The 922,746-nt window shown below is 50.1% G+C and carries 822 protein-coding genes, 13 tRNA genes, 6 rRNA genes, 6 pseudogenes and 4 riboswitches (1 of these 851 only partly in view); of the genes and pseudogenes, 395 read left to right on the plus strand and 452 right to left on the minus strand.

The genetic code is table 11. The annotated features are described in order from the left end of the window. Positions 1-10 precede the first annotated feature (10 nt). From NT239_01545 to NT239_01560, 4 genes are all read left to right on the plus strand, one after another. The gene (locus tag NT239_01545; protein XGA71550.1) at positions 11-1,678 is read left to right on the plus strand and encodes an AMP-binding protein; all 1,668 of its coding nucleotides are present in this window, start codon (positions 11-13) and stop codon (positions 1,676-1,678) included. Positions 1,679-1,695: 17 nt separating this feature from the next. Further along, positions 1,696-2,838, plus strand: coding sequence for a PilT/PilU family type 4a pilus ATPase (locus NT239_01550; GenBank protein XGA71551.1), 1,143 nt, complete (start codon positions 1,696-1,698; stop codon positions 2,836-2,838). A gap of 65 nt (positions 2,839-2,903) precedes the next feature. Then, positions 2,904-3,248 carry an ArsC family reductase gene (locus tag NT239_01555; protein XGA71552.1) on the plus strand — a complete coding sequence of 115 codons (345 nt, stop codon included), beginning with the start codon at positions 2,904-2,906 and terminating at the stop codon, positions 3,246-3,248. Positions 3,249-3,380: 132 nt separating this feature from the next. Further along, a complete protein-coding gene (locus NT239_01560; protein ID XGA71553.1) occupies positions 3,381-3,893 on the plus strand; it encodes a class I SAM-dependent methyltransferase in 513 nt (170 codons plus the stop codon). Positions 3,894-4,100: 207 nt separating this feature from the next. Here the strand turns inward: NT239_01560 and NT239_01565 are convergent, their stop codons facing one another. Continuing rightward, entirely contained in the window at positions 4,101-4,883 is a 783-nt protein-coding gene (locus NT239_01565) for an inositol monophosphatase (GenBank protein XGA71554.1), read from the minus strand. A 71-nt stretch (positions 4,884-4,954) separates the two neighbouring features. Here NT239_01565 and NT239_01570 point away from each other — a divergent pair, with 71 nt between their 5' ends. Then, positions 4,955-5,752: an RNA methyltransferase gene (locus tag NT239_01570; protein XGA71555.1), complete on the plus strand. Its 798-nt coding sequence runs from the start codon at positions 4,955-4,957 to the stop codon at positions 5,750-5,752. 63 nt (positions 5,753-5,815) lie between these two features. Here the strand turns inward: NT239_01570 and NT239_01575 are convergent, their stop codons facing one another. From NT239_01575 to NT239_01585, 3 genes are all read right to left on the minus strand, one after another. Next, positions 5,816-6,172: a carboxymuconolactone decarboxylase family protein gene (locus tag NT239_01575; GenBank protein ID XGA71556.1), complete on the minus strand. Its 357-nt coding sequence runs from the start codon at positions 6,170-6,172 to the stop codon at positions 5,816-5,818. Positions 6,173-6,284: 112 nt separating this feature from the next. Beyond that, positions 6,285-7,688, minus strand: coding sequence for a PhoH family protein (locus NT239_01580; protein ID XGA71557.1), 1,404 nt, complete (start codon positions 7,686-7,688; stop codon positions 6,285-6,287). Positions 7,689-7,762: 74 nt separating this feature from the next. Continuing rightward, positions 7,763-8,224 carry a peroxiredoxin gene (locus NT239_01585; protein ID XGA71558.1) on the minus strand — a complete coding sequence of 154 codons (462 nt, stop codon included), beginning with the start codon at positions 8,222-8,224 and terminating at the stop codon, positions 7,763-7,765. Positions 8,225-8,375: 151 nt separating this feature from the next. On the opposite strand from NT239_01585, the gene dcd reads away from it, so the two are divergent. The 4 genes from dcd (at position 8,376) to NT239_01605 (ending at position 11,459) form a co-directional block, all read left to right on the plus strand. Beyond that, entirely contained in the window at positions 8,376-8,951 is a 576-nt protein-coding gene (dcd, locus tag NT239_01590) for a dCTP deaminase (protein XGA71559.1), read from the plus strand. A 24-nt stretch (positions 8,952-8,975) separates the two neighbouring features. Continuing rightward, positions 8,976-9,049 (plus strand) — tRNA-Gly (locus NT239_01595). 644 nt (positions 9,050-9,693) lie between these two features. After that, positions 9,694-10,314: a sel1 repeat family protein gene (locus NT239_01600; GenBank protein XGA71560.1), complete on the plus strand. Its 621-nt coding sequence runs from the start codon at positions 9,694-9,696 to the stop codon at positions 10,312-10,314. Then, positions 10,314-11,459 (plus strand): TPM domain-containing protein, encoded by a 1,146-nt coding sequence (locus NT239_01605; GenBank protein XGA71561.1) that lies wholly within the window; start codon positions 10,314-10,316, stop codon positions 11,457-11,459. The genes NT239_01600 and NT239_01605 overlap by 1 nt, the downstream gene beginning before the upstream one ends. Before the next feature lie 91 nt (positions 11,460-11,550). On the opposite strand, the gene NT239_01610 is transcribed toward NT239_01605, so the two are convergent. From NT239_01610 to NT239_01640, 7 genes and pseudogenes are all read right to left on the minus strand, one after another. Continuing rightward, positions 11,551-12,057, minus strand: coding sequence for a TPM domain-containing protein (locus tag NT239_01610; protein XGA71562.1), 507 nt, complete (start codon positions 12,055-12,057; stop codon positions 11,551-11,553). After that, entirely contained in the window at positions 12,057-12,902 is an 846-nt protein-coding gene (locus NT239_01615; protein ID XGA71563.1) for a TPM domain-containing protein, read from the minus strand. The genes NT239_01610 and NT239_01615 overlap by 1 nt, the downstream gene beginning before the upstream one ends. Continuing rightward, on the minus strand, positions 12,902-13,762 hold the full coding sequence (locus NT239_01620) for a TPM domain-containing protein (protein XGA71564.1): 861 nt from the start codon (positions 13,760-13,762) through the stop codon (positions 12,902-12,904). The genes NT239_01615 and NT239_01620 overlap by 1 nt, the downstream gene beginning before the upstream one ends. Positions 13,763-13,875: 113 nt before the next feature. Continuing rightward, positions 13,876-14,469, minus strand: coding sequence for a LemA family protein (locus NT239_01625; protein ID XGA71565.1), 594 nt, complete (start codon positions 14,467-14,469; stop codon positions 13,876-13,878). 324 nt (positions 14,470-14,793) lie between these two features. Continuing rightward, a complete protein-coding gene (locus NT239_01630) occupies positions 14,794-15,342 on the minus strand; it encodes a hypothetical protein (protein XGA71566.1) in 549 nt (182 codons plus the stop codon). 158 nt (positions 15,343-15,500) lie between these two features. Next, the gene (locus tag NT239_01635; protein XGA71567.1) at positions 15,501-16,433 is read right to left on the minus strand and encodes an alpha/beta hydrolase; all 933 of its coding nucleotides are present in this window, start codon (positions 16,431-16,433) and stop codon (positions 15,501-15,503) included. A gap of 68 nt (positions 16,434-16,501) precedes the next feature. Continuing rightward, a pseudogene (locus tag NT239_01640) lies at positions 16,502-17,437 on the minus strand (alpha/beta hydrolase). A 148-nt stretch (positions 17,438-17,585) separates the two neighbouring features. Here NT239_01640 and NT239_01645 point away from each other — a divergent pair. Continuing rightward, complete coding sequence (locus NT239_01645; GenBank protein XGA71568.1) at positions 17,586-18,503, plus strand: LysR family transcriptional regulator; 918 nt, start codon at positions 17,586-17,588, stop codon at positions 18,501-18,503. A gap of 203 nt (positions 18,504-18,706) precedes the next feature. Beyond that, complete coding sequence (locus NT239_01650; protein ID XGA71569.1) at positions 18,707-19,324, plus strand: tyrosine-type recombinase/integrase; 618 nt, start codon at positions 18,707-18,709, stop codon at positions 19,322-19,324. Between the two features lie 100 nt (positions 19,325-19,424). On the opposite strand, the gene NT239_01655 is transcribed toward NT239_01650, so the two are convergent. Together NT239_01655 and NT239_01660 are read right to left on the minus strand one after the other, a co-directional pair. Then, positions 19,425-20,372: a hypothetical protein gene (locus NT239_01655; protein XGA71570.1), complete on the minus strand. Its 948-nt coding sequence runs from the start codon at positions 20,370-20,372 to the stop codon at positions 19,425-19,427. Beyond that, positions 20,372-20,977: a hypothetical protein gene (locus NT239_01660; GenBank protein ID XGA71571.1), complete on the minus strand. Its 606-nt coding sequence runs from the start codon at positions 20,975-20,977 to the stop codon at positions 20,372-20,374. The genes NT239_01655 and NT239_01660 overlap by 1 nt, the downstream gene beginning before the upstream one ends. 890 nt (positions 20,978-21,867) lie before the next feature. On the opposite strand from NT239_01660, the gene NT239_01665 reads away from it, so the two are divergent. Together NT239_01665 and NT239_01670 are read left to right on the plus strand one after the other, a co-directional pair. Then, positions 21,868-22,347: a hypothetical protein gene (locus NT239_01665; GenBank protein XGA71572.1), complete on the plus strand. Its 480-nt coding sequence runs from the start codon at positions 21,868-21,870 to the stop codon at positions 22,345-22,347. Continuing rightward, positions 22,338-23,471 (plus strand): hypothetical protein, encoded by a 1,134-nt coding sequence (locus NT239_01670; GenBank protein ID XGA71573.1) that lies wholly within the window; start codon positions 22,338-22,340, stop codon positions 23,469-23,471. Before NT239_01665 ends, NT239_01670 begins: the two co-directional genes overlap by 10 nt. A 395-nt stretch (positions 23,472-23,866) precedes the next feature. Here NT239_01670 and NT239_01675 read toward each other — a convergent pair whose 3' ends face one another. The 13 genes from NT239_01675 to NT239_01735 form a co-directional block, all read right to left on the minus strand. Then, positions 23,867-24,625, minus strand: coding sequence for a 2,3-dihydro-2,3-dihydroxybenzoate dehydrogenase (locus NT239_01675; GenBank protein XGA71574.1), 759 nt, complete (start codon positions 24,623-24,625; stop codon positions 23,867-23,869). Positions 24,626-24,674: 49 nt separating this feature from the next. Continuing rightward, positions 24,675-25,493, minus strand: a complete 819-nt coding sequence (locus NT239_01680) for an ABC transporter ATP-binding protein (GenBank protein ID XGA71575.1) — start codon at positions 25,491-25,493, stop codon at positions 24,675-24,677. Positions 25,494-25,569: 76 nt separating this feature from the next. Then, on the minus strand, positions 25,570-26,652 hold the full coding sequence (locus NT239_01685; protein XGA71576.1) for an iron ABC transporter permease: 1,083 nt from the start codon (positions 26,650-26,652) through the stop codon (positions 25,570-25,572). Further along, positions 26,653-27,678, minus strand: a complete 1,026-nt coding sequence (locus NT239_01690) for an iron ABC transporter permease (GenBank protein ID XGA71577.1) — start codon at positions 27,676-27,678, stop codon at positions 26,653-26,655. A gap of 37 nt (positions 27,679-27,715) precedes the next feature. Continuing rightward, complete coding sequence (locus NT239_01695) at positions 27,716-28,684, minus strand: iron-siderophore ABC transporter substrate-binding protein (GenBank protein ID XGA71578.1); 969 nt, start codon at positions 28,682-28,684, stop codon at positions 27,716-27,718. 241 nt (positions 28,685-28,925) lie between these two features. After that, positions 28,926-32,822 carry an amino acid adenylation domain-containing protein gene (locus NT239_01700; protein XGA71579.1) on the minus strand — a complete coding sequence of 1,299 codons (3,897 nt, stop codon included), beginning with the start codon at positions 32,820-32,822 and terminating at the stop codon, positions 28,926-28,928. Positions 32,823-32,907: 85 nt separating this feature from the next. Further along, positions 32,908-33,831 carry an alpha/beta hydrolase-fold protein gene (locus NT239_01705; GenBank protein XGA71580.1) on the minus strand — a complete coding sequence of 308 codons (924 nt, stop codon included), beginning with the start codon at positions 33,829-33,831 and terminating at the stop codon, positions 32,908-32,910. Positions 33,832-33,912: 81 nt separating this feature from the next. Then, positions 33,913-34,200, minus strand: coding sequence for a DUF2218 domain-containing protein (locus NT239_01710; GenBank protein XGA71581.1), 288 nt, complete (start codon positions 34,198-34,200; stop codon positions 33,913-33,915). A gap of 77 nt (positions 34,201-34,277) precedes the next feature. Continuing rightward, the gene (locus NT239_01715) at positions 34,278-35,150 is read right to left on the minus strand and encodes an isochorismatase family protein (GenBank protein XGA71582.1); all 873 of its coding nucleotides are present in this window, start codon (positions 35,148-35,150) and stop codon (positions 34,278-34,280) included. A 33-nt stretch (positions 35,151-35,183) separates the two neighbouring features. Continuing rightward, a complete protein-coding gene (locus NT239_01720; GenBank protein XGA71583.1) occupies positions 35,184-36,797 on the minus strand; it encodes a (2,3-dihydroxybenzoyl)adenylate synthase in 1,614 nt (537 codons plus the stop codon). Next, positions 36,797-37,981, minus strand: coding sequence for an isochorismate synthase DhbC (dhbC, locus tag NT239_01725; protein XGA71584.1), 1,185 nt, complete (start codon positions 37,979-37,981; stop codon positions 36,797-36,799). Before dhbC ends, NT239_01720 begins: the two co-directional genes overlap by 1 nt. A gap of 158 nt (positions 37,982-38,139) precedes the next feature. Beyond that, positions 38,140-39,453 (minus strand): MFS transporter, encoded by a 1,314-nt coding sequence (locus tag NT239_01730; GenBank protein ID XGA71585.1) that lies wholly within the window; start codon positions 39,451-39,453, stop codon positions 38,140-38,142. A 138-nt stretch (positions 39,454-39,591) separates the two neighbouring features. After that, entirely contained in the window at positions 39,592-41,664 is a 2,073-nt protein-coding gene (locus NT239_01735) for a TonB-dependent receptor (protein ID XGA71586.1), read from the minus strand. 145 nt (positions 41,665-41,809) lie between these two features. On the opposite strand from NT239_01735, the gene NT239_01740 reads away from it, so the two are divergent. After that, a complete protein-coding gene (locus NT239_01740; GenBank protein ID XGA71587.1) occupies positions 41,810-42,733 on the plus strand; it encodes an AraC family transcriptional regulator in 924 nt (307 codons plus the stop codon). Between the two features lie 284 nt (positions 42,734-43,017). Here the strand turns inward: NT239_01740 and NT239_01745 are convergent, their stop codons facing one another. The 5 genes and pseudogenes from NT239_01745 to NT239_01765 all read right to left on the minus strand — a co-directional run bounded on the left by NT239_01745 (position 43,018) and on the right by NT239_01765 (position 51,786). Then, complete coding sequence (locus tag NT239_01745; GenBank protein XGA71588.1) at positions 43,018-45,171, minus strand: type I secretion system permease/ATPase; 2,154 nt, start codon at positions 45,169-45,171, stop codon at positions 43,018-43,020. Between the two features lie 72 nt (positions 45,172-45,243). Further along, positions 45,244-46,428, minus strand: a pseudogene (locus NT239_01750) (hypothetical protein). A gap of 1,999 nt (positions 46,429-48,427) precedes the next feature. Beyond that, entirely contained in the window at positions 48,428-48,931 is a 504-nt protein-coding gene (locus NT239_01755; GenBank protein ID XGA71589.1) for a hypothetical protein, read from the minus strand. Positions 48,932-49,142: 211 nt separating this feature from the next. Then, positions 49,143-50,573: an HlyD family type I secretion periplasmic adaptor subunit gene (locus tag NT239_01760; GenBank protein XGA71590.1), complete on the minus strand. Its 1,431-nt coding sequence runs from the start codon at positions 50,571-50,573 to the stop codon at positions 49,143-49,145. A 397-nt stretch (positions 50,574-50,970) separates the two neighbouring features. Next, on the minus strand, positions 50,971-51,786 hold the full coding sequence (locus NT239_01765; GenBank protein ID XGA71591.1) for a type 1 glutamine amidotransferase: 816 nt from the start codon (positions 51,784-51,786) through the stop codon (positions 50,971-50,973). 346 nt (positions 51,787-52,132) lie between these two features. On the opposite strand from NT239_01765, the gene kdpF reads away from it, so the two are divergent. From kdpF to kdpE, 6 genes are all read left to right on the plus strand, one after another. Beyond that, complete coding sequence (kdpF, locus tag NT239_01770; GenBank protein ID XGA71592.1) at positions 52,133-52,222, plus strand: K(+)-transporting ATPase subunit F; 90 nt, start codon at positions 52,133-52,135, stop codon at positions 52,220-52,222. 3 nt (positions 52,223-52,225) lie between these two features. Then, positions 52,226-54,022: a potassium-transporting ATPase subunit KdpA gene (gene kdpA, locus NT239_01775; protein XGA72842.1), complete on the plus strand. Its 1,797-nt coding sequence runs from the start codon at positions 52,226-52,228 to the stop codon at positions 54,020-54,022. A 106-nt stretch (positions 54,023-54,128) separates the two neighbouring features. After that, positions 54,129-56,189 (plus strand): potassium-transporting ATPase subunit KdpB, encoded by a 2,061-nt coding sequence (gene kdpB / locus NT239_01780; protein XGA71593.1) that lies wholly within the window; start codon positions 54,129-54,131, stop codon positions 56,187-56,189. A 61-nt stretch (positions 56,190-56,250) separates the two neighbouring features. Continuing rightward, positions 56,251-56,829, plus strand: coding sequence for a potassium-transporting ATPase subunit KdpC (gene kdpC / locus NT239_01785; protein ID XGA72843.1), 579 nt, complete (start codon positions 56,251-56,253; stop codon positions 56,827-56,829). A 124-nt stretch (positions 56,830-56,953) separates the two neighbouring features. Continuing rightward, complete coding sequence (locus NT239_01790) at positions 56,954-59,638, plus strand: sensor histidine kinase KdpD (protein ID XGA71594.1); 2,685 nt, start codon at positions 56,954-56,956, stop codon at positions 59,636-59,638. Next, entirely contained in the window at positions 59,635-60,327 is a 693-nt protein-coding gene (kdpE, locus tag NT239_01795; GenBank protein ID XGA71595.1) for a two-component system response regulator KdpE, read from the plus strand. The genes NT239_01790 and kdpE overlap by 4 nt, the downstream gene beginning before the upstream one ends. A gap of 594 nt (positions 60,328-60,921) precedes the next feature. On the opposite strand, the gene NT239_01800 is transcribed toward kdpE, so the two are convergent. From NT239_01800 to umuD, 3 genes are all read right to left on the minus strand, one after another. After that, positions 60,922-61,107, minus strand: a complete 186-nt coding sequence (locus tag NT239_01800; GenBank protein ID XGA71596.1) for a hypothetical protein — start codon at positions 61,105-61,107, stop codon at positions 60,922-60,924. Between the two features lie 224 nt (positions 61,108-61,331). Further along, a complete protein-coding gene (locus NT239_01805) occupies positions 61,332-62,597 on the minus strand; it encodes a Y-family DNA polymerase (GenBank protein ID XGA71597.1) in 1,266 nt (421 codons plus the stop codon). After that, positions 62,594-63,043 carry a translesion error-prone DNA polymerase V autoproteolytic subunit gene (gene umuD / locus NT239_01810; GenBank protein XGA71598.1) on the minus strand — a complete coding sequence of 150 codons (450 nt, stop codon included), beginning with the start codon at positions 63,041-63,043 and terminating at the stop codon, positions 62,594-62,596. The genes NT239_01805 and umuD overlap by 4 nt, the downstream gene beginning before the upstream one ends. 99 nt (positions 63,044-63,142) lie before the next feature. Here umuD and NT239_01815 point away from each other — a divergent pair, with 99 nt between their 5' ends. Together NT239_01815 and NT239_01820 are read left to right on the plus strand one after the other, a co-directional pair. Continuing rightward, positions 63,143-63,775, plus strand: coding sequence for an SOS response-associated peptidase family protein (locus NT239_01815; protein ID XGA71599.1), 633 nt, complete (start codon positions 63,143-63,145; stop codon positions 63,773-63,775). A gap of 124 nt (positions 63,776-63,899) precedes the next feature. Beyond that, positions 63,900-64,709: an HAD family hydrolase gene (locus tag NT239_01820; GenBank protein XGA71600.1), complete on the plus strand. Its 810-nt coding sequence runs from the start codon at positions 63,900-63,902 to the stop codon at positions 64,707-64,709. 854 nt (positions 64,710-65,563) lie between these two features. On the opposite strand, the gene NT239_01825 is transcribed toward NT239_01820, so the two are convergent. From NT239_01825 to NT239_01835, 3 genes are all read right to left on the minus strand, one after another. Further along, positions 65,564-66,052 (minus strand): thermonuclease family protein, encoded by a 489-nt coding sequence (locus NT239_01825; protein XGA71601.1) that lies wholly within the window; start codon positions 66,050-66,052, stop codon positions 65,564-65,566. A gap of 466 nt (positions 66,053-66,518) precedes the next feature. Next, positions 66,519-66,887 carry a hypothetical protein gene (locus NT239_01830; protein XGA71602.1) on the minus strand — a complete coding sequence of 123 codons (369 nt, stop codon included), beginning with the start codon at positions 66,885-66,887 and terminating at the stop codon, positions 66,519-66,521. Positions 66,888-66,940: 53 nt separating this feature from the next. Continuing rightward, positions 66,941-68,080, minus strand: a complete 1,140-nt coding sequence (locus NT239_01835; GenBank protein XGA71603.1) for an integrase domain-containing protein — start codon at positions 68,078-68,080, stop codon at positions 66,941-66,943. 1,359 nt (positions 68,081-69,439) lie between these two features. Between NT239_01835 and NT239_01840 the strand changes: the two genes are divergently transcribed. The 3 genes from NT239_01840 (at position 69,440) to NT239_01850 (ending at position 73,521) form a co-directional block, all read left to right on the plus strand. Then, positions 69,440-69,829, plus strand: a complete 390-nt coding sequence (locus NT239_01840) for a hypothetical protein (GenBank protein XGA71604.1) — start codon at positions 69,440-69,442, stop codon at positions 69,827-69,829. Then, entirely contained in the window at positions 69,822-71,810 is a 1,989-nt protein-coding gene (locus NT239_01845) for an AAA family ATPase (GenBank protein XGA71605.1), read from the plus strand. The genes NT239_01840 and NT239_01845 overlap by 8 nt, the downstream gene beginning before the upstream one ends. Positions 71,811-71,925: 115 nt before the next feature. After that, positions 71,926-73,521 carry a hypothetical protein gene (locus NT239_01850; protein XGA71606.1) on the plus strand — a complete coding sequence of 532 codons (1,596 nt, stop codon included), beginning with the start codon at positions 71,926-71,928 and terminating at the stop codon, positions 73,519-73,521. A 55-nt stretch (positions 73,522-73,576) separates the two neighbouring features. Here NT239_01850 and NT239_01855 read toward each other — a convergent pair whose 3' ends face one another. Continuing rightward, on the minus strand, positions 73,577-75,124 hold the full coding sequence (locus NT239_01855) for a prepilin-type N-terminal cleavage/methylation domain-containing protein (protein XGA72844.1): 1,548 nt from the start codon (positions 75,122-75,124) through the stop codon (positions 73,577-73,579). Positions 75,125-75,327: 203 nt separating this feature from the next. On the opposite strand from NT239_01855, the gene NT239_01860 reads away from it, so the two are divergent. After that, entirely contained in the window at positions 75,328-76,086 is a 759-nt protein-coding gene (locus NT239_01860; GenBank protein ID XGA71607.1) for a hypothetical protein, read from the plus strand. 3 nt (positions 76,087-76,089) lie between these two features. Here the strand turns inward: NT239_01860 and NT239_01865 are convergent, their stop codons facing one another. The 4 genes from NT239_01865 to NT239_01880 all read right to left on the minus strand — a co-directional run bounded on the left by NT239_01865 (position 76,090) and on the right by NT239_01880 (position 79,198). Further along, positions 76,090-76,305 carry a hypothetical protein gene (locus tag NT239_01865; protein ID XGA71608.1) on the minus strand — a complete coding sequence of 72 codons (216 nt, stop codon included), beginning with the start codon at positions 76,303-76,305 and terminating at the stop codon, positions 76,090-76,092. Between the two features lie 367 nt (positions 76,306-76,672). Continuing rightward, entirely contained in the window at positions 76,673-76,918 is a 246-nt protein-coding gene (locus NT239_01870; protein XGA71609.1) for a hypothetical protein, read from the minus strand. Between the two features lie 117 nt (positions 76,919-77,035). Then, positions 77,036-78,025: a hypothetical protein gene (locus NT239_01875; GenBank protein XGA71610.1), complete on the minus strand. Its 990-nt coding sequence runs from the start codon at positions 78,023-78,025 to the stop codon at positions 77,036-77,038. A 963-nt stretch (positions 78,026-78,988) separates the two neighbouring features. Further along, complete coding sequence (locus NT239_01880) at positions 78,989-79,198, minus strand: AlpA family phage regulatory protein (GenBank protein XGA71611.1); 210 nt, start codon at positions 79,196-79,198, stop codon at positions 78,989-78,991. A 63-nt stretch (positions 79,199-79,261) separates the two neighbouring features. On the opposite strand from NT239_01880, the gene NT239_01885 reads away from it, so the two are divergent. From NT239_01885 to NT239_01895, 3 genes are read left to right on the plus strand one after another with little or no spacing between them, the layout of a single operon-like run. Then, complete coding sequence (locus NT239_01885; protein XGA71612.1) at positions 79,262-79,609, plus strand: hypothetical protein; 348 nt, start codon at positions 79,262-79,264, stop codon at positions 79,607-79,609. A gap of 10 nt (positions 79,610-79,619) precedes the next feature. Continuing rightward, complete coding sequence (locus tag NT239_01890) at positions 79,620-80,036, plus strand: nucleotidyltransferase domain-containing protein (protein ID XGA71613.1); 417 nt, start codon at positions 79,620-79,622, stop codon at positions 80,034-80,036. Next, positions 80,026-80,454 (plus strand): DUF86 domain-containing protein, encoded by a 429-nt coding sequence (locus NT239_01895; protein ID XGA71614.1) that lies wholly within the window; start codon positions 80,026-80,028, stop codon positions 80,452-80,454. The genes NT239_01890 and NT239_01895 overlap by 11 nt, the downstream gene beginning before the upstream one ends. Before the next feature lie 102 nt (positions 80,455-80,556). Here the strand turns inward: NT239_01895 and NT239_01900 are convergent, their stop codons facing one another. Both NT239_01900 and NT239_01905 read right to left on the minus strand, forming a co-directional pair. After that, a complete protein-coding gene (locus tag NT239_01900) occupies positions 80,557-81,747 on the minus strand; it encodes a tyrosine-type recombinase/integrase (protein ID XGA71615.1) in 1,191 nt (396 codons plus the stop codon). Between the two features lie 213 nt (positions 81,748-81,960). Next, positions 81,961-82,860, minus strand: a complete 900-nt coding sequence (locus tag NT239_01905; GenBank protein XGA71616.1) for a LysR family transcriptional regulator — start codon at positions 82,858-82,860, stop codon at positions 81,961-81,963. A gap of 128 nt (positions 82,861-82,988) precedes the next feature. Here NT239_01905 and NT239_01910 point away from each other — a divergent pair, with 128 nt between their 5' ends. From NT239_01910 to NT239_01950, 9 genes are all read left to right on the plus strand, one after another. Beyond that, positions 82,989-83,525 carry a peroxidase-related enzyme gene (locus tag NT239_01910; GenBank protein XGA71617.1) on the plus strand — a complete coding sequence of 179 codons (537 nt, stop codon included), beginning with the start codon at positions 82,989-82,991 and terminating at the stop codon, positions 83,523-83,525. Between the two features lie 65 nt (positions 83,526-83,590). Next, complete coding sequence (locus tag NT239_01915) at positions 83,591-84,088, plus strand: YHS domain-containing protein (GenBank protein ID XGA71618.1); 498 nt, start codon at positions 83,591-83,593, stop codon at positions 84,086-84,088. Positions 84,089-84,208: 120 nt separating this feature from the next. After that, entirely contained in the window at positions 84,209-84,472 is a 264-nt protein-coding gene (gene grxC, locus NT239_01920; GenBank protein XGA71619.1) for a glutaredoxin 3, read from the plus strand. Between the two features lie 2 nt (positions 84,473-84,474). After that, the gene (locus NT239_01925; GenBank protein ID XGA71620.1) at positions 84,475-84,873 is read left to right on the plus strand and encodes a DUF302 domain-containing protein; all 399 of its coding nucleotides are present in this window, start codon (positions 84,475-84,477) and stop codon (positions 84,871-84,873) included. 12 nt (positions 84,874-84,885) lie between these two features. After that, positions 84,886-85,134: a DUF2282 domain-containing protein gene (locus NT239_01930; GenBank protein XGA71621.1), complete on the plus strand. Its 249-nt coding sequence runs from the start codon at positions 84,886-84,888 to the stop codon at positions 85,132-85,134. A gap of 116 nt (positions 85,135-85,250) precedes the next feature. Then, positions 85,251-85,706 (plus strand): DoxX family protein, encoded by a 456-nt coding sequence (locus NT239_01935; protein ID XGA71622.1) that lies wholly within the window; start codon positions 85,251-85,253, stop codon positions 85,704-85,706. A gap of 19 nt (positions 85,707-85,725) precedes the next feature. Beyond that, complete coding sequence (locus NT239_01940) at positions 85,726-86,220, plus strand: peroxiredoxin family protein (GenBank protein ID XGA71623.1); 495 nt, start codon at positions 85,726-85,728, stop codon at positions 86,218-86,220. Positions 86,221-86,382: 162 nt separating this feature from the next. Next, the gene (locus NT239_01945) at positions 86,383-86,913 is read left to right on the plus strand and encodes an alpha/beta hydrolase (GenBank protein ID XGA71624.1); all 531 of its coding nucleotides are present in this window, start codon (positions 86,383-86,385) and stop codon (positions 86,911-86,913) included. 213 nt (positions 86,914-87,126) lie between these two features. Next, the gene (locus NT239_01950) at positions 87,127-87,558 is read left to right on the plus strand and encodes a hypothetical protein (GenBank protein XGA71625.1); all 432 of its coding nucleotides are present in this window, start codon (positions 87,127-87,129) and stop codon (positions 87,556-87,558) included. A 90-nt stretch (positions 87,559-87,648) separates the two neighbouring features. Here NT239_01950 and NT239_01955 read toward each other — a convergent pair whose 3' ends face one another. Next, on the minus strand, positions 87,649-87,831 hold the full coding sequence (locus NT239_01955) for a hypothetical protein (protein XGA71626.1): 183 nt from the start codon (positions 87,829-87,831) through the stop codon (positions 87,649-87,651). A 413-nt stretch (positions 87,832-88,244) separates the two neighbouring features. Here NT239_01955 and NT239_01960 point away from each other — a divergent pair, with 413 nt between their 5' ends. The 3 genes from NT239_01960 (at position 88,245) to NT239_01970 (ending at position 90,652) form a co-directional block, all read left to right on the plus strand. Next, complete coding sequence (locus tag NT239_01960; protein ID XGA71627.1) at positions 88,245-89,312, plus strand: hypothetical protein; 1,068 nt, start codon at positions 88,245-88,247, stop codon at positions 89,310-89,312. A gap of 243 nt (positions 89,313-89,555) precedes the next feature. After that, positions 89,556-90,104 carry a nucleoporin NDC1 gene (locus tag NT239_01965; protein XGA71628.1) on the plus strand — a complete coding sequence of 183 codons (549 nt, stop codon included), beginning with the start codon at positions 89,556-89,558 and terminating at the stop codon, positions 90,102-90,104. Next, a complete protein-coding gene (locus NT239_01970) occupies positions 90,104-90,652 on the plus strand; it encodes an NAD(P)H-dependent oxidoreductase (GenBank protein ID XGA71629.1) in 549 nt (182 codons plus the stop codon). Before NT239_01965 ends, NT239_01970 begins: the two co-directional genes overlap by 1 nt. A 3-nt stretch (positions 90,653-90,655) precedes the next feature. On the opposite strand, the gene NT239_01975 is transcribed toward NT239_01970, so the two are convergent. The 3 genes from NT239_01975 to NT239_01985 form a co-directional block, all read right to left on the minus strand. Beyond that, positions 90,656-92,146, minus strand: a complete 1,491-nt coding sequence (locus tag NT239_01975) for an LruC domain-containing protein (GenBank protein XGA71630.1) — start codon at positions 92,144-92,146, stop codon at positions 90,656-90,658. Beyond that, a complete protein-coding gene (locus NT239_01980) occupies positions 92,143-92,583 on the minus strand; it encodes a hypothetical protein (protein ID XGA71631.1) in 441 nt (146 codons plus the stop codon). Before NT239_01980 ends, NT239_01975 begins: the two co-directional genes overlap by 4 nt. 76 nt (positions 92,584-92,659) lie before the next feature. Continuing rightward, entirely contained in the window at positions 92,660-92,941 is a 282-nt protein-coding gene (locus NT239_01985) for a TfoX/Sxy family protein (protein XGA71632.1), read from the minus strand. A 155-nt stretch (positions 92,942-93,096) separates the two neighbouring features. Between NT239_01985 and NT239_01990 the strand changes: the two genes are divergently transcribed. The 9 genes from NT239_01990 to NT239_02030 all read left to right on the plus strand — a co-directional run bounded on the left by NT239_01990 (position 93,097) and on the right by NT239_02030 (position 102,578). After that, positions 93,097-93,804, plus strand: coding sequence for a transporter substrate-binding domain-containing protein (locus NT239_01990; protein ID XGA71633.1), 708 nt, complete (start codon positions 93,097-93,099; stop codon positions 93,802-93,804). A gap of 90 nt (positions 93,805-93,894) precedes the next feature. Further along, positions 93,895-95,517 carry a pyridoxamine 5'-phosphate oxidase family protein gene (locus NT239_01995; protein ID XGA71634.1) on the plus strand — a complete coding sequence of 541 codons (1,623 nt, stop codon included), beginning with the start codon at positions 93,895-93,897 and terminating at the stop codon, positions 95,515-95,517. Between the two features lie 32 nt (positions 95,518-95,549). Continuing rightward, positions 95,550-96,161, plus strand: a complete 612-nt coding sequence (locus NT239_02000) for a glutathione S-transferase family protein (protein XGA71635.1) — start codon at positions 95,550-95,552, stop codon at positions 96,159-96,161. 28 nt (positions 96,162-96,189) lie between these two features. After that, entirely contained in the window at positions 96,190-96,657 is a 468-nt protein-coding gene (locus NT239_02005; protein XGA71636.1) for a nuclear transport factor 2 family protein, read from the plus strand. Between the two features lie 124 nt (positions 96,658-96,781). Next, positions 96,782-98,293, plus strand: coding sequence for a hypothetical protein (locus NT239_02010; protein ID XGA71637.1), 1,512 nt, complete (start codon positions 96,782-96,784; stop codon positions 98,291-98,293). Further along, positions 98,286-99,272 (plus strand): SLBB domain-containing protein, encoded by a 987-nt coding sequence (locus NT239_02015; GenBank protein XGA71638.1) that lies wholly within the window; start codon positions 98,286-98,288, stop codon positions 99,270-99,272. Before NT239_02010 ends, NT239_02015 begins: the two co-directional genes overlap by 8 nt. A 10-nt stretch (positions 99,273-99,282) precedes the next feature. After that, the gene (locus NT239_02020; GenBank protein ID XGA71639.1) at positions 99,283-99,828 is read left to right on the plus strand and encodes a heme NO-binding domain-containing protein; all 546 of its coding nucleotides are present in this window, start codon (positions 99,283-99,285) and stop codon (positions 99,826-99,828) included. A gap of 2 nt (positions 99,829-99,830) precedes the next feature. Then, positions 99,831-101,858 (plus strand): SpoIIE family protein phosphatase, encoded by a 2,028-nt coding sequence (locus NT239_02025; GenBank protein XGA71640.1) that lies wholly within the window; start codon positions 99,831-99,833, stop codon positions 101,856-101,858. Between the two features lie 27 nt (positions 101,859-101,885). Further along, positions 101,886-102,578 (plus strand): response regulator transcription factor, encoded by a 693-nt coding sequence (locus NT239_02030; protein XGA71641.1) that lies wholly within the window; start codon positions 101,886-101,888, stop codon positions 102,576-102,578. Here NT239_02030 and NT239_02035 read toward each other — a convergent pair. From NT239_02035 to NT239_02045, 3 genes are read right to left on the minus strand one after another with little or no spacing between them, the layout of a single operon-like run. Beyond that, a complete protein-coding gene (locus NT239_02035) occupies positions 102,520-102,876 on the minus strand; it encodes an Hpt domain-containing protein (GenBank protein XGA71642.1) in 357 nt (118 codons plus the stop codon). The two genes, NT239_02030 and NT239_02035, sit on opposite strands and share 59 nt — an antisense overlap. Beyond that, a complete protein-coding gene (locus NT239_02040; GenBank protein XGA71643.1) occupies positions 102,863-103,258 on the minus strand; it encodes a response regulator in 396 nt (131 codons plus the stop codon). Before NT239_02040 ends, NT239_02035 begins: the two co-directional genes overlap by 14 nt. Continuing rightward, on the minus strand, positions 103,255-104,706 hold the full coding sequence (locus NT239_02045; GenBank protein ID XGA71644.1) for a response regulator: 1,452 nt from the start codon (positions 104,704-104,706) through the stop codon (positions 103,255-103,257). Before NT239_02045 ends, NT239_02040 begins: the two co-directional genes overlap by 4 nt. A 92-nt stretch (positions 104,707-104,798) precedes the next feature. Between NT239_02045 and NT239_02050 the strand changes: the two genes are divergently transcribed. The 19 genes and pseudogenes from NT239_02050 to NT239_02140 all read left to right on the plus strand — a co-directional run bounded on the left by NT239_02050 (position 104,799) and on the right by NT239_02140 (position 125,973). After that, entirely contained in the window at positions 104,799-105,512 is a 714-nt protein-coding gene (locus NT239_02050) for a sugar transferase (GenBank protein ID XGA71645.1), read from the plus strand. 11 nt (positions 105,513-105,523) lie between these two features. Beyond that, positions 105,524-107,944 (plus strand): WecB/TagA/CpsF family glycosyltransferase, encoded by a 2,421-nt coding sequence (locus tag NT239_02055; GenBank protein ID XGA71646.1) that lies wholly within the window; start codon positions 105,524-105,526, stop codon positions 107,942-107,944. A 38-nt stretch (positions 107,945-107,982) separates the two neighbouring features. Continuing rightward, on the plus strand, positions 107,983-109,020 hold the full coding sequence (locus NT239_02060; GenBank protein XGA71647.1) for a glycosyltransferase family 4 protein: 1,038 nt from the start codon (positions 107,983-107,985) through the stop codon (positions 109,018-109,020). Beyond that, positions 109,020-110,006, plus strand: a complete 987-nt coding sequence (locus NT239_02065) for a glycosyltransferase family 2 protein (GenBank protein ID XGA71648.1) — start codon at positions 109,020-109,022, stop codon at positions 110,004-110,006. The genes NT239_02060 and NT239_02065 overlap by 1 nt, the downstream gene beginning before the upstream one ends. A gap of 401 nt (positions 110,007-110,407) precedes the next feature. Beyond that, positions 110,408-110,593: pseudogene (locus NT239_02070) on the plus strand (hypothetical protein). Then, positions 110,580-111,893: a glycosyltransferase gene (locus NT239_02075; protein XGA71649.1), complete on the plus strand. Its 1,314-nt coding sequence runs from the start codon at positions 110,580-110,582 to the stop codon at positions 111,891-111,893. Before NT239_02070 ends, NT239_02075 begins: the two are co-directional and overlap by 14 nt. A gap of 28 nt (positions 111,894-111,921) precedes the next feature. Then, entirely contained in the window at positions 111,922-114,057 is a 2,136-nt protein-coding gene (locus NT239_02080; GenBank protein XGA71650.1) for a hypothetical protein, read from the plus strand. A gap of 2 nt (positions 114,058-114,059) precedes the next feature. After that, positions 114,060-115,421, plus strand: coding sequence for an O-antigen ligase family protein (locus NT239_02085; GenBank protein XGA71651.1), 1,362 nt, complete (start codon positions 114,060-114,062; stop codon positions 115,419-115,421). A 97-nt stretch (positions 115,422-115,518) separates the two neighbouring features. Continuing rightward, positions 115,519-116,820, plus strand: coding sequence for a glycosyltransferase family 4 protein (locus tag NT239_02090; GenBank protein XGA71652.1), 1,302 nt, complete (start codon positions 115,519-115,521; stop codon positions 116,818-116,820). Beyond that, complete coding sequence (locus NT239_02095; protein ID XGA71653.1) at positions 116,756-117,388, plus strand: acyltransferase; 633 nt, start codon at positions 116,756-116,758, stop codon at positions 117,386-117,388. The genes NT239_02090 and NT239_02095 overlap by 65 nt, the downstream gene beginning before the upstream one ends. Further along, a complete protein-coding gene (locus NT239_02100) occupies positions 117,378-118,568 on the plus strand; it encodes a glycosyltransferase family 2 protein (GenBank protein XGA71654.1) in 1,191 nt (396 codons plus the stop codon). The genes NT239_02095 and NT239_02100 overlap by 11 nt, the downstream gene beginning before the upstream one ends. Further along, positions 118,555-119,550: a glycosyltransferase family 2 protein gene (locus NT239_02105; GenBank protein XGA71655.1), complete on the plus strand. Its 996-nt coding sequence runs from the start codon at positions 118,555-118,557 to the stop codon at positions 119,548-119,550. Before NT239_02100 ends, NT239_02105 begins: the two co-directional genes overlap by 14 nt. An 11-nt stretch (positions 119,551-119,561) precedes the next feature. After that, on the plus strand, positions 119,562-120,077 hold the full coding sequence (locus tag NT239_02110) for a serine O-acetyltransferase (GenBank protein ID XGA71656.1): 516 nt from the start codon (positions 119,562-119,564) through the stop codon (positions 120,075-120,077). After that, on the plus strand, positions 120,070-120,801 hold the full coding sequence (locus tag NT239_02115; GenBank protein XGA71657.1) for a PilZ domain-containing protein: 732 nt from the start codon (positions 120,070-120,072) through the stop codon (positions 120,799-120,801). Before NT239_02110 ends, NT239_02115 begins: the two co-directional genes overlap by 8 nt. Before the next feature lie 103 nt (positions 120,802-120,904). Continuing rightward, positions 120,905-121,243 (plus strand): STAS domain-containing protein, encoded by a 339-nt coding sequence (locus tag NT239_02120; protein XGA71658.1) that lies wholly within the window; start codon positions 120,905-120,907, stop codon positions 121,241-121,243. Continuing rightward, positions 121,240-122,457 carry an NDP-sugar synthase gene (locus NT239_02125; GenBank protein ID XGA71659.1) on the plus strand — a complete coding sequence of 406 codons (1,218 nt, stop codon included), beginning with the start codon at positions 121,240-121,242 and terminating at the stop codon, positions 122,455-122,457. The genes NT239_02120 and NT239_02125 overlap by 4 nt, the downstream gene beginning before the upstream one ends. Positions 122,458-122,464: 7 nt before the next feature. Next, positions 122,465-124,591 carry a hypothetical protein gene (locus NT239_02130; protein ID XGA71660.1) on the plus strand — a complete coding sequence of 709 codons (2,127 nt, stop codon included), beginning with the start codon at positions 122,465-122,467 and terminating at the stop codon, positions 124,589-124,591. Beyond that, positions 124,588-125,313, plus strand: a complete 726-nt coding sequence (locus tag NT239_02135) for a glycosyltransferase family 25 protein (GenBank protein XGA71661.1) — start codon at positions 124,588-124,590, stop codon at positions 125,311-125,313. The genes NT239_02130 and NT239_02135 overlap by 4 nt, the downstream gene beginning before the upstream one ends. A 21-nt stretch (positions 125,314-125,334) precedes the next feature. Next, positions 125,335-125,973, plus strand: coding sequence for a class I SAM-dependent methyltransferase (locus tag NT239_02140; GenBank protein XGA71662.1), 639 nt, complete (start codon positions 125,335-125,337; stop codon positions 125,971-125,973). 2 nt (positions 125,974-125,975) lie between these two features. On the opposite strand, the gene NT239_02145 is transcribed toward NT239_02140, so the two are convergent. Then, the gene (locus NT239_02145) at positions 125,976-126,320 is read right to left on the minus strand and encodes a YkgJ family cysteine cluster protein (protein XGA71663.1); all 345 of its coding nucleotides are present in this window, start codon (positions 126,318-126,320) and stop codon (positions 125,976-125,978) included. A gap of 63 nt (positions 126,321-126,383) precedes the next feature. Between NT239_02145 and NT239_02150 the strand changes: the two genes are divergently transcribed. After that, positions 126,384-126,893: a GNAT family N-acetyltransferase gene (locus tag NT239_02150; protein XGA71664.1), complete on the plus strand. Its 510-nt coding sequence runs from the start codon at positions 126,384-126,386 to the stop codon at positions 126,891-126,893. A 26-nt stretch (positions 126,894-126,919) separates the two neighbouring features. Here NT239_02150 and NT239_02155 read toward each other — a convergent pair whose 3' ends face one another. Together NT239_02155 and hemN are read right to left on the minus strand one after the other, a co-directional pair. Then, positions 126,920-127,594: a sulfite exporter TauE/SafE family protein gene (locus NT239_02155; GenBank protein XGA71665.1), complete on the minus strand. Its 675-nt coding sequence runs from the start codon at positions 127,592-127,594 to the stop codon at positions 126,920-126,922. A gap of 48 nt (positions 127,595-127,642) precedes the next feature. Further along, positions 127,643-129,049 carry an oxygen-independent coproporphyrinogen III oxidase gene (gene hemN, locus NT239_02160; GenBank protein ID XGA72845.1) on the minus strand — a complete coding sequence of 469 codons (1,407 nt, stop codon included), beginning with the start codon at positions 129,047-129,049 and terminating at the stop codon, positions 127,643-127,645. 175 nt (positions 129,050-129,224) lie between these two features. On the opposite strand from hemN, the gene fnr reads away from it, so the two are divergent. Next, positions 129,225-129,971 (plus strand): fumarate/nitrate reduction transcriptional regulator Fnr, encoded by a 747-nt coding sequence (gene fnr / locus NT239_02165; protein ID XGA71666.1) that lies wholly within the window; start codon positions 129,225-129,227, stop codon positions 129,969-129,971. A gap of 19 nt (positions 129,972-129,990) precedes the next feature. Next, positions 129,991-130,683: a hypothetical protein gene (locus tag NT239_02170; protein XGA71667.1), complete on the plus strand. Its 693-nt coding sequence runs from the start codon at positions 129,991-129,993 to the stop codon at positions 130,681-130,683. Between the two features lie 77 nt (positions 130,684-130,760). Here NT239_02170 and NT239_02175 read toward each other — a convergent pair whose 3' ends face one another. Beyond that, the gene (locus NT239_02175; GenBank protein XGA71668.1) at positions 130,761-131,243 is read right to left on the minus strand and encodes a PTS glucose transporter subunit IIA; all 483 of its coding nucleotides are present in this window, start codon (positions 131,241-131,243) and stop codon (positions 130,761-130,763) included. A gap of 26 nt (positions 131,244-131,269) precedes the next feature. Then, positions 131,270-132,760, minus strand: coding sequence for an N-acetylglucosamine-specific PTS transporter subunit IIBC (nagE, locus tag NT239_02180; GenBank protein XGA71669.1), 1,491 nt, complete (start codon positions 132,758-132,760; stop codon positions 131,270-131,272). A gap of 461 nt (positions 132,761-133,221) precedes the next feature. Here nagE and dapA (NT239_02185) point away from each other — a divergent pair, with 461 nt between their 5' ends. Together dapA (NT239_02185) and bamC are read left to right on the plus strand one after the other, a co-directional pair. After that, positions 133,222-134,103, plus strand: a complete 882-nt coding sequence (gene dapA / locus NT239_02185; protein XGA71670.1) for a 4-hydroxy-tetrahydrodipicolinate synthase — start codon at positions 133,222-133,224, stop codon at positions 134,101-134,103. Between the two features lie 24 nt (positions 134,104-134,127). Then, a complete protein-coding gene (gene bamC, locus NT239_02190) occupies positions 134,128-135,267 on the plus strand; it encodes an outer membrane protein assembly factor BamC (protein ID XGA71671.1) in 1,140 nt (379 codons plus the stop codon). Between the two features lie 120 nt (positions 135,268-135,387). On the opposite strand, the gene typA is transcribed toward bamC, so the two are convergent. From typA to NT239_02215, 5 genes are all read right to left on the minus strand, one after another. Then, positions 135,388-137,205, minus strand: coding sequence for a translational GTPase TypA (typA, locus tag NT239_02195; GenBank protein ID XGA71672.1), 1,818 nt, complete (start codon positions 137,203-137,205; stop codon positions 135,388-135,390). Between the two features lie 229 nt (positions 137,206-137,434). Then, positions 137,435-138,049 carry a CoA pyrophosphatase gene (locus NT239_02200; GenBank protein ID XGA71673.1) on the minus strand — a complete coding sequence of 205 codons (615 nt, stop codon included), beginning with the start codon at positions 138,047-138,049 and terminating at the stop codon, positions 137,435-137,437. Then, positions 138,039-138,665: a trimeric intracellular cation channel family protein gene (locus NT239_02205; GenBank protein ID XGA71674.1), complete on the minus strand. Its 627-nt coding sequence runs from the start codon at positions 138,663-138,665 to the stop codon at positions 138,039-138,041. Before NT239_02205 ends, NT239_02200 begins: the two co-directional genes overlap by 11 nt. Before the next feature lie 33 nt (positions 138,666-138,698). Next, positions 138,699-139,061, minus strand: a complete 363-nt coding sequence (locus NT239_02210; protein ID XGA71675.1) for an Hpt domain-containing protein — start codon at positions 139,059-139,061, stop codon at positions 138,699-138,701. Then, positions 139,061-142,966, minus strand: coding sequence for a response regulator (locus NT239_02215; GenBank protein XGA71676.1), 3,906 nt, complete (start codon positions 142,964-142,966; stop codon positions 139,061-139,063). The genes NT239_02210 and NT239_02215 overlap by 1 nt, the downstream gene beginning before the upstream one ends. A 165-nt stretch (positions 142,967-143,131) precedes the next feature. Here NT239_02215 and metG point away from each other — a divergent pair, with 165 nt between their 5' ends. Next, on the plus strand, positions 143,132-145,171 hold the full coding sequence (gene metG, locus NT239_02220) for a methionine--tRNA ligase (GenBank protein XGA71677.1): 2,040 nt from the start codon (positions 143,132-143,134) through the stop codon (positions 145,169-145,171). Positions 145,172-145,259: 88 nt separating this feature from the next. Beyond that, positions 145,260-145,541, plus strand: coding sequence for an acylphosphatase (locus NT239_02225; GenBank protein XGA71678.1), 282 nt, complete (start codon positions 145,260-145,262; stop codon positions 145,539-145,541). A 48-nt stretch (positions 145,542-145,589) separates the two neighbouring features. On the opposite strand, the gene NT239_02230 is transcribed toward NT239_02225, so the two are convergent. After that, positions 145,590-146,213, minus strand: coding sequence for a WbuC family cupin fold metalloprotein (locus tag NT239_02230; protein XGA71679.1), 624 nt, complete (start codon positions 146,211-146,213; stop codon positions 145,590-145,592). Between NT239_02230 and NT239_02235 the strand changes: the two genes are divergently transcribed. The 7 genes from NT239_02235 to mscL all read left to right on the plus strand — a co-directional run bounded on the left by NT239_02235 (position 146,195) and on the right by mscL (position 152,216). After that, on the plus strand, positions 146,195-147,286 hold the full coding sequence (locus NT239_02235) for a hypothetical protein (protein ID XGA71680.1): 1,092 nt from the start codon (positions 146,195-146,197) through the stop codon (positions 147,284-147,286). The genes NT239_02230 and NT239_02235 overlap by 19 nt on opposite strands. A gap of 73 nt (positions 147,287-147,359) precedes the next feature. Continuing rightward, positions 147,360-147,671: a (2Fe-2S) ferredoxin domain-containing protein gene (locus tag NT239_02240; GenBank protein XGA71681.1), complete on the plus strand. Its 312-nt coding sequence runs from the start codon at positions 147,360-147,362 to the stop codon at positions 147,669-147,671. 39 nt (positions 147,672-147,710) lie between these two features. Further along, positions 147,711-148,358, plus strand: a complete 648-nt coding sequence (locus NT239_02245) for an alpha/beta fold hydrolase (protein XGA71682.1) — start codon at positions 147,711-147,713, stop codon at positions 148,356-148,358. Between the two features lie 3 nt (positions 148,359-148,361). Next, the gene (locus NT239_02250; protein ID XGA71683.1) at positions 148,362-149,012 is read left to right on the plus strand and encodes an energy-coupling factor ABC transporter permease; all 651 of its coding nucleotides are present in this window, start codon (positions 148,362-148,364) and stop codon (positions 149,010-149,012) included. A gap of 38 nt (positions 149,013-149,050) precedes the next feature. Next, positions 149,051-150,589, plus strand: a complete 1,539-nt coding sequence (locus NT239_02255) for a HAMP domain-containing histidine kinase (GenBank protein ID XGA71684.1) — start codon at positions 149,051-149,053, stop codon at positions 150,587-150,589. Between the two features lie 98 nt (positions 150,590-150,687). After that, positions 150,688-151,743 carry a 23S rRNA (cytidine(2498)-2'-O)-methyltransferase RlmM gene (gene rlmM, locus NT239_02260; GenBank protein XGA71685.1) on the plus strand — a complete coding sequence of 352 codons (1,056 nt, stop codon included), beginning with the start codon at positions 150,688-150,690 and terminating at the stop codon, positions 151,741-151,743. A gap of 44 nt (positions 151,744-151,787) precedes the next feature. Further along, on the plus strand, positions 151,788-152,216 hold the full coding sequence (gene mscL, locus NT239_02265; GenBank protein XGA71686.1) for a large conductance mechanosensitive channel protein MscL: 429 nt from the start codon (positions 151,788-151,790) through the stop codon (positions 152,214-152,216). 63 nt (positions 152,217-152,279) lie between these two features. Here the strand turns inward: mscL and NT239_02270 are convergent, their stop codons facing one another. Further along, positions 152,280-153,458, minus strand: coding sequence for an acetyl-CoA C-acetyltransferase (locus NT239_02270; GenBank protein ID XGA71687.1), 1,179 nt, complete (start codon positions 153,456-153,458; stop codon positions 152,280-152,282). Positions 153,459-153,547: 89 nt separating this feature from the next. Beyond that, positions 153,548-155,266, minus strand: a complete 1,719-nt coding sequence (gene phaC / locus NT239_02275; GenBank protein ID XGA71688.1) for a class I poly(R)-hydroxyalkanoic acid synthase — start codon at positions 155,264-155,266, stop codon at positions 153,548-153,550. A 226-nt stretch (positions 155,267-155,492) separates the two neighbouring features. Here phaC and pbpG point away from each other — a divergent pair, with 226 nt between their 5' ends. After that, on the plus strand, positions 155,493-156,560 hold the full coding sequence (pbpG, locus tag NT239_02280; GenBank protein XGA71689.1) for a D-alanyl-D-alanine endopeptidase: 1,068 nt from the start codon (positions 155,493-155,495) through the stop codon (positions 156,558-156,560). Between the two features lie 32 nt (positions 156,561-156,592). Here pbpG and NT239_02285 read toward each other — a convergent pair whose 3' ends face one another. Genes NT239_02285 through NT239_02295 form a run of 3 tightly spaced genes read right to left on the minus strand, consistent with a single transcriptional unit; the run spans position 156,593 to position 158,131 of the window. Then, on the minus strand, positions 156,593-156,784 hold the full coding sequence (locus NT239_02285; protein XGA71690.1) for a DUF2892 domain-containing protein: 192 nt from the start codon (positions 156,782-156,784) through the stop codon (positions 156,593-156,595). A gap of 35 nt (positions 156,785-156,819) precedes the next feature. Next, positions 156,820-157,248: a thioredoxin TrxC gene (gene trxC / locus NT239_02290; protein ID XGA71691.1), complete on the minus strand. Its 429-nt coding sequence runs from the start codon at positions 157,246-157,248 to the stop codon at positions 156,820-156,822. Positions 157,249-157,258: 10 nt separating this feature from the next. Continuing rightward, a complete protein-coding gene (locus tag NT239_02295) occupies positions 157,259-158,131 on the minus strand; it encodes an MBL fold metallo-hydrolase (GenBank protein XGA71692.1) in 873 nt (290 codons plus the stop codon). Positions 158,132-158,225: 94 nt separating this feature from the next. Between NT239_02295 and NT239_02300 the strand changes: the two genes are divergently transcribed. Genes NT239_02300 through sulP form a run of 4 tightly spaced genes read left to right on the plus strand, consistent with a single transcriptional unit; the run spans position 158,226 to position 161,138 of the window. After that, positions 158,226-158,573, plus strand: a complete 348-nt coding sequence (locus NT239_02300) for a metalloregulator ArsR/SmtB family transcription factor (protein XGA71693.1) — start codon at positions 158,226-158,228, stop codon at positions 158,571-158,573. After that, positions 158,563-158,988: a YeeE/YedE thiosulfate transporter family protein gene (locus NT239_02305; GenBank protein ID XGA71694.1), complete on the plus strand. Its 426-nt coding sequence runs from the start codon at positions 158,563-158,565 to the stop codon at positions 158,986-158,988. Before NT239_02300 ends, NT239_02305 begins: the two co-directional genes overlap by 11 nt. Positions 158,989-158,999: 11 nt before the next feature. Beyond that, positions 159,000-159,419, plus strand: a complete 420-nt coding sequence (locus NT239_02310; GenBank protein ID XGA71695.1) for a YeeE/YedE family protein — start codon at positions 159,000-159,002, stop codon at positions 159,417-159,419. A 3-nt stretch (positions 159,420-159,422) separates the two neighbouring features. Next, entirely contained in the window at positions 159,423-161,138 is a 1,716-nt protein-coding gene (gene sulP, locus NT239_02315; protein XGA71696.1) for a sulfate permease, read from the plus strand. A gap of 49 nt (positions 161,139-161,187) precedes the next feature. On the opposite strand, the gene NT239_02320 is transcribed toward sulP, so the two are convergent. The 3 genes from NT239_02320 to NT239_02330 form a co-directional block, all read right to left on the minus strand. Then, positions 161,188-162,228 carry an ABC transporter ATP-binding protein gene (locus NT239_02320; GenBank protein ID XGA71697.1) on the minus strand — a complete coding sequence of 347 codons (1,041 nt, stop codon included), beginning with the start codon at positions 162,226-162,228 and terminating at the stop codon, positions 161,188-161,190. Between the two features lie 15 nt (positions 162,229-162,243). After that, on the minus strand, positions 162,244-163,842 hold the full coding sequence (locus tag NT239_02325) for an iron ABC transporter permease (GenBank protein ID XGA71698.1): 1,599 nt from the start codon (positions 163,840-163,842) through the stop codon (positions 162,244-162,246). Between the two features lie 100 nt (positions 163,843-163,942). Then, positions 163,943-164,950 carry an extracellular solute-binding protein gene (locus NT239_02330; protein ID XGA71699.1) on the minus strand — a complete coding sequence of 336 codons (1,008 nt, stop codon included), beginning with the start codon at positions 164,948-164,950 and terminating at the stop codon, positions 163,943-163,945. A gap of 163 nt (positions 164,951-165,113) precedes the next feature. Here NT239_02330 and NT239_02335 point away from each other — a divergent pair, with 163 nt between their 5' ends. From NT239_02335 to xerC, 14 genes are all read left to right on the plus strand, one after another. After that, positions 165,114-166,022, plus strand: coding sequence for a recombination-associated protein RdgC (locus tag NT239_02335; GenBank protein ID XGA71700.1), 909 nt, complete (start codon positions 165,114-165,116; stop codon positions 166,020-166,022). 261 nt (positions 166,023-166,283) lie between these two features. Beyond that, entirely contained in the window at positions 166,284-167,303 is a 1,020-nt protein-coding gene (gene dusA, locus NT239_02340; GenBank protein XGA71701.1) for a tRNA dihydrouridine(20/20a) synthase DusA, read from the plus strand. A 7-nt stretch (positions 167,304-167,310) separates the two neighbouring features. After that, positions 167,311-167,949, plus strand: coding sequence for a retroviral-like aspartic protease family protein (locus NT239_02345; protein XGA71702.1), 639 nt, complete (start codon positions 167,311-167,313; stop codon positions 167,947-167,949). 53 nt (positions 167,950-168,002) lie between these two features. Further along, positions 168,003-168,596: an RdgB/HAM1 family non-canonical purine NTP pyrophosphatase gene (gene rdgB, locus NT239_02350; protein ID XGA71703.1), complete on the plus strand. Its 594-nt coding sequence runs from the start codon at positions 168,003-168,005 to the stop codon at positions 168,594-168,596. Beyond that, positions 168,593-168,814, plus strand: coding sequence for a hypothetical protein (locus tag NT239_02355; protein ID XGA71704.1), 222 nt, complete (start codon positions 168,593-168,595; stop codon positions 168,812-168,814). Before rdgB ends, NT239_02355 begins: the two co-directional genes overlap by 4 nt. A 27-nt stretch (positions 168,815-168,841) precedes the next feature. After that, positions 168,842-169,390, plus strand: a complete 549-nt coding sequence (locus NT239_02360) for a hypothetical protein (protein ID XGA71705.1) — start codon at positions 168,842-168,844, stop codon at positions 169,388-169,390. Positions 169,391-169,417: 27 nt separating this feature from the next. Further along, on the plus strand, positions 169,418-170,611 hold the full coding sequence (gene hemW / locus NT239_02365) for a radical SAM family heme chaperone HemW (protein ID XGA71706.1): 1,194 nt from the start codon (positions 169,418-169,420) through the stop codon (positions 170,609-170,611). A 125-nt stretch (positions 170,612-170,736) separates the two neighbouring features. After that, on the plus strand, positions 170,737-171,303 hold the full coding sequence (locus NT239_02370; GenBank protein XGA71707.1) for a flavin reductase family protein: 567 nt from the start codon (positions 170,737-170,739) through the stop codon (positions 171,301-171,303). 44 nt (positions 171,304-171,347) lie between these two features. Continuing rightward, the gene (locus tag NT239_02375) at positions 171,348-171,728 is read left to right on the plus strand and encodes a Rid family detoxifying hydrolase (protein XGA71708.1); all 381 of its coding nucleotides are present in this window, start codon (positions 171,348-171,350) and stop codon (positions 171,726-171,728) included. A 2-nt stretch (positions 171,729-171,730) separates the two neighbouring features. Next, complete coding sequence (locus NT239_02380) at positions 171,731-172,087, plus strand: DUF3147 family protein (protein ID XGA71709.1); 357 nt, start codon at positions 171,731-171,733, stop codon at positions 172,085-172,087. Positions 172,088-172,150: 63 nt separating this feature from the next. Then, positions 172,151-172,573, plus strand: coding sequence for a CoA-binding protein (locus tag NT239_02385; GenBank protein XGA71710.1), 423 nt, complete (start codon positions 172,151-172,153; stop codon positions 172,571-172,573). Between the two features lie 220 nt (positions 172,574-172,793). Next, positions 172,794-173,624 carry a diaminopimelate epimerase gene (gene dapF / locus NT239_02390; protein XGA71711.1) on the plus strand — a complete coding sequence of 277 codons (831 nt, stop codon included), beginning with the start codon at positions 172,794-172,796 and terminating at the stop codon, positions 173,622-173,624. A 14-nt stretch (positions 173,625-173,638) separates the two neighbouring features. After that, positions 173,639-174,298 carry a DUF484 family protein gene (locus NT239_02395; GenBank protein XGA71712.1) on the plus strand — a complete coding sequence of 220 codons (660 nt, stop codon included), beginning with the start codon at positions 173,639-173,641 and terminating at the stop codon, positions 174,296-174,298. Further along, positions 174,291-175,214: a tyrosine recombinase XerC gene (gene xerC / locus NT239_02400; protein XGA71713.1), complete on the plus strand. Its 924-nt coding sequence runs from the start codon at positions 174,291-174,293 to the stop codon at positions 175,212-175,214. Before NT239_02395 ends, xerC begins: the two co-directional genes overlap by 8 nt. 44 nt (positions 175,215-175,258) lie before the next feature. Here xerC and NT239_02405 read toward each other — a convergent pair whose 3' ends face one another. Beyond that, the gene (locus NT239_02405; GenBank protein ID XGA71714.1) at positions 175,259-176,815 is read right to left on the minus strand and encodes a hypothetical protein; all 1,557 of its coding nucleotides are present in this window, start codon (positions 176,813-176,815) and stop codon (positions 175,259-175,261) included. A gap of 18 nt (positions 176,816-176,833) precedes the next feature. Then, a complete protein-coding gene (locus NT239_02410; protein ID XGA71715.1) occupies positions 176,834-178,153 on the minus strand; it encodes an adenosylmethionine--8-amino-7-oxononanoate transaminase in 1,320 nt (439 codons plus the stop codon). Positions 178,154-178,263: 110 nt separating this feature from the next. Here NT239_02410 and ltaE point away from each other — a divergent pair, with 110 nt between their 5' ends. From ltaE to NT239_02430, 4 genes are all read left to right on the plus strand, one after another. Then, positions 178,264-179,295: a low-specificity L-threonine aldolase gene (gene ltaE / locus NT239_02415; GenBank protein XGA71716.1), complete on the plus strand. Its 1,032-nt coding sequence runs from the start codon at positions 178,264-178,266 to the stop codon at positions 179,293-179,295. A gap of 59 nt (positions 179,296-179,354) precedes the next feature. Continuing rightward, positions 179,355-180,365 (plus strand): methionine ABC transporter ATP-binding protein, encoded by a 1,011-nt coding sequence (locus tag NT239_02420; GenBank protein XGA71717.1) that lies wholly within the window; start codon positions 179,355-179,357, stop codon positions 180,363-180,365. After that, positions 180,362-181,039: an ABC transporter permease gene (locus tag NT239_02425; protein ID XGA71718.1), complete on the plus strand. Its 678-nt coding sequence runs from the start codon at positions 180,362-180,364 to the stop codon at positions 181,037-181,039. Before NT239_02420 ends, NT239_02425 begins: the two co-directional genes overlap by 4 nt. Before the next feature lie 158 nt (positions 181,040-181,197). Continuing rightward, positions 181,198-181,980, plus strand: a complete 783-nt coding sequence (locus NT239_02430; protein XGA71719.1) for a MetQ/NlpA family ABC transporter substrate-binding protein — start codon at positions 181,198-181,200, stop codon at positions 181,978-181,980. A gap of 81 nt (positions 181,981-182,061) precedes the next feature. Here NT239_02430 and NT239_02435 read toward each other — a convergent pair whose 3' ends face one another. The 8 genes from NT239_02435 to NT239_02470 are packed head-to-tail and all read right to left on the minus strand — an operon-like array spanning position 182,062 to position 188,929. After that, the gene (locus NT239_02435) at positions 182,062-182,478 is read right to left on the minus strand and encodes a nuclear transport factor 2 family protein (protein XGA71720.1); all 417 of its coding nucleotides are present in this window, start codon (positions 182,476-182,478) and stop codon (positions 182,062-182,064) included. Next, a complete protein-coding gene (locus NT239_02440) occupies positions 182,475-183,257 on the minus strand; it encodes an SDR family NAD(P)-dependent oxidoreductase (protein ID XGA71721.1) in 783 nt (260 codons plus the stop codon). The genes NT239_02435 and NT239_02440 overlap by 4 nt, the downstream gene beginning before the upstream one ends. A 2-nt stretch (positions 183,258-183,259) precedes the next feature. Further along, entirely contained in the window at positions 183,260-183,793 is a 534-nt protein-coding gene (locus NT239_02445) for a DUF3833 domain-containing protein (protein ID XGA71722.1), read from the minus strand. Further along, complete coding sequence (locus NT239_02450; protein ID XGA71723.1) at positions 183,790-185,067, minus strand: MFS transporter; 1,278 nt, start codon at positions 185,065-185,067, stop codon at positions 183,790-183,792. Before NT239_02450 ends, NT239_02445 begins: the two co-directional genes overlap by 4 nt. Further along, positions 185,064-185,633: a chalcone isomerase family protein gene (locus NT239_02455; protein ID XGA71724.1), complete on the minus strand. Its 570-nt coding sequence runs from the start codon at positions 185,631-185,633 to the stop codon at positions 185,064-185,066. The genes NT239_02450 and NT239_02455 overlap by 4 nt, the downstream gene beginning before the upstream one ends. Continuing rightward, complete coding sequence (locus tag NT239_02460; protein ID XGA71725.1) at positions 185,599-186,825, minus strand: cyclopropane-fatty-acyl-phospholipid synthase family protein; 1,227 nt, start codon at positions 186,823-186,825, stop codon at positions 185,599-185,601. Before NT239_02460 ends, NT239_02455 begins: the two co-directional genes overlap by 35 nt. After that, positions 186,822-187,652, minus strand: coding sequence for a DUF1365 domain-containing protein (locus NT239_02465; GenBank protein XGA71726.1), 831 nt, complete (start codon positions 187,650-187,652; stop codon positions 186,822-186,824). The genes NT239_02460 and NT239_02465 overlap by 4 nt, the downstream gene beginning before the upstream one ends. After that, entirely contained in the window at positions 187,652-188,929 is a 1,278-nt protein-coding gene (locus NT239_02470; protein ID XGA71727.1) for an FAD-dependent oxidoreductase, read from the minus strand. Before NT239_02470 ends, NT239_02465 begins: the two co-directional genes overlap by 1 nt. A gap of 102 nt (positions 188,930-189,031) precedes the next feature. Between NT239_02470 and NT239_02475 the strand changes: the two genes are divergently transcribed. The 7 genes from NT239_02475 to NT239_02505 all read left to right on the plus strand — a co-directional run bounded on the left by NT239_02475 (position 189,032) and on the right by NT239_02505 (position 196,648). Continuing rightward, positions 189,032-189,664 carry a TetR/AcrR family transcriptional regulator gene (locus tag NT239_02475; GenBank protein ID XGA71728.1) on the plus strand — a complete coding sequence of 211 codons (633 nt, stop codon included), beginning with the start codon at positions 189,032-189,034 and terminating at the stop codon, positions 189,662-189,664. 92 nt (positions 189,665-189,756) lie between these two features. Next, positions 189,757-191,577, plus strand: a complete 1,821-nt coding sequence (locus NT239_02480; protein XGA71729.1) for an adenylate/guanylate cyclase domain-containing protein — start codon at positions 189,757-189,759, stop codon at positions 191,575-191,577. Continuing rightward, entirely contained in the window at positions 191,574-192,086 is a 513-nt protein-coding gene (locus NT239_02485) for an SH3 domain-containing protein (GenBank protein ID XGA71730.1), read from the plus strand. Before NT239_02480 ends, NT239_02485 begins: the two co-directional genes overlap by 4 nt. A gap of 2 nt (positions 192,087-192,088) precedes the next feature. Further along, a complete protein-coding gene (locus NT239_02490) occupies positions 192,089-192,958 on the plus strand; it encodes a M48 family metalloprotease (GenBank protein XGA71731.1) in 870 nt (289 codons plus the stop codon). Positions 192,959-193,056: 98 nt separating this feature from the next. After that, a complete protein-coding gene (pepP, locus tag NT239_02495) occupies positions 193,057-194,370 on the plus strand; it encodes a Xaa-Pro aminopeptidase (protein ID XGA71732.1) in 1,314 nt (437 codons plus the stop codon). Between the two features lie 158 nt (positions 194,371-194,528). Then, positions 194,529-195,704 (plus strand): FAD-dependent monooxygenase, encoded by a 1,176-nt coding sequence (locus tag NT239_02500; protein XGA71733.1) that lies wholly within the window; start codon positions 194,529-194,531, stop codon positions 195,702-195,704. 101 nt (positions 195,705-195,805) lie between these two features. Beyond that, positions 195,806-196,648 carry an AEC family transporter gene (locus NT239_02505; protein ID XGA71734.1) on the plus strand — a complete coding sequence of 281 codons (843 nt, stop codon included), beginning with the start codon at positions 195,806-195,808 and terminating at the stop codon, positions 196,646-196,648. Between the two features lie 38 nt (positions 196,649-196,686). On the opposite strand, the gene NT239_02510 is transcribed toward NT239_02505, so the two are convergent. Further along, positions 196,687-199,155 carry an EAL domain-containing protein gene (locus NT239_02510; protein XGA71735.1) on the minus strand — a complete coding sequence of 823 codons (2,469 nt, stop codon included), beginning with the start codon at positions 199,153-199,155 and terminating at the stop codon, positions 196,687-196,689. A gap of 171 nt (positions 199,156-199,326) precedes the next feature. Between NT239_02510 and NT239_02515 the strand changes: the two genes are divergently transcribed. Then, a complete protein-coding gene (locus NT239_02515) occupies positions 199,327-201,507 on the plus strand; it encodes an EAL domain-containing protein (protein XGA71736.1) in 2,181 nt (726 codons plus the stop codon). A 51-nt stretch (positions 201,508-201,558) separates the two neighbouring features. Here the strand turns inward: NT239_02515 and NT239_02520 are convergent, their stop codons facing one another. Together NT239_02520 and NT239_02525 are read right to left on the minus strand one after the other, a co-directional pair. Then, positions 201,559-202,029: a copper chaperone PCu(A)C gene (locus NT239_02520; GenBank protein XGA71737.1), complete on the minus strand. Its 471-nt coding sequence runs from the start codon at positions 202,027-202,029 to the stop codon at positions 201,559-201,561. A 53-nt stretch (positions 202,030-202,082) separates the two neighbouring features. Beyond that, a complete protein-coding gene (locus NT239_02525) occupies positions 202,083-203,570 on the minus strand; it encodes an aminoacyl-histidine dipeptidase (protein ID XGA71738.1) in 1,488 nt (495 codons plus the stop codon). Between the two features lie 185 nt (positions 203,571-203,755). Here NT239_02525 and rquA point away from each other — a divergent pair, with 185 nt between their 5' ends. Continuing rightward, positions 203,756-204,460 (plus strand): rhodoquinone biosynthesis methyltransferase RquA, encoded by a 705-nt coding sequence (rquA, locus tag NT239_02530; protein ID XGA71739.1) that lies wholly within the window; start codon positions 203,756-203,758, stop codon positions 204,458-204,460. Positions 204,461-204,507: 47 nt separating this feature from the next. Here the strand turns inward: rquA and NT239_02535 are convergent, their stop codons facing one another. Then, the gene (locus NT239_02535) at positions 204,508-205,827 is read right to left on the minus strand and encodes a hemolysin family protein (protein ID XGA71740.1); all 1,320 of its coding nucleotides are present in this window, start codon (positions 205,825-205,827) and stop codon (positions 204,508-204,510) included. Positions 205,828-205,955: 128 nt separating this feature from the next. On the opposite strand from NT239_02535, the gene NT239_02540 reads away from it, so the two are divergent. Continuing rightward, complete coding sequence (locus tag NT239_02540) at positions 205,956-206,732, plus strand: rRNA pseudouridine synthase (GenBank protein ID XGA71741.1); 777 nt, start codon at positions 205,956-205,958, stop codon at positions 206,730-206,732. Positions 206,733-206,780: 48 nt separating this feature from the next. Here NT239_02540 and NT239_02545 read toward each other — a convergent pair whose 3' ends face one another. The 11 genes from NT239_02545 to NT239_02595 form a co-directional block, all read right to left on the minus strand. Beyond that, positions 206,781-207,155: a DUF2237 domain-containing protein gene (locus tag NT239_02545; protein XGA71742.1), complete on the minus strand. Its 375-nt coding sequence runs from the start codon at positions 207,153-207,155 to the stop codon at positions 206,781-206,783. Then, positions 207,109-207,951 (minus strand): MBL fold metallo-hydrolase, encoded by an 843-nt coding sequence (locus NT239_02550; GenBank protein XGA71743.1) that lies wholly within the window; start codon positions 207,949-207,951, stop codon positions 207,109-207,111. The genes NT239_02545 and NT239_02550 overlap by 47 nt, the downstream gene beginning before the upstream one ends. Further along, positions 207,951-208,721 (minus strand): TatD family hydrolase, encoded by a 771-nt coding sequence (locus NT239_02555; GenBank protein XGA71744.1) that lies wholly within the window; start codon positions 208,719-208,721, stop codon positions 207,951-207,953. The genes NT239_02550 and NT239_02555 overlap by 1 nt, the downstream gene beginning before the upstream one ends. Positions 208,722-208,812: 91 nt before the next feature. Continuing rightward, positions 208,813-209,181, minus strand: coding sequence for a PilZ domain-containing protein (locus NT239_02560; protein ID XGA71745.1), 369 nt, complete (start codon positions 209,179-209,181; stop codon positions 208,813-208,815). Between the two features lie 4 nt (positions 209,182-209,185). Then, positions 209,186-210,214, minus strand: a complete 1,029-nt coding sequence (holB, locus tag NT239_02565) for a DNA polymerase III subunit delta' (GenBank protein ID XGA71746.1) — start codon at positions 210,212-210,214, stop codon at positions 209,186-209,188. Next, the gene (gene tmk, locus NT239_02570) at positions 210,211-210,837 is read right to left on the minus strand and encodes a dTMP kinase (protein ID XGA71747.1); all 627 of its coding nucleotides are present in this window, start codon (positions 210,835-210,837) and stop codon (positions 210,211-210,213) included. The genes holB and tmk overlap by 4 nt, the downstream gene beginning before the upstream one ends. A gap of 195 nt (positions 210,838-211,032) precedes the next feature. Beyond that, positions 211,033-211,146 (minus strand): 5S ribosomal RNA (rrf, locus tag NT239_02575). Between the two features lie 138 nt (positions 211,147-211,284). Beyond that, positions 211,285-214,171: ribosomal RNA gene (locus tag NT239_02580) — 23S ribosomal RNA — on the minus strand. 300 nt (positions 214,172-214,471) lie between these two features. Then, positions 214,472-214,547, minus strand: a tRNA-Ala gene (locus tag NT239_02585). A 38-nt stretch (positions 214,548-214,585) separates the two neighbouring features. After that, positions 214,586-214,662: transfer RNA gene (locus tag NT239_02590), tRNA-Ile, on the minus strand. A 196-nt stretch (positions 214,663-214,858) separates the two neighbouring features. Beyond that, positions 214,859-216,392, minus strand: a 16S ribosomal RNA gene (locus NT239_02595). The 16S, 23S and 5S rRNA genes sit together here with 2 tRNA genes alongside, the layout of an rRNA operon. 430 nt (positions 216,393-216,822) lie before the next feature. On the opposite strand from NT239_02595, the gene grxC (NT239_02600) reads away from it, so the two are divergent. The 4 genes from grxC (NT239_02600) (at position 216,823) to NT239_02615 (ending at position 219,152) form a co-directional block, all read left to right on the plus strand. Next, on the plus strand, positions 216,823-217,080 hold the full coding sequence (gene grxC / locus NT239_02600; protein XGA71748.1) for a glutaredoxin 3: 258 nt from the start codon (positions 216,823-216,825) through the stop codon (positions 217,078-217,080). A gap of 143 nt (positions 217,081-217,223) precedes the next feature. Then, positions 217,224-217,709, plus strand: coding sequence for a protein-export chaperone SecB (gene secB / locus NT239_02605; GenBank protein ID XGA71749.1), 486 nt, complete (start codon positions 217,224-217,226; stop codon positions 217,707-217,709). Beyond that, on the plus strand, positions 217,690-218,139 hold the full coding sequence (locus NT239_02610; GenBank protein ID XGA71750.1) for an SH3 domain-containing protein: 450 nt from the start codon (positions 217,690-217,692) through the stop codon (positions 218,137-218,139). Before secB ends, NT239_02610 begins: the two co-directional genes overlap by 20 nt. A gap of 20 nt (positions 218,140-218,159) precedes the next feature. Further along, positions 218,160-219,152, plus strand: coding sequence for an NAD(P)-dependent glycerol-3-phosphate dehydrogenase (locus NT239_02615; GenBank protein XGA71751.1), 993 nt, complete (start codon positions 218,160-218,162; stop codon positions 219,150-219,152). Between the two features lie 48 nt (positions 219,153-219,200). Here NT239_02615 and NT239_02620 read toward each other — a convergent pair whose 3' ends face one another. From NT239_02620 to NT239_02685, 14 genes are all read right to left on the minus strand, one after another. Then, positions 219,201-219,548 (minus strand): GNAT family N-acetyltransferase, encoded by a 348-nt coding sequence (locus NT239_02620; GenBank protein XGA71752.1) that lies wholly within the window; start codon positions 219,546-219,548, stop codon positions 219,201-219,203. 457 nt (positions 219,549-220,005) lie between these two features. Continuing rightward, entirely contained in the window at positions 220,006-220,989 is a 984-nt protein-coding gene (locus NT239_02625) for a response regulator (GenBank protein ID XGA71753.1), read from the minus strand. Positions 220,990-220,993: 4 nt separating this feature from the next. Next, the gene (locus NT239_02630; GenBank protein XGA71754.1) at positions 220,994-224,560 is read right to left on the minus strand and encodes a CHASE domain-containing protein; all 3,567 of its coding nucleotides are present in this window, start codon (positions 224,558-224,560) and stop codon (positions 220,994-220,996) included. 218 nt (positions 224,561-224,778) lie between these two features. After that, entirely contained in the window at positions 224,779-225,549 is a 771-nt protein-coding gene (locus tag NT239_02635) for an ABC transporter ATP-binding protein (protein ID XGA71755.1), read from the minus strand. Then, on the minus strand, positions 225,546-226,544 hold the full coding sequence (locus NT239_02640) for an iron ABC transporter permease (GenBank protein XGA71756.1): 999 nt from the start codon (positions 226,542-226,544) through the stop codon (positions 225,546-225,548). The genes NT239_02635 and NT239_02640 overlap by 4 nt, the downstream gene beginning before the upstream one ends. Next, positions 226,541-227,413: a cobalamin-binding protein gene (locus NT239_02645; protein XGA71757.1), complete on the minus strand. Its 873-nt coding sequence runs from the start codon at positions 227,411-227,413 to the stop codon at positions 226,541-226,543. The genes NT239_02640 and NT239_02645 overlap by 4 nt, the downstream gene beginning before the upstream one ends. After that, positions 227,410-228,861, minus strand: coding sequence for a cobyrinate a,c-diamide synthase (locus NT239_02650; protein ID XGA71758.1), 1,452 nt, complete (start codon positions 228,859-228,861; stop codon positions 227,410-227,412). Before NT239_02650 ends, NT239_02645 begins: the two co-directional genes overlap by 4 nt. Next, positions 228,862-229,365: a DUF2867 domain-containing protein gene (locus tag NT239_02655; GenBank protein XGA71759.1), complete on the minus strand. Its 504-nt coding sequence runs from the start codon at positions 229,363-229,365 to the stop codon at positions 228,862-228,864. A gap of 9 nt (positions 229,366-229,374) precedes the next feature. After that, entirely contained in the window at positions 229,375-229,821 is a 447-nt protein-coding gene (locus NT239_02660; protein XGA71760.1) for a thioesterase domain-containing protein, read from the minus strand. 169 nt (positions 229,822-229,990) lie between these two features. Then, positions 229,991-230,590, minus strand: a complete 600-nt coding sequence (gene cobO / locus NT239_02665) for a cob(I)yrinic acid a,c-diamide adenosyltransferase (GenBank protein ID XGA71761.1) — start codon at positions 230,588-230,590, stop codon at positions 229,991-229,993. Further along, on the minus strand, positions 230,587-231,372 hold the full coding sequence (locus NT239_02670) for a cobalamin-binding protein (protein ID XGA71762.1): 786 nt from the start codon (positions 231,370-231,372) through the stop codon (positions 230,587-230,589). The genes cobO and NT239_02670 overlap by 4 nt, the downstream gene beginning before the upstream one ends. Before the next feature lie 16 nt (positions 231,373-231,388). Further along, positions 231,389-232,411, minus strand: coding sequence for a threonine-phosphate decarboxylase CobD (gene cobD, locus NT239_02675; GenBank protein XGA71763.1), 1,023 nt, complete (start codon positions 232,409-232,411; stop codon positions 231,389-231,391). Between the two features lie 11 nt (positions 232,412-232,422). Further along, positions 232,423-233,394, minus strand: a complete 972-nt coding sequence (cbiB, locus tag NT239_02680) for an adenosylcobinamide-phosphate synthase CbiB (protein ID XGA71764.1) — start codon at positions 233,392-233,394, stop codon at positions 232,423-232,425. Further along, the gene (locus NT239_02685) at positions 233,394-235,226 is read right to left on the minus strand and encodes a TonB-dependent receptor (protein ID XGA71765.1); all 1,833 of its coding nucleotides are present in this window, start codon (positions 235,224-235,226) and stop codon (positions 233,394-233,396) included. The genes cbiB and NT239_02685 overlap by 1 nt, the downstream gene beginning before the upstream one ends. 148 nt (positions 235,227-235,374) lie before the next feature. After that, positions 235,375-235,683, minus strand: a riboswitch (cobalamin riboswitch). A 185-nt stretch (positions 235,684-235,868) separates the two neighbouring features. Between NT239_02685 and NT239_02690 the strand changes: the two genes are divergently transcribed. The 3 genes from NT239_02690 (at position 235,869) to NT239_02700 (ending at position 238,944) form a co-directional block, all read left to right on the plus strand. Continuing rightward, the gene (locus NT239_02690) at positions 235,869-236,444 is read left to right on the plus strand and encodes a GbsR/MarR family transcriptional regulator (GenBank protein ID XGA71766.1); all 576 of its coding nucleotides are present in this window, start codon (positions 235,869-235,871) and stop codon (positions 236,442-236,444) included. Positions 236,445-236,446: 2 nt separating this feature from the next. After that, positions 236,447-237,754 (plus strand): cytochrome ubiquinol oxidase subunit I, encoded by a 1,308-nt coding sequence (locus tag NT239_02695; protein XGA71767.1) that lies wholly within the window; start codon positions 236,447-236,449, stop codon positions 237,752-237,754. A gap of 167 nt (positions 237,755-237,921) precedes the next feature. Next, on the plus strand, positions 237,922-238,944 hold the full coding sequence (locus NT239_02700) for a cytochrome d ubiquinol oxidase subunit II (GenBank protein XGA71768.1): 1,023 nt from the start codon (positions 237,922-237,924) through the stop codon (positions 238,942-238,944). Positions 238,945-239,122: 178 nt separating this feature from the next. Here NT239_02700 and NT239_02705 read toward each other — a convergent pair whose 3' ends face one another. Then, the gene (locus tag NT239_02705; protein XGA71769.1) at positions 239,123-241,915 is read right to left on the minus strand and encodes an insulinase family protein; all 2,793 of its coding nucleotides are present in this window, start codon (positions 241,913-241,915) and stop codon (positions 239,123-239,125) included. Between the two features lie 154 nt (positions 241,916-242,069). On the opposite strand from NT239_02705, the gene NT239_02710 reads away from it, so the two are divergent. Both NT239_02710 and NT239_02715 read left to right on the plus strand, forming a co-directional pair. After that, positions 242,070-242,504, plus strand: a complete 435-nt coding sequence (locus NT239_02710) for a DUF4231 domain-containing protein (GenBank protein ID XGA72758.1) — start codon at positions 242,070-242,072, stop codon at positions 242,502-242,504. A 3-nt stretch (positions 242,505-242,507) separates the two neighbouring features. After that, a complete protein-coding gene (locus tag NT239_02715) occupies positions 242,508-242,987 on the plus strand; it encodes a hypothetical protein (protein XGA71770.1) in 480 nt (159 codons plus the stop codon). Here NT239_02715 and NT239_02720 read toward each other — a convergent pair. After that, complete coding sequence (locus NT239_02720) at positions 242,960-244,666, minus strand: EAL domain-containing protein (protein XGA71771.1); 1,707 nt, start codon at positions 244,664-244,666, stop codon at positions 242,960-242,962. The two genes, NT239_02715 and NT239_02720, sit on opposite strands and share 28 nt — an antisense overlap. Before the next feature lie 240 nt (positions 244,667-244,906). Here NT239_02720 and rlmJ point away from each other — a divergent pair, with 240 nt between their 5' ends. Then, on the plus strand, positions 244,907-245,755 hold the full coding sequence (gene rlmJ / locus NT239_02725) for a 23S rRNA (adenine(2030)-N(6))-methyltransferase RlmJ (protein XGA72759.1): 849 nt from the start codon (positions 244,907-244,909) through the stop codon (positions 245,753-245,755). Between the two features lie 129 nt (positions 245,756-245,884). Then, positions 245,885-246,946, plus strand: coding sequence for an IS110 family transposase (locus NT239_02730; GenBank protein XGA71772.1), 1,062 nt, complete (start codon positions 245,885-245,887; stop codon positions 246,944-246,946). Between the two features lie 256 nt (positions 246,947-247,202). Here the strand turns inward: NT239_02730 and NT239_02735 are convergent, their stop codons facing one another. The 7 genes from NT239_02735 to leuC all read right to left on the minus strand — a co-directional run bounded on the left by NT239_02735 (position 247,203) and on the right by leuC (position 253,421). Then, positions 247,203-248,126, minus strand: coding sequence for an Asd/ArgC dimerization domain-containing protein (locus NT239_02735; protein ID XGA71773.1), 924 nt, complete (start codon positions 248,124-248,126; stop codon positions 247,203-247,205). A gap of 118 nt (positions 248,127-248,244) precedes the next feature. Continuing rightward, positions 248,245-249,012: a transporter substrate-binding domain-containing protein gene (locus NT239_02740; GenBank protein XGA71774.1), complete on the minus strand. Its 768-nt coding sequence runs from the start codon at positions 249,010-249,012 to the stop codon at positions 248,245-248,247. A 113-nt stretch (positions 249,013-249,125) separates the two neighbouring features. After that, positions 249,126-250,190, minus strand: coding sequence for a 3-isopropylmalate dehydrogenase (leuB, locus tag NT239_02745; protein ID XGA71775.1), 1,065 nt, complete (start codon positions 250,188-250,190; stop codon positions 249,126-249,128). Positions 250,191-250,357: 167 nt separating this feature from the next. Further along, entirely contained in the window at positions 250,358-251,089 is a 732-nt protein-coding gene (gene nagB, locus NT239_02750; protein ID XGA71776.1) for a glucosamine-6-phosphate deaminase, read from the minus strand. Between the two features lie 117 nt (positions 251,090-251,206). After that, complete coding sequence (gene leuD / locus NT239_02755; protein ID XGA71777.1) at positions 251,207-251,845, minus strand: 3-isopropylmalate dehydratase small subunit; 639 nt, start codon at positions 251,843-251,845, stop codon at positions 251,207-251,209. Between the two features lie 7 nt (positions 251,846-251,852). Continuing rightward, entirely contained in the window at positions 251,853-251,984 is a 132-nt protein-coding gene (locus NT239_02760; protein XGA71778.1) for an entericidin, read from the minus strand. A gap of 15 nt (positions 251,985-251,999) precedes the next feature. Next, positions 252,000-253,421, minus strand: a complete 1,422-nt coding sequence (gene leuC, locus NT239_02765; GenBank protein ID XGA71779.1) for a 3-isopropylmalate dehydratase large subunit — start codon at positions 253,419-253,421, stop codon at positions 252,000-252,002. A gap of 172 nt (positions 253,422-253,593) precedes the next feature. Between leuC and NT239_02770 the strand changes: the two genes are divergently transcribed. From NT239_02770 to NT239_02780, 3 genes are all read left to right on the plus strand, one after another. After that, a complete protein-coding gene (locus NT239_02770; protein ID XGA71780.1) occupies positions 253,594-254,034 on the plus strand; it encodes a ribonuclease in 441 nt (146 codons plus the stop codon). Next, the gene (locus tag NT239_02775; protein ID XGA71781.1) at positions 254,025-254,303 is read left to right on the plus strand and encodes a barstar family protein; all 279 of its coding nucleotides are present in this window, start codon (positions 254,025-254,027) and stop codon (positions 254,301-254,303) included. The genes NT239_02770 and NT239_02775 overlap by 10 nt, the downstream gene beginning before the upstream one ends. 257 nt (positions 254,304-254,560) lie before the next feature. Beyond that, positions 254,561-254,842, plus strand: a complete 282-nt coding sequence (locus tag NT239_02780) for a helix-turn-helix domain-containing protein (protein ID XGA71782.1) — start codon at positions 254,561-254,563, stop codon at positions 254,840-254,842. Positions 254,843-254,848: 6 nt separating this feature from the next. Here NT239_02780 and NT239_02785 read toward each other — a convergent pair whose 3' ends face one another. Together NT239_02785 and NT239_02790 are read right to left on the minus strand one after the other, a co-directional pair. Further along, a complete protein-coding gene (locus tag NT239_02785) occupies positions 254,849-255,706 on the minus strand; it encodes a radical SAM protein (GenBank protein ID XGA71783.1) in 858 nt (285 codons plus the stop codon). Between the two features lie 15 nt (positions 255,707-255,721). Then, positions 255,722-256,165, minus strand: coding sequence for a universal stress protein (locus NT239_02790; protein ID XGA71784.1), 444 nt, complete (start codon positions 256,163-256,165; stop codon positions 255,722-255,724). Positions 256,166-256,292: 127 nt separating this feature from the next. Here NT239_02790 and NT239_02795 point away from each other — a divergent pair, with 127 nt between their 5' ends. Genes NT239_02795 through NT239_02810 form a run of 4 tightly spaced genes read left to right on the plus strand, consistent with a single transcriptional unit; the run spans position 256,293 to position 259,521 of the window. After that, complete coding sequence (locus NT239_02795) at positions 256,293-256,715, plus strand: acyl-CoA thioesterase (GenBank protein ID XGA71785.1); 423 nt, start codon at positions 256,293-256,295, stop codon at positions 256,713-256,715. A gap of 12 nt (positions 256,716-256,727) precedes the next feature. Continuing rightward, a complete protein-coding gene (locus NT239_02800; GenBank protein ID XGA71786.1) occupies positions 256,728-257,141 on the plus strand; it encodes a TerB family tellurite resistance protein in 414 nt (137 codons plus the stop codon). 44 nt (positions 257,142-257,185) lie between these two features. Then, the gene (locus NT239_02805) at positions 257,186-258,988 is read left to right on the plus strand and encodes a methyl-accepting chemotaxis protein (GenBank protein ID XGA71787.1); all 1,803 of its coding nucleotides are present in this window, start codon (positions 257,186-257,188) and stop codon (positions 258,986-258,988) included. Between the two features lie 20 nt (positions 258,989-259,008). Beyond that, positions 259,009-259,521 carry a DNA-deoxyinosine glycosylase gene (locus tag NT239_02810; GenBank protein ID XGA71788.1) on the plus strand — a complete coding sequence of 171 codons (513 nt, stop codon included), beginning with the start codon at positions 259,009-259,011 and terminating at the stop codon, positions 259,519-259,521. On the opposite strand, the gene NT239_02815 is transcribed toward NT239_02810, so the two are convergent. Continuing rightward, positions 259,518-261,203 carry an AarF/UbiB family protein gene (locus tag NT239_02815; protein XGA71789.1) on the minus strand — a complete coding sequence of 562 codons (1,686 nt, stop codon included), beginning with the start codon at positions 261,201-261,203 and terminating at the stop codon, positions 259,518-259,520. The genes NT239_02810 and NT239_02815 overlap by 4 nt on opposite strands. An 85-nt stretch (positions 261,204-261,288) precedes the next feature. Between NT239_02815 and NT239_02820 the strand changes: the two genes are divergently transcribed. Further along, entirely contained in the window at positions 261,289-262,254 is a 966-nt protein-coding gene (locus NT239_02820) for a C40 family peptidase (protein ID XGA71790.1), read from the plus strand. A 94-nt stretch (positions 262,255-262,348) separates the two neighbouring features. On the opposite strand, the gene NT239_02825 is transcribed toward NT239_02820, so the two are convergent. The 16 genes from NT239_02825 to ndk all read right to left on the minus strand — a co-directional run bounded on the left by NT239_02825 (position 262,349) and on the right by ndk (position 277,733). Continuing rightward, positions 262,349-263,644, minus strand: coding sequence for an adenylosuccinate synthase (locus NT239_02825; protein XGA71791.1), 1,296 nt, complete (start codon positions 263,642-263,644; stop codon positions 262,349-262,351). A gap of 124 nt (positions 263,645-263,768) precedes the next feature. Further along, positions 263,769-264,914: an ATP phosphoribosyltransferase regulatory subunit gene (locus tag NT239_02830; protein XGA71792.1), complete on the minus strand. Its 1,146-nt coding sequence runs from the start codon at positions 264,912-264,914 to the stop codon at positions 263,769-263,771. 86 nt (positions 264,915-265,000) lie between these two features. Beyond that, positions 265,001-265,186, minus strand: coding sequence for a DUF2065 domain-containing protein (locus NT239_02835; protein XGA71793.1), 186 nt, complete (start codon positions 265,184-265,186; stop codon positions 265,001-265,003). Next, entirely contained in the window at positions 265,183-266,061 is an 879-nt protein-coding gene (gene hflC / locus NT239_02840; GenBank protein XGA71794.1) for a protease modulator HflC, read from the minus strand. The genes NT239_02835 and hflC overlap by 4 nt, the downstream gene beginning before the upstream one ends. Positions 266,062-266,073: 12 nt before the next feature. Continuing rightward, a complete protein-coding gene (gene hflK, locus NT239_02845; GenBank protein ID XGA71795.1) occupies positions 266,074-267,252 on the minus strand; it encodes an FtsH protease activity modulator HflK in 1,179 nt (392 codons plus the stop codon). After that, positions 267,253-268,356, minus strand: a complete 1,104-nt coding sequence (hflX, locus tag NT239_02850; GenBank protein XGA71796.1) for a GTPase HflX — start codon at positions 268,354-268,356, stop codon at positions 267,253-267,255. A 117-nt stretch (positions 268,357-268,473) separates the two neighbouring features. Further along, the gene (hfq, locus tag NT239_02855; GenBank protein XGA71797.1) at positions 268,474-268,725 is read right to left on the minus strand and encodes an RNA chaperone Hfq; all 252 of its coding nucleotides are present in this window, start codon (positions 268,723-268,725) and stop codon (positions 268,474-268,476) included. Between the two features lie 97 nt (positions 268,726-268,822). Then, the gene (der, locus tag NT239_02860) at positions 268,823-270,175 is read right to left on the minus strand and encodes a ribosome biogenesis GTPase Der (protein ID XGA71798.1); all 1,353 of its coding nucleotides are present in this window, start codon (positions 270,173-270,175) and stop codon (positions 268,823-268,825) included. Positions 270,176-270,184: 9 nt separating this feature from the next. Next, positions 270,185-271,312 carry an outer membrane protein assembly factor BamB gene (bamB, locus tag NT239_02865; protein XGA71799.1) on the minus strand — a complete coding sequence of 376 codons (1,128 nt, stop codon included), beginning with the start codon at positions 271,310-271,312 and terminating at the stop codon, positions 270,185-270,187. Between the two features lies 1 nt (position 271,313). Further along, entirely contained in the window at positions 271,314-271,943 is a 630-nt protein-coding gene (locus tag NT239_02870) for a tetratricopeptide repeat protein (GenBank protein ID XGA71800.1), read from the minus strand. A 21-nt stretch (positions 271,944-271,964) separates the two neighbouring features. Further along, on the minus strand, positions 271,965-273,236 hold the full coding sequence (hisS, locus tag NT239_02875) for a histidine--tRNA ligase (GenBank protein ID XGA71801.1): 1,272 nt from the start codon (positions 273,234-273,236) through the stop codon (positions 271,965-271,967). Between the two features lie 26 nt (positions 273,237-273,262). Further along, on the minus strand, positions 273,263-274,537 hold the full coding sequence (ispG, locus tag NT239_02880; protein XGA71802.1) for a flavodoxin-dependent (E)-4-hydroxy-3-methylbut-2-enyl-diphosphate synthase: 1,275 nt from the start codon (positions 274,535-274,537) through the stop codon (positions 273,263-273,265). 3 nt (positions 274,538-274,540) lie between these two features. Next, positions 274,541-275,410 carry a DUF4115 domain-containing protein gene (locus NT239_02885; GenBank protein ID XGA71803.1) on the minus strand — a complete coding sequence of 290 codons (870 nt, stop codon included), beginning with the start codon at positions 275,408-275,410 and terminating at the stop codon, positions 274,541-274,543. After that, positions 275,403-276,149, minus strand: coding sequence for a tetratricopeptide repeat protein (locus NT239_02890; GenBank protein XGA71804.1), 747 nt, complete (start codon positions 276,147-276,149; stop codon positions 275,403-275,405). Before NT239_02890 ends, NT239_02885 begins: the two co-directional genes overlap by 8 nt. A gap of 9 nt (positions 276,150-276,158) precedes the next feature. Further along, positions 276,159-277,283: a 23S rRNA (adenine(2503)-C(2))-methyltransferase RlmN gene (rlmN, locus tag NT239_02895; protein ID XGA71805.1), complete on the minus strand. Its 1,125-nt coding sequence runs from the start codon at positions 277,281-277,283 to the stop codon at positions 276,159-276,161. Between the two features lie 24 nt (positions 277,284-277,307). After that, positions 277,308-277,733: a nucleoside-diphosphate kinase gene (ndk, locus tag NT239_02900; GenBank protein XGA71806.1), complete on the minus strand. Its 426-nt coding sequence runs from the start codon at positions 277,731-277,733 to the stop codon at positions 277,308-277,310. Between the two features lie 182 nt (positions 277,734-277,915). On the opposite strand from ndk, the gene NT239_02905 reads away from it, so the two are divergent. Further along, the gene (locus tag NT239_02905; GenBank protein ID XGA71807.1) at positions 277,916-278,647 is read left to right on the plus strand and encodes an SPOR domain-containing protein; all 732 of its coding nucleotides are present in this window, start codon (positions 277,916-277,918) and stop codon (positions 278,645-278,647) included. A 52-nt stretch (positions 278,648-278,699) separates the two neighbouring features. Here the strand turns inward: NT239_02905 and cysS are convergent, their stop codons facing one another. Next, complete coding sequence (gene cysS, locus NT239_02910; GenBank protein XGA71808.1) at positions 278,700-280,094, minus strand: cysteine--tRNA ligase; 1,395 nt, start codon at positions 280,092-280,094, stop codon at positions 278,700-278,702. A 270-nt stretch (positions 280,095-280,364) separates the two neighbouring features. On the opposite strand from cysS, the gene trpE reads away from it, so the two are divergent. The 6 genes from trpE (at position 280,365) to NT239_02940 (ending at position 286,102) form a co-directional block, all read left to right on the plus strand. After that, entirely contained in the window at positions 280,365-281,834 is a 1,470-nt protein-coding gene (gene trpE / locus NT239_02915; protein ID XGA71809.1) for an anthranilate synthase component I, read from the plus strand. A gap of 36 nt (positions 281,835-281,870) precedes the next feature. Next, positions 281,871-282,440, plus strand: coding sequence for an aminodeoxychorismate/anthranilate synthase component II (locus tag NT239_02920; protein XGA71810.1), 570 nt, complete (start codon positions 281,871-281,873; stop codon positions 282,438-282,440). A 63-nt stretch (positions 282,441-282,503) separates the two neighbouring features. Continuing rightward, positions 282,504-283,535, plus strand: coding sequence for an anthranilate phosphoribosyltransferase (gene trpD, locus NT239_02925; GenBank protein ID XGA71811.1), 1,032 nt, complete (start codon positions 282,504-282,506; stop codon positions 283,533-283,535). Further along, the gene (locus NT239_02930) at positions 283,535-283,897 is read left to right on the plus strand and encodes a GFA family protein (protein ID XGA71812.1); all 363 of its coding nucleotides are present in this window, start codon (positions 283,535-283,537) and stop codon (positions 283,895-283,897) included. Before trpD ends, NT239_02930 begins: the two co-directional genes overlap by 1 nt. 21 nt (positions 283,898-283,918) lie before the next feature. Next, positions 283,919-284,722, plus strand: a complete 804-nt coding sequence (gene trpC, locus NT239_02935; protein XGA71813.1) for an indole-3-glycerol phosphate synthase TrpC — start codon at positions 283,919-283,921, stop codon at positions 284,720-284,722. 69 nt (positions 284,723-284,791) lie between these two features. Continuing rightward, entirely contained in the window at positions 284,792-286,102 is a 1,311-nt protein-coding gene (locus NT239_02940) for an HDOD domain-containing protein (GenBank protein ID XGA71814.1), read from the plus strand. Between the two features lie 48 nt (positions 286,103-286,150). Here NT239_02940 and NT239_02945 read toward each other — a convergent pair whose 3' ends face one another. From NT239_02945 to NT239_02965, 5 genes are all read right to left on the minus strand, one after another. Then, positions 286,151-287,050 carry a hypothetical protein gene (locus tag NT239_02945; GenBank protein XGA71815.1) on the minus strand — a complete coding sequence of 300 codons (900 nt, stop codon included), beginning with the start codon at positions 287,048-287,050 and terminating at the stop codon, positions 286,151-286,153. A 104-nt stretch (positions 287,051-287,154) separates the two neighbouring features. After that, complete coding sequence (gene tadA, locus NT239_02950; protein ID XGA71816.1) at positions 287,155-288,405, minus strand: tRNA adenosine(34) deaminase TadA; 1,251 nt, start codon at positions 288,403-288,405, stop codon at positions 287,155-287,157. A gap of 51 nt (positions 288,406-288,456) precedes the next feature. Next, positions 288,457-290,109 carry a DNA repair protein RecN gene (gene recN / locus NT239_02955; GenBank protein ID XGA71817.1) on the minus strand — a complete coding sequence of 551 codons (1,653 nt, stop codon included), beginning with the start codon at positions 290,107-290,109 and terminating at the stop codon, positions 288,457-288,459. A gap of 104 nt (positions 290,110-290,213) precedes the next feature. After that, positions 290,214-290,819, minus strand: a complete 606-nt coding sequence (locus NT239_02960) for a hypothetical protein (protein ID XGA71818.1) — start codon at positions 290,817-290,819, stop codon at positions 290,214-290,216. Positions 290,820-290,847: 28 nt separating this feature from the next. After that, positions 290,848-291,723 carry an NAD kinase gene (locus tag NT239_02965; protein XGA71819.1) on the minus strand — a complete coding sequence of 292 codons (876 nt, stop codon included), beginning with the start codon at positions 291,721-291,723 and terminating at the stop codon, positions 290,848-290,850. Between the two features lie 176 nt (positions 291,724-291,899). Here NT239_02965 and hrcA point away from each other — a divergent pair, with 176 nt between their 5' ends. The 5 genes from hrcA (at position 291,900) to NT239_02990 (ending at position 298,823) form a co-directional block, all read left to right on the plus strand. Beyond that, on the plus strand, positions 291,900-292,904 hold the full coding sequence (hrcA, locus tag NT239_02970; GenBank protein ID XGA71820.1) for a heat-inducible transcriptional repressor HrcA: 1,005 nt from the start codon (positions 291,900-291,902) through the stop codon (positions 292,902-292,904). A gap of 37 nt (positions 292,905-292,941) precedes the next feature. Continuing rightward, on the plus strand, positions 292,942-293,994 hold the full coding sequence (gene mltB / locus NT239_02975; protein XGA71821.1) for a lytic murein transglycosylase B: 1,053 nt from the start codon (positions 292,942-292,944) through the stop codon (positions 293,992-293,994). 156 nt (positions 293,995-294,150) lie between these two features. After that, positions 294,151-295,869 (plus strand): DUF2813 domain-containing protein, encoded by a 1,719-nt coding sequence (locus NT239_02980; protein ID XGA71822.1) that lies wholly within the window; start codon positions 294,151-294,153, stop codon positions 295,867-295,869. Between the two features lie 130 nt (positions 295,870-295,999). Further along, positions 296,000-296,923: a DUF4349 domain-containing protein gene (locus NT239_02985; protein XGA71823.1), complete on the plus strand. Its 924-nt coding sequence runs from the start codon at positions 296,000-296,002 to the stop codon at positions 296,921-296,923. Positions 296,924-297,971: 1,048 nt separating this feature from the next. Then, positions 297,972-298,823: a methyl-accepting chemotaxis protein gene (locus tag NT239_02990; protein ID XGA72760.1), complete on the plus strand. Its 852-nt coding sequence runs from the start codon at positions 297,972-297,974 to the stop codon at positions 298,821-298,823. A gap of 75 nt (positions 298,824-298,898) precedes the next feature. On the opposite strand, the gene NT239_02995 is transcribed toward NT239_02990, so the two are convergent. The 16 genes from NT239_02995 to NT239_03070 all read right to left on the minus strand — a co-directional run bounded on the left by NT239_02995 (position 298,899) and on the right by NT239_03070 (position 317,673). Next, positions 298,899-301,097, minus strand: coding sequence for a primosomal protein N' (locus tag NT239_02995; GenBank protein XGA71824.1), 2,199 nt, complete (start codon positions 301,095-301,097; stop codon positions 298,899-298,901). Positions 301,098-301,485: 388 nt separating this feature from the next. Next, complete coding sequence (gene hemE / locus NT239_03000) at positions 301,486-302,550, minus strand: uroporphyrinogen decarboxylase (GenBank protein XGA71825.1); 1,065 nt, start codon at positions 302,548-302,550, stop codon at positions 301,486-301,488. 18 nt (positions 302,551-302,568) lie between these two features. After that, complete coding sequence (locus NT239_03005) at positions 302,569-302,988, minus strand: NUDIX domain-containing protein (GenBank protein ID XGA71826.1); 420 nt, start codon at positions 302,986-302,988, stop codon at positions 302,569-302,571. Further along, complete coding sequence (locus NT239_03010; protein XGA71827.1) at positions 302,988-304,727, minus strand: ABC transporter ATP-binding protein/permease; 1,740 nt, start codon at positions 304,725-304,727, stop codon at positions 302,988-302,990. The genes NT239_03005 and NT239_03010 overlap by 1 nt, the downstream gene beginning before the upstream one ends. 45 nt (positions 304,728-304,772) lie before the next feature. Further along, positions 304,773-305,186 (minus strand): hypothetical protein, encoded by a 414-nt coding sequence (locus NT239_03015; GenBank protein ID XGA71828.1) that lies wholly within the window; start codon positions 305,184-305,186, stop codon positions 304,773-304,775. A 92-nt stretch (positions 305,187-305,278) separates the two neighbouring features. Next, complete coding sequence (locus NT239_03020) at positions 305,279-306,964, minus strand: glutamine--tRNA ligase/YqeY domain fusion protein (GenBank protein XGA71829.1); 1,686 nt, start codon at positions 306,962-306,964, stop codon at positions 305,279-305,281. 192 nt (positions 306,965-307,156) lie between these two features. Beyond that, on the minus strand, positions 307,157-308,386 hold the full coding sequence (locus NT239_03025) for a uracil-xanthine permease family protein (protein ID XGA71830.1): 1,230 nt from the start codon (positions 308,384-308,386) through the stop codon (positions 307,157-307,159). Positions 308,387-308,394: 8 nt separating this feature from the next. Further along, complete coding sequence (upp, locus tag NT239_03030; protein XGA71831.1) at positions 308,395-309,027, minus strand: uracil phosphoribosyltransferase; 633 nt, start codon at positions 309,025-309,027, stop codon at positions 308,395-308,397. Between the two features lie 156 nt (positions 309,028-309,183). Then, the gene (locus NT239_03035; GenBank protein ID XGA71832.1) at positions 309,184-310,488 is read right to left on the minus strand and encodes a hemolysin family protein; all 1,305 of its coding nucleotides are present in this window, start codon (positions 310,486-310,488) and stop codon (positions 309,184-309,186) included. A gap of 156 nt (positions 310,489-310,644) precedes the next feature. Next, on the minus strand, positions 310,645-311,412 hold the full coding sequence (locus tag NT239_03040; GenBank protein ID XGA71833.1) for a transporter substrate-binding domain-containing protein: 768 nt from the start codon (positions 311,410-311,412) through the stop codon (positions 310,645-310,647). 100 nt (positions 311,413-311,512) lie between these two features. Further along, entirely contained in the window at positions 311,513-312,193 is a 681-nt protein-coding gene (locus NT239_03045) for a Fe2+-dependent dioxygenase (protein ID XGA71834.1), read from the minus strand. Positions 312,194-312,277: 84 nt separating this feature from the next. After that, a complete protein-coding gene (locus NT239_03050) occupies positions 312,278-314,539 on the minus strand; it encodes a TonB-dependent siderophore receptor (GenBank protein ID XGA71835.1) in 2,262 nt (753 codons plus the stop codon). A 257-nt stretch (positions 314,540-314,796) separates the two neighbouring features. After that, positions 314,797-315,219: a biopolymer transporter ExbD gene (locus tag NT239_03055; protein ID XGA71836.1), complete on the minus strand. Its 423-nt coding sequence runs from the start codon at positions 315,217-315,219 to the stop codon at positions 314,797-314,799. Further along, positions 315,206-315,877 (minus strand): MotA/TolQ/ExbB proton channel family protein, encoded by a 672-nt coding sequence (locus tag NT239_03060; GenBank protein ID XGA71837.1) that lies wholly within the window; start codon positions 315,875-315,877, stop codon positions 315,206-315,208. The genes NT239_03055 and NT239_03060 overlap by 14 nt, the downstream gene beginning before the upstream one ends. 9 nt (positions 315,878-315,886) lie before the next feature. Then, positions 315,887-316,600, minus strand: a complete 714-nt coding sequence (locus NT239_03065; protein ID XGA71838.1) for an energy transducer TonB — start codon at positions 316,598-316,600, stop codon at positions 315,887-315,889. 179 nt (positions 316,601-316,779) lie between these two features. After that, on the minus strand, positions 316,780-317,673 hold the full coding sequence (locus NT239_03070; GenBank protein XGA71839.1) for a LysR family transcriptional regulator ArgP: 894 nt from the start codon (positions 317,671-317,673) through the stop codon (positions 316,780-316,782). A 152-nt stretch (positions 317,674-317,825) separates the two neighbouring features. Between NT239_03070 and NT239_03075 the strand changes: the two genes are divergently transcribed. The 3 genes from NT239_03075 to NT239_03085 all read left to right on the plus strand — a co-directional run bounded on the left by NT239_03075 (position 317,826) and on the right by NT239_03085 (position 320,920). Further along, positions 317,826-318,455 carry a LysE/ArgO family amino acid transporter gene (locus tag NT239_03075; GenBank protein XGA71840.1) on the plus strand — a complete coding sequence of 210 codons (630 nt, stop codon included), beginning with the start codon at positions 317,826-317,828 and terminating at the stop codon, positions 318,453-318,455. Between the two features lie 346 nt (positions 318,456-318,801). Continuing rightward, the gene (locus NT239_03080) at positions 318,802-319,185 is read left to right on the plus strand and encodes a DUF6394 family protein (protein XGA71841.1); all 384 of its coding nucleotides are present in this window, start codon (positions 318,802-318,804) and stop codon (positions 319,183-319,185) included. A 22-nt stretch (positions 319,186-319,207) separates the two neighbouring features. Then, complete coding sequence (locus tag NT239_03085) at positions 319,208-320,920, plus strand: NAD-binding protein (protein XGA71842.1); 1,713 nt, start codon at positions 319,208-319,210, stop codon at positions 320,918-320,920. A 490-nt stretch (positions 320,921-321,410) separates the two neighbouring features. On the opposite strand, the gene NT239_03090 is transcribed toward NT239_03085, so the two are convergent. Continuing rightward, on the minus strand, positions 321,411-322,364 hold the full coding sequence (locus NT239_03090) for a D-2-hydroxyacid dehydrogenase (GenBank protein XGA71843.1): 954 nt from the start codon (positions 322,362-322,364) through the stop codon (positions 321,411-321,413). A 104-nt stretch (positions 322,365-322,468) separates the two neighbouring features. After that, positions 322,469-323,377: an ArgP/LysG family DNA-binding transcriptional regulator gene (locus NT239_03095; GenBank protein XGA71844.1), complete on the minus strand. Its 909-nt coding sequence runs from the start codon at positions 323,375-323,377 to the stop codon at positions 322,469-322,471. A 156-nt stretch (positions 323,378-323,533) separates the two neighbouring features. Between NT239_03095 and NT239_03100 the strand changes: the two genes are divergently transcribed. The 11 genes from NT239_03100 to NT239_03150 all read left to right on the plus strand — a co-directional run bounded on the left by NT239_03100 (position 323,534) and on the right by NT239_03150 (position 333,333). Then, positions 323,534-324,013 carry a GNAT family N-acetyltransferase gene (locus tag NT239_03100; protein XGA71845.1) on the plus strand — a complete coding sequence of 160 codons (480 nt, stop codon included), beginning with the start codon at positions 323,534-323,536 and terminating at the stop codon, positions 324,011-324,013. Between the two features lie 37 nt (positions 324,014-324,050). Next, complete coding sequence (locus tag NT239_03105; GenBank protein ID XGA71846.1) at positions 324,051-324,782, plus strand: pyridoxine 5'-phosphate synthase; 732 nt, start codon at positions 324,051-324,053, stop codon at positions 324,780-324,782. Between the two features lie 32 nt (positions 324,783-324,814). After that, positions 324,815-326,047, plus strand: a complete 1,233-nt coding sequence (gene lysA / locus NT239_03110) for a diaminopimelate decarboxylase (protein XGA71847.1) — start codon at positions 324,815-324,817, stop codon at positions 326,045-326,047. Positions 326,048-326,191: 144 nt separating this feature from the next. Continuing rightward, positions 326,192-327,403 (plus strand): sodium/glutamate symporter, encoded by a 1,212-nt coding sequence (gene gltS, locus NT239_03115; GenBank protein XGA71848.1) that lies wholly within the window; start codon positions 326,192-326,194, stop codon positions 327,401-327,403. A gap of 64 nt (positions 327,404-327,467) precedes the next feature. After that, the gene (locus NT239_03120) at positions 327,468-328,019 is read left to right on the plus strand and encodes a DJ-1/PfpI family protein (protein XGA71849.1); all 552 of its coding nucleotides are present in this window, start codon (positions 327,468-327,470) and stop codon (positions 328,017-328,019) included. Positions 328,020-328,212: 193 nt separating this feature from the next. Next, positions 328,213-329,202 carry an L-threonylcarbamoyladenylate synthase gene (locus tag NT239_03125; GenBank protein XGA71850.1) on the plus strand — a complete coding sequence of 330 codons (990 nt, stop codon included), beginning with the start codon at positions 328,213-328,215 and terminating at the stop codon, positions 329,200-329,202. Positions 329,203-329,345: 143 nt separating this feature from the next. Further along, a complete protein-coding gene (locus NT239_03130) occupies positions 329,346-329,912 on the plus strand; it encodes a GspH/FimT family pseudopilin (GenBank protein ID XGA71851.1) in 567 nt (188 codons plus the stop codon). After that, entirely contained in the window at positions 329,900-330,547 is a 648-nt protein-coding gene (locus tag NT239_03135) for a prepilin-type N-terminal cleavage/methylation domain-containing protein (GenBank protein XGA71852.1), read from the plus strand. Before NT239_03130 ends, NT239_03135 begins: the two co-directional genes overlap by 13 nt. A 13-nt stretch (positions 330,548-330,560) precedes the next feature. Beyond that, entirely contained in the window at positions 330,561-331,985 is a 1,425-nt protein-coding gene (locus NT239_03140) for a hypothetical protein (protein ID XGA71853.1), read from the plus strand. 12 nt (positions 331,986-331,997) lie between these two features. Continuing rightward, complete coding sequence (locus NT239_03145) at positions 331,998-332,726, plus strand: prepilin-type N-terminal cleavage/methylation domain-containing protein (GenBank protein XGA71854.1); 729 nt, start codon at positions 331,998-332,000, stop codon at positions 332,724-332,726. A 130-nt stretch (positions 332,727-332,856) separates the two neighbouring features. After that, positions 332,857-333,333 (plus strand): prepilin-type N-terminal cleavage/methylation domain-containing protein, encoded by a 477-nt coding sequence (locus NT239_03150; protein XGA71855.1) that lies wholly within the window; start codon positions 332,857-332,859, stop codon positions 333,331-333,333. A gap of 103 nt (positions 333,334-333,436) precedes the next feature. Here NT239_03150 and NT239_03155 read toward each other — a convergent pair whose 3' ends face one another. Then, positions 333,437-335,722 (minus strand): RNA-binding transcriptional accessory protein, encoded by a 2,286-nt coding sequence (locus tag NT239_03155; protein XGA71856.1) that lies wholly within the window; start codon positions 335,720-335,722, stop codon positions 333,437-333,439. A gap of 103 nt (positions 335,723-335,825) precedes the next feature. On the opposite strand from NT239_03155, the gene NT239_03160 reads away from it, so the two are divergent. The 4 genes from NT239_03160 to NT239_03175 all read left to right on the plus strand — a co-directional run bounded on the left by NT239_03160 (position 335,826) and on the right by NT239_03175 (position 339,387). Then, on the plus strand, positions 335,826-336,596 hold the full coding sequence (locus tag NT239_03160; protein ID XGA71857.1) for a ParA family protein: 771 nt from the start codon (positions 335,826-335,828) through the stop codon (positions 336,594-336,596). A gap of 111 nt (positions 336,597-336,707) precedes the next feature. After that, a complete protein-coding gene (locus NT239_03165; GenBank protein XGA71858.1) occupies positions 336,708-337,925 on the plus strand; it encodes a hypothetical protein in 1,218 nt (405 codons plus the stop codon). Positions 337,926-338,019: 94 nt separating this feature from the next. After that, positions 338,020-338,898: a hypothetical protein gene (locus NT239_03170; GenBank protein ID XGA71859.1), complete on the plus strand. Its 879-nt coding sequence runs from the start codon at positions 338,020-338,022 to the stop codon at positions 338,896-338,898. A gap of 177 nt (positions 338,899-339,075) precedes the next feature. After that, a complete protein-coding gene (locus NT239_03175) occupies positions 339,076-339,387 on the plus strand; it encodes a hypothetical protein (protein XGA71860.1) in 312 nt (103 codons plus the stop codon). A gap of 90 nt (positions 339,388-339,477) precedes the next feature. On the opposite strand, the gene nirD is transcribed toward NT239_03175, so the two are convergent. From nirD to NT239_03190, 3 genes are all read right to left on the minus strand, one after another. After that, entirely contained in the window at positions 339,478-339,801 is a 324-nt protein-coding gene (gene nirD / locus NT239_03180; protein XGA71861.1) for a nitrite reductase small subunit NirD, read from the minus strand. Positions 339,802-339,813: 12 nt separating this feature from the next. Next, entirely contained in the window at positions 339,814-342,360 is a 2,547-nt protein-coding gene (gene nirB, locus NT239_03185; protein ID XGA71862.1) for a nitrite reductase large subunit NirB, read from the minus strand. Positions 342,361-342,488: 128 nt separating this feature from the next. Further along, positions 342,489-343,895 (minus strand): MFS transporter, encoded by a 1,407-nt coding sequence (locus NT239_03190; protein XGA71863.1) that lies wholly within the window; start codon positions 343,893-343,895, stop codon positions 342,489-342,491. A 436-nt stretch (positions 343,896-344,331) separates the two neighbouring features. On the opposite strand from NT239_03190, the gene NT239_03195 reads away from it, so the two are divergent. The 3 genes from NT239_03195 (at position 344,332) to NT239_03205 (ending at position 347,174) form a co-directional block, all read left to right on the plus strand. Beyond that, positions 344,332-344,811, plus strand: a complete 480-nt coding sequence (locus tag NT239_03195; protein XGA71864.1) for a hypothetical protein — start codon at positions 344,332-344,334, stop codon at positions 344,809-344,811. After that, positions 344,802-345,938, plus strand: coding sequence for a hypothetical protein (locus NT239_03200; protein XGA71865.1), 1,137 nt, complete (start codon positions 344,802-344,804; stop codon positions 345,936-345,938). Before NT239_03195 ends, NT239_03200 begins: the two co-directional genes overlap by 10 nt. A 90-nt stretch (positions 345,939-346,028) precedes the next feature. Further along, a complete protein-coding gene (locus tag NT239_03205; protein ID XGA71866.1) occupies positions 346,029-347,174 on the plus strand; it encodes a hypothetical protein in 1,146 nt (381 codons plus the stop codon). A gap of 105 nt (positions 347,175-347,279) precedes the next feature. Here NT239_03205 and sucD read toward each other — a convergent pair whose 3' ends face one another. From sucD to NT239_03265, 12 genes are all read right to left on the minus strand, one after another. Then, a complete protein-coding gene (gene sucD / locus NT239_03210; GenBank protein ID XGA71867.1) occupies positions 347,280-348,164 on the minus strand; it encodes a succinate--CoA ligase subunit alpha in 885 nt (294 codons plus the stop codon). 21 nt (positions 348,165-348,185) lie between these two features. Continuing rightward, complete coding sequence (gene sucC / locus NT239_03215; GenBank protein XGA71868.1) at positions 348,186-349,355, minus strand: ADP-forming succinate--CoA ligase subunit beta; 1,170 nt, start codon at positions 349,353-349,355, stop codon at positions 348,186-348,188. Positions 349,356-349,617: 262 nt separating this feature from the next. After that, entirely contained in the window at positions 349,618-351,051 is a 1,434-nt protein-coding gene (gene lpdA, locus NT239_03220) for a dihydrolipoyl dehydrogenase (GenBank protein XGA71869.1), read from the minus strand. An 80-nt stretch (positions 351,052-351,131) separates the two neighbouring features. Then, positions 351,132-352,316, minus strand: a complete 1,185-nt coding sequence (gene odhB / locus NT239_03225; protein ID XGA71870.1) for a 2-oxoglutarate dehydrogenase complex dihydrolipoyllysine-residue succinyltransferase — start codon at positions 352,314-352,316, stop codon at positions 351,132-351,134. A gap of 92 nt (positions 352,317-352,408) precedes the next feature. After that, positions 352,409-355,216 carry a 2-oxoglutarate dehydrogenase E1 component gene (locus NT239_03230; GenBank protein XGA71871.1) on the minus strand — a complete coding sequence of 936 codons (2,808 nt, stop codon included), beginning with the start codon at positions 355,214-355,216 and terminating at the stop codon, positions 352,409-352,411. A 118-nt stretch (positions 355,217-355,334) separates the two neighbouring features. Then, a complete protein-coding gene (gene gltA / locus NT239_03235) occupies positions 355,335-356,621 on the minus strand; it encodes a citrate synthase (protein XGA71872.1) in 1,287 nt (428 codons plus the stop codon). A gap of 13 nt (positions 356,622-356,634) precedes the next feature. After that, positions 356,635-356,943 carry a succinate dehydrogenase assembly factor 2 gene (locus NT239_03240; GenBank protein XGA71873.1) on the minus strand — a complete coding sequence of 103 codons (309 nt, stop codon included), beginning with the start codon at positions 356,941-356,943 and terminating at the stop codon, positions 356,635-356,637. 65 nt (positions 356,944-357,008) lie between these two features. Further along, on the minus strand, positions 357,009-357,722 hold the full coding sequence (locus NT239_03245) for a succinate dehydrogenase iron-sulfur subunit (protein ID XGA71874.1): 714 nt from the start codon (positions 357,720-357,722) through the stop codon (positions 357,009-357,011). A gap of 11 nt (positions 357,723-357,733) precedes the next feature. Then, entirely contained in the window at positions 357,734-359,512 is a 1,779-nt protein-coding gene (gene sdhA, locus NT239_03250) for a succinate dehydrogenase flavoprotein subunit (protein ID XGA71875.1), read from the minus strand. Then, positions 359,509-359,859, minus strand: a complete 351-nt coding sequence (sdhD, locus tag NT239_03255; protein XGA71876.1) for a succinate dehydrogenase, hydrophobic membrane anchor protein — start codon at positions 359,857-359,859, stop codon at positions 359,509-359,511. Before sdhD ends, sdhA begins: the two co-directional genes overlap by 4 nt. Continuing rightward, the gene (gene sdhC / locus NT239_03260) at positions 359,853-360,227 is read right to left on the minus strand and encodes a succinate dehydrogenase, cytochrome b556 subunit (GenBank protein ID XGA71877.1); all 375 of its coding nucleotides are present in this window, start codon (positions 360,225-360,227) and stop codon (positions 359,853-359,855) included. Before sdhC ends, sdhD begins: the two co-directional genes overlap by 7 nt. A gap of 97 nt (positions 360,228-360,324) precedes the next feature. Further along, entirely contained in the window at positions 360,325-361,044 is a 720-nt protein-coding gene (locus NT239_03265; GenBank protein XGA71878.1) for a GntR family transcriptional regulator, read from the minus strand. A 236-nt stretch (positions 361,045-361,280) separates the two neighbouring features. Here NT239_03265 and NT239_03270 point away from each other — a divergent pair, with 236 nt between their 5' ends. Then, positions 361,281-362,261 carry a malate dehydrogenase gene (locus NT239_03270; protein XGA71879.1) on the plus strand — a complete coding sequence of 327 codons (981 nt, stop codon included), beginning with the start codon at positions 361,281-361,283 and terminating at the stop codon, positions 362,259-362,261. A gap of 143 nt (positions 362,262-362,404) precedes the next feature. Here the strand turns inward: NT239_03270 and NT239_03275 are convergent, their stop codons facing one another. The 5 genes from NT239_03275 to dnaB all read right to left on the minus strand — a co-directional run bounded on the left by NT239_03275 (position 362,405) and on the right by dnaB (position 370,360). Then, entirely contained in the window at positions 362,405-362,959 is a 555-nt protein-coding gene (locus tag NT239_03275; GenBank protein XGA71880.1) for a phasin family protein, read from the minus strand. Between the two features lie 108 nt (positions 362,960-363,067). Next, positions 363,068-365,395 (minus strand): HDOD domain-containing protein, encoded by a 2,328-nt coding sequence (locus NT239_03280; GenBank protein XGA71881.1) that lies wholly within the window; start codon positions 365,393-365,395, stop codon positions 363,068-363,070. Between the two features lie 143 nt (positions 365,396-365,538). Beyond that, on the minus strand, positions 365,539-367,941 hold the full coding sequence (locus NT239_03285) for an FtsK/SpoIIIE domain-containing protein (GenBank protein XGA72761.1): 2,403 nt from the start codon (positions 367,939-367,941) through the stop codon (positions 365,539-365,541). Positions 367,942-368,514: 573 nt separating this feature from the next. Beyond that, positions 368,515-368,883 (minus strand): cupin domain-containing protein, encoded by a 369-nt coding sequence (locus NT239_03290; protein ID XGA71882.1) that lies wholly within the window; start codon positions 368,881-368,883, stop codon positions 368,515-368,517. A 61-nt stretch (positions 368,884-368,944) separates the two neighbouring features. Further along, positions 368,945-370,360: a replicative DNA helicase gene (gene dnaB / locus NT239_03295; protein ID XGA72762.1), complete on the minus strand. Its 1,416-nt coding sequence runs from the start codon at positions 370,358-370,360 to the stop codon at positions 368,945-368,947. A 154-nt stretch (positions 370,361-370,514) separates the two neighbouring features. Between dnaB and NT239_03300 the strand changes: the two genes are divergently transcribed. The 3 genes from NT239_03300 to NT239_03310 all read left to right on the plus strand — a co-directional run bounded on the left by NT239_03300 (position 370,515) and on the right by NT239_03310 (position 372,102). Beyond that, on the plus strand, positions 370,515-370,943 hold the full coding sequence (locus NT239_03300) for a ubiquinone-binding protein (protein ID XGA72763.1): 429 nt from the start codon (positions 370,515-370,517) through the stop codon (positions 370,941-370,943). Between the two features lie 4 nt (positions 370,944-370,947). Further along, positions 370,948-371,265: an RnfH family protein gene (locus NT239_03305; protein XGA71883.1), complete on the plus strand. Its 318-nt coding sequence runs from the start codon at positions 370,948-370,950 to the stop codon at positions 371,263-371,265. Positions 371,266-371,358: 93 nt separating this feature from the next. Next, a complete protein-coding gene (locus tag NT239_03310) occupies positions 371,359-372,102 on the plus strand; it encodes a DUF3365 domain-containing protein (protein ID XGA71884.1) in 744 nt (247 codons plus the stop codon). Positions 372,103-372,136: 34 nt separating this feature from the next. Here NT239_03310 and NT239_03315 read toward each other — a convergent pair whose 3' ends face one another. From NT239_03315 to NT239_03325, 3 genes are all read right to left on the minus strand, one after another. Then, on the minus strand, positions 372,137-372,607 hold the full coding sequence (locus tag NT239_03315) for an SRPBCC family protein (protein ID XGA71885.1): 471 nt from the start codon (positions 372,605-372,607) through the stop codon (positions 372,137-372,139). A gap of 67 nt (positions 372,608-372,674) precedes the next feature. Next, positions 372,675-373,445, minus strand: a complete 771-nt coding sequence (locus tag NT239_03320) for an HAD-IIA family hydrolase (GenBank protein ID XGA71886.1) — start codon at positions 373,443-373,445, stop codon at positions 372,675-372,677. A 67-nt stretch (positions 373,446-373,512) separates the two neighbouring features. Further along, positions 373,513-373,821 (minus strand): nucleotide pyrophosphohydrolase, encoded by a 309-nt coding sequence (locus NT239_03325; GenBank protein ID XGA71887.1) that lies wholly within the window; start codon positions 373,819-373,821, stop codon positions 373,513-373,515. A 67-nt stretch (positions 373,822-373,888) separates the two neighbouring features. On the opposite strand from NT239_03325, the gene NT239_03330 reads away from it, so the two are divergent. Both NT239_03330 and NT239_03335 read left to right on the plus strand, forming a co-directional pair. Continuing rightward, complete coding sequence (locus tag NT239_03330) at positions 373,889-374,062, plus strand: hypothetical protein (protein ID XGA71888.1); 174 nt, start codon at positions 373,889-373,891, stop codon at positions 374,060-374,062. Beyond that, positions 374,062-374,637, plus strand: a complete 576-nt coding sequence (locus tag NT239_03335) for a lysophospholipid acyltransferase family protein (protein ID XGA71889.1) — start codon at positions 374,062-374,064, stop codon at positions 374,635-374,637. The genes NT239_03330 and NT239_03335 overlap by 1 nt, the downstream gene beginning before the upstream one ends. A 63-nt stretch (positions 374,638-374,700) precedes the next feature. Here the strand turns inward: NT239_03335 and NT239_03340 are convergent, their stop codons facing one another. Continuing rightward, entirely contained in the window at positions 374,701-374,904 is a 204-nt protein-coding gene (locus tag NT239_03340) for a cold-shock protein (protein ID XGA71890.1), read from the minus strand. 224 nt (positions 374,905-375,128) lie between these two features. Next, positions 375,129-375,764, minus strand: a complete 636-nt coding sequence (locus NT239_03345; protein XGA71891.1) for a YceH family protein — start codon at positions 375,762-375,764, stop codon at positions 375,129-375,131. 87 nt (positions 375,765-375,851) lie between these two features. Here NT239_03345 and NT239_03350 point away from each other — a divergent pair, with 87 nt between their 5' ends. Both NT239_03350 and NT239_03355 read left to right on the plus strand, forming a co-directional pair. Then, positions 375,852-376,343: a DUF3617 domain-containing protein gene (locus NT239_03350; GenBank protein ID XGA71892.1), complete on the plus strand. Its 492-nt coding sequence runs from the start codon at positions 375,852-375,854 to the stop codon at positions 376,341-376,343. Then, positions 376,340-377,461 (plus strand): HD domain-containing protein, encoded by a 1,122-nt coding sequence (locus NT239_03355; protein ID XGA71893.1) that lies wholly within the window; start codon positions 376,340-376,342, stop codon positions 377,459-377,461. The genes NT239_03350 and NT239_03355 overlap by 4 nt, the downstream gene beginning before the upstream one ends. 49 nt (positions 377,462-377,510) lie before the next feature. Here NT239_03355 and NT239_03360 read toward each other — a convergent pair whose 3' ends face one another. The 4 genes from NT239_03360 to NT239_03375 form a co-directional block, all read right to left on the minus strand. Then, the gene (locus NT239_03360; protein XGA71894.1) at positions 377,511-378,260 is read right to left on the minus strand and encodes an RNA pseudouridine synthase; all 750 of its coding nucleotides are present in this window, start codon (positions 378,258-378,260) and stop codon (positions 377,511-377,513) included. 47 nt (positions 378,261-378,307) lie between these two features. Then, positions 378,308-378,712, minus strand: a complete 405-nt coding sequence (gene arfB / locus NT239_03365; GenBank protein XGA71895.1) for an aminoacyl-tRNA hydrolase — start codon at positions 378,710-378,712, stop codon at positions 378,308-378,310. 72 nt (positions 378,713-378,784) lie between these two features. Then, a complete protein-coding gene (gene pyk, locus NT239_03370; protein ID XGA71896.1) occupies positions 378,785-380,227 on the minus strand; it encodes a pyruvate kinase in 1,443 nt (480 codons plus the stop codon). Positions 380,228-380,457: 230 nt separating this feature from the next. Then, the gene (locus NT239_03375) at positions 380,458-381,888 is read right to left on the minus strand and encodes a transglycosylase SLT domain-containing protein (protein XGA71897.1); all 1,431 of its coding nucleotides are present in this window, start codon (positions 381,886-381,888) and stop codon (positions 380,458-380,460) included. Between the two features lie 108 nt (positions 381,889-381,996). Between NT239_03375 and NT239_03380 the strand changes: the two genes are divergently transcribed. The 3 genes from NT239_03380 to NT239_03390 all read left to right on the plus strand — a co-directional run bounded on the left by NT239_03380 (position 381,997) and on the right by NT239_03390 (position 388,529). Continuing rightward, positions 381,997-383,919, plus strand: coding sequence for an ATP-binding cassette domain-containing protein (locus NT239_03380; protein ID XGA71898.1), 1,923 nt, complete (start codon positions 381,997-381,999; stop codon positions 383,917-383,919). Positions 383,920-384,016: 97 nt separating this feature from the next. Then, complete coding sequence (locus NT239_03385) at positions 384,017-386,818, plus strand: PAS domain S-box protein (GenBank protein XGA71899.1); 2,802 nt, start codon at positions 384,017-384,019, stop codon at positions 386,816-386,818. Positions 386,819-386,939: 121 nt separating this feature from the next. Beyond that, positions 386,940-388,529, plus strand: coding sequence for a peptide chain release factor 3 (locus NT239_03390; protein ID XGA71900.1), 1,590 nt, complete (start codon positions 386,940-386,942; stop codon positions 388,527-388,529). Between the two features lie 78 nt (positions 388,530-388,607). Here the strand turns inward: NT239_03390 and NT239_03395 are convergent, their stop codons facing one another. Next, the gene (locus tag NT239_03395; protein XGA71901.1) at positions 388,608-389,867 is read right to left on the minus strand and encodes a D-amino acid dehydrogenase; all 1,260 of its coding nucleotides are present in this window, start codon (positions 389,865-389,867) and stop codon (positions 388,608-388,610) included. A 236-nt stretch (positions 389,868-390,103) separates the two neighbouring features. Between NT239_03395 and NT239_03400 the strand changes: the two genes are divergently transcribed. The 6 genes from NT239_03400 to NT239_03425 all read left to right on the plus strand — a co-directional run bounded on the left by NT239_03400 (position 390,104) and on the right by NT239_03425 (position 397,781). Beyond that, a complete protein-coding gene (locus NT239_03400; GenBank protein XGA71902.1) occupies positions 390,104-391,957 on the plus strand; it encodes an ATP-binding protein in 1,854 nt (617 codons plus the stop codon). Positions 391,958-392,040: 83 nt separating this feature from the next. Then, positions 392,041-393,084 (plus strand): recombinase RecA, encoded by a 1,044-nt coding sequence (gene recA / locus NT239_03405; GenBank protein ID XGA71903.1) that lies wholly within the window; start codon positions 392,041-392,043, stop codon positions 393,082-393,084. A 64-nt stretch (positions 393,085-393,148) separates the two neighbouring features. Next, the gene (recX, locus tag NT239_03410) at positions 393,149-393,616 is read left to right on the plus strand and encodes a recombination regulator RecX (protein ID XGA71904.1); all 468 of its coding nucleotides are present in this window, start codon (positions 393,149-393,151) and stop codon (positions 393,614-393,616) included. A 233-nt stretch (positions 393,617-393,849) separates the two neighbouring features. Then, positions 393,850-396,468 (plus strand): alanine--tRNA ligase, encoded by a 2,619-nt coding sequence (gene alaS / locus NT239_03415; GenBank protein XGA71905.1) that lies wholly within the window; start codon positions 393,850-393,852, stop codon positions 396,466-396,468. Positions 396,469-396,584: 116 nt separating this feature from the next. After that, the gene (locus NT239_03420) at positions 396,585-396,809 is read left to right on the plus strand and encodes a DUF1653 domain-containing protein (protein ID XGA71906.1); all 225 of its coding nucleotides are present in this window, start codon (positions 396,585-396,587) and stop codon (positions 396,807-396,809) included. Between the two features lie 54 nt (positions 396,810-396,863). Further along, positions 396,864-397,781: a DUF808 domain-containing protein gene (locus NT239_03425; protein ID XGA71907.1), complete on the plus strand. Its 918-nt coding sequence runs from the start codon at positions 396,864-396,866 to the stop codon at positions 397,779-397,781. A 51-nt stretch (positions 397,782-397,832) separates the two neighbouring features. Here the strand turns inward: NT239_03425 and NT239_03430 are convergent, their stop codons facing one another. The 5 genes from NT239_03430 to NT239_03450 form a co-directional block, all read right to left on the minus strand. Beyond that, positions 397,833-398,012, minus strand: a complete 180-nt coding sequence (locus NT239_03430) for a hypothetical protein (protein ID XGA71908.1) — start codon at positions 398,010-398,012, stop codon at positions 397,833-397,835. A gap of 182 nt (positions 398,013-398,194) precedes the next feature. Next, positions 398,195-401,059: an aminomethyl-transferring glycine dehydrogenase gene (gene gcvP, locus NT239_03435; protein XGA71909.1), complete on the minus strand. Its 2,865-nt coding sequence runs from the start codon at positions 401,057-401,059 to the stop codon at positions 398,195-398,197. A gap of 212 nt (positions 401,060-401,271) precedes the next feature. Continuing rightward, positions 401,272-401,658 (minus strand): glycine cleavage system protein GcvH, encoded by a 387-nt coding sequence (gene gcvH / locus NT239_03440; protein XGA71910.1) that lies wholly within the window; start codon positions 401,656-401,658, stop codon positions 401,272-401,274. 170 nt (positions 401,659-401,828) lie between these two features. Next, positions 401,829-402,944 (minus strand): glycine cleavage system aminomethyltransferase GcvT, encoded by a 1,116-nt coding sequence (gene gcvT / locus NT239_03445; GenBank protein ID XGA71911.1) that lies wholly within the window; start codon positions 402,942-402,944, stop codon positions 401,829-401,831. 294 nt (positions 402,945-403,238) lie between these two features. Next, positions 403,239-403,336: riboswitch (glycine riboswitch) on the minus strand. Between the two features lie 80 nt (positions 403,337-403,416). After that, a complete protein-coding gene (locus NT239_03450) occupies positions 403,417-403,881 on the minus strand; it encodes a GNAT family N-acetyltransferase (protein ID XGA71912.1) in 465 nt (154 codons plus the stop codon). A gap of 117 nt (positions 403,882-403,998) precedes the next feature. On the opposite strand from NT239_03450, the gene NT239_03455 reads away from it, so the two are divergent. Beyond that, a complete protein-coding gene (locus NT239_03455) occupies positions 403,999-404,814 on the plus strand; it encodes a hypothetical protein (protein XGA71913.1) in 816 nt (271 codons plus the stop codon). Positions 404,815-404,842: 28 nt separating this feature from the next. On the opposite strand, the gene NT239_03460 is transcribed toward NT239_03455, so the two are convergent. The 16 genes from NT239_03460 to NT239_03535 all read right to left on the minus strand — a co-directional run bounded on the left by NT239_03460 (position 404,843) and on the right by NT239_03535 (position 422,400). Beyond that, a complete protein-coding gene (locus NT239_03460; GenBank protein XGA71914.1) occupies positions 404,843-405,151 on the minus strand; it encodes a hypothetical protein in 309 nt (102 codons plus the stop codon). Positions 405,152-405,165: 14 nt separating this feature from the next. Further along, on the minus strand, positions 405,166-406,443 hold the full coding sequence (locus tag NT239_03465; protein XGA71915.1) for a DUF445 family protein: 1,278 nt from the start codon (positions 406,441-406,443) through the stop codon (positions 405,166-405,168). A gap of 164 nt (positions 406,444-406,607) precedes the next feature. Then, complete coding sequence (dbpA, locus tag NT239_03470) at positions 406,608-408,002, minus strand: ATP-dependent RNA helicase DbpA (GenBank protein XGA71916.1); 1,395 nt, start codon at positions 408,000-408,002, stop codon at positions 406,608-406,610. 177 nt (positions 408,003-408,179) lie between these two features. Beyond that, positions 408,180-408,509 carry an AzlD domain-containing protein gene (locus NT239_03475; protein XGA71917.1) on the minus strand — a complete coding sequence of 110 codons (330 nt, stop codon included), beginning with the start codon at positions 408,507-408,509 and terminating at the stop codon, positions 408,180-408,182. Between the two features lie 46 nt (positions 408,510-408,555). Continuing rightward, a complete protein-coding gene (locus NT239_03480; protein XGA71918.1) occupies positions 408,556-409,284 on the minus strand; it encodes an AzlC family ABC transporter permease in 729 nt (242 codons plus the stop codon). A 59-nt stretch (positions 409,285-409,343) separates the two neighbouring features. Beyond that, positions 409,344-412,472: an efflux RND transporter permease subunit gene (locus tag NT239_03485; GenBank protein XGA71919.1), complete on the minus strand. Its 3,129-nt coding sequence runs from the start codon at positions 412,470-412,472 to the stop codon at positions 409,344-409,346. Beyond that, on the minus strand, positions 412,465-413,958 hold the full coding sequence (locus NT239_03490) for an efflux RND transporter periplasmic adaptor subunit (protein ID XGA71920.1): 1,494 nt from the start codon (positions 413,956-413,958) through the stop codon (positions 412,465-412,467). The genes NT239_03485 and NT239_03490 overlap by 8 nt, the downstream gene beginning before the upstream one ends. A gap of 2 nt (positions 413,959-413,960) precedes the next feature. After that, complete coding sequence (locus NT239_03495) at positions 413,961-415,166, minus strand: TolC family protein (protein XGA71921.1); 1,206 nt, start codon at positions 415,164-415,166, stop codon at positions 413,961-413,963. A 120-nt stretch (positions 415,167-415,286) separates the two neighbouring features. Continuing rightward, on the minus strand, positions 415,287-415,688 hold the full coding sequence (locus tag NT239_03500; GenBank protein XGA71922.1) for a hypothetical protein: 402 nt from the start codon (positions 415,686-415,688) through the stop codon (positions 415,287-415,289). A gap of 112 nt (positions 415,689-415,800) precedes the next feature. Next, positions 415,801-416,961, minus strand: a complete 1,161-nt coding sequence (gene fba, locus NT239_03505; GenBank protein XGA71923.1) for a fructose-bisphosphate aldolase class II — start codon at positions 416,959-416,961, stop codon at positions 415,801-415,803. A gap of 74 nt (positions 416,962-417,035) precedes the next feature. Continuing rightward, positions 417,036-418,118, minus strand: a complete 1,083-nt coding sequence (locus NT239_03510; protein ID XGA71924.1) for a class 1 fructose-bisphosphatase — start codon at positions 418,116-418,118, stop codon at positions 417,036-417,038. Then, positions 418,119-419,006 carry a triose-phosphate isomerase gene (tpiA, locus tag NT239_03515; GenBank protein ID XGA71925.1) on the minus strand — a complete coding sequence of 296 codons (888 nt, stop codon included), beginning with the start codon at positions 419,004-419,006 and terminating at the stop codon, positions 418,119-418,121. Between the two features lie 194 nt (positions 419,007-419,200). Continuing rightward, the gene (locus NT239_03520) at positions 419,201-419,980 is read right to left on the minus strand and encodes a DeoR/GlpR family DNA-binding transcription regulator (GenBank protein ID XGA71926.1); all 780 of its coding nucleotides are present in this window, start codon (positions 419,978-419,980) and stop codon (positions 419,201-419,203) included. Between the two features lie 211 nt (positions 419,981-420,191). Beyond that, positions 420,192-420,512, minus strand: a complete 321-nt coding sequence (locus tag NT239_03525; protein ID XGA71927.1) for a hypothetical protein — start codon at positions 420,510-420,512, stop codon at positions 420,192-420,194. A gap of 244 nt (positions 420,513-420,756) precedes the next feature. Then, positions 420,757-421,758 carry a nucleoid-associated protein gene (locus NT239_03530; GenBank protein ID XGA71928.1) on the minus strand — a complete coding sequence of 334 codons (1,002 nt, stop codon included), beginning with the start codon at positions 421,756-421,758 and terminating at the stop codon, positions 420,757-420,759. A gap of 153 nt (positions 421,759-421,911) precedes the next feature. Continuing rightward, a complete protein-coding gene (locus NT239_03535; GenBank protein ID XGA71929.1) occupies positions 421,912-422,400 on the minus strand; it encodes a hypothetical protein in 489 nt (162 codons plus the stop codon). Positions 422,401-422,417: 17 nt separating this feature from the next. Between NT239_03535 and NT239_03540 the strand changes: the two genes are divergently transcribed. Continuing rightward, positions 422,418-423,035 carry an ACP phosphodiesterase gene (locus NT239_03540; GenBank protein ID XGA71930.1) on the plus strand — a complete coding sequence of 206 codons (618 nt, stop codon included), beginning with the start codon at positions 422,418-422,420 and terminating at the stop codon, positions 423,033-423,035. On the opposite strand, the gene NT239_03545 is transcribed toward NT239_03540, so the two are convergent. From NT239_03545 to NT239_03570, 6 genes are all read right to left on the minus strand, one after another. Continuing rightward, positions 423,010-423,936: a diguanylate cyclase gene (locus NT239_03545; GenBank protein ID XGA71931.1), complete on the minus strand. Its 927-nt coding sequence runs from the start codon at positions 423,934-423,936 to the stop codon at positions 423,010-423,012. The genes NT239_03540 and NT239_03545 overlap by 26 nt on opposite strands. Before the next feature lie 10 nt (positions 423,937-423,946). Then, the gene (locus NT239_03550; protein ID XGA71932.1) at positions 423,947-425,485 is read right to left on the minus strand and encodes a DUF3369 domain-containing protein; all 1,539 of its coding nucleotides are present in this window, start codon (positions 425,483-425,485) and stop codon (positions 423,947-423,949) included. A gap of 121 nt (positions 425,486-425,606) precedes the next feature. Next, on the minus strand, positions 425,607-426,047 hold the full coding sequence (locus NT239_03555; GenBank protein ID XGA71933.1) for a GNAT family N-acetyltransferase: 441 nt from the start codon (positions 426,045-426,047) through the stop codon (positions 425,607-425,609). Between the two features lie 3 nt (positions 426,048-426,050). Further along, positions 426,051-427,502 (minus strand): metalloprotease TldD, encoded by a 1,452-nt coding sequence (gene tldD / locus NT239_03560; GenBank protein XGA71934.1) that lies wholly within the window; start codon positions 427,500-427,502, stop codon positions 426,051-426,053. Between the two features lie 61 nt (positions 427,503-427,563). Further along, a complete protein-coding gene (locus NT239_03565) occupies positions 427,564-428,397 on the minus strand; it encodes a carbon-nitrogen hydrolase family protein (GenBank protein XGA71935.1) in 834 nt (277 codons plus the stop codon). A gap of 62 nt (positions 428,398-428,459) precedes the next feature. Next, positions 428,460-432,404: a TIGR02099 family protein gene (locus NT239_03570; protein XGA71936.1), complete on the minus strand. Its 3,945-nt coding sequence runs from the start codon at positions 432,402-432,404 to the stop codon at positions 428,460-428,462. 126 nt (positions 432,405-432,530) lie between these two features. Here NT239_03570 and glnE point away from each other — a divergent pair, with 126 nt between their 5' ends. Further along, positions 432,531-435,242 carry a bifunctional [glutamate--ammonia ligase]-adenylyl-L-tyrosine phosphorylase/[glutamate--ammonia-ligase] adenylyltransferase gene (glnE, locus tag NT239_03575; GenBank protein XGA71937.1) on the plus strand — a complete coding sequence of 904 codons (2,712 nt, stop codon included), beginning with the start codon at positions 432,531-432,533 and terminating at the stop codon, positions 435,240-435,242. A gap of 49 nt (positions 435,243-435,291) precedes the next feature. Here the strand turns inward: glnE and NT239_03580 are convergent, their stop codons facing one another. Next, complete coding sequence (locus tag NT239_03580; GenBank protein ID XGA71938.1) at positions 435,292-435,783, minus strand: hypothetical protein; 492 nt, start codon at positions 435,781-435,783, stop codon at positions 435,292-435,294. Between the two features lie 79 nt (positions 435,784-435,862). Here NT239_03580 and NT239_03585 point away from each other — a divergent pair, with 79 nt between their 5' ends. Then, positions 435,863-436,651: a pseudouridine synthase gene (locus NT239_03585; GenBank protein ID XGA71939.1), complete on the plus strand. Its 789-nt coding sequence runs from the start codon at positions 435,863-435,865 to the stop codon at positions 436,649-436,651. A gap of 38 nt (positions 436,652-436,689) precedes the next feature. On the opposite strand, the gene ugpC (NT239_03590) is transcribed toward NT239_03585, so the two are convergent. From ugpC (NT239_03590) to NT239_03615, 6 genes are all read right to left on the minus strand, one after another. Beyond that, on the minus strand, positions 436,690-437,778 hold the full coding sequence (gene ugpC / locus NT239_03590; GenBank protein ID XGA71940.1) for a sn-glycerol-3-phosphate ABC transporter ATP-binding protein UgpC: 1,089 nt from the start codon (positions 437,776-437,778) through the stop codon (positions 436,690-436,692). A 110-nt stretch (positions 437,779-437,888) separates the two neighbouring features. Then, positions 437,889-438,746: a carbohydrate ABC transporter permease gene (locus tag NT239_03595; protein ID XGA71941.1), complete on the minus strand. Its 858-nt coding sequence runs from the start codon at positions 438,744-438,746 to the stop codon at positions 437,889-437,891. After that, entirely contained in the window at positions 438,739-439,632 is an 894-nt protein-coding gene (locus NT239_03600) for a sugar ABC transporter permease (GenBank protein ID XGA71942.1), read from the minus strand. Before NT239_03600 ends, NT239_03595 begins: the two co-directional genes overlap by 8 nt. Positions 439,633-439,829: 197 nt before the next feature. After that, on the minus strand, positions 439,830-441,074 hold the full coding sequence (locus tag NT239_03605) for an ABC transporter substrate-binding protein (protein XGA71943.1): 1,245 nt from the start codon (positions 441,072-441,074) through the stop codon (positions 439,830-439,832). A gap of 280 nt (positions 441,075-441,354) precedes the next feature. Continuing rightward, on the minus strand, positions 441,355-441,984 hold the full coding sequence (locus NT239_03610) for a response regulator (protein ID XGA71944.1): 630 nt from the start codon (positions 441,982-441,984) through the stop codon (positions 441,355-441,357). Positions 441,985-441,997: 13 nt separating this feature from the next. Beyond that, positions 441,998-444,331, minus strand: coding sequence for a PAS domain S-box protein (locus NT239_03615; GenBank protein XGA71945.1), 2,334 nt, complete (start codon positions 444,329-444,331; stop codon positions 441,998-442,000). A 495-nt stretch (positions 444,332-444,826) separates the two neighbouring features. On the opposite strand from NT239_03615, the gene NT239_03620 reads away from it, so the two are divergent. Then, positions 444,827-445,813 (plus strand): rhodanese-related sulfurtransferase, encoded by a 987-nt coding sequence (locus NT239_03620; GenBank protein XGA71946.1) that lies wholly within the window; start codon positions 444,827-444,829, stop codon positions 445,811-445,813. A 75-nt stretch (positions 445,814-445,888) separates the two neighbouring features. Beyond that, on the plus strand, positions 445,889-446,059 hold the full coding sequence (locus NT239_03625) for a DUF1289 domain-containing protein (protein XGA71947.1): 171 nt from the start codon (positions 445,889-445,891) through the stop codon (positions 446,057-446,059). Positions 446,060-446,174: 115 nt separating this feature from the next. Here NT239_03625 and ettA read toward each other — a convergent pair whose 3' ends face one another. After that, positions 446,175-447,842 (minus strand): energy-dependent translational throttle protein EttA, encoded by a 1,668-nt coding sequence (gene ettA / locus NT239_03630; GenBank protein ID XGA71948.1) that lies wholly within the window; start codon positions 447,840-447,842, stop codon positions 446,175-446,177. A 129-nt stretch (positions 447,843-447,971) separates the two neighbouring features. After that, complete coding sequence (locus tag NT239_03635; GenBank protein ID XGA71949.1) at positions 447,972-448,316, minus strand: hypothetical protein; 345 nt, start codon at positions 448,314-448,316, stop codon at positions 447,972-447,974. Positions 448,317-448,522: 206 nt separating this feature from the next. Between NT239_03635 and NT239_03640 the strand changes: the two genes are divergently transcribed. The 4 genes from NT239_03640 to NT239_03655 all read left to right on the plus strand — a co-directional run bounded on the left by NT239_03640 (position 448,523) and on the right by NT239_03655 (position 451,739). Continuing rightward, entirely contained in the window at positions 448,523-449,341 is an 819-nt protein-coding gene (locus NT239_03640; GenBank protein XGA71950.1) for a flagellin, read from the plus strand. Between the two features lie 152 nt (positions 449,342-449,493). Continuing rightward, positions 449,494-450,036, plus strand: coding sequence for a chorismate lyase (locus NT239_03645; protein XGA71951.1), 543 nt, complete (start codon positions 449,494-449,496; stop codon positions 450,034-450,036). After that, complete coding sequence (ubiA, locus tag NT239_03650; GenBank protein ID XGA71952.1) at positions 450,026-450,889, plus strand: 4-hydroxybenzoate octaprenyltransferase; 864 nt, start codon at positions 450,026-450,028, stop codon at positions 450,887-450,889. Before NT239_03645 ends, ubiA begins: the two co-directional genes overlap by 11 nt. 52 nt (positions 450,890-450,941) lie before the next feature. Continuing rightward, positions 450,942-451,739 (plus strand): hypothetical protein, encoded by a 798-nt coding sequence (locus NT239_03655; protein XGA71953.1) that lies wholly within the window; start codon positions 450,942-450,944, stop codon positions 451,737-451,739. An 8-nt stretch (positions 451,740-451,747) separates the two neighbouring features. Here the strand turns inward: NT239_03655 and NT239_03660 are convergent, their stop codons facing one another. The 3 genes from NT239_03660 to NT239_03670 all read right to left on the minus strand — a co-directional run bounded on the left by NT239_03660 (position 451,748) and on the right by NT239_03670 (position 455,105). Next, positions 451,748-453,469, minus strand: a complete 1,722-nt coding sequence (locus NT239_03660) for a fused response regulator/phosphatase (GenBank protein XGA71954.1) — start codon at positions 453,467-453,469, stop codon at positions 451,748-451,750. Between the two features lie 21 nt (positions 453,470-453,490). Further along, positions 453,491-453,796 (minus strand): STAS domain-containing protein, encoded by a 306-nt coding sequence (locus NT239_03665; GenBank protein XGA71955.1) that lies wholly within the window; start codon positions 453,794-453,796, stop codon positions 453,491-453,493. An 85-nt stretch (positions 453,797-453,881) separates the two neighbouring features. Next, complete coding sequence (locus NT239_03670) at positions 453,882-455,105, minus strand: HAMP domain-containing histidine kinase (GenBank protein ID XGA71956.1); 1,224 nt, start codon at positions 455,103-455,105, stop codon at positions 453,882-453,884. Between the two features lie 154 nt (positions 455,106-455,259). On the opposite strand from NT239_03670, the gene NT239_03675 reads away from it, so the two are divergent. The 7 genes from NT239_03675 to NT239_03705 all read left to right on the plus strand — a co-directional run bounded on the left by NT239_03675 (position 455,260) and on the right by NT239_03705 (position 462,068). Then, positions 455,260-456,222: a chemotaxis protein gene (locus tag NT239_03675; protein XGA71957.1), complete on the plus strand. Its 963-nt coding sequence runs from the start codon at positions 455,260-455,262 to the stop codon at positions 456,220-456,222. A 23-nt stretch (positions 456,223-456,245) separates the two neighbouring features. Next, the gene (locus tag NT239_03680) at positions 456,246-457,187 is read left to right on the plus strand and encodes a chemotaxis protein (GenBank protein ID XGA71958.1); all 942 of its coding nucleotides are present in this window, start codon (positions 456,246-456,248) and stop codon (positions 457,185-457,187) included. A 55-nt stretch (positions 457,188-457,242) separates the two neighbouring features. After that, on the plus strand, positions 457,243-457,632 hold the full coding sequence (cheY, locus tag NT239_03685) for a chemotaxis response regulator CheY (GenBank protein XGA71959.1): 390 nt from the start codon (positions 457,243-457,245) through the stop codon (positions 457,630-457,632). 39 nt (positions 457,633-457,671) lie between these two features. Then, the gene (cheZ, locus tag NT239_03690) at positions 457,672-458,430 is read left to right on the plus strand and encodes a protein phosphatase CheZ (GenBank protein XGA71960.1); all 759 of its coding nucleotides are present in this window, start codon (positions 457,672-457,674) and stop codon (positions 458,428-458,430) included. Between the two features lie 21 nt (positions 458,431-458,451). Continuing rightward, positions 458,452-460,386, plus strand: a complete 1,935-nt coding sequence (locus NT239_03695; GenBank protein XGA71961.1) for a chemotaxis protein CheA — start codon at positions 458,452-458,454, stop codon at positions 460,384-460,386. A gap of 73 nt (positions 460,387-460,459) precedes the next feature. Then, positions 460,460-461,680: an EAL domain-containing protein gene (locus NT239_03700; GenBank protein XGA71962.1), complete on the plus strand. Its 1,221-nt coding sequence runs from the start codon at positions 460,460-460,462 to the stop codon at positions 461,678-461,680. Positions 461,681-461,744: 64 nt separating this feature from the next. Then, on the plus strand, positions 461,745-462,068 hold the full coding sequence (locus NT239_03705) for a hypothetical protein (GenBank protein XGA71963.1): 324 nt from the start codon (positions 461,745-461,747) through the stop codon (positions 462,066-462,068). Between the two features lie 5 nt (positions 462,069-462,073). Here the strand turns inward: NT239_03705 and NT239_03710 are convergent, their stop codons facing one another. Then, positions 462,074-462,427: a hypothetical protein gene (locus NT239_03710; protein XGA71964.1), complete on the minus strand. Its 354-nt coding sequence runs from the start codon at positions 462,425-462,427 to the stop codon at positions 462,074-462,076. 42 nt (positions 462,428-462,469) lie between these two features. Continuing rightward, positions 462,470-463,330 (minus strand): zinc metallopeptidase, encoded by an 861-nt coding sequence (locus NT239_03715; protein XGA71965.1) that lies wholly within the window; start codon positions 463,328-463,330, stop codon positions 462,470-462,472. A 66-nt stretch (positions 463,331-463,396) separates the two neighbouring features. On the opposite strand from NT239_03715, the gene NT239_03720 reads away from it, so the two are divergent. From NT239_03720 to NT239_03730, 3 genes are all read left to right on the plus strand, one after another. Further along, positions 463,397-465,736, plus strand: a complete 2,340-nt coding sequence (locus NT239_03720) for a DNA internalization-related competence protein ComEC/Rec2 (protein XGA71966.1) — start codon at positions 463,397-463,399, stop codon at positions 465,734-465,736. 6 nt (positions 465,737-465,742) lie between these two features. Then, positions 465,743-466,543: an MOSC domain-containing protein gene (locus NT239_03725; GenBank protein ID XGA71967.1), complete on the plus strand. Its 801-nt coding sequence runs from the start codon at positions 465,743-465,745 to the stop codon at positions 466,541-466,543. Between the two features lie 141 nt (positions 466,544-466,684). Next, positions 466,685-467,308 (plus strand): YdcF family protein, encoded by a 624-nt coding sequence (locus NT239_03730; GenBank protein XGA71968.1) that lies wholly within the window; start codon positions 466,685-466,687, stop codon positions 467,306-467,308. A 50-nt stretch (positions 467,309-467,358) separates the two neighbouring features. On the opposite strand, the gene NT239_03735 is transcribed toward NT239_03730, so the two are convergent. The 6 genes from NT239_03735 to NT239_03760 form a co-directional block, all read right to left on the minus strand. Continuing rightward, entirely contained in the window at positions 467,359-467,754 is a 396-nt protein-coding gene (locus NT239_03735; protein ID XGA71969.1) for a VOC family protein, read from the minus strand. After that, positions 467,754-468,581: a chemotaxis protein CheR gene (locus tag NT239_03740; GenBank protein XGA71970.1), complete on the minus strand. Its 828-nt coding sequence runs from the start codon at positions 468,579-468,581 to the stop codon at positions 467,754-467,756. The genes NT239_03735 and NT239_03740 overlap by 1 nt, the downstream gene beginning before the upstream one ends. Positions 468,582-468,631: 50 nt before the next feature. Then, positions 468,632-470,155, minus strand: a complete 1,524-nt coding sequence (locus tag NT239_03745; GenBank protein XGA71971.1) for a UbiD family decarboxylase — start codon at positions 470,153-470,155, stop codon at positions 468,632-468,634. A gap of 74 nt (positions 470,156-470,229) precedes the next feature. Beyond that, a complete protein-coding gene (locus tag NT239_03750) occupies positions 470,230-471,129 on the minus strand; it encodes a D-hexose-6-phosphate mutarotase (protein XGA71972.1) in 900 nt (299 codons plus the stop codon). A 112-nt stretch (positions 471,130-471,241) separates the two neighbouring features. Next, on the minus strand, positions 471,242-472,069 hold the full coding sequence (locus NT239_03755; protein ID XGA71973.1) for a dienelactone hydrolase family protein: 828 nt from the start codon (positions 472,067-472,069) through the stop codon (positions 471,242-471,244). Beyond that, positions 472,069-472,407, minus strand: coding sequence for a DUF4870 domain-containing protein (locus NT239_03760; GenBank protein XGA71974.1), 339 nt, complete (start codon positions 472,405-472,407; stop codon positions 472,069-472,071). Before NT239_03760 ends, NT239_03755 begins: the two co-directional genes overlap by 1 nt. A 216-nt stretch (positions 472,408-472,623) precedes the next feature. Here NT239_03760 and NT239_03765 point away from each other — a divergent pair, with 216 nt between their 5' ends. After that, the gene (locus NT239_03765; protein XGA71975.1) at positions 472,624-473,412 is read left to right on the plus strand and encodes an enoyl-CoA hydratase-related protein; all 789 of its coding nucleotides are present in this window, start codon (positions 472,624-472,626) and stop codon (positions 473,410-473,412) included. 50 nt (positions 473,413-473,462) lie between these two features. On the opposite strand, the gene NT239_03770 is transcribed toward NT239_03765, so the two are convergent. The 16 genes from NT239_03770 to NT239_03845 all read right to left on the minus strand — a co-directional run bounded on the left by NT239_03770 (position 473,463) and on the right by NT239_03845 (position 492,960). Next, the gene (locus NT239_03770; protein XGA71976.1) at positions 473,463-475,301 is read right to left on the minus strand and encodes a SurA N-terminal domain-containing protein; all 1,839 of its coding nucleotides are present in this window, start codon (positions 475,299-475,301) and stop codon (positions 473,463-473,465) included. Positions 475,302-475,425: 124 nt separating this feature from the next. Next, positions 475,426-475,502, minus strand: a tRNA-Asp gene (locus tag NT239_03775). A gap of 41 nt (positions 475,503-475,543) precedes the next feature. Further along, complete coding sequence (locus tag NT239_03780; protein XGA71977.1) at positions 475,544-475,816, minus strand: HU family DNA-binding protein; 273 nt, start codon at positions 475,814-475,816, stop codon at positions 475,544-475,546. A gap of 84 nt (positions 475,817-475,900) precedes the next feature. Then, the gene (gene lon, locus NT239_03785) at positions 475,901-478,315 is read right to left on the minus strand and encodes an endopeptidase La (protein ID XGA71978.1); all 2,415 of its coding nucleotides are present in this window, start codon (positions 478,313-478,315) and stop codon (positions 475,901-475,903) included. A 129-nt stretch (positions 478,316-478,444) separates the two neighbouring features. Beyond that, entirely contained in the window at positions 478,445-479,719 is a 1,275-nt protein-coding gene (gene clpX, locus NT239_03790; GenBank protein ID XGA71979.1) for an ATP-dependent Clp protease ATP-binding subunit ClpX, read from the minus strand. 85 nt (positions 479,720-479,804) lie between these two features. Further along, a complete protein-coding gene (gene clpP, locus NT239_03795) occupies positions 479,805-480,425 on the minus strand; it encodes an ATP-dependent Clp endopeptidase proteolytic subunit ClpP (protein ID XGA72764.1) in 621 nt (206 codons plus the stop codon). A gap of 43 nt (positions 480,426-480,468) precedes the next feature. Then, positions 480,469-481,770 carry a trigger factor gene (gene tig / locus NT239_03800; protein ID XGA71980.1) on the minus strand — a complete coding sequence of 434 codons (1,302 nt, stop codon included), beginning with the start codon at positions 481,768-481,770 and terminating at the stop codon, positions 480,469-480,471. A gap of 238 nt (positions 481,771-482,008) precedes the next feature. After that, complete coding sequence (locus NT239_03805; protein ID XGA71981.1) at positions 482,009-483,592, minus strand: GAF domain-containing protein; 1,584 nt, start codon at positions 483,590-483,592, stop codon at positions 482,009-482,011. A 15-nt stretch (positions 483,593-483,607) separates the two neighbouring features. After that, on the minus strand, positions 483,608-485,944 hold the full coding sequence (locus NT239_03810) for a GspE/PulE family protein (GenBank protein ID XGA71982.1): 2,337 nt from the start codon (positions 485,942-485,944) through the stop codon (positions 483,608-483,610). 2 nt (positions 485,945-485,946) lie between these two features. Further along, positions 485,947-486,717 carry a 3',5'-cyclic-nucleotide phosphodiesterase gene (locus tag NT239_03815; GenBank protein XGA71983.1) on the minus strand — a complete coding sequence of 257 codons (771 nt, stop codon included), beginning with the start codon at positions 486,715-486,717 and terminating at the stop codon, positions 485,947-485,949. A 3-nt stretch (positions 486,718-486,720) separates the two neighbouring features. After that, a complete protein-coding gene (locus NT239_03820; protein ID XGA71984.1) occupies positions 486,721-487,377 on the minus strand; it encodes an FHA domain-containing protein in 657 nt (218 codons plus the stop codon). 19 nt (positions 487,378-487,396) lie between these two features. Next, on the minus strand, positions 487,397-488,233 hold the full coding sequence (locus NT239_03825) for a Stp1/IreP family PP2C-type Ser/Thr phosphatase (protein XGA71985.1): 837 nt from the start codon (positions 488,231-488,233) through the stop codon (positions 487,397-487,399). Then, positions 488,208-490,733 carry a serine/threonine-protein kinase gene (locus NT239_03830; protein XGA71986.1) on the minus strand — a complete coding sequence of 842 codons (2,526 nt, stop codon included), beginning with the start codon at positions 490,731-490,733 and terminating at the stop codon, positions 488,208-488,210. The genes NT239_03825 and NT239_03830 overlap by 26 nt, the downstream gene beginning before the upstream one ends. Before the next feature lie 81 nt (positions 490,734-490,814). After that, on the minus strand, positions 490,815-491,516 hold the full coding sequence (gene mtgA / locus NT239_03835; GenBank protein ID XGA71987.1) for a monofunctional biosynthetic peptidoglycan transglycosylase: 702 nt from the start codon (positions 491,514-491,516) through the stop codon (positions 490,815-490,817). Positions 491,517-491,586: 70 nt separating this feature from the next. Then, on the minus strand, positions 491,587-492,423 hold the full coding sequence (gene aroE, locus NT239_03840) for a shikimate dehydrogenase (GenBank protein XGA71988.1): 837 nt from the start codon (positions 492,421-492,423) through the stop codon (positions 491,587-491,589). 84 nt (positions 492,424-492,507) lie between these two features. Then, the gene (locus tag NT239_03845; protein XGA72765.1) at positions 492,508-492,960 is read right to left on the minus strand and encodes a rhodanese-like domain-containing protein; all 453 of its coding nucleotides are present in this window, start codon (positions 492,958-492,960) and stop codon (positions 492,508-492,510) included. Between the two features lie 347 nt (positions 492,961-493,307). Here NT239_03845 and glnA point away from each other — a divergent pair, with 347 nt between their 5' ends. From glnA to ntrC, 7 genes are all read left to right on the plus strand, one after another. Beyond that, complete coding sequence (gene glnA, locus NT239_03850; protein ID XGA71989.1) at positions 493,308-494,717, plus strand: type I glutamate--ammonia ligase; 1,410 nt, start codon at positions 493,308-493,310, stop codon at positions 494,715-494,717. Positions 494,718-494,860: 143 nt separating this feature from the next. Next, complete coding sequence (locus tag NT239_03855) at positions 494,861-496,348, plus strand: sensor domain-containing diguanylate cyclase (GenBank protein ID XGA71990.1); 1,488 nt, start codon at positions 494,861-494,863, stop codon at positions 496,346-496,348. Positions 496,349-496,425: 77 nt separating this feature from the next. Then, positions 496,426-497,046: an HAD family phosphatase gene (locus NT239_03860; protein ID XGA71991.1), complete on the plus strand. Its 621-nt coding sequence runs from the start codon at positions 496,426-496,428 to the stop codon at positions 497,044-497,046. Beyond that, positions 497,043-497,333 carry a SelT/SelW/SelH family protein gene (locus NT239_03865; GenBank protein ID XGA71992.1) on the plus strand — a complete coding sequence of 97 codons (291 nt, stop codon included), beginning with the start codon at positions 497,043-497,045 and terminating at the stop codon, positions 497,331-497,333. The genes NT239_03860 and NT239_03865 overlap by 4 nt, the downstream gene beginning before the upstream one ends. Positions 497,334-497,370: 37 nt before the next feature. Next, a complete protein-coding gene (locus NT239_03870) occupies positions 497,371-497,862 on the plus strand; it encodes a DUF4124 domain-containing protein (GenBank protein XGA71993.1) in 492 nt (163 codons plus the stop codon). A gap of 135 nt (positions 497,863-497,997) precedes the next feature. Next, positions 497,998-499,041, plus strand: a complete 1,044-nt coding sequence (gene glnL / locus NT239_03875; protein XGA71994.1) for a nitrogen regulation protein NR(II) — start codon at positions 497,998-498,000, stop codon at positions 499,039-499,041. 10 nt (positions 499,042-499,051) lie between these two features. Then, positions 499,052-500,455, plus strand: a complete 1,404-nt coding sequence (ntrC, locus tag NT239_03880; protein ID XGA72766.1) for a nitrogen regulation protein NR(I) — start codon at positions 499,052-499,054, stop codon at positions 500,453-500,455. A 58-nt stretch (positions 500,456-500,513) separates the two neighbouring features. Here ntrC and NT239_03885 read toward each other — a convergent pair whose 3' ends face one another. The 4 genes from NT239_03885 to NT239_03900 all read right to left on the minus strand — a co-directional run bounded on the left by NT239_03885 (position 500,514) and on the right by NT239_03900 (position 503,393). Next, complete coding sequence (locus NT239_03885; protein ID XGA71995.1) at positions 500,514-500,813, minus strand: STAS domain-containing protein; 300 nt, start codon at positions 500,811-500,813, stop codon at positions 500,514-500,516. Between the two features lie 105 nt (positions 500,814-500,918). Further along, entirely contained in the window at positions 500,919-501,695 is a 777-nt protein-coding gene (locus NT239_03890) for a ferredoxin--NADP reductase (protein ID XGA71996.1), read from the minus strand. A gap of 13 nt (positions 501,696-501,708) precedes the next feature. Continuing rightward, entirely contained in the window at positions 501,709-502,647 is a 939-nt protein-coding gene (locus NT239_03895) for an FAD-binding protein (GenBank protein XGA71997.1), read from the minus strand. Beyond that, complete coding sequence (locus NT239_03900) at positions 502,644-503,393, minus strand: electron transfer flavoprotein subunit beta/FixA family protein (protein XGA71998.1); 750 nt, start codon at positions 503,391-503,393, stop codon at positions 502,644-502,646. The genes NT239_03895 and NT239_03900 overlap by 4 nt, the downstream gene beginning before the upstream one ends. 150 nt (positions 503,394-503,543) lie before the next feature. On the opposite strand from NT239_03900, the gene NT239_03905 reads away from it, so the two are divergent. From NT239_03905 to NT239_03940, 8 genes are all read left to right on the plus strand, one after another. Then, the gene (locus tag NT239_03905; protein ID XGA71999.1) at positions 503,544-505,178 is read left to right on the plus strand and encodes an electron transfer flavoprotein-ubiquinone oxidoreductase; all 1,635 of its coding nucleotides are present in this window, start codon (positions 503,544-503,546) and stop codon (positions 505,176-505,178) included. A 185-nt stretch (positions 505,179-505,363) separates the two neighbouring features. Beyond that, positions 505,364-505,591: a hypothetical protein gene (locus tag NT239_03910; protein ID XGA72000.1), complete on the plus strand. Its 228-nt coding sequence runs from the start codon at positions 505,364-505,366 to the stop codon at positions 505,589-505,591. Between the two features lie 283 nt (positions 505,592-505,874). Then, positions 505,875-506,372 (plus strand): DUF3302 domain-containing protein, encoded by a 498-nt coding sequence (locus tag NT239_03915; protein ID XGA72001.1) that lies wholly within the window; start codon positions 505,875-505,877, stop codon positions 506,370-506,372. 2 nt (positions 506,373-506,374) lie between these two features. Then, positions 506,375-507,526: an HlyD family secretion protein gene (locus NT239_03920; GenBank protein ID XGA72002.1), complete on the plus strand. Its 1,152-nt coding sequence runs from the start codon at positions 506,375-506,377 to the stop codon at positions 507,524-507,526. 9 nt (positions 507,527-507,535) lie between these two features. Then, on the plus strand, positions 507,536-508,921 hold the full coding sequence (locus tag NT239_03925) for an efflux transporter outer membrane subunit (protein ID XGA72003.1): 1,386 nt from the start codon (positions 507,536-507,538) through the stop codon (positions 508,919-508,921). A 253-nt stretch (positions 508,922-509,174) separates the two neighbouring features. Beyond that, on the plus strand, positions 509,175-509,588 hold the full coding sequence (locus NT239_03930; protein XGA72004.1) for a hemerythrin domain-containing protein: 414 nt from the start codon (positions 509,175-509,177) through the stop codon (positions 509,586-509,588). Beyond that, on the plus strand, positions 509,588-509,803 hold the full coding sequence (locus tag NT239_03935; GenBank protein ID XGA72005.1) for a DUF2249 domain-containing protein: 216 nt from the start codon (positions 509,588-509,590) through the stop codon (positions 509,801-509,803). The genes NT239_03930 and NT239_03935 overlap by 1 nt, the downstream gene beginning before the upstream one ends. A gap of 3 nt (positions 509,804-509,806) precedes the next feature. Then, complete coding sequence (locus NT239_03940; protein XGA72006.1) at positions 509,807-511,048, plus strand: hypothetical protein; 1,242 nt, start codon at positions 509,807-509,809, stop codon at positions 511,046-511,048. On the opposite strand, the gene NT239_03945 is transcribed toward NT239_03940, so the two are convergent. Further along, positions 511,036-512,523 carry a carboxypeptidase M32 gene (locus tag NT239_03945; GenBank protein XGA72007.1) on the minus strand — a complete coding sequence of 496 codons (1,488 nt, stop codon included), beginning with the start codon at positions 512,521-512,523 and terminating at the stop codon, positions 511,036-511,038. The two genes, NT239_03940 and NT239_03945, sit on opposite strands and share 13 nt — an antisense overlap. A gap of 272 nt (positions 512,524-512,795) precedes the next feature. Here NT239_03945 and NT239_03950 point away from each other — a divergent pair, with 272 nt between their 5' ends. Next, entirely contained in the window at positions 512,796-513,998 is a 1,203-nt protein-coding gene (locus NT239_03950) for an outer membrane protein transport protein (protein ID XGA72008.1), read from the plus strand. Positions 513,999-514,230: 232 nt separating this feature from the next. Here the strand turns inward: NT239_03950 and NT239_03955 are convergent, their stop codons facing one another. Together NT239_03955 and NT239_03960 are read right to left on the minus strand one after the other, a co-directional pair. Continuing rightward, entirely contained in the window at positions 514,231-515,805 is a 1,575-nt protein-coding gene (locus NT239_03955; GenBank protein ID XGA72009.1) for a cryptochrome/photolyase family protein, read from the minus strand. After that, positions 515,792-515,983 carry a DUF2256 domain-containing protein gene (locus NT239_03960; GenBank protein ID XGA72767.1) on the minus strand — a complete coding sequence of 64 codons (192 nt, stop codon included), beginning with the start codon at positions 515,981-515,983 and terminating at the stop codon, positions 515,792-515,794. The genes NT239_03955 and NT239_03960 overlap by 14 nt, the downstream gene beginning before the upstream one ends. A gap of 336 nt (positions 515,984-516,319) precedes the next feature. Between NT239_03960 and NT239_03965 the strand changes: the two genes are divergently transcribed. After that, positions 516,320-518,158 carry an NERD domain-containing protein gene (locus NT239_03965; protein XGA72010.1) on the plus strand — a complete coding sequence of 613 codons (1,839 nt, stop codon included), beginning with the start codon at positions 516,320-516,322 and terminating at the stop codon, positions 518,156-518,158. A 49-nt stretch (positions 518,159-518,207) separates the two neighbouring features. Here the strand turns inward: NT239_03965 and guaA are convergent, their stop codons facing one another. The 3 genes from guaA to NT239_03980 form a co-directional block, all read right to left on the minus strand. Further along, complete coding sequence (gene guaA, locus NT239_03970) at positions 518,208-519,791, minus strand: glutamine-hydrolyzing GMP synthase (GenBank protein XGA72768.1); 1,584 nt, start codon at positions 519,789-519,791, stop codon at positions 518,208-518,210. Positions 519,792-519,939: 148 nt separating this feature from the next. Continuing rightward, positions 519,940-521,352, minus strand: coding sequence for a D-alanyl-D-alanine carboxypeptidase/D-alanyl-D-alanine-endopeptidase (gene dacB / locus NT239_03975; protein XGA72011.1), 1,413 nt, complete (start codon positions 521,350-521,352; stop codon positions 519,940-519,942). A gap of 17 nt (positions 521,353-521,369) precedes the next feature. Continuing rightward, on the minus strand, positions 521,370-521,579 hold the full coding sequence (locus NT239_03980) for an oxidoreductase-like domain-containing protein (protein XGA72012.1): 210 nt from the start codon (positions 521,577-521,579) through the stop codon (positions 521,370-521,372). A 62-nt stretch (positions 521,580-521,641) separates the two neighbouring features. Between NT239_03980 and dnaX the strand changes: the two genes are divergently transcribed. Together dnaX and NT239_03990 are read left to right on the plus strand one after the other, a co-directional pair. Beyond that, positions 521,642-523,540 (plus strand): DNA polymerase III subunit gamma/tau, encoded by a 1,899-nt coding sequence (dnaX, locus tag NT239_03985; GenBank protein XGA72013.1) that lies wholly within the window; start codon positions 521,642-521,644, stop codon positions 523,538-523,540. Between the two features lie 36 nt (positions 523,541-523,576). Beyond that, a complete protein-coding gene (locus NT239_03990) occupies positions 523,577-523,906 on the plus strand; it encodes a YbaB/EbfC family nucleoid-associated protein (GenBank protein ID XGA72014.1) in 330 nt (109 codons plus the stop codon). On the opposite strand, the gene NT239_03995 is transcribed toward NT239_03990, so the two are convergent. Continuing rightward, a complete protein-coding gene (locus NT239_03995) occupies positions 523,903-524,082 on the minus strand; it encodes a hypothetical protein (GenBank protein XGA72015.1) in 180 nt (59 codons plus the stop codon). The genes NT239_03990 and NT239_03995 overlap by 4 nt on opposite strands. A 34-nt stretch (positions 524,083-524,116) precedes the next feature. Here NT239_03995 and recR point away from each other — a divergent pair, with 34 nt between their 5' ends. Continuing rightward, positions 524,117-524,713 carry a recombination mediator RecR gene (recR, locus tag NT239_04000; GenBank protein XGA72016.1) on the plus strand — a complete coding sequence of 199 codons (597 nt, stop codon included), beginning with the start codon at positions 524,117-524,119 and terminating at the stop codon, positions 524,711-524,713. 88 nt (positions 524,714-524,801) lie between these two features. Then, on the plus strand, positions 524,802-525,140 hold the full coding sequence (locus NT239_04005) for a hypothetical protein (GenBank protein XGA72017.1): 339 nt from the start codon (positions 524,802-524,804) through the stop codon (positions 525,138-525,140). A 101-nt stretch (positions 525,141-525,241) separates the two neighbouring features. On the opposite strand, the gene NT239_04010 is transcribed toward NT239_04005, so the two are convergent. Further along, positions 525,242-525,326 (minus strand) — tRNA-Leu (locus NT239_04010). 212 nt (positions 525,327-525,538) lie between these two features. Between NT239_04010 and NT239_04015 the strand changes: the two genes are divergently transcribed. Further along, positions 525,539-525,877, plus strand: coding sequence for a P-II family nitrogen regulator (locus NT239_04015; GenBank protein ID XGA72018.1), 339 nt, complete (start codon positions 525,539-525,541; stop codon positions 525,875-525,877). A 59-nt stretch (positions 525,878-525,936) separates the two neighbouring features. Here NT239_04015 and NT239_04020 read toward each other — a convergent pair whose 3' ends face one another. From NT239_04020 to bioF, 8 genes are all read right to left on the minus strand, one after another. Next, entirely contained in the window at positions 525,937-528,621 is a 2,685-nt protein-coding gene (locus NT239_04020) for an ATP-binding protein (GenBank protein XGA72019.1), read from the minus strand. A 2-nt stretch (positions 528,622-528,623) separates the two neighbouring features. Then, complete coding sequence (locus tag NT239_04025) at positions 528,624-529,592, minus strand: ABC transporter substrate-binding protein (protein XGA72020.1); 969 nt, start codon at positions 529,590-529,592, stop codon at positions 528,624-528,626. An 88-nt stretch (positions 529,593-529,680) separates the two neighbouring features. Then, positions 529,681-531,159 carry a cobyric acid synthase gene (locus NT239_04030; GenBank protein XGA72021.1) on the minus strand — a complete coding sequence of 493 codons (1,479 nt, stop codon included), beginning with the start codon at positions 531,157-531,159 and terminating at the stop codon, positions 529,681-529,683. A gap of 62 nt (positions 531,160-531,221) precedes the next feature. Further along, positions 531,222-531,992, minus strand: a complete 771-nt coding sequence (gene bioH, locus NT239_04035; protein ID XGA72022.1) for a pimeloyl-ACP methyl ester esterase BioH — start codon at positions 531,990-531,992, stop codon at positions 531,222-531,224. Between the two features lie 108 nt (positions 531,993-532,100). After that, positions 532,101-532,679, minus strand: coding sequence for an NAD(P)H-dependent oxidoreductase (locus tag NT239_04040; GenBank protein ID XGA72023.1), 579 nt, complete (start codon positions 532,677-532,679; stop codon positions 532,101-532,103). A 100-nt stretch (positions 532,680-532,779) separates the two neighbouring features. After that, a complete protein-coding gene (locus tag NT239_04045; protein XGA72024.1) occupies positions 532,780-533,205 on the minus strand; it encodes a MerR family transcriptional regulator in 426 nt (141 codons plus the stop codon). Then, the gene (locus tag NT239_04050; protein XGA72025.1) at positions 533,206-534,069 is read right to left on the minus strand and encodes a DUF2520 domain-containing protein; all 864 of its coding nucleotides are present in this window, start codon (positions 534,067-534,069) and stop codon (positions 533,206-533,208) included. Continuing rightward, complete coding sequence (gene bioF, locus NT239_04055) at positions 534,063-535,256, minus strand: 8-amino-7-oxononanoate synthase (GenBank protein XGA72026.1); 1,194 nt, start codon at positions 535,254-535,256, stop codon at positions 534,063-534,065. Before bioF ends, NT239_04050 begins: the two co-directional genes overlap by 7 nt. A gap of 268 nt (positions 535,257-535,524) precedes the next feature. On the opposite strand from bioF, the gene NT239_04060 reads away from it, so the two are divergent. Then, the gene (locus tag NT239_04060) at positions 535,525-536,814 is read left to right on the plus strand and encodes a nitronate monooxygenase (protein ID XGA72027.1); all 1,290 of its coding nucleotides are present in this window, start codon (positions 535,525-535,527) and stop codon (positions 536,812-536,814) included. 126 nt (positions 536,815-536,940) lie between these two features. On the opposite strand, the gene dapA (NT239_04065) is transcribed toward NT239_04060, so the two are convergent. After that, positions 536,941-537,813 (minus strand): 4-hydroxy-tetrahydrodipicolinate synthase, encoded by an 873-nt coding sequence (gene dapA / locus NT239_04065; GenBank protein ID XGA72028.1) that lies wholly within the window; start codon positions 537,811-537,813, stop codon positions 536,941-536,943. An 82-nt stretch (positions 537,814-537,895) separates the two neighbouring features. Beyond that, positions 537,896-538,094: riboswitch (Lysine riboswitch) on the minus strand. 167 nt (positions 538,095-538,261) lie between these two features. Between dapA (NT239_04065) and NT239_04070 the strand changes: the two genes are divergently transcribed. Further along, positions 538,262-539,230 (plus strand): type II secretion system F family protein, encoded by a 969-nt coding sequence (locus NT239_04070; GenBank protein XGA72029.1) that lies wholly within the window; start codon positions 538,262-538,264, stop codon positions 539,228-539,230. Positions 539,231-539,233: 3 nt separating this feature from the next. On the opposite strand, the gene NT239_04075 is transcribed toward NT239_04070, so the two are convergent. Both NT239_04075 and flgM read right to left on the minus strand, forming a co-directional pair. Beyond that, a complete protein-coding gene (locus NT239_04075; GenBank protein XGA72030.1) occupies positions 539,234-539,689 on the minus strand; it encodes a flagellar protein FlgN in 456 nt (151 codons plus the stop codon). A 16-nt stretch (positions 539,690-539,705) separates the two neighbouring features. Then, on the minus strand, positions 539,706-539,981 hold the full coding sequence (gene flgM / locus NT239_04080; GenBank protein ID XGA72031.1) for a flagellar biosynthesis anti-sigma factor FlgM: 276 nt from the start codon (positions 539,979-539,981) through the stop codon (positions 539,706-539,708). Positions 539,982-540,198: 217 nt separating this feature from the next. Between flgM and fliW the strand changes: the two genes are divergently transcribed. The 9 genes from fliW (at position 540,199) to NT239_04125 (ending at position 551,265) form a co-directional block, all read left to right on the plus strand. Beyond that, on the plus strand, positions 540,199-540,612 hold the full coding sequence (gene fliW / locus NT239_04085; protein XGA72032.1) for a flagellar assembly protein FliW: 414 nt from the start codon (positions 540,199-540,201) through the stop codon (positions 540,610-540,612). 144 nt (positions 540,613-540,756) lie between these two features. Further along, the gene (locus NT239_04090; protein XGA72033.1) at positions 540,757-541,725 is read left to right on the plus strand and encodes an acetyl-CoA carboxylase carboxyltransferase subunit alpha; all 969 of its coding nucleotides are present in this window, start codon (positions 540,757-540,759) and stop codon (positions 541,723-541,725) included. Beyond that, the gene (tilS, locus tag NT239_04095; protein XGA72034.1) at positions 541,694-543,091 is read left to right on the plus strand and encodes a tRNA lysidine(34) synthetase TilS; all 1,398 of its coding nucleotides are present in this window, start codon (positions 541,694-541,696) and stop codon (positions 543,089-543,091) included. Before NT239_04090 ends, tilS begins: the two co-directional genes overlap by 32 nt. A 61-nt stretch (positions 543,092-543,152) precedes the next feature. Further along, a complete protein-coding gene (gene mutS, locus NT239_04100) occupies positions 543,153-545,714 on the plus strand; it encodes a DNA mismatch repair protein MutS (GenBank protein ID XGA72035.1) in 2,562 nt (853 codons plus the stop codon). 93 nt (positions 545,715-545,807) lie between these two features. After that, on the plus strand, positions 545,808-546,263 hold the full coding sequence (locus tag NT239_04105) for a hypothetical protein (protein ID XGA72036.1): 456 nt from the start codon (positions 545,808-545,810) through the stop codon (positions 546,261-546,263). Between the two features lie 128 nt (positions 546,264-546,391). Beyond that, positions 546,392-547,600, plus strand: coding sequence for a pseudouridine synthase (locus NT239_04110; GenBank protein ID XGA72037.1), 1,209 nt, complete (start codon positions 546,392-546,394; stop codon positions 547,598-547,600). A 108-nt stretch (positions 547,601-547,708) separates the two neighbouring features. Next, positions 547,709-548,179 carry a transcription elongation factor GreB gene (greB, locus tag NT239_04115; GenBank protein XGA72769.1) on the plus strand — a complete coding sequence of 157 codons (471 nt, stop codon included), beginning with the start codon at positions 547,709-547,711 and terminating at the stop codon, positions 548,177-548,179. Positions 548,180-548,260: 81 nt separating this feature from the next. Then, positions 548,261-550,339, plus strand: a complete 2,079-nt coding sequence (locus NT239_04120) for a sensor histidine kinase (GenBank protein XGA72038.1) — start codon at positions 548,261-548,263, stop codon at positions 550,337-550,339. Between the two features lie 104 nt (positions 550,340-550,443). Further along, on the plus strand, positions 550,444-551,265 hold the full coding sequence (locus NT239_04125) for a thymidylate synthase (GenBank protein XGA72039.1): 822 nt from the start codon (positions 550,444-550,446) through the stop codon (positions 551,263-551,265). A gap of 40 nt (positions 551,266-551,305) precedes the next feature. Here the strand turns inward: NT239_04125 and NT239_04130 are convergent, their stop codons facing one another. Further along, complete coding sequence (locus tag NT239_04130) at positions 551,306-551,653, minus strand: 2Fe-2S iron-sulfur cluster-binding protein (GenBank protein XGA72040.1); 348 nt, start codon at positions 551,651-551,653, stop codon at positions 551,306-551,308. A gap of 49 nt (positions 551,654-551,702) precedes the next feature. Here NT239_04130 and NT239_04135 point away from each other — a divergent pair, with 49 nt between their 5' ends. After that, the gene (locus tag NT239_04135; GenBank protein XGA72041.1) at positions 551,703-552,050 is read left to right on the plus strand and encodes a translation initiation factor Sui1; all 348 of its coding nucleotides are present in this window, start codon (positions 551,703-551,705) and stop codon (positions 552,048-552,050) included. Positions 552,051-552,098: 48 nt separating this feature from the next. Here the strand turns inward: NT239_04135 and def are convergent, their stop codons facing one another. Continuing rightward, the gene (gene def, locus NT239_04140) at positions 552,099-552,623 is read right to left on the minus strand and encodes a peptide deformylase (GenBank protein XGA72770.1); all 525 of its coding nucleotides are present in this window, start codon (positions 552,621-552,623) and stop codon (positions 552,099-552,101) included. 73 nt (positions 552,624-552,696) lie between these two features. Between def and NT239_04145 the strand changes: the two genes are divergently transcribed. From NT239_04145 to NT239_04160, 4 genes are all read left to right on the plus strand, one after another. After that, positions 552,697-553,080 (plus strand): hypothetical protein, encoded by a 384-nt coding sequence (locus NT239_04145; protein ID XGA72042.1) that lies wholly within the window; start codon positions 552,697-552,699, stop codon positions 553,078-553,080. Between the two features lie 182 nt (positions 553,081-553,262). Continuing rightward, entirely contained in the window at positions 553,263-553,484 is a 222-nt protein-coding gene (locus NT239_04150) for a hypothetical protein (GenBank protein ID XGA72043.1), read from the plus strand. A 42-nt stretch (positions 553,485-553,526) separates the two neighbouring features. After that, positions 553,527-554,678 carry a GNAT family N-acetyltransferase gene (locus NT239_04155; protein XGA72044.1) on the plus strand — a complete coding sequence of 384 codons (1,152 nt, stop codon included), beginning with the start codon at positions 553,527-553,529 and terminating at the stop codon, positions 554,676-554,678. Positions 554,679-554,794: 116 nt separating this feature from the next. Then, positions 554,795-554,878, plus strand: a tRNA-Leu gene (locus NT239_04160). Positions 554,879-555,101: 223 nt separating this feature from the next. On the opposite strand, the gene asd is transcribed toward NT239_04160, so the two are convergent. Then, the gene (gene asd / locus NT239_04165; protein ID XGA72771.1) at positions 555,102-556,208 is read right to left on the minus strand and encodes an aspartate-semialdehyde dehydrogenase; all 1,107 of its coding nucleotides are present in this window, start codon (positions 556,206-556,208) and stop codon (positions 555,102-555,104) included. 286 nt (positions 556,209-556,494) lie between these two features. Here asd and NT239_04170 point away from each other — a divergent pair, with 286 nt between their 5' ends. The 4 genes from NT239_04170 to NT239_04185 all read left to right on the plus strand — a co-directional run bounded on the left by NT239_04170 (position 556,495) and on the right by NT239_04185 (position 559,186). Next, positions 556,495-556,788, plus strand: a complete 294-nt coding sequence (locus NT239_04170) for a hypothetical protein (protein XGA72045.1) — start codon at positions 556,495-556,497, stop codon at positions 556,786-556,788. Further along, positions 556,788-557,243, plus strand: a complete 456-nt coding sequence (dtd, locus tag NT239_04175; GenBank protein XGA72046.1) for a D-aminoacyl-tRNA deacylase — start codon at positions 556,788-556,790, stop codon at positions 557,241-557,243. Before NT239_04170 ends, dtd begins: the two co-directional genes overlap by 1 nt. Before the next feature lie 259 nt (positions 557,244-557,502). Beyond that, positions 557,503-557,844 carry a hypothetical protein gene (locus NT239_04180; protein ID XGA72047.1) on the plus strand — a complete coding sequence of 114 codons (342 nt, stop codon included), beginning with the start codon at positions 557,503-557,505 and terminating at the stop codon, positions 557,842-557,844. Next, the gene (locus NT239_04185) at positions 557,831-559,186 is read left to right on the plus strand and encodes an MATE family efflux transporter (protein ID XGA72048.1); all 1,356 of its coding nucleotides are present in this window, start codon (positions 557,831-557,833) and stop codon (positions 559,184-559,186) included. Before NT239_04180 ends, NT239_04185 begins: the two co-directional genes overlap by 14 nt. A 48-nt stretch (positions 559,187-559,234) precedes the next feature. On the opposite strand, the gene NT239_04190 is transcribed toward NT239_04185, so the two are convergent. From NT239_04190 to NT239_04250, 13 genes are all read right to left on the minus strand, one after another. Further along, positions 559,235-559,846 (minus strand): UbiX family flavin prenyltransferase, encoded by a 612-nt coding sequence (locus NT239_04190; protein XGA72049.1) that lies wholly within the window; start codon positions 559,844-559,846, stop codon positions 559,235-559,237. A gap of 9 nt (positions 559,847-559,855) precedes the next feature. Next, complete coding sequence (locus NT239_04195; protein XGA72050.1) at positions 559,856-560,449, minus strand: Gx transporter family protein; 594 nt, start codon at positions 560,447-560,449, stop codon at positions 559,856-559,858. Next, on the minus strand, positions 560,430-560,813 hold the full coding sequence (locus tag NT239_04200) for a NusG domain II-containing protein (protein ID XGA72051.1): 384 nt from the start codon (positions 560,811-560,813) through the stop codon (positions 560,430-560,432). Before NT239_04200 ends, NT239_04195 begins: the two co-directional genes overlap by 20 nt. Next, positions 560,803-561,663 (minus strand): RNase adapter RapZ, encoded by an 861-nt coding sequence (gene rapZ, locus NT239_04205; GenBank protein XGA72052.1) that lies wholly within the window; start codon positions 561,661-561,663, stop codon positions 560,803-560,805. The genes NT239_04200 and rapZ overlap by 11 nt, the downstream gene beginning before the upstream one ends. Beyond that, positions 561,663-562,607, minus strand: a complete 945-nt coding sequence (gene hprK / locus NT239_04210) for an HPr(Ser) kinase/phosphatase (GenBank protein ID XGA72053.1) — start codon at positions 562,605-562,607, stop codon at positions 561,663-561,665. The genes rapZ and hprK overlap by 1 nt, the downstream gene beginning before the upstream one ends. 82 nt (positions 562,608-562,689) lie before the next feature. Beyond that, positions 562,690-563,163, minus strand: coding sequence for a PTS sugar transporter subunit IIA (locus NT239_04215; GenBank protein XGA72054.1), 474 nt, complete (start codon positions 563,161-563,163; stop codon positions 562,690-562,692). A gap of 105 nt (positions 563,164-563,268) precedes the next feature. Continuing rightward, entirely contained in the window at positions 563,269-563,595 is a 327-nt protein-coding gene (gene raiA / locus NT239_04220) for a ribosome-associated translation inhibitor RaiA (GenBank protein XGA72055.1), read from the minus strand. Positions 563,596-563,625: 30 nt separating this feature from the next. Continuing rightward, positions 563,626-565,026, minus strand: a complete 1,401-nt coding sequence (locus NT239_04225; protein XGA72056.1) for an RNA polymerase factor sigma-54 — start codon at positions 565,024-565,026, stop codon at positions 563,626-563,628. 19 nt (positions 565,027-565,045) lie between these two features. After that, the gene (gene lptB / locus NT239_04230; protein ID XGA72057.1) at positions 565,046-565,768 is read right to left on the minus strand and encodes an LPS export ABC transporter ATP-binding protein; all 723 of its coding nucleotides are present in this window, start codon (positions 565,766-565,768) and stop codon (positions 565,046-565,048) included. A gap of 5 nt (positions 565,769-565,773) precedes the next feature. Then, the gene (lptA, locus tag NT239_04235; GenBank protein XGA72058.1) at positions 565,774-566,289 is read right to left on the minus strand and encodes a lipopolysaccharide transport periplasmic protein LptA; all 516 of its coding nucleotides are present in this window, start codon (positions 566,287-566,289) and stop codon (positions 565,774-565,776) included. Then, complete coding sequence (gene lptC, locus NT239_04240; protein XGA72059.1) at positions 566,243-566,809, minus strand: LPS export ABC transporter periplasmic protein LptC; 567 nt, start codon at positions 566,807-566,809, stop codon at positions 566,243-566,245. The genes lptA and lptC overlap by 47 nt, the downstream gene beginning before the upstream one ends. 42 nt (positions 566,810-566,851) lie before the next feature. Further along, on the minus strand, positions 566,852-567,364 hold the full coding sequence (locus NT239_04245) for an HAD family hydrolase (GenBank protein ID XGA72060.1): 513 nt from the start codon (positions 567,362-567,364) through the stop codon (positions 566,852-566,854). Between the two features lie 73 nt (positions 567,365-567,437). After that, on the minus strand, positions 567,438-568,415 hold the full coding sequence (locus NT239_04250) for a KpsF/GutQ family sugar-phosphate isomerase (protein XGA72061.1): 978 nt from the start codon (positions 568,413-568,415) through the stop codon (positions 567,438-567,440). 176 nt (positions 568,416-568,591) lie between these two features. Here NT239_04250 and NT239_04255 point away from each other — a divergent pair, with 176 nt between their 5' ends. After that, positions 568,592-570,562 carry a monovalent cation:proton antiporter-2 (CPA2) family protein gene (locus NT239_04255; protein XGA72062.1) on the plus strand — a complete coding sequence of 657 codons (1,971 nt, stop codon included), beginning with the start codon at positions 568,592-568,594 and terminating at the stop codon, positions 570,560-570,562. A gap of 77 nt (positions 570,563-570,639) precedes the next feature. Here NT239_04255 and NT239_04260 read toward each other — a convergent pair whose 3' ends face one another. Next, entirely contained in the window at positions 570,640-571,794 is a 1,155-nt protein-coding gene (locus NT239_04260) for a Do family serine endopeptidase (protein ID XGA72063.1), read from the minus strand. Between the two features lie 14 nt (positions 571,795-571,808). Here NT239_04260 and NT239_04265 point away from each other — a divergent pair, with 14 nt between their 5' ends. The 7 genes from NT239_04265 (at position 571,809) to NT239_04295 (ending at position 577,233) form a co-directional block, all read left to right on the plus strand. Next, the gene (locus NT239_04265; GenBank protein XGA72064.1) at positions 571,809-572,561 is read left to right on the plus strand and encodes a Nif3-like dinuclear metal center hexameric protein; all 753 of its coding nucleotides are present in this window, start codon (positions 571,809-571,811) and stop codon (positions 572,559-572,561) included. After that, positions 572,558-572,992, plus strand: coding sequence for a hypothetical protein (locus NT239_04270; protein ID XGA72065.1), 435 nt, complete (start codon positions 572,558-572,560; stop codon positions 572,990-572,992). Before NT239_04265 ends, NT239_04270 begins: the two co-directional genes overlap by 4 nt. Positions 572,993-573,121: 129 nt before the next feature. Next, complete coding sequence (gene petA, locus NT239_04275; protein ID XGA72066.1) at positions 573,122-573,706, plus strand: ubiquinol-cytochrome c reductase iron-sulfur subunit; 585 nt, start codon at positions 573,122-573,124, stop codon at positions 573,704-573,706. 11 nt (positions 573,707-573,717) lie between these two features. Continuing rightward, positions 573,718-575,076 (plus strand): cytochrome bc complex cytochrome b subunit, encoded by a 1,359-nt coding sequence (locus tag NT239_04280; GenBank protein XGA72067.1) that lies wholly within the window; start codon positions 573,718-573,720, stop codon positions 575,074-575,076. Between the two features lie 10 nt (positions 575,077-575,086). Continuing rightward, positions 575,087-575,848 (plus strand): cytochrome c1, encoded by a 762-nt coding sequence (locus NT239_04285; GenBank protein XGA72068.1) that lies wholly within the window; start codon positions 575,087-575,089, stop codon positions 575,846-575,848. Between the two features lie 244 nt (positions 575,849-576,092). Then, the gene (locus NT239_04290) at positions 576,093-576,698 is read left to right on the plus strand and encodes a glutathione S-transferase N-terminal domain-containing protein (protein XGA72069.1); all 606 of its coding nucleotides are present in this window, start codon (positions 576,093-576,095) and stop codon (positions 576,696-576,698) included. 112 nt (positions 576,699-576,810) lie between these two features. Next, positions 576,811-577,233 carry a ClpXP protease specificity-enhancing factor gene (locus NT239_04295; GenBank protein XGA72070.1) on the plus strand — a complete coding sequence of 141 codons (423 nt, stop codon included), beginning with the start codon at positions 576,811-576,813 and terminating at the stop codon, positions 577,231-577,233. 65 nt (positions 577,234-577,298) lie between these two features. Here the strand turns inward: NT239_04295 and NT239_04300 are convergent, their stop codons facing one another. The 4 genes from NT239_04300 to purM all read right to left on the minus strand — a co-directional run bounded on the left by NT239_04300 (position 577,299) and on the right by purM (position 581,708). Further along, positions 577,299-578,636, minus strand: a complete 1,338-nt coding sequence (locus tag NT239_04300; GenBank protein XGA72071.1) for an RsmB/NOP family class I SAM-dependent RNA methyltransferase — start codon at positions 578,634-578,636, stop codon at positions 577,299-577,301. A 93-nt stretch (positions 578,637-578,729) separates the two neighbouring features. Further along, complete coding sequence (locus tag NT239_04305) at positions 578,730-579,950, minus strand: DUF3108 domain-containing protein (GenBank protein ID XGA72072.1); 1,221 nt, start codon at positions 579,948-579,950, stop codon at positions 578,730-578,732. Then, positions 579,916-580,551: a phosphoribosylglycinamide formyltransferase gene (gene purN / locus NT239_04310; GenBank protein ID XGA72073.1), complete on the minus strand. Its 636-nt coding sequence runs from the start codon at positions 580,549-580,551 to the stop codon at positions 579,916-579,918. Before purN ends, NT239_04305 begins: the two co-directional genes overlap by 35 nt. Before the next feature lie 134 nt (positions 580,552-580,685). Next, the gene (gene purM, locus NT239_04315; GenBank protein XGA72772.1) at positions 580,686-581,708 is read right to left on the minus strand and encodes a phosphoribosylformylglycinamidine cyclo-ligase; all 1,023 of its coding nucleotides are present in this window, start codon (positions 581,706-581,708) and stop codon (positions 580,686-580,688) included. A gap of 336 nt (positions 581,709-582,044) precedes the next feature. Between purM and hda the strand changes: the two genes are divergently transcribed. Further along, entirely contained in the window at positions 582,045-582,707 is a 663-nt protein-coding gene (hda, locus tag NT239_04320; protein XGA72074.1) for a DnaA regulatory inactivator Hda, read from the plus strand. 46 nt (positions 582,708-582,753) lie between these two features. Here the strand turns inward: hda and NT239_04325 are convergent, their stop codons facing one another. Next, on the minus strand, positions 582,754-583,392 hold the full coding sequence (locus NT239_04325) for a prepilin-type N-terminal cleavage/methylation domain-containing protein (protein XGA72075.1): 639 nt from the start codon (positions 583,390-583,392) through the stop codon (positions 582,754-582,756). A gap of 167 nt (positions 583,393-583,559) precedes the next feature. Here NT239_04325 and leuS point away from each other — a divergent pair, with 167 nt between their 5' ends. The 4 genes from leuS to rng all read left to right on the plus strand — a co-directional run bounded on the left by leuS (position 583,560) and on the right by rng (position 589,298). Beyond that, the gene (gene leuS / locus NT239_04330) at positions 583,560-586,193 is read left to right on the plus strand and encodes a leucine--tRNA ligase (protein XGA72076.1); all 2,634 of its coding nucleotides are present in this window, start codon (positions 583,560-583,562) and stop codon (positions 586,191-586,193) included. Positions 586,194-586,289: 96 nt separating this feature from the next. Continuing rightward, entirely contained in the window at positions 586,290-586,814 is a 525-nt protein-coding gene (gene lptE, locus NT239_04335; GenBank protein XGA72077.1) for an LPS assembly lipoprotein LptE, read from the plus strand. Then, entirely contained in the window at positions 586,814-587,845 is a 1,032-nt protein-coding gene (gene holA, locus NT239_04340) for a DNA polymerase III subunit delta (protein XGA72078.1), read from the plus strand. The genes lptE and holA overlap by 1 nt, the downstream gene beginning before the upstream one ends. Position 587,846: 1 nt before the next feature. Beyond that, positions 587,847-589,298 carry a ribonuclease G gene (gene rng / locus NT239_04345; GenBank protein ID XGA72079.1) on the plus strand — a complete coding sequence of 484 codons (1,452 nt, stop codon included), beginning with the start codon at positions 587,847-587,849 and terminating at the stop codon, positions 589,296-589,298. Between the two features lie 58 nt (positions 589,299-589,356). On the opposite strand, the gene NT239_04350 is transcribed toward rng, so the two are convergent. The 13 genes from NT239_04350 to NT239_04410 all read right to left on the minus strand — a co-directional run bounded on the left by NT239_04350 (position 589,357) and on the right by NT239_04410 (position 602,500). Beyond that, complete coding sequence (locus NT239_04350) at positions 589,357-591,255, minus strand: polysaccharide biosynthesis protein (GenBank protein XGA72080.1); 1,899 nt, start codon at positions 591,253-591,255, stop codon at positions 589,357-589,359. A 45-nt stretch (positions 591,256-591,300) separates the two neighbouring features. Beyond that, positions 591,301-591,864: a sugar transferase gene (locus NT239_04355; protein ID XGA72081.1), complete on the minus strand. Its 564-nt coding sequence runs from the start codon at positions 591,862-591,864 to the stop codon at positions 591,301-591,303. A gap of 127 nt (positions 591,865-591,991) precedes the next feature. Then, positions 591,992-592,939: an SDR family oxidoreductase gene (locus NT239_04360; protein ID XGA72082.1), complete on the minus strand. Its 948-nt coding sequence runs from the start codon at positions 592,937-592,939 to the stop codon at positions 591,992-591,994. After that, positions 592,932-593,840, minus strand: coding sequence for a glycosyltransferase (locus NT239_04365; protein ID XGA72083.1), 909 nt, complete (start codon positions 593,838-593,840; stop codon positions 592,932-592,934). The genes NT239_04360 and NT239_04365 overlap by 8 nt, the downstream gene beginning before the upstream one ends. Before the next feature lie 7 nt (positions 593,841-593,847). After that, positions 593,848-594,747 (minus strand): glycosyltransferase family 2 protein, encoded by a 900-nt coding sequence (locus NT239_04370; protein XGA72084.1) that lies wholly within the window; start codon positions 594,745-594,747, stop codon positions 593,848-593,850. Between the two features lie 11 nt (positions 594,748-594,758). Next, positions 594,759-595,877: a hypothetical protein gene (locus tag NT239_04375; GenBank protein XGA72085.1), complete on the minus strand. Its 1,119-nt coding sequence runs from the start codon at positions 595,875-595,877 to the stop codon at positions 594,759-594,761. 23 nt (positions 595,878-595,900) lie between these two features. After that, positions 595,901-597,142, minus strand: a complete 1,242-nt coding sequence (locus NT239_04380) for a flippase (protein XGA72086.1) — start codon at positions 597,140-597,142, stop codon at positions 595,901-595,903. Then, a complete protein-coding gene (gene rfbC / locus NT239_04385) occupies positions 597,139-597,687 on the minus strand; it encodes a dTDP-4-dehydrorhamnose 3,5-epimerase (protein XGA72087.1) in 549 nt (182 codons plus the stop codon). Before rfbC ends, NT239_04380 begins: the two co-directional genes overlap by 4 nt. A 2-nt stretch (positions 597,688-597,689) precedes the next feature. Then, positions 597,690-598,574: a glucose-1-phosphate thymidylyltransferase RfbA gene (gene rfbA / locus NT239_04390; GenBank protein XGA72088.1), complete on the minus strand. Its 885-nt coding sequence runs from the start codon at positions 598,572-598,574 to the stop codon at positions 597,690-597,692. Positions 598,575-598,611: 37 nt separating this feature from the next. Further along, positions 598,612-599,526 carry a dTDP-4-dehydrorhamnose reductase gene (gene rfbD / locus NT239_04395; GenBank protein XGA72089.1) on the minus strand — a complete coding sequence of 305 codons (915 nt, stop codon included), beginning with the start codon at positions 599,524-599,526 and terminating at the stop codon, positions 598,612-598,614. A gap of 2 nt (positions 599,527-599,528) precedes the next feature. Beyond that, positions 599,529-600,590, minus strand: coding sequence for a dTDP-glucose 4,6-dehydratase (rfbB, locus tag NT239_04400; GenBank protein ID XGA72090.1), 1,062 nt, complete (start codon positions 600,588-600,590; stop codon positions 599,529-599,531). Positions 600,591-600,648: 58 nt separating this feature from the next. Continuing rightward, positions 600,649-601,713: a Wzz/FepE/Etk N-terminal domain-containing protein gene (locus NT239_04405; GenBank protein ID XGA72091.1), complete on the minus strand. Its 1,065-nt coding sequence runs from the start codon at positions 601,711-601,713 to the stop codon at positions 600,649-600,651. A gap of 145 nt (positions 601,714-601,858) precedes the next feature. Beyond that, entirely contained in the window at positions 601,859-602,500 is a 642-nt protein-coding gene (locus NT239_04410; protein XGA72092.1) for a protein-L-isoaspartate O-methyltransferase, read from the minus strand. Between the two features lie 93 nt (positions 602,501-602,593). Continuing rightward, positions 602,594-602,695, plus strand: a riboswitch (TPP riboswitch). 111 nt (positions 602,696-602,806) lie between these two features. Between NT239_04410 and thiC the strand changes: the two genes are divergently transcribed. Next, positions 602,807-604,720 (plus strand): phosphomethylpyrimidine synthase ThiC, encoded by a 1,914-nt coding sequence (gene thiC / locus NT239_04415; protein XGA72093.1) that lies wholly within the window; start codon positions 602,807-602,809, stop codon positions 604,718-604,720. Between the two features lie 187 nt (positions 604,721-604,907). On the opposite strand, the gene NT239_04420 is transcribed toward thiC, so the two are convergent. The 6 genes and pseudogenes from NT239_04420 to napF all read right to left on the minus strand — a co-directional run bounded on the left by NT239_04420 (position 604,908) and on the right by napF (position 611,013). Next, positions 604,908-606,041: an acyltransferase gene (locus NT239_04420; GenBank protein ID XGA72094.1), complete on the minus strand. Its 1,134-nt coding sequence runs from the start codon at positions 606,039-606,041 to the stop codon at positions 604,908-604,910. 480 nt (positions 606,042-606,521) lie between these two features. After that, positions 606,522-607,070, minus strand: a pseudogene (locus NT239_04425) (NapC/NirT family cytochrome c). An 11-nt stretch (positions 607,071-607,081) separates the two neighbouring features. Continuing rightward, a complete protein-coding gene (locus NT239_04430) occupies positions 607,082-607,528 on the minus strand; it encodes a nitrate reductase cytochrome c-type subunit (GenBank protein ID XGA72095.1) in 447 nt (148 codons plus the stop codon). A 149-nt stretch (positions 607,529-607,677) separates the two neighbouring features. After that, complete coding sequence (gene napA / locus NT239_04435) at positions 607,678-610,221, minus strand: nitrate reductase catalytic subunit NapA (GenBank protein ID XGA72096.1); 2,544 nt, start codon at positions 610,219-610,221, stop codon at positions 607,678-607,680. Positions 610,222-610,265: 44 nt separating this feature from the next. Beyond that, positions 610,266-610,517 (minus strand): chaperone NapD, encoded by a 252-nt coding sequence (locus NT239_04440; GenBank protein ID XGA72097.1) that lies wholly within the window; start codon positions 610,515-610,517, stop codon positions 610,266-610,268. 13 nt (positions 610,518-610,530) lie between these two features. Beyond that, complete coding sequence (gene napF, locus NT239_04445) at positions 610,531-611,013, minus strand: ferredoxin-type protein NapF (GenBank protein ID XGA72098.1); 483 nt, start codon at positions 611,011-611,013, stop codon at positions 610,531-610,533. A gap of 299 nt (positions 611,014-611,312) precedes the next feature. Between napF and NT239_04450 the strand changes: the two genes are divergently transcribed. The 3 genes from NT239_04450 (at position 611,313) to NT239_04460 (ending at position 615,336) form a co-directional block, all read left to right on the plus strand. Further along, positions 611,313-613,256 (plus strand): histidine kinase, encoded by a 1,944-nt coding sequence (locus NT239_04450; protein ID XGA72099.1) that lies wholly within the window; start codon positions 611,313-611,315, stop codon positions 613,254-613,256. A 3-nt stretch (positions 613,257-613,259) separates the two neighbouring features. Next, positions 613,260-613,913: a two-component system response regulator NarL gene (gene narL, locus NT239_04455; GenBank protein XGA72100.1), complete on the plus strand. Its 654-nt coding sequence runs from the start codon at positions 613,260-613,262 to the stop codon at positions 613,911-613,913. An 826-nt stretch (positions 613,914-614,739) separates the two neighbouring features. Continuing rightward, positions 614,740-615,336 (plus strand): hypothetical protein, encoded by a 597-nt coding sequence (locus NT239_04460; protein ID XGA72101.1) that lies wholly within the window; start codon positions 614,740-614,742, stop codon positions 615,334-615,336. A 342-nt stretch (positions 615,337-615,678) separates the two neighbouring features. Here the strand turns inward: NT239_04460 and ccmI are convergent, their stop codons facing one another. The 9 genes from ccmI to ccmA form a co-directional block, all read right to left on the minus strand. Further along, positions 615,679-616,557, minus strand: coding sequence for a c-type cytochrome biogenesis protein CcmI (gene ccmI, locus NT239_04465; protein XGA72102.1), 879 nt, complete (start codon positions 616,555-616,557; stop codon positions 615,679-615,681). Between the two features lie 124 nt (positions 616,558-616,681). After that, positions 616,682-617,191 (minus strand): cytochrome c-type biogenesis protein CcmH, encoded by a 510-nt coding sequence (locus NT239_04470; protein XGA72103.1) that lies wholly within the window; start codon positions 617,189-617,191, stop codon positions 616,682-616,684. Further along, positions 617,191-617,727 (minus strand): DsbE family thiol:disulfide interchange protein, encoded by a 537-nt coding sequence (locus tag NT239_04475; protein XGA72104.1) that lies wholly within the window; start codon positions 617,725-617,727, stop codon positions 617,191-617,193. The genes NT239_04470 and NT239_04475 overlap by 1 nt, the downstream gene beginning before the upstream one ends. Continuing rightward, positions 617,724-619,721 carry a heme lyase CcmF/NrfE family subunit gene (locus tag NT239_04480; GenBank protein XGA72105.1) on the minus strand — a complete coding sequence of 666 codons (1,998 nt, stop codon included), beginning with the start codon at positions 619,719-619,721 and terminating at the stop codon, positions 617,724-617,726. Before NT239_04480 ends, NT239_04475 begins: the two co-directional genes overlap by 4 nt. Before the next feature lie 60 nt (positions 619,722-619,781). Further along, positions 619,782-620,231 (minus strand): cytochrome c maturation protein CcmE, encoded by a 450-nt coding sequence (gene ccmE, locus NT239_04485; GenBank protein XGA72106.1) that lies wholly within the window; start codon positions 620,229-620,231, stop codon positions 619,782-619,784. Then, entirely contained in the window at positions 620,228-620,431 is a 204-nt protein-coding gene (ccmD, locus tag NT239_04490; GenBank protein ID XGA72107.1) for a heme exporter protein CcmD, read from the minus strand. Before ccmD ends, ccmE begins: the two co-directional genes overlap by 4 nt. Continuing rightward, positions 620,431-621,210 (minus strand): heme ABC transporter permease CcmC, encoded by a 780-nt coding sequence (gene ccmC / locus NT239_04495; GenBank protein XGA72108.1) that lies wholly within the window; start codon positions 621,208-621,210, stop codon positions 620,431-620,433. The genes ccmD and ccmC overlap by 1 nt, the downstream gene beginning before the upstream one ends. Positions 621,211-621,220: 10 nt before the next feature. Further along, positions 621,221-621,895 (minus strand): heme exporter protein CcmB, encoded by a 675-nt coding sequence (ccmB, locus tag NT239_04500; protein ID XGA72109.1) that lies wholly within the window; start codon positions 621,893-621,895, stop codon positions 621,221-621,223. Then, the gene (ccmA, locus tag NT239_04505) at positions 621,892-622,524 is read right to left on the minus strand and encodes a cytochrome c biogenesis heme-transporting ATPase CcmA (GenBank protein XGA72110.1); all 633 of its coding nucleotides are present in this window, start codon (positions 622,522-622,524) and stop codon (positions 621,892-621,894) included. Before ccmA ends, ccmB begins: the two co-directional genes overlap by 4 nt. Positions 622,525-622,764: 240 nt before the next feature. Between ccmA and NT239_04510 the strand changes: the two genes are divergently transcribed. The 3 genes and pseudogenes from NT239_04510 (at position 622,765) to NT239_04520 (ending at position 625,489) form a co-directional block, all read left to right on the plus strand. Continuing rightward, positions 622,765-624,891 carry a GspE/PulE family protein gene (locus NT239_04510; protein XGA72111.1) on the plus strand — a complete coding sequence of 709 codons (2,127 nt, stop codon included), beginning with the start codon at positions 622,765-622,767 and terminating at the stop codon, positions 624,889-624,891. Positions 624,892-624,905: 14 nt separating this feature from the next. Further along, the gene (locus tag NT239_04515; GenBank protein XGA72112.1) at positions 624,906-625,349 is read left to right on the plus strand and encodes a hypothetical protein; all 444 of its coding nucleotides are present in this window, start codon (positions 624,906-624,908) and stop codon (positions 625,347-625,349) included. Next, positions 625,346-625,489 (plus strand): annotated as a pseudogene (locus NT239_04520) (prepilin-type N-terminal cleavage/methylation domain-containing protein). The gene NT239_04515 and the pseudogene NT239_04520 overlap by 4 nt, the downstream one beginning before the upstream one ends. 679 nt (positions 625,490-626,168) lie before the next feature. Here NT239_04520 and NT239_04525 read toward each other — a convergent pair. The 24 genes from NT239_04525 to NT239_04640 all read right to left on the minus strand — a co-directional run bounded on the left by NT239_04525 (position 626,169) and on the right by NT239_04640 (position 648,142). Further along, complete coding sequence (locus NT239_04525; protein XGA72113.1) at positions 626,169-627,800, minus strand: hypothetical protein; 1,632 nt, start codon at positions 627,798-627,800, stop codon at positions 626,169-626,171. Positions 627,801-627,951: 151 nt separating this feature from the next. After that, positions 627,952-628,161 (minus strand): 50S ribosomal protein L31, encoded by a 210-nt coding sequence (gene rpmE / locus NT239_04530; GenBank protein XGA72114.1) that lies wholly within the window; start codon positions 628,159-628,161, stop codon positions 627,952-627,954. Between the two features lie 84 nt (positions 628,162-628,245). Further along, on the minus strand, positions 628,246-629,502 hold the full coding sequence (gene rho / locus NT239_04535; GenBank protein XGA72115.1) for a transcription termination factor Rho: 1,257 nt from the start codon (positions 629,500-629,502) through the stop codon (positions 628,246-628,248). A gap of 136 nt (positions 629,503-629,638) precedes the next feature. Next, on the minus strand, positions 629,639-629,965 hold the full coding sequence (gene trxA, locus NT239_04540) for a thioredoxin TrxA (GenBank protein ID XGA72116.1): 327 nt from the start codon (positions 629,963-629,965) through the stop codon (positions 629,639-629,641). A gap of 147 nt (positions 629,966-630,112) precedes the next feature. After that, the gene (radA, locus tag NT239_04545) at positions 630,113-631,468 is read right to left on the minus strand and encodes a DNA repair protein RadA (GenBank protein XGA72117.1); all 1,356 of its coding nucleotides are present in this window, start codon (positions 631,466-631,468) and stop codon (positions 630,113-630,115) included. Positions 631,469-631,528: 60 nt separating this feature from the next. Beyond that, positions 631,529-632,995 (minus strand): flagellar hook-associated protein FlgL, encoded by a 1,467-nt coding sequence (flgL, locus tag NT239_04550; protein ID XGA72118.1) that lies wholly within the window; start codon positions 632,993-632,995, stop codon positions 631,529-631,531. Positions 632,996-633,014: 19 nt separating this feature from the next. After that, positions 633,015-635,198, minus strand: coding sequence for a flagellar hook-associated protein FlgK (flgK, locus tag NT239_04555; GenBank protein ID XGA72119.1), 2,184 nt, complete (start codon positions 635,196-635,198; stop codon positions 633,015-633,017). A gap of 44 nt (positions 635,199-635,242) precedes the next feature. Next, positions 635,243-636,184: a flagellar assembly peptidoglycan hydrolase FlgJ gene (gene flgJ / locus NT239_04560; protein ID XGA72120.1), complete on the minus strand. Its 942-nt coding sequence runs from the start codon at positions 636,182-636,184 to the stop codon at positions 635,243-635,245. Between the two features lie 145 nt (positions 636,185-636,329). Then, positions 636,330-637,421 carry a flagellar basal body P-ring protein FlgI gene (locus tag NT239_04565; protein XGA72121.1) on the minus strand — a complete coding sequence of 364 codons (1,092 nt, stop codon included), beginning with the start codon at positions 637,419-637,421 and terminating at the stop codon, positions 636,330-636,332. 9 nt (positions 637,422-637,430) lie between these two features. Beyond that, positions 637,431-638,108, minus strand: a complete 678-nt coding sequence (locus NT239_04570) for a flagellar basal body L-ring protein FlgH (GenBank protein XGA72122.1) — start codon at positions 638,106-638,108, stop codon at positions 637,431-637,433. Between the two features lie 10 nt (positions 638,109-638,118). Continuing rightward, the gene (gene flgG, locus NT239_04575) at positions 638,119-638,904 is read right to left on the minus strand and encodes a flagellar basal-body rod protein FlgG (protein XGA72123.1); all 786 of its coding nucleotides are present in this window, start codon (positions 638,902-638,904) and stop codon (positions 638,119-638,121) included. 27 nt (positions 638,905-638,931) lie between these two features. Then, positions 638,932-639,672: a flagellar basal-body rod protein FlgF gene (gene flgF, locus NT239_04580; protein XGA72124.1), complete on the minus strand. Its 741-nt coding sequence runs from the start codon at positions 639,670-639,672 to the stop codon at positions 638,932-638,934. Positions 639,673-639,687: 15 nt separating this feature from the next. Beyond that, positions 639,688-641,058: a flagellar hook protein FlgE gene (flgE, locus tag NT239_04585; GenBank protein ID XGA72125.1), complete on the minus strand. Its 1,371-nt coding sequence runs from the start codon at positions 641,056-641,058 to the stop codon at positions 639,688-639,690. A gap of 52 nt (positions 641,059-641,110) precedes the next feature. Beyond that, positions 641,111-641,791 carry a flagellar hook assembly protein FlgD gene (locus NT239_04590; protein ID XGA72126.1) on the minus strand — a complete coding sequence of 227 codons (681 nt, stop codon included), beginning with the start codon at positions 641,789-641,791 and terminating at the stop codon, positions 641,111-641,113. A 13-nt stretch (positions 641,792-641,804) separates the two neighbouring features. Beyond that, positions 641,805-642,218 carry a flagellar basal body rod protein FlgC gene (flgC, locus tag NT239_04595; protein ID XGA72127.1) on the minus strand — a complete coding sequence of 138 codons (414 nt, stop codon included), beginning with the start codon at positions 642,216-642,218 and terminating at the stop codon, positions 641,805-641,807. A 10-nt stretch (positions 642,219-642,228) separates the two neighbouring features. Beyond that, a complete protein-coding gene (flgB, locus tag NT239_04600; GenBank protein ID XGA72128.1) occupies positions 642,229-642,633 on the minus strand; it encodes a flagellar basal body rod protein FlgB in 405 nt (134 codons plus the stop codon). Between the two features lie 229 nt (positions 642,634-642,862). Then, positions 642,863-643,243, minus strand: a complete 381-nt coding sequence (gene speD / locus NT239_04605) for an adenosylmethionine decarboxylase (GenBank protein XGA72129.1) — start codon at positions 643,241-643,243, stop codon at positions 642,863-642,865. Positions 643,244-643,400: 157 nt separating this feature from the next. Further along, positions 643,401-644,879, minus strand: a complete 1,479-nt coding sequence (locus NT239_04610; protein ID XGA72130.1) for a DUF4178 domain-containing protein — start codon at positions 644,877-644,879, stop codon at positions 643,401-643,403. Continuing rightward, positions 644,879-645,235: a DUF6404 family protein gene (locus NT239_04615; protein XGA72131.1), complete on the minus strand. Its 357-nt coding sequence runs from the start codon at positions 645,233-645,235 to the stop codon at positions 644,879-644,881. The genes NT239_04610 and NT239_04615 overlap by 1 nt, the downstream gene beginning before the upstream one ends. 2 nt (positions 645,236-645,237) lie before the next feature. Next, on the minus strand, positions 645,238-645,642 hold the full coding sequence (locus tag NT239_04620) for a GFA family protein (GenBank protein ID XGA72132.1): 405 nt from the start codon (positions 645,640-645,642) through the stop codon (positions 645,238-645,240). 133 nt (positions 645,643-645,775) lie between these two features. Continuing rightward, a complete protein-coding gene (locus tag NT239_04625) occupies positions 645,776-646,063 on the minus strand; it encodes an antibiotic biosynthesis monooxygenase (GenBank protein ID XGA72133.1) in 288 nt (95 codons plus the stop codon). A gap of 17 nt (positions 646,064-646,080) precedes the next feature. Continuing rightward, complete coding sequence (locus NT239_04630) at positions 646,081-647,187, minus strand: SPFH domain-containing protein (protein XGA72134.1); 1,107 nt, start codon at positions 647,185-647,187, stop codon at positions 646,081-646,083. Between the two features lie 233 nt (positions 647,188-647,420). After that, positions 647,421-647,741 (minus strand): hypothetical protein, encoded by a 321-nt coding sequence (locus NT239_04635; GenBank protein ID XGA72135.1) that lies wholly within the window; start codon positions 647,739-647,741, stop codon positions 647,421-647,423. Beyond that, positions 647,741-648,142 carry a DUF350 domain-containing protein gene (locus tag NT239_04640; protein XGA72136.1) on the minus strand — a complete coding sequence of 134 codons (402 nt, stop codon included), beginning with the start codon at positions 648,140-648,142 and terminating at the stop codon, positions 647,741-647,743. Before NT239_04640 ends, NT239_04635 begins: the two co-directional genes overlap by 1 nt. Before the next feature lie 63 nt (positions 648,143-648,205). Between NT239_04640 and NT239_04645 the strand changes: the two genes are divergently transcribed. Further along, positions 648,206-649,717 (plus strand): polyamine aminopropyltransferase, encoded by a 1,512-nt coding sequence (locus tag NT239_04645; GenBank protein ID XGA72137.1) that lies wholly within the window; start codon positions 648,206-648,208, stop codon positions 649,715-649,717. Continuing rightward, positions 649,717-651,387 (plus strand): twin-arginine translocation signal domain-containing protein, encoded by a 1,671-nt coding sequence (locus tag NT239_04650; protein XGA72138.1) that lies wholly within the window; start codon positions 649,717-649,719, stop codon positions 651,385-651,387. Before NT239_04645 ends, NT239_04650 begins: the two co-directional genes overlap by 1 nt. Positions 651,388-651,431: 44 nt before the next feature. Here NT239_04650 and NT239_04655 read toward each other — a convergent pair whose 3' ends face one another. Beyond that, on the minus strand, positions 651,432-653,204 hold the full coding sequence (locus NT239_04655) for a glycoside hydrolase family 18 protein (protein XGA72139.1): 1,773 nt from the start codon (positions 653,202-653,204) through the stop codon (positions 651,432-651,434). A 125-nt stretch (positions 653,205-653,329) separates the two neighbouring features. Beyond that, positions 653,330-653,656: a DUF2325 domain-containing protein gene (locus NT239_04660; GenBank protein ID XGA72140.1), complete on the minus strand. Its 327-nt coding sequence runs from the start codon at positions 653,654-653,656 to the stop codon at positions 653,330-653,332. 247 nt (positions 653,657-653,903) lie between these two features. Here NT239_04660 and NT239_04665 point away from each other — a divergent pair, with 247 nt between their 5' ends. From NT239_04665 to NT239_04675, 3 genes are read left to right on the plus strand one after another with little or no spacing between them, the layout of a single operon-like run. Continuing rightward, on the plus strand, positions 653,904-655,097 hold the full coding sequence (locus tag NT239_04665) for a Re/Si-specific NAD(P)(+) transhydrogenase subunit alpha (GenBank protein ID XGA72141.1): 1,194 nt from the start codon (positions 653,904-653,906) through the stop codon (positions 655,095-655,097). Next, complete coding sequence (locus NT239_04670; protein XGA72142.1) at positions 655,085-655,456, plus strand: proton-translocating transhydrogenase family protein; 372 nt, start codon at positions 655,085-655,087, stop codon at positions 655,454-655,456. Before NT239_04665 ends, NT239_04670 begins: the two co-directional genes overlap by 13 nt. Next, entirely contained in the window at positions 655,457-656,824 is a 1,368-nt protein-coding gene (locus NT239_04675; protein XGA72143.1) for an NAD(P)(+) transhydrogenase (Re/Si-specific) subunit beta, read from the plus strand. Between the two features lie 140 nt (positions 656,825-656,964). Here NT239_04675 and NT239_04680 read toward each other — a convergent pair whose 3' ends face one another. The 3 genes from NT239_04680 to NT239_04690 all read right to left on the minus strand — a co-directional run bounded on the left by NT239_04680 (position 656,965) and on the right by NT239_04690 (position 659,702). Next, the gene (locus NT239_04680; protein XGA72144.1) at positions 656,965-657,588 is read right to left on the minus strand and encodes a class I SAM-dependent methyltransferase; all 624 of its coding nucleotides are present in this window, start codon (positions 657,586-657,588) and stop codon (positions 656,965-656,967) included. 236 nt (positions 657,589-657,824) lie between these two features. After that, positions 657,825-658,337 (minus strand): single-stranded DNA-binding protein, encoded by a 513-nt coding sequence (gene ssb, locus NT239_04685; protein ID XGA72145.1) that lies wholly within the window; start codon positions 658,335-658,337, stop codon positions 657,825-657,827. Continuing rightward, on the minus strand, positions 658,338-659,702 hold the full coding sequence (locus tag NT239_04690; GenBank protein XGA72773.1) for an MFS transporter: 1,365 nt from the start codon (positions 659,700-659,702) through the stop codon (positions 658,338-658,340). Positions 659,703-659,912: 210 nt separating this feature from the next. On the opposite strand from NT239_04690, the gene uvrA reads away from it, so the two are divergent. After that, complete coding sequence (gene uvrA, locus NT239_04695) at positions 659,913-662,771, plus strand: excinuclease ABC subunit UvrA (protein ID XGA72146.1); 2,859 nt, start codon at positions 659,913-659,915, stop codon at positions 662,769-662,771. A 205-nt stretch (positions 662,772-662,976) separates the two neighbouring features. Here uvrA and NT239_04700 read toward each other — a convergent pair whose 3' ends face one another. Continuing rightward, on the minus strand, positions 662,977-664,371 hold the full coding sequence (locus tag NT239_04700; protein ID XGA72147.1) for a KAP family NTPase: 1,395 nt from the start codon (positions 664,369-664,371) through the stop codon (positions 662,977-662,979). Between the two features lie 749 nt (positions 664,372-665,120). Between NT239_04700 and NT239_04705 the strand changes: the two genes are divergently transcribed. After that, positions 665,121-666,074 carry a TIGR01212 family radical SAM protein gene (locus tag NT239_04705; GenBank protein ID XGA72148.1) on the plus strand — a complete coding sequence of 318 codons (954 nt, stop codon included), beginning with the start codon at positions 665,121-665,123 and terminating at the stop codon, positions 666,072-666,074. 52 nt (positions 666,075-666,126) lie between these two features. On the opposite strand, the gene NT239_04710 is transcribed toward NT239_04705, so the two are convergent. From NT239_04710 to NT239_04720, 3 genes are all read right to left on the minus strand, one after another. Further along, entirely contained in the window at positions 666,127-666,477 is a 351-nt protein-coding gene (locus tag NT239_04710) for an SMI1/KNR4 family protein (GenBank protein ID XGA72149.1), read from the minus strand. Between the two features lie 19 nt (positions 666,478-666,496). Further along, positions 666,497-666,982, minus strand: coding sequence for a DUF2004 domain-containing protein (locus NT239_04715; protein ID XGA72150.1), 486 nt, complete (start codon positions 666,980-666,982; stop codon positions 666,497-666,499). 160 nt (positions 666,983-667,142) lie between these two features. Next, positions 667,143-669,677, minus strand: a complete 2,535-nt coding sequence (locus tag NT239_04720) for a carbohydate-binding domain-containing protein (GenBank protein XGA72151.1) — start codon at positions 669,675-669,677, stop codon at positions 667,143-667,145. A gap of 277 nt (positions 669,678-669,954) precedes the next feature. Between NT239_04720 and NT239_04725 the strand changes: the two genes are divergently transcribed. Then, entirely contained in the window at positions 669,955-670,809 is an 855-nt protein-coding gene (locus tag NT239_04725) for an AraC family transcriptional regulator (GenBank protein ID XGA72152.1), read from the plus strand. A 254-nt stretch (positions 670,810-671,063) separates the two neighbouring features. After that, entirely contained in the window at positions 671,064-675,035 is a 3,972-nt protein-coding gene (gene purL, locus NT239_04730; protein XGA72153.1) for a phosphoribosylformylglycinamidine synthase, read from the plus strand. Between the two features lie 304 nt (positions 675,036-675,339). Here purL and NT239_04735 read toward each other — a convergent pair whose 3' ends face one another. Next, positions 675,340-675,846: a hypothetical protein gene (locus NT239_04735; GenBank protein ID XGA72154.1), complete on the minus strand. Its 507-nt coding sequence runs from the start codon at positions 675,844-675,846 to the stop codon at positions 675,340-675,342. Positions 675,847-676,032: 186 nt separating this feature from the next. On the opposite strand from NT239_04735, the gene NT239_04740 reads away from it, so the two are divergent. The 31 genes from NT239_04740 (at position 676,033) to NT239_04890 (ending at position 718,190) form a co-directional block, all read left to right on the plus strand. After that, positions 676,033-676,117, plus strand: a tRNA-Leu gene (locus NT239_04740). A 285-nt stretch (positions 676,118-676,402) separates the two neighbouring features. Then, positions 676,403-677,335: an IS5 family transposase gene (locus NT239_04745; GenBank protein XGA72155.1), complete on the plus strand. Its 933-nt coding sequence runs from the start codon at positions 676,403-676,405 to the stop codon at positions 677,333-677,335. A 486-nt stretch (positions 677,336-677,821) separates the two neighbouring features. Next, the gene (locus tag NT239_04750; GenBank protein XGA72156.1) at positions 677,822-685,315 is read left to right on the plus strand and encodes an SDR family NAD(P)-dependent oxidoreductase; all 7,494 of its coding nucleotides are present in this window, start codon (positions 677,822-677,824) and stop codon (positions 685,313-685,315) included. Next, positions 685,315-686,646, plus strand: a complete 1,332-nt coding sequence (locus NT239_04755) for an aminotransferase class I/II-fold pyridoxal phosphate-dependent enzyme (protein ID XGA72157.1) — start codon at positions 685,315-685,317, stop codon at positions 686,644-686,646. The genes NT239_04750 and NT239_04755 overlap by 1 nt, the downstream gene beginning before the upstream one ends. 5 nt (positions 686,647-686,651) lie before the next feature. Continuing rightward, a complete protein-coding gene (locus tag NT239_04760; GenBank protein ID XGA72158.1) occupies positions 686,652-687,500 on the plus strand; it encodes a hypothetical protein in 849 nt (282 codons plus the stop codon). Next, on the plus strand, positions 687,497-688,585 hold the full coding sequence (locus NT239_04765; GenBank protein ID XGA72159.1) for a capsule biosynthesis protein: 1,089 nt from the start codon (positions 687,497-687,499) through the stop codon (positions 688,583-688,585). Before NT239_04760 ends, NT239_04765 begins: the two co-directional genes overlap by 4 nt. Further along, a complete protein-coding gene (locus NT239_04770) occupies positions 688,582-689,376 on the plus strand; it encodes an ABC transporter permease (GenBank protein ID XGA72160.1) in 795 nt (264 codons plus the stop codon). Before NT239_04765 ends, NT239_04770 begins: the two co-directional genes overlap by 4 nt. Continuing rightward, positions 689,373-690,023, plus strand: coding sequence for an ABC transporter ATP-binding protein (locus NT239_04775; GenBank protein XGA72161.1), 651 nt, complete (start codon positions 689,373-689,375; stop codon positions 690,021-690,023). Before NT239_04770 ends, NT239_04775 begins: the two co-directional genes overlap by 4 nt. Further along, the gene (locus NT239_04780; GenBank protein XGA72162.1) at positions 690,007-691,524 is read left to right on the plus strand and encodes a glycosyltransferase family 4 protein; all 1,518 of its coding nucleotides are present in this window, start codon (positions 690,007-690,009) and stop codon (positions 691,522-691,524) included. Before NT239_04775 ends, NT239_04780 begins: the two co-directional genes overlap by 17 nt. A gap of 266 nt (positions 691,525-691,790) precedes the next feature. After that, a complete protein-coding gene (locus tag NT239_04785; protein XGA72163.1) occupies positions 691,791-693,482 on the plus strand; it encodes a hypothetical protein in 1,692 nt (563 codons plus the stop codon). 26 nt (positions 693,483-693,508) lie between these two features. Then, positions 693,509-694,636 (plus strand): hypothetical protein, encoded by a 1,128-nt coding sequence (locus NT239_04790; protein ID XGA72164.1) that lies wholly within the window; start codon positions 693,509-693,511, stop codon positions 694,634-694,636. Positions 694,637-694,687: 51 nt separating this feature from the next. Further along, positions 694,688-695,923, plus strand: a complete 1,236-nt coding sequence (locus tag NT239_04795) for an FkbM family methyltransferase (GenBank protein ID XGA72165.1) — start codon at positions 694,688-694,690, stop codon at positions 695,921-695,923. Between the two features lie 145 nt (positions 695,924-696,068). After that, the gene (locus NT239_04800) at positions 696,069-696,899 is read left to right on the plus strand and encodes a glycosyltransferase (GenBank protein XGA72166.1); all 831 of its coding nucleotides are present in this window, start codon (positions 696,069-696,071) and stop codon (positions 696,897-696,899) included. Then, positions 696,892-699,090 carry a hypothetical protein gene (locus tag NT239_04805; GenBank protein ID XGA72167.1) on the plus strand — a complete coding sequence of 733 codons (2,199 nt, stop codon included), beginning with the start codon at positions 696,892-696,894 and terminating at the stop codon, positions 699,088-699,090. The genes NT239_04800 and NT239_04805 overlap by 8 nt, the downstream gene beginning before the upstream one ends. Before the next feature lie 24 nt (positions 699,091-699,114). Further along, a complete protein-coding gene (locus NT239_04810; protein XGA72168.1) occupies positions 699,115-700,722 on the plus strand; it encodes an aldolase catalytic domain-containing protein in 1,608 nt (535 codons plus the stop codon). An 8-nt stretch (positions 700,723-700,730) separates the two neighbouring features. Continuing rightward, positions 700,731-701,417, plus strand: coding sequence for an acylneuraminate cytidylyltransferase family protein (locus NT239_04815; protein XGA72169.1), 687 nt, complete (start codon positions 700,731-700,733; stop codon positions 701,415-701,417). Next, on the plus strand, positions 701,414-702,049 hold the full coding sequence (locus tag NT239_04820; protein ID XGA72170.1) for an HAD hydrolase-like protein: 636 nt from the start codon (positions 701,414-701,416) through the stop codon (positions 702,047-702,049). The genes NT239_04815 and NT239_04820 overlap by 4 nt, the downstream gene beginning before the upstream one ends. A gap of 125 nt (positions 702,050-702,174) precedes the next feature. Further along, the gene (locus NT239_04825) at positions 702,175-702,975 is read left to right on the plus strand and encodes an FkbM family methyltransferase (GenBank protein ID XGA72171.1); all 801 of its coding nucleotides are present in this window, start codon (positions 702,175-702,177) and stop codon (positions 702,973-702,975) included. 319 nt (positions 702,976-703,294) lie between these two features. Next, a complete protein-coding gene (locus NT239_04830; GenBank protein XGA72172.1) occupies positions 703,295-704,503 on the plus strand; it encodes a glycosyltransferase in 1,209 nt (402 codons plus the stop codon). Positions 704,504-704,607: 104 nt separating this feature from the next. Then, entirely contained in the window at positions 704,608-705,804 is a 1,197-nt protein-coding gene (locus tag NT239_04835; GenBank protein ID XGA72173.1) for a polysaccharide export protein, read from the plus strand. A gap of 158 nt (positions 705,805-705,962) precedes the next feature. Then, positions 705,963-706,979 carry a glycosyltransferase family 4 protein gene (locus tag NT239_04840; protein XGA72174.1) on the plus strand — a complete coding sequence of 339 codons (1,017 nt, stop codon included), beginning with the start codon at positions 705,963-705,965 and terminating at the stop codon, positions 706,977-706,979. A gap of 87 nt (positions 706,980-707,066) precedes the next feature. Further along, positions 707,067-708,011: a hypothetical protein gene (locus tag NT239_04845; protein XGA72175.1), complete on the plus strand. Its 945-nt coding sequence runs from the start codon at positions 707,067-707,069 to the stop codon at positions 708,009-708,011. Positions 708,012-708,235: 224 nt separating this feature from the next. After that, positions 708,236-709,339 (plus strand): capsular biosynthesis protein, encoded by a 1,104-nt coding sequence (locus tag NT239_04850; GenBank protein ID XGA72176.1) that lies wholly within the window; start codon positions 708,236-708,238, stop codon positions 709,337-709,339. Further along, entirely contained in the window at positions 709,339-710,100 is a 762-nt protein-coding gene (locus tag NT239_04855; protein XGA72177.1) for an SDR family NAD(P)-dependent oxidoreductase, read from the plus strand. Before NT239_04850 ends, NT239_04855 begins: the two co-directional genes overlap by 1 nt. Further along, entirely contained in the window at positions 710,093-711,607 is a 1,515-nt protein-coding gene (locus tag NT239_04860; GenBank protein ID XGA72178.1) for an LTA synthase family protein, read from the plus strand. The genes NT239_04855 and NT239_04860 overlap by 8 nt, the downstream gene beginning before the upstream one ends. Before the next feature lie 130 nt (positions 711,608-711,737). Then, positions 711,738-712,856 (plus strand): GDP-mannose 4,6-dehydratase, encoded by a 1,119-nt coding sequence (gene gmd, locus NT239_04865; GenBank protein ID XGA72179.1) that lies wholly within the window; start codon positions 711,738-711,740, stop codon positions 712,854-712,856. Between the two features lie 72 nt (positions 712,857-712,928). Next, positions 712,929-713,912, plus strand: a complete 984-nt coding sequence (locus NT239_04870) for a GDP-L-fucose synthase (protein XGA72180.1) — start codon at positions 712,929-712,931, stop codon at positions 713,910-713,912. Further along, positions 713,909-715,336, plus strand: a complete 1,428-nt coding sequence (locus NT239_04875; protein XGA72181.1) for a mannose-1-phosphate guanylyltransferase/mannose-6-phosphate isomerase — start codon at positions 713,909-713,911, stop codon at positions 715,334-715,336. Before NT239_04870 ends, NT239_04875 begins: the two co-directional genes overlap by 4 nt. A 2-nt stretch (positions 715,337-715,338) precedes the next feature. Continuing rightward, positions 715,339-715,824: a GDP-mannose mannosyl hydrolase gene (locus NT239_04880; GenBank protein XGA72182.1), complete on the plus strand. Its 486-nt coding sequence runs from the start codon at positions 715,339-715,341 to the stop codon at positions 715,822-715,824. Between the two features lie 6 nt (positions 715,825-715,830). Continuing rightward, positions 715,831-717,195: a phosphomannomutase CpsG gene (locus NT239_04885; protein ID XGA72183.1), complete on the plus strand. Its 1,365-nt coding sequence runs from the start codon at positions 715,831-715,833 to the stop codon at positions 717,193-717,195. A 113-nt stretch (positions 717,196-717,308) separates the two neighbouring features. Beyond that, entirely contained in the window at positions 717,309-718,190 is an 882-nt protein-coding gene (locus tag NT239_04890; protein ID XGA72184.1) for a hypothetical protein, read from the plus strand. A 133-nt stretch (positions 718,191-718,323) separates the two neighbouring features. Here the strand turns inward: NT239_04890 and NT239_04895 are convergent, their stop codons facing one another. From NT239_04895 to NT239_04905, 3 genes are all read right to left on the minus strand, one after another. Next, positions 718,324-718,590, minus strand: coding sequence for a hypothetical protein (locus NT239_04895; GenBank protein ID XGA72185.1), 267 nt, complete (start codon positions 718,588-718,590; stop codon positions 718,324-718,326). A 205-nt stretch (positions 718,591-718,795) separates the two neighbouring features. Next, the gene (locus tag NT239_04900; protein ID XGA72186.1) at positions 718,796-719,200 is read right to left on the minus strand and encodes a DUF4332 domain-containing protein; all 405 of its coding nucleotides are present in this window, start codon (positions 719,198-719,200) and stop codon (positions 718,796-718,798) included. A gap of 11 nt (positions 719,201-719,211) precedes the next feature. Continuing rightward, positions 719,212-721,893 (minus strand): bifunctional acetate--CoA ligase family protein/GNAT family N-acetyltransferase, encoded by a 2,682-nt coding sequence (locus NT239_04905; protein XGA72187.1) that lies wholly within the window; start codon positions 721,891-721,893, stop codon positions 719,212-719,214. 198 nt (positions 721,894-722,091) lie between these two features. On the opposite strand from NT239_04905, the gene ppa reads away from it, so the two are divergent. The 4 genes from ppa to NT239_04925 all read left to right on the plus strand — a co-directional run bounded on the left by ppa (position 722,092) and on the right by NT239_04925 (position 726,306). After that, entirely contained in the window at positions 722,092-722,622 is a 531-nt protein-coding gene (ppa, locus tag NT239_04910) for an inorganic diphosphatase (GenBank protein ID XGA72188.1), read from the plus strand. Positions 722,623-722,922: 300 nt separating this feature from the next. Then, positions 722,923-724,125, plus strand: coding sequence for an ammonium transporter (locus NT239_04915; protein ID XGA72189.1), 1,203 nt, complete (start codon positions 722,923-722,925; stop codon positions 724,123-724,125). A gap of 184 nt (positions 724,126-724,309) precedes the next feature. Beyond that, on the plus strand, positions 724,310-725,269 hold the full coding sequence (locus NT239_04920) for a TraB/GumN family protein (protein ID XGA72190.1): 960 nt from the start codon (positions 724,310-724,312) through the stop codon (positions 725,267-725,269). After that, positions 725,269-726,306, plus strand: a complete 1,038-nt coding sequence (locus NT239_04925) for an aldo/keto reductase (GenBank protein XGA72191.1) — start codon at positions 725,269-725,271, stop codon at positions 726,304-726,306. The genes NT239_04920 and NT239_04925 overlap by 1 nt, the downstream gene beginning before the upstream one ends. A gap of 49 nt (positions 726,307-726,355) precedes the next feature. On the opposite strand, the gene NT239_04930 is transcribed toward NT239_04925, so the two are convergent. From NT239_04930 to NT239_04970, 9 genes are all read right to left on the minus strand, one after another. Next, a complete protein-coding gene (locus tag NT239_04930) occupies positions 726,356-729,193 on the minus strand; it encodes a CHASE domain-containing protein (protein XGA72192.1) in 2,838 nt (945 codons plus the stop codon). Positions 729,194-729,555: 362 nt separating this feature from the next. After that, on the minus strand, positions 729,556-730,662 hold the full coding sequence (gene ugpC / locus NT239_04935; GenBank protein XGA72193.1) for a sn-glycerol-3-phosphate ABC transporter ATP-binding protein UgpC: 1,107 nt from the start codon (positions 730,660-730,662) through the stop codon (positions 729,556-729,558). Between the two features lie 55 nt (positions 730,663-730,717). Further along, positions 730,718-731,653: a carbohydrate ABC transporter permease gene (locus tag NT239_04940; protein ID XGA72194.1), complete on the minus strand. Its 936-nt coding sequence runs from the start codon at positions 731,651-731,653 to the stop codon at positions 730,718-730,720. A 24-nt stretch (positions 731,654-731,677) separates the two neighbouring features. After that, the gene (locus NT239_04945) at positions 731,678-732,556 is read right to left on the minus strand and encodes a sugar ABC transporter permease (GenBank protein XGA72195.1); all 879 of its coding nucleotides are present in this window, start codon (positions 732,554-732,556) and stop codon (positions 731,678-731,680) included. 384 nt (positions 732,557-732,940) lie between these two features. After that, positions 732,941-734,209, minus strand: a complete 1,269-nt coding sequence (locus NT239_04950; GenBank protein XGA72196.1) for an extracellular solute-binding protein — start codon at positions 734,207-734,209, stop codon at positions 732,941-732,943. A gap of 682 nt (positions 734,210-734,891) precedes the next feature. Next, entirely contained in the window at positions 734,892-735,632 is a 741-nt protein-coding gene (locus tag NT239_04955) for a GntR family transcriptional regulator (GenBank protein XGA72197.1), read from the minus strand. Between the two features lie 26 nt (positions 735,633-735,658). Next, on the minus strand, positions 735,659-736,537 hold the full coding sequence (locus tag NT239_04960) for an ATPase (GenBank protein ID XGA72198.1): 879 nt from the start codon (positions 736,535-736,537) through the stop codon (positions 735,659-735,661). Positions 736,538-736,802: 265 nt separating this feature from the next. Continuing rightward, entirely contained in the window at positions 736,803-737,489 is a 687-nt protein-coding gene (locus tag NT239_04965; protein ID XGA72199.1) for a phosphoadenylyl-sulfate reductase, read from the minus strand. Positions 737,490-737,505: 16 nt separating this feature from the next. Next, positions 737,506-738,291 carry a sulfite exporter TauE/SafE family protein gene (locus tag NT239_04970; protein ID XGA72200.1) on the minus strand — a complete coding sequence of 262 codons (786 nt, stop codon included), beginning with the start codon at positions 738,289-738,291 and terminating at the stop codon, positions 737,506-737,508. Positions 738,292-738,404: 113 nt separating this feature from the next. Here NT239_04970 and cysB point away from each other — a divergent pair, with 113 nt between their 5' ends. Beyond that, a complete protein-coding gene (gene cysB, locus NT239_04975; protein ID XGA72201.1) occupies positions 738,405-739,349 on the plus strand; it encodes an HTH-type transcriptional regulator CysB in 945 nt (314 codons plus the stop codon). A gap of 62 nt (positions 739,350-739,411) precedes the next feature. On the opposite strand, the gene NT239_04980 is transcribed toward cysB, so the two are convergent. The 7 genes and pseudogenes from NT239_04980 to glgB all read right to left on the minus strand — a co-directional run bounded on the left by NT239_04980 (position 739,412) and on the right by glgB (position 751,259). Further along, positions 739,412-739,975 carry an NUDIX hydrolase gene (locus NT239_04980; protein XGA72202.1) on the minus strand — a complete coding sequence of 188 codons (564 nt, stop codon included), beginning with the start codon at positions 739,973-739,975 and terminating at the stop codon, positions 739,412-739,414. An 85-nt stretch (positions 739,976-740,060) separates the two neighbouring features. Next, complete coding sequence (glgP, locus tag NT239_04985) at positions 740,061-742,514, minus strand: glycogen/starch/alpha-glucan family phosphorylase (protein XGA72203.1); 2,454 nt, start codon at positions 742,512-742,514, stop codon at positions 740,061-740,063. Between the two features lie 68 nt (positions 742,515-742,582). Further along, positions 742,583-744,016, minus strand: coding sequence for a glycogen synthase GlgA (glgA, locus tag NT239_04990; GenBank protein XGA72204.1), 1,434 nt, complete (start codon positions 744,014-744,016; stop codon positions 742,583-742,585). A gap of 78 nt (positions 744,017-744,094) precedes the next feature. Beyond that, complete coding sequence (glgC, locus tag NT239_04995) at positions 744,095-745,372, minus strand: glucose-1-phosphate adenylyltransferase (GenBank protein ID XGA72205.1); 1,278 nt, start codon at positions 745,370-745,372, stop codon at positions 744,095-744,097. Positions 745,373-745,432: 60 nt separating this feature from the next. Next, positions 745,433-747,064 carry an alpha-D-glucose phosphate-specific phosphoglucomutase gene (locus tag NT239_05000; protein ID XGA72206.1) on the minus strand — a complete coding sequence of 544 codons (1,632 nt, stop codon included), beginning with the start codon at positions 747,062-747,064 and terminating at the stop codon, positions 745,433-745,435. Between the two features lie 17 nt (positions 747,065-747,081). Then, on the minus strand, positions 747,082-749,118 hold the full coding sequence (gene glgX / locus NT239_05005; GenBank protein ID XGA72207.1) for a glycogen debranching protein GlgX: 2,037 nt from the start codon (positions 749,116-749,118) through the stop codon (positions 747,082-747,084). Next, a pseudogene (glgB, locus tag NT239_05010) lies at positions 749,115-751,259 on the minus strand (1,4-alpha-glucan branching protein GlgB). The gene glgX and the pseudogene glgB overlap by 4 nt, the downstream one beginning before the upstream one ends. A gap of 221 nt (positions 751,260-751,480) precedes the next feature. On the opposite strand from glgB, the gene NT239_05015 reads away from it, so the two are divergent. The 12 genes from NT239_05015 to NT239_05070 all read left to right on the plus strand — a co-directional run bounded on the left by NT239_05015 (position 751,481) and on the right by NT239_05070 (position 761,738). Next, positions 751,481-753,112: an alpha-glucosidase family protein gene (locus NT239_05015; protein XGA72208.1), complete on the plus strand. Its 1,632-nt coding sequence runs from the start codon at positions 751,481-751,483 to the stop codon at positions 753,110-753,112. Between the two features lie 184 nt (positions 753,113-753,296). Beyond that, positions 753,297-754,049 (plus strand): serine O-acetyltransferase, encoded by a 753-nt coding sequence (gene cysE / locus NT239_05020; protein ID XGA72209.1) that lies wholly within the window; start codon positions 753,297-753,299, stop codon positions 754,047-754,049. A 275-nt stretch (positions 754,050-754,324) separates the two neighbouring features. Then, on the plus strand, positions 754,325-754,801 hold the full coding sequence (gene iscR / locus NT239_05025) for a Fe-S cluster assembly transcriptional regulator IscR (protein XGA72210.1): 477 nt from the start codon (positions 754,325-754,327) through the stop codon (positions 754,799-754,801). Positions 754,802-754,842: 41 nt separating this feature from the next. Beyond that, the gene (locus tag NT239_05030; protein XGA72211.1) at positions 754,843-756,057 is read left to right on the plus strand and encodes an IscS subfamily cysteine desulfurase; all 1,215 of its coding nucleotides are present in this window, start codon (positions 754,843-754,845) and stop codon (positions 756,055-756,057) included. Between the two features lie 285 nt (positions 756,058-756,342). Beyond that, on the plus strand, positions 756,343-756,726 hold the full coding sequence (gene iscU, locus NT239_05035) for a Fe-S cluster assembly scaffold IscU (protein XGA72212.1): 384 nt from the start codon (positions 756,343-756,345) through the stop codon (positions 756,724-756,726). Positions 756,727-756,795: 69 nt separating this feature from the next. Further along, positions 756,796-757,119: an iron-sulfur cluster assembly protein IscA gene (gene iscA, locus NT239_05040; protein ID XGA72213.1), complete on the plus strand. Its 324-nt coding sequence runs from the start codon at positions 756,796-756,798 to the stop codon at positions 757,117-757,119. A 69-nt stretch (positions 757,120-757,188) separates the two neighbouring features. Then, positions 757,189-757,719 carry a Fe-S protein assembly co-chaperone HscB gene (gene hscB, locus NT239_05045; GenBank protein ID XGA72214.1) on the plus strand — a complete coding sequence of 177 codons (531 nt, stop codon included), beginning with the start codon at positions 757,189-757,191 and terminating at the stop codon, positions 757,717-757,719. Beyond that, the gene (locus tag NT239_05050; protein XGA72215.1) at positions 757,694-758,122 is read left to right on the plus strand and encodes a hypothetical protein; all 429 of its coding nucleotides are present in this window, start codon (positions 757,694-757,696) and stop codon (positions 758,120-758,122) included. The genes hscB and NT239_05050 overlap by 26 nt, the downstream gene beginning before the upstream one ends. A gap of 56 nt (positions 758,123-758,178) precedes the next feature. After that, entirely contained in the window at positions 758,179-760,035 is a 1,857-nt protein-coding gene (gene hscA, locus NT239_05055; protein XGA72216.1) for a Fe-S protein assembly chaperone HscA, read from the plus strand. 57 nt (positions 760,036-760,092) lie between these two features. Next, positions 760,093-760,431, plus strand: coding sequence for an ISC system 2Fe-2S type ferredoxin (fdx, locus tag NT239_05060; GenBank protein XGA72217.1), 339 nt, complete (start codon positions 760,093-760,095; stop codon positions 760,429-760,431). Positions 760,432-760,495: 64 nt separating this feature from the next. After that, positions 760,496-760,690: a Fe-S cluster assembly protein IscX gene (gene iscX, locus NT239_05065; protein XGA72218.1), complete on the plus strand. Its 195-nt coding sequence runs from the start codon at positions 760,496-760,498 to the stop codon at positions 760,688-760,690. A 112-nt stretch (positions 760,691-760,802) separates the two neighbouring features. Continuing rightward, positions 760,803-761,738 (plus strand): hypothetical protein, encoded by a 936-nt coding sequence (locus NT239_05070; GenBank protein XGA72219.1) that lies wholly within the window; start codon positions 760,803-760,805, stop codon positions 761,736-761,738. 47 nt (positions 761,739-761,785) lie between these two features. On the opposite strand, the gene NT239_05075 is transcribed toward NT239_05070, so the two are convergent. Beyond that, on the minus strand, positions 761,786-762,070 hold the full coding sequence (locus NT239_05075) for a hypothetical protein (protein ID XGA72220.1): 285 nt from the start codon (positions 762,068-762,070) through the stop codon (positions 761,786-761,788). Between the two features lie 90 nt (positions 762,071-762,160). Here NT239_05075 and NT239_05080 point away from each other — a divergent pair, with 90 nt between their 5' ends. Further along, entirely contained in the window at positions 762,161-762,475 is a 315-nt protein-coding gene (locus tag NT239_05080; GenBank protein XGA72221.1) for a DUF2322 family protein, read from the plus strand. 116 nt (positions 762,476-762,591) lie between these two features. Next, positions 762,592-763,404 carry a MipA/OmpV family protein gene (locus NT239_05085; protein XGA72222.1) on the plus strand — a complete coding sequence of 271 codons (813 nt, stop codon included), beginning with the start codon at positions 762,592-762,594 and terminating at the stop codon, positions 763,402-763,404. Positions 763,405-763,441: 37 nt separating this feature from the next. Here the strand turns inward: NT239_05085 and NT239_05090 are convergent, their stop codons facing one another. Further along, a complete protein-coding gene (locus NT239_05090; protein XGA72223.1) occupies positions 763,442-764,821 on the minus strand; it encodes a DEAD/DEAH box helicase in 1,380 nt (459 codons plus the stop codon). A gap of 170 nt (positions 764,822-764,991) precedes the next feature. Next, positions 764,992-765,360 (minus strand): hypothetical protein, encoded by a 369-nt coding sequence (locus tag NT239_05095; protein ID XGA72224.1) that lies wholly within the window; start codon positions 765,358-765,360, stop codon positions 764,992-764,994. 170 nt (positions 765,361-765,530) lie between these two features. On the opposite strand from NT239_05095, the gene prmB reads away from it, so the two are divergent. From prmB to NT239_05115, 4 genes are all read left to right on the plus strand, one after another. Then, on the plus strand, positions 765,531-766,439 hold the full coding sequence (gene prmB / locus NT239_05100) for a 50S ribosomal protein L3 N(5)-glutamine methyltransferase (GenBank protein XGA72225.1): 909 nt from the start codon (positions 765,531-765,533) through the stop codon (positions 766,437-766,439). A gap of 188 nt (positions 766,440-766,627) precedes the next feature. Then, positions 766,628-766,780 carry a hypothetical protein gene (locus NT239_05105; GenBank protein ID XGA72226.1) on the plus strand — a complete coding sequence of 51 codons (153 nt, stop codon included), beginning with the start codon at positions 766,628-766,630 and terminating at the stop codon, positions 766,778-766,780. A gap of 119 nt (positions 766,781-766,899) precedes the next feature. After that, positions 766,900-768,726 (plus strand): DNA helicase RecQ, encoded by a 1,827-nt coding sequence (recQ, locus tag NT239_05110; protein ID XGA72227.1) that lies wholly within the window; start codon positions 766,900-766,902, stop codon positions 768,724-768,726. Positions 768,727-768,836: 110 nt separating this feature from the next. After that, complete coding sequence (locus tag NT239_05115) at positions 768,837-768,965, plus strand: hypothetical protein (protein XGA72228.1); 129 nt, start codon at positions 768,837-768,839, stop codon at positions 768,963-768,965. Here NT239_05115 and NT239_05120 read toward each other — a convergent pair. The 3 genes from NT239_05120 to NT239_05130 form a co-directional block, all read right to left on the minus strand. Then, positions 768,948-769,868, minus strand: coding sequence for a phosphotransferase (locus tag NT239_05120; GenBank protein ID XGA72229.1), 921 nt, complete (start codon positions 769,866-769,868; stop codon positions 768,948-768,950). The genes NT239_05115 and NT239_05120 overlap by 18 nt on opposite strands. A gap of 131 nt (positions 769,869-769,999) precedes the next feature. Next, on the minus strand, positions 770,000-772,474 hold the full coding sequence (locus tag NT239_05125; protein ID XGA72230.1) for an FtsX-like permease family protein: 2,475 nt from the start codon (positions 772,472-772,474) through the stop codon (positions 770,000-770,002). Then, positions 772,471-773,193: an ATP-binding cassette domain-containing protein gene (locus NT239_05130; protein ID XGA72231.1), complete on the minus strand. Its 723-nt coding sequence runs from the start codon at positions 773,191-773,193 to the stop codon at positions 772,471-772,473. The genes NT239_05125 and NT239_05130 overlap by 4 nt, the downstream gene beginning before the upstream one ends. On the opposite strand from NT239_05130, the gene NT239_05135 reads away from it, so the two are divergent. After that, on the plus strand, positions 773,192-773,794 hold the full coding sequence (locus tag NT239_05135) for an arylesterase (GenBank protein ID XGA72232.1): 603 nt from the start codon (positions 773,192-773,194) through the stop codon (positions 773,792-773,794). The two genes, NT239_05130 and NT239_05135, sit on opposite strands and share 2 nt — an antisense overlap. Before the next feature lie 105 nt (positions 773,795-773,899). Here NT239_05135 and NT239_05140 read toward each other — a convergent pair whose 3' ends face one another. From NT239_05140 to NT239_05155, 4 genes are read right to left on the minus strand one after another with little or no spacing between them, the layout of a single operon-like run. Continuing rightward, complete coding sequence (locus NT239_05140; GenBank protein XGA72233.1) at positions 773,900-774,484, minus strand: BON domain-containing protein; 585 nt, start codon at positions 774,482-774,484, stop codon at positions 773,900-773,902. Then, positions 774,484-775,074: a phosphoheptose isomerase gene (locus tag NT239_05145; GenBank protein ID XGA72234.1), complete on the minus strand. Its 591-nt coding sequence runs from the start codon at positions 775,072-775,074 to the stop codon at positions 774,484-774,486. The genes NT239_05140 and NT239_05145 overlap by 1 nt, the downstream gene beginning before the upstream one ends. A gap of 32 nt (positions 775,075-775,106) precedes the next feature. Next, a complete protein-coding gene (locus NT239_05150; protein XGA72235.1) occupies positions 775,107-775,442 on the minus strand; it encodes a YraN family protein in 336 nt (111 codons plus the stop codon). Continuing rightward, positions 775,439-776,491 (minus strand): penicillin-binding protein activator, encoded by a 1,053-nt coding sequence (locus NT239_05155; protein XGA72236.1) that lies wholly within the window; start codon positions 776,489-776,491, stop codon positions 775,439-775,441. The genes NT239_05150 and NT239_05155 overlap by 4 nt, the downstream gene beginning before the upstream one ends. 87 nt (positions 776,492-776,578) lie before the next feature. Between NT239_05155 and rsmI the strand changes: the two genes are divergently transcribed. Further along, on the plus strand, positions 776,579-777,442 hold the full coding sequence (rsmI, locus tag NT239_05160) for a 16S rRNA (cytidine(1402)-2'-O)-methyltransferase (protein ID XGA72237.1): 864 nt from the start codon (positions 776,579-776,581) through the stop codon (positions 777,440-777,442). A 73-nt stretch (positions 777,443-777,515) separates the two neighbouring features. Further along, positions 777,516-777,599: transfer RNA gene (locus NT239_05165), tRNA-Leu, on the plus strand. A gap of 149 nt (positions 777,600-777,748) precedes the next feature. Here the strand turns inward: NT239_05165 and NT239_05170 are convergent. After that, positions 777,749-779,884, minus strand: a complete 2,136-nt coding sequence (locus tag NT239_05170) for a TonB-dependent siderophore receptor (GenBank protein XGA72238.1) — start codon at positions 779,882-779,884, stop codon at positions 777,749-777,751. A 203-nt stretch (positions 779,885-780,087) separates the two neighbouring features. Here NT239_05170 and NT239_05175 point away from each other — a divergent pair, with 203 nt between their 5' ends. The 6 genes from NT239_05175 (at position 780,088) to NT239_05200 (ending at position 789,814) form a co-directional block, all read left to right on the plus strand. After that, the gene (locus NT239_05175) at positions 780,088-780,801 is read left to right on the plus strand and encodes a siderophore ferric iron reductase (protein XGA72239.1); all 714 of its coding nucleotides are present in this window, start codon (positions 780,088-780,090) and stop codon (positions 780,799-780,801) included. 115 nt (positions 780,802-780,916) lie between these two features. Continuing rightward, complete coding sequence (locus tag NT239_05180; GenBank protein XGA72240.1) at positions 780,917-781,681, plus strand: ABC transporter ATP-binding protein; 765 nt, start codon at positions 780,917-780,919, stop codon at positions 781,679-781,681. Next, positions 781,678-783,627: a Fe(3+)-hydroxamate ABC transporter permease FhuB gene (gene fhuB / locus NT239_05185; protein XGA72241.1), complete on the plus strand. Its 1,950-nt coding sequence runs from the start codon at positions 781,678-781,680 to the stop codon at positions 783,625-783,627. Before NT239_05180 ends, fhuB begins: the two co-directional genes overlap by 4 nt. Continuing rightward, entirely contained in the window at positions 783,624-784,463 is an 840-nt protein-coding gene (locus NT239_05190) for an iron-siderophore ABC transporter substrate-binding protein (GenBank protein XGA72242.1), read from the plus strand. Before fhuB ends, NT239_05190 begins: the two co-directional genes overlap by 4 nt. Before the next feature lie 117 nt (positions 784,464-784,580). Beyond that, complete coding sequence (locus NT239_05195) at positions 784,581-788,687, plus strand: response regulator (GenBank protein XGA72243.1); 4,107 nt, start codon at positions 784,581-784,583, stop codon at positions 788,685-788,687. Positions 788,688-788,689: 2 nt separating this feature from the next. Continuing rightward, positions 788,690-789,814, plus strand: coding sequence for a two-component system response regulator (locus tag NT239_05200; GenBank protein XGA72244.1), 1,125 nt, complete (start codon positions 788,690-788,692; stop codon positions 789,812-789,814). On the opposite strand, the gene NT239_05205 is transcribed toward NT239_05200, so the two are convergent. Then, positions 789,811-790,602 carry a ferritin-like domain-containing protein gene (locus NT239_05205; protein ID XGA72774.1) on the minus strand — a complete coding sequence of 264 codons (792 nt, stop codon included), beginning with the start codon at positions 790,600-790,602 and terminating at the stop codon, positions 789,811-789,813. The two genes, NT239_05200 and NT239_05205, sit on opposite strands and share 4 nt — an antisense overlap. 371 nt (positions 790,603-790,973) lie before the next feature. On the opposite strand from NT239_05205, the gene fabI reads away from it, so the two are divergent. The 3 genes from fabI (at position 790,974) to NT239_05220 (ending at position 794,155) form a co-directional block, all read left to right on the plus strand. Then, complete coding sequence (gene fabI / locus NT239_05210) at positions 790,974-791,741, plus strand: enoyl-ACP reductase FabI (GenBank protein ID XGA72245.1); 768 nt, start codon at positions 790,974-790,976, stop codon at positions 791,739-791,741. Between the two features lie 178 nt (positions 791,742-791,919). Further along, positions 791,920-793,260 carry a bifunctional enoyl-CoA hydratase/phosphate acetyltransferase gene (locus NT239_05215; protein ID XGA72246.1) on the plus strand — a complete coding sequence of 447 codons (1,341 nt, stop codon included), beginning with the start codon at positions 791,920-791,922 and terminating at the stop codon, positions 793,258-793,260. Between the two features lie 397 nt (positions 793,261-793,657). Then, complete coding sequence (locus tag NT239_05220) at positions 793,658-794,155, plus strand: M48 family metallopeptidase (GenBank protein XGA72247.1); 498 nt, start codon at positions 793,658-793,660, stop codon at positions 794,153-794,155. 101 nt (positions 794,156-794,256) lie between these two features. On the opposite strand, the gene NT239_05225 is transcribed toward NT239_05220, so the two are convergent. The 10 genes from NT239_05225 to NT239_05270 all read right to left on the minus strand — a co-directional run bounded on the left by NT239_05225 (position 794,257) and on the right by NT239_05270 (position 812,305). Next, positions 794,257-796,986: a glycosyl hydrolase family 18 protein gene (locus NT239_05225; GenBank protein XGA72248.1), complete on the minus strand. Its 2,730-nt coding sequence runs from the start codon at positions 796,984-796,986 to the stop codon at positions 794,257-794,259. Between the two features lie 353 nt (positions 796,987-797,339). Beyond that, entirely contained in the window at positions 797,340-797,681 is a 342-nt protein-coding gene (locus NT239_05230) for a ribonuclease E inhibitor RraB (protein ID XGA72249.1), read from the minus strand. Between the two features lie 51 nt (positions 797,682-797,732). After that, the gene (locus NT239_05235; protein ID XGA72250.1) at positions 797,733-798,584 is read right to left on the minus strand and encodes a hypothetical protein; all 852 of its coding nucleotides are present in this window, start codon (positions 798,582-798,584) and stop codon (positions 797,733-797,735) included. 37 nt (positions 798,585-798,621) lie between these two features. Further along, positions 798,622-800,772, minus strand: a complete 2,151-nt coding sequence (pbpC, locus tag NT239_05240; GenBank protein ID XGA72251.1) for a penicillin-binding protein 1C — start codon at positions 800,770-800,772, stop codon at positions 798,622-798,624. 205 nt (positions 800,773-800,977) lie between these two features. Beyond that, positions 800,978-806,677, minus strand: a complete 5,700-nt coding sequence (locus NT239_05245) for an MG2 domain-containing protein (GenBank protein ID XGA72252.1) — start codon at positions 806,675-806,677, stop codon at positions 800,978-800,980. A 267-nt stretch (positions 806,678-806,944) separates the two neighbouring features. Continuing rightward, positions 806,945-807,058 (minus strand): 5S ribosomal RNA (gene rrf, locus NT239_05250). Between the two features lie 139 nt (positions 807,059-807,197). After that, a 23S ribosomal RNA gene (locus tag NT239_05255) occupies positions 807,198-810,084 on the minus strand. Between the two features lie 300 nt (positions 810,085-810,384). Further along, positions 810,385-810,460, minus strand: a tRNA-Ala gene (locus tag NT239_05260). Between the two features lie 38 nt (positions 810,461-810,498). After that, positions 810,499-810,575 (minus strand) — tRNA-Ile (locus NT239_05265). Between the two features lie 196 nt (positions 810,576-810,771). After that, a 16S ribosomal RNA gene (locus tag NT239_05270) occupies positions 810,772-812,305 on the minus strand. A 512-nt stretch (positions 812,306-812,817) separates the two neighbouring features. Between NT239_05270 and prmA the strand changes: the two genes are divergently transcribed. The 5 genes from prmA to NT239_05295 all read left to right on the plus strand — a co-directional run bounded on the left by prmA (position 812,818) and on the right by NT239_05295 (position 816,972). After that, on the plus strand, positions 812,818-813,705 hold the full coding sequence (gene prmA / locus NT239_05275) for a 50S ribosomal protein L11 methyltransferase (GenBank protein ID XGA72253.1): 888 nt from the start codon (positions 812,818-812,820) through the stop codon (positions 813,703-813,705). Positions 813,706-813,732: 27 nt separating this feature from the next. Then, the gene (locus tag NT239_05280) at positions 813,733-814,845 is read left to right on the plus strand and encodes a DUF3426 domain-containing protein (protein ID XGA72254.1); all 1,113 of its coding nucleotides are present in this window, start codon (positions 813,733-813,735) and stop codon (positions 814,843-814,845) included. Positions 814,846-814,933: 88 nt separating this feature from the next. Beyond that, positions 814,934-815,461, plus strand: coding sequence for a thiol peroxidase (gene tpx / locus NT239_05285; GenBank protein ID XGA72255.1), 528 nt, complete (start codon positions 814,934-814,936; stop codon positions 815,459-815,461). 128 nt (positions 815,462-815,589) lie between these two features. Beyond that, positions 815,590-816,090, plus strand: a complete 501-nt coding sequence (gene tpx, locus NT239_05290) for a thiol peroxidase (protein XGA72256.1) — start codon at positions 815,590-815,592, stop codon at positions 816,088-816,090. 102 nt (positions 816,091-816,192) lie between these two features. After that, positions 816,193-816,972, plus strand: a complete 780-nt coding sequence (locus NT239_05295; protein XGA72257.1) for a DUF3025 domain-containing protein — start codon at positions 816,193-816,195, stop codon at positions 816,970-816,972. Positions 816,973-817,028: 56 nt separating this feature from the next. Here NT239_05295 and NT239_05300 read toward each other — a convergent pair whose 3' ends face one another. Beyond that, complete coding sequence (locus NT239_05300) at positions 817,029-820,583, minus strand: DUF748 domain-containing protein (protein XGA72258.1); 3,555 nt, start codon at positions 820,581-820,583, stop codon at positions 817,029-817,031. Between the two features lie 208 nt (positions 820,584-820,791). On the opposite strand from NT239_05300, the gene NT239_05305 reads away from it, so the two are divergent. The 5 genes from NT239_05305 to NT239_05325 all read left to right on the plus strand — a co-directional run bounded on the left by NT239_05305 (position 820,792) and on the right by NT239_05325 (position 825,242). Beyond that, a complete protein-coding gene (locus NT239_05305; GenBank protein XGA72259.1) occupies positions 820,792-822,003 on the plus strand; it encodes an STAS domain-containing protein in 1,212 nt (403 codons plus the stop codon). A gap of 114 nt (positions 822,004-822,117) precedes the next feature. Beyond that, positions 822,118-822,693, plus strand: a complete 576-nt coding sequence (gene hslV, locus NT239_05310; GenBank protein ID XGA72260.1) for an ATP-dependent protease subunit HslV — start codon at positions 822,118-822,120, stop codon at positions 822,691-822,693. 70 nt (positions 822,694-822,763) lie between these two features. Next, a complete protein-coding gene (locus NT239_05315; protein XGA72261.1) occupies positions 822,764-823,732 on the plus strand; it encodes a biotin--[acetyl-CoA-carboxylase] ligase in 969 nt (322 codons plus the stop codon). After that, positions 823,729-824,496 carry a type III pantothenate kinase gene (locus NT239_05320; protein XGA72262.1) on the plus strand — a complete coding sequence of 256 codons (768 nt, stop codon included), beginning with the start codon at positions 823,729-823,731 and terminating at the stop codon, positions 824,494-824,496. Before NT239_05315 ends, NT239_05320 begins: the two co-directional genes overlap by 4 nt. Continuing rightward, complete coding sequence (locus NT239_05325; protein XGA72263.1) at positions 824,493-825,242, plus strand: SPOR domain-containing protein; 750 nt, start codon at positions 824,493-824,495, stop codon at positions 825,240-825,242. The genes NT239_05320 and NT239_05325 overlap by 4 nt, the downstream gene beginning before the upstream one ends. Before the next feature lie 65 nt (positions 825,243-825,307). Here the strand turns inward: NT239_05325 and NT239_05330 are convergent, their stop codons facing one another. The 7 genes from NT239_05330 to thiS form a co-directional block, all read right to left on the minus strand. Beyond that, positions 825,308-825,949 (minus strand): hypothetical protein, encoded by a 642-nt coding sequence (locus NT239_05330; GenBank protein XGA72264.1) that lies wholly within the window; start codon positions 825,947-825,949, stop codon positions 825,308-825,310. Beyond that, a complete protein-coding gene (locus tag NT239_05335; GenBank protein ID XGA72265.1) occupies positions 825,946-827,181 on the minus strand; it encodes a flagellar assembly protein T N-terminal domain-containing protein in 1,236 nt (411 codons plus the stop codon). Before NT239_05335 ends, NT239_05330 begins: the two co-directional genes overlap by 4 nt. A gap of 29 nt (positions 827,182-827,210) precedes the next feature. Next, positions 827,211-827,783, minus strand: a complete 573-nt coding sequence (locus NT239_05340) for an LPP20 family lipoprotein (protein ID XGA72266.1) — start codon at positions 827,781-827,783, stop codon at positions 827,211-827,213. Between the two features lie 170 nt (positions 827,784-827,953). After that, the gene (gene trmB / locus NT239_05345; GenBank protein ID XGA72267.1) at positions 827,954-828,688 is read right to left on the minus strand and encodes a tRNA (guanosine(46)-N7)-methyltransferase TrmB; all 735 of its coding nucleotides are present in this window, start codon (positions 828,686-828,688) and stop codon (positions 827,954-827,956) included. A 123-nt stretch (positions 828,689-828,811) separates the two neighbouring features. After that, complete coding sequence (locus tag NT239_05350; GenBank protein ID XGA72268.1) at positions 828,812-829,273, minus strand: GNAT family N-acetyltransferase; 462 nt, start codon at positions 829,271-829,273, stop codon at positions 828,812-828,814. Between the two features lie 108 nt (positions 829,274-829,381). Continuing rightward, positions 829,382-830,170: a thiazole synthase gene (locus NT239_05355; GenBank protein XGA72269.1), complete on the minus strand. Its 789-nt coding sequence runs from the start codon at positions 830,168-830,170 to the stop codon at positions 829,382-829,384. Positions 830,171-830,246: 76 nt separating this feature from the next. Then, positions 830,247-830,450: a sulfur carrier protein ThiS gene (gene thiS / locus NT239_05360; GenBank protein XGA72270.1), complete on the minus strand. Its 204-nt coding sequence runs from the start codon at positions 830,448-830,450 to the stop codon at positions 830,247-830,249. 270 nt (positions 830,451-830,720) lie between these two features. Between thiS and NT239_05365 the strand changes: the two genes are divergently transcribed. After that, positions 830,721-833,033: a mechanosensitive ion channel gene (locus tag NT239_05365; protein XGA72271.1), complete on the plus strand. Its 2,313-nt coding sequence runs from the start codon at positions 830,721-830,723 to the stop codon at positions 833,031-833,033. Between the two features lie 64 nt (positions 833,034-833,097). Here NT239_05365 and NT239_05370 read toward each other — a convergent pair whose 3' ends face one another. The 4 genes from NT239_05370 to NT239_05385 all read right to left on the minus strand — a co-directional run bounded on the left by NT239_05370 (position 833,098) and on the right by NT239_05385 (position 837,146). Further along, the gene (locus NT239_05370; protein XGA72272.1) at positions 833,098-835,287 is read right to left on the minus strand and encodes a bifunctional (p)ppGpp synthetase/guanosine-3',5'-bis(diphosphate) 3'-pyrophosphohydrolase; all 2,190 of its coding nucleotides are present in this window, start codon (positions 835,285-835,287) and stop codon (positions 833,098-833,100) included. A gap of 3 nt (positions 835,288-835,290) precedes the next feature. Continuing rightward, entirely contained in the window at positions 835,291-835,500 is a 210-nt protein-coding gene (rpoZ, locus tag NT239_05375; protein ID XGA72273.1) for a DNA-directed RNA polymerase subunit omega, read from the minus strand. A gap of 87 nt (positions 835,501-835,587) precedes the next feature. Next, positions 835,588-836,202 (minus strand): guanylate kinase, encoded by a 615-nt coding sequence (gene gmk, locus NT239_05380; protein XGA72274.1) that lies wholly within the window; start codon positions 836,200-836,202, stop codon positions 835,588-835,590. A gap of 77 nt (positions 836,203-836,279) precedes the next feature. After that, entirely contained in the window at positions 836,280-837,146 is an 867-nt protein-coding gene (locus NT239_05385) for a YicC family protein (GenBank protein XGA72275.1), read from the minus strand. Between the two features lie 85 nt (positions 837,147-837,231). On the opposite strand from NT239_05385, the gene NT239_05390 reads away from it, so the two are divergent. Both NT239_05390 and NT239_05395 read left to right on the plus strand, forming a co-directional pair. Beyond that, positions 837,232-838,200, plus strand: coding sequence for a serine/threonine protein kinase (locus NT239_05390; GenBank protein XGA72276.1), 969 nt, complete (start codon positions 837,232-837,234; stop codon positions 838,198-838,200). Beyond that, positions 838,197-839,102, plus strand: coding sequence for a protein phosphatase 2C domain-containing protein (locus NT239_05395; GenBank protein ID XGA72277.1), 906 nt, complete (start codon positions 838,197-838,199; stop codon positions 839,100-839,102). The genes NT239_05390 and NT239_05395 overlap by 4 nt, the downstream gene beginning before the upstream one ends. A gap of 105 nt (positions 839,103-839,207) precedes the next feature. Here the strand turns inward: NT239_05395 and NT239_05400 are convergent, their stop codons facing one another. The 4 genes from NT239_05400 to NT239_05415 form a co-directional block, all read right to left on the minus strand. Further along, positions 839,208-841,502: a PhoX family phosphatase gene (locus NT239_05400; protein ID XGA72278.1), complete on the minus strand. Its 2,295-nt coding sequence runs from the start codon at positions 841,500-841,502 to the stop codon at positions 839,208-839,210. Positions 841,503-841,694: 192 nt separating this feature from the next. After that, positions 841,695-842,738, minus strand: coding sequence for an endolytic transglycosylase MltG (gene mltG / locus NT239_05405; GenBank protein XGA72279.1), 1,044 nt, complete (start codon positions 842,736-842,738; stop codon positions 841,695-841,697). Next, positions 842,722-844,692, minus strand: coding sequence for an ATP-dependent DNA helicase (locus NT239_05410; protein XGA72280.1), 1,971 nt, complete (start codon positions 844,690-844,692; stop codon positions 842,722-842,724). The genes mltG and NT239_05410 overlap by 17 nt, the downstream gene beginning before the upstream one ends. A 137-nt stretch (positions 844,693-844,829) precedes the next feature. After that, positions 844,830-845,630, minus strand: coding sequence for a dioxygenase (locus tag NT239_05415; protein XGA72281.1), 801 nt, complete (start codon positions 845,628-845,630; stop codon positions 844,830-844,832). A gap of 298 nt (positions 845,631-845,928) precedes the next feature. On the opposite strand from NT239_05415, the gene NT239_05420 reads away from it, so the two are divergent. Next, positions 845,929-846,459, plus strand: coding sequence for a GNAT family N-acetyltransferase (locus NT239_05420; protein XGA72282.1), 531 nt, complete (start codon positions 845,929-845,931; stop codon positions 846,457-846,459). Positions 846,460-846,546: 87 nt separating this feature from the next. Here NT239_05420 and NT239_05425 read toward each other — a convergent pair whose 3' ends face one another. Further along, positions 846,547-847,956: a PLP-dependent aminotransferase family protein gene (locus tag NT239_05425; protein XGA72283.1), complete on the minus strand. Its 1,410-nt coding sequence runs from the start codon at positions 847,954-847,956 to the stop codon at positions 846,547-846,549. A 122-nt stretch (positions 847,957-848,078) separates the two neighbouring features. On the opposite strand from NT239_05425, the gene ccoG reads away from it, so the two are divergent. Then, positions 848,079-849,500 (plus strand): cytochrome c oxidase accessory protein CcoG, encoded by a 1,422-nt coding sequence (ccoG, locus tag NT239_05430; GenBank protein XGA72284.1) that lies wholly within the window; start codon positions 848,079-848,081, stop codon positions 849,498-849,500. Between the two features lie 213 nt (positions 849,501-849,713). On the opposite strand, the gene NT239_05435 is transcribed toward ccoG, so the two are convergent. The 11 genes from NT239_05435 to edd all read right to left on the minus strand — a co-directional run bounded on the left by NT239_05435 (position 849,714) and on the right by edd (position 862,531). Further along, positions 849,714-850,466, minus strand: a complete 753-nt coding sequence (locus NT239_05435) for an SDR family NAD(P)-dependent oxidoreductase (protein ID XGA72285.1) — start codon at positions 850,464-850,466, stop codon at positions 849,714-849,716. Positions 850,467-850,542: 76 nt separating this feature from the next. Next, complete coding sequence (gene hpnE / locus NT239_05440) at positions 850,543-851,922, minus strand: hydroxysqualene dehydroxylase HpnE (GenBank protein XGA72286.1); 1,380 nt, start codon at positions 851,920-851,922, stop codon at positions 850,543-850,545. Between the two features lie 4 nt (positions 851,923-851,926). Next, on the minus strand, positions 851,927-852,763 hold the full coding sequence (gene hpnD, locus NT239_05445; GenBank protein ID XGA72287.1) for a presqualene diphosphate synthase HpnD: 837 nt from the start codon (positions 852,761-852,763) through the stop codon (positions 851,927-851,929). Positions 852,764-852,777: 14 nt separating this feature from the next. After that, positions 852,778-853,404 carry a DUF4136 domain-containing protein gene (locus NT239_05450; protein ID XGA72288.1) on the minus strand — a complete coding sequence of 209 codons (627 nt, stop codon included), beginning with the start codon at positions 853,402-853,404 and terminating at the stop codon, positions 852,778-852,780. An 89-nt stretch (positions 853,405-853,493) separates the two neighbouring features. After that, on the minus strand, positions 853,494-854,594 hold the full coding sequence (gene aroC / locus NT239_05455) for a chorismate synthase (GenBank protein XGA72289.1): 1,101 nt from the start codon (positions 854,592-854,594) through the stop codon (positions 853,494-853,496). Positions 854,595-854,832: 238 nt separating this feature from the next. Next, positions 854,833-855,912: a porin gene (locus NT239_05460; GenBank protein ID XGA72290.1), complete on the minus strand. Its 1,080-nt coding sequence runs from the start codon at positions 855,910-855,912 to the stop codon at positions 854,833-854,835. A gap of 289 nt (positions 855,913-856,201) precedes the next feature. Next, entirely contained in the window at positions 856,202-857,248 is a 1,047-nt protein-coding gene (locus NT239_05465) for a porin (GenBank protein ID XGA72291.1), read from the minus strand. A gap of 218 nt (positions 857,249-857,466) precedes the next feature. Continuing rightward, the gene (locus tag NT239_05470; GenBank protein ID XGA72292.1) at positions 857,467-858,576 is read right to left on the minus strand and encodes a porin; all 1,110 of its coding nucleotides are present in this window, start codon (positions 858,574-858,576) and stop codon (positions 857,467-857,469) included. Between the two features lie 220 nt (positions 858,577-858,796). Next, the gene (gap, locus tag NT239_05475) at positions 858,797-859,801 is read right to left on the minus strand and encodes a type I glyceraldehyde-3-phosphate dehydrogenase (GenBank protein XGA72293.1); all 1,005 of its coding nucleotides are present in this window, start codon (positions 859,799-859,801) and stop codon (positions 858,797-858,799) included. A gap of 161 nt (positions 859,802-859,962) precedes the next feature. Beyond that, positions 859,963-860,586 carry a bifunctional 4-hydroxy-2-oxoglutarate aldolase/2-dehydro-3-deoxy-phosphogluconate aldolase gene (locus NT239_05480; GenBank protein XGA72294.1) on the minus strand — a complete coding sequence of 208 codons (624 nt, stop codon included), beginning with the start codon at positions 860,584-860,586 and terminating at the stop codon, positions 859,963-859,965. A gap of 121 nt (positions 860,587-860,707) precedes the next feature. Then, positions 860,708-862,531 carry a phosphogluconate dehydratase gene (edd, locus tag NT239_05485; GenBank protein ID XGA72295.1) on the minus strand — a complete coding sequence of 608 codons (1,824 nt, stop codon included), beginning with the start codon at positions 862,529-862,531 and terminating at the stop codon, positions 860,708-860,710. 297 nt (positions 862,532-862,828) lie between these two features. On the opposite strand from edd, the gene zwf reads away from it, so the two are divergent. From zwf to NT239_05525, 8 genes are all read left to right on the plus strand, one after another. Beyond that, positions 862,829-864,277, plus strand: coding sequence for a glucose-6-phosphate dehydrogenase (zwf, locus tag NT239_05490; GenBank protein XGA72296.1), 1,449 nt, complete (start codon positions 862,829-862,831; stop codon positions 864,275-864,277). 87 nt (positions 864,278-864,364) lie between these two features. Further along, positions 864,365-865,060 carry a 6-phosphogluconolactonase gene (pgl, locus tag NT239_05495; protein ID XGA72297.1) on the plus strand — a complete coding sequence of 232 codons (696 nt, stop codon included), beginning with the start codon at positions 864,365-864,367 and terminating at the stop codon, positions 865,058-865,060. A gap of 83 nt (positions 865,061-865,143) precedes the next feature. Then, positions 865,144-865,986: a transcriptional regulator HexR gene (hexR, locus tag NT239_05500; GenBank protein ID XGA72298.1), complete on the plus strand. Its 843-nt coding sequence runs from the start codon at positions 865,144-865,146 to the stop codon at positions 865,984-865,986. Positions 865,987-866,038: 52 nt separating this feature from the next. Then, the gene (gene pgi, locus NT239_05505) at positions 866,039-867,685 is read left to right on the plus strand and encodes a glucose-6-phosphate isomerase (protein ID XGA72299.1); all 1,647 of its coding nucleotides are present in this window, start codon (positions 866,039-866,041) and stop codon (positions 867,683-867,685) included. Positions 867,686-867,781: 96 nt separating this feature from the next. Then, positions 867,782-870,439: a pyruvate dehydrogenase (acetyl-transferring), homodimeric type gene (aceE, locus tag NT239_05510; GenBank protein ID XGA72300.1), complete on the plus strand. Its 2,658-nt coding sequence runs from the start codon at positions 867,782-867,784 to the stop codon at positions 870,437-870,439. Positions 870,440-870,533: 94 nt separating this feature from the next. Beyond that, positions 870,534-872,165: a dihydrolipoyllysine-residue acetyltransferase gene (gene aceF / locus NT239_05515; GenBank protein XGA72301.1), complete on the plus strand. Its 1,632-nt coding sequence runs from the start codon at positions 870,534-870,536 to the stop codon at positions 872,163-872,165. A gap of 90 nt (positions 872,166-872,255) precedes the next feature. Further along, entirely contained in the window at positions 872,256-874,061 is a 1,806-nt protein-coding gene (lpdA, locus tag NT239_05520; GenBank protein ID XGA72775.1) for a dihydrolipoyl dehydrogenase, read from the plus strand. A 398-nt stretch (positions 874,062-874,459) separates the two neighbouring features. Then, positions 874,460-874,648 carry a hypothetical protein gene (locus tag NT239_05525; GenBank protein ID XGA72302.1) on the plus strand — a complete coding sequence of 63 codons (189 nt, stop codon included), beginning with the start codon at positions 874,460-874,462 and terminating at the stop codon, positions 874,646-874,648. Between the two features lie 46 nt (positions 874,649-874,694). Here the strand turns inward: NT239_05525 and NT239_05530 are convergent. From NT239_05530 to NT239_05545, 4 genes are all read right to left on the minus strand, one after another. Beyond that, a tRNA-Glu gene (locus tag NT239_05530) sits at positions 874,695-874,769 on the minus strand. Between the two features lie 56 nt (positions 874,770-874,825). Beyond that, positions 874,826-874,901: transfer RNA gene (locus tag NT239_05535), tRNA-Glu, on the minus strand. A 50-nt stretch (positions 874,902-874,951) separates the two neighbouring features. After that, positions 874,952-875,027: transfer RNA gene (locus NT239_05540), tRNA-Ala, on the minus strand. Between the two features lie 60 nt (positions 875,028-875,087). Continuing rightward, entirely contained in the window at positions 875,088-875,888 is an 801-nt protein-coding gene (locus NT239_05545; GenBank protein XGA72303.1) for an outer membrane protein assembly factor BamD, read from the minus strand. Here NT239_05545 and rluD point away from each other — a divergent pair. The 3 genes from rluD (at position 875,887) to NT239_05560 (ending at position 878,757) form a co-directional block, all read left to right on the plus strand. Beyond that, the gene (gene rluD / locus NT239_05550) at positions 875,887-876,942 is read left to right on the plus strand and encodes a 23S rRNA pseudouridine(1911/1915/1917) synthase RluD (protein XGA72304.1); all 1,056 of its coding nucleotides are present in this window, start codon (positions 875,887-875,889) and stop codon (positions 876,940-876,942) included. The two genes, NT239_05545 and rluD, sit on opposite strands and share 2 nt — an antisense overlap. A gap of 3 nt (positions 876,943-876,945) precedes the next feature. Further along, positions 876,946-877,734 carry a peptidoglycan editing factor PgeF gene (gene pgeF / locus NT239_05555; GenBank protein ID XGA72305.1) on the plus strand — a complete coding sequence of 263 codons (789 nt, stop codon included), beginning with the start codon at positions 876,946-876,948 and terminating at the stop codon, positions 877,732-877,734. Positions 877,735-877,818: 84 nt separating this feature from the next. Further along, positions 877,819-878,757 carry a ZIP family metal transporter gene (locus NT239_05560; protein ID XGA72306.1) on the plus strand — a complete coding sequence of 313 codons (939 nt, stop codon included), beginning with the start codon at positions 877,819-877,821 and terminating at the stop codon, positions 878,755-878,757. 68 nt (positions 878,758-878,825) lie between these two features. Here the strand turns inward: NT239_05560 and NT239_05565 are convergent, their stop codons facing one another. Together NT239_05565 and NT239_05570 are read right to left on the minus strand one after the other, a co-directional pair. Next, positions 878,826-879,374: a GNAT family N-acetyltransferase gene (locus NT239_05565; GenBank protein ID XGA72307.1), complete on the minus strand. Its 549-nt coding sequence runs from the start codon at positions 879,372-879,374 to the stop codon at positions 878,826-878,828. Next, on the minus strand, positions 879,367-879,612 hold the full coding sequence (locus tag NT239_05570; protein XGA72308.1) for a hypothetical protein: 246 nt from the start codon (positions 879,610-879,612) through the stop codon (positions 879,367-879,369). The genes NT239_05565 and NT239_05570 overlap by 8 nt, the downstream gene beginning before the upstream one ends. A gap of 245 nt (positions 879,613-879,857) precedes the next feature. Here NT239_05570 and ribA point away from each other — a divergent pair, with 245 nt between their 5' ends. Continuing rightward, positions 879,858-880,475 (plus strand): GTP cyclohydrolase II, encoded by a 618-nt coding sequence (gene ribA / locus NT239_05575; GenBank protein ID XGA72309.1) that lies wholly within the window; start codon positions 879,858-879,860, stop codon positions 880,473-880,475. A gap of 7 nt (positions 880,476-880,482) precedes the next feature. On the opposite strand, the gene fliR is transcribed toward ribA, so the two are convergent. The 8 genes from fliR to NT239_05615 form a co-directional block, all read right to left on the minus strand. Next, positions 880,483-881,268: a flagellar biosynthetic protein FliR gene (gene fliR, locus NT239_05580; GenBank protein XGA72310.1), complete on the minus strand. Its 786-nt coding sequence runs from the start codon at positions 881,266-881,268 to the stop codon at positions 880,483-880,485. Then, positions 881,268-881,537 carry a flagellar biosynthesis protein FliQ gene (fliQ, locus tag NT239_05585; protein ID XGA72311.1) on the minus strand — a complete coding sequence of 90 codons (270 nt, stop codon included), beginning with the start codon at positions 881,535-881,537 and terminating at the stop codon, positions 881,268-881,270. The genes fliR and fliQ overlap by 1 nt, the downstream gene beginning before the upstream one ends. Positions 881,538-881,540: 3 nt before the next feature. After that, a complete protein-coding gene (fliP, locus tag NT239_05590; protein ID XGA72312.1) occupies positions 881,541-882,290 on the minus strand; it encodes a flagellar type III secretion system pore protein FliP in 750 nt (249 codons plus the stop codon). After that, entirely contained in the window at positions 882,280-882,609 is a 330-nt protein-coding gene (gene fliO, locus NT239_05595) for a flagellar biosynthetic protein FliO (protein ID XGA72313.1), read from the minus strand. The genes fliP and fliO overlap by 11 nt, the downstream gene beginning before the upstream one ends. A 182-nt stretch (positions 882,610-882,791) precedes the next feature. Next, complete coding sequence (fliN, locus tag NT239_05600; GenBank protein ID XGA72314.1) at positions 882,792-883,211, minus strand: flagellar motor switch protein FliN; 420 nt, start codon at positions 883,209-883,211, stop codon at positions 882,792-882,794. Next, positions 883,204-884,220: a flagellar motor switch protein FliM gene (gene fliM / locus NT239_05605; protein ID XGA72315.1), complete on the minus strand. Its 1,017-nt coding sequence runs from the start codon at positions 884,218-884,220 to the stop codon at positions 883,204-883,206. Before fliM ends, fliN begins: the two co-directional genes overlap by 8 nt. 51 nt (positions 884,221-884,271) lie before the next feature. Then, on the minus strand, positions 884,272-884,844 hold the full coding sequence (locus tag NT239_05610) for a flagellar basal body-associated FliL family protein (GenBank protein ID XGA72316.1): 573 nt from the start codon (positions 884,842-884,844) through the stop codon (positions 884,272-884,274). Positions 884,845-884,992: 148 nt separating this feature from the next. Next, complete coding sequence (locus NT239_05615; GenBank protein XGA72317.1) at positions 884,993-886,264, minus strand: flagellar hook-length control protein FliK; 1,272 nt, start codon at positions 886,262-886,264, stop codon at positions 884,993-884,995. Between the two features lie 87 nt (positions 886,265-886,351). Here NT239_05615 and flhB point away from each other — a divergent pair, with 87 nt between their 5' ends. From flhB to rpmG, 14 genes are all read left to right on the plus strand, one after another. Next, a complete protein-coding gene (flhB, locus tag NT239_05620; GenBank protein XGA72318.1) occupies positions 886,352-887,491 on the plus strand; it encodes a flagellar biosynthesis protein FlhB in 1,140 nt (379 codons plus the stop codon). A gap of 62 nt (positions 887,492-887,553) precedes the next feature. Then, the gene (gene flhA / locus NT239_05625) at positions 887,554-889,647 is read left to right on the plus strand and encodes a flagellar biosynthesis protein FlhA (protein XGA72319.1); all 2,094 of its coding nucleotides are present in this window, start codon (positions 887,554-887,556) and stop codon (positions 889,645-889,647) included. A gap of 105 nt (positions 889,648-889,752) precedes the next feature. Then, positions 889,753-891,381 (plus strand): flagellar biosynthesis protein FlhF, encoded by a 1,629-nt coding sequence (gene flhF / locus NT239_05630; GenBank protein XGA72320.1) that lies wholly within the window; start codon positions 889,753-889,755, stop codon positions 891,379-891,381. After that, positions 891,374-892,282, plus strand: coding sequence for an AAA family ATPase (locus tag NT239_05635; protein XGA72321.1), 909 nt, complete (start codon positions 891,374-891,376; stop codon positions 892,280-892,282). The genes flhF and NT239_05635 overlap by 8 nt, the downstream gene beginning before the upstream one ends. Then, positions 892,275-893,357 (plus strand): MlaE family lipid ABC transporter permease subunit, encoded by a 1,083-nt coding sequence (locus NT239_05640; GenBank protein XGA72322.1) that lies wholly within the window; start codon positions 892,275-892,277, stop codon positions 893,355-893,357. The genes NT239_05635 and NT239_05640 overlap by 8 nt, the downstream gene beginning before the upstream one ends. Positions 893,358-893,359: 2 nt before the next feature. Continuing rightward, complete coding sequence (locus NT239_05645; protein XGA72323.1) at positions 893,360-894,118, plus strand: ATP-binding cassette domain-containing protein; 759 nt, start codon at positions 893,360-893,362, stop codon at positions 894,116-894,118. A 6-nt stretch (positions 894,119-894,124) separates the two neighbouring features. Continuing rightward, positions 894,125-895,171, plus strand: a complete 1,047-nt coding sequence (locus tag NT239_05650) for an MlaD family protein (GenBank protein XGA72324.1) — start codon at positions 894,125-894,127, stop codon at positions 895,169-895,171. Further along, positions 895,168-895,746, plus strand: a complete 579-nt coding sequence (locus NT239_05655) for a hypothetical protein (GenBank protein ID XGA72325.1) — start codon at positions 895,168-895,170, stop codon at positions 895,744-895,746. Before NT239_05650 ends, NT239_05655 begins: the two co-directional genes overlap by 4 nt. A 37-nt stretch (positions 895,747-895,783) precedes the next feature. Then, positions 895,784-896,524 (plus strand): RNA polymerase sigma factor FliA, encoded by a 741-nt coding sequence (locus NT239_05660; GenBank protein XGA72326.1) that lies wholly within the window; start codon positions 895,784-895,786, stop codon positions 896,522-896,524. Beyond that, entirely contained in the window at positions 896,525-897,268 is a 744-nt protein-coding gene (locus tag NT239_05665; GenBank protein XGA72327.1) for a flagellar motor protein, read from the plus strand. It begins immediately after the preceding gene. Positions 897,269-897,413: 145 nt separating this feature from the next. Continuing rightward, a complete protein-coding gene (locus NT239_05670) occupies positions 897,414-898,160 on the plus strand; it encodes a 1-acyl-sn-glycerol-3-phosphate acyltransferase (protein XGA72328.1) in 747 nt (248 codons plus the stop codon). Between the two features lie 85 nt (positions 898,161-898,245). Further along, positions 898,246-900,648: a DNA translocase FtsK 4TM domain-containing protein gene (locus NT239_05675; protein ID XGA72329.1), complete on the plus strand. Its 2,403-nt coding sequence runs from the start codon at positions 898,246-898,248 to the stop codon at positions 900,646-900,648. A gap of 222 nt (positions 900,649-900,870) precedes the next feature. Continuing rightward, entirely contained in the window at positions 900,871-901,104 is a 234-nt protein-coding gene (gene rpmB / locus NT239_05680) for a 50S ribosomal protein L28 (protein XGA72330.1), read from the plus strand. Positions 901,105-901,121: 17 nt separating this feature from the next. Beyond that, positions 901,122-901,277 carry a 50S ribosomal protein L33 gene (gene rpmG, locus NT239_05685; protein ID XGA72331.1) on the plus strand — a complete coding sequence of 52 codons (156 nt, stop codon included), beginning with the start codon at positions 901,122-901,124 and terminating at the stop codon, positions 901,275-901,277. Positions 901,278-901,393: 116 nt separating this feature from the next. On the opposite strand, the gene NT239_05690 is transcribed toward rpmG, so the two are convergent. Beyond that, entirely contained in the window at positions 901,394-902,281 is an 888-nt protein-coding gene (locus NT239_05690; GenBank protein XGA72332.1) for a LysR family transcriptional regulator, read from the minus strand. Between the two features lie 226 nt (positions 902,282-902,507). On the opposite strand from NT239_05690, the gene NT239_05695 reads away from it, so the two are divergent. The 7 genes from NT239_05695 (at position 902,508) to NT239_05725 (ending at position 911,912) form a co-directional block, all read left to right on the plus strand. Then, complete coding sequence (locus NT239_05695) at positions 902,508-902,816, plus strand: DUF485 domain-containing protein (protein XGA72333.1); 309 nt, start codon at positions 902,508-902,510, stop codon at positions 902,814-902,816. Beyond that, positions 902,813-904,627, plus strand: a complete 1,815-nt coding sequence (locus NT239_05700; GenBank protein ID XGA72334.1) for a cation acetate symporter — start codon at positions 902,813-902,815, stop codon at positions 904,625-904,627. The genes NT239_05695 and NT239_05700 overlap by 4 nt, the downstream gene beginning before the upstream one ends. A 91-nt stretch (positions 904,628-904,718) precedes the next feature. Beyond that, positions 904,719-906,518, plus strand: a complete 1,800-nt coding sequence (locus NT239_05705; GenBank protein ID XGA72335.1) for a DUF294 nucleotidyltransferase-like domain-containing protein — start codon at positions 904,719-904,721, stop codon at positions 906,516-906,518. Further along, complete coding sequence (locus NT239_05710) at positions 906,515-907,153, plus strand: 3'-5' exonuclease (GenBank protein ID XGA72336.1); 639 nt, start codon at positions 906,515-906,517, stop codon at positions 907,151-907,153. The genes NT239_05705 and NT239_05710 overlap by 4 nt, the downstream gene beginning before the upstream one ends. 145 nt (positions 907,154-907,298) lie before the next feature. Further along, positions 907,299-909,269, plus strand: a complete 1,971-nt coding sequence (acs, locus tag NT239_05715; GenBank protein ID XGA72337.1) for an acetate--CoA ligase — start codon at positions 907,299-907,301, stop codon at positions 909,267-909,269. 234 nt (positions 909,270-909,503) lie between these two features. Then, positions 909,504-910,328: a hypothetical protein gene (locus NT239_05720; GenBank protein XGA72338.1), complete on the plus strand. Its 825-nt coding sequence runs from the start codon at positions 909,504-909,506 to the stop codon at positions 910,326-910,328. A gap of 165 nt (positions 910,329-910,493) precedes the next feature. Beyond that, entirely contained in the window at positions 910,494-911,912 is a 1,419-nt protein-coding gene (locus tag NT239_05725; protein XGA72339.1) for an adenylate/guanylate cyclase domain-containing protein, read from the plus strand. 130 nt (positions 911,913-912,042) lie between these two features. Here the strand turns inward: NT239_05725 and NT239_05730 are convergent, their stop codons facing one another. Further along, positions 912,043-912,852: a transporter substrate-binding domain-containing protein gene (locus tag NT239_05730; protein ID XGA72340.1), complete on the minus strand. Its 810-nt coding sequence runs from the start codon at positions 912,850-912,852 to the stop codon at positions 912,043-912,045. Between the two features lie 324 nt (positions 912,853-913,176). On the opposite strand from NT239_05730, the gene uvrB reads away from it, so the two are divergent. The 3 genes from uvrB to NT239_05745 all read left to right on the plus strand — a co-directional run bounded on the left by uvrB (position 913,177) and on the right by NT239_05745 (position 916,618). Beyond that, positions 913,177-915,195, plus strand: coding sequence for an excinuclease ABC subunit UvrB (gene uvrB / locus NT239_05735; GenBank protein ID XGA72341.1), 2,019 nt, complete (start codon positions 913,177-913,179; stop codon positions 915,193-915,195). A 10-nt stretch (positions 915,196-915,205) separates the two neighbouring features. Further along, positions 915,206-915,754, plus strand: coding sequence for a hypothetical protein (locus NT239_05740; GenBank protein XGA72342.1), 549 nt, complete (start codon positions 915,206-915,208; stop codon positions 915,752-915,754). A 117-nt stretch (positions 915,755-915,871) separates the two neighbouring features. Then, entirely contained in the window at positions 915,872-916,618 is a 747-nt protein-coding gene (locus NT239_05745) for a basic amino acid ABC transporter substrate-binding protein (protein XGA72343.1), read from the plus strand. 65 nt (positions 916,619-916,683) lie between these two features. Here NT239_05745 and NT239_05750 read toward each other — a convergent pair whose 3' ends face one another. Then, the gene (locus tag NT239_05750; GenBank protein XGA72344.1) at positions 916,684-917,424 is read right to left on the minus strand and encodes a TonB family protein; all 741 of its coding nucleotides are present in this window, start codon (positions 917,422-917,424) and stop codon (positions 916,684-916,686) included. Between the two features lie 123 nt (positions 917,425-917,547). On the opposite strand from NT239_05750, the gene NT239_05755 reads away from it, so the two are divergent. Beyond that, positions 917,548-917,913 carry a hypothetical protein gene (locus NT239_05755; GenBank protein ID XGA72345.1) on the plus strand — a complete coding sequence of 122 codons (366 nt, stop codon included), beginning with the start codon at positions 917,548-917,550 and terminating at the stop codon, positions 917,911-917,913. Here NT239_05755 and NT239_05760 read toward each other — a convergent pair. The 4 genes from NT239_05760 to NT239_05775 all read right to left on the minus strand — a co-directional run. Continuing rightward, the gene (locus tag NT239_05760; protein ID XGA72346.1) at positions 917,887-919,371 is read right to left on the minus strand and encodes a PepSY domain-containing protein; all 1,485 of its coding nucleotides are present in this window, start codon (positions 919,369-919,371) and stop codon (positions 917,887-917,889) included. The two genes, NT239_05755 and NT239_05760, sit on opposite strands and share 27 nt — an antisense overlap. Then, positions 919,368-921,155, minus strand: coding sequence for a TonB-dependent receptor (locus tag NT239_05765; protein XGA72347.1), 1,788 nt, complete (start codon positions 921,153-921,155; stop codon positions 919,368-919,370). Before NT239_05765 ends, NT239_05760 begins: the two co-directional genes overlap by 4 nt. Positions 921,156-921,273: 118 nt before the next feature. Continuing rightward, on the minus strand, positions 921,274-921,654 hold the full coding sequence (locus NT239_05770) for a TetR/AcrR family transcriptional regulator (protein XGA72348.1): 381 nt from the start codon (positions 921,652-921,654) through the stop codon (positions 921,274-921,276). Next, on the minus strand, positions 921,654-922,746 hold the 3' portion of the coding sequence (locus NT239_05775; protein XGA72349.1) for a hypothetical protein. The gene runs 950 nt beyond the window's last position; 1,093 of the gene's 2,043 nt are visible here — the last part of the coding sequence; its start codon lies off the right edge, out of view; it ends in the stop codon at positions 921,654-921,656. The genes NT239_05770 and NT239_05775 overlap by 1 nt, the downstream gene beginning before the upstream one ends.

The raw sequence follows: 922,746 nt of genomic DNA on the forward strand, positions 1-922,746 counted from the left end.
AGATTACCCGATGAGTACCCAAGAAAAAGTGTGGTTGGCCAACTATCAAACAGGCGTAAGCGACCAAGTTCAACTGAATGAATTCGCATCCATCCCAGAAGTCATCGAGCAAAGTGTAAAAAAATTCGCCGACCGCGACGCGTTTATTAATATGGGCAAAGCCATTAGCTATCGGGAGCTAGACACCCTCTCCGCCCAGTTTGCCGCATATTTACAACAAGTACTAAAACTACCACGCGGCTCACGCGTTGCGGTGATGCTGCCCAATTTACTGCAATATCCGATTGCCATTTTCGGCATTTTACGAGCGGGTCATGTAGTGGTAAATGTTAACCCACTCTACACACCACGCGAACTTGCACACCAGTTAATTGATTCAGGCGCCGAAACCATCGTTATTCTGGCCAACTTTGCCCACACACTTGAAGGCGTTATCAGCCAAACTCATGTCAAGCACACCATTGTGTGCGAAATTGGCGATTTACTGGGCTTTCCAAAGCGACTCATCATCAACGCAGCAGTCCGCTACATCAAAAAAATGGTGCCTCAATATACCCTACCTGGGCATATTATTTTTAACCAAACATTAAGTGATGGCAAACAGCATGCCCTTGAAAAAGTAAATCTAAACCACTCAGACCTAGCCTTCTTACAATACACTGGCGGCACCACTGGTGTTGCCAAAGGTGCGATGCTAACGCACGGCAATATCGTCGCCAATATGCAGCAGGCGCATGAATGGATACGTCCCCGCGTCGAAGAAGGCAAAGAAGTCATCATCACCGCACTACCGCTTTATCACATCTTTTCACTCACAGCGAACTGCATGGTGTTTAGCAAAATTGGCGCAACGAATTTACTCATCACCAACCCACGTGACATCCCCGCGCTCGTTAAAACCATCGCGCAATATCCGGTCACCTGCATGACAGGCGTAAACACCCTGTTTAACGCCATGCTCAATAACGCAGAATTCTGTAAGCTAGACTTTTCCAAATGGAAACTGGCACTGGGCGGTGGGATGGCAGTTCAACGCGCAGTAGCTGAGCGCTGGAAGAAAGTAACCGGCGTCACACTCGCAGAAGCCTATGGCTTAACTGAAACCTCGCCGGCAGCGATAATCAATCCCATCAACATTAAAGAATACAATGGCATGATCGGGCTACCCATCCCACAAACGGATGCGGAAATACGTGATAACACTGGCGCCGTACTCCCCGCCGGCCAAGCTGGCGAACTCTTTTTACGCGGACCTCAAGTGATGCTGGGCTACTGGCAAAGGCCAGAGGAAACCCAAGCCGTACTCGGTGAAGATGGTTTTTTAGCCACTGGCGACATTGCGGTCATGCACCCAAGCGGCTATTTCCAAATTGTTGATCGCAAAAAAGATATGGTGCTGGTATCGGGCTTTAATGTTTACCCAAATGAAATTGAAAATGTCGTAGCCGAGCTGGACGGCGTACTTGAAGTGGCCTGCATTGGCGTGCCTGATGATAAAACTGGCGAAGCGGTCAAAGTCATTATTGTAAAAAAAGACCCCAACTTAAGTAGCGACGCAGTAATCGATCACTGCCGTAAGAATCTAACTAATTATAAAGTACCGCGCATTGTTGAATTTCGTGAAAGCCTACCCAAATCAAATGTGGGTAAAATACTGCGACGAGAATTGCGCGAATAATACACAGAGGATTTGAAATGAACTTACTGCCCTTCTTTAAGCTGATGGCCGAAAAGAGTGCGTCCGACCTTTTTTTGGCTGCGAATTCGCCGATAGTCATTAAGATCTCAGGCTCGTGCCACCCGGTAAACAATCAAGTCCTCAGCGCAGAACACGTCAAGCAACTGGCCTACCAACTCATGGGGCCTGAACGTGTCATCGCTTTTGAGCGCGATCTTGAACTGAATATGGCCTACCCAGTGCCAGAAATCGGCAATTTCAGGATCAACGTGTTTAAAAGCCGCGGCACGGTTGCCCTAGTGGCCCGTTACATCAAACCGAAAGCCGACACCCTTGAAGAGCTTTCAATGCCAGCGCTATTGAAAGACTTAATCATGGAAAAGCGCGGCATTATTTTGGTCGTCGGCGCGACGGGCTCGGGTAAATCGTCCACGGTTTCAGCTATGCTCGAGCATCGCAACGAAAACCATAGCGGCCACATCTTAACGATGGAAGACCCGATCGAGTTTATTTACACCCACAAAAAATCACTGGTTAACCAGCGTGAAATTGGCACCGACACGCACAGCTATCACGACGCGCTGCGCAACGCGATGCGCGAGGCGCCGAATGTGTTGATGCTGGGTGAAATTCGCGACCAAGAAACGATGACTTACGCGATGCAATATGCGCAAGCTGGTCACCTGTGTATTTCCACACTGCACGCCAACAACAGCTACCACTCGCTCAGCCGGATTGTGAATTTCTACCCGCAAGAAGCGCGAGAATCACTGCTGTACGATATGTCGACCTCACTCAAAGCCATCATCTCGCAACGGCTAGTTCGCACCAAAACCGGCAAACTCAAGCCAGCCGTCGAAGTAATGCTCAACACCAACCGCATCGCCGAGCTCATTCGCAACGGTCAATTAGCAGAGATCAAAGACGCCATGGAGCAAACCCTAGCGGAAGGCTCACAAACCTTCGAGCAATCTTTGTACCGCATGTACCGCGCCGGTGAGATTGAGCTAGACGAAGCGCTACGCAACGCCGACTCTGCAACCAATTTGTCGTGGATGGTCAACAACGCGCAATCGGTTGCCGAGCAAGAAGAAGCCAAAAACAAAGCCGCCAGCCAGAAAGAATCTGACGACTTAAGCTTTGATATGCCTTTGCATTAAAATAACCGTACAAACTTAACTCATGCGTGGCCATCAGCCACGCATTTTTATTTCAAGAGAACACGATGAAACTCTTTGGCATCCCCAACTGCGACACCGTCAAGAAAGCCCGCGCATGGCTCACCGTCAATGGCTTTGAATACGAGTGGCACGATTTTAAAAAACAAGGCCTGAGCGCCGAGCAAGTGCAACAATGGACAGATGCAATTGGTTGGGAAGTGCTGATTAACAAGCAAGGCACAACTTGGCGCAAACTGGATGCTGCAACAAAAGCTAGCGTTATCGATGCTAACAGCGCCATTGCGGTGATGATTGCCAATCCGTCCATCATCAAACGCCCGGTCTTGGTGACCGACACACAAATGCAAGTTGGATTTAAGCCAGAGCTGTATCAAGCCTTGTTAAAGTAATCATGGGGTATATTGATAGGGGCTATTTTTAACAGGGCTCACCAATCAATACATCGCACTTCAGCTTTCGGCCAGAAGTGGTCAAACGCCATAAAGTAGATGCCCAATTAATTTAAAATATAAGCAATAAAGATGCACAGCGAAAAAAAACAACATGAAAATCAAGAAGCCATTTGGAATACGTTGGCTCCATCGGTGGCGTTTTCAATCGAGCCTGATTTCTACAATCTTCAAAGACTTGTATCAAAAAAATCTCGCGTGCTTGATTTTGGTTGTGGCTATGGCCGAGTTGCAAAAAAATTAAAAGACTGTGGGTACAAAAATATCATCGGAATAGATTCATCATTAGAGATGATAAGGCGAGGCATAACTGAATACCCAGAACTAGACCTCCGACATGCAAAATCCAGCCAGTCACTGGTAGACCATGGGAAATTTGATGCGATAATTTTCTGCGCAGCCCTGACTTGCATGCCGGAATCCAACATCAGGAAATCCTCGATTGAAATGGCACATAGCATGTTGACTGACGACGGCATTATTTATTGCTGTGAATTCGCCAGAAATTCAAACACAGAATATTCCAATGATGGGTGCTTTGAATCTGGAATCGGGATAAAGATGAAGCATTTCCTAGTTGACTAGCTGTCTACTGAACTCAAGGGCTTTAAGAAAATTAGCCTTTCGGTCGAAATAACATCGACCATTTCTGGTTCATTAGCACAATCGATTCATTACTTTGGCAAGAAAATATCTTTGATTTAAAGGGCAGCTCAGGGTCGAAAGCGGCCTGCACCAACAAGAAAAAGCCGACCCAAGGTCGGCTTTTTTTATATTTCAACGTAGCAGCAATTATTTCAAATGGCCGCGAATCAACGACAGCATTTGACCAAACACGCGAGGCGTACCACACAATACGTCGCCTGATTCGAGGTATTTCTCTTCGCCGTTCAAGTCAGTCACCAAACCGCCAGCTTCTTGCACGATCAAGGTACCTGCAGCGATGTCGTGCAGTTTCAGATCGAATTCAAAGAAACCATCAAAACGGCCGCAAGCCACATAGGCCAGATCCAATGACGCAGCGCCAGGTCGGCGAACGCCAGCGGCTTTTTGTGCCATGTCGCGGAAGATATTTAGATAAGTTTCGAGGTTTTCAAAGCGGGTGTACGGGAAACCGGTGCCAACGAGGGCATCCGACAATTCGCGTACTTTCGATACGCGGATACGGCGATCGTTCAAGAATGCGCCAACACCGCGCGTGGCAGTGAACAAATCGTTGCGATTTGGGTCATACACCACAGCTTGCGTAATCACGCCTTTGTATTCGAGCGCGATGGAGATCGCGTATTGCGGGAAGCCATGCAAGAAATTGGTCGTACCATCGAGAGGATCAATAATCCAAACGTAGTCAGAATTGCCGCGTGAACCCGACTCCTCTGCTAGAATCGCGTGATTCGGATAGGCCTCAAGAATGGTATCGATAATCGCTTGCTCTGCAGCGCGATCTACTTCGGACACAAAATCGTTGTGACCTTTCTTTTCAGGGGTAATCAAATCCAGATTATTTGACGCACGTTGGATAACGGTCGCAGCACGGCGCGCAGCGCGCACCGCGGTGTTGAGCATTGGATGCATGGCTTCTCAATTTAAAAGAACGTAATTAAGGACGTATTCTACCCGCCTCTGGCGTCGGAATAAACCCAACAATGAATAAAGAAATCAAGAAAAATCTCTATCAAGGCACGGAAACCGATTGTTTAAGTAAAATTCGGGTCGTTTTGTCGCACACCAGCCACCCTGGCAATATCGGCTCGACCGCCCGCGCAATGAAAACGATGGGCTTAACTGATCTATACCTGATCAACCCAAAAGAGTTTCCCTCTGAAGTCGCCACCGCTTTAGCTTCGAGCGCCGATGATATTTTGCAAAACGCCAAAGTCGTCAGCAGCATGGCCGAAGCATTGGAAGGTACGACGATGCAAGTGGCGCTCACCGCACGTCGCCGCGAGCTATCGCAACCGCTGCAAACGCCGCGCCAGATCGCACCGGAAATCATCACCACCGCTCGCAAAGCCGCAGCTGAGCAAATCAGCAATGTGGCGCTGGTGTTTGGCGCCGAAACCAGCGGATTAACGATAGACGAGCTATCGATGTGTAGCGATCGAGTCACAATCCCGACCAATCCGAATTATTCCAGCCTGAATTTATCGCAAGCAGTGCAAGTGCTGACATACGAGCTGCGCACGAGCTGCTTTGAAACCGACTGGGTGGACGTGCAGCATTTGCAAGAAGATCGTGATTTGGCCACGCATGAATCACTTGAAAAGCTGTTCGAGCATATGGAAGAAGTGTTACTGAAAATCGGCTTTTTGCGCCCGCATGCGCCAAAACGCCTAATGCCACGGCTGCGCCGCTTGTATGTGCGCGCCGAGCTTGAACGCGAAGAAGTTGATATCTTGCGCGGTATTTTGAAGGCGACGACCGAGTTCGATCGAAAACCTTAATACTTTGCGCGGTATATGGCTGCAGGCATTATTGATTATTGCCTACAGCCTTATACCCATTTATTAGCTAGCTGCTTTTTCACCGCCGTATTCTTCATACGCCAGCAGCGCTTCGGCGCCGGTCATCATGCTCGGCCCGCCGCCCATATACACGGCGACTTGCAGCATTTCCAAAAATTCCGCGCGTGTCACGCCCAGCTTTACACACGCTTGCGCATGAAAGCCCAAACAGCCTTGGCAGCGCGCTGCAATCGCAATCGCCATCGCCATCAGCTCTTTATTCTTTTTGCTGATCGCGCCGTCGGTATGCGTCGCCTTCGTTAAAGCGCCAAATGCTTGCGCGGTATCGGGGATTTCTTTATTAAATTCACGCAACTTGCCGCTAATGTCGCGCACGATTTGATGGTATTGCTCGCTCATGTTCTGCTCCTGATTATTAATATACAAATTAGTATACTATTTTGTCTCGCCACTCATTTTGCGCCAAAACAAAAGCCGCACACTTCTGATGCGCGGCTTTGGCAAAATAGCATTACAAAACTTCAGCGGCGTAATCAGCCAAACGTGAGCGTTCTCCGCGGGTTAAGGTGATATGGCCCGAATGTTCCCAGCCCTTAAATCGATCGACCACATAGGTTAAACCGGACGAGCCTTCGGTCAGGTACGGCGTATCGATCTGGCTGATATTCCCCAAACACACCACTTTCGTACCCGGCCCGGCGCGCGTGATCAGCGTTTTCATTTGTTTCGAGGTTAAGTTTTGCGCCTCGTCGATGATTAAAAATTTATTCAAGAAAGTGCGGCCGCGCATAAAGTTAAGTGATTTCACTTTAATGCGCGAACGAATCAAATCACGCGTTGCCGCCCGCCCCCAATCGCCCGCTTCTGAATCAGTTTGATTGAGCACATCCAGATTGTCTTCCAGCGCCCCCATCCATGGCAGCATTTTTTCCTCTTCTGTACCGGGTAGGAAACCAATGTCTTCACCAACCGGCACCGTCACGCGCGTCATAATGATTTCGGTGTAGATTTTCGATTCCAGCGTTTGCGCCAAGCACGCCGCTAAGGTGAGTAAGGTTTTGCCGGTACCGGCTTGTCCTAAGAGCGAGACAAAATCGACCTCGGGGTTCATTAATAAATTAAGCGCAAAGTTTTGCTCCCGATTGCGCGCGGTGATGCCCCAAATGGCATTTTTTTGGTGGCTGTAGTCTTTCAGGCTTTCGATCAACGCCGTTTTGCCATCAATCGACTTCACCCGCGCTTGCAGCGGCGTATCGCCGGTTTGATACAGCATCTGGTTTAAATACAACTCGGCCACATCGGGGCCCTTGATGCGCCAATAGCTGCGCCCGCCTTCTTGCCAGCTCTCCAAATCTTTACTATTGCGCTCCCAAAACTTTTGATCGATCTCGCGCATACCGTTGTACAAAAGATCGGTGTCTTCGAGCACTTTATCGTTGAAGTAATCTTCCGCCGCCAAACCTAAGGTGCGCGCTTTAATGCGCATATTGATGTCCTTAGACACCAATATCACTTCGCGCTTGGGTTGCATCGCCTGCAGGTGGTGAACGACGCCAAGGATTTGATTATCGGCCTTACCCATGGGCAATTGAGAAGGCAGCACGCTGGTTATTGCTTCAGTTTGCAAAAATAAGCGTCCGCTCGCCTGCCCTTTGCTGGCCTCTTCGAGCGATACACCGTCATACAGATTGTGCTCCATGCCCGCGACCAGTTCCTCCATAAAGCGGCTGGCTTGCCGTGCATTGCGAGCGACTTCGGTCATGCCTTTTTTGTTGGAATCTAGCTCTTCCAAAGTCATCATCGGTACAAATAAATCATGCTCTTGAAACCGATACAGCGACGTTGGGTCGTGCATCAACACATTTGTATCCAGTACGAATAGTTTGCTCAGTTTTGCTGATTTTTTCGCCGCCATGATGCATCCTCCCGTTAGATTACCGACTGTGGAACAAAAAAACGGCCAAACTCACAAGAGATTGGCCGTTTTTTTCACTTCAAACTCGTCACAAAGTGAAGCACCTCTGCAACATGGTTGGGGACTTTTACTCCCCGCCATTCCTTCAGTATCTCGCCAGCAGCGTTGATTACAAAGGTACTGCGTTCGATACCCCGCACTTGCTTGCCATACATATTTTTCATCTTCATCACCCCAAAGCCTTCGCAGGCTTTTTCTTCCGGATCTGAAATGAGCTCAAACTCCAGCGCCAATTTAGCTTTAAAGTTTTCGTGACTTTTAATGCTATCGCGCGACACGCCAAATACCGCAGCGCCTGCGGCTAAAAATTGGGCGTGATGATCACGAAAATCAGCAGTTTCGGTCGTGCAGCCTGGCGTATTGTCTTTTGGGTAAAAATAAATCACCGCATAAGGCGTGGACAATTGCGCTAAATCGAATTGCCCTTCATTGGTGGTTGGTAAATGCTGAAGTGCCGTGCAGGAGGCAGAACTCATGAATTCTCCAAAATTCTTACTAAAAATGCTTTAGTTCATTGTCGACAATTGTGGGCGTTGAAGCAAGTTTCAATACCGCGTCTGATTGCACTTAGCTAAAAGCTGCTTTGCTAGTACAATACGGGCAAAATATTTACAGGCGTGTGACAGCATGAGTATCAAGTCAGATAAATGGATTCGCCGCATGGCGCAAGAACACGGCATGATCGAGCCGTTTATTCCCGGCCAAGTTAAAGAAGTGAATGGCGAGCGGATTGTCTCTTACGGCACATCAAGCTACGGATACGATATTCGCTGCGCCGATGAATTCAAGGTCTTCACCAACCTGAATTCAACGATTGTTGACCCAAAAAACTTCGACGAAAACAGCTTTGTTGACGTATCGGGCAAAGGCTACTGCATCATCCCGCCCAATTCATTTGCACTGGCGCGTACAGTGGAATACTTCCGCATCCCGCGCAACACGCTCACTGTGTGCTTGGGCAAATCAACGTACGCGCGCTGCGGCATTATCGTGAACGTCACCCCGTTTGAACCGGAATGGGAAGGCTATGTGACGCTAGAGTTTTCCAACACTACGCCGCTGCCCGCCAAGATCTACGCCAACGAAGGTGTCGCACAAGTATTGTTCTTTGAAGCGGACGAGGACGACATCTGCGAAACCAGCTATCGTGACCGTGGTGGCAAATACCAAGGTCAGCACGGTGTAACACTACCGAAAACTTAAATTGCTGTTATAATCTGCACTTTCGCGGGCGTCGTATAATGGTAATACCCTAGCTTCCCAAGCTAGAGCCGTGGGTTCGATTCCCATCGCCCGCTCCAACAACACAAGACAAAGCCTTGTTTTTACAAGGCTTTTCCAAAACAACACATCACTACCCCCACAAATCGCCCCCACTTTTGAGCTGTTCACACAAATGTGGCGTTTCGATTTACACAGCCGTTGTTACGCAAATCAAATTGAAGGTGAACCTACCTTCAAACCCCAGACGAACTATCCTACACATAGCGTCATCGGCACAACCAGTTGCGTGAAGCGATTTAAGATCACTGCACGCACTCGTGACTCTGCCTCCTGATGATCAAAGTCCCATGTTGTACTCAACAAATCTCGGGAAGTAAATTAAGTTGTTTTTCCTTGATGGCGGATGTGTCGCCAGGACTGGGGAAATGAAAGACCGAAAACCATCTGGTAGCAGCCTTCGGCGTATCTGAGTCGAGCTAAAGCTGTTCGGAAAAGCTAACTTTGCCATTCTTCCTGAATTCTAACGCGTCTAATTAACCCAGGCCGGTTCAGCACTCAAAAATATTTCCGATCAAAGCCTGATGGGTTTCGGATGTTCATTTTTCAACCATACTTGCTGTACCTAATTTTTCAGTAGTTTCACAACAAAGCAGTCGTGGATTATGCATCCCTTGCCTGTTTGTAATAAGCTGCCTTTCAAAATTATAACGAGCAGGCATTTATGAATCTTACCACTTCATTCTTTTTATTCTTCGCCAGCGTTTTATTATTTTCATCTATTGCTAGTGCCAAATTAACTGAACAGCAAGCCAATAGCCTGTATGCGAACGCACAAAGTGGCGATAAAAGGTCTTTTGACACGTTGTTAGCTGAAGCAAAAAATGGTGATGCATTTGCTCAAAATAAAATGGGCAACTTGGCACGCGGGTACGATAATGCTGCGGCGATTGCTTGGTATCGCAAATCGGCCGATCAAGGTTACGCCAACGCTCAATACAATATGGGACTCTGTTACTACAATGGTTTTGGCACTGCAATCAACTATGCAGAGGCTGCTGTTTGGTATCACAAATCAGTAGCACAAGGCTATGACAAGGCACAGTACAACCTAGGTACCATGTACAAAAGTGGCAAATGTGTGCAGCAAGACTTAGTTAAAGCATTGAGTTTGTATCGCAAAGCTGCCGAGCAAGGAAATATGCATGCGCAAAGTGCTCTGGGATTTCATTACTTATCGGGACAAGGAATTGAAGTGAATTCTGTCCTAGGAGAGTCCTGGATCAAAAAAGCGGCGGCACAAGGTGATGAGCGTGCGTTGAAATACTTAGCCAAAAACAAATAATGAATCGCAGCATATTATTTGGATTAGGCTCATGTGCCGTTTTATTGTCATCCATGTGGTTTTTGCATAATCAACAAAAACCGAGTCCCGCCACGTTCTCTGCAGAATCTGAGCCAATATTTACTCAGTCGACCTTGGCATTGAAGTCCCACATTATCGATAAAGCAGATTTTATCCCGGTAGTCGATATCCCACGTTTTGAGCAGTACATGAGTTGGATTCTCCGTGAGTCCGGCATTGATGTACGTATGGTCTTTTTACCGAATATGGGCAATAAACCAATTGAGACTCTGGCCGTGGATTTGATGTCACAAATGCAAATTGGCAAGCAAACAGGCCAACAACGAGGGATTTTGTTGCTCTACGACGTGCAGGGCCAACGACTTAAAGTTGAAGTTGGTTATGGACTAGAGGCCGTTTTTCCTGACGTGTTTGTAAATTACCTAGTGGAAAAGCACACGAAGACTTTTTTTGCATCGGGGGACGTATCACTAGGTTTGAGGCTAATGCTACGTCTACTGCAACATCGAATGCGTGAAGCCGTAATTGGCAATGATTTCGATCCTCGTACCATCAGCATAGCTAGCGAACTACCACACCTTTCTGGTGGGGCAGGAGTTAAATCGGAGCTTGAAGTCGGAACGACAAGAAACAAACCAGTCGCTCAACCTAACAATGCCGATGCGCTCCCCCCGGGACCATCACCAACAATTGCATACCAGACTTACCTAACTTGGCTCTCTACGTGGCCGTTAAATTCGAACGCCGGTTTCCTAACCACTGAGTCACGACAATATCTAGCATCATTACCGACGAGTCCCGCTTACGCTGAGTATATTTTTCTGAGTGAATATGGCAAACAATTCAAAGTGATTGAGCGTGGTGATTTGGCATTGCTTTATTTCACCGACACACCTTTTGTATCGCCGCATTTTTTTATACAAACTGATGGCGTTTGGCAAATGGACTTAATGGCCGAAGTGCGAAATACCCGTGAGCATAGTGGCGGGGAATACACTTGGGCATACCACGGTGATCAAGACAAATACACTTATGCCTTTCAAGATTTGCTGATAACAGTGGAAGGCTACCGACGTATCAAAGATGGTGATAATCGACCTTTAGTGATACGTGGAGATCATTAATGTTGAAATAAATCGCGTCAGCTCATTCGTGAACTATACGGCGTGTTGGACACTCCTCAATTTGTGATGAAATCACGCATTTGCAAGGGATCTAAGCGATAATTACGGGTTCATTGGAAAGTTCATCGGGGTTGCATAGAGTGCTTGTTAATGGAAAGTGATGCTGTAGTAATTGCCCGAGTGCCTGCACCGCCTCAGTTAAGCCCGCCTCGACTTGCGATGCCGCCAGTTTATTTTGTAGCTGCTGGCAAATTTGATCCCATTGCGCTTGGGGTACGCAAGCAGCAATGCCGCGATCGGCGACCAGTTCGATTTTGCGTTCAGCCAGTAACAAATACAGCACCATGCCGGTATTGCATTCAGTATCCCATACGCGCAAATCAGAAAACCACTGCACAGCCCGTTCACGCGCGCTGAGACCTTGCCAAGCCAATGCGAGAGGCAGACTCGCTTCGATGACAAGGCGAATTTCTCCACGATGCCCACGCTCTGCTTGGCTGATGACTAGCGCGAGGCGCGAGCCCATTTCGTCGTTGAGTTGTTGACGAAAAGGGCTGCGTTTTAGGTGCTGCCAACACCGCGAGAGTTTTGTTGTCATTACCATCTTCCTGAAGCGCCACCGCCACCAAAGCCGCCACCGCCGCCGCTAAATCCACCACCGCCACCAAACCCACCGCCGATGCTGCCGCTGCCCGATGAGATGCCGCTACTTTTGGTGCTAACGATCAGCCCGATGAATGCGCCCAGTGCAATCGCAAATGGCACACTCATACCAAAATACAGTAGCCCTAATCCAGCAATGATGCTGGTACTTGCAAAGCTAATCAAAAAGCCAAAAACACGACGTAAAATGCCCCCCAGCGCAAGCAGCGGGATCAGCAATATAAACGGCAGTTGGCTATCGCTTTGCGATGCGCTCTGCACTTTTGTTTCGGGCAAGGCCTCGCCTTGAATCACGGCGCTGATTTGGTTTACGCCAGCGTTCACGCCGCCAACGAAATCGCCCGCTTTAAAGGCTGGCACAATCGTGTCACGGATAATCCGGCTGGCAATAACATCGGGCAGCGCGCCTTCTAAGCCACGACCCACCTCGATTCTGACCGTTCTATCGTCTTTGGCGATCAGCAACAGCACACCATCATCAACCCCTTTGCGCCCCAACTGCCATGCATCGACAACGCGGATGCTGTATTGCTCTATGGTTTCTTCGCCGGTGGTCGCAACAATCAAAACTACGAGTTGGCTGCCTTTGGCTTGCTCGAGCGAGCTGAGTTTGCTTTCTAATTCACTTTGCTGCTCTGAGCCCAGTGTTTGGGTCAAATCCATCACGCGTGAACGCAAATCAGGAATGTCGATGGGCTTTGCATGGATACATACGCTGAGTATTAACCCCAGAATCAATCCAAATAGTGCCTGCTGCTTAATACCCTTTAGGATAGTCATCACCAACTCCCCGAAGCGCCGCCGCCACCAAAACTGCCCCCGTCGCCGCTATAGCTATCGGAGTCACTCGAGCTCGATGATGATGTGCTGAACATTGACGAGGCAACGCTCGCAGCGGCTAGCAAGCCAGAGTCTGAATCGCTCGAGCGATGCGCTCCTTGGCTTTTTTTGCGGTGGCTCGATTTTTTGTAAGGCTTGCCCTTGGTGGTCTCGGCCTGATTCAAAAAGCGCACCGCGCGTGTGATCAGCACGATGAATCCAAACAGCAGGCCGTAGATTAGCGCGGCAATCCCTGCGCGTTGTGGCACGGCGCCGCCATAAACGGCCGCGGCATAAGTACCGATCAAGAGAATGACGGCGGCGATGTTGGCACCAAAAAACGCCCAAAGCAGCAATCCAATCAACACAATACCGATGCAGGCCAGTGGCGTATCGAGCGCAAAATGTGGTGGCTCTGGCGCAAACGAGCCTAATGCTTGCGCTTGCAGATACTGGCCGATCTGATCTATCGCGCCGTCTATCCCCGCGTAATAGTGGCCGTTCTTGAACTGGGGAACGATCACCTCGCGAATAATCCTGCTGGCGATCACATCGGGCAGCGAGCCCTCCAGCCCGCGACCGACTTCGATGCGCACGGCTCGGTCATTTTTCGCGATCAGTAACAGCACGCCGTTGTCCAAACCCTTCTGGCCGAGTTGCCACTGCTCAACGACGCGGATGCTGTATTGCTCAATACTTTCGATTCCGGTGCTTGGGATGATGAGCACCGCAAACTGGCCGCCCTTGCTTTGCTCAAGTGCGTGTAGCTTGGCTTTTAAGGCCTGTTGCTCAGAATCGGATAATGTCCCGCTCAAATCCATCAACTGTGCTTGAAGTGGAGGCACTTCCACCGTCGAAGCGAAGCAGTTTATTGATAGTATCAGGCTGAATATCAATAACAATAGGCGATTCAAGGCCATACCCAAGACGGGCATTATTTTTTCTCGCTATTAAAATCAACCGTTGGTGCGTTTGAAATGGCTTTTTCATTTTCGACTGTAAAATTAGGCTTGGGGTTTAAGTCGAACATCTTGGCCGTTAAATTGGTCGGAAACGAACGTGCTGTCGTGTTAAAAGTTCGTACGGATTCGATATAGCGATTGCGGGCGACCGTGATGCGATTTTCTGTGCCTTCTAATTGAGCGCTTAAATCGAGGAAATTCTGGTTGGCTTTTAAATCGGGGTATTTTTCAACGACGACCATCAGCCGCGACAGTGCTGACGTCATCCCCGCTTGGGCTTGCTGAAATTGGGCCAGCGCTGCTTCATCTTTAGCCAGCTCGGGCGTGATTTGCATGCTACTTACTTTGGCGCGCGCTTCGGTGACTTCGGTCAGTACTTTTTGTTCATGCGCAGCGTAGCCTTTAACCACATTTACCAAATTGGGCACTAAATCAGCACGGCGCTGGTATTGATTTAATACCTCAGACCATGCGGCATTCACGGTTTCATCTTGTGCTTGCAACGTGTTATAGCCGCAGCCAGTTAATGCGCTGCTGAGCAAAGCAATTAAGAAAATGCGTTTCATAGTGAATACCAGTAGCATGAAGGATAGCTAACATGATGCCGTAGAGCAGCACAAATGACAACACACTGACTCTTTTTGCAAATAGGCGTAATTAATTACATATCGCATGTAATATCTTGGAAATAGCGTTTCGTGTATTGCGAAAGCAGAGGTGTAGGTACCAAAGCTTGGACAATGAAAGGCCGAAAACCAACAAGTTGCGGCCTTCGTTATTTGTTTTAAATTCCAGTGCTGCTCGGCCAAAGCGGAAATGTGCTCACGTCCATCGTTGATGTTCAGTTATTTCGAACAGCGGGTAAATTGATTAGCCAAGCACGGAATCCTTTAGTGGTTAAACCACTCTCGATCTATCGCTTGAATCATTTGCTCAGGGCTTATTTGCTGCGTCATCCGTCCGCGCAACATGCGCCGATGCTCGAAGGACTTCGCTCCTCGTGCCATAACTTTGTCCTTGAATTTGGCAATGTAATCTTCACCGATATGGCTATTGAAGGTGTTGAACAGCACTACATTTTGTCCATCGAATCGGTTGTGCTCAACAAAAGCCCAAATCGGCGGAGCGGGACTATACAGCCATACAGGAGAGCCGAGGTAAACGGTATCAAAGAGCGTCAGATCGAGCGTAGACGGGCTAATTTTTGGTAAAAAATCGGGCTTGGCTCGGCGCGCATTCGCATTCTTGATTGCATGCACCAGACCCAAAGTCCCTAGTTGATAGTCTGGCGCAGCCAAAGGAAATAATGCCGCATTGAGTCGCGTTGCAATATTGCGCGCAGCCAGCGCGGTATTGCCTGAACGCGAGTAATACACCACCGCTGTACGCGAAGTGCTCGCCTGCTTAAATTGAAAAGGCAGCATATTTTTCAAGCGCATTGCCTGCCTGCTTTCAATCCAGGCTACTGCCGACATATAAGTCATCACGAACAGAAATAACACCGCAAGCAAGGCAACTATCCAAAATATTGTCGTCATCGAATTTCTCACATCAATCTAGGTGTATTGCTGTCCTACGCTCTGTTCAATTTGGCTGTTTACAGATGCGTTTCAAAGAATGGGACGAGCTTGGCCATCGCAAGAGCAACGGGTTCAGGTTTGTCATATAGGTCATAATGCGACCAACCTTCAGCCACAACAATTTCCTTGTGTTGTGATGCTGCTCGGCCATAGATTTCCCAGCCATCGCGATATGCACCAAACGCGCCCGGCTTGTCACCAATCACAACCATCAAGGGTTGATTTAACAAGACTTCGGCTTGCTGAAAAGCGTCCCAGCCCATCGCCGCGCTATTAAACAAAAACAGCCCGCTAGTCGCGCCACTTGGTTGTTGGCCTCGCGCTGTTTTGTAGTAATTAGTCGCTTCCAGCACATCAATATCCGTCATGCCAGCCTGACGGCTAGCCTCAACTGAGTCGGGTAGATAGTTAATCACATGACGCGCACTACCTTTCGCTTCTGCTGTACGCTGTGCCGCCATCGCTTTCAGTGCGGCAACTGGATTGAACTGGCTAAACCCTTCACGAATCAGCCGACCGAAGTTGACGCCAGTGATCGATGCCAAAGCTTTGATGCGGTAGTCGGTCATCGCGGCATTGATCGTATACGCACCGCCACCGCAGACGCCAATCGCGCCAATTCGCTCGGTATCAACATAAGGCTGCGACTGTAAATAGTCGATAGCAAAGCGTATGTCAGAAACACGGATGGCTGGATCTTCGATATAGCGCGGTTCGCCGCCACTTTGCCCTTGGAAACTTGCATCGTACGCCAGCACCACAAAGCCAGCTTCAGCGAGTACTCTAGCATAGACATTGCCTGCAGTTTGCTCTTTGCAGCTGCCGATGGGATGCGTACTGACAATGGCTGGATAAGTTTTACTGGCATCAAAATTGGGTGGCAAATAGAGGTCTGCTGCGGTATCCCAACCTAGATTGCGATAGCTAACGTGTTGAATGTGCGTGTGCATGATGTACTTTCCTTTATGAGTTCGGGATAGGCTGGCGCATTGGTGGTCATTGCCAGCCTCAGTCGTGCTTAGTTCAGTGTGCGTTGAAAGAATGGCACTAAGTTAGTCACAGCTTCGGCTACATAAGTGGGGATGTCGTACAACGACATGTGATTCGCGCCCTCGACGATATACAACTGCTTGTCGGTACTTGCGGCACGTGCAATCAAGTCATCACTCATCCATTTGCTACCTGCCGCACTGCCAGCGATGGCCAATACCGGCTGAGTTAAAAAGGCTTCGGCCTTGTTGTACGCGTCGTAGCTAATCAATTGCGTGAGACTGCGCGTCAGCATAAATCCGGGTGCATTTGGATGCTCGCAGCGTGGCGTGTGGTAATACTCCCAAGCTTCACGCAGCTCGGCATTGGGCGCGTCTTCTTCACGCATCGGCGCAAGCGGCAATGTTGCCAATTCTGATTTGGCTGCATCAGCACTGCGGGCTTGCGAGCCAAAATCCAAGTAGGCCATCGCATCGGCATCTTTCACCGTGCCCTCCCAGCCGTTGCGGAACATCGAGCCAATATTCACTGCGCTCACCGTTGCCAACGCTTTGATACGACGATCGTTGATCGCGGCATTGGCCGCGTAGCCGCCGCCGGCGCAAATCCCCATTGCAGCAATGCGCATTGCATCGACATAAGGTAAGGTCGTCAGGTAGTCGATGACTGCGCTGATGTCTTCGGTGCGGATGTACGGATTTTCCGATTGGCGTGGCATGCCGGTGCTTGCGCCTTGGTACGAGGCATCAAAAGCGATAGCGACAAAACCATTTTCAGCCAGTTTGCTGGCGTATAAACCTGCGGTCTGCTCTTTAACGCCACCACCAGGGTGAGTGACCACAATCGCTGGGTAGCTTTGGCTGGCATCAAAATCGCTAGGTAGGTGAATATGGGCTGCCATCGTGATGCCTTGACCATTCAGATTTTGAAATTGAACGCTTTGCATGGTGATACTCCTTGTTTGAGTTTGATTTAAAAACCAACCGCCACTGAGGCTATGGCTTGCTGCTGTCTTGTTGTTGAGTGAATCTTAGGCGCTTGATTGATTAAAAAGAAGAGCACAAAATAAAGCACAGTAGTAAGCAAGGCTTAACAATCAAGGGGGGAAGGAAATGGATCCTTCATTACTGCCGTCATTAGCATGGTTTGCGCATGTGGCTAGGCACCATAGCTTTACGCGTGCTGCGGATGAAATGGGCGTATCGCGAGCGGCGCTGTCGCAAAACCTGAAAGCGCTCGAACGCAAGTTGGGTGTGAAACTGCTGTATCGCACGACGCGTGATATGTCGCTGACCGAAGAAGGGCAACGTCTATACACCGTGCTGCAAGGTGCTTTGCAATCGATCGATGGCGCGGTGCGCACAGTAGGTGATACGCGCGCAGAAGCCTCGGGGCTACTGCGGATTAATACCTCACGATTTGCCGCCAAAACGCTAGTCGAACCGCATTTATCCGAGTTTTTTGCGCGCTATCCCAAGCTGCAACTGGAATTGGTCATCAACGATGGCTTTGCCAATATCATTGCGGAAGGCTGCGATGCAGGAATTCGTCTAGGACAAAGTTTGGCCGAGCATATGACTGCGGTGCCGATTACACCGCCACTCGAAATGGCGGTGGTGGCGACCCCCGAGTATTTTGCAGAGCATGGCGTCCCCTCTACACCCGCCGATCTGGCCAATCATAATTGCCTGCGCTATCGCTATGCCAGCAGTGGCGGTGTGCATCATTGGGAATTTGCGCCACCGGGTACGACGGGGCAGGATTTTGTGATGGAACCGATGGGTAATTACACCACGAACGACGATGAAGGCATGATCCGTGCTGCGCTACAGGGCATTGGCGTGATGCAGCATATCGAAATCACGGTGCGACAGCATATCCGCAGCGGTGCTTTGCAGCGGGTGCTCCAGCCTTGGAGTACCCCATTTGCGGGCTGCTATTTATACATCCCATCGCGCGAGCAATTACCAGCCAAGGTGCGTGCTTTTATGGACTTCATGATTGAAAAACGGGATGACTGGAATATTTGAAGTGGAGAGCTCTAGATTTTGTGTCAGGAGATTAAAAGTAGATGACAGTTTGCTAAGGTCGATGTTCTATGGTTCTGACTGGACAATAATAGTCCGCAAACATTTCTATAACGGCCTTTCACCCCTGAAAGTATGCAAAACGATCAATCCGACATTGGTGTCGTTTGAATAATTAAACTCCTTTTAACCCCAAGGAGTTAGTCATGTCTCTCGATACTCACCATGAACCATGGAATAAAGGCAAGCTTGTTGGTCAGAAACCGCCGCTAAAGCTTAAGGAAATTTGGGCTATTCGAATTCGATTGCAACTAGGTAAAAAAGTGCGCGATCTTGCCATGTTCAACTTAGCGATCGACAGCAAGTTACGGGGTTGCGACTTAGTTAATTTAAAGGTACGAGACGTTTGTCATGGCAACCAAGTAGCATCACGCGCCTCTGTACTCCAGAGCAAAACCCAACGTCCTGTGCAATTTGAAATTACAGAACCAACACGTGACGCTGTTTCTGCTTGGATTTCTCATGCAAAACTACGTTCTGATCAGTATTTATTTCCAAGTCGACAACGTCAGTTGTCGCCGCACATTTCGACTAGGCAATATGCCCGCATTGTAAATCGCTGGGTTAGTTCAATTGGTTTAGATCCAACTGAATACGGCACGCACACCATGCGAAGAACTAAGGTCACGCTGATATACAAGCGTACAAAAAACTTGCGCGCAATTCAGTTGCTGCTTGGACATGCAAAAATGGAGAGCACCGTTCGTTATCTTGGCATTGAAGTTGATGATGCTCTCGAAATATCAGAGCAGACTGAAATATAGCGAACTACCGTAGCTGGATGACAAAGGGCTAAGGCCGCAACCCGATGGTTTGCGGCCTTTCGTATTTCAGACGACGGCATCGACACATCGGCCGAAGCGGTCAAAGGGTGTCCCCTTTTTGCTTGATATACTTGTTGTTGATCCTCACCGCCAGCACTCCCGCGCCGATCAGCATCACACCCAGCAGCATTAGGCCGATGGGGCCCGCAAGGCTGTCGGGAAAATGCTTATCCATGAAATAGCCTACATAGCCCAGCGTCGCCATCGTACCCACTGCCAACAGTGTGCCCGAACGAACTACGGTCGAGAGGAAAATGATGCCGCAGGCAAGGCCGAGGAACAAGATTTCAAACGGTGTCTTATGCAGCCAGTCGCCCATCGCACAGAGGAACATGATCGGCCCCAGGAAATAGCAGATTGGTGCTAGCGACTTGTGCTTCGATTTGCCAAGGCTCCAGCCGATGCAGGTCAGCGATACTCCCATGACGACTCCGATGAGGTTAGCGTCGATGTGCATCAAGTCGAAGGCGATGGCGAAAAAGAAGGAGCCGAAGAAGAGCGTGGTCAGTGCCAGCACCGTACGGTCCTTGGCGCAGAACGTAAATCCTTGCTGTATCGCCATCACTAAACACATGAACAGCATGCCATGAGCAGGGTTGCCGCCGCGCGAAAACTCAGTAAGCGTCACCAGAATTCCAGTCGGCTGCAGCAGCGCAGCCAGAAGGAATAGCGGTGCCGCAGCCTTTTCGAGGCTATCGCGCATAGTGCAGGTGATAGCCATGATAAAGAGGCAGAAGCCCGAGCCAAGCGTAGTCAAAATTCGTGACACCGTGCCCATTTCGTCCCACTGCATGCCGATAAAATAGGTCATTCCCGAAATAATGAACAATCCGCCGATATATCCGAACAGGCGAGCAAGGATGCTGCTGTTCTTCTTCGCCCTAACGTCGGAGCTACCTTTCAGTGCGGCAGCGATTTCGTCAATCGTAATGCCGTGACTTTTCATCAGCGTAATGATGTCATCTAGCGCATCGTGTCGGTTTGCCATTATGGGGTTACCCAGCCGATAAATTGCGCCTGCCCGCTGTAAAAGTAGGTGCGCCCGTCATCTGGCGACAGCTTCACATTGCGCGAGCCGTTGGTAATCGTGGTATTGCTTGAATTGCGCCCCCAACCAAAGAAGATTTCGTTGAACAGCCCACCGTGGCGGTAATAGCTGTCGCTCAGCTCGTAACCGTCCGGAGATTTCAGCTCGGTAGATAGTTTCATGCTCTTAGTAGCCTCGACCGCTTCTTCGCGCATGCCGGTTATTTGATCGACATTATTGGGTAGGCCTAATTCCAGCTCGCGTACTCGTTGTGTCTTGGCATCGAAGAGATACAGCTTGCGCCAGTAGAAACCATAGTTGTTACTACTGTCCTTCAGCTTGGAATACTGTGCCATTAGCACACCGTTTTTTACAACAAGGTTAACCGAGACAGGCATCGACTGATTGTTGCGGTAATCGCCGATGCTGAAGACAAGGTTGTATTTCGGCGGGTCGCCCAAAGCTGGCAGGGAGCTAGCTACCATGAAACCGATCATCAGTAGCACCGGCAAGGTCAATCCGACGATCAGAACGAAATTCTCCTTGAAGAAATTCTTTGCAGCCATATGGCCCTCCTTTCTGCAGCTGAGGTAGCTTTAACAAGATGTGTATTGATATTGTCAGCCGAGAATGCAGATTGATATTAGGCCTTTAGTGAAAAAGGCGCAAAATTTTGAGTAATAAGTCATTTAGCAATTACAGACTTCATCATCCACCCTCCCAAAAAAGATCTGAGGATGTCGGATTTTAGGTGGTTAAAACAGATGGGATCGTGGGACGCTTACGGTATTGGGTATCGCCAGTTAGGGTCTACATGACCTGCGCAGCGTGGATTGGGTAATCCCCCCGTTTTTAAACGAGGTTAGAAGTAGAAGGTTAAGCTGCTAATGCTAACTTCTGTTTCGGGGTGATTACCCTAACGGCATTCGGAAAGAGCCACATTCAACTGGGCGAAAGTTGAAGCAGAAAATCGTTAAAAACCATATAAATCAAAGGTTTTCACTGTAAAACAGCAAGTGGTAGATTTACAGTGAAAACTGTTGATCTCATAAAGAAAAATGACCTTCGCGGGGCTTTGCAGGAAGTCAGATTCGATGAGTGCTCTAAGTCAAAGCAGAAAAAGCGAAAGGCCGCAAACCATCAGGTTGCGGCCTTCATTATTTGTGGTGAGTTCTAGTGCTGCTCGGCCAAAGCGGACTGTACGAGCCAATTTGCTGATGGCCAAATTTTGTGCTCCACTTCAATGAATAAGTAATTTGGTTTAGACGTTGTGCAAAATATCCTTTAACTTGCGTCTCTAATTTCTTTCGACTTGAACATAGCCTTGATTGCGTTGTGCAGCTGTTAGCTATCCATACAATTGCCGACATGTTACTGCGGCGTATCGATATTTGGCGGTCAAACGATTCACTATCGTGAAAATGGTCAAGTGATAACCCTTTAAGGATATTCAGTGATGCCAAATCTGTTTCGACTGAATGGCTTTTTCTTGGCTTGCTTCGCAACAGTCATGCTCAGTGGCTGCGTCAATTATGGTGAGTTTCAGCGCTTCCAGCAGCTCAATTATGGCTATGGCTACTACACCGGCTACTCGGTTAAGGCGGTAACGACTGAGGGGACGAACCGCCATGTGATTTACTACTTGGGCGGCACGATGGCCACGGGGCGCAATTGGCTGGATTTTTATACGCTCGTGGGCGCGTTTGAAACCGGACAGCGTCTTGGATTTCAGTGCATGGATGTGCGCTGGAAAGGCGGCTACCAACCCTTGCAACTCGCCGACGGCCCACCTACGGCCTGGCGCACGATTGAATATCGCACTGAACCTTGTCTGAGTAATCCAGCGCAAAAAGTCTACGCGATCAGTGATTTACCCCAAATTCTGCGCCAAGGTGTGCGCACTGTTGATATTGAAGCGAGCCAAACATGGGACTAAATATCATGCTGGTCAGTATGCTGCTGACCGTATCTAGCGTGGCCTCAGCGGGGCTATTGACTGCTTTTCGCGGTGATCCACCGGTGCCTAAAGGTGCACTCAAGGTGGTTGATTTTCCGCGAGATGGACTTTGTTTCTGGCTGGATGATCAAACGATACTGTGTAGCCATCAGCGCAGGCATATGAATTTAGCTGGCGATCCTCTCGAACGCGTGTTAGTTGAACATAGGCTTAATGAAGGTAAAGAGATACTGCATGAAAATATCACTGGGGCACTAAAGTGTGTCGATCCACGTTCTCGGCGGGTGCAAATTGATCTAGAACGCAAAGGCACAGGATATTACGGGCAAGTTTATGCCATGGGTATTTGGGGCCAGCCCTTGCAGGAATATCAACCTTTTCGCAAGGAAGAACGCCCAGGATGGGTTTCGACTGAATGGGGCTACATCAATCCGTTTTCTTGCCAGTACTATGCAGATCTACCCAAATCAGGTTTGGAATACGAGCCCGGTCGGTTTGGTTTGATGCTTTATGAAGACGATGGCGTCTTGTCTAAGGGCGAATGGACAGAGGCTCGCAATTATAAAAAATGGAAGGAAGAAAATCCAAATCCGAAACGGGGCTACACCAAAGTGATGCTGGAAGATGAGCGGGTGAGTAATTCTGCCGCTATTTTCCCCATGCGCTGGCTCAAGCAAGGCTATTTGGTTTTTAACGCCCATTCAGCAGGGGCCCTATGGGCCAAAGACAGCCCCCAGCAAGTCTGGTTACTTTCAGAGGGCAAACTGCAGAAACAATTTCCGAACATGTATCCCGGCAAACCAGAGGGATGGACTCCGGCACAAGGTGGCTATGAGCATTCCGGCAGCCGTTTTCAGCCGATCCGGACAGGGATGTTGAAGTCAGTAAATTACCCCCCCTTCAAATGGCATGGGCTTTATTTAGCACCGTTTGGTGAACCAGAGAAAGCCATCAAACTCAGCGATGCAGTGACCAGTACGATGCTGGTGTCGCCCAACGGCTGCCGCGTGTTATTGGGCATGCAATGGCCCGATTTGGCAGGCAAGCAAGAATATGCAACGGTCAAACTCAAAGTCGTCGATTTTTGTAAAGGAAATGAATAATGGCACTTGATTCAGTATTGATTAAGGAAAGTTTGGCGCTGGCCAATACCAGCTATAACATTAAATCTGGCGGCGTGAAGGCTGGAGCGAATTCAACGACCAAGTGCAGCGAGCGGTCTTGAATGAATTAGATGAGCCACATGCCCCTGCTTTTATTCGGCAAGTCGAGATGAAGTAGCTAGCTGATTTTGGCTACCGACAAAGAAGTTTTGACTGTCAGCTAAGGCCGAACAGCTCTGGTAAAACCGCAAAAGAAAAAAGGCCGCTACCTGATGAATTGCGGCCTTTCGTTTTTGAAGTCTCGGCATCGACACATCGGCCTGAGCAGCCATTCGGCATACCCGAAGTATGAATAATAATTTTCGCAAGGGCAGGTAGACATTCGAAATTAAAAATCAAACTCCTAGCGTTGCACCGCCATCAACGCACAGATTATGCATCGTGATGTGACGGGCAGCATCGGACAGCAAAAACATAACGGGCGCGGTAATATCTTCCGGTGTTGCCAGTCTGCGCAAAGGAATGCCGGTGCGATACGTCGGTAAAGCACCGTCGATAACGCGCTGCGCATCACTTTCATCGTTCCACAACAAACGCTGCATTGCGGTATCGGTGGAACCGGGCGAGACGATATTGCAGCGTATGCCGTATTCGGCCAGTTCCAAGCCCAAGCATTTGGTGAAGTGGCTCGACGCCGCTTTCGACGCTGCATACGCGGCCATTTGCATGCGTGGCACTTCAGCAGCGTTCGAGCCCACCGTCACGATACTGCCAGCACGACGCGCCTTCATGCGCTGCGCGACCGCTTGCGACAAATAGAATACGCCGTGCGTATTCACGGCAAAAGTGAACTCCCAATCTTCCAAGCTCAGATCGCACACCGCCCCTAGTCGCAACACGCCAGCCACATTGACCAATGCATCAATTGCGCCCAACTCGGTTTCAACACGCTCCACCGCAGCCACAACCGCAGCACTATCGCGAATATCGAGCGCGTAGGCATGCACATTCGGCAACTCGTTTGCCAGCACAGCCAAAGCATCGGCGCGTACATCAAGCGCCGCAACGATAGCCCCTTGCGCGCTCAATGCTCGCACGAGCGACTCGCCGATGCCCTGCGCGGCCCCCGAAACGATTGCAATCTTATTTTTCATACTTGCCTCAATAACCGCAGATGATGAGTGAAATTTTGGGCGGGGGAAATTAGCAGGCTTGCAAAGCAGAACTCTGCGTGAATGTCGAAACCGAAGGCACGACGACTGGGCTAGCATCGCTTGGCGCGAGCAAAATATCGGCATCAACGCCGTACAATGTTTTAACCAGCGCGGGCGTCACGATGTCGCGTGGCGCACCTTGCGCGACGATATAGCCGCCTTGCATTGCGACCAACACATCGGCATAACGCGCGGCAGCAATCAAATCGTGCAACACAATAACCACGCTCGCGCCCGACTGCGCCAGACTTTTGGCCAGCGACAACACTTCGATCTGATGGCCTAAATCTAGCATGCTAATCGGCTCATCGAGCAACATCAGCGGAGCTTGCTGCGCCAATATCATCGCCAACCAACAGCGCTGACGCTGCCCACCCGAGAGCCGATCCAAGCGGCGATGCGCCAAGCCAGCGACGTCACACGCAGCCATCGCTTGCTCGATAATCTGCTGATCGTTTCGAGACCATTGCTGAAACAGGCTTTGATGCGGATGACGGCCATAGCGCACCAGATCCGCCACGCTAATGCCTTCAGGCGCCAAGGGCGATTGCGGCAGTAAAGCGATCGCATGCGCGGCCTGACGCGCGCTCAACTGCCAAACGTCTTTGCCATCGACATACACATGGCCGCTGCTGGGCTTTTGCAAACGCGCAATCGCGCGTAGCAATGTCGATTTTCCGCAGCCATTGGGTCCCACAATCACCACCAGTTGCCCAGCGTCAATTTGCAAACTAACGCCCTTGACCGCCGTATGGCTATCGCTTTTGCTCTCGTAGCGAACGCTTAAATTTTCAACAACTAATCGCATAAACTTCCAATCACCGTCATACCCAATAATGTATCACCATCAAAACAAGACTAAATAATATATACAGAGACATACCCTAAGACTCTCTTTCCCTGCGCAATAACACCCACAGCAAAAATGGCCCGCCCATCAAACAGGTAATCACACCGGCCGGCACTTCAGAGCTACCGCCAGCCGAGCGCCCCAGCGTATCGGCGCACAGCACAATCAGGGCACCAATCAAGCCAGAGCGCACCAGCGGCACCTGATTCGGCGTACTGAAATAGCGCGCCAAAATCGGTGCAGTTAGCGAGATAAACGCTATCGGCCCAGCAATCGATACGCCAAGTGCAGCCAGAATAATCGTCAGCAGCAAAATGAGAAGCTGAGTGAGCTGGACATTGAGCCCCAAACTTGCGGCCAGATCAGATTCAAACCGCAGCAAAGCCAGACGACGCGACAGCAGCAGCGCGCAAGGCAGCAATACCAGCAAACCCATCGCGGCTGGCACGCTCGCCTCGTAACCACGCCCGATCAAACTACCGATGCCCCAGGCGTACAATTCAGTTGATTGCTGCAAATTAATCGTCGACAGCAGCAACTCGGCTACCGCTCGTAATAATGTTGCAATACCAAGACCAACGACCAGCACACGATGGCCCTGATGTCCGGCACGACCGGCTGCCAGCATAACCAAACCCGCAGCCGCTGCAGCCCCCAGCACCGCCAGTGACCATTCGCCAAACAAGCCGTCACCACCCAGTAATAAGCCAGCGATTACCGCCAGTGCGGCACCTTGCGAAATCCCCAGTAAATCCGGCGATGCCAATGGATTACGCGCCATGGTTTGAATCAAGCAACCCGATAAGCCCAGTGCCGCACCGGCAACCAAGCCAGCAACAATGCGCGGCAAGCGAATTTCCAACACCAACAGTTGGGTAGCGCGATCGCCCTCGCCTTGCAAAGCGTGGATGACTGCTTGCGGGCTTAGCATCGTGCTGCCCAACATCAGCGCGATAACGACCGCGAACAGCAAAACCAGCAGGATATTAAGCGAGCCCAGTATCGTTTCTGGCGAATACACCACGGCAAGGGATTTAAATTGAAGCACCGGTGGGGCGCTCGATTCGGAGCAGGCAGTAACCGGAGATGAATCGGGCAAAGAAGGGCGAGTCTGCATTTAAGCCACCAAGCGATTGGATCGCACTAAAACAATCAACAACGGCGCACCGATCAAGGCCAGAATAATACTGACCGGATTATCGTAGGGCTGGCTCAACCAGCGGGCTACAATGTCGGCCACGACCAACACAATCGCGCCAAGCAAAGCGGAACAAAGCACTTGGTTAAATAATCGCGCACCGCTCAGCGAGCGCGCCAAATACGGCGCAATTAAGCCTAGAAAAGCCAAGGGGCCAGCCAAGGCAACGGCCAAACCGCTGAGCAAGGTCGTAATCACGCCGACCAGCATACGGATTAAGGTCGGCTGGTAACCCAGCGCGCGCGCACTATCGTCGCCCAACAGCAAGGCCGACAGCGGCCTAACGATCACGAAAGCCGCCGCCAAGCCCAACAAAAATGCGGGCACCAGCGGCCAGATCATCGCTGGGCTAGCACCGGCTAGCGTACCGAGAATCCAGAAACGATATTGCTCGTAGGCGTTGGCATGGCTGAGCAAAATATACGACGTTGCACCGGAAAAAGTCGCCCCCAGAGCCAAGCCCGCCAGCACCAAACGCAGCGGTGACGCAGCATTTGGGCCTGATTGGGCAATCAGTAGCACCAGCATATTGGCGATCAGTGCGCCAATAAATGCCCACAGCAAATAATCGAGGCTGCTTTGTACCGCCCCCAGCGTAAAGCCGATCACGATGCCGAGCGCAGCACCGGCATTAACACCGAGCAAACCAGTATCGGCCAGCGGATTACGAGTCGCCGATTGCAACAAAGCCCCCGCAACGCCTAGGCTGGCACCGACCATGACGCCAGCCAAAGTGCGAGGCAGGCGCAAATCATGAATCACCATCGCCAGCTGATCTTGCACTGCCGGATTAACACTATCCTGCCCCATCAGGTAATTCAAACTGGCCTGCATACCCAACTGGCCAGAGCCCGATAGCAAAGACAAGCCTATCAATGCCAGCAGGGTCAGCAATAACAACGCTGCCAGACTGATTTGGCGTGGCGGATACAAGCTAGCGGCCATGATGTAAACCATTCAACAAAACAATCATCGCCATCATTTAATTCGCCGCTGGTAGCAGATTTTTTTCAAGATCATCAAGCACCGCCAATGCCGCCAATGGGCCGCCGGTACTGGTCCACAGCGAACCGTCGATAATTCGCACTTGCTGGGTTTTGACGACCTTCAGATTTTTAAATGCTGGCGCCGTTTGTACGGCTTTCAGCGTTTCAGCCGCTTCGCCTTCGGGCGACAAGGTACCAATAAACATCCAATCGGCATCAATTTCGCTGAGCACTTCTAAACTGAGCGGTTTAGAGTGATTCGTTCCCGGTCCCATCTGACCCGCAGGGCGCTTTAAACCCAGATCTTGCACGATCAAGCTGGAAAACGCGTCTTTAAACATATAGCCGGGGCCTTTTGGATTCCAGCGCACAATGCTGACCGTTTGGTCTGGCTTAATTTTTTGCCTTAACGCAGCCACGCGAGTTTGATACTGGGCGAGAAACTGCTGCGCTTGCGCCTCTTTACCCAACACGGCTGCGATCTGATTAAACGCAGACTTCCAATCCGAACCCGTTTTGACCGCCACGACCGTGGGTGCGATACGCTGCAATTTGGCGATGATTTGTTGATCGCGCAAATCAGTGAGAATCAAATCGGGTTTGGCCGCCAGCACTTTATCCATATTGGGCTGGGCAAATCCGCCAACGCTAAGGACCTCGGCATTCTTGTGATGTAAATGGCTTTGCAGATAATGCGGCATACCTGATTGACCACGGCCATTGGTAGCGCCCACTGGCTCGATACCCAGTGCCAGCAAGGCATCCAATTCAAATTCGCCTAAGGCCAAAATACGCTGTGGCGATTGCGGAATGCTCACTTTACGCTCGGCCGCATCGACCATCTCACGACTCGGTACACTCGGCGCGCCATCGGCAAGCGGCGCGCGTGATGTCAAAACAAAAAACGCCATCACCGCCAGCAAAACCGCCAGCACCGTACCCCGCCATACTATTTTTTTATTCATATCCCCGCCTAATCTTTAAATTTACGCGCAGTTTACACCAAAACGATAATGATAATGATTGCTTTTAATTACTCAGAGCAAATCGAATGTAGCGTGCTCAATCCAGCGAGCGCAAAAGCCAGAATATGGGTATATGACTAAAAACAATGTAGCCATTATCCTGCAACCATATACCCATAGAAGATTGGATTAATCAGTCATCGCAGTTGCCGAGCTAAACAACGCTACAGCCCACTACTGATCATTTCAAACCCAGTCGCGCCGCCAGCGTCTGACCAATCACGCGCATTGGGGCAGGATCGCTAAGGCCAAAATGATTGCAATCCAGATTTAGGCATTCGAGCTTCCCTGTCAGATATGGCAGCCAGCTGGCCGCCGCTGGAGCTGCCTCGCTATCGAGTGCTGCACGAAATAACAGCAAGTCACCCGAGTAGGTCTCGGTCTGGCTTTGTCGAAACAACTTCATCCCGTGCCATGCCCTGTCCCCCAAACGATGCAGCTCCGCAGTATCGAGCGCGGCAAACGGGCTACCCGGACGCTGCAAACGCAGGTAAATATCATCAACACTTAAATCTGCAGCTGCGATTTCACCATTCACACTCAACACCGTGATCAGCGCATCGTGCAAAGTCGGTTCGCGCCAATTTGTGAACGCGGCCGCCGGATAGCTATCCATCAGCGCGACGAGCTCCACCACTGCTCCGCGTTGCTGCAAACGCACGGCAATCGCCTGCGCTAATGCCCCGCCAAGCGACCAACCGAGTAAGCGGTAAGGCCCTTGCGGCTGCTGCTCGACAATACGCGCAACATAGCGTTCAACCCAGCTGGCAAAGTCAGCCTCTCGCAGTTGGCTATCGGCCTGCAAACCATAAATAGCCACACCGGGTAGGTGCTTGGCCAAGCCCAGATAGCACCACGCCAAACCCTCAGCAGGATGCAAGCAAAAAAGTGCAGGCAAACTGCCCTGCTGGATCGGCAATAGGGGGGCAAAAGCGGTATGACCACCAGCCTCTTGCGGTGGCCGGTGCGCGACCGGTGCACTCAAAGCTTTGGCCAAAGCGGCAACGGTGGCATGACTGAACAAAATCGATGCGGCGACTTCACGCTGCAAAGCACGGCTAAGCTGGCTAGAAACCTGAATCGCCTGTAGCGACTTACCGCCTAGATCAAAGAAATTGGCATCAATATCGGCAGGCATTTCGCCAAGTACGTCAAACCACACCTGCATAATTTGCTGCTCTAAAGGGCTGGCATCGGGTAGCTCGCCCACCGACTGCTCGGCAAGCAAACCCGCCAGATGTTTTCTATCAATTTTCCCGTTCACATTACGTGGCAAGCTCGCAGGGTAATGCCACTGATCAGGAATTGCAGGCGCGGCCAATAAATCAGCCAAATGCGAGCGCAATTGCGCGGGTGTTTGCACCTGAGTGCAAACTACAAACGCCGCCAGCGTATACGCGCCATTGCGACGGCGCACCGCGACAACGGCGGCCTCTGCAATCGCCGGATTGCTAAGCAGTGCATTTTCAATTTCGCTCGGATCAATGCGCAGGCCGGAAATTTTAATTTCATGGTCAAGACGACCCAGAAAAACCAGCTGTCCATCAAGCAGACACGCTCTGTCACCAGTTCGATAAGCACGTGGCGAGCCGTCCAATTGCGACAACGTCACAAAACGGCGTGCAGTTAATTCGGGCTGTCCGTGATACGCCAAAGCCAGCGCCTCTCCGGTCAGTAACAATTCACCAGCCTGCCCCACTGGTACCGGATACAAATTCTCATCAACAATCAAGGCTCCAACACCGGGGCGCGGCACACCGATCGGCACACTATCGCTACCATCCCACACGCAATCGGGGCCAGCCAGAGCCGCAGTGGTCGCAATGATGGACGCTTCGGTCGGGCCGTAACTATTAAGCAGTGTTTGCGAAGGCAACAGCGCACCCCAGCGCCGAGCCCGTTCAGGCAAAGCCGCTTCGCCACCGATAATTGTCAACCTCACTGTGGTCAATTGCTGCGCTTGATCTTCAGTTAGCGCATGCGCCAATTCATGCCAGTAAGCCGTTGGCAAATCAAGGATGGTAATTTGCTTGGCAGCAATAAAGTCGCTGAATGTTGCGCTCGAATCGAGCATCGCATCGGTGCGCAAAATCAAGGTCGCGCCGTGGCATAGCGCGAGAAATATTTCTTCGATACTGGCGTCAAAATGCAGCGGTGCAAATTGCAAAACCCGATCAGTTTCGCCAACCGCATACAATTGGCCTGCACTGGCGACAAACTGCGACAACGCACCATGCCCCAGCAAAACGCCGTTGGGCACGCCAGTTGAGCCTGAGGTATACAGCAAATAGGCCGGATCGTTTGCCGTGGGCAAGAATGCAGCCGGCACGAGCAGATTCATTGTATTTGGCGCGTCAAGCAAAACCGTCTTTACGGCCCCAACCTTGCCTGCCCAGCACTGCAAAGTCACCACTTGCTGCGCTTGAGCATCGAGCAAAACTCGCTCTAAGCGCGTCGCAGGCCCCAATGGATCAAGCGGCACGTAGCAGCCACCGGCCCATAAAGTCGCCAGAATCGCGACTATCGCCTCTGGGCTACGGGGCAGCAAAATCACGACACGATCGCCCGGCTGCATACCGTTAGCCAGCAACCGCGCCGCCATTTGCTGTACTTGCGTGCGCAGCGCTGCATACGTCAAACTGCCTGCAGTGCGGCCATGGCCTTGCTTGAACTCGATAGCCGCTTTATCTGCATAGCGCTCGGTCATGACGAGCAGCTGAGCGATAACCGATTCAGGCTTTTTTAGGAGTGCCTCGCCCTCCATTTGCGCCAATGCTGGCAAATCACGCAACAAGTCGGTCAATGGCGCTTGCGGGCTTAATGCAGACAACTCGGCGACAAAAGCCATTAAATCGGCTTGCAGTTCGGTCAAGCGCGCCATGCTGTAGGCATTTGGATTAGCCTCCATGCACACGCGCCATTCGGTATTGAGCACCGACACGCTGATATTCAAGTCTTTGACGGGCCCGGCCGTAATCGGATGAATAATGCTGCTCAAACCCGCAAACGGCGCATGGCGATCAAATGGCATGATGTTGACGGCCTGATTGAATAAATGCTTACCGATTTCCAGCAACCCAAGATCGGCGCGGATCCAGCCGTAGCGATAGTACAAATGCGGCCGTATCGTACGCATGTTGCTTGCCAACTGAGCACTCAGTTCTTGCATGCTTTGCTCTGGATCGAGATACACGCTCATCGGTACGATATTCATCGCCATGCAGGGAATATTGATCGCAGGCGTTCCCAGTCGATTCATCACCGGCAAGCCGAAAGTGAACTGCCGTTGCCCAGATTGCTTGGCCAGCCATGCACTGATCGCCGCCAGCATCCAGCTCCCCCAATCTTGACCGCATTGCTTGGCGGCACGCTGCAAGACACTTAATTCCTCGCTACTCAAGCGCGTACTATGGCGCAGCACATCGTCGGAAAAATCTTGCGCTGGATCTATCGTTACCGAACCTGGTGCATTTTTCATATGCGCCATCCAAAACGCCTGATCTTTCGCGCGTTTTCCAGTCTCGGTATACGTTTGCTCAGCGGCAATGATTTTGTTTAGCGACCAATCGGGTAGAGTCGGCAAGGGCTGTTGCAGCACTAGCGCGCTATAACGCGCCGCTACCGCCTGACCAATCAAGCCATAAGCGAAACCATCAATCGCGATATGATGGATTTGCAAATACCAGAGCTGTTTATCCGCCGCTGTTTGCAAAACCGCACTACGGAATAAGGGATCTTTAGTCGGATCGCACAGAACTGACAAAGATTGCTTGATCCACGCTTGCGCAGCCGCGTCGGCGTCAGCCTCGCCGCGCAAATCAATATATTCCAGCTTGGCATTGCGTTCTTGCGGCCACAACCACAAACCTTCATCGTTCATTTCGAACCGCGTGTGCAATGTTGCGGCATGATTGAGCACATCGGTGACCGCTGTACTTAGCGCGGCCAAATCGAGTTGCCCCGTCAATTCAATCGCTTCGGCGGTCAGGTAACACGGGCTTTGAGGCGCCATTTGTTGCCCCATCCAGATGCCGAACTGGGCTGAAGTTGCTGGCAAACGGGCAAAGTTTGATTTCATCTCTCTTTTCCTAAAATACGATCCGCACTGTAATCAGTGTCTACAGGGAATCTCTGTGCCCGGTTTAAAATGTGCTGGCATCGCTTTAGTGCTCACTCGTTGATACAGGTGCCGAAAAGGCAAAATCGACCACGCGCCGCGCACCGTGCAGCAACATGTCCATATGATCATGCGCAGGCAGGCAATCAAAACTCACGTCAAACTTTGCGCCGTCGTTGTAGCTCGCCAATTGCTGCGCAAACGCTTGCGCGTTATCGACCATCGCACGTTCGCCCGATTTAGCCTCGACAAATGGCGAAGAAAATTGTGAGGGGTATTGCTCATCAAGACCAACAGTAATGGTCACCTTGGCGCTATACCCTGCCAAGTTCATTGTTTCCAACTTCGTCAACTGTTCTGGCAATCGCTTTAAAGTTTGCGCTTCACCAAACCACAACGACGGACTCGCGGCCCAATAGCGCTGGAAATATTGCGGCTGAGTGCTAAGCGTATACAGCGCAAACAAACCGCCGTACGAGAAACCAAACAGCGTTTGCTGCTGCGGATTAATTGCGAATTGCTGAGCAATCAAGGGGCGCAATTCGCTGATTAGAAAACGCAGAAAATCATCGGCGCCACCATGTTTGCTGGACAATAAATCACCAGTTTTGGCCGTAGTGACTGGCGTGTAATCTTGGGAGCGGGCATCGATATCAAATGGTTTACCGCTGGCGTAGGCCACCGCAACGATCAAGCCGTCGTTGGGCGTACGCCCTTGGCGCCACAGGCGCTGATCACCGCCGATTTGCGGTCTAACCGTTTCGATAATCGGAAAACTGGCCAAACCATCGAGCGCCCATAGCACGGGATAGCCGTCTTTGGGCGCAGCATGGGCCGGCAGGCCAATCAGAATGCGATATTTTTGCCCCGTAATTTTCGAGTTCAAATCAAAAGTTAGCGTGCGTTCGCGCTCGGCTGTGCGCCAATTCGCCGGAAAGTCAGCGGCGCGACTGGCCTGATTAGTTAGCATAAAAATTCCGACCCCCATTAATACAACCCAGTGGTATAGCCTCATAAGATTTGCACTCTCTTATTCGCAAGCCAATACCCATTAATCTACTCTGTGCCAATCGAGTTTGAGTTCAGGATTTTTGACCATCAAGCCCAAATGATCGGTAATCACCCACTCAACTTTGGCCAGCAGCTCTTTATCAGCGGCTGCACAGTCCATGGCCAGAAAATCGTTGGTGCGAACAATGTGGCATTCGCCATACGGAAACTTGATGTAGGCTTTTTCGGTATCAAAATCGACCGGAATTTTCAGCGCAAAGTGTTTACACAACTTGTACAGCACCTTGTCGGCGTTGGCGGCGCTCAGTTGTGCCTGACTATTGAACATGTAGACATCCTGATAATGAGTAAAGAGAAGCGCAAAGCCTGCCCAAACGCGGCTCAGGCAGGCTTTGCACCAGACATTTAGGCCGGCACGGCCTCTTTTTCGGCCAGCAGCGCCCACCAAGCTGCCAGCGTTGGCGTTTCAGCTAAAGCCATAAAAGTCAGCTCACGGCCGGCACGGCGCCAGCTTTCCAGCAAACCCATGATGCGAATCGAATCGAGCCCCCAATCGAGTAGATTGTCGTCAGCACGAATTTCTGCCGCCGCAATTTGCAATTCGCTTGCGATCAGTGCGCTTAAAGCATCTAGCGATGCTGGCAAGGGCGTGACCAAGCTTGCCAACAACTGCGCGGTGGTTTGCGCACTACCACAACGCTGCGCCACGTAACGCAAAGCCATTTCGTGCTCATCGAGCGAAAAGTCTGCCAAACCGTCTGCAACAAAAAACGCCTGGATGTCGTTCATAAACGCCTCGCATGCCGTCATCATGCAGCCGATATGCGCATAAACGCCGCAAATCACCAGCTGATCGCGTCCTTGCACTTTCATACGCTGCGCTAAATCCGACTTCTGGAACGCGCTATAGCGCCATTTATCGAGAACAATGTCGCTAGTTTGCGGCGTCAACTCACTCACAATCGCATTGCGTTGTGGCTGCGCAGTCAGCCCCGGCCCCCACATATCCTGCAACAAACCACGTTGCAGAGCCGATTGCTCGGGCAATTGCGCGGTGTACACCACCGGAATACCTTGCTCATGCGCGGCATCGAGCAAACAACGAATATTGGCGATCAACTCAGGCACCGGCGCAGCGTTGCGATCATAAAAATCGATAAAATAATCCTGCATATCGTGCACCAACAATACCGCACGCTGCGCATCAAGCTGCCAGTTGACTCGATTAGCCGGCGCACTCTTTGGCATTGGATACGTTGGAATTTTTGGAATAGCCATGTTTCATTCTCTCGTTGAATTCTTTAACACTAATTAGCCAGCCAGCTGCGCTGCGATTAAGGCGCGCAAATGCTTTTTACTCACTTTGCCAACACCGGTTTTAGGAAATTGCGGCAAAAACTCGATGCGATCAGGAATTTTGTACGTCGCCAAACCGCGTTCGCGCAAAAAGCGAATCAAGTCGACACCACGCACCGATTCGTCACTGCGAATAACAAATGCGCAGCTTTTTTCGCCCAAGTAAGCGTCGGGCATGGCCACAACCGCCGCGTCGACGACGCGATCGTGTTCAAGCAATTGGTTTTCAACTTCCTCGGCCGAAATTTTCTCGCCGCCGCGATTGATTTGATCTTTGGCGCGGCCTTCAACGACGAGGTTGCCCTCGGCGGTCAGCCGAACGCGATCGCCAGTGCGATAAAACCCATCCGGCGTGAACGCGCGCTCGTTGTGCTCGTCAGCGCGGTAGTAGCCATGAATGGTGTACGGGCCGCGCGTGAGCAAATGTCCGACCTCGCCCTTTGCAACGGGCAGATCTTCATCATCGACAATGCGAATTTCATCGTGCGGCGAAATGGGCCGCCCTTGGCTGTAGCACGTCACCTCAAGCCTATCGTCAAGTCGCGTGTAATTAACCAAGCCTTCGGCCATGCCAAACACTTGCTGCAAGGTCACGTTCAACTCGCGCGTCAACCGGCGTGCGACTTCAGGGCTAAAACGCGCACCACCCACTTGGACGACGCGAAGGCTACGCAGATCGGGCTTTAAACTCTTAACGGCATCAAGCCAAACTGGCACCAAGGGCGGCACCAGCGCCGTCATCGTCACGCCCTCTTTGGCAATCCAATTGAGCGCCACATCCGGGCTCGGGTGCGCGCACATCACCACTTTGCCGCCGGCATAGAACGTGCCGAGCGAGCCGGGTGAACTTAGCGCAAAGTTATGTCCGCACGGAATGACGCTCAAATACACGCTATCCGGTGTCAGTTGGCAAATTTCGGCGCTGCCGCGCAAGCTGTAGATGTAATCGTCGTGCGTACGCGGGATTAGCTTCGGCGTACCGGTACTACCGCCCGACAACTGAAAAAACGCCACGTCGCTGGCCAATGGCTCAGCCGGCAATTCTCCGTTTTTTGTTGGCACACTCGCCAGCGCAGTAAATTCGGCCGCCTCGCCCAGCACAATGACATGTTGCAAACTAGGCGCTTCTGCCTGTACTTCGCGCGCCAAAGCGCGGTAATCAAAACCGGCGTGCGTATCGGCGATGATGTAAGCCACTGCTTCGGCATGCTGACAAAAGTTCCGAATTTCAAACTTGCGATGCGGTGGCAATGCAAAAATTGGCAACGCACCAAGGCGAAATAAGGCAAAAATTACGATTAAAAATTCGGCGCAATTGGGCAACTGTACGACGACGCGATCTTGCGGCTGTATGCCCAGTGCAGCAAAGCCCTTGGCCATTTGCGTCACTTGCTCGCTCAATTGCGTGTAAGTGAGTCTGTGCGTGTCGCTGACGATCGCGTCGCGATCGCCAAATTGCGCGACTCGCTCGGCTAGCATGGCTGGGAAAGTTTCGCCACGCCAATAGCCTGCAGCACGGTATTGCTCGGCAAGCTCTTCAGGCCATGGCGTGCAATGAGATACCCGCATTACACCGCTCCTTCAGCCGCGTCTGCCGACAAACCCAAGGCATTGAGCATGGTTTTGAATTTGGCCGCGGTTTCGGTCAATTCGCTTTGCGGTGTTGAATCGACAACGACGCCAGCCCCCGCAAATAACCGCACTTGTTTACCCTTCACTTTGGCGCAGCGGATGGTCACAATCCACTCGCCATTCCCCTCGGCGTCGCACCAGCCAACCATGCCGGTATAAAAACCGCGATCGAATGGCTCTAACTCAGCAATCAAATCGCGCGCGGCCTGATTCGGGTAACCGCATACCGCAGGTGTCGGGTGTAAATGCGCAGCCAGCCATAATGAACTTGCCGATTCGTCCTGAAGTTGACCACGAATATCGCTGGCCAAATGCCACATCGTTGCGGTACTGACTAAGTTTGGGCTCGCTGGCGCGACCAAATGACTGCAAAACGGGCGTAAATTGGCTGCGACCGCATCGGCCACCACTTTATGCTCGTACAGATCTTTGGCTGAATTCAGTAGCACATCGCACCGGCGCGCGTCTTCTTGCGGCTGATAGGCTCGAGCCGCCGAACCCGCCAATGGGTTGGAGCGCACGTAAACCCCATTACGGCTGAGTAAGAGCTCAGGACTTGCGCCGATTAGTGTGCCCTGTTCGGCATCATCTAAATTAACGGCAAAGGTATAGCCACTTGCATTATTTCCAGCAAGGCGCGCCAGCAGATACCCCACATCAAATTCTTTTTCAGTGCTGACGCTCAAGGTTCGGGCAAGGACAACTTTGCTCAGCAGCTTGCTTTTCATGCGCTCAACCGCTTCGGCCACGCCTGCGGCGTACACTTGCGGTGCAGGCTCTGCGGCAATGCTGTAATTCATTTTCTCGCCTTGACCCAGCGGCTGTGACGCAAGTGGTCCGGCGCGAAGTACGGTTTGCGGAATCGACAGGCAAGCCGTTTGATGGCCATCAAAGGGAATTGCACCGACGACCACGGGGTTGGGATGGCCCGCGGCTTTTGCCTTTTTCAATGCAGCATCAACGTTCTTGCTCAAATCCAGCAGATTATCGGCACTTGGCACCTTGGCGTAATGCCCTTGGCCGAGCAAAGTGTGCTCCGGTGTCGCAAAAAAGAAAGGCTGCTCGCTAGCGTAATTCGCCAGTAGCTCTTGGGCGCTGGGCACTGCGGTAGATTGTGTCATGGTAAAAGTCTCATCTGCGGGTTAAGGGTAATCTTGTTATTTTTCTAACTCGTACAGGGAATGCGCGTGCGAACTACGCTTCCCTGCGCTTGCTGATTAGCCCCGCACACACAAGCTGTGAACTTGAACCCATTGAACTGAAAACCATCATCCGCCATTTACTTGCTAACTCCCGCTGGCTGCACTTCTACTGCTAGCGCAATTGCAGCACTTTCAGGCTCCACAGCCGCGTGCTTGGATACCTGATGCAGCTGAATTTTTCCCGACAAATACAAAGTCATTCCGGTAATGACAATAGCCACCCAGCCAGCAGTGCCATAGCCACTTATTTCGCCACTGACACTCTGGCTAATCAGCATGCCGCCGATATAGGCCGCCAAGCCATTGGCCATCTGCTGAATAGCGGCATTCAAGGACATGAAAGTGCCGCGCTGCGCTGGCTTGACGGCAGACATCGTAATGGCCATCGCACTGACCGCGCGGCCAGGCCCGAGCGCGAAAAACACGGTGGTACACAACAGGACCCAGCCCAGCGCAACCGCGGGTAAATGCGTCAGGGCAAAAATCGGCAATATCGACAAAGCCGCCACGATGCGGTAGCTCTTGACCTTGCCCCAATTGTCGGCAAGGCGACCGATAAAACGTGCACTAAAGAAACTGGCCGTACCACCAATGGCATACACCAGCGGAATCAATTCGGCGGCTACACCCACGCTGCCGGTCAGATACAGCGTGATGTAGGGAATTACAACAAACGTCGAACCACCGCCCAGCGCCATGAATAGGATCGCAAGGCAATGATTGCGCTCGCGCAGTACTGCAACGAGATTGGCAGTTGGAGATATTCGCGCATTAGCTTGGGGACAACGAGCGTGCAGCAGATGCGAGCGCAAGCTTGGCAACTTCATACTAGCCAGCAGTAGAAAAATCGCTGCCAGTACGCCGATGGCGACAAAAGGAACTCGCCAGCTCAACACATTGCTGAGCAACAACGCCATAGGTACGCCAAGCACCGAGGCAACCGCCGTTGCCGACATTACCGAAGCACTGGCTTGGCCGCGTCGCTCAAACGGAATCAGATCAGCAACCATGGTCTGCACCATCGCTGCGAGCACGCCGCCAAAAGCGCCAGCCATTGCTCTTGCGGTCAATAAAGATTCAAAACTGCCAGCCGCAGCACACCACAGCGTGGACAAAATAAAGATGAAAAAGAACAAGAGCAGCAAACGCTTGCGCTCAAATAAATCAACAAAAGCCGCGGCCAAAAAGCCGCTCACTGCCGCTGCCAGCGTATATGCTGACACCAGCAAGGCAAATTCGTGCGTGCTTAATGCCAAGGATTTGATTAACACAGGCCCCAGGGGCATAAGCACCATGAAATCGAGAATGTGCGAGAACTGTATGCCCGCCAATATGCAAAGCAATTCACGCTCGTGTTTTAACGACAATGGTGTGGCTAGTGATGGGTTCATGGTTGCCCCGTAGCAGAACAAAAGCCAAATTTCTTACCCGTTTTGGCGAGCTTAAAGGTGATTAAATTCAAGATTTCGTGCACCAGCGCAGCCCTCCTTCGTGCTGCTGCGCTGGATACAAAATCTTGAATCACGTCATTAGAAGTTGGTAGCGACCTTCATCCAGTAGCGACGTCCTTCGTCAACCATCCAGTTGCCATCTAGACCTTGGGCGCGAGTACGTTCATCCACGGGAACCACTTCATCGGTCAGATTGAGCACAGCCATACTGATGCTGACGTTTTTATTAATCACGTAGCTGGTGCCCAAATCAAAAGTCAGCGTTGATTCGCGAGTGCGAATGCCATTAGCGCCATTGCGGAATGCCGCAAAAACTTCTTCGCCGGAATACGTTGCGTGAATGTATGAAGACCATTTGCTGTTCGGCGTCCAATCGACTTGCAGGTTGGCCATATTTTCTGGCGTGCGAGTCAAAGGCTGGCCGTCGAGCGACGTACCGTTGTAGGCCGGTTCACCTCCCCCTTCACGGCTTGAATGCGTGTACGTATAGTTGCCCGAGACTTTCCAATCACGACCAATCGGCCAGCTCGCCGCGACTTCAACGCCTCGAATAACGGCTTTGTCGATATTGTCGTAAACGTAGATGTTGTAGCCTTTGTACAGCGGATCACGTTTGCCAGTGTCATAGCTGGTGACTTTGTTTTTAAAGTCATTGTTAAACATGGTGAACGAGAATGACTCGCCTTGGCTGCCGTCATAACGCACGCCGATTTCTTCGGTCAGGCTATCTTCCGGCTTCAAATTTGGATTGCCGCACAATGAGCCAGGGCGCAGGCCGGTATTAACACGACCTGACGTCATGCAATAGCCCGCTGTAGTTTGACGCAGCGTCGGCGATTTAAAGCCACTAGCCACACCAGCACGCAAAGTCCATAAATCGGTTAATTTATACACAGCATACAGACGCGGGCTCCAATGTGAATCGTATAGATCAGAGTTGTCGACCCGCAGACCACCAGTCAATGACAGCTTGTCAGTCACGGCAAATTCGTCTTCTACAAACAGTGCCCATGACGTAGCATCCGCTTCATTCGGGCTGGCTTTATGGCCAGGTACTGGAGATTCGGTACGCAAACCCCGCAATTGGTTGTGATTGTATTGGCCACCGAATTTGACGATATGCGCGTCAAACGGCAACGTCACTAGTGCATCAACCACGGTATTGTCGATGTCGCGTGGCAATGGATTGTTTGCGCCATTTTTGGTATTGCTTTCTTTTCCTTTCTCTTGATAGACAGAGATCGATGTCAGACCAAAACCCCAGCGGCCGTTATGCGTCATACTCCAGTAGTCGCGCGCATAATCGTTTTCAACATTACCCAAAGCCGCCGTGCTGGTCATGCCTATCGTACTGGTGTTGTCGAGCTCATTACGGCCTACGGTCAAGATAATGTCTTGATTGTCGGTCGGCGTAACGGTTAGCTTGGCGCCCAATGTTCTATCTTTGGTGCCATAAGCACCTGCCGTTAAGCTCTTTGGATCGTAGTAATCATCTTCGGCGCGGTTACTGTAGTTGCCAAAAAATTGCAAACCCGCCACGCCTTCTTTCAAGGGGCCGCTCAACCAGAATTCACCTTGGCCGGTGTTGCCGTGCGCCGAGTCTTCCTGCAAAGTGCCGCTCACGCTGATCGCGCCTTGCCATTGCTTGGCAATTTTGCGCGTAATGATATTGATGACACCGCCCATCGCATCAGCACCGTAGAGTGACGACATCGGGCCACGGATCACTTCGATACGCTCGATAGCCGATAGCGGTGGAATCAAAGACGGCTGAACACCACCCGAGCTACGGTTTGACGTTTCGCGCGTATTCTGGCGTTTGCCATCAACCAAGATCAACGTATATTCACCCGGCATACCGCGAATCTGAATGTCTTTATCGTTTGGGGAGTAGCCGGTGATGCTAATACCTTCAATTTGGCGCACCGCATCTTCCAGATTGGCAAACGGCTTGGATTCAAGTTGTTCGCGCGTAATCACAGAAATACTCGCTGGCGCTTCCTTGATTTGTTGCTCATAGCCCGAAGCCGTCACAACAACGGCATCCAGCGTGGCCACATCATCAGCATAAGCACTACCCATCAATGCCAACCCTAGCAAGAAAGGGATGGGACGAACGACAAAATCAGCTTGCTCAAACTTCGCAGACATTAAAAATCCTTTTTACGCGCACATTACTATCAAATGAGAATGAATATCAATACAATGCGAATTATGCCTGAGAAAAATGAGGGCCACTTTTGCGCTAGCCAATCAAATCTTTGCGCGCGCAATACTTTTCCATTAGGAGAACCCAATGCTAGAGATGTCCAATCTGATTTCGAGTAGCGATACGCAAACGCTCAAGCTGCGATCGGAACACGATGGCGTTGTTTTAACGGGGCGGGTTTTCAATGAGAAATATCATAACCAGCTCGAGTTGCATTGCAGCGATATCAAGCTCAAACAGCAAATCCGAAGCCAGTCACAACTCAAGCCCGGCATCAAGCTGATTGTGATGCTGGAAGGCTGCATCGCCATGCAATCGTCCCGGATGCAGCACAGGTTAGACTCGCAGCAATCAGGAGTGCTACTAGTTTCCAGTACGGAAAATGAGCCATTCAAACGCGCGATGCTGGAGCTTGGGAGTCAGCAACAAGTCGTTTTGCATGTACCACCCGAGTGGTTTGAAGAAGGCGGCTACACCAGTTTGCCAAGCTTTAAAAAAACCGCGCAATTTTGCCAGCAGCATCTGGCCTATTATCAATGGCGAGCCAGTAAGTACTTGCAGTCAATGTGCAAAATGCTGTTTCAGGACTGGACTTTGCAAGACCATATGCAAAAACTGCACCGCGAGTTTCTCGCGCTGGAATTACTGCATTACGGCTTAGAGCCGTTATCGGGTAAAACGTTTATAGATCCACGTGCCGAGCAACGCGTCGCCAGACTGATCGAGCTATTGCACAGCGGTGAGGCCGATCATTATTCGCTGTCAGAAATGGCCAGCGCCGTCGGCAGCAATGCAACGACGCTGCAAAAACAGTTTCAGGAAAAAATGGGCCTCAGCATTTTCGACTACTTGCGCCGCTACAAATTGGAAAACGCGCGCCTGCAATTGCAACAGGGATTGAGCGTAACCGAGGCGGCACTAATCGCCGGCTACAAAAGCCCGGCCAATTTTACGACCGCATTCAAACGACTATTTGGTGCTTTACCCAAGAATGTTCGTGTACATAAGTAATTTACTAGCATGCAAAATCCGGAAAACCGTCTGTATTGTACGAAGTGGAGTGGAGGCCAACAGCATAAAGATATTTACTGTCAGCTATGGCCGAGCAGCACGTGAATCTATCACAAATAATTAAGGCCGCTACCTGATGGTTTGCGGCCTCTAATTATTCCTCCATCGGCATCGACACCTCGGCCAAAGCGGCCGGTCATCGAAGGCAAACTCACGGAGTTATAACATACAAAACTGCCGCTCAAAGCAAGCCGTACAGGCTGGTGGCTATTTTTCTCCACCTATTAACCTGCCTGTATTGCATGCAACCGGGCGTAATATCCATCAGCTCGACTAACTAGCTCTTGATGCGGCCCTTGCTCAACAATTTGCCCGCGATCCATGGCAATAATCCGATTGGCATCGCGTACCGCAGAAAGTCGATGTGCAATAATCAGCACTGTACGCCCTTGGCAGATGGCTTTCATGTTGTTCTGAATAATGCGTTCAGATTCGTAATCCAAGGCACTGGTGGCTTCATCAAAAATCAGGATGCGCGGATTGGTAATCAGCGCTCGTGCAATCGCGACGCGCTGACGCTGTCCACCCGACAAGCCAGTACCGTGTTCGCCCACCATCGTGTCATACCCTTCAGGCAACTCTACGATGAAGTCATGAGCCCCTGCTAATTTGGCTGCATGAATCACCTTCTCCATATTCATACCAGGGTCAGCCAAAGCGATGTTGTCACGTATACTGCGATTGAAAAGCAAGTTTTCTTGCAAGACCACGCCGACTTGTCGACGCAGCCAAGCAGGATCAACCAGCCCCAGATCAATCCCATCAATCAACACGCGCCCACGCTCTGGCACATACAAGCGCTGCAGCAATTTGGTCAGCGTGCTCTTACCTGAACCAGAGCGCCCCACAATGCCAATCACTTCACCAGCATTAATTTCCAATTTGATGCCTCGCAGGATTTCTGGACCATCGGCACAATAACGGAAATGGACTTGGTCAAATTCGATCTTGCCCTGAATCGGCGGCAGCGCAGCGCGGCTTTGGTTGATTTCAGTACGGGTATTTAAGATATCGCCCAAGCGTTGCATCGAAATACCTACCTGCTGGAAATCCTGCCACAGCTGGGCCAGACGCATGACGGGGCTTGCCACTCGGCCGGCCAGCATATTAAACGCAATCAGTTGCCCGACACTGAGATCGCCTTGAATCACCAGCTTGGCACCCAGCCACATCGTCGCGACGGTGACGATTTTTTGAATCAAGCTCACGCCCTGGCTACCCACATTGCCCAATTGGGAGACTTTGAATCCTGCAGCAACGTAGGCTGCCAGTTGGTTATCCCAACGGCGCGTCACTTGCGGTTCAACGGCCATAGCCTTGACGGTTTCAATGCCATTGACTGTTTCAATCAAAAACGATTGATTTTCGGCACCGCGGGCGAACTTCTCATCCAGACGCGCTTTCAAAACTGGAGTAATGAGCACAGATAGCGCCACATAACATGGCAGGGAAACCAGCACGATCAGCGTCAGCCACCAACTGTAGTAGACCATGACAGCTAAAAAGACGATCGAGAAAAATAAATCGAGCACCGAGGTCAGGGCTTGGCCGGTCAGGAAATTACGAATGTTCTCCAGCTCACGCACACGCGCGACCGAATCACCAGCGCGACGGGCCTGGAAATAAGCCAGTGGCAAATTGAGCAAATGACGGAATAACTTGGCGCCCAGCTCAACGTCAATACGGTTGGTGGTATGGCTAAAAACATAGGTGCGCAGGAAAGTCATTCCCACTTCAAACAGCGAGATGACTAATAAGCCGATTGCCAGCACATCGAGTGTCGTCACACCACGATGCACCAACACTTTATCCATGACGACTTGAAAGAACAGTGGCGTTGCCAGCGCAATCAGGTTCAAAAAGAATGAGACCAGCAAGACTTCACCGAGCAGCTTGCGGTATTTCACCACAGCTGGAATAAACCAAGAGAAATCGAACTTGGCCAAATCACCTGCCAAGCTCGCGCGTGAAGTAAACAGAATCAATCGCCCTGACCACAAGGCTTGCCATTCATCCTGACTACATTGTTGCGGTCGACCGACTTGCGGGTCTTGGTACAACACCATCGCGCCATCGATTTTAGCCAGAATCACCCAACGACCATCGAGTAGCTGCGCCATCGCCGGTAACGGCGTGCGATCCAGACGATCGAAGCGTGAATGAAGTGCTTTAGCTTTCAAACCGGCTTGCTTGGCGGCACGCAGCACATCCTGCTCGCTGAGCAAACCTGACTCGCCAATAAACTGATGCTTGATCTGATCCGGCTCAATCGCCACCTGATGAAAGCGGGCCAGCATAACCATGCAGGCAAGCGCAGAATCAAAAGGAGGGATTGGTTCTTCATCAGATGGTGAAATGGGTAAATCGTGGGCGTTCATTGGATTCAGATTTTTTGAAAATAAGAAACCCGACCTCAAGAGAGGTCGGGCGTATAGCTCTACAAGCCGATATTATTGCCAGTTAGCTGCTAACACTGGTTGCAGGGCCTCATGCTGTTGCTGGCTCAGATTAATCTGACCGGCTGCAGGCGGGTTAAAGCCCGCCATCGCAGAAACCAATGCATCAACTTGGCTATCCAGCAGCACCTTGCCATCGGCGGTTCTAATCTGCTCCATATGCTGACCTGCGTACCAGTTTTGAACCACAAATTTGTCATCTGTGCCAATGATGCTGATCTCTAAGCCAGTACCCAATTGACGGAACCAAAGTTGGTCACTATTGGCATCTTTAATCGTCAGAGTGTCATTACCAGACACGTCTTGGACTAAATCGGTACCATCGCCACGAGCAAAGAGATATTGATCATCGCCAGAACCACCATCGATGTAATCAGTCCCAGCACCACCAGCAAGAGTGTCATTTCCTTCTCCACCCCATAACTGGTCTTGTTCCGCACCACCGAACAGCTTATCGTTGCCCGTGCCTCCCCAGAGATAGTCGTAACCATCGCCACCATCAATCACATCATTCCCAGCATCACCAAACAACTGGTCGGTATCCGCACCACCAGAAATTTGATCATCGCCATCTCCGCCCATCAGCATGTCAAAACCAGCTTTGCCGGAGATGATGTCATTACCAGCGCCGCCATTGATATAGTCTGCAGAACTATATCCCGTGCGGATATCGTTACCAGCAGTACCTTCAAGTAGCTTGGCTTTGATATCTGCATCAGACCAGTAAAAACCATCGCTTCCTTGGAGCCGTGAAATCGCAGGTCTAGACTCTAGGGCATCATCAAAATAATTCTGAATGGTCAAAGAGTCTGTAGATCCTTTCAAGCCAAAGATCAGGTCATTACCATCGCGCTTCAGCTCAGAATTTGCCAAGGCTGTTGTTAACTCTATGCGATTATTGCCTTCTGATTCATTAGCTTTAAATGGGGTAATAACATCTTTTCCGCTCCCAAAGCCAAAACGATAAATGTCATCGCCCTGGCCACCATTTAGGAAGTCGTTACCCGCTCCACCGTCCAAAACGTCATTACCATCACCAGCAATCAAAATGTCATCACCGACACCGCCAAGCAGCTGATCGTTTCCTTGACCACCCAACAACTGATCATTGCCTGCATTGCCCGTTAGAATGTCGTTCCCATTACCACCAAAAGCTACGTCATTTCCAGCTCCGCCCGACCATGAGCCATTGACACGAGCAAAGCCAAACAAGTTACTTACGTGCTTGGCGGCATCTGCAAATGCCGGATCGTTTAGGTATCCGCCCAACAGACTTAGCCCATCGAAACCAATTGATTGAAGGCTAGAACCTGCATACTTATTCAACTCAGCAAGGTCAGTGAGTGCTTTCTTTGGATTCGTTGCGGCAACTGCCTCAATTTTCTCAGCGACACCCGAAGTATCGAATGACAAACCATTGACACTAATCTTCAAATCTAGCTCATCTAGATAAGGCTTCAGCCGCGTCTGCAAGACTAAACCATCATAGACAGATTGACGTAATGCTTCATATGATTGATTTAAAAAATTAACTTGGTCTTGGCTGTAATTAATAACCAATGTCGGCTTCGAACCAATTGAAATTGCACCGTCACCTGTAGAAGCATCATTCGAATTAGCAACAATGTTCAGACCATTGACTGCAGAGAAGCCTGATTGCTGCTGCTCTGGTAGTACAAAGAAGTGACGACCATTAAACGCCTCAAGGATGTGCATTTTTTGATCCCACTGACGGATTGTGTTTTTGTATTCATCAGTCAACAAGCGATTTTCTAGATCCGGCACATACTGACCAACACCAACTCCCGATCCAGAGCTTGTTCCAGCAATGAAATCAGGGCCTTTGAATTGACGAGTGATGTTGCCAAACCCATCGTAGCGGATCATGAATTTGCCACCCGCGCGAGTATCCAGTGATTTGGCCATCCCTGAAGTATCAGCCCAGGCTGCAAGCATCTTATCTATAAGGGATAACTGGCTTTCACGAGTGTCTGCAGCTGTATATTCCAAGAGTACAGCCTTAAGAGGATCGGACGCTCCCGCTGCCTCGCGTAAATCACGGACTTTGCCAGATCCATTGATGTTCACTAGCAATAATTCTTGGCGATCTAAATCTACGTAATCGGTAAATTTACGATGGAAGGTATCTTCGGCCAAATCTATGTCTGCCATCGAGCCAACTTCACCCATTGTTGCCGATTTACCATCATTACGGGTGTAAGTACCCAGATCGGCGATTCGATTACCATTATTTAATAGCTGGCTATTGGGATTTTTTTGAACATCGAATTCAATGATACCAGCTTGCTCCAACGTTTTGAGTTCACCGTCATCCGAAACCCCATTACTATTCACGTCTTGCCAAACACGTAGCTCTGCAAATCGCTCGTCAAGAGCATTCACCTTACCGTCTTTGTTGCTATCTAGATCGTTTAGGGCATCAAATCCATCTTTGGCTTTTTTACCATCAGACTTAATGGTTGAGTCGCCAAACAACTCTCCACCATTATCAATGGTTCCGTTCCCATTGCGATCTAAAACCAAAAACGCGTCATCAGGCTTGATCCACCCTGATTTGTTCTGAGTCCCATCACCATCATGATCGAAAAATACAGCAGATGGATCATTTGCACCTACAGTTTCCAAGCCATCTGAATCAAGATCCAAAGTCAGCGGGTCACGACGAAATTGCCACTGCTGAGCTCGATTAAAACCATTTGGCACGCCCTGCGGGTCAATATCAGGATATAACATGCCGTCAGAGCTTTTTGCGCCGCCACCTGGTTCAACCACAAGACGTCCTTCATCTAGTGCTTTTTTTATCGCTTCCGCAATTTCGTCATTGGTCGCACAATCCCCTAATTCATTCAGTACATTGCGTCCAACAGAGTTATTCCAAAGATCCATATCACCCTCGGAAATAGGCCCTCCACTAACTAGGCCCAAGACCTCCCAAAACTGCCCCATTGCTGCGGCCGGAAGAGACGTAATATCTCTTGCCAAAACGGCACTTGAATAGGCGTGTCGAAAAGCATCTCTTGCATCGTTATGACCCCCATCAGGGGCAATGTTATATCTATCAGCATATTCATATGCTTGATTGGTTAGCTTATCAACTGCACTAGTAATTTCGCTAAGTTTAATTGTATTTACTTCGCAAGAAGACATATATACCTCTTTAATTTGTTAAGATAAAATAAAAACCATCGCCAAAATAATCAACCCTTTTAATCTTTGCCGAGGATAATTTCAAGCATTTTTTACCTGGGGGCACATCTTTAATCTCTAAATATCGACGTCTAAAGCTAATCGTAATAAGTTCATTGCCTTGCAAAATCACTAATTTCGACTCGCCTTCTTCAGAATGCACGTTCTGCTCACGAAGGTATAAATTTAATTTATCAATTGCAGAATGGTATATGCCATCACCAAATAGTTTTTGGCTTGAAAATGCCTTATTTTGCGTTGAAATTTTCATCCCATAAGGTGGCAAAACACATACAATATCTGACTCGGCGCTACTTTTTTTTGGAAGAAGTCTGTTAATTTCTAGCCCACTGTTTTGCGCCTCGACGGATTTAATCAAAATGTCTTCTTGTTTACTAACTCCACCCATACAAGAATACAATCCAATAATAATTGATAAAATATAAAGCACCAAGATGACAATTTTTCTATTCATGCAATTCCACGAAGCACGCATTAAACCGTATAGCAATTTGGATAAAAACGTCTAACTTTTTGGCAGACCTGATTTTTACACAAGATTCGCCTAGTCCCCCATACCAACAAACGCCAATTCACTAGAGATATTGATTAGATAATTGTCGACACATGTGAATTAACCAATACAATTATTTATAGTTTATGACAAATGTACATTATTTCGATACTTAACGTTCCCGCACACTCTCTGATACATGTACTATTAACGGCGACAGGAAATATTCAATAATCCTGCGTTGTCCTGTTTTCACTTCAACGCTCACTGCCATACCCGGCGCTAAATTGACCCAGCGGCCATCGATATTCATTTTGGTTTGCTGAAGTTTGACCTTGGCCTGATACACCAGGCCGAGCTTTTCATCGGGGATGGCATCGAGGCTAACATTGCTCACTTGGCCGTCGAGCAGGCCGTATTTGGTGAAATTGAAGGTTTCGATTTTGACTGCGGCATGTTGGCCGACGTTGACAAAACCGATGTCTTTATTTGCGAGGATGGCTTGGGCTTCGAGCTGCTGGCCTTGCGGCACGATGACCATCAGCGCTTGCGCTGGCGTAACAACCCCGCCAACGGTGTGGATTGCAAGTTGCTGCACCACGCCATCGACCGGTGCGGTCAGTTGGGTTTGTTTTTGCAATTGCTGAGCTTTAATTACATCTTGCCCGAGCGCAGCTGCCCGCTCTTGTGCTTGAGCGAGCAGATCGTTTTGCACGCGACTAAATTCGGCTTTTAAGGCGGCGGCTTGTTGACTATTGGCCTGAATCCCGGCCGATAATTCAGCCAATTTACTGCGTTGACTGGCTAAATCCTGCTCCGCTTCAATGCGTGCCTGTTGTTTATCGAGTACGCCGTGCTTGGAAATAAAATTTTTATTGGCCAGATCATTAAAGTCGGCCTCGCGCTGGCGCACGATGGGTAAGGTTTGTTCGAGTTTTTTCACTTGCTCGACGGTGGCATTGCGTTCGGCCTGTTTGCGGGTAGTATCCGCGTCGACCGTCGCTAGTTTGGCCTGCAGCTCTTGCCAATTACTGAGCATTTCCTGTTGGGTAGCGGCACGCCGAACAGCCAAATTGGGGGCGCTTTTCAGCGCAGGATCGTCAAGCAACACCGGCACACGCGCTTGATTTAGACCTGTAATTAATGCCTGAGCTCGCAGAATATCAAGGCGCGCTTCAATCCAGGCATCAAGGTTTTTGTGACTTTCTGCGCCGGCCAATGTGCTATCGAGTTCGATCAACAATTGCCCAGCTTTGACTACCTGACCATCCCGAACATGAATCGCCTTTACCGTCCCCGCGTCCAATGACTGTACGGTTTTACTTTGATCGGAAACGATCAGTTTGCCGGGTGCGACTGCAACGACATCGATCTTACCGATACACGCCCAGAGTATTGCGATAACAATAAATCCCAATAAGGCCCACAAGGTAATACGTGCAGCAGGGTGCGGAGGTGCATCTTGTAGCTCTAGCGCAGCCGGCAAAAAAGCCAGCTCATCCGCCGAGCGTTGAGGCGGGGTAAGTTCGTGCCGAATTGACCAAACATTACTGAAAATTTGACGATACCTAGCAAAAAGATCGCCTAGAGACTGCAACAACATAAAGAATCATTAACAAATCTTAACAATAGGAACCGCAATTTAACGCAAACAAAAAACAACAGCAAGCACCTAGTAAGCAATTGAATTGGATTCATAAAGGAAAGAGAGGAAGATCACTGATAACTCGACTCTTCGGAAGGAATGTGGAAATACGAAAATCGATTCAGTGAAAATGGGGAGGATGATATTGACAATGAGTGGCGGCTTTGGCCGATGTGTCGATGCCGAGGGTGAGAAAATGAAAGGCCGCAAACCATCAGGTAGCGGCCTATATTATTTCGCGCTCATACCAAGGCTATTCGGCCAAAGCGGACTTTGATCTGTAATACACTGAGTGATTTCAAGATGCTCAAATCATGACCCCCAAGCCTGATTTAGCTTTGCTATTGCGGACGCTTCAATTCCTCATTTCATGCTGCATTAGTGTATACCCCCAACCCAAACCACCTTTTGGTCGCTGAATTGCCATCGATGTAGAAGCATCTAACTCAGGGCGAATGAGTATATTTCGTAACCATTGTCGATATGTATGATTGGCTAGCTGATGTAAGGTGGCGACCTTTCGGTCTAGATTGTGCATGATCTCGTTTTCACTTTGCACCGATGGCAAGTGCTGATATTTGAGTAGCGATGCCTGATCTTCAGCGCACCATTGGCGAATACTGGCAGCAGTGACCTCCAAATGCGATTGCAACGCCAAATGCGGGCCATGCGCAAAGCCTTTATTCATGCAGTAATGGCCAAATAACATCCGTTTTGCGCCACGTGGGATTTCAAACGTATCGAAATGCCAATGAAATATGTTGAGTTCGCGCTTAGCGCCCATCCAATACTGCGCCTCGGGAAACGTCGTAACCAATACCTTGCCCCAGCCGATATGCGGCACGCTATTGCGCCTGACTTTGGCCCCCAAAGCACGCGCTAACATTTGCCCGCCAAAGCAGTGCCCCAAAATCGGGCGATTTCTTTGCAGTGCATCTTGCAGCAATGCATCTTCGCGGCGAATCCAGCTAAAGCCATCATTGGCGCTGGCGTTCGACCCCAAAATCACGATGCCAGAAAATTCAGCGGCCCGGTTGGGCGGCGTGTCGCCCGCATCAATTGCAAAAATACGATACGGGATGTCATGCTGATCAAGAAAGGTTTGCAGATAGGCTGGGCCTTGCGTTGCTTCATGACGGCAAATAGCGATGGGTTTGGCTAGCGTATACATGGTGTTTTCCAAGCGTTGAACACCAGAGCAGCATAAGTTTACGTCTGCAAAAACACTGTAAAGAGTGTAATTGCCGGTATAAAAAAATAATCAATACATCGCGCTTTAACAAACCATCACGCTTACTCGCCGCTCTCGCTGCCATTTTTATACTTTCTTTACATCTCACCCGCCAATCTTTGCAGCAACTTTAGCCACAAATTTTTACAGTGCAATCCTACGCGGCTCGTTGGAGCTGATGCTTGGGAGCTTGTATGTCAGATGTAGTTTGGATTGGCTTGATCTTACTGTTAGCCATGGCGCTGTATGGCTTAGTACAAATCTGCGCAAAAACAGGAGGTCAATCATGAATTTAGTCGAATGGCTGGCGGCGTTTTTTGCGCTCGCTTTGCTGGTGTACTTGTTTTATGCCCTATTTAAACCGGAGCGTTTTTAAATGCTGAACGCAAATGCTGTATTACAGCTTGGCCTGTACTTGGCGGTGTTGCTGGTACTGGCTTGGCCACTGAGTCACTTAATTACCCGCGTGATGGCGGGGAATATTCCGTTTGGTTTGAAATTACTGCGCCCGCTTGAGCATGGTTTTTATCGTTTGGCTGGGGTTAAGCCCGAGGTAGCGCAAAAATGGCAGTCTTATGCGTTGGGATTACTGCTATTTAATATTCTGGGTCTGACCGCCGTGTATTTATTGCAGCGTACCCAAGGTATGTTACCGCTGAATCCACAAGCACTGCCGGGCGTGTCAGCAGATTCGGCACTCAATACGGCGATTTCCTTTGTGACCAATACCAATTGGCAAGGCTACGCCGGCGAAGCCACGATGAGCTATCTAACGCAGATGCTTGGTCTGGCGGTGCAAAACTTCTTATCGGCCGCTAGCGGGATTGCGGTAGCAATTGCGTTGATTCGCGGCTTTGCAAACAATACGCGCAACAGTGTGGCGACGATTGGCAATATCTGGGCGGATCTAACGCGGATTACCTTATATATCCTGACGCCCATTGCGCTAGTGATTGCACTGCTGTTGGCCGGCCAGGGCGTGATCCAAAACTTTAAGCCTTACCAAGAAGTGCGCACGGTTGAGGCGGTGAGCTATCAACAAGCCAAACTCGATGCGGCCGGCAATCCAATCAAAAATGTGGCCGGTGAAACCGTGATGGAAACCGTCACCCATCACAGCCAAGTGCTGGCAATGGGCCCCGTCGCGTCGCAAGAAGCGATCAAAATGCTGGGCACCAATGGCGGTGGTTTTTTCAACGCCAACTCGGCGCATCCCTTTGAAAACCCCACGCCGCTGTCTAACTTCATCCAAATGTTGGCGATCTTTTTGATCCCGGCTGCACTGTGCTTTACCTTCGGCAGCATGGTCGGCGACAAGCGCCAAGGTTGGACCATTTTAGCGGCCATGACGATCCTGTTTGTGCTGGCCTATGGTGTTTTGGTCAGTGCCGAGTTGGCCGGTAACCCTGCGTTTAGCAAGCTAGGTGTGGATGCAATTGCCAACCTTGAAGGCAAAGAAACGCGCTTTGGCATTATCGCCTCTAGCCTTTTTGCCACGATCACCACCGCTGCCTCCTGCGGCGCGGTCAATGCGATGCACGCGTCCTTCACCCCAATCGGCGGCATGGTGCCCACGCTATTGATGCAGCTGGGTGAAGTGGTGTTTGGCGGGGTTGGCTCAGGCCTTTATGGCATGTTGATGTTTGCCATTTTGGCAGTGTTTATTGCTGGGCTAATGGTCGGCCGCACGCCCGAATATCTTGGTAAAAAAATTGAATCGTTCGAGATGAAAATGATGGCGCTGGTGATCTTGGTCACGCCGCTGCTGGTGTTATTGGGAACGGCATTGGCGGTGAGTACCACTGCTGGTCGCGCCGGGATTTTTAACCCAGGCCCACATGGGTTTAGCGAAGTGCTGTATGCCTTCTCTAGCGCAGCCAATAACAACGGCTCGGCCTTTGCGGGTTTGTCGGCCAACACGCCGTTCTATAACACGCTGCTGGGTATTGCGATGTGGTTTGGCCGGTTTGGCATCATGATTCCGGTCTTGGCCTTGGCGGGTGCACTCGCCGCCAAGCCACGCTTGCCCGCAAATGCCGGCACCTTGCCAACGCATGGCCCTTTGTTTGTCACGCTACTGGTTGGCGCGGTGCTACTGGTTGGGGTGCTGAACTACATTCCAGCTTTGGCCTTAGGGCCGATTGTTGAGCAGTTGCAGATGCTCGCCCTCCATTGAGATGGCTTGCAGCTAATCAGAAAAAAGGCCGAGTATAGGTCTATAGGCCATATTTTATAAGCTCTACATCGCAATACCCTTTGCATAAAGGGTTAAGGATATGAATATGACAAAGCTCGCTTTGCTTGACCCACAACTGGTAAAACCAGCGATCTGGGCGGCGGTGACCAAACTATCTCCACGTGTGCAGTGGCAAAACCCAGTGATGTTTGTGGTTTACATCGGTGCCATTTTGGCCACGGTCTTGCTGGGCCAAGCGCTATTTGGCCAGGGGGAAGCCCCGCTGGGATTTATTGCGGCCATTAGCCTGTGGTTGTGGTTTACGCTGCTGTTTGCCAATTTTGCCGAGGCTTTGGCCGAAGGCCGTAGTAAGGCTCAGGCCGCTAGCCTGCGCAATACCAAGAAAAACGTGATGGCGTGGAAACTTAAATCGCCTTCGCATACCGCCGCGAAAGAGATCACCGACAGCGCCAGTTTGCGTAAAGGCGATTTTATTTTAGTCAAAGCCGGTGAGGTGATTCCAGCCGATGGCGAAGTGGTTGAAGGCGTGGCTTCGGTCGATGAATCGGCAATTACTGGCGAATCTGCGCCCGTGATCCGTGAAGGCGGCGGTGATTTTTCGGCCGTGACTGGCGGCACGCGGGTGTTGTCCGATTGGATCGTGGCGCGAGTAACAGCCAATCCAGGCGAGGCATTTCTAGATCGCATGATTGCAATGGTTGAAGGCGCAAAACGTCAGAAAACCCCGAATGAAATCGCGCTGACGATTTTATTGGTGGCGCTCACGATTGTGTTTTTGGTGGTCACCGTCACCTTGCTGCCATTTTCACAATTTAGCGTATCGGTCGGCGGCAGTGGTGAGCCGGTGAGTTTGACGGTCTTGATTGCATTGCTGGTGTGCTTGATTCCCACCACCATCGGTGGCTTATTGTCGGCAATTGGCGTGGCCGGGATGAGCCGGATGTTGGGCGCAAATGTCATCGCCACCTCGGGTCGTGCGGTTGAAGCGGCCGGTGACGTCGATGTTTTGCTGCTGGATAAAACCGGCACGATTACCTTGGGCAATCGCCAAGCGGTGAAATTTATCCCCGCGCCGGGAGTGACCGAGCAGCAGCTGGCCGATGCGGCGCAATTTGCGTCCTTGGCGGATGAAACGCCCGAGGGTCGCAGCGTGGTGGTGCTGGCCAAGCAGTTATTTAATTTGCGCGAGCGGGTATTGGATACCCACGCGGTTGAATTCATCGCCTTTACCGCGCAAACCAGAATGAGCGGGGTTAATTTCGATCAACGCGAAATTCGCAAAGGGGCCGTCGATGCGATTCGCCGCTATGTCAATGATGCCGGCGCTAGCTTTCCCGAGGCCGTCGCCAAAGCCGCTGATGAAGTTGCGCGCCGTGGCGCTACGCCGCTGCTGGTGTGCGAAAACCATAAAGTGCTTGGGGTGATCGAGCTGAAAGACATCGTCAAAGGTGGGATCAAAGAGCGCTTTGCCGAGCTGCGCGAAATGGGCATCAAAACGGTGATGATTACCGGCGACAATCCGCTGACCGCCGCTGCGATTGCTGCCGAAGCCGGTGTGGATGATTTCTTGGCCGAAGCCACGCCCGAAGCCAAATTGGCGCTGATTCGCCAGCATCAAGCCGAGGGCAAACTGGTTGCGATGACCGGTGATGGTACCAACGACGCCCCAGCATTGGCACAAGCCGATGTGGCCGTGGCGATGAATAGCGGTACCCAAGCGGCCAAAGAAGCCGGCAATATGGTCGATCTGGATTCCAACCCGACCAAGTTGATTGAGATCGTTGAAATCGGCAAGCAAATGCTGATGACGCGTGGCTCGCTAACGACGTTTTCTGTGGCCAACGACATCGCCAAATATTTTGCGATTATTCCCGCCGCGTTCGCGATGACCTATCCGCAGCTTAATGCATTGAATGTGATGGGGCTCAATTCACCTGCATCGGCGATTTTATCAGCGGTGATTTTCAACGCCATCATCATCGTGTTCCTGATTCCATTGGCCCTGAAAGGCGTCAGCTATCGCGCCCAAAGCGCCGCGCAATTGCTACGCAATAATATGCTGGTTTACGGCTTGGGTGGCCTAATCGTGCCGTTTGTGGGCATTAAGATCATTGATGTATTGCTTTGTGTACTAGGTATGGTATGACCTACAGCTCTATACCCCTTTTTGTGCTTTGCATCCGCTTCATCAAAGGATAAATATTATGTTGCAGCAACTTCGCCCCGCCGTGGTGATCTTTATCGCTCTAACGCTAGTCACTGGCGTGCTCTACCCATTGGCCGTTACCGGCTTGGCCAAAGTGTTTTTTGCTGAGCAAGCCGCAGGTAGTTTAATTGAGCAAAATGGCCAAGTGCTCGGCTCGAAATTGATTGGTCAGGCATTTAGTGGGCCAGATTATTTCTGGTCACGTCCGTCGGCCACCGGCCCAATGCCATATAACGGCGCGGGTTCATCAGGCTCCAATTTAGGCCCGACCAATCCAGCATTGCTCAATACCATAGCCGAGCGCGTTGAGGCGATCAAAGCAGCGCACCCCCAGCAAAGCGCCGCAGTGCCACTTGATTTAGTGACCACTTCAGCGAGCGGGCTCGATCCACATATCAGCCCAGCCGCTGCGGCTTATCAAATTGAACGCGTTGCGAGCGCAAGAAATTTACCGCTCTCGCAACTCACCCAGTTGGTCGCTGCACATACGCGTGGTGCACAATGGGGCATTCTGGGCGAGCCAGTGGTAAATGTATTGGAATTAAACTTGGCGCTTGATCGCATCGCGGCTACGAAGTAAAACCATCGCCGATGAATGATTGCACGGGGTACAACGGCACCGATCAATCGGATGTTTTACTGGCTAAGCCCCGTTTTACCCGTGCCTATTGCGGCACAGGAATGGATTTGTACGGATACCCACCATGAATGAAGCACAAAGACCCGACCCCGATGCCTTGATTGCGCAATTGCAGCGTGAGCAGCAAAAATCTCAGCGCGGGCGCCTCAAAATTTTTTTTGGCGCTTGCGCTGGGGTGGGTAAAACCTACGCGATGCTTGCGGCCGCGCATGCCCGCATTCGTGAAGGGGTTGAAGTGGTCGTTGGCGTGGTTGAAACGCATGGGCGCAGTGAAACACAGGCGCAGCTGGCTGGCTTGGAAATCTTGCCCGCCAAGCAAATCGAATATCGTGGCCGACTATTGCCCGAATTCGATTTGGAGCAAGCACTAGTGCGTCAGCCAGCACTGATTCTGATTGATGAATTTGCGCATTCAAATATCACCGGCAGCCGCCATACCAAACGCTGGCAAGACGTCGAGGAATTGCTCGCGGCGGGGATTGATGTTTACACCACATTGAATGTGCAGCACTTAGAAAGCCTGAACGACATCGTCGGGCAAATTACCGGCATTGTGGTGCGTGAAACTGTGCCAGATCGCATGTTTGATTTGGCCGATGAAGTCACTCTGGTTGATTTGCCACCCGAAGAATTATTAGATCGATTGGCCGCGGGTAAAGTGTATTTGGGTGAACAAGCGCATCGCGCGGCCCAACATTTTTTTCGCAAAGGCAATTTATTGGCGCTGCGCGAATTGGCACTGCGCCGCACAGCGGATCGCGTTGATGCGCAAATGCGCGAATACCGCGCCGATCAATCCATTCAGCCCGTGTGGCAAACTCGCGAACGCTTGATGGTTTGTGTCGGCCCTGGTGTCGATAGTGAAAAATTAATTCGCAGTGCTTCGCGTTTAGCGGGCAATTTACATGCCGATTGGCTGGCGATTTACGTTGAAACTCCAACATTACAGCGACAAAGCAAGCAGGCCCGCGAGCGTATTTTCGCCAATCTGCGTTTGGCGCAGGAATTGGGCGCTGAAACTTCGGTTTTGGCGGGCGCGGATTTACCGCTGACCTTGCTGGCCTACGCACGCAGTCGCAATGTGTCCAAATTGGTTGTTGGAAAATCACTGCGGGGTCGGCTTTCGCGTTTGTGGCGTATCCCCTTGTCGGAGCAATTGGCACTCCAAGCCCAAGATGTGGATGTGTATGTCGTGGCACACGAGCAAAATCAACCGCATGCGGCACATACCAAGCCACCCAATCTGCTATTTAATGTGAGTAATCATGCTACGCAGTGGCGTAATTATGCTATTGCGATTGGTGCTTGCACGCTGACGACGCTGCTGGCCGCAGCTTTGCTCAATGTGTTTGATTTGGCCAATGTCGTGATCGTATTTTTGCTGACCGTGGTGTTGGTCGCGATCCGATATGGCCGTGGGCCGGGTGTACTCGCCTCTTTCCTTAGCGTATTGTCGTTTGACTTCTTTTTCGTTCACCCAAAGTTGTCGCTCACGGTCGCAGATACACAGTATGTTTTTACCTTTGTACTGATGCTCAGCGTCGCGCTGATTATCAGCCAGCTCGCGGCGCGATTAAGGTTTGAAGCCCAAGTGGCCACCTACCGCGAGCGCCGCACCCGCGCTTTGTATGAATTAGGCCGCGAATTGGCAGGTGCATTAACGGCGGCGAGCGTGGTTGAGATGGGCGTGCGGCGTTTGGCCGAGTTATTTGATGCACAGTTGCTGATTTTATTGCCTGACGCGCACGATCAATTACAGCCAGCAGGTGATATGGCAGGATTTGAAATCGGTTTGGCGCAATGGGTTTTTGATCACAACGAAATGGCAGGCCGTGGAACACATACCTTGCCCGCTTCCAAAGCGCTGTATTTACCGCTGAAAGCGCCAATGCGTTTGCGTGGCGTGATGGCGCTGATTCCGACCGATGATGCAGTGATAGGAAGCCCAGAACAACAGCGGCTATTAGAGACGTGTGCCAGCCAAATCGCGCTATCACTAGAGCGTGTGCACTACGTTGAAGTGGCGCAAGATGCGATTGTGGCGATGGAAAGTGAGCGGCTGCGCAATAGCGTGCTATCCACCGTTTCACATGATTTGCGCACCCCGCTGACCAGCTTAATCGGCATGATTAGCCTGCTGCAATCAGGTCGCCTCGATAGCGCCGAGCAAAGTCATACTTTAGACGCGCTTAATCATGAAGTGCTGCGAATGAATAGCCTAGTGGTGAATTTGCTGGATATGGCCAAATTGCAATCGGGCGTAAAACTAAAAATGGAATGGCAGGTACTCGAGGAAGTCGTTGGCAGCGCGGCCAGGGCCTGTAGTGCTACCTTGGCCCTGCATCATTTACGGGTCAACTTAGCGCCCGATTTACCACTATTGGAATACGATGCAGTATTGATCGAGCGGGTCTTGGTCAATTTGCTGGAAAATGCAGCCAAATACACGCCCAGTGCCAGCACCATTGAATTAAGCGCCAGTGTTGAAGATCAGTCGGTATTGATTCGCGTCAGCGATAATGGTGCGGGTTTACCTGCTGGTGCGGCGGAGCGTTTATTTGATAAATTCACCCGGGGTAGCAGCGAAACTTCAACGCCGGGCGTGGGTTTGGGCCTTGCAATTTGTCGCGCGATTGTTGCGGCACATGGCGGAACAATCGCCGCTAAAAACTTAAACCCACACGGGGCTGAATTTAGCTTTACCTTGCCGCTGGGCAATCCACCGACTTTAAATCGTGAGCTTGAATGAACGAAATTCCAACGACGCTAGTCCTGATCGAAGATGAGGCCCCGATTCGCCGATTTTTGAAAACCACGCTTGAGCACGCCGGTATGGTGGTGTTTGAGGCCGAAACCGGTCAGCGTGGACTGATCACGATCGCTAGCCGTAAACCTGATTTGGTGATTTTGGATTTAGGCCTACCTGATATCGATGGGATCGACGTCATCCGTCAATTGCGTGATTGGAGCGATTTACCGATTTTGGTGTTATCGGCCAGAGAGCAAGAAGACATTAAAGTCACAGCACTGGATGCCGGGGCGGATGATTACCTGACCAAACCGTTTGGCGTTGACGAATGTCTGGCCCGCATTCGGGTACTGCTGCGCCGCCATGCGGGCCATAGCGCACGTAACGAGCAAACCTTTAGTTTTGGCGATGTGCGCGTCGATTTAGTGCAACGTCAGGTTGTTAAAGCCGAACAATCCGTGCATTTAACCCCCATCGAATATCGCTTGCTGGCCACGCTGATTCGCCATGCTGGCAAAGTAATGACACAGCGCGAATTGCTGCGCGAAGTTTGGGGCCCCAATCACAGTGAATCCAGTCAGTATTTGCGCGTCTACATGGGGCATTTACGCCAAAAACTCGAAAATGATCCGGCCTTGCCCCGATTTTTAATTACAGAAACGGGTGTTGGTTATCGGCTAGTCCAGTAGTTTGGTCGCGTCGCTTTTCGCTAATCTAAAAGTGCTTTGATTAATAAAAAATGGTAGCAAAAGCCAGATGCTTCTGCTTTGGCCGATGAGTTGAAGTCGAGGTTTCAACAACGAAAGGCTGCAACCTAATGGTTTGCGGCCTTTCGTATTCAGTGCTGATTCTTGTGTTGCTCGACCAAAACCGACTATGACACCAGGGGCGTTTTACTCGTCGGTTCTAACTTCCTGCACATCAACGCAAAAGCCATATTTTCTATATAAATCAATGGTTTTCACTACAAACCTCTCATGTACATTTTTATAGTGAAAGTCTTTGATTTATATGAATTTTCCTCGGTTTTCTGCAGACATTCTGGCTCAGCGGAATGTGGATCTTTCCGCATGCAGTTATGCAGCTCATGTACATCTGCGAATTTCTGCCGCCAATTACGCTTTGGCCTCAGGTCATACACAGAGCAATCTTTACCGAGCCCCAAACAGGGCAACAGCAATGCTGAAAATCTAAAAATATCTAGCGGTTTTAGATATATCTAAATTCACTAGATATTTTTAGATATGTGAGTGCTGCACAGATTTTGCATTGTGCCTGCATCGTTAATCAGCGCCATCAGACCGCTGCTTACTAATCAACAACGAGCCATCTTCATTCTGTTCAATGTTGAGCATATCGCCTTCATTCCAATCCACCTGAGCGATAAATTCATCAGGAAAGATCAAAAGAGCATCTTCGGTGCCTTCTGGATCTGGTTGCAACGTAACGATCCAAGTTGATTTTTTCATTTGGATTTTCCTTGGGCTAGTTTTTTACCAAGTGGAATTTTTGACCATTTTTTCATCATCATCTAGTCCTGAGGCTCGTTGACGGACTTTGCTGTGCACTTGGCTAATTGAATCGGCGAGATTGGTTGTGCAGGTAAAAATGCATCCAGATGATCAAGCAAATCGAAAGTACTGTGTTGCTACAAATGCGGTGGCGAATCACACCAATATTTAGCGTTAATGCATTATTTGGCTCTTGGAATATCTGTCCACCTCGTGGTCCAAAACGGCGACAGACTATTTTGCTTCATTTTCCAAGCGTGATTTACACCTACACTAGCTAAACAGATACTGCCACGGCCCCATCGTCTATTAATCTCATCCATGGTGGCATTGAGCTCCGCTCGTTTGATTGGATCGGCGGTTTGTAGAAAAAGATGTCCTTGGATTGCGGTATTGGGTTGCAGATCGCTCAGCATCACGCCCGCTTTAGCATAGCTAAAGCCGGGTTGGTAGATGCGAGCTAGCATCCATAAAGCCACTTGGGTCAGTTTCAACGTGTCGTCAGTGGCTTGCGACAAAGGTAGCATGACATGCCGACTGTATTGTGGGTCTTTCGGTCGAAATGGATTGGTGCGAATAAAGATGCTGAGGCTGGCTGCGACTGATTTTTGCAATCGCAGTTTTTCAGCCGCACGCGCGATATAGGTGCTGATGGCTTCGGCCAATTGTTGTTCGGTGTAGATCGGTTGACCAAACGAGCGTGAGCACAAGATCTGCTGTTTATCTGGCTGCATTTCTTCAATCTGAATGCAGGGGTGGCCATTGAGCTCTTCAACCGTGCGTTGCAACACCACGCTATAGCGCGCACGAATTTGCTCTGAATTGGCTTGGGCTAAATCAGCCGCACTGTAGATCCCTTGCTGATTGAGTCGTTGCGAGATTTTACGCCCCACACCCCAAACATCACCGACTTCGATCTCACGCATAATTTGTAATTGCTGCGCAGGGCTGAACTTGGCCCATTCGCACACACCAGCGAAGCCCGTGCGTTTTTTTGCGATGTGGTTGGCCAGTTTGGCGAGCGTTTTGGTCGGCGCAATGCCGACACAGACGGGTAAACCCGTCCATTGCATCACGGTTTGTTTGATCGATTGCCCTAGCTCAGTGTGATCGCCGCCGATGCCATTTAGGCCTAAGAAGCATTCATCAATCGAATACACTTCCTGGTGCGGGCTGAACATGCCGAGCACCCGCATTACGCGATTGCTCATATCGGCATACAAGGCATAGTTGCTGCTGTAGGCGATCAAACCGGTTTCTTGGGCAAATTCACGCAGTTGATGCCAAGGCGCTCCCATTTTAACGCCGAGTGCTTTGGCTTCAGCCGAGCGCGAAATCACACAGCCATCGTTATTCGACAGCACAACCATCGGCTTGCCTTCTAGCTTGGGCTCGAACACCCGTTGGCAACTCACGTAGAAGTTGTTTACATCAATCAGCGCAATCATTTAGGGCGCACAATCCATGCAATCACCACGCCCCAGATTGACAGCTCTTGCTCATCACCGAGCACAATCGGCGGGTAGTCAGGATTCTCGGCCACCAAAGCTAAATGCTTGCCGCGCTGGAACAGTCGTTTCACGGTAAAGTCGCCATCAATCGCCGCCACCACAATGTCATTGTGTTTAGCTTGAACCGCCCGATCCACCACCAAGGTTGCACCATCGGGGATGGTGCGCTCTGAAAGGTGACTGACCATACTGTCGCCCGACACGGTAAAGTAAAACGTCGCCTCTGGATGGCTAATCAAGTGCTGGTTGAGATCGACCCGATCTTCAACCCAATCTGCCGCTGGAGAGGGAAACCCAGCGGGCACTGATTCACCGATCCACGGCAGGTAATGCGCCATTGGATTGGGGTCTGCTGGAAATGGCCCCTGCAAAAAACTCGACATCGCAGTATCCTTATCTGAACTGGAACCAGACCATTATAGAACGTTCGTTCTCTTTTTGCGATGTGTGTTAATTATTTATCCATCCCAAAGCAAACTCTGTTGACTCGCTTTGAAGCCGCGCCACCCGATGAGGACTGGCCTGCTGAAGTGTGGCAAGACTACAAGGCGCCAATCTTGGTTGCGGGTGATATGGCACGCCAAGCCATTGTTGCTAATTATGGTTTCTTGCCACAGCACAAACTCCCACAGGGAACGCGCTACAGCACGATGAATGCGCGGGCCGAAACGATAGGCGAATTGAAAAGCTATCGCGGAGCATGGCGCAGCAGCCAACTGTGCCTTGTACCGATGCTGGGTTTTTTCGAGCCCTGCTACGAGTCGGGCAAAGCAGTACGCCATCAAATCAGCCTCGCCAGCGGTGAACCCTTTGCGGTGGCTGGCATTTGGCGCTCGTGGGAAGAAGGAAACGGCCAATTGAGTTATTCGTTCACGCAAATCACGATTAACGCTGACGAGCATCCGCTAATGAAACGCATGCATAAACCTAACGATGAAAAACGGGGCTTGGTCATCATTCCCGAGCGTGACTACGATGCGTGGCTGGATTGTACAAATCCAGAGCTAGCGCGTGCTTTTCTCAAGCACCTACCTGCGGAACAAATGCAAACGACCGAAAAACCGATTCAACGCACACGCCCCGCCACTGGCCATTTATTCGAAGTCGATCAATAGGACCACTTCGCAGTTTGGCAACTTCTATCCTCTGTTAAACGCGACTAGCCGAACAAGGCTTCCCTCTGGTATTTTTGCTCTTATCAAACGCTGCATACACGATGCTGCCCCATAAGGAATTGAAATGATGCAAGGCGTACGCCTGATTGCCTGTGACCTGGATGGCACACTGCTCGATGAAGCCAAGCGGTTACCTGCCGATTTTCCCGAGCTTGTTAAGCGCCTTCATACACATGGCATAGTGTTCTGCCCTGCCAGTGGCCGACAGTACCACACGATCCGTGAACAGTTCGCAGGGATTAGCAGTGGAATTCCAGTGATTGCAGAAAACGGTTCGTATGTCGTTCTGGATGGAAAAGAACTTTATTCGGTTTGTCTCGATGCGGAATCGGTACGCTCGATCTTGGCTGCCACGGGAGCGCTTCAGCGGCAAAAAGCCGATTTTGGTGTCGTACTGTGTGGCAAACGTGCTGCCTATATCGTGCGCCATGATGAGGCTTTCGTCGAGCAGGTGACCCCCTATTATCTAAGTCTTGAACTCGTTGAGAGCTTCGATGCTATCGATGACGAAATCCTGAAAGTCGCCATCTATGACTTCGAGTCGTCTGAGCACAACGTCTACCCGCATATGCGACAGTTTTCAGAGTCGCTGCAGGTCGTCGTATCGGGCAGTAACTGGCTCGACATTATGGCCGCCGGCGTTAATAAGGGTACGGGATTGCTCGCGTTGCAGAATGCACTTACGGTCAGCCGTAGCGAAACAGCTGCATTTGGCGACTACCTAAACGATCTCGAAATGCTCGACGGCGCCGAGCACTCGTACGCAATGGCTAACGCCCACCCACAATTACTCGCGCGTGCCAAGTACATCGCCAACGCAAACACGGAGAATGGCGTCGTGCGTGCTATCGAGGCGATGCTGGCAGTTATTTAGCTATGTGTTTTAGGGTGAAAAGTGTAGCCACCTAAGCTGGTGTAAATGACGACGAGCAAAAAAAGTGGACGCGAACTTTCAGGAAACAGTCTTTAGTATTTGAAAGACCGAGCAACTAGCCGATGTACGTATTTATCCTATTGAGTCACGTATAGCATCATCGCTTTGCTTGTGCATTGATCCCCTCATCGCTTATTCCCAAGCCGATCATTCGAACTATCTGCAAGCACTGATGATGCAGAAATTCCTTCGAACCCCAACAGTCGATGTGGACAAGGGCGTTTCATTCATATCCACCTATAATATTTATTGGCCACTCTGCCATTTGAAGGTGCTTTGAGATTATAAAGTCCGGTCGAAAATCGGCAACATTGATGAAAGTACTGCGAAATTCTGATCGGCCTACTAATTTTCCATTGTCGATATGCGGCCTTGGCTTAATCAGCTAGAAGGAAACAATGAGTCCAATTAAATTGCTCTTAATTTTTTTTGTACCGATCCTACTACTTGTGGGCATCCCATTGATTGCACTATTTTTCCTGAAGCGGCGAGAGAAACTGAGTCGAAACCATCAAAAATAATCTTAATTTTATACGGATCAAACATTCGTAATTTGTTTATGTTTTCGATTAGCTGCAGCAGGCTGGATCGTGAGCACAAATGTGAAGGCCAGCAGTGTGGTTTTTAGGAATCGTTTCATGTTTTCTCTCTTCTTTTTGCGATGGCTAAACGAGCAGGAATGGCTTGCTTGGGTGAGGAATCTCTTTGTGTAAATCGTGCGGAAGATTTTCAAATGCTTTGTTCAATGCGCGAGCTGATACATGGTCAATGCATCAGTCCGCCTTGAATTATTGTTATTTCACGGGGTATGTGTCGGCCCACATTCCGACCTCAGCTTGTTTTGCTTGTGCTTGGGCTGATTTGTACTTGGGTAGCCATTTTTTTGCGTCCTCAGTGAGTGGGGTCTGATCGATGACTGTCCCCCCTCCGAGGCTGAGCAGGAATCCCCCGAGATCGACATCTCCCAACATTGCAGCGCGAGCGATGACGAGCTGTTGTTTGTCATCGCGCCCCAAAATAGTCAGGGAAGATAAGCTAGACAAGCGCGTCTGGATCTCAAGGATTGACTTACTTTTTGGTCCATATGGCTGCGTTAATTTAGGCACATCGATATAGGCTAGGCGCACTTTGAACGTTTGCTTATCTTTTTTGGTCATGAACATAAACGTGTTCCCATCGATGACCTGTAAAATTCGGCCTTTAATGGGTTCTTCCGCACTGGCCATTTGCATGGTGGCGGCGAAGAGGGTGGCGACGAATGCAATCTTTAGTAGGTGTTTCATATTGGTCTCCGTTAGGTAATTCGCTAATTGACAACCCTTTTAGATCAAAAAAATAATTTGTAAAGCCCGTGCCTTGCCACACTTCGCGCTAGTGTCGCTTTTTAGCTTTTTGATAAATATGGATCTAACGCCAGATACGAACGAGGTAGCAAATAAGCCAAGACAAGATACTGAAAGGCACGGTGATGCGGTGGTGGGGATAGTTTTGATGCGACGATTGCACCGACTAAAGCCATTTTTGGCGGTTGCAGCTTGTATCGGAGAAGGCTGGCGTAAAGAATCCGCGTGCCCCCCCTCATCAGAGAGTGCGGCAGTCGGTGAGACAGGAATAAACAGTTAGCGGTCAAACCGGCCAAATTCATCATTACGCGTTTTCACGAAGAATGATGCTACGGCAGTTCTGCTGGTATGTGGGCAGATGTAGAGACCCCACATTTCAACTTCAATCATATTGCAGATTACTGGCTCATTGGGTGCCTAGGCTTAGTCTAATCTGTCTGAGCTCAATATGGGCGTGCGACTCCTTGCATCCAATCGAGGACTTAATTGCTTGTTGCAGCGATTCATCGAAATAGTTACGGTAGCCATGCGCGGCAAGTTCGTCCAGGCACATGACAATGAATGCCGCCAAAAATACCGTAAATATCATCATCGCCAACAAGATCCCTGTCAGATGGACCAATTGGGCTAAACTTGCTTTCTGTATTTCGGTGAGTACCACAATAGTCGTTGTCGGGTCGGCGTATATGGCGATAGCCACCTGCCAGAATATCAGTTGCGGCACGTGATTCAGCACTTGCATGGTCAGACTGGCTAAATGCTTGGCACTGACCATGGCAGCATGCGTTAGCTGCTTGATGTACAGTTATTGTGCGGTTTTGTCGAGTTTCAACCTTGGCGCTGAAATTTCCCATAGTAACTGTTGGTGATTTTGATCCTGCTATGGCCTAACTCTTCGCTCACGCGATACCGCGCCTCGTTTATCGCTTCGTCCACCCGCCCATCACCACCACGCACTGGAGTGGTGTTTCCGGTGAACTCTTCAAAGCGGTCATTCGCGTATTGGTGTCGCAAGCCATGTGCAGTGGCACCGCTGGCTTCTTTGGTGATGCCAAACCGCAGCATCACATATCCAAATCGGGCGATATTCTGTTTCAGTGTTTTGTCTGGATCTGCTATGTGTGCTTGCTTGTGTGGCACAAAGGCCTTTGCTGCTTCAATAACAGCCCGCTTTTGCGGCGTGTCGATTGGGATCATTCTTGGCCGCCCACCTTTTGTGCCGGAGTAGATGCGGATTGCATCGCCTTCTGGGGTTTCCACTTGCCACGGTTTGAAACAGATTGCCTCTTTGCGGCGCAGACCGAAGGCTTGAATCACTTCCAGCTGCATCGCCACATAGAGATCGAATTGCTGAATTTGCCGGATAAGCTGTTCTGGATCGATTTCGTGCGCGGTCCAGCTTTTGTCCTTTTCTGCGACATAGCTTCGTTTGGCTTGGTGTTCTGGCAGCAATTTCGCGGCAGGGGGGATCATCCCACTCTTGCCCAACCACTCGCAAAACACCCGCAGGATCGACAAACGACTGTGCATCGTCGCGACACTGAGATTATTTTTTTGCCACACCCCAATCAGGTGGTTGATGTGCTTGGGCTTGATGTTGCGAATGTCTTTAATGGCAAAGCCATCCTGCTTGAGCTGCCTATACGCCTGCACGATTGTTTGTTCGCGAATCTCCTTTGTCTTGTGGCTGATGACCTTATCCCGCTTCGCTGCACCGCCCAAGAACACTTTAAACACAACGCCCAATTGCCTTAGGATATCGCCTTGCCGAACGTGTTGTTCAAGCGCGCGGCATAACACTGAGGTTTGGGTTTGCTGTGCTTCATCGGCTGGTGCTACTTTCTTCATTTTTTTCTCCGGGCATAATTTTTCGTTCTTTCGTCTTTGTCTTTCGTCGCAATAGCAAGTCTTCAAAACGGGTCTCCCGCAGATTTCGACGTTTCGGTCGATTTCACGCGCCACCGTCACGGTGAACCTTCGAGCGGATGGAGCTCTCGACAGGTGGTTGGTTTTTGGGTCTCCAAATGACCGGTCTGAATCTGGCGCACATTGCGTGCGTTCGGATTGCGTCTCAACACCACGTCCACTTCACGCCTGCGACCAGCGTGTGTTCTGACGTTTCTCCCGCATTTGCTTGAGCTCGGCAACTTTGGCCTGCTCGATCAGGGATGAACTTTTTCATCGAAGATCGCATGAAGCGTTTTGGCTTCGGGGAGAGTGTTGAGTGTGAATTAGGGTTTTGCGTTGCCTTCGGTAGCAAAGGACTGTCAGTGGCATGCACCGCACGCGCAGTTTTGGGATTCGCCATAATGGCTTGGAGTGTCGCTCGAAGCGTGGATCATTGCCATGATTGGCGAACGATCATTGGGTGTTGCAGAGGGTGACTGGTGTCGATTTGGCGCATTGGCCTTGGAATTTCGTTGCTGAGGCGCGTCAGCTCGCATCCGATTGGATGCTTAAAATTTAGTTGGCAACCATGCGATTTGTCAATGTTTTTTGTTTAATCTTTTCGTTTTAGTTTTTTTTTGGGATTAATTCTTCGTTCTAAGCCGCGACAGCGTTGGATCTAGCAGAGCCTCTAGGTTTGATTTCTGATGAATTACTAAATTTTTGGTGTTGGGTCGGAGGCTACATTGGTTTGTTCTAGATCCTTTTTCGATCATCGGATCTTAGTTTTGGATTTGCTTGATTACGAAACAATTGGGTTGCTGCGCCCTGATCGGCTAGCTCTTAAAAACAGCGATGAATGCCTGAACATCACCAGAGGCCAGCCTTAAACATGGGCGATCTGAAAGTGAAGTGGTCTGCTTGTGAGGGCGAATTTTTGGATGCCGATTGCGGCCAGTGAACTGTGTTAAGGGGATGGAATGTTGGATTTCACAGCCATTCTTTTATGAGATGAAGCCGAAGGTGAGTGAAAAATAATCAAATTTTTAGATGTGCACGCATTTGGCCAAGTCAGTTTTTCGACTGATCCGGTCAATATTTCATCCAACTTATTTGTTTTGGTGCCTTAGTGATTTCGTATTTTCCGTGAGTTGTTCATGTTGTTTGAGTCTGATTGGTTTTTGGTTGTCTTTCAATGATATTGGCTATGCCTTTAGCGGCGCGTTATCAAGCATTTCTTCCTCGATAGGGCGTTCCTTTTTATTCCGATTGAGCATTGGTCGATCCATTTAGGTTGAATACCACTAATTCTGTCTTAAAAAATTTCAACGTACTTGCTCGAAAACGGGGTGGTTTTTGCTAGGTTTCGATTGTTTTGGGGTCTTGCCAAGTTGAATTCCCGTGCTAGTCTTTTTTTGAATGTGACTGCTTGGAGGCATCATGCGACTAACTCGTGAAATAGTGTTCTGCTGTGTTTGTGCATTTGGCATGTTGTACCTGTGTGCCAAAGTCTTGGTATCTAGCTTTGATCTCATGGTGACCAATGGGCCTGAGAAGATTTGCAGTCAGCAAGTTGAGCTTCATTGCACGCTAGATTCACTCAAGTGGCAGAGGGAGAAAGGCAAAACGGTGGCGCATACCACGGTGAGCGCCCCTGCTCGATTGCACGCCGATGTCAAAGCGGCATTCATGTTGACGGCATCGAAGGCCGAGAGCGATTTGTTTGTCCCATCGTTCGGCATGGATTTAGTGCTGATCGATAGTGAGCCGCAGCCTGTCGAAGTGGTCACGCCAAAGAAAAAAGCGAAACGAGGTGCAAAAAATGTCTAAATTGACCCCTACTCCGACGATGAGTGATCCATCACGCTTTGGCCGTCATGTGGCTTGGCTGTCTTATGCTACGTTTGCCATTTTGTTGGCCGTGGTGGTGGATGATGTGGTGCGCACAGGCGATGCCAACCCTTTCTGGTCGCACTTAAAATTCGTGGCCTTTATCGGTTTCTCAGTGGCTTGTGCCTTTGTGATGGCGCTGCGCCAGAGTTCGACGTTAGCTGGCCCATTATTGAGTTTGACCTTTTGGGTTCTATTCGTTTTGGCACTGGCGTTAAATGTGCCTAACTTAATGGCAGGGCTGATCTTTTTAGCCGCGTCGGCGATCACATCCATTTTTCCAAAACAACAAGGTGTTGCTACACCAGCCGCCCCGAATCACCAAGGGGAAAAAGCCCGTGCGCAGCAACCCTTGATCGGGGTTGATGATGAAGAAGGCGCGGAGGAAGCATTGCCGGTATTTAACTATCCTGCGGAGCCATCGAAAACAACCTTTGCTGAGGTGGTCGGGATGAACAAAACCAAGGCTGAAATGAAGGCGGCTTTGGATTGCGCGCTCAATGAGCAAGATGGTCGCAATGGGATTTTGCTGTTTGGTAAGCCAGGTAACGGTAAAACCATGCTCGCCAATGCGCTGGCGGGTGAGGCTGATTTGCCGATCATTAGTGTGGCATTTGGTGATTTTGCTTCACGCTGGATTAACCAAACCTCTGAACAAGTGGTGCAGCTCTTTAAGGAAGCTCGCGCTCAAGCGCCTTGCGTCTTGTTCATGGACGAAATTGATTCCTTAATCATTGACCGCAGTGCAGTCAGTAGCTCCGAAAGTGAAGCGCCTAAGATTACCAATTTATTGTTGACCGAGCTGGTGAACACCCGTGGTACGGGCGTGTTGATTGTGGCAGCGACCAATTATTTAGATCGACTTGATACAGCGGCGGTGCGTGCTGGGCGTTTTGATTTCAAAATTGAGATTCCATCGCCCGATCTGGCGGCGCGTCGTGCGATCTTAGCGGAAACATTGCGCAAGGATTCGTTGAAGCGGGGTTTTGGTTCGATGGTGAGTGGTCCAGAAACGCTGGATCGCATTAGCCGCCGTTGGGATGGATTTTCATGTGCGACGCTGAGTGCGATTGCTAAAGCTGTGGTGGATATTGGCAAGCAGAAACAGGCTAAAACGATTGATTTTAGTTTGTGGATGGCTGCGCTGCGTACGGTGCAAGGGGATGCGCGCCGTTTGCCAGAAGGAACGCCGACCATTGAGGAATTGGTGTGCAATGCGCCATTGCGCGATGCTTTACATGCCCTCTCCATGCGCTTGATGAAAATTGAACAATTGGAAGATCTTGGTGGCTCTGTGCCGACAGGGGTTTTGTTTTACGGACCTCCGGGAACGGGTAAAACATTAACGACGCGGGCGTTGGCGAAGTCGAGTGGTTGGGCGTTTTTGCCGACATCGGGTAATGCCCTGTTGCGCGACCCGACCGTGATCGATGATCTGCTGGAAAAAGCGTCCAATTTGCGTCCGTGCATTGTGTTTATTGACGAGGCTGACGATGCGCTCGCAGATCGCGGTCACTCGCCACACACCACCACCATCACCAATAAATTGCTGTCAGCCATTGATGGTGCTGATGGCAAAATTCCTGATGTGGTTTTTGTGGCGGCGACAAATAACCCGCACATGATGGATAGCGCGGCATTACGAGGTGGTCGGTTTACCGAAAAAATTGGTTTTGAATTACCCAATCAAGAAACCATGCTCGGTTTAATTCAAATGTGGCAAAAGAAAAACAAAATCCATGACTTAGGCCATTTACACGATCAGATGGCGGCGGCCTTGGATGGTCAATCTCCCGCTAATGCGATGTCGGTCTTGCAGGCTTGCCTCAATGAGATTGCAATTCGTCATGTGAGTGGTGATCGAAGTGCGCCCAATTGGGAGGATTTTCAGCGGGGTTATGTGCGGGTTTTAGGCAATTGAATGAATAAAATAAATGTGATTTTTTTGCCAGAAACACCCCGAAACGCTATTGACAGCTCGAAGTTGCATGAGAGTATGTGTATATGAGCAATTACTTGTAGATGCAATTGGAGAGATGATGAAAACAAAATTAACGTATGTGTCTTTGGCGGTTTCCTCGGCTTTGTTGGTGGCATGTGGCGGTGGTGGCGGCGGTGCGGGTGGCACAAATACTAATAATAATACTGGCACTTTACCTGCTGCACCGACTGCGCAACCGCTGCCTGTGGTTTCTGCTGCTGCACCGGTTTCGAATAACGGTGGCGCTAATTTTGAATTCGCGTTGGTGAATGGCTTTAATGGCGATTCGGAAAACATGACCGGTTCGAATACGGCGGTGGCACAGGCCTTGACCACCAGCAGTAACCTGACCGTGGTTAAAGCCGAAATGGGGCAAGTGAATTTAAAAGAGCCAACATCGGATTATTTTGCACTGGTGGCTAATCGCGATACTTTACTGCGGGTGGTGGTGGTGGCGAATCAGCCGAATGTGGTTGCGCCAACCCTGAAAGTGACTGTACGCAAAGTCAATGGCGGTCAGATCGTGTTTGAAGAAGGCCTAAAAAACAATACCCAAGGGCTACTGCCGCAAGTGGCAGATCAGCCAGTGGTACTACTCAAAGGCCAGTTGGGTAAGGACGAGTTCTCGTTGCCAGTGAGCTACCCTATTTCGGATAAAGCGGTTAAAACCGTGATGCCAATGCCGGATCTGAACCGCAGCTATGTGATTAAGCTGCCAGCCAGCATCATCACGGCTGAACCGCTGAGCATTGAAGTGTCGTTATTGGACACCACGGATGCAATTGCGACGGACAATGCCAAGACCTATACGTTTGAGCCAAAAGTGGTTGAGCCATTGACCATCGTAAAAGTGCCGGTCACAGTGAACGGCCATGCGCCATCGGTGCCAAGTGATGATTATTTGCGTCGTACATTGATGGCGGCGATTCCGGTATCCAATGTGATTGTTAAAACTCGGCCTGTTGCTGTAGTGAGCAATCAAGGTGATGGCATTAGTGCGCCGGATGTGATCGGCGACTCAATCTTAGCGCCAGCCAAAAATGCACTGACAGCAGCACGCCAAAGCGATGTGACTGCCAATCAGGCAGTTGAATCCGACTACTACATGGGCTTTGTGAAAGCCTCAAATGTCGGCGGGGTCACTTCGTGGGGTGGTTTTGTTGCTGTGGTGCAAGACTCATTGAATAATGAGTTCACAACTCAGCTAACAAAGCGAGGCTGGATTCAGGAGGTATTGAATGATTGGGGCTCTGTGGGTGATTCAGGCGCGTGTAGCGCACGTCTGGATGATGTGAATTACCCTTACCTAAATGGTGGTTTGGGCGGGGTTTGGAATATCGATCTGGCAAGCTACGACAATAAAGTGGTGCTACTGAATCCGCGTGCCTACACCAGTGTCACCAGCTATTGCGCCAACTCATTGTATATGGCCGATAATCAAGTAAAACGGATGATTCGTGATTACTGGCCGATGCAGATGATGGCATATACAGAACGTGCGCGTAAAATGAGCGAAGCGGAGTTGCTGGCTTTAGGCTCAACGGCGTATTGGGCTAAATATCCGAATGGCATTAGTGATATGCCAGATAAAAAGTTTATTGAAACGCGCATTCAAAATAGTAAGTTGCCGGTGCCGAAACAAGGCTGGTAATTTAAGCTCCCCTCAAACAAAAAGACTGCCTCGGCAGTCTTTTTTTTTGGTCTGATTAGTAGCATTCAGGTGGGTATGCTGGAGCAGGTATATCGTTTCCGCATGAGAAGCTATTGGACATACGTTGGTCGTTAGCATCAAACCAACCAGCAGGTATTCCGGGTCTTCCATTTATTTGGTAATAACCAGTACGGCTATTTGAGATCATACGATCTCGTACGCCATCAACATACCGCACGGTGCATTCTGCCTTAGCAGTTACATAGTATGCCGTACCTGCCCCGCCACCACCACCGGCGCTGCCGCTGAGGCCGCACTGTGCAGTACCCCCAAGTGTCTCAAAGGTTCGGGTTGTAATGACAGGGGCTGGCGTAGGAATAGGACGGTTTCTAATGTCACACATATTGTTTTGTGGCCCCGTTGCACCATAAACACCACGGCAATTGACGAGTGTTGCTTCGTTGGCCCAATTTGCAAGTGCAGCAGTATCAGCCGTCGTCGCGCGCGTAGCGTAGTTGGCCAAGGACGAGCGTACGGCATTTTGTACGTTCACGACTTGCGCACCATCGCCTTTCAGCGTGGTGGCGGTCAGGCGATTATTGACGGTGGCGTTATTGGCAAAGGTGGCATTACCCGCAAAACTGGATGTTCCACCCACAGTCAAATTGCCGGTATTGTTTTGAGCGCCATTCACCGTTAGGCCTGCATTGAGCGTGGTCGCGCCATTGGCTCGTAAGACATTGGTGGTTGTTTGCCCCTGAATGGTGGTATTGCCCGTGCCTGTCGCATGGCGGAAAGAAATATCTTGCGCATTCATAGCGCCAAGCAATGTGGTCGTGCCACTGACATTTAAGTTGTTGGTGGTCGCCGCGCCGGTAATCGTGGTATTACCATTGAGCGTGGTATTGCCATTAATGACTTGGTTACCGTTAATGGCGGTGGTGCCATCGGTGCGTACAAAAGCGCCCCACCCAGACGAATTATAGCCAACACGAACCGCGACCAGACCTGCTGTACCCAGCGCGTTGGGTAATGTCCATGCGCTTTGTGCGGAAGTGAACCGAGCTGGATTGGCGGTGGTGGATACGGCGTAATCAGGGCCGGTCAGCAGCAAGGCGCCGAGCGAGACTTCGTCTACCCCGCCTTTTTCGTGCAGCAATGGGGTTGAGCTGCGAACAATCCCGCCGACATCACACATGGGCGGCGTGCAGCCTGTTGGCTGAACTTGTAATTCAATGGCGAAGTTGCCACCAAAAATGCCTGATGTGACTTGGTCACTCGGTAGCATCCCCGCGGCTTTCATTTCAGCAACCGTTGGGCGCAGCGGATTCGCAAAGCCAGGTACAGGCTGGCCAGCGACGATTTTGCTGGAAGCGCGAACTAAATAAGTGGACTGAACCGATTTAGCGAGCGTATCGAGTTGTTTGGCATACGACTGGACACGTTGCTGTTGCAGTCGCTCTTGTTCGGCATAACCTGCGTAAACGGCAATCATGCCCGCAATAATCAGTACAACCGTCAACTCAATTAAGGTGAAGCCGGTTTGTCGATTTTTTTGAAGTTCTCGGAACTTGACTGCTCTCCTATTTGCTTGACAAGTGATTTTTTGGTCTATGCTTATTTCGTTGGCACAACTTTTCCGTAACTAAACATGTCGGACCCAACACGATTAATCCGCTTGTTTTTTCAGTATGTTATACGACAGAGCCAACACAATGGATTTATCCAATGTTCTGGTCAATGCCATTGTTGAATGATTGATTTTCTTTCTAATCGCTGCTTTTGCAGCATGCTTTGGAGTTAATTATGCTTTTCATGAAATTCAAAACCTCTGCGGTTGAGGGCAAGCCTCGTTGCGCTCGCGTTATTTTCACTGACCACCCTGAGCATTGCCGTGGTCATTACCTCATCAAGATCACCGACCCATCAATCCCTGATGAAGATGTATTGATCGCGGCTGAATTGTTCGCGATTCAAAAAGCCTTCACTTGCGCCCCAGGCTTGGCTAATCGCCCTAAATCTGGCCGCAGCCTGCAGTTACAAGTGTCGTTTGGGTCAATCCTCAAACTCAAAACAGCCGACTCGGAAAAACGCCATTTAGTCGATTACGCGCATGCGATCGCCACTAAATATGCGCAAGCCGATGTGACCGTCAACAATGCGCATCAACCGTGGATGTCGCTGCCATTGCCGAAAGCTGAATTGTTTACCGTTGATGCGCCTACGCCTGACTATGTGTTCTGCACCGCTTTGCGCGCTGGCGTTAAAGTAACCCGCCATGCCCTAGAACGCTTGAGCGAACGCGCTGAAAATTACAAAAACAGCAAAGATCTTTATCTTACTGCGATCAGTAGCCTTGGGATGCAAGGCAAGAAACTCGAGTGCATCACGCCCTGTGAGCACGCAGTCAAAAAAGCTCGAGCTAAATACAGAGTGACGCCGGTTTTTGTTTATGACCACATCAACGCCGTTTACTTAATTTTGACCAAAAAGCACAACCGCTATGATCTGGTTACCGCCATTGCAAATAGTGAGTACAGTGACTACAGCATTCTTGGTCGCTGAGCGTCACACTGGATAGCCGTGATGCGCACCGAGCGCCAACTGCTTTAAAAACACCGTCAAATCCACAAGGCTTCGCGACGAGTTCAACAGCCCTTCGTGACCTTGCGGTTTGGTGTACCAAATTACGTCGCCTTCCAACTCAATCGTATGGCCATGGATTTGCAGGGTGAACTCTTGCTGCAAGGTTTTGAGTAGTTTGCTTGGCGATGGCTGCATCATCAAATGCCATTTGTCGGTGGCGATGTAGTGCTCCTAATACTAGTCAATACGGAGAATGATGCTGTTCTGAGCAGTGGTACTAGTGTGAATAAGATCAAGCGAGGAATCGATTCTGCCCCCCTGCCTGGTAAAACCACGAGGCAAAATCAATCATTAAATTGCATGGATGAGCTCGCATACATCTCTTGAACAGGGATGTTTGCCCAATCACAGATACACTGTACTTTTTATGCACTATGCCCGTAATAAGTGGAGCGATAGAAGATAAAGTCCGTCATTGACAATGTGCGCAATTAATAAGCTGTGATTGGGAGGTCTGAATAACCACGCTTTGCCTTGGCGTTAAGCGTGGTTGTTCGTTGGATTGTTAGGCTATCAAGTAGTTTGCTAGCAAGGCAACCACACATATAGTGCCATAGCAAAGCACAACTGACTTTGTATTTTTGTCGAGTAAAGCGCCAATATATAGGCAGAAGAATCCAAGGCCAAACGCTTTTGCCATGCTAATGTCCTCGACATACGGCATGATGATTGCACCTATACCAGCGATGACGACGGCGATGATTAAGTCTTTCGTTGTTGGCAGTATGATTTGTTTTTTGTTTTTTAACATGCGCACTCTCTCCTTTTGGATGTTTTGTTCAGTGAACATCCCACCATTTTTTTAATTAGTTTTCATTTAATTACAATATTTAAATACGGATTAAAAACAGCAAAATACGACCTTGTTTCAATGACTCTTGCCCGTGAACTTATATATAAGCGCATTGGATGTAAGGTGCTTGCAGATGTAATCAAGCTCAATTTCTTCCATCTCACTGCGAAGTTCCAACTCCATTTTCTGGCGCACTTCGCCATCGTCGGTGGCAAAATACAGGCTCCATGTGTTGAGGAAAGCCAAGTCGTTCTCTTCCTGCTTGAAATACACCTTCGTCACGTCGGGGAATTTGTGTCGCGCGTGGACAATATGACTCCTAACAGTCATTCCCGACAGCATCGCATTTAGGAAGACAAAGCCGACGTTTTGGCCAACGTTCACCTCACATTCCGTCAATTTGTCCGTATAGGCAAAACGCACCACATCGGCCAGTGCTTGTGGCACAACCTCCGAAATGATTTTGCATTTAGCAAATGAAGAACCTGAGCTGCTGCTGATTAAGACAGGAACCGCACCAAGGCAGATATGAGCATCCATGCCTGCATCGTCTTTGACGGTCACAAATTCCTCAAGGCCGGGATAGAACGCAGTTTTAGACGCCTCATTAATGCCAAACACAAGCCCACGATCTAGAAATTCTCGCGCAGCAACATAATCCATCGTATCCAGCCCTTCAAATGGAACGACATGGTCCAAAACATCGACCATCATATCTGAAGGAATTTTAAAGCTACGGATCATCGTTTCGCGGAACAGTGCAACATCCAATTTCACCTTCGGACGCGCCTCGCCTCGCAAGATAATCTGGAACGGAATGAAAACTAAATGTGCATGTTCCCGATATTCTTCTCTACTCGAATACTCAACGGCCCACGTGAGCTGCTTGAGCGATTCTTTTAAATTGGTCGTCACCGCCAGCCGGTCGTAGATCGACTCCAAATCACCTTTCATTAAAGCCTCATTAAAGCCGTCGTACTCTGCATAGCGATTGCCGTCAGTTTTAGAGCTCGCGACATTTGATTTTTTGCGGGCAAACAACGCTTCATAAATTTCACGATACATTGAAATCACCTTTGATTAAATTTTGAGCACCACAAACACAGTCCACTTCTACCTTAATCATCACCCAATCAGCGAAGGAGGTTATCCACAGACACTGTGAGTCAATTCGATTTCATATTCTCATGCGAAGTCACTCTGTCAAGAGGGTAAAAAAGGGCTTCACAACTGAAACTGCAAAATAAATCACTAGATTCGATGATGTCGCGAAGCAGCTCAACACAGACTCGTTTCACATCATGCGAAAGATGGCTAATGCTAAGAATACAAGGACTGATTTCCGAGATAGCGGCCTCGTCGACACGATGACCGATACTTTGGAACTATCGATTTATATGTATAGCGGCAGCAAAGGCGTACAACAAGATAGCCAGCCCCCTGTAATCGGCATGATCTGTTCATTCCAATCTACAGCCATATCAGGAATCTACATCGCGCAAAACAAAATTGATGTGCGACACGCGCTGGCATGTCGATTAATCGAAAACGCACATGTGTGGCTGCATCAGCGGAACACTCTCGACCATAAATTGAAATAATTGATGAGTTGCAGATTGAATAGAGCGTTCACACGGCATGGTTATGATTCTCGATCAAACCCAGGTCAATCGAACGTGCGAGGCCACAAGACAAAGGAACGCCAAGCTAGAAGTTTCGAGCCAGAGCTTGGGTTTGTGAAATATTAGCGGGTAGATTGAGTTCGCAATCGTAAGGCTTAGCACGTAAAAAACAACAGGTGAATAGCTTTACGTTACCGAAAAAGCTACTGGATCACTAGGAGTGAACAACTCGCAGGACGAAGATAGGGCGAAAAAGCTTCCATAGAGTCAAAGCCCAGTCGAAACGCAATCCTACCTGATGGCCTATTACAACTGGCAACGCCCCCACTAAGCCTATGGCGGGCTAGCGCCCGCCATCAAGGAAAAACAACTTAATTTTCCGTCCGAAATTTGTCGACCAAAACACTCACGGCCGATTGTTGCTCAAAGTCAGCATCCAAGCCTCGACTTCTTGCCGCACCCACAGAACTCTCCCTCCATCTTTTATTTTTTTCGGAAATCTTGCGTCAAAAGATCGCGAACGGGGATTCATTCTACCGTAAACCGTTGATCGCGCCATTTTGAGCATCGCCAACAATTCTGGCAAACGAACGAATGCAATTTCCTTGGTTTCCATGTGAGATCTCCTAAAAAGTTTTCAAGCTGGTTTTCCTCTCAAAAAACCAGTGAAGCCAGCGTAATGGATTTTTTTCTTGCGAACATCATCGAATGTGGGGTGGTTTTTGATAGGATTCAGAGTGTGAGACGACCCCAAAGGGCTTTGTTAACAGAATTGACGCCCCTTCCTAAGCCAGCGATACCGGTGATTGATTATTTAATAGGCGAAAACGCCATCGTGATGAAGCAGATTGCCAACAACACACCCGAGCAAGCGATGTTAGGCGACTTTGCCAAAGCCATCGACAACGCCATCATGGACAGCAGCGCAGCGCATCAAAACCAGATGCTGCAGCTGCTATCCGATCCAAGCAAAGCGAATAAGTTTGCAAGGGTGGTGTTTGATTTGTTGGCGATGGGGAAAAATTAAAGTGCTGAATATGACTGAGCAAAAAACATCACTACCACTAGCAAATATATTGGCGCAGCTACAAAGTGCTTTTCCCAATTTGCTGGCAGTGTATTTATTTGGCAGCTTTGCCAAGGGTGAAAACGATGCACAAAGCGACGTTGATCTTGCCGTATTATTGGCAGGTCACAGCGATCCAGTTGCCTTGTGGCAAATCGGCCAAAATGTTGCCGCATCGATAAATCGGGACGTAGATCTGATCGATTTGCGGCAGGCCTCAACCGTGATGCAATATCAAATCATCACTCAAGGACAACGATTGTGGGCGCTGGACTCGCAAGCAGCCATTTTCGAGAGCTTTATTTTGAGTGAAAAAACAAACTTGGATACGGCGCGTTCAGGTATTCTCAAAGATATTCAGCAAAGAGGAAGCGTGTATGGCCGATGATGTTTTGATTAATAAAGCCGCAACGATTGAGCGTTGCGTGATGCGTGCCCGTGAGGAATATCACAAAGACGTAGCCAGCTTTGATACGGACTTCACGCGCCAAGATGCGGCCATTCTGAATATCCAACGTGCTTGTGAGGCCGCGCTGGATATGGGGCAGCATCTGATCCGCCGTGAACAACTAGGTGTTCCACAAAGTGCGCGCGATGTATTTGCCCTACTCGCGACCGCGCAATGGATTGAAACCGACCTAGCAACGAGCCTGCAAAAGATGGTGGGGTTTCGCAATATCGCGGTACATGATTATCAAACCTTGCAATTGCCGATCACCATTGCAGTGATCACCCAGCATCTGGAAGACTTCCTTATTTACAGTAAAACTCTATTAATCAAGGATCGGGCGACGAATAATCAGTGAATGTTAGCCAAAATTAAACCGATAGAACCCCGCGTCCCTCGTCAAAAAATCAGCGCGATTTTGATTTAAAAATACCAGAAAGTGACTCATTGAGTGCTGAGCTCAAATTTTGCCAAGAACATAATCAGACCATGCTTGCATCATGACTCTACGCTGCTCCAACTGATCTGTTCGTCGATAAGCCCGTGTTATTTTTGTACCTATCGAATGTCCAAGCGCTATTTCGCTCAGTTCATCAAGATAGCCCTCCTCTACCGCCCAAATTTTAAACGCGGATCTAAATCCATGTGCAGTTGCGGAGCGACCTTCAACATCTGAAATTGCATTTGTTTTACGCAAAAGACTCGTCATTGCCATGTCGCTCAGAACCAAACCACGAGGCGAAGGGAAAACGAGTTCTGGATGCAAGCCTTGCTGTTGAATAAGAATATCCATGACACCGGAAGAAATCGGGAGTCGAAGCGGCTTATCAGTCTTCATTTTTGAAGCCGGAATCGACCAAACCCCCGTTGTGAAATCGAACTCAGTCCATACTGCCTCTCTCGCATTTGCAGATCGCACGGCGGTTAATATTGTGAATAACATTAAATTTTTACTCACGCTCGCATTGCCAAGCAAACAATCTTTCACGAAATTTGGTATGTGTTCATGAGGCATCATAGGCTGATGTGTTGGTTTTCTTTCCAGCGCTTTGCCCAGTACATCCGCCACATCGGTTGATACAATATCCTCAACCAATTTTCTGGCTTTGCACCATCTTAAGACCAAGCCAATGTCGTGCTTCACCTTTGATGCGGTCTCAGGCTGGCGAGTCCAAATAGGCCTTAATACCGCGGCTACATGATCAACGGTAAGCATTTCAATTTTCACATCCCCAATCATTGGGAAAATATGATTAGTCATGCGCCCCATCCAGCGCACCGTACTGCTCTCAGCCTTCCAACGAGTTTGCAAATCAGGCAATGCAGCAAGGGCTGCTGATTGAAAAGTATGTTTAATAGGGGCAGCCAACTTTGCCGCTTCTTTGGCCTGCTCGATTGGGTCTATGCCTTGCGAAATCAAAAGCCGCATAGCCTCTGCTTTTTCCCTGGCTGCAGCGATGCCAATTGTGGGGTAACTACCTAATCCGGCATCTCGCCGCTTACCTGTAAGCGGGGATACAAAACGTAGCTCCCACCGCCCATGCCCTTTTGCTTTACTGGGAATCAGCCTTAACCCAGGCACTCCACCATGAGAAATAGCTTTATCTGTTGGCTTGATATTTCGTGCTTTTGCCTCAGTCAATAGCGCCATTTTACCCCACATCCTACCCCACATTTTGATATGGATAGTATAGAACCTCATTGGACAGTATTGTACTAAAAAAACAATTAATACGATAAATATCAATCCCTTAAAGAACGCCACTGGACGCCAGTGGACGCCAGTGGACACTATTATAGTTCCCATCGCCCGCTCCAGAATCGTTCAATAAAGCCCTTTACATAAGGGCTTTATTTTTTGGCATCAATTGAGCGAACTATTGTCTTTCAGTGCTTGTGCAATAAAATCGACAAAGGCGCGGATTTTGGCTGAGCCGTGTCGGCCTTCGCGGTGTACTACATGGATCGGCAGTGGTTTGGCTTCAAATTCACCCAAGACCGTTTTCAATTCACCGCTGTGTAAATACTCCGCAATTTGATAGGACATCAGGCGCGTTATTCCTGCGCCATTGCGCACCGCTGAAATCGCACCGTCATTGCTGGTGACGGTAATGCGTGGTTTGATGCGCACGATTTTGGTTTGCTCATCTTCGCCAAACTTCCATTCAATGGTCGGGCTGATGCTGCTGGCGGCGACGATTTGATGTTGCAGTAAATCATTCGGCGTTTGTGGAATGCCATATTGCGCCAAATAATCGGGCGAGGCGCACAGTACGCGGCGCACTTGACCTACCCGTATTGCCCGCATGGTACTGTCTGGCAAGGCGCCGATACGGATACCCACATCCACTCCTTCTTCCAGCATATTCACCACCCGGTCGAGGAACATTGCCGACACATCCACATCCGGATAGCGCTGCAAAAATTTCACCACCTGCGGCATCACATACAACTGGCCAAATAGCACTGGCGCGGTGATGGTCAGATGGCCGCGCGGCTCGGCGTTAATGCCGGCAGCCACTTCGTCGGCTTCCTGCACTTCGGCCAAAATGCGCCGTGCATCGTCCAGATAGCGTTGCCCCGCATCGGTTACTCGCACATAGCGGGTGGTGCGGTTCAACAGTTTCACGCCCAAATCTTCTTCCAAGGCGGCCACTGCACGGGTCACCGCCGGCGGCGACATCGCCAGTTTGCGCGCTGCGGCGGCAAAGCTCTCGGTTTCGGCCACCGCCACATAGACGGTCATCTGATGAAAGCGATCCATGATTTATTCCATTTTTAGCAACAATCTATTGTCATTCATGTGGATTCTTCTTTCAAGTGAAGATCGGCACAATGCACTCATTCGCTCAACACCGAGCGAAACAAATTAACCAACTAAAGGAATACACCATGAGCCGCATTAACGTCGTTACTACTGAAACTGCAACTGCCGAACAACAAGCTTTGTTTGATGCCATCCATGCCCAGCTGGGCATTGTGCCGAACTTCTTGAAAGTGTTTGCCAATTCACCTGCGGCACTGCGCGCCTTCCTCGGTCTGCACGGCATTGCCAAAGAAGGCAGCCTAGATTTGCAAACGCGTGAACGTATCGCCTTGGCTTTGGCGCAGCAAAATTCTTGCGAATACTGCCTGTCAGCGCACACCGCGATCGGTAAAGGCGCCGGTTTGAATGGCGACGAAATCGCGGCTAACCGTGCCGGTACTAGCCAAGATGCGAAAGCCGCGATTGCCGTGAAATTGGCGCGCTCTTTGGCTGAGCACAAAGGCGAAATCACCACCGCCGAATTGATCGAAGCGCGTAACGCTGGTTTTAGCGATGCGGACATCGTCGAGATTATTACTCACGTCGGCATGAACTTGCTGACCAATATCTTGGGCAAAGCCAGCCGCTTGGAAATCGACTTCCCGAAAGTGACTTTAGCTTAATTAATGATTTAACCCGTAACACCCCCACGACTGACTATTTATTATTTTTTAAAAGGACTTATCCCATGTTGAATTTTCGCAAAACCCTGATCGCCGCAACTTTGATGTCTGGCTTCGCATTCTTGGCGGCTGTACCGAGCACTGCCATGGCCTACGACGAAACGTCGACTGCCTCAGTGAATGTGGATGAACAAGGCGTTGGCCTGAAAGGCTACGACCCAGTGGCGTACTTCACCGCTAAAGCACCGACCTTGGGCAATGCCGCGTACAGCGCGCAGCACGATGGCGTGACTTATCACTTTGCTAGCAAAGCCAACCGCGACAAGTTCACGGCGAACCCAGCGCACTACGCACCCCAGTTTGGCGGCTTCTGCGCGATGGGCGTGGCCTTGGACAAGAAGTTGGATGGTGATCCACAAGCTTGGAAGATTGTAGATGGCAAGCTGTACCTGAACGTGAATAAAGAAGTACAGAAAAAATGGTTGCAAGACGTACCGGGCAATCTGAAGAAAGCCAATATGGAATGGCCGTCAATCAAAGATAAAGCACCGAAAGATTTGTAATTAACCCATGGGTATATCGCTGCATGCAATGATCAAAAATGATCTTAGCGATATACCCGTCATATCCAGTTGCTAGTTCGCTCTGGCGAGCGCAATGGTTTAAGAAAAAGGAGACGCAACATGTCAACCACCACCCTCTACAGTACCCGTTCTTGCCCATTTTGCGTTCAGGCTGAAAATTTGCTCGCGCGCAAAGGTTTAGCCGTGAACAAAATTTTAGTTGATCAAAATCCAGACGAATTTGCCACCATGGTAGAGCGCACCGCGCGTCGCTCGGTCCCGCAGATTTTTATTGGTGATCGGCACGTGGGTGGTTTTACCGATTTATTAGCCCTCGATCAATCTGGCCAATTGCCGGTTTGGTTGGCACAAGCAGGGGTGTAGCCATGTGTGAAGAACCGAACGCCTTTGGCATCGACAAAATCGCCTCGGCGTATGACTTTAGCGAAACGATTGCCCGCTTAAGTTCCGCGATTCAGAGCAAAGGGGCGACCATTTTTGCCCAGATCGATCATCAAGCGCAGGCTAAGCAGCAGCAATTGGAATTGGCCCCCACGCAATTATTGATCTTTGGACACCCCAAAATCGGCACCGCTTTAATGAATTCAGCCAGCAGCACCGGTTTGGATTTACCACTGAAAGCCTTGGTGAGCCAAGACTGCCACGGGCAAGTTTGGGTGTACCTGAATCAGCCCGATTATTTGCAACTGCGTCATGGATTTGACGACGAATTACTCACCCCGCTGCGTGGGCTGCATAGCTTGCTCAGCCACAGCATTCACTAAAGGATCAAAAAGATGGATCGCAGACAACTGATTTTGGCCGGCGCCATGACCGCAGTGCTGGCGCTCGCCAGCCAGCCTAGCCTGGCCGCTGACCCCAGCAAAGAAAAATGCTTTGGCGTCGCCAAAGCGGGCGCGAATGATTGTGCCGCCAACGGTCATTCTTGTGCCGGCATGGCCAAGAAAGACCGTGATGGTAAAGAGTGGAAACTCGTCGCCAAAGGCAGTTGCCTGGCGATGAAGGGTTCGCTCACGCCGTTGTAACCCTTAAGTCGCATCGAATCTCCTTCCTCTTTGCCCCTTGCTTAGCAAGGGGATTTTTTTGTTAGATTTTTAACGCGGAATCGACTAAACCGCAGCATCCAATAAAGGACTTCATTATGCTTTCATCCCCATTGCTTCAACGCTTAGCGCAAGCGACACCGCTCAACGCCATTGCACCGCTCGCCGATTTGGCTCTGCGCCTGTATATCGGCAAAATCTTTTTCATGTCGGGCCTGACCAAAATCGCCGATTGGGACACCACGGTGATGTTGTTCAGCGACGAATATCACGTTCCCTTGCTATCGCCGCAATTGGCGGCCTTCGGCGGAACGGCTGGCGAACTTATCTTGCCGGTGTTGCTGGTGCTGGGCCTATTTACTCGCTTGTCTGCGCTGGGACTCTTCGCGCTTAATGCCGTAGCGTTGCTCTCTTACTACCATGTGTTGAAAGATATGCCCAGCGCGGTGCAAGATCATCTTGAATGGGGTTTAATGTTGCTGGCGCTAATCGCGATCCCGCTACAACGTTGGGCGCTCGATCGTGTGCTGTTCCGCGCGCGTGCTTCTCAATAAACCCACCATAGGATTCACAATGAAAAAATTCTGGCTCAGTGCTTTGTGGTTCAGTTTAATCTGCAGCAGTGTGTATGCAGCACCGACACTACAAGGGCGTGATGTCATCAGCGGCAAAGCGGTGAATCTGGCGCAAGTGCGCGCTAAAGACCAAACCGTTTTGCTGGTGTTTTTTAAAGCGGGTTGCACCACCTGTGTGTACAACTTCAAGCTGATCCGGGAATTTTACAAAGCTAATAAAGCCAGTCGTTTTAATGTGTTAGGGATCGGCCTAGACAGCAAGCCAGAGCTGTTTCGCAGCTACGCCGAACTGGTGCGCGCCACCACGCCCAAAGACGAGCAATTTCCGCTGCTATGGCGGCCCGACTCAGTGCATCAAGACAGCTTTGGCGAATTGAAAAACGACTCAACCGTCTTTGTGATCGGCAAAAATGGCGAAATCACGCTAACGCGCGAAGGCGTGATTCAGGATGCAGACTGGGATGAGATTTGGACTTCGCTGCAAAATAATTAAGTATCAATAGTTTGCTGCCATTTCTGGCTTGCTGCGCAGTGTAGGCTCAGCAAACCAATGGGGGTATGCTTATGTACATTAATAATGAAGTGGCCTTCATGGCAATACATGGGCTAAAAGGCGCTTAAGGCAAATGACTCAAAGCGTCAAAGCGGAGAAACAATGAATTTTTTAATTTTGCCCGGTATTGGCGATTCCGATCAAAATCATTGGCAAACACATTGGGAGCGCGCTAGTCCTAGTTTCAGTCGCGTCATACAAGATAATTGGACTCAGCCAGATTGCAGCCAATGGGTCGCCCGCTTAGAAAGCACCGTAGCGCAAAGCGGTCCCAATACGGTATTAATTGCGCATAGTTTGGGTTGTTTATTAGTTTCGCACTGGGCGGCTGCAAGCCAATTAGAAATTCAGGGCGCGCTGTTGGTTGCGCCGCCAAATCCTATGGCGGAAGTTTTTCCAGTTGAAGCCAATAGCTTTAATGAATTTCCAACGCAAGCCTTTAATTTCAAAAGTCTAGTGGTCGCCAGCGCAAACGATCCCTACGCTGAGCTGGCGTTTTCTCAGCACTGTGCCTGCAGTTGGGGAAGTGAATTTATTTGTATTGGCGCTGCGGGGCATATCAATGGCAGTAGTAATTTGGGTGAATGGGCCGCAGGCAAGCAGCTGCTGCAACAATTGCTCAGCACGCTCTAGCGCACCGCAAAGAAAACTTCATGCCAAGCCCATAAATATCGTCATTGCAACACGCCGCACTTTTCTTTTTCTTGGGCATTGATTAGCATACGGGTCTGGGCTGACTGGTCGCCCAGCTCGCGAAAGTGCAAACACCAGTTTCATCGCGCAAGCCCATTGCTTGCATACCCTCCGTGACCCACAGCGAGAATGGTCACTTATTTTGGAGCTGGTATGCCTAATTCTGCCTCTACTCATCACGAAACACCTGCGGTGCAATTTATCTTGCGCCAAGCGCGGCGCTTGCAGCGCGCAGCGCAATCCGATTCACCTGCCATTGCCTTGCCCATTTTGCGGCGCTTAATTCAAGCGGGCGCAATTGAAGCCAAATCGCTGGTCACGCTGTACGCGCAGCGCCAGCAATTGCAGCGCAAACATATTCTGCGCCTATTGGCACTGGAAGCGGGTTACCCCAGTTGGGAGAAATTCAAACCCCAATTAAGCACGCTCAGCGCCGCTGATTTGGCCGCATGGCAATACCTTGATACTGGCGCGGCGCAACTGAAATTGTGGTTTGCCGATGCGCAAACGGCACACAGCTACGCCGCAAGCCAAGGCGGCCGCGTGATCAACGTCGGCCAACAAGCTGTGGTGATGACGAACTAATGAAAGTGGGCGCAACGGCTAACGCCGAAGCGCCCAATCACATTTACGCCTGAAACTGCTGCTATTAGCCTAAACTGGCCATGATTATCGTTAAGCGCTAGCAGTATTACTGATAATGAGCGCCGTGGTGGCCGCAACAGCTGCACCAGCCCCAGCTAGACGCAGCGGTTTGGCCTCTTTGGCCCAATTCCAAATCAGCACACCAAGTACGCCAAGCAACATCGCCAATGCATATAAAACCGCAAAACCAAAAATATAAGATTCAATTGGCATGGTAAAACTCCTTAAAACTAGTTAACCGTAATAATTTGAAATCAAATTCGCGCTCTTGCCCCTGAAAAGGGCGCGCGTTCAATTCGCATCTTTCTAGAGCTTGCTGGCGGCGTGCCCTGCCGCATGGATTAGCCTCGTTCAGGAGGGACTCCGTCCTTTGTGATCGGGTTCCCAGTTGTTGGCGTTGTGTGTACTAATGCCATAGCCTTGACGCGGCTTTGAGTTCGTTGTTTGCAGCGTCAATGACGGCCAGAAAACCAAGACTTAAAACCTTTCACGCAATAGTGATCAGTTACCTCAGTGATTTGGAATGCTTGTTTATTCCGTACTTTGCAACAATATATTGCATTTTAGAGTTATTCTTCTTTTTATCGTCATCAACCACAATAGCGTCATTGTTCTGGATGATGACTGTGATGACGCTACATACGCTAAACCCTATCCCAAATTTGCTCGGCGAGCGCGTGATGCCTTTGGCGCCGCAGCTAACGTTGGCCAATGGCCAGCGCTGGATTGCACAGCATTATTTGCGCTATCAGCACTCAGTAGAAAGCGTGTCGGCGTTGTTGGCGCAGATCGATTTTGACGTGCATACGCCGCTGTTTGCTGGGCAGGATGCCAATGGCGTGTATTTGCAAGTGGGGCTGATTGGGCGCGAGAATTATGATCGCAGCAATACCCTACGAGCGCATAAGCTGGTGTACGGCAGAAAATGGCGTATTGATGCCGATACCCCAACTTCTGAAATCATCCAGACCGCTTTTTTGGCGATCAAAAAAGCGCGCGAACACGAGGTACGCGAGTTGCTGACGGTGCGCAATGGCGCGGGCAAAACCAGCGCGGCGTTTAGTAATCATCACGATTTGCCCTTGCTCACTCAGCAAAGGGATGAATTACGCGCCACTGCGCGCCCAGCGGGCGCGGCTAATGTGACGGCGACGGTGCTGGCGCAATTGGCGACACTGCGTTTTGCGCAGCGCCAGATCGAGTTATTGCAAGTCGTTGAATTGGCTGGCGAGCGGGTGTTGCTCGATTTTCAATTGGGTGCAGCACCACTGGCGCGCCAGTTGGAGGGCGATTTTCCTGAGTTTGCGCAGCTGTCGTTCAGCGTGCTGTTGCCCGTCGCGCAATTACATCAATTACCGTATGCGCTGATGGATGCGCTGATTGCGCACAGCGATCGGCATGTGGATGAGACCTTTCGCTTTCGCGGCTTTGCGCGCTTTAGCCGTGAAAACGCGATTCAGGCGATTGCCGATTTGTCGCTGCAAACGCGCCCGTACGCGCGGGATTTGGCCGACGCGCAATTTGAGCAAATTTTCCGCGCCAATAATTACGAAGTCGACGCCAGCCGCGCCCCCGCTTTGGGCGCAGGCGAGTTGGGGCGGAAAAATCGCCAGCTGATCGAGCAATACGCGAACTTGCTCGGCCATATGCCGCAGGGATACGTGCTAACAACTAACAGAGAACAACGAGCCTAGATACATGTCGATGTATATCAATTAAGCCCAAGCTATAAAATAGCTACAGCAATATACCACTCATTAATTTTAACCACCAACCCCAATATACAACTCGAATTATTTCCAAGTTCTTACCCAAGCAATGCGCACATGTTCTGCAGCAATGATTGCATTACTTTTTGTGAAAGGTGAAAATCGGAACAAGTTAGTTTATTGGCCACAAGCGGCCACAGGCTGTCAGTAAAAAGGAAGTAGATCACGATGAAATCGCCTTGGCTAGCACTGGTGCAGTTTTTTCCCTTATCTATATTTGCGCTCTACGCGTTCTGGCATGGTGCACCTAGCGATGAGCGCTGGTTAGCCGCTTTCCAAATCGGTGCATTGCTCGCCTTAATCCAACTGATTTGGGTTTTGCGCCAAGCACAACCCGCCAATCGGCTTATTTTAGCCGCCAATTTGTATTTAATTGCCGGTGGCATGGCTGCTTTTTTCCAGCAATGGTGGTTTCTTAAGCTGTATGGGAGCCTGCGTGTAGCGGCGATTTTTGTATTTATTTTGGCGGTTGGTATCGTCACCACCTTATGCAGCCCAGCTGGATTTATCGCACAAGCCGCAGCACCCACCCAGCAAGTTCGCACTGCTTCATATTATCTGCTGGCAGCCACGCTAATCGCGCTCACAGTTTCTTTGTATTACCGCGGCAATCAGACTTGGGCTGCGGTTGTACCGATTGTAAGCTTGGTCATTTTGCAAAGAATTCTGGCCAGACGGGTTATACACGCCCATAACAATGAGTCTGAAGGTGACTAATGCAGACCTCCCTTCATTTAATTGCAATTTCGGGTAGCCTGCGCGCTGCTTCGTGCAATACGGCTTTGCTGCGTGCGGTCCAAACCATCGCACCTGAGAACATTCGTGTCACGTTGTTTGAAGGCTTGGCGCAAGTGCCGCCGTTTAATCCGGATATTGATATTGAATCGGTGCCGCTGCTGGCCCAACTGCGCGATCAAATCATCGCCGCCGATGGCGTGCTGATTGCCAGCCCAGAATATGCGCATGGGGTGAGCGGGGTAATGAAAAACCTACTCGATTGGCTGGTTAATACGCCAGCTTTCGTCTATAAACCCGTCGCCACACTCAACGCCGCCCCGCGTGCGCATCATGCGTTTGACTCATTAAAAGAAACGCTCACAATGATGTCGGCGCAGTGGATTGCCGCCGCTTCAATCACTGTACCGGTGTACGGTGAAACCAAAGATACGGCGGCTTTGATCGCTCATCCTGAAATCAATGCGCAGCTACGTCAAGCACTGCAGGCCATGCAGCTAACAGAGCAGGCCCAAGCAGTACTTGGCTAAGCATTAATTGGCCCAGGTGTAGGTATTCATACTGCCGCCAAAGGTTAGCCCGCTGGCTGGGTTGGCGTACCAAGTCTGCGCTTGCGTGCCGCCTGATTGCAAAAAGGTCAGGTATTGCGGGTAAGCCAAACCCATATCTACTTTTTCGCACGGATGATTCCATGAACTCGGAAAAATCAAAGCATAGGGGAAGTTATTTGGGTCTCGCGAGGCCAAGGTAATCGTTCTGCCCGTGGTTACCACATTGAGCTGCGGGTCTGGCGCTCCAATCGCGGCTAAAGCCACCGGGCTGGCTAACACTAGGCTCATACTGGCGTAAGGGCCGTCAATCTTGCTCGACGGGCAAACCGTATTGGCAAAGGAGCCACCACTACCAACAAAGTACTGTGTTGCATCGCTAATTTGCGGAAACATCGTTGCAGACAGCACGCCACCTTGCATACTAGCTGGGCATGCCGTGCCCACCGTTTGCCCGACCATACGCAAACTACAGCTAACTGTGCCGCTGCCCGCTACCGGCAAGCGCCATTGCCAGTTGAGCTCGTTTAACGCCCCGTCAGCAAGTAAATAGGCTTCGCTTTCAATTCGAATGACATTGCCGCTAGCATCCAGCCCCAGCTTATAGCGATACGCAATCACCGCATCGTTAAAATCATAATCCCCCAGCTCTGGAAATTTATCTTCATACGCGATTTTGTACCAGCCGGTGGCAGAGGGAAAATAAGTCCAACTGCTCGGGGTAGGCGGTGGAGCGACCGCGGTGTCGCTACTGACCACGGTCACTGCTTCACTAATCGGTGCTTGATCGTCGAAACTGGCTGTTTCTTTCAAGGTATTATTCAAGAAATAGGCATCGCTATTATTCAGCAGCGCTAAATCTTCAAAGCCACCAGAAAAATCATAAAAAGATTCTGGATCGCCCAGCGTTTTATTCACACTCAACAAAGAAACGCTTAGCTCGATTTGCAGTGCATCGGCCAAACTATCGGGCACAAAGATATCAAGGGTACTGTCAAATTGCGACTGGATGGCGTTGCTGCCCGTAATGCGGCTTGAGCCACCCTCCCCCAATACGGTGTAATAATTTTGCCGTGCTGTCGTTCCCGCGGGGGCAATCAAGGCTTTAGTGCGAGTTCGATAATTGGTATAGGTGGTCACCCCACCTGCTCGCGTCACCTTCAGACTTAAACTTCCAATTGCAATGCCTTGCGCTGTTGAAGTTTCCAGCCCCTTATTATTTTCATTCACATCAACGCCGAGCGATAAAAAATAGCGTGTACTACCCAGTGTGGTATCAGTATGCAAGAGCCGATACTGCTCAAGCTGCGCAGCGCTTATCGCCACATTGCCCGATGCCAGCAATAAATTAATATTGCCACTGCCCGAAGATTTGATTGTATCTGCCAAGCGCGTTGAGGCGATTTCGGCGTGTGCAAAAATAGAGGCGCACGCCAATACAACGCCCAGACAACATTTGATGATGATTGCTTTCATGACAAGCTCCATTGGCCGCTCACGCTACCTGCTGAGTTGTAAATTTCAAACTGAATTTGCGTCACCCCTGCAGGTACTTGCACCCGCAGCGGCACGCGATCTTGATAGCGCCCAAGCGAGAGCAAAGTGGCCTCGCCTGTAACTGGATCGTTAAAAGTGACTTTCAGGTAATTGATCAGACCTGCTCCGCTGGGTAAACCCGCAGCGGCGGCTTGTAAGGGTGCTATGGCTAATGGGGTAACTTCACGAAAACTACTCGGAATGTCCCCCGAGCCACGAAAAGCATTGAGGGTGCTGACACTCGCTGCAGTAGCAGTAGGAGCTGGCGTGCCCAGCGTCGCAGACGAAGCGCCACCACCTCCACCGCCTCCACCGCCCCCGCAGGCTGTCAGCCCGACTAGCGCCCCTATCAATAAGCAATATTTGACGTTTTGCATGGTGCGGCTCCTGTGTTTGACTTAGTACTAAGTAAACACAGTGCAGCAGATTCAATGTTGGCAACATTGCAAACAATTAAGGGAATTTAGACGCTCGCTTGGGCGCCAAGCCCATATCGTCTAGGCGCAATAGAATTTCAGTTTTCCGCTCGCCCTTAATGGTTTGCCAATGCACGTTTTCCTGCGCGCCGATGAGCGCGTACAGCATATTTAGTGAAACATTGGGCATCACTTGCTGCAGGCGCTGGTACACGTCAAAGGCATCGGCATTTTGCAATTGCTCGGCAGTTTCGATGCCAATTTTCGCGAGAATTTCTCGGCTCTTTGGCCCCAACCCTTTGAGCTGCTCAATGGACATATTCATGCTCCTTGTTTTCGTGCGGCTCGGTCAAATCAATCTCAAAATGAGCTGCTATGCTTTAGTGCAGAGTGCCAATCATCTCGCGATGCCAATCTGTGCTACAGGATAAAACAATGCTTGGGTCATGTCATAAAGTCTTCATTCGCAATGTGATGACCCTGTTATTAGGATGTAGCTTTTTTGCGCTGATCTCTAGCCCCGTGTTGGCCGCCAAAGTTCGCTTTCTGGTGAATGATGTCGCACCCTATACCCTGCGTGATGAAACTCAGCGTAAAGGTATGCATATCGAAATGGTTGAAGCCCTCGTCACCGAGGCCAAAGTGGCTTTTCAACTTGAGTCGGCCGTGTATGTGCGACTGGGTAAAAGTTTGGAAGATGGTTCTGCCGATATTGTCGGCATGGTCGAAGATCCCAACCTCGAAGGTCGGGCGATTCGGGTTTTGCCCCTGCATGCATTTCAATTTGTCGTGATTAGCCATAAAGACGCACCAATCCGTTCGATCGCAGAGTTGACGGACAAGACGCTGGGCGTTGCGCGTGGCGCGTTTTATGCCGATGAAATCAACAACAATGCAACAATCAATAAATACGGCATTAAAGATCCATTTCAAGGCGTGAAGATGCTTGAGGCCAAGCACCTCGATGCGGTGATTTCTTCAGATTATTTACTCACTTATGCACTGATGATGACCGGCGTCGATACCCGTTTGTTTGCGACGCCGTTTGCCGTTAACGAGCGGCGTTATGTGCTCTACGCTGCGAGCAATGTCGATCCCGCCTTGATTAATCAACTGCGCGCCGCTTGGGAAAAGCTCGAAAGCCGCGGCGACATTGCCCGCATTATCCGTCGCTACCGTTAGTGTTTCGACTTGCGCGGTATTATTCCAATTTAAGAAATAATTTCTTTAATCTTTTGATGATTCTAATCGTTCGCTGTAAAGCGCAAACTGATGTCCTACGATCAAGCCAAACCATTGCCGCTTAAGGAGAACACCATGCCGCGCGCCTTTGCTGCGATTACTTTTACCGACAGCGTGAAAGCTGCCCAAACCCGCTATCACAGCCGCGAAGGCAATCAGGGTTTTGAACTGGCCGAAGACAGCCGCAGTGAAAACACCGTGCGCGAAGCGGACTTTATCGCTGAGCGCGATAGCTTTTATATGGCCACAGTGAATGAAAACGGCTGGCCCTATGTGCAGCATCGCGGCGGTCCGAAGGGTTTTCTGAAAGTCATCGACGAGCATACGCTGGGCTTTGCCGATTTTCGCGGCAATGTGCAATATTTGTCGGTCGGCAATCTGAATGCCAATGACAAAATCTCGATCATTCTGATGGACTACGCCAATCGCCGCCGCCTAAAAATTTGGGGCCGCGTGCGCATCGTGCATGAAATTGACGAACCGGCGGTCATCGCCGCGCTGGAAGATCCAGCGTATCGCGCCCGTATTGAGCGTGCCATGGTCATCACGGTCGAGGCTTGGGATTGGAACTGCCCGCAACACATCACGCCACGCTATACCGACGCCGATATCGAGCAATTGATCGCGCCATTGCAAAGCGAACTCGCGGCACTGCGCGCGAAACCGCAGGCCGCCGAACCGCTTGATCGCTTGGGCAGTGGCGAATTAGCCTTGGTCATCAGCGGCGTGCGTCAGCTTACCCCACAGATCCGCGCTTTTGAATTGCGTCACCCCACTGGCGCAGATTTGCCGCCAGTTACAGCAGGTTCGCATTTAAAAGTGCCGGTTAAATTAAAAAATGGTCAGGATAGTGTGCGCAACTACTCGATCGCATCCAACCCAGCGCGCCGCGATATCTACGAAATTGCCGTGCTGCGCCAAGACGACGGTGACGGTGGCTCGGCTTTTGTGCATCAACATTACCAGCTGGGCATGACGCTGCATTGCAGCACACCGAAGAACGATTTTGCACTGAACGATAACGCTGCACCGGTGTTGCTAATCGCGGGCGGCATTGGCATTACGCCGATCAAGGCGATGGCGCAACAGCTTAAAGCGCAAGGTCGCACATTTGCATTGCACTATGCCGCGCGCAGCCGGCGCGATATGGCCTACGGTGATCGCCTGCAACGCGATTTGGCTGGGCAAATCACAACCTATTTTAGCGATGAAGGTGATGCGCTCAAGCTGCCAAAACTACTCAGCGAAATGGAAAATACCACCGAGGTGTATGTGTGTGGGCCTAGCGGTTTGATTAGCGCAGTGCAAGATACTGCTAGTCAATTGCAAATTGACCCCGCCCGCATTCATTTCGAACGCTTTGCCGCTGCGCCGCATGGCAAAAACCGCGCCTTTGAAGTGGTGCTGCGCCGCTCGCAACGCATTATTCCGATTGCAGCCGATCAAACCGTATTGGCTGCGGTGCAAGCCGCCGGCGTTGATACGCTATCCGACTGTGGCGTGGGCAATTGCGGCACCTGTGCGGTGAAAGTGCTGGACGGAGAAGTCGAGCACCGCGATAGCGCGCTCAATCAAAACGAGCGTGAACGCGCAGGGCTGATGTGTATTTGTGTCTCGCGTGCTAAATCGGCGCGGCTTGAACTCGATTTGTAATGCTTTTTGGACTTTTAAAGAAGGGAAAAACCATGATCCAGCTCTACGAATTTGCTCTATCCGGTAATTGCCACAAAGTACGATTAATGCTGTCCTTGCTGGGCATACCCTACGAGAGTATCGCCGTAAATGGCGCTGAACGCGAGCATAAATCGGCGGCCTTTTTGGCCAAAAATCCACTCGGCCAAGTGCCGGTGCTGGTCGATGGCGACGTGGTACTGCGTGATAGTCAGGCAATTTTGGTCTATCTAGCCCGCCAGTACGGCGCCGAGCAAGCCGATTTCTGGCTACCGAACGATCCCGTCGGTCAAGCACAGGTACAAGCGTGGCTGGCGACTGCGGCCAATGAAGTCACTCGCGGGCCAAATGCGCTGCGCTTGTTCCACAAATGGGGCCGCAATGTGGCTTTGGCCGAAGCCGAAACCATCAGTGCACAATTGTTCAGCGTACTGGAAACCACCTTGGCACAACAGGCTTGGCTCGCCGCGCCACACATTACGATTGCCGACATTGCCCTCTACCCGTATATCGCGCTAAGCCCAGAAGGCAAGGTCGATCTGGCGCAATACCCCGCCGTACGACTATGGCTAGCACGTATTGAAGGCATGAGCGGCTACATCAGCATGCCCGGCATTCAAGCTTAAACAATAACCCTTTAAACAGAGATGCAGCATGGAACAACGCCCACCACTCCCACCCTTTACCCGCGAATCTGCGGCGCAAAAAGTGCGCCTTGCCGAAGACGGTTGGAATTCGCGCGACCCGCATCGCGTCGCGCTGGTCTACACCGAGGATAGCGTTTGGCGAAACCGCCATGAATTCCCGCGCGGACGCGCGCAAATCGTCGAGTTTTTAACCCGCAAATGGCAGCGCGAACACGAGTACCGGCTGATTAAAGAACTGTGGGCCTTTGACGGCAACCGCATCGCCGTACGTTTTGCCTACGAATGGCACGACGACGCGGGGCAATGGTATCGCTCCTACGGCAATGAAAACTGGGAATTTGACGACAATGGTTTGATGCAAAGGCGTTTTGCCAGCATTAACGATCTACCGATTCGCGAGGACGAACGCCTATTTCACTGGACCCAAGGTCGTCGCCCTGATGGGCACCCCAGCTTGAGTGAATTAGGGTTGTAATCTGCTCAGCGCATGCCGCAGTAAAGTTGAATGACTAATACTGCGGCAATACTTTTTCACAATTCTGCCAACTTTCCGCCTGGCCTATGCACTTTAATTAAGCTACTTAAGGTCGAGGTGCATTATGGCTACCAGTTTCCATCGCGCGGCATTCGAGAGTATTGGCGCAAAAGCTCTTTATTTATTTACGCGCTTAGCTATACCCCCAATGGTATTGGCAAAGATTGGGCTAGCTGAATATGGTCTCTGGTCGATTGCATTTGTCTTAGTCGGTTATTTGGGGCTATCGGTCTCAGGCTTAGCCACCGTGTATGTGCGAGAAATTGCCCAAGCTTATGAGCGCAACGATGCCGAACACGCCAGTGGCATGCTCAGCACGGGCGTGGCAATGGCTTTGCTGATTGGCAGTCTATTTTGCCTAGGCCTTGCCTGTAGCCTGCCGGTGTTACTCAACACGTTCAAAGTTTCACCCCATTTACAGGCTTTGGCCAGCACCTTAATTATCGCCACCACCTTGGTCTTCCTCGCCGACTTAACGCTTGGTGCCTGGGGTTATGTCTTGCATGCCCTACACCGTGTCCACGAGCAACAACGAATTTGGGTGGCTAGTTTTATGCTGGAGTGGCTGCTGATTGCTGTATTGTTGCAATTGGATTTTGGTATGCAGGCGCTGCTAGTGGCATTTATTGTGCGCTACAGTTTTTCGATCGCTTGCGCGTGGTGGCGTGTGCAACAAATTTGGCCACTGCTACACCTTGCGCCTCAGTTCGTGGCACGGCGGTATTTAGCCCCCTTTCTCAATTTAGGTCTGAAAAGCCAATTGAGCGATGGCTGCGCGATGATATTGCATTCGGCAGATCGCCTCCTCGCCGCCATCAGCTTTGGTAGCGCTTCGGCTGCTATTTTAGATTTGGGAAGTAAATTACCCGCCACCGCAACCTCGATTGTCTCTGGCATCAGCGCCGTTGCACTACCACGCTCCGCGTGCATGAACGCGGAACAACTGCGCATTTTTTACCCCAAAGTATTACGGTTAGCGACATTTGCTTTACTGCCAATCATGCCCTTGCTCGTCGCTTGTGCACCGGCTATCAATTTGGCCTGGCTAGGCCACCATACGCAAGCGCATATCATCTTGCAGGCGATGTTGTGGCTAACACCGGCGTGGCATTGCCATATTTTAACCGGCAGCGCATCCAGCGCTTTGCGCGGTCAAGGGCGGATTAAGCTTGAATTTGTCTATCACGCCCTGCGTGGTGTGAGCTTAGGCTTGGCCTATTGGCTCAGCGAGTCTTTACTGCAATTTATTAGCTTTTTTGCGCTTGGCGCCGCAAGTTCTGCGCTCATATATTTAGTGATTGCCAGCCGTGCACTACAAATGAGAGCACAACAGCTGGCCAGGACTTGCCTGCTCCCCGTTAGCGTGTGCTACGGCACGGCCTATAGCCTGTACTGGCTGTGGCCGTGGCAACTTCAGCAGCGCAGCGATGCTGTGCTTGCACTATGCCAAGCGGGTTTAGTGCTAACTGCGCTACTCGCAGTCCTTTGCTGGACGCTAATTCTCACCGATAGTGAAAAACACTGGCTGGGCGAACAATACAGCCGCTTTTTCAAGCGCGAGGTGCATCATGCTTAAGCAGTTAGTCCTTACTGGATTCTGCCTGATTTTGGCGGCGTGCAGCCAAATGCCAGCCAATATCCCAAACAATATCGCTGCATTTCAGCCCGCACAAAAATCCGAGCAGATTGATTACGCCAGCCCAGAAGCGCTTGCCGAATTAGAAAGAAGCAGCGACTCTGTGTATCGGCTAGCCGAAGGCGATGCACTACAAATTACCGTGTGGAATCGCCCCGAATTATCTGGCAAACAGCTCTTAGGGCCCGATGGGCGACTGACTATTCCGCTAGTGGGCACCATGAAACTCAATGGTGAAACACGCGAAACGGCTGCCAGCCAAATTAGCAATGCACTCTCCCCGTATATTCGCAAACCTGCTGTATTTGTTGGCGTTGAGCAATATACCGGCAACCGTGTCACCGTGCTTGGTCGCGTACAAAACCCCGGCGTACAGCAGTTCGATCGCCCACCCAATTTGCTTGAAGCCCTTGCCCGCGCAGGATCGCTTCCCGTCATTGATAAACAAGCCACATTAACGCGGGTAGCCATTTTTCGGGGGCGCGATCGGATTATTTGGGTCGACCTGAAGAAACTATTAAATCGGGGCGAGCTCGCCTACAACATTCGTCTGCACCCCAATGATCTGATCTACATTCCAGATTCATTCGACACCTTGGTCTATGTGTTAGGCGCAGTACACAAACCTGGGGCCTACCGTTTAACGCCAGATATGTCCTTAATGGATGCATTAGCCCAAGCCGGCGGCCCCAATGATGATGCCGCACCTGAGCAAATTGCAATTTATCGCCCCAGTAAACAAGCCAATGAAACAACGCCACTTCAAACGCTACTAAATCGCGACAAAATGGTGAACTTTGCACTAGAAGAAGGTGACGTGGTGTTTGTGCCAAAAAGTGGTATTGCGCAAGCCGGTTATGTGATCCGGCAACTTGTACCGGGATTGTCCATACTGAGCTTAGGCTTGAGTGCCTTTTAGGAGCTGCAATATGTACGGCATCGTAAATAAAGCATTACAAGAAATGGTGTGTGAGCATTATGGCGATCAAGTTTGGCAGCAAATTTTGCATGAAGCGCAACTCCCCGACACGCTATTTATTTCCAGCGACCCTTACCCCGACACCACCACTTACGCTTTGGTGGGTGCCGCGGTCACAATTACGGGCATTGCTGCCGAGCAGCTTTTGGAGCGCTTTGGCCGCTATTGGGTGCTTGAAACAGGTAGGCGCAGCTATGGTCATTTATTGACCGCTGGCGGAGATAACTTACATGATTTTTTGATTAATCTACCCAATTTTCATGCGCGAATTTTTTTAATTTACCCCCATTTGCAACCCCCCGAATTTGTGTGCGAAGCCAAGCAGGCCAATAGTATTTGCGTTCAATATTTTTCGCATCGTCCAGGCTTGGCGCCTTTTGTTACTGGTCTGTTATTTGGCTTGGGCGAATTGTTCCATACAAAGGTGACCGTTACCCTAACAAAGCCACGTGAGCAAAGCACAGATTGCGATGAGTTTTTGGTTGAGTGGCACTAATAATGCGTAGCGGATTATTGCAACTTCCAGAAGGTACCTTTCCATTTTACTTTCGGCTTGATCAAGCGCTTGCCGTACAAGCATTTGGACCATCCTTAGCCCACGTCATCCCGAACCTGGCAACAGGCGTGCACTGGCAGCAGTTCTTGAGCCAAATTAGGCCAAGCACACCAATTGAAAAGCTTTGGAGCGGTGAGCCTGAAAATCAAGCTAGAACACTGTATGTTTTTAAAATCAACAGCAATTCGCTGCTACTACGCGGCCAAGTACTGCTCGATCATGACACCAATACACTTTTGTTTCTTGGCTCGCCCTGGTTGAATGACCCAGCACTATTACACCAATATGGTTTATCACTGAATGATTTTGCGGTACACGATGCCAGTACCGATTTGCTACAAGTGATTCAGGATTTAAAAAACTCTTTGCAGGAAAGTCGCGATCTTGCCCAGCAATTTCAAAAACAACGCGCTTTATTACATAACATTCTAAAAACGGCACCTGATGCAATTATCACCAGTAATTCGACAGGGGAAATCGAAAGCTTTAACCCCGCAGCAGAGGCGATGTTTGGTTGGCAGGAAAGGGAAATCATCGGAAAAAATGTCGCACTCCTCACTGCAGCCCAAAACGCCGAGCAACATCAACACTATATTGCCGCCGCTCGACAGCACACAGAAAGCCTGAATTTCAATCGTCGCCGCGAAGTGATGGCACAGCGGCGAGACCATAATGAGTTTCCCGCAGAGATTTCACTCAGCAGCTTATCCTTGGCAGGCGAGATCCATTACACCGCCATCGTACGAGATATTAGCGAGCGCAAAGCACAACAAATTGTACTCGCTGCGGCGCGTGAACGTGAACTGCAATTGGGGCATGACATTCAGCAATCGCTATTGTTCGGCACACCACTCAACGTACGCGGGCTTGAAATCTCAGCCTTTACTCAGCCATCACAAGGAATTGACGGCGATTTTTTTGATTTCTTTGCCTTTGACGAGCAATTTCTGGATGTATTTACCGGTGACGTGATGGGGAAAGGCGTTGTGGCCGCGATGATAGGTGCCGCATTAAAAAGCCAATATAACCGCACCATGGCAGAATTACTCGGGCAAAGCCATGGCAGTCCGCCCGACACTAATCAAATCATGAATCGACTGCATACGCGAGTAACCCCGGAATTACAGCGCTTAGAGTCCTTTGTTACCATCATTTATACCCGTATTGATCTAGTTAACAATGCCATTCATTACATTAATGCTGGCCACCCCGAAGGCATAATCTTCACGAGCGATCAACAAACGATTATTTTATCGGGGGAATTTCTACCCGTGGGCGTTGACCCCAAGGAGCAATACCGAGCGTGTACCGCGCCATTTCAAGCGGGGGATTTTTTACTACTGTTTTCCGACGGCGTTAGCGAGGCAAGAAACGAGCGCTATGAATTGCTGGGTATAGAGCCGGTTATTGCCTTAGTGTGGCAATTGAAAACCGCGCAAATTCCCCCTGCCATTATCTTACAGCGGGTACGGCAGTTGGTTGATATTCATGAGTCATCCCACCGCCGCTCAGACGACTTCACCGCGATCGGAATTTATCGCCATTTGGAAAATGCACCAGATAGCCGCGAATTTGTTCGCCAGATGAGTGTACTTACCCCATTACGCTTATGGCTTCGAAACCAAATCAATGTGAATACAACCCAAAGCGACGCCATCGAATTGGCGGCTGTCGAAGTTGCCACCAACATTATCCGCCATGTTACGGTTACCTTGGCTGACACCCCTTTTGTCGTTCAAATCGCCGAACATGATGCGCTGATAACGATCAATTTTTATTACGTTGGCGATGCTTTCGACCCCACCCAAGTACCCCCACCTGATTTTAGCGGTGATCGCGAGGGCGGCTTTGGACTTTATATCATCCAGCATTGTGTAGATTCCGTGCACTACAGCACCCCGGCAGAACAAATCAACTTAATTCGCTTGCAAATTCGGCGGCAAAGCGCGACTACGGCAGCTATAAACTAAGTATTCTTTACTCGCCAACACCTCACCATGCTGATTGCCCTGGTTGAAGATGATCCCATTCAAGCGGAAATGCTCGCGCTCACGCTCAATAGCGGCGGTCATGAATCACGCGTTTTTCATAACAGCCTATCGTTTTTTGAGGCGCTTAAAGCCACCCACTTTGATCTATTGCTGCTCGATTGGAATTTACCGGATTACTCTGGGGGTATGATCGTCAAATGGGTAAGGGAAAACGTAGGCTGGCAAATACCTATTATGATTGCCACTGCTGTCGATGACGAAGCCAATGTGGTCGCCGCCCTAAAATCGGGCGCGGATGATTACTTGGTCAAGCCAATCAAACCGATGGAAATTTTAGCGCGCATCGAGGTGTTGGCTCGCCGCTTTAAAGCCATAGCCCCACAAGTTTTGCATTTGGGTTCATATGAAATTGATACCAGCCAACGGCTGATTCGCAAAGCAGGGCAAGAAATCGAGCTCACACAAAAGGAATTCGATCTTGCCCTATTTTTATTCCAACACCCGGGGAAATTATTTTCGCGGATGAACTTGCTTGAAAAAATATGGGGTTTAAACGTAGAGATTGATACGCGAACCGTTGACACGCATATCAGTCGCCTGCGCAAAAAGCTAGCACTGGATGGCCAATTACAGTGGCAGCTCACGTCGGTGTATGGCTATGGCTATCGCCTGGAAAGTGTGGTGCTTGCAACGCCCTAAGCGTGGCTTGCGTCAACTGCTGGAATTCTTGCAGCGGAAGCCGTTCACCATCCGCTAACGATTTTAAGCGGCTCTCCAATTGTCGCACGAGCTGCGCCACCTCTTCAAACCCTAATGAACCAGCAGCCCCCGCCAATCGATGCAGCTCATCGAGCAGCATTGGATTACTTACCCAAATTGCATTCTCAGGCAGAAAAAACGGCTCAATTTGCTGCATGCGCTCTGGTAAACCCTGAAGAAATTTAATTTTAAGTGCCGCCAACCCCGCGGTAAAAGCCTGCTGATCAAATTCGACCATTAAACACCTCCCAATATTGTTGCAGTAATTGGGGCAGCAACATCGGATCAAATGGTTTTTGTGCGACAAAATCGGCTCCGGCAGCAATCAATTCAGATAATTCCGTCTGCGAAGCTTTGGCCGTTAACATCACAATACATACACGGTCTCCGCCACTGATATTTCGTAATAATGGAATAAAATCCGTACCACTCATTTGCGGCATCATCACATCAAGTAAAATCATCTGCGGCAGGGTATGGGCTTGTAGATCTTTAATAGCAATAGCCGCCAGCGGATACATCTGCACCTCGTACGAGCCCAAGGTCGTCAAACACAGATGAATAAGATGGCGAATATCGTCATCGTCTTCAACCACTGCAATTTGGCGCAATGCATTCATCGCACACTCTCCACTGGTAATGAGACGGTAAATTCGCTGCCGCCACCCGGCGCGGGCTGGTACGCCACCGCAGCGCTGAGCGCTTGACATATTTGCCGGGTAATTGCCAAGCCCAAGCCAGTTCCACCGCGCAAGCGCGAATCGCTCGCATCAGCTTGGGTAAATGGTTCAAATAAACTAGGCAAAAAACTATCTGGGATGCCTGGCCCATGATCTCGCACACGAATGAGCAAGGCTTGATCAGCGATTGCCGCACTGACTTCAACCGCTAACTGCGGCGGCGAATACTTGCATGCATTGGATAATAAATTGGCCAAAACTTGTGTTAGCCGAGTGCGGTCGGTGTTAACGAGCGTTGCTGGCGGCAAAAGATTATTTAACTGCAGCGTTACTTGATATTTTGCCGCATAGCCTTGGTTCGAACTGATCGCCTCAGTTAATAGCTCATTTAAATTGCACCATTGCCACTCAAGCTGCAGCGCCCCCGCCGCCGCCTTATTCAAATCCAGTAATTCATTCACCATTTGTAACAGGCGAGCCGCATTACGATCGGCCATCTGAAGCAAGGGTGCTGCTCGCGCATCTACCGCGGCAAATTGTGGGCTTTGCAGCATTTTTAATGAGCCAATAATCGAGGTGAGTGGGGTTCTTAATTCATGACTCAGAGTTGCAATAAATTGCTGTTTCAGGCGATCAACCCGCTCTCGCTCGCGAATATCACGCAAAATCAATAGCCAGAATCTAGCCCCTGCTTGATAAAAAAAAGTGACCCCCACCTCAACTGGAATCGTCTCACCACTTAGGGGATGGACAGTCAATTGTTGCAAATGGCCTTGGCGAGGATCTTGGGTCTGTTGGGCCAACTCGATCTCTGGCAACACCATGCGCAAGGATCGGCCTTGCATCACATCCCGATCAACGACCAACAGGCGCTCGGCCGCCAAATTTAGCCCTTGAATAATATCGTGTTCATCCACCACCAAAATCGCATCAAAGCTATTTTCACTCATCGCCATGGATTGGTTTAACAGGGCGGCATGTTGTTGCTGCAGCACCAGCACTCGGGCTAGATTTTTAAGCTTGCTGGCTAAAATTGCCGGCTGAGCTGGCTTGTGCAAAAAATCATCCGCACCAGCCTCTAAAGCCGCTAATAAATGCTGCTCCCCCTCCAGCCCTGACAACACCACAACAGGAACCCACTTCAGCCCAGCTACTGCGCGAATTCTGCGAGTGACCTCAAAGCCATCCAGCCCCGGCATCAGTAAATCCAGCAAAACCATATCCGGTTGCTGCTGCGCAAAGATCTGCAATGCCGATTCACCATCTGCTGCGGTCAATACCCGATATCCAAGCTTTTGCACGACGCCCGCCAACATCATCCTCGTCGTCGCAATATCGTCAACCACGAGAACAGTTAAATTTGCAGCTGAAAACGACTGAAAAGGCATGGGTTGGCTCAAGTTTTACAAGTTGATCACAATTGCGATGGTCAGGGTGCTTCAATCACAGCATAGACCAAGCCCTCTTTAGGAGCTGCAAAATGCTAGGTAAAGTGATTGAACCGAATTTACGTGAACTTGAGCTGAAATTTAGTCACCCCGCACGTCGCCGCAAGGCAGTTGCACTATTGCGCACTTCACTCAGTTGCAAACAAAGTTGCGCACGTGTGATTCGCCGCGGCTGGGATATTAGTGCAGCCTTGTGCGCGCTTTTGTTGGCTTGGCCCTTGTGGCTCCTCATCGCATTGGCGATCAAGCTCACTGATGGCGGCCCCATTTTGTACTGGCAATATCGGGTTGGTTATCGCGGCCAATTATTTGCTTTTCCCAAATTTCGCAGCATGCGAACCGATGCCGAACAATGCTGCGCCGCGCTGAATAATCAGCATGCTGATGCGCGCACCTTCAAACAAAAGAACGACCCTCGCATTACCCGCATCGGCCGATGGCTACGCCGTTTCAGCCTCGATGAAGTACCTCAGTTATGGTGCGTGTTCACAGGTGACATGACTCTGGTCGGCCCACGCCCGCCTCTGCCTCGCGAAGTCAAACTATACGGTTTACACGCTCGCCAACGACTAGAAATCACCCCGGGATTAACGTGCATTTGGCAAATCAGCGGGCGCTCGAATATTGCTTTTGAAGGGCAATTGGCGATGGATTTGCAATACATCCAACAACGCAGCATTGCACTTGATATACAAATTTTATTGCGCACTTTACCTGCCGTATTGCGCGGCACAGGTGCTTATTAAAGGAGAAAATCATGTCCAAACTAGCGACTAGCAGTTATCGGCTCTGTGCTCCGACCATCGCCAAACTCAGCGCACAACTTTTGTCTTTATTACTTTGGCCTTTGGCCAGAAATGCTCGATTTGCGCAATGGCAGCAAACAATGCAAGCCATTGGCACTGGCCAGCGAAACTGGATTGGCTCAACAACAGGCGCAGACGCAGGCTTGATTTCCAGCTATCGGCTTCACGTCCGCATGGCCATGGCACTGGACGACGAGGCCGAGTGGGATACTCACGATCAGCAATCGCGCAGTTGGCGCTTTGATTTGGCGCTGATACTACGCTATGGCTGGAGCCTGCTTCTAGGTAAGAAAGCCAGCCTGACGGAAAATCGCTGGCCCCTACTTGGCTTATGGCTGGATAATTTACGCCACGCCCAAATTCTCGATCAGCTGCAACAATGGCAAAGCCAGCCCCATCCGCGCCGTATCGCATTCGTCAACCCGCATTGCGCCAACTTGGCGAGCAAAGATCAACTGTATCGTGGCGTGCTTAATTCAGCCGACTTGCTATTACCCGATGGTAGTGGCGTGTTATTGGCAAGCCGTATCTTAAAAACACCACTCCAAGAAAATACCAACGGCACCGACTTATTTCCGATTTTATGTAAACAGTGGCAGCAGCAAGGCGCTAAATTATTTTTGCTCGGCGGGCGCAACGGCGTTGCAGAAGAAGTGGCAAGGCACTTACTACAAAGATACCCTGGCCTGCATATCGCTGGTACTCAACATGGCTATTACGCATCAAGCGATACCCCAGAGGTTCTTAACAAAATCCGCCATAGCCAAGCCGATGTGCTTGTCGTGGCGATGGGCGTACCACTACAAGATACGTGGATTGCTCGGCATCAAGCGGCAACCGGCGTCAAATTAGCGATCGGTGTTGGTGGCTTGTTTGACTTTCTGTCTGGGCGCATACCCCGCGCACCAGTCTGGCTGCGCGAATTGGGTTTAGAGTGGTGTTGGCGGCTAATTCAAGAGCCCAAACGAATGTGGCAACGTTATTTGCTTGGCAATTTTACGTTTTTAGCCCGCGTTATGCGGCAAAAACTACAACACGCCCCACAAGGCATGAACACGCCCAGAATATCAACAAGATCTGAGCCGCTAAGTACCTCAGCAGCTCAAGAACAGGCCTTGCTATTAACTGATTACGCATTATGGCAAGCCGACGATGCTGCCGGCACTTTGCTAACTCCCTTACTAGGTCATAGCCTGCTTGAACTGACGGTTATTCGTTTGGTTGAACAAGGCGTTAAACTCATCCACCTTTTTGCAGATGAAGCCTATTCGGCCATCAATCAGCAACTGGGCAACGGCGAGCGTTGGGGGATCGAGATTCGCTATTATCTGACAGGTCAGCGTTTGCAAACCCGCCGCCGAATGGCTGCCTTATCGCTGCCCGAACATATCTGGCTTGTTGCGCCTGGCTGCTTACCGCAAGATCCACTCGTATGCGCTGAACAATGCCAGTGGGAAGTCAGTGATGGCGTTTGGTCCGGCTGGGCTTATATCAAATCGAAACGCTTGAAACTGGCATTGGATCAATCGGCGCTGCCATTACCAATGAATACGCAGCTTTTTAACGGCTTGAGCTTGTGCAACCCACAGCAATTGAATGCGGCATTACCGGAATTACTGAAAAAAGCCCCTCCCTATATTCCAGACTTCCAAGAGGTGCAACATCAGGTTTGGTTAGCACCAGGCGTGATTTGCGAGAAAAACGTCACCTTAGTTGGCCCCTTAGTCATCGGGCGGCATTGTTTGCTGCGCGCGGGCTGCAAAGTGGGGCCCAATGTGGTGATTGGCGAATCGTGTGTGCTCGATAAAGGCGTGGATATTCACAACAGCATACTGAAGCCATTTAGCTATATTGCTCCGCAAATGAGCATCGCTCACAGCTTAGTGGGCAACCGGCAATTGCAATTGGTTCGCGACGATACTGTTTTGCGTTTTAAAGCAGAGGAGTGTTTGATCGATGACATGGGTAAACCATTAAGTCAGCCAAGCTGGTTTGAGCGGGTGCAAGCGGGTTTAGCCATTGCCTGGCTCACCGTACAACAAGATCGACAACAACCCGAGCGCTGGCAAAACGTAATCAATCGGCTGCACCAAGTGATGGCTGGAGAGTGCCATTTAATTGGCCTACCCACCTTACCCAACCACAACCCGCTCGAAAGAAAAAACCTGAGGCTGGGTGCGTTACGACTATCTGAATTACAAGCCGAAACCCTGCCAGCCCAAGGCATTAGCCGTGCCGAGCAAGACTGCCTAACCGATTTGTATGGTGCGGCCGTGCCACAAAATTTGAGCTGGAAAAAATTGCATTACCTCACCCAATCCTTGCAGCGCGCCGATGCACATTTTGCAATTCGGACATCATTGAGCAACTGATATTGGCTGTAATAGCAGTACCCGATGAGGAGGATGCGATGAAAACCTTGCTCTATATTTTGCACAGTGGTCAACGCTACGGCACTGAAAAAATGGCATTGGCGACCTTAGCCTATTTAAAGCCGGTGGCCAAGGTAGTGTTATTCGCCCCTCCAGGCCCGGTTCACCAGCTGGCTGCCGAGCAAGGAATTAGCTGCCACACTTTTAACAGCAAGATTGAGTTGGCACACCAAATTTGGCCATACCTTAATCAGCACCCAGTGTGTATTTGCACCACCGGTGTTAGTCAGGCGCTCATTGTTAGTGTGCTCAACCTATTTAAAGCTCATTGGCCTAAGCAATTTCATATTGTGCATGGCGGCACCGATGAGCGACTGAGTTACGGGCGGAAACATTGGTTGCAATATTTAGGCATCGAATTAGTCGCCGTCTCTGATTTTGTCAAAACTCGCTTGCTGGCCAATGGTTGTTCAAGCAAGCGCATCACGGTAATCGAGAATTTTCTTACCGGCCAACAGCAAAATCCTCGCCCTGCATTTACCCAAGGTGGCATTCGCCGCATCTGCATGTTGACGCGGATCGACCCAATCAAGCAAGTTGATGTCGCCATCACCGCATGGCAAAACAACCCACAACTACCAGAATTACACATTTGTGGCAGTGGCTGGCTGAGCGATCAATTGCAAAAGCAAAGCCGGCACTTGCGGCAAATCAAATGGCACGGCTTTGTGGAGTATACCTCGCCAATCCTTACTCAAAGCGATCTATACCTACATACCTGCGATAGCGAGCCCTTCGGACTAGCCATTTTAGAAGCCATGGACGCCGGGGTGCCGGTATTAGTCCCCAACCGAGGCGGCGCAGCCGCCCTCGTTCAAGATGGACTGACTGGTTTTTATTTTCGCGCCGGCGACAGCAAAGATTTGGCGCGCAAAATCTGGTGCATTCAGCAAATGAATGCCGAGCAACTCAATACCATTGTCGCCAATGCCAAACAACAACTTAAGCAACGCTTTTCTGCCCCCGAACGAATTGCCGATTACGCACGGCTTTGCGACATTTCAGGAGGTGAATAATGCATCAATCGCCTTTAATCAGCGTGGTTGTCATCGGCCACAACGAAGGTCAACGGCTCACGCGCTGCCTCGCTTCGGTACGAGAGTGTCACTACCCAGCCATTGAGCTGATTTATGTTGACTCGCATTCGAGCGACGATAGCGCAACCCGCGCCAGCTACCTAGCCGACCAAGTTTACTTTGCACAACAAAAAGGCGCGGCAGCGGCGCGCAATGTGGGCTTATCGCATGCGAAGGGGGAATGGATTATGTTCCTCGATGGCGACACGCGTCTTGCTCCCCAATTTTTAAATCAGGCCATGGCTGAGCTACAGCAAAACTCACAATTAGCCTGCGTATGGGGACACCGTTTCGAGCGCTACCCACGGCAATCGATTTACGTGCAAGTACTCGATTTAGATTGGCGCTATCAGCCAGGTGAAACCGCATTTTGCGGCGGCGATGCCTTATTTCGTCGCAGTGCCCTGACATCGGTCAATGGCTTTAACGCCCGTCTCATTGCCGGGGAAGAGCCCGAGTTATGCTGCCGTTTACGCCAACAAGGCTGGCGCATTTTGCACATTGACGCAGCAATGACTCAACATGATTTAGCGATTACGCGCTTTACCCAATACTGGCAACGCACCTGCCGCGCAGGCTACGCCTATGCTGCGGTTAGCGCACTGAAGCATCAATTTTGGGCGAATGAAGTGGCTCATAACGTCAAACAAAGTAGCGTGTTGTCGCTGCTTGGCGTACTGATGTTTCTGGGGGCTTTGCTCCAACCTCTTCTGAGTGCACTAGCTCTGTCGACACTGATGCTGTTGATGTTGCGCAGCAGTTGGCGCGCGCGCTGGCGCAGTGCACACTGGCCCACCTTATTACTGTATGGCGCCCACAGTTGGTTTGCCGTCATCCCGATCCGCTGTGGTATCTGGCAATTTCGGCGCGATCAACAGGCGCAGCGAAGCGCGAGCTTTCGCAACTATAAGGAGGCCGAAAAATGAAACGGCTACTTTATTGGCTGTGCGCACCTTGGCTGGGAAGCCTATTAGATGGCTGCACCCGCATAGGACGAGCTTGGGCCTGGTTGTGTTTAGCATGCCGTGTGCCACTGCCAACAAATAACATCATATTGGGTCGCGTGGAGTTGCATGGCACGCGAGAAATTCACTTTGGGCAAGATGCGTATATCTATCCAGATCTTTATTTAGAAACGCAAAAAACCGGCAGTATTACCTTGGGGGATCGCGTGGTTTTATCACGCGGCGTACACTTGGTTTCACACTGCCGCATCCAAATCGGCGCTGGCAGCATGCTGGGCGAATACAGCAGTGTGCGCGACGCGAACCATCAACGACAACCTCACCTGGCCTTGCGCGATGCCGGCTTTACCAGCGCGCCGATTGTGATCGGTAAAGAAGTCTGGATCGGCCGCGGCGCAATTATTTTACCCGGCGTACATATTGGCGATGGCGCCACCATTGCCGCCAACGCCGTGGTCAATCGTGATGTTGCCGCAGGGACCATCGTCGGTGGCATCCCAGCCAAAACCCTAAAAATCTCGGAACGCGCCGATCATGTCACCATCTAAATCTAGCCCTGTGCTACTCGTTGCCTATCAATGCGGCCCCGATATGGGCTCGGTATCGCAAATTGGCTGGGAATGGTTTCACCGTTTAGCCCAGCGCCGCCCCGTCACCTTGATCACACACAGTCGAAATCGCGCCGCCATCGAAAAAGGATGGCAAGGTGATTCACAAAGCCAAATTGAATACATCGATACCGAATGGCTGGCTGGCCCCTTATATCGCAGTGCATCGCGCTTATTTCCGGGCAAAGAACACGCGATTTTTTTGCTCAGCTCGCTCGATTACTATCTGTTTGATGCGCTTGCGCTGCGGCGCGCCAAACAATTGCAACACCAAGGGCTGCAATGGTCGGTGGTGCATGTGCCAACACCGGTGAGCTCAGCCGCCGGAACACGTTTACATAAACTCGGGCTCCCCTTAGTGCGTGGGCCACTCAACTGCGGTCTAGGCAACCCACAGGGCTTTGACGATGTGTTGCAACAAGAGTCGCAATGGCTCAATCATGGACGGCGCCTAGGGCAATGGCTTTCCGCTTGGTTTGAAAAATCTAGCCACCACCAAATCACGCTCACTGCCACAGCGGCGACTCGCCGCGTATTACCACCGCGCCAACGCAGCCATGCGCTACTGGAAAACGGCATTGATCACGGCAACTTCAGTGCAACACCCGTGCCAGCACGCAGCGCAGATCAGCCGCTAAAAGTGTTGTTTGTTGGGCGCATGCTCGCCGTAAAAGGCGTTAACTTCTTGCTACATGCCTGTGCACAACTGATTACGCAGCACCAGCCACTGCAGATCACGCTGGTCGGTGACGGTGGTAAACGCAGCGAATGGATGGCGTTAGCAGAAAAGCTCGGCATCGCCGCGCATTGCAATTTCACCGGCAATTTACCCTTAGCGCAAATCCCCGCGCTAATGCAGCAATGCCATGTGTTTTGCCTACCATCGGTGCGTGAATCTGGCGGTGCGGTTATTTTGGAAGCGATGGCGTGCGGCCGGCCGGTCATTGCTTTTAATTTTGGCGGCCCGGCCGAATTAGTCACACCAGAGACAGGCGTATTACTCGACGCTAAGAATGGCGCAGAGTTAATTCAGCAATTGGCGCTTACTTTGCAAGATTGCATCGATCGCCCCCAACACTGGTCAGCCATGGGCGAGCAAGCTGCGCATATGCTGCATCAACCACACGCGCTGGGCTTTGATTGGGAGCACAAAATCGATTTAGCCGAGCAAATTTACGAGCAAATGCAGCAAGAACAAGTTTTACCTTCTTGCCACAATACGCTTAGCTTGACCACCTAAAATACTAGCAATACACCAAGGGGGAATCATGCTCAAAGCCATTACTATCATGCTGTTGATAAGCATACCCCTTGATCAAACGCAGGCAGCCGATTTAATACTTAGCATTGATCGCACCATTGATCGCCAAGACACTCCACGCTACGGCTTAAATCTGGGTGGACCATCGTACTGGGGCGCAGAGCAATTGCGTGCCAATATTGTGCGCAACCCCAGCTATATGCCGATGCTCGATCGCTCTATTGTTTTTGTCGATACCGTGGCCGGGCGCAAAATTAGCGATAAAGACGCATGGGCATCACGTGCGGATGGATTTTGGACTGGCGCCAGCTACAGCGTATTAAGCGGCGCGATGGCAGGCACGCAAGGGCGTGTTTATGATTATCGACGGCAAGCTCCAGCCAGCGGGCAATTTTGGCTAGATAAAGAGTTGACTGCCTTACAGGTCGGCGATGCCATCAGTGTCATCAAAACCAGCAACAGCCAAAACATAGCCCAATGGTGGACAACGGGACGCACCAGTTTACTGCTACAAAATGGCAACGGCATTGCTCGCCTACAGCCCAACAGTAATCAAGCGGCGCAATTAGCGAGTTATTTCGACACCTTGGGCGGTGAGTCAGGCCGACTGCTACCAATCCATGGTGAGTGGCAACTACGGTTTAAAGTACGCAGCGCGCGAGCCGGCGCCAAATTGAATATCCGTTTTGCTCGAGATAAACAAGCCGCCTTTGTGCAAGAAAGTGTTGTGCCCAGTGAGCAGTGGCAAAGTATTGAATTTAATTGGCAGGGAAAAGAAGGCCCCTCCTCTGAATCTGCCCCACTCTCACTGAGCTTTACCGCCGAAGGAGACGGTGAGATTTGGCTAGATGAGGTGTATCTCGGCGAAAAAGACCCACTACCCGGCGGTTTTCGCCGAGTAGTGGTCGACACGCTCAAAACCCTCAAACCTGGCATTTTGCGCGATTGGCAAGGTCAGCTCGGCGACTCAAGCGCCAATCGCTTTGCTAACGCTTGGCAACGCCAACCGATTCGGTATCGCCCCGGCGACAATGAAAGTTTTTTTGCCTACAGCATTCAAGATTTATTCGATTTATGCGCGCAAATCAAAGCAACACCTTGGGTGATCGGGCCGACGACGCTATCGAGCAGTGAATGGTTTCAATTTGGCCAACAGCTCAGCGCATTGGCGACCCAAAAGCACATTAATGAAGTGCTGGTGGAGTTTGGCAATGAAAACTGGAATGCGCTATTTCGCCCTGCTGGCTTCACCAACGTCAAACAGCACCAGCTGGTCGCTGATGCGGCTTTTGCGGCATTAAAGCGTGGGTTTTATCAAAACAAGCCAAACAGCAAATTAATCACCCTCGTCAATGCACCCTTTTTATGGCCAGACAGCCCTGGCGCGATAGTGAACAGCCAACAGGCTGATCGTGTGGCCGTCGCGCCGTATTTTTTGTATCAAATCAATAACAATGAAAGCGAAAAAACATTGCGTCAGCGCGCACTGGCAAGTCAACTGTCGCTACTCACAAAACAGCAACTTCACGCCCAAAGCCAAGCCAAACGTTTGGCTACGTATGAAATCAATTTTCATAGCACATTAGGGACGGCCCAGGCTGATCTGCGGAAAACCGTCTTAAACAATGGCATTGCCGGCGTCGCGCTAGCGCGGCAATTGATTGACTCATCACTGGCAGGGCTGCGTGAACAGGCGGTGTATAGCTTGGCGGGCTACAGCTTTAAACTTGAGAAAGGCTTGGGGGACATCCCCTTGTTTGGAATCACCCGCGATTTAAGCCAAGCCAATCGTTTGCGCCCAACTGGCTGGGGGCTGGCACTGCTTAACGAGGTGGCGGGTGGTCCAATCAGCGCGCTACGGTGTAATGGCGAACGAGAGCAATGCCAGCAAATCTCTGCCGTGATGTATGGTCAAGGGCAAAATGCGCGTTTTGCATTAGTCAACGCCAGCGAACAAGCGCATCGCCTTCAATTGCCGTGCCAAGGTCCGTTGAAATGGGCAATTTTAAACGGCAGTCACACTGGCAATCATGAGCTAAGCGCCGCTTCATTCATTTCGCGTGGCAAGGCCAATTGCCAGCAAGGGATGGTGCGCATTAGTTTAAGTGGTCAAAGTCTACTGACCGCGACTCAGGAGCGTTAAAGATGCAATTTATCGTGTTTTTAGCGCCGCTGATCACGCTCTATCTTATTTTTCAACGTGGTGCGCCTGATAGCTTGATCCGGGGTTATGTGCCGCTATTGCTGCTTCTGCCCGATTGCTACCACGCAATGACGCCCGGCTTACCCGACCCAAGCTTTAATCAAGCCGCGATCTTGCCGATTTTTCTCGCCGCCATCATCAGCCAGCGGCAAGATTGGCAACCTTCAGTGACAGATGGCTTGGTTTTGTTGTTCGCATCGTGCGTTGCCTACTCGGAATACAGCAATGCAGGATATGCCGAAGCGCAAAATCTAATGTTTGCCATGCTCGCCTCAGTGCTCGCGCCGTATTTATGCGCGCGCTGGTGTCTACGCACCATGCATGAAGATATTGCCTGCGCCCGCGTATTTGTGATTTGTTGTGTGCTGATTTCGGCCATTTCGATCTATCAATTTCGCTTTGGTATCAATTTATGGCATTTAATTTTTGGTCCGTTCTTCCCTGGCCAAGGTAATGGCTGGGTCACCACATTTCGGCATGGTTTTGCCCGCATCGCAGGCCCTTTTTCGCATGCTATTTTGGCCGGAATTATGCTGGCAATGGCTTGGCGACTTGCGCGCTGGCTGCAATGGGCTGGTTGCTGGGAGCAAAAAATCCGTCACTTTCGTGTACCAGGCAGTAAAACCCAATGGATCAATGGCTTATTGCTACTAGGGATAATCATGACCATCGCACGCGGCCCTTGGATTGGCGGGCTAGTGGGCGGAATTTTAATGTGGGTGTCGCACGCCAAAGATAGACAAAGCCGCTTGAAATGGGTGTTAGCTATTTTCTTAATTGGCGGCATTATCGGCCAAGCCCTTCTCGATTCGTATTTAGATATCAAACCAGGCACGGTGATGACGCAATCGCAAGAATCAGCGTTTTATCGCAAGGAATTGATGGACAAATACGAGGCGATTGCACTTGAGCATGCGAGCTTTGGCTGGGGGCGCAATACCTGGCCCAAAATTGGCGGCATGGAGTCGATCGACAATTATTATTTACTACTGGCTCTAATGCACGGCGTGATTGCGCTCGTTTTATTACTTAGCATCATGGCGTGGATGAGCTTTCGGTTAATCCGGCGCGGTTTGCTCGAGCCCGCAAGCCCCGCCTCATTGCCTTTTACCTTTGCCGGCATGATTGTCATGATGTTTATCTCGCTGGGAACGGTGTATTTAGGTGAGCAACCGATGCCGGCATTCTTTTTCATCCTCGGCTGGGCTGAAGCCTATTTACAGCGCAAACAGTTGCAAGTCGCGCCACAAAAATCGATAAGTACATCGGCCCCCACCACTTCGTTTCGCCATATTATGAGCTAAGGCCTTAGCGCCAAAGATTGCGTGACGATTTTGCAATCTCGACACAACTCCCCTCCTTTAGCGCGCTTAAATAAGCTCATCGACCACCGAGGAGCTGATGATGACCACAGCGCACAGGATTGCCTATTTAGTTAGTAGCTACCCTGCAGCATCGCATGTGTTTATCTTGCGCGAAGTATTGGGGCTCAGGGAGCGTGGTTTTGACATTCAAACCCTGAGCATCAACGCCGATCAGCGTGATAGCGCCAACTTGAACGAACAAGAGCGCGCAGAGCAACTGAACACCATTGTGATCAAAAATTGGCCCCGATTGCATTTGTGCTCTGCGCTGGTGCTGATGTTATTAAGTAGCCGCATGGATAGCCTTAAAGCCCTTTACCAAAGCTGGTGCTGGGCCAAACAGGGTTGGCGGGGCCATCTGTGGGCACTGGCCTACTGGGTTGAGGCGATGCTGGTTGCATACACCCTAAAAACCAAACAAATTAATCATTTGCATGTGCATTTTGGTAATGAAGCCGCCTTGGTCGGAGCCCTAAGCAAGCGCATTTGTCATTGCCAACTTAGTTACACCATCCACGGCCCTGATGAATTTTTCGACGTGAGCGGCCAACAATTGCGCGCCAAGATTAACGCGGCAGACTTAATCATTTGCATTAGCCAGTTTGCCCGCGCTCAACTGATGCGCATTAGCGAAATAACACAATGGCGCAAAATGCAGCTCGTTCGACTCGGCGTAGCGCCTGACTACGCAGCAACATGCAATAAGGAACAAAACCGTGCCGCCCAAGCCAACATCTTGTGCGTTGGACGACTCTGCATCAACAAAGGTCAACGGGTATTGCTACAAGCCTTAGCATTATTAGCGCGTAAAAATATATACCCCCATGCCACTCTCGTAGGCACCGGAGATGATCTAACTACGTTGCAAGAGCTCACACTCACGCTAGGCCTTAGTCAGCAAGTGCAGTTTTTAGGCGCGCTCAATGCTCAGGCCGTACGCGATCTCTATCAGGATGCCACCCTTTTTGTGCTACCCAGCTTTGCCGAAGGCATTCCCGTCGTGTTAATGGAAGCCATGGCCAGCGGCGTGCCCTGCATTAGCACGCAGATCAATGGGATACCCGAGTTGATTTCCGACGAAAAGACAGGGCTATTGGTCAGCGCAGGCGACGCCGACGCACTTAGCCTTGCCATCGCGCGTTTACTTGAGCAGCCAGCGCTCGCGCAGCAACTAGCCAACGCGGCCAAACATCAACTTCGCCAGCACTATCACTTAGCACACAACCTTGATCAACTCGCGATGCATTTTCGCGGCCTACAGCAGGAGCTGGATCATGCTAAATACCATCATGCGACATATACGGCATCAGGTATCGCGCCAAGCCTTAAATCACAATAGGCTTGTGGGGCTATACCGTAAGATTTGTCAGCCTTTCGGTGAAGAATGGGCTCAATATCTAAAACGCTGGGGAGGTCTGTACCACATGGGGGACGCTTGCTCGATCAACATGAATGTCACCATTACCGACCCCAGCTATGTACGCTTAGGCAACAACGTGCGGCTCAGTGGCTGCACGCTGTTTGGGCATGATGGCTCAGTCAATATGGTTAATATGGCCTTTGGTCTAAATCTTGATCATGTAGGCAAAATCGACATTAAAGACAATGTGTTTATCGGCCATCAAGCAATTATCCTGCCCGGCGTAACGATAGGCCCCAACGCGATTGTCGCCGCGAATTCGGTGGTCACTCATGATGTCGCGCCCAACTCCGTTGTGGGGGGGACTCCCGCTAAGGTACTTTGCTCACTGGAAGACTGGATTGCACGCATCCAAGCGGCCAACCGTGATTTGCCTTGGGCGGCCGAATTTGCCAAACGCCACAGTGTGCTAGAGCCTGAAAGTGCCGAACTCAAAAAGGCTCGCCTGCAGGCCTTCTATCCAGAAGGAGTTCATCATGCTCATTGATGCCATCCATACCACACTCAGTATTGCTGGCAGCGCTGCGGCAGTATTTACCCTACCAGGTACATGGGCGCTCGCCCGCTGGACTTGGGCTGCAAGACGGCAGTCCGCGGCGACAGGCGACAAACAATCCGACACGCCGATTTTAATTTTGGTGCCCGCCCACAATGAGGCCAGCACACTACCCAAAACCTTGCCGAGACTGGTTGCTCAAGCTGAACGTGATGGGCGTTGCGCAGTACTAGTTATCGCAGATAACTGCAGCGACAATACCGCTGAAGTTGCACGCTCACTAGGGGCCATGACCTTGTGCCGCAATAACACCCAATTGCGCGGCAAGGGTCATGCCCTAGCCTATGCTTTTAATGCCTTCGCGAACTACCCCTGGTATTTGATCGTTGATGCGGACAGCACTTTAGACGAACACTATCTCGCCCAATTACGCCGAAAAATTGCCACTCAGCCCGATGCTATCCAAAGCCGCTATGAACCGAGCTGCGCCATACAAGACCCCTTAGCTGACTTAAAGCGTTGGGCGCTGCGCGCTTTTAACGTGGTTCGACAACGTGGCCGCGCCAATCTAGGGCAAAGCGTTAGTTTATTGGGTAACGGTTTCGCCATTTCAGCGCATACCCTGGCGCAAGTGCCATTTCAAGCTGGATCGATCGTCGAGGACTTCGAGTACCAACTCAAGCTACAAGCGCACGGGCTTAAAATTAGTTGGTTAGAAGATTCGTGCGTGCATGGTGAGATGCCGCAAGGCAAAGGCGAGCAAACCCAACGTGTTCGCTGGGAAGGTGGCAGACTGGCGATGCTGCGCCAATATTTCATGCCCTCCTGCAAAGCCTTGGTGCGTGGTCAGCGACAATATGGCTTAGCCCTCGAAGAGCTGATGTTACTCCCGTTAAATTTGCATCTAGCTTTGCTGTTGCTCGCAACCCTAAGCACTAACCCAATCAGTATTCTTGGCCTAGCAGGCATTGTTGTGATGCTTGGTCATATAGGCTTGGCGCTATCCGAATTAAAACCGCAACAGCGAATGGGCGCGCTGGCAGGTTTTCCGCGCTATTTTTTATGGAAACTAGCCCAATTACCGGCCATTTTACGCAGCAGTGCTAAAGATACCCCTTGGTTACGCTCTGAGCGTCAAGCAGATGGAGGAATTCGCAATGAAAGCCACTGACAACATCGATTTGAGCGTTGTTGTAGTTAGCTACAACAATGCACCCGAAATCGCCGAATGCATTTCAAGCATACAAGCAGCTTGTGGTGCGATTCGTCATGAAATTATCGTGGTGGATAATGCCAGCCAAGACGGGTGTGCCGCGCTGGTACGGAAAAACTTTACCGCAGTCACCGTCATCGCCAGCCCAATTAATTTAGGGTTTGCCGCTGGCAATAATCTGGCATTTAAGCAAGCACGGGGCAGTTATATCGCCTTGGTCAATCCTGATGCACGCCCAGCGGAAAACTCATTAGCTCAGGCTGTAACTTGGATGAGCACCCACCCTAAAGTGGGTTTGGCGGGAGGGCGGCTATTGGCTGAAGACGGGCACGATCAACCCTCAGCGCGCTGCTTTCCGTCCTTATTAAATGATTTTCTGGCCATCAGTGGCCTTGCCGCACGTTACGCACAGCACCGCTTCTTCGGCCGTTTTGATCGAACCTGGGCCGACCCCAGCATGGCGGCAAAAGTGGATTGGGTGCCTGGCGCTTTTGCCATCATTAGTTATGCCGCACTGCGCAAGGTAGGCGTTTTTGATGAGCGTTTTTTCCTATATTACGAAGAAGTGGATCTGTGCCGCCGCCTAAAACAGCATGGCTATGAAGTTTGGTATCAACCACAGTGGCGTGCGATTCACATTGGCGGCGTTTCATCGCGCCGCGTAGCGGGTGAGCATTTCAATCGTCACGGCAGCCAACTGTCTTTATGGCGAATGCGCAGCACCCTACTGTATTTCCGTAAGCATCACGGTTGGCTGATTGCCAAGCTAGACAGCTTGCTGGAACAAAACTGGCATCGCATACGGCAATGGCGCAATCAAAATTCAGCACGCACACAAGCGGGCGAAAAAGCCACCGAATCGAGTGCCTTACGGCTGTTGTTGCAAAAAGCTTGGAACGAAACGCTTGGCGGTCAGCAATCACCACCTACGCCGTGGTAAAGGAGCGCATCATGTTCGAATTGATCCGTGAGGACTGGCAAACCTACCAGCGCGACCCATGGCGCCAAGGTTTATGGGTCATGCTGGTGTATCGCTTTGGCCGCTGGCGCTATGGTATTCGCAACCCCATCTTGCGCAAACTGTGTTCACTGCTATACAAATGGCTCAAGATTGTAAGCCAAATCCTTACCGGCATCGATTTGCCGTGCGAAACCCAAGTTGGACGTCGCCTGCGCATTGATCATTTTGGCGGCGTCATTATTAGTGGCGATGCGATTATTGGTGACGATGTGATCTTGCGCCACGGCGTCACACTGGGGTTAAAACATGAAGGAGAACGCGGCGCGCCGCGCTTGGGGCATAAAGTTGAAGTGGGCGCTGGCGCCAAGATCTTGGGCGATATTGCCATTGGTGATGGCGCTAAAATTGGCGCCAATGCGGTGGTTTTGCACGATGTACCGGCCGGTGCGATTGCGGTTGGCATCCCCGCTAAAATCATTTCTCAGCGGGGGCTAAGTGATGTTTAATTTGGCCCGTATTCTGCACTTTGCTACTCACAATACAGCAGAGGCCCAATCGAAAGACTTGCCCTGCCCAGATGTCGTGCGAGACCCGCGCGCCATCTTAGATCGCTTAACTGCACAAGCCCAGCTGGCACAACAAGGCGGGCTAATGGCCATGCTTGAAGGCGATACACAGGCCATTCGAGTCAATAAAATGATCATCCACCCCCAAGGGCAAATGATTAGCATTGAATTGATGCCCCAAGAGGATGAAATAGTCGGGCAACAATTGACGCTGATTGGCCTATGGCATGAAAACAAATTAGCTTTTTCAGTTGAAATATTACAAAAGCTAAGCCTAAACAACTATTTAATCAGCTGGCCCAAAGAGCTACTCGAAACTACGGGGCGCGACTATTTTCGTGTTCACGCCCAACACAAAGAATTCGTCAGCATAAAAGTGGACGATCACACCATTTGCGCACAGTTATATGACTTAAGCGAAGGCGGGATTGGCGTTAAAATCGAGAATCAAAAATCGCTGTGCTTGTGCAAACAGCCTCTGCAATGGCTTGAAATTCACTTAGCCAATTACAGTTTGACCCTACATTGCCGGCTATGTAACCAGTTGGTCGATCAGACGCTTGGCACGAGTCGATTGGGCTTTGCTTTTATTTCACTCAATGAGCCGCAAGCGCTGATTATTCGTAAAATCATGCTCCAATTACAAGCGCGCCAGCCTACCTAAGCCCTACTCAATTTTAAGTTTTACACTCCCGTCACAATCCACACCTCTTGCTCGACTTTAATAGCAACAAGACCTCATCGGTCGTATTGCTAAGGAGAGCATCATGAATCTGATCAATAGCCACCAGCAAGATGACTTAACCGTCATTTCTTTCAATATCAACAACCTCGATGCCGGCAATGCCGATGCGTTTCGCAAGCAAGTTCGCCCGGTGCTTGAGGAATCGAAAAAAGTCGCCATCGACATGTCGGCTTTGCAGTTTGTCGATAGCTCAGGCCTTGGTGCCCTCCTGTCGTGCCTGCGTTTTTGCAATGAAAACGGCGGCAGTTTGGTGCTATTTGGTTTGCAACGCACCGTCACCGCGCTGTTTGAGTTAATGCGCATGCATCGCGTGTTTAATCTGTTTACCTCGATTGACGAAATCGTTGGAGCATTATCATGAAAGCGCTGATTCTTGCGGCGGGCAAAGGCACTCGCCTCATGCCACTAAGCCGCGATTGCCCCAAACCGATGCTACCCATTTTGGATAAGCCTGTCCTTGAATGCTTGATCGAGCATTTAGCCAGCCAAGGCGTAACGCAAATTGTGATTAACACCAGCTATTTGGCGCCAGAAATCGAAAATTATTTCGCTAGTGGTCGTCGCTGGGGCGTTGAATTGGCGTTTAGTTATGAAGGCTTTGAGGAAGACGGCGTATTGCATGAAGAACCTCTGGGCTCGGCTGGCACAATCCGCCGCATTCAACAACACTCGGGCTTTTTTGACGATACCTTTATCGTTATGTGTGGCGATGCACTGCTCGATCTAGATTTGCGCGCACTCGTAGCCGCGCATCACCAAACCGGCGCTTTAGCCACCTTGGCGTTAACCCGCGTTAGCGAGGACAAAGTCTCACAATACGGCGTGGCGGTGCTCGATGATTTGGGTCGGATTATGTCATTCCAAGAAAAACCCAAACCACATGAAGCGCTGAGCAACTTAGTCAATACCGGGGTGTATGTCTTTGAACCCGAAATCATCAAATACATTCCAGAACATACCCCGTATGACTTGGGTAGCGAAGTATTCCCAGCGCTGGCGCGCGATGGCCGTGCGATTTATGGTGTTGAGATGAATTTTAATTGGATCGACATTGGCCGCGTTGCCGATTACTACAGCGTGCAAATGCAAGCGATTGCCGGTGAGTTGCCTAATATTCCCCGCCTCGGTAAAGAAATCCTGCCCAATGTATTTGTGGGCGCCAATACCCGCTTTGACCCGCGACGTTGCCATATCGAAGGCCCGATTGTGATTGCCGACAGCGTCACAATAGAAGACGGCGCAACATTGATCGGCCCACTATTTATTGGTCGCGGCTCAGTGATCGAACGCGGCGCGCATCTGGAACGCAGCTTGGTATTTGAATACACCCGCGTCGGTGCGCAAGCCACTTTAAGCCATGTGCTGGCTAGTGGGCGTTGGTGCGCACAACCTGATGGGCTAACGATAGATCCGCAAAAAACGGGGATCGCGTGGATTCTGGCCGATAGCCGCACGCCACGAAAATGGCTGAATCAACAAGAGCAATTATTTCTGGAGCAAATCGACGACTTTCCTCCGGTGTGCGAGTTGATAGAAAACATGCGCCGCGAACCTGCGTTTTCACGCCCTTGGTAACACAGCCATGTCTACCCCCCTTCCTACAGCTGGCATCGGCATCAAACCGCTGGTTAGCCTGCGCCAACACCCAAAACTAGCGGTCATTAGCTGCGTTTTGGTGTTGATCGCCAGCCTGCCCATGGTCTGGATCAAAGGGGTTGCAAAATTCAGTACTGAAGCTGTGGTGCAAGTCGCGCCGCGTTATATGAAAACGCTGAAGGACGACAACGAACTCGATTTTCAATCGAACTCGCAATATCGCCAGTTTGTGCAGCAACAAATGAGTACCATTGTGCGCTACGACATTTTGTCGCAAGCGATCAAGCAAGCCAAAGTGCCGTTTCGCCAACCCAAAGAATCTGAGCAATACGCGGTAGATCGGCTCCGTAATATGCTACAAGTTGCTGCTGTACCCGACACCTATATGGTTAGAATCGGCATGTTTGGCGCGGATAAAAGCCAAATGGCGCCACTGATTAATAGCGTGGTTGCGGTTTACTTAGAGCGCGCCCGCGCCGAACAGGTTTTTGGGCGCGACGATAGGATTAGCAAACTACAAAATCGCCAAACTGATTTACTTAAACAAATCGATGAAAAATCAGAACGCCGCAATCAAATCGCCGGAGAGTTGGGCGTAGCCACTTTTTCAGCCGAAGCGGGTAACCCCTACGACAAAGCAATTGATCGGCTGCGCGAAGCACTGGCCGAGGCCAAGATCAAACGTTTTGACGCTGATGCCAGAGAAAAAGCCTTTTTACAGCACGGCGACACCGATCCAAATGTACGCTCGATTATGGAAAGCGTGGCGGTCGATCCTGGTTTGAATAGCCTAAAAGCCAGCCTAAATAATCGTCGCGCGACCTTGGTGTCGGGCATGGCTGGCTTAACGCCCAAACACCCTGGCTACGAGCAAAATCAGATTGAGCTCAATGACATCGATCGAGAGCTCAACAAACAAACCGATAAATTAACCAGCTCGGTGCGCCGCAATTTGGAAAGCCGCTTTGCCACGGCCAGCGCTCAAGCCAAACAGTTAGAAGCTCAACTCCAAGCCGAACTGGCCGAACAAGAAAAATCACGCGGCCACTATGCCACGCTATTTAAAGAAGCCAATGACATCAGCGGGCAAATCGAGCAAACGCGCAAAGAAGTCGAATCGATTCAAGACCGCTTGAATTTCTTTGCTGGTGAAACCAGCTCGCTGGGCTTTGTGCGCTTGGTTAGCGCAGCGCTGCCACCTGAAATCCCACAAGGGCCGGGGCGTAAAAAATTATTGCTAATGGCCATTGCGGCCGCCTTGGCGGCGGGTCTGTTGGTGCCGATTTTACGCGATCTACTTGATCGCACTATCCACGCACCAAATGATGTGATTGGCAGCTTTGGCTTTGCCCCAGTGGGCTGGCTCATTCGCAGCCAAGACCCAGATAGCGCCAGTTTTCTGGAAGATCAGCTGCGCCGCTTAGCCAGTGCGCTAATTCGCGATCAAGATCGCACCCAAATCCGCATCTTCGGGGTTACCGCCTTACAACCCGGAGGCGGCGGCAGCATGTTGACGCAAAAACTGATGCAAACATTTCAGCAAATGGGTATTTCAGCGATTGCCATCGACGCCAACGCCTTTAACCGCGACCCCTACTTTGATCAATCACGCCTACACACCATCGGTGCGGCTTTACCCGACGATCTGGCCAGCTTGAGCAGCCTGCGTTTCACCGCTGAAGGTCGCCATTTACAAGCGATTGACCAGCTTGGCCAAACGCTGCAAGACATCGCACGGTCTTTCCGTTTTGTACTGCTTGATGTGCCGCCCTTGCTCGTGAGCGGCGACGCTGAACTCACGCTACGCGCCACTCCTGCCATCTTGGCCGTTGTCGAAGCCGAAGCACAAAGCCGCGGAGAAGTTGCACGGGCTGCGCGGCTGTTGCAAGGGATTGATCCTGCATCGATCGGCGTGGTCGTTAATCAAGTTCGGCCATTGGATGGCGGCGGCTATGTGCGCGATTTGATGACTGAATTTATTGAAGGCCGCAAAGTAAACAAACCAAATTTAGCCGCGCAAATCTGGTTAACCGCAAAAATCATTGCCAACGCAAGCAAAAATCTGACGCAAGATCTAGTACGCGTACTGCCGTTGAGGAGGGTACAAAAATGAAACTCACTGATCTAGTGGAGCGCATTTACGTGATTAATTTACCCGAACGGAGCGATCGCAAAGCGCAAATGAGCGATGAGCTCAGCAAGCAGGGTATTACTTGGCAAGCAAATAGAGTTCTATGCTGGCCAGCAATACGCCCACAGGGTACATCAGACTTTCCCACACTGGGCGCCTATGGCTGCTTTCTCAGCCATTTGGCTGCGCTGCAAGACGCGCAATCGGCCACGACAGGCTGGACGCTGATTTTAGAGGACGATGCCGTGCTATTGCCCGAACTCAAGCAAGCCTTGCCGGTTTTGGCGGACTTAATGGCGTCGAATCAAGCCGATTTAATCTACCTCGGCACTTGCCAAGCCGCAGGGCAATCAAATGGCGCGTTATTTAATCCGACCCAAGAGCCTATTGTCGGTGCACACGCTTACATCGTGTCGCGCTCTTTTTTGGATCAACTCATCCCCTATTTGCAAGCCTGCTTAGTGCGCCCAGCAGGCCACCCCTTGGGCGGTCGGCTGCACTATGACGGCGCGCTTAGCTTATATCGCAGCTTCAACCCGGATTGTCGCACTTGGCTGGCGAGCACAAATTTAGTCGAGCAGCGTTTTTCGCGCAGCGATATTCAAGCGCGCTGGTGGTACGACCAATGGCCCATCGTTCGCCAATGTGTCGCCTTCGCACGGCAAATGAAACAAAAATATCGGCATCACCCTATCCATCTGTAAACCCAATAGTAGGAGCGCATCATGGAATACTACGGTCATATTCGCAGTGAAATTTCACCTCTTTTACCGAGCCATGCGCAGCGCGCGCTTGAAGTAGGCTGCGGCAATGGCGGTACATTGGCGTGGCTAAAAGCCAATGGCGTATGCGATGAAATCGTCGGGCTGGAATATTGCCACGACGCAAGTGAAATTGCGCGCCAGCAATTAGATCTCGTCATTGAGGGTGATGCCGAACAAATTGATTTGGCACAGTTAGGGCAATTTGATCTGATTTTGTGCCTAGATGTGCTTGAGCATTTGCGCGATCCGTGGGCTTTGCTGAAGCGATTAAAGCAGCTGCTAAAACCTAACGGGCAAATTATCGTCAGCGTACCGAATATTCAGCATCACAGCGTTGTGCTGCCACTGCTGTTTCATGGTCGCTGGCAATATCAGGCGGCGGGCATTTTGGATCGCACGCATTTGCGTTTTTTTACGCAGGCCACCGCGCAAGAATTACTCAGCCAAGCAGGTTTCAAAGTTGAGCAATGCACAGGACTGGGCCAACAATGGGCAAAAAGCCGCTTTTGGCGCTGGCTGGGCAAAACAGCTTGGGCCACGCCCTTGTGTAGCGTGCAATATTTGCTCAGCGCGCACAACACGACGGCCACAAGCCACTAGCCTTATTCATCGTCGATTTGCAGCGCGGGCAAGCCATGCCTTGCCCGCGCGCGATTACAGGCGGCGCTAAACACGCCAATTTCAGCCAAAGCGCCAAATTCGCGACACGGCGATGGGCGCTCACGGTAAATCCCACACGAGACTTGCTCGCCAATTTTGCCAATCAGGGCAATACAGCGCGGTTGCGCATAATCGGTACCGCGGAGCCGCGCCGTGTATGCGGTCTCGTAATCGGCGAGCCCATCAGGCACTAGGCCACCTTCGCTTGATAATTCCGAGCGATCAAACGAGACGCGAAATGCGGCGCAACAGGCGCCGCAGCTAGTACAGGGATTATTGCTACTCACGGGGAAACAACCTTTGCAGTAAAATACCGAGCGAATTCAATCTAAAACCAAGGTTTCGGTCAAGTGCCAGCAGTCTTCTCATCCAGCGCGATTCGCACCATCACCCCGGCAGACTTGCCACGTATTTTGGCGATTCAGGCTGCGTCTTACCCGGCGCATTTGCTCGAAGATGAAGCGACGTTTTTGTCGAAATTGCAATTTGCGGGTAAATGCTCGTGGCTGATCGAGCAAAATGGACAAGTGCTCGGTTATTTGTTTACCCACCCTTGGCATGGCGATACGCCACCCGCGCTTAATCGTGCCGAACAAGCGTGGCCAAGCGAGGCAGATCGTTTTTATCTACACGATCTAGCCATTCACCCTGACGGGCGCGGGCTGAATCTAAGTCGCCTACTCAGCGAACACGCGCTCAATTGGGCGCGGCAACAGGGTTACTCGCAAGCAATGCTGGTCGCAGTCGGTGACGCGCAGACGTTTTGGCAAAAGATGGGGTTTAGTGTAGCGGCAAAACAAGACGCAGCTTTACAGCAATATGGGCAGGCTGTTTTGATGTTGCGAGACTTAAGCCAATAGGTATATTGACACAAGCCATTATTTATTTAGCCTGCCAGCATATACCTTAATAACAAAAATAGCTGATACACGGCCATCGCAATCACTAGCAGACCACAACTGCGTTTCACCCATGTTTTTTGCAAATAGCTTTGCAAGCGGCGCGCCATTAGACCCATCAGCAATAAATTAGGCAAGGTGCCAAGGCCAAACGCCAGCATCACACCGGCGCCACTGATTGGATTGGCACTCGCCAGCGCAGACAAACTTGCGGTATAAACCAAACCACAGGGTATCCAGCCCCAGAGTAAGCCAATCAACGGCGTCTGCCATACACTGCGTACGGGTAATAATTTACGCATCCACGGCTGCACAAGTCGCCAAACAGGTTGCCCCAGCTTTTCAACTTTGGTGAGTGCCCTACTCCAGCCGCCAATATACAAGCCTAAAACGAGCAATAAGAGATTCGCTGCCAGCGCCAGAATGAGTTTGATGCTTTGCAAAGCAGCTAAAGTCGCAAAACTCGCCAGCGCGCCAAGCAAAAAGCCAATGGCGGCGTAGCCTGCCAAGCGCCCCAGATTAAAGCCGAGTAAATACGGCCAGCGTGCGCCCAGCGGCAATTGCAGGCTAAACGCCGTAACAATACCGCCGCACATGCCGATACAATGCCCACCGCCGAGTAAGCCAGCCAGAAAAAGCGCAAATAAATTAACTTCGAGCATGAAAAGAAGCCTGACGCGCCTCAAACATGAGGCGCTAGGCTAAAAAAATTAGATCAGGCGAGAATACCGCGCTTGCGTGGTTTTTGTCCGCAAATATTGATCAAACACCATCGCAATCGAACGAATCAGCAAGCGGCCTTTCGGCGTAACAAACAGGCCATCCGCCTCGACGGTTAATAAACCATCGACAACCAGTGGCTGCAGTAACTCGATTTCGGTCGCAAAATAATCGGCAAAATCGATCATGTAGCTCACTTCAATCGCTTGATAATACAGCTCAAACTGGCACATCAACGCTTGAATCACCGCACGACGTATCGCATCATCGCGATTCATTTGCAAGCCGCGCACCACCGGAAATTCATCGGTGTCGAGCTTGGCGTAATATTCTTCCAGTGTCTTCACATTTTGGTGGTAATTCGCCCCCACTTTCCCGATCGACGACACGCCAAACGCCAGCAAATCACAGTCAGCGTGCGTTGAATAGCCTTGGAAATTGCGCTGCAAACGGCCACGGCGCTGCGCTACGGCCAGATCATCATTCGGTAAGGCAAAATGATCCATACCGATCAACACATAACCGGCGTCGATCAGCTGCTGGATGGAATTTTGCAAAATATCGAGCTTCACATCCGCACTTGGCAAGTCTGCCTCATTAATACGCCGTTGCGGCATAAAACGTTCTGGCAAGTGCGCGTAGTTGTATAGCGCGATGCGATCAGGGCGTAAAGTGAGCACTCGATTGATCGTTTCGGCTATCGTTGCTGCGGTTTGCTTGGGTAGACCATAAATTAAATCAACGCTGACCGATTTAAAGCCGTGCATGCGCGCAGCTTCAATCACGGAGCGGGTTTCTTCTTCAGATTGAATCCGATTGACGGCTTCTTGCACTGCGGGGTTAAAGTCTTGAATCCCGACGCTCATACGATTAAAACCGAGTTGCGCCAGCGTGCGTATCATGGGCTCGCCGACTTTGCGCGGGTCGATCTCGATAGAGTATTCCCCAGTCGGTAATAAATCGAAGTGCGTGCGCACCACATCCATCAGGCGCGTTAATTGAGCTTCAGACAAAAAAGTCGGCGTCCCCCCACCAAAGTGCAGCTGACTTACCTTAGGCCGCAGCGGTAAGTTTGCGGCATGCATTTCGATCTCTTTGCTCAAATAACGGATATAATCGTCGGCTTTACTTGTGTCCTTGGTAATAATCTTGTTACAGCCGCAGTAGTAACATACGGTATTACAGAAAGGGATGTGAAAATAAAGTGACAATGGATTCACTAAGGCACCGGGCAGCCGTTGCTGCAACAGGTGTCGGTATTGCTCACTGGTGACATCCTGGGTAAAACGATCCGCAGTGGGGTAGGAAGTGTAGCGTGGGCCTTTGCCGTCATAGCGCACAATAAGTTCGCGATCGAACTCGATCCCGCCCTGCGATTGAAACGACTGGCTTTCCATGAATTTAGATAACGACATAATTACTCCTCCCCCATACTAGCAGGCGCAGCTTAAAAGCTAGTACAATGAAACAGCTTGATTTAAATCAAGCTCAATGCAATGACAGTGGGGTATCTACCTCTTCAGAGAGTTACAATACTCCCCCTGCACGATTATTTTTTCTTGTGAGATTTTCATGATTTCCCCAATCCAAGTTCGCGACTTGTCCCCACGTCACTTGCGCAATTCATGTACTAACTGCAGCTTGCGCGAACTATGCCTACCACTGGGGCTCTCGCAAGACGAAATGCAGGAGCTAGATTCGATCATCACCCAAGCTCGCCCCGTCAAACGCGGTGAGGCACTGTACCGCGCTGGTGAGCCATTCCGTTCACTGTACGCCATTCGCCTTGGCTTTTTCAAAGCAAGTGTGATTTCTGAAGACGGGCGCGAACAGGTAACCGGCTTTCACATGTCGGGCGAATTGATGGGCATGGACGCGATCAGCACCGATGTGCACACCTGCGATGCAATTGCGCTGGAAGACAGTGAAGTATGTGAATTGCCATTTAATGACATTGAAGACCTCTCTCGCGAAATCCCGCTACTGCAACGCCACTTCCACAAAGTGATGAGCCGTGAAATTGTGCGCGATCATGGCGTGATGTTACTACTGGGCAATATGAAAGCTGAGGAGCGCCTGGCTGCCTTCTTGCTGAATTTATCTCAGCGCTTTGCCATCCGCGGCTATTCTTCCAGCAGCTTCCATCTGCGCATGACGCGCGAAGAGATCGGCAGTTACTTGGGTTTAAAACTCGAAACAGTCAGCCGAACCCTGTCAAAGTTTCAAGATCAGGGCTTTATCAAAGTGCAAAACCGCTTAATTGAGCTGGAAAACATCGACAGCCTCAAAAAGCTGCTTAACACCTGCCACGACGAGTAATTTAAACAGGGGTATATTGATGCAAGCCCATCTAATAGCCCCACCTGAACTAATACCCCTTGTTGCTGCTCGCCTGGTGCTTAAGCCGCCGAGCAGCAATTTTTGCCTACATCCGCTTAAAGCCCAACTCCCGCCAATCAAGCCTGACGACTTGATCCTGCTGATTCAAAGCCCACTAGCAGAACAACTAGCGCAACTACAACAACAATCACCGTACGTGATTGATCTCACCCTCATACCCTCGCCACTCGCACCAAGCCACGGGTTTATCACCCTAGCCAGTGGCAGCAAAGATAGTTTAACTGTGGCGTGCGAGCTAATAAATTGCCTAGCCCCCATCGAGAATGGCTGGCTGCATATTGGCGATCTGGGGGCTTGTTGTTTTTTACAACAACTGTGGCATGCACTCATTACGCCGCAAGGCACACCCCCATTTTTAAATTGGGCAACCACGACAGAGCAACTCAACACTGCACAGGCCATCAAGCCCAGCGATCTCATCGCACAACTTGCTACCTTTATGGCCCAACAGCAATTGCAGACCCAAGCCCTAGCCAGCCTAGCGCGCCATTACCTAGCCACACACCCCGAAAAAATGCAGTTTATGCCGCACCACCCACAAAGCAGCGCCTTATTCAATTTGATTCCATCAGAACAGTCGAGCAATGATGCTCCGATTGTGCAATTGGCCAAACTACTCGCCAAATTCTAATCACGATTCACTCTTGATTATGCCGCGCATAAAAAAACGCCACCCTAAGGTGGCGTTTTTAATTTATCGACTCATCATTATTTTTTGCGAATCGTATAGAGTGGCGTTTGACCTGCAATCACCGAACCACTCGCCACGTTAGCCACCGGTGCAAAATCATCTGCATTGGTTAACACAACAGGACTAATGACCGATTTGGCATTGGCACCAAGGAATTCCAGATCTAATTCCAATACAGGCTGGCCAGCTTTAACAAAGCTACCCTGCTCTGCCAGACGCGTAAAACCTTGACCTGCCAGCTTTACTGTCTCGATACCAATATGCACAATCAACTCAACACCAGCGTCATTCACGAGGGCAAAAGCATGGTTGGTGTTAAAAATCTTAACCAACTGCCCATCGCATGGCGCTACCACTAATTTGCCAGTTGGCAAAATCGCTACACCATCCCCAACCGCTTTAGTCGCAAATGCCGCATCAGGCACATCTTCCAAAGCAACCACTTCGCCCGTCACAGGAGAAAGCAGTACTGTTTCGCCGGGATTCGAGGCTGGAACCACCGCAGCAGGCTGCGGTGCAGCCTCAGTTACTTTTTTGCAGCAACACCAAGATTGGCACGCAACTGGTCTGCAATCAACTCAGCTTTTGGTCCAACAATGATTTGCACGCTTTGCTTGTTCAGTTTGATAACACCGCTTGCGCCAAGGCGTTTTGCAGCCGCTTCGTCAACCAAATCAGCATCATTTACAGACAAACGCAGACGGGTAATGCATGCATCAACGTTTGTAATATTGCTCGCACCACCAACTACAGCAACGTAAGCCGCGCCCAATTGTGCAACATCACCAGATGCAGTCGATACCGCAGGAGCCGCAGCAGCTTCGCCAGCAACTTCATCTTCACGACCTGGTGTTTTCAGGTTCAAGGCAGTGATTGCTGCGCGGAATACAAAGTAGTAGATCGCGAAGAATACCAAGCCTTGTACGATCAGCATGTACCATTTAACTGCCAATGGGTTTTGCGACGACAAGAACATGTCGATGAAACCGCCAGAGAAGGCGAAACCTGAGATCCATTGCATTTGCGCAGCGAGGAACACAGAAACACCAGTCAAGAATGCGTGCACCACATACAGCAACGGCGCAACAAACATAAATGAGAATTCCAATGGCTCAGTTACACCAGTTACAAAAGAAGTAACCGCAGCAGCACCCATGATTGAAGCAACAGCAGCTTTGTTAGCTGGCTTAGCAGTGTGGTAGATCGCCAAAGCAGCGCCTGGCAGACCAAACATCATCACAGGGAAGAAACCAGCTTGGTACATACCAGTCACACCAGCAACAGCCTTGCCTTCAGCCAGTGATTTAGCACCGCCCAAGAAGTTAGGGATGTCGTTAATACCTGCAACGTCAAACCAGAATACTGAGTTCAAAGCGTGGTGCAAACCAACAGGAATCAGCAAACGGTTGAAGAAGGCGTAGATACCTGCACCGACAGAACCCAAGTCTTTAATACCCAGACCAAAGTTTACCAATGCATTGTAAATAACTGGCCAAACCGCCATCAGAATGAACGATACAACAATCATCACAACCGAAGTCACAATCGGCACGCAACGACGACCACTAAAGAACGCCAGTGCTTTGTGCAATTCAACTTGACTGAATTTGTTGTAAACCTCACCCGCAATCACACCGGCTAAGATACCAACAAAGGCATTTTCGATTTTGCCGAAGGCTTTAGGCACATCTTCAGGCTTGATACCTTCAATTTGCGCAACTGCACCTGGAGACAACAGTGTTGTCACCACCAAATAGCCAACCAAACCAGCCAAAGCAGCGGCGCCATCTTTATCTTTTGACATACCGTACGCAACACCAACTGCAAACAAAATTGGCATTTTGTCGATAATTGCTGCACCCGCTTTGATCAAGAACGCAGCCAACTGGCTATTTGCCCCCCAACCCGTTGGGTCAGCCCAGTAGCCGATACCCAACATGATTGCTGCAGCAGGAAGAACTGCTACAGGCACCATCAGCGAGCGGCCGATTTTTTGTAAATACCCTAGAATATTCATCTTGTTCACCTTTAAATGACTCAATGATTTTTATAAACCAACCAAAGCTGGCATTGTTATTACGACTCCAACCTGTCAACCTCTCAAGCAAAGCTTAAGAAAATAGAACTGGTATGGCGATTATTAACTGTCATTGCAATATTAGGCAATGTTTAAGTAACAACATGTGCGAGTCAGAAAACACAATAGCAATATGCCATTTAGCTTTTGCCACACACATTCAAACTTAATACAGTTAGGTTCTCAGAGCTGTGTTGCAATCATGTTGAGATCGCTCAATATTTACAATCCACCCGCCACGTTCTTAATACTTCGCAACATTTCTTTACATTCACACCCCAGCAAAAGAACAGAAAATTTGCCAGCCGCATATTTTCGTTAAAAAGTCTCGAACGACGCTGTTTCACCTAAACAAGGCTTCGGTTAGAATAGTTTCTTTTCTGCCATTGGTTCCACTACTTATGCTCACAGGTAGCCTTGTCGCGCTCGTCACCCCCATGGATGTGAACGGCGAAATTGATTTCCCAACGTTAAGAAAACTAGTTGATTGGCATATTGAGCAAGGCACGAACGGCATTGTCGCCGTTGGCACCACGGGCGAATCGCCAACAGTGGATGTTGAGGAGCATATCGCCATTGTTCGCGCCGTTGTCGAACAGGCAGCGGGCCGAGTGCCGGTAATTGCGGGCACAGGCGCGAATTCAACCCGAGAAGCAATCCACTTATCAAACCGGGCATTAGAGGTTGGCGCCAATTATGGTTTAAGCGTAGTGCCGTATTACAACAAACCAACACAAAACGGCTTGTACCAACACTTTAAATCTATCGCAGAAAACACCGCTCTCCCCACCCTACTCTACAACGTTCCGGGCCGCACGGCATGCGACCTAAGCAACGACACCGCGCTCGAACTGGCCAAACTTCCCAATATCGTCGGCATTAAAGATGCAACTGGCAATTTGGAGCGTGCAGCCGATTTAGCCAAGCGCGCACCGAGCGATTTTGCACTCTACAGTGGCGACGATGCATCAACCCTGCCATTTATTTTAATTGGCGGGCACGGCACGATTTCCGTTACCGCCAATGTTGCACCACAAGCGATGAGCCAAATGTGTGCCGCAGCAGCGGCTGGACAAATCAGCACAGCTCGCGCGATTAACGACAAATTGCAAGACCTACACCGCCACCTGTTTATCGAAGCCAATCCAATTCCAGTAAAATGGGCGCTAGAAGCAATGGGCAAAATTCCAGCAGGTATTCGCCTTCCACTCACGCGCCTAAGCGAGCCAGCACAAGCTATTGTGCGCAAAGCTTTGCAAGCAGCCGATCTGATCAACCCGTAATTAGTGCTCACCTAGGTTAGAACAATGCAACCGAAACACATTAAGAAACTCACGTTAGCTTCGACACTAATTGTCATGCTGTCAGCCTGCTCGACAGATCAATCGCTACTTTCCAGCAAAGTGGACTACCGAAGCGGCAGCGACAACGTCAACAAAAACACACTGGAAATCCCACCTGATTTAACGGCAATTAGTGCAAATAACGCCTACAGCACACCAACAACCGCGACATCAGCCCAAGCAACACAAACTCAGCGCACACAATCAGGGCAGGAAGTCCTGCCACAGTACGGCAACGCACAAATTGTAGTGCAAGATGGCATCCGTTTTATTGAAGCTCAAATCCCTGCAGAAAAAGCGTGGGACGACATTAAAGACTTCTGGCTTGCCAATGGTTTTATCCTGACACAAGAAGACCCCAATACGGGTGTCATGGAGACAGATTGGCTCCAAAATCGCGCCGACCTGCCTAACGACTTCATGACCAATTTGATTCGCAAAGTAGCTGATCAATTTGTTTCAACCGACACCCTTGACAAATATCGTGCACGTATTGAACGCAGCTCCAAACCAAACACGGTTAATATCTATGTCACACACCGTGGCATGACCGAAGTTTATAAAGAAGGCGAAGCCAATACGAAGCAATGGAATGGTACCGTCTGGACACCGAGCGAACCAAGGCCTGAACTTGAAGCAGAAATCATGGCGATGATGCTGCAAACTTTAGGCGTTAAGAAAGATGTCGCCCAAGCCGAAGCGAAGAAAGCAGAAAATCTGCCAGCCCGTGCCGCGCTTTCAACCTCAGGCCAAGCCATTGAACTGACTGACAACTTCGACCGTGCATGGCGCCGCGTTGGCTTGGCTTTTGACCGCATTGGTTACAACGTCCAAGACCGTAATCGTAGCACCGGCGTTTACAGCGTACAGCGCGCAGCCACTGACATTGATAAAGAGCTAGAAACCAATTACTTCGCATCGCTGGCTTTCTGGAAAAAAGGCGAATCGAAGGAAGAAATCAGTAAATCATTAGGCCAAAGCTACGACGTAAAATTGGCCACGCAAAATGGCAAAACAGTACTGAGCATCAGCAGCAAGGATGGAGCGATCGACCCTGCAGTACAGAAGAAAATGCTAAGCGATTTATTGAACCAACTAAAATAATCGCGCCAAGTATAGCCACAGCCAGCAGCTGTGGCTTACCTTATCAAGCAATACCCATCATTTTTAAAACAATAAAAAAGCCAATCACGTGTGATTGGCTTTTTTCATATCGACTAACGATTAGTTAGCCGATGCTTTGTAGTTACGTTTACGCTCGTTCTCAGTCAAGAAACGCTTACGGATGCGCACTGATTTTGGTGTGATTTCAACCAATTCATCGTCAGCAATAAACTCTACCGCTGATTCCAGCGTCAGTTTCACTGGTGGCGTCAAACGCACTGCTTCGTCAGTACCTGAAGCGCGAACGTTAGTTAGCTGCTTACCTTTAATTGGGTTCACAACCAAATCATTGTCGCGGCTATGGATACCGATTACCATGCCTTCGTACAATTTATCGCCTGGGCTAACAAACATACGACCGCGATCGTCCAATTTCCACAATGCGTAAGCAACCGCTTCGCCATTGTCTTGAGAAATCAACACGCCGTTGTGACGACCTGGCATATCGGCTTTGGCCGGTGCGTAGTCATCAAACACATGGCTCATCAAGCCAGTACCACGCGTCAAGGTCATGAAGTCGCCTTGGAAACCGATCAAACCACGCGCTGGAACATGGTATTCCAAACGTGTACGGCCTTGACCATCAGAAACCATATTGGTCAATTCGCCACGGCGACGACCGATTTCTTCCATCACGCCGCCTTGGTGTTCGTCTTCCAAGTCGATGGTCAGGTTTTCATACGGCTCGCATTTCACGCCGTTAATTTCTTTGTAAACCACGCGTGGTTTAGCCACGGCCATTTCAAAGCCTTCGCGACGCATGTTTTCCAACAAAATCGTCAAGTGCAATTCGCCGCGACCTGAAACACGGAATACGTCGGTGTCATCTGTGTCTTCAACACGCAATGCCACGTTAACCAACAATTCTTTATTCAGACGATCACGAATTTGGCGGCTAGTTACAAATTTGCCTTCAGTACCGGCCAATGGTGAGGTGTTCACCATAAAGTCCATCGTTAATGTTGGCTCATCCACACCCAATACTGGCAGACCCACTGGCGCGTCTTTATCACAGATCGTTACACCGATACCGATGTCTTCCAGGCCAGAAATAATGATGATGTCGCCGGCTTCAGCTTCAGCCACTTCAACGCGCTCCAGACCTTTAAAGCCCAGAACTTGGTTGATACGACCCGCAGCCACTTGTTCTTCGTGGTTCATTACCACCACTTGCTGACCTGGCTTGATACGGCCATTCAATACTTTACCAACGCCAAGACGGCCGGTGTAAGTTGAGTAATCAAGCGCAGAAATTTGCAATTGCAATGGCGCATCAGCGTCGCCCGGTGGCGCAGGCACTGCAGACACCAACAGGTCTAGCAATGGACGCATATTGTCTGATTCTTCTTCTAGCGACAGCTTAGCAAAGCCATTCAAACCTGAAGCGTAGATCATTTGGAAGTCGAGCTGATCATCGGTCGCGCCCAACTTATCAAACAAATCAAAAACTTGATCGTGAACCCAATCAGGACGAGCGCCCGGACGGTCAATTTTATTAATTACAACAATCGGTTTCAGACCCAAAGCCAAGGCTTTTTTCGTCACGAAACGCGTTTGTGGCATCGGGCCTTCAACAGCGTCAACCAACAGCAACACGCCGTCTACCATACCCAATACACGCTCAACTTCACCACCGAAGTCCGCGTGACCTGGGGTGTCTACGATGTTGATGTGCGTGCCGTTGTATTCGATGGCAGTATTTTTTGCCAGAATGGTAATGCCGCGCTCTTTTTCAAGATCGTTGCTATCCATTACGCGTTCAGCGACTTGCTGGTTAGCGCGGAAAGTGCCTGCTTGTTGCAGAAGCTGGTCTACCAGCGTGGTTTTACCATGATCGACGTGGGCGATGATGGCGACGTTACGAAGTGCACGGGTCATGTTTGGACTGTGGGCTATTTGCGAAAGTGGCGGATTGTATCACGCCTCGAAGACAATTCTGAACTTCCACGGCGACAGGCATAAAAAAAACGCACTAATGCGTTGATTTTAATGACAAACGGCATGCTTTCCTAACATTACACCGAGCACTTTCTAACACAGTTGCAATTTACAATGAAACTCCAAGCGCTATTACTTGTCATGATCAGGTTTGGCATTCATAACGCCCTTACCGAGTACAATCTAGTGGTATACCCTCCAAGCCCAAGTTGGAAGATAGCTGTAGCAACATACCCGCAGTAGCACCCCAAACTACTTTGCCGTTGTGTTCAAGAAAATGTGTTGCGACCCTTACCCCTGCCCGCTCAACGTAGCGCCGCTCATAGCGACTAGGATCAAGCGCAATCGATAGAGGCAATTCAAATACCTCTGCCACCTCATTAACATCGGGACATAGCGGCAAATCGGGCGGCAAAATCGCCAATACAGGCGTTACACAAAAACCACTAATTGTGTGGTACTCACCCAAGGTGCATAGTGGCTCGATGAAATGTGCAGCAATTCCAACTTCTTCTTCAGTTTCCCGTACGGCGGCAGCGATTGCGTCAATATCGGTCTCCTCGATCGCACCACCAGGAAAGCTGACCTGACCAGCATGCGTAGACAAATGATCAGCTCTACGTGTCAATAACACCGAAACACACTGCGGATGGAGCACTAAACCAATCAACACAGCAGCTTTACGGGTTGCGATTGGTTTGATGTCGGCGGCTACACTTGATTGAAAAGCAGAAAGCCGTGGGCGCAGCCAATTGAGCAATTCACTAGGGGTTTCAGGCAGCATCAGAATCAACCTTAGGTAAACTCAAATCACGCCAGTGCGCCACCAGACGCAAGACCAATCCCAACATGAACAGAGCCCACACCCACATTGCTGAGTTCATTCCGTTGATCTGTGCAAAATAAAACAAGATGGCAACAACTATAGACACCGTACCGTAAAAATCTTCATGCAAAATAAATGGCACATCATTAACCATCATATCGCGCACCAAACCGCCGCCAACCGCCGTTACAAAAGCCAACACACACACACCAAATAGATTCAAGTCCATTGCCATCGCGACTTGGGCTCCAGCAATACTAAAAGCAACTAGACCAATGGAATCCGCAACAATGAATAGCTTACGTAACATGCCACGATTTTTTTGGTGCAACTTAATCAACCAAGCCAAAGCCAGCGTTGAAAAAATAGTAAAGAACGGGCCATTATCAACAAACACACGTGGCACTTGATTGACTAAAACATCGCGAATCATGCCGCCACCGATAGCCGTCAACAGCGCAAGAATCACGACACCCAGCACATCAAAACGCTTTTGCGCGCCAATTAAATAACCAGAAATGGTAAATGAAGCAGTGCCAATCAGATACAACCATGTAAATTCCGGAAGCTGCAAAACAAGATCCTAGCAATGAAAAATAAAAACCACCTAGCTGGTTAATTTGTCTCGAACCGCGACGGCAATCACTTTAAGCTCAGAAAAATAATCGGGTATTGATACAAATTCATCTTTTTTTGCAGACAGCTCAATATTTTTACTCATCTGAGCGATCTGTGTCGCACCTAACTGACCCGCTGCACCCTTTAGTTTGTGCGCTAAGCTAATAATTTGCTCTTTATCATTGGCTGGAATTACCGACTCCAACCCAGCCAAACACTCATCCAAAGTGGGGTAAAACAGCGCCAACAATTCATCACGCATATCCATGCCAACAGCGTTTTTCAACTCATTAAACATGGCCTCGATATCGACCAATTCTTGCTCTACCGCGGTAGTTAAATTAGCATCCATCACAGCACCTCCGGTTTTTTCTTGGGATCAATAACCCACTTGATTAATATGCGTTGCAATTCTTCCGCACGTACTGGTTTTGAAACAAAATCATTCATACCCGCTAGCATGCACTGATCGATATCTGACTGAAATGCATTGGCCGTCAATGCCACAATTGGCAAAACAGAAAAACCATCGCCCAAGGCTCGTATTTCGCTCGTTGTTTCAAAACCATCCAACTCAGGCATCTGGCAATCCATCAAAACCAGATCATAATCATGATTTTGAACAGCCTCGAAAGCTATCCGTCCATTATCTGCAACATCCACCCTACATCCAAGCTTCTCCAGCATTAATACTGCAACCTTTTGATTTATTGGATTGTCTTCAGCTAAAAGTAAATAGGGCTTTTGAGCTGCAATTTGCTCTGCCATCACATGCGCCGTAAGCAGCTGCTTGGCTCCTTCTGGCCTTGCACTCATCTTTAGAGCCTCTCTGAGCACAAAGCCAAGCTGAGTTTGCCGAATAGGCTTGGTTAAAAAGCCAGTAAATCCAGCCTCCCTTGCCTCTGCCGCAAGACCAGGTACAGCCATCGAGGTCAGTAAAATAAGGGAGATATTTTTATCAATCCCCCGCAATTTCTGCGCCAGCTGTATGCCGTTCATTACTGGTAGCTGCATATCAACTAAGGCAAGCGCATAAGTACTAGTACTTTGCTCAATCGAGGCCAGAACTTGCAAAGGATCAGCAAAGCATTCCGCTTCAATGCCAAATGAAGCTAATTGCAAAGTAAGCAGTTCGCGGTTGGCCGCAAAATCATCGACCACCAGCGCTTTTGCGCCACGCAAACCGACCAAATCAGACTCAACTTCATCCTTGTAAAGCGTTGCCACCCCCAAATTAATCTCAAACCAAAAGGTTGCCCCCTGTCCAATCTCACTTTGCACACCAATTTCACCATCCATCGCCTCCACAATTCGACGACAGATAGACAAGCCAAGACCAGTCCCACCAAAGCGCCGAGTTGTTGAACTATCAGCCTGAGTAAATGGATTAAACAAGCGCGCCATCACCTCTGGGGCAATGCCTATCCCAGAATCTTTGACCGTTACACGCAATCTACAACATTGCTCAGATTCCATCGTGGCAGACACACGAGCAACTACCTCGCCCTGAGCTGTAAATTTAATCGCGTTATTCAACAAGTTGAGCATTACCTGCCGCAAACGCCCGGGATCTCCGATCAGCTTGTTTGGCACACTGGGTTCAACTAAGCAAGCCAAATCCAAGGATTGCCGCGTTGCTTTTTCAGAAACAATATCCAACACGCCCTCAAAAGTATGCCGCAAATCAAACTCAATACGCTCCAATTCAAGATGCCCGGCCTCAATCTTAGAAAAGTCGAGTAAATCATTAATTAAATTTAATAGCGCCTCTCCAGAATTTTGAATTGACTTAACATATTCTTCTTGCGTTGAATTTAACCCTGTGTCCGCAAGCAAAGAAGAAAAACCAATCACGGCATTCATTGGCGTACGAATCTCATGGCTCATATTGGCCAAAAAATCACTTTTTGCTCGGCTTGCAGATTCAGCGATTTCTTTTGCTTGTTCCATCGAGGCTTGCAGTTTCTTTTGATCCGTTATATTCACTGCAATCGCTAGATAACCACTTATTTCTCCCACATCATCAAGGATCGAAGTCACCGACAAATTTACCTGAAGATGGTCACCATTTTTTCGAACATAAGTCCATTCATTGGTATCACTAACACCTTGCTTGGCAAAGTAGCTAAACACATCAAAACCTAGAATATCTTTCCCTGTTTGCTCCTTAAGATTTTTTGCCCTTGCTTCAATCTCATGTAAAACATGAAAAACCATTGGGGTTTGAATATTCAGTAGTTCCACTGCCTCATAACCTAGCATCCGCTCTGCACCAGGGCTAAATAAACGAATTACTCCTTGTGTATCTGTGGCAATAATACCAATTTCAGTAGCTGAATTAATTACCCCACTTAATTGATTTTGCAAAAGAACTAACTCAGTTTCACGACGAAGCAACATTAATTCGTTGTTTTTTCTAACATCGATATCCAAATGTATACCTGCAATTCTTACTGCGCGATCTTGCTGATCTCGCTCATAAACTCGCCCAACTGCCAACACCCACTTCCAATCTCCTCTCGATGTTTTTAGACGCATTTCGCAACTATATGTAGTTGTTTTTTTATTAATATGTGAATCCAAAGCCAAATCCGCTGCAATTAAATCATCAGGATGAACTAGTGAGCGCCACACCTCAACCGAGGGAGCCAAATCTGCAGTAACATAACCCAACATTTCCCCCCATTGCCCACCGAAGAAAGCCTGCCCATTCAGTAAATTTAAATTCCAGACCCCCAACCCCGAACAGGCCAATATCAATTCTAATTGTCGCTCACTCTTTTGCAACGCCTCTTCTGCATAGTATCGGATAGATACATCACGAATTTGCGCCACCAAAAAACGATCCCCAGAAAATTCGAATTGATTTAAGTTAATCTCCACAGGAAATTTCTGACCACCCCTCTTTTGGGCCCACATATCACGACCATAACCCATTACTTTTGAATCGCCAGAATAGTGATATTTTTTGATAAAGTTTTGATGTTGAGCACCTACATCTGTCGGCATTAATATTGAAACGTTATTTCCAACTACATCTGCAACCTCATAACCGAAAATATCTTGCAAAGCTCGATTAGCACTCACTATTGTGCCATGTATATCTGCCAAAATAATTACATCAGGGGTACTATCTAACATTGCATTCATCTGTAATTCACGATGCCTTGCTGTGGCAGACATTTCCTCAGCTAAAATTAACGCTTTATTCTTTACCAGCCCCATACTACGTAGCAATGCAACGATAAAACCAGTAAATAAAAAACCTGAAAAAAGAATAATTAAGGGAACCCAATGCTGAAAATCATACTGCAGTCTTTCGGCACTAGTTTCGACAATCCAAACCTGCCCACCCACTTCGATTTTATCCCTTCTAAAAAACAATCTATCGGCCGCCGATGGCGCAGAGCTTGTGAGGGTATGACGATCAAAATCGAAAAGTAACTGCTTTGACTCTACTGATTGACCAGAGTAAATTTCGAAGTCAGCGTCAGCTGGTAAATATTTTTCTAAGCCCCGCATTAACTTTGAAGCAAGTATTGGGGTATATACCCAACCTACTAATGAATCTATGCGCTCACTTTCATTTAAACTTGATAAGGAAATCCCCTCTAACGATGGCAAGTAATAAGGCAAAAACATTAAAAAACCAGCCTCTTGCCGATTCGCCTGTACCAATTGAATTTTTTCTGAAATAGCCACCTTACCCGTTCTCATCGCTCGTAATGCAGCCTCCCTGCGACGCAGCTCCATCGCAACATCGAGTCCTAGGGCCTGACGGTTAAGCGCCAGCGGCTCAATATATTCAATGACAAAGTAATCTTGTTCGGGATTTTTAGTAACGCCAACCATAGGCTTGACGGCAAAATCTGGTCGATATTCCCGCTGGTTTTCGATGTAATCGGCCAAATCAGCCGGCACCACTTTGCGAATAAATCCAAAACCCAAAGCGCCAGGAAACTCAGCCTCAAGGTTGCGAGCAGCCACATAACTGCGAAAATGATTAGGCAGCAACGCACCCTTGGTGATTAACGGCAATGCACTTACACCAGCCAAACCCAAAGACAGGCTTTGCACACGTAGCTGCAAATTACCCACCATATTGTCTACGTGCTGTGAAAATCGAGCCTGCTCTAACGCGTGCACTTTGTCGCTAGCAATACGCCACCCCAACAACGAAGCCGCCACCCCCATGATGGCTACTACGATAATCGCCATCTGAGTATGGGATATAAAGTCTCTAATGGTTTTTTCCATCGAAAATTACGCCGGTTATTGCCCTAGTTGTCATTCAGCGTGCAAGCTAATCAATTACATGGTTCAAACTTTGCCCTAGAACTATAGACCACAGCCCGCAGAATGCAGCGCAGCCATTGCGGCTGGGTTATAATCGCCGATTGTTTGCTTTCATTTGGCGATTTCATGACCACACAAACTCCTCGTAAAATCTTAGTGACCTCCGCGTTGCCTTACGCCAATGGTGCGATTCACATCGGCCACCTGGTGGAATACATCCAAACCGACATCTGGGTTCGCTTTCAAAAGCAGCGTGGCCATACCTGCCACTACGTTTGCGCGGATGACACGCACGGCACGCCGATTATGTTACGGGCGGAAAAAGAAGGGATTACGCCAGAAGCACTGATTGCGCGTGTGCACGGCGAACATTCGCGGGATTTTGCAGGTTTTCATGTTGGGTTTGACAACTACTACAGCACCAATAGTGAAGAAAACCGCCAGTTTGCCAGCGATATTTATAAAAAACTGCGCGCCAACGGCAAGATCATTAGTCGCACAATTAATCAGTTGTACGACCCAGTTAAAAACATGTTTTTGCCCGACCGTTTTGTGAAAGGCGAATGCCCAAAATGCTCAGCCAAAGATCAATACGGCGACAACTGTGAAGTCTGTGGCGCAACCTACAGCCCGACTGAGCTGAAAAACCCATACTCAGCCGTATCTGGCGCGACGCCAGAAATGCGCGAATCTGAGCACTACTTCTTTAAACTGGGTGAGTGCGAAGACTTCTTGAAAGGCTGGACAACCACTGAAGGTAAATTACAAGCCGAAGCATCGAACAAGATGCAAGAATGGTTCGAATCAGGCCTATCTGATTGGGATATCTCGCGCGACGCGCCGTATTTTGGCTTTGAAATCCCTGACGCACCGGGCAAATATTTCTACGTTTGGCTCGATGCGCCCGTTGGCTATATGGCCAGCCACAAAAACCTGTGTGACCGCCTAGGTATCGACTTTGACGAATACTGGAAACGCGATTCGACCACCGAGCTGTATCACTTTATTGGCAAGGACATTCTGTATTTCCACGCGCTATTTTGGCCTGCGATGCTGGAATTTGCTGGCTACCGCACGCCAACGGCGATCAATACGCACGGTTTCTTGACTGTTGATGGCGCGAAAATGAGTAAATCGCGTGGCACGTTTATTACGGCCGAGTCGTACTTAAACCACCTCAATCCTGAGTGGTTGCGCTATTACTTTGCGGCCAAACTATCGAACACCTTTGAAGACATCGATTTGAACCTCGAAGACTTCACTGCTCGCGTCAATTCCGACCTAATCGGCAAATACATCAATATCGCCAGCCGCGCGGCGGGCTTTATTACCAAGCGCTTTGAAGGCAAACTCGCCGCGGACTTGGGCAACGAGCCATTGCTAGCCAAACTGCAAGCAAGTAGCGAAACCATCGCAGCGCATTTTGAAGCACGTGAATACAGCCGCGCGATTCGCGAAATCATGGCCTTGACCGACGAAGTAAATCAGTTTGTCGATCAAAACAAACCGTGGGAAATGGCCAAACAAGAAGGGCGCGAAGCAGATTTGCAACGCGTTTGCTCGATCTTAATCAATGCCTTCCGCTTGCTCACCACATACCTCAAGCCAGTATTACCTAAATTGGCCACGGATGTAGAGGCTTTCCTTAATATACCCCCACTCACTTGGGCAGATGCGCAAAGCCTGTTGCTGGATCACACCATCAACGCCTACAACCATTTGATGGTGCGCATTGACCCGAAAAATATCGAAGCGATGGTCGAAGAAAACAAGCAAGCCTTAGCCCCAGTTGAAGCACCAGCCGCGCAAACTACGCCAGCGTTTGATATCCCAGCGATTGCCGAGACCATCAGCATCGATGACTTTATGAAGGTGGATTTGCGCATTGCACGTATCGCCAATGCCCAACACGTTGAAGGCGCCGAGAAGTTGCTGCAGCTGACGCTGGATATTGGTAACGAAACCCGCAATGTATTTGCTGGCATAAAATCAGCGTACAAACCGGAAGACTTGATCGGCAAACACACCGTGATGGTCGCCAATCTAGCGCCGCGCAAGATGAAGTTTGGCATGTCTGAAGGCATGGTCCTTGCCGCTGGCGGCGATGGCGGCTTGTACATCCTAGAGCCGCACGATGGCGCCAAACCGGGTATGCGCGTGAAATAATAGCGCATCGCAACAAACAAAACGGCAGAGTTTCTCTGCCGTTTTTTATTGCCTACACTAAAAGCAAACCATCCCTTGCGAGCAAAAAATGGCCAATGCTGCTTTTCATTTTTTTATTGCCGGACACGTGCAAGGCGTCGGCTTTCGCTGGGCGACTTGCCAACTTGCCGAAGAATTGCAACTGGCCGGCTACGTGCGCAACCGCACCGACGGTCGCGTCGAAGTATGGGCCGAAGGCGATAGCGCCGATTTAGCCGAACTGGCTCATTGGCTCGAAACAGGGCCAGAAGGCGCGCACGTTGATGCGGTGAGCAAACAAAAGGTTGAATTTAAAGGCTATAACGGCTTTCACGAAATGATGACCATCTAGGTATATCGATCTAGAGCAATCCACAAAAAGCCCAGCATCAAATACCCATTACACGAATTGCGAGCGCATCCACGCCAAATATTCAACACTGGCAGCCTCGTCTGCCTTGGGCGCCCACGTGGCGAGTTCATTTGCAGCAACCGGCACATACGGACCTGCTTTTGCCTCGAAAAACACACAGGGCGTTAAAGCGACGACCGCATGAAAAGTTTTGGCCTCGATATTAATTCCATACTCCTCACCACCCGCCTTTAAATGGTGCTTGGCAATCACTTGGCCAGCCTCATCAAAAATTAATACGCCCAACTCACCCGCCAACATCAGCATTGATTCGGCTTTATGTTCGTTCATATGGCGATGCGGATGAACATAGCTATCTACCTGTAGGGCATTGGCTAAACGGTGACATTGCGCATCATCGCCAACATGGAAATTACGATTTTTGCGCAAGCGCGGGCTAGCTTGTGCTTCAAGCAGCAACTCGTTGATTAATGATTGATTGAGCAAGGAATGTGTATTCATCAGCAGCAAGGTCAGCACGTTGTAAAAGCGTATTAAACCACGCTGCGCACCAAACATCAGCAATGGCGACAACTGCGCATCGCCGCAGGTATAATCGCGACCTCGAATATTTAAATACTGAAAGCACTGCCATGACGCTGCCAGATCCACGCCTCTACCCACGCGTAAACCCGCAAAACCCTGTTATTCGCCAACTGATGTCCTTGATGACTGAACGCGACGCCGCGCAAGTTGCGATCAAACGCCATGGTTTACGCCAGCTAATCGCTGAATTGCTCGCTGCGCGCGATCATTACGGTTTAAACGGCGCAATCACTCAAGTGCCGTCACAAGAAGCATGGTTCGAGCTTTGGCAATGCATTCGTGATGAAGTTGAGCAATCGACTTCGGCCCAATTTGCGATTCCGTTCGCGATTCCTGTGGTCTTGGTAGCCGGTTTTAAAGGCGAAACCAGCTTGCCGAGCGAAATCGATGGCGCGCAAGCTTTGGCGATTTTGCGCGAACACGGTGTTGTAGCGGCAGATGCCGACGCCTTCTTGTCTGGCGCGCTACTCGCACCTGACTTAGTCGCCGCGATTAACCCAGCGCAAATCGCCGAATGGCGTGAAACGATTTGCGAAGCAGCGCGCTTCCCAATTGATTCGGCCGGTTCTGCCGTGGCGATCAAGGACGAAGTGGTGGCTTTGCGCTATTTGATCGGCGTGACCATTCAACACCAAGACGCAGCGCCTGCAATTAAATTGGGCGGCCAAGTCGGCGCTTGGGGCATGCCGTTGGCGCAATTGATCAGCGACACGCTCAAAACCAATGGCGTTACCTTGTTCCCAATTCCGCGCCCACCAATGTCGTGGCTTGCTGCGCAAGACGCGGGCCGCGTTTGCCAACTCGAAACGCGCCTGCAAGTGATGGCCAGCAACGCCTTGCGTAGCATCCGCAGCAAAGGTCGCACTCCGGTTGTGACGGTGGCGGCGCACGAAAATGCCGAAATTCGCATCACCTTTAGCAGTCAAGAAGACCCAGAGCGTTGGGAAGGCTATGTGTGGCCGTTGGCGGCGAACGATCAAGTGGCGTATATCGAACAATATGTGGCCGAACTAATGCGCGAATGCCGTGTTGAAGTGGTCAAAATGATCGGCAATGTCCAGCCCGTACTCGACACCGATGGTTTGCCGCTGTTTATCACCGCGCACAACCTCGGTGCTAGCATCGCCTCGGTGCAATAAACGCCCGCGCCGCTGCGCTTGGTAACAACCATGCGCAGCAGGTTTTAGCCGCCATTATTAAAGCGAGATTGAAATGGGTTTTTACCAGCATCATGTGTTTTTTTGCCTGAACCAGCGCGAGCCGGGCGAGCGTCAAAGCTGTAATAGCTGTGGCGCCGATCAGCTGTGGGCTTACGCCAAAGAGCGTGTTAAAGCCTTGGGCCTCAACGGCACCGGCAAAGTGCGGATTAATAAAGCCGGCTGTTTAGAGCGCTGCGAAGAAGGTCCGGTGATCGTGATTTACCCGGAAGAAACTTGGTACACCTACATCGATAAAGACGACATCGACGAGATCATTAACGAGCACCTCGTGCATGGCCGCACCGTTGAACGCTTGAAAATCTAAAATACCCCGCAAAGTATTTAAACACAGATCAATACCCATATGACCAAGAGCAATATACCCCGCAAAGCCGCCTCGTTTGAGCTGATCCACATTGCTGGCCCGGCTGGCACGCTGGAATGCCAAAAGCTGGAATCGGCTTGGTCTGAAACCATTGGCATTGCTTTGGTCGCGCACCCTAACCCGCTGGAAGGTGGCACGTTTAATAATAAAGTCGTCCACACTTTGGCCAAAACGTTATCGCGCTTGGGTTATGTGGTGTATTGCCCCAATCTGCGCGGCGTTGGCCGCTCGGACGGCGTACATAGCCGTGGTGAGCATGAACCGGACGACATGGCCGCAGTCTTGGCTTTTGCGCGCGCCGAAAATCCAAGTGTTCAGCGTGTAACTTTAGCTGGCTTCTCGTTTGGTACTTTGGTGCAAAGCCGTTTACGCGAGCGCCTCGGCGAGCATGAAGTAGAAGGCATGATTTTGGTCGGCCCTGCGGTTAGCCGCTACGAATTCCCAACCGTACCGGCCAATACGCTGGTAATCCACGGCGAAGAAGACGAAGTAATTAGTTTGGCGGCGGTACTCGATTGGGCGCGTCCGCAACAATTGCCGGTATTAGTCGTGCCTGGCGTTGGCCATTTTTTCCACGGCAGACTGACTCAGCTCGCGCAACTGGTTGATAAAGCGTGGCGCTTCTAAACCATGCTGTACGCTGACACTTGGCTGCACCTAGGCTGGTTGCTGATGGCAACTGGCCTTTTTTACGCCGTACGATTTGAGCGCTGGGCCAGCATACCGCAGCCGCAAATTACGGCGTGGCTCGCCAGCTGCATCGTCATTTTGCTCACTTGGCAGCTCAAAGCCCAAGTGCAAGCCGGGATTAGTTTTCATATCTTAGGCAGCGCAGCTTTAAGCCTGATTGCTGGACGCAATCGAGCCCTACTAGGTATTGCCGGATTAATATTATTGCAAGCTGCATTCGGCCATATACCCTGGCAAAGTATCGGCCTATTTTGGCTTTTAAAAGGCGCAATCCCGATATTGATCTGTAGCGCACTATTGAGCTGGGCGCAGCGGCGCTTGCCTCTAAACTATTTCGTCTACATCTTCTTCAATAGCTTTTGCGCCGCAGCACTAAGCATGTGGGCGTATGGCTTATTGCATGCACTCGCTCTGGCCACATCGGGCGCATACCCTTGGGATTTTTTAACTGAAGAAGTACTGCCCTATTACTTCTTAATGGGCTGGCCCGAAGGCTTTACCACCGGGCTTAATCTCACCTTGCTCGTAGTATGGTTGCCGCAATGGGTTGCCACGTTTGACGATAGAAAATACCTGCAAAAACGCGATTAACTGCTAAATTGAAAGCCTAACCAGCTTGCAATTTAGCCATGCGCCGAATTCGAAATCATTTAAATTTAATCTCTGTACTAATTCTCACCGCAGCGCTCACCATTTCGGGCGCCGTTTCCTATTTGCACACGCAAGAACGACTCGAAGCAGAACTGCGAGACTACCAAAGCCGCATGAAACAGCGGATGGAAACAGTCGTTCCTGGTGTTTTGTGGAATTTCGACGACATTCAGCTCGCTCGCATTCTAGATGCTGAAATGAGTTACCCCGGAATTAGTGGCATCGAAATTTATAATGGCGACTCATTTCTTGACGGACGTATTCGAAACAAGGACGGTGAAATCAGCAAAATAAGCAACCCAACCCTTGGCAAAGATGCAAAATCTTTCCCGCTCAATTACAGCGGCGCTGAAAATCAAAAAACGCTTGGCCATGTCCATTTCATGACCAACCGCAACACCATTGTGCAGCAACTACGCAGTCAAGTAATCGAGAAGCTGATCGAAATTTTAATTTTAGATGCTCTGGTCGTGTTTGCACTGTCGCGCACATTGCAGCGTATTGTGATCCGCCCGTTGGCACTATTACGCGAAAGGCTTAATCAAATTGCCGAACGCGACGATAGCCACAAAGACATCGACTTACCGCGTAGCACCTATGTAGAAATCGATGAAGTCTCAGTCAGCTACAATCGAATTGCGCATCGTCTACAGGATGATGTGATTAATTTAGTACGGACCGAGAGTGAAATGCGTCAAGCAAAAGAAGACGCTGAGGTCGCCTTGAGTCAATTGCGAGAAACTCAAAAAAGTTTGGTGCAATCAGAAAAAATGGCATCTCTGGGTAGCCTGGTCGCTGGGATTGCCCACGAAATCAACACCCCTGTCGGTATTATTTTAACCAGTGCCTCAGTGCTGCACGATGAGTCTGGCAAATTTCATCAGCTGGTAGAGGCTGGGCAAATCAAAAAATCTGACGCCATTAATTATGCCGAAACCGCAGAACAGTCTTCAGCCCTGATTCTCAGTAATGCCTCGCGCGCTGCAGACTTAATTCAAAGCTTCAAGCGGGTAGCCGTCGATCAAACTTCAGAAGTGAGGCGCGATTTTGAGTTACAAACTTATCTGAATGAAGTCATGACGAGTCTGCGTCCATTACTAAAACACTCGACCGTGAACATTCTTATCGATTGCCCCAAGCCAATAAAAATGGATAGTTTCCCCGGCGCAGTATCACAAATTTTAACGAATCTGCTGAACAATGCGGTCTTGCACGCATTTGACAAAAACGATGCCTTTGATATCGACAAGGAAAATAATATTACCATTGCAGCCGAACAAGACGGCGATTGGGTGTGGCTGAATGTCAGCGATAATGGGACGGGTATACCCGCGAATATTGTCGATAAAATTTTCGACCCCTTCTTCACCACCAAACGCGCCAAAGGGGGCAGCGGCTTGGGGCTTAATATTGTATTTAATTTGGTCACGCAAACCTTAGGTGGGCAAATTAAAGTTTATTCTGAATTAGGCCACGGCACCCGATTTGAAATTCATCTACCCTGCCGTGTTCCATAATTAACCTTTCAGATGCTGCTGTTACTTTTTCTGCCCCGCTGTGATAGCAAGCTGACGCGTTCTTGGGTATCCTTGCGGGTTTTACACTGAGCGCAACCATGTCCGACATCATTACTGCCACACCCAAAGCGCTTCTGGTCTATTGCCGTCCCGGGTTTGAACCCGATTGCGCAGAAGAAATAGCCGATAACGCAATGTGCGATGGCACTTTTGAACGCGGCGATGGCTGGATTGTTTTTACGCCCAAAGATAAAAACCCCAAAGCACTGACCAGCTTAGTGAATAAGCAGCTGATTTTTCCGCGTCAAACTTTGCTAGTTCACGATCGACTAACCTTAGGTGGCAAAGATCGCCTAACACCGATTGTTACTGCATTAAAAGAAATCAACTCGGCATTTAGCGACGTTTGGCTGGAATATCCAGATACGAACGATGGCAAATCACTGTCGAGTTTCTGCCGCAAATTTGGTGATTACGTTGCTAAAGCGGCGGCAGAGCATGATTGGCTGCAGCCACAGCGCGTGCGCAATCGTCTCCACTTGTTTTTCCCGCAACAAAACGAAGTGTTTATTGCCTCCCGCCCAGCGCGCGACACCGATTGGGTCAATGGCATTCCGCGCTTACGCATGCCGGTCGATGCCCCAAGCCGCTCCACGCTAAAATTACTCGAAGCGATTTTGGTGCTGGTTGAAAATCCAGAATCTAAACTACGTGAAGGTATGAGCGCTGTTGATTTGGGCGCTGCGCCAGGCGGCTGGACTTACCAATTGGTGAGCCGCGGCCTGAAAGTTTTTGCGATCGACAACGGCCCAATGAAAGGTAGTATGGATGGCCACCATCAGGTTAAACACATTCGCGACGATGGCTTTAAGTTCCGCCCCAAAAACCCTGTTGACTGGCTGGTTTGCGATATGGTTGAGCAGCCGATTCGGGTTGCTGAGCTGATTGCTAAATGGGTGTCTGCAGGTAACGCACGTCGCGCAATCTTCAATCTGAAATTACCAATGAAAAAACGCTATTTGGAAGTGCAAAAATGTTTTGCATTGATTGAGGCCAAACTCGACAAAGCTGAAATGCCGTGCAAAATTACAGCCAAACACCTCTACCACGATCGCGAAGAGATCACCGTGTACTTGACGGTAGCAAAAGACTAAATAACAATCTGCGACAATTATTCATTCAACATACTGGAGTAAGCATGTTTAAAGAGTTTCGCGAATTTGCCATGCGCGGCAATGTCATTGATTTGGCGGTCGGTGTGGTGATTGGCGCTGCATTTGGCAAGATCGTCGATTCATTGGTTAAAGATGTGATCATGCCACCACTAGGCTTTATTATTGGTAAGGTCGACTTTACTAATATGTTTGTCACATTAGTTGACGGCAACAAAGTAGCAGGCCCTTACAATACGCTCAAAGCGGCTCAAGAAGCAGGTGCAGTTACGCTCAATTATGGCCTATTCATCAATAGCATGATCAGCTTTATTATCGTGGCCTTTGCTATTTTTATGGTCGTTAAAGCGATGAATAAACTCAAGCGCGAAGAGCCTACTGCTCCGGCAGCCGAGCCAGTTACGCCTGAAGATATCGTGCTATTGCGTGAAATTCGCGATTCGTTGAAGAAATAAAACGCCCGAAAAACAAAAAAGCCGCAGAACAATCTGCGGCTTTTTCATGGGTATTACTCGGAATTAGCGTTCAACACACAACGCTACACCCATACCCCCACCGATACACAGCGTCGCCAAACCTTTCTTTGCATCGCGACGTACCATTTCGTGAATCAAGGTCACCAGCACACGGCAACCTGAAGCACCAATTGGATGACCCAAAGCAATTGCGCCACCATTGACGTTAACCTTATTCAGATCCCACTGCAATTCTCGCGCTACGCCCAAGGCTTGCGCAGCAAATGCTTCATTCGCCTCAATCAAATCGAGTTCTTCAATTGACCAGCCTGCTTTAGCCAAGGCTTTTTGTGTCGCAGATACCGGGCCCATACCCATAATCGTGGGATCAAGACCTGTACTTGCAGAGGCTTTTACACTCGCCAACACGGTTAAACCCAACTCTTTGGCTTTTTCACGGCTCATTAATAGCACCGCTGCAGCGCCGTCATTGATACCCGATGCATTCCCTGCTGTTACGGTGCCTTCTTTGTCAAAAGCTGGGCGAAGTTTGGCGAGTGATTCAGCCGTTGTGCTTGGCTTAATAAATTCATCTTGCTCAAATACAACTGGGTCGCCTTTCTTCTGTGGGATCACAACAGGGATAATTTCATCATTAAAACGGCCTGCTGCTTGGGCTGCGGCGGCTTTTTGCTGAGAAGCCAAGGCCAGCGCATCTTGCTCTTCACGAGAGATTGCATATTTTTTAGCGATATTCTCTGCTGTCACACCCATGTGATAGTTGTTATAAGCATCGGTCAAACCATCGTACACCATGCTATCGACAAGGCTAGCATTACCCATGCGGAAACCATCACGGCTACCATTCAATAGATGTGGGCTAGCCGACATATTCTCTTGGCCACCAGCAATGACAATTTCAGCATCTCCCGCCAAAATAGCTTGAACACCTAAGGCCACAGCTTTCAAACCAGAACCACACACTTGATTGATGGTTAAACCAGGCACAGCATCAGGCAAACCGGCACGACGCACGGCCTGACGAGCTGGGTTTTGCCCCAAACCTGCAGTCAAGACATTACCTAAAATCACTTCAGATACTTGCTCGGGTTTCACGCCTGTTTTTTCTAACAATGCACGAATCACGGTCGCGCCCAATTCTGGCGCAGAAACTTTAGCCAAACCGCCTGAGAAATTACCCAAAGCAGTACGACCTGCGGCAACAATCACTACATCTGTCATTTTTTTGCTCTCCCAGCAGTAGCAAACAACACTAAGTTGTCAGCCATTAGTTATAAAAGGCCCACCTACCGAGGCCTTCCAATTCACACTTAGACTACTTTCGCTTTGACATAGCGGCCTGGTGCGGCCTCGATCATTTTGTATTTGGTGTTTCCCAACTTTTTAGGCGCCGCAACGTGCTCACCAGAATGGGGAGCCAGCCAAGCCGACCAATCCTGCCACCAGCTGCCAGGGCGAGACTCTGCCGATAGCAACCAATCTTCGGCATTAAGAGCCACATTATCATTGACCCAATAATTGCGCTTATTGGTCGAGACTGGATTAATCGCGCCAGCAATATGACCAGAAGCCCCCAACACAAAGCGGATGGGGCCTTTGAAGATTTTGGTCGTAGCAAAAGCTGATTGCCATGGAACAATATGGTCTTCGCGCGCAGCAAACACATAGGTTGGTACGTTAATCGTCGTAAGATCAATTGGCGTGCCGCATAAGCTAAATGAATTTGGTTTAATTAAATTATTTTCCAAATACATATTGCGCAAGAAGAAGGTGTGCATCGGCAAAGCCAAATTGGCCGAATCGCTGTTCCAGTACAACAAATCAAACGGCGCTGGGTTTTTGCCCTTCAGGTAATTATTAACGACATAATTCCAGATCAAATCATTTGAGCGTAACGCCGAGAAAGTACGCGCCAACTCTTTGCCACCAATCACGCCCTCTTTCTGCACTTCGCGCTGGCGAACAATATTCCAATCGATAAAGTGCTTAATTTCACCAGGGTCAGTGTGATCAAGCATCACCGTCATCAAGGTAACCGACTCAAACCAATCTAAGCCGCGCGCTTTCATCACTGGCATGGCGGTTGAAACCAACTCGCCACCAATGCAAAACGACAATACATTGATTTTTTCTGCTTTAGAAATTTCGCGTACCACTTCGGCAGCTTTAATTACGCCCGATTCAATGTAATCGTCCCACTGCAAATGCCCTTGATGCGCTTCGATTGACTTCCACGACACCAAGAAAGTAGTAAACCCTTGGCTGACGATATAGGCCATCATGGAATTCGCAGGTTGCAAATCCATAATGTAGTATTTGTTTACACACGGCGGCACAACTAACAATGGACGACTATACACCTGGGGGGTTGTTGGCGAATATTGAATCAGCTGGAACAAATCGTTCTCAAAAATGACTTCACCCGGTGTGACTGCGAGATTTTTTCCAACTTCAAATTGGCTCTCATCAGTCATCGTGATTGAGCCTTTTTGCATGTCAGCCAACAACTGCTTCATGCCTTCTTGCAAACTCTCACCTTTAGTTTCTAGTGCGAGTTTCATTACCTCGGGGTTGGTAAATGCAAAATTACTAGGGCTCATCGCGTCAATATATTGTCGCGTGAAGAACGACATTTTTTCGCGCGTTGCATCGTCATATTGTGGCGAATTAATCTGATCGAGTAGCCATTTTGATGTCAGCAAATAGTTTTGACGAATATAGTCAAAAATCGGCGTATCCCATTCTGGCGCATTAAAGCGGCGGTCAGTTTTTTCTGCCTCAACCACCTTCACCCCAGACTTAGCACCAATTAAACCCAGCCATAAATCCATTTGTTGCTGATAAAACGCAGCATGGGCGCCAAACAACTCAGGCTGATTTTGTTGGAATTTATGCAACAGTTCGTGCAGCACCGTGACATGCTGATTTGGTTCGGAAACAGGAATCGCCTTGGCCCACTGCTCGGACCATTGGCGATTGGCTTGCGTTAATTGATCAAAAAAAGCTTGCATGGCGGGGTGAGTCAGCACAATGTCGCTCCAGTTATATTAGGATTTTCCCGAATACCAGCACAATACAATTGTTGCAGTGCAATGTAAACAATCCTAACAATCATCGCAAGGCTGGGCAATTCTAATGTCATTGTTTAGCAAAAAAACACTACTTATTGATTAACAATGACTTTTTTCCATTCTTTGCGTAGAATCAGCAATAACTAACATAAGCAACACATAGTTTTATTCGAAGGGGTCACTCATGTCCAAGTTTTTTCGCCCTCTGTGCGCATTGTTTATCTGCGCATCGTTAGCGACCACCCCAGCACTTGCCTCAAAAGAAGTTACTGAAAAATCAAAAACTTCTTTAAAAAAACAGACTTCGAGTCAATCCGCTCGCAGCGCAAAAAAGCCCAGCAATAAAGTCGCCAAGAACAGCAAATCTTCCAAATCAAAAGTCACGTACACCAGCAGAAAAAAAACTTCGGTCAAACAAAATGCGATTGCCAGTGCGCGTCGTGATGTGCAAATCGCACGCATTAATGCCAGCCCAATTAATTTAGCCAGCCCAGGTGTGCAATCGGCTGCGGCCGTGGTATTAAACCAACAAACTGGCGAAGTTATGTATGAACGCAATGCGGATAACGTGATTCCAATTGCATCGATTACCAAATTAATGACCGCCATGGTCGTGCTTGATGCCAAACTGCCTCTCAATGAGTTGATTAGCATTACGCATGAAGACGTTGATAATCTAAAAAACACCAGCTCACGTCTCGCCGTTGGCACTACGCTCACGCGTGGTGAGATGCTACTTTTAGCATTGATGTCTTCAGAAAACCGCGCTGCCTCCGCGCTGAGCCACTACTACCCCGGCGGGCGCAACAATTTCATTCGTAAAATGAACGAAAAAGCACTACAGCTCGGCATGACTCACACCCGCTTTTTCGACTCAACTGGCCTCACCCCACAAAATGTCGCGACCTCACGTGATTTGGCGCTCATGGTCAAAGCTGCTCAACGCTACCCAGAAATTCATCAGTTTTCGACCTCGAGTGAGTACAACTTTGTTTCAAACCTTACCGGCAATGTGATGACATACCGTAATACCAATCCGCTGGTTAAAAATCCAGATTGGAATATTGGCGTATCCAAAACCGGTTTTATCAATGAGGCGGGCCGCTGTATTGTCATGCAGGCAACAATCAATAATATGCCAGTGGTCATGGTATTGATGGCATCCAATGGCAAGCAAACGCGTATTGGTGATGTGCAACGTGTTCGTCGCTGGATTGAGGAAACTCGCACCAGCACTTATCGTGCAGGTTAAGAATAAAAAAAGCCCGCACTAGCGGGCTTTTTTTATTTTTTCTGAATTGGGCATGTATTAAGCCCAATAAGTTTATACAAAGGACAATACCGAATTAAGCCAGTTAGCAAAGGCACAATTCCTAAATATGCCCACGGCCCCAAGACATTAAGGACCGCAAGCACCAGCAACACCACACCCACAGTGATACGTAATATGCGATCAACGCCACCAACATTACTCATCTCACACCTCCACTCAGCTATGGGCAAGCGCCCATTTACAGAAACTGCATCAGCCACGCCTTAAATTGCCCAGGCGACAAAGCCCCCGATACTCGCTCCAATTCGGCATTACCTTCCACAACCAGGAGCGTTGGAATGCTACGCACCCTGAATTGATTACCTAGTTCAGGCTGCGATTCGGTATCGACCTTAACAAACAACATCTTCCCAGCTATCTCTTTAGCCGCCGCAGCAAATGTAGGCCCAAATTGCTGACATGGGCCACACCATGGCGCCCAAAAATCAATCACAACAGGCAATTTGCTATTTTTTAAAATCAAAGGCAGCGACTCTTTAGTGGCGGCAATAGGCGCTCCACTCAGCAATGGCTGATGGCAAGCCCCACAGTTCGGCGCTTCATGCAAGCGAGTGGCTTCTAGGCGATTTTGCGCATGGCAATGTGGACATTCAATTTGCATCGTCATTCTATATTTCTCACAAAGTATTCAATGGTAATTTCAAATATTGCCGACCGTCAGCCTCCGGCGGTGGCAAGTGCCCCGCACGGACATTCACTTGAATGGACGGCATAATCAGCACAGGCATAGCCAATGTGGCATCACGCGCTTCCCGCAACGCAATGAAATCTTGTTTGCTGATTCTCTGATTCAGATGAATATTATGTTGCTTCTGCTCAGCAATTGTTGATTCCCACTTTGGCTCAGCGCGATCCGCGGGCGGATAATCATGACAAGCAAAGGTACGAGTCTGATCCGGTAGCTGATAAAGTTTATGCACCGAATCATACAAATTAGCAGCGCTGCCCCCAGGAAAATCACACCGCGCAGAACCAACATCAGGCATAAACAAAGTATCCCCCAAAAATAGCGCATCGCCAATTAAGTACGCAACATCAGCAGGGGTATGCCCAGGAACGGCAATTACTGTAGCGCTTAATTTACCTATACTCCACTGTTCGCCATCATTAAATAATTTATCGAATTGGCGGCCGTCAGTAGCAAACTGCGCCTCCATGCCAAATAGGGGCTTAAAGATTTTTTGCACTTGATCGATGCCATGTCCAATGGCAATTTGGCCACCCAGTTTTTCTTGCAAATAAGCCGCAGCCGATAAATGATCAGCATGCGCATGCGTTTCCAAAATCCATTCCAGCTTTAATGCCAACTCGCTTACGCGCGACACAATTTGATCCGCATTGTGCGTACTCGTACGCGCGGCCTTGGGGTCGTAATCAAGTACAGGGTCAATAATGGCCGCCGATCCGCCTCGTTCGTCATAAACCAAATATGAAATGGTAAAAGTGGCCGGATCATAGAACGCTTCGACATTGGGTTGAACTTGCTTCATCGCGTACTCCGTAAAGAATTAAATAATCAGCTTTACTTTACAATATATTTATTTATATAATATGTCAAACTTAGTTGATGAATATGGGCTCAACATGACTGAACTCGAAATGCAGGCAATGCGCGCCTCAGCAGGACAGACAACCCAATTACTTAAAAACCTCGCCAACGAAGACCGTTTGCTACTGCTCTGCCAAATGGTCGATGGCGAAAAATGCGTCTCTGATTTCGAAGAATTACTCGATATACGCCAACCCACGCTGTCGCAGCAGCTTGGTATTTTACGCAATGCGCAATTGGTCAACACTCGGCGCGACGGCAAACGAATTTATTACTCACTCGCCAGCGACGAGGTCAAACAAGTGCTTTCCTTACTGTATATGCTGTATTGCCCAATTGATTTAAGAAGCCCCTCTGCAAAGGATGTTGAACATGCAAATTGATCTTGCCAACTTTACCCCACTCGCCTCCTTACTCGGCGGAGCCCTCATTGGCCTAGCAGCAGGCTTACTCGTCTTGCTGGCTGGTCGAATTGCCGGCATTGCTGGCATTATCGGCGGGCTAATTTCAGGAGCCAAAGATCGCAGCTGGCGTATTTTATTTATGCTGGGCCTACTGGTTTCACCGCTGGCCTGGAGCCTTGTCGCACCATTACCCGAACTAAAAATGGTGACCTCGCCATTTGGCTTAATCGTAGCGGGTTTATTGGTCGGCATCGGCACGCGTTACGCCAATGGCTGCACCAGTGGCCATGGTATTTGTGGCTTGTCACGCCTCTCACTGCGCTCGCTCGCAGCGGTACTGTCGTTTATGGCCACAGGGTTTGTGACCGTATTTATCATTAAACACCTTATTTAAGCAGGAGCTCCATGATGAAAATGAATGCCATCGGCTTTTTTACCGGCCTAGTTTTCGGCCTAGGGCTATTGCTCGCGGGGATGGCCAATCCCGCTAAAGTACAAGGATTTTTAGACCTTGCTGGCCTATGGGATCCCAGCCTTGCTTTCGTGATGGGCGGCGGCATCGGAGTATCCGTCATCTTTTTCACGGCAGCCAAACGTCGCAGTACCACGCTGGCAACGTGTGAACCGATGCAATTACCCAATAGCAGCGTGATCGATAAGCGCTTGATTTTAGGCAGCGCTGCCTTTGGTATTGGCTGGGGCATTGGGGGTATCTGTCCAGGGCCCGCTCTGGTTGCTGTCGGTACAGGCTCACTGGGTGGGGTATTGTTTACCGCAGCCATGTTCGCTGGTATGTTTATTTACGAACGCATCAATAAGAAGTAAACCATGCACCTTCAGCCTCCACTGTGGATACAACAATATCGCCGCGCTTATTTCGCGGGTGATTTTATCGCCAGCATCATCGTTGCGCTGCTGTTGATTCCACAGGGATTGGCCTACGCCCAATTGGCAGGCTTGCCGCCGATGGCGGGCCTTTTTGCCAGTATTGCTCCACTACTGATTTATGGTTTTTTTGGCAGCAGCATGACGCAGTCGGTTGGGCCGATGGCGATTACTTCCGCCATGACCGCAACAGCCCTCACTCCCCTTGCCGCACCGGGCAGCGCCCAATATTTAATCCTCGCGGCAACGCTAAGTCTGTTATCAGGCCTTTTGCTATCGATCTTTGGCCTACTGAAGCTGGGACAAATCACGCGCTTTTTATCACTACCCGTCGTGCAAGGCTTTAGCGCGGGGACGGCACTACTGATTGCACTGGGCCAAGTGGGTGGACTTGTAGGTACAGTGTGGCGCGGTGACACCCTACCCGCTTTAATGCAGCAATTACCAAATGCGTTAAATCATCTTCAAGTTAGCAGCCTTGCTTTTGGTCTCAGCAGTCTGCTACTGATGTGGCTCAGTGGCGCGCCTAGCGCCTCTCTACTTCGCTACTTAGGCATTAACAGTCAACACGCCGACTTGGCTAGCAAAGTATTGCCCTTACTAACCATGCTGCTGATTGGCCTCGCTCTCGCGTCACACGGCGGACATGCCGAGATTAAAACCTTGGGCAACTTAAACTCACTCGACTTCAAGCTGCAATCCTTCAGCTTTGCCCCCGGTACGCTGCAATCATTATTCATGCCAGCGCTATTAATTGGTTTGGCAGGATTTTTACAAAGCATCACCGTCGCGCAATCAATCGCCAACTCACGTCAACAACACATTGACGCTAATCGTGAACTACTGGCACTCGGTAACTGCAATATCGCAGCCGCAGCCGTCGGCGGCATGCCGGTAAGTGGCGGCTTTTCGCGCACCGTCGTAAACACCAATGCTGGCGCGCAAACACCACTGGCCGGCATGTTATCGGCAATCTGGATCATCGTCGCAATCTGCTTGCTATTACCCTTGCTCAGCTACCTACCCACTGCACTGCTCGCGGCTACGATTATTTTGGCGACCAGCAAAATGATCTCACTAGCGCAACTCAAGCTGGCTTGGCAATTCGATCGGCGGGATGGCATTGCGTGGATAATGACTTTCGCTGGTGTGCTGCTCACCGGCCCAATGACCGGCATCGCCGTTGGCGTGGGCATTGCGATTTTGCTGTATTTACTCCGTAGCCAGCAGCCTCACATCGCCGTGGTAGGTCGCGTTCCACAGAGCGAACACTATCGAAATGTGCTGCGCCATCAGGTTGAAACCACGCCGAGTATCACCGCCATACGCATTGACGAAAATCTCTTCTTTGCCAATATTTCCACCATCTTGGGAAAAATTGATGCCGAGCTAGCGCAGCGAGCTGAAACGAGTGATTTAGTCTTGATTTTGTCTGCAGTGAACAATATCGACTTTAGCGCCGTTAATGCGCTAAAAAGTTGGCTAGCACAACTAAACAACAAGGGTATTGCCCTGCACTTGGCCGAAGTAAAAGGCCCGGTGCTAGATACCCTAAAGCATGGTGATTTTTTGCAGCAACTACAAAACCCACCGTTCATTTCCACTCATGCTGCAATGTTGGCGCTACAACCGCAGATCAACGAAGATTACACCATATAGGTATCAAGCCATAAGGCATGCATTACAATCGCCAAAAATGGATACCCCCTTATTTTTTAAACACAATCAAGTGATCCATTTCTAGCTCAATACCAATATCTTCGCCAATCGCGTGGTTATGGTGGCTAGGTACTAAGGAGAGTAGCGTCTGCCCCGATGGCAAGCCTAAGGTGTACATAAACTGCGCGCCACGAAACGCTTTGGCCAGCACTTTGGCTTTCAGTTCACTACCATCGTTGTGCTGAATATCATCAGGGCGAATCAGCACTTCCATCTCACACCCCACGCAGCATGATACTGGCGCGGTGCGGCAAATCTGGCCAAGCTCAAATTCAATACACTGCGGCGCAGTTAAGCGCGCAGGCAGCAAAACGCCTTCGCCAATAAAATTGGCGACGCAGCGATCAACAGGTTCATGATACAAATCATAGGGCGTACCCCATTGGCGAATTTGCCCGTCAAACATCACGCCAATTTGGTCGGCCACCGCAAAAGCCTCGCGCTGATCGTGCGTCACCAAAATCGCCGTTGTGCCGGTTTCTTTTAAAATCGCGCGCACTTCTTGGCCTAAGCGCTCTCGTAATTCAACGTCTAGATTGGAAAAGGGCTCATCGAGCAGCAAAAGCCGTGGCTGCGGCGCTAAAGCGCGCGCCAAAGCAACGCGCTGCTGCTGCCCACCCGAAAGCTCATGAATATAACGCCCACCCAAATCGGCCAAGCCCACCAAACTGAGCATTTTATTCACGCGAGCCGCCTGCTCGTCTTTGCTCAAAGCTTTTAAGCCAAAAGCCACATTGCCCGCCACGGTTAAGTGTGGAAACAGCGCATAGTCCTGAAACACCATGCCTATACCGCGCTGTTGCGGCGCAGTCATCTGCGAGCCGCTCGAAACCACCTGTCCAGCGAGCGTGATTGCCCCCGCTTGCAGTGATTCAAACCCGGCGATCGCGCGCAGTACCGTGGTTTTGCCGCAGCCCGACGCACCCAATAGGCAAGCGATTTCACCTTCCTGCAGCGAAAAAGACAGATCGTTAACCACATTGCGCGCAGCAAAAGCGATTTGGATATTTTCTACAGTTAATAAAGCCATTTTTGCGCAAGCGCCTTATTTTTCAGATTTCAATACGAGCAAAATCACCGGAATCAAGCCAGTTAGCACGATCATTAAACTGGGCAAAGCGGCATTCGCCCACATGCCTTCCGACGTCATTTCAAATACGCGCACCGCCAAGGTATCCCAGCCAAAGGGGCGCGTCATCAGCGTAATCGGCATTTCCTTCATCACGTCGACAAAGCACATCAACACCGCAGTCAACACCCCGCCACGCAGCAATGGCAAATGCAGTCGCCACAATAATTGCCGCTGATTCAGCCCCAAAGATCGTGCTGCGTCTTCTTGATTGCGGCTAATACGCTGCATTGCGCTCTCGATCGGCTGAAACGCCACCGCCATAAAGCGCGCCGCCAAAGCCAGCAACATCACGGCGACCGAGCCTTTTAAAATTTGATAGGTGGCAAAACCCATGCTTTGCGCAATTGGAATCAGTAAGTTATCGAGCCAAGCAATCGGCAAAAACACGCCGACCGCCAAGACTGAGCCTGGCACCGCATAGCCCAAAGTCGCAATTCGTACCAACCAGCGCGTACCGCGCCCTTGAAAGCGGCGTTGAATAAACACTAGCAAGAGCGCTAAGGTCGCAACAATCAAAGCGGCCAACAGCGAAATCATCATTGAGCGCAAGGTAAAGCCAAAATAGCGACCATCAAGGTCTTCCTGCCAAATGGTGCTCGCCCAAAATAGCAGCTGAATCATCGGAATGATAAAGGCGATCAGCAGCACGCTAGAGCACAAAACGACTGCGGTATAGCGATGCCAACCGCGCAGCACAATGCGCTCGGCCGCAACGATACGACCATGATATTGCCGCGCTCCGCGCGCCCAATGCTCAAGCAACACCAGCACTAGCACAAACAGCACTAGCAACGACGCCAATTGCGATGCCGCGGGTAAATTAAACAGCGCAAACCACGATTTATAAATCGCCGTGGTAAAGGTATCGAAGTTAAAAATCGCCACCGTGCCAAAATCGGCCAGTGTTTCCATCAAAGCCAATGTCAGACCGCCAATCAACCAAGGTCGCGCCATCGGCAAAGCGACTTGCCAAAAACCTTGCTGGCGCGATAAACCGAGCATTTGCGCCGCTTCGAGCGCACGCTTACCTTGCGTGAGAAAGGCATTACGCGCCAATAAATACACATAGGGGTAAAAAGCCAAAGTCAGCACCAAGACCACGCCGCCCGTGGAGCGTATACGCGGAAACCAGCTCGAATCGCCGGTTAAATCGCGAATCAGCGTTTGCACTGGGCCGGTAAAATCGAGCAAACCCACTTGCACAAACGCCAGCACATACGCGGGCATGGCCAGCGGTAGCATCAAGGCCCAGCTAAAGAATTTTCGCCCGGGAAAATCACACACCGAGGTAAACCACGCCAAGGGCACGCCCAGCAACAGCACCCCGACACCCACGCCCAGCAATAAAATCAACGTATTTTTAATCACATCGGGCAGCACATACTCGCTTAAATGCGTCCACACTTCTGGTTGTGGATGCAAAAAAGAGCCCAGTACCACCAATAAGGGAATGAGGGTCAACAGAGCAATCGGCATGGCGTACAGCACACCACGCAACGATGAAAAGCGCATAAATCAAATTCTCGATAATGACAAAGGGCAGACCAGCCGGCCTGCCCTACAGAGTTCAATACACTTATTTAAAGTCTATTGCGATCAACAACGCAAATGATTATTTATAACCAGCACGGTCCATCAGTTTAACAGCAGCACCCTGCAATTCACCAGCTTTGCTCATATTAATCAGGTTTTGCTTGAATGGGCCCCAGCTGCTCACCAATACGTCAGCTTTTACTTTTGGATTTGCAGGGAATTCCATGTCTTTATCAGCGTACAAGTTTTGCGCTTTTTCAGACGACAACCATTCCATCAATTTAACCGCGCCCGCTTCATTTTTCGCATAACGCGTTACACCCGCGCCAGAGATATTCACGTGCGTACCGTTGGTTTTTTGATTCGCCCAGAACAATTTCGCGCCGTAAGCTTCACGTTTGTCTGCTGGCAATTTATCCAGCACACGACCAAGGTAGTAGGTATTCACCACACCCACAGCACATTGGCCAGCAGCAACGGCTTCGATCAATTTGGTGTCGTCTGGGAATACGTCTGTGGCCAAATTAGCAACCCAGCCTTTTACGATTTGTTCTGTTTTAGCTTCGCCTTGCTGAGCGATCATCATCGCAACCAAAGACTGGTTGTAAACTTTCTTGCTGGTACGCAGACACAACTTGCCTTTGAATTTTGGATCGGCCAAGTCTTCGTAAGTCGATAATTGGTCAGCTTTGATCAGGCTTGGGTTGTAAATCATCGTACGAGCGCGCACTGACAAACCAAACCATTGGTTTTTAGCGTCGCGCAAATGCGCTGGGATATTGGTTTCTAGCGTTTTAGATTTTACTGTTTTCAGTAAACCCATATTCGATGCTTGCCACAGATTACCGGCATCCACCGTAATCAGCATATCAGCAGGCGTATTGCCGCCTTCAGCTTGCAGGCGCGCCATCAGCGGGCCTTCTTTATCAGTCAGAACTTTCACTTCAACGCCAGTTTCTTTGGTGTAGGCGTCAAACAGCGGCTTAATCAATTGCTCATTGCGCGATGAGTAAACCGTTACCGTTTCAGCTTGTGCCAAACCAGCCAACAAAGACAGCGCAACAGCAGTGAGAGCAAACTTCTTCATGGTTTTTCCTAAACAATAAGTATTCGCATTATAAGATCAAAACAGAATCATTCTCAATACCAATAAACACTTAGGCTGTAAAAAATATCGCTTCAGTACAATTGATTTTGATGAACTCGCCAACGGCGCTACAATCTGCAGCCGTCATTTGAGGTCGCAAAGAATGCTTTGGTTCCGTAATCTACAAATTTATCGTTTAGCCGCTGATCACGCCTTGAGCGCGGTCAGTATTCAAGCCGAATTAGCCAAACGCCCTTTTGTAGCGTGCGGCAGCATGGATATGGAATCGAACGGCTGGGTGCCGCCAGCTCGTCATGAACCCACTTTAATGGCGCTTGAGCGCCAAAATGCCGTTCTGGTGTCGCTAAAAACCGAAGAAAAAGTTTTGCCCGCCGCCGTCATCAAGGACGAGCTCGATTACCGGGTACAGCAAATTGAAGCGGCCGAGAGCCGCAAAGTCGGTCGTAAAGAGCAGCGCGAACTGAAAGATCGCATTATCGAAGAGCTCACACCGCGCGCCTTTACCCGCTCACGCATTCAGCGTGCGCTGCTTGATTTGGAAAACGGCATTGTCATTGTTGACGCCGCCAGCGCAGCCAAGGCCGAGTTTTTATTATCCACGCTGCGCGAAACCTTGGGCAGCTTGCCAACGCGCATCATCGACACCGAAATCAGCCCCTGTGCTGCGATGACCGAATGGCTCAGCAGCGAAACACCAGATGCATTCTCGCTCGGCCAAGACGCCGAATTGAAAACGCCGGGCGACGACGGCTCGATTGCGCGCTTTAAGCGCCAAGTGATGGATTGCGACGAAGTGCGCCAGCATTTAGAAGTTGGCAAAGTGGTGACGCGCTTGGCGCTGGCCTTTGGCGAACGCCTAACCTTTACCCTCACCGACGCGCTAGAGATCAAATCGCTCGCGATGCTTGACGTATTGAAAGACGAACTCAAAGACATGGACGCCGAAACGCAAGACGCTTTGTTCGAATCACAATACGCCTTGCTGGTGGGCGAGCTGCGCGGGTTTATTCCTGAATTACTCGCCGCACTGGGTGGCGAAACACAACGCTAAGCGAGGTATTGGGCTGCAGATCAAATATGATATACGTTGCAGCCCAATACCCAACTCCAAATCTAAGCTACGCTAGCCAAGACCTTCATCTTTTTGCGCCACAGTCTCCCAACGCCGCATTAGCCGTAAAGTTTACGCGCACCCAACGGCTGAATCCGCGTAAAATACACTCGATAAACTGCACGCTTTGCCAGTAATTTATCAAAGTAGTGCGATCTACTTATTCGCGCGCCGTCTCGCAACACATCGTAGAAGCCTTTCATGTCAAATCAACCCAATACAGCTATCCAGCTCCCCTCGCGCCGCTTCTGCATCGCACCGATGCTCGATTGGACCGATCGGTTTTACCGTTACTTTGCGCGCAAGTTGAGCCAGCACACTTGGCTGTATACCGAGATGGTAAACACTGGGGCGATTTTGCATGGCGATAAGATGCGCCATTTGCGCTTTGACGCCGCCGAGCATCCGATTGCTTTGCAATTAGGCGGCAGCGAGCCGAGTGATTTGGCGCGTTGCGCGAAGATTGCCGAAGATTGGGGTTATGACGAAGTCAATTTAAACGTTGGCTGTCCGAGTGAGCGCGTGCAATCGGGCTCGTTTGGCGCTTGCTTAATGTTAGAGCCGCAATTGGTGGCCGACGGCGTTAAAGCGATGCGCGATGCTTGCCAGATCGATGTGACTGTCAAACACCGCATCGGCATTGATAAAGTCGAAGACTATGCCTTCGTGCGCGATTTTGTTGGCCAGATTAGCGAAGCGGGCTGCCAAACTTTTATTGTGCATGCACGCAATGCAATCTTAAAAGGCTTGAGCCCCAAGGAAAACCGCGAAATACCGCCGCTGAAATATGATTATGCTTACCAGCTTAAGCGTGACTTTCCGAACTTAGAAATCATTATTAATGGTGGTATTACGACCATTGAACAATCGCTAGATCACCTCAATCATGTTGATGGTGTGATGGTTGGCCGCGAGGCCTATCACAATCCGTGGGTTTTGACTGAGGTCGATGCGCAGATTTACGGCCAAGTAGCACGCGAGCAAACTCGCCGTGGCGCAATGGAAAATATGCGCGGTTTTATCGAAGCGGAATTGGCCAGCGGTACGCCACTGCGTTTTATTGCGCGCCACATCCTTGGTTTGTATCAAGGTCAGTATGGTGCAAGACAATGGCGTAGAATGCTATCGGACGCCACACTATTGAAAAATGCCGATTGGCGCCTCATCGAACAAGCACTGGACCAAATTGAAAACAGCGTCGCCCTGCGCGAGCCAAAGTGAGCCCAAGATGATCAAAACCCTTGCAGCCTTAAGCCTTTGCCTGAGCTCACTCACGTGGGCGGACGATATTATTTTGATTGCCACGATGGGCAATAAAGGTATTTTCCAGATCAATGGGCAGAAAAAAACGCTGCAAGCGGGCCAGCAAAATGGCCAATTTAAAGTGATCGCCATTCAAGCCGAATCGGCCGTCGTTGAAAGCAATGGCAAACAACGGCAATTACAACTTGGCCAAGGTTACACCGCGCCTGGTAGCAGCAACGCCAATACCAGCGGCAGCTTGGTTCTAACGCCTGACGAGCGCGGGCATTATATGGTTGACATTACGATCAACCAGAACACGCAAAAAGGCGTGGTCGATACGGGTGCAACGCATTTATCGATGTCGCGCACCACGGCCGACATGATGAAATTGGATTACAAAAATGGCCAAGCGGCGCGTTCGCAAACCGCGAATGGCGTGATCGGCGCGTGGATTATCAAAGTGCCACAGCTTAGACTGGGCAGCATTACGCTTTATGATGTGCCAACCGTCGTGCGCGACAGCAATGACGGCAGCCCCATTTTGATCGGCACCAGCTTGCTCAATCGCTTTCAAATGACTCGCGATCAAAGCTTGATGATCTTAAGCAAAAAAGCATACTAGCCAGTGTATTAGATTGCAGCGCAATTATCAGAATAGACTCAGAGCAATACCCCATGAAAAAAATCGTTCTCGCCAGCAACAATGCCGGCAAACTCAAAGAATTCGCCCTGTTATTTGCGCCACTGAGCATCGAGATTATCGCGCAAGGCCAGTTAGGCGTCCCAGAATGCCCAGAACCTTACGAGACTTTTGTTGAAAACGCGCTGGCGAAAGCACGGCACGCGGCAAAAATCACCGGTTTACCCGCTTTGGCCGATGATTCTGGCCTGTGCGTTCATGCACTAGGTGGCGCGCCGGGCGTGTATTCTGCGCGCTATGCAGGCGAGCCCAAATCGGATGCGCGCAATAACGAGAAGCTGCTGAGTGAATTAAAAAATCACCCAGAGCGCAGCGCTTGGTATTATGCGGCCTTGGTGTTAGTGCGTAGCGAGAACGACCCACAACCTTTAATCGCCGACGGCGTGTGCCGTGGAGAGATTGCGAATGAGCTAATCGGCGATGGCGGTTTTGGCTACGATCCACTCTTTTGGTTGCCTCAGTTTAATAAAACCGTTGCACAAATTAGTGCCAATGAAAAAGCGCAAATTTCGCACCGAGCCAAGGCGCTGAAGGTTTTAATGGCCAAACTTGAGGAAACCGGCTTATGAGCACAAACGACGAAAGCCGCTGGGCTAAATGGTGTCGCGACGATGGCTCAGTGGTATCGTGTACCGAGAAAGTGAAAGTAATGAACGAAAACCTCGATGAGCTCGCGCAAATGGCGCAAGACTTATTCGAAGATGGCCTGTTGATGGAAGTGTCTGCCGAGCAAATGAAGACCGTGCTGCATCAATTAGTTGAAAAGCTTCATAACCCTTACCAATAAAATTTATTTTAACCATTGAGAACCGACATGAAAAAAGCCTTATTAATTGCAGCACTTTGTTTACCCATGTCTATCGCGATCGCTGCCCCCAAAAATGCGAGTAAAGCTTCTAGCGTGAGCAGCGACTCGGGCAACCCTTTCACACCTGAGCGTAATAAGGCTGCGGGCAACCTGAGCACGACCATTGTGACCAACAACAAAATGGCCAATGGTTGCAAAGGCAAAGGCGAACTCACCGAAGACAACATCAAGCAAAGCCTCAACACATGGCAAAATAAAAACAAGCAATACCTGATGGTTCACTATGACTACGTGAATGGTTACTTGGGTGCAGTAAAACAGGTTGGTGGTGATGACGCGGCAAAAAAAGCCTTGGCGGACATGACCAAATTCAATAACGAGCAAGCCAATTCAATGGTGAAAACCATGATCGAAAAAGATGGTGCAGAATTGGCGTGTAAGAAATACTTTACGATCCTCTCTTCTGGGGCAATGGACATTAAAGAAGGCTACCCAGATTTCAAAGTTTGGAAAGGCATGGTTGAGTTTTCGAAAAAGAACTCGCCAAAGCAATAATTTCTATCCAACTATATCGTCTTTTCAATGCAAACTATTTCGCTTAGTCAGCTTGGCTCTTCGGGCTTAAACGCCCTGCCGCCGTTGGCGCTGTATATCCATTTTCCGTGGTGCGTCAAAAAATGTCCGTATTGCGACTTTAATTCGCACGCGGTCAAAGATGCTAACCACCCCAGCGGCCTACCCGAAGATCAATACATTGCCGCGCTGATTAGCGATTTGGAAAGCAATCTGCCTCAAGTGTGGGGCCGCCCGGTAACGAGTATTTTTATGGGCGGCGGCACGCCGAGTTTGTTTTCCGCCGCCAGCATGGATCGCCTTCTAGAGGCGATTCGCGCGCGAGTAAAGCTGAACCCCGACGCTGAAATCACGCTCGAAGCCAACCCGGGCACGTTTGAAATCGACAAATTTGCCGGCTACGCCACGGCGGGGATTAATCGGCTGTCGATTGGCATTCAAAGCTTTAACCCTGAGCATTTAAGCGCCTTAGGCCGCATACATAATCGTGATGAAGCATTGCGCGCGGTTGAAATTGCACACAAGCACTTTGGCAATTTCAACCTCGACATTATGTACGCGCTGCCTAAGCAAACACTGGCGCAGGCGCAGGCCGATATTCGCCTTGCCATTGAATGCGGCTCTGCGCATTTGAGCGCGTATCATTTAACGCTGGAACCCAATACGCTGTTTCATCGCTACCCACCCGCCCTGCCCGACGATGATCTGGCGGCGGATATGCAGGAAATGATCGAAGCAGAACTGGCCAGCGCGGGGTTTGAGCATTACGAAACCAGCGCCTTCGCCAAACCCGGCAAACGCAGTCAGCATAATTTGAATTACTGGCAGTTTGGCGACTATTTGGGCATCGGCGCTGGCGCGCACGGCAAAATAAGCTTTCACGACAAAATCATTCGCCAAGCGCGCTACAAACAGCCGACCGAATATCTGGCCAAAATGGCCGCCGGCAATGCCATTCAGACCGAAACGGTGGTCGAAAAAGATGAGCTACCGTTTGAATTTATGCTTAATCTGCTGCGCTTAACCGAAGGCTTCCCGCTCGCGCTGTTTCAAGAGCGCACCGGTTTGCCGCAGAGCAAGATTTTTACCGAACTCGAGCGCGCCTGTAGCGAAGGTTTACTCGAACGTGATTTACATTGGGTCAAGCCAACTGAAAAAGGCCAGCGCTTTTTGAATGTATTAATGGAAAGATTCTTACCCTAGCCATTTGCTGTAAAGCTACTGCGAGCCGCGATGACGGTGTTAAAAAACTACTGGGTATATGGCAGCAAACTAGACCAGAAAAAGCCTCACAAGCAATACCCAACCCCGTATCAACAGGATTTATTATGGAATGGCCCGTTGCGACTTTGTCGCCGAGTGAAAAATACAATTTGATTACCGACTGCGTCGTTCCGCGCCCGATTGCGTGGGTCACCAGCAGCGATGCAAACGGCAAAATCAATATCGCGCCATTTTCCTACTTTAATATTGTGTCGAGCGAACCAATGATTGTGTCGCTCAGCGTCAATCGCCGCATGGGCCAGGGCGGCGGCAGCGAGCAAAAAGACACTGCGCTTAACCTCATTCATGGCGGCGACTGCGTGATTCATATTCCATCGCACGATCACGCGCCTGCGGTACACGCAACTGGATCAGGCACACCACCATCACAAGAGCAAATCGATAGCCTTGGCCTACAATTTGCACCAGCACAAACCGTTAAAGCGCCACGCATCGACGATTGCGGCGTCGCGCTCGAAGGCCGTTTTTTGCAGCAGATTGAAGTCGGCAGCCCCGTGGTCGCGGATTTAATTCTGATCGAAATCGTCCATATTTATGCCGCCGACGATTTGCTGCACAATGGGCGAGTTCACCCAGAACCATATGCAATTGCTGCCAGTAAAAAACCCTAAACCCTCACCTTTTGGTCAGGCCAATTTCAATTAAGGATGACATTATGAGCAAAGGAATCATTCATTCAGACCACGCCCCTAAAGCCGTTGGCACTTACTCGCAAGCGGTTAAAGTGGGCAACACGGTGTATCTATCAGGCCAAATCGGTCTTGATCCTGTATCGGGCGAGTTGGCTGAAGGTTTTGAAGCGCAAACGCATCGCGTATTCCAAAACCTGCGTGCGGTATGCCAAGCGGCGGGTGGCGATTTGTCTGACATCGTAAAACTGGGCGTATTCGTCGTTGATTTGGCCAACTTTGCCAAATTGAACGAAATCATGGGTGAATATTTCACCGCACCATTCCCTGCGCGTGCAGCGGTGCAAGCCGCAGCTTTGCCAAAAGGCGCGATTGTTGAAGCTGACGCAGTGATGGTGCTCGCCTAATCGTGGCCAGCGGCTACTTGATTGCAAAATACCTGATCACGGCCGCCGCCGTGGTCGGTATTTCTGAAATTGCAGCGCGCTATGAGCGCGTGGGCGGATTGCTAGCCGCCTTGCCGATCATGACGTGCTTAACGCTGATTTGGCTGTACATTGAAAAGCAACCCAGCGCGAAAATTGCCGCGCACGCGTGGTACACCTTCTGGTACGTGATTCCTACATTGCCGATGTTTTTGGCCTTTCCTTTTTTGCTCAACCGTTTTGGATTTTGGCCGGCCTTGCTGATCGCTTGCTGTGCAACCATCGCTATTTTCTTACTGTATGCACAAGTGCTTGCTCGCTTTCAGATTCACTTAATCTAAGGGTATACTCAGCAAAGAGAAGCTGTATTTTGCCTTCAGCAACATACCCAAAGGACATGCGCTATGCCAATTCACAATCCAAGTGATGAAGAAATTAAAGCCATTTTGCTTAACACCAAAACGATCGCCGTGGTGGGTCTCTCAGATAAACCAAGCCGCGCCAGCCATGGCGTAGCCAAATTAATGCAACGCTGGGGTTTTAAGATCATTCCAGTAACCCCAAAACCGCAAGAAACGATTTTAGGCGAAAAGGTCTACCCCACTTTAGCGAGAGTTCCGGGCGAAATTGATCTGGTGAATGTATTTCGCCGCAGCGAAGAAGCAGGCACGGTGGTTGATGAAGCGATTGCGCGCGGCGCAAAAGCGATTTGGTTACAGTTGGATATTATTGATGAAGCGGCCGCCGAGCGCGCTAATGCAGCAGGGATTCCGATCATCATGGATCGCTGCCTAATGGTTGAGTACGGCCGTTTATTTGCCGATTAAACTCACCAAAATTACACGGCAATGACGATTTTGCCACGCTGCGCAAAGAGTCCTTGCCCCGCAGCGGCCCAGCCTTTAGCCTAGCATCAGCGCAAAAACTCAGCTTATCTGCGCATGAATGGTTCTGGGCTACCCCTAATATTTATCGTTTTACCTCGAGCTTTTTTGCTGTTTCAATCGCAATAACAACGGCCAATAAAATCGAATGGAATAATTAAACATGAAGCTGCAATTTAGCAAAATGCACGGTCTTGGCAATGATTTCATGGTCATTGACGGTGTGCGTCAAACAGTAAATCTGAGCTCCGAACAAATCGGCCTCTTGAGTCACCGTAATTTTGGCATTGGCTTTGATCAACTGCTGCTAGTCGAGAAATCCAGCACACCGGGCATCGATTTTCGTTATCGCATTTTCAATTGCGACGGCTCCGAAGTAGAGCAATGCGGTAATGGTTCGCGCTGTTTTGCCCGTTTTGTTTACGAGCAAGGCCTGACTGATAAAACTGAAATCGCCGTAGAAACCGCGAAAGGCGTGATTTACCCGAAATTGGAAGCCGACGGCAATGTCACCGTCAATATGGGTGTGCCCCGCTTTGCGCCGGATGAAATTCCTTTTCAAGCCCCCAACGAAGCGATTGTTGATCCGTTGATCGTTGACGGTGATGTTTTGCAGATATCCGTCGTCTCGATGGGCAACCCGCACGCGGTGCAAGTGGTTGAATCGGTGCAAACTGCTGCAGTTAGCCAGCAAGGCCCCTTGATTGAGGCGCATCCGCGTTTTCCAAACAAAGTGAACGCCGGATTTATGCAGATTATTAATCGCAATGAAATCGCGCTTCGCGTATACGAGCGCGGCGCGGGTGAAACACTGGCTTGCGGCACGGGTGCATGCGCCGCAGTAGTCGCGGGTATTCGCCGAGGACTCCTTGATGAAACGGTGCTGGTTCACACCCGTGGTGGTGATTTAACAATTTCTTGGACGGGCGCAGGCCAAGCCGTCATGATGACAGGCCCTGCAGTGACTGTTTTTGCAGGTTCAATCGACATTTAATCAGGATAAAGCAGATGAATGCGGATGATGTAGTTCAGTGGTTAAAACAAAACCCAGCTTTTTTTGATGAATTTGCCGATGATATCGCGCAAATTTTTGTTCCGCATAATCATGGCGGCCATGCGGTGTCGTTGGCTGAACGACAATTACTCACCTTACGCGATCGGAATAAGCAATTGGAATCACGTTTGGGCGAGTTACTGCAATTTGGCATCGAAAACGACCAAATTTCAGACAAATTGCATCATCTGACCGTTGATTTGATGAAGGCAAATGATCTAGCTTCGATCATCGGTACGCTTGAATATCACCTGAAAGAGCGCTTTAATGTGCCATTTATGGCGCTACGCTTATGGTTGCCGGCCGGCGAGTGCAATTTGATGGAATTCTCGCCAGTCAGTGAAGCGATTCATCGCTTAGCTGAAAATCTAGTTTCCCCGTACTGCGGTCCATATGTCACCGATGAAGTACTCGATTGGTTTGAAATTGGCACTGGTGAACTAAAATCCTTCGCTCAGTTTGCCTTGAAAACCGCAGATCAGCCGTTTGGATTGCTAGTGCTAGCTAGCCCAGACAGCGAGCGCTTCTACCCTGACATGGGCACCTTGTATTTGCAGCGTTTGTCTGATTTATTATCGGCCGCAATTCGCCGCATAACACCAGACAATGGCTAAACCCGCCGCACCATCGCAACAAATTCCCGCGCAAACGCTTGAGCAGTTTGCGCATTTTTTTCGCTATTTGAATGGCGAAAAAATGGCCAGTGCGCACACCTATGCGGCCTACGAGCGTGATTTATGGCTACTAGCACAATACGCGCAGCAAAAAGATTTACACACGCTCACTGCGCAAGACATTCGTAGTTTTGTGCGCCAAATTGCCAGTAAAGGCTTATCGGGGCGCTCTATTGCACGGGCGCTATCGGCATGGCGAATGTTTTATCGCATTATGATTCGTGATTTTCATTGGCCACTGAACCCAGTGGAAGGGGTGAAAGCACCTAAGTCGAGCAAACCCTTACCCGGCACACTCAACAGCGACGATGCGGTTGGCTTTTTGGAAAACATGCCCGACGACGATGCGCTCGATGCTCGCGACAAGGCCATGTTTGAATTAGCCTATTCATCGGGTTTACGCGTTAGCGAGTTAGTCGGTCTAAAGTTGATCGAGCTCGATTTACCGCAAGGTTTGGCCAGCGTAACCGGCAAAGGCAATAAAACACGCGTCGTCCCGATTGGCCATGCAGCGCAGGAATCGCTTCGCCACTGGCTCACAATCAGGCCCGAATATGCACGTGGGCAAGTCGCCACGGTATTTGTGAGCAAAAAAGGGGGGAAATTAACCACCCGAGCCGTACAACTCCGCTTGCAGCACTGGCAGCAGCAGCTCGGGATTAACGAGCCGCTTTACCCACATAAGTTGCGCCACAGCTGCGCCAGTCATTTACTGCAGTCATCGGGTGATTTACGCGCAGTACAAGAACTACTGGGCCACGCCAGTATTGCCACCACGCAGGTGTATACACACTTGGATTTTCAACACCTAGCAAATGTGTATGACCAAGCGCATCCGCGCGCTAAAAATAAGTAGTATTGCTCTAGCAAGCATATTTGATGCTAGCCAGAGCAAAATACCTAATCTAAATCGCCACTAAACTCGAATAAATCATAGCCGTTTTGCTGCTCAACCAATTTTGTGGCGCGTACTGTATGGCTTCGATCTGCCAATAGCACCGTGTATTCCCGTAGCGGGGTGTAGTGACCTTTGCTCGTTGCTATACGTGCAGCCTGTTTTAACGCTGGAATCGCCGGCAATAATAAAGCGGGGGAAAAACCAGCTTCTGGATTTTGCACTGAGCGCATCAAAATGGGCCTCGCTTTGGCACTCATTACTTGCAAGCCCATTTCCATCGACCCATTGTGATGCTGGTGCAACCAGCGAATCGACGCGACCATCCAGTTGGTTTCATCTGCAATCGACAGAGCAACAATTTCGCCCGCCCTTGCCTGCTCTTTGGGCAATTCATGCGCCAAGATCCCGTAACCCCCAGGGCTTTCATTGACTACTTGCCACTGGGTGGTTTGCAAGTCTTTTTCCGACAGCAAAATTTTTTCAGTTCCCAGCGTTAAATGTTGGCCTTGATTGAGACGAAAAGCAGTGCGCCGCAAGCCCAACGCCACATTGATATTCGATTGCGTCGGAATCCGCTGATATAGGCGATGCGGAACAATACTCCACTGGCGTATCACACGGCGCAAGATTTCCAGCCACATTTGAACTTTGACGCGATCTTTTGCCATCGGAGCCTTCGCTTCAACAGCGTGTTCGGCCTTGTGCAGCTTTTTTGCCAACTCTATCGTATCAAACAGCACCGCTTGACCTGAGTAATGATCGAGCGAGCGATTGCCAACATAACACGGTGCCTTGTCGGTATTAAGCTCAATCAAGAAAAACCCCGCACTCGACGCAAGTTTACTTAAAGGCTGAAAATGGGCGTGTGGCGCGTAGCCCTCGATAATTTCGATCACTTTATCAAACTCGCTTCCGGCAAAGCGGTGCGGGTCGGCTAGGGCCAGTAGCACCATTTGCTTATATAAAGTGGCGAGCGAGCGCGTTGACTTATCTTTCGGGTTTTCGTTTTTGGGTTCGTCTAATACTTTATGCTCAGCACCATAGCGGAAGATCTGGTGCGCATCAGACCAAATCCCTTCCGGCAAGCTTTGATACAAACGCGCGGACACTTGATATACGCGCCAATAGGCATACAGCAAAGCCTGTAATAACAATGGGGAAGGTTTGGCGGGGCTAGAGAAAAAACTAAAGCGTTTTTCAAGTTTATCGTGTTGCGCGATTTTCCAGCCTTGCGCCAATTCAAACCACACATTGCGCGCCAATTGTGCCGCCATACGGGCCGATTCTTTCATCGGCAACCCAGGCGAGGCATAGGCCACTTCAAACGCGCCAGTGAGCATTTCTAAAGAGCTTTGATATTCTGTTAACAACGCGATCCGAGCATCTGCATCGACCTTAACACGGTTTAAGGCCGTCATTGCATCAAGCATCATGCGCGCCGCGTCAATCACATTGGCGGTGGGCAACGCGATTAACCAATCTTTAAGCTTTTTCGGATCGGTCTCAACGACTGCCGCAAGGCTTTGATCGGTTTCAGGAATCTTAAAGATTAAAGTCATATCACACTGTTGGTTTATCTAAGACAACACGCTTTGCTCTAGCGCCAATTTTGCTGCTTGCGCCATCTGCTCGGTCTGGGCCAGATCAATAATATACGGTGGCATAAAATATACCGTATTTCCAACCGGCCGCAGCAAAACACCAGCTTTTAATGCGTTTTGGAAGAATTTTTGTGCAAATCCAGCAGGCGCATCGAGCACATCAAAGGCCCAAATCATGCCGCGGTGCCGCCAATGCGTAATTCGAGGGTGGTTTTTTAACGGTTCAAACACCTGATTCATCGCCTGCGCTTTGCTTCGGTTTTTGACGATGACATCATCATCACGAAAAATCTGCAGCGTAGCTAAGGCCGCGGCACACGCTAGCGCATTCCCAGTGTACGAGTGAGAATGCAAAAAAGCTTTGGCGCTGTCATCGGCATAAAAGGCTTGGTAAATCTCGTCGGTACACAGCACAACCGCCAAAGGTAGATAGCCGCCGGTAATGCCTTTGGAAAGGCAAATCAAATCGGGCTTAATTGCCGCCTGCTCGCACGCAAACATGGTTCCGGTGCGGCCAAAACCGACGGCGATTTCATCGGCGATCAATAAGACTTGATATTCATCACACAGTATACGTGCCTGAGCCAAGTAGCTTGGTTCATACATCGCCATACCCACCGCACCCTGCACCAAAGGCTCGATAATCAGTGCGGCGATTTCGTCGCCGTGGTTTTTCAACACTTGCTCTAAATCGGCCAACGCACGCGTGGTGTACTCAGCTGCGCTCTCGCCTTCGTTTGCTAAACGCGGGTCTGGACTCATTACGCAAAAATTGTCGCGCACCAGCGGCGCGTAGGCAGTACGAAAAATTGGCACATCCGTCACCGACAATGCGCCCACCGTTTCGCCGTGATAACTATCGGCCAAATACACAAAGCGGTTTTTTTTCGCCCGCCCTAAATTGCGCCAATAATGCGCGGCCATTTTTAGCGCGATTTCAGTCGCTGAAGCACCATCTGAGCCATAAAAAGCATGGCCCAGCCCCGTCAATTCGCCCAATTGCTCAGACAATTGCACCACGGGCTCGTGCGTAAAGCCAGCCAACATCACGTGTTCGAGCCGATCCATCTGTGCGCTGATGGCCGCTTTAATGCGTGGCTCATTATGGCCAAACAAATTGACCCACCAGCTTGAAACGCCGTCGATGAAGCGATGGCCATTGCAATCGGTCAACCACACGCCATTGGCGCTCGCTATCGGCACCAAGGGCATGGTTTCGTGGCGTTTCATTTGCGTGCATGGATGCCAAACAGCCGCCATGCTGCGCGCAAGTAAAGATTCATTTGATGTTTTCATATTCGCTATTTTCGCACAATCGGCGTCTAATCATCAGAATTAGGAATATCGGCTATAGTCATTTTTGATCTAACTATTCACAATCATTGAACAAATAAACCTCAATCGCCATGAAAACTCTCGACCTACGTAGTGATACTGTGACTCAGCCCACCGACGCGATGCGCCAAGCGATGGCCAACGCCATTGTCGGCGATGACGTTTACGGTGATGATCCCACTGTGATTGAACTGGAACAGCAAGCCGCAGCGCGCCTAGGCAAAGAAGCTGCTCTCTTTGTTCCCACCGGTACGTTTGGCAATCAATTGGCGATTTTAGGCCATTGCCAGCGTGGCGATGAGGTCATTGTTGGCGACGATAGCCATATCGTTTGGCATGAAGCGGGTGGCAGCGCGGTGATTGGTGGCGTGCAATTGCGCACGATTGATAGCCTCAATGGCGCAATCGATCCACACGCTGTGCAACGCAAAATCCGCCATGGCCTTGATATTCACGAGCCCAAAACCGGCTTGATTTGCTTGGAAAACGCGCATTCAAACGGCCGTGTTATTCCACTTTCGAATATGCAGGCCATTTGGAAAATTGCTCAGACCGAGCAAGTGCCGGTTCATTTAGATGGCGCCCGCATTTTTAACGCAGCAACGCATTTACAGGTCGATGTAAAAGAAATCACGCAGTATTGCGATAGTGTGATGTGCTGCCTAAGTAAAGGTTTGGCCGCTCCGGTGGGCTCTATTTTGGCGGGTAGTCACGATTTTATTGCTCGCGCACGTCGTTTACGCAAAATGCTCGGTGGTGGTTTGCGTCAAGCTGGCGTCTTAGCCGCACCAGGCTTGATCGCACTCAATACGATGACGGCACGTTTGCACGAAGATCACAACAACGCGCAAATGCTCGCCCAAGCGATTAGCCAAATCGATGGCATTGAAGTGGATTTAGACAGCGTACACATCAATATGGTGTGGTTTCGCTTTACGCGCGAGATTGACGCAGCTGCAGTCAGCGCTGCGTTTAGCGCGCAGAATATCATGGTAAATCCCCCTGAGCATGGCCTGATGCGCTTGGTCACCCACTGGCAAATTAGCGAAGCCGATATTGCGCGCATCGTCGCGGTGCTTGAGCAATTGATGCCCCAAGCTTAGTTGCCGCAATCGCTTTCATCGACAATCATTAACTCAGACTTAATCAACAAAGGCGTTCCGTGATTTTATTAGAAAATCTCAGTAAATCTTATCGGGTTGAAGGCCGCGACATTCCGGCACTCAAACGGATTGATTTACGCATCGCCGAAGGTGAAATTTTCGGCGTGATCGGCCACTCTGGGGCCGGCAAATCTACCCTTATTCGCTTAATCAATCTGCTTGAGCGCCCAACGGGCGGGCGGGTATTGATCGACAATGTGGATTTGACTGAACTTAGCAGCGATCAGCTCCGTAAATCACGCCAGAAAATTGGCATGATTTTTCAGCATTTCAATCTGCTGATGAGCAAAACCGTCGCGCAAAACGTCGCCTTCCCGCTGCAAGTGGCGGGCGAGTTGAGCAAGGAGCAAATTGCGCAGCGCGTTGCCGAATTGCTCGATTTGGTTGGCTTAAAAGATCACGCCAATAAATACCCAGCCCAACTCTCTGGTGGACAAAAACAGCGCGTCGGCATCGCACGCGCCTTGGCAAACAACCCGAAGCTACTACTGTGTGACGAAGCCACCAGCGCGCTTGATCCACAAACCACATCGTCGGTATTGCAGCTTTTATTGGAAATCAACCAAAAGCTCAAACTAACGATTGTGCTGATTACGCACGAGATGAACGTGATTCGCACCATTTGCGATCGCGTTGCCGTCATTGATGGCGGTGAAATCGTCGAAATGGGCCCCGTTACCGACGTGTTTTTACACCCCAAACACACCACCACACGCCGCTTTGTTTACGAGAGCGAGCACGTTGACGAAAATGATGAAGCCGACGATTTTGCCCATGTGCCGGGCAAAATTGTTCGCCTCACTTTCAAAGGTGATGCCACGTATCAATCGCATTTAAGCTCGCTAGCGCGTCAATTTGAAGTTGATTTCTCCATCCTCGCCGGCCGCATCGAGCGCATTAAAGCAACACCATGCGGCCAGTTAACCTTGGGGCTGGTTGGCAGCCAAGTTAACGATTTGCTGGCCAAATTAAGCGCCGAGGGCATTGTGATTGAGGAGTTGCGCGCATGAACGAGCTAATGAATGAATTACTGAGCAATATCGACTGGGCCGATATCGGCCAAGCCACGCTAGACACCTTGAGCATGCTCGGCGGCTCGCTGCTATTTACGCTAATTTTGGGCTTGCCGCTCGGTATTTTGCTGTTTTTAACCGGTAAAAAACAACTGCTCGCGCAGCCTGTCGTGTACGGCATTTTGTCGTTTATCGTGAACGTGCTGCGCTCGGTGCCATTTGTGATTTTGCTGATTATCATGATTCCGTTCACCGTATTGCTGACTGGCACTTCATTGGGCGTCGCAGGCGCCATTCCGCCACTGGTAGTCGGCGCAACGCCCTTCTTCGCCCGCTTGGTCGAAACCGCGCTGCGTGAAGTGGATCGCGGCATTATTGAAGCGACGCAAGCAATGGGTGCAACGACGCGGCAAATCGTATTAAAAGCCCTGCTCCCCGAAGCCATGCCCGGCATTTTGGCGGCGATTACCGTCACGGCAATTACGCTGGTTTCGTATGCGGCGATGTCCGGCGTCATTGGTGGCGGTGGTTTGGGCGATTTGGCGATTCGTTTTGGCTACCAGCGCTTCCAGACTGACGTCATGGTCGTGACCGTCGTCTTATTGCTGATCTTGGTGCAAGTACTGCAAATGGTCGGCGATAAATTGGTTCAGCACTTTAGTCGTAAATAAGCAGCATCTGCGCCTATATATGTTTAGAAGCAATTGATATTTTCAATTTATAGGGCTCAGTGATATTCTGTATACATACACCCCTCACAGGGGTATTAACACACAAACCAGCACTCCAAAAGAGTGCAACCATATACCCTCCCAAAAGGAATAAAAGCATGAAGAAAATCATCTCTCTGGTTGCCGCAGCTTCTTTGTTCGCAAGTGCTGGCGCATTTGCTGCTGACAAAATCAGCGTCGGCGCAACTGCCGTTCCACACGCTGAAATCCTCGAGTTCTTAAAACCAACTTTGGCCAAACAAGGCGTTACGCTGGACGTTAAAGTGTTCACCGACTACGTACAACCTAATGTGCAAGTGGCCGAGAAAAAACTCGACGCCAACTTCTTCCAGCACCAGCCTTACCTGAACGAATTTAACAAAGGCAAAGGCACGACTTTGGTGAGCGTCGCTGGCGTACACGTTGAGCCATTTGGCGCGTACTCGACCAAAGTGAAAAAATTGGCCGACTTAAAAGAAGGCGCGACGGTTGCGATTCCAAATGACGCAACCAACGGCGGCCGCGCACTCTTGTTGCTCGACAAAGCGGGCGTGATCACACTGAAAGACAAGAAAAACATCTTGGCGACCAGCAAAGACATCGCAGCCAACCCGAAAAAACTGAAATTCAAAGAACTGGAAGCCGCAACGCTGCCACGCATTTTGAACCAAGTGGATTTGGCGCTGATCAACACCAACTACGCGCTTGAAGCTAAGCTAAACCCAAGCAAAGACGCACTGGCGATCGAAGGTTCAGAATCACCTTACGTGAATATCTTGGTAACGCGCACTGACAACAAAGACGCTGCTGCAATCAAAAAATTGGCTGCTGCGCTGAAAACACCAGAAGTGAAGAAATTCATCGCTGATAAATACAAAGGCGCGGTTGTTCCTGCGTTTTAATTAACACAGCAACAAGTATTGCCTGAAGAAATAAAGCCCCGATTCGGGGCTTTATTCACATCCAGCTTCTAATTTTGTACATCATTGAACCTGAAACTGACGCCTTAACCAACGGATTGGGCCACCAACTACAGGCAATTTTTGCAGCAATTCTTCCGCTGCATCCCAATAGTCACGATGCAAGGCCACTCGTCCATCGTCGGCAAACACCAGATGCGAGCCACCAACAATCTCATAGGCTTGCCCTTTTAGGCCAAACTCAAAACGCCAAGTGACAAAAGCTTGTTGCCCTTGCACGATGCGCTCGGCAATCACAAAGCGCGGGTTTTGCGTTGTCGCGAACATATGTACAAAGATTCGTTCAATCGCGGCATGCCCTATTACGTCGTTAAACGGATCTTTAAAGCGTGCCTCGTCGGTATAAAAACGAGCCACTTCGCTCAGCGACTCAGGCGTTAAGCTTTGATACCAAGCGAGTAATTCATCCAATTGGGTCATGATATTTTCAAAAAGCGTTCGAATAAGGCAAAGCGTACGCGGTACGGTAAAAGTTGCAAAAATTTGAGCGTATTGGTAAAGCGGTGCGGAAAATGTATTTCAAATGCACCATCGGTAATTCCCTGCCAAATCGCACTCGCCGCCTGCTGCGGTGTTTGCAAGGCGGGCATCGCGAAATCGTTTTTGGCTGTTAAATCGGTTCTGACAAAACCCGGATTAATCAAATACACGTCCAAACCTTTGGGGTGTAAATCGCTGTATAAAATCTCGGCCAAATTAATCAGCGCCGCTTTACTTGGCCCGTACACGCTGGCATTCGGCAAGCCCATATAGCCTGCAACGCTGGCAATCAGGCCAATCCCACCACGGCCACGCGCCAACATCGCCGGCAGCACGGTTTCAATCGCGCAATACACGCTGATCAAATTGATTTTGAGCATTTGCTCGGCACGCGCTGCGCGCACATCCCACACCCGCTCGGGTTGATAATCGGCGGCGCAAAAAATCAGCAGATCAGGCTCGCCCATTTGCGCGCAAAGTTGCGCGTACGCTGTCGGCCACGCAGCCAGATCGACCGCGTCAAACGCCAATACATGCGCTTTATCAAAACGAGCGGCTAAAGCTTGCAATGGCGCTTCGCGCCGGGCGCTGAGTGTGACATGCGCACCAGCCGCCAGCGCCTGTTCCGCCAATGCCGCCCCAATCCCGCTGGATGCGCCGATTAGCCAAATACGTTGCCCGGCCAAGCTCGCAATCGGTCTATTCATACTGGCAAACATGGCTAGCTCCTTTTTTTGAAAAACAGCGTTACCTGACCGAGCTCAATGCCAAATTTACGCATACTGGCACGGTTGATCATGGTTTGCTCGTCGATCAGAAACATCCAATCGTCAAACTGCATTTCATAGGTTCTGCCATCTACGGGTAGCAAGAGCGTGTATTGCCAGCTCAATGCATTGCCAGCCACTTTGCCGATCGCCTCGCCTTTCACATCGGCCGCGGTGCCGCGCCAAGTACCATCAGCTTGCCGAGTTAGAGTCCAGACGCGCTGATCTTTAGTGCCATCGTCGTAGCTAAAACGCTCGTCCAACACCAATTTGCCGTTATTGTGCGTGCCGGTAATTTCGACATGAAAACGCTTCACCACTTCGCCGCCGCGCTTTTGGAACATACCCCAAGCATCCGTCTTGCCGACAAAATACTGCACCAAATCGAGCTTGGGCTCGGCCTGCTGATATTGGCTGACATCGGGCGAGGCACAGGCTGTTAATACGCCGCACAAGCCTACGATCATCGCTTTGAGTTTCTGCTTCATGATGTTGCCTCCGAATCAATGGCCAATCGACGTAATAAGATCAGTGCAGCCATTTTAAATAAGCACGGCAAGCCGGCATAAACCCATGCCAAAGCGACGCCTGCCGGCTGGCCCGGTTGATATTGCAACCACGCCAGCAACGGCAAAGCCAATCCCGCCAAGGCTAAAGCCAATTTGCCGAGCAAAGTCCAAACACCGTAATAACTGGCGGGCGCTTGATCGGGCGGAATCACTTTAGCAAGCAGCACTGGCGGCAAGGCCAAATCTGCACCCAAGGCTAAACCCGCAGCGATACACACCAATAAATAAGCCAGCGTATCGCCCTGCCCCAACACAGCTGCGCCACAAAAACTCAGCACCGCGAGCACCATGCCCCAGCGCCAGCTGCAGAGCACCCCAATCCTGCGTGCCAACTGCACCCACAGCGGCAAACCAATTGCTGCGGCAATAAAGTAGGATGCCAAAAACGCCCCCGCCCACTGCGGCGCACCGATGCGATCGTTGATAAAAAACAGTGCCAAAGTCGCGGGAATCGAGACCGAAATCGCATTTAAAAAATACGGCGCGAGCAAAGCGCGAAAGCGGCGATTTTGGCCAATCAACACAACAGCCTCGCGCCAAGTGATGGCCTGCACCGCTTGCCGTGGCCACGCGGGCGCAAAGCGCAGTAAAGCCCAAACACTGAGCGCCAATAACGCGGTAAACAGTAGCGCGTACAGCACAAAACCATCATTAATCGCCGCGCGAGGCTGGCTCAAAATCAGGCTGGGGATCACACTGGCGGCAATCACCCCGAGCAATCCCGCGCCTTCACGCCACCCCGCCGCGCCAAGCAATTGCCCTTCCGCGCCGAGTTTCGCGCCCCAAGCCAAATACGCGATATTGAGCATACTGTGTGCCGTATAAGCGACAACTAACATCACAGCAAGCCATAGCAGCAAATACCCCTGCGCTAGATGCGGCAGCCACAGCCCAGCAAAACCCAAGGCCAATAAAAAAGCGCCCAGATGCAGCCACAGCTTGAGCTGGAAGCCGTTTAAACGATCAATCCATCGCCCCAGCAGCGGGTCTTGCAGCGTATCAATCAGCCGCGCCAGAAACAGCACCCAGCCGGTGCCCGCCAAGGCCAAGCCCCAATGCGTGCTGTAATACGCGGGGATTTGCACATACACCGGCAAGGCCGACATCGCCAGCGGCAGGCCGAGCAAACCATACGCGATCAGCGCGCCTGTGCTGCTGATCGCCGCCCTGTCGGCTGGCACGGCCGCATTCATGATTTGTCCCCTAATAATTGGGCGCGCAGGCCACTATCTTTGCTGCGCACGTCAAACCAAATCGCGAAAAACGCTTTGGCAAATTCAGGATCTCGAATCTCAGCCAGCAAGCGGCGGCTATTGTAAAAACGGCAGCCGACATTGGGCAGATAAACACCAATCAGCTGATCGCCCTCGTTCACATCGGTAAATGCGCGCTGCATTTCGCTCTCCCAACGCTGCAGCGTCGCGGCTGAATAGCGCTGCGCAAATAGACGACGAATTTCATCCAAGCTGGTCGAGACAAATTGCTCGCGGCTAATGCTGCGGTGGTAGGTCAGCTCGAGCGCAAACGGCGCGTTGGCATCAAACCTTGGCTGCTCGCTCCATAATTTGGCGGTGTAGATTCGCAGGCCAAACCAGCGCAAATCGCCATTGCCGATCACCTTGGCCTGCGGTAATTGTTCGCGCCAAGCGTTAGCATTCGCCAGCATGGGTATTAGCCCCAAGCAAGCAAGCAGCAATAGCTTGGCGGCAATACCCTGCAGCGTATTAACGCGCTTTTTGCAGCATAAACTGAATAACATCGGTGCGCCCCTCATCGAAACCCGCTTCGCAGTAGCACAAGTACAAACGCCAAATCCGCATAAACGCTTCATCAAAACCTTGCTGGCGGATGTGGTGCTGTTGCGCTTCAAAATCTTCACGCCAGCGGCGCAGCGTTTCGGCGTAATCGGCGCCAAATCGATATTGATCGTGCGTCTCCAAGCCAGCGCGCTGCGCTGCGTGCACAAAACGCTCGGGGCTGGGCAGCATGCCGCCAGGGAAAATGTATTGCTGGATAAAATCGGTGCTGCTGCGATAGCGCGCAAAATAGCGCTCGTCGATGGTGATGGTTTGAATTAGCGCTTTCCCGCCGGCTTTTAAGCGCGCTGCCACGGTTTCGAAATACTGTGACCAAAAACGCTCGCCCACTGCTTCAAACATTTCAATCGATACAATCGCGTCGTATTGGCCTTGTAGGTCGCGGTAGTCGCAGATTTCCAAATCAGCCAAAGCATTCAAATGCTGCGCATCAATGCGCTCGCGCGCGATTTGCAGCTGCGCGGGTGAAATGGTGATGCCATGGACAAAAATACCCAGTTTGGCCGCGTGTTCGGCAAAGCCGCCCCAACCACAGCCGATTTCCAACACCCGATCGCCCGCTTTAAGCCCCAAGCAATCGATAATGCGCTGGTATTTGCGCTGCTGCGCCGCTTGCAGCGATTGCGTCCTATCGCCAGCAAAAATCGCGCTTGAATACGTCCAGCTGGGGTCTAGCCATAGGCGATAAAAATCATTGCCAATGTCGTAATGCGCATGGATGTTTTTGCGGCTGCCGCTGCGCGTATTTGGCCGTAGCAAATGTTTTAAGCGATACCACAGCGTCGAGAGCTTGCCGCCAAACACCATGCGATCGAGAACCGCCTCATTGCGCAGCGCCAAGCGGAGCACAGCCGTTAAATCTGGACTATCAATCCAACCCGCCTCATAGCTTTCGGCAAAACCAATATCGCCCGCTTTGATAATGCGCTCGCACGCGCGCCAATCATGAATCTGCAAGGTGGCGCTTGGCGGCTGGTGCAAATCGCCAAAGGTTAGGCATTCGGCTTGCGGCGTAATCAATTGCAAATGCCCGAATTGCAAACGCGCTAATAAGTGCAGAAATAATTTGGCTGCGGCCGGTAGATTTTGCGTTTGGCTTAGCGTTAAGGCGCGACTTAGTGGGTTGCTGCTCATGATGAACGCTCCTCTGAATTGCAATCGACGTTAATGGGCGATTTCAAACTGGCTTCAGGCAGTTGAAAACTAAAATTGACCGCTGGCGCGGCAGGCTGGCGGAAAAATGGCACTTTTTTGAGCCACAGTTTCAGCGCTTGCCAGTGGATTTTGGCAAACACGCCCAGCGTTAAAAATGGCTGCGCGAACACGGCCTGGCGCACGCTTTGGGCATTAAAGGCATGCAAGTAGCCACCAATCGCGGTTTTAATTAGCAAACCTTCGTCGTCGAAATAATCAATGCCGACAAACTGCGTTTTTTCGCTGGCGCGAAAGCGAAATTGATAATGACCTTTCACCTCGCAAAACGGCGACACATGCATTAATTTACGCGCTTCTAGCGGGGTATCTTCGTCAATCGCCTTACCTGATTTGGCCACAAGCAAATACCTGTGGTTATCGCCAAAGGTATTGTTGACATCGGCCAGCACCGCGCGCAATTGCCCCTGCGCATCGTGGCAATACCAAAAACTCACCGGGTTAAACACAAAGCCGAGCACGCGCGGAAAAGTTTGTAGCCAAATTTCGCCATCACTGGGCAAATGATATTGCTGCAACACGCGGCGGATCCAAAGCTGCAAATCCGAGCCATCACGCGGGCCGTAGTCTTGGGTTTGCAAGGACACTAGCCCGCGGCGATTGACGCCGAACCAGCGGTTATTGAGTTCTTCCAAACGCGCCACATTGGCCAGCAGACAAAACACCGGATAAACAAACTGATTTTTGGCCGGGCGCAACCGGTGATGCATCACCTGACCGCGAATTAAATATGCTGCGGCGGACATCATCACACCTTGGCCCAAGCGGGTAGCAAGCCAAAATCAGCGACAACGCGTAAGGCGGATTTCAGACCATCTTCGTGAAAACCATACCCCGTCCACGCGCCGGCAAACCACACACGATCTAGGCCTTGAATGGCGTGCAGTTGCTGCTGTGCATCGATTGCAGCTTGGTCAAAAATCGGATGTTCGTATTCAAACTGCGCCAGCACCTGATTTGGATCGATGGCGTCAAACGGATTGAGCGTCACAACCACTGGCGACTCAAACGGCAGCTGTTGCAATTGATTGAGCAAATAGCTAACGCAAACGCCGCGCTCGCCCGAAATTGATTTCCCCCCCAAATAATTCCACGCCGACCATACCTTTTTATTGCGCGGCAATTGCTTTACATCGGTATGCAAGACTGCAGTGTTGGGCTGATAACGCACAGCAGCTAATATAGCCCGCTCTTCAGCACTAGCGTCTTGCAATGCCGCCAGTGTTTGCGGTGCGTGCGTGGCGAATATCACCGCGTCAAATGTCTCGAAACCACCGGCATGCGTCACAATTACGCCCGTCGCGTCGCGCCGCACTGCGCTCACGGGGGTTGCCAAGCGAATATCGTTTAAGGTCGCCGCAATTTTGCGCACATATTCACGCCCACCACCTTGCACCGTTTGCCATTGTGGTCGGTTATTCACTTGCAGTAGCGCATGGTTAATGCAAAACCGCAAAAAAGTCGCTGCGGGGAAATCGAGGATATCTTTAGGCGAGCTTGACCAAATCGCCGCGGCCATCGGCAACAAATACGCATCGCGAAATTCATTGCCATAGCCCCCCGAGGCGATTAACTGCCCTAAGGTCATGCCGGTTTTGCTTGACACTTCCAAATTGAGGTGCGCTGCTTCGTTAAAACGCAAAATATCACGCAACATGCACAGAAATTTTGGCTTCAACAAATTTGAGCGCTGTGCAAAGACTGTATCTAAATTGGTTCCCGCCCATTCCAGTGAGCCTGAATCGAGTGACACCCCAAACGACATATCGGTGGCATAGCTAGCAACACCTAACTCCGCGAAGAGGGCAATCAGATTGGGATAGGTTTTTTCGTTAAACACCAAAAAGCCCGTATCGACGGGAGCAGACTGACCTTCTAGCTCTACTTGCACGGTATTGGTGTGCCCACCCAGATAGTTGCCGGCTTCAAACAGCGTCACATCATGCTGGCGCTGTAAAAAATAAGCGCAAGCCAAGCCAGAAATCCCAGCACCGACTACTGCAATACGTTGCTTGCTTTGCATCATGTTGACCGTTCGTCCATGGTTACAGTGTCAAATTGAATACTTCAGTGATAAGATTACTACTATCAAAACAGAAAAGCTACTGGTTAGTAGCAATATATACGAATGAGTATACTTGGCAAACTAAGTTTCAAAGATCAAGCGTTCAAATTGCGCGAAAACGCCATTTTGGATGCGACAACTTCCATCCTGAAAGACAAAGGTTTTGACCTGATGACGATGGATGATGTTGCCAACGCAGTGGGTATCTCCAAACCCAGCTTGTATAAGCACTTCAAATCAAAAGAAGATTTGGTCGGTGAAGCGATGGTGCGGCTTATTGATGGCGCATCTGATTTCTTGCACCAACTTGATGATAGTTTGCGACCGATCGAAGTGCTTAGTGCAATGTTAGAGTGGGCGCTACGCGTGCGGCTGGAGGGCGGAATGCCTTTCTTGCCTTCGACCAGTGAACACGTGCGCGAAATGTTGATGCGCAACCTAAAGTATGTAGGGCGGGTTTTGAAACTCAACTATCAGCTTGAAAAGCTAGTCAATAAAGCGCAAAAAAGTGGCGACTTAAATCCAAACTTACCTAGCGATGTGATTTTATTTAGCTTTTATTCAAGAACTTGCGACCCTGCTGTTGAGTTTTTACAAAAATACAGCAAACTCGACAAGGAAGAGATTATCAAACACATGCTTGAGGTTTGCTTTGCTGGTATTGGTGGCCCCACGAGCAAAGCCGAGAAGAATTAAGCGATGCAGGCTCTGCTTGCTGTGATGAAAGTGCTTTTTTAGCGAACAATTAAGGGTTATAAAGAGTTAACTTTGTTTTGTTGTGCTGCACTATGCGCCATAAACTCTCTTTTGCCACCCTTTTTGCAGTGCTCACAGCCTTGATTGCACTCGATTATGGCGTCCTAAATTTTAGCCAGTCGCTTGATTTGCGGATCGGCGATATTTTGCTAAAAAAACATGCGCAAACTCGCCCTGCCAATCCAGACATCGTCATTGTCGACATTGACCAAAAAAGCTTGGAAAACATGAATGAGGTGGCGAGTAAATGGCCATGGCCACGCTCGATTCATGCTGAATTAATCGACCACATTGCAGCGCAAAAGCCCAAGGCCATCGTGTTCGATATTCTTTTTAATGAGCCCGATACATTTGGTACCGAATCAGATGCCATTTTCAAAGAGACCGTTGCTCAGTATTCAAACATCTACTTTGCACACGCTTTACTTGATGATGGTAATCGCATTGATTTAACCAGCCTGCCCTCAAGTGTGGGCCTGATCAAAACCCCGCAAGCAAAGCCGCAGGCAAAAGCCACGTTAATGCTCCCCACCGTGCTCGATCCAAAATCATGGCGTGGTGGCTTGATTAATTTTAAAGAAGGCCAAGATGGCATAGGCCGCGAATACCTAATCAAAGTCGGTATCGATGGTTGGCAAATTGCTTCGCTACCTTGGCGATTAGCACTTGATTTGCAATGGCACAGTGTAAATCAAGATCGTATCCGCTTGAACTGGCAGCACCTGCGCCAGCATATTTCCTATGCCGACCTCTATTTTGATGCCAATAGTGAAAAACCAAGCCGTTCTAAAACGGAATTTACCAATAAGATTGTCATCATCGGCACTGCCGCGCCAGGGCTGCAAGATTTGCGGCCTACGCCACTGAGTCAGAGTTATCCTGGAGTGGAAATTCTGGCCACCGCGATCGACAATTTAAAACAAAACGACTGGTTGCGTGACCCGCCACGCCAACCTTTTAGCCTACTTGCCTTGGCGCTATCGGCACTGCTCTTTCTTGGCTTTCGGTATGGCAAAAACACCCTATACCTTGCTGGCTGTATGGTGCTCGCGAGCGGCTTAGCTGCCGCGCTAATGTGGTCAGGATTAAAGCAGCATTGGTATTTGCCGCTGGCAGCCCCGCTCGCTTGGGCTTGGGGCTATTTTTGGCTGGCGGCATTGATGTCCTATTTAGCCGAAAAAGCCAGCCGAGAGCATGCGGTAGAGATGTTTTCGCGTTTTCTAGATTCCCGCGTGGTGGGTGATTTAATCGCCAGTGGCGAAATCGACATGAATAAAAAAGCCGAATCACGCGAATTAACGGTGCTGTTTTCTGATATTCGCGGCTTTACTACGCTATCCGAGAATCACCCCCCCGAATACATCGTTGAATTACTCAATCGCTATTTCTCGATGCAAGTGGCGATTATCTTTAAGCATGGCGGCACACTTGATAAATTCATTGGTGATGCCATCATGGCTTTTTGGGGCGCACCTGCGCACGATGAGCAACACGCTGAACATGCAATTGCGGCAGCGCTGGAAATGTCACATGCGCTTGAGCAATTTAAAGCCGAGCTCAAAGACCTTAATGCCGATTTTGATGTCGGAATTGGCATCCATACTGGCCAGGCCGTGGTTGGATTTATCGGCTCTGAAACGCGCCTTGATTATACGGTAATTGGTGACACGGTGAATCTTGCCTCGCGCATTGAAGGCTTAACGAAAGGCGTGGCACGCATTTTGGTTTCCGAAGCGTGCCAGCAGGCTTGTGCGAAAAATAATACTAGTTTTGAATTTATTGAACGTGGCACACATATGGTTAAAGGCCGCGAACAATCAGTAAAACTGCTTGAACCACGGGAAAAAACATGAAAAAAGCGCTCTACTGCATGCTATTAGCCAGCGGTGTGGCATTGGCAGACCCAGGAACAGTAATCCGCACTACCGATTTGCGCGATAAGCCATTTCTGGACGCCAGCAAAATTGCCACCGTCACAAATAATACTCAGATCGATATTCGCAGCCGCAAAGGTGCGTGGATGGAGGTCAAACTACCCAATGGCCAAGTTGGCTGGATTAAATTGCTGAACGTGCGCACCAGCAGTGGCACCTCAAGCAGCAATAACGCCTTAGCCAATGTGATTAAAACCGGCTCCTCTGGCAAAACGGTGACCACGGGTGTCAAAGGCTTGTCGGCAGAGCAGATCAATAATGCAGTCCCCAATCCTGCGGAAATGCGCAAAATGGCAACGTTTGCCGCCAGCCCAAGCGATGCACAACGCACGGCGCTCGCAAATAACTTAAGCAAAAATACTGTGCCCGCAATCAATAGTACGAGCACAAGTGGTCCAAACAATACGATGACTCCCATGAGGCGCTAAGCATGAAAAAAATCCTCTTAGCCGCACTACTAACGGTAGGCTTTACAAGCCCAGCCATGGCGCTGGATCTCAATAAATTATTAAGTGGCGACACACTCAGCAAAGGCCTCAGTGTGCTCAGCAACACCGGTGAAGCACTTTCAACCGCGACGCGAGGCTTAGGTCCTGCCGAAGAAGAAGCATTAGGACAAAGCGTGATGTCCACCCTGCTGGGTGCAGAACCCTTGCTAAACGACCCCAAAATCCAGCGCTATGTGAATCAAGTTGGGATGTGGGTTGCGATGCAATCGGAGCAGCCCAATCTGAATTGGCGCTTTGGCGTAATTGATTCACCCAATATCAATAGTTTTGCCGCGACAGGTGGTTTTATTTTGATTACGCGCGGTTTGTGGGATCGCTTGCAAACCGAGGCCGAACTGGCAGCCGTTTTAGGCCATGAAATTACCCATGTGGTGCGCAAACATCACGCCAAAGCGATTGCCAGCGCCAAAGGTCAACAAGCCACCTCTGATCTACTTACCTTGGTGGTTGATTACAATAACGGCAAATCTGGTGGCAAATCGTTAGAAAAACTCGGCAAAGCCGGCTCTGAAGTGTTTATACGCGGCCTAGATAAATCCGATGAATACGAAGCCGACGTCAACGGCATGGTACTCGCGGCGCGAGCGGGCTACAACCCGTATGCCTTGGTCAGCGTGTTGCAACTACTGGGCTCAGTTAACCCTAGCGACAATTCGGTCGCGCTAATGTTTAGCACGCATCCGTCACCCAAAGATCGTTTGGACAATATCGATCAAGTTGTCGGAGATCGACTTGAAGATTACGCGGCAGGCGTTGAAACTACCAAACGTTTCAATCAGGTAAAGCGATAAGTACAACTGGCTATTTTTACCAGGCCGCAACTGAGGTTGCGGCCTTATAATTTGGGCATTCACTTCATGGCTATAACACGCCAAACTCGGGGTAACTCATGCATCTGAGCACAACAATTGAAAACTGCATCGCACGCCGCCAGCAATTAGCTAGCCAACTCGCGCCTGGGATTGTGATCATCCCGACAAGCAAAGAACTCGCCCGTAATGCCGATACCACTTATCCATTTCGCTTTGATTCGAGCTTTTACTACCTAACAGGTTTTAACGAGCCCGATGCGGTCTTCGTCCAGATTATTGGTGAAAATACAGTTCAAAACATTCTTTTTTGTCGCCCCAAAGATGAAGAGCGTGAAATCTGGGATGGCTTTCGCTATGGCCCGTCCGCCGCCGCAGATACTTTTGGTTTTGATATCGCCTATTCGCTGGATGATATCGACAGCAAAATGGTTGAACTACTGAAAAACCAACCCCGCATTTACTACCCACTCGCCAAAGAAATGCGCTGGGATCGACAAATCAACCGCTGGTTAAGCAGCGTGCGTGCGCTAGTTCGCACTGGCATTAATGCGCCAGACACCATCGTTGATGTGCGTACCGTGCTTGATGAAATGCGTCTAATCAAATCAGACTTTGAAGTGGGTATCTTGCGCAAGGCTGGATTAATTAACGCTCAGGCACATATACGTGCAATGCAATTTACGCAACCGGGGCAATTTGAGTATCAGGTTGAAGCAGAAATTTTGCATGATTACTACCGACAAGGCTGTCGTGCCCCTGCGTATAACAGCATCGTCGCCAGTGGATCAAATGCCTGTGTTTTGCACTACGGCGAAAACCACGCCCAAATGCGTGACGGAGAGCTGTTACTCATCGACGCTGGTTGCGAACTGCATGGTTACGCCAGCGATATTACCCGCACCTTCCCAGTAAACGGCCGCTTTAGTGGTGAACAAAAAGCCGTTTACGACATCACGCTCGCTGCGCAATACGCGGCACTTGAACAGTGCAAACCTGGCAATACTTGGAATGCACCCCATGACGCGGCAACACAGGTCTTGGCGCAAGGGATGATTGATCTGGGTTTACTCAAAGGCTCACTCGCCGAAGTACTCGAAACTGAAAGCTACCGCCAGTTTTATATGCATCGTACCGGGCACTGGATGGGCCTAGATGTGCATGACGTTGGCGCCTATAAAGTCGATGGGCAATGGCGTCAACTCAAAGCGGGTATGGTACTCACCGTTGAGCCCGGTTTTTATATCCGCCCTGCCGCTAATGTGCCAAGCGCATTTGAAAATATCGGCATTCGGATTGAAGATGATGTTCTAATTAACGAGACAAGTCACGAAAATCTCACCGCTAGCTGCCCGAAAACGGTCGCTGAAATTGAGGCGACGATGGCGGGCTAAATCCAATAAGATCAACTCGACTAAGGCATAAAACAAGAGTCGAGTTGACTTTAACCCCGTCAGTTGGTCTGATCGTTGCCAATGCCTCGCGTCCGGGCGCATTGATCGGTAAAATAGCGGCGCTCAGATCGGGCATCTCACAGTGTTGGAAGCAGCTTATGTTGATTAAACGTTTACCGTTGCATGTGGACATTTTGATTGTCGGCGGTGGCCCGGTTGGGGCCTTATTGGCTCAAAAACTAATCAACAGTGGCCATCAAGCACTGTTGGTTGAAGCCAAATGCGCCGTCGGCAAAGACCCTCGTGCCCTCGCGATTGCCCAGTCAAGCATTGCTGCACTTCACCAAGTCGGACTCTGGTCGGATGAATTGGATGCCACACCAATCCACAAAGTTCACGTTTCTCAAGCGGGGACCTTAGGGCGAACGGTGTTAACGGCTCAAGATTTGGATTTGCCCCAACTTGGCTGCACCATCCCCTACCAATCGCTGGCGCAACATGCCTTGAACACAGTGAGTATGGGCAAGGCTCCACTCGCTCTGGGAATGAAAGTGAGTAAGATCGAGCAATTGGCGCGTTTTGCCCAAGTGACTCTACAAGACAGTCGCGATCACAGCGAACATCACCTCACATGCCGACTTTTGGTGCTGGCGGACGGCGGCCAACTCATCGATCAATTACATGATATTCAGCAAACCATTAAATCGTACGAGCAACACGCGGTGCTGGCAAAAGTAACGCCAAAGCACCCACACCAGGGTATTGCTTTTGAGCGATTTGCTGATGATGGCCCCATGGCATTACTCCCCAATGGTATTGACTACACCCTAGTATGGACGCAAACACCAGAACAAGCAGCTGCGCGTCTAGCGCTGACTGAGCAGGAATTTATCTCCGAAATTGAGCAGCGCTTTGCCGATCGTATTACAGGTTTTAGTGCAGTCAGTGAGCGGGCGAGCTGGCCATTGGCGCTGAAAACGCTGAATTCGGTTGTTGGTGAACGCGTCGTCATGATTGGCAATGCGGCGCAAACCCTCCACCCGGTGGCGGGACAAGGACTTAATCTCGGTTTACGTGACGCCGATACCCTGGCGCAAATTATCTGCCAAACGCCAAAGACTGCCCTAGGTGAAGCTGCAATGCTGCAACGCTATCGCCAGCTACGCTCGCGCGACGCTGGCTTGGTTACCGCCTTTACCGATAGCCTCATTGGCATTTTTGACTCACCAGCCGCACCGATGAAACATGCGCGCAGCTTGGCTTTAATGGCAATCGACCATTGCCAGTGGCTACGCAAAGGCTTTGCTCAGCGGATGGTTCATGGTGCAAGATAAGCAGGCACAGGGCAGATTTGCTTATGCACCTTCTCTAAGAAGCCGTGCCTAAAATGGGGCTTCTTACCCTTTCTCCGCTTTTCCAGATTATTGCGCCAGTGATGATTATTGTGCTTATTGGCTGGCTATACGCGCGCTATCGCGTCGTTGACATGAGCACTGCTAACCGCTTGAACGTTGAGTTGCTCTCCCCGCTTTTAGTCTTCAGTGCAATGACCAGCAAAAATGCGGCGCTTGGCCAATATGGGCAGTTATTGTTATTTGCCACGGTAATCATTTTGAGTAGTGGCGTGGTGGCCTACGCACTTGCCGCACGCTTGGGCTTCAATAAGCTGGCATTTAGTGTGCCGCAAATGTTCACCAATACCGGCAATATGGGGCTACCTTTGTGGCTATTTGCCTTTGGCGAAAGTCACTTCCCCGCCGCTATTGCAATTTTCATTCTGACCAATCTGCTGCATTTCACGCTAGGCATTAAATTATTTAACCGCGCGGCACCATTGAGCGATGTCTTGAAGACGCCGATGATCTGGGCCTTAGCTGCGGGACTACTCGTACAAAACACCGGCTTAGCACTACCGATCTGGCTATTAAAACCGATTAAAATGCTTGGAGAAATTGCCATACCACTGATGTTGTTCGCGCTAGGCGTGCGGATGGCGCAATTTAAAGTGACGCGCTGGGGCGCCGGTTTACTAGGTGGTTTGCTTTGCCCCGCCGTTGGTCTAGCTATAGCCTGGCCCTTAGCGCATTACCTCCCAAGTGGCCAAGCTGGAATTTTACTGCTGTTTGCCGCCTTACCACCCGCGGTACTCAATTACCTGTTTGCCGAGCAATATCAACAAGATCCCGAGTTGGTTGCAGCTTTAGTCGTTGCAGGCACTTTATGTTCATTGGTGTCAATTCCACTGGCACTCTGGCTTGGTTTTAATACCCTAGCCTAGCATGCCGACACAAAACAGGCAGCGCTTATACTAGGGAGCTATACCCTCTGCATTAACATGGCCATCTCAGCGGCATCGAGCGGATGAGAATAAAAATAGCCCTGTAGGGTATCGCACCCAGCACTGCGCAGAGCTTGCATTTGCGCTTCGGTTTCAACCCCTTCAGCCACCACACTCAGACTTAATTTTTTTGCCATCGCAATAATGGTTTGCGCAATCGCCGTGTCATCGTAGTTATGCGGCAAACCTTCAATAAATGAGCGATCGATTTTTAGAATATCCAGCGGCAGGTTTTTCAATTGCGACAACGAGGAGTACCCAGTGCCGAAATCATCGATCGCTAAGCTGACCCCCATTGCTTTGAGCGCATTCATAATCTCTACGGCTTCATTAATACGCCGCATAATCAGGCTTTCGGTCACTTCCAATTCCAGCAAATAGGCGGGGAAACCGGTTTCTGCCAATACACTAGCGACTTGTTCAACCAATACCATGGGCTTAAATTGTCGCACCGATAGATTCACGGCCATTTTCGGCACCAACAAGCCTTGATCTCGCCATGCTTGAGCCGTTTTGCATGCCTGCAATAAAACCCAATGCCCAATCGGAATTATCATGCCAGTTTCTTCGGCAATTGGAATAAATTCCGCCGGTGAAATCCACCCCATTTCAGGGTGTTGCCAGCGTAGTAAACATTCCATGCCACTCAATTGCCCGGTAGCCAAATTCATTTGCGGCTGAAAAACCAGTTGTAATTGCTCACGCTCTAAAGCAAAACGCAAGGCGGCCTGCACAGAGAACTGCTGAGTATTTTGGCTATTCATATCATGCGAGAAAAACTGAAAGGCATTTTTACCAATATCTTTCGCGCGATACATCGCCAAATCGGCGTTGCGCATCAGCTGCGATGCTTGGCCACCATCGTTGGGGTACAAACTAATGCCAATCGAGCCCGTGACAAAGAGTTGCTGGCCATTGATCAAATAAGGCTCAGCAATGGCCTGCAACAGCCGCTCCGCAACGTCATTGACTTGACGGATTAGATGGATATTCTCCAGCACCACAGTAAATTCATCACCACCTAATCTGGCAACAATATCATCTTGTTTTAGGTGCTGAACTAAACGCTGCGCGACGATGCGCAACAACTGATCGCCAATATCATGCCCTAAGGTGTCATTGATTGATTTAAACCGATCCAAGTCAATAAACAGTAAAGCGAGACAGCGACGCTTGGTACTGGCTCGCGTCAAAGCCCGAGCGAGTGCTTCGTGAAATCCATTACGGTTATATAACTCGGTAAGTGAATCATGACTTGCCAAATATTGCGCTTTTTGTTCCGCTTGCTTGCGACTCGTGTAGTCAGAAAAAATCCCCACATAACGCCTAAGTCGACCTTCGTTATCATGCACGGCACTGATCGATAGCCATGCTGGATATAACTCGCCACTTTTACGCTTATCTTGCATTTCGCCTTCCCAATGCCCACTGGCTTCAAGATCGCTGAGCAATTGACCTTGACTGTGATTGGGGTTTCCAGGGCGGGTGTCAAATATTCGGGAAGGACGGCCCAAGGCATCGGCCTCGGAATAGCCGGTAATACGACTAAAGGCAGGATTTACCGCAACCACGTGATGATCTGCGGAAATCATCATGATGCCTTCCGATGCGTGCTGGAAGACCTGCTTAGCTAAGCGTGCATCGGCAACGGCCTGTTCATTTTCGCGCCGAATACTAGACAGCAAAATTCCCATTTGTAACGCCATCGCAAGCAAAATTAATTGCCTAACGATCTCGTCATACGGCAAGGTATTGCCCACCGTTGGGCTGCCTAAGATTAATAGCCAAACTAAGGTTAGGGCTGAGTTCCCAACCTGCCCCAATCGCAAGGCGGACCAGGCCAATAATGGAAAACACAAATAAGTCAGCTGCAAACTACCACGGTCAAAATGCGCCAGCAATAACATCGCGCCCGAGGCTGCAATCGAAACCAAAGTGGTTACTTCGATTAACCAGTTAGCTCTTAACTCATGTCCATCGTGGCGTAGCGCGTAAAAACAGGGTACCAAAATGAGTAAACCCAATGCCTCACCCAACCACAGCATGGCAAAGCTATTGAAGGTGCTGACGCCATTAGGCAACCAATGGGGGAGTAGTTCGGTAATGCTCAGCGCATACACTGCACTGGCGAGACCGGCGCCATACCAGAGCAAGTCTACGGCTTGTTGGGTGCGAAACTCATGCATCGCACTGCGTCTTTTTATTAGATAACACGCCAATGTAGCGCAAAGCGAACGGGTACAAACCCAAACCATCGCCTCACCAAATGACAAGCCCAATAGCATTGCTTGCAGCGCAAACCCCACCACCAAATTAGGTAAGACTCGCCATCCCTGATTGAGACAAGCCAGCAGCGCCACGCCACCGCTTAGGCTTACAACAGCAAAAGCATGCTCGGTTTTTAATAAAGAAAAATCAACCAGGGCGGCACATAGGTAGGCTAGCAACCAAATATGCTGATTAAAATGAAGTCTCACTGTGGCAGGCTACTTTAGAGATTGCTTATCAATTGCGACTATATTTCCTCGTTTCGCATTTTTCGTCTATCTATTCCGATAACACTGAGCATAAGAGCCAACAACTGCTAAAGTATGAGGATGTAACAAAGAGCACAAGGCATGCACGACGATACACTCATCTTTGCCAGCGAAGAGCAAGAACAGCCAGAATGGCAGCCTAGCCCTTGGGCCATCTTGGTGGTGGACGATGACCATGACATCCATTTGAGTACCAGTCTCGTCCTTAAAAACACGCAATTATTAGGGCGAAATGTCGAACTGGTTCATGCATACAGTGCTCATGAAGCATTTGAAATTTTATTGAAGCGTCATGATTTTGCTGTCATTTTGCTCGATGTGGTGATGGAGGATGATTTTGCCGGACTTGATTTAGTCGCCAAAATTCGCAGTATTCTCCATCTAAAAGAAGTGAGGATTATTTTACGCACCGGACAACCTGGCCATGCCCCAGAACCAGGCATTTTCAACCTGCATGACATCAATGATTACCGCTTAAAAACGGAGCTGACCAATAGCCGCTTAATTACCGCCCTCTCTGCTGCACTACGCAGTTATGAGCAAATTTGTGCCATTTCAGCAAATCGGCGGGGCCTAGAAATGATTGTGCGCACGGAAGCGCAACTCATGGAGTGCACAACATTTCAGAATTTTGCACAGGTGATTTTAAATAACGTCCAAGATATTTTTGACCGACCTTGTCTTGGTTTTGTTGCAAAAATCACCTCTGAAGAGCTCAAAAATCAAGATGTTGGCGCCTATTCCAGCTCATTAACAGAAAACCCGGCGACAATTTTAAGTCGACGCCCCCAAACCAACTCCAGTCATGATTTTGATGCGCGTGAAATGTGGCTGCATTTACAGGCAGGTTCTGATCAGGCGGTCGTGTATTTGCAGTTTCCAACCCCTTTAATCGAATTTATCAATCTAGGGCAAATCGCTACGGTTTTCGTCGCCAATGCGTCAGCATGCTTAGGGCATCTTTGCCAATTAGAACGACTGAATTATCTGGCTTACCACGATGAACTCACCCAGCTAGGAAATCGCAGTTGGTTTATTGAGCAACTCGACGACAGAAAATCTAACTTCCAGCATGCCCATGCCGTAGCAATACTCGACATTTGTCGCTTTGCCGACATTAATGACGGCTTGGGTTATGAAGTGGGAAATGCGCTACTCACTTCATTTGCTGGGCGTTTACATGATTGTTTTGCCGATAAAGATGTCCAAATTGCTCGTCTTGGCAATGATGTGTTTGGTGTGCTGGGCCCATTAGCACAGATCAACCCAGATCAGCTTTTTAATCTATTTTTAACTCCACTCCAGGCTTTACAACATTGCATTCCAATCCAAATTTCGATCGGGTTTCGCACAATAGATGATCATAAAATCCGTGGCGTGCAGTTATTAGAGCAGGCCAATATTGCACTTAACTTAGCCAAAAATAAACCTCACCCACGCTGGATGAGTTTTAACCCCGATATGGAAGCACATACGCGTTGGCGACATGACATTATTCGCCAATTACGCACGGCATTTCAGACCAATATCTTACAGGTCTGGTACCAACCGCAAGTTCACCTCCAAACTGATGAAGTCGTCGGGGTTGAAGCACTGCTGCGCTGGCCCGGTGAGGCTGGGTTTATCCAATCTCCAGCGGTTTTTATCCCACTGGCTGAATACTCTGGCCTAATCGTTGAAATGGGCGACTGGGTTCTCGATCAAGCCTGCCAGGCGTATCAGGAACTAAAATCACTCGAAAATGCACCGAAGCGGATGGCAGTCAATATCAGTATGCCGCAGTTTCGAACCGGGCTTTTGAGTAAAAGTATTCAGCAATGCCTGAATAAATATCAACTAGAACCTCACTCGCTCGAATTAGAAATTACCGAGAGCATTGCAATGGATGAGCCTGAAAATGTTCGCAGCTCATTGATGAAATTACGTGCACAAGGGATAGAGATTGCAATTGATGATTTTGGCACAGGCTATTCGTCACTAGGACAACTACATGCACTGCCAATCAGTAGTTTAAAAATCGATAAGAGTTTTATCGATGACATTGATGAAGAAAAATCCGGCCTATACGCAGAGCTTATCATTGGCCTAGCTCAGCGCCTTGGCTTATCAACCGTAGCCGAAGGTGTTGAAACACAGATTCAGGCTCAACGATTGGCGAAATTAGGATGCACCATTGGACAAGGTTATTTTTATGCCAGACCAATGCCGCTAAATGAACTTAAAGCCTGGCTATCAAAGCGAGCAATCAAAAAAAGCCATTGATCTATAGAATCAATGGCCTTTTTGCACGCATCACTCGCACTGGGTCAAAAACTAATGCTTTTCACCATTTTGTACGCCTTTTGAGCCCATAGCCTCAACTTTTACCTTTACCTCAACCACACCGGCCTTCGCAAAAGTTAATTTCAACGGGATTTTCTCGCCCTCTTGCAAAGGCTGCTTGAGGTTGATTAGCATAATATGCAGACCACCTGGGGAAAGCTTCAACTCGCCTTTGGCGGGAATAGTAATTGAAGTCATTTGGCGCATTTTCATCACACCGTCGACCATTTCCATTTTATGCAGTTCAGTCAACTCTGCCACCGTGCTTTCAGCCTTTAGCAAGGTATCACCTTCTGCGCCTAGATTATTCACAGATAGAAAGACCCCGCCCATTTTCGCTGCTGGAGCCGTTGCTCGAGTCCATGGGTGGCCAATTTTGAGTTCACCGACTTGATAGTCATGAGCTAAAGCGGTGCCCATAGTTAACATCAAAGCCAAACCCAACTTCATTCCAGCTTTCATATGCACCTCTAAAAATATCGTTTATTGTAATGTTTGTGCAATATTTTACCTTTTCAAGCCAGTTCTGCCACTTTTTTTTCCGCCTCCAGCACAGGCACGGCGGCTAAACATGCGATAAGTAAATCCCAAAATTGTGCCACGGTGCTGATTTGCACCCGCTCATCAGGAGAATGCGCGCCACGAATAGTAGGTCCGAAAGACACCATTTCCAGATTGGGGTAGGCACGCCCAATCAACCCACATTCTAAGCCGGCGTGAATTACCTTCACCGCAGGAACATCACTATATAAAGCTTGATAAACATCTTGGACTAATTTTAATGCGCCAGAAGCTAAATCAGGCGCCCAACCAGGATAAGCTCCCGATGCCTCAATATTAAGCTGCCCCAACCGCGCCACAGATTCAATCATTGATTGCAATTCCTGCAATCCCAAATCCGTGAGTGAACGTAGCATCAATACCGCCTCAAAACGGCGTCCATCAATACGCACCACGCCAAGATTATTTGACGTTTCCACCACCCCGGCAACCGATGGACTCCAGCGACGAACACCATGTGGTAGGGCCAGTAATAGATCGATCACCAAACGTGTATCAATACGGCTAAGCGTAAGCACCTCTGCCGCTTCGACGGGCTTGCAAGTTAACGCACAGCTTGGCTCACTGAATGCCAACTCTAACTGCACCTGCTCTGCAAACTCTGCGACAAAACGATCAAATTGCACGGCATCGCAGGCAGGAATCGCCACCGTTGCGAAAGCTTCACGGGGCAAAGCATTTCGCAGCGTACCGCCCCGCATCGACACCAGCCTAGGCTCAAACAGGGGTATTGCCTTAGAAATCAATCTAGCCATTACCTTAATAGCATTACCCCTGTCCAAGTGTATATCAACACCAGAATGACCACCTTTCAAACCAGTCACAGCCAGCTCACGGATCACAAAGCCCGCTGGGAGTGGCTCGCTATGCAAAGAACGATTGAGTTCGACATCAACTCCACCGGCGCAACCTACATAAACCTCCCCCCAATCTTCGGTGTCCAGATTGAGCAAGTATTGGCCTTGTAACAAACCGCCTTCTAGCCCCTGCGCGCCCGTCATACCTGCTTCTTCGTCTATGGTTAGCAAAACTTCAATCGGGCCGTGCACCAGATCTTCACTGCCAAGAACAGCCAAAGCGGCGGCAACACCAATGCCATTATCCGCCCCCAAAGTCGTACCGCTTGCCCTTACCCAATCACCATCAATGCGCGGCAAGATTGGATCAGTTAAAAAATCATGCAGGGTAGTTTCATTTTTTTGCGCCACCATATCTAAATGTGCCTGCAAAACCACACCGATACGCTGCTCCATACCAGGGCTAGCCGCTTTGCGAATAATTAGATTGCCCACCTGATCAATTTTAGTGGTCAGATTCTTAGACTGAGCCCAGCCTTGCAGATAATCGCGCAACGCAATTTCATGTTTTGATGGGCGAGGAAATTGGCATATTTGCGCAAAATGTTGCCAAAGTGCTGTGGGGCTTAGCTGTTCAATCGACATACAAGGCTCGTAGTTATACAACGTAATATTAAAACGGTGATTCAGCATATCACTACAGACCCATGAAGCCCACTAGGAGATGCACTGATAGCAGAAATCAAATAAAACCTTGGGTTAAAACAAACTTCTTGTCAGAGATAACCCTTACGATATACCCAACCTTCATCACCAAGCCGAGCGTCATTATGAGCAAAAATCCACCCTTACTCGCGAACGATCCCTACTACGAGGGTGTGCCCGAATATATGACCGAGGTCTACGATTGGGCTTATGTCGACCCGAACTGGGTTAAAGCACTCGATCGTAATATCGTTGTGAAAGTATTGCTGTTTCTAAACGATCAACGTTTAATGCGCCGCTATTTACGCCATATCGAGCCAGGTCAACGTGTCTGGCAGTTAGCACACGTGTATGGAGACCTCGTTCAGCGCGCCGCAGAAAAGGTCGGCCCGCACGGTGCTTTTCACCTTACCGATGTAACACCAATTCAAATTGAGCACGGTAGTAAAAAGCTTAAAGACATGCCTTGGGCCAAAGTCATTCGTAGCGACGCGGCTGATTTTGCAGCTGAAGGTAGTTATGATGTGATTTGCAGTTTTTTCTTACTGCACGAAGTACCCGACGCGAAAAAACGCGAAATCGTCGACCATATGCTCGCGCAAGTGCCCGTCGGCGGTAAAGCAATTTTTGTAGACTACCATAACCCCAAACGCTGGCAACCGATTCGCTATATCCTGAAGGTGGTTAATCACTATCTCGAACCATTTGCCAACGCCTTATGGGAAAACGAAATTAGCAGCTACGCGACAAATGCCGAGCAATTTAACTGGCAAAAAGAAACCATTTTTGCAGGGGTATATCAAGCAGTGGTTGTTACTAGAAAGTCTTGAAGAATATACTCATCAATAAAAAACGACGCTGAATGCGTCGTTTTTTATTAGGCCTCATCATCGAGCACATCATCCGCGGCAGTATGAGGAATCACTTTCACCATCACAATTCTCGGCCCGTTCATTTTTTTGACGACCACGTCAAAGCCTTCAAACTCAATCCGCTCACCCTCAGCCGGAATATCACCCAGCTTCCACTGCACTAAACCGCCAACGGTTTCCGCCTCGGGATGGTCAATATCCATCCCAAGGGCTCGGCCCAGCGAAAACAGCGGCAAGCTGCCTTTGCCCAACAATGAGCCATCGTCTTGCTGCATCCAATCATTACGACTTTGGCGAAACTCATCGCGAATTTCGCCAACCAAGGCTGCAAGCAGATTATCCAAGGTTAAAAAACCCAGTGGCGGCTCGTCGCCATAAGCCACAATCGCAAAATGCGGCGCACCGGCGCGAAAACGACGAAATAACTCCATCACCGGCGTTTCAGGGCTGACCTCTTCGACGGGGCGAACAAAAGCGCGTAAATCTTTAAGCTCGGTATCGCGTAGCTCGGCTAAAAAGAGGTTCTTTAAATGGATAACCCCAAGCACCTGCCCATCTTCATCTACATAGGGATACCGGCTAAAACGCTGCTCTGAGATGGTTTGCAGGTTTTCATCCAGCGTGCGATCGACATGCAATACCGCCGCTTCATGAAACGGCCGCATCAAATCAGCGACTTTGAGGCGGCTAAAATCGAGCGATTGTGCGACCACATTCCATTCGTTGGGGGCCATTTCCTCGTGGTCTTGATTGGTGCGCAAAATCAATTTGAGCTCATCATACGAATAATGACTATCATGCGCGGCATTGGCATCCAACCCGGCCAAGCGCAACACGCTATTGGCGCTACGATTAAGTAACCAAATCGCCGGATACATCAGCCAATAAAAGAAATACAGTGGCGTGGCCGTCCACAGCGCCACACGCTCGGGGCGGCGAATCGCCAATGATTTGGGCGCAAGCTCACCCACCACAATGTGCAAAAAGGAAATCAGCGTAAAGGCAAAGAAAAAGGAAATGCTATGAATTAGCGCTTGAGACTCAACACCAATCAGCAACAACATGGGCTCTAACAAACCGGCAAATGCAGGCTCGCCAATCCAACCCAAGCCCAATGAAGCCAAGGTAATGCCAAGCTGACAAGCCGATAAATACGCGTCGAGCTGGCCATGGACCTTGCGTAAAATCTGCCCACGCCAGCCTGTTTTGGCAATGCTTTGCACCCGAGTTTGCCGCAATTTGACCAGACCAAATTCTGCGGCAACAAAAAAACCATTCAGCGCCACTAAAAACAGCGCAAACACCGTTAATAAAAAATTATCCATAATGCGGGCATTGTTTAGCTAGCCCGTCCGAAATGTCGACCAACTTATTCTAGCTTTTTACGTCCTTTTTCGCGAACCGAGCACGCATTCACGGTAAAATTGCTGCGCTAAACACCCAAAACGCAGCCATGCTTAAGAAAAAACCGCCTCAACGCCCCGTTTCTACTGCTAGACCAACAGTCAAAAGCGCCAATTTGGTTAGCCTAGCGCGCGCCTTATCCAAACTTGGCTTTTGCTCGCGCAGCGAAGGCGAGAAACTGGTTAAAGCGGGTGACGTTACGATTAATGGCAAGGTCTGTGTCGACCCTGAGTTGCGGATTAATATCGAAAAAGATCAGCTAGCAGTGAAAGGGCAAAACGTCGCTGCGCCGCAGTTTATTTATCTAATGCTGAACAAACCGCGCGGCCTGATTACCAGCGCCAACGATGAGCAAGGCCGTACGACGGTGTTTTCCTGCTTTGAAGGAACGCCACTGCCGCACATAGGCCCAGTGGGACGGTTAGATAAAGCCAGCGAAGGATTGCTGCTGTTCACCAACGATACGCGCTGGGCTGCACGCTTAACCGACCCGAGCAGCCATTTGGACAAGATTTATCATGTGCAAATCGATCAACAGGGTGATGAAACATTGATCGAGCGCATGCAGCGCGGCGTACAGATGGAAGATGGCACAATGCTGGCAGCGAAAAAAGTCAGCATTTTGCGCAGCGGCGACAAAAATGCGTGGCTGGAAGTGACGCTAGACGAAGGCAAAAACCGCCATATCCGTCGACTACTCGAAGCCAATGGCATCAACACTTTGCGGCTAATTCGTGTCGCAATTGGCCGCTTACACCTGGGTGAGCTTGCCAAGGGACAGTGGCGTGAATTGGATGCAGAAGACTTGAAAAAGCTAACCCACTAGCAGTATATGACCACAGCTATTTACTGATAATAACTACAGCCATATACCCTATTCAAAATATGGACGGTCGATTGCATACGCGACCAAGGTTTCCAAGGAAATCAAGTCGAGGATATTTTCATGCGTTGCCGCTAAAACGATTTTTGGCGCTGCGCCCTTTTGCAATGCCTCTAACCAGCGCAATGCACATAAGCACCATTGATCGCCGGCTTTCAGCCCTGCGAAGTCATATTCAGGGCGCGGCGTGGATAAATCGTTGCCGGATAGTTTTGAGAATTTTAAAAACTGCTCACTCATCACCGCGCAAACGATATGTTGCCCCCGATCGCTGTCGTGATGACTGCAACAGCCGTCGCGCAAATAGCCTGTTAACGGATCAAAACTGCATGCTTGCAGTGGCTGGCCCAGAACGTTGAGGCTCATCTTTGCTTCCTATTTGAATTTTCATGCCATCAAAACCAACGACCATGCCTGCGGGTAAACGCAAACTGAGCGCGTGGTATTCGAGCTCGTGCGTCATATGAATCATTACAGTTTGCTGAGCGGCGATGCGCTGCGCTAGCGCAATTGCTTGCTCAACCGATAGATGCGTTGGGTGCGGCTTTTCGCGCAAGCAATCTAAGAATAAAACCTTGAGGCCTTGTAGCCGTGCAATGCAGTCTTCGCTCAATTCAGACACGTCGGTCAAATACGCGACACCGCCAATGCGCCAGCCTAGAATGGGCCACTTGCCGTGCATGACAGGGATTGGCTCGATTGTGACGCCTTTAAAGTCAAACGGTTCACTTTCAACTTCGTGCAATTCGAGTACCGGCTTATCCCAAAAATCCGATGGCTTCATCAAGGTGTACAGAAAGCGCTCGCGAATATGCGTCAGCATTAAGCGATTACCAAACGTCGGTAAAGCCGCCTTTTGTAGCCAGCAAAAAGCACGCAGATCATCAATGCCATTTAAATGATCGGCGTGCGGATGGGTATAAAGCACGGCATCAACATGCAGCAGTTGTTCACGCAATGCTTGCTGGCGCAGATCGGGGCCGGTATCGATTAAGAATGTGAAACCACCGGCACGAATCACAGCCGACGCACGCGTGCGAATATTGCGGGCGTCGTTTGAGCTGCACGTTGGACATTGGCAACCGAGCGCAGGGGAGCCACCGCTCGAACCAACACCAAGCAGTAACACTTCCACATCACCTTGCCAACGCACAGCGTTCATTATTTTGCTCGATGAAATAGCTTAAAAAAGTTGTCCGTGGTGGCATCGGCCACCGATTGCAAACTAAGGTCTTTTAATTCTGCAATGTGCTCGGCCACGTGCCGTACCCAAGCGGGCTGATTTTGCTTGCCACGATGCGGCATCGGCGCCAGATACGGTGAGTCGGTTTCAATCAGCAGGCGATCTAGCGGCATTTTACGCGCAACGTCTTTCAGCTCTTCCGCCTTTTTAAACGTCACAATACCCGAAAGGGAAATATAAAACCCCAAATCCATCGCTTGTTGCGCCACTTCCCAGCTTTCAGTAAAGCAGTGCATAACGCCACCGACTTGATCTGCGCCCTCTTCGCGCATAATGCGGATCGTGTCTTCCGAGGAAGCTCGGGTGTGAATGATTAGCGGCAGATTGACCTCACGCGCAGCGCGAATGTGCGTGCGAAACCGTTCGCGTTGCCATTCTAAATCGCCCGTTAAGCGAAAATAATCCAAACCCGTCTCGCCAATGGCAACGACTTTAGGCGTTTGCGCCAACTGAACCAATTGCTCAACACTAGGCTCAGGCGTGTCTTCGTAATCGGGGTGCACGCCAACTGAAGCATAAATATTGTCGTAACGGGCAGCCAGATCCAATACGCTCTGGAGCTCTGGCAAATTTACGGCAACGCACAAGGCATGGCTAACATCGTACTGCTGCATACGCTGCAACAGCCCATCTATGTCTTGCGCTAAATCGGGGAAATTAATATGACAGTGGGAATCTACAAACTTCATGGCAAATCCAAAATAAAAAAGCCGCACCAGCCGGCGCGGCTATCTTGCTGATGATACGCGATTTAATTGAAAAAAGTCGATAAGTCAGCGATTACATTGTATGCGTAGTACGCCCCGACTGCAGATAACCACCGAGTAAATTTTCGATTTTTACTTTCGCTTGATTACCCGCTTCATTGGCAGAAAACTGAACGCCGATACCTTGTTGGTGATTATTCTGCGCGCCAGGCGGTGTAATCCAAACTACATTGCCCGAAACAGCAATCTTGGCTGGATCATCGAGCAGCGACAACAACATAAAGACTTCATCACCCAGGTTGTAGCCTTTATTGGTCGGGATAAAAATGCCGCCGCCTTTAATAAACGGCATATACGAAGCATAGAGCGCCGCTTTTTCTTTGATATTTAGCGACAGCACACCAGGACGAGATGTCGGGACGCGGACTGTATCTTCACTCATAGCATTAACCTCGGCGATCTTGCCCGCGCAGGGCATCAAGATACGCAAATAACAAACCTTCCAGCATTAAACGCTGATTTAAAGGGTGATGCGCTAATTTTTGCGCTTCGTTCAATTCGGTCATTAAATTTAGCAACAAATGCCCACGCGGTGCGACGCGCTGTAATGCATCTTGCCAGTCAGGATAATAGCGAATAACGCCAGTCAAGCCCAAACTGATTACGTCATAAACCCATTTTTGTAGCCAATCAACGAATAAAGAACTATCGAGCTTGGCTTTTTCTAGCTCGGCCGCCAGCATTAATACATTCATTGTGGCTGGCTCAGCCAATTTCTCAAGCAAAGCTGAACGCACAGGCAACCATTCGGCATTAGCATCATCAGCGGCAGCCAGTGGCGCGCCGCCAGTATGCGCCAAATGCAATACCGGGTTCACAACCGATTGCTCCGAGAGCCATTTCATCGCGACTTTTGCATCAGGTATTGTTAGCGGAAAAACACGACAACGGCTGCGAATTGTCGGTAATAGCCGACGCCAATGATCAGAGATCAGAATGAAAACCGCACCCGCTGGCGGCTCTTCGAGTGTTTTTAAAAACGCATTCGCCGCAGAGGTGTTCATCGCCTCTGCGGGCGCGACGATGGTCACACGAACGCCACCACGGTGCGCACTTAGATTTACAAAATCAGTTAATTCACGCACATCATCGACACCAATGACCGCAGATTTTTTCTTAGCCTTTTTGCCTGATTCGGCCTCTTCGCTAGATTCATCCAAATCCGAAGGTTGTAACAAGCGAAAATCGGGATGGTTGCCTGCGACAAACCAACGACAGGCGTCACAAATGCCGCAAGCTTGACTGGCTTTAGTGCGATCTTCACACAGCAAATATTGCGCCAGATAATGCGCCAGAGCGCGCTTACCAATCCCCGCCTCACCAGTAAAAAGCAACGCATGCGGCAAACGATCGCCTTCGCGCAGCAATTCTGCCCATGGCTTTTCTAACCAAGGGTAAGGTAAGTTCAGACTCATTGCACAAACTCATCCATCAGCTGGTGCAACTCGGCTTGGATTTCATCAATAGTGCGATTAGCATTGATCACACGTATGCGCTTTGGGTTGTCTTGCGCACGTTGTAGGTATGCAGCGCGTACATTCGCGTGAAAATCCGCCCGCTCGCGCTCAAAGCGATCCAACGCCCGCGTACCGGCCATGCGGGCTTGGCTTACTTCGAGCGGCACATCGAAAATCAAAGTCAAATCTGGTTCAATCAGCACACCATCATGGTTTTGCACCCACTGCTCCAAGCGTGCAAATCGTTCAATCGATAAACCGCGTCCGCCACACTGATAAGCATAGGTCGCATCTGTGAAACGATCGCAGAGCACCCAATCGCCGCGATTTAACGCAGGTAGAATTACAGCTTGCAGATGTTCATTGCGTGCGGCAAACATCAGCAAGGCTTCAGTTTCTAGATGCATCGCGTCATTGAGCAACAAAGTCCGCAGTTTTTCGCCCAAGGGCGTACCGCCGGGCTCGCGGCTATGCACAAAAGGAATGCCACGTTCAGCAAAATACTTCAACAGCCATTCTAGATGAGTGCTTTTACCAGCCCCATCAATGCCTTCAACAGATATAAAGCGATTTTTGCGCATCTATTCTTCTACGTTTGAATATGCGTTAATTGTCTCATAAGAATGAGTTAAGTAGCCAATTATGAACATCACTATGGAGCATGGGTATAGACTGCCATCACTCCATCTAGCTTGGCTTTAAGTATATACACTCCCACTGCATTTCCGGCGCAAAGCAAAAAGCCCAGCTGATTCAGCTGGGCTTTCTATTAGGGAGTCTGGCAATGACCTACTTTCACACGGGCAATCCGCACTATCATCGGCGCTGAGGCGTTTCACTGTCCTGTTCGGGATGGGAAGGAGTGGGACCACCTCGCTATGGTCACCAGACAAAACTGGCTGAGTTAACTGCTTACCTCATTGGGTTTGCAATCACTCGAAATCAATAGAAGAAGTAATCTTATTTCTCTGTCTTAAACATTCACAATCGGGTCGATTGCACCTGTCGCTTAACGCGTCTCAGGTTATAGGATCAAGCCTCACGGGCAATTAGTATCGGTTAGCTTAACGTATTACTACGCTTCCACACCCGACCTATCAACGTCCTGGTCTCGAACGATCCTTTAGAGGTCTTAAAGACCTAGGGAAGTCTCATCTTGAGGCTAGTTTCGCGCTTAGATGCTTTCAGCGCTTATCTATTCCCGACTTAGCTACCCGGCAATGCCACTGGCGTGACAACCGGTACACCAGAGGTCAGTCCACTCCGGTCCTCTCGTACTAGGAGCAGCCCCCCTCAAACTTCCAACGCCCACTGCAGATAGGGACCAAACTGTCTCACGACGTTTTGAACCCAGCTCACGTACCACTTTAAATGGCGAACAGCCATACCCTTGGGACCGGCTACAGCCCCAGGATGTGATGAGCCGACATCGAGGTGCCAAACTCCGCCGTCGATGTGAACTCTTGGGCGGAATCAGCCTGTTATCCCCGGAGTACCTTTTATCCGTTGAGCGATGGCCCTTCCATTCAGAACCACCGGATCACTATGTCCTGCTTTCGCACCTGCTCGACTTGTCGGTCTCGCAGTTAAGCCGCCTTTTGCCATTACACTATCAGTACGATGTCCGACCGTACCTAGGCGACCTTCGAGCTCCTCCGTTACAATTTGGGAGGAGACCGCCCCAGTCAAACTGCCTACCATGCACGGTCCCCGATCCGGATAACGGACCTAGGTTAGAACCTCAAAGGGGTCAGGGTGGTATTTCAAGGACGGCTCCACAGAAACTGGCGTTCCTGCTTCAAAGCCTCCCACCTATCCTACACAAACCACTTCAAAGTCCAATGCAAAGCTACAGTAAAGGTTCACGGGGTCTTTCCGTCTAGCAGCGGGGAGATTGCATCTTCACAAACACTTCAACTTCGCTGAGTCTCGGGAGGAGACAGTAGGGCCATCGTTACGCCATTCGTGCGGGTCGGAACTTACCCGACAAGGAATTTCGCTACCTTAGGACCGTTATAGTTACGGCCGCCGTTTACTGGGACTTCAATCAAGAGCTTGCACCCCATCATTTAATCTTCCAGCACCGGGCAGGCGTCACACCGTATACATCCACTTTCGTGTTAGCACAGTGCTGTGTTTTTGATAAACAGTCGCAGCCCTCATTTCTCTGCGGCCTCATTGGGCTCCAGTTGTACACCTTCACCTACTAGAGGCACACCTTCTCCCGAAGTTACGGTGTCAATTTGCCGAGTTCCTTCTCCCGAGTTCTCTCAAGCACCTTAGAATTCTCATCCTACCCACCTGTGTCGGTTTGCGGTACGGTTCGATATTAGCTGAAGCTTAGTGGCTTTTCTTGGAAGCAGGGTATCGCTCACTTCGTCTACAAGTAGACTCGTCATCACGCCTCAGTGTTAAAGCAGCCCGGATTTGCCTAAGCCACACACCTACACGCTTAAACCAACTCTTCCAACCGTTGGCTGAGGTAACCTTCTCCGTCCCCACATCGCACTAATACCAAGTACAGGAATATTAACCTGTTTCCCATCGACTACGCATTTCTGCCTCGCCTTAGGGGCCGACTCACCCTGCGCCGATGAACGTTGCGCAGGAAACCTGGGGTTTTCGGTGAGGGGGCTTTTCACCCCCTTTATCGCTACTCATGTCAGCATTCGCACTTCTGATACCTCCAGCATCCTTCTCAAGACACCTTCACAGGCTTACAGAACGCTCCTCTACCATATGTACATCGTACATATCCGCGTCTTCGGTTATCAATTTGAGCCCCGTTACATCTTCCGCGCAGGACGACTCGACCAGTGAGCTATTACGCTTTCTTTAAATGATGGCTGCTTCTAAGCCAACATCCTGGCTGTCTATGCCTTCCCACCTCGTTTTCCACTTAATTGATCATTTGGGACCTTAGACGGCGGTCTGGGTTGTTTCCCTCTTGTCCCAGGACGTTAGCACCCCAGGACTGTCTCCCATGCTCGCACTTGACGGTATTCAGAGTTTGCCATGGTTTGGTAAGTCGCGATGACCCCCTAGCCATAACAGTGCTTTACCCCCGTCAGTGATACATGAGGCACTACCTAAATAGTTTTCGAGGAGAACCAGCTATTTCCAAGTTTGTTTAGCCTTTCACCCCTAGCCACAGCTCATCCCCTGACTTTGCAACGTCAGTGGGTTCGGACCTCCAGTGCGTGTTACCGCACCTTCATCCTGGCCATGGCTAGATCACTTGGTTTCGGGTCTACGCCCAGCAACTATGCGCCCTATTCGGACTCGGTTTCCCTACGCCTCCCCTATTTGGTTAAGCTTGCTACTGAACGTAAGTCGCTGACCCATTATACAAAAGGTACGCAGTCACAGAACAAGTCTGCTCCCACTGTTTGTATGCATCCGGTTTCAGGTTCTATTTCACTCCCCTCCCGGGGTTCTTTTCGCCTTTCCCTCACGGTACTGGTTCACTATCGGTCGATGATGAGTATTTAGCCTTGGAGGATGGTCCCCCCATCTTCAAACAGGATTTCTCGTGTCCCGCCTTACTTATCGTACGCTTAGTACCACAATTGTGTTTTCATATACGGGGCTATCACCCACTATGGCCGGACTTTCCATTCCGTTCTATTAACACGACTGTTATCACGTACAGGCTCTTCCCATTTCGCTCGCCACTACTTTGGGAATCTCGGTTGATTTCTTTTCCTGCGGTTACTTAGATGTTTCAGTTCACCGCGTTCGCTCTACATCACCTATGTATTCAGTGATGAGTGACCCAAAAGGGCCGGGTTTCCCCATTCGGAAATCGTGGGATCAAAGCACTTTGCCAGCTCCCCCACGCTTATCGCAGGCTATCACGTCCTTCGTCGCCTATCATCGCCAAGGCATCCACCAGATGCACTTATTCGCTTGATCCTATAACCTCAAACACGTTTTACCGTATCATCGGTTTAGAGTATCGGTATTTACGACTTGTTGAATGAGTTCTCACGTCATTCAACGCTGATCTTTCGATCAGAGATACAATCAACCCAATTTATTTACTGTTCACACCAAGTTGCCTTGATGCTCACATTGTTTAATTAGGAGATATTACTTCTTCTATTTTGTTAAAGAACGATACAGATGCCAAAGGCATTCTGATTTAAGAAACCAGAACAAAATAAACAAACCAGAATAAATCTGCTTGCTCACTGAATTCTGAACTCTTGTGATTGGTGGAGGATGACGGGATCGAACCGACGACCCCCTGCTTGCAAAGCAGGTGCTCTCCCAACTGAGCTAATCCCCCAATCTGGCATTACAAAGCTGTTTCCACTGATGAATCAATGGTGGGTCAAGCTGGAATCGAACCAGCGACCCCCGCCTTATCAAGACGGTGCTCTAACCGACTGAGCTACTGACCCAGCTTTTGTCTTCACTAGATCATCTCTAACTTCGCGATTACTTTTAGATAATCTACGCCGCCAGAGCTACTGACCCAGCTTCCAACCAAGTCCGTAACCCTGCAATGAATTGCTTCATTGCTCAGCTACTTTCTCTGTATCTTCAAACTCTACAGCCGATGAGTGTGAGTACTTGACCCGAAGGTCTTTTCTCTTGAAAGGAGGTGATCCAGCCGCAGGTTCCCCTACGGCTACCTTGTTACGACTTCACCCCAGTCATGAATCCCACCGTGGTAAGCGGCCTCCTTACGGTTAGCCTACCTACTTCTGGTGAAACCCACTCCCATGGTGTGACGGGCGGTGTGTACAAGGCCCGGGAACGTATTCACCGCGACATGCTGATCCGCGATTACTAGCGATTCCGACTTCATGCACTCGAGTTGCAGAGTGCAATCCGGACTACGATCGGTTTTGTGAGATTGGCACCCCCTCGCGGGTTAGCGACCCTCTGTACCGACCATTGTATGACGTGTGAAGCCCTGGTCATAAGGGCCATGAGGACTTGACGTCATCCCCACCTTCCTCCGGTTTGTCACCGGCAGTCCCACTAAAGTGCTCAACTGAATGGTAGCAACTAGTGGCAAGGGTTGCGCTCGTTGCGGGACTTAACCCAACATCTCACGACACGAGCTGACGACAGCCATGCAGCACCTGTGTTACGGTTCCCGAAGGCACTCCTCTATCTCTAAAGGATTCCGTACATGTCAAGACCAGGTAAGGTTTTTCGCGTTGCATCGAATTAATCCACATCATCCACCGCTTGTGCGGGCCCCCGTCAATTCCTTTGAGTTTTAGTCTTGCGACCGTACTCCCCAGGCGGTCTACTTCACGCGTTAGCTGCGTTACTAAGCTCCGAAAAGCCCAACAACTAGTAGACATCGTTTAGGGCGTGGACTACCAGGGTATCTAATCCTGTTTGCTCCCCACGCTTTCGTGCATGAGTGTCAGTATCAGCCCAGGGGGTTGCCTTCGCCATCGGTGTTCCTCCACATCTCTACGCATTTCACTGCTACACGTGGAATTCCACCCCCCTCTGCCGTACTCTAGTTAGCCAGTTCACAATGCAATTCCCAAGTTGAGCTCGGGGATTTCACATCGTGCTTAACAAACCACCTGCGCACGCTTTACGCCCAGTAATTCCGATTAACGCTTGGACCCTACGTATTACCGCGGCTGCTGGCACGTAGTTAGCCGGTCCTTATTCTTCAGGTACTCTCATCCCCGGTGGGTATTAGCCACAAGGATTTGCTCCCTGACAAAAGCGCTTTACAACCCGAAGGCCTTCTTCACGCACGCGGCATTGCTGGATCAGGCTTGCGCCCATTGTCCAAGATTCCCCACTGCTGCCTCCCGTAGGAGTCTGGACCGTGTCTCAGTTCCAGTGTGGCGGATCGTCCTCTAAGACCCGCTACTGATCGTTGCCTTGGTAGGCCTTTACCCCACCAACTAGCTAATCAGCCATCGGCCGCTCCAATAACAAGAGGTCTTGCGATCCCCCTCTTTCCCCCGTAGGGCGTATGCGGTATTAGCTATCCTTTCGGATAGTTATCCCCCATTACTGGGTACGTTCCGATGTATTACTCACCCGTTCGCCACTCGCCACCAGACCGAAGTCCGTGCTGCCGTTCGACTTGCATGTGTAAAGCATGCCGCCAGCGTTCAATCTGAGCCAGGATCAAACTCTTTCGTTTAATCTCTGCTATTTTTACTACTTGGCTTGTACTTCAATACTCAAAGAAAGAAACGAGATGAACAATTAAGTTCGTCTTGTTTATTTCCTATCATCTGAGTGCAAGCACTTGTTTCGACTTACGAATCAAGCACTCACACCCATCGGCTGTAATTTGTTAAAGATCGGTGCGAGACAGAGAGAAACATCACTTCGTTTCGCTGCGTCATCAGCAGAGAGGCCGAACTATACCCACCGACCTGAAACACGTCAACACCCTAAAGCAACAAAAACCAATTTTAGATGATAAGTGGTTGTTTTCATTAATCCATCAATGTCAACAAAACTCATGCCTCTTGTAGAAACACAAAGCCCCCCCATTTAGGTTTTATGAACAACTTCAAGCGCCGCACTGCATATTGGCTTGCTTGACCTGCACTGGAGTCACCTTAATGCCCAAAGTACTTATGTACAGTACCGGCTACTGCCCTTATTGCGATCGCGCTGAGCGTCTCCTCACTCAACGAGGCGTAACCGTGATCGAAAAAATCCGTGTCGATCTAGACCCCGCTCAACGGGATATCATGATGGAGCGCACGCAGCGCCGTACCGTTCCACAAATATATATTGATGATTATCATGTAGGTGGTTTCGACGACTTGGCAGCGCTAGATCATGCTGGCAAATTAATGCCACTGTTAAATCCATAAGATACAACTGTCGTACCGCACAATCGCCGCGCCACGCCAAGATAGTCATTGATTGCAATTTTATGCGATGATTTGCGCGCAGTGGTTTGTATAGCCAAAGCAATACCTTTATATACCAACAATCGACTCACAAGGGATGGACCATGAGCGAAGAAAACCAAGTAGCACAAGAAGAACAAGCACAACCGGTTTTTGCCGTACAAAAACTGTACGTGACCGACATTTCGCTTGAGTCACCAAATGCGCCTAACTCATTCATGCAACAAGGCGAGCCAGAATTTAACATTCAATTTCGCAATCAAGCAAAAAGCTTTGACAATGGCTTCTTCGAAGCTAGCCTGACTGTGACTGCAGAGGCTAAAGCTGAAGATCGCACCGTATTTTTGGTAGAAATCACGCAAGCTGGCCTATTCCAAATTGAAAACGTGCCAGAATCTGAGCTTGATCCATTGCTCGGCATTGGCTGCCCAAGCATCTTGTTCCCATACTTGCGCGAAGCCGTGTCTGATTTGACGACGCGCGCGGGCTTCCCTCCGCTGATCTTGCAACCGATTAACTTCGAAGCCATCTATATTCAGCAACGTCAACAAGCTGCAGCACAACAAGCCAATGAGCAAACCACTCATTAATCACTTGTGTATCGCTACACTGCTAGCCAGCTTGGCTGGCAGTGTTTTTGCCATCGAATATTGCGCCACTACGCGCAATGATGTGATTTTGTACGACGCGCCTTCGGAAAAAAGCGACAAACGCTTTATTCTAAGCGCATTTATTCCGCATGAAATCTTAGCCGAACAAGGCACTTGGCTGCGCGTACGTGATCGCGATGGCACCCTAGCATGGCTGCCTAAAGCCGATTGCGGCCCAAAACGCTACGTGCAAGTGAATCGTCTGGCCGAAATTCGCAAAGAAGCCAATTCAAAATCACCCCTGCTCTTTAAAGCCGAACGCAATGTCGTAATCGAACTATTACAAGACACCCGCAGCGGCTGGCTCAAAATCAAACATCGCGATGGCGCCATTGGCTACATCCGCATCGAAGACGTCTGGGGCGCTTAAACCTAGATAGGAGAATTCTGTTGAAACTAGCCGTGTTAGGCGCAGGTGCTTGGGGCACCGCCTTGGCGATTCGATTCGCCGATCGTCAAGCTGTTACCCTGTGGTCACGCGAAGCAGATCAAGTCGCACAAATGCAGCAAGAACGCTGCAATGCCCGCTATCTACCCAACGCCCCCTTTCCCGAAACGCTATCTGTTAGCCATTCGATGGCCGAAGCGATTGCAGGCGCGGGACTTATTTTGATCGTCACCCCGATGTCGGGTTTACGCGGCACCTTAAAAGCACTGGCCGAACTGGGCAACACCGCCCCGGTACTATGGGCGTGCAAAGGCCTGGAAGCTGGCACGATGCTACTGCCACACCAAGTCGCTGAACAAGAAATGCCCGCCCACATCGCGCGTGGCATGCTCTCTGGCCCGAGCTTTGCACAAGAAGTCGCCAAAGGCCTACCCGCCGCCGTCACCATTGCCGCCAGCGACGCGGCCTTTGCGCAGCAAGTGGTGAATGATCTAAATACCAATATCCTGCGTCTCTATGCATCAGACGACATCATCGGCGTAGAAATCGGCGCGGCAGTCAAAAACGTCATGGCGATTGCCGCTGGCGTGGCGGATGGCCTCAACCTTGGCCTGAACGCCCGCGCTGCGCTGCTAACCCGTGGTCTGGCCGAAATGGCGCGTTTCTGTGTGGCTCTTGGTGGCAAACCGGAAACGATGATGGGCTTGGCAGGTATTGGCGATTTAATGCTAACCGCCACCGGCGACCTATCCCGCAATCGCCGCGTTGGCTTATTGCTGGCGCAAGGCTTAGATTTGGACGGCGTACTGAAAAACCTCGGCCACGTCGCCGAAGGCGTACCAACTGCGCGTGAAGTGCTACGCCAAGCCGAGGAGCTTGGTATTGAAATGCCAATCACCCGCTCGGTCTGCCAAGTGCTGTTTGAAAATGTCGCCGTTAGCGACATCATTACCGACCTAATGGGTCGCAGCCCGAAGATGGAAGCCGTGGTTTAAACGATAAAAAGCCGTCGCGAGACGGCTTTTTACATTCATTAGTCTGTTTTAATGCTGCAAAAGCCAGTAATCACCATCCTCGCCACTTCCCTCTCCCACAATTTGAAACTGGCACGACTGATAAAATACCAGCGCCCGCTCATTATTTTTTAGGCATTTCAATTGATGGTTTCGCTCTCCCCAACCAGGTAAAGCAGCAAGTAATTTAGTCCCAACGCCCCTACGCTGAGCGCGCGGAGCAATATACAAATGATGAATGAATGATTCAGGTTCAAACACAGCAATAAAGCCGAGCAGTTGCTTATCCATATCGCAGGCAAGCAAAATATGTTCGCCCGTGGTTTGACGATCAAAATCATCAAGCAGAAACTGGGGATTTGCTAAATGAGCAAACAAATGCTGTCTCGCCTCAAGAAACAATTGGCGCAAGGCTGGAAAGTCGGCGTACTGAGCTACACGGATTGAATCAATCATAAAGACATTGCCTTAGCCACACTTTAGCCAACCAAATGCCTATCAAATTGCACTACTTCGCGTGAAAGCGACATTGGCTTTTCTTGCATCGCAGTGATGCATCTTTTTTTAAGATACAAATCAGCCACACTCAGCCAAGCGGTACAAACCCGCTTTCCCATCTTGCACAACCTCCAATACCTGTCACGGGTATAAGCCAATAAGCATTTCTAATTAAAGACTCCAAGAAAATACCTAAGAGTTACATTGTGCATGAAAAATAGCAGCAAGGTCTTCGTTACAAATCTCATATCGTAATTTGATCGAGGATGCTTTTATGTGTGAAATATTGTTAGCTCTACCCGCAAATAATTGCACTATTCGATACCCATTAAAGCGTCTATTCTTTGGCGTCCCATTGGCTTTTTATTTGAAGAATTTGTGGCATAAGCTGAAAAAACACATCAAGCAAACGAGGCTCAAAATGAGCCGCTCGACCATGCTCTAAAGCCAGCATTACACGTTCTAATGGCCATGGTTCTTTGTAGGATCGCTTCATCATTAGAGCATCAAATACATCACAGATCGCAACAATTCGAGCCGACTCTGGTATTTGCTCACCGATTAAACCATCAGGATACCCACTTCCATCCCAGCGTTCATGATGCCGCAATGCAATTTCAGCGGCCAATTGAAAAATAGGTGCACTGCTTTGATTCAAAATACCAAAACCAATTGTAGTATGAGAGCGCATGATGACCCACTCGGCCTCGGTGAGTTTGCCTGGCTTTTTTAAAATCGAATCAGGGATGCCAATTTTGCCGGTGTCATGCATCGGTGCGGCTAATTCTAATAGTTCGGCCATTTCATTCGACCAACCAATTGCCAATGCTAAGGCTCTGGAATAAGCCGCCATACGCCAGATATGCAAGCCTGTATCGTTATCATTGTAATGCCCCGCTAAACCCAACATCATAATTGCATCGCGATAACTGCGTTCCAGCGTGCTAGCTTTCACCAAGGATAAATGAGTAGCAACACGGGCATGCACTATGGCTGGGCATACTGGTTTAGTTAAATAATCGACAGCACCGACACGGAAACCTTCTGACTCATTACCCACATCAGCTAATGAGGTAACAAATAGCACCGGAATATCTTTAAACGCCTCAAGGCGCTTTAGTGCCTCACAGACTTGGTAGCCGCTCATTTCAGGCATTTGTACGTCTAATAAAATCAAGGAAGGATGGTGTTTTGCGACGGCAAGCAAGGCCTCGGCACCGGAGTTAGCGAATACCAAGGTGTACTTGGATGACAAAATCTGATTGAGGGCAGCTAAATTTACCGGTTCGTCATCGACAATTAAAATTGGCCCGCATGACATTCTATTAAGCCTCAAAATGAGTCAGAATTGATTGCTTAATATGCTGCAAAGTCGCCTCGGCATGTCGAAAATCGAATTGCTCAATGTCCGCCTTTAACGCCTCCAGCTCTTTTTGATCGGTGTAATGCCCTAACTGAGAGAGCAAATCTTGAATACCATTCGGATTATCCTGATTCAACATTTTTTCTATAGTTGCTAATAACTGCAATAACTGAGCCCGACCCAGCGTAGGTGGTTTATTGAGCGGTGGCACTAGCACATCTGTCGCATAAGCGGCAATTGAGGCAAGCACAACTTGCAACTCATTTCCTAATGAAATCAGTTCAGCCTTCGCTGGCTCGTTGTTCATCAGATTTTCATTCACATTGCCAGCTAGCTGGGATAAACGGATTAAACCCAAGCTTGCTGCTGCCCCTTTAAATTTATGCACCATGGCACTTTTTTCTGCCAAAGGTAGGTTACTAATCTTGCTAATAAAGTCGGCATAATCACGGGCGAAACGGCGTAAATATTGCTGATAAACTGCTTCATCGGACCAGATTTGCAAACCTTGCACCAAATCAATCCCCGCATAATGAGCCGTATTGCCTACTCGCTGTTGTACTATGACTTGAGTTGCACCACCTTCAAGGTTAGGCACAAAGCTACGCCCAGTCAGGTCCATAATCATCCTAACTGTGCGATCAACATTAAATGGCTTGGTGATGACCGCATTCATGCCAGCAGCTAATGCTGCCTCACGTTGCGAGGTAAACGCACCCGCGGTTAAGGCAATAATGACGAGATGCTGGTGGCGCTCATGACGGCGAATTCGACTCGTTGCCTCTAAACCGTCCATATTGGGCATCTGTACATCCATCAGTACTGCATCAAAGTCTTGCTTCTCAAGACATTGCAAGGCTTCTAAACCGTCATTGGCCGTGGTAACTTCTGCCCCCTCGCCGCGAAATATTTGCGAAGCCAAATCGCGATTGATGTCACTATCATCGACGATTAATAACTGTAAGCCATGAAGTCGATCATGCTTTGAATTAGTTTGAGCTTCATTCGTTTTAATCCAACCCCGTTTTCTCATCGCCGAGGCAACCGCATCATAAAGGGTGGAGGCTGTAATCGGTTTTGGCAGTAAAACATCAGCCAGATGCGCATCGGGAGATTTGACGAGCATTTCGCGCGAGAAGGCGGTCACCATCACCACGATGGGGGTTTCCTGTTCTGGCAGTGACTGGCGCACCACCCTCGCCACCTCCAGCCCATCTTTATGCGGCATCTGCCAATCCAAAATTAATACATCGGGCAACCTACCAAGCACTTGCAAATCCATTGTACTTTGTATTGCATCATGCCCATCGCGCACAGCGGTAGTGCGCCAACCCAATTGCTCACTAGTATGTTTAATCGCTTCTAGAGCTAGCTCATTATCATCGGCCACCAGCACATTTAGATCGGCCAATTCAGGTGTGACATACGTTTCAGAATCTACTTTTTCAAATCGAGCGGTGAACCAAAACTCGCTACCATGTCCTTGCGCACTAAAGATTCCGATCTCCCCCCCCATCATTTGCACTAATTGACGAGAGATAGCCAAACCTAGACCCGTACCACCAAATTGCCGCGTAGTCGAAGTATCTGCCTGAGTAAAAGGCGCAAAAATACTCGTTTGCTTTTCCAACGGGATACCAATCCCCGTGTCCTGTACGGTAAAACGCAACAACAGTGACGTATCTTGTGCACTAATAATCCGCGTTGAGACCAAAACATGACCGCGCTCAGTGAACTTAATAGCATTACTAATCAAGTTAATCAGCACTTGCTCCAGCCGCAATGGATCGCCACTGAGTAATTTCAACTCGTCAGGCAATGGAGAAATAATGACCTCAATCGGCTTATTCCCAACGCTAGAACTCATTATGGTGGATAAATTATCCATCACCTCCTGCAAGCGAAACGTGACATTTTCCAGTTCCAGATGGCCTTGTTCGATCTTGGAAAAATCTAATATGTCGTTGATGATTCCCAATAATGTTCGGCCTGACTGGGATATTTTCCTGACTAAATCACGGGTATGCAGATCACTGGTCTGCTGCTCGGCTAAATAAGCTAAACCCAATACCGCATTCATCGGGCTGCGTATTTCGTGGCTCATATTGGCTAAAAATTCGGCTTTAGACCGACTCGCTTGGGTTGCGGCCTCTAATGCGGCATTCAGAGCATGCGTTCGCTCTTCCACCTGAGCTTCAAGCGTGGCATTAAGCATTAAAACATTGTTTTCGATCTCTTTTTGCCGTGTGATATCGCGAATTGTTTTCGAAGCCCCGATTACTTCGCCATATTCATTTCGGATTGGAGACACGGCGACCGAGGCATGCAAGAGCGTGCCATCTTTACGGCGACGAATCGTTTCGAAATGTGGGATAGATCGCCCCGCCGCTAAATAGCCCAGAATTTTGATTTCATCGTCCAACATATCTTCAGGGATGATCAAACTCACTAGCGTGCGGCCAATTGCCTCATGACGGGTATAGCCAAACATCACTTCAGCAGCATGATTCCAACTAATGACGGTGCCATCGAGCTTTTTGCCAATAATGGCATCGCTTGAGCTATCAACAATCGCCGCCAATTGTTCTTTATCCTTATGCGACAAAATGGCCTGTTGACGATTTTTTAATTGAGCGAACAACAGCGCAATGATCAGTGCTTCAAACGCAAAAATTGATAGCCCCACTTTCCAAGGCACATACTCGCGCAGTGAAGCGATAAATTGTGGCGTAGCTCGAAACTCATAACGCCATACACGACCATAAGTCGGCCGATCAATCGATAAGGAGATAATTGCCTTGGTGTTAGCCTGAAATTCAGCGGTTTGATACGCCACTTGCGGCGCATTTTGATTGCTAACATCGCTGATCTTAACGTGATAGTAATCGGTATTTTCATTAAGACCCGCGATGATTTCACTCATCAGCATGGGGATATAAACCCAGCCAACCGCAGCACCAGAGCGTTCTGTCTCATCGGCAGGCCCCAGTGCATCTCGAAAAATGGGCAATAAGAACAGAAAACCCTCCTGTTTACGCCCTGCTTTTTGCACCAAGGTGATGGGTGCGGTTAAGGTTACCGCATCAGTTTTCTCTGCGGTTAATGCTGCCTGCGCACGATTTTCTTCGGATGCAATATCCAATCCAATGGCCTGGCGATTGAGTGATTCCGGCTCAATGTATTGAATAACAAACAAATCCCCTGCATGCGGAATAAATTGACGTATTTGAAAGCTAGGAAGCCCATCGGCACGTGCGGCGTTAAGAAAAGACTCTAGTTCGGTGGCCGGCACCCGCCGAATAAAACCAAAGCCTTTCGCGCCAGGAAACTCATTCGGTAAATCTCGGCTGGCTACATAATTGCGAAAGCGCTGGCGGTTCAGAGAATCAAAGCCCACTGCGGCGATGGCAGCCCGCGTGCCGCTAAGCCCCTGGGTATACAACCTGAGCCGCAGATTGACACTATTGACTACTTTTTCAGCCAATTTATTAAGCTCAGCCTCGCGCTCCGCCAAGTTGGAGCGATGCAATCCGTATGCAAATAAAAAGGCAAACAGAGCGGCGAACAGCAAGGCAAAACATAGCTTAGCCCTGTTGCTTACCCGCGGAATACTTAAGCCCATCCCCGACCATCCTTGCTAGCAGATTAGGCAACCCCCTAATTTTGCCAATTTAGGTCACAAGAAGTCAGAGTCAATCAATTACTATGTTTTTCAGACGAAAAGAAATCAATGTAAGAAGTAGGGTTTTAGAGAGTAACCGGAACAAACCACGAGTGCCCCGCTTGATGAATTTCGCATACCTCACACTGGTATAACTCACTAAGGATTTCTGTAGTTAACACCGACTCCAATACCCCACTCCTCCACTGCCCATCCCCAAATAATAACAAGGCATGGGTAGCAAACTGAGCAGCATGATTCGGATCGTGACTCACCATCACAACACTCCGATCAGCAGCGCGTTCTTGACGGAGCACAGCCAAAGCTTGTTGCTGATGCCGCAGATCGAGTTGTGATAGCGGCTCGTCCAGCAGCATTAGCGGTGCTTGTTGTGTTAGTGCGGTAGCGAGCGCAACGCGGCGGCGCTCGCCACCGGATAGGCTGGCTAGATCGCGCTTATCAAAACCACGTAAATCCAGCCGCGCTAATTGCTCGCGCGCTAACGCCAAATCTTGCTCGCCTTCCCATTCCCAACGTGATAAATGCGGGTGACGGCCGGTGAGCGTTTTTTCAAGCACCGTCAATGGAAACGGGCATTCGTCGTGCTGCGTTTGCCACGCCATTTGTTTGGCGCGCTCAGCGGGTTGGACGTCGGACAAGTGCTGGCCGTTCAGTAGAATTTGTCCGTGCAGCGGCTTAAACCAGCCGGCCAGAGCCGAAAGCAAGGTGCTTTTGCCACAGCCGTTCTCACCAAGCACGATCCACGCTTCGCCCGCGTTAATTTCAAAACTTAAATCGTCGATCAACAGCCGCTCGCCTTGCTTCAGGCTGAGGTTTTTGACTTGTAATAAGCTCATAGTCGACCTCGGCGCGAGAGCAAATACAGAAACACTGGCACGCCGAGCAAGGCCATAACCACGCCGACTGGCAATTGCTGCGGCGCAATCAGTGTGCGCGCCAGAATATCAGCCAGCAGCAGCACGATGCCGCCCGCCAGTGCGGCAGCTGGTAAGAGTAGGCGCAAATCCTGCCCAATCATCAGTCGCAAAGCATGCGGCACGATCAGGCCGACAAAACCAATCATTCCTGCCGTCGTCACCGCCAACGCGCAAGCCAGAGCGGCGGCAAAGTATAAAATCCAGCGCAGGGTATTATGGTTTAATCCCAATGAATACGCAGATTCTGAGCTCATACCCATAATGTTCAACTCCCGCGCTAAGGGCCACAGCAGCACCAGCAACACCGCCAACAGTGCTAAAGCACTTTGCCAGTGCGCACCCGCCAAATCGCCCATTAGCCAGAAAATCATGCCGCGCAGCAAACCATCGGGCGCCATGCTCAGCAGCAAAGACGACAGCGCGCCGCAAAACGCCGCCAGCGCCACGCCAGTCAGCAGCAGCCGCGTTTGCGTTGAGGAATGATCGCTGCCCGCCAGCAAAAATACGATGATGATGCTTAGCAACGCACCGCTACCCGCCGCTAGATTGACGCCTAAAGTACCCACCCCGAGTAATAGCGCCAACAGCGCGCCCACACTGGCCCCGCCAGAAGTACCCAAGATGTAGGGATCGGCCAAGGGGTTGCGCAGCAGCACTTGCTGCAGCGTACCCGCCAGCGCCAGCAAGCCGCCGACGGCAATCGCCGCCAGCGTACGCGGCAGGCGCAATTCCAGCACCACATCGCGCGCCAGCGCCGCCTCATCGCCGCTAGACCATAACTGCCACGGGCGGTAATTGGTCGAGCCAAAACACAGGCTCGCTGCGACGGCAATCGCCAATAGCAAGAGCAGCAAGGCCATCGTCGCCAGCACTTTGCGCGGCGTTAAACGCGCCGCTGAATAGCCACGGCTCATTTACGCGCCTGCTCCAGCGCTTCGCACATCGCCTTGCCACCTTGCACCAAGCGCGGCCCCATGCGATTTACGCTGTCTTTGGGCAAAATATAAAACTGATTATTTTGCGTGGCTTTCAGGTTTTTCCATTTTTTCCACGGCGCCAGCCAGTCGGTTTTCATGCCCGGCTCGCCGCTGGTCATAATCACATCGGGGTTCGCCGCCAGCACAGCCTCCACATCAACTTTGGGCGTTAAATCGCTTTGCGTGCCAAACACATTCACGCCGCCGCAGATGCGCATCACATCGGAAATAATCTGCGTGTTATTAATCGTCATCAGCGGCCTATCCCAAATCTGGTAGAACACGCGCACCGGTTTGCGGCCAGCGTAGGTTTTCTCCAGCAGCGCGAGCTGATCGCGGTATTGCTTGGCCGCTTTGCCCGCGCCCGCTTGCAGCGCCGTCATTTCACCCATGCGCTCGAGCACCGTGGGAACGTCAGCCATTTTTTTCGAAAAGGTTAAAAACACAGGAAAACCCAGCGCCTTGATTTGGTCGAGCTGGCGCTCGGGGTTGCCCGTCGCCCAGCCGATGATCAAATCGGGTTTCAGCGCGCGGATGCGCTCCAGATCAAAGCCGTTGTAGCCGCCGATGCGCTCGATCTGATTGGCTTCAGGCGGGTAATCGCTGTAGTTCACCGCGCCGACGATCAGCTTGCCCGCGCCAATGGCGAACAAGTCTTCAGTGACATGCGGCGCCAAGCTGATAATGCGCTTGGCCGGTTGCGCCAAAGTGATCGTGTTGCCGACGTCGTCTTTGACGGTGATCGCGGCATTTGCCGTCACGCTGGCGAGCAGCAGACCGGCGGTTAAAACATGGCACAACTTCATACTGCAACTCCAAACAAGGCAGCGCTAGCCACCGGATTACTCATCAACCACGCGTGAATATACGATGCCCGTATATACCCATGCTCGTATAATGCTTCACCACTAGATCCCAAGCGACATGGCGAGCCATACCCTATGGGGGTGATTTCAGTGCTTAAGGTTGAATAATGAAAAGTGTGGCCGCGAATTTCACCTGCCGCGTCTGTGGTCAGATTAAAACTTTGCGAGCCCAAAGCGGCCAAGCGTTGTTGCATCGTCGCCTGTGCAGGCAGCAAGCCCCACATTGCTTTAACACTGCCATCAAGCAAAGTCAGCGATTCACACAGCGCGAGCATCCCGCCGCATTCGGCCCAGATTGGCTTCTTTGCCGCCAAATGCGCGGCTAAATCGGCGCGAATTGTTGGATGCGCAGCCAAGGTATCAGCGTGCAATTCAGGGTAGCCGCCGGGCAAATAAATCGCATCGCACTCGGGCAAGGCTTCGTGCGCGATTGGTGAGAAGAATTTTAATTCTGCCCCCAGCAATTCCAAGCAACGCAAATTGGCCGGGTAAATAAAACAAAACGCTGCGTCGCGCGCGATGGCGATACGTTTGCCGGCCAGCAAAGGCTCAACTTCTGGCGCAACAGGCGCAGCCATTTCAATCGGTTTAGCTAATTGAGCAATGGGCTGGCCCGCCAGCGCGTCTGCGACCGCGTCGAGCTTGGCGGCGAGATCGGGAATTTCTTCGGGAAGCGCCAAGCCTAAATGACGTTCTGGCAAAGGTTCAACTCGACCGACCCAGCCCATCCAAACGGAACGCGATCCCGCTACTGCGCCATTCGCTGGCGGCGTCAAATCCTCGCTCAAACCTCGCTGTACGTCTTGTACTATCTCGCTTTTCGCTGCGGATTTTTCTTGCCCGCAAACGGCTCGCAACGCGGCCTCGCGTTCCTTGCTCAGAGGTTGTATAGACTCTTGCAGCATCTGCGCATGGCGCTCGCCCGCCACTTTATTAGCCAGCACGCCATAAAACGGCAAATCGGTGCGGTAATGCGCCAGACCAAACGCCAGCGCGCCAAAAGTTTGCGCCATTGCGCCCGCGTCGATCACCGCCAGCACCGGCAAGCCAAACTTTACAGCCAGATCAGCCGTACTCGGCTCGCCATCAAACAGCCCCATCACCGATTCGATCAGCACTACGTCGTAATCACGCGCAGCCTCGGCGAGCATCTGACGGCACAGGTCTTCGCCGACCAACCATAAATCCAGATTATCCACTGGCGAGCCGCTGGCAAAACCGAGCAATAGCGGGTCGAGAAAATCTGGCCCGCATTTAAACACCTTAACGCGCTTGCCTTGGCGGCGATACAGCCATGCTAAACCTGCGGTGATGGTGGTTTTGCCAGAGCCCGATGATGGCGCGGCGATCAGTAGAATATGGGCGCTACTTTGATTTTGTTGCGACATTTATTGTCCAAGTTTAGCCAGCGTGGCTGGCGCAATCAGTTTATGCATCGGGCCAACGAACAGCATATACACCCGCCCTAGCCAATTGTGTTGATGAACAACTGTTGTGATGGCAATTGCGCGCCGCTCAGCGGTAGCGATGCGTTGCACTGCCAGCTGCACGCGTAGATGCTTATCGACATCGCTCAGCACCAGCTCGTTCTGAGCAATCGATACAATCGTAAAAATCCCGAGCCGCTCGCCAACCTGATAGTCGGCGAGTGGTTTTTGCTGCTCCAAATTTCCCAAAGCACCTAAATCCTTCAGCCCTAGCAACTTCACCACCCGATTGCGCAAACTCATCATCGCATTCACCCAAGCTGGCGTTTGCTGCACCATCTGCACAAAGGCCGCCAAGGCCGAGTCAGGCAAAGGATTGACCGCCACCCAGTGCGAATCGGCAAAGTCGGCGTTATGGTAAGTGGCACAGATGACACTATCTAGCGGTAAAGCTTGCTCTGGCATCACACACTCCTAGTTATGAATCACATACTGACCACGAAACTTAACCGCCACGCCCTGCTGCGTAATGATCTCGACCGCAAGCTCAATCCGCCCGCGCCCTTTGCGCTTAAATAGTTTTAGGCAGCGGTCAAAATCGGCATCGCTGACCAATTCGCAGCGCGCCTTAATCGTTTCAACCACTGGCAACAAATATTCAATCTGCGCATCCTGAATCACGATATGCGCGTGCAGTCCTGCGGCGTGTAAGCGCGCAAACACCATGCTCCAACCCGTCAACACCGCTACCGCATACAAGCTGCCACCAAAGGCAGTGCATTTGTGGTTGATGTTCGGAGCGAGCGGCGCGGCGAGCTCGATGAGTTGTGGGCTGGCGCTGGTGACGACAATGCCGATTTCGCGCGTGAGCGGGATTTCTTCGTAAAGCGTTTTTTCTAACAGGCTTTTCAATTCAGACATTCACGACCAACCATCAAAAAATGCATCAAAAACGAGATTGAGTCATAGCGAGCGCCCGTCAACGCTGCGCGGCCGGAACGCAGAAACCGGAATGTACTTGCAGTACATGAGGATTTCGAGTACCGCCCGAGCTGCGATCACGGGATGCGCAGCATGACTCAAGCCGTTTTTACCACTCAAGGCCTTTTTGGGCTCTAATCCCTGCCGTATACGCATGCTTTTCATCATTCAATTCAGTAATCGTATCGGCAATCTCGCGCAATTCAGGCACTGCGGCGCGGCCGGTAACGACGACGTGTTGCATTTCTGGGCGCGATTCGATGTCGCGAATCACGGTGGCTTTATCCAAATAGCCGTACGATAGGCAATACGTTAGCTCGTCGAGCACGACCACGTCGTAGCTGTCGTCGTTTAGCATTTTGGCGGCCAGCGCCCATGCTTCTTCTGATTTGGCTTTGTCCGCTTCGAAGTTTTGCGTTTCCCACGTAAACCCGTCTCCCATCACGTGCCAGTCGCAGTGTTTACCGAGCAGCGCTTCTTCGCCGGTGTCGGTGCGGTTTTTAATAAATTGCACCACGCCTACTTTCATTCCGTGGCCGATGCTGCGCGCGACCATGCCAAAGGCCGACGATGATTTACCTTTGCCGTTACCAGTCAGCAAAATCATGATGCCGGTGTCGATATTGGCCTCGGCAATGTGGGCGTCGATAATCGCTTTTTTACGCGCCATGCGCGCGGCGTGGCGCTCGTTACGGGTTTGCTGTGTCATTTTGCGATGTTCCGAATATAAGATTGAATCAACGGCAAGCCGCGTTTGATCGCGGTAATGCCGGGCACCAGCAAATCTTCGCTGGCGATGTCAAAAACTTGCTGCGTTTGTACGGCAGGAATACTGTGCCAGCCGTCGCGTGCTTTCACTACCGTGGTGTTAAAGGTTTGTCCGCACCAGCTACCTAAAATCAAATCGGGCGCGGCGGCGATGACCTGCTCTGGCTTTACAGTGCGATCTGCTGCGCGGACGGCGTGCGAAGTATCGCTAAACACGTCAACACCACCGGCAATATCGATAATTTCTGATACCCAGCGGATGCCAGTGTACAGCGGCGTATGCCATTCTTCGAAATACACTTTCGGGCGCACTGGGTAAGTGGCGGCGATAAAACGCGCGTTATCGATTTCGCTTTGTAGTTCGCTAATCACTTGCTCGGCGCGCTCGCTGCAATCGAGCAAAAGCCCCAAGGTGCGGATCATATTAAAAATGCCAGCAATCGATTTTTGATTGAAGAAATATACTTCCAAGCCCGCTTGTATGCATTCTTTAACGATTTCGCCCTGCAGGCTGGAGTAGGCCAAAATCAAATCAGGCTTGGTCGCGATGATTTTGTCGCTTTTGGCCGTTGAAAAGCCAGAAATAATCGGGTGCTTTTTGGTCACCCCTGCAGGGTGGCGTGCAAAGGCGGTAATCCCGACAATGCGATGCTCTTGCCCCAAGGCATACAGTACTTCCACTGTTTCACTGCTTAAACACGCGATACGCTGCGGGCCTTTCATCGGCATAATTCCTTCATTAAATATTCACTTCACTGGCCGCTTTACGCAGCCGTGCTTCAAATTCAGTCCGTTGATCGATTGCTACAGCGCCAAAGCGAATGGCGTCGATGCCAATATCATGGGTATTAAACGGGCGGCTATATATTCTGTTGCACGCCAATGCATACCCCCACTGATCGATTTCGGTCACTGGGCAGAACTGCATCAAGGGATGGCTGGCGCTCGGTGGCAAACCGACATCGCTCAATAAAGAGTTCAACCATGTTTGATCTGCGCGTAGGCGCTTGCGTTGCTGCGCTTGCCACGCAGTATCGGCCAGTGCAATTTCCGCCGCCCAGAGCGCGGGACCAGACACACCCCACGGGCCTAAATGCGTGGCGAGTGTTTGCAACAAGGCGGGCTGCGCAAACACACAGCCCAAGCGCAGGCCTGCTAAGCCAAAAAACTTTCCGATTGAGCGCAGCACAATCAACCCTTCGCGCTCAGCCGCGTCGCAGCACAAGCTTGGTACGGCATCGCTCACCGCGTCGATAAATGCTTCATCAACAATCAGCCAACCACCGCGCTCGGCGAGCTGACTGTGCAGTGAGAGCAATTGTTCCCGCGACCAAACTCGGCAATCTGGATTATTCGGGTTCACCAGCACCAGTACATCCAGATGCTGGGCCGCGTATTCCACTTCCTCTGGGTTGAGGGCAATCACCGTGTGCCCAGCCAATTGCCAGCGCCATGCGTGTTCGGCGTACGAGGCGCGCAATACGCCGACTTTGCCGATTTTACGTAATTGCGGTAAGGCGCAAATCGCCGCTTGCGAACCCGCTACCGGCAGAAAACTGCGACTGCCGTAATAGCTGGCAACGACCTGGTTAAACGCTGGGCTTGGGTGCGGCAAGCGTTGCACCACTTCGGGCGGCATTGCAGGCAAAGGGTAGGAATACGGCGCAATGCCGGTTGAGCAATCGATCCAATCGGCAAGCGTGCCGCCAAAATTGGCCATTAAAGTTTGCAAATTACCGCCGTGGCGTGGTGCGCTATTCATCTCTTTACCCTTTAAATGCAGCACGCGAGCAATAAAATCACCGCGCTGGAAAACGCCCACAATACCAGCGTTTCTTTAACCAGACTTAAACTACGCACAATATCTGCCGCTTCAGGCTCAGGGCCAAAGCCTAGCCAAATTCTTTGCTCGACGCGGCCGTGGTAAATCGCATTGCCGCCCAAAGTAATGCCTAAAGCGCCCGCGCCTGCAGCCATCACCGGGCCGGCGTTTGGGCTATCCCAATGCCGCGCCTGTTCGCGCCATGCGCAATGAGCCAGCCGCGTCTCTCCGAGCAGTGCGTACGAAAATGCCGTGAGCCGAGCAGGAATAAAATTGAGCACATCATCGAGCCGCGCAGCGACGCGGCCAAAATAAATAAAACGCGGCGTGCGATAGCCCCACATCGCGTCCAGCGTATTGGCCAGCCGATGCACAATCGCGCCCGCGCCGCCGAAAACTAAAAACCAAAATAGCGTCGAGAAAATCGCGTCCGCGCCATTTTCTAAATTTGATTCGATTGCACCCTTGGCAATCGCGGTTTCATCCAATTGCGAGCAATCGCGGCTCACAATCATACTCAGCGCCCTGCGTGCGCCAGCCAAATCGCCCTGCACCAAAGGCAAAGCAATCGCCTCGACATGGCTAAACAGGCTGCGAGCGCCCAGCGCAAACCACAGCGCAGTACCATGCAGCATGCCCAGCGCAATCGTTTGCACGCTAGGCTGTTGAGCGAATGTCGTGTTTGCAATATAAGTAATCAGCAGAAATACCAGCAGCGGTATTGAGATCAAAGCCAATACAGAAAAGCCACCCAGAGCAATACCCCACGACCCTGCTTTTCGATTAAATCGCTTTTCAAAAAACTTCACCCCAAGGCCGAAACCGACCAAGGGGTGAAAGCGACGCGGCTCCCCCACCAGCGCCTCCAGCACCAGCCCGAAGGCCAGTGCCAGTAGCAATTGAAGTGGCGAAGCCAAGCCCATTACTTCGGCGCCCAACGCACGCTGAGCATGCCGTTCAGGCCAACAGTGCTGTAGTCGTAGACTTGCGTGTAGTCTTTATCGAAGACATTGTTGACGCGCGCAGACACGGCCCAATCTTTGGCGACTTGATATTCAGCAACCAAGTTGGTCAGCGCATAACCTGCCAGCGTTACACGGCCAGCGCCCCACACGTCGTCATAACGCTCGCCTTGCGCTTGCACTTCAGCACGCAAACGCCATTGATTGCTGCTCAAGCCTGCGTAGACCACGCCTGCATTTTTCGCGCGTAACTCAAGCTGACGATCATTTTTCTGATCAAGCGCGTCGAGGTAATCGTAGCTAAAGCCCGCTTCTAGTCCATCTTTGGCCCAATCAGCGGTCAAAGTCAGACCAGAAAGGCGCACTTTCTCGACGTTTTTAACGGTATTGCGATCGTTCAAAATAAAGTCTTTCACTTCATTGCGGAACAAAGTCGCGCCCAATTTCAATTGGTTGGTTTGGTAACGCGCAAACACTTCACCGCCTTCAGATTCTTGCGGCTTCAGGTTTGGATTACCCCAGTTGGGCCAATACAGTTGGTTAAACGTCGGCGCTTGGTAACCGGTGCCGTAGCTTGCGCCCAGTTGGAAGGCATCGCTCGCTTGCCACGAACCGCCCAAAGTACCCGTTGTTTGACGATCAAATTGCGAATTATCGTCGCTACGTAAATTGGCTTGCAGCGTGAAGTCGCCCAAGTTTGCTAAATAACCACCGAGCAAGCTGTTGATGCGACGGTGATCAACCGTGTAGTTGCCGCCAGTTTTAGACACGTCTTGCGCCAAGGTTTCCAAGCCTAAGGTCAGCAGGCCTGGGCCTACTTTGACGTCATTTTGCCAAGACAGTTGGTTTTGGCGCGTTTTAATGCGCGTTTCTTCTAAAGCTGGCGTTTTAGCTGGTGCGTAGCTATAGCTATCGTCAACACTGCTACCCGCTTGGATTTTGCTCGTCCAGTTGCTGGTGAACTGGTTTTTGCTCCAAACTGTTGCGCTACCGTTGGTGCCTTCATCACGGTAATCGTAGTATTTAGTCGCGTACGCGCCGTCGTAGTGGTTTTCTACTTTCGCAATCAGCAAGCTCGCGCCGATTTCGTTGGCGGCATTAAATTGGTGGCTAAAATTCGCTGACACGCTATTGTTTTCGTAGCCATCATCATCGCTGTTGAATTTTTGGTACTTCGGCAAGACCAAAGCGCTGACGCCGTCAGTTTTGCTGTGCGCTAGGCCAATTGAGTAACGGGTTTGCTCGTTACCACCTGCCAAGCTTGCGCTCGCTTCCACGCTATCTTGCGTGCCATAGCCGATTTCAATACTTGGGGTCGCACCTTTACCACCGCGCTTAGTGAAAATCTGAATCACGCCACCAATTGCATCGGCGCCATACAAACTAGCTGCTGGGCCGCGCAAAATTTCAATGCGATCCACTTGTGCTAATGGAATGTGCTGCAATGCGGCTTGACCGGTCGTTGCCGAGCCATAACGCACGCCGTCGATCAGCACTACGGTTTGGTTTGAGTTGGCGCCACGAATAAACACGCCGCCCGATTTACCTTGGCCGCCATTGCTGGTAATTTGCACGCCCGGTTGGCGCGCTAATAATTCTGGTAGGCTGGTATTGCCTTGTGTTGCAATCTCTTTTTGCGTCAACACAGTCACATCACCGACCACTTCACGGGCAGGCTGGGCAACGCGGGCTGCGGTTACGACAACCTCATCCAGTTGCGTAACATCAGCGTGCGCCATAGTGGCAATAGCAGAAAGACAGGTTAGGTATAGCTTAGAAAAACGCGGTTTCATTCAAGTCTCCAGCAATACACCCTCAGTGTATTGCGTCAATAAAGCGGCAGGAGACTTCAAAAGAGAAAGGGAAACAGTAGGCGCATCGCAGGATGGCCAGATTCTGTCGCCACGGTCACCCTGCCGTACGGAACTGCTTGCCGCGCCAGTGCGCGCAAGCCAGCAAGGCCGGTCTCCGGACTGATCAGTAGCTTTCGCTGATCGTTCACCTTCCCATTTGGCTTATCCAAACAGTGGTTGCGTTTTACACGCCAGAACGACTTTGACTGATTTACCGTTGCAGGGGCAGTACAGGCTTACTAGTAGCAAACCAAAAAATTCCATGCCGCTGCGCCTCGCCGTACAAGTTGTACAGCTCTTCGGCTTGCATGAACTCTTTTGTCTAGCTACTAACCTGTTTCCCGTTTAAAGATGACACGCATTTTGCGATCACCTCACCATTGCTGCGCGCATTGTAACGTGAAATTTTATTACGTACCTGTCTGGAATATGACAAACAGAAGACAACTTACCTGCCAACACCTTAGTTTTTAACTATTAGCTAGATAGAAAAATACAATCTCCACTATCCATTGCACCGTGCATGGCGCAAGAATATGATCCAGATCAAATTTCACAAATTACTGAAAATTCAAAACATACATGAACCTCACTCCATTAATTCAATCTTTCGTACTGCACTTTGGCGAAATGGGTAGCCATTGGGGCATTAATCGCACCGTTGGCCAAATGTATGCGTTGCTGTTTGTCAGCGAAAAGCCGCTCAACGCCGACGAAATGGCCGAAGCGCTGGGCTTTTCACGCTCGAACATTTCGATGGGGCTCAAAGAGCTGGTGTCGTGGCGGCTGGTGAAGTTGCAGCATTTGCCCGGCGATCGGCGCGAATACTATTCAACGCCAGAGGACGTTTGGGTGATTTTTCAAACGTTGGCCGAAGAGCGCAAAAAGCGCGAAGTTGACCCAACGCTCACCATGCTGCGTGGTGCGCTGCTCGAAACGCCGAGCAACGACGCGGACAAACACGCGCAAGCGCGCATGGCGCAAATGCACGATTTAATCGATTTAACCACCAGCTGGTTTAGCGATATTCAGCGCCTTGACGTCGAAACATTGCAAAAATTGATGAAACTGGGCGCACAAGTGCAAAAGTTTTTAGAGCTCAAGCAAAAACTGCCGGCGTTTTTGGGCGGTGCTGAGTCCAACCCCGATAAGGAATAATCATGGCCGATGCCCTCCTCGACCCCGTCGTACTGGCGCGGATTCAATTCGCCGCCAATATCACCTTCCATATTCTGTTCCCGACGATCAGCATCGCGCTGGGCTGGGTGCTGCTGTTTTTCAAGCTGCGTTTTAATAAAACCGGCGACGCCAAATGGATGGAGGCGTACGGCTTTTGGGTCAAGATTTTTGCGCTAACCTTTGCGATGGGCGTCGTGTCGGGCATCACGATGAGTTTTCAGTTCGGCACCAACTGGCCCGGCTATATGCAGGCAGTCGGCAATATTGCCGGGCCGCTGCTGGCGTATGAAGTCCTGACCGCGTTTTTCTTGGAAGCGACCTTCCTGGGCATTATGTTGTTCGGCCAGAAAAAGGTCAGCAACCGTATGCATACGGTCGCGACGATCTTGGTTGCTGGCGGTACGACCTTATCTGCATTCTGGATTTTGGTGCTCAATTCGTGGATGCAAACGCCGGCTGGCTTTGAAATGATCAACGGCCAAGCGCATGTGACCGATTGGCTGACGGTGATTTTCAACCCGTCGATGCCGTATCGCCTCACCCATATGCTATTGGCGTCGGGCTTAACGGTGTCGTTCTTGATCGCAGGTGTTTCGGCGTATCGCTACCTAAAAGGCCAAACAACCGCCAGTGTACAAGCCACGCTAAAAACCGGCGTCATCCTTGCCGCGGCGCTGATTCCGCTGCAAATCTTGGTGGGTGATATGCATGGGCTCAATACCTTTAAGCATCAACCGGCCAAAATCGCCGCGATTGAAGGCGTGTGGCATACCGAGCGTGGCGCACCGCTGATGCTGTTTGCAATTCCGAACAGCGAAACCCGCAGCAACGATTACGCAATTGGCATTCCTAAATTGGCCAGCTTGATCTTAACGCACGAACTCAACGGCGAAATTAAAGGCCTGAACGAGTTTGCCGAGCATCCACCGGTGGGCAAAGTGTTTTGGTCATTCCGTATTATGGCTGGTGTGGGTATATTGATGCTGCTCGCTAGCTGGTTAGCCGTGTGGCAAATACACCGCCATGGTATACCAAAGGCGAGTGTGAGCAGATTATTGGTCGCGATGACGTTTAGCGGCTGGGTGGCAACCGTGGCGGGTTGGTACGTCACCGAAATCGGCCGCCAGCCGTGGCTGGTGCAAGGCGTGTTAAAAACAGCCGACGCGGTGTCGAAAGTGCCGAGCGGCATGGTGCTGAGCACCTTGCTCATGTATCTGGCGCTGTATGCCCTCTTGCTCGCCTCGTATATCTCGGTGGTGTTTTATCTGGCGCGCAAACCAGCGCATTAATCAAGGCGCTGCCGTGTTGGCGCAAACGGCGTAGACACGGCTGCCTGATAAGTAATCGAACAAAAGTTTTCCCGCAAGGCACCGAGCCGCAGACAGTACAGCTAGTACGGCAAGGCGAGGTAACGATGCGGGTAACTTTTGGCTTACTTTACAAAAAGGACAATGTAATGGCTAACTTCGATTGGGCATATTGGCTGCCTGTAATCTTTGCCGCCCTGATGGTGATTTCCATGTTTGCCTACGTCATCCTCGATGGGTATGACTTGGGAGTTGGTATCTTGCTTGAGCTAGAGCAAGATACCCAGCAGAAAGATAAAATGATTGCCTCAATCGGCCCGTTTTGGGACGCGAATGAAACTTGGCTGGTGCTTGGCGTTGGCCTACTGCTGGTCGCCTTCCCGATGGCGCATGGCATTATTTTAACGGCGCTGTATTTGCCGGTGGCGATCATGTTGCTGGGCCTGATTTTGCGCGGCGTGGCGTTTGATTTTCGCGTCAAAGCGCAAGCGCATCATCAACCGCTGTGGAATCGGCTGTTTTTTGTCGGCTCATTGCTGGCCACCGTGTCGCAAGGCGTGATGCTCGGTCGTTACCTGACCGGCTTTGCACCGGGCTGGGGCGCTTGGGGCTTTGCACTGTTGGTCGGCCTAAGCATGGTCGCGGCGTATGCGCTGATTGGCGCGAGCTGGCTAATCATGAAAACCAGCGGCGCACTGCAACAACGCGCCGTGCGCTGGGCGCAACGCAGCGTGTGGTTCGCCGCGCTCGCCGCGCTGCTGGTCTCGATCGCCACGCCGTGGGTTAGCCCGCGCGTGTTCGATTTGTGGTTTTCGCTGCCGAACGTGTTCCTACTCGCACCAGTGCCGATCATGACCGCCGCGCTATTTGGCGTAATTGCTTATTCGCTACCCAAACTCGCCCAACGTCAGCGCAATGGCAACGATAATTTCTGCTGGCTACCCTTCGCCGCCACGGTCGGCATCGTGTTGCTGTCATTCTTTGGCTTGGTCTACAGCATCTTCCCGCACTTGGTGATTGACCAACTCACCATTTGGCAAGCCGCCAGCAGCACCGACTCCTTAATGATTATGTTCGTCGGCGCCACCTTTGTACTGCCGACCATCATCGGCTACACGATTTATTCGTATCGAGTGTTCTGGGGCAAGGCGGGAGAATTATCGTACCAATAAGTAGCAAAAAGGCGGTCCTACGAGCCTTATGCCTTTCACTTAAGCCGTTCGTGGTGAGTTAGTCGAGCCATGAATGGAGTGCATAACAGACAAAATGGCCGTTTACCCTTAGCCAAGCTCAAGGCGAACGGCCATTTTTTTGCTTAAGTGAACGGCATTAGCTCTGAGAGCCGCCTTTTTATTTGCTGGCCTGCTGAGTCGCGGGTTTGAGCTTGCTAAAATCAATTTCGTTACGGCAATTAAATACGCCGCTGGTCCAGTTACCCGCACTGAGCCATTGCTGGCTAAATGAATGCAGCATTTGCGGATTGTACTCGGCCAAATCTGGTGTTTTTGCCATCAATTTTTGATTGAGCAGCCAATGATTTGCCAGCATTTTGGCGTGCTGCATTGGATTTTGTGGCAAATCCTTGATCATTTTTACAATACGATCACGAATCGCGTTGACTTCGTCGGCGCTTGGCGGTTCATTGACGATGCGGGCCAACTCCTTCTCGACAATGGTAGCGGTTGCAGTGCATTGCGCCTGATCATTTTGGAATAACACATTAATTAACGCGCCTTGCGACTCACCAAATATCGTCCAAGCATGCACACCATAGGTTTCACCAGCCACTTCGCGCAAAGCGTGCATTAAACGCATGCGGATTAATTCAGCCAATGCTTCGGTCAACACAGCGCTTTCAGTCGACGGGGGCACCTTAACGGCCACTTGCATCATCCGCATCGCGCCTTTCAAATTGTCGAGGCGCGGTTCGGTAATGGCACTAGGCGTGATATGCGCTAATTTGGGCAGGGTTACGGTTTGCGTGGGCTTGGTCGGTAAGCTAGCGATATAACGCTCGATCAATGGCTCGTGATAAGCGCTGTCATTGGGAACGCCTGTAATAACAAAGCGAAACTCTGCGGGGTTAGCCAGCCACTGCTCGCGTACTGCATCAAGCTGTTTCAAATTGGCTTCGGTATTTTCTTTGCGCCAGAATTGATTGGCTGGCCAGTTATCGCCATAGCGGCGATTATTTAACTCTTCAACAATCGAATTACCATTTGCCATCGAGTATTGCATTACCAACTCGCCACTGATTTTGCTTTCTGCCTCATCTTGCCTGCGGGATGTGAATGCCAAATATTGCAACTGGAGCAGAGTCTCGAATTGAATGCGTGGTCCATTACCCAGCCAGCCAAAATAATCAACGTCTACTAAGGGCATAATACTGGCGGGATTTTGCGTCAAATATTGATTAATTTGGTTATAAGTTAGCTCACCCAAGCCTGCGCGAACCAAATATTGATTTGAGGCGCGTGCCGCAGGCCAAAGTTTTCGTTCTAATGCCAACATGCCTCCTCTAGCCAGAGCGGCAAAACCGACATTGGGCTGATCATTCGGCACGGTCAACACTTGAATGCCATTACTTAAGGTCAGTAATTGCCCACCCGTTGCAGCATCGTTTTCGCGATGAACAATTTTGCCTGGTTCGGGTAGCTTAGCCATTAATGGTTTAATACTGGTATTACTTTGTTCGGCTAATTTTTCCTGCTGCACTTCACTAACCATGCTTTTGACCGAATGCTCACTCAACAGGCTGAATGAACTCAGCTGCTTGGGTAAGAGCATGTATGAAAGCTGATTCTTATTACTCAATAACTCTAGAATGAGTTGTTGATAATCTGCGGGTTTGCTTTGATCTTTTAATCGTTTATGCACATATGATGTGGACTCTGTTCCCCAAACCGGAACTCCGTAGCGGATATGCTGAACTATTTTATCGGCCCATTGTGCGTTGTTATATCCAATCGCTGCATTTGCCAGAATCACCGTACTTGCTGTATTGATTTCTTGTTCCGTAAAACCATAGCGTCTCGCCCGCTCTAATTCGCGATAAACCTCCCGCAAAGCATCTTGAATCTTGTTTTTTTTGACGACAGCTTCGAAACTTAACTCGCTTTGTCGTGCTGGCAGCAGGTTATTTCCATTGGAATAGATACCGAGGGTTTGCATTAAAGCGCTATCAGTTTTTTGTGACTGAATAGCCAAACGCTGTTGAATCAATTGCGCCAGCACTTGCAATTGATGAACACGCAAAGCTGAAGCGGCAGTATCAATGCTCGCCGCGGGCAGCAGCCAAGTCCAGCGAACAACCGGCTCAGCCAACCCCTCTAGATTACGATGACTAAATAAGCGCAGCCCTTGATCGCTTTTGGGCACGGGATAAAAACGCTCGGCTGTGCCGGCTTTTACGCTGGCAAACAACGATTTAATTTTCGCTTCGACATGGTCAGCATCAATATCGCCAACGATCATCACTGCCATCCGCTGTGCTTGATATTCGCGCTGATAAAACGCCCGTAGCTGCTCTGCTTTGACTTGATCAATGACTTTAGCTGAGCCAATCGCTAGTCGCTGTGGGTACAGGCTAGCTGGATACATTTTTTCCATCAAATCAGCATAAAAATCAGATCTAACCGAGCTTTGACGAGCTTCATCAAGCACTACATTTTTTTCTGCCGCTAATTCACTGGGGTCAATCTCAATTTTGCCACCAGCCCAATCGGCAATAAGCTGAACGGCTTTTTCGGCATTGGTATTTGCTACCGATAATTTGTAGATCGTAGATTCGTGTGATGTGAATGCATTGGTATCGTGACCTAAGCGCATTCCCTCACTTTCGATAAAGGCTTTCACTTGGCCTTGGCCAAAATTTTGGGTGCGGCGAAACGCCATGTGTTCTAGCAAATGAGCCAAACCTCGCTCATTTTCAGCTTCACTCATACTGCCGACATTCACCAGCAATTGCACTTCGACTTTGCCAGCATGTTGTTGGTTTGGCAGAATGAAATAGCGCAAGCCATTTGCTAATTGCCCGTGTCGAATGGCAGGATCAATGATGGGGGGAAGTTCTATCGTATTGGCGTAGCTAAGTGCACTAAAAGAGCAAGATGCGACCAGGGCGAGGCGAAGCAGATATTTCACAAGACAATCCATATACTTACAATTTGCAACAATGATACGCAGAGCCTATGTAATCGTCCAACAATGAATGACGCTGGTATGATGGGGTTTTCCCTAGCCTGTATGTCTTATGGATCGCGATATCACGCTTAATATTGCTCAGCAACACCCCGATATGCGGGTCAGATTTTTGTTATCAAAAATCCTTAAACATCAAATTTATTCGGAACGAAAAAGCCGCCGACTCAAACGAACGACTTATATTCTGAAGTTCTCAATGCTGGCTCTCGCGGCTGTCTCAACCGTGGTGCTGGGCTTAGACAGCGCAATGTTGATACCACACGCGAAAAATATTGCGCTGATTTTGGGCGCCATCATGACTTTGCTGGGCGGCATTGCCAGTTTTTTAAATATTGAAGAATATTGGATGCGCAATAACGCGATTCATTTACGCCTGAAATCGCTGCGCGATCGCTTGGTTTATCTCACCGCTGATTTGCAGCAGATTGAAGAGCAAGCTTTGCATGCCTTGATTAATGATTACCAAGCGATTACCGAGAGCAATATCAATTATTGGCATGAAGCGATTGCGGAAAGGAATGCAGCCTAAGTGATGACGATTTGGTATAAAAAACGCCGCATTTACAAATACACGCTGGCCCACCCCTGCGTAATTCAACTGCAATTACACCCTGAGCAGGATATTGCAACACCTTTTATTAGCTTGAATCGCCAAGGGCAATTGGCACTAGCCGCCAATTATGCGTGGGATGGTGCCAGCGGCCCCATGCCAGATCTGCCATCGGTGATGCGCGGCGCGCTAGCGCATGATGCTTTGTATCAATTGATGCGCGATGGACACCTTGATGCACAGCACTATCGGCAACAGGCTGACGCTGTCCTGCGCCAACTTTGTCTTGCCGATGGCATGAATACCTTGCTAGCGGCTTGGGTGTATTTTTGCGTGCGCCAATTTGGTGCTCGTTACGCGCAATCAGATTTGAGAGCAATTTCAAATAGCCATACACCCAATGGTATTGAGCGAAATATCAATACCAATGAAGCTTATCGCAACATACCCCTTAGCAAATAATCGCCTGCGTCTTGATGCTCTAATGGGCGGCTAAACCAGTAGCCTTGCACAAATTGCACGCCCTGCTCGTTTAGCCACTGCGCCTCTGCTTCGGTTTCAACACCTTCAGCCACAACCTCAAGCTGCAAAGCATGGGCAAGATCAACGAGGGCACGGCACACCTGTTGGTGCGCTTGATTATCTTGCACGTTTTGAATTAGGCTGCGGTCAAATTTCAGCTTCGACAAAGACATACGGGATAATTGGGCCAAGTTCGAATAACCAGTACCAAAATCATCCATATGCACCGCAATCCCGGCACGAGTTAATGTACGCAACGATTGCAAAGACGCCATTTGCATAATGGTGGATTCAGTGAGTTCAAGCTCAATTTTATCTTGTAAAAAATACGGTAGGCGGCGCACACGCTGTATCACTGAATCGGCAAAATCAAGATGCGTTAATTGCAAGGCAGAAACATTGACAGAAACAGGTACCACAGGCAGTCCTTGCTCGGCCCACAGTTGCACTTGCGTGATGGCTTGATCTAAAGCCCAATCGCCAATGGCGGCAATAATGCCGGTTTGTTCGGCGAACGGAATAAAATCAGCGGGGCTAACTTCCCCGCGCTCTGGCTGATGCCAGCGGATTAAAGCTTCAAAACCAATCAGTTGTTTATCACTAAGTCGCACCTGCGGCTGATAGACCAAGCGAAATTGCTGATGCGCCAAGGCTTGGCGTAATTCGCGCTCCAACTCCAGTTGCAATACTGCTGAGGTGGCCATCGCCGATTGAAAAACGCTAATCTTACCGCGCCCTTCCGATTTACCCTGATACAGCGCGATATCAGCATGCTTAATCAGTTGACCCGCCGTGCTGCCATCTTGCGGATACAACACCCGTCCAGCGGTAAATCCAAGCAAGAACTCCAACTCTTCAATGCGAATAGGTTCACTCAAAAAGCCAAGTAATTGATCATCAATGTGCTGCAACTGGCTTTGCGGTGCCAAGATGACAAACTCATCGCCGCCCAAGCGAAAAACCTGCTCTGATAGGCGTTGCAGACGCTGAGCCACTTGCAGCAAGGCACTATCTCCAGCTGCGTGGCCGAGCGCATCGTTGATGCGCTTGAAATGGTCGAGATCAATTAACCAAAGGGCAAAACCCAAGCCATTCTCAATCCAGACTGCTAGTTGTTGTTCAAGATAGCTGCGGTTGAATAACTGTGTGAGCGGATCGTGCCAAGCCAGCCACTGCAGTTGCTCCTGTGCCTGTTTACGATCGCTAATATCGCGCGCAATGCCTGCGGTACCAATAATATGCCGACCTTCATACACCGGCACTTTAATAAGCTCCATCCAGCGCTTGCCATCAATCACATGATCGAATGGATGTTCAGCTCGAATGGCTTCACCTGATTGAATAATTTTTTGATCATCGGCTTTATATTGTTCAGCCAGGTGCGGGGGAGATAGATAAAAGTCATCTTTACCGATTAACTGTTTAGCATCACTCACTTGCCAGATATCGCAAAATGCGCGATTGACGACAACAAAGCGTCCGTCCACATCTTTGGCCCATGCCAAATCGGGAATGCTATCGACCAGCGCCTGATAGCGCTGACGCAAACGTCGTGCGCGCAGTGCATAAATCAATAAAGCGACACAAAGCGCGATGCTCAACGCCAACCACCAAATCATTCGGGCCCCGATCATAATGAGATTCTGATGTACGGTTTTATCATAAACAAAGCTAGGATGCTGCTTGATAAAAAACCGCAAAAAATGCTGACAAAACGACACTTAAGCACGCTTTACTCAATGATGTAGAGCTAAATAACCATCATTAATGTGCGCTTTACGATCAAGACCCCCACCGCCAAACATGGATGACCAGTGATGTTTGGCGTTACAATGCCAGATTGTGTTCGAGATTTCATCATGCTCAGTTATCGCCACGCCTTTCACGCCGGCAACCACGCCGACGTGCTCAAACATGCCGTTGAAGTTTTATTGCTCGACTATTTGAATCAGAAGGAAAAACCGTGGTGGTATATCGATACGCATGCAGGCGCCGGCGTGTATTCGCTGACCGAAGGCTATGCCACCAAAAATGCCGAATTTGAAACCGGCATTGCCCGCATTTGGCAACGCAATGACTTACCCGAGGCGCTGAAAAAATACGTTAAAGTCGTGAAAGACCTCAACGCAGGGCAAGATCAGCTCATGTTCTACCCCGGCTCGCCCTTTGTGGCGCAAGCTTTGCAGCGCTTTGACGATAAATTGCGCTTGTTCGAGCTGCACACCAACGACGCCAAATTGCTGGCAGACAACTTTGCCAGCGCAGGCAAAAAAGCGCAGGTCGTCCACGCCGATGGTTTTGCCAGCATCAAAGGCGTGCTGCCACCGCCTCCTCGCCGCAGCTTGATGCTGATCGATCCACCGTATGAAGACAAACACGATTACGTCCGCGTCGCCGATACGATGAAACTGGCACTCGAGCGCTTTGCCACTGGCGTGTATGCGATCTGGTACCCGCAACTGGCGCGCGTTGAAGTCAAAGAAATGCTCGATAAATTGAAGAAAACCCCAGCCAAAGGCTGGCTGCACGTTAGCTTAACCGTTCAATCGCCTAGTCTGGATGGCTTTGGCATGCACGGCTCGGGCATGTTTGTGTTTAACCCGCCGTGGACTTTGGCGAGTGAATTAGAAACCATCATGCCGTATCTGGTGAAACACCTTGGATTAGATAGCGGTGCGCGCTATACCCTCGAACATCACAGCGCCTAATCAATCAAGCGAACGAGTGAGCAGCAATAAAAAAGCCCCGAATCGGGGCTTAATGTGATGGTCAGCCAGAACCAGCCCCTGCTGGCGTAAGCTGTAGGGGCTGTTTTCTTTTCTGGCGAGGAGATCATCATGGCAACTGCAACTTTGATTGGGCTTGATATTGGCAAACACACTTTTCACGCTATCGCACAGGATGTGGCAGGGCACGTTCTCTACAAGCGCCAATTCACCCGCACAGGCTTGATCGAGTTTCTTGCGACGCATCCACCTTGCCGTATTGTGATGGAAGCGTGCGCCGGTGCGCACTGGCTGGCGCGCAAACTCATCGAATTCGGACATCACGCCCAGCTGATTGCCCCTCAGTACATTCGCCCCTTCGTCACAGGCAACAAGAACGACTTCATCGACGCACACGCCATCTGCGAAGCCGCTTGTCGTCCTTCAATGCGCTATGTCGCGATCAAATCAATGCAACAACAAGCTGTTTCGAGCTTGCATCGAATGCGCGAAGCCCGCATGGCCGAGCGGATTCAAACCACCAATCAGATCCATGCTTTGCTACTGGAATTTGGCATCACATTGCCGCTAGGCATGCGTGGTATCCGGCAAGTGCCCACCTTGCTCGCCACACCATCCGATGATTTGCCGGTGATGGTGCGGCAGATCTTGTTGCAGCAGTTCGAGCACGTGCTGTTGCTGGAACGCCTGATTCAGGTGCTCGACCAGCAGATTGCCACTGAGGCACGCAGCAATGATGTCGCCACACGTTTAATGACGATACCCGGCATCGGTCCGATCACCGCCAGCCAACTCGCCGCCGATGCGGGCAACGCCAAAGGATATGGCAAAGCACGGGATTTTGCTGCCTCACTTGGCCTCGTGCCGCGGCAGCATTCGACGGGCGGCAAAGCCAAACTATTGGGCATCAGCAGACGAGGTGACAAGTCGTTGCGACGATTGTTAGTGCAGTGCGCGCACGTGATCATGCTCAACGCGACACGCTGGAACAGTGCGATCGCCGAATGGACGCGAGAATTGATGGTGCGGCGACACGGCAATGTAGTGGCGTGTGCGGTCGCCAACAAATTGGCCCGCGTGGTGTGGGCGATCCTCGCCACAGGGGACGAGTATCACCCGCACCCGCGGACCTTGCATGAAAAACAAACCGCCGGCAGAACCGGCGGTGAGTGAAGCCTGCCTTTGCGCAAGACAGACACTGATGAAGACAAGCGGCCCCACGGCCTGACGACTAACCTGGCAATAAAAACAGTCCATGAGACTGTGGGCTTTTTAAGGATCGTCAGGAGCGGCTCACATCAAGGATCGGGCTATTGAGTCCAACAGAATCCGAATAGATTAGAGCAAGGCTTCAAAGTCATTATTCATCAGTAAATTGTGCTTGCAAAGTTCTGGCTGACCATAGATTTTTATTGGCGGGCAATTGCTATTAAACCAGCGCCAACAACAATGCTGCCGCACGCGCAGGAAGGCGGGCATTATCTGCAACCAACCACACCGTTGCCGTGCAGCCATCGTCCGACAATTGCAATTGATTGGCCCAGATTTTATCGCCGCCAATCGCGTCTTGTGGCGTTGCAATGCCTGCCGCGCCCGTGCCTTGCAAGAAGTATAACGCGGGAGCGGCTGCAATGGCCGCTTCAACTGCAGCCAAAGTTTGCGCCGTCTTAAACTGCACGCTCAAGCTCACCGCATGGCCAAAAAACACCGGAACTCGGCTCACGGTTAAGCTATTAATCGCATGACCCGCAGCCGCTAGCTCGGCATGAATACGCGCCTCTTCACCACGGGCAGCGGTTGGCAAGACATTAAACGCCAAACGTTTTGGATAGCCTGCCAATTCAACTTCTTGCTGCGCAAACAATTGGCGCGTTTGCATCGACAACGCTTCAATCGCTGATTTACCGTCTTCAGACACCGACACCATCGCCGTAGCCGCAATAAACTGCAGCTCCGACAGCGATTTAAATGCGGCAACCGTCGCCGAAATCATCGAGGTTAATACATGCGGCAGGCTAACGATTTGGCCCGCTTGCGGCTTGCCGACTTTCGATTGCGTTGCGCCTGTTAAATCAATCACCGCCACACCGGCTTGCGCAGCCTGCGCTGCGTATTTCGTAGCCAGCTCTGGCGAGCCAACAAAAACGGCGGCCTCGACTGATTTCCAGTCAAACAGATCAACTTCCAGCACCGGCAAAACATGTTCACGCAGCTCGACGGTACCAGCTTCTTCATCGTCAGAAAGTGGATAGAGCGCTTCTAAAGCGATGGGCAATTCACCCAATACATCTAATACGGTTTGAGCTGCGGGGGTATCTGCACCAACTAGCGCAACAGAAATAGCTTTAGACATATACTCACTCCAGGTATTAATAAAAACAAATGCACCCGGATCAGGGGTGCAATTTAATGGCGCATTTTACCTGCTTGCGGGCCAGAACACGAGCCACGATACCTTGCTTGGATTGTTTTTATTGCCCTTGGTTGATTTCTTTGCGCGTAGAGTCAATCAATTTAGCCGCAATCCCAGTATCAGAAAGAATACGCAAGCCATCATTAAAGGTTTTCGCCCAACGTTGGGCATTAGGGTTTTTGCGATCAAAGACCACATGCAGCGGGGCACTCCAATACGCCTGTGATTGACAGCTGATTTTAGCTTGCTCGACCGGTGCAAGATTCCTGGCAATGACATAAGGGCCGACTTCAATATCAATCGGCAACAAATCGATTCGCCCAGCAGCAAGCTTTTTAAAATTACTCACATCGCTATTACTAACATCGGTGCGTAACACGCCAGCTTTGCTGAGCTTATCAAATTCTTCTGAATAAAAATTACCAGCTGTCACGCCCATCGTAAAGCTACTTAGGTCTTCCAGTTTTTTCCACTGGATGACTTTACCGGCTTGCTGACAGAAAACCATACTGAGCGATAACACTGGATTGGAATACACCAAATCTTTTTCGCGCTCCGCATTTTTGGCCCAACCAAAACCGCCGTGGTAAGTACCTTGCCGTACGCCATCAATCGCTCGTTTATTCGGCACATACTCTAATTTAACGTCGATCCCTTTTTGCTCAAAAACCGCGACAACGACACGAGTCAGCAGCCCTTTATGCGGTAAGTTGTCCCCCATATATGGGGGATACTCTTGCAATGTTAAGGTAATCTCTTCAGCGTAGCTCGCCGTAACTGTGCACATTGCGACAACACTGCAAACACCAGCAACAAGCTTTTTCATGACAAACCCCACAATTTTTGCCTGTTAGTACTATAGCAGCGAATCTTACAAACAATAAAAAAAGAGCCTGCACGGCTCTTTTTTATTCAACAGCAGCAATTATTTACATAGGTTTACATTGCCGCCACGACAGCATCACCCATTGCCGAGCAGCCGACCTTGGTCGTACCAGCTTCGTAGATGTCCGCCGTGCGCAGGCCTTGCGCCAATACTTTCTTCACCGCGTTTTCCACTCGTTGCGCTGCAGCTTCGTTGTTAAACGTGTAACGCAACATCATTGCGACTGACAAAATCGTCGCCAATGGATTGGCAACGTCTTTACCGGCGATATCTGGCGCAGAACCGTGGCTAGGCTCGTACAAGCCTTTGTTGTTCGCGTCGAGCGACGCGCTTGGCAACATGCCGATTGAGCCAGTCAACATAGACGCTTCATCCGACAAAATATCGCCAAAGATATTGCCAGTGACGACCACGTCGAACTGTTTTGGCGCTTTCACCAATTGCATCGCGGCGTTATCAACCAACATATGGCTCAGTTCAACGTCTGGATATTCTTTGGCCAGATCAGTCATGATCTCTTTCCAGAATTCAGTCGTTTCCAGTACGTTGGCTTTATCGACCGAACACAGTTTCTTGCCGCGCTTTTGCGCCGCTTGGAACGCCACGTGACCAATGCGGCGAATTTCAGACTCGGCGTACAGCATCGTGTTAAAGCCTTCGCGCTCGCCCGCTTCATTAGTGCGAATACCGCGTGGCTGGCCGAAGTAAATATCGCCAGTCAATTCGCGCACAATCAGGATATCGAGGCCTGAAACCACTTCAGGCTTCAGCGTTGAAGCGTTGGCCAATTCTGGATACAAAATCGCCGGGCGCAGATTGGCAAACAGATTTAAATCTTTACGAATCGCCAGCAGGCCGCGCTCTGGACGCAACGGGCGATCGAGTTTGTCGTATTGCGGGCCACCAACAGCGCCGAGCAAAATCGCATCGGCTTCGCGCGCTAGGTTTTGTGTAAATTCTGGATACGGTGCGCCGTATTGGTCATACGCAGCGCCACCCAATGGGGCTTCTTGCAATTCCAAAGCCAAACCGTCTTTTTGCAATACTTCGAGGACTTTCTTGGCCTGTGCAACAATTTCAGGGCCAATGCCATCACCGGGCAAAATCAATACTTTCATTTTTTATCTCGCAAGCTTTTTAGTGGTATTTATTGATGCACGGGGTATTAAGCCACAAGCCTTATTGAATCGGAGCTAGAACCTTATACCCTAATACACGCATCAGTCTCTACGCTTTATACGTAGAAAAAGAGGGGCAAGCCCCTCTTTTGATGTGTCATGTTCGATTAGAACGATACTTTGTAATCCACATCGCAATCAGTCAATACAATCACGCGTGGGTGCGTTTGCAGCAATGACGCTGGTACTTGCGTGGTGATCGGGCCGTTCAAGGTTGCATCCAAGATTGCCGCTTTTTCAGCGCCCTTCACAACCAACAAGATTGCTTTAGCTTGCATGATTGAGCCCATACCCATCGTTACCGCATGAGTTGGTACATCATCAATGCTGTCGAAGAAGCGTTTGTTGGCTTCGCGAGTTTCTTCTTTCAGCGTTACTTTATAAGTACCGCGCGACAATTGCGTATCTGGTTCGTTAAAGCCGATGTGACCATTGTGGCCAATACCGAGCAATTGCAAATCAACTGGACCTTGCTCGAACATCATTTTGTCGTAGTTACGGCATTCAGCATCCACGTCTGCGGCATTGCCATTTGGCACGTGCGTGTTTTCTGCTTTGATATCGATGTGATCAAACAGATTGCGTTGCATGAAATTGCGGTAGCTTTCTGGGTGAGTCACTGGCAGGCCAACGTACTCGTCCAAGTTAAATGTTTTGGCTTGCGCGAAGCTCACCAAACCAGCTTGATAAGTTTTAACGATTTCTTTGTACAAACCCACTGGGGTACCACCGGTTGCCATACCCAAAACTGCATTAGGTTTAGCACGCACCATAGAGATAATCAGGTCAGCTGCGGCACGATCTAGATCGCTTTGATTTTTGAATTTATGCAAGATCATCGGTTTTTTTCCAAAAAGTGAATTTGACCGTAATAGGATACGACAAAATTCTAAGAATAATATTGATAAAGCCTAAAAAAATGAGCCCCAAAATCGCGTCAAATTGGGGCTCATTTGTTATTTAGCAAATAACCACGGCTGCTCAGCTTGGCGTTTGGCTTCAAAAGCGCTGATTTCATCGCGATGCGCGAGGGTCAGGCCAATTTCATCCAAACCATTGAGCAAACAGTGCTTGCGGTGTTCGGTAATTTCAAAATTGAAAACCTGACCGCTTGGCGTAGTAATCGTTTGCGCGGTCAAATCGATATTCAGCCGGTACCCTTCTGCTTTGGCTTCATTAAATAACTGATCAACCACGGCAGCAGGTTGCACGATTGGCAACAGGCCATTTTTAAAACAGTTATTGAAGAAAATGTCTGCAAAGCTTGGGGCAATCAAAGCACGAAAGCCATAGTCTTCAATCGCCCAAGGCGCGTGTTCACGCGAGCTGCCGCAACCGAAATTATCACGCGCCAGTAAAATTTGCGCGCCTTGATTGCGTGGTAAATTGAGCTCGAAATCTGGGTTGAGTGGACGCTGGCTATTGTCCATACCCGGCTCACCTTGATCTAGGTAACGCCATTCGTCAAACAAGTTCGGGCCAAAGCCGGAACGTTTAATCGATTTTAAAAACTGTTTTGGAATGATCGCGTCGGTATCGACATTCGCGCGATCCATCGCGCAGACCAAACCGTCTAATTGGATAAATGGTTTCATTGTTTAATCACTTAGATGATTTTTCGTCGATTTGTTTACCCAGCTTTTGCAAATCTTTGCCAAAGCCATTCACGGTATTACACGCCGACAAAGAGAAGGCCAGCAAAAACATGCTTAAAGCAACTGCTGTTCGTTTCATACTGCCTTCCTCCACTTAATTCCAGCTACGTACGTCGACAAAATGGCCGGCGATTGCAGCTGCTGCGGCCATCTCTGGGCTTACCAAATGCGTGCGACCACCTTGACCTTGGCGACCTTCGAAATTGCGGTTTGACGTTGACGCGCAACGCTCGCCCGGTGCCAAACGATCGGCATTCATCGCCAAGCACATTGAACAGCCTGGTTCGCGCCATTCAAAGCCAGCCTCAATAAAGACTTTATCCAAGCCTTCGGCTTCAGCTTGAGCTTTCACCAAGCCAGAACCAGGTACGATCAACACCAGCTTCACGCTATCGGCTTTCTTTTTGCCTTTGATCACGCTGGCAGCTGCGCGCAAGTCTTCGATGCGGCTATTGGTACAGGAACCGATAAATACTTTATCAACGGGAATTTCAGTCAGCGGGGTATCGGCGCTGAGACCCATATATTGCAAGGCACGCTCGTAGCTGCCGCGCTTTACTGGATCAGCTTCATTGGCTGGATTTGGTACTTTGCCAGACACACCCAGCACTTGTTCAGGCGAGGTACCCCAAGTCACTTGTGGCTCGATATCTTCAGCGCGCAGTTCAACCACGGCATCAAAAACTGCACCTTCATCCGATACCAGCTCGCGCCAGTTCGCGACCGCGGCATCCCATTGCTCCGCGCTTGGCGAGAATGGACGACCTTTCAGGTATTCGATGGTTTTGTCATCAACTGCAACCATACCAGCGCGTGCACCGCCCTCGATGGCCATATTGCATAAGGTCATCCGACCTTCCATGCTCAAGCTACGAATGGCTTCGCCACCGAATTCGATTGCATAACCGGTACCGCCCGCAGTGCCGATTTTGCCGATGATTGCCAAGGCCACGTCTTTAGCCGTAACGCCTGTGCCGAGTTTGCCATCAACGCGAACCAGCATCGCTTTGGATTTTTTAGCGACCAGCGTTTGTGTAGCGAGTACGTGCTCAACTTCCGAAGTACCGATACCATGCGCCAAAGCTGCAAAAGCACCGTGAGTTGAAGTATGGCTATCGCCGCAGACTACGGTCATACCAGGCAGCGTCGCACCATTTTCAGGGCCAACGACGTGCACGATACCTTGGCGTTGATCTTTAAATGGGAAGTAGGCCAGAGCGCCGAATTCTTTAATATTGGCGTCTAGCGTTTCAACTTGTAGGCGAGAAATAGGATCTTGAATCCCTTTTTCCCACTCATTGGTTGGCGTGTTGTGATCTGCCGTGGCCACCACAGAAGATTTGCGCCATGGCTGGCGATTCGCCAGCTTTAAGCCTTCAAATGCTTGTGGGCTGGTTACTTCGTGAACCAAGTGACGGTCAATATAAATTAAACAGGTACCATCAGCTTCTTCGCGAATAACATGCGAATGCCAAAGTTTGTCGTACAGAGTTTTAGCGGACTGAATTTGAGACATAGCAAGGATCGCCTGTTGGGACAATCGGGAAACCCCTGATAGTAGCGGATTCGCCCCATTGCGACAACCAATCCATTAGGGTTCTGCCTGATATTTCGACTATAAACTGCGTCACTTGCTTTTGCGATTCAGAGTTAGATAATTAGATCTAACAGCCAATGGATTACCAATAATGAAAATCCAGCGAATCATCTTGTCGCTTTTAGCAAATTGCATTGCCGCCAATCTGTATGCCGCAATGCCAAGCTGCAACGAAATTGCTCAGCGCATCGCACACGAAAAACACATTCCAGCCGCAGAGTTATCGTCGATTTTAGCTAGCCTAAATCAATTTAAGCGGCTCCCTGATCAGTTTGTTACCAAAAGGGTAGCTCAAGCTGCCGGCTGGCGCCCTGGAGAGAGTCTTTGGGATTCTTTACCAGGAAAATCGATTGGTGGCGACCGATTTGGTAACCGAGAACAACGACTACCCAAGGGGCATTATTTCGAGGCCGATCTCGATTATCAGGGCAAAAAACGAAATGCCAAACGTATCGTCTTTCAAAACCCTGGAAAACGCTATATTACAATTGATCACTACAACACATTTACGGAGATCCCTGCATGTTCTTAGGCACCCAAATTACACTCCGTGATATTCAATCCCTAGACGACGCCTACAATCAAATATCAACTCAAGCGCATCTACCAAATACTTTTGGCCGAAACCTTGATGCGCTCTTTGATGTCCTTAGCTTAGATCTGGAAGGTCCGGTACAAATTACCTGGCAAGAATGTGCCCAAGCGCAGAAAATAATGCCTGGAACTCAATTTGAAGACCTGATGTGCGTGTTAAAAGATGCTGCTGGTGAACGGAGCGACCTGCAAATCAACATCACCTAATACTCAGGGGTATTTTTTTAAAAGACATGTAATTCAATACATCTAGAGCAATACCCTAACAAATTTCAGAATATACACCGCCCAAAACTCTCAAAAACAAACTCCAGCAAAACAGATTACTTGCACCCATTGTCATTATTCAACAAGTTGAAAGTGGAATAGTGCCGTGTCATAAACGGCCAAAATTCTTATGATGAATGCAACATTTATCAAAACGGCATAGATGTCCCTCAATCACATCATTAAGGAGCACAACCATGACGACAACGTTGAATCCAAAGCAAATTCGCAAACAATTGGGTCTGAACCAACAAGAGTTCTGGAGCCTCATTGGGGTAACGCAAAGTGGCGGCTCTCGCTATGAAAGTGGCCGCACCATGCCAAAACCAGTTCGTGAATTATTGCGTGTGGTTCATGTGGAAGGCATTGATTTGGCGACTCTTAAAAGCGAGGAAATCAAAGCGCTAAACTATTTGCGCGAACAACAACCTCATTTGCTCGAAGATTTGATCAAAAAAGCCACAGAAACAGCGATTTAAATTCAATTAAACACTGAGCTTAACCGTTAAGCCCAAGTGTTCCAACCGCCCTTGCAGCGACTGCATCCAACCTATTGGGGCAGCACTAAGGCGCGGAGCCTCAATTTGCAGCGAGGGTCGAGCTAAGCCGTAAAGCAAGACCCCCGCTAGAGGCACACCAGCACGCAGCTGCTCAGCTAAAAAATCGATATATGCAACAATTTCTTCTTCGCTTGGTAAAACCCCATCAGTGGCAAACATGCAGGTCTGCACCCACGTGGAGCAACTTTGTGCTGAAGTTGCCAACCGCCTCGCCACCTGCACCCGAGTCAGTGCTATTTGGTTCACCCATTCGACGCCATCTTGTGGTGCTCGATCAATCTTAAACCAAACCTCTCCTTGCATCTCAGACAATCTAGCTAAAGCCATTTGCACTTGAGGTTTATCCAACTGGCTACCATTGGTAATCACAACGGTTTTGACATCGAGGTTATATTTTTGTCGCGCTGCGGCAACCAACTCACAGGCTGCTAAAAATTGCTTTGACGTGGTTGGCTCGCCATTGCCCGAAAAGGCGATATCATTTAAGCGCTGCGCTTCGGGTGGCACAGCAGTTGCCATGAAATCCCCATAAACGATTTGATTGAGCATTAAATCAAGCTCTAACTCCAGCTGCTGAAGATCGATCTCAGGCGCTGAGCCGCGGACCAAGTCGGGAACTTGGCAATACACACAGCGCCAGTTACAGGCATTATTCGGATTCAGATTGATCCCAATTGACACCCCGCCCGCCCGCCTTGAGATGACTGGATAAACATATTTCAAACCTGCAATATCGCGACGGTGATCGCTCACGCTCAGAGGACTGCTAATTTGTATGCTCATGCAAAACCTTAAAAACTAATGCGCTTTCACTAATAACACTGGAATATGCGTATGGCGCATTACGCCTTCTGCGACACTACCCAACAGCATATGCGTTAAACCTCCATAGCCATGCGTGCCCATCACAAGCAATTGGGCCTGCCATTGCTGCGCTTCATCCACCAAAGTTCGCGCGATCTGCCCGCCCCAAATTTCCAGCAATGCCGTCTCAGTGCAAATCGCTTGTTTTTTCAGCAACGCGGCCTGCTCCTGCAGCAGACTTTGCCCCCCTTCTTTAAGAGAAGCCTGTAGTTGTGGGACATCCAGAAACTCGTTAGCACTCCAAGCGAACTGCGCCAAGTCGATGACATGCACCAAACGGACGATTGCATGCTGCTCCACTGCCAGCCTAGTCGCCTCTTGTAGTGCAGCTGCACTGGTCTCGCTATGATCAATGGGTACTAAAATGCGGGTATACATTTTTGACTCCTTCGACTTAGTTTCTTTTAGTCTAGCAGGCTCATCACCACTTGGGCTATTGCGGCTCAGCGTGGAACGGGAATACACTGAACAAAAATACTTAAGCAACTTCTAATTTAAACCAATCATGGCACGACTAGAACTTGATCTACCCGAGTGCTCTTTATTTACCGCCGAGTTGGCGGTTCGCATTCGCGACATCAATTATGGGCAGCATTTGAGTAACGATGCTTTGCTGTCCATGCTGCATGAAGCACGCTTGCAATGGCTTAGATCTTTAAACTATACAACCGAGTTAGATATTGATGGCAAAGGCCTCATTATGGCGGATGCTGCAATTGTGTTTAAAAATGAGGCTTTTTATGGCGATGTGTTGCGAATAAGCCTTGGCGTCAAGGAAATCACTCGCGCCAGCTTTGATCTTTACTATGATATCAGCCACCAAACGCAGACCATTGCTCAAGCAAAAACTGCGATGGTAGCTTATGATTACCAACTGAAAAAAATCACCAGCTTGCCGTCGGTGTTACGCGCAGTGCTACAACAATAAAAGGATACCGAAATGAAAAAATATGCCATCAACAGCCCTGAAGCAATGGCGCGTTTGCTTGTTTTGCAGATGATCTGTGACGGAAATTTCGACCCTGAAGAAATTGATGAGCTTGAGCATTTGCACATCTACGATGTACTTGGTATTACGCGCAAAGGGTTTATTCAAGTATTACAAGACTACTGCAATGATATCGGCGATGAAGCTGATGAAAAAGGCAGCGTTCATCTGGTCGATAAGGATCGTCTCGATCAACTCCTCGAAACAGTGGACGACCCGAAAAAGCGCCTGCAATTGGCGGCTTTATCACTTGATTTGGCAAAATCCGACGAAGAAATCAACGACGCAGAGTTGGCCGTGTTTAGCCGTATGCTCAAAAAATGGCATCTCAGCTTAGATGATCTACAACTGGCATTTGACCACTAATTAAGCTTTACTTACAACAACACTGGTCGAATTGGGTATAGGGTATGTCGTGGATTGCTGATTTTCATCGCTCATTTGAGCGCAACTTCATACCCACCCTAGGGCGCAAGTACGCGTTTATTGCCTTACTGAGCCTTTTTCCGCTAGGTATTTACCTAGCCATCATCAGTGCAAAAAACGAATTTATCCGCCTAACGGCCCAGTACTCACAACCATCGATTCAAAGTGCTGCACTCACCCTTTTTGAGCAGCTTGAATGGCTAGCCCTACTGCTTACTGCTGCATCCATCATCCTATGCCTGATTGAGATCGTTTACTTTCACCTCTGGATCACAAAGCCGGTACGCTTAATCAATCGCGTTTTTGTTGATGCTGCAGATCATGAGGGCGACCTATCTCGCGACATTCCGACGCCATACAGCGATGAAATTAGCCAACTAGGCATGTCTTGCAACCGCTTTTTAAGCAAGCAACGTGAAATCATAGCTAATGTACAAACCAAAACAATTGGCATGGCACTTGAAGCTGCAAAATCACAAAAACATATCCGCGATTCAGCACTCGCCAGTGAACAGCAAGACCAATTAGCTAAAAAGGTCGTTGAAGCGAGCAATTCAACATCCGCCGGGATTGGCCTTGTATCAAAACAGACAGGCGAGATTTCCAACACTACTGCGGCCAATCTAGACAAAGCGCACGCCTCATATTCGGAACTACAAAATGTGGTGAGCCGCATCAACACCATTAATACGAAAATCGCCAGCTTTAACCAAACAGTCGATGGGCTTAATAAACGATCGGCGAGCATAAAAACAATCGTCGATTTGATTAAAGAAATTGCCGGACAAACCAACTTGCTAGCACTGAATGCGGCAATCGAGGCCGCCCGAGCAGGTGAACAAGGCCGCGGGTTTGCAGTGGTCGCAGATGAGGTTCGAAAACTCGCCGAGAAAGTGGGGGTCGCTACTGACGAAATTTCGCACGACATTGACAGTATGTTGTCACAGGTCTCGGAAACTTTGGCCGAAACACAACTCATTACCCAAGATGCCAACCTAACTCGCGAAGTTGTGGAAAGTGCCTCATCGCAATTTGCCCATATGGTGAGTGATTTTGAAAATACAGCTCAAGCCTTAAGCCAAATTGCCATTACTCTTGATCAATTTACCTCGGCCAATAATTTGGTCAATACCAATGTATCTGAAATTCACCAACTATCTTTAGCGGTAAATGAAAAAATGCTGCGCTCAGCAGAATCGTCAAAAGACGTTGCCAAAGCGACCGAAGACGTTCAGGCAATGGTCGGCCGCTTTGTTATTGGCCAAGGTCCTCTTGATGGTTTGATTAATTTGTGCGGCCAATATCGCGATCGTATTGCTGAAAAAATTCAGTCGATGCAGGATCGAGGCATCAATGTCTTTGATCAAAACTATCAAGCTATTGCCAATACCAAACCAGCCAAATTCAAAACCAGTTACAACCATTTATTCATACAAGAAATTCAACCGCTGTACGATGAATTAGCCAAAACAGCGCCGGGTGGTAAATTTACCTTAGCAGTAGATTCCAACGGGTATGGTCCAACCCACAATAGCTGGTATTCCAAAGCGATGACGGGCGACTCATCTGTTGATCTTATCAATAGCCGAGACCAGCGCATCTTTAATGACCCCGCAGGATTACGTGCAGCTAAAAATACTGAACGCTTCTTGCTGCAAAACTATGTCCGTGATACCGGTGAAATCATGACCGAATTAGATCTCCCCATTCATATTCAAGGACGTTTCTGGGGAAATTTGCGTTTAGGTTTTGATGGATCGGCACTACTGAAGTTATCTGCAAATTAATTGCCGTCAAATTTTCAAAATTGAACAACACAACAAAAGAATGCCTAGCGCCGATCTTCGATCAAGGGTGCCGAATCTTAATTCTAGGTAGCTTGCCTGGTGATGCTTCGTTACAGGCTGGTCATTATTACGCCCATCCTCGCAATGCTTTTTGGCCCATTATGGCCTCACTCCTGCAAATCAATTTTTGCTCACTCAGTTTTGAACAGCGATACGAGCAACTTCGTCTACACCACATCGGCCTATGGGACGTTATCGCTTCAGCACAACGCCAAGGCAGTCTAGACTCGGCACTGCAAAGTATTAATGGCAATCGTCTGGATGAGATGATTTCTCGCTTGGCAAAACTGGAGCTAGTGATATTCAACGGCAAAACTGCAGCTAAGCATGGCCAAAAGTACATCCCATCGTATATCTCTACGAGTACTGCCCCATCTACCAGCCCAGCCTATACCCTTAGCCAGTCAGAAAAAACAGCCCAATGGAATGCTATTTTCCAGCATTTATCTAGCATTCAGCCACACCGCATCTAGCGTTCTGATTTACCCGAAATCCAAATAGCTAGCATGAGCCAAACTGCATTGAATAAGGCCACCACAAAACCCAGAAAGCCCAGTAGCGGCATACCAAATAAGGTGGGGCCTACTTTTATGGTCATTGCAATTGATGAGCCAATAATTAAAGCACCAGTCACAATCCCCATCGTCAATCGATTCGCACTTTTTGCCATTTGCGCGCCAAAGTGATCAAGCCGCTTTAAATCTAAATCAACACGTAAATTACCTCGTCGCGCCTGCTTAATCAGCTTGCCGATATCACGCGGCAAACCTGATAGCACATTAAAAGCCTCGAAAAAATTGTCTTTCGTGCGCTTAAACAGCGTATTTGGGTTGTAGCGCGCAAGAATCACTTCACGTACAAATGGTGTTAGATGCGGCACCATTTGAAACTCAGGGTCCAACTGCCTGCCCAGCCCCTCCAACGTAATCAGGGCTTTAAAAAGTAGCGTTAAATCCGATGGCAATGTGATCTCATGTTCGCGCATGATTAATGCCACATCGTTGAGCAGGTGCCCAAACTGCACGTCCTTAAGAGATAAATTCTCATAATTGAACATGAAGTCGGCAATATCAGCTGCTAGACGTTGCTCATCGACAACAGTATCTCCGGTCCACTCGAGTAATACGTTCAGAATGCCGTGCTCATCACGCTGGGCCAACGCAGCGAGTAAATCAACAATATGATCACGCCGCGGATGTGGTAAGCGTCCAACCATACCAAAATCTAAAAAGGCAATCCTCTCCCCGGCAAGATATTTCACGTTACCAGGATGAGGGTCGGCATGAAAATAGCCATCAATCAAGACCATCTTCAATACCGCATCAGCGCCACGCGCGGCAAGTACCTTACGATCCAGTTTTGCGGCATCGATCGCGGCAATATCATTCCCTGCAACACCCCCGATGTAGTCTTGTACAATTAAGCGCTCTGAAGTCCACTCCCACCACACTTGCGGAATGATGATTTCATCGTGGCCGGCAAAATTGGTAATAAACCGCTCCAAATTTCGCGCCTCAATCGATAAATTCAACTCACGATGAATCGACTTGGCAAACTCATCCACCATTCGTACCGGCTGATAGCGGCGTAAATCAGGAAACTCGAAGGTTGCTAGCCCAGCAATATGGCGCAAAATGCGTAAATCAGCCTCAATTTTCGCCGTAATATTAGGACGACGAATTTTAAGCACGACTTCCCGCCCATCTTGCAATTGCGCCCTATGCACTTGCGCAATCGAGGCAGAGCCTATTGGGTTGGGGTCTAAGGCTTGAAATACCTCATGCGGATCTCTCCCGAGTGCAATACGCAATTGTGGTTCAAGTAGATCGAATGCGAGTGGCGGCACATCACTTTGCAGTTTTTCAAATTCAGCAATCCACTCGGGGGGAAACATATCGACACGTGTTGCCAGCACTTGCCCAAGTTTAATAAACGTGGGGCCTAGCTCTTCTAGAGCGCGTCGAACGCGCACAGCGGGCTCCAACAGTTGTACTTCGTGATCACCCGGCCAATGTAAAATATCACCAGCACGTTCAACCCCTTTTGCCAAGCCGAGTCTTTGTACCAAATTACCCAAGCCATGACGCATTAAAATTGCAATAATCTCGCGCACGCGAGGTAAATCTCGCATCACGGTGAACGTTTCTTTTAGCATTGGGTCTGTCCATATGGGCCAAATTAGCAAATTAACCGAATTTTAGGCTTTACAGCCATTTTCTACACCCGTAAAGTTCTTGCCCATGAAATGGATCATCATTCTCGCTACAGTTTTGAGCTGTACCACACCATTAAGTCACGCGGATCAAGATATGCCGCTGGGCGACAGCAACCCGGTTAGTATTATGCAAAGTGCAAACTCCTTAGAGTCTGCACCGAGTGATAATACTGCGCCAAGCGCAACAGCGCGACCACGGGCAAAACCCAAAATTACCGCCATGCCCAAGGGTAGCGACTACCAGCCAGCACAAGACTTATTGCTCTCAGCAATGAGCTTGATTGGGGTGAAATATACCTGGGGCGGCAATACGCCTGAGGCCGGCTTAGATTGCTCTGGTTTTATCAAATACGTTTTTCAAAACTCGATGAACATTACCCTACCGCGCACGGCACTAGGTATGTCGCAGACGGGGCAAAACGTCGACAAATCGGACCTTAAACCAGGCGACTTGGTGTTTTTTAACACGCTGGGCCGTACCTTTTCGCACGTCGGCATTTATTTGGGCGACAACCGCTTTATTCATTCACCGCGCAAAGGCCGCAATGTTGAAGTGGCCAATATGAATTTAAGTTATTGGCAAACGCGCTTTAACGGCGCGCGCCGTATCGCCGACGGCGGTAACGCTGGGCTAAACGTGAATTCATTGCTGGCATCGAGCAGCAGACCAAGCCAAGGCAGCGCTGCGCGCAATCGCGAGGAGACTCGCTCAGAGCGTACACGTGATGTGAATGAAGCCACCGGCAGCCGCACTTGTAAAAAAGTCGTCACCGGCAAAGGTAAAAATCGCAAAACGGTGACCAAGTGCACCACCAGCAAGCCAAGTGCAAAATCGTCACGCAAGCCAAGCACAAGCAAAGCGACCACGCGAAGCAGCGCTAAAAGCAGCAAAGCCAGCGTAAAAAAGGGTACAAAAGCAACATCACGCTCAAAGAGTACCAACAGCACTAAAAAAACAAACACCACAAGCAAAAAGAGCAGTAACAAATAAGGGTATTACCAGCTAAACCAATCTAAGTCTGATTTAGCTGGCAATACCCCAATAAAAAAGCCCCGCATGCGGGGCTTTTTTATTATCGTAGCGCTTAACCTTGGTATGGGTGGCGCAAAACGATGGTTTCTTCGCGATCTGGGCCAGTTGACACGATATCAATTGGCGCTTCGCAGATCTCAGCAATACGCTGCAAGTATTTGCGCGCGTTTTCTGGCAAGGCATCCCAAGACTTCACGCCAAATGTGCTCTCTGTCCAGCCAGCCCACTCTTCGTAGATTGGTTCGCATAGCGCGATATCATCAGCACCTACTGGCAAGATATCAGTTTCAACACCGTTCACTTTATAGCCAACGCACAGCTTGATCGTTTCGATACCGTCCATGACGTCAAGTTTAGTGACACACAAACCTGAAACGCCATTGATTTGGATTGAACGTTTGAGCGCAGCAGCATCAAACCAACCACAGCGACGTGGACGACCAGTGACTGAACCAAATTCGTTGCCACGTTTCGCCAAGCCAGCACCAACGTCATCGAACAACTCTGTTGGGAATGGGCCAGAGCCAACACGCGTGGTGTACGCTTTCACAATACCCAACACGTATTGCAGCATTTGTGGCGCAACACCCGCGCCTGGCGCAGCAGCACCGGCTACACAGTTACTTGAAGTCACGTACGGGTAAGTACCGTGATCTACGTCGAGCAAAGTACCTTGAGCACCTTCAAACAACAGCGGCTCGCCTGCCTTGTTCATCTCGTACAAAGTACGCGATACGTCACCCAGCATAGGCTTAATACGCTCAGCATACGCTAAGGTTTCGTCGTAAATTGTTTGGAAATCAAGAGTTGGAGCATTGAAGTAATTTTTCAATGCAAAGTTGTACCAGTCGAGGTTTTCGAGCAATTTAGCTGCGAAACGCTCTGGGTGATACAGGTCTTGCAGACGGATCGAGCGACGCGCGATTTTGTCTTCGTAAGCAGGACCGATACCACGACCCGTGGTACCGATTTTTTTCTCGCCCTTCGCCGCTTCACGCGCTTGGTCGATGGCGATGTGGTACGGCAGAATCAGCGGACAAGCTTCAGAAATGCGCAGGCGGCTCATTACGTCGATGCCAGCAGTCGTCAATTCGTCGATTTCTTTGAGCAAAGCTTCTGGTGAAATCACTACGCCATTGCCGATAAAACACGCTTTACCAGGGTGCAAGATGCCCGATGGGATCAAACGCAGAACTGTTTTTTTGCCGCCAACAATCAGCGTATGGCCAGCGTTGTGACCGCCTTGAAAGCGCACCACGCCTGATGCGTGATCGGTCAGCCAGTCAACAATCTTGCCCTTACCTTCGTCACCCCACTGGGTACCGATAACGACTACATTTCTGCTCATTCCCAAACCTCGATGCATAAAACACAAAATAATTTGGCAACATTACAGCGGTAACGTTGCGACCGAACTTTAACGTCAAAACGCTGTGAGAGCCAGCGTTTTTTTTGAAAAAATGGCTTAATTTTTACAGGCTTAGCACTTGCCAAACACCCTCTTTTTGCTGCAAGGTGCGATCCACCTGAACCTCAGACTGTACCACCCCAAGGTCAACGATCACGGTTTCACCTTGTTCACGCAGACTACGAATCAGCTGTAATAAAGCAACATCGTCACTAGCTGGGGCTAAAATTCCAGCTTTGCGATGTGGAAACGGCACTGAAGTGAGAGAGCGTAAATCGATACTAAAACCAGTTGCAGGGCGTGAACGACCAAACTTTTCACCGACACTATCATACCGTCCACCGCGCGAAACGGCATTGGTAAACCCTTTGGCGTAGGCGTTAAATACCAAGCCCGTATGGTAATAACTACCAGGTAGTTCTGCTAAATCAAAGCGCACGGCAATCCCTCGTGCACTGAGCGCCGTATGCAGTTGCTCCAAGGTATTCAATGCGGTTGTAACTGCTGCGAGATTTGGCAAAACCTCACGCGCACGCTGCAGAACACCAAGATCACCATAGCAATTAGCCAGCGCGAGTAAACCTTGCGCCAATTTAGCATCGACATCTTCTGTAAGCGCTTTCAAAGTCGGGCTGTCTTTTTGCTTTAAGGCGTTAAACGCCAGTTGGCGCACTTCACCCTGAAAATTGGCAGCATCGGCTAAAGCAGTAAATAAGCCGATGTGCCCGACTTCAAGCGTAACATCCATCACACCAGCTTCAGCTAAGCTGGCAAACATCAATTCAATAATTTCAACATCGGCGGCTAAGCTGGCGCAGCCGTAGATTTCGGCTCCGATTTGGCGCGGCTGGCGCGTCGACAACAAACCATCTGGGCGCGTGCACAATACAGAGCCGGTATAACACAAACGTGTAACGCCTTGGCGATTCAGAATATGCGAATCAATTCGCGCCACTTGCGGCGTGATATCGGCACGCAAGCCCATTTGGCGTCCAGACAGCTCGTCAACCAGCTTGAAAGTTTTTAAATCCAAGGCGGCATCGTGCTGGGTTAGCAAAGACTCAACATATTCCACAAGTGGCGGCTCAACCTGCTCATAACCATATAGAGCAAACTGATCAAGCATGCGACGGCGCATACTTTCAATTTGACGTGCCTCAGCAGGCAGAACGTCAGAGATATATTCAGGCAGAATCCAATTACGCATCATCTTTACAAACCAAATGCCCACCCAGGTATTACCCCGGAGTGGGCGTTATTTAATGTTTAGACAGCAATACCCTAAACTATTCAAGCTTAAGTCGCCGCCAGCGAAATTAATAAACCAATAATCAACGAACAAAAACCAATCGTACGAATCTGTCCATCACTCATTTCAGACATACGTTTCAGTGTAGCCCGCCAAACATGTGGCAAAGCAAAGGGCATAATGCCTTCAAACACCAGCATTAGCCCCAAACCCAACCAGATCGCCGAACTCATTTACCCGAGCCCGCACGTGGATTTTTCATGTATTTAAAGAAGTCAGCGCTAGGGTCGATGACCATAACATCGCTTTTCTTCGCAAAGCTTTGCTTGTAAGCGTCCAAGCTCTTATAGAAAGCATAGAATTCTGGATTTTTACCGTACGCTTCGGAATACAATGCAGCCGCCTTGGCATCGCCCTCACCCTTCAATTGCTGGGCTTGGTTGTAGGCGTCCGCCAAAATCACTTCACGTTGCTTATCAGCATCGGCTTTAATCTTCTCTGCTGCCGCACTTCCTTCTGCACGCAATTGGCTCGCTACAGCTTTACGCTCTGACTGCATTCGTTCGTAGACCGAATTGAGCGTACTGTCCTCAAGCTCAACACGTTTGATGCGCACATCTAAAACTTGAACACCAATGCGTGCAGCATCAGCATCGGCCACTTTACGAACGTGCTTCATTACTTCGTCGCGCTGCCCAGAAATAACGTCTTGCACCGTACGTTTACCGAACTCATCACGCAACATATTATTTACGGTATTTCTTAAACGATCGACGCCCTTACGTTGATCAACACCAACTGCTTTGTAGTATTTTTCTACATCGACAATCTGATATTTGATGAAGCTATCCGCTTTCACGTTCATTTTTTCGATGGTTTGAATTCGCGCAGGAGACTCTTCATCGATGGTTTGAATGCGTTTGTCAAAGTACCGAACTTCTTGTAACAGCGGTATTTTGAAATGAAAACCTGGATCTTTTATCACGCGCACTGCTTCAGAAAACTGAAACACGATCGCATATTGACGCTGATCCAAGGTAAAAAACATCGTTGAAAAGACGAATAGACCAAAAAATACGGCGGCCAACAAAGGCATAATTTTATTCATTGCACAGCCTCCTTATCGACCGTCACGCTGACCACGCGCTGAACCAGCCGTGGGAGCTTCATTCACTGGGACTGTTGCAGGCACTTCCACAGTTTTACCTGGCGCAGCAGCTGGCGCAACCTCACCCTGGACATTCATTTGCATCAACTTATCCAGTGGCAAATATAACAAATTGCCATTCGATTTTTGATCGACCATGATTTTGGTGGTGTTCTGATACACAGTTTGCATTGTATCGAGATACATACGATCACGCGTTACCTGTGGTGCTTTTGCATACTCAGCAGCGATCTGACGGAAGCGCGACGCATCACCTTCGGCACGCGCCACCACCTGCTGACGATAACCCAAGGCTTCTTCATTCAAGCGAGCAGCCATACCACTGGCTTTAGGTACCACATCATTGGCGTAGGCAGTACCTTCGTTAATCAAACGCGCGCGATCTTGACGAGCCTTGACCGCATCACTAAATGCAGCCTGCACCTGCTCAGGTGGCTGAACATCGGAAATATTAACGCGTGACACTGAGATGCCCGTGCCATATTTGGTCAACAACTCTTGAATAATCTCTTTGGTATCTTCGCCGATCTTGCCGCGACCTTCGTTCAGTACGTAATCAACCTTATTTTTACCGACTACTTCACGAATTGCCGTTTCAGCCGCTTGCTTTACAACATCACGGCCATCTTTATCTTCTAGGCGGCTATTAAACAAGAAATCGCGTGCCGAGTTGAGGTTATATTGCACCTCAAGCTGCACTTCGATGATGTTTTGATCACCAGTTAGCATGGTGCTTTCATCACCCGCGGCAGCAGAACCACGCACCCCCACTTCCAAGCTGCGCAGCTCAGTCATGTTTACAATTTCGCGTGCTTCAATCGGATAGGGTAAATGCCACTTCAAACCAGCGCTTTCAACGGTTTGAGTATATTTACCAAAACGAGTAATGACCGCATTCTCTCGCTCATCCACCACATAAATACCAGAGCCAACCCATAACACAAACAACCCACCAGCCAAAACCAGAGCCCCAGTAGAACCACTTTTACCTGAGGGTTGGTTCATTGCAGGCTTACCACCCATTAGGCGGTTAAATTTGTCGGTAATCGAGCGAAAAATGTCATCTAAATCAGGAGGGCCACCATTATTGCCTTTACGGCCACCACCCCACTGCGGATCATTCTGACTCATTTATTCTTCCTTTTGCGATTGGCTCATTGCTTCAATCAACGCGGCACGAAGTAAATCAAGGCCATCTCCTTGGATTGCACTTAATTTAACTGTATGGATTTTATCATATTCATTGCGCTGCATTTCTGCGGGCAATAATTTTTGATCAATCTTATTAAAGACCATCAACTGGGGAATATGTTCCGCACCAATTTCAGTTAATACTTTATTGACTTCTGCGATTTGCAATTCACGCATCGGATGGTTGATATCAACCACGTGCAAAAGCAAATCAGCGTTAATTGTTTCTTCTAAGGTGGCGCGAAATGCAGCGACTAATGTGTGTGGCAACTGGCGAATAAATCCAACAGTGTCAGACAGAACAATAGAATGCTCAGCATCTAAAAACAACTTTCTGCTAGTCGTATCTAGTGTGGCAAACAACTGATTTGCAACATATATTTTCGCCTTGGTTAAGGCATTAAACAGCGTTGATTTTCCGGCATTGGTATAGCCAACAATCGAAACAGTAAACTCACGATTTCGATCACGCGCTTTACGTTGCGTGGCACGCTGCTTTTGCACTGTTTGTAGCTGATCTTTTAGCCGCTTAACGCGAATACCGATCAAACGACGGTCAGTTTCGAGCTGCGTCTCACCCGGCCCGCGTAAGCCTACACCGCCTTTTTGGCGCTCCAAGTGGGTCCAACCTCGGATCAATCGTGTCTGAATATGCGCTAATTGCGCTAATTCAACCTGCAATTTACCCTCAGCAGTGCGTGCTCTTTGCGCAAATATGTCCAAAATGAGCGTCGTACGATCCAGTACACGACACTGTGCTTTTTTCTCTAAGTTTCGTTCTTGCGCAGGAGAAAGCTGATGATTAAAAATCACCAGCTGCGCTTGGTGCTCGGCAACAGCTTGTGCAATCTCATCCGCTTTACCACTACCTGCAAAATAGGCTGGATCAGGACGCTGGCGCTTGCCTTCGATGATTTGCAAGGGAATCACACCAGCGGACTTTACCAACTCGACAAATTCATCGACACCATCGCGGTAATCGGGTTCACCAAAATCGAGACAAACTAAAATTGCCTCATCACCGCCTTGATGGCGTTCAAACATGCCGACCTCAATAATCGTAAATAACTAGCGATAAGATGGGGACAAAATCGTCAAACCCAAGATGAAAAAACCCCGAAAGTTTGATCTTTCGGGGTTTCAAACCAATAACCGCTGCAATTAATCTTCAGTAGTTGCTGCCGCAGGATTGTCATGTGGCACATTCACAGAACGTGAAGGCACCACCGTCGAAATCGCATGCTTATATACCATTTGAGTAACTGTGTTACGCAACAACACCACATATTGGTCAAACGATTCGATTTGCCCTTGCAACTTAATGCCATTCACTAAATAAATTGACACTGGCACATGCTCTTTGCGCAAGATGTTTAAAAAAGGATCTTGCAACATTTGCCCCTTAGCACTCATTTTTATTCTCCGGTTTGTTATTGTTTATCCGTCTATACGGCTCGAGTCAAAACATCTTACGCTTATAGTACACTTTTTTACAACTTACACATTGTAATTATTTATTACCACGGCGATTTAGTTTGGGAGGCGCTTTCCCTTCAAATGGATTACCACCCTTCTTAAATTGCACACGCAGCGGTGTACCTTGCAGCTTGAAGGTTTTCATAAAGAAATGCTCAAGATAACGCCAGTATGATGCAGGTACAGCTTCGAGTGCATTGCCGTGGATCACAACAACAGGTGGATTACTACCACCTTGGTGAGCATAACGCATCTTCGGACGAATCTTGCCCGCGATTGGTGGTTGCTGACGTTCCATCGCCAATTGCAGCGCACGAGTCAATTTTGGCGTTGGAATCTTGATCATTGCAGCATCATAGGCCTGGTGAATTGATCCAAACAAATCGCCAACACCTTTACCTTGCAGGGCCGAAATATAGTGAAACTTAGCAAACTCTAAGAATGCAAGCTTACGACCAATTTCACGCTTAATCGTATTGCGCTGCTCTTCATCAGCAGCTTCCCACTTATTAATTGCAACAACTAGTGCGCGACCCGACTCTAGAACGAAGCCTGCAATTTTGGCATCTTGATCGGAAACATCTTGCGTAGCATCCAGCACCAAAATGACCACATTACAATCTTCAATCGCTTGCATCGTCTTAATAACCGAAAACTTCTCGATCATATCGGTTACTTTGCCACGACGACGAACACCCGCAGTATCAATGACGGTGTAATTTTGCCCGTTGCGCTCAAAATCAATAAATACCGAATCGCGTGTAGTACCTGGCGCATCAAACGCAATAACACGCTCTTCACCAAGAATGGTATTCACCAAGGTCGACTTACCAACATTCGGACGGCCAACAATCGCGAACATTGGGTGCGTGATTTCTTCTTCTGGCTCAGGCTCTGGAAAGCCTTCCAAAATCTCATTAATCAGATCACGTACGCCCTCACCGTGGGTAGCAGAAATCGCAACGGGATCGCCCAAACCCAATTCATGAAACTCAGCGGTCATCACCGCGCGATTCATGCCTTCGATTTTATTGACCGCAACCCAGACAGGGCGATCACCCTGACGCAAGCGGTTTGCAATAATTTTGTCTTGTGGCGTCAAACCATTTCGGCCGTCAACGATAAATACAATCGCATCAGCTTCGTCGACCGCTTGCAATGTCTGCTTAGCCATCTCAAACATAATGCCTTCGTCGACAACTGGCTCAAAACCGCCAGTATCAATCACAAGGTAGGGCTTTTCACCCACTTTGCCGTGCCCGTAGTGACGATCACGTGTTAAGCCAGGTTGATCAGCAACCAAGGCATCGCGTGTTTTAGTCAAACGATTAAATAAAGTTGATTTGCCCACATTGGGGCGGCCCACTAGGGCAATTGTTGGTTTCATTCAATTCTCTTACTGTGCACCAAGCAAATACAAACTGCCTTTTCGCGTCTGAACCAAGGCTTCGGTACCGACCGATTGCGGTGCTAAATAAATACGGCTGCCATCGGTGGCTTGCTGCCCCACCAAAGACCCATCTTCAGGGTCAAGATAGTGCAAATAACCTTCAAGATCACCTACTACAACCTGATTACCCAATACTGCTGGCGCACTGACAAAGCGATACGCCAATTTATCCTGCTTCCATACTGAACGCCCAGTATTGCGTTCAAAGGCATTGATATGGCCTTTGACATCCGTCACGTAGACGTGGCGCTCGTCAATACCAAGACCGGCCCAACTCGAAATTTCTCGTGTCCAAACTAAAGAACCATTTTTGGTGCTAATGCACGCCACACGGCCTTGATACGCCACCGCACAAACCATATCAGCATGAACGACAGGTGGGCTTACAATATCCGTTACACGCTCAAGGTCACTGGCGCCGCGAGGCAAAGCAATCGGAGCTTCCCATAAAACACGACCATCTTCTAAAGCCAAGGCAGACAAACGCCCGGCTGCTTGCCCTACATAAACGATGCCATCAGCAACGACAGGTGGCGCATAGTTACGCAGTTGCAAAGCAGGCTGTGGACGCTGGTACACCCACTTCAACTCACCCTTTTCGGCAGAAAAGGCACTAACCTTGCCATCTGCCGAGCGAACAATGACCAAACCACGTTCAACCAAAGGTGAAGCAATCACTTCACTAGAAGTTTTCACGCTCCAGATCGTTTTGCCAGTCGTTAAATCGAGCGCGATGACATCGCCTTTTAAACTGCCCGCAGCAACGAGGTTATTACCTACTCCTACACCACCAGCAATTTCCTGCTCAAGCTTGACCTGCCATTTGGTACGGCCAGTTTTACGATCCAATAAGGCCAAATTATTGTTGCCACCAACCACAGCAACATCATCACCAAAAAAAGCTGGTTGAAAGCGATAAATTGTGTCATTGCCAACCGAATTTTTCCATAGCAGTTTAGCTGGCGTATTTTTACTCAAGACCGGCAACGGGGATGGATCAGGAATATTGCTCGTACTCGAGCAGGCAGCCAAAGCTAAAGCGCTGGCTAGTACAGCGTAGCGCAAACCTCGCATTTTACTTAGCTCCAAGTACATCAAGTTTTACTTCAACCAATTTGAGATTCGGTGAATCTTTCGGCAGTTTTGCAATTGCTTGGCGGTAAGAATCTGCGGCTGCAGAAACGTCATTTTTAGCAAATTGAACATCACCACGCATTTCAGCGAACAAAGCTGAATAGGTTTCTTCCTCTGGCGCCTTTACCAAGGCTAAGGCTTCATCAAATTTTTTGTCATCCAACAACACGCTGGCTAGACGCAATTTTGCTGTGTCTCGTAATGAAATTTCTTTGGCGTTATTGATAACCCAATTTAATTCATCGCGCGTTTTGGCAGAATCGCCATTCATATATGCCAACTTCGCGGCGGCTAATGCGGCGCGAGCGGTATACGGTGAATCTTTAAAATCAGTTTTAAGCGTAGTTAATGTAGCGCCAAATTTATCGGCATCCGCAGCCTGCACCTGCAATTGCACGTACAAATCCGCAGCCTTAGCCGCTTGACGTTTTTGCCAGCTTTGCCAACCAGCCCAAGCAGCGTAAGCAAGCAAAGCTAAAATAACAGCGGCAGCCAGAGATTTCCCCCAGCCATGCCACCAAGCTTTCAGCTCGGCAATTTGTTCTTGTTCTTGTAAATCAAAAGCTGCCATGTTAACCCCGTCGTCCCTTAATTATTTAAGACTACTAAACACACTAACCAATTGATCTTGCGAAACTGTTTGCTGTTCGCCCTTCTGTTCGCCGGTTAATACTTTGATATTGGCAGTTTGGTTTTCCATTTCACCGTCACCAATAATCAATGCATATCGGGCCCCAGACTGATCGGCTTTTTTAAATTGTGATTTAAAACTACCGCCGCCAGCATGATATATCACATTGAGACCGATTGCGCGTAATCGTTGAGCAGCTCCAAATGCGTAACGTGCCGCTACATCACCCTGACTTACCACATACACATCAGGAGCTTGCGGTGGAGCCGAGATATTTTGAGCTTCAAGCAATAGAATTAGGCGCTCAATCCCCATACCAAAACCCACCGCTGGGCAAGGCTTGCCGCCCAATTGCTCGACTAGGCCATCATAGCGCCCACCCGCGGCAACCGTACCCTGTGCACCTAATTCTGTCGTCGTCCACTCAAAAACAGTGCGGTTATAGTAGTCCAGACCACGAACCAAACGCGGGTTAATAACATAAGCAATCCCCGCATCATCTAGCAAGGCTTTAACACCCTCGAAATGCGCTTTCGATTCTTCCCCTAAAAAATCACTCAAGCGGGGTGCGTTTTCCGCCATTTCTTGCAGTGCAGGATTTTTGGTATCTAAAACACGCAAAGGGTTGGTATATAGTCGGCGCTTGCCATCCTCATCGAGTATATCAACATACCCCTCAAGGTATTTAATCAACTCGGCGCGGTGAGCTGCACGCTCGCTAGTATCACCCAGTGAATTAAGCTCCAAGGTCAAACCCGTCAAACCTAAGCGACGCCAGAGATCGGCCAACATCAGAATAACTTCAGCGTCTACATCCGGCGTTGCAAAGCCAAATACTTCAACACCTAATTGGTTAAACTGCCGCAGACGCCCTTTTTGTGGTCGCTCGTGTCGGAACATTGGCCCCATATACCAAAGGCGTTGGGTTTGGTTATAAAGCAAACCATGCTCGATACACGCACGCACACAGCCTGCAGTCCCTTCAGGGCGCAGCGTTAGTTTTTCACCATTGAGTCTATCCTCAAAGGCATACATTTCTTTTTCAACGATATCCGTGTGTTCACCAACGCCGCGAACAAACAAATGCGTTGACTCAACGATAGGCATGCGAATTTGGCTGTAGCCGTAGGCAGCTAGCCACTCGCGCGAGACGCGCTCAAAAAACTGCCACTGTGACACCTCTTGCGGCAGAACGTCGTTCATGCCGCGAATCCCTTGAATGGTTTGAGCCATTTTTATTTTTCTACCTAAAACTAAAATTAAATCTGAGCCAGTGGAATAATTTTTGGCGCATCTAAACGGCGCTTACTACCATTTTCCCCGTAGCGGGTTACCACATAATTTTCGACAATCGCCTGAAATTCCTGCGCGACATTATCGCCTTTGAGCGTCACGTCCTTTTGCCCATCAACATACACTGGGCAAACTGGGACTTCCCCGGTACCGGGCAAACTAATGCCAATGTCGGCCAATTTTGACTCGCCAGGGCCATTGACGACACAGCCCATCACGGCGACTTTCATTTCTTCCACGCCAGGGTATTGCGAACGCCAAACCGGCATTTGCTCGCGCAAAAAGTTCTGAATATCCTGCGCCAACTCTTGAAACACAGTTGACGTGGTACGACCACATCCAGGGCAGGCCGTAACCAAAGGCGTGAAGCTGCGCAATCCCATCGTTTGCAGCAATTCTTGCGCGACTACAACTTCTTTGGTTCGATCGCCATTGGGCTCAGGCGTTAGTGAAATACGAATCGTATCGCCAATCCCTTCCTGCATGAGCACCGCCAAAGCAGCACTTGAAGCGACGATGCCTTTCGAGCCCATTCCGGCCTCAGTCAACCCCAAATGCAGTGGGTAATCACAACGCGCACCCAGATCACGGTAAACCGCGATCAAATCTTGTACATGCGAAACCTTGCACGACAATAAAATTTTATCTGGAGATAAACCCCAAGCAATCGCTTGATCAGCCGATTCAAGCGCCGAAACAATCAAAGCTTCACGCATTACAGCTTCGGCAGTCAACGGTTGTGAGCGCTTAGAGTTTTCGTCCATCATCCGAGCGGCAATCGATTGATCCAGCGACCCCCAGTTCACACCAATACGCACCGGCTTATTGTATTCAACTGCTTTTTCAATCATGTAAGCGAATTTTTCGTCGCGCTTTGCGCCCTTGCCGACATTGCCAGGGTTAATGCGATATTTGGCCAAAGCTTCGGCGCAATCAGGATAGTCACGCAGCAGGCGATCACCGTTAAAGTGAAAATCCCCCACCAAAGGAACTCTACAGCCCCAGTTTTCTAGCTTGGTTTTGATATTGGCAACCTGCGCAGCAGCTTCGGCGCTATTGACCGTAATGCGAACAGCTTCAGAACCAGCGCGCCACAATTCAAAAATTTGGCGTGCCGTCGCTTCAGCATCGGCGGTATCAGTATTGGTCATCGATTGAACCATTACCGGATGATCGCTACCAACCCAAATATTGCCAATTTGAACCTGACGCGTTTTACGACGAACAATCGGACTAGACATGAATTATTTCAATTCCAAATTTACGACGTCAGAACCTGGCTTGAGATAGGCACTCAAATCTACAGCCCGACCTTGCAGTGATAATTTTGTTTTAGGAGCATTACCAATTTTGACCGAGAACGGCGCAAGCCCTGTGACACTGCGCTCATAGCCTGGGCGTACAATTTCAGACAACACTTTATTTCCAGCGCTATCTACGATTTGCACCCAGCTATCCGACTCAGTTAAGACAGTTACAGTTTGCTGCCCTGCCACGGCAGAAGCTACACTAGCTTGCGATGCCGCAGCCACCTCAACTTTGGAAGCCACGCTCGCACTTGAAATTGGCGCAGCTGTCACTACTGCGCTGGCCAAGTTTGGCGCAGACGCTTGCTCTAGCACCACAGACGCAGGCACAACCTCCGGCCCAGCATCGGGCAAGGCAACATCAGGCGTGGACGGTTGCTGCAAATACCAATACACGGCGCCGACACCAATAAAAACACCCACTAGCGCAACGATAACAAATAGCGATGAACTAGATGATTTACTCGGTGTTCGCATATCAGGAAACGAGCGATTAATTTCAACGTTTACCGCTGCAACACTTTCTGTTGCTACATCCTGTGGCAATACACTAGCTAGGTATTCAATGAGTGGGGCTGAATCAATATCTAACAAGCGGGCGTAGTTACGCACAAAACCACGGATAAATAAATTGCTAGGCAATTCATCAAATGCTTCATGCTCTAATGCTTCAACCTGCCGACGAGCTAGTTTAAGTTGACCTGCAACATCATCAATCGATAAACCGCGTGCTTCACGGGCGGTACGAAGTTGGCGACCAGCCGGTAAAAAAGGGGAATTTGGCTTATTTTGTTGTTCTTCAATCATATTGTCCGGTCAAAAGCTTAGTTGCCTCAACTGAGTCAGGATAATTACGCTTCAATTCATTCGCGTAACGCAATTCTGCCTCTTTATTGCCGATTTTACGTTCAATCCGTACGCCAAGCCAGAGTAATTCTGACGGCGCTTTCGGCAAAGCACGTAATACTTCCATAAAAAGCTGCTTAGAGCGAGGCAAATCACCCTCACCCAGCAAATACTCCGAAATCTGGAATTTAACAGACAAGTTATTCGTTGCCTGCTTGCTAGCACGATCGAAATACTGCTTCGCCAAGACCTGATCACCCGCTTTCAGACTGCACCTTGCAGCAGCAATCAGCGTTAAATCGGGTGTTGGGTAAAGTTTATTTGTGAGCACAACTTCATAGCGTGCCAAGCCTGCCCTGTACTCCCCGCGCTCGCATAAATAATTACCATAGTTTTGGTTGATATCCGAGTCTTTGGGTGCGGCCTTTACTGCTCGCTCAAAGTAGGCCCTTCCTGATTGCTCATCCTTGAGCGCTAAATAAGACACTGCCAAAACATTCAATGCCTGGGGATATTCAGACTCTGCTTCAAGGGCTTTTTTGGCCTCTTCAATAGCAACTGCATAGGCGCCACGACGAAAATACTCTGATGCCAAACTCGTACGGGTCGCTGCTCGCTGCTGGTCTGAGCCACCTTCATCATTGGCAAAAGACAACGGAGAAAGCGCCAACATTAAAGCAATCAAGCCGTATTTTTTCATTGCAAAGCCTTATTTTGGTTGAAACAAAATGGGGCGAGCCTCAGCCATTTTCTCAGTACGACGGGTTTTATCTAAAACCTGTCCAGCCAATTGGCCACACGCGGCATCAATATCATCGCCACGCGTTTTACGCACCGTCACGATATAACCAGCCTGAGTCAGAATATCACGGAAGCGAGTAATCGCATCGCGACCTGATCGTGCATAACCCGAATTTGGGAATGGATTAAACGGTATCAAGTTAAACTTACAAGACACTGAACGAGCCAAATCCACCAACTGGCGCGCATGTTCTGGCTGATCGTTAATCCCTGCCAGCATGACATACTCAAACGTCACAAAATCGCGCGGCGCTTTTTCTAAGTATGAATTGCAGGCATTGAGCAATTCTTTCAATGGGTATTTTTTATTAATTGGTACAATTTCATCCCGAATTTTGTCGTTCGGTGCATGCAAGCTCACCGCCAACGCCACCGGACAGTCTTCACGCAATTTCAATAATTGCGGCACCATCCCTGAAGTTGATAACGTAACGCGGCGGCGCGACAAGCCATAGGCATTGTCATCGAGCATCAATTTCATTGCTGCGACGACGTTATCGTAGTTTGCCAGCGGCTCACCCATACCCATCATCACAACATTGGACACAATGCGCGTATCTTCGTTCACAGCCGTACCCAAGCGGGCTGCATCAAAAGAAAGTCGCTGATTGGCCCACCACAACTGCCCCACAATTTCTGCCGTACTTAAATTGCGGTTAAAACCTTGGCGCGCGGTCGAACAGAACGTACAGTCCAGCGCACAGCCAACCTGACTCGATACACAGAGCGTGCCGCGATCATCCTCAGGAATAAACACTGCTTCTACGCCATTACCCGTTCCCACGTCGAGCAGCCATTTGCGCGTGCCGTCTTGCGCAATTTGCTCGGCCATCATGGATGGCGGAGCTACACACGCTTGGTCAGCCAATTTCTGACGAAATGACTTCGCAATATCGCTCATCACGTCAAAATCAGCGGCGCCACGCTGATGAATCCACTTGAGCAGCTGCTTGGCACGAAAAGGCTTCTCCCCCATCTGCACCATCAAAGCGCCCAGCTTCTCAGCATCGTAATCCAACAAATTTAATGACATGATTGTGTGCTCCGCAACGCTCAATTAAGCGCCGTAAACTTCTGAAGCAGCAAAGAAATAAGCAATTTCAATCGCTGCATTTTCCAAACTATCTGAACCGTGAACCGCATTCGCGTCGATGCTAGCAGCAAAGTCAGCGCGGATCGTGCCAGCTGCAGCTTCTTTCGGGTTAGTTGCGCCCATCAATTCACGATTTTTCAACACTGCATTCTCGCCTTGCAACACTTGAATCATGACAGGGCCAGAGATCATAAAGTTCACCAAATCATTAAAGAAAGGGCGCTCTTTATGTACCGCGTAGAAGCCTTCTGCTTCAGCGCGTGACAATTGTTTCATTTTAGCGGCAACAACTTTGAGGCCAGCAGATTCGAAACGGTCGTAAATTTTACCGATTACGTTTTTACCTACCGCATCAGGTTTGATAATAGAAATTGTGCGTTCGATCGCCATTTTTAGTTCTCCAGAGGATTTAATGTTTAGTTTTATCAACAAACATGAAAGATTATTGTTGCCCAACGCCTTTTTCAGCTAGCCTTTGCACAGGCTAATTCTAGCCACAGATACACACGCAACCTACAAAGTTTAGGCAAATAGCCGTCCATTATAACACTTACAATCGACAAGCAGACAGAATGAGTGAAGGTCTAGACCCGATCCTGCAGCAAAAAGAGCAGCAACAACTTAAAACTCAACTTTTATGGCGCCTTGGCATCGCCGCCGGCGTAATTGCAGCACTACTTGGCGGCATTGCTTGGCTAGAAAAAAGCCAAGACAGCGGCGAGCCGAATGTGCAAATTCCGCAAATCGCCCCAGAACTCAACGCCGGCGAGCCCAGCAGCTTTGCCTCAGCAGCTAGCGCAGCCAGCACAGCAGAACCTAGCCCCACACCAAGCTTAAGCCCTGAACCAAGCCCTCTCCCTGAGCCCACCGCCACTCCAAGCAACAATAGCAGTGCAATTCAAAAAATTGAAAACGCTCCAAAATTTACCGCCACACCCACCCCAAGTATTAAGCCGCAAGCCAGAATAGAGAATATTACCACGGCAATACCCCTAAAGAATCCAAGCCAGAGCACCAAACCTGCGCCGATCACGCCAGCCACACAGGCATCATTGCAACAAAATAAAACACCACTCGACTATCCAGCAGCAGTAAATTCTTCTCGCGGCTACAGCGTACAGGCGGGTGTATTTTTACACTCCAATAACGCAGAAAAATTACTCGGGCAACTACAGCAGGCGGGCATTCCCGCTTATTTAGAAACCCGCGTACAAATCGGCCCATTTAAAAATAAAGCCGAGGCCGATGCGGCGGTTAAAAAACTAAAAGCACTTGGCATCACACCCATCGTGAAAACCGAGTAAGCAATAAAAAAACCGCCGATCAACGGCGGTTTTTTTATTTGAGCAGCAAAGCTTAACTACGACGCCAAGTTGTTTCACCGGCCTTATCTTCAAGCACAATCCCCGCCGCGGCCAATTCATCGCGAATGCGATCACCTTCAGCCCAGTTTTTCGCCGCTCGCGCCTCGCGACGTGCAACGATGGCTGCTTCGATTTTTTCCGCGGTCCATTCACCCTCGCTACCCACATCAGCCTGCAAAAAGGCTTGTGGATCACGCTGCAACAGACCTAGCACGGCGCCCAAAGCTTTCAGTAAACCAGCTTTTTGCGCGCCCAACTCAGTGCCCGCGTGTTTATTGGCCTCCGCAGCCAATTCAAACAACACCGCCACCGCTTCTGACGTTGCAAAATCGTCGTCCATTGCCGCTTTAAAGCGAGCAGCCAGCGGATCGTTCCAATCAATTTCCACTGCCGCAGGCGGCACTGTTTTCAGCGCGGTATACAAACGCGTTAATGCACTTTTCGCGTCGTTCAAATGCACGTCGCTGTAGTTCAGCGGGCTGCGATAATGCGCTCGCGCAATAAAGAAACGCAGCACTTCAGCGTCAAACTTTTTCAGTACGTCACGAATAATGAAGAAATTGCCGAGGCTTTTCGACATCTTCTCGTTATCGACATTAATAAAACCGTTATGCAGCCAATAATTCACATACTGCTTGCCGTGCGCACCTTCCGATTGTGCAATCTCGTTTTCATGGTGCGGAAACTGCAAATCTTCCCCGCCGCCGTGAATATCAAAATGCTCACCCAAATGGTGGCAAGACATCGCCGAGCATTCGATATGCCAACCCGGACGACCTTTGCCCCATGGCGAATCCCATTTCACTTCGGCCGGCTCGTCTTCTTTGGATGCTTTCCACAGCACAAAGTCGCGCGGGTCGCGTTTATTTGGGTCGACTTCGACGCGCTCGCCAGCGCGCTGCTCGTCAAAATCTTTGCGCGACAATTTGCCGTAGCCGTCAAAGCTCTTCACCGAGTAATACACATCACCACTGGGCGCGTGATACGCCAAGCCTTTATCAAACAATTTGCCGATAATCGCTTGCATACCACCGACGTGATCGGTGGCGCGCGGTTCGTGATTAGGGCGCTCGATCCCCAGCGCGTCAAAATCAGCGTTCATTGCGTCAATAAAACGCGAAGTCAGGCTTTGGATTGATTCGCCGTTTTCCAGCGCGCGCTTGATAATTTTGTCGTCAATATCGGTGATATTGCGCACGTGGTTCACGTGATAACCACTCTCGCGCAACCAACGCGCAACCAGATCAAACACCACCACCATCCGCGCGTGCCCGATGTGACAGTAGTCGTAGACGGTAATCCCGCAGACGTACATATTCACATGGCCAGGTGTAATGGGTTTGAAGACCTGCTTTTCGCGAGTCAGAGAGTTATGCAATGTCAGCATCGTGAGTCCACTTATATTTGCAGCAAAAATGACATTCTACCAAAGCTGTCAAGTTTGCTTGTAATTAAAGTCGCCCAAAACACCAGAAATTCGGGAAAATCGTTAGATTCATTGACGCTCTAAGCGGCTTGCAGCACAATCGATGCTGTTTTTGCAAACTTCAATAGAACAAATCATGGCATTTCACTCCGCAGAAATCTGGCTTGAATGGCGATGGCGTCGCTGAAATCGCGCCCAAACGCCCTTTTTTCATACCAAACGGAGTAAACCATGATTTCGCGCACCGAATTTGCAGACCTTGCAGCGCAAGGCTACAACCGCATTCCTTTGATTTCCGAGCTATTTGCTGACCTTGATACGCCGCTATCAGTGTATTTAAAGCTCGCCAATCGCCCCTATTCTTACCTGCTTGAATCCGTCGTCGGCGGCGAACGTTTTGGCCGCTATTCATTCATCGGCCTGCCAGCCCGCACCCGCATCAAAGTCTGTGGCAATCGCACCGAGTTGATTCACGACGATCAAGTCATCGAAACGCACGATGGCAACCCGCTCGACTTCATCGAAGCCTATCAAGCACGTTTTAAAGCTCCGCCCACCAAAGGTCTGCCGCGTTTTATGGGCGGATTAGTCGGCTATTTTGGTTACGAAACCATTCGCTATATTGAGCGCAAACTGGCTGAGTGCCCGAAACCCGATCCAATCGGCGCGCCTGATATTCAGCTATTGTTGTCTGAAGAAATAGTCGTCGTCGATAACCTTTCTGGCAAGTTGTATCTTGTTGTGTACGCAGACCCGAGCAATGAGAATGCCTTTGATGTGGCCGAAGCGCGTTTGCTTGAACTACGGATGAAACTGCGCGAACCAGCGCAAATCCCGTTCTCACTGCCTGTTGCTAGCGCTGGTGCACCCGTTTCAGAATTTGGCGAGCAGCCATTTAAAGATGCAGTCCTGAAAGCCAAGGAATACATCAAAGACGGCGACGTGATGCAAGTGGTGCTGGCGCAGCGTATGAGCGCACCGTTTGCCGCTTCGCCAATGTCGTTGTATCGCTCGCTGCGCAGCATTAATCCGTCGCCGTATATGTTCTATTACGATTTTGGCGATATGCACATCGTTGGCGCGTCACCAGAAATCTTGGTTCGCCTAGAGGACGATACTGTGACTGTGCGCCCAATTGCTGGCACGCGCCCACGCGGCAAAGATCGCGCAGAAGATTTGGCACTAGAAACAGAGCTACTGGCTGATGAAAAAGAAATCGCCGAACATGTGATGTTAATTGATTTGGGCCGCAACGATGCAGGCCGCGTCGCGCAAACGGGCTCGGTGAAATTGGTCGATAAAATGGTCGTTGAGCGCTACTCGCACGTGATGCACATCGTGTCTAGCGTGGAAGGCAAACTCAAACCGCAGCAAACCGCGATTGATGTACTGAAAGCCACCTTCCCAGCGGGCACGGTATCGGGCGCGCCAAAAGTACGCGCAATGGAAATCATCGACGAGCTTGAACCGACCAAACGCGGCGTGTATTCGGGCGCGGTTGGTTACCTTGGGTTTAACGGCGATATGGACGTCGCGATTGCACTGCGCACTGCCGTAGTTAAAAACGAAACGCTGTATATGCAAGCCGGTGCTGGCATTGTTGCCGATTCAGTACCGCAAAGCGAGTGGCAAGAAACGCTCAACAAAGCCCGCGCCGTATTGCGCGCCGCCGAACTTGCCAGCCAAGGTCTGGACGCTTAAGCGCCCACCTTCGCCACCTGCGACAAAGGAATAATCATGCTTTTAATGATCGACAATTACGATAGTTTTACCTACAACCTAGTGCAATATTTTGGCGAACTTGGCCAAGACGTGCACGTGCATCGCAACGATGAAATCAGCATTGAGCAAATCGAAGCGCTAAATCCGAAATACCTCGTGATTTCACCGGGCCCATGCTCACCGCTTGAAGCGGGCATCTCGGTGCCAGCGATCAAGCATTTCGCAGGCAAACTGCCGATTATGGGTGTGTGCTTGGGGCATCAATCGATTGGCGAAGCATTTGGCGGCAAGATCATCCACGCTAAAACGCTAATGCATGGCAAGGTATCGCCCGTTATCCATAATGATATCGGGATGTTCAAAGACATACCCTCCCCTGTGACAGTTACGCGTTATCACTCGCTAGCGATTGAGCGCGAATCATTACCTGATTGCCTTGAAGTCACCGCATGGACGGAAGATGGCGAAATCATGGGCGTGCGCCACAAAACGCTGGCGATCGAGGGCGTGCAATTTCACCCCGAATCGATCCTGACCGAACACGGGCATAAAATGCTCGAGAATTTCCTAAAAGAATGGGCGTAAAGCCAGCCCCAAGCCGACCCTAGGTCGGCTTCTTTACGACCTGAGATAAAACAAGGAATTACGATGATTACCATTCAAGCCGCACTGAACCGCCTGATCGACAATAACGAGCTGTTTTACGACGAAATGCTGCATCTGATGCGCCAGATTATGTCGGGCGAAATGACGCAGGCGCAAATCGCTGCACTACTAATCGGCCTGCGCACCAAGGTAGAAAGCGTGTCAGAAATCGCCGCCGCCGCCACCGTGATGCGCGAATTTTCGACCAAAGTAGCAGTACAAGATCGCAGCCATCTGGTCGACACCTGTGGCACCGGCGGCGATGGCGCGCATACGTTCAATATCTCCACCTGCTCGGCCTTTGTCGCAGCTGCAGCAGGCGCGAAAGTGGCCAAACACGGCGGTCGTTCAGTGTCGTCTAGCTCTGGCTCAGCCGATGTGCTCGAAGCGTTTGGCGTGAATCTCAATCTATCTGCCGAGCAAGTCGGGCAGTGTATCGACGAAGTCGGCCTGGGCTTTATGTTCGCGCCAAATCACCACAGCGCGATGAAATACGTCGCACCGGTGCGTAAAGAGCTGGGTGTGCGCACGATTTTCAACATCCTCGGGCCGCTGACCAATCCGGCTGGCGCGGATAATCAAGTGATGGGTGTCTTCCACCCAGATCTAGTGGGTATACAAGCGCGCGTCTTAAAGCAATTGGGCTCCAAGCATATACTCATCGTGCATGGTAAAGACGGCATGGACGAAATTTCGATTAGCACGCCAACGCTCATTGCCGAATTAAAAGACGGCGACATCATTGAATACGAATTCGATCCACGTGAATTGGGCTTTGAGCTGGCCGACATCAAAACACTGCATGCGAGCAACGCTGCAGAATCGAAAGCCATTATCGAAGGCATCTTGAACGGCTCGCTGACTGGCCCATGCCGCGACATCGTACTGCTGAATGCTGGTGCCGCGATTTACGCCGCCAACTTGGCGGTAACACTGGAAGACGGCATCAACGCCGCGCACGAAGCACTGGCCAGCGGCGCGGCTAAAGCCAAACTCGACGCGCTCGTTGCTTTCACGCAGGGCCTCGCCAAGTAATGGGCACGCCACGCACCTACCGCGGCAGCTGCCACTGTGGCGCAGTCAAATTTCGCATCAGCTCACCCGAAATCACCTCGGGCGTGCGCTGCAATTGCTCGATCTGCCAGCGCAAAGGTGCGCTGATGACGCCGCATGTGTATTCACCGAAAGAATTGGTGATTGAATCGGGCGCGGACCAGTTGAGCGTCTACCAATTTGGCACCGAAGTGGCAAAACATTATTTCTGCAAGGTGTGCGGGATTTATCCATTCCACCAAACCATGCGCAAAGTCGGTTACTACCGCGTCAATATCGGCTGTCTAGATGGCGTTGAGCCCCTTGAATTGCCGCAGGATGTGTTTGATGGGCGCAGTATTTAAAATTAATTTTGAGCAACGAATATGTCTGACATCTTAAAAAAAATCTGGGCCACTAAGTTTGAAGAAGTGGCTGCGGCGAAAAAACTAATCCCACAGGCTGAAATCCGCGCCCAAGCTGAGGCAAACAAAGATCACCGCGATTTTGTTGCGGCGATTCGTGCTAAGCATGCCGCCGGCAAAGCGGCGGTGATTTCCGAAATCAAAAAGGCCAGCCCGTCGAAAGGTGTGATGCGCGACCCGTTTGTGCCGGCTGAGATTGCGCCTGATTACGAAGCCCATGGCGCGGCGTGTTTGTCGGTACTAACTGACGTGCAATATTTCCAAGGCCATGCCGATTACCTGAAAGCGGCGCGTGCGGCTTGCTCGATTCCTGCGCTGCGCAAAGACTTTATGGTCGATGAATATCAGTTTTATGAGGCGCGCGCTTGGGGTGCGGACTGCATTTTGCTGATCGCCGCTGAGCTCGATGTGAAGCAAATGCAGGATTTTGAAGCGATTGCGCACGGACTGGGCATGGGCGTATTGGTTGAAGTGCACAACGCCGAAGAACTCGATGCGGCGCTGCACCTAAAAACCCCGCTGCTCGGTGTAAACAACCGCAATCTGCGCACCTTTGAAGTCAGCCTGCAAACCACGATTGATTTGCTACCGCGCATCGTCGCCGACGGCCGCATTGCCGTATGCGAAAGCGGTATTCACACAGCAACCGATGTGCAGCTGATGAAGGATCACAATGTGCACACCTATTTAGTTGGCGAAGCATTTATGCGCCAGCCTTCTCCGGGACAAGGGTTGAGCGATTTGTTCAAACCCGTCTACGGCTAAACACTAGCGCCTAGTCAGCCCGCGTATTGCTATCTATGCTAAAACATATTGTTTTGGAAAAAGCACAAGATGCTACGCTGGCTGATCAATCAATTTCTCCCCACAGCTGACGACGCGCCCAGCGTTAGTACTCGCAGCGAAACACCCCAGACCGCCGAAATAGTGCCCGTTGCCGACAAAGTCAGCGGACTATTGCGCCGCCGTGCGATTTACAATCGGCAATGGCAAATTATTGCCTATACGTTCAGCCTGCGTGATCTGGCCTATATGAGCCACAGCCCCGAACAAGCAGTTAGCCACGATGATATTTTGCTCAGCGAAATTGAACGCATTTTGGCCAATCAAACTCTCAATACCGCGATCTGGATCGAGCTTGGCTGGAAAAGCCTGCCTCTGTTGCTAAAACACCATTTTCATAAAGAGCTAACCATCATTGCGCACGGCGATATTGACGATACGGCTGAAGACGTCGATACAATGCTGCAGGCGCTGCAATCGCAGTATGTCATCGGAGCTACAGCCAAACGCTGGCATCAAACTCACCCCGGTATTGGTAAACAAATCACCTTAATTGCACTGAACGTGCAATCGCCCGATTTTGCTGTTTTAAGCCAACAGGTTAATACTTGCCGCCAGATTGCTGCGCAAGCTAAGTTATGGGTTAATGATGTAGATAGCCGAGAGGCGGCTGAGGCGTGTTTTCAATTAGGCGCAGATTTTGTTAGCGGTCGTGTATTTAATTGGCCCGAAGCGCAACAACTGGCTTTTCCCGATAGCTTTTTGCATCTGAATCGCGTGATGCAAATGGCACGGCAAAATGCGGATGCCAAACTGATTGCGGATGAACTTAAAACCGATCCGGCCTTAAGTGTACGGCTATTACGTTATGTGAATTCCGCTGCCTTGGGTTTGGCGCATTCGATCAGCAATTTGGATCAGGCGATTGTCGTTGTTGGCAATCAGCGGCTGTATCGCTGGCTGTCTTTATTGCTATTTTCATCCAAAGGCGACAGCACACTTGATCAAACCTTGCTCGAAACCGCGCTTACGCGAGCGCGTTTAATGGAAACTGCTGCAGCCACGCATTTAAGCGCCGCCGAGTGCGAGCTTTTATTCTTAACCGGTTTGTTTTCGCTACTGGATTTTTTGCTGCGCGTGCCACGCGCGGTGTTATTGAAAGAACTCAATCCTCCCCAGATTGTTATCGACACCTTATGCGGCCAATCGACTGCATTTAGCCCATTTTTACAATTGGCCGAACAAAGCGAAGTAAACTGGCCAAGCACTACTTTGCTGGAGCAATGCCAACTCACAAGTAGCGAATTTAACCGCCTGCAAATTGAAGCTACTTTGTGGACTTTATCTGCACTGGCAAGCTAGGTATTAGCATCAAAGCAATACCTAGCAATGGCATGATTCATATACCCATCAAGATTTACCGCCACCTTTACCGCTACCACCGCCATGACCGCCCCCTTCACCACCGCTGCCGCCGCTACCACCACTTCCGCTACTGCCACTCCCGCTACTGCCACTTCCGCTACTGCCACTCCCGCTACTTCCACTCCCGCTACTTCCACTCCCGCTACTTCCACTCCCGCTACTTCCACTCCCGCTACTGCCTTTTCCACTACTGTCACTGCCACTGCTGCCTTTTCCACCACTGCTTGAGCTGCCACTACTTCCCTTCGCACCATCATCGCCCTTCTGGCCGCTATTTCGGCCTGCTGAATCATCGCTTTTACCTGCGTGTTCTGTCGCAGTGCCAGATTTATGCAATTCACCTTGCTGATGCTCGGCTTCAAGGCCATGTTCGACTTCGGAGTGGCTGCTACGGTGTGACAGCGCTTTTTCACTAGCTCGGCTACTAGATACAACCGCGCCCAAGTTTAGCCCCATAGACTGAGCGATCTGCCCCCATCCCATTCCCGCACTGCGCAGCGCGGTGATGCTGGAAACGGCCAGCGCCAGCTCCGAGCCTGTTGGGTTGGTGATATTGGCTTTTTGCAAACTAGCTTGCACCAAGGCCAGCGTGTTATTCACCCCGCCCCAACCCATGCTTTTGCCGCTACCTTCAACTGTGGTACTCGTGCCAGATTTACTGGTTAGCGTAATACTTTGCCCAGTGCGCAAGCCGTTCACTAAGGCATTGGCATTGTCTTGGCTACCGGCCAATTGCGTGTAATTGCCTGCCAATGTGCTACTCACTTGCTGGTTATCTTGTTTGGACGTGATGGTATTAGTTCTTTGTGCGCTGTCATCCAAAGCATCGGCAAAAGCTGCTGAGCTCAATAGCAATAAAGAACTAAAAATCAGTGTTTTGCGCATGATGCCGCCCCCCTTATGCTCGAAGATCTTTCAGCTTAGATTTGGGGTTTTGCAATGCGTGGCTTTAACTAGATAAACGGATCAATCTGACGATTAGTGGATCGCTAATCGGTTAGCAAGATATTCTTTAGTCGCTGTTGTTGGTGTGGGCTGATGCCGAGCACTTGCTCAAAGTAACGTGTCATCGTCCCAGCCTGCTTTTTCACTTCGTGCAGCGCCGCTTTCAAATACTGCGCTTGCACGCCAAAAATCGCATGCAAAATCGCCACATCACCACCCGCGGCAACGCAGCGATCAATTAATGGTTGGTATTTGGCGATGATTTTGTCGTGGCTGGCGAGGTAATCGCGCAAAATGGTTTCGTGCGGCACGCCCAAGGCGCTGAGCAATAACACCGCAGCCCAACCGGTGCGATCTTTCCCTGCGGTGCAATGAAACAAGGCAGGGTATTGCTCGGCAGAGCATAATGAATTTAGCCAGTGAGCATATACCTGCTGTGCGGTAGGACTAGCCACTAAATCACGATACAGCGCCAACATCATTTGTTCGGCGCCACCATTACCCAAATGCTGCTGCATCAGATCTGGATTTTCGAGCATTTGCACCAAATCAAACGCCAGCGTTTGCTCGGTGTCCGCCAGCACATTGAGCCAGTAATTTTCCACGCCAACCAGATGCGGGTCGGGATGGCGCACTTGCTCGCCATGCGAGCGAAAATCCCAGACGCTACGCAATTGCAATTTTGCTTGCGCTGCTTCTACGCTCACTTCGGGCAAGCCATACCACTGCTCGCTGCGGTAAATCAAACCGGATTTCACTGTGCGGCCATCGGCAGTTTTTAAGCCGCCCAGATCGCGTAGATTATTCAGACCGGCAACTTCGATCTCTCGGCTTTTCGGCTTTTGCGTTTGGCGACGCTGGGCAAAAAAACCGCTTAATAAATGGGCAGCCTCGTGCTGGCAAACACCAGCTTCGATTTGGGTTTGGTGGTTCAGTTGGGGATTAGTAAAGACATTCAAAACACTGCCTGCAGCGCCAGTTTTCGGGTCAGACGAGGCATAAACAACGCGCTTGAGCCGAGAATGCAAAATCGCGCCAGCGCACATAATGCAAGGCTCAAGCGTGACAAACAGCTCGCACTCGCTCAAGCGATAATTCCTCAGCTCGCGCGCTGCGGCGCGAATCGCTAGCATTTCGGCGTGAGCACTCGGGTCGTGCGTCGCAATTGGCTGATTGTGCGCACGCGCGATGATTTGGCCTTGATGGACCACCACTGCGCCCACCGGTACTTCGCCTAAATGGGCGGCTTTTTGCGCTTCAGCGAGCGCTGCCTGCATAAATTCAAGATCACTCATCGGTATCAAATGCCTTTAACAAGCCGCCTATGATACCGCCAAGCGATTGCGCTAAGCCAACATCTCAGCCGCGTGCTGCCGTGTGGTGTCGGTGATTTCCAACCCGCCGAGCATGCGCGCGATTTCTTCGATGCGCTGTTCATGGCTTAATTGTGCAATGCTGCTGTGCACGCCGTCTTTGGCCTGTGCTTTCGCCACTTGCAAATGCTGTGCGCCGCAGGCTGCCACTTGCGGCAAATGCGTGATGCACAAGACTTGCCGGCTCGCCCCCAATTCAGACAATAAACGGCCGACAATCTCGGCTACACGCCCGCCAATACCGACATCAACCTCGTCAAAAATCAGTGTCGGAACGTTCGCTACTTGGCTGGTGACCACTTGCAGCGCCAAGCTAATGCGCGACAATTCACCACCCGAAGCTACTTTTGCCATTGGGCGCAATGGTGACGCAGGGTGATTGGCGGTTTGTAATTCAATTTGCTCTAGACCAAACGCCGCAGGCTGCGTTTGCTCGATCAGCACCACTTCGCAGCGGCTACCCGACAGCGCCAGTGTTTGCATTTGCTCAGTAACGAGTTTGGATAAAGTTTTAGCCGCTTTCGCGCGTTTTTTCGATAGCGACTCGGCTTGTTGGCGGAACGCCGCTTCTGCGTCGATCACTTGCTTGCGCAAAGCATCGAGCCCTTCTTCGCCGCCCAATTCAGCCAAGCGCGCCTGCCACTCGGATAGTTGCTCAACCAACATCGCAGGATCAACGCGGTATTTGCGCCCAGCGCGGTATAGCGCATCCATACGCGCTTCAACGTCGGCCAAACGATCGGGGTCAAGTTCAAGTTTATCGGCGTAGTGGCGCAGGCTGGATACCGATTCAGACAATTGCGCTTCAGCACCAGCGAGCAATTCCAGCGTTTCATTGATTGCTGGGTCGTACTGCGCCAGTTGGCTCAAACGATGCGCGACGGTGGCCAGCCAGCTTTGACAATTCTCATCGCCATCCGATAGCGCACTCAAACCCGCTTGCACGCCGTCGATCAGGCTGGCGGCGTGGTGCAAGCGCTTGTGCTCGGCTTGCAATTCCGGCCATTCATCTGCGGCAATCGCTAGGCCGCCGATTTCATCAATTTGCCATTGCAAACGTTCGCGCTCGGCTTCAAAACGATCAGCATTTTGCTCGGCCGATTGCAACTCGTTCGCAAGGCTGTGCCAATGTTGATAACGCTTAGCAACATCACGCGCCAAGTTGGTCGCACCCGCATAAGCATCGACCAATTCGCGCTGCGCGTCGTGGCGCAATAGCGATTGATGCGCGTGCTGGCCGTGAATATCGACCAGCCATTCGCCGACGGCTTTAAGCTGGTTTAAGGTTGCGGGGCTGCCGTTAATGAAAGAGCGCGATTTGCCGCTGGCGTCGATAATGCGGCGCAGCAGCAATTGATCGCCTTCATCGCTAAAGCCCTGCTCGGCAAGCCAGCTAGCCACTTGTGGCAGATCACTCGTGCCAAACTCGGCGGATAACTCAGCCCGCTCGCAACCATGACGCACCACACCCGCATCGGCACGCTCGCCGAGCAGCAAACCGAGCGCATCGATAATGATCGACTTACCCGCGCCAGTTTCACCGGTCAGCACCGTTAAACCGTTGGCAAAATCCAGATCGAGTTCACGAACAATGACAAAATCGCGTAAATGCAAAGCAGACAGCATGGAGCGGAACGCCTCAATAAGAACGAACGTTCACTATAATTGAGCCTCATATTTATCGCAAGCAACATGCCACTCAGGAACTATAAAGACACATGCAATATGTATTATTTGTTGCTCATTACGTCAGCGATTCTGCCAGAACTTAATTTGACTGGGCCTACAGCATCTGGACGTTCTAACTTTATTACTTCCAACTGTTTATTTATTGAATCAATTTCGAATTGAAGATCATTCATATTTCTATGATTAAAATATTCGCTTTCATCATAAATCTTGCAATTTTCAAAGAAAGGTTTAATTTCATCAAATAGCTGGATAACATCACGATGCGACTCCGCCCCTGCAAACTGCGTTTTGACAAAATTACTAAGCAATAACTTTTCCCCTGCAACTAAATACAAAGGCTCTCCCATCTCATGAAAATACAAGACAATGCCTTTATATGGGCCTGAATTATTACTGCCTTCTATTTTTTTAAGCAATCCAGCACTGACTGATTCAATAGATCTGAGTGATTCTGCATTAATTTCTTGTACGCGCCATCCTTTTGAATGGGCATATGTAGATGCATGTTGAATTAAACCATTCCGAGACTCAACACTCTTTAATTTCCCAGAATAGTGAATAGTAATCCCTGCGAACGAAAAATTACTCGCAATGCATAAAAACAAAACGAGAAAAACGCCTTCCACCTTCTTTAACATTTTCATCAACTAATACCTAATTATCAGAAATAAACTAAAGTAACTTCTCGCCCCAACGCAGTTTGGCGCGAAGCATATCGTAATAGCTATACCCATGCGGATGCAGGATACGCAGCGAGTTGGTGTAGCGGCGGATTAGCACTTTATCCATTTCCTGCAATTCAAAATCGGATTGATTATCGAAATACACGCGCGCGTCTTGGCCGCGGGTCAGCAGGAATTCGACTTGCGCGTTTTCAGAAACGACAATCGGTCGATTGGATAAGGATTGCGGGCAGATCGGCACCAAGGTAATCGCCGGTAGCGATGGGTGCAAAATTGGGCCGCCGGAGGCGAGCGCGTAGGCGGTTGAGCCGGTTGGCGTTGAGACGACCAGACCGTCCGATCTCTGGCTATATACAAACTGGCTATCGACAAAAATCTCAAATTCGATCATCGAGCCGATTGAGCCACGGCTAAATACCACGTCGTTAAACGCTAGCGAGGTATTGATCGTTTTGCCTTCGCGCAAAATGCTGGCTTCGAGCAAGATGCGCTCTTCGGGCACAAACTGGCCCGCCAAGATATTCGGTACGGCTGTTTCCATTTCGTGCAATGGAATATCAGTCATAAAGCCCAAGCGCCCCTGATTAATACCCATCAGAGGTATACGATACGGGGCCAACAACCGTGCGACTGACAGCATGGTACCGTCGCCACCGAGCACAATCACCAAATCGGCCAGCTTGCCAATATGATCACGATCAACGCATTGATACGCGCTAATCTCGTGCTCTTGCGCGATTTTGCCTTCGATCAGCACTTTCACATCGCACGCTTCGAGCAAAGCCGCGAGGCGGCGAATGGGGTCGCCCAAGGATGGGGTATTGAGGCGGCCGACAAGGGCGATGGTTTTAAATAGGCTGTGCATGGGCGGTGAAGTCTTGAATTATCGTGAAGGTGGCAGCATTAATATACCAAATTACAGGTAAAATCGAACGCGAAACGGCGAAAAAGCGTGCTTGATCGCCTTATTTTGTGCAAACAGCGACGCCGATTGAATCGACAGGCGTTTTTTAACATGTGCTCACTCAATCAGCCCCGACCATGATGCTCCTGAACGATAGATCACAAATCTTGCTCAAAACGCTTGTCGAGCGCTATATCGCCGACGGCCAGCCCGTGGGCTCGAAAGCGCTGTCGCAGTTTTCGGGCTTGGACGTGAGCAGCGCAACAATCCGCAATGTGATGGCCGATTTGGAGCAGCTGGGCTTGGTCGCTAGCCCGCACACTTCGGCTGGCCGCATCCCAACCGCGCAGGGTTATCGGCTGTTTGTTGATACGCTGCTGGCAGTACAACCGCTGGGCAGCGTGGAAATTAACGCGCCATTGCCGAACGATAATCCGCAACACAGCATTCAAGCCGCATCGCAATTACTGTCGCAACTAACGCAATTTGCCGGCGTGGTGATGACGCCCAAGCGCAGCGAATTGCATTTAAAACAAATCGAATTTCTGCCGCTGGGCGATAAGCGCGTACTGCTGATTTTGGTCACCAATGATGGCGACGTGCAAAACCGCATTGTGCAAACCGAGCGCCAATTTGCACCGAATGAACTGATTCACGCCGCGCAATTTTTAAACGAGCATTGCGCGGGTAAAACGCTCAGCGTCTTGCTGAGCTGGCTGCAAAGCGATGTGATACGCGTTAAGCAAGACCTGACCAGCCTGATGAACGCGGCAGTGGCCGTTAGCAGTAATTTAAATACCGATCATATGGTCATCGCGGGCGAGCACCAATTGCTTGGCCTGCACGACTTCTCAGGTGATATGCAACGAATGCGGCAATTGTTTGAACTTTTCGAGCAAAAAACCGCCCTATTACAATTGCTCGAGCAAGGCCACCATGCGCAAGGTGTGCAAATTTATATTGGTGGCGAATCGGGGTTGGCGCCACTCGATCAATGCTCGGTCATTACCGCGCCGTATCAAGTCAACGGCGAAGTCGTCGGCACTTTGGGCGTGATTGGCCCAACACGGATGGCGTACGAGCGCGTGATTCCCATTGTTGATATCACCGCCAAATTACTCGGCTCGGCGCTATCCAATTAAACACGCAAGCTTTTTTAATTTCATTTTGAGTCCTCGCATGCAGCTTAAATCCTTCACTTCCGCCCTATTACTCACGCTTGGCTCATTGACCGTCAGCGCCAACAGCGTGGCCGACGACGAACTGATCAGCCGCCCCGAAGTGCAGGAATACATCAAGCAAACCGCGATCGACCATGGTTTTGCGCCCGAGGAACTGACATCTTGGCTGCAGCAAGCCGAATTCAAAGGCAATATCATCACGATTTTGGACAAACCATCGACCAGCCGCCCGTGGCATGAGTTTGAAGCCAATTTCGTCAATAAAACGCGCATTATGAACGGCGCTAAATTTTGGCGTGAAAATGCGATCTTGATCGGCGACATTACGCGCAAACACCAAGTTGCACCCGAGGTATTGCTCGCTATCCTTGGTGCAGAAACGAATTACGGCCGATACACCGGCTCATTCCGTATTGTGGATGCCCTATCAACGATTGCGTTTAATTACCCACGCCGCGCTGAATATTTCAAAGGCGAGCTAACGCAATTATTCTTGCTCGCACGCGAAGAGAAAAAAGACCCGCTGGAATTTAAAGGCAGCTACGCCGGCGCAATGGGCTGGCCACAATTTATGCCGACTTCATTTCGCAAATGGGCGCAAGATTGGGATAAAGACGGCTACCACGACATCTGGAGCAACCCAGGCGATGCAATGGCCTCGGTGGCGTACTACTTAAATCAGCACGGCTGGAAAGACGGCGGCGACACGTTCACCGCCGTTAATTTCAATGGCGATCCGAAAGCGCTGCTCGACGATAAATTCAATCTGCATTACAGCGTTGACGAGCTGATCGCCAAAGGCGTCGCGCCGATTAATGAAATCAACACCAAGCAGCAAGCGGTGCTATTCGCACTCGAAACCGAGCCAGGTTTTACGCAGCATTTCTTGGGCTTTAATAATTTTTACGTAATTACGCGCTACAACAAGAGCACTTTGTATGCGACCGCCGTGTTGAAATTGGCTGATGAAATTAAAAAAGCCTATGTCAACGGCGATGACTTGGTCGTTGCAACACCCGCACCAAGCAAGAAAAGCAGCAAGAAGAAATAGCCTGGGTATTGGCCTGTACACCAAATTACAACTAGGCTGCAAGGCTACACAGCAATGGGTATCTTAGTATGCCCTTTGCCGTGCTAAACAAAAGCTAGGCAACTTCATCATTTATTTTTGCTAGACTCGCTGCATCACCTTTATAAGGTCGGCGCCATGCAACTGAATCGCCTGCAAGTTACCAATTTTCGCGGTATCAGCCAGATTGATCTGCAGCTGGACGATGCGGCGACGGCGCTGTTTGGCGAGAATAACTGGGGCAAAACCAGCCTGATCGTTGCGCTGTGCCGCTGCCTGACCGCTCCCGCGCCGATCGAAACCTTATTTACCCACGAAGACTTTCATCGCGTCGCCAATAGCCGCGCCAGTATTGCCCGCCGGCTCAATATCACACTGTATTTTCAAGGTGATACCCCCTCTAGGCAGTTTGACCCTGTCGCCTTCCCAACCCAAGCCGTTGGCGAGCATGGCCATAGTCAGCAACTGGTGACGATTGCGTTGCGCTTTATGGCCGAGCGTTTTGGCCACGGCGAAATTCGGGCGCGGCGTTATTTTGTCGACGGCGATGGCGGTGAAATTAGCCACGGCGACACCGATGCACTAGCTGACTTGCTGATTAAACTGCATCCGGTTCTGCGCTTTCGCGATATGCAGCTAACCGATTGGCTGGAACACCCGCGCCTCGCAACACGCCCGCAAGCTGACGATCCTAAGCTACCGGCCAGCGACGCGGTGCGCACCGTGTTTGAGCGCATCTTAACCGTGCCGCATCAGCTGCACCCGCAAGAACTCAGCCAAGGCTTGGCTGCGATGCAGGAATTGCTGAGCGAGAACGCGATTTTGGTACAAGGCGATACGCCAACGCAGCGACTGGCTGAGCAAATTGCCAATGCGCCGCTTAATTTTCGTGACGACGATAGCTTGCTCGAAATCGCGCAAAGGTCAGGCTCCAATTTGCGCCGCGTTGCACTGCTGATGCTGATTGGCGCATTGTTGCACGCACGGGGCGAGCATGCGCTCAGCTCTGAGGCCAGCCCAATTTTGGTGATGGAAGACCCAGAAACGCATCTGCACCCAACGCAGCTGGCGATGATTTGGGGTTTGATCGAGCAATTACCGCTGCAAAAAATCATCACCACCAATCATGGTGATTTGCTCGCTAGCTTTCCGCAACACGCGCTGCGCCGCTTGGTGCGCTGGCCCAGCCATGTACATGTGTATCAACTTGCCAATCACGCCTTGTCGATTAGCGATGCGCGAAAAGTGGCATTTCATATCCGTAGCAACCGCGCCAGCAGCATGTTTGCCCGCGTTTGGTTGCTAGTTGAAGGCGAAACTGAGTTTTGGCTTTTACCCGAATTGGCGCGCATTTGTGGCGTGAACTTTCCACTGGAAGGCATACGCTGCGTTGAGTTTGCGCAGGCGGGTTTAACCCCGTTAATTAAATTTGCCGATCATTTAGGGATTCATTGGCATGTGATATGCGATGGTGACGAGGCGGGGCAAAAATACCTGCAACGTGCAGAGCGCCTGCTGCGCGTGCGAGCCGCCGAGCGGCACATCACCACGCTACCGAGCCGCGATATTGAACATTTTTTATGGGAAACCGGTTTTGCCGAGGTGTATCGCGAAGCGGGTCAACACTACAAAACGCCAATGTCGCCACAGCACGCCGCCGCGTTAGCGCTACAAACGCCCGTTGAATACAGCGACGAAGAAATCATCGCCCGCGCACTGCGCTATCACAGCAAACCGGGCATGGCGCTTGAAATCGCTGAATCTGCCGAAATCAAAGGCCGCGAGAGCATCCCACCGCTTTTGCAAACGATGTTTAGCACCTTGCAGCAACTGAGCAGTAGCTTGCCTGACTATTGAGTCAGGCAAATTTTGTTTACAAATTTCGTACATTTCACTTACTTTGGTCAAATCTTCGTCTTAATTCGTTACAGTGCACGCGAGCGAGAACACGCAGACTGAAACCAATGATGAACAGTGGAATACAACGATGCGCCAACTAGCCCTAGCAGCACTCATTACCACCGCCCTACTCACCGCCTGCGGCAAAGGCGAATATGCGGGTGTTGAACCGCTTGCCGCCTCAGCCGTAGCTGAAGCCGCGCCAGCCGAAGAGAGCAGCGCAGCGCAACTGCAATCGTCGGTTAATAGTGCCAATCCAGCAGATCGCAAACTCGTACGCCAAGCCGAGGTGCGTTTTCGCGTTAAAGACGTGTATCAAAGCAGCGTACAAATTGAAAACCTCGTCGCTGAGTTGGGCGGTTTTGTAACGCAAAACCACATTCAAGCTCGCATCGTGAACGAGCACGATGTTGCACAGGGACAGGGTAAATTAAGTCGTTTAACTGAGTTTTATACCGAAGGCACGCTGGAGATGCGGGTGCCAAGCGAGCAAACTCAAGCCTTTTTATTAAAACTGGCACCACTGGTACAGTTTTTGGATGAAAGAAATTTTTCGGCGCATGACGTAGCGATTCAATTGCTTGAACAGCAACTTGCCCAAATCCGCAGTCAATCGAGTAAACAAAGCCTCAACGAAAACGCTAGCTCTAGCTCGCAAGTGGCGCTGGCCAAACAGCTAATCCAAGCTGAACAGGACGCTGCGACCATCCAACAAAAATTAATCGAAGATCGCGTTGCATTTAGCACGATTACGCTCAATTTGTATCAAGACCGGCAAATTGCGCGCAGCGAACACGACGATATTAAAGCGCAGCTAGCTGCAGCGGAACCAAGTTTTGGCAGCAAACTACAACAAGCCTTCGTGAGCGGTTGGCAAGGATTTTTAGACACGCTGATTGCGCTTGCCCACTTATGGCCATTGTGGCTAATTAGCCTATTTATTGCTGCGATCTGGCGCAAGGTAAAACGAACTAAGGCCGCCAAGGAGCACGACAACAAAAGGGTAGATTAAACAAACGAGCAATAAGCGCTTAGTCGCGGATTGCTGTCGCTTTAAAGTGGCTGAGTGGTGCGAAGTTTAACGAACTTACCTGCGGATTTTCCGCTAGCACCTCAGCTAACTTCCCCTAAACTAAAATCCGATTAGTTAATCAGAAGGGGTATCTGTATGTCACCGCAATCTTGTGTTGATTCCCCAAGCTGCAACCACTCACGGGTTAAACTTCAGCCCAAACTATCGCGCAAGCTATGTATTTTGACGCTATGCTGGTTTGCATATTGTGTCAGTGCTTTTTTTATTTTGCTGTACCACGATGATTTAAACAGTGCGCTGTGCTCAAGTGCAGCCATCAAGTCCACCCAATAATCGAGGTGCCAACATGAGCAGCAATCAAATCGAAAGTTTGAACAAAATGGACGAGCACATTAACAAACTGCGAGCCCAAGTTGATCACATGATGATGCGACTGCTTGGCGCTTTCGCACTTTGTAGTTTATTGCTCGCGACTTGGTACGATAGTTGGAATGCGGCACTACTAATTGGATTACCTGCCGCAATTGGTCCCTATCTGATTTACCGCAGCGCCCCAGTTGGCCACTTAATAACCCGACTAGCCAGTGCGGCCTCCTTAATGTTTTTTGCTGCGCTATTTATTCACCAAAGCCGCGGCATGCTTGAAATGCACTTTGCCATTTTCTGTTTTCTAGCATTCCTAATTTATTACCGCGATTGGCGCCCAATCTTGTTGGCTGCAGCACTTATCGCCGTCCATCATGTAGCCTTCTTTTTTCTACAGCGCAGCCAGTTGCCTGTTTGGGCCTACCCCAGTGTGAATGAGTTCTGGATCGTCATTTTGCACGCGCTGTTTGTTGTTATGGAAACAATCGTTCTCATATTTATCGCGGTGAAGATGCAACAAGAGAGCATGGAGGCGGCGGCCATTTTGCTAATTGCACATAATATGACGCAGGGCGATTTGACAACGCAAATTCAGCATAAAAATTTGTCATCGCCGATTTTCAGTTCGGTATTAGATATGCAAACGCGTTTTCGCCGCTTAATGCGAAAATTTCAGGAAGATACCGAAGCCATCCATCGCCATATCGATGGCTTAAGTGGCCTCACTTTGCAAGTATCAAAGCAATCGTCGATCCAAACCAATGCAGCCAATCAAATTGCGGGTGAAATTCATTTACTGCAAGATAGCTTTGCGAAGGTTAATCAAAGTGCCTCTGAAGGGGCTCGGCTTTCCAGCGAATCAGCAACTGAAGCGGCAAGTAGCGCCAATCTAATGCAACATACGGTCACTGATTTAGAGCAGATCGCGTCGACGATAGATCGCACTGCACTTAATTTGGAGGCGCTTGGCACGCAAAGTGACAAAATCAAACACATAGTTCAAGTCATCGGCGAAATCGCGGCACAAACCAATCTTCTCGCGTTAAACGCCGCGATTGAAGCTGCTCGCGCTGGTGAACAAGGCCGTGGATTTGCCGTTGTTGCTGACGAAGTGCGCAAATTAGCAGAACGCACTTCGACCTCGACGGTTGAAATCGGTCAAATGATAGGATTGATCGCAGAAAGCAAAGAAAAAGCGCTCGCCAGCATGAATGAGCTCGTCTCGAGTATGGGGCAAAATGTTCAGCAAGCAGGTGAAACTGAAAATGCCATTGCGCGGATTGCACAAAACTCTGGCAGCGTTGCTCAAACTACCCAACAAATAGCCCAAGCCATTGAGCTACAAGCAGCCTCCAGTCATTCGATTAGTACCAGAGCAGAAGAAGTATCTATTGGCGCCTCGAAAAACGATGAACTGATCAAAAAATCCACGGAATACGCCCAGCAAATTCATGGTGTAATCGAAGACTTAAAAAATGAAATGCAGCTATTTAATGTTAAAAAGCTTAACTGAGGAACGCTCTATTCCTCTCAAAAATACCCAACCAAGGTATAACATTAGGGTTCAATTCTAAATAGGGCTTCAGGGTTATACCTCTATTGGATCAACATCCAAAGACCAGCGCCCTTTGCCGGTTTTTATCACTTCAATATGTGGCATCGCTTGGTGCAGGGCGCGTTGTAATTGCGCTTTGTGGCGCGCTGCGATTAATAGCTGCGCGCGCTCAACCCCAGCTTTTTTAACCATCGTTGCGGCAACGGGCTGATTGAGCGTTAAATCCTTGCGCAGCGTTGCATCAAGCTGCTCAAAGCAGGCGCGGATGATGTTTAAAATGCCGATGGCGTGCTCGATATCCGGCGCTTCGGCGCGAAATAATGCCCACGCCATCGCTGGCGGCAATAACATATCTTGGCGTTCAGACAAGGTTCGATCGGCGAACGGCGCGTAATCGCGGCCAAGTAATTGATGGTAAAACGGGTGATCGGCAAACGCAGTTTGGATCATCACCTCGCCCGGCGTTTCACGCCGCCCTGCTCGTCCTGCCACTTGCATTAAGAGCGCAAATAATCTTTCTTCAGCGCGAAAATCTACGCTAAACAGCCCCGTATCGGCATTCAGCGCAATGACTAAATTCAGGCGATCAAAATCATGGCCTTTGGCCAGCATTTGCGTACCGATCAAAATATCAGCTTCGCCCGAATGCACTTGCGCCAGCGCAGCGTCCATCTCGCCTTTACGCCGCGTGCTGTCGCGATCAATGCGCAAGATTTTGCGGTTCGGAAAGTGTGTCGCTAAGGCTTCTTCCAGCCTTTGCGTGCCTTGCCCGACGGGTTTGAGGTCTTGGTTGCCGCAATCTGGGCAAGCGTGCGTAATCGGCTCTTCAAAGCCGCAATGGTGGCAGCGCAAACGCCGATCACGCAGATGCAGCACCAGCCGCGCCGAACAATGTTTGCACGAGGCCATCCAGCCACATTCGCCACATTGCAAGACGGGTGAATAACCACGGCGATTGATAAACACCAACACCTGCTCGCCACGCTCTAGCGCAGCGTGCATCGCGGCAAGGGCCATGCGATTAAAGCCGTCGATCAAGCCGGCTTTTTTTACCGGCAGCAAGGTAATTTTGGGTAAAGTCGCACCGGGAACGGCACGCTCTGCTAGCGTGATAATTTGATAACGTTTGGCTTTGGCATTGGCCCAAGTTTCGATACTCGGTGTTGCGCTACCCAAAATAATAGGCACTTGCGCCGTGCGAGCACGGTAGACCGCCACATCGCGCGCCGAGTAACGAAGGCCTTCCTGCTGTTTAAACGACGGATCATGCTCTTCATCGACGACGATCATTCCTAGTTGTGGCAGCGGCGTAAATACCGCTAGCCGAGTTCCCAAAACAATCCGTGCCTCACCCGACATTGCCGCCAGCCAATTGACTGCGCGTTCGGTATCGTTCAATCCACTGTGCAGGCAGGCCATCGCCACGCCGGGAAAACGCGCACGAAAGCGCCCTTCGAGCTGCGGCGTTAAATTGATTTCGGGGATCAAAATTAAGACTTGCTCACCGCGCGCGAGCACCGCTGCGATGGTCTGCAAATAAACTTCAGTTTTACCGCTGCCGGTGATGCCGTAGAGTAAAAATGGCAAAAATGAACGAGCTGAACTTAATTGTTCAACCGCGTAGGCCTGCTCTGCATTGAGCGGCAAAATGGGGCTAGCCGGTGATACAACGCTGGTTTCGGCTGCGGTTTGTACCAAACCTTGCTCAGCCCAAGCCTTCGCCCATTTCAAGCCGCTATCGTGGATACGCCTCAGTGCTGCAGGCGTATGTGGCGTTGCGAGTTGCTGCGCGACACGTTGCTGCGCGTGCGCGCGCTTGCTGATATGGGCAAGCAGCTTTTCAATATCGGCTGCGTAATACACGCAAGCTGGCGCTGGCGCTTTGAATGCGGGCACGTTGCGAAACACGGTCGGCAAGGCGGTGCTGAGCACCGCGCCCAGCGGATGGTGATAATAATCGGCGACAAACTGACACAGCGCGATAGTGCTCGCGGACAATGCAGGTAAATCGTCGCGCACCGCTAAAATAGCGCGCGTTTTGCCGCTGAAGTCGCCAGCGTCGTTGCGGCGTTCGATCACGATGCTAGAAAGCTGACGCGGGCCAAACGGCACGATAACGCGTTGACCAACTTGCGGGTCAAATTCCCCCACCTGATAGCCAAAAAGGCGATTGAGCGGCACATCCAAGGCCACCATGACAAACTGAGCACTCACGGTACGATCACCTGCCATTTACTGCAAAGCCGGAGCATTGAATAGTATCTTTGTCTAGCCCTAGCTCAGCGAAAATGCCGAAGAAAAATGCACAAAATGGTTATTCACAGTTTCTGTGGATAATTTTGTGGGCAAAGTGCTAAAAAGTGGAAAAAACCCAATCGGCACTTGATGATGTTTAGATTGCACAAAAATTAAGCTGAAATTTATTTATCAATAAATTCAACAACTTAGCATTTGTCAACGATTTAGCAAATATTTTTTTCGCAAGGCTTGACAAGCCTAAAAACCCGGCAATTTATTTGTGAATAACTTGGCTCTCCTTTGCAGTAGAGCACTTCAAAAATGATCGCCAAGTTATTGAATTTAAATCACATTACAAATAAAAGACAAGCTGTAAGAATTGTTATTTTTTACCCGAATGACGGTGCACTGCTGCGACCAAAGCAGCTGCATGTTCAGGGTTGGTGTATTGCGAAATACCGTGGCCTAAATTGAACACGTGGCCCGTTTTTTCCTCACCAGCGCTGGCGTAACTATCAATAATCCGTTTCACTTCAGCATCAATCGCCGCAGGTGGCGCAAACAGCGCCACAGGGTCAAAATTGCCTTGCAGCGCCACTTTATCGCCGACGCGACGACGCGCTTGGCCGATATCGGTGGTCCAATCCAAACCAATCGCGTCGCAACCGGTAGCGGCGATGTCTTCGAGCCACTGGCCACCACCCTTGGTAAACACGATCACCGGCACTTTGCGGCCTTCGTTTTCACGTTTCAGACCAGCGACAATGCGCGCCATGTATTGCAGCGAGAATTCTTGGTATTTGCCAAATGGCAGCGAGCCGCCCCAACTGTCGAAAATCTGCACCGCTTGCGCACCGGCTTCGATTTGCGCATTCAGGTAATCAATCACCGTAAGGGTATTGACCTCCAAGATACGGTGCAACAGGTCTGGACGCGCATACATCATGGTTTTGATATTGCGATAGTCGCTTGAGCTACCACCTTCGATCATATAGCACGCCAGCGTATATGGGCTGCCCGAAAAGCCAATCAATGGAACGCGGTTATCCAAGCCTTTGCGAATCGATGACACTGCGTCCATTACGTATTTCAGCTCAGTATTCACATCCGGCACAAACAGCTTGGCGACGTTTTCTTCAGTACGCACTGTGCGCTCAAATTTCGGGCCTTCACCTTCAGCGAAATACAAACCCAAGCCCATCGCATCGGGCACAGTCAAAATATCCGAGAACAAAATCGCCGCGTCGAGCGGGAAGCGCTCCAACGGTTGCAGCGTGACTTCAGTCGCCAAATCGGTGTTTTTGCACAATTGCAAAAACGAGCCCGCCTGTTTGCGCGTTGCGCAGTATTCCGGCAGATAGCGCCCCGCTTGGCGCATCATCCACACTGGCGTGTATTCAACAGGCTCACGCAATAAGGCGCGCAGGAAAGTGTCATTTTTCAACATACGATTTCTCTCTTAATTTCATAAAACCAGTTCATCAAACAAGCCTGTTGGATAAACTGGCCAAGCTAATTCATTCATTTGCGCCACGCTGAGCCAATGCAATTTGAACTGTGCCCCATTGGACTCGACCCCAATGCTTGATTGCAAAGGCGCATTGAGTTGGGCAAGGTAAACAAACACAATTTCATGCCCGGCCACGCCGTCGAAGGTGAAGAGGTTTTCAAACACCTTGAGCAAACGGGGCGATTCAATCTGAACGCCAATTTCTTCGGCCACTTCACGAATCACAGCATCGGCGCTCAGTTCACCGAACTCAATGCCACCACCAATCGGCATCAGATAATGTTGCTGCTTGGTCGGGTCAAAGCCTTCTGCCAACAGATATTGGCCATTGTCTTCAAACAGACAAACAACTTTGGCGCGGATTGCAGCCCCCATTAAGCTAAAGCGCCCAATTCCCAGCGCCCCTGCCCTTGGCATTCAAGCACTTGCTGGTGGTATTCAACTAGCCCAGCGCGATGGCCCACGCTGATCATCACGCCGCCTTTCATCGCTTCGCGCACTGCGGCGTACAGAATCGCTTCGCCATCCGCATCCAGCGCCGACGTTGACTCGTCCATCAGTAGGAAATCGGGTTTGACTAAAATCGCACGCAGCAAGGCGATGCGTTGCTGCTCGCCCAAGCTCAGCACGTGTGACCATGCATCAACCTCATCCAGCCTTGGCATTAAGTGACTTAAACCAGCCAGCGCCAATAGATCGCCAATTTTTTCATCGTCCTGCTCAGCCACATTCGGGTAATACAGCGCAGCGCGCAAGCTGCCTAAAGGCATATACGGTTTTTGCGACAGGAATAAACTGCGGGTATTACCTTGCAGACCATATTGACCTTGGGCATAGGGCCATATACCTGCCATAGCACGTAGTAAGCTCGATTTGCCCGTGCCTGATTTGCCGCGAATCAACAGCGTATCGCCCGCTTTCAGGCTCAAATTAACATTGGAGAGCAAGACCTCGCCATTCGGTTTACTCACCGATAAATGGCTCAGTTGCAAACCTTGCACAATCGGCTGCGGTTCAATGCGCGGCAATTGATCTGCCACTTCAATACTGCGCTCAAACGTCGTTAAACGATCGATCACCGCTTTCCAATTGGCCAAGGTGCTAAAGCTGCCGATGATAAAGTCGAGCGCACCATACACCTGACCGAAGGCCGAGTTAATTTGCATCAGGCCACCGAGTGGGATTTCCTTGGCAAAGAAACGTGGCGCGGCGACGATCAGCGGGAAAATAATCGCCAATTGGCCCCAGAATGAGGTGAACCAAGTCAGGCGTTTATTCATCCGCATCAATGACCAGAAATTACTCACGACATTGACAAAGCGATAGCCCAAACGCTCTTGCTCATCTTTCGCGCCACCGTACAGCGCAATCGATTCGGCATTTTCACGCACACGCACCAAGCCAAAACGGAAATCCGCTTCATAGCGTTGCTGCATAAAGTTCAGCCCAACCAAAGGTCGGCCGAGCAAAATGGTAATACCCGTACCGATCAGCGCGTAAATAATCGCGACCCACACCATATAACCGGGAATACTGACTTCTGAACCACCGAGCATAAATTTAAGCGGGCCGGACAGTGTCCACAAAATGCCGATGAACGACACCAAGGTCACTACCGAGCGCAGCAGGCCCAGCGATAGCGACAGTGAGATCGACACAAATTGGCCCACGTCTTCGGCAATACGCTGATCGGGGTTATCGGTGTCTTGGTCAGTCAGTTGCAGACGGTAGAAGTTATTTTCATTGAGCCATTTTTGCGTGTAATGAATCGTCGCCCATTTGCGCCAGCGGATTTCTAGCATTTGCTGAAACCAAACCGCATAGACCGCAATCACGATATAGAGGAAGGCCAGATAGCCAAATTTATACAGCGCCTCTTTAAAGCCTTTCGCATCAAGGTTTTGCAGCGTGTTATAAAACTCGTTGTACCAGCTATTAAACTGGACATTCATATACACCATGCCCAGCGACAAAGAGATCACCAGCGCCAGCAAGCCCCAGGCGTAAAACTTGTCTTCGGAAACCCAATATGGTTTGGCGATACGCCAGAAATTGCGGAATAAATGGCGCACCGTCGGCGCGCCTGCGTTTGAAGCAGCAGATGTGGCAGACATTGTGTTCACCCCAGTGGCGAATAGTTAAAGCAAAACATCAAGCGTTTATTGACACGGCTTTTGTGTCCACGCTTTTTTCTTGCTGCGTTTACATTGCCAATCTTGGGTCACCGATTTCATTTGCCACACTTGGGCTTGATCGTTCACGTCAAAAGTAAAGCGAAAGCGTTGCGCGGCTACCGCGTCATCGGGCAAACCCGATTGCAGCACTTCGACATTCACTTTGCTAAAGTCTTCGGCACCCGCCGATTTTTGGGTAATCACTAAATTGCGATATTCGGCAACGCCATATTCATTGACGATACGGTCAGCCAAATAGTCATAAACGATTTGCACCGGCGCTTGACCCAGTTTGCCTTTTGCAATGACCACGTCGGGTTTTGCAGCCTCTTCGGCCATCGCGTGTGTTGCCAGCAACAATGCTGAACTTACACATACCATTTTCAATAAATGCTTCATGTCTCTTCCGAATTGTTCTGAGTTACAAGGAAATACTAGGCTGGCCTGCGCAGCAAAAATGGCTTGAGGGCCAGCCCCAAGTCACGCCAAAATTATTTAGCCCAAGTGTCTTTGAGCGTAACAGTGCGGTTAAACACTGGCTTGCCGCCGGCTTTGTGATCGTGTCGATCGGTCACAAAATAACCCAAGCGCTCAAACTGGTAGCGCGTTTCAGGTGCAGCATCGCGCACGCAAGGCTCAACAAACGCAGTGACGGTTTTTAGCGATTCTGGATTGATGAATTGTTTGAAGTCGAGGTATTGACCGTCTTCACCGCGAATTGCGTCAGGGCGCGCCTCGGTAAATAGACGCTCGTACAAACGCACTTCGGCTTCAATCGCGTGCTCAGATGAAATCCAGTGAATGACGCCCTTCACTTTACGACCTTCTGGATTTTGGCCCAGCGTTTTCGGGTCGATCGAGCATTTGAGTTCAATCACTTCGCCTTTGGCGTCTTTGACCACTTCGTCGCATTTGATTACGTACGAGTAACGCAAGCGCACTTCGCCGCCCAAGGTCAGACGTTGCCAGCCTTTCGGTGGTTCTTCAGCAAAGTCGTCGCGCTCGATCCACAGCGTTGGTGAAATAGGAATATCACGCTCGCCAAACTCTTCATGGTGCGGGTGGAACGGCGCACTGCGGCTGCCGGTCACGCCAGCTTCGAAGTTCGTTAGCGTCACTTTCAACGGGTTCACAACCGCGATCACGCGCGGGCTCTCGCCTTCCAGCGTTTCACGTACCGCGCCTTCCAAGATTGAAAAGTCGATGATGTTCTCGCCCTTGCTGACACCAATGCGCTGCGCGAATAATTTAATGCCGGCGGGGCTGTAACCACGGCGGCGCATGCCGCTAATTGTCGTCATACGTGGGTCGTCCCAACCGCTAACCAAACCTTCGGTCACCAGTTGGTTCAATTTACGTTTCGACGTGATCGAGTAGAGCAATTCCAGACGCGAAAATTCGATCTGTTGTGGATGGCTAGCAATCGTAATGTTGTCGAGCACCCAGTCGTACAGCGGGCGATGGTCTTCAAACTCCAGCGTACACAGGCTGTGCGTAATGCCTTCCAACGCGTCGGAAATGCAATGCGAATAGTCGTACATCGGGTAGATGCACCATTTATCGCCGGTTTTGATGTGCGTAGCGCGCTTAATGCGGTAGAAAACTGGGTCGCGCAGATTTAAGTTGGGCGAAGCCATATCGATTTTCAGGCGCAAGGTTTTGCTGCCGTCGGCAAATTCGCCGTTTTTCATGCGTTCGAACAGGTCGAGATTTTCGGCCACGCTGCGATCGCGGAAAGGGCTATTTTTGCCCGGCTTTTGAAAGTCGCCACGGTATTCGCGCATTTGCTCGGCATTGAGCTCGCACACATACGCTTTGCCGGCGTTGATCAATTCAATCGCGTACGCATGCAATTGATCGAAATAATCCGAAGTGTGGCGCACGTCGCCATTCCATTCAAAACCCAACCAGCGCACGTCGGCTTCAATCGCCGCTGCGTATTCGTCTTCTTCTTTTTCTGGGTTGGTGTCGTCCATGCGCAAATTGCACAGACCTTTGTAGTCGTTGGCGATACCGAAATTCAAACAAATCGATTTAGCGTGACCTATGTGCAAGTAGCCATTGGGCTCAGGCGGAAAGCGGGTCTGGATGGCCTGATGTTTACCGCTAGCCAGATCGGCATCAATAATTTGACGAATAAAATTGCTGGTAGGCTGTGCTGCGTTCTCTTGGCTCATACACTTTGTCGATGATTGTTAACTAAGACCCGTGATTCTACCAAAGAGGGCCGCATCGCGGGCGGCCATTGCAGTGGCAAAGTTTCACGCTGGCATAAAAAATGGCGAGACTCGCTCGCCATTTCAATACCCCAATCAGTATAACCCTGTAGCCATCATTAATAATGACCCACAAAGACATACCCTTGCAGCTTAAATATCAGCAGCCGGCTCTGCGGGTGGATTAGGTAGAACTAAATTCAACACAATCGCCAACACGCTAACCAAACCCACGCCAACGAGGTTGAAATTACCTACTTGCACCATCAAGCCACCGATACCGCAGGTCAACACCACCGAAACAATGACCAAATTGCGCGGCAGCATCAGATCGACTTTGCTATCGATCAGCGTTTTCAAGCCAATTGACGCGATCGTACCGAACAACAAGACCATAATCCCGCCCATGACCGGCAACGGAATCGATACCAAGATTGCGTTAAATTTGCCAAAGAAAGCCAAAATCACCGCCAAAATCGCCGCGTAAGTCATGATGACTGGGTTGAAGTTGCGCGTAATCATTAACGCGCCAGTCACTTCGGCATACGTTGTGATTGGAGGGCCGCCGATTAAACCGGCAAAGCACACACCCAAACCATCGCCGCCCAAGGTGCGGTGCAAACCGGGCTTGGCCGTGTAATCGTTACCCGTTACTTTACCCAAGGCCATCACGCCGCCAATATGCTCGATCGTAGGCGCAATCGCCACCGGCAACATAAACAGCGCCGCAGCCCAGTTTACTTCTGGCGTTACAAAATGCGGCATCGCAAACCATGGCGCATTGGCAATGCCCGATAAATCGACCACGTCCATAAACAGTGCAGTGATATAACCGGCAATCACACCCGATAAAATCGGCACTAGGCGCAGCATACCGCCAGCGAATACCGACACGATAACTGTCGTTGTTAGCGACACAAAGGCGAGGAACAACGATACGCCGTACGGCACCAACTGCTTACCGCCGCCCTGCCCCATCGCCATGCCCGACGCCGCCACGGCGACCGACAAGCCAATCACCATAATCACGGGGCCAATCACCACCGGCGGCAAGAGTTTATGAATAAAACCCATGCCGCGCCATTTGATTAAACCGGCGACAATAAAATACATAAAGCCCGCAAAAAACAGGCCAAATTGCGTCGCCGCTTGGCCCCAAGTTTGCATCGAGAAAATAATCGGGCCGATAAATGCGAATGAGGAGCCGAGGAAAATCGGCACTTGGCGCTTGGTCAGCACTTGGAACATCAGTGTACCAACACCAGCGCCAAGCAGCGCCATCGCAGGGTTTAAGCCCGTCAGCAAGGGCACCAAGACCAAGGCGCCAAAGGCGACAAATAAAATCTGTGCGCCAGAAATAAACTGCTTAATTTCTTGGAACATAGCGCGCCTTATTTATTGATTGTGCCGAAGATTTTATCGCCAGCATCACCCAAGCCAGGAATGATGTAGCCATGCTCGTTCAGATGCGAATCGAGCGATGCGCTAACGATTTTGACGTCTGGATGTTTTTCATTCATCAGTTTCACCCCTTCCGGCGCTGCCACCATCACAATCGCAATAATCTCTTTGCAACCTTTGCGCTTGAGCATATCGACTGTGGCGACCAAAGAGCCACCAGTGGCGAGCATCGGGTCGATAATCAAAGCCAAACGATCTTCCAAATCGCCAACAAATTTTTCAAAATACGGCACCGGCTGCAAAGTTTCTTCATCGCGCGCCAAACCCACCACGCTGATTTTGGCTGATGGCACTAAATCGAGCACGCCGTTGAGCATGCCTAAACCCGCCCGCAAAATCGGTACTACCGTCAATTTTTTGCCTTTGATCTTTTTAACTTGCACTTCACCGCACCAGCCAGTAATCGTCACATCTTCCAAGGCCAAATCACGCGTGGCCTCGTAGGCCAAAAGTCGCGCCAATTCTTCGGTGAGCAAGCGAAATTTATTGGTTGATACATCGGCTTCGCGCAGTAGCGCCAATTTATGCTGAACCAATGGGTGATTTACGACGGTGATTTGCATATTTTTATCCTCTTTTTGATGACGCCATTGTAGATAGTTGCAACTAAATCGCTATTGAGGAAACACCTGTGTTTGCTTGTTTTTTGCTTAACATCAAACCCAGATATTCTTCAGTTTTTTAGCCGAAAAAAAACCACCGCAAGGGTGGTTTTTAACTTAGCCATTTTCAGTTGAATCCGCATTGATATGTTCTGATGCCAGAATCTTATCGACGCGGTGGCCGTCCATATCAACGATTTCCAACGACCAGTTTTCCCAATATGTCACATCCCCGGTGCGTGGCATACGGCCAAGCAATAACATCACCATGCCGCTTAAGGTGTGGTAGCTGTTTTTGTCTTCATCGGGAACGGTGTTGAGTTCGAGTTTATCTTTAAGCTCGGGAATCGGAATTAAACCATCGAGCAACCATGAACCATCGGCGCGTTGTACCGCCCAAGCATCTTCGATATTTTGCGGCGTAAATTCACCGGTTAAGACTTCAAGTACGTCTTGCAAAGTCACCAAGCCTTGCAATTCGCCGTATTCGTCGACCAAAAACACCATCTCAACGCCAGATGAGCGCATTTGTTCTAGCAGCTCTAAACCAGTTAAGGTTTCTGGCACAAACACGCAAGGCTGCAGATGCGCCGAGAGATCAACCTCTTCGCCCTTAAGCACCTTTTTCAAGATTTCTTTGGTGCTCAGCACGCCGAGCATATTCTCCAAACCGTCGCGGCACACCGGAAAGCGCGAGTAGTCGGCCTGCGCCACGCGCGCCAAATTATCTGCAGTTGGTTCAGCCAAATCGAGATAAACCATATCGCCACGCGGCACCATTAAGGACGTAACCATCCTATCGTCCAAGCGCAATACATTACGCACCATCGTGTGTTCGTGCTCTTCAATTAAACCCGCTTCGGAGCCTTCGATCAGCATCGCGTCGATTTCATCTTGTGTGACCGATTGCGTCGCATTTTGATTGGCACCCAAGACGCGCAAAATGGTGCTGGTCGAGACACTCAACAAACGCACAAAGGGTCGAGTGACCATGGCCAGCATTTGCAAAGGCCGCGCCACCAAGCAGGCAATGAGTTCAGGGCTAATTTGCCCCAATCGTTTGGGCACCAATTCGCCCAATACAATCGAGAAGTAGGTCACGGAAACGACCACACAGACGGTGGCGCTGGTGTCACTCAGGTGCTCTGGCAGACCAAAAGTCATCAGCCAGTCGGCAAACGGTTCGGCCAGTACCGACTCACCGACAATACCGCTCAGAACACCAATCGAGGTAATGCCGATCTGCACCGTCGACATAAATTTGGTTGGGTCTGCGCCCAATTCAAGCGCAACGGCTGCGCCTTTATTTCCTGCTTCGGCCATTTTGCTCAGCCGCGCCTTACGCGCAGTCACAAGGGCGATTTCCGACATTGCAAACACGCCGTTAAGCAAAATCAGACCGAGTAAGATCAATATTTCCATGAAGATGAGTATGTATTTGAAGAACCGCTATTGTGCCACAAGCAGCTTAAACGTAAGCGGTGATATTTAGCACGCTCGACAAGCAAGAAAAACAGCAACGTATTACCCTGCAAGCCTTAATAAATTAGACCAACAACGCAATACCCACATCAGGTATTATTTAGCGGGGCTAGACCACTTGGCGCGTAACTGCTGCACCGTGCCATTATTACGTATCAGTTTATAGCCTTGGTTAAACTGCTCTAAGGCCCACATGCCTTGCGGATGGCGCAGGCTAAAACCGATAAATACTAGTGTGTGGGTACTGGGGAATGCAACATTCACTTGCCTAGCCACACCAGCACTTTCTGCCCAATATTGCGAACCCTGCAAATCGTTCGAGATCACTAACGCAGCATCTAGTTGGCCAGCAGCTAAACGCCGCAAGCTAATTTGCTCGGTGCGCGATGGAATAAACGCCACGCCTCTTTTTAGTGTCTGCATCGCTGTATCGGCATATTCATAATCTTTTACGATGCCCACTTTCAGCGGCGCAGCCAACTCAGATTCGCTATGCACTTTTAAGGGCTGAGCTTTGTTTTGGAAATACACCCCCAAGGCGCGATATAAAGGCTCATCGGCAAATTTTACTTTGCCTTCAAATGCCGGATCCCACGCCATATTAAAACAAGCCGACGTCGCGCCTTCGAGCACCAGCGCTTTACACCGCGAATACGGCACCACATTCAATTTTACTTCGACGCCAACAGCAGCAAAAGCGGCCCGCACAACATCGTTGGCGTAACCTGTGCCATCGGCTTTGGAAAAAGGCTCTGCGGCATCTTCCACCATAATGTCTAGCGGAGCTGCCGCTACCGGAAAACACACTGCCAAAGAAACACAACACACTGCGACGAAACGGGGAAGTGAGATCCAAGCAACCATGACGCAATCCGAGCCACAAAATTACTTTATAGGCGGCACTGCGGCATGCGACAGAAATTTCTGTAATCTTTGTGTCATGGCTTCGCAGATCAAACTGCGCTTAGATTTCACCCCATTTGCGCAGCAAATTATGATAAACCCCAGTCAATTGCACCGCGGCTGGGGTATCACCCATTTCTGTGCGAATTTGGCGGATGCTGGTATCCAAATCAAACAAGAGGCTACGCTCGCCCACATCTTTAATCATGCTTTGCATCCACATAAACGACGCCACGCGTGTACCGCGCGTGATGGGTTCAACACGATGCAGGCTGCTTGATGGATACAAAATCATATCGCCCGCAGCCAGTTTCACTTCGTGCAGGCCAAAGGTATCTTCAATGACCAATTCACCGCCATCGTATTCATCCGGCTCAGAGAAAAACAGCGTAGCCGATAAGTCGGAGCGCACCCACTCGCCGGTTTCGGTAATGCGGCGCACGGCATTATCAACGTGATTGCCAAACGTCATCCCTTCGCCATAGCGATTAAATAGCGGAGGAAAAATCCGTTTGGGCAAGGCTGCAGCAAAAAATAAATCATTATTAGCTAGCGCATCCAAAATCACTTGGCGCACGGCCACCGCCTGCGCGTCGTCATTCGGTAATTGCTCATTGTTTTTGACTTTGGCCGACTGGCTACCCGCAGTGATTCGCCCATCAAGCCAGTTGGCCCGATCTAGACGAGCACGACAGGCTGCTACGGTTGCAGTATCGAGTACTTGAGGAATATGAATCAGCATAAATATGATTTCCAAAATAATGAGCAACTATGGCCGAGATATACTCGGCCATGTATTGCTTCATACTCTATTTAGAATATAGTCTTAGAACTTATACCCAGCGGTTAAACGCGCTGAACGCGCAACGCCCGGCACACTAAAGCCACCGTACAAGCCTTCGTAGTGCTTGGTATTGAACAAGTTATACACGTTCAATTGTAGGGAGAAGTCGCGGTGGCTCCATTCGGCCATCGCATCCCAACGCACATAGCTTGGCAGGTAAACGATATTGGCTTCGTTGGTGTAGCGTTTGGCCATCCAATTTGCCCCGCCGCCCACTTTCCAATTGCCGTCGATTTGGTAAGTCGACCACAAATTAGCCGTGTATTCTGGCGCATTGGCAGGCTGATTACCTTCTTGATCTTTGCGCAATGGATTGGCCACTTCGTCGATCACCGCATCCATCCAAGCGGCACCGGCAAATACATGCCATTTGTCCGTTATGCGGCCAGCACCTTCGATCTCGATACCATCGGTATGGCGTTTACCTGATAACAAGTACGGTTTCACAACGCCCGGTTCGATATCAGTTTGGCGCTCATTGGTTTTCTCGGTACGGAATACCGCGGTGCGCAAGGCCAAATCACCGTCCAGCAAAGTCCATTTCGCGCCGATTTCGTAGTTGACGTTCTCTTCTGGATCGGTCATCGCGCCTTTCGGGTCCATCGAATACGATTCAGCAGATGGGTTAAACGATGTACCGTATGACACATAGTACGATTGCTGCTGATCTGGCTGGTAAATCACCCCCGTACGCCAGCTCCACACATTATCGGTGCGGCTAGTGTCCGCACCTGCTGGCAATTTGGTGTAGGAAATATTGTCGGTACTGGCTTTAAAGCGATCGTAACGCGCACCGAGCAAAACTTTCCATTGCGGATTGATTTCAATCATGTCTTGCAAATAAAAGGCAACCGTATCCGCTTGCGCGTCAAAAGCCACGGTTTTAATCGGATCGCTACAATTGGCGGGTACACCACTGGTATTTGGATTGCCAACAGTCGTGCTTGGCATTGCGCAAGATTGCGGCAAACCATTTGCACCCAGTTTTTGACCTGGGCGCGTATCCACTTGCACGCGACCGGTGTTAAACACGCTTTCACGCGTCAACTCTACGCCCGCCAATACATTGTGGCGAATCGCGCCGGTTTCAAAATCCCACAGCAAATCGGTGACGTTAGACAAAATTTCCTGTTCGCGATCACGCAATTTGCGACCGCGGGTAATTACTGTGTTATCCGACAGCGCTTCTGACGTATTAGCAAAGCTCAGACCCGGCGCATTGGCGCGCAAATCCAGATCATATTTACCGTAACGAGTCGCGTTTTTGATCGTCATATTCGGGTTGATCTGATGCTGAACGCTTAAAGTTGTCACATCAGTGCGTGTTTTTTCTTGGTCAAAGTCTTTTAAACCATAGAATGTCTCAACGCGATCAATCGGCTGATCGTTACCATGAATTGAGCTATTGCCAGCTTTGGTGCTTGGCGTAGTCGCTTTACGGTAGTACGGCACACCGTAATCGGGCACATTGTTTTCTTCGTAATGCACATACGACAGCGTCACTTCAGTCGGACCACCGATTCCCCACTTAATGCTCGGCGCGACGCCCCAGCGATTCATTTCCGCACCTTCACGGAAGCTACCCGCTTTTTGCCCCATCATCGCTACGCGCACGGCGGTATTGTCGTTCACTGATTTATTCAAATCGGCTTCAGCGCGGTAATAGGCATCAGTGCCAATCGACGCTGAAATCTGATTAATGTCGCCCAAATATGGGGTTTTGGTTACTTGATTCACCACACCGCCAGTCGAGCCACGGCCATACAGCATCGAGGCTGGGCCGCGCAAAATTTCTACCGTATCAATAAAGAAGGTATCGCGGTTGTATTGCGCTGCATCGCGGAAATTATCCAGATACAAATCGTTTGATGCATTAAAGCCGCGAATACGCACGCCATCACCGCTGGCGCCGCCTTCGGCTGCGTTAAAGGTTACGCCGACCGCATTACGCAGCGCTTCTTTGAGCGAATTGGCATCTTGGTCTTGCATCAATTGCTGCGTGACACTAGTGATCGACTGTGGCACATCACGGGTATCTTGCTGAGTGCGACCAACAGAAACCGTTGGCGCTTTATACGTATCGACCGTATCTTTCTTACTTGGGTTTTGTGCTGTCACTTCAACCGGTTTGAGTACGGTCTCTTCCGCGTGTACACCGCCCGCTACCACACCAAACAACGCTGCCGCTGCTGGGTATTTGGCCAAATGGCGTACGCCGGTTTTTTTCTTGTGGATCTCTCTCATGGTCTTCTCGTTTTAACGACTTCTAGGGAAAAAATGGGCAAAAAAAAGGCGGGATTAACCCGCCGTGTTTCGGTTAATCTAAAAATCAGGGCCAAGCGACACCTACCGTCGAACTGACGGAGTTAAGCAGTCTTAAGTAGGTACAGCAGATCAACCTTGACTCCTTGCCCTGCTCGAGCAAATGGATTAATTGAAAACACCGCGGGGATCCCGCCCGTTCAAGCGCGTTTGCTTTAATACAAATGTGTTCTTTACGTTTACTTCGCAGTCGCTTCACCATTGGTCATCAGACCAATGCGCGTCAGCCCCGAGCGCTGTGCAGCTGCCATCGCCTCGGCAATGCGCTCGTACTGCACGGTTTTATCCGCATATAAATGCACTTCGGTCAGCGGGTCTGCGGCAAAAGCGGCGGCAAAACGTGGCTCGAGCGCAGCCACTTGAATCGGCGTTTGATCGTCGAGCAAACCGCCATCGGCTTGCAGCGTTAATTTAATTGGCTGCTTCGTTTGCTCAACCACCGCCGCGGTGGCTTTGGGTAATTCAACGCGTACCGCGTGCGTCATCACCGGCGCAGTCACAATAAACACCACTAGCAGCACCAGCATTACATCGACCAGCGGCGTGGTATTGATTTCCGCCATTGGCGCTGCATCTTGCGAGGAAAAACTACCGAATGCCATGGCCACCCTCCGTCAACAGCTGAGCATGCAAATCATGGGTAAAGCCATCGAGCTCTTGCGCCAAACGACGGTTACTGCGAATAAACGCGTTGTACGCTACGACCGCAGGAATTGCGACCGCCAAGCCAGCAGCAGTGGCAACCAAAGCTTCACCAATTGGTGCGGCAACGGTAGTTAGCGATGCATTTCCCGCCGTCGCAATCCCCACCAGTGCGTGATAAATGCCCCACACCGTGCCGAACAGGCCAATAAATGGTGACACCGAACCGGTTGTCGCCAACCAAGTCAGACCACGCTCCATCTTGGCCGTTTCTTGGCTGAGCTTGGTGCGCAAATTGCGCACTAAATAATCATCGAGCGAAACAGCTTGTCCTAAACCGCCGCCTTCATGCGCACGGTAGTGGCGCAGGCTATCGGCGCCTGCACAAGCCAGTTTCGCGGCTGGCGCCTGATGCTTCACCGCCAAACTAAGCGCTTCTTGCCAGTCTTGGGCTTGCCAGAACGAGGCCATAAATTTTTGCTGATGGCGCTTCATCACCCACAATAAACGCGAGCGAGCAATAATCACCACCCAGCTCACAATAGACATCAGCACCAAAAGACCAAATACTGACTGCAAAATCGGATCACCCGAATGCAAAACCAAAGACAAATCCATCACAAACCCTTACGACTTTTTGATTGAAAAATTAACGGGTACAACGACAGTACCAGCAACCGCTTCATCACCCTTTTTCGCCGGCACAAAGCGCCAGCGTTGCACGGTGGATTGCGCCACCGCATCTAAGCGCGGATAGCCACTGCTTTTGTGTAATTCGATTTTTTCTGGCAAACCGGCGGCACTGACTAGCACGCGCAAATACACCACGCCCTGCTCGCCCAGCGACAATGATGCGGGCGGATACGGTGGCTTGGGGTTGCTTAAATAATTGGCGTGAAAACTCGGCGCACTCAATACAGGCTCAGCCTGCTGACTTTGCCCTTCCCTTCCGCTAGAGGGCACGACGGCAGCTTCAGTGCTGGGCTTAACTTGCTCCTTAGTTAGCTCAGCGTTTTGCACTTCTTTTGCGGCAGCCACCTCCATTGTCGAAACCCGATCTGGTGTTTCGGCTTGGGCTTGCGGCACCAAAATTCGTTTGGGCTGCGCGATGCGCTCCTGCACTTTCTGGCGCACCTCTTTAATTTTTTGTTTTACCTTTGCAACGGGCTTAGGCTCTTGTACCTGTGGTGCAGGCTGTGCTTGACCCATAGGCAAGGGCACAGCTTGTAAAAAGATGGGTTCATCGACTGGCTTAGCCTTTTGCATTTGTCCTAATTGATAAAACAATGCGCCATGGGCGAGCAGAACAGTAAGGAGTGTTTTTTTGCTATCGAGAATCATTCGCACATATTACCGACAATCATTCTCATTTGCAATATTTAGACTGTGATTCTTACATTAGAGATGTCTAGGGCGAGGCATCCAAGTGAATCATCTTCGACTCAAAAGAAAACCATGAGGTATACCCATAAAAAATATATATCAATTGATTCAAAGAGATATACTTAACGGCAGTATAGCTACGTGGGAATAAGTACTTTTCTGGCCTCATCGACCAAACGGCGTGATAGCCGCTCTAGACGCGGCGATTGCACCTTCCAGTGATGCCAATACAAACGCACGTCGGTGGGCTTTTGCGGAGCAACATCAATCAAAGCACCACTTGCAATGTAGGCGTCCGCCTGCAAATGCGGCACCATGCCATAGCCCAAGCCCAATAAAATGGCATGCAAATATGGTTCGCTCGCGGGAATGTGGTGCTCAGGATAGGCGCCGGGGCGCAACCCCAGTAGCTGCTGTAAAAATGTCGATTGCAAAGCGTCTTTGCGATTAAACACCATGACCGGCGCTTGACGGGCGGACTCGCGGCTCAGACCCGAGCTAAACCAGCGGCGATTAAATTCGGGTGATGCCAACATGCGATAACGCATTACCCCCAATTCATGCACCACACATCCTTGCATCGGATGCGGCTCAGCCGAGACACAGGCCAGGGCCTGCCCTTCTTGCATCAGGGCATAGGTATGATCTTGATCATCGACGGTTAGACTCACCAATACATTTTCAGTGATTAAAAATTCACTTAAAGCAGGCAACAGCCATGTACTTAAGGTATCGGCATTTACGGCCAGCGGCACAGTCAACGGCGCAGCGGCCTCGCCCGAGAAGCTGGCGAGAAAATCTTGTTCTAACAGCCGAGCACGCCGTAAATACTGAATTAACTGCTGCCCCGCCATCGTTGGCCGACATGGACGAGAGCGCACCAACAGCGGCGTACCAAGTTGAGTTTCTAGCTGGCGTACCCGCTGCGAAATCGCTGATGGCGTTAAATGAAGCGCGACCGCTGCCTGCTCAAAACTGCCACCATCAATCACCGCCAACAAAGCCTCAGCCTGTTTATGATCAAACTGCATACTCGCGCCTAAATTAAGATTTTTTAATGAATATAAAGATAATTTAAATATTCTGTATTTAGCAAGACCGCCACCGCACAATAACGCTCCAAGCGCTGCATTACATCATTCGCCCGCAGCGGCATAACAAAACCAATAACGAGTTCACAATCATGGCAAGCAGTGTGTTTTTTCAAGGGATGGCGCTTTGCGCGAGTTTAATCATGGCAATCGGCGCGCAAAATGCCTTTGTATTGCGCCAAGGCATTAGCCGGCAACATTTATTTACTGCCGCAATGACCTGCATTTTTTGCGATTTTTTATTGATGTCGGCCGGCGTGCTGGGCATGGGCAAGATGCTGCAAGCTCTACCTGATTTGCAAGTATGGATGGCAATTGCCGGGGCATTATTCGTTTTCTGGTTTGGTTTTCAATCACTAAAAAAAGCCTTTAAACCACAGGCGATGGTACTCGATCAAAGCGAGCAAGAAGCGAAAACAGCCAAAAGCGTGATCTTCGCCGCCTTGGGTTTTTCTATTTTGAATCCGCACGCGATTCTAGATACCGTGGTCTTAGTCGGCGGCATTGGCGCCCAACAGGCACCAGCCAACCAACCGATGTTTTTAATGGGTGCGGTGAGCTTTTCTGCGCTGTGGTTTTTATCCCTCGCCTACGGAGCTAGCAAACTCGCCCCCCTATTTGCTAAACCGATCGCTTGGCGGATTTTGGATGGCTTGATTGCACTAATGATGGCTGCAATTGGTGTTTCACTATTAAAAATGAGTGGCATCTTTGCTGCCTAAATTTTAAGCAGCGCAGCAAAATCCAATAGAAACAATACGCTAGCCAAACCATCCACAGCTTATTCATTCATCTATGCCAGCAAAGCGGGGATTAAACCTACCGCTCATCCCCGTTTTGCTTGTTTTTACACCAATCATCCTCTAATCAATCCGATCAAGCACTTAGCCTACTTACCCACAAGCAATGTGGGTTTTTATCCACGTGTATCGTGGATAAGCACGTGTTTCGATAAATCGGTTGAACTCTATTTTCGATTTCGCCACAATCTACTTGACGTATACTGTCAGAAGCTTGATCTAATTGACGTTCAGGCCGATACCCCCACTCTTTACCCCGAGCGTAATCATGAATATTGAAAAAGTCATTTTTGGTTTTTTTATTTTGCTGGCTTTTACTCTGAATTTTGGCTTCGTCATCGGTGAAATAGATGTTGCGCATCAGCACGATGTATTTGAATTATTTGCCGCGATTGTCGTCAATTTAATCGCCACCACACTGAAATTTGGAGATCGCACCCAAGTGGGTGCGCTGCATTTGGCCACGAGCTTAGTTGCTGATTTGCAATTAATTACCGCGGCTTTAGTGTGGGGCCATGCCGAATATGTTTCCGGCGTGGGGATGACGCCGGGTGTAACGTCAATGATCGTGTCGTTCGCAGCTGGCGCATTGGCAGCCAATGTGGTGTCCGTTGTGCTATTGATTGGCGAAACACTGCAGCACCGCCGCTAATATGGATGGCATTTTCTTTCTGATGCTACGGCGCTTACGCGCGCCGATAGTCATGTTGATCGGCATCTATGCCGTTGCTGTTTTGGGCTTGGTGTTGATACCCGGTGTCGATAGCGACGGCAAGCCGTATCACATAGATTTTTTTCACGCCTTTTACTTTATTAGCTATACCGCCACATCGATTGGTTTTGGCGAAATTCCGCACCCGTTTACCTACCAACAGCGGCTGTGGGTACTACTTTGCATCTATTTAGCGGTAACCGGCTGGGCCTACGCGATTGGTTCGATCTTTGGCTTGATGCGCGATGAATCGCTACGCAAGGCGATTGCCTACGCGCGTTTTCGTCGCAAAGTACGCCGTATCACCGAGCCGTTTTATCTGATCTGCGGTTACGGACAAACCGCCAAACTGCTCTGCAAAGTACTAGATGATCTTGATATCCGTTTTGTCATTATCGAGCAGCGGCAAGAGCGAGTGAATGATATTGCATTGGCTGACTTTCATTATGACACCCCGTGCTTTGCGGGTGACGCATCCAATCCGGAAATATTACAAATCGCCGGCATTTTGCACCCGCAATGTATCGGGATTGTGGGGATTACCGGCAATGAAGATGCCAACCTCGCCATTGCCATCAGCGCCTATGTCATGCGGCCTAAGTTACTCTCTATTTGCCGCAGCCGCAATCAATCTGTTGCCGACAATATGGCCTCATTTGGCACCAATAAAGTCATTAATTTATTTGAAACGGTCGGTCGAAAATTCGCTCGTCGGCTGCAACAACCCGCCGTGGCTCAGCTGTATGATGTACTCACTGATTTTCCCGGCAATCCAATTACTTACGAGCAATCACCGCCCTTAGGCCATTGGGTGATCGTTGGCTTTGGTCGCTTTGGTGGCGCGGTGTATAAATCCTTGCTCGCAGCCGGATGTAGCGTATCGGTGATTGACCCAGAACCACAGCCGCATATTCCTGCACAGGATTTCACACTGGCACTAGGCGTCGATGCACAGGCATTGCTCAAGGCCAATATCCAAAACGCAGTGGGTTTACTGGTGAGTCACGATAACGATGCGAATAATCTCTCCGCACTCGCCACCGCCCGCGAGCTCAACCCACATATTTTTACCGTGGCGCGGCAAAACCTTGCCCATAACCATATTTTATTTACCGCCTTTAAACCGAATATTACGTCGATTCGCGCACAAATTATTGCGCACGAGTGCTTAAGCGCAATGGAAAATCCTTTATTGGCTGACGCCATCGCCCTCATTCAGCATCAATCAGAAAGCTGGGCCAATGCTTTACTTCCTCGCATTCATCAGCTCAGTCACGGCAAAGTACCTGAAATCTGGCGCATTCAATTGAATGCGCAAAATACGACCGCAGTTCATGCCATGCTCGCTCAGCCCGTCCCGCCGCTGCAAATCAGGCATTACACCCACGATGCCCTAAACCACGGCGATGAGTTGCGCTGCCTCGCTTTACTGCACCGCCATGCAGGGCAAGATACGCTTCTGCCCGAACTTGATACGCAATTGCATTTTGGCGATGAACTGTTATTTATTGGCGATCATCACGCGCGTATCGCGCACAACGCCGTGCAAGAAAGTATTAGCCTGCTCGATTACATTCGCACCGGCCAAGAGCAGCCACAAAGTTGGATCTTTCGCCGATTGGCGCAACGGCAAAAAGACCGCCGTGATGCCGCTATCGAGCAGCAAATTGATTAATTTTTAATCAATAGCTAAATAAACTAATAGAACAACAACTTAACTTATTTATCCACACCTTACTCAAGCCTCTATCCTCTCAGGATGGGAATAAGTAAAAAAATTGGCACTATAGATTAGCTTTTGCACAACACAAGCAAAAATCATAAAAAAAGCCCGATTAAGGGCTTTTTTTATGCTCATCTATCGCCATGTTGATTATTTTTTAATCAATAGAAATTAAACTAATAATTACAATAACTTAATCAAATTATCCACAACTTACCCCAGCAACTGTCCTTTTTAACTGGGCATAAGACCGCTCAGGGAAACATAATAGATTAAATAATAGGCAATGCAAGTTTTTGCCATTACAACAAGCATTTAGCCTGCTTACCCACAGCCTATACATTTTCTTATGCACGCCAATTGTGAATCGCTGTGAATTGAAGCTCTGTATAAACAAGCCGCATAAAAAAGGCGCTTCATAGCGCCTTTAATATTGGTTCATTCACAGCAAGTTTTGCGGCTGCCCTCGTAAAAATCCGCTGATATTGTCGATCAGCTGATCGGCCAAGGTTTGCATCGTTTGCACACTGGCCCACGCCACGTGTGGCGTAACAATCAGATTGGGCAGATTTGCCGCCAGTAATGGATTTCCGTCCCGTGGTGGCTCGGTCACCAACACATCGACACCAGCCCCAGCAATACGCCCTGCTTGCAGCGCCGCCAGCAGCGCGGCTTCGTCTATCAGACCACCGCGAGCGGTGTTAATCAGCAAGGTATTACTTTTCATTTGCTCGATTTCTACCGCGCCGATCAGATTGCGCGTTTGCTCGTTCAGCGGGCAATGCAGACTAATCACATCGGCGGTACGCATCGCTTCATCCCAGCTTAAATAGCCAGCACGCACGCTCGTTTCACCTTTGCGCTCGACAAAGAAGGTCTGCATACCAAACGCTTGTGCGAGTTTGGCGCTGGCTTGCCCTAGCGCACCCGAGCCGATCAAGGCCATGCGGCTGCCAGCCAAATCTTGCAGCGGTTCAGCAAACAAGCAAAAGCCCGGCGCTTGCTGCCATTCGCCTGCTTGCAATCGGCTGCGGTAGGCCAGCAATTGGCGCCGTAAGGCCAGCATTAACATCAGGGTATGTTCCGCTACCCCATGAATGGCATAGTCTCGGATATTACACACCCCCACCCCATATTCCCGCGCCGCTGCGATATCGATAATGTTGTAGCCCGTTGCGGCAACGGCAATCAGTTTTAAATCGGGCAATGCCGCGATTATCTCGCGCGTAATCGGCACTTTGTTGGTAATGACCACCTGCGCACCCTGCAAACGCTCAACAACTTGATCTGCAGCTGTTTGCGGGTATGACTGCCAGCGGTGCTCAAGCGCAATCGGCTTGAGCGGCACTGGTAGGGTTTCGGCGTCGAGAAAAACAATTAATGGAGCTGAATTCATAAGTCACTAAGCAAAAGTTTACGCACAAGGCGGTGAAGCCGAAGATAGTACTCCTCGTACAGCAAGGCAAACCAACGCAGTACGTAAACTTTTGCCTAACTCGATCACAATTGATGACCAAAATGGGTTTGCGCAAAACCAAGCAAGGCTTGGCTTAATAATTGAGCAGGCCGCGTTTGCCGCGCCCAGTGGTGCCAGAACAGCGGCGTTGAATGCGCAAGCGCCGGCAACTCGCACAATAGGCCACTGGCCAAGTCCGCCTGCGCTTGCGCTCGCGGCACTACGGCGTAGGCAAAACCGGCCAAAGCGGCGGCATACAAAGCATTGCTATCGGGAATCACATGGCAGGGGTATTGGCCTTCGAGCAGTTGCCAGCGCTCGCGCAGCAAGCGGCGATGCAGGCTTTCCTTGTGACCAAACACCGCTGCTGGCGCTGCGGCTAAATCGCTCGCCTGTAGCTCAGTTTGCCAATTTAGGGCGAAATACTGAGCTAGAAAGTCTGGTGTAGCAACGCCAATGTATTCCATACTCCCCAGTGGTAACACCCCGCAGCCAGCCACTATATTTGGCTGCGTACTAATACATCCAGATACTTCGCCCGACCTTAATAGATCGAGGGTGTAGGCTTCATCATCAACTACACATTCAAGTAGCAAGCGCTGTTGCGCCAGCAAAGGAGCTAATGCGCTCAGCAGCCCAAGCGCCAAGCTATCGGCATTGACGCCAACGCGCAATGTAACCCATTCGCTGACGGTGGATTCTTGTGCCAATTGCTCATCCAACTCGCCCTCCAGCGAGCGCACTTGGCGCACATGGGCGAGCAGTTTTTCGCCGGTTGCCGTCGCGCGCAGTGGGTTTTCACGCCGCAGCAGCACTTCGCCGTGGCGCTCTTCCAATTGGCGGATACGTTGCGAGATCGCCGACGGCGTTAAATGCAGCCGTTTGGCCGCCGCATCAAAGCTGCCACAGCGCAGCACCATATCGAGCGCTTCTAAAAGTTTGTAATCAAACATAGCTTCTTAAAATAGGTAACCCACATAGCGTCAGACCACTGCCACTTAAGCCAAATTGCGGGGGGGCAAGAATTAATCGTTTTACCACGATTAGCCACTCTGTTTGAATAGCCTTATTGCGAATTTCGCGATTGACTAAGCCGATTGAAAACGCCCATGCAAAAAGTCGTCACCGCCGATTTAAACAATCCACTACATTGCGCTGCTATAGTTCGCCTACTTGATGAATATGCACAGGATTTAGCAGGCGGACAAAGCCCGCTCAGCGCATATTGCCGCAGTAATTTGATAGCGCAAATGCGCCAGCGCAATACCATCCATTGTTTGCTGGCGTATCAAGGTGAGGCCATCGCTGGGCTGGCGATTTGTGTTGAAGGTTTTTCAACATTTAATTGCCGCCCGCTGCTGAATCTGCATGATTTATGTGTCAGCGAAAATGCCCGCGGTCAGGGGCTGGGTAAATTGCTTTTGCAGCAGGTTTGCACTTTGGCGCAACAGCTCGATTGCTGCAAAGTGACGCTGGAGGTGCTGAGCGGCAATACCCGCGCAGCCGCGCTCTACCAGCAAATGGGCTTTCAACCCTACACCCTAGATCCGGCAATGGGGCATGCGATCATGCTGCAGCATTACTTATAAAACGCGCCATAGCGCACTCATAAACAGGTTAATCAACATGACCGTACTTTCGATCAATATTAATAAAATCGCGCTAATTCGCAATTCACGCGGCCGCAATTACCCTGACGTCGTCGCCTTTGCCGCGCGCTGCCTCGATTTTGGCGCTGGCGGTATTACGCTGCACCCACGCCCCGATCAACGCCACGCCCGTTATTCCGATGTGGCGGAGTTATCTGAGTTATGCCAAGCGCGCGGTGTGGAGCTCAATGTCGAGGGCTATCCAACGCCCGAGTTTCTTGAAGTCGTTAAACAATATCGCCCAGCGCAATGCACGCTGGTACCGGATGCGCCCGATCAACTGACCTCCGATCACGGTTGGGATGTCCACAAAGACGGCGAATTTTTGCGCCCGATTTTGGCTGAACTGAAAGCACTGAACATCCGCACTAGCCTATTCGTCGATTACACCACGCAAGATATGGCGCAAGCGAAAGCCATCGGCGCCGATCGCGTTGAGCTATATACCGAGCCATACGCCGAGCATTTTGGCACGCCAGCGTGTGACGCCATTCTGGCAGGCTTTCATGCCGCAGCACTACGCGCACAAGAGGCGGGCTTGGAAGTCAACGCTGGCCACGATTTAAATCTGGACAACCTTGGCCAATTTTTGACGATTCCAAATATTTTGGAAGTCTCGATCGGTCACGCCTTTGTTGTTGAATGTCTTGACCTTGGCATGCAAGAAGTACTGCGCCGCTATAGCCAAATTTGCCAACCGCACCAATAAAACAACCATCAAACCCCACTAGGAAGCATGCAATGAAACCCGTAAACGGCCCGCAAACCGCCCATATTGCCCAAACATTTGGTACGCCTGTTTGGACTTATGATGCCGCAATCATTCGCGAACGCATTGGCCAACTCAAAATGTTCGATACGATCCGTTTTGCGCAAAAAGCCAATTCAAACGTGCATATTTTGCGCCTGATGCGCGAACAAGGCGTTAAGGTCGATTCGGTTTCATTGGGTGAGATCGAGCGTGCTGTTGCGGCGGGTTTTGCCACCGGTGCAAATAGCGACGATATCGTTTATACCGCTGATTTGCTCGATCGCGCCACCTTGGCGCGCGTGGTTGAGCTCGATATTCAGGTGAACTGTGGCAGCCCACAAATGCTCGAGCAACTCGGTCAAGCTCATCCGGGCCACCGCGTTTGGTTGCGCGTGAACCCTGGTTTTGGACACGGTCACAGCCAGAAAACCAATACTGGTGGCGAGCAAAGTAAACACGGTATTTGGCACGAGCAGCTGCCCGAAGCGCTGGCTTTGATTACCAAATACAATCTTGATCTTGTTGGCCTGCATATGCACATTGGCTCGGGCGTTGATTACAGCCATTTGCAAGAAGTGTGCGCGGCGATGGTGGCCCAAGTGAAAGAATCGGGCCGCGATATTCGGGCAATTTCTGCTGGTGGTGGTTTGTCGATTCCATACCGTGTTGGTGGTGAAACGATCGATACCGCGCATTACTTCAGTCTGTGGGATGCGGCGCGTAATGAAATCGCCGCGCATTTGGGCCACCCCGTGCATTTGGAAATCGAACCGGGCCGTTTCCTCGTGGCTGAAAGCGGTAAGCTAATCGCCGAAGTACGCGCGAAAAAAGACGTCGGCAACAATCACTTTGTGCTGATCGACGCGGGCTTTTCTGACCTGATGCGCCCAGCGATGTACGGCAGTTTCCACGAAGTGAGTGTATTACGTGCAGATGGCTCGACTGCGGGCGGCGAAACGCGTGGCACCGTGTTGGCAGGCCCTTTGTGCGAATCGGGTGACGTATTCACGCAAGAAGAAGGCGGCGTGGTGACACCGCGCGATTTGCCAAGCTGCGAAATCGGTGATTGGATTGTGCTGCATGATACCGGCGCGTACGGTGCGAGCATGTCGAGCAACTACAACACGCGCCCACTGATTGCCGAGGTGATGATCGACGGCGAAGAAGTTCGCGTGATTCGTCGCCGTCAAACTGTTAGCGAATTACTGGCACTGGAAATTTAAGCCGCGATTAGCAATGCGTTGATTGGCAAATACAACAAGCCAATTAATTTACAGCGCCGCACTTTCATATCCAATAAAATGGCTTGCGAAACCCGCAAGCCATTTTTTATGGCACCCATCATCCCCACCTCGGCGGAGCTAAGCATGAGTTTGAATGTGATTACCATCGGCACGTATGGCACCTTAGTTGCCGCTTCTTTGGTTTTATTATTTGGTCGCGTTTTGGTTGAGAAAACCGCACCTCTAAAGGCCTTCACCATCCCCGAGCCGGTTGCAGGCGGCTTGGTCGTTGCTCTGTTAATGTTGCTGGCGCAGCAAATTGCTGGGGTCAGCGTTAAATTTGACACCAGCATTCAAACGCCACTGATGCTCGCATTTTTTGCCACGATTGGTCTATCGGCCAATTTGGCCAGCCTAAAAGCGGGTGGCAGCATTATGGTGAAATTTTTGTTCGTCGTGCTCGGGCTGTTGCTCATGCAAAACGTCATCGGCATTAGCTTGGCTAAACTGCTCGGCTTAGAAGGCCATCTTGGACTATTGGCGGGCTCAATCACCCTTTCAGGCGGCCACGGCACCGGCGCGGCTTGGAGTAAAGTGTTTAGCGAGCAATTTGGCATTGCCGGCGCCACCGAGTTGGCAATGGCTTGCGCGACTTTTGGTTTGGTGCTGGGCGGTGTGATCGGCGGGCCAGTGGCTAAATTTTTATTGCGCAAAGTTAGCGCCCCTGGTGCAGAACACAATCAAGACCAAGACCCCAGCATGTTTGAAGAGCCGCAAGCGACTCGGCTGATCACAGTGAATTCATTTATCGAATCACTGGCGCTGATTGTGTTGAGCCTAGCCGGCGGCCATATGTTGGCCGAAGTGCTGGCTGGCACCGCGTTTGAATTGCCGACCTTTGTTTGTGTTTTATTTAATGGCGTTTTGCTGCGCAATATTTTGTCGGCTTTAGGCTGGTACGAAGTTTTTGACCGAGAAATTTCCGTACTCGGCAATGTGAGCTTAGCGCTGTTTCTCGCTATGGCGCTGATGAGCTTGCGCTTGTGGGAATTGGCCAACCTCGCCCTGCCGATGTTGTTGATTTTGGTCGTTCAAGCCACCGCAATGGCCGCGTATGCGATTTTTGTCACCTTCCGCGTCATGGGCGCCAATTACGATGCCGTGGTGCTGGCGGCAGGCCATTGCGGTTTTGGTTTGGGCGCTACACCGACCGCGATCGCCAATATGCAGGCAGTTACGCACCGCTTTGGGCCCTCTCACCTCGCGTTTATCGTCGTACCGATGGTCGGGGCCTTTTTTATCGACATTGCCAATGCCATCATTATCAAACTGTTTATGGCGCTACCAATTTACTAAGATGTATTGCCTGAAAAGCCAATATTCATATTAACTTCACGCACATACCCTACAAGGATAAGCGATGAGCCTCGTTCATATTTATGTTGCACCTGGTTTTGAAGAAGTTGAACTGATTACGATTGCCGACGTTTTACGCCGCTGCGAGATTGATACGCAATTGGTGTCTTTAAGCGAAGAGCTACTCATCAGTGGCGCGCATCAAATCAGCGTCGCCGCTGATTTGCCGTTTAGCGCGGCAAGCGACAGCCCCGATTTAATCGTTTTGCCCGGCGGTGGGCCAGGCACCGCGGCTTTAATGGCGCACACCGCACTACACCAACGCCTGCAACAGCAAATTGCGGCAAATGCTCGGGTCGCAGCGATTTGCGCCGCGCCGATGGTGCTGGCCAAAATCGGCTTACTGCAGGGTAAAAATGCCTGCTGCTATCCGGGCTGCGAATCGGCGTTGATCGCGGGGGGCGCCAATATCAGCGCGTACAATGTCACAAGTGATGGTTTAATCACCACCTCGCGCGGCCCGGCCACTGCTGCATTGTTTGCACTGGAATTAGCTGCGCAACTGAAAGGCCACCAGATCGCGCATGAAGTGGGTAAAGCGATGCTGTATTTATAAGAGTGGCGTATGGCGGCAAAACAACCGCCATACATACCTAGCACTGTATTCGAGCAGAACAATCACCTAAAATAGCCTTCAGCAATATACCCATCGTTTCTTTCTTACCCTTTTTCAAGCTTAGCGATCCGTCGGCCAATTCGCCGCTCAATGCTATAATTGCGGCCAACCGATCTACACGCAGTGAAAATCCATGAATCAATCCGCCACTCGCCTTAATACTGAAGAACTCAATCTCGCGCTCAATTTACTGCGTGCTGGCGAGCTAGTTGGCATCCCCACTGAGACCGTCTACGGCTTGGCAGCAGACGCGAGCCAACCCGAGGCAGTGGCCAAGATTTTCGCAGCCAAAGGTCGCCCTGCCGATCACCCTGTGATCGTGCATATTGCAGGTGTCGAACAGCTCGCGGCGTGGGCACAAAATATCCCGGATGAAGCCTATTTGCTTGCCCAGCATTTCTGGCCCGGCCCACTGACACTGATTTTGGAGCGCCAAGCGCATGTATCGGATGCGGTGACTGGCGGCCAAAACACCGTCGGCCTGCGCGCGCCAGCGCACCCCATCACCCAGCAATTGCTACAGCATTTTGGCGGCGGGCTCGCCGCGCCCAGCGCCAATCAATTCGGCCACGTTAGCCCAACGACGGCAGCGCATGTACGCGGAGAATTTAGCGAAGAAGTGTTGCAACTGGTGCTCGATGGCGGCGCATGCGATGTGGGCGTTGAATCGACCATCGTCAGCTTAGTGGGCGACAAACCGAAATTATTACGACCCGGCGGCGTATCGCGCGAAGCGATTGAAGCGGTGCTGGGTGATAGCCTTGAGCATCACACCAACCAATACACCGCCAAGCAGCGCGTTTCGGGGCTACTGGATTCACACTACGCCCCCCGCACAACGCTAATTACCGGGCAAGCGGCACGATTACAAGAATGTATCGCAGAAAAATTAGCGCAAAACCAAAAGGTGGTACTAATTTGCCAAGAAATTAATACCAAGCTGGATATCGAACAATTTTTAATGCCAAGCTCACCTCAAGCATACGCCCAACAAATCTACGCCACCTTACGACAGCTAGACCTACAGCGCTTTGACACCCTATTTCTAGCGTTACCACCCAACACGACAGAATGGTTAGCGATACACGACCGTCTTGCTCGCGCGGCACACCATAGGTATTAACACAACCTTAGTATTCAGTTCTAAAAGACATCCTGCAACCGCTTATCGCCAAAAAACAACCGATCAAGCCATACATCAGCAAAAATCTGTATTTCGTAAGCGTTTGTCAGTAACATCCAACCAAAATTGGATATTTAGGACAAATGAATATGCTAATCCGGCAAAGAGGCTTTACGCTGATCGAGATGCTGATTACGATCACCATCTTGGGGATTTTGCTTGCTATCGCTGTACCGAGCTTTACCGATTGGCTCAATAGAAAACGAATCGATGGCGTAGCCAATGAATTTGCCAGCTTAATTCAGCTAGCGCGTAGCGAGTCAATTAAACAAAATAAAAAAATCTATATTCAGGCCACTCGCAGCGCAACCGATTGGAGCCTAATGGCAGCAACAACCTCAACTGCCTGCACAGCACTCACTGCCTGTGATTTACGCAGCATGCGTCTTGCTCAATATTCGAAGATTTCAATCAGCGACTGGGCTGCAGCAAGCAAAATCGGTATCAGTCCAAATCTAGATGGTAGCTTCATCAGCCCGATTGACTCTCTTTTCAGTTTTAACCCGCCTTCAACGACAGATGCACAATCAATCACTTTCGAAACTACAGGTTACCAGTTGCGAGTTTTAATTTCTCGCACCGGCAACACCACCATTTGCACCCCAAGCGGTCAGAAAACCATTGCAGGATACTCAACATGCCCAGCCTAATTCGCCAACAAGGCATTTCATTGATTGAGATTTTAGTCGCTCTTGCTATCGGTATTTTGCTACTTGGTGCAGCATCGAGTGTTGGTTTAACTAGCCTCTCATCGAGCAAAGACGGCATCATTAACAGCAATGCGCAGCAACAATTGCAAATCGTGATGAATTCTCTCACTCGCGAGCTGCGCCGCGCGGGTTACAGCAAAAGTGAAGAAACAATACAAACAGCGACTGGCTTTCGGAATATTGCTTTTTTAGATGGCAATAAATGTGCTGTGTTTCGCTATGATCGACTACCTGAAAGCGCATCAGCATTAAGCCCCCCAGGCGATGGGACACTTGTAAATGCTGAAGTACGCGGCATCCGATTGAGTGGCAATCAAATCAAAATCATCACTGCCGCCACCAGCACAAGCATGCCAACCTCATGTGATGACGCAGGAACTTGGGAAGATCTAAGCAATTCATCGCTAAAAATCACTGCGCTCACGCTCACTCCCCTCAAAGTAATGCTAATCGATGGCAGCGAAGTAATTGATCAAGTCACAGTGTCAATCACCGCGGAATCCAAAAGCACTCCAGTTCAAAATTTGAGCATCAGCGAAGTCGTTCAGCTTCGTAACCGCCCATTTGCCAATTAATCAGGACGCGACCATGCCACGTCAAATTCCAACTCAAGCGAAGCAGCAAGGCGTTGCCGCGCTAACGGTAACGATTTTATTAACTTTGATTGCAACGGTAGCAGCAGTCTATGCCAGTAAAAGTTCCTTAATCACACAAAAAGCAGCCGAAAATGGCTATCAAAATGTCCTTGCAATGCAAGCTGCAGAATTAGGGGCAACGGCAGTAACTAAACAGATAGAGGCCGATTTAACAGCATTAGCTGCCGCCCCTGCCCCACCCTCTCCACAGCCAGCAACCAACATTTTGATTAAATCATTGGGATCTGGGGGCGGAGGAGCAACCGGCTGCGCACTAAGTGGAGGAGCAATGTCCTCACCTTACGAGTTCAAAGCAGACTATGCCGGCACAGATCCGAAAGAATTTGACAGCACAAAATATGTGCAGGCCACAATTGACCCTGTTTCGGCAGTGACGAACGTTACACAAGGCGCGGGCTGGCGCGCTCAAGCAAAAATTGCCGATGGGTATCTTTACATCAAAGCCGAGGGCTGCGTTGGCAACACTGCAGCGTCTCCAGATATTTGTGCGGCCGAATCATTAGCCAAAGCAACGGTTCGGCGCACCATTAAACTGACAGGTTCAATTGCTCCAAGCAATAATGCTTTGAATATCCGCCGCTATATGGACACCAATTCAACCTTCAATTTAAGTACTTCGAGCCGCGTAAGCACCTCAGCACCGAGTTGTGGCGTTTTAATGGGTGATGGCGGAAAAACAACTGCGTGCACTGAAAATGAATCAGGTGCAAATCAAACTGGATGCTTAGTAATCGGGGCATCAATTAACAGCACAGGCAATCCTATTGGAAAAAAAGACCCTGCATTAAGCCTAATGAGCCCAGAAGACTATTTTAAGAGTTTCTCAGGCGGCCTCAGCAAAGCACAAATTAAGGCACTCAGCACAACGGTCACAACGCAAACTGAATTAACTAATGTACCTGCTTCCCAAAAATTTATTTGGTGGGAAGGCAATACAACAGGATTTACTGCACCAGCAGGGAAATACATTGTAATTAACGGCAATGTTACAGGGACTATTGCAGCTCAAAACGGATCATTTGTTTATATCGCGGGAAACGTTTTGCAAAATGGAGCCATTAATATCCAAGGCTCTGCTGCTGTAGAAGGCATCTGGGATCGCATACCCGGGGTTCCATATGAAGACCCCACTAAGCTAGGCGAAAAACCACCCGTAATGATTACACCTGCTGACGCATATTACGAATCAGCAGGTGTAACCAGAGGCCCGAATAGCAAAACTGACGGAGTAAACCCTGCCACGCGTGACACGCTTGCTGGAACAGGGAATTTGACTATTAGCTACGAAAAGACCAGCTTTGATCTACCACCAAGTGGCGGATTAATTTCACCCACAGGCTCTTGGATCGACTTTTAAGGGATAGGCAAAATGAAAAAAAATCTTGGCTTTAGCCTGCTGGAAATTTTAATTACGGTGATCATTCTTGCCGTCACCGCCCTTTTTCTAGCCAAGCTCAACGGCATTACCAACAAAGGCACTACCCACGCCAACGAACGGCAAGTGGCCACGCGTACCGCCGAAGGCATTATGGAAAGCTTGCGCCAGCAAGCTCGCTCCAGAGCCCCTTTATCGAGCACACCTATATTGAATGGCGTTACGTTTACGCGCGGAGCAGGCGCCAACCCTCTTTACACTGGCAGCTTTAACGGCCAAACCAGCAGCTATACTGCCAAACTGAGCTTTAACCCTAGCCCAAATTGGACTACCGATAACAGTACATTCTCCGCTCAAGTTCAGATCAGCTGGAAAGATCGCACCAATCAGGATCAGAATGTGGTCTTGGTTAGTAGCATTTATTTGGCACCACTCGCAGGCAATGACGTGGCAGCTCCAGCGATGCCAAGTTCACAGTGCAGATGGAGCGGTAACAAAGACTACCTCCAAGGCCGCTATATTATCCAAGAAGGTGCTGGTGGCCTAAATAATTCGCCTCCCGCGAGAGGGAAAAGCCATATTTATTACTGCACAGCAGAATCTGGATGTCCAAAAGTGATAGGACCACACAGACCCGCAGATTATCCAGGGGGTAAGTGGAAATACATTGGGGAGTTTGCTGTTGTTGAAATGCCCCCAGGCAATGCAGAATGCAAAGACTAGCTTTTCAAACCCACCACACAGCGATTAGATAGATCTCACCAAAAAAATAAATTTACTATTTAATAGCTACTCAAATAGATATGATCAGCTCATAATGAAGTCTTCTGACCCTCACCATTTCGAGGTAAAAATGTCAACTCAACTCAATTTCAATAAAGGCTTCACCCTGATAGAACTGATGATCGTCGTCGCCATCATCGGTATTTTGGCTGCAATTGCTTTGCCGTCTTATCAAGACTACGTCCGCAAATCACGCCGTACTGATGCAACGGTTGAAATCAGTAAAATCCAGCAAGCACAGGAAAAGTGGCGCGCAAATAATACAAGCTACACCACGAATTTAGGCACAGGCGGCCTTAATGTTACAAGTGGAGCCACCACAACAACAATGACGAGTGAAAATGGTTATTACACTCTTTCTATTGCTAAAGATGGTGCGACTTGCACAGGCACACCTGATGGGGCCACATACTGCATTAAGGCAGTAGCAGTTGCAGGTAAGACTCAGACTGCGGATAAAGTAGGATCACAGTCTTGTTCGACCTTATATATGCATATACTCAATGGCAATGCCACTGGAACCCCAACCGACTGCTGGGCCAAATAAGCCCCTGATAGCTATTTGCTGGCACACAGCGCTTTCAGCTGCTGCGTGCCTGCAGCACAAGGTTAGGCATCCTTTTTGCCGTTATAAGTTTTTTCCTTGATCATCACCCTTTTCTTAACCTTGCCAGAGCATCGGCCATTGCCGAATTTACTGGTGCAGACTCCCTCCCAGCCCGCTCTGGCGCACGTAACGGCTTAGCTTCCCGATTCACAGGTTTTGCCCCATCATTCAAACGCATCGTCAGCGCAATTCGCTTGCGCGGCACGTCGACTTCGAGCACTTTCACCTTAACAATCTGCCCTGCCTTTACCACGGCGTGCGGGTCTTTGACGAAAGTGTTGGCGAGCATCGAGATATGCACCAAACCATCTTGATGCACGCCGATGTCGACGAAGGCGCCGAAGTTGGTGACGTTGCTGACGACGCCTTCGAGCACCATACCAAGCTGCAAATCGCTGATTTTCTCGATGCCCGCAGCAAAGGTCGCAGTTTTAAATTCGGGGCGTGGATCGCGGCCGGGTTTTTCCAGCTCGGTCAGAATGTCTTTGACGGTCGGCACGCCAAATTGCGCATCGGCCAGCGTTTCAGGCTGCACCGCTTGCAGCGCGGCTTTGTCGCCCATCGTCGCGCGTAAATCTTTGCCGAGTTTGGCGAGCAATTTTTCAACCACCGGATACGCTTCGGGGTGAACGGCGGAAGCGTCGAGCGGGTTATCGCCGCCCATAATGCGCAAAAAGCCAGCCGCCAGCTCAAAGGTTTTGCCGCCCAAGCGCGGCACTTTCAGCAGCGCTTTGCGATTTTTAAACGCACCATACTCATCACGGTATGCAACTACATTGCTTGCCAGCACTGGGCTTAGGCCCGATACCCTAGCGAGCAAAGCCGCCGATGCGGTATTCACATCGACGCCAACGGCATTGACGCAATCTTCGACCACCGCGTCGAGCATGCGCGCCAGATCATTTTGGTTCACGTCGTGCTGATACTGGCCGACGCCAATCGCTTTCGGGTCGATCTTCACCAGCTCAGCCAGCGGGTCTTGCAAACGACGCGCAATCGACACCGCGCCGCGCAGCGAGACATCGAGCTGCGGGAATTCTTTGGCCGCCAATTCAGAGGCCGAATACACCGAAGCGCCAGCTTCGGAGACGACGACTTTGGTCGGTTTCTTGCCGGAAATTTGCGAAATCAACTCAGTCGCTAGCTGCTCGGTTTCGCGGCTGGCCGTGCCATTGCCGATCGCGATCAGCTCTACACCGTGCTTATCGCACAGCACTTTCAGCGTATGCAGTGATTTATCCCAATCGCGGCGCGGCTCGTGCGGATAAATGGTATCGGTCGCCAATAATTTGCCCGTTGCATCGACGACGGCGACTTTGACACCGGTGCGCAGACCCGGATCGAGCCCCAAGGTGCAGCGCGGGCCTGCCGGTGCTGCGAGCAGCAAGTCTTTCAGGTTGCGCGAAAAGACCTTGATCGCATCAAGTTCAGCGCGCTCGCGCGCGGCGGTGATCAGCTCGTTTTCCAGCGAGACGCCGAGTTTGCTGCGCCATGCGGCGCGCACCGTGTCGCCGAGCCAAGCATCGGCGTAATTGGCGCTAATGCCGACGTGGCGCGCGATGCGTTGCTCGGCAGAACTCCAGATTTTGCTACGTGGCCCGTTTTCAATTTCTTCCGGCAAAGCGATCGCGATACTGAGTAATTTTTCATTCGCGCCGCGCAATACCGCCAGCACGCGGTGCGACGGCATTGCGGCCCATTTCTCGGCAAAATCAAAATAATCGGCGAACTTGGCTGCGGCGGCCTCTTGCCCTTTCACCACCTTGCTGGTGACCAAACCATTGCTCTGTAAATGGCTGCGCAGCTGGCCGATCAGCGCGGCGTCTTCGCCCCAGCTCTCTAATAAAATTGCACGAGCACCTTCGAGCACTGCTTTGGTGTCGGCAAAACCATCGCAAATGAAGCCAGCGGCCAGTGCTTCTGGGTCTTGCTGCGGGTGTTTTAATAATTTCTCCGCCAGCGCCGCCAAACCTGCTTCACGCGCGATCTGCGCCTTGGTGCGGCGCTTTTGCTTGTACGGCAGGTAGAGGTCTTCCAGCGTTTGCTTGTTGTCGGCGTTGTCCAGCTGAGCGCGCAGCGCGACAGTCATTTGGCCCTGCTCTTCAATCGCCGTGATAATGCTGGCGCGGCGCTCGGCGAGTTCACGTAAATAGCGCAGCCGCTCTGACAACAACCGCAACTGACCATCGTCCAAGCCTCCGGTTACTTCTTTGCGATAGCGGGCGATAAATGGGACTGTTGCCCCTTCATCGAGCAAAGCGATGGCGGCGGTCACTTGCGCCGATTTACAGTTGAGTTCTTGGGCGAGGCGTTGGATCAGTTGCGACATGGGCTGTGTTCAGATTCATCAAGGTTTGGCATTGTACCCATGCCACTTTGAATTCGTCATGGCATAATCACCGTCCGCAGCGGCAAACGATGACGGTATACAGATGACGGTGATTGCAGTTTTTAATCAAAAAGGTGGCGTCGGTAAAACCACGGTGAGCGCCAATCTGGCCGCGACTTTGGTGCAAAATGGCATCGCGCCCTTGGTGATTGATTTAGACCCGCAAGCGCACCTCACCGCCACATGGGGGCTCAAACCGCGCGCCAGCGAAACGATGTATCGTTTCTATCAAGGCACCTCGCCACTGACTGATCTGATCCAAACTTCGGGCCCTGGCATTCATTTCATCCCATCGCACCTTGAATTGGCACGGGTTGATTCGCAGCTGGGCAAGCATCGCGATCATTTATGGCGGCTAAAACTGGCACTAGAAGCTGAAATGCTGGCGGGCAGCGGTACGCCAATTATCATCGACTGTAGTCCAATGCTGGGGGTATTATCGTTTTCGGCCCTGCTGGCTGCGGATTTGATCCTAATACCTGTCGCGGCCGAATTCTTAGCTTTAAACGGCGCTTGCATGCTTGAACGCACGCTATTTGGTTTGGAGAAATTGGATCGTCGGCGCGAGCGGCGCTATTTGCTAAATCGCTTTAAAGATGGGCATGAAACGCACGAGAAAGTGCGTGCGCAGTTGCACAAGCATTTCCCGCGCGAGCTACTGAACACCATTATCCACGAAAATGACGATATTATGGCCGCCGTTGGCGACAATTTGGACGTCTTTAGCTACGCACCCGATAGCTCGGCGGGCACTGATTTTAGCTTTTTGCTTGATGAACTAATCGAAAAGGGCCTGATCGCAATCGAAGATTAACTGTTGCATAGCAGCAATCAGATCCGACCGTAGATATAAAACCACTTGCGGCGCACGCATCTTGGGCTAAACCTAAAGTTATTGATTATTCATCATAACTTGGAGCGACAGATGAAAACTCTTGCGCTATCTTTTGCAGCCACCACCCTGTTTCTTGCCCAACCCAGTTTTGCCGGCGTGTTTGACGTGAGCGCCACGATGAATGGCGTCACCGCATCGGAGAGTTTTGATAATGCGGAAGACGCTATCAAAATCATGAATTCCAGCAGCCTTAACCAGCTTTACAACAATTACACTGGCGTCGAAGCGGTAGATACCAGCCTGAATTTTCGCGGGATACCGATTCAACTGGCGTATCCAACAACTAACCAAACAACGCTCACACTCAACATCCCCAGTATCGGCGTGAGCCAATCGTTTACTGGCGCAACGCGTGATGAAAGCCAAGCACTGCTCGAAGACTATTTAAAAAACAATCCCGATCTATTGAATAAATTTCTGAAAGAAAGCGTCAAAAGCTCTCCGGTAGATCCACTAGCGGGCAACCCCAATAGCTTGATGAGTAAATCGGTGGTGAATGATGCCAACTTGATGTGGTTTGGCTCGCAAGGTATTGGCTCGGCCGATGATAATAATCAATTTGGTATCGGCATCAATTACAGCCGCTTTGTTAGTGATCAATTTGGCGACGCCAAATCAATGAGCAGCGATAGCTTCTCGGTGCCACTCAGTTACTCGCACCAGTTTGCCGAGCCTAACCATGAATTACTGGTCAATATCCCCTTAGGCTATACCACTGTGGAAGGATCGAAAGCCTATGACGGCAGTATTAGTTTTATTTACCGCCGCCCTGTTTTAAGCAACTGGATACTTTCTGCTGCAGGCGCAGCGCGCGCCACGGGCTCGACCGATCTGGCTGGCGGCGGCTGGATGGCATCGGGCGCACTAGGCTCAACGTTTAATTTTGGCGGCGAAAACTGGAACCTCACCGTAGCCAATATGGTGGGCTATTACAAAGCAATGAAGGTGAAATACGACAACACCAGCGTCGATCCGGGCATTTCCAATACCGCGTTTCGCAATGGCCTCTTGTTTTCCATGGATAGCAATTTATCCATCGCCGATGCGCCACTTAGCTGGGAAGCTTTTGTCATCGATACCCGCTACACCGGCACCGAGCTTTTTAGCAATTACCAAGACGAATTTGGCATTACCTTTGGCACCAAGCGCAGCCTACTATCACGCGAAGCAGATTTTAGGGTCGGCTTTACTTATTTAATTGGTGAAAATGTAGATGGCTTTAAAGCCAATTTTGGTACTTGGTTTTAGTCCAATTTAATCACAATCCGCATCTCAATCGCTTCAACGCTTGGCCTTGATTTTGCTTTAATAGCAACAAGGCCAAGTAATGATGAGGTGAATCATGGCAAACAACCCGTTGATCATCGGGCAAGTTGCACAGCAAATTGCCAACTTTAAAACACAGGCATTGGGCGAGATTCAATCTGGCAAAGCGTTTGACATAGCCGCTCTTGCCAGTGAGTATATCTCTACACAGCAAACCCAAAGCACACTAGCGAGCAATACAGCGCAGGGTATTATCGCAATCAGTGCCATTGGCCGCAATATGGCGCTACCCGATCCAGAAAGCGCTTATAAAATGATGTCGCATATTAATCAGCTTGGCGTGCTGTATCCGGCTCAATCAGCCAGATTATCCGAAATGCAAAGTGGCGTGCAGCAACTAGCGGAGGTGACAAAACAGCTGCAAGGCATTAATGCGGCGGCAGATTTTGCCAGCGTTAAAAAGCAGCTACAAAACTTTGCCGACCAATACAATCAATGGCGGCTTCAGTTTAACGACGACGTGCAAGACCCGGAGCTACTCGCCGACACACAAGCCGCGCATATGGCGCGTTACGAATTGGCGCAAAGCATTAGTAGCCCGTTTCATGGCGCGCAACAAGGCATACAGGGCATGGCAGCCTTGGGGCTAACTATCGACCCGGTGACGCAAATGGCCAAAGTGGATGTGGCTCAATTGGAACAAGCCTGGGGCCAACCCGGCGCCGTCGGTGCAATCAACGAATTTGCCGCGCATTTTTCCCGCAGCGCCTCGATGCTGACCGAGCAAAATAATTTCTTCGCCAAGCAGCAAGCCAATTTAGCGCGCGTGATCGACTATATGGATGACAATAAAACCAAACTTCAGCAAGAATTTGGCTTGGGCGATCCGCCACAGGTATCCGCCAAAATCGCGCAAGCCTACGCTGATTATCAGCACAGGCACGGTTTGCTCTAACACACCAAAAAAATTATCCCAGTCAGGCAGTAGAACGCAGCTTTATGATCCTACGTAAAAAACTGAGGATTGGTTCGGATTTTGCGAATGGTTTTCAATATGTGATTGAAATATTATGGTAAGTAGGCAGTTAGCATTATTCAAAGCGCAACCATCTCAATTAATCAGGTTTAAATCATGGCTAAATATCAATTTTTCCAGTTATCTGAAAATGGCGCAAAACAAGTACGATTCCTGAGAAGTGATCGGGAAGATTTTCTTCAAGCAAAAGAAATATTACTGCAGCAAGGTTTTGAAGTGATTGGCGATATGATTTATGCCAGCAATGATCAAGAAGCGATTGATCATTTCAATCAAGGAATGATTTACCCCTTATCGGAATACAATAAATCATATGGCATGGGCGGTCTGTTTTATTTTGTGAAGGGTATTTACGAAGAAATCCGAGATTTTTATCGCCGCCGCACAAGCCCTTCACACAAACACTAGGCCTTACATTCACGCCAATATGTTTTTGATTTTCAAAGCAATAAAACAAGCCTACGCGGCACATTCGCGTAGGCTTTTGATTTTAAAACTTCAAACTTGCACCTGAACTCGCTGCGCCACAACGCGCACCGCAAAACTCGCTACTGATTTCTCAACGTTCTCATTGCACACGCCATCACTCAAGCGAAAGCGTTGTTTCTTGAGTGGACTGGCCACCCACAGCTCGCCGCCGTGTTCGGCGATTAGCCCGCGCGAGAGCACGCTGGCGCCAGCGAATGGGTCAATATTGTCGAGTGCGTACAGCGTTTCGTCGTTGCGTGGGCGGAAAATCGCCACTTGTTGCTCGCCAAGCAAGGCGCAAACGCCGGTGCCGGGCAGAATATCGGCCACATTACAGACATCATTCCATTGCATTTTGTTCTCCCCTTACACCGTCGCGACGACTTTAATTGGAATGATTTTGCGCTCGGCCACTTGCGCTGGGCGTTTTTGCTCGCGCGCTGGCACGAATTGCACATTCGGGTCACGCTGATCGCTATTGATAAAGTGCGCAAAACGTTGATGCTGCTGCACATCATCCACCGTTTTTTGCCATTCGCACTCGTAATCGGCGCGCAACTGCGCCATATCGGTTTCCAGCTGTTCGGCAATGCCAAGCGCATCGTCGACAATCACCGAGCGCAGGTAATCCAAGCCGCCTTCCATATTCATCAACCAGCTGGCGGTGCGCTGCAACTTATCGGCGGTGCGAATGTAGAACATCATAAAGCGATCGAGGTAGCGCAATAAGGTATCGCGATCCAAATCGGCCGCCAGCAAATCGGCGTGGCGCGGCTTCATGCCGCCATTGCCGCACACGTACAAATTCCAGCCCGCGTCGGTGGCGATAATGCCGACGTCTTTGCCCTGCGCCTCGGCGCATTCGCGCGTGCAACCCGACACGCCAAACTTCATTTTGTGCGGCGTGCGTATGCCTTTGTAGCGATGCTCCAGCTCAACGCCGAAACCCACGCTGTCTTGCACGCCAAACCGGCACCACGTGCTGCCGACGCAGGTTTTCACCATGCGCAACGCTTTGGCGTAGGCTTGACCGGTTTCAAAACCGGCATCGATCAGCCGCGACCAAATCACCGGCAAATCGCCTTTGTGCGCGCCAAACAAGCCAATACGCTGCGCACCGGTAACCTTGGTATAGAGCTGAAAGTCTTTTGCTACTTGGGCTAGCGCTAGCAACCCCTCTGGGGTAACTTCGCCACCAGGCATGCGCGGAATCACCGAGTAGGTGCCGTCTTTTTGCATATTGCCCAAGAAAATATCGTTGGTGTCTTGCAACGGTGTGTGCGCAGGCTCAAGCACATATTCGCCCCATGCGCTGGCCAGAATCGACGCAACCGTTGGTTTACACACTTCACAGCCGTAACCGTGGCCAAATTTTGCAATCGCCTCGTCAAAGGTTTTGACGCCAGCAACTTTAATCTGGTGATACAGCGCTTGGCGCGAATGCGGGAAGTGTTCGCACAAATGGTTTTTGACTTCCACACCATTGCGCGCGAGTTCAGCATTGAGCACTTGACTAATCAGCGGCACACAGCCGCCACAGCCCGTTCCAGCGCCAGTTTCGGCCTTGATCGCCGCCAGCGTGTGATGCCCCGCCGCTACGGCGTCGGCAATTTTTTGTTTACTGACGTCAAAACACGAGCAAATCACCGCTGACGCGGGCAAGGCATCGACGCCCAAAGCCGGTTTTGCGCCAGCGTACGATGGCAAGATCAATGAATCTGGGTGCTCTGGCACCGGCAGGCCATTGAGCTTCATTTGCAGCAATTGGCCGTAATCGTCGACGTCACCAACCAACACCGCGCCGAGCAAGGTCGCACCATCGGCTGAGACGACGATTTTTTTGTAAATACCGGCCTGATCGTCTTGGAATACATAGCTGTGGCTACCGCTGGTTTTACCGTGCGCGTCGCCAATACTGCCGACCGACACGCCAAGCAGTTTGAGCTTGGCGCTCATATCGGCGCCAGTGAAGGCATTGTCGCGGCCGAGTAAATGATCGACGGTGACTTGCGCCATTTTGTAACCGGGCGCCACCAGGCCAAAATACTGGCCTTGCCACGACGCGCACTCGCCGATCGCGTACACATCGGGCTCTGAAGTTTGGCATTGATCGTTAATCACGACACCACCGCGCTCGGCCACCGCCAATTGGCTGTAGCGCGCCAGCGTGTCTTGCGGGCGGATGCCGGTAGAGAACACGATCAGATCGACTTCGAGTTGGCTGCCATCGGCAAAATCGAGCCGATGTGCGGCGGATTTACCGCCGTGCATCGTAATCTGGCGCGTGTCTTTGCCGGTGTGAACGCTAACGCCCATCGCGGTGATTTTACGGCGTAGCATTTCTCCGCCCATGCGATCGAGCTGCTCGGCCATTAGCACCGGCGCGTATTCGATCACGTGGGTATTTAGCCCCAAGGCCTTTAGCGCGCCCGCCGCTTCCAAACCCAGCAGGCCGCCGCCGATGACGACGCCGCTTTTGGCTTTCTTCGCGGCGGTTTCAATGGCGTTTAAATCATCAATCGTGCGATAAACAAAACATTCATGGTGCGCGCTGCCGTTAATCGGCGGCACCCACGGCGACGAGCCGGTAGCGAGAATCAGTTTGTCGTAGGGGCGAGTTGTGCCTTTGTTCGAAACGACTTGCTTATTGGCGGTGTCGATTTGTTTAACCGCTTCGCCGACCAACACCTCGATGCCATTTTTTTCAAAAAAGCCCGGTTTGACCAAAGATAAGTCTTCATCGGTGTGGTGCGAGAAGTAGGACGACAGATGCACGCGATCGTAGGCCAAGCGCGGCTCGGCGCAAAATACGCAGATTTGATACTGGGCGGCATCGGCCTTATCGCACAACTCTTCTAAAAATCGGTGCCCCACCATGCCGTTACCGACGACGACGATACGGGTTTTGCTCATTTCCCACTCCTTGCGCCCCAAGGCGTTTGCTACAAACTATTCTTAAACACAAATCAATTAATATTCTGGCAAGTATTGCCATGCAGCTCTTTTTAAAATTGGGCTACATGGCAATACCCATCAAGTCTTTAGCACGGCAATTGCGCTTTTGGTTTGGCGTAGAAGTGCCAAGTCATCCACACGCAACTAATGTAAAAGGCGATAAACACATACAGAGCCAGCTCTGGGCCACCCGTAGACTTAATCGACAGGCCAAAACTTTGCGGAATAAAGAAGCCGCCGTAAGCACCAATCGCACTGATAAAGCCCGCCGCCGCTGCCGATTCTTGCAAGCCACGGCCATGCGCGGCTTTTTGCGCAGCTTCATCGCCGTCCGCCGTAACCTCACGCATGCAAACGGTGGAGAAAATGGTCGGGATCATTTTATAAGTCGAACCATTACCCAAACCGGCGCAAGTAAACAGCACCAAGAACATCGCAAAGAAACCGGGCCACGAGCCGCCGCTCAATTGGCCATCTGCGCCCAATGTTGGCAGACAAGCCAGCACGCCGAGTACGCCTAAAGCCATGCCGACGAACACGCCCAAGGTCACTTTCGCACCGCCGAATTTGTCCGAAATAATCCCGCCCACCGGACGAATCAGCGCGCCAATCAAAGGGCCGAGGAAGGCGTATTTCATCACCGGCACTTCGGGAAACAGCGTTTTGGTCAGCAAGGCAAACGCACCGGCAAAACCGATAAAGCTGCCAAAAGTGCCGATGTACAACCAGCACATCAGCCAATTGTGTTTACGGCGGAAAATCACCGCTTGCTGGCCAAAGGACGAGCGCGCTTCGGCGATATCGTTCATACCAAACCACGCCGCGAGCGCGGCAATCGCAATCAGTGGCACCCACATAAAGCCGGCGTTTTGCAGCCAGATGCTGTGTTCGCTGCCCTCTTTGATAAAGCTTTGCGCCTCGCCACCAAACGCACCAAACAGCGGCAAAGTAATCGCCAGCGGGATCAGCAATTGCGCCAGCGACACGCCCAAATTACCAAAGCCCGCATTGAGGCCATTGGCGGCGCCTTTTTTGGCTGCGGGGAAAAAGTAACCGATATTGGCCATCGAGCTGGCAAAGTTGCCGCTACCCAAACCGCACAGCAGCGCAATCGTCAGTAGCGTGCCGTACGAGGTGCTAGGGTCTTGTACGGCAAAACCGAGCCAAGTGGCGGGGATTAATAACAGCGCAGTAGAAAAAGTCGTCCATTTACGGCCGCCAAAACGTGCGGGCATAAATGAATAAAAAATGCGTAATGTGGCGCCGGATAATTGCGGCAAGGCGGTCAGCATAAAGAGCTGGCCTTTGGTGAAATTAAAGCCGGCTGAATTGATATTGAGCGCGACCACGCTCCATAACACCGAGATCACAAAACCCAGCGTTAAGCACGGAATTGAAATCATTAAATTGCGCTTGGCAATGGATTGGCCGCTGGCCTGCCAAAATGTGGGATTTTCTGGTTCCCATTGAGTTAATACCGCTGCTCTCGCCATGTTTCTATCCCCTGTTAACGCGCCAAAATTGGAAATTTCAGCGTAATGGGGATGACTATACGGCAAATGAACTAGGCCAAAATCGCCAAAACAGTGCTAATCTACCCCCAAAGAACTAGACCGAACACATCAAAATCCGCCACAAAAATTGTGGCAAATTTATTTTCATAAAAATTTATGCTTATTTTTCAATCCACTAATCATCTACCCCTGCGGGGTAGCCAACTACCCCATTGGGATTAAGCAAAACTCATATCCGATTTGCATGGTGTTTGATGTTGCACAAACTCGATTGGGCAAAACGCCACTGCTGCGCTTGCCGATCGGGTTTGCTTAGAGGCAATGGCAAACCACGCAACACCTGCTTGGCATTAGATCAGCGAAATGCAGCTTTACGGCATAATTGCTAAGTTTCTTACTCAAACCCATTGATGTTATGACTAGATTGATCGGCATTGGCCGCGCTGTGGGAGTACTATTTTTCAGCGCCGTACTGGCGGGTTGCGTCAATTATGGTGAGTTTCAGCGCTTTAAGCAGCTCAATTATGGCTATGGCTACTACACCGGTTACTCAGTGAAGGCGGTTTCGACTGAAGGGACGAACCGCTACGTGATTTACTACTTGGGCGGCACGATGGCCACGGGGCGCAATTGGCTGGATTTTTATACGCTCGTGGGCGCGTTTGAAACCGGACAGCGTCTTGGGTTTCAGTGCATGGATGTGCGCTGGAAAGGTGGCTACCAGCCCTTGCAACTCGCAGACGGCCCACCTACGGCTTGGCGCACGATTGAATATCGCACTGATCCTTGCCTGAGTAATCCAGTGCAAAAAGTTTACGCGATCAGTGATTTACCCCAAATTCTGCGCCAAGGTGTGCGCACTGTTGATATTGAAGCGAGCCAAACATGGGACTAAATATCATGTTGGTCAGTGTGCTGCTGACCGTATCTAGCGTGGCCTCAGCGGGGCTATTGAATGCTTTTCGCGGTGATCCACCAGTGCCTAAAGGTGCACTCAAGGTGGTTGATTTTCCTTCAAATGGCATATGCCACTGGCTAGATGACGCCACTCTTTTGTGTAATTACTGGCGTAAAGATTTAAAGCTGGACGGCGATCCGGTTGCTTTTGTAACGATTGAGCACCGAATTGATGAAGGCATTCAAATTCAGCATCCTCAGCTAGATGGTAGTTTGCTGAAATGTGTCGATCCAAAATCGCGTCGAGTGCAAATTGATTTAAAACGTAAAGGACTCAAGCAATATCAAGACAAGTATGCCATGGGGATCTGGGGGCAGCCCTTGCAGGAGTATCAACCTTTTCGCAAGGAAGAACGCCCAGGGTGGGTTTCGACTGAATGGGGCTACATCAATCCGTTTTCTTGCCAGTACTATGCAGACCTACCCACATCGGGTTTGGAATACGAGCCCGGTCGGTTTGGTTTGATGCTCTATGAAGACGATGGCGTCTTGTCTAAAGGCGAATGGACAGAGGCTCGTAATTATAAAAAATGGAAGGAAGAAAATCCAAATCCGAAACGGGGCTATACCAAAGTGATGCTGGAAGATGAGCGGGTGAGTAATTCTGCCGCAATTTTCCCGATGCGCTGGCTCAAGCAAGGCTATTTGGTTTTCAATCGTCTTTCAGCAGGCGCCCTTTGGGCTGATGAGAACCCACAGCAAATCTGGCTCCTATCAGAGGGAAAGCTGCAGAAACAATTCCCAATTATGCGTCCAGAACAGCCTAGCGATTGGAGTCCAGCCAAACGCGGATGGTCGGATAGAGGGAATAGTTTCAAACCACTTCGAAGCGGAATGCTGATCTCCTTGAATTTACCCCCATTTAACTGGAATGGGCTTTATTTGGCACCGTTTGGTACCCCCGAGAAAGCCATCAAACTCAGCGATGCGGTGAGCAGTACGATGCTGGTGTCGCCCAACGGCTGCCGCGTGTTATTGGGTATGCAATGGCCCGATTTGGCAGGCAAGCAAGAATACGCCACCGTCAAACTCAAAGTAGTGGATTTTTGTAAGGGTGACGAATAACTCCTCAGCATTGACTTTGGCATCAGCCCACTCTATGCGATTCGCCGTTATTAGTTTGTAACTCTTTTCCTTTGGAACAATATAAAAGTGATGAAGTTAAAACTACTGTGCCTGCTGTTTCCTCTCCTTTCAGGCGTGGCCTCAGCGGGGCTATTGAATGCTTTTCGCGGTGATCCACCAGTGCCTAAAGGTGTACTCAAGGTGGTTGATTTTCCTTCAAATGGCATATGCCATTGGCTAGATGACGCCACTCTTGTGTGTAATTACTGGCGAAAAGATTTAAAGCTGGACGGAGATCCGGTTGCTTTTGTAACGATTGAGCACCGAATTGATGAAGGCATTCAAATTCAGCATCCTGAGCTAGATGGCAGTTACCTGAAATGTGTTGATCCAAAGTCGCGTCGAGTGCAAATTGATTTAAAACGCAAAGGACTCAAGCAATATCAAGACAAGTATGCCATGGGTATTTGGGGCCAACCGTTGCAGGAATATCAACCTTTTCGCAAGGAAGAACGCCCAGGGTGGATTTCAACTGAATGGGGCTACATCAATCCGTTTTCTTGCCAGTACAATGCAGACCTACCCACATCGGGTTTGGAATACGAGCCCGGTCGGTATGGCTTAATGCTCTATGAAGACGATGGTGTCTTGTCTAAGGGGGAATGGAGTCATGCTCGCAATTATAAAAAATGGAAGGAAGAAAATCCAAATCCGAAACGGGGCTACACCAAAGTGATGCTGGAAGATGAGCGGGTGAGTAATTCTGCCGCTATTTTTCCGATGCGCTGGCTCAAGCAAGGTTATTTGGTTTTCAATCGTCCTTCAGCAGGCGCCCTTTGGGCCAAAGATAGTCCCCAACAAGTCTGGTTACTCTCAGGGGGCAAACTGCAGAAACAATTTCCGAGCTCATATCCCGGTAGACCTGAGGGATGGACTCCTGCACAAGGGGGTTATGAGCATTCAGGGAGCCGTTTTCAGCCGATCCGAACAGGGATGTTAGAGTCGGTAAATTATCCCCCCTTCAAATGGCATGGGCTTTATTTAGCACCGTTTGGTGAACCAGAGAAAGCCATCAAACTCAGCGATGCGGTGACCAGTACGATGCTGGTGTCGCCCAACGGCTGCCGCGTGTTAGTGGGTATGCAATGGCCCGATTTGGCAGGCAAGCAAGAATATGCAACGGTCAAACTCAAAGTCGTCGATTTTTGTAAGGGTGACGAGCCACCCAAACAATAGCGGGTATATCGCCACAAGCCAAATAAAACAATAGCTTCAGCCATATACACCAAGAAAAAAGCCACCCGAGGGTGGCTTTTTATTTTGATCAATTCAGCTAATGAATTAGATCATGCCTTTTGATTTCAGCAATTCAAACATGGTTTTGCCGATTTCTGCTGGGCTGCGTGTGTACGCGATGCCCGCTTGCTCGAAGGCTTTGAATTTCTCTTCAGCAGTACCTTTACCGCCAGAGATGATCGCGCCTGCGTGGCCCATACGTTTGCCTTTAGGCGCAGTTACACCAGCGATGTAACCGACTACTGGCTTAGTCACGTAAGATTTAGCGAATTCTGCCGCTTCTTCTTCGGCAGAACCACCGATCTCACCGATCATCACGATCGCGTCAGTATCAGGATCGTCTTGGAACAGTTTCAATGCGTCGATGTGGCTAGTACCTGGGATTGGGTCGCCGCCGATACCGATACAAGTAGATTGACCCAGACCCAAAGCAGTCGTTTGTGCAACTGCTTCGTAAGTCAATGTACCAGAACGTGAAACGATACCGATACGACCTGGGTTGTGGATGTGCCAAGGCATGATACCGATTTTGCACTCGCCCGGCGTGATAATACCTGGGCAGTTAGGGCCGATCAGACGGATACCGGCTTCATCAACCGCTTTTTTCACGTACAGCATATCGACTGTTGGCACGCCTTCAGTGATACATACGATCAATTTAACGCCAGCATCAACCGCTTCCAAGATTGAATCTTTAGCGAAAGCTGCAGGTACGTAGATCACAGACGCATCAGCTTGAGTTTGCGCTACTGCATCACGCATGGTGTTAAATACTGGCAGGCCGAGGTGCTCAGAGCCGCCTTTACCTGGTGTAACACCACCCACAACTTGCGTACCTACTTTCAACGCTTGTTCAGCGTGGAAAGTACCGTTTTTGCCAGTGAAACCTTGCACCAGCACCTTGGTGTTTTTATTTACTAAAACGCTCATTTCTTTTCCTTTGTGCTGAGATTACAAAGCGGCAACAGCAGCAACGATTTTCTCGGCTGCGTCGTTCAGGCCTTGGGCTGAAGTCAATTTCAGACCAGATTCGTCCAGCAATTTAGCGCCCAATTCAGCGTTATTGCCTTCCAGACGAACTACCACTGGTACTGTTACGTTCACTTCTTTAACTGCAGCGATAATCGCTTCAGCGATCATGTCGCAACGAACGATACCACCGAAGATATTGATCAACACGCCTTGAACTGATGAATCAGCCAAGATCAGTTTGAATGCTTCGATCACGCGCTCTTTGGTCGCGCCGCCGCCAACGTCCAAGAAGTTAGCTGGTTGGCCACCTTTCAGTTTGATGATGTCCATCGTCGCCATCGCCAAGCCAGCGCCGTTCACCATACAACCGATATTGCCTTCCAACGCTACGTAGTTCAGTTCGAACTCAGAAGCTTTTACTTCACGCTCGTTTTCTTGTGATTTGTCGCGTTGCGCCAGCAATTCTGGGTGACGGAACAAAGCGTTTGAGTCGAGGTTGATTTTGCCGTCAACGCAAGCCAATTCGCCGTTTTCACGCAAAGCCAATGGGTTTACTTCAAACAGCGCAAAGTCGTTTTCAACGAATGCTTTGTAAGAGCCCAAGATCAGGTTGGTGAACGCAGCAACTTGTTTGCCTTCCAGACCCAAAGCGAAAGCCGCTTGACGGCCTTGGTATGGCTGCATGCCTACCAAAGGATCAACTTCGATCTTGATGATTTTTTCTGGCGTTTCTTCAGCCACTTTCTCGATCTCAACACCACCTTCAGTTGAAACCATGAATACGATACGTTGTGAGCTGCGATCTACAACCGCGCCAAGGTACAACTCGCGCGTTACTGGGTACATGTCTTCACATACCAATACGCTATGAACTGGCTGCCCAGCGGCATCAGTTTGGTAAGTAACCAGATTAGTACCGATCAAGCGAGCTGCTTCTGCAGCAGCTTCTTCGCGGCTTTTTACCACTTTAACGCCACCCGCTTTACCGCGGCCACCCGCGTGTACTTGGGCTTTAACTACGGCAAATTTGCCGCCCAAAGTGTCATAAGCAGCAGCAGCTTCTTCAGCGTTGTTAGCCAAAATGCCGCGCTGTACTGGCAAACCATATTTAGCCAGCAATTCCTTGGCTTGATACTCGTGCAGATTCATCTCTATTTATCCTTTGTGAGGAGAGTGTTGTCGGACAGGCTATTCCCCGCCGTTGTACCGCATGATGGATAAGAGCACCTGCCCTTACCCACCCTACAAATTCAAATAACTATTTCATTAAGAGTGGCTTTAAAAGCTAGCGAGCGCCCGTCAACTTGGCAAGGCCGGAGCACAGAAACCGGAATGTACTTGAAGTACATGAGGATTTCGCGCACCGCCCGCGCCAAGGTCACGGGATGCATCGCAGCTTTAAAAGCTGCTCTTAAGAGTGCAGACCGCGTTTATCGCAACCGAGAGCTGCTTCGTGCATCGCTTCGGCCAATGATGGGTGAGCGTGAACGATGCGAGCAATATCTTCAGCCGATGCGTTAAATTCCATCGCTACCACCGCTTCAGTGATCAATTCTGAAGCGAATGGGCCGATGATGTGCACGCCCAAGATACGGTCGGTTTTCGCGCAGGCTAGCATTTTAACGAAACCAGCGGTTTCGCCCAAGCCAAGCGCACGGCCATTCGGGCCAAATGGGAATTGGCCTTTTTTGTACTCAACGCCTTCCGCTTTCAGTGCTTGCTCAGTTTTACCTACCCAAGCCATTTCTGGGCTGGTATAGATAACCCAAGGTACGTTGTTAAAGTCGATGTGCGGATGCTGACCTGCGATGCGCTCAGCCACGGCCACGCCTTCTTCCGACGCTTTGTGTGCCAGCATCGGGCCACGAACCACGTCACCCACTGCCCATAGATTTGGCAATGCAGTGCGGCAATCGCCGTCAACCACCACAAAACCGCGCTCATCCAGTGGCAAGCCCACTGATTCAGCCGCCAAGTTCCACGTGTTTGGCACGCGACCGATCGATACGATTAGTTTGTCGTAGGTTTCAGTGAACGCCTTACCTTCAGCATCGGTGTATTCAACGGTAACGTCGTTCTCACCTTTGGTGATGTTGCCGATTTTTAGGCTTGTTTTGATGACCAGACCCAAGTCTTTGGTGAAGATCTTGTGCGCTTCTTTGGCAACCGCTTCGTCCGCCGCCAACAAGAAGCCAGGAGCGCCTTCGAGAATCGTTACTTCAGCGCCCAAACGCTTCCATACCGAGCCCATTTCCAAGCCGATTACACCCGCGCCAATCACGCCCAAGCGTTTTGGTACTGCAGGAATCGACAATGCGCCTTCGTTATCCAAGATCAGCACATTATCAACTGGCGCTTGTGGCAATTGGCGTGGCGTTGAGCCGGTAGCCAAGATGATGTGCGTGGTTTCAACGACTTCTACTTTGTCGCCGTCCGCTACTTCGATTTGCCATTTGTCGCCATTGCGACCGAGGATTTTGCCGTGGCCGTGCAAGCTTGCCACTTTGTTCTTTTTGAACAGGTAGCCGATACCTTGCGTCAACTTGCTCACGATGCCTTCTTTACGAGCCAGCATTGTGCCAACGTCAAATTTCATGCCTTCAACGGTGATACCGTGTGAAGCAAATTTATGCTCAACACGTTCTACGTTTTCAGATGATTCGAGCAAGGCTTTCGATGGGATACAACCCACGTTCAAGCAAGTACCACCGAGTGATGCTTTGCCTTCTTTGTTTTTGAATTCGTCGATACACGCAGTGTTAAAACCCAACTGCGCTGCACGAATCGCCGCCACGTAGCCGCCAGGGCCCGCGCCGATTACGATAACGTCAAATGATTGTGACATTCAGTCCACCTTAACCCATTGCTGGGTATATTAATGCAAGCAATTGGGTATGTAGCTCACAGCCACATACCCCACTTAAATTAGATATCCAACAACAGGCGAGCAGGATCTTCGATCGCGTCTTTAATTGCTACCAAAGACAATACCGCTTCACGACCGTCGATGATACGGTGATCGTAAGATTGCGCCAGATACATGATTGGACGAGCAACCACTTGACCGTTTTCAACCACTGCGCGCTCTTTGGTCGCGTGCATGCCCAAGATCGCAGCTTGTGGTGGGTTGATGATCGGCGTTGACATCATTGAGCCGAACGTGCCGCCGTTAGAAATCGTGTAAGTACCACCAGTCAACTCTTCCACGCCCAATTTACCTTCTTGTGCGCGTTTGCCGAAGTCAGCGATGGTTTTCTCGATTTCAGCCAAAGACAATTGGTCTGCGTTACGGATAATTGGCACCACCAAACCGCGTGGGCTACCTACCGCTACGCCGATATCGAAGTAGCCGTGGTAAACGATGTCGTTACCGTCAACCGATGCATTCACGATTGGGTATTTTTTCAGCGCAGCAACCGCAGCTTTCACGAAGAAGCCCATAAAGCCCAGTTTCACGCCGTGGTCTTTTTCGAATTTGTCTTTGTACTTGTTGCGCAAGTCCATCAACGGCTTCATGTTCACTTCGTTGAACGTCGTCAAGATTGCGTTTTCTTGCTGAGATTGCAGCAGACGCTCAGCAACACGAGCGCGCAGGCGGCTCATTGGTACGCGTTGTTCTGGACGATCACCCGTTGGAGCTGCCACTGCTGGTGCCGCTGGACGGTTCAGATGATTTTGTACGTCTTCTTTCAATACGCGACCGCCGCGGCCAGTACCGGCTACGTCGTTTACATTCACGCCTGCGTCAGCAGCGATTTTCTTCGCCGCTGGCATTGCGTTAGCACCACCGGCTGGTGCAGCTTGAACCGCAGCAGGTGCAGGTGCTGCTGCAGCTGGCGCAGCGGCTTGTGCTGGTGCAGCAGCGGCTACGGCTGCAGTATCGATTTTAGCGATCACATCGAGGCTACCCACGGTTGCGCCGTCAGCTTGTACGATTTCAACCAATACACCTGCTTGTGGCGCAGGGATTTCCAACACGACTTTGTCGGTTTCCAAATCGATCAGGTTTTCGTCACGGGCAACAGCTTCACCCACTTTCTTTTTCCAAGAAATCAGCGTGGCTTCCGAAACCGATTCAGGCAACTGTGGTACCAAAACTTCGATGATCATATCGTTCACTCCAGTTAATTTTTAAATTCTTTACGCTTGCGACACGCACAAGGGCAAAAACGCGGCGCTCCAAAGGGAGGCCGCGCTATCAATTACAAGGTCATTGCTTCTTCGACGAAGGCTTTGAGCTGTGCATTGTGTTTGCTCATATATCCAACCGCTGGAGAAGCCGATGAAGGACGACCAGCGAAGGTCAACACTTGCTTCGACTCCAACACCGCTTCTAGACGGTGACGAATTTGGTGCCATGCGCCTTGGTTACGCGGCTCTTCTTGAACCCACATAATTTCTTTCGCATTTGGATATTTTTGCAATTCCGCTTGCAGCTCTTCCGCTGGGAATGGATACAACTGCTCTACACGTACGATCGCGATTTCTTTCATTTCGCGCTCGGTGCGACCGGCGAGCAAATCGTAGTAAACCTGACCTGAGCAGCACACCACGCGTTTTACTTTCTTCGCATCCAATTCTTGCGCTTCGCCGATTACTGGACGGAATTCTCCGCTGGTGAAGTGCTCGATTGGGCTTGACGCGTTTTTCGCTTTCAACAAGCGCTTGCTCATAATAATGATCAATGGCTTGCGATACGGGCGCAGCATTTGACGACGCAAAGCGTGGAACATCTGCGCAGATTCAGACAGCATCAATACTTGGACATTGTGCTCCGCGCACAATTGCAAGTAACGCTCAACGCGCGCCGACGAGTGCTCTGGACCTTGACCATCATAACCATGCGGCAGAATCATCGTCAGACCACATAAGCGGCCCCACTTGGTTTCGCCTGAAGTAATAAACTGGTCGATCACGACTTGCGCGCCGTTGGCAAAGTCACCGAACTGGGCTTCCCAGATCGTCAATTCTTCTGGTGCCGAACATGCGTAGCCGTATTCAAACGCCAATACCGCCTCTTCGTTCAAGATCGAGTCAATGACCAAGAAGTGGCCTTGGTTTTCCGACAAGTGTTGCAATGGCACGTAAGTACCTTGGTCCCACTTCTCACGGTTTTGATCGTGCAACACCGCGTGACGGTGATTGAACGTACCACGACCCGAGTCTTCACCCGAAATACGCACGCCCATGCCTTCAGTCAGCAAGGTTGAGTAAGCCAAGTGCTCAGCCATACCCCAATCAACAGGCAACTCGCCGTTCACCATCAAAGAGCGCTCTTTAATGATTTTCTCAACGTTGCCACGCAATTTGAAGTCGGCTGGGTATTGAGTGAATTTCTCAGTCAAACGAACCAGATCCGCTTGTGGAACTGAAGTCGTTACTGGCTGACGCCAGTGTGTGCCCAAATACTTAGTCCAATCTACCGCGTATGAGCGTTTGTAGTCGGTTAGCGTGGTTTGCTCAACGTGTTCGCCACGATCAAGCGCATCACGGTAAGCCTGAATCATGCCGTCCGCTTCAGCTTGCGTTACCACACCTTGCGCGATCAATTGATCAGCGTAAATCTTGCGTGGGCCTGGGTGCTGGCTGATTTTACGGTACATCATTGGCTGCGTTACGAACGGATCATCCGCTTCGTTGTGGCCGTGTTTACGGTAGCAAACCAAGTCAATCACCACATCTTTGTGGAATTTCTGACGGTATTGCAACGCCGCTTCGGTGACCAAGCACACTGCTTCAGGATCATCACCGTTCACGTGGAAAATTGGCGCTTCAACCATTTTCGCGATATCAGTACTAAACAAGCTAGAGCGATTATCGCGAATATCCGAAGTCGTGAAACCGACTTGGTTATTGATCACCAAGTGCACCGTACCGCCAGTACCGTAACCACGAGTTTGTGACAGATTGAAAGTACCTTGGTTGGTACCCAAGCCGATGAAGGCCGAGTCACCGTGGATCAACAATGGCAATACTTGATCACCAGTCAAATCTTTACGACGGTGTTGACGTGCGCGGACTGAGCCTTCAACCACTGGATTCACAATCTCAAGGTGAGATGGGTTAAATGCCAGCGTTAAATGCAGTGGGCCACCTGGGGTTGGGATGTCTGAGCTGAAACCCATGTGGTACTTCACGTCACCTGAGGCCAATTGGGTGTTGTAACGGCCTTCGAATTCGCCGAACAAATCGCGTGGCTGTTTGCCCAGAATGTTCACCAGCATATTCAGACGACCACGGTGGGCCATACCGATCACGATTTCTTGTACACCAGCCGCCCCGGCTGCTTGCGCCAAGTAATCGACCGCAGGAATCATGCTATCGCCGCCTTCGAGCGAGAAGCGTTTTTGACCTACGTATTTTTTATGCAGGTATTGCTCTAGCGTTTCAGCCGCTGTTACTTGCTTCAGAATGCGTTTTTTCTGGTCAACGTTAAAGCTCGGTTGTGAGCGACGCGCTTCGAAAAACTCTTGCACCCATTTGCGCTCATCACCGTTGGTGATGTGCATGTATTCCAGACCGATATTGCCGCAATAGGTTTGCTGCAAAAAGCCCAACACTTCGGTCGGCGTCGCGCGCTCGAGCCCAACGATATTGGTGCCCAGCTTGATTGCCATATCGCTGTCAGACAGACCGTGCGATTTCGGATCGAGTTCTGGCGCAGCCACTTTATCCATGCGTTGCAGTGGATCGAGCTTCGCGCTGCGGCTACCCATAATGCGGTAGGCAGAAATCAAACGAAGTAAGTTAACTTGACGCTCAGTTGCAGCCTCATCGACTACACCAACTGCACGTACTGATTGCTTGGCCAATTGGCGGAATGATTCTTCAATCGGTGCACGCACTACATCACGCGCTACCGCGCCTGGTGTTTGCTGCAACTGATCGAAGTAGCTACGCCATTGCGCATCTATTGAAGACGCATCAATCAGATATTGTTCGTAGAGCTCTTCTACAAACGGAGCATTCCCGCCAAACAGCTGAGAATTATTTTGGAATTCTTTCATCATTGCCGTGTATCCATTTTTTTCCGCCTTGCTTGCAAGCTGATGCCCTAGAGCAAAAGACAACAAGGCCGGTCAATGTTGCTACGCCCTCGTCTAAACAAGGGCGTTAGCAGTGCGGGAATTAACCGCGTTTGTCCATTGGTACGTAATCGCGTTTTTCCGCGCCAGTGTATTGCTGACGTGGGCGACCGATCTTCATGCCTGGGTCAGAAATCATTTCGTTCCAGTGGCTGATCCAGCCCACAGTACGCGCCAGCGCGAAGATCACGGTGAACATTGGTACTGGGATACCCAAGGCTGATTGAACGATACCAGAGTAGAAGTCAACGTTTGGATACAGTTTGCGTGATACGAAGTATTCGTCTTCCAACGCGATTTTTTCTAACTCCATCGCCAATTTGAATTTCGGATCGTCTTGCAGACCGAGTTCATTCAATACTTCGTGGCAAATACGACGCATTACATTGGCGCGTGGATCCATGTTTTTGTAAACGCGGTGACCGAAGCCCATCAGTTTGTGTGTTTTTGCTTTCACGCCTTCCATGAACGCAGGCACGGCTTCAACTGAGCCGATTTCGTCCAGCATCAACAATACCGCTTCGTTCGCGCCACCGTGCGATGGGCCCCACAGACAAGCGATACCGGCAGCAATACAAGCGAATGGGTTCGCGCCAGAAGAACCAGCCAGACGTACAGTTGACGTTGACGCATTTTGCTCGTGGTCAGCGTGCAAGGTAAAGATCACGTCCAGTGCGCGTACCAATACTGGATTTGGCTCGTATGGCTCGCATGGCGTAGAGAACATCATGTGCATGAAGTTCGCGGTGTAGCTCAAATCGTTACGTGGGTAAACGAATGGCAGACCTTGGTTGTAGCGGTAGCACATTGCGGCAATCGTTGGGATCTTAGAGATCAGACGGAACATCGCCACTTTGCGGTGTTCTGGATTGCTGATATCCAAGCTGTCTTGGTAGAACGCCGACAAGGCACCCACCACCCCCACCATCATCGCCATTGGATGTGAGTCACGACGGAAGCCTTTGAAGAACGCAGTCAATTGCTCGTGAACCATCGTGTGGCTCATCACCGTTTTTTCGAATGCGGCTTTCTGCTCAGCAGTTGGTAATTCACCGTTGATCAACAGGTAGCAAACTTCGAGGTAATCAGCTTCTTCAGCCAATTGCTCGATAGGGTAACCACGATAGTACAGCTGACCCAAATCACCATCGATGAAAGTGATTTTTGATTCGCAGCTAGACGTTGCCAAAAAGCCAGGGTCAAAAGTAAACATGCCAGTTTTAGAAAAACTGCGGATGTCGACTACATCTGGACCCAAGGTAGATTTCAAAACAGGCATTTCCAGCGTGTTCTGGCCATCGTTATAAGTCAGTGTGACTTTCTTTTCCATCGTGTTGCTCCTGTTAAAGCGCTCTAGTAATGCGCTCGGCATCGCCGGCTGCGTTATTGTTTGCTGCGTCATGACTAGCTGCATTGGCCGCAGCAATCCGCGCAATCATCACGGCAAGTTCTGGGTCTGGGCAGACCGATTTACCGTTGACGTACTCTAAAAAATCCCAATCTGGCAGCATTAAAATTTGCTCGTACACTGCCAGCTCAGTTGCGTTCAATGTGGGTAGAACATCGGTCACAAATCGCTCAAGTTGCAAATCAAGCTCAAGCAAGCCGCGCCGTGAACGCCAGATGATGCGTTTGAGTTCTACTTCATCCATCGTGCACCTCACATGAGTATTGCCCTGTAGATCAACACCAAATTGACCTACAGGGATATACCCAATTAGCTAATACGTTTCACCATCAGATCTTTGATCTTACCGATGGCTTTAGTTGGATTGAGCTCTTTCGGGCACACATCCACACAGTTCATGATGCTGTGGCAACGGAACAAGCGGTATGGATCTTCCAAATCATCCAAACGCTGGCTCGTTGCTTCATCACGTGTATCGGCAATAAAGCGGTAAGCTGCCAACAAACCAGCCGGGCCGACAAACTTGTCTGGGTTCCACCAGAATGATGGGCACGACGTTGAACAGCATGCGCACAAGATACATTCGTACAAGCCATCAAGCTCTTTACGATCTTCTTGGCTTTGCAGACGTTCACGATCCGGCGCTGGGCTGTCGTTGATCACGTAGGGTTTGATCGAGTGATATTGCTTGAAGAACTGCGTCATATCGACGATCAAGTCGCGGATTACTGGCAAACCTGGCAATGGGCGCACTTCGATTGGCTGCTTGAGCGTATCGATGTCGGTAATACAGGCCAGACCATTTTTGCCATTGATATTCATCGCATCCGAGCCACACACGCCTTCACGGCATGAACGACGGAAAGACAGTGATTCATCAACGACTTTCAGCTTAACTAAGGCATCGAGCAATTTGCGTTCAGTCGTGGTGTCGACTTCAACGCTGATGTCTTGCATATACGGTTTAGCGTCTTTATCAGGATCGTAGCGATAAACACGGAATTGGACGGTTTGAGTAGCCATAATCGATCCTCTTAGTACGAACGCGTTTTGAGCGCGATCGTGTCAACAGTCAACGGTTTCATATTGACTGGTTTGTATTCAAGTTTGTTACCTTCACGATGCCACAGCGTGTGTTTCAGCCAGTTTGCATCGTCACGACCATTTGGATTCGCTGGTGTGTCTTCCGCGTCATCACGCACGTGCGCGCCGCGTGATTCTTTACGCGCTTCAGCGGAGATCATAGTTGCCTTCGCCACTTCGATCAGGTTTTCCAACTCCAGCGCTTCAAGACGCGCAGTGTTGAAGGTTTTTGATTTGTCGGCAATCACGGTGTTTTTCACCATTTGCTCAACTTCAAGAATCTTCGTCACGCCTTGCTGCAACATGTCGTTAAAGCGGAATACGCCACAGTGCGCTTGCATGGTGCGCTGCATCGCCAAACGCGCTTCGTTCACGTTGGTGCCTTCTTTCTGGTTATCCAGACGGGCTACACGAGCTACAGAGCGCTCAACGTCTTGCATCGCCAACTCTGGCAAATCTTTTGGCGCCGACTTGATGTAGTCGATCATGCTGTTGCCCGATGATTTGCCGAATACCAGCAAGTCGAGCAATGAGTTAGTACCCAAGCGATTCGCGCCGTGTACTGATGCGCATGCGCACTCACCTGCGGCGTAGAAACCTTGTACGACGTTGTCGTTTACTACCACTTCACCTTTGTAGTTGGTCGGAATACCGCCCATTTGGTAGTGGCAAGTTGGCACCACAGGAATTGGCGCTTTGATTGGGTCTACACCGGCAAACTTGATCGAAATTTCGCGAATGCCTGGCAATTTCGACATAATCACTTCAGGATCGAGGTGAGTAATATCGAGCAATACGTGGTCTTTGTTCGGACCACAGCCACGGCCTTCGTTAATCTCGGTCACCATCGCACGCGAAACCACGTCACGTGACGCCAAGTCTTTGGCATTTGGCGCATAACGTTCCATGAAACGCTCGCCTTGCGAGTTACGCAAGATACCGCCTTCACCACGCACGCCTTCGGTAATCAATACGCCTGCGCCAGCAACACCTGTTGGGTGAAATTGCCAGAACTCCATGTCTTCCAGTGGAATGCCTGCACGCGCAGCCATACCCAAGCCATCACCCGTATTAATGAACGCATTGGTAGACGAAGAGAAAATACGACCCGCGCCGCCAGTTGCAAACAAGGTGGCTTTGGCTTGGAAAATTACGACTTCAGATGTTTCCATCTCCATCGCGACCACGCCTTGCACATTACCGTGTTCGTCACGAATCAGGTCTAGCGCCATCCATTCAACGAAGAATTGCGTGTTAGCGCGGACATTGCGTTGGTAAAGAGCGTGCAACATTGCGTGACCAGTACGGTCAGCGGCAGCACAGGCACGGCGAACTGGTTTTTCACCAAAGTTGCTCATGTGACCGCCAAATGGTCGCTGGTAGATCGTACCGTCTGAGTTACGGTCAAACGGCATACCAAAATGTTCAAGCTCGATTACGACGTTCGGCGCTTCACGGCACATAAATTCGATCGCGTCTTGGTCACCCAACCAATCCGAACCTTTTACCGTGTCGTACATATGCCAGTGCCAATGATCTGGCTCTGAGTTACCCAAAGAAGCTGAAACGCCACCTTGCGCTGCAACCGTGTGCGAACGAGTTGGGAATACTTTCGACAAAACGGCAGTTTTCATACCCGCTTCAGAGAGTTGCAATGCGGCGCGCAAACCGGCACCACCCGCGCCAACGATAATGGCGTCAAACTTGCGAACTGGAATTGACTTGGTCATGCAACACCCCACACTACTTTAACCATATAAACCAAGCTACCGATCAACCACAGCAGCGTCAGAACGTGCATCGTCAAGCGAACGCCAACGTGCTGGATGTAATCCATCCAAATATCGCGCACACCAACCCACGCGTGCCACAGCAAGGCGGTGATGGAAACGGTAGTTACTACCTTCACCCACGTACAGGAGAACAACTCTTTCCAAGCATCGTACGAAGCGCCATTCGCGCACAAAATAAATGCCACGACACCAATGGTGTAGGCCAACATAATGACGGCGGTAACACGCTGCACCAACCAATCGCGCAAACCATAGTGCGCGCCAACCACATGACGTTTTACCATGTCATCACCCCAATAATTGCCGTCAAACTCAAGCTCACAGCCAGAACGATTTTGGCGGTCAAGCGAGCAGTTTTCAGATCGGTGCCTTTATGAATATCCAAGAACAGGAAACGAGTACCAGCACAGGCGTGGTGCAAATAAGCCCACAGCACAGCGAGCAGGAATAATTTGGTGACGGGATGAGCGACACATTCTTTGAACGCAGCAAAGCGATCAGCAGAAGACAAAGTGCCTTCCAATGCATACAACATGAACGGGATTGCCGCGAACATCAATGCACCACTAATCCGGTGCAAGATGGACACAATCCCTGGCAATGGCAAACGAATCTGCCATAGCGCAAGGTGCTTGGGGCGTGCTTTTTGCATACGCTCTATTCCTCTGTATTTACCAAACGAAGTTTTACTACTTTTAACAAGCTGACCTAAATCAATACATCAGCTTGAGAAACCTGACACAATCAGCTTAAGTCGCCAAAGATGGCTCAAATGCCAATTCTTCTGTTTTAAGCCAAGCCACACTCCATACCTGCGGCTTACCCGAAAAATCTTTTGCCAAACGCACTAGCTGCAGCAAAGGTTCATTTACTTCAACCTGCAACAACCTAGCCTCAGCCGAACCCGCACTCACTGCGCGGTAACGAGTTTCCCCGTCCTGCAGGCGCACACCAAAATCGCGCCAACACAACTCTCTTAAATTACCTTTTAACTCACGAATTCGGCGCATTTCCAAATCTGGAAAATTAGCCTCAGGCAACAGCAACTCTTCCAAACCAATCACCTGCCCTGAGACACGCAACAGACGTCGCACTTGCCACAACGCAGCACCGCGACGCAAACCTAAAATCTCGGCCAACTGCTCACCCGCATGAATACGAACACAGCCGAGCAACTCAATTTTTGGTGCTTCACCCTTAGGGTCGGTCAACAAAGCAAAACGACCGCGCATCAAAAAATCGCTCATACCAGCCACAAAAGTACCCACACCTTGGCGTCGATACAACACTGACTCTGCAACCAAAGCATCAAGCGCCTTGCGCACCGTACCTTGACTTACGCCAAATCGGTGACTCAATTCGACTTCACTCGGTAAACTTTCGTCTTCCTGCCATTCACCAGCCTCAACCGCTGCCAATACTTCGCGAATCACTTGTTTATATAAAGGTTGGGCGGCTAATTTTTTCATGCATGCACTTTTTATCATGTTGTCGAGGCAGAGTCTACTACAGTCTTATATAAGACAAAAGATACATTACATTTTATCCAGTAAAACCGTCACTTTTTTCCAAAAAAAGCTACAGCGTGATAAACTCACCTTGCTAAACATCAAAGCCTTGTTGCTTAAGTTGTGCAATCAACTGCACATCCAACCCAATTTTTGTTGTCGCCGGCGTATTTGCCGCTACTCGGAGTCGTTTACAAATGAAAAAACCTGTTCGCGTTGCCGTAACTGGTGCTGCTGGTCAAATTGGCTACAGCCTTCTATTCCGTATTGCTTCTGGCGCGATGCTCGGCCCAGATCAACCTGTAATCTTGCAATTGCTCGATATCACACCATCATTGCCAGCACTGAATGGCGTGGTAATGGAATTGGATGACTGCGCATTCCCATTACTGCAAGGCATTATTCAAAGTGACGATCCAGAAGTCGCCTTCAAAGATGCCGACATCGCTCTGCTCGTTGGCGCACGCCCACGTGGCCCAGGCATGGAGCGTAAAGACCTGCTCGAAGCTAACGGCGCAATCTTCACGACGCAAGGTAAAGCACTGAACAAAGTAGCGAGCCGTGACGTTAAAGTATTGGTAGTCGGCAACCCAGCTAATACCAACGCTTACATCGCAATGAAAAACGCACCGGATCTGAATCCAGCGAACTTCACTGCCATGATGCGCTTAGACCACAACCGCGCTCTGACGCAAATCGCTCAGAAAACTGGCTCTGCAGTTACTGACGTAACGAAAATGATCATCTGGGGCAACCACTCAGCCACGCAATATCCAGACCTGTTCCACGCTGAAGTGAAAGGCCAAAACGCAGCCAACTTGATCAACGATCAAAAATGGCTCGAAACTGAATTCATCCCAACCGTGCAACAACGTGGCGCAGCAATTATTAAAGCACGCGGCTTGTCTTCAGCAGCTTCTGCTGCGAATGCAGCGATCGACCACATCCGTAACTGGGTACTGGGCACTCCGGAAGGCGATTGGGTAACAATGGGCGTTCCTGCGAACGGCGAATACGGTTACGAAGACCTGATCTACGGCTACCCCGTAACTTGTAAAGATGGCCAATACACCATCATCCAAGGCCTCGAAATCAGTGAATTCAGCCGCGCACGTATGGATGCAACGGCAAAAGAATTGTCTGAAGAGCGTGATGCAGTAAAACACTTGCTCGGCTAATTTTTTAGCTCGAAAAAAAGCCCATCCTTGGATGGGCTTTTTAAATAGGTATATCTATCAAAGCTTGAATTGATAGTACATTCCAACATATACCCAATAAAAAACCACGCCAAGGCGTGGTTTTTTATTGGCAAGAAATCAAATTACGCTGCTTTGTTAGCCGCTTTAGTAGCCGCTGCAACAGATTTAGCACCTGTTTCTACCGCAGCAACAGTCGCTTCTGTAATATTTTCAGCAATGCGTTGGCTGGTTTTTTGTACTGTATCAAACGCAGTATTTGCGCTTTCAACGGCGTTTTTCAGCAAATTAACTGCTGCGCTACCTGCTGGAGCTTGCGCAGCGGCTTGATCTAAAGAAGACACCAAGTTTTTGTTAAATTCCAACACTTGCTCTTCGATCAGTTTGTTCAATTCTGCTTGAGTTGTACTTGCCGCTTCGTACACAGTACGCGCCACTGCAATTGTTTTTTCAACGCCAGGTTGAGTCAGTGTTTTTTGCAGATCAACCAAATCTTGCACATTTTTCACTTGCGACAAAGATTTAGCAGTTTCAGCATTTTCAGCCAACAAATCACGAGCGATGCTTAGTTGCAACTGAAACAGACGCTCAGCACCAGCCAAAGCGATGTTAGTCAGACGCAAGGATTTCTCAAGATTAGCTTGGCCTAGCTCGGTAAATTGTTTTGGTGCGTTAAACATGGCATTTCTCCGGTGAATTGTGCACTGCAATAACGCCATTTTTAACCGCAAAGATGCATCTGTCAAGCACTTTTTGTGCAACGCACAAATTTAGATGGCTAGATCACATCAATTGCCCAACTGTTTCTGTCGTATTGCCAAAATAGCCTGATTTCTTAACGTCTTCAGCAGATTCAACTGATCATGCGGCAGACTCAATGAATGTGCTGACATTCGGTCAGCATAAAACAAACCAACAGCCTTCTTATCGATGACAACAGGAAAAACCACCAAAGTTTTGGACTGCGAAATGACACGGTACCAAGCAGGAATGCGCTGCGCAATACTTTCCGCATCCACATCTTCGATAAACACATCTGCATTTTTGGCGAGCACCAGCTGAAATACATCTTCAAGTGGCGAGAGTGGGAAATTAAATTTCGGCAAGATGACATCTACATCCTTGCCAAAGCCAAAACGCGCAACCATCGTCCCTTTTTTAACGTCACGCGTACAAAATAATACGCGCTCAAACCCGATGCTGCGGTACATCGTTTCCAAAATCATCCGCAGCACATCATTCAAATTAAACTCGCCCACCAAACTATTGGTAATGTCTTGCACGCCAGCTGATAACATGGCGGCGGGGCTTGAAGCTTGATCTGAAGAGCCGGTCTGCGCAGTGGACTCCTCTGCAAGTGGAGCTGCGCCCGTAGCAGCTTTAACTCCGGCCAAAGATCGTAATTGGGTGGCAAATTCAGCCGACCCTAAATCAATTTGCAATAAGGATAAGTAAGAGAGATATTGTTTAGCCGCGTCTTTTAATAAATCCTGAATTTCTCGTTCAGACCATGACACAATCGCTGAAAAACGCTTGATAAGGCTCTGCGTATACACTGAAGCGTCGACTGGCTTCATCGTCACTAAAGGCAGCATTTCAGTCGATAGATTTGCAAACACCCTTAATCGCTCAGCTTGATTCATTGGTTCTCGCACCTTGGAATCAGGTAGCGGCCGCATGCTATGCACAATTCGCTCCGGGAAATTCCATTCGCCAGCGATAGCTATGCCAAGTTCGGCATAACTAACTCCCAAAACAGCTTCAGCAGCAATGGTTTCTGCCTCACCGGTTTGGGTTTTGCGCTTAAGGATTTCGAGACTTTCTTCGTTAAAATAAAAATGGGTCAACAGTCGCCCAAGATGCTGAAACATCCCGCAAATCAGGGCTTCCTCAGCATCGCGCCAGCCATTTTTATCCGCCAGTTTGCGGCAGAGCATCCCACCAAAAAAGATTTCTAGCACCACATCGCGCAAACGAGAGGCATGCGCTTTATTTTGCATATGCTCAAATAGCAAAATGGTGACCGCTAGGCTACGAATTCGATCAAAGCCCAGAATCACAATAGCGCGTGAGATCGTACTAATTGCACCACCAAATTGACCATAACTGGCTGAATTGACTATTTTTAACAGCTTATTGGTTAGTGAAAAATCTTGCAAAATCACACCCGACAAACTTTGTACTTTTTCAGCCTGCGACTCATCGACTTTATTAATCGCAGCAATCGTTTGTGATAAAGCAGGAAAATCGGCCGAATGTCGCATTCGGCGCAACAAAAACTCAATCGTACTGTGCCGCGCATCAGTCGATTCTCCCTCAGTGCGGGCGACACCCGCAGCGTCCAGCCACTCCAATAAAGCGGTGCGCATTGCGCCTGCATCGACATAACGTGATTCAGGGCTTTTAAATAAAGCCGCCATGACTAAATGATCGAGCTTTTCATCAATTTGGTCGTTAAAGCGTGAGGGTGGAACGAAATCTTCGTTGGCGGTTTTAAATAGAATAGAAATGACGGTATCGCCATCAGACACCAATTTACCGGTGAGCATTTGGTACAAAATTACACCACAGGCAAAGACATCCGCCTGCGCATCAACCGGCAGATTGTTGATCATTTCAGGAGATATAAAGCCCGCAGTTCCGGTTAAGCCATCGTAGGATTGCCCGCGCTGGCTAGCGACACCAAAATCCATAATCCGCGGGCGTTTTTGCTCGTCCAGAATGATATTCTGTGGCTTCATATCGCGGTGGATCACGCCTTTGGCATGAGCTGCTTGCAACCCCTCTAAAATCGCCACCATCATTTGCACCGCAGCCACCGGCGCCATTTGTTTTTCCCGGCGCAAAAAATCGGCCAGTGTCTCGCCTGCAACAAATTCAAACACTAAACAGGGGTGTGCGTGATCGGCAAAAGCATCGTACAAGGTGACAATATTGGGGTGCTGAATACGACTGACGAGCTGCGCCTCAGCCAAGGCTTGTAGCGGCTGACTGTGCAACACTTTAATTGCCACATTTCGGTCTAAATGGGTATCGCGCGATAAATAGACTAAACCCTGCGCACCCTGCCCGATTTTTTTTTCGACCTGAAAGCGGCCATCGCCAAACGACTTCATTGCGCACCTTTCTTTTATTCTTGCAATATAGCTGACATCGGGCCTGTAAGTTAATCTACATCATGAATCTGTCTCATCTTAGGCAAATCGATACAAGCATAAAAAAAACCGACCAAAGGGTCGGTTTTTTACGTCGATCAGCACTATTCGTGCGAAGGCGCGAGTACCGTTCGATTGCCATTACTTTCCATACTGCTGACAATCCCCGCCGCCTCCATTTGCTCGATCAAACGCGCTGCGCGGTTGTAGCCAATTCTAAATTGGCGCTGCACTGCCGAGATCGACGCGCGGCGACTGCGCACCACGTGCGCAACGGCTTCGTCATACAAAGGATCGCTCTCTTCAGCATCGGCACCACCGCTAGCCCAGCCACCGGCTGCATCGGCTTCATTGGCTGGATACAACACACCTTCAATATAATCAGGCTCGCCCAGTTGCTTCAGATACTCGACGACACAATGCACTTCCGCATCGTCAACAAAAGCGCCGTGGATACGTTGCGGATAGCCGGTGCCCGGCGGCAAGAACAACATATCGCCCTGCCCCAATAAAGCTTCGGCGCCCATTTGATCCAGAATCGTGCGGCTATCGACTTTGCTGGAGACTTGGAAAGCCAAACGTGTCGGAATATTGGCTTTGATTAAGCCAGTAATTACGTCCACCGACGGGCGTTGCGTTGCCAAAATCAAGTGAATCCCGGCTGCACGCGCTTTTTGCGCCAAGCGGGCAATCAGCTCTTCAATCTTCTTGCCTGCGACCATCATCAAGTCGGCAAATTCATCAACGACGACGACAATCATCGGCAAATGCTCCAACGGCTCGGGGTCATCCGGCGTCAGCGTGAATGGATTGGTGAGCTTTTTGCCCAGTTGTTTCGCCTCGGCGATTTTCTGGTTGTAACCGGCCAAATTGCGCACCCCGAGCGCGCTCATCAGGCGGTAGCGCTTTTCCATTTCGCCAACACACCAATTGAGCGCGTTCGCGGCAAGTTTCATATCGGTGACCACCGGCGCGAGCAAGTGCGGGATGCCTTCGTACACCGACAGCTCGAGCATTTTCGGATCGATCATAATAAAGCGCACTTCTTCGGGCGTTGCCTTAAACAGAATCGACAAGATCATCGCATTGACGCCGACCGACTTCCCCGAACCCGTCGTCCCCGCGACCAACATATGAGGCGTTTTCGCCAAATCAGTTGCCACGGGTATGCCGCTGATATCCTTACCCAGTGCGATCGTCAATGGGGATACCTGCCCATGGTATTCTGGCGCGGATAAAATCTCCGACAAACGAATCATTTGCCGCGTGGGGTTAGGCAACTCCAGCCCCATGCAGGTTTTGCCTGGAATCGTCTCAACGACGCGCACCGAGGCCAAACCCAAGGATCGCGCTAAATCTTTGGCCAAGTTAACAACCTGCGCGCCGCGAATACCGGTCGCCGGCTCGACTTCAAAGCGCGTAATCACTGGGCCGGCGTAGGCATCGAGCACGCTGACCTTCACTTTAAATTCGTTCAGCTTTTCTTCGATCAAGATGCTGCGCTCAAGCAGATCTTCTTGCGTAACCGTAATCGCCTGCGCTGTGGCTGGGCGTAGCAATTCTAATGGCAAACACAAGCCGTCTTCACCGCGCCATGCGCTATCGACAACTGGGCGCGCCGTCGTCGAAACCGCATCGGGGCGCAAGAATTGCTCGGGCCGATGAATTGCGCGCTGCGCAGCTTCTTGCTCGGCAATACTCGGTACGGTATTGGGCTGCGGCACAATCTGAACAACTGGCTCAGGCGCATACCCCAGAGGACTAAATTGAACCGTTGGCACCGCTTCTGGCTGCGTTGGCGGAGCAACATACGTTTGGCTCGCCTCAGCAGCTGGCGCGTGATACGGATAAAAGCTATCGAGGTCAGGCTTGGCAACTTCTGGCGCGGCGCTGCTCTCAAGCTGCGGTTTGATCTCTGGTAAATGACTCGGCGGATTGCTCGGCACCACTGGTACCACCGGCACAACCGGGACCACAGGCGCTGCGGCGTGGCTAGACTGAAACACCCGAATCACCTCAGGCTCTGGCGCTTTAGCAACTTTGGCTGGCGTAACAGGTGCCGAACGACTCAAAGCCGAGCGATCAAGCGGTGCATCAACTCGCGTTGGCGCGCGTAAATCGCTACGCGGCATCGGCGAGATTGGCGTGCGCGGTGGATGGCTAGGTTTGATTTTTGGGCTTGGCTGTTTCCCGCTGTGAATATCCTGCAAGCGCTCGCGCACTTCGGACGGATCAATGAGCGGTAAAGGCTCTGGTGCTTTGCGCTCAGGCATTTTCGCGCCTTCCATCGCCAGCTTGCGCTGGCTGCGCTCCAAATTGCGCTGGATGTGGCTCATATCGAGCACCGGCAATTCGCGCTTGGTTTTACGCGGGGCTGGAATCGGCTGCGTTGGCGTTTTCACGACTTCAGGCGACAACACAGGAATAACGGGTGGCACAGCTTTCGCCACGGCATCCACTGGCGGCTCAGCGTTCCGTTCTAGATTCGGCGGCACATTGACTGACATAGGGCTTGGCGTCGCTTCAGACTCGATCCGCGCCTTGCTAGGCTGAGGCTCGGGTGTTGGCGTGACAACGCTGATCACCGGCTCATCTGCCAGGGTATTCTCTGCTAACTCATATTCAGATTGAGTGCTAGGCCGATACCCTGCAGAGCGAATAAAGACCGGGCTATCAGCGGTGGGTTTCGCAACATCGCGCAGCGCCTTAGCGGGTTGTTTGGCTGCCACAGGCGCAAACAAGGGATCAGTAGTGGGCTCGATCAACTCAGCATCGTGCTGAGCTTGGGATTTCGCGTTCTGCAATACATCGGCAACTTTGGTACCAATTTTACTCGCCAGCGGGCTGATCATTGATTTAATCGAATCAACCCCTTTCGCCGCGGCCTGCCCAACAGTTGAACTCACACTGGAGCTCATTGAGCCAAGCGGTAATTCGAACATCGAATCGAGTTTATGCTCACTCGGCTTGTTATGATCTGCTGTGTTTTTCTCAGGCGTAATAACCGGCTCAACCCCAGACAAATCGCCTTCTAGTTTCTGATTGAGCGTTTCAAATAATTGCTGAATTTTTTTCATGCTTTATTTCGCAGAACGATCTAACACGACAAAATATTTTTGCACGGCTTCTAACACTTCAAAACGACCGACAAAGCCAGCCGGAATTACCGCCGCCTCGCCCGCGCACACGACGATGCCCTGCTCGTCTTGATCGACCAAGCGCACGCGACCGCGAATGACGCAGAAAAATTCTTCTTTATCATCGGCAAAGCGAATATTCCAGCTCCCCACTTCGCAAGCCCACACGCCACACGACAACATTTGATCGTTGGACGTGTAGTGCGTCCATGTCGTGCGATTGGGATTGCCCGACACCAATCGATCTGGGCGCGGCTGATCAAAAGTCGGCGCAACTTCGCGGCTAAAATGGGTAATCGCTGCTGTACTCATACTGTTCTCTATCGATTTAGGTGGCCTAGCTAGGTTAGTGCGAAAGCTGGTGGCTTACGACTTACTCAAGATCGCTATTCCAATCATCTGGGCGTAACAAAGCATTATCAAAGCGCGAATACATGCCTTGGAACACCAGCGGAATCCGGCCCACCGGACCGTTACGGTGCTTACCCAAAATGCACTCGGCCAAGCCTTTGTGCGGGCTATCCGGGTTGTAGTATTCGTCGCGGTACATAAACATGATCAAGTCCGCATCCTGCTCGATCGCGCCCGATTCACGCAAGTCGGACATCATTGGGCGTTTGTCGGTACGTTGCTCGACCGAACGGCTCAACTGCGACAAAGCGATAATCGGGCACTTCAATTCACGCGCCAAGCCTTTCAGTGAACGAGAAATCTCGCCCAGCTCGGTCGCGCGATTTTGATCTTTCGCGCCGGCACGCCCCGCCATCAACTGCAAATAGTCGATGACGATAAGGCCAAGTTGCCCGCCACATTGGCGTGCCAAACGACGCGCACGCGTGCGCACATCAAGCGCAGTTAGTGCGCCCGTTTCCTCGATGAAAATCGGCGCTTCCGATAATTTACCCACGGCGTGCGTCAGTTTGAGCCAATCCTCATCCTCAAAGCGCCCCGTTTTCAGTTTATGCATGTCGATCTTGCCGACTGAGCCGACCATACGCATACCCAATTGCGCTGCACCCATCTCGAGCGAGAAAATCGCCACCGGCAATTTGCTGTGAATCGCGACGTTTTCGGCGATATTGACCGAAAACGCCGTTTTACCCATCGACGGACGACCGGCAACAATAATCAAATCGCCACCTTGCAGACCTGAGGTCATTTTATCCAGATCAATAAAGCCAGTTGGCGTGCCGGTGACTTCAGATGGATTGTCTTGCTGGTACAAATAATCAATGCGCTCGACGATTTCTTTCAAAATCGGTGGCATGGTGTGAAAACCTTGCTGGCCTTTAGCGGATTGCTCGGCGATTTGAAAGACGCGAGATTCAGCTTCGTCAAGTAGCTCTTTCGCGTCGCGGCCATTAGGGAAGAACGTCGCATCGGCAATTTCGGTCGCCACGCCTGCGAGCTGGCGCAGCACCGATTTTTCGCGCACGATTTCGGCATAACGACGAATATTGGCCGCAGATGGCGTGTTTTGCACCAAAGAGCCAAGGTAAGACAAACCGCCAACATAAGTCAGATCATTGGTCGTATCGAGCGACTCTTTGACCGTAATTACATCGGCTGGGCGATTGTGTTCGATCAGCTTGATAATCGCCTGAAAAATACGGCGGTGGTCTTCGCGGTAAAAGTCTTGGTCGCCAATTACGTCGGCGATTTTGTCAAACGCCGTGTTATCGAGCATCAAACCACCCAGCACAGATTGCTCGGCTTCGACCGAATGGGGCGGAATGCGATAGGCGGCGGTCTCATCAACCTGAGAGGCTGCGTTGTATTCGGCTTGCATGTCGCGGACTAGCTCGGTAGGATATTCGTTCATTTTCACTTTAATGGCGGGTGTTGCACGTTTTATTGAACGGGCAACGATGATTCAGAAGCAAAAAACTGATTCGATCAGTTTAGCAAGCTGTCCATTTTACTCTGCCGCACCCTTGATGACCATGCAGTCCATCCGCAAATCAGTATTAGTTCCCCATTCTGCAGCACAAATGTATGAATTGGTTGATCACGTTGAGGATTACCCGCGCTTTTTACCTTGGTGCGGCGGCATCGACGTGCACGAGCGCTCCGACACCGTGTTGGATGTGACGATTAAAATTGAATTTTTAAAAGTCAGCACCTTCTTTCGCACACGCGACACCAAGAGCGACAACGAAATCATCATGCATTTCGTCGACGGTCCATTTAAAGCCCTTACAGGCATTTGGCGCTTTACACCGCTAATGGAAGATGCATGCAAGATTGAATTTGAACTCGATTATGAATTCTCTAGCCGAACGATCGACGCCGTCATCGGCCCCGTGTTTGGTAAAATCACCTCTACTTTTGTCGATGCTTTTGTCAAAGAAGCCGACCGCAAATATGGATAAGCCCATGAGCCAAAATGAGATCATTACCGTAGAAGTGGTTTATGCCACTGCGGCTAAGCAAAAATTGCTCAAAGTAAAAGTACCTAGCGGCACAACCGCCCAAGTTGCGATCGAAAAATCTGGCATTTTGGCCGAGTTTCCAGAAATCGATTTGGCCACTCAAAAAATCGGCATTTTCGCCAAAGCAGTCAAACTAGATACGGTGCTGCGCGAAAAAGATCGCGTCGAAATCTATCGCCCACTGATCGCTGATCCGAAAGAAGTTCGTCGCCAACGTGCTGCAGAAGGCAAGATCATGAAAAAAGGGGGGGGCGAGGTTTAAGTTTAAACACCAACGCCAGCAAAATTAGAACATTTCACAAACTTGCAATACAATATTTCCCTACATCCAATAAAACAATGAGATACGGGATTTATGAGCACAGTAAGCAAAACGATTTTGATTGTCATTATTTCATTGATAGTTTCATTTCTAATTGGCAAGTCTGTCTATGAAAAAGAACAACTAAACCAAGCTCGTACCATTGCTAACATGGTTGAATACATCGGACAGTGGGCCTCCCAATACCGGGGAATCTGGATTAAAGAAGCTAAAGGCGATGCTGTAGATCTTGGCAGCCACCTAGATACTGTTACAGCAACGCTTGCCAACGAAGACAACTCGGTAACAAGCACCGAACAAATGGCAACCACACTTAATTTTCACCTTAAAAACCCGGCATTGGTGCAGCGAGAAATTTCAGATTTGATGCAAGCCAACAAACAACAGTCTTCCTATCGCATCACCTCTGATAAGTACATGAATACCAAAAATAGCCCAACAGCTTTTGAAAGCAAGGCAATCAAATTCATGCGGGCCAACAATGTCACCGAATATAGTGAAGTTAGAAACGGTGAAACATTTTACGCGCGTGGACTAATTGCTACTGCAGCCTGCATGCGCTGTCATGAATCAGCCGAAAAGGCCCCCTATGCAGTTCGTAGCCTCTACCCAAGCCAAGGATATGGATACGAACTTGGCAAAGTAGCGGGCGCTATTTCAGTGCGCGTACCATCAACATACAGTCTCGCTTCCCTTTTAAATATTCTCAACATTTCAAGCATTCTGGCGATACTTGGACTGATCGGATGCAGCTATCTAATTTTAAAAAGAAAATAAAAAGCGGGGATCCCCCGCTTTTTTTCAAATAGAATCAACCCAGCTTCCCGTCTTGCGCCAGCTGGCGAATCATTTTGACCGTATCGATATCGGTTTCCTGCCATGCAGACTTCAAAAAGCTTAGATACTTATCGAGTTCTGGGTCAGCACCGACAGGATGGGGAGTTTCGTAAATAAAGCGAATAAACAAGGCACCTTCTTGAGGTTCTTCGATTTTCATCCACATCTGGCCACCAAGGTGCATCTCGCTCTCTTGCGTGTCGTAATGCACTGATGCTTCATGCTCGTAATAGATATGATCAATCACTTCGAGCTTACCCATCAATACTCGACGATGAATTCCCGCATTGTGACGTTGCAGCACTTCGGCTTCGTCAATATGCTCGACAAACTCCATCGGAAACTCTGCGCGATACACGAGCCCTTGCCAGACTTGATTGCGCGTTAATATCTCGGCCGTCGGGTGCATCAGATCGTTAATCTGAACCAAGTGCTCAAATCTCATAAGTCGCTCGCAATGTGAAACGCGCCATTATAGCGAAATTGCCGTGCCCGCACGGCGGGCTTGGCGATTACAACGCTTTAAAGTCGATTTCACCTACATGGTTAAAAATATAATCGGGCTTGTACGGAAAATCGTTCAGCATCTCAGTCGTCGTCACTCCGGATAAAACCAAGGCGGTTTTCATCCCCGCTTCCATGCCGCCGACAATGTCGGTATCCATCCGATCACCAACCATCACGCATTCTTCAGGATGCACGCCCAATTTGCGTGACGCCAGCATCATCATCAGTGCATTCGGTTTGCCGACGATATACGGTTTTTTGCCCGTCGCTGCGGCAATGGCCGCGAGTATCGTTGCTGCCGCTGGCTCATTGCCACCTTCCACCGGGTCGATCATATCGGGGTTGGTGCCGATGAATTTGGCGCCATGATCAATAAAACGGACCGCCTTTTTGAGCTGCTCAAAACTGAACGTTGATGATTTGGCGACGACCACGTAATCAGGATTGGATTCAGAAATCGAAAAGCCAACGTTATACAGCTCGTTAATCAAGCCGCCACCGCCAATCACATACACTTTGGCGCGCTCTTTTTGCTGGCGCAAAAACATCGCGGTCGCCATCGCACTGGTAATGAAATTGCCCTCAGTCAGGCCATGAATGCCGAGTGATTCGAGTTTGAGCTTCAGATCCAGCGGCGTTTGTTCAGCATTATTGGTTAGAAACAGAAATGGCGTTTTATCGGCCAGTAATTTCTGCACAAATTCATTCGCTCCGGGAATTAATTGTTTTCCACGGTAAATCACACCGTCCATATCCGAAATAACACTACTGACCATCTTAAACTCCCCATAGGTATTGTTACCTAATCAAATAACAGATTGATCTACATGCATATACGTCAAATCATTTAGCCGGGTATTTTTCCGCGTTCAATTGCATTTTGTGCAAAATCGCCTGCTCCATATCAAGGCCAAGCTCGTCAGAAAGCCGCAGCATATACAGCAGAACATCAGCCATTTCTTGCGCGATCGGCGACTGCTCGTCGACCTCTAAGTGTGCCGCCTGGTCAGGTGTGAGCCATTGATAATGTTCAACGAGTTCGGCCATTTCAACCGACATCGCCATCACCAGATTTTTGGGATTATGGTATTGCCGCCAATCGCGCTCGTCGGCAAATTCACGGATTTTGATCGATAGTTCAGCCAGATTCATTGGTTTTTTTAAGACTTTGTACACAGTAATCCGTAGAATACGCCCTCTAGCCAAAGGAACACCAACCATGCCAATGAAAAAGTACGAACTTGAAAAGCGTAAAGCAGAAAAGCTACACAATGATCTGCACGGCAGCAGCACACCTGATCGATTCGGCACTGCCAGCACCCAGGAAAAACAACGCAAAGCGGGCATGAATCCGCTGATGGGTAAATTGCTCGGTAAAACCCAGGCTAAATAATGCAACGCACGATTTTCGATACGCCCCTGCTACGCCCTGTTCTTCCTCGTTTGGGCCGATTGATCTTACGCATGTTCGGCTGGAAGATTGAAGGTGAGTTTCCGGATTTGCCCAAGTATGTTTTGATCGGCGCCCCCCATACCAGCAACTGGGATTTCCCAATTGGCATCGCAGTATGTTTTGCACGCGAGCAAAAAGTCTATTGGATGGGCAAACATACGCTATTTTGGGGACCACTCGGGCCGATTGCACGCTGGTTAGGTGGTATTCCGGTTGATCGACGCCAATCGAACTCTCTGGTAGAGCAAATGGTGCAGGTCTTCAATCAGCAGGAAAAGCTGGTTGTCGCGATCCCACCAGAAGGTACACGCAAAAAAGTCGAAAAGTGGAAAACCGGTTTTTACTATATTGCGCTGGGCGCACAAGTGCCTATTGTGTTCGGTTATATGGATTTTGCGCGTAAAGTGGCTGGCTGCGGAGGCACGTTCTACCCAACGGGCAATGCCGAGCAAGATATTGCCAAGATTCGCGAGTTTTATGCGCCTATTGTCGGAAAAAACCCGCAGAACCAATAAACCCAAAAAACAAAAAACCCAGCTAAGGCTGGGTTTTCTACATGCTAAACAAACAACTCTGAATTACAGAGGTTGGATGTTAGAAGCTTGTTTGCCTTTAGGGCCAGTAGTAACTTCGAAAGAAACTTTTTGACCTTCAGCCAAGGTTTTGAAACCTTTAGACACGATTTGTGAGAAGTGAGCAAACAGATCTTCGCCGCCTTCGTCTGGAGTGATAAAGCCGAAGCCTTTAGAGTCGTTGAACCACTTAACGGTACCTTGTGCCATTTTTTCGTATCCTAAATTGCGGAAATATATAAAAGATGCACGAAAATCAAGGGAAAGCACTGCGGTACGGCCTAGCCACTACAACATACATCCACTGCTTGAAGATCCTGCAGTTGATATATTCGCCGAGCACGGCAGAGCTGGCAAGCGTTTTTTGCATCAAAACCACAAAATTTGAGCAAAATCGCATAATTACGACGCGTTTTTCCGCTAAGCGTCGAATTTCATTCGCCAACACGTGCTTTTAGAGCTGCAAATTCATTTTGCAATGCAGCCAAGGCACTTTCCAAGTACTCAATTCGCGCCAATAAAGCCGGTTGATTTGAGGCGTTTGCCACACTTTGCAAGGGCGTCAAATCCACCTCCCCACCCAATAAATGCGCCCATCGGGATTCACGAGCTCCAGCTTGACGGGGTAATAATGTCACTAAGGCACCATCAGTGCGCTCAGACAATTCACTTAAAAAAGCCTCAATTGCCGAAATATCGGCAAAGCGATGCAAGCGTTCACAATTATTGCGCAGCTCCCCCGCCGTTTGTGGCCCGCGCAACATCAGAATCGCCAATGCAGCAACAGACTGGGTCGGGATTTGCAACACTTTGCCAAACTGATGACTATAGCGTGCCACGCGCCCACTCAGATGATCTACAACCCAGCCGGTGCTTTTTAATTCATCAAGCGCAGTAATTAAATCTGATTCTTCCAACTCCAGAACAGGGTCACGGCTGCTTTTTTGATTACAACCCAGCAATAGGCTGTTCAGCGTTAAAGGATAGGAATCAGGAACTGTCCGCTCTTTTTCAATCAATACACCCAAAATACGAATTTGAATCGGGCTTAGCGGGGTAAATTGCGGCATAAATGACTCCAAAAATATCCACTTCGCAAAGGCAAAGAGCTATAAACAAGTACAGCCACCTATCTTACAGCTTTATTGGAGCGCGCGATGCAAAAAACCCACCTCATGCCCGTGGCTTGGTTGTTGTTTATTAGCGCGAGTTCTGCATGGTGCCAAACACTAAACCTTCAACCGAAAGCCGGGCTTTGGCAAATCCAAACTGAATTGCCTACCGAACAGAAAGCTGCCATGGCAAAAATGCAAAATAAAATGACGGTGCAATCACGCCAAAACGGAATGAGTTTTGATGCGCAAACTGGAATTATGACGCTAACTCAATGCCTTGATGCGGAAAAAATCCAGCACTGGCATCAATTAAGCCAAGACCCGCGGCAACACTGTGCCGAGCCGAAAATTGTTCAGCAAGGACTGCGTTTCACTGTCGACGTCACTTGCACGCAACCCAAACCCGCCACAGTGCATAGCGAAATTGATCTGAGCGCCAATCGAGAGCAATATCAATTTACGCACTTGATCAAAAGCGAGGGCAAGCAAATGCAATTGAAAGGCGTGGCAAAACGAATCGGAGATTGCCAATGAGTTCACCGCTTGATATTAACAGCGTCGATTTAATTAACCCGCAAATTGACGACTGGAATTCGTTTCATGACTTTCGCGATGCGCTTGCCGATCACGCCCCCGAAATCGAAGCTTTGATCGCCAAACTCAAACTAGAGCCACACGATCGAGTCACAATTACCAACCTATTTCGCGAATTTCACAACATCAAAGGCGACGCCGGTCTATGTCGCTTGTTCTTTCTCGTGCCGCTAGTGCATTGCGCCGAAGCCATCCTGTCTCGAATGCGCGATGGCGAAATCATTTGCACCGACGGTTTAGCCGAAGTGTTGCTCTTAACGCTTGATCGTATCGAACAAGCCGTTGAGCTCGTTGAAGCAAAGCAAAACCTGTCTGCTTTAAGATTGCTCGCATTAGCTAATGGACTCGAACACCTCGCTAAGCAGCCGATTGAGCAGATTGCGGCTGCTACCGCACGTTTAATTGAAGCGGTTACAGGATTCAAACCTGGCACCACACTCTACCAAGGCCTCCCCCCTAGCGAGCAGCCGCGCAACCGGGATGAAATGCACCAAGATTTGGTATTTTTTCGCGAGCTGGCGCTGCAATTGGAAGCACGCTCGCCACTATTTCATGGCCGAACCGATCGCAATTTGACCTACGCTTTAGCAACAAATCAAATGGCGGGCAATCGAGTCGACCCCGAGCAACTAGAAGCCGCGGTTTATCTGCACGATATCGGCATGATGTTTCTACCGGAATCGCAGTGGCTGAAACCCGACAAGTTAAGCGACGAAGCCAAACAAGCATTGCAACACCACCCGCTGTGGGCCGCCGAAATCGCGAATCGTTTTGTCGGCTGGCAAAGTGCGACGCAAATGATTTTGCAACACCACGAAACAGTGATTGGTAGCGGCTACCCGAATGGCTTGAGCGACGAGCACATTTGCGATGGCGCCAAGATTTTGGCCATAGTTGATGCCTTTGAAGCGATTTTGCTGAAACACAGCCATCGCGGGCAGCAAAAATCAACGCTGCGCGCGATTGCCGAAATTAACGCCGGTGATCGACAGTTTTCAGCGACGTGGGTGAAGGCGTTTAATCAAGTCATACGCCAACAGCTAGAATCAGCTACCTAGGGTATAACCCTACAAGTCAATCTAGATAATAGCTATAGAGCAATACCCATTAGATTTTTTCATTCAACATCAAATAACGCCACTGCCCTTCTGGCAAGGCACCGAGCGGCAAGCGACCAATACGCTGCCGTTTGTAAGCGGTAACGCCCAATTTGGCTACGTCGCACAAATCGGGCACGACACCTTCCGCGTTGGCGCGGATCACCATCCGTAGCTGTTGCTCGCTTTGTCGGCTGGTTTTCCAGCCTTTAATCGGCTCGCCATCAAAGGTTTTGACTGCATTCATGGCGTCAATTTGCTCTGCGCTGGCGACTTGATCCAGCCAGACCAAATACTCTTGTTCGAAATCATTCACTTGGGCGAGTTTTTGCGCCAAACGCGTGTCTTGCGTAAGCACGACCAGACCTGTAGCGTCGGCGTCGAGCCCAAATGGCGTAACTAGACGTGAGCGGTGTTTTTTCAGCCAAACAATTCCCGATCTGTCATCGGCAGCTTGGCGATCTGGGCTTAATAAATAGGTGTATTCTTCACCCGGCCACGCCGCAACACCGGCCGGCTTATGCCAAACGATGGTTACTTTATCGCTCGGCGCCAAAACGCTGCTGAGCATATCGCTATCGAGGATTTTGATTTCTTGGTGTGGCAAGACGCGACTGCCTAACACGTCGACGATTTGCCCATCGACCGCAACGCGCCCTTCGGCGATTAATACGTCAGCTTGAGTGCGAGAGCAAAGCCCTAACTGCGCCATACGTTTCGATAGGCGGATTGCTTCTGAATCTGATTCGGGTTTGCTCATGGCCAATTCTCACACTTAAAACGCTATTGTACGCGCCTCTGCGGCTTTCAATCGATGCGAACTTTCCCGCGCAACGACTTTATTGAGCCATGCTGCTTTTTTTGATCCATCCGCGTTTGTTGCGAACCCCAACTCGGCTTGGTTGGGCGGCGTGTTTTGGGGCGAAAAGCGACTTGATCGATCAGCGCCTGCAACCGTTGCAAGGCCTCATAGCGGTTAGCTTCCAAGCTGCGCGATGATTGCGCCTTGATAATCACCACACCTTCCTTGCTAATACGCTGATCAGGCCACTGCAACAACCGGGCTTTTAGTTCATCGCTCAAGCTGGACGCGCGGATATCAAAGCGTAGATGCACCGCATTCGATACTTTATTAACGTTCTGTCCGCCAGCCCCTTGCGCACGAATGGCGGTAAAGACGACGTCTTCTTCGGATATTTCTGTTTGCATCATTTCCCCCAAACAAAAACAGCCGACTTTCGCCGGCTGCTTTTATTTGTATACGAGACTATTTACAGCGGTGAATTAAGGGCGCTGACCTTGCGCAATTTGAATAATACGCATGGTATTTGCACCTGTATTCACGCCGTTGCTTTGCGATGCCAAGGTCACGATCACGCGATCACCCGGTACTACTTTGCCAGTACGCAGCAATTCAAGTTGCGCATAGGCAACATGAGCTTCACGATCAGCACCAATCTTAGCATCCACCATAATTGGTGTTACATGGCGATAAAGCGCCAATTTGCGGTAAGTGTTGATCTCTTGCGTAAACACGTAGATAGGCACGCCAGTAATGTAACGTGACAGCCACAATGCCGATGCGCCTGAATGAGAAATACACACAATCGCTTTCACATTCATATTACTGCTGGCATAAACAGCTGCCATCGTAACGGCTTGGTCGATACGTTCAAAATCGCTGACGTTATCGAACTCGCCTTCAATTTTGCCTTCGCCTGAGCGTTCTGCTTCAAAGCAAGTACGCGCCATCGCTTGAACTGCTTCCAGTGGGTATTTACCTGCTGCTGACTCAGCAGACAACATCACGGCATCCGTACCGTCGAGCACCGCGTTCGCGCAATCGGATACTTCAGCGCGCGTAGGTACTGGGCTGGTAATCATCGACTCCATCATTTGCGTTGCAGTAATGGTCAGCTTGTGCTTCTTACGCGCCAGTTTGATCATGCGTTTTTGCAGCGCAGGAACGGCAGCATCGCCCACTTCAACGGCCAAGTCACCACGTGCCACCATAATGCCATCAGAAGCATCGAGGATTTCTTCAAGATTGGCGATCGCTTCGGTACGCTCGATTTTGGCAATTAGCAAAGCATGGCCGCCAGCTGCACGAACCAAAGTGCGCGCCATATACATATCAGCAGCCGATTTCGGGAACGATACGGCGATGTAATCGGCTTCCAAAATTGCGGCCGTTTTGATGTCTTCCATGTCTTTGGCTGTCAACGCAGGCGCAGTCAAACCACCACCTTGGCGGTTAATGCCTTTATTGTTCGACAGCGGGCCACCAACAGTGACTGTCGTGTAAACCTTCGCGCCAACAACTTGATCCACAACCAATTGAATTTTGCCATCGTCCAGCAACAGCACAACACCAGGCTCAACGTCGTTTGGCAGCTCTTTATAGTCCAAACCCACTGTATCTTGATTACCGAGTTCACACTCCGCATCCAGCACAAACTTCGCGCCTTTTACCAACTCAATTTTGTTTTTTTCAAATTTACCAACACGAATTTTCGGGCCTTGCAAATCCGCAAGTACGGCCACCGACTTACCAAGTTTATTGGCAATCGTGCGTACAGTTGCTGCACGGTCGATGTGGTCTTGTGCAGAGCCATGTGAAAAGTTCAAACGTACGGTATTCACACCAGCCTGAATCAGGCTCTCTAATACTGCTGGATCTGTAGACGCTGGACCCAGCGTTGCCACAATTTTTGTGCCGCATTGCATAAAAATAAGTCTCCGAGATGATAAAGCGGGATTGTTAGGCTGAACAATACGCCAGTTAGCGTGCGAAATACATGATTTAAAGCAGAGAAAAAGCTAAACCTGTAATTTTTTTTAACATTTTTTTTCGAAACAAATCACAAAGCGTAAACCCAACAAATGCGTAATTTTACTACAAGGTTATTTCTACTGGGTTCACTTCGATGCCGCACTTCTGCGTGTAGCCGTTCATATTATTTGTCCGGAGAGGATTTATTTTTACCTTGAGCCCGTTCCGCAGCTTGATACGCAAGATAATACCGATTCACCGTCGACACATAATCGACCATCCCTCTACTAACCGAAGTTAGAGCAATCTGTTCAACATTCCCAACCCATACATTGGGATTCAAACCTTTTGCCTTCGCCTGACGGCGCAACTGGGCTAAGCGCCCCTCTCCTGCGTTGTAGGCTGCGATCATGAAGTACAGTTGATTTTCTGGAGTCACACCTTCCTTATCGTACATTTTTCGCAAATAGCTCAAATAAATAGCCGCTGCATTGGCATTGCCTTCGGGGCTATGAGGATCGCGAATCCCCATGGCTCTAGCTGTGGCAGGATGAATTTGCATTACCCCTGTTGGCCCATTGGCGCGAATTACAGGGGTTAGTTTCGACTCTTTTTGCCCAATTGCAGCCAATAGGAGCCAATCGATGTTATTGGCCACAGCAGCCGCTTGAAAAATTGGCGCAAAAATCGCCAGTTTTTCCATTGAGCTCACTTTATTACCTTGCTCGACTTTGGCTCCAGCAATCAGATGCCGTCGAGTTAAGGCAATGGCTTTATCAATATTCACTCGAGCGGGGTTGGCAATATATAGATTTAGATCGTCGAGTAATTTGGGGTGATTTGAATTAACAGCCCAAACCAGCGGGACTGTGCTCTTTGCACACTCGGACAGCTTTACATTCGGGTAGTTAGCAGACCACAGCTTATAAACAATCTTGCTCGCCAAGGTTTGCAAGCTTTCATCACTATGAATTTCGCGCATCAACATCTCAGGATTAACACCGATGTTCGGCTCAAGATACTCTACCGAGAGTTCATCCTGAGACAAAACGCGCCGTCCATAACTTGCAGTGCTTAAGGTTAAGGGCTTTTGAGCCAAGGATTCAAAACTCAGCGAATTGTTTCGGTGTGCGAGTAAACACCACTCATCATTGGCATACGGCTCGGTCACTAAAGCTAGGGATTTCATCCCCTCATTAGCAGGAAGCAGACCTGCCGCTATATCTCCGCGCCCAGCACGTAATGCAGGAATCAATTCACCTTGATCTATTGGGATAAATTGCAAACGAATTGGCGGCAAACTTTTGCTACGTTTGCGGTTGAGCTCGGTTTCAAAACCTTGCAACATCGCATACTCTAAGCCATGCGGCTTACCGTCTTTGATAAAATATGTAGATGGCCCTAATCCAACCAACACCCGTAAACGATTAGGGGGAGAAGCAGGATCGTAGGGGTTACTGGCTGATAGTTCGGTAGCCGTCGCTAAGCTAGGATGTTGACTATTTGGGGCTGCGACTGGTGTTTTTTTCTGCTGGGTATTTTTATTCTTCGCCAATGCTAAATTAGAAAAAAGCAGAAAAAAACCTAGAAAAAACAATGTTAGAACTCGCCACATTAGGGCATTCCCCTCGTTTAGTTTGCTTCGATTCTATAACGTGACATGTCAATGTCCAAACGTAAGCCGTATAATTGCCGATTACGCAAATCTAGCCAAAGTACATCCATGCCATTGCTTATTGTAGAAAACGCCCACCTTGCCTTCGGTCACTGGCCATTATTGGACGGTGCCAACTTAGTCCTAGAGCCTGGTGAACGCGTGGGTTTAATTGGACGCAATGGTGCGGGCAAATCGTCTTTACTCAAGGCAATTGCGGGTGTGAATAAGTTGGATGAAGGCGCAATTCGTCTAATCAACAATGCGCAAATGGCCTTTGTTCCGCAAGAACCGGTGTTCGATCCAAACCACACAGTCTACGAAGCGGTAGCTGAAGGCTTGGGTAATGTTCGTCAGTTGCTACTCGATTATCACGCGGCAATTCATCAGCTGGATGACTCTGACGAAGGCATGCAAAAGCTAGCCGATCTTCAGCATGAGCTAGAGGTGCAAGATGGCTGGCGGTTGGATTCTCTGATCGCCAACACCATGTCGATTTTAAATTTGCCGCCTGACACCTTGGTGAGCAAACTCTCCGGCGGCTGGAAAAAACGCGTTGCACTGGCTCGTGCCTTGGTCACGGAACCTGATATTTTATTACTAGATGAGCCAACCAACCACTTAGACGTTAGCGCAATTGAATGGCTAGAAGCCTTACTAAAAAACTTTCAAGGTAGCGTGTTATTCATCACGCACGATCGAAGCTTTCTGGACAATATCAGCACACGCATCATTGAATTAGATCGCGGCCATATTGTAAGCTTCCCGGGCAACTTTTCGGCATATGAAACTAAAAAAGCCGAATTGCTGGCCGTTGAAGAAACTGCTAATCGCCAATTTGATAAAGTATTGGCACAAGAAGAAGTTTGGATTCGCCAAGGTATCAAAGCTCGCCGCACGCGCAATGAAGGTCGTGTACGCCGCCTTGAAGCACTACGCCGTGAACGCGCAGCGCGGCGCGAACGCGTTGGCAATGTCTCATTCCAACTGGATGCGGGCGAGCGGAGCGGTAAATTAGTGGCCGAACTGGAGAACGTGAGCAAATCGTATACCAACCCTGATGGTAGCGAAAAAGTACTAATCAAGAATTTCACCACACGCCTATTGCGCGGCGACAAAATTGGCTTGATTGGCCCGAATGGTGCAGGTAAAACTACGCTACTGAAAATGATTTTGGGTGATTTGCAACCAGACAGCGGTAGCGTCAAGCAAGGCACCAATTTGCAGGTCGCCTACTTTGATCAGTTCCGTGAGCAACTTGATGAAGAACAATCGGTCGCAGATACTGTTGGTCAGGGAAACGACTACGTCGAGATCGGCGGTCAGCGCAAACATGTCATTGGCTACCTAGAAGAATTCCTGTTCCCCGCCGAACGCGCCCGTAGTCCAGTTAAATCGCTTTCGGGTGGTGAGCGTAACCGTCTACTTTTGGCTCGCCTCTTTACTAAGCCAGCCAATATTCTAGTTTTGGACGAGCCAACCAATGATTTGGACATTGACACGCTCGAATTACTAGAAGAATTACTCGCCAGCTATACCGGCACGGTCTTTGTAGTGAGCCACGATCGCGCATTTTTGGACAATGTCGTCACGCAAACCATCGTCTTTGAGCCCAAAGGGGTGCTACTTGAAAATGCCGGCGGTTATGCCGATTGGATTGCCGCGCGTGACCGCATGCTAGCGGCTCAAGCCGACAGCAAAAAAGCGACTGAAACTATAACTGCCCCGGCAAAAACGGCAGACGCTAAGCCTAAAAACACGCGCAGTAAATTAAGCTTCAATGAAAATCGTGAGCTAGAGCAAATTCCGGCGGAACTTGAAGCTTTAGAATCCGAGCAAGCACAATTACAACAATCTTTACTTGATCCTACAATTTATCGCACCGACCCGCTCAAAGCGCGTGAAATGCAAGATAGAATTGAAGAGATTGAAATGCTGACCCTCACCAAATTAGAGCGTTGGGAAGCACTGGAGAACAAAAAAAATCTTTGACGCACGCCATCTTCGCAAGCCAACCGCTCCAAATAATTTAATTTCCCGTCAAACCCTGCGCGGCTTGCGCTTGGGTTTGCTGGGTTTTTATGGCGTAATGGTATTACTGGTGCTACTCACACTGGCATGGATTACTGTGCGCGATTATCACCAAGCCATCGAAGATGCACAGCGCAATGATCAATCTCTAGCTCGCGCGCTCGACGAAAATGCCACTCGCGCCTTTGTTTCTGTTGAACAAGCGATGCAAAACATTGCAGAAGATCTTGATCGACAAGGTGGGGTTGAAAAAGCCGATGAATATTTGATGCATTTATTGCTCAAAGATAAAGTCAGGCTTACCCCGCAAATCCGCGGCATTATCACTATTGGCGCTAATGGCCATATCCACAGCCACGGTTTGGAATATCCTGCGCGGAAAATCAACTTATCCGACCGAGTGTATTTTCAGTATCACAGCCAATTTAATAACTCACAGCCTTTCGTCAGCCCTCCTTTACTCTCTCGCACCGATGGCAAATGGCTGATTGCAGTAACGCGCCGAATCAATACGCACAGTGGCGAATTTGGTGGCATCCTCCTTTCGGGAATGGAGCCGGAATACTTCTTAAAATTTTATGAGTCGCTGCAACTGCCCAAGGGCGTTTCAATTCAAGTTTTGCGCAGTGATGGCGTTGTCTTGGTCAATTATCCGTTTAAGGAAAGTGAATTGGCTCGCAGTGAGCGGCAAAACGATTCATTAACCTTCGAACAAATGCGCTTAAAGCGTCACAGCACAATCCTGCAAAAAACTGCACAAGGAAATGAGCAGTTATTGACTTTTATGGTGAATCAAAGTCAGCTGCCGCTAATTATTACCATCAAACATGATGTAGATGTGGTTCTGGCCGCATTTCATGAAATCACGCTCATTCGGATTATGGTCGCGCTGGCGTTGATGGCGATTGTGTCGATTTTGCTGTACATCTTATTGCGCCAAATTCGCCGTGTAGAAGACATTGAAGGCCGCCTATTTTTAACACAATACACCGTAGATGAATCTCCCGATTTAACCTTATGGTGCGACCCAACTGGCTTGATTCGCTACTCCAACAAAAGTCTAGCTAACCTTTCAGGCATTAGTCGCCAAGAGTTATTAAGCCATCATTTCGTTGATCTATTTACTGAAATGAGCGATCAAGATTGGCTTGAATGCTGGGCCAAGCTACAAGATCAAAAGCAGTTTAATTTTGAAAGTCCACTCTACATCAGCAGCGGTACTAAATTACCGATGGAATTGACGCTGTCCTTGATTAAATATCAGCGTGAAGCCTACGTGTGCTGCACGGCACGTGATATTTCACAGCGCCGCGTGGCCGAGCAGGAGTTGCGCCAACACCGCGATCAACTGCACGAAATGGTGCAAGAACGTACAGCTGAAATTCGTACGGTACTCGATGCCAGCCCCTTGGCGATTATGCTGTCAATGAATGGCAAAATTCGCTTGGTCAACCCTGCGTTTGAGCTACTTTTTGGCTACGCCAGCAGCGATGTAATCAATACCGACACACAAACCATCTTTAATTCGCCAGAGAAGTACAACGAGTTACGGCAAAAAATTTGGTCGCGCATCGCCTCTGGCGGCGTATTCCGTGGGGAAACCGAACTCTATCGCCGTGATCACTCGCCATTCTGGGCGATGATTTATGCTAAGGCCTTGGTGGCTGGCGATATGAGCAAAGGCATGATTGCGGTAGTTGAAGACATTACGTCTCAACGAATTGCCGCCCAATCATTGCGCCAATCAGAACGACTAAACCGCACGATTATTGATCAAACTGCCGATGGTTTCTTATTGATTGATGCGGATCATCGGATTCGCGACGTTAATCACTCGTTTACTCGTTTACTAGGGTTTAACCGAGAAGATTTAATCGGACTTAACCCTCGTACCATCTGGGGAGATACCTGCACCCCGTTCTTCCCTACAGATCTTATTGATCTTGCCTTGCAAGAGCATACCACCAAGGATATTGAACTTGCGGATCAGAATGGCGTCATTCGCCCCTTCCTGATCAATAGCGGTGTGGTACTGGATGAACAGGAAAATATTGAATACGCCTACGCCTTCTTTACCGATATTACTCAGCTGAAAGAAATCGAAAAACGCCTCGTCGATGCCAAAGACGCCGCCGAAAACGCCAACTTGGCCAAGTCATCCTTCCTTGCCAATATGAGCCACGAATTGCGCACGCCGATGCACGCGATTTTATCGTTCTCGGAAATGGGCCTGGCCAAAACCGGCAAATTGGATGCACCAGAAGCAACCCACCTTAATCGTTATTACGAACGGATTAATGCTTCAGGCAAACGCCTATTAGTTTTGCTTAATGATTTATTGGATATGTCGCGCCTTGAAGCCAATAAGATGAGTTACGACAAGGGCAAACACAGCGTACCGCTGATTATTCGGATGGCGATTGCCGAAATGAGCTCATTGCTGGCGGGCAAACAATTGCACCTCGAATTTAACGAAAGCAGCGATGACATCACGACGGTGTTTGATAAGGCCCGCATTACCCAAGTGATCGTGAATTTGCTTTCAAACGCGATTAAATTTAGTCCATCGGGCAGCACCATTGAAGTGTACATTCAAGCGATTGATTTGCTCGACGATGGCTCTCCGGCCATCAGTATCGCAATTCGCGACCACGGTCCGGGTATCCCCGAAAACGAACTGGAAACTATTTTTGATAAATTCATTCAAAGTAGCCGAGTCCGCATGGGTGGAGGTACTGGCCTGGGGCTGGCAATCAGTCGACAAATCATGATGGATCACGGTGGGCAAATTAATGCCCGCAACCACCCCGAAGGCGGCGCGGTATTTACCATTTTGCTGCCAAATAAAAATACCAATTGAATCGGCAGGGCTAAGCTCACTTGCGCAGCCCTATGAGCACGCGGGTCTAGGGGGTAACGCCCTGTTCGTCGCCGATCATTTGGCGTAGAATTGCGCGTTTTTCCCCCATTCCATCAAGACCATGCCGGATATTCGCAGTGAAGTGGCACGTCGCCGTACGTTTGCCATCATTTCCCACCCTGACGCGGGTAAAACCACGCTAACCGAAAAACTGCTGTATTTTTCGGGCACGATTCAGGCTGCGGGTACCGTTAAGGGTAAAAAAGGCGGCAAGTTTGCTACCTCGGACTGGATGGATATCGAAAAGCAACGCGGTATCTCGGTTGCTTCATCGGTGATGCAGTTCGATTACCGCGATCACGTCGTAAACCTTTTGGACACCCCGGGTCACCAAGACTTCTCAGAAGACACCTACCGCGTACTGACTGCGGTTGACTCGGCCTTGATGGTGATTGACGCGGCCAAGGGTGTGGAAGCGCAAACGATCAAACTGTTGAACGTCTGCCGCATGCGCCACACGCCGATTATCACTTTCATGAATAAATACGACCGTGAAGTGCGTGATAATCTCGAACTACTCGACGAAGTTGAAAGCGTGCTCGAAATCCGCTGCGCACCAATCACTTGGCCAATCGGCATGGGTAAAACCTTCCGCGGCGTGTACAGCATTTTGTCGGATGAAATTATCATCTTCACGCCGGGCCAAGGCCCGCTCGATGAAGTGGAAATCATCAAAGGCATCGACAACCCGCGTCTGGACGAACTGTTCCCGCTGGAAATTGAAAACACCCGCATGGAGCTCGAACTCGTGCGCGGCGCTTCGCACCCGTTCGATCTGGAAGAATTCCTCGCCGGCACATTGACGCCTGTGTTCTTTGGCTCGGCGATCAATAACTTCGGTATCCGCGAAATCTTAAACGCGCTGGTTGATTGGGCGCCACAACCGTCTGAATCGCACGCGCTGCAGCGAGACGTTGCGCCAACCGAAGAAAAATTCTCGGCCTTCGTGTTCAAAATTCAAGCGAATATGGACCCGAAACACCGCGACCGCATTGCGTTCTTGCGCGTGTGCTCGGGCGAATTTACGCGTGGCATGAAGTTTAAACATTTGCGCCTCAACCGCGAAATCGCCGCTAATTCGGTGGTGACTTTCATGGCACAGGGTCGCGAGCAGGTGGAAGAAGCCTACGCGGGCGACATTATCGGCCTGCCTAACCACGGTAATATTCAGATCGGCGATAGTTTTTCTGAAGGCGAATTGCTGTCGTTCACCGGCATTCCGTACTTCGCGCCGGAAATGTTCCGTATTGTGCGCATCAAAAACCCGTTGAAAGTAAAACAGCTGCAAAAAGGCTTGCAACAGCTTGGCGAAGAAGGCGCGGTACAGGTCTTCAAACCACTGAACGGTGGTGATTTGATTTTGGGCGCGGTCGGCGTGCTGCAGTTTGAAGTGGTTGCTTCACGCTTGCTGAACGAATACGGTGTTGAGGCGATGTTTGAATCGACGCCGATTTACACCGCGCGTTGGGTGACGTGTGACGACGCGAAAAAACTCGCCGACTTTGAGAAAAACCTCGTCAATAACCTCAGCCGAGATGCGGCGGATAGCTTGGCCTACTTGGCCACTAGCCGCGTGAATTTGGATTTGACGATGGAGCGTTGGCCAGAGTTGAAATTCCACGCCACGCGCGAGCACGCGGTTAAGCTCTAAAGAAATTAAAATAGGGGTATTGCTTTGTAGCCAATATTGAAATTAGGCTACAAAGCAATACCCCTATTTTTTCAAACTTTAAATCCCAACCACAAAGGGATAATCAACTTCCGGTTTACGTTTGGCGATTAAATCCGCGATCGCCTTGGCCGAACCACAACATTCCGTCCAACCCAAAGTGCCGTGCCCAGTATTGAGCCACAAGCTTGGATAACGCGTCTGGCCGATATAGGGCAAATTCCCGGGCGTCGCAGGACGCAAACCGGTCCAGAATTCGGCCCGTTCATAATCCATACCTTGCGGGAAAATTTGGCTGGTGCGATTGATCAACGCCTTGCAGCGGATTTCATTTAAATCCAAATTGTAGCCATTAAACTCGGCCGTTCCCGCCACGCGCAGGCGATCCCCAAGGCGCGAAAACACCAATTTATAACCATCATCAGTCAAGCTCACCGTTGGTGCGAATTCGGGATCAGTCACCGGAATCGTCGCTGAATAGCCTTTGGCCGGATAAATATCGAGCGTAATGCCGAGCGGCTGCAAATACAGCGGACTGTAGCTACCCAAGCAAACGACGATTTGATCCGCGTGCAGCACTTCGACGCCCTCTTCTTCGCTGCGTACGCGCACCGCTTTCACATCATCGCCTTCACGCAGCAGCGCCTCGATCGCGCAATCGTAGCGAAACTGCACACCCATCGCCGCACAGCGATCTGCTAGCTCATTGGTAAACAGTCGTGCATCACCCGACTCATCGCTCGGCGTGTAAGTACCGCCGACGATCGGGTAACGCGATTGCGCCAGCGCGGGCTCAATCTGAATGCATTCTTCAGCCGTTTTGACTTGCCGATCCAAACCCACTTCGCGCATCAGCGCCGCAGCGGGAATAGCCGCTTCATATTCAGCTGGGTCGGTGTAGTAATGCAAAATGCCCTCGGTGCGCTGATCGTAAATCACACCGGTTTGCGCGCGCACAGCTTGCAAAGTATCACGGCTATATAGTCCTAGGCGGACGAGATTTTGCAGATTGGATTTGGCTTTGGCCTTGGTGCATTGCTGCAAAAAGCGTAAACCCCAGCGCCATTGATTCCAATCGAGTTTCAGGCGAAACAGTAGCGGCGCGTCTTCTTCACCCAACCATTGCAGCGTTTTCCACGGCGCTTTCGGGTTGGCCCACGGCTCGGCGTGGCATACCGACACTTGCCCGCCATTGGCATAACTGGTTTCGCGCGCAGGTTCTTGCGCACGCTCAATCACCGTTACATCGTGGCCTTCTTGCGCTAAAAACCACGCGGTGGTCACACCAATAACCCCTGCACCTAAGACTATCACTTTCATTTTTTCGCCCCCCATGCTTATGCGGCTATTATGCCGTGCTGCCGCCTTGCCTCGAAGCGGATTTTGCCGCTTCACTGCGAAAGATCAAACCTCTACTTCACTCTGGGCTGAAGTGACAATGCAACAGCGATCGCGCGAAAGCACAATGACAAATAAGTTTCTTTGGTCGGAATAATTAAACTCGATTAGACTGCCAATATTGACTCAATCGTCAGCTAACCCTCATTAAAGTCTGCATGAATCTGTCACTCCGCCCCACTGTCATTTTGGCCATTTTGCTCGGTCTTTTACTACCCGCCACAATGATTGGCTATTTCAGCTTGCGTAACGAATTGGCCGCAGCTGAAAAAAACATTCGCCAAGACCACGAACGCTTGGTTGAGATTTTGGTATTGGGAATGCAAGAGCCTTTATGGAATTTAGCGCCCGAGTCTGGAAAACCGCTGCTTGATTCGGTTATGAGCGATCCACGCGTCGTGCGCATTGTGGTTAACGACTCTTCGCTTGGGGTTTTTCTTACCGCTAACAAACCAGAACGCCGTCTACGGCAACTCTCCTCGCTCTCTCATTTAGTGAGTAAGCAAGGTAATGTGATTGGTAATGTCACCCTAGAACTTGACGATGGCTTGGCAAAAAAGGCCATCGAACGCAAGCAGCAGCAATATATATTCGCCGTTTTTTTACAGCTATTGTTTAGCTTGGGTTTAATTTTGTTTTTATTAAACTCACGCATCTTGCGGCCACTCGAAAAACTGACCCAGCAAGCGGCGCAATTAGCCAACGATCAGCTCGACCGCCCATTTATTTGGCACCGTGAAGATGAAATTGGGCAATTAGGGAGTGCGCTAGAACAAACTCGCCTTGCACTTCGTGAAATGATAGGCAAACTGGAACAAAAAAATTTGCAGCTCGAGGCTGATTTAATGAGCCGCCAGCAAATTGAATCAGCGCTACGCGTGAGTGAAGACAGGATGCGGCGCCTGGTTGAATCTACCCGCCTAATTCCATGGGATGCACGGCCTGAAGAATGGCGTTTTACTTATGTGGGGCCACAGGCACAACAATTACTCAATTACCCATTGGCGGTTTGGTATAGCGAAGGCTTCTTATCGAGCTATCTACACCCCGATGATAGACATTATGCATATCCACTCTTTGCTGACTCTCATCAACCAGGACAAATTCATGAGTTTGAATGCCGATTACTTGCGGCCAGCGGCAAAGAGGTTTGGGTGCAAATTATGGCCAGTTGCGATATCGACTCCAGCGGACGCCCCCACCTACAAGGCTTTTTATTTGACATCAGCCAGCGTAAACAAAGTGAAATTCACTTAGAAAAATACCGCCATCATCTGGAGGAAGTGATTGAAGAGCGCAGCAGAGAATTAGCCGCCAGCACACACGAGCTTGAAATTTTAACCAATATCCTCGCACAGGATTTGCGCACACCTTTACGAACGATTGAAGGCTTTAGCCAAGTACTCATCGATGACTACCAAGACCAACTAGACAACAATGCCCGCAATTACCTGCAGCGTATTCGTGGCGGCATTAATGGCATGTCTAGCCGGATTGATGATTTATTGATGCTGCAGCAATTTTCGCGCGCAGAGATTCGCTTACAAGAAATTAATCTCACGGCGATGGGTCATGACATCATGGACGAAATTACCATGCTGCAACCCGATCAGCCGTGCGAAATCTTGATCGATGAGGATATGCATGCACAAGCCGATGCACGTTTAATCCGGATTGCCCTATTTAACTTGCTTGAAAATGCGTGGAAATACTCACAAACCAAGCCTGTGATTAAAATCAGCTTCGGTCGCACGCAGGTAAATGGCCAGCTAGTTTATTATGTAGCCGACGAGGGCATCGGTTTTAACATGGCATCGGCTAAGAGTCTTTTCACCCCCTTTCATCGCTTGCACTCCCAGTCCCAGTTTAGCGGCAACGGCATCGGCTTAACGGCAACACAACGCATTATTAGCCGCCATGGCGGGCGCATTTGGGCTAAATCTACCCCCGATGAAGGTACGATCTTCTACTTCACCCTACCGGTTAACGCACCCGATTCATTGCAAAATTAACAAACTTTGCATTTGCCTATTGCAATACAGAACGAATGTTCTATAATCACTCCACCCAAACACATTAAGTTCAGGACCACACCATGGATGACAACAAAAGCAAAGCGCTAGCCGCCGCCCTCGCCCAGATCGAACGCCAATTTGGTAAAGGCGCCATCATGAAAATGGGCGACAACCAAATCGAAAATGATTTGCAAGTGGTTTCCACTGGCTCGCTCGGCTTGGACTTGGCACTGGGCGTGGGTGGTTTACCACGCGGCCGTATTGTTGAAATCTTTGGACCTGAATCGTCAGGTAAAACCACGCTGTGTCTGCACGTGGTAGCAGAAATTCAAAAACTCGGCGGCGTTGCGGCCTACATCGATGCGGAAAACGCGCTCGATCCAATCTACGCGCAAAAACTCGGCGTGAATGTATCGGATATGCTGATTTCTCAGCCTGATACTGGCGAGCAAGCGCTGGAAATCGCCGATATGCTGGTACGCTCGGGTGGCGTTGACATTATCGTCGTTGACTCGGTGGCAGCCTTAACGCCAAAAGCCGAGATCGAAGGCGAAATGGGCGACGTACACGTAGGTCTGCAAGCTCGCTTGATGAGTCAGGCGCTACGTAAACTGACGGGTAATATCAAACGTACCAACACGCTGGTGATCTTTATTAACCAGTTGCGCATGAAAATTGGCGCGATGATGCCAGGGCAAAGCCCAGAAACCACCACCGGTGGTAATGCGCTGAAATTCTACGCCTCAGTTCGTTTGGACATCCGCCGTATCGGCGCGGTGAAAAAAGGCGAAGAAATCATTGGTAACCAAACCAAGGTGAAGGTTGCCAAAAACAAAGTATCGCCACCATTCCGTGTGATCACGTTTGACATCTTGTACGGCGAAGGTATTTCGCGTGAAGGCGAGATCATCGAGCAAGGCGTAGCCAACAAGATCGTCGAAAAATCAGGCGCTTGGTACAGCTACAACGGCAATAAGATCGGCCAAGGCTTAGAAAACTCACGTCAATTCTTGAAAGACAACCCAGAATTAGCCGAAGAAATCATGCAAAAAGTACGTGGTAAATTGATTGGCAGCAGCTTGCCGATTGAAATGGGCGGCGAAAACGAAGAAGCTGCGGAATAATTTTCGCAACTTCCAACAGCCAAAGGCTCTCGCAAGAGGGCCTTTTTTATTCGGAGTAATAAAATTGGCGACGATTTCATTGCGCAATAAAGCGCTGCAAATGCTTGGGCGACGCGATCACTCGCGCGCCGAGCTAGAGCAAAAGCTCAAAGCGCACACCGAAACACCAGAAGAAATCCCTGCAATTCTGGACGATTTTGAAGCACGCGGCTGGCTATCCGATAGCCGCTTTGCCGAGCAATGGACGCACTATCGCAGCCAGCGTTACGGCCAAGCCCGCCTAAAACAAGAGTTGCGCCAGCGCGGGGTCGCCAGCGACATCATCGAAGCCAGCCTTGAAGCCGTCGCCGACAACGAGGAAGCAACCGCGCGCAGATTGTGGCGCAAAAAATTTGGCCAAGCGCCAGTTGACGCAAAAGAGCGCGCCAAACAACTGCGCTTTCTGGCAAGCCGTGGCTTTAGCACTGCGGTGATTTATCGCGTCGTTAGCGGCGATGTGGATGATGACTTGGGCGATTTTGATTTCGAATAAATACCCTATGCCGTATCAACCCATAACCCCCAGTCTGCCTAAATCTGGAATATATACCCCAGAAAGCCTTAAGTCATAGACCAAGTCATTCCTAAGCGTCATCGCACCGCAGCGGCCCAATCAGTGAACCGCACACACAGCCGCGATACAAATGCCCTGCCCGCCTACCCGCACGCGCTGCTTTGCTTTAGAATCTATACCCTTGAATTTAAACTGCGCGCGCGTAACGTCTTATGAAATCATCCCAGATTCGCCAAAAGTTCTTGGACTTTTTTGCAAGTAAGAGCCACCAAGTCGTGGCTTCATCGTCGCTGATTCCGGCCAACGATCCAACGATCTTGTTTACCAATGCCGGCATGAACCAATTTAAAGACGTGTTTTTGGGCTTTGATAAACGCCCATACAGCCGCGCAGTTAGCAGCCAAAAATGCGTACGCGCTGGCGGCAAACACAATGACTTGGAAAACGTCGGCTACACCGCACGCCACCATACTTTCTTTGAAATGCTCGGCAATTTCTCGTTTGGCGATTATTTCAAACGTGAAGCGATTTTGTACGCATGGGAATTTTTGACCAGCCCTGAATGGTTGGGCATTCCAAAAGAAAAACTAATGGTCACCGTGTATGCCACGGACGACGAAGCGTATGACATTTGGAACAAAGAAGTCGGCGTTCCAGCAGAGAAAATCGTTCGCATTGGCGACAATAAAGGCGCGCCGTACGCGTCTGACAACTTCTGGCAAATGGGCGACACTGGCCCATGTGGCCCATGTTCTGAGATTTTTTACGACCACGGCGATCACATCTGGGGCGGCCCTCCAGGATCGCCAGAAGAAGATGGCGATCGCTTTATCGAGATCTGGAACAACGTATTTATGCAGTTCAACCGCGACGAAGCGGGCGTATTGCACCCACTGCCAAAACCATCGGTTGATACCGGCATGGGCTTGGAGCGTATTTCGGCCGTGATGCAAAAAGTGCACGCGAACTACGAAATCGATTTGTTCCAACACCTATTGGCAGCTGCGCAACGTGAAACCGGCGCGACTGATCCAGAATCACCATCGCTCAAAGTAATCGCCGATCACATCCGCTCATGTGCCTTCCTGATCGCTGACGGCGCTTTGCCAGCCAACGACGGTCGCGGTTATGTACTGCGCCGAATTATTCGCCGCGCAATTCGTCACGGCTACAAATTGGGCCAAAAAGGTTACTTCTTCCACAAGCTGGTTGCGCCTCTGGCCGAAGTCATGGGCGATGCTTACCCAGAATTGCGTGCACGCAAAGACGTGATTGTTGACGCGCTAAAAACCGAAGAAGAAATCTTTGGCCGCACACTAGAAAACGGCATGACCTTGCTCGACACCGTTTTGGGTGGTGGCAAGCAAGTATTGGACGGCGAAGTGGCGTTCAAACTGTCCGACACTTATGGCTTCCCAATCGATTTGACTGCCGACGTTTGCCGTGAGCGCAACGTTACCGTCGACATCGCAGGCTTTGAAGCCGCGCTCGAAGCACAGCGCAAACAATCCAAAGCTGCTGGTACATTCAAAATGACCGCAGGCTTGGCCTACGAAGGCGAGGCATCTTGCTTCCACGGCTACACCGAAAGCAGCCGCGCCGCTAAAGTGATTGCACTGTACAAAGGCAGCGAACAAGTTGCGCAATTGTCGGATGGCGACGAAGGCGTGATCGTGTTGGATCACACACCGTTCTACGCCGAGTCTGGCGGCCAAGCGGGCGACACCGGCGTGATTGCCGGTTCGGGCGTATTTAATGTGACTGACACGCAAAAAATCAAAGCGGACGTATTTGGCCACCAAGGTCAGATCGTTAGCGGCACGCTCAAAGTGGGCGACGCAGTCACCGCCAGCATCGATATTTCAAAACGCCAAGCCAGCCAGCGTAACCACTCAGCGACTCACCTATTGCACGCAGCATTGCGCGAAGTACTCGGCACGCACGTTGAGCAAAAAGGCTCTTTGGTGAATAACGAGCGCACACGTTTTGACTTCTCGCACCCGAAAGCGCTGACTGCGGAAGAAATCGCCAAAGTTGAAGACTTGGTCAACCAAGTCATCATGGCCAACGAAGAAGCCGTAGCTAAATTGATGAGCTACGACGACGCGATCAAAAACGGCGCCATGGCGCTGTTTGGCGAAAAATACGGCGACGAAGTGCGCGTACTGAAAATGGGCGACTTCTCAACCGAATTGTGTGGCGGTACGCACGTTAGCCGCACCGGTGATATTGGTCTCTTTAAAATCGTATCAGAAGGCGGCGTTGCTGCTGGTATCCGCCGCGTTGAAGCGATTACGGGAACTGCAGCATTGTCAGCAGTTCAAGCGCAAGACGCTGAACTGAAAGCGGCTGCCGTTATCGCTGGCGCGCAATCGGGCGAATTGCTAGCTAAGCTGGAAAAACTGCAAGCGGACCTGAAAGCGGCACAAAAGGAAGTTTCATCATTGAAAGCGCAAATGGCCTTCACGCAATTGGATCAACTAATTGGCGTTGGCATGCGCACTATTAATGGTGTGAAATGCATTGGCAGCGTTGTTGATGGCGTAGAAGCTGGCATGCTGCGCGAAATGAGCGATAAGCTGATGGATCGTGTAGAAAGCGGCATCGCGCTACTGGCGTGCATTAACGACGATAAAGTCAGCCTAATTGCACGTGTGAGCAAAGACCTGACAGGCAAAGTCAAAGCAGGTGAATTGGTCAACGTAGCCGCGCAAATCGTTGGCGGTAAAGGCGGCGGTCGCCCTGACATGGCACAAGCCGGTGGTACCGATACGAGCAAAGTACAGGAAGCCATGCAAGCTGCGGCAAGCTGGTTGGAAAGCAAGCTTTAATCAAAGAGTGCTTAGCATCTAAAATGGCCACCCTAGGGTGGCCATTTTTATCTGGGTATACCCGCGAAAAGCACAGCTATGAAAACATATCACGATATACACAACAGGGTATTAATATGACAGCAAAACCAGAACTCGCACTTGGCCGCTATCGGCATTACAAAGGCAACGAATATCAGGTGATTGATTTAGCCCGCCACTCCGAAACCTGTGAATGGCTAGTCGTATACCGGCCACTGTATGGTGAAGGCGGTTTATGGGTGCGCCCTTTTGCGATGTTTGTAGAAAACGTCGAAATCAATGGCGTAGTGCAAGCTAGATTTGCCAAAATCGCAGACTAACAGCAAACTGACAGCCTTAACAAAAATTAACAAAACACAGCAAGGGAAAGAGTAATGGCTGGAGCAAGTTTACTAACACTTTTAGACGACATCGCAACCATCTTGGACGACGTTGCGGTGATGACCAAAGTAGCTGCAAAAAAAACCGCTGGCGTATTGGGCGACGATTTGGCACTGAACGCCGAGCAAGTCAATGGCGTGCGCGCTGAACGCGAGTTGCCGGTGGTTTGGGCGGTTGCGGTGGGATCGCTCAAAAATAAAATCATTTTGGTGCCAGCTGCACTGGCGATCAGCGCCTTTATTCCGTGGGCAGTGATTCCACTGTTGATGATCGGTGGTTTGTATTTGTGTTTTGAAGGCGTGGAAAAACTCGCGCACAAATTTTTGCACAAAGAAGAATCTGAGCAAGAACAGGAAAACCTCGCCACAGCTTTGCTTGATGAAAATGTCGATTTAGTCGCGCTGGAAAAAGAAAAAATCAAAGGCGCAATTCGCACCGATTTTGTCTTGTCAGCCGAAATTATCGTGATCGCACTCGGTACAGTGGCGGACAAATCTCTGTCGACGCAATTTATGGTGCTCGCCGGTATCGGCGTGATTATGACCGTAGGGGTCTATGGTTTAGTCGCGGGCATTGTGAAACTGGACGATATGGGGTTTTACCTGCAACGTAAAAGCACTAGCACGGCTAAAGCACTGGGCAACCTACTCGTAGCCACTGCACCCAAACTGATGAAACTACTCACGATTGTCGGTACAGCCGCAATGTTTTTGGTTGGTGGCGGCATTTTGACGCATGGCGTACCAGCGCTGCATCACGGCATTGAACACTTAGCAACTGAAAGCGGCAATGTACTGGGTATGGTCGTGCCGAGTATCGCCAACCTTGTCGTCGGTTTAATCGCTGGCGCCGTGGCTTTAATCGTGGTTGAGTTTGCAGGTAAATTATTCAGCAAAAAAGCCGCCCACTAAGATCTTACGGCAGCAATAAAAAAACGCCCTGCGGGGCGTTTTTTTATTGCCTTAGAAAAGCCAAGGTCTTGGTCTAGGAATGCGTTGTTCTTCAGATTCTGCCGCGCTCAATAGGCGTAGTTCACAATACTCTTGTTGTGGTGCGACAGCTTGTACAGCTTGGTTTACGGGGCTTGTTACTACTGGGCTTAATTCTTCTTCGCCAGCGGTCATATCGAAAATGCGTACCATGATGTAGCCCTCCCTTCTTGTTTAAAGCCTGCGCTTTGTGCCTCAGACCCTTACATTTTTCATCCTTACAACTTGAATATCGTCCCACCTTGTCAGAATTTCAATCCTTTGATCGATTTTTTTTAATTTATTTTCTAAACGGATAAAAAAAGGAGCCCGAAGGCTCCTCTGTTTTCACTCGCTTAATTGTAATTGTCCATGCTCGGACAAGAACAAATCAGGTTACGGTCGCCGTACACATCGTCAATCCGGTTCACCGATGGCCAGAACTTGTTGTCCAGCACGTACGGCAATGGGAAAAAGGCCGTGTCGCGACTGTAGGCGCGGCTCCACTCGCCCGAAATATCGCCCTTGCTGTGTGGCGCGTTTTTCAGCGGATTATCTTCCAGCGTCCACTCGCCGCCTTCTACTTTGGCGATTTCGTTGCGAATCGATACCATCGCCGCGATAAAGCGATCAAGTTCAGGTTTCGCTTCTGATTCAGTTGGCTCAATCATCAGCGTACCGGCCACTGGGAAGCTCATCGTCGGCGCGTGGAAACCATAGTCCATCAGGCGTTTGGCGATATCGACTTCGGTAATGCCACTCGCCGCTTTCAGCGGACGAATGTCGATAATACATTCGTGCGCAACGCGACCATTCGCACCGCTGTACAGTACTGGGTAGTGCGCGCCGAGTTTCTTCGCCACGTAGTTGGCGTTCAGCAAGGCGATTTCAGTCGCGTTCTTCATGCCCGCCGCGCCCATCATCGTGATATACATCCACGAAATTGGCAGAATCGACGCTGAACCAAATTGCGCAGCAGACACCGCGCCTTGGCCTTGCGCTACGCTCGCGTCACCCACGGTGATTGGCGCTACTGAGTGGTTAGACATAAACGGGGCCAAGTGCGCCGCCAAGCCGATTGGGCCCATACCTGGACCGCCGCCGCCGTGTGGAATGCAGAAGGTTTTGTGCAGATTCATGTGGCTCACGTCCGCGCCGATGTCGGCAGGACGAGTTAAGCCCACTTGCGCGTTCAAGTTCGCGCCGTCCATATAAACCTGACCACCAAACTGGTGAATCGTCGCGCAGATTTCTTTTACTGCGGCTTCAAACACACCGTGCGTCGATGGGTAAGTCAGCATCAGCGCCGCGAGGTTGTCTTTGTGCAACTCAGCTTTGGCCTTCAGATCAGCCACGTCCACGTTACCGCTTTCGTCGCAATCAACCACCACGACTTGCATATTCATCATTTGCGCAGTCGCTGGGTTGGTGCCATGCGCTGATTTTGGAATCAAGCAGATATTGCGATGCGCGTCGCCACGGCTTTCGTGGTAGCGGCTGATCGCCAGCAGACCGGCGTATTCTCCCTGCGCACCAGAGTTTGGCTGCATACAAATTGCGGCAAAGCCAGTGATGGCTTTGAGCTGGTCAGCCAAGGTGTCGACCAAGATTTGGTAGCCTTGCGTTTGTTCGCTTGGCGCGAACGGGTGGATATTGCCAAATTCTGGCCAAGTCACCGGAATCATTTCGCTGGTCGCGTTGAGTTTCATCGTGCAGCTGCCCAATGAAATCATCGAGTGATTCAGCGCCAGATCGCGGTTTTCAAGGCGTTTCAAATAGCGCAGCATTTCGTGTTCGGTGTGGTAGCTATTGAACACGGGGTGAGTCAGGTAGGCCGACTCACGAACCAGTTCCGCAGGAATAGCATCGCTCGCCGCCGCATCGAGTGCAGCTAGATCAACGTCTTTACCAGTAAATACTTTGAGCAAGGTCGCCAGATCGTCAGCCGACGCTGCTTCGTGGAAAGCTACGCCCAATACGCTGTCAGACACTTGGCGCAGGTTATAACCCGCGTCTTGTGCAGCTTGGTAAACCGCAGCAGCGTTGCTTAATTCAACCTGTACCGTATCAAAGAAGGCGTTGTGCACCACTTTGCCGCCCGCGTGTACCACACCCGCAGCAAACAGTGCTGCCAAACGGTGTACGCGTTGCGCAATGCGTTTTACACCCGCTGGGCCGTGGTACACGGCGTACATGCCGGCCATATTGGCGAGCAGCACTTGCGAGGTACAAATATTCGAGTTGGCTTTTTCGCGGCGGATATGTTGCTCGCGCGTTTGCAGCGCCATACGCAGTGCAGTTTTGCCTTTGGCGTCGATCGACACACCGATAATGCGGCCCGGAGCTGACCGTTTCATCTCGTCTTTAAACGCGAAATACGCAGCGTGTGGGCCACCAAAGCCCATTGGCACGCCAAAACGTTGCGTGTTACCCACCGCCACGTCTGCGCCCAATTCCGCTGGCGATTTCAATACCGCCAACGACAGCAAATCAGCCGCCACAATCGCGACGCCGCCTTTGGCTTTCAGCGCTGCAATCGGGCCAGACAAATCAACTACGACGCCATCAGCGCCCGGATATTGGAACAGCGCACCGAAGTAATCGCCGTTACCGACATCGCTGGCTGCGCCAACCACAATTTCAAAGCCGAAGTATTTCGCGCGAGTGCGCACCACGTCTAGCGTCTGAGGCAATACCTGCGCATCAACAAAGAATACGTCGGTTTTGGCTTTTGAAACGCGACGCGCCATTGCCATCGCTTCAGCCGCTGCAGTCGCTTCGTCGAGCAAGGAAGCATTCGCCAGTTCCAGACCGGTAAAGTCGATGACCATTTGCTGGTAGTTCAGCAAGGCTTCCAAACGGCCTTGCGCGATTTCTGCTTGGTAAGGCGTGTACGCGGTGTACCAGCCTGGATTTTCCAGCACATTACGCAAAATCACGCCCGGCGTCAGATTGGGGTAGTAACCCAAGCCGATGAAGGATTTTTTGATGATGTTTTTGCTGGCGATGGCTTTGAGTTTGGCCAGCGCTTCGTGCTCGGGCATTGCATCTGGCAGGTTCAGCGCTTGGTTAAAACGGATGTCGGCTGGAATTGTTTGGCCAACGAGATCATCCAAAGACGTGGCGCCGATTTCGGCCAACATCGCCGCTTGATCGGCGCTGTTTGGGCCGATGTGGCGAGCGACAAATTCAGTGTGATTAAACAAAGTAGAAAGCGTCATGGGGTACCTTCAGAGTCAAGGCGTAGCAAAGCGCAGCCTCAAAGCTGCGCTTTGCGATAAATTATTCTTTTAAATCAGTCAATTGCTAAAAATCGTGCGAGAAGACCCAAGCACAAGGCAGGCAAGAACGAAAAACCGGAGTTGGCTGAAGCCAATGAGGATTTTGAGTTTGTAGCCTAACGCAGTGATTGGGCTTCGCAGCCGATTTTTAATTAGGCGCCGATTTCTTTGGTGTATTCTGCTGCCGTGAGACATGAGTCGAGATCCGCCGCATTCGCTGGCTTCACGCGGAAGAACCAAGCCGCGCCGTACGGATCGCTATTCGCCAATTCTGGCGAGCCTTCCAATTCCACGTTCACTTCAACAACTTCACCCGCGATTGGCGCGTAAACGTCAGAAGCTGCTTTCACTGATTCAACCACACCCGCTGTCGCGTCCGCAGCCAATTGCGCGCCCACTTCTGGCAACTCTACGAATACGATATCGCCCAGCAATTCTTGCGCGTGGTCGGTAATACCGATGGTCACGGTGCCGTCGCTTTCAAGACGCAACCACTCGTGGCTGTTTACATATTTCAGTTCTGCTGGAACATTGCTCATGACGCTATCCTCTAGGGTATTTAATTGGAAATCTTGGTTTAATTCATTTACAGGGCAATACCCTGCAATAAAAACATCCAAAAGTTCACACGCAAGGCGCGAAGCCGCTAACAGTACGTTTCGTACGGCAAGGCTGAGCAACGCCGCGTGTAAGCTTTTGATTTAAAAAATTATTCGAAAACTTTTTTGCCGTTGCGCACAAATGGCATTTTCACCACGCGTACATCGGTCAATGTACTGCGCAAATCAACTTGCACCTTCGAGCTATTGGCATCGGTCGCGGCTGGAACGCGCGCGATCGCCACTGAATGTTTGAGTGTAGGCGAGAAAGTGCCGCTGGTAATCACGCCTTCGCCCACGCCTTCAACGACCACTTTCAAGCCTTCGCGCAATACGCCTCGACCTTCAAGCACCAAGCCAACTTGTTTCATGGCAACGCCTGCTGCTTTTTCAGCTTCGAGAGCTGCGCGGCCAATGAAGTTGCGATCCGCTGGTTCCCACGCAATCGTCCAGCCCATGCCCGCTTGCAGTGGCGACACGGTTTCGTCCATATCGTGGCCGTACAAATTCATGCCAGCTTCCAAACGCAACGTGTCGCGCGCGCCCAAGCCGATTGGCGCCACACCAGCGCCGATCAGCGCTTTCCAGAATAATGGCGCTTCATCCGCTGGCAACATGATTTCCAGACCGTCTTCGCCGGTGTAACCGGTGCGAGCAATAAACCAGCCTTCTTCAACCGAGCCAAACGGGAAACCTTGGAATACTTTCAGGCCTTTGATCGTGCTTTCCCACTCTTCGTGCAGCACTTTGCAGGCTTTTTCGATCGCGTTCGGGCCTTGCACCGCGATCATCGCCAATTCACGGCGTACGGTTAATTCAACCGCGCGGCCTTCAGCTTGCTTGAGCATCCACGCGATGTCTTTGTCGGCGGTACCGGCGTTCACGACCATGCGGTAGCCGTAGTGCGTCAGATACACGATCAAATCGTCGATGACGGTGCCTTCGGGCGTCAACATGCCGGAATACAGCGCCTTGCCTTCAAAGCCGAGTTTTTCCACGTCGTTGGCGATCAAGGTGCGCAACCAGTCTTTCGCGTCTGCGCCAGTAATATCGATCACGCACATGTGCGACACGTCAAACATGCCGGCGTCGGTGCGAACGATTTCGTGTTCTTTGAGTTGAGATCCGTAATGGATAGGCATCGCCCAGCCGGCAAAATCAACGATTTTGGCGCCAGCGGCAAGGTGTGAATCATACAGCGGTGTGGTTTTAGGCGTTGCGGTCATAAGACTTCCTTAGGGTATACCCTCATAGGCCGCTACTTTATTGATGTAGCGGGCAACACCCCTCTGTCCTGTAACCTGAGATTTTCCGGCTGCAACAAGTGCGAGGGAATGAGCTTAAACGCAGCGAGTAACTGTCAGCACATTGAGTCGGAGCACAGAAACCGGAATGTACCGTTTGTACATGAGGATTCCGAGCACCGCCCGAGATGCGATCACAGCTCGCACAGCAAGTTTAAACCATTCCCGCCGTTAGCCCCTTCGGCGGCTCTTTTGAGCACTCTCCAGAGTTTTTACTTCGATTAAACAGTCCTGAAACCTGAGCGATTCGCGGGTGCCATTGCGCCTTCGGTGGTATTTGTACACAGACAAATACGCTCTCCTGCTTAATGGGCTGGATTATCGGGGGAAGTGCGGGTAATGGCAAGCCGCAAACGCGAAAAAATAAGCATAAAAAGATGAGCGTGAAATGACTTCATGCCAACATGACTGGGGTTGGCGCAAGGCGTTTACCTAAAACGTCTTGCTCACCCAAACTAAATCCAATAGCCTGATAAAACGCTTTGGCAGGTACGTGCGAGCCAGTGTACAAAAACACTGCGGCATAAGATTGTGCGAGTAAATTTTGCTCGAGTTGAGCCATCAATTGTTTACCCAAGCCTGAGCCTTGCAATTCACTGGCTACACACATCTCTTTGATTTGAAAATGCCAATTTTCAATCCAGCGCTCGCCCCAACCAAAGGCCAAACCCACCGGCACCTCATCGGCCAACATGCCTAGGCCATAAAAACGCGGAAACTGGCTAAACGCAGCAAAACGCTCGCGCACCGCTTCAATCTGCCAGCCGTCATGCCACGGTGCGGCGTTAAACACGCGCAAATACAAATCGCAAAAAGGCGCTAGATTATTTGGGGTCAGTTCAACGAAAGTAATTTGCATCAATATTCACATTCTCGCTCAATTGCGTGGCGATTGATTTAGCGTCACAATCAAAACTTACAAAACAAAACAGCATAACCAAATCCTCGCTTCAGCGCCATCACCGATGAGATCTGCATGAACTATTTTCGCAAATACCCTGCCCTGTTACCCGCGTTCATCATCGCGCTGCTGGCCATCGCCATGCTGATCCACGGCCCGATTGCCCAATTGCCCAACTATCATCACTTCGCTGATCGGCGCAGTTGGCTGGGCATCGCCAACGCCGCTGATGTGCTATCTAATGTAGGGTTTGCGCTGGCGGGCGCTTGGGGTTTGCTGCGCTTGTGGCAACAGCCTGAATTAGTTAAAACCGCGCGTGTGGGCTATGGCTTATTTTTTTGTGCGGTGTTTCTCACCGCTTTTGGCTCGGGCTGGTATCACCTTGCGCCCGATAATGCGCGGCTGATTTTTGATCGCATCCCGATTGCAATCGCCTGCGCAGGGTTGCTGGCTGCGGTATGGCAAGAATGTTATGGGCAAAATGAGTCTGGCCGGCTACAAATTGCCTATTGCGCGCTGCTCGCACTGTTGGGCTATCTGAGCGTGTGGTGGTGGCAATTTACCGACGTTCCGAGCTTTGCCAGCGCTGATTTACTTGGTGCCAGCAGCACAGCGCAAGGCTTGGGCGATTTACGACCCTATTTATTACTGCAAATGCTGCCGCTGATTTTAATCCCAGTGCTGCAATGGCAAGCCCAATGCAGCCGCACCAAACGACTGGCTTTTGCTGCAGCAATTTTGCTCTACGTGTTCGCGAAAATCGCCGAGTTGCAAGACCATCAAATGTTTCACCAGCTCAGTATTATCAGCGGCCACACGCTAAAGCATTTATTAGCGAGCGCTGCTGCAGGTGTGCTGGTGTTTCAGCTCAATATCGCTGCACGAACCTAGCCCACAACTAACAATAGGCTCGAAAGCGCTACTGAACTAGCTCTTGCAAAGTACGGTTAATTTCTTGGAATTTGTTTTCGTCGCTAAACGCCGAGCAGCTTGATGCATATTGCTGCTCAGGCTGTTTACCCAGCCGAAAGAACACTTGCTCGCAATCACAGCACAAGCTGGCTTTGATTTGCTGGTTTTTCCTATTGCGCAGCTCGGCTACCCAGCAATCATCTGCACAGCCGCAAGAATGGTACCAAAGCACTTCGCGCGGATTGGGCCAATCCAATTGAGACGGCGGCGTTCCACCTGAAGCCCACACGAACATTGGCAAACAAATCATCAGCACACACATCCGCCCCATCACAGCACCACCAATTGATGCAGGCCATACAGTACCAAGCCAATCAAACCACCAACCAAGGTACCGTTAACGCGGACGAATTGCAGATCAACGCCCACGTTCACTTCAAGCCGCTCGACCATCACCTCGTCGTCCCACGCTTTCAGTTGCTCGGCAATAAACACGCCGATTTGGTGGCGGTAGCGTTTGACCAGTTGGCCGGCGGCGATGCGGGCGTGGCGGTTGAGCCAGTCGGCCAAGCTCTCGTCCAGCACCAAGCGTTGCGCCAGATGGCTCAAGCCGTGCGCGAGTTTGCTGCGTAGTGCTGATTCGGGCTCTTTTAGCTGCTGCGACAGCAGGCCAACGACACTAAGCCACACTTGATCAAGTGCCCCCAATAATTCAGGAGTGGTGAGTATTTTTTGCTGTGCAGCAGCCAAGCGCGCTTGTAATTCGGGCTCGGTTTTCAGCCGTTGTTGCAGCTGGTTGAGGGTCTCGTCGATATGCAGACGCAATGCGTGCTCGTCATTTTCGCGCATGCCCTGCACCTCACGCGCGGCGGCGTGGACTAATTTGCGCGCCAAGTAGCGCCCGCCCGCTTCATCGAGCGCAATCCATTTCAAGTAATCAAGCTCGGCGGCGATTAGGTGAGCGAGGTGTTGTTGCAATTCGGGTTTTTGTAATTGTGCGTCTAAATGATCAAACACCGCGTTTAGCAACGATTGCTGCGCACCGCTGTGGCGCAGCAGCTGCAGCACTTCGGCGGCCGGCGTGGCTAAATCGATTTTGCCCAATTGGCTGCGCAATAGCTCGCGTAAGCGCGCTTGCATTTGCGGCTCGGTCAGGCTTTGCAAAATGTAGTGAAACAAATTGGCGAGCTGGTCGGCGCTTTGGCGTGCGTTCGCTGGCTGCATTAACCAGCCGGATAATTTGGCGGCGGGGTTAAATTCGCTGACCTTGGCCATAATGCGCTCAGTCGACAGAAAATGCGCCTCAATAAATTCGCCCAAGCTATCGGCGATACGGTGTTTATTGCGCGGAATAATCGCGGTATGCGGGATAGGAAGATTGAGCGGCTGGCGAAACAGCGCGGTAACGGCAAACCAGTCGGCCAAGCCGCCAACCAGTGCGGCCTCGGCAAATGCCTCAACAAAGCCCAGCCATTGCCAATCTGGATACTGCGTGCGCAGCCAAATCACCCAAACCAAGAGCAGCGCCATAGCGATTAATAAACCGGTTGCGCGGCGCTTCATCATGCGCAAACGTTCGGTCTTGGTGGTCAATTGCGTTGAAGGCATAAGCGTAACCTGAGCGAGCCGATGGCTTTCAGTTTACGCAAAAATTCGCCTAAGGTCTTGTGCGAAAAACAATTCGCCGCAGATACAACAAAGGGTATATCAATAGAGGTCAATTTGATAATAACCCCCATTCATATACCCTTTAGGTTCAAAGCTAAATCGTTTTATACGATACGTACTTTGACTGGCTTGCCTTTCAGTTTGCCTTTTTCATTGCCAAGTCGCTTGATTACTTGCGTCGCGTGGCGGCGATCGACGGCGACGTAGGTTTGAAATTCAAACAAATCGATTTTACCAATCGCGTCGCCCGGCAGGCCACCGTCACCCGTCAAGGCGCCAACCACGTCGCCCGGGCGCACTTTTTGTTTGCGGCCGGCGTCAAAGCACAGCGTCGTCATTTTTGCTGGTAGCGCAAAATCGCCCTCCACCGTCAAATCGTCCTCGCGCCCTTTGGGTAGCTCGGTTTTCAGGTATTCCTCGATCTGGCGTTGGCGCTTGGTTTGGCTTGGGCTCACCAAGCTGACCGCGTGGCCTTTATTGCCGGCGCGGCCAGTACGGCCGATACGGTGCACATACACTTCAGGGTCGTGCGGTAATTCGTAATTCACGACGAGCGATAGTTCTTTAATGTCCAAGCCACGCGCGGCCATATCGGTGGCGACCAGAATTGGGCAGCTGCCGTTGGCAAAACGCACCAGCATTAAATCGCGGTCGCGCTGATCGAGTTCGCCATGCAGCGCAATCGCGTCAAACCCGTCTTCAACCAAAGAATCGGCCAGCGCCATACAATCGGCGCGGGTATTACAGAACACGACGCTGGACGTCGGTTGGTGGTGCGCGAAAATGCGTTTCAGCAAATCGGGCTTGTCGGCGTTGTCTTTGACCGCGTACGCCGCTTGCACGATGTACGACTGATCGTGCAGCGCCTCAACCGTCACTTCAACTGGGCTGCGCTGAATGCTGGCCGACAATTTGCGGATGCCCTCGGGGTAGGTTGCCGAGAACAACAGCGTTTGGCGCCATTTCGGCAAGAATGAAATCACATCCTGCACTTCGCCGCCAAAGCCCATATCGAGCATACGGTCGGCTTCGTCCAGCACCAGCGTGCTGACTTGCTTCACGATCAGCGTTTCTTTGTGCAAATGGTCTTGAATCCGGCCCGGCGTACCAACCACCACATGCGCACCGTGCGCCAGCGACGCGGCCTGCGGCGCCAATGGCGTACCGCCACACAGCGTCAGGATTTTTAAATTTGGTAAATGGCGGCCCAAGCGACGCAAATCTTTACTAACCTGATCGGCCAATTCACGCGTTGGGCACAAAATCAGCGCTTGCGGGCGAAATAAAGTCAGGTTCAGTTTATGCAGCACGCCAATACCAAACGCCGCCGTTTTACCGCTACCGGTTTTCGCTTTGGCGATCAGATCACGACCTTCCAGCACCAATGGCAAGCTGGCAGCCTGAATCGGCGTCATAAATTCGTAGCCTAGGCTGGCAAAATTATCGTGCCAATCTGGGCTAAGTTGTTCAAGCGAGGTAAACGGCGTTTTTTGCGACATGGATTTAAAACCTTCAAAAAAGTGCTGCACTTGCCATCGCCAGCGCTCAACGCGAATGCGTTTCGCGGTGCGCCGACCCAATGGCAAACGGCCTTGCTTGGGTTACTCTCCAAAGCAAAGCCGTTGAATAATTTACAAAATTTGCGGCATTGTACCTGATTTTGGCCCGTGCAGGGTTTAGTGCTGCGTGAAATAGCGCAGCAAGTAATACACGACCATGCCCGCGCCAATCGCCAGCAACAACCGTTTGCTGCGCCACATCACCACGCCGGTTGCCAGCATGCCCCACAGTTGCGGGTTGGTCAGAGAGGTATTGAGCTGCCCTTGGTGCAAAAACACTTCGGGAATCACAATCGCGGTCAACACCGCCACCGGCACATACACCATCGCTTGGCGCAGGCGCGGCGGTAATTTATCGCCAACGCCGGGCAGGAAAAACACCACGCGCAGCCCGTAGGTTACTAGCGCCATGCCCAAGAGCATCAAACAAATCGACAGTATATCCATCTATACCAAATCCTAATTAACTTACAGAGCCATACCAAAGCAGGTATTAGGCTGTTTGCGTTTTACTTATTGGCTCAAAACGCGCGGCAGCCATTCCTGCTGCTACGCCCGCTACTACCGCTAGCATCAAGCCCAATTTATACGGCAAACCCGCCGCAAACAGCGCAGTTAGCCCAGCGGCGATGGCTGCAACCAGCTGCGCGCGCGTCAGCAGCATTGAGACGACAATGCCGGTAAAGGTGGCGACCATCGCAAATTCCAGCCCCCAGTGCTGTAGCTGCGGCACCGCTTGGCCGAGCAAAATCCCAACCGCGGTAAACACCACCCAACAGCTGCAATTACACAGCCCAGAGCCCAACATAAACGCATCGATACGCGTGACTTTTTGATTCAGGCCCGACTGCACCGCGGCAAAGGTTTCATCGGTCAGAAAATACGCCAAGGCTGCGCGCCGCCAAAATGGCACATTGGCTAGCGGGCCTTGCAAAGTGGCGCTGTATAAAGCGTGGCGCAAATTCACCACCAAGGTCGTCAGCACAATCACCGGCCATGTTGCGCTGGCAGCGAGTAAAGTTAAAGCCAAAAATTGCGCTGAGCCGGCGTAGACCAACACCGACATCGCCAGCGCGGCCCACGGCGGCAAGCCGGACGGTGCGGCCAGCGTGCCAAAAATAATCGCAAACGGAGCCACCCCCAATTGCATCGGTAAGGTGGCGACAAAGCCTTGTTTGAATGCCATCGCGGCTGGGCTGGTGTGATTCGTTAATTTCATCATGGCTCGATGCTAACACGAATTTTGGTGTAAGCATCGAGCGCAAACAAACTCAACCGCGCCTAGGCCGCGCTTTTACTGCGCATCAATAAATACGCCGCCGGAATCACAAACATCGACAAGAGCGGCGCGGTAATCATGCCGCCGAGCATCGGTGCGGCGATGCGGCTCATCACTTCTGAACCCGCACCCGTACCCCACACAATCGGTAATAGGCCGGCCAGAATTGTCGCCACCGTCATTGCTTTGGGTCGCACGCGCTGCACGGCTCCATCGCGGATAGCGTCAAACAAGATCGCGACACTCGGGGTATTGCCCTCTGGGCAGCGTGCATGAAGGGCTTGCTTTAGATACAGCAGCATTACGACACCAAACTCGGCCGACACACCTGCCAAGGCGATAAAGCCGACACCCGTCGCCACCGACATATGAAAGCCGAGCAAATACAAGAACCAGAAACCGCCCACCAAGGAAAACGGCAGCGTCGCCATAATCAGCACCGCTTCATCAATGCGCTGGAAAGTGAAATACAGCAGCACAAAGATAATCAGCAAGGTGGCTGGCACAACGAGCTTCAATTTAGCGTTGGCGCGTTCCAGGTATTCAAACTGCCCCGAATACGACACGCTAATGCCCGGTTTGAGCGTCACGTCTTTGGCAATCGCCGCTTTCAGATCGTCGACCACTTGCACCAAATCGCTGCCGCGCACGTCGATGTAAATCCACGACGACAGCCGCGCGTTTTCGCTTTTCAGCATGGGCGGGCCATCGCTGATTTTAACGTCGGCAACCATGCCCAAAGTAATGCGCTGGCCGCTGGCAGTAACAATCGGCAAATCTTTCAGTGCATCGGGCGAATCGCGCAATTCACGCGGGTAGCGCACATTAATCGGATAACGCGCAGCGCCTGAAATCGTCTCGCCAATATTTTCACCGCCGATCAAATTTGACACCACCGATTGCAAATCAACGACGTTCAGGCCATAGCGCGCCGCATCCGCGCGGCGAATATCGATGTCGATATAACGCCCGCCGGTTAAACGCTCGGCCAAGGCAGACGACACACCAGGAACGGTTTTGGCGACTCTTTCGATGGCCAGCGCCATCTCGTCTATCGTCGCCAAATTATTGCCGGCGATCTTGATGCCGATCGGGCTTTTGATCCCGGTCGCCAGCATATCGATGCGGTTGCGAATTGGCGGCACCCAGATATTGGCCAGCCCCGGCACTTGCACCACACGATCGAGCTCGGCGACCAATTTATCCGGCGTCATCCCCGCGCGCCATTGCTCGCGCGGTTTAAAACGGATTGTCGTTTCAAACATTTCCAGCGGGGCGGGGTCGGTCGCCGTTTCAGCGCGACCGGCTTTACCAAACACGCTATCGACTTCAGGCACGGTTTTGATCAATCTATCGGTCTGTTGCAGCAATTCGCTGGCTTTGGCCGCCGATAAACCCGGCAGCGCGGTTGGCATATACAACAAATCGCCCTCGTCCATTTGCGGCAAAAATTCACCGCCCAGCCGCGAGATCGGCCACGCCACCGTTACCAAGGTCAGCACCGCAACCAGCAAGGTCATTTTTGGCTTGCGCAGCACGACTTCGATCAGCGGCTGATAAAGGCGAATCAGCAAGTTATTGAGCGGATTGCGGCGCTCGTCCGGAATTGCCCCACGTATCCAGTAACCCATCAGCACCGGAATCAAGGTGATCGACAAGCCTGCTGCGGCGGCCATCGCATAGCTTTTGGTAATTGCCAGCGGGCCAAACAAGCGCCCTTCTTGCGCTTCAAGCGTAAACACCGGAATAAACGACAGCGTAATAATCATCAGGCAGAAAAATAACGCGGGCCCCACTTCAGCGGCCGCCTCGCCGATGACATCCCAGCGCGCCTTGCCGACGAGTTGCTCGCCCGGATGCGCGTGTTGCCAGTGTTCCAGCTTTTTATGCGCGTTTTCGATCATCACCACTGCCGCGTCGACCATTGCGCCAATCGCAATCGCTATCCCGCCCAAGGACATAATATTGGCGTTCACGCCCTGATAATGCATGACGATGAACGAGGCCAAAATACCCAGCGGCAAGGAGATAATCGCGACCAAGGCCGAACGCAAATGCCATAGAAACACCAAGCACACCAGCGCGACGACGATCAGCTCTTCGATTAATTTGAAGCTTAAATTTTCAATCGCGGTATCGATTAAATGACTGCGATCGTACACTGGCACAATCTCGACGCCGGCTGGCAAGCTCGATTTGAGTTCGGCGATTTTGTCTTTAACCGCACTAATCGTCTCGCGCGCGTTTTTACCCGAGCGCAATACGACAATCCCGCCAGCCACTTCGCCCTCACCATTAAGTTCAGCAATACCACGGCGCATTTCTGGCCCAAGGTTCACTTCTGCCACATCGCCCACCGTCACCGCAACGCCATTGCCGGCAGTTTTAAGCGGAATCGCTCGAAAATCGTCCAGCGTTTTCAGATAGCCACCGGCGCGCACCATGTATTCGGTTTCCGCTAGCTCGAGCACTGAGCCGCCGGTTTCCTGATTTGCGCCGCGCAAAGCTTCAACAACGTCCATATGGGTGACGTTAAAGCTGGCGAGTTTTTCCGGTGCAATCTGCACCTGGTATTGCTTGACCATACCGCCAACCGACGCGACCTCAGCAACGCCGGGCAACGTTTTCAGCTCGTACTTCAAGAACCAGTCTTGCAAACTTCTAAGCTCGGCAATACTGCGCTGCCCCGTTTTATCGACCAGCGCGTATTCAAAAATCCAACCAATACCAGTGGCATCAGGCCCTAAAGCTGGTTTGGTGCCAGCCGGTAAACGCCCTTGCACTTGATTAAGGTATTCCAGCACGCGCGAGCGCGCCCAGTACAAATCGGTTTTATCTTCAAACAACACATAAACAAACGAGTCGCCAAAGAAAGAAAAACCGCGCACGGTTTTAACGCCGGGCACCGACAACATCGTCGTGGTTAATGGATAAGTAACTTGGTCTTCAACGATTTGCGGCGCTTGGCCCGGGTAAGTGGTGCGGATAATCACTTGCACGTCGGATAAATCGGGCAAGGCGTCGATTGGCGTATTTTTCACCGCCCAAACGCCCCACACCATCAGCAGCACCGTGGTTAGCAAGACCATAAAGCGATTTTTAATCGACCAATGAATAATCGAACTAATCATGGTTATGCCCCCCTTTTACCGCCGCCGCAGCTTTGCCTTTAACGGCAATACGCGAGATTTTTGGCGCGCCATCTTGCTCGACCAGCGTAAATTCAACCTTGTCGCCGACTTTTAACGCAGCCAGTTGCGAGAGATCGATGACGTCAAACGGCATCGTCATCGACGGCCAATTCAGGCTGGCGATCGGGTCGTGCGCCAGCACCAGCTCGTCCTTGCTGACTTTTTTCACTTCACCAGTGCCGAAATGCTCGGCGACGGCAACCGCCTTGCTGTTCGCTTGCGCTGTTGATTCGCCTGTTTTCGCACCCATTCGCGCCAACACGCCGCGCAAGCTCGCTTCCGAATCGATCAAGAATTGCCCCGACACCACCACTTGCTCACCGGCGTTTAGACCCGCCACGATTTCGGTCTGCCCGCCAGCAGTAGCCCCCGTCTGCACCTCAACCGGAACAAACGCGCCTTTGCCGTCGCTGGTGATAATCACTTTGCGTTTGCCCGTCGCGATCACCGCGTCGCTCGGCACCAAGATCGCGCTCTTCGCCTCGCCATTCAGTGCAATTTGCGCGTACATGCCGGGGCGGATTTTGCCTTTGGGATTAGGCAATTCAAGCCGCACCCGCACGGTGCGGGTTTCGGTGTTGATCACCGGTAAAATAGCGCTGACCTTGGCGCCAAAAGGCTCGTTCGGCCAGGCGGCAAAGCGCACTTGCGCAGCACTACCAACGTCGATTTGGCCAATCTGAGCCTCAGGCACTTCGGCTTCGATCCACACGCTGGCCAGACCATTGATCCGCGCCAAAGCTTCCCCAGCTTGCAGCATCATGCCTTGGCGCACCATCAATTCGGCCACCACGCCGCCACGCGGCGCGGAGATCGTCACGACTGGCGATGCGACGCCGGTTTGTTCCAATTTGGCGATTTGCGCGCTACTCATGCCCAGTTGCAATAGCCGCGATTTGGCTGCGCTGCCCAATTGCGGATCCCGCCGTAACACCAAATATTCGTTTTGCGCCGCCAGCCATTCTGGCACGCGTACGTCGGCCAAGGCTCTGCCCGCAGCGATCACATCGCCCGCCGCCAGTTGGTACACGCGCTCGACAATGCCTGAGGTTCTGGCTTGCACAATCGCGACGTCTCTATCGTTTAGCACTACGCTGCCCGCAGCTTGCACGCCGCTTTGCAATTGGCCCGCAACTGCGCTGGCGATTTTTAAGCCGGTGTTTTGCGTCAGGCCCGCGTCGATGCGCACCGCGGCAGTGCCAGCGGCGTCGGCGTATTTGGGCACCAAGTCCATATCCATAAACGGCGACTTGCCCGGTTTATCAAAATGCACCTCGGGCTTCATTGGGTCGTACCAATATAATGGTTGCGCGCCCTCGGTTTTATCTTGGGGTATAGGCTGGTGAGATCCGGCCATAAAGTAGCCTGCGCCAATACCCGTAGCGAGTAATGCAATAGAAGCAGCGATGACGGTGAGTTTATTCATGATTATTGTTCCCCGGTCAGAAAGTGAATTTGCGTGGCTTTACTGGCCAGCTGGGATTGCAACTCGATTTGGCGTAACTGGTTTTTCAGTTTTTGCGTGCGTGCGCTCAGGACTTGATCGGCGCTGGCGCTACCAGCGCGGTAATTGGCAACGGCGAGCGCCACTTGCTGCTCCAACAGCGGCAGCACTTGCGTTGCTTGGCGTTGCAACTGGCTTTGTAGCGCGCGATATTCAGCGCTGAGCGTTGCGTAGTTTTGCTGCAAACTCGCTTGCCGCACCGCTACTTCAGCTTGGCTGCGCGCAATATTGGCCAGCGCCGCGCGCTCTTGCGGTGCGATTCGACCCGATGAGAACCAAGGCATATCGATGCTGACTTTCAGCATGCCCATATTGTCGCCCATCGTTCCGCGGGCATAGCCCAGCTCTACGCCCCAATCGACGTCTTTTTGCGCGTTCGCCAGCGCCAATTGCGCTTGCGAGCTACTTAACTGCGCTTGCGCCATTTGCATTTCGGGTTGCGTTTGCAACCCGTCGGCTTTCGCCAGCTGCGTTACAAAGGCCGGCAAAGACCCCGTCACGCTTTGCTGCGCGGCCTTGGGGCCGATCCAACGCGCCAGCTGCGCTAGTGCTTGCTGCTGCTCGGCGTGCAGCGCATCGATCTCATCGGCCAGCATCAAACCTTCCAGCTGCGCGCTCAAGGCCTCATTAGCGCCGCCAGTCGCGGCCAAGCTGGCTTTGGATTTGGCCTGCATCAGCTGGTTTTCTTGCTGCTGCGCCTGCAATTTGGCGATTTTTTGTTCGACAAAATACAGAGTGAGCCAAGCATTGGCCGCCTCTTGGCGAACATTCAGCCGTATGGCTAGGCTTTGCCGCTGGCTGGCACTCAGCTCGGCTTGCGCCATTTGCCGCTCGGCTTGGCGTTTTGATTCGCTCGGAAAATCTTGCATCACGCCGATGCTGCGTTTGCTTTTGCTCAGATCAAAGCGTGAATCGCCACTCAGCTGGACATCATCGAGCGCTAAATTGAGTTTGGGATTGGGCAAAAAGCCTGCGGCACTGCTCATTTCGGTTGCCGCTTCATCGGCAGCGCGACGCGCGGCCATTTCAGGGGCGTTTTGCTCAGCCAAGGACAAAGCCTCGTTAAAACTGAGCGCGTAAGTGTTGGCGCTCAATAGGCTAAGCGCCAGCGCCAAAGTTCGGGTCAACATAGAAGACTCCCAGATTCGAATGAATTGGGGCCACGGCGACGTGCAGAAACCCTAGATCAAAACCACAAAGGGCGGATCACTACACGCAGCACCAGGCCACGACGGTTCGAACTGGGTAGGCTAATTGCGGAAAACTTGGTATTGAATACGCAAGGGGCGCGCGTAATGATCGAGCGAGGCACTGGCCAGATCAAAGCGCTGGGGCTGCGGTTCGCTTTGCGACAACATCGGCGCAAAAACGTAGGCCAGTAGAAATAATGGAGGCGGAAGATTTGGAGTACGGCTATCGGCCGATTGATCGTCTTTTTGGCAATGCGCTTTGCAAAGTGGCTCTTGCTGCTGAACCATGGTTTGCGAATCACAATCGGGCATGCCTTGCATCCAATTGAATGTCGACATGCTGACAGAGCTGACCGGCTCAATCTGAGCCGGTTGCATACACGCGTACGCCGCCACCGCCAGTTGGGTCATGACCAACAAGCAAATGGTGAACAGCGAAATAACAAACTTGCGTGAACGCATAGCAACTCCAAACCGATTGCTTTGATCTTACAGCCTCGCCGGTAGCAAGGCTACTGATGCCATTCACAATCGGCGTTGAAGTTGATACGCGTCAAATCGGCGCAGCAATCGATTAGCAGCAATCGCCAGTCATTAAATGGCGATCCAGCCAATGCTCGCTGGTAATGCTCAGCACATTCGCACCAGCGGCATGAATCGCGCCACCGCCATGCACGGCGTGGGCAACGGCTCGCGGCGCTTGATAACGTTTGGCCATCGCAGTCAGGCTAATCGGCTGAATGCGCACGGCCTGCCCTGCGGTGCCAAAAGCTTCAAAACGGGCGATACAAATATCACGCATCGCGTTGACCGACACTTGCAAATATTTGCGGGGGTCGAATTCGGCGGGGTTTTGCGCCATAAAGCGGCGAATCGCACCGGTGGCGGCGAGCCGCAAATCGGTGTCGATATTAATTTTGCGCACGCCATAGCGAATACCGCGAATGATTTCCTCCACCGGCACGCCCCAAGTGGCAGCAATTTCGCCGCCGTGTGCGTTGATGATTTCTAACCATTCTTGCGGCACCGACGAGCTGCCGTGCATCACCAAATGTGTATTCGGTAAGCGTTCGTGAATTTGCTGGATACGCTCAATCGACAAAATTTCGCCGGTGGGTGGTCGGCTAAATTTATACGCGCCGTGGCTGGTGCCAATCGCAATCGCCAACGCATCGACTTGGGTAGCTTGCACAAAAGCGTAGGCTTCGTCCGGATCGGTCAGCAATTGTTTGGCATTAAGCTGGCCTGCCGCGCCAACGCCGTCCTCTTCGCCAGCTTGCCCGGTTTCCAAACTACCCAAGCAGCCAATTTCACCTTCGACCGACACGCCCAGCGCATGCGCCATCGCCACCACGCGGCGAGTGACTTCGACGTTGTAGTCGTAATCGCTCGGCGTTTTGCCATCATCGCGTAGCGAGCCGTCCATCATCACCGAGCTAAAGCCCAATTCAATCGCCTGCTGACACACCGCAGGGCTCGTGCCGTGATCTTGGTGCATCACCACCGGAATATGCGGAAACTCCTCCACCGCAGCCAGCATTAAATGGCGCAAAAATGGCGCGCCGGCGTATTTACGCGCGCCGGCTGAGGCCTGCATGATCACTGGGCTGCCGGTGCGATCGGCGGCCTCCATAATCGCGCGAACTTGCTCCAGATTATTCACATTAAACGCTGGCACGCCGTAATCGTGTTCAGCGGCATGATCGAGTAATTGGCGCATAGAAATAAGAGGCATAACAAACTCCACAAAGATATAGCTACAAGATTTAAAGCCTCAGGCCGCTGGCCACGAAGCGGGTCAACGCATACTTAATTAAATAAAGTTTCAAATAGGGTTTGATGCGCCTTTTCACTGTTTGAATTTGGAATACCTGTCTTGGTATTGCCCTCAATGCCATTTTGAGTAGTATCTTGCTTAAAATACCCCTCAATAGTGGCCACCTCGCCTTTCGCGCCCAAAATCACGGGTACACGCTGGTGCGTGTGCGTGGGCTGCACGTCCAGCAAGCGCATACGGCCGGTTGATGCAGCGCCGCCCGCCACTTCGACCAACATCGCCATTGGGTTGGCTTCGTATAAAAGGCGCAATTTGCCGTTTTGCGTTTTCGCGCGGCTGTCGGCTGGGTATAAAAACACGCCACCCCGCAGCAAAATCCGATGCACTTCGGCCACCATCGAGGCGACCCAGCGCATATTAAAATCGCGCCCGCGCACACCAACGGCCCCGGCCAAACAATCGGCGATATAGGCCTGAATCGGCCATTCCCAATGCCGCTGGTTGGAGGCATTGATCGCAAATTCCTTCGCTTGCTGGGCAATGCGCAAATTTGGATGCGTCAAAACAAACAGACCGGTTTCTTCGTCAAAAGTAAAACCATTGACCGCCACACCGGTGGTGATCACCAGCATCGTCGCTGGGCCATACAGCGCGTAACCAGCGCACAGTTGGCGCGTGCCACTTTGCAAACACACTTGCTCGTCACTCACCTCGTCGGGGGCCGACAAGATCGAGAAAATACTGCCGACCGAAATATTCACATCCAGATTGCTGGAGCCATCGAGCGGGTCGAACACCAAGGCCAAATCGGATTCTGGATTGCCAGCAATCACGTGCTCGACCTCTTCGCTGGCCAGCACGCGGGCTAAATCTTTCGTTGCGGCCACCATGATGTCGTGGCTAATCACATCGAGTTTTTGCTGCGCTTCGCCTTGGATATTGTCGCTGCCCGCTGCGCCGGTCATTTGCTGCAAAGCGGCGGAGCGCACCGCCACGGCGATCTGCCCGCACGCTTGCGCAACGCCGAGTAGCAAAGGCGCTACGCGCTGCAAGCTCGCATCGTCGCTGTGATGCCAGATAAATTCGTTTAATGATTGGGCTGTGGTTTGCGACATTTAAGCCACCTTTTGTGTATTAGCCAGGTTCAGATCGAGTTTGTTAGCGCAATTGACTGCTGAGTCGTAAATCGGCGCAAACAGCGCCAACTCTAATGCTGCCGCGCCAACCAGTACGCCATCGATATCGTCCATTTCCAATAATTGCTGTGCATTGCTTGCCTTCACGCTACCGCCGTACAGCACCGACATGCTGGCCGCAGCGCTGGCATCGGTTTGTGCCAGATAGCGCCGGATTAGCGCGTGCGTTTCTTGCGCCACTTCGGGCGTGGCCGCTTGGTTGGTACCAATCGCCCAGCGCGGCTCGTAGGCGATAATCGCGTTGCGCCAACCGGGTGTGGTCATCAACCAATCGAGTTGATTGCACAGCACTTGCTCGGTTTCGCCACGCTCACGCTCGCTGGCCGATTCGCCTATGCACACAATCGGGATAATGTTGGCGTTCAAACACGCGCGCGCTTTGCCAGCAATGAGCGCATCGTCTTCATAGTGATGCTGGCGGCGCTCGGAATGGCCGACCAAGGCATAGCGGCAGCCTACTTCTAGCAGCATCGCCGCCGACCATTCGCCGGTGCGCGCCCCGCTGGCCAGCTCTGCTACGTCTTGCGCGCTGCACGCCACGCCGCTGTCATTGGCCAATGCACTGACCACGGCCAAAAACGGTGCCGGTGGGCACACCACCAAATCGACGGCGGCCTGCTTCATCGCCACCATGGCCGGAATCATCGTGTGGCATAGCTCAAAGCTACCGTGCATTTTCCAGTTCGCCACGACCATTTTTTGGCGGCGTTGAGGCCCATCAGCCTTAGCCGCGGCCCTTGCTGCAAGCGCCAAGTGCGACTGAGCTTGAAACAAGTGTTGATTCTGAGGTGAGATTGCTGCGTTCATTGATCTTCCAGCCCTGGCCGAGTGAATCAAAAGCGAACATCAAACAACATTTATTCGCGCATTTATGTTCGCATTTTGCGCGTTTATTTTCTTTTTGCAAGCGAAAAATGTTTCAACTTTGTAAATTGTGTACAAAAGGCGAAAAAAAACACCGCCAAAGTGCGGTGCTTTTTCGTTTTCGAACATTACAACATTCACGACTCGCTCGCCGTAGGCGAGGCGATATACAACTCGGTGCCGGTCTCCTCGAGCACAGGCAGCAACTCGGCGGGAACATCTTGATCAGTAAATAGCGCCGTGATCTGGCGCAAATGCCCCATTTGCACCAAGGATGGGCGGCCAAATTTGGTGTGATCGACGACTAGAAACACATTACGCGCCTGCGCAATAATCGCCTCGGATGTGCGCGTTTCGCGCATTTCAAAATCGCGCAGCGTGCCATCCATCTCGATACACGCCACACCGAGCACCGCGTAATCGACGCGAAACTGGCGGATAAACTCGATCGTCGCTTCGCCGCAAATGCCATTGTCTTTCGCACGCATCACGCCACCGGCCAAAATCACTTCGCTATCGGCGTAATGGCACATTGTCATCGCGATATGCGGATTATTGGTAATCACGCGCAATCCCACATGATGCTGCAGCGCGCGCGCGACTGCTTCGCTGGTCGTACCCAGATTCATAAAAACAGAGGCATGGTTCGGAATATGCTCGGCGACTAGCTTAGCAATGCGCTCTTTAGCGTCGATATTGAGCACCTTGCGCGCGGAGTATTCGACGTTTTCAACGCTAGAATGCGCGCTCGCACCGCCATGCACCCGATGCAATTTACGCTCGTCCGCCAGCTGATTGATATCGCGGCGGATGGTTTGCGGCGTTACGCCAAAATGATGCGCCAATTCATCGACGCTAACATGCCCAGCGCGCTGCACCCATTCAAGCAGTTCTTGTTGTCGCGGATTGAAGATCATGCGGGGTTTGTCCAATTAGAAATTAGCTGGCAACTGGTATTTGTAGGCCGGATGAGCGCCATATTAATGCGCGTTATCCGGCGCGGCATAGTCGGGCAAAGCCACGGCTCACCCGACGTGCTTCGGCACCATGAATAGTTGGTAAGGATCGCGATGCTGTCGCGTTTCATACAGTTCGACTGAATGCGTAAGCCATGCAATATAAAATCAATCAAAAATAACTGTCCAACTCTAACTGACTTACCTGCCCCTTGCTTTCAAAGGCAAGGATAACAGCAATTGGAATTGATACCTGACGTATTCCGTTTGGAGTGGCTGGGTCAGGCTTAATAACGAAGCCACTTTGTGCGCCTTGCTCCCACACAACAACGTAACAAGGGTCGCCGTGCGTTTCATAGTTGATGCGTACTTTCCTAGCAAACAACCCCGTAGCCCCATCTTTTCCATTAATAGCAGATTCGATTGACTGATGATTGCTGACCTTGCGCCATATCGATTTTGTGTGTACTGCTCGATAGTTAATATTTCCCATAGTAAATACTCCCTCGTGTGAATTGGCCTAACGTTTGAATTCAGCGACAGCCGAAAGCAGTCCATTACAAATAAGGTGGCTACTTATATATTTGCTTTACACAATCAGGCGAAGTGCTCTTCCAGTATTGGCCAACAGCAGCCGCAGTTAAAATCTAACAGCGACGCCCCAAGCACCATGATAAGGGTATCAACTTAAAAACCTTTAACATAAAGACCTAAAAACAAATACCCACCCTATGTATTTATTGTTCCAGCAATGCTTTTTTTAACTCATCCGGAATATTCGACAGCACCAGCGTGTCGCTGTATTTATCGTAAATCACCGCGCCGCTGCGTAGGCTGGCGCGATCGAATTCGAGTTTCCATTGTGGGCCGTTGGCCTTAAAGCGCATCAGCGGCTTGATGGCACGCCGATCCGGTACAAAGCCGTCGTTAATACCCAGCTCGTCGCTTTGCAAAGCGGTTTGCAATTGTGCGGGCGAGCTTGGGAAAACTTGCTCGGCCACGGTGGCCAGATCCACTTCGCCTTGCCCGTCGCCCAAGGCATCGAGATAACTGTGCGCGCGCTGGAATAGCTCGTCGCGCTCGTTGCCGGCAATTGCTTGCTCGTTGGCAAACGCTTCCAAACCTTTGACCAGCTTTTGTGTTTCTTTCAGCGGGGTTTTGACGTCGTTGCAGCCCAAAAACGCTTTGAAATAACCCGCCACATCGCCACGGCCGCGCAAGAAGCTAACATAACGCTCGCCACCGCTTTGCCAGCTACCCAAATCAATCCGGCCCGCGACGCGCAGATGGTCCATATCCAGATGGATGCTATCGACCACGCCCATTTCGTCGGTGATGGCGGTGCCGATGACTTCGCTGATGATCGCGATAAAAATAAACTGCATCGCCGCATTGCTAACTTGCGCGATCAATACATAGCCGCCGCTGGCCAGCGGCTCGGCTTCGGCGCGCGTTTGCAGCTCGGCCATCATTTGCTGGCTTAAAGTGAGAAAATCGATGCTTTGTTCTTGGGCGAAGCTGGCGATTAGCTTGGGCATGGCAAAGCTCTCGTCGTCCAGATCGAATTTGCCAAAGCCTTTGCCATTGCGCGTGCCATACAATTCGCACAAATGATCGACCAAACGCTGCGACGCGCTATTAACCGCCAACGGCGCAGTGCCGAGCGCGACGCGCGCGGGGCCGTTGGGCTCTTTGTGCAATTGGTGGATGATCAGGTGTTCAACGGTATTGAGCGACATGGCGGACAACTTTATGCGATAAATTGGCCGCCATTTTCCCACCCTTGCCCCAATCTAGCCAGCTTCATGGCCAAAGTCATGCGCCAAACGTCTAACCGCGCGGCCATCTCGCCTTGGTAGCGCTTGCGGCTGTAGCGACGAGCAGACGGTTGTTTAATACGCGGCGACGGTTTTTTCGTCGTCCTCGATACTTTGCTTTAACACGCGATAGCAATCTTCAATATGAGCATTGCCGAGTATACGCATGGCGCCATAGCTGATCCCTGCAGCCAGAGCAATACCTAGCAAGGGTATAAATTTGGCAGCTTGCTTGGAAACCATACGCACACCGACGCGTTTGAGCGCCAAGATAATCAGCTCCTTGCTGGCGTAGCGCCCTATCATTGAACTGCCGACCGAGCTAATAATCACGAAGAGTTTTTGCCGTGTGTTATCGTCCAGGTTTTGCATATCGTGCTCACTGAGACCAAATTTTTGATTAATCTGCTCGATCATCCGCGTCATAATCGCCACATCGGCGCCAGCATCAAGCGCGGGAATCGGCACAGCAGCCACCGCACCAGAAATCATTGCGCGTTGATTGACCAACTGGCGGCACTCTTGCCGGATGGACTCTAATTCAGTCAACGTCATTTTTGGCATGCTATATCCTTGAGAGTATGAATTATCTTGCGCATCTGCATTTAGCGCCCGACGACGTCGAGGCGCGAATTGGTAACTTGCTTGGCGATTTTCTCAAGCCAGCGCACGCTCAGCATTTACCCGCCACAATGCAAAGTGCGATGCAATTACACCGCTGGATCGATCAATTTACCGATAGCCACCCGATTGTTGCCGAATGCAAAACTTGGATCGCGAGCGAGCGCCAACGCTATGCGGGCATTTTAATCGATATTTATTTTGACCATTTCCTTGCCCGCCACTGGGCGCAATTTGATCAACGCGCCTTGCGTGACTTTAGCCAGCAGGTATATGCCGAGCTGATTGAGTATGACTCGATTTTGCCAAAAAAATTGCATGAAATATTACCCAGCATGGTGAAATTTGATTGGCTCACGGGATATCAAGATCTGGAGCGCATCGAGCAAGTATTAGCAGGTTTTGCCCGTCACCGCATTCGTCGGCAAAGCCATTTTGCGGCCGGCATTGACGACTTGCAGCGCTATTACTCACACTTTGAGAAGGCTTTTTTGGCGTTTTACCCCGATTTGATCGCGCAAACCCAACTGCAAGCACAATATCAAATGGCAATTAATCGCCAAACAATCCAAAAGTAGCGCAATTGCGCCCCATTTCTTTCGACTGGTAAAGCGCATGATCAGCGCAGCGGATTAAAGTTTGCGCCTGGGTGAGTAAAGACGGCACGGTGGCGCTTAAGCCAATACTGACCGTTACGATAGGCACGCCATCGGGGCGCGCGGGATGCGGCAAAGCCAATTGCGCAAACTGCTCGCACAGCCATTGCCCAAACTTCAGGGCTTCATCACCCGTAGTGGTTGGCAAGATAATGGCAAACTCCTCACCGCCATAACGAGTCACAATTTCACCAGGCCGTCGAGAACTCTTGCTCAGGCATTTTGCTACGGCTTTGAGGCAATCATCACCTGCTTGATGGCCAAGGCTGTCGTTGTACAGTTTGAAAAAATCCACATCAATCATCGCTAGCGCCAAGGAAGCTTGCGCTCGCAAATGGCGGCGCCATTCTTGCTCAATCATTTCATCGAAATGGCGGCGATTAAATACACCAGTGAGACCATCGTGATTGACCAAATTACGCAAAAAATGGTTTTGCATATTGAGCATTAGGTGAGCGCTCACCCGCGCTTTGACGATTTCATACTTAAATGGCTTAGTAATAAAATCAACGGCACCTTCTTTCAACGCGCGAATTTCGTGCTCTTCGCTAGTGTGTGAGGTGACAAACATAATTGCGCTATCAAAACTGGGCTTTTGCTTTAAAACCCGGCACACTTCGTAGCCATTCATGCCAGGCATTTCAACATCGAGCAAAATCACATTCGGGTGCAATGCTTGCGCCATCATCACCCCTTCCTCGCCATGATCAGCGCAATGAATTTCAGCGATGTCTTTAAGCATGGCGCTTAAGATTTGCTGATTCATTTTACTGTCATCAACAATCAGAATAACGCCTTTGCCCTGCCCTGGCAGCTCCAGCATTCTGGCTCCTTTAGCTTGCGCCCAGATCAGGATCGGGTAGCTGCAAGCGAATCGCCTTAAATTCGCTGTAGCCTTCTAGGACAATATCGACCAACTGCGGGTCAAAATGCTTACCCCGCTCTGCTTTAAGGAGGGCGATAATTTGCTCATCTGGCCATGCCTCTTTATACGAACGTCTCGACCCCAACGCATCAAGCACATCAACCACGGCCATAATGCGCGCTTCCAATGGAATGGCTAGCCCAGCTAACTGGCGCGGATAGCCGCTACCATCCCATTTTTCATGATGATCGTGCGCGATGATGGCGCCCATTTTGGCGATGACACGTTTGGTTTTTTTAAGTAGCTGATACCCTAGTTCGGCATGGGTTTGCATGATCGCCCACTCCTGCGCATCGAGCTTGCCGTGTTTGTGCAAAATATGCTCAGGAATACCTATTTTGCCAATATCGTGTAATGGCGACGCGTAGCGTATCGTTTCGCAAAAATCACTCGATTGACCCAGCTTTTTGGCTAGCAATTCACACATCAGCGCCACGCGCCGAACATGCATACCGGTTTCTTTAGAGCGCTGCTCGATCGCATCGCCAATAACCAGCAACAATTCTTTTTGTGTTTCTTGAATACTTTCTTTGGTATAGAGCGATTCAAAAATCAGTGCGACATTACTGGCAAACATTTGCAGCAATTTAGCCTGCAAGGCATCGAGTGGTTTGGCCAAGCTGGCATACAGTACATTCGCGGCGCCATCGCCCACATCAAACCGTGCTAAAAATGCAAAATCGCTGAGCTGATTTTCTCCGCCAGCAATAACAAAATTAACTAATTCACGCACATGGTCGGGCAAAATCGGTGAACTTAGCTCTTCATCAATCTGGATATTCTCCCCTGTGGCGGCAAGAACATTATTGACCTTGTCGCCGTATAAATCCGTTGATTGAGAAACTAAATAAACTTCACTACTTTGGATATTTAATAAATCGAGCAGTTGCTGCAATACCGCCGAACCAAACTGATGCAATGTGCGGCTGCGCAACACAGCTTGGGACGAGGCGATAACTTTTTCCATACCCTGCTGCGTATTTGAGATGGTCATAATGTCGCGGTAAGCGCGAATGGCCGAATAAATACACGTTTTTAGTTTGATATTGGTAAGCTCGGTTTTGGCTTTGTAATCATTAATATCGTATTCCTGAATCACAAACTCTTCAGGATGCTGATTAGGCTGTCCTGTGCGCAAGATGATGCGCACGGCGTGATTTTTAAGTGATGAGCGAATTTTTTCGACCAACAGCAAGCCCGCTTCGGGCGACTCCATCACCACATCGATAAATGCGACAGCGGTGTCTGGATGCTCCTGCAGCAATTGATAGCCTGTTGCACCACTATCGGCGTAGAGCAATTGCAGTGGCCTATCATCGACTTTCAGCCGAGACAATGACAATCGCGTGACTTCAAAAATATCACGCTCATCGTCAATCACAGCCACTTTCCAAGGAATTTGTAAAACGTCACCTGTTTCAGACGCTTCTTCAAGCAAAAAATCCATGCCAGCTACTTTTTATTCGAATTGAACAATTCAAGATAGCTTGCCTTACAGAAAAAGCGACTAAAAAACGCCAAAGCCCAAGTAAAACTTGGGCTTTGATGTGGATGAATCGCAATTTAGTTTAATTTCTTTTCATCGGTACAAAACGAATTTCTGCTTTTACTTGCTCGGCGCCAACCGGCATAAAACCGTAACGCATATAAGCCCCAACGCTATTCACGCTGGCATTAACGCTCTGCAATTTTTGTTTGCTATCGGCTGCCTTCACCAAAGCCCGACCAACGCCGCGACTTTGAAATTCGGGCAACACAAACAGCAAAGCAATATGCGCATCCGCCCGCGTTTGCAGTACGCCAATCACCGTATTTTGGATAAGCGCCACCCAACAGCAGCCGCCTGCTGCATCGCGCGCACGAATTTCACTCGCTTGGGCAAATTGCTTAAACTGCTCGATACCCGCTGCGCTTTGATATTGCGCCGCTAAATGGCGAAATGACGACCAAACTACTTCAGCTGCAGCATCGTATTCAGCAAATTCAATTTCACGAATTTCTAAGGCCATGACTTAACCCGCAGTGCCGCCAACGGTGAGGCCACCATCGATGCGCAAAGTCGGTTGCCCTACGCCCACCGGCACGCTTTGCCCATCTTTCCCGCAAGTACCCACGCCTGGATCGAGCGCCATATCGTTGCCGATCATCGACACGCGGGTCAGCACGTCGGGGCCATTACCAATCAGCGTTGCGCCTTTCACTGGATACAGCATCTTGCCGTTTTCAACGTACCAAGCTTCCGCCGCCGAGAATACAAACTTGCCGCTGGTGATATCAACTTGGCCGCCGCCAAAATTGACCGCATACAGGCCGCGATCGATCGACGCGATAATTTCCGCCGGGTCTACGTCGCCATTTTCCATAATGGTGTTGGTCATACGCGGCATCGTGATGTGCGCGTAACTTTCACGGCGACCGTTACCCGTGGTTGGCATACCCATCAGGCGGGCATTCAGGCTGTCTTGTAGATAGCCTTTCAAAATACCGTCTTCGATCAACACCGTGCGCTGCGTTGGGTTGCCTTCGTCGTCGATATTCAGTGAGCCACGGCGATCCGCGATCGTGCCGTCATCGACCACCGTAACGCCTTTCGCAGCGACTCGTTGGCCGATCTTGCCCGAAAATGCCGAGCTGCCTTTGCGGTTAAAGTCGCCTTCCAAACCATGCCCAATCGCTTCGTGTAACAAAATACCGGGCCAGCCACTACCAAGCACGACGGTCATTTCACCGGCCGGCGCTGGACGCGCATCGAGATTGAGCACCGCTTGATCGACCGCGCGTTTGGCGTAATCGAGCAATACCGTATCGGTGAAATACGCGTAATCAAAACGACCGCCACCACCCGCGCTGCCCTGCTCGCGCTGACCGTTTTGCTCGATAATCACATTAATCGATAGGCGACACAGCGGGCGCACATCGGCCGCACGATGTCCGTCGTGACGCGCGATATAAATGACTTCGTATTCGCTAGCCAGACTCGCCATCACTTGCACCACGCGTGGGTCTAGGCTGCGCGCGATTTGCTCGATTTTTTCCAGCAAAGCCACTTTCGCCGCTTCGTCCAAGCTCGCCAATGGATCAACCGGGGTATAGAGCTGCAAGCCCTTTTGCTGCTTAGTTAGTGGTGCAATACCCGCCCCACCTTGCCGACCAATTGCACGCGTCGCTTGCGCAGCTTGGCTCAGTGCGGCAAGGCTAATATCATCGGAATACGCAAAAGCGGTTTTTTCGCCGCTGATCGCGCGTACACCAACGCCTTGGTCGATATTAAAACTGCCCGATTTTACGATGCCTTCATCCAAGCTCCACGCCTCGGAGCGGCTGTATTGGAAATACAAATCAGCGTAATCAATCTCATGCGTCAGCATCTGGCCAAACACTTGATTGAGCGCCTGATCATCCAGCGAAAATGGCGTCAGCAATTGCTGCTCGGCAATGGCAAAATAATCGACCGAAGAATTCATTCTGTTTCCTGTTTAAACGGCCTAGCGCCCATTGGCGCGAAACCCAACTTGAATGGCACTATTAAAGCACACGATGGCGTAAAGCTGGCAATATCGTGCGCACACGTTCTAACTGGCTGGCTTTGAGTTCAGCCAGCACCAGCCCTTCGCCCTCGGGTAACACATCTAATATCGTACCCCAAGGATCAATCAACATACTGTGGCCAAAAGTTTTGCGCCCGCTGCTATGCGTCCCGCCTTGGCCGCTCGCGACAACAAAACACTGATTTTCAATCGCGCGCGCGCGCAACAATACTTCCCAATGCGCGCGACCAGTCGTCGCGGTAAACGCTGCGGGCAAAGTCCAAATATCGACGTGGCCAACGTGTTCTAAAGCACGGAAAAATTCGGGAAAGCGCAAATCGTAGCAAACCGCCAAACCAACGCGGCCAAACGGCGTGTCAAATGCCACCGGCAAGTGCCCAGGCGCAATGGTGTCGGATTCTTGGAAGCACTCGGCGCCATTGGCAAAACCAAATAAATGCACCTTGTCGTAGCGCGCCACACATTCGCCTGCCGGATTAAACGCCAAGCAAGTATTCATAACTTTATCGGGCTGATCAGATTTCAACGGGATCGTGCCACCAACCAAATACACCTGATGCTGACGGGCTTGGCTCGCCAGAAAATGCTGCAAAGGCGCTGGCGACTCGGTCAGTGTTCCGTCATTAAACGGCTCTTGCTGCGCCAGTTTATCGCGATCGCTGTTCCCCATAATGGCGAAATACTCGGGCAAGACGATCAGTTGTGCACCGGCTTGCGCAGCCTGCGCGATCAATTGCTCAGCGCGAGCAAGGTTGATTGCCACATCGCTGCTCGACACCATTTGAATTGCACAGACCTGTACAGTCTTCATATACCCACCACTCGTATCATGTCAGAATCAAACAGTAAATTAATCATTAAAAACATACCCCCTTATTTAATTTTAGGGGACTCAGGCTTAACGCCCACTTTTTTAATTTGCGGATCACTCATGCTGCCGTCAATCTGAAATTCATATGCCAATAACTCACCCAAGGGATTGTCCATCACTGATTGCACCGCTAATGTGGCCAAACCTGCAATCGGATTCAGCACCCCGACACCAAGCGCAACTGCGCCGCCAATACTGGGGACTATCCGTACCCGCAAGTTTTGAGTTCCGGCGACAAAATTGGCGTCACCACTAAAACGCACTTTGGCCGCCGGCCCATTGATCTTCAAATCACTGGTTCGTGCTACACCCTGTTCGATGAGCGCTGTGCCACTGATTTCATCAAATTCAAAACCCGAGCTAAATACGTCACTAAAATCGAGTTTTAAGCGACGAGGCAAGGCTTGCAAACTCAAAATCGATAAAAAGCGCCCAACACCAGGTTCGAGCTGAATAAATTGCCCGGCACCGATATTTAAATTTAACTTACCGCTAACGGTGTCCCATGCGGGTCGCCAAGGTGCCCCTTGCCATTGACCATCACCATGCAAGATAAGCGGCGCAGCCTTCATAGCTTCTGGGTAACCGATACGTAATAGCAATTTACCCATATTGGGAGAATCAATTTTCACCTTGGCCTGTGTACGTTCCCAGCTATTTTGCTTTAACCATTGACCAGCCAAACTGATCTGACCATCCGCGTTACGCAAGCTCAGCTCGTCAAACTCAATGCTGCGTTCTTGTGGTCGACTTTTTAAGGTTAATTTGCCCAATTCAACATTTTTAAAGCGAAAATCATCCGCAACCATATGGATCGCAGGCCAACTGAGCCACTCATCTAATGCCGATTTCGTTGTTGATTCCACTACCGGTGGCAATTTTAATATTTTGGCACCTCGATCACTGGCGGCGTGAGTCGGTGCATTTTTCAGCGGCAGCCATAGTTTGCTCAAATGAGCAGATACGCGGTTTTGACTACTGAGCCATTGCACGTCACCCGCGATTTGCCGGCTAAGTAAATTCGCTTGCAAGCCTTGGCTGTTCATTTGCCCTGATAAACGCACATCATTGAGTAACTGCCCACCTAGGCTCAATTGCTCAAAACCTAATTGATCAATGATGATTGTTGGACTACTCATCGCAGCTGTTTTGCGCTCAACCGTGCTTGGCATACTTTGTCCCGGCAATACAGGAAGCCAATCGTTGACATTAAGCGCAGGCCAGGCTCCACCAATTTGTAGGCCTTTGACTGGCAAGGTGATGACCTCGGCCAAATTAGTCCCCTCTTGGACTAACAGCACTTTGCCGCGCATCGAACTGGCGTCGTCACCAAGCAAAAAGGCCGCCTGCAGGTCTTTAGCATAGGTAAAGTCAACTCTGGTCAGACCTTTATCATCACTGACTTTCAATTTAAAAGGGCGTATTTGTGCCGCGGATTTGGCTAAAGGCGCAGGTAAATACACCAAGCCGCCGATAAGATCCGATGCTAAATTAAGCGCAAATTTGTCAGAATCTACTTTGAGATTCGCGGCAAACGGCACTTTCCCTTGTAACCAAGGGCTAAGTGGTGGCAAATAATATTGTAATGCTTGCGCTAAATCGCCCTGCCCTTTCAACGCCAAATTCAGCGCACCTTGCGCGTCAGTGTCGCCCTGTAGCTGCACGCTACCACCCAATGCATTGGCCGTTGAGGGCAAAACTTTCATACTTGCTTCGGTAAATCGAACAGCTCCTTTGGCTTGCGATAAAGGCGGAATTGATGCGCCAAAATTGAGCTGATTGGCATTAAATCGATATAAGCCATCGATTTTAGTTTTTTCAAAATCCTCGATTGGAATATCGAGTTTTAAATCGAGCTCACCCAAACCTTGCGCAGTTAACTCGTCCAAGAATCCCTGCGTTGCTAAGCGGACGGGGCTGTTTTGGACAAAATCTAAAAAATGCGCAGTTTGTCCTTTAACTTTGCCATCAACGAGAATATGTTGGTTGAACTCAAGATTTGGGATCGTGACTTTAACAGCTTCAAGTGCGGTACCCGTGATATCCCCGCGTTGTGCATCCACATTCAGTTGCATGCCGTCGATAGTCACTTGGCCATCCACCTTGGTGATCATAGGCCAATCATTACCGTAGTGAATCGTGACATTCTCAGCTTGCGTTTTGACAGTAAATTGGCCTGTTTTCGCCGCAGCCGTACCCAAGGTATATGGAAACTGTGCCACATCACCTCGCCAGCGCAACTGACCTTTTTTAGCTTGCCCCGCAAGCAGCGACGTTTTTAGCCACACCAGTACATCATCGCCCAGCACCCGCGGCAAATAGGCGTAGACCCGGTTCGCATTCAAGCGCTCAATATTGGCAGTCAGATCAACCTGACCCATCCCATGCCCTGGCCACCAATATTGGCCCTGCGCACTCAGTTCCAACTCAGGACTAATGGCTTTAAACCCTTTTAGGTTCAATTGCCAGCCCTTGCCTTCTTGCTGCCAATCAAACTCGCTATGGAGACGAGCAAAATTCATCGCTTCCAAAAAATGCGCGGGATACACCAGCTGGGCTTGCTCGCCAATTATTTTTAATCGCCCCCCTTTAGGCTCGAGCATTAAATCAATGTCAAAACCTTGGCCGGATGGCCATTGTCCGAGCTGATCCCAAGCCAAACTACGGCCTTCCACTTCAAGCGTGAGCGCGGAAAGATCTGGGGTTTTTGCCGCCTTATTCAATGGCCAATCACCTGGCCATTCAATGTTAAATTTAGTTAGATTTCCTGCTAATTTCGCATGGCGAAATTGGGCTAGCGATTCGGGTAAAAATGCACTGTAAGCATTGAGTCCCGCAAGTGACCAATTTCTTGCGGTCAGTGATTGCTTAGCTTTTGTTTGGAGATATTGCAGCTCACACTGCTGGCACAAGAGTGTGTCGGCGGTGCGAATCTGCTTAGCACGAAGCTCCAGGGTGCGTTGTTGCTCACTAAGCCGCCATAAAATACGGCCATCAAACAATGGAAGGTTTAGTTGAGCTTGCTCCGGTAATTGCAAACGCCAATCCGTGAGTTGCAAATCAGCATCAACACCGTCCAATATCCCTGCACTTAGCTCAAGCTTCAGCGCTAGCGCACCTCGCCCTGATTGAACCTTGAACTGAGGAAATAGGGGTGACAGCCAAGGTGCGGCATGGCTTAAATTGGCCTGAGGCAAGTTTAATTTCACCCACCCTGACCACGCACTCAACTGCTTGATGTCCTCCCCCTGCAAATTGGCGCTAATTTCAACGGGAGCACCAGCCAGTTGCGTGGGAGAGAACTGCAATACCGCCTGGTGTCGGGAAAACCAGTTTTCCACATTCAGCTGCACATTATTGGCACTGAGCGCCGGAAACTCACCGCGCTGATCGCTCAGGCGCAACACACCTTGGGCAATCGAGAGTTCGCCCTGCTCAAGCAACCAATTTAAAAATTGGCCATCGTGTGGTACAGCTTCGGCAGTCGATTGATTTGTTGCAAGAGTGATTCCAGCTACTTGCCATTGACCGTTTTTCAAGCGCAGCACGTCTAATTGCGGTGCCTGCAAATGCAGATGGCTAAAATTGAGCTCACCGAGCAATAACTGCCACCAAGACAGGGTGCCCTCCATGCGCTCGAACTGCAGCATGGCTTGCTGCTGCGAATTGATCAGCTGAAAACGCGTAATCGTTAATTGTGGGCGGATCCCACGCCAGCCCCCGCTCAAGCTAGCAATCTTGATAGGTGCACCAATAGTTTGCGTGAGCTGCTGTTCCAGCCAAGGCTTGTAATCATTCAAACGAGGAACAGCGTAAAATTGCCACGTCAAGCCGCAGATTGTCAGCAGTAGCAGCAAAGTTAATGCTAAACGCGCTAGCCATCTTAGATGCCAGTGTGTAATACGTGCAGTCAGTACTTTGAGCTGACGCAAAAAAGCCAAGGACATCTAAATTCCGAGTAAGACACCGTGCACGCAAACGCAAGAAGCTGTGCTACGGTAGGGGATATGAAATTGCTCCGCATTTTACCCTGATTTTCAGGACAAAACAGCACCCTATATCGCGTAACAACCTTGCACAACAGAGTAAACGACATGACCGATGACCAGATTGCATCTCACCCTCAACTTGCTGCCGCCCAAGCTCACAGCCGTTACGTGCAACGTTTATTTCTCTGCAAGCCCACGCTAGCGCAAGCAACAGCCGATCAAATCGATCACGTTTTTACCCGTGAACAAATGCAAGCCCAACTACAAAGCCAGCCCTACCACAGCGATGAAGAATTATCGCTACAGCTGCGCCTATTGCGGCAAGCGGTCATGGCTCGATTAATTGCGCGAGAAATTAATGGCTTATCGGACCTCACCGAAGCGATGCACACGATTTCGGATTTAGCCGAGGTGGCGATTGAAACTGCCTTAGCGTGGGTCAGCCAAGCGGATGAACGTTTTGGCCAACCCATCGGCGAAGAAACCGGCACGGTGCAGCAATTGATTGTCGTTGGCATGGGCAAGCTTGGTGGGCGCGAGCTGAATGTCTCGTCTGATATTGATCTGATTTTTATTTACCCCGAAGACGGTGAAACCAATGGGCGGCGCAAAATCAGTAATCACGAGTATTTCGTCAATATTGGCAAGCGTTTGATCCGCCTAATTGGTGATACCGACGCCAATGGTTTTGTATTTCGCGTTGATATGCGCTTGCGCCCTTTTGGCGATTCTGGCCCCTTGGTCAGCAGCTTTGCCGCGCTGGAAAATTATTTACTGACCCAAGGCCGCGAATGGGAGCGCTACGCGTGGATCAAAGGCCGAGCCTTGACGGGCGACGAGCCCAGCGTGAAGGGCTTAATGGATTTGATCACGCCTTTTGTCTACCGCAAATACCTCGATTACGGCGCCTATCACTCGATGCGCGAGTTGCACAGCCAAATTCGCCGCGAAGTGGAACGCAAAGACCGGCTAGAAAATATCAAGCTTGGCCCAGGGGGTATACGTGAAATTGAATTTATTGGCCAAGTATTCCAGCTAATACGGGGGGGGCGTAATAAAACCCTCAGAACTCGTGCCACGCAGGAAATTTTAGCACTATTGGCTGATCAAGGTAATCTACCGGCAACCACCGTAGCTGAGCTGCAAGCGGCGTATATTTTCTTGCGCGATGTAGAGCACCGCATCATGTACCTTGATGATGCGCAAACGCAAATGCTGCCCAGTACCGCTGAGGATCAACAACGCTTAGCGCGTAGCATGGGCTTTGCCGATTGGCCTGAATTTAAGGCCGCGCTGGAGGCGCATCGCCAGATTGTCAGCAGCCATTTTGAAGCGGTCTTTCTGCAACCCGATCAAAATACCCTAGAGGGGAATGAACAAGAAGTTCAAATTGATACTTTCTCAGAAGGAAATACCCCCTATTACCAGCAATTGGGCTATCAAAATCCTGCCGATATCGAACGCCGCCTACTGGCGATGCAAGACAGCGGCAAATATCGCCAAATGCCTGATCGCTGCCGTCGTCGGCTCGATGCCATTTTGCCCAATCTGATCGCTACGGCGGCTCAATTTGATAAGCCCGATGCCACCTTAACGCGCTTGCTCGATTTACTCGACGCAATTAGCCGTCGTGAATCGTATCTGGCTTTACTGGCCGAACATCCACAAACACTAAAACGGCTCGCCAGTCTATACAGCGCCAGCCCTTGGGTATCGGAATACCTCACCCGCCACCCGATTTTGCTCGACGAATTACTCGATATTCGCCTGCTGCATCAAGAGCCAGAGTGGGAAAAACTTGGCCGCCTGTTACGTGCTGAAATTGCAGAATTAGCCGACGATGTTGAAGCACGAATGGATTGCCTGCGTCATTTTCAGCACACGCAAATTTTCCGCTTGGTATCACAAGATTTGGCAGGATTACTGCCGCTGGAAAAACTATCCGATCACTTATCTGATCTGGCCGATTTGATTTTAAATGTTGCACTAGAACAGGCTTGGAAAGATCTGCCGAACAAACATCGTGATCAACCATTATTTGCCATCATTGGTTACGGCAAACTTGGCGGTAAAGAGTTGGGCTTTGCCTCTGATTTGGACATTGTTTATCTGTATAACGATGCCGACGCCAATGCCGCCGACATTTACGCCCGCTTGGCCAAACGCATCGTCAATTGGCTAACCTCAACTACCAGTGCAGGCCAACTCTACGATATTGATTTGCGCCTGCGACCCAATGGCTCATCCGGCCTGTTGGTCTCAACGATTGAAGCCTTTGAGCAATACCAGCAACAATCCGCCTGGGTTTGGGAGCATCAAGCCATTACCCGTGCGCGATTTTGCGCTGGGGATGCGCAAGTTGGCGCAAGCTTTGAAACGATCCGCCATCACATTCTGTGTCAGCAGCGCAATATCCCCGATTTGCAGGCTGAAGTGCTCAATATGCGGAATAAAATGCTCGAAACGCACCCAGCCCTCCCTAGCGATGTGAAGCATTTACGGGGCGGCATTGTTGATATTGAATTTATTGTGCAGTTCTTAATTCTAGCGCACGCAGCACAAATCCCGGCACTGACCGCCAACAGTGGCAATATCGCCTTACTTGATACCGCGGCACAACATAATTTAATTGATCGCCAAGCTGCCGAACACGCCCGAACCGCGTATCGCGAACTACGGCGTTTACAGCACCGTCATCGCTTGACCGGCAAGGAGCTGAATATCGACATGATTGCCCCATTAGAGCCGCAATTAACTGCAGTACATAGCTTGTGGCAACAATTGTTTCCTGAGTAAGCAATACAAAACGGCGCTCTTAGCGCCGTTTTTTTTGGGCTAGTTTGGATCAAATTTCAACAAACTGGCCGAAATGGGCTGCCGATTTACCCGATGGCATATAACTAGCAAGCCAATCAATTTCTTGCTTTACGTGCTCCATCAACATCACCACATGCATCGGATTGGTGTTGTTGGCAAACCAAAATTCTTTGCGCCACACCGCGTGGGGTAAATCGAGCGGTTCGCCGCCCGGGGTTAACTCATCCAGTGATGGGGCGCGCTGTTGGTAATCATTCAACAGCAAAATATCGCTCAAAGGGCTAATTACTTTGGTCACTTCGATAATAAAAGCAGACATATCGGGCGACATTTGTTGCAAGTTCGCATAAGCTTGGCAATTGAGCTCAAGCAACTTAAATTCTGCTCGACAACAATCAGGGCAAAGGAAATGTTTTGCTGAATCGACTAGCTCAGCAAAATGCTCTTTTCTATGATCAACTTCGTACGCAGCGTAGGCATGCCCGCATTTATACGTAACTTGATTAACGATCAATTCCATCTAACAGCCCACAGTCTTAATAACAACTTAAGAATAACATAAGTTTTAATTGAACTAGCTACCACTAATCGACTAGAAAATGCTTTCCATCCTTTATCGTGATGACGAATTAATTGCCATCCATAAACCGAGTAATTTACTCGTCCATAAAACTGATTTGGACTTCTTTGAAACGCAATTTGCGCTACAAATGTTACGCGACCAAATCGGTCAGCACGTTTATCCTATCCATCGCTTGGACAAAGCCACGTCAGGCGCGCTGTTATTTGCGCTCAATCCTGACATGGCCAAGTTGATGGGCGAAGCCTTTGCCAATCGGCAAGTTGAGAAACATTATTTAGCCCTAGTGCGTGGCTGGCCTGCCCAGGCTGGTTTCATCGATCACCCTCTCTCGATTCGACAAGACGATGTTGAGGCACGCACGGTAATTGACCATAAAGCACCGCAAGCGGCGCAAACGCAGTTTCAAAGCTTGGCGCAGTTTTCATTAGATTGGGCCGTTGATAAATATCCCACCAGCCGCTATGCGCTGCTCGCACTGCAACCCATCACCGGGCGACGCCATCAAATTCGTCGCCATTTAAAACACTTGAGCCATCCGATTATCGGCGATAGCACCTATGGCAAAGGTCGCCACAATCGCGCTTTTGCCGAAGCATTTGAAGTCGATCGCCTATTGCTCGCATGCACCAGAATGGATTTTATCCACCCACGCAGTGCTCAAACCATTCATTTACATTGCCCATTGGCTGGCGATTTTGCCCATGTGGTGTTACAACTTGATGGACAAAATGCGTTGCAACAAGCGGGGCTAAGTTGGGACGCCCCAACGATTAACACTCCGCGCAATCGCTCGATCTGGGTGTAAAAAAAGCCCGCAGTAAGCGGGCTTTTTTGTCTAAACAGTTAAGCAATCCGCAGTTCGGTTTCGGGGTCAAACAACACCACTTTCTTCACATCGAGCAACAAGGGCAAAGAAGTACCAATCGCAGTGGCCGCGCGCGGGTGCACACGGGCGATCATTTCAACGCCGTTCACTTCGCTATACACCATCGTGTCGGGTCCTGTTGGCTCAGTGATTTTAACCAGGCATTGCAAAGCATGATCGCTATGCTCGACGTCCCACTGCTCAGGGCGCACACCCAAAATCACTTTTTGCCCCACACGCTGTTTCAATTCGGGCCTGTCATTGAGTGCAATAAATTGCGGCACGCCATTGCCTTGCAAGGTGACACCAATTTGTTCGCCCTGTTGCACCACATGGCAAGGGATGAAATTCATCGATGGCGAGCCAATAAAGCTGGCGACAAATAAATTGGCCGGGCGCTCGTAAATATCTTGCGGCGAGCCAAATTGCTGGATGAAGCCATCTTTCATCACCGCGATTTTGTCGCCCAAAGTCATCGCTTCGATTTGATCGTGCGTCACGTAAACAATCGTGGTTTTTAAGCGCTGGTGCAATTGTTTGATTTCAACGCGCATTTCCACGCGCAGCTTCGCGTCCAAGTTCGACAGCGGCTCGTCAAACAAAAACAGCTTCGGGTCACGCGCCAAAGCGCGCCCCATCGCCACCCGCTGGCGCTGACCACCCGATAGCGCCGAGGGTTTACGTTCGAGCAAATGGTCGATTTGCAACATCTTCGCCACGCGGGCAATGGTTGCGTCTTGCTCGGCCTTGGGCACGCCACGGGTTTCCATACCAAAGGCGATGTTTTGTCGCACATTCATCGTGGGGTATAAGGCGTAGCTTTGGAACACCATCGCGATATCACGATCTTTTGGCGCCACATTATTCACCACGCGATCGGCAATATGCACTTCGCCGGATGTCGCCTGCTCAAGCCCGGCGATGATATTCATCAGCGTCGATTTGCCACAACCTGATGGCCCGACCAAAATCAAAAACTCACCCGCGTCAATATCAATATCGATGCCTTTTAAGATGTGCGTGTCGCCAAAACTTTTGGTGACATTTTTAATGGCTAAAGCGCCCATATTTATTCTCCAGCGTGCATGTGCACTAAATCGATAACTCGACTTTTAAATACCATTTGATGTATATCTCACTAAATCAATACCAAATTAGTCCAGCGAGATATACCCCGTTAACCTTTAACCGCACCCGCTGTTAAACCACGGACGAAGTACTTACCAGCAAACACATACACCACAATGGTTGGCAAAGCGGCAATCAGCGCCGCAGCCATATCCACGTTGTATTCCTTCACGCTGGTTGATGTATTGGCCAAATTATTCAAACCCACGGTGATCGGTTGCGCATCGCCCGAGGCAAACACCACGCCAAATAAGAAATCATTCCAAATTTGGGTAAATTGCCAGATCAAGGTCACCATGATGATCGGGGTACTCATCGGCAAAATAATGCGCCAGAAAATGCGCCAGAAACCGGCCCCATCCAGTCGCGCAGCTTTGATCAACTCATCCGGAATACCGACGTAGTAATTACGGAAAAACAAGGTGGTTGACGCCGTGCCGCACACCACGTGCACAAACACCAGCCCCGCCGTCGTATTAGCCAAACCGACTGAACCCAAAGTCTGCGCCATTGGTAGCAACAACACTTGGAAGGGCATAAACACACCAAACAGAATCATCGCGAACACCACTTCAGAACCGCGAAAGCGCCATTTCGATAGCACATAGCCATTAATCGCGCCGAGCATCGTCGAGATTGCGACGGCGGGAATCACCATTTGCACCGAGTTCCAAAAGTAGGCCGACAAGCCATTGCAACTCACGCCAGTACACGCGCTGCTCCAAGCTTTGCTCCATGCATCAAAGGTGATCGCTGTCGGTAGCGACAATAAATTACCAAGACGAATTTCATCGACGCTTTTCACCGATGTCGTCACCATCACATACAAGGGCAACAGGTAATACGCGGCGGCAAACAGCAATGCACCATAGAGGGCAAAACGCCAAACACGATCAGAATTAGCCATTTTGCTCTTTCCTTAATTCTGAATATAAATACGGCACAACGATGGCCGCCACGGTTGCCAGCATCATCATCGCGCTGGCTGCACCTAGGCCAGTCTGGCCGCGGGTAAACGCCATTGAGTACATAAAGGTCGCGGGTAAATCTGATGAAAAGCCGGGGCCGCCACCAGTTAAAGCCATCACCAAGTCAAAGCTCTTGATCGCGATATGCGACAAAATCATTAAGGTCGAGAACACCACCGGACGCAGCGCTGGCAAGATGATCTTCCAGTAAATGCGCGGTAGGCTGGCGCCGTCGATTTGCGCCGCTTTAATGATCGAATCATCGACGCCGCGTAACCCCGCCAAAAATAGCGCCATCACAAAGCCCGACGATTGCCATAAACCGGCAATAACGACGGTGTAAATCGACATTTCAGAATTGACCAACCAGTCAAAGGTAAAGCTGGTAAAGCCCCAATCGTGCATCAGCTTTTCCAAACCCAAGCCGGGGTTGAGCATCCACTTCCAAGCCGTGCCCGTTACCACGAAAGACAAAGCCATCGGGTACAGATACAGCGTACGAATCGCGCCTTCTCCGCGCACTTTTTGATCGAGCAAAATGGCCAGTGTGATGCCGATGGCCATCGCGCCACCGATAAACAGCACGGCAAAAGCACCCAAATTACGCACCGCCACCCACCAGCGTTCGTTTTCAAACAAGGTGGCGTATTGCACCAAGCCCGCCCATTCATAATTGGGTAGCAAGCGAGAATTGGTAAATGACAGATAACCGTTCCACGCGATAAAGCCGTATAGAAATATCAGCGTTAATAAAAAGGATGGCGCCAAGACAAGGCGCGGCAGCCAGCGCTCGGCGAACCCGTAATGGGCGTGAGGCGTAGACATGGGAAACTCCTAGAAACTAAGGGCTTGCACGATTGATGCAGCAATAGGTGAAGATCGAGAAGACTGCCCGAAACCAGCAATCTGATTGAGAATGCGTGTGTCGAGAGATCAATTCATTTACACAAGCCACATTCAATACTGCTTCAGAATTTCTACCGCCGGGTTAGGCACGAATGCCCAACCCGGCTTAGTTCGCCTTATTTCATTTTCGCTGCTGCGGCCAATTTCATCGCAGCATCTTTAGCGCTCATTTTGTCGTTATTCCAGAACTGGGTAACGGCATCATAGACAGCGCCTTGCGTCGCTGATTTCATCGCCATGCCATGCGCCCACGAAGGCACTAGGCCGCCTTTGCTGGCGGTGGCTTTAAAATCAACCGCTGATTTTTTGCCGCATTCATCAAATTTATCCATCGCCAAATCGGTACGCGCAGGAATCGAGCCTTTATTCAGATTAAATACTTCTTGGAAGGCTGGGCTCATCAGTGTGCTGGCCAAATCATTCTGACCTTTCACCGCAGAAGCGTCTTTAAGTTTGAACATCGCAAAACTATCGATATTGAAGGTAAACGCATTCGCGGTGCCTGGTGCTGCCACACACAAGAAGTCTTTGCCTGGCACTTTACCTGCAGCCAAGAATTCGCCTTTAGCCCAGTCGCCCATAAACTGCATCGCCGCTTTGCCATTAATCACCATGCTGGTTGCCAGATTCCACTCGCGGCCTGCGGCATTTTTATCGGTAAATGGTTTGAGCTTTTTGTAGGTTTCCAGCACTTTGACCATCGTTGGACCAGACAGCGTTGCAGGGTCGAGCTGAACAAAGGCTTTTTTGTAGAAATCAACACCACCGACGCCCAGTGTCACTGATTCAAATACGGTACTGTCTTGCCAAGGTTGGCCGCCGTAGGCCAAAGGTTGAATACCTGCTTTTTGCAAGGCGGCAGCTGTGACGAAGAATTCATCCCAAGTAGTTGGTACTTTAGCGTTGGCTTTTTTCAACAACTCAGGGTTAATCCACAGCCAGTTTACGCGGTGCACATTCACCGGTGCCGCCACGTATTGACCTTTGTACTTCATCACGTTCGACACCACTGGTGGCAGTACTTTATCCCAGCCTTCTTTTTTTGCTACGCCATCAATCGAGCCGAGCACACCTTCATCACCCCATTCTTGAATCGATGGGCCTTTAATTTGCGCGGCAGCAGGCGGGTTGCCAGACACAACGCGAGTTTTCAGCGCGGTCATCGCGTTTTCGCCGCCGCCACCAGCAACGGCAAAGTCTTTCCATTTATTACCCTTGCCTTCCATCATTTTTTTCAATTCAGCTGCGGCTTTGGCTTCACCGCCTGAAGTCCAGTAATGCAAAACTTCAACTTCCGCCGCCTGAACAGAAAAGGCCAACATCAAGCTGCTTGCGATCAAACCCATTTTTACGTTGCGCATTCTCGAATCTCCAGTATTTTTGTCTGCCGAACGCGGCACGGTACCGCTCGGTTGTAGCTAGAATACGCAGCGTTCGCATTGTAAAAAATCAGGTAATCACCTGTCAGGCTGACGCCCTAGGGTAGTTTCCTTATATCGACTTTCAGCTTTTTGCTGCTTACGCCACAGCAATATGCTGCAAGCCCCTGCTTTCCCAAGAAAAAAGCCCATCGATTTTGGTCGAGAGGCTTTGTGGTATACACTTGAACTCCAATACTAATAAGACCCACCTAGCAATACCCTAACCCAGTAATTCATCCATGGGTATTTCTTTCAACATCGCAGCCAACTCCATCGCTGAGTGTACTTTCATCTTGATGAAAATCCTTGCGCGGTGCACTTCAACCGTTTTGGTACTGATATCAAGCCGGTCTGCGATTTGTTTGTTAAGTTTTCCCAACATAATTTCTTTGAGTACATCGCGCTCGCGCGGGGTGAGTTCGGCAACCAATTCGCTGACTTTCTGTTGATGTGCCGTGGCTCCGCGACGAGCAATGTCTTTATCAATACATTCCCGCACACGACCGAGCAATTCTTGCTGATCACACGGTTTTTGCATGAAATCCATTGCACCATCTTTGAGCGCATTCACCGCCATTGGAATATCTCCGTGACCGGTAAGAAAAATCACGGGTGGCAAGTAATTGCCCTGCTTCAACTCAGTGAATAATTCCAACCCACTCATGCCATCCATACGCACATCGACGATCAAACAAGCAAAGCGGCTAGCATCACCTTCCTCCAAAAAATCTTCTGCGGATGGGTAATTTAACGCCGCCCAGCCCTCTGTTTCGAGCAGCAGACTCAGCGAATCGCGAACCGCCTCATCATCGTCAATAATGGCCACCATTGGAATTGGGTTGGACTTCATTCACTGCACTCCCTTAATAAACAATGTCATCTGTATAGATTGTAGGCAAACGAAAGCACATTTGCGTGCCACCGCTCGGATTTGCTTCAGCCCATAAATGGCCTTTATGTTGCTCGATCACTGAGCGACAAATATTCAAGCCCATTCCCATGCCTTGCGCTTTGGTCGTGTAGAACGGTTGGAATAATTGATTCATATCGGCGACACCACTGCCATGATCTACGATGCGCACCTCAACCCCTTCATTGACCACTCGGCCGATGATGTGCAACGTGCGCTGCGCTTGCGGGGTATCGTTCATCGCTTCTAAGCCGTTTTTAATTAGATTAAGTAATACCTGCTCCAACATAACGGCATCACCCATTAAAACGGGACTGGGCTCGGGCAAGTCCACTACAATCTTGGCTTTCATTTGTTGGGCTAATGGCTCAAGCAGTGGTAGTACTACCTCCAGCAACTCATTGACGCAACAGGGCGATTGTTCACTCGTGCGTTTCACTACCAACTGCCGAATTCCGCGAATAATTTGCCCAGCCCGCCGGGCTTGTGCCGTCATTTTGACGAGCGTTTCTTGAACCTTACCTATCGGCGGTTCAGGCTTATACAACATCGTTTCGCATGCTGCGCTATAGCTAGCGATCGCGGCCAATGGTTGATTAAGCTCATGGGCCAAGCTGGACGCCAGCTCGCCCATATTCACTAAGCGCGCGGTGTGTTGCAGTCGTTCATTTCGTACGCGTGCTTCTTCTTGTGCCTGGCGCCGCTCGGTAATATCAACACACAATTCCAGCAATGCCGCACGGCCATCGAGCCAATTTACCGAACGCTGACCAAGTTGATACACCCTACCCGTAATTACATCCTGCTCTTCAAATTCATAGCTTCCGGGCTGATACCCACTTGATCTACGCCATGAAACCCAGCAATACCCACTATTATCAGTTTGCGGCACCACGCTATCAATCGGAAAGCATTTTTGGTGTTTGCGATTGCGGTACAGCACCTCACCGCTATGGACATCACTGACGCACACTGCGACATCGAGCCCTTCAAGCACCGTGCGCAGTTGCTGGCGGGATTGTTGTAAAGCCTGCCGATCACGTTTGAGCTCGGTAATATCATTGACCGATCCCATCCAGCCCCGATGCTCACCCTTACCATCAACCAGCTTGGATGAATACAAGCGCACGTCAAACCGCTCGCCATTTTTTCGCATATATCGAAGTTCGAAACCATTCGGTGGGTTTTCCCCCGCCAAAATGGCCCGATAGGCCCGATCACACTCTGCTAATGATTCGGGAGCCCAAAACGGCATGGGCGCTTTTTGGCCGATCAACTCATTAACACCCCAGCCCACCATGTTGGCGAAGGCCAAATTCACGTAAATGATCCGCCCTTCTTTATCCGTTGCGCGCAAACCGGTCAGCAATGAGTTTTCCATCGCCGTTCGAAACAAAATCTCATCTTGCAAGGCCTGCTCTGCTTTTTGCCGCTCTTGCATGCGAAGGCGCAGTAACTTTAAGGCCCAAAATAGTAGGGCCATCAACAGCACGACCAACACTAACCAACCCCAGTTTTCTAGTGTGGGAGACGGTTTAAGTGGTTTTGCCAATAGCCGCACCCCTGAACCCATATTGCCAAACGCGATTTCACGGACATCACTGCCCTCCAACTTGGCATGGAAACCACTGGGGGCCAGCACATGATTTTGCGAATCGACCAATTGCAATTGGTAGCGCTGCACCAACCACCACGGCACACGGTGTTGCAACATACGCTCCAGACTATAAGTAGCCATCAAGGCACCGTCGTAGCTGGCAAAGCGGAAAATCGGCACCAACTGCATCATCAGCGGCTCTTCCCGCACGATCACATTGGAATACAAGGGATAGCCTAGCGTGGATACGCCATCAATGGCTTCCAACAACTTTGGCTCATTCAGCGGGATCAACTCGGCAGGTCGATGCGTAAACTTGGGCATCCCACCTATATAAAAGCCGCTGGCATCAACCCACTCGAGCGCTAGAATTTCGGGGTTATTTTTAATCAGTAAATCGGCGCGGACGCGAAATTCTTCCAAATCAATTGAATCGGATGCCAGCGAATACGCCAAGCTCTCGATGGCGTTTTGATTACTTTGCAAGCGCACACGCAACTCTTGCTCTTGCCACAATAAATCTTGCGCATAGGCCGCTTCGCGCACCAATTGCGCCTTACGATCAGTTTTAACAATATAAAACAGCAAGGCGCCAATCAGCAGCAGCACAAGGCCGTAAGCCATCCACCACGGCCATTGTCGATGCCAGCGCCGTTTCAAGCGTGAAAAACTAGTCCAAAACCGATTCATTTGCGCAGGATACTGTTTCTGATTCTTCGATATCCATACCTTAATACCCGCAGTCTAAATACACAAAGTTACCGGTGAATTTGATCCAGATCGCCAAAATCTGACTCAAAACTGTCGCGATATATCTACAAAATTTTCACCCAGAGCATCAATCACTCGATTAGAAAGCTACTCTGCTCCCCAATGATGCCAATCACGCATCGAATCGCATTCTGGCAATTCCTGATTATGGCCATACCAAGAATAGCCAGCAAAATACCTGGCGGTGTATCAGCCCATGCAGCAAATATCGCGTTTGATTGCGACTGATACCCAGACTCTTCGCCTAAGCTATCCTCAGGTTTTTCTTTGCCCGCCAGAGAACTTTGATCTAAATCAATTAACTGATCGCGCTTTGCCCGATTCCTCGTATAATTGCGCCTGCTTAAAAATCCCCACCCTAAGTACAGCTGTTAGGCGTACTAGGTTTTGCCGATCAGGCGAGGAGTTGTGGACATGTCGATTGTTGTGTGTGCTTTATATAAATTTGTTTCGCTCGAAAACTACGTCGAGTTACGCCAACCGCTGTTTAACCAAATGCAGGGCAATGGCATTCGCGGCACTTTATTGCTCGCGCTCGAGGGCATTAACGGCACAGTGGCGGGCACACAAGCAGGCATCGACGCACTACTGGCTTGGCTAGACCAGCAAGCTGGGCTGGATAATATCGTGGCCAAGTTTTCTTACGTTGACGAGCTGCCGTTTCACCGCACCAAAGTGAAATTGAAAAAAGAAATCGTAACGATGGGCGTAGAAGGCATCGATCCACGCCGCGTGGTTGGCACTTACGTCAAACCGAAAGACTGGAACGCGCTGATTTCCGACCCAGACGTGGTGCTCGTTGATACGCGCAACGATTATGAAGTGCAGATCGGTACATTTAAAGGCGCGATTAATCCAAAAACCGAAACTTTCCGCGAATTTCCTGATTACGTTAAAAACAATCTCGACCCCGCAAAAAACAAAAAAGTCGCGATGTTTTGCACCGGTGGTATTCGCTGTGAAAAATCGACCGCTTACCTCAAAGAGCAAGGCTTTGAAGAGGTTTACCACTTGGAAGGCGGCATTCTGAAATATCTGGAAGAAGTGCCCGAAGCAGACACGATGTGGGAAGGCGAATGCTTTGTGTTTGACGAGCGCGTTGCCGTTAACCACAAATTGGAAAAAGGCCAATACGATCAATGCCATGCCTGCCGCATGCCGCTTACCGAATCCGACAAGAAAAGCGAACAGTATATCCTTGGAACATGCTGCCCACATTGCTTTGGTAAGCATACCCCAGAGCAACAACAACGCTTTATTGAACGCCAAAAGCAAGTTCGTCTGGCGCAAGAACGCGGTGAAGCGCATATCGGCAGCGATGCGGCTAAAGCAGCCGAATTGCATCGTCTGCAAAAAGAGCAGCGCAAGGCGCAAGATCGCGAGCGCAATAAAAGCAAGTAAGCCCGACGCAGCGATTGGCGCGTATTTTTAATTGCCGTATCAAGGCCAAGCGCAACTTGGCCTAGCGAGACCACGATGAGCCCAGCTTCACCCTGTATTAAATTGTGCCAGCTCGACGAGAGCGGCAATCACTGTATTGGCTGTCTGCGCACGCTGGACGAATTACGCCAGTGGAGCAAGGCCAGCGATGAAGAAAAACAAGCCATTCTGGATCGCGTCAGCCATCGGGCCATTGAGCAGGTATAGCGCCAAAAGCCAATATGATAGCTATTTAGAGGCATATACTGCCAAGCTCGCACAGCAAAGCAGTATATGTAGCCAAGAAAAAAGCAGCCCGTAGGCTGCTTTTTTGTTTTCTCGCTTAGCGCGCGATTGGCTTGTAGCGAATCCGTTTTGGCTTCGCGCCCTCTTCGCCCAAACGCTTTTTCTTATCGGCTTCGTACTCTTGGTAGTTACCGTCAAAGAAAGTCCATTGCGAATCACCTTCGGCGGCCAGAATATGCGTCGCGATACGGTCAAGGAACCAGCGGTCGTGGGAAATCACAAACGCCGTACCCGCAAATTCGAGCAAAGCATCTTCCAAGGCACGCAAAGTTTCCACGTCCAAGTCATTTGATGGCTCGTCGAGCAGCAAGACGTTGCCGCCTTTCAGTAGCGTTTTCGCTAGGTGCAAACGGCCGCGCTCACCACCAGATAGATTGCCGACGATTTTCGCCTGATCCGCGCCTTTAAAGTTAAAGCGGCCCAAATACGCGCGACTGCTCATTTCAAATTTGCCGACATTGATCACATCGTGACCGCCAGAAACGTCTTCAAATACGGTTTTGCTGTTTTCTAGACCTTCACGGCTTTGCTCAACAAAGGCCATTTGCGTCGTTTGACCGATTTCCACTTCACCGCTGTCTGGCAACTCTTTACCAGCAATCATTTTGAACAGCGTTGATTTACCGGCACCATTCGGGCCGATAATGCCGACGATGGCACCGGCGGGCACGTTAAAGCTCAGATTATCCATCAGCAAGCGATCGCCAAAGGCTTTAGAAACACCTTTAAATTCGATCACTTTATCGCCCAAACGCTCGGCCACAGGGATAAAGATCTCTTGGGTTTCATTGCGTTTTTGATGCTCAAAGCTGCTCAATTCTTCAAAGCGGGCGATACGCGCTTTCGATTTGGCTTGGCGGCCTTTCGCGTTTTGGCGAACCCATTCCAACTCTTTATTCAGCGCTTTTTGGCGTGCAGATTCTTGCGACTCTTCCAGCTTCAGGCGCGCTTCTTTTTGCTCCAACCAAGATGAGTAGTTACCTTTCCAAGGAATACCTTGGCCACGGTCCAACTCCAAAATCCACTCAGCGGCGTTATCAAGGAAGTAACGATCGTGCGTTACCGCCACCACGGTGCCCGGGAAGCGCACCAAGAATTGCTCGAGCCATTCCACTGATTCCGCGTCCAAGTGGTTGGTTGGCTCGTCGAGCAAGAGCATATCGGGCTTAGATAGCAGCAATTTACACAAAGCGACGCGGCGTTTTTCACCACCGGATAGATTGCCAACAATCGCGTCCCACTCAGGCAAACGCAGCGCATCGGCGGCGATTTCCAGTTGCAGATCGGTGTTTTCACCTGAACCGGCTGAAATAATCGCTTCCAAGCGAGCTTGCTCTTCTGCCAGCGCGTCAAAGTCTGCGCCTTCTTCGGCGTAGGCTGCGTACACGGCTTCAAGCTTGGCTTGCGCTTCAAATACTTCGCCAAGGCCACTTTCAACTTCTTGGCGTACGGTATTGGTCGCGGTCAATTCTGGCTCTTGCGCCAGATAGCCGATTTTAATGCCGGGTAGATGCTGAACTTCGCCGTCGTATTCTTTATCAACGCCGGCCATGATTTTCAAAACTGTCGATTTACCTGAGCCATTCAGACCCAATAAACCAATTTTTGCACCGGGGAAAAAAGACAAAGAAATGTCTTTAATAATTTGGCGTTTCGGTGGAACGATTTTGCTCACGCGGAGCATGGACATTACGTATTGAGCCATGAAGAGATCCAATGCAGATGAATGGTGCAGAGTGTAGCAAATCCTGCCACGGCGCGCTCATCCGCATTAATACCTATCAATGTATTGCCATCAACCAATGTCATTTAGCCCACTACAGCAGCATACCCTTCAAGCGCCGATTGAGGTGTACCACGCATTTTCGCGATTTTGTACGACTCCATTGGCGCTGATGCTCAAACCATAATGATCGGCCTGCGCCGCTACCGCGAGTCGATGCCCCATACGCTGGATTTGCGTCACTTGCCCTTGTCCATCGGCAGTGACATACAAACCAATAAAGCGCTGCGCGATCGCACGCAGGTGTTGTGGCATTTGGGCAATCATCCGGCTCGACAACATCGGCGCCGAACCGCGCCACGCCGGTTGGGCCAAGTATTCAATTAAAACCGTTGGAACTTGAAGCTGTTTTTGTTGCACGAAAGCGTTACTGGAAACACGAAAACGATAAGTCATGGCAGCCACCTCAAATAGAACGTACGTTCACGATACAAGATGACTTTGCAATTTTCAAGCACAAAAAGAACGATTGTTCTATAGGCGCCACATTCAAACCATCAGCCAAATCAAGCCCAACCGTCAGTCATGCCAATTCGCTAAAGCATTGAAAAAGTTGTAATTTAATACCAGACGGCTGTCTTTTCGGCCGGCGGGAGGTCATTATGGCGATCGGACTCAATACCAATCTCAATGCTTTGTCGGCGCAACGCTATAGCAGCGGCGCTCAGGAAGCTCAGAGCAAAACATTAACCGCACTATCGTCAGGCAAACGAATTAATTCCGCCGCCGACGATGCTGCAGGCTCTGCCATCGTGGAGCGTTTTGCTGCGCAAATTATTGGCAATAGCCAAGGGATTCGCAATTTGAACGACGCGGTGTCTTTGTCGCAAACGGCCGAAGGCGCGATCGCATCGATCTCCGACAATACCGAACGCATCCGCGAACTCACTGTTGCGGCTGGCAATAGCACACTGTCCGCCAGCGATCGCCAAGCACTGCAAGCCGAGGTCAATCAACTCAGCCAGAGCAATAACGATATTATTCAGAACACCCAATTTAATGGCCAAGCCGTATTGCAAGGTGGCAATTTCAACTTTCAAGCTGGCGCCAATGCCGGGCAGCAGCAAAATTTAACAACCAATAGCTTGGCAGGCAATGCGCTGGCCACGGCGTCAGGGCAAATCGATCTCTCCAGCCCGGCAGCCGCCAGCGCCAGCTTGCAAGCGCTTGATCAGGATTTGCAACGCATTAGCAGCGAGCGCAGCAATTTAGGGGCATTTCAAAACTCCATCGAATCGAGCATCAGTAATTTACGCGTTTCTGTTGAAAATCAATCGGCGGCTCGTTCACGCATTGCAGATACAGATTACGCGGCGCAATCGGCAAAACTGGCCCAAGAATCAATTCGCGCCCAAGCGAGTATCGCGATACAAGCGCAAGCCAACGCGTCAAGCAAACAAGTGCTGAGCTTATTGCGTTAGCAACGGGTATACCCTACAAACCACTATTGATAATAGGCTCCATCAAGATACGCGCCATAGTATAATCCGCCACTCAATAGGTATTTGTCTTAAGGGCTTTGCAACGCGCTTGTGGCATAATCTAGGCTTTGATTCTTTAACGATTAAAGCCCTTGCCCCCGTCTTTAGCGATCAATTTTTGGCGCTCGCCGCTGCTTAAGTCGCCACGTGAATTACGCCCGTGGCTGAGTGAGCGCGGCTCTTTGACGCAACGTTTGATCAGCCATTTCCCAAGCTTTTCCGTCAAAGTATTACGGCAAGGTTTTTATGCCGCTCATTTGGACGAGCAGGCGCTGTTTCGCAACGAAAAAGCACATCTGGCCACGCGCGAGGTTTTGCTCTGTAGCGCAGGACAGCCCGTGGTGTTTGCGCATAGCATTACCACGCGAAGCAGTTTAAAGCGCGGGTTTCATCTTTTAGGCCGTACCGGCAGCCGACCTTTGGGCGCACTGCTATTTGCCGACCCGAAAATCAAGCGCTCGGCGCTGTCGTATTGCAAAATCGATCACCGACATCCGCTGTGGCGCAAAGCCGTGCGCGCCGCTGGGCCACAAGCGGCCAGCTTATGGGCGCGTCGCTCAATTTTTTATTCGGGCCAAGATCAGCTCTTGGTTACCGAAGTCTTTTTGTCTCCCCCTTTTCATCATGACGCTTAAACAACGCCTTTCTGCCTACTATCGCCTTGCGCGAATGGATAAACCCATCGGCACCTTACTGCTACTTTGGCCTACTTTGTGGGGCTTGTGGCTGGCAGGACAAGGACAGCCAGACTGGCACTTGGTCGTCATTTTTTGCCTGGGCACTTTTTTAATGCGCTCGGCCGGCTGCGTGATCAACGACTGGGCTGATCGAGATTTTGATGGCCACGTTGAGCGCACCAAAGCACGGCCTTTAGCCTCGGGCGAAATTCGCTCGCGTGAAGCGCTGTATCTTGCTGCGGGGCTGGCAATCTTGGCCTTAATAATTGCCCTGCCCTTAAATTCATTGGCCTTGCTACTGACCATTCCAGCCGCCTTTTTGGCCGGATCATACCCATTTACCAAGCGATTTCTCGCCATTCCACAAGCCTACCTAGGCATTGCGTTTAGTTTCGGCATCCCAATGGCGTTTGCCGCACAAACTGGCGAAGTGCCAATGATCGCTTGGGTCTTGATGCTGGCCAATCTGCTGTGGACCGTTGCCTACGATACCGAATACGCGATTGTCGACAAGCCCGACGATTTGAAAATTGGCATCAAAACATCGGCGATCACCTTCGGCCAGTACGACGTAACCGCCGTGATGTTGTGCCATCTGGGCTTTTTAATTTTGATGTATCTGATTGGCCAATGGCAGCCGATGGGGATGATTTATTATCTGGGGCTGGGTCTAGTCGCGGCGCTTATCTTGCTCCAATTTCCACAAATTCGTGGCCGAGATCGTGCTTTGTGTTTTCAGGCGTTTTTAAGTAATAACCGTATCGGTGCGGTGATTTTCTTCGCCATAATGCTCGACTTCTTGGTGCACTAATATGCGCTGGCAGCCCTTGAGCGAGGCCGAGCAAAGTTACCTAATTCGGCTCTTGTCCGATCAAGAATCGGGCGATCCGCGCCAATGGTACTGGCTAGAAATCGCCCAAACCATGCCCGCAGCACAAAAAACACCTCGCACAAGACTACTGGGTATTGCCATCAAACTATTTGGCAACAAGGCTTTTAGCCCAATACTGTTACTTTTAAAAATAAAAGGAGCTGAACTTTATCAGCAAGTAGCGCGACAGCAAGTTGATTTTGCACAAAAGACGCTTTGCGATGCCCTGCTTTTCTCTGGCAGCGTACTTGCACTTCTAGCAGGATTTCAATTACTCACTGCCAGCTTGCAATTTGCATTGTGGTGCTTCGGATTAACAGCTTCTGCATGGCAAATTTGGCGCAACCATCGCCTCGCCACACCAGAAACCCAGCTTGACATCGAAGCAAGCGAGATGGAGAAATTAGGGTCCGAATCGAGTCTAGGCTTGACCGGCTGTTTATTAGCTGCAGGGATCCCCGCAACAGTTAGCTTGAAATTGCTTGCCGGTATTAAAGATCAGCCAGCTACTGTTTTAAATGAACTACTTGTCCATTACCCGCGTTTAGCTCCAAATACCAACTTAAGTAAAGCACTGAAAAATGGGCTAACTCTGAGCATCAATCTGACAATTACCGCCATCGGTAGCTGGCTAATCGGAATCAGTCCCCAATATTGGGGACTAGGCTTAGTAATGGTATTGTTTGCAATTTTAGCGGCAGGCATATTGCGGCAAAAGCACGTAACGATGATGCTACTCACAACATGGCTTGCTTGTTTTGCGCTTGCAAGCATTAGCCATTACATCTAGGGATAATGTTAAGTATTTGACTTAGGCAGGTAATAAATCTCTACTTCATTTCCCAAGCCAATAAACTGAACTTTCACTGACAGAGCGCGAATTAATGCAATCCCGCGTCCAAACGTGGCAGAAGGGATGCTGTGCGAGTCATTACTGCTGAATGTAGCCCCCCAATCAAAACCGGGGCCATTGTCCTTCACCCTGATTTTCAACATTTCGGAGTCTTTATAGCGCAGGCCCATCAGATCAATCTCAATGCGCCCATCTTGCAACTCTAGCAATCTTTCCGCTCGTTGCGCCAAATACACTTCCATGCCATCCGCTTGGGTCTTAATTTTTGAGTCTAAGCGCAGCAAACCATGATCCACTGCATTAACAAACAATTCGGTCAAAATTAAAAACACATCAGATTGAACATGAGTTAAAGATTTGATTTCTTTAACAAAAGACATCATAAATGGGATGGTATTCACATAGCGCAGCTCTTCAGCACTCAAAATTAAACTGTAGCGCCAATTACATTCGCCTACCTGATTAAAATCGATATTACTCGCTTGCTGTGCAGGTTTTGCAGACTCAACATCCAGCTTGGCTTGGAGCTCAGTTTCATTCAAACCAAATCGAGCAACAACAAGGGAAACATCATCATGGTGTTGTTCACCAGCCAAAAACTCGAGCAAATTCGCTTGAACTGACTCGATCACTGAAGATGCACTCGTCGATTGAATGATCGACAACAGTGAATGAAGGCCATACTCGCTCTGCGATGAATTACGCGCCTCAACCAATCCATCAGAATAAGCCACAATATAACCAGCATCTTTGTAATAAATGCGCTCAGGCACTAGATCCAATGAATGAGATGGAACGATACCCAATGGTAAATTGCTTGAACTACAGATACGGAGCACCGATTTGTCTGCCCCAAGAATTTGTATCGGGGGCATCCCCGCATTCCAGATTTCAATCGTGCCGCTCACCTCATCAATCGAGATAAGGGAAACGCACACAAAACGCCCAATTGGCAAAACCTGCCTAACCTTGGCATTCATCTCAAATAAGATATCTGTGATTGAATAGCCTTTCTCAGTCATACTATAGAAGGGCTGCGTCAAAGGTAGCACATTCAAAGCAGCCGTAAGCCCGTGACCAATACCATCTGCCAACAGAATATGTAACGCTTGCCCTGGCGTCCTGGCCGCAGCGATTAAATCGCCCGAGAGGCTTTCTGCTGGTGATAGCCAGTATTCAAATTGAGGGTCAGCCAGTCGCTCTGAATTGACCATCTGCTCCATAAGATGGCGCACCACACGCTTTTCTTCTTCTGCCCGTTCGTAGTAATCTGCCAAAGTTTTAGACTGATCACGAACTTTCCGATTCAAATCAAGCGTTCGGCCAAATGCTTTTAGTTTTGCTTCAAGAACCCGGAAATTAACTGGCTTATTGATGTAATCGTCAGCGCCCCGCTCAATTGCATCTGCCAGTGCATTTTCTTCGCCAACGCCTGTTACAAATACAATCGGAACCCAAGTAGCACCAGCTTCAGCCTTGATTTGCACCGCGGCCTCAGGGCCGGACATCACAGGCATCATGACATCCATTAGCACTAAATCAGGCTGCTCTTCGCGCCAAACTTCCAGGGCTTGTTGCCCATTGCGAGCAACTAAAGCCGAATGACCTAAGGCCTCAACAAATCGGGAGATTAATAATAATATCGCCTCGGTATCGTCAACGACCAAGATCTTCATAAATGACCTATCTTAGCGGATGGTGAATATTTTGCCAAAACAAGCAATTTCAAGAACTTGTTTTACTGTATCTCGACAATTTACCAAAGCTAATGTCTTGCTGGCTGCAGCAATCTTCTCTTTTAAAAGCAGCAACATGCCCAATGCAGAACTATCCAGATAATTTACATTTTGAAAGTCAACAAGCACTTCCTTAATGTCCGGATTTGCAATAATTGATTCACATACCTGGCGAAACTCACGATGAGCGCTGAAATCAAACTGACCCGACAAGATTACTCGGCCTACACTGCCTTCAATTTGTACCGTAGGAGTCATTCTCACACCAACCTTTCGCTAATCCATGTTTAAAAATTTGGCTTTATCAAAGCCCACAACGTTCATCTAGCTATAAAAACCAAACTCACTTAGTCCCTAACACATTAGTTGCCTCGGGCACGCGAGGCAAGCAAATCTTGAATGTACTCCCTAAATTTGGAGTGGAAGTAACAGTTATATCCCCTCCATAACTAGAAACCAAATTCCTTACAATTGCAAGCCCTAGCCCAGTCCCTCCCTTCTTGCTAGTAAAAAAGGGCTCAAAAAGTCTTTCAATATTTGCCGACGAAATTCCCACGCCCTCATCTTTCACCACAAGATATATCCAAGCATTATCGGATTCGAGTTGGCAATAGACTTTTTGCCCAACATGGGAGGCTTGACATGCATTCTCCAGAATATTACCGATGGCAGCACTTAGCTCTTTAAAATTGGCCATCACTGATGCCGAACACTGCTCACCTTGAAGCTCAAATTGTATTCCCCTGGGTTCATAAACTGAACGAGCAGCCAAGAGTGCATCCGTGACTACTTCTGCCATCAATACACAGGATACCTCTTGCGGCATTCCTCTCACGAATAGCAGCATATTCTGAACTAAAGCCTCCAAGCGTTGAAGACGCTCAGAGGCCTTAGAGGCAAACTTAATCCGGTCTGAATCGAGCAAGTTTTCACGTTGTAAATGACCAGCATAAAGTAACGCCGCAGCCAATGGGGTTCTTAATTGGTGGGCCAAGCCTGCGGCCATCTCGCCCATAGCAACAAGACGGCCATTTCTTTGAAGTGTTTGTCGCATTTCTACTGCAGTAGTCACGTCGTGCAATAGAACCACTGAGACAGACTCTTCAGTGATTTGCACCTGCTCTATTGTGACATAGGACTTATTCTCTAAATTCTGAAACAAATACACGCCCACTTCGTTAGAGATTGAAAAATGAGAAGAATAAAATTGCGGCCAATTCACCCCCTCCAATTGAGTACCTAGCATTTGCAATGCGTGTGCATTGCACCGCACAATCTCTCCTGTTTCACATACCTCTAAGACCCCTGCTGGTAGCCGATCCAGCAACAACGTGAGCCGTCTCGACAACACTGCCTTCTCTTCATACTGTTTTTTAAGGTTCCCATTCGCAACCGCCAACTGCTCAGTGAGTGATGTTACATCCTGCTGCAAACCTGCATAAGCATTTGATAATTGATAAGAAGCTTCTGTAAAAAGTGCAAATGCTTCTTCCAACTCTTTAGAATTTATATTTGACTCGGGCTTTTCCACAGAAAAAGCGTCCTTGTTGCTTTGAGATTTTTGCATTATAAATGCCTTAATAAGCACCGCTAAACCTTAATTTAACTAGCTTATGAATACTGGGTTAGTACAAACCCTAGTTCAAACCCAGCTAAATCTGCGGACTTTTTTGCCGATAAAGGTAAATTGGATTCAACCGACGCACAATTGGAGCAACCTCGTGTCAGAACTTCTCAAAAATATTGATGCTCGGACGAAATTAGCCGGGACAAACAAGCTAGAGATACTCCTGTTCACACTGGGATTAGATCAGCGCTCAGGCCGTCGCGAGACTTATGGAATCAATGTATTCAAAGTGCGTGAAGTCATGCGCACGCCAGAAATCACACAAGCCCCTGACATGCCATCCTCTGTCGAGGGTATGGTGAGTTTGCGTGGCGCATTAGTGCCAGTCATTGATCTGGCTCGATATGCAGGCATCCAAACTGAGAGCAGGCCGGAAATCATGATTGTTTCCGAATATAACGGTCATACTCAAGGCTTTTTAGTAGAAGCTGTAGATACGATCTTGCGCTTAGATTGGTCTGTTATGCGAGTTCCACCAGATATGCTCACCATGCAAATGGGTGGCTTAGTGACTGCAGTAACTGAACTAGAAAACGGCAAATTGGTCATGATGCTGGACGTTGAAAAAGTTTTGGCAGAAACCACTCAGAACAGTAATCGCGTTGACACAACCACTGTCGTCCAAAATCAAAAAGTCGTCAATAAAACTGTATTTTTTGCTGACGACTCGCTTGTTGCGCGCAGCCAAATTGAACAAACTTTAGATGCCATGAATATCCGCCATATTCATGCAATTAATGGGAAACGGGCCTGGGAAGAGTTACTAAGAATCGCTCAAGCTGCTGAAATTCAGGGCATGGCGGTCAAGGATATGGTTCATCTAGTACTCACAGATGTAGAAATGCCGGAGATGGATGGCTATATGCTTACTAAGCAAATCAAGAGTGACCCGCGCTTCGCAGGAATCCCTGTACTGATGCATTCCTCATTATCGGGGCTATCCAATCAAAAACTAGGGCAGTCAGTCGGAGTTGATGGATATGTCGCAAAATTCGAGCCACATAAACTATCGCAAAGCATTGCTAATTTTTTACTTCGCAATGAGCCAACAGTCTAATCTCATTCGATTTGGAGCACTCCATGAGTAAGCCAGAACAATCCAACTTGCTAGATACGGTTGATGCGCGTACGAAATTAGCCGGCTCCAATAAAATGGAGATTCTCTTGTTTACACTTGGGACACGAGAAATTTTTGGCATTAATGTGTTCAAAGTGCGTGAAGTTTCTCAAACGCCAAAGATAACCAAAACACCAAATATGCCACATGGTGTTGAAGGCGTTTTGTCTTTGCGTGGCAACATCATTCCCGTTATCGCGCTGTCTCGCTTTGTCTCAACGCAGGAGGCACCGACAGGGGACACGACTAGCACGATGATCGTCACTGAGTTTTCCAAGCATACACAAGCATTTTTAGTGCACGATGTTGATCGGATTATTCGGGTGGATTGGGATAAAGTTCGGGCTCCAGAAACTATGCTTGCAGGCAATCAGGCCTTAATAACCGCAATTACTGAATTACCGGATGGCAAACTAGTTTCAATTTTGGATGTGGAACAAATCTTGGCCACCGTAATTGGTGAGCCTGTTGTTCCTGATCTGCCGAAACCGCAGATTAATCCCGATACTTTTATGTTTTTCGTGGATGACTCCTTGGTTGCTCGCAAAGAAATTGTTAGTGTGTTAGATAAAGTTGGTGTCAAATATCATCAAGCAAACAATGGGAAGGAAGCTTGGGATAAATTGCAAAATCTTGCAAATAGGGCGGTTCACGATGGAGAGTACTTGAAAGACAAGCTCAAGCTGATCCTAGTTGATGCCGAAATGCCTGAAATGGATGGCTACGTGCTAACAAAACATATCAAGTCAGATCACCGTTTCCAGGGTATCCCTGTTGTTATGCACTCATCGCTTTCGTCGAATGCAAACCGAGCCATGGGAGCCAGTGTCGGCGTAGATGCATATGTTGCTAAGTTTGATCCATTTATTTTAGCGGACACATTAGCGCCATTATTGGCGAGCTAAACGTACACACAATTAATTTAAATACAGCGCTTATGGCGCAATACTGGAGTAAGTTATGGCAGATCAGAACATGCGTTTTCTCGTGGTAGACGACTTCTCTACCATGCGTCGCATTGTCCGAAATCTTCTAAAGGAACTCGGATTCACGAATGTTGACGAAGCCGAAGATGGTCAGGTGGCACTTCATAAACTTAAAAATGGTCAATTTGAGTTTGTTGTCACTGATTGGAACATGCCCAATATGACGGGCATTGAGCTACTCAAAGCCATTCGGTCCGATGCACAATTAAAACACTTGCCTGTTCTGATGGTCACTGCGGAAGCCAAGAAAGAAAACATCATTGAAGCCGCTACTGCCGGAGCAAGTGGGTATGTTGTAAAACCTTTTACTGCAGCCACCCTCGATGAAAAGCTGAAAAAAATCTTCGCTAACATGGGCAAATAATTAGCCGCAAATAATGACAATTTATCGCAGGAGAAGACTGTGAGTGATCCAGCATTGCAAGGCGGTGATTCCGTAGATCTCGAAGCATTGTTCGATAGTATCGTACAAGCCAATCAAACTGAACAACAGCAGCCTGTCGCTACACCTGAAGTCGTTACATCGGAAGAGGCATCAGGTTCTTCTGACTTGGTCGAGCCTGCAAAATCTATGTTTTCGCACATTGGCCATTTGACGCGAAAACTACATGATACGCTTCGTGAATTAGGTTTAGATAAATCCTTAGAATCCGCTGCTAGTTCTATACCAGATGCACGAGATAGATTGTCTTATGTCGCGACGATGACAGAGCAAGCTGCCGAGCGCACCTTAAATGCCCTAGATGTTGCCAAGCCTTTGCAAGATAGCATCACGGAACAATCCGTTGCCCTATCCAAAGAGTGGGATCGTTTCTATGCCAAACAAATGAGCGTAGAAGAATTTAAGCTTTTGGTAGAAAAAACCCGCGTTCATCTAACCACAACGATTTCTAATTCTGAGCAGGTCAGCAATCAGATGCTTGAAATCATGATGGCTCAGGATTTTCAGGACTTAACCGGGCAAGTTATTAAAAAAGTTTTGGCCATGGCGAAAGAAATGGAAAGTCATTTGCTGGACTTTTTATTAATGTTTAGCCCAAATGCAGGAAAAACTGAAGATACTGGATTGTTAAATGGCCCAGTCGTAAAGACTGAGGGACGTACCGATATCGTTACAAATCAAGAGCAAGTTGATGACTTACTTGAAAGCCTAGGCTTCTAAGTACCGTTCCAGGAGAAAATCATGAGTGATTTTGCAGGCATGGAAGACCTACTTCAAGACTTCCTTACAGAGTCATCTGAGCTACTTTCCGAGGTTGATAATAAGCTAGTAGAGCTTGAAAAACGGCCTGAAGACAAAGCTTTGCTTAATGATATTTTCCGTGGATTTCATACCATCAAAGGTGGTGCGGGATTTTTAAATGTAGATGCCATGGTGAGCCTCTGTCATCGAACAGAAAATTTGTTTGACAAACTGCGAAATGGTGACTTGAAATTGAATCCAGAAATTATGGATGAAATACTTGCTGCCACGGGCGTTGTTCGCGAAATGTTTGGCGCGATGGCCCAGTCACGATTACCAGCACCTGTTGACCCAGCCCTGTTGCAAGCCTTAGATGCTGTTCTTGAGGGGCGCTCCACTGCCGACGCCCACACAACACCCACAGAGTCACCTAGTGTAGAAGCTTCAAGCGAAATATTTGAAGTAACGTCAATAAACACAAAGATCGAGGCTCAGGTTGAAAAAGAGCATGATTGGCAGCAGCTTTATAATGTTCTTCTCGACGAACAACCTCAACAAGAAACCGTAAAATCTGTTGTTGATGAACCCCCACCCATTGCAGCGCCAGCAATTGCACCAACCCCTATTTCAGAACCGATGCTTGCATTGAAACCCGCACCAGCCGCACCAGCAGCTGTTCCACAAAGAGCGCAGCAGGCGAGCTCTCAACAGTTGGCTACTCAAGAAACCACAATTCGTATTGACACGGTGCGTTTGGATCAAGTGCTCAACTTGTCTGGCGAAATTGGTCTCACCAAAAATAGATTAACAACGCTCCGCACGGACATCATGTCCGGCAAGATGGACACGGTAACCTTAAAAGCCCTTGATGAGGCGATTGGTCAGTTGGATCTATTGGTAGGTGATTTGCAAAATGCCGTGATGAAAACGCGGATGCAACCAATTGGCCGGCTCTTTCAAAAGTACCCTAGGTTGGCGCGCGATCTTGCCAGACAAATGGGTAAAGATGTCGAACTGATCATCTCAGGTGAAGAAACCGAACTTGATAAGACAATGCTTGAGGATTTAAACGATCCTTTGGTTCACTTAGTGCGTAATGCTGTTGACCACGGCATTGAAACCACAGAGGAACGAATTGCGGCAGGAAAACCAGCTAAGGCCGTGGTTGAACTATCCGCAACTCAGGTTGGCGACCATATTAGAATTGAAATAACGGACGATGGTCGAGGAATGCGTCCCGATGTCATCCGAAGAAAAGCCTTAGAAAAAGGCTTAATTGATATCGAAACTGCAAATAGTCTCGATGATAAACAATCATTACAGCTTATTTTCTTACCCGGCTTCTCAACTAAAGACCAGATTTCAAGTGTCTCTGGTCGAGGCGTCGGCATGGATGTGGTTAAAACCAATATTCAGAAATTAAATGGTCGCGTAGACATACAGTCGGTAGTAGGAGATGGTTCAAGATTCACGATCTCACTTCCGCTAACGTTAGCAATTCTACCCGTGCTTGTTGTTAAGGTTTGTGATCAGCCATTTGCAGTGCCGCTCGCAATGGTTCGAGAAATTATCACCATTCGGCAAGAACAAGTGCAAGAGGTATCAGGAAGAGCAACTATCGTTGTTCGTGATGAAATTCTATCCGTTCGCTCTCTTGCGAACTTAATCGGCTGGGATGAGGTACAAGTCCCCCAATTTGGCGTTCTCATGCAATCCGCAGAGCATTCTTTTATTTTGGCAGTTGACAGCTTTATTGGGCGAGATGATGTTGTAATCAAACCACTACAGCACATTCGCCCCAAAGGCATTGCTGGAGCAACACTTTCTGGTGATGGCTCAATAGTGTTAGTACTTGATATGGAAGATTTGCTAGCGTCGTCAAATGCAGATCATTCAGCAATCAAGACTTCACGCTTCGCCTCTGAACTTCTCTGATAACTTGATCTGAACAAACAAAAACATTAGCATTGGCTAATAAACTAGATAGCGCCAAATTAGGGCTGCAAATATGACACAAGAAAATGCTTTTATCGGACGCCAACCTATCTTAAACCGCCAACAACAGATTATTGGCTATGAGTTGTTATTTCGCTTAAACAAAGAGGCGGTTACGGCGGATTTTTCTAGTGATATGCAAGCTGGTACGAACGTGCTGGTTAATACCATTTCGAATATGGGCACAGACTGGCTAGTAGGCGACAAAATTGCATTCATTAATGTTGCAGAATCAATGCTTGAGAGTAATTTTCTAGAGCTTTTACAGCCTCAACGAGTGGTTCTAGAAATAGTTGAAACCACACAAACTTCGCCAGAATTACTCACAAGATTGGCTGACTTGCGAAGCCAAGGCTTTGGTGTTGCACTGGATGATTTCATTCTAACGCCACAGACCGCACCAATGATCGAGTACGCCAACTATGTGAAGCTCGACATTCAACAGCTGGGAATGGCCCAGATTCCTGCTATTTCTAAGGAACTGCGTAAATTCCCGCTGTTACAGGTAGCAGAAAAGGTTGAGACGAAAGAAGAATTTAAAGCATGCCTTGATATTGGGATGGATTGTTTCCAAGGCTATTATTTTGCGCATCCAGTCACCTTATCTGCAAAAGTGATTAACCCTGGATATGCCAATATTCTTAACCTACTGAATATGCTGCGGAATAATGCAGAAATTCGTGACATTGAAAACGCACTAAAGCGCGATGTAGCACTTTCGTTTAAATTGCTAAGGTATATCAACTCCGCGGGGTTTGGTTTATCGTGTGAAATTCAATCTTTCCGACATGCCGTCACTATCTTAGGCTATCAAAAGCTATATCGTTGGCTTACTTTATTACTTGTGACCGCAGGTGCCGAAACCGGCTCTCCACCAGCCCTGTTAAAAACAGCGGTAACTCGAGGACGATTAGTTGAACTTTTAGGAGCTCATTTACTTGATGGGCAGGATAAAGATAATTTATTCATCGTTGGCATGTTCTCGCTACTTGATGTTTTGCTTGACATGCAAATGGATATGGTTCTTGAAACACTAATTTTGCCAGAAACCGTAACAGATGCCCTACTCACAAGAACAGGCATATATGGGCCTTTCTTAGAGCTGGCAGAGGCATGCGAGGATCCTGAAATGTCTGAAGTTCCACGCCTATGCGAGCAACTGCAGATTACGCCAGAGATGCTCAATCGCTCTCATGTTCAGGCTCTAAACTGGGTAGAAGAACTTGGTGTCTAAGAATGGGTTTCTAACAAAAAACCACGTTCAACGTGGTTTTTTGTTTTAATCCTAGGGGAAAAAAATGGCTTATGTTGAACGCGACCAAACGGGTCAAATCGTTGCAATTTACCGTCACGCAAATGAACAAGCCCAAGAAGAACTATCTCCCAATCATCCTGACCTCATCAAGTTTGTCCAAAATTCCAATCAAGATTTTAATCATTCTGATACTGCCTTGATACGGGTGATTGAGGATATTGTTGATGTACTGATTGATAAAAATTTATTGCGACTAACGGATTTGCCTGTTGCCGCACAAGAAAAACTACTTTCTCGCAAAAGTCTTCGTCAGCGCTTAAGTAATAGCCTTGACCTACTGATCGACAGCGACCAAGGCTTGCTGTAATTAAATTAATTCTGACTACTGTTGCGAACCATAAAGTTATAGCGATCTTTAACTAGTGGTTCCGCAATGTGGGCTTCGGTCAGTGTAATACCCAATTTATTCGCGCGTTCCACCATATCTTTACGGCACTTTGCTTGAACTTCATCAGGGGCCAGATGCTCGCCGAACATAAGTTTTCCGCAATCTGCAAGAATCTCAGTAAACTGCTGCGGGTTTGCATTCAGTAGCCCATTTTGATAACGCGGGTCACTAGACTGAGCATCTGCTGTTTGCGTCGTAGCCTGATTTTCAGCTTTGTCGCCACATGCTCCTAAGCTCAGCACCAGCGCTCCAACAACTACTGCTTGTAAAAATTTCATTTTTCGTCTCATCCTAATACTTATCTTAGCTAAACTAGCATTTTATAAATTGATCTTTGAATCAAACGTATTGCAATCTTGGATATTACCTGTTTGCATGCCACGTTTAAACCATGTCATTCGTTGTTGTGAACTACCGTGGGTAAAGGCATCAGGCACAATCGCTTGACCAGCATTTTTTTGCAAAGTGTCATCACCAATTGCATTTGCAGCTTTAAGCGCCTCCTCCATATCTGTAGGATCAAGCAAGCCACGCTGCGCCGCGGAGGCTCCCCATATGCCAGCCAAACAATCCGCCTGTAATTCAAGCCTGACTGATAAGGAATTGGCTTCATTTTTACTTAATCTTTGCTGCTGTTGATGTACCTTACTTGAAATACCAAGCAAGTTTTGTACGTGGTGCCCCACTTCATGCGCGATCACATAAGCTTGAGCAAAATCACCAGGAGCACGATAGCGGCGATTCAACTCATCAAAAAAAGTTAGATCTATATAAACTTTTTGATCCGCAGGGCAGTAAAACGGCCCCATGGCCGCACTCGCTTGCCCACAAGCTGACTGCACAACTCCTCGAAACGAAACTAACTTGGGCATCTGGTATTGCCGCCCTTGTGTACTAAATATTTGCTGCCAAGTATCTTCAGTATCACCGAGGGTATGTTTTACAAACCGCAGTGCATCTGGATCGGTAGGTTGAGTCTGCCGTGCAGAATTAGCTGAAATCGCAGCATTTTGCCCCCCTGAAATTAGCCCTATTAACTCAAGCGGACTTTTTCCTAACAACAAGCCAACAATAATAATAACGGCGACACCACCCAAACTGAAGCGCCTACGTGCAAACACTGCTCTTGAGCGAGTCTGCTCTTCAACATTGTCGCTTTGGCGCATTTCTTCCCAGCGCATAGACCCTCCCCTTTCATTTTTGCAGACAATACTTGTGTTACAAGTTGGCTTGAACTAGCAATAAACATGAATTTAAAGCACCCGCCCCAATATCGCCCAACTACACTTTCTTACTGCAGCTGTTTGATTTCAGCAAAAGTAGGAGTAATACTAGCGCAATTGCAAGCGCAATTACTTTCTTGGCATGCTATTGCTCTTGCTGCAGTTGCAATACTGCTACTTAACTGCATTAAGCTCCCATTGGCTAGAACAATTGTATTACTAGCTAGTTGTGCCTTGGCTGGATTTAGCTGGACACAAACTCAAGCCGCGTACCGATTAGAGCAAAGACTACCGATTGAGTTAGCTGGAAAAAAACATCTTATTTCAGGTCAAATCGTTAGCTTGGCTCAAACAAATAAATATGGGCAAAACTTTTTGCTCACTCCCAATCGGCCTATTTCTGAATTGGCCTGGAAACCAGCACTCATTCAAATAACCGTCAATCAAAAAGGCACAATATTCGATGTGGGTGAATATTGGCAGTTTAGCTGTAAGTTAAAACCTATTCATGGCCAAATCAATCCCAGTAGTTTCGATTTAGAGAGTTGGTTTATACAGCGCAATATTTCGGCGCAGTGCGCAGCAAAACAAGCTGTGTATCTTTCCGATGTACAAAAGCCCTCTTTTCCTCAGCCCATAATCACATTAGAAAAGTTGCGTCAGCATTTATTAGGCAAAGTCAATCACACCTTATTAGATCACCCTGCACTCGGGCTCATTAAAGCACTCGCACTGGGTGACCAAAGTCAAATTAACGCTCATCAATGGTGGGTATTTTCCCAAACAGGGACAACCCATTTAATGTCAATTTCAGGGTTGCACATCACCATGCTCGCGGGGCTCATTGCGACTGCAATTTTCATAGTTTGGCGGAGGTCCTCCACCCTTACTAGCTGGATTTCGGCCCCAAAAGCAGCAGCCTTAGGCGGGGTATCTTCTGCAACCTTATACTTTTTAATATCTGGTATGGCAATACCCAGCCAGCGTACTTTGATCATGCTTTATCTATTTACCGCCTCACTTTGTTGGCAACTTCACATTCCGCTGGCTGTGGTTTGGCTTAGCGCATTGGCAATTATTGTCTGCTTCGATCCATTTTCCGTACTCTCGATCGGCTTTTGGTTATCATTTTTGAGTGTGGGGGTATTAATATGGGCTTGCGCAAACAGGATACATCGAGATGAGAAATGGCGTGAATCCCTACGCAGCCAATGGGCCGCCAACCTAGCAATGCTCCCAATACTACTTGTGATTTTCGGCCAATTCCCATTTATATCGCCATTAAGCAATGCAATAGCCATTCCAATAATTAGCCTGCTTGTGACACCCTTAGCCCTAGTTGGCTTAGTTGATCCAAGTGGTCTCTGCTTAAAAGTCGCGGCAGAGTTAATGCTGTGGTGTGAACAATACTTAGAATGGTTATTACGATTACCCAATTTAACTTGGCAGCATTCCCCTCCTTCCCTTGCAATGCTCCCCGTGGCTTTAATCGGCATTTTGTTGCTGCTATTGCCAAAAGGCTTTCCGACTCGTTATTTGAGCATTGCGATGCTCTTACCATTATTAAGCTATACCCCAAACAAAATTCCCGAAGGGAATTTTAGGGCGGTTATTCTAGATGTGGGCCAAGGTTTGGCAGTGTTAGTGCAAACACGTGAGCATGGGATGCTGTTTGACACGGGAACAGAAGGTAATCTAGAACGAGCCATTCTGCCCGTTCTGCGGCATTATCATGCACTAAAGTTAGATCGGGTGATTTGGTCGCACAATGATCTTGATCATATTGGCGGGGCCGCCTTGTTGGCTCAACGCTGGCCTATTCAGCACATACAGCATTCACTGCCCAAACTGCCATCGCCTCTCAAGCCACACCAAACACAAAGTAAATGTATTGCCGGACAAGCTTGGCAGTGGAATCAAGTTTCATTTCAGATTCTATGGCCGCCAGACAAATTCCAAGGAAAAAATGATAATGCCCAAAGTTGTGTACTGCGCGTTAGCACTCATTCGCACAGCATTTTAATTACGGCCGATATTGGCAAAAATGAAGAACTACAAATGCTCCAGCGTGGTTTACTCCAACCCAGCGACATACTTGTCGTACCACACCACGGCAGCAAAAGCTCATCATCAATCCCATTTGTCACGCACGTTCAGGCGAAATATGCCATCTTTTCTGCTGGATTTATGAATCGTTTTGGCCACCCCAAAAGTGATGTTGTAGAACGCTATCAGGCTGCGCAAGCTAGTTCGCTAATCACCCACCAACTAGGTGCAATTCAATTTGATGTAGGTAACCAAATAGTTTTGCAGTCAGAGCGTCAAATTCATCCGCACTATTGGTACACTACCCTCCATAAATAAGGAGGAATGATGTCAGCAACGTTGTCAGCAATCTATCGTTACCCGCTCAAATCTGGTGCTGCACAAGCGCTCAGCCAAATTACCGTTGAGCCTAAGGGTCTTGCTTATGACCGCGATTGGATGGTGGCAACGCCAGAAGGTGAATACATCACGGCACGTACTCATCCCCGCTTACTCCAAATTGCCACAATTGCTAGTAACGATGGCCTCGAACTCTGCGCCCCTGGTATGCCCAATATTTTTGCCCCATTAGGTGCCTTTCAATTCAACCAAGAGGCACTGGTGTGGGACGATCATTTTTTGGCGCGCAGTGGCGCTTCACAAGTGAATGCTTGGTTAAGTGCATACCTTGAACAACAAGTCATTTTGCTCTGGATAGGGCCGCAGTCCAATCGCAGCGTTAAGCGCCGCCCAGCCGTGACGACTAGCTTTACCGACGGCTATCCACTATTGATTATCAGCGAAGGCTCATTGCACGAATTAAACCGCAGGGCAGGTCAAGAATTTGAAATGCTGCGCTTTCGCCCAAATCTCGTAATTGCCAACACCCCGGCATTTGCCGAGGATCACTGGCAGCAAATTCAAATTGGCGAAGTACGAATTGATCTAGTCAAACCGTGCGAGCGGTGCATCATTACCACGCTTCATCCTCATACCGCTGAAAAGCTACCTAAGGCTGAGCCATTAAAAACGCTAGCCAACTTTCGCCGCGCCGGTGACGGGGTGATCTTCGGGCAAAACGCCATCGCCCTCGATCACGGCCAAATCGCCATTGGTATGCCTGTCACCATTTTAAAATCAGTCTAAGCAAGGTCTATGGACATAGCTGTAGTCATCAAAGAAAGCTTCCGTACCCTATTATTGCCACCAGGTAGCCTTTTATTCATTATCACCGTCTGCTGGCTTGCGCGCGAACGTTTGGGGCGTTGGGCAAAGTATGGAATGGGCTTGGCCATAATCCTTTTTTGGCTACTTTCTTTACCCATCGTTGCCGCACAGCTAATGGGCTTGGTCGAAACACCCGCGCTAAAAGATCCGGCCCAATTAGCGCAAAGTCAAGCGATCGTGATTTTAGGCGGGGGGAAACGATTTGCTGCTTACGATGTGCTTGAGCAGGAAACCGTAAATAACGTCACCTTAGCCCGTGTCCGCTATGGCGCTCGGCTTGCACGAGCCGCACACTTACCTATCCTCGTTTCGGGCGGCGCACCATTAGGTGGCGCTAGCGAAGCACATTATATGAAGCAAGTCTTAGAACGCGACATGGGAATATCAGTCACATGGCTTGAAGGTGGCTCGGTAGATACGGCAGATAATGCCCGGATGAGCAAAGCGCTACTCGGCTCTAAAATTCATACTATCGCCCTAGTCACATCGGCCGATCATATGGCCAGAGCAAAACGTAGCTTTGAAAAACAAGGTCTGACTGTTATTGCAGCACCGACTGACTTCATCAATCGCGAGCCGATTTCACCCACCCAATTCCTACCACGGGCCAGCGCACTACTCACAAGCAGCACAGCTTTACGAGAAGGCTTAGGGCAATTATGGTATATGCTGCGCAATCAATAGGGTATAAGGGCGAGAGCAAATCCTATATTCGATTTGAAGCAAATACCCACTCAACAAGGGAAATGGGGATTCCACGTTACTTCCCACAAGTGGCCATCTGGATCAGTAAAAAAGCCCGCATAAGCACCCCAACTTGTTGTAGCCGCTGATTTGGTGATCCGCGCCCCCCCTGCTTGGGCGCGGGATAATAAATCATCAACATCGCTAACTTGTGGAACATTCAAGGACAAAGCAAAACCCGCAGAGCCTAGGCTTGGAACATCTAAGCCAGCCAGTTGCCCTAATTGTTCACGTGGATACAGCGCCAAAGTCAGCGCGCCAAATGTAAAAAAAACCACGGTATCACTTATTTTCCGTGGTTTAAATTGCAAGATATCCCGATAAAACACCGTTGCGCGTGGCAAATCATCCACGGCCAAGGTAATAAAGCTCAGCTGTGGTTGCATTAGCGTGGCGCTGTTTTGGCTAATTCATACACCGTTTTACCCTGCAGTTTAAAAAACTCAGCGGCATGATAAAGATTTTCTGAGTGCCCCACATAGAGCAGACCTTCCGGCTTCATCAACGGCGCAAAACGTTGCAGGATTTTGTATTGCGTTTCTTTATCAAAGTAAATCATTACATTACGGCAGAAAATTGCATCAAATGGACCACGAATTGTCCAAGTTGGATCGATTAAATTAAGCCGACGAAATGTAATCATATCGCGCAATTCTTGCTTCAGTTGATAGCGGCCATCAGCTTGTAGATTAAAAAATTTACTCACGCGCTGCGGCGAAAGCTTTTTGACCTCGTCGGCCGGATATATACCCGTGCGCCCTTTTTCCAGCACATTGGTATCTAAATCCGTTGCGACAATTTTAACTGGGGGGCGTAAAGTATCGAAGGCTTCGCACGCGGTAATCGCAAGTGAATACGGCTCCTCGCCAGTACTGGATGCCGAGCACCAAATATTAAAGCCAGTGGCACTGCGATGGTCTTTCAGGTAACGCGCCAAAATATCAAAATGGTGTGCCTCGCGAAAAAACGAGGTGAGATTGGTCGTCATCGAATTGCTAAACAACTCAAACTCTTTCGGATCACCGCGCTCAAGCACCTGTAAATACTGCTGAAAGGTGCTCAAATTGAGCGCGCGTAGCCGCTTGGCCAAGCGACCATAGACCATATCGTGCTTGGAATCCGATAAGGCAATCCCTGCGTAGTTGTAAATCATTTTGCGGATTTTTTCGAAATCCGCCTGCGTAAATTCAAACTCACGATTCAGTGGCAGCATCAGGCTTTCAGTCCTATCTACGATACTTGTTCAGAATAGCTCAATCTGGCTTATAAGTTTAATTCTTGCCAAATCGCATCAATCCGCGCCACAGAAGCAGGGTCGCGCTCGATCACCCTGCCCCATTCACGATTCGTTTCACCCGGCATTTTATTGGTGGCATCCAAGCCCATCTTGCCGCCCAAGCCCGAAATCGGGCTGGCGAAATCAAGGTAATCAATCGGTGTGTGCTCCACCAAAGTCGTATCGCGCACCGGGTCCATCCGCGTGGTAATTGCCCAGATCACTTCTTTCCAATCTCGGCAATCGACATCATCGTCGACAATCACAATGTACTTGGTGTACATAAATTGGCGCAGGAAAGACCACACGCCAAACATCACGCGCTTGGCATGCCCCGGATATTGCTTTTTGATCGATACAATTGCCATCCGATAGCTACATCCTTCGGGTGGCAGATAAAAATCGACGATTTCCGGAAACTGCTTTTGCAAGATCGGCACAAACACTTCATTCAGCGCCACGCCCAGAATCGCTGGCTCATCCGGTGGTTTGCCGGTGTAGGTGCTGTGGTAGATCGGATCGGGGCGGCTAGTGATGCGCTCAACTTCAAACACCGGGAACCAGTCTTGCTCGTTGTAGTAACCCGTATGGTCGCCGTACGGGCCTTCGAGTGCGTGCAGGAAGCCATTCACTTCCTTCAAGGGCACGCCATGCTCAGACACACCGCTGTAACCCGTCTCGCACGGTTTTAACACGCCTTCCAGCACGATTTCTGCCGTGGCGGGCACTTGCAGGTCTGAACCGATGCATTGCACCAGCTCGGTCTTACTGCCGCGCAACAAACCGGCAAATTGATATTCACTCAGCGTATCAGGCACCGGCGTTACCGCGCCCAAAATGGTTGCTGGATCACAACCCAGCACTACTGCAACTGGATAAGGCTTGCCCGGGTTTTGCCGCGCATGTTCACGAAAGTCCAGCGCGCCACCGCGATGCGCCAGCCAGCGCATAATCACCTGATTTTTACCAATCACTTGCTGGCGATAAATGCCGAGGTTTTGGCGCTTTTTATTTGGCCCGCGTGTAACGACCAAGCCCCAAGTTATCAAAGGAGCAATATCGCCTGGCCAGCAGTGCTGGACTGGGATTTTGCCCAAATCAACGTCAGGGCCTTCGATCACCACATCTTGGCAAATCCCTTTGCGCACTTCTTTCGGTGCCATATTCAGCACTTGTTTGAGCAATGGCAGCTTTTCCCACGCGTCTTTCAAGCCTTTTGGCGGTTCAGGTTCTTTCAAATACGCCAAAGTCTGGCCAATTTCGCGCAGCGCCGACACGTCTTGCGCGCCCATACCCAGCGCAACGCGGCGGGGCGTGCCGAATAAATTACCGAGGACCGGCATACTATAGCCAGGTACATTCTCAAACAACACAGCGGGACCTGCATTGCGCAAGATACGGTCGCACAACTCAGTCATTTCAAGTTTTGGCGAAACAGGCGTATGAAGACGTTTAAGTTCACCTTGGCTTTCTAGCTGCGCCATAAAGTCGCGCAAGTCGCGGTATTTCATTGGTATTTTCCTAAAAAAAACGCCCGATTGTTACGGGCGTTTTTAACAATAGGCAGCACGCCCAGCGTTCAATTTTAGCGAATTTCAGACAGTGTCATCACTGAACTAAAGCGCGATTTAGCAGCTATGGTAATTGCATTATCAAACGCATCGCCGCGCTCGACACACACGAAGTTTTGGCGATATTCACGTACGTCCGCCATATTATCGGCATGATCGCCCGGATTCCACACGATACTGCTGTTGGCCGTACTTTCAATCTTAATCTGACGCTCGCCATCAACGATGGTTTGCACCGCAGGTACATCCAAATACACGCGATCAGTACTGCCGGTGAGTTGCAAAGTACCGCTTTGCTGACGACGAGTGACTTCACCAATCGTATCGATATAGGTCAGGTCTTCCAAGCCCAATATCGGCGACTGGGTATAGTCCGCAACAGCAAAGTAAGTATGGAATGCATAGGTAAACGGTGCGGGGGTATCGCTGAGATTATCGACATTCAGTGTCAATTTGAGTTCCGTACCGACTTCAATTTTCATTTCAAAACGGAACTCATGCGGCCACTGCGCCAAAGTTGCAGGGGTACTGATAAGGCTAACGATCAATTCAGTGACACCATCAGCGCGATTGATCACTTTTTCTAAAGTCCAATCAGCCGTACGGGCAAAACCATGCGATTGCAGACCATGTGGATGACCGCCAAACCAAGGCAAACACAGTGGAATACCGCCACGGATGGCTTTACCCGGGGCAAATGTCGTTAGCGGTGATACCCACAAGACATCTTTTCCGCCTGCAGGAACAAAGGAAACTAAATGACAGCCCTGAAGAGTAAAACTCGCTTTACCGAGTTGATTTTCTACCACCACCAGAGGCAAGCCCTGACCCGCTTGCTTGAAACACTCGGCTGAATGCACCACGCGTACGCCTGAAGTGCCCGCTAAAACCGCAGAAAAATCGATATCGCTCATGAACATATTCCTCAACTTGAGCCGCTATTCTAAAGCAAATTGCAACAAATCTTACAAGGCCGAGCACAATTTACTGGTAAATATTGCCCTAAGCCAAATCGGCCAGCAGTAATTATTGCAAACGACGCGGGGGAATACCTTCCATGCTCCGCTCAGGATCAAACCAGCGTGATAACCACTTATAAGTGCGACGCCAAGCGTCTTGCGCGGCGACTGGATCAGCAATATCCTCAAGCGGCAAATGATTAGGTGGCAAGTTGAGCGCTTCGGATTCGAGATTATCCAGCACCAAATCAAAATCATGCATTGCGTCAGGGTAGCTCACCAAGTGAAATAAACTTTGCCCTGAAATTTGACTCAATTCGGAACAGCTAGATAAAGGCGCTAAACCATCACGTTGCCCCGCCAACAATAAAGTAGGAGCCGACACTCGAAAATCGGCACCCAACAAAAGCCTGCAATTCGGATAAAACACGGTTGCAGAACGCAAGCCTGGCTTGGCCTGGTTAAGCAACCACAAGGTTGCAGTTGCGCCAGAGTCCCAGCCGACAACCGCAATGCGATTGGAATCGATTTCTTTGCGCTTTTTGAGCCAAGAAATGGCAGTTTGCAGATTTTTGGCGCGCCGTTTCATCTCTGCTTTTTGTTTTTTGCTACTACTAATTGCACAAGGTTTTTTACCTGCTGCTTTGTCATTCAGCAACAGCACAGCAAAGTCGAGCTCCTGCAATTGTGACGTCATTCGCGCATAGCGAATGGCTAATTCTTTATTGCTGTCGAGCAGACCTGCGCATCCGTGCATCAGCACCACAGCAGGTGAGTGGGGGCGACTTGAGCTGAAATACTCTGCCTTTAAGCGTGATGATCCTAGTTGCAGGGAAGTTGGAACCGCCCACGTAACAGAGGCTAAGCAGAAAAGAATTAAACCGAAATAAGGCATCAAGCGATTAAACGCAAAGTAAACGGGTAGCGATAGAACAAGCCTTTGCTTGCATTAACCGCAGCTAAAATACTGCAGACGATATTACATAACCATAAGACCGCGAGGGCCAGCCAACCCAAAATAGGAATAAGCGACAAAATCAGCGAAGCGAGCATCAAAGTGAGTGACCAATTCAAGGCTTCTTTACCCGCGGTAAAAATGAATTCATCGTCTTTTTTCAAGACATAAATGACTAAACCAGGAATCACACTAAAGAAAATCGTCAGTAGATAAACTAGGACCGCAATATTGCGTGAGTCTTGCGATGGAACTTGGCTCGGGGTTAAATCATGCATGACAGCACCTCTTCTGGCCTACCGTTTATCGAATAAGGCCGTGGATTTTACGCCCGTTCCGGCCTTTGTTTCAAACTTTATTCGGCCAAATCAGCAAACACAACTGATTCCACCATTTTTGCCTAGCTAAGTCTTTGTTTTTGCGCTAAACCATAGTTGCACTGCAACAATCAGGCGCGATTCAACCACATCTGCCGCGAAACAAGGAGCGCAAGAATGAGTGATACGATCGATTGCCATATGGCACCCAACGGCGTCGTCACCCTCAGTTTAATGCGCCCAGAGGTCTGCAATGCCATTAATGAAATTATGGTGGCAGAACTGACTGCAACTTTGGTCGCCATTAGTCAAAACGCTGCTGCACGTGTGCTAGTGCTAACGGGCTCAGGCAAGTTTTTTTGCTCCGGCACTGATCACCAATGGATGCTGAAAGGTAGCGAATCAGGTCCTGATCATAATTTTGAAGATGCTCTGCATATCGCGCGCTTATTACGCACACTCGATAGACTCCCAATTCCGACCATTGCGCATATTAATGGACCAGCCATTGGTACTGGCATCGGACTAATTTCTTGCTGCGACATGGCGGTCTGCACCCCAAACAGCTGGTTTAGTATACCGGATACTCGATTAGGGCTCATCCCCGCAGTATTTGGCCCCTATGTTATTAATAAAATTGGCAGTAGCGCCGCCCGCCGGTTCTTTTTGAGTACCGAGAAATTCTCACCTACTACGGCGCAGAGACTTGGACTCATACATGAGTGCCCAATTGATGTAGAGCAGGTTAGTGAACAAGTGCGGTCATGGATTAGAGAAATTTTGCATAACAGCCCGCACGCACTCACGGCGGCGAAGCGCTTCATTACCTCAGTAGAGCATCGACCAATCGATGATGCCATGCTATCAGACACGGCACATCGCATGGCTCACATTCGCTCTCACGAGCAAGCACAAGAAGGTTTACGAGCCTATTTAAACCAAGCGCCAGTTAGCTGGGCCCCATAAAGAAAAACCCAGCACAAGGCTGGGTTTAGATAGGATTTACTGGAAGCCAATTACTGCGCAGGTTTAGCTGCCATTTGCTTGCCGTATACCACTTTGATATCACGCTTTAGCGAATCTAGATAAGCAGATAGCTCAACTTGACCGTACATCTTAGACAAATTCTCATCGAGTTTGAATTTGTTTTCAGGGCTTAATGCTGGCGCAGCAATCGCGTTGCCCACTTTATAAATTGTGTAGCCGCCTGCCACAGTAGCCCCGACATATGCTGGCTGTTTACTGCCGTCCACTTTGAAAATAGCTTTTAAATCCGCCTCAGCAACACCAGGAGCGGCAATGCGGCCAATCGTTTGCATTTCACCCCAAGCCAGGTTTACAGCTTGACCGGCATTCAGTGCTTTTAGTTTTGCCGCACCATCAGCCGCAGCCAGTTTTACTGCCTTGTCTTGTTTGAGTTTTGCACTAATTTGCGCAGACACTTCAGCTAAAGGCTGAGTTTGGCTTGGCTTAAACTCAAGAACACGCGCCGAAACCAATTGACCACGCCCAACTTCAACCGCTTCCGAATTGTGTTTTTTCTTCAGAACATCATCAGAGAAAACAGCCTCAAGCAATTTAGGATTATTCAGCACAGGATCTTGTGCTGATTTGCGTGTTACCCAATCACTTTGAACGATAGACAATTTCAACTCGTCAGCCACTGGCTTCAAACTATCAGCTTGCTGATAAACAAGATCGCTAAATTTTTCAGATTGTGACTGAAAACTAGTTTGCGCTTTTTCTAGTTTTAACTGCTCTTCAATTTTCGGTTTCACATCAGCGAAAGTCGCACCTTTCACGTCTTCGAGCTTCAAGATGTGAAAACCAAAGTCAGTCTCAACCACATCACTGATTTGCCCCTTGGTCATTTTAAAGGCAGCGTCTTCAAATGGTTTTACCATTGCGCCTTTGGCAAAGAACCCTAAATCACCACCATTCTCAGCAGAACCTGGATCTTGTGATTTGGCTTTCGCAAGTTCGGCAAATTGTGCTGGATTCTTTTTCACTTCCGCCAGAATCGCCTCAGCCTGCGCACGCACTTTAGCTTTTTCTTCAGCCTTCATGTCTTTAGGCGCGTTAAGCAGAATATGGCTTACTTTGCGCTCTTCTTTGGTTAGATCGGCTTTGTGCTCTTCAAAGTATTTTTGAATATCCGCTTCTGCCACTTGTAATTTCGAAGCTAGCTCCTCCTGAGAGAACACCACGTATTCAAGCTTCACTTTGTCCGGCGATTTATATTGCGCAAGATTGGTATCGTAATATTGCTTAATCTCAGCATCTGACACAGTCACTTGAGCCAGATATTGTTCAGGCGTTAAATTGGCAACGTAAACTTCACGCTTTTCACCCATCAATTGGTTGAGACGTTGCATTTGAGCATTTGAGACAAAACCGGTTTGCATTACACCATCCATTAACTGGCGTAATACGAGATCTTGTTTGAGTTTTTCTTCAAAAATTGCAGGAGACATTTGTTGCGCGGCAAGCATTTCTTGGTAGCGCTTCGCATCAAATTTGCCATCAACTTGGAAAGCGGGAATAGCCGCAATTGCATCACGCAACACTGAATCTGGCACCGCCAAATGCAATTGACGAGCTTTCTCTTGCAATAGCTGCTGGCGCACTAACTGCTCAACAACCATAGGCTTCATTTCGTCTGGAATAGCTTGGTTACCAATCGCTTCGGCTAATTCACGCGGTGTGATACGTGACTTGCCGACCTTGGCCAGATAATCATCGCCCTGCCCCATCGCTTCGTAACCGCTAAAACCAATACCGACCACAAGGCCAACAGAAATCAGACCCAAAATTACTTGAACTGCTGTTTTATTATTGTGTACAAAATCAAACATGGACGACGCACTCCTGCTTTACATGCGCGTTATCATGCCAGATTGCATGACTTATGTCTGTAAGAGAAGCAATAAAGCTGCAGATAAAACAAAAGGGCAAACATAACGTTTGCCCTTTCGGATTTGGCGGAGTGGACGGGGCTCGAACCCGCGACCCCCGGCGTGACAGGCCGGTATTCTAACCAACTGAACTACCACTCCGTTTTGGCTCCAAGCACAAGGCAATTAGAGCCAACTACTAATTACTGAACTGCGTCTTTCAACGATTTACCAGCGCGGAATTTTGGCTGTTTCGCTGCTGCGATCTTGATCGATTCGCCTGTGCGTGGGTTACGACCAGTGCGCTCTTCGCGTTCTGATACATAGAATGAGCCAAAACCAACCAGCGTCACTTCTTGACCACTTTTAAGCGCGTTGGAGATCGCTTCTACGGTTGCATCCAGCGCTTTACCAGCAGCGGCTTTAGACAGACCTGCTGATTCGGCGATTGCGTCGATGAGTTCCGATTTATTCACTTACATCCCCTTTCAATTTTGATTAGATGAATCTGGTTGGTACATTGCCTGATGTTTATATCAAGCCCATAAAATGGGTGTCAATTAATGCTTGAGGCTGTGTTGGTTTGTATCAACGTTTGCGCCTGCAATCGCCTCATCGGGCGTGGCTTCCGCAACTGTCGCCACAGGCATACGCTCCAAGGCGTAGGCCAACACCTCATCAAACCACTTGACCGAGTGAATAGCAAGACCTCGTTTTACATTTTCCGGGATTTCGATCAAATCTTTGACGTTTCCCTCCGGAATCAGCACTTGCTTGATACCGCCACGATGCGCTGCCAACAGTTTTTCTTTCAAGCCCCCAATTGGCAAAACTTCGCCGCGCAAGGTAATTTCACCGGTCATTGCCACATCGCAACGCACGGGTATGCCCGTCAAGACCGATGTCAGCGCGGTTGCGATGCCAATACCCGCCGACGGGCCATCTTTAGGCGTTGCACCTTCTGGCAAGTGAATGTGCATATCATTTTTTTGGTAAAACTCAGGATCGATCCCCAAGCTCACCGCACGCGAACGTACGACTGACAAAGCCGCCTGGATCGATTCTTGCATCACATCGCCAAGTTGCCCGGTTTGAATCATCTTGCCTTTACCAGGCAATTTAACGGTTTCAATCGTCAGCAATTCACCGCCAACCTCAGTCCAAGCCAGACCTGTAACTTGGCCGATCTGATTCTTTTGCTCAGCGACGCCAAAATCATAGCGATGAACGCCCAAATATTTATCAATATTTTTTGCGTTGATCACAACTTTTTTGTCGGAAGGCTTCAGCAGCAAGGCTTTGACCACTTTACGGCACAGTTTCGCGATTTCACGGTCAAGGCTACGCACACCGGCTTCACGTGTGTAGTAGCGAATAATGTCGCGCACCGCGGTATCGGCGATTTGCAACTCGCCCTCGCGTACACCATTGTTCTTCATCTGCTTAGGAACAAGGTATTTGAGTGCGATATTTACTTTTTCGTCCTCGGTATAACCCGAAAGACGAATAATCTCCATCCGATCCAACAATGGCGCAGGGATATTGAGCGAGTTAGCCGTAGCTACAAACATCACGTCCGACAGATCGTAATCTACTTCGAGGTAGTGATCGCTAAACGAATGATTCTGTTCCGGATCGAGCACTTCCAGCAACGCAGAGGAAGGATCTCCACGGAAATCGCTACCGAGCTTATCCACTTCATCAAGCAAGAACAGCGGGTTTTTCACACCGACCTTGGTCATACTTTGCAAAATTTTGCCTGGCATTGAACCAATATAGGTACGGCGGTGACCGCGAATTTCAGCTTCATCACGCACCCCACCGAGCGCCATACGTACGAACTTGCGATTTGTTGCGCGCGCAATGCTCTCGCCCAAAGAAGTTTTACCAACCCCTGGCGGCCCTACTAGGCACAAAATCGGGCCTTTGAGTTTTTCAACGCGGGTTTGCACCGCGAGGTACTCAACAATGCGCTCTTTGACCTTTTCCAGCCCATAGTGATCAGCATCGAGTACGGTATCGGCCTCTGCCAAATCTTTACTGATCTTGGTTTTTTTCTTCCAAGGTAGCGCCAAAATAGTATCGATGTAATTACGCACCACCGTCGCTTCAGCCGACATTGGCGACATCATGCGCAGTTTTTTCAACTCGCCTTCGGTTTTTTCACGCGCTTCTTTACTCATGCCAGCTGCTTTAATGCGCTTTTCTAGCTCATCTAAGTCAGCATTTTCATCCAGCTCACCGAGCTCTTTTTGAATCGCTTTTACTTGCTCGTTCAAGTAATACTCGCGCTGGCTTTTCTCCATCTGGCGTTTTACACGACCACGGATGCGCTTTTCAACTTGCAGGATATCGAGCTCGGATTCAAGCTGCTTAAGCAGGTGATCCATGCGGGCAGCAACGTCTTCCATTTCCAGTACGGCTTGCTTTTGTTCAAGCTTCAACGGCAGATGCGCAGCCACCGTATCAGCCAAACGGCCGGCAGTTTCAATTCCCGCCAATGAAGACAAGATTTCGGGTGGGATTTTTTTGTTCAGTTTGACGTACTGATCGAACTGCGCCAGCAAAGTGCGGCGCATCGCTTCAGTTTCATTACTGTCTTCCGCTGCCAGTGCTTGTGGCGTTGCCAGCACCCGATAGAAGCCGTCATCGTCAACCAGCGCTTCCACATGCGCACGCTGCAAGCCTTCTACCAGCACTTTAACGGTGCCATCGGGCAACTTCAATAATTGCAATACCGTTGCCACGGTACCAATCGGGTAAATATCGGCAAAACTAGGCTCATCTTTGGCGGCGTTTTTTTGCGCCACCAATAAAATATGCTTGCCCGATTCCATCGCGGCTTCGAGGGCTTTAATTGATTTGGGACGCCCAACAAACAGCGGAATCACCATGTGCGGAAAGACAACCACATCGCGCAATGGCAACACAGGAAACGAGGTAGATTCAGCAGGTAGTAATGTGTGCTCGGACATTTTTTATGACCTGATCGAGGATATAGAGACAATATGCGGTCAAGTGCTGATTAATTCAATCACTGCGCAAAAAAACATACGCCCAGCCACAATCGAATATCGATTGCCGCTAGGCGCAGGGGTATAGACTTATCCAGCAGATTTTTCGGAAGCTACAGGCACATACTCCGGCTGGGCTTTACCTGCAATCACTTCAGGCGTCACAACTACTTTGGCGATGCCTTCCATGGCAGGCAATTCAAACATCGTGTCGAGCAAAGTCTGCTCAACAATCGAGCGCAAACCGCGCGCACCCGTTTTACGTTCCATCGCCTTTTTGGCAATCGCCAGCAACGCTTCTTCGCCGATTTCGAGCTGCACGTCTTCCATCTCAAACAATTTTTGATATTGCTTGATCAAGGCATTTTTGGGTTCAGTCAGAATCGAAATCAAAGCAGCTTCATCCAGCTCGGCCAAGGTCGCAACCACTGGTAAACGGCCCACGAACTCAGGAATCAAACCAAAGCGAATCAAATCATCCGGCTCAACTTCGTGCAGCAATGCGCCAATGCCTTTGCTCTCGTCTTTGCTCGACACTTCCGCACCAAAACCAATACCGCCTTTCACTGAGCGATTGCGGATGATTTTGTCCAAGCCTTCAAATGCGCCACCACAAATAAACAAGATATTGGTCGTATCGACTTTAGGCATATCTTGGTTTGGATGTTTACGGCCACCGTGCGGCGGTACAGAAGCCACCGTGCCCTCAATTAGCTTGAGCAAGGCTTGCTGGACACCTTCACCCGACACATCGCGGGTAATCGATGGATTTTCTGATTTACGGGCAATTTTATCGACTTCGTCGAGATAAACGATGCCACGCTGCGCTTTTTCAACGTCGTAATCGCACTGCGCTAACAGCTTGGCGATAATATGCTCAACGTCTTCACCTACATAACCCGCTTCTGTAAGCGTAGTGGCATCAGCAATCACAAATGGCACATCCAGCGTTTTCGCCATGGTTTGCGCCAACAGCGTTTTACCCGAGCCAGTCGGGCCAATTAGCAAGATATTCGATTTAGCGAGCTCAACTTCACCATCCGCGCCACGGCCTTTGGTCGATAAGCGCTTGTAGTGGTTGTAGACGGCAACGGCGAGAATTTTCTTCGCACGTTCCTGACCAACTACATATTGATTGAGTACATCGCGAATTTCGGTCGGCAAAGGCAGACGCTTGCCATCTGGAGTTTGCGGGGTAATGTCACCCAGTTGCTGCTCACTTTCTTCACGAATGACGTCGGTGCACAATTCGATGCATTCATTACAAATAAATACTTGTGGGCCTGCAATGAGTTTCTGCACTTCGTGCTGGCTCTTGCCGCAAAATGAACAATACAGGAGTTTATCGCTAGGCTTATCAGACATAAACAGCTATTTCCGAATTTCAAAACAAGCAGAGAAAGAAAAGCCGCCAGAAGTGCTGGCGGCCTCGATAATCCTGGCTGAGAACTTAACCCGCCAGTGCTGCTCGTGATACCAAAACTTGATCCACGAGACCGTAAGCTTGCGCTTCGTCGGCGTTCATGAAGTTATCGCGGTCTGTATCACGTTCAATTGTTTCAAGGCTTTGACCAGTATGGCTGGCCAGCAATTCATTCAATGTGCGTTTGGTTTTAATCAACTCACGTGCATGAATTTCAATATCAGACGCCTGACCCGCTAAACCACCAATCAATGGCTGGTGAATCATGATGCGAGAATTAGGCAATGAAAAACGTTTACCTTTGGTGCCACCCGATAACAGGAAAGCGCCCATCGAAGCGGCCATACCCACGCACAGCGTAGATACATCCGGTTTGATGAACTTCATCGTATCGTAAATCGCCATCCCGGCAGTCACGGAACCGCCAGGCGAATTGATATAGAGGGAAATGTCCTTGTCTGGATTTTCTGACTCAAGGAACAATAACTGCGCCACAATCAGATTCGCCATTTGGTCATTGACTGGACCTACGAGGAAAATCACCCGCTCTTTGAGCAAGCGCGAATAGATATCATATGCACGCTCACCACGGCCGCTTTGCTCGACGACCATCGGTACCAAACCAATATTTTGCGGATCAAATTCCATACGAGACATTTCCACCCCTAAATGAATTACTAAAAGCTTAAGCTTATTGCTGACCCATCAATTCGTCAAAGGCAACTGCAGTTTCTGTTACTTTTGCTTTTGACAGAACAAATTCAACCACATTGTCTTCCAAAGCCATATTGGTTGGCGCAGCCAGACGCTCTGGGCTTGCATAGTACCAAGCTACAACTTCAGCTGGATCTTCGTAGTTTTGCGCCAAATCTTCAACGATGGCTTTAACTTGCTCTGGTTTAGCTTCCAGTTTCTCAGCTTTTACCAATTCAGACAAAGTCAGGCCCAAGTGAACACGGCGTTTTGCTTGTGCTTCAAACAAAGCTGGGTTGAATGGCACAGTTGCTGGATCGATACCACGCGCTTTCAAGTCGCCTTGAGCGCCTTCAACCAAGCGGCCGATTTCCATTGAAACCAAAGATTTTGGCAATTCGATTGGTGTTGCATCGATCACTGCAGTCAACGCCGTTTCTTTAACGCGAGACTTCAAGCGGAAACGAACTTCACGCTCCAAGTTAGCTTTCACTTCCGCGCGCATTTTAGCCACGTCGCCATCAGCAATGCCCAGGCTCTTCGCAAATTCTGCGTCCACTTCTGGCAAGATTGCAGCTGCTACGTTTTTCACCGTGATGGCGAACACAGCAGTTTTACCTGCAACGTCTTTACCGTGGTATTCCGCTGGGAAATTCACAGTTACGTCTTTAGTTTCGCCTTCTTTCATGCCAACTACACCAGCCTCGAAGTCTGGCAACATTTGGCCTTTGCCGATCAAGAATGCGTAGTTTTCAGAAGAACCACCGGCGAACACTTCACCGTCGATTGAGCCTTTGAAGTCGATGATTACGCGATCGCCTTCAGCAGCAGCACGCTCTACGCGCTCGTAGCGAGTACGTTGGCTGCGCAAGATGTTTACGGTTTGATCAACTTCAGCATCACCTACAGTCAACGTTGGCTTTTGTACTTCAACGCCAGTCAAGTCACCCAATTTAACTTCAGGGTAAACTTCAAACGTTGCAGAGAATTCGAAATCACCACCTTCAGCAGTTTCTTTTGGCTCGAAACGTGGGTAGCCAGCAACTTGCAGATTTTGCGCAACAACCGCTTCACCGAAGCTACGCTCAACTGTTTCACCCAATACTTCTTCTTGAATGCGGAAACCGTAGTTTTGGAAAACCACTTTCAAAGGTGCTTTACCTGGACGGAAGCCATCGATTTTTGCTGTTTTAGCAACGCGTTTCAGACGCGCATCAACTTGTTTGCTGATTTCTTCACGCGGTACGGCGATAGACAGGCGACGTTCCAGAGCGCTCAAAGTTTCCAATTGTGCTTGCATGACCACTATTCCTCGCAGGTATTCCGGATGGAATCACCCGGCAGTAGACTTGGATATTACTAATGAATTCGGACCATTCGATGGTGAGTGCGGTTTCAATTCCGCGCGGCAAAGTCTGCAGCAAAGTATTATTTATAGCTGCTAAAAGACTCGCAACACTACACCACGAAAACTAAAGGTGGGAAATTTAACACAAAAGCATCGCCATACCAAGTTATAAAGTACCGCAAAATGTGAGCTAGAATGACTCAAGTTGCAAGAGAAGCTCTGCGATATTGACTTCGTCGATTTGACTTTCATTCAAAAATCGCTGCGCATAGTCAAACCAAACGCGCTCGGTTAAAAAAACCTTAAAGAGATCAAGATCAACGTGTCGCTCTCTCGCCATTCGGGTCAATATTTGCAAAGCCATTGAGAGTTTCATGCCGTCTTTATATGGACGATCACGCGCAGTGAGTGCCTCGAATACATCAGCGATACCCATAATCCTTGCTTGAACACTCATTTGCTCACGCTTAAGGCCACGAGGATAACCCTTCCCATCCATGCGCTCATGGTGTCCACCTGCATATTCGGGCACATTTTTTAAGTGCGATGGCCAAGGTAATGCCTCCAACATCTGGATTGTTACTTCTATATGCCGATTGATAATGGCCCTCTCCGCAGCAGTCAATGTACCTTTTCGGATGGTTAAATTTTCCAATTCATCTGAAGTCAAGAAGGCATGAGTCTGTCCCTCCGAATCCACCCAAACCATCTTAGCAATCGACTCTAGACGGGAAATTTGCGCATCGTCCATCGCCTCACTACCTTGATTAGCCTGGTGAATCAAAGCCCTATCTGCTCGTAACTGTTGCAATTGTTCCGCATACTGAGCTTCACCAAGCTGTCCACGTAGCATGGACAATTCCAGATCCCGAATTAATATTTCAAACCGTTGGTCAATCAATGTAACTCGATCGAAAATCGTTTGTAATTTCGTTGCTTTATCAACGACATGAACAGGCGTCGTTATTTTGCCGCAGTCATGCAATAGCCCCGCAATTTTTAATTCATAGCGGTCACGCTCGGTCATTTTAAAGTGCGCCAACTCCCCCAATTCACTGCGATTTGCCGCATCAGCCAACATCATTGTCAATTCGGGAACTCGCTGGCAATGCCCACCGGTATAGGGAGATTTATCATCTATCGCCAAATTAATAAGATTAATAAAGCCCTCAAATAGTCTTTGCAGAGACAAAATCAACCGGCGATTAGTAATTGCAATTGCCGCCTGCGAGGCCAATGATTCGACTAAATGCTGGTCATTCAAAGTAAATATTTCAATCTCATTTTGACGATTTAACGCATTGATGAGCTGCAACACCCCGATAATTTTCCCCTCATGATCTCGCATTGGCACAGCCAAAAATGATTTCGAGTGGTACCCAGAATGTTGATCAAAGCGACGTGTTCCCGAAAAATCATATTCGGCATTGGCATACGCATCGGGAATATTGATGGTCGATTGTTGATTGACAGCACAAGCGACCACATTTGATAAGTTTGGCCGCCCATCTGCAAGTGCAAGCGGCACAGGAGGCAAACTCACCGAGCATCCGCTAGACCCCCCTTGCGCCAGACCTAAGCGGTTATTAAGTAGAATTTCAAAATGAAGTTTATTATCACGAACCAAATATAACGTACCAGCTTCGGCACGCACCAAATCAATCGCTGCGATCAAAATGCTTTCAACCAGCCGTTCGATCTTCGTCTCACCTGATAAAGCAACTCCAATTGCGTTTAGCTTATTTAGGCGCTGATGCAGCTCATGCTCGCTCACAATACCCCCCAAGGGTTATTTAATGCAGACCTTTCTGATCTGAGGCATATCCGTTATACCCTGCAGTACTTTTTCTATGCCATCCTGCTTAAGTGTTCGCATTCCTTCATTTAAGGCACATGACAACAGGCTAGCAACACGAGCCCGCCCTTGAATTAATTGCTTCACAGCATCGGTGCCCACCATTAACTCATGCAAACCCACTCGCCCTTTATAGCCGGTATCTCCACATTTTTGACACCCTTTCGCGTGATACAGTTGATACTTGCCATTAACGGTAAAAGTGGCTTTCCATTGCGCGGCTAGTTTTTCCCTCGCATCAACGGGGTCTAATTGCCATGCCTGAGTGGGGATGAGCTCTTGCACATACTCATCCAGTAATTGAGTCACTTCTTTTTCAGATGGTTCGTACGCAACTTTACAATGCTGGCATAAGCGTCTTGCCAATCGTTGCGCCAAAATCCCCAGTATTGCATCCGCAAAGTTAAAGGGATCCATCCCCATATCTAATAGACGAATCACTGATTCGGGCGCACTATTTGTGTGCAAAGTCGCCAACACCAAATGCCCTGTTAATGATGCTTCTATTCCTACACTAGTCGTTTCAGCATCGCGCATTTCGCCCACCATAATGACGTCAGGATCAGCGCGCAAAAATGCCCTCATTACAGAGGCAAACGTTAACCCGGCTTTGGGGTTAATTTGCACTTGCCGCAACCCTACTTGAGTGATTTCAACAGGGTCTTCTGCGGTCCAAATTTTGGTTTCGGGAGTATTGAGATATTTTAAAACCGAATGCAACGTGGTGGTTTTACCTGAACCAGTTGGCCCGCAAACAAAAAACAAACCATATGGTTTATCAATCACAGATTTTAGCTGTGTTAAATTGGCCTTGGACAGCGCCAATTTCTCCAAGGGTAACGGCTCTCCTGCCGCCAAAATACGCATCACGACATCTTCAAACCCGCCTGCCGTTGGAATAGTTGCGACTCGTAATTCAATATCTAAATTGGGGACGTATTTTTTAAGCTTGATTTTTCCATCTTGTGGCTTTCTTCGCTCACTAATATCCAAATCACACATAATTTTGATTCGAGTGACAATTGGATTTCGATAGGCAGAAGGAACTTCACGATAGTGCATTAACTGCCCATCACGCCGAAACCTAATTTGCAACTTAGCAAGCCCAGGATAAGGCTCAATATGAATATCCGATGCGCCAAGCTGATGGGCATCAACAATGATTTGATTCACGAGCCGCACAACTTCATTATCTTGAGCGGCCGAGATCTCATCTATGCTAGGGACTGTCTCATCTTCTGAGACACTCATATCCTCCAGCAGATTATCAATATTCCCTGTGCTTTCGATCCCAAAAAATTGCTCTAGCGTTTGCTGAAACTCTTTGCGCGTGGTTACCCGAACCAAAAACTTGCGACCACTAAATAATTGTGTAGCATGGGCTCGAATCCGCTCGGGATCCGTCGTTAACACCACAATCCCTTCAGAGACTTCATCAAGCGGTAACCACTGCTGTTCGCGCAAAAAATCATGCTTTAGATTCTTTAACAACTCTAAAGGCTTAACTCGATCGTCCTTGAAAGGCTCATACGGTTGACCAAAAAAAGAACTGAGCGAAGCCCCTATCTGAGAAAAACTAATCCCAAATCCCTCTACTAAAACCAACTCAATATCTTGTTGCTTTTTTTGCGCTTCGCGCACAGCGACTTGCCAGGCAGCTGGCGAAATCGCGCCCGATAATACTAGCTGTTGGTATTTATGCTGGGGAACAAATGGAAATGGCGCTGTTTTGCGCTGCTTGAATGCAACCGCCAAAGTTCTGGCAAGAAGTTTAATCCCCTCGAGCATGGGCTCGGAAAACGCATGAGCCATTCGGTTGTTGATGAGCTGGATGACCCCCAGCAAGACCCCATCAGACTCATTGAGAATGGGGGCCACCAACATTTCTCGTGTTTGAAAGCCTGTTTTTTGATCAACAATTTGCAAGAATTGCAAACTAGGAGAATAAGAATGTAGCTCAGCTTCATCATATACATTATGTATATTTAGCAATTGCTTATGATTTGCGACAAAACCTGCAATACTGCGGTCATTGATTGGAATTCGTAACTCTTTAACTCCTTCCAGACCAGTTTTAACCTTGGCTAATAAATCCTTGCCGTCTTCACTCACCACGTACAGCGTAATTCGTTCACAAGAGAACAAACTACACATTTGAGCACTAACCTCAATCAGGATTTCATCCAAATGCGTGGTGGCATGAATTTTCGTCGTAAGCCCCTGAAGGGACTGCATAAAATCAAGCGTTAACGCAGAAGGATGAGTGCTCATAGCTAAAACTCAATAATTTCGCCTTGTAGTAACCGACGAATTGGGTGGTCATGGTCTAAAGCCAGCACCTCCTGGATGGTTAGCTCACTATCCGCAGGCTTTAGATGAGTAATCAATACTTCAGCGCCACCTTGCCAACCTCGGAGCTGTTCAGCCAAGGTACTCGGACAAAGATGCTTTGCAGCATCTGCCAGTTGGTGCTCTTTATCAGCAAAAGCAGTTTCGATGATCAACGCTTTCAGGTTTTTTACTTGATTTACAGCAAGCCAAAAATCGGGGCCAGCGATACTATCTCCACTAAAAACGATCGCGCCCTGTGAAGTCTCCATCAAAAATCCTACCGCAGGGACGGTGTGAATCGCCGGTAAGGGGGTGATTGTAACTTCGCCAATAACAGTCGCTTGACCAACTTCATGCTCGACAAAGACCAAACTCGGTTGATCTGCACTTGGAATAGTAGAAAAGTCTGGCCAGATTAGCCAATTGAAAATGTGTTGACGCAGTAAAGCAATCGTTTGTGCTGTGGCATGAACAAAAACAGGGCTTGAGCGCACCCCAACCACAGAATCAAGCAATAATGGCAAACACGCGATATGGTCAAGGTGCACATGAGTTAGAAAAACATGCTCTATCTCCTGCAATTCAGCCAATTGCAGATCACCAACGCCAGTTCCTGCGTCGATTAAAATGGTGTGGTTAAGCAGAAACGAGGTGGTTCGATTGTCTCCACCTATTCCGCCACTACATCCGAGGACTCGTAGTTGACAGCTCATGTTTTACCTAAAGAAAAAAGCCATCCTAATTCCCATTACCTCAATGAGATCCTCTTCCTGCAATTGCTGAGGCTTGACCCCAACCTCACGCGAATTCACCAAAGGTCGACGCTCACCTTCTACATGCGTAATATAGTAATCATTGCCTTTCCTAGTAAACGCAACGACTTGTAGGCCCGTTTTTCCAAGCGAAGTGACATTCTTATTCAAAACCATTTCTCTTCCAGCGTTCGTACCAGTCAGAACGCGGATAACAGCTACAACCCCCCCCGTGGTTTGCGGGGCTGGCTCATTTTTGCTGGTGACGTTTGCAACTTGCGGAGCCGCCATGACCATCGTTTTTTCAAACTCTTCTTGTTTGGCTGCAACAGCGGGTTCACGCCAGAAAGTAATTTTGTACTTTCCAATGGTAATATCATCGCCACTTTTTAGTGGATGTCTGCTTAATTTTTCACCATTAAGCAACGTACCATTGGTGCTTTGCATGTCTTCAATGAAGTAGATCTGCCCCACTACTTCAATCACGGCATGCAGACCAGAAACTGCGAGATTATCAATTTGAATATCGTTATTGGGTCGACGACCGATAGTTGTCCTTGAACGAGTCAAACGGAACTCTTTCACAGGATTACCTTCTAAACTCAAGAATAATTTTGCCATTTCAGATGCGCCCACCGAATTACGAACTACTACCAAACCAGCCTGCGACTTTATTCCATAGGCCAGCATCAGCTGAAAAATCGCGAAGAACTTTGACTAAAATCACCGAAATATTGTCACGCCCACCTTCTGCATTTGCTTGCTCAACCAGCAGATCGCAGGCCTGCGACAAATTACCTTTGCTAATTTTCAGCAATTCGCATAGGGCTTCGTCCTGCAGCATATCGCTTAAGCCATCAGAGCAAAAGAGATACACGTCACCCACTTCAACTTGAAACTCATTGAGTTCCGTCTGCACCATCGAGCCTATGCCAACCGCTCGTGTAACCAAATTTTTATAGGGTGCGTACCTTGCCTCTTCTTCTGTAATCAAACCGGCATCAATTTGTTCTTGCAAAAAAGAGTGGTCTTTCGTTAGCTGTTCTAAGTCATTGCCTCGCAGGCGATAGACGCGAGAGTCGCCAACATGTGCCAGCGCCACGCAGTTGTTATAAAACACGGCACTGATCAGCGTTGTTCCCATTCCAGCACACTGCTGATTAGCTTGTGCCGTTTGATAAATCATTAAATTGGCTCGATCTGTTGCTAAGAGCAACATCTCATGCGCCACAGGCCACAGGCTTCCTGCTGTTTTAACATGTGCAGGGGTGGCCATCATTTGGGCTCGCATCACTTCGGCGGTGACATTAATCGCCATTCCGCTAGCCACCTCACCCGCGTTGTAACCCCCCATACCATCGGCAAGGATCACCAACCCCAAATCTGGGTCAAAGTGAATCGCATCTTCATTATGCTCACGCACCAATCCAGCATCAGTGCGACCTGCCATTTCAAGTGCGGCTGACAGGCTTCGCATTCGCCGCTCCCTTAATTGCTTCTTCTAATTTTAATAACACATTCGCCATTTGCGCCCCAGTTTGGAATCGCTGATCCGCCTTCTTTTCCAAGGCCTTCATAATAATCTTAATAACCACCGACGGTAATTTTGGATTGTAATTCCTTGGATCTGTTGGCGGTTGTTGTGTAATGCGATACATCAATTCCGCCATGGAATCTCCGACAAATGGTAAATATCCCGTTAGCATTTGATACAACATCACACCGAGAGAAAATAAATCAGAGCGCCCGTCAATATGCTTACCCGCTAATTGCTCAGGAGACATAAATGACGGAGTCCCCAAAACCATACCTGTTTTGGTTTTGGACGAGTCCGTTATTCGCGCAATACCAAAATCAGTCACCTTCACGGTTTTAGTTTTTTTGTCATACATCACATTGGCAGGCTTAATATCGCGGTGAACGACACCCGCCTGATGTGCGTAATCCAACGCCTGCGCAATTTGGCGGACGATTGTAATGACCTCCAAGACAGGGAGTAGATGACCAACCTTGGTATAAGGCGTTAAATCTTCACCAGCCAAAAACTCCATCGCAATATACGCAAGATCATGCTCTTCACCCGCGTCAAAAATCGTTACGATATTGGGGTGATTAAGGCGCCCCGCTGTTTCGGCCTCCCTAAAAAATCTTTCACGCGCTTCATCAATCACATCCTCATCAAATTCTTGCCCCAGAGACATCGTTTTAATGGCGACTTCGCGCGAAATTTTTGGGTCTTTACCAAGATAAACAATACCCATAGCACCTTTGCCCAGCTCTTTTTCAAGCTGATAGCGCCCCAGCATCGGCTTGGCTACTTCACCATCGAGCATTATTTGTGTTCCACCCTGCTGGCCGCCCCCCAAAATTACCGTCTCGGCCATATGCTTAGCCGTCTTCATTTTTTCAGCCAAATCACGATATTTCGGGTCATGCGTATGAATTAGCCGGTACACCGACTCCGCCTTATTAAACTGGCGCTTGCGCTCAAAATCGAGGGCTAGGTTATACATGATTTCCATCATGCCTTCGTCCAGCGGCACTCGGCGCAATTTATCAAAGGCCATATCAAGTTGCCCCTGATTCTGAAATGCCAAGCCCAACATACGGTTAGATTCTGCCGACTCCGCAGCGGATTGCTGCCCTTTCTCTTCGGTGATCAAAAAACGTTTGGTTGTGAGCACCAAATGTCCAATCAAGAGCAAACTCGCCGGAGCCATTAATGGAATCCAAATCATCAGCCCACTCATTAATAGGTAATGAGTTCCCAAAATAAAAAGCAAAACCACAGCCGTTGTGGCTGCACCAGCCTTAGCTTTGAGTCGCGGCAAGACGAACAAAATATAGATGGCAATTGCGGCCAATAAAATATAAATCACCACATTAGACCAAGCAGGCGTGCGGTAATAATGCTGCTCAAGAAGAGCCGAGATCGTATTGGCCGCGACTTCCAAAGGTGCAGCATTTGCTACCACCGGGGTATTGAAACTATCGCCAATTCCAGGCGCGGTGGTTCCAATCAGCACAATCTGCCCAGCGTATTTGCGACTGGGAATTTTTCCAGCAAAAACATCATAGAAAGAATCTACCGAAAAGGCTGGTCGGCCATTGTGTTCGGAATAGAAGTGCGGTTGAAATTGGCTACTGGGATCTGTTTCAATTGTTAGCGCACCTAAATGAATCACGCGCCCAAAATCCAACTGCATCTGCTTAACATTCAAAGCCTTGGCGACCGCATGGGTATAAAAAGTGGGGAACACGGCATCGTAATACAGCAAACCCAGTGGCACAGAACGCAAAACGCCATCTTCATCCGCTTCTAAATTTTGGGCACCTACGGCACGCGCAGCAGCTCCAATTTGCGCCACTGGCAGTACAGGATCAATCACGCTGCGCGGCTGGCCTTTGCTAATATCCCCCGCCGCTTCAATTTCGGTTTTGGCAAAAAAATCCGGCAAAGGCTGACTTGGATCCCCCGCCTGAGCCCCAAAATTAAACATCATCGGCAAAATCACGTTATCCGCAGCTTTAATGCTATCAGCCAATCTTCGATCTACCTGAAGCGCACCCACGCCATTGTTCACTATTTGAACGAGGGCTTCAGGATAGGCTGCGGGGTCTTCATCGATACGACGTTGGATTTGCTCAAGATAATCCAAGCCACGGTCGCGCTGTGGCTCAGTAAAGAAAATGGTTGAAACAATTTGTGCAGCCCCGCCTTCTTTGAGCTTATCGATCATTTGGGCGTGAATGTCGCGGGACCACGGCCAGCGCCCCAAATTATCAAGGCTAACTTGATCAATACCGATGACGGCAATTTTCGGAGAAGGGCTACGCTCAATCCACTCCATCGTCCAATCATAGGCCTTGCTGTCGAGCGCGCGAATTAGTGGAGTACTTAACCACAGCAAAATAAAGAGCAATACGACTATTGACCCAATTGCCCAATCATTGCGCCAGATTTGCCGCTTCATCATCTCATCCTTGGGTCTGGTATTAACTTCATCGTATCATTGATAGACGCTAAAGCCGTGATAATCCAATTCACAGCGCCAGCATTAAGGAATATCGGCATACGCCATACGGCGTTGAATAATCGCAGTTTTTCGCAATAAGCGGCGGTCTTTCCGGTTTTTATCGTAATAGCGTGGATTAGTCACCATCGACGCCAATTTCGCCGACTGCCCCACCCCAAGGCGTGATGCTTTCGTTTTGTAGTAATGCTGTGCCGCGGCTTGCGCACCAAAGACACCATCACCCCACTCGATCACATTTAAATACACCTCAAAAATGCGACGCTTATCCCACAGCGTTTCGATCATCACCGTCAAAATCGCCTCTTGCAGCTTGCGCAGCGGATTGCGGCTACCTGATAAAAACAGGTTCTTCGCCAATTGCTGGCTAATGGTTGAGCCGCCGGCCACAATCCGGCCTTTTTGAATATTTTTTTCCCACGCAGTTTGCATCCCTTCCCAATCAAAACCATCATGATTGAGAAATTTAGCGTCTTCCGAGGCCACTAAAGCGCGTTTTAAATTGGGCGAGATTTTTTCATAATCAACCCATTCAAATTTTAATTGCGCGTCAGGATTTATTTCTTGCAAGCGCTCTAATTGCTCCTGCATAAATGCCGTTTCAGTTGGATTAATCCAACGCCACGCCACAATATGCAGCAACATCCAGAGATTCCACGCAATAAATAAGGCCAGCAACAAGCCAATACCACGGCCTAGCCAGCCCATCAAACCAATCTTTTTCATTTCACACCAAGCAGGGTATTAGCTCAAGCCCTATATAAATAATTATTTAGGGCGATATACCCAGTCAAAACTACAATTGCGCACGCATCATCGCCAGTACTGGCTCAACATCAGGTCGTAAGCCAGTCCACACTTCAAACGCTTCGGCGGCCTGACCAACCAACATCCCCAAACCATCGACGCGCAGACTAACTCCAGCCTCGCGCGCTTGCGCTAAAAACGGCGTTTCATCCTTGCCATACATCATGTCGTAGGCCAGTGCGTTGGGAGCGAAAATAGAATTAGCAATTGGCAGGCGCTCGCCACCCAAACTGGCGGAGGTAGCGTTAATGACCAAATCAAACTCGCCTTCAATCGCCGCATATTCGCATGCTGCGAGTGGAATCGTCGTTGCAGCTTGAAAATGGGCAATCAATTGCTCGGCCTTGGCCACCGTGCGGTTCGCCAAGATCAAACTCTGTGGCGCTTGCGCCAATAGGGGGAGTATTACGCCACGCGCAGCGCCACCAGCGCCTAGCAGCAAGATACGTCGCCCACGTACCTCAATATGGCGCAACACATCGGCAACCAAACCCGCTCCGTCGGTATTGTCACCTAAGAGCCCACCGTCAGGCAGTAGCTTCAGGGTATTCACCGCCCCAGCGGCTTCTGCCCGATCAGTTCTCGCGACGGATAAACGAAACGCTTCCTCTTTGAAGGGCACAGTGACATTCGCCCCTTTCCCGCCATTCTCGGCAAACTGCGCCACGGCCGCAGCAAAAGCATCGATCGGCGCCAACAGACGATCATAGGCAAAATCAGCCACCTCGGCTCGCCCAGCAAATTGCGCGGCAAAAGCCGCATGAATTTGCGGTGATTTAGAATGGGCAATCGGATTGCCGATCACAAGGTAAGTGGGCTGATTCATAAGGTTTTGGCCAATAAAAAAGTGAGGCGTAGTGTACACCTCACTTTGGGTTTCTTACAGAATTGCGTCGTGCTTCGTCGCTATTTAGCCTTGCACCCAAGGCAAGTTAGCCACTTTCCAACCGTTCACAGTGCCACGATGACCGGCGGCGTCTTTATCGCCCTCAAAGCCTTCCAGAATATTCATTGCAGCGCTATATCCATGTTGCGCGGCCAATGCTGCGGCGTCGTGTGAACGCGCACCGGAACGGCACAAGAACATCACCACTGCTTCAGGGTCGACCTTGGTTTTCAGTTGCGCCAAGAAATTGGGGTTATTGGCCATGCCGGGGTAGCTTTTCCATTCAATCAACTCCGCATCAGGCACGACACCTACCCATTGCCATTCGGCGCTAGTGCGTACATCGACAATATGAACAGCATCCAAGCTTTGCATTAAGGCCCACGCTTCGGCTGGCGTTACTGCGCCAGCGTACGGCAAACGTGCACCAACGGCGCGGCCACGCGCATTTTGTAGAATTTCATTCACTTCGCTCATCTGTGCCCCTCCATTGATCAATTCGGCCATTCTAGCCCCCATCGTGCCCTTCTACCAGTCAGCCTATTTAACAGCAGGCCCGACCATGCTCGCTGTGTAATTTTTGATTCGGCAGAATTTTCATCCGAATCAGAATGCACCATTAAAGTGCAAATTTTACACCAATGCACCACAAAGACTCACACGAAGAATCATGCGCGAAGCTAAATACTTGTGGCACAATAGCTGGTAGCTGTTTTAGCACTTGGCACGGTTTATGCTTATCAATACGCCGTTCAGTGCGGAACACCGCACAAAGCAGTAAACCCATTACCTGTTTTAATCTTGTCCCAACTAGGAGCGACAACATGGCTGTAGCCGACGTTCTCAAGCTTATTAAAGACAACGACATTCGTTTCGTTGATCTGCGTTTCACCGACACTATCGGTAAAGAGCAACACGTAACTGTTCCTTCACACGTAGTTGACGAAGAATGGTTCGAAAACGGCCACGCTTTCGATGGTTCATCGATCGCAGGTTGGAAAGGTATTCAAGCTTCAGACATGTTGCTGATGCCAGATGCATCAACTGCTAAAATCGACCCGTTCTTTGACGAACCAACTGTGTTCATCACTTGTGACGTTCTCGAGCCAGCAACTGGTAAAGGTTACGATCGTGACCCACGCTCTTTGGCGAAACGCGCTGAAGCGTACTTGAAAACTTCAGGTATCGGTGACACTGCGTTCTTCGGTCCAGAGCCAGAATTCTTCATTTTCGACAACATCCGTTGGAACACCGATTTGTCAGGTACTTTCGTTAAGATCGGTTCTGACGAAGGCGCTTGGGCAACTGCTGACAAAACACCAGGCGGCAACTTGGGCCACCGTCCACGTCTGAAAGGCGGCTACTTCCCAGTTCCTCCAGTAGATAGCCACCAAGACATCCGCGCTACGATGGTAATCGTGCTGGAAGAATTGGGCGTTCCTGTTGAAGTATTCCACCACGAAGTGGCGAATGCGGGCCAAAACGAGATCGGTACTAAGTTCTCTACTTTGACTCAACGTGCTGACTGGACGCAGATCCTGAAATACGTTGTACACAACGTAGCTGCGCAATACGGCAAAACTGCAACGTTCATGCCAAAACCAATCGTTGGCGACAACGGTTCTGGTATGCACGTTCACCAGTCTATCTGGAAAGACGGCAAAAACTTGTTCGCAGGTAACGGCTACGCTGGCCTGTCTGAAACTGCCCTGTTCTACATCGGTGGTATCATCAAGCACGCTAAAGCACTGAACGCGATCACCAACCCAGGTACTAACTCGTACCGTCGTTTGGTTCCTCACTTCGAAGCGCCAGTTAAATTGGCTTACTCTGCGAAAAACCGCTCTGCATCGATCCGTATTCCACACGTATCATCAGACAAAGGCCGTCGTATCGAAGCGCGTTTCCCAGATCCATTGGCTAACCCATACCTGTGTTTCGCAGCGTTGTTGATGGCAGGTTTGGATGGTATCCAGAATAAGATCCACCCAGGCGATCCAGCTGATAAGAACTTGTACGACTTGCCACCAGAAGAAGACAAATTGATCCCTACCGTATGCGCGTCTTTGGACGAAGCATTGGCAGCATTGGATGCAGACCGCGAGTTCTTGACTCGTGGCGGTGTATTCACTGATGAGTGGATCGATGCGTACATCGAACTGAAAATGAACGACGTAACTCGTTCACGCATGAACGTGCACCCAGTTGAATTCGATATGTACTACTCTCTCTAATTTGTAAGCTTGCAAACGGCAAGCCATACAAACTCAAAAACCCGCATCGCTTAGGCTTGCGGGTTTTTTTATTCTTTTCCTTCCTATTTACCCAAGATAAAACTAGAATATTAATTACCTTTAAATTACCAGCAAAGAAAGTAATGCGCCGTCATTTCTTTGAGATCAAAACCATCATTTTGCTCTGCTTATATGTAGGGCTTGGTTTGTTTAGCATTACTTTAGGTAGTTTAAATGAAGGCAATTTGGCGGTTGTCTGGCTAGCGGCTGGCATGGGTTTAGTCATCATGCTACAACTGGGGGGTATTGCCCCGTACATCGTATATATTGGGAGCCTTCTAGTTAATACCCCGTTCTACTTGAGTAACGACACCATCAGCAGCACACTTGCCATATTTTGTGGCGCACTCACTGCGGCCATTGACACCACTCAATCAACGCTGGCTCGCAATCAATATCAGCGTTTACACATGCGAGGCAATGACAGCATCTGGCCACGCCCGCATGAACTTCCCGCTCATTGGCTACGGATCGCCTTGCTCCCCTGCTTAATGACAATGCCTTTCCTGATTGCACTCCAAAGTGCTGCAGGCTTATTACCCAATTTTGATATTTTTGAATTTGCGCGCAGCACAATCTCGCTGGTCATGGGTGATACGGCGGGCATCTTGCTGATTCTACCTCTGTATTTAAGCTGGCTTGATCGTCATTTATTCAAAACCCTCCAAGCGGCTTGGTTCCCAATGCTTGGTATTCTGCTATTTACGATCTTTTCGATTTTCTTTTACAAAGCCTTCATGGTTTTATCATTACCGCTTGTTTTGTACATCGCGGTTCGCTACCAACAATCCGGGGTTAGCATTGCACTGTTCATTTTGACTCAAATTTGTATCGTTGGTACCGCCTTAGGCTATGGGCAATTTGCTCATCCGGATAGCAGCATCGCCTTTTTGAATTTGCAGCTATTTATTTTTGCCATCATGCTGACCATGCAATATCACGCCAGCACACAAGCTAGCCTCCAACAGCGGCAAGAACGATTAGAAAAACAAGTTGCCCTGCGCACAGAAGAACTACTTGCGGCCAATACCCAGCTGCTAGAACTAGCACACACCGATGAGCTCACCAAAGTTCCCAATCGGCGTGAATGGCAAAAACGCTGCGCCGAAGCGGTCATGCGCGCCCGGCGCTATACCGAGCCGCTGTCGATTATTTTATTAGACATTGATCACTTCAAAAAAATCAACGATCTACACGGCCATCTAAGTGGAGATTTAGTTTTAAAAAGAATAAGTCAATTGTGCGTGCAAAACCTCCGGGCCATCGATACCTTTGCCCGCTGGGGCGGTGAAGAATTTGTCATACTACTTCCAGGCACCGATCAAACCCAAGCGCTGCTCGTAGCGGAAAAATTACGCCTAGCGATTGCCAATGATGTTATTCAAATTGAAGGTACGAGCACTATCCACGTTACGGTTAGCCTAGGCCTTACCTCATTAAGGCTAAGTGACATCACACTCGACGATTTAATCTCACGCACTGACCACGCCTTGTATAGTGCAAAAGAGCAAGGTCGAAATCGGGTAGTCTGCGCCGAATCGTTGAGTACCCATTACTTAACCGCCTGCTAAGTACTGTATGTCGTACGACTGAACGCCCCCCTTATGACAAAATCGAATAAAATACTTCTTTTTGTTCGAGACAAGCCATGTCTGCAATCATCGTCTTTGATTTTGGTGGCGTTCTCTTTGACTGGAATCCTGATTACCTTTATCAAAAGTTGATTCCAGACGCTGAAGAGCGTGCTTGGTTTTTGCAGCATGTGTGCAACGGCGCGTGGAATATCGAACAAGATCGCGGACGTAGTGTGGCCGAAGCGATTGCCGTTAAATCGGCGGAGTTTCCACACTATGCCGAGTTAATCGACGCGTTTTACACACGTTGGCCAGAAACATTGCGTGGTCTTTTACCCGATGGCATGGCTTTGTACGAGGCGCTAAAAACCGCAGGCTATCCAATTTTTGGCCTCACCAATTGGTCGGCTGAAACATTTCCCTACGCGTGGGAACATTACCCGTTTTTGCACGAGATCACCGACATCGTAGTATCTGGTCACGAATCAATCATTAAGCCAGACCCCGCCATATACCACCTAATGTATCAGCGTATTCGGCAACATCACCCCGATGCCAAACCGGAAGATCTGATCTTCATCGATGACTCAGCGATTAATGCTCAAGGCGCGCGTAATGTGGGCTGGCAGGGTATTCATCACACTAGCGCACAAAGCACGGCTAGCCTATTACGAGAGAAAGGACTGCAATTTTGACGCCCACTAAACCCCGAATTACGATCCATTACTGTACCCAATGCAATTGGATGTTGCGCAGCGCGTGGCTGGCGCAGGAACTCTTGCACACTTTTGCGTTCGAAATTGGTGAAGTGGCGCTGCAGCCTGGTACTGGTGGCGTGTTTTTGATTCATTGTGACGATGCACTGATTTGGGATCGCAAAATTGACGGCGGTTTCCCCGAGGCCAAAGTGCTCAAACAACGTGTTCGAGATCACATCGCCCCTGAGAAACCATTGGGACATTCAGACACTGCGGCGCAGTAATTTCAACCTCGTACTCAGACTGTGATACCTTACGGGCATGTTCGCAAAATCGTTTTTTATCCTTAGTCTTGCCGCTAGCAGCACGCTGTGCTGGGCCGATATTTATAAATATGTCGACGAGAATGGCAATGTCACCTTCACCAACACGCCGATTAAAGGTGCAGTGAAGATCATGTCTGAGCCTAGCGCGCCCCGCCGCAGCAGCGGTGAAAGCACGGCCAGATCAACGCAACCTCGTGCGCCATCCGTGGCTGCGCCATCGCCGGTGAATTTCCCGCGCGTTGATGCCGCCACCCAGCGCAGCCGCGACACGAATCGCCGTCAGATTTTGACCGACGAGCTCAATAGCGAACAGGCATCCTTAGCATCCGCGCGAAAAGCGCTACAAGAAGCTGAAAGCAATAAAACAGCCGAAGAAAAAGCCAACCCTAAACTTTATCTGGATCGCATTGGCCGCTTGCGCGAAACCATTGTCATGCATGAAAAAAATAGCGCGGCTTTACAAGCCGAAATCTCACGCATGCGCTAAAGCGCAACATCGCCAAAATTAAACGCACCTAAATGGTGCGTTTTTTTGTATCCTGTATGTCTATACTTGGCAAATAGTTGGCCTGATTTTTGCTAACACTAAAACAAACATAACATACTGATGTGGAGTAAGCAGATGAGCCACCCTGCTTTTGCTGGCCTGGATTTTATTGATGCCGCCGTGATTGCACTGGATCACGATTGCTCAATACGATACGCCAACTCTACCGCCCATAGTTTTTTTAACCAACGCGTTATCACTGGCAATCATCTCGCGCATTGCTTTGGTTCGGACAGCGCCATTGTGGTCGCGGCGCAAGTGGCGCTGGCGCAAAACATTTCGATCATCGAGCATGAATTGATCGTCTTTGGGGCCGAAGGTGAAATGTATGTCTCGCTCGAAGTATCTCCGATCGAATCGGAAGCGGCCAATCTCATTCTGGAAATTCGGCGCATCGACCAGCAGCGGCGTATTGTGAACGAAGAACGCTTGCAAGTTCAGCAACAAGCCAATCGCGAATTAATTCGTAATCTGGCACATGAAATCAAAAATCCTTTGGGCGGCATCCGTGGCGCGGCGCAGTTGCTGGCGCATGAATTGCCCGATCCACAACTAAAAGAATATACGCAAGTTATCGTTGACGAAGCAGTGCGCCTGCAAAGCCTGCTCGATCGCTTACTCACGCCACACCGCTTGCCACAGATTAATCCACTTAATATTCATGAAGTATTAGAGCGTGTTCGCAGCCTGGTATTAGCAGAAACCCCAAATGGTTTAGCTGTGCGGCGCGATTACGATACCAGCTTGCCCGATTTAATCGCCGATAAAGAGCAACTGATTCAATCTGTGCTAAATATCACGCGCAACGCCATCCAAGCGATGAGTGGGATTGGTGAAGTGATTCTGCGCACTCGTATTGCGCGCCAAGTCACGCTCAATCGCCGCCGCTATCCATTAGCTTTACGCGTTGAAATCATTGATAACGGCCCGGGGATCCCAGAGCATCTGAAAGAAACGCTGTTCTATCCATTGGTGTCTGGGCGTCCGGGCGGGACTGGCATCGGTTTACATTTAGCGCACACCTACGTGGCACAGCATCACGGCACGATTGAATTTGATAGCCGACCAGGGCAAACCACGTTCACTATTTTATTGCCACTCAATGCATGGCAAACATAAAACAACAGGGATAAGCATGAACACAGTTTGGGTGATTGATGATGATCGTTCGATACGCTGGGTATTTGAAAAAGCACTCAGCCGCGAACAAATTGCGCACGCCACCTTTCCATCAGCCACGGAAGCGTTAAATCGCCTGCAACACGAACAGCCGCAAGTGATTGTCAGTGACATTCGGATGCCAGGCGAATCGGGTTTGGCCTTACTTGATTTAGTCAAACGCGATTGGCCGCATATTCCGGTCATTATCATGACGGCGCACTCCGATCTCGATAGTGCAGTATCCGCGTTTCAAGGTGGGGCTTTTGAATATTTGCCTAAGCCTTTCGACGTTGATCAAGCGATTGCTTTAATTCAACGCGCGTTGCAAGAAAGCGAACAACTCGCTGAGCATGCTGAGCCTGCGGCCAACGTACCGGAAATGCTCGGCCAAGCACCAGCGATGCAAGAAGTTTTCCGCGCGATTGGCCGTTTAAGCCAATCGGCGGCAACCGTTATGATTACGGGAGAATCCGGCAGCGGCAAGGAGCTGGTCGCGCGTGCGCTACACCGCCATAGCCAGCGAGCCAACAAGCCCTTTGTCGCGATCAATAGTGCGGCAATCCCTAAAGATTTGCTCGAATCCGAGCTATTCGGGCATGAACGCGGCGCGTTTACCGGCGCTGATGCGAGGCGCACAGGGCGATTTGAGCAGGCTGAAGGCGGCACGTTATTTTTAGATGAAATTGGCGATATGCCACTGGATTTGCAAACGCGGTTATTGCGCGTGTTATCGGATGGCTTTTTCTACCGCGTGGGCGGTCATCAGCCGATCAAAGCCAATGTACGTGTGATTGCCGCGACGCATCAAAACCTGGAAGATCGAGTCAAAGCGGGGCAATTTCGCGAAGACTTATTTCACCGACTCAATGTAATTCGCCTTCGCCTACCACCGCTACGCGAGCGCAGCCAAGATATTCCACTTCTGGCCAAGCACTTCTTGCAAAAATCGGCGCAGGAATTGGGCGTTGAAAGCAAACGCCTCTCAGAGACGGCCATGGCCTGGTTGGCGGGGTTTCCATTTCCCGGTAATGTACGCCAGCTGGAAAACGTCTGCCATTGGATTACCGTGATGGCGCCGGGTCAGGTGGTGGAGGCCAGCGACTTACCCCCGGAACTGATCCAAGCCGATGGGCAAATTCATGTCGCTCAAGGCGACTGGCGCCAGTCCTTAAGCCAAGAACTCACATTACGCCTCTCACGTGGCGACACGCGCATTTTGGATGAAATCGTACCCGCTTTTGAGCGCGTGGTGATTGAAGCAGCATTAATACATACCGGAGGTAAGCGCATAGAGGCTGCTGAATTACTGGGCTGGGGCCGCAATACCCTAACTCGCAAAATCCAAGAGCTTGGTATGGATTCAGCCGTCTAAATAAAAAACCCCAGCTGAGGCTGGGGTTTTTCTTGCATCAATTAATCGCTGTTCATGCTTAGCGAATTTCGAAAATTTTGCCGAAATTCGCAATATCAAGCACAGATTTTACCGTGCCTTTACAATTCACCAGCGTTACCTTGCGACCGCTAGCACGCTCATTCAGCAGTAGTAGCATCCCCAAAGCAGCAGAATCCATATAATCCACTTGCGCAAAATCAATTTCGATTTCACTCAGGCCGGCATGCTCTAACACGGAGGTCGTGGCTTGTTTAAATTCGCGATGAGATTCAAACGTAAAATTGCCGGTCATCGCAATGATGCCGCGATTTTCTTCAAAACTGATTTGTGTTTGCATAGCTACCGCCTGACGCTTTTAAATTCACTAGTGTCAAGTCTAGTCAGGCTGCGTACTTAGCGCAAACTCTATCGCGCGGTCGATACAGCACTACAACAATTGACGTTATTTCTCGACAAAAGCACGCTCGATCACGTAATCGCCTGGCGTACCAATCCGTGGTGAAACTTGAAATCCCCGCGCATCGAGCATTTTGCAGGTGTCTTCCAGCATCGCAGGGCTGCCACATAACATCGCACGATCAGTTTCTGGATTTAACGGCGGCATACCAATATCGTCGGTTAATTTACCCGACTCAAACAAATCAGTTAGGCGACCTTGATTACGAAATGGCTCGCGCGTCACCGTTGGGTAATAAATCAATTTATCGCACACCATATCACCAAAATATTCATTATTAGGCAATTCGTGCTGAATATATTCGGCATAAGCCAATTCGCTCACGGTGCGTACACCGTGTACCAAAATAATTTTATCGAAACGCTCGTAGGCTTCTGGGTCTTTAATGAGGCTCATAAATGGCGCTAAACCCGTACCGGTACTCAAATAGTACAAGTTCTTACCCGGTTTTAAATCAGATAGCACCAGCGTGCCCGTTGGCTTACGGCTGACCAATAATTTATCGCCTTCTTTCAAATGCTGCAGGCGTGATGTGAGTGGGCCATCGGGTACTTTAATGCTGAAAAACTCTAGATTTTCTTCATAATTGGCACTGGCAATTGAATAGGCACGCACCAAGGGCTTCTCATCAACTTCCAAACCAATCATCACAAATTGGCCATTTTCAAAGCGTAACGATTCATCCCGTGTCGTGGTAAAACTAAACAGTGAATCATTCCAATGACGTACTGATAACACCGTTTCATGGGCAAACTTTGACATCTTCTATAACCTCTTAAGCCTTAAGCGCAGCGCTTAATTCTGGAATCACGGTAAATAAATCAGCGACCAAGCCGTAATTCGCTACTTGGAAAATCGGCGCTTCTGGATCGATATTTACGGCAACAATAATTTTGGCGTCTTTAATCCCGCCCACGTGCTGTGCCGCGCCAGATACGCCAAAAGCGATATACAAATCAGGCGCAATCACGGTACCAGTTTGGCCAACCTGCGAGTCATTCGGCGCCATCCCGCTATCAACCGCAGCGCGAGTGGCTCCAATGGCAGCACCCAGTTTGGCGGCCAGTGGCTCGAGTGTGCTTTGGAAAGCCTCTTTGCTCCCCAGTGAGCGCCCGCCCGAAATCACAGTTTTCGCCGTCGCTAACTCTGGACGATCTGATACAGCCAAATCGCGGTGCAAGAGCTTACTCATAGCCACATCACCCGTGGTATTTAAATGGACGATCTGCGCCGCCCCGCCCTCTTCTGCCGCCGCCTCAAACACCGTAGGGCGTACTGTGATAATGGCCAAGCCTTCAGGCGCACTCACCGTTGCATTCAAATTGCCGGCATAAATTGGGCGCACAAAGGTACGCGGACCGATAATTTGCGTCACTTCCGACACCATCGCAACATCGAGCAAGGCCGCTGCGCGAGGTAAGACATTTTTACCAAAGCTGGTTGCGGCAGCGACGATGGTGTCGTATTGCGCAGCTTGCTGAACAATGAGTGGCGCCAAATTTTCAGCCAGACCTGCGGCATATTCGGCAGAATCAGCCAGCAGTATCTTCCCCAAGCCCTTAATAGAAATAGCCTTTGAGGCAATACCCTCAAGCTCATGCCCTGCTAATAATAAATCAACGCTTTGCCCTAACTGCGCTGCAGCGCTAATCGCTGAGCGCGTGGCGGCACGCAAACCATTTTGGTCAATTTCTGCAATCACAAGAACGCTCATGGCAACACCTTCTCTGCACGCAATGCGGCAACTAATTCAGCAACATTATTTAAAATTCGCCCTGCAGGACGAGGCGCAGGCTCAGCAACGCTGAGTAAGTTCAGCGTTGGCGCGCTGGTATTGCCTAAATCTGCCAAGGCAATGTTTTCAAGCGGTTTCTTTTTGGCCATCATCAAGGCTGGCAATTTAATAAAGCGCGGCTCGTTTAAGCGCAGATCAGCACTAATCACGGCTGGCAAATTGATCGCTAGTGTTTCTTGACCACCGTCGATTTCACACACCACCGTTGCTTTTCCATCGGTAATTTGAATATCAGATGCAAAGCTCGCTTGTGCCCAGTTGAGCAAGGCCGCGAGCATTTGCGCGGTTTCAGCCGCATCGTCATCAATCGCTTGTTTGCCAGTCAGCACCAGCTGAGGTGCTTCGCGCTCAACCAAAGCTTTAAGCACTTTAGCGGTTGGCAGCGATTGAAGATTTTGATCTGTCTCGATGAGCAAGGCACGATCCGCGCCCATCGCCAAAGCATGGCGCAAAACGTCTTGATTCGCGGCGGAGCCAATGGCGACAGCCAACACCTCACTCGCCACACCAGCCTCTTTTAAGCGCACAGCACCCTCAAGCGCATTTTCATCAAAAGGGTTGATACTCATTTTAACGCCTTGCGTTTCAACGCCTTTACCATCTGCAGTAGGCCGCACTGTGACTTGATAATCCACCACGCGTTTGATATTCACCAAAATCTTCATTCTTTTCTGCCCCCGCGCTTAACAGCTCGCCGTATGCTGCTGTCTTGCTACTGATTGGATAACTTTGCAACGATTCTAGAGAAGTGTAGAATATCTGTAAATCAGATTAATTAAATTTAATATATCCAATTTACAAATAAGGAGCTCAGCATGAGCGAACGTGACCAGATGCATTACGACGTATTAATCGTTGGTGCAGGACCTGCGGGGCTATCCGCGGCCATACGCTTGAAACAACTCAATAATGAGCTATCTATCTGTATTTTGGAAAAAGGGGCGCAAGTCGGCGCACATATTATGTCGGGCGCGGTGATTGACCCCGTTGGTTTGAATCAATTACTACCCGACTGGCAAAGCAAGCGTCCAAAATTAGCCACCCCGGTCACTGCCGACGAGTTTTTGCTACTCGACGAAGACAGCAGCTACCGTATTCCACAAATCATATTGCCAGCGCCATTACATAACGCAGGCTGTTTTATCGTCAAACTCGGCGAAGTATGCGCATTTCTAGCCGAGGAGGCAGAAAGCCTAGGGGTAGAGATTTATCCGGGATTTGCCGCCAGCGAAATTTTGTACGATGACACTGGCGCGGTCTGTGGTGTAGCCAGTGGTGATATGGGGATCGCCAAAGATGGCACTCATAAAGCTGAATATACGCGCGGCATCGAAATTTTGGCAAAATACACTTTAATCGGTGAAGGCGCACGTGGCTCTTTAACGGGCGATTTAGAAACACATTTCAATTTACGCACCGACAGCGAGCCACCGCATTATGGCTTAGGCATTAAAGAAGTATGGCAAGTCAGCGCCGAGCAACATCGGCTAGGCTTAGTGCAACATGCCTTAGGTTGGCCCTTGGGCAGTGAGGCACAAGGCGGCGCATTTATTTATCACCTACCAAACCAACAAGTCGCCGTGGGCTATGTGGTGCATTTGAACTACCGCAATCCAACACTTTCACCCTTTGATGAGTTACAACGCTTTAAAACCCACCCTAAAATTCGCCCATTATTTGCCGGAGCCAAGCGTATAGCGTATGGCGCACGCGCCATCAGCGAAGGGGGCTGGCAATCACTACCAAAAACCACGTTCCCCGGTGGTGTTTTGATGGGCTGTGCGGCCGGCTTCTTAAATTTCCCACGCATTAAAGGCGTGCACAACGCGATGAAATCGGGCATAGCCGCGGCACACGCAGTGGTAGACGCGATTGCAGCGGGGCGGGCTAATGATGAATTAACTGATTACCCAACTCATCTGGCTAGCAGTGGCGTGTTGCCTGAATTAGAGCAAGTGCGCAATATCAAACCCGCACTTTCTAAACTCGGTACCTATGCGGGAACCATGTATGCTGGCGCCGAATTATGGCTGGCACAATTGGGGCTGCGTTTACCGTGGACGCTACACCACCGCACCGCCGACCATTTGTATTTTGCCCCAAATGCAACACCAATTAAATATCCTAAGCCCGATGGTAAGCTCACTTTTAGCAAACTCGATTCGCTCACTTTGGCCAATGTGTCGCACGAGCACGATCAGCCAGCCCATTTGCAATTGCGAGATCCAAGCCTGATCACGCCAATTCATTTGAGTAATAAAATCAAAGCTGAATGCCATTACTGCCCAGCTGGCGTGTATGAGATTGTGCAGTTGGCTGAGAGCAGAAAATACCAAATTAACGCGCAAAATTGCCTGCACTGTAAAACCTGCGATATTAAAGACCAGCAGCAAAATATCCATTGGGTCCCACCCGAGGGCGGTGGTGGCCCCATGTATACCGGTCTATAAACTTACGTGGTTCTTGGTTTTCAATTCTAAGCAGGCATATACTGCAGGTATTGATTACAAAGTACGTACACATCGTTAAAAAACAGCTGCGCATTGACTCAGATAAACTCAGTGCGCACATTGCTCGCCTTAACAATAAAACAACTGGTCTAGCTAACAATACTGCGTTTTATCCGAAACTAAATATGATTAGTGAAAAACAAACCGTCAAAATTCGCCGCGATCGAATGCAAATTTACCCCCCTGCTACAGGGCGTTTACTCGATGGCCGCAAAGGGAGGGTCATCGAAATTTATGTGCCGCTTGGTGCGAAAGAAGCCGTGGTCAAAGTACGCTGGTTTGCACGTCGCCCCAGTGAAACCGAAGTGACAATGGAGCACCCAGCGAGCGATCTTGAAGTTATTCCGAATTAATTGGCAACGCATCACTAATCTAGCACGAATCACCACCAATCATTTGCAGCAAGGTAGTCACACTAGATTGCCTTTACTGCGCTCAAATTACGCTCATCAATCTGTTCAAACTATTCTCCGATCATTGGCCGCAGACGAATTACACAGGTCAAAGTCAAGTCTCAAGTGTAAATTGTCATATCTTCTATGGTAAATTACACATTCAATACAATCTGCTCAGACCATTAATATGGATTTGAAAAAAAGCAGACAGTTGCAGCGCAACATTCAGAAAGGAGAAAAAATGAAATCACTGCATAAGGGAAGTTTATTCCTCGCCGCACTACTGAGTAGCATTCTTCCTGCGCAAGCATGGGCGATGAAACCAGGGATGGAAGAAAAAATCGCCGATGTAATGGTTTGGGTGGTGATTGTCGTTGTTCCATTAGCTGCGATTTATTTATTCTGGAAAATCCATGTATTACCAGAAGTGATCGCAGAGAAAAAACATCACCCGCAAAAACATGCAATTCAAGTACTGTGTCTATTATCCCTCGCCTTTGGCGGCCTGCTATGGCCTCTGGCGTGGCTCTGGGCCTATCTAAAACCCGTCAACTACAAAATGGCCTATGGCACAGATAAGCACGACGATTTCTTTTTAGACCCAAATGGTCACCATGCTGAAAAACCACTCGATTTAGCGATTGTTGACGATGAATTATTACTATTAAAAGAACGTCTCGATAGTTTAAACAAACAACGAGAACTCATCCTAAGCAAACAAGAAAAACAGGGAGAATAAGCATGCTAGAGATCATTATTGGCGGTTATTGCGCGCTCGTTTGGTTAATTTTTATCAAGCTCAAATTATTCCCTTGGAACATCAAAACACAAGTTGGCTCAGCAACGGGTGCATTAGTTCTAGCAGCCACCATTATTTTGACCATCAATGTGGTCACCCCCTCCTCGAGTGATGTACGGGTAATGAATTTTGTGGCTGAAATTGTGCCACGTGTCCAAGGCACCGTGACTCGCGTGGCAGTTGAGGGTAATACCCTGATCAAAAAGGGTGATGTGCTACTCGAAATTGATAACACACCTTATCGCCTAAAAGTAAAAGAGCTTGAAGCTAAGTTAGCCGATGCCACTGCATCAGCCAAAACCTTGTGGCAAGATCTTGATAGCGCTAAAAGCAGCACCATTGCTGCGCAAGCGCATTTGGATCTAATGAAAAAGCGCTACGCTGAATCGCAAGAATTGGCCAAAGCAGGTGCTGGCAATCAATATGATGTTGAGCATTTTGCAACCGAAGTCAAAAAAGCGGAATCATCCGTAGCTGCGGCAAAAACTGCAGAATCAAAAGTAACCACCAAATTGGAAGGGGTGGTTGGTAAAGACATCGCGAGTGTTGCGCAAATCAAAGCGCAGCTGGAAGCAGCACGTTATGATTTAGAATCCACCGTGATTCGCGCTCCATCAGATGGTTATGCGGTAAATGTGGCAGTTCGTCCTGGCAATTATTTGGTTTCAATGCCTTTTAGGCCTGCACTGAGCTTTGTTGAACACGAGCAGCGCATTTTGGCCTTCTTTGAACAAAATGAGCTGCGTTACGTAAAACCTGGTGATAAAGCTGAAATTGCGCTCAAAACCTTGCCTGGTGAGCTGATTCATGCCGAAGTTGACTCAATTATTTGGGCAAGCAGCCAGGGTCAAATGGTGCAGTCTGGCGTGATCCCGAATGCGCCATCGGAAATGGTACACGCTCCATTGGCACAAAAATACGCAGTTAAGTTAAAACCTATTGCCCCCGAAGGGGAATCCTTGCCGCATATTGCGATGGGTGCACGTGGTGGTGGTGCAATTTACACCGAAAAACTGGCGCCTTTGCATTTATTGCGCATGGTAATGATCCGCGCACAATCGATCGTCAACTACCTCGTGCTGAAATTACACTAAGGAGGATGAATGTTTAATTTTCGTACATCATTCTCAGTTCTGGTGTCAGCAGGCATTTTATTGGGCTGCGCAGTGGCAACGCCTCCGGCTCAGCATGAATTACTGCCCCTAGCCCTCGGCAAAACCGAGGTACCGGCCCAATGGAAACACCAAGCCACGGTACAGCAATATGATGCTAGTGCTTTGGGCTTTACGCCCGATGCTTCCTTAACAGCTTTGATTAGCGAAGCACTGCAATACAACGCTGATTTGCGCATTGCCGCCGCTCGAGTTGAACAATCGCGAGCAGCCTTAAAAGCCGCAGGTGGCTCGATGTTGCCAAGTCTGGCCATTGGCGCACAAGTGGGTGATTCGGCTTTACCAACCTCTAGCATGAGTACGACAGGGATTGGTCTAGTCGCCACCTGGGAAGTCGATATTTGGGGTCGTTTAGGTAGCCAAAATGCAGCCTCTGATGCCCGTTTCCAAGCCAGTGAGCTCGATGCAGCTTACAGTCAGCAGGCGATTGCAGCCGCGGTCACTCGCGCGTGGATCGCTACTGCAGAAGCCACGCAGCAGCTCAAACTTTCACAGCAAATGCAGCTTTTGGCGCAAAAGCAACTCGCTTTGATTCAAACAGGGCAACGTGTCGGGCGCAATACAGCTCAAGATGTGGCCTTGAATGAATCCGCCGTGGCCATCTATCGTCACCAAGTCGCCGCGAATGAGCAGGTATTAAATCAAACTCGCCGTAGCTTGGAAGTATTGCTCGGTCGCTACCCAGCGGCTGAAGTGATGGCGACAGAACAATTGCCGATTGCAAGTGACAGATTGCCAGCGGGTGTGCCATCCGAAATCATTACGCGCCGGCCAGACGTACTGGCGGCAGAGCAGCGTTTCCGTGCCGCTTTCCAAGATGTTGAAGCCGCACAACGTGCGCGCTTGCCATCTTTAAAATTGGTAGGCGGCGTTGCCTATATCGAAGACTCGGTCATTCAGTTGGATCCTAGCCTCAATAATCCATTGTGGGCGCTCACAGGACAACTGCTAGCCCCGATTTTCACCGGTGGGCAACTTGAGGCACAAGTTGAAGCCAAATCGGCCAAGCAGCAAGAAGCCATCGCGCAATATACCAAAGTGGCTTTAACTGCGTTTAATGAAGTAGAAGGCGCATTGGCCAATGAGCGCACTTTATTGCAACGCCAAAACGCTTTGCAATCACAAGTCACTCAGCTCGGCAAATCTGTGAACTACGCCCAAATTCAGCACAAGGTGGGTAAAGGTGATCAGTATCAATTGCTTCAACAGCAGCTTAATCTCTCTGGCGCACAGGCCAATTTACTGCGCGTACAAAGTGAGCGTTTGAGTAATCGCGTCAACTTGCATCAGGCATTGGGCGGACATTTCCCAAATTAAAACGCCCACCGATTCGCTGTCGATGCCTCCATCGACAGCGAATTTTCAAACCCCACACCCAAGCGGCATGTGCTGTTTCTACGACTCCTTTCACCTCAATCTCACCATCCGATCTCTTGTCCGACTCAGGCATAAACAGAGCCATAGCCAAGCGATACGGCGCAAAGAATCTAAGCTGACCTATATCAAGTTCCACCCCCTGAATGCAGCATAGTCTTGAGGCTAAACCCTATGCGATTCAGGAGCAGCAATCATGAGTATCACCAGCGCCCTACTTCAGCAACACCGTCATTGCGATGATTACTTGGCCCAAGCCGAAGCCACTGCACGTGCGGGGCAATGGAGCGATTGCCAAAAACTAACAAGCATTTTTTGCCAAACTACGCTGGCACATTTTGCGCTTGAAGAAGATTCACTGTTTCCAGTATTTGAGCAAGCCAGCGGCATGATCGGTGGCCCAACCCAAGTGATGCGCAATGAACATGCCCAAGCGCGCGATTTGATGCAGGGGCTGCAAGAAGCCGCTGCGCAACAAGATAGCGATGATTTTATCGGCTGCGCCGAAACGCTATTACTGCTATTGCAGCAGCACAATATGAAAGAGGAAAACATCCTCTACCCTATGTGCGATCGCACCATTCCGCATTTGGCCGAGGAATTTGCCTAATGAGCGGCCAGCGCGATTTACGTGGCCTTGCGCCGCCCGAGCCGATGGAGATCATCTTGCAGTGGCTCGATGCCGCCAGCGCAGGCGAGCAAGCGCAGTTTCATTTACCGCACACGCCCTTCCCGCTGTACGAACATTTGCGCCTACGCCGCTGCCATTGGGAATGCGCAGCGCAAAGCGATGGCTCAGCCATCTTAACGGTGTTCCGAGATTAGGCCATGTTCCTGCCCGAATTTAGCCTGCCAGTGCGAATACCGCTGCGTTTTTTTCGCACCGCACCGTGGTGGTTGGCACTCAGTGCGCTGCTGTTGCTAACGCTCGACGCCGATCAATGGCAGCAACGCTTTGCGCCGCCGATGCTGGCGATCACGCATCTGCTCGCCTTAGGTTTTTTGGGCAATATCATGCTCGGCGCGCTATTGCAGGTCAGCGCGGTACTGACTGGCGTTCGCGCCAAACATGCGCCGTTTTGGGGGATGGCTTTGTGGCTGGTGCTGCAACTCGGAACGGCGATGTTGGCCTTAGGGCTATGGCAGATGCAGCCCGTTTTGTTGCAAGCCGCAGCAGCGATTTTATTCTGTGGCTTGATCAGTTTGGCGCTGTGGCTGTTGCACCGCTTTTGGCGCTCGGGTACTCGCAGTGTATTAAGTTGGCCGGTCATCGGCCTAGGCCTCACTGCGGTGAGCGGCACACTACTAGTGGGTATCTTAAGCTACGGCTTTCCTGCCATAGGTTTGAACGAGATACTGCGCGCACATATTGTATTGGCTAGCATCACATGGCTAATTGCGCTGATTATCGCAGTGGCGTTTACCGTGGTACCGATGTTTTTGGTGGCGCCAGCATGGCCACAGGCTCTGAATCGCTGGCTGTTGCCTGCGCTGCTGCTGTGCGCATTGGCGGCGGTGATGGATGCGCGTGGGTTGACGATATTGTGCTTACCCATCTTGGCGTGGCTGTTTGGCCTGCTGCGTTTGCTGCAAAACAGCCAGCGCCGCGCCGATCCAGCGCGTTATTTATGGGGCTGGGGCGCAGTTAATATGGCGCTGGTGCTGGCGCTGCTACCGTGGCTAGTAGACGTGTCCGACACTGCATCGATCCTAATGGCAGGCCATTTTGTCTTGGCAGGTGTGCTGCCGATCATCACGGCGATGTTGGCGAAAATTATTCCGTTTTTATTGTGGCTGGATTATCGCTTGCAAGTGCCTAGCGGTGGCAAGCTGCGCCATATGGGGCAATTATTTCCGGAGCGCTGGTTAAAGCGTTTGGCCTATTTGAGCATTGCAATGGGTATTACCTTCTGGCCATTATTTCAATTAACTTTCAAAGCAATACCCATTATTATTTTGCTCTATGCTGGCGCCATCGCCTATTGCCTGCGCCGCAGCGTGCAAACACAACAGGTGGCGATTGTTCAGGCAAAAACGCTTTCAGCTCAGACTAGCAATCAACCCAAATAGCGCTGCACCAAATGCGCTTTGAAATAGGCTGGATTGAGCGCTTCGCCAGTCGCGCGCGTAATCAATTCCCCCGTTTCCCAACGGCTGGCTTGCGACCAAATATGCTCATTCAACCAATCAAAAATCGGCGCTAAATCGCCGGCCGCGACACGCTGGTCAAGATCAGCAAACTGCTGGCGGATTTTGGCAAAGTATTGCGCCGCATACATCGCGCCTAGGGTGTAGCTTGGGAAATAGCCAAAACTGCCATCGGTCCAGTGAATATCTTGCAAGCAGCCATTTTTATAATTGCCACGGGTATCGACGCCCAAGTATTGCTGCATTTTTTGCTCCCACAGCGTGGGAATATCGTCAGCCTCGATTTCACCATCAATCAGCGCGCGCTCGATTTCATAGCGCAAAATCACGTGCGCAGGGTAAGTTAGCTCGTCAGCGTCGACGCGGATAAAGTCGGGTTTCACGCGGGTATAGATTTTGGCCAAATTCTCAACGCTAAACGCTGCTTGCTCGCCCAAATGTTGGGTAATTAAAGGCTGAATCAGCGCCAAAAATGCCGGGCTGCGCCCGAGCTGCATTTCAAACGCCAAGCTCTGGCTTTCGTGTACCGCCATCGAACGCGCGCGCCCCACTGGTAAATGCGCGGTGGCGCTGGGCAAGTTTTGCTCGTAACGCGCGTGGCCGGTTTCGTGCACGATGCCCATCATGCTTTGCGTGAAATCGTCTTCGGTATAGCGCGTGGTAATGCGCACGTCTTCGGGTACGCCGCCGCAAAATGGATGGTGCGACACATCCAAACGACCGCGCGTAAAATCAAAGCCGAGCTTTTGCATCACGTCCAAACCCAGCTCGCGCTGCGCGGCAATGCTGAACGGCCCTTGCGCGGCCAGCGTGCTTTCTTGCGCTTGTTTCGCCATTACCTGCTGGATTAAATCAGGCAGCCATTGCTTGACGTCGCCAAAGATGCGATCGAGCTCAGCGCACGTCATGCCCGGCTCGTATTTATTCATCAGCGCTTCATACGGCGTTAAGCCGCTGTGCTTGCTTAACAGCTGCGCCTCTTCACGCGCCAAGCGAACCACTTCGCGGAAATTGGCCAAAAAGCCGTCCCAATCATTATTCGCCCGTTGTGTGCGCCACGCGTGCGAGCAATGCGAACCGGCTAGGGTTTTGGCTTCGACCAATTGCGCCGGCAATAAATTAGCGTGTTCCCACTGGCGCACCATTTCACGCAAACTCGCTTGCTCGTCGGCGCTTAAATTCTCGGTTTTCGCCGCAGCGATGGTATTGGCCAAAGCCGGATCGGTCAGCGTGTTATGAATTAAAACGCCCAACTCAGCCATCGCCGCACCACGTGCGTCGTTGCCACCTTCTGGCATCATCGCCGCCTGATCCCAACCGGCTAAAGCCATTAAATGTTCATAGCGATAAATTCGAGTAAATGTCGCCAACAAGGCTTGATATGCACTTTGATTCATTCAATTTCCTTTTCCTGCTTTCTCAATCATCAGAATTAAAACAAGGCAAAACCATCAATCATACCGCCAGCAATAATGATCAGATTGGTTGCCGGCCTACGAAAACAAGGCCCAAAACGCAACAAATATTTACAATAAAACACAAATAAATTTACTTTAAACGAAATATTAAAATAAGCTATTGAAAAATAAATAAAACCCACCTTGCTAGCAATTACTGTGGTGGCTACGGTGACAACCCAAATCCAATCCCACTATTCATGAGAGTCAATATGATGAAAAAGCCCTATCTAATTGCCGCCTTATGCACACTCAGTTTGACACAAGCCCAAGCGGCAGGACTCTATTTATATGAAATTGGCTCTGAAGATTTGGGTTTGGCCAGCGCTGGCGCTGCAGCACGCGCAATGGATTCGAGCACGATATTTTCCAATCCAGCAGGCTTAACACGCATCGACGGTGATCGTGTGGATACGGGTTTACAACTTTTATTCGGCAATACGAGTTATCACATCACTGATGGTGTTGCCAGCGGCGATGATCCAGGTAATGTACTGCAACCATTTCCTGGTGGCAGCTTATTCTATAGTCACTCGGTCAATGAGCGTTTAAAAATTGGCTTGGGGTTTTGGGGCAATTTTGGGCTTGCACTACATTATGGCGATTGGGCAGGCTCAGCCTTGGTTAAAGATGCAACTCAGCTAGCTTTAACGATACAACCAACCATCGCTTACCGACTGAATGATCAATGGTCGATTGGTGGCGGCATCGGTATCAACTATGGCTATTTTGCGCTAAATCGATCAACCGCCCGTGGGGAAGCGCTGGAAAACGATCATGATTGGGAACCCAACCTAAGGGTTGGCTTGCTGTTTGAACCCAATACCGCCACACGATTTGGCCTCAATTACGCAAGCCAAGCCAAGTATGATTTTCAAATCAACCCGAATGTTACTTTCCAGCTACCCGCAACAGGGCAGATTCATAACATCAGTATTCCACTCGAAACCCAAGTCAATGCCCCTCAGCAGTTAATGCTCAGTGCCTATCATCAAGTAGCACCCGAGTGGGCCATCATGGGTAATGTGGGCTGGCAAGATTGGTCGGCATTTAACCACAATCAAAGCGCCATTTATGGTGAGGTCATCGCCTCAAAACCACTCTACCAAGACACTCTTCATCTCGCGGTGGGTGCGCAATATCAAGCCAATTCTCAATGGCGTTACAACTTTGGCATGGCCTACGATAGCAGTATGTATAAGGATCAGTCACAAGGCGTGCTAACCACGCCATCAGGGGAAACTTGGCGATTTGGTACAGGCTTAACCTATCAATTAGATCAGGTCAGTACATTGGGTTTTGCTGCAGAATATGCACGTGTTCAAAGTAATAAAGCACCAAATCATCTTTTTGGCGGCGAGTTTGACACTGGACATTTATATTTCCTTAGCAGCCAATATTCACGCAAATTCTAAGTTGTTGCCCTGCTTTCACCAAGGCCGAGCAGATTACTCGGCCTTTGTTCTATAGCAATTCGCCAACCACTTCATCCAACACTCCACGGTCTGAATCTATTAAGTGTGCTGGCGCTAATTTTGACGCAAACAATAAAGAGGGCAATGGGCAATTGCACGACTGCCCACAAATACCCCACCAATGTAACAATATAAAGACCTTATTAATAATAAATCTAGTAGATATACCCCATCAAAGGGCATCCAGCTTGGCCAAATAGATTTCAGCTTGCGCCAATGTAGCCGCTTGTTCAGCTGTGGATAGTTTGCCCCAGCTGCGATACGTCATGGCAAGGCGCGGATTGCGTGCTAGCCGATCAGCATGGCGGTGATGGAAATGCCAGTACAAACTATTCAAGGGGCAAGCCATCTCACCGTGGCGCAATTTCGGTTGATAGGCACAGCCTTTGCAATAGTCGCTCATTTTGCTGATATAACTGGCCGAACCTGCGTAGGGTTTGCTGCCCAGTAAACCGCCATCGGCATACTGGCTCATGCCACGGGTATTGGGCAACTCGACCCATTCAAACGCATCGATATATATACCCAAGTACCACGCATCCACCTGATCGGGATCGATGCCGGCCAGGAGCGCAAAATTGCCGGTGACCATCAAGCGCTGAATGTGATGCGCGTACGAGAGCGACAAAGACTGACTAATCGCGTGCTGAAGGCAGGCCATATTGGTCTGCCCAGTCCAATACCAAGCCGGTAAATCGCGCTGGTGCGAGAGCACATTCAGTTGGCGATACTCAGGCATCCGTGCCCAATACACGCCACGCACAAATTCGCGCCAACCCAGAATTTGCCGCACAAAGCCTTCGACCGTTGCTAGGCTTACCGCGCCTTGTTGATACGCCGCGAGCGCGGCCTGAATCACCTCCATCGGGTGCAAGAGCTTGAGATTGAGCGCAAACGATAGCCCGGCATGAAACAAGGTGGGCGAGGCGCGGCTCATGGCGTCTTGATAAGCGCCGAAATGGGGCAAGGCGTGCACAATAAAATGCTGCAACCACGCTTGCGCCTCACGTCGGCTAAGCGGCCAATTGAATGCAGCCGCTTGCGGCTCGCCCAGCGTTGTGACCCCAGCCGCGACGATCTCGTCCCACAGCGCTCGCAAATCATGTTGCGGCTGCGGCCAGCTTGGTGCAGGCGGATTGCCCGGCCAGCGTTGCCGATTGTCTGCATCAAAATTCCATTGCCCACCCAGGGGCTGGCCTGCGGCATCGAGCAAAATCTGGTATTGCCGGCGCATCGCGCGGTAAAAAAATTCCATTCGTGGGATTTTTTGCGCAAATTGCGTGCTGATCTGCGCTTGATCGGCGAGAAAATGTTCGCTATCTACAATCTGATGCTGTACTCCACAAGTAGCGGCAAATTCGCGCAAGTGCTGTGCCACCCGCCATTCATCCGGCTGCTGCCAAGCGAGTTCCGTGATTTGATGCCGCTGCATCAAGGCACTTAGATTGGCGGCAAAACTCTGACGATTTTCCGCCGCGCCCAAGCTGATGTAATGCACCACAAATCCCGCCTGCGCCAGCGCGCAAGCAAATCCGCGCATCGCCGCGAAGATGCCCAAAACTTTTTGTGCATGATGCCAAACGTAATCGGTCTCGCTGCGAATTTCCATCAGCACATACAGCGTATCGGCCTGCTCGCTTGCGTCACGAAGCCAAGAATGGCGCGCATTAAGCTGATCGCCCAAAATCAGCCGCAGGCGGCGAAAAGATTGCCCAGCGGGGGCTTGAGGCAATTTAGCCGCGTTCATCAGCAACTCCCTGAGCTCGCGCACTCGCTGCACAACGCTGGCTGCAATACTTAACCTGCTCCCAATCGCGCTGCCATTTTTTACGCCAACTAAATGGCCGCTGGCAAACTGGGCATATTTTGCTCGGCAACTGAGCTTTCGCCGATACCGCTGCGCGGGATGGTTTACGGTCGGGCATCATTTTCCATAACTGAATAGTAGGTTTCGAAATTCACCAAATCGCTGAAGATGTTGGCTTGATTGCTTGCAAAATAGGTCTAAGTCCATCGAAAATTACGTAGGAATATATACACCCAATTGCCGCTCCACCTAAATAAAACTTAGCGTATCAAAACATCCCCTACATCAAACAGATCCTGATCTAAATGAGTATCTAATCTGAGCTATTGGCCAGCTTAAAGTCATACGCTCCCACTCGGCTAAGTCCATCTGAATTGTAAACAAATCATGACACACCTTACACTGGAGCTTATCATTATGAAATACTTATTAAGCAACACTCAGGAATCCTCGTATGGCAACGCTTATCCCTAGTTTAAACACCTGTCTACCCCGCATGACTTCAGGGGAAAAGCGCTTTGCTCGCCGATTGGAAGCATTGCTAGAAGAAGATTATTTGTGTTGGTATGACGTAACGGTTGGAGTTAAACGACGCAGGCCCGATTTTCTGATTTTAAATCCTTACCGAGGCTTATTGGCTCTGGAAGTCAAAGATTGGAAGCTATCGAGCATTCTTCGAATTGACCCCCACATTGTTGAATGTGATTTCAACGGCCAATATAAAAAGGATGTCAATCCGCTGCTAAAAGCACGGGACTTCATCAATGTCACGATTGATCTACTGAAAAAAGACCCGCTTTTAATCAACCCCGCAAACAGCCGTTATGCCGGAAAGTTAGTTATGCCCTATGGCCACGGTTTAATTCTGGCCAACATCACCCGCAAAGATTTTAATGAGGCGAATTTGGCCGATGTGCTACCTGAACATTTGGTGATTTGTCAGGATGAGATGACCGAATCGGCCGATGCAGAAGCTTTTCAAAAACGTTTATGGGACATGTTTTTGCACCCTTTTCCTTGTCAACTGACTTTGCCTCAAATAGATCGAATTCGGTGGCACCTCTTCCCAGATGTACGAATTGTTTGCCGTCAAGGTAGCTTATTTGATGCCGATCCAGCTGAAGCAGCAGCCGAAACCTTGGCCATTCCAGACCTAATTCGCGTGATGGATTTACAGCAGGAACAGTTAGCACGTAGCCTTGGTGACGGTCATCGTGTTATTCATGGCGTTGCAGGATCAGGCAAAACCATGATTTTGGGTTACCGAGCAGAATATTTGGCCAAAAATGCTAGCAAGCCAGTCTTAATTCTTTGCTACAACAAAGCCTTATCCGAAAAGCTAAAACATTGGATGGCTCAAAAAGGCTTATCACAACAAGTGAGCGTGCAAACATTTCATAGCTGGTGTGGTGAAATGGCGCGCACTTACCTATTACCCAAATCCAAAGCAAGACCCTTTAGCGATGAATATTGGCAAGAAACCATACAAGGGGTAATTGATGGAGTTACACGCAATGAAGTGCCCGCAGGGCAATACTCCGCCCTATTGATCGATGAAGGGCATGATTTCAAACCTGAGTGGTTACGCCTTGTGGTGCAAATGGTCGATCCGAGCAGTAATTCCCTACTAATGCTCTACGACAGCGCGCAGGATATTTACCAAAAGTCGAGCAAGCGCCAATTTACTTTTTCTAGCGTCGGCATACAGGCACGTGGGCGCACTACGATATTGAAATTGAATTACCGAAATAGTGCTGAAGTACTCGGCGTAGCTTATGAATTTGCTCGCGATTTACTCTCGGCACAAGATGCCGAAGAAGACGGTGTACCCTTAGTCCTGCCGCAAACCGCAGGGCGACGCGATATGGTGCCTGAATTTATTCAGCTACCAACCTTTAATGCGGAACTTGAAACCATCTCGAAAAAATTAAAGCACTGCCAAGAGCAAGGTATTGAATGGCGCGATATGGCCGTGTTGGCGTATTTTAATTATCAACTTGATGCTATTCGTGAATACCTCACACGCTCACAGATTCCGGTACAAACTGGGCCGCAGGATACTGCAAATGGCGTCTCTATACTCACGCTACATGCCAGCAAAGGCCTTGAATTTCCCGTAGTTGCAATTGCAGGTTTGGGTAGTTTACCCCATCAAAAAAGCGATGAAACCGAACAAGCACGCGTATTATATGTAGGCATGACGCGTGCGATGAATCAGCTTTATCTAACTGCGGATCGCGAATCGGTATTTGCCCAAAAAGCACGAGCCGCCTGCGACAAAATTGCCGCCTAAAAAAAGCCCGCATTTCTGCGGGCTTTTGATTCGAAGAGCATTGAGCTAATTATTCCCACTCAATCGTCGCAGGTGGTTTGCCGCTTACATCGTATACCACGCGATTCAGGCCACGCACTTCGTTGATGATGCGGTTTGATACACGCCCCAACAAGCTGTATGGCAATTCGGCCCAGTGGGCGGTCATGAAGTCGCTGGTCACGACTGCGCGCAATGCCACCACGTAGTCATACGTACGTCCATCGCCCATTACGCCGACTGATTTGACAGGCAGGAATACCGCAAACGCTTGGCTGGTCAGGTCATACCAGTTTTTGCCAGTTTTTTCGTCCACGGTATTGCGCAGCTCTTCGATGAAAATCGCATCCGCGCGACGCAGCAGGTCGGCGTATTCCATTTTCACTTCGCCAAGGATACGCACACCAAGGCCTGGGCCTGGGAATGGGTGGCGATAGACCATTTCTGGTGGCAAGCCCAGCGCCACGCCCAGCTGACGTACTTCATCTTTAAACAACTCGCGCAGTGGCTCAAGTAGTTTCAAGTTCATGTCTTCGGGCAAGCCGCCGACATTGTGGTGGCTCTTGATCGCGTGCGCTTTGCCGGTTTTCGCGCCCGCTGATTCGATCACGTCTGGGTAAATCGTGCCTTGGGCCAACCATTTTGCCGTCGTCAGTTTGCCTGATTCTTGCTGGAATACTTCAACGAACTCGCCGCCGATGATTTTGCGTTTGCGTTCAGGATCGGTCACACCAGCGAGTTTGCCCATGAACTGTTCAGTCGCGTCAACGCGGATTACTTTCACGCCCATATTGCGCGCGAACATATCCATCACCATATCGCCTTCGTTCAGGCGCAACAGGCCATGGTCAACAAACACGCAGGTCAGTTGATCGCCAATCGCGCGGTGAATCAGCGCCGCAGCAACCGATGAATCGACGCCGCCCGACAGACCAAGGATGACTTCTTCATCGCCCACTTGTTCGCGGATTTTTTTCACCGCTTCTTCGATGTAGTTTGGCATCGTCCACGATGGCGTGGCATCGCACACGTGCAGCACAAAGCGGTGGATCATTTCAGTGCCGCGTTTGGTGTGCGTTACTTCTGGGTGGAACTGTACGGCGTAGAATTGGCGTGCTTCATCGGCCATGGCTGCGATTGGGCAAGATGGCGTTTCGGCGATCACGTTAAAGCCGACAGGCAGCGCCGTTACTTTATCGCCGTGGCTCATCCACACATCGAGGAAACCATTGCCTGCTGCGTCAACGCGGTCTTGCAGGCCTTCGAATAATTTTGAGTGATGACGCGCTTGGATTTCGGCGTAGCCAAATTCGCGCTTGTCGCCCGATTCAACTTTACCGCCCAAAGTTTGCGCCATGAACTGCATGCCGTAACAGATACCGAGAACTGGAATACCCAATTCAAATAATTTTGGATCTGCTTGGTAATCCGACTCGTACACCGAGTTCGGGCCGCCGGACAAGATAATGCCCTTCGGGTTGAATTCTTTGATGAAATCGAGCGTCACATCGAACGGGTGCAGTTCACAATACACATGCGCTTCGCGCACGCGACGGGCGATCAGCTGCGACACTTGCGAGCCGAAATCAAGAATCAGGATCTTATCCATACCGATTTTTCCAGTGGGTTGGCGGTAAAACGCGCCATTTTACCGCGCTATTGAGCCAGATGCGAGTCGCAATGCCAAATGGCTGGATAGCTAGAGGGGTATTGGCCTGAAGATCTCACTGCAAGAAAGCCTCAGACCAATACATCGGCGGGTATTATTTCTCGATCACGCCACGAATTAACTGATCAATCGTAGGCAAGGCTTTGGCCGCTTCGGCGTGATTAACGATGGCGACCACAGCCCAGTTTTTGCCGCTACGATCTTGCACATAACCAGCGGCCGCGCGCACGTCGCGCAAGGAGCCTGTTTTGATGTGCGCCTCACCAGCTTTATCGCCAAGGCGTTTTTTCATTGTGCCGTCCAAACCAATTAGCGGCAGTGAGCTAATGTATTCGGCGGCGTACGGGCTGCGTGAAGCGGCAACGAGTAAATCGGCCAAATGGCGCGCGCTGATTTGCTCTTTGCGCGAGAGGCCAGAGCCGTTTTCCATCACCAATTCTGGCCACACCAAACCGGCGGATTTCAGGCCAGCTTGAATCGCCGCAAAGCCCGCTTCGTCAGTATTTGGTTTCGATTGGCCGATCTCGGCGCCCAAAGTGAGGTAGAGCTGGCGCGCCATTAAATTATTGCTGTATTTATTAATGTCGCGAATATTGCTCACCATATCGGGCGAGCGCGTTGATGCCAACACCACGGCCTTGGCCGGTGTGACGCCGTCTTCGGTTTGGCCAGAGCCTTTACCGCCGGCTTGGTACCACAAATACCAAAACAGCGCCGATGTGTACGATTTGGCCGTTAACACCGGCACATAGCGCTCGGCTTTGCAGCCCGCTGGCATTTCGCCGACGTATTGCACCAAAAATTCAGAGCCGCTCACCTCGCCCATGCGCTGCTGCACGCGCTTGGCCCACGCCGCACAACTGCCGCCCTCGCCCAACGCCAATTGATTACTCACGCGCACCTGATTCAGCGGCGGCTCGGCGCGCAAAATGACGCGCTCGCCAGTCGAATCAAAGGTCACGCGTTGCGTGCGAAAATTACTCATTAGCGCATCGGGCTCGACCATAAACGCGCGCTCGGTTTCGCTGTCGTCGTCATATTGCTCAAGAGCTTTGCTGCGCTGAAAATAGCTGCCATCGAGCACCAAGGGGCCGCGAATATCCTCAACGCCCGCCGCTTTCAAATCCCGAATCCACAACCACATCCGCTCGATTGTTAGTTTCGGGTCGCCCTTGCCGCGCAAATACAGCGGGCTATCGAGCACGCCTTTGACCGGCGCTTGATTGGCGAGCAAATCACTTTGCCATTGCCACGCGGGCCCAAGCTGATGCAAACCAGCCCACGTCGTGACCAATTTCATCGTTGACGCTGGGTTACGCGGCTGGTTTTCGAGATGGAACTGCCCGCCTTTGCCGCCATCGAGTGGCACGATGGCGACGCTAATCGCTTCACTAGGAATACCGGCGGCTTTGAGACTTTGCGCTACTTTGGCGGGCAATTCGGCTTGCGCCACGCCTGCGAGCAAGGCAGAACAGAGCGCAACTTTTAGGTAGTGGGATTTGATCATCGGTGGTCTCGTTAGGGCTATTTAGCCGCTTGGCGCGCTTTCCACGCCAGATGGGCTTGTCGATATTCGTTCATTTCTTCGGCGTATAAATCAAAAATGCACGGCGAGCAGGCGCTGTTGCAGCAGGCCTCCAGCGGCGGCTCGATCGGCGGTTGTGGCTCTGGATCATGCTTGCTGTCTTGCGCTGCCGCCACATCAGCAATGGGCAACTGTTTATTTTCTTCCATCTTTCTAACCTAAAATCGGGCGCACTCACTCAGACAAATATCGAATCTGATAGAATCGCGCCATGGCCTATCAAGTACTCGCGCGCAAATGGCGCCCTAAAACATTCGCCCAACTCGTTGGGCAAGAGCATGTGATTAAAGCACTGGCAAACGCGTTTGCCAGCGAGCGACTACACCATGCGTATTTGTTAACCGGCACCCGCGGTGTGGGCAAAACCACGATCGCGCGGATTATGGCCAAGGCGCTCAATTGCGAAACGGGCATTACGTCCGAGCCATGCGGCGTGTGTTCAGCGTGTACGCAAATCGACGCTGGTCGCTTTGTAGACTTGCTCGAAATCGACGCGGCATCAAACACCGGCATCGACAATATTCGCGAAGTCTTGGACAACGCACAATACTCGCCGACCGCGGGGCGCTTCAAAGTGTACATCATCGACGAGGTCCACATGCTGTCCAAATCAGCATTCAACGCGATGCTGAAAACCTTGGAAGAGCCGCCTAGTCACGTGAAATTTATTCTGGCGACGACCGATCCGCAAAAAGTGCCGATTACGGTGCTGAGCCGTTGCCTGCAGTTTTCCTTGCGCCAGATGACACCGCAGCAAGTCTCTGGCCACCTGAATAAAGTCCTCGAAGCCGAGCAAGTGAAATTTGAGCCGCTGGCGCTCAATCTGCTCGGCCACGCGGCCAATGGCTCGATGCGCGATGCGCTCTCCCTGCTCGATCAAGCGATTGCGCACGGTGCAGGTCAGGTTGAAGAAGCGGGCGTGCGCGCGATGCTCGGCGCGGTGGATCAAAGCTATTTATTCGACTTACTCGACGCGCTTGCTGCGCACGATGGCCCGCGTTTGCTGCAAACGGCGGATGCGATTGCGTCTCGGGGTTTGTCGTACGAGGCCGCTTTGCACGAGCTGGCGAATGTTTTGCATCAAGTCGCGCTAACGCAAGCGGTACCGAATGCTTTGGCCGATGATTTGCCGCAGCGTGGGCAAATCTTGGCCGCAGCGCAGGCTTTAAGCCCAGAAGACACGCAGCTGTATTACCAAATTGCGCTGCACGGCCGCCGCGATTTGCCGCTTGCGCCGGATGAATACGCTGGCTTTACGATGACACTGCTGCGGATGCTGGCCTTTGCTCCGGCGAAGCCGGAGCAAGTCAATCAAATGGTCTCTCCAGCGAAGCCGGAGCAAGTCAGTGGAAATATCTCTCAGGCCAAGCCAGAGCAAATATGCGGAAATATCTCGCCAGCGCAGCCAACAGCGAGTGCCGCACCAAGCCCAGCGGCGCCAACGAATAGCGCCAGCGCATCTGTTCAATCTGGAGCTACGCCACAGGGAAAGCCTGAACAGGCTGCGCAGACGATAGCTGCTCGCGAGCCTGTGCCAGCGGCTGCGCCCAAAGCAGAACCCGCACCAAGTTACGCGGATTTAGAGCCGCCACCATGGCACAGCGAGGCGGCGGAGGCGATTTATCAGGCGAGCGAGCCTGCGCCTCAGTATGTTGCAGAGCCAGCACAAGCAGTACCAGTGCTTGAATCAGCGCCCAGCGCATTACCAGTCCGTGAAAATAAACCCGCCGAGCCATTTAATGGCGATTGGCGTGGTTTAGTGGTTCAACTCAAACTCGGCGCCGCAGGTATGCTGGCGCAGAACGCGCAGCTTATGGGCTACAGCGATATACATATTGATTTACAGGTGGCAGAAGAACATCGCGCGGTCGCAACGCGCGATTATCAAGACAAATTACGCAGCGCACTGTCTGAGCATTTTGGCCGCGAGATCACCGTCAACGTCAATATTGGCGAGATTGCTGGAGAAACACCTGCCATTATGTTGGTGCGCGAAAATGCCGCGCGGCAGGAAACCGCCGTCGCGGCGATTCAAAATGATCCATTTATTCAAACCTTGGTGCGCGATATGGGCGGCACGATCGACGCAGCGTCGATCAAACCGCTGTAATTGCACCATTCTTTAGTTAGCAAAAAAGGAAGCATTATGTTCAATAAAGGCGGTTTGGGCGGCTTGATGAAGCAAGCTCAGCAAATGCAAGAAAACATGAAAAAAGCCCAAGACGAATTGGCCAATGTTGAAGTGGAAGGCCAATCGGGCGCTGGTCTGGTGAAAATCACGCTGACCTGCGCCAACGTGGTAAAACGCGTGGCAATCGATGACAGCTTGCTGTCTGATGACAAAGACATACTGGAAGACTTGATCGCTGCAGCCTTTAACGATGCGCTGCGCAAAGCGGAAAGCACTAGCCAGGAAAAAATGGGTGCGTTGACTGCGGGTCTGCCGTTGCCACCGGGCATGAAGTTCCCATTCTAATTCGCTTTATCCAATCTGGCGGCTACGCCTGCACAGCTTGCGACCGTCCGCTGCTCGCAATCCTCATGTACGTTCAGTACATTGCGGTTGCTGTGCTGCGTGGCGGTCACAATCTGTTTTGGCTCGCCAGCCAGCTTAGACAAAGCCTGCATACCAAGCACGGTATCGCTACACACCTAGCACCCATCAATCCTTTCAAGGCAATACCCGATGAGCACGCCGCGTTCGCTAAACAATTTAATTGAAGCCTTGCGCGTTTTGCCTGGCGTCGGCCCCAAATCAGCGACGCGAATGGCATTTCATCTGGTGCAACGTGATCAAGACGGCGCGGCGCGTTTGGCGCAATCCTTAATGGAGGCGCTCGGCACGCTCAAGCATTGCCGCCACTGCAACACCTTCACCGAAGCCGACGTTTGCGACATTTGCAGCGACGAGCAACGCAATCACGCGCAATTGTGCGTGGTTGAAATGCCCACCGATCTGATGTCGATCGAACACACACGCAGTTATGAAGGGCTGTATTTTGTGCTGATGGGCCGCCTCTCGCCGCTGGATGGCATAGGCCCCAAAGACATCGCGCTCGCGCAACTGCTAAAACGCGCTAGCGACGGCGTCGTCGAAGAAGTCGTACTGGCAACCAATTTCACCACCGAGGGTGAAGCAACCGCGCATTATTTGGCCGAAATGCTACGCGCGCGCGGGCTTAAAGTTAGCCGTATCGCGCGCGGCCTGCCCGTGGGTGGCGAACTAGAACACGTTGACCCCGGCACACTGGCGCAAGCCTTGATCGAGCGGCGCGGCCTGTAAATTTTTTACTACTTCAGCAAGATTTGCAAAGCAAGCCGCGCAGCGCTCGCTACAATCAATAGCGTCTCACCCCAATTCAGAAGGACGCATGATGAACACGTGGTTTGTGAGTTTTGGCCTGCCGTTTCTGATCCTTGGCGCGCTCGTCGGTGGCGGTCTGTACGCGCTGTGCGCGTCAACGATGTACACCTATCTAAAAGAAAACTATAGCGATGCTCTGCCGCCGCGCATCGACGTGTTTATGAACGATTACGAAGCGGTCGGCGGTTTTATGGCGGGCGTGTGGTATGCGCAGCGCACGGGTGGCTGGCGCCGGATCGAAAGCCGCAGTTGGCGTTATTTCTTTGTCGCCACGCAGAGTTTGGGTTTATTTGCGATGAGCTGCTGCGCGATTTTTTGCGCCGCCTTTTTATTCGCCCCACGCTAAGGTCAACGCTGAGCCAACTTGGCAGCACAATGAAAAAAGCCCCGAAAATGCAGTTTTCACTGTACTTTCGGGGCTTTTCTTTTCAACCAACTATTTCTAGTTGGTGCGAGCGGAGAGACTCGAACTCTCACACCTCACGGCGCTGGAACCTAAATCCAGTGCGTCTACCAATTCCGCCACGCTCGCATCATTTCGGCGATCAATTTCTTTTTCGCTGAAAATCTTGTAGGTGCGCATTATGCTTGGATGCGCCCTAAAAGACAAGCGGTATTTGCAAAAATATTCGCGCAATTTGCATAGATACTTCATTGTGAAGGCAATAATGCGCACAAGCGTGGCACGTCAGGGCTCACGCCGCTATACTTCTAGCCTGCCCTACTTACTGCAAGGAATTAGCGATGAAAAAAATCGAAGCCATTATCAAACCGTTTAAATTGGACGAAGTGCGCGAGGCTTTGTCAGAGTTGGGCATTTCTGGTTTGACCGTGACCGAGGTAAAAGGCTTTGGCCGCCAAAAAGGTCATACCGAGTTGTATCGTGGTGCTGAATACGTGGTAGATTTTTTGCCAAAGGTAAAAATTGAAGTCGTACTATCGGACGATCAAGTCGATACCGCGATTGAAGGCATTATCAAAGCGGCGCACACCGGCAAAATTGGCGACGGTAAGATTTTTGTGAGCCCCGTTGAGCACGTGGTGCGTATCCGTACCGGTGAAACCAACGATCAAGCGGTTTAACATCGAATTTAGGGTATTTGCTTTAAGGGCTTATATTGCCTAATCCAGTAGCAAATACCCTACTCAAGCGATTGATTCCCCCAGCGCGCTAAAATCCGTTTTAATCCTTCTTGCGTGACCGGCTTACTTAGATAATCGTTCATCCCTGCCTCATAACACTGCAATTCATCTTCCTTAAACGCATTCGCCGTTAGCGCAATAATCGGCAACTGCGCTGCACTCAGTTTGGTTCGAATCAAACGGGTGGCAATGAACCCATCCATGATGGGCATTTGGCAATCCATCAACACCAACGCGTAATTAGATTCACTGATTTTTTGCACCGCTTGCAAACCATCACTGGCCACGTCAACTTTGCAGCCTTGTTTTTGCAATAGTAATTGGGTCACTTTCAAATTCACCAGATTGTCATCGACCAACAACACACTCAGCATGCTATTTTGCGCTTCGCGAACCTGATGCACCGTTAGCAAACCTGCTGGCGACGTTGCTGCCACCACGGCAGACAGGCATTGCGCAATGCCACCTACCTGCGCCGGCAAACCAATATACGCGCTGTAACCGGCTTCGCTAGCTTGCCGTGCACCACCCACTCCAGCGGCAGAAACCAAGACCGCGCGGCTAAGCGCAGGAAACTGCTGTCGAGTTTGGGCCAATGCTTGTGCGGGGTCGGTATGTGGGCCAAGCTCAAACACCACAACATCAGTATCGGTGGCCAGTTGTGGCTGATCGAGCGGACAAGTAGCCAAATGGCACTCTAATTGTCGTAATTGCGACAATAAAACGAGATTAGGTTCTGGCTGATCGTGCAGCAACACAATCTGCTTGCCCGCTAAATCGGCAAATGTGAGTGAAGCCGGTTCAGGCGCTTGTGCAAGCGATAGCTGCACGGTAAAACAACTGCCCTCGCCCAAGGTACTTTGCACAGCAATGCTGCCCCCCATTGCCGCCACCAAGCGTTTGCTAATCGACAAACCCAAACCAGTGCCACCAAATTTGCGCGTGGTGCTGGCATCTGCCTGTGAAAAGGGCTGAAACAATCGGGCCATGCCCGCCTCATCCATGCCAACCCCGCTATCGCGCACTCGAATCGTATACAAGCAGGTATGTTCATCTTGATCCACTACTTCAACGCTCAGCGCAACATACCCTTTCGAGGTAAATTTAATCGCATTATTCAGCAAATTAAGTAGCACCTGCCGCAAGCGACTGGGGTCCCCCATCACCCGCCAATTGCGCCCCGGTGGTAATTCCACACGCAGCGCCAAGCCTTTTTCTTTAACCTTACCCGAGACAATTTCTTGCGAATTTTTAATCACGCCTTCCAAATCAAAGGCAATGCATTCCAAATCTAAATGCCCCGATTCGATTTTCGAAAAATCCAAAATATCATTGATCAGCGCCAATAAGGCTTCACCCGCCATTTGAATGTGCGCCACATAATCACGCTGCTGCTCATTTAAACCTGCATCGGCCAGTAATTCGGCAAAACCAAGCACGGCATTCATCGGCGTGCGAATTTCGTGGCTCATATTCGCGAGGAATGAGCTCTTGGCCTGATTAGCCTGCTCTGCCTGCAATTGCGCCATTTTTAATTCGGTGACGTCCAAGCAAAGCCCAATCACAAACTCACCTTCAAGGCGACCCGCATTGAGCAAAAAAGCTTTTTGCCCTTGCCGCTCAATGGCAAAAACATGGCTATAGCTGGGGTGCTCAGCACTAAGGGCGAAGAGTTGCTGATGCTCGACTTCTCGATCTTTCAAACTGAGCAAATGCCGTTGCACCTGTTCGGGGTCGGTAAATTGGTCAGTTGCTACACCATACAAAGCATACAGCGCCTCACTCCATTGCAAACACTGGCTAGGCAAATGATATGACCAGGTTCCCATTTTCAGCGCGCTGGCCGCCAATTGCAGTTGTGCCAATTGCTCGGACAACACCCGTTCTTGAATGGAGAGCTGTATGCGTTGCTCATCATCCTGCTGGAACATAATATTGAGCGCCTCTCCCAAATGCGCCAATTCATTGGCACGCATCGGAGGCACCATCGCATCGCTGCCGGCCGAGCGCTTTGCCACCGTGGCTAACAGGCCATCCAGTGGACGTAAAACATGCCCTTTAATTAACCACAGCAAACCACCCCCCATAAAAATCAGCAACAGCGTAAAAATACCGCCCAAAAGCAATATGGTTCGATCTACCGCGCGCTGAATTTCATCAGTGCTAATCAATAAAATTAAGGTGCCAGATTGAACGTTTTCTCTGCCAACTTGAAAATGATTCAGCAATAAGGGCTCGCCGTATTCCAACAAATTGTCACCATGTTCTGAATCAAAATCAACATAGGGCAGTGTTTGAGTCATAACGTGTTCAATGTCTTGTTTTAACTCTACATCCGCAAGATTTGCTACGCTTTGGCCGCGCAAAGCCAGCTCATTGGCCACAATGATCCTCGGCGGCGAACCTGCGATGATTAAGGCAGATTGAATTTTGGGGTCGGCCGCCATGGCAGAAATATAGCGCTGAATACTAGCCAAATTACTCGCAGATTCGGCGGCATATTGCGTGGTTTGTGCCATCGCACGCGCGCGCTCGAGTACTTGCTGCTGCAGTTGATCGCGCACCACTTGCGTCAAAACCAGCACACCAACGCCACCCAACAATAGCCACAGCGCACATAAGGGGACGAATAACTGCCATTGCAATTGTGGTTTTTTGAATAGGGAAAGTAATTGGCGTGGCATTGCTATTGGTAAAACGCCAGCGTTTGATCAGTTAGAAATGCATCCGCTTGCAGCGGTTTTTTTAGCACACCCGCCGCTTGCAAAGCAGCCCCGGTTTCTTGCAAAGATTGCCGCGCCAAACCATTAGCTTGCAAATATTTCACTTGATCGGTCTGATCAATTAATTGCAAACCATCCAGCCCCGCCAGATAGGATTCGGCGTTGCCACCAGAGCGCGCGCCCATGAGATGCGCATCAGCTTGGCGGTTCACTTTAAAATCGTCCATCGCGGCAAAAAAACTATGCACCAAGGCTTTGATATCTTGCGGCCGATTTTCTAGCACCTGCGCATCGACCGAGATCACATCAATCACTTTGCCTGCAATTTTGGACGTATCAAACACCGCCTGATAGCGCTGATCGGCCAGCAATTTGATTGAATACGGCGGATAGGTTTGGACTGCATCTAGGCGACCCGCCTCTAGCTCCTGCATTAAATCATCCTGCGCCAAAGTCACTACCTGCACATCTTTCAGCGAGAGCTTGGCGCTTTGCAGCGCATAATGCGCGTTGAGCACATCAACGGTAATGCCCTCCATCCCTACCCGCTTGCCCGCGAGCGCCTGCACTGATGCCAACGGTTTACGCGCAATCATCACATCGGCCCCCGCCGACGTATCCACCACGGCTACAACTTTGATCTTTTTACCGGAGTTTTCAGCGGCGACAGCCACTTCAACCAGCGTGGTAGCCATTACATCAATTTGGCCGCGCTCAAAGGCGCGCCGAACATCGCCCAGTGAATTGAGTTCGATCAATTTCACGTCAAGCCCTGCTTTTTCGTAAAAGCCCTTCATCTTGGCTAAATACAAAAATTCATAGCCGGGCCAAGGATTAAACCCAACACGCAGCGGCTCTTTGGGCTTACTCGCAGAGCAGGCGGTTAAAATCAGTACACTACACAAAATGCATATGGCTCTGATTGCCAACATTTTCTATATCCCGCCTGATCAGCATCGACATAGCTCTTTATAGAAGAGAAAGCCAGCAAACCCCAATTAGCTTGGGTTTCGAACCAATTTATTGCGAGTTGATATTCAAACCTGCGCGATAGGCTTGCGGCCAATCAATAGCCTGATCGAGCGCATCGGCTAGGCGATCGATCTCGCGCTCCAGCAAGTCGCTGGCATCGGCCAATTCGCGGACATCTGCACCACAGCCCGCCCAAGCCAAGATGCTACGCAAAGATTCAGGCTGATCGAATAGGCCATGCAAATAAGTGGCAATCATTTGCCCGTCGGGCGACCCCCAACCGTCACTGCGACCATCATACAAAGCAGCAAAACGCGGCCATTCGGGCTGAGTTGTATCACACCAAGTCGAGCGACCAACGTGAATTTCGTAGCCTTTGATTGTAGCCTGATCGGCGATTATCTGCCCCGCCACATTGATCAACTGCTTTTCGGCCTCTAATACCGTAGCAATGGGTATATACCCCAACCCCTTTGCAGATATTGCCCCTGACTCAATACCCATCGGATCAGCAATCGTCTCGCCCAAAATTTGCAACCCACCACACACGCCAATCACTTTGCCGCCATAGCGCAAATGCCGCGCAATTTGCTTATCCCACCCTTGCGCGCGCAAATGCGCCAAATCGCCCAGCGTGTTTTTGCTGCCGGGGATAATCAGCAAATCGCATTCGGGCAGCGGCTGATTAGGGTTGGCGAACTCGCAGCGCACACTCGGTAGGCGGCGCAGCGGGTCGAAATCGGTGTGGTTCGAGATATGTGGCAAGGTGGCGATGACGATGCGAAATTCACCGTCGGCATTGGCCACCATTTTAGGTAGCGCGTCTTCGGCGGCGATTTCCAGCCCATGCAAATACGGCACCACCGCCAGCACCGGCTTACCAGTTTTTTCTTCCAGCCAATCGCAGCCGGGTTGCAACAGGCTAATATCGCCGCGAAAACGATTAATAATAAAACCTTGAATTCTTGCCTGCTCAGACTCGCTCAAGCACGCCAGCGTGCCGACAAAATGCGCAAATACGCCGCCGCGGTCGATATCGGCCACCAGCCACACCGGGCAATCGGCCTCTTCGGCAAAGCCCATATTGGCAATATCGCCTTGCCGTAAATTGACTTCGGCGGGGCTACCCGCGCCTTCGACAATCACCCAATCATATTGCGCCGCCAAGCGAGCCCACGACTCAAACACCGCGCGTTTGGCCGTGGTTTTGTAATCGTGATAATCCACCGCATCCAGATTGCCGATTGATTTGCCTTGAATAATCACCTGCGCGCGGCAATCGCTCGAGGGTTTGAGCAGCACCGGATTCATATCGGTGTGCGCAGCCAAGCCACACGCCACCGCCTGCACCGCCTGCGCACGCCCAATCTCGCCACCGTCCTCAGTCACCGCTGAGTTCAGCGCCATATTTTGCGGCTTGAATGGCGCCACTTTGACGCCACGACGCAGCAGCAAACGACATAGCGCAGCAGTTAAAGTCGATTTACCTGCATCGGACGTGCAGCCTTGAATCATTAGCGTGGGCATGATTTATCCAGATGGGTATAACCCTAAAAGCCATATTAGAAATTAGCTTCAGAGCAATACCCTTATTGATTATCGAGCAAGAATTGTTTTTGCGTCGCGACAAAATCGGCCAAGTGCGACAAGAACGGCGCATGCGCGGCTTTGTAGTGCAATTTAAATTGCGCCTGCGGCAAGGTTTTGGCGAGCCACATGCCGGCGTCGAGCGGCGTTAAGGTGTCGCGATCGCCGTATTGCAGCAGCACGGGGCAATCGACCTTGACCACTTCGGCGCGCAAATCGGTATCGCGCAGGATATTGAGGCCATCGGCCAGATGCGCGAGTTTTGGTTCGCCGTGTTTGAATAAATCAGCCAGCAATTCACGCGTCACTTCGCGCGCGCTGGCGTCGCCCATCGCTTGTAGGCTGATAAAGCGCTTTAGCGTGCCTTGCCAATCGGTTTGCAGCGCCGCAGCAAATTGCTCGAGCACTTTTTGCGCCATCGCCGGTTGCCAATCTGGGCGCTGCATAAAGCACGGGCTGGACGCGACCAGCGTTAAAGAGCGCACTTTATCGCGCTGCTGCAAAGCCCATTGCGTCGCCACCGCGCCGCCGAGCGACCAACCAACCACTTGTACCGGAAATGGAAATTGCGCATCGACCGCGTCGACCATCGCCTGCAAAGTCAGCGTTTCATCGTCACCCAGCTTGCTGCCGCCGTGGCCGGGCAAATCAACGATATGTACGCAAAAATCCTGTTCCAACTCGCGCACCACGGCGTTCCACACCGTGCCATTCATCGCCCAACCGTGCAACAACACCACATCAGGGCCACGCCCCCGCGTTTCAATCCACATCAAAAAATCCAAACTACCCATGAACGAAGGCGCAGTGTACCGCTTCGCGCCGCAGACCACTACCAGGGCCGGATGGGAAATGGGCTGCGCCTGCATACTTTAGGTGGTTTAAATACTGGCGGCTAAAGCTTGGGCCTGATTGAGCCACGCGGTTTTTTGCGCCGCTTTGGCGCTAATCACCGGGCCAAATACCGCCGATTTTTTAACCTTGATACCGCAAAATTCCAGCGTGGTTTTGCGCATTTGCTTGAGTACCGATAAGCGATATACCCAGCGGTAATACCACGGTGGCGTATCCATCGTGGCCATCAGGTGCGCGCTGCGCCCGGCGAGCAATTTGACCTGAAAGCTGGAGTTTTCATCATATTTGAAGGCAAAGCCGGGCAGAAACACGCGATCGATAAAGCCTTTGAGCAAGGCAGGTGCTGCGCCCCACCAGATCGGGTAAACCAGCGCAATATGCTCTGCCCACGCGATTTGCTTTTGCGCATGCTGCAAATCAGCTTCCAAAGGCTGAATCTGCCGAAAGCCTTGGCGCAAAATGGGATCAAACTGCAACTCGCCCAGTTTTAGCACCTGCACTTGATGCCCCGCTGCTGCAGCAGCCTCGGCGTATTGCGCGCTAAGAGCCCCGCACAGGCTGTCGCTTAAGCTATGCCCCAAAATCACCAATACTTTTTTGCTCATAAGGCCTCCTTCTTCGAATGAAAACCCACACCAGCCAGCAGTGCAGCTGGCGAACTATGGGTGTAAAAGGCTTAGCCTAAGTCTACCCCTAAGGGCAGAGTCAAGCAGGCTGCGTGCCGGCGCAAAAAGCGTAGTATTTGGCTTGCTCTGGGCTAGGCGCGGCGACCAGTGGAGCGCCGCTAAGGCATTCATTGATCTCGGTATAGATCGTCGTTAAGCAGCCCTCTAGCTCTTGCAGCCGAGCAATTTCTTGGCGAACCGCAGTGCGTTTTAGCTCAATTTGCCGACTCATTTCTCGCCAATCGAGCTGGCCATCAGCATCACGCCGAAACGCCGCGACGATTTCTGCCAGACGAAACCCTAGGCCCTGCGCCTGCTTAATCCACTGCACCACCTGCACGTCTTGCTGACCATAAATTCGGTACACACCTTGCCGCTGCACGCGGCCAAGCAGCCCTAAAGTTTCGTAATGGCGGATCGCTTTGACGCTGGCGCCGCTGAGTTTGGCCAGTTCACCGATAAACATTTACCCCTCCTTACGCTGCAAGGTTTGCCGCATGGCTGCGGGGTTTGCCAAGCGCTTGCCCGCCAGTGCGACTGTTGCGCTGCCGAGCGCGCGATAAGGCGCTTGAGCGCTATTAGGCAATGCCGCCAAATGCTGCGCGACCGTTGCCGCATCGCCACGCACAATCGGCCCTGTTAAAGCCGCGTACGGGCCGATGCTTTCGACATTAGCCAAAGTCTGACGCATTAGGCTGCAGACCAATTGCTGCGCGACTTCCGGGGCAATACCCGCCTTGGCTGTCGTTTGCAAAGCCAAATCGCTCAATGTGACCAAGTAATTGGCGGCCATCGACAGCGCTGCGTGGTAGGCCACTTTCGCGCCTGCATCGCTACTGAGTGCAAAGGGTTGGCCACCGATTGCTGCGCTAAAGTCGCTCAGCGCAGTGACAGCCTGCGCGTCACCTTCGAGCGCGCACAAAGTACCTGCAAAGGTGTGCACCGCTCGCGCGGGCTCAGCAAACGAAAAAGCGGGGTGCCAACTCGCCGCCGATACGCCTTGCGCAGCCAAGGGCGTGAATTGATCCGATGCTAATGCGCCGCTGGCGTGAAACACCACTGCACCCGCATTCACCACACCGGCCTGCGCCAACTCGGCGGCAACATTGGCAATCGCACCATCAGGCACCGCAATCAACCACAAATCGGCGGGCGGCAAATCGGTAAGCTGCGCGGCAACTTGACCCGCACCGATCCATTCGCATGCAGCAGTACTGCTCGCCAAGCTACGTGAATAAATACCTGCAAGGCGATACTGCCCACTTTGCTGTGCCAGTTGCGCAATACTTTTTCCCAAGCGCCCTGCGCCGATCAGATTGAGCGTCAGCATGGCTGCGACTCTTCGGCGGCCAGCAGCACCCGTTTGATCTGCTCGCACAGCAGCGCCACCTCTGCAGCGCTGTGCGCGGCGGAGAGCGTTACGCGCAGCCGTGGCGTTGGCACCGTCGGCGGGCGAATGGCCGCGACCAGCAATCCGGCGTCGAGCAAGGCCTGCGAGAGTGCGAGCGCGGCGGCGTTGTCTTTCACGATGATGGGCTGAATCGCCGTGTCCGACGGCAATAACTCGCACGCGGAGCCAGCGAGTTCGGTGGCAAAAAACTGTTTGAAATATTGAATATGCGCTTTTAGCCGTTCACGGCGCTCCACATCGTGTTCGATCACGTCCAAACTGGCGTGCAGCGCGCAAGCCAATAGCGGCGGCGCGGCGGTGGTGTAGATATACGCACGGGCAGTATTGATCAGGTAATCAATCACCACTTGTTCTGCAGCGATATACGCCCCTGCAACACCCGCGGCTTTTCCCAAGGTCGCCATATAAATAATCCGTGGCGAGTTAATGCCTAACTCGGCCAGCGTGCCGCGCCCATTGCCGAGTACGCCAAAGCCGTGCGCGTCGTCGATATACAGCAACGCGTCGTAACGCTCGGCCAGCACCAGACAGTCGGCCAGCGGCGCGATATCGCCGTCCATGCTAAATACCGCATCAACCGCGATCAGTTTGCGTTTGGCACTCGATTCGGCGAGCAGTCGTTCCAATTGCGCGACATCGTTGTGCGCAAAGCGTTTGAACTCGGCGCGCGCCAACTGGCAAGCATCGTTTAGCGAGGCGTGATTGAGCTTATCGGCAAATACCGCGTCACCGCGCCCGAGCAAGGCTGGAATCACCGCCAGATTGGCCATAAAACCGGTCGAGACTAAAATCGCTGCGGGTTTGCCACTAAAGGCGGCTAAACGCTCTTCTAAAGTATGCTGCGGCGTAAAGTGACCAGTGACCAAATGCGCTGCGCCGCTGCCCACGCCCCACTCGGCTGCGCCTTGCTGTGCGGCAGCAACCACGGCGGGATGATTGGCGAGGCCTAAATAATCGTTACTGCAAAAGTTCAGCACTTCGCGGCCATTTAGCTGCACACGTGCGCCCTGTGGTGAATCGAGCACGCGGCGACTGCGGTACAAGCTCTGCGCCTTTTTGTGCGCCAACTCGTCGGCTATTTGCTCAAAAATCGCTAATTTAGGCATCGGAACCTTAAAAAAATCGAAATATTATTTCTATTTTACTGAAAAATGGCGTCACGCCGACAATTGCCGAAATATCACCTAGCGCGGAAATATTTACGCTCTTTTTTTGCGACAATCCGATTTTTATTGCGCTCTGTCATGCTTGATGTACACCACAGAGCGCCATTTAAGGATATGATTGCCGCTTCTGAAAAATAGCGATTTTATATGCCAAAAATTTAAACATCTGTTTAAATTTTCTAGGGTATAAAGCAGTGGATTAGATTGAATGAAGCGTGTTGATGATTTTCGTCTGAAGTTTAAAGACCAGAGCGGCGCAGTAAAAGAATACGTGCCTATCATGATTGGTGGCATGGGCGTTGATATTTCAACGGCCGACCTTGCGCTCGAAGCCTGTCGCCTTGGTGGCATCGGCCATATTTCGGATGCGATGATTAATACCGTAACCGACCGTCGCTACAATACCAAGCACGTTAAAGACAAACTGAAGCAATACAAATTTAACGTCGCCAATAGCGATAAATCGGTTGTGCAATTCGACCTAAAACAGCTGGAAGAAGCAACACGCTTACACGTTGAAGCCACCATGCAACGCAAACAAGGCGATGGCTTGGTGTTCATCAACTGCATGGAAAAATTAACGATGAACGCGCCGAAGGACACTTTGCGCGTTCGGATGGCCGCAGCGCTGGACGCTGGCATCGACGGCATTACCTTGGCGGCCGGTTTGCACTTGGGCTCGTTCGCACTGATTGAAGACCACCCTCGTTTCCGCGATGCGAAATTGGGCATCATTGTGTCTTCAGTGCGCGCACTGCAATTGTTTATCAAAAAATCAGCCCGCACCAATCGCCTACCCGATTACGTAGTGGTTGAAGGCCCACTGGCGGGCGGCCACTTGGGCTTTGGCATGGATTGGGCTGAATACAAGCTCGAAGACATCGTGGCTGAAGTGGTGGCATGGATTAAAGAGCAAGGCTATGACAATATGCCAGTAATCGCCGCAGGTGGCGTGTTTACCGGCTCAGACGCCGTGCGTTTCTTGGAAATGGGTTGTGGCGGCGTGCAAGTCGCGACGCGCTTTACCGTGACCAAAGAATGCGGTCTACCTGATGATGTGAAGCAAGAATACTTCAAAGCTTCCGAAGACATTATCGAAGTGAACCAAGTGTCGCCAACGGGCTACCCGATGCGGATGTTGAAAAACACGCCAGCGATTGGCTCTGGCATTCGCCCGAACTGCGAAGCCTACGGTTACCTGCTCGACGCAAACGGCAGCTGTTCGTACATTCAAGCGTACAATAAGGTGATCGAAGAAAACCCAGGCGTGAAAAAAATCTCGGAAATTCATGTTTACGAGAAAACCTGCCTGTGCACGCATATGCGTAACTTCGATTGCTGGACTTGCGGCCACTACACGTATCGCCTGAAAGACACGACCAACAAGTTGCCAGATGGTCGTTATCAATTGCTGACCGCTGAGCATGTGTTCAAAGACTACCAATTCAGCACCGACAATACGATCGCGCTGCCAGCATTGGACGAAACTGCGGTGTAAACCACTGCACACCAAAAACCCGCTTTCGAGCGGGTTTTTTTATGGTTTTCGCCAGCAAAACAACTAGGGTATTGGCAGCAAAGCCAAATTAGAAAAGGGCCATACCGCAATACCCACCACCAGATCTTAGGAAAAAGCGGCGATTTCTAGATCTTTAGCCAGAATCGGCTCTAAGGTTTTGAGATCTGCTGCACACAAAGGCAGGCGCAATTCGTTCGAGGCGATGCGGCCCTGATGATGCAAAATCGCTTTAGCGGGGATGGGGTTGGCGGCTAAGAACAGCGTTTCGGATGCGGTGCGCAGCAAATCGCCGATCGCCTCGCCAGCCAAGCCTTGCGCCACCCAGCGCGCCACTTGTTGCGGCCAAACATTGCTCGCCACCGAGACCAAACCGGCTGAGCCCAATTTTGCGTGTTCGGCAAACAACACATCATCACCCGAATACCATGCAATACTTGGAAAAGCGGCTTTGAGCTCGGCAAAGCGCGCAGCGTTGCCGCCCGATTCTTTCACCGCCCAGCAATTCGGGTGCTCCAGCAAACCAGCGAGCGCAACATCCGACAGCGGCACACCAGCGCGCGATGGGATGTTGTACAGCATACAGGGCTTGCTGACCGCGTTCATCAAGGCGGCAAACCAGCGGCGCTGGCCTTCGGCGCCCGGTTTGGCGTAGATTGGCGTGACCAACAAGTAGGCGTGAACCGGCAAGGTTTCGCAGAAAGCCAGCCATTCAAGCTGGCTAGCTAAATCCAAACCGCCAACGCCGACCATCAAAGGCACAGTTAAATTAAGGCTACAGGCGTGCTGCAACACGGCTTTGCGCTCGGCCAGCGTTAGGTTGCTGCCTTCGCCGGTTGAGCCAAGCAGCAATACGCCAGCACCAGCAGCTTCTTGCTCGCGCAAGAGCGCAGTTAAGGCGACAAAATCAAGCGATTCATCTCCGGCGAACGGCGTAATCAGCGCGGTCCACAGGGCGGTAGTACGAGGGTTCAGTGACATGCGATTCTCCAAATCAAAAAACAACGATTGGAGAGAGGAAAAGTGCGGCAATGACAGCGCCAATGGGCGCGGTTGTGGAATCATCACCAAGAGCACTCCAGCACTCCAATGCGCGGCAAGGCACACAGCGAGCACTGACAGTCCAGGGGATTCAGCCCCTGTAACCAGCGTTGACGGCATCACCGCAATCAACACTTCGGCCTTGCACCCCCTAACGCAGCTTAAAACGGAATGTGATTTCCTTGGCTGCGCGACCTGGGCAAGGCGCCTCTCTTGTCGTTACAAGTGGGTATTTCACCGCGAGCCAAGCAAAATGTCAATGCCGGCGTAATACATCGCATAGAATATCGATGCGCTGCGCGATGTTATATAAACAGATCAAAAGGCACTCTGCGCCAGATCAGCGCTACCGCAATTGGCCAACGCACTTCATTTAGATAATGAGCTTATGCAAACCCCGCTAGATTGGACGACTCGCGCTGATTTATTTTTGCAATTGGCGGCCTTAGAACGCGCAGGGCTAGACCCGCAGCGCGCGTTTACCAGCATCTCGCTCGGCAAGAAGTTGCAAGCTCGCATTACCGAGCTGATTAAGCAGCTCAAGCGTGGTAAAACGATTGCGCAAGCGGGCTTAATATCAGGCGTGTTTACCCCGCTTGAGTCCAAACTGATTGCCGCCGCTTGCCAAGCTGGTAGCCCTGCCAATATCTATCAGCGCTTAGGCGAAACCGCCAGCTTAAATGCGCGCCTTGCTAAGCAAGTGCGCGCTCGCTTAGTCAAACCTGCCGCGATCTTGGTGTTGAGTCTATTAATCAACCCTTTACCACAATTGGCAGCGGGGACTTTGAGCGTAGGAAGTTATCTGTGGTCGGTATTGTGGCCTCTGGCCACGATATTTGTGTTGCTGCGCTTAAGTCACTTTCTATTTAAAAGAGCAGAACAAAGCCCACATCACCCACTGATGAATTTGCTGCTCGCAATTCCGTTTTTTGGCGATTGGTATTTGCGCCAGCAGCAGCAGCGTTTTATTAGCAGCTTAGGGTTGCTACTCGAAGCAGGCGTGCCGATGTTTGACGCAATTGGCAGCGCACTAGACAGCGTAGGTTGTAGCCGATTTCGTACGCCTCAGCTATTGCGCAGCCTGCAAGGCGGACACAGTTTAAGCGAGAGCATGGCAAAGCAAAGCTGGCTCAATCGCAACGAGATCATTAGCTTGATTCACACCGGAGAAGCCAGTGGGCGACTGCCCGAGATGCTAGAGCGCATCGCCAATCAACTCAGCGCCGATTTAGAGCACACCGCCACGCAGTTTGCCGCATGGCTGCCGCGCATTATTTATACAGGATTGGCTTTGTGGATGGCGTGGGGCTTGCTAGGTTCAAACGCATTTAGCCCACACGTACCAAGTGATTTGTGAAAATTAGGCGCGATCGAAAGGACGGCCAATCGAAGTTAATTGGCTTAGTTTTCCATCAGCGCTGTAGCCGACATTGGCATTTCTTTGCGCCGCCAAGGAAGCCATTAGATGCTGATTGACTTCTTCATGCGTTTGAATGAGCTGGCCATTGGTGCGATTCATCGTGTCGGCCAATTTGGCATTTTGCAGTAAATCGAACCAAATCTTAACGTCATCACCCAGTGCGGCCTCAATTAGCTCGGCACTATTGAGCTGCGATTGCAGGCAAAACTGCGCACGCGCGCTGCTCGCAGCTTCTAACTGTTGCAGCATGGCGGTTTTGCTATTGATGATTTGTAGCACTTGATCGAACTGGCGCTTGATCAGCGCATCTTGTTCTTGGGCCAACAATGCAAGAAGCCGCTGAACCTGATCAGATTCAGCGGCAATATAGTTTTTGAGCTCTGCAGACTGAGCCATTACAAACCTTCGTCGATTAACGAGCTAGCAGCTCTTTTACGCTCGAGAGTAAACCATCGGCGATGGCTTCAGGCTTCACGGCAAAACGGCCTTCGGCAATCGCCGCGCGAATGGCTGCGACTTTTTCAGCGTCAAAAGTCGCTTCGTTGCTCGCTACGCCAGATAATTTGCTATTGACACTGCTACTTTCCGGTGCAGCAGCATCGCTTACTTTGTTCGCAGCGCCGCTACGCACCTCATTAGGCTTGGCGCCTAATGGGCCTAGTGGCTTGCCTGTGTTGTCGATTTTCATGATGTTTCCCCTACCGTGCAGCACGGTGGTCATCGTTCAGTTATTACTATTATGCCTATAATCGGCTTGGCTGCGAAATTCTTTAACAATTCAACCTTTTATCAGTTAATTCTAATACATTTTTGCACAGAGCTCTTGCGATCAATGGTATTTTTATTGCCCTTGGCGTAATGTGACTTATCTTTGTTGAATGCCACATTACCGGAGTTTACTTGCCATGGAAGTTTTCCAAAGCCAATTTGGCCCCATCGAAGTCGATCCTGAAACCGTCATTCATTTTCCTGCGGGTTTACCTGGCTTTGAAGAATGCAAAAACTACAAGCTATTGCACGAGGACAAACCCAATCCTAGCGTATATTGGCTCCAGTCGCTTGACGATGCGACGGTCGCGTTTTCTATAGTCGGCGCCGAGCGACTTGGCTTTAATTATGTGCTGACTTTAAGCGATGAAGAATGCACGAGCATTGAATTGAATAACGCCAGCGACGCGATGTTATTTTTGATTTTATCTCGTCCAGACAATCAGGCCATCCGCGCTAATACGCTAGCGCCACTCGTTATCAACTTGCAATCAAGAAAGGGTTTGCAAAAGGTTGATGTAAAAGCCGATATCGTCTTTAGCAACACCTAACACCAATTAGTGCGAAGCAACATCATTAGGCTTTCAGATTAGCTTGGGTTTGCGGCTGCCTTGTTGTATGATTGCGTCCAAATTTTTGGGGTAGCCTTGTGGCTGCCTGCTTGCGCTACCCAAGCGCCTCTGGAGTTTTAGAGCATGAAAACCACCTTCCTTGACTTCGAGCAATCAGTTGCTGAGCTTGAAAACAAGATCGAAGAGCTGCGCTACGTGCAGGATGATTCGGCAGTTGATATTTCGGTTGAAATTTCTCACCTCGAGAAAAAAAGCCAAGAACTGACCAAGAACATTTATTCGAAATTAACGCCTTGGCAGATTTCACAGGTATCGCGCCACCCACAGCGCCCGTACACCTATGACTATATCTCGGGCCTGTTTACCGATTTCCAAGAGTTGCATGGCGACCGCGCATTTGCCGATGATTTGGCGATTGTGGGTGGTTTGGCGCGCTTTAACGGCCAAAGTGTGATGGTTATCGGCCATCAAAAAGGCCGTGATACTAAAGAAAAAATTTCGCGCAATTTTGGCATGCCGCGCCCAGAAGGCTATCGCAAAGCCTTGCGCCTAATGAAGTTGGCCGAAAAATTCAATATTCCAGTCATCACCTTCGTTGACACGCCAGGCGCTTACCCTGGTATTGGCGCCGAAGAGCGCGGTCAATCAGAGGCGATCGGCCGCAATCTGTTTGAAATGGCCCAGCTGAAAGTGCCGGTGATTTGCACGATTATCGGTGAAGGTGGTTCGGGTGGCGCGTTGGCGATTGCCGTTGGCGACGTGGTGCAAATGTTGCAATACTCAACCTACTCCGTCATTTCACCGGAAGGTTGCGCGACCATTTTGTGGAAAACTGCAGAGCGCGCATCGGACGCCGCTGAAGCACTTGGAATTACCGCTAGCCGCTTAAAAACGCTGGGCCTGATAGATAAAGTGGTACCAGAGCCAGTCGGCGGCGCGCATCGCAATCCGCAAGAAATGATGGCAACGATGAAAAAATCGATTGCCGACTCGCTCAAAGCCCTTAAAGCAAAAAGCGTTGATGAGCTGCTTGAAGCACGCTTTGATCGCCTGATGGAACATGGCAAATTTAAAGAAGAAGCCTCAGCCTAAAGGCTGGCAACTCGCCTTTGAACAGATCAAAGGCTTTGTTCATACACACAACGGGAGCTTAGGCTCCCGTTGTTCCTTCACGCCCACCTTACCGCATCTGTGCGTTGGATTTTCGGGTGGGCTCGATTCAACGATACTGCTGCATTGGCTTGCTAGTTTGCGCAGCGAGCTGGGCTTTACACTCAGCGCGGTGCATGTCCATCACGGACTATCCCCGAATGCCGACCATTGGGCTGAGCAATCTCAGCACTTTGCTCAATCGCTAAATGTTGCTTGCACCATCCAGCGGGTTCAGCTCGATTTGAGCCAAGGCGCCGGCATTGAAGGCGCGGCGCGAAAAGCGCGTTATGCGATTTATGAGCAACAAGAATGCGACGCGGTATTGCTCGCGCATCACCAAAACGATCAAGCCGAAACGCTATTGATCAATCTGCTGCGCGGCAGCGGCCCGGCCGGTTTGGCGGCAATGCCAGCGCAGCGTGTTTTGACGCCACAGAGCGCCCTGCTCCGCCCGCTATTGCATATTTCCCGCGCCGAGTTGCTTGATTACGCCAACGAGCATGCGCTGCACTGGATTGAAGACGAAAGCAATCAGGATACACAATACAAGCGCAACGATATTCGGCATAACCTGATGCCAACCATCTTGGGTATATCACCCAAAGCATTGACCACATTGACCCGCAGCGCAATACATCAAAGCGAAGTGAATGATTTGCTGATTGAAATCGCCGAGAAAGATTTAGCCGCGTGCAACAATCAAGGCGCTTTGCAATTACAGCCTTGGCTTCAGCTCAGCGCAGTGCGGCAAAAGAATGTGTTGCGCCACTGGCTGGGTTTAGCTGGCATCGTGCTCGAATTACGCGCGTTTAATGAATTGCTGCGCACTGCTGTTGACGCGGCGGATGACACGCACCCTGCCTTGGTATGGCGCAACGCGGCGATTCGGCGCTATCAAGGCCAGTTGCACATTACGCAAGCCAGCCTTGCTGCTGGCCCGACGCAAAACATCACGCCTGCGCTTGACGCTGGCAACGACTTATCCGATTGGCGCGGCGTGTTGCGCTGGACCAAGGTCGACAGTGGCGGCATCGCCGTGCATTGGTTCGATAGTGCAAGCATTAGCGTGCAAGGTCGCCAAGGTGGTGAGCAATTTAAACTGGCGACCAACCGCCCGACGCGCTCCTTAAAAGCGCATTGCCAAGCCGAATCAATCGCGCCGTGGCTACGCGAAACGACGCCATTGATTTATATTGATGGCCAATTAGCTGCGATGCCCGGGCTTGGCGTCAATGCGCAATTTCAGCCGCGCGATGGCGAAACCGGCTGGCTGCCCGCATGGCACCCATACCCCCCAAGGGTGTAGCCTCATATACCAATACTGAATTTATCTTCAAACAGATACCCAATACAGAACACAGATCATCATGGCAAAAAAAACAGTTAGCGATATACCAACTCACACCCCCATGATGCAGCAATACCTCGCGCTCAAGGCCGATCACCAAGACAAGCTGGTGTTCTATCGCATGGGCGACTTTTACGAGCTGTTTTTTGACGATGCAATCAAAGCCGCGCGCCTGCTCGACATCACGCTGACCACGCGTGGCAGCAGCGCCGGTGAGCCAATCAAAATGGCCGGCATTCCGTTTCATTCGCTCGAGCCCTACTTGGCCAAGCTAGTGAAGTTGGGCGAATCGATCGCGATTTGCGAACAAGTGGGCGACCCCGCCACCAGCAAAGGGCCGGTCGAGCGCAAAGTGATGCGCGTGATTACGCCGGGCACGCTGACCGACGCGGCGCTACTCGACGATAAGCAGGAAAACCGCCTGCTCGCTATCCGCATGGTGCGCGGCAAAATGGGCATGGCGTGGCTCTCGCTCGCGTCGGGCGATTTTGCGCTGATGGATACCGACGTTGAAAAACTGCCGTCCGAGCTAGAGCGCCTGCGCCCTGCTGAAATTTTGATCAGCGACGAAGCTGAGCTCACCATTTTTGATCAACTGCGCACGCCAGTACGCCGTCTCGCGAGCTGGCAATTTGACGCGACTAGCGCCGAACGTAATTTAACGCGCCACTTTGCCGTGCACGATTTAGAAGGCTTCGGCATCAGCGAACCTTTACTGGCCTTGGGCGCAGCCGGTGCGCTGCTCGAATACGTACGCAGCACGCAAGGCGGCGCGCTGCCTGCCTTGGCGGGTCTGCGCGTTGAAGCGCACAGCCAGTTTATCGAGCTTGATGCCGCAACACGCCGCAATCTGGAAATCACCGAAACCATCCGTGGCGAAGCCGCACCGACCTTGTTTTCACTACTGGACAACTGCGCCACCGGCATGGGCTCGCGCCTCTTGGCCAATTGGCTGCACCACCCGCTGCGCAGTCACGGCAAAATTCTGGAGCGCCAAGCAGCGATCGGTACGCTGATCGATGCCGGACAAAATGAACACTTGTACTCGCAATTGCGCGAAATCGCCGACATCGAACGCATCGTGTCGCGTATTGCTCTGAAATCAGCGCGCCCGCGCGATTTGGCGAGCTTGCGCGATAGCTTAAAAGTGCTGCCTGATTTAGCCGCGCAAATGCCAAACGGTGGCTTGTTCGACGGCATTGCGCACGCAATGCAGGCCGAGCCAGCAATTTACGAATTGCTCGCCGCAGCAATCTTGCCCGAACCGGGCGTGGTGATCCGCGAAGGCGGCGTGATTGCCGATGGCTACTCGGCGGATTTGGATGAATTGCGTGCGATTCAAAATAATTGCGGCGAATTTTTAACGATGCTGGAGGCACGCGAGCGCGAGCGTACCGGCATTGCCACCCTTCGCGTAGAGTATAACCGTGTAGCAGGCTTCTTTATTGAGGTTACCAACTCATACCTAGGCCAAGTACCTGATGATTATCGTCGTCGTCAAACGATGAAAAACGCTGAGCGTTACATCACGCCCGAGCTGAAACAATTTGAAGAAAAAGCGCTGTCGGCGAACGACAGAGCTTTGGCGCTGGAAAAACAGCTGTATGAATCGGTGCTCGACAGTCTGCAAACCCACCTTGCCACCTTACGCCTGACCGCGCAGGCTGTTGCGACGCTCGACGTACTGGTGTGCTTGGCGCAGCGCGCGCAATTATCGGGCTATATTGCGCCCGAGTTTTGCGATGACGCGGTGCTGCAAATTGAAGCCGGTCGCCACCCTGTTGTTGAAGAGCAAATCGACGACTTCATTCCCAATAGCGTCGATTTTCACTTGGCGCGCAAATTGCTACTGATTACCGGCCCAAATATGGGCGGTAAATCAACGTATATGCGCCAAGTGGCGCTGATTGCGCTGCTGGCGCACGTTGGCTCTTATGTGCCCGCGACCGCAGCCAAAATTGGTCGCCTCGATCGGATTTTCACGCGCATTGGCGCGAGCGACGATCTGGCCGGCGGCCGCTCGACCTTTATGGTGGAAATGACCGAAACGGCGAATATTTTGAACAATGCCGGTGAGCACTCTTTGGTGCTAATGGACGAAGTCGGCCGTGGTACCTCGACGTTTGACGGCTTGGCGCTGGCGTGGTCGATTGCCAAAGCACTCATCGAGAAAAACCGCTGCTACACGCTATTTGCCACACATTATTTTGAGCTAACACGTTTGGCGCAGGACTACGCACAAGTGGCGAATGTGCACCTTGATGCGGTTGAGCACAAAGACCGAATCGTGTTTTTGCATGCCGTACAAGAAGGCCCAGCGTCGCAAAGTTATGGTGTTGCAGTAGCTAGTTTGGCGGGAGTGCCGAAGGAAGTGGTGCGTAGCGCAAAACGTAAACTGCAGGAATTAGAACAATCAAGTCTTGCCAATAACTTGCAGCCAGATTTATTTGCAGCAAGTTTTTCGACAGAACCGGAACTTTTACCTCATCCAGCGATCGAAATGCTAGATGGGATAATCCCTGATGCAATTACCCCTCGCCAAGCACTAGAGATGCTCTATAAACTCAAGGAACTAACCTAGATCAAATTTGCATCATTTTCGCAGCATGATGTGCAGCAACTAAGCTAGCCTAATCATATGCGGTAACCATCTAGTTCTTATTAAGGATATATCATGAATTCTGCTACTGAGCTTTCTGATCCAATCATTGATAAGCAAGGGACTACTTTGCTTGAATTGGCTCGCATGGTTTCAGAAAAGGGGCCCCAGGACGGGATTGGTTTGAGTGATCTAAAGGCGAGTGCAGCGAATGAATTGCGTCGTTTTGGCGATGATTTATCCAGCCATCTGGCAGCGCACACCGCAATCCAAGTTCCGCCAGCCTATCAGCTACGTAGCACCAGCAACGGACAGGTATGTGTGGTCGGCGAGCATCCTGATAAAGCTAAAATTGAAAATTATTTAAACAGTGATACACGCCTGCTGAAATGGTTTAAAGAAATTGAAGTGCTATTTGAAATTCAACGCCGCCTAGAGCTCAACGCAACTGGCGGCACGATGGACGATCAGGTCTTTAATCTAGGCATGACCAGCCTAGGCAGCATTGCTTTTTTCACGACCGAAAAATAATCTCAACCCACTTCGAAGAGCCGCGACTTAGATCACACCTCTAAGGCGGCTCTTTGTCGTTTCTAGCAATTCGCCAGCCCCTCTGAGACGAGTTATAATCACACCTTATTGAATTAGGTATATTACCCATGAAAACCATTAAAGCTCGTCGCCCGCAACCGGCCATTCGAGAAGCAAAAGCGAACGACCAACAGCGCGCAACATCCAAAATCGGTGCTCGTGGGCAATCCACCCTGGGTGAATCTCGTTTCGCCAATAAGAAAAAGAAAGCCACTTCTGGCCCTGATATGGGGCGCTCATCCACGCCAGCAACCAGCAAAAAACGCAACTCGCCAACGAGTGGTATGAGCCGCATGGTTGCGCAAGCGATTGCCAAGACCGCAGTCGCACGCGAAGTACAAGGTATTAAGCCTGCTACAGAGCTTACTGAAAAACCAGAAACACAAACGGTTATCCGCGATAGCAAAGCGCGCCCTAGTGCCAAACGCGCAAAGAAAATGCCTCAGCGCCAAGGCTCTCAGCATGAAGTGGCGGTGCAAAAGCAATTACGCGAAAAACGTCTGACTTTCGACCAAATTGGCGATGAGCGTTTGCAAAAGGCTTTGGCGTTTTCGGGCATTGGTTCTCGCCGTGATATGGAAGAAGTGATTGAAGCCGGCCGCGTGAGTGTCAACGGAAAAATCGCCGATCTAGGCGCGAAGGTTAGCCCCGGAGATGAAGTTCGAATCGATGGCAAACGCGTTGCGCTCAAATGGCAAGACCGCCTGCCGCGCGTGATTATGTATCACAAGGAAGAAGGCGAATTGGTGAGCCGTGACGACCCAGAAGGCCGCGTCACCGTGTTTGATCGCCTCAAACGCATTTCGTCGAGTAAATGGGTAGCGATTGGTCGTTTGGACTTTAACACCTCGGGTTTGCTGATCTTTACCACCTCGGGCGAACTAGCTAATCGCATGATGCACCCAAGCTTTGAAGTTGAGCGTGAATACGCAGTGCGTGTGCATGGCGCATTAACGCCTGAACAAATGAAAGAAATGGTCAACGGCATCGAGCTTGACGATGGCCCCGCCAACTTCAGCCGCATTGAAGATCGTGGTGGTGAAGGGCAAAATCATTGGTACCACGTTGTACTCAAAGAGGGTCGTAACCGCGAAGTTCGCCGTATGTTCGAGCATTACAACCTGATGGTCAGCCGCTTGATGCGGATTCGCTTCGGGATGTTTAACTTGCCGGGCCGTCTCAAACGCGGTCAGTTTTATGAATTAACCGAAACCGAAGTCTTGGCGGTGATGAAGTGGGCCGATCTGACGATGATGGGTCAGGTTAAACGCCGTTAAGTAGTTTAGCTAGGTCAAAGCATGAGCAAAGCGTTTACCAAAGAAATTGATGGCGATGATGACGATCTACCGGCAGAGCTAAAAGTCCCAGCAGGTAGTAAAAACTATATGACGCCACAAGGCTGGCAGCGAATGAAAAACGAGTTATATGAACTCGTAAATAAAGAGCGCCCGCACGTGACTCAAGTCGTTAATTGGGCAGCCAGCAATGGCGATCGTTCGGAAAACGCCGATTATCAATATGGTAAACGCCGCTTACGCGAAATTGATCGCCGGATTCGCTTTTTAAGTAAACGTCTTGAAGCCGCCGAGGTGATTGATCCCGAGCTGCGCGAGCCAACTGATCAGGTTTTTTTTAGCGCCACCGTCACGTACTTGCGTGAAGATGGCCGCGAAGAAACGGTAGCTATCGTTGGCATCGACGAGACCAATTTTCCGCTTAACCATATCAGCTGGACCTCCCCAGTCGCGCGCGCTTTGATTAAAGCGCGGGAAGGCGATGTCGTTTTATTACGCACTCCGAATGGCCACGAAGAGCTCGAAATCATCGAAGTTCGCTATACGAAAATAGAAAGCTAAGTGTTTGCCTTTCAACGACAAATTTGTAATGAAAAGTAATCATCTTTGCCAGAAACGGCGTGCTGCTGGTATTGTTTTGTCATGAACACACATAATCACGCCACCACCAGCCTCTTTCGCCGTGTTTTACGCAGCATGGCAGTACGCATTGCCATTGCGGCGTGCTTGATTTCTGCCATCAGTTATTACTACAGCTATATCCGCCTGCAAGAAGAAGCGCTGACCAATCTTGCCAAATACATCGACACACGCAGCCTATTAGAGAGCGAATTATTCCTAACTGCGGAATCAAATACCAAGTTGATTCGTGACGATTTTATCCGTCGCTACACGGCAGCGCAGCACCTTGATTTTAGTACTGATTTTTATGGTTTACTCCGCCAAGACCGTGATGGCATGTGGCGTGTTAAAGTTGAAAAAGATGATTTTGAACATCAGGCTACCGTGGCGCTACTCCCTACGGCCAAACACACGCCTGAACTGATGCGCCAAGTCGTACTAGGCCATCAAATTCTTAGCCAATATGGCCCCGCCTACCGGGCGCGTAGCTATGACACTTTCATCGATTTAAACGTCTCGGACGTGAGCTTAATGTACCTACCTAAGCTCAATTACGCCCGTAATGGCTCAGTATCCGACTTTGCCGAGGATTTAGAAACTGAACTAGGCGCCCTGCCCGAGCGTAATCCATCGCGCAATAGTTTCTGGACTGGCATCTACTACGACAAGCAAGCCTTGGAATGGATGGTTTCTGTCGTCACGCCGATCGACTACCTCGGCAAATACATTGGTGGCGTAGGGCAAGATATTCCGCTACTGGAGTTGATGAATCGGACCAATAAAGTCAGCATCCCCGGCACACACAATATGATTTTCACGCGCGGCGGTTTGCTACTATCGCACCCAGATTACATGAGCAAAATCGAAGAAGCTAATGGCCACCTTGATATGCGCAAAAGCGATGCACAATTGCGCAATATCTATAGCGTGGTGAGCAAAGCTAGTCCTAAAGATCGTTTCGTTGAAAGTCTAGATGGCCGTGCATGGCTAGGCATTGCACCAATCAAAGGCGCGGATTGGCTTTTTGTCACCGTATATCCCAAAGCTTTGTTAGAAGAAAAAGCCGCATGGTCTGCCAGCATGGTATTGATCTTGGGGATTTTTGCCCTGGCCGTCGAATTAGGCCTATTGGCTTTTGTACTGCGCAATGATGTCGCCAAACCTCTTGATCGCCTGAAAAATGCCATTCGCAGCCTGGCTGCGGGTAAAACCACCAATCAGCTAGACCTGCATCGCAGCGATGAAATTGGCGAGCTAGCGCGCACTTTCAATGAAATGTCGCACACGGTGCAATCACACCGCATGCACCTAGAAGATCTAGTAACAGATCGAACGACAGAATTGGCGACACGTAACTTGCAATTGGAAGCTGCGAATGAGGCACTAAAATACCTCAACCAAGAAAAGAACGAGCTACTCGCCATTGCGGCACATGATTTGAAAAACCCAGTGGCCAGCATTCAAGGCATGGCCAATTTACTTAACGACCGGCTTGAATCTTGGCCGGCGGAACGAATCAAAGAGCGCCTCGATGGCATACAGCTACTTGCTGGTCGTATGCAGCGCATTATTAGTAACCTGCTTGACTACGACGCACTGGAAGCTGGCTCAGTTTTAATGCAAATCGAAGACGTCGATATCGACGATTTAATATCCGACACCATCGTCACTTGGCGCGAACGACTCAATAGCAAACAACAAACCATCCAATTCAATCCAACCCATTTGCGGGTTCGAACCGATCGGCAAGCCTTATGGCAGGTAATGGATAATTTAATTTCCAATGCCATTAAGTATTCGCCTAACGAGAAGCGAATCGAGATTAGCGCCTCAGAAGTTGGTGACGATGTTGAAATCGCCGTGATCGATCAAGGGCCGGGTATTGCCCCGCATGAAATCGGTATGTTGTTTAAGAAATTTAGTCGCCTCTCGGCTCGCCCAACAGGCGGCGAACACACTACGGGATTAGGATTGTCCATTGTAAAAAAATTGGTTGAAGCGGTATACGGTCAAATTCGCTGCGAAAGCCAATTTGGGCAAGGCGCTAAATTTATTGTGACACTTCCAGCCGCGCCGAAAAAAATCGAGCAGCAAGCTTAAGTTTTAAATTGCCGATACCCGCTACGCCAGCCGCTGGCATTTAGGTTAAAATCAGAGGCCGCAATTTAATTGCGGCCTTTTTCATCTTTTAGCGAGGGCTTTTGATGCGCCAATATCACGCTTTATTGCAACATGTTCTGGATACTGGCGTCGCCAAAGAAGATCGCACCGGCACTGGTACCGTATCGGTATTCGGCCATCAAATGCGCTTTAATCTGGCCGAAGGCTTTCCGCTCGTTACCACAAAAAAAACGCACCTGAAATCCATCATCAACGAATTGCTGTGGTTTTTGCGCGGCGACACCAATGTGCGCTGGTTGCAAGAACGCGGCGTGACCATTTGGGACGAATGGGCGCGTGAGGACGGTGAATTGGGCCCAGTGTACGGCTACCAGTGGCGCAGCTGGCCCACCGCGGATGGCCGCCACATCGACCAGATCAGCGAAGTGGTCAAACAGCTTAAAACCAATCCCGATTCACGCCGCATTATCGTATCCGCGTGGAACGTCGGTGAAATTGAAAACATGGCGCTGCCGCCTTGCCACGCTTTCTTTCAGTTTTACGTTGCGCCAGCACAACCGGGCGACGCGGATCAGCGCGGCAAACTGTCTTGCCAGCTGTATCAGCGCAGCGCCGATTTATTCTTGGGCGTGCCGTTTAATATCGCCTCGTATGCGACCTTGGTCTTGATGCTGGCTCAGGTGTGCGATTTGCAGCCGGGTGACTTTATTTGGACTGGCGGTGATTGCCATATTTACCGCAACCACTTTGAACAAGTGAAAGAGCAGCTGTCACGCGAGCCGCGCAGCTTGCCGGTGTTGAAACTCAATCCAGCGAAGACAGATATTTTCTCGTTCGAGTTTGAAGACTTTACGCTCGAAGGCTACGACCCGCATCCAGCGATCAAAGCGCCTGTCGCGGTGTAAACCACGTGGGTATATTCATCCAGCCTAATTTTCAATTGACCTAGGTAGATATACCCACAATGACTTCCACATCGTCTTCCACTAAATAGTGACAAGCCAGCCGCACTTGCCGTGGCGAATCAAAAATCGTTAATGGCATATTCAGCGGCTGCTTGGCATGACGCACCAAGACATTGCGCTCCTTACTGCTGATTTCAATCCAGCGCCCGCTGTGTTGATGGCTGCAATACACCTGACACGCCCCACACGTGCCCTGCCCGCAGCGCCACGCCAAAGCCAATAACCCATCGCGCGCCAGCGGCCTGGCCACGTCGATCAGCGCGGTGCCCGCGGCAACTTCAACCGTGATAGGCGCAGTATTAGGCTGGATAAAAGTCACCGTCGGCATCGGCAGGGTTTCGCGTTAAAATTGCAAGATTACAGCTAGGATAGCAGCGATGAAAAAATCCACACAAGGTGGCCTCGTCTACTCGACCGAACACGGCCGCATGTGCCCGACTTGCCAGCAGGCAATTGCGCAGTGCACCTGTAAAGCGGCGCCAAAACCGAGTGGCGACGGTATCGTGCGCATTAGCCGCGAAGTGCGCAGCGGCAAAACAATCTCGGTAATTCGCGGCGTTTTGCTAGAAGCGGCTGAACTCAACAAATTGGGCAAAGAACTTAAAAACCTGTGCGGCACCGGCGGCACGGTGAAAGACGGCGTGATTGAAATTCAGGGCGATCATCGCGAACTCATCGCCAAAAAACTCGCGACGCGCTGGACAGTAAAGTTAGCTGGCGGCTAGGGTATTGCCCTCCAAGCTAATTTTCTAAATTGCCACAGCCAAATACCCTTAAGCAGTTAGGTTTGGAAATAGCACCTCGGTAAAGCCAAATTGCGTCATATCGGTGATTCGCTGCGGGTACAAAATACCCCATAAATGATCGCATTCGTGCTGCACCACGCGGGCATGAAAACCATCCACGGTGCGATCAATCGCATTGCCAAACTGGTCAAAACCTTGATAACGAATCTGCGTATAACGCGGCACTTGGCCGCGCAAGCCCGGCACCGATAAGCACCCTTCCCAACCCGATTCTTGCTCATCGCCCAAGGGCGTAATCACCGGATTAATCAACACCGTTTCTGGCACGGCCTCGGCATCGGGATAGCGCTCGCTGCGCTCAAAACCAAAAATCACCACCTGCAAATCAACGCCAATTTGTGGCGCGGCGATGCCCACACCGCCGGTGGCCCGCATCGTGTCGAATAAATCGATAATCAATTGATGCAATGTGGGCGTGTTAAACTCAGCCACGCATTGCGCTTGCCGCAACAAACGCGCGTCACCCATTTTTAATACCGTTTGTACCGCCATTTCCTCGCTCCGCAGTGGTTTAAATCGCGCCATTTGCCCCGATACTACCATTGTGTCTATCCAGAGATCATCCATGCCCGATTTTTACGACCCCTGTAGCGATATGGACGAAGCCACGCTGCACGCTTGGCAGTTTTATCTTGCCGTCGCTGAATTGGCTTTAAGCCATTTGCAAACTTATCCGGCCGGCACGATTGCAATTACCGATGATCAAGAAAACGCCTATTGGGCTTGGCAAGGCGCCGAGCAGATGTACTTGGCGTGGGCGCCGATCGCCGATGAAATGGTCTGCTTTGAAGCTGCGAGCTTAGTGGTCGAAATTGTAGGGCTTGCCGCCGAAGAAATAAATTACCGCCGTGAAAGCTTAACAAGATGGCTGCAATCAGAATTTGCTACTACGCTGATATGGCCCAAAGTGCAATTGCAACAAGCAATCCGCGCACCAGGGCAATTTTAAAGCGCTTTCCTTACAAGAAAGAATATGGGTATATCTATCAAGAGCATACAAATAGGTTTTTATATTATTACACCCCACCCATGTATCAAAAAAACATGAACAAAGGCTTGATTTTGTAAGTTTTTAGCTGCATCTTATCGTTGTAAGTTTAAAATTCATCACAAGGAAAAACGATTATCCCTATGGCATCCGTACTCCCCCATCCAGAAAGCTTATTTTTAAGCCCGAGCGAGCGTGGACTGAGCAGCCCTGAAGTGATCGAAAAGCCCAAAGCAGCGCCCACGATCACCGATAAAATCAATCGTCTAAAACAAAAACGCCAACTGGCCAGCGATTTACAAGCGATGATCGCCAAAAGTGGTTTGAGCATCGAAGAATTGCGCGAAGCCTTGCGCGGCCAATAAGATGCCGCCATGCTTGAGGCCTTATTCATTTTGGTTTGAAGTATGGCTCAATCGCTGAGTTCCGAATCACTCGATAGCGCCAACGCCCTGAGCGCGCCCGAATGGCAAAGCCTGAACACCGGCGACGACCCTTTTCTCAGCCGCGCATTTCTGGGCCTTGCCGAAACCACACGTGCCGCTAGCCCACGCTTGGGCTGGCAAGCTGCTCACTTGGCTTTACGCGATCACACGCAGCAACTACAAGGCTTTATGCCGATGTATTTGCGCTCTCACTCCTTTGGCGATTTTTCGCGCGATTGGCAATGGGATCAGGCGTGGCAATCCGCTGGCCTAGCCTATTATCCCAAACTCGTCACCGGCATTCCATTTACCCCATCACCCGGACCTCGTGCGGTTTTAAGTGCAAACAGCACAATTTCTCGCTCGCAGCTGATCCAGGGCGCGCTGCAAGTCGCACGCGATATGGAAGTTTCAAGCTGGCAATGCTTATTTGTCACCGAGGAAGATCGCACCGCCTTGCTGGATGCCGGCGTATTGCTGCGCCAAGGCGTACAGTTTCACTGGATCAATCGTGGCTACGAATCGTTTGACGACTATTTAGCGACGTTCACCGCTGATAAGCGTAAAAAGCTCAAGCGCGAACGCCGCCAAGTGAGCGAATCGGGCTTAAGTTTGGCAGTGTGGCACGGCGATGAAATTGCGCCACAACACTGGAGCGCGCTGTATCGGCAATACGCGAACACCTTTCGACGTTACGGCAATCATCCCGCTTTCTCGCAGACTTTTTTCGAGCAAATCGCGCGCGAGCTCGGCCAGCGCATGGTGATTTTCGTCGCGCTTCAAAACGAGCAACCTATCGCGTCGGCGATTTGCTATCGCAATGCAAATACCCTGTTTGGCCGTCATTGGGGTGCAGATCTGGATTGCCCCGGTTTACACTTCGAGCTGTGTTACTACCAAGGCATACATTACGCGATCGAATATGGACTGCAGCGCTTTGAGCCGGGCGCGCAAGGCGAACATAAACTGGCCCGCGGCTTTGAACCCATCAACACTTGGTGTGGCTACTGGATTGCCAACCCGACAATGCGCCACAGCGTGGCGCAATTTCTAGCACGTGAGCACCTTGCTAACGAGCAATATCAGCAAGCAATGCGCTCGCACTTGCCGTTTAAGGTATTGCCAGAGCTTTAATTGCGGCCGAGTAAATAATTTTATTTTATAGATCAACGCACTAGGCAAATCGTTGCAAATAGCGCTTGCCAAGTTAGGCTTAGTCGGGAATAATGCGGCCTCTAAACCAGTTACCTGCCCAGGTGGCGAAATGGTAGACGCAGGGGACTCAAAATCCCCCGCCGCAAGGTGTGTCGGTTCGAGTCCGACCCTGGGCACCAAATACAAAAAAGCCGTTAAACTTCAAAGTTTAACGGCTTTTTCTATTTCCAGTTCCAACCCCATCATTCAGACTGCTTTTTTGCTGTACACAGGTTTGCACACAGTGAAACTCACCGCGCCGCTCCGCAACTACAAACTGCAACCGAAACATGGCACTTCCGCCTTTTTTGTGAACAAAAAAAGCCGTTCAAAACTGAACGGCTTTTTCACTGCCAAGTAAAATTACTTCGCCAACAAGATGCGCAACATACGACGCAATGGCTCAGCCGCGCCCCACAGCAATTGATCGCCGATGACGAATGCGCTGATGTACTCTGGACCCATATTGAGCTTGCGTACACGCCCTACACCGATATCGAGCTTGCCAGTGATCGAAGCTGGCGTCAGCTCTTTCACGCTGATTTCGCGATCGTTTGGTACCCATTTCACCCAGTTATTGCCTGATTTGATAATCGATTCGATTTCAGCTAATGGCAGGTCTTTTTTCAGCTTGATCGTCAGTGCCAAGCTGTGGCATCGCATCGCGCCGATACGAACACACAAGCCATCAACTGGAATCGTTGCATTGGTGCCAAGGATTTTATTCACTTCGGCTTGGCCTTTCCATTCTTCTTTCGATTGGCCGTTATCCAGTTGCTTGTCAATCCACGGAATCAAGCCGCCGGCCAATGGCGCGCCGAAGAATTCAGTAGGTACATCTGTGCGGATAGTTTCAGCGACTTTTTTGTCAATATCCAAAATCGCCGACGCTGGCGTTGCCAATTCAGCCGCCACTGAGTTGTAAACCACGCCCATGCCTTTGAGCAATTCGCGCATGTGGTTTGCGCCGCCGCCTGAAGCTGCTTGGTAGGTCATTGATGACACCCAATCAACTAAACCTGCTTTAAACAAGCCGCCCATACCCATCAACATGATCGAGTTGGTGCAGTTGCCGCCGATGTAGTTTTTCACGCCTTTGTCCAAAGCGCTTTGGATCACGTCGTCGTTGACAGGGTCAAGTACGATCACCGCATCTTCTTCCATACGCAGTGTAGATGCAGCATCGATCCAGTAACCATTCCAGCCTGCCGCGCGCAGCTTTGGAAACACCGCCGTGGTGTAGTCGCCACCTTGGCAAGAGATAATCACGTCCATCTCAGCCAATTGTGCAATTTCGTTAGCGTCTTTCAAGGTGCCAGCATCTTTGCCAAAATTTGGCGCTGCTTGACCCGCTTGCGATGTGGTGAAAAAGACTGGATCAATCACGTCAAAATCTTTCTCTTCCTGCATGCGTTGCATCAGGACTGAGCCCACCATACCGCGCCAACCGACTAAACCAACCCGCTTCATCATGTTTTCCTTATTAATTACAAAGTACGAACAACAAGCCCTTGATATTAGAGAAATTCCGTATGTCTGGCTAGACGAAAGCCGCTAAGAATTACCTCTCATGCGATTTTTTGGCAAAAAAGAATGACGTTTGAATGATCATGGTGTATTTTTACATTGACCAACGACAATTTCTTACGTAGCACGACAGCGAGGATGCCCTGTGGACATTTCTATCTTTGCCCAAAAGAAAGAGCCCCGCAAATTCACCAATCCAATATTGCGGAAAGCTGAGCAGAAAGTGGAATTGGAAAAAATTTTGCAGACTCGTGACGAATTAGCCTTTCGAATTGAAATGGCTTTAATGTCGGGTTTATCACGAGAATTGGATAAATATCGCGAACAAAGCGAATCTATGCCCTCCTTCCTGCATGCTCTGATCCGAGATCTGCGTGCGTTTGCTAAAATCGCACCTCGCGAAGCCACTGGACTAAAAGAGCGATTGATACAAGGCATGCACCAGCAAGATCAGACAGGCTCGTTCAAAGTGACGATGGCAGCAGATGAACACGCTCACTTGAGCTCTTTGGCGGTACGTTAATGCGCGTTTTGATTCAACGGGTTAGTCACGCTAGCGTCGTCGTTGCCGACCAAACTACTGGGCAAATTGAAGCTGGATTATTGCTACTAGTCGGCGTCACACACGATGACACAGAAAGCGATATTCAGTTCTTAGTTAATAAAATCGGCAATTTACGCATTTTCGACGACGCCAACGGCGTGATGAATTTGTCGCTTTGTGATGTAGGCGGCGATGTATTGGCGGTGAGTCAATTCACTCTGTACGCCAGCTGCAAAAAAGGTAATCGCCCTAGTTGGAGCGCGGCCGCTCCTGGCCAAATTAGCCAACCCATATTCGAGCAATTTGTCGACGCACTGTCTAAAAAAATTAACCGCCCCGTTGCCACTGGCCAATTTGGTGCCGAAATGAAGGTGTCTTTGTGTAATCACGGCCCTGTCACGATTTGGCTTGATTCAAAGCAAAGCGACTCATAGGGGAAATTACTGATTTTGTGCCCGCCTTGTTGCGGCGCAAAATAGATTTAAGCGCTGAGTTGAGAACAGCTTGCAGGGCGCTTTAAAAAATCTGCTAAAGCGTGCCAAGAGACCAGCCACGCATGCGTGGCTTTTTTTTTGACCCGTGCCCATTAATCGACAACTTGCGGAGCACGCAGACGTTTCGTCTGAAAACCGCTAAAGCGTCGGTAGCGTAGCCACTCGCTCGCTACCGGCAAATTCACACGGAGTTTGCCTTATGTATGATTGTTTAAAGTACGACATCGTGAATCAAGCCGCCGCACCCAGCTCGCTAAAGCCGCCCCACTTTCAGCTGCATTTAAGTGATCGTCTTCGCCACCGGTTACGCTTAAAGCTCGCGCGCGGGACTGCACCACATCGCTTGAATCAAGCCTTTGGTGCGGCATTAAGTTTTGGTTTTCCAACGAAAAATTTGGCCGATGGTAGCTTGCTTATTTTGGATTTGAATTTAAACGAAGCATTGCTATTTCACAGTCGATTTAGCGATTTGTTAGCTCACTATGAACCCGCGCGCCACAGTGCCGCTCAAATGCCCCAAGGAAAGAATGCCACTGATTAAAGACGCAAAAGCAACTTGGATACTCGCGTGGCCGATTATGATCGGCCAATTGGCGCAAACTGGCACCTCTTTCGTTGATGCGGTAATGGCGGGGCACGTTTCCGCCGCTGATTTAGCCGCGGTTTCAGTCGGCGCATCGATTTATACCATGTTGATCGTGACGCTAATGGGTTTATTGCTGGCAATCAGCCCGATGGTCGCACAAAAAATCGGTGCGAAGCAGCACGGCGATATACCGGCACTAACCCAACAATCACTGTATCAAGGGCTGTTTGCTGGCTTGGTCGCGATTGCGATTGCGCATGCTTTGCTCCCCGTCTTTAACCACTTAGGACTCAGTGCCGAGGTAAATGATAAAGCCCAGAGATTTTTATCCGCAGTAAGTTGGGGCTTGCCTGCGTTAGCAATTAGCCGCGTACTCTACGGCTATAGTTCAGCGCTTAATCACACCAAGCCAATGATGATCATTGCGCTAATTTCCTTGGCACTCAATATTCCAGCCAATTGGCTGCTGATTTATGGCCATTTCGGTTTTCCTGCACTGGGGGCGGTAGGTTGTGGCTGGGCAACCGCATTTTGCATGTGGATCAGCGCACTGCTCTGGTTGATTTGGATTTGCGTCTCACCCGTTTATCGGGACACACATCCATTTGACCGTCTTCGGGGTATACATTGGCCAACCCAATGGCAATTGGCCAAGCTAGGCATACCCATTGGTATTACTTTTTTTGTTGAAGTGAGTGCGTTTAGCGGACTGTCATTACTAGTTGCCCGTTTGGGCACGACTTCGGTAGCTGCACATCAAATTGCGCTGAACTTTGGTGGTTTGCTGTTCATGATACCGTTAGCTATCAGTACTGCGCTTACCGTGCGTGTTGCGCAAGCTGCTGGCGCGGGTCACTGGCAAGAGGCACGAATGATAGGCCAAAACGGTGTTCGACTCGGTTTTATTATCGCGGCGATGAGCGCCTGCTTTGTCATGCTATTCGATTCCACGATTGCCGCTTGGTATACGCAAGACGCGCAAGTATTTGCGCTTGCGACGCAGCTGCTATTTTTTGCCGGGCTGTTCCAGTTTTCCGATGCAACGCAAGCGGTGGCTAGCGGCATTTTGCGCGGTTATAAAAGCACCCGCATTCCGATGTTGCTGCATATTACGGCGTTTTGGCTGATTGGCATTCCACTCGGTTATGCAATGGCATTTGGCCTTGGACCTTTTGAAGAGATGGGAGCAAAAGGCTTTTGGGTTGCGCTCGTGATCGCGCTGACCTTTGCCGCGCTATCATTGCTGTATTTATTCCGCAAAGTGAGTTTATTAAAACTCTCACACACACCACACTAGAAGTATATGGCGCTAGTTACTACTCCAGCTATTCTAGCGCCACATACCCTACTCACCCCACCGCTTCATTAATTGATGTGCGACTTGCAATTGATCCAAAATGCGTGCAACGACGAAATCGACTAAATCAGAAACTTGCGTTGGGTGATGATAAAAACCGGGATTGGGCGGCAAAATCACGACGCCCAGCTTGGCGAGTTTGAGCATGTTTTCTAGATGAATTGCCGAAAATGGCGTTTCCCGCGGCACGATAATCAGCGTTTTGCGCTCTTTAATCATCACATCAGCGGCGCGTTCGAGCAAATTATCCGACGCGCCATTCGCAATCGCCGACAACGCGCCCATCGTACACGGCACCACCACCATACCATCACCCGGATTTGACCCTGAGGCCATTGGCGCAAACCATTCTTGCTGGCCATAAACCTGCAATTGCTCAGGATCGGCCAATTGATACTGCGCACGCAATACCTCGGCCAGATCGGCGGCGCGCGATGGCCAGCTTAAATCCAATTCCTGCTTGGCGACGATTTGCGCTACTTGCGTATACACCAAACGCACTGTACAGCCTGCGGCAAGTAGACACTCCAAGGTACGCAAACCATATGGCAAGCCCGACGCACCGGTAAAGGCCAGTGTGATTGTTTTACTCATGTTCAAACCTTTGCATTACAGAGAGGACGGCGGAAGATCTTCGACCGACGCCAGATGATTTGGTTGCGGATATTGCTTTAATAAACGCTCGGCGATCACGCCATTCACAAAACCAAACACCAAGGCCATACCACTCAGCAGCGGAATCAAATACACAATGCCATCGTGCGGAATCAGCCACAACCGCGCCAGCAGCAGCTGACCGGCCACATGCCCCACTGCCGATAATAAAGATAGACTGACCATGCCAAAATAGCGGCGCGGTAAATATTGGCACGCCAAAAGAACGATCAGGCTGCAAATGCCACCCGCAACACTGAGCGCAAATCCAGGTGAGAACACGCCACCCAATACAATACTCGCCCCCAGTATTCGTAGCATACTAACCCAGGCCGCCGCTTGCCAACCCATACGCTCCAACGCGATTAAGGTGACAATATTAGCCAGCCCTGGCTTAACGCCTGGAATTGGCGAAGGAATGCCCGACTCCAGCACGCTCAGCACAATCGCATACGCAGCCAGACGCGCGATATACGCATCATCGGCCGTCACGGCAATACGCTTTTGCTTGGGTGAAATTGAATCCGGTTTAGTAGCTGAGGCTGTCATACGGCCGCGCTTGTTTGCCAACTAATTCGATACTGGTACGATTGGGCAAGCAAATGGTACTTTGCCCCGCTTGCTGCAACCAACCGGCTTTAACGCAGTATTGACGCGGGCTTGGGTCGTTGGCGATACGTGCTTTGCCCGCGTTCACTTCAACAATTGTTTCGCCCAAGGGGCCCGGCACGCGCATGGTTTTGGCCGCCATTAAATCAAGCTCGGCAAACACTTTACCATCTTGATAAATCCGCACACGGGTTGCATGTGGTTGCTGCCAACTCCAGAGACTGATAGCTCCCCAGATCAGCACCAGCAACAGCAGGCAAAGCACATCCCCCCATTTCAGGATGCGCCAAGTTTCAATGACCATGCTGCTCGCGGTGACGAAGCAAAACTTGACGTGAACGCGCAAAGTGGCGTTTTAATTCTTCGGCCAAATAAACCGAGCGATGCTGACCGCCTGTGCAGCCAATTGCAACCGTGACATAACTACGCTGGTCGCGCTCGAATTCAGGCAACCAGCGCTCTAAAAACCCCAGTATGTGCGTTAAATATGGACCAACCGTAGGTTGGCGCATCAAAAAATCCGCCACTGGCTGATCCATGCCGGTTAAGGGGCGCAATTCAGGATCGTAATATGGATTGGGTAAACAACGCGCATCAAAAACAAAATCTGAATCGAGTGGAATACCGTGCTTAAAGCCGAAGGACTGGAAAATCAGCGTGAGTTTGGCTTTATCCACCGCAATAAAATCGCGAATCCAATGCCGTAACTTAGACGCTGCCATGCCGCTGGTATCGATGCAATGGCTCATTTCACGAATATCGCCGAGCACCTCGCGCTCCATCGCAATGCATTCACTCACCGTCAACTGGCCATTCGACAAAGGATGGCTACGTCGGCTTTCGGAATAACGCTTGATGATAGTCTCATCATTCGCTTCTAAAAACAGCACGCGAACGTCAACATTCAATTGCATCAAGGCTTCCATATGCTCAGGCAAACTGGTCAGATTGTGCGCGCTACGCGCATCCACCGCGATGGCAACACGTGGATAGCCGTCTAAATCGAGCATTGAAACCGCCTGCGGCAGCAAAGGCGCTGGCAAATTATCCAAACAATAATAACCAAGGTCTTCCAGCGCACGCAGCGCAACGGATTTACCCGCGCCAGAGAGTCCGGACAGAATCACAACTTGCTGATTAATCGAATTTGGCATTATTCGCCCATTTCCATAAATTTCTGATGTCGCTCGATGAATTCTCGCGTTGAATCAATGCCGCGTAGTTGCAAAATATAGTTACGCACAGCCGACTCAACCAATACCGCCAAATTACGCCCCGCCGCAACGGGAATCACCAATTTACGCACCGGCACATCCAAAATCGCTTGGGTAGCAGCTTGCATTTGCAAACGATCCACCGGTGCCAGTGATTCGCCACCGGCTTTGGCCAGATGAATAATCAATTTCAGCGTCTTTTTCGGGCGAACCGCAGTTTCGCCAAAAATAGTGCGGATATTCAAAACCCCAATCCCGCGCACCTCGAGAAAATCGCGCAACATCGGCGGGCAGCGCCCTTCTAATGTTTCTGGATTGGTGCGATAGACTTCAACCACATCATCGGCTACCAAACCGTGGCCACGCGAAATCAGCTCTAGTGCCAGCTCGGATTTACCCATCGACGATTCACCAGTCAGCAACACACCGACCTCAAGCACATCCAAAAATACCCCGTGCAGGTGTGTTGATACAGCCAAAGCTTTACTTAGGTAATAGCGCAATACCTCCATCAAGTATGGGGACTGCTCTGGACTGGTCAAGAGCGGGACATGATGGCGCTCGGCGGCATCGCGCAAGGCGTCAGGAACCGTTTGCCCGTTGGCGACGATCATCGCGGCCATTTCACTGGCAAACAATTGATTCAGGCTACTGAGTTGAACTTCAGGCGAGAGCCCGTTGACGTAGGCAATTTCTGCAATCCCCAACACTTGAATCCGATTGGGGTGAACGAAGTTTAAGTGCCCCACCAAAGAAAGTGATGGCTTTTGCTCACTGGCGTCGTTCGACAATAAATTGTTGGCGCCAGATTGACCAGCCACCCAAGTGAGGCGCAGCTTTTCGGCATTATCGATAAAGAGTTGACGTGCAGTTATTTGCGGCATACGTTTCTCAAAAAAAAACTGCATCAATCAGATGCAGTCTTGATATTAACCAGCAAAGCGGTGGGAGTCTAGCTGAACGCAATTACGTAAAATCAGCGCCATACGGTTGCCATTGTGAAATACGTTCCCACACTTGATGCGGCTCAGCAAGGGTATTGAGCTCTTCGCGCAATTGCTTATCGGAAAAGAGTTGAGCTAGTTCAGACAAAATTTGCAAATGCAGATCGGTGGCGTTCGCAGGAACTAACAGCACAAAAATCAATGAAACCGGTTTGCCATCGGGCGCATCGAACGGAATCGGCTCTTTTAGACGCACGAAAGCGCCAGTAGCTTCTTTAAGCCCTTTGATACGACCATGCGGAATCGCCACGCCCTGGCCTAGGCCGGTCGAGCCCAATTTTTCGCGCGCGAATAGGCTATCAAAAATCACGCTGCGCGCAATACCATGGCTATTTTCGAACACGATGCCCACATGCTCAAAAACACGTTTCTTGCTGCCCACATCTAAATCTAGAAATACATTGCTCGTTGGCAGAATTTTGGTAATCAGGCTCATGGTCTTAATCGGTTTCCCTAGTGGACTGGGTATTGTACTTAGCTTGCTCTAAAACAAAAACGGGAACGACTCGCGGCGTTCCCGTTGTATTGCCGGCGCAACGAATTATTCTTCAATCACCGCTTGGTGTTTGAGCGCCTCACCGCGATGTGCGGTTTGTTTTTCTTTGTGTTTCACCACTTGACGATCCAATTTATCCATCAGAACGTCGATCGCGGCGTACAAATCTTCCTCAATCGCCTCAACGTGAATATCTTTGCCGCTCACATGGACTGTGACCTCAGCTTTATGCTGCAATTTGTCTACCGAAAGGATTACCGTCGCATCAATCACATTGTCAAAGTGGCGAACAACGCGCTCGATTTTGTTGGTAACGTACTCACGAATAGATGGAGTAACTTCAAGATGATGACCATTGATGTTGAGGTTCATATTAATGCTCCTTCGATTTATATCGCCCTATTACAGGCTTTTGCGCTGACTGGCAGGCGCGATATTGAGCGCCTCCCGATATTTAGCAACGGTGCGCCGCGCTACTGCGACACCTTGCTTTGCGAGTTCTTCAGTTATAGCACTATCCGACAATGGTTTCTTCGGATTTTCTTGGGCTACCAGTTGTTTGATCAAAGCTTTAATCGATGTTGCTGAATTCTCGCCGCCACTGTCGTTTTCAACATGGCTACCGAAGAAGTATTTGTACTCCAAAACCCCACGTGGTGTCAGCATAAATTTTTGCGTTGTTACACGTGAAATTGTCGATTCGTGTAAATCTAGCTCTTCGGCAATATCACGCAACACCATGGGTTTCATCGCGACTTCGCCGTATTCAAAGAATGCCTGCTGCCTCGCCACAATGGCTTGAGCAACGCGCAAAATAGTACTGCCGCGCTGTTCTATGCTTTTAATCAACCACCTAGCTTCTTGCAGCGCACCTGTCATTGATTCGCCAGACTCGCCTTGAAGCAAGCGTGCATACATTTCATTGACTTTGATTTTGGGCTGCGCGGCTTGATTTAAGCGCACAGTCCAGCGCCCACGTAACTTTTGCACAATGACATCCGGCACAACATAACGTGTTGTATCTGTGCCCCAGTTCGCTGCGGGTCTCGGATTTAAGCCGCGGATGATTTGTTGCGCACGACGTAGCTGATCGTCATCGCAGCCAAATTGTTTTTTCAGCTTGGCAAAATCTCGGATGGCCAATAGCTCGAGCCCAGAGTCAATTAAACGTCGAGCCAGATCTAAATCGGCACTTGCAGGATAATTTTTGAGTTGCAGCAGCAGGCACTCGGACAGCGAGCGCGCCCCAACACCAATCGGGTCGAGCTGCGTTAAATATTGATGCGCAATGCGCAGCTCTTCAGGTTCAAGTTCAAGCTCGCAGACCAGATCGTCCGGTAGTTGCGCAAAAATTTCGTCGAGTTCTTGCGTAAGCAGGCCATCCTCGTCCAATGCTTCGATCAACAATGAAAGCATGGCGTGATCGCGGCGCGATAGCCCCATCAAACGCGCTTGATCGAGCAGGTGATCACGCAAGGTTGCTTCAATCGCCACACGCAAGGTTGGATCTCGCTCATCATCATCGTCAAACGATGAGCCGCTTTTCACCTCGTCCCAGCGCAAACCGTCCAAATCATCGTTTGATTCGACGCTTGCGTCTGCGGAATCCGAGGTGGGCTGCTCTACAGCCTCCAAACCTTCTTGACCGGAATCTTCACGCTCTAGTAACGGGTTATCAGCTAAAAACTGGTCGATCTCTTGGTTAAAATCAAGCGTGGAAAGTTGCAGCAGCTTAATCGACTGCTGTAATTGCGGTGTTAAATTGAGCTGCTGCGACATGCGCAGCTGCAATGTTTGCTTCATAGAACCTAATTCACGTCGATTACATGCGGAAGTGCTCGCCCAGATACACGCGGCGAACGTCTTCATTATTCACGATCTCAGCCGGTTTGCCAGCAGCCATGACGGAACCTTCGGAAATAATATAAGCGCGATCACAAATACCCAAAGTTTCTCGGACATTATGATCGGTAATCAACACCCCAATCCCGCGCTCTTTTAAAAAGCCAATAATGCGCTGAATATCAATGACGGCAATTGGGTCTACACCAGCAAAAGGCTCATCAAGTAAGACAAATTGTGGGTTAGATGCTAAGGCGCGTGCGATTTCAACCCGACGGCGCTCACCACCCGATAAGCTCATGGCATTGCTATCGCGCAGATGAGCTACGTGCAAATCATGCAATAGCGCATCGAGCCGCTCGTCGATCTGCATTTTGTCGCTGTAATGCAGCTCCAGCACCGATTTGATATTTTCGGCGACCGTCATTTTGCGAAAAATGGATGCTTCTTGTGGCAAATAACCCAAACCGAGTCGCGCGCGCTTATGGATGGGTTGTGAACTCACGTCAACGCCGTCTAATTCAATCGTACCTTGGTCCATTTTGACTAAGCCCACGATCATATAAAAACTCGTCGTTTTGCCTGCGCCATTAGGCCCTAACAAACCGACAACTTCTCCACTACTAACCTCAAGTGAGACATCACGCACAACAGTGCGTTTTTTATAGCTTTTTTGTAAATGCTGGGCTTTTAATGTGCTCATGCGGCTTATTTACTCACTGGCTTACTGGCTGAATCTGCGGATTTTTTCTTAGGGGTCAGAGTGATATTGACACGACCACCCGCTTTACTCTGAGCTTGGTAATATTCAGTATTCATGTCATAGGTAATTTTGTCGCCCACGACCAGATCTTGATTACGTTTCACCCACGCCTTCTCGCTAAGTACAACAAAACCGCGTCCACCGTCATAATCAAAACGTAACGCCTCAGCATTCAGCATTTCACCTGAATCGAGTTTTTGCTTAAAACGGACTGGTCGTCCTTCCCCTAGAGCGAATTGATTACCCTGCTCATCTTGGCGTGTTGTTAATTTGTCAGCACGGATGACCATCGTACCTTGTGTAACGATCACATTCCCTACGCAAATTTGCTGCATTGTTTTTTGAAAGTACTCGCAACTATCTGCTTCAACATTCATTGGTTTTTCACGATCAGCCGTTTCAGCCGCAGCAGGATTAAGGACGAGCAGAGCCAGTAAGGGCAGAATGAGCGGTCGGAACATAGGTCATTTTCACTTTGGATTTTAATAATAAAGTTTGTGCATTATTGTCGGCAATAAAACCCCTTGCCTCAGCATGATGCGGGCCCATGTCTACGAACACATGGGCGTCTGAGCTGGCTTGCCCTGTTGCCTGATCAAGATAGACATCACGACTTTTCACAATCAACTCCGCCTGCTGCTCAAACGGCGCACGGCGTAATTCAACCTGATCGTAAAACCACACTTGTGACGCCTTTAAAATACTTTTTCCCCGCACGCCCATCACCGTCATCACAGGCTTACCCGGGTCGGTTTGCACCAGTTTCGGCTCGGTAAACAGCAGGGTATCTTCAAAGCGCATATGCCGCACTTCGCTAGCGATTAGCACTGATCGCTTCATGCCAGTTTGGTCAAAGCGCTCCAAAACGCCGCGCTGCGTAATCATATCGGGCTTAGTTGGATCGCTTTGTTTAGTGGACACCAAACCAATCGCCGCTTGGCTCAAGCCAAAAATGAGTGCGCCAACGAGCAGCAATAACATGATGGGCAAAGCCCAAATGGTTAAACTTCGCAAAATAAAGCCTTATTGCAGATACGGCGCCAAGGCAGCGTCGAGCGTACCTTGGCTAGCCATGATTAATTCACACACTTCGCGCACAGCACCAGCACCGCCCTGACGTCCAGTAATGTAATGGGCGTAATGTTTCACCATTTCTGGGGCAGCAGGTACCGATGCAGCAAAGGCCACACGGCGCATCACTGGCAAATCAATCACATCGTCGCCCATAAAGCCGCATTCTTCTGCGCTCACGCCCACTTCGGCGATCAAGCTTTGAAACGATGCCAATTTATCGTGCGAGCCCTGATGTAGATAATCAATCCCTAAATTTCGGGCGCGATGCTCTAATAATTTCGAAGTGCGCCCAGTAATAATCGCCAGCTTCACACCACTGTTTTGCAGCATTTTCATGCCATGGCCGTCGAGCGAATTAAATGCTTTCATTTCTTCGCCCGAGTCAGAAAAATATAAACTGCCGTCGGTCATTACGCCATCGACGTCAAAAATCATCAGTTTTACCGGTTTTGCGCTATCCATTATTTACTCATCCACCCACAAGGGGTATTTAATTCAAAGCCATATAGAAAGAGGCCATCAGGGAGATACCCAACTAAACCACTCGGGCACGCAATAAGTCATGCATATTTAATGCGCCCACTAGCTGCCCATGATCAAGCACAAGCAAGCCGTTAATTCGTTTGTCTTCCATCACGGCAGCTGCCTCGGCAGCAAGGCGTTGAGCCTCTATGGTAGCAGGATTACGCGTCATCACCTGCGCGACGCTGGTGGTACGCAAATCAAAGTCACGATCAAGCGTGCGGCGTAAATCACCATCGGTATAAACACCCTGCAGTACACCCGCGGCATCCACCACCGCCGTCATTCCCATCCCTTTACGGCTAATTTCAAGCAAGGCATCGCGTAAATTCATGCTTTCTTGCACCACAGGCAAAGCATCGCCACTGTGCATCAGGTCACGCACATGAACCAGCAGCTTGCGCCCCAAACTACCACCCGGGTGGGATAGCGCAAAGTCATCTGCCTGAAAACCACGAGCCTCCAGTAGCGCGACAGCGAGCGCGTCGCCAAGCGCCAAGGCCACCGTCGTGCTCGCCGTTGGGGCTAAATTAAGCGGACACGCTTCCTCAGTCACCCCTGCATACAAATGCACTTTTGATTGCTGCGCCAAGGTGGAATTTGGATTACCCGTCATTGAGATAATCGGCACGGCGAGCCGTTTAAGGCTAGGCAAAATGGCCAATACTTCGTCGCTCTCGCCAGAGTTTGATAAAGCCAACACCAGATCTTGGCGTGTAATCATCCCCAGATCACCGTGTGCAGCTTCGGCAGGGTGGACAAACATCGCCGGCGTTCCTGTGCTGGCCATCGTGGCCGCAATTTTACGGGCGATATGGCCAGATTTTCCCATGCCCATCACCACCACTCGCCCGGCACAGGACAAGATTAGCTCGCAAGCTAAATTGAATTGGGCTTGGTCCAATTGCGTGGCCACCGCTTCAATCGCGGCCGCTTCGATCGCCAATACGCGACGTCCGCTGTGGTATGCACTCTGCGTCATGGATGCCATTATCGTTAAATGAAGTGCTCGGATTATAAAAGACCTCGCCGCTCTGTAACAGCGATGAAGCATAAATACTTTCAGCTTCAGTTATACTTACATCAAACCAATTAGTCTTCAGCAATATTTACTGGACTAGCTCAGCCTATTATTATCGATTCCTAATGGAGACCCCTTAGCGCTGTATGTCCACTATTTTACAAAATCTGCTATTTTTACTCGCCACCGCCGTTTTCACTGTGGTGATTTGCCGCAAAATCAAACTCCCCCCCATGCTGGGCTATTTAGTCATTGGCATGGTGATTGGCCCGCACGCACTCGGCTTGATTCCATCTAGTGAAGAGGCTAGCCATTTAGCAGAGTTCGGCGTCGTCTTTTTGATGTTTACGCTCGGCCTTGAATTTAATTTGGGCAAGCTAACCGCGATGCGCCGTACTGTATTTGGCTTGGGTTTAAGCCAAGTGGCAACCATGCTGATCGTGGTCTGTGCCACGGTGGTCATGCTAGGCTTGAGTTGGCAAATTGGTGTCGCCTTGGGTGCTGCGATGGCGATGTCGTCCACGGCCATGGTCTCCAAACTACTCACCGATCGCAACGAGCTGAACACCCCGCACGGGCAAAACGCGTTTGGGATTTTATTATTTCAAGATCTGGCGGTTGTTCCTTTCCTGATTATGATCCCGGTCCTGAGTCAACCTGGTGAGGAGTTGGCCGTTTCCTTGGGTTTTGCCGCGATAAAAATCGTCATTGTTTTAACCTTGCTATTGTGGCTTGGGCAAAAACTAATGCGCCCTTGGTTTAACTTGGTCGCGCGCCAGCATTCGAGCGAGCTATTTATGCTCAATATTCTGTTTATCACGCTCGGCATTGCGTGGGTAACAGAGCTTGCCGGCCTATCGCTCGCCCTCGGTGCATTTTTAGCTGGTATGTTGATTGCCGAAACTGAATACCGCTATCAGGTGGAAGACGACATTCGCCCTTTCCGCGATTTATTGCTTGGCCTATTCTTCGTTACCGTCGGCATGAATCTGAACTTTGCTATTTTGCTAACCGAATGGCCGTTGATCTTATTGCTGGTTGTCGCACTCGGCCCCATTAAGGTTGCACTGATTGCAGGTTTGGCCAAGCTATTTGGCAATTCGCCTGGTACATCATGGCGAACCGGTTTCGCACTGGGTCAAGGCGGCGAGTTTGCGTTTGTTTTGCTTGCCCTAGCCGCAGGACAAAATTTCATGCCCAGCGGCATTTTGCAAAGCACGATTGCCGCAATCATTATCACGATGCTGATTACGCCATTTTTGATTCAGCACGCTGATAAATTGGTACTGAGACTCGCCAGCTCAGAATGGATGAATTTGGCGGCGAATTTACACCAGATTGCGGTGCGCAGCATGGCCAATAGTGGTCACGTTATTTTGTGCGGCTACGGCCGTAGCGGCCAATCACTCGGCCGAATTTTGCACTCGGAAAATATCACCTTTTTTGCCCTCGATCTGGATCCCGAAAAGGTACGCGAAGCTGGCGCAGCTGGTGAATCGGTCGTGTTTGGTGATGCCGCCAAGCGTGAAGTCTTGATTGCGGCAGGTTTAATGCGCGCCCGCGCACTGATTGTGACTTATTCAGATACGCATTCGGCGATGAAAATATTGGAAGTAGTCCACCAAATTCGCCCCGAGTTGCCCGTGATTGTTCGTACACAAGACGATAGCGATATCGATCTGATTAAAAACGCGGGCGCCGCCGAGGTGGTGGCCGAAATTATGGAAGGCAGCTTGATGCTGGCGTCACACACGATGATGCTGCTCGGCGTGCCGCTCAATAAAGTCGTGCGCCGCATCCGCGAAGTGCGCGAAGCGCGTTATCAGATGATTCGTGGCTTTTATCGCGGCACGCACGAAGACTCAGACGAATCTGATCGCCATCAAGCGCGCTTGCACACTGTGCAACTCACACAAAATGCACATGCAATTGGTTACACCATTGGAGAACTTGGGCTCAGCGAACTTGGTGTTGAAGTGCGCAGTATCCGCCGTAAAAACCTAGCTTCTGTTCAACCGAACGACGATTTTCAACTGCAGAATGGCGACATTATGGTCTTACTGGGTGTCCCCGAAGATTTAGCTGCGGCAGAGATCCTATTACTACAAGGCAAATAAAAAAGCGTCAGCCTTGCTGACGCTTTTTATCAGTATACGAGTAAAGACCAGATGGATAGCAGGCTAGCGCGCAATACCTAGCGCCGCTGATTGAATTTCGGCCGCTTTCCCACCTCAACGAGCGACTCGACCTGCTCGCCCTGCCGGACATAAACCATAGGTACTTTTTGTTCCGGCTTGAGCGCGGAAATAATATCGAGCATTTTGGCGGAGTTACTCACCTCTTTTCCATCGATCGACAGCAATACATCACCGGGCTTGATACCCGCCCTAGCCGCCGGACCATTACGTACCACACCTGCAATCAAAGCACCCTTTACTTCCTTAAGGCGAAATGAAGAGGCCAATTCGGTCGTCACATCCTGCACTTCAACGCCCAACCAACCACGCGTCACGCTACCGTCTTTAATCAACGCCTCCATGATTTGTTTGACGGTGGTTGCAGGAATCGCAAACCCAATCCCGAGCGATCCACCTGTTTTGGAATAAATCGCAGTATTGATACCCAGCAAATTACCCGCAGTATCAATCAAAGCACCACCCGAGTTACCTGGGTTAATCGCCGCGTCGGTTTGGATGAAGTTTTCAAAGGTGTTGATTCCTAACTCTGAGCGACCTAAAGCCGAGACAATGCCCATCGTAACCGTTTGGCCCACGCCAAATGGGTTCCCGATTGCCAACACCACGTCGCCGATTTCGACTTTATCGGCATCTGCAAAGCTAATAGCGGGTAGATCAGGCAGATCAATTTTAATGACCGCAATATCGGTATCAGGATCGCTGCCAATCAAGGTTGCGCTCGCGGTGCGGCCATCGGCTAAAGCCACTTCAATTTCATCGGCAGCTTCAACGACATGGTTGTTGGTGACAATATAACCTTGCGATGAAACTAAGACACCCGAGCCTAAACTTGAAGGGCGTTGGCCTTCGTCATCTTGCCCCCGTTCACCAAAGAAACGGCGGAATAAGGGATCGTTGAGTAGAGGGTTGCGCGGCTGTCTAGCTTGCTGCGATGTGAAAATATTCACAACAGAAGGTTTCGCCTTTTTTGCTGCAGCACTATACGATAGCTCTGCAGGTGCAGAGGCTATCGCTTGTGTTTCTTTCACCGTGACCACCGGTGTCTGCGGTGCAGCCGGCAGTCGCCATTCGGGTTTTAGCAAAGTGACTAGAAACCAGATCGCCAAACCGACCGTGGTTGTTTGTGCGAAAATGAGCCAAAGTTTTTTCATATCACGTTTATCTTATGCCAATACAACGTCAAGAATTAGAAAATTATATCGGACAACTGCTTGCTGTGGCACGCTTCAAAGATTACGCCCCCAACGGTTTACAAGTTGAGGGCAAAGCGCAAATACACAAGATTGTGACCGGCGTTACAGCATCGCTCGCATTAATTGAAGCGGCGATTGAGCTTGAAGCTGATGCCATTTTGGTGCATCACGGCTACTTCTGGAAAGGCGAAGATCAAGCCATCGTCAGAACCAAAAAACAGCGCATTGCCAAACTGCTAATCAATGACATCAATCTATTTGGCTACCACTTACCGCTTGATGCGCATGAAACCCTAGGCAATAACGCGCAGCTGGCGCAAAAACTCGGTCTCATCCCGATGTCGCGCTTTGGTGATCAAGATTTAGTTTGGCGCGGGGAGTTACCCGTCCCTATGTCACTCGACACCTTTAAAGAACACATCGGACTGCAACTCAAACGCCCAACACTAACGATCGGGGACCTCAACAAACCCATCCGCCAAGTTGCTTGGTGCACGGGTGGAGCACAAAGTTACTTCCGCGAAGCGAGTAATTTGGACATTGACTGCTTTATTACTGGCGAAGCTTCCGAATTTGTCACTCATCTGGCGCATGAAAGCGGGGTTGCTTTTATCGCCGCTGGTCATCATGCAACCGAACGCTATGGCATTGAAGCCTTGGGCAAACATCTAGCGACCGAGTTTGATCTCGAACACATTCACCTTGATTTGGACAACCCTGTATGAAAGGAAATCTGCGTAAAATCATTCTCATCAGTGCGGCAAGCTTACTGGCTGCATGTTCAACACCACAACATCAGGGCTCGGAAGCTAAACCTGTCGCAAAAGCGCAACCAAATTCGCCTAGCATTTTAATCGTAGGGCGCAGCACCAAGGCAGTCTCCGAAGACATCATCCGATTTCGCACTAGTAAAGGGATGAAACTACTGTCTCGGAGCCCTACTTATTTAGAATTTAGTGCCAATATCGCTAAAGCAAACTTGCCCACCGAGGCAAGAATTCAATACACACTGACGCAATCGCAACAAGGTTGGCAATTGAGTGCCAAAGTGCTGCAAATTAGCTATCCCGCCAGTAAAAAAGAAAAAATCGAAGACATCACCCTGCACGTGAGCGACAAATTGAATGAAGAATTGGCTCGCTACGCGACCAATTAAGCCATTTTTCGAATTTATTTTCGAAAAGGTCTGCTAAGACGGCTCAGAGAGCTTTAAGTTCCCCTGCGCATTCGGGTACAATTTGGCGGTTTAAGAATTATTGCGTTCCTACAAATCAGGGATTGGGTTATGAGTGAGCAGCAAGTAGATAATAGCAAACGGCGATTTTTATTAATCGCCACCGGCGCAGTGGGCGCAGTCGCGACAGCAGGGGTAGCAGTTCCTTTTGTCGCTAGCTTCTTCCCATCTGAACGTGCCAAAGCGGCCGGTGCGCCAGTCGAGGTTGACATCAGCAAACTCGAACCAGGCCAAAAAATTACCGTTGAATGGCGCGGTAAGCCTGTTTGGGTGGTTAATCGCACCCCAGAAATGCTGAAAAATCTGCCAAAGAACGATCCAAAACTATTGGATCCGAAATCAGATGCCAGCGAGCAACCAGAGTATTGCCATAACGCAACACGCTCGATCAAACCTGAAGTCTGGGTTGCGACCGGTGTATGTACTCACTTGGGCTGTTCACCCACCTTCCGCCCAGATTTGGCGCCTGCAGATTTAGGTCCGGATTGGGTCGGTGGTTTTTATTGCCCCTGTCATGGCTCCAAGTTCGATTTGGCTGGCCGCGTCTTCTCAGGCGTTCCAGCTCCAATCAACTTGGTTATCCCTCCACATAAATACCTTTCCGACACGACAATTTTGGTCGGCGAAGACAAATAAGGGGCTAAGTCATGAGCAATCAGCAGCAAGGTTTACCGGAAAAGGTTCTCGGCTGGGTTGATGAGCGCTTCCCGCTCACCAGCACTTGGAAAGCCCACGTTTCCGAATATTACGCACCAAAAAACTTTAACTTCTGGTACTTCTTTGGTTCATTGGCGATGTTAGTTCTGGTTATCCAGATCGTAACCGGCATTTTCCTGACCATGAACTACAAACCAGATGGCAATCTGATTCCTGGCACCAATATTTCGGTGGCGTTTGCATCAGTTGAATACATTATGCGCGACGTGGCAGGTGGCTGGATTATTCGCTACATGCACTCCACTGGCGCTTCGATGTTCTTCGTTGTCGTGTACCTGCATATGTTCCGTGGCTTGATTTACGGTTCATACAAACAACCACGTGAATTGGTTTGGGTATTCGGTACTTTGATCTTCTTGATCTTGATGGCTGAAGCATTCTTGGGCTACTTGTTGCCTTGGGGTCAAATGTCATTCTGGGGTGCGCAGGTTATTGTTAACTTGTTCGCGTCTATTCCAGTAATCGGCCCAGATCTTTCTGTTCTGATTCGTGGTGACTTCGTTGTCTCTGATGCAACTCTGAACCGCTTCTTCGCCTTGCATGTGATTGCCGTTCCATTGGTGCTGTTGGCACTGGTGGTTGCGCACTTGGTGGCGTTGCACGAAGTCGGCTCAAACAACCCAGACGGCGTTGAGATCAAGAAAAACAAAGATCCAATTACGCATATCCCTGTTGATGGCATTGCCTTCCACCCTTACTACACAGTGAAAGACGTGTTGGGTGTGGCTGTGTTCCTAGCAGTGTTCTGCGGCATCTTATTCTTTGCACCAGAAATGGGCGGCTTCTTCCTTGAGAAACCGAACTTTGACCCTGCTGATGCATTGAAAACACCAGCGCACATTGCGCCAGTTTGGTACTTCACACCGTTCTACGCGATCTTGCGTGCGATCCCATCATTCTTAGGTACGCAAGTTTGGGGCGTATTGGGTATGGGTGCTGCGGTTGTGTTGATCGCGTTCTTGCCATGGCTGGATCGCTCGCCAATTAAATCAATCCGCTACCGTCCAACGAGCTTTAAAGTGATGTTGGTGCTGTTCCTGATTTCATTTATTGGCTTAGGTATCTTGGGTGCGAAACCAGCGACGGACTTCCGTACTATTGTTTCGCAAGTATTGAGCATTGTTTACTTTGCCTTCTTCTTGGGTATGCCGTTCTACACCAAGAATGAGAAGCCTTGCGCGCCAGTACCTGAGCGTGTGACGTTTTCAACCGGCAAACAACAAGTGATGTTCTTCGTGTATGTGGCGATTGCAGTCGTTGGCGCATACCTATTTGGCACATTTATCTAAGGAGACAGCCATGAAAAAAACACTCGCTAGCCTCCTCGCCATCGCTTCTTTGGCCCTTGCAGGCCAAAGCTTTGCGGCTGGTGCCGAAGGTGTTCATTTAGACAAAGCGCCGATCGATCACAAAAACGCTGAAAGTATCCAGCGTGGCGCGCAAACCTTTGTGAACTACTGTTTGTCTTGTCACGGCGCAGCCGTTATGCGCTACAACCGTTTGCAAGACATTGGCCTGACTGAAGCGCAAATCAAAGCCAATCTGATGTTCGCCAGCGAAAAAGTGGGCGACCAGATGAAAGTGGCAATGGATGCTAAAGACGGCAAAGCCTGGTTTGGTGCAACGCCGCCGGATTTGAGCTTGATCGCGCGTTCACGCGGTGAAGATTGGCTCTACACTTACCTGCGCACCTTCTACCGTGATGACACCCGCCCTACTGGCTGGAACAATCTGGTATTCGATAAAGTCGGCATGCCTCACGTACTGTGGGAATTGCAAGGTGAGCAAATCCTGAAAGTGGAAGGCGAAGGCCCTCACGCTAAGAAATCATTGGTATTAGTTAAACCTGGTACTCTGACTCGCGGCGGCGAAAATGGAACTTTCGACAACCATGAATACGATCAGCGCGTTGGTGATCTGGTAAATTACCTGTCTTACATGGCAGAGCCATCACAAGTGAAACGTGAACAAATCGGCTACGGCGTACTGCTGTTCCTGATCTTGTTCTTGATTCCAGTGTCTTACTTGTTGAAGAAAGAATACTGGCGCGATATTCACTAAAATTAAATCTAGTGAACACCAAGGGCGGATTTTTCCGCCCTTTTTTATCCGGGTATTGCCCTGCAAGCCATACACTACTTTGCCTACAACAAGATACCTATACAAAGCGAAAAAACACATCCACACAACAAAAAGACACTTTCCCATTTAAATTCAGATACTTATCAGTGTTTTAATGGCTATTGCAGCGCAATATCATTACAATAGCGACTATTGTTTGCAAACCACAAAGGATTAACACGCCATGATGAAGTTGTACTCTGGTACTTCCTGCCCTTTCAGCCACCGCTGCCGTATTGTGTTGTTTGAAAAAGGCATGGACTTTGAAATTCTTGATGTGGATATTCACAGCAAACCAGAAGATTTGGCGATCATGAATCCGTACAATGAAGTGCCAGTGCTGGTTGAACGTGACTTGCAGTTGTACGAATCAAACATCATCAACGAATACATTGATGAGCGTTTCCCACACCCACAATTGATGCCAGCTGATCCAGTAATGCGCGCCCGCGCCCGCCTGATGCTGTTTAATTTGGAACGCGAGTTGTTTATCCACGTAAAAACGCTGGAAGATGCGACCGCGAAAAAAACCGCGCTCGAAGCCGCTCGTGCGGCGATTCGCGACAATTTGACGCAAATTGCACCGATCTTCACCAAACAAAAGTACATTTTGGGTGAAGAATTCTCGATGCTCGACGTAGCAATTGCACCGTTACTGTGGCGTTTTGAACACTACGGAATTGAAGTCACTAAAGGCTTAGTGCCGGTAATGAAATACGCTGAGCGCCTGTTTAGCCGCGAAGCATTCATCGATTCGTTGACCGCCAACGAAAAAGCAATGCGCAAATAAGCAACACATTCAAGCCCCGCTCGCGGGGCTTGTTAGTCATGGGTGCAGAATCACGTCATGATGCTATCAGCCTGCTACAATTGCTCTATTACTCTCTATCACGGGGCCGACCATGCAAACTGTATCGACCAAACCGTATTTATTGCGCGCCATTCATGAATGGTGCTCTGACCAAGGTTTTACTCCTTATCTCGTTGTTGCCGTACGTGGCAAAATGCAAGTGCCGATGGAATACGTCAAAAATGGCGAAATTGTCCTCAATGTCAGCTACAACGCTTGTCGCAACTTAACCATTGCCAATGATTTTATTAGTTTTTCTGCGCGTTTTAACGGCGTGCCGCGTGATATCGAAATTCCGGTCGGTGCCGTCATTTCGATTTTCTCACGTGAAAATGGCGAAGGCATGGGCTTTGAATACGAAGGCAGCGCCGTCGGTGAGCCCGAAAGTGCACCAGAATCCAATCCAGACGAACCGCCACCGCAAGACCCACCACCACGCCCAAGCGGCCGTCCGCAATTACGCGTCGTGAAATAAAACCTTCATTGCCGCCATAAAAAAACCCGCTTTGCAGCGGGTTTTTTTATTCAACTCATTTCAGCTTATTCTGCCATTTCGTCTTCTGCCGATAGCATCGCCGCTTCTTCTTGCGCTTTGGCTTTTTCGGCGCTCACTCGCTGCAACACCGCTGCAAAGAATGCATCGGTTTGGTGCTGTTGCGGTGTTAATTGCAAGAATTCGTCGTTCAGGGCAATCTCCACGCGCTCTTTCGCGAGCAATTCACGCGCGTCGAGCAATTGAAAATCAGGATGCGCCGCCAAAAACTCACGCACGATAGCTTGATTTTCGCTCTGCAAGAAACTGCACGTTGCATACACCAAACGACCGCCGTTTTTCACCAAACGCGCCGCCGATTTTAAAATCGCGCGCTGCTTGTCGTTCAACTCAGCCACGCTTTGCGCTGACTGGCGCATTTTCAGGTCGGGATTGCGGCGCAAAGTACCCATACCAGAACAAGGCGAATCAACCAACACCACGTCCATTTTGCCGGCCAAACGCTTAATCTTCTGGTCGGTTTCCGATGCGATCAATTGCGGGTTCACGTTCGACAAACCAGAACGAGCCAGACGAGGCTTTAAGTTGGCCAAGCGTTTTTCAGAGACGTCAAACGCGTACAAGCGGCCGGTGTTTTGCATCATCGCGCCGAGCAACAGAGTTTTACCACCTGCCCCCGCGCAGAAGTCGGTCACCATTTGGCCGCGCTTCACGCCCGACAATAGGCCCAACAATTGGCTACCTTCGTCTTGAACTTCAACGCGGCCCTCAATAAAGCATTTGTATTTATTGATCGCGGGCTTGCCTTCAACGCGCAAGCCCCATGGAGAATACGGTGTAGGCGTGGTGTTAATGTCTCCCGCAGCCTTTAATTCTGCCGCCACGGCATCGCGCTTAGCTTTGATGCTATTAACGCGAATATCGAGTGGCGCAGGCTGCAACATCGCTTGGCCCATCGCCAAAATTTGCGCTTCATCCTGCCCTTCAGCCTGCATCGCTTCGACCAACCACTGGGGCATAGCCGCACGCACGTTCAGTGGCGCGTCTCGCAGCGCCATACCCTTCATTGCGCCTGCGCGCTCTTTGTCTTCATCCGTAAATACCGCAGGCAATTCGCGTACGTTCAAATGCTTAATGCGGGTAAAGTACGCCAATAGCAACTCACGCGTACTGGCCAATTTACCGTCAGTACTGCCTGCCAGCCATTCAAGCTGCGGCAAATGACGCAGCATGCTAAATACGGTTTCAGCAATCACAGCGCGATCTTTGTGACCCAAGTCTTTATTTTCACGGAAATGGCGTGAAACCACAGCATCGGCTGGCGCATTAAAACCCAGCGCGGAATTCAAAATATCAAGCGTGGCGGACAATTGCTTTGGTGTCATAAATACTCTCTCTTCATCAGGCTACACATTGGTAGCGCTTGCGAGGATCGATTGATCCTGCTCATTTAAGGTGTTAACACAGCACATTCCAGCTTAAGGGCGATGGATCTGCTGCGCTTGGGTATTCGGATTTACCCATTCCAATACTTTCTTGCCGTCCAAGGTGATATTGTAGGCCGATAAGTCATAACTGCCATCTTTGCCAAAATTGATCACCATGCGAACTGGCAAATTATGCCAATCAGGCGCCAGCCAAAAATCCACTTGTCGCTCGCCACTACGCGAGGCCATCAGTAAAGCGGGAATTTCTTTACCGCCTATTTTCAAACTGGCTTCGCCTTTCAATTCAAATTTCACATCCGGATAGCGTTTACGCCCCGAAAACATCGCCATTTCATACTTGGGCTGACTGCCGCCCATTAAGGCCAAGTGCAGCGCTGCCGACATTAAGTCTTGATCCCCAGCAGCAAAAGGTTCTGTTTTTTGCTGCGAGCCCTCGATCAGCGTAACCAGCTCTTTATCCCAATCAAAATGCACGTCGTATTTTGGCGTTTCAAATTGCTTGCGGAACTCAATAAACTGCTCAGGCATCACGCCATATTTATCGACCTTGCCACGGCTAATAAAACGCCGTGCATGGCCAGGAATCGGCACATCGAGCTGCAACTCATATCGGCCCTGCGCCAACTGCCAATGCAAATAGGCTGGGAAACCCATATAGCGGTACTCAATTTTGACATCGCGCGGAAAGCGCTTGGCCGCAGCACGATCTATTTTAGTCGCGACCGCAACGCTAGATGCGCGCGACGCACGTGATGCGGCACTGGCCAATTTAGGCAGCACGCCAACCTTGCTAGCTGGGCTGGCTTGACTAGCCGCCAGCACCACCACTTCCGATGCAATAACGGCTTCACGGGCAATGTCTGATGCTATCGTACTCGAAGCCACCACTGCAGACGCCTTGACCACTTTCGGTGTAGGACTCGCCTGAACTGTTTTGGGACGACTTGCCAGCTTTGGTTGAGCACTTGCTTTAATCGCCAGCGGGACAATGCGGTGCAAGTGCACTACTTGTTGCTCAACGGGTGTTACATTCGCCAATTCAGCAGGCAGATCATCATCATTTAGATTTTGCGCCTGTAATTGTCGCTGCGTTTGCTTTAATACGGGGTCGTCGATCTGGCGATATTGCAGCCAATTGAGCGCAGGCTCGGCCAGTACCGATGCCAAGTGCAACAGAATCGACAGGGCCAAAGCCCACCACACGTATTTCTTCATATCAAATATGAGGCACTCGCAAATAGACGTCGGCATTCACCGCCGCGTTAATTTTCACTTTGCCCTCAACGATCTCCAATTGATCAGCAACAAACCACGCCACGGCTTGCGGATAGAGTTGATGCTCTTGCACCAAAACACGCGCAGCCAGCGTCGCCGCAGTATCATCATCCAACACAGGCACCGCCGCCTGCGCGATGGTTGGCCCATGATCAAGCTCTGCGGTGACAAAGTGCACGGTACAGCCTGCCAATTTTACACCCTCATCGATAGCGCGTTGGTGTGTATTAAGACCGGTGAAAGCAGGCAAAAGTGACGGATGTACATTAATCAAGCGATGGCTATAGTGATTAACAAAATCCGCAGTCAAAATGCGCATAAAACCCGCCAACACAACCAAATCAGGCGCAAAGCCGTCAATTAAATTCGCCAAGGCGCGATCAAAGCTTTCGCGATCAGCAAATTGTTTATGATCGAGCACTGCGGTTTTAATTCCGCGCTCAGCAGCCCAAGCCAAGCCTGCGGCGTCCGGGCGATTAGAAATCACTGCGGCGATATGGGCCCCAGCGATCTGCGCCTCGACAATGGCCTGCATATTACTGCCGCGGCCTGAAATCAAAATTACGATGTTTTTCATGCATCTATCCAGGGGTATATGCCTCTAGGGCAAATACCAAAATATTATGATGGCAATACCTTATATTGGTATTTTTATGCCTATAAAAACAAAAAGCGAGGTCAACGACCTCGCCTTTTTCAGACTAGCGTCAATTACGCCACTTGAGTTTGGTGCTCGTCGCCAACGCGCTCGCGCACTACGCCCAACTGGTAAACCGTCTCACCTTCGGCTTGCAGCAGTGCAGTCGCTGCAGCAGCATCTTGGGCCGCGACGATGACAACCATACCGACGCCACAGTTGAAGGTTTTGTACATTTCTTGCTGCGCCACATTGCCTTGTTCTTGCAACCAAGTGAACAGCTTAGGCATAGTCCAGCTTGCTGCGTCAATTTGCGCAACCACATTGCTTGGCAATACGCGAGGTACATTTTCAGTAATACCGCCGCCAGTAATGTGCGCCATGCCTTTGACCGTCAAGGTATCGATCAGTTTCAACAATGGTTTTACATAAATACGCGTTGGCGCCATCACCACGTCTGACAATGAACGACCGCCGTCGAATTCAGCGTTAAAATCCACTTGACCCAAATTCAAAATTTTACGGATCAAAGAGTAACCGTTTGAGTGCGCACCGTTCGATGCCAAGCCCAATACCACGTCACCCGCTTTGATGTCTTGGCCAGTGATGACTTTTGATTTTTCAACCACGCCAACTGCAAAGCCAGCCAAATCGTATTCGCCAACCGGGTACATGCCTGGCATCTCAGCCGTTTCGCCACCAGTCAAAGCGCAACCTGCTTGCTCGCAACCATAGGCAATGCCTTTAATCACTTCAGTTGCGCTATCTACGTCCAATTTGCCGCAGGCGAAGTAATCAAGGAAGAACAAAGGCTCAGCGCCTTGCACCAAGATATCGTTGACGCTCATACCCACCAAGTCGATACCGACGGTGTCATGGCGGTTTAATTCGAAAGCCAGTTTCAGTTTCGTGCCCACACCATCAGTGCCTGACACCAAAACGGGTTCTTTAAATTTTTTGCTGATTTCAACCAGCGCACCAAAACCACCGATGCCGCCGAGTACTTCGGGGCGCATTGTGCGCTTGGCAAAAGGTTTAATATTTTCGACAAGCTGGTCACCAGCGTCGATATCAACACCGGCGTCGCGGTAGCTCAGACTTTGCTTGAGATTTTGGTCGCTCACGGGAAAGGCCTCGTAGTGGGCGGCGCTGTGGGTTAAAATAAGCGCCAGATCTGCTAAACGCCGCATTTTATCGCATTTAGCGCCAAAAGCCTGCCCCCTTTATCAGTCATTTGTACGAGAAAGCGAATTTTTTTGTATCAAAATCGCAATTTTGTCGCTTTCGAGCTGATCGGTGCGGTTTAAATCCCACTGCGCCACACAAAAAATCACTCGCTTCACTTAAATTTACGTGATTTTCGCCGCTTTTTATCCGACAATGCTCGCTCACCAGTTCCACGCAGCTTGAATGCGCTGCTCGCACACGGATTAATGAAGCAACTTATCCTCGACTTTCTGCCCCCTGCCCCCACCACATTTGATGATTTTGTGCGTGGCGATAATGCTGAGCTCCTTTTCCAACTGGGCGAATGGGTGCGGGGTGAAGTGCGCGCGCTGTATTTGTGGGGCGAGAGTGGCGCGGGTAAAAGTCATTTATTAAAAGCCAGTCTGCAACGTTTGCCGACCCAAGTCGAAGTGCACGCCATCAATGCCCGTAATGAAATGTTGCCCCAACACATCGCAGCCGATGCGGCCCTGATTGTTGACAATGTGGAAAGCCTCGATACCGAGCAGCAAATTGTATTGTTTGATCACTTCAATACATTACGCGAAGGCAGTGGGCGAATACTAGTTAGCGGTACACTACCGGCTATGCTACTGCCGCTGCGCGATGACCTGACCACTCGCCTCGGCTGGGGTTTGGTGTATCAACTCAAGACACTATCGGATGAAGATAAAATGGCCGCCCTACAACGGCGCGCCAGGCATTTGGGCTTCGAGCTGCCACAAGACCTAGCCGAATATTTACTCAAACACACCGAGCGAGACTTACCCAACCTGTATCGCCAGATTGAGCAAATCAATAATTATTCGCTCTCTAAGCAACGCCCTGTCACACTCAGCCTAGTGCGTGAAGCACTGAAAACCAACTAGGTATACCCCTAGGCGAATTAATTTATAAGCACTGACAAGAAATACCCTAAGGTAAAACTTTCACCCCAACCGTACTATTACCGGCTAGAGCCCAGCAATCACCGTTATCGTTCGTATATGCACTACCGCCAGCTGTAGTCGTGGCATTAGCAGATGAACTGCGAACGATACCCGTAGTCGGCACACTATCATCAATGGCTTTGTCGAGCGCACAGACAAATCGTGCATCAACCGCGCTTTGCGTTGTCACCCCACCTGCCGTTTGCGAGCCCGGCGTCATATAGTTAGTGCCGGTTGCATAATTGGTGATCGCTCCGCCCTCAGTAATCACCCAAGGAGCACCAAATACACTCCGCAAATCGGCAACCGTTAAAATCCCGCTATTTACCAAAATTAACGGCGTGCTGACATTTTCGACCAAATCCAAAGTCCCATTCCGCGCCCCTGTGCAAGTGGTTTGGTTGCTCACTACATTCGCGCAACCATCTCCCGGGTAGGCGCCATACTTCTCAAAATACACATTAAATGCCGCCTGCATTTTATTCACTTGTGCTGCCATATTTTTGACTTTGGCACCATCGATAAGATCGTTCCCTTTAAAAACTGCACCCAAGATCAAACCAATAATCACCAAAACAATCGCCAACTCGACCAGTGTAAAACCATGCTGCTGTTTAAAACTCATGCCACCCCCAGTGATTTTCAATGCCGCTTTTTCAGCCGAATTCAGTCTAGTTAACGAATTACTACAAATACAAGCCAGCATAGCCCGAGCAGATGCTTTCACTTCCGCAGTGCAACGCCAGCTAAGGTATAATCGGCGTTTTGAATTTTTAGATCTCGCAGCCAACCATGCAAGAACAGTATTCACCGCTTTCCGTTGAAGCCGCAGCCCAAGCGCATTGGGAAGACGCGCGCGCGTTTGAAGTCACCGAAGACGCTAGCAAACCCAAGTACTACGCCTGCTCAATGCTGCCTTACCCATCGGGCAAATTGCATATGGGCCACGTGCGTAATTACACGATCAACGATATGTTGGCGCGCCACTTGCGGATGAAAGGGTTTAACGTTCTGATGCCGATGGGCTGGGATGCGTTTGGTCTGCCAGCGGAAAATGCGGCGATTGCGTATAAAAAATCACCGGCAGAATGGACTTACGCCAATATCGACGACATGAAGTCGCAAATGAAGCCATTGGGCTTGGCGTTTGACTGGTCACGCGAAATCGCGACGTGCGATCCTGAATACTACAAGTGGAACCAGTGGTTCTTCTTGAAAATGCTGGAAAACGGCACTGCGTACAAAAAAACCCAGATCGTGAACTGGGATCCGGTTGATCAAACTGTCTTGGCGAATGAGCAAGTGGTGGATGGCCGCGGCTGGCGTTCGGGCGCGATTGTGGAAAAGCGCGAAATCCCTGGCTACTACTTTGCGATCACCAAATACGCCGATGAACTGCTGAACGACATCGATACGCTGGAAGGCTGGCCGGACATGGTGCGCGCAATGCAGCGCAACTGGATCGGCAAATCCGAAGGTGTGCGTTTCGCCTTCAAACACGATATCAAAAACGCTGACGGCAACTTGGTGCAAGACGGCAAGCTGTACGTCTTCACCACCCGCGCCGACACCATCATGGGCGTGACCTTCTGTGCCGTGGCGGCTGAGCACCCGCTGGCGACGCGCGCGGCAGAACTGAAACCTGAACTGAGCGCGTTTATCGAAGAATGTAAAAAAGGCGGTACCACCGAAGCCGAATTGGCAACGCAAGACAAAGTCGGTGTTGCAACGGGCCTGTTCGTGACTCACCCGCTGACTGGCGCGCAAGTGGAAGTGTGGATCGGTAACTACGTCTTGATGGGCTATGGCGATGGCGCGGTGATGGCCGTTCCGGCGCACGACGAGCGCGATTTTGCTTTTGCCAAAAAATACAATCTCGCCATCAAACAAGTGATTGCAGTGGAAGGCGAAACCTTCAGCACTGACGCTTGGGCCGAATGGTATGGCGACAAAACACGCGGCGTGACGGTTAATTCGGGTAAATACGATGGCTTGAGCTACAAAGCGGCGGTGGACGCGGTGGCGGCTGACTTGGCAGCACAAGACGCCGGCGAGAAAAAAACCACGTGGCGTCTGCGCGACTGGGGTATTTCCCGTCAACGCTACTGGGGCACGCCAATCCCGATTATCCATTGTGATTGCTGCGGCGATGTTCCGGTGCCTTACGAGCAACTGCCGGTGGTCTTGCCAACCGACTGCATTCCAGACGGCTCTGGCAATCCACTGAAACACCGCGAAGACTTCCTGAATGTCGACTGCCCGAAATGCGGCGCGCCAGCGAAACGCGAAACCGACACGATGGATACCTTCGTGGATTCGAGCTGGTATTTCATGCGCTATTGCGACCCGAAAGTCGGCGACGCAATGGTTGGCGACGGCACCGCTTACTGGATGGGCGCGACGGGTGAAACTGCTGGCGGCATGGATCAGTACATCGGCGGCATCGAGCACGCGGTATTGCACTTGCTGTACGCGCGCTTCTGGACCAAGGCGATGCGCGACGCCGGCCTAATCAATTTTGGCGAGCCATTTAAAAACCTGTTCACCCAAGGCATGTTGCTGCGCGATTGCTATTACCGCGAAGATGCGAGTGGCAAAAAGCGCTGGTTCTACCCAGCCGAAGTGCAAGTTCAGCACGATGACAAAGGCCGACCGATTGCGGCGATTGCCGTTGAAGACGGCCAACCTGTCATCATGGGCGGCATCGAAAAAATGTCGAAATCGAAAAACAACGTGGTTGAACCGAAAGACATTATCGAGAAATTTGGCGCCGATACTGCGCGCCTGTTCACGATGTTTGCTGGCCCACCAGAGCAAAGCGCGGCGTGGTCAGACAGCGGTGTTGAAGGCGCATATCGTTATCTGCGTCGCCTATGGACGTATGGCTTTAAACAGCTTGATGCGATTAAGGCTGCGAGTAATGCCCTCGATGGTATTGAGTTGAGTAAAGACGACAAGGCGCTGCGTTTTGAAGTGCACAATACACTGAAGCAGATCAACCTCGACTACGAACGCTTGCAGTACAACACCGTTGTATCCGGCGTAATGAAGTTGCTTAATGCGCTTGAAGGCTACAAGGGCACTAACGCCGCGGTCGTGCGCGAGTGCTTTGGTATCTTGCTGCGCGCAATTTACCCAGCCGCACCGCACATTGCGCATACTTTGTGGAGCGAGTTGAACTACGGCGGCGGCATCGCAACTGCAGCATGGCCAGAGCCAGACAGCGCGGCCTTGGTGCAAGACGAAGTCAAACTGATGGTGCAAATCAACGGCAAGCTGCGCGGTGAAATTCACGTCTCAAAAGACGCCAGCAAAGAAGCGATTGAAGCGGCTGCGCTAGCGGACGAAGGCGTGAAAAAACACCTCGAAGGCGCGCCAAAGAAAGTCATTATCGTGCCAGGTCGTCTGGTCAATATCGTTGCATAAATGAAGTAAATCGTTGAGTAAGCCCCTTATTGCGCGTGTGATAAGGGGCTGTTTCACCCAGCAGTTTGTCCAATCGTTGTATCTTTAGGAGTTGGTATGTCCTTGCGCACCCTATTTGCCGCCTTGCTTGCGCTGAGCCTGATGGCGTGTGGATTTCATTTGCGTGGCCATGGCCCAAACTCAACGCTGCCGTACAGCAGCGCCAAACTCGTTGGCAACGGTGGTGCTTACCAAGAATTAAGTCGCTTATTAGGCCTGCTGAAGGTTGATTTAAACTCGCCGGAACCACAAATTACCATTCAAATTTTATCTGAAGGCGCTGATAAGCAAGTGCTCAGCGTTAACAGCAGCGGCCAAGTTTCCGAATACCGCCTCTTCTACCGGATTCGCTTTAGCGCCAGCAAAGCGGGCGAGATGATTATTGAAGACAATGCGATTTCTTTGCAGCGCAATATCTCCTGGGACGAGAACAGCGTGCTATCGAAAGAAAATGAAGAAGCTAGTCTGATCCGCGAAATGCAACGCGACGGTGCATCTCAGATGATCCGCCGCATCAATGCGGCATCCAAAAAACTGGCGGGCAATGCCTCGAACGCGTCTGCAACAAGCACTGCACAATAATGCGACCCGATGATGTAGCCAAATCACTGCAGCGCGGCCTAGCCCCGCTGTATGTGATTCATGGCGATGAATCTTTACTCGCACTCGAAGCCGCGCAACTTATTCGCGACGCGGCTAGAGCGGCGGGTTATAGCGAACGCAAAGTGTTGACGGTAGAAAATGCGACGCACTTTCAATGGTCACAATTGATCAGCTCGGGTGCATCGATGTCGCTGTTTGCCGAATTGCGAATTCTGGAATTGCGCATCCCCAATGGCAAACCTGGAACTGAAGGGGGTAAAGCGCTAGAGAGCTTTGCCAGCAATCCTCCTAGCGACATACTCACCATCATCACCCTACCCAAGCTTGACAAAACCGCACTGAATAGCAAGTGGATGCAAACGCTTGCTAAAGCGGGTGAAGTGATTGAAGCCAAATTGATCGAACGCACAGCACTGCCACAATGGATCAAGCAACGGCTAGCACAACAAGGCCAAAGCTTAAGTATTGACGCAATGGATTGGCTGGTTGATCGGGTTGAGGGTAATTTATTCGCTGCGCACCAAGAAATTCAAAAGCTCGCGCTGCTCCACCCCAAAGGTGAATTAAGCCTTAGCGACTTGGAAGCCGCTGTCGCCAACGTCGCGCGCTACGATGTGTTTAGCCTTGGCGAAGCGGTTTTAACGGGCGATGCTGGCCGTGTTTGCCATATGCTCGATGGCCTGCGCATGGAAGGCGAATCGCCAGTTTTAGTACTCTGGGCCTTGGCCGAAGAAACTCGCACTCTGTACAAATATGCCCAAGGGCGCTCCCGCGGTACCGCCGCTGCGCAACTGACGAAAGACTTGCGCATTTGGGGCAATAAACAACGACTGATTGAAGACGCGCATACGCGCGTCAACGCCAAGTGCTTAAAGGCTGCTTTGCAGCATGCACGCAAAATCGATGGTTTAATCAAAGGTATCGGCGACGGTGAGGTTTGGGCGGAACTGACCGACCTCGCGCTGCTGCTCATCAATCCAAGCCGCAATAAAACACAAAGAAGCCGCTGAGATGAAAGAACAAATCCTAGTCAACATCACCCCGCAAGAAACCCGCGTAGCCACCATCGAAGACGCCGTTGTACAGGACATTCATATCGAGCGCACCGCGCATCGCGGTTTGGTCGGCAATATTTATCTGGGTTTAGTCAAACGCGTGCTACCCGGCATGCAAAGCGCATTTATTGAAATCGGCCTAGAGCGCGCCGCATTTTTGCACATCGCCGACGTGATCCAGCAGCGCCAAAACCCCAATGAAGTGCAACGTATTGAGCGCATTTTGCACGAAGGCCAAGCGGTGATGGTGCAAGTCATCAAAGACCCGATCGGTACCAAAGGTGCACGCCTCTCGACGCAAATCAGCATCGCTGGCAGATTCTTAGTCTTTTTACCGCAAGATAATCATATTGGCATTTCGCAAAGGATTGGTGATGATGCCGAGCGCGACCAATTGCGTAAACGCATGGAGACGCTACTGCCAGGGGACCATTGCGGTTACATTATCCGCACCAATGCCGATCATGCGTCCGATGAAGAATTACGTGCCGACATCGATTACCTGAATCTAATTTGGGCCGATATTAAACAAAGCGCCCAAACCAAACCCGCTAAATCGCTGCTATTTCAAGATTTATCACTGCAATTGCGCGTATTACGCGACATGGTCACCGAAGAAATTGAAACCGTTCATGTAGATAGTCGCGAAAATTTCGTTCGTATGACCGACTTTGCCTCACGTTTTGTCGCCGACGTATTGCCAAAAATTCAGCATTATTCGGGTGAGCGCCCGCTGTTTGAACTCTATGGCGTTGAAGCCGAGATTGAACGCGCACTCAGCCGACGCGTAAACCTGAAATTTGGTGGCTATTTAATCATTGACCAAACCGAGGCAATGACGACCGTCGACGTCAACACCGGCGGCTTTGTCGGGACACGCTCGTTTGACGATACGATTTTCAAAACCAATCTGGAAGCCACGCAAGTCATCGCGCGCCAGCTTCGCCTGCGCAACCTAGGCGGCATTATCATCGTCGATTTTATCGATATGGATAATGAAGAGCATAAAACGGCGGTCATCGCAGAACTGAAAAAAGCGCTCGCGCGCGACCGCACCAAAATCACCGTTAGCGGCTTTACCAGTTTGGGACTGATCGAAATTACGCGCAAACGCACGCGCGAATCACTCGCCCACATCCTGTGCGAACCCTGCCCAACTTGCCAAGGTCGTGGTGAAGTCAAAACACCACAAACAATTTGCTATGAAATATTGCGCGAGATTTTGCGTGAAGCGAAGCAATTTAACGCCAGCGAATACCGCATATTGGCATCACAAGCGGTCATTGATATGTTTCTGGATGAAGAATCAGCCAACCTAGCGCAATTGGTCGACTTTATCGGTAAGCCGATCTACCTGCAGGTAGAAACGGCTTACTCACAAGAGCAGTTTGATGTGGTACTAGTCTAAGGAATTAACACGAAAGCCTTTTTATAAAAAGCTGCCAGAGCTGTACCAGGACTTAACACTACTGATCGGCAAACTCGTATAAATGGTCGCGCACATCCTGGTCTGGCTTAAAGCCCGACACACAGCGCTGCAAAATATTGATAATTGTGCGCGCATCATTCGCCACACAAGCCACCCCCAGATCGGCAACTATTTGTTCAAATTCATCGCGAGTTAAATAACTTTCATTGGCCTTCATAATGCGCGGATGTTCGGTGCCACTGACATTATCACCAATCAGTAGCTCTTCGTAGAGCTTTTCACCAGGGCGCAGTCCGGAAAACTCAATCGCAATATCACCATTCGGATTAGCTTCATCACGAACGCGATAACCACTCAGGTGAATCATGCGGCGTGCCAAATCAACAATGCGCACTGGCGAGCCCATATCGAGCACAAAAACTTCGCCATTCCCCCCCATTGCGCCAGCCTGAATCACGAGTTGCGACGCTTCGGGAATCGTCATAAAGAAGCGATTGATTTCTGGGTGAGTCACCTTCACAGGGCCACCCGCTGCAATTTGCTTGCGAAATAGCGGCACCACTGAGCCACTAGAGCCCAATACATTACCAAAACGTACCATGCTAAAGCGTGTTTTTACACTTGGGTCTTGCGCATAGGCCTGCAGCGCCAGCTCGGCCATGCGTTTGCTGGCCCCCATCACATTGGTCGGGCGCACCGCTTTATCGGTAGAAATCAGCACAAATGATTCAACACCCGCCTCAATCGCCGCCGCAGCAGCTGAACGCGTACCAAAAGCATTATTTAAAATACCCTCGGTAATATTGAATTCGACCAACGGAACGTGTTTATACGCCGCAGCGTGATAAACCGTCTGAACCTGATAGCGCGCCATGATCGCTGCCAAGCGCATACTATTTTGTACCGAGCCTAATACCGGATGCACCTCAATAGTCAAACCCTGCTCACGAATAATATGGCTTAACTCTTGTTCAATTGAATACAGCGCAAATTCGGATAATTCATATAAAACCAAAGCAACAGGCTGATTCTTGATAATTTGGCGACACAGCTCAGAGCCAATAGAACCACCCGCGCCCGTCACCATCACCACTTTGCCTGCAATATTGCGCGCCAGTAGTTCCTTGTTAGGTGGAACCGGCTCACGGCCTAAAAGCTCATCAACCCCCACCTCGCGTGCATCGGCTAGGCGCACTTCACCACTAACCAAATCAGCCATTCCTGGCAATATGCGCACTTCAACCGCCAAAGGTTCTAGCTGATTGACTAGCTCAATCTGACGAGCGCGCGGCGCAGATGGAATCGCCAGCAAAACTTGATCAATTTGTCCAGCAGCAATTTGCTCGCGCATTTGCTGATTGCTAAGAACAGCCAAACCACCTATTTGCAAGCCTTGCTGATCCCGTGCATCATCAACAAAACCCACCGGCTCGTATTCCTGCCCCGTACGCAACGCCACCGCTAACTGACGGCCAGCGCTGCCTGCGCCATAAATTAATACGGATTTTCTTTCGCTAGAGAGCGGCGCCAACTTGCGCAGCAGACTACGGGCAGCAAAACGACTGCCAACAATAATCCCCATCGCTAGCAACCAAAAAATCAGCACCGAGCCCCGAGGAACCCCAGTAATTTGTAGCAACTGCAACGCAGCAACAAAACCCAAAGTCGCCAACGTAACCGCTGCCGCAATCGTGACCACGGCTTTATCCTCGATATATCGAATCACCGCCCGATACAGGCCAAAGCGAATAAAAATGGGTGCGGCAATTACAGATGGCAAAAAGAATAACCACCACGCAAATTGCATGGGGTAATCCCAATCATCCAGACGCAAGGCAATTGCCGTCCAAAGGGCAATAGGCAGCAATACAAAATCTGCAGCCAGAATAATTAAACTTTTAACAGTACGCGGCAAACCGATTGCTTTAGTAAGCATAAGACAGGAAAACCCAATTCAAAAAAACAGCTATAAAACTGACGATTAGTGCGTAATACCATCTCGCCGCACTACTTTGACCGCAGTCAAAAACATAATTTTCAGATCAAACCAAAAGCATCTGCGCTGTAGATACTCAACATCAAAGCCAACTTTAACAGGTATTGGCAATTCATCACGACCATTAATCTGCGCCCACCCCGTTAGGCCGGGGACTAATTCATGCACGCCTTTTTCAGTGCGCAATGCAATTAAATCATCCTGATTAAACAAGGCAGGACGCGGCCCCACAAAACTCATATCTCCAATCAAAATACACCACAATTGTGGTAATTCATCCAGACTGGATTTACGCAAAAAACCACCAATCGGTGTTAGGCACGCTTTGGGATCTGCCAATAAATGCGTTGCCACCGCTGGCGTATCAGTCCGCATTGAACGAAATTTTGGCATTTTGAATATCTCGTTCCGAATACCAACGCGATCAGACCAATACAAAGCGGGCCCTTTAGAAGTTAGTTTGACTAAAATTGCAACTAACAAAATAGGAATAAGAAATGCCAAAAGCAGAATCAACGCCAATAAAAAATCAAAACTACGCTTCAACATAAAAATCCAAATAATTTTAGCGGATTAACAGGGGTATCATCAGGTTCCCGAGCAAAGTGGGAAGCTATACGATAATACCCCTAAACTCATCACACCAGAACGGTACTAAATCATGCCAGGAGCAAAATTAAAAATGCTTCCTGTCCAAAAATGCACGGGCTGTTTTTAGCAATGCCTCATCCACGCTGACGGGCGGCTGCCAGCCCAATAATTCACGCGCCTTGCTAATATCTACCTGCAATGAGCCACAAAGCCGTTGCGCCATATCGGATTTACCCAACAGAGCAGCCCCTGTTTGCAGCATCCACATTGGCACCGGAATCAAACGGCTGGCAACCCCCGAGGCTTTTGCCATACGCTGCAATAGCTCAGTGGTTGATAAATCCTCACCGTCACTAGCCAGAAAGATCTGATTAGCAGCCGCAGGATGCTGAACACATGTCCAGATCAAATCAACCAGATTATCTAGTGCAACCAAACTGCGTTTGTTTTGGACAGCCCCCAAAGGCAGCGGAACCCCTTTACATAACCATTTCATCATTGATGCAAAATTAGCCTTTACCCCTGGGCCATAGACCAAAGGCGGGCGAATAATCACCACCTCCAGCCCCGTATCATTTGCCAACTGCAGCAACCCCTGCTCTGCTTCAGATTTGGAGATGCCATAGGGATCAAGCGGTGCGGCAATATCATCAGCACGAAATGGCTGTCCCAGCTTTGTGCCTTCGCCATTGACTTTAATCGAGCTGATAAAGACAAAACGGCGCACGCCAGCCGCCACTGCTTGTCGTGCCAAGTTTAGAGTGCCATCAACATTGACCTTTCGAAATTCTGCAAGTGGGTCGAGCGAGGCATCATTCATAATATGAACGCGTGCAGCTGTGTGCACAACAACAGCAACATCAGCCAAAGCATCAGACCAATCGGTTGTTTCATCAATATCACCAACAGCCCCACCCCCACCTTCCCCTCTTCTTGTAACTGCTCGAAAGAATGTCTTTTGCTGCAAGAGGCGAGAGCATAAAGCGCGGCCAATAAAACCATTAGCACCAGTAATTAGGATAATATTATTCATATTTTCGCAGCATCATAACAAAAACAATAAAACCTAAGCGATCTCTAAAACGCCTGCGACATTTTGCTACAGATAAAATCAATTTAAATTTATTCAAGAGTGAAGGATTTGCAACCCAGCAAATTGGCGGCACATCAAGTGCATCAATGGAAGATGCTATAAGCTTGATCTGATTTAAATACCAACCATCACGCAATTTGTTAAAGCGAGATTTTGCAGCCGAAACACCATTATTAACCCCAACCACATTAGCGGCATGCTGCCGATAACGCATACTGGGGACTGGATCAATAAACCAACGAAGGCCATTATGCCTCGCCCAAGCGTAAATAAACCAATCATGCAGTGCAATTTCTTTCATCTCGGATACATTATCAATAATCATTTTTTTTAATTGACTAGCAATTAAAACTGGCATTACATAAGTACACCCTGGACCTGCAGCTTCAAAATAATGGTCCCATTTTTTCTGCGACTGCGCCTTATTAATCAACATTTGACGTCCGTCGGGCCAGAAAGCGGTCACATTACTTGAATAGACATCAGTTTTATACTCATCGAGCGCACTAATCGCGCGTATTAGTTTATTCTCATCCCAAATATCATCTTGATCAGCAAAGGCAACATAATCAAACTCACTAAAATTAACGTCCCTTATTAGTCGAAAAAAATTGGCCCCAGCACAACCAGACCTCATGCTTGGTAAAATTTCAAAATCACACGAAACTCTGCTACTAATTACTTCAACGCTACGATCAATAGACCCATCGTCACTAAAAAAAATCTTAACTCTGACATGCTTCTGCGTGGCCAGTGATGCAATTTGTTCTACAATGTTTTCCTCACCATTAAAAACAGCTAATAATATAGCAACGCGAGGAAGTGAAAAATCACACGACATAAGCCACCTACAATTTCCACGTCAATTTCGGACGGTTCAAAATACCATCAAGGACACCAACAATCCAAGATCTGAAATAGAGGCTAAAACTTCTTGTAGAAAAAATTAAAATTGCCTGATATACAAAAGAAGAAAATATCTCTTGCAACGCCAATACTTTTGGTACATGGGGCAGCTTCAATAAATAGAATGAATTCCTCACTCTATAATATCGCCTAAAAGCAGAGTGGACAGGCACCCTCCAGAACAAAATCTTAATTGAGCTATCACCAATTGCGTGCTCCATTTTGGCTTTGGGCGCAATCACGATAGAATACCCGTTAGAAATTGCGCGCAAACACCATTCAGTATCAACATAGTCAATAAAAAAGTCCTCATTCATACCACCAATATCCTTCAGAGCATCTACAGATATGCACGAACCTGAGGATATGACTAAACTCACATTGAATAGTTCTTTTTTATTAGACGGTTCAATTTTTCTTCTAAACCCATATTTATTTACTTCTATCAAGGGATAATAGAAACCATACCGACTATCCACGAAAACCGGGGCTACGCACGCAACTTTCTTTGCAGGGGGTGTAGCTTGAAAAGCTAAAGTTAACTCATCCACAAAGCCAGATTCAATCGAGCTATCCTGATCAAAAAATACAATGTATTCTGCCCCAGAAGCAGCTGCACTACGTATTCCGAAATTTTGCGCGGCAGCAATACCATGATTGCAAGCCAGCTTCATTAATTCTACTCTCTCAAACTTGGCAACGCATGCAGCTAAGTCGACTTCATTAACGCTTCCATTATCAACTACAACTACTCCATTTACTTGCTCCGTCAATTGCCGCAATAGAGATTCAACATTGGCAATCACTGGATTGAATGTAACAATAACAGAATAAACACTCATCAAACCGCCCTTTACTTGAACAACAATCGGTTAAATTTATATTTTGCCGAGGCGGCCAATAATATTGAAATCAAAAAAATACCCATAGGCGTCAATAAAAAAGGGTTCGTAAATGAAACACAAAAAACAAAAACTATTGACACCACAGAAAAATTTGAATTTCTACAACACTTAACACACAGAAAGAAAATAAAAGCAAAAAACAAAACGGAAAAAATACCGCACTTAGCCAGCATTTCCAAATAAACCACTTCAATTCTTTCTCGCCCAGAAATTAAATAACCAAAACCCTTCCCAAAAACAAAGTCGAACAACGATAAATTTTCATATAAAAAGTCAAAGTCAGCAACCCTAACAGCATTCGACTCACCACCTCTCGCCGAAAAAAAACTAAACATTCCAATCAAGGCTGTCACCCCAACTGCAGCAATAATACTGGCAAGAAAGTAACGACGTTCAAGAAGCAGTAACAATTCTATGCAAATCAAAACTGAAAGAAAAACACCGCGCGATCCACTCAAAACGATTGCCGATAGACACAACAAAAACAATGCATAGTTAGATCTATGAAAAAAAAACAACGCCCCTATTGCCACAAAGAAAAATCCCTTGTAAAAAAACATACCATCTGAATCAGGTCTAAATATAAATTCTGAACTACTTCCCAAAGTATGGTATGCAATTCCCGAGCTCACAACCCCCAGAGTCATGCAGACAAAATACATAACATAGGTAATCGACATAAAGAAAGCGCTCCAGGCAAGAATTTTCTGGAAGAAGTGCAGTAGTTCAATTTCCTTCGACAACATAGATAGCCAAACAACCACAATAAAGTACAACAAAGGCTGGACATCAAACATCCAATTTTCGGAGGACCCTATTATTACTGACAAAAAAACACCATACAGAATGAATAAAACAAATGCAAAAACAAAATAAAGTGTCGATTTTTTTATACAAAGACCAAGTGCTGTCAGATAGAGGGTACGAAGAAGTACAATTAGAAATAACATTTGCCGCAAAGGGATTTCAGCAATAACAAATACACGACCTCCGCCACCAAGCACCATCTCAAAAGTAACAAAAAACAACAAAAAAACATCAAAACCACTTAATCTTCTACTAGTCATGGAGCATATCCAAGTAGGATAATTTATCTGAATTGCCTAACAAACAAGTTCAAGAGCAAACAATCAAAAAACACTCGAATCACCCACGCAAACGCAGCCCCAACAAGCCCATAGCTTGAAACTAAAGCATATAGCATTGCAAGATATGGCAACACCTCAAACATATGAATTATTGCCGTAACTTTCGCATGTCCACGCGCCTGAATTTGAGTAAATGGGATATGAGCCAAAGCATTAAAAACAAAGCCAATCAAAAGCATTCTAAAAACCAACACAGAATCAGCGACATCACTCCACCCCATCCAATAGTATAAAACCTTATCGGCGAATATAAAAAATGGAAGAACAATGCACAAGCAAGCAAACAACATGGCAAAATAACTATGGCGCAAACTTTTTTTATATTCAAATAATGAGGTTTCTTTGCTAATCCTCGGAAATAAGGCCTTAACAATAGCACCAGGAATAATTAACAATCGTGAAACCACGTCAGAAGGCGCTGTATAATAAGCCACATTTTGTGCTCCAGTTAAATTTGAAAGCACAAACCGATCAAAATATACCATAATGGGGCTAATAATATTGCTAGCTGTAATCCAGCCACCAAAACTAACCAATCGATTCAAAACCAATCTACTATATTTTTTTCTACCACTGGGTAGATAATAAGCGGTGACGCTATAAACAATGATAGCAGAGACGAAGCGTCCAGCAATCAACCCTAAAATGGCACCATGTAAGCCGCCGCCATAAAAAAAACAAAGCAAAGGGGAAATCGCAACAATTGAATTAATTATCGTTTTTAGAACATTTAATTCTGCAAATAACTCAGCCCCTTCAAAGTATGCTAACCAGACTTGGACAAGTAAAAATGTCGGAATACACAAAGCCAAAAGTTGGAAACTATGAACAACTTCATCATGCAAACCGGGGCTAACATTTAAAAAATCAATTAGATAAAATGCACTATAAAAAATAAGCACTGACGAGAACATACTCAAAACCAAAACAGCCACAACTGAAGTGCCTATCGTTTGACATATTTCCTCAGTACTATTTCTATAAATTGCAACTTCTCTGACTACAGCTCTAGACAAGCCAGCATCGAAAATACTTGCGTAACCTATTAACGCATATGCAATAGTAAATATACCAAATGCTTCGACCCCTAACGTCCTAGCAAGCACACCCATAGCAGGAATCGCAATTAATGTAGGGATGATTACCCCGCCGACATTCCAAATACTATTCTTCAAAATGCTCATAAAAATATTTCTGAGCTTTTAAAATTACTCGCCTTGGTTGAGTCTTTCACTGACAATTGAGGTTCGCCATCGAGTCTCCATTCGATGGCTAAATCAAGATCATTCCACAGCATACTTCGTTCAAACTCCGGATACCAATAATCTGTCGTTTTGTATAAAAACTCAGCTACCTCACTCACCACCACAAAGCCATGCGCAAAGCCTTCGGGGATCCATAGCTGTCTTTTATTTTCTTCACTCAGTGTCACACCGACCCACTTGCCAAAGGTCGGCGAAGACTTTCGTAAATCCACTGCGACGTCGAACACTTCGCCACGGGTGCAGCGAACTAGCTTGCCTTGTGGATGTTGAATTTGATAATGCAGGCCACGCAAAACGCCTTTGACTGATTTGCTGTGATTGTCTTGCACGAATTTCACTTCGCGACCAATCGCCTCCTCAAATTTAGCGTGGTTAAAGCTCTCGTAAAAAAAGCCTCTCTCATCGCCAAACACTTTCGGTTCGATGATTTTGACATCGGGAATAGCTGTATCTATCACATTCATGCTTAGAACACCTTCTCAGCAATCATGCGCAATAGGTATTGCCCATAGGCATTTTTCTTCAACGGTTGCGCGAGTTGCTCTACTTGTCCAACATTAATCCATCCTTGACGGTAGGCGATTTCTTCCGGGCAGCATACTTTCAGACCTTGGCGTGCTTCAATCGTTTGGATGAACTGACTGGCTTCGAGCATGGATTCGTGTGTGCCGGTATCAAGCCACGCGTATCCACGACCCATGGTTTGCACGTCAAGTTGGCCACGCTTGAGGTATTCGCCGTTGACGTCGGTGATTTCCAATTCACCACGCGGTGATGGTTTGATGTTTTTGGCGATTTCAACGACCTTATTGTCGTAGAAATAGAGGCCAGTGACGGCATAGTTTGATTTTGGCTTCGCAGGTTTTTCTTCGATTGATAGCGCTTTGCCACTGGTGTCAAAGTCGACAACGCCGTAGCGTTCAGGATCATGCACGTGGTAAGCAAAGACGCTAGCGCCACTTTCTTTGGCTGCGGCCGCTTGCAGCAGTTCAGCAAACTCATGCCCGTAGAAAATATTGTCACCCAACACCAGCGCAACATCGGCTTGACCAATAAATTCTTCACCGATGATAAATGCTTGCGCCAAACCATCTGGACTTGCTTGTACGGCGTATTGCAGCTTGATACCCCACTGGCTGCCATCACCAAGCAATTGCTCAAACCGCGGCGTATCTTGTGGGGTAGAGATAATCAAAATGTCGCGAATACCCGCCAGCATTAAGGTGCTGAGTGGATAGTAGATCATCGGTTTGTCGTAGATCGGGAGCAATTGTTTTGAGACTGCGATAGTGGCTGGGTACAGACGCGTACCTGAACCACCGGCGAGGATAATGCCTTTGCGATTGGCCATGTGTGTTTTTCCTAATTTCAGTATTCGTTTAGTTTGCCTAAGCCTGTTTGAGCAACGTCATCACTTGCCCTACGCCTTGTTGCCAGCTGGGCAACGTTAAACCAAACGTGGTTTGTAGTTTTTGTGTGTTCAGACGCGAGTTGGCTGGGCGCGGCGCGGGTACAGGGTAGTCACTGGCTGGAATGGCTTTGATCTCTTGACTAGTTACTTTTAGGGTATAGCCCTGCTGAGCAGCAAGATCATTTACTAGCGATGCATACCCATGCCAGCTAGTTTCACCGGCGGCGACAAGATGGTAAGTGCCATAGGCAAAATTAGCATTGTCAGTGCTGCGCAGGTACTGTGCGATGATTTGCGCGGTAACATCGGCGAGTAGGCTCGCAGCGGTAGGCGCGCCGAATTGATCAGCCACTACGCTGAGCACATCGCGTGTTTGCATCAGCTTGAGCATGGTTTTTAGGAAGTTACCGCCGTGTGCACCAAAGACCCAGCTAGTGCGGAAGATCAAATGCCGCGGATTAGCAGCCACTACGGCCAGCTCCCCCGCTAATTTGGTTTTGCCATACACCGATTGTGGATTGGGCGTGTCGGTCTCAACGTACCAACCGTCTTTGCTGCCATCAAACACGTAGTCAGTCGAATAGTGAATCAACAAAGCGCCTAGCTTGGCGGCTTCTTCGGCGAACACTTGCGGCGCGGTCGCATTCAGAGCCGTGGCGAATTCGACTTCGGATTCGGCTTTATCGACCGCCGTGTGCGCAGCAGGGTTGACGATGATGTCGGGGCGAATGCGCTGTACCAGCTCACGAATCGCCGCCGGGTTCGATAGATCACATTCTTCGCGATCAACCGCAACCACCTCGCCGAGCACGGCGAGGCTACGTTGTAATTCAAAGCCAACTTGGCCGTTTTTACCCGTCACCAATATCTTGGGTATTGCATGAGAGGCCATGATTAGGCTCCGTATTGGGTTGATACCCACTCGCGGTATGCACCACTGGTCACATTACCTACCCAAGCTTGGTTGCCCAGATACCACGCCACCGTTTTGCGGATGCCTGATTCAAACGTCTCGGCTGGTTTCCAGCCCAGCTCGCGCTCGAGTTTACGCGCGTCAATCGCGTAACGGCGATCGTGGCCAGGACGATCGGTCACGTAAGTGATCTGCTCTGCATAGCCTTGGCCATCGGCGCGTGGCTGCAATTCATCGAGCAAGGTGCAAATGGTCTTCACCACATCGAGATTGGCTTTTTCGTTCCAACCGCCGACGTTATACGTCTCGCCGACTTTGCCCGCGTCCAATACGCGACGAATTGCAGAACAATGGTCTTTCACATACAACCAATCGCGGATTTGCTGACCATCGCCATAAATCGGCAGCGGCTTGCCATTGAGCGCGTTCAAAATCACCAGTGGAATCAATTTCTCTGGGAAATGGTAGGGGCCGTAGTTGTTTGAGCAGTTGGTGGTCAACACTGGCAAACCATAGGTGTGGTGCCATGCGCGAACGAGGTGATCCGACGCAGCTTTAGAAGCAGAGTACGGGCTGTTTGGCTCGTAAGTGTTGGTCTCAGAAAACGGCGGATCGTTGGCTTCCAACGTGCCGTACACTTCGTCAGTCGAGACATGCAGGAAACGGAACGCAACCTTCTCATCAGCAGGCATCTCATTCCAGTAAGCACGAACACTTTCGAGCAGATTAAAAGTACCCACCACATTAGTCTGGATAAAATCGCCCGGTCCGTGAATTGAACGATCGACGTGCGATTCGGCAGCAAAGTTAATTACGGCACGAGGTTTATGTTCAGCCAACAATTTACCAATGACTTCGCGATCGCCAATATCGGTACGTACGAAAATATGACGGGCATCGCCATCTAATGACTTGAGGGTATCGAGATTGCCTGCATAGGTCAGCTTATCAACGTTAATGACAGTCTCATCACTACCTGCGAGCCAATCCAATACAAAATTACCACCGATAAAACCGGCACCACCAGTTACTAAAATAGTCATTCCAATATTCTTCCAAACAGTTTTTGATGCAACACAAGAATTAAGCTTATGGTTTAATTTACTGCGCTCGCCATGCTGCTACGATTTTATCCATCAAGGCCGTTGAGTTTTGATCTTCGCGCGACTTAATAAAAGCTTCGCTAATAAATGCCCACAGAACAGCACCAAACAGAGCGGCAAATGCGGACAACAAGACAATGAGACTACGTTTCGGCCCCGATTTTTCATCAGGTACTTCAGCAGCGGTCATTTTCAGCTCATCAAGCTCTTGCTTTTTCAGCAAATCAATACGGCGATCCAATCTCTCAATCAGTGCGTCCCAATACGATTGCTGTTGTAAAGCATCAACTGATGCAATCCATAAGCCAGTATTTGCCGCAGAGGATTGCTTTTTCATCCCATCCACAACCAAACGCTGCAGACTCGCGAGCTGATCCTGCATACGCACCAACTCATTTTGCATCAGGTCAGAAACCCCACCTTGCAAGGTAGATTCAGCCTGAATCGCGGCTAGACTTGTAATACCATACTGATCGGCAGGCGAAAGTAAGGCTATCGTCGCGGCCATTTCTGGCTTTTTAATTTCAACATCAAACTTGGCTTTATTTTTTAACGCGATTTCACGGCGAGACTCGAGATCATAGCGAGACTTTGATTGATCAAGCAGACGCATGGTATACAGGTTTTCTTGCAAGGCACTTCCCATTCGGTTAGCCAGCTTTGCGGCAAACTCAGGGTTTTCATCGGTTACATTGACATCTAGGTACGCGTCTTTCGCATTCAACGTCACTTTGACATTTTTGCTCATTTCTTTACGTGTAGCTTTACGACCCTTGGTATCGTAATGCTCAGCCAGCTTCATTTCTTTGGAAATATCTTCCAAAACTTGATCGTTCGTCAAAACCCAGTTGTACACGGCTGCATTTTTCGACGGCGCAATTTTAAGCGTCGCCGTGTATTCATTAGGCACACTAAATGTCACCGCAGCAGCAACTAAACCCGCGACAATTGGTAAACCAATAATTAATTTTTTATGTTTGGCCAGAACTAAAACCAAGTCGAGCAACGATATATCATCTGCCGTCGCGTTCGCTGGCGCAGTTGGTTGTGATTCAATACTCATTAGATGTTCTTCTTCAGACGATTTAGACAACAATTACATTAGCAAGATTATAACGAAGGACATACAAGCAGTGTTGCACTGTAAGAAAAAACCCGCCAAACAGACGGGTTTTTTCAATTAATTTGATGTTTATTTGATCAATTTTTTACAGCATAAAGTTTTTACACTGCGCTTTTAAACGCGGCAAATTGTAATCAAACACTTCTCGGCTAACTTGCTTACCAGCGCCATCCACCGTCACAACCACTGCGTGCATGATCGGTTCTTCACCCAGAACGGTAATCAAGCGGCCACCAGCAACTAATTGCGCAGTTAATTCCGCTGGCACGGCATCAAAAGATGACGCTGCAATAATCGCATCAAATGGGCCTTGCTTGCTAGTCAGGGTTGTTCCTACTTCAATGCTGACATTTTTAATGCCCGCCACTTTCAATGCGGCATTGGTTTGTTCTGCTTGCTTAGTGTCTGCCTCGATCACCACCAATTGCGCACAGAGGCCAGCGGCCAGAGCGGCAAGGTAAGCAGTACCCGCACCAACGATCAACACTTTGTCCGTAGTTTTCAGCGCCACTTCTTGTAGTAAACGCGCTTCTACTTTGGGAGCCAGCATCAAAGCGCCGTTACCCAATGGCAACTCTACGTCAACAAAAGCCAATTCTTTTTTGTCTTGAGGTACGAAGTCTTCTCGGCGGGTATTAAGGATGCGTTCTAGCACTGCCGAATCTAAAACATTCCATGGGCGAATTTGTTGTTCTACCAGAAAATATCGTGCTTTTTCCCAATCCATGTTTGTGTCACCTCAAAGCTTGGCCACTTAAGGGCCTATGTTAGACGAATAGATCTTGCAATTATCCCACAACTCTTTTAATTTCACATTCATTCATATCGCTAGGGGTTCCGATCGGGTTGTTTTGATCGGATGAGAGTTACCCTTGAACCTGATCCGGCTAATACCGGCGTAGGAAAGCGAGTGTGCCCAATTCGGCTTCACTTGACCTCCCCTCCTAGCGAAATCAAAAGCAGTGTATTGATTTGCAGCCTAACAAGCTGCGCAAACTGTCTCATCGTGAGCGGTTTGAACTGGAGAAAAAGTATGAACGCCAAAGTAGAATTTCTTGCCACAGAAGCTGTCGTCGATTCTGCGGCGATCCAACCACTGCCTAATTCTCGCAAAGTCTATGTCGAAGGCTCTCGCGCTGATATTCAAGTGCCAATGCGTGAAATCAGCCAAGCCGATACCCCAACCATGTTTGGCGGCGAGCAAAATCCACCGATTTATGTTTACGACTGTTCTGGCCCTTACACCGATCCAAACGCAACAATTGACGTTCGCAAAGGCCTCGCCCCAATTCGCGCTGCATGGATTGAAGAGCGCAACGACACCGAATTGCTCGACGGCATGACTAGCGAATATGGCCGCATGCGCGAAGCAGACAAGAGCCTAGACGATCTGCGTTTTGAATTACAACGCAAACCACGCAAAGCCAAAGCAGGCCAAAACGTGTCGCAAATGCACTACGCACGCAAAGGCATCATCACGCCTGAGATGGAATACGTCGCCATCCGCGAAAACTTGCAGCGCGAAAAATACCTTGAAAGCTTGTTAGCGCTCGGCGAAAAAGGCAAAAAGCTCTCCAAAATGATGATGTTCCAGCACCCTGGCCAAAACTATGGTGCCAATATCCCAGAAAAAATCACACCAGAATTCGTACGTGATGAAGTGGCCACTGGCCGCGCCGTAATCCCAAACAATATCAACCACCCAGAATCAGAGCCAATGATCATTGGCCGCAACTTCTTGGTAAAGATCAACGGCAATATCGGTAATTCAGCCGTAACGTCTTCGATTACCGAAGAAGTAGACAAAATGACTTGGGGTATTCGTTGGGGCGCCGACACGATCATGGATCTGTCGACCGGTAAAAACATCCACGAAACACGCGAATGGATTTTGCGCAATTCGCCAGTACCGATCGGCACCGTGCCAATCTACCAAGCCCTGGAAAAAGTAAACGGCAAAGCCGAAGATCTAACTTGGGAAATCTTCAAAGACACGTTGATTGAACAAGCCGAGCAAGGCGTTGACTACTTCACGATCCACGCCGGCGTATTGCTACGCTATGTACCACTGACGGCCAACCGTATGACCGGTATCGTGTCCCGCGGCGGCTCGATCATGGCCAAATGGTGCTTGGCGCATCACAAAGAAAACTTCTTGTACACGCACTTTGAAGAAATTTGCGAAATCATGAAGCAATACGATGTGGCCTTCTCTCTCGGCGATGGCCTGCGTCCAGGTTCAGTGTGGGATGCAAACGACGAAGCGCAATTGGGCGAACTCAAAACCCTAGGCGAATTGACGCAAATCGCGTGGAAACACGATGTACAAGTGATGATCGAAGGCCCAGGCCACGTGCCTATGCAATTGATCAAAGAGAATATGGATAAAGAGCTGGACTGGTGCCACGAAGCACCGTTCTACACACTTGGCCCATTAACGACAGATATTGCCCCGGGTTACGACCACATCACTTCGGCGATTGGCGCGGCGCAAATTGGCTGGTACGGCACGGCGATGCTGTGCTACGTCACGCCGAAAGAGCACTTGGGTTTACCAAATAAAGCCGACGTCAAAGAAGGCATTATTACGTACAAGCTGGCTGCACACGCTGCGGACTTGGCCAAAGGTCATCCAGGCGCGCAGATTCGCGACAATGCCTTGTCGAAAGCGCGTTTCGAGTTCCGTTGGGAAGACCAATTCAACCTTGGTCTCGATCCAGACCGCGCACGTGATTTCCACGACGAAACCTTGCCAAAAGACAGCGCCAAAGTCGCTCACTTCTGCTCAATGTGCGGCCCGCACTTCTGCTCAATGAAAATCACGCAAGACGTGCGTGAATTTGCTGAACAGCAAGGTATTGCCGCCGAAGACGCCTTGGCCAAAGGCATGGAAACTAAGTCGATCGAATTTATCAAAGGCGGCGCGAAGCTTTACGATAAAGCTTAAACTTTCGAAATAACAACAAAAAGCCACGCTTAATGCGTGGCTTTACTGCATCAAACCAATTACAAAAATACTCATGGCAACATCAATCGCGATGTTGCAGATGGTCAACATAAGTCTGGCCTAGATATTGCCAGCCGAACACTAGAACTCGACTTCAGTAAAAATGCCAACCCCCTTAACAATCCCATTATTTCTTTGAAAAAAAAGGATACTCAATAAACCTAAATGAACAAACAGAAAGTACATAAACAATTGCAAAAACAAGCCCAGCTTTCAACAAAAAAAGGTCAATCGATTTCCACTGCGTAAAAATTACATAGATAACAATCCCATGCAACAAATACATGGAATAACTAATCAACCCAATCATCCTTGCAGAAACAGATGAAAGACCCCCAAAGAAGTCTTGACCTAACGCAACAGGAAAAAAAATTAAAAACATTGGTCCCAGAGCAACAAGAGAGTACGCACTATCGGAGAGAACATAAAAAGAACTCAAGCCAACTAGCAGCACAACGAGACCAACTATACCTTGCATTTTTACTCGCAACCATTCAACCCTATACAAAAAGGCCACAATCGCGCCAAGAAAAAAATAATTTATAAAAAAATAATCAGGCACACTTCCAATAAAATAATAAACCAACAAACCCAAAACAAGAAAATACCACCTTAATATAAAAACAGAAAAAAAAGGGAGCAACAAATAAAAAAGAGCTTCGTACTTAAGCGTCCAAAAAACGTACGCATTCACCACCCCTGTATTTTTTAAACCATTAATATCAGGAGCCCCCAAAAAACCAAGAGCAAGCCAAGCAGAAACCTGCTCGATCAATTGATTAAAATCAACAGAAAGAACCCAGTTCGTTTCCCAGCCGACCACAAAAAAAATCAACGCAACAGATGTTAAAAACGCAGGTAAAACTCTATTCAATCTAGCCACATAAAATTCTTTAACTGCTCCAAAATCACCTTTATTTAAAATACGCCCCCAAAAAAGAAACGCAGTCATCATAAAAAATCCTGCCACAGCCCCCTGACCTATCAAGGTATAAAATCGAGAATCAGGAATTTTCCATGCGCCGTCTAAAAAATGATATCGATATGCAATAATCAAATGATGATAAACAACTAAAAATGCCAACACGCCACGAAAACCATCCAATGACAAATAGCGAGATGGCACCATTTCCGCAGCAACTTGCAACTTAAAGAAACCACTAAACTTACAAAAAAAGTGTGAAAGAAGCAATAGAACAAAATATAACAATGGAACTAAAATTGGGTTATATACTGAAAAATTCATTGCATTGTTACTCACTAAAATACACCAAAACCAACTCAACAGCACTTATTCTATACAAACAGCTTAAGTCAGAATAAATTCAGCTAAAAACAATTTGCAACACCCCTAGTTGCACTATTAATAAACAATTAAGAAAGCAAACTCAACTAGTATTATACATTACCCTCTTTACAACATTAAATGCAATCCATATTTAACTCAGCAAGAAGAAAGAATACAAGAAAGCAAAATATTGCGCCAACAAACAGCAAAAAAGAGAATGGATTACACACAACTCAGATCTTGCTATACTAATTTCATCCAACTCAATTACAGTATCAAAAAAAAAGCGATGCATCATTGCATCGCTTTTTTACTTCATTACCGCCAAACTTATTCAATCCCTGCAATATCCTCCGATACGGCCGAGGCTGAATTTGACGTATCGTATTGTGGGTGCATCACTTTCGGGTCAATGGCTTCTCGATCATCGTTACCAATGTGTTGATTTACATTCGGCAAATGGTGCGCAATCCCTTTGTGGCAATCGATACACGTCATGCCGGTACTTAAGCCTTTTTGGTGCGCGTTGGCCGAGCGGCGGTTTTGCTCCATATAATCGAAGTATTCGTACTTATGGCAATTACGACATTCTTGCGAATTATTGGCTTTCATCCGCTTCCATTCGTTTTGCGCTAACACAATACGGTGCTCAAGGAATTTTTCGCGGGTATCAATCTTGCCTGTTAACTTACCCCATACTTCTTTGGAAGCCTGAATCTTGCGAATCATTTTCGGGCCCCACTCGTGCGGCACGTGGCAATCAGGGCACGTCGCGCGCACGCCAGAACGGTTGGTGTAATGCACGGTTTCTTGATACTCAGGAAACACATTGTCCGCCATCTCGTGGCAGCCTAGGCAAAATTTCTCAGTATTGGTCATTTCCAAGGCGGTATTAAAACCACCCCAGAAAATAATACCCAGCGCAAACATCCCGACTAGCCCCCAAAAGCCGAGGCGAACTGCGCGGATTTTCTGCCACTTTGTTTTTATCCAGTTGATCATGGTGCTTTTCCTTATTTAACCAAGCCAGTCGCTGGTTTAAAGGTGTTATCCACCAATGGTTTGGCATCAGTTTGTGGCACGTGGCATTGCGTACAGAAATAGCGACGCGGCGACATATTGGTCAGCTCTTTGCCTTCGCGGGTTTTAAAGTGCGTCACAGAAACACGTGGCGCACCTGAGTCGGCGGCACGATCCCAGCTATGGCAATCGAGGCATTTATTAAATTCTTTGGTAATTAAATAGCCTTTCGTTGTATGCGGAATCAACGGTGGTTGCTGTACAAACTGGCGCTGTTGCGCTGCTCGATCACGCTCATAACGATAGTTTTCAGATGGCACATCGCCCTTCACCGCCTCGGTACCACGCAGCGATTTTAAACCTTCAGCAAAAACTGCTGTATTGATTACACCCAAGCCCAAAGCTAACAGCACCCCCAATATACAGGCCAGCTTTTTCATTTTTCACTCCTTAGAATTCTTCTCGACGGCGTGGTGATCAGCATTATTTACCCCGTCACCACATCGTCATACATAAACCATTCGCTCAATACCTAGGCCAGTATCAACCCCAAAGCCAATTAAAAAATAAGCTTTGGGGTTATACCCAGCTAGACTTTGATCACTTTAACGGCACATTTTTTATAATCGGTTTCTTTTGAAATTGGGCACGTTGCATCCAAGGTCAATTTATTCACCAAACGGCCTTCGTCAAAGAATGGAATAAAAATCAGCCCTTTCGGTGGTTTGTTACGACCACGGGTTTCTAGGCGAGCGGTGATTTCGCCGCGGCGCGATTTCACTTTCACCAACATCCCACGCTGCAAGCCTCGTTTTTTCGCTTCATCAGGGTGCATAAACACCATCGCCTCAGGCACGGCTTTATGCAGCTCAGGTACACGGCGCGTCATCGTGCCGGTATGCCAGTGCTCCAGTACACGACCGGTACACAACCACAAATCGTATTCTTTATCCGGGCTCTCGGCCGCTGGCTGGTATGGCAAGACAAAAATATTCGCTTTGCCATCTTTATTACCGTAGAAGCGAACGCCCTCGCCTTTTTTAACGTAGCTATCATAGCCTTCGCGGTAGCGCCATTTGGTTTCTTTGCCGTTCACCACAGGCCAGCGCAAGCCACGCGCTTGGTGGTAGGTATCAAACGGCGCTAAATCATGGCCGTGACCGCGACCGAACTCAGCGTACTCTTCAAACAGACCTTTTTGCAGATAGAAACCAAAAGCCTTAGCTTCCAAGTTTTCGTGACCTTTTTGCAATTGGTCGTTTTTAAATTTATTAACCTTGCCGTTGGCGTACAAGATGTCAAACAAGGTTTTGCCTTTGTACGCTGGCTTTTTAGCCAACAAATCAGCCGGCCATACTTCGTCAACTTTGAAGCGTTTTGAAAACTCAACCAATTGCCACAAATCTGATTTGGCCTCGCCAGGGGCATTCACTTGTTGGCGCCAGAATTGGGTACGACGCTCGGCATTACCAAAAGCGCCCTCTTTTTCGACCCACATCGCGGTTGGCAGCACCAAATCAGCCGCCAAAGTCGATACCGTTGGGTACGGGTCTGATACCACAACGAAAGCTGTTGGGTTGCGCCAGCCTGGGTAGAGCTCTTCATTAATATTCGGGCCGGCTTGCATATTGTTATTACACATTTGCCAGTAGAACTTAATCTTGCCGTCTTTCAGTGCCCGCGCCATGGCCACGGCGTGCAAACCGATCTTGTCTGGAATCGTGCCATCGGGCAGTTGCCAAATTTCTTCGGCGTGTTTGCGGTGTTCTGGATTAGTCACGACCATATCGGCCGGTAAACGGTGCGCAAAAGTACCCACTTCACGCGCGGTACCGCAGGCTGAAGGCTGACCAGTCAGCGAGAATGGGCTATTGCCCGGCTCTGCGATTTTGCCCACCAGCAAGTGGATGTTGTAAATCATATTGTTCGCCCACGTACCACGGGTGTGCTGGTTAAAGCCCATGGTCCAGAACGACGTTACTTTGATTTTTGGATCGGCGTATAGCTCTGCCAAAGCTTTGAGTTTGTCTTCGGATACGCCCGACAGTTTGCTGACCTTATCAACCGTGTATTCCGAAACAAACTTGGCAAACTCTTCATAAGTACTTGGTTTGGCTTCATTCGGATTGGTTTTTGGCTTGCCGTCAGCGCCTGGATAGCCATTGGCTTTGGCATTTTTTTCCAGGGCATGATTAGGGCGCAAACCATAACCAATATCGGTTTCGCCCAATTTGAAGTTCACGTGTTTTGCGACGAAATCTTTATTCACGCGACCAGTGCTAATGATGTGGTGGCAAATAAAGTTCATGATCGCCAAATCGGTTTGCGGCGTGAACACCATACCGTTATCGGCTAGCTCGAACGAGCGATGTTCAAACGTCGACAAGACAGCGACTTTGGTTTTTGGATTACTCAAACGGCGATCGGTGATGCGGCTCCACAAAATCGGGTGCATTTCGGCCATATTTGAGCCCCACAGCACGAAAGCATCTGCGGCTTCGATGTCGTCGTAACAGCCCATCGGCTCGTCCATACCGAAGGTGCGCATAAAGCCAGTCACGGCTGATGCCATACAGTGGCGAGCATTCGGGTCAATATTATTGCTGCGGAAACCCGCTTTAAATAATTTAGCCGCGGCGTAGCCTTCCCACACCGTCCACTGGCCAGAGCCAAACATTGCAATTGACGTTGGGCCGGTGGTTTTCAGCGCTTCTTTGGCTTTTTGCTCCATGATGCCGAACGCTTCGTCCCAGCTCACAGGCGTGAATTCACCATTTTTGTCGTATTTGCCGTTTTTCTTACGCAGCAGTGGCTGGGTTAAACGATCGCCCCCGTACATAATTTTTGACAGGAAATAACCCTTAATGCAGTTCAAGCCGCGATTAACGGGAGCTTCAGGATCACCCTGTGTGGCAACGACACGGCCATTTTGCGTGCCTACCAACACCGAACAGCCGGTACCACAGAATCGACAGGGCGCTTTATCCCAACGCACGGTATTGTCGCCGGCTTTACTGGCTGCGTTATCAGCCGCTTTTTTTGGCGCAGCATCTGCCACCAAAGGAATGCCGACACTGGCCGCCGCAGCGCTGACGGCGGTCGCCTTAATAAAATCACGACGATCAATACTCATTGGATATCCTCCCTCAAACTACTTTTTTCAATAACACCGTGCAACTACGCGTTTTCACTCGGTGTTAACTCATCATCACAATACTCATAAGCCAAAGTAGACGACGTAATGCCGTCAAACCCTTGAATCGTCGCCAAGGCATCGCTGGTTCGATAGCCCGGCACATCCTCCACCGTCACAATCAAGCGCCCTTCGTGCTCTTGGTGTATTTCAAGGCCGGGAATCGTCAGTAATTGCGCTTTAACATGGTCCATTTGGCCTGGTAGTGCGCGCACCACTAAGCTGTAAATATTCATTGTCTTGCTATCCTTATTTAGCCTGCAGCATCTGAATCGCCGCAGTGGGGCAGCTTGTCATGCAAGCTCCACAGCCGGTACAGGCATCTATATTCAATTGAGGCTGTGCTACCGTGCCAACTTGTAGCGCAAACTTGATGGCAGCGGTATCGCAAACCTCGCCACAAACACGGCAATCCACTCCTGAATAAGCAATGCATTGAGCACCAATCTGTACATGTCGGTGCCATGGGTCTTCCGCGGAGAGCGCTTTCGGCTGGCATACATCACGGCATTCACCACAGAAAGTGCATTCGCCATATTTATAGTCGATTTCAGGAAAACCTGCATCTCCTTTTACAATAACCTGACTCGGACACACAGTGATGCACTCAGCACAACGAGTACAAATGTCGGTAAACCGTTCATTAGCCCAAGGGGGGCGAAAAACATTCACCGGCTCTTGAGCGGGCTTGCGACCAAAAAGTAAACTGCGTCGCGATAAATCGACAGACATACCAAACCCTCTTCATGACAGTAAGACTAGGCGTTCACACCGCAACCGACAATTACCCCTAAGGGGTACTACCCCACTCAGTCATGGTAAAAATGCCTCGCAAATTCGCCAATGTTTCAAATAAAATCAATAATTTACTGCGCAACACCTTGGAAGAGAAGCACACACCATCCGGCCAATGGTCAGCGCGCCGACAAACACTGCACCACATAGATACCTATTCCTAGGTATATAGTCTCTGTTGTGCGCATCAGAAAATAGCAACCCAGCGCAAATACATAACCTTAATAGGGAATCAATTGTCTAGCCACTTTACTTTCACCAACCAACGCTCAATTGTTGCGCGACTGTCTCTAGCCTTGCTTTTATTGGTATTGCCCAGTGTTTTAAGCCTGTTTATGAGTGGCTGGATTGCGACTGCGTCGTCTGGTGGGGGTGAAGCCATCAATATGGCGGGCTCTTTACGTAAGCAATCGTATTTAATCGCCGCCACGGCCCTTGCCCCAGCGGATCCAATTCCAGGGGCGCACCCCAATTTAGATGAAGTCGTCGCCGAATTTGAACGACGCCTGTATCACCCTAGCATCCAAAATGTATTGCCCAGCGATATGTCGAACCCAGTTCGGGTGCGTTTTAATCAAATTGAATCACGCTGGCGCAATGAAATTCGACCCAGCCTCGAAAGAGATGACGAGTTGTATGCCAGTATTTTGTTGCCCAATACGCACCACTACGTGCATGAGATCGATCAATTTGTCGATGCACTCGAGCGCGAACATGAAGAGCGCCTTCTGGCGCTTGTTCGCTTACAATGGGTATCGCTACTCATTATTTTAGGGGTATTCTTTTCTATATTAGTCTGGGCTTATCGCAAAATAACATACCCACTAGCTAGCATGGCCAAAGTAGCCAATGAAGTGCAAGCTGGTGAATATCGGGCCCGGGTGGATGTGCCTGCAACGGGCGAGATTGGCACGCTGAAAACCGCGCTCAATCGCATGCTTGATGAGCTGGAAACCAGCTATAGCCAACTTGAAAATCGTGTTGCGGAAAAAACCGCCGAGTTGGAGCAAAATCAAACTGCGCTGCAACTGCGCTATCGGATCAAAGCTTTACTCGCCGACAACGAACCCGATCAAGCCATTTTTGACGCGGTACTGAAAGTGCTGGGCGAATTTGTTCCGCTGCAAAATGCGGCGGTTTGTCTCACCGAAAGCACCCCACGCGAAACGCCAATCAAAACTGCATTTAAGCTGGCCAATAATCAGCAGCAAGGCATTCGTGTCGGGTGTTTAGAACAAGACTGCGCCAGTTGCGTAGAACACAGCAGCGATCACCCCAAACCGACGCGCAAAGAGCTGGTGTTCCCGCTACTCGATAGCGGCATCACCTATGGCATTATGCCGCTAACCTTACAAGATGGCGTCTCGCTCGCGCCGTGGCAAATGCAGGTATTGGAAGACGTTAGCCGTAATCTGGGCTCGGCCCTCGCGGGTTCGCGTCGCAAGCAATCGCTGCACCGCTTAGCACTATTTGAAGAACGTTCGGTCATTGCGCGCGAATTGCACGACTCACTCGCGCAAGCCTTGTCGTATTTAAAAATCCAAGTCGTTCGGCTGCAAAGCCAAATCAGCGACAAACCCGATGATGCGCAAGCCACCTTGCAAGAGCTACGCGAAGGCTTGAACGCGGCGTATCGCCAACTGCGCGAATTACTCACCACCTTCCGACTGCAAATCAACCAAGGCGGGCTCAATAGCGCGCTAGAAGCCACGGTGAAAGAATTTTCCGAACGCACCGGCATCGAGATCAAACTGGCCAACCATTTGCTCGGTGTGGAACTTGCCGCCGAGGAAGAAATCCACGTGCTGCAGATCGTACGCGAAGCGCTCGCTAATGTGCACCACCACGCGCGAGCTAACAGCGCACAAGTGCATTTGGCGTGGATAGGCAATGAAATCGTCGTTAGCATCAGCGACGACGGTAAGGGATTGGGCCCCAACCCCGAACGCGCTCAGCACTATGGGCTGACCATTATGCGTGACCGTGCACGTAGCCTAGGAGGGAGTATTGAGTTACAAGCCAATAACCCCAAGGGTACGCAAGTGATACTGCGCTTTATACCTAGCACCCCGTTTTCCAACCTAGCCTCTGCTGCCAGCGCATTCAATGAATTAGAGAGCGCTGCAGCCCAGAATACTAATTTCAACGCGCCCGAGCGCAACGCCCCCACAGAGGAATAAGCCATGCACACCGATCAATACCGCATTGTTGTCATCGACGATCACCCGCTGTTTCGCAAAGGCGTGGTGCAATTACTGGGGCTGAACCCGCAATTTGTCGTCGTAGGTGAAGCGGCTGGCGGTGTGGATGGAGTCAAAGTCGTCGCCGAACTGCAGCCCGATTTGGTCATTCTTGATCTGAATATGAAAGACATGGACGGCATCGCCACGCTAAAAGAAATTAAGCAGCTCGATTTAGATAGCAAAGTCGTGATGCTGACCGTTTCGGATGAAAGCCGCGATTTGGTCAATGCAGTGCGCGCTGGCGCCGATGGGTATCTGCTGAAAGACATGGAGCCCGAAGACATTATCGCGCGCCTCTCTGAAGCACTTGATGGGCAAATGGCCATCCCCGAACGCCTAGGCCGCGCGCTAGCCGTTGCGCTGCGCGAAGACGACACCACCGATCGCAACCAGCAAATCGCGCACCTGACCGAACGCGAACAAGAAATCCTGCAATGCCTAGCGCAAGGCTTATCGAACAAACTGGTTGGCCGGCAGCTCGGTATTGCTGAGGGTACGGTCAAGGTGCATGTCAAAAGCCTGCTGCGCAAGCTGAACTTTCGCTCGCGGCTCGAAGCAGCGGTGTGGGCGGTGGAGAATGGAATTAAAGAATAAGACGCTGAATTAATGCGGATTTACCTCCGCATCGAAGGCCGTGGCCTTAGGCCAGCTAATACTGCGCAGTATTAGCAATGGAATAGCCTGCTTCGCAGGCGGTAAACCATCGTTCGAGCGCCAGACGAATCAGGGGCAGTCTTGCCTTGCCCCTGATAACCCTAACCTGCCCGATCGCCGCCAAACCCCGTCCGTCCAGCGTTTGGCAAGGCGACGCGGCAAACTCGCTGCGCGCTAGCGTCGCGCAGCTCAAACAGCCGCATCTTAAAACCCTGCCAATCGCCTCCCGAACGGCGCGGCTCCACAGGCCTCTCGTCCTAATAAGCTGTAACTGTAGGGTCGGTTTCAGCTGACCCTAAGGGTATATCGAGATAAGTCAGATACAGATTGCTCTACAGCGCTACACATCGGTATGTATATATCGCAATGGTGAATCTGTGGGAGCTCCCCTTTCATCAAGCCGAGTGAGGAACAAGCGGTTCGGGGTTTCGGCGAGGATTGTCTGAGGCCGTAGGCCGAGTTCCGCAGCCGCCGAATCGATTGTCCGCAGCGAGGCGTGACGGCTATGCCGTCTTAGCGAAGGCCGTGGCCTAGGGCTAGCATTTTGCGTAGCAAAACTTGATAAGGGGACGCCTTTGGGGTGAAGGGGTATTTGGCGAAGCAAATATCCCTTCCCGTTAGCGCGGCGGAACGCGCATCAAAACATCGCGCCAACGGCGCAAAAAACCACAAACAATGTAGACTCGGTTAGTCGCAGGGGCTCCCCCCGCCAATACTGCTTACGCTGCTACAATACAACTAACACCAAAGTCTCAAGCGAAATCATATGAACATTAAATATTTCGAATGTTTTATAGTCTATGAAGAAAAAGGCTTAAAAAAACAGGCAACCGAATCTATTAGAGAATTTATTGCATCATTTCAAAATACGGCAGAAATCGAGCACTGGGTATGGGAATACCTACCGACTTTAAAGAAAAACAACCACTCTAGAATTCGGCATGAATTATTTAACGAGCTAATCTACCCAATTTTAAAAACCGGCTATGAAAAACAAGACTTCCAATCCATACTTTGGCTGGGGAAAGTAGTTCAAAACCTCTATCAATCTCGAAAATTATACAAAGAATTCATTCAAGAAACTGAACTAAGTCTTTTCATAAAAAGCTACAAAATAAACCCAGAGAATGATGAAGCTAGATTACTGTTACTTAATGCAACAATTAAATGGCTAAAATATACGGAACACGAATGGCCCTCTGGAATTTTATATGGAAACGATGGAGCAACGCTAGAAGAGTGTAACGAAATCGATCGAGTAGTAAAGCAAGCTGTAGAGCTAGATAAAGAGCTATTACACCAAGCCTTTATCGCGGAATACCAAAAGAAATTAAGTGAATATCGATCGTCGTTAGATAATTAATTACATTATTTCTGCGTCACAGAAAACAGTAATCTCAGGGATAAAAACCTACAGCGCAAGGTCATAAAACATTTCTTCGGCACATGACTACAGAGCACCCAATTTATTTTACTAAACCCTGACCCCATAAATAACCATACACAGCTAGCCGTAAAAAGACCGCCATCAGCTAATGCCTTTTACTTAAGCCGTTCGTGGTGAGCTTGTCGAACCATGAATGGCGTGCGTAACAGACAAAATGGCCGTTTACCACAAGCTCAGGGCGAACGGCCATTTTTTTGCTTAAGTGAACGGTATTACCACCATCCGCACTCTTTTTCGCGTTTCAAATCACACAACAATTCACTGCTGATGCACGCTCGCGGGTTTCGATGCCGCCTTTTGCGCGTCTTCTTTGACCATGCGAATCTCCTCCGCCAGCCATTTCTCGTCTTCCGAGCCGGGTTCCAGTAGCGCGAGGAGTTTATTCCACCAAGTGATCGTCGCGTCAAAGTCGCCGCGTTGTAGCGCGGCGCTGCCGGCGAGCATTAGCGCGTCGGGCTCGCTGGCGTTGAGCTCCAAGGCTTTAGCGAGCAATTGTGTTGGGCGGCCGGCGAAGCTGTTGTCGCGCACGGCGATTGATCCGGCAAAGCGGGCCATTTCGCCGGGGTCGCGTTGCACGAGTGGCCACGCTTTTTCGTAGGCTTTGACCGCCTCGTCGTAGCGCGCCAAGGTGCGGTAGCTGCGCGCCAGCATCAGCCAACCCTCGTCGTTATCGGGTTCGAGCGCCAGTTTGGCTTCCAAGCTTTTGACCATGCCCTCGATTTTGGCGGCATCCATCGCCGCGGCCGGTGCTGCTTGGCGGCTCATTGGGTTCAGCGCTGCGGGGTTGCCGATTTGGAAGTACAGCAAGGCAGCGATTAGCGGCAGGCCGACGCCGACCAAGGCGACGGTGATTTTCTGGCTGCGCGAGTTGGCCAAGCTATCGGTATTCACGCTGGTGGCGCGCCCTACTTCGGCAACTAGCCGCGCTTCGGCCTCGCTCACGCTGGCGGCATACGCGTCGGCACTGAGCCGCCCGTTAGTCACATCGGCGTCCAGCTCGGCGATCACGCTGTCGTGCAATTGGTAGCGCGCGCGGCGTAGGTCATCCGCTTGCTGGCGTTGGCGAAACAGCGGGTACAGCAGCACCAGCAGGCACAAGACGATCAGCGCGGCGCTGTAGAGGGCAAAGGTATTCATTTTTGATTCTCGCTAGGTCATAAACCCAAAGTGTTCACGCTGCTTCGCCTCGCCGTAACAATGTACTGTCTTCGGCTGTGCGCCTGGCGTGAAGTCGCGGCCTTCGGCAACCACTTTGATTCGATCACTTAAATTCTTGACGCAATCTTGCTAGCTCATCGGCATCGGGCTCTATCGCAGGTATATCTTTGGGTTTCTTTTTCAAAACACCTTTGATAAACATACCTACCGCCAGTATCAACAAGAGCAGCGGCCCTAACCACAGCAGCAAGGTTTTACCCGACCACGGTGGGCGGTAGGTGACAAAGTCGCCATAGCGATCAGTGAGGTAGCTGACGATTTGCGGATTGCTTTTGCCGCTGCGGATTTGTTCGCGCACTTCGCGGCGCAAATCTTCAGCCAGCGGCGCGCGCGAGCTGGCAAGGCTTTCGTTTTGGCAAACCAAGCAGCGCAATTCGGCCGAGAGCAAATGCAGGCGCTCTTCAACTTGCGTATCGCTCAAAGAGCTCGTAGCGCTGGCGACGGGCTTGGCTTGAGAAGCAGCAGATTCGGCGTGGGCGCTAGACGATAAAAAGCCAAGCGCAGCCAATAAAATTGCGGCTAAATTCAGCGAGAAAGATGAATGACAGCGCATTATTTCCCCCCCGCTTCCGCGATACGGGCTGCTTGCAAGGCCGGTACGATTTTGTCTTTGAATACTTCGTCGGTGACTGGGCCGGTGTGCTTCAAGCGAATCACGCCTTGGCCGTCAATCACAAAAGTTTCCGGTACGCCGTAGACACCAAAATCAATACCAACGCGGCCATCACGATCGGCAACGACCACAGCGTACGGGTTGCCACGGCTTTGCAGCCATTGCTTGGCATCGGCATCCTGATCTTTGTATGCCAAACCAACCATAGGCGCGCCGAGCTTGTCTTTCCACGCATTGAGCACCGGATGCTCAACCACACAAGCCGAGCACCACGACGCCCAGACATTCAGCACCCAAGGCTGGCCTTTCAATTCGCTAGCGGCAAACTGGCCCGCCTGATCGAGTCGCTCCAGCGTAAACGCCGGTGCTGGTTTGCCAATCAACGGCGATGGAATATGGCGCGGATTGAGTCGCAGCCCGTACGAGAGCAAGGCAGCGAGCGCGACAAAAATAATCAGCGGTAAAAAACGTTTCATTGCGCTACCTCTGTGCAACTCGGCGCAGCGGTTTTACCCCAGCGCGACAGACGATAGCGGCGATCAGACAGCGCCAAAATACCGCCCAAGGCCATCAAAATACAGCCGTACCAAATCCAGCCGACCAAGGGCTTGTAATGCGCGCGGATAATCCACGCGCCGGTAAATGGATTGTCGCCCAAGGGCTCACCCAGCGAGACGTACACATCGTAGGTCGTAGTATGGTGAATTGCGGCTTCGGTCATCGGCATGGCACTGGAGAAATACTGGCGTTTTTCTGGCTGCAAAACGGTGACGTTTTTGCCGTCCTTTTGCAAAGTCAGCGTACCCTTGAGTGCCGCGTAATTGCTTTGACGCACCGGTGTGACCCCGTCAAAGCGAATTTGGTAATCGGCAACGGCTAAGGTCTGACCGTGCAGCATCTTCACGTCGAACTCATGCTCGTAGCTCGACACCACCGTCACCCCGGCGACAAACACCGCGACGCCCAAATGCGCCAAGTGCATGCCGCTAAATGCAGCGGGCAAGGACCAAAATGCGGCCCATAACGATTGCCCCTTGCGCACGCCGATGGCAATTCGCCCAGCCCAATCGAGCAGCGCGGTTAATCCCACCCAGAATGCAATGCCCAGCGCAAAGGCCACGCCCCAGCGCCATTGATTACTCCATAAGAACGGCGAGGCGATACCGAACAAGATCGACGCCAGCACAGGCCAGCGCAAAGTTGCGAAGATTTCGTTTGGCGCGTGTTGCTTCCAGCGCATCGTGCCAGCCATGCCAACCAAAATCAGCATCGGCAGCATCAGCGGAACAAACACTGAGTTAAAGTACGGCGGGCCAACGGACAATTTACCCATGCCCAGCGCGTCGATCAGCAGTGGGTACAAGGTGCCAAGCATCACGGTCGCGCACGCCACCGTGAACAGCACGTTATTGAGCAGTAGCAACATTTCACGCGAACACCATGTGAAAGCGCCACCGCCCTCCATCTTGGGCGCACGCCACGCGTACAGCGCCAGCGAGGTGCCGATCACCAAGCACAGCAAAATCAGAATAAACGAACCGCGCGTTGGATCAGTGGCAAAAGCGTGTACCGAGGTCAGCACGCCTGAGCGCACAAGGAAGGTGCCAAGCAAAGATAGCGAGAACGTCGCAATCGCCAGCAACACCGTCCAATGCTTAAACGCATTGCGCTTTTCGGCCACCGCCAGCGAATGAATCAGCGCGGTGCCGGCCAGCCACGGCATGAACGAGGCGTTTTCAACCGGATCCCAAAACCACCAGCCGCCCCAGCCTAATTCGTAATACGCCCAAGCGCTACCGAGCATAATACCCAGTGTCAGCGACACCCATGCCGCCGCAGTCCACGGCCGCGACCAGCGCGCCCATGCGGCATCCAAGCGGCCTGTCAGCAAGGCGGCAATCGCAAACGCAAACGCGACCGAAAAACCAACGTAGCCCATATACAGCAGCGGCGGGTGAAAAATCAGCCCCGGGTCTTGCAACAGCGGATTCAAATCTTTGCCTTCCAGCGCCGCAGGCAGCAAGCGCTCAAATGGATTGGAGGTCAGAATCACAAATAAATGCAGCCCTAAAGATACCCAACCCAATACGCCGAGCACCAAGGCGCGAATGGTCAGCGGCAAGCTGCGACCCACAAAGGCCACCGCCGCGCTCCAACCCGCCAGCATCCACAGCCACAGCAGCAGCGAACCTTCGTGCCCGCCCCACACTGCGGCAAATTTATAAATATCAGGCAGCAGACGGTTCGATTGCTTGGCCACATACAGCAGCGAAAAATCATTTTGCAAAAACGCCACCGACAGCAGCGCAAACGAGCTGGTCAGCAAGGCCAATTGCAAACCGGCGGCGGGGCGCGCCATGCGCATCAAGCCTTGATTACCAAGCTGACCGCCGACAATGCCGCTCGCGCCCATCACCAGCGCGATCAGCGTCGATAAAATTAAGCAAAATAAACCCAGTTCACCAATCATTACTGACCCTTCTTTTTCGTCACTCAGTTCTCGACTTGGTCGAGACTTGCCGCGGAGCTTTTACTGCGCGGCCTTTTTCTCAGCAGCGCGCTGATGCGCTTTATTCACCGCTTCTTGTGCCTCAGGCGGCATATAGTTTTCGTCGTGTTTGGCCAGCACTTCGGTCGCGGTAAACACCGAGCCATCCCAACTGCCTTGCGCAACGACGCCTTTGCCTTCTTTGAATAAATCAGGCAGCAGGCCTTTGTATTTCACCGTGATGGTTTTATCGGTGTCGGTCACGGCAAATTGCATCGTGACGCCATCGCTTTCACGCTGTAGTGATTTTTCCGCGACCATGCCGCCAATGCGAAACGCGCGCCCCTGCGGCGCTTCGCCAGCGATCACCTGCGTCGGGCTATAAAAAAATACGAGGTTTTCGCGAAAGGCATTCACCACAAAAAAAGTGACCAAGGCCAAGGTGAGCAAGGCTCCGGCAAGCCAGAACATTCGTTTGCGACGTGGCGTCATTGCGCACCTCCGGCATCATTGATTTTGGCGAGCATTTGCGCACGGCGAATTTGCGCCAGCGTTTGCGCACGATTAATGCGCAGTAATACCCCTTCTATGCATAGACCTGTAGCGCATACTGCAAATGACCACCAGACATATACCCCGTAGCCACCCATGGCAAAAAATTCGGCCCAGCTATTCCAATACAGGTTCATCATCACACCTTGCTCGTGTTGGCGATTTCGGGCAATTCTTGCACCCAGCGCGTCGCCGCTTCGCGCTGCAAAATCAGGCAGCGCACGCGGCGCAATGTCGCGGCGATGGCATACATCCACGCCGCCAAGCTCATCAATAACATTGCAATCAGCATGATCGCCGCCATGCTGCTGCCTTTGGTCGACACCGACGCGCCTTGGTGCAAGGTATTCCACCAGTACACCGAGAAATAAATCACCGGCACATTAAACACGCCAACTAGCGCCAAAATCGATCCGGCTTGGTCGCTGCGCTCTGGATCATCAATGCTGCGCGTTAGCGCGATAAAGCCCAGATACAAAAAGAACAGCAGCAACATTGAGGTGAGGCGCGCGTCCCACACCCACCACGTGCCCCACATTGGCTTGCCCCACAGCGCGCCAGTGACCAGCGACATCAGCGCCATCCACGCGCCAGTTGGCGCCAGCGCTTGCGCCATCAGCGCCGACAGCCGCGTTTTCCATACAATATGAATTACTGACCAAAACGCCATCACGACGTAGATAAACATCGCCATCCAGCTCGTTGGCACATGCAAAAAGATAATCCGATAGCCTTCGCCCTGCTGCGCGTCGCCCGGCGCGATGGCCATACCCAGCCACAGCCCAACGATGGCCAACAGCAGCGCTGCCGCGCTAAACCACGGAATCGCCTTGCCCGCCAGCGGGTAAAAAGTGCTCGGCGCGGCAAAGTGAAATAAGTGCCAGCGTTTTTCGGTTTTTGCAGTCGATGCTGTATCCATTTTCATTCTTCTATTCAATCGCCAGTCGCAGCGCTTTGGCCGCCAACCACGGCGCGAAAAACATCGTCGCGCACGCCAAGGCGGCGAGTAGCGATAATTCCGCCATCCCCGTTTGCCCCGCCGCCACCGCACCGACTGCGCCGCTACCAAAAATCAACACCGGCGCCAGCAACGGCAGCACCAGCAAGGCCAGCAACACTTCGCCTTGGCGCAAACCCAAAGTGAGCGCTGTGCCTACACCGCCCAGCGTGGTAATAATCGGCGTGCCGACCAGCAAACTCGCCAGCAGCATTAACCATTGCTCGCTCGGCAAACCATATTGGATTCCCAGCAATGGCGCGGCGAGCGCCAGTGGAATACTGGTCGCAAGCCAATGCGCGGCCATTTTGCCCGCAACCATAATACTGACCGGAAATGGCGCGAGCATTAATTGCTCCAGCGAGCCATCGAGCCAATCGCTATGAAATAAACGCGGCAAAGCCAATAAATTGGCCAATAGCGCCGCCACCCACAACACGCCAGGGCCGATGCGCAAGAGCCAAGCCGGCTCGGGTCCAACAGCGAGTGGGAACAAGGTCGCAACCAACACAAAGAACATCAGCCCGACCAATACGTCGCCGCGCTGACGCCACGACAGCAATAAATCGCGCCCAATGATGCTAAAGAAAAAGCCGAACGCACTCATCGCTGCGCTCCGCTGGCGCTGAGCTGCAAAATACTTGGGCTAGGTATTTCATTGGGCAAAGCTTGATGAGAGGTTAGCAGGGCAATACCCCCTTGCTGTAAATGCGCGGTAATCCAATTGCCTAACTCGCCCTGCCCTGCTGCATCAAGCGCGACAAAGGGCTCGTCCATCACCCAGATCGGCCGTGGCATGGCGACAAAACGCGCCAAGGTGGCGCGGCGCTTTTGGCCTTGCGACAAATGCCGTACCGCTAAATCCACGCAGCGGCTTAAACCGACTTTGACCAAAGCTCGCAAGGCCTGCGCTTCATCAAGCGCTACGCCATTTAAGCGCGCGTGTAGACGTAGATTTTCCAGTGGGCTAAGTGTGTCTTTGAGCGCATCGCGGTGGCCCAAATAATGAAATTGCGCGCCGTACTCGTCACCCCAAGCGGTGATGCTGCGCTGCTGCCAATGCACAGACCCTTGCTGCAGCGGCGAAAGCGCCGCCAGTATTTTCAGCAAGGTCGTTTTCCCCACGCCATTGGGGCCTTGCAAATGCAGACATTGACCCGCCTGCAGCGTGAAGGACACATTGGAAAATAAAGGTTTGCCACCTCGGCTGGCGCCGAGATCTTGCAATTGCAGCATTGGAATCCTAGTCAACTAAACACTGCAGGAGTTTACCCTGCCCTTGCGCGCTATTTTTGGGGATTAACGACTACCCCCAAGGGAGTACCACGCTATCACGCCCTGTCAGTAAGGAGCTCTCATTTTCGCGCTAAAACTACTGGGTTGGATTGTGACATGTCTTTCAAAGAAGCCGCAATTTTCTTTGATTAATTCAGGCCGTCTACTTACACTAAAATATCAAATTGCGCAGAGAAGACCGTGACTGAAAACTTGCATAGTGACCATTTGGCTCAGCTTCGCCGTCTAGTTTGCCTACTCTACCCCGACAAAGATCAAGCGGCTGAGTTAGCGACAGTAGGCAGTATTGCTAGCTTCTGGCGTAGCTTGGCACACGCCACGGAAAACGATCTCGTCAGTCTGCATTCCGCTGTCGCTAAACATCTGGGAATGGAATGCGTGACGGCGCTTGAACCTGAACCGGATGTACTCGTCACCATCCCATCTAGCAAAGCCAGAGAAAGCCAAATTTTGCCGCTCTACCGTGAGGAAGACCAGCTGGTTGTTGCTGTCGCCAATCCTTGCGATGAGGATGTGATTGATTTTTTACGATTTGGCGTCGAAGGTCGCGTCAAAATGGTCATGGCGCTCCCAGAAGACCTTGAAAGCGCGATTCAGTTTGCCTATGCCCGAAGCACAATTGAAGGCGGAAATTATTTTACTGGCTCGCTGGTGATTACCAGTGAGGTCATGGATTTCACCAGCGACCAATCGTTAGTCAAATTGGCTAAAGAGTTGATTCGCGAAACGATCCGCCTGAAAGCATCGGATCTACACATCCAGCCTTTTTTGGGCGGAGGCGCAATTCGTGTGCGAGTCGATGGCGTGATGCACCGTATCGCCTTATTACCGGCAGAGGTTTATGAACCCTTATGCCGCTATTTTAAAGCATTGGCCAGCATGGATCCGACCAATGAGCGCATTCCGCAAGATGGCCGAATTGCACTACAGCATAATCAGCTCGAGTTTGATTTACGAGTTTCCTCCCTGCCGGCACGAGACGGCGAGCGCATTGTTGTGCGCTTTCTTGAGCAAAATAAAAGTATTCAATTAAGTAGTTGTGGCTTTGCCATCGCTGAAATGCAGAGTATTCGCAAAATGGCCAATCAGCGTTCCGGGCTCATTTTGATTACGGGACCAACTGGATCGGGCAAGACCTCAACCCTGGCGGCTTTACTACGTGAACTCAACACAGTTCAGCGAACCATTATTACGGTGGAAAATCCGGTGGAGTATGTTATTCCGGGCATTTCGCAAGTCGACGTCAATGACAAGGCGGGCCTCACTTTTGCCAGCGCGCTGCGCAGCGCTTTAAGGCAAGACCCAGATGTTTTGCTGATCGGCGAAATTCGGGACGAAGAAACTGCGGCAATCGCTTTGCAAGCCTCAATGACGGGGCATTTAGTATTTTCAACTTTGCATACCAATGATGCTTGGTCGGCGATCGATCGATTGGTTGACTTGGGCTGCAAGCCTGCTTTGCTCGCCGAAGCACTCAGTGGCATTGTGGCGCAACGCTTGACCCGTCGCTTATGTAAACACTGTCAAAAACCGGTACAAGCGCCCCTCAGTGTAGAAGAACAAGAATTTGAACGCATCACGGGCATCACGCCTCCATTTCGCCCCGTGGGCTGCCCTGAGTGTAATTTCAGCGGTTATCGCGGCAGATTTCCAATCAGCGAAATTATTGAGATCACAGGGAAGATTCGTCAGCAAATTGCCCGTGGGGGCACCGAATTAACCCAACGGCCCGAAATTAGTTTGTCATCACTCAATTCAATGTCCACCTCAGCCATGAATCATATCGCCACAGGGCACACAACCGTTGATGAGGCCATTTCGGTACTTGGGCAGCATTTTTGGTTAGATCTCGCACAGTTACACAGCGCCCCTCCACCGGATGTGATTTACACAGATTTATCATCGGGAAAAACTATGGCTGCAGGTGTACTAGTGATTAGCCGCACACCGTCAACCGAACTTAGTTCACAACTTGAAAATGCCGGATTTAGCGTGTTTTGTGCACCGACTGCACGTGATGCCTGCCAATTACTGAAAAGCAATAACAGTATTGTGATGTTATTGGGAGATATTGGTGATGACACTCCTGAAGAGAGTTTGATTTTAATCATGCAAGATGCTCTGCGTCATTTAGCCTGGAGTAGGCTGCCCGCCATCACCCTACTCCCTCCTGCTTTAGAGCATTGCACCGAATCTTGGCGAGCCAATGGCATTCATATTCCATACCTAAGCAAACCAATTGTGATTGGTGAGTTAGAGCACCGCATCCGCAAGGCATTAGGTAACTTTAATGGGATAGGCACATAATTTTAGGAATAAAAATGTCAAAACAAGCCCCCGCACAAAATATCAGCGGTTTGATTCGAGCTGTTGAAATTGAAGAACACACCAAAAAGAGGAAACGAGAAAAACTGCTTGCTTTGAGTGAAACAAAAAAAAGAAAAATACTTCCGATTATCAGTGTTTTAAGTTGGATTTGTGCACTTGGTTTATGGGGCTATTATTTAAGTCACCAACCAAATATCCATCAGGAACATAAAGATCTAGCACAAGCAATCGAAATGGCAAAAAGCGATATTGATGCTCATCGGGAAATTGATGGAAGGCTTCCCTCTCAGCTAAGCAATCCAGCACTTGCAGCGATTGTTCAGTATCAAATTGAAGTTAATCAGCATAACACCCAATCCTATCGATTAATTGCAAGGGCTGGACAGTCGTTTATTGAATGGGAAAGTGCTAGATCACAACAAGAGGCCACACGATGAATAGCCAATATGCTTCACATCAGCATGGATTTACGCTCATCGAAACAATGACCGTTGTCGCAATTGTGGGGATTTTAGCGGCAATTGCACTGCCGGCTTATGACTATTACGTTTATAAAGCACGAGCTGCGGAGCTTATCGTTCAATACGATCGATTAAGAACAGCCACCGCCATTGTGGAAGTCGACGAAACCAATATTCCGAACTGCCAAGCATTTTTAGAACAGGCTAACGCGGTCAATATTACTGACCCCTATGTAACACTCACGGTTGGGTTTACCCCATTAGAGGGTAAACCTAATGATTTTCGCCCAGTAATGAATGTCTGCGCCAGTGCGAGCAAACAATACAGCATGGGCACAGCACAAGCTGCGCTCAGATACTTTCAACGCCTTGGTAAAGTTGAGCCAAATCTGGTAGGACTTTCGAGCATCATGAGTTACTCGGTAGCACTCAGCGAGCAAGATACCATTGTCTGCCGGGGTGTAGCCCCACAAACTCATGCTGGTTGCGCAGGCGTACCAGAACCTTTGCCTCCCCAATCTCCCAGCCAGGCGACAACGAGTACTTCAACGCAAGCAACGCCGGCCCCGACTGTTGTGCTTCAGTCATCACCCAAGCCAACAACACAGGCGAGCCCATTAAGCACACCCACTTCGAATCCAAACCCAACTTCACGTTCAATCAGCCCCTCAACAGCAGCTCCATTACAGAACAATCATAATTGCCCTGCTGGGCAGTGGTATAACCCGCACAGTCATAAATGTCAGCACGCTCCAGCAGGCGTGGCCAACGGCCATTAGGATAAATCACAAGCAATTACTTCAAGTAAATATTGAACTGCTCTTTACTCTCACCCAGTCGTTGAACCTGCGCCAATAAGGTCCAACGCACTGGAGGCGTCACGTCAGCAGGGCGAATGGCCATTGAACAAGAGTTTACGTCCTGAGTGCTGATGCTATATGTTCCAAAATAGGCCAATGCCCCTAATGGGGCGCTTGGAATTTGCGTGGCATCTAAGCAATGTGGCTGAAATTTGACATTGAGCGCTTGTACGGCATCAGCAACTGGGCGATAGGATTTACCAGCATCGATCCAGTTTTGAAATAGGCCAATGAATAAGCACAAGATCAAACTGATACCGCAGGTCCAATTCGTTAGGGCTTTACGACCCAAAGCACGGCGACGCAATAAAACACTGCCCCAGAGCACTGTGGCCGCCAAGGCAAATAGTAAACCCACCGGAGCAATCTGCATTGGCGCCGTACTGTAGCGATGCAACCGTGCCAACAGATCAGCGGGCTGGCCAATTAGCAACACTAACCAACCACTCCATATGAGTATCGCAGCCAAACCAAAAGTTAGAATTGCAAATGAATTCAAGGCTGATGCCGCACCACGACGCAGATCATCTACTCCCGCGACGGCGATGACACTCATCACCAATAACAGCGGCAACACATTGGCCTCTGTTGGATGACCCGCGCAGATGACAAACAGTAGATGCGCGCCCGCTAGAGTGCATAATAAATGCCAGCGAGGATCGGCACGAAAACTATCTCGATTAATCCAGACCGACCAAACCGTCAACGGCAGAACAGGCCAAGTAAACCACGGTAAGGTTTGCGGTAGGAAGCTAAAATCACCGAAAGTTGCTACAGAACTTGCACCACCGTAAGCCCCCCAAGCAAAATTACGCCACCAAGTATGAAATAAGACGGATGACTCGGTATGCAGCGCATAGCCCCACAGCGCTGCCAAAGGCAGCGAAATAATCAATGCTGTCGTTAATGTGATGCCATATGCGCTCTTGCGCCAAGCTTTATAGAACATCAGGCTGACTGAGGCGAGCAACGCCAATAATGCATCTGCCCAGGTAGCGCCTAGCAATAAAATCAAATATGCCAGACCGAGAATCAGACCTGCCCGAAGAGGGAGGCGTCGTGACAAAGCCAGTGCATACACCATCCATGCGCTAGCGGTTAAAGTTAAAATTGCCGGCGAAATATGATGCCCCCAGACGATTAAGCCCAAGGCCCCCAGCAAAATCACCACCGCCAATCGACCGTAGCGATGGCCAAATAGCTCGCGCCCTGCCAGCCCTACTCCCCACAGCGCAGCACCCACCCATAAACCAGTACTTAATCGGGCGGCATCATGCACCGCGACACCAAACCAAGTCAGTGCATTGGCAAATACTGCTGCCACCCAAAAATACAAAGGCGCGGTATCAAAATAGGGACGATCTGCTAAATGTGGCAGAACCCAATGATTGGAGCGCAAAATATCAACAATTAGCGCAGCAGCTTCGTTTTCTTCGGGCTTCCAAGGATCATGCCCCATCAAGCCAGGTAAAACCCAAAACAGGCATAACAAAACCAATAGCCAAGGTTTGTCTTGCTCCTTGCTGGAGGCGATTGGTCTTTCAGATTGCGGGGTGTATGTGAGCATTGTCGGGTTTCAAGTTTTTTCAAGTTTCTTTCGGCAGTACACCATTTAAAACTGTGTAGTTTGCAGAAAATTTTGAGCATTACTTTTGATTGTGGCACGAGACAATAAAAAAGGCAGCCTATAGCTGCCTTTTCTTGATTTGCTCTGAGTATTAGCGAGCAAATTTTGCAAATTTGTTATTGAATTTCTCAATACGACCTGCAGTATCAACGATTTTTTGTTTGCCTGTGTAGAATGGGTGGCATTCTGAGCAAACCTCTACGTGCAGGGCTTTGCCCAAAGTAGATGCAGTTTTGAAAGAGCTACCGCATGAACAAGTCACGTCGATTTCTACATAATTTGGGTGAGTATTTGGTTTCATAATTTTTCCTAAGTAGTCGGGCGCCGGGGTTTTGCCGACGCTGCAAAACGAGCATTATGTCGCAGCTCGCTTAAATTCGCAAGCTTAGCGGCGCATTGAATCAAAAAAGTCGAGATTAGACTTGGTTGATTTAAGCTTATCCATCAAAAATTCCATCGCGTCCAAATCGTCCATTGGGTAGAGCAATTTGCGTAGCACCCAAATCCGTTGCAGCTGATCAGCTTTGATCAACAACTCTTCACGACGCGTACTTGATTTGTTGATATTGATCGCTGGGAAAATACGCTTTTCGGCCATGCGGCGATCAAGTTGAATTTCGTTATTGCCCGTGCCTTTGAATTCTTCGTAGATCACGTCATCCATACGGCTACCGGTTTCAACCAGCGCAGTGGCGATAATCGTTAGGCTACCACCCTCTTCGATATTACGCGCCGCACCAAAGAAGCGTTTTGGCCGTTGCAATGCATTGGCATCGACACCACCAGTCAACACTTTGCCAGAAGCAGGAATTACGGTGTTATACGCACGCGCCAGACGCGTAATCGAGTCAAGCAAGATCACCACGTCTTTTTTATGCTCAACCAAGCGCTTGGCTTTTTCTATGACCATTTCTGCCACTTGAACGTGACGCGTTGCTGGCTCGTCAAACGTTGAGCTAACCACTTCACCTTTGACCGAGCGTTGCATCTCGGTAACCTCTTCTGGGCGCTCATCGATCAGCAATACAATCAGCGTAACTTCAGGATGGTTAGCCGTAATTGCATGCGCGATGTGCTGCAACATCACTGTTTTACCCGATTTTGGCGGCGCCACCAGCAAGGCACGCTGCCCCTTACCAATCGGCGCCATTAAATCAATCACGCGACCAGTAATGTTTTCTTCTGCTTTGATATCACGCTCTAAATTAAGGCGTTCGGTCGGAAACAGTGGTGTTAAATTCTCAAACAGTATTTTATTTTTAGCCGCTTCCGGCGCTTCACCATTCACCTTATCGACTTTCACCAGTGCAAAATAACGCTCCCCGTCTTTCGGGATACGAATTTCACCTTCAATAGTGTCACCGGTATGCAAGTTAAAGCGGCGAATCTGGCTTGGGCTGATATAAATATCGTCAGGCCCAGCCAAATACGAGGTATCTGGGCTACGCAGAAAGCCAAAGCCATCAGGCAAGACTTCTAGAGTCCCCTCGCCAAAGATGCTTTCCCCTTTCTTTGCACGGTTTTTGAGCAAGGCAAAAATCACGTCTTGCTTGCGCATACGGCTGGCACCGTCAATCTCAGATGCAATCGCCATATCAACGAGCTGAGAAACGTGCAGATGTTTTAATTCGGACAAATGCATAATAATTTACGCTTAGTTTAGATAATTAAGTAAGGGGAAAAACAGCAAGAATAGAGCAAGGGATAAATAGCAGCGAGGCAAAAGCACCGCTGCTAAGTCATTAGTGATGCAGACTAAAACAAAAACAACATCAATGTCAAATATTACTATCCAAGAAGGCTGTCAATTGTGATTTTGACAATGCGCCAACTTTCGTTGACTTCACTTCGCCGTTCACGAACAACATCAGTGTTGGAATACCACGGATACCAAATTTCGGTGGCGTAGCTTGGTTTTCATCGATATTCAATTTAGCGACTTTCAGACGGCCAGCGTATTCAACCACCACTTCGTCCAAGATTGGCGCGATCATTTTGCAAGGGCCGCACCATTCAGCCCAGTAGTCCACCAACACAGGACCTGCCGCTTGCAACACTTCCGCGTCAAAACTTGCGTCTGTTACTTGGATAATATTTTCACTCATGTACTGATCTCCGAAAGTGGTTATATATGCGCCTAAGGTCAAATGCTAGGAGTAGCGCCGAAAGCTCAATCTTAGCAATAGATAGGGGCGAAAACTGCATTTTCAACAAAAAAATCGTGGCAAATTTTTTGCCGCAATTTACGTCAATTAAAAAGCAGCATCTACGGCCTGCTCGAGTCGATCAACCGCGACCACGGTCATTCCATCTATCGCCTGCTTAGGTTTATTGGCTTTTGGAACTATCGCATGCGTAAAGCCAAGCTTGGACGCCTCACGCAAACGCTCTTGTCCGCGCTGAACTGGGCGCACCTCCCCAGCCAAACCAACTTCACCAAACACCACCATTTTATTGGGCAGCGGTTTATTTTTAAGCGACGACACAATTGCGATCAACATCGCCAAATCGGCGGCGGGCTCGATAATCTTAACGCCGCCCACTGCATTGATAAATACATCCTGATCAAACGCAGCAATACCAGCATGGCGATGCAATACCGCCAATAACAGCGCCAAACGATTTTGCTCCACCCCAACCGCCAGGCGCTTTACTTGCGCGGCATGTGCATCGTCCACCAGCGCCTGCACTTCAACTAACATCGGGCGCGAGCCCTCTTGTGTCACCATTACACAAGAGCCAGGCACGGGCTGATCGTGCTGGCTTAAAAACAGTGCCGACGGGTTAGCGACTTCACGCAAACCTTTGTCGGTCATCGCGAAAACACCGAGTTCATTCACCGCACCAAAGCGGTTTTTGATCGCGCGAATCAGGCGAAAACTCGAATGCGTATCGCCTTCAAAATACAGCACCGCATCAACAATATGCTCAAGCACGCGCGGCCCTGCTAAAGCGCCTTCTTTGGTCACATGGCCAACCAGCAAAATCGACGTGCCGTGGCGTTTGGCAAAGCGCGTTAATTGCGCCGAACACTCGCGAACTTGTGCAACGCTACCGGGTGCACTGGTTAAGGCCTCGGTATAAATGGTTTGAATCGAGTCAATCACCACAACTTTTGGCGCTTCACGCTCGAGCGCTAGTAGGATCTTTTCTAGACTAATTTCAGGATACAAACGCACTTTGGCCGCAGGCACACCAAGGCGGCGCGCGCGCAGTGCAATTTGCTGTGCCGATTCTTCACCGCTGACGTACAGCACCGGCAAAGACTCCGCCAAGCGCGCCAAGGCTTGCAGTAGCAAAGTTGATTTACCAATCCCAGGATCTCCACCGATTAACACCACACCGCCTGGCACTAAGCCACCACCTAATACGCGGTCCAGTTCAGCCAAATGCGTCGGTGTACGCGGCAACTCTTCGGCTTCAACGTCGGATAAATTTTTGATTGCGCCATCGGCGGCCAAGCTTTGGAAGCGCCCAGTTGTCACCGCAGGCTGCACCACTTGTTCTTCTAAGCTATTCCATTCGCCACATTGCGGGCATTGCCCCTGCCATTTGGGAGAAAGCCCCCCACACAGGCGGCAGACAAATTGATTCTTTACTTTACTCATCGCAATCCAATAAAAACGGCCCGCCAAGCGAGCCGTTGATCTCTATCTATTGAGTGAAGACTAAATATACTTGAATAAGCTTAAATCTTGAACCTGAGCAAAAGATTTACGCGCAGCATCGAGCACCATTTGGTTTTGCGCAAAATCGCTAATTGCTGCGGCGTAATCCAAGTCCTGCAGCCCTGACAAGGTCTTAGCGTACTGCAACTTCAAATCTTCAGTGGTATCTTTCACTGAGTCTGTTTCATTTATGCGCGCCCCCAAAAAAGCCCTTACAGTGACAACATTGCTTAGAGAGTTTGAGAGATCAGACAAAGCTGTGTTTAACTGGTTTTGAAAAGCTGCTTGACCATTACCAGTAGAATCTGTTTTATACGCATTTAAAGCTGACGATAATTTACCGATTGTTGTGAATAAATCCACGCTTGTACTTGCCTTTACCGAAAATTCATCAGCCGCCCCTTCTGTCTGACTTGCGGGCAAAGGCGCTGGAATTGGAGTCTTAGTAACGGGGTCAACTCCAACAGGCATACCTTTAATACTCATTTTCGCCCCAAAGTCCCACCCCGCAACAGGTAAAACATCAGGCAAAACAGGAGCCGGATCTGTAGCTTGTGCCTTCAATTCAATATCCCCACCAGGAACATAGGCTCGTAGAGTCGTGATTGAATTAGGGCTAGATGTTGTTCGAGTTATCGCATTAGGCATACCGTCAATCATTGAGGTGCCATACTGTGGATCAGCTAACCCCGTCGCAGGATCGTTTTGTCGATTGTAAATAATGTCATATGTTACTGTGGGTTGATCCGGTTTTTGAGGATTAGCCACCCAATGAAATTTGATCTTAAAATCCTGCGGATTAGATGCAGACGACCATTTTGTTGGGTCAACCACCTCACCGGGACTAATAATTCCTGAGCCCGTATTATTTGGAGAATAGGCAGTTACAAACGAACCATTCCCATTTTTGATCCGCTGAAATACATCTGCTCCAGACTCCGAAATCGGCACCTGACGGCCATCAGAAATTTGCACCAAGCGCTGTCCATCATCACCAAAATAATTGACGTCACCAAAGGCTGCCTCTGTAAAAGGCTTTGTATCTCCTTTAAACCCAGAAAACAGATAGTTACCCTGACCATCCGTAGTATTAGCTAACGCCAATAGTTCCTGATAACGCCCCTGTAACTCAGCATCCTTCATTTTTTTCTCGTTGGCAGTTAGTGCGGGATTTCCCGCACTAACTGCCAACTCTTGAACATTGTGAATTAAAGAAACCACTTGCCCCAAAGTGCTCTCGCTCAGGCGCATAAATGAATCAGCTGCAGCACTATTGGTGGCATACTGCTCATTGATCGATTTAGCTTGGGTAATATCCAAAATCCGCGCCGATGCAATCGGATCATCGGCAGGAGTTAGAATTTTACGCATCGACGACAGCTGAGCCTGCAACTTAGCTTGGTCAGATATATGGCTTTGCAGGCTTTGCGCACCAATATTAAAAATAGTCGTGGTAGCAAGACGCATGGCAAAAACTCCTTAAAACCTAGCGGCCAATATTCATGATTTCTTGAAACGCACTTTGCGCAATCTGAATCACTTTACTGGCAGCTTGATATGCTTGTTGATAGCGCAATAAATTGGCGGCTTCTTCATCCAAATTCACACCCGACACCGAATCACGGCTATTTTCGGCATTGCTGAGTAATTTAGCTTGCGCCTTACCCATAATCGTCGCTTCATTGGTTTGCGTACCAATCGTACTCACCATCCGACCATACGACTCTTGATAAGTCGCCGAGCCGTTTTCCAAAATTCGCGTGGTCTGCAATTTCCCTAAGGCCAAAGCATTGCGGTTATCGGCAACACCATTGGTATTAGCGCCCACTGCAATACTATCGCCAGCTGCTGGCGTACCGTCGAGCTTCATCGTCCAGCCATTCACGCTCAACGTCATCCCCGCAGTATAGGTTTGGGCTGCAGACGTCACCCCAGTCACCGTATCGGTGTAGGTAAAACTATTCGCACTGGTAAAATTGATATTAACGGGGTTTTTTACTGCGGGGTTGATCGCACTATCGGTCGAGCTGATTGAAGGCGTATCCACCGTATGCTGAATGACCTTTACCGAGCCGGTATTGGTTTTACCCAAAGTCGCTAACATCGGCGCCGCTGCAGCAATCTCACGCGGATCTGTGGTGCGTACTGCCATACTATTGATCATGCCATCCAAAGGTTTGATGACAAAGCGATCATTGGCATTCATTACGCCCGAGTCGATCCTCAAGGTCATGCCGTCTTGACTAATCCCTTGCGCCATTTGAGCGGCGGAATAAGTAGTCCGCGTGCCATCGCTTTGTTTGTACATGGTGTAGTTTGTACCATCAAAGCTCAGCTCATAGTTACTCGCTGCCAGCTTACCCACATCAGAGATGTAACCGCCCAACTGTGCATTACCGGTATTATTGGTATTGAAATTGATTTGCCCAATGGCAGGTGGGAACGAGAAGCCATTTTGAGCAGGCAAAGTCAAACCCGCTGGCGCAGCTGAAAGCGTTAAACCGGTAACTGGGTCGGTTGCCCCCAAAGCCAAAACGCCGCTGGTGGCATTGTCAGACAGGCGTTTAATCACGTAGCCACCACCGCTGGCGGTGATCGAAAAATCACTGCTTTCGTTGGTGCCATTGGGTGAGCTAACGCGAATATTCGTGCCACCCACATTAAAATCAACGACGTTGCTGCGCTTAATATCAAACAGGTTTTTGCCCAAATTGCCGTTTAGATCCTGCCCCACTTTGTGTTGCTGGTTAAAGGTATCAACAAAACCCAAAGCAGTGCGTTCAAGGCTGTTTTGCGCCAAATCGAGCGATTGATTGCGATAGTCAAGCAAGCCACCGAGCTGACCACCCGAGAGTTGATTTTCTGGCAAGAAGATCGTTTGGTTGTTTTGCTGATAGCCCACGGTAATCCGCGTTGGATCAGCCGGATTGGGCTCAGCCGTTAATCTATTCACTACGCCACCGACAACCAAGCCTTGGCCGTTGCCGATAAACACATTGATGCTGCCATCATCGAGCGTCAAAGTATTGGCTTTGACCAATTTGTTCAGATCTTTCACCAGCAAATCGCGCTGATCTAGCAAATCATTGGGCGGCTGACCGGAAGACTGCGCAATCACAATTTTATTATTCAGCTCGGCGATTTGCTCAGAGTAGCTATTGATATTGCCAATCGTGTTACTGATTTCGCCATTAAGCGCATTGCGCTGCTCATCCAGACGCTGCGAAAAAACCTGAAAACGATTGACTAAGGTTTGTGCACTAGCCAGCATTGCTTGACGCGATGGTGGGCTGGCTGGGTTGGTTGCCACGTTTTGCACATTGCTAAAGAAATCTTGCAGTGCGGGTGAGACGCCGGCATTGGGGTCGGCAACGATATTATTAATTTCCGCCAAGTGCGCCAAACGTGTACTTTGGTAGCTAGATTGAGTTTGCGCAACCTCAACCGCTTTAGTTAAAAAGCGATCATACATCCGCGTAATCGAATCGACTTGCACGCCCAAACCATTAAAACCACTGCCGGATAGCAAAGGATATGGTGCGCTTTGCGCTAAGCGCTGGCGAGAAAAACCATCGGTATTGACGTTGGCAATATTGTGCCCTGTCGTTGTCAAACCAAGATTCGCTGCATTCAGGCCTGAAACGCCGATACCGAAAACTGAAGATGCCATGATGTAAACCCCTTAAACCTATATCGGCTCGTTTGCCGTCAACCTTAGGCAAGATCGCCATTTATGCCGAGTTGATCAGCCAGTCGAGTTGCAACCCGTGTTAATTTTTGTGCGTACAGTGGATCCGTGGCATAGCCACCCGCGACTAAGGCTTTGGCAAAACCGACTGCATCGCTGCCTTGCGCTACCGCATCGCCATAGCGACGTTTAATCAAACTGGCATAGTCCGCCATTGATTCGGCGTAGGAATCGTAGGCTCGAAATTTCTCAATGCGTTTTTGTGCGATGCCATCGACGTATTCAGTAGTGAGCACATCCACCGTTTTGCCTTGCCAGCCTGCGCCCGCTTTAATGCCAAACAAGTTATGCGATTCGCTGCCATCTGCAGCCTTAATGCTTTTTTTGCCCCACCCGGTTTCAAGCGCAGCATGCGCAAGCAGCAAATGCGGCGATAAGCCAAGGCTCGCCGCAGTGGATTTCGCTGCACTGCCTAATTTGCGAACAAATTCAGGCATCGCATTTTGGTTGGCGCCAGACTGATTAAACGCGGCAACGGGCGAAGCACCTGCGGCAGGTTTTGCCGCCACAGCGGCAGCGTTGTACGAGGCTATATTGCGCGCAGTCAGCCGAGCATCACTCAACAAAGATGAAGGCGACTGCTGAAGTAGACTTGGATTTTCTTGAATATTGAGTTGGCGTACGATCATTTTGGCAAAACCAATGCCGCCGCTTTGCGCCCAGTTTTGCGCCAGTTGCTGATCACGCATGCCTTTAAACGTTTGGCTGGCTGCGCTTTGATCGAATTCATCTTGTGGTGCGGCTTTACGCATGGCGCTGAGCATTTGTTGCAACAATAAAGCTTCAAATTGCTGCGCCACGCCTTGAGTTGCCGCGCTTTTATTGCTCGACATACTGGCACGCAGGCGATCTAAGCTACGCGGATCGGCGCTGATTCCCTGCGATTCAATCGTGCTACGTGGCAACATGGCTTAACTCCAAACGAATTCAAACCATTACAAGCAAAGAGCGTGCCCAAAAAGCAAAAAAGCGCACCACAAAGGGCGCGCTCCAATTAATACGAGGGTATATTCATCTAAATAAAATCTAAATTAACCTGCATTCATATACCCATCAGATTACTTCTAATTCAGCCTTCAGAGCCCCTGCGATTTTCATTGCCTGCAAAATCGCCAGCAAGTCTTGCGGCGTAGCACCCACAGCATTTAAGGCGCGAACCACCTGATTCAAGCTGGTCGCCTTCGGCAAGCGCACAACAGGGCCTTTACCCACGTCAATATCAATATCGGCATTTTGCACTTTAGCGGTTTTACCGTTGGCAAACGGCAAGGGCTGTTCCACTTTATTGTCGGCCAAAATGGTGACCGTTAAATTACCGTGAGCAATCGCACACGGATCGATGGTCACCGCTTGATTCATCACCACCGAACCGGTGCGCGCATTGATAATCACCTTGGGTGAGACTTCGCCCGGCGTTACATTCACGCCTTCCAATTTGGCCAGAAAAGCCACGCGCTGATTGGGATCGAGTGGTGCCCGCACCTGAATCACTCGGCCATCCAAGGCCGCAGCGACCGGGCCAATTTGACTATTAATCGCAGTTACGACGCGGCTAGCTGTGGAAAAATCAGTTTTCAGTAGTTCAAGCTGAACAAACTCACCGTTACCCAGCGCGGTGGGCACTGCGCGCTCTACCGTCGCCCCAGCGGGAATTCGGCCTGTGGCCAACTGATTGATTTGCGTGCTTGAACCACCGGCAGAAGCGCCAGCACCAGCAACCACCAAATTGCCCTGCGCCATCGCGTAGATTTGCCCGTCCGCGCCCTTCAACGGCGCCATCAGCAAAGTGCCGCCGCGCAGACTCTTGGCATTACCAATTGACGAGACGACGATATCCAGTGGCTGGCCAGGCCGCGCAAATGGCGGCAGAGTCGCCGTTACCGTCACTGCGGCGACGTTTTTTAATTGCAAATTACCGCCCGATGGCACTTGCACCCCAAGATTGGTCAGCATATTGACGACCGATTGCACGGTAAAAGGCGTTTGTGTCGTCTGGTCACCGCTGCCATCGAGGCCGACAACCAAACCATAGCCGACCAACTGATTATTACGAACGCCAGAAAAGCTGGCCAAGTCTTTTAGCCGCTCGGCATACACAGGCAGCGTATAGACACACAGGGCAATAGCTAAAATTAGTTTACGCATATACCCACCTTAGAATGGCCAAACCGACAAGAAGAAACGCTGCATCCAGCCCATGGTATTAGCATCAGAAATCGCGCCCTGCCCCACTTGCTCAATACGCGCATCAGCCACGCGCGTCGATGAAATGGTATTGCCCGCTTTAATATCGTTCGGGTTCACGACACCAGTAAAGCGCAGCACATTGTTGGAGCCATTCACGACGACTTGTTTTTCGCCGCCGATCGACAAATTGCCATTCGCAAACACATCAACCACGGTCACCGCGATGCTACCGCGGAAGGTATTGGTGCTATTGGTTTCACCTTTACCAGCAAATGTATTGCCGCTAGAGACTTCTGCGGTGGCGTTAAACAATTTAGCCAGCGCCGATGGCATATATGGAATATCAGCCGAGCCACTAAGACTAATCCCGCCATCACGATTGGTGCTGCTATTGGCTTTGTTCACGGCACTGAGATTTTCTTCGATCGTCACGACCAAGATGTCACCAATTCGGCGCGCAACTGGCTCTTCAAACAGCATTTTGGCGGTACCGGCTTGAAAAATCGCACCATTATTATTGCCTGTTACCACCGTGGGTTGCGAGCGCGCTGAAGTAGGCTGCGTCACAATCGATTGCGGCGCAACGCAAGCCGTTAAACTTAAGGCCAACAGCACGACGCCAGCTTGCAGGATTTTCATCATCATCTTTTCGTTATTACATCTGCGACAGCTTGGCCAACATTTGATCGGTTGTCGTCACTGCTTTTGAATTCAATTCAAATGCCCGCTGAGCCTGAATCATATTAATCAACTCTTCGGTCGCGTTTACATTCGATGTTTCGGTATAACCTTGATTAATCGCTCCCAAACCATTCGTGCCTGGCGTACCCACTGTTGGGGCGCCACTGGCCGAGGTTTCGAGGTATAAATTCCCGCCAATCGACTCTAAACCTGGCGGGTTTATGAAAGTGGCGGTTTGGATATTACCGACTTGAATCGGCGCTGCCGCGTCATTATTCACAATCGCCGACACGGTACCGTCCTTGGCAAAGGTAATACTGGTCGTTCCCTGTGGCACTTGAATCGCCGGCGAAAGCTCGTAACCACTACTGGTTACAATCGTACCTTGGCTATTAACTTGAAACGCCCCATCGCGGGTATACGCAGTGGTGCCATTCGGTAGTGCGATCTGGAAAAAACCATCGCCATTGATCGCCAAATCGAGTGGGCCATCGGTTTTTTGCAGGTTACCGACCGAATGATTACGAACCGTCGCCACAATTTGCGTACCGGTACCCACATACAAACCGCTAGGTAACGAGGTTTGTTGGCTTGAGGCACCACCAGCTTGACGCAGATTTTGGTACATCAAATCTTCAAAAATGGCACGCTCACGCTTATAGCCATTGGTATTCACATTGGATAAATTATGCGAAACCACATCAATATTAAACTGCATGGCATCCATGCCGGTTTTTGCAGTCCAGAGCGAACGCATCATGATGCTAAATCCTTAAATTATTTTGGCTTAACCGTTCAGTGACAATAATGAACTAGCCGAACGAGAGTTCTGCTCGGCGGTAGTCAGTAACTTGACTTGCATATCAAAGTGGCGCTGCGTTGAAATCATATTCACTAGCTGCTCAACCGAATTGACATTACTACCTTCAATCCCGCCACTAGCTAAGCGCACTGCAGCATCTGCTTGGGCAACTTCACCACTACGTAAACGAAACAGGCCATCCAAGCCTTTTTCAAGCTGATCATCTGCTGGATTTACCAGCTTCAAGCGGCCGACTTCGACGGTTTGCGTTGGGTTGGCGATGTCAATTGCAGTGACCGTACCATCAGGCGCAATCGTTGCGCGATTGTTTTCTGGAATAGTGAGCGGGCCACTTTCGCCCTGCACAATCTCCCCAGAATGCGTCTTTAATAAGCCGGCAGCATCAATAGCAAAACTGCCATTGCGCGTATACGCTTCGCCCGACGGCGTTTGCACTGCCAACCAACCGTTACCACGAACCGCCACATCTAAATCACGCCCAGTTTGCTGAAATATGCCGGGGCTAAAATCGGCTGAAGCTGATTGCTGCACCACAAAAGCACGCGTTCCAATACCCGGACCACCTAAAGCCGCCACCGCGCGCGCATTGGCTAATTCAGCACGAAAGCCTGGCGTAGTAACATTGGCTAAATTATTGGCAATCGTCGCTTGGCGAGTTTCGCTATTTTTAGCTCCGGACATCGCCACATAAATCAGTCTATCCATAACTTAGCGAGCGCCTTAACGTAGATTCACGATCGTTTGCAAGATCGTATCTTGCGCTTTTACCGTTTGCGCATTGGCCTGATAATTACGTTGAGCGGTAATCAAATTCACCAACTCCGAAGTCAAATCCACATTCGAGTCTTCAACCGCAGCTGCTTGTAAAAAACCGGTATTACCTTGACCTGGCCCATTGGTTAAAGGCTGCCCAGAACCAAAAGACTCAGCCCAGCGATTATCCCCCAAGGGTTGCAAGCCTTGCGGGTTGGTGAAGGTAGAGAGAACTACTTTGGCGACATTGCGACTTTGGCCATTTGAATAACGGCCTTGCACAACCCCTTCCTTACTCACTGAAATCCCAGTCAAAACACCATCGGTGTAACCATCTTGCGTTAAGGTATTTACATTGTAAGGACTGCCAAATTGCGTCGACTTATTAAAAAAGAGCTGAAAACTTAACCCATTTGAACCATTATCAATCCCGGTAGGCCCTGCCGTGACATGCAACCAATCATCAGTAGCAGCAGCCGTAGAACCTGGTGTTGCGGTGATATTCGATGAATAATTTGTATATTTACCATTTGCATCGAAGCTAATCACACCTGCCAACTTCGTCCCTGGATTTGGCGCCAAGCTCCCATCAACATTCACATCTTTTCCATCGACTGCGTAATAAATATTCCAGCTACCCACTGCTCCCGCAGGTACCGAACCAGGATCTTGCTTGCGGAAATACATTGTCTGGGTATGAGCAACCCCCAGTGAGTCAAACACGGTGGCTGAAGTCGAATAATTATAGGTCGTAGGATCTGAAGAAGAAAAAGCAGCGCCTGGTGCAACTGGATTGGTGGGGTCATTAATAACTTTGTCCGCTGCATTTAGATTAAGCCCGAGTGTTAAACCTGCCCCAGTAACACCAGACCCTCCTGTTTCACGCGCACCAATATTAGCGAACTGCAATTGAATTGGCTGAGGTACAGCCCCTTCCAGGAAAACCCCCGTACCTTGATCCACCCCCCAACCAGTTAGAAACTGACCATTGTTGACGATATAGCCGTCTTTATTAAGTTGAAACTGGCCGTTACGTGCATAACTGATACTACCGGATTGATCTTGCATGCGGAAAAAACCATTGCCAGTAATTGCGATATCGAGCGGGTTATTTGTTGATGTCGTATTACCTTGCGAAAATTGCTGCGCAATCGTCGTCACTTTCGCACCAATCCCCGCAATATTCGAAGCCGTACCAAATGTGCTGGCGTAAATATCGGCAAATTCGGCACGTGAACCTTTAAAACCAACGGTATTAACGTTGGCAACGTTATTGCCGATGACGTCCAGATTTTTTGCCGCAGCACCTAGACCACTTAAGCCTTGTTGGAAACCCATGATACGCTCCTTACCTTAATGACGAAAAACCTTAGGCGATTAACCCCGATCATTAACCAGCTGCTGACTGAATCTGGATGATCCCGCCAAAATTGGTTTTATCCCCATTGGCTAAATACACCGCAACACCGTCACTACCAAATTCAACTGATTTGGCCACTTGCCAAGTCACCGTGTTCAAAGCAATTTCCTTGCCATCTTTTTGTGCATTAGCAGTTACAGTGTAATTGCCAGCTGGCAAGGCCGTGCCATCGGCCTTTTTGCCGTCCCACTCTACTTGCACCAAACCTGATTTACTCGTGGTAACCGGCACTTTGGCCACTTCTACACCTTTGTCGTCGTAAATCTTCGCCATGCCATTACTAGCACCTTCTGGCACCTCAAAGCGCAAATCAGCCGGTTTAGTACCGTCAAAGCGGAAACCCTTGCCGGGAGAGAGCACTTCTTTGCCGATCAAATTTGCCGCCTGCATCACTTGCGTGCCGGCGTACAAACTCGTCATTTGCGACATGGATGCATTGAGCTTTTCAATCCCGCTCACCGTATTAATTTGCGCAATCTGGCTCGTCGTTTGCGCGTTGTCCATCGGGTTCATCGGGTCTTGCGATTGCAATTGTTTGACCAGCAATTTCATAAAGCGATCTTGCTGCTCTTCAGTTTGCGTTTTGGTCACCGCTTTACGAGCATTGAGCGAGGTGTAATCAAATTGGCCTGATACTGGATTCGTTGCCATGATGCATTACTCCTTAAACCTGACCGAGCGACAAAGTGCGCAGCAGCAATGTCTTGGCGGTATTCATAACGTCAATATTGGTTTGATACGAGCGCGAGGCGGAAATCATATTGGTCATTTCGTCGACCACATTCACATTCGGCATCGCCACATAGCCATTGGCGTCGGCAAACGGGCTTTTGGGGTCGAACACTAATTTCGGTGGTGCTTGATCTTCAATTACACCTGCCACTTGCACGCCGACCGATTGCTGGTTTACTGGCGAAATTGGCTGCGCCTGAAACACCACCTGCTTAGCGCGGTAGGGTTGGCCGTTAGAGCTTGTTACCGATTCAGCATTGGCCAAATTACTTGCCACAGCATTAAGGCGCGCAGACTGGGCGCGCATGCCCGAGGCGGCTACATCAAAAACACGAAACATCGACATCGTTTAATCCTTATTGCCCAGTCAGTGCCGTTTTCATCGATTCAATCCGGCGCTGCATAAACGTCACCGAGGCCTGATAGCGAATCGCGTTATCGGTAAATTCTTTCATCTCGCTATCCATCTCAACGGTATTGCCGTCGATCGAAGGCTGACGCTCATTGCGATACAACAGCTCGGGCGAGAAAATATCGATTTTTTGCGAGGGTTGTAGATGGCGCGCATCGCTCGTCGCCAGCGTCGGCATTTGCTGACCTTCGCGCGCAGTTTCAAACGCGGCCTTAAAATCAAAATCACGCGCTTTGTAGTTTGGTGTATCGGCATTGGCAATATTGGATGCCAAAATTTCTTGGCGATACGAGCGCATTTTCAGCGCGGTTTCCTGATTGCGAAAATAATCGTCGATTTTGGCCAGCATGCTGCACTCCATTAGAACGCATTAATACAAGCACGATTCATGCCAAGCAAATGTACCCACTGAATGCCGTTTTTACTGGTTTTGCGGGGGCCAAACGCAAAAAAAGCGGCAAGGATTGCCGCTTTGAAGCTTGTCGTATTGCGCCGATAAACTGGAACACCAGCCTTAAAGACCATCTTTAGGTATTGCTAAGCACAACATATTTTACAATGCATAGCTAGCTATACCCCTACGGTGTAAATCCCCGAATCATCACTTGCCGCTCAATTCGCTGGGCGCGCAACAATTGCTCTAGCACCGCCAGCGCCGCCTCAGCATTGGCCGCGCCGCACATAAATAAATCGACCGCCGCATAGCCGTGCTCGGGCCACGTGTGGATGCTGATGTGCGATTCCATCAGTAGCAGCATGCCGGTGACGCCTTGCCCTGCGCCAAAATGATGGAAGTGCTGCTGTAGCACTGTGGCTTGGCCCGCTTGTGCCGCCGCGAGCATGGCCTTGGCAATCAGCGCTGGATCGGCCAAGGCGGCTACATCGCAGCCTTGCAAATCGGCAATCAAATGACGGCCCACAGCCAAGGCTGGCAGGGGCGGGATAGATTCCAATTTCATTTATGCCCGCCTCCAGAGCTCCAGCCGCCCGACGATGAGCCGCTGCTCCAACCACGGCTACTGCTTGAAGAAATAGAATCGCTACACGACGAGAGATTAAATAGCGTACAGATCGTAATAATCGCGATACAGTAAATTTTATAAAAACCGTTGCTCATTAGTCTGATTCACCTTTATTCAACGGCCAATGCAGCATATACGCCGCCATCCCCGTCCAAAACAGCGCCTCGATCACATCGTGCCCAAATAAAACCAAAGGCAAATTAATCGCCAGCAAAATCATCGTGTATCGCCAAGCTTGGCTGCGTTGATCGGCTTGTGGCTCAATTGAATCCGATTTGAGCGTTTGCACGTCTTTTTTGCCAAACCATTGCGCGATCTGCGCATTCATCACTTTTTCGGCTTGGCTCCAGACAATTTCGGCGTTGTTTTTTTCTTTGCACAACCGCATCGGGCCGTTTTGGTACTCCCACAATTGCACGCGATCGCCCACGCTCACGCGCCAGTTAAACGCGCCCGCGGCGTAACAGACTTTGGCCGTGTAGCTGTCGTACATTTTGCTATAACGCAGCCCGCGATATTGCGCATGCGCCTCGCTCCAGCTCTCGGGCATTTCGTTCAGCACTTTTACGCGCGACCAGCCGTCTTTGGCCTCAACCAGCCATTGAAAGCCATGCTGCCAGTTGTGCAGCAGGTATTCGCTCCAATGCGAGTCTTCGTCGTCGGTTTCGACCATTTCGATCAAACCGATCACCGTCCACTTTGTGCCATTAATCATTGCTGAATCACCGCAATCCAGCGTCGCATGGTAGCGCTCGGCTTCGGTGTGCTTAGTCAGCACCAGTGCCCGATCGCCCGAGCAATCGACTTCAGAACCACACGCTGCACACACAATTTGCGTCGCGACACCAGCACGATACTGCAGCTGATTACCGCAATTTGGGCAATCGAGCACATTCGCCGTGCCTTTGAGTCGCCCCGCGCTGCGCTGAATATCGTCATCGCTACGCAGCAATTGCGCTTGCAGATTTTTTAGCTCGACCGCCTCGCCAACATAGAGTTGGGGATTGGGTTTGGCCGCATTCACATCGGAATAATCAAGCGTTAGAAAACGATCGCCACTACGGCAATCGACCACTTTGGCGACATAGCCATTGCCAACCACAAACGGCAATTCACCCTGCCCGCCAACGCACTGCGCAGTGCGTTTATCCGTTACCACATAAGCGCGGCCGCCGTGCTCGTAGCGCATTTCGGGCGAAAGATATTCAAACGGCTGCGCATTGGCCGCGGCGCCTTCAGGCAGTGGCAGCGTGAACATATACTGCCCACAGGTATCGCCCAGCCAGCCATACTTACCATCGTCAAACGAGACATACCACTCGTTCCATAATCCGGCATCGTAGCGCAGCTGAATCCGGCCAATCACGGTAAACGCGCGGCCCACAAATACGCCAGACGTGCCGATCTGGAGCGGCGAATAGTCCTCCAGCACCTTGCCAATTTTGCCGATGTCTTTGACCTCATCGGCACTACGCAACACGGTGGATTGGCAATACTCGCAGACAGCGATCGCCGAAATGGTCGAGCGAAATAAAACCTCAGCCCCGCACGAGGGGCAAGCGGTACGGAACATTAAAGGCTTTCCCAACTAGGTAATTGTTTTTTACGGGCATACGCTCTAATGCATAAAGCATAAATAAAGCAGAAGCACACGAAGAACAAAAGAAAACCAATCGAACTCCAGGTGGCGCCTCTCATTGCAGAAAAGAATGCTGCGAGTAATAGAACACCAAAACGGAAGCAGCCTTGCAGAGCTTCACCACACAGTGAGTTGAAGTACATTGGCTTAGTTCTTAAACCTAAAGCCCACTGAGCTCTGAGCAACCAAGGCCATTGCTCCAAGTATTGCCATTCTGTTTCCGCCGTTTTGGCTTGAAATGCAGCCAAAGCAGCCGCCTTTTTGCGATCAAACTCTACATCTTGCGCCATTTTTAGCCCCTCCCCGGCTGCCATTCTTCGTGCTCGGCTAAACCCTCATACGCCAGCCACGGTTTGCGATGCGACGCCCAAATATGCTGCTCTGGCCGCGCTTGCGGGTCTTCATCCAAAGTCGCAACGCGCAATACCCAAAGCGGGCGCCCTTCTTTTTTCGCTAGTAAATGGCTGCCGCAGCCTGAGCAAAAATACCGAATCTTGCCCGCCGACGATTCAAATTGACTGAGCAGGTCTTCACCTTGCAGCCAGCGAAAATCACTCGGCTCTACGCCCGCCGCCGAATTAAAAGCAGCAGCGTGAGTTTTGCGGCAGGTTTGGCAATGGCAGTGCGCAATTGCGCTCGCTAATTTGGCGACTTCATATTTAACCGCACCGCAGGCGCATGAACCTTGCAAGCTCATTCTTTATCCTTGTCCCGCTTATCGTGATATTCATCAAACGCCCAATATGCCCACATCATGCAGATCGCGCCGATCACGCCCAAAATCATCACCAAGGTATTCATTGAATCTCGCTTTAAGTACTGTTGAATGTTTAAACCGCTTCGCTTAGCGTTACTTTGATTGAATCAGTCAAACTCGGCGCAATTTGAATAAAGCGTTGCAAATAATCCTGCTGGCCATGTAATTCAAAATCAGCTTTAGATTTAAACCGTTCAATCATCGTGTAGGTTTTGTCGCAATCAACGGCACGATGCAAGGCATAGCTCAGGCAGCCACTCTCAGCGCGGGTCGGCGCGATCAGGCTTTGCAACTGGGCCTGCAATTCATTTTGCTGACCTTCTTTACTGATAAATTCGGCAATACAAACGATTTCGCTCATGTCTATTCCACTCACAATTAGCCAATCAATTTTTTCAATACTTCCGCTTTGGCGCTATCGTAATCGGCTTGGCTAATCAAGCCCTGATCGAGCAAGCCTTTGAGCTGGGCTAGCTTGGCTTGTGGGCTGTTGGGATCGGCTGGCGCAGTACCCTGCTGAGGTACTGGCTGTTGCACTCCTCCTGCCATTACCCCCACGCCCATACCCCCATCGGCACCAATAACGACTCCAGCGCCCGCCGGCGCTGCTACGCCGCCTAGCCCCAAAGCATTGGTCATCGCGCCCGCCATCACTTGGCCGACGCCGACACCAGCGGCCATACCCGCGCCAATGCCTGCCAAACCACCTTCGTTTTGCGCCGCGAGCGGAATGGCGTTGGCGGCTTGGTATTGCGTGTAGGTTTGCATATTGCCGATCATGCCCATCGTGATGCGCGTGTCGATAGCTTTTTGCAGTTCTTCAGGCAAGCTGATGTTTTCCACCGCGAAGTTGTCGAGCTCAAGGCCGTATTTGGCAAACACCGGCGTTAACGCTTCGCTGATTTTCTGGCTCATCAGGCCTTGATTGCCGGCCATATCGAGGAATGGTACGCCTGCGCCACCCAAGGCTGAGGTCATCGTGGCGACGACGAGGTTGCGCAATTGCAGTTCTAAATCATCACGCGTGTATACCTCACGCGTGCCGCTGATTTCGCTAAAAAACAGTTTCGGATCGACCAATTTATACGAATACACGCCAAACGCGCGCATCCGTACCATGCCAAAATCAGCGTCGCGTATCGTGATCGGCTGCGGCGTGCCCCATTTACGGCCAAGCTGCAGGCGGGTACTAAAGAAATAAACGTCCGATTTAAACGGCGACTCGAACAGCTTGTCCCAGTTTTTCAGGTAAGTGAGCACCGGCAGCGTTTGCGTGGTCAGCTTATACATGCCCGCGCCAAACACATCGGCGACTTGGCCTTCATTAATAAACACCGCCGCCTGCGATTCACGCACTGTCAGGCTGGCGCCATACTGAATCTCGAAATCGGCCATCGGATAGCGATACGCCAACACGCCATCGCTGTCCTCATTCCACTGCAGAATGTCGATAAATTGCTTTTTAATAAATGAACCGAGACCCATGATGCGCTCCATCTGCTAGGCAAAAATTAATCAAATACCGTGAAATTAAAAAAGACCACCGAGTAATTCAACAACCCAATCAAGCCCCGATTCCAAACCCCAATCCAGCGCCTCTTCAACGAAATCAGAATACCAAGACTCTTTCTTTTGCTGTTCCATCGCGTGCCCTTTTTGCAATCAAACCTCATATGAACAGTGAGCAACGACACTGGCTGCTCGAAAGCCTGAAAACATTACACTTTAATCACCATACTCATCACGAGGCCTGCGAGAATTAGATTTGCAGCACAACGACTTAAAGCATGAAATGAAAGGCTGAAAATGACATTACCTAACTCATGTTTACGATCGGTTGTTAATTCAGGTTTTATAAGCAATAAGCTGCCTTGCAAAATTGCACCTATCGCTAATGACAAACCTCCCCACGAGAATAAGTCGTAGGTTTTTCCCGTCATAACTAAGCCAAAACTCAATAAAGCCAACCCAAGAACGTAAGCAAAAATCAAATTCCCACGCGACATTGCAAGTTCATTGTTTGAATTCGATTGATTCATTAAGACAAACACCCCGCATTAATCACACCGACCGCGACCGAAATACTCCCTGCCAGTACACCCACAGCAACGTTATTATTCATAATCTGCTCAGGCATACCCTTAATACATTTCACCAAAAAGGCGTAAACCAAAATTTGCATCAGGCCGGCTAGCGCACCCCAGATGACAAAAAACACCAAGTGATTTAAATGCCAAGCGCTCGAGGCCAGTGCGAATGAAAAGCCGATCAGGGCTCCGGCGAACGATAAGGCGGCGGCTACATTGCCTTCGCGCACCAGCTTGATTTCGTCGTACGGCGTGATTTTGATGTACAGCATCGCAAACACAATCAGCATCGCCACGCCGCTGGCGAGGTAGCTGAAATAGCCAATTAATGGCGGTAGATAGCTTTCTAGCATGCGTATTCCTTACTAGGTTCAGGCATAATGCTGTCATTCTCTACCAAACAAATAAAAATATCCATGCGAGAAAAACTGCTGATTCTTTCGGTTTTTATTGTGGCTTCTTGCGGCTTGGCTTACGAGTTGATTGCCGCGGCGCTCGCCAGCTATTTAATGGGCGATTCGGTGCTGCAATTTTCATCGATTATCGGCTGCTATTTATTTGCGATGGGCATCGGCTCGCATCTGTCTAAATATGTACCCGAAGCACGCACGCTCGATCGCTTTATTGAAATTGAGCTTTTGGTCGGCCTGATCGGTGGCCTATCGGCGACGATGCTGTTTGTCGTGTTCGCGTGGGCGGCCGCGCCGTTTCGCTCAGTGCTGTATGTGTTGGTGTTTTTAACCGGCACACTGGTCGGGATGGAAATTCCGCTGGTGATGCGGGTACTGAATCAGCGCAAAACCGATTTTGCCGAGCTGGTCAGCCGCGTGCTAACGTTTGACTATATGGGCGCGCTGGCGGTGTCTCTGCTGTTTCCGCTGGTGCTGGCGCCGCATTTAGGCCTTGCGCGTTCGGCCTTGCTGTTTGGTTTGGTCAACGTTGGCATTGCCTTGTTCACAACCAAAATTTTCCGCAACGAATTAGCGCACGCCAAGCTGCATTTATTGCGCGGCGGTGTCGTGGCCTTCGTCTTGCTTGGCGCATTGCTTGGCGCGGATAAACTAACCAAGTGGAGCGAAAACACGCTGTACGGCGACGAAATCATCCACGCGCAAACCACGCCCTACCAGCGGCTATTGATCACGCAGTGGAAAAACGACACACGGCTCTACATCAACGGCAATTTGCAGTTTTCCAGCCGCGACGAATACCGTTACCACGAAGCGCTAGTTCATCCGGTGCTGGAAAAACTGCCGCAGGCCAAATCGGTGCTGGTGCTCGGTGGTGGCGATGGGCTGGCGGTGCGCGAGATTTTGAAATACCCGCATATCGAGCACATTACGCTGGTCGATCTTGACCCGGCGATGACCGACTTATTTACCCATAACGAAAAGCTGGTTGGTTTTAATCAGCGTGCGCTGTCCAATCCAAAAGTCAAAGTCGTCAACGCCGATGCTGCACAGTGGATTGAGCAAAACCAGCAGATTTTCGACGCGATTATTATTGATTTCCCCGACCCAAGTAATTTTGCGTTGGGTAAATTGTATTCAGTGCCGATGTATCGTTTGGTTAAAAAACACCTGAGTGAAAACGGGCTAATGGTGGTGCAATCAACATCGCCACTACATGCCCCCCGCTCGTATTGGTGTATCAACGAAACACTGAAAGACGTCGGGCTATATACCACCCCTTACCATGCTTTCGTTCCGTCATTTGGCGAATGGGGTTTTATTTTGGCGGGCAAGCAGTCTGGCTATACGCCACCGACGTCGTACCGCGTCAAAACCAAGTTCCTCGACGGTGAAACCACGCGGCAGATGTTCTTCTTCCCGCCCGATATGCAGCCGGTAAAAGTCGAAGCGAACCGATTAAACAACCAATCGCTGGTGCATTATTTCGAGCAAGATTGGTCGCAGGTGATACGTTAATGCGCGGGATAAGTCGCCGCCAGTTTTTGCAAAGCAGCGCGGCGCTGGGGCTTGCCAGCGTGTTGCCTGCTTGCCGCGAAATTAGTCACTTCGGCATTCCTATCAAGGTGTATTTGCCCGGCATGCAGGCTGGGCATGCCTTGCGTGGCAATATCTCAATACCAAAGCCCAAAACAACGCGCAAAATTAAAGTGGCGATTTTAGGATCGGGCGCGGCCGGATCGTTCGCGGCGTGGCGCTTAAAAAAGAGCGGTGCATTTGCAGCCGATGAAGTCGTCATCGTGAGCGGCCCCGAGCGTTTTGGCAACGCCGCCGCTGGTGTGATGAACGGCGTAGGCTATCCGCAAGGCGCGCATTACTTGCCGCTGCCTTCGATGGCCTCACTCCATGTACGCGAATTGCTCTTTGATATGGGCGTCATTGAAGCCGAGCCGTATAGCGAAAAACCGACCTACAACGAGCGCGTCTTGGTGCATTCGCCTGAAGATCGGCTGTTGATCAACGGCCACTGGCAAGAAGGCGTTGTGCCGCATACGGGTTTGAACGCTGAAGAGCTAGCACAGCAACAGCGCTTTTTTGCGCAGATGCAATCCATGCAGCACGCCGTTGGCGTTGACGGCCACAAAGCATTTTGCATCCCGATTGCGCAAGCCAGCCAAGATAACCAATGGCGCTCGCTCGATCAAATCACCTTCGCCGCGTGGCTCTCGCAACATGGCTACACCGCGCCTAGCCTCTTGTGGTATCTGGATTACGCCTGCCGCGACGATTACGGCATTGGCATCAAACAAACATCCGCGTGGGCCGGAATTCACTATTTTGCCGCGCGTGGTGGACAGGCTGCGAATGCTGCCGAAGGCGCAGTGTTGACGTGGCCAACGGGGCTTAACCCCTTGTTGCAACATATGCACCAAGGGCAAAACTTGCTCGATGGCATGGCAGTCAAAATCAGCGAACAAGGCGATACGGTTCACGTTGACGTACTACATCAGGGCGAAGTGACGCGTTTGATCGCCGAGCACGTGATTTGTGCCATGCCCTTGCATGTGGCGGGCAAAATCATCGATTTAAGCCAATATGGTTTTAATCCCGCGCAACACCTTGCCCCGCATGCGGCGTGGCAAGTGAGTAATTTCCTGCTGAAACGCTTTCCCGATGAAGCTGAACATGCGCCAAAGCAATCATCCCCTCAAGCACTGCACGATTACGCCACGCCGCTGGCGTGGGATAACGTCGTCTACGGTAGCCAAAGCTTGGGCTATGTGAACAGCACGCACCAACTGATCCGCGCCGCCAAACCTGCCAACACCGTGTTCACCGCTTACCATGCCTTCGACAATGAAGCGCCCGCGGCCATCCGCGCGCGGCTAGAGCACGCCAGCGCCGCCGAGCTATATCAAACTGCGCTGGCCGATCTGGGTGGTGTGTATGGCTGGGATAACCCAATCACCGCCCGGCGCTACATCGAGCAAGTGGAATTCACGCTACGCGGCCATGCAATGGCCTCACCCATCGTTGGATTTTTAAGCAATGTAGGCACAACCGCGCTGCAACAGCAAAGCGGGCGCGTGCTGTTTGCGCACAGCGATCTGAGCGGGCTTTCGGTGTTTGAAGAAGCAAGCTGGTGGGGAGAAGTGGCAGCGCAGCAGATTTTGCAAAGTGCAAAATAAAAAACCCGCAGCAATAGGCTGCGGGTTTTATTTATAGAGGCGGATTACTTCTTAATCATGCCTTTATAAATCGTATCAACCAATTCAGCATCAGGCGTGTCTTGCGATAGCTCCCAAGCCATAATCCCGCCCAGCTTTTTCTTTTTGGCAAATTCGATTTTTTCTTTCAGCAATTGCACGTCGTCGTACACCCAAACGTCTTTGCCATTTACTTTCCACACTGCGCGTGTTTTTTCATCGCGGTGAACGGTGCCCGGCAAAGTTTTCAGGTAGGAATACGGCGCAGTACCGGCTTCAATCGGGCCTTTGGCTTTGGCGATAACAGGCTGGTACAAGCCATTATTTTCCAAGCTATTCACAGTCCAACCATAACCATAGAATGGCACGCCCAAGACAATTTTATTTGATGGCACGCCACGGCCCATGTAGTCATCAATCGTGCTATCCACCGAAATACGATCTTTCGCGCCGCCGATCAAGGTTGCGTGGTGACCCGTTGTTGCTGACCATGGGCCAGTGAAATCGTAGGTCATCAAATTGATCCAATTGAGCGATGGCGTGATTTTATCGAGCTCAATTTTTTCAGATTTGCTCGCCGCAGCAGGTGCGGCGATGGTCAATAGCAAACCAGGTTTCACTGCGTCGATTTGCTTGCGGAACTCGGCCAGCATCGCAGTGAAGTTTTGCGTGTCTTCTGGGCGAACGATATTGCCATCGTTGCCTGCAGATGCTGGGTATTCCCAATCGATGTCAAAGCCATCAAACACGCCGGCGGCTAAACCTGGTACCACTTTGCCATTTTGATCGGGCACATTGCCTTTGATATAAGCATCAACGCACGATTTGACAAACGCTTCGCGATTGGCAGGCAGCGCCGCATCCGAGAAGTATTTAGACCAAGTCCAGCCACCCAAGCTGATCACGACTTTCAGATTTGGATATTTTTTCTTCAGCTGTTTGAGCTGATTCCAATGCCCATACAAGCCATTGTCGCCCTTGTCTTCTTTGCCATCGAGCGTGTATGCGGCGTCGATCGGGTTCCAGTAATCATCACCAGCTGCACCCACACCAGCTTTATCAACGCCAACCACGCAGCGGTTGTCTTTGACATTACCAAATGCGTATTCGAGCACCGTAATCTTGCCCGCAGCGCCGCTGGTATCGAGGTTTTTCACGTAGAACTGGCTATTGTGTTTGGCCCAAGCGGGGAAGTACATCACCGATTGGGCGCTAGTTGGGCCTGCAACACCAGTAAGAACTGGCGCGACTACACCCGCTTTGGCGTCTTCTGGTTTTGCGGCTTCCAGGCTGATCAATTTCAAATTATCAATGTAGGCATCTTTACCCGAGCCATTGGCCGAATCCCATTGCTCCCATTTGATATGAAAATCAAAACGGCCTTTAAATTCGATTTCGTAGTGTTCCCACTTTTTGCTGTCTTTCAGTGAGTTTGGAAAGCCACGCGCGGTACTGGCAATCCAGTATTCCTTACGACCCGGCGTGCTCTCGTCGATGCCCAAAGTACCGCCGCAGTTATTGCTGCAGGTACCAAGGTAATCAAACACAATTTTGTATTTACCAGCGGGGAATTTGGTTTTGGTGAAAATATCGCCGATATTGACCGGCTTATTAAAGCGCGCCACTTTATTATCTGGGTTCAGTGGGTCCACCTCGATCGAGGTGTACATTTTTGACGTAGCCTCGCCACCTTGGCCAACCCATTGGCTTAAATCTTTATCAAAGTTGTCTTCAAAAACAACCGTTTCAGCCTGAGCAAATGCCGCAGCAAGCAGCATAGGCAATAGTAATTTTTTCATTTTGATTCCCCTCCGATGTGAATATGCACTTCGCATCAGAGGGTAAATCATGCGCTGACTTTCGACGAATTTTTATCAGCCAGTGTCAGATTTGTAGCACCTTTAAATCGAACTACATGATTTGCTTATTTACACTTCTTACGCTTCGGGCACTGGGTGCAATCTTTCACTTCGTTCAGCTTTTCTAAGCTTTGGCTAAGGGCACAGACCGAGCGGCGGCAGGCCACGAAGCGCACGTTCTCTTCATTGGCCAATTCACGATACGCCTTCATCACGTTGTGGCTCAGAAAATCGGTAAACAAAATCAGCAAGTCGGCACCATTCAGGCTAGGCGGTTTGCGCTGATGCGCCACATTGCGCCCGTTCACATGTTTTTGCACGGTAATGCCATGCTGCGCCAACACTTGCGGAATATTGCCCAAGACATCTGCACCGACGAGATACGCGTTCATTTTGTCTACCTGTAAGTTTGAAATAAGATGGGAATGATTATCATCTAAATGCGAATTATTATCAATAGCATTGTTATCAAGATTTGATGACAAACAAAACTTTGCGCCAACGCAAAGGCGGATCGCTAAGGTTTTTCCCTGATTTGCGTTGTATCAAACAGCATCAAGCTCGCTTCGGGCTAAATAAACGCAGCGTGCGCAAGCACCAAGCCGATGATTCTCGCTTGCCCAAAAAGGATAAAAAACGATGCAGATCGTGGTTCCCAAAGAGACACTGCCGGGGGAAACCCGCGTGGCGGCCTCGCCCGATACGGTAAAAAAATTAGTGCAACAAGGCCATGATGTTCTCGTTGAACACAATGCGGGCTTGGCTGCGAGCTGGTCTGATGAGCTGTATATGGCTGCGGGGGCGCAAATTGCCGCCGATACTACCCAGCTGTATAGTGATGTAGCGCTTATTTTAAAAGTCAATCAGCCCAATACCCTTGAAATCGTGCAATTCAAACCACGCTCGGTGCTGATTGCGCAAATGAATATTCATCGCTTTGAAGCGCTCCCGTCTTTGGCGCAAAAACAAATCGATACCTACGCGCTCGAACTCATCCCGCGCATTACACGTGGCCAGAGCATGGATATTTTATCGAGCCAAGCCAATATCGCCGGCTACCGCGCCGTACTGCTCGCCACACACTACTTCCCGCGCTTTATGCCGATGTTTATGACCGCTGCAGGCTCGGTAAAACCAGCGCGCGTGCTGATTTTGGGCGCCGGTGTTGCCGGTTTGCAGGCGATTGCAACAGCGAAACGCTTGGGCGCGATTGTAGAAGTATTCGACGTTCGCCCTGCCACGCGCGAGCAAGTGGAATCGCTTGGCGCGAAATTTATCGAAGTGGAATTGAACGAAGAAGAACGCGCCGCGTTTGAACACACCGGCGGCTACGCCAAAGAAATGTCGGACGACTATAAAGCGCGGCAAAGCGCCTTGATCGCGCAGCAAGCGGCCAGCGCCGATATCATCATCACCACCGCGTTGATTCCGGGCAAACCCGCTCCCGTCTTGATCACGCCTGAAACCGTCGCGGCGATGAAGGCTGGCTCTGTGATCATTGACCTCGCCGTGGCCGCAGGCGGCAATTGCCCATTATCGCGCAGCGACGAAGTCGTGAAATCCGACAATGGCATCATCATCGTTGGCCACGCTAATTTACCCGCGCTGGTCGCCACCGACGCCTCGGCGATGTTCGCGCGCAATGTACTGACGTTCTTGGGCTTGCTGCTCAATAAAGAAGGCCAATACGCGCCGCAGCTCGATGATGAAATCATCAAAGCCACGCTTGTTACGCATGCCGGTAGTGTGTATTTCGGTACAGACCAAGTAGTAAAAAGCATTGCAGCCAATACCCCAGTAGCTACCGAAGAGGAAACCCCATGTCTAGCCTAGCCTCCAGCCTAGCTTCCAGTGTCGCCAGTGCGCCCGTGAACGCGCACGATGTCGTGACTAGCGATCCATTTATCGCCAGCCTTACGATTTTCGTGTTGGCGATTTTTGTCGGCTACCACGTCGTGTGGAACGTCACGCCCGCGCTGCACACGCCGTTAATGGCGGTGACGAATGCGATTTCCGGCATTATCGTCGTCGGCGCGATGTTGCAAGTGGTCGATATCAACGCGCAGCAAATTACGCTGACCAGTGTGCTCGGCGCAATCGCGATTTTCCTTGCCAGCATCAATATTTTTGGTGGCTTTTTGGTCACGCAGCGCATGCTCGATATGTTTAAAGCTAAAAAAGGGGCGAAGTAAATGGCTAATCTCACTGCCCTACTCTATTTAGTCGCTGCGGTGCTGTTTATCCTATCGCTGCGCGGCCTGTCGTCGCCCAAAACCGCCCTGCGCGGCAATCTGTACGGCATGGTCGGGATGGCGATTGCGGTGTTGACGACGTTTTTTGTCGCCAATCAACCCGTCGTCTGGCTGATCGTTGCATCGATGGCGGCGGGTGCGGTGGTTGGTGCGTACAAAGCGCGCACGGTGGCGATGACGGCGATGCCGGAATTGGTTGCCGCAATGCACTCGCTGGTTGGTTTGTCGGCGGTGTTGATTGCCGTCGCGGCAGTGTTCCATACTGGCGTTACTCACACCGGCGCGCAACAAATCGAGCTGTTTATCGGCGCGTTTATCGGCGCGATTACCTTTACCGCATCGGTCGTTGCCTACGGCAAGCTATCAGGCAAGTTTGGCGCACGCGCGATTAATTTTAACGGCCAGCATTTGCTTAATTTATTTTTAGCCATTGCGATGGTTGGCTTGGGCTTTGCCTATTACGCCACCGGCAGCGAAGCAGCGTTTTTAATGATGCTGGCGATTGCCTTGGCGCTCGGCGTGCTGCTGATTATTCCAATTGGTGGTGCAGATATGCCGGTGGTGGTGTCGATGCTGAACTCGTATTCGGGTTGGGCGGCCGCAGGCATTGGCTTTACGCTGAATAACCCGGTACTGATTATTGCCGGCGCTTGCGTTGGCGCGTCGGGCGCGATTTTGTCCTACATCATGTGCAAAGCGATGAATCGCTCGATCGTTTCGGTACTGCTCGGCGGCTTTGGTGCTGAAGTCGCAGCGGGTGGAGCGGCAGGTAGCGGTCAGAAAAACTACCGTTCTGGCTCGGCCGACGACGCGGCCTTCCTGATGGAAAATGCCGAAAAAGTCATCATCATTCCCGGCTACGGCTTGGCGGTATCGCGTGCGCAGCACGCGCTGCAAGAGCTGACCGATTTGCTAACCGAGCGCGGCGTGGATGTACGTTATGCGATTCACCCCGTTGCCGGTCGCATGCCGGGCCATATGAATGTGCTACTGGCCGAAGCCGAAGTGCCGTATGAACGCGTCGTTGAGATGGAAGAAATCAATAGCGAGTTTTCCAGCGCGGACGTGGTGCTGGTGATCGGCGCGAACGACGTCGTCAACCCGGCGGCCAAAAATGATCCAAATAGCTCAATCTACGGCATGCCGATTCTGGACGCGTACAAAGCACGCACCGTGATGGTTGTTAAACGCTCGATGAGCGCGGGCTACGCCGGCTTGGACAATGATCTGTTTTATATGGACAAAACGATGATGGTTTTTGGCGACGCAAAAAAAGTCGTCGAAGAAATGTTGCAAGCGGTACATTAATACCTAGCGCAGTATTAAGCTAAAATCCAATCTGCAAAATAGTTACAAAACCATACCCCAAGTATCAAGCTTGGGGTATGTGTTTTTAATTTGCTTAAGCATCCAAATTTCAGCCAAGCAAGGCCGTTTAATGCGGGGGATTATTTATTTGCCAGCATCAAAAACAGCGGAAAGCTTTTTTGCCCAGCCGATTGCGGTTTGGCAATCGTAAATACCGTTTCAAACCTAACCTGCTTAAACCCAGCTTGTTCAGCCAACGCTTGCAAAGCGGCGCGGTCAAAGCCTTTGTGCCCGTCAAAGTCTGGGCCGTGAAACGAGCCATCTTCAGTGTCCAAATCGCAAATGGCAATTGCGCCACCGGCATTGAGATTGGCGGCGAATGCGTGCAACATTTGCTGCGTGTCGGGTATGTGGTGAAACGTCATCAGCGAATAGATCAAATCGAACGTCTCAGTCGCTGCGGCGCTGGTGTCCGTCAAATCCAAGGCCAGCGGCTGCATATGGCTGATGCCTTGCGCTGCGATTTTATCGCGCAGCACGGCAAGCATCCCTTCCGAGGTATCGGCCAAGGTGATGTGCGCCAAATCGGCGCGCAATTCAAAGCTAAGCAAACCGGTGCCACAGCCGTATTCCAGCGCGCGGCAATGAGCCCCAATCGCCACGCCACGCCGAATCGCCGCCGCCACTTGCTGTGCGCGCGCGACTTTGGCGGGGTCGGCATCCCACGTTGCGGCGGCTTGATCAAAATGCGTCGTGCTGTTCATCGTGATTCCTTGTTGATTAAATTGCTCTGCGAACTTTAGATCATAAAACAAAGCCCCATGGCGCGAACGCCGTTCACGTAAGCAAAAAAATGGCCGTTCGCCCTGAGCTTGGCTAAGGGTAAACGGCCATTTTGTCTGTTTTGCTCGCCAGTTATGGTTCGACAAGCTCACCACGAACGGCTTAAGTGAACGGCATTACTCACATGGAGGGATTTAAATTGCAATAACCCTGCGCATTAAAACGGAATATCGTCTTCAAAATCATCAAAGCTTTTCGCTGGGCGCGCGGCTGGCTGTGGCGCTGCTTGGCGTGGGGCTGATTGTTGTGGGGCGCTGTATTCTTGGTTGAAGTCGTCACCACCGTAGCCACCTTGGCCACCTTGCGAACCACCCATGCCACCGCCCATACCACCACGGCCGCCGAGCATTTTCATCTCATCAGCGATAATTTCAGTGGTGTAGCGATCGGCGCCAGTTTGTTTGTCTTGCCATTTACGCGTTTGCAGACGGCCTTCGATATACACTTGGCTGCCTTTTTTCAGGTATTCGCCAGCGATTTCAGCCAAGCGGCCGTACATCGTGATGTTGTGCCATTCGGTTTTTTCTTGCTTTGAACCGGTGTTTTTGTCTTTCCAGCTCTCGGTGGTAGCAATAGAGAAATTGCACACCGCGCCACCACTTGGCAAGAAACGTGATTCTGGGTCTTTACCCAGATTGCCGATCAGCAGCACTTTGTTTAACGATGCCATTTAGTTGGTCTCCGCAATCAGTTGTTGTGCTGCCGCTTCATCCCAGCCATCTTGCAGGACTTTCAGCAAAGCAACACGTTCTTCAATCAGTACAACGGCTTCTTTCACGCCGTCAATGGCGCCTAGTTTAGCAGACAGTTCGGCCGCATTGCCCGACCAATCTTCGCCGATGTGAAACATTTGTGTTTTTACTGGCAGCGGCGGCTGCATGCCCCACGATACCACCAACCAAACCGCCATCAGCCCCGCGCACAGCGCAAAAACCGGCGTCGCGCTATTGTAGTGTTGGTACAACCAGCCAGCCAAAGCCGAGCCCATAAACATACTGGCGGACTGACAAGTGTTGTACACCCCCATCGCCGTGCCTTTTGCTGCGGTCGGGGCGATTTTGGAAATCAGGCTCGGCTGCGTTGCTTCCAAAATATTGAACGCAATAAAATAAATACCCAGCCAGATCACAATCGCGGTCAAGCTTGGCAGCCACAGCGTCATACCCAATTGCGCGATCAGCATTAGCGCGATGGCAAACACAAACACTTCTTTTAAATGGCGTTTTTTCTCGCCATAAATAATCGCCGGCACCATCAGCACAAAGCCCACCAGCACCACCGGCAAATACACCCACCAGTGATGCGCCACATCAATGCCACCGATATTTTTCAGCATCAATGGCATTACGGTAAACATCGCCATTTGCGCCGCGTGCAGCGCAAATACGCCGTAGTTCAGGCGCAATAGCTGCGGGTCTTTTAATACTTGCGGTAGCCGTGAGGTATTGGCTTCAGCGTCGGAGTGAAAGCGGCTAATGGTCGGGTTTGGAATAATTTTCCACACGCCAATCATCGCCGAGACGGTCAAGAACGCCGTTAATAAAAAGATACCGGGCAGGCCAATCAGCTGCGCTAGCGTTGGGGCGGCGACTAGCGACACGGCAAACGTCGTGGCAATACTGGCGCCGATCATCGCCATCGCTTTGGTGCGATTTTCTTCGCGTGTTAAATCGGCCAGTAGTGCCGTTACCGCCGCCGAAATCGCGCCCGCGCCCTGCACCGCGCGGCCAATAATCAGCCAGACAATATGATCGGCCAACGCACACATAATCGAGCCCAGCGCAAACAGCGCCAAGCCGATATAGATCACCTTTTTGCGGCCCACATGGTCAGACCACATGCCAAACGGCAATTGCAGCAAGGCTTGCGTGAGGCCATACGCGCCAAAAGCCAAACCCACCATGGCGTGATTATCACCGCCCGGCAAATGGCCGGCATACACCGCAAAGACCGGTAAAATCAAAAACATACCCAGCATACGCAGGGCGTACAAACCCGCCAAACCACTGGCGGCGCGCATTTCTAAGCGACTCATCATATTTTTTTCTATCTCCTGAGCCGGAGGGCATAGCCCTAGCCGCGCTGCCTAGCTGTGGCAGCGGCGCGTATTCTACCTGATTGCAGCAGCGCCAATTCGATCAATTTGCCACTGAATTAGCGCATACAGAACAATCGTACTATGTACTATCAAGCGGCGGCATAAAGCGCTACAATCTTTGATTGATTTCAATTGCCGGACAACGCCATGTATCGCCCTGCTTCGTTAGAGCCAGACCAGCCGATGATCCGCATTCGCGGCGCGCGGACGCACAATTTAAAAAACGTTAGCCTCGATCTGCCACGCGGCAAATTGGTGGTGATTACCGGCCTCTCGGGTTCGGGCAAATCATCGCTGGCGTTTGATACCTTGTACGCCGAAGGCCAACGCCGCTATGTTGAATCGCTGTCGGCCTACGCGCGGCAATTCTTGCAATTGATGGAAAAACCGGACGTTGATTTGATCGAGGGCCTCAGCCCCGCGATCTCGATCGAACAAAAAGCCACCAGCCACAACCCGCGCTCCACGGTGGGCACCGTCACCGAAATTCACGACTACCTACGTTTGCTATTCGCCCGCGTCGGCACGCCCTACTGCCCCGAGCACGATCAGCCGCTGCAAAGCCAAACTGTCAGCCAGATGGTCGACCATGTGTTGGCGCTGCCCGAAGACACCAAGCTGATGGTGCTCGCGCCGGTGGTGATCGGCAAAAAAGGCGAAAACGTCGATTTATTTGAAGAGCTGCGCGCGCAAGGCTTTGTGCGCGTGCGCGTTGACGGCGAAGTGTTTGAGCTTGATGAAACGCCCAAACTCGACAAAAACAAAAAACACACGATTGAAGTGGTGATCGACCGTCTCAAAGTGCGTGCTGATTTGCAGCAGCGCTTGGCCGAAAGTTTTGAGACCGCACTGCGCCACGCCGATGGCCGCGCGATTGCGGTGGAGATGGATTCAGGCCAAGAACATTGGTTCTCGGCCAAATTTGCCTGCCCGGTCTGCAGCTACAGCCTGCCCGAACTTGAGCCGCGTTTGTTCTCGTTTAACAACCCAATGGGTGCGTGTCCAAGCTGTGATGGCTTGGGGCAAAAAACCTTTTTCGACCCGAAACGCGTTGTGGCGCACCCCGAAATCAGCCTCGCCGCTGGCGCGATCAAGGGCTGGGATAAGCGCAATCAGTTTTATTTCCAGATGCTGACCAGCCTAGCAACGCATTACGGTTTTGACACCGCCACGCCGTGGGAAGAACTAGATAGTAAATTGCAGCACATCATCCTGCACGGCTCGGGCCGCGAGGAAATTGCGTTTATTTATATGAACGAGCGCGGCAGCAAGTTCGAGCGCGTGCATAGCTTTGAAGGCATTATTCCGAATCTGGAACGCCGCTATCGCGAAACCGATTCAATGTCGGTGCGTGAAGAACTCGCCAAATACCAAAACAACCAAGTCTGCCCCGTTTGCGACGGCGCGCGCCTGCGCAAAGAAGCCCGCCATGTACGGGTCGGGGGTAACAACCTGCACGCCTTATCTAGATTGGCCTTGCGAGACACACTGCACTTCTTCCAAAGCTTGGAATTAGAAGGCAGCAAGGCGCAGATTGCCGAAAAAATCGTTAAAGAAATCAGTGAGCGCTTGGGCTTCTTGGTCAACGTCGGCCTCGATTATCTATGCCTAGAGCGCAGCGCCGATACGCTATCGGGCGGCGAAGCGCAGCGGATTCGCCTTGCCAGCCAAATTGGCTCCGGCCTGACCGGCGTGATGTACGTGCTCGACGAGCCTTCGATCGGCCTGCACCAGCGCGATAACGACCGACTGATCGGTACGCTGATGCACCTGCGCGATTTGGATAACACGGTGATCGTCGTCGAGCACGACGAAGACGCGATGCGCGCCGCCGATTATCTGGTCGACATGGGCCCGGGTGCGGGCGTGCACGGCGGGCAAGTGATCGCGGTGGGTACACCGGAAGAAGTCTTCAACAACCCTGATTCGATCACCGGCCAGTTTATGACCGGCAAGCGCAAAATCGCGCAGCCGGAACAGCGCCGCGTACCCGACCCAGAGCGTTGGCTGCATCTGATCGGCGCAACCGGCAATAATCTAAAAGACGTGACGCTCGAATTACCTGTTGGCCTGATGGTCTGCATCACCGGCGTCTCGGGCTCGGGCAAATCGACGCTGATCAACGACACGCTGTACAGCATCGCCGCGCGCGACTTGAACGGCGCCGGATGCGAGCCTGCGCCGTATCGCGAAGTGAAAGGCTTAGAGCATTTCGACAAAGTCATCAACGTCGATCAATCGCCAATCGGGCGCACGCCGCGCTCGAATCCGGCCACCTACACCGGCCTGTTTACGCCGATCCGTGAGCTATTTGCCGGCGTTCCCGTCGCGCGCGAACGCGGCTACGGCCCGGGGCGATTCTCGTTCAACGTCAAGGGCGGGCGCTGCGAAGCGTGTCAGGGCGATGGCGTGATCAAGGTGGAAATGCACTTCTTGCCCGACGTGTACGTGCCGTGCGACGTCTGCCACGGCCTGCGTTACAACCGCGAAACGCTGGAAGTGCACTACAAAGGCAAGAGCATCACTGAAGTGCTGAATATGACGGTCGAAGACGCGCTCGAATTCTTCAGCGCCGTCCCCACCGTGGCGCGCAAACTGCAAACGCTGCTCGACGTCGGCCTCGGTTACATCCGCCTCGGCCAAAGCGCGACGACGCTATCGGGCGGTGAAGCGCAGCGTGTCAAACTCGCGCTCGAACTCTCAAAGCGCGACACCGGCCGCACGCTGTATATCTTGGACGAACCCACCACCGGCCTGCACTTCCACGACATCGACCTGCTACTTAAAGTCGTTCAGCGCCTATCCAGCCACGGCAATACCGTGGTGGTGATCGAGCACAATCTGGACGTGATTAAAACGGCGGATTGGGTGATTGATCTAGGGCCAGAAGGCGGTGCAGGCGGCGGCCAAATCGTCGCCACCGGCAGCCCAGAAGACGTCGCACGCAATATGGCGAGTCATACGGGGCTGTATTTAGCGAGGGCGTTGGGGATTCCGAGGGAATAATCTTCTTGATGGGTATATGGCTGTAGCCAATTATTAGATTGGATTATGGACATATACCCATACAGCACCAGCGTAGGGCGGGTTAGCCGAAGGCGCGCCCCGAAGGAAGTACCCTTGGGGTGTAACCCGCCATTTTGGTGATTGATTCAAACAACAGCTCAGCGCGGGTCAAGACCAGCCCAACATAATTAGATAGCTCACTTTATTATTTAAGCGATGCGGAAAGCTCAACCAACTCCAAATAATCCTGAGTGTTAAGTTCAATTTCTCTTCGATTTTTCTCGGCTGAGTATTTTGCAAGTGCAGTATAAAAGCTAGTATTGCGCCCCTCACTCATTTTTCGATAAAAATGAGCCTCATCTGGATACTTCGGATAAGGATGCCCAAAATCATTCTTAAATTCAATTTTCGTCTCACAACAAAGCGCATCATCAATTAGCACTCTTGCACTTTCAGTATTTATTTTTTTTCTCGACAGAAACTCCATATTTGGTGCTTTAGCTCCACCATTACGTGCTTCATAAATATCTTTGTAGTGTGAAAACTCGATCAGCAGCACAAGAATACTTACTAAATTAATAGGAAACCCTTCTTCAACCTCTTGCTTTTTTGCTCTTAGACAGCCAAAAAAACGCGCCAACAGCTGATCAACGTCACGTAGGCTCAACTCATAAACTAAAGACAGCTCTGTCACCCAATAATTAAAATCTTTCGGATATAAGTCAAAGTATTCCAAAACATTAGAGTATTCTGGCTTTAAAGTACGAATATAATCTGAAACATTTGATTCAGGTAGACTTGCAATTCGATCAAAAAACCTACGTAAGTAGGTCTCAGAGTCGAAGCCTTCTCCATAAATAACTTTAATCGCGTGTGTTATTTGTGATGTATCTGTTGCTACAACAAAAACAAAACCTGAAACATTAAAAAAATGTTTTATTGACTCAAGTAGCTCGACTGCATAATTCGGGCGACAGCGGTCTAATTCATCAATAAATACAAATATTGGCAATTGGCATTGCATATTTACTCTTAGTGACTCAGCTAGAGCTGCCAACTCCGATTTTATCGAATTAATGGCATTTATTTGCTCGTTAAAATCGCTAGTAATGCACGCAAGATAATCTTTTGGGTCTTTCTCTAATATTTGCTTCACTCCCTCAATGCCCATTGAAGCATCATCCAGTAGTTTTTTTGTTGCAAAACCAGCAGCAACAATAGCTGTACCTTTTAGAAATTTGCCAATTGCTGCGCTTACTTGATCAAACGTTTCCCCAGCAACTTCATTGAGAGCGGAAAGCTGGGTGAGGAGTTCACTGGCCACCACTTGCAATGGTTCATTACTAAAATCACTAACCCAAGCATCAACAAATACACAGGGATGGTGCTGTGCCATTGCCTCCACATACAAACGCCTCAACATTTCTGTTTTACCGGAGCCCCAACGTGAATCAATGTTGAGTACATAACCATTTTTTTCTTCAATCAAATAAGTGAGTAGAAACTTGCCATATTTTTCTCTATTGAGCAGACATGAGTTCCATTGATGCGTTTTTTTCCAATCTGCAAATTTAGACTTATCGATGAGATCTGTGGTCATGACGTAGGCACTATGTTTGATTTATGTAAGAATTCTACCAAGTTTTTAGCACTATTACATTTTGAATCGCCATGGATTGGCGGCTGTGCGCCGCGGCACTTACTTTCCTTGCTTCGCCAAGGAAAGTAAGCAAAGGAAGGCGACCCGGGCGAAAAGCGCTCCGCGCTGCCCTTGCTTCGTCGTGAGCCAAACGATAAAACTGTTTGTCTCCCTCCTCGCCGCGGTTTTCGCTACACGGGAATTCAAGCCCAAGACCGACCACTGCGGCACATACCTGCCTCAGTGTTACTCTAGGGATAAATACTGCTATGGCTCAGCTAGGTATACCCACGGGTCGGCTGAAGCCGAACCTACAACTACAGCCGATTAGGACGAGAAGCCCGTGGAGCCGCGCCGTTCGGGAGGCGGTTGGCAAGGTTTTAAGATGCGGCTGTTTGAGCGTTGCGACGCTAGCGCAACGCGAGTTTGCCGCATCGCCTTGCCAATTGCTGGACGGACGGGGTTTCGCGGCGATCGGGCGCGTTAGGGTTATCAGGGGCAAGGCAAGACTGCCCCTGATTCGTCCGGCGGGCGAAACCGCCGGTTCACCGCCTGCGCAGCAGGCTATACACACGCCAAACAACTGCAATGTCAATCCCAGAAGAGCTTAGGCATAAAAGTCCATTCAATCCCCCCTGCGCCACATCAATACGCCAAATACACCACTGCGATATAAAAGCACTACGACTTCAATCACTTAGCTGCCGACTATGTTCAACGCCAACTCCTTCCGCCTGCATCCGCGCCGCTTTTCGTCGTGGATTGATATTAGCCACGCCAAGTACGGCGGGCGGGTGCAGAAGGTGTCGATTGCGGCGGATTTTACTTGCCCGAATCGCGACGGCACCAAAGGTACTTTGGGCTGTACTTTTTGCAATAATGCGGGGTTTATTCCGCAGTATGCGCGTGAAAACCCCAACGATATTACCCTGCAGATCGATACCGGGCTGGAGTTTCTACGCCGCCGCTATCCACGCACCAAATTGTGGGTCGCCTATTTTCAGGCGTATAGCAATACCTACGGCGAGATCGACCGTTTGATCGAGACCTACCAAACCGCGCTGCGCCACCGCGACATTAGCGGTTTGGTGATCGGCACGCGGCCCGATTGTGTGTCCGATGATTTGCTCGATTATCTGGCTGAATTGTCCGAACGCTATTTGATCGAGCTGGAATTGGGCGTGGAATCGACGTGCGATCAGGCGCTGGTTGCGGTCAATCGCGGGCATGATTTTGCTTGCAGCGTCGATGCGATTGAACGCGCCGCGGCGCGTGATTTAAGCGTCAGCGCGCATTTGTTGTTTGGCTTGCCGGGCGAAAGCCGCGACAGCATGCTGGCCGCCGCCGATGTGTTATCGAAGCTGCCGCTGGCGTCGCTGAAATTTCATCAACTGCAAATTGTGAAAGGCACGCAAATGGCGAACCAATGGCGGCAAGACCCGGCCAGCCTGCCGATTATGCCGCTTGATGATTATGTAGAATTACTCGCCGATTTTGTCGAGCGACTGAACCCGAATATCGCGATTCAGCGCGTCGGTAGCGAAGTGCCACCCTCGCTGCGCCTCGCGCCAGATTGGTCGCTGCGATTATCGGAATTGGCGCCAATGCTGACCGAAAAACTCGCGCTGCGGCGTAGCTGGCATGGCAGTTTGTGGCGCGGCTAGCTGGGCTTGCCTTAGCAAGTGCTTAACTGGGCAAAATCATCGGCCACTTTGCTCAACTCGCCTGATTCATGCGACCAAAGATAGACCGCGGGGTTAAAGGCATGTGCGGTGCGGATAAACACCAGTTGATCGCCACAACCATTGCTGGCAATGGCGATCGCATTGGCGGGAAAAAGCCGCAATCTTGATAGAAAGCGGTTTCTTTCAGAATGTGGTTGCAGCTGCGCGCCAACCTTTTACGATCGGAAGTATCCGCAATCGGATGCTGCTGCCAACTGTCTCCCTGCGCCAATACACAGCCGCCATTGTGCTGTTGCATGGCTTGGCGATATGAAGCTGGCAGCGTCGCCCCCAATGCTTGCTCGGCGGCTTGGATAAATTCTTCATTCAGATCGAATGCCATTTTGCACTCCAACAGGCCATCAGCTTTCCATGTCGATGCTGACTAATTCGCCTTCCTGATCAAAGGTGACCGCCAATAGATAGTTGGTATATTCTTCGGGAAACTGCACGTCGCAAACCATAAAGTACTCCGACTCATCCGGATAGACACCAATTCGCGTGAGTTGGATTGCCGCCATAAAGGCGCTTTTATCGATGTCAGTCGCACCAAAAATTGCTTGCAGTTCTTCTTCCGAAAATTGTTCGAGGTGATGCTGCAGATAAAAACGCGCCGCGCCTTCGTCTTCCTCTAAATCGAAATCATCGGCAATCGCCGCCATCACTTTGGCAGGGTATTGTTCAAGCGACGCCAAGCAGGCCTGCAGCTGTTGCAGCGCCTCACCTTCGATCGAGTCCGAATCAAAATTAAGGTCGATATTGACTTCATGCCCGTGTAGCTGCACCGTTGATTCGTAACACTCTTCCAACTCGGCGGGATCAAACTCGGGAAAATCGGCTAATTGCATTGGCAAACCTTTTTTGTAAAAACGAAAAAACAACTTAGCGCATTGCTTTATTTTTCACAAACCAAGTACAGCTTCAGTTGCAAGAAAACCCCCTGCCAATATTGAGCAGCCATAAAAAAGCCTTGGCTTACGCCAAGGCTTTTTGCTAAGCAAACGCAGCTTATACCGCAACAACGCGGCTGCGGCGGTTGTTGCTGCTAAACGCTGCAACTTTCATCGTTGTGGTGGCAGCGACTGGGCCGGTGTACAGCGGCGAGGCTGGCGTTGGGTCTGAGCCGTCGGTGGTGTAGCGAATCGCCAAGCCGGGCGCCGATGTGTTGGCGTACAGCTTGCCCGCTTCGACTTTCACGCCCGGCAATGGGATACGGTAGCCGTAGCCGCCGAAGTCTTCCGAACGTGGGAAGCCATCGAGGCGTGGCAATTCGCGTTGGCCCAAGCGGTTGGCAAATTCGTTCCAATCCGCGTCGATCTTGGCTTGACGCGCGGCGGCATCGGCGATCGAAGTCCAAGCGGGGTCTTTCGCCCAAGCGCGCTCTGCCAAAGCGATCGTGCGTGGCATCGCCAAGTATTCCAGACGGCCGCGGTTGCGGATGTTTTCCGCCCACAATTGCCCTTGAATACCGATGATGTTTTTGGTTCCTTCTGGCGTCAGGCGCACTTTGCTGGCGATATTGTCTTTATCCAGCGGCTGGCCAAATAGATTGACCGTGGCGGTGGTGAAAATATCGAGCGGTACAAATTCAAACGCGCCGCGCGTTTCGATAAAGCCGCCCCAGTAGTAGCCAGGCTCAAGCGGGTCTTTGCTGTAGGCCAAGTCGAAGTACAAGTTCGTTACGTTCGACAATACCGTTTTGTAGCCGGCGTTGGCCAATTGGTAAGCGAAGTCTTCCTGACCCCAGCCCCATACGTTATTCCATACATAAGGGCGGAAGTTGGCGTTGACGAATTCTGGGTTTGGGCCGTGCGTGTGTACGCCGTTGACTTCTTTTTTCACCAGCGCAATTTCTTCCCAGCCGCCAAATACCAAGCCGTATTTTTTCAGCAGGTCGCGGTAGCGCGCGAGGAAGTAGTTTTGCAGCTCGACGATTTGCGTCATGCCTTGTTCTTTCATAAAGGCTTGGCAAATCGGCGATTGCTCCCACGCGCCGTGCGGCACTTCGTCACCACCGGTGTGCATGGTCGTGAATGGTGCACCGGCTTCGGCGAACATGTCTTTCACATCATGCAACACGGTTTCGATGAAGTTGTAGCACGATTCGAGCGCAATACAGATCACGTTGTCGTGCCACAACTGCACCGATTCGTACACCGATGCATCGTTAAAGTCACACAGCAGATATTGCTTGGCTTCCGCTTCGCGGCCTTCGGCCATCAAACGCGTGTAGCGCACATTCATCGCTTTGATCGCGGCGCGGGCGTGGCCTGGCACGTCGATTTCTGGCACCACTTCGATATGGCGCGCGGTGGCGTACTTCAAGATTTCGATGAAGTCAGCTTTGCTGTAGTAACCACTACCCGCTTTACCCGCTACGTCGCCGCCCGAGCCAAAGCATGGCACCAGATTATCGGTTTCATCCGCCGTGTAGCCGCGCAAGCTACCGATTTCGGTTAGTTCTGGCAGGCTAGGAATTTCCAAACGCCAGCCTTCATCATCAGTCAGATGGAAGTGGAACTGGTTCAATTTATACAGCGACATGCATTCGAGCAAACGCAGAATGGTTTCTTTGCTGGTGAAGTTACGGCCCACATCGAGATGCATGCCGCGGTACGCAAAGCGTGGCGCGTCAACAACTTTACACGCACCAACGGCCAGTTCTGCTTGTGGGTTCAGGAAGGCCGCCACTGGCAATAATTGACGCAAACTTTGAATGCCGTTGCACACGCCCGCAGCGCTCGCGCCGGTAATCACAATGCCTTGTGGCGTTACGTCGAGCTGATACGCTTCGTTCGGTGCCAAAGTATCGCTAACATTTACTGAGCCAATTTGCAGTTTGATCGTCGACGCGCCCGCTGGCGTAATTGCTGCGCGTTGCAGTGTTTTGCCGCTCACGTCGTGCAAGCTAGCTTGCAGCAAAGCCGCTTCATTGGCCAAATCAGCCGAGTGCACGATGTAGGTGTTTTTGTTAATGACAAACTCGCCGGCTGCGGCGGTGTAGCTTAATGGCGTTGGCGTGATTTTGCTGATGGCGTCGGCAGCAAGCAGGCTCAAGCCAGCATTTTGCTCATACGTGAGTGCCGCATTGGTCAGAGCGACTTGATCGTTGGCATTGCGGTGGCGCTGCTCTGGCGTCGCAAAATCGGCAATGGCAGGGTCGCCAATCACTTCCATCTGTGCGTTGGGCGTGCCTACGTCGTACACAATATAGAAACCCAGCGGGGCGTCGGTTTCGCTAATCACCCAGAACAGGCCTTCATAATCGAAGGTGCGCGTTTCACCAGGCTGAACGACGCCGAATTCGGCTTTAGGCTCTAGGCTCCAAAAATCGCCATTCACGTGCGTAACAAGCACATTGCCGCTCACCGTTTCAGGTTTGATTTTGCGGCAAGTGTTGAAATAAATCGCCCAACCTGATGCTGGCAGTGGCTGATCGGACAAATTGGTCAGCGTTAAGGTCGCGAGAAAATTATCGCCATTGTGGGCATTGGTTTTATTGGCCCAAGTGATTTTGAGATGCGCGCCAGCAGGTTTAGTCATTCTTGCTCTCCCTTCGATTTGTGGTCAGGGTTGTGAACCCATCCGAGCAGTTTAGAAGCCCGCGGCAATGAATGCCAAGCTTTGCGCGCGCCTTGTCTCTCGGATGATGCCAAGGAAAAAAGTTACCGTATTTATACCGTCCGGCGCCGATAAAAAATCTACTATTAGCCCAAAACAGTTTAGAATCAGCCCGTTCGTAAGGTTTTACGATTAAGCCGCTGTTTCAAACAGCAGAGCACGATCAGCGCAAGATCTTAGCAAAGGGTACACAGGGAAAATGTTAATACGGGAATGGATAGGCAATTCGCAAGGGCATGCATGGCGCCTGAATCATCACATTGCCGAAGAGTTGCCGTTTAATCTGCATTTTCACCCGGAATACGAGCTAACACTGACCTTGGGTGGCCATGGCCAACGCCATATTGGCTCGGATCTGCAGGCTTTTGGCGAATGCGATTTGGCGTTGGTTGCGCCCAATCAGCCGCATAGCTGGCAGGCCGCGGCACGCAACGATGGGCACAAAATTGAGTTGCAAGTGGTGTTATTTCGGCTTGATTGGCTGGTTTCGCTGGCCGAAAACGGCATGCCAGAATTACGCCATCTGTGCCAATGGCTGGCCAATATCCGCCAAGGCGTCGTCTTTAGCGCGAGTTGCACGCAAACCATCATACCGCGCTTAGCGCATTTGCATGAGCTCAGCGGTTTAAAACGCCTAACCGCCCTACTCGATATTTTAACTGAGCTAGAACACGACCCTGCGCCGCGTTTTATTGATGGGCAACTCAGCCAGCTCGACCCAGATCGCCGTTTAGTGCGCGCGATGGCGCATTTACAAGATCACTATCAACACACAATCACGCTCGAACAACTCGCCCAAGTCGCCACTTGCAGCACGACCACGCTCAAGCGCCTGTTTGCGCAGCAAATGCAATCGAGCTTTAGCCAAGAGCTGACTCGGCTGCGCATTGCCCATGCCTGCAACCTGCTGCTGACCACCGAACGCGGAATAGATTGGGTGGCCAGCCAAAGCGGCTACCCGTGTTTAAGCCATTTTTATCAACAATTTAGCGAGCGTCAGGGCATGACGCCGAATGCGTTTCGCAAGCAAAGTAAAACCAGCGTCTCAGCCTAGATCGCCCCGGGGTATAGCCACCAAAAGCAAATTTAATCATGCTTTTATTAACTTACCCACCTACCCTATACATAAAAAGCCAAGCAACAAGCTTTCACAGTCTTTACGAGCAACCGTCATGCGATTTGATTTTGAGCTGAAATCAAGCCAAAGTATTCAATTAAGACGCCAATCAAGCCGCTTTCTTTCTCCAAGAACGTGTCATTTTTCGGTATCATTACGTACTTTTCGCCACATTTCTGGGTTCTATCGACATGGCCAATGTGCTCCAACTACGCGGCGGTACCGCCCTTTCACCGTTTCGGATTGAAAAACTCGCATCTGCGCTCGCCGCGCAAGGACTAACTGTTAACCTCTACGCCGAGTACTGGCACTTCGTCGAATTAGGCTCTGAACTCGCTAAGGAAGCGGCCTTAAGCGCCGACGAGCAAGCCGTGCTTGAGCGTATTCTGAGCTACGGCGAACCAGCTCAGCCTGCACTCGCGATCGGTGCTCCGATTTTGGTCTTGCCACGTTTGGGCACGATTTCACCATGGTCTTCGAAAGCGACCGATATCGCTTTGCACTGCGGCTTGCAAGGCAAAGTGGCCCGCATTGAGCGCGGCATGGCCGTCTACGCCAGCAAAGCGGATGGCTCGGCGCTGTCTACTGCAGAAAAAAATACACTGTTGCCGCTGATTCACGATCGCATGACCGAGCAAGTGTTTGACGGCTTGGCGGCGGGTAATGAACTATTCCGCCACTTTGAGCCGACTGAACTCAAATCAGTTGATATCCTCGGTGGTGGTCAAGCTGCGCTAGAACAAGCCAACGTTGAATACGGCCTGGCCTTGTCTAGCGACGAAATTGAATATTTGGTGGCTAACTTCACCAAACTCGGTCGCAACCCAACCGACGTTGAATTGACGATGTTCGCTCAGGCTAACTCTGAGCATTGCCGTCACAAAATTTTTAACGCGAACTTCATCATCGACGGCCAAGCGCAAGATTACAGCTTGTTCGGCATGATTCGCGAAACGCATAAAGCCTCTCCAGAAGGCACGGTCGTTGCCTACTCGGACAACTCATCCGTCATCGAAGGCGCAGAAATCGAGCGCTTCTTCCCTGCCAGCAACGGCGCAGAATACGGCTTTGAAAAGCAAAAAACCCACATTCTGATGAAAGTGGAAACGCACAATCACCCAACGGCGATTTCTCCGTTCCCCGGCGCGGCAACGGGCTCGGGCGGCGAGATTCGTGACGAAGGCGCAACGGGTCGCGGCTCAAAACCAAAAGCCGGTTTGTGCGGTTTTACCGTGTCGAACTTGAACGTGCCAGGCTACGTACAAGACTGGGAAAGCCCAGCGTACGGCAAACCAGATCGCATCGCTTCGGCGCTCGACATTATGATCGAAGGCCCGATTGGCGCAGCGGCGTTTAATAATGAATTTGGTCGCCCGAACTTGGCCGGCTACTTCCGTACGTTTGAGCTGGACGTGAACGGCGAGCGCCGCGGCTACCACAAACCGATTATGATCGCGGGTGGTTTGGGCAATATCAACGACGCGCACGTAACCAAAAACGGCCTGCCAGATGGCTCATTGCTGATTCAACTCGGCGGCCCAGGCATGTTGATCGGGATGGGCGGTGGCGCTGCGTCATCAATGGACACTGGCGCGAACGCAGCGGATCTCGATTTTGATTCGGTACAGCGCGGCAACCCAGAAATGGAACGCCGTTGTCAGGAAGTGATCGATCGCTGCTGGCAGCTGGGCGACAAAAACCCGATCCAGTCGATCCACGACGTCGGCGCAGGCGGTATCTCAAATGCCTTCCCAGAACTGGTGAACGACGCAGGCATGGGCGCGGTGTTTAACTTGCGTAAAGTGAACATCGAAGAACACGGCATGGCGCCAAAAGAAATCTGGTCGAACGAATCGCAAGAGCGTTATGTGCTCGGCATTCACCCGAACGATTTGCTGACTTTTGAAGCAATTTGCGAGCGCGAGCGTTGCCCGTTTGCGGTGATCGGCCACACCACTGACGAGCGCCATTTGACGGTGGAAGACCCGCATTTTGGCAATAAGCCAGTCGATATGCCGATGGATGTCTTGCTCGGCAAGCCACCAAAAATGACGCGTGATGTGACACGCGTGAAGCCAGAGCTTAAAGTATTCGATTCATCAGCTCTCGATTTGAAAGAGTCGCTGTATAAAGTATTGCAATTGCCTTCAGTGGCGGACAAATCGTTCCTGATTAATATCGGCGATCGTACTGTTGGCGGCTACACGGCGCGCGACCAAATGGTTGGTCCATGGCAAATTCCAGTGGCTGACGTTGCGGTTACTACCATGGGGTATAACACGCTACAAGGCGAAGCAATGGCCATGGGTGAACGCACCCCTCTAGCTTTGATTTCAGCCCCAGCATCTGGCCGTATGGCTGTCGGTGAAGCGCTGACCAACTTGGCCGCTGCGCCAATCGCTAAATTGGGCGACGTGAAATTATCGGCCAACTGGATGGCGCCAGCTGGCCACTCAGGCGAAGACGCAAACCTGTACGACACAGTGAAAGCAGTGGGTCTTGAGCTGTGCCGCGAATTGGGCGTGTCGATCCCAGTGGGTAAAGACTCGTTGTCGATGAAAACAGTGTGGGAAGACGGCGCTGAGAAAAAATCGGTCGTTGCGCCACTGTCGCTGATTATCTCTGGCTTTGCGCCAGTGACTGATGTGACCAAAACGCTGACGCCACAATTGGTGACAGGTGAAGACACCGACTTGTTGCTGATCGACTTGGGCACGGGCAAATGCCGTCTGGGCGGCTCGGCCTTGGCGCAAGTGAATGCCGAAATTGGTAATTGGGCGCCGGATGTTGTGAGCGTTGAGCACCTGAAATCATTCTTTGCCACAGTGCAAAAACTGAACGCTGACGGCAAGATTTTGGCTTACCACGATCGTTCGGACGGCGGCTTGATCGCGACGATTTCTGAAATGATGTTCGCCAGCCATTGCGGCGTAACGCTGGAAATCGACGAACTGTGTATCGACCGTCGTGTTCGCCAACGCCAGCAAGACGAAATTACGCCAGAAGACGTAGCGCGCGCTGAAAATGGCCGCGTAATGGGCGTGTTGTTCAATGAAGAATTGGGCGCGGTATTGCAAGTTCGTCGTAGCGATACGGCCGCGGTCATCGCTGCATTTATGCACGCCCACTTGGCTGGTGAGTTGCACGTGATTGGTACCACCAACCACGACGACAAGCTGAAAATCAAGAAACGCAACCGCATGTTGCTCGAAGAGCCACGCGTGAGCTTGCAACAAGCGTGGAGCAAAACCAGCTGGCAAGTTCAACGTCTACGCGACAATCCAGAATGCGCCGATGCTGAATACGCGCGAATTGCGGACAAGAGCGATAAAGGCCTGTTCGCCAAACTGACGTTCAACCCATCGGAAGACATCGCTGCGCCGTATATCTCCAAAGGCGCAAAACCACGCATCGCCATCTTGCGCGAGCAAGGCGTGAACGGTCACATCGAAATGGGCGCGGCGTTTAACCGTGCTGGCTTTGCAGCAACCGACGTTCACATGAGCGACGTGATTGCTGGCCGTGTGAATTTGGCTGACTTTATGGGCTTGGCGGCTTGCGGTGGTTTCTCGTACGGTGACGTATTGGGCGCAGGTGAAGGTTGGGCGAAATCGATTCTGTTTAACGCCGCAGCGCGTGCGCAGTTTGAAGCGTTCTTCAACCGCGCCGACACCTTCGGCTTGGGCGTGTGTAACGGTTGCCAAATGATGGCCAACTTGTCAGGCATTATCCCGGGCGCTGAACACTGGCCGAAATTTACTCGCAACCAGAGTGAGCAGTTTGAAGCGCGCTTTGTCACGGTAGAAGTGCCAAAATCGCCATCACTGTTCTTCAACGGCATGGCGGGCAGCCAAATGCCAGTTGTTGTGAGCCACGGTGAAGGTTTTGCGAACTTTAGCCAGCAAGGCGATATTAACAAGGCGCTGGTTGCAATGCGCTATGTCGATAGCCACGGCAAGCCGACGCAGCAATACCCGCTAAACCCGAACGGCAGTCCGAACGCGATCGCCGGTGTAACGACGCCTGACGGCCGCTTCAGCATCATGATGCCGCACCCAGAGCGCGTATTCCGCACCGTACAAAACAGCTGGCACCCAAGCGATTGGGAAGAAGACGGCGCATGGATGCGTATGTTCCGCAACGCTAGAGCCTTCCTAGGCTAAGAAGCGATACCCAAACAAAAGCCCCATCAAACGATGGGGCTTTTTTTCAGCCTGCTGACAAAGTGGAAGAACAAAATTTTTCAAGTCTCAGCAAAGCTGAGCCTAAGAAATAAGGCATTTCATTTGCAGCCTTATGTTCTATTCCCACCTCTCCCGTCCCCTTAGCCTTAGGCCACGGTCTTCGCTAGGGCACGTCGTGCCGAGCTGCGCCACGCCTTGAGGGGAGCCTCGCTGCGCGAGTGGGTGTGATTGATGACTGCCAGCATCTATGCCGCCAGCTGCAGGCAGCAGGTGGAGGCAAGTCTTAAACTTGCTCTTCAGTGATATGCAGCTCGATTTCAACGTTCTCAGCCGAATATTGAATCTGCGCCAGCAATACCGCGTCAACACGGTTAGCAAAACGACGCAGTGGGATAGAGCACTGCAGCGCAGGCCCCATTTCCGAACGGAATTCTTTTACATACTGCAGTGCGCCAACGTGATCGCTTTCCAACTCATCTTCGTGATCGCTAACGATGGTTTTGATTTTTTTGCGAATCTCTTTCAGCTCTTTAAACAACTCGCTCGATACTTCGCACAAATCGGCAAATTGCAAAGATACATCCACCACACTACCTGGCACCAAATAGCTCGCCAAAGTTTTTGAGCTATTTTTTAGTAATTCAAGCTGCTGCTCATCAAACACCAGCTGCAACGGAAAATATTCCTCAGACGCTTTTAAAGCCTGACGAATGCCATCATTGCTGCGCAAAGCTTCAGGCAATTTACTACTTGCGCGGGCGTTCACCACATAACGGGTTTTAGTGCTCATTACGTTCTCCAAAGTAAGTGGTAGATAGTGTATAGCGAGAGTGTGACGCTGCTTTTAATGTGTATCAAGTCTGATTACGCCAATCGATCTTTTTTCGAACAAGTAGTAGACAAGCTTATATAAATTGGTTAATATTCGCCTCCTCTGAATTGCACACCTCATCAAGCAATTCAGATTTTGTGAAGTGCGCGATTGGTGGAATTGGTAGACACGCAGCGTTGAGGTCGCTGTGCCGCAAGGCGTGCGAGTTCGAGTCTCGTGTTGCGCACCACTACATAGTTTTAAGTAATTCAAGAAAGTCCCAGAACCCGCATAAAGCCTAGCTTTGCGGGTTTTTTGTTGCCCATTGAATCCAATAAGATCCAGGTACAACCAGTACAAAACCTGCCCCCAAACCTGCCCCCGTACTACAATGGGGACAGGATATTGCAAAGGGGTGCATAATCTATGCCCAGAGCCAAAACTGAACCTGCGTCTAAAGCACTTCATCTTTTAACACCGCTCGAGGGCTTTGTTGCACAAATCAGCGGCGTAGTGCCGCTGGTAGAATAGCGGCATGAGCAAATCGGCACCCAACAAGTACAAAACCACCAACTGGCCAAGCTATCACGCCGCTTTGAAATCACGTGGCGCACTGATGATTTGGCTCGATCCAACGCTAAAATGGGCTGCTGAGCCCACCGGCAAACGCGGAAGAAACCCCACCTTCAGCGACGCCGCCATTCAGTTCTGCCTCACCATCAAATACCTATTCGGCCTAGCGTTGCGCCAAACCACAGGCATGATGGAAAGCCTACTGCGGCTTGCCAATTTAGATTGGGCCGTCCCTGATTCGAGCACGATCTCACGTCGACAGAAAACGCTCAAAGTCATTATTCCTGCCCGGCAAAGTCAAGGTGGATTGCATTTATTGGTCGATAGCACCGGCATCAAAATGCTCGGCGAAGGCGAATGGAAAACCAAAAAACATGGCGCTGAATATCGTCGGCAATGGCGCAAAGTTCACCTCGGCATTGATGCTGAAACCCTTGAAATTCGTGCCATTGAGGTTACCGACAATAAAACAGGTGATGCGCCCATGTTGCTGGAACTGATGAATCAGATTCCCGAGTCAGAACAGATTGCTGCGATTTACGGTGATGGCGCCTACGACACCAAAGAGTGCCACAATGCCATTGCGGCTCGTGGTGCGGCTGCGATTATTCCAACGCGCAAGAATGCTCAGTTTCGGAAAGAAAATACGGCGGGTGCACGAGCTCGCAATGCGATTTTGCATGCGACCAAGCACTTGGGGCGGGCGATCTGGAAAAAGTGGTCGGACTACCATCGACGCAGCTTGGTGGAAACCAAAATGCGTTGTTTTAAATTATTAGGTGAGCGGGTGATGGCGCGGGACTTTGATCGTCAGGTGGCGGAGTTGCAAGTGCGTGCTGCGATCTTAAATCGCTTCACGCAACTGGGCACGCCGACGACGGTGCGTATGGGATAAATCCGTCTGGGGTTTGGGGTAAATCGCTTTCAGGCTGATTTGTGCAACAAAGCCAATTCACATCACCACTCATATTGTGAGCCGCTTTCACTACAAGCAGCTCACAGCTCACCTTTGCATCCACTCACTCCACCTCAAACCCGTGACAATACCGCTCATCAGCATTCTTAACTTGGTTGAGAGCGTATGTCTCAGTCCACCAACAATCTTGCCGCCTACATCTGATAATCGTCCACAGTTGATAAATTCATACCTAGTGATTGTTTTTTGAGCCCCCATTCAGTCGCTAAAACTATCAATCGCCCTCGTTAGATCAGCATTTTTTGTTGGCTATCGTTACATATAGCCACACAACCTCTTGCTCGTAACCCGCTCTTAGCCAATTCTTGCTAAAATTGGCCTTCAACTTAAGAAATTACTAATTTTAGCCTCACACAATCGCTACGATTATCAACAAAATCAGCACGCCTTCCCCCATAAAAAAATATGAGCAAAAAAGTCGCTATCGTAGGTTATTCATTTCGCTTCCCTGGTGTAAGCACGGAGAACTATTGGCAACAATTGCTCGATGAGCAAAACCTAGTTACCGAAGTTCAAGCTGGACGCTGGGCGCAGGAAATGTATCGGCATCCTGATAAAAATACGCCGGGAACCAGCTACACATTTGCGGCGGGCTCCATAGGTGATGTATCTGGGTTTGATGCCGGCTTCTTTGGTATATCACCACGCGAAGCTGCGATGATGGATCCTCAGCAGCGCATCTTATTGGAAATGAGCTGGGAAGCATTTGAGCATGCTGGTAAAAAACCATCGGCTATGCGAGGCAGCAACTGCGGTGTTTATGTCGGCTTCGCCAGCGTTGATTATGCCTACCGAATGGCAGATGATCTGGCGGCATTAGATTCTGCAGCGGCAACAGGAAATACCGGGAGCATTGCAGCGAATCGTATTTCCTATATCTTTGATTTACGCGGCCCCAGCATGGCGATTGATACCGCATGCTCATCGTCCTTAGTTGCCTTTCACCAAGCGTGCCAAGCCATTCGAGCTGGTGAGATCGACATGGCGTTAGCCGGCGGCGTGAGCTTGCACCTACATCCATACGGCTTTGTGATTTTTTCCAAGGCGACCATGTTATCTCGCAAAGGTCGCTGCAATGTATTTGATGAAGCTGGCGATGGGTACGTTCGCTCGGAAGGCGGCGGCATTATTTTACTCAAGGACTACGACAAGGCGATTGCGGATGGGGATCGTATTCTCGCTGTCGTTGCAGGTAGCGGCGTCAACACGGATGGCAAAAAAAATGGCCTAACCATTCCAAGCCATATCGCTCAAGCAGAATTACTAACTCGCACCTATACACAGGCAGGCATCAGCGCCGACGACATAGATTATTTAGAAGCACATGGCACAGGTACGGCAGTTGGCGATCCGATTGAAACTCGTGCCATTGGGACGGCGCTAGGTCAGCTGCGCGACAAAAACAACCCTTTACCGATTGGCTCTGTAAAAAGCAATATGGGGCACCTAGAAACCGCCTCAGGTATCGCGGGCCTAGTTAAAGCACTGAACATCGTACAAAAGCGAACTGTACCAGCCACAATTGGCATTAAGCGCTTAAATCCAAAAATTGACTTCGCATCATTAAATATCAAGGTTGTTACAAAGGCGCAGCCCCTAAAAAAAGACGGTCAAATTACCGTGGGAGTGAATTCATTTGGCTTTGGTGGCGCCAATGCCCATGTCATTTTGCAAAGTCATGTAGCAACACAATTAACTGCAGAACCAAAAGCAAAAACAGCTATCAAGCAGCCAAACTACCCACTTCGAATCAGCGCACGAAATGAAGTTGCACTCAAAGCATTCGCACAGGCATTAGTCGACGATATTGAAGAGCACGAAGCCTCTGCTAGTCTGTATGACTACACCTACACCCTGTTAAATCATCGTGAGCATTTTGATTACTGCGCAACGACATTTGTGCAAAGTTTTGCTGAGATGAAATCCGCATTAAAAGCGATAGCAGGCGATAATCCAGCAAAACAATTGATAACAACAGGGAATGCTGTTAGCAAGCCACTTGGACCCGTATTTATCTTCTCAGGCAATGGCTCTCAATGGCATGGCATGGGACAAACTCTGCTGCGTGAAAGCGCGGTCTTTAAACAAACACTACAAGAAATCGACACTTATTTTAAACCGCTTGCGGGTTGGTCGATTCTCGAGCATTTTAAAGAGGCCACGGCCGAGCAGCGTTACGAATATACTGAAATCGCACAACCTGCGCTTTTTGCATTACAGGTCGGCATCGTACAAGTACTTGCACAACTAGGCATAAAGCCTCAAGCCGTTGCAGGTCATAGCGTCGGTGAAGTTGCAGCGGCATGGTGCAGCGGCGCTCTATCTCTAAAAGATGCAAGCTATGTAATTTACAACCGCAGTCACTGGCAAGGAACCACCAAAGGCCAAGGCCAGATGACTGCTGTTGGCTTGAGCGCAGAGCAGGTGAGTCAATATTTACGCGAACTGAAACTTGATGACGTTATTGCGATTGCAGGTGCAAACAGTGATCGTGGAGCCACAATCGCTGGCGCAAATTGCCACTTAGACATTATTGAAAAAACTCTCGCAGAAAAGTCCATATTCTTTAAACGCCTAGATCTTGATTATGCGTTTCATAGCGAAGCGATGAATCCGATCGAAAAAGACGTGATTAAATCGCTCGCTGATTTAAGCCCACAAGCTAGCCGAATCCCATTTTATTCAACTGTGACTGGCGCCCTTCTCGATGGCAGCCAGCTCGACGCAACATACTGGTGGCACAACATCCGTCAACCCGTTCAGTTTGCACCAGCAAGTCAGGCATTGATTGAAGCAGGGTTTAATGTATTTACCGAAATTGGTCCACATCCCGTATTGCGCAGCTATCTGTCGGATGCATTGAAATCTAGCCAAGCAATAGGCGCCGTGATACCTACATTGCAGCGCAAAGACGAGCGCTTAGAACATATTCTAGCCTGTGCACACAAAATCATTATTGCGGGCTGCGAGTCGGCATGGAATCACCAATATCCAGTAGCCGGTCAATTACTTGACCTCCCTCACTACCCTTGGCAGCGTGAAACACTCTGGCATGAAGTCACGAGCGAATCTCAGGGGCTCTTGCAACGGAAATCACTACACCCCCTACTCGGTCATAGTCACACCCAGTTTGCGAACACCTGGGAAAATCGCCTGGATGTCGCGACTCAAACGATTTTTGCAGACCACGTTGTCGGCGAAGCGACAGTATTTCCAGGGACCGGTTACGTTGAAATGGCACTTGCTGCAGCAGCAGTTCAGATGCCCGATTTAACGGTATTTGAGCTAGAAGAATTGGAAATTCTAACGCCATTAATCCTGTCTGATAATCAAATCAAGGTTTGTCGGACCCAGCAAATTGGGGTGGATGGCGCTCTGCAAATTCAAGCACGCAGTTATGCGAGCGATTCAGCAGATTGGTCAGTTCATGCCAAGGTTCGAATTCGACCAGAACCAAGCCACACCCGTTTAGATCAAGCTCCTTCACTGACAGTACCGACGCAACAACCATTATTTAACGCACAAAGCCACGCCCTGCTAACGAAAATGGCTGGTTTAAGCTACGGCCCAGCATTCTCGTGCATCAAACATGGCTGGGTATCTGAGCAGACGGTGTTGGCGGAACTGATTGCACCTCCCGCCATTACCGAAGATCTCGATCATTATTTACTTCATCCAGCTTTATTGGATTGTACTTTCCAGCTCATTATTCAATTGTTGCGCGATGATGTTGCTCAACAAGCGGGAGTTGCTTTTATTCCTACAAAGATTGGCCATGTTACGTTCTCAAAAGAATGCGGGCCGATCACGTATGTACAAGCCAAACTTGTACAACGAGCACCTCATTCACTCACTGCGGAATTTACACTTTATGACGCCGATGGTGGCGTCATCGCGTTGATTGAAGAAGCCCGATTCCGGAGTGTTCGTCTACATAAAGAACAACAAAAACCTTTGCATTTACTGGACTATACAACGGAAGCTGCACCACTAAGCCATCACAAGCGTGCGGCCACTTTTGAGCGATTAGCTACACAACTACAAAACCAAGCTGCGCAGACTCCAGAAACCACTTTGTTAATCAATGAAGTAGACCCACTTCTTGATGCCCTGGCGAGCCAGGCCAACTATGAGCTACTGCTCACAACCACCGAGTCTGGAATACTCCCAGAGAGCCCAAGCCTCGCCTCAGTTGAAGCACTGCAACGCTATAACGAGGCACTCGCGCTTGCGACACATGACGGTATAGTGTCAATAAACATTGATGGCCAGCAACAACTAAACTCGCCCCACGAAGGACTATGCTCACAGGCGATTTGGCAAACCGTGCTAGCCGACTATCCTGACTACTTCCAACTTGCTCACGCAATCGATTTAACTGCGCAATCGGGCAAAGCCCAAATCGCCGAGAACTTCCCAGCCCTTAAGTTGCCGAAGCGCAGCTATGCTGAACTTTGGCAAGCCGCTCTTGGTACACGACAGCAATTGATTGCCAAACTGATTGCAAGCAGCCTTGAGCAAGAGCTGAGCACATTGCCTGAAGGGCAACGATTATCAGTACTTGAAAGTAGTGGCGCAAATAGTATTTGTGCTCAACAAATCATTCCGCTACTTCAAAATCCAAATTTTGATTTCACCCTACAAACTACTTCAGCTGAAGTAGCTGCCAACTTGCAGGCACTACAAGAGCAACAAACGAACTTCAATATTGAACTGCATCCAGACTCGGCCACCCATCATCGAGTTTTTGATTTAGCTCTGATTAGTCTCAACTTCAGTGATCAATCAGACTTTGATCAGGCACTCGAATCAGCAATCGAGCGCTTAGCACCTGGGGGGCTGCTACTGTTAATTGGTAGAGAAAACTCGAGCTGGATAACATTCACGCAAGGAACAAAACCTCATACTACGATTGAGTATGCGACCCAATATCTTATAGATAAAGGGCTGCAGATTAATACTGCAGAAATAACCCCAGATCAATCATCAGACCTGGTGTTCGTAAGCGCATCTAAATCACAACAAGCTTCAAACCCAGGCGCAGAACTACCGCTCGTTTATGTTGTTGGCTCTGCTGTAGAATTGCCCGCCGATTTTATTGGCACACTCAAAGACAATTGCACCGCACTCTTTATCACCAAGCTCGAAGAACTAAGCGATGCATTTACCAATGCGCCTCAAGCAAATACGCACATCATTGTGACGGAAGGCCTTTTTGCGCAAACATCAGACCCAATCAGCGCATTAAAAAAACAAAATGCACGTTGCAGAGCTGTTGCGCAAGTACATCAATTACTCGAACAACATCAGTGGGTAAGCACCTTATGGCTGCCGACGATCGCAGCAAGCAGTCATCTATTAGCGGATGGAGCGCACGCAGAGCAATCCAGCGATAGTGCTTTATGGGGCTTCGGCAGAACATTACAAAATGAGAGTAATACGGCCGAGGTTCGACTCATCGATTGTTTATCCAGCCTAACTACAGCTGAGATTGCGACGTGTTTACTCGATGAAATTCGCGCCAATGATGCAGAAACGGAAGTGATCTACACCGGCATCGGCAAGCGCTTCGTAACACGCTTGCGTTACACGGAAATGCCAAACACCGAGTCATCCGCGCCAGATGCTTCTGCGAACCAGATCCATCGACTTGGCTTTCAATTCCCAGGCCAATTACGCAATCTGCAATGGGAACAAAGCGACCTTGGCGAGCTAGCGGACGATCAACTTGATATTGCAATCAAAGCAACAGGCCTAAATTTCCGTGATGTAATGTACACCCTAGGTCTTTTGTCTGATGAAGCGGTGGAAAATGGCTTCGCAGGCCCCTCGCTAGGGCTAGAGTTTGCCGGAGAAGTTCGTCGAGTAGGTAGCAAAGTCAACGGCTACAATGTGGGTGATTTAGTGGTCGGCTTCGGACCCTACAGTTTTGCTGATCGGGTCTACACGACGCCTTCAGCCATTGCGTTAATCCCAGAAGGCATTAGCTGCGAAGCAGCTGCGACAATCCCAAGTGTATTTTTCACCGTTTATTACGGCTTGCATTATCTCGCACGCTTGCAAGCAGGCGAAAGAATCTTAATTCATGGTGCTGCTGGTGGCGTAGGGATTGCGGCCATCCAATTGGCTCGTCATCTTGGTGCTGAAATTTATGCCACTGCGGGTTCAGATGAAAAACGACTCTTTTTGCAAAATTTGGGCGTTGAGCATATTTACGACTCTCGCTCGCTCGTCTTTGCTGACGAAATTTTGCGTGATACCCAAGGGCAAGGCGTCGATGTTGTATTGAACTCCCTCGCGGGTGAAGCGGTAAATCGCAACTTTGATGTGCTACGTCCGTTTGGTCGATTCCTCGAGCTTGGCAAACGAGATTTTTACGAAAACACAAAGATTGGCCTGCGCCCATTCCGCAACAACATCACGTATTTCGGGATCGATGCAGATCAGTTAATGCAGGTCAAACCTGAATTAACGCATCGTCTTTTTGGTGAGGTGATTCGCTTATTTGCTGATGGCACTCTAACACCACTCCCCTATCAAGTATTTGATGCGTCAGAAGTGGTCGATGCCTTCCGCAATATGCAACAAGCACGGCAAATCGGCAAGATTATAGTGACGTACCATAATGGCTTGCCGGCCGTTACAACTACACAGCCGCAAGCAAATAACCGCGTACTTAAATTCGATCCAAATGCCTGCTATCTAGTGACAGGTGGACTGAATGGTTTTGGACTTGAAACCGCAAAATGGCTTGCAAACAAAGGTGCGAAACATCTAATCCTGCTTAGCCGCCGTGGCGCTGCAACGCCAGAGGCAGAAACGGCTGTTGCACTTCTGAAAGCACAAGGAGTAACTGCAGAAGCGCTGAAATGCGATGTCACAGATTTCGCTGCTTTGCAGACTATCTTTGCTAGCTTTGGCAAAACTCGTCCACCGCTCAAAGGCATTGTTCACGCTGCTGTGGTCATTGATGACGGATTAATTCGCAATCTAGATTCGGCGCAAATTGAACGCGTACTGGCCCCCAAAATGCTTGGCGTAGATTATCTAGACCAGCTCAGTCGTGCTTCTGCAATCGATTTCTTTGTGCTGTACTCATCAGGAACTACGCTATTTGGCAACCCAGGCCAGGCTAGTTATGTCGCAGCCAACTGCTATTTAGAATCAGTGGCGGCAGCACGTCGTGCCAATGGCTTGCCAGCAACTTGCGTTCGCTGGGGCGCAATTGATGACGTTGGCTTCCTCGCTCGGAATGAAAAAATCAAGGATGCCTTGCAGAGTCGTATGGGAGGACAAGCACTGAACTCTGCTAGTGCACTGGCCGAGCTAGAAAAAATGATCTTAACGGGAGCCTCAGATTTAGGTGTGCTGGAATTGGACTGGAAAGCACTTGAACGCTTTTTGCCATCAGCGGCTTCGCCGAAATTTAAACGTGTAGCACGACAAGCTGGTGAATCAGCACAAAGTGATGATGCAGGGGAAACCATTGCGCAGCTAATCGCAACATTGTCCGACGACGAACTTCACACCACTTTCGTTGACATGCTGAAGACTGAAGTGGGTGGCATTCTGCGCATTGCTCCAGAAAAAATCGATGCCAATGGCTCACTGTACGACATGGGACTCGACTCCTTGATGGGGGTTGAATTAGTGGTCGCTTTAGAAGAGCGCTTTGGAACCCGACTACCTATCATGGCTCTCAGCCAAAACCCAACGCTAACCAAACTGGCAGAGAAGCTGATTCAGCAGCTCAAAGGCAGTCAAGTAGAACAAATCAGTGACACCGAGAGCCGAATTCAACTATTAGCAGCACAACATGGCGCGACTGAACAGACAGACTCCGCTGCGCTCGCCGCACAACTCGTGAATACCGCTGGTTCAGCAAGGATTATTAAGTAATGGCAGTTAAAGGAATTGCTGGGCTCACCGGTCAGCTCAAAGATAAGCTGATACAACAGGCCCTAGAGCGAAAACTCAAACAAGCTGAAAATCCGCGAGTTGAATCCAAATCTGCACAATCAGCGGTACCAGAAGCTTTTTATAAATTTGACCAGCACCCAGGCTATACCCAATTGCGGATTATTTCCGAAGGTGGCCGCAGACTAGGAATAGAAAGCCCGTTTTTCAAATTGCATGAAGGATTGGCAGGTGCAACGACAACGATTGATGGCAAAGAATATATCAACTTTGCTAGTTATAACTACTTGGGACTAAATGGCCACCCCAAAGTCAGCCAAGCAGCTAAGGATGCCATTGACCGCTATGGCATTTCAGTATCGGCCAGCCGTGTCGTCTCAGGTGAACGGCCAATCCATCGAGCCCTCGAATCCAAACTGGCCGAAGTTTATGACGTTGATGCTGCGATTGTCTTTGTTAGTGGACATGCAACCAACGTCAGTACCATCGGCTTATTATTTGGGCCTAAAGATCTCATCATTCATGATGAATACATTCACAACAGTGCATTACAGGGCATATTGCTCTCGGGCGCAAAAAGACTATCGTTTGCACATAACGACTTAAAGGCACTTGATGAAATCCTCGGCAATAATCGGCATGACTTTGAACGTGTCCTGATTGTAGTTGAAGGCATCTACAGCATGGATGGCGATTACCCAGACCTACCTGAACTTATCGCAATCAAACAGCGTCATTGTGCTTTTCTGATGGTTGATGAGGCACACTCATTCGGAGTGATGGGCAAGACCGGCCTCGGCATTCGAGAACATTTTGGTGTGCCAGGTAAAGATGTAGACATTTGGATGGGTACATTGAGCAAGTCTTTGGCAGGATGCGGTGGCTATATCGCCGGAGAAACCGCCTTAATTGAGCATTTAAAATGTTTAGCCCCAGGATTTTTGTATAGCGTTGGGATGCCCGCTCCCGTGGCAGCTGCTTCACTCGTGGCATTAGAGTGTATGCAGTCTGAGCCAGATCGTGTAACCCAGCTACAGAAAATGGGGCGCTATTTTCTGGAGCAAGCTCAGCAACTAGGGATCAACACCGGATCTAGTTCAGGCTTAGCAGTCATACCCGCGCTCGTAGGCAGCTCGATTAAAGCAGCACGTTTATCCGCCACTCTTTTTGAGCAAGGAGTAAATGTACAGCCAATTTTGTACCCTGCTGTACCAGAAAGTGCTGCGCGCCTACGGTTTTTCATTAGCAGTGAACATACCGTAGAACAAATTGATTTTACGTTGGAATCTTTGCAAAAAGCATTGCCCAAATAATTAACATGAGCATCTTCGATAACTTACAGCTACTCTGGGCACAATTATGGAAACCTCAGGACAAGGCGGTAGAAATTACTATTTGTCCTGAGAGGAATTATATTTTTGACATTCTAGAAGAAGGTAAAAAAAAGAACTCCATTCATCTGCTGGGAGAGGCCAAAATAGGTAGGATTAAACACAAAGAACATTTGTCATCTCAAAAATCGCAAGATGCGTCATTAACCTGCCAAATAATTCAAATATTCAGCCAAATCCTAAATGAGCATCCTGAAATGCATGCCTATCTGAAAGGGAGGAGGCAAAGAGTCATTTTCCAGAATGTTGATCTGGCCTGCATGGTTGAGAGAGAGCTAGCAGATGGATCTTTACAACCACTGCATTATATTATCCGAGACTGCGAAAAAAAGAATTTAAGCGAGCTACAACATGAACTCAATAAAGCAAGAAATGCACCGATTGGGAATGGCGGCCCACTAACATCGCTTGAAATGTGGTTTATGACCTGGCCCAGGTGGTGTCGTAAATTAATTTGGCTTTGGATAAAGTATGATCCCTATACAAGTAAACAATTAATTGGGACTGCGGGGGTCACGTCTATGGGGATGCACTCTCAAAATGGCATGCTAGTAATACCAATATCACCACTGACAATAACGTTATCGATTGGTGGAGTAGAGAAAAGAAGAGGCACATCCTCCAGCGAAGAACACGATGATTATTATTTAAAGTTCGCATTAACGGCCAACCACGATGTAATTGACGGGGCTCCTTTAATGAGATTCGCAGAAAAACTTAAGAACAAAATTGAGTCACAACTAAACGGTAGTGATCAACACGCGGAAAGACAATGACTTTTTTCAAAGACAAATTATTTATTGGCACAGTTGCGATTCCTACTTTCATCGCCACGATTTATTTTGGGATCATTGCTTCAGATGTATTTACCTCAGAATCAAGCTTCGTCGTACGTTCACAACAAAAGCAAAGCCCAAGTAGTTTAAACGCAATTTTGCAGTCCAACGGCATAGGACGCGCGGGTGACGAAACATATCCAGTTCACGACTTCATTAGCTCACGTGATGCACTCCGTGAACTGGAGAAGACATTCAACTTAAAAGAAAAATACGGCAGCCAATCCATTGATTTTATTGGTCGATTCCCTGGTATTTTATGGGATAACAACTTTGAAGATTTCCACTTGTTCTTCTTAAAAAAAGCAAACGTTGAGTTTGATCTTGTCACGGGAATCACAACTCTGAAAGTAAGTGCATACGAGCCTAAGCTTGCGCAAGAGATTAATATAAAACTCCTAAAAATGAGTGAAGATCTAATTAACCGACTCAATCTGCGTGCACGCGAAGACTCACTAGCATTTGCATCCAAAATTGTTAATGAAGCAGAAGAAGAAACCAAAAAAGCCGCGATCAGTCTCTCAAAATACCGTAATCAATCTGGTGTATTTGATCCTTATCAGCAGTCTGCAGGTCAATTAAAGCAAATAACAGCACTGACCGAGGAGTTAATCAAAAATCAAGTTCAACTTGCACAACTACAAGATCTAACACCGAACAACCCACAAATACCAAGTGTAAAAAATAGAATATCTTCTTTACAAAATATTATTGCACTAGAAAAAGAGAAAATCACCGGTAAAGGGACTTCTTTATCATCAGAAGCAGCAGAGTTTCAAAAGCTGAGCCTAGACCAAGCTTTTGCAGAACGTCGCCTAGCTGCCGCCATGACTTTCCTAGAACAAGCAAGAGCTGATTCACTAAGGCAAAGTTTGTATATTGAGCGAATTGCCGAACCTCATTTACCAGATGTCGCCACACAACCCAAACGCTTTAGAGGCGTTTTAGCAACATTTATTATAGGTTTAATCTTGTGGGGAGTACTGAGTATGCTGCTAGCGGGAGTTAGGGAGCATAAAGATTGATAGACAAGGTATTATTTTTAAAAAGATCATTCAGCATTCAATGCACAGTGATCTCCGCTTTATTAATGCGGGAGGTAATTACGCGCTATGGGCGGAATAATCTTGGATTTATGTGGCTTTTTTTTGAGCCTATGTTATTTACTGCCGGGATCTCAATCCTTTGGTATTTCACGCGGGGAGCGCATGGGTTATCCCTACCCATTATTCCATTTGCATTAACAGGGTATTCTACCGTGTTGCTATGGCGCAACGCCTCCACTCGGTGTGCCAAAGCAATTGAACCTAATATTTCTCTATTATTTCACCGTAATGTTACAGTATTAGATCTTTTCATAACTCGTGTGCTATTAGAAATCGCAGGTGCAACAATAGCCCTGATTGGCTTGTCTGTTATTTTTATATCACTAGGCCTAATGAAGATCCCTAGTGATATATTAACCATGATTTGGGGTTGGCTGTTATTCTGTTGGTTCGCATTTAGCCTCGGTTTGATTGTAGGGGTAATGACAGAAGTATCTGAAACCTTTGGTAGAACCTGGGGCTTGTTAACCTACTTAGCATTTCCTCTATCAGGGGCTTTTTTTATGGTTGAATGGCTTCCACATAGTGCAGCACAGTGGATGTTATTGATACCTATGGTCCATGGCACAGAAATGCTGCGAGAAGGTTACTTTGGGCCATTGGTTAATGCACATTATGATGCAAGTTATTTTGCTTTAATTAATTTTGTCATGCTATTTATTGGCTTAGCCCTACTTACTCGTTTCAAAAATAGTCTAGGTGAAGAATGATAAAAATTAACAACTTAGAAAAAAAATATGAAACACGGAATGGTCAAAGAACAATTTTGCGCAACATCAATCTAACGATTGAGCGTGGGCAAAAAATAGGTATATTAGGTCGGAATGGTAGTGGTAAATCCACGTTATTGAGAATCATTGGCGGGGCGGAAAACCCAACCTCTGGCTCAATCACTCGCAACATGAAGGTTTCGTGGCCTTTAGCATTTGCGGGCGGATTCCAAGGTAGCCTGACAGGTCTGGACAACTTGAAATTTATTTGTCGGATTTATGAAGCAGATATTCAGGCTGCGATCCCTTTTGTAGAAGAATTTAGTGAGCTTGGTACTTATTTTCGTGAACCAGTCAAACGTTACTCGGCGGGAATGAGGGCTCGCTTAGCCTTTGCTTTGTCAATGGCTGTTGAGTTTGATTGCTATTTAATTGATGAAGTAATGGCCGTTGGCGATAGTCGATTTCATGACAAATGTCATTATGAACTTTTTGAAAAACGTAAAGATCGAAGCTTAATTATCGTTTCACACATTCCTGAGGCTATTCGTGATCACTGCGACACCTTCTATGTAATGAAAGATGGGATGATTACCCAATATAAGGACGTAGACCAAGCGTATGAGTACTATGAACAAAACAACTAAAAGCATGAATATATTAGTGGACTTAAAGCCAGCCTTGGATGGTTACGCAGGTATACCACAAGAAACTCGTCTGTTGTTCCGTGGACTACGTTCAATTGAAGATTATGCTGTCGAAGGCCTTATTCAGCATGGCTCTCGTAAATTACGTCCAGCGGTGCACATTAAATCTAAAAAGTTAAAGCAAGCAGCAAGAGTAAATCGCTTATCACGTGCAGTTATTTCACTCTATGAAAAGCCTTATAGTTCTTTAATCGACAATATTCGTGATCATATCGAACGATATTTTTCGCTCTCCATTTTGCGACTTCGTGCCATAGCGGGGCTAGAAGTTCAGCCGGGCGTATTTGAAACCGATCTATTTGATGACTTCATCTGGCGCACTTTTTTTAATAAAACACTACGTCCCATCGATAAAGGCCTAGTCACGCAGACCCGCTATCGCATACTCCGGCCATCACGGGTTGCGCTGCATAAAGTTGGATTGGCTGGATTAAAGTATGGCAACAACCCTAGTTATCTGAAAATCAACACCACTGACTACAATGTGCTTTTAGCACAAACCCCCTATCCCGGTCGTGTATCCAAAGGCACGCAACTCGTTGTGCGTTATCATGATGCCGTGCCAGTGTTAATGCCACACACAATTAGCGACAAAGCCTTCCATCAGGCCACCCATTTCCATGCGTTGCAAAACAATATTAAACAAGGTGCCTGGTTCTCTTGCATCTCGGAAGCCACGCGCAGTGATTTATTAAAAATATTCCCAGAAGCAGAGCCGCGCACCATTGTGATTCATAACATGGTATCGGATGAATATTTTGAAGAGAACTCACATCGAAATCTAGTCAATCAAATCATCCGAAATCGTATTGCGGGTGTGGATGAATTTAAAACCGAATTGAGCGGCATCGACTTCTCCGATAGCAAATCTGCCCCTGCATTCGAATATTTGCTAATGGTCTCAACACTTGAACCACGCAAGAACCATCTGCTGTTGATGAGCGCCTGGGAGCGCTTGAAATACACCACAATGCCAAAATTAAAACTTGTCATCGTGGGATCAATGGGCTGGGATCATCAACCCATTCTGAATGCCTTTAAACCATGGGCTCAACGTGGCGATCTGTTTTATTTAAACAATGTACCCTCTGCTGAGCTCCGCGTTTTATACAAACACGCAGCGGCGACTATTTGCCCTAGCCTCGCGGAAGGCTTTGATTACTCAGGTGTTGAAGCCATGCGCAGCGGCGGCATTGTGATTTCTTCAGACATTCCAGTACATCGGGAAATTTATGGCAGCGCATCAGAATACTTCGACCCCTACTCTACAGAAAATGCAGCAGAAATCATCCAAAACACGCTAAGCCCTGCAGGTGAAGATATTCGCAATCGATTGCGTTTAGCAGGTAAAAGTGTATCGGAACGATACACACCTAAGCATATCCTGCCGAAATGGCAGTCGTTTTTCTCCATGATTCGTCAGGCACAAGCCAATCGCTAAGCTAAATATTAAAGGGGAGTTTTGCAATGAATGTTGTGATTAGCTGTGGGCATCCGCATGGTGGACACCAATGGGCGCAGCAAGTGCTCAGTAAAGCGGGCATTGAAAAAGCAAAAGTATCGCGTCGTGAGCAGCTTAGTACATCAGAGCTGCACCAAAAAATCGCAAATGCATACCAACTAAACCATGCAGGACTTTCATCTGCTGGCCAAATACAGCCAGGTCGAATGTGGCAAGACCTAGGCGTGGATTTATTCCTAGGCAATATGGATACACCGCAATGGGGCTGGGACGAAGGACGAGCAATCGGTCTATTGAATTTCTGGCACGAGTTCGATCCGCAAATTCGCTTTGTATTGGTATATACACCGCCATCATTAGCACTCAGCCAACAACTAGTCACCCAAGAGCTAAACCAAACTGCCATTGCTGGAATACTAAAAGACTGGCATGACAGTAACAATGAATTGCTGCAGTTTTATCATCGCCACGCAAGTCGATGCATTCTCGTCAACGGCTTGGCTATTGCAAGAGAACCACAAAGTCTATTGCAAGAAATCGAAACAGCCTGGGGCATTCAACTCAACACACTGCCGGATAACTTTGCCGTCAATACTGCAGACATTAGTATCTTGGCAGCGAATTTGTATCAGGCGTATTGCGAAAACCAAACCGATGCGCACCTACTTTATTGTGAACTCGAAAACTCTGCCAATATACACCTAGATGGAGTATCTATTGGAAACCCAGAAATTAAAATAGCTACACGTGAATACATCCAGAATTTAACAGAGAAGAAACTACATTTAGACCTTGTTGATCGCAAAAAACAGCTCGAGACTCAGTTACAATCAGCCACTGAGCAACACGCTATAGCGCATCAAGCTCTGACAACTGAAATTGAGCAGATTACCAACAAGAACAAGATAATACTCGATCAGCTTCTTAGCCTGCAGGAAGAGCAAAAAAAAACCTTGTTAGCCAAGGGGCTGCTTGAAGAACAGCTACATGCAATCAATGAGCAAATTGCAATCAAAGCAGAAGAACATGCCTCATTGCAACAAACGCTAACGACAGAAGTTGATCAACTGCATGCCGAAAATGAGACGCTACTCATTCAACTACACAGTGTCCAAGAAGAGCTAGAAAAAGCTTTCTTAGCCAAAGAAAAACTAAACGAACAGCTGGCGCAATTAGAAAAATCTCAGCACGCAGAGTGCACCAAGCTGCAGCAATTACTATCAGATAGCAACGCCAAGCTCCTAGCACTACAAACCAGCAGGGATCAGTTAAGCAAAGAGGTAGAGCGGTTAGAAACAGAAACAAAGAATCGCTCTACGCTACAGCTCGATGAAACTGAACTCAAAACACTAAAACAGGAAAAACAAGAGCTATCAGAAGAGAATGAATTATTACTACTTCAGTTACACCAAGTACAAGAAGAGCTAGAAAATTACTATTTGAAGTATCGTGAACTCACGGGTCAAGAAAGCCTGATTCCTGAAAGCCATGAAAAATACGCAGCAACATTCTGGCGTCATTACCAACCCACCGACTTTGTCGTCGACCTACGCCGTGAATTTGATGGCACTAATTGGTATGACGCGGAAGCGGATGGTCGTTGGGCTGGACCGAACGATACCAGCTTGATTCGCATCCCCCCGCTACAAGGTGGTCGCTATAGCTTAGAACTATTTATCGTCGATGCAATGTCACCAGAAATAGCCGCCGGGGTTACCATGGCATTGAATGGCTCAGCTCTCGTTACACAGCAAGAATACGAGGGCTACCCGACGCTCATTAAAGCCGAATTCGATACCCAAAATATTTCACCACGAGACATCTGGGAATTAACCTTGGGCTATCCTGCGCTCATATCCCCTGCTGATCATGGCTCGGATGACAATCGCCAACTTGCGATTCGACTACGCTCTGTACGCATTACGCGTATTGCTTAAATAAATCAATTTTTCTGGAAGCACATATGGTGACTCAATTAACACAGGCAAATTGGCTAGAAGCATTACGCACATTAATGCCACCCAGAGGCTTGTTGCATGTAGGGGCAGGCAATGGCTCAAGCAGTATTCCTTATACTGATTGGGATGTTGAACGGCTGTTTTTGATTGATGCTGATGAATCAAGCCTGCCAGCCTTAAAGAAAATCACCGATCCCCATATTGGCTGGGAAAGCCATGCACTCTTACTTGGCGATAAGACCGCTGAAACTAGTTTCTACATAGCCAGCAACCCTGCAGAAAGTGGCCTACTACCAGCTGAATCATGGTCAAAAATTTGGCGCAATCTCAGTTGTCGTGAAGAGCGGCATCTGCCACAGCAATTACTTGATACATTCATCCAAGAAGCGAATGCTGAAATCAATTGGCTAGTACTGGCTTGCCTACCAGCTCTGCCCTTGCTTGAAGGCGCTCAAGAAACACTACAACAGTGCGACGTATTAGTAATACGAACGCAGCTGGAAGGCTGCATGCCAAGCGCCGATAAATCAGCCATAGATAGCCATTTAGCCAAGCACAGTCTGTTTCCACAAGCTGTTTGGTTAGAGCGCAACCCTAAGGTTGGGATGGTACTTTACATCCGAGATCAAGCCGCGCGCTTAGCACATGAGCAGGAACACATAATCCAATTAAGCGCAGCGAATATCGCATTGCAAGAGCAGCTTGAAGCTCAGCGGAAATCATTAGCGGCCTTAGAACTTAGCAAGGCGTCGCTACAGAAACAATTACAGGATGAATTGGACTTAGCAGAGCAATTGCGTGCGAAACACCATACCATCGAAGTGGATTTGCAACATCAATTAAACAAACAAAAAAACTCACTACTTGAATTAGAAAAAAATATAGAGCATAAATACGTCCAAAGAAATATCTTTGATGAGTGCAAATCAAAAAAACATGAGCTAGAAAACTCAGTTGAGAAAAAAATTATAGAAATTGACGCATTAAAAACAACAATTGAAAAGCTAAAGTCAAGCCTAGAAGAAAAAGAGCGATTTATCATTGAGGTTAATTTTAGAAGCAACTTGATTGACATGGAGCTAACAAGCATTACTGAGCAGATTGATTTCATCAATTCAGCAGTAGTGAATTAAGCACCCAACATTGTTTGCAGACTAAAAATTAATTTACGAAAGGTATTGCTAATGAGTAATCATACCAGCAGGTTTTTAGAATTATGGGGCAAGGGCGATTGGGAATCATTAATTAAAGAAGCAAATGCAATAAGCCTAAGTGATATAGATAAAGTCAGAACAGAGGATTTATTAGTCTTTGCGAGTGCTTTTATACATAAAAGTAATTTTAATCAAGCGCACCGCTACATAAATTTTGCAAAGAAGCATGGAATTAACACTCAAGTTGTAACAAATTTTCTACTCCTAGGTGTAAAAAACTCTTTAGCTAAAATTCGTAGCCTACAATCAAAAGATGAGCAAGCAGCCTTACTATTTAAAGAAGCAACCCAGTTCGCTGTTGCGCATGTTAACAATCACAACTGGCCTCATCAAAGAGCAAGCAATGAAATGCGAAGCTTAGGATTGCTACCACAGGCAATCAAACTAAATGAAAAGTTATTAAATTCGACAAATAGTGAATCAGATCATACGCCCGCAATTTATGAAATTATTAAGTCTGAAATTAGCCTACTACACCATGAGTTAAGCCTGGCAGTGCAAAGATCACAACTCTACCAATCTACCAATTACCGAGAAAATGAAAAATCTGACTTAACTATAGAAGAAAGACTTAAAAACAGATCTTTATCGCAGCTAGGTCAGGATCTTTGGGTCCTAAAACAGACCAACTATAAAAGAGAGGGTTTTTTTGTAGAATTTGGTGCAACAGATGGAGTGTTATTGAGCAATAGTTTTTTATTAGAGAAAGAATTTGATTGGAAGGGTATCTGTGCGGAACCCAATCCAATATTCTATGCCGCGCTAGAGAAAAATAGATCCTGCATTAAAAGTAATGCATGCATTGGTGCAACAACTGGTGAAGAAGTGGAGTTTATTTTTGCCGATGTATTTGGTGGCATGGAAAAACATGCCGAAAATGATGGGCATAAAGATCGTCGCAATGCCTACAAAAGGAATGGTCAGAGTAGAAAGCTAGTAACAATTTCACTCCATGATTTCTTACTTGAAAAGAGCGCGCCAACGACAATTGACTACTTAAGTATTGATACTGAAGGTAGTGAGTATGAAATCTTAGCCAGTTTTCCATTTGATAAATGGGATGTAAGAAATATAACTGTTGAGCATAATTTTACGCAACAACGCGAGATGATCTTCGAATTACTTACGAATTATGGCTATCAAAGAACGGAAGCTAAATGGGATGATTGGTATACGCAAATCAAGGTGCGAGATGGGCAAGAATGATTACTTGTTGAAGAATAACATATAAGTACTCACGTATAACTAATCGGAGTACTTTGTAGGTGACTACCTAAAAAGAACAAGACTTCGCAGACAAGCTCGCACACATGATAAATTTTAAACGGTACCGTAAATTAAAGTCGACACGATGAAAATTTTTTTAGTAACTCCATCATTTAATTCTGAAAAAACTATTGAACAAACTTTAGCAAGTGTACTTAACCAATTTCATCCTGAAAGTATCCATTACCACGTTCAGGATGGAGGTTCTCAAGACTCCACAATTGCGATACTTGAAGCATGGAAAATGCGATTTAGAAATCGTGGGATTAGCTTTTCCTTTTGCAGCGAAAATGATGGCGGTATGTACGAAGCAATTGTTAAAGGCTTTGATAAGTTCCGTCCTGAAGATAATGACTGGATGGCATGGATTAACTCAGACGATCAGCTGTCTGGTTTATTCTCGTACACATTACATAAAATGCAAAAATCAATATTCTGGATTACTGGAAAGCCTGCAATTATTCAAAAAAATGGCACCATGACTACATTAGATCGGTATTATTCGACAGAGCTTGTAAGCTCCGGCTTGTGTAATGGAAAAAATTGGTTTTTTGTCCAGCAGGAGGGAACTGCTTGGCGATATGCAGCTTGGCGTAGTACACATTCAGCTTCAACTTTAGTAAAGTATAAATATGCAGGAGACTTTCACTTATGGGTAAATTTGGCTAAAAAATATGAATTATTTCAATGCTCATATCCAATGGGTTTTTTTAATATAAGAGATGGACAAGCATCGCAAGCATTTTGGGATAAATATGTCCAAGAAATGCTTGAAACTTCGCCAGAAACAAGCCAACTATGCAAAAAACACAAAGTTAACTATGTCTCATCACGAAATAAAGAAATAGAATTGAATGTAGTAAATATTAATATTTCGTCGAATAAAGAATATCAGATGGAGAGCTACAGTGTCTAAATTAGTGATCATAGGAAATGGCCCATCGCTTAAGGGATTTGATTTTTGCAAGTTGAACAATGTTGATACTCTTGGCATGAATGCAGCATATAGATATTGGGACCAAATCGATTGGTATCCAACTATTTACGTTTGTATGGATGACAAAGTTACTCAGACGCATCACACAAATATTAAACGACTGATTGATGCTGGTAAAATTAAGCATTTCTTTCTAACGCGATTCATGCTTGATTTCTACCCAGAATTGAAGAACAACTCGCAAATATATTTTTTAGAGCAATTCAATGAGAACCATCATACAGCAGCAAAAAAATATGAATTAAATTTGATTGATAATGTTTTTTTTAAGTCGTCAACACCAGGAAAAATTACAACAGGCTCTAACGCCGTTAGATTTGGTTGTTTCCTTGGCTACAAAGAAATAACTATTATTGGAGTTGATTTAGAGTACAAAGAAATTAATGATGGCATCATTAACGAATCTGGCATCACATTAAAAGTAACTAAAAAAATCGACAACAACCCTAATTATTTTTTTGATGGATATCAAGATACTGGGGATGCTTTTAATGTCCCAAACCCTGCAAATCTTGGTGATTTACATTTTGATGTTTTTGCCATTTTAAAAAAAGATGCCATGAAGTTTTGTTGGCCAGTTAAAATCTACAACTCGAACGTAAAGTCAAAGCTATATCAGAAGAATGTTTTTCCCTATATTGAATTAGATAATTTCGTCCACTCTGTTAATTTAGGCAACCCACTTCAAAATAATAGCAAAAGGAAGGATATTTCTAAATCTAGAATTCTGATTATTGACCCTACGCACATCGGCCATCAATCTGCAACAGGACAAATTAAAAATTTATTCTTCTCTGCCCTAAATGAAGCTAACGTGGCACAAATATGTGTGAAATTTGACGACTCAGCTATCTCAGGGGTTGTTGGGTTAACTAAGATAAAAAGCAATAATTTTAAGGAGTTTTCTACTGAAGATGAAATCATTGATTTTGTTCGAGAGTTCTCACCTGATGTAATTTATTGCCGCCCTATTGACTCTACTAAATTATTTAGTACTACTTTTGCAATTAAAAAAAAGTTCGATATACCTTTGATATCACATTTTATGGATGATTGGGTCTTGAGGTATCAAGATGGAGTGAGCCTTGATTTTAGATCATGGGAAAAAGACATATTAAAACTCATTAGGCTTTCTGATATAAAAATAGCAATTTCTAAAAAGATGGCTGATAGCTATAAATTCAGATATGGCGGTCACTGGCATATTTTAGCAAATGGAGCAGACCCATCAACGCGAATTACAAGCCAGGAAAAGGCGGGGCAAAATAAGAAATTCATTATCAGGTACATGGGGGGTGCTGCTGATGACATGAATTTTCAATCATTAGTGGATTTTGCATTTGCAATTGAGAATGATATAGAACTTAAAAATAAAGTTATTTTTGAAATTTACACAATGCCTTGGTATTTAGAAAAGCTGTCAATGCATATTGGTAAGTTTTCTAGCTGCATTATTCAAAAGTTAGTGGATGAGTGCAAGTATCATGAACTCATCAATACATCTAACTGTCTGCTAATAGCCTACAACTTTGATAAGAAAACTGAAAAATACGTTGCGCTTTCAATGGCAAATAAGATGCCGGAGTGTTTGGCTTCAGGTGTTCCAGTAATAGCTTTCGGCCCAAGCTCTATAGCAACTATTAGCTTTCTAGAAAACTATGGACTTGCATTGGTTGTTAACAAAAGAGTAGAGTCTTTAATAAAATCAAAATTAAATGATCTTTTAGCGGGGTCAGCTCAAGCGAAAACCATGGCTATTCGCGCCCGTAACTTTGCAAATGTTTTTTTAAACTCCCAAGGCTGCGTTAGAAAACTCAATGATTTAATTTCATGCGCCAAAGAAATTAAAAACCAAAATGACTCATTTTTTGGTTATACCCAGGATTTAATTGATATAGAAAGCATTTTATTGGATGAAGAGGTGTCACTTGGGTTTGCAAATGAGTGTTTCCGCAATGGACTTTATTTGAAGTCGTTGGTTATTTATTTCAAATTACTCCCCAAGAATGATCTTATGAGGGACAGTCTTTATCTAAACATTTACTTATGTTTAAGGCGGTTAGGATTTGAAAATCTTGACCCTAAGATTATTGAAAGCAGATTTAATTAAAATTAATAAACCAAAAGTGAGACCATGATGATTATTTTAGACTGCACCCTTCGTGATGGGGGTTATTATAACAAATGGAATTTTCCACTTGATGTAACTAACCAATACCTGGAAGCAATGCAAGCAGCAGGTGTAGATATTGTTGAGCTAGGTTTACGCTCTTTGATCAACAAAGGTTTTAATGGTGCAAATGCATATACCACGGACAGCTATATTCAATCCCTTACTATTCCTACCAATTTGAAAGTCGCGGTAATGATCAATGCAGCGGAGTTGATTGCTAGCACTCCACTTGAAACCGTACTAGAAAAATTATTCCCAGAGCACGCCGAAACTTCACCGGTAGATGTGGTACGAATTGCTTGTCATGTACATGAATTTGTTAAGGCATTACCTGCATGCAATTGGTTAAAGGCACGAGGCTATATTGTTGGTTTTAATTTAATGCAGGTAGCAGATCGCTCACAAGAAGAAGTCGAGTCTCTCTCACTTGAAGCAAGTAAATTCCCAATAGATGCTCTTTATTTTGCTGACAGCATGGGCAGCATGAATCCTGCACAAACGTCGCAAATTATTAGCTGGTTACGTAAACACTGGCAAGGAGCGATGGGAATACATACCCACGATAACATGGGGCTGGCACTATCCAATACATTACAAGCGATCAAAGATGGCGTAACCTGGTTGGATGCAACCGTTACGGGTATGGGGCGTGGCCCTGGCAATGCACGCACTGAGGAGCTGGTTATTGAAGTAGCGGACATGCGTCAGCAAAATATTAATATGGTCCCATTAATGAGTGTTATTAGGGGCTATTTTCAACCGCTAAAAAATAAATGCGGCTGGGGCTCTAATCCATACTACTATCTGTCAGGGAAGTACGGAATCCATCCTACCTACATTCAGGAAATGCTGGGGGACTCACGCTATAGCGAAGAAGATATTCTTGCTGCAATTAATCATCTTAGGCTTGAGGGGGGCAAGAACTTTAGTTTCAATACTCTTGACGCAACACGGCATTTTTATCGCGGGAACCCGCGTGGTAGTTGGAGCCCAAAAGAAATTTTTGAAGACATGAGTGTTCTGTTACTAGGTACAGGCCCTGGTGTTGCAGAGCACAGAGCTGCACTGGAAAATCTTATTAAAACAAATAAATTCGTGGTTGTTGCATTGAACACTCAATCAGCGGTCGAGCAATCGCTTATTGATGTACGTATTGCATGCCATCCAATCCGCTTACTTGCTGACTGCGATGCACACCGCCAATTACCACAACCCCTTATTACTCCCGCAACAATGCTCCCACCAGATGTACTAGACGGTTTGCATGGTAAGAAAATTTTTGATTATGGCCTTGCGGTGAAAGAAAATGTTTTCGAATTTGGTGAAAACGCTAGTATTTTACCAACATCATTAGTTATTTGTTATGCACTTGCAGCAATTACTGCTGGTGGTGCAACGAATATATTGATGGCAGGATTTGATGGATATGGGGCTAATGATCCACGTAATACGGAAATGAATTCGTTACTGAAATTATATGCAGCTAACCATGGCTCTATTCAACTTGTATCAATCACACCAACATGCTACGAGCTCCCCACTAAAAGCGTTTATGGATTAACTATTTAGGAGTTAGTATGACTATACGTGCATTTTTGCCTTGCAGAAAAGGCAGTGAACGAGTTCCAAGAAAAAACATAAAGCCATTTGCCGGAGTTGAAAATGGCTTAGTTCAAATAAAGATACAACAATTACTAGATTGCAATGCGATTGATGAAGTTGTTTTATCAACAAACGACGAAGATATATTATATTTTGCTTCTACTATTAATAACCCGCGATTACGGGTTCATAAAAGAGTTGACGCATTGTGTAGTAGCTCAACAAGTACGGACGAACTTGTTTCTCATGCTGTTGATTTAATTCCTGATGGACATATTTTGTGGACTCATGTGACATCACCTTTTATCAATGCCGAAGTCTACTCTGAAATCATATCCAGCTACAGGAAGTGCCTAGATATTGGTTATGACTCCCTCATGACTACCACTTTAATTCATGGTTTTTTATGGTCTCAAAATGGGCCAATAAACTATAACCGCGACATAGAGAAATGGCCAAGAACCCAGACAATTTCTCCGGTTCATGAGATCAATAGCGGGGTTTTTTTAAATAGTTCGATCAATTATAAAAATATAAATGATCGAATTGGCAACAATCCATTTCTCCACTCCATTGATAAAATAACTGCTTACGACATTGACTGGCCTGAGGATTTTCTCATTGCGGAGGCTATTGCAAGCAATGGATTGGCCAGAATATGAACATTGCAAATTACAAAACTTTAATTTTTGACTGTGACGGTGTAGTACTCGATTCAAATAAAGTAAAGACGGAAGCTTTTTATAAGGCTGCTTTACCTTTTGGAGAAAAAGCTGCGCAAAAGTTAGTATCGCATCATGTATTAAATGGTGGTATTTCTCGCTATAAAAAATTTGAATGGTTTATTCAGGAGGTTGTCTCCGACGAAGAAGCCGAGCTTAATCAACTGCTTGAGTCCTATGCGCAATTTGTAAAAAGTGGCTTGTTTACTTGTGACATTGCCGAAGGGCTATCAGAATTAAGAGAAAAAACGTGCAACGCTAACTGGCTTATTGTTTCCGGCGGTGATCAACAAGAATTGCGTGAGGTTTTTGCTGCACGCAAGCTCATCGATTTTTTTGACGGGGGCGTTTTTGGCAGCCCTGATAGCAAAGACCTTATACTTGAACGCGAAATAGCTAATAACAATATACAAATGCCTGCTATTTTCCTTGGTGATAGCCGTTACGATCATGTTGCATCATCAAATGCCGGTCTAGATTTTTTGTTCCTAAATTACTGGACGGAGTTTGAGAATTGGAAAGATTATTGCCAAACCAACAACTTAAATGTACATAACTCTTTGCGATTATAGAATGCAAGAACACATCCAAGCTGAGCTTGGATTACCCAGCCAATTATTTCTGGTGCACTGTGCACTTTTTACAGGCTTGGCCACATTCAATATAAAATCAAAACCATCTAACTCCACAATTTCTTATGACCAATAAAAACTTCGATTTTTTAAAAAATGTCAGTCTTAGTTGTAGACGAGTTTCAATTGCAAAGGCTAGTGCATCAGATTTTCTTGGTCGATTTAGAGATATTGTATCAGATCCATTGAATGCCTATATCAACAGACATCCTCGAGCAGGCCTTCAATTCGGAGATTTTGTTTTTTTGCACAACGGCCTCAAGGTTAAATTAAGGGGTGATTTTAGTTACTATGATTCATTCAGCGACATTTTAATTATCAACTCGGGTGTCCATGAGCCACTCGAAGAGTATTGCTTTCAAGAAGTTTTAAAGCTGCTATCAGAAAGACCAATAATGCTCGAGCTTGGCGCTTATTGGGCTCATTATTCAATGTGGTTAAAAAAGACAAACCCAATGGCGACATGTTTTATGGTCGAACCTGATGAGCAGAATATTAAGGTCGGCAAGTTTAATTTCGAGCTTAATAATTTCGACGGGTTTTTCATCAATGCTTTTGTGTCAAAGTCAGATTTCTCAGTCGATAATTTCATTACAAGCAAAGCCATTACACGACTTGATATATTGCACTCTGACATTCAAGGCTTCGAGCTTGATATGCTTGATGGGGCAGAGATTTCTTTAAGATCGCAGATTATTGATTGGGTTTTTTTGTCGACACATAGCCAAGAATTACATTATTCTTGCATAAAAAAATTAGAATATTTTGGTTACAACATTTTAGTTTCGTCATGCTTTGAACACGGAACTACTTCATACGATGGTTTTATACTCGCAATATCACCTAAAAACATGGCTAGGTTTTGATATGGCACAAGCGATCTTGCTGCTTAAAAATGGTGCCGACGTATTGAAGCCGCGGATATTATTATGCGATTTAATAAGTCATTACCGATTATCGTTATACTCATCCCGCTAACAGTCTTACCAAAGAGCCCCAGATCTGTGTCACTAAACTGATGCTATTGCCTATTTTTAACATCCACAACATATTCTTATATATTGACAATTACAGCACTTAGGTGGTTTGGTTGTTTAGATTGATCTTTTTGAAAATATCATTTTTTTAATTCTCTCAAAAATATGGTCTGGTGTTAATTTGTCATTAAAATCTGTTTGCTTTGTGATGCCCTCTTACAATCAAGCTCAATTTATTGAATACTCGGTTCGTAGTGTTTTATCGCAGCCGGTTGGTAGCTTGTTTGTAGCCGATGGCGGCTCGCGCGATGGTACGGTTGCTATTTTGAAGCGCTTACAGGCTGAGTTTGGCTCGCGTTTGATATTTGTTTCAGAGCCTGATCAAGGCCCTGCTAGTGCGATTAATAAGGCTTTGCGCCTTGCTCAAGACGACATCATTGGCTGGCTTAATTCCGATGATTTGTATACACCGGGAACTGTCGAAGCGGTGCTAGCCGCTTTTGCTCAGCATCCTGATTGGCAAATGCTATACGGCGAGGCAAACCATATTGACGCGTTTGGTCAGGTAATTGATCGCTATCCTACTTTACCGCCTTCCATTGGTATAGATGCGTTTAGAGCTGGGTGCTTTATTTGCCAGCCAACCGTATTTTTGCGGCGGGAGGTGTTCGATCGGGTCGGCTTGCTGGATGAAACGATTGCTACTGCTTTTGATTTTGAGTACTGGCTGCGTATTTTTTCAGCATTCCCAGATCAAATTGGCTTTATTCCACAGTGTTTGGCACTGTCCCGTCTGCATGATGATTGCATTACAGTCCGACTTAGGGAGCAGGTGGCGGTGGATGGAATTCGAGTTATTGCAAGGCACTTGGGTCAAGCACCAATTACTTGGTTAGCTACGCTCACCGATGAGCTATTATCTCGCTTCCCATTCGGCGCTTCTCCACCCTCTGTGGCGGATCATGTAGCTAGGCTTGCAGACTCACTGAAAGAGGAGCTTGGGGAGGCCGCAGTTTCAGATTTTAAACACTCATTACAGCAAGATTCTCGCCTGCGCTTAGCACAGCCAGACTGTTATGTTGAAGTTTTTCCAGATGCTTGGGTTGGGCCGCAATTTCAAATCCGCCTTGGGAAATGGTCAAGAGGAGCGCGTTGGTTAAGCCTTAGCTGCCTAAACTTGTTTGCGCATGGACCACAATTTTCAATTGCACTCACTACAAGCTGGGGGCGAGAGAGAAAGCAGGCGATCCCCTTCTTGGGGCCATTTAAAATTCTCATTCCCCTACCAGCAGCACCTCTTACCGATGCACACATTGATGTCTTATGCAGCTGCCACTTCGTCCCTCAGTTAGTCGATTCTACATCTGATGATGCTCGTCAATTGTGCTTTAAAGTATTGCATTATGAAATCTGCTAATTGATCCTAGATCACTCAGTGTAAGATGCGTACCGTATGATCTGCAATATTCGCCATTGCTGATGCTGGCTTATATTTAATTTGGTTTAGATTTTGAGGTTGGAATGTCTTCTTTTTCTAGTTTTACGCAGTTCAAAAGCCAACTTAATTCATTGCTTATTTTGATGATACTTTTATTAAGTGGCTGTGCTGCAATGCCTGATCGCCTGCCCTCATCAGGCCCTGGAAAATCCGGATTAGAATCTTCAGTGGCAAGCAATCAAAATCCACTACCGATGGTGATTGTTGATATCGATCCACAAGTTGCACAAAGCGTGTTAGCGAATGAACAACGCGAATTGTGGTCTACTATTTTTCCAGCAGAGGCCCGTCGGGAAATGCTGGTAGGTTTCGGAGATGTACTTGAGATTACTATTTTAGAAGCCCCACCCGCCGTATTATTTGGAAGTGCGACAACAACAAGCGGTTTAACCGCATCGGGGGGGAGAGTTAGTTTTCCAGACCTAGTCGTGAATGCTGATGGTCAGATTATCGTTCCGTTTGCAGGCTCAATTCTGGTTGCAGGCAAAACGATTCAGAATATTCAACAAAGTATAGAGCAGCGTTTAAAAGGGAAAGCTAATCAGCCCCAGGTATTGGCACGTATAACTCGAAACGTTAGTTCGAATGTTACAGTCGTTGGTGATGTCGGCACTAGCGCTCGTGTACCGCTCACGGCACAAAGTGAACGGGTCCTAGATGCCCTAGCGGCAGTTGGCGGCGTTCGTCAATCCGTTGGGAAAATGTCCATTCAATTAACACGCGGAGAGCGTGTGTATACGCTGCCCCTAGATACTATTATTCAAGACCCAAAACAAAATATCACGTTAAAAGCTGGTGATGTAATTAATGCGCTCTACCAATCTCAGAGCTTTAGCGTGCTAGGGGCCACAGGGCGTAATGACGAAATTAATTTTGAAGCACGTGGTATCTCTTTATCACAAGCAATTGCAAGAGCTGGTGGCCTGTCGGATAACCGTGCCGATGCACAGGGCGTTTTCCTTTTTCGCTTAGAAGAGCCTGAAGCACTTGCTGGCACTCCGTTTAAAGATGCCAAGCAAGTGGAAGGTAAAATTCCGGTTGTTTACCGCGTAGATTTGAAAAATCCAGCATCATTTATCGTTGCACAGTCCTTCCCTATTAAAAATCGTGATGTGATGTTTGTATCCAATGCGCCAGCCGCCGAGTTGCAAAAATTCTTAAACGTGGTGATGTCTGCTGTTTATCCAATTATTACTCTGACCAATCAATTGGGTAAGTAGGTTTTACTTTGACTACCTACGTTATTGATTTAACTCGTTTGCTTGGTCGCCTCATGCAGGGTCGATTGCCTACCGGCGTCGATCGAGTAAATCTTGAGTTTGTTCGGCATTATGCGGGGCAAGCTCAAGCTTGTATCCGTTTTGCAGGTAGATTTTTATTGCTGGATAAAGCGGCGAGCACCCTGCTATTCGACTTGGTTTTAACCACGCCATCCAATTTCAACTGGCGAGTCAAACTGTTGATCGCACAGGCTTATCTACGATGGGGTCATGCTTGGTGGACCGATCCCAACTATCTGTATTTGAATACTAGCCATAGCGGATTGGAACAGTCCAAGCTTCGCAGCAAGCTTGCAGCAACAAAAAATGGTGTTTTTTTTGTACATGACTTAATTCCAATCACGCACCCTGAATATTGTCGCCCTGGTGAAAGCACGCGGCACCAAGCTCGTATGCAAACAGTTTTAGAGTGCGGCTGCGCAGTGATTGTTAATTCTTCAGCCACCCGCAATGAGCTACAAAGCTTTGCATCCAAGCATGGCTTCACATTACCACCAACCACCATTGCCTGGCTGGCCTCTGCTGATTTGCCTATACCGAATTCACAGCGGCCTCTGTCAGAACCTTATTTCGTAATGCTTGGGACCATTGAAGCGCGTAAAAACCATGCTTTAATTTTGCAGCTTTGGCGGCAATTGGTGGAGCGCTTAGGCACTAATGCGCCAAAACTGGTCATCATTGGGCAAAGAGGATGGGAATGTGAGAATGCATTGGATTTGCTGGAACGCTGTGATGTGTTGCGCTCGCATGTGCTGGAGATTAGGCGTTGTTCGGATACAGAGCTAGCATCATATTTAAAACATGGTCAAGCATTGCTGTTCCCTTCGTTTGCGGAAGGATTTGGCATGCCCATCGTTGAGGCATTTAGTCAAAATTTGCCCGTGTTATGTAGCGATTTACCTGCGTTTCGCGAGATCGCTGGTGATATTCCTGAGTACCTCAATCCTCTAGATGGTTTGGGCTGGATGACCTTGATTGAGCAATATAGCGTAAGCACTCATCCAGCACGCTTGGCTCAATTGGCGCGCTTGGCAAATTTTCAACCACCAACGTGGGCTATTCATTTTGCGGTGGTTGATGAGTTTTTGGGGCGTCTTAATATGGGTGAGGAGTGAGTATTGGCCTCTAAATCTGTTGTCTATGCGTTAGGGTTTTCATATTGGAAACGGCGAACGTTGCGAGCATGCTTTCCTGGGCAGCGTGTGTGTTTTGTCAGCGATGAATCGGCGGTTCCGTCGGCGGCAACGCTGGTGGTGTGGGGAATGCGCGATGTAAGCGCCTGCCAACCACGACTTGCATCATTAATCCGCGTTGAAGATGGCTTTTTGCGTTCGGTCGGGTTAGGCGCGGATTTGATTCGTCCTCTTTCTTGGGTGTTAGATCGCCAAGGGATTTACTACAACTCTCAACAGACTTCGGATTTAGAGCAATTGTTGAACGAGTTTGAGTTTGATGCAGATTTGTTGCAACGTGCAGATCGCTTACAGGCGCAGATTTTAGCGACAGGGCTTACTAAATATAATGTAGGTATAGCGAAATGGACTCGCCCGAGTACTGCCAGCTGTGTAATTTTAGTGCCCGGTCAAGTCGAGTCAGATGCATCACTCGCATTTGGTGCAACAGGTTTGCGACGCAATATTGATTTATTGCGCGCCGTACGTTTGGCCAATCCACATGCATGGCTAATCTATAAACCACACCCAGATGTCGTAGCAGGTTTACGTGCGCAAGGGGCAGATGAAGAAACTGCCGCACAGTATTGTGATGAGATCTTGGTTGATGTGGCGATGGGTGCTTTGTTACCTTTGGTGGATGAAGTGCATGTGTTGACTTCGTTAACTGGCTTTGAGGCTTTGTTGCGCGGCAAGCGGGTGGTTTGTTATGGCGCACCATTCTATGCGGGTTGGGGTTTGACACAAGATCAATTGACCATCTCCCGTAGGACAAGGGTATTGTCCTCTAGAGAGCTATTTGCTTGTTCGCTATTGGTATACCCAAGCTATTTTGATCGAGCATCACGACAAATGATCTCGGCAGAACAGGCTTTAGCTGAATTGCAACATTGGCAAAAACGCGGAGATGCTTGGCCACACTGGATTCGCAAATTGTTCCGAATAATATTACGTTACGTGGTTGGCGTGCGATGAAGAATAGAAAATTTCTATTATTACAAGGCGTCTGTTCGCCATTTTTTGCGCGTTTGGCACAACGTTTACGCGCAGATGGTCATGAGGTGCGTAAAATTAATTTTAACGCGGGTGATGCTTTGTATTGGTCGGGCTCAGGCGCGTGCTCGTATCGTGGATCGACGCAGTATCTTGATTCGTTTATAACTGAGAAATATCAGCAATGGGGTATTACGGATCTGGTGTTGTTTGGGGATCGCCGGCCTGTGCATGTACCTGCGGTGGCGAGCGCACAACGCAATGGCTTGCGCGTCCATGTATTTGAAGAAGGCTATTTCCGCCCTTATTGGGTGACATTGGAACGAGAGGGTGTCAATGCACGCTCTTTACTACCAAAAGATCCCGACTGGTATCGTGAAGTTGGAGCAAGCTTGCCTGACTATGCCGATGGTCAAGCTTTTCGCTCAGCATTTAGTATGCGGGCAATTCATGATATTACCTATCATGTCGCGGGCATATGGAATCCCTTGTTTTATTCGGGTTATCGCACTCATGCGCCAGTGACTGCGCCGATTGAGTATGCGGCTTATTTACGGCGCGTAGCTTCAGTATTTCTTTGCAAACAAGCAGATCAGGAATTGATACAGCGCTTAGCCACACAGAAAAAAACTTACTATGTTTTGCCTTTACAGCTCAATAGCGATACTCAAATTCGTGAGTATTCCCAGTTTAGTGATATGCAGCAGGTTCTAAGATTTGTTATGCAATCGTTTGCCTTGCATGCGCCCAGCGAGTCTCTCTTGGTGATTAAGAATCATCCTTTGGATACCGGCTTGGTGAATTACGCTCGGCATATTAATCAGTTAAGCGGCGAGTTTGATTTGGCTGGGCGAGTTGAATATTTAGAATCAGGGGATCTAAATACACTGCTATTGAATGCAAAAGGCTTGGTCACAGTCAATAGCACAGTGGGGGGACTAGCGATTCATTTAGGTTGTCCAACTATCACCTTAAGCAACCCAATTTACAATTTACCAGGACTGACATTTCAAGGTGGATTAGATCATTTTTGGAGCAACATCCAGCCAGTTGATCGGGATTTGAGCTATTTCTTCCGCAATACAGTTATCCATGCCACACAAGTAAATGGCGGATTTTACTGTAATGAAGGAATTACTATGGCGGTTGAAAATAGCATGTACGCATTGCAGTCTGATGTATCGCCACTTACCGATCTTTTGCAAAGATTTCCAATATCTGCAAATTCGCCGCGTGTCAACGTAACACCAAACACAGTGCATTCGAGCACGAACGAGCTCATCAATATTGCGGCGATTGAGCAATCCTAATGCAGCAACATATTCTCATTACAGGCGCATCAGGTGCGATTGGTGGTGCACTGGCGGAAGCTTATGCAGCCCCTGGTGTTTCTCTGTGTTTGCTAGGGCAAAAGATAACGCAACTGGAATCTGTTGCTAGGCGTTGCCGTGCACTAGGGGCATCGGTAACGGTGAAGCCGATTAACCTACTTGATGTGGATGGTTTGCGTTTGTGGTTGCATGACTATTGCCAAACGACGCCTCCAGATTTAGTGATTGCCAATGCAGGGATGAATATTAATGTTTCTAATCAGCTTGAGGGTGAGCTTTGGACTGAGATGGATGCGCTGTTGAATCTAAATGTTCGCTCGACTTTTGCATTAGTAAATGCTGTTTTACCGTCTATGCGGCAGCGTAAATCAGGTCAGATTGCCTTGGTTAGCTCATTAGCAGCGTACTATGGCTTGCCGATGACCCCAAGCTACTGTGCCAGTAAGGCGGCGATTAAGGCTTATGGTGAGGGTTTACGTGCATTGCTATCAGGCGAGGGAATTCGGGTGAATGTGATTATGCCGGGCTACGTATCATCACCAATGTGTGATGCGATGCATGGCCCAAAGCCTTTTGTTTGGTCGCCGCAGCGTGCTGCTAAATATATCAAGCGGAAATTGGCCCGCGATTGTGCACGAATTAGCTTCCCATTCCCGCTGAATTATGGATCTTGGTGGCTAGCGGTATTGCCATCTGCAGTTTCTCAATGGATGTTACGCTTAACGGGCTATCGTGTTTGATCTTGCTTATTTAATTTTATTATCGGTTTTTGTGGGCTTAATTGCTTCATTCATTTTGGAACCTATATTGCTTCAGGGTGCAAGCCCTGCTTGGCGTCGGCCATGGAAAGCAAATTTACTCCACGTATGTGGTTGGCTGCTCATTTTTTGCTTTGAATTGATATTGTTTCAACGCCCATGGTTTGCCTCTCTTTTGGCTTGCGCGATTTTTTTGCTGCTCATTGTGATTAGCAATACCAAACAGGCGATGCTGCGCGAGCCATTTATTTACCAAGATTTCGAATACTTTGCGGATCTAATTAAACATCCAAGGCTTTATATTCCATTTTTTGGCATTAGCAAGACCCTTCTCGGCATATTAATTTTCTCTACGTTAATTTCTGCAGGAATATTAATTGAACCTTCATTGTTAAACAATTTCAGTTTTATTCAATTTTCATATCTTATAATTTTTATTACATCCACGGTCTTTTCTTGTCTTTTTTTTATTTCGCGAAACGATATGGAAATCACATTAAACCCTGCTGTTGATGTGAGCAAATTGGGTTTGTTCGCGAGCTTGATTTCTTATCGCTGGGCTGAGAATCGCGACCTCCCCAGTGGTACCTCTTACACCACCATTCACAGCACACCACTGAGCACATCACCCCATTTGCTGGTAATTCAAAGCGAATCTTTTTTTGACATTCGTCGCCTCGTACCTCAAATTAAACCTGAAATTTTGAATGCGTTTGACGCGCTCTGTACAGAAGCATGTTTCAGTGGCCGACTCAAGGTGCCAGCCTGGGGAGCGAATACAGTGCGTACTGAATTTGCCTTTTTATCTGGTCGTTCCCCTGAAAGCTTAGGAGTACATCAATTTAATCCTTATCGTCGATTTGCTGCGAAGAATCAAGATTCGATTGCTTTGAGGATGCGCACACAAGGATACAAAACCGTTTGTATTCATCCTTATCCAGCAACGTTTTATCGCCGAAATATCATTTATCCTTTGCTGGGTTTTGATGAATTTATTGATGTATCTGCATTCGATGCTCCACAGGGTATGCCCTATGTGTCTGATTTGGCAGTAGCGAAGAAGATAGATGAATTATTGGCTACGGCAAATGAACCACTATTTATTTTCGTTATCACAATGGAAAATCATGGGCCTTTGCATTTAGAGCGGGTCAATGTAACTGATGCTGAAAAATTATATATGAATAGGATGCCTAGTTTCTGTGATGAGCTAACAATCTATCTGCGACATTTACGCAACGCCAATCAAATGCTCATAGAACTCAAAACCACACTAGCACGTCTGGCGAGGCCGACTGTAATGTGCTGGTACGGCGATCACGTTCCGATTATTCCTGCTTTGTATCAGCAAGTCGGTGAGCCTGATGGCACGACAGAATATTTTATTTGGACTAACCATCAAACTCGTAATAATCAGACTACCGATTTAAAAGTCGAAGAACTGGCCGAGGTTATCGATTTAATTATGTTCGATCATTTAAAAAGTTAACCCCTTCAATACATGAAAATAAATATATATTCACCTTTAAAATTAAGGCTACTCACCAAGACCTAGCTATTTTGTAGCCCCCCAAAAAACAGCATATTTAAAACCACTTCACACAATGAGGCTGCACTAAATGAAGAAGGCACTTATTACCGGAATTACAGGTCAAGATGGCTCATATTTGGCCGAGTTTTTACTTGAAAAAGGCTATGAAGTGCATGGCATTAAACGCCGCGCATCTTCATTCAATACCCAGCGCGTAGACCATATTTACGAAGATCCACACAATAATAACCCTAAGTTTAAATTACACTATGGTGATTTGACCGATACATCTAATCTGACGCGCATTTTGCAAGAAGTACAGCCTGATGAGGTGTACAACCTCGGTGCGCAATCGCATGTAGCGGTGAGCTTTGAATCGCCAGAATACACCGCTGATGTTGATGCGATTGGCACATTGCGTTTACTCGAAGCGATTCGCTTTTTGGGCCTGGAAAAGAAAACCCGTTTTTACCAAGCATCAACGTCTGAGTTGTATGGCTTGGTGCAAGAAATCCCACAAAAAGAAACCACACCATTCCACCCGCGCAGTCCGTATGCCGTGGCCAAAATGTACGCCTACTGGATCACAGTAAATTACCGCGAAGCGTATGGCATGTATGCGTGTAACGGTATTTTGTTTAACCACGAATCACCACGCCGTGGCGAGACATTTGTAACCCGGAAGATCACCCGCGGCTTGGCTAATATTGCCCAGGGTCTCGAGAAATGCCTGTACATGGGCAATATCGACTCATTACGCGACTGGGGTCATGCCAAAGATTACGTACGCATGCAATGGATGATGTTGCAACAAGATCAGCCTGATGATTTCGTGATTGCCACCGGCGTGCAATACAGCGTGCGTCAATTTATTCAATGGTCAGCCGAGCATTTGGGCGTTGAAGTTGAGTTTACAGGCACGGGTGTGGATGAAGTCGGCACGGTGAAAAGCATTACCGGCGACAATGCGCCTGCATTGAAAGAGGGTGATGTGATTGTGCGCATTGACCCACGCTACTTCCGCCCAGCAGAAGTCGAAACACTATTGGGCGACCCAGCCAAAGCCAAAGAGAAATTAGGCTGGACACCAGAAATTACCGTACAAGAAATGTGTGCAGAAATGGTGGCCTATGACTTGCAACAAGCCAAGCAGCACGCGCTGCTGAAGCACCATGGCTATGATGTTTCGGTCAGTACCGAACGCTAAGCACACGCTCAAGCACAGGGCACCTTAGCGGTGCCCTATTAATTTGTGCCCCTGAATACAGGAATAAAGTCGATGTCATATATTCGCCCTGAAGACAAAATTTATGTAGCTGGCCACCGTGGCATGGTTGGCGGCGCAATCGTGCGCGAGCTCAATAAGCTGGGTTTTCACAATATTGTTACTCGCACTCATGCCGAGCTAGATCTCACCAATCAGGCCGCAGTAAATGAATTTTTTGCCACCGAAAAACCGCAGCATGTATTTTTAGCCGCAGCCAAAGTGGGTGGCATACACGCCAATAATGTCTATCGTGGCGAATTTATTTACCAGAATCTAATGATTCAAAATAATGTTATCCATGCTGCCCATCAGTATGGCGTTGACCGCTTAATGTTTTTAGGCTCTAGCTGCATATACCCCAAAGAATGCCCGCAGCCGATTAAAGAAGAATACCTACTCACCGGCCCGCTAGAGCAAACTAATCAGCCCTATGCGCTGGCCAAGATTGCCGGTATTGAAATGTGCTGGAGCTACAACCGCCAATACGGCACCAAATACATCGCCGTAATGCCTACTAATCTGTACGGACCTGGTGACAACTACCACCCCGAAAACAGCCATGTGATCCCGGCGCTGATTCGCAAAGCACACGAAGCGAAAATCAGCGGCGCCAAAGAAATGATGGTGTGGGGCAGCGGCACACCGCGCCGCGAATTTTTGTATTGCGAAGACATGGCCAATGCCTGCGTTTACCTTGCCAATCTACCGGTAGAGCAATATGAAACGCTATTAAGCGACAAGCAACCGCCTCTAGTGAATATTGGCGTAGGTGAAGACATGACGATCCGTGAATTGGCGCAAACGATTTGCGAAGTTGTTGGTTTCAAGGGCGAATTGAAATTTGACGCGACCAAACCTGACGGCACGATGCGCAAATTGCAAGATGTAAGCAAATTGCATGCAATTGGCTGGAAGGGAAAAATGCCGTTTGCTCAAGGCCTGGCCATTGCATATCAAGAATTTCAGGCCACAACTAATGAGAGGATAGAAAAGTGACCATTACTCCCGTAATTCTATGCGGCGGCTCTGGTACCCGCATGTGGCCTCTGTCTCGCGGTGGCTATCCTAAGCAGTTTCTTAATTTGTATGGCGATGAAAGCCTGCTGCAGCAAACGGCTACACGGCTCAAGGGCCTGCCTGATGTGGCGGCGCCGTTGCTGATTAGTAATAATGAACAGCGCTTTTTGGTGGCCGAGCAATTGCGTGCTGCTGGCGTAGCCAAAGCCAAAATTGTGCTGGAGCCGATGGGCCGCAATACCGCGCCTGCGGTGGCGGCGGCGGCAGTGATCGCATTGGAAAACAACCCTGATGCAGTGCTGATGGTGTTGCCATCCGATCATGTGATTACCCATGGCGATGTGTTTCAGCAACTGGTGTTGCAGGCCGCCACTGTAGCGGCGCACGGCAAATTGGTGACCTTTGGTATTGCGCCTACCGAGCCGCATACGGGGTATGGCTATATTCGCCGTGGTGTGTCTTTATCTGAGAGCAACACCTCATTTGAAGTGTCGGCGTTTGTAGAAAAGCCAAACGCCGAAAAAGCGGCCGAGTTTTTAGCTAGTGGCGATTACTACTGGAATAGCGGCATGTTTATGTTCCGCGCCGATGTGTATCTGCACGAGCTGGCACAATATCAGCCCAAAATGCTGGAGCAAGTCAAAGCTGCGGTGGCCGCTTCGCAGCGCGATCTGGATTTTGTCCGCTTAGGCCACGATGAATTTGCAGATTGCCCATCGGATTCGATCGACTATGCAGTGATGGAGCATACCGCCCACGCGGCGGTGATCGCGGCGGCAGGCTTGGGCTGGAATGATATTGGCTCATGGACAGCGCTAGCGGAGGTAAGCCAAGCGGATGCCGATGGCAATAATATCGTTGGTGATGTAATGGTTGAGGGTGTTAAAAATAGCTATTTGCGCAGTGAAAACCGCATGATTGCTGCCCTAGGCGTTGAAAACCTCGTCGTTGTTGAAACCGCAGATGCAATTTTGGTGGCGCACAAAGACAAAGTGCAAGACGTTAAAAACATTGTCAATCGCCTACATGCCGCTGGGCGTAGCGAATCTGTGACCCACCGCAAGGTGTATCGCCCTTGGGGCAGCTACGAAGGGATTGATTCGGGCTCTCGCTTTCAGGTGAAACGAATTGTCGTGAATCCCGGCGCATCACTCAGCCTGCAAATGCACTACCACCGTGCCGAGCATTGGATTGTGGTCAATGGCACTGCGCGCGTGGTGAATGGTGACCAAACACTACTGCTTACTGAAAACCAATCGACGTATATTCCAATCGGCGCGACACATCGTTTAGAAAACCCGGGTAAATTCCCGCTGGAAATGATCGAAGTGCAATCCGGTAGCTATCTGGGCGAGGATGATATTGTGCGCTTTGAAGATACTTACGGTCGGGTAGGGAAGTAAATATGTCCAACCCAACAAGCCAGCAGCCGCTGGCTTTTTCTGATTTTATGCAGGTGGTGCAAAATGCACCGTTGGTATCGATTGATCTGATTATTGAAAATCAGGCAGGGGAAATCCTACTCGGTTTTCGCCGCAACGAGCCAGCAGGTGGATTTTGGTTTGTGCCCGGTGGCCGTGTGCTGAAAAACGAGCGCTTGGATGATGCTTTTCGCCGCTTAACCCAAGCAGAAATCGGCATTGCCTTACCGCGTTCTGCCGGTGAATGGTTGGGTGTGTATGAGCACTTCTACGATACCAATGCAGGCCGTCTAGATGGATTTGGCACGCATTATGTGGTGCTGGCTTACCGCCTGCGCCTCACTGCTGATCAATTGCAATTGCCACTGGGTGAACAGCACGATCAGTATCGTTGGCAGCAGCCTGCCGATGTTTTGACTGACGCTAGTGTGCATTACCATTCCCGAGCTTATTTCGAATCTAACACTTAATCGACCATGACTAAACTCACTTGTTTTAAAGCCTATGACATCCGTGGCCAACTAGGCACCGAGCTGAACGAAGACATTGCTTACCGCATTGGCCGCGCCTATGGCGAATTTTTAAAGCCCAAACGTATGGTCGTCGGTGGCGATGTGCGCCTGACTTCCGAGTCGCTGAAAATGGCGCTGGCCAATGGCCTGATGGATGCCGGTTGCGATGTAATCGATATCGGAATGACGGGTACTGAGGAAGTCTACTTCGCCGCATTCCACCTCGATGTCGATGGCGGAATCGAAGTCACTGCCAGCCATAATCCGATGGATTACAACGGTATGAAGTTGGTGAAGCGCGGTGCGGTGCCGATCAGTGGCGATACTGGCCTGCATGATATTCAGCGTCTGGCCGAAGAAAACAGCTTCCCTGTGGTAACTACGCGTGGCAGCTTAAGCCAGCAATCAATTTTGGCTGACTATGTGCAGCATTTGTTGGGCTACATCGACATTACTGCGCTTAAACCTCTGAAGATTGTACTGAATGCCGGCAATGGCGCTGCTGGTCATGTGGTCGATGCGCTGGAAGCGGAATTTGCCGCTGCGAATGTGCCAGTGCAATTCATCAAAGTGCATAACGAAGCCGATGGCTCTTTCCCAAATGGCATTCCTAACCCATTGCTACCAGAAAACCGCGCCGACACCGCTGATGCTGTCAAGGCGCATGGCGCTGATCTGGGTATCGCATGGGATGGCGATTTTGATCGTTGCTTCCTATTTGACGAAACGGGTGAGTTTATCGAGGGGTATTATATTGTAGGGCTTTTAGCTAAAGCCTTTCTCGCTCATACCCCAGGCGCAAAGATCATTCACGACCCACGCCTAACTTGGAATACCATTAATATGGTCGAGCAAGCGGGCGGCGTAGCGATTCAAAGTAAAACCGGTCACGCTTTTATCAAAGAGCGCATGCGCAAAGAAGATGCGGTGTATGGCGGTGAAATGAGCGCACATCATTACTTCCGTGATTTTGCCTATTGCGATAGCGGCATGATTCCATGGCTATTGGTGACCGAGCTGATGAGCCGTAGCGGCCAAAAACTTTCAGCGATGGTGAGCGAGCGCATTGCTGCCTTTCCGTCATCCGGTGAGATTAACCGCGTGGTGCCTGATGCCAAAGCAGCGATTGCCAAAGTGCGCGCGGCGTATGAAGCCCAAGCTGTATCAGTGGATGAAACCGATGGCGTCAGTATGGATTTTGGTGCTTGGCGCTTTAATCTGCGCAGCAGCAATACCGAGCCGGTGATTCGGCTTAATGTTGAAAGTCGCTCAAACCCAGAACTTATGCAAATTAGAACCGCAGAAATACTTAACTTACTCAAAGTCTAACAAGATTTACTGACTCAGGGCTTGATCTGGGGTACCCGTACCCCAGTCCCCCTTCTCCATTTCGCATTAATAAACTGAACCACAGACCACAACATTATTCGGATATACCCCCATTGCCACAAAAAAGCAGCTTAAGCCAAAAAATAAGCAAATGGTTCGCACAAACAGTTGAGCCTATGGTTTTTCGTATTCGGCGCGAAAAACGTTTGGCCATGTTTAGTCAAATGACAGCACTGGATCAACTACCAAGTGCTGAGATTCAGCTTGGACTTCAAAGCACATCCCCTTTAGTTTCTCGATACAACCGTTACTATCGTCAATTCTTGCACCACACCGAATCCTGTCCCACAGCTCTTGATCCAGCAGGTATAGCAATGCTATTACCACTCAATCAGCTAGGCACTTCAGTCGAAGTGGTTCATATCTTCAAAAAGAAATCCGCTAACTTTTGGCGTGAGAGTGAAAAGGCCCGTAAAACCGGATTTATCGTTCAGCCATTTTTAGCAGCCAATCATACAGTTGATTTACTGGATATACGGCGATCTAAAAAAATACGCTCTTTCGGTGTGGTCCTCGAGTCCTTTACCCTCAAACTGAGCGACTTAGGTGGAGCACCAACTGATTTTCATCATTTTGAAAGCCCAACGGAAGATCAATACTGGGATGTGTATTTCGGTGTTTTCAAACCAATTGCAGGATATCAGCAAGGCAAGATAGTAATAGGACAACGCCTTGTTGCATACGCTCGGTTACACCGCATAGGCAATGTGGTTCGCTATGCAGAGCTGATGGGGCATGCAGAGTTTCAGCGACAAGGGGTGATGAACTTGCTGCACTGCCGTATTGTAAAGCTTTTGATTGATGCGCCTGAATCTTGGCAGAAAGGGATTCACTACCTTAGTTATGGCGCACTAGAACAAGGCTCTGTTGGACTTTGCTTTTGGAAAAGAAAGGCACTTTTCCAGCCCATGCGTCTAGTCCTCAATGCTGTGTAAAGAGATGATTAATTGATCCTGCGCTCGCGAAGAAATATAACTGCGGCGTAGCGTACTTGATGTTGTGTTGTGGCGCACGCAACTTGGATTGAAAACAACTCGGCAAGCAGCCTACAGAAAATGGTCGAGGTACTCAGTTTGGAGCAGCATATTTGTCATTCCTTGCAATAGCCATTGGATCCGCGCCTTGTTCATCCAACACCTGCAACATTTTTTCTACAGCCAGTCTTGCGCTTAAAAAATGGAACCACAAACGCCTGATTTCGGTGTGCAAAATTATCAGCAAGGGACAAACCTGCCCCCGTACCTGCCCCCATTTGGGGCCAAAAAACACCACTTTTTCAAACAAAATAAGGGCTAGAAGCTCATAATCAAGTGGCGTGTTTAGACTAGAGCGCATGGGAGGTGGCGGTCATTCAGGTTTTCCAGATCAAACAGAATGCACAAGATACAAAAAACCCCGCAAACCTAAGTTTTACGGGACTTAGCGTACTGCTTGGAATTCCCGTCATAGGGGGGCAACACGGTGACTCGAACTTCATCCGCATCTTGGGCAAAAAAATACCGCCAAAATTCGGCGGCATTTTGTCGGTACTTGGATTGAATTAGTATTCAACACCACGCGGCAACTCTTTGGCTTCTGCAATCCATTTCTCAACTTGAGATAGGCTAGGCGTTGAACCTGCCAGCTTTTTCTCTTCGTTGGTTTTCGCCAGCGCTTCGGTCAAATTTGCAGCATTACGACGCGCCAGTTCAGCAACCGTATCGACACCGGCCGCCTCAAGCAATTCAGCAAATTGACCCGCTACGCCTTTAATGCGGAATAAATCAGCGTGATTAACCCATTTCAAAATCAGCTTACCTGAAATACCCGTTGCCTCAGCCAGCGCATCACGGCCTTTGGGGGTATTGCCTTTTTCCAATAAGCTTTCAACGGTGGCAACGCCTGCTTCTTTCAATTTTGCAGCGTAAGTTTCACCAACACCTTCAATATCAACGATTGCAGTCATACTTACTCCTTTTAGCTTAACGGTTTAACGACCCATTTCAGTCCATCATCTTCTGGATGAGGCCCAATACTGAATCCTAAATGTTTCATAAAGGCCAGCATAGTCTTATTGCTTGTTAATACTTCACCTTCAATGAGCTTGATATTCATATCACGTGCTGCATTAAACAAAGCGTCCATCAATCTTACCCCAAGCCCCTTGCCTTGCCAGCGATCATCGATGACAACGGCAAATTCGCAACTATCGCGGTCAGGATTGGCGGTAAAGCGCGCTACGCCAATGATCATTTCCCCGCCTGCAGTTTCAACCGTGGCCACAATCGCCATTTCCCGTGTGTAATCAAGTTGGGTGAATCGGGCGAGCAAAGCTTGCGGCAATGTTTTTAGCGTACTCATAAAGCGGTTGTAACGGCTTTCGTCAGACAAGTTACTTACGAAAGTTGCGACCAATTCCGCATCTTCGGGGCGTATCGGGCGTAGCGACATTGGCATGCCATTTTTTAGCTGCGTTAGGCTGGCCAAATGCGCGGGATAGGGGTGAATCGCCATGTGGCTATAGCGGCGCGCTTGCTCTGGTACTGCGGCAATGATGATTTTGGCGTCAACAGCGACCACGCCATGTTCATCCGAAACTAAGGGGTTGATGTCCATCTGCTGGATTTGCGGCAATTCGCATACCATTTCGGACACGCGCATCAGCACGTTTTTCACTGCGTCCAAATCAACGGGCTCTTGATTACGAAATGCGCCCAACATTTTTTTCACCCGAGTGCGGCGAATCAGATTATCAGCCAGATATTCGTTCAGAGGCGGTAGCGAGACTGCCACATCGTTAAATACCTCGACAGTCACACCACCAAAACCGAAAGTAATCACTGGGCCAAAAGCGCGATCACGCGAAACGCCCACCATTAATTCGCGCCCCGATTTTTTACCGTGCATAGGCTGAATCACCAAGCCACGGACATTCTCGGCACCCAAGCGCGCTTGCGCACGCGCGAGCATTTTGTTTGATTCAGATGCCACTTGCACCAAGCTACCCAAATTGAGCACGACACCGTCGATGTCGGTTTTATGCAAAATACCTTCGGCGTCGATTTTGAGTGCGACAGGTAAGCCCAAGCCCATCGCGGCCGTGACCGCATCGTCGGCCGATTTGGCACGCACGGTCAACGTCACCGGAATATGGAAAGCACGCAGCAGCGCCTTAGATTCCACCTCGTCCATCACAGTACGCCCGCTGGCGAGCACGCTGTCGATAATCATGCGGGCAGTTTCAAAATCGGGTGGTTCCAACTCGCCAATCGGCGCTGGCGTTTGCAGCAAGAGTTGCTGGTTGTACTGCCACGAGGCGAGCGAGTAAAAGACTTCAACCGCATTTTCGGGCGAGCTAAAGTGCGCGCATTGCGCTTTAGATAAGATCTTGCGACTACCCTCCACTTTTTTACCGCCAATCCAAGACAGTAAAATTGGTTTTTCTGTGGTGCGGCGCAACGCGATCATCGCCTCGGCAGTCGCCATATCGTCGGTGCCCGACTGCGGGGTAAACACGACCAGAACCCCGTCAATATTAGGGTCACGCAAAACAATTTCGGTGGCGGCTTTAAAGCGCTCGGCACCGGCATCGCCCAAAATATCGACTGGATTATGATGCTGCGCTTGTGGCGGCAATAATTCATCGAGCTGCTTGATCGTGTCTTCGCTTAAGCGCGGCAGCTCGACATGCAATTCATGCGCCCGATCGACCGCCATCATGCCCGCGCCAATCCCGTTGGTGATGATCGCCAAGCGACGGCCTTTGGTTTTGTACGAGCCATCTAGCACGCGCGCAGCGGTGAAGAGCTGATTGATCGAACGCAGGCGTAAGACACCGGCACGTTTGAGCGCGACGTCAAACACATCGTCGCCACCAATCAATCGCTCTGAATGCGTGCGACCGATGCGCATTTCATTGTCGTAACGCCCTACTTTTAAGGCCAACACCGCTTTCGAGCGCGAGGCGGCGCGCAGTGCCGACATAAATAACCGTGCGTCTTTGAGATCTTCGATATACAGCAAAATTGATTTGGTGCGAGGGTCTGCCACCAAGTAATCGAGCACATCACCGACATCGACATCGGCCGCCGTACCCAAGGACACCACCGATGAAAAACCCAAATCATGCGACTCGGCCCAATCCAAAATCGCCGACGTTACCGCAGACGATTGCGACACCAAGGCCATGCTGCCGTTTTTGACCTTGCCTTGGTGATTACAGGCTAACAACTTGCTGGGGGCGCGCACAAAGCCAAATGCCGTAGGCCCAAGAATGCGGATGCCGAATTGCCGCGCTCTAGCCAAGATCTTATCGAGCAATACTTTGCCCTTGGCATCGGTACCGACAAAATCCCACGACATAATCATCACAAAGCGAATGCCTTGCTTGCCACAGCCTTCGATCAAATCAGCCAGCGTTTTGCTCGGCGTGGTTAAGATTGCGAGGTCAACTTTCTCGCCCACCTTGGCAATCGATTTCACCGTCGCCAAACCAAACACCGTTTGATTACGCAAGTTCACCGGATAAACTTTGCCAGTAAACCCCGACTCGACCAAATTACGCATTACTTTTTCCCCCACCGAACCAACGGTGTCTGAGGCGCCAATCACGGCAATCGAGCGTGGGTCAAACAGTGGGGCTAAGTAATGGGGTTTCATGGTGGGCTATCCATTGTTTACGGCAGATTTGATTGTATATCGTGCCTTGCTTTCACAATACATCGTGCAGTGCAAAATACATGAAAATGCTTAGAGAAAGTGATCTAACGCTATCAGTAATGGGCGCTGAGCGATATAATCGCGGGGATTTTTCAAACACTAGCCTATCCTCAAACAACACCCTCAGGATCAGAACTCATGGACATCAGCAAAATTGCTGCGGGTAAAAACCTGCCAGAAGACTTCAACGTTATTATCGAAATTCCAGCGAACGCGCCACCAGTAAAATACGAATTCGACAAAGAATCTGGCGCGATCATCGTTGACCGTTTCGTTGGCACGTCAATGTCTTACCCAATGAACTACGGTTTTGTGCCACACACGCTGTCATTGGATGGTGATCCTGTCGACGTATTGGTTTACACCCCATTCCCATTGGCTCCAGGTATGGTGATCAAATGCCGTGCTGTTGGCGTATTGGGCATGGAAGACGAATCAGGCATGGACGCAAAAGTAATCGCGGTTCCAGTACCTAAAGTATGCGCAATGTTCGCGCACATCGAAAAACTGGAAGACATTCCAGAATTGTTGCTCGCGCAAGTAAAACACTACTTCGAGCACTACAAAGATCTGGAAAAAGGCAAATGGGTTAAAGTAACTGGCTGGGGCGATAAAGCTGCAGCGGAAGCTGAAATCATGACTAGCTACGAGCGCGCGCAAAAAGCGTAATCTCACGCTTCGCGCCACCAAAAACCCGCTCTGGTAGCGGGTTTTTTAATACCCAGCATTTGTATTGCCATCTAAGTCATTTCACAAAAGGCTTAGCAAGATATACCTATTGGGTGTTTTACCCACTACCAACACCCGCACCAACACTGTGCATCAAATGACCCACGCACCAATTTCTAGCATTTACGCATCAGATTTTTACTAAAACCCTTTGCTTTTCCTGCTTTGCACCACATTCGCTCATTGGCATGATCTTTGCTAACAATCCTGCCATAAAAATGATCACACACGAGAGTAAACATGGACGCATTTCGCACCAGTACGGACGTACTGTTTATTTTATTAGGCGCGATTATGATTTTGGCGATGCACGCCGGCTTTGCTTTTTTAGAGCTAGGCACGGTGCGCAAGAAAAATCAGGTCAATGCGCTGGTTAAAATCCTCACCGACTTTGCCGTATCAACGATTGCCTACTTCTTTATCGGTTATAGCGTGGCTTACGGTGTGAATATGATGGCGCCAGTGAGTGAGCTTAACCTCGCTAGCGGCTACGGCATGGTGAAGTTTTTCTTCTTGGTGACCTTTGCCGCGGCGATTCCAGCGATTATTTCAGGTGGCATCGCCGAGCGAGCGAAGTTTCATCCGCAAACTGCCGCCACATTTATCTTGGTCGGGCTGGTCTACCCTTTCTTTGAAGGCATGATCTGGAATAACAACTTTGGTGTACAAGATTGGATGAAGGCCAGCTTTGGTGCGACCTTCCACGACTTTGCCGGCTCAGTGGTCGTACACGCGGTGGGGGGTTGGATTGGCTTGGCTGCAGTGCTCCATCTTGGTGCGCGCCGTGGTCGTTACAATAAAGATGGCCGCATCGCGGCACATCCACCATCAAGCATTCCCTTCTTGGCTTTGGGCGCGTGGATTTTGATCGTTGGCTGGTTTGGCTTTAACGTAATGAGCGCGCAAAAAATCGAAGGTATTTCTGGCCTAGTGGCAATGAACTCGCTGATGGCGATGGTCGGCGGCACCTTGGCTGCCAGCATCTTGGGAAAAAATGACCCTGGCTTTATTCATAACGGCCCATTAGCTGGCTTGGTCGCGGTGTGTGCAGGCTCGGACATCATGCACCCACTTGGCGCACTAGTCGTTGGTGCGATTGCTGGTGGCATGTTTGTGTATCTATTTACGATCACGCAAAACAAATGGAAGATCGACGACGTACTCGGTGTGTGGCCACTGCATGGTCTGTGTGGCGCATGGGGTGGTATTGCCGCCGGAATCTTTGGTAGCACTGCCTTGGGCGGCATGGGTGGGGTGAGTATCCTTGCGCAAATCGTTGGCACGCTAATGGGTGTCGTGATTGCCTTTGGCGGCGGTTACATCGTGTACGGCGTGCTGAAGAAAACCGTCGGGATTCGCTTATCGGACGAAGAAGAGTTCAACGGCGCTGATTTGAGCATCCACCAAATCAGCGCCAGCCCAGAGCGCGAAACCAACTGGTAAGCGCGTGCTTCAAGAACCACTTTAGAGTTGTGTTAGTTTTGTGATCAAACCCTCCCTAGTGGAGGGTTTTTTCTTTTTGGCACAGCCGATTGCGCTAACTCCAGCATGAGCGTAGTCATGGTTTGCACACTTCAAAGCGGCGGATGACAAAAGCTGCGCAGCACCGATTGGCGCGGTTATACTTATGCCCTTTCGTATCTCCTTGCCTGAAGGTTTGCTCGATATGTTTGCTCGTTTTCACTCTGCGGCTGCAGCTTTATTTTGTTCTAGCTTGTTACTGCTCGGTTGCTCGGCCAGCAACGCCGAAAAAAAGGCCGAAACCACGCCAAAAGCGGTTTTGTGGAAGATTGAAAAAGCCAGTGCAGCACCATCTTGGGTGCTGGCTACGGTGCAAACGCCAGATGGCCATAATGTAGAATTCAAGCCTGAAGTCGAGCCCGCACTTTTGGGCTCAAAATACATAGGCACTGAGTTTTTCAGCGATATGCAATCGTCGATTGAGCTCGCCCAAGCCATGGTCAGCAAAGAGGCCACCTTAGAAAAACAACTTGGTGCTGAGCGCTATGCCAAGGTTAGCGTATTGCTAGCTTCTCGTGGCTACCCTGCTGCGGTATCGGCGAAATTACATCCATGGGCCGCAACAATGTTGCTGTTCTCGCCATCGGCAGGCAAAGAAAATGTCCCGATGGATGAATATGTTTTCCAGTATGCCACTGAAACCAATAAGCCTTATTTCGCACTTGAAACGATTGAGCAGCAATTGAATCCGTTTAAGTCAATCTCGCCGGAACGCCAGCTAATCTTAATCGACGCCTTTATTGAGCACCATACGGCATTGGAAAACGCACACAAGAAAAACATGGCCGCCTATATTGCGTCGGATTTAAATCAAATTGACCCGTATGCCCAGTTCGAAACCATTGCGCTAGCGAAAGCCGAGCAAGCTTGGTTTAAAGAGTGGCGCACCAATTTAAAAGCCAATCGCAATAAAGTGCTGGTTGAGCGTCTCAAAACGCCACTGGGCAAAGGCGAATCATTCTTTACCATTGGTGCAGCACAATTAACTGGCGAAGATGGCCTGCTGAATTCGCTGCGCGCGGCAGGTTACACCGTGAACCCAGTTAAAGCAGAGGCGAAAAAATAATGCAATACACACAACTGGGTCGTTCGGATTTACGCGTTTCTCGCGTCTGTTTGGGCACGATGACTTTTGGAGAACAAAACTCTGAAAGTGATGCACACGAGCAACTCAGTTACGCTGTGGCGCACGGGGTGAACTTCATCGACACCGCTGAAATGTACCCGGTGCCCGCCAAAGCCGAAACCCAAGGGCTCACAGAGCAATATATTGGCACATGGCTTAAACAGCAGCCGCGCGACCAACTAATTGTGGCGAGCAAAGTGGCGGGCCCCAATCGCGGTATGGATTGGATTCGCGGTGGACCGCAACTGAGCAGCGCGCAAATCATCGCCGCCTGCGATGCTTCACTACAACGCCTACAAACCGATTATCTCGACCTTTATCAGATACACTGGCCAGCGCGCCATGTGCCGATGTTTGGGCAAACCTATTACGAGCCCAGCCAAGAATACGCCAATGCGCCCAGCATACACGAGCAGCTTGGCGCGCTCGATCGCTTAGTGCAAGCGGGCAAGGTGCGCTATGTCGGCGTATCCAATGAGACCTCATGGGGCGTATCGGAATTTATCAAAGTGGCCGAGCGTGAAAACCTGCCCTTGATTCAGTCGATTCAGAACGTCTATAACCTGATCAATCGAAATTTCGATCACGGGCTAACAGAAAACTGCCATCGTGAGCAGATCAGCCTACTGGCCTACAGTCCACTGGCATTTGGGCTGCTCTCGGGTAAATACATCGACAATCCACAAGCCATTGGGCGAATGACGCAATTTGCCAATTTTGGCGTGCGTTATTTAAAACCACACGTCCCCGCCGCCGTCGCCGCTTACCATGAATTGGCGCGCGCACACGGCATCAGTAGCGCACAAATGGCATTGGCTTGGCTGTATAGCCGCTGGTACGTCAGCAGCAGCATTATTGGCGCAACCAGCATGGTCCAGTTGCAAGAAAACATTGGCGCGGCGCAAATCGAATTGAGCGCCGAATTACTCGAGCAGATTGAGCAAATCCACCGCCGCTGCACCAGTCCTGCACAATAGAGGGTATACAGTCAAAAGCTATATTGATATGAGCCGCCAGCCAAATACCCTAGATGGTATTTGGCTGATTCTGCGACGAATTCAACCATTGCTGTAATGCGCGTTTCAGCGTTTCGAAGTTCAGCGGTTTGGTTAGAAAATCATTCATACCCGCCTCCAAGCACAATTGATGATCCGCTTCAAAGGCATCAGCGGTTAGCGCAATAATGACGCGTGGTTTTTGCTTGAATTGAATTTCCCAAGTGCGGATTTTTTTCGTGGCCTCTCGACCATCGAGTAGCGGCATATGCACATCCATTAAGACTAACTCGATGGATGGATCACGCATCACCGCTTCAACCCCCTCTTGCCCATTCGAGGCCAACTGGCAGCTTAATCCTAACTTGGCTAATAAGGCCTGCACTACTTTTTGATTCACAGGATTATCCTCAACCACCAAAATTTTCCCCTGCAAGGTTTGCTCAGGCGCAGTTTGGATTGCGTTGAGTTTTTCCTGCCCATTTTCACTCGCCAACTCAGCTTGGATGCAAAACCAAAAACGAGCCCCCTGCCCTGGCTGACTCTCAACCCCTGCGCGCCCCCCCATTAATTGGGCCAAATTACTCACAATGGATAAGCCTAAGCCCGTGCCACCAAAACGGCGGGTGATTGAGTTATCCACTTGGGTAAATGGTTGAAATAACATCGCTTGTTGTGCGGAATCGAGCCCCAATCCTGTATCAATAACACTAAACTCCAATGTGGCCCGCCCCTGCTGGCGCTCAAGCTCTCGCCCAATCAGCCGCACCGAACCATTTGGGGTGAACTTAATCGCATTATTCACCAAATTGGATAGCATCTGTCTGATGCGATTAGAATCCAGCAGATAAAACTGCGCTTGACCTTCCCATTCTGCAGTTAACTGCAATCCTTTTTCCGTGGCATTTTCAGCAAACAATTGTGCAATATCGCGCAATAAGCGCGCAGGATCTTGGGTGGTTTTTTCTAGCTGCAATTTACCTGCTTCTATTTTCGAAAAATCGAGTACATCATTGAGCAATGTAAGCAATGTCTGCCCCGAATTGACGATGGTTTGCGCATAATCACGGCGATCAGCCTCGCTGATCTGCTCCATTTGCAGCATTTGCGCCATCCCCAAAATACCATTTAAGGGCGTACGAATTTCGTGCGACATGGTCGCTAAAAACTGGCTTTTTGCTAGATTGCCGGCTTCTGCGGCACGCATTGCTAAGCGAATCTCCTCGGTTTGCTCCAAGACCTTACGTTCAATCAGCGATGCCCGACCCGTAACACCCAACAAGATGATTTGTAACATCGTCGCGAACAGCAAGCCAAACACGCCTACAGTCCATGCCAACCAAGAGCGATGTTGCTCTAAATACGCGGCAGTGGGGAGCACTTTCAACTCCCAGTCACGATCGGCCAAGCGCAAAGTTTGCCGCCATATCAAATCAGGTGACGAAGTTGTTTGATTCGTGCGATACAGCAAACGCGCCTCAGGGGGAGCAGAAAGATCAAGCAACTCAATTTCTAGACCAGGTGCTACTTTATTTTTTAGCGCCAATTCAATCATCTGCTCGATCTGAATCACCCCCACTGCAAACCCCTGCAGCGGGTAAGCACGACTGCGCCGCTCAAAGGCAGGAGCCATCACCAAGACCCCAATGCGTTGTTGCTGATCTTGCACCAATTTTATCGGTGCCGTCGCAGCCACTTTGCGGGAAGTCATCGCACGCTGTATCGCATTGCGCCGCGTGGGCTCGGAATAGATATCAAACCCGAGCGCTGGATAATTTTGGGCCAAGGGGCTGATGTAGGCGATGGGAACATAAGCCGCTCGCGCCCCCGCACGGACTAATTGCCGTTGAGCATTGCGTTCTTTAATTTCAAATTTCTGCTCGGGATAAACCTGCCCCATCCGCTGCTCAAAGGAAAACCGATCTTTCTGGAGGATATACGGGTTAAAGCTTAGCGCAAAAAAATCTGGCTCAGTCAGCCGCGCGGTTTGGGTGAAGTGTTCAAACTCAAGCCCACTGATTTCTGGTGATACTTCAATCAATCGCGCTAAAGATTCCAGCAATTCAACATGGGATATAAAACGATGGTCAATGGCTTGCGCAATATACTGCGCCTGATCATCAAGCTTGCTACGCTGATAATTTTGCTCCCATTTCGCTGCCGCAATAAACGTGACAATCGCAATCACCAACATGCCCACAATTGGTCCGGCAATGATATTGAGCCGCTTACGCCAACTTGGAATCCGCCACTGAAATAAGCCCACCGCAACAGGGGCGGCAATGAGTACCCCCAGCACATCACCGACATACCAATTCCACCAAGAATAGGCAAAATTAGCGACCGGGATAATGCCGACATAGCTGAGAATTCCCACCCCTATGCTCGGAGCGAGAAAGCAAGCGACAACCCCGCCGTTGAGCAGAAATAATACTACCCGCTTTTCTTGATCAAAATGCTCAACGCCCACTCCAAGGCGTCTATGGATCAGGAGTTGCCCTAGCCATGCTTGTAAGATCGCCCCAAGCGCAATCACTGCGGCCACGATGATTGATAGCGATGAAAAGGTACCATGGCTTATTGAAACGGCAGTATTCAGAAAAAAAGAACCCAACCAAATCAGCGGCAAGGCGCGGGGTCCATAATAATGGCATGCAGCTAGTGCCAAACCTGCGGCGGGAAAGACGGGACTGGCAAAGCCAGGTGGAATAGCTAATGACAATCCTAACCACCCTAGCAAAACATAAGCAAGCACCAGACTAATCGCAACCTGCAGCCCGAGCTTTTGGGTAGGTTGTGCTGATACAAGATGGCTAGCGCTGTGTGGTTCCACTACCAAATCCTTCTTATATTCAAGATTACCAGTCATTTCAGAAATCTCTGCACCGCAGCTTGCAGATAATTTTAAGCGGCACTTGGCAATGTGTGCACGCAAGGGACTGATTCTCTTGTTTTAGAAGGTAATTGGTATTCTGACTAGGGTAATCGCAGTCAATGACATGAACGCGTAATGCTTGTATTGACTCACCGCTCTGGAAGCCTATAGCCAAATGGCAGAAAATTGTGAGACTTTGAATCAGTTAAAGGGCCAACTTACCGCCCAATACATGGCATGTATTGCCTGCAAACCACTATAAAATAAATGCCAGATGGCAATACCCCTCCATTAAAAACAATTACGCAATAAAAAAACCCGCCGAAGCGGGTTTTTTTATTGCGCTTAAATAACAATTAAGCACGTACGCGTTTGAACGCCAAACCTTCTGCATCAAACAACATGCAGTGAGCTTCTGGGAATTTGATACGCACAGAGTCACCGTATTTCAGGCCAGTCATATTTGATGGCAGTTTCATACAAATGATTTCGTTGATACCTGGGATTTCAACGTAAGCCAAAACGATATCGCCCAAGTGTTCAGTCAAATCAACGCGTGCTGGGATGCCTTCAGCATCGCTCTCTTCGCACAATTGGATGTGCTCAGGACGAATACCCAAAGTTACTTTATCACCCACCTTAGCTGTTGCGGCGTTGACTGCAGCACGTACGCTAATACCTTTTGGCAAACGAACTACTGCTGCATTTTGCTCAACACTTACCACTTGTGATTCAAAAATGTTCATTTTTGGCGAACCCAAGAAGCCCGCTACGAACAAGTTTGATGGGTTTTCGTACATCTCCAGCGGAGTACCAACCTGTTGAATTACACCAGCATTGAATACCACGATACGGTCAGCCAAGGTCATTGCCTCAACCTGATCGTGCGTTACGTACAGCATGGTCGTTTTCAATTCTTGGTGCAATTTAGACAACTCAACGCGCATATTCATACGCAATGAGGCGTCCAAGTTAGACAATGGCTCGTCGAACAAGAAGACTTTTGGATTACGTACGATTGAACGACCAATCGCCACACGCTGACGCTGACCACCTGACAGTGCTTTTGGCTTACGCTCGAGCAAGTGGGTCATTTGCAGAATTTCAGCGGCTTTTTTCACGCGCTGATCGATTTCAGCTTTTGGAGTACCCGCCAATTTCAATGCAAACGCCATATTGTCATACACAGTCATGTGTGGGTACAGCGCGTAAGACTGGAACACCATCGCGATACCACGTTTTGACGCGTGGATGTCGTTTGACAACGTGTCACCAATGTAAAGTTCACCTGAAGTGATGTCTTCCAAACCGGCAATCATACGCATCAGTGTTGATTTACCGCAGCCTGATGGACCTACGAATACGACGAACTCGCCGTCTTTGATCTCTAGATCCGCGCCTTTGATGACGCAAACGTCTTTGGTGTAGTTCTTTTTGATGTTTTTAAGAGTTACGCTAGCCATTTTAATTTCCTTAATTCTCGAATTGGGTATTTAGTTACACCGATACATGGGCTACTTATTTAACAGCGCCATCCATGCCGGAGATAAAGAATCGCTGTGTGAAGGCAAAGAAGATCAGAACTGGGATCACCGTCAACACGATTGCGGCCATCAAGGTGTTCTGTGAGCCAGACAGCGGGCCAGTTAAGTCATTAAATACACCGACTGCCAATGGTTGCATGTCTTTGGCACGCATCACGATTGAAGACCAGATGTACTCATTCCATTGGTTGACCAAAGTGAAGATCGCCAAAGCTGCAATTGAAGGCGTAGTCACAGGCAACATCACGCGCCACAGAATTTGCATCTCAGTAGCACCGTCAACACGCGCCGCATCGATCAAGTCTTGTGGTACAGCTTCAAACGCTTGCTTCATCAAGAAGATACCGAAGGCACCAGCCACACCAGGCAGCACCACGCCCAAGTAGCTATTCATACCGATCAGTTTTTTCCAAGTTGCAGCATCACTACCAGTCAGCGTCAGTTGCAACCAGTCCGCAAAGTTACCCAATTTAACAATCGTGATGTAGTTAGGAACCAGAGCAGTTTCTTGTGGCAGCATCAAAGTAGCAATAATCGCAACGAAGATGAAATTACGGCCAGTGAAACGCATCCGAGCTAGCGGGTAAGCCGCCAATACTGAAATCACCACGGTGCCCACTACAGCCAAAGTCGTGATAATTACTGAGTTTTTGAAGTAAGTTGAGAACGGAATTTCAATGAATACACGCTCAAACCAAATCAAGGTCGCGCCAATATTGTAGCTACCGTCATCTTGAATGACATGTGGCACAAAGCTTTGCGGGAACAGATAAGCTGAAGAACCATCGCTGGATAAACCAAACGATACAGCCCATAACAGCGGGAACATAGTGAACAAGCCAAACGCAGTGAGACTGGCATATTGCACGACCGTCGTCACAATGCGGTTCAATTCCTTACTCTTAAACATATTACTTTTCTCCTAGATGGCCGATTATTTTTCGCCAAAGAAACGGAATTGGATCGCGGCCAAGATCATGCAGAAGAAGGTCACAACCAGGCCTGCTGCAGCTGCTACACCGAAATCGTAGTTACGGAACGCTTGATCAAACACATAGTAAAGCGCGGTATATGTCTCGGCTTTACCGTCCGTCAACACCAACACCTCTAGGAACACTTTCAATGCACCGATTGTTGAAAGCATTGTACATAGCAAAATCGTTGGTTTTACCATTGGAATCGTGATTTTCCAGAAACGTTCCCACGCATTGGCACCATCCAAAATTGCCGCTTCTTCAACTTCGGCAGGAATCGCTTGCAAGCCTGCAAGGTACAGAACCATGTAGTAACCCAAACCTTTCCACAAGGTGAAGATCATGATTGAGTACATAGCGATATCAGGGTCGCCCAGCCAATCGATGTCCACCACATACTCAGCTGGGAACATAAATGGAATCATGTGTGCAATGTTCGTCAAGAAGGCGTTTAGCATACCGTCGTATTTAAATACGAACTGCCAAACAATACCTGCAATAGAAATTGCTGTAATTACCGGAATATAGTAAACCGCACGAAAGAAAGTCATACCTGGTAGCTTGTTATTTACAAGCTTGGCAATCAACAATGAGAGCAACTGGATAAACGGAACCACCAGCAAAAACAGCAATGAGTTCTTTACTGCTTGGTGAAATAGATCTTCTTCCCAAATACGACGGAAGTTATCAAAGTTATTCCACTCTACCGCTCCCCCTGCAATTTCATAATGATTGAAAGCCAAATAGGTGTTGAAACCCACGGGCCAAAATACAAAAACACCCATCAAGATCAAGGCGGGGGCCAAGAAGAAATAGGCCATAAAGTTGGAGTTTTTCACGTTTCGACTCTTCGGTGCGTTACAGACAAGGTAGATATTAACCCATTACACAGCGTATGTGACTTGATATTAACCAAACACGCACGCATTTACAGGGGCGCATTATAACCGAGGACATAAAAAAATCACAGATTTGCATATACTTTTTGCTCGCGCTTATATCTTTTTTAGAATAAACGCCCCAACAAAAAGCTTACAAATTCAAACAGTTACACTACATTTAACTATTTTCTGCGATTAATCCAATTGCAAATACACAAAACCCTACCAGTTAAATGGTTTTTATTTGGCAATAAATAATCATTTGTTAATACTGGCGCTCAAAATAAAAAAGCGGTAAGCGTTTTGACGCTTACCGCTTTAATCAATTTAACTAACTAAATATTATTTAGCAGCCAAACGTTTGTTAGAGTCAGCAACTGCTTCGTCCAACGCTTGTTTCACAGAAATACGGCCTTGCAGAGCAGCTTCGATCTTAGCGTCCATAGCTTTAGACAACGCGCCTTCGTCAACGTTACCTGGCAAGTCTTTCAGGAACAAGTGACGAGTTTTATCGATAACCAAGCCACCCATTTTGAATGCTTTTTTGCCTGGGTCAGTCATGTCGTTCAAAGCTGGGTCTTTAGCTGCAGCAGCATTTGCGTTCTTAGTAGAAGCGAATGTGTAAGAAGCTTTAGCGAATTGCTCTTGAGCCCACTCACCAGTGATGAAGTTACCAACCACACCTACTGATTTCAGATCTTTCTGACCTTTTGGAACTACGTACATAGTAGTCCAGCCACCGAATGCCAACTTGCCGTTGTCACCCAATGGGAAAGTCGTTACGTCAGCAGCTTTGTAAGCAGCTGGGTTAGCGTCTTTAATTTTCTTAACTGCGTGGCCGCCTTCAGCGAACATACCAACGCCGCCGTTCGCGAACATAGCGATTTGTTCGTCGAATGTCAGGTTAGTATCTTTAACGATCGTGCCAGCTTTGTAAGCGTCAGCAAATTTTTGCACCAAAGCTACGTGTTTAGGGCTGTTGTAAACAGCTTTGCCGTTCTGGATAACTGGCAGACCTTCAAACATGAACCAGCCAGTGAAGCCGTCTTGCAGTTTAGGAGCCCAGCCTGGTTTACCAGTAGCTGCGTGGATTTTTTTCGCAGCAGCGAATACGTCGTCCAGAGTTTTGAAGTCTGGTTTCACGCCAGCTTTAGCCAACATGTCTTTGTTGTAAACCATTACGGCTGTAACTTGGTATGAAGGGAAGCCGTAGATTTTGCCGTCAGTTGTAGCGTTTGCCAAAGCAGCGCCAGTGAATTGACCTTTGTTGATGATGCTGTCAACTGGAGTCAACAGCTTAGGAGCCATTTCAACCATCCAGTTAGTTGGAACCAATGCCAAGCCTGGCACGTTACCTTCAGCAACAGCAGCAACGATTGCTGGCTTCATCGCACCCCAACCCAAGTCTTTTTGTACAACTTGGATTTCTTTGTTTTCAGCGTTGAACTTGTCAACAACTTGCTTGTGGTATGCATCGTAAGTTGGAGCCAATGAATGAGACCAGAACTCAACTTTAGTTGCAGCTTGAGCAGACATGATTGATGCAGCAAATACAGCAGCGCCAACGAGAACGGAACGTTTAAAGTTCATAACAACTCCTAACATGGACATGAGCAACACTGGGTCGCAAAAAAATACAGGAAGTTTAAAACTGCAAAACTACTTTAAAGCACATTAAATTTCAGAGTCAACATGTTTGTCTAACATCACACAAATGCTGAAAGCATTCTATTTACTAGGCGCTTTTTTGAGTATTTGTCTTGCTCAGCCTACTGGTTAAAACCTTCAGAAAAGAGCAACAAATACCGGCCTGACAAAGATGACTCGCAAAACTTCAGTGGCAAGATTACCCCAAATCATTGTGAGGGTGAACACAATCAACCGCGCGAAAAAGGATCTTTAGTTGAGAGCTAAGGTCATCATCAGAGCAACAAAATGCCTTACGCATAACCAAGTAAAGTCATTCATGTAGGAGAAAACCCGAATGCGCGAAGCAAAACTACATATCAAAGCATCAAGGGATAATTTTCCCTTGGCAAATCAAACAAATAGATTTTCAATCGTGTTTTTTGTGTAGGAAATTACAATTTCAACCTGATTTACTTTTGTAATAAGTACAAATATTAGCTTACAAAATAAATACAGACGAAGAAATTAAATAGATTTTTCCTTTCAACCCCTGCTTTTTTCGCCCTAGGCGTGATGTATTTTTTTGTATCATCAGCGCAACATTTCGAAAAAAAAGCGCACTCACTAAAAGTGGTACGCTTTTTTGGTGAAGGTGTTCACAGCTTTATCGATAGAGTTCAACCACAAAATCGTAATAGTCACTCCTAAACCATGAGTGAGTTAACTCAACCGCGGAGCCATCCTCCAAATAACCCACGCGAGTAAGATGCAGCATAGCGGCACCTTGCTCAACCCCGGTGAGTTGAGCTAACTCAGCATCAGCATTCACAGCCCCAATATTTTGTATTGCTCTTACAACACTCAGGTTAGCTTCCCGCATATATTCATATAGCGATTCACCTATTTTTTCTGGCTCAGGCACGAAATGATAGGGCAGTGACGTCACCTCGACGGCCATTACGACATCATTGGCCAAACGCAAACGCTCAAGATGCGTCACACGGCTATTTGGGCTTAAATTTAAGCGTAATAATTCCTCTGACCCAGCAAGACATACTTCGCGCTTCAGCCATTTTGATGAAGGGCGAAAACCACGCAGCTTTAACATTTCAGATAGATTGGTTAGACGAGTCAGCGGTTGCTCTAGCTTCGGCGTGATGTAGGTGCCTGACCCCTGTCGACGCAAAATCAAGCCTTGCTCAAATAACAAATCAAGCGCTTTTCGCGCAGTCACGCGAGAAATACCTAAAACTTCACAAAAAGTACGCTCAGAAGGAAGAGGATCGTCTGCTTTCCAAAAACCAGCATGAATTGCCGCTGCCAACTTATGTCCGAACTGCAAATACAGCGGCGTAGCGCTGTCATTATCTGGCTTTAGGACTAATAGTTTATTTAGATTTTGCATACGAACCTCACCCCTGAACTTTTAGCTTATTGATATTCGCGCGCAATCAGAATCAAAGCGCCAGAGCATGAATCTTTTTGAGGACGTGAGGTTGTCGCCAAAAAGTCAGCCGGAATATAAGGGCGCAATGCTTCAGACAAACCACCTCCACAGATTGCAATTGGCAATTGCGGCGCGCTTGCACGAAGGGCTGAAGCGATATTGACGATTTCCTGCCCAGCATCGAGCAAGAAGCTACGTGCAACTTCATCACTTTGACCGAACTCCATCACCACCGGAGAGAGTGAAGCGCATTCGGTTTGCTTCATAGTTCCCATCCATGCAAATACTTTTTCACGTGTATCGCCAGTGATTGTTAATAGTTTGCGACCAAAGTCTGTCAACGGACGACGTCCATCCATAATGCGCTGAACGTGGTTAATCGCTTTAAGACCTAAATAGGCGCCAGAACCTTCATCCGAAGTTGGAAAGCCCCAACCACCTACTTCAAGACGCTCACCATTTGGCAACCATGCTTCACCAATTGAACCTGTTCCGATCGCGATAATTGCACCATGCGCACCGTTGTGCGCGCCCAGTAGGGTTGAGTAGCCATCCGTTTCCACAACAATATGAGCGAAACCAGGATTTTTACTTTCAAACTCTTGCGCCCAGGCTTTGACTGTCACACCAGAAAGACCAAAACCAACAGCACATTTGCTGAAGTCCGGATTTTCGATGCCAATTTTCTTAAAGGCATCATTAATTGCGGCGGTAATATTGGCCCAAGCTTTATCAATACCTTGCCCCAACGCCGATGGGCCTGCTTCTGCGCGCACCTTTTCTACACCGTCCAAACCTGCAATCGTGACACGTGTCCCGGTGCCGCCACCATCAACACCAATCAAAAACTCGACTTGACTCATTTACTACCCCCTTAACCAAAAAGTTCATGGCAAATTGATTCGCAACAGAACCATCTTTGTTTGGAAAATGCAGACCAGTTGACCAAAGTACTGCAGCACGTCGTGTGACAAAACCAGCAAAAATGCGCCTTCTATCATCACAAGGTAAAAATTTACATTTTGCACCATCATACCAATTTAGAGATCTGGGATTAAGGTGTCAATTGGCTGCATAAAAAAAACGCCCAAATTAGAGGGCGTTTTGCGTTTAACCAAATCTTCAGGCTTAAATTTTTTTCACATGTAAACCACATTCTTTATTTTCTGGGTTTTCCCACCACCAACGACCTGCACGCACATCTTCACCCATTGCGATCGGGCGCGTACAGGGCGCACAGCCAATTGAAGGCACGTGCTGATCGTGGAGTTTGTTGTAGGGAATATTCTCAGCGCGGATATACGCCCACACCTCTTTCTCGGTCCATTCAATCAGTGGATTAAATTTCTCTAAGCCATTGCCGGCGTCAAACTCTTGGTAGCCTAAATCGGTACGCGTAGGCGATTGCTCGCGACGCAAGCCAGTCACCCAAGCTTTTTTATCTTTGAGTGCACGCTGCAATGGCTCAATTTTACGCACGTGACAGCACGCTTTACGCAACTCAACCGACTCGTAGAAAGCATTAATGCCGTTCTGATTAACATACTGCTCAACCGCTGCAGTATTTGGGAAGTAAACCGCGATTGGGTGGCTTGGGTATGCACTCGCCACTTCTTGCATCAAAGTATATGTTTCAGCAGGTAAACGACCCGTGTCCAAGCTGAAAATATCAATCGCGATATTTTCTTTCGCTAACAGGTGGGTAATCACCATATCTTCAGCGCCAAACGAGTTAGCGAATACAGCCGGCGAATAGTCCGCTGCAATACGGTGCAACAAAGCGATCGTTTCGCTTAATTTTTGTTCGAAATCCATTTTCAATCCATCTCAATTAAAAAACTAGCTTCCAGCCAATAAAGACTAACATCGCAGCCAAACACGGTCTAAGCACGCCATCAGACACTCGGCCAGATAAATGGCTACCCAAATAAATACCCGGCAATGAACCAGCAAGCAAATAGCCCAACAAGCTCCAGTCCATATTACCCATGCCTGCATGGCCTAAGCCAGCTACCAATGTTAAAGGTACTGCGTGTGCAATCTCTGTGCCTACTAGGCGTTTTGTTTGCAGCAAAGGATAAAGAATAAACAAGGCAACAGTACCTAAGGCCCCTGCCCCAATCGAAGTCAAAGTTACAATCGCGCCGAGGATAACGCCAACAGCCACCGTCATCGCATTCAAACGTGGGCCAGCCATATGAAATGAATCACCAGCATGGCGCTGCGCAAAAGCGATTAGGCGTTGCTTAAATACAATGGCAACCGCAGTAAATAGTAAAGCGACACCCAAGCCCTGCTTAATCACTCGGTTGAGCGCATCGGTATCGGCGTGCAAATTGTGCAGCACCAGCAGCGTAATCGCCGCAGCTGGAACGCTACCAAGCGCGAGCCAGCCAGTAATTTTCCAATCGATATTTTTATTTTGCTGATGCACATACACGCCACCCGCTTTGGTGATGGCGGCATACAATAAATCCGTACCCACGGCAGTGGCAGGGTTAATGCCGAAGAACAATAAAATCGGTGTCATCAAGGAACCACCGCCGACCCCTGTCATGCCGACGATAAAGCCCACGACTAAACCGGCAATGACAAAGCCATACCATGCTACTTCCATGCTCTACCCTTTATATTTTGAGTTTTTAGCATGATAACTGCTCAGATTAGAACGCATTATACTATTCTGTTATCATGTTAGAAGGTTTGGTTCTTTTGAACGTGGGGTTGGCAATGAAATTGCAGCAATTACGCTATTTGGTTGAAGTCGCAAAACAAGGCTTAAACGTCTCGGAGGCGGCGGAGAAGCTGCATACTTCACAACCCGGCATTTCAAAACAGATTCGCCTACTTGAAGACGAACTCGGCGTACAAATTTTCATTCGTAACGGTAAACGCGTCGTTGATATCACCGCGCCAGGGCGCGAAATTTTGCGCATTGCTGAGCGCATCTTAATGCAATCGCAAAACTTAAAGCGCATTGGCGAAGAATTCATTCAAGTTGAAAATGGCAGCTTGACCATTGCCACCACGCACACGCAAGCTCGTTACGCGCTACCTAAAGTAATCCAAGCCTTTTTGCAGCGTTACCCCAAAGTACGTCTGTCGATCAAACAAGGTAGCCCTACGCAAATTTCAGAAATGGTCGTCGATGGTAGCGCCGATTTAGCGATTGCGACCGAAGGGATTGATCATTACAGCGAGTTGGCGATGCTCAATTGCTACGACTGGAATCGCTGCGTGATTGTCCCCAAAGCGCACCCGCTCACGACCTTAAAGCGGCCAATTACCATTGAAGACATCGCCGCTTGGCCGCTGATTACCTACGATTTTGCCTTTGCAGGCCGCTCAAAAATTAACCGTGCTTTTGAAGAAAAAAATATCACGCCGAATGTGGTACTGACCGCAATCGACTCGGACGTGATTAAGACTTATGTCGATTTAGGTTTGGGCATTGGCATTTTGGCAGGCATGGCGTACGAGCCAGAGCGCGATACCGGTTTAACCGCAATCGATGCAAGTCATCTGTTTGAGAAATCGACAACCCACATCGGTATTCGCAAAGACGCTTACCTACGCGGTTACGCCTACGATTTTATCGCCTTGTTTGCGCCGCATTTAACTCGCACCGTGGTGCAAGACGCGTTGCTGTGCGAAGCGGAAGATGATATTGAATAAAACGCAAAGGGTATATTGCTGCAAACCATTTACAAAAAAATCCACAGCAATATACCCCAGCCTTATTTCAAGCCCTTTTGCTGCGCCCAGAAAATACCGCTCACGGTTTTTGCATCGGTAATTGAACCGTCGATTACACCTGCGACAAGTTCTTCCATGCTCATGCTGATGCACTCAACAAACTCACCCGCATCAAGCTGCGCCTCACCCGCCGTTAAGTCACGCGCCAGAAAGAGTTTAATTTCTTCATCGGTATAACTAATAATTGGGTGCAAGACGCCCAAGTATTCCCAGTTGGCTGCGCTGTAACCCGTTTCTTCGAGTAGTTCGCGTTTTGCGCATTCGAGCGGATCTTCACCCACTTCAAGTTTTCCCGCTGGAAACTCAATAAATACGCGGTGTAATGGGTAGCGATATTGGCGCTCCAGCAACAGACGTCCATCGGGTAGCTGCGGAATAATCATCACCGCGCCCGGGTGCAAAATATATTCGCGCGTCGCTTCTGAGCCATCGGGCAAGCGTATCGTATCGCGATTCACATGCAGCAAATTACCATCAAAGACGCGCAGACTGCTCACCGGCTCTTCATACAAATGGCTATCTTGTTGGGGCTGGGTTTCATTCATTTTTTATTCTCTAGTTTTGACTGATTAAACCAATAAAAACGGCAGCCCCAAAGAGGCTGCCGTGAGTTTACTGTAAAAAGATGAATTAAAGTTTGACCGGTGTCGTGTGCCAGATCTTCTCGGCATACTCGCCAATCGTGCGATCGGATGAGAAATGCCCCATGCCAGCCACATTCAAAATCGCTTTTTTCGCCCATTCTTCTGGCTTGGCGTACAAAGCGTCGACCTTGTCTTGCGTGGCAATGTATGACTCGTAATCGGCCAGCAGCTGATAATGATCGCCCCAGTTAACGAGTACATCAAAAATCACGCGATAGCGCTCAGGCTCTTGCGGGCTAAAGAAACCATTCGCCAATTGATTGAGTACTTCGCGCAATTCGCTATTGCTTTCATAAATGGCGCGAGGGTTATAACCATCGCGGCGCAGCGCATTCACTTCTTCGGTGGTGTTACCGAAGATGAAAATATTATCCGCACCGACCGCATCGAGCATTTCCACATTCGCACCATCAAGCGTACCAATGGTTAAAGCGCCATTAAGTGCAAATTTCATATTCCCCGTGCCCGACGCTTCGGTGCCTGCGGTGGAGATTTGCTCAGACAAATCGGCCGCGGGAATAATAATTTCGGCCAAGCTCACGCTGTAATTAGGAATAAACACTACTTTGAGTTTATCGCCAACGCGCGGGTCATTATTGATTTTGATACCAACATCATTAATCAACTGAATCACCAACTTCGCCATGCGATACGCCGACGCGGCTTTACCAGCGAACACCACCACACGCGGCTGAATTTTGGCGTCGGGGTCACGCAAAATGCGGTTGTAACGTGTGATTACGTGCAAGACATTGAGCAACTGACGTTTGTATTCGTGAATGCGTTTGACCTGAATATCAAACAGCGAATCAGGATTAATCACGCCGCCCAGATTACGCGCCACGTATTTCGCCAAACGCTCTTTGTTGGCGTGTTTGGCATCGCGAAAATCCTGCACGAATTTCGGAAAATCAATATGCGTTTTGAGCTCACTCAATTCATTCAAACGAACGCGCCAAGTCTGGCCGATTTCTTTGTCGATCAGTTTGGACAAGTTCGGATTGGCCAGCGCCAACCAGCGGCGAGGCGTTACGCCATTGGTGACATTGGTAAAACGCTCAGGGAAAATTTTGGCCAAATCGGCAAAAATCGATTCAACCATCAAATCCGAATGCAGCGCCGACACGCCATTAATCGTGTGGCTGGCCACTACCGCCAAATACGCCATCCGTACTTTGCGATCGCCATGCTCTTCGATCAATGACACCGAACGCAGTAAATCGTGATCGCCCGGGAACTGCGCGGCCACTTGCTTGAGGAACATATCGTTAATATCGAAAATGATCTTCAAATGGCGTGGCAATAAGTGCCCCAGCATATCGACGGGCCACGTTTCCAACGCTTCGCTCATCAAAGTGTGGTTGGTGTAGCTAAACACCTTGCTGGTAATCGCCCACGCCTCATCCCACTCGTAGTTGGCTTCATCGAGCAAGACGCGCATCAATTCTGGAATCGCTAGCACCGGATGAGTATCATTTAAGTGAATCGCGACTTTATCGGCGAGATGATCGAGGTTATCGTGCGTCATCCGATAGCGGTGGATGATGTCTTGCACACTGGCCGCGACAAAGAAATATTCTTGGCGCAGACGCAGCTCTTTACCGCTGTACGTTGAATCATCGGGGTAAAGCACGCGTGACACGTTTTCGGAAAGGTTTTTTTCCGCCACCGCCGAGAAATAATCGCCCTCGTTAAATTTGGAGAGATTAATCTCGCGCGTTGAGCGCGCAGTCCACAAGCGCAGCGTGTTGGTCGCTGTCGTGTCAAAGCCCGGGATAATTACATCGTGCGCGACGGCGAGTACGTCATTGTGCGTGTCGATCCACCGCGTTTTTTTGCCATCCGTCTCAAGGCGACCACCAAAACGCACGCGGTAGCACACTTCGTCACGCGGGAAGTCGAGGATATTGACCGAGCCCAACCAAGTATCGGGCACCTCAACCTGACGGCCTTCGATAATGCGCTGCTTAAACATGCCGAATTGATAGCGAATGCCGTAGCCCATGCCAGGAATACCCAGCGTCGCCATCGAGTCGAGGAAACATGCAGCCAAACGACCCAAGCCACCATTACCGAGCGCCGCGTCTGGTTCCATGTGCACCAGATCGTCGTAATCAATGCCCATTTCATCGAGCGCCGCGCGGACGGTGTCTTCCATATCCAGCGCCAGCAGTGCATTCGATAAAGCGCGGCCGATCAGAAATTCCATCGAGAGGTAATACACGCGCTTCACATCTTGTGAGTATTGCGCGCGCGTTGTCTGCATCCAGCGCTCAACCATTTGGTCGCGCACAGTGAGGAAAGTGGCGTCGAGCCAATCTTTCGGCTGCGCAGCGATCGGGTCTTTACCGATCGCATACATCAGTTTGTTGGCGATGGCTTTTTTAATGGCCTGTACATCTTGGTGATCGGTTACATCGTATTGAAACGGCATACTCATCAAATGCACTCCAGTGTTTTTATCGATTGTGGCGATGGCAAGCCGCGCACCGCCCGTCAAACCATTCCTTAAGCACCAATGGCGCGGTATAGCTGTAAATATTGCTCGGCCGCGGCGTGCCAGCCGAAGTCACAGCTCATCGCCGTTTTTCTAACCGCCTTCCATTCTTTCGGTCTTGCCCATAGCGCAAACATTCTACGGATACCCTGGGTGAGTGCTTCGCCAGAGAACACATCAAAAGCAGCCCCCGTGGCAATACCCTCTTGTAAATTCTCTAAACTACAATCCACTACCGTATCAGCCAAACCACCTACGCGCCGCACCAAGGGCAAAGCGCCGTATTTAAGGCCGTACAACTGCGTTAAACCACAAGGCTCAAAGCGACTCGGCACCATAATCACGTCCGCCGCCGCCATCAATTGGTGAGAGAACGCTTCGTCGTAGCCAATCTTGACGGCGATCTGGCTTGGATTTTCAGCAGCCGCAACGCGAAACGCCGCTTCCATTTGCGCATCCCCACTACCCAGCAAGGCAAATTGCCCGCCGCGCTGGGTAATTTCGTGCAAACGCTCTAGCACCAAGTGCAGGCCTTTTTGCTCGGTTAAACGGCTAACCACGATAAACAGCGGCGCATCAGGGTTCTCTTGCAGACCCATTGCCTGCTGCAGCGCCGCTTTGCATTTAGCTTTACCGGAGAGTTTTTCAGCCGAATATGGGCTGACAATTAAGGAGTCAGTAGCGGGATTCCAGATGGAATCGTCAACACCATTGAGCACGCCCGATAGCGCTTCGCCACGATCACGTAATAAACCATCCAGCCCACAGCCTTGCTCGTCACCGGTAATTTCACGTGCGTAGCTCGGTGACACTGTTGTGACACGATCTGAGTAATAAATCCCCGCTTTCATAAACGACAAATGGCCATGAAATTCCAAACCATTCACGCTAAAAAAATGCGCCGGCAAATCCAATGCAGAAAAATCAGCCGGCGAGAAAACGCCTTGATACGCCAGATTATGAATCGTAAATACCGTACGCGCCGGATGCCCAACTGCAGCGATATACGCAGGGGCAAGTCCGGCATGCCAATCGTGCGCATGCACGACGCTCGGCCGCCAATATGGATCAGCCCCTTCTGCCAAACGCGCAGCCACCCAACCCAACACGGCAAAGCGTAGGTGATTGTCTGCGTATGGATGTTGATTGCCGTCTTGATAAGGATTGCCACCACGCGCGTATAAATGGGGTGCATCAATCGCGTACACGCCAACGCCCTGCTCGGTGTAGCCAAAAACAATGCGCACATCACCCGCAAAACAGTGCAAATGAGCAACTTCGCCCGAGATATTTAGCCCATCCATAATCGCAGGAAAACCCGGCAACAACACACGAACATCGGCGCCCTGTTTGCCCAAAGCCAAAGGCAAAGCCCCACTGACATCTGCTAAGCCGCCCGTTTTAAGCAGCGGAAACATCTCGGCGCAAACATGTAAAATTTGCATCAGTACATCCTCTCTTGACCCTTAACGTCATTCTTTGAAATACTGCCATCACTGAATGACGGCAAGATGGCACTGGCATTATTTCAATTTGGCCAACATATCTTTGGTAATCAAGGTAACGCCACCTTCAGAGCGATAAAAACGACGAGCATCGTCTTCGGCGTTTTCACCAACGATCAAGTTTTCAGGAATCTCGCAGCCACGATCGATCACACAACGGCGCAAACGCGAACCACGCCCGACGGTGACCTGCGGCAAAATCACCGCCGAATCAATGGTGCAGAATGAATGCACGCGCACTTGTGAAAAGAGCACAGAATTAATCACCAGCGAGCCCGACACAATACAACCGCCGGATACCAAGGAGTTCAGGGTCATGCCGTGGCTGCCGTTACGATCTTGCACGAATTTGGCTGGCGGCAATTGCTCTTGCAGCGTCCAGATTGGCCAAGCTTCATCATAAACATCAAGTTCTGGCGTGACTGAGGCCAAATCGAGATTGGCTTCCCAATACGCATCCACAGTACCAACATCACGCCAGTAAGGTTGCGCGTTTTGATCTTCCAGCACGCACGACAGGCCAAATGGATGCGCAAATGCTTTGCCTTCCGACACAGCTTTCGGGATCAAATCTTTACCAAAATCGTGCGTTGAGCCTTCAAGCTTGATGTCTTCTTCCAATAGGCGCTCAAGGTAGGCGGTATTGAAGATGTAAATCCCCATCGACGCCAAAGACACATCGTCTTTACCCGGCATCGCAGGCGGATCAGCTGGCTTTTCAACAAAAGCCGAAATTTTGCGATCTTCGCCAATGGCCATCACGCCAAAGGCGCTCGCCTCTTTGCGCGGCACTTCGATACACGCCACAGTCACTTCAGCGCCGAGCAGCACATGGTCCACCAACATGCGCGAGTAATCCATTTTATAAATATGATCACCCGCCAGAATCACGACGTAATCAGAACGATAGGTACGCAAAATATCCAAGTTCTGATAAATCGCGTCGGCCGTGCCGCGATACCAGTGCTCTTCATCAACGCGTTGCTGTGCGGGCAATACGTCGACAAATTCGTTCATTTCATTACGCAAGAACGACCACCCGCGTTGCAAATGGCGCATCAGCGAGTGTGATTTATATTGCGTAATCACACCGATGCGGCGAATACCCGAGTTAATACAATTGGAAAGCGCAAAATCGATAATCCGAAATTTACCGCCAAAATACACGCCAGGCTTGGCGCGATGATCTGTCAAAGCCTTCAGGCGTGAACCACGCCCGCCTGCCAACACTAAGGCCACGGCACGGTTCGGTAATTGGCGGGCTAGGGTTGCTTTATCAATCAACTGGACTTCCATTCTTCCTCTCCTGAATTGCCGTGGTCGGCTTTACGCTTATTTTTTTGGGGATTAAACCGTTTAGGTCACAACAGTCGGTTGTTCGCGGCCTGTGCGTTCGTTAATTTGCGCGACTTGTGCGGCGATTTGGATCAAATCGGCCAGCGCAGTTTGCGTGGCAATCGAGTGCTTGCTGGTATCAGCTTCGAATTTCTCGAGGTAAACCCGCAGCGTTGCGCCTTCAGTACCGGTGCCAGAAAGTCGGAACACCACACGGCTGCCATCGGTAAAGATAATCCGGATGCCTTGTTTTTCGCTGCGCGAGCCATCGACCGAATCGTCGTAGGCAAAGTCGTCGGCTAGCGCCACGGTATAGCTGCCAAATGCTTGGCCAGCCAGACTTGCCAACTGGCTGCGCAAATGCGCCATCAAACCATTGGCCGCATCGGTATCGAGCGCTTCGTAATCGTGACGAGAATAGAAATGGCGACCATAAGTTTGCCAGTGCGCCGTGACGATTTCTTCAACCGATTTGCCGGTGACCGCCAGCAAATTGAGCCAGAACAACACCGCCCACACGCCGTCTTTTTCGCGCACATGGCCAGAACCGGTGCCGTAGCTTTCTTCGCCGCACAAGGTCACTTTGCCTGCGTCGAGCAAATTGCCAAAAAACTTCCAACCCGTTGGCGTCTCAAAACACGGCAAGCCCAGTTTGTTCGCCACCGCATCCACCGCGCACGACGTTGGCATTGAACGCGCTACGCCTGCGATACCGCCCGCATAGCCTTTGATCAAAGTCGCATTAGCCGCCATCACCGCCAAACTATCCGATGGCGTCACGATAAAGTTGCGGCCCAAAATCATATTGCGATCAGCATCGCCATCGCTGGCCGCGCCAAAATCGGGGGCATCGGCAGCTGTTAGGTGCGCGACCAGATCGTCGGCATACACAGGGTTAGGATCGGGATGCAGGCCACCAAAATCTTCCAGCGGCACGCCATTGACGACGGTGCCTTTTGGCGCGCCAAGCAGGCCTTCGATAATGCGCGTTGCATACGGGCCAGAAGCGGCGCACATCGCGTCAAAGCGCATCCGTTTGCCGCTAGCAAACCACGCGCGAATCGCAGCAAAATCAAACAGGCTTTCCATCAATTCGGCGTAATCGCTAACCGGATCAATCACCACAACCTGCATACCTCCAAGGGTATATTCACCTAGCGCTTCAATATCAATATCTGCAGCGCTATACGTGTGATATTCGCTAATTGTCGTCGTACGCTGATAAATCGCTTCGGTGATTTTCTCAGGCGCTGGACCGCCGTTAGTCACGTTATATTTAATACCAAAATCACCGTCAGGGCCGCCGGGATTGTGCGAAGCCGACAATACAATCCCGCCCACCGCGCCGTGCTTGCGAATCACGCAGCTGACCGCTGGCGTTGACAACAATGCCCCCTGCCCAACCAGCACTTTGGCAACGCCATTGGCGGCGGCCATTTTCAAAATGGTCTGCACTGCAGCGCGGTTGTGGTATCGACCGTCTCCGCCCAGCACCAGCGTGCCACCTTTGAGCTCTGGCACGACGTCAAAAATCGCTTGAACAAAGTTTTCTAAATAACCTGCTTGTTGAAATACCAGTACTTTTTTGCGCAGTCCCGAAGTACCTGGGCGCTGACCAGCAAAAACTTGTGTTGCTACTGACGTGATACTCATTACTTAACCTCTAAGTGTTATTTCTTTATCGCTAAAATCGTAATACTTCGAGCCGCGACTCGACAATCGCGCCCCGAGAAATCGGATTGGGTGTCCCCTGTGCTCGCAAGACGGATGTACCAAACACCCTCTTGCAGCGCTGGCAAATGGAAATGGACTTGATGCGCGGAAGCATTCATCAGTACTAAAAATTGATTCGATAACAGCACCATCATGGCACGTCCGCCATGATCGTCCCAATCATGCGCTTGCATTGGACTAGCGGAAGGATTTAACCAAACGACATCCGTCACCCCTGCATCATTGGGTTGACTGGTCCACCATTCATTCTGATTTAGCGCCTGACACTCGCGCCGAATAGCAATCAGCTGTGCAATATAGTCCGTTAACTCATGATCTGCTTGTGCCCAATCGAGCCAAGTGATGGCGTTATTTTGGCAATAGGCATTGTTATTACCTTGCTGGGTATGAGCTAACTCATCCCCCGCCAACAGCATGGGGGTGCCTTGACTAAGCAATAAGGTCGCCAACATGGCTTTGCTCGCGCGTGCGCGCAGCAGGCAAATCCCATCATCACTGGAAGGACCTTCTACACCGCAATTCCAACTTAAATTGTGACCATGACCATCGCGGTTATGTTCTTTATTGGCGTGATTGTGTTTGTGGTTGTACGACACCAAATCGCGCAGCGTAAAACCATCGTGCGCGGTGATGAAATTGAGGCTCGCCTCAGGTTTGCGGCGGCCTTTGTGGAAAGTATCGCTCGAGGCCGCAAAGCGGCGTGCAAACATGGCGCGTGTTACACCATCGTGCAGCCAGAACTTGCGCATTACATCGCGATATTGGTCGTTCCATTCGAGCCAGCCGACCGGAAAATGCCCCAGTTGATAGCCGCCAACGCCAATATCCCACGGCTCGGCAATCAGTTTGACCGCTGATAAAACCGGATCTTGCGCAATGGCCGAAAAGAACGGCGCAAAGTGCGTAAATTTACCGTCCAGCCGCCCCAAGATCGGCGCTAAATCAAAGCGAAAACCATCAACGTGGCATTCATTCACCCAATAGCGCAGGCTATCCATCACCATTTGCAAGACACGTGGATGGCTGATATTGAGCACATTGCCGCAGCCGGTCCAGTTTTCGTATTGCTCCGGATGCTGCGCATTGAGCACGTAGTAATTGGCGTTGTCGATTCCGCGAAACGACAGCGTCGGCCCCAAGGCGTCGCTTTCTGCGGTATGGTTAAACACCACGTCGAGAATCACCTCGATACCCGCCGCGTGCAAGGCTTTGACCATGTCGCGAAATTCGCCCAAGGGCGTCGTTCCCGCGCGGCCCGACCAATACGTCGTCTCTGGCGTGAAGAAACTGAGCGTGTTGTAGCCCCAATAGTTTTGCAGACCCAATTGCTGCAAGCGCGGCTCGTCGGAGTGCAAATGCACGGGCAGTAATTCAATCGCAGAAATGCCCAGCTTTTGGTAATGCGCAATCATCACCGGATGCGCCACAGCCGCGTAGCTGCCGCGAACCTCTGCGGGGATTTCGGGGTGCAATTGCGTTAAGCCACGCACATGCGCCTCATAGATCACCGTCGTTGCCCACGGCGTTTTTAATTGCGCATCATCACCCCAATCATACGGCTCGGAGACAACGATTCCTTTGGGTGCGCCGAGGGTATTGTCTCGTGTATTAATCTGAGCATGATCAAGCGAGTCATACCCCAAATGGGCATCGTCAATGCGATAGTGCCCCCACACGGCTTTGGCGTACGGATCGAGCAAGATTTTATTCGGGTTAAAGCGATGGCCACGCTGCGGCGCATACTCACCGCTCACGCGATAACCATAAATCAAGCCTGGCTGTGCATCGGGCAAATAGCCATGCCAGATGCCATGCGTACATTCGGGTAAAGCAATACGCGCTGTTTCTACGCAGCCAGTGGCGTCAAACAAGCACAACTCAACTTGGCTGGCGTTTTCACTAAACAGCGCAAAATTCACCCCATCGCCATCAAAGGTCGCACCCAATGGATAAGGTGTCCCTGACTCGATCATGCTTGCGCACTCCAGCGCAGATAAACCGTCGCCAATGGAGGTATCGTCATGCAAACCGAATCAGTTCTACCATGCGAAGCAATACCCTCAGTAGGTAAAACTAAATTACCAGTATTGCTGCCGCCATAATATTCAGAATCAGAATTCAAGATTTCGGTATACACCCCGCCACGCGGCACGCCTAAGCGATAACCGTGGCGCGGTACTGGCGTGAAGTTACTGACGACGACGATAAAATCATCAGCATGTTCACCTTTGCGGACAAAGCTGAAAATCGAGTTATCCGCATCATCGTGGCTAATCCACTCAAAGCCACGATGATCAAAATCGATCTGGTACAACGCCGGAGAATCGCGATAGACGCGGTTCAAATCGCGTACCAAATGCTGCACGCCACGGTGCCATTGGTTATCTTGATCGTCGACCAAATGCCAATCTAGGCTGGTGTCGTGATTCCACTCGCGGCCTTGCGCAAATTCGCAACCCATAAACAGCAATTTTTTACCCGGATGCGCCCACATATACGCGTAATACGCGCGCAAATTGGCGAACTGCTGCCAGCAATCGCCGGGCATTTTGGCGAGCATCGAGCCTTTACCGTGCACCACTTCGTCGTGCGAAATCGGCAGCACAAAATTCTCGCTAAATGCGTACACCAAGCCAAAAGTCATATGGTGATGATGGTATTTACGATGCACCGGGTCTTGCTGCATATAGCGCAGCGTGTCGTTCATCCAGCCCATATTCCATTTGTAATGAAAGCCCAAGCCGCCCATCGCGGGTGGGCGCGATACCGATGGAAAGGCCGTTGATTCTTCGGCCAGCGTAATCGCCTCAGGCCGCTCAACGCCAACGACTTCATTCATGCGGCGCATAAAGTCGATCGCTTCCAGGTTTTCGCGCCCGCCAAACTGATTTGGCACCCATTCGCCGTCTTTGCGTGAATAATCTCGATACAGCATCGACGCTACCGCATCAACACGCAAGCCATCAATGCCGTAACGCTCAATCCAATACAGCGCATTGCCGATCAGGTAGTTGCGAACTTCATTGCGACCGAAGTTGTAAATCAGCGTATTCCAGTCTTGATGAAAACCTTCGCGCGGATCGCTATGCTCATACAAATGCGAGCCGTCAAATTGCGCCAAGCCATGCGTATCAGTCGGGAAATGGCCCGGCACCCAGTCCAGAATCACACCGATGCCATTCTCATGTGCCGTTTGTACCAAATGGCGGAAGTCTTCTGGGGTACCAAAGCGAGAGGTAGGTGCATAAATGCCTAGTGGCTGATACCCCCACGAACCATCAAATGGATGCTCATTGACTGGCAATAATTCAATATGGGTAAAGCCCATATATTTCACGTAATCAATCAACTCGACCGCTAGTTCGCGGTAGCTTAACCAGCGGTTGCCTTCTTCGGGGCGGCGACGCCATGAACCCAAATGCACTTCATAGATTGAGATCGGTGCATTCAGCGCATTCGCTTGCTTGCGAGTTTGCGTGCCTTCTACCCAAGCTGGCAATTTCGCTACGCGCGACGCCGTCGCAGGGCGCATTTCGGCGGAGAAACCATAGGGGTCGGCCTTAATCTGCAAGGCGCCGTGTTGATCGATAATTTCGTACTTATACCCCTGCCCTGCTTGCACATTGGGCAAGAAGATTTCCCACACGCCACATTCACGGCGCAGACGCATCACATGCCGGCGACCATCCCAGTAATTAAAATCGCCCACTACCGACACGCGGCGCGCATTCGGTGCCCACACGGCAAACGCCACGCCATCAACACCATCAATCGTACGAAAATGCGTACCGAGGCGCTCGTACGGGCGCAATTGATTGCCTTCGGCCAAGAGCCATAAATCCATATCGCCGAGCACAGGCGGAAAACGATAAGGATCTTCGATATCAACCGTTTCACCATGCCAAGTCACCCGCAAGCGATAGGCAAAATGGTTTTTGCGGCGTGGCACTGCCACGGCAAAAAAACCTCGCTCATCGAGCTTCTCGAGTTGAGCAAGCGTTTTGCCGGTTTTACTTTCAACCAATGCACATTCAGCGGCATCAGGCAGCCAAGTACGAACTTGCAAAACGCCATCGCAAAGATGCATACCTAAGAAGGAAAAAGGATCTGCGTGCTGGCCTGCACACACCGCGGCAATTTGTGCAGAATCGATTGAAATCATTCACGCCTCAAGGTTGGAGTTGTTTTCTTGCGTAATTATTATTTATAGTCAAACCAATCAGTTTGCATTGCACAAGAATCTTATTCTCACAGCTTACTACGTTGCAAGCATTGTAGGGAAAAACCCGAATAATTCCGATAAAATTACACACATCACCAGCAAGGATATAAACCATGGCAAAGAAAAACCCAGATTGGTGGCGCGGCGCCGTGATTTACCAAATCTATCCGCGCAGTTTTCAGGATAGCAATGGTGATGGAGTCGGTGATTTACCCGGCATTTTGAGCAAAATGCCGTATTTGGCCGCACTGAAAGTCGACGCGATCTGGATTTCGCCTTTCTTTAAATCGCCAATGGCTGATTTTGGCTACGACGTCAGCGATTATCGCGATGTCGATCCTTTATTTGGCAGCTTGGATGATTTTGATGCGCTATTGAAAGCCGCGCACAAGGCCAAAATCAAAATCATCATTGATCAAGTCCTCTCGCACACATCGGAAGAGCACGCTTGGTTTAAAGAAAGTCGCTGCTCGCGCAACAACGCCAAAGCCGATTGGTACGTCTGGGCTGATCCCAAACCCGATGGCACGCCACCGAATAATTGGCTGTCGGTATTTGGTGGTAGCGCATGGCAGTGGGATAGCCGCCGTTGCCAGTATTACTTACATAATTTTTTGACCAGCCAGCCGGATCTGAACTTTCATAATAAAGAAGTACAAAAAGCCATTTTGGGCGAAGTGGAATTCTGGCTACAACGCGGCGTCAATGGCTTTCGTTTTGACGCGTGCATTTTCCATTTTCACGATCAGCAATTGCGCAATAATCCAGCGGCCTTGGTTGCCGATACCAGTAGCGTCGCCGCGACTAATCCTTATGGCATGCAGCAACATTTGTACGATAAATCGCAGCCGGAAAATATTAAATTTCTAAAAAAGCTGCGCAAACTATTAAATAAATACGACGCAGCCAGCGTCGGTGAAATTGGCGACGATGACTCGCCCAGCCGCATGGCCGAATACACCGAAGGCGGCGATAAATTTCATCAAGCGTATAGCTTTGATTTACTCACCGACACCTTCACTGCGGCGCACATCCGCAAGCAAGTCGAAACGATGGAACACAAATTTGCCCAACTCGAAAAACCGGGCTGGATGTGCTGGTCGATCGGCAATCATGATGTGCCGCGCGTCGCCACCCGTTGGGGTAAAAATGCAGGCGGAGCGCAATTTTCAAAATTGATGATCGCCTTGCAAGGCAGTTTGCGCGGCTCATTTTGCATGTATCAGGGCGATGAGCTGGGCCTAACCGAGGCCGACATCCCGTATGAGTTATTGCAAGACCCATACGGCAAAGCATTTTGGCCCGAATTTAAAGGCCGCGATGGTTGCCGCACACCGATGGCTTGGGAAGCAGCAAAATTAAACGCCGGCTTTAGCACTGGTTCGCCATGGCTACCTATTCCGCCTGAACACGCGCGAGTCGCCGCGGACACGCAAGAAAAGCCGCGTGAATCCATTTTAAATTTCACCCGCCGCTTTTTAGCTTGGCGACGTAAACAAGACATTTTGATTCGAGGAGATATTCACTTTTTTGCTGCGCCAGAACCAATTTTGCTGTTCGAGCGGCAACTGAACCAAGACAAAGTGTTGGTCGCCTTTAACCTAAGCGCGCAAGCACAAACCATCGATTTGCCCAAAGGCTGGAGCAAAATCACTGCGATGGATGGTCATGGCTTGATGGGGGGCGCGGTCAATAAAAAACAAATCGTGCTGCAGCCTTGGGGTGGCTATTTCGGGCAAAAATAATTGCATGGCATTGTGGCTGCAAATTAGTTTTGCAGCCACACCAAGGTATATTGACGGAGCAAGCGCAATTCAATACTTAGAGAGATATACCCACACATAATCTCGGCCGTTCCCCAAGCCTACCAAGCCCAGCAAAAACCGAGTAAAATACTCAGTCTTTCTTGGCTCTCACAGACTCACTACCATGCTAGCCCGATTGCGTGAAAATATTCGCGTGGTTTTTGACCGCGACCCTGCCGCCCGCTCGACGCTGGAAGTGGTGACCTGTTACCCAGGTTTTCATGCGCTCACGCTACATATTTTGGCGCATGGCCTGTGGGTGCGAAATTTCAAACTGCTGGCCCGCATGGTTTCGCACATCACACGCTTTTTAACTGGCATCGAAATTCACCCCGGCGCAACGATAGGTCGCCGTGTGTTTATCGATCACGGCATGGGCATTGTGATTGGTGAAACCGCCGAAATTGGCGACGATTGCACGCTGTATCACGGCGTAACGCTCGGCGGTACCTCGTGGAATCACGGCAAGCGCCACCCTACTTTAGGCAAAGGCGTCATCATCGGGGCTGGCGCCAAAATTCTCGGCCCGATCACGCTGCACGACGGCGCGAAAGTTGGCTCTAACGCCGTTGTGGTGAAAGACGTTCCGGCGAACGCGACGGCGATTGGTATTCCTGCGCGCATTTTGGCGGCGCAAATCGAACAAGCGCGCGAAGAAAAAGCCGAGCAGCTCGGTTTTTCAGCTTACGGCGTTGGTGCAGATATGAACGACCCGATGGTCAAAGCCATTCACGGCCTACTCGATCATTCGGTCACCACCGATAAACGCTTGGAAATGGTGTTGGCACGACTAGAGCAACTGGGCGTTGATTGTGCCGAAGAGCGCGCCACGGCAGATAAATTTGACCCGACTTATCTGAACAAGATTGTTGATTGAACCCACGCAAGTTCACCCTAGCTCTATCCACTGGGATAGGCAGTACTGGCGCAGCGAGGCCCCCTCTCAAGGAGAGGGCGGGGGGAGTGGGAATAAAACATATTGGCGGCAAAGCCCAGCCCAAGCCAGACAGACATGGCTTTGCCATGGCTTGTAAATGATGATGGTCAAGCAAAACAATCGACAAACCCGACTAATTCAGTCGGGTTTTTACTTGACCAATTTAGTCGGGCTTTGATACCATTGAGCCACGTTCAAAACAGCAAGGAAATCCCATGCGCTTGACCACAAAAGGCCGCTTCGCCGTGACTGCGATGCTGGATTTGGCGCTGCGCCAAGCCAATGGCCCCGTCACGCTAGCGGGGATTAGCGAGCGCCAGCATATTTCGCTGTCTTACCTTGAACAATTGTTTGGTAAGCTGCGCCGCCGTGAATTGGTTGAAAGTGTCCGTGGCCCCGGTGGCGGCTACTGTCTAGCCCGTGCCGCCTGTGAGATCACCGTCGCCGAAATCATCCAAGCGGTCGACGAGCCGATCGACGCCACGCAATGCGGTGGCCGCGAAAATTGCCGCGATGAATCGCGCTGCATGACGCACGATTTGTGGACTGAGCTGAACTCAACCATCCACGGCTTTTTATCTGAAGTGACCTTGGCAAGCTTAATCGAAAAACAGCAAGAAAAAGCCAAACGCTGTAGCGATACGCTCAGCATTGTCAAAGACCAACGCCATTCCTTACTGAATGCCCATTAATACTTGTTTCGCTATTGCCTTACGCTATTGGAGCAACGCTCATGACTCAGCAAAAACCAATCTATCTTGACTACTCAGCAACGACGCCAGTCGATCCACGCGTTGCAGCCAAGATGATTCCTTACCTCACCGAGATGTTTGGCAACCCTGCCAGCCGCTCGCACCCATTCGGTTGGGAGTCAGAAGCGGCGGTTGAAGACGCGCGTGAGGAAGTGGCAAAGCTGGTCAACTGCGATCCAAAAGAAATCGTTTTCACTTCAGGCGCCACTGAGTCAATCAACTTGGCACTCAAAGGTGCAGCTCACTTCTACCAAACTAAAGGCAAGCACATCATCACGGTAAAAACCGAGCACAAAGCCACGCTCGACACGGTGCGTGAACTTGAGCGCGAAGGTTTTGAAGCGACGTATATGGACGTGCAAGAAAATGGCTTGCTCGATCTGGAAGCGCTCAAAGCGGCGATCCGCCCAGACACGATTTTGATTTCTGTGATGTCAGTGAACAACGAAATCGGCGTGATTCAAGACATCGCCACCATTGGCGAAATCTGCCGCGAGCGTGGCATTGTATTCCACGTCGATAGCGCGCAAGCGACTGGCAAAATTGCGCTGGATTTGGCGAGCCTGAAAGTCGATTTGATGAGTTTCTCGGCGCACAAAACTTACGGTCCAAAAGGCATCGGCGCACTGTACGTACGTCGTAAACCACGTATCCGCTTGGAAGCGCAAATGCACGGCGGCGGTCATGAGCGTGGTTTCCGCTCTGGCACTTTGGCAACGCACCAAATCGTCGGCATGGGCGAAGCGTTCCGTATTGCAAGGGAAGATATGGTTGAAGAAAACAAACGCATCGGCGCTTTGCGCGATCGTTTGTGGAATGGCCTGAAAGAAATCGAAGAAGTGCATTTGAACGGCGATATGAACCAGCGCGTGCCGCACAATTTGAACGTGAGCTTTAACTACGTTGAAGGCGAATCGCTGATTATGGCGCTGAAAGATCTGGCGGTGTCGTCAGGTTCGGCATGTACGTCAGCGTCGCTTGAGCCATCGTACGTCTTGCGCGCCTTGGGCCGCTCGGACGAACTGGCGCACAGCTCGATCCGCTTCACAATTGGCCGCTTTACCACGGAAGCCGAAATCGATTACGCGATTGAATTGATTAAATCGAAAATCGACAAGCTGCGCGCCTTGTCTCCGTTGTGGGATATGTACAAGGAAGGTATTGATATCAGTACCATCGAATGGGCTGCCCACTAAAAATTGACTGCGGCTCGTGACGCCATACGGCGTTGCGAAACCGCTTGTTTACAGCAGTAAACGGCGCGGCTTCGCGCCTTGTCTGGCATCACGATCCACGCCAATTTGCATGGACTTTTGCCAAACAAAAAAACGATCCACCGCAAAAGGTGGTTTGATTCTGGAAAGAATTTAAATATTCAAAAGTTTTCCAGCAAGGCACTTCAGGCGCAGACAGTACACCGAGTACGGCAAGCCGAAGTAACGCAGCTGGGGAACTTTTGATTTAGCTAAGAGGCACACGAAATGGCATATAGCGAACAAGTACTCGACCACTACGAAAACCCGCGCAACGTTGGCGCGTTTGAAAAAGGTGACGAAACCGTTGGCACCGGCATGGTTGGCGCGCCAGCCTGTGGCGACGTGATGAAGTTGCAGATTAAGGTTGGCGAAGACGGCTTGATCACCGACGCAAAATTTAAAACTTACGGTTGCGGCTCGGCGATTGCTTCGTCATCACTGGTGACCGAGTGGGTTAAAGGCAAAACTTTGGACGAAGCGTTGGCGATCAAAAACACCCAAATCGCCGAAGAATTGGCTTTGCCACCAGTCAAAATCCACTGCTCAATCTTGGCCGAAGACGCGATCAAAGCAGCAGTTGAAGACTACAAGCAAAAGCACAGCAAATAATTCCAAGGGTATTGCCCTGTAGCCATTTATAGCAAATAACTACAGAGCAATACCCCCAAGGAGCAAGTAATGGCATTGACATTAACTGAAGCGGCAGCAAAACACGTTAGCAATTTTATCGCCAAGCGCGGCAAAGGCTTGGGCATTCGCCTGGCGGTTAAAACCTCGGGCTGTTCGGGAATGGCTTACAAGCTGGAATTTGTCGACGTTGAAAACAGCGAAGATTTGGTATTTGAAAGTTTCGGCACCAAAATTTTTACCGATGCTAAATCGCTGGCGTATTTGGATGGCACTGAGCTTGATTACACCAAAGAAGGCCTGAACGAAGGCTTTAAATTCAACAACCCGAACGTGAAAAACGAATGTGGTTGTGGCGAGAGCTTTGGCGTTTAAACGCGGTTTCGGGGCGCGCGCACCTTGCGCCCCCGCCCTTCTGTCCTCTTCATTTAGATTCCGCCGCCCATGATCGATTTCAGCCAAAGCCATTTTGCCCTGTTTGGTTTACCGCAAACTTTTGCGCTCGACGCCAAAACCCTTGATACGCGTTACCGCGAGCAAGTGGCGCTGTATCATCCAGACAAATTTGCCACCGCCTCAGATGCCGAACGCCGCGCCAGCTTGCAAGCCGCAACGCACATCAACGAAGCGTATCAAACACTTAAATCAGCGCTACCGCGCGCGCGCTATTTGCTGCAACTGGCGGGCGTAGATACGCAAGAAGAAACCAATACGGCGATGCCGATGGATTTTCTGATGGCGCAAATGGAATGGCGCGAAAGCATAGCCGACGCGAAGGCAAGTAAAAATGTCGATGCGCTGGAAAACCTAGCGCGCGAAATGCGCGCCGAAATGCAGGCCCTGGAAGACAAACTCGCCGCGCAAATCGACGCGCAACAAGATTTTGCGAATGCGGCGATGAGCGTGCGAAAATTACGCTTTATGGAAAAGCTGGATCAGGAAATCGGCGATGCGATTGAAGCTGTTTTGTATTAAATACAGAGTTCTTATCATCGCAACGACCTTAGTGGGGCTGCTACTATCAGCCAGTGCAGGTTCGACCCAGCCTGTACCAGAGGAACAAAAATTAGAAATCAAAAAAAAACCTCAGTTTGAGTGCATTGAAATCAATGATAAAACAGAAAGAAGTAGCGTCATTGTGCATCGCATTAGGTGGCTTCCAACAATTAGAAACAAAGCTGGCTCGAACATTAGATTTGCAGTCAATTTTCAATTGAATAAGCATTGCGAGATTACAGATATAACGATGATTCAAAGTACAGGCAATAATGAGCTGGATGAATCAATCATGAAAGATTTACGAGAAGTTCGTTTGCCGATACAAGATTCAAACAAAGAAACAGAAAACGTCAAAATTAGATTCAGCGAAGGCCCGTAATACCCCTTTTCGTTAGGTCCTCCATCATTTCGTTGAAGTAAAAAAAGAGATAGAAAATGGCTTTGTTGCAAATCGCCGAACCGGGCATGAGCGCCGCACCGCACCAACATCGTTTGGCGGTGGGCATTGATTTGGGCACGACCAACTCTTTGGTTGCCACCGTCAAAAGCGGTAGCGCGGTTTGCCTGCCTGATCACGATGGCCGCACTTTGCTACCGTCAGTGGTGCATTACGGCAAAGACGATACCTTGCTGATCGGCCACGCCGCGCAAGCCAAGCAAAACGAAGACCCGAGCAATACCTTGGTGTCGGTGAAGCGCTTTATGGGTCGCGGCATTAACGATATCGCCGACTTGGCAACGCCGTACCGCTTCGTCGACGAGCCAGGCATGCTCAAATTGGTGACGCGTGCCGGCGTCAAAAGCCCGGTTGAAGTCTCAAGCGAGATCTTAAAAAATTTGAAACAGCGCGCGGAAGACAGCCTCGGTGGCGAGCTGGTTGGCGCGGTGATTACCGTACCAGCGTACTTCGACGACGCGCAGCGCCAAGCGACTAAAGACGCGGCCAAATTGGCGGGTTTGAATGTGTTGCGCTTGCTGAACGAGCCGACCGCAGCGGCGATTGCCTATGGCTTGGATAATGCGTCCGAAGGCACGTATGTGATTTACGACTTGGGCGGCGGCACGTTTGACGTGTCGATTCTGGAGCTGACTCGCGGCGTGTTTGAAGTGCGCGCAACTTCGGGTGACAGCCAACTCGGTGGTGATGATTTTGACCACCGCATTTACTGCTGGATTTTGGAGCAAGCCGATATTCATGGCCCGAACGCCAACGATCAGCGCCTATTGCTGACGCGCGCACGCGAAGCGAAAGAAACGCTAACCGACCGCGATAGCACGCGCATTACCGCCGTGTTGTCCGACGGTGCGGTGATCGATTTGGAATTGACCGCCGAACAGTTCCACAAAATGACGGCGCATCAAATCAGCAAAACGCTGTTGCCAGTCAAAAAAGCGCTGCGCGACGCGAAATTAACGATTGAAGACGTCAAAGGCGTGGTGCTCGTTGGCGGCGCAACGCGGATGCCGCATGTACGCAAAGCGGTACGCGAGTTGTTCGGCCAAGAACCGCTGACCAATCTCGACCCCGATAAAGTCGTGGCGATCGGCGCGGCGATTCAAGCGAATGTACTGGCGGGCAATAAGGGCGACGATGAGTGGTTGCTGCTCGACGTAATTCCGCTGTCGCTCGGTTTGGAAACGATGGGCGGCTTGGTCGAAAAAGTCATTCCGCGTAATAGCACCATCCCAACCGCGCGCGCGCAAGAATTCACGACGTTTAAAGACGGCCAAACAGCAATGGCGATTCATGTGCTGCAAGGCGAGCGTGAGCTCGTTAGCGATTGCCGCAGCTTGGCGCGGTTTGAATTGCGCGGCATTCCGCCGATGGTCGCTGGTGCGGCGCGTATTCGCGTCACATTCCAAGTCGACGCCGATGGCCTGCTGTCCGTTTCAGCGCGCGAGCAATCGACCGGCATTGAAGCGAGCATCGCCGTGAAACCATCGTACGGTTTGTCGGACGACGAAATCAGCCGCATGCTGACCGAATCGATGACGCACGCCAAAGATGACGTGCAAGCACGAAAATTGGCCGAAGCGCGCGTAGAAGCGCAAAGTATTATCACCGCAGTATTGGTCGCGCTCGATAGCGATGGCGATTTGATCGATGCGACGGAACGTGCCGCGATCGACGCCGCGATTGCCGCCTTGCAAAACGCCAGCGCCAATAATGACGCCGACGCGATTATCACGGGCACCGAACAATTGAACGCCGCAACGGGCGACTTTGCTAGCCGCCGTATGGACGCCGCAGTGAAACGTGGTTTGGCTGGCCAGAAAATTACCGATATTTAACGTTAAACCAAAAGCGCAGCCCACAGGCCGCCCTTTTGTCTAACTGAAGGAAAGAGCATGACCCAAATCGTTATTTTGCCGCACGCCACCCTTTGCCCCGATGGCGCGGTGCTCGACGTTGAGCCGGGCACGACCATTTGCGATGCGCTGCTCGCCAATGACATCGAAATCGAACACGCGTGTGAAAAATCGTGCGCCTGTACCACCTGCCATGTGCTGGTGCGCGAAGGCTTTAATAGCCTGAACGAAGCCGACGAGCTAGAAGAAGATCAGCTCGATAAAGCGTGGGGTTTGGAAGCATGCTCTCGCCTTTCCTGCCAAGCTGAAGTGGCCGATACTGATCTAGTGGTTGAATTGCCTAAATACACGATCAACCACGCGCGCGAACATCACTAAGAGTATCTGTCGCTAGAGCATAGGCCTATTAACCTAGCGAGCAATACACAGTAGGAGTATAAAGATGAAATGGACTGACACCCGCGATATCGCGATTGAGCTGGCTGATAAATACCCCGACGTTGATCCAAAAACCATCCGCTTTACTGATTTGCGCGATTGGGTTTTAGCTTTGGATGGCTTTGACGACGATCCAAAACATTGCGGCGAGAAAATCCTCGAAGCGATTCAAATGGTGTGGATGGACGAAGCGGAATAACCGTATACAAATCTAAAGCGAAATAGCCTATTTTTAACAGCGTGAGTGCAAACTCACGCTGTTTTTATTTGTAATCAGCTAATATAAGCATTCCAAACGCATGCACCCGATCATGGCCACTGAATCGAAATCATCTTTACAGCTTATCCGGCAAGCACGACTTGATCTGGCCCAGTTGCTCAGCGACCCGCTAGCGGCGGAGAATTTTCCCGCCGCAGTCTCCGCGATGGTGCAGCAAGTACAAAGTGCCTGTAGTCAATCTGCAGAGGTTGCCCTAGCAACCATTATGCTCGAGCTCGAAACCGCCTACCCCATCCGTCACGCGGTGGATGTAGCGATTGTGGCTGAGTTAAGCTTGTGCAATCTGGGCCAAACTGCAATGCAGCGCGCCTCCGTCGTGGCGGCTGCGCTCACGATGAATATTGGTATGCACGCGCTGGAAAACCTCCTTGCCGCGCAAGAGGGGCCGCTCACGCCGGATCAGCGCGCACAAATGCAAGCCCACCCACAAATTGGCCGCGACCAACTGCGTATGCTTGGCGTATCCGATATTCAGTGGCTCGATTGTGTAGAGCAACACCATGAAGCGCCCGACGGCAGTGGTTATCCGCGCAAACTGCGCAGTGAAGACATTGTGTTTGAAGCACGCTTATTAAGCCTAGCGGATCGCTATTGCGCCATGCTGAGTAATCGTGGCTATCGGCGGCGACAACTGGCTGATGCGGCGATGTTTAGTACACTCAATAGTGGCGCAGGCAGTTTGGATCAAAAGCTGGCGCAATTGTTTTTATCAACGCTGGGGCTGTATCCACCCGGCAGCGTGGTGCATTTAATCAATGGCGAAACTGGCGTCGTTGTGCGACGCGGCAAACTCGATAGCACCCCCTTGGTGCTGTCTTTATTTAATAGCAATGATCAATTATTGAAGCAGCGGGTATTGCGCAATACCGAAGAATTTGATTTTTCTGTCATTCATTTGCTTGATAGTCGCATTATTGCAGGCCAACTACCACTGACTGAAATTTGGGGTGATGCCGCCCATGTTTAAGCGGCACCCTACCCGTGCTGCGCACCGGTAGGGTCTTTAACGCTAGTTTACTTTGCCATGCTGGCTTTGCTGGCCATGCGAGCTTGGCGACGCTCATCGCGCATCGCGCGCATTTTATCGTGTGCCGCTTTGCGCTCAGCTTCGGATAGCACGCCGTCTTTATTCGCGTCCATCATATTAAAGCGCTCTTCCATATGCTTTAAAAAATCAGCCTTAGTGACATCGCCCTTTGGCATCCCTGCATGCCCCCCCACAGGGCTAGGCGCAGCCAGCGCAAATGAAGCCACAGTTAAAGAAGCCGCCGCGCAGATCATTTTTAAGGTGGTATTCATCTTTCGTTCTCCATTTGATTTCAAGTGAGCGCATGATGCGCTTGTATGTTATAACGCCTCTCCCTACTCAACCGTTGACAAGGTGAACCGATGAATTTTGCCGAACAGCTGGCAGCGTTGCCGACCGTAGATCATTTAAGCGCGATTGAACTTCTCAATGGCGATGATGTGGTAGCTCGCATTGAAAATAAACCCGGCCAAGCAGGCAGCGTACGCGTGTACCACGCGCTGTATCAGGAATTTGGTGCCATTAGTGATATCGCCGCGCAAAAAGGGCTGCGCATTTATGCCGAACACACGCTAGATGCGGAAAAAAATCCGGGCAATCATCCAAATATTGATCGCCTGTTCCCTATCGCCAACGGTGCGGCGCCATTGGCTGTGCGCCTTATCGCCGCGGCGTAAATTTCCGGCCTTGGCAAAGCGACTGTCGTAGATGTGTTGTGTTCGTTGCGCCATTAAAGGCATCACGACAGCGCTTTGCTACAATTATTACTTTCCATGTAAAAGATCGAAGCATCATGTGCAAAACAATACTATCTAAAGGTATAGCCGTTTTAACCACTCTGGCTCTTGCATTTACTGCTATACCCGCCAAGGCTGAAATTGATTTTGGCTCGCTCGATTCTTTTGCAAGCGACTCAGACTCCAGCCCAGTCCCCAATGGAGTGGTGCTCGGTGGCGTAGTACTCGGTGGCCAGGCGCGCTATCAAGCACAAGATAATTCTTTTTACGCGATCCCAGGCATGATTTATTTTGGCGAACGCTTAATGTATTTGGGCGATCGAGCGCGTTACTACGTTTACAAAGAAGGCAATGTTGCCGCTTATTTATATGGCCGTGTCCGCTTTAGCAATCTTGATCCTGAAGAAACTGCGGCCTTTGCCGGCATGAAAAAGCGCGACTGGCAATTAGAAGGGGGGGCAGGTGCGAATATTGTCACGCCGTATGCTCTACTTACGATTCGTGCGGCCAGCGATATAACCGGAACCAGTAAAGGCCAAGAAGCCCTCTTCTGGGCAGACTTTCCCATCGTAAAAGATAATCTTTTAATCATGCCCGGCGCTGGGGTCATGGTACGCAGCGCCAATATGGCTAATTATTATTTCGGCGGTGTATCTGCGAGCGAAGCAACGGCAACCCGTGCAGCTTGGGATACCGGCACCACCGTGTCACCCATGACTGCGCTGATCACCAGCTACCGGTTTAATAAAAACTGGATCGGTATGGCCGCGGTCAATTACGAGTTTTACGACAGCGATATCAAAAACAGCCCACTTGTTCAACACAGTGGCGAATTTTATGCTGGGCTTGGTTTAGGCTACATTTGGTAATAATGAGTGCAATAAAAAAGGGCCGAAAGGCCCTTTTTTATTGCTGATCCAGCGGCGTCCGCTTGGGTAAGAACAGCGCGGCAATCTGCGGCGCGCGTTTGGGCAGCTTTGGCAAATCAGATGGCAACGCGGGAATATCCATCGCATCACGCGCAGCGCGCGATGGCATACGCTCGGTCACTTCACCATCACGACGTGGGCTACGCTCGCGCTCTGGTCGCGCCCCACGACCACGCTCACGCAATGATTCGCGCTCGTCAATAATTTGAATCGTTCCCGGCGAAAAGCCCGGTACTGGCGTTAATGGTAATTCGCGTTTCAAAAGCGCTTTAATGCCGTTGTATGCTTTGTCTTCTTCGGGTGCGACCAAGGAAATCGCAATGCCGGTGGCACCTGCGCGCCCAGTACGACCAATACGGTGGACGTAGTCTTCTGGATTGGTTGGCAACTCGAAATTCACCACGAACGGCAAATCGGTCACGTCCAAACCACGCGCGGCCACGTCGGTGGCAACCAGCACTTGCGTTTCACCCGCTTTAAATTTGTTCAGCGCCTCAGTACGCGCTTTCTGATCGCGATCGCCGTGAATCGCTTCGCAATTAAATCCGGCGCGTTTTAATTCGCGTGACACTTGCTCTGCGCCAATTTTGGTGCGGCAAAATACAATGACCTGCCCCATTTGATGCACACGAATCAAGTGCGCCAGCAAGGCACGTTTACGTGCGGTTTCAACCGGATGCAGCTCTTGCTTGACCGATTCATTCGCCGAATTTTGGCGCGCGACTTCGATCTTGACTGGATTATTCATAAACTCATTACTGAGTTTGACGATTTCCGGCGCAAACGTTGCCGAGAACAATAGCGTTTGCTTGCGATTGGTACATAGTTTGAAGATTTCGCGGATATCGAGAATAAAGCCCATATCGAGCATGCGATCGGCTTCATCCAAGACCAAAATCTCAACTTGAGACAAATTGATATTTTTTTGCCCAATATGATCGAGCAGGCGGCCCGGCGTGGCCACCAGTACTTCAACGCCATTACGCAACGCTGGGATTTGCCCTTTGATATCCACACCACCATACACCACATGGCTACGCAAACCGGTGTATTTACTGTAAGTGGCAACGTTGTCGTAAACCTGATCAACAAGTTCGCGCGTTGGCGCCAGTATCAGCACGCGGATCGGGTGGCGCGCTGGCGACACGCTGGTATTGGCGTGGCGGATGATTTTGGTCAGAATCGGCAAAGTAAACGCTGCGGTTTTACCGGTACCGGTTTGCGCGGCGCCCAATACATCTTGGCCAGTTAAGATCACGGGGATGGCTTGCGATTGAATCGCAGTCGGGTTTTCATAGCCCTGCTCGGCAACTGCCTTTTGAACTTCAGGCGCAAGGCCAAGCGTTGCAAATGTCATACCCATACCACTCCGATGTGCAAAATAAAACCAAAGCGGCACTTTACACCAAGCGAAGGGGGATGGATACGTTTAAAGTGCGAAAATAGGTTTAAATTCATCCATCTAATTGCAAACTACCAAGCTTTTTTCATCGTTCAAGCTCTTGAATTGCTTGGCCGATTTAGTACTCATTTGGCTCGATATTTGAGCACGATAGAAATTATCTTCGCGCGATGATTATCCTTAGCATCCTTTAAGCTATCAATCACCATTTTTTCTACCTGTACGGCAGATGCTGAACCACCTCGTTTTTGCATATCATCCATCATCAATTGCTGCAGTCTGAGGTAATTGGCATTGCACAAATCCAGCGTAGTTTCGGCAATAAAGGCAGGCGAGGCAATACTCTGAATTTGTTGCTTAAGCTCATGGCGGATGCAGCTATTCCACGCCTCTATTTCCTGCGTTACACGTTGCTGACCTTCGTCTAATTGCTGATTGGCCCATCCTTGGGCATGCAGACAAGCCATCAATACAAAGGCTAGAAACGATTTCATCAATTGCATTTCTCCGGGCAGGATAAAGTGCCAAAAATTAATAATGATATGTTACTGAATTTCGATATAAACCAAATGAGCAAGATATTTTAAAGACAAAATCACAATTAGCCCATCAGTTCGCAGTACACTTAGCATTCTCAATATATGCAGCAAGGGAGCCATGCATCATGTACGAAACCGCCCGCGAATATCTGACTACTGTGCGTGATCTGCACCGTTTTGCTGTCAGCCGATTCAATGCTGCCGAGCTTTTTTACGGCCACGGCACCAGTGAAGCATGGGATGAAGCCGCCTATTTAATTTTGGCGACGCTTAAATTGCCGATTGATCGCCTCGAACCGGTGTTTGACGCGCGGCTATTGCCTGAAGAAGTTGAACTGGTACTCAATGTGCTGCAAGAGCGTGTCGTAACGCGTAAACCGGCGTCTTACCTCACCAAAGAAGCGTATTTAGGCGAATTTAAATTCTATGTCGATGAACGCGTCATTGTGCCGCGCTCATTCATCGCCGAAATTTTATTTAATGAAGGGCTAGAGCCGTGGATCGAGCATCCAGAGCTGATCCACAATGCCTTGGACCTGTGCACCGGTTCGGGTTGCTTGGCGATTTTGATGGCGCACGCTTTCCCCGATGCGGCGATCGATGCCGTTGATTTATCCCCAGACGCACTCGATGTAGCGGAAATCAATGTGCTCGACTACGGCCTTGGCGATCGTATCGACTTGCTCGACTCTGATCTTTTCGACGCCGTGCAAGACATGAAATACGACTTGATTATCTCCAACCCACCTTACGTTGACGCGCACAGCGTGGAAGAGCTGCCACCAGAGTATCTGCACGAACCAGTGATGGCATTGGGTAGCGGCGAAGATGGCTTGGACATTACGCGCAAAATCTTGGCACAAGCCAGCGAGCGTCTCAATCCGCATGGCGTATTAGTGGTGGAAATTGGCCATAACCGCGAAGAACTCGAAGCGCAATACCCAAGCTTACCGTTTATTTGGTTACCCACCGAATCCGGCGATGGTTTTGTGTTCCTGCTCACGCGTGAGATGTTGATCGAAGCAGGGTTGTAAGCATTCAAAACCAATAAGAATCGCACAAAGCTTATTTTTATTCGCTTTAAATCAAATGACCGTCTATCAGATGACGGTCATTTTCTTTCAATTACTGTATGAAATAAGCATTTTTATCGATGTCTTGCATTGCACAACAAAAAAGCTGAATTTATACTGACAATAACTTGTACACCCGTGAGTTTGTAATGCTGGAATTTCTGATCATTACCCTGATCGTCTTGGCCTGTTTACCGTTCATTCCTTGGTCGCGCTTTGGCAAAAAAAAATCATTGCTTGATGAAAGTCTTCACCCTCTCACCACGCAGGCTGGGTATGTAGACAGTAAAGACGAAGACTAATAGGTATAGGCTTATTCCCATTTATTTGCTTAAACCTTAAGAGCATACCCCTAGAAACCAGCCAAAATCAAAGAAGCAGATATATTCCCCCGATGAAGCGGCGTACAATAGCGCCGCTTATGTCAAACACCGCCTCCCCCACTTCTAATTCGACCCGCGCTCAACATTATTTAGCGCACGTCTTCGGCTATCGCGCATTTCGCGGCATGCAGGAGCAAATTGTCAATGCGCTGTGCGCAGGGCAAGACGCGCTAGTCTTGATGCCAACGGGTGGTGGCAAATCGCTGTGCTATCAAATCCCCGCCTTGGTGCGCGATGGCTGCGCGATTGTCGTCTCGCCACTGATCGCGCTGATGCAAGACCAAGTCGATGCGCTGCTTGAAGTCGGCGTGGCGGCGGCGTTTTTAAATTCGACGCTCGATGCCGATGCCGCGCGGGATGTTGAACAGCGGCTATTGGGCGGGCAACTCAAATTGCTCTACGTAGCCCCCGAACGCCTGATGACGCCACGTTTTCAATCGCTACTGCGCCAAGCGCATATTTCGCTGTTTGCCATCGACGAAGCGCATTGCGTCTCGCAATGGGGGCACGACTTTAGGCCCGAATATCTAGCGCTGTCGATTCTGGCCGATGATTTTCCGAATATTCCACGCATCGCACTAACCGCCACCGCCGATCACGCGACGCGCGCCGAGATGAAACAGCGCTTGCGTCTGGAAGATGCGCAAGAATTCGTCGCCAGTTTTGATCGCCCCAATTTGCGCTACACGATGGTCGAGAAAAAAACCGCGCGCGATCAATTACTGACCTTTTTGCGCCGCGAGCACGAGGGCGACTCGGGCATTGTGTATTGCTTATCCCGCAAAAAAGTCGAAGACACCGCGGCATGGCTGCGCAGCAAAGAAATTAAGGCGCTACCGTATCACGCGGGGCTGGATGCCAGCACGCGCGCCAAGCACCAGCAAATGTTCTTACGCGAAGAAGGCATCGTCATGGTTGCCACCATCGCGTTTGGCATGGGCATTAATAAGCCCGATGTGCGCTTTGTTGCGCATCTGGATTTGCCCAAATCGATCGAAAATTATTATCAAGAAACTGGTCGCGCTGGCCGCGACGGGCTGGCCGCCAATGCGTGGTTGGCGTATGGCTTAAATGATGTGATTTTGCTGTCGGAAATGATAGAGCAAGGCGGAAGTCCAGAAGCACAAAAACACGTCGAGCGACGCAAGCTCGACGCGATGCTCGGCTTGGTAGAAGCCACTGAATGCCGCCGCACCGTGCTATTGGGTTATTTTGGCGAAGCAACAGTGCCGTGTGGCAACTGCGATAATTGCCTGAACCCGCCGCAACTGGTCGAAATGGGCCAAGCGGCGCAAAAAGCGTTGTCCTGCGTGTATCGCACCGGAAACCGTTTTGGCGTCGGGCATTTGGTCGATGTGTTACGCGGCAAAACCAGCGTCAAGGTCAAAGAATATCTGCACGACAAAATCAGCACCTTTGGCATCGGCAAAGACATCGACGAAGCGAGCTGGCGCGCGGTGTTTCGCCAATTGTTAGCCAAAGGCGCGCTGCAACTCTCGCCTGAAGGCCACGGCGGCTTGCAGCTGACCGACGCTGCTCGGCCATTTTTAAAAGGCGAAGTACCGCTGTTTTTACGCGCACGCACCGAGAAATTTAGCTATCGCGGCGACAAAGGCAGCGAATTTAGCAACGAGGCAGATCAGGCGCTGTGGCAAGCCTTGCGCAAACTGCGCAAACAGCTCGCCGACGAAATCGAAGCGCCGGCCTACCATATCTTTGGCGACGCCACACTGAAAGAAATGGTGCGCCTACGACCGCTCGACCATTACGAGCTATCGCGCATCAGCGGCGTCGGCGATCGCAAACTGGATAAATACGGCGATGCCTTCTTGCGCGTGCTGAACGAAAATTATCTGGGATTATAGCTGCAACACTTAAATGCAGTTATTTGCAGTGCAGGTATATCAATACAAGCCAAACTAGCAATAGGCTTTGAATCTATACCCATTTGCAATTCGACTTATAGCAGATAGTCGTGCAAACGTATGCCAGCCAATTCTTGCCAGCCGAAAGCCCAATCTATGCATCGCGGGCAGCAAAACGCCCAGCCAAAGGCTGGGCGAGCGAAATCACAGCTGGCAATCTATTAAGCCGCAGCGACTAAGCGCGTATTTGCAATTAAACGCTGCACTTTGGCGATGTTGCGAATTAGCATGGCTTCGTCGCAGACGCCCGTTTGTGCGATTTGTCGCACATTGCAAAACACGCCAAAGTAGGCCAAACGTAAACGCACAGCATCGTCAAAATTTGATTTTTTCAGATAATTGCCAAGCAATTTCAAATCCGGGCGCACGGTATCGAGCTGAACCAGATCAAGTTCGCAATGGCTAAAGCGCACCAAACCCGGATCTATGACGCCGCACAAACGATGCGTATCGGGGTCAACTAAGAAATTAGCCGCATGTGCATCGCCATGAATAATGCTGCTGGTTTGCCGGTTTGATTCAGGCAAGCGGGCAAATTGCGTGGCCAACTCAATTAAATCGGCACGCAGCGGTGCACTTATCCATTGCGCCGCATCGGCACCATTCAGCCACGCAACACGCGCGGCTAAATCACTTTGATACGCCTGCGCAAACGTGGCATGCCACTGCCCCGTTTCATCTTGAAAGCCCATTTCACAACTAATGGCGTGTAGGCCACGCAGCCAATCGACAAAATCATCGGCAAAATGGTCAATTTCGATCGGCGACTCTAATTCATGGCTAGCGGGTGAGCCATGAATATACGTCAGCACTAGCGCCTCGCCAGGCTCGCCTGGCTGATGTACGGCGATCACTTCGGGTAAATTTAAGCCATGCAAATACTGGCGCAGCATATTGAGCGCCTGCGCTTCGCGTTGCGCCTGATGAGGCTGGCGGTAGCATTTCAGTACAGCGCGCAAGCGGCCCACTTGCACCAGATACACATCCGCCTGAAAGCCGGTAATTTTTTCTACGGAAGTCGCGTTTCCGCCCAGATAAGTCTGGCACAAGCGCTCAACCTGCCCTTGCTCAAGAATAAACATGGCTCACCTCACATCGATATTAAGCGTGAGGATGCGCCTGCAAGACGGGCAATGTTTTGCGCTGGCACAAATCTGGCGCAAATAATCACCCGCTGTGCGTACAAACCACAATCGCGCGCTACTGCTCCGCGTTAATCTGCTTGCAGCATCAACATTGGCGTGGTTTTGGCAAGGCGCAATAGCCGTCGCCACACGGTCAGGGCGGTTAAGGCCATTCCCGCCAGCGCCGAATACAGCGGCAGCGCCCAGTTAATCATCCACGGCAAATTAAATAGGTTGTGCGCCACATACCAAGCGCCTACTGCGGCAACCAGACCCGCCATTAAACCGGCCACGGCACCGAGCAACAAGCTTTCCAGCCACCAGATTTGCGCGATTCGCCGCGTGCTCGCACCAAGGGCGCGCATCAGCGCCGCTTCGCGCCTACGTTCCGCCTCATTGGTGTCGAGCGCCGCCAGCAAGACCGTGAGCCCCGCCAAAACGCACATCACAAATACCAAGCGCAAGGCGGCAGAGGCCAAGCCAATCACCGCTTCCACTTGCGCCAACACTTGTCCGACGTCGATGATCGTGACATTGGGCAGCGTATGCACTAAGTCAGGAACAAATTGTTTTTTATCCGCCGGCAAATAAAAGCTACTAATCGCGCTGCTCGGCTGTTCGCGCATCATCGACGCTGTGCCGACGACGAAGAAATTAGCGCGGAACGAGCCCCAGTTGACTTTACGTAAATTCACCACTGGCGCGCTAACTGGCACGCCAGCAATATCAAAGGTCAGCGTGTCGCCGATTTTAATGCCGAGCGTTTCAGCCAACTCGCTCTCGACCGACCAGCCTGGCCGATTTTGATCGAGCGGCTCGCCTTGAATGCGCTGATTATCAGCGCGCTCGTCCTCGCCCCATGATAAATTAAACTCGCGCTCGGCCAAACGCTGCGCGCGCGGCTCGCGATAGCTTTTCGGATCAACCGGCTTGTCGTTAAGCAAAGTCCAGCGGCCACGAATCATCGGCTGCACTTTGGGCTCGGGCAACGCCGCGTTGGCAAACAGCTGGCTAAATTGCGCACGCTGCTCAGGTTGGATATTGACAGCAAAATGATTGGGCGCATCGGGCGGCACTTGCGCGCGCCACGCATTGAGTAAATCGCTTTGCACGACGGTCAGCAGCCATAAGCCACACAAACCCAAAGTTAGCGCCGCCAACTGAGCAAGCAATAAACCGGGCTGGCGCAGCATTTGGCGCAGCGCGATTTTGCCCGCGCCTTGACGCAAGCTGCGTTGCAAAATTTTGAGTACCGCATACGACAGCAAGGCAACCAAGCCTAAGGCCAGCACAATACCTCCACCCACTATCGCCGCTAACTTTACGTCCTGCGCTATTTGCAACAAGATACCCAGCATGGCAACAATAGTAATCCCATATTGCCACAGCCAATTCACGTTCAGCGTAATATCGCGGCGCAATACGCGCAGTGGTGGTGTTTTCGCCAAACTGAGCAATACGGGGCCAGCCGAACCGAGCAATAGCACCAAACCAAGTAAACTCGCCCAAGCCCACGGCCACAGCGTTCCGGCAGGTAAAGGCGCGGCTAATTGATCGGCGATCAGCCAGACCAAAATCGTCTGCGCCAGCCATGCCAATGCACCGCCCACTAGCGCGGCAAAACTCGCCAATAACAATAATTGGCTAAGCAATATGCCACGCACTTTGGCTTGGCTTGCGCCCAAGGTGCGCAGCAGCGCGACGGTATCAAAGTGGCGCAAAGCAAACCGCCGCGCCGCCAGCACAATCGCCACGGCAGCCAGCACGCCGGCGAGCAACGATGCTAAGCGCAAAAAGCGCTCGGCTCTATCGATGGCTTGTTTGAGCTCGGGGCGCGACTCGCGGACATTTTCCACACTCTGGCCGCGCGCCAATTGGGTCTTCATCGTGTTTTGCCATTGCAAAACCTTGGCTTCTTCACCGGCAACCATCAGGCGATATTTCACGCGGCTACCAAAACCCAATAAACCACTGCGCGCCAAATCGGACTCCGCCATCATCAAACGCGCTTGCAGACTCGAAAAATCAAAACCAGCATCGGGCTCGCGTTCCAAAATACCGCTGACGCGCAAATTCAATTGCCCTAGCTGCACCGTTTGCCCGAGCTGAACGCCTAAAATGGCTTGCAAACGCTGGTCGATCAGCACCTCGCCACTGCGCGGAGCTTGGCCGTTTTTCGGCGCGACAAAAGCCAATTGGCCGAGCAAAGGGTAAGCCTCGCTCACTGCTTTGACCGACGCCAAATTGGTTTTATCGCCAAAGCTGACCATCGACGGAAAAGTCGCCGTGGTTGCGATTTTCAGCCCATATTGCTGCGCCAGTTGCGCCGCAGTTGGGGCAATCGCTTGATCAGACAGCAGCACCGCATCGGCCGCCTGCAATTGATTCGCCTGGCCGAGCAAGAGCCGCTGAACTCGATCGGTGAGCATGCCAACTGCGGTGAGCGACGCAATCGCGATCACCAAGGCCAGCAGCAATGTTTTGTATTCACCCGCAGCCATACTGCGCGCAAATAAGCGCCAGTGCAGCCGCCAGGAACTGCGTGTAGCGGCAGCGCTCATCATGCTGGAACCTCGCTGATTTGCGGCGCTGCGGGTTCATTCCACGCCATAATCTGCCCCGCTTGCAAGCGCAAACAATGCGAGCAGCGCTCGGCCAAGGTTTCATCGTGCGTCACCAGCACCAGCGTCGTGCCCATTTCGCGATTGAGATCAAACAGCAAATCAGCAATCACCGCGCCCGTTGCGCTATCGAGGCTGCCCGTAGGCTCGTCGGCAAACAATACGGCCGGCTTGGGCGCGAAGGCGCGCGCCAAGGCGACGCGCTGTTGCTCGCCGCCGGAGAGTTGGCGTGGCAAGTGATCGATCCGATGCGCCAAGCCGACGCGTTCTAACCAATGCCGCGCAATCGATTCAGCGTCGCGAACGCCAGACAATTCCAGCGGCAACATCACATTTTCCAGCGCGTTCAATTCGGGCAACAGCTGAAATGATTGGAAAACAAAACCCGCCAATTGCCCCCGCACGCGAGCGCGGCCGTCTTCATCCAAGGCTTGTAAAGCATGGCCTTGCAGCAGAACTTCGCCATCCGTGGGCAAGTCCAAGCCTGCAAGCAGCGCCAATAAACTCGATTTGCCCGAACCCGAACGGCCAACGATGGCCAAACTGGCGCCAGCTGGTACACTGAAATCAATATCGTGCAAAATCGTCAGTGTTTGCGCGCCAGTATCAATGCTTTTATGCACATTGCGTGCTGCGATCATGCTTGGAGTTTTATCGGACATGCTTAAACGTATCCTTGTGGGTTTAGGCTCGGTGCTTGCCATGCACACCGCGTTGGCAGCAGAGCCTGTTATTTTGGTTTTTGGCGACAGCCTATCGGCTGGCTACGGCATCGCCGCCGATCAAGCTTGGCCCAAGCTATTAGAAAAAGAACTCAAGGCCAAAGGCAAAGCTTATCGCGTCGTCAATGCCAGCGTCTCTGGTGAAACGACAGCGGGAGGGCTAACAAGGTTCCCGGCTACGCTTAAACAACACAAACCACAGTGGCTGATTTTGGCACTCGGGGCCAACGATGGTTTGCGCGGCTTGCCCGTTGAAGCCATGAAACAAAATTTAGGCAAAATGATCGCGCAAGCGCAAAGCTCGGGCGCCAAAGTGCATTTAATCGGCATGCACATGCCCCCCAACTACGGCGCCAACTACACGCAACAATTTGCCGCGGTCTACCCGGGCTTGGCCAAGCAATACAAAGTAAGTCTTAGCCCTTTCCTGCTAGAACCCGTAATAAACAACAATCAATATTTCCAAGCCGATCAGCTCCACCCCACTGCTGCGGCGCAGCCTTTATTGCTGAAGTACATCCTGAAGGAGTTCAAGATTTAGCTACGGGTATATTGTCAAAAGGCTTTCTTCAAAAGGGCTACATAGAAATACCCAACAAGACAAATATTCATCGCTCAAAAAAATGCCACCTTGCGGTGGCAGTTTTTATTGCGGCAATGCTTGCACGGGTTGCACCAACTTCACAACGCGTGCGACCCCCGAAACCGATGCGGCGATATTAGCCGCTTTATCAGCCAAAGCTGGGCTACTCATCCCGAGCAGGTACACAACGCTGCGATCAGTGATTACTTGTAAATGTACCGCTGCGGGATCCCCACCAGATGCCAACAAAACGCTTTTCACTCGTGTTGTCAGCTGGGTATCGTTCAAGCGCTCTGTGGTGGTCGATAATGGACCAATGAATAAATCATTATGAACGCGCTTGGTTTCGCTAAATGAGCGGGCAATTTGTTCCGCTTTCGCTTTGATATCCGCACTAGGCACTTCGCCAGTCAGCAACACTTGTCCATTAAAGGTATTTACCGATATATGCACCTGATCCCGCCATTCATCGCGAATCTTGGCATCAATATCAGCCCCTAATTTAGTGTCGTTTTTAATGCTGACCGTGGGACGTGGATCTGAGCCAATCCATGCCCCTACCGCAACACCACCCACTACCATCAACGGAACGCAAGCCGATAATCCCACACTGGCAGCCAAGATAGCCGCAGTTACGACACGCTTCATTAATCGCCTCCCAACAGCATAAAATCAACGGCATCACACAGCGCATGAATCGCAGTGATATGCACTTCTTGAATTCGCGCGGTGCGTGGATGCGCAACGCAAATGTTTACATCGTCGCCCGTCATTAAATCAGCAATTTGCCCGCCGTCACGGCCGGTGAAAGCGATTACCGTCATTTGGCGGTCGTGCGCAGCATGAATGGCCGAAATCACGTTGGCCGAGTTACCCGAGGTTGAAATCGCCACCAAGATATCGCCAGCGCGACCCAAGGCGTGTACTTGCTTAGAAAAAACCAAGTCAAAATCATAATCGTTGGCAATGGCCGTCAAGGCGGACGAATCCGTCGTCAGCGCAATCGCTGGTAAACCTGGGCGCTCACGCTCGAAACGGCCGACCATTTCGGCGGCAAAGTGCTGCGCATCGGCGGCTGAGCCGCCATTACCACATGCCAAAATCTTGCCGTCCGCAATCAAAGTCTGTACGACTTTTTCAGCCGCCAGTGAAATCGCCGGGCTGAGCACTTCGACAGCGGCCATTTTCGCGGCGATGCTTTCTTCGAAGTGTTGCTGAACGCGTTGAATTAAATCCATGTGTATTTCCTTATTATTTGCCAGCTAGGCGATTAGCCGCTGATGCAGTTTTTTAGCCATGAAATGGTCTGGCCATCAATACAAATGGCATCAAATCGACACGCAGGTGTTGATTTGATGCTTTGCAAATACAATTGGGCGCTGGCCCAGAGTTTGGCTTGTTTCGCCGGAGTGATGCTTGCCGCCGCACCACCAAACTGCTTTGAGCGCCGCTGACGTACTTCAATAAACACCAGTTGCGAGCCATCGAGTGCGATTAAATCAATTTCACCGTGTCGGCATGACCAATTACTCGCAACCATCCTTAGGCCTTGTTCCGTAAGGTATTGAGCAGCAAGCTGCTCAGCGGCCAGGCCTTTGTCATTCATGGCGCTGATCGCCCCATCGTGCGCTCAACCATTTCACGCTCGACAATATGTTCGCTATTTAATGTGAGCGTACCTGTTAATCCTTCCAAGCGCTCAACCGTGCCACCTTTGGCTAAGATGGCGGCGATTTTCCAAGCATCAACCCCCAAAGCAAACAATCGTTCCAGATCATTGGACGTTGAGCGTGTGCGATTGTAAAGCTCAAAGCCGACTTGCTCGGGATAGGCCAACCACGGCATATCTAAATACTTAATTCCCGTTAAATCTATCAGTGCAGTGGAGGGCAAACGGCCTGGGTTAATTTGATTGGTGCCATACACTGCACGTTCATTACCGAGGAAGGGGCGTACAATACGCGCGGATTTGGCATCCATCGCTAAGAAAACCGAATCAGCCGCATTTTCTACTAATTGATCTTTTAATTTCGGGGCATCCCGTTTGGGATTGGCGATGGTCACAATCACGGGCTTGGTTCCCGTTTGCTCAAGCCAACTATCGGCAAAACTTTGCGCCAAACGTTGCCCCGTCGTATCGTTGGTTTGCAGTACGAGCGGATGCTCTTGATTATCGAGCTTCATCAATTGAGCCATCGCCTGCGCATCGGCCTCAATCCCCAAGCCAAAGCTATATAAATTGCTTTGCACCAAGGTGGTTTGGTCAAAGCCATTTAAGCCCACCACAGGCACAGTTAAATCCGTGCTATCGGCTAAAAAGTTCATCGCTGATTTGGTTAACGGGCCAATCACCGACACTGCGCCCCCTGCAACGGCTTTCAGATATTGCTCACGAATATCTTCTTCTTTATCCGTGGTATCAAACATGCGCACCAACGGCGTATCGCCTCCACCATGCACCCGCTCGGCAGCCAATACGCCGGCACGAATACTATCCACCGCAGGCTTAAATGCCTTGGCCTGCCCCGGCAACAGCAGGGCAATATACCCTGTCGGCGCTGTCGCAACCTCCTCGCTAGCCTGTACAGGAGTGGCCGATGACGCCAGTGCCCCGTATAGTAGAGCACTCACGCCCAAAAGGCGGGCTACTTTCATGGATTTGAAAGCAGCATTTTTAGTGACATTTTTTGCAAATGTACTTGCGCCTAGAGTTTTTGAGCGCAAGCCAAGGAGATTTTTCACGTGCATAAGCCTGATATTCCTGTCAGCAAGTCTGCATTATATGTGGTTGCCACACCAATCGGTAATCTCGGTGATATTACCGAACGCGCTTTGGCTGTTTTGCGCCAAGCCGATGTGATTGCCGCTGAAGATACGCGCGTCACAGGGCAATTACTCAAGCAATTTGGTATTAGCACACCGATGATCTCTGTGCGCGAACATAATGAACGCGCCATGGCTGAAAAAATAATCACCCGCCTCGCCGCTGGTGAAACCATTGCCCAAGTTTCCGACGCAGGAACCCCAGCGGTGTCTGACCCCGGCGCGGTACTGGCTGCAGCAGTTCATGCCGCCGGTTTTCAAGTGATCCCGATTCCGGGCGCATCGGCCCTAACCAGCGCCTTATCAGCCAGCGGCTTTACTTGCGCACACAGTCTGTTTTATGGCTTTTTACCACCGAAAACCAAACAGCGCTGTGATGAGCTAACAAAACTGAGCCAGTTGCCCTACCTAACCGTGTTTTATGAAGCACCACATCGCATCGCTGAATGTGTTGCCGATATGGCCAAAGTGTTTGGTGCAGAGCGTGAAGCGGTGTTGGCGCGCGAATTAACCAAAACCTTTGAAACCATCCGCCGCGCCCCGTTAGCGCAATTGGCCGAATGGATCGCGAACGACAGCAATCAACAACGTGGCGAAGCCGTGATCGTGGTTGATGCGGCGCCAGAAGCAGAAAAAGCAGAAGGCAGCAGTTACGACTCATTATTAACGCCGCTGATCGCAGAGTTACCGTTAAAACAAGCGGTTGCCCTTGCCCAAGCGATTTCAGGCGCACCACGCAATGCACTCTACGAGCGCGCACTTGAGCTAAAGAAAGCCGAATAAGCAATTTTTATGCAAAAAGTGCTTGCCAAAACGGCAAAGCATCTCTATTATGCGGGCTCTAAACCAGTTACCTGCCCAGGTGGCGAAATGGTAGACGCAGGGGACTCAAAATCCCCCGCCGCAAGGTGTGTCGGTTCGAGTCCGACCCTGGGCACCAATTCAAAAAAGCCGTTCAGCTGAAAAGCTCAACGGCTTTTTGCTTTTTTAGCCCCGCCAATCCGACGCGGCATCTCGCATAATGTTTAGTTTTGAACATTAAAAAGCCCGACGCAATTGCCTCGGGCTTTTTTGCTGCGCTAGCTTAAATTACCAAGCGTATTTCAGGCTCGTCATCACGCTACGCTCATTACCGAAGTAGCAATAATTTTCGTCGTAGCAAGCGGCAACATAATCTTTATCAAATAGATTATTCGCGCTCACTTGCAGCGATGCACCTTTCATTTGACTCATCCAGATGCCCAAGTCAACGCTGGCCGACAAATCAAACAAAGTCGCTGACGGCACTGCCATCGTGTTGGCTAAATCGGCGTAGCTCTTGCCGATATAGCGCACCCCTGCACCGATGCGCGCACCAGTAACTGGCGTGTAGTTCAGCCAAGCTGATGCCATTTGCTCGGGCGACTGGCGCGGGCGTTTGCCTTCGGCTTCGGCTGCGCCATTTTGAATCTTCATATCGCTGTAGGTATAAGCCGCTTGCAGATTAAATTTCTGTGCAAACGCCAAATGCCCTTCGAGCTCAATACCGCGCGATTTCACCGTACCGACTGATTCAAAATACCCCTCACCCGGCACCATGCGTGCTACGTCTTTCTGCTGCAAATCATAGTAAGCCGCTGTGAGCAAAGTGCTGGCGTTGGGTTGATACTTCACGCCGGCTTCCCACTGCGTACCACGCGATGGCTGCAAAACTTGGCCCGCAGCGTCTACGTTGCTGCTCGGGTCAAACGATTCGCTATAGCTCACATACGGTGCCAAACCACTATCGAACACATACAGCGCGCCAAAACGGCGGCTGGTTTCACCGCCATCCCACTCAGTTTTGACCTGTGTATCGGTATCCAGCGACGAGGTTTTGGCGCGATCGTAACGAATACCGCCGGTAAAGCGCCACGCGCCTAAGCTAATTTGGTCTTGCACGTAATAACCAATCTGGCGGAACTCACGCACCCAATTCGATTGACCTATATCACTGAGCTCGGTGTTGCCGTATTGCGGCGCAAATGCATCGATCCCAGCGACGCTACCCCACCCCCAAAACCCAGTATTCTCGCGGTCTTGGTAGTCGATACCAAACACAATATCGTGAATCAGCGCGCCAGTGGCTACCGTTCCTTGCACACGGGTATCCACCGCTAGACCGCTTAGCTCTTCTTCCGAGAAGCTATACCCACGACTCAGCTCAGTTTCATTAGCCCAGCCAGATTGATAAACCTGTTTCGATGCATAATCCGAGCTGGTGTGGCGCAAATTCTGCCGCACTTCCCACGCTGGGTTAAAGCGGTGCGCGAATTGGTAACCAAGCATGCGCTGCTCGCGATCAAACTCGTCTAAATTGGGCTCGCCGTCAAAAAACTCACGGCTCACTTTGCGGCCAGCGTGTGTCGTTACCGCGCCTTCATACGGTGTGCCACTGTGGTAGCCGCCCTCAGGATCATTTTGCACATAGGCTTGCAGCAACAAAGCCGTACTTTCACTTGGTTTCCACAACAATTGCGGCATGATGGCCAAGCGTTTTTCGCTCGAATAATCTTGCATGGCATCGGCTTCGCGGCCCAAACCGGTCAAACGATAGCTCAATGTTTCGCTCAAGCCACCCGCCAAATCAAAACCTAAAGCGCGCGTATTATTGGTCCCCACATCGACGCTAATTTCGCTGTGGCGCGCCATTTGCGGCTGCTTGGTCATCAAAGCGACCATCCCGCCCGGTGCGGCATTGCCGTACAACACTGAAATCGGGCCACGGACCAAATCAATGCGTTCGATAAAATACGGGTCAACTTGGAAGGCGCTAAAACTACCTGCGTCTGACATCAAACGCATGCCATCGAGCACCGTATTGGCCATACTGGTGTCAACAAAACCACGCAGCGCCACATAGTCGTAGCGCATCGCATTGCCGAACAAGCCTGAATACGCGCCAGGCACATAATCGAGCGCCTGGGCAATCGTGCGCGGTTTTTGCGCTTCGATCTGCTCTTGGCGCACCACGCTGACCGATTGCGCCAACTCATTCAGCGGCGTGGTAGTTTTGGTCGCCGCACGGCTATCAGAACTTGTCCAATTGCCATCAGCGCGATTTTGATTTTCGCTATTAGCGCCAACTACTTCGACTTCTTGCAGTAAGGCCGCATCACTGGCCCACACCCCACCAGCCATCATTGCCATACCCGCAGTACACAAGGCCTGTACCAGCGGACGAACCATCCATTGCTGTTGCTTCATACCATCCTCAACGATTAACGATTAGAGCCTAGCGCCCCAAAGCCAGATAATGATAATCATATTGATAATCGTTGTCATCTACGTTATATTAATTAGCGTTTTCATCATGCTGACGAGATTTGCATCCTATTTTTGGAAAAGCTTGAAAATGCCACGCAGATAGTCAGCCAACACACTCTAGCCCCCCTTCATCCGAGCTCACGATGTTGCCCAGCGTATTACAGCAAATCCACGCCAAGTTTCCTGCGCTGTGCGGTCAATGCGAAACACAGCCCAGCGTGCAACTGGATTTGGCGGCACAGCTAATGAGCGACTGGAAAAAACGCCAACCCGCAGCTGGAAAAATGTACTGGACTGCACGCAGCTGGGGCATGTTGATGTGGCAACCGGCGTATTTAAACGTCATCGCCAGCTATCTTAGCCGCAGCACATTTGAGTTGACGCATCTGCGCCAAACCGTCGTCGACGGTTTTACCACCGGCTATACGCTACCCGAGTCCGCGCTACAGCACGGCGCGGGGGAAGAATTGATTCGAACAGCGGCCAGCGCCTTGCGGCAATACCACCAGCAGCATTTGCAGCAGTTGTGTGAGCTGGAGCGATTTTCTGCCAAACAAGCGGCGTGCCTCACCGTCGATTGCGTGTTATCGGCCTTGCTATGGGTGCAGCAGTATTTGGGCTGGAGTTATACGCAGCTCAACGCGGCCGCCGAGCAATGGTTAAGCGCCTTGGAGTGGCAAAAGCACGGCCAGTTGATGCCGATTGAAATGCCCGGCAGCGCCTGCTCGGCAGCGCTCAATCGCCAAGGTTGCTGCCAGCATTTTCGACTACCCGGCGAGCAGGCGTGTAGCACTTGCCCGCGCTGGCCGATGGCGGAGCGAATCGAGAAAATCAAATTGGAGCTGATGAATACTTAGGCAGGTATCAGCCACTAGATCAAGATCAATCTTACTTTCACACATATACCCATGAGTCGCAATGCGCAGCACCAGCCTGTTGACCATCGCACTCACGTAAACAAAGACCTAAATCATGTACCAACTTCGCGACGTAAAACTAAGCCGCAATACCCGAACGCTATTGCAAATCGACGAGTTAACGCTGCCCGCGCACGGGCTGACCGTCGTGCTTGGGCACAATGGCTCGGGCAAGTCGACTTTACTCAAAATGCTCGCCGGCCAGCTCAAACCCGATCAGGGGCAAGTGCTGTTTAATCATCATTTAGTACATGCTTTTGCGCCGCGCGAGCTGGCCAAACACATTGCGTATATGCCGCAGCAAATCCCGCAACCGGCGTTAATGCAAGTGCGCGAATTGGTCGAGTTGGGGCGTTTTGCGTGGCGCGGCTGGTTGCAGCGCTGGCAGAGCGACGATAGGCAGGCGATTGCGCAATCGATGGACGACACCGACGTCGCGCATTTGGCGCAGCATGCTTTGGACGAGATTTCCGGCGGCGAGCGCCAGCGCGCGTGGCTGGCGATGCTGTTGGCGCAAAACGCCAAAATGCTGCTGCTCGACGAGCCCAGCTCGGCGCTCGATTTGGCGCATCAATATCAATTAATGAATCTGCTGCGCGCGCAAGTGGCCAAGCAATCCTGTGCGGTGATCGCGATTTTGCACGATTTAAATCTGGCGCTGCGTTACGCCGACCGGATTATCGCGCTGCAGCGCGGCACGATTTGGTTTGACGGCACGCCAGTAAACTTGCTCACGCACCCGGCGCTCAGCGATTTATACGGCATAGACCTTGATATTTTGCCGCGCGAGGGCAAACACGCCGTGGCGGTCGTCGCATGAAAAAACCATCTTTACTGAGCTTGGGCGTGCTGACGCTCGTGCTCGCCGTCGTTCATTTGCAACTGGCCACGCCGCTCAGCATCGCGCAGCAATGGCAGGCGATCACATCGGCGCAATCGAGCAACATCGACGAAATTATTTTTCTGAACGCGCATCTGCCGCGCACGGTATTGGCGCTATTGCTCGGCGCGGCGATGGCACTCTCAGGCTGCCTGCTGCAGCTACTAACGCAAAACCCGCTCGCCTCGCCAATGACCTTGGGCATCTCGGCCGGCGCGTGGTGCGCGATTGTATTGGGCGGCATTTTTGCCCCCAGCTGGACGATACCGCTCGAATGGTTAGCACTGGGCGGCAGCTTAGTTGCTTTTATGCTGGTCGGCGTGCTGGCTGGCTGGCGGCAATTGCATGGCCTCAGTGCACTGCTAGCAGGCACGGCGCTTAATTTACTGCTCGGCAGCATCGCCAGTATTGCCGTGATGATGAACGATCAATACAGCCGTTCGCTCTTGGTGTGGGGCGCGGGCGATTTGGCGCAAAACGATTGGTATTGGGTGCAATGGCTGCTGCCGCGCCTCTTGCCCGCTCTATTACTGTTGCCGCTATTATGCCGACCATTGCATTTGCTGCAATTGGGCAATGCGGCTGCGGCTGCGGCGGGTTTAAATGTGTTGCGTGTGGGTCTTGCCGCATCCTTACTTGCGCTGTGGCTCAATGGCTTGGCGATTGCCGCGGTGGGCTTAATCGGCTTTGTTAGCCTGCTCGCACCAGCCTTGGCAAGGCTGATTGGCGCGGCAAAACCGGCCGAGAACATGAGGTATGCCGCGCTACTGGGCATGATGACTTTGCTACTGGCCGATACACTGGCGATGTATGTATCCAGCATCTTGCCCGATATTTTGCCCAGCAGCGCCGCGGCGGGTTTAATTGGCGCCCCGCTGCTGATTTGGCTGTGTTTAAAGCAAAGCATCGCCGACGGCGTAACGGTGATGCCGCGCGAGAAAAAAACGCGCCAAGCTTGGCCGCTGCCGGTTTATCTCTCGATTGCGCTCACTGTTTTAGCGCTGTGCGCGCTAACCGGGCGCGACGAACTGGGCAACTGGACGATTGCATGGCCGGATGCGCAATTATGGGATTTACGCTGGCCACGCCTGCTCGCCGCGTGCGCAGCCGGAATGGGTTTGGCAGTCGCCGGGCTGATTTTGCAAAGGCTGTTGAATAATCCACTCGCCAGCCCCGATTTACTCGGTATTTCGTCGGGCGCGAGCTTGGGGATGTTGTTCGGCCTATTGCTGGGGTCAAGCTTCTCGCCGTGGCTATTTTCAGCGTCGGGCGCGGCGCTGGTTTTACTTGCGCTGTGCTGGCTAGCGCCACGCCAAAGCCCGGCGCGGCTGATTTTGCTGGGCATTGGCCTGTCGTCCTTTTTAGAAGCCGTGCTGCAATTCGTGCTAGCGCAGGGCAATAACGACAGTTTTCAATTGCTGAACTGGTTGGCCGGCTCGACCTATCACACCACCGGCGCGCAAGCGCTAACTTTGCTGCTACTCGTCGTGCTGCTGTCCTTGCTAACTTTATTCGCAGCTCGCGTGCTAACGCTTTTTGCGCTGGGCGAGCCATTGGCGCGAGCAGCGGGGCTCAATGTCACGCGGGCGCGCAGCTTCTTGCTCTTGCTCGCTGGCGCTTTAAGTTTGGTGATCAGCAGCCAGTTTGGCCCTTTGGCCTTTATTGGTCTGGTCTTGCCGCAGCTGGCCTTGCAACTGGGCGCGCGGCGCATTGCTACGCAACTACTACTAGCTACCTTGCTTGGCGCGGTGATGCTCGGCATTGCTGATTTGGCCAGCCGCGCGGTGTTTTACCCTAGCCAGCTCCCCGTTGGCGCTTTGGGCTCTTTCGCATGCGGCACTTTATTACTACTGGCGCTGCTGACTTCAGCGCGGAGTCGAACATGAAAATCATCGCACTACTTTTTTGCCTAGTGCTCAGCGGTGTCGCGCACGCAGCGCCCCAACGCGTGATCGCCTTGAGTTGGGAAGCGACCGAGTATTTATTAACCTTAGGAGTCACACCGATTGCGATTGCCGATCGCAACGATTACCAGCAATGGGTCGTGCAACCGGCGCTGCCTGCTAGCGTGCTCGACGCGGGCAGTCGGCTCGAGCCTAATTTAGAGCGGATGTACGCGCTTAAACCCGATCTGATTATCATCAACCCATCGCTGGCCGGCATGAAAACCACGCTGGAAAAAATCGCGCCGACGTTGGTTTTAGAAGCATTCAGCGCCGAGCACGATAATGCGCAAGCCGCTGAAAAACTGCAGCGGCAATTGGCACAAATGCTCAATCGCCTGCCGCAGCATGAAGCTTTTTTAGCGAAACAACAGCAGGCTTTGGCGAAACTGCGCAGCGCAATTACGCGGCGATTTGGCGCACAGCCGCCTGCTGTGTGCATTGTGCGCTTCGCTTCGCCGAGTAGTTTTTGGGTGTATGGCGAGAACTCAATGCCCGAAGCGGCGATGCGGGCGCTCGGCCTGCGCAACGCCTGCCCGCAAGCGCGCAGCGCGTGGGGAACACGCTTGCGCAAATTGCCCGATCTGGCCGCAGTCAATCACGGGCTCTTGCTGCATATCGCGCCGTTTGACCGCCAAGCCGAGCTAGAGCGCAGTGCGCTGTGGCAGGCTTTGCCCGTAGTTAAACAGCAGCGTGTGCGCGCCCTGCCCGCGGTGTGGACTAATGGCGGTGCGTATTCGATTACGCGCTTGGCGCAAATCATCAGTACGAATTTATAAGCAAGGCCAATTTGTACTCACTTCAGGCTGAGGGTTGAGCTGAAGACTTTGAGTTAGAAAATCGATATTTCTTTCCCCAGTGTCTATGCTGATTTGAGCAATCAGCAGGGGAAATTGATGCAATCCAATGGCGTTGAAAAAATCAGGCGGCAATACAACCAATGGGTTGCCGACGAATCGATTGAAGACTACGCGCTGCGGTATTCGCCTGCGAGCTTTCGCAAATGGTCGCCCAATGTAATCGGCCACACGATGATCGGTACCAATTCGGCGCTCTCGTACGAGGCCATTGGTGCGCTGCTCTTGCTTGATTTTGGCTTTGCCAATGCGATGTCGGCGCTGATTTTTGCCGCGATTGTGATATTTATCGTCGGCCTGCCCATTTGCCATTACGCGGCCAAATACAATATCGATATGGATTTGCTGACCCGCGCATCGGGTTTTGGCTATGTGGGTTCGACGTTTACTTCGCTGATTTACGCATCGTTTTGCTTTATTTTTCTCGCCTTTGAATCGGCAATCATGGCGCAGGCGCTCAAGCTGTGCTGGGACATACCCTTGTGGTTGGGCTATTTAATTTGCGCGGTGGTTGTCATTCCCATCGTGTTTTATGGCGTTACCGCAATCAATCGCTTTCATCAAGCGACGCAGCTGATTTGGATCGTACTGATGATCCTGCCATTTGCTTTTGTCCTAGTAAAAGACCCCGCAGCACTGTCGCAGCTAGGCAGTTTTGCCGGGCAAGTGAGCAAATCGAATGAGTTTGATTGGCTCAATTTCGGTATTGCGGCCGGCATCGCTTTTGCCTTGATTGCCCAGATTGGCGAGCAAGTTGATTACTTGCGTTTCATGCCCGAGCAAAAATCCAAACGTGATATCAATTGGTGGGCCAATATGCTGCTGGGCGGCCCGGGTTGGGTGGTGATTGCGTTTATCAAACAATTAGGCGGGGTGCTCTTGGCGGCCAGCGCGGTGCTGGCTGGTGTTGCGATTGCGGATGCTAAAGAGCCGGTGCAAATTTTTAACCACGCTTTTCAATATATCCTCGCCAACCCAGCTACCGCGCTGCTGATTACCACGATCTTTGTGATCATTTCCGAAATGAAAGTCAATGTGACCAACGCCTACGCTGGCTCGCTCGCGTGGTCGAATTTCTTTTCGCGCATCACACATTCGCACCCGGGGCGCGTCGTTTGGCTGGTATTCAATAGCGCGATTGCCCTGCTGCTGATGGAGCTCGACCTATTTGCGGCGATTAATAATGTGTTGGGGATGTATTCCAATATCGCCGTGGCGTGGACTTGTGCGGTGGTGTCGGACTTGGCAATCAATAAGCCCCTTGGTTTAAGCCCGCCGATTATCGAGTTTAAACGCGCGCATTTGTTTAATTTCAACCCCGTTGGCGTGATGAGTGTGATCATTGCCTCGGTGTTATCAACGATTGCTTTTAGCGGCCTATTAGGCGATTACGCGCAAGCTTATGCCTGGCTGATTGCCGCGGTGGTCAGCTTTGTTTTACCCCCCATCATCGCCAAATTAACGCAAGGCCGCTACTACATTGCGCGCCAAACCCAATACCGCCAGCGCTCGGATATTTTGATTCAGTGTGGCGTGTGCGATCACCATTACGCCGAAACCGATTCGGCTTACTGCCCATTTCACCAAGCACCGATTTGCTCTTTGTGTTGCACACTCGAATCCAATTGCCACGATATGTGCAAACCCAAAATCAAAAACACGCTGGATTACTATCGCGAATACATGGGGTATGTGCTGCAATTCATTCTGCGTAAAGAGCTACAGGAACGTACCGTCACCCGTATCGCTAATTTTGCGCTAGTTTGGTTGGTGATGAGCGGGCTGATTGCACTCATCCTGTGGATGACCTTGCCCGTGGCAATGAGCCAATTTGATTCAGCACTGCGTTTGCAATTTGATGAATACGCGATTCGGGTTTTTTTTGGTTTGGCCGTGCTGTCGTGTATTGCCACGTGGTGGATTGTGTTGACCAATGAAAGCCGCAATATCGCCGAAGAAGAGCTGCGCCTCGCCAAAGAACGTGCCGAAGCAGCAACCATCGCCAAAAGCGAATTCTTAGCCAATATGAGCCACGAAATTCGCACGCCAATGAATGCGATTATTGGCATGTCGTATTTGGCGCTGAAAACCGAGCTCACCGTAAAACAACGCGACTACATCAATAAAGTTCACGGCGCGGCCACTTCGCTCTTGGGCATCATTAACGATATTTTGGATTACTCCAAAGTTGAAGCAGGCAAGCTCGAACTAGAGGCCATCGAATTCAAACTCGACGATGTACTCAATAAAGTCGCCACCGTCACCGCAGGGCGCACGCACGACAAAGGGCTTGAATACCTGATGCAAGTGGCGCATGACGTACCGCGTACGCTGAATGGCGACCCGCTGCGGCTGGGGCAAGTGCTGATCAATTTGGTCAACAATGCAGTCAAATTTACCGAGCGCGGTCAGGTTGAATTGCAGATTGAATTCGTGGGCCAAACGGATAATGCGGTCACGCTGAAATTCTCGATCAAAGACTCAGGCATCGGTATGACGCCTGCGCAAAAAAGCCGACTCTTTCAGCCCTTTACGCAAGCGGACGGCTCAACCACGCGCAAATACGGCGGAACTGGTCTGGGGTTGACCATCAGTAAACGCATTGTTGAGGCGATGCAGGGCGAGATTTTTGTCGAAAGCGTCGAAGGCTTGGGTTCGGTGTTTAGTTTTACCGCGCAATTAGGTGTCGCCTTGCCAAGCACGGCTGAGCCAGCACTCTCGCTCGCCAATGCCAAAGTTTTGCTGGTGGACGATCATCATGCGGTGCGCCGCGTTGTGCTCGATATGCTGCAACAAGCAGGGATTCAAGCCCACGCGGTCGAGAGCGGCGAGGCGGCGCTGACGCTGCTGCAACAGCAAACCGACTTCAACTTGGTCTTGCTCGATTGGGTCATGCCGGGTCTGAGTGGCGAAGCCACCGCACGCCAAATCCGCGCCCTACCCGCCCATCGCCACACGCCGATTGCGCTGATGACCTCGCTCGGCGACGCTGAACACTCCATCCAATCCTTGGCTGAGTTAGAACTGAAACGCACGCTGTATAAACCCCTCACGCAATCAACCTTGGTCGATTGCCTCAGTGAAGTCTACGGCGGGCCAAGTTTTGCCCAAGCGCAGCAAGCCGACTCCGCCATACGCCCTGATATGTTAAGCGGTATGCGACTGCTGCTGGTAGAAGACAATGAAATCAACCAGCAAATCGCCGTTGAATTACTGAGCGAAGCAGGTGCAACGGTCACGGTGGCAGGCCATGGCAAAGCGGCAGTCGATTTACTGTTGGGTAACCCCATTCTGAGTTTTGATGCCGTTCTAATGGATGTGCAAATGCCGGTGATGGATGGTTTTGAAGCCAGCCGGATTATTCGCGCGCAAGCACGGTTTAGCGATTTACCCATTATCGCAATGACGGCACACGCACTCGAAGAAGAGCGTCAACGCTGCGTTGCGGCAGGCATGAATGATCATGTGAGCAAACCGATCGACCCCGAAGTGTTTTTGCTGACCCTGCAACGCTGGAAAAACGCGAGTGCTGCGCCAGCTCACTCAAGCCCTGTTACACCAGTTACAGCAGCGCAAGCCGCACCAACGCTACACATTGCAGGGCTAAACACCGTTGCGGGGCTCAAGCGGGTGAATGGCAAATTAGCTTTGTATCTTGATATTTTGCAGCAATTTGCCCAGCACCATAGCAACACTTGCCAGCAACTGCGCACACAGGCCCAAGCTCATAATTGGCTGGCACTTGCGCAGCAATTGCATGCCCTTAAAGGCACCGCGGCTAATTTGGGCGCTGAAGCGATTGCCGAAAAAGCCGCCGCGCTTGAGCAACAAGTAAAAGCAGACCACATCGATCCCGATTTACTCGATCGGCTAGATGCAGATCTGCAAGCGCTGTTTCTAGCGATTGAAGCCGCAAGCCCCGCAGCCAACCCCGCTCAGGCCGCTGCACCTGCTGATCTTGTACTACTCAGGCATTTATGCGAATTACTAAATGATCAAAACAGCGAAGCAGTCGATTATTTGTTGGAACATGAAGCCACGCTGACCAGCTGTTTTAGCGCCGATCAGTTCCAGGCCTTTTCACGTGCCATCCACCAATTTGACTTCCCGACCGCACTCGCAATTGCCAAGCTAGCGAAGGAGTAAGCATGAAAAAAGCCGATATTTTGGTCGTCGACGACACGCCAGAAAACCTACGCTTGGTCAGCGCCCTGCTCAAAGATTTATATAAAGTGCGCGTCGCGACCAGTGGGATGCAGGCGTTGTCGCTGGCGCAAGCAAGCCCGCCCGATCTGATTTTGCTCGATATTATGATGCCGGAAATGGATGGCTACAGCGTTTGCCAGCAGCTTAAACGCCAGCCCAGTACGCAAGATATTCCGGTGATTTTTTTAACCGCGCGCAGCGAAGTGGACGATGAAACACATGGCTTTGAACTAGGCGCAGTGGATTACATTACCAAACCAATTAGCCCGCCGATTTTGCTCGCTCGCGTCGCAACGCAACTCACGCTCAAGCACGCACGTGATTTTCTACTCGATCAAAATGTGTTTTTGGAACGAGAAGTGCAACTGCGCACGCACCAAGTGCAATGCGTGCAAGACGTTACCATTATGGCGATGGCCTCACTGGCCGAGACACGCGACAACGAAACCGGCAATCACATTTTGCGCACGCAACGCTATGTGAAAGCCCTCGCGCTCAAATTAAAAAATATTGCGCCCTACGATACGCTGCTTACCGATGAATTGATTGAGTTATTGTACAAATCAGCGCCGCTGCATGACATCGGCAAGGTTGGCATTCCCGACCATATTTTGCTCAAACCGGGCAAGCTGAGCGACGCTGAATTTGAAATCATGAAAACGCATACCACTTTGGGGCGCGATGCGATTGTGCGGGCCGAATCGCTGTTGCAAGGCCAAAATGATTTCCTGCGCTATGCGCGCGAAATCGCCTATTGCCATCAGGAAAAATGGGATGGCAGCGGCTACCCGCAAGGTTTAAAAGGCGAAGCCATTCCGCTTTCGGCTCGGCTGATGGCGATCGCCGATGTGTATGACGCGCTGATTAGTAAACGCGTTTACAAACCAGCGTTTAGCCATGAAAAAGCGCTTGAAATCATGCGCCAAGGGCGAGGCAGCCATTTTGACCCCGCGCTGTGCGATGTGTTTTTACAAATGGCCGACGAGTTTGCCCAAATTGCACAAGCCTTTCGCGATGATCATGAAGCCGAAGCAGCCGAAAAGCCCAGCCCTGCGCTGCAGCGCTAGAGTTTAAGCGACTCAATCAGCTCAAGCTCGTCTTCGCTAAAACCCGCCTCAAGCCGCGCCAAGTGATTGAGCTCGCCACGAAACGTTGGCGCGTCGTATTGGCGCAGTAGCGCAACAAAAGTCGGAATCACTTCAAGGCCGCGTTGCTCGCAGCACCAGCGATACCAATGATTGCCGATGCGTACGTGGCCGATTTCGTCGCGCAAAATAATATCCATAATCTCGCACGCGCGCATATCGCCCGCGGCGGCCAATTTGGCGCGCAGCGGCGGCACGGCATCGAGCCCGCGCGCTTCTAAAATGCGCGGCACCAAGGCCATGCGCGCCATTACATCGGCGTCGGTACGCAGTGCCATTTCCCACAAGCTATTGTGCGCCTCAAAATCGCCATAGCGAAAACCCAGGCTCGCCAAATGCTCGCGCAACAGGTTGAAATGGTAAGCCTCTTCATTGGCGACGCGCAGCCAATCAACATAATACTGCTGCGGCATCTTGCGAAAACGATAAATCGCGTCGAGCGCCAAATTAATCGCGTTAAATTCAATATGCGCAAACGCATGCAGCAAGGCGGCGCGATGCTCGGGCAGCCGTAAATTACTGCGGCGCGGCACTTGCGCTGGCGGCACTAATTCTGGCCGCGCCGGGCGGCCAGGGTTTTCAACGCGCAGCACTTGTTCCTGATCTGCTGCAAAGTTGGCGGGGTCAATCTGCGCCAGCAGCGCAATTTTCTCATCAGGGTCGTTCGCCATTAAGGCGGCAAAAGCGGCAGCAAACACGAGCGTTCTCATCATTAATATCGGCGCAGTATTCAATGCCGCGTGCAAACTGGCAAGCGCTAATCGCCTTCAAGCTGAGTTAGATTAAGGAGTGTAGATACATCGCCATGTATCTTTTTAAGCGCATTAATTGCAAAGGCTTACAAGGCAATACCCATAGGCAAAACAACCGTAAATCATTTCCTTCCTTTCAGCTGGCACGCCGGCAATTTATTGCATTGCACAATTGGCAATGAAGGATTAGCATGGATAAATATCGCATCGCAACATGCCGTTTTACCACGAGCTGAATATTGCGTGTCATCACTACGCCCTTCATGCTCAATGCCTTAATCGCTTTCGTTGCGATGAAAAACATTGATTGAATGAAAAGAGGCTACACAATGACGCAAGAACTCGCAGGCAAATACGCGCTAATCGTTGGCATGGCCAACGCCAATTCAATCGCCTACGGCGTGGCCAAAGCGCTGAAAGCGCAAGGCGTGCAACTGGCGATTACTTACCAAACCGATCGCACCAAAGACTTTATCGCCCCGCTGCTCGAAGAATTAGACCCCGCCATCGTGCTCAAATGCAATGTGCAGGAAGACGGCGATTTAGAAGCGGTTTTTGGCGAAATCCAAAAAACCTGGGGCCGCCTTGATATTGGCGTGCACTCGATCGCGTTTGCGCTGAAAGATGATTTGCACGGCCGCGTCGTCGATAGCTCGGCACAAGGCTTTGCGCTGGCGATGGACGTGTCGTGCCATTCGTTTATCCGCATGGCTAAGCTCGCCGAACCGCTAATGACTAGCGGCGGCACTTTGCTAACGATGAGCTATTTGGGCGCCGATCGCGTCGTACAAAACTACGGCGTTATGGGCCCGGTGAAAGCCGCGCTGGAAAGCAGCGTGCGCTATTTGGCGAACGAGCTGGGCAGCAAAAAAATCCGCGTTCACGCCGTGTCGCCCGGCCCGATTATGACGCGCGCCGCCAGCGGTATTCCTGAGTTTAACGCGCTATTGTCGCAAGCCTCGCAAAACGCGCCGATGCGCGAATTGGTCGACATCGACGACGTTGGCGCAGCCGCCGCTTTCCTGTGCTCAGACGGCGCCAAACGCCTGACCGGATCGACTTTTTATGTGGATGGCGGGATGAACATTATCTCTTAAGTCATCGAGCAAAAGTTCGCGTACTGCGTTGGTTCGCCTCGCTGTACAACTTGTACTATCTTCGGCTTCACCGCCATGTTCGCAAACCTTTGCTCAACGACTTATACACGACGACATTGCTAGCTTTGCAGTTTAGTGGCGAAAGCGACACCAGCCACTTACCGGAAAAGGATGCATCATGAGCGCTGAAAACCTACTTTTTGCCGATTTAAAAATCGGCCAGCAATACCATCGGCAACATTTAGTCCGCCGTAGCGACGTAGACATGCTGGGTATGATGGCGGGAAAGACAGAAATAGAGGGCGTGGTGAAAGTACCTGCCACGGGTATTTTTTTGTTTCTAACCGCAACGGCGATCAATTCTTTTCCCGGCCCTGGCTCTTTAATTGAGCAGCACCAGCTGCAATCGCAAGGCTGGGTGGAAGAAGACGATATTTTGTCGCTGACTTTAACGGTTAGCAGCAAAAACGACAGCAATAAGGTTGTCACGCTGCAAGCGCATTGCGAAAACCAGCACGGCGAATTGCTGTGCAGCGGGCCAATTCAGGTGATCGCGCCGACCGTGAGCCAGCGCAGCGAATACGCCGAAGCGCCGCAATTTACGCTGCGCGCGCATCATGTGTTTGCCAATTTGCGCGAGAAAACCGATCTGCTCGCGCCAGTGCCGACCGCCGTCGTCCACCCGTGTGATCGCGATTCGCTACTCGGCGCAATGCAGGCGGCGAATGAAAAACTGATTATCCCAATCTTGGTCGGTCCCGAAGCCAAAATCCGCGCCGTCGCGCAAAACGAAGGCATAGATCTAACAGGCGTTCGCATCGTCGGCGCAGAGCACAGCCATAATTCGGCGCAAAAAGCCGTCGAGCTATGCCGCAATGGCGAGGCGCAAGCGCTAATGAAAGGCAGCTTGCACACCGATGAAATGATGTCCGAAGTCATGTGCTCGGCCACCGGCCTGCGCACCGCGCGCCGCATCAGCCATGTGTTTGTGATGGACGTGCCTGCCTACGAGCGCGCGCTGCTGGTCACCGACGCGGCGATCAATATCGCGCCGGGGCTGGCGGCCAAGGCCGACATCACGCAAAACGCGATCGACTTGGCGCATATCTTGGGCAACCCCTGCCCGAAAGTCGCGCTGCTCTCAGCAGTAGAAACCGTCACCGACAAAATGCCTTCGACAATGGACGCGGCGCTGCTGTGCAAAATGGCCGACCGCGGGCAAATCCACGGCGCGATTTTGGATGGCCCGCTAGCGTTTGATAACGCCATTTCGATGGCCGCGGCCAAAACAAAAAAAATCAACTCGCCCGTCGCCGGCCAAGCCGATATTTTGGTCGTGCCCGACATTGAAGCGGGCAATATGCTCGCCAAGCAAATGAGCTACTTCGCCGCCGCCGACTCAGCCGGCATTGTGCTCGGCGCGCGCGTGCCGATCGTGCTAACCAGCCGCGCCGATGATGTAAAAACGCGGCTCGCCTCCGCCGCGGTGATGGTGCTGGTGGCGCACGCGAGTAAGTAATTTGATTTTTAGTGCCTGCGGCACCTTGTTTTACAGTCGCAATCCGCGACGGGGACTTACTTTCCTTGCTTCGCCAAGGAAAGTAAGCAAAGGAAGGCGACCCGAGGCGCTGGCGGCTCCGCCGTTCCCTCGCTCGTTGCGAGCCAAACGATAAAACAGTTTGTCTCGCGCCTCTCTCGGCCAGCTTGGACGGGATTTAAAAGCCCCAGTGCAATCCGCGCACTTCGTATCAAATGTTTTAAGTGCCAAGCAATTTTTATCGATGTATTACCGTTAAAGGCAATTTAGATAAGACCTTTATAGCAATACCCCTTACTAGCTAACATTTATCTATTTTTGCTCGACCCTTTGGCCATTTCACGTAAAATCAGCCGCTTAGTTTCTCAAGCAATCTGTCATGCACCAACTCAAATACATCGCACACTACCCTGCCCAGCTCGTCGAACAAGTTCAGCAGTTGATCGCCAAAAATCAGCTCGCGCCGATGTTGGCGAAGAAATATCCGGCGCGGCATCAGGTGCAGACCGATAAGGCGCTGTATGACTATGTCAGCGAATTAAAATCGGAATATTTTCGCAACGCGCCGGCGCTGGCCAAGGTGGGGTTTGATAGCAAGATCAGCGTAATCAATCATGCGCTCGGGCTACACACGCAAATCGCGCGCGTGCAAGGCGGTAAGCTAAAAAGCAAAAATGAAATCCGCATCGCGACGCTATTTAAAAACACGCCGCCTGAATTTTTGCGCATGATCGTTGTGCACGAACTCGCGCACATCAAAGAAAAAGAGCACAACAAAGCGTTTTACCAGCTATGCCAGCATATGGAGCCGAACTATCTGCAATACGAGTTCGATCTGCGTTTGCATTTAACGGTGCAAGATTTGGGCCTGGCCTAAACATTTGCTAACAATAAAAAATCCCACATTTTGCAATGCGGGATTTTTTTGGGTATCTGGCTGCAGCTATTATTTATCAATAGCTACAGCGCAATACCCTCTTACCAAGCACCCACTGGTTTTTGCGGGAATTCTTGTTTCGTCGCAAAAGTTTTGCCGTTAATGGTTAACACAAAGTTTTGTGGACCAGAGATTGGCAGTTTGTAATCCAGTTTAATGTCTTTCACCGCGCCGGCGGCCATCGCTGGCAAGGCGACGTCAACGGTGGTGAAGTCACCTTTGTAACCGCCGATGGTGTTGCCGGTGTGCTCGGTTGACACGATGGTCAAGCCGCTACCCGCCATTGTTGCTGGCGCTGAAACTGGGTATTGGAACGTCAGTTTCGAGCCCGTTGGCAGTTTTGCACCGGTGTTGTTGACGATGTGCAGCGTTGGCGTGATTGGGTAATTACCCGCGTCACCCAAGCCAAACTTGGTCAATTCAACGGTGATATCGAGCACTTGCGCTGGCATTGCGGTTTTCGCACGCGTGTTGCCGTATGGCGTAGCGCTGCGGAATTTATCCGCCAGCAAGCGGCTTAAAGTTGAGCCCGGTACGTATTGGCCTTTGCTGCCGTTCAGGTTAGTGCGGTTAGCATCCCAATCGTAGTCGCCCGCCAATTCCCAGTTCATCGCGCCGCCGATGCCGTTTTTGATAATCCAATCGGCTTTGACTTGCATTGATTGCTCATCTTCAGTCGATAGGAATACTTTCTTCGCATCGTTCCACAACCATGGAGCCACCAAGGTCGCGTCGTAGTAGCGGACATACTGGCCAACCAGATCCGCAGCAGTGAAGCCCCAGTCTTTCAGGTAATCACCAGCGATGCCTTTCTCAAGGTTTTTCGCGTGCCACATTGGATTCGAGCCGGCGTCTTCGACGCTGCCTTTTTCATCGACGTCAAACCAGATATTGTCGATGCCTTTGGCGCCGATACCGCATGGAGCTTCTACGCCCACTGGACAAGTATTGGTTGAAGCCGTGCCCCATAGACCATTTGTGCCGCCAGTCACATTCGACCAACCACGGGTATAGTAAGGAACGCCAACGTTGATACGGCCTGCAGGCATAGACCCACGGTAGTATCGATAAGCCCAATCGGTATTCAGGTAACCAATGCCGCCGTATTGTGCGTCAGTGTAAACGCTCCAACGCGCCAATTCGCCGTCTTTACCGTCGTCAAACAGCGCCGCATTCGGGCCAACAAACTCGTTCCAAGTGCCGTGCAAGTCGTAGCTCATCACGTTCACGAAGTCGAGGTATTTGGTCACTTGGTAGCTTTCCATACCGCGCAGCAAGTAGCCCGACGCTGGCACTGCCGCCGTCATTTGGTAGTACTTACCATCGGCCACCGCCGCGGTGTCGAGTTTTTCACGCAGCGTGCGCATCAAAACGCGATAGCCTTCTTGCAAACCTTTTTGGCGTGGTGCAGCGAAAGTCCAATCGAGTGGGTTACCCGAGTTTTCCATCGTCGTTGGATATTCGTAATCAATATCCGCACCGTCAAAGCCGTATTGGCGCACGAAAGCGACGACCGAATCGACGAAGGTATTGATGCCCGTGGTGTTCACGGTGCCATCGGCGTTGACCGTCATCGCGTAGAAGCCACCTGAAGCCACGCGTTTGCCATCGGCGCCGAAGTAGCCACCGGTTTCAGCCCAGCCGCCGATCGACACCAAGGTTTTCACGCCAGGGTTCAGTTTTTTGTATTTGTTCAACAAATTGAAATGGCCTTTGTACGGCAAGGTCGCGTCCATTTCAGCACCAGCCACATTGGGCCAAGTCATATCGGTTGATTCATTGCCCGCTACGTCGGCATTCACCGATACCTTGTTATTGCCATCGATGTGCGCAAACGCATAGTTAATATGCGTCATATTCGCCCAAGGAATATTGTTGGCGAGGTAAACGCCCTGTTTCGGGTCTTTACCGGTACGCCAGCTAGCGAAATAACCAATATTGCGGCGTTGCAAGCCATTAGCCAGTTTTTCGCGGCCGTTCGTGTCATAAGCCAAGCAATATGGCACGTTCGCCACGCTGCTGACCATACCGTCTGGACGGCATTGATCATTATTGCCCACTGGCGGCGCAGATGGGCTTGGCGTTGGCGTAATGCTCGGCGTTGCCGTTGGGCCAACTGGCGTCGCGGTCGGAGTCACCACAGGCGTTGCACTTGGAGATGCAGATGGTTTTGGTGTCGCTGTTGGTGTTACAACTGGCGTGGCCGTAGGCGTGACAACGGTGCCATCACAAGCGCCGCCCACTTTCCACAGTGTTGGCGTGGTATCTGGCGTCCAGCCCGCGCCGACGTAGGCCGTGTGCGCGCTCAGTGCCGTATAAGTTGCGCCCTTGTAGCTCACCACATCACCGGCTTTATAGTTTGCGCCCTCAGCCCAAACGGTACACGAACCCGCTGGTGGAGTTGTTACTGCTGGTGTTGCAGTCGGTTTGGCTGTCGGCGTTGGTGTCGCAGGCGCTGTCGTTACTGCTGGGCTGGTCGTAGGAATGATAGTTGGCGCAGCCGTTACCACTGCAGTGGGTGCTGGCGTAGCCGAACCCGTGGTACACACGCCCTGATCAGCCCACACGCCCCACTCGGCCGATTTGCTCGGGTCGTCGCCCTGAGTCCACCATTTGTTTGAATAATTATGGCCATTTTGGCTGACCAGCGTACCGCCACTGGCGTACACCGTCGAGCTAGACCAAGGCGCAGCACAGTTTGCCGCCGAGGCCGAGCCCGCAGCAACAAAAATGCCGAGCGCAATCGTGCGCATGACAAATCGAGTTTGCATTTTCTCTCATCCATCCTGTTTTTAAGGGATTTTTTATAGTGGTTATTTTTTGTAGTGCGCAAAAACACCACTACCAGAACATACTAGGGAAAACGCTGATGGCGGGCAATAGACTTACATTAACGTTCGTTAATCTAAGACTGAGAGAAGAAAATAAACGATTGCTAAGATAGAAAAATAGCGGAAAAACAGAGCTTTAAATGCGTGGGCTGAATCAAAGTCAATTCAAACATACAAAGGTATATCCATCAAATTCAATTACAAATAGACCTGCATGGACATACCCAAAAAAACAACAAAAAACATCAACGCAGCAGCGCAAAGATAGCCTTTAATGCCCAGTGTGATCAAGCTTACGCCAACGGGCCGACATCCATTCCGTCATAACTACGCAAATCATGTTGCGCCGCAAACTCGGCCAGCTCACCATTGCGCACAAACAGCGATGCCGTGGTATGCACTTCGGCTTTTTCGACATGCAGCACAAAATACTCCTGCTCGCCCGCGTCGAGCTGCGGAATAAATAAATCAACAAAGGTATAGCCCTGCGCCTCAAGCAGCGGGAGCACATCGGTCAGCTGCTCGTCTTGATCAGCAGTAAAAAAATAGCCCCACAACAGCGGCGCGGATAAATCCCAGTCGGTGTTGTCACGGATGCTGGCAAACATTTCTTCGAGTTGGTCGAGGGTAATCATATAGCACCTTATAATTTCATTAAGAATGACACTGCACTTGCATAAAGTAATTTAATCAACCTTTGCAATTGAAATATTTAAGTGCTGCGCATAAACATTGTCCATCTCAACACCTAATTTGTTCATCCGATCAATTAAATCAACCTCTCTAGAACGAGCCAACTTAAGCTCTTTCTCCAAAGGCGTTAATTCTCTTTCATACTCCTCAATCGATTCTTTAAAAATAAGCACCTGAGCCTCCGTATCAGATGTAGACACAAGAGATTTGGCATTCGCAATTGCCATCTCAAGTTTACTAATTTTTTCCTTATCTCTGCTTAATTGAAACCTCAAAATCTCAACTCTCTTCTCTAATCGATTAATCGATTCAGTGTTCTCGCTTGCTAATTTTGCATAAAAATTGAGCAATGAGGTCGATGTATTAATGTCTGCAGTTCGAATAGCCGCCTCAGCCTGTGTTCTTAGGGCGATCTCCGATTGCGTTTGTGCATCAGCAGACTTTCTCAATTCATCCCTTGTCAGAGAAAGTTCCTCTCGAGACAAAGCTAATTCATTTGCAGATACTTCCAAAGCATTAGAAGATATCTTAAGTTGTTTATCCTGCTGCGATATTGACCTTAAAAGAAGAAATATTGTCAGGGCAGAAAATAAAGGGTTAAGCACTCCCCCGAAAAAATCACCTAACTGACCAAGCGCCTCGCGAGCCTTCTCAATAGGTAAATTAGCAGGAATCTCTTTAACTAAACCAAAATAGTATCCAGCAGCAAAAAGAATCATTAAAAGAACAGCAAGACAAACCAGCGTATAAATTAAGCGATCCCCTTCCTTCAACCACAGCCAGAAAACTTCAATCTCACAATCTTCAGTAGCCTCTTTTTTGGCTGCATTTTCTCTTTCACTCATATACACAAAATCCCGATTAATAAAGAAAAATCATACATTACTTTTTAACTTCAACCGCCCCTCGCACTTCAAACCGCACTTTCTGCACCACCTTCCCTCGCGCATCGCGCAATTCGAGCTGATGTCGTCCCGGCCATGGGAACCATTTGGCCTGCAAGCCGCGACCGATTTGTTTGCCGTCTAGCCACCATTGCGCGTTCGCTACGCCACGCGCGCGAAAGACCATGCGCTGATTGTTTGGCGGTACGTCGGGGTCGAGCGCGAAGATGCTGCCATCCAGCGGCGCGATAATGCCCGGCGCTTGGTTTTGTTCGGGCTGCGTTTCGGCAACGATGACATCGCGCTCGGTGCCGGCCAGAAACCATTCTTTGCGGCTCGCTTCAATCTGGTCTTGATAGCGCACTTGGCGGCTGGTGACGCCTTTGGGTGGCGTCGGCGCACGTGAGGCTGGCGCGGATTGCTGCGCGAAATCGAGCACCGCTTGCCACACCGGCGCAGCACCATGCATGCCCGACACATCCCACATCGGCTCGCCGCTGGCGTTACCGACCCATACGCCGACGGTAAAGTGGCGCGAAAAGCCCACCGTCCAATTGTCGCGCATATCTTTGCTGGTGCCGGTTTTCACCGCGCTCCAGTAACGAGTCGACAGCGCGCTTTCCAGCCCAAAAGTGCGCGCACGCGCGGTGCGGTCGGACAAAATATCGGACACGATAAAACTACTGGCGGGGTCCAGCTTGGCCGTCGGTTTTGCGGCAGCTTCGCCCACGGTCCAGCGTGGCGCAGACGATAATCCCGCCCCCGATCCCGCATTCGCCAGCGTGCGATAGGCATTGGCGAGTTCTATCAGCCGCACATCGGCTGCGCCGAGCGCGAGGCTGGCGCCATAGTAATCGCCATCTTGCTGCAAGCTGCTCATCCCTAAGTCAAACAAGCGATCGCGCAGCGCATTGGCGCCGACCATTTCAATCGTGCGCACCGCGGGCACATTCAGCGACGCGCCGAGCGCCGAGCGCACCGACACGAAACCTTTAAAATCTTTGGCGTAATTTTGCGGCGCGTACAGCCCGCCGCCGGTTTGCAAAGCCAGCGGGCTATCGTCGAGCAAGGAGGCGGCGCTGAGGTATTTTTTTTCAATCGCCAATTGGTACAGAAAGGGTTTCAACGTCGAGCCCGCTTGGCGCAGCGCGGTGACGCCATCGACGTCCGCCGCATTCGACGTTGCCGCCCCCGCCGAGCCAACCCACGCCAGAATATCGCCGCTGCGATTGTCGAGCACGATGACTGCACCATCTTGCACATTGCGTTGCGAGAGCGCGGCCAAATGGCGTTTCAGTATCGTGTTGGCGTATTGCTGCAGCGGCAGCGACAACGTGGTTTTCACTGTACTGCCCGCGCTGATTTTGTTTTGCGCAATCAATTTGCGCGCAAAATGCGGCGCGTAATTTTCGGCGAAGGGGTTCGGTGCTTTGCTGCGCGAGATGGCGATTTCGGTATCAACCTTGATGCTCGAACACGCAACTTTGCGCCCCAAATCTTGCACAATTTTGCACGCGCGGCTGGCAACGCGATCAACGCTGGCATTCGGGCCGCGAATCAGCGCGGTGGCGATTGCCGCTTCGGTGACATTCAAGCCTGCTGGCGTTTTGCCAAACAGCGTGTGCGATAGCGCCGACAGGCCAACGATTTCGCCGCGAAAGCTGACTTTATTTAAGTAGGCCTCCAAAATCTCGGCCTTGCTCCACTCGCGCTCCAGCCACGTGGCCGACCACGATTGGCCGACTTTTTGCCACACACTGCGGCCCTGATTGCGCGCCTTGAGGTCTTCATCAAGCAGGCCTGCGAGCTGCATCGTAATGGTGGAGGCGCCGCGCGTTTTGCTATTCCACACATTGCCCCACGCGGCGGCCGCGACGCCCGACCAATCGACGCCGCTGTGCTGGTAAAAACGTTTGTCTTCCGAAATTAGCAGCGCATGGCGCATTGCAGGAGAAATCTCGGGCAAGGTCACCCAATCGAGTTTGCGCGTTTTCAGGTCGACGCGCACGCGCTGCAACGGTGTGCCTTGGCGATCGAGCAGCAACACATCCGACGAGCGCCACGCGGCTTTGACTTCTTTAAAACTGGGGTTGGCCCACACCGGCGCAGTGAGCAGCGCCGCGGCGAGCGGCCAGAGATAAAACTTCATTAGCCCATTCCATTGCTTGCGCTCATAACAACAGAGCGGCAAAAACCATGCAGGTTTTAGATTGCGCTTGAGCGATCAAAGATCTAGCGAGCAAGAGCGAGGCTAGGCAAAAATGCTTGCGAAAGCGCAGTTTACACAGAGTAAATGAGCATTTCGCAAACATTTTTAACACCGCATCGCCGAAGCGCAGCAGATCGCCCCAGCGTTATTTTGCTGCGACCACTTTGATCGCCGCATTCGGCAACATGCCAAACACATCCGGCGCGTACATCGCTTCGACGCGCGTTGGCGGCATTTGGAAGGTGCCGACGTTATTGAGCCGCATCGTGTATTCCACTTTCAGATTGCCGCGCGGCACATAACCGTAGAAGGCGCGATAGCTGCTAAAGGTACGCTCGATAAAGTCGGCATAGTCGCCGCCCGTAGCGTCTTTGCTATCAATCGCCGAATCACGCCCCAGCCCGCTGCCTTGTATCGTTGCTCCCGCCGGAATTGGGTCATTCACGACCACCCAAGTCATATCGGCCTGCGCGGTGATATCGAGCACCACTTTCACCACATCGCCCGGCTGATATTGGCCGGCCACTTTCTGGCTCACTGGCGTAATCGTTTTTGAAATGCTGTAACCGGCGTAGCGCGGCGCTTTTAGCACGATAGCGGCTTCGGCTTGCACCGTCGCCCACGGCTCGCCGCTGCCGGTGTGCTTAATATTCAGCGCGCCTTTATTCGCAGCAGGCCACGGCAGCAAGCCCAAACTTTGCACGCCGTCTTTCGGCCAGTTCAGGCTCAAGCTTTGGCCGCCCAAAGCCGCGCTCGTTGCGCCCGCCACCGGAGTGCTTTCAAATTGACGCGAGAACGCGCCCACCGCCAGCGTACCCCACAGATTGGCCGTCGTCGTTTGCCAATGGCCTTTGCTCTGGCGCGCCAGCAATCCGGTCAACACGCGCGGCATATCGGCTTGCCAATCGGGCAGATTACGCGTCGCCAAAATCAGCTTCGCCGCGTTGACATCAGGGTTGCCCATCAGCCACCACGCCACATCGTCGCGCTCGGTGCTAAACACCATGCGCGTGCCTTGGTAAGTGAGGCGTGCGCGCAGCAGATTGCTCGCTTCGGTCACTTTCGCCGCCTGATTCGGAATGCCTTTGGCGCGATTGAGCAAGGACAGCCAATCCACCAACATCGCCGTGCTCATTTTTTGCGGGTTCAGCTCAACCACATCAAGCATCGCCGGTTTAAATAGGCCGTAGCGCGCCAGCACTTCCATCGCCGCCAAGCGGCGCACATCGGCGTCTTGACGGTTGTAAGCCAAATCGCGTTTCAGTCGCCCTTCCACAAAAGCGACCAAGGCGTTCAGCATGCGCTGACGCGGCGCGTCGGGGATGGCCTCGCCCGCTTCATTCGCCACCGCCAGCAGATACGTAGTCAGCGTATCACTCCCAGAGCCACGGCTAGATTCGCTTAGCGGCCAATACCATGCCAAGCCATCGCTATCCAAATACAGCGGCAATTCGGCCATTAGCTTTTGCCAACGCGCTTTATCACCCAAACCGAGCGCAACCGAGGTGCGCTGTTCCAAGCACGAGTACGGATATTCGCTAAACCAACGGCGCACGCCCGGCAGCTCGCTACCGAGTTTGCTCTGCAGCGACACGCGTATCCCGCCGCGGCCTGCGATCGCATTCGGCGGCAGCGCAACGGGGATTTGCAGCTCGCCATTGCTCACGCGTTGTAGCGTGGCTTGCTCTACCGTCACTGGCACGGCTGGCTCGACTTGCTGCGTCGCGGCGAGTTTGTCGGCTGCCAATTTATTCGAACCAGTCCCGTTGACCTCTTGCACCGCAAACACCCAATCGAGTTGCTTCAGGTTGTTTGGGATTGTAATCGGCCAATTGATAAAGCGCGCTTCACCGGCGGGCAGCTCGACTTGTTGCGGGTTCAGGCCCGCAATGCCAGAGGCATTGGCAGTCACTTTGACGCTCATCTTGCGCTCGCTGCCATTGCGCAGCGTAATGCCCGCCGCGAGCTGATCACCTTCGCGCACCACCGGCGGAATGCCCGATGTCAGCTGCAAATCTTGCCGCACGACAAAGCTACCCTCTCCGGTGCCAAACTGATCGTTGCCCACATCGGCCACGGCAACGAGGCGGAACTTGGTTAGCGCGTCGTTAATCGGTACTTTGATTTTGGCCGTTCCATTGGCGTCGAGCACCACCGCGGGTTGCCAGCTCAATAACGTTTCGAGTAGCTCACGCGTCGGTGCTTTGCCGCCACCGCCGCCCGGTGGCAAGGCTTTGCGGCCGTAATGGCGCTTGCCGACCACTTCGAGCTGCGCAGTCGCCATTTCAATGCCAAAACTATGGCGCTGGAACATCGCTTGCAAAATATGCCACGAGGTATTGGGCTGCAGCTCAAGCAGAGCTTCGTCTACCGCGGCAAACGCCACCTCAGTACCTGCAGGGGCGGGTTTGCCATTCGGCAATTTCACTTTGATCGTCACGTCGGCCATTTCGCGTATGCCATAGGTGGCGCGCGCAGGCGTGACTTCCACTTGCAAACGCTTAGCCGCGTCGCCAACCTTGATTTCCGCGACGCCGTATTTAAACGCGGGGCGTGATAAATCGACCATTGCCGTTGGTGCGACAAAATCTTTGCCTTCGTTCCAGTACGCGTTCCACCACTCGCCCGGCGTTTTCCAGCCCCACGTAAAGAACGAATACCACGGCACATCGCGCACGCGGCCGCGCACCGCGAGCACCGACACGTAGACATTTGGCGTCCAATTGTCGGCGATTTTCAGCTCGAAATTCGCCGTTTTGCCATCGAGCTCAACAACACGCGTCTCCAAAATGCCTTCGCGCTCAATCCCAATCCACGCCGTGGCTTTACGAAACGGCATACGTACTTGGAATTTGGCGGTTTCACCCGGCTCGTAGCTGGTTTTTTCGGCGATGACGTCGATGCGATCGTTATTATCGCTATCAAACCACAGCTCTTCGTGCTGGCTGACCCACACGTCCTGCGCGCTGCGTGCTGCATTGCCTTTGTCGTCTTTAACTTGCGCGATCAGCTCCATATTGCCGGCGTCTTTAAAGCTGATTTCGCAGAACACCAAGCCTTGCGCGTCGCTGGTTTCGCTGCACACCTCGCCTTTTTCGTCGACTTCTTCGCTGGTATCCCAAGCGTAAAAACCACCAACCAAGCGTTTGCGCGCACTCAGGTATTTGCGCTCGCGCAGGCTGATAGCCACTTCTTTACCTTTTACCGGTTTGCCATTGGTATCGAGCACGACGGCTTTCACTTGCAAGGCTTTGCCGGTGCTAATCCAGCTTTCTACGCTTAAACCGACTTGCAGCGCAGACGGCCATAGCGCGATGCGGCGCGTAATCGTTTGCACTTCGCCATTCGGGTCGCTAAACGCCATTTCGCTGACTAAATCGTAACGGCGATCAAGCGCAGGCAGATTGCTCACTTTCGTTTTGCCATTACCATTGGCGTCGAGCACGACGGCCGCTTTATCGAGCACGACTTTGCCGTCGAGTGACGGCGTTTTTTTATCTTCCGGTACGGCTGGCGGCGTAAAGCTATATGCCTCGTAATTTTTCGGTGATTCGTAAATGCGCTCGAGCATTGCGCTCACTTGCACCGGCCAGGATTTCGCAGGTCCGCCATTGCCCCAAGCCAAAGATACATTGAGTGGTATTTCCTTGGCGGCCAATCCAGCATTCTTCTCGGTCGTAATACCCCCCGTCATGACTGGCAGGCGGAATTGCTCGACGCGAAAGCCACCGCTTTGCAGTGAATAGCCGTCGATTTCCGCGCTCGCCCCTTGGCCTGCATTGGCCTTGGTGCGCGAGCCTTTGCGCTCTAGATACAGCGAATATTCACCGAGCTTGGCCAATTTAGGAATCGCAAAACTCGATTCGGCATAACGCCCTTTGCGCCAAGTTAGCGGCAAAGTCACTTCATCGCCGCTGCCATCGTGCACGATGCGGACATGTTCGGGCAGCTGATTGGCTTTTAGTAGCGACAAGCCTTTGCTGCCTTTTAAGCGCAAGAAATGCTTCATCGACACCGTTTCGCCAGCGCGCAATAAGGTGCGATCAAGCACAGAGTGCGCGGTAATCGCTGAAGTTTCGTCGTAATACGTTGGGAAAGGAAAGCGCCACGACTCGATGCCGCGATTCCAGCTTGAGCGCACAAAGGAAATATCATCGTTGCCATTAGCGTCTTTGGCGCGCGCGGTTACGAATAAGCCATCGAGTGCATTGCCGTTGCACGATTTGCTAATCAGCGCCTGATTAATCTGCACAAAACCTTGTGCATTGGTTTTGCCGCTCCACAGATTTTGCCCCGCGCAATTAAACACATTGATTGCGGCATTCGGCACCGGGCGCGCTTTATCGAGCGTCGTCACCCACACGGCGGCGTTTTCATCTGACTGCTTAAAATGCACCGCCATATTGGTCACCAGCACCGCGGTGCGCACATACATTGCTTTGTTATTGCCGAGCAGAGCTTTACCGAGCAATTTTGACGACACTTCAACGACATAAAAACCGGGTTTAGCCAGTGGAATACCGACGACTTCAAACGGCCATTTGCCATTCGCGTCGGGCTGAGTCGGTAGTTTCAGCGGCAGTGCTGATTTTTCTTTTTTCAGCAGTGACAAGCGGCGCGATTCAACGCTTTTTTTGCCTTCGCCTATCATCGACTCATCGTATTCGATGACTTTAGCTAGCCAACTCATCATGCTGGCTTCGTCACCAATACGTAGCGATTGACCGCCTAATTGCACCGATTTGATATTTAAATCACGCTCAACCCCGCGCAGTGTGATCGGCAACATCGCGTCGGCACCCGATTCGATAATGCCAAAAGGTGCAGCCGAAAACTTGGCCAGCGGCGGATAATCGGAAGTTTTAATCGTCAGCGGAAAGCGCGCTTGATTGACCAATGCGCGACCGACGTCATCGACAAAATTGCTCGGTAATTCCAGTTTGAATTCGGATAGCGCATCAAACGGCCCTTCAAACTTCACTTCATCGACCGGCGCACCACGATTATCTGAATCGCGCTTTGGCGTAAACTCACCGCTACTGCCTTTCAGTTTGATCGCCAGTGCTAATTTTTCTGGCACCGGCGAGCTAAAGCTCAAGGTGATCGGTTTGAACGGAATACACGCGCCTTTGGCATTTTCACGCTGGCAACTCATTGTCGCGCTGAATGCAGGCCGAACCTGAAAATCAAGGCGATCGGGCTGCGATTTACCGCGCAAATGCACCAAGGTCAATTTGCTATCCGGCGCAAGCGTTTGCGCACAACGCACGGCGACAAGCTGCTCGCTGTATTTTTCTAGTTTGAAATGCTTGATTAGCGTTTGACGCTCACTAGCTTCCAAACTTTGCACCGGAATTCGCTCGGGAGAGCTGCTCGACTGGCAATAAAAATTACTGAGTGGCTCGGCACGACCATTTAATTGCAAGACAAAGGCTTGATCTTCTTCGATCAAATCTTCATCCGGCCAATGGCGCTCAATAATCGGTGCACCCGTCGTAAAGCTAAATTTTTGCGCAGCCGCTAAGACGCCACCAGAGACATCTTTCCACCCCGCTTTGGGCGAAAATAGGCACCGGGTATTGGCGGGCAAAGATTGTGCAATATCGAGCACCCACGTTTTTTGATCGACCCAATGCCCTTTGCCTTTTAATGCGCAATCCCATTTCAGCGGCGCAGGCGCGGCGCTATTACCCAAGGCAATAGCAGGATTGGTAAAAGTCACCCGCACTTGCTGTGGCTCTTTCACTTCTCCCTGCGGGCTAAACAAGGCAATTGAAGCCGAAAATGCAAGATTGGAAGTAAAGAGCAAAGCGCTCAGCGACATAAATCGGGTTAACTTGTGCATCCTCAGCCCCATAAATTGCAATTAGCTTTCAATTATATTTGGCAATTTTACAGTTTTTATGCGGCTTTAACGAGGACAAGCATTACTTGACACTAATATATGTGCAAGTTTTATCTGACTTAGCTCAGGCGCAGCTAGAAAAGGGGTATATGGCTACAGAACAACGCTGACTTAGCACTTAAAGCAATACAAGATGGGGTATCTTTGCGTTGGATTTCCAGTGCAAAGCAAAAAGCCCAGCTGATTCAGCTGGGCTTTCTATTGGGAGTCTGGCAATGACCTACTTTCACACGGGCAATCCGCACTATCATCGGCGCTGAGGCGTTTCACTGTCCTGTTCGGGATGGGAAGGAGTGGGACCACCTCGCTATGGTCACCAGACAAAACTGGGTGAGTTAACTGCTTACCCCATTGGGTTTGCAATCACTCGAAATCAATAGAAGAAGTAATCTTATTTCTCTTAACTTTAACATTCACAATCGGGTCGATTGCACCTGTCGCTTAACGCGTCTCAGGTTATAGGATCAAGCCTCACGGGCAATTAGTATCGGTTAGCTTAACGTATTACTACGCTTCCACACCCGACCTATCAACGTCCTGGTCTCGAACGATCCTTTAGAGGTCTTAAAGACCTAGGGAAGTCTCATCTTGAGGCTAGTTTCGCGCTTAGATGCTTTCAGCGCTTATCTATTCCCGACTTAGCTACCCGGCAATGCCACTGGCGTGACAACCGGTACACCAGAGGTCAGTCCACTCCGGTCCTCTCGTACTAGGAGCAGCCCCCCTCAAACTTCCAACGCCCACTGCAGATAGGGACCAAACTGTCTCACGACGTTTTGAACCCAGCTCACGTACCACTTTAAATGGCGAACAGCCATACCCTTGGGACCGGCTACAGCCCCAGGATGTGATGAGCCGACATCGAGGTGCCAAACTCCGCCGTCGATGTGAACTCTTGGGCGGAATCAGCCTGTTATCCCCGGAGTACCTTTTATCCGTTGAGCGATGGCCCTTCCATTCAGAACCACCGGATCACTATGTCCTGCTTTCGCACCTGCTCGACTTGTCGGTCTCGCAGTTAAGCCGCCTTTTGCCATTACACTATCAGTACGATGTCCGACCGTACCTAGGCGACCTTCGAGCTCCTCCGTTACAATTTGGGAGGAGACCGCCCCAGTCAAACTGCCTACCATGCACGGTCCCCGATCCGGATAACGGACCTAGGTTAGAACCTCAAAGGGGTCAGGGTGGTATTTCAAGGACGGCTCCACAGAAACTGGCGTTCCTGCTTCAAAGCCTCCCACCTATCCTACACAAACCACTTCAAAGTCCAATGCAAAGCTACAGTAAAGGTTCACGGGGTCTTTCCGTCTAGCAGCGGGGAGATTGCATCTTCACAAACACTTCAACTTCGCTGAGTCTCGGGAGGAGACAGTAGGGCCATCGTTACGCCATTCGTGCGGGTCGGAACTTACCCGACAAGGAATTTCGCTACCTTAGGACCGTTATAGTTACGGCCGCCGTTTACTGGGACTTCAATCAAGAGCTTGCACCCCATCATTTAATCTTCCAGCACCGGGCAGGCGTCACACCGTATACATCCACTTTCGTGTTAGCACAGTGCTGTGTTTTTGATAAACAGTCGCAGCCCTCATTTCTCTGCGGCCTCATTGGGCTCCAGTTGTACACCTTCACCTACTAGAGGCACACCTTCTCCCGAAGTTACGGTGTCAATTTGCCGAGTTCCTTCTCCCGAGTTCTCTCAAGCACCTTAGAATTCTCATCCTACCCACCTGTGTCGGTTTGCGGTACGGTTCGATATTAGCTGAAGCTTAGTGGCTTTTCTTGGAAGCAGGGTATCGCTCACTTCGTCTACAAGTAGACTCGTCATCACGCCTCAGTGTTAAAGCAGCCCGGATTTGCCTAAGCCACACACCTACACGCTTAAACCAACTCTTCCAACCGTTGGCTGAGGTAACCTTCTCCGTCCCCACATCGCACTAATACCAAGTACAGGAATATTAACCTGTTTCCCATCGACTACGCATTTCTGCCTCGCCTTAGGGGCCGACTCACCCTGCGCCGATGAACGTTGCGCAGGAAACCTGGGGTTTTCGGTGAGGGGGCTTTTCACCCCCTTTATCGCTACTCATGTCAGCATTCGCACTTCTGATACCTCCAGCATCCTTCTCAAGACACCTTCACAGGCTTACAGAACGCTCCTCTACCATATGTACATCGTACATATCCGCGTCTTCGGTTATCAATTTGAGCCCCGTTACATCTTCCGCGCAGGACGACTCGACCAGTGAGCTATTACGCTTTCTTTAAATGATGGCTGCTTCTAAGCCAACATCCTGGCTGTCTATGCCTTCCCACCTCGTTTTCCACTTAATTGATCATTTGGGACCTTAGACGGCGGTCTGGGTTGTTTCCCTCTTGTCCCAGGACGTTAGCACCCCAGGACTGTCTCCCATGCTCGCACTTGACGGTATTCAGAGTTTGCCATGGTTTGGTAAGTCGCGATGACCCCCTAGCCATAACAGTGCTTTACCCCCGTCAGTGATACATGAGGCACTACCTAAATAGTTTTCGAGGAGAACCAGCTATTTCCAAGTTTGTTTAGCCTTTCACCCCTAGCCACAGCTCATCCCCTGACTTTGCAACGTCAGTGGGTTCGGACCTCCAGTGCGTGTTACCGCACCTTCATCCTGGCCATGGCTAGATCACTTGGTTTCGGGTCTACGCCCAGCAACTATGCGCCCTATTCGGACTCGGTTTCCCTACGCCTCCCCTATTTGGTTAAGCTTGCTACTGAACGTAAGTCGCTGACCCATTATACAAAAGGTACGCAGTCACAGAACAAGTCTGCTCCCACTGTTTGTATGCATCCGGTTTCAGGTTCTATTTCACTCCCCTCCCGGGGTTCTTTTCGCCTTTCCCTCACGGTACTGGTTCACTATCGGTCGATGATGAGTATTTAGCCTTGGAGGATGGTCCCCCCATCTTCAAACAGGATTTCTCGTGTCCCGCCTTACTTATCGTACGCTTAGTACCACAATTGTGTTTTCATATACGGGGCTATCACCCACTATGGCCGGACTTTCCATTCCGTTCTATTAACACGACTGTTATCACGTACAGGCTCTTCCCATTTCGCTCGCCACTACTTTGGGAATCTCGGTTGATTTCTTTTCCTGCGGTTACTTAGATGTTTCAGTTCACCGCGTTCGCTCTACATCACCTATGTATTCAGTGATGAGTGACCCAAAAGGGCCGGGTTTCCCCATTCGGAAATCGTGGGATCAAAGCACTTTGCCAGCTCCCCCACGCTTATCGCAGGCTATCACGTCCTTCGTCGCCTATCATCGCCAAGGCATCCACCAGATGCACTTATTCGCTTGATCCTATAACCTCAAACACGTTTTACCGTATCATCGGTTTAGAGTATCGGTATTTACGACTTGTTGAATGAGTTCTCACGTCATTCAACGCTGATCTTTCGATCAGAGATACAATCAACCCAATTTATTTACTGTTCACACCAAGTTGCCTTGATGCTCACATTGTTTAATTAGGAGATATTACTTCTTCTATTTTGTTAAAGAACGATACAGATGCCAAAGGCATTCTGATTTAAGAAACCAGAACAAAATAAACAAACCAGAATAAATCTGCTTGCTCACTGAATTCTGAACTCTTGTGATTGGTGGAGGATGACGGGATCGAACCGACGACCCCCTGCTTGCAAAGCAGGTGCTCTCCCAACTGAGCTAATCCCCCAATCTGGCATTACAAAGCTGTTTCCACTGATGAATCAATGGTGGGTCAAGCTGGAATCGAACCAGCGACCCCCGCCTTATCAAGACGGTGCTCTAACCGACTGAGCTACTGACCCAGCTTTTGTCTTCACTAGATCATCTCTAACTTCGCGATTACTTTTAGATAATCTACGCCGCCAGAGCTACTGACCCAGCTTCCAACCAAGTCCGTAACCCTGCAATGAATTGCTTCATTGCTCAGCTACTTTCTCTGTATCTTCAAACTCTACAGCCGATGAGTGTGAGTACTTGACCCGAAGGTCTTTTCTCTTGAAAGGAGGTGATCCAGCCGCAGGTTCCCCTACGGCTACCTTGTTACGACTTCACCCCAGTCATGAATCCCACCGTGGTAAGCGGCCTCCTTACGGTTAGCCTACCTACTTCTGGTGAAACCCACTCCCATGGTGTGACGGGCGGTGTGTACAAGGCCCGGGAACGTATTCACCGCGACATGCTGATCCGCGATTACTAGCGATTCCGACTTCATGCACTCGAGTTGCAGAGTGCAATCCGGACTACGATCGGTTTTGTGAGATTGGCACCCCCTCGCGGGTTAGCGACCCTCTGTACCGACCATTGTATGACGTGTGAAGCCCTGGTCATAAGGGCCATGAGGACTTGACGTCATCCCCACCTTCCTCCGGTTTGTCACCGGCAGTCCCACTAAAGTGCTCAACTGAATGGTAGCAACTAGTGGCAAGGGTTGCGCTCGTTGCGGGACTTAACCCAACATCTCACGACACGAGCTGACGACAGCCATGCAGCACCTGTGTTACGGTTCCCGAAGGCACTCCTCTATCTCTAAAGGATTCCGTACATGTCAAGACCAGGTAAGGTTTTTCGCGTTGCATCGAATTAATCCACATCATCCACCGCTTGTGCGGGCCCCCGTCAATTCCTTTGAGTTTTAGTCTTGCGACCGTACTCCCCAGGCGGTCTACTTCACGCGTTAGCTGCGTTACTAAGCTCCGAAAAGCCCAACAACTAGTAGACATCGTTTAGGGCGTGGACTACCAGGGTATCTAATCCTGTTTGCTCCCCACGCTTTCGTGCATGAGTGTCAGTATCAGCCCAGGGGGTTGCCTTCGCCATCGGTGTTCCTCCACATCTCTACGCATTTCACTGCTACACGTGGAATTCCACCCCCCTCTGCCGTACTCTAGTTAGCCAGTTCACAATGCAATTCCCAAGTTGAGCTCGGGGATTTCACATCGTGCTTAACAAACCACCTGCGCACGCTTTACGCCCAGTAATTCCGATTAACGCTTGGACCCTACGTATTACCGCGGCTGCTGGCACGTAGTTAGCCGGTCCTTATTCTTCAGGTACTCTCATCCCCGGTGGGTATTAGCCACAAGGATTTGCTCCCTGACAAAAGCGCTTTACAACCCGAAGGCCTTCTTCACGCACGCGGCATTGCTGGATCAGGCTTGCGCCCATTGTCCAAGATTCCCCACTGCTGCCTCCCGTAGGAGTCTGGACCGTGTCTCAGTTCCAGTGTGGCGGATCGTCCTCTAAGACCCGCTACTGATCGTTGCCTTGGTAGGCCTTTACCCCACCAACTAGCTAATCAGCCATCGGCCGCTCCAATAACAAGAGGTCTTGCGATCCCCCTCTTTCCCCCGTAGGGCGTATGCGGTATTAGCTATCCTTTCGGATAGTTATCCCCCATTACTGGGTACGTTCCGATGTATTACTCACCCGTTCGCCACTCGCCACCAGACCGAAGTCCGTGCTGCCGTTCGACTTGCATGTGTAAAGCATGCCGCCAGCGTTCAATCTGAGCCAGGATCAAACTCTTTCGTTTAATCTCTGCTATTTTTACTACTTGGCTTGTACTTCAATACTCAAAGAAAGAAACGAGATGAACAATTAAGTTCGTCTTGTTTATTTCCTATCATCTGAGTGCAAGCACTTGTTTCGACTTACGAATCAAGCACTCACACTCATCGGCTGTAATTTGTTAAAGATCGTTGCGAGACACTGTGAAACTTGTTTTGTTTCGCTGCGTCATCAGCAGAGAGGCCGAACTATACCCACCGGTCTGAAACACGTCAACACCTATCGACAAAGAAAAGCGAACAAAGGCGATAAGTGATTGATGAGAAAGGAAACTCAATTTTAGCTCTTTGAGCCAAGCCAATCAAAACACAGCGGCCAGCACCGGCAAGCCCAACTACAAAACCGCAAAAAACAAAGACAAAAAGCACAAAGCCCGCTAGCGCGGAACATGTGCTTTAGGTAATTCATGTCAAAAACTGTTCAGCAGTAATATTAGGTGCGACAATTGGGCATATATTTACATATCTAGGAAGCAGTATGCCTTGGCAAGAACTCCGCCTTACCACCGACTCGGCCCACGCCGAAGCTTACTCTGACGCTTTATTTGATTTAGGCGCACTTTCGGTCTCGATTGAAGATGCTGCAGCCGGCACCAGCGAAGAAAAGCCTATTTTTGGTGAACCAGGCGAGCCGGTTGATCAACTATGGGACACCAGTATCGTGCTGGCACTATTTGAAGCCGATGCTGAAGTTGAGCTGATTGTAGCCGCAGCAGCCAATCAATTGGCGCAAGCTGCGCCCAAATTTGAAGTCGTTGTCGTCGAAGAGCAAGACTGGGTGCGTCTAACGCAGTCGCAATTTGATCCGATTCCAATTTCACCGCGCCTGTGGATTACGCCAACTTGGCATGAATGTCCTGATCCTGCCGCCGTTAATATCCAGCTCGACCCAGGTTTGGCGTTCGGCACTGGCAGCCACCCAACCACGCGCCTTTGCCTGCAATGGCTCGATGCCAATATTCAAGGTGGTGAAACCGTCTTGGATTACGGCTGTGGTAGCGGCATTTTGGCGATTGCGGCGATGAAACTGGGCGCAGGCCCAACGGACGGGATTGATATTGACGCACAAGCCATGATCGCATCCGAACAAAATGCGGCGCAAAACGGCGTAACGGGCCGCTTCTTCTTACCCGACGCTGCGCCATCGCAAACTTACGATGTCGTCGTTGCCAATATTCTAACCAATCCATTGAAAGCCTTGGCACCGCTACTGGCGGGCCGATGCCGCAGTGGCGGTCGCATTGTGCTGTCGGGCATTTTGTCGGAGCAAGCTCACGAAATCGTCGCAATTTACGGCGAATGGTTTGATTTTGTTGCGCCAAACGAACACGAAGGCTGGGTGTGTTTAGCTGGTGTACGTAAATAAGTCGTCAATTTCGGTTAAAATCGCTTCATGAACCAAATCACGCGCTGTCCAAATTGCAGCACCTCATTTCGCGTTACCGATGATCAACTCGCAGCCCACCAAGGTAAGGTGCGCTGCGGGCGCTGCTCTTTTATTTTTAATGCGCGTGATTTTCTACAGCGTGTCGAAGCGGAGCAAAGCAATACATCCAAAGGTATTACTCCGCAAACAAAGACAGAAAAGACTCCGCAGGCAATACCCCAAGCAAGCACTATAACTATCCAGAAGCAGGAAGTTGAAGCAGTCATTGACGCAGCCAGCAAAGTCGTTGAGCAGACAGCTTTAAATACCGCGACCCCAACGCCCGCACCGCCGCCTATTGAACCCGCATTTCCCGTATTTGAAGAAACGGCCAAACCCAAAGCGGCAGAGCCTGCCAAGGATGAAAAAGAGCTTAAACGTGCCTTAGCGCGGTTAATTAAGCAAACGCGCAAAGAAAAAACCCAAAAAACCCGCAAGCCATCGCGCCATACGATTGCTGCCCCCGAAGTATTAGATATAGATACCCAGGAGCAGATTCAATCCGCGCTGGATGCGGTGCCTGATACTACATTCGAAAGCAACGCCGAATACCGGCCCATTCTTGACGATACCGACGACTTGTTTTTGCCACCCAAGCGCAGCGCTTGGTATTGGCTGTGGTCAGTTGCAAGCCTAGTATTAACGTTAACCCTGCTGGCTCAGTTGGCGTACAACTTTAGATTGGAACTAAGTCAGGAATTTCCGGCCTTGCGCCCAAAATGGGAAGCGCTATGCACTAAACTGCAGTGCGACATGCCGCTACCACGCGAGTCTGAACTACTGCGTTCGGAATGGTCGGAGTTGACTTACATCCCCGACCACCCCACCTTGATTCAAGTTAAAGCGACCCTACGTAACTTGGCGCCGTTTGATCAAGCCTTACCCAAGCTAGAACTCACTCTCACCGACGAAAACGAGCGCGTGCTGGCGAAAAAAGTTTTCTTACCGAAAGAATATCTCGCGCAAGACGCTACAACTCAAAGCTCACTGCGCGCCAATGACGAACTGCATGCATTTTTGCAACTCGACTTAGGGCCGCTCAACTCAACGGGCTACTCCTTATACTGGTATTACGACTAAATTTTTCTGTTTAAATCCACGTCATCTTGACTGGCTTGTATTTCCCTCGACAACAGCCATACTGAAGGATATTTTCAGGGGAAATCATATGTCTACAGTCATGCTAAATGGCGCTCCAGTGAGTATTGGCGGGCGTTTTCCACGCGTAGGCGAGACCGCCCATAGTTTCATGCTGGTCGATCTCAACCTGCAAGACGTGGCTTTATCCAAATTTTGGGGGCAGCGTAAACTAATCGCCGTGGTCCCCAGTCTGGATGCCGCAGTTGGTTTGGCGATTGCGCGTAAATTGGAAAAATTAGCGTATGAGCTACACAACACGGCGATTATGACTGTCTCGGTGGATACGCCCTACGCGCTGTCACGGATTAATGATGCCGAAGGGTTCCGAAAGATCATGCTGATGTCGACGTTACGCGGACGAGATTTTCATAAAGATTATGGCGTCATGATTACCGACGTTCCGCTCTCGGGCCTGATGACCACCGCGCTGTTCGTACTCGATGTCAACGATACCGTTCTGTATGCTGAACTCGTCTCTGAACTGATGAATGAGCCCAACTACACTACTGCAATGGAAATACTCAATCCGCAGTTAGCAGAAAATAAAGAAGAATAAACACCTGCCACCAATAAAAAAAGCCGCTTCTGCGGCTTTTTTTTATTGCGATTGTCCCCATCTAATGGATGTAGTTAAAAATATCCATCCCTACTGACCACGAACAACTTTGATTTGGAGATTACCCAATGTCTACCGTAACCCTAGGCGGCAATGCCGTCAACGTCAATGGCAACTTCCCAAGCATCGGCAACAGTGCACCCGCTTTTTCTTTGGTGGCAAAAGATCTGTCTGATGTCACTTTGGCCAGCTTAGCAGGCAAACGCAAAGTACTGAATATTTTCCCAAGTATCGATACCCCAACGTGCGCGACTTCAGTTCGCCGTTTTAACGAAGCAGCCAGCCAACTCGAAAACACGGTTGTATTGTGCATTTCAGCTGATCTACCTTTTGCACAAAACCGTTTCTGCGGTGCAGAAGGCTTGGAAAATGTAATTAATCTATCAACCATGCGTGGTCGCGACTTCTTAAATGCCTACGGTGTTGAAATCGCAAGCGGCCCACTGGTTGGCGTGGCTGCACGCGCTGTTGTCGTGCTCGATGCGAATGACAAAGTACTGCATAGCGAATTAGTCGCTGAAATCAAAAACGAACCAAATTACGACGCAGCGCTCGCTGCACTGGCGTAAGGTACTAAACCGCATTTAACGCGGTTGGGCAAATACCGTAAAATAGCTTTTTGCGGATTTGCCCTTTTCCGCAGTATTTTTAATGAACTGCGGTTGCTCCTCATGACAGACTGGCCTAGCGCTTTTTTCGAACAACACCCCGCCTTTTCGCCTATTCGCCGCTTTCTGGCCTTATTTACCGCGCCACCAGATCATACTGACTGGCAGTCTTTGCCTGTTGTTGCCCATAGTCGCAGCGGCGCACCGATTCGATTTGTGCATAGCGACAGCATTACTGAATATTACGAACTCGCAATTTATCAACATGGCCAAGTAGCCACCCGTCTCAATTGGCATGACACCTTCAATGCCATGATTTGGCATGCGTTTCCACTGAGCAAATCGGCGCTCAACGCCATGCACCAGCGGATTATCTGCGCCAACCCTGATTCTAAAATTCGTGGTGCGGCGCGCGATGCGGCAACCTTATTTGATGAATGCGGCCTTATTTTGCCCTATTCCGATCCACAATTACTGCAGATGCTTGAACAGCACCAGTGGCATGAGCTGTTCGTGACAAACAAAGGGCAATGGGGAAAACAAATCGGAGCGATCACATTTGGCCACGCCAATTTTGAAAATTTGCTCAATCCATTTCTTGGTTTAACCGGTAAATGTTGGCCGATCGCAGTGGAGCGCGATTTCTTTGCGCTGGATATCGCAGCGCAATGCGCGCAACTGGACGAAAATCTTGCCCACTTGATCGATGCCGATTGGCTACAAAAGCCCCGCCAATTGCCAGCACTCCCCTATTTAGGCGTGCCTGACTGGCACCCAGAGCAAGACCTGCATTTTTATGAGAACACCGCCTACTTTCGGCCTAAGCGTCAAAAGCTCGGCTAATACATGCACCATGTATTGCCATCTAGCCCAATAAATAATTGGGCTAGATGGCAATACTACTGCAATTTAAACTGTACCCGCGAGCTAGGGCCTTGGTCTTTTTCGGTTTGCGCCGGTACTGGATTAAGCTGTGGCTGTGTAATAAACAAACGCTCTGCGGCAATTCCTGCCTCTTTCAAGCCTTCATTAACTCGCTGGGCTCGGCGGTTTGCTAGCTCTTGCAGCGCGGCCTCATCAATCACCGTATTTTTCAAAATCAACGCTTTCATTTCATCGCTTGGCAATTTTTTATTCAAGCCCAACATATTTGTGGGTTTCTCAAATTTACTTTTCTTATATACCGCCTCAATTAACTCTGCCTCTTCTGTCTCGGAAACAAGCAGATCGCGCTCAGTTTCAATCGACTCTGTCGACTCCCCGAGCTTGGCGGCCTTTGCGCTGCGCATCTTTTGCCGCAATTGACGCTCTTTTAACCCTTGTTCATCAATCGCTAAATCGGCCCAGCCCGCAATTTCCATCGTCAACGCGGGCCTATCGTTCAGCATCTCGGCCAAACGCGCAATCGAGGTTTGGGCGCCTTCATTAAGTCGCGCAGAGCCAGGCTCGAACGTGATGTACGAAAGACTCGGTCCTCCCGAAAATGCCCCCGCAATTAAGTCAAACGGGGCCGTAATTGCTTTTTCCAGTACATTTCCAATCACTTGCCAGATCACTGAGCCCACCTTGAAATCAGGGTCATCCAAAGAGCCCTCAATTGGCAAATTCAACTTGATCTGACCATGGCGATTGGTCAGTAAAGACAAGGCAAACTTCACCGGCAATTTGGTCGCATCTGGGCTATTACTGGCTTGATCTGACAACGTTAATTGGTCGAGGAAAATATTGTTCGTGGCACTCAATTTGCGATTTTCTACCAAATAAGCAACATCCATTGATAGCTTGCCTTTGGTGATGCCATAGCCCGCATATTTCTCCGCATAGGTTGATGCGGCGGTTAATTCATACCCTTTAACTCCGCCCTTGATTTCAATGAATACATCTTTGGCCAGCGGGTTTAATGTTCCTTGAATCTGCACAGGGGCAATTTTGTCAACACTACCTTTTAAATCGAGCTTGGCCCGCGTGTCGTTTTGACTCGATAAACCACTAATTTCTCCTCCCATCGCCGTTAAATTGGCAGTGTAATTGGGTTGAATCAGTAAATCGCTGTAACGGATATTGCCTTGGCTCAGTGTAATTTTGCCAATCCGAATAGGCACAGGTTCAGCTTTGCTGGGCACGGAGGCGGGCTGTTCGGCATTTTTTTTGGCCAACGTAGATTCGCGTGTTACCGATGTTGCGCCCTCCTCGCCAACCATGATGTCTTGGACATTCATCCGCCCATTCGGCGACAAGATAAGCCGTGAATAAAAGTTATCCAGCTTAATTTCCTGAATATCTACTTTTACCGGATCAAACTGCGTGTTAACACCATTGAGCGCTAAACTTTTCCATTTCAAAAAATCTTCGCCGGTGGATTTATCCAGAGCATAAAATAGTTTGACGCCAAGATCGCCGGCAAAAGCACCTGTGAACTTAGGTGCAGTACTCAGATTGAGCCTGCCTTTTGCATCTACATAGCCGCTGGCCAAAGAAATATTCAAATAACGACCAAAATAAGGCTGCACATACGCCGCATCCAGATTACGGGCATCAATTTGCCATTGCGCCGAAAAGGGTTGCGCCACAAAGGGGCCCTGAACTTTCATCGAGGCATTGCGTCCAGCCTTAGCACTCAATGCCAATTGCGACTGTACCTTGGCTTGCGAATCTATATTTTTAACATTCAGGGTAATATTTTTGAATAAAACCGGCGTCGGCTTAGCCAGCTTGCGATCTTGAATCCGCACGGAAAAATCATCAATTTGCGTATCGGCCAATTTAACGCGCCATGCGGGTGATTTGGCTGCCTTGCTTGGATTGGCGCTGGCAGGAGATGCGGGTATCAATTGCTGCAAATTCACCTGCTGATCTGGTAACAACGCGACATCGATAAACCCTTGCTGGCTCGCAATTTGCTGAATTTCTAGCGTCTGGCTTTGACTATCCAGCGTCATTCCTTTAATGCCAAATTCATTAATTTTAATCGCGGGTTTTTCTTGGCGTGGCAAAGCCAAGGCCAATTGCTGCAAGCTGATTTGATCGGCTTGCAGTTTGTAGACTAGGGGCTCGGCTTGAAACTCAAAACCAATTGTTGCACCCAATAAAGCACGTAAATCACCATTTAAGTACGGCGCGTAGTATGAGTGAAAATCATGAAGCTGCAGTGCTGTAAGTTGGCTATTTCCTGCGATTTTTAGGGGTAAGGTACTCGCTTGCAGATTGACAGTCAGCGCAGCCCCTTGCTCATTTTTGACAGATAGCTCAATCGGAAAAGCCTTATCTGTCGCACTCGACCAATTACGCCCCACCACGCTGAGATCTGTCCAGGTTTGATTCACGGCAGGTTTAACAAATTGATCGTGCCAAGTTAGCTGGCTATTTTTTAACGCAAATTGCCCAACACTAAACACAGTCTGTCGAGTTGATTTGGCGCGTTCACGACTTACCGCACTTGCGACTTTTTTCTGTATTTTGGTCGTTTGCGCTGCTTGCATCGCAAGCCAATTGACTTGGCCTTGCGCATCTCGCTCCGCGATCAACTTCAGACCATCGACATCCACCCGCTGAAAATGAAAATCGCCCAGCAAAGGCTTAAAGTCGTTCAGCGCCAGCGAAAGCTGACCGATGCTCAGGGCATCTTTGTGATTCAATTGTAATTGCAAATCGTTCAGTCGAGCTTGGCCATTGAGTAGTAAAGTGGCTCGATCTTTTTCTTGGCGAAAAACGATATCTAGCTCTGTACTTAACTTACCCGCCAACAAGTTCATTGCACTTGGCAGTGGGGTATACCCAAGATAATCAGTCAGTTCAAGCGCAGTAGAGCTAAACCTGAGCGAGGTATCATGAGTATCTTTAAAAAGTTTACTTTGGCCCTGCAATGAAAAAGGCTTGCCATTGATCCGCCCTGATAGCGCGGGTGTGATGTATTCATCAATGCGCTGCGGCATATTCGACAGAAAGGGAATAGCCAACTCCAGCTGATCCAACTGAATTTTGACCCCGCGCTGCCGATCATCTAACCGAAAATCGCCTTGAATAATTCGAATATTATTCAAGGAAAACTTCATTGGCTCCGCGTCTTCCTCCGTAGCCGAATCACTTTGCAATAAATCGGTAAAGTTGAAAGTGCTTTCATTGAGGCGAACTAGGTTGATTTTGGGCTCACGTAGCGTAATTTCTCGTAACACGGGCCCGCCCCGTATGACGGACATGAATTCGGCATCCACATCGACCGACTTCGCTGCAATAAACTCACCAAAACGATCTTTGACGTGCAAATCCTCTACGCCAACACGAAAGAGGAAAGGATTCAGTGAGATCTTGCCCAGGTGCACTTCACGCTGTAGTGCTTGGCTGGCTTTCCGTTCTAAATACGGTTTCAATAATGGCGGAACGGCTAATGCGCACAGTAGACCTAAAATGATGAAGGCGCCGCTGAGATACGCAAGACGAAGAGACAGCTTTTTCATTAGCCCACCACAAACCCAAAAAGGTACAAGAAAGGTGATGATAAGTTTTCACCGACTTGCTATTGTAATTGAAATCACAATTCTCGTAATAACTACTCTTCTATCTGGAATTGGTGAAAAACAACAGGACTTGCAAGAAAGTTCGCAGTAAAATCACCTTATACTGATATTCACCAAAAAGACAACTTTAGGATTTAAGGCCGCCGTAGTGTTCTCGTTTTTCCGCAAAAAAGGTCCCGATGGACAAGAAGTGTTAACGCAAACAGCCCCCGTCACACAGATGGGTGTTGCGGCTAACACACGTCCAGCAGCCACCGCTCCCGCTGCGAGTGCAGAAAAAGTCGAAGAAAAAAAATCATCGCTAGATGGTCATTACGATTTATCGACGCTGTCGATTGAAGTCTCCAGTAGCAGCGATTCACTCAGTGCCGCTGAAGAACAAGCGGCAGTGATGCACGCCAACGGTCAATTGGCGATGGCTACCAAGACTCTTTTGATGGACAAACCGAATTTTGCCGGCAAACATCGGCATGAATCTTGGCTAATGCTCTTTGAGTTACTGCAACAAAACAATCAACGCGAAGCATTCGATGCACTCGGTTTAGATTATGTGGTTGAGTTCGAAAAAACGCCGCCGACATGGCAAGAACAACAACATGCCGCGCAAAATAAAACAGCACCCAGCGCTTATTTCGCACTCAATGGCAAACTCAGCCATGAAACAATCGATAAACCAATCCAATCGTTTTATCAGTTGCAACAAAAAAACGATCAAATGCGTGTTGATTTAAGTAAAGTCACTGAAATCGACACCATCGCAGCCGCCGAACTGCTCGCGGCGTTTCAAAACAGCCACAAAAAGCCCAATAGTTTGCAATTAATTGGTAGCACGAGTGTGCTTGAGATATTGCGACGCCATATCGAAGTAGGCCGTCGTCATCCAGCTGAAGCGCCATTTTGGTTACTCTTAATCGAGTTGCACCAAATTTTGGGGCTGCAAGATGAATTTGAAAATCTTGCCGTCGATTACGCCATCACCTTTGAAGTCTCTCCCCCATCATGGGACCCGCGCCAAGCCCCCAAATCAGCCGAGCAAATCGCGAAAGCAGAAGAGCAGGCACAAGCGGAGCTTCAGGCGGCTGAGATGGAGAAAAATACGCTAATTGGCAGTATTACCACCGATAAACCGGCACAACTTGAACAATTGTGTAAATTGGTCGAGAAAAGTATGACGCCCGTCATTGATCTAAGTCGGATCCAGCGCATCGACTTTGACTCAGCAGGCCAAATTTTGAATTTGGCAATGACATGGTTACAGCAAGGGCGCCAAGTGCGCTTTATCAATGTGAATCCCCTTGTCTATACCCTGCTGCGTGTAATGAGTATTCATGAAATGATCAGTGTAGAAATGCGCAAGTAAATTCCCCCACGCTTTGTCTCTGTGCTTTTTTGCACTTCATCAGCGCTGCTAACTTGTTTTTCGCCACTTGCGCCGCCATTTCATCCGTATTACTGATTTTTGTTGGAGTGGATTATGGAGCAATTTGACGGCACTACCATCGTCTCGGTTCGTCGTGGCAATCACGTCGCAGTGGGCGGCGATGGGCAAGTGACTTTGGGCAATATTGTGATCAAAGGCACCGCACGCAAGGTGCGTAAACTCTATCGAGATCAAGTCATCGTCGGCTTTGCCGGTGGCACTGCCGATGCATTTACCTTATTTGAGCGCTTTGAATCCAAGCTAGAAAAACACCAAGGCCATTTAACCCGCGCCGCCGTTGAAATGGCCAAAGACTGGCGAACCGACCGCATGTTGCGCCGCCTAGAAGCAATGTTAATCGTCGCCGACCCAAGCGCCACGCTGGTGATTACTGGTAATGGCGACGTGCTCGAACCCGAAGGTGGCATTGCCGCGATTGGTTCCGGTGGCGCATATGCGCAAGCAGCAGCGCGCGCGTTGCTCGACAATACCGATTTGCCGCCCGAAGTTTGCGTCAAAAAAGCGCTCGAAATCGCCGGTGATTTGTGTATTTACACCAATCAAAACCACGTTGTTGAAAGCATGGGCGCTGCGCCCGCGCAATTAACCGACCAAAGCGACGCCGTTTAATCCAGTAGCGGGGCGGCGATTGTGTCCGCCCTCTTTCCCTAAGCGGCGGCATTTCTCGTAAAATGTCGCCATGACCGATCCTATCCGCCTTTTGCGCGAACTTGACGCGCAGCACTTCACCTCTGGTACGGCGATTGCCGAACGTCTGGGTATTTCTCGCGCCAGCGTATCCACTGCGCTGGCACAAGCTGAACAATATGGCATCGTGCTCGAGCGCCGCAGCGGCGTTGGTTATCGACTCAGCCAAGCGATCGATTGGCTTGAAACCGATACAATAACCCAGTATCTACCCAAAGACTCCGTCATTTCTATTGCGGTGAGCAATACCCTTGAATCAAGCAATCGGCAATTACTGAAAAACCCAGTGCACGGCCATGTTTTGGCGGCCGAATGGCAAACAGGCGGGCGCGGCCGGATGGGGCGCCGCTGGCTGGGCGCGTTGGGTGGAGGCTTAATGTTTTCAATCGCTTGGCAATTTAACGGCGGGCCGGCGCAATTGGCCGGTCTTTCGCTCGCGGTCGGCGCAATTGTGGCGCAAACCTTGCGCGATCATGGCGTCGCCGACATCGGTTTAAAGTGGCCCAACGATTTGCTGATTAAACAAGGCGATGATTACGCCAAAGTCGGCGGCATCCTGATCGAAATGCAGGGCGATGCACTCGGACCAGCCCAGGTCGTCATTGGCATCGGGCTCAATCTTGCTTTTCCTAGCCACTGGCAGAGCGAGCTGGAGCAAAACGCCGCCAGTTTGCAAGCTGCGGGCTTAACAGTGGGTCGCAATCAATTACTAGGGCTGCTGCTGGCTGCACTCGAGCTTGGCTTAAGCCAATTTGCGCAGCACGGCTTTGCGCCATTGCGCGCGCAATGGGAGGCCCTGAATGTGTGGCAAAACCAAAGCGTCAACATTATTTCGCCCGATGGCAGTGTGCAGGGCGGCCAATTTTTAGGGCTGGCTGCCGATGGCGCTTTGCGTTTGGGCACTGAACACGGTGAACAATTAATTCACACCGGCGACGTGCGCTTAAGGCGGGCACGATGAGCGACGCCCTCCTCAGTGCTCCAGCAATGGGGCAAACTTTACTGATCGACTTGGGCAACACGCGCATCAAGTGGCGCTTTGGCAATGGCCCAACTTTTGCCGCGGCGACACTCGAAGAATGCTTTGCCGCGTTGTCCAGCTCCGCAGCACCAGCGCAAGTACTGGCCTGTGTCGTCGGCGCAGAAGCGCGTTATCAAGCGGTACGCGACTATTGTCGCCACACTTGGCAAATTGAGCCACAGCGTTTGCAAGTCAGCCGCAATGCCTTGGGCGTGCATAATCATTACGACGATTTAAGCCAGCAAGGTTGCGATCGCTGGGCTGCGGTCCTTGGCGCACGCGCGCAATTTCCAGCTCAAACATTACTCATCGTCTCGGCAGGCACGGCGCTGGTCGTCGATACCTTAACGCAAGACGGCCAGTATTTAGGCGGCACCATCAGCCCGGGCTTAGGCTTAATGAAGCAAGCCCTCTTTCAAGGCACGGCCAAATTGCCACTGGCCGACGGGCAACATCAAGATTTCCCACGCAATACGCACGATGCGATCACCACCGGCTGCCTGCGTGCGATTAAGGGTATTATCCTAGAAAGCATGGATACTCTGGCACAGCAACATATACCCATTGATCAAATTTTGCTATTTGGTGGCGATGCTGCAGCCATACACAGCTTACTTAACGGCAAGGCCAAGACAGTAGATAATCTGGTCCTCGACGGTCTTTACGCCCTGCACTGCGCTGCAGAGGGAGTGTTTACGCAATGAAAGTTATTTTCGCCCTATTGCTGATCGCCAATTTGCTGGTTTTTGGCTGGTTCAAGCTCGACGTGGCGCCGCTGAAAGTTGAAATTCAAAGCCGCGAGAAAAATGCGTCTGCCGTCAAAGTCGTTACAGGGCAATTAGGCAGCACGCCAACCCAAGAACCCGTCGCCTATGCGTCACCAGCCGATGGCACGAGTACCGCCGTGCCGAGCGCCAAGCCAACGCCAGCGGCCAGCGAAGCGCCCAAACCTACGCCAGCGCCGACTGAAGTCGCCAAGGTAGCAGCAGCTGGACACTGCATTCGTTGGACCGGCATTACGGGCGAGCAAATCACTTCGGCGCGAGAGAAACTGCGTGCGCTGGGCATTAGCGCCACCGAAACCAGCAGCGGTGAATCGACCAAAGTATGGGTCTACATGCCGCCATTGGAGAGCATGGAAGTGGCAAAAACCAAAGCAGCCCAATTGGCCGATTTGGGTATTACCGACTACTTTATCGTCAATAATGGCGGTCGCTGGCAAAATGCGATTTCACTGGGTATTTTCAGCACGCGTGAAGCGGGTGAGCGCCATTTAGCTGAGCTACAAGCCAAAGGCGTACGCTCGGCCGTCGTTCGCGACCGCGACGACACCTTAAAGCAAGCAAGCTTTAGTGCCAAAAACGTCAGCGATCAGCAAATGGACAAACTCAATCGCCTGACCCAGCAGTTTAAAGGCTCGGTCTTGCGCGATTTGGCTTGCCCACGTTAATTTTAGGGTGTTAAAAAGCCCTGCTCGGCAGGCGGGCTGGATCGCAAAGCGATATTGCGGCGATTTTATGGGTAGCTGTACTGCTGCCACCGTAGTTCTGGATCACGGACGATATAAATCTCTGGGGCAGGCAAAGCCGCAGGCTTCACCACTGTAGTCTCACCCCAGATTAGTCGCGGTTTATTGGTCGAGCTGTCGCTACTGCCCATCCCATCACCTACCATCTTCGCGGCGGGGAGCACCTTACCAGCTGGTAGCGCATTACTCGGCAAAACACGCACAATACCCGGCGTCACAGGCGAGCTCGTCGTCATTTTTGCTGATGAGCTGTGTGAGCTACCGTGAGAACTCTTTGTGCTATGCGCTGCGCTCCGTGGTGCTTTTGAGGGCACGTACTGGCGCACCGGCGGCGATGTTGGCACGGCACTAGAACCGTATTTTGGCGGAACGTATTGCACAACAGGCGGTTCAGTGGGTTTTGCTGAATGTGTGCTCGTTGTTTCTGTTTGATGTGCTCCAGCCTCGACTTTAGACTTGCTAGCTGGTTTTAGATTATCGACCTGAGTTGGTGGGGCATTTTTAATCGGCGTGTGAACCGATGAAGTCGTTGCCGCCTTCGTCGCAGGTTTAATCTCGCCCGAATGCGCCGCCTCATTAGACCACGATAAACCTGGCAGTATTAACAGCAAAGCTAGACCGTATTTCATTTCTGTCCCCCTCGCCCCACAAAGCGTACATAATCACCGGCCTGAACTTTCGAGCCAGCCATCGCACCGACCGCAAATAATGGCTGCACTTGACTCACGGTGATGTTGCCAACTATTTCCTCGGGTAAACCTAAACTCATTGTGGGTTCAAAACTAGCCGCATCCAGCGGCAGTGCCCCTGGCATCACGCGATACACCTGCATCGTATCGCCCACCGCTACTTTAGAAGTGCCGCCTGCATCAAAATACACTCGCCCTTTTTCTACGCGCGTAATGCGCGCCGAAAATGGAATGCAGCTCACATCTTGGCTAACCCGTGCCGCCCCCTCTGCCAATTTGGCATCAACCAAACGGCCAAAGTCGGTTTCTTTAAATCCTTCGCTACCCATACTCGTAGCGGTATCTTGCACAACGCTACCTGAGGCTTTACCAGCCAAACGGTGACGATTAATCAGAGCCCCTGAAACACCATCAAAAACAAATAACTCGTATTCAAAACGACGCGCAGCTGGCGTGGCTTTTAGGCCAAACTGCGTGAAATTAACTAACGGCACATTCAATTCAATTTTGCGCTCACCGGCGCGAACATCATTGCCATACGTTGTGGTATAGCGCTCGCCGCTAGTCGAGATATCACGAACAATGCCCCCCACAACAAACTGCACTGCATAGCGGCGCGCCATTTCACGTACACGCTCTGGCTGCAAAATAGGATCAACATACTGCGGCAGCAAATCAAACACCGCCTCAGATGGCGCGCGCTGGGCAATATAATTGCCGCTATCGTAAAACTTGCGCACCATTTCCAGCTGCAAGCCTTCTGGAAAACGATCCAGATCGCTCATTTGCGCAGGGCGCTGCACCCAAAAATGAGACACCAAAATCTTGCGTTTATAGTCGGCACCTGTGCACTGTGCTGGTTTTGAACTCACGGCCTCATTACCCTGCACCCGCGCTGCCACAATCGCTGGGTCTACATCAACAATTACATGCAAAAAACCATTGCTTTGCCATTCTTTAACGGTGCGATACTCGCCAATTGGAGCACCTCGAATCTGACTTGATTCCCCCCACTTTTGTCCGCTTTGGCTGCTGGCTTTAACGCTAGCGCCGTTAAATAGCGCGGCATTTTCGAGCGCATCGGCCAAAGCGGCACGTCGGGCTGCTTCAAGCCCTTCTGCTCCTAATGGGGCAATGCCTTCGTGCTGCACAGCATAGGCTTGAGTACTCATCAATCCAACAAAGAATAGGCGTCGTAATATCACAATGCGAGATAGAAATTCTGGCTAGGCTCGACTTTGGTCGAAACGGGTTGCGGAACAACCTTCATTGGCGCGGGCGCGGCAGGCATGGCCTCGCTAGCGCCACTTGGGCTGGCTATTTGGGCTGCGCGGTAAAAATCGCCGCCCAAAGTCAGCTCCAGTGTCGTCTCAAAAGCGCCATCTGGCAATGGGGTGACCGTGACAACTCGCGCTCCACGTAAATGCGATTCTACAAAGGCACGAAAACCATCATTATTAAGCGCCATAGCAGAAACCGTACTATTGCCAGTAATTTTGACGCCAGAAACCATTTCCGCCAAGGTACGGTAAGCATCGAGTTTAGACGCTCTCATGGCTAAGAGGCGGCGTTGCGATGGTGATAAACCATCCATAGTTGGCATCGCGCCATAGCCAACTGCGGTGACTTTACTTGGTAGCACCACGGGAGGATGCGAATCGCCATCTAGATGACTTGCGGTCTTGCTTGGGCTGACACAAGCGCTCAAGGTCACAAGAAATGCGCTTGCCAACGAGAATTTAAGTATTTTTTTTAACTTAGACGTGTGAGGCATACAGCTCTCCTAACGATATCGGTCATGCTTTTTCTACTCTAGCCATCGCGAGATAAAAAGCCAGCGATTCCAGTAAAAACCATCGTCAAAGGTTTACACTGAAATCGCACACTTTTATAGATATCGGCAAATTCACGTCTTTCTGCAGCCCAATTTATGCTGCAAGCAAATTAGTTCTTTTTAAACACCAAATCCCAAACGCCATGGCCCAATTTAATGCCACGGTTTTCAAACTTGGTCAGCGGGCGATAATCCGGGCGCTCTGCATAACCCGTCTCGCTCGTTGCGGTGTTTTGCAGCGCAGGCTCAGCGCTCAATACTTCGAGCATCTGAATCGCATAATCTTCCCAGTCAGTCGCTAAATGCAGGTAGCCGCCGGTTTTAATGCGTGATACCAGTTGTTTAACGAATTCTGGCTTAATCAGACGGCGCTTGTTATGGCGCTTTTTATGCCACGGATCGGGGAAGAAAATATGCGCGCCGTCGAGTGAATCAGGAGTCAGCATGTGTTCGAGCACTTCCACCGCGTCGTGCTGCACGATGCGTAGATTGCTCAAGCCTTGCTCGCCAATCAATTTGAGCAAGCTACCTACGCCCGGCGTATGCACTTCAACGCCCAAAAAGTCGGTGTCGCTGCGCGCAGCAGCAATCGTCGCCGTCGCTTGGCCCATACCAAAACCGATTTCCAATACGCGCGGGGCTGCGCGGCCAAAAGCGGCGTCTAAATCGAGCGCGTTAGGCGTGTAATCGATACAGAATTTCGGGCCGAACTCTTCCAGCGCACGCGCTTGCCCCGTGGATAAATGGCCTTGGCGCAGCACAAAACTGCGGATTGAGCGGCGATGCGGGTTGTCTGCGGTTTCAGCCTGCTCGGCGTGTTGGACTTGTACGTTTTCGGTCGTCATGATTAATCCTTGCAATGCAAAAACGCCGCGCATCCTGTCCTTGCGTGATCAGGCCGCAACGGCGTTTTATTGAATAAGCCACATTTTAATACCGCAACAGCTTTTCACCAAGCACAGGAATTTTTAATTCGCCGCTAGGCTGTAATAGCGGTACACAGTATCGAGCTGATAACCGAGCGATTCGTACAGGGCTTGCGCTTTGGTATTGGTGTGCGCGGTTGAAAGCTCTAACCATGCCGCGCCTGAATCACGTGCGTGTTGCGTCGCTTTATTCATTAACTGGCGCGCCACGCCCTGCTCACGCGCGGCGTCGCTGACAAATAAATCAGAGAGCAGCCAAATACGCTGCGCTGCGATCGAGCTAAAAATCGGGTAAAGCTGGATAAACCCAAGCGCAGCACCAGCGTCGTCCTTCTCATCCAGCGCGAGCAAAATCACCGATTCACGTAAAGCCAAGCGCTCAGCGATAAATGCGCGTGCCGTCGCTAAATCGTAGGCTTGCTCATAAAACACGCGGTATGCCGCAAACAGCGGCGCGATTAAATCTAAATCATCGAGCGAAGCGTAGCGAACAGTAGGCATCATGACATCCAAATAAAAAGGGTATAGCCCCGCAGAATAGTTTGAATCTATCCTGCTGAGCAATACCCTATTGATGCCGATTCAAAAACACTGTGTTTTTGATTTCGCGTTTTACTTCGCGGCGATCAGACCCGAGGTTGGGCTCGATGGATCAGCGCTGTACAGCTTGCGTGGCACGCGACCGGCGAGGAAGGCGTCGCGACCGGCTTGCACCGCTAGTTTCATTGCGCGCGCCATGCGGATTGGGTCTTGCGCGCCGGCAATCGCGGTGTTCATCAAAATACCGTCACAACCGAGTTCCATCGCCACTGCGGCGTCCGATGCGGTACCCACGCCAGCATCGATCAACACCGGCACCTTAGCCGAATCAATAATCAGGCGCAGATTCCACGGGTTCAAAATGCCCATGCCCGAGCCGATTAAGGAGGCCAACGGCATGATCGCGCAGCAGCCGATTTGCTCCAGCTCTTTCGCAATGATCGGATCGTCCGACGTGTACACCATCACGTCAAAACCGTCTTTCACCAGCACTTCCGCCGCTTTCAAGGTTTCACGCACATTTGGATACAGCGTGTTTGGGTCGCCCAACACTTCAAGTTTCACCAAGCGATGGTCGTCGAGCAATTCGCGCGCCAAACGGAGCGTGCGTACCGCGTCGTCGGCGTTGTAGCAGCCGGCGGTATTTGGTAAATAAGTAAATTGCGACGGTGGCAGCGCGTCGAGCAACGAGGGTTGCGATGCATCTTGGCCGATATTGACGCGGCGAATCGCCACGGTAATGATTTCTGCGCCCGATTCATCCACGGCAGCGCGCGTTTGGGCAAAGTCTTTGTATTTACCAGTACCGACAATCAAGCGTGATTGATAGGTTTTACCCGCAATTTGAAAAGTATCACTCATAATCGTTGCCCCTGTTATAAATAGATAGGTATAGCTCTATAGCTCAATCCGGCATTGCCACTCAGGGCAATACATCTTAACCACCGCCGACGGCCACCACCATCTCGAGCACGTCGCCATCAACAAGCTGTATGGTGGCGTGCTGACTTTTCGGCACGATTTCGCCATTGCGCTCAATGGCAATGCGCTTGCCGGTCAGCTCTAATTCGACAATCAATTGGGCCACACTCAGTGGCTCGGCGCATTCACGCGCCGCACCGTTAATAGAAATTTGCATCATGGGGTTAACCTATTTTCGAAGCTGGATATCTCAAAGCACTGAGGCACCGAGAATTCAAGGTGCATAACTGCAACACCTACGGCATACACGGCACGAACAACAAATACTTACTTAAACCGAAAACAAACTTAATTTACAATGCCTGAAGTGTATCATGTGGCTGTGTGGCCACCTTGATTAGACACAGTAAAAACGCAGCACGGATGCATATTTTTCCGATCATTCGGCTCACCTCAACGCCAAAACTCCCCTTACCCTTTGGATTTGCTCATGCTTCAGCGCTTGTTTGCCCTTTCAGTTTTGTTATGTTGCCTGCAAGCGCATGCCATCTCGATACCCGGCTTCTCTGGCTCCAGCATCAGCGCCGAAACGAGCGCCGAGCCAACGGCCTCCAGCAATAACAGCCTCGATGAAAAAATGACGCTGATTCGGCAAAAACTCGAACACGCACAAACGCTGTATGAGCAGCTAAAGCAATCCGACAAAGACAGCGATCCACTGATCTATAACCGTTTGTATTTGTATGAAATACAAATGACGGCTTACCGCCAACACTTGGCGGCGTTAACAGGGCAAAAAGCGCAAGAAGGCTTAGCACAAAAACAAGCACCCGTAGAGACCATTGCAAGCAGTGTATTGGCGATTAATCAGCAGCGACAATCACTGCAAACCAATCAACTGGCGGTGCGCAATTTAATGGCCTTGCTTGAAACACAAGAAGGCTTACTCACCGAGCAGCAAGATGTATTAGCGGACAGCCAAGCGCAGTTGCGGCGCAAAAGCGAAACTTTAGAGCAGGCTAAACCCGAAAATCGTGCGGCCGCCCTCAAAGACGTGCAACTGGCCCAGTTGCAAGTGGAAACTCGCACCGCCGTATTAAAATCGATGGAAGAACGCCAAAAATATACTCGGGCACAATTGCAATTTAGTCGTGAGCAACAAGAAGCACTCGTCCTGGCGCTGAAAGACCAACCATTGCAGCCCAAATTAAACGACAGCGAATTCAAGCAAGTTCAAGCCCAAATCGAGAAACAACGCCAACGAATTAGCAGCCAGATTGCGCGCTTAAGTGATATGAAACAAGAATGGCTCAAACAGGTTGATGAGCTCAGTGCCCAGCGACAAGCCTTGCTCGCAGAAAAAGAGCAATTAGCCAAAAAATCGGCCTCTCGAGTGACCACGCGCAGCGAAGATGATATCAATACCGAATTAAATGAAGTCACCAAATTGGAGCAAATTAATTATTTGCGCCTAGAAAATAACTCATTGAGTATTGGCATCTTGCTCGATGTCTTAAATGGCTACACTCTTGAGCACGCGTTCTGGCAAATGTATTTCAATATCAGCCAGAACATCAATCAGGTTGATCTGAATGACTTTCAGCGCAACACCCTCAAATGGGATGTCCACCTCAGCACTATTTCCTCCGAAGTACAACAAGCGATTACGGTTGCGCAAATGCAAGCGCAACAATTAGAAGATCAGGATGAATTAAGCTTGGTTGAGCGCAAATTATGGCAAGAACGTGCCGAAGTCTTAAGCGAAGCAGCCGCAGAATTATCACGTTTGCGCTTACTGATTCAACGCTGGGGCGAGCAGTTTAACGTTAAAAAAACCGATCAAAGCGTACAAGAACGGGCAGGATTATGGAAAGAACGGCTGCAGAAAAATATTGATGCTTTTTGGCATTACGAATTATTCAGTGTGGCTGACACCTTGCAAGTTGACGGCCAAGTTGTCTCCATCTCGCGCGGCGTAACGGTCGGTAAATTGGTATTTGCCATTCTGCTGATGCTGATCGGCTTCTTCCTTATCCTTAAATTAGCGCATTGGTTTGAAGCTTATTTAATTCGCCGTTTTAACTATCAAGCCATCGTCGTGCGGATCGCAAAACGCTGGATTTTGGCGGTGGCGTTTATTATTTTGCTGATTAATTCGCTACTGCTGGTGCGCATTCCGCTCACCGTGTTTGCCTTTATGGGCGGCGCGATTGCAATTGGTTTAGGCTTTGGTATGCAAACGCTGCTCAAAAACTTAATCAGTGGCTTGATGATGATTTTAGAGCGCCCTTTCAAACCGGGCGATACCGTTGAAGTGGGCAATTTACGCGGCACAGTCGTCGATATGAGCGTGCGTGCCGCCGTGATTCGCGACATTAATGGCATCGAAACACTGGTACCCAACAGCACGTTTCTAGAGCAAAACGTCACCAACTGGACATATAGCAGCAATCTTGTTCGCCAGTCGGTCAAAGTTGGCGTTGCATATGGCAGCGATGTACGACTTGTTTCCAAGTTGCTGGCCGAGGACATCGAACGACACGGGCAAATCTGCAAAGAGCCTCATTATGAAATCTTGCTAGAAGACTTTGGCGCTGATGCCTTGATGTTTGGAGTGCATTACTGGATAGACATCACGGCCGGCACCTTGGGGCGGCAAGTGGCCAGTGATTTACGTTTTATGATTGAAGCGTCACTACGCAAAAACCACATTGAAATTGCCTTCCCACAGCGTGATGTTCATGTGGACATTGCCCAACCGATCGAGTTGAGAATTCAGCGCAATCAAAACAACGCCCAGTAAAAATAAATATGCCCCGACAGGTATCACCAGCCAGGGCAATTCAAATAATGTATAGCAGCAAATACTATGCCCTAACTCGTTGTAGACGATAAACTGTTGGTAGGGCTCGCAGTTTTTTCAAGACTTTGGCCAGATGAATCCTATCGTGCACTTGCAAGGTAAATTGCACGCTCAGATATCGTTCATGAGATTCAACCGAATCGCCCATGCTCACGGCAGCAATATTGGCATCCGCTTCGGCAATCGCTGCGGCGAGCGCTGCCAGCGTTCCTCGCTCGTTTTCGGCCAAAATTTTGATCGGCACGTCAAATAGGCGCGCGACTTCCGGATCCCAATCCACGTCGATCAGTTTTTCCGCATCGATGCGCCCTTTTGATACTTGCGGGCAATCGTGGGTATGCACCACTAAGCCCTGATCTTTCTTCACAAAGCCAAGGATAGGGTCCCCCGGTATTGGGTTGCAGCAACGTGCAAACTGAATCGCCATGCCTTCGGTGCCACGAATCGACACCGACATTGGTTTTTTGCCTTGGCGGCCTTCGTCCGACCACATGCCCGCCAATTGCAACAAACGCTTGGCGACGACCATCGCCAATTTTTGCCCCAAGCCGACATCGGCCAATACTGCTTCGCGTGATTTTTCACCGCTTTCGCGCAGGTATTTTTCCCAGATATCGTCATTCACATGCAGCGGCTGATGCAAGGCCGAGAACGCTTGATTAAGCAAACGCTCGCCCAAATGCACCGACTCGTCAAAACGCATTGTTTTCAAGAAATGGCGAATTTGCGAGCGCGCTTTGCCGGTGGTGACAAACGCCAACCAGCTTGGATTCGGTCGCGCATGCGCCGCCATCACCACTTCGATATGGTCGCCATTTTTTAATTTGGTACGCAGCGGCACCAGCTCGTGATTGACCTTGGCGGCAATACAGCCATGGCCGACGTCGGTGTGCACCGCGTAGGCAAAATCGACACAAGTCGCACCGTTGGGCAGGCTAAGAATCTTGCCTTTAGGCGTAAACACATACACCTGATCGGGGAACAGATCGACTTTCAGATGCTCCAGAAACTCAACCGCATCGCCCGATTCGACTTGTAGCTCCAACAGAGATTGCAGCCATTGATGCGTTTTTTGCTGCACATCAGAAAAACCTTCGTCGCCACTTTTATACATCCAGTGGCTCGCGACGCCCGCATCGGCGATGCGATGCATTTCTGGCGTGCGAATTTGCACTTCAATCGGCGTACCGTAGGGGCCAAACAAGGTCGTATGTAGACTTTGGTAGCCATTGCTTTTGGCAATCGCAATGTAATCTTTAAATTTGCCCGGAATCGGCTTAAACAGCGCATGCAAAGCGCCGAGCGTTAAATAGCAATGCGCGTTGTCTTTCACGATGACGCGAAACGCGTAAATATCCAAAACCTCAGAAAAACTCAGGTGTTTTTCGACCATCTTGCGATAAATCGAAAACAAGTTTTTCTCCCGCCCCGACACTTGCGCCTCAATTTGATGGGCAGCCAATTTGCTATTAATCGAGTCGAGGATTTTTTGCACTACCTCGCGGCGATTGCCACGTGCGGCTTTGAGCGCTTTGGACAACACATGATGCCGGCGCGGGTGCATATATTTAAATGCCAGATCGTCCAATTCTTGGTAAACGGCATTTAAACCGATGCGATTGGCAATCGGTGCGTAGATTTCCATCGTTTCGCGCGCGATGCGTTTTTGCTTATCCGCACGCATCGAATCCATCGTGCGCATATTGTGCAAGCGATCGGCCAATTTAATCAGCATCACGCGCATATCGCGCGCCATCGCTAGCAGCATTTTGCGAAAGTTTTCCGCCTGTGCTTCTTCTTTGCTTTGGAATTCCAGCTTGTCGATTTTGCTCATGCCATCGACCAGCTCAGCGACTGCTTTGCCGTATTTCTCGGTTAATTCAAGCTTGGTAACGCCGCTATCTTCCATCACATCGTGGAGCAGTGCACCAGCTAGCGCCTGCGCATCAAGTTTCCATTGCGTCAGAATCGTCGCAACGGCCAATGGATGGGAAATATAGGGTTCACCCGAGCGACGCATTTGGCCGCGATGGGCGTTTTCCGCAAACAAAAAAGCCGCCCGTAACATCTGGCGGTCTTCTTGTTTAAGGTAAGCAGTATGCTCGGTGAGGAAGCGATTCGCTTCCTCAATCACTTCAGGTGCACTCGCTAAAGCAGGCACGTCCTCGATGGTGAGTACCGAGTCTACGCTCATAAATTAACCGCGATTGCGAGTCAGAATTTCAACCCCAACGAGGCCTGCTGCCATTTCGCGCAAAGCCAAAACGGTTGGTTTATCGCGGCCGTTGTTATCCACTTGCGGCGATGAACCATTTTCGAGTTGGCGAGCACGGTATGCTGCAGCCAAAGTCAAATCGAAACGGTTTGGAATACGATCCAGACAATCTTCAACCGTGATACGCGCCATAATTTACTCTCCGAAATACCAAATACGGGTGCGCTATCGAACAAAATCCAATAGCGAAACCGCCGATTATATCATCTTGCGCCGATTTTAGCCTTTCAGGCTTGAAATCAAAGCGGTATGACGTTTTGATTGTTGCGCCAAATTCAAACGCGCAGCGCGCACTACGGCCACGATATCGCGTACCGCGTCGTCGATGTGCCCGTTGACGATCACAAAATCGAACTCATCGACATGACTGCACTCTTCGCGCGCCACGGCCATCCGTTTCGCGATTACTTCTTCACTGTCTTTACCACGATTGCGCAAACGGTTTTCCAAAGTTTCCAGCGAAGGTGGCAACACAAACAGGCCGATCGCATCGGGGAATAAACGACGCACTTGTTGTGCGCCTTGCCAGTCGATTTCCAGCAAAATATCGCGGCCATTTTGAATCACATCATTGATCCAAACTTGCGATGTACCGTAGTAATTACCGTACACCTCGGCATGCTCGAGCAACTCACCCGCGGCAATCATGCGCTCGAATTCGGCGCGTTCAACAAAGTGGTAATCTTTACCATCCACCTCGCCCGCACGTGGCGCACGCGTGGTGTATGAAATTGACAGCTGAACATTGGCATCAGCCGCCAGCAGCGCAGCCACTAAAGTGGTCTTTCCTGCGCCAGATGGGGCGGTTACAACAAATAAATTACCTTTGGCCATGTCTGGCTCCATTTGCATAAGTTGGGCTTAGTATAAGTGAACAGGTCTCGATCAGAAAACCTATCCCAGCTAATCAATTACTCAATATTTTGAATTTGCTCGCGCATTTGCTCGATCAGCACTTTCAACGTCATTGCGACTTTAGTTGTATCGACTGAAATTGATTTCGAGCCGAAGGTATTCGCTTCGCGGTTGAGCTCTTGCATCAGAAAATCTAAACGTTTGCCGGCGTTTCCGCCGGTTTTCACGATACGGCGTAATTCTGCGATGTGTGTGTGCAGGCGATCCACTTCTTCTTGGACATCGATTTTTTGGGCAAACAGCACCATTTCTTGGCGAATTCTATCGTCATCCGCTGTACCAATAGCATCAACAAAACGCTGCTTGAGTTTCGCTTCATACTCTTCAACAATTTGCGGTAAACGCGGTTTGATTTGCGCGAGCACATCTTCCATTTCGTCGGCACGCGCCAGCAAAATGGCGCCTAATTTTTCACCTTCACGAGCGCGGGATGCCAGAAAATCATCAAGCGCTAAATCTAACAGCTCTAACGCCGTGCTTTGCAGAATTTCACTTGGCAACGCGTCCGATTCAATCACACCGGGCCAGCGCAAAATTTCACCCATCCGCAAATCACCTGCAGTTGCTTGATGCTCCTTGACTTGGTCTGCAAGCCTTAATAATTCAGCGACCAAAGCGTTGTTTAGACGCAACTGGCTTACTGCCCCGTCTTTTGTGCCCCAGCTCACACGGCATTCGAGCTTGCCGCGATTGAGGCGCCCTGTGAGCTTTTCGCGGATAGCGCCTTCCAGTGCACGAAATTCCTCTGGTAAACGTAGACTTAGATCCAAAAACCGATGATTGACGGCCCGCAACTCAACGGCTAAAACACCATGCGATAATTCACGTTGACTACTGGCGTAGCCGGTCATGCTATAAATCATAAATATCCTTTGTAAGAAGCCGCTTTACAATTGCCAAGTCGCGACACACAATTCATTGATAACCCGATTATAACGAAAGCCAAGCATGGCCACCCCTAGCAATCAACCGCTTTCACGCGGCTTCCAACTGCAAAACTATACGATTGCCAAGCTACTCTCAGCCGGCGGCTTTAGTATTGTCTATTTAGCGCACGATGAAAACGACTATCCGGTCGCGATCAAAGAATATTTGCCCAACTCGCTCGCGCTGCGCAAAGAAGGCGTCGCAGTGCAAGCTACCAGTGATGAAAACATCGCGCTGTTTCGCCATGGCCTGAAATGCTTTTTTGAAGAAGGCAAAACGCTGGCGCGTATTCAGCACCCTAATATCGTCCGCGTACTAAATTTTTTCCGCGCCAATGAAACCGTGTATATGGTGATGGAATACGAGCGCGGCCGCACTTTGCAAAAAGAGATTCAGCTCAATCACGAGCGCGAAGGCGTCGACGAAAAGCTCATTCGCAGCGTGTTTTATAATTTGCTCAATGGCTTGCGTGAAGTTCATCTGAACAAGCTGCTGCATTTGGATATCAAGCCCGCGAATATTTACATCCGCAAAGATGGCTCGCCGGTATTACTCGATTTTGGCTCGGCACGTCAAACGCTGACCACCGAACATTCACGCCTGACACCGATGTACACGCCGGGCTTTGCTGCGCCGGAACAATATCGCCGCAAAGATCAGCTCGGCCCGTGGACCGACATTTATGGTGTAGGCGCATCGATGTTTGCCTGCATTGCGGGTACCGCACCACAAGCGTCAGATGCACGCGAAAAAGAAGATAAAGTTCAGCGCCTTGAATTGATGTATGGCGATCGCTACTCGCCCGAACTACTTAATTTGATTCATCAGTGCATCGCAGTTGATCCAACTGAACGGCCACAAAGTGTGCTGCAAATTCAGAAAGCTTTGCTTGAGACCGGTTCACCCCCCAATAAAAAGTCGAATTTCTTGAATTCCATCAAACGTCGATGGCAAGATTTGACCCGCCCAAAGCGCAAAGGTGACGAATGAAATTTACCGTCTTTCAAGATAGCCGCAAGGGTGGCCGTGAATACAATCAAGACCGCGTTGGCTATTCCTACAGTCGCGATGCTTTACTGCTGGTCGTGGCCGACGGCATGGGCGGCCATTTGCACGGTGAAGTGGCAGCACAAATCACCGTCGAATTGCTCAGCGATCAGTTTCAAAAGAAAGCCACACCAATTATTCAAAGCCCAGTGCAGTTTTTAGCCGACGCGCTACTCAATTGCCACGAAGCCATTTACAACTACGCGATTGCGCAGCACTTATTGGAAATTCCGCGCACCACGGTAGTGGCGTGCATTATCCAAGACGAAATGGCGTATTGGGCGCACGTTGGCGATTCACGGCTGTATTTAATTCGCGATGGTTTTACCGTTGCCCAAACGAGAGATCATTCTAAGGTACAAAAGCTGGTTGAATCGGGCGTAATCACGTCCGAGCAGGCGCTACATCACGCCGAAAAGAACAAAATCTACAATTGTCTTGGCGGCACCTTAATGCCCGATATTGATATTGGCGGGCGTGTAGCACTGCAGGATGGCGATTGTGTCTTGCTTTGCACCGATGGTTTATGGGGCTCGCTAGCGGATGATGAAATCACGCATTTCTTAAGTTCTTTCCCCGTGATGTTTGCCGTACCGCAATTACTTGATAAGGCAGAATTGCGCGGTGGCAAATTTGGCGATAACTTGACTGCACTCGCAATCAATTGGCACGAAAGTGATTTTCACGATGACCCTAGCTTTGTCTCGACCGTCAAACTCGATCAGAACACTGTCAGCACCCATATCGACCCACTAAGCGCCAACTCGACCCCGGCGATTAGCGATGAAGACATTGAAAAAGCCATTGCTGAAATACAGGCCGCCATCAATAAATATTCAAAATAAGGCCAGTATATCCAGCTAAGCCATGTAAAAATTAGCACCCAAAGCAATACCCAACAAAAACGCCCCGATCATTCGGGGCGTTTGGCTTTGCAACTCACTCAAAGATTAAGAACCGATACGACCACCATCATCTTTGGTAATCACAATCGTTGCGGAACGTGGCCGGTTGCCCGCGCCGTAGCCAGCATTACTTGGCCATTGGCTGGTGTATTTGCTTGGGTCCGCAATATCAGCCATACGCGTGCCTTCACCTGGGTGCTGAATATTGATAAAGATGGCTTTGCCATCAGGCGTTTCGCACAAGCCGGTAATTTCACAATCTTTCGGGCCGACCAAAAAGCGCTTCAGCGTATCAGCCGTTGGCGCAGCACCAACTTGTGTCGTGACGTTCAACTGGCTGGTATCGGCCTTGGTATAGCTTAGCGTTTTGCTCGTACCATCACCCACTTTGCCAGGAATCGCCGCCAACATCATGCAGTTCGTTACATCGGTGTAGGCGCCATCATCGGTTTGAATCCAGCAAATGCCGGTGTTTTTGCTAAACGCCAGACCATCAGGCGATGAAAAATCTTGATCGTCAGTGAGATTGGATAGATTAATCGTCGCTTTATCCATATCCGCTTCAGCGCCAAACAAATATACATCCCACGTAAAGCTCGTAACTGCAGCGCCTTCTTTGGTGCGCAAGATATGGCCATTTGGGTTGCCCTTGGCTTTATTGCCATCACTATCGGCGTATGCACGTGGGTTGGCGCTGTCGGGTACCAATTTCGAGCCTGAAGCCGCGTTAATATCGCGGTTGCTATTATTGGTCAGCGTTTGGTAGTACTCGCCCGTCACTGGGTGTACGCCGCCCCACTCAGGTCTATCCATTTTCGTGGCGCCCACCGCATCAGCCGCCAAGCGAGTATTGACGCAAATATCTGCGTAATCAGCAAAAGTGTAAGTGGCGTAGTTTTTAATCAGCGGATTATTGAGCGAAAGTTCAATCCACTCACCGCTGCCATCGGCGTTAAATTTCGCCACATACAAAGTACCGTCGTTCAGGTATTTGTCGCCGGTCGCGATCCGATCACTTGGGTTTGCATCGGCCGCAGACCACAAGGCTTTAGACACAAACTTGTACATGTATTCATTGCGCGAATCATCGCCCAAATACACCGTCAGTGGTTTACCGACGACAGGCAGACCAAATGCAGCGCTTTCATGTGCGAAACGACCCAAGGCGGTGCGTTTTTTCAGCACTTTGCTTTTATCGTACGGGTCCATTTCGATGATATAGCCTTGGCCATTCATTTCATTGCGATAATCATCGATGCCATCGATTGACGCGCCGATTTTGCTGATGTTCCAGCGCGCATATTTATCATCGCTGCCGCCCGTTTCCCAACCATGGCGTGAAGCAGAGCCCGCGTTGCGGCCATAGCGTTTGAGCGCAACGACGCTCTTGTCGCCGCGATTGGTGTCATCAGCAGCTACGCGGTAGAAGTAACCCGACCAATTCTCTTCACCCGACAAATACGTGCCCCAAGGCGATTTGCCGCAACCACAGTTATTAATCGTGCCACGTGTTTTCGTGCCATCGGTCGAATATTTGGTTTTGAGCAAAGCATTACCGCGCGCGGGGCCAGCGATTTCTACGTCGCTCAATGGTGTAACGCGGCGGTTAAAGGCAGAAGCTGGCACGCTAGCCCATTTACCGCCGGTGGTTTTAACTTCAACCACAGACAAACCATGAATTGCGACTTCTTTGTCGACTTCAGCCGCTGGGCGCGGCAAAGAGGCTGTGCCACCAGTCGCATGAATAAAGAACGATGATTTGTTCTCATCGGTGGTTGCTTCATGGTTCATCGCCAACAAGCCGCGATCTGCTGCACTTATTGAAGGTTTGCCGGCCGCATCTAAGCCAAACCATTCCATCCCGTCATGATGATCACCAGCGCGGTTGTCAAAATCTGCATCAGTACCATCGTTTTTGTACGCGCTTGTAGCTGCTGTCAGCGGATCGCCCAAGGCATAAATAATTTGATAGCTGTAGCCGCTTGGGATCGTCACTTTATCCAAGGTATTTTTTGCCACCGCACCAAAACCTAGGCGACTAACAATCGGATTAGGCGGTGCGCTTGGCAGCGGCGCACTCGGCGTTGCAGTTGGAATAGCAGCGGGCGTTGAGCCAGGGATAGCACTCGGCGTGGCAACGCTAGTCAGGGTATTACCGCCCACTAGCTCCCCCGAAGAACAACCGACCAAACCCAGCCCCATCCCGCCAAGCACAGCGGCGCCTGAGAGGGTTTTACCTAAAAAGCCGCGACGATTGAGGCGCTGCTCTAAGATAGCGTCAAACGTCGGGTTAGCTGAGTGGTTAGAATTTTCATCATTAAAATGATTAGACTTAGACATTTCGCGTAAATCGCCTTAGCGGTAAAAAAGCGCCACTCTAAAGTCTAAAAATGACAACCATTCTTCATATTGATGACGGTTTGACGACAGCTTTGATTGCTGTTTTAAAACAAGCGTTTAGCAATTCTAGGTATTTTCCCTAGCTCGGCCATAAAAGAAAGCTAAAGACCGAACAAAGAAATGAATCAATCACTAACGTCCTAAGTATTTGCGCACCGCGGCATTATGCTCATCAAGGGTATTTGAAAATTGGCTATACCCATCACCGCGTGCAACAAAATACAGGGCAGAGGTATCGGCTGGCTGCACCGCAGCGCGCAGCGCGGCTTCGCCAACCATCGCAATCGGCGTTGGCGTTAAGCCGTGGCGCGTGTAGGTGTTGTACGGCGTATCGGTGCGCAAGTGCGCCTTGGTAATATCACCGTCAAACGCCGCGCCAACACCATAAATCACCGCTGGATCGGTCTGCAAGCGCATACCAAGCTTGAGGCGATTGATAAACACGCCCGCCACCAGCGGTCTATCGCTGGCTTTGCCGGTTTCTTTTTCGATTAAAGACGCCATAATCAGCACTTCATACGGGTCTTTCAGCGGCAAGCCTTCTTTACGCATCGCCCATGCTTCATCCAATTTTTGCTGCAAACGGCGATTGGCGCGCGCGAGTAATTTCAAATCGGAACTACCCGCTTCGATCTGGTAGGTATCGGGGAAAAACAGCCCTTCCGGCGAGCTGGCGCTCACACCGAGCTGCGCCAAAATCTCGGCATCGGTCATCTTGGCCGTATCGTGCTTCAGTTGCGGATGCGCGTTCAGCACCTTGCGCACATCGCGCCAATTCCAGCCTTCGACAATCGTCACGACCAAATCGTCGGTGTCGCCCTTGGTCAATTTGCGCAATAACAGCCACGGCGAAATATCGGCGCTGATGCGATAGCGCCCGGCTTTCAATTGCGTGTCTTTGCCGCTGATGCGCGCCATCCACACAAACAGCGTTGGCGAATCAATCGCGCCCTGCTCTTTCAGTTGATTGGCCAAGTTTTGCACGCCCCCCGGCTGCAACACCACTGCGCCGGCTGCTGGTTTGGGCTGCGCCTCGGTCGCCCAGCTATACAGCCACGCCCCACTGAGCGCCAGCGCCAAGAACACGATCAGCACGCCAAAACCGAGCACGCGCGCCCAGATTGATGGCGCTGATTTTTTAGTTGTTACTGTTTTTGAATTACGCTTCGTCGCCACTTTGTTCCATACCTTGCTGCATTTTTTCGGCTTGTTTTACTGCATAAAATTTTTGCACATTCGCCAGCTCGCGCGATCTAAACATCGGTGGCAGGCTGCGCCAGATCATTTTGCCGTATTGTTTCTCAACGAGGCGCGTATCCGCAATCATCAAGATCCCAATATCACTTTCATCGCGAATCAAGCGCCCCGCACCCTGTTTTAGCGTAATCGTCGCATTCGGCAATTGGTAATCCATAAACGGGCTGCGCCCGGCCTTGGTAATCTGCTCCATCCGCGCCGACAATACCGGATCATCCGGTGGAGAGAACGGTAGCTTATCGATGACGACCAAGGATAATTGTTCCCCGCGCACGTCGATGCCTTCCCAAAACGTTTGGCTGGCGACCAAAATCGCGTTCGGCGCGCGGCGGAACTGATCCAATAATTCGGTGCGCGATGTGGTGCCTTGCAAAAACACCGGCCAATCCAGATTCGCGTCTTTCAGTTTTTCCAGCACCAGCTCGTGCGCTTCGCGCATCGCTTTCAAGCTGGTAAATAGCAAGAAGGCGTGGCCTTGCGTCGACTGCAATAATGGCCACGCTTTTTCAACCACGGCATGGGTATAGCCCGGTGTATTAGGATTGGGCATGTCTTGCGGCACATACAGTACTGCCTGCTGCTTGTAATCGAATGGGCTATCCCACGTCGCGGTCTCGGCTTTCCATAAGCCCAGCTCGTGCTGGAAATGCGTAAACTGATTATTCACCGCCAGCGTCGCCGAGGCGAAAATCCACGCACGCGGGTTCATATTGATTTGTTTTTGGAATAAATCGGCGATATTCAGTGGCGTCACGTGCAGCAAAAAGCTGTGCTGCGTGACGTCGATCCAATGCACCGTTTCCTTGCTGTCTTCCTCGAGCCAATGATCGAGCAGCGTCAACATCTCAGAAGCACGCTGCTGGCATTTCTCCAGCCCTTCGGCACGCTCGGCCTGTTTGGCGAGCAATTGCGCGACGGTTTTGAGCTTGTCTTTCATTACACCGAGTTGCGTAAAAAACTCGCCAAACCGATCTTTCAATTCATGCTGCGGCAGGCGCAGCGGCTCTTTAAAAACGAGGCGCACGTCTTTAGCGGCTTTTTCCAGCGCCTCGGCCGCGTTCGGCAATTCGATAAAATCTTTCGCGACCACCAGCGCTTCGGCGCGCGCGTCACGCGCTAATTCAACCACTTGGCCGCTGGTCAGCGTATCGCCAAAAAACAGGCTCGCGACCTCGGGCAATTGGTGCGCCTCGTCAAAAATCACCGTATTGCACGCTGGCAGCAGCTCGCCCGCACCTTCGTCGCGCAGCCAAACGTCGGCAAAAAACAGGTGGTGATTCACGACGACGACGTCGGCTTCCTGCGCTTCGCGCCGCGCTTTGAGCACGAAACAGTCTTTGTGGCTCGGGCAATCTTGGCCCAAGCAGTTATCGCGCGTGCTGGTCACGTAAGACCAAATCGGCGCGTCTTCCGGCACGCCTTGGCATTGCGCCTTATCGCCCGACTGCGTACTGCCCGCGTAGCGTTTAACCTTTTGCAGATCGACGACGTCCTCGCGGCGCATAAAGCGGCCTTCGTGCTCGGCGCGCTCGAGGTGATAGTGGCAAACGTAGTTGGAACGCCCTTTCAGCAACGCCACCGTCACCGGCACTTTCAGCACATCACGAACGCTGGGAATATCGCGATTAAACAGCTGATCTTGCAGCGTTTTAGTACCAGTCGACACAATCGTTTTGCCGCCCGACAGCAGCGCCGGCACTAAATAGGAAAACGTTTTGCCCGTGCCCGTCCCCGCCTCGGCAATCAGCTGGCCGTGCCTATCGATGGCCTTGGCGACGGCTTGTGCCATTTCCAGCTGCGGCTGGCGCAATTTATAGCCGGGAAAAGCCACAGAAAACGGGCCATCGTTGGCAAAAGCTTCTTCAAGAGTCATGGGTCATGGACAACAAGGGCGCACAAAGCAGGGAGAGCAGATTGTAGCAGCCAGCCTTGGCCTAGGGTGGATTAGGCCGCTCGCAATGATAAAAAACATGCGAAGGCAAGTCGGCCGTCATCCACCACAGCGCACAATCACGGCCAATTAAAACCAATCACATCCATCCCCAACACACCCAATTCGATGCTTTGGTGCAGCGGCGTTATGCTAGCAGCGTCACCCGCCGCAGCGCGGGCGATCAGCAGCGGCAAGAAATGCTCAGACGTTGGATGCGCGCGGCGCGCGTGGCGCAGACCATTTTGCCAATTTAACCAGAAATCTTTTCCTTGGGTATTGAGCGCCGCATAGCTATCAGCAATGAATTCAGACGCATACTGCTCTACCGTATATTCACCGCTCGCTGATTGCATCCGACAAAACGCATCGCGCAGATTGTGCGTGATACTGCCCGAGGTTATCAGCAACACGTCGTTGGGCAAAATTTGATTAAGTCGCTCACCCAGCAGCCAATGCGCGGCGTTATCCATATGTTGCGACAGCGAAATCGTAATCAGCGGCACATCGGCGTTTGGGTAAATCAATTTCAGCGGCACCCACGCGCCATGATCAATCGCTGAGTCGTCACTGACCGCGACTGTTTCGCCCAAATCAGCTAAACCCTGCGCAATCTGCAACGCCAAGGCCGGATCACCCTTGGGGCGATATTGCATTTGGTACAGTTCAGCCGGAAAGCCGCCAAAGTCATGCCATTCCTGCCAGTTAGCCGCCGTACCAACCACCGTTTGGCGAGCGATATTGTGCGCCGAAATCAACACAATCGCGCGCGGGCGTGGCATGGTTTGGCTCAATTGCGCCAGAAAGTGCCGCGCCGGAATATCGTCAATCACCAAAGTCGGCGCACCGTGGCTAATAAATAGACTGCGTAATTTTCGCATCACTTGCTCCATATTGTTTGATTCAATGATACGGGCAAGGCGAATGCGGCGCGGTGAAGAGTTTTGACGCTTTTGTGCAAAATGGTTGATGTACTTAGGCTGAAACACAACGAAGCCAGTCGTAATCAAACGCCCGCGCAAATGGATGCGTTAAGCTTCCATCAATTTGAACACAACACAAATAAAAATGACGTAGGCAGGATAAGCCCCCGGCGTTATCAAACATGATATTGTCGGGTAACGCTGCGCTCACCCGACCTACGAGCTGACTGTAATTAATTTCTAGCAAGGAGACTGCGTGCGTATTTCAATGCTCACTGCCGCAGATATGCGGGCATATCGTTCGTTGATGCTCGAGGCCTATGAGGTGGCTTCGGATGCATTTACATCGACGGTACAGGAAAGGGAGTTAGAGCCGGATTCTTGGTGGATTAAGCGGCTATCACATCCAACAGGACTATCCGCTGTATTCGGTGCATTCATTGATCAACAGCTTGTCGGCACCGTAGCACTTGAGTTTACCAACAAGCCGAAAACGCGACATAAAAGCCATCTGATTGGAATGTACGTTAGACCTGAAGCTAGACGAGCTGGTGCTGGTAGAAAATTAGTGACAAATGCAATTGCCTTTGCAAAAGCCAGACCTGACACAAAGATAATCACACTGACAGTGACCAATAGCAATGCACCTGCTCAATCACTTTATGAATCTCTAGGCTTCAAAAGCTTTGGACTTGAGCCCATGGCTATACGAACGGCGGATGGTTACCTTGATAAGGTGCATATGTCATTGAGGCTCAATAGCAGCACGGCAGGTTGGGCTGAATAAACTACTGCCCAACACTCACCACGATTATTGGGCCTCGCAAACTCAGCTCCAAGCTACAAACACCTTACGATTTGGGTCGCTGGCCACCTACTGCTCCGCAATCAACCGTCCCAAACTCATCATCGCAACTTCAAAATCTTCATTCCACTGTCCGCCAAAATTCAGCCGCATGCAGTTTTGAAACTGGCGGCTGGCGGAGAAGATGGGGCCGGGGGCGATGCTGATGCCTTGTTCGGCAGCTTGGCGGTGTAAGCGCAGCGTGTCAAAGCTGCTTGGGAACTCAAGCCAGACAAAATAGCCGCCGCTCGGGTGCGAGACGCGCACGGTGGGTGGGAAATGGCGGCGAATTGCGTCCAGGATCAGCACCAGCTGCGATTCCAGCGTGTGGCGCAGTTTGCGCAGATGTTTATCGTACGCGCCGGTTTGCAGGTAATCGGCAATCGCCACTTGCGCCGGGACGCTGGCCGATAGCGTCGTCATTAATTTGAGTTGCTCCACTTGCCGCGCAAAGCGGCCGGGCGAGACCCAGCCGATGCGATAGCCGGGCGCTAGGCTTTTGGAAAACGAGCTGCAGTGCATCACCCAGCCCTGCGTATCAAACGCTTTGGCCGGCAGCGGCTGGCGCGTGCCAAAGTACAACTCGCCATACACATCGTCTTCGATCAGCGGAATTTGCCGCGCGCTGAGCATGTGCACCAGGCGCTGCTTTTTTTCTTCGCTCAGACTCACGCCCATCGGGTTTTGAAATGAAGTCATAAACCAGCAGGCTTTGACCGGGTGTTGCGCCAGCAGCGCCTCCAACGCGTCTAAATCCAGCCCTTCTTTGGCGCAAACGGGGATTTCGAGCGCGCGCATTTTCAGCCGTTCAATCGCTTGCAGCGGCGCGTAAAAGCCGGGCGATTCAATCGCGATTAAATCACCGGGCTGCGCGACGGCGGCAAGGCAAAGGTTCAGCGCTTCGAGCGCGCCATTGGTGATGATGATATTTTCCGGCGCTTGCGGCATGCCAAGCCCTAGGTAGCGCAGCGCAATTTGCTGGCGTAGCGCCAAGTGGCCGGGCGGCAAGCTGGCGACGGTTTCCCACGGATCGATAAAGCGCGCGGTGCTGGCCAAAGATTTAGCCAAGCGTGGCAAGGGGAAATGTTTCGGAGATGGAAAAGCTGAGCCCAGCGGCAGAATATTGCGATCTTGCACCGCACCTAGGATGCTAAAAATTAACTGGCTGATATCGACTTGCGCTGGCTGCGGCGTCACGCTGCTGGCCTTGGGCATCGCAAAAACATCGTGCTTGATACCGAGCGCAAAATAGCCGGAGCGCTCGCGCGCGCGAACCAGACCACGATCTTCCAGTCGGTGGTAGGCCTCAAACACCGTGGACGCGCTGACCTGATGCTGCGCGCGCAATTTGCGCACCGACGGCAATTTGCTGCCTGCCGGGATCGTGCCATTGCGAATATCAGCGGCGATCAGCTCGGCGAGCGCTTCATAGCGTTTCATAGCAAACCTTCTGTATTGACCAATCTGATCCGGTATTTTATTCATTTTCTGATTCTGTTCTGCTTTTGCGCAGTATCGCATACTCGACGGTATTTCAGTCCATTCTCGGCCAGGTCTGCGCAATGAATAGCTCAACGCCCAACTCAGCGTCGCCCAGTAGCGACGCGCAAATTATCCATTTTCACTCGCATAAAAAAATCTACCCGCATTGGGTGACGGGCTACTTTAATAATTGGCGGATTTTCTTCGTTATCGCGACGCAATTGTTTTTCTACGGCATGCCGTGGCTAGAGATCAATGGCCGGCAAGCGCTGTTATTCGATATTGCCAACAGCAAATTTTATATTTTTGGCCTGGTGTTCCTGCCGCAAGATTTTATTTACCTGATGGCGCTGCTGCTGGTGTCGGCATTTGGGCTGTTCGTCTGGACGGCTATTGGTGGGCGGCTATGGTGTGGTTATGCCTGTCCGCAAACGGTATATACCGAGATTTTTCTGTGGATAGAAAAATGGACCGAGGGCGATCGATCTGCACGGATTAAGCTCGACCAAGCGCCGCTATCGGCGCGCAAAGTCGGTATTAAAACCCTGAAGCATAGCCTATGGATTGCGCTGTCTTTATTCACTGGGCTGACCTTCGTCGCCTATTTCACGCCAATGGCCGAACTCCAAAACGGCTTGGCCACCTTGAGCATCGGGCCGTGGGATACATTCTGGATATTGTTTTATGGCCTAGCCACCTATGGCAACGCGGGTTGGTTGCGCGAGCAAGTCTGCCAGCATATGTGCCCGTACTCGCGCTTTCAAAGCACGATGTTTGATAAAGACACGCTGATCATCAGCTACGACAGCAATCGTGGTGAGCCACGCGGCGCTCGCTCGATTGGCAGCGATTACCAATTGCAGGGGCTGGGTGAATGCGTGTCGTGCACGATGTGCGTGCAGGTCTGCCCGGCGGGGATTGATATTCGCGATGGCCTGCAATACGAATGCATAGGCTGTACCGCCTGTATTGATGCGTGTGATCAGGTCATGGATAAAGTAGGTTATCCGCGCGGCTTGATTCGCTACACAACGGCGAACGAGCTGGAAAACCCGGATCATAAAGCCACACTGTGGAGCCGACTACGCCGACCGCAGGTGGCCCTGTTTAGCGTAACGCTGCTATTGGTGATCGGAGCAACTATTTATTCGCTGCAAACGCATCAGCCGGTGAAGGCCAATATTGTGCGCGAGCGCAATACCTTGGTGCGCGAGCTGGCCACTGGCGAGCTGGAAAACGTGTATCGCGTACAATTGCAAAACACCGCCGAACAGCGCCGTAGCTTTACGCTGCAAGTGAGTGGCTTAACGGGTTTAAGCACCGAAATTGATCAGGATATGAAATTGATTTTGGCTGGCACCGAAAGTCGAGACTTTATCGTTCGGGTCAAAACGGCGGCGCACAATGCCAAGGCGGGTGCAAATCCGATTCAATTTACCATTAGCGCCAACGACGATAGCGGGGTGCAGATTAGCGAGGATGCGACGTTCTTTGGGAAATAAGCGCAAAACCGGTTTTAGCAGATAAAAAAACGCCCCGCTCAAGGCGGGGCTAGTAACTACAGGGAGAGATGAAACAAACTACACACTTGCATGCACCACAGCCTTGCGGCCTAAGTACTTAAGTTTGGAGATCAATCACAAACTTACCCTAGCTCTGAGTGCCCAAATTGCAGAAAGTTCATCTGAAGTTCGAAATTATTTTGGTATTTTTTACTATTTATTAAAAAACAAAGTCTGCCCCGTTTGGCCACGACTCTCTTGCCCCAGCCAATACAAGATTGCAGGCATAATCGCTTGCGTTTCTGGAATGCTGTCTTTCGATTCGCCCGGATGTGTCGCCAAGCGAAACGGCGATTGAATCGGGCCTGGCACCAAATGATTAATGCGCAGGTTTTCAAATTTATCCCACTCCGACGCGGCAATTTGCACCCAGTTATGCTGACCAGCCTTGGTCACGCTAAAGCCGCCCCAATAAGCTTTTGGCTCAAACGCGTGGCTTTCGCCAATCACCAACACCGCAGCGTCGGGAGCCGCTTGCAGTAAAGGCAACAGCGAGCGCGTCATTGCAAATGGCGCAGCAACATTAACGCGGAACATATCAACCCATTCGTCGAGCTTTTGCAAACCCAGTGGCGACAAATGATTAAAGCCATTGGCGCAATGCAAAATACCATCGAGACGGCCAAATTCTTTTTGAATCAGCACGCCCATTTGCGTCAGTTCCGCTTCGCCGACCTTGGCCAAATCCATTGGAATAGCCGCCGGTTGCGGCCCGCCAATCGATTCAATCGCGTCATAAGTGCGGCTCAGTTTCTTTTCATTGCGGCCGACCAAAATCACCGTCGCGCCCAGTTTGGCCAGCTCAACCGCCGCCATCGCGCCAATGCCCTGCCCTGCGCCCGTCACTAAAATTACACGGTCTTGCATTGATTTGGCCTGCGCCTGATAGTTTTTCCAGCTTTCCATGATTTTTGCCTTATATACATCAACCAGTATTGCGCTGCAGGTCTTATCTAGACTTGCCTACAGCCACATACCAAAATTAAAAATCTACCAATACAGCTTTAGCGGCCTTCACACCGCTGCGCACCGCGCCTTCCAGCGTAGCTGGAAACTCACCACGATATTTTTTGCCCATTGAGGCCAATCCGGCCGTGTAATCGCCAGCTAAATAAATGCCCTGCGTAGCGGTACGATTATCAGGGCGTTGCAAATCGGGCGTGCAGGCAAACGTTGCGCGCTTTTCGGTAATCACTTGCTGCTGGAGCACCAAATCGGGCAAGCCCAAACGCTGGTGCAGCTCTTCTTGCACTGCCATTGCCAAATCATCGTGACTTAAGCCGCTGTGCACGCCTTGCGCCGAGATCACGACCGCGATTAAGCCAGCGCAGCCATGCGTGACACCGCGATCAAAAATCCATTGCGAGTAAGCATCGGCTAGCCCCAGCATAGGCTGGCTGAGTTTTACATCAGCTTCGTACTGCAAATACACGGTGACGATCGGCTGGTAAGGCCACGCTGCGAGTTGCTGCGCTAACTCGCTGGCCTGATTGGAATCGGCCAGCAGTTTGGCGGCTTGATGCGGCGCGGTTGCGATAATGACGGAGTCAAAACACTGTTCGCCACCATCCACACACCACCCCCCCGTATTGCCATGAATACTTTTTACACGTTGACCTAGCTGAATATACCCACCCTTATTCTTAACAAAATCGGCTACAGGCGCAGGAAATAAATCAGTAAAATCAAGTTTAGGTAGCATTAAATCAGATGCCGCACGGCGCCCGCCTAGGCTGTCGCGCAATACATTCAGCAGCACTTGTGCGCTCGCCAATTCCAGCGGCGTATTGAGTGCCGCCAATGTCAGCGGCGCCCAGAAGCGGCTGATTAAGGTTTCGGGTTGGCGTTGTGCTTTCAGCCACTCGGCGACGGTGACATCATTTTTCAGCCGCCAGCCACGCCATTTCGCCACTTGAATCGCCCGGATCAGCGCCCAGCGCTCGCCCCAGTTCAGCCCTTTGGCACGAAATAAACCAACAGCCAAATGCAGTGGAGCGGGTAAACGCGGGCATTCGAGTAAGAAATCGGGTTCCCCATTTTGTCCAACAGTCTGGAGTCGCATTGGTTGGCGTAAAAACGCTGCGTCCAAATCCATGCCGCATGCGCGCATCAAGCGCAGTAATTCACTGTATGCACCGATGACCAAATGCTGGCCGTTATCGAGTGGCGCGGGTTTATTACTAGTGCTATGCGACGACAATGAAGCGCGCTCAACCCGCCGCGCTCGACCGCCGAGCACTTTACCCGCTTCAAACACGGTGACCGCCACACCAGCCGCTGCCAGCTCTACCGCCGCCGCCATACCGGCGTAGCCGCCACCAATGATGGCGACGCGTTTACTGCTTGGGTTTAAAGCAGTCATCGGTTTAGGCGAACCACCATGTTTTCCACGCCAACCAAAGCTTGCGAATCGGCGTCAGTGAAGTGCGCTGGTTTAAGACTTTCTGCGCGCCTTCCAAGCGAATCTCGGCCAAAGTCGCGCGGTAAATCGCCGCCATCACCAGACCTGTGCGCTGGTTTTTCTTATCGACTTCGGGAAGCAGTTTCATCGCCTGCTCGTAATACTGCTCGGCACGATCGATTTGGAAATTCATCAAGGCTTTAAATTCGGCCGTTTCGCGGTAGTTCAGAATATCGGCCGCGGGCACGTTAAAGCGTTGCAACTCGTCCACCGGCAGATAAATCCGGCCACGACGTGCGTCTTCGCCGACGTCACGAATGATATTGGTCAACTGAAACGCGATCCCCAAATCGTGCGCGTATTTCAGCGTTTTGCGATCGGTATAGCCAAAAATACTGGCCGCCAATTGGCCGACGACGCTGGCAACGCGGTAGCAATACAGGTGTAGATCTTTAAAGCTGTTGTAGCGCGCCTGATTCAGATCCATCTCCATGCCGTCGATGATTTCCAAAAACAACTCGCGCGGTAAATCGTAGGCTTTGACCGCTGGCAGCAGCGATTGCGTAACCGGATGCTGCGGCGCGCCGGCGTACATCTGATCGACTTCATTGCGCCACCAGTTCAGCGTGGTACGCGCGACGCCTTCGTCGGTGCATTCGTCGACCACGTCGTCGACCTCACGACAGAAGGCGTACAAGGCGGTAATCGCGATGCGTTTTTCTGGGCTTAAAAAGCGAAAGCTGTAATAAAAACTCGAGCCACTTTTGGCCGCTTTGTCTTCGCAATATTGATCAGGAGTCACGGAAAATCTCAGGTTTAAGGTTTTGGTGTTGTCAGCGGAATACGCACTTCGCGGCTAACGCCCGATGGGCCTGGGAATGGCATAAACAAGCTGCGAATCAGCCACGGCACAGCCGATTCTAGCTCGTCATTTTGGCTGCGATTGCGGGCTCGACCTTCGTACAACTTGGCAAATTCGCCTTTATCCAGCGTTTTGCGGTCCAAAATGTCGACAAACACTTCACGCGTATAGACGGTTTCATTGATGGTTTGGCTACCGACGATGCCCGTTTCCGGATAATAACGCGGAATAAACACGACACTGCCGCCACTGACTACGCGCTGATAGCTAACCGAATATCCAATCGTGCCCCAAATTGGCTGTTGATAGGATTTGTTTTTCCCATCGTCGATTTGATAATCAAGGCGCACCAACCAATCGGCTTGCTTTGGATCATGTTGCCAAATCAAGCCCTGCTCGACCAATTGTTGCGCTAGCTCGGCTTCAAACTGTTGATGCGCCAAGCTTTGTGCCTGCGATGCGCTGCGCTCAATCACAAACGCTTTTGGTTTGGCCATTGCCGCAGCGACTGCCGCGGCGCCAGATGCAGCAGGTGCCGATGCTTTTAACACGCCAACCGGCAACTGGTGACGTACCGACACTGTCGACACAAAACTTGGGTCAGAGCTCAAACTTGAGCACGCGGCAAGAACAAGCGTCAACAAAAGGGGCAAGAGGCCGCGCGCTAACATTAGGCTATTTTTCCTGGAATTTGCGGTGTATTGACCACCACATCACCGCATTGTGCACGGTGGCGCAGTGCGTGATCGATTAGCACCAAGGCGAGCATCGCTTCGGCAATCGGCGTGGCACGAATGCCAACACACGGGTCGTGACGGCCGGTGGTCGCCATCATCACTGGATTGCCCTGTTTATCAATCGACTGGCGTTCTTGTGCGATACTGGAGGTGGGTTTAACCGCCAAGTTCACAGTGATATCCTGCCCTGTCGATATACCCCCGAGAATGCCACCGGCGTGATTGGTCGCGAAACCATTTGGAGTTAACTCATCGCAATGCACTGAACCGCGCTGAGCGATGCTGTCAAAACCCGCGCCAATTTCCACGCCTTTAACGGCGTTGATATTCATCATCGCGTAGGCGATTTCGGCATCCAGGCGATCGTAAACCGGCTCGCCCCAACCTACAGGTACGTTTTCTGCAACGACGGTAATTTGCGCGCCAACTGAATCACGCTCTTTGCGGATCGCGTCCATGTAGTCTTCGAGCTGCGGCACAATTTCAGCGTTCGGCGCGAAGAAAGCGTTTTCAGACACGTGATCCCAGCTTTGGAAAGGGATATCGACTTCGCCCAATTTGCTCATATAACCGCGAATCACGATGCCAAATTTTTCTTTTAGCCATTTCTTAGCAATTGCACCGGCCGCAACGCGCACGGCGGTTTCACGCGCTGAAGAGCGACCGCCACCGCGTGGATCACGGATGCCGTATTTGTGCCAGTAGGTGTAGTCAGCGTGGCCCGGGCGGAATGTCTCAGTAATTTTGCCGTAGTCTTGGCTGCGTTGGTCTTGGTTGCGAATCAATAGCGCAATCGGTGTGCCGGTAGTTTTGCCTTCATAAATACCAGACAAAATCTCAACCGTATCGGGCTCTTTACGCTGCGTAACGTGGCGGCTGGTGCCGGGTTTGCGGCGATCGAGTTCAAGCTGAATGTCTTCTAGTGACAACTCCATCCCCGGAGGGCAACCATCAACGATGCAGCCAATGCCCGCGCCATGGCTTTCGCCAAAAGAAGTTACTGTAAACAACAAGCCCAAACTATTGCCCGACATTTGCCTACCCCTGCAATTTCAAATGAATTTTGCGCAATTTTAGCACGGCAGCTTGTACGCCTTGTTTATACAGATAAAAAAAACCGCCCAATCGGTAAAATTGGACGGTTCAACAAGCGGTTCTGCACAACAGAGGCGAACAGGCAAAAAGTCACATATTCACAAACTGGCGCCTTATTTGAAAGGCACAAAAGCTGTTTTATATACGCACTTTGCCTAAGCCTTTTAACTTCAGCAATTAGAAATCGCTGCGAACACCAACTGCAAAAAAGCCTACATCCTGGCCGGCATTCACTGAATAGCCAGATTCTGTGGTGAATGTACTGTTTTTGTCGTTATTTACTTGTGAGTAGCTACCGATCAAGCGAGTGCGTTTGCTCAAGCTATATGCGGCGGCAAGCGTATATTGATCAGCGCCTGAATCTGCATAGCTATCAACATCATTCACATTCAGATAGGCAGCTTGGAAGCTGAATTTATCCACTTTATATGTGGCGGCCACAGCATAGGTGTCTTGATCTCGCGACATTTTGCCATCATCACGCGTTACGCGCTCCCAGGTAGCGCCCAAACCAAAGTCAGCGTAATTTACATTTGCGCCCACCATATAGCCGCTGATGCTCGCGCCTGAAGTGGCTTTTGAGCTAATTTTTGAAGATTTGTAATCAGAATTCTGATCATCTTTCAACGAGTATGAAGCACCCACATTGAACATTTTGTCTTTATAGAATGCACCGATATTGTAATCAGATGGATCAACTTTATCGGTTTTTTCACCAATCGTATAAGAGGCTTGTGCACCAAAACCACCCAAGCTTGGCGTTTCATAAAAAATCACCGAGCCTTGACGATCACCCAGACGGCGCAGCATGCTCGATGAGCCCATATAGCTGGATGAATCATTCATCGAGCCCTCCAGTGCTGGAGCAATATTCTTGTAAATGTTTTTATAAGCATTATCCATTTTACCAAAGCGGGCAAAACCGAAATCGCCTTTATAACCAATATAAGTATCGCGTGAACCAAATGCAGTACCTTCTTTATTGTATGGATCACCTACGCGAAAACGGCTTTCCAACACCCATACCAAATCACCACCAAAATCTAATTTATCAACACCGCTAAAGCGAATACGTGAGCTCTGATCATTTAAGAGCAATTTATTTTCGCCATCGCTTTTTGAACCAGCTTTTACGCCGGTACTGTCTGGGCTAACATATTCAAGAGCAGTGCGCACACTTCCTGTGATTGATACTTCGGCTTGCGCCAATGGAGCGGCAAAAATCGCTGCAAGCGACAAGACCATCAATTTGTTCATTTTGGATTACCTCAGGAATTAAATAGAAATAGTAGCGATTTGAAAATTGAGCGCTAACAGTAGAAACATTCCATATATACAGCACCAGCTTGCTCACATGTAAATGCTACGAATTATTACCGAGCGCATTTCAAATACACGACTGAATCATAGTCAAGCCACATTACAAAGCAATGACAAATCAATTGCAAAAAACATAAAAACAACACCGGATATGGATATCCCAGAGATAAAAAAAGGCAGCCTAAGCTGCCTTTTCTTTTTGACGATCTAAACTGAACAAGTCAGATTAGAATGCGGTCCAAGTGTAAACCAGAGCGCGAGTTACGTTGTCGTCTTTACCGTTCCAACCGTCAAGAGCCCAACCTGGCAATGCAGTTTGAGATGGATTGTCGATCATTTGGTGACGAACTTGTACGCCGGCCCAAGTGTTTTTACCCAATTGAGTATCCCACTGGAACGCAACTTGTTGGATTTCGTTGTTGTACTCTACGCCAGCTGCTTTCAGGCGATCTTTGTACTGGTAAGACAAAGTGAAGCCAGAGAAGCTTACGCCAGCCAAGTACTGATCGAAATCAGCTTCTTGACCTGCAGCATTTTCCCACGCATTGTTTTTGTATGCAGCACGGAAACCGAAGTCACCGAATGAACCGCGAACACCAGCGTGGATCAATTGTGAGTTAGCACCTGGAGCGTCTTTAGAACCAGAAACTGAGTCATTTGCACCTGCAGCCCAAGTACCAACCAAGCGGTCGTTATTGTACTGGTAGCCCAAGTCAAAGTTGAAGCCTGCAACGCCGAAGCCAGCAGTCAAATCGTAACCATCGCCAGAGCCTACGCCAGTAGCTTGAGCACCCAATTTGTATTGAGCAGTGAAGCTGAAGCCACCGAAGTTTGGTGAGAAGTAAGAGATTGAGTCAGCCCAAGTATTTTCGAACGCACCGAAGTCAGCCCACAAGTTACCTGTACCTTTAACGCCGTATGGCCAGTCCATAGTCAGGTAAGAGTTAGTGAATTGGTTACCGAAACGCAATTCACCCCAACCGCCTTGGTAGCCGATCCAAGCTTCGCGTTTACCGAAGCTGTCGAAACGGTAGTCAGTAGCGATCTTTTGAGCTACTTTCCATTTCAGAGTATTGCCGCTATCCAGTTTTTCGCTGCCGTTGAAGTTGATAACGATTGCAACTTCTTCCAACAATTTGCCATCGCCATCAGCAGTATTGTTAGTGCGGTAGAACAGGTCCATTTCAGCAGAACCAGTGATAGATACATCAGCGAAAGCTGGTGCAGAAACTGCAGCTGCTACAGCAGCAGCGATCAGAACACGCTTGAACATTATTAATTTCTCCAAGAGACGAGAGTTAGTTAAAACCACCGTAACAGCGACTTGGTTTTTATTGCCGCTGATTTACAAACTCGAGAATACGCAACCTCACATAGCATGGCAAACCGAACTTACGTTCTTTCTTTGGTGTGTCACATTGATACAACATTTTCAAACAACAAAAAACGGCGCCGAAGCGCCGTTTTTTCCCACTTAAACCCAATTGTTGCTTAGAACGCGGTCCAAGTTCCCACCAAAATACGTGTTGCTGAATCTTCGCCGTTATTGGCTGCGCCATCAAGCTGCCAAGAACCATGCATCACGCTAGTTTTGTTTGCATTATCAAACATATGATGACGAGCCTGGATAAAGGCAGAGGTATTTTTTGACAAGGCATAGTTGTATTGCGCGTTGATCACATCAATACCATCATTCGCAGTAACGCCATCGGTTTTACTATCAGCAACGCGCTGATAACCCAAGTTCATATTGTGTTTGCCTGTAGTGTAACCTGCACGAATCAAGTACTGATCGACGGTTGTTTTACCAGTACCAGTGTGGATTTTATCATTGACATCGCCTTTCCACTCATTGCGTTTGTAGGCTGCAGCCACATCGAAGCCACCAATAAAGTAGCGAGCGCCAGCATTAATTACACTTGCTTTATTATCTTTAGAGAAATCACCTGACTTACCCCAACCACCATTGGCACCAAATACAAAGGCTTCTGAAGATGCGGCACCATTATTCCGTGCCTCAGAGTAGCCTGCATCCAAACGCAACTTACCGGCAGCCCCCATATCCGCATTGTATGTACCAGTCACCTCATACGCATAGGCATCACCAGTACCTTCGCCTAAATCGTACTGAGCCTGCATAGAGAAGCCACCAAAATCAGGCGAGAAGTAGCTAATTGCACGAGCATAATTTACCGATTGCGCACCAAAATCAGCCCACAAATTACCTTGACCTTGTGCACCATACGGCCAATCCAGCGTCAGATATTGATTCGAGAATTGATTACCAAAGCGCAGCTCACCCCAACCGCCTTGGTAACCAATCCAGGCCTCACGTTGGCCAAATGAATCATAACGATAATCGGTCGCCACTTTTTGCGCCAAACGCCACTTTAGCGTATCACCAGAATCCAACTTATCTTTACCATCGATGTTTACGATGATGGCAACTTCCTGGCCAAACGCATTTTCACCATTCGAAGCAACCTGATTCGTGCGGTAGAAGAAATCCATCTCAGCAGAACCGCTGATTGAAACTTCGGCCATCACAGGTGTAGATACAGCAGCTGCTACAGCAGCGGAAATCAAAATTCGTTTAAACATAATCGTCTCCAAGTTACCCGCTTTCACATATTCGTTCGGGATGCGCCATTGTGCATCTGAGCCGCGGCCAATTCTGTGCAAAACTGCCATTCCAATCGGGTAAAACTACACAGAAAAGCCACGGGTTTAGAGCGCCGCAAAAAAGAAAAGCCAGCCAATTAAATTGGCTGGCTTTTTGGAGACAAAATCAATTACTAAGCTTTAAATCACTTGACGGCAATCATTTTGCAGCCATAACGCGGACCATTTCCAGCACCTTGCTAGAGTAGCCCCATTCGTTATCGTACCAAGCAACGACCTTCACGAAAGTTTTGTCCAATGCAATACCTGCATCAGCGTCAAACGTTGAAGTGCAGGCCTCGCCACGGAAATCAGTAGAAACCACTTTTTCTGTGGTGTAACCCAGCACGCCTTTCATTGAACCTTCTGAAGCAGCTTTCATTGCCGCGCAGATTTCTTCATACGATGCTTCTTTATTCAACTCTACGGTCAAATCAACGACCGAAACATCTGAAGTTGGTACACGGAACGCCATACCCGTCAATTTACCCTTCACCTCTGGAATCACCACGCCAACGGCTTTGGCTGCACCAGTTGAAGATGGAATGATATTTTCCAAAATACCACGACCACCGCGCCAATCTTTGTTTGATGGGCCATCCACGGTTTTTTGCGTAGCAGTTGCAGCGTGAACAGTGGTCATCAAACCACGTTTAATACCAAAGTTGTCGTTGATTACTTTAGCGATTGGTGCCAAGCAGTTGGTTGTACAAGACGCATTAGAAATAATCGCCTGACCTGCGTAGGTGTCATTATTAACACCATAAACAAACATTGGCGTGTCGTCTTTCGATGGCGCAGACATAATGACTTTCTTCGCGCCAGCTGCAATGTGTTTTTCGCACGTTTCTTTAGTCAAGAACAAGCCGGTTGACTCAACAACCACATCAGCACCGATTTCACACCATTTCAATTCGGCTGGGTCTTTCACTGCAGTCAAACGAATTGTTTTGCCATTGACCACCAAATTGCCGTCAACAACAGCTACTTCACCTTTAAATTTACCATGCACAGAGTCATGCTTGAGCATGTAGGCAAGGTAGTCAGGCTCTAATAGATCGTTAATACCAACAACTTCGATATCGTCAGCAAAATTATAAACAGCGGCACGAAATACCATGCGGCCGATACGACCAAAACCATTAATACCTACTTTGATAGCCATGAATCATCTCCAAGATGGATCGAATAAATCGGGACGCCTAAGCATGCACCATTTATTGCATACTTGCCTTTGCGCCATGACAAAAACAACTCAAAAAAAGCAATGGGGGCAACTTACCCCCAAAAAGCAAATCGGGCAAATTGCCCGACTGCATTTATTTCTTAACCACGCAGACCAGCGGCTTCGCGCGCCAAGGCAGTAATACCAGCCCAATCACCTTTAGCCACCATGTCTTTTGGCGCCAACCAAGAGCCACCAACACAACCGACATTAGGCAAAGCCAACAGTTTTGGCGCCGACTCAACACTCACGCCACCAGTTGGACAGAACAGGATTTGTGGCAATGGACCACCCAAGGCCTTGAGCATCGCCAAACTGCCTGCTTGTTCAGCCGGGAACAATTTCATCGCATCGAAGCCCTCTTCCAAAGCGGCGATAGCCTCTGAAGGAGTCATCACACCAGGCAACAAAGCAATACCACACTCGCGTGCAGCAGCAGCTAATTTAGGTGTTAAACCCGGAGTAACCGCAAATACAGCGCCAGCTTCTTTTGCTTGAGCAAACTGCTCTGGGCGTACAACAGTACCCACGCCCACAATCGCACCAGGAACGTTATCAGCAATCGCTTTGACTGCGGGAAGCGCAGCATCAGTACGCAGTGTCACTTCCAAAACACGAATGCCACCTTCCACCAAAGCTTTAGCCAATGGCACTGCGTGTTCTACGTTTTCAATTACCAACACTGGCATAACAGTGCAAGAGCGCATGATGTCACGAATCTGCATGAGAATTTCCGTCTTTTAGATTGCGGCTTGAGTATTTTTTCAAGCTCTGCAAAGGTTTCAAATCGGCCAGCGCATCCCCTCACACACCAGCCGCTCACTACAAAATATTTGATTAACTTTCTTAGTGCGCCAAGCCCATGCTGATCGCACCTTCTTCGGCACCCGTTGCCGCCGCACGGAAGCTCGTGAACAATTCACGCCCCATGCCAAAGCCATTGGCAGCCAGATCAGCTGCTGCCACTTCACGCGCATCCCACTCTGCAGCATCCACCTGAGCAATCAACTCGCCCGTTTCAGCATTCAATAGAATCATGTCGCCAGTGCGAACCTTACCAAGTGCGCCACCAGAAACCACTTCAGGTGTGATGTGAATTGCTGCAGGCACTTTGCCAGATGCGCCCGACATACGACCATCGGTCACCAAGGCCACTTTAAAGCCACGATCTTGTAGCACACCTAATGGCGGTGTGAGTTTATGTAACTCTGGCATGCCATTAGCACGTGGACCTTGGAAACGAACCACAGCAATAAAGTCACGCTCCAATTCGCCACGTTTGAACGCAGCAATCACATCTTCTTGATCATCAAATACAATCGCTGGCGCATTTACAATGCGATGTTCTGGGGCTACCGCAGAAGTTTTAATCACTGCGCGACCTAAATTACCTGACAACAACTTGGTGCCACCATCAGCTTGGAATGGATTTGCTGCAGTACGCAACACAGAATCATCACCACTTTGTTTTGGTGCATCACGCCATACCGCAACACCATTATCCAAGAATGGCTCTTGCGCATAATGACGTAGACCAAAGCCGGCCGCAGTCCACACATCGTCATGCAAAAGACCCGCATCCAGCAATTCACGAATCAAGTAGCCCATACCGCCAGCGGCGTGGAAATGATTCACATCCGCTGCGCCATTCGGATATACCTTGGCCAACAGCGGAATAATTGCTGATAGGTCATTAAAGTCAGACCAATTGATAATCACGCCGGCAGCGCGCGCAATCGCAATCAAATGGATCGTGTGGTTGGTCGAGCCACCAGTAGCCAACAAACCAATAATGCCGTTGATGATTGCTTTTTCATCAACCACTTTACCCACAGGAATATATTCATTACCCAAGGCAGTAATTTGCGCCGCACGTTTTGCCGCGGCAACGGTTAACGCCTCACGCAATGGCGTACCTGGATTAGTAAAGGCCGCACCTGGCATATGCAAACCCATAATTTCCATCAGCATTTGATTCGAGTTGGCGGTTCCAAAGAAGGTACAGGTACCCGCACCGTGGTATGAGCCTTCCTCTGATGCCAAGAGCGCGTCGCGACCTACTTTGCCTTCGGCAAACAACTGACGTGTTTTATTTTTTTCTTTATTCGCAATCCCGCTAGTCATTGGACCTGCTGGTACAAAAATCGTTGGCAAATGGCCAAACTGCAATGCGCCCATCAATAGACCTGGGACAATTTTGTCGCACACGCCCAAGCACAAAGTCGCATCAAACATATTGTGCGACAGCGCCACAGCTGTTGACATAGCAATCACGTCACGACTGAACAATGACAACTCCATCCCAGGCTGCCCTTGCGTCACGCCATCGCACATCGCAGGAACGCCACCTGCGAATTGAGCCGTTGCGCCCACTTCATTCGCAGCCTTTTTAATAATGGCGGGATAAGTTTCGAACGGTTGGTGCGCCGACAACATTTCGTTGTATGAAGAAACGATAGCGATATTAGCTTGGCGCATTTCGCGCAACATGATCTTATCAGTTTCTGGCATCGCCGCCCAAGCGTGAGCTTGGTTAGTACAGGCCAAACCTTTACGGACGGGTTCTTTACTGGCCGCCTGCTCCATACGCGCTAAATAGCGTGAACGTGATTCTTTACTGCGTTCAATAACGCGCTGAGTAACTTCAACCAAACCGGGATGCAGGGACATGAAAGAACTCCAAATTTTACGAACTAAACCACTCAAATCGTGGACTTAGAAATTAAGCGTAGTTTTACTACAACAAAGACATTTCGACAAGCAAAACTGTACACAAAGCCCATTCGCTGCAGTGCAGCAAGGCCTTGCACCACAAAGGGTTTCGCGAAAAACGGCTTGCGCCATATTAGTGCAAACCATTAGGTAATAAATTCGTTTGCTAGGGGCTTCTAGCCTGTAGTAAGATTACAAAGCTTACTATGCTTGACCCTTCGTCAAGCTCCAATTCCAGACGAGGATTTTTGGCTCATGACTGCGATCGACGCTTTCGATATCGTATTTTTTGGCGGCACAGGTGACCTCGCGTTACGCAAGTTACTGCCTGCACTCTACCACCAAGACCAAGACGGCAACCTACCCGCCGAAGGTCGAGTTATCTGTTTAGGCCGCAGCCCATCAGACACCGCAGCATATGTCGAAAAAGCCCATGCAAAGGCGAAAGAATACCTTGGCAGCCATTATAACGAAAGTGATTGGAATAAATTTGCCTCACGCATCGAATACCTGAAAGTCGATGCCAATACTGAAGCAGATTTTGTCGCATTGGCCGAATCATTAAATAAACACCCAAATCGCGACCGCGTTTTTTACCTCTCTACCGCTCCCGACTTCTTCGCCCCGATCGCGAAAAACTTAGCAGCGCAAGGTTTGAATAAAGGCAAGTCGCGCGTTGTTCTAGAAAAACCACTCGGTCACGATCTTGAATCTTCGAACAAGATCAACGATGAAGTCGGCGTATATTTTACTGAGCAACAAATCTATCGTATCGACCACTATCTCGGCAAAGAGCCAGTGCTAAATTTGATCGCACTGCGTTTTGCCAACACTTTGCTCGAACCACTGTGGCGCCGCGAATGGATTCGTGACGTGCAAATCACCGTTACCGAGCAAGTTGGCGTTGAAACCCGTGCGGACTTCTACGACAAGACTGGTGCTTTGCGCGACATGGTGCAAAACCACTTATTGCAATTATTGACCATCGTGGCGATGGAGCCGCCAGCATCAATCGACGCGGATGCGGTGCGTGATGAAAAACTAAAAGTACTACGTGCATTGAAACCGCTGACGACTGATGACGTTAAAACCAAGGTTGTTCGTGGCCAATATCGCGCTGGTGCAGTTGCTGGCAAACCCGTTATTGGCTATCAAGACGAGCCTGGCGTACCTGCTGGTTCAAAAGCCGAAACCTTCGTGGCCCTAAAAGCCGAAATCGAAACCTGGCGTTGGGCTGGTGTGCCATTCTTCCTGCGCACAGGTAAACGCCTCGGCGATCGTTTGGCACAAATCGTGATTAATTTCCGCGAAGTACCAACCTCTACTTTTGGCAAAAACACGCGCCCAAATCGCTTGGTGATTGAATTGCAACCCGACGAATCAGTGCGTTTGTACATGATGGCGAAAGAGCCAGGCAAAGAGCAATTGCGCGAAGTGTATTTGGATCTGGACTTTAAAGAAGCATTCCAAACTCGCAGCCCAGAAGCGTATGAACGTCTGTTGATGGATGTGATTAAGGGTGATCTATCACTCTTCGTTCGTCGCGACGAACAACGCGCAGCATGGCGTTGGGTTGAGCCGATTATCGACTCATGGGAAAACAGCAGCGAAGGTCCGAAAACCTACACGGCCGGTACATGGGGCCCTGCAGCCTCATCGGCACTGCTGTCACGTGATGGCTTGTGCTGGCACGAAGAGGCTTAATACCCATATGCAGTAACTACATCAAGACCACGCCAAACGTGGTCTTGATTGCAATACCCCACAGCATCAAAGAGTCTGGAGATTTAGATGTCCTTGCAATGGCATGAATTTAGCAGTAAAGAAGCACTGGATCAGCAATTAGCGGCCAGCATCGCCACTGAGCTCAAACAAGCGATCGCACAACGTGGCACCGCCGGTCTTGCAGTGTCCGGCGGCCGTACGCCGGCTGGCATGTTCAAAGCCTTGCGAACTAATGATTTGGACTGGTCAAAAGTGGTCATCACTTTGGTTGACGAACGTTGGGTTCAGCCCGATCACGCCGATAGCAACGAGCGCCTGACGCGTGAAAATTTGCTACAAGATGCCGCTGCGGCTGCGACTTTTGTGTCTTTAGTCAATCAAGCTGCAACGCCACACGAAGCTCTAGCAGAAATCGAGGCTCGCCTCACGGTAATGCCTAACCCGATTGATGTTGTGATTTTGGGCATGGGTGATGATGGCCATACCGCATCCTTGTTTCCCAACGCTAGTGAGCTGGAAGCCGCTTGCGCATCAACCGCTTTGCTCGCTGCAGTGACTCCGCCAGTAGCGCCCCATCAGCGCATCACGCTGACTTTACCTAGCATCGTAAAAAGCCCAAAAGTCATCGTTCATATTACTGGCGAGGGCAAAAAGGCCTTGTTGAAGGACGCGATGGCAGCCGATATTGCTCTCACCGAGCAGTACCCAATTCGCCGCGTACTCGATCAGGTGGCATTAGCCAACGTATTCTGGGCAGCCTAAACAATTGGCAAGGAAGCCATTTTGCAGTTCAACCAACTTTCAGTCCTGCACTGTGATGCTAGCTTGAGTGAGGAATTCTAAATATGCTCGAACGCATTAAAACCGTACTCGATTCATTATCAAAATCAGAACGTAAAGTCGCCGAGCTAGTCATCGCCCAACCCAATTTGGTCGCTAATGCACCGATTGCCCAAATCGCAGAGATGGCCGATGTGTCACAACCGACTGTCATTCGCTTCTGTAGATCGCTCAATTGCTCAGGGCTGCAAGACTTTAAATTGCGCCTAACCCGCAGTTTGGTGTCTGGCGTACCCTATGTGCACTCGATGGTCTCGGCCGATGATTCAGCGCACGATTTGGCGCGCAAATTGTTTGATAACAATATTTCTCACCTGTTGCGCTGCCGTAATGAGCTTGACACTGACGTACTCGAACGTGCCATCAAAGTACTGTCGAACACGCATAAAATCGAAGTTTGGGGGCAAGGCCAATCGGGTGCCGTCGCGATCGACGCCCAAAATAAATTCTTCCGCCTTGGCGTGCCGACCGTTGCCTATACTGACCCGCATATGCACGGCATGAGCGCGTCGATGCTGAAACCAGGCGATGCGGTCATCGCCGTTTCAAACTCGGGGCGTACCCTCGATATGCTACGCTCGGTAGAAATTGCCCGCGATGCTGGCGCTGATGTGATCGGTATTACGCACAGCAAATCACCACTCGCAAAGCGCTGCAATATTTGTCTGTACGCCGACACGATGGAAGACCCTGATCTTTACACGCCAATGATTACGCGAATTGTGCATTTGGTGATTATTGACGTGCTAGCAGTCGGCGTTGCACTCAAGCGCGGCCCTGAGCTGATCGATCAGCTAGAAAAAATGAAACGCAATATGAAAGAAAAACGAGTTCGTGGCCATGAGTAAGCGAACCAAAATCAACACCAATAAAAATAGTGATTCACGAGGAACTCTGTCGATGTCTAATCTTACTTCGTCGCCAGCTTGGCAAGCGTTAACTGAGCATTTCAAAGAAGTTGAATCGCTGCATATGCGCGATCTATTTCAAAATGACCCACATCGTTTTGAAAAATTCTCGCTGGAAACCGGTGGTCTGTTTTTTGATTACTCAAAAAACCGCATTACCGAAAAAACCATGCAATTGCTGTTTGATTTGGCGCGCCAGTCTGGCGTGAAAGAGCGCATCGAAAAAATGTTTTCCGGTGAGAAAATCAATATCACCGAAAACCGCGCGGTACTGCATACTGCTTTGCGCAATCTAGACCACAACCCAATCGTGGTGGATGGCGAAGATGTAATGCCTAAGGTCAATGCCGTTAAAGAACAGATTGGTATTTTCTCTGACAAAGTTCGCTCAGGTGAATGGCAAGGTTACACTGGCAAACCCATTACCGATATCGTGAATATTGGTATTGGTGGCTCTGACCTTGGCCCATTGATGGTCTGTCAGTCGCTTAAAGAATATGGTCACGCCCGCTTGACGATGCACTTTGTGTCAACCGTCGACGGCGATCAAATTGTTTCTACGTTGAAAAAACTCAACCCAGAAACAACGCTATTTATCATTGCGTCAAAAACATTTACCACCCAAGAAACCATCACCAACGCCCGTACCGCGCGTGCTTGGTTCCTCAACACAGCGAACGACGAAAAGCATATTGCTAAACACTTTGTTGCGGTATCAACCAATAGCAAAGCAGTAGCGGAATTTGGCATCGACACGAACAATATGTTCGAATTCTGGGACTGGGTCGGTGGTCGTTATTCACTGTGGTCAGCGATTGGTTTGCCAATCGCGATTTACTTGGGTAAACACAACTACCAAGATTTGCTGCACGGTGCATACACCATGGATCAACACTTCCGTGGCAAACCGCTGGAGCAAAACGTGCCAGTCATTATGGCGATGCTCGGCATTTGGTACGGCAACTTCTTCGGCGCCAATACCCATCTGGTTTCACCATACAACCAATGTATGTCACGCTTCCCTGCTTATTTGCAGCAGCTAGATATGGAATCAAACGGTAAAACCGTTGATTTGCAAGGCAAGCGCGTTGATTACGCAACAGGCCCAGTGGTATGGGGTGACGCTGGCATCAATGGTCAGCACGCTTATTACCAAATGCTGCACCAAGGCACACAAATCGTACCGATCGACTTTATTGCCACAATTGAACATCCGGATATTCCAGAGCCACACAGCACAATTTTGATGGCGAACTTCTTTGCGCAAACCGAAGCGTTTATGCGCGGTAAAAACGAAGCCGAAGTGCGTGCCGAATTGGAAAAATCAGGCATCACAGGCCAAGCGCAAGATGAGCTAGTGCCGCACAAGATTTTCAAAGGCAATCGCCCAACCAACACCATTATGATGCAACGCCTGACGCCACGTCGTCTCGGCGCGCTGATTGCCTTGTACGAGCACAAAATCTTCGTTCAAGGCACGGTATGGAACATTAACTCGTATGACCAATGGGGTGTAGAGTTAGGCAAACAATTAGCCAAGCTGATTGAAGCCGATTTAACGACCCCAGGTCTGACATCAAGTCACGATGCCTCTACAAACGGCTTGATTAACTATTTCAAACGCAATACACCGCGCTAAACCCTTGGCGTAGGCACCCCCTGCGCCATGTAGCTTGGCCAAATAAACCAAGCTCAGTGTGATTTTAAAATAACCCACTCACAAGGTAGATATACGATGGCAGATCAGATTCACGACCATGATCCACAAGAAACCAAAGAATGGCTGGATGCGTTACAAGGCGTTATTGCAGCAGAAGGTGCTGAACGCGCTCATTTCCTCGTGGAAAAACTGGTAGATCAAGCCCGTCAAGACGGTGTGAACATCCCCTACACTGCGACTACGGCGTACATCAACACCATCCCTGCGCACCTGCAAGCTAAGCACCCAGGCAATGCGCACCTTGAAGAACGTATCTTGGCATACACGCGCTGGAATGCGGCAGCAATGGTGGCGAAGGCCAACCGCGACGCAGCTGAGCCAGGTGGTCATATTTCATCGTTTGCTTCTGCCGCTACTTTGTACGATGTGGGTTGGAATCACTTCTGGCATGCTGCGAATGAAAACCACGGCGGTGACTTGGTGTACTTCCAAGGTCATTCTGCGCCAGGTATGTATTCGCGCGCCTTCCTTGAAGGTCGTATCTCTGAAGCGCAACTGAACAAATTCCGTCGTGAAGTCGACGGTGACGGTCTGTCTTCATATCCGCACCCATGGTTGATGCCAGATTTCTGGCAATTCCCAACCGTATCAATGGGTCTGGGCCCATTGATGGCGATCTACCAAGCTCGCTTTATGAAATACCTCGACGACCGCGGCTTTAAACAAAAAGGCGATCGTCACGTTTGGTGTTTCTGCGGTGATGGTGAAATGGACGAGCCAGAATCTCTGGGTGCGATTTCATTGGCTGGCCGTGAAAAACTGGACAATCTGATTTTCGTCATCAACTGCAACTTGCAACGTCTGGACGGTCCAGTGCGCGGTAACGGCAAAATCATCCAAGAACTCGAAGGCGACTTCCGTGGTTCTGGCTGGAACGTGATCAAAGTCGTTTGGGGCTCAGGCTGGGATGCCTTGCTCGCGCAAGACAAGAAAGGTTTGCTGCAAAAACGCATGATGGAAGTCGTTGACGGCGAATACCAGACTTACAAATCGAAAAACGGTGCGTACGTTCGCGAACACTTCTTCGGTAAATATCCAGAATTGCTCGACCTCGTAGCCAGCATGACCGACGACGACATCTGGAAATTGACGCGCGGCGGTAACGATTTATTCAAAGTTTACGCAGCGTACAAAGCAGCGGTTGAGCACAAAGGCCAACCAACGCTGTTGCTCGTTAAAACCGTTAAAGGCTTTGGCGTTGGCGCTGCAGGCGAATCGCAAAACACTGCGCACAACACCAAAAAATTGGGCGATGACGATTTGCTGCATCTTCGTGATCGTTTCCATGTACCACTGACCGACGAAGAAGCCAAAGCGTGCACTTTCTACCGTCCACCAGCGGATAGCCCTGAATACAAATACATGATGGAACGTCGCAGCGCTTTGGGCGGCTTTATTCCATCGCGTAAACCAGTGAACGAACCATTGGAAGTGCCGTCTCTGGACGCATTCAAAGCCTTGCTCGAATCATCGGGCGAGCGCGAAATGTCAACGACGATGGCCTTCGTTCGCTTGCTGAACACCTTGGTGAAAGACAAGCAAATCGGCAAACGCGTAGTGCCTATCGTACCGGATGAGAGCCGTACTTTCGGTATGGAAGGTATGTTCCGTCAATTGGGTATCTGGTCGCACGTGGGTCAGTTGTACGAGCCACAAGATGCCGACCAATTGATGTTCTACAAAGAATCACAAACGGGTCAGATTCTACAAGAAGGTATTAACGAAGCGGGCGCGATGTCAGACTGGATCGCGGCAGCAACGTCGTACGCCAACCACGGCCACACGATGATTCCGTTCTACATCTACTACTCAATGTTCGGTTTCCAACGTATTGGTGACTTGGCTTGGGCTGCCGGCGACTTGCGCGCACGTGGTTTCTTGATTGGCGGTACTGCTGGTCGCACAACATTGAACGGCGAAGGCTTGCAGCACCAAGATGGTCACGGCCATCTGTTTGCTGAATTCGTACCAACTTGCGTGTCATACGATCCAACCTTCGCCTACGAATTGGCCGTAATCGTCCAAGACGGTATGCGTCGTATGTACCAAAACCAAGAGAACATCTACTACTACCTGTCAGTAATGAACGAGAACTACACGCACCCAGCGATGCCTGCAGGTGCTGAGGCCGGCATTATCAAAGGTCTGTACAAGTTCAAACAAGGTGGTGAAGGCAAGCTTAAAGTTCAGTTGATGGGCTCAGGCACGATCTTCCGCGAAGTGATCGCTGCAGCTGATTTGCTGAAAGCAGACTTCGGTGTTGAAGCCGACATCTGGTCAGCGCCAAGCTTTAACGAATTGCGTCGTGACGGGATGGCCGCAACTCGTCACAACTACCTGAACCCAACTGCTGAAGCTCAAGTGCCATACGTGACTGAATGCCTGAAAGGTGCACAAGGTCCAGTGGTTTGCGCGACAGACTACAAACGCACTTACGCTGATCAAATCCGCGAATACGTACCAGGTCGCTACGTGGTTCTGGGTTGCGATGGCTTTGGCCGTTCTGCAAGCCGTGCTGAATTGCGCAGCTTCTTCGAGGTGGATCGCTACCACGTAGCCGTGGCAGCACTGAAAGCCTTGGCCGACGAAGGTCTGTTGCCAGTGGCTAAAGTGGCTGAAGCGATTGCTAAATACGGCATTCGCACCGAGCGCCCAGCGCCTTGGACTGTGTAATTAAAAAGTGAGACACAGCTTGGCTGGGTATATCCACCTAAGCCAAGCTGAACAATTAACGGAAGGGCATACCCTACCCTCACAGGATTTGACCATGAGCAACATTATTGAATTGAAAATCCCAGACATCGGCGGCCACGCGGGTGTAGAAGTTATTGAAGTCTTTGTCAAAGCAGGCGACGTAATCGAGAAAGAGCAATCGTTGATTACTTTGGAAACCGACAAAGCAACGATGGAAGTACCGGCCACCGAAGGCGGCGTGGTGAAAGAAATGCGCATCAAAGTGGGCGACAAAGCCTCAGAAGGCGATGTGGTCTTGATGCTGGAAGTGGGCGCGGCAGCTGCTGCACCAGCGCCAGCCCCAGCAGCAGCACCCGCAGCTGCGCCAGTTGCAGCTGCTCCTGCAGCAGCGGCCACATCGTCAATTGTTGAAGTGCATGTACCGGATATCGGCAACTTCGACGCGGTTGAAGTAATTGAAGTTAACGTCAAAGTCGGCGACACTGTTGCGCTTGACGACGGCCTGATCACACTGGAATCTGACAAAGCCAGCATGGAAGTACCATCGACTGCGGCCGGCGTGGTAGAAAGCATCGCCGTTAAAGTGGGCGACAAAGTCGCACAAGGCGCTTTGGTTCTGACCGTACGTGCTAGCGCAACTGCTGCAGCGCCAGCGGCAGCACCAGTAGCTGCTCCTGCACCTGCAGCAGCGCCAGTTGCGGCGGCTCCAGCCGTGGCAGCTCCGGTTGCTGCGCCAGCGGCAGTCGCATCTGCACCAGCCAAATTTGACGAAGCCAACTTTAACAAAGCGCACGCTTCACCATCAGTACGCAAATTTGCGCGCGAATTGGGCGTGGATTTGAGCAAAGTAGCTGGTAAAGGCCCGAAAGGCCGCATCATGCACGAAGACGTTCAGTCCTTCGTGAAATCAGTGATGACCAGCGCAGTGGCTTCCTCTTTGGCTGCACCAGCAGCGGCCTCATTGGGCGGCGGCTTGGATCTGTTGCCATGGCCAAAAGTTGATTTTGCCAAATTTGGTCCAATCGAAACCAAGCCATTGTCACGCATCAAGAAAATCTCTGGCGCAAACTTGCATCGCAACTGGGTGGTAATCCCGCACGTGACGTTCAACGACGAATGCGATATCACCGAGCTGGAAGAATTCCGCAAGCAAGTAGGTAAAGAGTGGGAAAAATCAGGCCTGAAGATCAGCCCATTGGCGTTCATCATCAAGGCTGCGGCTGAAGCACTGAAAGCGTTCCCAGAAATGAACTCTTCGCTGGATGGCGACAATCTGGTCTTGAAACAGTACTACCACATCGGCTTTGCAGCCGACACGCCAAACGGCTTGGTAGTTCCAGTCATCAAAGACGCGGACAAGAAAGGCCTGAAAGAAATTTGCAAAGAGTTGACCGAATTGTCGCTCGCTGCGCGCGAAGGCAAACTCAAGCCAACCGATATGCAAGGCGCAACGTTCACGATTTCTAGCTTGGGCGGCATCGGCGGAACCAGCTTCACGCCAATCGTGAATGCTCCTGAAGTGGCGATCTTGGGCGTTTGCAAATCGCAAATCAAACCAGTTTGGAACGGCAAAGAATTTGCGCCACGCCTGATGTGCCCATTGTCGCTGTCATTCGATCACCGCGTGATCGACGGTGCGCAAGCTGGCCGCTTCACCGTGTACATGGGCAAATTGCTCAGCGACGTTCGCCGCTTGATTCTCTAATTCTGCGAGGCGTGATGGGCTAGGTATTGCTCTGTAGCTTAATACAGACCTAGCCCCCACCTCATACCCAAGACCTCTCAGGAATAAATGATGAGTAATATTATTGAGTTGAAAGTACCCGATATCGGCGGTCATAACGACGTAGCGATTATCGAGTTGTTTGTCAAAGTCGGCGACACCGTTGCAGTCGAAGAAAGTCTGATTACGCTGGAAACCGATAAAGCGACAATGGAAGTGCCAGCAACGCACGCTGGCGTGATCAAAGAGCTGAAAGTGGCTGTGGGCGATAAAGTGTCTGAAGGCAGCGTGATCGCTATCGTTGAAGTGGCAGCGAGCGCAGCTGCGCCAGCACCGGCTGCCGCGGCACCAACACCTGCAGCAGCTCCGGCAGCCGCACCTGCCGCCGCACCTGCCGCTGCGCCAGCAGCTGCACCAATTGCCGGCCAATACGCTGGCGCGGTCGACATGGAAGTGGACATGATGGTCTTGGGCGCAGGCCCTGGCGGCTATTCTGCAGCGTTCCGCTCGGCTGACTTGGGCATGAAAACCGTGATCGTTGAGCGTTATGGCTCACTGGGCGGCGTATGTTTGAATGTGGGTTGTATTCCATCGAAAGCCCTGCTGCACAATGCGGCGGTGATCGATGAAGTCGCTCACTTGGCGTCCAACGGGATTAAATTTGGCAAACCAGAAGTCGATATCGATGGTTTGCGTGGCTACAAAGAAAAAGTGATCAATAAGCTCACTGGCGGTTTGGCTGGCATGGCCAAAATGCGTAAAGTGGAGCACGTGCGCGGGATCGGTACTTTCCTTGATGCCAACCACATCGAAGTACAACTGACTTCGGGCACTGGTAAAGATTTGACTGGCGAGAAAAAAGTCATCAAGTTTGCCAAAGCGATTATCGCTGCCGGTTCGCAAGCGGTGAAATTGCCTTTCATTCCGAACGATCCACGCATCGTTGATTCAACTGGCGCACTGGAGCTGAAATCAGTACCAAAACGCATGTTGATTATCGGCGGCGGTATTATCGGTCTGGAAATGGGTACTGTGTACTCAACACTGGGCGCGCGTCTGGACGTGGTTGAGTTGTCTGACGGCCTGATGCAAGGCGCGGATCGCGATCTGGTGAAAGTATGGCAAGACTGGAATAAACACCGTTTTGACAACATCATGTTGCAATCGAAAACCACTAGCATCACGCCGAAAGAAGACGGCATCTGGGTAACGTTTGAAGGCCCGAAAGCCCCTGCCGAAGCACAGTGCTACGACTTGGTACTGTACTCAACTGGTCGCTCGCCAAACGGCAAGAAAATCGGCGCGGAAAACGCTGGCGTGATTGTGGACGAGCGTGGCTTTATCGCCGTTGACAAGCAAATGCGCACCAACGTGCCGCACATCTTCGCGATTGGCGACTTGGTCGGCCAACCGATGTTGGCGCACAAAGCCGTACACGAAGCGCACGTTGCGGCGGAAAACGCTGCGGATCACAAAGCCTACTTCGACGCGCGCGTGATTCCAGGCGTAGCCTACACCGACCCAGAAGTGGCTTGGGTTGGTTTGACTGAAGATCAAGCGAAAAAAGACGGCATCAAGATCACCAAGGGCGTATTCCCATGGGCCGCTTCTGGCCGTGCGATTGCCAATGGTCGCGATGAAGGCTTTACCAAGCTGATTTTTGACGCAGAAAACGGCCAAATCCTCGGCGGCGCGATTGTTGGACCACACGCTGGCGATATGATCGGTGAAGTGTGTCTCGGTATCGAAATGGGCGCGGACGCAGTCGACATCGGCAAAACCATCCACCCTCACCCAACGATGGGCGAGTCAATTGGTATGGCAGCCGAAGTGGCCAAAGGCGTATGTACCGATTTGCCACCACAGCGCAAAAAATAAGCAGCATTTTACGCAGTCGCAAAAAAACCACGACCTAGGTCGTGGTTTTTTTATGCCGCTTTTGCCGGTGGAAGGGGCATTTTTTGCCACCTTTCAGCTCAGACGCCGGTATTTGCCGGTCACATCGAAGCAAAAAGCGATCTAACTCTCCAAAATATGCAACACTTTTCGTAGCAGTAGCGCTATAAAAACAAGGGTATATTTCCAAACACCAATCAAATCAATGCAAAAATGAAAATACCCAATAGGTGTACAAAATTGATTAGCAAGAATCTGCATCAAATCAGTGCTATTTTTGTCGCACTGCAATAAATTACAAAAACAATCTGCCGATAGTATTTTTAATTCGGCACGTTTTTTGCATCGGCAGGGTGTAAAGATAAAATGGAGTTGGGATCATGGTTCAATTTGATTTACTCAACGAGGCCAACAATAAGCAGCAATCCAAAGCACGTTTAAGTGATGAAATCACTTCGGAGCTTGAACAGTGTATTGAGCTGTGTGCCAAGCTCAAAATTGACTTCTACGATTGCCTTGCTCATGCGCGCATCGAATACGAAAAACATCTGCGTGACGCGCAACATTAAGTCTTAGCAATACAAAAAGCCACCCGAAGGTGGCTTTTTTGAATTTTGGCGTCCCCACGGGGAATCGAACCCCGGCCGCCGCCGTGAAAGGGCAGTGTTCTAACCGCTAAACTATAGGGACTTACTAACTAAGCTGCGCATTCTACCGCAGTTTTACTACACTTACAACGCTTTTTTTGGCGTCCCCACGGGGATTCGAACCCCGGTTATCGCCGTGAAAGGGCGGTGTCCTAGGCCTCTAGACGATGGGGACTGCGTACTACGAATTACATGTCTAAAGGCAAACACACAACTCTGTTTCTTTGGTGGAGGTAAGCGGGATCGAACCGCTGACCTCTTGCATGCCATGCAAGCGCTCTCCCAACTGAGCTATACCCCCAAAAGAGATGCGCATATTAAAGTCCCCACCGCAACTCGTCAAGCCCCTAGTAGCAAAATTCTAGATTGGCGCCCACCAGTACGCATCGCTTTCCACATCTTGTTCCAGCACTTTGGTGTCGGGAAAGTTTTTCAGCAAAACGCGCTTGGCATCATCGCGATAATCAGTCATGCCGAGTTTATCGTAAGCATGGTACATCAAGCCCAACGCACCTTCGACTTGCTTGGTGTGGCTGTAGTTATCGATCAGCGCTTTACCGCGATTAGCCGCCGCCAAATACGCGCCACGTTTGTAGTAGTAACGGCCGACGTGCAGCTCATAATTAGCCAAAGCGCCAATCAAATAACCCATACGCAATTGGGCGTCTTTGCTGTACTTACTATCTGGAAACCGCTGCACCAGCTCGCGGAATGAGTTGTACGATTCTTTTGCCGATTTCGGGTCACGCTCAGACATATCTTGCTTCGCAAGACTAGACATAAAGCCCTGTGATTCGTTAAATGTCACCAGCCCTTTTAAATACATCGCGTAATCCAAGCTTGGATGCGTTGGATACTGCTTCATAAAACGATCAAGCGAAGCGAGTGCTAAAGCCGGCTCGTCGAACTTATAGTTGTTATATGCGATTTCTAGCTGAGCTTGTTGTGCATATTTACCATACGGATAGCGCGCTTCTAGGCGCTCAAAATATTCGTTGGATTTTTTGTAATCTTTACTGGCTTGCTGAGATTTGGCTTCTGAAAACAACTTGTCCGCAGACCAATCTTTCGTTTCATCATTGGTCGTACCGGTACTGGCACAACCAACCATTAAGCTAAACAGCAAGGCAGAAACGACGATTCGAGGTAGAATCTTATTCATGATGCAATCCGATATTGAACTCGACGATTATAACGACTTCTCAGACACCCGTGTCTTAACTGTGCCCGCTGATTTGGCAGGCATGCGACTGGACGCGGCACTGGCGAAGATTTTGCCTGATTTTTCACGCTCACGCTTGGCTACTTGGATCAAAGACGAACAAGTGATGCTCGATGGCGCACCCGCCACGACCAAAACCAAGGTCTGGGGCGGCGAAACGCTCACGGTTAACGTACAAGCCGACCCAAACGAAGTGGCCTTCACCGCGGAAGATATCCCGCTGGACGTCATTTATGAAGATGACGCGCTGATCGTGATCAACAAGCCCGCCGGCTTAGTGGTCCACCCCGGCAGCGGCAATTGGGACGGCACGCTGCTCAACGCCCTACTCTTTCATTACCCCGAAGTACGCCAAATTCCGCGTGCCGGCATTGTTCACCGCTTAGATAAGGACACCAGCGGTTTAATGGTCGTTGCACGCACACTGCCCGCTCAAAATAATTTAGTGCAACAGCTACAAGCCCGTACCGTCAAACGCCACTATTTGGCCGTGGCGCGCGGCAATATTAAACGCGATGGCACCGTGGATGAGCCGATTGGCCGCCACCCGAAAGATCGCACCAAAATGGCGGTGATTCATAGCGGTAAAGAATCAATCACGCACTACTTGGTGCTGGAAAAATTTGCCGACTACACGCTGATCGAATGTCGCCTGGAAACTGGCCGCACGCACCAGATTCGTGTGCATATGGCACATATCAAGCATTCGCTCGCGGCCGATCAGGTTTATGGCACGCCACCGAAGCTCGATATTTCGCCCGAAGTGCGCATGGCCTTGGAAGAACTCAATCGCCAAGCGCTGCACGCGCGCAAACTCTCGCTCGTACACCCAGTCAGCGGCAAGACGATGGAATGGAAAGCGCCGATTCCGCACGATCTGGAACAGCTAATCTTCACGCTGCGCGCAGATCAAGAATTGGCGAATGACACCTACGACGAAGACGACGATGAAGACGACGATCACGATTGCGAAATCATTTACGTTCGGGACTAAACCGTGACCTCGCTGCCGCCTAACGCACTACACTGCTTCACCCCAGATTGGCCCGCGCCTGCCAACGTCAAAGCCTTGCAAACCACGCGCAATGGTTTTGGATTCGGCTTTACAGGGGATGCTGCAAGCGATCGCGGTGGCGTCAGCTTAGCGCCGTATGATCGCTTTAACCTCGGCAGCCACGTCAATGACGACCCTGCTCACGTCGCCGCCAATCGTGCACTATTAACACAGGCCTTGCCGCAAGCACCGGCGTGGCTTAATCAAGTGCACGGCATCCATGTCGTCGATGCAGCCAGCATCAGCGAGCCTGTTGACGCCGATGCGAGCTACACCCACCAGCGTGGCGCAGTCAGCGTCGTAATGACCGCCGACTGCCTGCCACTACTGTTTTGTGATCGCGCCGGCACGGTGGTCGCAGCGGCGCACGCGGGTTGGCGTGGTCTGTGTAATGGCGTGATTGAAGCGACGGTCGCCAAAATGGATTGCCCTGCCAGCGACATCCTCGTCTGGCTCGGCCCTGCCATCGGCCCAAGCGCCTTTGAAGTCGGCGACGAAGTGCGCGCCGCTTTTATGGCGATCGATGCACAAGCCGAACTAGCCTTCAAGAAACAAGACGGGGGTAAATGGCTGGCGGACATCAACCTATTGGCTCGCCAGCGATTACATACCCTAGGTATTACTGCGATTTATGGTGGCGATCAATGCACCGTAACACAAGCTGAAACTTATTTTAGCTATCGTCGCGACGGGCAAACAGGAAGACTAGCGAGTTTGATCTGGCTTGAGTAAGCCATCGGGCAGCTGAGAATCGTTTTCAAGCAGACGATTTTCGCTGTTTATGCTACAGTGTTGCATCTGCAGGATTTTTTACCGATGTCAACACTAAGCTGGATCATTACAATGAGCCTGCTGGGCTCTTTGCTCAGCGTGGCCTCGGCCGCCGCGATGGCGTATTTCGCGAAACCCAATTGGATTCCCAAACTTGTCTCATTTGCCGTCGGCTCTTTGCTGGCCGCGGTGTTCCTCGAGATTTTGCCGCACGCCTTTGGTAGTCATGGCGGGCATGAAGGCCATGCGCATGGCGAAACTGAGCTGTCATTGTTAAATGACGTGCATCATGCCGCTTCACAGACCGTTCAAGCGGTGGCGGAACACGCACCGCACGCTAGCCCAGAAGCGATTTCGGTGACAATTTTGCTCGGCATTTTCATCTTTTTCATCATGGAAAAGCTGGTGATCTGGCGGCATTGCCATCACGAGTCGTGTGAAGAATTGGAAGGCCACACGCACGAACATAGCCACGAACATCATCATGGTCATTCGCACGGCCATTCACATGGCCATAGCCACGGCAACGAGCACGGCCGCGCTGGCATGATGATTATGGTGGGCGATACGCTGCATAATTTCTTGGATGGCGCGGTGATTGCGGCGGCGTTTATGGCCGATACTTCGGTCGGCATTGCAACCGCGGTGGCGATTATTGCGCACGAAATTCCGCAAGAAGTCGGCGATTTTATCGTGCTGTTGCATTCGGGCTATAGCAAAGCCAAGGCGCTGCTGTTTAATTTGCTGTCGTCGCTGGCGGCGCTGGCGGGTGGTTTGCTGGCGTATTTCTCGCTCAGCGTGGTTGAAACTGCGCAGCCCTACTTGCTCGCGCTGGGCGCGTCTAGCCTAATTTATGTCGCGATTGCCGACTTGATCCCGACCCTACACAAACGCCCGCATATTAAAGACACAATCTACCAAGTGTTACTGATGGTGGCCGGTGCGATGCCGATTGCGCTAGTGCATCACTTTATGCCGCACTAAAATACACCGGCACGTATCAAGACAAAGGCCAATCTAAGATTGGCCTTTATTCATATACCCCTAGTAAATTAATCTTTCTGCAAGCGATACAAGCAATGCCGCCGCAGTGGATGATCGGCAGCTAAGACCGGATGGTCGAACTCGCCCGCCGTATCGAGTTGCATGCCAAGGCGCTGCATCAAGGCTTGCGAGCGCAAATTACTCAGTGCAGTAAACGACACGATTTCATCCAGATTCAATTGCGTAAATCCAAACTCTAGCGCGGCGCTCGCCGCTTCCAATGCCAAACCTTGTCGCCAAAATGGTCGCGCCAAGCGCCAGCCGATTTCGACGCAGGGCATAAATGGCAGCGCTACACGTGGGATATTGAGACCGGCCATGCCGATAAATTCACCGCTATCGCGCAGCGCCAGCGCCCAAAAACCCCAGCCATGCTCTTGTAAACGCGCACGAACTAGCGCCGCATACGCATCGCTTTCGCTTTGACTGAGCACCCCTGGAAAATAGCGCATCACGTCTGGATCGGCACTCATCGCCGCGAATGCAGGTAAATCACTAGCGCGCCAATCGCGCATAATCAGCCGTTCGGTAGTTAGCGTGGCGACGGGTTTAGTCATTATTCGCCTGCGCTTGTTCAGCGGCGGCATGCTCACGCGCTGCAATGGCGGCTTCGCGCTCTGCCAATTCCGCAGCCCTAGCTGCTTTACCGCGCTGTATGCTGCGCTTGATCAGCAGCAAACCCCAGGTAGGTAATACCGCCAAGAATATAAAGTAAAAGAGCCCGACGGTAATACTCCCCGCGCCAAGCGACATCATCACAACGACAAACAAATACCCGATTAAAATAATATACATACTGCATCTCAATATCAGAGCGACGATTCTTGAGCAGCGCCCTGCTCAGCAAAGAGGCAAGTTTACCCCAGCACTGAACGAGCACAGTGCTCATTTTGAAGATTTTCTTGCTCACTAATGATACAGTGTTGCATTTGAGGCTTTGAGTATTCAACGAGTGAGATGAGAAAATCATCACGCTCATTTGAAATCTAGCCGCTTCAACCCCATATCAGTTTTTCATGCCCTCAGGATTTGCCCCAGCAATGCCGAACGCCACCACTGAATTGCAAAAAATCGCCACTGCCCGCCTGCCGACTAGCGCGGGCGAATTCACTAGTCATGCCTTTCTTAACCCACAAACGGGTGTCGAACATTTGGTGCTGACGCTGGGCGATATTGCAGGCGACGACGTGTTGATTCGCCTACATTCGGAGTGCCTCACTGGCGATGCTTTAGGCTCGCTACGCTGCGATTGCGGTGAACAACTGCAAAATGCGCTCAAGCAAATTCAGGCTCAAGGTCGTGGGGCCTTGGTGTATTTGCGTGGTCACGAAGGCCGTGGCATCGGGCTATGCAATAAGATTTACGCCTACCAATTGCAAGACCAAGGCATGGATACGGTTGAAGCTAATTTAGCGCAAGGCTTACCAAGCGATGGGCGCAACTATGAAGATGCGGCGGCCATGCTAAAAATGCTAGGCATTAAATCGGTGCGGCTGATGAGCAATAATCCGCTTAAAATCGATGCGCTCAATGAGCTTGGCATTCCGGTGACCGAACGACTAGCCCATGAAGTGGTCGCCAACCCTGAAAATAAAAAGTACCTGCAGACCAAAAAAGAGCGCATGGGGCATTTGCTCAGCACTCGCGGTAAAAAATAAGGTTTGGCTAGCCGCCAAAAGCCTTCAGAATTTGATTCGCAATTCGCGTTGTGCCGCCGATTAATTGATCAATTTGCGGCAGCATAAAGGGCAGTGAATAGTACAAAGCGGCAAAGCCAATGCCCAAGGTCAGTGGGAAACCAATCGCAAAGACATTTAATTGCGGAGCTGCGCGGGTCATCACACCGATCGACAAGTTGGTGATCAGCAACGCGACCAGTACCGGCAGCGAGAGCAACACCGCCGAGCGGAAAATAACCCCGCCGTAAATTGCGATTAATTCAAAACCCTTGCCATTCAAATGCGTTTGCCCCACCGGCAATGTGGTCATACTCTCGATCAAGATCTGCAGCATCATCAAATGACCGTTGAGTGATAAAAACAGCAAAATCATCATCAAGCTCATTAATTGAGCGACAGCCAAGGTATTGCTGGCATTTTGCGGATCATAAAACGACGCAAAACCCAAACCCATTTGCAAGCCCGCCAAATGACCCGCCATTTCAACGGCGGTAAACACCAGGCGCATCAAAAAGCCGATCGAAATTCCGATCAGTAATTCTCGAAATGCAATCAGCACGCCATCTGGCGAAACCACCGGCACCGTAGACATTTGCGGTAAAGTTGGCGCAATAACGACAGCCAAGATAATGGCGAAGGCGACTCGCACCCGCACTGAAATACGGCGGCTGGAATAAAAAGGATCGGCGACCATCAAGCCGATAATGCGCAAAAACGGCCACCAGAACAGCGCGAGCCAAACTTCAATCTGCGCCTGAGTTACAACCCACATTAGCCTATCACTTGTGGAATGCTTTGATACAGACGGATGGTGTAATCCATCGCCAATTCCAGCATCCACGGGCCAGCCAGTACCAGCACCAAGAATGCAATTAAGAGCTTGGGAATAAACGACAGCGTCGCCTCATTGATCTGCGTGGCAGCCTGAAAAATACTGATCACCAAACCGGAAACCAGCGTGGCGATCAAAACGGGGCCACAGAGTAGCACCATGATTTCCATGGCTTTTTGCAATAATGTAACGACTGTTTCGGGCGTCATCAGCTACCCCACATAAAAACTTTGCACGAGCGAGCCCATCAGCAAAGTCCAGCCATCGACCAGCACAAACAACATCAGCTTAAAGGGCAAGGAAATCATCACCGGCGACACCATCATCATCCCCATCCCCATCAAAATACTGGCAACGACTAAGTCGATAATCAGAAATGGAATAATGACCATAAAGCCAATTTGGAACGCCGTTTTAAGCTCGCTGGTCACAAAGGCTGGCACTAGCACGCGCAAGCTGATGTCTTCAGGCCCTTGTGGCGCTTGCGCGCCTGACACTTCGATAAAAAATGCTAAGTCTTTTTGCCGTGTTTGCTTAAGCATAAAGTCTTTCAATGGCAAGGAGCCTTTATCGAGCGCTTCATTAAACGACATTTTATTTTCTGAATACGGCTGATATGCAGTGGTATAGATTTTGTCGAGCACCGGCGACATGATAAACAGCGTTAGAAACAACGACAAACCCACAATCACTTGATTGGGCGGACTTTGCATCGTTCCGAGCGCTTGGCGCAATAACGACAGCACAATCACGATGCGCGTAAACGCCGTCATCATCAACAGCACCGCGGGCAAAAAGCCCAGCGCAGTCATAAACAGCAGCGTTTGAATCGGCAAGGAATACGCCGTGCCACCCACAGTCTGCGTGGACGACATAAAGGGTATACCAGCAGGCTCAGCAGCTAGCAATAGTGAAGGAGCTATACTCAGTAGTAGTATGGGTAAAAATGGTTTAAAGCGCATTTTTGCCTCCATTGCGCTTTTCCATCGCCGTTTGCAGCCATTGCGCAAATGCTGGTGCAGCGGGTGTCGGTGTCTCAACGCCTTCAGGTTTTTCCATCGTGTGCAATAAATTCACCTGCTCGCTCGTTACACCCAGCACCAGCCAATTGTCTTGCACCTCAACAATCACCACGCGTTCGCGCTGCCCCACCATCACACCAGAGACCACGCGCAAATGGCCAGCCCCAGCGCCCGGCACCAAAGAAAACCGGCGCATCAACCATGCGGCCCCGACAATCAAGCCCAGTACCAAGCCTAAAGCCAATAGCACTTGGAGCACGGATCCTGCATGCGAGCTAGTGGCGGGGACCACAGCGGATGCGGGATTTACTGCCGCCCAAACCGACAACGGCAGCCCAAATAGGCTGCCGCAAATTAATCGACGAAATGTCATAAGTTAAATAGGGTGTGGTAGCGCATTGTTGCAGAACTCACCACCCCTACTCCCTTGCGTGTTAAGAATTATTTGTGCAAACGACGAATTCGTTCAGCTGGCGTAATGATGTCAGTTAAACGAATACCAAATTTTTCGTTAACGACGACAACCTCACCTTGCGCAATCAAGCAGCCATTCACCAACACGTCCATCGGCTCACCCGCCAGTCCATCGAGCTCAACGACCGAGCCTTGCGCCAATTGCAATAAATTGCGAATGGCAATTTTTGTGCGGCCTAATTCCACCGTTAAGGCCACCGGAATATCGAGAATCATATCGATATTGTTCGGTGCTCCCGCGGGAATGGCGTTGGTATCAAAGCTTTGAAAAATATCTGCTGGCTTAGCATCGCTTTGGGCTGCGCTATCTGTCGTTTCTTGCTCAGCAAGCGCCGCGGCCCAATCATCCATAATGTCATCTGGATTTTCTGTGTTTTCGTCAGCCATGGTCTTCCTCTACGTGTTCCTCTTCTTGCCCACTGAGCGACTCCGCCGTCGTTAGCAGTTTTTCAACTTTAAGGGCGTATTGCTTGTGAAGAATACCATACTTACACTCAAGCACAGGCACACTATCAACAGACGCGGTAATGATCTCAGGAATATCGACAGGAATGACGTCGCCAACCTTTAAGCTGAGGATTTCGCCTAGCGTAATAGTGGATTCACCCAGCGTCGCCACCAGATCAACTTCAGCATGCTGCACTTGTTTGCGCATTAGATTGGTCCAGCGGTTATCTGCCTCAATTCGATCGGCCTGCATACTGCTGTAGAGTAAGTCGCGGATTGGCTCAATCATCGAATACGGCAAACAGACGTGAAAATCGCCGCCACCCGCGCCTAGCTCAATCTTAAATGTATATGCGACGACCACTTCGGTCGGCGTTGCGATATTGGCAAACTGTGTGTTCATTTCAGAGCGCACATAGGCAAATTCGCACTCAAACACCGGCTGCCAAGCTTTTTGAAACTCTTCAAAAACCACTTCAAGCAAGCGCTGAATAATACGCTGCTCGGTCGGCGTAAAATCACGCCCCTCAACGCGAACGTGATAGCGCCCATCGGAGCCGAATAAATTGTCAACGACCAAGAATACGAAATCGGGGTCAAAAATAAATAAGCCAGTGCCACGCAAAGGCTTCATATGAATCATATTTAAATTGGTCGGCACGACCAAATTACGAATAAATTCACTGTATTTTTGTACTCGAATTGGGCCAACGCTGATTTCGGCGTTGCGGCGCATGAAATTGAATAAGGCAATGCGTAAATTACGGGCAAACCGCTCGTTAATGATTTCCAACGTAGGCATACGCCCACGCACAATGCGCTCCTGCCGACCAATATCGTAGTCACGGACGGCATGCGGGTCGACTTCTTCCTCGACCTCGTCTTGCTCGCCCGTTACGCCACGCAGCAGCGCATCGACTTCTTCTTGGGATAGGATATCGTCAGCCATATTGCTGTATGTATTCCAAAGTACTACTTAAATAATCGGCGCGGTACGGGATTACTGAACTTGGTAGAAATATTTCGTAAAGTTCACGCTCAATACACCTTCATCTTTGGCTTCGGCTTCAAGCAAATGGTTCAAAGCTTCACGAATTTCACGCGCTAAGGTTTCTTGGCCTTCGGTTGTTTTCACCTGTTCTAGCGTTTTTGAACGCAATAGTCGGTTCACAGCATCAAGCGCTTTAGGCTGAATTGATTTCAAACGCTCCTTATCATGCTCTTCGGCCAACTCAACCATAATCTCAACCTGTAACACAGATTCTGTCTCGCCCGATAAATTGACGGTAAAAGGTTGATCTTGCAACTTATCAAACACGGGCGCGGTATGACCTTCTTTTTCTTTCTCTTTTTTCTTTTTCTCTTTTTCTTTTTTAGCTTCTTCAGCATGTGCATTGGCTTCAGCAACCGCTTCGTCAGCACTACCTTCAGCTGGAGATTTCAAAATAAAAAAGGCCAGCAAGCCTCCGACCAGCAACACCGTCACAATCAAGCCGATAATGGCAAACAGCAAGATATTTTTCTTCGATTTTGGTGCTGCATCTGCAGCTGGAGCGGCTTTGGCGTCAGACATGTGTACTGCCTATATCAATTAATTCTGGAATTCTAACTGAATACTGACAAAAAATACCCCAGCAATGCTGAGGCTTTTTCACCCTATATAGCGAAAGATACTATAAAACAAACGCTAAGCAAGCATTTCTGAGGTAATACATTGCAAATCAGACAAATAAACTAACCCGTGTTGACCCCACCGGCACTCTTAATTCGTTCAAGGTGTGCAATCGCTCAGCAACCTGCGAATTTTGCTGCGCAACATTCAGCCCCACATTTGCCGAGCCATACGGTGTATCAGAGCGTTGCTGCTGCTGAGCAAACGCATTTTGTTGATGCTGCTGCAGTGAGTCGGATGCCACCTGCACATTTTGCAAAACAATCCCTTGGTCAGCCAGTAAAGCCGTTAATTTAGGGGTTGCCGCCGCTAGCGCTTCACGAACTGCAGCGTGTTGTGACGTAAAAATAACACTCGCTTGTTCGGAGCCTAAATTCAAACGCACTTCCATCGGGCCTAAATTTGGCGGATTGAGCTGCATTTCAATTTGCTGCTCTTGTTTGCCCAACATCATACTCACCCGTTGCGCTACCGCATCCCCCCAACGCGCATCTTGCACTGGCGTATCAATATACTGAGCTGCTAAATGCGCGGGATTAGCTGAATTTGCCTGAGAGGCCACATGAACGGACGTTGATAGCTGCGTAGGAGCCACGCCTGACGGCCCGGCCAATGTTGCATTCATTTTATTTGTTAAAGCATCCGCAAAAAGATTATCTGTTTTCGCCATCAACGACTTAGCATCAAGCGGCAAACCCTCGGCGGATTCAAGCTCCGCTCCGGCAATCTTTGCCGCTGCGCCTAACCAATCCATGCCAGGTTGATCCGTGCTTTGCTGCTGCGCATCGCCCTGCATCAACTTTCCATCTTCAGCTGAGGACGCAATAGCAGAGGATAGCTTGCCTAAGTTGGCTAGCGAAGCCGTATCGGTTTTTGATTCTGCCAATAGATCTGCAGAATCAATAAGTTCTGGAGTCGTTTTCTGCATTGTGGTCGGCGTAGCCAATGGCATAGCTTGGCTGGCACTGATTAAGGCCAATAAGTTGGCATCAAGCGGCGTAGCGCTTTGCGCTTGAGCTTCGTCCGCTTCATCAGTTTGCGCAGCACTTGCTTCCTTGCCTTTATTAGCTGGCGAATTGGCAACTTGCGCCTCTGCGGGACGACTCACTTCTTCGCCCGCTTGGCCTTTATTGCTTTGGTCTGCCGACTTATTCACGCTAGTGTTTTCAGCGGGTTTGGCTTGCGCCTTATTGAGCTCATTTTTAAATTGCGCACCAAAGTCAGCCGATGAGTTTTGTGCTACATCACGCGTTGATTTGCTGTCACTTACACGCGGTGAAGCACTCAATAAATTAACGCTGTTATTTGCACCACTAGCCATGATCGTTGCACCACAAAAATGAGTCACTCGGCATAAAGCAAACTTGATGCCAATTTCCGAATGCAATGTGCATGCTACACTTTGCGCATGGCAGAAGACTCAGACCTCGAACGCACCGAACCGGCCTCGCCCAAGCGAATTGAAGACGCGCGCAAAAAAGGCCAGGTTCCTCGTTCCCACGAACTCACTTCCTTTGCAACGCTCATGGTTGGCTTGGTGGCCGTCATTACCACGGGGCCTGATTTGTATGCGGCAATGAAAAAGGTCATGGTCACCGCGCTTAGTTTTAATCGTGCGCAAATCTGGCAAAGCCAGCTAATGACCGAGCAATTGTTTGAACTCTCCCGCATCGCAGTGATAGCCATCTTGCCAATTTTTGGCGCTTGCGTATTGATCTCGATTTTGACGCCAATTTTAATCGGTGGCTGGCTTTTTAGTGCTGAAGCCCTAGGCCCTAACTTTGGCCGCATGAACCCCATGAGCGGGATTGGCCGAATGTTTTCGCCACGTACTATCGTTGAAACGATTAAAACGGTTTTGAAATCGGGCTTAATCGGCGGCGTTGCCGCGTGGCTGATGTGGAACGAAAAAGAGCAATTTATTGCGCTACTTGCCATGCCTGCCGAATCGGCGTTTGCGATGGCTTGGCAAATGACGCGCCACACGCTGCTGCTTGTTGCGAGCACAATGGCCGTGATTGCCTTGATTGATGTGCCCTATCAGCTATGGGATTACTACAAAGGCCTGCGCATGACCAAGGAAGAAGTGCGCCAAGAAAACAAAGAGGCCGAGGGCGATCCGCACGTTAAAGGCCGTATTCGCCAATTACAACGCGAAGCGGCGCGCAAACGCATGATGGCTGAAATCCCAAAAGCCAATGTCGTCGTCACCAATCCAACGCACTATGCGGTCGCGATCCGTTACGACAACCAAATGCGCGCGCCAATTGTCGTTGCCAAAGGCTCGTTTTTATTGGCCGAGCGCATTATTGAAATCGCTAAAGACAGCAAAGTCGCAGTCATTCGCACGCCGCCATTTGCGCGCGCCTTGTATCATCATGCAGACTTAGGCGAAGAAATTCCGACGGCACTGTATACTGCGACAGCAGAAGTGTTGGCTTATATTTATCAGCTTGATCTTTACCGCAAAGAAGGCGGTTTCGAGCCGGTACTCAATACCAACCTGCCAGTACCGCCCGAATTAGACCCTGAATCAGGGATTGGCTAGGTATATTGCTACAAACCAATACTGCAAATTGCCAGAACAAAATACACCGATCAGGTATCTGAATGTGGCGTAACAAACTCACCTTACTTGCAATGCCAGCCTTGGTGCTGATGGTTTTGGGCATGATGATTCTGCCCTTGCCGCCGCTTGCGCTCGATTTTTTCTTTACCTTCAATATTGCGCTGTCAATCATCGTATTGATGGTGAGTTTGTACACACAAAAACCACTCGAGTTTTCTAGCTTTCCCACCGTGCTATTGATGACAACGCTGCTGCGTCTGTCATTGAACGTGGCCTCAACCAAACTGGTGCTCACCGAAGGGCACGCTGGCGGTGATGCTGCGGGTAAGGTCATCGAATCGTTTGGTCACGTGCTGATTGGCGACAATATTGCCGTCGGTATCGTTGCGTTTATTATTCTGACCATCATTAATTTTGTCGTGATTACCAAAGGTGCTGGCCGTATTGCCGAGGTGTCTGCACGTTTCACCTTGGATGCGATGCCCGGCAAACAAATGGCGATCGACGCCGACTTGAATGCAGGGCTGATTGGCGAAGACGAAGCGCGTGAACGCCGAGCGCAAATTTCTGATGAAGCTAACTTTTTCGGCTCGATGGACGGTGCGAGTAAATTCGTCCGCGGCGACGCGGTTGCCGGCATTTTGGTCATGGTCATTAACTTAATCGGCGGCTTGCTCGTTGGCATGTTGCAACACGATATGCTGTTTGCCGACGCGGCCAAAACCTACACCCTGCTCACGATTGGTGATGGCTTGGTCGCTCAGGTGCCGGCGCTGATTATCTCAGTTGCAGCTGGTATCGTCGTATCGCGCGTCGGCACAAATCAGGACTTATCCGACCAAATCTTGGGCCAACTTTTCTCGCGCCCACAAGTACTCTACGTTACCGCTGGCGTTCTGGCAGTGCTGGGTTTAATTCCAGGCATGCCACACTTTGCCTTTTTACTGATGGCACTGATCGCTTGCGGATTGGCGTGGTACTCAGATCAATATAAATTACAAGCAGCCATGGGCGGCGGCGCGCCAGGCGCGAGTGGTGGAGGCGCCGCGCCTGCGCCAGGCGCAGCGCCTGCTGCGCCACAAGATGCGCCATTGCAAGAGGTCAGCTGGGCCGACGTTCAACCCGTCGATCCTGTAGGGCTAGAAGTAGGTTATCGTCTTATTCCGCTGGTCGATCGTAATCAAGACGGCGAATTACTGCGCCGGATTCGCGGCATTCGCAAAAAAATTGCCCAAGAACTGGGCTTTTTGGTTCCCGCCGTGCATATTCGCGACAATTTGGAATTGCGCCCCAATCAATATCGAATCCAACTCAAAGGCGTTGACGTTGGCATGGGCGAAGCCTTTGTTGGGCAGTGGCTAGCGATTAATCCGGGCAATGCCGCCGGCAATTTACCCGGCACAGCGACGACCGACCCCACTTTTGGCCTGCCCGCCACTTGGGTCGATGGTAGTTTACGCGATCAAGCACAAGCAATGGGTTACACCGTCGTCGACGCCTCGACCGTCGTCGGCACGCATATTTCCAATATCTTGCAATCGCACGCAGCCGAACTATTAGGGCGCGAAGAAGTGCAAGCGTTGCTGGATCACTTTGCCAAAGAGTCGCCAAAGTTGGTGGAAGACTTAGTACCAAAAGTGATTGCGATTGGCACCTTGCAAAAAGTGCTACAAAACTTGCTGGATGATGGTTTGCATATTCGCGATCTACGTACGATTTTGGAAACTTTGGGTGAGAATGTGGTTCGCACGCAAGACATTGATGACCTGACTTCGGTGGTTCGTGTCGCGCTGGGCCGAGCAATTGTGCATCAGCTATTCCCTGGAGAAAACGAGCTGCAAGTGGTCGCGCTCGAGCCGCAATTGGAAAACATTCTGCTGTCGGCCGCCAGCGGCAAATCACAAGGCGGCTTGGAGCCTGGATTGGCTGAGCGTATTTTGCAACAAGCAGCGCAACTGTCTGAGCAACTGGAAATGCAGGGGATCAACCCCGTTATTATTACGCCGTCGCAGCTTCGGCCGATGTTGTCTCGCTTCTTAAAGCGTTCTATCCCGAATTTACGCGTGATTGCGCATACAGAAATCCCTGAGGCGAAAACACTGCGCATTATTGGTGTCTTGGGTTCAAACAATTGATGCAATGCGGCTAACTGTAAATTCTTGCAACAAACGACAACGATTCTGACTTTCAGTGTGTAGATCAATTGTGCAGAATGCGCTGAGCAGCGATAATCCCTAGCTATGGTCGTCAAAAAATTCTTCGGTGCCACCACTCGTGAAGCGCTTCGGCAAGTTCGTGATGAACTCGGCCCGGATGCGCTCATCCTTTCAAATCGCCAAGTAGCCGGTGGCGGCATTGAAATTATGGCCGTCGCCGACGCCGATGTCGCCGCGTTGACCAATGTACAAAGCAATGTGCAATCGGCAGCAACACCGCCTAAAGCAGCCACTCGAGCCGCACAAAATGGCGCTCGGCTGATGAATTCGGCGCAAAGTGAAGCGCCAAGCCCTGGCATCGCCAAAGCCTTGGCGCGCTCGTATGCGATCCCGGATGACGAACGCGAGCCTAGCCCTGCCGACTTAGCGTTTGAGGCGCGCCCTAGTGAAACGCCGTCCGTTTTACGCAGCAATCGCCAACCGCGCAGCCCAGAGCCGCAACATGAAACGCGCGCCGACAATCCGCGCGATGAAATTTCACTGACGCAATTTGCGAGCCAACGCAGCGACTATCGTCACGATCGTCCGGCGGAACGCAGCAGCGAGCGAGGCTTTGATCGCGAAGCGACACGCCCTGCGCCAACGCGCCGTCCGGTTGTTGAGCCAAGCCCCGCTGCGCACAAAGCACTACCGACGTTTAGTTTTGAAGACGAACCGACAAAACCAGCCGCACCTGCAGTTGATCAGGAAGCGATGCAAGACATTGCGCGCGAAATTCGCATGCTGCGCGGCCTGCTGGAAAGCCAAATGGCGGGCATGGCGTGGGGCGAATTATCAAAACACGCACCGGAAAAACTCGAACTATTACGACAATTACTGGGCGCGGGTTTTTGCGCCGCGCTATCGCGCCAACTAATCGACAAAATGCCGAGCGGCATGAGCTTGGAAACCGGCGTTAAATGGGTTAAAGCAGCGCTCGCGCATAATTTACCGGCAACGGGAGCAAACGATGACTTGGTCGCTCGCGGCGGGGTTTATGCGCTAATTGGCCCGACTGGTGTTGGTAAAACCACGACCGTGGCCAAGCTGGCTGCGCGTGCTGCGCTGGCGTATGGCCCGCAGTCAGTGGCGCTACTCACCACCGACAGCTACCGGATTGGCGCGCACGATCAATTGCGAATTTACGGTCGCATCTTGGGCGTGCCGGTACATGACGTCAAAGACGAAACCGATTTGCAACTCACCTTGGGCGAGCTCAGCGATCGGCATTTGGTATTAATCGACACCGTCGGTATGGGCCAGCGCGATCAGCGGATTGGCGAGCAACTCTCAATGCTTGGCCACGATAATGTCGGCACGATTTTGCTGCTGGCCGCTAACGCGCAAGCCGGTACGCTGGACGATGTTGCACGCCGCTATCGCAATCATCATTTGCTCGGCTGCATTCTGACCAAATTGGACGAAACCGTTGCACTCGGCGGCTGCTTAGACGTGGCGATTCGCCATAAATTGCCACTGCAATTTGTCACCAACGGCCAGCGCGTACCCGAAGATTTGCATCGCGCCAACTTGGCATATTTACTTGATCGCGCGTTTAAAACCCAGCAAGATCAAGGCGTTTTTCAGCTACAACGCGATGAATACCCGCTCTATATGAGTACGCAAGACACCCCAACCGATTTCACGCTTAGCCTAGGTGGTGCGCGTGCCTAAACGCTGGCAAGACCAAGCCGCCGGCTTGCGTCAGTTGGTCAGCCCCACGCATTGCCGCAGCATCAGCTTATGCGGTGGTCGTGGCGATTCGGGCACGACCAGCCTAGTGATTAATTTGGCCGCAGCGCTCGCCGAGCGCCAACGCCAGGTGATGATACTGGACGAGTTTTCCGGCAATCAAAATGTTACGTCCCGCCTGCACCTGAGCCAAGGTTTCACGCTGGAACACGTGCTACGCCACGAAGCGACGCTGGCCGATAGCTTAATCGAATCGGTGTATGGCTTTCAGATTTTGCCGATTGCCAGCAAACCACAAATTATTGCGCATCTCAACGAGGCCGAGCAGCAATGGCTGGCGGCCGAATTTGAGGCGCTAACCGAATACGTTGATTATTTGCTGCTCGATACGCGACCGATGGGTAGCAGTGGCGTACCCAGCTTGAGCCTAGCAGCGGATGACGTCGTGGTTGTCCTATCCAATCGCGCCGAATCGCTCACCGACGCGTACGCAACGATCAAACAACTGGCGCAAGACTACGCGCGGCGCGATTTTCGCGTCTTGGTCAATCGCGTCGAAAGCCTGACCGAGGCCATGGCGTTGTTCGAACGCCTGCGCAGCGTGTGCCAACAGTTTTTAGGCGCGGGTTTAACGCTTAAATTAATCGGCTATGTGCCGGAAGATGCCAAACTCAATCGCGCCACGCGTTTGGGCAAAACCGTTCTTGATGCTTTTCCAGATACCGAAGCCAGTATGGCCCTGCGGCAATTAGCAGATGTCATCTTACGATGGATACCCCCGAAAATTGCGCATGATTCGGCTGGGCACTTTGTTCATCGTCTGGTCGAATCGTCGCGCTTACTGCACGAACAGCTTAGCCCGAAGCGAGCACAGCATGGCTGAATCAGCGCTGCGCTTGGAGCTACGTGACGGGGTCTACCACTTGGTCGGCCAACTGACCTTGCATCAGATCGGCCCCGTTTGGCAACAAAGTCGCAGCATTGCTTGGCAAGACGCGAACGTCGACTTAAGCGGCGTTGAACACTGCGATGGCGCAGGCGCGGCATTTTTATTTGAGCTAAGCCAAGCAGGCGCCCAACTGCACCAGCTCAACAGCGAAACACAACGCCTACTCAACGCGCTCGATCCGGCTCTAGCACTGCACATCGCGCCACGCAAAGCGCCACTTAAACCAATTAGCCAAATTGGCCAAACCGCCAGACTGGTTTTTCAAGATTTTCGCGCGCAAATAGCGTTTATCGGCGAAGCGGCCGCGACGATTGTTGAAGCCATCGCTCGGCCGCATCAAGTGCGCTGGCGCGAGTTCTTACGCCAATGCGAATTAACTGGCGCTAATGCGCTGCCAATTATTAGCCTGATTTCATTACTACTCGGCATTATTCTGGCGTTTCAATCGGCGATTCCGATGCGGCAATTTGGCGCTGAGATTTTCGTCGCCAATTTGCTCGGGCTCTCGCTGGTACGCGAACTGGGTCCTTTGATTACTGCGATTGTGCTAGCCGGACGTTCTGGCGCGGCGTTTGCCGCCGAAATCGGTACGATGAAGGTCAACGAAGAAATCAACGCCTTGGTGACGTTTGGCTACAAGCCAATGCACTTTTTGGTATTGCCACGCTTAATGGCGGGCCTGTGCATGCTGCCCCTGCTCGCGATTTGGTCGCAAGCGATCGGCATGCTTGGCGGCGCGATGGTGATGAAAGGCTTTGGTATTCCGTTCGCGACGTTTTGGTCGCAGGTCAATCAGCAGGTCGACGCGGGAGACTTTTTTGGCGGCCTGCTAAAAGCTGCCGCCTTTGGCTTGGTCGTCGCCTTGGTCGGCTGCTTTCGCGGCTTGGGAACCGGCACCGGCGCGAGTGCGGTCGGCGCATCAACGACGCGTGCGGTGGTGAATATTTTGGTGCTGTTGGTCATTACCGACGGCATCATGGCCGTCGTTTATTATCACTTGGGATGGTAAACATGGACCATGTGATCGAAGTCCAAAACCTGCAATGTGGCTGGGGCTCGCGCATTATTTTACAAGACGTGAGTTTTCAAATTGCACGCGGCGAAGTTGTTACCATTTTGGGCGGATCGGGCTGCGGCAAATCGACGCTGCTCAAACATTTAATTGGCCTGTATGCGCCGCAATCGGGCAGCATACGGATAGTGGGTAATGAGCTGGTAGGCGCAGACAGCAAGACTCGCGAGACGATACTGCGTAGTATTGGCGTCATGTATCAATCGGGCGCGCTTTTTGGCTCGATGAGTATTCTGGACAATATCACCTTGCCGCTCACCAGCTTTAGTCATTTGGACGCAGCAGCGATCGACACCTTGGCGCGCTTGAAATTAAGACTGGTTGGGCTGGAAGAATTTGCCGATTACTACCCCAGCGCGCTGTCGGGCGGGATGCAAAAGCGCGCGGCGATTGCGCGCGCGATGGCACTTGACCCGCAAATTTTATTTTTGGACGAACCATCGGCCGGGCTAGACCCCGTCACCTCGGCCGAGCTCGATCAATTGATCCGCCGCCTAGCCGAAACGCAAGGCGTCACAATTATGGTTGTCACACACGAATTAGCCAGCATCGCGACGATTGCCGATCGCGCGATTATGCTCGATAAAAGCATTAAAGGTATTTTGGCGATCGATACGCCTACCGCGCTTGCCCGCTCGAATGACGAGCGCGTTGCGAGCTTTTTTAACGCCCACCGCCCAGCACGGGCCAACGTTTAGAAGCCCATGGAACAACAATCGAATTTTCGACTTGGCGTCTTTATCCTTTGCGCGCTGCTGCTTGGCGCCGCTTTGCTGATTGGTATTGGTAGCGGGCGCTGGTTACAACCCAAAATCACGCTGGAAACCTATTTTAACGAATCGGTGCGTGGCCTCGATATTGGCTCGAAAGTGCGCTATCGCGGCGTAGCGATCGGCGAAGTTAGCGCGATTACTTTTACCTATACGCGTTATGAGAGCGATTTGCCCAGCACGCAGCGGCGGCAATATGTGTTGGTGGAAGCGCAGCTCGACACCGATATTTTGGGTAAATCGAATAATAATGCGACAGAGCAAGCCGACCTAGACCGTGAAATTGCCAAGGGCATGCGCGTGAAATTGTCGCCACAAGGGCTAACAGGCACCAGTTATTTGGAAATCGATTACGAATCGCCCAAAGACAATCAGCCGCTTCCCGTTAACTGGACGCCGGAACATTTATATATTCCATCAGCCAATAGCACGGTGAATCAGCTATTAGGCAGCGCGCAAGATTTGATGGCCAAATTCCAGCGTGTCGACGTGGATAAAACGATCGCGCTGCTTAACCAAACTTTGACCACGATGAATAGCAAACTGGAAGATCTCCCAGTGAAAAGCATTGGCCGTGAAACCGAGCAATTGCTGCATAGCGTGAATAAAATGCCCCTAGGGCAGATAGCGAGCGAAAGTGCAGCCCTAATCCAAGAGGTACGTGAAAGTAATTTGGCGCTTAAAACATTACTAGAACAACCGTCGCTACAGCATGCCAGCAGTGATTTTGCCAGCGCGGCTTTTTCAGCCAAACAACTTCTCGCCGATCCTGCGCTGGCTAGCGCAGTACACAGGCTAGATCAAATCACGCTAAGGCTCGATCACCTAACAGCACAACGCGAAAGCGATATTCAGCAAATTATTGATAATTTATCGAGCACCAGCAGCAATTTAAAAATGCTCAGCGAAAAGGCCAATCAAAAACCAAGTAGCCTATTGTTTAGCGACCCTCCAAAACCTTATACACCGCCCAAGCCATGAAAAATCTGATTATTCTAGTTTGCGCCTTGCTCATCAGCGCTTGCGCTAGCACCACGCCAGAGCGGCAAGACTTTTTGATTTCAGCCGAACGACAAACCGCTCGCAACGAAGCAAAATTTGGCGCCTTGCAGGTCAATGAATTGCGTAGCAATGCACCATATCGTGATTTGGCGCTGATCTATAAAGAAAGCCCACAGCGCTTTGTGGCCGACCCTTACCATGGTTTTTTAGCGGCGCCCGCCAATCAGCTCACGCAACAAACCCGCGCTTGGCTGGCGAAAAGCGGCTTGTTTAGTCGTGTTTACCCCACAGGTAGCAGCCAAATTGCTCCGTGGCAGCTTGAAGGCGAATTATTGGCGATGTATATCGATGTGAGTGCGCCCAAAACCCCGAAAGTCGTCATTCAGGCGCAGTATTTATTGAGCTACGGGAACAAGTCGGCTAATTTCTTACTCACAGCCGAGCAATCGATTACCGATCCAGGCCCAGAAAGCGCAGCTCAAGGCTTTAGCACTGCATTGGCAAAGCTGTTAACGCAATTAGAGCAAGAACTGACTTCGTCAAATCTAGATTAGTCGGCTACACTTAAGTTTCATTATTCTTAGTTAAATCATGGCAGCCAACCGCGCACTTTCTCTATATCGCAGCACCCAAAGCAGCAGCGAAGAAGATCGCGTGCAGCAACACGCGCCCTTGGTTCGTAAAATTGCATATCACATGATGAGCAAGCTGCCTGCGAGCGTTGATATCGACGACCTGATCCAAGTCGGTTTAATGGGCTTGATGGAAGCTGCGCGCAATTTTGACCCTGAAGCTGGCGTGCAATTTGAAACCTTTGCCAGCCAGCGCATCCGCGGTGCGATGCTCGATGAGTTACGCAACGCCGACTGGCTGCCGCGCCAAGCGCGAAAAAATATGCGCGAAATCGAGCGTGCCATTGTGCAACTTGAGCAGCAACTCGGCCGCCATCCTTCTGAAGGCGAAGTCGCTCAAACGTTAGGCGTACCGCTGGACGAGTATCAAGCCATGCTCGGTGACGCGCGTGGTCACCAGTTGCTGCATTACGAAGACTTTGAAGTCGATGGCGAAAATGATCAGCTTGACCAATATGCCGCCGATCATAGCGCCAATCCGATTGATATCTTAAGTGACGAGCGCTTTCGCGCTTATTTGATCGAAGCGATCAGTGCCCTACCCGAGCGTGAAAAACTGCTAATGGCTTTGTATTACGACGAAGAACTCAATTTAAAAGAGATTGGCGCGGTACTAGGCGTGTCGGAATCACGCGTCTGTCAGCTTCACACTCAAGCCGTCGCTCGATTGCGCGGCAAACTTAAAGACTGGCTAGCTTAAATGGATAAAATCAGCGTACTGGGTCTGATACTGGGCCTCACTGCCATCGTACTGGGACACTGGCTTGAAGGCGGACAAGTTGGCTCCTTGGTGCAATTTACCGCGTTCTTTATCGTCATTGGTGGCACGATGGGCGCGGTGATGATTCAAACCGAAATGCGCCACTTTTGGGCAGGCATCAAAATGCTGCGCTGGGTATTTTTTCCGCCTGCAATGGATTTTCGCAAAGTGCTATCTACCTTAATGAACTGGGGCAATCAAGCACGTCGGGGCGGTTTATTGGCGCTCGAAGCCTATATCAATAGTGAAAAAGATCCATTTATCAAACGCGGCCTCACCATGGTCGTTGACGGCGCCGAGCCTGAAACCGTGCGCCGCGCGCTCGAGTTGGATATCGACGCCTATGAAGATCAAGCTCGTGCTGCAGCAAAAATCTGGGAATCTGCCGGTGGCTATTCCCCCACCTTTGGTATTTTGGGTGCGGTACTCGGTCTGATTCATGTGATGGAAAACCTCACCGATCCCGCTAAGTTGGGTGCTGGGATTGCCGTGGCCTTTGTCGCAACAATTTATGGGGTAGGCGCCGCCAACTTATTTTTGCTACCCGTTTCCAACAAACTCAAGCATTACATCATGCTTGAAGTTCGTCGCCGCGAAATGGTCGCCGAAGGTTTGGTCACGATTGCTAACGGAGAAAACCCACGTTTATTAGAAAATAAACTGGCGGGTTTTTTACACCACTAATACCCCTGCCCGTATTTAGCCGCAGGAACCATTAATAGCGATCAGCAGACCAATACCCCGCAGAATGGAATATCACTCAATAATTCAGTTCGACGAATCATGTATAGACTCGCTATAGTCAAATGAAACAAAGCAAGGAATGGCGATGCTGTATTTAGGTCACATTTTACTGCGTTTCATCGCTTGGCTAGATTTAGCCCTCTACACACTAGGCATGGTATTGCTCGCTATGCTGCCTAGTGGAATAACTAGAACAATATACCCCCAACTATTTCACTCATGGTGCCGCTGTTTTGTTCGCGCATTGGGTGTGCAAATCCGCCTACACCAGCATTACCAAGGTGAGATGCCAACACACTACATCTTGATCGCCAATCATCCATCCGCCTTAGAAGATGTCGGTATTCCGGCCTTCTTTAATGTACGCAGCCTGGCCAAGCACGAGGTTGCCAGCTGGTTTTTAGTGGGCCGCATTGCCCGTGCAGCGGGGACGTTGTTTGTCGAGCGCGAAAACAAGCAATCTAGGCAACAAGCACAGCAAGCACTGATTGACGCCGTAGCGCGTGGGGACAATATTGCGCTCTATCCCGAAGGTGGCTGCAAAGGGCGGCGTATCGCCCCCCGCTTTTTATTTGGCGCCTTTGCCACTTCACAAGCCACAGGCGTACCGATCTTGCCGGTTTTTTTGCATCATGAAGCACAAGCACAATTTGAATGGCAGAGCGGTGAACATCTACTCACCAAAATCTGGCGCATCGCCACTAGCCCCAATCGGATTGTGCATTACCACATATTTCAGCCCATCGACCCCTCGCAATTTATGGACAAAGAGACTTACACAGAGACGGTCTATCAACAATATTTGCAGTGGCAACAACGTTTTTTAGACTAATTTCACTGCGCGCGTCGCTTTTCTCGTCCAGTACATGGGCTTGCCGTTATAATCGCGAAAGCTACCGTTAACGACCATTCGAACCATGCCCCTGTTTCGCAAGAAAAACATCCCCAATGTTTCGACACGCGCAGCCTTGCCTGCCCCTGTTGCGAATTTATTACGCGAATCTTGGTGGTTATTACTCGTTGTTTTAGTGGGCTATCTACTGCTCATTCTGACCAGCTACCACCGTGGAGACCCTGGCTGGTCGCATAGCGCAACAGAACTGGTTATTCATAACCGGGGCGGTGCCGTAGGCGCTTGGATCGCAGATGTGTTGCTGTATACCTTTGGCATTTCCGCCTGGTGGTGGACGATATTTTGCGTTGCCGCCATTTTATGGGGATACCGACGCATTGATCGCGTCACCGAATCATCGAAGCCCTTGGTATTTTTGTCTTGCCTCGGCTTTGCGCTGATTATTCTGTCGAGCTCTTGTTTAGAAGCCTTGCGCTTACACTCATTAACCGTAGAACTCCCCCACAAACCGGGCGGCATTCTTGGCCTCTGGCTGGGCGGCTGTCTGATGAAAAGCTTTGGTTTTAGCGGCGCCACCCTATTACTAATCACGACGATGTGCTTGGGCGTTTCGCTGTTCACCGGCTTATCGTGGCTAAACGTGATGGAAAACATTGGCGCGGCATTTGAATGGCTGTATTACAAAGCCATTGACGGCATCCAAGCCGCGCAAGATCGCCGAATTGGCCGCGAAGTGAAAAAAGCGCGCGAGCAAAAAGTGCAAGAAGCGAAAAAGAAACAGGATGAAAAAGAGCCGCTCATCATCGCCCCACTGCAAAACGAAGTGCCAGTTGCGAAAAAGCTAGAGCGCGAAAAGAAAACGCTAGAAAAACAACAAGAGCAGCAGGCCAAACAAGCGGCCCAGCCGATGCTGTTCGCCGAAGACGATTTACCCCCTGCACCTGCTGCTCCAAGCAAAAAAGCACCAATGCCAGTCAATTTTGGCGACAGCTCTTTGCCACAACTGAGCTTGCTAGAGCCTGCGCTACAGGCACAAGAGACAATTTCCAAAGAAACGCTCGAATTTACCTCACAGCTGATCGAGCGCAAGCTTGCTGATTTTAACGTCGAAGTCAAAGTCGTCGCCGCCTACCCGGGCCCAGTGATTACCCGTTACGAAATCGAACCTGCGGTCGGCGTGAAGGGATCACAAATCGTCAATTTGATGAAGGACTTGGCACGCGCGCTCGGCTTGGTATCGATCCGCGTCGTCGAGACAATCCCGGGCAAAACGTATATGGGCTTGGAATTACCCAATCCAACGCGGCAAATGATTCGCCTCTCGGAAATCATGTCGAGCGAGCCGTATCACGCGATGCAGAGCAAATTAACGCTGGTGCTCGGTAAAGACATCACTGGCAAACCCATCGTCACCGATCTGGCCAAAGCGCCGCATATGCTGGTCGCCGGTACTACTGGCTCGGGTAAATCGGTCGGTGTAAATGCGATGATTTTATCCTTGGTGTATAAAGCGACGCCGGATGAAGTGCGCTTTATTATGATCGACCCGAAAATGCTCGAGTTGTCGATTTACGACGAAATTCCGCATCTGCTTGCGCCGGTCGTCACCGATATGAAGCTAGCGGCCAACGCCTTAAACTGGTGCGTCGCCGAGATGGAAAAGCGCTATAAACTGCTTAGCGCTTTGGGCGTGCGCAATATTGCTGGTTACAACCAGAAGATTAAAGATGCGGAAAAAGCGGGTAAAAAGCTGACCAACCCGTTTACGCTCACTCCGGATGATCCAGAACCGCTCGAACATTTACCGTTTATTGTCGTTGTGGTCGATGAGTTTGCCGACTTGATGATGGTCGCGGGCAAGAAGATTGAAGAGCTGATCGCCCGCTTGGCGCAAAAAGCACGGGCAGCGGGGATTCATTTGATTTTGGCGACGCAACGCCCATCAGTGGACGTAATTACGGGGCTGATTAAAGCCAATATTCCGACGCGTTTAGCTTTCCAAGTTTCCAGCAAGATCGATAGCCGGACGATTCTCGATCAAATGGGCGCAGAGGCGCTGCTGGGTCAAGGCGATATGTTATTTTTACCACCGGGCAGTGGTTATCCATTGCGCGTACACGGCGCCTTTGTTGCCGATGAAGAAGTGCATCGCGTCGTCGATTCGCTCAAAGCCATGGGTGAGCCTAATTACATCGAAGGCATCCTCAATGGCGGCTTTGACGCTGAAAGTGCGGGCAATACTAGCTTGGGCGAAGGTGGCAGCACCGAGGACACCGATCCACTGTATGACGAAGCCGTCGCGTTCGTCATGAAAAGTCGTCGCGCATCGATTTCTTCCGTGCAAAGACAACTGCGTATCGGTTATAATCGCGCCGCGCGTCTGATTGAACAAATGGAAAGCGCTGGTCTGGTTAGCTCGATGGAAAGCAACGGCAACCGGACTGTACTGGCGCCAGCCAGTGAATAACGGCGAATCACTGAGGTTTTGATTCGCCACGCCCACCATAGACAGGCGGCTACACCTTTCGGGATGGGCAACACACCAAAGCTGTTGTGCGTGTACATTATGCCTCAGCCTAGGTACAACTTATTCCGATTAACCCCGCATTTTGCACCTATGACTTGAACTCTAGGGGCGATCTGTGATATAAACGTGGACTTTTCCAGTTCCGACGTTAGGACAAGAATCATGGCACGAGTATGCAAAGTCACCGGCAAAGGCCCGATGACCGGGAATAACGTTTCCCACGCCAACAACAAAACAAAACGCCGCTTCCTCCCGAATCTGCAATCACGCCGTTTCTGGGTTGAGAGCGAAAACCGTTTCATCCGTCTGCGTGTTTCAAACGCTGCGTTGCGCCTGATCGACAAGAAAGGCATCGACGTAGTATTGGCTGACTTGCGCGCCCGCGGCGAACTATAATTCCGAGGTAATTTAAGATGCGCGATAAGATCAAGCTCGAATCTTCTGCAGGTACTGGTCACTTCTACACGACGACCAAAAACAAACGTACCATGCCAGAAAAGATGGAAATCAAGAAGTTCGATCCCGTTGCTCGCAAGCACGTGATCTACAAGGAAACCAAACTGAAGTAATTCAGTGCTCTGGTGACCATACTCGAAACCCTGCTTCGGCAGGGTTTTTGTTTGGCCCAAAGAAATGGGGTATTGCTTTAAAAGCCATACCCCATTTTTTATTTAGCTCAATACCCCTACTCTATACCCCAGATTGTTTTTAAGGTAGCGCAGAGTTTATGCATCATCGGGTCGCTCGCCCTATCGCCTGAGTAAATAAACTGCAGCGGCGCCTTGGTCACCAATTCACCATTTCGCCACAACACAATCGAGCCATCCGAGGCAAAGCGCTGTGCGGTACGTTCAGCCAAGATCGCCATCCCAACTCCCGCCTTGATTAATTCGAGCAAGGTCGCTTCTTCGTCAAACTCGCCAACGACTTTAGGCGCAATATTTTGACTACGCCACAATTCCTGTGAAATATCAGCCAAACTAGTGTACTGCGATAAGCCCAACCACGGTGCCTCGCCCAATTTAGCCCAATCTGCATGCTGATATTCTGCCGCCATTGCCACGGGCATAGCGATACAAAAACCAATTTCGCTCAAAGGTAAAGTTTGAACATTTTGATAGGGATTCCGGCCGAGATAAAAACCGCCATCGAGCGTTTTTTTTCGTACTTCGTTGAGCACACTAACGGAAATTCCATGCGTGGTCTGCACAGTAATCAGTGGATAAGTGTCACGTAAAAGCGACAGCCAAGCTCCCAATTTCAAACGCGCTGGAACGCCAATCGTCCCGATACGCACCTTGCCTTTTGGTTCGCCCTGCAATGCTTTGGCTTTGTGCAGCAAATCGCGCGATTGCGCCAAGATTTGTTCGGCCTCCGGCATCAATAACTTACCCGCCTCGGTGAGCGATACGCCGCCTGGGTAGCGTTCAAACAGCGCCAATCCAAACTGTTCCTCCAGCGCTTTAATCTGCGCCGTTACTGCAGGTTGAGATAAGTGCAACAATTCAGCAGCTTGCGTCAGATGCCCCTGTTGCGCCACGGTCACAAAAGTTCGTAATTGATAGAGTTCCATACGGCGATTATCACCCAAACCTTGCCCATCGTGCCAGATAGCTTGCCGTGAAATGTAGTTAAAAATCTTTGATTACAAACAATAAAGTAAGTCTTGCGCAACCAATCATAAATTTCAGTGATTCTGAACATCAGAAAAAGCAATTAGCCTCTTCTTGTTACACAGGCTTACATTAGGCGTGGGAATAGCTAGACATTAGCTTTTTACACTTCACAGGAGGCAGCGTATGCATGAATCAATGATTGAACGCGTCCAGAATAACCCTAAGTTTCACGCTCTCGTAGCAACTCGCTCTAAGTTTTCTTGGATGCTCACGTTCGCGATGTTGGCAATTTACTACGGTTTTATTCTGCTGATCGCTTTTTCACCTGCAACACTTGGTACCCCTATCAGTAATGGTGTCACCACCATCGGCATTCCATTAGGCATTTTTGTCATCATTTCGGCCTTTGTGCTCACAGGCATTTATGTGCGTCGCGCGAATACCGAATTTGACCAACTGACTCGTGAAGTGGTTGAGGAAGCGAAACAATGAAATCTCTCTACGAAAAATTAGGTTTTGCGGCTTTTCTGGCATTTGCAAGCGTACCAAGCTGGGCCGCCGGCGCAATCGAAGGCGAAGTGCATAAACGTGAATTGAACGTTCACGCCATTATTATGTTCTTGGCCTTCGTCGCATTTACCCTCGGTATCACTTACTGGGCCGCGCGTCGCACCCGTTCAGCAAAAGATTTCTACGCCGCTGGCGGCGGTATTACTGGCTTTCAAAACGGTTTGGCAATTGCCGGTGACTATATGTCGGCAGCGTCCTTCCTCGGTATTTCGGCCATGGTATTTACCACTGGCTACGATGGTTTGATCTACTCGATCGGCTTTCTAGTCGGCTGGCCAGTGATTACCTTTATGATCGCAGAGCGTTTGCGTAACTTGGGTAAATACACTTTTGCTGACGTGGCGTCATATCGTCTAGGTCAAACGCCAGTACGCGTATTTGCGGCAACCGGCACTTTGGTTGTTGTGGCGCTGTACCTGATTGCCCAAATGGTTGGCGCAGGTAAATTGATCCAGCTCTTGTTCGGTTTGGATTACACCTATGCCGTTATCTTGGTTGGTATTTTGATGGTGATGTACGTGATGTTCGGCGGCATGTTGGCGACGACTTGGGTACAAATTATCAAGGCAATCTTGCTGTTGTCTGGCGCAACCTTCATGGCCTTTATGGTGATGAAACATGCGGGCTTTAGCTTTGAAACCATGTTCCAACAAGCGGTTGAAGTGAAACAAGCAGGTGCGCAGGCCTTAGCCAATAAAGCTGCAATTGCTTCTGAAGTTGCCGCTAAAGCAGTAGCCGCCAACGCACCAGACGCTTCTGCAGCAGTGGCTTCAGCGACAGAAGCCGCAGAAAAAGCAGCGAAAGCCGCTAAAGCCAATATCATGGCACCAGGTGGTTTGGTATCGAATCCAATCGATGCAATCTCGCTCGGTCTGGCTCTGATGTTTGGTACCGCAGGTTTGCCGCACATTCTGATGCGCTTCTTCACCGTAGCGGATGCGAAAGAAGCTCGTAAATCAGTATTCTATGCGACAGGCTTTATCGGCTACTTCTACATCCTGACCTTCATCATCGGTTTTGGCGCGATCATCTTGCTGTCGGGCGAAGCGGGCTTGAAGTTCAAAGACGCGGCCGGCGCGCTGATTGGCGGCTCGAATATGGCTGCGGTGCATTTGGCCGACGCAGTGGGCGGTGACTTGTTCCTCGGCTTTATCTCTGCTGTGGCGTTTGCGACGATCTTGGCGGTGGTGGCAGGTTTAACATTGTCAGGCGCATCAGCGGTATCGCACGATCTGTACGCTTCGGTAATCAAGAAAGGCAAAGCGAACGAAGCGGATGAAATTCGCGTATCGAAAATGACCACCTTGGCGCTCGGCGTAGTAGCGATGTTGCTCGGTATCTTGTTCGAAAAACAAAATATCGCCTTCATGGTCGGCTTGGCGTTCTCGATCGCAGCTTCGGCTAACTTCCCAGTTCTGTTCTTGTCGATGTTCTGGAAAGGTTTGACTACTCGCGGTGCAGTATTGGGCGGCGCAATCGGCTTGATCTCGGCTGTCGTGTTGATTATCTTGGGACCAGCAGTTTGGGTAGACGTTCTCGGCCATCCAAAAGGCTCTGAATTGTTTGCCTACAAAAACCCAGCTTTGTTCTCAATGACTGCGGCGTTCTTCTTCACTTGGTTGTTCTCTGTGCTCGACACCAGCACGCAAGCCCAAGCTGAGAAAGAAAAATTCAAGCCACAATTCGTACGCTCTATGACAGGTATTGGTGCAGAAGGCGCTTCTGAACACTAATACAGACAAATACTCCTAATACGAGTGATTGCAAGCGCCCCAACGTGTGAACGTCGGGGCGTTTTTCCTTGTGCTACAAAATGGAAAAAACATGCCCCACAGCTTTGATTTTTCATTCCCCCCTTTCGATCTCCTTAGTGAGATCGAACGGCGAGATCTGGCGAAAAAACTAAATATCGAATACTACGCCGCGGGCAGCCAAATTATTCGCGCCAATAGCCCGATGCAGACTTTGTATGTGGTGATGAAAGGCTTGGTGGTCGGGGGTGCAGATCAAGACGTGTACATTGCCGAACACGAAATTTTTGAGGGTAAAGCACTGCTCGAGGGGCAATGCGCGCACGACTTTATAGCGCAAGAAGATACACTGCTGTGGAGCATTCCACGTCAAGCAGTGTTACAGCTCAGCCAGCAAAACAGCACTTTTGCCGCCTATTTTTATCAAGACGTGGCACGCCGTATGGCGGAATTATCACCCAGCCCCCATCAACTCAGCCAAGCCACCTTGATGCTGAACCGCGTGCGAGATGCACAACTGAGCACGGTTTATCAGATACCCAGCGACGCCAGCGTGCTCGACGCTGCGCGCCGTTTGCAAGAGCAGCAAATTAGCTCGGTCATGATTCAAACCGAGCAAGGCCGTGGCATTTTCACCCAAAGCGATTTACGCCGCGTCGTCGCTCAAGGCTTAATCCCCGCTCAAACCAGTGTTGCGCAGCACGCTAGTTTTCAGCTCTATAGCATCAACGCCGAGCAAACGCTGCATCAGGCAATGATCTTGATGATACGCCAAGGCATCCATCATGTTTTAGTTGAGGAAGACGGCCAAATCATCGGCGTATTGGAACAAATTGGCCTACTGTCCAGCTTGGCCAATAATCCGCACAGCATTAGCGTGCAAATTGAACGCGCCACACAAATTGATGAGCTAAAAGCCGCGTCGAACCGTTTTATCCCGTTGATTCAGCTATTGCATCATAGCGGCATGAAAGTAACTTTGATCGCCGAGCTGATTAGTGAATTGCGGCAAAAATTGCTCGCCAAGCTCTTCACCCTACTCGCGCCGCCAGAAATGCTCGAACACGTGTGCGTGCTGGTTTTGGGTTCCGAAGGGCGTGGCGAGCAGATTTTGCGCACCGATCAAGACAACGCGCTGATTATTGCCGATGGCTACACGCATCCAGAGCTGGATAATATTTGCCAAGCCTTTAACCGCACCTTGCTGGAGTTCGGCTATCCCTTGTGCCCGGGCGGCATCATGCTCAATCAAGCCGAATGGCGCAAAAGCGTTAGCGAATTTAAACAACAAATCAACGATTGGACTTACACGCCGAGCGGCGAGAATATGATGAAAATGGCGATTTGGCTCGATGGCGTCGCCGTAGCCGGCAATACAGCCCTACTGTATGAACTGCAAAGCCATTTGTATAAATGGCTAGATAGCAATACTGCCTTTATGCGCCATTTCGCACGCACCATTGAGCAATTTCCCACGCCCTTGGGTTTATTCTCCCGCCTGCTGAAACGTGGCGAAAAAAGTGCGCTCGATTTAAAAAAAGGCGGTATTTTCCCGATCACGCACGGTTTGCGCAGCCTGGCGCTAGAGGCGCGGATTGATGCAAAAAACAGTTATCAGCGCCTGGCCCTATTAAGCCCAAGCCCGCTGTTTACCGCCGCGCAAGCGCAAGACTTGGCGGAAACCTTGAGCTTTTTGCAAAGCCTACAATTGAAATACGGCTTGCAAGCGCACTTTAGCGGCAAAAACACGATCAACCACATCGACCTGCAGCAATTGTCGGCACTTGAGCGCGAATTACTCAAAGACGCATTTGGTGTTGTAAAAAACTTCCGCGCCCGTTTACGCCACCACTTTAAGCTGGATCAGCTATGAGCGCGTCTGCAATGCCTTGGCTCTCAGCGCATTATTGGCGCCAACGCTGGCTACAGCAGCGCTTAAAAAATCCGGCCTACGATTTTGTATTTGCCCCCGAACCCGAACAAGAATGGGTCAGCCTAGATTGCGAAACCAGTTGTTTGGACGCGCAACGCGCCGAAATTATCAGCATCGCCGCGGTGCGAATTGTCGGCGCAAAAATCGAATTATCCCAGCATTTATCCTTGCTGATTAAACCCTCTGGCGCGCTAGACCCAAAGAGCATTCCGATTCATGGCCTTAGAGCGCAAGATCTAGCGCACGGCGTGTCGATTGAAGAAGCGCTGCATCAATTGCTGCACTTTATCGGCTCGCGCCCCTTGGTCGGTTATTACCTTGAATTTGATCTGGCCGTGATTAATCGGCAATTAAAACCTTGGCTGGGTATTGAACTGCCGCAGCGCGCGATTGATGTTTCCGGTTTGTATTACGATCGCATGGTGAGTGCGTACAACCCGGAAGTGAATCTCAAACTTGATCATATTTTAAACGAGCTGCAATTGCCGCAATTAGCGCGCCACGATCCGCTCAATGATGCGCTCATGGCGGCGATGATTTTTCAGAAGCTAAGAAAATACCCTAATAGCACTTAAGTAACAGCAACTTACAAACCACATCAGCCAGACTGATTCGCCACATCAAAAAAGACAATTGGATTTGAATTGCACAGGCGCATACAGTTGACGATAGATATTTTCCACAGACTGTTTCACAACTTGGCTTGCAGGAGTACTTAGCATGAGTGGTATCGATTCTGTTTTGAAAGAAACCCGTTCATTCCCACCATCGGACGATTTCCGCGTTAACGCGAATGTGTCTGGCATGGAAGGCTACAACGCCCTGTGCGAGAAAGCGAACAACGATTACGAAGGTTTCTGGGGCGACTTGGCTAAATCCATGCTCGACTGGAAAAAACCATTCACGAAAGTATTGAACCAAGACAACGCGCCATTCTTCAAATGGTTTGAAGACGGCGTGATGAACGTGTCGTACAACTGTATCGACCGTCACTTGGAAAGCAAAGCGAATAAAGTAGCGATCATTTTTGAAGCAGATGATGGCTCAGTCACTCGCGTAACCTACCGCGAGCTGTATCACCGCGTATGCCAGTTTGCCAATGGTTTGAAATCATTGGGCGTTACTAAGGGCGATCGCGTTGTCATCTACATGCCACACACGATTGAAGCTGTAGTTGCGATGCAAGCGTGTGCGCGTATCGGTGCAATCCACTCAGTGGTATTCGGCGGCTTCTCGGCTGGAGCATTGCGCGATCGTATTCAAGACGCGGCAGCAAAAATTGTCATCACTGCGAACGAAACCGTTCGTGGCGGTAAAGCAACGCCACTGAAATCAATCACCGACGAAGCTTTGGGCTTGGGTGGTTGCGAGTCAGTACAAAAAGTAGTGGTGTTCCAACGCACTAGCACTAAACCAGAACACTGGAACGAAGAGCGCAATATCTGGTGGCACAAGCTGGTTAAAGACCAAGCTGACACGTGCGAACCAGAATGGGTTGAAGCTGAGCACCCACTGTTCATTCTGTACACTTCAGGCTCAACCGGTAAGCCAAAAGGCATTCAACACTCATCCGCAGGCTACCTGCTCGGCACACAAGTGACGATGAAATGGGTGTTCGACTACAAAGAAACCGACGTTTACTGGTGCACGGCCGACGTGGGTTGGATTACTGGCCACTCTTACATCGCCTACGGTCCATTGGGCATCGGCGCGACACAAGTGGTATTTGAAGGCGTACCAACTTACCCAGATGCATCACGCTTCTGGCAAATGATTGAAAAACACGAAGTAACCACGTTCTACACGGCACCAACTGCGATCCGCTCATTGATCAAACTGGGTGGCGACTTGCCGAAGAAATATGATCTATCGTCACTGCGTCTGTTGGGCACAGTCGGCGAGCCGATCAACCCAGAAGCTTGGATGTGGTACTACGAAGTGGTTGGTGGCTCACGTTGCCCTATCGTGGATACTTGGTGGCAAACTGAAACTGGCGCGAACATGATTGCGCCACTGCCAGGCGCGGTTGCGACCAAGCCAGGCTCTTGCACCTTGCCAATTCCAGGCATTATGGCCGACATCGTTGATGAATCTGGCGCGCAAGTTGATTTGGGCAAAGGCGGCTTCTTGGTGGTGAACAAACCATGGCCATCAATGGTACGCACGATTTGGGGCGATCCAGATCGCTTTAAGAAAACCTACTTCCCAGAAGACTACAACGGCAAGCTCTACCTTGCTGGCGACTCAGCGCACCGCGATGAGAACGGCTACATCTGGATCATGGGCCGTATCGACGACGTATTGAACGTATCAGGCCACCGCCTTGGCACGATGGAAATCGAGTCAGCGCTGGTAGCGAACCCACTGGTTGCCGAAGCGGCCGTGGTGGGTAAACCACACGATATCAAAGGCGAATCAGTCGTTGCCTACGTGGTACTAAAAGGCGCGCGCCCAGAAGGCGACGATGCGAAACGTATCGCGAAAGAGCTGCGTGAATGGGTAGCTCACGAAATCGGTAAAATTGCTCAGCCAGACGAGATCCGTTTTGGCGACAATCTGCCAAAAACTCGCTCAGGTAAGATCATGCGCCGCCTATTGCGTGACATCGCTAAGGGCCTGGAAATCACTGCGGATACTTCTACTTTGGAAAACCCAGCGATTCTGGAGCAATTGCGTCAGTCTGCAATCTAAGTCCGAGCTAGTCAAAAATTCACGGAAAAACCACCGTAACTCAACCCGCCGTCCTATTGGATGGCGGGTATTTTTTTGCGCCCTGTCAGCCAAAAGCACGTTCAAAACCCAAGCCACAAACACACACAGTAAGCAACTGATTTTATTCGCCTTTTATCCAGTTTTGCATTTCATTTCGTGAGCACAAGCGTAGACTCAATTTACGCTATTGTGCACACCAGCTGGAGGCGCATCATGTTGCAAACTACATTTAAAACCCTCGCAATCGCCCTGTGCTTGCTGCCACTCACGAGTGAAGCGACGCATTCTTGGGCGGGTTATCACTGGGCCAGAACAGGCAATCCATTTACGATCAAACTGGGTGATAACGTCAACAGCACTTGGGATAGTTATTTAGCTACGGCCAGCAATGACTGGTCGATGTCGAACAAAGTAAAAACCACCATTGTCACCGGCTCAAGTGGTCGTAATTGCAAAGCGGTACAAGGGACGGTGCAAGTCTGCAATAGTAATTATGGGCAAACAGGCTGGTTAGGAATCGCCCAAGTCTGGATTAGTGGCACACATATTGTGCAGGGCACGACCAAAATGAACGACACCTACTTTAATACCAGCACCTACAACAAGCCAGAATGGCGTGCTTTGGTAATGTGCCAAGAAGTGGGGCATACATTTGGTCTGGCGCATCAGGATGAAAATTTTAGCAATGCTAATTTAGGTAGCTGCATGGATTACACCAATGCGCCAGGAGGCTCACTATTAGACCCAAACAATATGAAGCCCAATTGGCACGATTATGAAGAGCTAGACATTATTTATGGGCATGTCGATAGCAGTAATAGCTATAGCGCCAGTGCCAGCAGCAGCCCGCAACTACCACCAGCGATGAACGACATTGACTTTAGCGGCCCCGCACAATGGGGTAAATTGATGAGCAGCAATCGAAATGGACAATTGCAGACGTACGAGCTCGATTTTGGTGGTGGACACAAACTGGTAACGCATGTTTTCTGGATTGAACCGCATGGACAAGCTCACGAAGATCACACTTCCCACTAGATCAATCGGTATTTAGCTCCAGGCATTATTTGAAATAAATCACAAGCATATACCCCAACAAAATCAACACAACAACATCCATTCATCTAACAATATAGCCCTGAAAAAACAGGGCTTTATTGCTATGCTTGACTTCAGTGCTGTCCCCGAAGACTGGAGCTTGCAATGTTTGATGCCGAAGTGGAAACACGCTTTCAATCGCTAGCGCAAAGCACCTCGCCCGCATTCACCCGCGCATTGCGCCAGCTAATTTTAGAAGGCAGTGATCGCGATTTAAATCGTGTCAATGTGCTCACTTTTGCCGCGCGTTATGGCGTGAATGAAGAGGATGCGATCACCGGCTTTATTTACGCAGTGCGTGCTGGTTTATTCGATCTCTCGTGGAATTTGCTCTGCCCCGGTTGTGGTGGCGTGCTCGGCGCCAACGCTTCGCTCAAATCCTTGCACCGCGATGAATATCAATGCGTCATTTGCAGTGTGGGCTACACGCCCACGCTGGATGAAATAGTTGAAGCCAGCTTTAGCGTTAACCGCCGCGTGCGCCATATTGCTGGGCATGAACCTGAATCGCTGCCTTTTTGGGAATATCTGCGCCAATTCTTTTGGAGCTCAGGGTTGATCATGCCCGAGGGCGAAGAATTTGATCAGCTTGCCAGCGAAATCGCGCTCGACACGGTGGAATTATCCCCCGGTGAAAAATGCCAGATCTCCTTGCAACTAAAACCCAATCATTTGCTGGTGTTCGAGCCCGTCACCCACACCGCGCTGCATCTCAACGTGCGCGGTGAGCCGCCCGAACAAAGGCAGGATTTATCCATCGTGTACACCTGTGATGAATTGCAATTACCTCCGCGCAAACTGCGGCCCGGCCCAGTGCGGCTGACCTTAGAAAATCGCACCCAGCAACGTCTGCTACCCGGTATTTATATTGGCGGCCCTTCTTTCAAAAAAATGATCGCCCAGCGCCGCCCGTATTTAACTGCCGCGCGTTTATTAACTAATCAGGCATTTCGCGATATTTACCGTGGCGACACGCTCGACGTTGATCAGCGCCTCAAGCTCACCAGCTTGAGTTTTTTGTTTACCGATCTGAAAGGCTCTACCGAACTTTACGAGCGTGTCGGTGATTTGCAGGCCTTTGATCTGGTGCGCGCGCACTTTAGCGTATTGACCGATGCCGTAAACGCCGCCCACGGTGCGGTGGTGAAAACGATTGGTGATGCGGTCATGGCGACTTTTGCCGCGCCAGAGCGCGCGGTGGCCGCCGCCCTACAAATGCGCGCCGCAATGCGCGAGCTGAACGCCGCGCGCGGGCGCGAAGATTTGCTGGTGAAAATCGGAATTCATGAGGGCTCTTGCCTTGCTGTATCCCTGAACGATAGGCTCGATTATTTTGGCCAAACGGTCAATATCGCCGCGCGGGTGCAGGGGTTAGCCGACTCACAAAGCATCTACGTCACCGAACCGGTGATGCAACAAGCTGCGGTGGTGCAATTATTGCAAGAGCAGCAGCTCATCCCGCAAGCGCGGCGCTTGCCGCTACGCGGCCTGAGTGATCACTTCACCGTATACGAAATCCCGTAAGTAGAAACAAGGCGAAAATCACATACCCCACCCCGTATAACCATGTAAATCATAAATATAAAGACCTACATTAAAATACTGCGGACCTCTATGTATGGCATATAGGGAACACGGTTCTTGGCGCGCACGTTTAATTACGCACAAAGGTCGCTTGAATCAATTCTTTGGAATAATATTTTTCCAGCAATGGCCGCAGCAAATTTTGTAAGTGCACTTCCGACAGCATCGTTAGCAGCAAAGCATGATCGGGCGCATTCAAGCTTTTACCTAAATAAACGCCATTTTGAATCGTTGCGATATCTGAAAGCCCAACAAATTCAATCTGATCACGCAGCGTCGCTAAATCTGGGTTATCCGCTAATTCCGTCGCAAAAATTGTCGCCGCCACCACGGTAAAATCCGCCCGTTGGGCATTTATCAACTTGGCCACCACATCCATATCATTGACCAAAGTCACCCGATTTTGTGATTTAAGCACCTCAAGAAAATGATTGTATTCATCACCGTATGAATAGGTACGAACAAACGCGCCTTTTAAGTTCACGCTTGCCTGCACCGCTTGCAATGATGTGGCAGCAATCGGTTTGGACTTTAAAAACACCAAGCTAGGGCGGATGGTCGTTAAATAATAAAACTCGCCCTTCTGATCGCGAGTGCTGTTACGGCTTACGGGCAAGAGTAAATCGCCCTCGCCCGAATTAAACACCATCGCCTCAGCCCGAGCTCGCGGCACAATGGGAAAAACAAATTGGCAGCCGTATTTCTTTCCCAGCTCACGCAACAATTCAGGATAAATGCCAGACACTTGATTATCGACGATGCGAATGCTGTAGCCCGTTGGCGCTGCGGGGACGATAATCGGGCGCGAGCAAGCCGCCCATGTCATTGCACACAGCAAATTCAAAGCAAAAACGATTATGCCGCGCATTAGTGTCGTCATCTTGCCACCCAGCTCAAATCGTGACTGTTCATGGGCTATTTATGGCACAGCCACCGAAGTTACGACAGCATAGATGGGCAATTCGTGCGCTATTCGGATTGCATGAGGACGCAATGCCTTAGTTATCAGGGTATATGTGTACAGGATATTGGCAGCAAGCCTTAAGCAGCAATACCCAGCTCCATAGCAGAGCAATATGCCTGCCAAAGCGCAATGGTGACTGCGCATCAATTGCTGCGTTTATAGTACAAACGTTCAACATACTTGAACGCAAACTCAGTTGCGTCGACAATATGCGATTGCCCTTTTCACCGTGCGGCCGCCATGTTTGTTGAATTCCCCAATTCGCCCTACCACCTATTCCAGCCCTTCCCGCCTGCAGGCGATCAGCCGACTGCAATCGCCCAGTTGATTGAAGGCTTGGACGATGGTTTGAAATACCAAACTTTGCTTGGCGTAACGGGTTCGGGCAAGACGTACACGATGGCGAACGTGATCGCGCGCACGGGGCGGCCGGCGATTATTATGGCGCCGAATAAAACGCTGGCGGCGCAGCTGTATGCCGAAATGCGCGAGTTTTTCCCGAATAACGCGGTCGAGTATTTCGTCAGTTATTACGATTACTACCAGCCCGAAGCCTATGTGCCGAGCCGCGATTTATTTATTGAAAAAGACTCGGCGATTAACGAGCACATCGAGCAAATGCGTCTGTCTGCGACCAAGGCGATGCTCGAGCGGCGCGATTGCATTATCGTTGCGACCGTGTCGGCGATTTACGGTATTGGCGACCCTAGCTCGTATCACGCGATGATTTTGCATTTGGCCGAGGGCGAAACCATAGGTCAGCGCGACATTATCAAACGCCTCACGACGATGCAGTACGATAGAAACGAGCTCGATTTTTCGCGCGGCACGTTCCGCGTGCGCGGCGATGTGATCGATATTTTTCCCGCCGAATCGGCCGAGCTTGCGGTGCGCGTGTCGATGTTTGACGACGAGATCGAGCGCATTAGTCTGTTCGACCCGCTAACCGGCCACGTAAAAAATAGGGTGGGTAGGTATACGATCTTCCCTAGCAGCCACTATGTCACGCCGCGAGATACCGTCATGCGCGCGATTGAAACGATCAAAGACGAACTGCGCGATCGTTTGGCGTTTTATTACAAAGAGCAAAAACTGGTTGAGGCGCAACGCTTGGAGCAGCGCACGCGGTTCGACTTGGAAATGCTGACCGAGATGGGCTTTTGCAAAGGCATTGAAAACTACTCGCGGCATTTTTCCGGCAAACCGGCGGGCGAAGCGCCGCCGACGCTGCTCGATTACATCCCGAAAGACGCGCTGATGATTTTGGACGAAAGCCACGTGATGATAGGCCAAGTCGGCGCGATGTATAAGGGCGACCGTTCACGCAAGGAAAACCTCGTCGACTACGGTTTCCGCCTGCCCTCCGCAATGGACAACCGCCCGCTGAAATTTGAAGAATTCGAGCGGCTGATGCCGCAAACGATTTTCGTTTCAGCCACGCCAGCCGATTACGAAGCGCAGCACCAGGGCCAAGTCGTCGAACAAGTCGTGCGCCCGACGGGCCTGGTTGACCCGATTATCGAAGTGCGCCCAGTCGGTACGCAGGTGGATGATTTGCTGTCCGAAATTAAACTGCGCACCGACGTTGGCGAGCGCGTTTTGGTGACGACTTTAACCAAAAAAATGTCCGAGCAACTGACCGATTATCTGGCCGAACACGGCATCAAAGTGCGCTATTTGCACTCGGATATTGATACCGTTGAGCGCGTTGAAATCCTGCGCGATTTGCGCCTCGGCGTGTTTGACGTGCTGATCGGGATTAACTTATTGCGCGAAGGTTTGGATATTCCTGAAGTATCGCTGGTGGCAATTTTGGATGCCGACAAGGAAGGCTTTTTGCGCAGCGAGCGCAGCTTGATTCAAACCATAGGCCGCGCGGCGCGTAATCTAAACGGCAAGGCGATTTTGTACGCCGACCGCATCACCAATTCGATGGAAAAAGCCATCGGCGAAACGCAGCGCCGCCGTGAAAAACAAATTGCGTTTAACTTGGCCAACAACATCACGCCACGCGGCGTCGTTAAACGCATTAAGGACATCATCGACGGCGTGTATAACGCCGAGGAAGCGACAGCGGCGCGGCTCGAAGAGAAAAAGCAGCGCATTGTAGCCGAGATGGATCAGAAGACTTTGGCGAAAGAACTCAAGCGCATCGAAAAAGAAATGCTCAACGCCGCGCAGAACTTGGAGTTTGAAAAGGCCGCGCAATTGCGCGATGAGCTCAAGCAATTACGCGATCGCGCGTTTGGGCACGAATAAGGGTATTACGATGAAGCTATTGAATTTATTGATCTACAGCGCAATACTCGCAACAAGTATAGCTAGCCCTGTTCAGGCCAACGACGCCTTTGGTGACGCAACGCCATCCATGCTACAAGGCATGAATACCGAGCAGGATTGGAAAACTTGGCTGGTCGTTCCGGTGTACACGCGCCATTTTGATCGGCAGGCGGTGATTGACGACAATCTGAACGAAAACAACTACGGCGTCGGACTTGAGCGCAGCAACGGCACTTGGCGCTGGATGCTCGGCGGGTATCGCAATTCGCTGCGCGATGCGTCGATTTACGGGCAAGTGGCGTGGACTCCTTTGCAAATCCCGCTTGGTTCATCGGCGCGTTTTGCCGCCGGTGGCTCACTCGGTCTGGTGAGCGGGTATCAAAATACTGATAAAGGCTATCCGATTGTGCCAGCTGGCGGTTTTTTGCTGTCGTTTGAAACCGATCATCATGTTGGTTTGAATTTATTTATTGTGCCGACGGTGCAAGCCGTGGATGTGGAAGGCTTTGTCGCTGCGCAGCTCAAATTTCATTTTTAAGCCGATTTTCGCCACATTTAATGACAAATGCATAAGGCAATGGTGGTACTTTCTCTGATTGCCGCTTACACACAAAGCAATGAGAATGAGCTTTTTTCTGCAGTAAAAAGGCGAAAGATGAATTTGCGTACCGTAGTTTCTACCCTGGCTTTGGCTTTAGGTTTATCGATTGCGCCAGCGCATGCTGAGCGTGTATTAAGCGTGGGCACCGACGCGACTTTCGCGCCGTTTGAATCACTGAATAACAATAAAGAAGTGGTGGGTTTTGATGCCGATTTGATCAAAGCCATCGCGCAGAAATCGGGCTTGAAAATCAAAATCGTCAATACCCCGTGGGAAGGCCTGTTTGCGGGTTTGAATAATGGCGAGCGCGATATCGTAATTGCGGCGGTAACGATTACCCCAGAACGCAAAGCGAGCATGGATTTTTCTGAACCGTACTTTGAAGCCAAACAGCTGATTATCGTGCGCGAAGGCAGCAAAGTGATCAAACTCGCTGATTTGAAAGGCAAAAAAGTCGGCGTTCAAAATGGTACGACTGGCGACACCGTATCGCAAAAAGCCTTTGGCAAAACCAGCTCAGATATTCGCCGCTATGAAAATATCGTTCTGGCTCTAACTGAACTGCGCGCGGGCGGTATTGAAGCCGTGGTGGCCGACAATGGCGTGGCGAAAAACTACTTGGCCAACAATAAAAACCACAAGCTGAAAACACTCGAAGACGCGAGCTTTAGCAAAGAGTACTACGGTATTGCGGTGAAAAAAGGCAATAAAGCGCTGCTCGATCAAATCAATAAAGGTTTGGCCGCGACGAAAGCCGATGGCTCTTACCAAAAAATCTATCAGCAATACTTCGGTAACTAAGCCAGCCCAACTTGCGAAGCAATGTTCCACTTTGTTACAGCCGCCCCCGCCCCGAGCGGGGGTTTTTATTGCTCGAGGATTTTTAGTGGCATCGGCACGATCACTTCCGATTCAATCGCCGTAGACCCACGTTTGCCCGGCTCAAAGCGCCAATCACTTTTAACCGTATTGAGCGCAGCGCGATCAAATGCATCGCACCCACTCGGCTTTTCAATATTCACTTTGATCGGCTTGCCACTTGTGCTGACCAGCACGCGCAATTTCAACAGACCCGATTGGCAGCGCTGGCGCGCAATAAACGGCACTTCTGGGATTGGATTATTTAAATACGCGGCGTTATAGCGCGCAAGCTGAACCACCTCTGCGCCGTCGTCCGCCTTTGCATCGCCTTCAAGCGCATTAGCGCGGCTATTTGCTTTAGGATTGGGATTGGCGCTAGCCGCACCATTCGCTTGAGCCACGGTGTCTGCCGCATTCGGCAGCGGCGGTAAGCTAAGCAGCGCTGGGCCAGGCTGTTTCGCGCCATGGGGTTGAGCTGGAACAGGTTTTACTGGCGTGACAGCAGCTGGTGTATTCGGCCCTTGATGCGCGCGCGGCGGAGCCTTGGCTGCGACAGGCTGCGCTGGGGGAGCGGCAGCTTTAGACTTTGCTTTTACAGGCGCTGATTGAACCTCATTTAAACTCAACATCAAAGGCTCAGCAGTAGCCGCGGGTTTGGCGCTGGTGCGCAAACCTGGCCCCCACCACACCACACAAAAATGCAGCACAGCGGACAATAACGCAATGCCCAGCATGCGCTTAGACACGCGGCGCTCCTAAACGATTTGGCTGCATTTTCAAGTATTTATCCCTATCTTTATCGCTTATCAGTCCACGTCCAATTTACTCAATCAGCTGCTAAATTGAATTGAATTTTGGAGTGGATCAAGATGAGCCAAACCGTATTAATTGTCGATACCCAGCGCGAATCTCGCCTTTATACTCGCCAAATCATCAGCCAACTCAAACCTGGCTGGCATTTTCTTGAAGCCGCGAGTGACACAGAAGCGATTGATCATTGCATTCGCGAAAGCATTGACCTGGTTAGCATTCATCAACAAGAGCACCGCCATTTGGCGCATAAATTACACGTCCTCTTACCGCATAGCTTGATTATCGAATGGTGCGACACCCCTGCCGACGTTGGGCACGATCAATTTAACGGCCTCTATTATGCCGCCGCCCCCGTCAATGCGGCGACTTTTACCGAGCTACTGAATCAAGCCAGCTCAAAGCGAGCGCTTTTTACGCCTTAGCAGCCATAAACCACAGACGGCCAAAATCACATTCAACGCGGCAAAGCTGGCCAAAATCACATCACGCGTGGTTTTGCCCAAGCCATCTAACCAATGCCATTTATGCAAGTTAGCAAATAGATAGCCCTCAAAACGATCTTGGTCTTCAACGCGCGTTGAAAACGCACCGGTCGCCGGTTCGATATACCAACTAGCATTGGCATCTCCAGCCAAATCCACCCGATAAACTGGCAAGCGTTTTTGAAAAAAACCATATTCGCCGCCAAATTGCTGAATAATCCTGAGCGATTTCACGCTGGCCTGCTGAACGCTCGCTTCATTGGGCGCTAAACGATGCAATAAATGCAGCGCGTGGCGCTCGGCAATGCCGCTCTGAACAAGGCCCTCCTCGTTTAAATAGCTCGGCAAAGGCTGGTTTACTTGGGCTGAATGATGATGTTGATGCCCAGTATTGCCCTGTATCTCTTTTTTGGATTGCTCCAGCAACCAATACCCCGTTGAATCTACTTTCACTGCGACCAGTGATTTCGCGCCCGCGGGGATTGAAGCTAAATTGGGTAATAAGGCCAAAGCTTCAGGCTGGGCGGCGGTAAATGGTGCGCGTTGCAGCCATAAATGCGTTAAGCCCGAGAAGGTAATCAGCAAACCTGCCACACCAGCAAGCAGCCCCAAGCCTCGATGAAAGCGACGTAGCGCGGGTTGCGTGGCTTTTAAGGTTTGGCGGCGATAGCGCAGCCAATACATCGCCAAACCACCGAGCACGCTGAGCATCGCCACCGTCAACACCAGCGTAATACCAACTTTTTTCACAGGCTCGTTCGCCCAGTTCCAAGTGTGTAGCGCGGCAAAAATCGGCATTAGATTGCGCTTGGTTTGATCGGACAAAGTCGCCAAACGTTGGCCTTCGGTATCGACAAAGGCAATCATGCCGTCGTCGCGCGCAAACTCCACCTGCCACACGGGCAAGATTTTATTGATGCTTGGATAACTGGCGCTAAATTGCGTGATGGCGCTGATTTTGCGTATTGGCGAGTGCGCGTCGCCCACCAAAGCACGCGCCAAGCGCTCGGCCTCGATTGAATCGGCGTTGGCAATCAGTTGGCCGTTGCGCGCATCAAACCATTGCCCAACGGCCTGATCGACGACGCCAACGCGCCATGCCGGCATATCGCCCCACATGCGCAAACGCAACGATTGCACATGCTCGGCAGCCAACGGTAATTGGCGCGGTGAAATGGGTTGTAAATCGGTGGGCAAACTCAGCGCCGGTGGCAAAGGCTGCGGTTTGGGCGAGAGCGCCGACATAATCGGGTGCAATACGCCGGTTAAGCCCCAAAAAATCACCGCAATACCGGCCATCCACGCCAACTTTTTATGCCAGCGATTCAGCCACGCGATCGCGCTGGTTTTTTGCGGTTTGGCCAGTGCATCGGCAATATTGATGTCATCGCGCTTCATTGCCCTACCCCTTTACCATCAAAGGCGTAGCTCACGCCGACAAAGAAGCTTCGTGGCGCGCCCGGCGAGTACGTGTCTTGCGTATTACCATTGCGCTCGCCAAAACCTTTGTAGCTGGATGCGGCGATTTCAGCATAATGCGCGTCGGCTAAATTAAGCGCGTGCGCCCAGATTGTCCAGCCTTTGTATTGATATTCGCCGCGCAAATTAAATAGGGTATGCCCGTCATACTGAACATTATTGGCGCTGTTCATCCAATACGGGCCTAGGTATACCGTTTCCAGCGCCAGACGAGCATTCGCAGCAGGTTTGAACGCCAGCTCAAACGTGCCCTGCCAATTGGGTGCGGCTGGAATATCTTTGCTCGCGTAGTTTTCGCTTGGCGATGGACGATATTCCAAATAAGTATGCCGTGCATATTGCCCCGCCAAACGTGCGCTCCATTGGCTATTGGCGCTCCAATCCAAGCCCAGCTCAAAGCCTTCGTGGCGCGTTTGCCCGGCGTTACGTGGCTCAGATTTGCCCGGCACGATGGTGTAGGTGACCAATTCGTCCTTGCCGTCGAGCCGGTACACGGCGGCGTCGATTTTAAAGTCTTTGCTTGGCGAAAAACGCGCGCCGAGCTCGAATTGGTCAAAGCTGGCTGATTTTAAATTCGGCACGGTTGCGCTGCTAAATAGCGCGCTGACTTCGGGCGGCGTAAAACCTTGGCTGTAACCGCCGTAGACAAATACTTTGTTGGCCGCGTCCCAAGTAAAGCCAATTTTGGGTGAGGTAGCGGCAAACGATTGCGTTTGCGATGCCGCGCCAGTCGTCGCCGACGGTTTTAAATGATTGGTGAAATCATATTCAACACGATCGTAACGCAGCGCGGCATTAATCCCCCAACCCGCGCCAAGCTGGTAGCTCGCGTCGGCAAACAATGCCTGATTGCCTAAATCAACGTGGTAATCGCGCCGTACAGTGCCGGTTTTGTAGCTGAGGTATTTACCGGTTTTCGGGTCACGCACGATGGATAAATTCACTTCGCGTTGATCGTTTGGGCTTTCTTCCACCAAGCCACCGAGCGTTAGTTTGAAATCGCCCCATTGCTGGCGATGAAATGCGCTTAGGCCTAAAGAGGTGAACGTGTTGTCGGTCGTGCGACCGCTGGCCGAATGAGCGCCAGTGTTAAAAATCAAATAGCTCGGCAATTGGTAGGTGCTGTTATCGCGGTAATACAAAGTGGCGCTGCTAAAACCACCGGCGTTGAGCTCGCCCGCCAAGCTAGTACTGGCGCGCAGCGCTTCAACTTGGCGCGTGGTAAAGGTTTGGTACGAATAGCCCGGGCGGGTGTGGTAATCGCTCTCGTTCAAGCTGCCGGGCATATCGGTGTCGAGCTTGGAATAAGTGAGTACCGATTTCCACAACAGCGCATCGGTCAGCCAATGGTCAACCCGTGCCGTGATGCCGGTTTTATCCATTGAGTTGTAATCTTGCCAGCTCTCGCCACGGCCAGCCGCATAGCCTGAGATACGCACACCCGTATCAGCCCAAGTATTTGATGCAGCAATATCTGCACGGCGATACCCCTCGGAACTCGCTTGCCCAGCTAAGCTAAAATACGGCGTTGCGCTTGGTGCTGCGGAGGTGAAATTTACTGCGCCGCCGACGGCGTTGCTACCGTATAAGCTCGAAGCAGGCCCCTTTACTACTTCAATACCATCGCTACCGGGCAGGTTGATTTCGTATAAAGCGTTGTGATTAAAAATCCCCACCGGGCGGATCGGAAAATCCAATGACATCTAGGATATGGACAAAAAATGTTACTTCCGCGCCGTTATTGGTTTTGCAGTGAGTAACACTTTTGGTAGTCAAAATCGGATTTTAGTGATGTTTTGGACGGGGAGATTAGCCGGCTTGTTACTGCTTTCGCCCTAGTCGTTCGGCCAATTTATTGCGGTCATCCAGCAATTGGTCATACATTGAATACACCTGCTGTACGTGTGACAGCATGGATTTGAATGCGTCCTCCGCCTGTCCGCTATTTTCTGCTTTCACCTTCTCTTGCAGAGCCTTATTTTTGGCCAGCAAGGTTGAGATCAAAGCTTCGTCGCTGTCGGTTTTCTGCCGAGCCTTTTGAGCGGATTTCAATTCCTTGATCTTCTCTTTGAGGTCGGGGTAGCGGTTGTAGATGAGGGAATGCGATACGCCACAATTCTCTGCAACGGCGCTGATATTAATATTTCCCCCTGTTTCCAGTATTTGCTTGATAGCTTGTTCGATTTGTTCGCGGGTGTCCATTAGCTGGCCTGTTGATTATCTTGAGTAGGTAGCAATAGCTTACCAATGATCTTATTGGCCGCAAACAGGTTGTCTTCGAGAACCTGCCTAAAAGCTGCGAATTGTCCTTGAGCGGCATCGGGCATTGCAGCGATCCGCTCCAACTTTGTCTCGCAGTTGACCTTGATAGTCTTCCAGTAGGGAAGATGCTTTGGCGTGGCGAAGTAGGTGTCGCAGTATAGGCAATGCGATGGATCAGCCGCATTCTTGATCTTGCAAGATGGTCCCTTGGTGCAATAACCATGAGGAAGTCCGCGAATTGAATTGCTGTGCCGTGTTGCGAAGGCAACGACATCCTTCGGACTGTGGAAGTGGGCTTGATGCTCTGCGCCATAGATCGCTTCATCCTGGCCTCCATTCAGTTCCTTGAGCAGTTTAACTAGGCGTTCACCACCGCCACCTGCCACGTTGCCTTCGATTGAAGCTTGAACAATGTCGTCGATGGACTTCTGATTCACGAACGTCTCGAAGAACTGAATGCACTCCTTCAGTTCGCTCAGTGACTTGTAACCGCGCTCCCCGTAGACAAATGTCATGACCCTAGTGAGGTGCTTGAACTGGTACTTGATGTCATCGATGTCACCAAGACGATTGGCAATAATGAACCATGCAAAGGTATGGCGGAACTGATGGGGTGATAGATTGAAGCAAACACCTTCTTCATAGGGAACGCCCCGGCTACCGCTATTTGCCGCCACCGATTGGTAATTGCACTCCATGCGCTCCAGCTGAGCAATATCAGCGCGGGTGACGGGAATTCGGTATTTCCGAAGCGACAGCATCACATTGTAGTCGCTCCCAGAGCCTGTCCAAATGAAGGCTGTGGTTGAGGCTGTCATGCGAATACCGAATAACCGGCGCTCCGACAGGCCAAGCTCTAATTCATGGCGATGTTCCGGTGTGAGTCGGTCGCTCAGATGCACAAGAAAGAGGCGAGCTCGTTCATAAAATAACTCGTTGATCCGACTCAGAAGCGAAATAGCCTCATAGGTTAATTCATTTGCTACCCAGTCTAATTCTATAACGTTGTCATCGGTTTTAGACAGAAGGCTC

The organism is Chitinibacter sp. SCUT-21 (genome assembly GCA_041874755.1).
Taxonomy (GTDB): domain Bacteria; phylum Pseudomonadota; class Gammaproteobacteria; order Burkholderiales; family Chitinibacteraceae; genus Chitinibacter.

Bases quoted from the DNA above. Each gene is read 5' to 3' on its own strand.
- NT239_01615 (XGA71563.1), bottom strand. From the start codon at position 12,902: ATGACTATCCTAAAGGGTATTAAGCAGCAGGCACTATTTGGATTGATT.
- zwf (XGA72296.1), top strand. From the start codon at position 862,829: ATGACTGCGATCGACGCTTTCGATATCGTATTTTTTGGCGGCACAGGT.
- NT239_03695 (XGA71961.1), top strand. From the start codon at position 458,452: ATGAGTGATTTTGCAGGCATGGAAGACCTACTTCAAGACTTCCTTACA.
- glgP (XGA72203.1), bottom strand. From the start codon at position 742,514: ATGAGTATGCCGTTTCAATACGATGTAACCGATCACCAAGATGTACAG.
- radA (XGA72117.1), bottom strand. From the start codon at position 631,468: ATGAGTAAAGTAAAGAATCAATTTGTCTGCCGCCTGTGTGGGGGGCTT.
- NT239_01850 (XGA71606.1), top strand. From the start codon at position 71,926: ATGATGAAAACAAAATTAACGTATGTGTCTTTGGCGGTTTCCTCGGCT.
- NT239_03325 (XGA71887.1), bottom strand. From the start codon at position 373,821: ATGAATCTGGCTGAACTATCGATCAAAATCCGTGAATTTGCCGACGAG.
- trxA (XGA72116.1), bottom strand. From the start codon at position 629,965: ATGAGTGAAAATATTATCCAAGTAACAGACGCAAGTTTTGACGCGGAA.
- greB (XGA72769.1), top strand. From the start codon at position 547,709: ATGACGCCACAAGGCTGGCAGCGAATGAAAAACGAGTTATATGAACTC.
- thiC (XGA72093.1), top strand. From the start codon at position 602,807: ATGAACGCCAAAGTAGAATTTCTTGCCACAGAAGCTGTCGTCGATTCT.
- NT239_02020 (XGA71639.1), top strand. From the start codon at position 99,283: ATGTACGGCATCGTAAATAAAGCATTACAAGAAATGGTGTGTGAGCAT.
- NT239_02240 (XGA71681.1), top strand. From the start codon at position 147,360: ATGGGTTTTTACCAGCATCATGTGTTTTTTTGCCTGAACCAGCGCGAG.
- NT239_04135 (XGA72041.1), top strand. From the start codon at position 551,703: ATGAAAAAATCCACACAAGGTGGCCTCGTCTACTCGACCGAACACGGC.
- NT239_01790 (XGA71594.1), top strand. From the start codon at position 56,954: ATGAATGAAGCACAAAGACCCGACCCCGATGCCTTGATTGCGCAATTG.
- NT239_03945 (XGA72007.1), bottom strand. From the start codon at position 512,523: ATGAATCAAAGTGCATATCAAGCCTTGTTGGCGACATTTACTCGAATT.
- NT239_03750 (XGA71972.1), bottom strand. From the start codon at position 471,129: ATGAGCGATATCGATTTTTCTGCGGTTTTAGCGGGCACTTCAGGCGTA.
- NT239_05385 (XGA72275.1), bottom strand. From the start codon at position 837,146: ATGATTTATAGCATGACCGGCTACGCCAGTAGTCAACGTGAATTATCG.
- NT239_03830 (XGA71986.1), bottom strand. From the start codon at position 490,733: ATGATGAAGCGGCAAATCTGGCGCAATGATTGGGCAATTGGGTCAATA.
- NT239_02425 (XGA71718.1), top strand. From the start codon at position 180,362: ATGAACGAGCTAATGAATGAATTACTGAGCAATATCGACTGGGCCGAT.
- NT239_02775 (XGA71781.1), top strand. From the start codon at position 254,025: ATGTTCTTAGGCACCCAAATTACACTCCGTGATATTCAATCCCTAGAC.
- NT239_02430 (XGA71719.1), top strand. From the start codon at position 181,198: ATGAAGAAAATCATCTCTCTGGTTGCCGCAGCTTCTTTGTTCGCAAGT.
- NT239_02730 (XGA71772.1), top strand. From the start codon at position 245,885: ATGGCAACTGCAACTTTGATTGGGCTTGATATTGGCAAACACACTTTT.
- NT239_05650 (XGA72324.1), top strand. From the start codon at position 894,125: ATGGAACAACAATCGAATTTTCGACTTGGCGTCTTTATCCTTTGCGCG.
- NT239_03935 (XGA72005.1), top strand. From the start codon at position 509,588: ATGAGCGGCCAGCGCGATTTACGTGGCCTTGCGCCGCCCGAGCCGATG.
- NT239_04565 (XGA72121.1), bottom strand. From the start codon at position 637,421: ATGCGTAAACTAATTTTAGCTATTGCCCTGTGTGTCTATACGCTGCCT.
- NT239_02520 (XGA71737.1), bottom strand. From the start codon at position 202,029: ATGAAAGCTGGAATGAAGTTGGGTTTGGCTTTGATGTTAACTATGGGC.
- NT239_04650 (XGA72138.1), top strand. From the start codon at position 649,717: ATGCGCGGGATAAGTCGCCGCCAGTTTTTGCAAAGCAGCGCGGCGCTG.
- NT239_02670 (XGA71762.1), bottom strand. From the start codon at position 231,372: ATGAAAGGCCCGCAGCGTATCGCGTGTTTAAGCAGTGAAACAGTGGAA.
- NT239_04110 (XGA72037.1), top strand. From the start codon at position 546,392: ATGAAAACCATTAAAGCTCGTCGCCCGCAACCGGCCATTCGAGAAGCA.
- NT239_02940 (XGA71814.1), top strand. From the start codon at position 284,792: ATGCTACGCTGGCTGATCAATCAATTTCTCCCCACAGCTGACGACGCG.
- NT239_02990 (XGA72760.1), top strand. From the start codon at position 297,972: ATGCGAAAATTTCAGGAAGATACCGAAGCCATCCATCGCCATATCGAT.
- uvrB (XGA72341.1), top strand. From the start codon at position 913,177: ATGTTTGTTGAATTCCCCAATTCGCCCTACCACCTATTCCAGCCCTTC.
- NT239_03625 (XGA71947.1), top strand. From the start codon at position 445,889: ATGAGCCCAGCTTCACCCTGTATTAAATTGTGCCAGCTCGACGAGAGC.
- mscL (XGA71686.1), top strand. From the start codon at position 151,788: ATGTTTAAAGAGTTTCGCGAATTTGCCATGCGCGGCAATGTCATTGAT.
- NT239_05720 (XGA72338.1), top strand. From the start codon at position 909,504: ATGTTGCAAACTACATTTAAAACCCTCGCAATCGCCCTGTGCTTGCTG.
- NT239_03885 (XGA71995.1), bottom strand. From the start codon at position 500,813: ATGCAAACACAAATCAGTTTTGAAGAAAATCGCGGCATCATTGCGATG.
- lpdA (XGA72775.1), top strand. From the start codon at position 872,256: ATGAGTAATATTATTGAGTTGAAAGTACCCGATATCGGCGGTCATAAC.
- sucD (XGA71867.1), bottom strand. From the start codon at position 348,164: ATGAGCGTTTTAGTAAATAAAAACACCAAGGTGCTGGTGCAAGGTTTC.
- iscA (XGA72213.1), top strand. From the start codon at position 756,796: ATGGCATTGACATTAACTGAAGCGGCAGCAAAACACGTTAGCAATTTT.
- NT239_03910 (XGA72000.1), top strand. From the start codon at position 505,364: ATGATTAGTGAAAAACAAACCGTCAAAATTCGCCGCGATCGAATGCAA.
- NT239_02210 (XGA71675.1), bottom strand. From the start codon at position 139,061: ATGGATGCTAATTTAACTACCGCGGTAGAGCAAGAATTGGTCGATATC.
- NT239_03500 (XGA71922.1), bottom strand. From the start codon at position 415,688: ATGCGTTCACGCAAGTTTGTTATTTCGCTGTTCACCATTTGCTTGTTG.
- sdhD (XGA71876.1), bottom strand. From the start codon at position 359,859: ATGGTAAAACGTCATGTGGTTGGCGCGCACTATGGTTTGCGCGATTGG.
- ndk (XGA71806.1), bottom strand. From the start codon at position 277,733: ATGGCGATCGAACGCACAATTTCTATTATCAAACCTGATGCGGTAGGT.
- NT239_01940 (XGA71623.1), top strand. From the start codon at position 85,726: ATGAAAAAATTCTGGCTCAGTGCTTTGTGGTTCAGTTTAATCTGCAGC.
- NT239_04470 (XGA72103.1), bottom strand. From the start codon at position 617,191: ATGCGCTGTCATTCATCTTTCTCGCTGAATTTAGCCGCAATTTTATTG.
- NT239_01625 (XGA71565.1), bottom strand. From the start codon at position 14,469: ATGAAACGCATTTTCTTAATTGCTTTGCTCAGCAGCGCATTAACTGGC.
- NT239_02805 (XGA71787.1), top strand. From the start codon at position 257,186: ATGTCGTGGATTGCTGATTTTCATCGCTCATTTGAGCGCAACTTCATA.
- NT239_02000 (XGA71635.1), top strand. From the start codon at position 95,550: ATGATCCAGCTCTACGAATTTGCTCTATCCGGTAATTGCCACAAAGTA.
- ltaE (XGA71716.1), top strand. From the start codon at position 178,264: ATGAAAACTCTCGACCTACGTAGTGATACTGTGACTCAGCCCACCGAC.
- NT239_04940 (XGA72194.1), bottom strand. From the start codon at position 731,653: ATGTTTAAGAGTAAGGAATTGAACCGCATTGTGACGACGGTCGTGCAA.
- NT239_04960 (XGA72198.1), bottom strand. From the start codon at position 736,537: ATGAGTCAAGTCGAGTTTTTGATTGGTGTTGATGGTGGCGGCACCGGG.
- NT239_05480 (XGA72294.1), bottom strand. From the start codon at position 860,586: ATGCAGATTCGTGACATCATGCGCTCTTGCACTGTTATGCCAGTGTTG.
- NT239_03400 (XGA71902.1), top strand. From the start codon at position 390,104: ATGAATCTGTCACTCCGCCCCACTGTCATTTTGGCCATTTTGCTCGGT.
- NT239_01630 (XGA71566.1), bottom strand. From the start codon at position 15,342: ATGCGCTTGAAAAATATGCTGCCTTTTCAATTTAAGCAGGCGAGCACT.
- NT239_04355 (XGA72081.1), bottom strand. From the start codon at position 591,864: ATGTTGAAGCGTAGTTTTGATTTTTTATTGGCGTTGATTCTGCTTTTG.
- NT239_03845 (XGA72765.1), bottom strand. From the start codon at position 492,960: ATGAGCGAAGTGAATGAAATTCTACAAAATGCGCGTGGCCGCGCCGTT.
- NT239_05200 (XGA72244.1), top strand. From the start codon at position 788,690: ATGAAAAAAGCCGATATTTTGGTCGTCGACGACACGCCAGAAAACCTA.
- NT239_04615 (XGA72131.1), bottom strand. From the start codon at position 645,235: ATGGCGCAAGATGTAGAGTTTGATCGCAAAAAGGCGGCTGCTTTGGCT.
- NT239_02885 (XGA71803.1), bottom strand. From the start codon at position 275,410: ATGATTGAAGAACAACAAAATAAGCCAAATTCCCCTTTTTTACCGGCT.
- NT239_03540 (XGA71930.1), top strand. From the start codon at position 422,418: ATGAATTATCTTGCGCATCTGCATTTAGCGCCCGACGACGTCGAGGCG.
- NT239_04155 (XGA72044.1), top strand. From the start codon at position 553,527: ATGGCTCAATCGCTGAGTTCCGAATCACTCGATAGCGCCAACGCCCTG.
- trmB (XGA72267.1), bottom strand. From the start codon at position 828,688: ATGACGACCGAAAACGTACAAGTCCAACACGCCGAGCAGGCTGAAACC.
- NT239_04380 (XGA72086.1), bottom strand. From the start codon at position 597,142: ATGAGCATTTTGAAGAATAGTATTTGGAATGTCGGCGGGGTAATCATC.
- gmd (XGA72179.1), top strand. From the start codon at position 711,738: ATGAAGAAGGCACTTATTACCGGAATTACAGGTCAAGATGGCTCATAT.
- NT239_04265 (XGA72064.1), top strand. From the start codon at position 571,809: ATGCCAATACAACGTCAAGAATTAGAAAATTATATCGGACAACTGCTT.
- lptE (XGA72077.1), top strand. From the start codon at position 586,290: ATGTCCTTGCGCACCCTATTTGCCGCCTTGCTTGCGCTGAGCCTGATG.
- iscX (XGA72218.1), top strand. From the start codon at position 760,496: ATGAAATGGACTGACACCCGCGATATCGCGATTGAGCTGGCTGATAAA.
- NT239_05050 (XGA72215.1), top strand. From the start codon at position 757,694: ATGCGATTGAAGCTGTTTTGTATTAAATACAGAGTTCTTATCATCGCA.
- NT239_03735 (XGA71969.1), bottom strand. From the start codon at position 467,754: ATGCAACCACAGCTGAGCTTTATTACCTTGGCCGTGGATGATTTGCCA.
- hemW (XGA71706.1), top strand. From the start codon at position 169,418: ATGCAAACTATTTCGCTTAGTCAGCTTGGCTCTTCGGGCTTAAACGCC.
- NT239_03430 (XGA71908.1), bottom strand. From the start codon at position 398,012: ATGGTACGCATTTTCGATATGACCGCTGGCGAAGAAGAATTAAGCCCA.
- NT239_02215 (XGA71676.1), bottom strand. From the start codon at position 142,966: ATGGAAAAAACCATTAGAGACTTTATATCCCATACTCAGATGGCGATT.
- NT239_01910 (XGA71617.1), top strand. From the start codon at position 82,989: ATGAGCCGCATTAACGTCGTTACTACTGAAACTGCAACTGCCGAACAA.
- fba (XGA71923.1), bottom strand. From the start codon at position 416,961: ATGCCTCTTATTTCTATGCGCCAATTACTCGATCATGCCGCTGAACAC.
- tldD (XGA71934.1), bottom strand. From the start codon at position 427,502: ATGAATTCTTCGGTCGATTATTTTGCCATTGCCGAGCAGCAATTGCTG.
- hflC (XGA71794.1), bottom strand. From the start codon at position 266,061: ATGAATAAAATTATGCCTTTGTTGGCCGCCGTATTTTTTGGTCTATTC.
- NT239_03960 (XGA72767.1), bottom strand. From the start codon at position 515,983: ATGCCCGACCGTAAACCATCCCGCGCAGCGGTATCGGCGAAAGCTCAG.
- NT239_04120 (XGA72038.1), top strand. From the start codon at position 548,261: ATGAACACACATAATCACGCCACCACCAGCCTCTTTCGCCGTGTTTTA.
- NT239_02965 (XGA71819.1), bottom strand. From the start codon at position 291,723: ATGCACAGCCTATTTAAAACCATCGCCCTTGTCGGCCGCCTCAATACC.
- NT239_02170 (XGA71667.1), top strand. From the start codon at position 129,991: ATGCAAGCCCATCTAATAGCCCCACCTGAACTAATACCCCTTGTTGCT.
- NT239_05755 (XGA72345.1), top strand. From the start codon at position 917,548: ATGAGCCAAACCGTATTAATTGTCGATACCCAGCGCGAATCTCGCCTT.
- NT239_02105 (XGA71655.1), top strand. From the start codon at position 118,555: ATGAAAGCCACTGACAACATCGATTTGAGCGTTGTTGTAGTTAGCTAC.
- NT239_04250 (XGA72061.1), bottom strand. From the start codon at position 568,415: ATGGCATCCATGACGCAGAGTGCATACCACAGCGGACGTCGCGTATTG.
- gcvP (XGA71909.1), bottom strand. From the start codon at position 401,059: ATGACGCTTTCTACTTTGTTTAATCACACTGAATTTGTCGCTCGCCAC.
- NT239_03980 (XGA72012.1), bottom strand. From the start codon at position 521,579: ATGGAAGAAAATAAACAGTTGCCCATTGCTGATGTGGCGGCAGCGCAA.
- leuS (XGA72076.1), top strand. From the start codon at position 583,560: ATGCAAGAACAGTATTCACCGCTTTCCGTTGAAGCCGCAGCCCAAGCG.
- NT239_04885 (XGA72183.1), top strand. From the start codon at position 715,831: ATGACTAAACTCACTTGTTTTAAAGCCTATGACATCCGTGGCCAACTA.
- NT239_04040 (XGA72023.1), bottom strand. From the start codon at position 532,679: ATGAGCAAAAAAGTATTGGTGATTTTGGGGCATAGCTTAAGCGACAGC.
- NT239_02395 (XGA71712.1), top strand. From the start codon at position 173,639: ATGAATGCGGATGATGTAGTTCAGTGGTTAAAACAAAACCCAGCTTTT.
- iscU (XGA72212.1), top strand. From the start codon at position 756,343: ATGGCATATAGCGAACAAGTACTCGACCACTACGAAAACCCGCGCAAC.
- rpmE (XGA72114.1), bottom strand. From the start codon at position 628,161: ATGAAACCAAATACTCACCCAAATTATGTAGAAATCGACGTGACTTGT.
- NT239_02780 (XGA71782.1), top strand. From the start codon at position 254,561: ATGACGACAACGTTGAATCCAAAGCAAATTCGCAAACAATTGGGTCTG.
- NT239_04185 (XGA72048.1), top strand. From the start codon at position 557,831: ATGCCACTGATTAAAGACGCAAAAGCAACTTGGATACTCGCGTGGCCG.
- NT239_03580 (XGA71938.1), bottom strand. From the start codon at position 435,783: ATGGAATTGATCGTTAATCAAGTTACGTATAAATGCGGGCATGCCTAC.
- NT239_02360 (XGA71705.1), top strand. From the start codon at position 168,842: ATGAAAAAAGCCTTATTAATTGCAGCACTTTGTTTACCCATGTCTATC.
- upp (XGA71831.1), bottom strand. From the start codon at position 309,027: ATGCAAATCACCGTCGTAAATCACCCATTGGTTCAGCATAAATTGGCG.
- NT239_03705 (XGA71963.1), top strand. From the start codon at position 461,745: ATGGCTTATGTTGAACGCGACCAAACGGGTCAAATCGTTGCAATTTAC.
- NT239_03100 (XGA71845.1), top strand. From the start codon at position 323,534: ATGCAAAAAGTCGTCACCGCCGATTTAAACAATCCACTACATTGCGCT.
- NT239_03745 (XGA71971.1), bottom strand. From the start codon at position 470,155: ATGAAATACCGCGACTTGCGCGACTTTATGGCGCAGCTAGAAAGCCAA.
- NT239_05655 (XGA72325.1), top strand. From the start codon at position 895,168: ATGAAAAATCTGATTATTCTAGTTTGCGCCTTGCTCATCAGCGCTTGC.
- hfq (XGA71797.1), bottom strand. From the start codon at position 268,725: ATGAGTGCTAAGGGGCAAATGTTGCAAGATCCTTTTTTAAACATCTTG.
- NT239_05395 (XGA72277.1), top strand. From the start codon at position 838,197: ATGAAATTTACCGTCTTTCAAGATAGCCGCAAGGGTGGCCGTGAATAC.
- NT239_03940 (XGA72006.1), top strand. From the start codon at position 509,807: ATGTTCCTGCCCGAATTTAGCCTGCCAGTGCGAATACCGCTGCGTTTT.
- NT239_04410 (XGA72092.1), bottom strand. From the start codon at position 602,500: ATGGATTGGGAAAAAGCACGATATTTTCTGGTAGAACAACAAATTCGC.
- NT239_01545 (XGA71550.1), top strand. From the start codon at position 11: ATGAGTACCCAAGAAAAAGTGTGGTTGGCCAACTATCAAACAGGCGTA.
- uvrA (XGA72146.1), top strand. From the start codon at position 659,913: ATGTATCGCCCTGCTTCGTTAGAGCCAGACCAGCCGATGATCCGCATT.
- NT239_05470 (XGA72292.1), bottom strand. From the start codon at position 858,576: ATGTTTAAACGAATTTTGATTTCCGCTGCTGTAGCAGCTGCTGTATCT.
- petA (XGA72066.1), top strand. From the start codon at position 573,122: ATGAGTGAGCAGCAAGTAGATAATAGCAAACGGCGATTTTTATTAATC.
- NT239_05760 (XGA72346.1), bottom strand. From the start codon at position 919,371: ATGAAGCGCGATGACATCAATATTGCCGATGCACTGGCCAAACCGCAA.
- NT239_05745 (XGA72343.1), top strand. From the start codon at position 915,872: ATGAATTTGCGTACCGTAGTTTCTACCCTGGCTTTGGCTTTAGGTTTA.
- flhF (XGA72320.1), top strand. From the start codon at position 889,753: ATGGTCGTCAAAAAATTCTTCGGTGCCACCACTCGTGAAGCGCTTCGG.
- NT239_04895 (XGA72185.1), bottom strand. From the start codon at position 718,590: ATGCGCTCTAGTCTAAACACGCCACTTGATTATGAGCTTCTAGCCCTT.
- NT239_05565 (XGA72307.1), bottom strand. From the start codon at position 879,374: ATGACTAAACCCGTCGCCACGCTAACTACCGAACGGCTGATTATGCGC.
- NT239_01970 (XGA71629.1), top strand. From the start codon at position 90,104: ATGCAGACCTCCCTTCATTTAATTGCAATTTCGGGTAGCCTGCGCGCT.
- NT239_04660 (XGA72140.1), bottom strand. From the start codon at position 653,656: ATGAACGCGTATCTCGTCGGTGCAGATGTCTTGGGCAATATTCCGCAA.
- bioF (XGA72026.1), bottom strand. From the start codon at position 535,256: ATGCCTAAATTAGCGATTTTTGAGCAAATAGCCGACGAGTTGGCGCAC.
- NT239_04285 (XGA72068.1), top strand. From the start codon at position 575,087: ATGAAAAAAACACTCGCTAGCCTCCTCGCCATCGCTTCTTTGGCCCTT.
- NT239_02270 (XGA71687.1), bottom strand. From the start codon at position 153,458: ATGACAGATGTAGTGATTGTTGCCGCAGGTCGTACTGCTTTGGGTAAT.
- gcvT (XGA71911.1), bottom strand. From the start codon at position 402,944: ATGACCGCAACGCCTAAAACCACACCGCTGTATGATTCACACCTTGCC.
- NT239_04245 (XGA72060.1), bottom strand. From the start codon at position 567,364: ATGGATAGCGCAAAACCGGTAAAACTGATGATTTTTGACGTCGATGGC.
- holB (XGA71746.1), bottom strand. From the start codon at position 210,214: ATGAGTCTGAACTTACCTTACCCTTGGTTAGAAAAGCCATGGGCAGAA.
- recQ (XGA72227.1), top strand. From the start codon at position 766,900: ATGTCAAACACCGCCTCCCCCACTTCTAATTCGACCCGCGCTCAACAT.
- NT239_03825 (XGA71985.1), bottom strand. From the start codon at position 488,233: ATGCGAAGCCTGTCAGCCGCACTTGAAATGGCAGGTCGCACTGATGCT.
- NT239_01670 (XGA71573.1), top strand. From the start codon at position 22,338: ATGGGACTAAATATCATGCTGGTCAGTATGCTGCTGACCGTATCTAGC.
- sdhC (XGA71877.1), bottom strand. From the start codon at position 360,227: ATGCAAAAAGCACGCCCCAAGCACCTTGCGCTATGGCAGATTCGTTTG.
- NT239_01820 (XGA71600.1), top strand. From the start codon at position 63,900: ATGATGCAAGGCGTACGCCTGATTGCCTGTGACCTGGATGGCACACTG.
- flgK (XGA72119.1), bottom strand. From the start codon at position 635,198: ATGGCATCTTCAGTTTTCGGTATCGGCGTTTCAGGCCTGAATGCAGCG.
- NT239_01805 (XGA71597.1), bottom strand. From the start codon at position 62,597: ATGATTGCGCTGATTGATGTAAACAACTTCTACGTGAGTTGCCAACGG.
- NT239_01680 (XGA71575.1), bottom strand. From the start codon at position 25,493: ATGCGATTAGTTGTTGAAAATTTAAGCGTTCGCTACGAGAGCAAAAGC.
- NT239_02515 (XGA71736.1), top strand. From the start codon at position 199,327: ATGCACGACGATACACTCATCTTTGCCAGCGAAGAGCAAGAACAGCCA.
- dusA (XGA71701.1), top strand. From the start codon at position 166,284: ATGTCAAATCAACCCAATACAGCTATCCAGCTCCCCTCGCGCCGCTTC.
- arfB (XGA71895.1), bottom strand. From the start codon at position 378,712: ATGATGCAAACAGAAATATCCGAAGAAGACGTCGTCTTTACCGCCATT.
- pbpC (XGA72251.1), bottom strand. From the start codon at position 800,772: ATGAAGTTTTATCTCTGGCCGCTCGCCGCGGCGCTGCTCACTGCGCCG.
- NT239_01740 (XGA71587.1), top strand. From the start codon at position 41,810: ATGCTAGAGATGTCCAATCTGATTTCGAGTAGCGATACGCAAACGCTC.
- NT239_04195 (XGA72050.1), bottom strand. From the start codon at position 560,449: ATGACAGCCTCAGCTACTAAACCGGATTCAATTTCACCCAAGCAAAAG.
- gmk (XGA72274.1), bottom strand. From the start codon at position 836,202: ATGGCCAAAGGTAATTTATTTGTTGTAACCGCCCCATCTGGCGCAGGA.
- mutS (XGA72035.1), top strand. From the start codon at position 543,153: ATGGCAAAAAAAACAGTTAGCGATATACCAACTCACACCCCCATGATG.
- NT239_05280 (XGA72254.1), top strand. From the start codon at position 813,733: ATGAACCAAATCACGCGCTGTCCAAATTGCAGCACCTCATTTCGCGTT.
- NT239_05295 (XGA72257.1), top strand. From the start codon at position 816,193: ATGACAGACTGGCCTAGCGCTTTTTTCGAACAACACCCCGCCTTTTCG.
- rpoZ (XGA72273.1), bottom strand. From the start codon at position 835,500: ATGGCGCGTATCACGGTTGAAGATTGTCTGGATCGTATTCCAAACCGT.
- NT239_03950 (XGA72008.1), top strand. From the start codon at position 512,796: ATGATGAAAAAGCCCTATCTAATTGCCGCCTTATGCACACTCAGTTTG.
- NT239_01845 (XGA71605.1), top strand. From the start codon at position 69,822: ATGTCTAAATTGACCCCTACTCCGACGATGAGTGATCCATCACGCTTT.
- NT239_02905 (XGA71807.1), top strand. From the start codon at position 277,916: ATGAGTGAAGGTCTAGACCCGATCCTGCAGCAAAAAGAGCAGCAACAA.
- thiS (XGA72270.1), bottom strand. From the start codon at position 830,450: ATGATGCAAATTTCTATTAACGGTGCGGCGCGTGAATGCGCCGAGCCA.
- rho (XGA72115.1), bottom strand. From the start codon at position 629,502: ATGCATTTGTCCGAATTAAAACATCTGCACGTTTCTCAGCTCGTTGAT.
- gap (XGA72293.1), bottom strand. From the start codon at position 859,801: ATGGCTATCAAAGTAGGTATTAATGGTTTTGGTCGTATCGGCCGCATG.
- NT239_01715 (XGA71582.1), bottom strand. From the start codon at position 35,150: ATGGCTATTCCAAAAATTCCAACGTATCCAATGCCAAAGAGTGCGCCG.
- NT239_03710 (XGA71964.1), bottom strand. From the start codon at position 462,427: ATGAAATTTTTACAAGCAGTAGTTGTTGGAGCGCTGGTGCTGAGCTTA.
- NT239_01980 (XGA71631.1), bottom strand. From the start codon at position 92,583: ATGCAAAACGTCAAATATTGCTTATTGATAGGGGCGCTAGTCGGGCTG.
- rfbD (XGA72089.1), bottom strand. From the start codon at position 599,526: ATGGCCTCTCATGCAATACCCAAGATATTGGTGACGGGTAAAAACGGC.
- NT239_04075 (XGA72030.1), bottom strand. From the start codon at position 539,689: ATGGCTCAGTCTGCAGAGCTCAAAAACTATATTGCCGCTGAATCTGAT.
- NT239_02140 (XGA71662.1), top strand. From the start codon at position 125,335: ATGGAATACTACGGTCATATTCGCAGTGAAATTTCACCTCTTTTACCG.
- cysS (XGA71808.1), bottom strand. From the start codon at position 280,094: ATGCTGACATTGCATAACTCTCTGACTCGCGAAAAGCAGGTCTTCAAA.
- NT239_02300 (XGA71693.1), top strand. From the start codon at position 158,226: ATGACTGAACTCGAAATGCAGGCAATGCGCGCCTCAGCAGGACAGACA.
- NT239_03480 (XGA71918.1), bottom strand. From the start codon at position 409,284: ATGATGAAATTAACGAATCACACCAGCCCAGCCGCGATGGCATTCAAA.
- NT239_01975 (XGA71630.1), bottom strand. From the start codon at position 92,146: ATGAAAGCAATCATCATCAAATGTTGTCTGGGCGTTGTATTGGCGTGC.
- NT239_02740 (XGA71774.1), bottom strand. From the start codon at position 249,012: ATGAAAAAGCTTGTTGCTGGTGTTTGCAGTGTTGTCGCAATGTGCACA.
- NT239_02790 (XGA71784.1), bottom strand. From the start codon at position 256,165: ATGTATACCCGCATTTTAGTACCCATTGATCATAGCGAGACCAGTGCA.
- lptC (XGA72059.1), bottom strand. From the start codon at position 566,809: ATGTTATTGCTGCTCGTTGGCGCACTCATTTTTGGCTTGAGCCAAGCG.
- NT239_05140 (XGA72233.1), bottom strand. From the start codon at position 774,484: ATGAAGCGTGTCGTAACTGCGGCTATCTTGGCTGCCAGTGTGGGATTA.
- ccmD (XGA72107.1), bottom strand. From the start codon at position 620,431: ATGATGAACCTGTATTGGAATAGCTGGGCCGAATTTTTTGCCATGGGT.
- fliQ (XGA72311.1), bottom strand. From the start codon at position 881,537: ATGACGCCCGAAACAGTCGTTACATTATTGCAAAAAGCCATGGAAATC.
- NT239_01825 (XGA71601.1), bottom strand. From the start codon at position 66,052: ATGAAACACCTACTAAAGATTGCATTCGTCGCCACCCTCTTCGCCGCC.
- aceE (XGA72300.1), top strand. From the start codon at position 867,782: ATGGCAGATCAGATTCACGACCATGATCCACAAGAAACCAAAGAATGG.
- NT239_02410 (XGA71715.1), bottom strand. From the start codon at position 178,153: ATGAAAACATCAAATGAATCTTTACTTGCGCGCAGCATGGCGGCTGTT.
- fnr (XGA71666.1), top strand. From the start codon at position 129,225: ATGATTTCCCCAATCCAAGTTCGCGACTTGTCCCCACGTCACTTGCGC.
- NT239_01900 (XGA71615.1), bottom strand. From the start codon at position 81,747: ATGGCGCTATTGACTGAGGCAAAAGCACGAAATATCAAGCCAACAGAT.
- NT239_02325 (XGA71698.1), bottom strand. From the start codon at position 163,842: ATGCGCTTTTCATCGTTGCGTGGTGTGCTGTACGCCATGCCGATTGCT.
- NT239_01865 (XGA71608.1), bottom strand. From the start codon at position 76,305: ATGATGCAGCCATCGCCAAGCAAACTACTCAAAACCTTGCAGCAAGAG.
- ccmI (XGA72102.1), bottom strand. From the start codon at position 616,557: ATGAATACCTTTGCCCTCTACAGCGCCGCGCTGATCGTCTTGTGCCTG.
- NT239_02460 (XGA71725.1), bottom strand. From the start codon at position 186,825: ATGAGCAGCAACCCACTAAGTCGCGCCTTAACGCTAAGCCAAACGCAA.
- NT239_02200 (XGA71673.1), bottom strand. From the start codon at position 138,049: ATGCTGCCTGAAACCCCTAGTGAATTGCTCAATTGGCTGCGCCCACGG.
- NT239_04970 (XGA72200.1), bottom strand. From the start codon at position 738,291: ATGGAAGTAGCATGGTATGGCTTTGTCATTGCCGGTTTAGTCGTGGGC.
- NT239_03195 (XGA71864.1), top strand. From the start codon at position 344,332: ATGACTAGATTGATCGGCATTGGCCGCGCTGTGGGAGTACTATTTTTC.
- recR (XGA72016.1), top strand. From the start codon at position 524,117: ATGAGCACGCCGCGTTCGCTAAACAATTTAATTGAAGCCTTGCGCGTT.
- NT239_05335 (XGA72265.1), bottom strand. From the start codon at position 827,181: ATGAGTACTCAAGCCTATGCTGTGCAGCACGAAGGCATTGCCCCATTA.
- NT239_04430 (XGA72095.1), bottom strand. From the start codon at position 607,528: ATGAAAAAGCTGGCCTGTATATTGGGGGTGCTGTTAGCTTTGGGCTTG.
- NT239_05215 (XGA72246.1), top strand. From the start codon at position 791,920: ATGAGCGCTGAAAACCTACTTTTTGCCGATTTAAAAATCGGCCAGCAA.
- NT239_03815 (XGA71983.1), bottom strand. From the start codon at position 486,717: ATGAGCTGTCAACTACGAGTCCTCGGATGTAGTGGCGGAATAGGTGGA.
- cobD (XGA71763.1), bottom strand. From the start codon at position 232,411: ATGAATAGCGCACCACGCCACGGCGGTAATTTGCAAACTTTAATGGCC.
- NT239_02465 (XGA71726.1), bottom strand. From the start codon at position 187,652: ATGATGTCCGCCGCAGCATATTTAATTCGCGGTCAGGTGATGCATCAC.
- leuC (XGA71779.1), bottom strand. From the start codon at position 253,421: ATGTCTCAAATTCAGTCCGCTAAAACTCTGTACGACAAACTTTGGCAT.
- tpx (XGA72255.1), top strand. From the start codon at position 814,934: ATGTCTACAGTCATGCTAAATGGCGCTCCAGTGAGTATTGGCGGGCGT.
- ccmE (XGA72106.1), bottom strand. From the start codon at position 620,231: ATGACGCCACGTCGCAAACGAATGTTCTGGCTTGCCGGAGCCTTGCTC.
- NT239_04070 (XGA72029.1), top strand. From the start codon at position 538,262: ATGCAAACCCCGCTAGATTGGACGACTCGCGCTGATTTATTTTTGCAA.
- NT239_04370 (XGA72084.1), bottom strand. From the start codon at position 594,747: ATGAGTGTTTATTCTGTTATTGTTACATTCAATCCAGTGATTGCCAAT.
- NT239_04360 (XGA72082.1), bottom strand. From the start codon at position 592,939: ATGAATAATATTATCCTAATTACTGGTGCTAATGGTTTTATTGGCCGC.
- ugpC (XGA72193.1), bottom strand. From the start codon at position 730,662: ATGGCTAGCGTAACTCTTAAAAACATCAAAAAGAACTACACCAAAGAC.
- mtgA (XGA71987.1), bottom strand. From the start codon at position 491,516: ATGAAAAAGATTGGTTTGATGGGCTGGCTAGGCCGTGGTATTGGCTTG.
- NT239_04680 (XGA72144.1), bottom strand. From the start codon at position 657,588: ATGAACAGCACGACGCATTTTGATCAAGCCGCCGCAACGTGGGATGCC.
- NT239_03270 (XGA71879.1), top strand. From the start codon at position 361,281: ATGAAAAAACCTGTTCGCGTTGCCGTAACTGGTGCTGCTGGTCAAATT.
- NT239_05120 (XGA72229.1), bottom strand. From the start codon at position 769,868: ATGTTTATTCTTGAGCAAGGGCAGGTTGAGCGCTTGTGCCAGACTTAT.
- NT239_04635 (XGA72135.1), bottom strand. From the start codon at position 647,741: ATGAATCAATCGAATTCAAACAATGAACTTGCAATGTCGCGTGGGAAT.
- NT239_03045 (XGA71834.1), bottom strand. From the start codon at position 312,193: ATGCTGATTCATATTCCTCAAGTACTCGATACTGCAACCGTAGCAGCC.
- NT239_02125 (XGA71659.1), top strand. From the start codon at position 121,240: ATGAAAGCGCTGATTCTTGCGGCGGGCAAAGGCACTCGCCTCATGCCA.
- NT239_04905 (XGA72187.1), bottom strand. From the start codon at position 721,893: ATGAAACCCCATTACTTAGCCCCACTGTTTGACCCACGCTCGATTGCC.
- NT239_01950 (XGA71625.1), top strand. From the start codon at position 87,127: ATGCCTAATTCTGCCTCTACTCATCACGAAACACCTGCGGTGCAATTT.
- ppa (XGA72188.1), top strand. From the start codon at position 722,092: ATGGACATCAGCAAAATTGCTGCGGGTAAAAACCTGCCAGAAGACTTC.
- NT239_01935 (XGA71622.1), top strand. From the start codon at position 85,251: ATGCTTTCATCCCCATTGCTTCAACGCTTAGCGCAAGCGACACCGCTC.
- NT239_03855 (XGA71990.1), top strand. From the start codon at position 494,861: ATGCGCCGTCATTTCTTTGAGATCAAAACCATCATTTTGCTCTGCTTA.
- NT239_03205 (XGA71866.1), top strand. From the start codon at position 346,029: ATGAAGTTAAAACTACTGTGCCTGCTGTTTCCTCTCCTTTCAGGCGTG.
- NT239_03375 (XGA71897.1), bottom strand. From the start codon at position 381,888: ATGTGGCGAGTTCTAACATTGTTTTTTCTAGGTTTTTTTCTGCTTTTT.
- NT239_03355 (XGA71893.1), top strand. From the start codon at position 376,340: ATGAGTTCACCGCTTGATATTAACAGCGTCGATTTAATTAACCCGCAA.
- NT239_03020 (XGA71829.1), bottom strand. From the start codon at position 306,964: ATGAGCCAAGAGAACGCAGCACAGCCTACCAGCAATTTTATTCGTCAA.
- NT239_03035 (XGA71832.1), bottom strand. From the start codon at position 310,488: ATGGAAATATTGATCTTACTCGGTCTGATTTTGCTTAACGGCGTGTTT.
- NT239_01830 (XGA71602.1), bottom strand. From the start codon at position 66,887: ATGGTCAGTGCCAAGCATTTAGCCAGTCTGACCATGCAAGTGCTGAAT.
- pgi (XGA72299.1), top strand. From the start codon at position 866,039: ATGTCTAATCTTACTTCGTCGCCAGCTTGGCAAGCGTTAACTGAGCAT.
- NT239_04130 (XGA72040.1), bottom strand. From the start codon at position 551,653: ATGCCGACGGTGACTTTTATCCAGCCTAATACTGCGCCTATCACGGTT.
- NT239_01720 (XGA71583.1), bottom strand. From the start codon at position 36,797: ATGCGGGTATCTCATTGCACGCCATGGCCTGAAGAGCTTGCCGAGCAA.
- NT239_02250 (XGA71683.1), top strand. From the start codon at position 148,362: ATGCTGTACGCTGACACTTGGCTGCACCTAGGCTGGTTGCTGATGGCA.
- NT239_04920 (XGA72190.1), top strand. From the start codon at position 724,310: ATGCCCTTTCGTATCTCCTTGCCTGAAGGTTTGCTCGATATGTTTGCT.
- NT239_02455 (XGA71724.1), bottom strand. From the start codon at position 185,633: ATGTTATTCAGTTTATGCTGCAAAAAGCGCGTTAATACGCTGCAGGGT.
- NT239_03860 (XGA71991.1), top strand. From the start codon at position 496,426: ATGTCTGCAATCATCGTCTTTGATTTTGGTGGCGTTCTCTTTGACTGG.
- NT239_04005 (XGA72017.1), top strand. From the start codon at position 524,802: ATGATGAACACGTGGTTTGTGAGTTTTGGCCTGCCGTTTCTGATCCTT.
- dcd (XGA71559.1), top strand. From the start codon at position 8,376: ATGAGTATCAAGTCAGATAAATGGATTCGCCGCATGGCGCAAGAACAC.
- NT239_02090 (XGA71652.1), top strand. From the start codon at position 115,519: ATGATGACCACAGCGCACAGGATTGCCTATTTAGTTAGTAGCTACCCT.
- fliN (XGA72314.1), bottom strand. From the start codon at position 883,211: ATGGCTGACGAAAACACAGAAAATCCAGATGACATTATGGATGATTGG.
- NT239_05095 (XGA72224.1), bottom strand. From the start codon at position 765,360: ATGAAATCGTTTCTAGCCTTTGTATTGATGGCTTGTCTGCATGCCCAA.
- NT239_02135 (XGA71661.1), top strand. From the start codon at position 124,588: ATGAAACTCACTGATCTAGTGGAGCGCATTTACGTGATTAATTTACCC.
- NT239_02525 (XGA71738.1), bottom strand. From the start codon at position 203,570: ATGTCGATTGAACAGCTAAGCCCCACAGCACTTTGGCAACATTTTGCG.
- NT239_01675 (XGA71574.1), bottom strand. From the start codon at position 24,625: ATGAAAAATAAGATTGCAATCGTTTCGGGGGCCGCGCAGGGCATCGGC.
- tmk (XGA71747.1), bottom strand. From the start codon at position 210,837: ATGCGCAAAAATCGCTTTATATCTGTTGAAGGCATTGATGGGGCTGGT.
- NT239_03915 (XGA72001.1), top strand. From the start codon at position 505,875: ATGAAATCACTGCATAAGGGAAGTTTATTCCTCGCCGCACTACTGAGT.
- NT239_02480 (XGA71729.1), top strand. From the start codon at position 189,757: ATGCGCCATAAACTCTCTTTTGCCACCCTTTTTGCAGTGCTCACAGCC.
- ubiA (XGA71952.1), top strand. From the start codon at position 450,026: ATGACGCTTAAACAACGCCTTTCTGCCTACTATCGCCTTGCGCGAATG.
- NT239_04955 (XGA72197.1), bottom strand. From the start codon at position 735,632: ATGCAAAATCTAAATAAACTATTAGTCCTAAAGCCAGATAATGACAGC.
- NT239_02650 (XGA71758.1), bottom strand. From the start codon at position 228,861: ATGTCGCAACAAAATCAAAGTAGCGCCCATATTCTACTGATCGCCGCG.
- NT239_04665 (XGA72141.1), top strand. From the start codon at position 653,904: ATGCAGATCGTGGTTCCCAAAGAGACACTGCCGGGGGAAACCCGCGTG.
- NT239_04030 (XGA72021.1), bottom strand. From the start codon at position 531,159: ATGCCCACGCTAATGATTCAAGGCTGCACGTCCGATGCAGGTAAATCG.
- fliR (XGA72310.1), bottom strand. From the start codon at position 881,268: ATGTGGGTTGTAACTCAGGCGCAGATTGAAGTTTGGCTCGCGCTGTTC.
- NT239_05460 (XGA72290.1), bottom strand. From the start codon at position 855,912: ATGAACAAATTGATGGTCTTGTCGCTTGCAGCGATTTTTGCCGCTCCA.
- NT239_01620 (XGA71564.1), bottom strand. From the start codon at position 13,762: ATGGATTTGAGCGGGACATTATCCGATTCTGAGCAACAGGCCTTAAAA.
- NT239_03475 (XGA71917.1), bottom strand. From the start codon at position 408,509: ATGGATATACTGTCGATTTGTTTGATGCTCTTGGGCATGGCGCTAGTA.
- flhB (XGA72318.1), top strand. From the start codon at position 886,352: ATGGCAGAAGACTCAGACCTCGAACGCACCGAACCGGCCTCGCCCAAG.
- NT239_01885 (XGA71612.1), top strand. From the start codon at position 79,262: ATGGATTTTTTTCTTGCGAACATCATCGAATGTGGGGTGGTTTTTGAT.
- NT239_04630 (XGA72134.1), bottom strand. From the start codon at position 647,187: ATGGGTCTCGGTTCATTTATTAAAAAGCAATTTATCGACATTCTGCAG.
- acs (XGA72337.1), top strand. From the start codon at position 907,299: ATGAGTGGTATCGATTCTGTTTTGAAAGAAACCCGTTCATTCCCACCA.
- metG (XGA71677.1), top strand. From the start codon at position 143,132: ATGACCACACAAACTCCTCGTAAAATCTTAGTGACCTCCGCGTTGCCT.
- clpX (XGA71979.1), bottom strand. From the start codon at position 479,719: ATGTCTGATAAGCCTAGCGATAAACTCCTGTATTGTTCATTTTGCGGC.
- NT239_01710 (XGA71581.1), bottom strand. From the start codon at position 34,200: ATGTTCAATAGTCAGGCACAACTGAGCGCCGCCAACGCCGACAAGGTG.
- NT239_02960 (XGA71818.1), bottom strand. From the start codon at position 290,819: ATGAAAATGTTAAAGAAGGTGGAAGGCGTTTTTCTCGTTTTGTTTTTA.
- hisS (XGA71801.1), bottom strand. From the start codon at position 273,236: ATGGCTCAAACCATTCAAGGGATTCGCGGCATGAACGACGTTCTGCCG.
- typA (XGA71672.1), bottom strand. From the start codon at position 137,205: ATGACCCGTGCACTTCGTAACGTCGCCATCATCGCCCACGTCGATCAT.
- NT239_02890 (XGA71804.1), bottom strand. From the start codon at position 276,149: ATGAAAAAATACGGCTTGATTGCTTTAATGTTGGCGCTTTCTCCGTTG.
- NT239_03155 (XGA71856.1), bottom strand. From the start codon at position 335,722: ATGTCGCAACTGATCCAACGCCTCGCCCAAGAACTCAACTGTAAATCG.
- NT239_01755 (XGA71589.1), bottom strand. From the start codon at position 48,931: ATGAATAGAAAAATTGTCATCTTGGTGCTTTATATTTTATCAATTATT.
- NT239_05740 (XGA72342.1), top strand. From the start codon at position 915,206: ATGAAGCTATTGAATTTATTGATCTACAGCGCAATACTCGCAACAAGT.
- NT239_02235 (XGA71680.1), top strand. From the start codon at position 146,195: ATGACGCTGCCAGATCCACGCCTCTACCCACGCGTAAACCCGCAAAAC.
- NT239_03700 (XGA71962.1), top strand. From the start codon at position 460,460: ATGACACAAGAAAATGCTTTTATCGGACGCCAACCTATCTTAAACCGC.
- NT239_05080 (XGA72221.1), top strand. From the start codon at position 762,161: ATGAATTTTGCCGAACAGCTGGCAGCGTTGCCGACCGTAGATCATTTA.
- flgF (XGA72124.1), bottom strand. From the start codon at position 639,672: ATGGATAGACTGATTTATGTGGCGATGTCCGGAGCTAAAAATAGCGAA.
- NT239_02405 (XGA71714.1), bottom strand. From the start codon at position 176,815: ATGACTTTAATCTTTAAGATTCCTGAAACCGATCAAAGCCTTGCGGCA.
- NT239_02930 (XGA71812.1), top strand. From the start codon at position 283,535: ATGGGCACGCCACGCACCTACCGCGGCAGCTGCCACTGTGGCGCAGTC.
- NT239_05725 (XGA72339.1), top strand. From the start codon at position 910,494: ATGTTTGATGCCGAAGTGGAAACACGCTTTCAATCGCTAGCGCAAAGC.
- NT239_04300 (XGA72071.1), bottom strand. From the start codon at position 578,636: ATGACACCAAAGCAATTGTCCGCCACGCTTGATATTTTGAATTCCGCG.
- NT239_02100 (XGA71654.1), top strand. From the start codon at position 117,378: ATGCTCATTGATGCCATCCATACCACACTCAGTATTGCTGGCAGCGCT.
- purN (XGA72073.1), bottom strand. From the start codon at position 580,551: ATGAAAAACATCGTAATTTTGATTTCAGGCCGCGGCAGTAATATGCAG.
- hscA (XGA72216.1), top strand. From the start codon at position 758,179: ATGGCTTTGTTGCAAATCGCCGAACCGGGCATGAGCGCCGCACCGCAC.
- NT239_02385 (XGA71710.1), top strand. From the start codon at position 172,151: ATGCCAATTCACAATCCAAGTGATGAAGAAATTAAAGCCATTTTGCTT.
- cysE (XGA72209.1), top strand. From the start codon at position 753,297: ATGCTAGCCCGATTGCGTGAAAATATTCGCGTGGTTTTTGACCGCGAC.
- NT239_03555 (XGA71933.1), bottom strand. From the start codon at position 426,047: ATGGCCTTAGAAATTCGTGAAATTGAATTTGCTGAATACGATGCTGCA.
- kdpB (XGA71593.1), top strand. From the start codon at position 54,129: ATGACAAAGCTCGCTTTGCTTGACCCACAACTGGTAAAACCAGCGATC.
- dapA (XGA72028.1), bottom strand. From the start codon at position 537,813: ATGTCACTGAACCCTCGTACTACCGCCCTGTGGACCGCGCTGATTACG.
- NT239_02540 (XGA71741.1), top strand. From the start codon at position 205,956: ATGCTTAAGAAAAAACCGCCTCAACGCCCCGTTTCTACTGCTAGACCA.
- NT239_03050 (XGA71835.1), bottom strand. From the start codon at position 314,539: ATGAGAGAGATCCACAAGAAAAAAACCGGCGTACGCCATTTGGCCAAA.
- rquA (XGA71739.1), top strand. From the start codon at position 203,756: ATGAGCAAAAATCCACCCTTACTCGCGAACGATCCCTACTACGAGGGT.
- NT239_02440 (XGA71721.1), bottom strand. From the start codon at position 183,257: ATGTTTGCCAGTATGAATAGACCGATTGCGAGCTTGGCCGGGCAACGT.
- NT239_05220 (XGA72247.1), top strand. From the start codon at position 793,658: ATGCACCAACTCAAATACATCGCACACTACCCTGCCCAGCTCGTCGAA.
- NT239_04735 (XGA72154.1), bottom strand. From the start codon at position 675,846: ATGAGCACTAAAACCCGTTATGTGGTGAACGCCCGCGCAAGTAGTAAA.
- NT239_01735 (XGA71586.1), bottom strand. From the start codon at position 41,664: ATGTCTGCGAAGTTTGAGCAAGCTGATTTTGTCGTTCGTCCCATCCCT.
- NT239_03605 (XGA71943.1), bottom strand. From the start codon at position 441,074: ATGCGCAACGTAAAAATGGGTTTGATCGCAAGCAGCTTGATGTTGGCC.
- NT239_03145 (XGA71854.1), top strand. From the start codon at position 331,998: ATGAAAAAAAATCTTGGCTTTAGCCTGCTGGAAATTTTAATTACGGTG.
- pbpG (XGA71689.1), top strand. From the start codon at position 155,493: ATGTCCAAGTTTTTTCGCCCTCTGTGCGCATTGTTTATCTGCGCATCG.
- NT239_03640 (XGA71950.1), top strand. From the start codon at position 448,523: ATGGCGATCGGACTCAATACCAATCTCAATGCTTTGTCGGCGCAACGC.
- NT239_04255 (XGA72062.1), top strand. From the start codon at position 568,592: ATGTCCACTATTTTACAAAATCTGCTATTTTTACTCGCCACCGCCGTT.
- NT239_04295 (XGA72070.1), top strand. From the start codon at position 576,811: ATGCAAACTGTATCGACCAAACCGTATTTATTGCGCGCCATTCATGAA.
- NT239_05180 (XGA72240.1), top strand. From the start codon at position 780,917: ATGTACCAACTTCGCGACGTAAAACTAAGCCGCAATACCCGAACGCTA.
- NT239_04290 (XGA72069.1), top strand. From the start codon at position 576,093: ATGATGAAGTTGTACTCTGGTACTTCCTGCCCTTTCAGCCACCGCTGC.
- NT239_02085 (XGA71651.1), top strand. From the start codon at position 114,060: ATGCAATTTATCGTGTTTTTAGCGCCGCTGATCACGCTCTATCTTATT.
- aroE (XGA71988.1), bottom strand. From the start codon at position 492,423: ATGAATCAGCCCACTTACCTTGTGATCGGCAATCCGATTGCCCATTCT.
- NT239_05225 (XGA72248.1), bottom strand. From the start codon at position 796,986: ATGCAAACTCGATTTGTCATGCGCACGATTGCGCTCGGCATTTTTGTT.
- dbpA (XGA71916.1), bottom strand. From the start codon at position 408,002: ATGTCGCAAAAAACGCCGTTTACCTCGCTTGAACAACTTAGCCCAGAT.
- NT239_04375 (XGA72085.1), bottom strand. From the start codon at position 595,877: ATGACTAGTAGAAGATTAAGTGGTTTTGATGTTTTTTTGTTGTTTTTT.
- NT239_05085 (XGA72222.1), top strand. From the start codon at position 762,592: ATGTGCAAAACAATACTATCTAAAGGTATAGCCGTTTTAACCACTCTG.
- NT239_03550 (XGA71932.1), bottom strand. From the start codon at position 425,485: ATGGATTTTTTGCTTGAAGAAGCGTCTGAAACAGGTGACGTTTTACAA.
- NT239_02995 (XGA71824.1), bottom strand. From the start codon at position 301,097: ATGGCAGGTGATCGTACCGTGAGTGCTCAGTTTGTCATGGTGGCCTTG.
- NT239_02920 (XGA71810.1), top strand. From the start codon at position 281,871: ATGCTTTTAATGATCGACAATTACGATAGTTTTACCTACAACCTAGTG.
- NT239_05610 (XGA72316.1), bottom strand. From the start codon at position 884,844: ATGTCTGACGCCAAAGCCGCTCCAGCTGCAGATGCAGCACCAAAATCG.
- NT239_04405 (XGA72091.1), bottom strand. From the start codon at position 601,713: ATGAGTATTGAATCACAACCAACTGCGCCAGCGAACGCGACGGCAGAT.
- NT239_02625 (XGA71753.1), bottom strand. From the start codon at position 220,989: ATGTCATGCGGGCCAATTTTAATTGTCGATGACGAACCGGTAAATTTA.
- NT239_02815 (XGA71789.1), bottom strand. From the start codon at position 261,203: ATGCTAAAAGAAACGTTCACCGTGATGCGAGATTTACCTCGCGTGCGC.
- mltB (XGA71821.1), top strand. From the start codon at position 292,942: ATGCAGCTTAAATCCTTCACTTCCGCCCTATTACTCACGCTTGGCTCA.
- rdgB (XGA71703.1), top strand. From the start codon at position 168,003: ATGAAAAAAATCGTTCTCGCCAGCAACAATGCCGGCAAACTCAAAGAA.
- glnA (XGA71989.1), top strand. From the start codon at position 493,308: ATGGCTGTAGCCGACGTTCTCAAGCTTATTAAAGACAACGACATTCGT.
- NT239_04725 (XGA72152.1), top strand. From the start codon at position 669,955: ATGTTAATACGGGAATGGATAGGCAATTCGCAAGGGCATGCATGGCGC.
- flgG (XGA72123.1), bottom strand. From the start codon at position 638,904: ATGATGCGTTCGCTCTGGACTGCAAAAACCGGCATGGATGCCATGCAG.
- NT239_04715 (XGA72150.1), bottom strand. From the start codon at position 666,982: ATGCAATTAGCCGATTTTCCCGAGTTTGATCCCGCCGAGTTGGAAGAG.
- NT239_03285 (XGA72761.1), bottom strand. From the start codon at position 367,941: ATGTCAGTCAATGTGCCGCCGAATCTAGAACGGAACGCTGAGCCGCCA.
- NT239_02545 (XGA71742.1), bottom strand. From the start codon at position 207,155: ATGAGCCTCAACGTTCTGGGCCAGCCACTGCAAGCATGCAGTTTTGAT.
- NT239_01635 (XGA71567.1), bottom strand. From the start codon at position 16,433: ATGCACACGCACATTCAACACGTTAGCTATCGCAATCTAGGTTGGGAT.
- NT239_03615 (XGA71945.1), bottom strand. From the start codon at position 444,331: ATGAATCGGTTTTGGACTAGTTTTTCACGCTTGAAACGGCGCTGGCAT.
- NT239_02450 (XGA71723.1), bottom strand. From the start codon at position 185,067: ATGAATGCGGCCGTGCCAGCCGACAGGGCGGCGATCAGCAGCACAGGC.
- flhA (XGA72319.1), top strand. From the start codon at position 887,554: ATGTGGCGTAACAAACTCACCTTACTTGCAATGCCAGCCTTGGTGCTG.
- NT239_03720 (XGA71966.1), top strand. From the start codon at position 463,397: ATGAATTTAAAGCACCCGCCCCAATATCGCCCAACTACACTTTCTTAC.
- bamB (XGA71799.1), bottom strand. From the start codon at position 271,312: ATGCGAGGTTTGCGCTACGCTGTACTAGCCAGCGCTTTAGCTTTGGCT.
- NT239_04020 (XGA72019.1), bottom strand. From the start codon at position 528,621: ATGCCACGCCAATTACTTTCCCTATTCAAAAAACCACAATTGCAATGG.
- NT239_05700 (XGA72334.1), top strand. From the start codon at position 902,813: ATGAAATCTCTCTACGAAAAATTAGGTTTTGCGGCTTTTCTGGCATTT.
- NT239_01905 (XGA71616.1), bottom strand. From the start codon at position 82,860: ATGGATCGCTTTCATCAGATGACCGTCTATGTGGCGGTGGCCGAAACC.
- NT239_05300 (XGA72258.1), bottom strand. From the start codon at position 820,583: ATGAAAAAGCTGTCTCTTCGTCTTGCGTATCTCAGCGGCGCCTTCATC.
- NT239_03055 (XGA71836.1), bottom strand. From the start codon at position 315,219: ATGGCATTCGGTAGTTTTTCCTCGCAAGATGCAGCGCCAATGGCGGAA.
- NT239_03765 (XGA71975.1), top strand. From the start codon at position 472,624: ATGAGTGATACGATCGATTGCCATATGGCACCCAACGGCGTCGTCACC.
- NT239_02535 (XGA71740.1), bottom strand. From the start codon at position 205,827: ATGGATAATTTTTTATTAACGGTGTTTGCGCTGTTTTTAGTGGCGCTG.
- ugpC (XGA71940.1), bottom strand. From the start codon at position 437,778: ATGGGCGCTTTAGCCATTAAAAATGTCACCAAAAGTTTTGGCGACACG.
- tadA (XGA71816.1), bottom strand. From the start codon at position 288,405: ATGAGTGATCTTGAATTTATGCAGGCAGCGCTCGCTGAAGCGCAAAAA.
- NT239_05675 (XGA72329.1), top strand. From the start codon at position 898,246: ATGCCCCTGTTTCGCAAGAAAAACATCCCCAATGTTTCGACACGCGCA.
- NT239_02715 (XGA71770.1), top strand. From the start codon at position 242,508: ATGACGATTTGGTATAAAAAACGCCGCATTTACAAATACACGCTGGCC.
- NT239_01685 (XGA71576.1), bottom strand. From the start codon at position 26,652: ATGCAGACTCGCCCTTCTTTGCCCGATTCATCTCCGGTTACTGCCTGC.
- NT239_04475 (XGA72104.1), bottom strand. From the start codon at position 617,727: ATGAAACGTTTTTTACCGCTGATTATTTTTGTCGCGCTCGCTGCCTTG.
- NT239_02500 (XGA71733.1), top strand. From the start codon at position 194,529: ATGTTGATTAAACGTTTACCGTTGCATGTGGACATTTTGATTGTCGGC.
- NT239_05105 (XGA72226.1), top strand. From the start codon at position 766,628: ATGCTGGAATTTCTGATCATTACCCTGATCGTCTTGGCCTGTTTACCG.
- fliM (XGA72315.1), bottom strand. From the start codon at position 884,220: ATGGCTGACGATATCCTATCCCAAGAAGAAGTCGATGCGCTGCTGCGT.
- NT239_01660 (XGA71571.1), bottom strand. From the start codon at position 20,977: ATGGCTGCAAAGAATTTCTTCAAGGAGAATTTCGTTCTGATCGTCGGA.
- NT239_02025 (XGA71640.1), top strand. From the start codon at position 99,831: ATGCGTAGCGGATTATTGCAACTTCCAGAAGGTACCTTTCCATTTTAC.
- NT239_05400 (XGA72278.1), bottom strand. From the start codon at position 841,502: ATGTCTAAGTCTAATCATTTTAATGATGAAAATTCTAACCACTCAGCT.
- NT239_05570 (XGA72308.1), bottom strand. From the start codon at position 879,612: ATGTATATTATTTTAATCGGGTATTTGTTTGTCGTTGTGATGATGTCG.
- NT239_05525 (XGA72302.1), top strand. From the start codon at position 874,460: ATGGTTCAATTTGATTTACTCAACGAGGCCAACAATAAGCAGCAATCC.
- NT239_02040 (XGA71643.1), bottom strand. From the start codon at position 103,258: ATGAATGCATTGCGCCAAATTGCAGTGGTTGAAGACGATGACGATATT.
- NT239_04325 (XGA72075.1), bottom strand. From the start codon at position 583,392: ATGAGTTTTAAACAGCAGCATGGTTTTACACTGGTCGAGTTGGCGATT.
- gltS (XGA71848.1), top strand. From the start codon at position 326,192: ATGAGTTTGAATGTGATTACCATCGGCACGTATGGCACCTTAGTTGCC.
- glgX (XGA72207.1), bottom strand. From the start codon at position 749,118: ATGATCGAGTCAGGGACACCTTATCCATTGGGTGCGACCTTTGATGGC.
- NT239_03335 (XGA71889.1), top strand. From the start codon at position 374,062: ATGCAACGCACGATTTTCGATACGCCCCTGCTACGCCCTGTTCTTCCT.
- NT239_04820 (XGA72170.1), top strand. From the start codon at position 701,414: ATGAACATTGCAAATTACAAAACTTTAATTTTTGACTGTGACGGTGTA.
- NT239_02055 (XGA71646.1), top strand. From the start codon at position 105,524: ATGTCCAAACTAGCGACTAGCAGTTATCGGCTCTGTGCTCCGACCATC.
- NT239_01610 (XGA71562.1), bottom strand. From the start codon at position 12,057: ATGACAACAAAACTCTCGCGGTGTTGGCAGCACCTAAAACGCAGCCCT.
- leuB (XGA71775.1), bottom strand. From the start codon at position 250,190: ATGAAAGTATTGATTTTGCCCGGTGATGGCATTGGCCCTGAAATTGTT.
- NT239_03070 (XGA71839.1), bottom strand. From the start codon at position 317,673: ATGCAGTTTGATCATAAACAGGCTGAGGCTTTGTTGGCGGTGATTGAT.
- NT239_04950 (XGA72196.1), bottom strand. From the start codon at position 734,209: ATGTCCATGTTAGGAGTTGTTATGAACTTTAAACGTTCCGTTCTCGTT.
- NT239_03340 (XGA71890.1), bottom strand. From the start codon at position 374,904: ATGGCACAAGGTACCGTTAAGTGGTTCAACGACTCTAAAGGCTTCGGC.
- NT239_02490 (XGA71731.1), top strand. From the start codon at position 192,089: ATGAAAAAAATCCTCTTAGCCGCACTACTAACGGTAGGCTTTACAAGC.
- fabI (XGA72245.1), top strand. From the start codon at position 790,974: ATGACGCAAGAACTCGCAGGCAAATACGCGCTAATCGTTGGCATGGCC.
- NT239_01760 (XGA71590.1), bottom strand. From the start codon at position 50,573: ATGTTGTTGCAGTCTCTAGGCGATCTTTTTGCTAGGTATCGTCAAATT.
- NT239_05465 (XGA72291.1), bottom strand. From the start codon at position 857,248: ATGTTCAAGCGTGTTCTGATCGCTGCTGCTGTAGCAGCTGCAGTTTCT.
- NT239_04125 (XGA72039.1), top strand. From the start codon at position 550,444: ATGCGCCAATATCACGCTTTATTGCAACATGTTCTGGATACTGGCGTC.
- trpE (XGA71809.1), top strand. From the start codon at position 280,365: ATGATTTCGCGCACCGAATTTGCAGACCTTGCAGCGCAAGGCTACAAC.
- NT239_03085 (XGA71842.1), top strand. From the start codon at position 319,208: ATGCTACGGCGCTTACGCGCGCCGATAGTCATGTTGATCGGCATCTAT.
- NT239_04705 (XGA72148.1), top strand. From the start codon at position 665,121: ATGTTCAACGCCAACTCCTTCCGCCTGCATCCGCGCCGCTTTTCGTCG.
- NT239_04060 (XGA72027.1), top strand. From the start codon at position 535,525: ATGAAGCGTGTTGATGATTTTCGTCTGAAGTTTAAAGACCAGAGCGGC.
- NT239_04305 (XGA72072.1), bottom strand. From the start codon at position 579,950: ATGCCGACGTCTATTTGCGAGTGCCTCATATTTGATATGAAGAAATAC.
- dapF (XGA71711.1), top strand. From the start codon at position 172,794: ATGAAGCTGCAATTTAGCAAAATGCACGGTCTTGGCAATGATTTCATG.
- fhuB (XGA72241.1), top strand. From the start codon at position 781,678: ATGAAAAAACCATCTTTACTGAGCTTGGGCGTGCTGACGCTCGTGCTC.
- NT239_04365 (XGA72083.1), bottom strand. From the start codon at position 593,840: ATGTCGTGTGATTTTTCACTTCCTCGCGTTGCTATATTATTAGCTGTT.
- NT239_01690 (XGA71577.1), bottom strand. From the start codon at position 27,678: ATGGCCGCTAGCTTGTATCCGCCACGCCAAATCAGTCTGGCAGCGTTG.
- pepP (XGA71732.1), top strand. From the start codon at position 193,057: ATGCATCTGAGCACAACAATTGAAAACTGCATCGCACGCCGCCAGCAA.
- NT239_04270 (XGA72065.1), top strand. From the start codon at position 572,558: ATGAAAGGAAATCTGCGTAAAATCATTCTCATCAGTGCGGCAAGCTTA.
- NT239_01600 (XGA71560.1), top strand. From the start codon at position 9,694: ATGAATCTTACCACTTCATTCTTTTTATTCTTCGCCAGCGTTTTATTA.
- NT239_05710 (XGA72336.1), top strand. From the start codon at position 906,515: ATGAGCGCGTCTGCAATGCCTTGGCTCTCAGCGCATTATTGGCGCCAA.
- hscB (XGA72214.1), top strand. From the start codon at position 757,189: ATGATCGATTTCAGCCAAAGCCATTTTGCCCTGTTTGGTTTACCGCAA.
- NT239_01695 (XGA71578.1), bottom strand. From the start codon at position 28,684: ATGAATAAAAAAATAGTATGGCGGGGTACGGTGCTGGCGGTTTTGCTG.
- aroC (XGA72289.1), bottom strand. From the start codon at position 854,594: ATGTCGGGCAATAGTTTGGGCTTGTTGTTTACAGTAACTTCTTTTGGC.
- NT239_05155 (XGA72236.1), bottom strand. From the start codon at position 776,491: ATGAAAGTAGCCCGCCTTTTGGGCGTGAGTGCTCTACTATACGGGGCA.
- NT239_03395 (XGA71901.1), bottom strand. From the start codon at position 389,867: ATGAAAGTGATAGTCTTAGGTGCAGGGGTTATTGGTGTGACCACCGCG.
- NT239_04280 (XGA72067.1), top strand. From the start codon at position 573,718: ATGAGCAATCAGCAGCAAGGTTTACCGGAAAAGGTTCTCGGCTGGGTT.
- NT239_04025 (XGA72020.1), bottom strand. From the start codon at position 529,592: ATGTTGGCAATCAGAGCCATATGCATTTTGTGTAGTGTACTGATTTTA.
- NT239_02640 (XGA71756.1), bottom strand. From the start codon at position 226,544: ATGAGCCGTGGCTATTCAGCGGCGCGTTTAACGCCGCGCAAAGTGCTG.
- NT239_02115 (XGA71657.1), top strand. From the start codon at position 120,070: ATGTTTAATTTGGCCCGTATTCTGCACTTTGCTACTCACAATACAGCA.
- hpnE (XGA72286.1), bottom strand. From the start codon at position 851,922: ATGACTGCTTTAAACCCAAGCAGTAAACGCGTCGCCATCATTGGTGGC.
- kdpF (XGA71592.1), top strand. From the start codon at position 52,133: ATGAATTTAGTCGAATGGCTGGCGGCGTTTTTTGCGCTCGCTTTGCTG.
- tpiA (XGA71925.1), bottom strand. From the start codon at position 419,006: ATGAACGCAGCAATCTCACCTCAGAATCAACACTTGTTTCAAGCTCAG.
- NT239_04045 (XGA72024.1), bottom strand. From the start codon at position 533,205: ATGTTTATCGGTGAACTGGCCAAACTCAGCGGCGCCAGCGTCAAAGCG.
- NT239_03930 (XGA72004.1), top strand. From the start codon at position 509,175: ATGAGTATCACCAGCGCCCTACTTCAGCAACACCGTCATTGCGATGAT.
- prmA (XGA72253.1), top strand. From the start codon at position 812,818: ATGCCTTGGCAAGAACTCCGCCTTACCACCGACTCGGCCCACGCCGAA.
- NT239_05545 (XGA72303.1), bottom strand. From the start codon at position 875,888: ATGAATAAGATTCTACCTCGAATCGTCGTTTCTGCCTTGCTGTTTAGC.
- NT239_01655 (XGA71570.1), bottom strand. From the start codon at position 20,372: ATGGCAAACCGACACGATGCGCTAGATGACATCATTACGCTGATGAAA.
- ettA (XGA71948.1), bottom strand. From the start codon at position 447,842: ATGGCTCAATACGTAATGTCCATGCTCCGCGTGAGCAAAATCGTTCCA.
- NT239_03420 (XGA71906.1), top strand. From the start codon at position 396,585: ATGACAGCAAAACCAGAACTCGCACTTGGCCGCTATCGGCATTACAAA.
- NT239_04765 (XGA72159.1), top strand. From the start codon at position 687,497: ATGACTTTTTTCAAAGACAAATTATTTATTGGCACAGTTGCGATTCCT.
- NT239_05205 (XGA72774.1), bottom strand. From the start codon at position 790,602: ATGAGAACGCTCGTGTTTGCTGCCGCTTTTGCCGCCTTAATGGCGAAC.
- NT239_02645 (XGA71757.1), bottom strand. From the start codon at position 227,413: ATGAAGTTGTGCCATGTTTTAACCGCCGGTCTGCTGCTCGCCAGCGTG.
- NT239_05770 (XGA72348.1), bottom strand. From the start codon at position 921,654: ATGGACACCCGCGAACAAATCGAACAAGCTATCAAGCAAATACTGGAA.
- NT239_03010 (XGA71827.1), bottom strand. From the start codon at position 304,727: ATGTCTGCCACATCTGCTGCTTCAAACGCAGGCGCGCCGACGGTGCGC.
- NT239_02795 (XGA71785.1), top strand. From the start codon at position 256,293: ATGGCACGACTAGAACTTGATCTACCCGAGTGCTCTTTATTTACCGCC.
- rfbA (XGA72088.1), bottom strand. From the start codon at position 598,574: ATGGCCAATCGCAAAGGCATTATCCTCGCCGGTGGTTCAGGTACGCGT.
- ccmA (XGA72110.1), bottom strand. From the start codon at position 622,524: ATGCTGCAATTGCAAGATCTCGGCGCCAGCCGAGGTGGCAAACCTTTA.
- NT239_03495 (XGA71921.1), bottom strand. From the start codon at position 415,166: ATGTTGACCCGAACTTTGGCGCTGGCGCTTAGCCTATTGAGCGCCAAC.
- NT239_05245 (XGA72252.1), bottom strand. From the start codon at position 806,677: ATGCACAAGTTAACCCGATTTATGTCGCTGAGCGCTTTGCTCTTTACT.
- NT239_03740 (XGA71970.1), bottom strand. From the start codon at position 468,581: ATGCTGCCACTGAATCGTGAGTTTGAATTTACGCAGGCGGATTTCGAA.
- NT239_01990 (XGA71633.1), top strand. From the start codon at position 93,097: ATGACCCTGTTATTAGGATGTAGCTTTTTTGCGCTGATCTCTAGCCCC.
- NT239_03670 (XGA71956.1), bottom strand. From the start codon at position 455,105: ATGCAAAAATCTCAAAGCAACAAGGACGCTTTTTCTGTGGAAAAGCCC.
- NT239_01880 (XGA71611.1), bottom strand. From the start codon at position 79,198: ATGGAAACCAAGGAAATTGCATTCGTTCGTTTGCCAGAATTGTTGGCG.
- NT239_02075 (XGA71649.1), top strand. From the start codon at position 110,580: ATGTCACCATCTAAATCTAGCCCTGTGCTACTCGTTGCCTATCAATGC.
- NT239_01605 (XGA71561.1), top strand. From the start codon at position 10,314: ATGAATCGCAGCATATTATTTGGATTAGGCTCATGTGCCGTTTTATTG.
- NT239_02770 (XGA71780.1), top strand. From the start codon at position 253,594: ATGAAAATCCAGCGAATCATCTTGTCGCTTTTAGCAAATTGCATTGCC.
- NT239_03635 (XGA71949.1), bottom strand. From the start codon at position 448,316: ATGACTTATCGTTTTCGTGTTTCCAGTAACGCTTTCGTGCAACAAAAA.
- NT239_04620 (XGA72132.1), bottom strand. From the start codon at position 645,642: ATGAGCTTGCAAGGTTCATGCGCCTGCGGTGCGGTTAAATATGAAGTC.
- NT239_03075 (XGA71840.1), top strand. From the start codon at position 317,826: ATGGCAAGCAGTGTGTTTTTTCAAGGGATGGCGCTTTGCGCGAGTTTA.
- umuD (XGA71598.1), bottom strand. From the start codon at position 63,043: ATGTCGAGTTTTTTGCAGGGGCCATTTCCAGCAGACCCCAATCCAATG.
- NT239_02635 (XGA71755.1), bottom strand. From the start codon at position 225,549: ATGAGCTTATTACAAGTCAAAAACCTCAGCCTGAAGCAAGGCGAGCGG.
- flgB (XGA72128.1), bottom strand. From the start codon at position 642,633: ATGCTGGCCAAAATCGACGATTATTTTCGCAATCAGGAAACCGCGCTG.
- NT239_03510 (XGA71924.1), bottom strand. From the start codon at position 418,118: ATGTCGCAAACCACAGCCCAATCATTAAACGAATTTATCTGGCATCAC.
- NT239_03150 (XGA71855.1), top strand. From the start codon at position 332,857: ATGTCAACTCAACTCAATTTCAATAAAGGCTTCACCCTGATAGAACTG.
- NT239_03240 (XGA71873.1), bottom strand. From the start codon at position 356,943: ATGGATGAAGTAGAACTCAAACGCATCATCTGGCGTTCACGGCGCGGC.
- NT239_03345 (XGA71891.1), bottom strand. From the start codon at position 375,764: ATGCCGCAATTTACCCCGCTAAGCCCGATTCAAATTCGTATTTTGGGT.
- NT239_03715 (XGA71965.1), bottom strand. From the start codon at position 463,330: ATGCGCTGGGAAGAAATGCGCCAAAGCGACAATGTTGAAGAGCAGACT.
- NT239_04880 (XGA72182.1), top strand. From the start codon at position 715,339: ATGTCCAACCCAACAAGCCAGCAGCCGCTGGCTTTTTCTGATTTTATG.
- NT239_03390 (XGA71900.1), top strand. From the start codon at position 386,940: ATGCCGGATATTCGCAGTGAAGTGGCACGTCGCCGTACGTTTGCCATC.
- ccmC (XGA72108.1), bottom strand. From the start codon at position 621,210: ATGGATACAGCATCGACTGCAAAAACCGAAAAACGCTGGCACTTATTT.
- NT239_04710 (XGA72149.1), bottom strand. From the start codon at position 666,477: ATGGCATTCGATCTGAATGAAGAATTTATCCAAGCCGCCGAGCAAGCA.
- NT239_05330 (XGA72264.1), bottom strand. From the start codon at position 825,949: ATGAAATACGGTCTAGCTTTGCTGTTAATACTGCCAGGTTTATCGTGG.
- NT239_03025 (XGA71830.1), bottom strand. From the start codon at position 308,386: ATGTTCCAAGAAATTAAGCAGTTTATTTCTGGCGCACAGATTTTATTT.
- NT239_04610 (XGA72130.1), bottom strand. From the start codon at position 644,879: ATGTTCCGTACCGCTTGCCCCTCGTGCGGGGCTGAGGTTTTATTTCGC.
- NT239_05150 (XGA72235.1), bottom strand. From the start codon at position 775,442: ATGAATGACAAAGGCCTGGCCGCTGAGCAGCTTGCTGCTCAATACCTT.
- NT239_01870 (XGA71609.1), bottom strand. From the start codon at position 76,918: ATGTTAAAAAACAAAAAACAAATCATACTGCCAACAACGAAAGACTTA.
- purL (XGA72153.1), top strand. From the start codon at position 671,064: ATGGCCAATGTGCTCCAACTACGCGGCGGTACCGCCCTTTCACCGTTT.
- NT239_03130 (XGA71851.1), top strand. From the start codon at position 329,346: ATGAATATGCTAATCCGGCAAAGAGGCTTTACGCTGATCGAGATGCTG.
- NT239_04925 (XGA72191.1), top strand. From the start codon at position 725,269: ATGCAATACACACAACTGGGTCGTTCGGATTTACGCGTTTCTCGCGTC.
- NT239_02785 (XGA71783.1), bottom strand. From the start codon at position 255,706: ATGAGCATACAAATTAGCAGTCCTCTGAGCGTGAGCGATCACCGTCGC.
- NT239_02985 (XGA71823.1), top strand. From the start codon at position 296,000: ATGCGCCAACTAGCCCTAGCAGCACTCATTACCACCGCCCTACTCACC.
- NT239_04830 (XGA72172.1), top strand. From the start codon at position 703,295: ATGCCCTCTTACAATCAAGCTCAATTTATTGAATACTCGGTTCGTAGT.
- trxC (XGA71691.1), bottom strand. From the start codon at position 157,248: ATGACGATGCAAATTGAATGTCCACATTGCCATGCGCAAAATCGCCTA.
- NT239_02700 (XGA71768.1), top strand. From the start codon at position 237,922: ATGGCTAACTTCGATTGGGCATATTGGCTGCCTGTAATCTTTGCCGCC.
- NT239_01575 (XGA71556.1), bottom strand. From the start codon at position 6,172: ATGAGCGAGCAATACCATCAAATCGTGCGCGACATTAGCGGCAAGTTG.
- NT239_03175 (XGA71860.1), top strand. From the start codon at position 339,076: ATGGCTAAATATCAATTTTTCCAGTTATCTGAAAATGGCGCAAAACAA.
- dnaB (XGA72762.1), bottom strand. From the start codon at position 370,360: ATGCAAGCCGAATACAACGCAGCCTCTCAGGTTGATGAGACCGCCGCC.
- rlmJ (XGA72759.1), top strand. From the start codon at position 244,907: ATGCTCAGTTATCGCCACGCCTTTCACGCCGGCAACCACGCCGACGTG.
- hflX (XGA71796.1), bottom strand. From the start codon at position 268,356: ATGTTTGAACGCCATCAAGGCGGTGATGAGGCAATTTTAGTTTGTCTC.
- NT239_03810 (XGA71982.1), bottom strand. From the start codon at position 485,944: ATGAGCACTCATCCTTCTGCGTTAACGCTTGATTTTATGCAGTCCCTT.
- NT239_05640 (XGA72322.1), top strand. From the start codon at position 892,275: ATGGCTGAATCAGCGCTGCGCTTGGAGCTACGTGACGGGGTCTACCAC.
- NT239_03090 (XGA71843.1), bottom strand. From the start codon at position 322,364: ATGAATTCAGCTCCATTAATTGTTTTTCTCGACGCCGAAACCCTACCA.
- NT239_03080 (XGA71841.1), top strand. From the start codon at position 318,802: ATGAATATTGAAAAAGTCATTTTTGGTTTTTTTATTTTGCTGGCTTTT.
- NT239_03135 (XGA71852.1), top strand. From the start codon at position 329,900: ATGCCCAGCCTAATTCGCCAACAAGGCATTTCATTGATTGAGATTTTA.
- NT239_03890 (XGA71996.1), bottom strand. From the start codon at position 501,695: ATGTCAAAGTTTGCCCATGAAACGGTGTTATCAGTACGTCATTGGAAT.
- prmB (XGA72225.1), top strand. From the start codon at position 765,531: ATGTACGAAACCGCCCGCGAATATCTGACTACTGTGCGTGATCTGCAC.
- NT239_04625 (XGA72133.1), bottom strand. From the start codon at position 646,063: ATGAGCGAAATCGTTTGTATTGCCGAATTTATCAGTAAAGAAGGTCAG.
- NT239_04215 (XGA72054.1), bottom strand. From the start codon at position 563,163: ATGAGCCTGATTACCAAAATTCTGCCAACGAGCAATGTATTTCTAGAT.
- hemN (XGA72845.1), bottom strand. From the start codon at position 129,049: ATGGAAAGCCAGTCGTTTCAATCGCAGGGCGGGATCGAGTTCGATCGC.
- flgJ (XGA72120.1), bottom strand. From the start codon at position 636,184: ATGTTGCCACGTAGCACGATTGAATCGCAGGGAATCAGCGCCGATCCG.
- gltA (XGA71872.1), bottom strand. From the start codon at position 356,621: ATGGAAAAGAAAGTCACACTGACTTATAACGATGGCCAGAACACGCTG.
- NT239_02355 (XGA71704.1), top strand. From the start codon at position 168,593: ATGAGCACAAACGACGAAAGCCGCTGGGCTAAATGGTGTCGCGACGAT.
- NT239_05145 (XGA72234.1), bottom strand. From the start codon at position 775,074: ATGGATTTAATTCAACGCGTTCAGCAACACTTCGAAGAAAGCATCGCC.
- NT239_01840 (XGA71604.1), top strand. From the start codon at position 69,440: ATGCGACTAACTCGTGAAATAGTGTTCTGCTGTGTTTGTGCATTTGGC.
- NT239_04755 (XGA72157.1), top strand. From the start codon at position 685,315: ATGGCAGTTAAAGGAATTGCTGGGCTCACCGGTCAGCTCAAAGATAAG.
- NT239_01705 (XGA71580.1), bottom strand. From the start codon at position 33,831: ATGCTAACTAATCAGGCCAGTCGCGCCGCTGACTTTCCGGCGAATTGG.
- NT239_03955 (XGA72009.1), bottom strand. From the start codon at position 515,805: ATGAACGCGGCTAAATTGCCTCAAGCCCCCGCTGGGCAATCTTTTCGC.
- NT239_05435 (XGA72285.1), bottom strand. From the start codon at position 850,466: ATGGAAAGCTGGAAAAACTATCAGGCGCAGGCCAAATCAATGCAAGAC.
- glnL (XGA71994.1), top strand. From the start codon at position 497,998: ATGAGCCACCCTGCTTTTGCTGGCCTGGATTTTATTGATGCCGCCGTG.
- NT239_03015 (XGA71828.1), bottom strand. From the start codon at position 305,186: ATGAAGCATTTATTGAAAATGGTATGTGTAAGTTCAGCATTGTTGCTG.
- NT239_05000 (XGA72206.1), bottom strand. From the start codon at position 747,064: ATGAGTATCACGTCAGTAGCAACACAAGTTTTTGCTGGTCAGCGCCCA.
- NT239_03425 (XGA71907.1), top strand. From the start codon at position 396,864: ATGGCTGGAGCAAGTTTACTAACACTTTTAGACGACATCGCAACCATC.
- NT239_01955 (XGA71626.1), bottom strand. From the start codon at position 87,831: ATGCCAATTGAATCTTATATTTTTGGTTTTGCGGTTTTATATGCATTG.
- NT239_03620 (XGA71946.1), top strand. From the start codon at position 444,827: ATGTCGATTGTTGTGTGTGCTTTATATAAATTTGTTTCGCTCGAAAAC.
- NT239_02010 (XGA71637.1), top strand. From the start codon at position 96,782: ATGGCTACCAGTTTCCATCGCGCGGCATTCGAGAGTATTGGCGCAAAA.
- NT239_01665 (XGA71572.1), top strand. From the start codon at position 21,868: ATGCCAAATCTGTTTCGACTGAATGGCTTTTTCTTGGCTTGCTTCGCA.
- NT239_03900 (XGA71998.1), bottom strand. From the start codon at position 503,393: ATGAAGATTTTGGTGAATATCAAACGCGTGGTGGATTATCAAGTCACA.
- NT239_03040 (XGA71833.1), bottom strand. From the start codon at position 311,412: ATGGTTGCTTGGATCTCACTTCCCCGTTTCGTCGCAGTGTGTTGTGTT.
- NT239_02130 (XGA71660.1), top strand. From the start codon at position 122,465: ATGTCTACCCCCCTTCCTACAGCTGGCATCGGCATCAAACCGCTGGTT.
- NT239_02310 (XGA71695.1), top strand. From the start codon at position 159,000: ATGATGAAAATGAATGCCATCGGCTTTTTTACCGGCCTAGTTTTCGGC.
- nirD (XGA71861.1), bottom strand. From the start codon at position 339,801: ATGCAATGGAATGATGTCTGTAATGTGGCCGATATTCTGCCCGGCACC.
- NT239_03005 (XGA71826.1), bottom strand. From the start codon at position 302,988: ATGGGGGCTGCAATCCGCGCCAAAGTTGTTTGTCTGTTTGAAGACAAT.
- NT239_05660 (XGA72326.1), top strand. From the start codon at position 895,784: ATGGCAGCCAACCGCGCACTTTCTCTATATCGCAGCACCCAAAGCAGC.
- NT239_05130 (XGA72231.1), bottom strand. From the start codon at position 773,193: ATGTCCGATAAAACTCCAAGCATGATCGCAGCACGCAATGTGCATAAA.
- dnaX (XGA72013.1), top strand. From the start codon at position 521,642: ATGGCCTATCAAGTACTCGCGCGCAAATGGCGCCCTAAAACATTCGCC.
- NT239_01925 (XGA71620.1), top strand. From the start codon at position 84,475: ATGTGTGAAGAACCGAACGCCTTTGGCATCGACAAAATCGCCTCGGCG.
- NT239_03485 (XGA71919.1), bottom strand. From the start codon at position 412,472: ATGATTAGTTCGATTATTCATTGGTCGATTAAAAATCGCTTTATGGTC.
- NT239_03965 (XGA72010.1), top strand. From the start codon at position 516,320: ATGGCAACGCTTATCCCTAGTTTAAACACCTGTCTACCCCGCATGACT.
- NT239_02690 (XGA71766.1), top strand. From the start codon at position 235,869: ATGAACCTCACTCCATTAATTCAATCTTTCGTACTGCACTTTGGCGAA.
- NT239_02245 (XGA71682.1), top strand. From the start codon at position 147,711: ATGACCAAGAGCAATATACCCCGCAAAGCCGCCTCGTTTGAGCTGATC.
- NT239_04980 (XGA72202.1), bottom strand. From the start codon at position 739,975: ATGAATGAAACCCAGCCCCAACAAGATAGCCATTTGTATGAAGAGCCG.
- NT239_02015 (XGA71638.1), top strand. From the start codon at position 98,286: ATGCTTAAGCAGTTAGTCCTTACTGGATTCTGCCTGATTTTGGCGGCG.
- NT239_01570 (XGA71555.1), top strand. From the start codon at position 4,955: ATGAATAAAGAAATCAAGAAAAATCTCTATCAAGGCACGGAAACCGAT.
- NT239_02710 (XGA72758.1), top strand. From the start codon at position 242,070: ATGCGGGTCAGATTTTTGTTATCAAAAATCCTTAAACATCAAATTTAT.
- NT239_01995 (XGA71634.1), top strand. From the start codon at position 93,895: ATGTCCTACGATCAAGCCAAACCATTGCCGCTTAAGGAGAACACCATG.
- NT239_03300 (XGA72763.1), top strand. From the start codon at position 370,515: ATGCAGTCCATCCGCAAATCAGTATTAGTTCCCCATTCTGCAGCACAA.
- cbiB (XGA71764.1), bottom strand. From the start codon at position 233,394: ATGGGCTTGGCTTCGCCACTTCAATTGCTACTGGCACTGGCCTTCGGG.
- NT239_03315 (XGA71885.1), bottom strand. From the start codon at position 372,607: ATGAGATTTGAGCACTTGGTTCAGATTAACGATCTGATGCACCCGACG.
- NT239_02695 (XGA71767.1), top strand. From the start codon at position 236,447: ATGGCCGATGCCCTCCTCGACCCCGTCGTACTGGCGCGGATTCAATTC.
- NT239_03490 (XGA71920.1), bottom strand. From the start codon at position 413,958: ATGAATAAACTCACCGTCATCGCTGCTTCTATTGCATTACTCGCTACG.
- NT239_05365 (XGA72271.1), top strand. From the start codon at position 830,721: ATGCTTCAGCGCTTGTTTGCCCTTTCAGTTTTGTTATGTTGCCTGCAA.
- xerC (XGA71713.1), top strand. From the start codon at position 174,291: ATGGCTAAACCCGCCGCACCATCGCAACAAATTCCCGCGCAAACGCTT.
- NT239_01915 (XGA71618.1), top strand. From the start codon at position 83,591: ATGTTGAATTTTCGCAAAACCCTGATCGCCGCAACTTTGATGTCTGGC.
- hexR (XGA72298.1), top strand. From the start codon at position 865,144: ATGCTCGAACGCATTAAAACCGTACTCGATTCATTATCAAAATCAGAA.
- NT239_02685 (XGA71765.1), bottom strand. From the start codon at position 235,226: ATGAAACCGCGTTTTTCTAAGCTATACCTAACCTGTCTTTCTGCTATT.
- bamC (XGA71671.1), top strand. From the start codon at position 134,128: ATGCAACCGAAACACATTAAGAAACTCACGTTAGCTTCGACACTAATT.
- NT239_03230 (XGA71871.1), bottom strand. From the start codon at position 355,216: ATGATGAAAGAATTCCAAAATAATTCTCAGCTGTTTGGCGGGAATGCT.
- napA (XGA72096.1), bottom strand. From the start codon at position 610,221: ATGAGTATTGATCGTCGTGATTTTATTAAGGCGACCGCCGTCAGCGCT.
- NT239_04350 (XGA72080.1), bottom strand. From the start codon at position 591,255: ATGCTTACTAAAGCAATCGGTTTGCCGCGTACTGTTAAAAGTTTAATT.
- NT239_03595 (XGA71941.1), bottom strand. From the start codon at position 438,746: ATGGCTAATTCTGATCGTGTTTGGCGTTTTGCCCTCTATGGTGCATTG.
- NT239_03265 (XGA71878.1), bottom strand. From the start codon at position 361,044: ATGAAAAAATTAGCCGCCCAACCTTTATATAAACAAGTGATTCGCGAA.
- NT239_04780 (XGA72162.1), top strand. From the start codon at position 690,007: ATGAACAAAACAACTAAAAGCATGAATATATTAGTGGACTTAAAGCCA.
- NT239_03105 (XGA71846.1), top strand. From the start codon at position 324,051: ATGACCGTACTTTCGATCAATATTAATAAAATCGCGCTAATTCGCAAT.
- NT239_02255 (XGA71684.1), top strand. From the start codon at position 149,051: ATGCGCCGAATTCGAAATCATTTAAATTTAATCTCTGTACTAATTCTC.
- NT239_04515 (XGA72112.1), top strand. From the start codon at position 624,906: ATGTCAAAACAAGCCCCCGCACAAAATATCAGCGGTTTGATTCGAGCT.
- narL (XGA72100.1), top strand. From the start codon at position 613,260: ATGCACACCGATCAATACCGCATTGTTGTCATCGACGATCACCCGCTG.
- NT239_03600 (XGA71942.1), bottom strand. From the start codon at position 439,632: ATGTCTACGCCTCACGCCCATTACGGGTTCGCCGAGCGCTGGCTGCCG.
- NT239_02030 (XGA71641.1), top strand. From the start codon at position 101,886: ATGCTGATTGCCCTGGTTGAAGATGATCCCATTCAAGCGGAAATGCTC.
- NT239_02445 (XGA71722.1), bottom strand. From the start codon at position 183,793: ATGAAGCAGAAACTCAAAGCGATGATCGTAGGCTTGTGCGGCGTATTA.
- NT239_01765 (XGA71591.1), bottom strand. From the start codon at position 51,786: ATGTATACGCTAGCCAAACCCATCGCTATTTGCCGTCATGAAGCAACG.
- holA (XGA72078.1), top strand. From the start codon at position 586,814: ATGCGACCCGATGATGTAGCCAAATCACTGCAGCGCGGCCTAGCCCCG.
- NT239_05665 (XGA72327.1), top strand. From the start codon at position 896,525: ATGGATAAAATCAGCGTACTGGGTCTGATACTGGGCCTCACTGCCATC.
- rfbC (XGA72087.1), bottom strand. From the start codon at position 597,687: ATGAATGTGATAGATACAGCTATTCCCGATGTCAAAATCATCGAACCG.
- NT239_03465 (XGA71915.1), bottom strand. From the start codon at position 406,443: ATGCCTTCAACGCAATTGACCACCAAGACCGAACGTTTGCGCATGATG.
- glgC (XGA72205.1), bottom strand. From the start codon at position 745,372: ATGGAAGTCCAGTTGATTGATAAAGCAACCCTAGCCCGCCAATTACCG.
- NT239_05230 (XGA72249.1), bottom strand. From the start codon at position 797,681: ATGATTACCCTCGACCAACTCGAAGAAATGTTTGCCAGCATCCGTGAC.
- NT239_03290 (XGA71882.1), bottom strand. From the start codon at position 368,883: ATGAGTACAGCAGCGATTACCCATTTTAGCCGCGAAGTTGCGCCGACT.
- NT239_04590 (XGA72126.1), bottom strand. From the start codon at position 641,791: ATGGCAACGAATCCAGTATCAGGCCAATTTGATTACACCTCGCTCAAT.
- NT239_03450 (XGA71912.1), bottom strand. From the start codon at position 403,881: ATGCAAATTACTTTCGTTGAACTGACCCCAAATAATCTAGCGCCTTTT.
- NT239_03385 (XGA71899.1), top strand. From the start codon at position 384,017: ATGGTATTACTGGTGCTACTCACACTGGCATGGATTACTGTGCGCGAT.
- NT239_02435 (XGA71720.1), bottom strand. From the start codon at position 182,478: ATGACCCAATTGGATGAATTACTCGCTTGGTATCAAAGCTTAACGCCT.
- NT239_03200 (XGA71865.1), top strand. From the start codon at position 344,802: ATGGGACTAAATATCATGTTGGTCAGTGTGCTGCTGACCGTATCTAGC.
- NT239_02370 (XGA71707.1), top strand. From the start codon at position 170,737: ATGGAATGGCCCGTTGCGACTTTGTCGCCGAGTGAAAAATACAATTTG.
- hflK (XGA71795.1), bottom strand. From the start codon at position 267,252: ATGAGTCAGAATGATCCGCAGTGGGGTGGTGGCCGTAAAGGCAATAAT.
- NT239_04105 (XGA72036.1), top strand. From the start codon at position 545,808: ATGAATTCTGCTACTGAGCTTTCTGATCCAATCATTGATAAGCAAGGG.
- cobO (XGA71761.1), bottom strand. From the start codon at position 230,590: ATGACACAGCAAACCCGTAACGAGCGCCACGCCGCGCGCATGGCGCGT.
- NT239_03310 (XGA71884.1), top strand. From the start codon at position 371,359: ATGAGCACAGTAAGCAAAACGATTTTGATTGTCATTATTTCATTGATA.
- NT239_04675 (XGA72143.1), top strand. From the start codon at position 655,457: ATGGCTAATCTCACTGCCCTACTCTATTTAGTCGCTGCGGTGCTGTTT.
- NT239_04800 (XGA72166.1), top strand. From the start codon at position 696,069: ATGAAAATTTTTTTAGTAACTCCATCATTTAATTCTGAAAAAACTATT.
- NT239_04655 (XGA72139.1), bottom strand. From the start codon at position 653,204: ATGAAAAAATTACTATTGCCTATGCTGCTTGCTGCGGCATTTGCTCAG.
- NT239_05170 (XGA72238.1), bottom strand. From the start codon at position 779,884: ATGAAGCAACAGCAATGGATGGTTCGTCCGCTGGTACAGGCCTTGTGT.
- NT239_02225 (XGA71678.1), top strand. From the start codon at position 145,260: ATGGCCAATGCTGCTTTTCATTTTTTTATTGCCGGACACGTGCAAGGC.
- NT239_05370 (XGA72272.1), bottom strand. From the start codon at position 835,287: ATGAGCGTAGACTCGGTACTCACCATCGAGGACGTGCCTGCTTTAGCG.
- NT239_05705 (XGA72335.1), top strand. From the start codon at position 904,719: ATGCCCCACAGCTTTGATTTTTCATTCCCCCCTTTCGATCTCCTTAGT.
- NT239_05070 (XGA72219.1), top strand. From the start codon at position 760,803: ATGGCCACTGAATCGAAATCATCTTTACAGCTTATCCGGCAAGCACGA.
- NT239_04835 (XGA72173.1), top strand. From the start codon at position 704,608: ATGTCTTCTTTTTCTAGTTTTACGCAGTTCAAAAGCCAACTTAATTCA.
- NT239_02320 (XGA71697.1), bottom strand. From the start codon at position 162,228: ATGGCTTTATTAACTGTAGAAAATATCCAAATCGCTTTTGCTGCGCGC.
- NT239_05325 (XGA72263.1), top strand. From the start codon at position 824,493: ATGAAAGTTATTTTCGCCCTATTGCTGATCGCCAATTTGCTGGTTTTT.
- NT239_04640 (XGA72136.1), bottom strand. From the start codon at position 648,142: ATGCTAGAAAGCTATCTACCGCCATTAATTGGCTATTTCAGCTACCTC.
- NT239_02505 (XGA71734.1), top strand. From the start codon at position 195,806: ATGATTATTGTGCTTATTGGCTGGCTATACGCGCGCTATCGCGTCGTT.
- NT239_02760 (XGA71778.1), bottom strand. From the start codon at position 251,984: ATGAAACGAACAGCAGTTGCTTTAAGCATGTTTTTGCTGGCCTTCTCT.
- NT239_04855 (XGA72177.1), top strand. From the start codon at position 709,339: ATGCAGCAACATATTCTCATTACAGGCGCATCAGGTGCGATTGGTGGT.
- NT239_04900 (XGA72186.1), bottom strand. From the start codon at position 719,200: ATGACTGCAATCGTTGATATTGAAGGTGTTGGTGAAACTTACGCTGCA.
- NT239_05670 (XGA72328.1), top strand. From the start codon at position 897,414: ATGCTGTATTTAGGTCACATTTTACTGCGTTTCATCGCTTGGCTAGAT.
- NT239_04090 (XGA72033.1), top strand. From the start codon at position 540,757: ATGAAAACCACCTTCCTTGACTTCGAGCAATCAGTTGCTGAGCTTGAA.
- NT239_05315 (XGA72261.1), top strand. From the start codon at position 822,764: ATGACCGATCCTATCCGCCTTTTGCGCGAACTTGACGCGCAGCACTTC.
- NT239_02655 (XGA71759.1), bottom strand. From the start codon at position 229,365: ATGCCAGAGCAAGCTTTACCGCTAGATAGTGTCATCTGTGCCACTTAC.
- NT239_04440 (XGA72097.1), bottom strand. From the start codon at position 610,517: ATGAATATTTACAGCTTAGTGGTGCGCGCACTACCAGGCCAAATGGAC.
- lptB (XGA72057.1), bottom strand. From the start codon at position 565,768: ATGAGCACATTAAAAGCCCAGCATTTACAAAAAAGCTATAAAAAACGC.
- tpx (XGA72256.1), top strand. From the start codon at position 815,590: ATGTCTACCGTAACCCTAGGCGGCAATGCCGTCAACGTCAATGGCAAC.
- NT239_01560 (XGA71553.1), top strand. From the start codon at position 3,381: ATGCACAGCGAAAAAAAACAACATGAAAATCAAGAAGCCATTTGGAAT.
- NT239_04460 (XGA72101.1), top strand. From the start codon at position 614,740: ATGAACATTAAATATTTCGAATGTTTTATAGTCTATGAAGAAAAAGGC.
- NT239_05425 (XGA72283.1), bottom strand. From the start codon at position 847,956: ATGAAACGCTATGAAGCGCTCGCCGAGCTGATCGCCGCTGATATTCGC.
- flgC (XGA72127.1), bottom strand. From the start codon at position 642,218: ATGTCGATGTTTCGTGTTTTTGATGTAGCCGCCTCGGGCATGCGCGCC.
- NT239_03350 (XGA71892.1), top strand. From the start codon at position 375,852: ATGCAAAAAACCCACCTCATGCCCGTGGCTTGGTTGTTGTTTATTAGC.
- NT239_02800 (XGA71786.1), top strand. From the start codon at position 256,728: ATGAAAAAATATGCCATCAACAGCCCTGAAGCAATGGCGCGTTTGCTT.
- NT239_03680 (XGA71958.1), top strand. From the start codon at position 456,246: ATGAGTAAGCCAGAACAATCCAACTTGCTAGATACGGTTGATGCGCGT.
- NT239_04570 (XGA72122.1), bottom strand. From the start codon at position 638,108: ATGATGATGAAAATCCTGCAAGCTGGCGTCGTGCTGTTGGCCTTAAGT.
- NT239_04700 (XGA72147.1), bottom strand. From the start codon at position 664,371: ATGACCACAGATCTCATCGATAAGTCTAAATTTGCAGATTGGAAAAAA.
- dtd (XGA72046.1), top strand. From the start codon at position 556,788: ATGCGCGTTTTGATTCAACGGGTTAGTCACGCTAGCGTCGTCGTTGCC.
- NT239_03770 (XGA71976.1), bottom strand. From the start codon at position 475,301: ATGTTTGATTTTGTACACAATAATAAAACAGCAGTTCAAGTAATTTTG.
- NT239_01700 (XGA71579.1), bottom strand. From the start codon at position 32,822: ATGAAATCAAACTTTGCCCGTTTGCCAGCAACTTCAGCCCAGTTCGGC.
- NT239_01965 (XGA71628.1), top strand. From the start codon at position 89,556: ATGAAATCGCCTTGGCTAGCACTGGTGCAGTTTTTTCCCTTATCTATA.
- der (XGA71798.1), bottom strand. From the start codon at position 270,175: ATGAAACCAACAATTGCCCTAGTGGGCCGCCCCAATGTGGGCAAATCA.
- NT239_02835 (XGA71793.1), bottom strand. From the start codon at position 265,186: ATGAGTTCGGCGATCTGGTTGGGTTTGGGGCTAATGCTGGTGTTTGAA.
- NT239_02660 (XGA71760.1), bottom strand. From the start codon at position 229,821: ATGTCTGAATTGAAAAGCCTGTTAGAAAAAACGCTTTACGAAGAAATC.
- NT239_03870 (XGA71993.1), top strand. From the start codon at position 497,371: ATGTTCGCAAAATCGTTTTTTATCCTTAGTCTTGCCGCTAGCAGCACG.
- hrcA (XGA71820.1), top strand. From the start codon at position 291,900: ATGATGCTCCTGAACGATAGATCACAAATCTTGCTCAAAACGCTTGTC.
- tilS (XGA72034.1), top strand. From the start codon at position 541,694: ATGGCAAATTTAAAGAAGAAGCCTCAGCCTAAAGGCTGGCAACTCGCC.
- NT239_01585 (XGA71558.1), bottom strand. From the start codon at position 8,224: ATGAGTTCTGCCTCCTGCACGGCACTTCAGCATTTACCAACCACCAAT.
- fliW (XGA72032.1), top strand. From the start codon at position 540,199: ATGGAAGTTTTCCAAAGCCAATTTGGCCCCATCGAAGTCGATCCTGAA.
- def (XGA72770.1), bottom strand. From the start codon at position 552,623: ATGGCGGTACAAACGGTATTAAAAATGGGTGACGCGCGTTTGTTGCGG.
- trpD (XGA71811.1), top strand. From the start codon at position 282,504: ATGATTACCATTCAAGCCGCACTGAACCGCCTGATCGACAATAACGAG.
- NT239_04785 (XGA72163.1), top strand. From the start codon at position 691,791: ATGGATACACCGCAATGGGGCTGGGACGAAGGACGAGCAATCGGTCTA.
- NT239_02060 (XGA71647.1), top strand. From the start codon at position 107,983: ATGAAAACCTTGCTCTATATTTTGCACAGTGGTCAACGCTACGGCACT.
- NT239_02475 (XGA71728.1), top strand. From the start codon at position 189,032: ATGAGTATACTTGGCAAACTAAGTTTCAAAGATCAAGCGTTCAAATTG.
- hslV (XGA72260.1), top strand. From the start codon at position 822,118: ATGGAGCAATTTGACGGCACTACCATCGTCTCGGTTCGTCGTGGCAAT.
- clpP (XGA72764.1), bottom strand. From the start codon at position 480,425: ATGGAATTTGATCCGCAAAATATTGGTTTGGTACCGATGGTCGTCGAG.
- NT239_05135 (XGA72232.1), top strand. From the start codon at position 773,192: ATGCTTAAACGTATCCTTGTGGGTTTAGGCTCGGTGCTTGCCATGCAC.
- NT239_02555 (XGA71744.1), bottom strand. From the start codon at position 208,721: ATGAAGTTTGTAGATTCCCACTGTCATATTAATTTCCCCGATTTAGCG.
- NT239_03165 (XGA71858.1), top strand. From the start codon at position 336,708: ATGAAAACTCTTGCGCTATCTTTTGCAGCCACCACCCTGTTTCTTGCC.
- NT239_04825 (XGA72171.1), top strand. From the start codon at position 702,175: ATGACCAATAAAAACTTCGATTTTTTAAAAAATGTCAGTCTTAGTTGT.
- NT239_03140 (XGA71853.1), top strand. From the start codon at position 330,561: ATGCCACGTCAAATTCCAACTCAAGCGAAGCAGCAAGGCGTTGCCGCG.
- NT239_01550 (XGA71551.1), top strand. From the start codon at position 1,696: ATGAACTTACTGCCCTTCTTTAAGCTGATGGCCGAAAAGAGTGCGTCC.
- NT239_03990 (XGA72014.1), top strand. From the start codon at position 523,577: ATGTTCAATAAAGGCGGTTTGGGCGGCTTGATGAAGCAAGCTCAGCAA.
- NT239_04645 (XGA72137.1), top strand. From the start codon at position 648,206: ATGCGAGAAAAACTGCTGATTCTTTCGGTTTTTATTGTGGCTTCTTGC.
- leuD (XGA71777.1), bottom strand. From the start codon at position 251,845: ATGAAACCATTTATCCAATTAGACGGTTTGGTCTGCGCGATGGATCGC.
- NT239_04870 (XGA72180.1), top strand. From the start codon at position 712,929: ATGTCATATATTCGCCCTGAAGACAAAATTTATGTAGCTGGCCACCGT.
- NT239_02485 (XGA71730.1), top strand. From the start codon at position 191,574: ATGAAAAAAGCGCTCTACTGCATGCTATTAGCCAGCGGTGTGGCATTG.
- NT239_01565 (XGA71554.1), bottom strand. From the start codon at position 4,883: ATGCATCCAATGCTCAACACCGCGGTGCGCGCTGCGCGCCGTGCTGCG.
- NT239_02120 (XGA71658.1), top strand. From the start codon at position 120,905: ATGAATCTGATCAATAGCCACCAGCAAGATGACTTAACCGTCATTTCT.
- NT239_02345 (XGA71702.1), top strand. From the start codon at position 167,311: ATGATCAAAACCCTTGCAGCCTTAAGCCTTTGCCTGAGCTCACTCACG.
- NT239_05175 (XGA72239.1), top strand. From the start codon at position 780,088: ATGTTGCCCAGCGTATTACAGCAAATCCACGCCAAGTTTCCTGCGCTG.
- NT239_02050 (XGA71645.1), top strand. From the start codon at position 104,799: ATGCTAGGTAAAGTGATTGAACCGAATTTACGTGAACTTGAGCTGAAA.
- grxC (XGA71748.1), top strand. From the start codon at position 216,823: ATGCCCAAAGTACTTATGTACAGTACCGGCTACTGCCCTTATTGCGAT.
- napF (XGA72098.1), bottom strand. From the start codon at position 611,013: ATGTCTGTCGATTTATCGCGACGCAGTTTACTTTTTGGTCGCAAGCCC.
- NT239_05340 (XGA72266.1), bottom strand. From the start codon at position 827,783: ATGCCTCACACGTCTAAGTTAAAAAAAATACTTAAATTCTCGTTGGCA.
- NT239_03060 (XGA71837.1), bottom strand. From the start codon at position 315,877: ATGGATTTGTCTTTGGTTTTGCATTCGGGTGATCCGATTTTGCAGTCA.
- NT239_05560 (XGA72306.1), top strand. From the start codon at position 877,819: ATGTCAACACTAAGCTGGATCATTACAATGAGCCTGCTGGGCTCTTTG.
- NT239_01555 (XGA71552.1), top strand. From the start codon at position 2,904: ATGAAACTCTTTGGCATCCCCAACTGCGACACCGTCAAGAAAGCCCGC.
- NT239_04260 (XGA72063.1), bottom strand. From the start codon at position 571,794: ATGAAAAAACTTTGGCTCATTTTCGCACAAACAACCACGGTCGGTTTG.
- NT239_03065 (XGA71838.1), bottom strand. From the start codon at position 316,600: ATGATTCTCGATAGCAAAAAAACACTCCTTACTGTTCTGCTCGCCCAT.
- ispG (XGA71802.1), bottom strand. From the start codon at position 274,537: ATGTCTAGTCCGATTGTTCGTCGTAAAACGCGTCAGGTTCAAATTGGC.
- NT239_02610 (XGA71750.1), top strand. From the start codon at position 217,690: ATGAGCAAACCACTCATTAATCACTTGTGTATCGCTACACTGCTAGCC.
- NT239_04225 (XGA72056.1), bottom strand. From the start codon at position 565,026: ATGAAGCAAACATTGCAGCTGCGCATGTCGCAGCAGCTCAATTTAACA.
- recN (XGA71817.1), bottom strand. From the start codon at position 290,109: ATGCTGTCTGCTTTGCATTTACGCGATTTTGTCATTGTTCGTGAACTC.
- lpdA (XGA71869.1), bottom strand. From the start codon at position 351,051: ATGTCACAATCATTTGACGTTATCGTAATCGGCGCGGGCCCTGGCGGC.
- NT239_03120 (XGA71849.1), top strand. From the start codon at position 327,468: ATGAGCCTCGTTCATATTTATGTTGCACCTGGTTTTGAAGAAGTTGAA.
- NT239_05690 (XGA72332.1), bottom strand. From the start codon at position 902,281: ATGGAACTCTATCAATTACGAACTTTTGTGACCGTGGCGCAACAGGGG.
- NT239_04525 (XGA72113.1), bottom strand. From the start codon at position 627,800: ATGCTCACATACACCCCGCAATCTGAAAGACCAATCGCCTCCAGCAAG.
- NT239_04930 (XGA72192.1), bottom strand. From the start codon at position 729,193: ATGACTGGTAATCTTGAATATAAGAAGGATTTGGTAGTGGAACCACAC.
- NT239_03190 (XGA71863.1), bottom strand. From the start codon at position 343,895: ATGGCGAGAGCAGCGGTATTAACTCAATGGGAACCAGAAAATCCCACA.
- NT239_02830 (XGA71792.1), bottom strand. From the start codon at position 264,914: ATGATGCGTAATTGGATTCTGCCTGAATATATCTCTGACGTTCTGCCT.
- flgM (XGA72031.1), bottom strand. From the start codon at position 539,981: ATGAAAATCGACAACACAGGCAAGCCACTAGGCCCATTAGGCGCCAAG.
- NT239_03520 (XGA71926.1), bottom strand. From the start codon at position 419,980: ATGATCTTCAATCCGCGACAACAAGAACTGCTTGAATGGGTGCAGCGC.
- kdpE (XGA71595.1), top strand. From the start codon at position 59,635: ATGAACGAAATTCCAACGACGCTAGTCCTGATCGAAGATGAGGCCCCG.
- NT239_03320 (XGA71886.1), bottom strand. From the start codon at position 373,445: ATGGTCAGTAGTGTTATTTCGGATATGGACGGTGTGATTTACCGTGGA.
- rapZ (XGA72052.1), bottom strand. From the start codon at position 561,663: ATGCCAAATTCGATTAATCAGCAAGTTGTGATTCTGTCCGGACTCTCT.
- cheY (XGA71959.1), top strand. From the start codon at position 457,243: ATGGCAGATCAGAACATGCGTTTTCTCGTGGTAGACGACTTCTCTACC.
- NT239_02870 (XGA71800.1), bottom strand. From the start codon at position 271,943: ATGGCAGCTTTTGATTTACAAGAACAAGAACAAATTGCCGAGCTGAAA.
- NT239_03525 (XGA71927.1), bottom strand. From the start codon at position 420,512: ATGGGAAATATTAACTATCGAGCAGTACACACAAAATCGATATGGCGC.
- NT239_04720 (XGA72151.1), bottom strand. From the start codon at position 669,677: ATGACTAAACCTGCTGGCGCGCATCTCAAAATCACTTGGGCCAATAAA.
- tig (XGA71980.1), bottom strand. From the start codon at position 481,770: ATGCAAGCACAATTGGAAACTTTGAGCGCTCTGGAACGTCGCCTGTCT.
- NT239_04050 (XGA72025.1), bottom strand. From the start codon at position 534,069: ATGCTGACGCTCAATCTGATCGGCGCAGGGCGCTTGGGAAAAAGTATT.
- NT239_04790 (XGA72164.1), top strand. From the start codon at position 693,509: ATGGTGACTCAATTAACACAGGCAAATTGGCTAGAAGCATTACGCACA.
- rlmM (XGA71685.1), top strand. From the start codon at position 150,688: ATGTCCGACATCATTACTGCCACACCCAAAGCGCTTCTGGTCTATTGC.
- NT239_03925 (XGA72003.1), top strand. From the start codon at position 507,536: ATGTTTAATTTTCGTACATCATTCTCAGTTCTGGTGTCAGCAGGCATT.
- iscR (XGA72210.1), top strand. From the start codon at position 754,325: ATGCGCTTGACCACAAAAGGCCGCTTCGCCGTGACTGCGATGCTGGAT.
- NT239_04745 (XGA72155.1), top strand. From the start codon at position 676,403: ATGAGCAAATCGGCACCCAACAAGTACAAAACCACCAACTGGCCAAGC.
- sucC (XGA71868.1), bottom strand. From the start codon at position 349,355: ATGAATCTGCACGAGTATCAAGCCAAGGAATTGCTGGCTAAATATGGT.
- NT239_03095 (XGA71844.1), bottom strand. From the start codon at position 323,377: ATGTTTGATTACAAACTTTTAGAAGCGCTCGATATGGTGCTGCGCTGT.
- NT239_02720 (XGA71771.1), bottom strand. From the start codon at position 244,666: ATGATTTGGTGGTTGGCGTTGAGCATCGCGCTTTGTGTCGCTTTATTG.
- sdhA (XGA71875.1), bottom strand. From the start codon at position 359,512: ATGACCAAGTCAATTCCAGTTCGCAAGTTTGACGCCATTATCGTTGGC.
- ribA (XGA72309.1), top strand. From the start codon at position 879,858: ATGCCGAACGCCACCACTGAATTGCAAAAAATCGCCACTGCCCGCCTG.
- gcvH (XGA71910.1), bottom strand. From the start codon at position 401,658: ATGAGCAATGTTCCAGCAGAACTGAAATATGTAAACAGCCACGAGTGG.
- NT239_01860 (XGA71607.1), top strand. From the start codon at position 75,328: ATGCTTTTCATGAAATTCAAAACCTCTGCGGTTGAGGGCAAGCCTCGT.
- NT239_02065 (XGA71648.1), top strand. From the start codon at position 109,020: ATGCATCAATCGCCTTTAATCAGCGTGGTTGTCATCGGCCACAACGAA.
- NT239_05615 (XGA72317.1), bottom strand. From the start codon at position 886,264: ATGGCTAGTGGTGCAAATAACAGCGTTAATTTATTGAGTGCTTCACCG.
- NT239_05190 (XGA72242.1), top strand. From the start codon at position 783,624: ATGAAAATCATCGCACTACTTTTTTGCCTAGTGCTCAGCGGTGTCGCG.
- dacB (XGA72011.1), bottom strand. From the start codon at position 521,352: ATGATCAAATCCCACTACCTAAAAGTTGCGCTCTGTTCTGCCTTGCTC.
- NT239_05235 (XGA72250.1), bottom strand. From the start codon at position 798,584: ATGAGTGAAAGAGAAAATGCAGCCAAAAAAGAGGCTACTGAAGATTGT.
- NT239_02560 (XGA71745.1), bottom strand. From the start codon at position 209,181: ATGAGTGAAGATACAGTCCGCGTCCCGACATCTCGTCCTGGTGTGCTG.
- NT239_03895 (XGA71997.1), bottom strand. From the start codon at position 502,647: ATGAGCGTTCTTGTGATTGCAGAAATTGACCAAAATGGTTTGCGTGCC.
- NT239_02550 (XGA71743.1), bottom strand. From the start codon at position 207,951: ATGAACGCTGTGCGTTGGCAAGGTGATGTGGAAGTGTTACTGCTTGGT.
- NT239_03585 (XGA71939.1), top strand. From the start codon at position 435,863: ATGCTTTCCATCCTTTATCGTGATGACGAATTAATTGCCATCCATAAA.
- NT239_04795 (XGA72165.1), top strand. From the start codon at position 694,688: ATGAGTAATCATACCAGCAGGTTTTTAGAATTATGGGGCAAGGGCGAT.
- ccmB (XGA72109.1), bottom strand. From the start codon at position 621,895: ATGAGTGCGTTCGGCTTTTTCTTTAGCATCATTGGGCGCGATTTATTG.
- NT239_05410 (XGA72280.1), bottom strand. From the start codon at position 844,692: ATGACTCTTGAAGAAGCTTTTGCCAACGATGGCCCGTTTTCTGTGGCT.
- pyk (XGA71896.1), bottom strand. From the start codon at position 380,227: ATGCAATGCGGCACAAAAATTGTGGCAACGCTGGGTCCAGCGTCTACA.
- NT239_03160 (XGA71857.1), top strand. From the start codon at position 335,826: ATGACGGTGATTGCAGTTTTTAATCAAAAAGGTGGCGTCGGTAAAACC.
- NT239_02945 (XGA71815.1), bottom strand. From the start codon at position 287,050: ATGCGCAAAACACTGATTTTTAGTTCTTTATTGCTATTGAGCTCAGCA.
- NT239_04180 (XGA72047.1), top strand. From the start codon at position 557,503: ATGTATGATTGTTTAAAGTACGACATCGTGAATCAAGCCGCCGCACCC.
- NT239_05195 (XGA72243.1), top strand. From the start codon at position 784,581: ATGCAATCCAATGGCGTTGAAAAAATCAGGCGGCAATACAACCAATGG.
- nagB (XGA71776.1), bottom strand. From the start codon at position 251,089: ATGATCTTGCATAAATTCAAAAATCAAAGCGATCTAGATCGTGCCGCA.
- lysA (XGA71847.1), top strand. From the start codon at position 324,815: ATGAAACCCGTAAACGGCCCGCAAACCGCCCATATTGCCCAAACATTT.
- NT239_01985 (XGA71632.1), bottom strand. From the start codon at position 92,941: ATGTCCATTGAGCAGCTCAAAGGGTTGGGGCCAAAGAGCCGAGAAATT.
- aceF (XGA72301.1), top strand. From the start codon at position 870,534: ATGAGCAACATTATTGAATTGAAAATCCCAGACATCGGCGGCCACGCG.
- odhB (XGA71870.1), bottom strand. From the start codon at position 352,316: ATGATCATCGAAGTTTTGGTACCACAGTTGCCTGAATCGGTTTCGGAA.
- NT239_05030 (XGA72211.1), top strand. From the start codon at position 754,843: ATGACTCAGCAAAAACCAATCTATCTTGACTACTCAGCAACGACGCCA.
- NT239_03380 (XGA71898.1), top strand. From the start codon at position 381,997: ATGCCATTGCTTATTGTAGAAAACGCCCACCTTGCCTTCGGTCACTGG.
- NT239_05075 (XGA72220.1), bottom strand. From the start codon at position 762,070: ATGAATACCACCTTAAAAATGATCTGCGCGGCGGCTTCTTTAACTGTG.
- NT239_02375 (XGA71708.1), top strand. From the start codon at position 171,348: ATGAGCAAAGGAATCATTCATTCAGACCACGCCCCTAAAGCCGTTGGC.
- NT239_01930 (XGA71621.1), top strand. From the start codon at position 84,886: ATGGATCGCAGACAACTGATTTTGGCCGGCGCCATGACCGCAGTGCTG.
- rng (XGA72079.1), top strand. From the start codon at position 587,847: ATGAAAGAACAAATCCTAGTCAACATCACCCCGCAAGAAACCCGCGTA.
- pgl (XGA72297.1), top strand. From the start codon at position 864,365: ATGTCCTTGCAATGGCATGAATTTAGCAGTAAAGAAGCACTGGATCAG.
- NT239_01650 (XGA71569.1), top strand. From the start codon at position 18,707: ATGTCTCTCGATACTCACCATGAACCATGGAATAAAGGCAAGCTTGTT.
- NT239_05320 (XGA72262.1), top strand. From the start codon at position 823,729: ATGAGCGACGCCCTCCTCAGTGCTCCAGCAATGGGGCAAACTTTACTG.
- edd (XGA72295.1), bottom strand. From the start codon at position 862,531: ATGTCCCTGCATCCCGGTTTGGTTGAAGTTACTCAGCGCGTTATTGAA.
- raiA (XGA72055.1), bottom strand. From the start codon at position 563,595: ATGAACCTCAACATCAATGGTCATCATCTTGAAGTTACTCCATCTATT.
- NT239_04750 (XGA72156.1), top strand. From the start codon at position 677,822: ATGAGCAAAAAAGTCGCTATCGTAGGTTATTCATTTCGCTTCCCTGGT.
- NT239_05765 (XGA72347.1), bottom strand. From the start codon at position 921,155: ATGTCATTGGATTTTCCGATCCGCCCGGTGGGGATTTTTAATCACAAC.
- NT239_04915 (XGA72189.1), top strand. From the start codon at position 722,923: ATGGACGCATTTCGCACCAGTACGGACGTACTGTTTATTTTATTAGGC.
- NT239_01730 (XGA71585.1), bottom strand. From the start codon at position 39,453: ATGAACCCATCACTAGCCACACCATTGTCGTTAAAACACGAGCGTGAA.
- NT239_02820 (XGA71790.1), top strand. From the start codon at position 261,289: ATGAAATGGATCATCATTCTCGCTACAGTTTTGAGCTGTACCACACCA.
- NT239_02305 (XGA71694.1), top strand. From the start codon at position 158,563: ATGCAAATTGATCTTGCCAACTTTACCCCACTCGCCTCCTTACTCGGC.
- NT239_05355 (XGA72269.1), bottom strand. From the start codon at position 830,170: ATGAGTGATACTTTTCAAATTGCGGGTAAAACCTATCAATCACGCTTG.
- nagE (XGA71669.1), bottom strand. From the start codon at position 132,760: ATGAATATTCTAGGGTATTTACAAAAAATCGGCCGCTCGCTGATGGTG.
- NT239_05695 (XGA72333.1), top strand. From the start codon at position 902,508: ATGCATGAATCAATGATTGAACGCGTCCAGAATAACCCTAAGTTTCAC.
- NT239_03760 (XGA71974.1), bottom strand. From the start codon at position 472,407: ATGCATGATTTAACCCCGAGCCAAGTTCCATCGCAAGACTCACGCAAT.
- NT239_02285 (XGA71690.1), bottom strand. From the start codon at position 156,784: ATGAGTAATGTTGGTGGCGTTGATCGCATATTACGTATCACTGTGGGT.
- asd (XGA72771.1), bottom strand. From the start codon at position 556,208: ATGAAGCGGGTTGGTTTAGTCGGTTGGCGCGGTATGGTGGGCTCAGTC.
- NT239_01945 (XGA71624.1), top strand. From the start codon at position 86,383: ATGAATTTTTTAATTTTGCCCGGTATTGGCGATTCCGATCAAAATCAT.
- cysB (XGA72201.1), top strand. From the start codon at position 738,405: ATGAAATTGCAGCAATTACGCTATTTGGTTGAAGTCGCAAAACAAGGC.
- NT239_02330 (XGA71699.1), bottom strand. From the start codon at position 164,950: ATGAAGAAGTTTGCTCTCACTGCTGTTGCGCTGTCTTTGTTGGCTGGT.
- hda (XGA72074.1), top strand. From the start codon at position 582,045: ATGAAGCAACTTATCCTCGACTTTCTGCCCCCTGCCCCCACCACATTT.
- NT239_01895 (XGA71614.1), top strand. From the start codon at position 80,026: ATGGCCGATGATGTTTTGATTAATAAAGCCGCAACGATTGAGCGTTGC.
- NT239_04150 (XGA72043.1), top strand. From the start codon at position 553,263: ATGGCATCCGTACTCCCCCATCCAGAAAGCTTATTTTTAAGCCCGAGC.
- NT239_04810 (XGA72168.1), top strand. From the start codon at position 699,115: ATGATGATTATTTTAGACTGCACCCTTCGTGATGGGGGTTATTATAAC.
- NT239_04670 (XGA72142.1), top strand. From the start codon at position 655,085: ATGTCTAGCCTAGCCTCCAGCCTAGCTTCCAGTGTCGCCAGTGCGCCC.
- NT239_03535 (XGA71929.1), bottom strand. From the start codon at position 422,400: ATGCCAAAAATGACGTTGACTGAATTAGAGTCCATCCGGCAAGAGTGC.
- NT239_02110 (XGA71656.1), top strand. From the start codon at position 119,562: ATGTTCGAATTGATCCGTGAGGACTGGCAAACCTACCAGCGCGACCCA.
- rpmG (XGA72331.1), top strand. From the start codon at position 901,122: ATGCGCGATAAGATCAAGCTCGAATCTTCTGCAGGTACTGGTCACTTC.
- NT239_02155 (XGA71665.1), bottom strand. From the start codon at position 127,594: ATGCTCGAAGTTAATTTATTTGCGCTTTTTCTGGCTGGCTTACTCGGC.
- ssb (XGA72145.1), bottom strand. From the start codon at position 658,337: ATGGCATCGTTAAACAAAGTGCTGCTGATCGGCAATCTGGGTAAAGAC.
- NT239_03725 (XGA71967.1), top strand. From the start codon at position 465,743: ATGATGTCAGCAACGTTGTCAGCAATCTATCGTTACCCGCTCAAATCT.
- NT239_03920 (XGA72002.1), top strand. From the start codon at position 506,375: ATGCTAGAGATCATTATTGGCGGTTATTGCGCGCTCGTTTGGTTAATT.
- glgA (XGA72204.1), bottom strand. From the start codon at position 744,016: ATGCAAATTTTACATGTTTGCGCCGAGATGTTTCCGCTGCTTAAAACG.
- hemE (XGA71825.1), bottom strand. From the start codon at position 302,550: ATGTTGAAAAATGACACTTTCCTGCGCGCCTTATTGCGTGAGCCTGTT.
- NT239_05350 (XGA72268.1), bottom strand. From the start codon at position 829,273: ATGATGCCTACTGTTCGCTACGCTTCGCTCGATGATTTAGATTTAATC.
- NT239_01875 (XGA71610.1), bottom strand. From the start codon at position 78,025: ATGTATCGTGAAATTTATGAAGCGTTGTTTGCCCGCAAAAAATCAAAT.
- trpC (XGA71813.1), top strand. From the start codon at position 283,919: ATGTCTGACATCTTAAAAAAAATCTGGGCCACTAAGTTTGAAGAAGTG.
- NT239_04200 (XGA72051.1), bottom strand. From the start codon at position 560,813: ATGGTCATTGAAACTTGGCGCATCCTGAAATGGGGGGATGTGCTTTGC.
- dhbC (XGA71584.1), bottom strand. From the start codon at position 37,981: ATGACACAATCTACCGCAGTGCCCAGCGCCCAAGAGCTACTGGCGAAT.
- NT239_02735 (XGA71773.1), bottom strand. From the start codon at position 248,126: ATGTCTAAAGCTATTTCTGTTGCGCTAGTTGGTGCAGATACCCCCGCA.
- rlmN (XGA71805.1), bottom strand. From the start codon at position 277,283: ATGTCATTAAATTTGTTGGATTACGATGCTGAGAAGCTGGGCGCTTTG.
- NT239_01580 (XGA71557.1), bottom strand. From the start codon at position 7,688: ATGGCGGCGAAAAAATCAGCAAAACTGAGCAAACTATTCGTACTGGAT.
- speD (XGA72129.1), bottom strand. From the start codon at position 643,243: ATGAAATTGGAATCTATCCCGCCCCTGCCAGCCTTGGCTGTGGGCCGT.
- fdx (XGA72217.1), top strand. From the start codon at position 760,093: ATGACCCAAATCGTTATTTTGCCGCACGCCACCCTTTGCCCCGATGGC.
- NT239_03305 (XGA71883.1), top strand. From the start codon at position 370,948: ATGAGCCAAAATGAGATCATTACCGTAGAAGTGGTTTATGCCACTGCG.
- fliP (XGA72312.1), bottom strand. From the start codon at position 882,290: ATGCGCTTTAAACCATTTTTACCCATACTACTACTGAGTATAGCTCCT.
- NT239_01645 (XGA71568.1), top strand. From the start codon at position 17,586: ATGGATCCTTCATTACTGCCGTCATTAGCATGGTTTGCGCATGTGGCT.
- NT239_05015 (XGA72208.1), top strand. From the start codon at position 751,481: ATGGCAAAGAAAAACCCAGATTGGTGGCGCGGCGCCGTGATTTACCAA.
- bioH (XGA72022.1), bottom strand. From the start codon at position 531,992: ATGTGGATTGAAACGCGGGGGCGTGGCCCTGATGTGGTGTTGTTGCAC.
- NT239_03545 (XGA71931.1), bottom strand. From the start codon at position 423,936: ATGCTGGAGCTGCCAGGGCAGGGCAAAGGCGTTATTCTGATTGTTGAT.
- NT239_05090 (XGA72223.1), bottom strand. From the start codon at position 764,821: ATGACATTTGCAACGCTTGGCCTTGCGCCTGAAGTTCAAAAGGCAGTT.
- NT239_03570 (XGA71936.1), bottom strand. From the start codon at position 432,404: ATGTCCTTGGCTTTTTTGCGTCAGCTCAAAGTACTGACTGCACGTATT.
- NT239_01890 (XGA71613.1), top strand. From the start codon at position 79,620: ATGACTGAGCAAAAAACATCACTACCACTAGCAAATATATTGGCGCAG.
- NT239_02335 (XGA71700.1), top strand. From the start codon at position 165,114: ATGCTTTGGTTCCGTAATCTACAAATTTATCGTTTAGCCGCTGATCAC.
- NT239_02080 (XGA71650.1), top strand. From the start codon at position 111,922: ATGCTCAAAGCCATTACTATCATGCTGTTGATAAGCATACCCCTTGAT.
- NT239_05645 (XGA72323.1), top strand. From the start codon at position 893,360: ATGGACCATGTGATCGAAGTCCAAAACCTGCAATGTGGCTGGGGCTCG.
- NT239_03610 (XGA71944.1), bottom strand. From the start codon at position 441,984: ATGAAGTCCAACCCAATTCCAATGGTGGCCATTATTGACGATGATGAG.
- rpmB (XGA72330.1), top strand. From the start codon at position 900,871: ATGGCACGAGTATGCAAAGTCACCGGCAAAGGCCCGATGACCGGGAAT.
- hprK (XGA72053.1), bottom strand. From the start codon at position 562,607: ATGCCGCAAATAACTGCACGTCAACTCTTTATCGATAATGCCGAAAAG.
- NT239_03530 (XGA71928.1), bottom strand. From the start codon at position 421,758: ATGTCGCTCAATACCGTTGAACACCTGATCATCCACCAATTGCACAAA.
- NT239_03905 (XGA71999.1), top strand. From the start codon at position 503,544: ATGAGCGAACGTGACCAGATGCATTACGACGTATTAATCGTTGGTGCA.
- NT239_02005 (XGA71636.1), top strand. From the start codon at position 96,190: ATGGAACAACGCCCACCACTCCCACCCTTTACCCGCGAATCTGCGGCG.
- NT239_03330 (XGA71888.1), top strand. From the start codon at position 373,889: ATGCCAATGAAAAAGTACGAACTTGAAAAGCGTAAAGCAGAAAAGCTA.
- NT239_02825 (XGA71791.1), bottom strand. From the start codon at position 263,644: ATGAGCAGAAATGTAGTCGTTATCGGTACCCAGTGGGGTGACGAAGGT.
- NT239_04775 (XGA72161.1), top strand. From the start codon at position 689,373: ATGATAAAAATTAACAACTTAGAAAAAAAATATGAAACACGGAATGGT.
- NT239_03755 (XGA71973.1), bottom strand. From the start codon at position 472,069: ATGCCTTATTTCGGTTTAATTCTTTTCTGCTTAGCCTCTGTTACGTGG.
- NT239_04760 (XGA72158.1), top strand. From the start codon at position 686,652: ATGAGCATCTTCGATAACTTACAGCTACTCTGGGCACAATTATGGAAA.
- NT239_04480 (XGA72105.1), bottom strand. From the start codon at position 619,721: ATGATTGGTGAACTGGGTTTATTTTGCTTAATTTTATCGACGCTGATC.
- NT239_02095 (XGA71653.1), top strand. From the start codon at position 116,756: ATGCTAAATACCATCATGCGACATATACGGCATCAGGTATCGCGCCAA.
- rfbB (XGA72090.1), bottom strand. From the start codon at position 600,590: ATGACTATTTTAGTAACTGGTGGTGCCGGTTTTATCGGTGGTAATTTT.
- NT239_05730 (XGA72340.1), bottom strand. From the start codon at position 912,852: ATGACGACACTAATGCGCGGCATAATCGTTTTTGCTTTGAATTTGCTG.
- NT239_03455 (XGA71913.1), top strand. From the start codon at position 403,999: ATGAACTATTTTCGCAAATACCCTGCCCTGTTACCCGCGTTCATCATC.
- NT239_03360 (XGA71894.1), bottom strand. From the start codon at position 378,260: ATGAGCAAACCCGAATCAGATTCAGAAGCAATCCGCCTATCGAAACGT.
- rluD (XGA72304.1), top strand. From the start codon at position 875,887: ATGATGCAATCCGATATTGAACTCGACGATTATAACGACTTCTCAGAC.
- NT239_03245 (XGA71874.1), bottom strand. From the start codon at position 357,722: ATGGCTACTCAAACCGTCCAATTCCGTGTTTATCGCTACGATCCTGAT.
- NT239_03170 (XGA71859.1), top strand. From the start codon at position 338,020: ATGGCAAACAACCCGTTGATCATCGGGCAAGTTGCACAGCAAATTGCC.
- flgE (XGA72125.1), bottom strand. From the start codon at position 641,058: ATGGGTTTCCAACAAGGCTTAAGTGGTCTAGGTGCTGCGGCAAAAAAT.
- ccoG (XGA72284.1), top strand. From the start codon at position 848,079: ATGAATAGCTCAACGCCCAACTCAGCGTCGCCCAGTAGCGACGCGCAA.
- NT239_02470 (XGA71727.1), bottom strand. From the start codon at position 188,929: ATGATGCAAAGCAAGCAACGTATTGCAGTAGTCGGTGCTGGGATTTCT.
- NT239_02295 (XGA71692.1), bottom strand. From the start codon at position 158,131: ATGAAGCAAGTTCAACCCAATGTCGAAGCGTTCTATGATCCGGCCACT.
- NT239_04815 (XGA72169.1), top strand. From the start codon at position 700,731: ATGACTATACGTGCATTTTTGCCTTGCAGAAAAGGCAGTGAACGAGTT.
- NT239_01800 (XGA71596.1), bottom strand. From the start codon at position 61,107: ATGAAAAAATCAACTTGGATCGTTACGTTGCAACCAGATCCAGAAGGC.
- NT239_05415 (XGA72281.1), bottom strand. From the start codon at position 845,630: ATGCGAAAATTACGCAGTCTATTTATTAGCCACGGTGCGCCGACTTTG.
- NT239_03820 (XGA71984.1), bottom strand. From the start codon at position 487,377: ATGGCAAAATTATTCTTGAGTTTAGAAGGTAATCCTGTGAAAGAGTTC.
- NT239_04015 (XGA72018.1), top strand. From the start codon at position 525,539: ATGAAAAAAATCGAAGCCATTATCAAACCGTTTAAATTGGACGAAGTG.
- flgL (XGA72118.1), bottom strand. From the start codon at position 632,995: ATGCGTCTTGCTACCACGACTATTTTTAATATTGGTGCGCAAAGCCTG.
- NT239_03125 (XGA71850.1), top strand. From the start codon at position 328,213: ATGAATCAATCCGCCACTCGCCTTAATACTGAAGAACTCAATCTCGCG.
- NT239_02035 (XGA71642.1), bottom strand. From the start codon at position 102,876: ATGGTCGAATTTGATCAGCAGGCTTTTACCGCGGGGTTGGCGGCACTT.
- lon (XGA71978.1), bottom strand. From the start codon at position 478,315: ATGTCCGAGCACACATTACTACCTGCTGAATCTACCTCGTTTCCTGTG.
- NT239_02045 (XGA71644.1), bottom strand. From the start codon at position 104,706: ATGCCTTTTCAGTCGTTTTCAGCTGCAAATTTAACTGTTCTCGTGGTT.
- NT239_03275 (XGA71880.1), bottom strand. From the start codon at position 362,959: ATGTTTAACGCACCAAAACAATTTACCGAGCTAGGCCAAGCTAATCTT.
- NT239_01745 (XGA71588.1), bottom strand. From the start codon at position 45,171: ATGAACGCCCACGATTTACCCATTTCACCATCTGATGAAGAACCAATC.
- NT239_03565 (XGA71935.1), bottom strand. From the start codon at position 428,397: ATGAAGACTGTACAGGTCTGTGCAATTCAAATGGTGTCGAGCAGCGAT.
- NT239_02980 (XGA71822.1), top strand. From the start codon at position 294,151: ATGCAACTGAATCGCCTGCAAGTTACCAATTTTCGCGGTATCAGCCAG.
- lptA (XGA72058.1), bottom strand. From the start codon at position 566,289: ATGTTCCGACCGCTCATTCTGCCCTTACTGGCTCTGCTCGTCCTTAAT.
- alaS (XGA71905.1), top strand. From the start codon at position 393,850: ATGAAATCATCCCAGATTCGCCAAAAGTTCTTGGACTTTTTTGCAAGT.
- dapA (XGA71670.1), top strand. From the start codon at position 133,222: ATGCTCACAGGTAGCCTTGTCGCGCTCGTCACCCCCATGGATGTGAAC.
- grxC (XGA71619.1), top strand. From the start codon at position 84,209: ATGTCAACCACCACCCTCTACAGTACCCGTTCTTGCCCATTTTGCGTT.
- NT239_03280 (XGA71881.1), bottom strand. From the start codon at position 365,395: ATGAAGTCGTTTGGCGATGGCCGCTTTCAGGTCGAAAAAAAAATCGGG.
- NT239_04690 (XGA72773.1), bottom strand. From the start codon at position 659,702: ATGAGTCGCTTAGAAATGCGCGCCGCCAGTGGTTTGGCGGGTTTGTAC.
- NT239_03665 (XGA71955.1), bottom strand. From the start codon at position 453,796: ATGACTCCTACGGTACAAATTGAAGGCAGTGTAGGCCGAGTAATCTTG.
- sulP (XGA71696.1), top strand. From the start codon at position 159,423: ATGCACCTTCAGCCTCCACTGTGGATACAACAATATCGCCGCGCTTAT.
- NT239_04145 (XGA72042.1), top strand. From the start codon at position 552,697: ATGCCCGATTTTTACGACCCCTGTAGCGATATGGACGAAGCCACGCTG.
- NT239_04965 (XGA72199.1), bottom strand. From the start codon at position 737,489: ATGGATTTCGAACAAAAATTAAGCGAAACGATCGCTTTGTTGCACCGT.
- recA (XGA71903.1), top strand. From the start codon at position 392,041: ATGGATGACAACAAAAGCAAAGCGCTAGCCGCCGCCCTCGCCCAGATC.
- NT239_05125 (XGA72230.1), bottom strand. From the start codon at position 772,474: ATGATGAGCGCTGCCGCTACACGCAGTTCCTGGCGGCTGCACTGGCGC.
- NT239_05390 (XGA72276.1), top strand. From the start codon at position 837,232: ATGGCCACCCCTAGCAATCAACCGCTTTCACGCGGCTTCCAACTGCAA.
- secB (XGA71749.1), top strand. From the start codon at position 217,224: ATGAGCGAAGAAAACCAAGTAGCACAAGAAGAACAAGCACAACCGGTT.
- nirB (XGA71862.1), bottom strand. From the start codon at position 342,360: ATGAGCAAAACCCGTATCGTCGTCGTCGGTAACGGCATGGTGGGGCAC.